The organism is Xanthomonas indica (genome assembly GCF_040529045.1).
Taxonomy (GTDB): Bacteria; Pseudomonadota; Gammaproteobacteria; order Xanthomonadales; family Xanthomonadaceae; genus Xanthomonas_A; species Xanthomonas_A indica.
This window is the reverse complement of sequence record NZ_CP131914.1, coordinates 1567544-2482991: the sequence shown is the minus strand read 5'-3', so window position 1 is coordinate 2482991 and position 915448 is coordinate 1567544. Positions and strand designations below refer to the sequence as shown.

Sequence of the window (915448 nt, the reverse complement as noted above, 5' to 3'; positions counted from 1 at the left end):
CGCGGCGATCAACGCACGCACCGCCGGTTTGGCGGCGGTCTCGCCATAGCAGATCGACTCCACGCCGACGATGGCTTGCGCGCGCAGCGCACGCTGCAGCAGGTAACGCGCGTACTGCGCCTCGCTGACCGGACGCGGCCGCTGCCGCCAGCCGAAATGCCGCGCGGCCAGTTCGTAGGTCTTGAGCATGCCGCTGCGCTGGCTGATCACCAGGTCGCCGCTGAAGAAACCGTATTGCAACGCCGCCCGCGACGGCTTGCGGCTGCCCCAGGGGTGGGTCTTCTCGACCAGCACGTCGTCGTCGATGTCGCGGATCGACAACGGCCCCTCGCTGCGGATACGCCGCAGCAGCCGCGCGTAGTCCTGCGCATCCACCACGCCCCTGGCGTCGGCCTGCGCCCGTCGGCGGGCCATCTGTGCCACGTACATGCGGTAATCGGCGACCGGCACGTAGGCCAAGGCATGGGTCCAGTACTCGAACAGCGACTTGTCCTGCGACTGCGCCTGCTCCAGATCCTGTTCGCGGTACTCGGGAATGCGCGTATAGAGCACGTGGTGATGGCTGCGTGCGATCACGTGGATGGTGTCGATCTGCACATAGCCCAGGTGCGCAGTGGCCTGCCGCACCGCCTCGGCACCATCGCCGAACGGTGCCGGCGTGGTCAGCCGCTGGGCGTGCAGCCACAGTGCGCGCGCCCGGTCGGGCGCGAGTGGGACAGAAGCCACGGGAGTGCGCATCGGAACGACCTTCCTAGTAACGCGGCAGCGCCGGCCAGGATAGCAATCCCGGATGCGCAGCGTGGGTCGCCGAGCACTCGTCGCATTCGGCCGTCGCGGCCCTCGCCGCTCCGATCACCTTAGCCCACGCCGAATCCTGCGTAACATGCCATCGCCACGATTCATGGCGGGCAGGATGTACCCGCGTTGCGGTGATAGCAGGCATTGCCGACCGCAACCCATCCCGATCCAGTCACGCTCAAATCAAGCGCATGCCTCGCCCCGCGGGCCTGCAACCCACGGCGATGCAGGCCAGGCTCAGCCCGCGCACTTCGCGCACAGCCCGTGCACTTCCAGGGTCTGCGCCTGCGGCTGGAAGCCCAGGGCCTTGGCGCGCTGCTCCAGTTGCGCGACCACGTCGCGGTCCTCCAGTTCCACCGCGCTGTGGCAGCGGTCGCAGATCAGGAATGGCACCGAGTGCTGGGCGCTGCTCGGGTGGTGGCAGGCGACGAAGGCGTTGACCGATTCGAGCTTGTGCACGAAGCCGTTGGCCATCAGGAAGTCCAGCGCGCGGTACACGGTGGGCGGGGCGTCGGCGCCCACGCCCTTGCCCTCGCGCACCCATTCCAGCAGGTCGTAGGCCTTGACCGGGCGCCCGGCCTCGGCGATCAGCCGCAGCACGTTGGCGCGGATCGGGGTCAGGCGCAGACCGCGCTCGCGGCTGACCCGCTCCACCACCTTGACGAAGTCGGCAGCGTCGTGGACGTGGTGGTGCGGCTCGGTGCAGGCGGTCTTCTTGCTGGACATGGCGGTCTCCCGGGAATCAGCTTCCCGCTGGGATCTTGATGAGCGCGGCGTCGATGCGTTTCAAGGCCTCCTCGCGACCGGCCAGGTAGACGGTCTGCGAGATGTCCGGGCTGACCTGGGTGCCGGTGATGGCCACACGCAGCGGCTGCGCCACCTTGCCCATGCCGATCTCCAGGGCGGCGGCGGTGTCGTGCAGCGCGGCGGCGACGCCGTCCAGGCTCCACTGCGGCAGCGCGGCCAGCAGTTCCCGGGCCTTGCCCAGCGCCAGTTCGGCACCCGGCTTGAAATGCTTGGCCACCGCCGCGTCGTCGTAACTGGTCAGCGGGCGGTACCAGACCTCGGCCTTCTCGGCCATTTCCTTCAGGGTCTGCACGCGCTCGCGCAGCGCCACCACCACCTCGGCCGCGGCCGGGCCGGCGGCCGGGTCGATGCCGAGCTTGCGCAACTGGAACTCCAGCTGCGGCGCGATCGTCGCCGGGTCGTCGCTCTTGAGGTAGTGCTGGTTGACCCAGCCCAGCTTGGCCATGTCCAGGCGCGCGGCCTTGGAATTGACGTCCTTCACGTCGAACAGGTCGATCAGCTCCTGCCGCCCGAACAGTTCCTGGTCGCCGTGCGACCAGCCCAGCCGCGCCAGGTAGTTGATCAGCGCGTGCGGCAGGTAGCCGGCATCCTTGTACTGCATCACGTCGGCCGCACCGGTGCGCTTGGACAGCTTGGCGCCCTGCTCGTCGAGGATCATCGGCATGTGCGCGAACTTCGGCACCGGCGCGCCCAGCGCCTGGTAGATGTTGATCTGCCGCGGGGTGTTGTTGATGTGGTCGTCGCCGCGGATCACCTCGGTGATGGCCATGTCCCAGTCGTCCACCACCACCGCGAAGTTGTAGGTGGGATAGCCGTCGGGACGGAAGATCACCATGTCGTCCAGTTCGCTGTTGGCGATCTCGATGCGGCCCTTGATCAGGTCGTCGAACGCCACCACGCCCTCGGTCGGGTTCTTGAAGCGGATCACCCGGTTGGGATCGTCGCGATACGGCAGGTTCAGTTCGCGCGCGGCGCCGTTGTAGCGCGGCTTTTCCTGCCGCGCCATCGCCGCTTCGCGCATGGCGTCCAGTTCCTCGCGGGTCTCGTAGGCGTAGTAGGCCTTGCCCTGCGCCAGCAGTTGCTCGGCGACCTCGCGGTAACGGTCCAGGCGCCGGGTCTGGTAGATCGGGCCTTCGTCGTAGTCCAGACCCAGCCACTCCATCGCCTCCAGGATCGCGTCGATCGCCGCCTGGGTGCTGCGCTCGCGGTCGGTGTCCTCGATCCGCAGCACGAATTCGCCGCCGCGGTGGCGCGCCTCCAGCCAGCAGTACAGCGCGGTACGCGCGCCGCCGATGTGCAGGTAACCGGTGGGACTGGGGGCAAAACGGGTGCGGCAGGCCATGGAACGCTCGAAACGACGGGAATCGGGCGATTTTACTCTGCCGTGGCGGCGCCTGCTGGCGCCGCGGGATTCGGGAGTGGGGATTCGGGAGTGGGGCAAGCGGCTTGGTGCCGGGGCGACAGGTCCTCGCGAGCCGGATGCGCAGTCGATTGCAGGGGACTTCCCGCTATGCGAAGGCGCTCAGCTCCGCGCGGAGCACGGCTGGCGCCAGTTGGCCGCGCCAGTCGCGGTCGTTGGCTACCTGCGCGGTGGCGCGGCTGGCCTCGAACGCCGCGAAATCCAGTTCGGCGATCGCCCAGACCTGCTCGCCGCGTGTCTGCGCGACGATGCCGTCGGCGGGGAAGCCGGCGTCCATCGGCGCGTACAGCGTCGCCTCGCCGGTGTTCACGTCCAGCGCCGGGCTCCACTCGGCGACGCCGGCGGTCACCGACTGGGCCACGAAGATGCGGTTCTCCAGCGCCCGCGCCAGGCAGCCCACGCGCACGCGGGTGGCGCCGGCCTCGGTGTCGGTGCAACTGGGCACCACCAGCAGGCGCGCGCCGGCCTCGTACTGGGCGCGGACCGGCAGGGGAAACTCGCTGTCGTAGCAGACCGCCACGCCGGCGCGCACGCCCTCGGCCTCGAACACCTTCAGCGCCTCGCCGCCGTCGATCAGGCCGGTGGCCTTCTCGAACCCGGTCAGCTGCAGCTTGTCCTGCCAGCCGTGGCCCCCGTCGGGGGTGAACCAGTAGGCGCGATTGCGGTAGCGGCCCTGCCCGTGGGCGAGCAGGAAACTGCCGGCGACCACGTGCAGGCGGAGGCGCCGCGCCAGGTCGGCAAACAACCTCATGTACGGCGCATGCAACGCCTGGATCGCGGCCAGCGAGGCCGGCAACCGCGCCGACACCTCGGCGCCGAAGGTCGCGGCCAGTTCCAGCGACAGATACTCGGGCAGCACCGCCAGCCGCGCGCCAGCCTGCGCGGCCTCGCCGAGCAGCGCGGCCTGCTTGTCGGCGAAGGCGGCGAAATCGGCGGGCGCGCCGATCGGATACTTGGCGACGGCGACTTTCATGCGGCAGGCTCCAGCGCGCGGGTCCAGAACCCCAGGGTGTGCGGCGTTTCGCCGCGGTCGACTTCGTTCCACGGCAGGTGCATACGCAGCGCCGGCTGCGGCTGGTAGCCGCGCTTGCGCCAGAACGCGTCGTTGCCGCGATAGTCCGGCGGCCGCCGCGGATCGTCGGCTGACCGCTCCACCGAACAGAATGCGGTCAGGCGGAAGCGACCGAGCGCGCGCGCATGCGCCTCGCGCTCGTCGAAGAAGGCATGGCCGACGCCGCGACCGCGGTACTGCGGCAACAACACCGATTCGCCGAAATAGAACACCTCGGCCGGGTCGATCTCGCTGCCGGCGAAGGCCGCGGCGAAGGCCTCGGCGTCGTCGGCCAGCGGCAGCCCGGTGGAGGCGCCGATCACCTGGTCGCCGTCGCGCGCCAGCACGAACACACTGTCCGGCGACGCCGCATAGGCCGCCAGGTACGCGCGTTCGTAGCCCAGGTCGCCGTCGTAGAGGTAGGGCCAGTCGCGGAACACCGCGATGCGCAGCTGCGCGACCGCGTCCAGGAACGGCACGATCCCGGCGCCGCGCAGGCGCTGAATGGAGAGCGGAGAGTGCATCCGTGCACTCTACCGCAAGCGTTTCCCTGGCGCTGCCTGCCTGGCGATGCCCTTGCACATGCGTCGTTGCTGCGTCCCTGCATGGGCGTCCTGTCCGTCCTACGACGCACGCGCTTCCTTGCCCTGCCTGCCTGCGAAGCCCTGGCGTGTGCGTCCTTGCCGCGTCCGTGCGTGGACCTCCTGCCCGTCCTGAGACGCAAGCGCCTCCTTGCACTACTGCCTGGCGAGCTCCTTGCGCCTGCCTCCTTGCCGCCTCCCTGCGTGCGCATCCTTGCGCGTCCTGTGACGTACGCGTTTCCTTACGCTGCGTGGCCTGCGGCGTCCTTGCGCATGTGCCCTTGTCGCTTCCCTGCTCGGGCGTCCTGCCCGTCCCATACCCGGTGGTGGCGTCCTGCCACCGCCGGCATTCCTGTCGTCCATGGCCGATCGCCATCCGATCCTCCCGCCGTGGCGGCGATCGACGCAGGTGCCCTGCCTCAGCGCCACCATCGGCACAGCAGTGTCGCCTGTGCCGGCAGCACCAGCAGCCGCGCGCGCCCCTGCGTCTCCCAGGTGACGAAGCCGGGCGCGGACGTAACGCCGGCGTTCTCCGCGTCCGCGTCCGCGGCCGGATCGCGGCGCACCGCGCGCCAGGGGCGGTAGCGCCACGGCACGGCGTCGCCGGGCAGGGCCGCACGCGCCTGCAATGCGCCGCCCAGAAACGCCGCCGCGTCGCCGGCCAGGGCCGCGCGGCTGCGTTCGCTCAGGCGCAGCCACAGGGCGCCACCGCGGTCGGCGGCGGTGACCAGCGCGGCCTGCGCACTGCGCGCCAGCGTCGCCGGCAGGTTGCCGTGATGCAGGCCATGGGTTTCGAATGCGGCAGGCAGCAGTGCCTGCAGGCGACGATGCAGATGACGGTGCGCGACCACGTCCGGTGCTCCTCGCGGCGGCTCAGCGCAGCGACGCGCCGAGTGCGTACCAGTCGATCCGGCGGGTGATCCACATGATCGCGCCGAGGATGCCGAACAGTAGCAGCGAGCCCATCAGCAGGGCGTTGTCTTCCGAGGCCAGCAGCCCGTACAGCGCGCCATACAGCACGGTGAGCATGGCGGCGAAGCCGGCCGCGCGCAGGCGGCTGCGCAGCACCCCGGACAGGTAGAAGAACTGCAGGCCGATACAGGCCGCCGCCGAGACCAGATAGGCCTGCCAGAACGGGATGTGCTCGGACAGGCTGAGCAGCAGCAGGAAGAAGATCGCCAGCGCCAGCCCGACCAGCAGGTACTGCAGCGGGTGGATCGGCAGGCGCTTGATCAGTTCGAACAGGCCGAAGGCGACGAAGGTCAGCACCACGAACAGCAGGCCGTACTTGCTGGCGCGCTCGGCCTGGGTGTACACATCCACCGGGTCGACCAGATCCACGCGCAACGCGTCCAGCTCCTGGCCGCCGGATTCCGGAAGCGGCGACGACACGCGGGTGTCCAGCGCGGACTGCACCTGCGCCTGCGCGCCGGTCGCCAGCGACGACAGCGCCCAGTTCGCCTGGAACCCCTGCGCGGTGATGCGGCGCTCGTTGGGCAGGAAGCGGCCGCCGAACAGCGGATGCGGCCATGGCGAACTCAGCGCGATCTGGTTGTCGTCGCCCACCGGCACGATCGACAGCGCCTGGGTGCCGTCGAGCACGAATTCCATCTGCACATCGTGCAGATCGCTCAGCCGGCCCTGCTGCGGGTCGCGCAATGCCGGCAACATGGCGTGCACGCCCCTGGAGAGGCTGGCCAGGCCCTTCGACCCCGGCTGCAACGGCAGCGCACGGCCGTCGGTGCGCAGGTTCGGCGTACCGACCAGGCCACGCACGTCCTGCAGGCCGATCGCCAGGTAGGGCCTGCCGTAGCGGCGGCCGTCGACGGCGGCGTAGTCGAGATCGTCGAAGTCGGCCTTGAGCCGTGCATGCCAGCTGTAGACCTGCACCTTGAACAGGCCGATATGGCGCTGCGACGGCGTCAGCTCGCCCTCCACCTGCAGCCGCCGCGGCGCCTGCAGCACGTAGCCGGTCTCGGTCTCGCGCTTGGTCACGCGCTTGCCGTCGGTGTCGAGGACGGCGACCTCACGGTCCTGGGTCCACGGGATCACCCGCAGCGGCCCGAGCAGGCGTTGTTCGCCCGCCTTGCTCTGCGACACTCGCTCTACCGCCTCGCCGCGGTAGTGCTGGCGGTCTTGCACGGTGCCGCGAATCATCAGCAACGGGATCAGCAACAACAGGATCAATCCGCCGATGGTGGCGAATCGCAGGAGCAGTTTCAGGGATTTCATGGCCGCCTCGCGTCTTGAGAGGGCGCCAGGATGCTGTCGCTGCGTGGGCAGGGTTTGAGGCGAATTTGAAGTGGGTGTGAAGTGGGAGGAGCCGGGATTGGGGATTGGGGAATCGGGATTGGTGGCCGGCATCCCGTCGACGCGGCGCCCCAACTGTGGGAGGGACTTCAGTCCCGACGAGGGAGCCTCGGCACCCCACTTCACGCGCTCTCGCGCGAATCGATCCGGCTCAGGCCAGCGGCAACGCCAGGCAGGCCACCGCGCCGCCGCCGGCGCGATTGCGCAGGCTGGCGTCGCCGCCGTGCAGGCGCGCCACCTCGCGCACGAACGGCAGGCCGAGGCCGGAGCTGCGCTGGCCGGTGGCCGGGCGCGCCAGCGAGTAGAAGCGCTCGAACACCCGCTCCAGCGCGTAGTCGGGCACGCCCGGGCCGGCGTCCTCCACCAACAGCAGCACGCGCGCATCGGCGCCGCGTTCGGCACGCAGCACGATGACCGCGCCCTCCGGCGAGAACGCGATGGCGTTGTCGAGCAGGTTGTGCAGCGCCTGGCGCAGCAGGTAGGGATCGCCCGAGACCACCAGGGTCGGGTCCGGCGCCTGGACCTGTAGCTGCAGTCCGCGCGCCTGCAGTTGCGGCGCCAGCGCTTCGGCCAGGTCGGCGCACAGCGGCGCCAGCGCCACCGGCTCACGCCGCTGCAGCCAGCCATACTGCTCCACCTCGGCCAGCGCCAGCAGCTTGTCGATGGTCTCGGTGAGGCGCTGCTGCTGTTCGGCGATGTTGCGCACGAAGCGCTGCCGCTCCGGCTCCGGCAGCGGCTCCTGCAACAATTCCGCGGCGCCGCGGATCGCCGCCAGCGGGCTCTTCATTTCATGGGTCAGCGACTGCACGTACTGCTCGACGTATTGCTTGCCCTCCAGCTTGCGCCGCATCGTCTCCAGGGCGCGGCCGAGATCGCCGATCTCGTCGCGGCGCGGCGGCGGCGGCGGTACCGGCGCACCGGCGCTGACCGCCTGTGCGTAGCGGTTGAGCCGGCCGATCCCGCGCAGCAGGCCCCAGGTCATCAGGATGCCGATCAGCGCGGAGATGCCGATCAGCCAGGCGCCGCGCAGCAGGATGCTGCGCTGGCTGGCGACGATGAACGGCTCGATGCTGCGGTTGGGCTGGGACAGGCTCAGCACGCCGATCAGCCGCCGCGGGTCGGCCGGATCGTAGATCGGCGCGGCCACGTGCATCACCGTGTGGTTGGGGTCGCCGTCGGCCTCGGGACTGGAGCGGGCGCCGTATTCGCCGCGCAGGGTGCGGTACACGTCGTTCCAGCGCGCGTTGTCGCGGCCGATGTCCTGCCCGCGCGAGTCGAACACCACGATGCCTGCCGCATCGGTGATGGTGACGCGGTAGTCGACGCTGTGCTTGGGGAAGCGCCAGACCATCGCGCGCGGATCGCGCCGTTGCGCGGCGGCCAGGTCGCGGGCGAACCGGCCGCTGGCGATACGCCCGTCCTGCAGATCCTGTGCGGCCATCTGCGCCAGCACGTTGGCCGCGTCCACCAGGGTCGATTCCATCGCCTGACGCACGCCCGGCTTGACCTCGTTGACGAACACCCGCATCACGAAGAACGCGGCCACGCCGACGATCAGGAAGAAGCCGAGGAACAGCTTCAGCCCCAGCCGCACCTCAGGCCTCCAGCGCGTAGCCGAGGCCGCGGTGGGTGCGGATCGGATCGTGGGCGGCGCCGGCCGCGCGCAGCTTGGCGCGCAGGGTCTTGATGTGGGTGTCGACGGTGCGGTCGGCGCTGTCGGCGCTGCTGTCCCAGCCGCGGTCCATCAATTGCGCGCGGCTGAGGATGGCGCCGGGCCGCTGCAGCAGCGCCGCCAGCAGAGCGTACTCATAGCGGGTCAGGTCCAGCACCGCGCCCTGCCAGCGGATGCGACGGCCGTCGCGGTCGATGGCGAAATCGCCGTGCTGCTGCCAGCCGGCGTCGGCATCGCCGACCACCACCGCCGGACGCCGCAGCCGCGCCCGCACCCGCGCGACCAGTTCGCGCGGCGAGAACGGCTTGGCCATGTAGTCGTCGGCGCCCAGTTCCAGGCCGAGCACGCGGTCGATCTCCTCGTTGCGCGCGGTCAGGAACAGCACCGGCACCTGGCTGAAGCCGCGCAGCGTGCGGCACACCTCGAACCCGCTCAGGTCCGGCAGACCCACGTCCAGCACCACCACGTCGATGCCGCCCTCGCGCAACTGCGCCAGGGCCTCGCGCCCGAGCTGGCAGTGGCGCACCTGGTAGCCCTCGCTGCGCAGCGCGTACAGCACGGTGTCGGCAATGGCGGATTCGTCCTCGACCACGAGGACACAGGCGGCGGCAGGCGTGGACATGGCGCGCAGCATAGCCGCCACGAGGGCGCCGCGGCAGTCCGTGCCGCCAGCGCCGGCATTGGCCGTCATCGCCTCAGCTGGCGGCGCGTGCGTTGGCCGCGCCCGGCGGCAACGCCAGTTCCACCCGGTTGCGGCCTCCGTGCTTGGCCCGGTACAGCGCGGCATCGGCGCGCGCCAGCAGCGCCTGGCTGCTCTCTCCGGCACCGGCCTCGGCGACGCCGATGCTCACCGTCAGGCGCAGCCCCGGCACGATCGCATCGAACGCCTGCCGCTCCAGCACCTCGCGCAGTTGCCCCGCCAGTTGGCTTGCCTCGGCGCAGGTCGCCCCGGGCAGCAAGGCCAGGAACTCCTCGCCGCCGGTCCGGCCAAAGCGGTCGTTCCTGCGCAGGCGCTGCCGCAAGGTCGTGGCGACCAGCCGCAGCACCTGGTCGCCCGCCGCATGGCCGTGCTCGTCGTTGATACGCTTGAAGTGGTCCACATCCAGCGCCAGCACCGACAGTGGCATGCGTCCGCCACGCGGCAGCGCCGCCAGCGCGGTGTCCAGTTCGCCCAGGACCTGGCGCCGCGACGCGACGCCGGTGAGGCTGTCGATGCGCACCTCACGGCGCGCGCCGCGCAGGCGACTGAGGGTCAGGAACAGCACGCCGACCAGCACCGCCAGCAACAGCAGCGCCGCTCCCAGCAGCGCGCGCCGCAGGGTCGCCTCGCGCTCCATCGCCTGCAGGCGGTTGCGCTGGGTTTCGGCTTTCTGCGCCAACTGCAGTGCCGCCAGGTCGCGCTCGCGGCTTTCCGATTCGGCGATCAGGAACTGCGATTGCTCGCGCTGCAGGCGCGTATCCAGTTCCTGCTGCACGCGCATCTGCGCCTCGCGCGCATCCAGCGCCTGGCGCCATGCGCCGAGCGCACGCAAGGCCCTGGCCTTGAGGTCCAGCACATCGCTGAGGCTGCGCAGGTCGCCGTTGGCGCGGTAGCCCTGCTCGGCCTGCTCGGCCAGCGCCAGGGCGGCGCGCGGGTCGCCGCTGCGCTCGGCGAGCAGTGCATCCACGTCGTCACGCCGCGCGCGCATCAGCCGCGTGGCGCCCATCGCGACCAGTTGTGCCTCGGCCTGCTGCCGCTGCGTCCGCGCCTGCGGCAGATTGCCCAACAGCGCGTTGACCCGCGCCGCGCGCAGCAGCAACGACGCCTGCGAGCCCTCCAGCGGATGCCGGCCATGCAGCTCGGCCGCACGCAGATAGGCCGCCAGCGCCGCCCGCAGGTCGCCGCGCTGCTCGGCGATGGCGCCTTCGCGCTCCGCTGCCAGCGCCTGCATGTAGCCGCCGTCGACGTGCCTGGCCCGCTGCTGGACCTCGGCGACGACCTGTTGCGACAGGTCCGGCAGGCCCATGTCCAGGTAGGCGTCGGCGATCCCGATCAGGGTCAGCAGCGCCACCCAGCCGCCATCGCGCTGCGCGTCGAGCCGGCGCAGCTCCTGCAGGGTGCGCAGCGACTGCGCGTAGCGGCCGGCGTCGCGCTCGCCGAAGGCACGCATGCGCAGCGCCGCCGCGCGCAAGCGCGGGAACCGCTGCGCGTCGGTCAGTGCCAGGATCGTGGTGGCGGGCCGCAGGTAGGCCGGGCGCTGGCCGTCGTTGTACAGCGCGTAGGTCTCGCACAGCAGGTACTCCAGGCGCACCTGCACATGGGTCCGCGCGATGGCGCCGCGCTCGCCGTGCCGCGCCTGCTCCACCGCTGCGGCCGGCCCCTGCGGGAAGTGCTGGCAATCGAAGGCGTCCAGGCGCGCGCGCCGCACCGGATCGTCGGCGGGCAGCAAGGCCTGCAGGTGCGCATGCGCGACACGGTAGGCCTGCTCGTCGGCGGCCATGTCCTTGCCATGCGCGCCGACGTCCTCGATCAATGCATCGAACGCCGCAGCCTGCCCCGCGCGGGGGGCGGACGCCTGGTCACGGGCGGCGCCGAATGCGGCGAACGGCAACGCCAGCGCCAGCGCCAGGACTCCAAGCAACAGGGAAAAAGGCATCGACATGCAGACCGTGGCACCCGCCGGCCGCCCACGCGGCACCGGCACTGCGCACCCGAACGCTCCGAACGACGCCTGCGCCCGGATGCACAGGCCCATCGTCCACACCTTCCAGCCTCATGCCCGGCAGGCGCCGCGCGACCGCCAGCGGTCGCCCGGCTAGTGTACCGCGGCCGCGGCCGCGGCCGCGGACCGGCCCTGCGCCGGCGCCGCAGCCAAGCGTGGCCGGCTGGCGTGGCGCCCCGTACACTGCGCGGATGAATTACCGCCACGCCTTCCACGCCGGCAACCATGCCGATGTCCTCAAGCACATCGTGCTGCTGGCGCTGCTCGATGCGTTCAAGCGCAAGGACAGCCCGTTCTTCGTGCTCGATACCCACGCCGGGCGCGGCCGCTACCTGTTCGCCGCCAACGAGGCACGCAAGACCGGCGAGGCGGCCGCCGGCGTGCTGCGGTTGATGGGTCAGCCAACCCTGCCCGAGGTGGTGGAGCGCTACCTGCGCGCGGTGCAGGCCGACAATCCGGTGGGGGCGCTGGTCGCCTATCCGGGCTCGCCGCTGCTGGTCGCGCAGGCGCTGCGCGCACAGGACCGGCTGGCCGCCTGCGAGCTGCAGGCCGAGGAAGCCGCCGAACTCAAGGCGCTATTCGCCCACGATCGCCGCGTGCAGGTGCACGCCGGCGACGGCTATGCGGCGATCAAGGCGTTCCTGCCGCCGAAGTCCGGGGCCAACCGGATCGGCCGCGGGCTGGTGCTGATCGACCCGCCCTACGAGGCGCAGGATGCCGAGTACCCGCTGATCGTGGCCGCGCTGCGCGAGACCCTGAGCCGCTGGCCACAGGCGGTGTGCGCGGTGTGGTATCCGATCAAGCAGCGCCGCAGCCTGCAGCCGTTCTTCCGCAAGGCCGCGGCGCTGCCGGTGGCCTCGGCGCTGGTCGCCGAGCTGCAGGTACGCCCGGACGATTCGCCGCTGCGGCTCAACGGCAGCGGCATGCTGCTGCTCAATCCGCCCTGGCAGTTCGAGCAGACGCTGGCGCAGGCGCTGCCGCCGCTGAAGGCGCACTTGGGCGAAGCCGGCGCCAGCACGCGCCTGGAGTGGCTCAAGCGCGAGGCGTGAGCGGACGGAACGCGGCGGACCGCAGCAGCTCGCGCGCAGCGCGCATGCGCACGCTCAGAAGCAATCCCAGTTGTAGGCGACCCGGCTGAAATCGCCGCGCCGCAGGTCGTCCGGATCGATGAAGAAATTGGCGACGCCGCTGTCGCCCCACATCATCTCCTCGTCGCTGTCCAACTGCAGCAGCAGGACCTGCCGGTCCTGCTGCGTCCGCGGGTCTTCCTGGGTGAACTCCGGGTAGCCGCCGAGCTTGTGCCCACCCCGGCTCAGCGCATCGAACAACGCGTCGTCCACCGTATCCTGCGACACCGCGTGGTCACGGGCGGACGCGGCGGCGACCTCCTCCAGCGGCTTCCCCAGCACCTGCTCGAACCGCACGTCGCTGCTGCCGATGGTTTCCTCACCGGCGTCGAACCGCATCGCGCGCGGCTTCGCCGGATCGAACGGCAACGTGTCGGCGGCCGGCAACGGCACCTCGACCTGCCGCGCCGATGCCTTCGGCTGCGGCCAGTACACCACACGGAAATTGCGTTGTTCGCTCAGCGCAGCCAGGTCGATGCGCGCGTCGCCCAGGTTGGCGCCATAGAAGTCGTCGCCGCCGATGAAGAACTGCAGCATGCCCTGGCGCGGATAGCCCGGCAGGGGCGGCATCCGCGCCAGATCGATCTGCGCCAGCAGCGCCAGCGGCTGGCCATCGGCCGCGTGCGGATAGGGCTTGCCCCCGGTCCAATAGGGACGCCCGCCGACCTTGCTGGCCAGGCGATCGTCCTGCGCCATCGGCTGCAACTGCAGCTGCAGCACCGGCCGGCGCGTGGCCTGCAGGCGCGCCCGGTACGGCGCCAGCGCGCGTGTCGCCAGTTGCTCCGCATCGGCGGCAGGGGCGGCAGGGGCGGTCGTCGGCGTGGCACTGTGCTGCGTGCGCAGCAGCCACCGGCCGCCGCCCACCAGCAGCAGCACCAGCAGCGCGGCCAGTCCCAGCCCGATCGCCGCGGACACGGCGACGGCATGCGATGTCTTCATCGTCGTGCATTCCCTTGGACGAAGCGCCACTGTAGCAAGGCCACCGCAGCCGCACACGCGCAGGACGCTGCGTTCACGGACGCAGGTGTCGGCTAATGCGAGAATCCAGGCTTCGTCGAGGATCATACGGCCATGGCTACCCGCAACCGCATGCCTCCGTGGCATGAAACCTTCACCCTGCCCAGTGGACGCGAATTGTTGATCCGGCCGATCCGGCCGGAGGACAGCGCGCCCCTGCAAGGCGCCTTCGGCCTGCTCGGGCCGACCGAGATCCGCGAGCGCTTCCTGCATTCCACGCAGGAACTGACCGAGGACATGGCGCAACGCCTCACCCATCCCAATCCGAAGTCGGAACTGATCCTGGTCGCGGCCGAGCCGCTGCCGCCGGGCGAGGCCGTGGTCGGCGCGGTGGCGCGCGCGGCGATCATCCCGGGCACCCGCGAGGCGCAGTACGCGATCCTGGTCAGCAACTTCGTCTCCGGCCAGGGCCTGGGCCGGCAACTGATGCGCAAGCTGGTCAAGTGGGCGCGTCGCAAGTACCTGGACCGGCTCTACGGCGACGTGCTCGAACGCAACGTGCCGATGCTGCAACTGGCCGAGTCGCTGGGCTTCCAGCGCATGCCGCATCCGGACAATCCGGACCTGGTGCGGGTGGTGCTGGAACTGGGCAACTGAGCCCGACGCGCACCGCCGCCCCTCACTCCATTCCCTCCCGCGCAGCCAGCCGGCGCGCGGCGTTTGCCGGGTCGCGCCGCGCCGGTCGCGGCACCCGGCTTTGCTAAACTCCACGGTCCATGCCGCCCCTTCCCTTCCCCGTTCCGCCGCTGCCCAAGTCCGGCCAGCTCCGCGCGCACTGGCGCGCTCCCGCCTCCTCCACCGCACTGGCCTGGCACATCGCCTGCGCCGCGTCCGCGCACCGCGGGCCGTTGCTGGTGGTGGCCCGCGACAACCAGAGCGCGCATCAGCTCGAAGCCGATCTGCACAGCCTGCTCGGCGACGACGCCAGCCTGCCCGTGGTGCCGTTCCCGGATTGGGAAACCCTGCCCTACGACCAGTTCAGTCCGCACCCGGACATCGTCAGCCAGCGCCTGGCGGCGCTGCACCGGCTGCCGACGCTGACCCAGGGCATCGTGGTGGTGCCGGTGCAGACGCTGATGCAGCGGGTGGCGCCATTGCGCTACATCGTCGGCGGCAGTTTCGACCTGCGCGTGGGCCAGCGCCTGGACCTGGACGCGGAGAAGCGCCGGCTGGAAAGCGCCGGCTACCGCAACGTGCCGCAGGTGATGGACCCCGGCGATTTCGCCGTGCGCGGCGGCCTGCTCGACGTGTACCCGATGGGCACCGATGCGCCGCTGCGGATCGAACTGCTGGACGAGGACATCGATTCGATCCGCGCCTTCGACCCGGAATCGCAGCGCTCGCTGGACCATGTGCAAGCGGTGCGCATGCTGCCCGGGCGCGAGGTGCCGATGGACGATGCCAGCGTGGAGCGGGTGCTCACGGCGCTGCGCGAGCGCTTCGACGTCGATACCCGGCGCAGCGCGCTGTACCAGGACCTGAAGGCCGGGCTGGCGCCGTCGGGCATCGAGTACTACCTGCCGCTGTTCTTCCAGGAGACGCGCAGCAGCGGCGCGCGCGAGGCCACCGCCACCCTGTTCGACTACCTGGGCGAGCACGTGCTGCCGCTGATCGCCCCGGGCGTGGGCGCCGCGGCCGATGCGTTCTGGACGCAGACCCAGGCCCGTTACGAGCAACGCCGACATGACGTGGAGCGTCCGCTGCTGGCACCGGAGGAGCTGTACCAGGCGCCGGACACCTTGCGCGAGCGCCTCAACGGACTGCCGCGCATCGACGTGTGGGCCGCCGACCATCCGCGCATCGACGAGGCGCAGGCGCTGGGCGACCAGCCCCTGCCGCCGCTGCCGGTGGCGGCCAAGGATGCCGCGCCGGCCGCGGCGCTGAAGAGCTTCCTCGACCACTACCCGGGCCGGGTGCTGATCGCCGCCGACTCGCCGGGCCGCCGCGAGGCGCTGCTGGAGGTGTTGGCGGCTGCGGACTTGAAGCCGGAGGTGTTGCCGAACTTCGCCGCGTTTGTTCCTTCTCCCTCCGGGAGAAGGTGGCGCGAAGCGGTGGATGAGGGTGCGGCTTCTGCACCATCTTCATCGAAGAAGACTGCTTCGTCCGCATCTTCTACAGCAGCACAGGCAAAACTCCCTGGCAGTCGTACCCTCACCCCAACCCCTCTCCCGGAGGGAGAGGGGCTTGATGCTGCACGCTTCGCCATTGCGGTGGCGCCGCTGGACGACGGCTTCGCGCTGGAGGCGCCGCGCATCGCGGTGCTGACCGAGCGCCAGCTGTTCCCCGAGCGCGCCAGCCAGCCGCGGCGCAGCCGGCGGGTCGGGCGCGAGCCGGAAGCGATCATCCGCGATCTGGGCGAGCTGTCCGAGGGCGCGCCGATCGTGCACGAGGACCATGGCGTCGGCCGCTACCGCGGGCTGATCGTGCTCGATGCCGGCGGCATGCCCGGCGAGTTCCTGGAAATCGAATACGCCAAGGGCGACCGGCTGTACGTGCCGGTCGCGCAATTGCACCTGATCAGCCGCTACTCCGGCGCCTCGGCCGAGACCGCGCCGCTGCATTCGCTGGGTGGCGAGCAATGGACCAAGGCCAAGCGCAAGGCCGCCGAGAAGGTGCGCGACGTGGCCGCGGAGCTGCTGGAGATCCAGGCGCGCCGCCAGGCCCGTGCCGGGCTGGCGCTGCAGGTGGACCGTGCGATGTACGAGCCGTTCGCCGCCGGTTTCCCGTTCGAGGAGACGCCCGACCAGTTGGCCGCGATCGACGCCACCCTGCGCGACCTGGCCAGCAGCCAGCCGATGGACCGCGTGGTCTGCGGCGACGTCGGCTTCGGCAAGACCGAGGTCGCGGTACGCGCGGCCTTCGCCGCGGCCAGCGCCGGCAAGCAGGTGGCGGTGCTGGTGCCGACCACGCTGCTGGCCGAACAGCACTACCGCAACTTCCGCGACCGCTTCGCCGACTATCCGCTCAAGGTCGAGGTGCTGTCGCGCTTCAAGAGCAGCAAGGAGATCAAGGCCGAACTGGAGAAGGTCGCCGCCGGCAGCATCGACGTGATCGTCGGTACCCATCGCCTGCTGCAGCCCGACGTGAAGTTCAAGGACCTGGGCATGGTCATCGTCGACGAGGAGCAGCGCTTCGGCGTGCGCCAGAAGGAAGCGCTGAAGGCGCTGCGCGCCAACGTGCATCTGCTCACCCTCACCGCCACGCCGATCCCGCGCACCTTGAACATGGCCATGGCCGGCCTGCGCGACCTGTCGATCATCGCCACCCCGCCGCCGAACCGGCTGGCGGTGCAGACCTTCGTTACCCAGTGGGACAACGCGCTGCTGCGCGAAGCCTTCCAGCGCGAACTGGCGCGCGGCGGCCAGCTGTACTTCCTGCACAACGACGTGGAGAGCATCGGCCGCATGCAGCGCGAGCTGAGCGAGCTGGTGCCGGAGGCACGCATCGGCATCGCCCACGGGCAGATGCCCGAGCGCGAACTGGAAAAGGTGATGCTGGATTTCCAGAAGCAGCGCTTCAACGTGCTGCTGTCGACCACCATCATCGAATCGGGCATCGACATCCCCAACGCCAACACCATCGTCATCAACCGCGCCGACCGCTTCGGCCTGGCGCAGTTGCACCAGTTGCGCGGCCGCGTCGGCCGTTCGCACCACCGCGCCTACGCCTATCTGCTGGTACCGGACCGGCGCAGCATCACCCCCGATGCGCAGAAGCGACTGGACGCGATCGCCTCGATGGACGAACTGGGCGCCGGCTTCACTCTCGCCACCCACGACCTGGAAATCCGCGGCGCCGGCGAACTGCTGGGCGAGGACCAGAGCGGGCAGATGGCCGAGGTCGGCTTCAGCCTGTACACCGAGCTGCTGGAACGCGCGGTGCGCAGCATCCGCCAAGGCAAGCTGCCGGATCTGGACGCCGGCGAGGAAGCGCGCGGCGCCGAAGTGGAACTGCACGTGCCGGCACTGATCCCCGACGACTACCTGCCCGACGTGCACACCCGCCTCACCTTGTACAAGCGCATTTCCAGCGCCCGCGACAGCGACGGCCTGCGCGAACTGCAGGTGGAGATGATCGACCGCTTCGGCCTGCTGCCGGATCCGGTGAAGCACCTGTTCGCGATCGCCGAACTGAAGCTGCAGGCCAACGCGCTGGGCATCCGCAAGCTGGAACTCGGCGAGCACGGCGGGCGCCTGGTGTTCGAGGCCAAGCCGAACGTAGATCCGATGACCATCATCCAGATGATCCAGAAGCAGCCCAAGCTGTACGCGATGGACGGCCCGGACAAGCTGAAGCTCAAGCTGCCGCTGCCGGAAGCGGCCGATCGCTTCAATGCCGCACGCGGCCTGCTGACCGCGCTGTCGCCGCGCTGAGCGGCGCGGGCGATCCAGCCCGCGTCTGCGCATACGAGCGGCCGGCGCACACCGGCCGTACGCATCCTGTTCCGACACGCCGCCGCTACATGCGGCGGCGTACGGGTACCAGCAGCTCCCCACGACACCCGAACGCAACGGTCTTCACGTGAAGACCGACGGGTTGCCTTGTGCGGCTTTTTTGACGTCTTCACACGCTGTGGCGATTGGCACGGCACGTGCAGGAGACAGGGGCGACCGATCGCATCCGAGTTCTTATGGGATGTGCATCTTGCGCTGGTCTGAACCACTCAGGTTGGGCGTGCGGCGTGGGAGACAAATGCTTCACGCAAGCCAAATATTTCTAAATATTTCCTGTCTGAGCCGATATCGCTCTTACCGAAGCCTGCACGTGCCCTTCATAGGGCGCCACCGGCTTTCCACTCATCCACTGCCGGAGACCCGCCATGCGCTCGACGCCCCCCGATGAACAGGACCTGCCGCTGCAGCTGAGCGTGGACGGCGACATGACCATCCGCCGTGCAGCCGAATTGAAGCCGCTGCTGCTGCCCGCGCTGGAACATCCCGGCGGCCTGCGCCTGCAGTTGCAGGAGGTGACCGACATCGACGCCACCGGCGTGCAACTGCTGCTGGCCACCCAGGCCGCATTGCGCGCGCTGGGACGGCCGTTGCAGTTGGAGGGCTGCAGCACCGCGGTCGGCGATGCGCTGGACCTGCTCGGCCTGGGCGACGCGTTCGAGCGCGTCGGCGACGACACCCTTCACTAATCGGCAGCACGACATGAATATGGATCAATTGCTGCAGACCTTCATCGCCGAGAGCCGCGACCTGCTCGAGGACATGGAACGCAATCTGCTGGAAGCCGAGCGCGGCGAAGCCGGTCCCGATGCGGTCAACGCGATCTTCCGCGGCGCCCACACCATCAAGGGCTCCGGCGGCCTATTCGACCTGGCGCAGTTGGTCGGCTTCACCCATGTGGTGGAGAGCGTGCTGGACCTGGTGCGCGAGCATGCCGTCACATTGGATTCGGACTTGATCCAACTGATGCTGGCCTGCTGCGACCAGATCCGTGCGCTGGTGGAAGCCGCCGCCGGCGCCGAGGCCGACGAAGCCACGCTGGTCGCCCAAGGCGCACCGCTGCTGGAACGCCTGCAGACCTATTTGCAACCTGCCGCTGCGCCCACCGGCGCGGCGGGCGCAGCGGCGGCGGCAACGCCCGCCACGCCGGCAGCGCCCGCGCACACCGGCTACTGGCGGATTTCGCTGCAACTGTTCGCCGACGCGCTGCGTTTCGGCAATTCGCCGCTGCATCTGATCCGCTGCCTGCGCAGCCTCGGCAGCCTCGAAGCGGTGCGCACCCGCCACGAGCGCGTGCCGGCCCTGCCGGAGCTGGATCCGGAAGCCTGCTACCTGGGCTTCGACATCCTGTTGCGCAGCGACGCGCAACAGGCCGCGATCGAGGACATCTTCGAATTCGTGCGCGACGACTGCGACCTGCAGGTGCTGGCGGTGGAGCCGAACGGCGACGCCGCCAACCTGGACCTGCCATTGCTGGTGGCCGAAGCCGGCAGCCAGGCCAGCGCCGACGATTTCGCCGGGTTCGAAAGCGTTGACGCCCCGGCGGCCGCGGCCGCACCGGTCGTGGCCAGTGCGCCGGCCGCGGCCGCGAATGCCACCGCCAGCGCCGGCACCGCCAAGGCCGCGGGCGCACGTGGCGAAGGTGGCTCGATCCGCGTCGACGCCGACAAGCTCGACCGCATGATCGACCTGGTCGGCGAATTGATCATCGCCGTCGCCAGCACCGGCGCCAATGCGCAACGCACCGGCGATGCGCAGTTGCTGGAATCCACCTCGATCCTCGCCGGCCTGGTCGAGGAAGTGCGCGAAAGCGCGCTGCAGCTGCGCATGGTCAAGATCGGCGCCACCTTCAACCGCTTCCACCGCGTGGTCCATGACGTCGCCCGCGAACTGGGCAAGGACATCGCCCTGGTGGTCAACGGCGAGGACACCGAGCTGGACAAGTCGGTGGTGGAGAAGATCGCCGATCCGCTGACCCACCTGGTGCGCAACGCCATGGACCACGGCATCGAACCGGCCGAGGTGCGCCAGGCGCGCGGCAAGCCGGTGCGCGGTACGGTGCGGCTCAACGCCTTCCACGATTCCGGCAGCGTGGTCATCCAGATCAGCGACGACGGCGGCGGTCTCAACCGCGACCGGATCCTGGCCAAGGCGCTGGAGCGCGGCCTGATCGAACCCGGCCGCCAGCTCTCCGACCGCGAGGTGTTCGCGCTGATCTTCGAGCCGGGCTTCTCCACCGCCGAAAAGGTCACCAACCTGTCCGGCCGCGGGGTCGGCATGGACGTGGTCAAGCGCAACATCACCGCGCTGCGAGGCAGCGTGGACATCAGCAGCCAGCAGGACGTGGGCACCACCATCTCGGTGCGCCTGCCGCTGACGCTGGCGATCATCAACGGCTTCCAGGTCGGGGTCGGCAAGTCGGTGTTCGTGGTGCCGCTGGACGCGGTCGAGGAATGCGTGGAGTTCGCGCCGAACTACCAGAGCGAGTACATCGACCTGCGCGGCAACGTGCTGCCCTATGTGCGCCTGCGCTCGCTGTTCGCCATCGCCGGCGCGCCGCCGGCGCGCGAGAGCATCGTGGTGATCCGCCAGGGCGCGCAGCGTTTCGGCCTGGTGGTCGACACCCTGCTCGGCGAGTGGCAAACGGTGATCAAGCCGCTTTCCAAGGTGTTCGCGCAGGTCAAGGGCATCAGCGGTTCGAGCATCCTCGGCAGCGGCGGGGTCGCGCTGATCCTGGACGTGCCGTCGCTGCTCGGCCAGTTGCAACCCGGCGCCGAATCGCTGGCGGCCTGAGCCGTCGCGCCGCCGGTCATTCCCCCGCCGCACCCTTCATCAGGAATCCTTGTCATGTCCCAGAACCGGACGCTCCCGTTCCCGCTCTCGACGGCCGCCATCGTCGCCGTCGCCCTGCCTGCCGCCGCAGCCATCGCGGCGCTGGCGCTGCCGCTGGCCGGCGGCCTCGCCTGGACGCTGGTCGCCGTGGCCACGCTGGCCGCCGCCGCGGTGCTGGGCCGCAGCGTGCGCGCAGCGCAGCAAGCGGCCGCGGCCGCGCAGCGCGAACTGGAAGTGGCCCGCACCGGCCTGCAGGCGCTGGCGCAGGGCGAACTGGACCGCGTGGACGTGGCGGCGGCCGGCGGCAGCGAGATCGGCCAGGCCCTGCTCGCCGCGCAGCGGCCGCTGCGGCAGCTGCAGGCCGACGTGGCCCACATGACCAGTGCGCACGCCGCCGGCGACTGCGACGTGATGCTGGACGCGGCAAGCGCCAACGGCGCCTACCGCACCGTGGCCGGCGACATCAATCAGCTGGTCGGCGGCCACATCGGCCTGTGCAAGCAGGCGATCGACTGCGTGGGCGAGTTCGGCCGTGGCAACTTCTCCGCTCCGCTGGCCGCGTTCCCGGGCAAGAAGGCCTTCATCAACGACACCATCGAGCAGGTGCGGCGCAACATGCTCGGCCTGATCGCCGAGATGCGGCGCGTCTCCGAGCAGCACGAAGCCGGCGAGATCGACGCCAGCATCGACAGCGCGCACTTCCAGGGCGACTTCCGCAGCGTGGCCGAGGGCATCAACCGCATGGTCGGCAGCCACATCGCGGTCAAGAAGCAGGCGCTGGGCGTGGTCGCTGAGTTCGGCCGCGGCAATTTCGACGCGGGCATGCCGCAGCTGCCCGGCAAGAAGGCCTTCATCAACGAGACCCTTGAGCAGGTGCGCGGCAACTTCAAGCGCCTGATCGGCGAGATCGCGCGCATGTCCGAGGAACACGACAGGGGCGACATCGACGTGCAGATCGACTGCACGCACCTGGACGGGCAGTTCTGCGCCATCGGCAAGGCCATCAACCGCATGGTCGCCGCGCACATCGCCGTCAAGAAGCAGGCGCTGAGCGTGGTCGCCGAGTTCGGCCGCGGCAACTTCGACGCACCGATGCCGCAGCTGCCCGGCAAGAAGGCCTTCATCAACGAGATCATCGAACAGACCCGCGGCAACCTGCGCAGCGTCGGCGACGTGATCAAGGTCATGGGCGCGATGGCCGAGGGCGACCTCAGCCGCCAGGTGCAGGGCCATTACGAAGGCGCCTTCGCCGACATGCAGCGCTACGTCAACGCCACCATCGACAAGCTCACCAGCATCGTCACCGAGGTCAACGGCAACGCCGCCACCCTGGCTAGCGCCGCCGAGGAACTGTCGGCGACCGCGCAGTCGCTGAGCCAGGCGGCCAGCGAGCAGGCCGCGGGCGTGGAGGAGACCAGCGCCTCGCTGGAGCAGATGACCGGCTCGATCGCGCAGAACGCCGAGAACGCCAAGATCACCGACGGCATGGCCGGCAAGGCCTCGCGCGAGGCCGCCGAGAGCGGCGAGGCGGTGCGCGCCACCGTCGCCGCGATGAAGGAGATCGCCCGCAAGATCGGCATCATTGACGATATCGCCTACCAGACCAACCTGCTGGCGCTGAACGCGGCAATCGAAGCCGCACGCGCCGGCGAGCACGGCAAGGGCTTCGCCGTGGTCGCCGCGGAGGTGCGCAAGCTGGCCGAGCGCAGCCAGGTGGCCGCGCACGAGATCGGCGATGTCGCCGGCACCAGCGTGAACCTGGCCGAGACCACCGGGCGCCTGCTCGGCGAGATGGAACCGTCGATCCGCCGCACCTCCGACCTGGTGCAGGAAATCACCGCCGCCTCCGAAGAACAAAGCACGGGCGTCGGCCAGATCAATGCCGCGGTGGTTCAGCTCAGCCAGACAACACAGCAATCCGCTGCCAACGCTGAAGAATTGGCCGCCACGGCCGAAGAAGTAAGCAGCCAGGCAGAACAGTTGCAAACGCTCATGAGCTTCTTCACCACCGGCGCCACCACCTCCCCGGCGCCGGCCCCGCAACCGCGACGCCTACCGATGTCGACGCAGCGCGCACCACGCGCCCGCAGCTTCGGTGGCCCCGCGGCCACCGCCCAGGCCGCGCGCCTGGAAGAAGCGGCATTCGTTTCGTTCTGAACTCTCTCCGTCCCGGCCTGTCAGGCCGGGGACTTTTCACCCGCACAGGTACACCGGCATGTCCAACTCCCTTTCGCTGTCCTCCAAGCTGTGGACCGGTTCGGCCATCGCCGTCGCGCTGCCATTGGCCGCCGCCGCGTGCGGGTTCGCGCTCGGCCTGCCCGCCGGGCAGACCCTGGCGCTGAGCATCGGCGCCACGGTGATCGCCGCCGCGGTGCTGGCCTATACCGTCCACGCCATCACCCGCTCGCTGCGGATCGCCACCACCACCCTGGCACGCTTCGCCACCGGCAATTTCGAGGTGGTGATGCCGACCATACGCAACGATCAGGCCTGCGAAGTACTGCTGGCGCTGCGCCAGGTGCAGACCGGGGTGCGTCAGATCAACGACGAGATCGTGCGCATGTCCGCGCAGCACGACGCCGGCGACATCGACGTGGTGATCGACAGCCAGCGCTTCGACGGCGAGTTCAAGGTCATCGCCGAAGGCATCAACCGCATGGTCGGCGACCACATCGCCACCAAGAAGAAGGCGCTGGCCTGCGTGGCCGAATTCGGCCGCGGCAATTTCGAGGCACCGCTGGAGACGTTCCCGGGCAAGAAGGTCTTCATCAACGAGATCATCGAGCAGGTGCGTCGCAATCTGCTGGGGCTGATCACGCAGATGAAGCACATGTCGGCCCAGCACGATGCTGGCGACATCGACGTGGCGATCGAGAGCCACCGCTTCGAAGGCGACTTCCGCAGCATGGCCGACGGCATCAACCGCATGGTCGGCGACCACATCGCCACCAAGAAGAAGGCGATGGCCTGCATCGCCGAGTTCGGCCGCGGCAACTTCGACGCGCCGCTGGAAGCCTTTCCGGGCAAGAAGGCGTTCATCAACGACACGGTCGAACAGGTGCGCTCCAACCTGCGCGCGCTGATCCGCGACACCAGCCTGCTGGCCGACGCGGCCGCGGCCGGGCGCCTGGACGTGCGTGCCGACGGCAGCCAGCACCATGGCGACTTCCGCCGCATCGTCGATGGCATCAACCTGACCCTGGATACGGTGATCGGGCCGATCAACGATGTCGGCGCCGTGCTCAAGGCGATCGAGGACGGCGACCTGACCCGGATGGCGGACGTGCAGTGCCAGGGCAAGCTGAAGGAACTGTGCGACAGCATCAACGCCACCGTCGCGCGGCTGGCGCAGGTGGTCGGCGAGGTCAACATCAACGCCGAGGCGCTGGCCAGCGCCTCCGAGCAGGTGAGCGCCACCGCGCAGTCCTTGAGCCAGGCGGCCAGCGAGCAGGCCGCCGGCGTGGAGGAGACCAGCGCGTCGCTGGAGCAGATGACCGCGTCCATCGCGCAGAACACCGAGAACGCCAAGGTCACCGACAGCATGGCCGCCAAGGCCGCGCGCGAAGCCAACGAAGGTGGCGATGCGGTGCGCTCGACGGTGGCGGCGATGAAGCAGATCGCGCAGAAGATCGGCATCATCGACGACATCGCCTACCAGACCAACCTGCTGGCGCTGAACGCGGCGATCGAGGCCGCACGCGCCGGCGAGCACGGCAAGGGCTTCGCGGTGGTCGCCGCGGAAGTACGCAAGCTGGCCGAACGCAGCCAGGTGGCCGCGCAGGAGATCGGCCAGGTGGCCGAATCCAGCGTGGAACTGGCCGAGAACGCCGGCAAGCTGCTGGACCAGATGGTGCCGTCGATCCGCCGCACCTCCGACCTGGTGCAGGAGATCACCGCCGCCTCCGAGGAACAGACCTCCGGCGTCGGCCAGATCAACGCCGCGGTCGGCCAGCTCAACCAGACCACCCAGCAGGCCGCGGCCAACTCCGAGGAACTGGCCGCCACCGCCGAGGAAATGAGCGGCCAGGCCGAGCAGTTGCAGCAACTGATGAGTTTCTTCCGTACCAACCAGGTCGTGGCGCCGCGGCGTCCGACCGCCGTCTCCAGCGTCCCGTCCCGCAAGGCGGCGCCTGCGCGCAAACGTGGCTTCGGGGAGGTCGGCCTGGCACTGGTGTCGGCGCCGGACGAAGCCCACTTCGATACGTTCTGACAATCACTTTCACGACATCACATCCAGGGGGATCACGATGTTTCAGCACATGAAAATCGGCACGCGTATCGGCATCGGCTTCGGCCTGGTGTTGCTGCTGTTGCTGGGGACCGGCATTTTCGCCACGATGCAGATGGCCCGCATCAACGGCTCCTCCACCGAGTTGGCCACCAACTGGCTGCCCAGCGTACGCAACGTCGAGGAGATGAGCGCGAATTTCAACAAGCTGCGTCTGCTCGAGCTGCAACGGGTCGTCGCCACCAGTCCGGCCGAGATGCAGGACTACGACACGCGCATGATCAAGACGCTCGAGGCCTTCGAGAACAACAAAAAGGCCTACATCCCGCTGATCTCTTCGCCCGAGGAGCAGGCGCTGTACGCGGATTTCGCCAAAAAATTCGACCGCTACAGCGAACTGCACAGGGAGCTGCTGGCGCTCACCGCGCAGGCAAAGACCCAGGAGGCGACGGCCGTGCTGAACGGTGAGCAGCGGCAGATCTTCCGTAGCACCGCCGAGGCGATCGACAAGCTGGTGGACCTGAACGTCAAGGGCGGCCAGGACGCCAGCGACAGCGGCGACGAACTCTATGCGTCCGCGCGCTCGCTGATCATCGCCACCATCGTGGTGGCCGTGCTGCTGGGCGCGGTCGTGGCGTTCTTCATCGTGCGCATCCTCACCCGCCTGCTGGGCGGCGAGCCGGCCTACGTGGCCGAGATCGCCAACAAGGTGGCGCAGGGCGACCTCAACCTGGAGGTGGCGGTGCGCGCCAACGACACCGGCAGCGCGCTGTATGCGATGCGGACCATGGTCGAGCGGCTGAAGCTGGTGATCGACGGCCAGCGCCGCGTGGTCGCGGCGGCCAACCGCGGCGACTTCTCCGAGCGCATCACGCTGGACGGCCTGGCCGGGTTCCAGCGTGAGATGGGCCAGGGCCTGAACGAGCTGGCGACCACCACCGGCGGCAGCATCCAGGACGTGGTGCGGGTGATGGGCGGCCTGGCCGAGGGCGACCTGACCCAGAGCATCGACAAGCACTACGACGGCGCCTACGCCGAGATGAAGAACTACATCAACGACACCATTGCGCGCCTGTCGCAGGTGGTCAGCGAGGTCAACGGCAATGCCGAATCGCTGGCCAGCGCCTCGGAAGAGGTCAGCGCCACTGCGCAGTCGCTGAGCCAGGCGGCCAGCGAGCAGGCCGCCGGCGTGGAGGAGACCAGCGCTTCGCTGGAGCAGATGACCGCATCGATCTCGCAGAACACCGAGAACGCCAAGATCACCGACGGCATGGCCAGCAAGGCCTCCAGCCAGGCGCTGGACGGCGGCGAATCGGTGCGTGCGACCGTGCAGGCGATGAAGCAGATCGCGCAGAAGATCGGCATCATCGACGACATCGCCTACCAGACCAACCTGCTGGCGCTGAACGCGGCGATCGAGGCCGCGCGTGCCGGCGAGCACGGCAAGGGCTTCGCCGTGGTGGCCGCGGAAGTGCGCAAGCTGGCCGAACGCAGCCAGATCGCGGCGCAGGAAATCGGCGATGTCGCCAGTTCCAGCGTCGAACTGGCCGAGAACGCCGGCAAGCTGCTGGACGAAATGGTGCCGTCGATCAAGCGCACCTCTGACCTGGTGCAGGAGATCACCGCCGCCTCCGAGGAACAGACCTCCGGCGTCGGCCAGATCAATGCCGCGGTCGGCCAGCTCAACCAGACCACCCAGCAGGCCGCGTCCAACTCCGAGGAACTGGCCGCCACGGCCGAGGAGATGAGCGCGCAGGCCGAGCAGCTGCAGCAGCTGATGAGCTTCTTCAAGGTGCAGGGCACCCCGCCGGCCAGGACCGCGGCGCGGCGTCCCGGCACCGTGCGCGGCCGCAGCGGGCACGCCGGGGCCAAGCCGATCGCGCGCGTCGCCAACGGCCAGCTGGTCCTGGCCGACTCGCTCGACGAAGCCCACTTCGAAACCTTCTGAGACATGGCCATGAATGCTCCCGCTTCGCTCTCACCCTCCGACGCCGGCGACCTGGCGACGGACCAGTTCCTGACCTTCCTGCTCGGCAAGGAAATGTTCGGCGTCGGCATCCTCGGCATCAAGGAAATCATCGAGTACCGCACGCCGACCGACGTGCCGATGATGCCGCCCGCCCTGCGCGGGGTGATCAACCTGCGCGGCGCGGTGGTGCCGGTGGTGGATCTGCAGCAGCGCTTCGGCCGTGCGCCCAGCGAGATCAGCAAGCGCACCTGCATCGTCATCATCGAAGTCGCCAGCGGCGAGGAGCGCCAGGTGCTCGGCCTGCTGGTGGACGCGGTCAGCGAGGTGCTGGAGATCGCCACGGCGGACATCGCGCCGCCGCCGGCGTTCGGCACCGGCATTCGCCGCGATTTCATCCACGGCATGGGCAAGGTCGGCGAGCGGTTCGTGATCCTGCTCGCTGCCGACGCGGTGCTGGCGCCTCAGGAGTTCGCCAGCATGGCCGGCCTCGACGCCCACGTGGAAGAAGGCATCGCCGCCTGAGCGGCCTTCGCCGCGCATCGCCCTGCTCTTTCCTCGAAACGGATTTCGCATGCCCACGCCCCCCGACACCGCCGCCCTGCACCACTTCGGCACGGTCCTGGTGGTCGACGACAGCCAGGTCCAGCGCGAACATGCGCTGGCGCTGTGCCTGCGGATGGGGGCGGTGGCGGTGGAAGGCGCGGCCGACGGCCATGCCGCGCTGGCGCGGGTGACCGAGGGTTCGCCGCTGGGGCTGCTGATCGTGGATCTGGAGATGCCCGGCATGGACGGTGTGCAATTGCTTGATGCGCTCGCCCGCTGCGGCGCGCGCGTGCCGATCGTGGTCGCCTCGCAGCGTGGCGCGGCCTTGATCGACTCGGTGCTGCAGGTCGGCCGCAGCAACGGCCTGCAGGTGCTGGCGGGACTGGAAAAGCCGCTGCGCGCCGCCCAGCTCGCCGCCGCGGTGCGCGCCCACGCACCGACCGCACCGGCGCCGCGGAACGACGCCGAGGCGCCGGGCGAGGCGACCATGACCGCGATGCTGCGCGAGGCGCTGCAGCGCGGCGAGATCGAGGTGGCCTACCAGCCCAAGGTGGACATGCGCAGCGGCCGGGTCGGCGGCGTGGAAGCGCTGGCGCGCTGGCGCCATCCCAGCGCCGGACCGATCGCGCCGGACCGCTTCATCGCCGTGGCCGAGCGCGAGGGCCTGATCCACGCACTCACCGCCTGCGTCGCCGACCAGGCGCTGGCGCGGCTGGCGGCGTGGAAGCAGGACGGGTTTCAGCTGACCCTGGCGCTGAACCTGTCGCCGCGGATGCTGCAGGATCCGAACCTGCTCGACGAACTGCTCGGGCTGCTGCGCAAGCATGGCCTGGCGCCATCCGACCTGGTGCTGGAGATCACCGAGAGTTCGCTGGTCTGCGGCAGCGCGCTGGGCATGCTGGCGCGGCTGCGGCTGCAGGGCTTCGGCCTGTCGCTGGACGACTACGGCACCGGCTTCTCCTCGCTGCAGCAACTCACGCGCATTCCCTTCACCGAGTTGAAGATCGACCGCATCTTCGTCCACGACGCGCACCGCAGCCGCAACCTGCGCACGGTTCTGGAATCGGCGCTGGGCATGGCCCAGCGGCTGGGACTGCACACCGTCGCCGAGGGCATCGAAACGGTGGAGGACTGGACCCTGCTGCAGGAGCTGGGCTGCGACTTCGGCCAGGGCTATCTGCTGGCGCGCCCGCTGGGCGGCGGCGCGCTGCACGCCTGGCTGCTGGAGCACCAGCGCCTGCTGCAGGAACACGGCCCCACCGGCGCCGCCAGCGCCCCCACTTCCGCCTCCACTCACTGACCGGCCACGACCATGACCAGCCACGACACCATCACCGAGCAGGAATTCGGCCGGTTTCAGCGTTTCATCTTCGACGCGGCCGGCATCACCATCTCGCCGGCCAAGAAGGCCATGCTGTGCGGACGCCTGGGCAAGCGCCTGAAGGCGCATTCGCTGCAGACCTACACCCAGTACCTCAAGCTGCTGGAAAGTCGCGAGGGCAGCGGCGAGGTGCAGACCGCCATCGACCTGCTGACCACCAACGAAACCTACTTCTTCCGCGAGCCCAAGCACTTCGATCTGCTACGCAGCGTCGCCGCCGCGCATACCGGCAGTGCGCCGTTCCGCTGCTGGAGCGCAGCCAGTTCCAGCGGCGAGGAAGCCTACAGCATGGCCATGGTGCTGGACGACACCCTGCAGGGCCGTCCCTACGAGGTGGTCGGCACCGACATCAGCACCCGCGTGCTGGAAAAGGCGCGGACCGGCCACTACCCGCTGATGCGCATCGAGCACATGCCGCCGGCCATGCTCAAGCGCTACTGCCTCAAGGGCCGTGGCGAGTACGAGGGTAGCCTGCTGATCGACCGCAAGATCCGCGACCACGTGCGCTTCCTGCACGCCAACCTCAACGCGCCGCTGCCCAACCTGGGCCAGTTCGACGTGGTGTTCCTGCGCAACGTGATGATCTACTTCAACGCCCAGACCAAGCGCGAAGTGGTGACGCGGGTGCTCGGCGCGCTCAAGCGCGGCGGCATCTTCTGCATCGGCCACTCCGAGAGTCTCAACGACGTCAACAGCGACGTGGTGCAGATCGCGCCGTCGGTGTACCGCAAACCATGAAGGCCGCCGTGCCAGGAGGGAACCCCGCATGACCACGATCAAGGCCATGGTGATCGACGATTCGGCGGTTGTGCGCCAGGTGCTGGTCGCCGTGCTCAACGACGCGCCCGGCATCGAGGTGATCGCCGCCGCGGCCGATCCGCTGCTGGCGATGGACAAGATGCGCCAGCAATGGCCGGACGTGATCGTGCTGGACGTGGAGATGCCGAAGATGGATGGCATCACCTTCCTGCGCAAGATCATGAGCGAGCGCCCCACCCCGGTGGTGATCTGCTCCACGCTCACCGAGAAGGGCGCGCGGGTGACCATGGATGCGCTGGCCGCCGGCGCGGTGGCAGTGGTGACCAAGCCCAAGCTGGGGCTCAAGCAGTTCCTCACCGACTCGGCCGAGGAAATGATCGCCACGGTGAAGAGCGCCGCACGCGCCAACGTCAAGCGCCTGTCGGCGCGTCCGGCGGTGGCGCCGGCCGAGCCGGAGATCAAGCACACCGCCGACGTGATCCTGCCGGCGCAGGGCAATCGCCCGCTGTCGCAGACCACCGAACGGGTGGTGGCGATCGGCACCTCCACCGGCGGCACCCAGGCGCTGGAGGAAGTGCTGACCGCGCTGCCGCGGGTCAGCCCGGGCATCGTCATCGTCCAGCACATGCCGGAGAAGTTCACCGCCGCCTTCGCCGCGCGCCTGGACACGCTGTGCCAGATCTCGGTGAAGGAAGCGGCCAACAACGACCGCGTGGTGCCGGGACGCGCGCTGATCGCGCCGGGCGGCAAGCACATGCTGCTGCGGCGCAGCGGCGCGCAATACTTCGTCGAGGTGCTGGACGGGCCGCCGGTGAACCGGCACCGGCCGTCGGTGGACGTGCTGTTCCGCTCCGCCGCACGCGCCGCCGGCGGCAACGCGCTGGGCATCATCATGACCGGCATGGGCGACGACGGCGCGGTCGGCCTGCTGGAGATGCGCCAGGCCGGCGCGCGCACGGTGGCCCAGGACGAACAGAGCAGCGTGGTGTTCGGCATGCCCAAGGAAGCGATCAAGCGCGGCGGCGCGGAGAAAATCCTGCCGCTGAACGCGATGGCGCGCGAGATCGGCCAGCAGTTGAGCTAGCAACCAACGCGGCATTGACCGGACCGTAGGAGCGGCCTCAGCCGCGACAGCGCGTTTCCGTAAAAGCGCAGAGCTAGCAACCAAAAGCCGCGTTTGCTGTAGGAGCGGCTTCAGCCGCGACCGAGCTTTCCCATGGAAAGCCCGTCGCGGCTGAAGCCGCTCCTACGACGCAAGCAGGCTACGCACTGCGACCGCAGCAGCCAACCGACACCCGCGCACCCGCAGAGAAGTGCGCGGCTTGCAGCACGCGCACCGCCCCCACAAGCCGCCTCAGCCCGAGTTGATGTGCTCCTTGCAGTACAGGCGCCGGTAGGCGCTGGGGGTCATGCCCAGGCGCTGGCGGAACACGCGCCGGAAATAGCCGCTGTCGCTGAAACCGGCGCGCTGCGCAACGTCGTCCACCGCGCAGGTGTTGACCAGCAGCAGCTTCTCGGCGAAGGCGATGCGCTGGCGGTGGATCGCCTCGGTCAGCGTGGTGCCGAAGCTGCGCCGGTAGATGCGCCCCAGGTAGTCCGGATTGCAGTGCAGCTGCGCGGCCAGCGACGAGGCGGTGAGCGCGGTGTGGAACTGAGTGCCGATCAGTTGCTTGGCGCGGTACGCCAGCGCCACCCCGGCGCGCTCGGACGCGTGTGGATCCGGCCAGGCACCGGCCACGCATTGCAGCATCGACAGCACGATCGGCTCGAGCATCGGCAGCCTGCGCCGTTCCTCCTGCTCGGCCAGGAACCAGCGGAACAGGCCGACGAAGCGGTCCGGGTCGCGGATCGCGGTGCGCTGCGGCATCGACAGCGGCACCGCGTGGTCCGCCCGCGCCACGCCCGGTTCCAGTTCGAAATGCACCCAATAGAACCGCAGGTCGTCCGGGAACTGGCCCAGCCCGGCATGCGCACGGCCGGGCCACAGCAGCAGCGTTTCGCCGGCGCCCACGTGGAAGTCGTTGTCCTGTTCGCGAATCGAGAGGACGCCGCGCTCGACGAAGATCAACTCGTAGGACTGGATGACCCGTGCCGGATGCGCACCCACCCCGCGGGAGATGAAAAGCCCTCCGTTCTGGACCCGGATCGGATAGGCGACGGCGAATTCGAGCATGTCGGAAACGTCTCCCTTTGTCTGCACCGCGCTGCACTGCAGCAATCGAATGCGCGGTGCTGCCCATGGGCAAATCGGCCGGCATGGTCGGAATCGTACCGGTTTTATACCGCACAGACTCTTGTCGCAGTGGCGTCGCCATGCCACTTTGCGCTGGCGCCGGACCGGGCGCGCCAGGAGCCGCCCGTTGAACGCGACCGCCATCGGCCACGCCGCTGCAGACGCCGCACCGGCCGCCGCCACGCCACGCCTGTCGCGCCTGGAGAAGTTCGGCTATGGCCTCGGCGATGCCGGCGGCACGGTGGTCACCTGCCTGATCGCCAACTTCCTCACCTTCTTCTACACCGACGTCTTCGGCCTGACCCCGGCGCTGGTCGGCACCTTGTTCACCGTGCTGCGCGTGGCCGACGCGGTGTCCGATCCGGTGATGGGCCTGATCGCCGACCGCACCCGCAGCCGTTGGGGCCGCTTCCGCGCCTGGCAACTGTGGGTCGCGCTGCCGATCGGCATCGCCTGCGTGCTGACCTTCAGCGCGCCGCAGCTGAGCGCCGGCGCGAAGATCGCCTACGCCTTCGCCAGCTATTTCCTGCTGTCGCTGTGCTACACCGCGATCAACGTGCCCTACTGCGCGCTGATCAACAGCATGACCGGCGACCACCGCGACGTGGTCTCGGCGCAATCCTGGCGCTTCGTGCTGTGCGGCATTGCCGGCTTCCTGGTGTCGGTCGGGCTGCCATGGCTGGTGCGGGAACTGGGCAACGGCGACGCCGCGCGCGGCTACCAACTCGGCGTGGGCGTGCTGGCCACGCTGGCGGTGGCGATGTTCCTGTGCTGCTTCTTCGCCGTGCGCGAGCGCGTGCCGGTCAGCCTGCTCGGCGGCGCCGGCATTGGCGCGCACCTGCGCGGCCTGCTGCGCAACGACCAGTTGCGGCTGGTGCTGCTGATGTCGTTCTTGCTGATCAACGTGTACAACATCCGCGGCGGCGCCTATCTGTACTTCATCACCTACGTGCTCGGCGGCAGCAGCGGCTATGCCTCGCTGTTCTTCGCGATGGTGGCGCTGGCCACGGTGCTCGGCGCGATCGTGGTCAACGCGCTGTGCCGCCGCTTCGACCCGCTGGCGCTGTACCTGCACACCAACCTGGCGCTGGCCGCGTTCGGCGTGGCGCAATGGTGGCTACCGACCGGGCCGGCGCAGCAGACGCTGTGGCTGGGGGTGATCTTCGTGCACTGCCTGGTGCTGGGTTTCGCGCTGCCGCTGCATTTCTCGCTGATGGCCTTCGCCGACGACTACGGCGCCTGGAAGAACCGGGTGCGCTCCTCGGGCATCAACTTCGCCTTCAACCTGTTCTGCATCAAGCTGGCCTGGGCCTCGAGCGCGGTAGTGATCAGCGCGCTGTTCGTGCACGCCGGCTACCGCGCCGGCGCCGCGCAGCAGAGTCCCGCGTCGCTGCAGGCCATCACCCTGCTGGAAACCCTGATCCCCGCCGGCCTGCACCTGCTGCTGGCCGCGGTGATCCTGCGCTGCCGGTTGCGCCGGCCGCTGCTGTCCAGCATCGCCGCCGACCTCGCCGCACGCCCGGTGCACTGACCTTCCCCACCCTCCAGGATCTCCGCTCCATGCCGCATTCGCCCGTGCCGTCCCCGGAACTGCCGCTCGCCCACCTGCGCATCGCCGATCCGTTCTGGCAGCGCTACCAGCGCCTGGTGCAGGAGGTTGTGCTGCCCTACCAGTGGGACGCGCTCAACGACAAGGTCGCCGATGCCGAGCCCAGCCACGCCATCGAGAACTTCCGCATCGCCGCTGGCCGCAGCGACGGCGCGTTCTACGGCATGGTGTTCCAGGACAGCGACGTGGCCAAGTGGCTGGAGGCGGTGGCCTACCTGCTGGCGCAGCATCCGGACCCGGCGCTGGAGCGCGATGCCGATGCCACCATCGAACTGATCGGCGCCGCGCAGCAGGCCGACGGCTACCTCAACACCTACTTCACGGTGAAGGCGCCGCAGGAACGCTGGAGCAACCTGGCCGAATGCCACGAGCTGTATTGCGCCGGGCACATGATCGAGGCCGGCGTGGCCTACTTCCAGGCCACCGGCAAGCGCGCCCTGCTGGACATCGTGTGCCGGCTCGCCGACCACATCGATGCCGTTTTCGGCCCTGGCCCGACGCAGTTGCACGGCTACCCCGGGCATCCGGAGATCGAACTGGCGCTGATGCGCCTGTACGAGGCCACCGGCGAGGCGCGCTACCTGGCACTGGCACGTTATTTCGTCGAACAGCGCGGCACCACGCCACACTACTACGACGAAGAGTACGCCAGGCGCGGCCACAGCTTCTTCTGGGGCGGGCACGGCCCGGCCTGGATGATCCAGGACAAGGCCTACAGCCAGGCACACCTGCCGGTGGCGCTGCAGGACACCGCGGTCGGCCATGCGGTGCGTTTCGTGTACCTGTACGCGGGCGTGGCGCACCTGGCACGGCACAGCGGCGACGCCACCCTGCGCGCGGCCTGCGTGCGGCTGTGGGACAACGCCACGCAGCGACAGATGTACCTGACCGGTGCGATCGGCGCGCAGAGCTACGGCGAAGCCTTCAGCGTCGACTACGACCTGCCCAACGACACCGCCTACAACGAGAGCTGCGCCTCGATCGGGCTGATGATGTTCGCCAACCGCATGCTGCAGCTGGCACCGGACGGCCGCTACGCCGACGTGATGGAGCGGGCGCTGTACAACACCGTGCTGGGCGGCATGGCCCTGGACGGACGCCACTTCTTCTACGTCAATCCGCTGGAAGTGCACCCGCCCACGGTGCACGGCAACCACACCTTCGACCACGTCAAGCCGGTACGCCAGCGCTGGTTCGGCTGCGCCTGCTGCCCGCCCAACATCGCCCGCGTGCTGACCTCGCTCGGCCACTACATCTACACCCGCCGCGACGACGCCCTGTACGTGAATCTCTACGTCGGCAGCGATGCGCGGTTCGAGGTCGGCGCGCAGACCCTGACCCTGCGCCAGCGCGGCGAGTATCCATGGCAGGACACGATCGCCTTCGACGTGGAGTGCAGCGCACCAGTGGACGCGGCAGTGGCACTGCGTTTGCCGGACTGGTGCCAGGCGCCGCAGCTGCGGCTCAACGGCGAGCCGGTAGCGATCGAGGCGCACCACCAGCACGGCTACTGCGTGCTGCGCCGGCGCTGGCAATCCGGCGACACCGTGCAACTGCGCCTGCCGATGCCGCCGATGCGGGTCAGCGGGCATCCGCGCGTGCGTCACCTGGCCGGCAAGGTCGCGGTGCAGCGTGGACCGCTGGTGTACTGCCTGGAGCAGGCCGACAACGGCGCCGACCTGCATCAGTTGCGCCTGCCGGCCAGCGCCACGCTGCAGGCCGTGCCCGGCAGCGGCGCGCTGGACGGCCAGGTGCTGCTGCAGGCCACGGGCGAACGCCTGCACGGCGATGCCGACGCCGCGGCCGCGCCGCTGTATCGCTACGACGCGCCGCCGCCGGCGCGGCAGCCGCAGACCCTGACCTTCGTGCCCTACTTCGCCTGGGCCAACCGCGGCGAGGGCGAGATGCGGGTGTGGGTGGACGCCAGCGACGGCTGAAGGCATCGCTTCGGGACGTAGCGTGTAGGAGCGGCATCAGCCGCACAAGGGGACAAGAGCCGCTCCTGCCGGGCACGCTGCATCCGGGTGAATGGTGGCGGAAGCTGTCGCCGACGCGACGCCTGCGTGCGACGCTCCACCGGCCGCGTCGCATGCCCGCAACGACCGGCACACGCTCTAAGCTAGGGCCATGGATGCCCTGGCCCCCGTCGCAGCGCCGTTCGCCCGCCTCGCCCTCGGCGCGCATGGCATCGCCGTGCCGGACGCCTGGCTGCTGGCGTTCGAGGTCGGGGCCTTCGACAGCGAAGATTTCCAGCGCCACGGCTTGCAGCGGCCGGCGTCGATCGCGCGCAGCGTGCGCAAGCGCCAGGCCGAATATCTGGCCGGTCGGCGCGCGGCGCTCGCCGCGCTGCGGGCCGCAGGCAGCGCGGCAACCGATCTTCCGATCGGTGCCGACCGCGCGCCGGTCTGGCCGGCCGGCTTCCTCGGCAGCCTCTCGCACACCGACGGCCTTGCGGTCGCCATCGCCTTGCCGGCATCCGCCGGGGCACATGGCATCGGCCTGGACGTGGAACGCGTGGTCGCGGCGGACCAGCTCGAGGCGATCCGCAGCGTGGCCCTGGACGCCAGCGATTGCGCCGCACTGGCCGGCCTGGCCCGCGCCCGCGGCTGGCCGTACGCGCTGACCCTGGGCTTCTCGGCAAAAGAGAGTTTCTACAAGGCTGCGGCGGCGACCGTCGGCCACTTCTTCGACTTCGACGCCTTGCGCATCGAAGGCTGCGATCCGGACAGCGGCAGCGTGGACACGCGCATCGCCGCGCCGCTGGCGCCGGCCTTGCCGGTTGGACAAGTGCATCGCCTGCGCTGGGTGGACGTGCAGCCCGGCCTGCTGCTCACCAGTTGCGTCTGGTAGCGCGTACCGGCGCCAACCCCTAGCAACTCATGAAGCATGCGACACGCCGCGCATTGCGAGCACTCGCACTGCGCCGTCTCGCCAGACCACGAAGACGCGCCGCCTGCCGCGGCGCCATGCACTCACACCGCGGCCAGGATCTGCTCGCGCCGGCGCACATACTCCGCGGCGTCGATCAGCCCTTGCGCCTTCAACTGCTCCAGCGCGCGCAGGCGCTGCTCGACCGAGGCGGTGGGCGGCAGTGGCGGCGGCGCGGCCGCCGGCCGACGCCGCTGGGCGCGGATCGCCAGCCACACCACCACAGCGATCAGCAGCGGGAAGGCGAGCACGACCAGGAGGACGAGCCAGTGCCAGATGCTGAATCCACCCATGACGTCCTCCTGACGACCGCGCGCCGGGCCGGGCGCTTACTTCGCCTTGCCCTGATTGGCCACCGCCTCGGCTGCCTTCTTCGCCGCTTCCGGATCGCCCAGGTAGCGGTAGGACTGCACCTGCAGGGTGTCGTCCAGTTCGAACAGCAGCGGGATGCCGGTGGGGATGTTGAGTTCGAGGATCTCCTCGCGCGACACGTCGTTCAAGTACTTGTACAGCGCGCGCAGCGAGTTGCCGTGGGCGGTGACCAGCACGGTCTGCCCGGCCTTGAGCTGCGGCGCGATGGCGTCGTGCCAGTACGGCAGCACGCGCTCGAGCGTGGTCGCCAGCGACTCGGTGGCCGGCAGCGCATTGCGGTCCAGGGTGGCGTAGCGGCGATCGTGCAGCGGATGGCCCGGATCCTCGGCGTCCATCGGCGGCGGCGGAATATCGTAGGAGCGGCGCCAGATCTTGACCTGGTCCTCGCCGTGCTTGGCCGCGGTCTCGGCCTTGTCCAGGCCCTGCAGGCCGCCGTAGTGGCGCTCGTTGAGGCGCCAGCTCTTGTGCACCGGCAACCAGTCCTGGTCCAGTTCCTTCAGCGCGCCCTGCAGGGTGTGGATGGCGCGCTTGAGCACGGAGGTATGGGCGACGTCGAACTGCAGGCCCTCCTCGCGCATCAGCCGGCCGGCGGCCACGGCTTCCTGGCGGCCCTGCTCGGTCAGGTCGACATCGACCCAGCCGGTGAAGCGGTTATCCAGGTTCCACTGGCTCTGGCCATGGCGCAACAGTACGAGTTTGCGGGTCACTGCGACGGTCTCCGTTGGGGGATGCGTGGATGGTGCAGCCCTGGATTGTAGCTGGTGGCGGGGATTCGGGATTCGGGATTCGCAAGGGCCTGGTTCTCCAGCAAGTGAAGCGGCCAAGCGCCACCTGATCGCCAGAGCCGCGCGGGAAGCGCCATCAACGAATCCCCAATCCCGAATCCCCAATCTCGGCCCTCCACACCCCAGCCACGACCGCAGCGCGATCATCAACGCATGGAGACTTCCACGCACCCCGTGTTCGGCGACTGGGACGGCAGCATCGTGCAGGCGCGTGCGCTGCAGGCGACGCTGGCGCACCAGGTCAGCCTGCAGGACGCGGTTCCCGACCCGCCGCGCTGGCTGGCCGGTTTCGACGTCGGCTTCGAGGACGACGGCCAGGTCACCCGCGCCGCCGCGGTGCTGCTCGATGCGCAGACCCTGCAGTTGCACCAGGCCGAGATCGCCCGCGTGCCCACGTCGATGGCCTACGTGCCCGGCCTGCTCAGCTTCCGCGAACTGCCGGCGCTGCTGGCCGCGCTGGGCCTGCTGCGGCAACGCCCGGACCTGGTGTTCGTCGATGGCCAGGGCATCGCGCATCCGCGCCGGCTCGGCATCGCCGCGCACTTCGGCGTGGTCACCGGGCTGCCCAGCATCGGCGTGGCCAAGACCCTGCTGGCTGGCCGCTTCGAGGAACCCGGCGCGCAGGCCGGCGACCACAGCCCCATCGTGCACCGCGGCGAAGTGGTCGGCTGGGCGCTGCGCAGCAAATTGCGCTGCAATCCGCTGATCGTCTCGCCAGGCCACCGCGTGGCGGTGGACAGCGCGCTGCACTGGACCCAGCGCTACCTGCGCGGCTACCGCCTGCCGGAACCGACCCGGCTGGCCGACCGGCTGGCCTCGCGCCGCGGCGAGATGCCGGCGCCGGCCGCGGACACCCGATCGCTGTTCTGAACCGGGCGCTGCGGCCGGCAGCCGCGTCGCTCAGCGGTTGCTGATGTTGATGCCAGTGTCGACGATCTGGATGTACATGCCCGCCGGACGCGGGCGCGCGAGGAACTGGAGATTGACGCCGGCGATGCCGCTGGCGGCGGCGCAATTGGCGGTCGACATGCCGATCGCCGTGTAGCGGACATTGGTGCGCAGCGTCGGGCCGGCGATGCGATGGCCGTTGGCCACCGCATAACAGCCGGCGCCCTGTCCACCGGTGACCAGCAAGGCCTTCGCGTCCCACAGATCGTTGACGATCTCGGTGGGCACGTTCATGTCCGGCACGCCTTGCGCCTGGGCCGCAAGCGCTGCGCCTGCGAGCAGGACCAGGCCAAGGCGCGCCCGGACGGGGCGGCGACAGCGGATGTTCGATGCGACGTTCTTCATGCGTGTGCTCCTTCGGGGGAAGAGGGATCGATGCAGCGCCACGGTCGCGCGCGCGCATGACCGGCCACGACGCGCGCCGATTATTCACAGGCCCTCCGCCGCGTCGCAGACAAGACACGCGCGCACTTCGCACTATGCGATTCCGGGACGCCGGCATAACCGCGCGACATAGCGCGCATGCATCGCGGATCGGCCTGCCGCGCATGAGCGCATGCGGGACAGTGCGTCTTGCCATGGCGCCGCACCGCGGCCGTCGCGCATGCGAAGCTTCGCTTCCGTTTTTGCGACTGCGAGCGCCCGCATGCCCACCCTGATCGCCCCCCGCGTCCACGATATCGGCGGCTTCGAAGTGCGCCGCGCCGTTCCCAGCGTGCAGGCGCGCAGCGTCGGCCCCTTCGTCTTCATCGATCACATGGGACCGGCGGTGTTCGAGCCCGGGCACGGCGTGGACGTGCGCCCGCATCCGCACATCGGCCTGGCCACGGTCACCTTCCTGTGGTCCGGCGAGATCGGCCACCGCGATTCGCTCGGCTCGGACCAGGTGATCCGCGCCGGCGACGTCAACTGGATGACCGCCGGGCGCGGCATCTCCCACTCCGAACGCACGCCGACCGCGCTGCGCGAGCATGCGCACCCGCTGCACGGCATGCAGACCTGGGTGGCGCTGCCGAAATCGGCGGAAGAAACCGCGCCCGCGTTCTACCACCACGCCGCCGCCAGCCTGCCGCAGCAACGTCGCGACGGCGCCTGGTTGCGGGTGATCGCCGGCCGCGCCTACGGCGAGGAATCGCCGGTGAAGGTGTTCGCCGACACCCTCAACGTGGCCCTGGACCTGGACGCGGACGCGGAACTCGACCTGGACGCCGGCCACGCCGAGCGCTCGCTGTACATCCTGGAGGGCGAGGCGCAACTGGACGGCGTGGACATCCCGGCGCGGCACCTGGTCCTGCCCGAGCCGGGCGCGCGCGGTCGGCTGCGCGCCAAGACCCCGCTCAAGGCGATGCTGATGGGCGGCGAACCGCTGGATGGCCCGCGCCACCTGTGGTGGAACTTCGTCTCCAGTTCGGTGGAGCGCATCGAGCAGGCCAAGCAGGACTGGCGCGAGGGCCGCTTCGGGACGATCCCGGGCGACGACCAGGAATTCATCCCGCTGCCCGAACCGGGTCGCTGAGACCCCGAGCGCCACCTCGGCGGGCAGCCAGGCAAGCGGCCCGCGCGGTCGCCATCGCTCCCTCTCCCGTCCCTCGTCCGCCGCGCCGCATGCCCGCGAAGAGCTGCGTGTCGGCGCAGCGAGGCGGGTCCCGCTACGCCATACTGCGCGTGCGGATATTCCGGAATTCGCATCCCAATTGTCAGCGCGGCTGCGCTGGGCTATGGTGCAGACGCGGCCGGGTACGCGTGGCCGCACACGGGACACGCACTGCGTCGGGGGATGCACTGCCGGGATCCCGCACAGGATGGGCGCTCCCGCAGACGACGCCACAGGCGTGCGTATGGATCGAACGCGTCGCATCGCGGCGTATGGGGAACATCGCGAATGAAGACACTCTTGCGCAAGGCGCTGCTCACCGCTGCGGCAGCGTTGCCCGCCGCTGCCGCCACCGCGCAGCAGGCCCAGAACTGCCCACCGCTGCCGCCGCAGAGCACGCTGCAATGGAGCGAGCGCAGCGACAAGGGCTTCATCGTCTGCCGCGCCAGCGATGCCGACGGCCGTCAGGTGCTGGGCATGATGCTCACCGCGCGCGACCCGAACATTCCGCTGCAGCGCGCGCTGCGCGAGGAAAAGGGCGCCATCGCCGGCGAGCAGGTGTACTGGTACCGGCCCGACATCGGCGGCGCGGAGTTGCCGGGCCTGGCCTCGCGCCGGATCGCGGTGGCGGAACTGAAGAAGGGTCAATTCGCGCAGGTGTGGATCGACGCCGCCGACACCCAGGAACTGCAGACCCTGCAGTCGCTGGTGCAGGGCCTGGACATGCGCCAGTCGAGCCTGGCGCTGGAGCGCTAAGGCCACAGGTCCGAGACATGACGTAGGAGCGGCGTCAGCCGCGACAGCGGTTCACGGGAACGCGTGTCGCGGCTGACGCCGCTCCTACGAGCAAGCAAACCCTCGCACCAGCGACGCTGCGAATCACGTCCTCAGAAGCGCCCTTCCTGGAAATCCACGAAGGCCTGCATCAGTTCCTGGCGCGTGTTCATCACGAACGGCCCGTGCCGCGCCACCGGCTCGCGCAACGGCCGACCGGCGACCAGGATCAGCCGCGCGCCCTGCGCGCCGGCCTGCAGTTGCAGCAGGTCGCCACCGCCGAGCACCGCCAGCGTCTGCGCGGGCAACATGCGCGCCGCCTCGCCCTCGCCCAGCGCCGCCTCGCCCTCGAACATGTAGGCGAAGGCGTTGTGTCCGGACGGCAACTCGAATGCCCAGGACGCGCCAGCGTCCAGCGCGATGTCCAGATACAGCGGATCGGTGGCCGGCTGCGTAATCGGGCCGTTCACCTCGCCAACTTGGCCGGCGATCACCTTGACCGTCACGCCCGGCGCCGGCTGCACCACCGGAATGCGCTCGGGGGAGAACTCCTGGTAGCGCGGCGCGGTCATCTTGTCGCGCGCCGGCAGGTTCACCCACAGCTGGAAGCCGCGCATGCGCCCTTGCTCCTGCTCCGGCATCTCCGAATGCACCAGGCCGCGGCCGGCGGTCATCCACTGCACGCTGCCGGGGGTCAGCAGGCCCTCGTTGCCGTGGTTGTCCTTGTGCCGCATGCGCCCGTCGAGCATGTAGGTGACGGTCTCGAAGCCGCGGTGCGGATGGCTGGGGAAACCGCCGATGTAGTCCTCGGCACGATCGGTGCCGAACTCGTCGAGCAGCAGGAACGGATCCAGCTCGGGCAGCGCCCCGCCACCGATGACGCGGGTCAGCTTGACCCCATCGCCGTCGGCGGTGGCGTGGCCGCGGATGGCGCGCAGGATGCGCGCGGGGACCACGGTGGTGGAAGCGGTCATGGGACGATCTCCTGATGAGATCCCCACCATGGGTGCCACCGCCGCCGCGACCAACCGCGCCCGGCGCAACCCATCGTTCCATCGCCCGCGGCGCCCCCCCTTCTCCCCCGGGAGAAGGTGCCCCGCAGGGGCGGATGAGGGTGCGGGCGCAGTCTCGTGCGGCGTCTGGTGGCACAGGCGGGTCTTGCGAGCGCTTCGCTCCGTACCCTCACCCCAACCCCTCTCCCGAGGGGAGAGGGGCTTGAGCATCCTGACGCCTCCTTCCCCTGTTCGAGGCCATGAATCCCCTTCTCCCTCCGGGAGAAGGTGCCCCGCAGGGGCGGATGAGGGTCTGGGCGCAGCCTCGTGTGGCGTCCGGCAGCGCAACCTGGGTTTGCGAGGGGCTTCGCCCCCGTACCCTCACCCCAACCCCTCTCCCGAGGGGAGAGGGGCTTGAGCGCCCTGACGCCTCCTTCTCCTGTTCAAGGCCGTGAATCCCCTTCTCCCCCCGGAGAAGGTGCCCAGAAGGGGCGGATGAGGGTCCGGGCGCAGCCTCGTGCGGCGTCCGGCAGCGCAACCTGGGTTTGCGAGGGGCTTCGCCCCCCGTACCCTCACCCCAACCCCTCTCCCGGCGGGAGAGGGACTCAAGCGCCGCGCCGACCATCCGTGCCGCAAAGGGCATCGCCAGGGCTGTCTACGACCAAAGTACTAGCCCCGTGGCCGTCCCCACCATTGACCCCCCACGCCATCGGGGCGACCCTTGCACGCATCTCGTGGGGGAGCGTTCTGCATGAAAGGGTTTTCCAAGCTGGCCTGGGCCGCACTCGCCATCCTGGCGGCGTTCTGCCTGGGCACCATCGCCCTGCGCCGCGGCGAACACATCAACGCGCTGTGGATCGTGGTGGCCGCGGTGTCGATCTACCTGATCGCCTACCGCTTCTACAGTCTGTTCATCGCCGACAAGGTGATGCAGCTCGATCCCACCCGCGCCACCCCGGCGGTGCTCAACAACGACGGCCTGGACTACGTGCCGACCAACAAGCACGTGCTGTTCGGTCACCACTTCGCCGCCATCGCCGGCGCCGGGCCGCTGGTCGGGCCGGTGCTGGCCGCGCAGATGGGTTACCTGCCCGGCCTGCTGTGGCTGGTGGTCGGCGTGGTGGTCGCCGGGGCGGTGCAGGATTTCATGGTGCTGTTCCTGTCCAGCCGCCGCAACGGCCGCTCGCTGGGCGACCTGGTGCGCGAGGAGATGGGCCAGGTGCCCGGCACCATCGCCCTGTTCGGCGCGTTCCTGATCATGATCATCATCCTGGCGGTACTGGCGATGGTAGTGGTCAAGGCGCTGGCGGAAAGCCCCTGGGGCATGTTCACGGTGATCGCGACCATGCCCATCGCGATCCTGATGGGCGTGTACATGCGCTACATCCGCCCGGGCAAGATCGGCGAGATCTCGGTGGTGGGGCTGATCCTGCTGCTGGCGGCGATCTGGTTCGGCGGCAAGGTCGCCGCCGATCCGACCTGGGGCCCGGCCTTCACCTTCACCGGCACGCAGATCACCTGGATGCTGATCGGCTACGGCTTCGTCGCCTCGGTGCTGCCGGTGTGGCTGCTGCTGGCGCCGCGCGACTACCTGTCGACCTTCCTCAAGATCGGCACGATCATCGCCCTGGCGATCGGCATCCTGGTGGTGATGCCGGAGCTGAAGATGCCGGCGCTCACCCAATTCGCCGCCAGCGGCGACGGCCCGGTGTGGAAGGGCGGCCTGTTCCCGTTCCTGTTCATCACCATCGCCTGCGGCGCGGTGTCCGGCTTCCATGCGCTGATCTCCTCGGGCACCACGCCCAAGCTGCTCGCCAACGAGTCGCACATGCGCTACATCGGCTACGGCGGCATGCTGATGGAATCGTTCGTGGCGGTGATGGCGCTGGTGGCGGCCTCGATCATCGACCCGGGCGTGTACTTCGCGATGAACAGCCCGGCCGCGGTGATCGGCGCCGACGTCGCCTCCGCCGCGCACCACATCAGCACCACCTGGGGCTTCACCATCACCCCGGAACAGCTGACCGCCACTGCCGCGGCGATCGGCGAACCCACCATCCTGCATCGCGCCGGCGGCGCGCCGACGCTGGCGGTGGGCATCGCGCAGATCCTGCACCAGGCCATCCCTAACAGCAGCGACGCGATGATGGCCTTCTGGTACCACTTCGCGATCCTGTTCGAGGCGCTGTTCATCCTCACCGCGGTGGACGCCGGCACCCGCGCCGGCCGCTTCATGCTGCAGGACCTGCTCGGCAACTTCGTGCCGGCGCTGAAGAAGACCGAGTCGTGGACCGCCAACATCATCGGCACCGCCGGTTGTGTGGCGCTGTGGGGCTACCTGCTGTACACCGGCGTGGTCGATCCGTTCGGCGGCATCCAGACGCTGTGGCCGCTGTTCGGCATCTCCAACCAGATGCTGGCCGGCATCGCGCTGATGCTGGGCACGGTGGTGCTGTTCAAGATGAAGCGCGACCGCTACGCCTGGGTGACCGCGGTGCCTGCGGTGTGGCTGCTGATCTGCACCACCTATGCCGGCCTGATCAAGATCTTCGACGCCAACCCGTCGCAGGGTTTCCTGGCGCAGGCGCACAAGTTCCAGGACGCCATCGCCAGCGGCACCGTCACCGCACCGGCCAAGTCGGTGGCGCAGATGCAGCAGATCGTCACCAACGCCTACGTCAACACCGGCCTGACCGTGCTGTTCCTGTGCGTGGTGTTCGCGGTGCTGGTCTACGCGATCAAGACCATCCTCGTCGCCCGCCGCACTCCGCAGCGCAGCGACCGCGAGACCCCGTACGTGGCCTTGCAGCCGCACCAGATGGCGGACCTGTAATGGGCGGCGCACTGGTTCCGATCGGGCAGTACCAGGCGCACCGTCGGCTGTGGCGGCGCCTGGTGCAGACCGCACGCCTGTGCTGCGGCATCCCCGACTACGACAACTACGTGCGGCACATGCTGGAAAAGCATCCGGACCAGCAGCCGATGGACTACAAGACCTTCTTCCGCGAGCGCCAGGAGGCGCGCTACGGCGGCAAGAGCGGGTTTCGCTGTTGTTGAAAGGCCGGGAGTGGGGAGTCGGGATTGGGGATTGGTGGCGGGCGCCTGAAGGCGCCTGACCATTCGACCGGATCACACGGCGGCCAACGTGCTGAAGAACGCGGCGATGCCTGGCGACAGGCATCGCCGTTTCGTTGTTGAGCGCCGGGGTTGGAGCGGGATCAGGATTCGTCGCCCTTTCGGACAATCAGGGTTCTGAGCTGATCACAGACGGCGGCCAACGTTCGGGCAGCAGTGCCAGCGGCGCCGTTGTAGGAGCGGCTTCAGCCGCGACGCATTACCGGTAACGCGTCGCGGCTGAAGCCGCTCCTACGGAGAAGCACGCGGATGCCACGCACTCGCGGGGCTACTCCCATTCCCGAATCCCGATTCCCCAATCCCGGCTCTTCAGGCCGCCGCGGCGCGCACCAACGCCGCATAGGTCTGCGGCAGCTCACACATGTGCTCCATCACCGCGGCCACGCCAAGCTGGCGCAGGGTCGCGGCGTGCCCACTGGGAATGTGCGCGGCACCGGTGAAGCCGATCACCGTCATGCCCGCGGCCAGCGCGGCGCTGGCGCCGGTGGCGCTGTCCTCGATCACCAGGCAGCGTTCCGGCGCCACCTCCAGCGTGCGTGCCGCCAGCAGGTACACGTCCGGCTCGGGCTTGGGCCGCGCCACCATGTCGGCGCTGAAGATGCGCTCGCCGACACGCTCGCGCAGGCCCGCGCGCGCCACCGAGGCGACCACGCTTTCGCGCATGCTGTTGGAGGCGACCGCCAGCGGCAGCGGCAATGCCAGCAAGGCCTCGCGCACGCCGTCGATCGGCTGCACTTCCGCGGCGATCAGCGCTTCGGAGCGCGTGCGGATATCCTGGTACAAGCCAGGCGGCAGGTCCAACGCGTACTGCCGCTGCACGCGCTGCACGATCTCCTGCGCGGTGAGGCCGAAGCTGCCGGCGAGAAACTGTTCCAGTTCGACCCGCGGCACATAGGCGCCCAGTGCGTCGAGCATCACCCGGTCGGCCAGCACTTCGCTGTCGACGAGCACGCCGTCGCAATCGCTGATCAACAGGTCGAAGGGGGTCGCCGTCATCGCGCGCTCCTGTGGGGAAACGCCCATTATGCCGCTGTGCACATGTCCCTCGCCTGTGTGGCGCTTGCAGCCGCAGCAGCGCGACCGATCCCGGGACGTAGCGGGCGCATGCAACGTACATGCATGCAGCACTGCCCCGCGCGCCCTGTGCGTGCCCCCTGCCCGTTCGCCGCCGCCACCCATCGCAGCGGCAGCTGTCCGGCAAACGTTGGTTTCCGGTTAAACCAACGACCACCTGAGACGACGCCGCCCAAGATCCGCAGACCGCGTCACAAAACTGCCGCGAAACCCCGGCGATCGGCTGCTAGCATCGGCAACGGCGCCAGGACACGCGCCGTCATCCAGGACCGCGAACAGGAAAGGAGCCTTGCATGCGTACGCCCGTCCCCGCCCTGATCGCACTCGCGACCTCGCTGTTCTTCTCGGTCAGTTGCGCCGCCCAGTCCGGCGCCAAGGAGCATTCCGCCATGTCAGCCTCGCTGCAGGATCATTCGGTCGCGTTCCGCGACCCCGCACTCGCCGACATCGCCGCCGCCATCGCGCGCGGCGACGTCGCCCGCATCGCCGCCCTGGCGCCCAGCACGGACCTGTCCGCGCACGGCGACCAGCACGTCACCCTGCTCGAATGGGCCATCTGGAACGAACAGCCGCGCGCCCTGGCGGCGCTGCTCGACGCCGGTGCCGACCCGTCGCTGCCGGGCATGGACCAGGAAACCGTGGTGCACATGGCGGCCATGGCCAAGGACCCGCAGTACCTGCAGATCCTGCTGCAGCACGGCGCCCCGGTCGACCCGGTGAGCGCGCGCGCGAACTGGACGCCGCTGTTCCGCGCCGTGCAGAGCAAGCGCGATGCGCAGATCGAGATGCTGCTCAAGGCCGGCGCCGATCCGAAGCGGGTCGACGCCACCGGTAACTCGCTGCTGCACTTGGCCGCGCAGAGCAGCGCCGGCAATCCCTGGGTGCCCAAGCTGCTGCAGGCCGGGGTCGACCCGAGCCTGCGCAACGCCCAGGGCAAGACGTTCCAGGCGTACTTCTTCAATACGCCCGAGCGCCTGCTCAACGCCAGCGCGCAACAGACCCGCAACGCCGTGCGCGACTGGCTGAGCGCTCACGCCATCCCCCTGGAAGCGACCCGCTGATGCGGTCGGTCGCCACACTCGCACGGAGCCGCGCATGAACCAGAGCGATCTTTCCCCGTCCGACCCGTCCACCGCGTTCTCCGAGTCCGTCCGCGGCCAGCAGCCGCAGGCGGTGGACCGGCAACTGCCGCCGCTGCTGCAGGACCTCTACCACACCGCGGCCGAGCGCCGCGCCGGCGGCGCCGAGACCTTCGCCGCGCTGCCCGACGGCTGGTCGCGCATGGACGACGCCGCGCTGCAGCGCGCCGGCATCGATCCGAGCCTGCAGCACGACGCCAAGAGCGGCTTCGATGCCGCGTTCTACCGCAACCCGCAGGGCAACGTGGTGCTGGGGTTCTGCGGCACCGACGAACTGAAGGACTGGAAGCACAACCTCGGCCAGGGCCTGGGCTTTTCCGACGCGCAATACGCCTCGGCGATCCAGCTCGGCAGCCAGGCCAAGCAGGCCTTCGGCGACAATCTGCTGATCTCCGGACACTCGCTGGGCGGCGGCCTGGCCGCGGCCTCGTCGATGGTCAACGACGTGCCCGCGGTGACCTTCAATGCCGCCGGCGTCAACAACAAGACCCTGGAGCGCGAAGGCCTGGACGCCGACGCCGCCAAGGCCTATGCCGCCGACGGGCTGATTCGCGGCTATCACGTCAAGAACGAACTGCTGACCTACCTGCAGGAAGACAACCTGCTCACCCGCGGCCTGATGCCCGACGCCGCCGGCCGCCAGATCCAGCTGCCGGAACCGGACCCGCTCTCGTTCGGCCAGCGCCTGATCCCCGGCATGATGCTCAAGCATCGCCTGGACCTGCACGGCATCGACTCGGTGATGAAGGCCGAGGACCTGGCGCAGCAGCAGGGCCAGGCGCCATCCGGCACGCTGTCCACCGGCAGCCGCCTGTTCAACGACGCGGTGGTCCAGTTGGACGGGCAGCGCGACCGGCTCGGCCTGCACGACGATGCGGCCTTTCTCAACACCGCCGCCAGCGTCGCCGCGCGTGCCGGCCAGGACGGCCTGCAGCGCATCGACCAGGTCCTGCCCAGCCGCGATGGCGATCGCCTGTTCGCGGTCCAGGGGCAGCCGGAAAACCCGGCGCACCTGCGCAGCCAGGTGCAGACCGCCGCCGCAGCCCACGAGCCGTCGCAGGCCAACGTCGGCCAGCTGCAGCAGCAGAACCTGCAGGCGCCGCCGCACCAGCAGGAAGAACGGCAACGCAGCGTGGCGATGCAGTAGCCGCTCGCAGTGCTTACAGTTGAAGAGCGCGTCACGTTGTCCAACCGAGACGTCGGGACGGTTCGAGCGGGCGAACATCAAGCCCGCGTTCTGGGGGCCAAGCCGATGGAAATGGACCCGCGCAGGCTTTGGCAGCGCCAAGCGATCGTTCTGCCGTTTGTATTAGGCGTGATACATGTGAGCACGCTGAGCCGACCAGGAGGCGCTCGTAAAAAGAAGGCCCGGGAATTCCCGGGCCTTCTAGTTCAGGCAATCAGTACGAAGAGTAATCCCACTTCTGGTTTACATCGCCACTGCATTCCCAGATGTAGGTACGCGCACCGTTCGTGGTGCCGCGACCCGGATCCGCCAGACAGCGATTGCTGCCCACGTTGCGGATTTCACCCAGCAGACGCCAGGATTGATGCGCACCACCATTGCAGGTCCATAGGCGGACGGGATTACCGTCCTGAGCGCTGCCATTCGCGGACTCAAGGCACTTGCCACCGTAACGCAAAGTACCGCGCTCTCCCATTTCCCAACGCTGCTGAGGAACCCCGGTGCAATCCCACAACTGCACCACAGTCCCGTCCGCAGTCGAACCGTTCTCGACATCCAGGCATTTACCGCCGATGCCCTGGATCTGACCAGAAATCGGGTCATAGTTCCAAGTCTGACCTGCGTTCGACAGTGACGAATACATCTGCAACCGGGTACCGTTACTGCTGGATTGTCCGACAGCATCTAGAACCTTGCCGCCGATCCCCACGATTGCTGTATTAGTGAAGCGCCACTGCTGGTTTGTACCACCCAGGCCGCCCCACAACTGGAGCTCGCTGCCATTGGACGTGCCGTAATCCCTCACATCCAGGACAAGACCACTCGGCACGCCCTGGATGTAACCGGAACCGGACACCACGCTCCACATTTGCTGCACATTTTCATTGCAATCGTACTGTTGGATCGCAGTACCGTTCGCGGTTCCGCCGCCTTCCGCATCGAGACACTTGTTGCCCATGCCTTTGATCATGCCGAAGACGGGCATGTTTTTGAGGGTGACCTGGGCAGACGCAGAGGATTTCGAGAAGTTCGAATCGCCGGTGAAGTTAGCCGTGATCGTGACGCTGTCGAACTGAGCAGGAAGCGTATAGCTCATCGAAAAACTGGCTTCTCGCGCATAATAAAAATAATAAGTACAGCGAGCCGGATCTTGTGTTGCAAGATAGCAACCATTATCGAGCTCCGTCACCCTCCCCACCACCCCGGTATTGTTACGGCCAACCTTCATTTGGCCGATCGAAACCCCATTCACAAATAGATTGATTCGTCCACCGATATCTTCTCCCGCGATCGGATTGCCGACAAAGACACCCAAGGCCGAGGCTGTCACTTTGCCGGTGATGGTGATCGTCTCACCGCCCGCAGGAGATGACTTCGAAGACGACACAACCGTTGTCGTTTGATAATTCGCAAATCGGGAACCGATCGCCGACGCCTGAAAAGACGCCATCGCAAGCACAGCACAGGCAATACCCACTATCCCTTTCATCACCACTCCAGATTATTTAATTAGCCATCGAATGCCGGCAAGCGCGCGACCAAAAATCGAAACTGACGCGTATCCTCAATAGTTTCAGCCGAGCTTCCGCGCCGGCAACGCAATGATGGCAGTTCTTTACAAAAATGAACAGGACGAATCCACCTGAAGCAACTTAAAATCAGAAAGATGCCAGTAGCAGAAATTTCCCGAAAGGCTGGCAGTGTCAACGCTGTCGCCACACAGCCTCGGCACATGGCGGTCCAGATAGCAAGGTCATCGAGGTAATACGCGCCAAAGCACGAAACCTCACACCGGCCGCAGTTGCCGCCGCAGCAGGCGGCGGCCGACTTTAACGCCGCTGCGACTCAGCCGGCGCCGGCCATTGCGCGCAGCACGATGCCCACCACATAGGCCAGATAGGTGCCGGTGGCGTAGCCCATCGTGCCGAGCAGCACGCCGACCGGTGCCAGCGCCGGATGGAACGCGGCCGCCACCACCGGGGCCGAGGCCGGGCCGCCGACGTTGCTCTGCGAGCCGATCGCGAAGTAGAAGAACGGCACCCGCAGCAGCTTGCCCAGCGCCAACAGCAACAGGATGTGCACGATCAGCCAGATCAGGCCGAGCGCGAAGATCCAGGGCCGGTCGAACAGCGCCAGCAGGTCCATCTGCATGCCGATGCAGGCGATCAGGAAGTACAGCAGCAGCGTGCCGATGCGCGAGGCGCCGGCGCCCTCGAGGGTGCGCGCGCGGGTGAAGCTGAGCAGCAGGCCGAAGGTGGTCGCCAGTACCACCACCCACACGAACGGCGAGCCGAGGCTGAACTGCTTGGCCCAGCTGACGTTGGCGTCGAACCACGCCGCCGCTGGCGTGGCGATCGCATGCGCCAGGCCGACCGCACCGAAGGCGACGCCGACGATCAGCATCAGGTCGGTGAGGCTGGCCACGCGTTCGTGCTGGGCCTGGAACTGGGCGATGCGCTGCTTGAGCTCATCGATGCCGCGGGTATCGGCGCCCGTGCGCGCGTCGATGGCCGGCGCACGCTGCGCCAGGAAGATCAGCAGCGCCATCCACACGTAGCCGACGCCGACGTCGACCACCGCGAATTGGCCGAAGGTGGTGGCATCGACCTGGAACACCTCGCGCATCGCCAGCATATTGGCGCCACCGCCGATCCAGCTGCCGGCCAACGCCGCCATGCCGGCCCAGGTGTCGCCGGCCACGGTGACCGGGTGCAGCCACTTCATGATCTGGAACGCCGCCACCGCGCCCAGCATGATGCTGAAGGACGCGCCCAGGTACATCGCCACCAGCTTGGGCCCCAGCCGCAGGATCCCCTTGAGGTCGACGGTGAGGGTCAGCAGCACCAGTGCCGCCGGCAGCAGCACATCGCGCGCGACCGGGTTGTAGAGCGAATTGTGCTGGCCGTCGATCAGGCCGACGGTGTTGTAGATGCCGGGGATCAGGTAGCACAGCAGCAGCGCCGGCACGATGCCGTAGAAGCGCTTCCAGAATCCCGACGGCCGCGCCGCGCTCCAGAACACCGCACCCAGGGTGGCAGCGATCAGGCCGAAGATGACGATGTCGTTGGTGATCAGGGGCGTCGAGGGCATTAGGCAGTGGGCTGGGATTCGGGATTCGGGATTCGCGGTTGGAGATTGGAAGTTGAGAGTTGGAAGTGAAACAAAGATCGAAACAGCGCAACGGCATGCGGCGACTTCGCAGGACGGACGCGACTGCAAGCACCCTGTTTTTTGTGGGAGGGGCTTCAGCCCCGACGCTTTAGCGATAAGGCGTCGGGGCTGAAGCCCCTCCCACAAGGGCGATCGGGTTACCGGGATCGCGGAAAATCCCGAATCCCCAATCCCCAATCCCGGGACCTGGGCCATGACCGAAAAGGGGCCCGGAAACCCGAGCCCCAGGTCCCCTCACTGCCCGATATGCTGCTTCAGCCAGCCATTGACCGTGTCGTGCCACATGAGGCTGTTCTGCGGCTTCAGCACCCAGTGGTTCTCGTCCGGGAAGTACAGGAACTTGGACTCGATGCCCTTGCGCTGCAACGCGCCGAACGCGGCCAGGCCCTGCTCCATCGGGATGCGGAAATCCTGCTGACCATGGATCACCAGCATCGGCACCTTCCACTTGTCCACGTGCAGGATCGGGTTGAACTTCTCGTAGCCGGCCGGGTTCTGCCACGGCGTGCCGCCGTTCTCCCACTCGCTGAACCACAGTTCCTCGGTGGCGTAGCCCATCATGCGGTTGTCGAACACGCCATCGTGGTCGACCAGGCACTTCCACGGCTGGTTCCAGTTGCCGGCCATCCAGTACACCATGTAGCCGCCGTAGCTGGCGCCCAGCGCGCAGGCCTTGTCGCCGTTGAGGAAGCCGTACTGCTTCTGCGCCGCGGCCCAGCCCTTCTGCAGGTCTTCCAGCGGGCGATCGCCCCAGTGCTGGCTGATCGCATCGGTGAAGGCCTGGCCGTAGCCGGTGGAACCGTGGAAATCGATCATCACCACCGCGTAGCCCTGCCCCGCATAGGTCTGCGGGTTCCAGCGATAGCTCCAGCCATTGCCGAAGCTGCCCTGCGGGCCGCCGTGGATCAGGAACGCCACCGGGTAGGTCTTGCCCTCCTGGTAGTTGTACGGCTTGACCACGTAGCCATGCACGGTGTCGTTGTTCCAGCCCTTGAACGAGAACTGCTCGTAGTCGCCGAATTTCACGTCCGGGAGCATCTCGCCCGCGCTGGGCGTGATGGCGCGCGGCTGCTGGCCGTCGGCGTCGGCGACCATGATCTGGTCGCCGCTCTTGAGGCTGTTGCGGGTGAAGGCCAGGGTGTTGCCGGCCAGCACCGGCGCGCCGACGCTGCCGTCGGCCGCCACCGTGCGGACCTTGCCGCTGGCCACGTCGACCGCGAACAGCGGATGCTGGCCCATGTCGTCGGCGGTGGTATAGACGGTCTTGCCGTCGGCCGAGAGCACGATGTCGCCGGCGGAACGGTCCCACTGCGGGGCGATCTCGCGGCTCTTGCCGCTGGCCACGTCCATCGCCATCAAGCCGAAGCGGTCGGCCTCGAAGCCGGGGCGCTTCATCGCGCGGTAGTACAGGGTCTTGCCGTCGGCGGAGAACACCGGGCCGGCGTCCCAAGCCGGATTGGCCGCGGTCAGGTTGACCGGTGCGGCCTTGCCGGCCGCATCCAGCCGGTACAGGTCGAAGTTGGTGGACCACGGCTCCTCGCGGCCGGCCACGCGCACGCTGGCGACCAGCGACTGCCCGTCCGGCGCCCAGGTGTAGTCCTCGCCGCCGCCGAACGGCTTGGAGGGGATGTCGCCGGCCAGGGTCACGCTGATCGCCGAGGCGCCGGCGACCGGCTTGGCCTTGGCGCCGGTCGGCAGCGGCGCGACGAACAGGCTGTTGCGGCGGCCGTCGTTCCAGGTATCCCAGTGGCGTACGAACAACTGGTCGAACACCACGCCGCTGGTCTTGGACTGCTTCTTGGCGTCCAGGCGCTTCTGCGTGCAGACCAGGTCCGAGCCGCAGTCCTGGAACACACCGGCGCTGAAGGCCACACGGTCGCCCTGCGGGGCGACGTGGTAGCTGTCCACGTCCAGCGCGAAATCGGTGAGCTGGCGCGGCGCGCCGCCGGCCAGCGGCAACGCGTATAGCTGCTGGCGGCCGGACTTGGCGCTGAGGAAGTACACGGTCTTGCCGTCGGCCGACAGTTCCGGCGAGTTGACGTTCCAGCCGTCCGGGGTCAGCCGCTTGGGCGGGGCCGCATCGCGGGTGCGCAGGTCGCGCAGCCACAGGCTGGTGCTGGACTTCTCCAGCGCCTTGTCCATCTGCCGCTTGGCGAAGACGACCGTGCCGCCGTCAGGCGTCAGCAGCGGCGAGGACACCCGATCCAGCGCGACCATGTCGCGGACATCGAAACCGCGGGTGGCGGCCAGCGCGGGCAGCGCGGTCAGCAGGGCCAGGGGCAGCAAGGCGTAGCGCAGGGTCATCGGGTGTCTCCGGAACACGGCAAAACGTCGATGGTAGGGTCCGTGGTGGGCGTGGCGCAAAGGACTGAAGTCATGGAGGAGCCGGGAATGGGGAATCGGGATTGGGGATTGGGAAGAGCGAGGCGCTGGCTCGGCTGGGGCTACGGAGATCCGCGCTGGCCGATGACGGACAGTGGTAGTCCTGCGCGCGGCTGGGATGCGCGTTGGATCGGGAGTGACCGCGCGATGCGCTGGGCCGGCAAGGTACAAAGGCTGGTGCCGGCGGTGAGGCGGCCAGCGGCCAGCGTACGCAGCTGGGCACGATTCGATCTTGGCCCACGCGATGCACGTGCCGCGGGCAGCCGGCGAGCGCTGATGGGATCGGCACGCGCAGCGGCTCTTGGCCGCAAACGCGAAGCCCGGCGCGGGGCCGGGCTTCGGATGTTGCGTTGCGGGAGGCGGTTGCGCCGGTTACGCGCGCGGCGCGGCCGCGGCGTCGCCCTTGCGGCCGGTGCGGTACAGCAGCCAGCCGACGAAGGCCAGCAGCGCCAGGCCGTACCACTGGTTGAGGTGGAACGCCTCCGGCAGCGCCAGCACGTCGGCGCGACCGGAGGCCACGATCGGCACCGCGATGGCGATGCCCATCAGCGCCTCGCCGGTGATCAGGCCCGCGGCGAACAGGGTGCCCGGACGGTGCACGCGGTCGCGGCCCTCTTCGTCGTCGGCGCGGATCTTGTGGAAGCGCTCGACCAGATGGGTCAGCAGGCCGCCGAGGAAGATCGGCACCATCAGCTCCAGCGGCAGGTAGATGCCGATCGCCGCGGCCAGCACCGGCACGCGGAAGCGCTTGCCGGTCTTCTTCAGCCACTCGTCCAGGGCGATGATCGCCGCGCCGACGCCGGCGCCGATGCCGATCATGGTCCACGGCAGTTCGCCGCCGAACAGACCCTTGGCCACCGACGCCATCAGCGTGGCCTGCGGCGCCGCCAGCGCATTGGGATGCTGCGGCGTGGCCGCACCGATGCCGTAGGCCTGGGCGAGCAGGTTCAGCACCGGCGCCATGATCAGCGCACACGAGAACGCACCGATCGCCAGCATCAGCTGCTGCTTCCACGGGGTGGCGCCGACCAGGTAGCCGGCCTTCAGATCCTGCAGGTTGTCGCCGCCGACCGCGGCGGCGCAGCAGACCACCGCACCGATCATGATCGCGGCGACCGCACCGATCGGCGAATCGCGCCCGAGCAGCAGCACCAGCACCGCCGAGGCGAACAGGATGGTGGAGATGGTGATGCCGGAAACCGGATTGTTCGACGAACCGATCAGGCCGGCCAGATAGCCGGACACCGACACGAACAGGAAGCCGGCGACGATCATGATGATGGTCATCGGCACGCTGACGTGCCACTGGCCGACGATGGCCTGGTACAGGCCCAGCAGCGGCAGCGTGCACAGCAGCAGCGCCACCAGCATCCACTTCATCGGCAGGTCGCGGTCGGTCTCGGCCACCGCGGCGCCGCCGGTGCTCTTGCGCGCGGCGGCAAAGCCGCTCTTGACGCCCGACAGCAGCGACTTGCGCAGCGAGAACAGCGTCCACACGCCGCCGATCAGCATCGCGCCCACGCCCAGGTAGCGCACCTTGGCCGCCCAGATCCCGAACGCGGCCTCGGCCGCCGGCGCATTGGCCAGGCTCTGCGCCAGTGCCGGATCGGAGCCCATGAAGAACTGCTGGTACAGCGGGATGGCCAGATGCCAGGACAGGATCGAGCCGGACAGCACCACGATGCCGACGTTGAGCCCGACGATGTAGCCCACGCCCAGCAGCGCCGGCGACAGATTGGTGCCGACATAGCCGACCATCTTGCTGCTGCCGATGTACGCGGCCTGCGCCCAGGTATCCGGGATCACCTTCAGGCCACTGGCCGCGCCGAGCTTGACCAGCCCGCCGATCGCCGCCGACAGGCCGAGGATCTTCAGCCCCGGCCCGGGATTCTCGCCGGCCTTGAGTACTTCCGCGGCGGCCTTGCCCTCCGGGAACGGCAGCGGATCCTCGACGATCATCGAGCGCCGCAGCGGCACCGAGAACAGCACGCCGAGCAGGCCGCCCATGCCGGCGATGCCCAGCACCCACCAGTACTTGAAGTCCGGCCAGTAGCCCATGATCACCAGCGCCGGGATGGTGAAGATCACCCCCGCCGCGATCGAGGACCCGGCCGAGGCGCCGGTCTGCACGATGTTGTTCTCGAGGATGGTGCCGCCGCCGAGCAGGCGCAGCACGCCCATCGACACCACCGCCGCCGGAATCGCGGTGGCGATGGTCAGGCCGGCGAACAGACCGAGGTAGGCATTGGCGGCGGACAGCACCACGGCCAGCACGATCGCCAGCACCACGGCACGGAACGTGAGCTGGCGCGGCGCGGCAGCATTGTTCATGGTTACCCCTGAAACGACAAAAACGCTTTGCACGCTAGCGTCTGGGGCCGGGCAAGTCCAGCCTAATGGCACCCAGCTTGTGGCACATGCCTGGGGGGCGGGGATTGGGGAGTTGGGATTAGGGATTCGCAGAAGTAGCAGCGCTCAGGGGCGGATGGTTGCCCCTCTCCCACCGGGAGAGGGGTTGGGGTGAGGGAGCGGCGGCACGCGGCGCCCCACGCAATTGACTGCCCTGCCAGACCCTCATCCGCCCCTGCGGGGCACCTTCTCCCAATGGGAGAAGGAACAGCAAGAGCCCCTCTCCCACCGGGAGAGGGGTTGGGGTGAGGGTCCGGCGGCACGCGGCGCCCCCGCAATGACTGCTCTGCCCGACCCTCATCCGCCCCTGCGGGGCACCTTCTCCCAATGGGAGAAGGAACAGCAGTTAGCCCCTCTCCCACCGGGAGAGGGGTTGGGGTGAGGGTGCGGCGGCACGCGGCGCCCCACGCAATTGACTGCCCTGCCCGACCCTCATCCGCCCCTGCGGGGCACCTTCTCCCAATGGGAGAAGGAACAGCAGTTAGCCCCTCTCCCACCGGAAGAGGGGTTGGGGTGAGGGTCCGGCGGCACGCCGCGCCCCCGCAATTGACTGCCCTGCCCGACCCTCATCCGCCCCTGCGGGGCACCTTCTCCCGATGGGAGAAGGAACAGCAAGAGCCCCTCTCCCACCGGGAGAGGGGTTGGGGTGAGGGTACGGCCCCAGGCCGAACCCTCCATGCCGCGCACCGCCATTCGAGCGGGCGCCGGCGCCCCTATACTCCGCCGCTGCCTTCCTGCACCGAGAGCCGCCGTGTCCGTGTCCTCCCTGCCGCTGCGCGACGCGCGCGACGATTTCCTCGGCCATCCCAAGGGCGTCTACGTCTGCTTCTTCACCGAGATGTGGGAGCGCTTCTCCTTCTACGGCATGAAGGCCCTGCTGTTGCTGTACCTGACCAAGTACCACCTGTTCGGCGACGACGCCGGGCTGGACCTGCTCGGTGCCTACGGCGGCCTGGTGTACTGCGTGCCCGTGCTCGGCGGACTGCTCGCCGACCGTTGGCTGGGCATGCGCAAGGCGGTGGTGTTCGGCGGCCTGCTGCTGGTGCTCGGCCACATCGGCATGGCCTTCGAGGGTCACGCCGCCACGAGGATCAACGGCGAGGTGGTGCGCGATACCGCATCCCTGGGCGTGACCTACCTGTCGCTGGCGCTGATCATCATGGGCGTGGGCTTCCTCAAGCCCAACATCTCCACCATCGTCGGCAAGCTGTACCCGGCCGACGATCCGCGCCGCGACGCCGGCTTCTCGCTGTTCTACGCCGGCATCAACCTCGGCGCATTGTTTGCCTCGCTGGTGTGCGGCTTTCTCGGCGAAGCCTACGGCTGGCGCTACGGCTTCGGCGCCGCCGGCATCGGCATGCTGCTCGGCCTGGGCATGTTCCTGTGGGGCCAGAAATACCTGCACGGCCACGCCGAACCGGCGCAGCCGGCGCTGCTGCGCGAGCGCGTGCTCGGCGTGCCGCGCGAATGGGCGATCTATCTCTGCGCGGTGCTGGGCGTGTTGCCGGTGGCCGCCTTGATGTGGGCCGCGGCCAACGGCGCCTTCAGCCTGGGTGGGGAAATCTCCCTGGCCCTGCTGCTGATGCTGCTGGTGCTCGGCGCGGTGATGCTGTGGTTCGCCTGGTTCACCGGCACCCAGTGCACCCCGGTGCAGCGCCAGCAGATGATCGCGCTGATGGTGCTGATCGCGATGGCGCTGGTGTACTTCACCCTGTACGAGCAGACCTATGGCTCGTGGGTCACCTTCACCGATCGGTTGATGACCAAGGACATCGTGCCGTCGCTGGTGATCCGCGGCGGCACGCCCCTGCCCTGGTCGATCGCCTCGCTGCTGCTGGCGCCGCTGGGCTTCGTGCTGGCGGCCTCGCTGTCCGACCGGCGCCCCGGCTCGTCGGCGCCGCGGTTGCTGTTCGTCGGGGTCAGCGCCCTGATGCTGCTGTTCCTGATCCGCGACTGCCTGGTGCTGCCGCAGACCGCCGGCTCCCTGACCTACCTGGGCGCCCTGTTTCTGGTGCTGCTGGCACCGCTGTTCGCCGCGCTGTGGGCATGGCTGGCGCGGCGTGGGCGCGAGCCGTCCAAGCCGGCCAAATCGGCGTTAGGGCTTCTGCTGGCCGGCCTGTCCTTCGTGCCGCTGGCGCTGGCCGCGCAACAGGTCGGCGTCACCGGACAGATGGCGAGCGTGTGGTGGCTGGTGCTGGCCTACTTCGTGCTGGAGGCCGGCGAGATGTGCCTGTCGCCGGTCGGCCTGTCGGCGGTGACGCAACTGGCGGTGCCGCGGGTGGTCAGCCTGATGATGGGCACCTGGTTTCTGGCCACAGCATTCTCCGAGGCGCTGGCGGCGCTGTTCGGCAAGCTCGCCGCGATCGAGGTCCCGGACGGCCAGACCCTCAACATCGCCGACGCCGCGGCCAAGTACGCGCACCTGTTCTGGCTACTGCTGTGGATCGGCGTGGGCTGCGGCGTCCTTGCCTTCCTTGCCGCGCCGCTGCTGCGGCGGATGATGCACGGGGTGCGTTGAGCGGCTGCGTCGCCCGAGCCGCGACGCGACCGGTTCACCCATCGGCGCGCGCATCTTGAGTCGTAGTTGACAACGACGGCGATAAGACCTGCTGGTCACGCTGAGCAATCAAACGCACTGGACCCAGTGCAGCCGCCGCGCATCCCGCTGGAGCGCCCCTAGAATTCCATCAGAAAAGTGGAGAGCGCGCGTCGATACTCTTTTCGGAGCACCAATGACCATTCGTTGGCACGTATAACATCCCCGCTGCCATACCGGCCTTGTCCGGCGCCACCTCAAGGCAATCAACAGCGCGTGTAGGCGTCATTCGCACATAAATGTAGAGAAGCATTTGAAACGCCCAGTTTCATATGTTTCACATGAAACCATTGCACCCATAAAAACTTGTCTTGCCATGGGCGCGGTGCTAGCTTCTGCTCGTCGCCACATGACGACATCTAGAAAAAGGAGTTTTGTGATGAAAATTCAAGATGGCAAGCTTGAGAAACAAGATTCTCTTTCCAATCCTTTCGCTATCCAGCTCGACGAGCCCATGCAAAATATTGCGGCGGCTGGCGTCTGCGAGATGAAGCCTTATCTTGGTGAGGATTCTCGCGGGTACTCCACGCAACCTGGCGGCTAAAAACGACGGCGATTGCACCAAGGCATCGCGATAAAGAGCGCCGCCATCAGGCGGCGTTCTTCTGTTCGAAAGCGCGATAACCACCCGACGCCGATCGCAGGCAGCCGAGTCGCCATGATCAAGGCCAACGTCGCTTTTTCCGACCTCGAACATTCCCCGGTGTGGCAGGACAATCTCCTGTGTCTCGGGAACAGCCAGATCGCGCCCTACCGTCACCCTGCGCTGGAAACCGTCGTGGTTCGCACGCAGGGACAGTGGTTCGCGACGGTACGCGAGCGCTGCACGGATATCGCATTTGAAAAAACCGAGGCGGACGCGTTGGTCGACGCCGATCGATTCAACCAACTCTACAAAGAAGCCCTTCTCTGGCCGCTTGATTATCTGATGATCGAAGTGGCCCAGGCCGGATCCCGACTGAAATTGCGCGCGGGCCTTCTCGGATCGGTGCCGGTCTATTGCCGGGTCACCGATGCCACAGTAGAACTCTCCTACGATCTGGCCGACTTTTTTTCCCGGCCCACCACCATCGACCTGGAGATGGCCAGTCGGCGTCTCGCACTCAACGCGGACTACGCCGCCAGGCAGCTGTGTTCGGGCGTCGTGATGCTGACAGAACGCGCCACGCTTTACGCCGAGCCGAGCAAGACGCGTTACGTCTATCCCTTGCCTGCTGAAACCGTACCCCCTTCCGAAGAAGCACTGATCGACTACGGTGTAGCGCGATTCGAGCAGCTGTTGCACCGTGCCACATCGATTCGTCCCGCGTCGAAGCGGGTGGCCACGGAGTTGAGTGGGGGCATGGACTCGGCGACCGTTGCGTGCGCTCTGACGCGATCGCATGACAACATCCTGAGCTTTGGAATCTTGCTCGACGAGGGAGACAGTCAAAACCAGGTCCAACGCCGCCGCATGCTTGTTGAAAAGCTCGGCCTTCGCGACACGAGCGTCTCTATCGTTTCATTTCCGCCAACGCTCGATCTGCAACCGCGTGCGGCTCGACCGGACTATCCCCTTGCCGAGTTCTATCTCGAAGCGTTCGAACATTTGTGGGACTGCGCTCAAGCACAGGGCAGCGAATGGCTTTTCACCGGTATTGGCGGAGACCAGCTGCTGCCGATGTACCGGAACGAGGAACATCCCGCCGCCGGTCCCGGCAGCGGTGTGGCCGCAGAAGCCAAGCGTCGCGCGAACCTGTTGTTGACGCCCCGCGCGCTCACTGCATCGCGCTCGATCAGTGGATTTGATGCTCCCGCCGGCCTGTTGTCCGCATCCGTATTGGCGTCGAACGCGTGCCAGGCTCCCCATCTGCTTCGGCGAGGCCTCTGGCCGGTCAATCCCTTAAGCGATCCACATCTGGTGGCTTTCTGTCGGGGCCTCCCCCTCGAGTGCCGTAAAGATCGAGAAACGATGTGGCGCTATTTACGGGCCAAGGTAGGCGACATATTTCCGCGGAATTATTGCAAGGAAACGTTCGCGCATGTGCTCCCCGCGTTGATCGCACATCACGCCAGGACGATCGCCATGCAGTTGAGCGAATGCGCCCTCGCCGACTTGGGCCTGGTCGACCGAGACGCCGTACTGAAATTGCTGGACGAGTTGGTGGCGACGCGCGCGCGTCCACTGACGGCACCGTTGATCTCGTTCCTTTGGCTGGAGCGCTTCGTTCGGCAGTTTGCCTGACAGTCGCACTCAGCAGGCCTCGAAGCGGCCGTCCCGGCAGGCCCGGACGTGGCGGCACGACGGTGTCGAAGTGGTGGTCGGCACTTGATGCAGCGCCAGTTTTCACCTCGCAAGTAACCCGTGGCACACGCTGAGCAGGGGCAACCGAGAATCGCGACTCGGCCCAGCGCCCTCCATGACGATGGCGGCGACAAGTCCTCCAAGTGCCACTTGCTCACACGGAGCTATGGCATCCACCCAGCATCAGTGCGATCCGGACGCACCGGACCGCACTGAGGCCACACCGCTGTAGCGCATGGGACCTAGGCGCGGCTTGTCAGGCGCCGATCACTTACTGCTTGGTAGGCGCCGGCGCCGCCTGCGCACCGCCCAGCGACTTGCTCAGGAACGCCAGCAGCCGGGTGTAGAACTCGCGTCGATGCGCCTCGGTGTAGAAGCCGTGGCCCTCGGTCGGCACGTACAGTGTCTCCACCGGCACGCCCGCCTTCTTCAGCGCGGCTTCCATCTTCTTGGAGTGCTGGATGGGCGCGCGCTCGTCCTCGCCGCCAGCCGCCAGGAACACCGGCACCTTGATCTTGTCGGCGAGATTCACCGGCGACACCGCGGCCAGCTCGCTGGGAGAGCCCACCCATTCGCTCAGGTAGGTCTTGCCTGAATCGCGCTGCTGAGTATCACCTTTGACGTACAGCATTGGTAGATCGTAAACACCGATATAACCAGCGGCGCAGCGATACAGCGACGGCTCCTTGGCCACACCCATCAACGACGCATAGGCGCCATAGCTGGCACCGTACATGCAAATGCGCTGCGGGTCGGCGATCCCCTGGTCGATCGCCCAGCGCGTGGCGTCGGTGACGTCGTCCTGCATCTTGCCGCCCCACTGACCGGCGCCCGCCTGCTGGAACGCCCGCCCGTAGTTGCCGGAACCCCGATAATTGACCTGCAGCACCGCATAACCGGCGCTGGCCAGGATCTGCGCGTCCTCATCGAACATGCCGTTGTCGAATATCCCGAACGGCCCGCCATGCGGCATCACCACCATCGGCACCTTGCCGGACTTGGCCGCCGCCGGCAGCGTCACGAAGCCGTGCAGCGCCAGACCATCCCGCGCCTGCAGCGTGATCGGCCGCACCTCCGCCAGCTTCGGCGGCTGCAGTGCGGCGCGGCGCGCAAACACGAAATCGGCCTTCTTGGCGACGGTGTCGAACAGGTAGAACTCGCCCGGATTGCGCCCGGACTGCACGTTGACCAGGTTGAGCCGGCCGTCGCGGGTGCTGGAGGTGACGTAGACCGCCTGCCCGGGGAAGGCCGCTTCCAGCGAACGCTGGGTCTTGGCTTCGGGCGAATTCGTATCGAAGAACACGCTGCGTGGCGTGTCGCCCAGTACCTCGATCCCGACGGGGACGCGGGTGCCATGGCGATACATGATTTGGTAGGGATCGGCCAGCACATCGCGCGCCACCACCTTGCGCTCGCCACTGTCTGTATTCCATGACTCGATGACGTCACTGCCCTTCGCCTGCTGTACCTGCAGGTACGCGACATGCCCGTCTTCGGAGAAACCGATCGGCGTTTCCACATGTTGGCTGACATTTTCGTCGTTGATCAGCTTCCAGTCGCTGCCCTGCGCATCGCGATAGAACAGCTTCTTGGCATTGTCGGCATCCGCGCCCAAGGCAAAGCGCACCTTGCCTTGCTCATCGCTGTAGAAATCGGCACCACGCACCTTGGGCGAACCGGTCAGCAACCGCCGGCGGCCGCTATAGACGTCCATGACTTCGGTGCGGCTGTAAGGATCCTGGCTGGTGCTGAACGGCTGCGCCTGGATGATGACGTTGCGGTCGTCGCCGGGCAGCGAACCAACGAAATACGCGGCAACCTTCTCCACCTTCTTGGTCTGAATCAGCGTACCCGGCCCGTTGCCGGTCACGCGCTGGCCCACCAACAACTCCGCCGCCCCGCCGTCGGCGTTGATCGCGAACAGTTCGCCGGTCCCCCACGGCTGATCCCGCTGCCCGATCTTCTGGACCATGTTGAACAGCACGCGCGTGTCGTTGACCCACACGAAATCGGAGACGTGCGTGTTCTTCTCCATCGAGAAGCTGCCGACGATCTTGTTGTCGGCACGGCGCATGATCGCCAGCGCGGTCCGATCCTCCAGCGGCACCGTCGCCGCGTAGTACTCACCGGTGGGCGACAACTTCAGTGTTTCCACCTGCTCCTTGACCAGATACGGCGCCAGATCCACCTGCGCCCACGCATTCCCCGCTCCCAGCAGACACAACAACGCGACTGCGTGCAGTCCCCTCTTCATTCCTTGTTCCCCTGTTCCTGTTGGCGTGACGTACGCGTGAAGTCTAATCCAAGCGCTGCCGCTGGCGCACCGGAACCCCGGGCGCCGACCTCCAGCGACGTCACGAAAGCCAAAAAGGGCGTGCAGCCTGGAGGCCGTACGCCCTTCCTCTGCCACGGAAACGGAAACGGGCACCGATCAAACCGATCGCCCCACATCCCGCAGTCGCCTACCCCCTCGGCGCCGCGGTCGACCCGCGCACCATCAAGCGGAAATCCAGCGTCTGCTGCAGCGACACGTCCCCCCGCTCGATGATGGCGAGCAGCAGGTTGACCGCGCGGACCCCGATGTCGCGCATGGGCTGCCTGATGGTCGTCAGCGGGGGCGTGAGGTAACTGGACGATGCCAGGTCGTCGAAGCCGACGATGGACAGGTCGTCCGGCACGCGGATGCCCAGGTCCCGACAGGCCGCCAGGGCACCCAGTGCCATCTGGTCGCTGAAACAGAAAATCGCGGTCGGTACGGGCGCACGGCCCAGGAGCGCCGCCGCAGCCGCATGGCCGGATTCCACGGAGAAGTCGCCCGGCACGACGGTCAGGCTGCGCAGGCGGCGGTGCGCCTTGGCGCAGGCCCGGACCCCTTCCAGGCGTTGCTGATGCAGGGGATTGTCGGGCGGGCCGCCCACCACGGCGATCCGCTCGTGCCCCAGGCCATACAGGTGGTCCATCACGGCGCGCGCGGCGGCCGCGTTGTCGATGTGGACGCTGGGAATCCCCAGCGCCGGATCGAACTCGCAGCCGTTGACCACCGGCGCAGCCGCGCCCTGCTGCTTGACGATCTCGCGCGCCGTCGGCGGGAGGCGGTGCCCGAGCACGATCAGGCCGTCGGCCTCGTTGCGCCGGAGCATCTGCGCATAGCGCTCCTCGCGGTCGGGCTGGTGCTGGGTATCGCCCAGCAGGACCGCGTAGCCGACCGCCTGCGCGGCGTCTTCCGCGCCCTGCAGGATCTGCGCAAAGAACGGATTGGCGATGTCCGGGACGGTGACCAGGAGCTTGCCGCTGCGCTGGGTCTTGAGCGTCCTGGCCACCGTGTTGGGGACATAGCCCAGCGCGGCGGCGGCCTGCTCGATGCGCGCGCGCGTGGCGGGCAGGACTTTCTCCGGCCGGGAAAGCGCCCGCGACACCGTGCCGGCGGTGACGCCGACGTGCTTTGCGATGTCGTAGATGGTTGTCGCCATGAACTGAGCTCTTCTTCTTTCTGCTGTGCAGTGCACAACGGGTCTTGCGGGAGGCCCATGCTAGGATGATTCAATCGATTGCATGAGGGCGAATCACGTTGAAGACGCTCAAGGGTCCAGCGCTGTTCCTGGCACAGTTCATCGCCGACACACCTCCCTTCAATCGCTTGGACACGCTGGCCGAATGGGCCGCGGGCCTGGGCTATTCTGGCCTACAAGTGCCGACCAGCGCGCCCCACCTGTTCGATCTGGCCCAGGCCGCGCACAGCCAGGCGTACTGCGACGACCTCGCCGGCATGCTGGCCGGGCACGGCCTGCAGATCACCGAGCTGTCCACCCACCTGCAGGGGCAACTGGTCGCGGTCCACCCCGCCTACGACAGCCTGTTCGACGGATTTGCCCCGCCGGACAAGCGCGGCAACCCCGCCGCACGCCAGGCCTGGGCGGTAGAGCAACTTCAGCTGGCCGCCAAGGCCAGCCAGCGCCTGGGGCTGACGGCGCATGCCACGTTTTCCGGCGCGCTGGCCTGGCCTTACTTCTACCCCTGGCCGCAACGCCCGCCCGGCCTGGTGGAAGAAGCCTTCGCCGAACTCGGCCGGCGCTGGCGCCCCCTCCTGGATGCCTTCGACGCCTGCGGCGTGGACCTCTGCTTCGAGATCCACCCGGGCGAGGACCTGCACGACGGCGCGACCTTCGAGCGCTTCCTGGACGTGGTCGACCACCATCCGCGCGCCAAGATCCTGTACGACCCCAGCCACCTGCTGCTGCAGCAGATGGACTACCTGGGCTTCATCGATCGCTACCACGCGCGGATCGGCATCTTCCACGTCAAGGACGCGGAGTACCGGGCCAACGCGCGCAGCGGCGTCTACGGCGGTTACCAGGACTGGATCGATCGTCCGGGGCGGTTCCGGTCGCTCGGGGACGGTCAGATCGATTTCAAGGCGATCTTCTCGAAGTTCGCGCAATACGATTTCCCGGGCTGGGCCGTGCTGGAGTGGGAGTGCTGCCTGAAGCATCCGGAAGATGGGGCACGCGAGGGTGCCGCGTTCATTCGCGACCACATCATCCGCGTGACCGAGCGCGCCTTCGACGACTTCGCCGGCAGCGGCGCCGATCCGGAATCGCTGCGCCGCATGTTGGGGACCTGAGCCATTACCGCCCTGGGAGGGGACGTCATGACGCACACCATGTCGCGCTTGGGCGCGATGATGTTTCTGCAGTTCTTCATCTGGGGGGCCTGGTTCGTGACCCTGGGGACGTACCTGGTGCAAGGTCCCCTGCAGGCCAGCGCGAGCCAGGTGGCGACGGCGTTCCTCAGCCAGTCCATCGGCGCCATCGTCGCGCCGTTCCTGGTCGGCCTGATCGCCGATCGCTACTTCGCGGCGCAGCGCATCCTCGCACTCCTGCACCTGGCTGGGGCGGTGCTGCTATGGCTGGCGTCCACCGCGACCACCTTCGGCGTGTTCTTCGCCTGCGTGATGGGCTACATGCTGCTGTTCATGCCGACGCTGGCACTGGCCAACAGCGTGGCGATGCGACACATGCAATCGCCGGAAAAGCAGTTTCCGCCGGTGCGGGTCGTCGGCAGCGTCGGCTGGATCGTGGCAGGCGTGTTGATCGGCTGGCTGGGCTGGGAACAGGCGCATCGGCTCGAGCTGACGTTCCGGATGGCGGCAGTGGCGTCGCTGGCCCTGGGCCTGTATGCCTTCACCCTGCCGCACACGCCGCCCCTGGCGCGACAGCGCGACGCCGGGCTGGGGCAGATCCTGGGCCTGGACGCGCTGCGGTTGCTCAAGTCGCGCTCCTATCTGGTGTTCTTCCTGGCGTCCATCGCCATCTGCATCCCGCTGGCGTTCTACTACAACTTCACCAATCCGTACCTCAACGATCTGGGCGTGCGCGGCGCAGCCGGCCTGCAATCGCTGGGCCAGGTGTCCGAAGTCCTGCTGATGCTGGCCATGCCGTTCCTGTTCGTGCGGCTGGGGGTCAAGACGATGCTGGCGGTGGGCATGGCGGCGTGGGTGGTGCGCTACGCGATGTTCGCCTTCGGCGATGCCGGCGGCGGCTTTGCCCTGCTGGTGTTCGGCATCGTGCTGCACGGCATCTGCTACGACTTCTTCTTCGTCACCGGCCAGATCTACACCGATGCGCATGCCGGCCCCGCCGCGCGCAGCAGTGCGCAGGGCTTCATCACCCTGGCCACGTACGGCGTGGGCATGCTGATCGGCACGTTCCTGTCCGGCGCGGTGGTGGAGCACTACACCACCGCGACGGGCCCGGACTGGCAGCGGATCTGGCTGTTCCCGGCCGGCGTCGCGCTGGTCGTGCTGGTCGCCTTCCTGCTGCTGTTCCGCGACCGTCCCAGCGTTGCGGCCGCCCCTTCCGCGCCTTGAGGAGCCCACCGATGCCCAAGCTTGGAATCGCCATCGTCGGCACCGGCATGATCGGCGCCGTGCATCGTCGCGCGGCGCTGCTGGCCGGCGCCGCGGTCCGCGGCGTCGCCGCCTCTTCCCCGCAGCGCGCACGCGAGGTCGCCCAGTCGTGGGATGTCCCGCGCGCCTATCGCGATCTCGAGGACGTGGTCGCCGATCCGCAGGTGCAGGTCGTGCACGTCTGCACGCCCAACCATCTGCACCGCGCCATGGCGCAGGCGGCGCTGGACGCCGGCAAGCACGTGATCTGCGAGAAGCCGCTGGCGACGACGCTGGAGGACGCCCGGGCGTTGGCGGCCTTGGCCCGCTCGACCGGATTGGTCGCCACGGTGCCGTTCGTCTACCGCTACCACCCGGTGGTCCGCGAGGCGCGCGCCCGCATCGCCCAGGGCGAACTGGGGCCATTGCGTCTGATCCACGGCAGCTACCTGCAGGACTGGCTGCTGGACCCTGCCAGCAACAACTGGCGCGTGGACCCGGCGCTGGGCGGCGCGTCGCGCGTGTTCGCCGATATCGGCTCGCACTGGTGCGACCTGGTGGAATGGGTGAGCGGCGAGCGTTTCGCCGAGGTCAGCGCGGCGTTCGCGACCGTGATCGCCGAGCGCGGCGCCAACACCGGGCAGAGCTTCACCACGCCAGCGGCGGGAGGCGCGATGCAGGCGGTCGCGAGCGAAGACGTGGCCATGGCGATGCTCAGGACTGGCGCGGGCACGCTGGCCGCGTTGACGGTCAGCCAGGTCTCGGCGGGCCGCCGCAATCGGCTCTGGTTCGAGATCGATGGCGCCAGCGCCAGCGTCGCGTTCGACCAGGAGGACGCAGAGCGTCTTTGGATCGGCCGGCCCGACCAGCGCGAGGAAATCTTCGTGCGCGGGCCGGGTGCCGGCAGCGCCGAACAACGCCGGCTGGCGACGCTGCCGGCCGGGCACGCGCAGGGCTACGGCGATTGCTTCGAGGCGTTCGTCGCCGACACCTACCGCGCCATCGAAGGCGAGCGGCCGGACGGCCTGCCCACCTTCGACGACGGGGCGCGCTCGGCGCTGATCGTCGATCGCGTCATCACATCGGCCAGGACACGCGGCTGGACATCCATCGATTGACTCCCGGGAGGACTTCCTGATGAACACACCGACACGCAGAACCGCAACCCTCGCACTGCTGCTCCTCGCTGCCCTGCCCGCCTTCGCCCACGACATCGCCGGTCCGCAGGCGCCCATCGCGGTGCAGATGTACACGCTGCGCAACGCCGGCTCGCTCGACCAACAGTTGAAGATCGTCCATGACGCAGGCGTCGGCGCAGTGGAAACGGTCGGCACGCAGAACGTCGGCGCGGTCGAACTCAAGCAACTGCTGGACAGGTATTCGATCAAGGCGATCTCGTCCCACGTGCAACTGGCGGATCTGCGCAAGGATCTGGACGGGGTGGTGGCGTTCAACCGGTCGATCGGCAACACGATGCTGGTGGTGCCGTATCTGGACCAGAAGGAGCGGCCCACCGACGCCGCAGGCTGGACCGCGCTGGGCAAGGAACTGGGCCAGCTCGCGACGCGGGTGCGCGCCAAGGGCATGCGCCTGGCCTATCACAACCACGACTTCGAACTGGTCGACTTCGAGGGCAAGACCGGCCTGGAACTGCTGTTCGCCGCGGCCGGCCCCGATCTGCAGACCGAGCTGGACCTGGCCTGGGTCGCGCGTGCGGGCTACGACCCGGCGGCGATGCTGGGCAAGTTCAAGGGCCGGCTGTTCTCGGTCCACGCCAAGGACAATGCACCGAAAGGCCAGGCCACAGACGAAGGGGGCTTCGCCGCCGTCGGCCAGGGCGTGCTGGACTGGAGCGCGATCCTGCCTGCCGCGGCGGCGAGCGGCGTGCAGTGGTACATCATCGAGCACGACCAACCGCGCGATCCGGCCACCGTCGTCAAGACCGGGGCGGCGTACCTGCGCGACCACATGCCCGCCGCCGCGCCGCGTTAGTCCACAAGGAGGCCCGCTTGAAAACGATCCTGACGATGGCCGTGGTGCTGCTGGGGACGACGCTTGCGGCCACGGCGTGGTCCAAGGACGACCCGACGGCCGGCGCGCAGCTCTACGCAACCCACTGCACGGCCTGCCATGGCGCGAATCGCGCGGGCGTCCCGCCCACGTTCCCCGCGCTGACCGACGTGGGCAAGCGCCTGCAGCCCGCGCAGATCAAGGAGAAGATCCGCAACGGCGGTGGGCTGATGCCGCCCTTCTCGCAGCTGTCCCAACAGGACGTGGACAACCTCGCCAGCTTCCTGGCGCAGTAGGGACTGTCGCCAATTCCTGAGCCTGCCGCACTGGGTGTGGCAGGCGCACGGCCGGCGTTGCGTGGCGCAGCGCCTGACCGGCTGTCAGGGCAAGCAGCACTGTATGGGCCGCGCGCCTGCCCGGCCCCAAGCCGAAAGACCGTGGTTGTGTGCGCCCATCGCTACGTCATCGCTTGGGCGTGGACTCACATCCACTGCTTTCGCTTTTCTTGCCACAAGCGCGCGCGATCGCGGCACGTCAGGTTCGGGAATGATCAGACGTCCCAGGCGACCGGCGCCGACTGCGCGCCGGCGCTAAAGCTCGCGCACCCAGATGTTGCGGTAGCTGACCTTCGAATCGTGCTCCTGCAGGAGGATCGGCGCGCAGGCATGCGGCGCATACGACGGCGCGCCGATGTACTCGGTCTTGCCGGACAGCGCGGTGTCGTCCTGCACCAGGACGCCGTTGTGCAGGACGGTGATGCGGGCCGGTGAAGTAAGACCGCCGCCCTGCGAGAAACGGGGCGCCTTCCAGATGATGTCGTACACCTGCCACTGGCCCGGCGCACGCGAGGCATTCACCAGCGGAATGGCCTGCTTGTAGATCGCACCGGCCTGGCCGTTGGCATAGGTCGGGTTGTTGTCGCTGTCGAGCACCTGCAACTCATACCGTTCCTGCAGGAAGATGCCGCTGTTTCCCCGCTGCTGGCCTTCGAATCCGCGGGTCTCGGTGGGCGTGCGCCACTCGACGTGCAACTGGATGTCGCAGAAGCGCTGCCTGGTGCGGATGCCCTTGCTGCCCGGCACCACGGTCAGCGCGCCGTCGGCGACGGTCCAGGGCGCGCGTCCGCCCTGCTCCGACTCCCAGGCCGACAGATCCTTGCCATCGAACAGCACGATCGCATCGGAGGGCGCGCCGCCCGGGGGCGTGGCCACGATCGCAGGCACGGGCTTCCACACTTCGGTCTTGGCCGGGTCGCGTGCGGGATCGCCGTCGGCCTGCGCGAATGCAGGCGCCGCGGCCAGCAGACAGGCGGCCATCAGCAGGGGTCTGGTCATCGTGTTTCCAGGAACGGGAGGAAGGGTAACGCGTGGCGGTCCATCAACTGGTTGCCCAAGCAGGCGTACCGGGAACATAGGTGAGGTCCTCGTAGCGGCCCGGCACGGCGACGTAGCGCAGCACGTCGGTCGCGCCGACCTGGGAGGTGAAGAAGCCGAAGATGGTCAGCTGCTTGAGCATCGTGAAGGGATGCGGCATCGCGTCCGCCGCTTTGGCGGTCCCGGTGTCGGTCACGTCGATGAGCTGTGTCCTGGCTTCCGCATCCAGGGCGCGCAGCAGCTCGGTGCGGGCCTGTGGCGTGAGCGACACGAAACGACCGCCGGCACGTTTGTCGATCTCGGCCAGGCCGGCGCGGAACGCCACCTGCTGCCGGGGGGTGTAGCAGTCGGTGACGAATTTGGCCATGAACGCGCCGGCGCCGGCGTCCTTCGCCCCCGGTGTCTTGGTCCGCGGCAGGATGGTCTCGGCGATCTCGTCCAACGTGGCGACATCGGTGACGGAGAAGAGCGCCTTCGCCCCCGCGACCGGCGCCTGTGCCTGGACCAGCGCGGGCAGGCCCACCATGGCCGCGCCCGTGGCGGCAAAGATCATCTTCAGCAGTTCGCGACGTTCCATCACAGGTTCCCCGCTTTCAGTTCGCGCACGGCATGATCGGCGGCACGTGCGGTCAGCGCCATGTAGGTCAGCGAGGGATTGACGCAGGCGCTGGAGGTCATGCAGGCGCCGTCGGTCACGTAGACGTTCGGCGCATCCCACACCTGGTTGTACTGGTTCAGCACGGAGTTCGTGCGGTCGCGGCCCATGCGCGCGGTACCCATCTCGTGGATGCCCTTGCCCGGCGCATAGTCGGCATCGTGCATCTTCACGTCCTTGACCCCGGCCGCCTCCAGCATCTCGGCGGCATCGGCGGCCATGTCCTTGCGCATGGCCTTTTCGTTCTCGCGCATCGCCACGTCCATCGCCAGCACCGGCAACCCCCATTTGTCCTTGCGCTGCGGGTCCAGGCGAATCGTGTTGCCGTGGTGCGGCAGCATTTCGCCGAACCCGGTCATGCCGATGCGCCAGTCGCCCGGCACGGTCAGCGCTTCCTTCAGGTCGGCGCCGATGTTCAGTTCGGCGATCTCGCGCGACCAGCCGGTGCGGCTCGCGCCGCCCTGATAGCCGAAGCCGCGCAGGTAGCCGCGCTTGTCGCTGGCGACGTTGCGGAACCGCGGCACGTAAAAGCCGCAGGGACGCCGGCCGAAGTAGTACTTGTCGTCGTAGCCCTCGACCCGGCCAGAGGCGCCGGCGCCGAAATGATGGTCCATCACGTTGTGCCCGAGCTCGCCGGACGAGGACCCGAGGCCGCCGTCCCAGACATCGGTGGCCGAGTTCATCAGCAGCCAGGTCGAGTTGAAGGAGGACGCGTTGAGGAAGATGACACTGGCCGTGTACTGGTAGGTCTGCCCGCTCTCGGCGTCGATGATCTCCACGCCGCGCGCACGCTTGCGGTCCTTGTCGTAGAGCACCTCCTTGACGATCGAGAACGGCCGCAAGGTCAGGTTGCCCGTCTTCATGGCCGCCGGCAGCGTGGCCGCCTGGGTCGAGAAGTAAGCGCCGAAAGGACAGCCCAGAATGCACTTGTTGCGATACTGGCAGTTGACGCGGCCCTGCTCGACCTTGGGCTGGGTGATGTTCGCGGTGCGCGAGTGGATCAGGTGCCTGGTGCCGCCAAAGGCCTTCTTGATCCGCGCGGCGACGTCCTTCTCGACGATGTTCAACGGGATCGGCGGCAGGAACTCGCCGTCCGGCAACACGTCCAGTCCTTCGCGCGTGCCGGCGATGCCGGCGAACTTCTCCACGTGGTCGTACCACGGAGCGATGTCGGCGTACCGGATCGGCCAATCGGTGGCGATGCCGTCCTTGAGGTTCGCCTCGAAATCCAGGTCTGACAGGCGATAGCTCTGCCGTCCCCACATCAGCGAGCGGCCACCCACGTGATAGCCGCGGAACCAGTCGAACCGCTTGATCTCGGTGTAGGGCGATTCCTGTTCGTTGGCCCACATTCCCTGCAGGTTCTCGACCAGGCCGTAGTCGCGCATCAGCACCGGATAAGCGGCCTTCATCGCCTGGGTCGGGCGGTTGCGGTGCGGGAAATCCCACGCCTCCTTCATCGCGTTGACGTAGTCCTTGACGTGCTCGATGTTGCGTCCGCGTTCCAGCATCAGGACCTTGAGCCCCTTCTCGGTCAGTTCCTTCGCCGCCCAACCGCCACTGATTCCCGAGCCGACGACGATGGCGTCGTAATGATTGTCTGCCATGGGTTCTACTTCACCTGGGTGGATATCGTTTCAGACGTCGCAGAGGCGGATCGCCTCGCGCAGCGAGCCGACGGGATCCGGTGCCGCAGGAACGAACTCCTGCGCCAGATAGCCGTCGAAACCGGTATCGCGGATCGCGCGACAGATGGCGGGATAGTGGAGCTCCTGAGCGTCCCCGATCTCGTGCCGACCCGGAACGCCGGCGGTGTGGTAATGCTTGAAGAACGCGTGATGCTTGCCGATGGTGGCGATGATGTCGCCCTCCATGATCTGCATGTGGTAGATGTCGTAGAGCAGGCCGAAATGGTCCGAGCCGATCCGCCGGCACAGCTCGACGCCCCAGGCGGAGTGGTCGCACAGGTAGTCGGGATGATCGACCTTGGAGTTCAGCAGCTCCATCACCAGCACGACCCCGCGCTTCTCGGCATGCCGGAGGATGCGCTTGAGCCCGACTTCGGCATTAGCCATGCCGTCCTGGGGATCCATGCCATTCCGATTGCCGGAAAAACAGATGAGGTTGCGATAGCCGGCATCGGCCACCAGGTCGATGTGCCGCGTGTAGCGCTCGACCAGCTCGTCGTGGAACTGGCTGCCGGCAAAGCCCTTGTCCAGGCCGAGTTCCGCGCCGTTGCACATCGCGCAGTACACGCCATTCGCCTTGAGCGTGGGCCAATCCTTCGGGCCAACCAGATCGATGGCGGCGAACCCCATGCCCTTCACCACCTGGCAAAGCTGTGCGGTCGACAGCTGCGGAAACGTCCAGCGGGCCACGGATTGCTTCAGGTTGCCCCTGAGCGGCGTGCCAGCAGCACGCGCCGACAGCATGCCCGCTGCCGCCCCAAGGCCAAGGCTCCCGGCGACCGCCATGCGCAGCGCGTCTCGCCTCGTGAACCCCGAGGCCGGCGCCGGTCCGATCGAATGGATAGACATCCACCTTCCGGCCTCCCAACCGGTCTCAAACGCTGACGAATCGCCGCGATTCAATCGATTGAACCATACGGGAGGGAATGACTTTTTTGCAAGACGCGGTGCACGAAAACCCATGCTGCAGGGCACAACGCCTGTGGCGCTGATCGCTGCGTGACGGTAATGAGTTTGGCCGGCGCACGGAGGTGGCCGAGCAGATATGCAGCGAAGAGCTGGCTGACATGCGTGTGGACATGCCCACGCAGCGAAGCATGGCGACACGCCGGTAAAGCCGTGTTCCCACGGCACTGGACGGCCTGCAAGGTGACTGGGATGATGATTGCGACCGAGAGCTTCAGAGCATCCCCGCCACGCTGCTACGCGCATTCATGGGACACGATCGCGGTGCGGCGAAGAGTGCCGCCGATGTGCTTTTTCGTAGGAGCGGCTTTAGCCGCGACAGGTTTTCCCGGGAACGCCGTCGCGGCTAAAGCCACTCCTACGACGCTTGGTCCGTCCGGCCACGCTCGCCTGCCGTAAGCGACAGCATGAACCCGGCACGAGACGCCGCGCAAAGGCGGCGCGCGAAGCGACGGCGCGCGAAGCCACGTTGGCGATCAACCTGATTCGGCGAAGGCGAGAACAGCGGGGCACTCGCCGCGTGCATGCACGCGTCGGCCCACCCGATGCCCATCGCCCATCGTTTACACCATCTCGGCGCAGAACACAGAGCCCAGGCCGGCAGAAAGGAAAATATCTCGTGCAAAAAGAAAAACCCCGGCAAGCACACTGGCTTACCGGGGTTTGTCTGCATCGCAGAACCACTAAGAATCAGAACGGGATATCGTCGTCCGCAAAGTCGTCCATCGGCGCGGACTGCTGCGGGGCCGGCTGCTGCCGGCGCGGCGCGTAATCCTGCCCGCCACCGCCACCGCCACCACCGCCCATGCCGGAGCGTTCCTGGCGCGGCGGGGCCGAGCGCTGCGGACGGTCGCCACCGCCCATGCCGCCGCCACCGCCCTCGCCGCGGCCGCCGAGCATCTGCATCTCGTCGGCGACGATGTCGGTGGAGTACTTCTCCACGCCGTCCTGGCCGGTGTACTTGTCGTAGCGGATCGAGCCTTCGACGTAGACCGAGCTGCCTTTGCGCAGGTACTCGCCGGCGATCTCGCCAAGCTTTCCGAAGAACACGACGCGGTGCCACTCGGTGCGTTCCTGCTGGTTGCCGTCGCGGTCCTTGCGCACGCTGGTGGTCGCCAGGCTGATCCGGGTGATGGCCATGCCGGCCTGGGTGTACTTGGTGTCGGGATCGTTGCCGAGGTTGCCGACGAGGATGACTTTGTTGATGCCGCGGGCCATGAGCTGCTTCCGTCTGGGGTCTCCGCGGCCGGGGGGGCGCGCAGAGCGGTAAAGAAGATTTCGGGGAGCAATCCTAACATCGCCGGGCTGGAGCGGCCTGCGCCAGGCGCCCGCTGGCACCCCGGAAAACGCCGTATTGGCCTGTCGGAATCCTGCCGGGGCGCGGCCACAGGGCGCGCGGACCCAGGCGTGGCAAGCCCTCCGCCCCCTGCCCCGGCCCACAGCGGGACGGATGTGGCCGCGCAGCCTATACTTTGCGCACGTTTCCAGTCCTGTCCGCATGAGCATCGCCGAATCCCTCAGCCCCGCCCTGGGCCTGCCCCAGATCCAGATGCTCGCCGCGCCGGACATGGCCGCGGTGGACGCCCTGATCCGCCGCCGCCTGGCGTCGGACGTCGTGCTGATCAACCAGATCGCCGACCACATCGTCTCCGCCGGCGGCAAGCGCCTGCGGCCGATGCTGGTGGTGCTGGCCGGCCGCGCCTGCGGCGCCGGCGGGCCGATGCAGCACCAGTTGGCGGCGATCATCGAATTCATCCACACCTCGACCCTGCTGCACGACGACGTGGTGGACGAATCGGACCTGCGCCGTGGCCGCAGCACCGCCAACGCCCTGTGGGGCAACGCGCCCAGCGTCCTGGTCGGCGACTTCCTGTATTCGCGCAGCTTCCAGCTGATGGTGGAGCTGGACAGCATGGCGGTGATGCGCCTGCTGGCCGACACCACCAACCGCATCGCCGAGGGCGAGGTGTTGCAGCTGCTGCACGTGCACAACCCGGACACCGACGAGGCCGCCTACCTGCGCGTGATCGAGCGCAAGACCGCGGTGTTGTTCGCCGCCGGCACCCGCCTCGGCGCGTTGGCCTCCGGCGCCAGCGAGGACGTGCAGGAGCGCCTGTACGACTACGGCATGCAGCTGGGCTATGCATTCCAGATCGCCGACGACGTGCTCGACTACACCGCCGACGCCGCCGACCTGGGCAAGAACCTGGGCGACGACCTGGCCGAGGGCAAGGCCACGCTGCCGCTGATCCACGCCATGGCGCATGCCGACGACGCCACCCGCGCGCGCCTGCGCCAGATCGTCGAACAGGGCGACGCCAGCGCGATGCCGGAGGTGCTGGCGGCGATCGAGGCCAGCGGCGGCATCGACTACAGCCGCCGCCGCGCGGCCGACTACGCCGCCGCCGCCGAGCGCGCCCTGGACGGCCTGCCGGAGAACGAGGCCGTGGCCGCCCTGCGCGGGCTGGCGCGTTACGCGGTCGAACGCAGACATTGATCGCTGCGCGGGCATGATCGCCTTTAACGCCGAGGACCGTGCCGTGCTGCTGGCGGTGAAAGGCGTCGGCCCCACCGTGGTCGCGCGCCTGGAACAATTGGGCGTGCATTCGCTGCAGGCGCTAGCTGCCTGCGATGCACGGCAACTCACTGAACAGGCTGCGGCGCTGCTCGGCTCCACCTGCTGGCGCAACAGCCCGCAAGCGCGCGCGGCCATGGACGGCGCCATCGCCGCGGCGCAGGCGCACTTACTCAAGCGCTCCTCCAAGACATCGTAAGGGCTCATTAGGCCCGTTTGGCCGCCATCGGCGCCCTACCGCGCGCCGGAGGGATTGGGGATTGGTCAAAGCGATTCGTGACACCTGACGTGTTGCGGACTCATCCGCCCGAGTCAGCGGCGCATACGCGTTGCGCCTGGCTACCACAGTGGAATTGGCAAAGCGCGACCCATCGCTTTTGCCAATCCCCAATCCCGCCAAGCGCGCTGCGCGAGGCACCTCCCGAATCCCGGAGGCACCTCCCTACTCCCGCCCGAACCGCTCCTCGAAAAAGTCCTCAAGCATGCGATAGGCACGCTTGGCGGCGCGGGGGTTGTATTGGCAGCCCGGCGGGCTGTTGGCATCGGCTTCGGCGAAGCAGTGCACGGCACCGCTGAAGTTGACGAACTGCCAGTCGGCGCCGGCGCGGTTCATCTCCTGCTCGAAGGCGACGATGTCGTCGCGGCTCACGCTCTTGTCGTCGGCGCCGTTGAGCACCAGCACCGGTGCCTTGGCGCTGCCCGCGGCCGCCGGGGCGGCGGTGGCTAGGCCACCGTGGAGGCTCACCACCCCGGCCAGCGGCGCACCGGCACGGACCAGTTCCAGCACCGTGGTGCCGCCGAAGCAGAAGCCCACCGCGCCGATCCGGGCCGGATCCAGCGGCGCCTTGCCCACCTGCGCCTTCAGCGCCGCCACGGCCGCCAACGCCCGCGCGCGCAGCGTGGCCGGATCCTTCTTCAACGCGCCGGCGAACTGCCCGGCCTCGGTGTCGTTGGCCGGTCGCTTGCCCTTGCCGTAGACGTCGGCCACCAGCACCACGTAGTCGTCGCCGGCCAGGCGCTTGGCCTTCTCCACCGCGGAGTCGTTGACGCCGCGCCAGTTCGGCACCATCACCAGGCCGGGGCGCTTCTCGTGCTCGGCATCGTCGTAGACCAGCACGCCGCTGAAACTGTCCTTGCCGACCTGCCACTCCACCGGCTTGGCCTGCATCGCCGCCAAGGCCGGCAGCGGCAGCGCCAAGGCCAGCCCGAGCAAACCGGTCCACCGCATCATCGAACGTGTGCGCATCGCCCTTCTCACATGGGAACCAGGCGGCAGTCTAGAGCGAGCCATGCACGTCGAGGTGAGGACGACTGCGGCCGGCGATGGCTCTGGGACAAGGCGCACAGCGCCGTCGCGTGGCGGCCCGGCGGCCGCTTCCGGGCAGGTTCTTTCCGCAGCACGCATGCCAGGCCAGGGCCCACGCATCGCAACGCGCAGCACTCGCGGCGGACAGCGCGACACCAGCGCAGCGCGTGCGCCGATGCCGCGCTGCGATTCAGGCGATACCCAACCCCGGAATGGCGCTGATCGCGTCCGGGTCGAAGCCGGCCAGCGCGGCGAAATGGCGGCCGCGCGCCACGTAGTCGCGGTAGGCGCCGAAGCTGGGCGCACCGGGCGACAGCAGCACCACGCCGCCCTGCTCGCCCAGCGCCGTGCGCGCCAGCGCCACCGCTTCCGCCAGGTCGGCCGCGGCATGCAGGCCGAAGCCGGCGTCGGCGTCGGCGGCCAGCGGCGCCAGCAACGCATGGATGCGCGGGCCGTTTGCGCCCAGGGTGACGATCTCCAGCGGTGCACCGCCATCGCGCATGTGCGCGGCGAAATCCTGCCAGTCCAGGCCGCGGTCGTGGCCGCCGACCAGCAGTGCGATGCGCCGCCCGCGGAAGCACTCCAGCGCGGCAAGGCTGGCATGCGGCGTGGTGCTGATCGAATCGTTCACATAGGTCACGCCGTCGCGCGTGCCCAGGGTCTGCAGCCGGTTCGGCAACGGCCGGAAGCGATCGGCCGCCGGCGCCAGCGCCGCCGCGTCCAGGCCCAGCGCCTCGATCGCGGCCAGCACCGCGCACAGGTTGCCGCGGTTGTGCCGGCCCGGCAACGGCGCCTGCGCGCTGTCGTACACCGCCGTATCGCCGCGATAGACCACCTCGCCGCGCATGTGCCAGCCGTCCTCGCGGTTGAACCAGCGCACCTCGCTGTCGGGCAGTTGCAGGCTGGCCAGCTGCGGATCGGCGGCATTGAGCAGGGCGATGCGCGGCCGCGCGTGCGTCACCAGCTCGAGCTTGTCGGCGATATAGCGCGCCTGGCTGCCGTGCCAGTCCAGATGCTCGGGAAACAGGTTCAGCACCAGCGCCAGCTGCGGCCGCGCGCCGCTGCGGGCGACATCGCCGGTCTGGTAGCTGGACAGTTCGATCGCCCAGTACTGCGGCGGCGGCGTAGGCGCCAGCACTTCCAGCAGCGGCACGCCGATGTTGCCGACCAGGCCGGTGCGGTGGCCGCCGGCGCGCAGCAGGTGCGCCAGCAGCGCGGTGGTGGTGCTCTTGCCCTTGGTGCCGGTGACGCAGACGCTGCCGGGCACCACCCCGTCCGCGCCGGCGTGCTCGGCAAACCACAGCGCGGTGCCGCCGATGAAGCGCGTGCCGCGCGCGGCGGCAGCCTGTGCCTCGGGTCGATACGGACTGATCCCGGGCGACTTGATCACGACATCGAACGCGGCCAGGCGCTCGGCGCTGGCCTCGGTGTCCACGTGCAGGTCGGGATCGTGCAAGGCGGCGATCTCCGCCGCCTCGTCAGCCGAACAGAACACCGTCAGCGGCAGCGCGCGTCGCGCTTTCCCGATTCCGTCTCCCGATTCCCAGCCACGCACCGCGGCATACGCCGCACGGCCCTCGCGACCCCAGCCCCACAACGCGACGCGCTGCGCCTCAAGCTGCGAAATTCGCACGCACGCGTTCCCACAGGTCGGCCGGGATGCGGTGCTGCGCGTCCAGTTCCAGCAACGGCTCCACGCGCAGGTCGGCCGGGTCGAGCTGCGGCTGGATCTCGCGGATGAAGCGCGCCACCAGCGCGTCCTCCTTCCATTCCGCACGCGCCGCCAGCGCGGCCATCGCCGCACGCGATTCGCGGCCTTCGCCGACGCACTCGAATGGTTTGTGGTCCTGGAACTCCAGCAGCGCATCGAAGCCACCGGCCTGGCCGGCATCGTCGAGCAGGTTGCGGCCGAAGATGCGCACCAGCCGCGTCTTGGGCATGAACGGCGCCAGCGCCAGAAACACGAAATGGCACTTCGGGCAGACCCCGCACCAGCGGTGCGCCGGACGCTCGCCGAGAATGTGGAAATTGCGGTTGCAGCTGGAGAAATGCGCGTCGTAGTGGTCGGTCTTGGCGAACTGCCGCGCCACCGCCAGTTCCGACAGCGGGCGCAGCAACGAGTAATAGTGCAGGTCCGCGGCCACGTAGCGCTGCACCTGGGCACCGAACGCCTGCTCGAAGGCCCAGCCCTTGGACCACTGGTGGTTGACCTCGCCGGTGCCGGCGATCTGGCTGCCGTAGCTGGCCGAGTGCTCGTTGGAGAACACCACCTGGCCGGCGTCGTGCAGCACCGCGGCGAACACCAGGATCGCCGAGTTCACCGCGGTCACCGGGATATGCCCGTTCCACGCGCCCTGCCGGTTCAGTTCGAACAGTTCCGGCGCCAGCGTGCGACCGATGTTCAAGGTCGGCAGCCCGGTGCGCTCGGCGCAGGCGCGGATCAGCTGCGAGCCGCCGATCCAGGTCACGGTCTGCGCCACGCCGGCCGCGCGCAAGGCCTCGATGCTGACCAGCGAATCCTTGCCGCCGCCGATCGCCACCAGGGCCCGGTCGCGCAGGCCCAGCGCCGCCGCATCGGCCGCGCCGGCCTCGGCGGCCGGGAAGCGGATGCGCCCGCGCAGGTCCAGGCCGTTGCGATAGGCGAACTCGCCCAGGCCATGCAGGTACACGCTGTCCAGCAGCGCGGCGGTCTCGGCATCGATGGCGTACTCGTCGATGACGATGCGCGGTGGCACCGCCGCCTTGTAGTAGCTGACGCCGGCGACCAGGTGCAGCAGGCGCAGGGCGCGCTGTGCCGCCTGCGCGCGCGCCGGGTCGAGCGCGAACGGCGCGCCGGGCACGGTGATGGTCTCCACCAGCTCCGGGCCGTCGTCGAACGCGTAGACCAGGCGCGCCACGCCGCTGTCGGCGTCGAAGCCGCAGCGCACGAAGCGGAAGGTGGCGATCTGCTGTTTGTCGAAAGCGGTCATGGACGTCCTGCAAGCACACGGGTGTGCCGCAGATAGCGGCGGCACAGAAGAAATTCGATCATCGAAAACGGCAAGGCGGCCCACAGCAGCGGCAGGCAGCCGAACACGAAGGCCATCAGCAGCAGTTGCCCATGCTGTCCGGCTGGCACCGACGCGGCAGAGGCCAGGACGGCCACCAGCACATACAACGCCAGCGCCGGCAGGTAGGCCAACGCGGCCAGGAGTGAGGTGCGCAGGGCCAGCGCGCCGGTGCTCGCCGCGGGCCCGCGGCGCTGCCAGCGCACCGCCAGCCCTGCGCCGATGGCAGCGGCGGCCAGCGCCGGCAACGCCCATTTCAGGCTGTCGGTCCACGGCAGCGACGTACCCGACTGATCCACCGCGGTGGCAGCCACCATCGCAAGCGCGCCGGCCGCGGCGCTGCCCGCGACGAACTCAGTCCGTGCGCGCATCGATCGCCTCCTCGCGGGGCAACTCGCGCTGGTTGTAGGTGCTGGCCATGCTGTAGCCATAGGCACCGGCGTCGGCGATCAGCATCACGTCGTCGGGCGCGGTGCCCGCCGGCAGGCGCCGGCGCTTGCCGAACACGTCGCTGGATTCGCAGATCGGCCCGACCACGTCGAACACGGTCTCGGCCGGCTGCTCAAGCCGGCTCAGGTTCGCCACGTCGTGCCAGGCGTCGTACAGCGCCGGGCGGATCAAGGTGTTCATGCCGGCATCCAGGCCGACCCGACGGATGCCGTCCTTCTCGATCACCTGCGTGGCCCGGGCCAGCAGCACGCCGCATTCGGCGACCAGGTAGCGGCCCGGCTCGATCGCCAGGCGGAACGCCGGATGCACCGCCTTGGCCTCGGCCAGGCCCTGCGCGAAGGTGTCCAGGTCGAACGGCTCGTCGTCGGCGCTGTACGGGATCGGCAGGCCGCCGCCGATGTCGATGACCTCGACGCTGCCGATGCGCCGCGCGAAGCCGGCCAGTTCGTCGCACATCCGCCGCCAGTGCTGCGCCGTCTCCACGCCACTGCCCAGGTGCGCGTGCAGGCCGACGATGCGGATATCCAGCGCGCGCGCGGCCTCGACGAACTCGTCGACGCGGGTCGCCGACAGCCCGAACTTGGAGGCCTTGCCGCCGGTGTTGACCTTCTCGTGGTGGCCGTCGCCGTGGCCCAGGTCGATGCGCAGCCACAGGCTGCGGCCGCGGAACAGCTCCGGCCAGCGCTGCAAGGCCTCGACGTTGTCCACGGTCACGGTCACGCCCAGCGCGAACGCGGCTTCGTACTCGGCCCGGGGCGCGAAGCTGGGGGTGAACAGCACGCGCCGCGGCGACAGCTCCGGGACGGTCTCGAACACCCGGCGCAGCTCGCCGTGCGAGACGCATTCCAGGCCGAAGCCCTCCTCGACCAGGGTTTGCAGGATGGCCGGATGCGCATTGGCCTTGATCGCGTAGTAGCGCTGGTCCACCGCCGCGATCGCCTTGAGCGCACGCGCGCGCTCGCGCAGCGTCGGCAGGTGATAGACGTAGCGCGGCGTGCCGGCCTCGGCCAGGCGCAGCAGATGCGCGCGCTCGCCCTTCCACCACGGCACCGGCCGCGGCCGCACGGTGCCGGCGATCTCGCGCCAGCGCGGACCGAACACCTCGGCCTCCTCCACCGGCATCGCGCCGCTGTCGATCAGTTCGGCGTGCAGGATCGGCAGCAGTCCGTCGGCGTCGGTTTCGTCGATGACGAAGGTCAGGTTCAGGTCGTTGGACGACTGCGAGATCATGTGCACGCGCTCCTTGCCGAACGTGGCCCACACGTCCGAAAGCTTGTGCAGCAGCGAGCGCATGCCACGCCCGACCAGGGTGATCGCCGCGCACGGCACGATGATCTTGACCCGGCAGATCTCCGCCAGATCGGCCGACAGCGCGGCCAGCACGTCGGTGTTGACCAGGTTCTCGCTCGGATCCAGCGACACGGTGACGTTGGTCTCGGCCGAGCCGATCAGGTCCACCGACAACCCGTGCTTCTTGAACAGCGCGAACACGTCGGCGAGGAAGCCGACCTGCTGCCACATGCCGATGCCTTCCATCGACACCAGCACGATGCCGTTGCGGCGGCTGATCGCCTTGACCCCGGGCACGGTGCGGGCATTGCCGTCGATGCTGGTGCCGGGCAGTTCCGGGCGCTCGGTGTCCAGGATCGCCATCGGCACGCCGCCGTCGCGGCACGGCTTGATCGAGCGCGGGTGCAGCACCTTGGCGCCGGTGGTGGCGATTTCCTGCGCCTCGTAGTAGTCCAGGCGGGTCAGCAGGCGCGCATCCGGCACTTCGCGCGGATTGGCGCTGAACATGCCCGGCACGTCGGTCCAGATCTCGACCCGGCTGGCGCCGAGCAGCGCGCCGAAATACGCCGCCGAGGTGTCCGAGCCACCGCGGCCGAGGATGGCGGTGCCACCGTCCTCGTGCCGGGCGATGAAGCCCTGGGTGATCAGCATGCGCGTGGGCTGGGCGACGAAGCGCGTGCGCCAGGCCGGATCGGACTGCCACTGGCACGACACCGACAGGCGCCGCGACCAGGCGCTCTGGTTCGGCTGCGGCGGCAGCGCGTCCAGCCACTGCCGCGCATCCATCCAGCCCATGTCCAGGCCATTGGCGCGCAGATAGGCCGCGCCGAGGGTGGAGGACAGCAGTTCGCCCTGCCCCAGCACCTCGGCCTGCCAGTCCAGCGTGCGCTCGGCCGCGCGCGGATCGGCGAGCAGGCCGCGCAGCGCCGCCAGGCGTTCGCCCAGCACCGCCTCGGCATCGAGGTCCAGTTCGGCCAGGAAATCGCGGTGGCGCTGCTCCAGCGCGGCCACGCGCTGCGCGCTGTCGGCGCTGCCGTCGGCGATCGCGGTCAGTTCGTTGGTGACCCCGGACAAGGCCGACACCACCACCAGCACCCGCGCACCGGTCTCGTCCGCGCGTTTTTTCGCCAGCCTTCCAATCGTGTCCCAGCGATGACGACGCGACACCGAGGTGCCGCCGAACTTGAGGACGATCCAACGATCGGCAGGAGAGGAAGCTGACATGGAGTGGGGTGTCTGAAATGTGGGGAAAACGCCCGAATGCTCGAGCGGAACCCCCGATTCTACTGCCAACCGCGCGCCGGTGAGCGAGCGCCGCGGCCAGCGACTGGACGGCGTTTCCGCCGGCCCGGGGTTGGGCAATCCGCTGGGCGTGATGCTCGGCGACATCGACCTGGACGCACGGCGCATGCAGCGCCTGGCGGCTGGCCGAACCTGCCGGAGACGGCCTGGCGCGTTCGCGCGACACGCACGAACACCAGCTGACGGTACGCGCCTTCGTTCCCGGCGTCGCCGAGGTCCCGGTCACCGGCAGTGCCAACGCGCTGACCGCCGCCATGCTGGCCGCGCAGGGGCGACTGCCGGGCCATGGCGGGCGCTACGTCGCCAACAGGGACGCGAACTGGCCCGAGACGGCCGCGTCGCGCGCCTGGTGACGGGAAAGAGGTGTGGATCGCGGCCTGGCGCAAGCGGTGATCGTTGGCAACATCGCTTGGTAAGCTCCGGCCTCCCCCACCGCAGTCCGGAGTTTCCGCCATGGCCGCACGCCGCTTCTTCCAGGTCGATGTCTTCTCCGCCCGCGCCGGCAACGGCAACCCCTTGGCCGTGGTGCTTGATGCCGATGGCCTGGACGCCACCACGATGCAGGCCATCGCGCGCTGGACGCGCCTGCCGGAAACCACCTTCGTGTTCGCACCGACGCGGCCGGACGCCAGCTACGGCCTGCGCATGTTCAGCCCGCAGAAAGAGGTACCGTTCGCCGGCCATCCCAGCGTCGGCACCGCGCACGTCGTGCTGGAAGCGGGCATCGCCACGCCGCGCGACGGCGTACTGGTGCAGGACGGCATCGCCGGCCTGCTGCCGCTCCGGGTCGACGTGGACGCCGGCGTGCGCAGCATCGCCATCCGCACCCCGCGCGCGCAGGTGGCCGAGATCGCCGATGCCGCCGATCCGCGCCTGCAGGCGGCACTGCGCGGCTGGACCCTGGGCGCGCTGCCGCCGGTGCGCATGGACGGCGGCCGCTGCTGGTGGCTGGTCGAAGTGGCCGACGAAGCCGCGCTGCGCGCGCTGGCACCGGACTGGGACGCGATCGCCGCCCTGGCCGAAAGCACCGCCAGCATGGGAGTGTTCGCCTACGCCCGCGCCCGCGCCAGCGGCCAGGCCTATGCGCTGGCGGTGCGCGCTTTCGTCGGCAACGGCCGGCGGTTCGAGGACGCCGCCTCCGGCGCCGCCAATGCGGTGCTGGCGGCATGGCTGGACCACAGCGACGCCCTGCCCGGCCACGGCGGCCGCTATGTCGCCAGCCAGGGTCGCGAGGTCGGCCACGATGCGCTGCTGACGCTGCACGTGGATGCGGCCGGCGAGGTGTGGTCGGGCGGGCAGGTGCAGACGGTGATCGAAGGCCACATCGACTGGCCCTGATCGCCGTCGGCCGCCGCGCCCGTCTGCAGCTGCGGACGGGCGCGAAAAACAAAGGGCGCCTCGCGAGGAGGCGCCCTTTAAGTCAGTCAGGCAATACGTCAGTCGGGCAGGACGTCGACGCGGACGCGGATGCGGTCGCCCGGAGGCGAGGCGGTGCGGGTGTGGTAGTAGCGGCCGCCGTATTCGTAGGTCACGTCGTAGCCGTCGACGCGATCGTAGCGTTCGGTCCGGTAGGACACCGGATCGCATTCGCGGACCACGCCGCCACCGTATCCGCCGCCATAGGCGCGGGTGTTGGTGTCGTAGATCGAGCGGCCGGCCAGACTGCCGAGCATGGTGCCGACCGCGGTACCGACGAAACGGCCATTGCCGCCGCCGACGCGGCTGCCCAGCACGGCACCAGCGATGCCGCCGACCACCGAGGAGGCGGTGCGGCCGCCATCGGTGCCGCGGTAGCCGTAGTCGCTGGCGTAGCTGCCGGAGGCCGGGCGGTCGTAGCAGCGCTCGGTGGTCTCGCGCGGACCGTTGACCTGCACCAGGATCGGATCGGCGCGTACCACGCGCGCGTATTCGTAGGTGCCGGACGCATAGCCGCGGTCGCGGTAGTCGTCGTAGCGGGTGTAACCGTAATCCTGCGCGGCGGCGGAGCCGATGACGCCGACAGCGAGCGCAGCGGTCAACAGACGGGTCGAGAGCTTGTTCATGGCGATGGTTCCAAGCGCGTGGATCGCGCGACTGCATGCTCGATCCGACGCGGTGAAACCAGACTGAATTGGGGCCGCCGCGGCGCGTGCATTTAGCGTTGCGACAGCTACGCACTGCATCGGGTGCTCATGCCCGAGAGAGAAAAAGCGTTGAAGAACCAAGCGCGCCGCGTACCGGACATCGTACCGGGGGCGCTGCAGGCGCGGCGTACGCAATGGCGGCCCGACCTGTCGCCGGGCCGCATCGGGCTCAGCCGAGCTCCGCTTCCAGGCTGATCGGCACTGCGCTGAGCGCCTTGGACACCGGGCAGTTCTGCTTGGCGTCGTCGGCCAGCTCGCGGAAGCGCGCGGCCTCGATGTTCGGCACCACGGCCTTGACCTTCAGGCGGATCTGCGACAGCTGCGGACCGCCTTCCATCGACAGGTCGACGTCGGCGCGCGTGTCCAGCGCGGTCGGCGGGAAGCCGGCTTCCGTCAGCTTGGCCGACAGCGCCATGGTGAAGCAGCCGGCGTGCGCGGCGGCGATCAGTTCCTCGGGATTGGTGCCCTTCTCCTCGCCGAAGCGGCTGTTGAACGCATAGCGGGTGTTCTCCAGCAGGCCGCTCTGCGGCGTGTTCAACCGGCCCTGGCCGGTCTTGAGATCGCCTTCCCAATGCGCGGTGGCGTGACGCGAAATGCCCATGCGAGGCTCCTGTCGGTGAGTGGAAGGCGGACCATAGGCCAGGCGGCGTTACGCATGTGTGCTCCTGCGCAACCATCGCATTGGCCGCGCGCGCCGCGGCCAATGCCCTGCGACATCCCGCGGATTTGCCGGCGCCGGTGCCGGCCGCCGACGAAAAGTCCGCGTTCGCGGCGAATATTCGCGCTTTTTTGCTTCCGGCCTATTGGCGCGGCGTAGCACATGCCCTACATTTCGCCATGCCGACGGGGTCGGCGCGACCCAAAACCACCAAATACGGAATCAGGACATCATGGCAAAGACCGCAAAAAAGGCTGCCCCGAAGAAGGCAGTGAAGAAGGTAGCGACCAAGGCCGCCGCCAAACCGGCCGCTCCCAAGCCGATCAAGGACGTGCTGAGCAAGTCCGCGCTCGTGGCCCACATCGCCGAGACCAGCGGCGTGATCGCCAAGGACGTGCGCGCCGTGATGGCCTCGCTCGAGCACGCCGTGGCCGGCTCGGTCAGCAAGAAGGGCGCCGGCTCGTTCACCCTGCCGGGCCTGCTGAAGATCACCGCCGTCAGCGTGCCGGCCAAGCCGAAGCGCAAGGGCATCAACCCGTTCACCAAGGAAGAGCAGTGGTTCGCCGCCAAGCCGGCCACCACCAAGCTCAAGGTGCGCCCGCTGAAGAAGCTCAAGGACGCCGCGCTCTGAGCAGCGTCGCCTGATCCAGGCAAGCACACCGACGAGACGGCCCCGGCCGTCTCGTTTTTTTTGCGCGGCCTGCGCGCCCGGATTGACGGCCCGCTAAGGCCGCGACGGCTATACCGGTGCTTCCCTTCGACAGGATCACCTGCATGAAACTACAGGGCTTTCTCGACCAACTGCTGCAATCGGCGCAGGGCGCCGCCGGCCAGGCCATGGGCAAGACCGGCACCGCCGCCCCGACCGCACCGGCACAGCAGGCCGCCGGTGGCCTGGGCGGCCTGCTCAACGCCGACTTCGGCAAGGGAGCCCTCAGCGGCGGCGCGCTGGGCCTGCTGCTCGGCAAGCACCGCACCACGCGCAAGCTGGCGACCTACGGCGGCCTGGCCGCACTGGGGCTGATGGCCTATCGCGCCTACGGCGACTACCGCCGCCAGCAACTCGGTGCCGCCGCACCCGAACCGCAGACGCTGGACCGGCTGCCGCCGCTGGAAGTGGAACAGCACAGCCAGGCGGTATTGCGCGCGCTGGTCGGCGCGGCCAAGGCAGACGGCCACCTGGACGAACGCGAACGCAGCCTGATCGAAGGCGAGTTCGCCCGCCTCCACGGCAACGACGCCGACGTGCAGCAGTGGCTGCATGCGGAACTGGAAAAGCCGCTGGATCCGGCCGAGGTGGCGCGCGCGTCGACCACCCCGGAGATGGCCGCGGAAATGTACCTGGCCAGCCTGCTCGCCGCCGACGCGCAGAGCTTCATGGAGCGCAGCTACCTGGACGAACTGGCACGGCAGCTCGGCATCGACGACGCCCTGAAGCAGCGCCTGCAGGAACAGGCCGCGACGCTGCACGCGGACTGAGCGCATGACCGCTGCGCCCGCGCCTTCGCCAGCGCAGCGCCTGCGCCGCGAATTGCTGCGCGCGGCGTTGCTTGCCGCATTGGCGGTGGCTGCCGCCTGGGCCTGGCGGCATCCGTGGGCGCAGCGCCTGCGCGTCGGCTGGGAGCTGGCGCGGGCGCCGGCGCCGACTGCGCTGCACATGCCGGTCGAAGGGGTAGATCCGCGCCGGGTCGCCGCCACCTTCGGCGCGCCGCGCGGACGCGACCGCCAGCACGCCGGCGTGGACATCTTCGCCAAACGCGGCACGCCGGTGGTGGCGGCCACGCGCGGCATCGTCGTCGCCATCGCCGACCGCGGCCTCGGCGGCCGCCAGGTCTGGGTGCTCGGCCCGGCCCGGCAGCGGCACTACTACGCGCACCTGGAGACGTGGGCGCCGGGGCTGCAGGTCGGCGACCTGGTGGAACCCGGCGACCCGCTCGGCGCGGTGGGCGACAGCGGCAACGCACGCGGCACCCCACCGCATCTGCATTACGGCATCTACGCCGAGGGCGGCGCCTACGACCCGCTGCCGCTGCTGCGCGCAGGACGCTGAACGGAAGCACTGGAACAGAGCGTCGCGGGCAGCAGGCTCGTGGTGGCGCCTGGCCGCGCCTATCTTGGAGGCACACACCGCGTGCGCCACTGCCATGACCGCCTCCCAACGCTACCGCGTCACCGTCACCCCGATCCAGGACGACGGCCTGCCCTGCCAGGGCCGCTGCACCATCGAACTGGAGGCACGCTGCCGGCAGGACTGGATGCGCCTGCTGGAGGCGGCGCAGCGCCAGCCGGGATTGCGCGGCGACGAGCGCGCCGCGCTGATCGTCGGCACGCAGTTGCTGCGCAGCCTGGGCGAGCGCAGCGACGGCGAGGCGCGCGCGCTGCTGGCGCCGTTGCAGCCGGCGCTGGATGCCCTGCTCGCGCGGCTGGCGCCTGCGCCTGTCGCGTAAGGCCGCGACGCGGGGAGCGCGGCGATTCCGCTAATCGCGCATTCACCGCCTGCGGTTATGGTGAAACCCACTTCGTTGCCAGGGCCCGCTCGATGACCTTCCGCCAGTTCACCCTGCGCGCCGCGGCGCTGCTGCTGCTCGCCACCGCCGCCCAGGTCCAGGCCGAGCCGTCCATCCAGGGCCGCCAGGTCAGCGTCGGTGCCGCCGACGTGCAGCACTATCTGGACGGCAGCTTCCCGCAGACGCACAAGGCGCTCGGCGGGCTGATCAAGATGACCGTTCGCGACCCGAAGCTGAGCCTGCCGCCGGGCGATCGCCTGAAGATGCAGTTCGACCTGAGCATGGCCACCGGCGGTGGCGCGGCGACGCCGCTGGGGCAGGTGCTGCTGACCAGCGCGCTGCGCTACGACCAGCAGAGCCAGAGCTTCCACCTGCAGTCCCCCACCATCGACGACTTCCGCCCGGCCGCCAACGGCGGCAAGCTCGACGCCAACACGCGCGAACTGCTCAATGCCTGGCTGGAGGACTATGCGCGCAAGGAGCCGATCTACAAGCTGGATCCGCGCCTGACCGCCATGCTCGGCGACGTGCAGATCCAGTCGGCCGGCGTGGAGAACGGCGCGCTGGTAGTGCGTTTCAATCAGGACATCAGCAAGCTGGTGCCCGCAGGCATGCTTCCCGGGCAATAACTTGCGCATGCCGGCGACGGCCGTCCGGCACACCGCGCACGCAAAAAAACGGCGGCCAAGGCCGCCGTTTCTACGTCGATCTCGTGGCGGCGCAGGCGCACCGCCGCTGACTCAGCCCAACGCCTTGGCCACGGCCTGCGCGAATGCCGGGATGTCGTCCGGCTTGCGGCTGGTGATCAGGTTGCCGTCCACCACCACCTCCTGGTCCTGCCAGCGTCCACCGGCGTTGGACAGGTCGGTCTTCAGCGACGGCCACGAGGTCACCTGGCGGTCGCGCACCAGCCCGCTCTCGGCCAGCAGCCACGGACCATGGCAGATCGCCGCCACCGGCTTGCCGGCACTGGCGAAGGACTGGATGAAGGCGATCGCGGTCGGCTCGGTGCGCAGGTTGTCGGGATTGATCACCCCGCCCGGCAGCACCAGCGCGTCGTAGTCGCCGGCCTGAGCCTGCTGCAGGCGCTTGTCCACCGGCACGCTGTCGCCCCAGTCCTTCTTGTTCCAGCCGCGGATGCTGGTGGCCTCGCCCGGCGCGATCACATCGACCTGGGCGCCCCAGGATTCCAGCAAGCGCTTGGGCTCCTGCAGTTCCGATTGCTCGAAACCGTCGGTGGCCAGGACAGCCACCTGCTTGCCGGCAAGGGAAGGCATTGCGCTCATGGGACACTCCTCGAATGGGGGAACATCCACCCTAGGAGCGCCGCAGTGGCAAGGCCGTGAACCACGCGTCGGCGCGGCGTGCACGGCTGGACGTGACGCTAGCGCTTGGGCTGCAGCATGGTGCCGGTGCAGTTCCTGGCGCCGCAGCGGCATTCCCAGATCTTCTTCAGCCGCGGCGTGTGCCGCTCGGCCAGGGTGATGCCGTAGTTGTAGGTGAGCTCCTCGCCGGGCTTGATGTCGCGCAGCGCCTCGATCACCACCTTGTCCTTGCGGCGGTCCTCGCCCTCGGCCTCGACGATCACCGCCTCGCAGTTCGGCGCGCAGCTGTGGTTGATCCAGCGCGCGTCGTTGCCCTCGTAGTTGGCGTCGATCACGTAGTCGTCGCTGAGGGTGAACAGGAAGGTGTGCCCGGTCTCGACGTCGCCGGCCTCGTCGCGGTCGACCTCGGCGTGGGTGCGGCGGCGGCCCTTGTACTCGATGACCCGCTCGCCTTTCTTGAGCGGCAGCACGGCGAACACGCCGTTGCCATGGATACGGGACTTGCGGGCGGCGATCTTGCGGGGCATGCGGCGATCCGGACAGGTAAAGCCTAGATTCTGGCGCACATCGCCCGCGATCCCAAGCCCGCGCGTGCCAGGCCGTCAGACGCCACCCCGTCGAGGCCGAATCGCAACGATCGAAAGAAAAGATGAATGGCCGGGTTGGACCCTGTGGCGCAAAAGAGTACAATTTCGGTCCGCATTGAAATTCGACCGTGTCGCCATGCTCCGCGTCACCAAGCTCACCGATTACGCCACCGTCGTCCTGACCGTGCTCGCCGCGCGTCCGAACGAAGTGTTGAGCGCGACCGAACTGGCCGAGCAGGCCGGGCTGGAGTCGCCCACGGTCAGCAAGCTGCTCAAGCCGTTGGCCCAGGCCGGCCTGGTCGAAGGCCTGCGCGGCGTGCGCGGCGGCTACCGGCTGGCACGCCCGGCCGACGCCATCACCCTGATCCAGATCGTCGAGGCGATGGAAGGCCCATTGGCGATCACCGAATGCAGCCACCACGGCAGCCAGTGCAGCATCGCCCAGACCTGCGGCGTGCGCTCCAACTGGCGGCTGATCAACGACGTGGTCGCCGACGCGCTGCGCGGCGTGACCCTGGCGCAGATGCTCCACCCCCTCCCCCCCTCCGGCGATCCGAAACGGCGACCCATCGCCGTGCGGTTCGCGACCACCTGACCTGTAGGCAGCCCCATGGCCACCGAAAACGCTGAAATCCTGGAACGGCTGGGACGTCGCTACGACGCCGGCTTCATCACCGACATCGAATCCGATTCGTTCCTGCCCGGCCTGAACGAGGACGTCGTGCGCGCCCTGTCCGTGAAGAAGGACGAGCCGGAATGGATGACCGACTGGCGCCTGGCCGCCTACCGGCACTGGCTGAAGATGCCGATGCCGCACTGGGCCAAGCTGGACATCGCGCCGATCGACTTCCAGGCGCTGAGCTACTACTCCGCGCCCAAGGGCCCGAAGTACGCCTCGCTGGACGAGGTGCCGAAGGAACTGCTGGACACCTACGACAAGCTCGGCGTGCCGCTGCACGAGCGCGCCAAGCTCGCCGGCGTGGCAGTGGACGCGGTGTTCGACTCGGTTTCGGTCGGCACCACCTTCCGCAAGGAACTGGCCGAGAAGGGCGTGATCTTCTGCTCGATGTCCGAGGCGATCAAGGAACATCCGGAGCTGGTCAGGCAGTACCTGGGCAGCGTGGTGCCGGTCGGCGACAACTTCTTCGCGGCGCTCAACTCGGCGGTGTTCTCCGACGGCAGCTTCGTGTTCATCCCCAAGGGCGTGCGCTGCCCGATGGAGCTGAGCACCTATTTCCGCATCAACGCCGGCCACACCGGCCAGTTCGAGCGCACCCTGATCGTGTGCGAGGACAAGGCCTACGTGTCCTACCTGGAAGGCTGCACCGCGCCGATGCGCGACGAGAACCAGTTGCATGCGGCGGTGGTCGAGCTGGTGGCGCTGGAAGACGCCGAGATCAAGTACTCCACCGTGCAGAACTGGTATCCGGGCGACGAGGAAGGCCGCGGCGGCATCTACAACTTCGTGACCAAGCGCGGCGAGTGCCGCGGCGCGCGCAGCAAGATCACCTGGACCCAGGTCGAGACCGGCTCGGCGATCACCTGGAAGTATCCCTCGTGCGTGCTGCTGGGCGACGACTCGGTGGGCGAGTTCCACTCGGTGGCGCTGACCCATCATCGCCAGCAGGCCGACACCGGCACCAAGATGATCCACGTCGGCAAGCGCACCAAGAGCAAGATCGTCAGCAAGGGCATCAGCGCCGGCCGCGGGCAGAACACCTACCGCGGCCTGGTCAAGGTGGAGCGCAGCGCCGAGGGCGCGCGCAACTACACCCAGTGCGACTCGCTGCTGATCGGCAAGCAGTGCGGCGCGCATACCTTCCCGTACATCGAGGTGCGCCACCCCACCGCGACCGTCGAGCACGAGGCCACCACCTCCAAGATCAGCGACGACCAACTGTTCTATTGCCGCGCGCGCGGCATCGACCAGGAGAACGCGGTGTCGATGATCGTCGACGGCTTCTGCAAGCAGGTGTTCCGCGAACTACCGATGGAGTTCGCGGTGGAAGCCAAGAAGCTGCTGGAAGTGTCGCTGGAAGGCTCGGTGGGCTGACGCCTGCGAAGCCGGGAATCGGGAATGGAGAATCGGGAATCGGTTCTCTTCCCGCATCTTTCCGCTGCACCTCTACCTGCTCGTCCCTATTCCCCATTCTCGATTCCCGATTACCGATTCCCAATATCATGCTGACCATAGACAACCTCCACGCCTCCGTTGCCGGCAAGGACATCCTCAAGGGCCTGTCGCTGCAGGTGAAGCCCGGCGAAGTGCACGCCATCATGGGCCCCAACGGCGCCGGCAAGTCCACCCTCGGCAACGTGCTGGCCGGCCGTGACGGCTACGCCGTGACCGACGGCAGCGTGCGCTTCGAGGGCGCCGACCTGCTCGAACTGGAACCGGAGGAACGCGCCGCCGCCGGCCTGTTCCTGGCCTTCCAGTACCCGGTGGAAATCCCCGGCGTGAACAACACCTACTTCCTGCGCGCCGCGCTCAACGCGCAGCGCAAGGCGCGCGGCGAGGCCGAGCTGGATTCGATGCAGTTCCTCAAGCTGGTCCGGCAGAAGCTGGCGGTGCTGCACCTGAAGGACGAGCTGCTGCATCGCGGCGTCAACGAGGGCTTCTCCGGCGGCGAGAAGAAGCGCAACGAGATCTTCCAGTTGGCGGTGCTGGAGCCGAAGCTGGCGATCCTCGACGAGACCGACAGCGGCCTGGACATCGATGCGCTCAAGACCGTGGCCGAAGGCGTCAACGCGCTGCGTTCGCCGGAGCGCGCGTTCGTGGTGATCACCCACTACCAGCGCCTGCTCGACTACATCAAGCCCGACGTGGTGCATGTGCTGGCCGATGGTCGCATCGTGCAGACCGGCGGCCCCGAACTGGCGCTGGAACTGGAAGCGCACGGCTATGCCTGGCTGAAGGAGCGCGTGGCGCCCGAGGCGGCGGTGCAATGAGCGCCCTGCTCGACTCGCTGGCCGCCGCGTTCCACGGCGATGGCGCGCGCCGCGCGCCGCTGGAGCAGGCGCTGCGCGACGGCCTGCCCGGCGCGCGCAGCGAAGCCTGGAAGTACACCTCGCTGCGCGCGCTGGAACGGCGCAGCTTCGCGCCCGCACCGCAGACCGCACCGGCAGTGGATGCGGCGCTGCTCGACGGCATCCCGGCACCGCGCCTGGTGTTCGTCAACGGCCGCGCCAGCGATACGCTGTCGGACCTGTCCGGCCTGCCGGCCGGGGTGGAACTGCAGCGCCTGTCGACGATCCTGCAAAGCGGCGACGATGCCATGCGCTTCCTCGGCCGCCGCTTCGAGCGCAGCGACGAGGTCTTCGCCCGGCTCAACGCCGCCCTCGCCGACGAAGGCAGCGTGCTGCGGGTGGATGCCGGCGTGCGCGTGGAGGCGCCGCTGCACCTGGTGTTCGTCTCCACCGCCGCCGAGACCGACCTGGCCTGGCACCATCGCCACCTAATCGAACTGCGCCAGGACGCGGTGCTGGCCCTTGTCGAGCATCACCTGCATGCCGGCGACGCCGCGCACCTGAGCAATAGCCTGGCGCACGTGCACCTGGCCGCCGGGGCGCAGCTGAGCCACGCCCGCGTGCAGGACGAGGCAGCAGGCGTCACCGCGCTGCTGCGTACCGATGCGGTGCTGGCGCGCGATGCGCAGTACCGGCGCGTGGACCTGGAACTGGGCGGCGCGCTGGCCCGGCACGAACTCAACGTGCGCCTGGAGGGCGACAACGCCCGGCTGGTCGCCAACGGCGTGCTGCTCGGCAACGGCCGGCGCCAGCTCGACACCCGCCTGGGCATCGAGCACATCGCCCGCGACACCGCCTGCGAACTGCTGTGGCGCGGCGTCGCCACCGGGCGCAGCCGCGTGGCCTTCCATGGCGGCATCCAGATCCGTCACGGCGCCGACGGCACCGACGCGGCGCTGTCGAACAAGAACCTGCTGCTGTCCGCCGACGCCGAGATCGATACCCAGCCAGTGCTGGTGATCGATGCCGACGAGGTCAAGGCCGCGCACGGCGCCACCGTCGGCCAACTCGACACCAACGCGTTGTTCTACCTGCGCTCGCGCGGCCTGCCGCAGGAGCGCGCGCAGCAACTGCTGACCGCTGCGTTCTGCCGCGAGCCGCTGGGCGCACTGGAGCCGGCACTGGGCGAAGGCTTGCTGGCACGGCTGGAGCGGGCGCTCAGCGCCGCAGGCGTGGCATGAACGGGCCCGCCGCGCACACCGCCACGCCGCAGGCGCCGGACTGGGACGCGGTCCGGCGCGACTTCCCGCTGCTGATGCGGGAAGTGCATGGCAAGCCGCTGGTGTACTTCGACAACGCCAACACCGGGCAGAAGCCGCTGCAGGTGATCGCGGCGACCGACGCCTTCTACCGCCGCCACAACGCCAACGTCAGCCGCGCCGTGCACGCGCTCGGCAGCGAGGCCACCGAGGCCTACGAAGGCGCACGGACCCGGCTGGCGCGATTTCTCAACGTGCGCGCCGACGAACTGGTGCTGTGCAGCGGCGCCACCTTCGCGCTGAACCTGGTGGCGTACTCGTGGGCACTGCCGCGGGTGCGCGCCGGCGACACCATCCTGGTGTCGCGCATGGAGCACCACGCCAACATCGTGCCCTGGCAACTGGTCGCGCAGCGCACCGGCGCCACGATCAAGGTCGCCGAAATCACCGCCGACGGCGCGCTCGACCTGGACGCGCTGCGCGCGGCGATGACCGCCGACGTCAAGCTGCTGGCCCTGGCCCACGTCTCCAACGTGCTGGGCACGGTCAACCCGGTCCGCGAGATCTGCCGCGAGGCGCGCAAGCGCGGCATCGTCAGCGTCATCGACGGCTCGCAGGCGGCGCCGCACCGGCCGCTGGACGTGGCCGCGATCGGCTGCGACTTCTACGCCATCACCGGCCACAAGATGTGCGGCCCGACCGGTACCGGCGCGCTGTGGGCGCGGCGCGAGCACCTGCAGGCGATGCCGCCGTTCCTGGGCGGCGGCGAGATGATCAAGGAAGTCAGCTTCGACGGCACCGTGTTCAACGAGCCGCCGCACAAGTTCGAGGCCGGCACCCCCAACATCGCCGGCTTCGTCGGCCTCGGCGCGGCGGTGGACTATCTGCAGACGATCGGACTGCAGCACGTGGAAACGCGCGAGAGCGAACTGCTCGCGCACCTCACCGAGGAACTGCAGCGGATCGACGGCCTGCGCCTGTTCGGTACCGCACCCGGCAAGGCCGCGGTGGTCTCGTTCCTGATCGAGGGCGCCCACGCCCACGACCTGGCCACCCTGCTCGACCTGGAAGGCGTGGCCGTGCGCTCCGGCCAGCACTGCGCGCATCCGCTGCTGCAGTTCTACGGCGTCGCCGCGACCTGCCGCGCCTCGCTGGCGTTCTACAACACGCACGAGGAGATCGAGCGCTTCGTGGCGGCGCTGCGCAAGGTGCGCACGCTGTTGGCGTGATTGGGGCCGGGAATCGGGATTAGGAAATCGGGAATCGGCAAAGCACTCCACGTGCGGACTTTGCCTGGCAGAAGTGGTGCTAAAGGCGCCCTTCCCACGTTAAGCGCGCGCATCTCGATTCCCGAGTCTCCATTCCCCATTCCCTGCGGCACGCCCTAAAATCGGCCCCATGCACACCCTCACCTTCCGCACCGCCACTGTCGACGATCTCGACGCCATCGCCGCCTTGGTCACCTCGGCCTATCGCGGCGACAGCAGCCGCGTCGGCTGGACCACCGAAGCCGACCTGCTCGACGGCAACCGCATCGACCGCGAGGTGCTGCGTGACGACATCCTGCGCCCGCGCAGCCTGGTGCTGCTGGCCGAGCGCGACGGCGTGCTGGTCGCCTGCGCGCACGTCGCCGACGAGGACGGCGCCGGCTATTTCGGCATGTTCTCGGTGCAGCCGCAGGCGCAAGGCGGCGGCCTGGGCAAGACCGTGCTGGCCGAGGCCGAGCGCATCGCCTGGCAGGAATGGCGCTTGCCGCTGATGCGGATGACGGTGATCGACCTGCGCGACGAACTCATCGCTTTCTACGAGCGCCGCGGCTATCGCCGTACCGGGATCAAGAAGCCGTTTCCGTACGGCGATGCACGCTTCGGCCTGCCCCGCCGCGACGACCTGCGCTTCGAGGTCCTGGAAAAGCCGCTGGGCGGTGCCGCATGAGCGAGACCTGGACCTTCGTCTGTGCGGACGGCGAACTGCTTCCGGGCGAAATGAAGACGGTGTGGGACGAAGTGACCGACACGCCGATCGTGGTGTTCAACTTCGACGGCCAGTTCTATGCGTTGGAAGACCGCTGCAGCCACGAAGACTACGAACTGTCGCCCGGCACCTTCGACGCCGCCGCCGGCAGCATCGAGTGCGTGCTGCACGGCGCCCGCTTCGACGTGCGCGATGGGCGCGCGCTGTGCGCGCCAGCCTACGGGCCGGTACCGAAATTTCCGGTGAAGTCCGAGCATGGCGGGCTGTGGACCCGCGACGACCGCGGCTGAGGCCGCGCACTTTCGTCGCGATCGGCGCTGGGCGTGCTGTCGAGGCGCGCGCTGAACCTCTCGTTTGCTTCACGCCACACCCAACGATCTCCCTCTTCCGACACTCCTAGCAGCGGACGCCAGCGGCCTCGCTGGCGCTGCCGCGTGCGCGCCAAGGACGCGACAACTGTGACGCAGAGGGCAACTCGACCGATTCGATTAAAGAACGCGGGCTCCACGCCGCTAAGGGGAGACGAAGTAGACGGATATGCAATTGCGTCACGATTACGTGAAATATTCGTTGCTTTTCGTATCAATCAAGTGCCGCGACCATCTCTGGTACTCCCATCCCCTCCTGCCAGGACCAGCGCATGACCGCTCTTCTGCATCGCTACAACGTCTCGCGACGCCTCTCCTTCTCCTTCGGCCTGCTCATCCTGCTGTCCTGCGGACTGGTGGTCGGCGGCCTGCTCACCCTCTCGCAGGCGCGCAGCCAGTTGGACACCGTGGCCCGTCGCACGGTCTCCACCATCGTCTATACCAACGAAATGCTCGATGCCAGTTCGGACATCGGCATCCAGTTGCGCAACATCGTGTTGCCGACCACCCAGGAAGAGAACATCGCCTTCGCCAAGATCATGGTGAAGGAATTGCGCCGTTATCGCGCATACAGCGCCAAACTGTTCGCCATCCCGGCGACCGGCCCGCGTGATCGCGCCTTGCGCGAGCAGATGAACCGGACCTACGCGCAGGCGACCGAGCTCAACCAGCAGGTGCTGGAGCTGGGGCTGACCTACAAGTCCGACGATGCGATGAAGGTGCTGCTGTACCAGGCGGCGCCGGCCACCCAGCGCTGGCGCGAGGCGATCGGCGGCTATGCGGTCTGGCAGCGCAACAACGGCGAGCAGGCCTATGCCACCGCCACCGCGGCGATGGAGCGCGGCCGCATCCTGCTGATCTCCGGCGGTCTGGCCGTGGTGCTGGTCAGCAGTCTGCTGGCGTGGATGATCACCCGCAGCCTGACCGTGCCGCTGGCCCGCGCCACCCGCGCGGCCGAAGCCATCGCCGAGGGCCGCCTGGACAACGACGTGGCCACCGATGCGCGCGACGAACCCGGCCGCCTGCTGCAGGCGATGGGGCGCATGCAGACCCAGTTGCAGCGCTTCTCCGGCGAAACCGCGCGGATGATCGAACTGCACGCCGACAAGGACATCAGCCACCGCATGCCGCAGGACTTCCCCGGCGTGTACGGCGAGCTGAGCAAGGGCATCAACACCATGATGTTCGAGCACCTCGATGCCATCGTCGATGCCATCGACGTACTCAACGAATACGCCAACGGCGACCTGCGCCGCGACGCGCGCCGCCTGCCTGGCAGCCGTGCGGTACTGCATGAATCGATGGATGCGGCCAAGGCCAGCCTGCTGGCGATCAACACCGAGATCAAGCGCCTGGCGGCGGCCGCCGCGGCCGGCGACTTCAGCGCCCGTGGCGATGCCGCGCGCTTCCAGCACGACTTCCAGCTGATGGTGCAGGACCTCAACGCGATGATGGAGGTCAGCGACGTCAACCTGGGCAAGCTGTCGGCGTTGCTGCAGGCCATCGCCGCCGGCGACCTCACCGCGCGCATGCACGGCGAGTTCCAGGGCGTGTTCGCGCGGATGCGCAACGACGCCAACGCCACCAGCGATCAGTTGACCGGCATCGTCGCGCGCATCCAGACCGCCGCCAACAGCATCAGCGCCGCTGCCGGGGAGATCGCCACCGGCAACGACGACCTGTCGCGCCGCACCGAGCAGCAGGCCGCGAGCCTGGAGGAAACCGCCGCGTCGATGGAAGAACTGACCTCCACGGTCCGCCAGAACGCCGAACATGCACGCCAGGCCAACCAGTTGGCGGTCGGTGCGGCCTCGGTGGCCTCGCAGGGCGGCGACGTGGTCGGCCAAGTCGTGCAGACCATGAGCGGCATCGAGGCGTCCTCCAAGAAGATCGGCGACATCATCTCGGTGATCGACGGCATCGCCTTCCAGACCAACATCCTGGCGCTCAACGCCGCGGTGGAAGCGGCACGTGCCGGCGAGCAGGGCCGCGGCTTCGCGGTGGTCGCCAGCGAAGTGCGCACGCTGGCGCAACGCTCGGCCAACGCCGCCAAGGAGATCAAGGACCTCATCGACGACTCGGTCAGCCGCGTCGCCGAGGGCTCGGCCCTGGTCGACCAGGCCGGCAAGACCATGCACGAGATCGTGTCGTCGGTGCAGCGCGTCACCGACATCATGGGCGAGATTTCCGCCGCCTCGCAGGAGCAGTCGGCCGGCATCGAGCAGGTCAACCAGACCGTCACCCAGATGGACGAGGCCACCCAGCAGAATGCGGCGCTGGTGGAGGAAGCCACGGCGGCGGCGCGCTCGATGGAAGAGCAGGCCGGCCAGCTGACCCAGGCAGTGGCGCTGTTCAAGATCGACACGCGCCATACCGCGGCCTCCGGCAGCGTGCGCAATGCGGCTGCGCAGCGTGCGCGGGCGCACACCGCCGAGGCACTCGATCCCGCGGCCTGAGCCACTCCGGCATGGCCGGGATGCGTCTTCGCGGCGCATCCCGGGCCATGCGCCGGCGCCGACAGCTGGCGGCGCCGGAGCCGGCTGCGGCACACTGTGCGCCTCCCCCTTGCGAGCGCGCCCATGAAGATCGTCGAAGTCCGCCACCCGCTGGTGCAACACAAGATCGGCCTGTTGCGCGACGCGGCGCTGAGCACCAAGGGCTTCCGCGAACTGGTCACCGAGCTGGGCACCCTGCTCGGCTACGAGGCCACCGCCGACCTGGAGACCGAGACCCACACCATGGACGGCTGGGCCGGCCCGACCCAGGTGCAGCGCATCGCCGGCGCCAAGATCACCCTGGTGCCGATCCTGCGCGCGGGGCTGGGCATGCTGCCCGGCGTGCTGGCGTTGATTCCCGCGGCGCGGGTCAGCGTGGTCGGCCTGCAGCGCGACGAGGAAACGCTGCAACCGGTGCCCTACTTCGAACGCCTGACCGGCCGCCTGGAGGAGCGCGACGCGCTGATCCTGGACCCGATGCTGGCCACCGGCGGCACCCTGATCGCCACGGTGGACATGCTCAAGCGCGCCGGCGCACGGCGGATCAAGGGCATTTTCCTGGTCGCCGCGCCGGAAGGCCTGCAGGCGCTGGAAGCGGCGCATCCGGACGTGGAGGTGTACACCGCCGCCATCGACGACCATCTCAACGACAAGGGCTACATCCTGCCGGGCCTGGGCGATGCCGGCGACCGCATCTTCGGCACCCGCCTGGGCTAGGGCGTGTCATCCATCCCCGAGCATGCCGCGCCGCGGTTGCACGTGCCCGTGGCAAGGAAGAACGAGGACGTGGACGTGCGTCCACGCCCAAGCGATGACGCAACCACGGGCGCGCGGACCCGCGGCCCTTCGGGTTGGGCCTGGCAGACCCAACCCGGCATCCTCGGGAATGGGTGACACGCCCTAAGCGGCGCCACCGCGCCGCGGCCTCGGATCAGCGCTGCAGCACCTGCAGCGCGGCGCTCACGTACACCAGCGGCGCGTTCCAGTTGATCGCCACTTCGTTGGTGGCGTAGCTGCATTCCTTGTCCAGGTACGACAGCGCCGGCAGCGTCGACACGTAGGCGTGCTTGCACGCATCGGCGTCCTGTTGCCCCGGCTGCGGACCGCCGACCAGCCATCCCGGCACCGGCGTGGCCACGCCGTCGGCGATGGAGATGCGATGGTGGATGTGCATCGGCGAGCGCGTGCCGATGCCGGTCACGAAGGACATGCCCAGCGGGTTGCGGCCGAGCACGTAGTCCAGTTGCGACTGCGCGGCCTGCAGGTACTCGGGCTTGTGCTGCAACTGGTAGGCCTGCAGCAACATCATCGCCTGGTTCATCGCGGTGGCGTTGCTGCCCCAATGGAAATCGGCGTCGCGCATCGTCACCCGCCAGGCCGAACCCTGCCACACCTGCACCAGACGATCGGCCAGCCCCTCGATTTCGTCGGCGATGCGCGCCTGGTCGGCGCGCGGGGTCAGCCGTGCGCGGTGCTGCGCCAGCGACATCCACGCCAGCCCGCCGACCTGGCGCCAGTCCGGCACGCTGGCCGGCACCTTGCGCGCCATCGCCGCGTCGTAGAACGCGTCGTCGGCGGTGGCCAGGTACAGCTCGGTGGCAGCCCAGGCGAATTCGTCGTCGAACTGGCTGTCGCCGTAGGCGCCGGTGTGCACGTCGTCCGGCTGCCGGTAGGCCACGTCCGGATGCGCCTGCGCCCACGCCCAGGCGCGCCGCGAGGCCTCTAGCATGCGTTGGGAGATGCCGCCGAACTGGGCGTCGTACGGCGCGTAGATGCGGCTGGCCTGGGCCATCACCGCGGCGAAGTCGAGCGTGGCCGCGGTGCTCTTCTGCACCACGTAACGCGGCGCGCGCGCCTGATCCGGCATCTGCATGCCGGCGAAGTCCAGGTTGGTCAGCTTGTGGTACACGCCACCGTCGTGCGGGTCCTGCATCGCCAGCAGCCACTGCAGGTTCCAGTCGACCTCGCGCAGGATGTCCGGCACGTCGCCGCCGCTGTTGGGAATGCCTTCGGGGTGCGTGGTGAAGTAGGTGGGGAACTGCTCGTAGGCGGCCAGCAGGGTGTAGACGGTGATGCCGGAGTTGACCACGTACTTGTTGTAGTCGCCCGCGTCGTACCACCCCTTGGGCGCGGCGATCACGGTGCCGGCCGGGCGCTCCGGCGAGGCCGCAGAGGCATGCACCAGCACGTGGTCGTCGGGATGGCCGGCGGCACGCGCGTGGCGGCCGGCGTAGGTGCCGTCCAGCGCGGTGCTGGCGCGGTTGTAGTAATAGGCCTTGAGCGCAGCGCGCGACAGGGCGTTGTAGGCGTCTTCGCCGATGGCGAAGCTGTCCGACGGCGGCAGGCCGTCGACCTGCAGGCGATAGCGGCCGGGCGTGCGCAGCGCGGAGAAATCGGCGATGCGCACCGTCTGCTGCGCCGGCGGCCACACCGCGGCGGCGCCGAGGGTACCGCGCAGCACGACCTCGTCGCTGTCGGCGCGCGTGATCGAAAACGCGTCGCCGTGGCCGTCCGGCACCACCGCCAGCTTGCTCGCCGCGGGCAGGAAACCGACCTGGTTCAGGCGAATTGGCGACGGCAAGGCGGTGTCGGCACGGGAGGTGCAACCGCCCAGCAGCAGGCAGGCGAGGAACAGGCAGGACAGGGCATGGGGCAGCTTCATGCGCCGATATTCGCCGGCAAGGATGACGGCTGCAAGCGCGACGGCAGGCGCCGGCACGCCGCACGCAGCTGCGTCACGCGGCGCTCAGGCCGCCAGCGGCCGCGCCTGCAGTGCAGCCACCTCGTGCGCGGTGACGAAGCGGCCCTTGGGGTCGCGCTGCAGCTGCGCCAGCGCGCAGTCAGGATCGTGGGTGAAGAACAGGCGCACGTCGCGCGCCAGCGCGTCCTCCAGGAACGCACGCTTCTCGTCGATCAGCAGCTCCGCATTGCGGTCGTAGCCCATGGTGATCGGCACGTGCACCCACGAACGGCCCGGGATCAGGTCGGCGCAGAACGCCACCCCGCCGTGCGCCTGGCCGTCCTCGCCATGGCCGGGGCCGACGATCTCGGCCAGCATCAGCCCCGGCGTGTGGCCGTCACTGAAACGGAACCGCACCGCCTCGCCGAGCGCGCGCGAGGTTTCGCCGTCGACCAGTTCCAGGCGGCCGCTGGCCTCGAGCAGGCCGGGCAGTTCCGGAATGAAGCTGGCGCGGTCGCGCGGATGCGGCTGCAGCGCGCGCTGCCAGTGCGCCGCGCCGACCAGGAACTGCGCGTTGGGGAACAGCAGTTTCGGCGCAGCGCCCTCCTGGTACGGCGCCAACAGGCCGCCGGCATGATCGAAATGCAGGTGGCTCAGCACCACCACGTCGATGTCGGTGTGGGCGAAGCCGGCGTCCTGCAACGAATCCAGCAGCACGTGCCGCGCCTCCTGCACGCCGTAGCGCTCGCGCAGCGCCGGCGGGAAGAACGCACCGATGCCGGTCTCGAACAGCACCGTCTTGCCGGCCAGCGGACTGGCCAGCAGCGCGCGGCAAGCCAGTGCAATGCGGTTGCCGTCGTCGGGCGTGGCCCAGTGCTGCCACATCGCCTTGGGCGCGTTGCCGAACATCGCGCCGCCGTCGAGTTTCTGCGAGTTGCCTTGGATGGACCAGAGCTTCATGGGCGGGGATTCGGGATTCGGGATTGGGGAGTCGCAAAAGCGGGCGTCAGGGCACCGGCGCGGTCTGCAGCACTTCGGCGCTGCCGACTTCGTTGCGCGGGTCGCTGCCGCCGCTGAGCACGTTGCGGCGCTTGTCCCACTCCACGGTCTGCAGGTTGCCCCAGACGTGGCTGGACCCGTGGCCGTCCTCGGCGGTGTCGCCGGGCAGCTTGAGCGCATGCCCCATCGCCTGCAGGCCCTTGGCCGTGGCCGCATCGAAGGTGCCGGTCTCGGCTTCGATCACGTCCGGCAGCCACTGGTGGTGGTAGCGCGGCAGCGCGGCGACCTGCTGCGCGGTGAGGCCGTCGTCGTAGCCGAGGATGCCGAGCAGCACCATGGTGATGATGCGGCTGCCGCCCGGGGTGCCGAGCACGATGGCCTTGTCCGCGTTCTCCATGAAGGTGGGCGACATCGAGCTGAGCGGGCGCTTGCCCGGCTTGGGCGCGTTGGCCGCGTAGCCCATCACGCCGAAGGCGTTGGGCGTGCCCGGACGCAGCGCGAAATCGTCCATCTCGTTGTTGAGCAGGACGCCGGTGCCCTTGGGGATCAGTCCGGAGCCGTACAGCAGGTTGACCGTCTGGGTCGCGCCGACGCGGTTGCCTTCGCCATCGATGATGGAGAAATGCGTGGTCTCGTCGTCTTCCAGCGGAGTCGGCTTGCCCGACAACAGGTCGCTGGGCGTGGCCTTCTCGGGGTTGATCGTCGAGCGCAGGCCCACCGCGTAATCCTTGCTGAGCAGGATGCGCTGCGGCACGTGGGTGAAGTCCGGATCGCCCAGGAAGAAGGTGCGGTCGCGGTAGGCGCGGCGCATCGCTTCCACGGTCAGGTGCACGCGGTGCACAGGATCCATGGTCTTGAGGTCGTAGCCCTCCAGGATCTGCAGCATGCTGGCCAGGGCGATGCCGCCGGAGGACGGCGGCGGCGCGGTGGTGATGGTCCAGCCCTTGTAGTCGAAGCGGATCGGCGTGCGCTCCTTGACCTTGTAGCCGGCCAGTTCCTCCGCGGTCCAGCGCCCGCCGGCCTGCTTCACGCCGGCCAGCAGCTTCTTGGCGGTGGCGCCGCGGTAGAAACCGTCGAAGCCCTTGTCGGCCAGCAGCTGCAGCGTGTTGGCCAGTTCCGGCTGCTTGAACACGTCGCCCACGGCGATCGGGCGGCCGTTGCGCAGGTAGACCTGGCGGGTACCGGGATAACGCTCCATCACCTTGCGCCGCGACTGGTAGCCCTCGGCCATGCGCGCGTACACCGGGAAGCCTTCGCGGGCGATGCGGATCGCCGGCGCCAGCGACTGCCGCAGCGGCAGCCGGCCGTGCTTGGTCGCCAGTTCCACCAGCGCCGCCGGCAGCCCGGGGATGCCGGCCGACCACGGGCCGTTGATCGAGCGGTCGCGGTCCAGCTCGCCCTTGGCGTCCAGGAACGCGGCCGGCGTCGCCGATTCCGGCGCGGTCTCGCGCGCGTCCAGCATCACGTCCTTGCCGGTCCTGGCGTCGTGCAGCAAGAAGAACCCGCCGCCGCCGAGGCCGGAGCTGATCGGTTCGACCACCGACAGCGTCGAGGACACCGCCACCGCGGCGTCGAAGGCATTGCCGCCTTCGCGCAGGATCTGCAGGCCGGCCTCGGTGGCCAGGCGGTGGCCGCTGGCGATGGCGGCTCCGTGCGGATGCGCGGCCGGGGTGGTGGCAGTCGCCTCGGCGACCGGCGCCTCGGCCCACGCCGACGGCGTCAGGACCAGGGCGAGCAGCAGGACACGGCGGACGAGGCTTCTCATGCGGCAGGGGGCTCCTGTGGGTACAACTCGGGGTGGTCGCGCTGCAGGCGCTGCAGCTTGGCCAACAATTGCGCGTGCGTCTCCGGGATGGCCGGGTCCGGGTCGATGCATTCCACCGGGCACACCACCACGCACTGCGGCTCGTCGAAATGGCCGACACATTCGGTGCAGCGGGCGGGGTCGATCACGTAGATCGTCTCGCCCATGGCGATGGCCTGGTTCGGGCAGGCCGGCTCGCAGACGTCGCAGTTGACGCAGAGCTCGTTGATCTTGAGGGACATGTGGCGCACTTCGGCACTGACCGGGGCAGTTTACCGGATCGGGGCGGGACGGCCCCGCGAAGGCGGCGTCGCGGTGCGGAACGCTGTATCGCCACCGCGCCGGAAGCCGCGCAGCGAACGGCCTGTGGCGATTGACGCCGGTGGCGGCCGCGCCTAGAGTCGCGGCGTCGAAAATGGCTGGCCTGGTCTCGGTAGGCCCAGGCCCTTCTCCGCGCTGGCGGAGAGGCTCTGTTCGCGCCGTGCCGCGCGATTCCCCGACAGTCCCCGTGTCCATCGTCCCGGGGTCTGTCCGTGGGCCGCCTTCGACCGGGCTTGCTGCGGCGGATCCCTCCAGCAGGAGCCAACGCATGTCCCCGATTCCCCTTTCCGGCCCCCTCCTCGTCTATCTGGGCAACGGCGTGCAGGGCGCCGCCGTGGTCCGCGCCGCCCGCCAGCACGGCCTCGCCGTCCGTGCCCTGGTTCGCGAAGGCGCCGCCACCGCGGCGCTGCGCGCGCTGGGCGCGGAGGTGGTCGAAGCCGACCTGGACGATCCTGCCGCCGTGCTCGCGGCCAGCCGCGGCGTCGCCCACGCGGTCCTGCAGTTTCCCGCCGGTCCCGGCACGACGACGCTGGCGCGGGCCAGACATGCGCTGGCCGCCGCGCGCGCGGCGCGGCTGACCTCATTCGTGCTGAAACTGAGCAGCGCGCCGCTGCCGGCGCCGTGTCCCGAACCGAGCCTGCGCACCAACGCCGAACTCGCGGCGCTGGCGCGCGGCGCCGGCCTGCCCTGCGCGATCCTGTGGCCGACGCTGTACCTGGACAACCTGCTGAAGCCCTCGGCACGCACCGAGATCGTGGCCCACGGTGTGTTCGCGCCGCCGATCGCCGCCGCGCAACGCATCGCCTGGACCTCGGCCGATGCCTGCGCCGAGGCTGCACTGGCACTGCTGCGGCATGGCACGGACGGCGGCAGCTACCGGATTGCCGGCACCGAGAGCCTGACCGGCCCGGAACTGGTGCAGCGGCTCACGGCCGGGCTCGGCCGCCCGGTGTGCTATCGCGCGCAGTCACTGGACGCGTTCGAGCGCGAGGTCGATGCGGCGTTGGGTGCCGGCCATGGACGCGTGGTGGCGTCGAAGTTCCGCTTCTTCGCCGCATCCCCACAGCAGGCCGATGCACTGCTGGCCGCGCCACTGCAGGCGCAGCCTGGACTTGGGGATTTCCAACCCGGTTCGATCGATGCCTGGATCGCCGCGCATCGGCAAGCCTTCCTGGCGCCGTCCTCGGCACCGGGCGGCCTGCCCGCCGACTAGCCCAGCGACGGCGGCAATCGCGCGCGGCTGTGGCGGATCAACAGGGTCCTGGCGCGGAACGGCGTCAGTTTGGTCCGCAACAGCGCGCTCCTCGCAGTGGTCGTCGCGGCTCCAGGCAGCCGCGCCAAGCGCGGGCGACAGGCGTAAGCCTCCAGGCCCAGCCACTGCCGGCCCGGCCGCAGCACGATCTGCAGGGTGGTGCGCCAGGACGGCGCATCGATCACCACGATGTGGTCGGCGCGCGCGAGCGCCGCGTCGGCCCATTTGAACTGCGCGCCTTCGACGATCCAGCGTTCGTCGTCGACGATGCGCTGCAACAGCGACAGCGTTTCCTCGAGCGGGCGGCGCATGTCCCCCTCGGCACCGCGGACCCCGTGCAGATCGTCCAACGCGTGGCAGGCAATACGGAGACGGCGGCCGAGCCGGCGCGCCAGGGTGGTCTTGCCGGCGCCGGTGGGGCCCGTGATGCAGATCCGCATCGCCTGTACCCCGCCCGGAACTGCGGAACTGCGCGACGGCTACCAGCACGTCCGCGCGACGCGGCCGCCCGTTGCAGGCGGCGCGCCATGGCGGAGCCGGCGCGCGTCGGCGCGCCGGCCCTGCGGGCTTACTTGGCTTCGACGAAGATGTAGTCGGCGCCGGTCGGCTTGACCACGGCTTCGACGCGGGCGTTGTCGGCCGGAGCGCCGATGTAGACCACGCGCACGCCCTTCATGCTGTTCGGCTCGACCTTGGCGAACGCCGCGGCGATCAGGTCGGCCATCTTGGCCGAGGCCGAGGAGCCGAACGCCAGCATGTTGCCCGGCTGGATGCCGCGGCCGATGGCGGTGGTGGCGCTTTCGACCTGGCGATCGTACTTGGCCTGGAACTCCGGATCCGATTCCGGCGGCAGGTAGTACAGGAACGGGCTGTTGGTGACGGTGCCCATGTTCTGGATCGCCACTTCCTGCAGGTACTTCTTCCAGCCGGCGTCGTCGTCCTTGGCCGGGGCGGTCAGCGCGGGCTGCGCGTCGGCGGCCGGCTTGGCGGCCTCTTCCTTCTTGCAGGCGGTGAAGCCCAGGGCCAGCGAAGCGATCAGCAACGCGCGTGCGGTGGTATTCATGGAACGGCTCCCTCTGTGTCGTCAGTGAATGGTGGACGGCTCAGCGCTGCGCGGCGGCCTGGCGGGCCTGGACCAGCGCCTGCACCACCGACGGCGGCACGAAGCCGGAGACATCCCCGCCCAGGCGCGCGATCTCGCGCACCAACGAGGACGAAATGAAGCTGTGTTGCTCGGCCGGGGTGAGGAACAGCGTCTCCACCTCCGGGATCAGATGCCGGTTCATGCTCGCCATCTGGAACTCGTATTCGAAATCGGAGACCGCGCGCAGGCCGCGCAGCAGCACGCCGCCGCCGACCGACCGCACGAAATGCGCCAGCAGGGTATCGAAGCCCAGCACTTCCACGTTACGGTGCCCGGCCAGCGCCTCGCGGGCCAGCGACACGCGCAGTTCCAGCGGCAGGGTCGGCCCCTTGGACGGGCTCTGCGCCACGCCCACGATCACCTGCTCGAACAGCGGCGCGGCACGGTTGACCAGATCGATATGGCCGTTGGTGATCGGATCGAAGGTGCCGGGATAGACGGCGATGCGGCTATGGGCCACGGTCATGCGTCGGGTACCGCGTGAAGGTCGCCGGGAAGTGTAGCAGCGGTGCGCCGGTACAGGGCAGCGCGCACCTCGCGGCTGCCGCCCTCGCGGTACAGCGCCCAGGGTGCCGGCGGCGCCGGCCCCTGCCCGGCCGGCGACTCCAGGTACAGCCAGGCGTCGGCCGCCAGCCGGTCCGGCAGGCGTTGCAGCACCGCGTCCCACAGCCCGGCGGCGAACGGCGGATCGACGAAGGCGATGTCCGCCAGGGCCTCTGCCGGCGGCTCGGCCAGCCAGCGCAGCGCATCGCCCTGCACCACCTGCACCTGATCCTGCGCCTGTAGCCGCGCGACCGTGGCGCGCAACTGCGCCGCCTGGCCCGGATCGCGTTCGACCAGCACCGCAGCGGCCGCGCCGCGCGACACCGCCTCCAGCCCGAGCGCGCCGCTGCCGGCGAACAGGTCCAGCACGCGCGCCCCGGGCAGGACCGGCTGCAGCCAGTTGAACAGGGTCTCGCGGACCCGGTCGGAGGTCGGGCGCAGCCCGGCCAGGTCCGGCACCGGCAGCCGCGTGTTGCGCCAGCGCCCACCGATGATCCGCACCTGGCCGGTGCCGGGACGGCTCATCGGCGGCCTCGCGGGAGCCGGGACCGGCAGGACGGGGAACGCAGGAACGGCATGGGCAGCGGGCAGTGGGCGGCGCGGAAACGGGGTCCGGATCATAGACCAGCGCGGTGTCGCGCGTATGCGCAGCCCAGCGCTTGAAGCCGGCCGCGGCCGCCACCATGTCGGCCGGCAGAGCCGTGCCCTCCTCCGCGCGGCCGCCCATCCTTCATGGAGCACCTACCGATGAGCGTGGAAACCCAAAAAGAAACCCTGGGCTTTCAGACCGAGGTCAAGCAGCTGCTGCAGCTGATGATCCATTCGCTGTATTCCAACAAGGAGATCTTCCTGCGCGAGCTGATCTCCAATGCCTCCGACGCCGCCGACAAGCTGCGCTTCGAGGCGCTGGTCAAGCCGGAGTTGCTGGACGGCGACGCACAACTGCGCATCCGCATCGGCTTCGACAAGGAGGCCGGCACCGTCACCATCGACGACAACGGCATCGGCATGAGCCGCGAGGAGATCGTCGCGCACCTGGGCACCATCGCCAAGTCCGGCACCTCCGAGTTCCTCAAGCACCTGTCCGGCGACCAGAAGAAGGATTCGCACCTGATCGGCCAGTTCGGCGTGGGTTTCTACAGCGCCTTCATCGTCGCCGACCAAGTCGACGTGTACAGCCGCCGCGCCGGGCTGCCGGCCAGCGAAGGCGTGCACTGGTCCTCGCGCGGCGAGGGCGAGTTCGAAGTCGCCACGGTCGAGAAGGCCGAGCGCGGCACCCGCATCTTGCTGCACCTGAAGGACGACGAGAAGGGCTTTGCCGACGGCTGGAAGCTGCGCGGCATCGTGCGCAAATATTCCGACCACATCGCCCTGCCGATCGAGTTTCACAAGGAACACTACGGCGAGGACAAGGACAAGCCCGAGGCCCCGGAATGGGAAACCGTCAACCGCGCCAGCGCGCTGTGGACGCGCCCGCGCACCGAGATCAAGGATGAGGAATACCAGGAACTGTACAAGCACATCGCCCACGACCACGAGAACCCGGTGGCGTGGAGCCACAACAAGGTCGAGGGCAAGCTCGAGTACACCTCGCTGCTGTACGTGCCCGGCCGCGCGCCGTTCGACCTGTACCAGCGCGACGCCTCGCGCGGGCTCAAGCTGTACGTGCAGCGCGTCTTCATCATGGACCAGGCCGAGCAGTTCCTACCGCTGTACCTGCGCTTCATCAAGGGCATCGTCGATTCCAGCGACCTGCCGCTGAACGTCTCGCGCGAGATCCTGCAGTCCGGCCCGGTGATCGACTCGATGAAGTCGGCGCTGACCAAGCGCGCGCTGGACATGCTGGAGAAGCTGGCCAAGGACGACGCCGAGCGCTACCAGGGCGTGTGGAAGAACTTCGGCCAGGTGCTGAAGGAAGGCCCGGCCGAGGACTTCGGCAACCGCGAGAAGATCGCCGGCCTGCTGCGCTTCGCCTCCACCCACGGCAGCGACGGCGCGCAGACCGTGTCGCTGGCCGACTACGTGGCGCGGATGCAGGACGGCCAGGACAAGCTGTACTACCTGACCGGCGAGAGCTACGCGCAGATCAAGGACAGCCCGCACCTGGAGGTGTTCCGCAAGAAGGGCATCGAAGTGCTGCTGCTCACCGACCGCATCGACGAGTGGCTGATGAGCTACCTCACCGAGTTCGACGGCAAGTCCTTCGTCGACGTGGCGCGCGGCGACCTGGACCTGGGCAAGCTCGACAGCGAGGAAGAGAAGCAGGCCAAGGAAGAAGCGGCCAAGGCCAAGCAGGGCCTCGTCGAGCGCATCCAGAACGTGCTCAAGGACGACGTGGCCGAGGTGCGCGTCTCGCACCGCCTGACCGACTCGCCGGCGATCCTGGCCATCGGCCAGGGCGACCTGGGCCTGCAGATGCGGCAGATCCTCGAAGCCAGCGGCCAGAAGCTGCCCGAGAGCAAGCCGGTGTTCGAGTTCAACCCCGCGCACCCGCTGATTGAGAAGCTGGACGCAGAAGCCGATGGCGAGCGCTTCGGCGACCTGGCCAAGGTGCTGTTCGATCAGGCGGCGCTGGCGGCTGGCGACAGCCTAAAGGATCCGGCGGCGTATGTGCGGCGGCTCAACAAGTTGTTGTTGGAGTTGTCGGTGTAAGGCTTGATTGCGACGTGAGTGTAAGAACGAAGCCGGCGACTCGCCGGCTTCGTTTTTTCTGGATCGCGCCTAAGCGAACGTGAACCGCGAGGCAGATTCGCTGGGAGAAGACCTCGCCGGCGAAAAACTTCCAGCATGGGTTTTCCAGCCAGCGCCCGCATAAACCGGCGGGCAAGCTCCCGCCGACGCAAAGGCTTGCCATACAAGATGATGAGAGGCTCTTGAGAGACGGCCACTTAAGGAGCTACTTCAAGCCTTTCGCACCTGACAGAGATTCAAGTAAATTCTCAAAGTCAGGCTCGAAAACCGCATTGGTCAAATATTTATTACCCTCGAAGTCAACAAGCACCTGCGCCTCCGGGGATCCAACCCGATATACGTCAGACCCAATCTTCTCGAACACACCATCCAGATCGACAACGAGAGGGCACTTTTTTGAATCACCGGTATTGAATTCACTGGCGGACTCCAAGAACACCATATATGTCTGACCCATCTCCAGTTGAACATTAGAGCAGAATTTATCATACCCTACCAAGGAGACCCCAGGCGACTTCAATGTCGACATAGTCTCCCGCCCAAGTGACACCACATATATTGGATTGCAATACCCCGTCTCAGGACACGATCCGCTAATTCCCACGACTTTTCCAGCGATCACGGCTGTCGATTTTCCGAATAGCCGCTCTATTGATCTGCTTGAAGGAGATGATCCATAAGCCCCAAAAGGGAAAAAGATCAATCCAAGGACCAGAATTAGTGCAACCCTCACAATCAGCCCTCCTTTATCATCACCACGATCAGTGCCGAGGCTTTTTTTCACGTGTTTAGTGACATTCGCTTCGCCAGTGGCCGCGGGGATAGCTGGCGGCTCATCCTTAAATTATAGAAGCGACCTATCAGGCCACGAAATATAACTGGACGTCGCCACGCCCACTCCTAATCATTAGGGAGGCCCTGAACAAGCCACCGATCCAAGCGGCCTGATCGGATGCGGCTGATTGACTAGCAAATGGATGCACTTATTTGCCCTAATCCAGACCATTTCAGGCCGCAACCTGCGGAATACCCCGACCTTTCCAGTTGGCGGGCGCACCTTCCCCATCATCGCCAACAACGGCTTGCGCGCCATCCACAGGTTCCACAACGCAAACAGCACGTTCAATTGGGCATCGTTCTTGGCCAGCCCCCGCGGCGATTTCGTAAAGCGCCTCCTCCATCGCGCGGATCGCTCAGCGCATACCGCTGCTTCAGGAAGTGGATGCGCAATATCGTCTCCTGCGCATACGGACGGCGGCCTCGGCCGGCCTTCGGATAGTGCGGCTGGATCTGCGAAAGCAACGCGCTACACGGCACCACCTGGTCCATCTGCGCAAGAAACACATCGCGGCGGGTTCGCTTGCGCTCACCGGCATGCTCGGCGTAGGAGAAGCTCAGTTGCGTCATGTCTCACGCCCTCGATCACATCCGCATAGTGTCGCCGATGTGCGGAGGCTTGTTCAGAGCTTCCCTAATAGAGCGACATCGAAGCCACCATCACTTAGTCATGCCCAGACGACTTTCCAGCATGGAAATGAGCTGATGTAAATCACGCCCCCCCACATCCTCTCCAAAGCTCCGCTGAATGAACTTACTTATAATTTCAGACAACTCCCCCCCATCAAACCCAGAATCAGACTCCACCAACTTGACAGGAGTAACACCACTCAACTTCAGACCATGAAACTCAACAACATCTGGCGTCGCGGAGAAATCCAGCCTTTTCCCCAATGAATCAAAGACAGTGTAACTAGCAACATCGGGAGACTCAACATACCTAACAAGTGAATTTTCAGAACCAAAGAGATTTATATCACCACCATCAATAAGTATAAAAGGAGGCCTCATCAGAATTTGTCCCAAAAAGATTTATCTGTAGATTTTGATTCCCATGGCCGATGCCGTCCTATACCCTGACCCGGAAGCGTCTCACCCTTCACATCTGTCACTCTTCGATGGTAATGCGGCCACCTTCCAATAGGATGGCCCGTTCTATTTCCAAATGGCGCAATACGGAAATTTTTTCCACCGTTTATTTCGTAGCCAAGCCTAATAAACCTGATCGCCGTACCTGCAGCCGACAAGGCAGCAGGGAATCTTACAACAACGTACCCCACCGCTAAGGCCCCCATCCCCACAAGAGCCCCACCACCCTGAGCCTCATAGTGCTCCATTAACTCATCTTTACTTATTTTTCCTTGAGCGTAGAGATTTTGCTGCCTGATGGTCGCGCAGTCAGCTGGAGACTCACAAAACATAGGTATTGAGGTCAAATCAGCCGCTGCGAAGGCGGCACTAGGATCAAAACCAAGTTGAGCCTCTATGTACGCTTGATGCACAACAGATTGCGCGCCTCGCATCGTTGGTCCAGGACCCTGGGTAGTAAAATCCCCCGAACTAACACATGTCCCATCTTTACTCTCTATATGTGAACCAGTACATCTTCCATCTGAATCCGAAAAAGCATAAGGGTTATCATTCCCGTACCAATACCCATTGAAATTCCTGTCTTTATAGCTATCAGTACCTACCGGATCCAAACTCAAAAACCGCCCCAAGTTCGGATCATAGTACCTCTGCTGCATGTAAGTTAGACCAGTCGCCGCATCCTGCACGTGCCCGGTAAACCCAGGCCCATCAGTCACAGGCCGATTGAGCAACTTGCCGTAAGGTTCGTACTCGCTTGTCTCAATGAGGTTGCCGCTGGCGTCGGTCACCGCGATCGGCGTGCCCAGCGCATCGGTGTGGAAGTACTCCACCGTTTCGGCCAGCGCTTGCAGCGGGAGCGCAAGCACCAGCACCCAGAGCAACCCGATCCACGACATGACGCTTCCTGCTTTCTTGTGTCGGATGCTCACTTGCCCTTCCCCCCTTCCGCCGTCGGCGTGAAAGCCGCCGACCACGCCGAACAGCCGTTGTCGTTGCAGGCACGTACCTGCACGGTGTTGACCGAGCCGGTCTTGTTCAATGTCACGTTGGTGTTGGGGCCGGAATAGCTGACAGCACCCGTGATCTCGTAACGCGTTGCGCGCGCGCTGGCGGTCCAGTCGAGTTCGAACCTCACCGGCGACGTATTGAGGTAGCGGTAGCCGCTGTTGAACGATGGCGTCGCCGGCGGGGAGGTATTCACCACCGTGGTCTGGGTGTTGGAGTAGGGTCCGCAGCCGGCCACGTTGCAGGCCTTGGCCCGGTAGGCATAGCTGCCGTTGCCCTTGCCGGAGAAGGCCTGGCTGGTGGCGTTGGCGTTCTGCGTGGCCGTCCAGCCACCGCCATTGGCGCTTTCTTCCAGCGTGTAGCTGCTGGCGGTGGCCACGCCGCTCCAGCTCACTGTGTAGCCGTTGACGCCGGCACTGGCCGGAGCGCTCAGGCTGGGGGCGCCGGAAGGGGCGAAGATGACCTGCGTGGAGGCGTTGCCCGAGTACGGCCCACAGCCGGCCGCGTTGCACGCCTTGATCCGGTAAAGGTAGGTGCCGGCGCCGCGACCGCTGACGCCTGCGCTGGTCCCGCCCACCGAGGCGATCCCGCTCCAGTTGCCGCCGCCGTCGCTGCTCTCTTCCAGGTTGTAGCTGACCGTGGTGGCGACCGTGCTCCAGCTGAGCGTGTAGCTGCCGGTGGTGTTGGTCGCTGGCGCACTCAACGACGGCGCCGAGCCCGGCGCATAGACCGCCTGCACCGTGCCGGTCCCCGAGTACGGGCCGCAGCCGGCGGGATTGCAGCCCCGCACGCGGTAGGCGTAGCTGCCGGCGGCCTTGCCGCTGTAGGCGTTGCTCTGCGCGCTGCCGCTGTAGGACACGCTCCAGTTGCCGCCGTTGGCGCTTTCCTCCAGCGAGTAAGTGGCCGCGCCGGTGACCGTACCCCAACTGATGGTGTAGTTGCCGACCACACCGGTGGCGGGCACGCTGATGCTGGGCGCGTCGCTGGGCGCGAACTGCACCACGGCCGTTGCGGTCGCGCTCCACGCGCCACAGTAGCTGCCCAGGCAGGCGCGCGCGCGATAGGCATAGCTGCCGGCCGACTTACCGGAGATCGCCTGGCTGGTCGCGGTGCCTGAATACAGCGCCGCCCAGTTCCCGCCGCCGGCCTGCTCCTGCAGCTCGTAGCGGTTGGCCGAGGCTACCGTCGTCCACTGCACGGCGTAGCTGCCGGAGCTGCTGTAGCCGGGAACCGTCACGCTGGGCGAGGCCAGCGTCGGCAGGTTGCTGACCTTGGCCAGCAGGCTGCCGCCCAGGTAGACGTACTCGGAAATCTTGCCGACGCGCTCGTCGCGCTGATAGCGCAGCACGCCGTCTTGCCCGTACAGCGAGACGATGTCGCCCAGGCTTGGGCTGCTCGCCAGCACGCGGCGGCCTTGCGCGTCGTAGCGGTAGGTTTCCACGCCGGTGACCTCGCGCAGGCGGTTGCCCTTGTCGAACACGTAGTTGACGCCGTTCTTGTTGGACAGGTTGCCCTGCGCGTCGTAGCTCAGGCCGATCACCGCCGAATTGTCGGAACTGTTGTTCACGCTCAGCAGTTGCCGGTTGGCGTTGTAGAAATAGCTGTAGTCGCGGCTGCCACCCACCTTGACCGCCGTCAGGTCATCGAGCACGTTGTAGCTGTAGCGCGCTAGGTTGTCGCCACCGAACATCGCCGACTGCGTGCTGATCAGACGATCCAGGCCGTCGTAGCCCATGCTTCGCGTCTGCCGCCCACGCGCGTAATCCGTGATGGCGCCGACGTTGCCGTTGGCGTCATAGGTATAGCCCAGGTCGAGCGGATTGCCGCCGCCGCTGTCGCTGCTGCGAGACGGCAACTGGCGTGCGTTCTGCGCCATGGTGTGCACGATGCCGTTGCCGTAGGTGAACTGCTTGATCGCCCCGTTGGGGTAGTAGCTCACGCCCAGCGCATAGCCATTGGCCTGGGTCGCCTGGCCCAGGGCATTGGGCGCATAGTTCAACGCCAGTCCCGATGGATAGGTGACCCCGGCCGGATGGCCATCGGCCGTATAGGCATAAACGAGGCTCAAGCCGCTGGAACCTGGTTGCGTCATGCTCTCGCTCAGCAGCAGGCGGCGCTTGTTGTAGGTATACGTGTTAACCACGGCGTTGCCGCCGTTGCTGTTGTTGGTGGTGACCTGTGCCGGCAGGCCATCGGCGGTGTAGACGAAGGACTGGTTGCCGACACCGTCGGGGAACGCCAGCGTGGCCAGGTGGTTGCGTGCGTCGTAACTTCTGCCGACCTTGGCGCTGGCGGCGACGTCGGTGCGATTGCACGAGGACGTCGAGGTGTAGCTCTGCCCGCCGGCCGACCAGGCCAGGTTGCCGGCGGCATCGTAGTCCATCACCGTCGCGCCGGTCTCCGGTTCGACGGTCTTGCATAGTTGCTGGTAGTCGTCGTAGACGTAGTTTCGGGTCACCGCCAGCGAGCTGTCGCCATTGCGGCGATGGATCGCCAAGGTCTTGCCGAACACATCATGCGGAATCTCGGTAACGGCGCCTTCCGGATGCATGATCCACACCGGCTTGCTGTAGTCCGGTTGGTCGAATACCTGGAAGCCTGTGGTGGTCTGTTGGCCACGAGGATTGGTCACCAGGGTCCGGATACCACTCAAGTATTCGGTCCGTGTCGTCAACAGGCCCAATTCGCTATCCTGCGAGACCGACGTGGTACGGCCAAGAGCGTCGTACTCGGTCCAGGTCCCCGTACTGAGCGTATCGCTGCTGCCGGGATAGGAACTGAAGGTGGTGCGGCCGTCGTAGTCGTAGGCGAACTTCTGGAAACGCTGCGTCGCGGCTTCGTTGCCGGCATCGAACTCACGGGTCAGCACCGGGCGCCATAGCGCATCGAAATAGGTCAGCTTGCGCGCGTTTCCGGTGGCCACGGTCTGCCGCCAATGGCCGGCATCCAGCCCGTACTCGCTGCCGCTGACCTGCTCGAATGCCTGCGTGGTGGCGTTCCAGGAAACGGTGTCGTTGGCCGGATAGGCAATGCTCGACAACCGGCCCATGGTGTCGTAGCCATAGCTGGTGGTGTAGCCGTTCTCGTCCGTGGTCGAGGTGATCCAGCCGCTATCGTTGACCGTGGCCGATTCGGTTGTGCCGTCGGCATAGCGGATCGATTGCGGAACGCCGCGCTTCCAGTTGGACAGCGTGGTGGTGTTGGCGTTGCCATCCTTCGCCGTCGCCAGCGTACCGTCGCTGTTGTAGCTCAGGCTTAGGCGCAACTTGCCGAACGACCAGCGCTGCGCCGGCATCGCATTGCCGTCGAAGCTGGTCTGCGACTCCACCAGTCCCGTATCGCTGTTGGTGCTCTTTGCGCTCTGGCCAAGGATCCACTTTCCCAGGTCGTCGTAGTACTCGGTCGCATCCGTCCGCGAGTGCCACGGGCTTGCACGGGTGACGTTGAGCGTCCGCGCAAAGGCATCGAAACCATTGGCGGTCCAGGTATAGGAGACACCGTCCTGCACGATGGTCCTGATACGCAGCGGCCGCAGCACATTGGTCAGCGGATTGGGAATGCCGAGCAAGGATTGGCCCATCTCGGCCGGAAACGGCTGCGCGGCCACGTCGCCGTCGGCGAAATAGCTATTGCTGGTCTTGGACAGCGTATTGCCGCTGGCATCCAGCGCCGTGGTGCTCAGCAGGCGTCCGTCGTTCAGCCCGTACATGAAGCCGAACTCGTAAGCCGTGGCTGTACCGTCGGGATTGGTGACTTTGACCGTCTTGCTCGGTACACACGTCGGGCAGGGATCGGTGGCTTGACCCGAGGTGTAGAACTTCGTGGCAGGCGTGTCGGCAGCATAGTTCCAGGTCTGCTGTGCCAGGCCCGGCCCCGTCACCGTCTTTGACGTCAGGACGTAGTTGTCGAAATAGCCAGGCACATAAGGAACAGGGGGTTGCTGCCCGGCAGGCACTGCGCACCGGATGATGGGTGTGTGATTGCGGTATTGGCGCTCGTAACCGAAGGCAAAAACGCCGACAGCGCCCGACGGATGCGCGACCTGCAACGACACCGCGCCATTCATCGGGTCTGGCTCGGATGCGCAGTTGCTGGCGCCGCCGCCGGCCGGCGGCTCGCGCGTCGGCAGCATGTTGCCGCTGGCGATGCTGTAGATCCACTGCGACCCATCAGGCTGGGTGACCGTCTTCAGGCGATAGGCGCCCTGCGGCGTCGGATACGCCGTACTGAGTTCGTACCCATAGGTCCAAGTCTGACCGTTGGCCTGGACGCTGCTGATCAGATCGCCGTTGTAGTTCAGCGCGATGGCACGACCGTCGCTGGATTGGATCGAGGACAGCTTGTCGCCGGTGTAGCTGTACGTCACCCAATTGCCGAAGCGATCCTCGACACGGCTGGCCATCAGTGCGATGCGCGCGCGAGGCGCCAAGCTCCCGGTCCCCTGAAACGACATGGCGTAGGGCTTGATTTGCGTCGCAATGGCATAGTCGAAGTAGTACTTGACTCCCGCCGGCGAGATGGCGAGAAATCCTTCGCCTGGGTAGTTGCTGACGCTAGCCAGGCAGCCCAGGCGCCAGCCATCCTTGGTGATCCAGGGACGGCTGACGCCGTCGGTGGGGCGCGGCGTCTTGGTTTGGTTATCGACCAGCATTTCCTGCTCGCCGGCTCCCGGGACATGCAGGTAGTAGCCATGCCAGACATCATCGGCGGTGCCGGGATAGGTGATGCCGTTGACCGTCATCGCCGCATCCGGCCGACTCGGCATGGAGCAACGCGCCGCGGGCGAACTGCTGGTCGTCATCCAACCCTTTTCGGCCAGGAACTCGCCGTAAACACGCGGCGTGTCGATTTCCCAGTCGCCAAACCCTTTCGCGACGTACTCCTGGCGACGGTTCATCACCTTGAACTCGCGTCCGAGCGAGACCGGCAGTGCATTGTTGCCAGGCACGCTCACATCGGTCGCGTGGAAGCTCACGCTACGGTCGTACAGGCTGACGCTTTCGCCGAAGATGTCGCCCTTCAATGGGCCGACCACCTGCGACGCCTTGATTTTCTTTTCGTATTCCTCGTAGGGCGCCACGTCGTCCGCCGCGTAAACGCGCGCGCACAGGCATAGCAATACCATGCCGATCACCAGCCTCGCCTTGAACATCGCTTGCCTCTTCCCTTTCAGCCCGTTACGGGCCGAACTCCCTGAACGATCGCGAGACTCCAGCGAATATCGCGATAACCAAAATCGCAACAACACAAACCCATCGCGCCAAGGCGCGAGGCAAGCGGTCAAACGAAAATCCCCTGCGGGCCAAGCAATGGCCGTGGCCGGATTATCGAGCCGATTCAGGGATAGCTGTCAAGGAAATTCTTCAGTACCCCCGCCGGCGGCGCTGTCTCCCGATTCGAATGGCGAACGTGGCCGCGACCCAACGCGCCTTGCTGCACCGGAGTCGAGCCGCTCGGTTCGTGCTGACACCCTCAGGCTTCTCACCACGTCCAGCGCAGGCGAGAATCCGGCACTCCCCCCTGCTTTTTCTCAATGAACCGCAGCGACACCATCCCCCTGTCCCTGGACCAGGCCACCACCCTGGTCGAACGCATCCTGACCCACAACGGCTTCAGCCCGGCGCACGTGCAGGCGCTCACCCACACCATCGTCGCCGGCGAACGCGACGGCTGCGCCTCGCATGGGCTGTACCGGACCCTGGGTTGCGTGGCGACGCTGCGCAACGGCAAGGTGATGGGCGATGCCGAGCCTGTCGTGCACGACCATGCGCCCGGCATCGTCCGGGTCGATGCGCGCGGCGGGTTTTCGCTGCTGGCGTTCGAGCGCGGGCTGCCGCTGTTGATCGAGAAGACCCGTGCCAATGGCCTGGCAGCACTGGCAATCAACCATTGCGTGCATTTCTCCGCGCTGTGGCCGGAAGTCGAGCGCATCACCGATGCCGGGCTGGTCGCGCTGATCTGCAATCCCAGCCACGCCTGGGTCACGCCGGCCGGCGGGCGTACGCCGCTGCTGGGCACCAACCCGCTGGCGTTCGGCTGGCCGCGCATGGATGCGCCGCCGTTCGTGTTCGACTTCGCCACCAGTGCGGTGGCGCGCGGCGAAATCGAGCTGCGCCGCCGCGCCGGCCAGTCGATTCCCGAGGGCTGGGGCGTGGACGCCGCTGGTGCACCGACCACCGATCCGGCCGCGGTCGCCGACGGTGGCGCGATGCTGACCTTCGGCGGACACAAGGGCTCGGCGCTGTCGGCGATGATCGAGCTGATCGCCGGCCCCTTGATCGGCGACCTCACCAGCGCCGAATCGCTGGCCCACGACGCCGGCGCCGGCGCGGCGCCCTACCACGGCGAATTGATTTTGGCGCTGGATCCGGCGCGCTTTCTTGGGGCCGACCGCGCCGCGCACCTGGCCCGTGCGGAAGCGTTCTTTGCCGCCTACGAGGCCACCGGGGCGCGGCTGCCTTCGCAGCGGCGTTACCAGGCGCGGGCACGCAGTCACAGCGAAGGCGTGCAGATTCCGCAGGCCCTGTATCAGGACCTGCTGGCCTTGCTCGATTGAAGGCACCTCGCGTCATGCGGGTTGCCGCAGTCGCGGGGAACACGTGGTGATGGCGTAGGAGCGGCTTCAGCCGCGACGGCATTACCGCTATCGCGTCGCGGCTGAAGCCGCTCCTAAGGATGGCCTTTCATCTTTACTGGCAGGCGGCACGATCGTGTGATGCGCCGTGCCGGTTCATTACCGCCCACGTGGAACCGGGCCGGCCGTGCGTACCGCGGCGTGCTCCCCACCCGCCCCGGCACCGCCGACCCGATCGCCTGCGCAACCAGGCTCCGCCTCAGAACTTCACCGTCGCCCGCGCCCAGTAGTAGCGACCGAGCAGATCGTAGGTGGCCACGTCGGTATTGGCGTTGGTGACGTTGTTGGCGTAATACAGTGGCGGCTGCCGATCGGCCAGGTTGTCCACGCCGACTTCGAAACGCGTCTTCCACGGCTTGACCTGATAGCCCACCTGCACGCTGTGGTAGACGTAGGCGCCGATGTCGCGGACCACGGCGGGCTGGTCGGCGTCGGCCGACAGGCTCTGGCGGGTATCGGCGCTGCCGATCTCGGTGCGGCCGATGTAGCGCACGCGCCACGACGCGCTCCAGTCGCCCAGGTTCCAGTTCAGCGTGCCCAACGCGCGCCAGCGCGGGAAGTTGCCGTAGGCGTAGGTGTACTTGCCAGCGTTGTGGATGGTGACGGTGCTGGGGTCGGTGGTGTCGGGGTTGATGTCGTAGCGGATCACGTAGGTGCCGTTGAGGCCGGCGCTGAAGCTGCCCCAGGCGGTCTCCGGCAGCCGATAGGTGAGGCTGAAGTCCGTGCCGCTGGCCCACAGCTTGCCCAGGTTCACGGTGGGCTCGGCGATGTAGTTGACGGTGCCGTTGTCGTTGCGATGGATCAGCGCGCAGAACGCGCTGGCGTCGTTGGCGTAGCACTGGTTGAGCACGGTCTGCGCCGACACCTGGGTAATGGTGTCCTTGAGGTTGATCTTCCACAGGTCCGCGCTCATCGACAGGCCCTCGACCCAACCCGGGTCGTAGACCACGCCGAAATCGTAGGACATGCCGGTCTCCGGCTTGAGCTGGTAGCCGGCCACCGCCGCGCCGGAAGCCTTGGCGCCGACCTGGTTGTCGGCCTGCTGGTAGCTGCCGTCGGTGGGCACATTGGCGCAGGCCGCGGCATGACCGCCGGTATAGCCATTGCACGGATCGGTGACCGACGGCGAATCGCCAGCCACGCCGGCATACAGTTCGCTGATGTTGGGCGCGCGGAACACCTGCGAGGCGGTGCCGCGCAGCAGCAGGTTCTCGATCGGGCGGTACTCCAGCGACACCTTGCTGTTGGTCTTGCTGCCGACGGTGTCGTAGTCGGAGAAGCGGCTGCCCACGGTCAGGTTGAGCGAGTGCACGCCGGGCAGCCCGGCCAGCAGCGGGAACAGCGCTTCGGCATAGGCCTCCTTGACGCTGAAGCTACCGCCGAGCACCGAGGCGCAGTACTCAAGCACGCCGCACATGCCATTCTCGTCGCCGGTCCACAGCGGATCGGCGGCAGTGCTGGTGCTTTCCTTGCGATAGGAGACCCCCACGGCCAGGCTCGCGGTGCCGGCCGGCAGCGCGAACAGCTCGCCGTTGGCATTGGCCTCGAACTGCTTGACCGTATAGACGTTGGTGACGATCGGGTTGACCACCAGCGCTTCCAGCGCGGCCTTGTTGCTGGCGGCGTTGAGGTTGAACACGTCGATCGGGGTGCAGCCGGCGATCACCGCGCCGGCGCTGCCGCACTTGACCGTGCCGTCGGCGGCCAGGAACGACGGCCCCACCGCGGCATTGAAGCCGGCGTAGTCGAGGAAGCCCTGGTTGATCGACTTCTGCTTGACCTTGCCGTAGTTGAGGCTGGCATCCCACTGCCAGGAACTGTCGCCAAAGCTGCCGCGCAGGCCCGGATTGATCTGGAAATTGTAGGTGTTGTACTGGTATTGCCGATTGCCGAGCACGGTGGCGCGGGTATTGAAGTTGTTGTACGAGGTGCCGGTGCTACGGTCGGTGCCGAAGTTGACCCCGAACGGGTTGTAGTAGCTCGCGGAGGAGACCAGGAAGTTGTCGCCGTTGGCGAAGATCGGGATCGGCGCGATGATCGAGGACGAGGTGGTCTTGCTGAAATAGGTGTTGACGTAGCCTTCCAGGTGATCGTTGAAGCGGTAGCTGCCGAGCACGAAGGCGTTGGTGCGTTCCTGTGGGGTCTGCAGCAGGTTGTACGGCTGGTAGTTGTAGGAATCGGTCGAGGCGACGTAGCAGTGGTACTGGCTGGCGTTGGTGGGACTGCTGCTGCCGCCGTTGAAGGTGACCCGCGAACAGCCATTGCTGGCCGCCAGCGCCTTGGCCGCGGCCGAGCCGTCGTTGAAGCTGATGCTGCCGGTCGGCGTGGCCGAGGAGCCCTGCTTCACGCCGACGCCATCGATCAGCGACAGCGCGTCCTTGGAATACGCACGCGCGCCGGCCGAGACCGGGTCGATGTCGTGGTAGGACAGGCCGGCGACGATGCTGCCGCGCTCGCCGATCTTGCCGGCGGTGAGCGAGAAGTTGCGGCGGTTGCCGTCGCTGCGCGAACTGGTGCCGAAGTCGGCGCTGGCCTCGATGCCATCGAAGCCCTTGCGCAGGATGAAGTTGACCACGCCGCCGATCGCGTCCGAGCCGTACACCGCCGAGGCGCCGTCGCTGAGCACTTCCACCCGCTCGATCATGGTCGCCGGGATCGCGTTGACATCGTTGCTGGCCAGGCGCGTACCGTTGACCAGCACCAGGGTTCGCTTGTCGCCGAGACCGCGCAGCGAGATCACCGAGGCGCCGGTGCCGCCGCCATTGTTGGTGTTGGGATTGGTGGCGTTGCCGGCGATCGACGGCAGTTCCTGTACCAGGTCGCCCAGCGTGGCCTTGCCGGTGGCTTCGATCTGTGCGCGGCTGATGGTCACCACCGGGTTGGCGGTCTCGGTGTCGACGCGGCGCAGGCGCGAGCCGGTGACCACGATGCTGTCCAGGGTCTGGGTGGCGCTGTCGGCACTGGCCTCCTGCGCCTGCGCCGCGCCGGTGCTGCCCAGCGACAAGGCGGTGGCGACCGCCAGCGCCAGCGGCGTCGCGGCATGGCGGAAACAAGGGCGTGACGGCGAAGACGACATGAGTGAACTCCTGGAGGATGGCGAGACGGGACAGTGGACAAACGCAGGCCGAACGACGCCGTGCCGGCGCCATGCCGACGGGCGGACCTGCTGGACGGTGGCGCCTGCGCGGCGCCTGCGGTGGCGTGCCTGCACCGGACCACGACGGCCTGGCGCACAACGGGGAGGCGATCTCCTGCGCGCACGGCCGGTGCGCGGCTCCCCGTTCCTGCGATGACGTCCGACGACGCTGGCGGCGCTCCGGTGGCGCGCGCCGGCGCCACGGCCGGTGCAACGATGCGATCAGATTTTCATCACACGGTCACAACTGTGCCGTGGATGCGTGGCCGCGTCTTGTCGCGATTCGCGGTTTCGCGTGCGGAATCATGCATGGTCGTGCGCGGCGCCGCGCTGCACGCGGCGAGCGTGCCGCGGCATGGCGCCGTGTCGCATAGCGGCGACCACGACAGGCACGCGCTGCCATCGGCCATGCGGGGCGATGCGGACGGTACCGCCACGCGGCGTCACGCCGGGATCAGCCAGCCGCCGAACAACGGGCCGGCAGTGTCGCCGTGCTGCGGCTCGATGCGCACGGTCAGCGGCTGCGCATCGCGGGTCAGCGCCGGCGGCAACGGGTAGTCGCGGTCGACGAAATCGATCACCTGGCCGCGCTCCACCGCCACCTCCACGGCCAGCTTGCCGTTGACCAGGATGTTGAAGCGGCCCTTGTCGCTGCCCCAGAAGCGCAGGCGCAGCGCCAGGGGTTGCGCACTGCCGCGCATGCGGAACTCGACGAAGCCCTTGCCGCGCACGTCGCGGCACTGCTGGCGACGGTAGGCGCCGCCGAAGGACGTGTCGCTGCGCAACTGGTGCGCCTGCTCGGAGGCCTCGTCGCCGAACTGGATCATGTCCACCGCGATCGCGCGCAGCTTGTCCTGCTCGGCCTGGCGGCGCGCCCGCCGCTGCGCCTCCTGCGCCCACTGCGTGGGGTCCATGCGCTTGAAGTACAGCGCACTGCGGCGCTCGTACTGCGCGTAGAACGGCACGAAGGTCAGGCCCGGCGGCTGCGTGCTGCTGGCCTGGAAATGGCCGGGCTGCGGCAGTTCGGCGAAGCCGCGCAGCGGATCGGCCGCGGCCACCAACGCCGGGTCCGGCGCATCGTAGGGGGTGCTCACCGGCCCCAGGTCGGCCGCCAGCGCCAGCGGCCCGCGCATCACCACCACGGTGTCCGTATCGCCGGCGGCATGTTCCAGCCGCAGCGGCGTAGCCAGGTCCAGGTCGATCACGTCACCGGCGCGCCACTCGCGCTCCAGCGTCAGATAGCCGTCGGCCAGCGCCGCGCGTGCGGGCTTGCCGTTCACGCGCAAGGTGTAGCGGCCCTGGCACCAGGCCGGCACCCGCAACAGCAGGCGCCGCGGTGTGCGTGCACCAGCGCGCAGCACCTGCAGGCGCACCTTGCCGTTGTCGGGCACACCGCTGTCCAGTTCCAGCGCCAGGTCACGCTCGCTCCAGTCCAGCCGCGAGGGGATGTAAAGATTCACGTACAGCGAGGTGGCGTCCTGCCAGTAGATGGCATCGCCGAACTGCGCATGCGCTTCCATGCCGCTGCCGACGCAGCACCAGAACGAGTCGAACCTGTCGGAGAAGCCGCGCTCGCCGCCGCTGATCATCGGCGTCATGTAAGTGAACATGCCGGTGCCCGGATGCTGCGCGGCCATGGTGTGGTTGTGCAGCGTGCGCTCGTAGTAGTCGAAGTAACGCGCCTGCGGCGTCCACTGGTACAGGTGCCGGGTCAGCTTGAGCATGTTGTAGCTGTTGCAATGCTCGCAGGTCTGCTCGGTCAGGAACGCGGCGATGGTGTCGGGCTCCTGGAAGTACTCGCGGTCGGCATTGCCGCCGATCACGTAGCTGTAGTGCGTGGTGACCGTCTCCCAGAAGAAGCGGGCCGCCGCGGCCGCATCGGCGTCGCCAGCGACCTCGAACTGGCGCGCCTCGCCGATGAACTTGGGCACCTGGGTATTGGCATGGATGTGCGGCAGTTCGTCGCGCCCGGCCGCGGCCTGATCGATCACCTTTTCGTGGCGCAGGCGCTTGCCGATGGCGATCCAGCGTGCATCGCCGGTGCGCGCGCCCAGTTCGATGTAGGACTCGTTGAGGCCGCCGAACTCGGTGTCCAGCAAGGTCTGCATCTGCGCATGGTCGAGCGCGTCGAACACGCCTCCCAGATAGCCGGCCAGCGGCAGCAGCACCTGCAGCGCTTGCGCGTTGCCGGCCAGTGCGTGTGCGTCGAGCAAGCCGGCGAACAGTTTGTGCACCGTGTACAGCGGCGACCAACTGCCGTTGAGATTGAACTTGCTGCCCTTGATGATGCCGCGGCGCACTTCCTCGAATACCACCTTGCCGCTGTCGATGGCGCCTTGGTCGTTCTTGCGGGTGAGCCCGCCCACGTAACCGTCCGCGTCCTTGGCCTGTGCGCGCGCCAGTTCGGCGACGATGTAATCGATGCGCTCACGCAGCGCGGGGTCGCGGGTCTGCGCGTGCATCTTGGCCAGTGCGCTGAGGTAGTGGCCCAAGGTATGGCCGGCGATGGTGTCGCCCTCCCAGCCGCCGTACACCGCGCCCTTCGGCGGCAGGCCGGCGTATTGCAGGAAGTTGTGCAGCAGGCGGTCCGGCTCCAGTTCCAGCAGGTAGCGGCGGTTGGTCTGCAGCGACTCCAGGAACAGCGACGGTTTCAGCGTGACCTGCTGCAAGGGCAGCGCCTGCACGCGCCCGGGCGTGGACGCCGCAGCGTCCAGCGGAAAGCGCAGCATCCCGGCTGCCACCGCCAGTGCGCTCCATTGCAGGAAGCGGCGGCGCGAGGGATCCAGCGCGCCGCCGGCCGCATCGGCGGGTGCGTGCACGCAGGCGGCGGCGTGCCGATGCGTCCCCTGCCCGCTCATCGCCGGACTCCCGCGCGCGAGGTGGCATGCGGGAAAGAAACGCATCGAGGCATGGACTGCTCCTGTGTGGGGTGTCGGGGCGCCGACTTCGCGCACAACGACCGGCGGATCCGGTGTCACTGTGTCACCCGGGTGACAGCGCGTCTTGTCCCCACTGATGCCTGCAGATGCGGATTTCTGCCGAATCGCCACGCGGCATGCCACAGGCGACGAACATCGCACGAAGAACGCCACAGACGACCAGGCCATGCGCGCATCGCAGGCGAACGCGGCCGGCATGCCAGGAGCCCTTCACGTCAGGAGCACCCCGCACCACACGTCGCTCATGTCATATCGAGGAAATGCGGCGGCGGCGAACGAATGCCCGGGCATCCGTCGCGACACCGCCGCCATGGTCATCGCCAGTCGATCAGCGCGGTTCTGCCGTCACCTCTGGCACCGCGTTGGTCAGGTCGGCGCCATAGTCGGGATTGGTCACCGTGTCCGCATCCACGTATCCGTAGAACACGCCCTTGCTGGCGGACGCACCCCGCTGCTCGACGTCGCCACGCAACTGCGCGGAACCGGACAGCGTGAACCCGCCGAACGCCCCCGCCGGCTTGAACACTGTATGCACCTGGGCGCGATCCTTCACCGTCACCCCGTCCTGCAGCAGGCTCAATCCGCCGACCACCGCGCTGTCCTGCACCTGCCCGCCCAGGATCGTCGCATGGTCCTCGATCCGCGCATCGCCCAGCACCTTGCCCCCGAGCACCCGCGCATCCGGGCCGACATAGGCGGTCGAGGCGACATACGCGTTCTGCGCGACCCAGCCACCGCCGTTGGGATGGCGGCTGCCGACACGCGTCGGCGTCGGCGCACCGGGCTGGTGACCTGCCGGATAGGCGTTCTCCAGCGTGACGCTCCACGGATAGCGGTAGACCGAGTAGTAGGACTGATCCCACTTGATCTTCTGCATCGTGCTCGGCGTGCCCATGACCACCAGATACAGGTCGCTGTCATCGCTGCGGACCTGGAACGACAGCGCGGCCTCGGCGCCTTGCTGCAAGGCGCTGTAGCGCGGCTTGCCGTTGGCATCGATGGCGACCAGGCCCCAGCGCCAATCCGAGTCGGGTGAGCCGATCGTCTCTGGGTCGTTCGCCAGACCCGGCAAGGTGTCGACCGCCGACCTCTGCTGTACGTTGCCATGGAACTTCACCACCACCGCAGTCGCACTCTCGGCGGGAATCAGCCGGACCAGGTTGTAGCCCCACCGCTGCGGCGCCCAGTCGAACGGCACCCGGTAGACGCCCGCCTGGCCCTGCACCGGATCCAACTGGGTCAGGCGCAGGGCGCGATCCCGATTGGTCTCATCGGACGGGTTTTCCGGATCGAACGCGGTATTGCTGCCGTATTCCCGGCGCATCACGGCGCCATGATCGCGACCGTCCGGGTCGATGTAGTCCCACTGCACGTTGTGCATGGCCCAGTCGCCGAGCACGTCGTTGAGCTGCGACTGGCTCCAGCCCATGTTGTCGCGGATGATCGAGAACGGATCGGCATCGGCCTGGCGGGAATCGCCGGGCTTGGGCGCCTTGGCCCACAGATCGTTGACGATCGCGTAGCCGAAGCGGTCCTTGAGGTACTCCATGAACTGCCAGTTGCAGTAGCGGTCGCGGGTCGAGCCGAGATAGAGATGCGGGTAGTTCACCAACATCTCCGAGCACTGCACATCGTCGTGGAAATACTGATGGGCCATCCAGTTGGCATGCGATTCCCAGATCCAGCCGACGTACGGCGAATCGCGCAAGCCGCCGGTACTGCCCTGCAACCCATGGGTCAGTTCATGCGCCAGGCCCCAGTGATATCCCAACTGGTCCGGATTGATCCACATGCCCATGCCGCCGCTGGCAGAGGTACCGCCGTTCAGGCCGAAGCTGTGGTCCAGGTAGACGCTGACCTTGTACTTCTTCGCCGTGTTGCAGTAAGGCTCGGGAAAACCGACACGTTCCATGTAATCGTCCCAGATCAGTTCCAGTTCCTTGGCTGCCGAGGCGACCTCGTCCTGCGAAACGGCTTGCCCGTCCTGCCAGCGGAACGCGAAGTGTTCGGTTTCGTAGCGAACGGCCGGCATGTCGGTGTCGTCGGGATTGGCGATCCATTGACCGGCGGTGCAGACGGCCGCGGCCGCGGCATGCGCCTGCTGCGCAACCAGGGCCAAAAGGGCCGACAGGCACACTGTGGACACCCTACGCACGAATCGAGAAGCAGCGATTTTCACGGCTCTACCCTCCTCTTGTCCGATGAGATTGGATGGATTGGACGATCGACGCGCTACGCCACACAGCCGGCAGTGCTGGATGAATCCGCCGCCCCCCCGACGGCGTGCCGGTTAAAAAAGGCGGCCGTCGAAACGCCGACAACAGACGGCGCTTCAGCCACTCGCACATCGGCAACCCGTTGCCAGCCTAATGCAGTCAAACGCAACGCACCTTACGGTTCTCCCCAGGGAATCGGGCTAATTCCGCACACATGTCGAAAATCGAACTGGTGTCACGACAGGAACATGATGCGGATGGCAACGGCGGCCGACGTTGGCGGCAGGTCTCGCCACCGGAACGCGCGCGAAGGTCGGCGACATTTGCTGAATCGGCATCCGCACCTGGCCTCAAGGCGTGTCGCAGCGCTGCGCATCCGCGACGGTGGCCTGCGGCAGGCGCTGCGCCTGCGGCGCGAACATCTCCCACTCCTGCACCGCCAACGCAGCGTAACGCTCGCTGCCGCCGGCGGCATCCAGTACCGCGCGCACGCAGCGCGTGGTCACCGGGTCGAAGCGCAGCGCCTGCCAGCGACCGGCAACCGGGGCGTGTGTGCTCTGCGCCAGTGGCCACCAGCGGCCATCGTGGCGGTACTCCAGCCGCCAGCGTGCCGGCGGCGCCACGCCGCTGTCCGCACCCAGCGGATGGTCGGCCCAGAACAGGATGCGGCTGCGCTGCAGCGTCACCGGTTGCGCCCAGCTGTACTGCAGCCACTGCTGCGGCGGGTTGTGCGGTGTCCAGCTGCCCCATAGCTGCGGCGGCAGGGGATTGCGCTTGACCCGCCCGTCGTTGAGCGCGGCGATCCAGTACTGGTGCGGGATGTCCGGGCCGTTGGACGCGCTGGCCTGCGCATAGCGGGCGAGGTTGCGCTGCGGTGGCAACGGCAGCTGCGGTCGGCGCGTGGCCACCACCGGCAGGATCCGCGCCGGCTGCCGGGTGTCGTCCCACTGCAATCGGTCGATCGCCACGCTGCGGCGGAAATGCCCGCCGCCCTTGGCGTCGGCGGTGTGATAGACCAGGTACCACTGGCCATTGAATTCGACGATGCCCGAGTGCGAGGTGGTCGAGGAGACCGGCGGCAGGAGTACCCCGCGGTAGGTCCACGGCCCCAGCGGCGACGGCGCGCTGCCGTAGGCGATGCAGGCGTGGTACAGCGTCGGCGTGCAGTCCGACGCCGGCCCGGCACGGTTGCCGGCATAGGCCAGGTAGTAGGTGCCGTTGCGCTTGAACAGCCACGGCGCCTCGAAGTAGCCGTCCAGCGTGGTCACCGCCACCGGCTGCCCCTTCGGCGTGACCATGTCGCGGTCCAGCTCGATGCCGAACAGCTTGCCGAAGGTACCCCAGTACAGGTACACGCGGCCATCGTCGTCGACCAGCACGGTCGGGTCGATGTTCTGGATGGTGTTGGGCACCGGCCGCGATTGCGACAGGATCGGTCCCTGCGGATGCGCGTCGCGCCACGGCCCCAATGGGCTGTCGGCCACCGCCACCCCGATCGCGAACGGATCGGCATTGCGCGAGTGCGCTTCCTGCACCGGCGCGTACAGGTAGTAGCGCCGGTCCGGGCCCTGCACGATCTGCGCGCCGTAGGCATGACCGGGTGCGGCCCAGGCGAACACCTGGTGCGGTCGCAGCAGTGCCGGATAGTAGGTCCAGCGGCCACTGCCGACGTCGTCGGTAACCAGCAGTTGCCAGCGGTCCATGACGAAGTCGTTGACCTCCGGCGGTGCTTCGTCGCGGCCGGCGATGATGTAGAGCTTGCCATCGGCGACCAGTGGTGCCGGGTCGGCCGCATAGTCGCGGCCGTCGGCCAGGATCGGGTTGCCCGGCGCCTGCACCGGCCGCGACCGCGGCGTTGCCGGCGTGGCGGCCGTGGCAACGCCGATGCAAGCAGCGCAGGTCATCAGCAAGCAGGCGACTGCACTGCGCACAGACCGGCGGCTCACGGCGTCGCCTCCGGCTCGATCACCAGTTCCAGCCGCACCGGCAACTCGCCGCTGCCCTCGCGCCCCTGCGCCTGCCCGACCACGCTCAGGCGCCCTGGCTTCGCATAGGCGGCCGACGCCAGCGGCGACCAACGCACCGGCACGCGCTCGCGCGAACCGTCGTTGTACTGCACGGAGACCAGTTCCGGCAGCGCCGGTACCTGCCCTGCAGGCACGTGCAACGACGGCGGCGCCTGCACGGTGGTGAGCTGGCCCGGTGCGGTCGCGCGGACCCAGACGCTGGCAGTCACCGGCACCCCGCCGTCGGCCAGGCCCTGCACCTGCACGCGGCCCTCGCCGGCCAGCGCCGCCACACCGACTTGCGACCAGCGCACGCCCAGCCAGCCCCAGCTGCCGTCGGCGAAGTAGCCGGCGATGCGTGCCGGCAACGTCGGCGCCTGCCCGGGCGCGATACGCACGTCCACCGCTTCGGTCACCACCGCACGCTCGGCGAATACCTGCCACTCGTCCAGGCCGACCGCGTAGTGGCCTTCGCCCTGCACCGCAGTCTGCAGCACCGCGCGCAAGGCCGTGGTGACCACCGGCGCGAACGTCACCCGGCTCGGCACGCCATTGCCCTGCACCGGATAACCGCCGCGCACGGCGATGTCGCGCCACTGCGTGCCGTCGAGGTATTGCAGCGTCCACGCGCGCGGCAACGCCACCCCGCCCTGCGGCTGGTCGTCCCAGAAGTACAGCGCCGCCGCGCTCAGCCGCTGCGCTTGCGGCCACTGGTACTGCACCCACACCGAGGCGGGCTGCGCGCGCCCCCAGCTGCCCCAGCGGCGGTCGGCGGCGGGCTCCTGGTCCGGCGCCGGCAGCAGGCCATCGTTGAGCGCCTGCAGGCGGTGATGGCCGGCGGTGAACTGCGCGCTCGGCGTGGCCTCGCCCTGCACCTGCAGGGTCTGCCCGGCCGGGGCCGCTGCCGCGATTACCGCCACCTCGGCGTGCCCCTGCAACGCGCCATCGTCGGCCTGCAACTGCAGGGTGTAGGCGCCGGGCGCAGTGAAGCGCACCTCGGTCGTGGCCGCCTGCGGCTGCTCGAACAGCGCGGCGCCACCGGGCGGCGCCTGCAGCGTGCGCCAGTGCAGCGCGAGCGTGCCGTTCGGCAGTGCGTCGTCGCCGACCCGCCCGGCCAGGCGCACCACGCCGCCGGCACTGCTGCCGTCTTCCTGCCAGGCCTCGACCTGCGGCGCCTGGTTGCCCTGCGCCGCCAGCACCGCCGCACCGCTGGCATAGGCCTGGATCTCCTTGATCCCGGTGCGCAGCGCGCCTGCATGGGTCACTTGCACGCGCCAGCGCTGCGCGCGCAGCGGCGGGAAACGGATGCGGTTGCGGTTGCCCTGTGCGATCGGCGCATCGCGCACCTGGCCCGGCACGGTCTTCCACACGCCGGCGTCGAAGTACTGCAGCACGTACAACCACGGCGGCGCGTAGCCGGCGCGCGTGCCCGACGGGAACCCATGCTGTTCGCCCGGAGGCGACGAACTGCGATAGAAGTACACACGCACGTCGTCGAGCGTCTGCGGCCGACCCAGATCCAGCTCCAGCCAGTCGCTAGCGGCGGGCGAACCGGCCGTGCCCCAGAACGGCTCGTTGGCGGTGCTGCCGTCGACCGCGGCCGTGGCCGGGAACCCGTCGGCCGCATAGCTCGCGCTGACCGCCGCGCCCTGCGCCAGGTTGCGCGCGCCGGGCGGCAGCGCGATGTCGAGCCCGGCATCGGCGAGTACCGCACCGATCCGCGCCTGGCCTGGAAAGCGCACCTGCTGCGGCGCCTGCAGCGCCAGCCGATGCGCGGCCAGCACCTGCATCTGCGCGGCACCGGCATTGACCACATCCGGCAAGGCCTGCACGCGACCGCTACCAGGGTCGTACAACAGGTGTGCCAGGCGATCGACGGTGAAGGCCAGTTGCCCGTCCAGGTACAGCGAATAGCCCTTCGGCGCAGCGCCGCCGTAGCGGCGACCGTCGCGGTCCCAGACGATGCTCAGGTCGCGGTCGCGGTAGCGCAGCCGATCGGCGGCGAAATGGTCCCAGCCGATGTCGATCGGATACAGCTCGATCAGGGCATCGCTGCGCGGACGCAGGCCCATCGCATCCTCGATCACGGTGAAGTTGGTGGCGCCGAGCTGGGTGTGGTGGATCCACGAACGGTAGCCGATGCGGCCGCCATCGGCGGCGCTGCCCTGCGCCCAGAACTCGTTCTGGTCCGGGTAGCGGTTGTCGCCGTCGATGTAGTGCGCCCACGCGTTCCAGTACAGCAGCGTGCGGTAGCTGGACGCGTCCAGATACGGGCTGGGGTAATCGCGCAACACGCTGCCGAGCAGGCGGAATGCCACGGTGGAATTGATCACCGAGAAATTGTTGCTGCCCCCCTCGCCGCGCGCCTGCGCATCGGCCTGGTTGGCCGTGTAGAACGGGAACAGCGGGAACTGCCGCGCGTCGGCGAACAGGCGCAGCGCGCGCACGTACTTGGGGTCGTCGTCTGCGTCGCCGTGCTTGGGCATGAGACCGACGCTGAAGGGGTAGTAGTTGTTGGTCTCCTTCCAGTCCACCGGCAGGCGCGGCCCGTCGGCCTGGCGCTGCTTGAGCAGGTCGCCGTGCAGGCCCATGCCGTCGGCCTGTGCACTGTGGTCCTGCCACAGCACGTCGAGCACGGCGCGACGGATCTTCGCCACCAGCGTCTGCATGCGCGTGGCAGTGGCGGCGTCGCCGGCCACCTGCGCGGCCTGCGCGGCGGCCAGCGCATTGGCGTACACGTACGCGCTCTCGCTGCGGTCCATGCGTGGCGCGTCGTGGCGCTTGGCCCAGTCGAAGGAGACCGCATCGGCGTCGTTGCCGGTCATCGCCGCCCAGTCGTACTCGATCAGGCCGTTGCCGTTGCGATCGTAGGCGCGCAGCAGCGCCTCCACGTCTTCGCTGGCGTAGCGCGCCAATTGCCCGGCGATCGCCCGCGGCCCGCCATGCACCTGATAGGCGCGCCAGGCGGCGGCACTGAGATACTGGGCGTAGGAGTTGGACCAGTTCTCCGGCGCGCCGGGATTGTCCACGTACTTGCCGCCGCCGGCGGTCTCGCCGGTACCGAGCCAGGAGCCGTACGCGTAGAGCGGATCGCGCAGGTACTTGAGGTCGTCGATGAACATGCCGGTGGTGAGCACGATGGCGTTGTCGTAGCCGAGCACGCCTTCGATCGCCACCGGGAACTGGTAGTCGTTGCCGGGCACCGCGGCATCGAGGAAATTGAAGCGCAGCAGCCACCAGCGATAGAACAGGGTCTTGTCGAGATTGTCCTCGGGCGTGTCCAGGTACGGCAGGTTGTCGGCCCACCAGCGGTTGTAGGCGACGACGTGCTCGCGATAGGCCTGCTGCGGCGATTGCGCGGCGATGCGCCGGTATTCCTGCAGCGAGGCCGGCAGTTCGCGCGCGACCAGCCCGAGTTGCACCTTCAGCGTTGGCGCGGTCCCGTGCGCCGGCACGACCACCTGCCGCACGATGCTCGCGCATTGCACCGCGAAGCCGTCGCCGGACAGGCGCGGGAACACTGTGGTGATGGCATTGTGGGTGACGAAGGCGCCGGTCAGTTCGGCACCGTCGGGATGGGTGACCATCGGTGAGACCGCGCGCAGGGTCAGCGCATGCGCCTCGCCGTCGGTGCTGGACACGGTGGCCTCGGCCACCGCCACGTTCTGCTCGCTGATGAACTTGACCAGTTGCAGGCGCACGCCGGCACCGGCGTAGACGCTGCTGAAATAGCTCGGCGTCTGCCGCCGCTGCGCACTGTCCTCGACCAGCACGATCGGCACGCCGTCGCGCTCCAGCTGCAGGCGGAACAACGCGTCGTGGCCGGTCTTGTGCACATAGGCCACGTCGCCGACGAAGCCGGGCTCCTCCGGCTTGTGCGTGTACAGGTAGGCGGCGCGGCCACGGGTGAATAGCCAGTTGTTGCTGTCGCCGAAGCCGCCGCCGGTGCCCTGCCGCGCCAGCAGGCGGTCGATCCAGAAATCGCGGCCGGGCGCGCTGCCTGCGCCCGCCGCCAGGTCGGCGGCGAACACCCGCTGCAACTGGCCCTGCCCCCGCCCCGGCGCGAACGCCACGCCGCTGTCCGGCAGCGGATGCGCATCGCCGGTAAAACGCGGCATCCCGATCGCGGCATTGCTGGGCTGCAGGTCTTCGCCATCGCGGTCGAGCACATCGCCGGTGGTGGCCGATGCTGAAATCGCCACCGCGAACAGCAGGCAACCTAGAAGGGCGGCGCCGCGCCGCACGCGCGACGCGACGCCACCGAGTGCAGACAGGCGACTCAAAACTCGGTCCTGATCCGCGCCCAGAAGTAACGCCCAAGCGTGTCGTAGGTGAACGCGTCGGTGTTGGCCGCACTGGCGTAGCCGTAGTAGCGCGGCGGCGTGCGGTTGCCGAGGTTGTTCACGCCCAGCGCCAGGGTGCTGTGCAGGCGCTCGAACTTCCGGCTCACGCTGGCGTCGTGGTAGGTCACCGTGCCAACCGGGAAATACACGCAACTGCCGTCGGCGGCGGTGTTGACGCAGAAGTCCTCGTAGGCGCTGCCGACCGTGGTACGGCCGATCAGGCGGGTGTTCCAACTCGCGTGCCAGGGACCGTTGTCCCAGTCGAGCGTGAAGTTCGCGCGCCAGCGCGGCAGATTGCCGTAGCTGGATTGTTCGCCCACATAGTTGTGCGGATCGCCGCTGAATTTGTAGCTGGACAGGTAGGTGGCATCGACGCCGGCACGGAAGCGACCCCACGCGGTCTCGGGCAAGGCGTACTTGATGCCAACGTCGTCGCCGCGGATGTCGACCTTGCCGCTGTTGATCGCGAACGGCACGGTCACGCTGACCAGTTGCCCGGTGGGGCCGCGCTCGATCAACGGGCAGTAGGCACTCTGGCCATCGTAGCAATACTGCAGCACCTGATTCAGGCCGACGCCGTTGATCATGTCGTCGAGAGTGACGCGCCAGCTATCCAGGTTCAGCGACAGCCCCTCGGCCCAGCCCGGGTCGTACACCGCGCCGATGTTGTAGGAACGGCCCTGCTCGGGCTTGATCGCGAAACCGGCGTTGGCCGAGCCGGTGGTGAGCACAGTGAAGGTGGAGGTGTTGACGAAACGGCCATTGGTCGGCACGTTGGCGCAGGCCGCGGGATTGCCGCCGCCGGTGTAGCCGTTGCACGGATCCGTGTAGTCGGCGACATCGTCGACCACGCCGTTGTACGGCGAGCCGTACAGGTCGCCCAGCGCCGGCGCGCGGAACACCTGCGAGCCGGTGGCGCGGATCAGCAGGTTGTCGATCGGCCGCCATTCCAGCGCGACCTTGCTGTTGGTGGTGCTGCCCCAGTAGTCGTAGCGCGAGTAGCGCGTGCCCAGGTTGAGGTTCAGCGCCTGCGCGCCGGTCACGCCCTTGAGCAGCGGCACCAGCACTTCGGCGTAGGCCTCCTTGATGGTCTCGTCGTGGCCCTGGTTCATGATGCAGCCGTCGTTGTAATCGCAGTTGCCTTCCGCATCGGCGGCCGCCACCGGATTGCTGGTGCCCTGCGAGAAGCCGTTCTTGCGGAACGACAGGCCGAACGCGGCCTGCACCGTGCCGGCCGGCATCGCGAACAGGTCGCCGTTGACGCTGGCCTCGGCGAACTTCATGGTGCTCTCGTCGATCAGGTCGACCGCGCTCTGGGTGGCCTTGATGCCGGCGATGGTGGCCGGATCGTCCGGGTTGAACACGTTGATCGGGGTACAGCCGGCGATGACGTTGCCGGGCGTGCCGCACTTGAGGGTGCCGTCGCTGTCGCGGAACGAGGCGCCCACCGCGTTGTTCAGCGCCGAGGTGATGGAGAAGCCGTTGCGCACCAGGGTGTCCTTGTAGTGCGCGTAGCCGGCCGCCGCGTCCCACTGCCAGCTGCTGTCGCCGAACTTGCCGCGCAGGCCGGCGACGATGTTGGTCTGGTACATCGTCGAGGTGTAGACGCGGGTGTTGGCCGGCACCGAGCGCAGCAGGTAGCGGCTGAGCTGGGCGCCGAAGGGGTTGTAGTAGTTCTGCGCGGCGTTGGGCAGTTCCAGGCCGTAGGCGGTGAGCTGCGAGGTGGTCTCGCTGCGGGTCCAGAACATGTCCAGGTAGCCCTGCACGTTCGGGGTGAAGTCGAAGCTGGCGTGCGCCGAGGCGTTGGTGCGCTGCACCGGGGTGATCAGGTACTGGCCGGTGTACGCGTTGTAGCCTTCGACCGCCTGGCTGTAGGTGTGGAAGTCGCTGGCGTTGACCTGGCCAGGTGCCAGGTTGGCGTTGGGGGTCAGCACGCTGCCATTGCTGAGGAAGGCACGGGTGCCGTTGCCGCGGCGCTCCACCACGTCGCCGTTGAGATAGCTGTGCGCGGTGCGCGCATAGTCGCGGTCGCTGTCGTACAGCGCGTTCATGGAACTGCGGCTCACGCCCAGGATCAGCCCGCCGCGGTCCCAGGTCTTGCCCCACTCCAGGCCGAGCGAGCGGCGGTTGCCGTCGCCGTGGGTGCTCAGGCCGTAGTCGGCGGTGGCGGCGAAACCGTCGTACTTGTCCTTGAGGATGATGTTGACCACGCCGGCGATGGCGTCGGAGCCGTACACCGACGAGGCGCCGTCGGTGAGCACCTCGATGCGCTCGACCATCGCCGCCGGAATCGCGTTGACGTCCACGCCGGGCGCGGCGGCGACGCTGCTGGCCGGCCCGGCCATGCGGTGGCCGTTGACCAGCACCAGGGTGCGCTCGGGGCCGAGATTGCGCAGCGAGACCAGCGCACGACCGTGGCTGAAGCCGGAATTGAGCGCCACGTTGGGCATGTTGCCGGCCATCGCCGGCAGCTGCTGCAGCAACTGGCCGAGCGTGTTCTGGCCGCTGTCCTCGATGCGCTGGCGGTCGATGGTAATGACCGGGCTGGCGGTCTCGGCATCGACCCGGCGCAGATGGCTGCCGGTGACGCTGACCCGCTCCAGCGTGGTCGCCTGAGCGTCCTGCGTCTGCGCATCCTGCGCCTGCACCGCTGGCGCGAGCAGGGCCAGCGCGGTGCAGATGGCCGCAGCCAGTGGACCGGGTTGCGGCGCGGCGCGCCAGGAACACGGGAGCAGCGGCACAACGCGTTCGAGCAAAGACGGCATCGGAAATCTCCTGAGCGGCGGCCTGGCGATCGCTGGAGCGCCGCCCTTCCCCAGGCGGCCGCCCCGACGCCAGCACATGTGGCGGATACGAAAACGGACGTGTCCACGCAGGCGCCGCCGGACGGGACGATCCCGACGCCGCCTGCACGGCGACGCGCACGACCCATGCGCTGCGTCCCCGGTGACGTGCAACGAATCTCCCCCTGGACATTCACTGCACGGTCACAATGTGCGCGTAGGACGCGCGCGGCGTCTTGTCGTATTTATCGGGAAAACGTGCGGAATACCGCATTGCCCCGCGGACCGGCGGGACGTTTCCGACTTTTTCGCCACTCAGCCGTAGACAGCCGAAATCGCCACCGTCGCCGCGCTGCCGGCCGGGACCAGCACACGCTCATTGCGCGGCCCGGACAGCACCGCCAGTTGTCCGTCCAGCCGCACCTCCTGCAGGCGGGTGCCAGCCGGCACGCGCAGGGTCAGCCAAGTCCGCGCCGGGCGCTGCGCCGGCAGCGTCACGCTGCCGTCGACGCGCTTGCGCGCCGGGTCTCCCTGCAGGGTCAGCGACACCCTGCCCCAGCGCGTCGGCGCCGCCTCGATCGCGATCGTCTCGCCGCTGCCCAGCCAGTCGCGCGGCAGCGCCCGCGCCAGGAACAGTTCCTCGCCGGCGCTGTCCTCGAACACCAGCATCCAGCGCAGCAGCAGCGGGATGGTCATCTGCGCGGGAATGCAGAACAGCGGCATGCCGCCGGTGATGCCGCTGACCTCGCCCGCCGTCCAACTGCCGCGGGTATGCACGTGGTAGCGGTGCGCGTACAGGAACAGCAGGTATTCCTCGATCCGGTCCAGGCGCAGCAACTGCTGCGCGTAGCCGTAGGAGATGAAGCCGAGCAGGTCGCGCGCCTCCGGCGTGGGCGCGGTGATGTTGCCGACCACGCCGAGGCTGGTGCCGCCGTGGCCGCGCACGCAGTCGATGACCAGGTGCGCCAGGTCGTCGGGCAGCACATCGGCCTGCAGCAGTTCGGCGTAGGCGCGGTGCGGCCAGCCCTGCTCGCTGGGGTGTTCCTGCTGCAGCGACTGGCGGAAGGTGAGCTTCACCCCGGGCAGCGGACCGAGGTACGGCGGCTGCAAGTCGCGGCGGACGTTGCCGCGCAGCGTGCGCAGCAGTTGTGCGGACAGCTGCTGCGCACGGCGCTGCCACTGCGCTGCGGCGGCCTGCCCACCCGGCCCGGCGATGCCGGCCCACACCGCGGCCAGGTCCTGCCAACCGCGCACCGCCAGCGCGCTGTTGGCGTAGTACGGCTTCCACCACACCTGCGGATCGGGGAACAGACAGGCATCGGATTCGTTCCAACCGTGAATCAGGCCATGCCCCGGTGCCGACGCCGGCAGGCGCAGGCTGGCGTCGTGCAGCTCGACCAGCACCTGCGCAGTGGCGGCGATCTTGTCGCGGTGCTTGCGCAGCAGCGCGGCATCGCCGGTGTAGCGCAGGTAGCGCGCCAGCAGCGACAGGGTCAGCCCGAACTGGCCGGTCTCCGGACCGCGCATGTTGACCATGCCGTCGGCCTGCACGAAATCACTGAAATACCCGTCCAGCACCGCCGCGGCCTGGCTGAAGCGGCCCCACTCCAGGTTGGCGTACAGCGAACTAGTGAAGGTGTCCTGGAAGCCGTCGTACTCGTTGCCGTAGTAGTCGCGGTCCACCGCGCCGTACTTGGGATAGGTGCCGCCGGGGCGCACCACCAGCTCGCGGGCGAAGGCGAAGCGCGCCATGTCGCGCCAACTCGGGTCCGGGGTCTGCGCCTGCACGGTGTCGCCCAGCTGCGCCTGCCAGTAGCCGGCGAAGGCGAGCAGGCCGCGGTAGAACTCCTCGGCACTGCGCGGGCCGCGCCGCGGCGGGTAGTCCGGATAGCTGTAGCCGTACACCACCTTGCTGACCTTGCCATGCTCGACCAGCGCGCTGCGGTGCCAGGTCTGCACCACGAAGCGGTCCTCGGCCAGCACGTCGGCGAACAGCAGGATGTCGTAGTAGCGGCCGTCGCCGGCCGGCACCACCTTGCGCACCGCCGGCATCCAGCCACCGAGCAGGCCTTCGCTGCGACGCCGCACCAGTTCGTCCTTGCCCAGTTCCGGGAACGTCTGGATGGCGCGGTAGCAGCGGGTACGCCCGTCCGGGTACACCGGCATGGTGTCGGCGCATTCGCGGGTGCCGACGAAGGTGGTCCACGGCAGGCGCCCGTTGTAGTCCTTGGGATCCAGTTGCGAGGCCGGCGGCGGCGCCACGTCGCGCACCTCATCGGCGCGCGGGTCGCCATCGCGCAGCAAGCGATCGGCGAGCAGATCGGCATCGGCCATCGCCACTTCGGCCAGGGCCATGCCGAAGTACGGCGCCTGCGCCGCCGGGAACACCGCTTCGGTGCGCTTGCCCAGCACCAGCACCCCGCCCGGCCCGCGCAGGGTCAGATCGCCGTCGGGCTGGCGCAGGTCTTCGTAGACCTCCCAGGTCGCACCGGCCTCGACGAAACGGCATTGCAGCGTATGCCCGGCGAGCGCGTCGGCCGCAAGCGGCCGCAGGTGCGGCGCTGCCGGCGCCCGCGCGGCGCTGGCTGCTGTCGGTGCCGCAGCGGCACGCCCGGCCAGCGCTTCCACGCCGGCAATCGCGCCGACCGCCAAGCCCTGCCGCAGGAAATCTCTCCGATCCATCTACCGTCCCCGATGCAATGCGATCGTCGCATCGTGCGCTGCGCGCGCCGCAGCGTCTTGTGCGCTGTGCCGAGGATGGATGCGGAAAACCGCATAGCCGCGTGGTCGCGGCGGTGCTGTGTTGCGGGAGCGCAGCGCGTCGGTGACGGCTTAGGCGAGCACGTCGAGCAGGCTGCCGATACTGTCGTCGGCCGCACGCAGCACGCGCGCATTGGCCTGGAACGCGGTGCGCTCGGTCAGCGTGCCGACCATGTCGTCGACCAGATCGCTGCCCTGCCCGTCGGCCTGCTGCACCTGCCCGACCACGCCGCCACCGGCGGTGGCCTGATTCACCGGTACCGAACGCTGGAAGCCCTCGGTAGCGAGATTGGCGATGTTGTTGGCGCGCACCTGCAACCCGGACGTCGCGGCGCGCATGCCGGATAGCGCGATCGAAGAACTGGGAGCGATGGCGGTCATGGCGGGTCGGGGCGCAGGGAGACTTGCCGGGTTATCGGCGGAGTTGGCGGGGGCTTGAGGGGTGGGATTGGGGAGTCGGGATTGGGGATTGGCAAGAGCGGGCGCGTCGGCGCGATGATCTGAAGCCCCTCTCCCCTCGGGAGAGGGGTTGGGGTGAGGGTTCGGAGCCCGCGCGATGCCCCAGAACCTGGTGCATCTCCCGGACCCTCATCCGCCCCTGCGGGGCACTTTCTCCCGAGGGGAGAAGGGAAAAACCAAAGCCCCTCTCCCCTCGGGAGAGGGGTTGGGGTGAGGGTTCGGAGCCGCGGGATGCCCCAGAACCTGGTGCATCTCCCGGACCCTCATCCGCCCCTGCGGGGCACCTTCTCGCGAGGGGAAAAGGGAAAAGCCAAAGCCCCTCTCCCCTCGGGAGAGGGGTTGGGGTGAGGGTACGGAGGCCGCGCGATGCCCCAGAACCTGGTGCATCTCCCGGACCCTCATCCGCCCCTGCGGGGCACCTTCTCGCGAGGGGAAAAGGGAAAAGCCAAAGCCCCTCTCCCCTCGGGAGAGGGGTTGGGGTGAGGGGACGGAGGCCGCGCGATGCCCCAGAACCTGGTGCATCCCCCCGCACCCTCATCCGCCCCTGCGGGGCACCTTCTCCCGAGGGGAGAAGGGAAAAGCCGAGTCCCGCGGGAACAGGAACCACCACGCCTTTGCGAATCCCCAATCCCCAATCCCAAATCCCGCCCCCCCCTACAGCCTGTTCCACGCCGGCGTCGGCTCCCCCAACAGATGCCGCACGAAGAAGTCGTACTGGCGACGCTGCACGTAGTCGATGGGACCGGTGGAGCGGCCGACGGTGTGTTCGCCGCCGGGCACGACGAGCAGGTCGAAGTCCTTGCCGGCCTTGATCAGCGCGTCCACCACCTGTGCGGTCGAGGCCGGGTCGACGTTGCTGTCCTGCTCGCCGACGATCAGCAGCAGGTCGCCACGCAGCTTGGCCGCATTGTCCACGCCGGAGGCGCGCGCATAGCTGGCGTCCACCGGCCAGCCCATCCACTGCTCGTTCCAGCTGATCTTGTCCATGCGGTTGTCGTAGCAGCCCGCGTAGGCCACGCCCACCTTGTAGAAATCCGGATGCCGCTCGAGCGCGCCCAGCGTGCTCTGCCCGCCGGCCGACGCGCCGTAGATGCCGACACGGCCGATGTCGTAGGACGGATCCTGCGCAGCCAGTGCCTTGTGCCAGGCGATGCGGTCGGGGAAGCCGGAATCGCCGAGGTTCTTCCAGGCCACATCGTGGAACGCCTTGGAGCGGTTGGCGGTGCCCATGCCGTCGATCATCACCACGATGAAGCCCAGGTCGGCCTGGGCCTGCATGCCGATCTGCTTGTCGCCACCGGAGTGGTAGCCGAATGGCCAGAAGGTCTTGGGCACGAAGGAATCGTGCGGGCCGGCGTAGATGTTCTCGATCACCGGGTACTTCTTGTGCGGGTCGTAGTCGCGCGGCCGCACCACCATGCCCCAGATGTCGGTCTTGCCGTCGCGGCCCTTGGCGACGAAGGTCTGCGGCGCGCGCCAGCCGGCGGCCTGCAGCTTGCGGATGTCGCCGCGCTCCACCACCTGCAGCAGGCGCCCGTCGATGGCATGCAGTTCCATCACCGGCGCCATGTCCGGACGCGAGTACACGTCCACGTAGTGGCGGCCGTCGTCGGCGATGGCCACGTCGTGGTCGGCATCGGCCTGGGTCAGCCGGGTCAGGTGACTGCCGTCGAAATCCACCGCGAACAAGTGTCGGTAATAGGGATCCTTGCCCGCATCCATGCCGCTGGCGGTGAACCAGATGCGCCGCTGCGTGTCGTCCACGCGCAGCACATCGCGCACGATCCACTCGCCCTTGGTGATCTGCGTCTTGATCCGGCCGCTGGCACCGTCGAACAGGTACAGGTGGCGCCAGCCGTCGCGCTCGGAGATCCACAGGATCTCCTGGCCCAGGCCATCGACATCGTGGTGGTAACTGCGGTCGGCATAGACGAAGGTCTTCGCGTCCTCGCCCACCGCCACGTGCGCCTGGCCCGTGGCCGCGTCCACCGCGATCGCGCGCATGCGCTGGAAACCGCGCTGCACGTAATCGAACACGAAGCTGGCGCTGTCGCGGCGCCATTGGATCGGCGAGAGCTGGTACGGATTGGCGAACAAGGCGTCGTCGATGGGCAGGCGCTTGGGCGCGCCGCCGCGCGCCAGCGCGCCGAGGTCGAACAACACCGGCCGCTCGATGTCCACCGCATCACCGGGCTTGGGATACAGCTGGGTGCGCACGATCGGCTGGCCGCCGCCGGGCGGCGCCGCTTCCACCCGGGTGACGCGGCGGGGAAAGCCGGGCTTCACCCGGTACAGCGCCAGCCGCTGCGAATCCGGCGACCAGGCGATGGTTTCCGGATCGTAGAAATCGTCGCTGCGGCCGTCGTCGGCCAGGCGCAGCGTATGCCCGTCGGCCACCGCGCGCAGCAGCACCGCGTTGCCGTCGACATAGGCGTCCCAGCGCCCGTCCGGCGAGCGCCGCGGGGTGGCGTCGGCCGGCACGCTGAGATCGCGGACCACGCCGAAGCCGCGCGGTCGCGGCTGCGGGCCGCTGTCGGCGCGCGCGCAGACGTAGGTGGTGAGGGTGCAGCGCCACGGCAGTTCGTCGAGATCGAAGGCGATCGCCGCCTGTGCCTTGCCGCCCTCGGGGACGTAGGCGAAGCGCACGAACGGCAGGCGCAGCGCCGGGTAGGTGGTGCCGGTCGCCGCGCTCAGCGCCCGCGCCAGCCGCTGCTGGTCGAACGCCGGCTGCTTGCGCTGGCTGGCCACGTCCTCGACCACGAAGGCGAAGCCGCCCGGCACGGTCTTGCGGTAGTAGAACGCGCCGTCGTCGCGCCACTGCGCCGGCCAGGTCACGTTCTCGGTCAGGCCGATCCAGGCCTCGCGCAGGCCCAGCGAGCGCTGGTAGTCGGCGACGCTGGGTGCGGCCTGGGCAGCCCCGGCGCAGCACGCCAGCGCCATGACAATCGATACGACGAACTTGTTCATGCGGTTTCCGATACCTCCGATAGCACGCTTTGTCACAGGAGCGGCTTCAGCCGCGACCGGGCTCTACCAGGAAGGCCCATCGCGGCTGATCCCACCAACGGGGACAAGCGCCGCTCCTACGTCCATCCACATACGCGACGGCTACTCCCCGTCGTCCTCTTCCAGCGCCAGTTCCTCCGGGCGCAGGCCGCTGCGCGCGCCCCAGTGGTAGCAGCCCAGCGCGATCGCCGCCACGCACAGCGTGTCCCAGGGATGCGCGATCCAGCCGCTGCCACCGAAGGTGCCCAGCCGCGACACCACCAGCACCAGCGCGAAGAACACGATCAGCCACAGTACGCCGCGCACCTGACGCCACAGCCGCGCGCGACCGGCGGCGTTGGGCAGGCGATACAGCACGTACAGCGCGAACATCGCGATCTGCAGGCCGAGCAGCCACGACAGCGTGTTCCAGGTCGACCAATACACGATCAGGCCGGCGACGATGAACGACAGCGGGCCGAGCAGCGCCATGCCGCGCAGCCGGAACGGCCGTGGCAAGTCCGGCGCGCTGCGCCGCAAGGCGGCCACGGTCACCGGCGCCACCGCATAGCTCAGCACCAGCGCCGCCGACACCACGTTGATCAGCGCCTCCCACGAGGGAAACGGCAGGGTCCAGAACACCGACAGGCCCAGGCTCAGCCACAACGCCGGGCGCGGGATGCCGGAGGCGGCGTCCACCCTGGTCAGCACCGGCAGGAAGCCGCCGCTGCGCGCCCAGCCGTACACCACCCGCGGCGTGGCGTTCATGTAGATGTTGCCGGTGCCGCTGGGCGAGATCATCGCGTCGCAGATCACCAGCGCGGCCAGCCAGCCCATGCCCAACGCCAGGGCGATGTCGTGGTACGGCAGCGAGAACGCCTTGTCGATGCCGCCCCAGCCGTTGGCCAAATGCTGCGCGGGCACCCCGCCGAGGAAGGCGAGCTGCAGCAACACGTAGATCACCGTCGACAGCGCCACCGACAGGATCAACGCGATCGGGATGTTGCGCTGCGGATCGCGCACTTCGCTGGCCACCGACACGATCGGGGTCAGCCCGAGGTAGGCGAAGATGATGCCGCCGGCGGAAATCGCCGCCTCCACTCCGGCCGCACCGAACGGCGCGAAGCCCTGTACATGCAGGTTGCGCGCATCGAAGTGCGCCATCAGCAGCACGATCACCAGCACCGGCACCAGGAACTTGAACACGCTGACGATGTTGTTGGCGGTGGCGAAGGTCTTGACGCTGTAGTAGTTGAGCAGGAAGAACGCGACCAGCAGCGCCAGCTGCAGCAGCCAGCCGGCGACGCTGGGATGGGTGCTGCCGGCCTGGTTGAGCCACGGGAACCACGCGGCCGCGTATTGCCGCGCCGCCTCCACCTCGATCGCGATCAGGCTGGAGAAGGCGATCAGGGTGATGAAGCCCATCAGCCAGCCGAGCAGCACGCCGTGCGAGTACTCCGGGTAGCGCACCACCCCGCCGGCGCGCGGCAGCGCCGCACCCAGTTCGCAGTACACCAGGCCCAACAGCAGCACCGCCACGCCGCCGGCGATCCACGAGACGATGCCGGCCGGCCCGGCGATCGCCGAGACGTGGCTGGCCGAGAACAACCAACCGGAGCCGAAGATCGAGCCCAACCCGATGAAGGTCAGATCGGTCAGGCTCAAGCGCTTGTGGAACTTGCCTTGTGCGGCCATAGCGTCTCCCGCTGGAAGTGGTGTCACTGGCGATTCAACGATCTGCGGCGCTTCCTACCCTCGCCCCGACCCCTCTCCCGGTGGGAGAGGGGCTCGGCTTTTCCCTTCTCCCACCGGGAGAAGGTGCCCCGCAGGGGCGGATGAGGGTACGGGCGCAGCCTCGTGCAGCTGAACACCGCATGCGCTTCGCGCCCGACCCTCACCCCCCCCCCTCTCCCGGGGGAGAGGGGCTCGGCTTTTCCCTTCTCCCACCGGGAGAAGGTGCCCCGCAGGGGCGGATGAGGGTACGGGCGCAGCCTCGTGCAGCTGAACACCGCATGCGCTTCGCGCCGACCCTCACCCCAACCCCTCTCCCGGGGGAGAGGGGCTCGGCTTTTCCCTTCTCCCACCGGGAGAAGGTGTCCCGAAGGGGCGGATGTGGGTACGGGCGTAGCCTCGTGCAGCTGAAACACCACATGCGCTTCGCGCCGACCCTCACCCCAACCCCTCTCCCGGGGGGAGAGGGGCTCAACTCATCAACTCCTCAATGCTCTACTGCTTCGTCTCCTGCGCCCCACGGCGACTTCCCACCCTCGGCAATGAACCGATCGATACGCTGCTCCAGCACCGGCAGCGGCACCGAGCCGGTCTCCAGCACCGCATCGTGGAAGGCGCGGATGTCGAACTTCTCGCCCAGCGCCTGCTCGGCCTTGCGCCGCAGCTCCAGGATCTTCAGCTCGCCCAGGTAGTACGACAGCGCCTGTCCGGGCCAGGCGATGTAGCGATCGACCTCGGTGGTCACCTCGTGCTCGCTCAGCGCAGTGTTGTCGCGCAGGAACGCCTGCGCCTGCTCGCGCGTCCAGCCGTCGTGGTGGATGCCGGTATCGATCACCAGCCGGCACGCGCGCCACATCTGGTAGGTCAGGTAGCCGAAGCGGTCGTACGGGGTGTCGTACATCCCCATCTCCTGCCCCAGGTATTCCGAGTACACCGCCCAGCCCTCGCCGTACGCGGAAATGAAGGTGTAGCGGCGGAAATCCGGCAGGTTGCCCTGCTCGGCCGCCAACGGCATCTGTAGCGCGTGCCCGGGCGAGGACTCGTGCAGGGTCAGCGCGGTGAGGTTGTACAGCGGCCGCGACGGCAGGTCGTAGGTGTTGACCAGGTAGATGCCGGGGCCGCCGCGGCCGCCGGTGTAGAACGGCGCCAGGTCCGCCGGCACCGGCTCGATCGCGAAGCGCTGCCGCGGCAGCCGGCCGATGTAGTCGCCGATCTTGCCGTCCACGCGCTTGGCGATCCACGCCGCGTCCTTGAGCAGTTCCTCCGGGGTCTTGGCGTAGAACTTCGGATCGGTGCGCAGGTAGTGCAGGAACGCCGGGAACGTCTGCTGCCCGGGCGGGGTCTTGAAGCCGCTGTCGGCGATCGCCTGGTCCATCTCCTTGCGCAGCCGCGCCACTTCCTTGAGCCCCACCGCGTGGATCTGCTGCGGGCTGAGGTCGAGCGTGGTGTATTCGCGGATCTGCGCGCGGTAGTACGCCACGCCGTCGGGCAGCGATTCGGCAGCCAGCGCCGGGCGCGCCTTGGGCAGGTATTCCTCGCGCATGAAACGCAGCAGCTTGGCGTAGGCCGGCACCACCTGCTGGGCAATCGCCGTGCGCGCCTGCGCGCGCAACTGCGCCTGCAGCGGCGCCGGGATCGTCGCCGGCATCTGCTTGAACGGCGTGTAGAACAGATTGGTCTCGCCGGTCGCCTGCGCGACCTCGGCGATCGACTGGTCGCGGCCCTGCAGCGTCACCGCCGGCTGGGCGAAACCGCGCGCCAGGCCGGCACGCATGTTGGCGATCTGCTCGTCGAAGTAGCGCGGGATGTCGGCGAGCTGCCCGAGGTAGCGCTGGTAGTCCTCGCGGCTGCGCAGGGTGGCGCGCGCGGTGAAGCCCAGGTCGCTCCAGAACGCGGTGTCGCTGTTGAACGGCATTTCCCAGGCGCGGAAGCGCTGCTGGTCGAGCAGCACCTGCAGCTGCTGGCGATAGACCTGGTAGTTCACCTGGTCCTGTGCCGACAGTTGCGTCGGGTCGATCGCGTCCAGGTCGTGCAGCACCTGCTGCCAGTACGCGGTGCGCTGCGCCTGGGTGGCCGGATCGACCTTGGGCAGGTGATCGGCGGCCTGGCCCTGCGCGTCTTCGTCGTCGGCGCCGGCGAACTGCTCCTGGCGCCATTTCCATTCGCGCTGGTACAGCGCCTTGAAGCGCGCACTCGCGTCGCCGGCGGGAGCCGCGGCGGCCGGCGTGGAGGTCTTTGCCGGCGCAGCGCTCGCGGCGCCCTGCCAGGCCAGGGTGCAGGCGATGGCCAGGGCCAGCGCGGTGCGCAGTCGGGAACGGGAGGTCATCGTGGAGTCTCCGGAGTGGCGGGGGCGCCGGCCTGGACCTGGGCGATCCAGGCGTCGATGCGCGCGTCCAGCAGGTCCAGCGGCATCGCGCCGCCGCCGAGGACGGCATCGTGGAAGGCGCGGATGTCGAAGCGATCGCCCAGCGCGCGCCTGGCCTTCTCGCGCAGCGCCAGGATGTCCAGTTCGCCGAGCTTGTAGCCCAGCGCCTGGCCCGGCCAGACGATGTAGCGGTCGGTCTCGGACTGGATGCTGGGTTCGTCGTCGGACGGATGCGCGTGGAAGAAGTCGATCATCTGCTGCCGGGTCCAGCGCTTGGCATGCACCCCGGTGTCCAGCACCAGCCGGTTGGCGCGCAGCAGTTCGCCGGCCAGGCGGCCGTAGTCGCTGTAAGGATCGCGGTAGAAGCCGACTTCCTTGCCCAGTCGCTCGGCGTACAGCGCCCAGCCTTCCACGTAGGCGTTGTAGCTGGACTGCTGGCGGAACGGCGGCAACGGCAGGGTCTGCGCAAGCGAGATCTGCAGATGATGGCCGGGCACGCCCTCGTGATACGCGGTGGCCTCGATGTTGACCAGGGTGCGGTGCGCGTAGTCGCTGGTGTTGACCATCACCAACCCGGGCTTGCTGCCCTGCGCATCGCTCTGCCAGTACTCGGCACCGGGCGCGGTGGCGCGGAACGCGGGCATCGCGCGCACCTCCAGCGGCGTCTTCGGCAGCGTGCCGAACAACGTCGGCAGCTTCGGCTGCATCTGCGCGATGGCGTCGCGATAGCGCTGCAGGATCTGCTCGGACGAGGTGGCGAAGAACTTGCGGTCATGGGCCACCGCCTTGCGTAGCGCCGCCAGGTCGGCATAGCCGAGTTGCCTGGCGATGGCGCCCATCTCGCCCTCGATGCGCGCGACCTCGGCCAGGCCGGTCTGGTGGATCTGCTCGGGCGACTGATCGGTGGTGGTCTGGGTGTGGATCGCAAAGCGGTAGCGGCGCTCTCCATCGGGCAGCGACCACAGGCCTTCGTGGGCCCGGCCCTGCGGCGCGTATTCGTTGGCGACGAAATCGGCCAGCTTTCGATAGGCCGGCCGCACCTGCTGGTCGATCGCCGCGATCATCGCTGCGCGCAGGCGCGGCCGCTCGGCCTCCGGCACTGCCGCCGGGAACTGCCGCAGCGGCGCCGCGAACGGGCTGTCGGCGCCGGCCGGCGCGGCGATCTCGCGCACCTGTGCGGGAATGCGCTCGAGCAGGTACTTCGGCTGCACCAGCCCGTCCCTGGCGCCGGCGCGCGACAGCGCCACCACCTGGTCGAGCAGCGCCGGGATCGCCTGCAGGCGCGTGATGTAGTCCTCGTAGTCCTTGACGCTGGCGAACGGAAACGCCTGCGCATAACCCGGCAACGCCACCTGGATGCCGCCGACCGGCTCCAGCGGCATCTCGTCGTTCTTCAGCGCGATCGCCTCCAGCCGGTCGCGCAACTGCCGCTGCATCATCTGCAGGCTCAACCGCTCCTGCGCCGACAGCGCCTTGGCATCGACCGCATCGAAGCGCGCCAGAAACCCGGCGGTGGCCTGGCGCTCGGCCTCCAGCGCGGCCGGCGAATAGTCGGTCCAGCGATCGTTGTAGCGGCTGTCGCCGATGATGCTGGCGAACTCGGGATGGTGGGCGAGCTGGTACTGCCACTGCGCATCGAGCAGCGCGGCGAAGGCCTGCCCTGGCGGTACTGCGGCCTTCGCTGTTGCCGGCGCGGCCGGTGCGGAGGAGGTCGGCGCTGCGGACGGCTGGCAGGCCGCCAGCAGACCCAGGGCCAGTGCGCCGACGGCAGACAACCGCATGCAGTTCATCGCGAGACTCCTTGGGATGCGCCGCAGCCGCTGCACGGCGCGGGTGCGGCCGTGCAGCGTGCCGCGGCGGCCGTCGCCCGCATCAGGCGAACGGCCGGTCGATCGCCGGCGACGGCGGCGTGAACCACTGCGCGCCGTCGTCGGTGACGTAGAAATGATCCTCCAGGCGCACGCCGAATTCGCCCGGCACCACGATCATCGGCTCGTTGCTACAGCACATGCCCGGGGCCAGCGCCAGCGCGTTGCCGCGCACCAGGTACGGCGCCTCGTGGATGCTCATGCCGCAACCGTGGCCGGTGCGGTGCGGCAGCCCCGGCAACTGGTAGTCCGGGCCGAGCCCGGCACGCTGCAGCACCTTGCGTGCGGCCTCGTCCACCACCGCGCAGGCCACGCCCGGCCGCACCGCGGCGAACGCCGCCGCCTGCGCCTCGTGCTCCAGTTGCCAGATGCGCCGCTGTTTCTCGCTGGGCTCGCCGAAGATGTAGGTGCGGGTGATGTCGGAGTGGTAGCCCTGCACCGTGCAGCCGGTATCGATCAGCACCAGTTCGCCCGGCCGCAGCGCCTGCACGCCGGGAATGCCGTGCGGATAGGCAGTGGCGTGGCCGAACTGCACGATGCAGAAGGTCGAGCCGTTGTCGGCGCCGAGCGCACGGTGCGCCTGGTCGATGAAGCGGGTCAGTTCCGCGGTGGTGATGCCGTCGCGCATCAGTCCGGCGGCCAGCCGCTGCACGTGCAGGGTCATGTCGCAGGCCTGCTGCATCAGCGCCAGTTCCGCCGGCGACTTGCGCATGCGGCAGCCGTCGACGATGGCCGCCGCATCGCGGATCGCGATCCGCCCCAGCACCGCGGCCAAGCCGGTGTGCACCGCGAAGGCCACGCCCGGGTCCAGCGCCAGGCTCTGCGCGTCCAGTTCCAGCAAGGCCTCGGCGACCAGCGCGTGCGGATCCTCGTGTTCCTGCCACAGGCGCTTGCGCACCGGCAGGCACAGCACCGCGTCCAGCGAGCCTTCCTCGAACGCCGGGCAGATCAGCAGCGGATCGCCTTCGGCGGTGAGCAGCATCGCCACCAGGCGCTCGCTGGCGCCCCACGGCACGCCGGTGAAGTAGCGCAGCGAAGCGCCGGCGCCGATCAGCAACGCGTCGGCGCCGTGCGCGCGCATCAGCGCGCGCGCGTTGGCCAGGCGTTGCCGGTACTCCTGCTCCTGGATCGCGGGCGCCCGCTGCGGCCATGGCGCCAACTGTGCCTGCGCCTGCTCCAGGGTCAACCCACCGATCTGGGCCTGCTCGCTCATGCGCTGCGCTCCACGTCGGCGGTACTCCAGCAGCCGTCGATCAGCCGCTGCACGCCGCCGGGATTGCGATCGCGCAGCAACGGCGGCAGCAGCGCGTCGGGCACGCCGTCGTAACTGTGCAGCGCGGCGAAGCGGCGGATCGCCGCGGGCATGCCCACGGCAGTGAAGCCCGGATGGCCGGTGCTCGGATACGGGCCGCCATGGTTCATCGCCGGGCTCACCGCCACGCCGGTCGGCATCTTGTTGCAGATCAGGCGGCCGACCCGCGGGCGCAACGCCGCGGCCAGCGCGGCGAAGTCCAGATCGTCGCTGCCGTCGGCAGCGCGATAGAGCGTGCCGGTGAGATTGCCCTCGAAGCTGCGCGCCAGGGCGGTCAACTGGCCCATGCCACCGCCGCGCACGATCAGGCTGACCGGGCCGAACGCTTCGGTCTGCAACGCCTCGGGCTGTCGCAGGAACGCCTCGGCCGACACTTCCAGCAGGGTCGGCGCATGCCGATAGCCGGGGCCGGCGTCGGCCTCGCCGCCGGCCAGCACCGTGGCACCGGCATCGCGCAGCGTGCCCACGCTGCGCTGCAGATGCTCCAGCACGCCGCGCGAGAACAGCAGCGAAGGCGCCGCCGCAGCGAAATGCGCGGTGGCCGCGGCGACGAAGGCATCGCCGGCCTCGCCCTCCGGCACCACCACGATGCCCGGGTTGGTGCAGAACTGGCCGCTGCCCATGGTGCAGGAGGCGAAGAACTCCTGCGCCAGCGCCGCGCCGCGTTCGGCCAGCGCGCCCGGCAGCAGGAACACCGGATTGACGCTGGACAGCTCGACATAGGCCGGCACCCCGGCACGGTCGGCGGCGGCCTTCAGCGCCAGCCCGCCGGCACGGCTGCCGGTGAAGCCGATCGCGCCCAGCCGCGGATCGCCGGCCAGTTCCAGGCCCAGCGTGCTGTCGAAGTGGTACAGCAACTGCACCGTCGCCGCCGGCAGGTCATGGGCCAGCAGCGCCTGATGCGCGAGTTGCGCCAGACGCTGGCTGGTGGCCGGATGCGAGGGATGCGCCTTGGCGATCACCGGATTGCGCGCGACGATGGCCGAGGCGAAATCGCTGCCGGCCACCGCGTTGAACGCAAACGGGAAGTTGTTCGGCCCGAACACCAGCACCGGCTTGTGCAGCGGCCCCAGCTGCGCGCGCAGGCCGGCCGCGGTGTCGATCACCGGCTGCGTCCAGCTGTGGCTGCGTGCCGCCTGCGCGGCCTGGCGCAACTGCCCGCTGGCGCGCGGCAGTTCCACCTTGGCCAGGCGCGGCTCCATCGGCAGGCCGGTCTCGGCATGCGCCAGCGCCACCAGTTGCTCGACGTCGGCATCGATCGCATCCGCGTACGCGTCCAGGAACGCGGCGATGCGTTCCGGCGCGGCCGCGGCCAGCGCATCGGCGCTCAGCGCCGCCGCGCTCAGTGCCGCTTCCAGGTCGGCGGCGCCGCTGACCGGGAACGACGGACCGAACTCGCTCCCGTCGCGCGGGTCCTCGGCGCGGAAGCTGCCGCGCTCCTCCAGCGAGGCCTGCCAGTGGCCGGCCAGCAACAGCGGTTGCATGCTCATCTCAGTGCCCGGGATGGGTGGCGATGGCGTGGTCGATCACCTTCAAGGCGGCTTCGCGCTCGGCGCCTTCCAGCACCAGCCGCGGCGCGCGCACGCGCTCGCTGCCCAGGCCGACCTTCGCCTGCACCAGCTTGATCAACTGCACGAACTTGGGCACGGTGTCCAGGCGCAGCAGCGGCAGGAACCAGTCGTACAGCGCCTTGGCCGCCGGGTAGCCACCGTCGCGGGCCAGCTCGAACAGCTCCACCGACTCCTTCGGGTAGGCGTTGACCAGGCCGGCGATCCAGCCCTTGGCGCCCATGCTCAGGCCTTCGACGATCGCATCGTCCATGCCCACCAGCAGCACCAGGCGGTCGCCGAGCAGTTCGCCCAGCGCGGCGAAGCGGCGCACGTCGCCGGAGGATTCCTTCACCGCCTGCAGGTTCGGGAACTCGGCCGCCAGCTCGGCGATCTGCGCCGCGCTGAAATCGGTCTTGTAGGCGATCGGGTTGTTGTACAGGATCACCGGCAGGTCGGTGGCGGCGATCACCGCGCGCACGTGCGCGCCCATCTCGCGCCAGTCGGTGGAGTACACGTACGGCGGCAGCACCATCGCACCGCCGCAGCCGACCTGCTTGGCCGCCTGCACCAGCCGCACCGCTTCGTCGGTGGACAGCGCGGCGATGCCCGGCACCACCGGGATGCGGCCGTCGACCGCCTGCACCAGGGTCTTCAGGATCGCCAGCTTGTCGTCGAAGCTCAGCGTGGCCGCCTCGCCCAGCGAACCCAGCGGCACGATCGCGGTGCAGCCGGCGTCGACCATGAGCTGCGCATGCTTGGCCAGGAACGCGTGGTCGATGCTGCCGTCGGCGTTGAACGGGGTGGTGATGGCCGGCAGCACGCCGTACCAGAAGGAAGCCTTGCTCATGGAAGTACACCTTGTGGAGAGTTGCGAAGGGATGCCGCGCGCGAAGGCGCGGCGCAAGCGGCGTCCGGACCCGGGTCCGGACAGGGATGGGCCAGCGCGTCCAGACGCGCCGGGAACAGCGGCGGCCGGCGGCCGTCGTCGGAGAAATCGGCGGGACGCGCGGCCAGAACCAGTTCGGTGAGCGCGCTGCCGCAGATGCGGCCCTGGCACGCGCCCATGCCGCAGCGCGAGGCAAGCTTGGCGTCGCGCAGGTCGGCATGGCCTTGCAGCGCCGCCAGCGGTACGTCCTCGCAGCGGCACACCAGCGTGTCCGGCGCGGCCAGCGCATGGATGCGGGGGTCCAGCGCGAACTGCCGCTGCAGCAGCGCGGCGAAAGCGCGCGCGCGCCGCCGCTGCGGCTGCAGCGCCTGCGCATCGGCGTCCTGTCCGGCAGCCAGGTGGCCGGCGATGGCGCCTTCCACCCGCGCGCAATCGCGCCCGCCGATGCCCAGCGCCTCGCCGGCGGCATACACGCCATCGATGCTGGTGCGCAGTTGCGCATCCACCGCCACGCACGGATGCGCGCCGCTGCGGCCCAGGCGGCAGCCCAGCAATTGCGCCAGTTCCACGTTCGGCACCAGGCCGTAGCCCACGGACAATTGATCGCAGGCGAGACGGCGGCGGCCGCGCGGGCCGTCGATCTCCACCTCCTGCACGCGGCCGTCGCCGTACGCGGCCAGCACCACGCTGCCAGCGTGGTAGCCGACCCCGGCCAGTTGCGTGCGCAGCGCCAGCGCCTGCAGCGCCTTGTCCGGCCAGCGCAGCGGCAACTGCACGGCGAACGCGGCCAGCGCGCGCCACGGCGCCTGTTCGACGATGCCCAGCACCTGCGCGCCGTGGCGCTGCAGCGTCGCCGCCGAGGCCAGCAGCAGCGGCCCGCTGCCGGCGACCAGCACACGCCGCCCGGCCAGCGGCCAGCCCTGCTTGGCCAGCGCCTGCGCGCCGCCGGCGCCGGTCACCCCCGGCAGGGTCCAGCCCGGGAACGGCAACAGCAATTCACGCGCGCCGGTGGCCAGCACCAGCGCGTCGTAGCCCAGCCAGCGCGGGCCAGCGGGACCGTCGGTGAGCAGCCGCCGGTCCTGCGCCAGCAACACCTGGGTCTGCGGCAGGAAGGTCACCGCACTGGCCGCCAGTTGCGCCAGCGCGCGCGCGGCCAGGCGCGGCGGCGGCTGCGCCACGTCATGGCGCCAGATCTGGCCGCCGGCACGCGCCTGCAGATCGACCAGGCCGACGCGGCGGCCATACCCGGCCGCCGCCAGCGCCGCCGCCAGCCCGGCCGGGCCGGCGCCGATCACCAGGACCTCGTAATGGGCCGCCGACTCAGCCATCGGTCCACACCTGCATGCCGTCGCGCGCCGGGGTGATGCAGGCGCGCAACTGGCCGACGCGGTCGATGCGCACCCGGCACTCGGCGCACACGCCCATGCCGCACAGCGGCGCGCGCGGCTGGCCGCTGCGCGAGCGGCGGAAATGCGGGGCCACCTGCGCCACCGCTGCGGCCACGCTGCTGCCGTCGAGCACTTCGACGTCGCGGCCGTCGACCTGCAGGCGCAGCATCCGCGCGCTCATGCCAGCGCCCGCGCCGGCGCGTACGGCGCCGGGTCGATGGCCGCCGGCCGCTGCAGCAGTTGGTCCAGCAGCAGGCGCGCACTGCCCAGCGCGGTGGTCACGCCCAGGCCCTCGTGGCCGGCCGCGACCCACACGTCGCGTCGCTCCGGCACCGCGCCCAGATACGGACGCCCGTCCGGCGTGGCCGGACGCAAGCCGGTCCACACCCGGATCGCCTGCAGTTGCCGCAGCCCCGGCAGGAACGCGAAGGCACGCTCCAGCATCCGCTGCAGCATCGGCATCGATACCGTGCGGTCGGTGGCATCGAATTCGCGCGAGGAGCCGATCAGGATCTGCCCGGTCGGCCGCGGCTGCACGTTGAACGCCACGCTGCTGCCGTCGCTGCCGTGGGCGCTGTCGGCATAGCCCAGTTCCAGCAATTGATGGGCGACGAAGCCCGGATAACGGTCGGTGATCACCAACTGGCCCTTGCGTGCGCGCATCGGCAGTTCCGGCAGCAGTTCCGGCAGGGCGCAGCCGGTGGCGACCAGCACCGGGCCATGCAGCGCGCTGCCGTCGTCCAGGCGCACGCCGGCATCGGCCAGCGCGGTGGCGCGGCGGCCGGCGTACAGCTGCGCGCCGGCGGCGCAGGCGCGCTCGACCAGGTAGCGCGCCATCCGCGGCGGGTACACCACCGCCTCGGCAGCCACGCGCATGCCGCCGGCCAGGCCGGGGACCAGCGCGGGTTCCAGTTGATACAGCCGCTGCGCATCGAGCGCTTCGGCGTGCACGCCGGCCGCGGCCAGGCGCTGGATCTTGGCCGGGATCGCCTCCAGTTCGCGTGCCTCGCGCGCCACCCACAGCGTGCCGCAGCGGCTGAACTCGGCCTCCGGCAGCGGCGCGAATTCTTCCCACAGGCGCAGCGAATATGCCGACAGCGCCAGTTCCGCCGAATCGTCGTCCATCGCCACCAGGTGCCCCATCGCCGCGGCAGTGCTGCCGCCGCCGATACTGCCCGACTCGACGATCGCCACGCGCAGGCCGGCGGCCGCCGCCGCATCGGCGCAGGCCGCACCGACGATGCCGGCGCCGACGACGATCAGGTCGAAACCGCTCATGCGGCGCCGATGCCCCAGGCGAACGGATCCTGCGGATCGATCAGCAGATGCGCGCGCGCGGTGATGAAGGCCTGCCCGGTGATGCGCGGCATCACGCCGCGGGTGCCGGCCGCATAGCGGCCTTCGAACATGCTGCCGAGGATGCCCTGCTGGCGCCACACCTGGCCCGGCGCCAGCTTGCCGTCGGCGGCCAGGCACGCCAGCTTGGCGCTGGTGCCGGTGCCGCAGGGCGAACGGTCGTAGGCCAGGCCCGGGCACAGCACGAAGTTGCGCGCATCGGCGCTGGCGTCCGGCGCCGGCCCGTTGATCTCGATGTGGTCGATCTCGCCGCCGTCGGCGCCGCGGATGCCCGCCGCCTCCAGCGCCAGCCGCACCGCCTCGGTGTAGGTAGTCAGCGCGCGCTGGTGGCGCAGCTCCAGCGCGCATGGCGTCTGTTCGGTGATGAAGAACCAGTTGCCGCCCCAGGCCACGTCGCCGCGCACGCGCCCGTACTCGGGCACCTGCACTTCGATGCCGGTGGCATGGCGGTAGCTCTCGACGTTGTCGACCGAGACGCGGCCGTCGGCATGCAGCTCCACGCCGACCGTGCCCACCGGCGTCTCGATGCGGTGCGTGCCCGCGCTCAGCCGGCCCAGTTCGGCCAGCGTGCGCACCAGCCCGATGGTGCCGTGGCCGCACATGCCCAGATGGCCGACGTTGTTGAAGAAGATCACCGCCGCACAGGCATCGGCGGCCACCGGCGGCAGCAGCAGCGCGCCGACCATGGTGTCCGAGCCGCGCGGCTCGCAGGCGATAGCGCTGCGCCAGCGGTCGAAGCGCGTGCGGAACAGTTCGCGGCGCTCGGCCAGGGAACCAGTTCCCAGATCAGGGAAGCCGGAGACGACGACACGGGTCGGTTCGCCGGCGCTGTGCGAGTCGATGACATCGAGTGTATGCATGGCGCCATGCTCACATTCGGCACCGCCGCCGGCTAGCAGCGTTTGCCTGTCGCAAATGCGGAAATTCGCACAACCCGGCGACGCCCGGCGGCGTCGACTTAGGCTAGCATCGGCATTCAGGGGACGCGCGGCGGCGCGCCCGCACCGCCGCCCACTCCCGCAGGTGAACGCCATGGACACTCTCATTTCGGCACTGGAACTGCAGACGCTGTTCGACGCCTTGCCGGACGTGGTGTTCTTCGTGAAGGACCGCGACGGCCGCTACACCCACGTCAACCTGACCCTGGTGCGGCGGTTGGGCAAGAAGTACCGCGCCGACCTGATCGGCAAGTCCGCCGCGGACGTGTTCCCGCTGCCGCTGGGCGGCAGCTACCTGATGCAGGACCGCCGCGTGCTGTGCGGCGAGGTGATCGAGAACCAACTGGAAGTGCACCTGTTCCCGAACCGCACCCCGGGCTGGTGCCTGACCTTCAAGCGCCCGCTGTGCGAGGGCGAGGACGTGATCGGCGTGGTCGGCATCTCCCGCGACCTGGGCCAGCCGGACAGCCGCCACTCCGCCTACGAGCGCATCAGCCGCGCCATGGAGCACATGCAGGCGCACTACGGCGACAATCTGCGCGTGCAGACCCTGGCCGACCTGGCCGAGCTGTCGGTGGCGCAACTGGAGCGGCACTTCCGCCGCGTGTTCCAGCTGACCCCGCAGCAACTGCTGACCAAGATGCGCATCGAAGCGGCGATGCGCCTGCTGCACGGCGACGACAGCATCGCCAGCATCGGCCAACTGTGCGGCTTCGCCGACCAGAGCGCCTTTGCCCGCCAGTTCAAGGCCACCGTGGGCATGACCCCGCGCGACTACCGGTCGATGAAGGGCAAGCTGTGAAAGGCCGGGATTGGGGATTCGGGATTGGGGATTCGGTTTTGCTGAATGCGGGCGTGGAGATCGCGGTGCTACGAATGCAGAGCCCCTCTCCCCCTGGGAGAGGGGTTGGGGTGAGGGTCCGGCGTAGCCATTGCATCGAAATACCATGACACATCCGCGCTTGCCCCTGGGAGCTTGGCTTCACCGGGAATGCCCCAGTCGCGCTTGATCCATCAAAGGCATAAAAACCGCGCCTATACACGCGTTCACGACGCACAAATCCCACCCGCCAACCATCCAAGCCTGCCCTCCTCTGCACCGGCCGCTCAGGTCGCAAGTGGTAGCATTCTTCGTTTCCGGTCCACGCGTCATCCATGGTCAGCCTATTCCGCCGCAACAAGCCCCAGGACAACGCCGGCGAGAGCCGCACGCAGCGTTACAGCATCGAGGAACTGGCCGCCGCCTTCCCCAAGCCGGCAAGCGCCGAACCCGCGGCGCCTGCGCCGTCGGCGCCGCCTGCCGCTGAGGCTGCGCCTGCCGCTCCCGTCCCCGCCGCTGCCCCGGAGCCGACGCCCGCGCCGGTCGCCGAACACCCCGTGCAGGCGCCGGCCCCGGTCGCTGTGCCGCAGCCACAACCGACGCCGCTGCCGCCCGCAGCGCCCACGCCGCCACCGCAGGCCTATGTGCCGACGCCGGCCGCCGCGCCGGCGCCGAGCGTGCCGCAGCCGACACCCGTTCCCGCCCAGCCTTCCGCCGCGGTACCCGCGCCGTCGCCTGTCGCCGCGTCCGTGCCCGCCGCCGACGCCGACCTGGTGCGCAGCGACGCCCTGCCCGCCGCGCCGGCCGGCAAGCCCGGCTGGCGCGAGCGACTGCGCAACAGCAGCTTCGCGCGCAGCGTCGGCAGCCTGTTCTCGCGCAACCCCAAGCTCGACGACGACCTGCTCGACGAGATCGAGACCGCGCTGATCACCGCCGACGTCGGCATTCCCGCCACCACCGCGCTGATCGAGAACCTGCGCAAGCGCATGAAGGCGCGCGAGTTCGTCGACGCCAGGGCGCTGCAGCAGGCGCTGCGCGCCGACCTGCTGGCGATCCTGCGGCCGGTCGCCAGGCCGCTGCAGATCGACCGCAACGCCAAGCCCTTCGTGGTGTTGACCGTCGGCGTCAACGGCGTCGGCAAGACCACCACCATCGGCAAGCTGGCCAAGCGCTTCAAGGACGAGGGCCACAGCCTGATGCTGGCCGCCGGCGACACCTTCCGCGCCGCGGCGGTGGCGCAGTTGCAGGCCTGGGGCGAGCGCAACGGGGTGAGCGTGATCGCGCAGGGCCAGAACGCCGACGCTGCCTCGGTGGCGTTCGATGCGCTGCAGGCCGGCAAGGCGCGCGGCACCGAGGTGTTGATCGCCGACACCGCCGGCCGCCTGCACACCCAGACCGGGCTGATGAACGAACTGGGCAAGATCCGCCGCGTGCTCGGCAAGCTCGACGCCAGCGCCCCGCACGAGGTGCTGATGGTCATCGACGGCACCACCGGCCAGAACGCGCTGTCGCAGTTGCGCCAGTTCCACGCCGCGGTCGGCGTCACCGGCCTGGTGGTGACCAAGCTCGACGGCACTGCCAAGGGCGGCGTGGTGTTCGCCCTGGCCCGCGAGTTCGGCATCCCGATCCGCTTCGCCGGCATCGGCGAGCGCCCCGAGGACCTGCGCGTGTTCGACGCCGAGGCCTTCGTCGACGCGTTGCTGCCGGACGCCCTGGGTGCGTAACGCCTAAGCCCCTCTCCTCCGGGAGAGGGGTTGGGGTGAGGGTGCGGCGGAGCTCGCCAGGCCGGCACTGGCGGTACTCCAACCGCACCAGGCTTCGCCCGCACCCTCATCCGCCCCTGCGGGGCACCTTCTCCCGGCGGGAGAAGGAACAGCAGAGCCGCTCATCCGCTCCCCCTCCCGCTCCTTCTCAGGCGAGAAGGACACTGAAGCCAGCATGCGCCAGCCCTCCGAGACCTTCCCCGCCCGCCTGCTCGCCTGGTTCGACCGCCACGGGCGCCACGACCTGCCCTGGCAGCATCCGCGCAGTCCGTACCGGGTGTGGCTGTCGGAAATCATGCTGCAGCAGACCCAGGTGGCGGTGGTCATCCCCTACTTCCTGCGCTTCCTGCAGCACTTCCCGACCCTGCCCGACCTGGCCGCCGCCGACAACGACGCGGTCATGGCGCAATGGGCCGGGCTGGGCTACTACGCCCGCGCGCGCAACCTGCATGCCGCCGCCAAGCGCTGCGTGGAATTGCACGGCGGCGAGTTGCCACGCGATTTCGATGCCCTGCATGCACTGCCCGGCATCGGCCGCAGCACCGCCGGCGCGATCCTCAGCCAGGCCTGGAACGACCGCTTCCCGATCCTCGACGGCAACGTCAAACGCGTGCTGACCCGCTATCACGGCATCGCCGGCTACCCCGGCCTGCCGGCGGTGGAAAAGCCGCTGTGGGCGCTCGCGCAAGACCATGTGGCCGCGGTGCCCGACGGACGCATGGCCGACTACACCCAGGCGCAGATGGATTTCGGCGCCACCCTGTGCACCCGCGCCAACCCGGCCTGCGTGCTGTGCCCGTTGCAGGACGACTGCGTGGCGCGCCGCGACGGCCTGGTCGAGGCGCTGCCCACGCCCAAGCCGGGCAAGACCTTGCCCGAGCGCGAAGCACTGGCGCTGTTGCTGGAGAACGCCGCCGGCGAGTTGCTGCTGCAGCGGCGTCCGCCGACCGGCATCTGGGCCTCGCTGTGGACCTTGCCGCAGGCCGACACCGACAGCGAACTGCGCGCCTGGTACGCGCGCTGGATGCGCGGGCGCGACTACGAGGATGCCGAGACGCTGCCACCGATCGTGCACACCTTCAGCCATTACCGCCTGCATCTGCAGCCGCTGCGCCTGCGCAAGGTCGCCATGGGCGATGCGCTGGGCGACAATGACGATCTGCGCTGGGTGGCGCGCGCCGACCTGTCGACGCTGGGCCTGCCCGCACCGATCCGCAAACTGCTCGACGGCCTCTAGCGCGCACGCGCGCGGCGTCGCGCGCATCGCCAGGAATTGCCATGTCCCGCACCGTCTTCTGCCAGTACCAGCAACGCGACGCCGAAGGGCTCGATTACGTGCCGTATCCCGGCGAGCTCGGCAAGCGCGTGTTCGCGCACATCGGCAAGGCCGGCTGGCAGGCGTGGCTGGCGCACCAGACCATGCTGATCAACGAGAACCGGTTGTCGCCGCGCGACCCCAAGCACCGCGCGTTCCTGGAAACGGAACTGGAGAAGTTCCTGTTCCAGGGCGGCGCCGACAAGCCCGAAGGCTACGTGGCGCCCGACCAGGCGCCCTGAGCGGCGCCGCGGCGTGGCCTCACGCGCACACACCGTCGCGTGGACACCGCCAATCACGCGCTTCGTCACGCATCACGCCATCGCGTAGGAGCGGCTTCAGCCGCGACGAGGCTTCCCGTGGAAAGCCGTCGCGGCTGAAGCCGCTCCTACGCGTGCGCACTGGGCTATTAGGGCTTGCCGCACGCTGCATTGCAGCGCACCTAACGCAACCGGCTACACGCTGAAACGTCAGGGAGAGGCGGTGCAACATCGCACTCGCCCAGCCGCCGCCTCGCGAATCCCGAATCCCCAATCCCGGTACTGCCTCAGCTCCCAGGCACCTGCTGCGCCCGCTCCTGTACCTTGGCCTCGCGCAGTTCCTTCTCCGAGCTGCGCAGCGCCTTGACGTCGAGCGGGCGGATGCTGTCGATGCGGCACGGCAGGCGAATCGCGCCGGGGCCGCCGCCGAGCACCAGCACGTCGTCGAACTTCGCCGAGACCTGGCTGCCGAAATGGGTGATGGCGATGCTGGGGGCGAAATCCAGGTCCTGGCAGGGGCCGGCGAATTCCAGCAGGTAGGCCTGGTTGGGACGCGTCCACACCGCCAGCGCGCTGTCGCCGAGCGCGGTCCAGCCGCTGAGCTGGTTGAAGTACTGGAAGTCGCGCACCGGCGCGCCGGCGTGGGCGCGGTACAGGGTCAGGCGCTCGTCGTCGCTGAGCCGATTGGTGGCGCAGCCGGCCAGCACCGCGGTGGCGAGGAGAGAGGACAGCAGCAGGCGTTTCATGGCAATGCTCCTGATAGTGTGGAGCGCATCATGCGCCCGCCGCCGTGCACGCGCGCGTGGAGCCGCGCGCGGCGTTCAGCGACAAGGCAGCCACGCGCCGGCAGGCGCGCGCCGTCACTGCGCGGTGCCGCGCGCCGATTCGCAGAAGCGCTGCCGGTACTCCAGCGCCTTGGGCATCAGCGCCTGCAGGTTCTGGATGCGGGTGCCCGGATTGGGATGGGTGGAGGCGAACTCCGGCGGCGCCTGGCCGCCGCTGCTGGCGCTCATCCGCTGCCACAGCGGCACCGCCTCGCGCGGGTCGAAACAGGCCGCGGCGGCCAGCATCAGACCCACCTCGTCGGCCTGGGTCTCGTGGCTGCGCGCATACGGCAGCAGGTAGCCGTAGCCCATCGCCGCCATCGCCATCTGCTGCTGTTGCGGATCCAGGCCGCCGGCCGCGCCGGCCATCTGCCCGATCTGGGTCAGCTTCTGCTGGGCCATGCGCTGCGCGCCATGCCGCAGCAGCGCGTGGGCAATCTCGTGCCCCATCACCACCGCCATCGCGTCGGCATTGCCGGCGACCGGGAACAGGCCGGTGTAGACCGCCATCTTGCCGCCGGGCAGGCAGAACGCGTTGGCCTGCTCGGACGGAATCACGTTGACGTCCCAGTCGAAGCTGCGCGCGTCGTGCCGCGCCTGCATGCCGTGTTCGGCGGCCAGCGCGTCCTCGACCACGTCGACCTTGGCGATCAGCCGCTGCGCGATCGCGCGCACCTGCTGCGCCTGCGGCGCCTGCGGGTCCAGCGGCCGTTCCTGCGCCAGGATCTCGCGGTAGGCCTGCAGGCCCAGCGCCTTTTCGTCCTCCACGTTCAACGAGCGGTCGATCAGCACCTGCTCGCCGGTATAGGGATCCTCGCTGCGGTTGGAGAACCAGTAGTACCCGGCATAGACCGCGAAGCCGAGCAGCACCAGCCAACGCACCCCGCCCAGCGGCCCACGGCGGCCGCCGCCCGGTTCGCCGCCCTGGCGGCCGAAGACCTCGTTCATCCCGCTCCCCTCGCTGATTGGTGACGCAATGTAGAACCGGCGCCGACCAGGCCGCGTCAAATGCCGCGCACCAGGCGGAACCCGATGCGGGCGCTGGTGCTGTCCGAATCCTGCATCAGCCGCCAGGCCGCACGGGTCTGCTCCGGCGCATTGGCCCAGTTGCCGCCGCGCACCACCCGCGAGCGGCAGCCCGGGTTGTACCAGGCCGCGCCATCGGCCGGCGCGCGGCGGTAGCTGGCATGCCAGCAGTCGGCGACCCACTCGCTGAGGTTGCCGGCCATGTCGTGCAGGCCCCAGGCGTTGGCGGAAAAACTGGCGACCGGGGCCGGGCCCCAGAATCCGTCGGTGTAGCCGACGAAGGCGTTGCGCCAGTGCCGACCGCTGGGCGAGACGTCGCCGCCACCGGTGAAGTTGCCGCTGCCGCGCGGCGGCGTGCCGGCGTTGCCCCAGGGGTAGCGGCCGCGGCTGCCGGCGCGCAGGGCGTATTCGAACTCGGCCTCGCTGGGCAACCGGTAGTGCCGCCCGGTCTGCTGCGACAGCCAGGCCGCATAGGCCTCGGCGTCGCGTACGCTGACGTGCATCACCGGGCTGTTCGGCGCCGCGCGCGCGCCCTGGTAATCGGACTGCCAGTCCACGCCGTTGCGGCGCACGAAGTTGCCGCTGCGTTCGTCGTAGACGGTGGAATGGCCACGCCGGGTGGCGCGCGGACGCGCATTGGTGGCCTCCACGAAACGGCGGAACTCGGCCACGGTGACCTCGGTGATCGACATCGCGAAGCCGCGGTCGAAGCGCACGTAGTGCTGCGGCATCTCCGCCGGCGAGGCGCCGGGTTCGCTCTCGGCCGCGCCCATGCGGAAGCCGCCGTGCGGCACCACGATCATCTGCGGGCCGCGCCCGCCGTCGCGCATGCCGTCGGTGAACACCTGGCCGGGGCGGAAACTGCCGTAGTGGGTAGCCAGGTCGATGCGTTCGCGCAGCATCGCCGCCACCGGATCGCCGGGATCGGCGATGCGCAGCACGTCGCCCAGGCGTTCGCGCGCCGACTTCAATCCGGCCGGCGTGGCCAGATCGCGCAGGCCGGCATCGCGCAAGGCGGCGATGCGTGCCACCCGCACCTGCTCCACGCGCACACGCGCGTCGCGCACCGTGGCCGCGTCCTCGCGCACCCGCGCCGCGCGCGCCAGCCAGCTGCCGGCGGCGGCGAAGTCCGAGGCCGCCGCAGCCGCCTCGGCGCGGCGGATCAGCGCGCTCTCCACCGCCGCCACGCCCTGCCGCGCGCGGTCATCGTCGGCATCCAGCAGCAGCGCCTCGCGGAAATTGGCCAGGGCGCCGTTGCCGTCCTCGCCCAGCCGGCCACCGCGCAGGTCGTCCTCGCCGGCGCGGTTGTAGGCCAGCACTCGCGATGCGGTCTCCACCCGCTGCTGCAGGCGCCGCACCGCCGGGTCCTCGGCATCCAGCCACAGCGCCACCATCGCGATGCGTGCGGCCTGCTCGAGGGTGTGCTCGGAAAGATCCGGGTCGCGCAGCGCCTGCGCGCCGAGCTGCAGCAGCCGCCGCCGCGCCTTGCGCAGGCCGTCCTGGGCGATGCGATCGTTGGGTGCCAGGCTGCGGATCGCCAGGTACAGCGGAATCGCCGACTGCGCGTCCTCGAACAGGCGGTCCTCGGCCAGCGCGCGCGCCGCCTCGCGTCGCGCCTGCGGCAGGCCGCTGCGGGCCAAGGTCGGCAACGGCGGCTGCCAGCGTGCCACGGTCTCGGCCGCGTCCTCGCCGCCGATGGTCACGCTGGGCGCCTGCACCGGCCGGGCCGGCGGCGACCGCGCCGGTGCGGTCGCCGCGGCGCGCGCAGGCGCGGGATCGGCGGCCGGCGTCGGCGGCTGCCGCGCACAGCCGACCAGCGCTGCCGCAAGCATGCTCCAGACCATCACAACGCCGCTGCTGCGCACCTTTCCTCCGAACATGGCCCTAGGGCGTGTCACCAATGCGACGCCGCCCCACCCGGCGCGCCGTGCGGCCGGCGGAGCGACGTTAGGCTATTCTCGCCTGCCTGAGCAAACCCTGCAGTCAACGGAAATCACGTGCCTTATTGGATCAAGCAACCCGCCGAGCTGAGCGAACTGCTGGCGCAGCGGCCGGCCCGCATCGGCCTGGATACCGAATTCGTCCGCGAGCGGACCTACTGGCCGCAACTGGCGCTGGTGCAGATGGCGGTAGGCGACGAAATCCTGCTGATCGACCCGCTGATCCCGGGCATGCCGCAGGCGCTGGCGCCGTGGCTGAGCGACCCGGACATCCTCAAGATCATGCACAGCGCCAGCGAAGACCTGGTCGCCTTCAAGTGCGCCTGCGGCACCCTGCCGCGGCCCCTGTTCGACACCCAGATCGCCGCCGGCCTGGCCGGCCTCGGCGCCGGCATGGGCTACCAGAAGCTGGTACTGGAAATCACCGGCGTGCACCTGGCCAAGGGCGAAACCCGCTCGGACTGGCTGCGCCGCCCGCTGTCGCCGGCGCAGTTGGAGTACGCCGCCGACGACGTGCGTCATCTGTTCGCGCTGCACGACGCGCTGCAGGCGCGCTTGCAGACCCTGGAGCGCAGCGACTGGCTGCGCGAGGACGGCGAACGCCTGCTCGGCACCGTCGAGCACGACGACGGCGAGCGCTGGCCGCACCTGGGCATGCGCGCGGCGCAATTCATGGACCGCCCCGCGCAGCTGCGCCTGCTGCGCCTGTTGCGCTGGCGCGACGCGCAGGCCCGGCACAGCGACAAGCCGCGCAGCTGGATCCTGGACAACGAACTGGCCGCCACCCTGGCGCGGTTCCCGCCGCAGGACCCGCCGGCCCTGCTGGCCCTGTTCGACAAGCACCCCAAGGCGCCGCGCAAGCTCAGCGATGCGCTGTGGCAGGCGCTGACCACGCCGCTGGCCGACGAGGCCGACGCGCCGCAGGCGCTGGCCGCCAGCGACGACAACAAGGCGGCGCTGAAGCGGCTGCAGGACGCGGTGGCCGCACGCAGCGCCGAACTCGGCCTGCCCGATGGCCTGCTGGCCTCGCGCAAGCACCTGGAAGCGCTGCTGGAAAGCGCGCAATGGCCACAGCCGCTGGCGGGCTGGCGCCGGCGCGAACTGGAACCGCGGCTGCAGCCGCTGCTGGCCGGCACGCGTTGAGCGGTGCGGCCGAGTCCGGCCGCGATCGCGTCGTCGCGTGCCACCTGCGCCCGGCGCATCGGGCATAAAAAAAGGCCAGGAGATCCTGGCCTTTTTTCGTCCGCTCAGTACTTGAAGAGCGGGAACTTCAGATCCGGATGGCGCGCCTTCCATTCGTTGTAGGCGGCGGTGCCTTCCCAGGCGGCGAACGCCTTCGGCGTGCGGCCGCGACCGGACCAGGTTTCGCCGGTATGCGGCAACTGGTACTTCGGCTTGACCTCGCTACGGCCGCCGGCGACGGACTTGCTGCTGGCCGGCTTGGACGCCGCGCTGGTCACGTAGGCGGCGATCTCGTTGCGCTGCTTGGCGCTGAAGAACTCGGCGAACTGTTCCAGCAGCGACAGCACGTTGGCATGCGCCGCATTGGTTTCGCCCTCGCGCGCCTGTCGCTCCTGCTCTTCCAGCTTGCGCATTTCTTCCTGCAGCTTGGCCTTGGCTTCGGCGATCTGTTGCAAGTTGCGAACTTCCGTCATGTGTAAAAGACCCGTCTTTAGTAAAAGGTGTGAAGCGGACGGCATTATTTCGTCCGGAACGAAATCACCGCGGGAGATTTCGGCCGCCGAGTATATCGATTCCCTGCGCGCGCTGTAGACAGCATGCTGAGCGCGTTCGCGGGTCCCGACCGGCCCCGCCCCGGCGCCGCGGATGTTGCATTGCCCCCTTGGCATGCGGCCCCGTGCCCAGTTACACTACGCGTCTGATGTGGGGCGGTAGCTCAGCTGGGAGAGCGTCGCGTTCGCAATGCGAAGGTCGAGGGTTCGATCCCCTTCCGCTCCACCATCTTTCCGTCTTCGACGGTGCAAGCAAGGTCAGACAGCCACCAGGCTCTCTGGCCTTTTTTGTTGGCCGGTCCTGGTTGTCGTCCGATCCTGGCGCTGACCGCGCCCGATCACGCCGCTCCTGCATGCGCGACCGGCGATGGCGCGCCCCGGGCCCTCGGCCTTCTCACTAAGGCAAAGCGGCGGGACGCCGACGCGCTGCGCGCCCCGCCGCTCGCTCGATCAGCCGTTGTCGTCCTGCGCGGCCTGATCCTGGCCGGAGCGCGGGCCGCGCTCGTGCGCCTCGCGCAGCTTCTGGTCTTCCAGGCCGGGCCGCTGCTTGGCGGTATCGTCCTGGGCACGGTCCTGCTGGCCCTCGTGGATGCCTTGCTGCTTGCCGGACTGAGTGGTCTCGTCTTTTGCCATGGTCTGCACCTCGCTGGGGCGGATGCCCCTCCGCTGCCACCCTAGCGAGGGCGCCGTGATGCACCAATCACGGCGTGCCGGGCGTCACGCCGCCAGCGCCGGCGCGCCGGCCTCGGCGATGTCGTCGCTGCGCAGCAGCCGCGCACGGTCCAGCAGGATCACCAGCCGATCCTCCAGCTTGCCCATGCCTTGCAGCAGGTCGCGGCGGATATCGCTGCCGAAGGCCGGCGGCGCCTCGATCTGCTGCGGCGGCAGTTCCAGCACCTCGTTGACCGCGTCCACCAGCAGGCCGAACGACTGCGTGCCGCCGCCCTCGTCGGTGGCGGCAGTGGCGATGACGATGCAACTGCGCCGGGTGACCTGGCTGGGCGCGCGGCCGAGCCGCGACTGCAGGTCCACCACCGGCACCACCGCGCCGCGCAGGTTGATCACCCCGCGCACGCAGGCCGGCATGGTCGGCACCGGGGTGGGCGTGCGGTACTCGATGATCTCGTGGATGCCGGCGATGTTGAGCCCGAACAGTTCGCGATCCAGCTGGAAGGTCAGGAACTGGCAGCCGCTCTGCGGCGTGTCTCCGGCCGCGGTCTCGTAGCGATCGTTGTGCATGATCTTCCCCTTCAGAAGTTGACGAACTGGCCTTCGTCCGGCGCATCCGCCAGCGCGTAGGCCGGAACCTGGCGTGCCCGCGGGCGCAGGCCCTTGCCGGCGCTGCGCACGGGCCGCGTGGCCGCCGGCCTGGGCGCCACCGGTACGGCACGGCGTGGCGCGCCCAGTTCCTGTTCGCGGTTGAGGCGGAAGAAGCCCATCGCCTGCTGCAACGATTCGGCCTGGGTGCTCATCTGCTCGGCGGTGGCCGCCAGTTGCTCGGAGGCCGCCGCGTTCTGCTGCGTGGCCTGGCTGAGCTGGGCCACCGCCAGGTTGATCTGGGTGACGCCGGAGGACTGCTCCTGCGAGGCCGAGGCGATCTCCTGCACCAGATCCGAGGTCTTCTTGATGCTGGGCACGATGGTGCCGAGCAGGTTGCCGGCGCGATCGGCCAGGCCCACGCTGCTGGCGGCGACCTCGCCGATCTCCTGCGCCGCCACCTGGCTGCGCTCGGCCAGCTTGCGCACTTCCGCCGCCACCACGGCGAAGCCCTTGCCGTGTTCGCCGGCACGCGCGGCCTCGATCGCCGCGTTCAGCGCCAACAGGTTGGTCTGGTAGGCGATGTCGTCGATGATGCCGATCTTCTGCGCGATCTGCTTCATCGCGTGGGTCGAAGCCAGCACCGCTTCGCCGCCCTCCACCGCTTCCTTGGCCGCCTGCGCCGACATGCCTTCGGTGACCTTGGCGTTGTCGGTGTTCTGCGCGATGGACGCGGTCATCTGCTCCAGCGAGGCGCTGGTCTCCTCCACGCCGGAGGCCTGCTCGGTGGCGGCCTGGCTCAGCGACTGCGCGGTAGCGCTGACTTCCTCGGAGGAGCCGGCCAGCGACTGCGCGCTGGCGTTGACCTCGCCCACCACTTCCGCCAGCCGCTCGACCATGGCCTGCAGCGCCACCATCGCGCTGGTGCTGTCGTTGGGACGGGTCGGCACCTGCACGGTGAGATCGCCACGCGCGATCCGCGAAGCGACTTCCATCACCGTGCTCGGCTCGCCGCCGAGTTCACTCATCAGCGAACGCGCGATCAGGAACCCGATCACCGAGGCGCACAGCGCCGCGACCAGGCTGCCGACGATCAGGGTGAGGTTGGTGCGCTGCTGCAGTTGCTCGGCCTCGGCGGCGCGCACCGCCAGCAAGTCGCTCTCGGCGCGGCGCACTTCGGCCATGCGGTCGCGCATCGCATCCATGTAGGCCTTGCCCTTGGAGGCGCGCACCGACGCGGCCAGCGCTTCCATCGTCGCCTGGCCCTCGTTGACGTTCTTGCGCAGCGCGATCTGCGGATGCACCGCCTGGCTGAGCCATTGCGCCTGGGTCTGCTTCAGCGCGTTCAGGCGCTCCTGCTGCTTGGGATTGTCCGCGGTCAGCTCCTGCGCCGTGCGCAGGTGGCTGTCGAAGCTGGCGACGCCGTCGCGGTAGGGCTGCAGGAAGGTGTCCTCGCCGGTCAGCGAGAAGCCGCGGGTACCGGTCTCGATGTTGATCAGGCTGCTGAGCGCGGCATCGACTTCGGCGATCACCTTGTAGGTGTGGGTGTTCCAGTAATTGGCCTGCGACAACGCGGACACGTTGAAGTAGGCCACCCCGGCCAGGGCCAGCAGGATGCACAGGACCACGGCGAAGCCGCCGTAGAGTTTGGTTGCGACTTTGAGATTCTTCAGCACGGCACTCTCCCGACAATGGGGCAGTTGTGACAACGACAGCGACACGGAACTGGCGGCGCCACCGGCGCCGCCAGGGAATGGATCAGGCGTGGCCCAGCAGCGCTTCGCTGCGGTCGCGATTGCCTGCGCCGGGGCGGCGCGCGGCCGCGGATGGCGCACGCGCCGACCAGCGCGCGCCGGCCGCACGCAGCGGCGCCGCCTCGCTTTCATCCAGCACGTGCGTGGCGCGGCGCGTGGCAGCGGACAGCTGGAAGAAGGCCATGCTCTCCTGCAACTGCACGGCCTGCGTGCTCATCGATTCGGCGGTGGCCGCCAGCTCTTCGGAGGCGGTGGCGTTCTGCTGGGTGATCTGGCTCAGCTGCACCACCGCCGCATTGATCTGGTTGACGCCAGAGGACTGCTCCTGCGAGGCGGCGGTGATCTCCTGCACCAGGTCCGAGGTCTTCTTGATGCTGGGCACGATGGTTTCCAGCAGTTGTCCGGCGCGTTCGGCCAGTTCCACGCTGGAACCGGCGACCTCGCCGATCTCCTGCGCGGCCACCTGGCTGCGCTCGGCCAGCTTGCGCACTTCCGCGGCCACCACCGCGAAGCCCTTGCCATGCTCGCCGGCACGCGCGGCCTCGATCGCCGCGTTCAAGGCCAGCAGGTTGGTCTGGTAGGCGATGTCGTCGATGATGCCGATCTTGTGCGCGATCTGCTTCATCGCCGCCACCGTGGCCACCACCGCCTCGCCGCCTTCCAGGGTCTCGCGGGCCGCCTGCGCGGCCATGCCGTCGGTGATCTTGGCGTTGTCGGTGTTCTGCGCGATGGACGCGGTCATCTGCTCCAGCGACGCGCTGGTCTCCTCCACGCCGGCGGCCTGCTCAGTCGAGGCCTGGCTCAACGACTGCGCGGTGGCGCTGACTTCTTCCGAGGCGCCGGCCAGGCTCTGCGCACTGGCGTTGACCTCGCCGACCACCTGCTGCAGCTTCGCGACCATGCGCTGCATCGCCAACAGCAACTGCGCGGTCTCGTCGCGGCCGCGCACGTCGATGGACATGCTCAGGTCGCCCTCGGACAGCGCGTTGGCCACGCTGACCGCCTTGCCGATCGGCCGGGTCACGCTGCGGCTGATGAACACGCCCAGGCCCACGCCGAGCAGCACGCCGCCGATCACGATGGCGAGCATGGTGCGGGTGCTGCTGGCGTAGATCTCGTCGGTGGCGTCGTTGGCCTTGGACGCATTCGCTTCCTTGATCTCGCTCAGCTCGGACATCAGCGCATCCAGTTCGTCGGAGCTGCTGCGTACGCTCTTGGACAGTGCGGCCAGCTGCGGATTGCCTTCCGGCAGCGGCTCGCGCATCACCGAGTCGACGAACTGGCCGCGCCGCTCCAGGTAGGTCTTCCACACCTGGTCGAAGCGGGCCAGCTTGGCCAGCGTGTCCGGGTCGTCGAACGAGGCCCTGGCCTTGTCCATGTGCTCGACCACCTTGGTGGTGTACTTGTCGAGGCTGGCGACGTGCTTGGCACGGTCTTCCGCCGTGCTGGCCAACTGCAGGTTGGCGCGCGAACGGCCGGCGTTGATCAGGTTGATGTTGGCCTCTTTCAGGTGCGACAGGCCGAGCAACTCGCGTTCGTACAGCACCGTGGCGTAGTCGTTGATGCGGCCCGAGTTGCGGATGCCGACCCAGCCGATGCAGGCGCCGATCGCCGCCACGATCAGAAACGCCGCCGTCAGCCTGACCCCGATTTTCATATTGCCCAACATGGTGTGTACCCCGATTTGTGTGTGTCCGCTTGCGCCGGGCGATGCATCCGGCTGCGTTTCGCGGCGCCTCGCGGAGCAGTCCCGCTCGCCAGGTCGCGAGGGGGAACGCTGCGCTACAACGTCATGCGTGAGGGCTATCGGCGCAATTGAGGGCGCCTTTAAATCGCGTGAAAACTGCAGAATCCTGCATATCGCGGCCGCTGCCGCAGCGCTGCATGAATGCGCAACAGGCATTGCGCCGCAGTACTTGGCGGGTGTGAAGAAGCGCTCCGGGCGCCTGCGGCGCGGATGCCGCAGTTGTTCTGCAAGGGCAGATGCCCCCGGTTTTGCGCCGAGGACGAAGTGGGATACCAACCCCTTTAATTTGTAGACAGAATGTGAAAGCAGCGCCGATATACCGCAAACGCACTGAGCGGGCGCGGGCAAGGCGCAGCGCCTTCACACCATCGGCAGTGCCACGACCGTTCGCCGTTCCGCCGCACTGCCACCGCGCAACAGCCGTTGCGCGCGCGCATGCGCTTCGGCATCCATGTCCTGCAGCGCTTCGAAGCGCTCGCCGACCCAGCTCGCCATCGGCACGCCGTCCCGGTACAGCACGCGCGCGCCCGCCACCCGCGGCACGCGCGCGCCGGGCAACACGCTGCCGAGCAGGTTGGCCGGATCGGCGGCGGCCACGCACACCCAGCTGCCGTCGCCGGGCTGGCGGCGCACGTGCCGCAGCAGGCCGATCGCCTCCGGCAGGGCGAACTGTTCGCCGGACAGGCCATCGATGAAGCGCCCACCGCGGATCTCGCCGCGCGCCTCCAGGCGCTGGTAGACCCGCAGCAGCTCGCGCCACGGCGGCAGCCAGACCGCCTCGCGCTCGAGCAGGCGCCAGCAGACCACGCCGTAGCGGCGCAGCAAGGTGCGCGCGACGTGCTCGACCGCCTCGCTGCGCGCGGCCGGGTCGTCGGCCTCGACACCGGTGCGCAGTACCGCCCAGCGCCCGGCATCCTGGATGCCGCCGTACAGCGCCATGCGCGGCCGGCGCCGCGACAGCGCCGAGGGCCGCTTCGATGTCGGCACCAGCAAGGCGCGCAGGCCGGCATAGCTGTCGCAATGGACCCGGCCGGCGGCGACCAGTTCGGCCAGTGCCGCCTCCAACTCGGTGGACAGCAGGCGCGTGGCCTCGGCGATCTCGTCGAAGAACGAGGCGCCGTGCGCCTCGAGATGGTCGGCGACCTTGCGCGCGCGCGACCCCAGCGCGCCGGCCTCCGGCGCTGGCGACAGCCGCGACCACTGTCCGGCGCTGCGCCGCGGCAGCAGCAGGATCGGCGTGCTGCGCAGCGTCGGCGCAGCGCCGCCGGCGCCGGGGCGCAACCGCGTCCACAGCGTACGGCCGGCGCTGCAGGCCTCATCCAGCCATGCCGGGCGGTAGTCGCGCACCCGTGCCGGCAGCAGTTCCGCCTCCCACAGCGGCGCCGCGGCCTCCACGCCCTCCAGTTGCGCCAGCACCGTGGCCAGCGCCTCGGCGCCCTCCACCTGGCCCTGCGCATCCAGGTGCTGCCAGCGGAACAGGAAGCGCGCGTAGTCGCGCGGCGCCACCGGCTCGATCTCGCGACGCAGGCGGCCGAGGGTGTAGCGATGGATGCGCGCCAGCAGGTGCCGCTCGCACCACTCCTCGGCAGCGGCGTCGGCGCTGAAGCGCCCGCCCAGCACATAGCCGTCCTGCTGCAGCGCCAGCAACCCGGCCTGCACCTCGCGCAGCGGCAGGTGCAGCGGCGCCGCCAGCGCCTCGGCGGTGACCGGCCCCAGCCCGGCCAGGCGCCAGCGCAGCAACTCGCGCAATGCGCTGTCGCGCTCCCACTCGGCGACCGCGTAGCCCTCGGGCACGGCGATGACCGGTCGCGCGCCGGCCTGCGGATACAGCGGCGCCACCGCCGCCAGCGCCTCGGCGGCCACCCACAACGCCGCCGCACCGCCATCCACGCCATGCAGGCAGGTGGCACGCGCGTCTTCCGCCAGTTCACCCAACCACTGCTGCCACTGCGGCTGCGCGGCGGCCTCGTCCATGCTCACCACGCCGAGCGTGAGCAGCGCCTCGTGCATCTCGTCGCGGCTGCGCGGCTGCGGCCAGGCCTCCTCGCGCACCGCGGCGATCGCCTGCGGATCCAACTGGCCGAGATCGTCGGCATTGTCCGGGTCCTGGTAGCGGCGACTGTGCACGGCCTGGGTCCGCCGCTCCTCCAGCGGGGCGTCGTCGAGGAAGGCATAGGGCCGCGCATCCAGGGCCTCGGCCGCCAGCGGCGACGGCGCGGTCAGTTCGCGCGCCAGTACGCGCACGTCGCCGGCCTCGAGGCGGTGCAGCAGCTGCAGCCAGCCGGCGCTGTCCATCGCCTCGTCCAGGCAGTCGCGCAGGGTCTGCGCCACCAGCGGATGCTCGGGAATCTCGCGCTCGCCGACCAGGTTCTCCGCGCAGGCCACCTGATCGGGGAAGACCGTGGCCAGCAGATCCTCGGACTTCATCCGCTGCAATTGCGGCGCGACCTTGCGCCCGCCGGTGAAGCGCGGCAGCGCCAGCGCGTTGGTGGCATTCCAGCGCCAGCGTACGCCGAACAGCGGCGCGTCCAGCAGGGCCTGCACCAGCACGTCCAGCGCCGAGGCGGCGCGCAGGTAGCGCGCCACCTCGTCCAGGGCGAAGCTGTGCCGGGTCGACAGCGACAGCACGATCGCATCCTCGGTCGCCGCCGCCTGCAACTCGAAATTGAAGGTGCGGCAGAAGCGCTTGCGCAGGGCCAGGCCCCAGGCACGGTTGATGCGGCTACCGTAGACGCTGTGGATCACCAACTGGGTGCCGCCGGTGGCGTCGAAGAAACGCTCCAGCACGATGCACTGCTGGGTCGGCAAGGCGCCCAGCGCCGCATGCGCGCGGCCGAGGTAGTCGACGATCTGCTGCGCGGCAGCCGCATCCAGCGCCAGCGGGCCGCACAGCCACTGCAGCGCCTGTGCCGCCCCACCCTGCGCCAGCGCCTGCTCGACCTCGGCCCGCAGCCGCGACACGCCCAGCGACAGCGCGTCGCTGCGCCCGGGCGCTTCGCCGATCCAGAACGGGATATTGGGTGGCGCACCGCGCGCATCCTCCACCCGCACCCGCCCGGCTTCCACGCGCAGGATGCGGTAGCTGGCGTTGCCGAGCTGGAACACGTCGCCGCCCAGGCTTTCCACCGCGAAATCCTCGTTGACCGTGCCGATGGTCTGCGCCTGCGGCTCCAGCACCACGCTGTAGTCGCCGGTCTCGGGGATGGTGCCGCCAGAGGTGAGCGCCGCCATCCGCGCGCCGCGGCGCTGGCGTACGCGGCGATGCACCGCATCGCGATGCAGGTAGCCGGCGCGCGGCCCCAGTCGCGTGCTGAAGCCTTCGCTGAGCATGCGCAGCACCGCGTCAAACTGCGCGCGCGGCAACGCCGCATACGGCCAGGCGCCACGCACCAGCGCATACAGCGCGTCTTCCTCCCACTCCTGGCAGGCCACCTCGGCGACGAGCTGCTGGGCGAGCACGTCCAACGGCGCATCGAGCATGCGCAGCGCATCCAGTTCGCCGCGGCGTACGCAATCCAGCAACGCCGCGCACTCGACCAGGTCGTCGCGCGACTGCGGGAACAGCCGCGCCTTCGGCGTGCCGCCCACCGCATGCCCGGAGCGACCGGCGCGCTGCAGGAACGCGGCGATCGACCGCGGCGAGCCGAGCTGGCAGACCAGGTCGACGTCGCCGATGTCCAGGCCCAGTTCCAGCGACGCGGTGGCTACCAGCACCTGCAGTTCGCCGGCCTTGAGCCGGCGCTCGGCGAGCAGCCGGGTCTCGCGCGCCAGACTGCCGTGATGCGCCGCCACCGCCTGCGCGCCGAGCAGTTCGCCCAGGTGGCGGGCGGTGCGTTCGGCCATGCGCCGGGTGTTGACGAACACCAGGGTGGTGCGGTGCGCGCGCACCAGTTCGGCCAGACGCGTGTACGCCTGCTGCCACTGATCGGCGGACATGGTCACGCTGAGCGGTGTCGGCGGCACCTCCAGCGCCAGGTCGCGGGCGCGCGCATAGCCGATGTCGACGATGGCGCAGTCCGCCTGGTCGTCGTGCACCGCCGCGCTGCCGACCAGGAACCGCGCGACCGCATCGATCGGCTTCTGCGTCGCCGACAGGCCGATGCGCAGCGGCGGCACCTCGCACAGATGCTGCAGCCGCTGCAGCGACAGCGCCAGATGGCTGCCGCGCTTGTTCGCCGCCAGCGCATGGATCTCGTCGACGATCACCGTGCGCACATGGCGCAGCGTCTCGCGCCCGGACACCGAGCCGAGCAGCACGTACAGCGACTCCGGCGTGGTCACCAGCACGTGCGGCGGACGCCGCCGCGCCTGCGCGCGCTCGCGCTGTGGGGTGTCGCCGGTGCGCACCGCGGTGCGGATCTGCACATCCGGCAGGCCCAGCGCCGCCAGCTCGGCGCGGATGCCCTGCAGCGGCGCTTCGAGATTGAGCTGGATATCGTTTGAAAGCGCTTTCAGTGGCGACACGTACAGTACCTGGGTGCGGTCCTGCAGGCCGCCGTCGCGCAGGCCTTCACGCACCAGCGCATCCAGCGCGGCGAGGAACGCGGTGAGGGTCTTGCCGGAGCCGGTCGGCGCGGCAACCAAGGTGTGCCGTCCGGCCTGGATCGCCGGCCACGCCGCCGCCTGCGCCGGCGTGGGCGCAGCGAAACGCTGTTCGAACCAGCGTGCAACGGCGGGATGAAAGCGCGTGTGCGCCAACGACATGCGATCTCCTGTACCGCCGAGGTGCGGCGCGCAGCGATGCCACGTTTTGCGCATTGTCCACGCGACTGTCTCGCGTCATCGCCTCGCCAATGAAAATGGTGACGTTATCCAGGCGATCAAGCACATTCACACGGGAGCGCTGTTTTTAGGGAGTTTTCCATTAAGCGTTCATCGAACGACATAATGTCTACCACTCGCTCCGCATCACGCGGTTATGTTGTCGACGACATCACGTATCCCGGCCTAGCGTTTGCGCAAACGCACAAGCTTTATTTCTGGGAACGGAATGCGGCACGGCAACACCAGCGAACACCGGTATCGCCCATCAACCGCGCACGGGACGCTCCACGTCCCACGCGCGATCGCGGCGGCGCGCGTTCGCGTCGCCCCCGCCTCCGTCTCCCTTCGATGTCGAACTGCCGTCGCCTGTTGGCGTGCGGTAGCGATGGCGGCGGCATCCGCCATCGGGTCCTGCATTGCCGGACTGCGCATGCGTTTCACCTCTCCACCGCCATCGCCAAGGAGCATCACCAATGGCACAGAGCAGCCCGTACCTCTCCAACAACGACCTGAGCCAGCGCCGCGCCAGCGACGCGCCACAGTCGCTTGGCGTCGCGCCGAACGTGTTCGAAGGCAACGACCCGACCGCGATCGCGCGCGCACTCAAGCAATCGGCCGACCTGCACGCACGCCGCCGCACCGGTCCGTATCGTTCGGCCATGTCGATGCTGACCTTCTACATCAATCGCGCCGGCGATCAGTTGCCGGCGCAACGCCGACAGATCCTCGAGCAGGCCAAGGACGAGTTGCGCAGCCTGTACGGCAAACCGCGCAAGGGCGACGCCAGCGACAGAGCGTAAGCGGTCGCGCAGCGTGATGGAGCGATCAGTTCCGCACGCTGCCCGGGCCTGGCGCACGCCGCCCGTTGCCGTCCTCCGACTTAGTGCCACATGATGCGGACATGGCCAAGGCATCCGGCATTTCGGACCTCATCCAGCACGCTGCCGCCGCGACGCAAGACGACGCGGCGCTGCTGTCGCGCATCATCCTGGCACAGGGCGAGATCGCCGCGGCCGGCGGCGATCCGCTGCAGGTGGTCGACGTGGTCACCCGCCGCGCGCAGGAGCTGACCCGCTCCAACGGCGCGGTGGTGGAGATGTGCGACGGCAAGGACATGCTGTACTGGTCGGCCAGCGGCGTCGCCGAACGCCACCTCGGCCTGCGCCTGCCCAGCAATGGCAGCCTGTCCGGCCTGTGCATGCGCAGCGGCCAGGTGTTGCGCTGCGACGATTCGGAAATCGACCCACGGGTCGACCGCGAGGCCTGCCGGCGCATCGGCCTGCGCTCGATGCTGGTGGTGCCGCTGCGCTACGGCGACCGCAGCATCGGCGTGCTCAAGGTGCTGGCGCCGCAACCCGATGCCTACAGCGCGCAGGACGTGCGCACGCTGGAACTGCTGGCGACGCTTGTCGGGGCGACGCTGGCGCTGGCGATGGACCGCGCGGCGCTGCAGACCGACATCGCGCGCCGCCAGGACGTGGAGAAACACGCGTTCCGCGAGAAGGCGGCGATCGCCACCCGCATCCGCGAAACCATCGCCGATGGGCGCCTGCAGATCGTGACCCAGCCGGTGCTGGCACTGGCATCGCAGCGCATCGTCGGCGTGGAAGCGCTGTCGCGCTTCCCAGCCAATCCGGCGCTGCCGCCGCTGCGCTGGTTCGACGATGCGAGCCGGGTCGGGCTGGCGCTGGAGCTGGAACTGGCCGCCGCGCGCAAGGCGCTGGACCTGCTGGCGCAGTTGCCGGCACCGGTCTATCTGGCGATCAACGTGTCCGCGCAGACCCTGCTGCATCCGCAACTGCAGGCGCTGCTGCACGGCCACGACCTGTCGCGGATCGTGCTGGAGATCACCGAGCAACTGCAGGCGCCGGACTATCCGCGCCTGTCCGACCACATCGGCCTGCTGCAGCGGCAGGGCCTGCGCATCGCCCTGGACGATGCCGGCACCGGCTTCGCCAGCCTGCGCCACCTGCTGCACCTGGCGCCGGACATCATCAAGCTGGACCTGACCCTGACCCGCGGCATCGACGCTGAACCGCGCCGCCAGCGGCTGGCGATGGCGATCCTGTCCTTCGCCGCGGAAACCAATGCGGACGTGGTGGTCGAAGGCATCGAGACCGAGAGCGAACTGGCGACGCTGCAGGCGCTGGGCGCGCGCTACGGCCAGGGCTACCAGCTCGCCCATCCCGGGCCGCTGTCGGCGCACCTGGCGCGTTATCCGGCGATCGGCGACGGCATCAGCTGAGTCGCGCGCGATCGAGCGTTATGTCCCAGACACGCCCGCCACGAACATCGTGTGTAGGAGCGGCTTCAGCCGCGACCGGGCGCCAACGGTAATGCCCCGTCGCGGCTGATCCCAAAAAGGGAACAAGAGCCGCTCCTGCAGTGCCCCCGCCTCACCCCAGAACCCACACCGGCGTCGACAAGAACGCCACGCGCCAGACGCGGCACCTGCGCAAATGCAAGGCAAGAAAAAAGCGGGCCGAAGCCCGCTTTTTTTGGAACGGCAGTGGACGCCAGCGGCTTATTCGGCCGACACGCCCTCGCCTTCCTCGACGGCCTTCATCGACAGGCGGATACGGCCCTGCTTGTCGACTTCCAGCACCTTGACCTTGACCACGTCGCCTTCCTTCAGCTTGTCGCCGACCTTCTCCACGCGCTCGCTGGAGATCTGCGAGACGTGCACCAGGCCGTCCTTGCCCGGCAGGATGGTCACGAACGCGCCGAAGTCCATGATCTTGGCGACCTTGCCTTCGTAGATGCGGCCCGGCTCGACGTCCGAGGTGATCTGCTCGATGCGCGACTTGGCGGCCTGCGCCGCGATCGCGTTGACCGAGGCGATGACGATGGTGCCGTCGTCCTGGATGTCGATCTGGGTGCCGGTTTCCTTGGTGATCGCCTGGATGGTCGAACCGCCCTTGCCGATCACTTCGCGGATCTTGTCCGGGTGGATCTTGATGGTCAGCAGGCGCGGCGCGTAGTCGCTCAGCTCCGCACGCGGGCTGGTCAGCGCGCTGGCCATCTCGCCGAGGATGTGCAGGCGGCCGGCCTTGGCCTGGGCCAGGGCCTGCTTCATGATTTCCTCGGTGATGCCTTCGATCTTGATGTCCATCTGCAGCGCGGACACGCCCTCGGCGGTACCGGCGACCTTGAAGTCCATGTCGCCCAGGTGATCTTCATCGCCCAGGATGTCCGACAGCACCACGAAGTCATTGCCTTCCTTCACCAGGCCCATGGCGATACCGGCCACCGGCGCCTTCACCGGCACGCCGGCGTCCATCAGCGCCAGCGAGCTGCCGCACACCGAGGCCATCGACGAGGAACCGTTGGATTCGGTGATTTCCGACACCACGCGGATGGTGTACGGGAACTCTTCCATGGTCGGCATCACCGCCAGCACGCCGCGCTTGGCGAGGCGGCCGTGGCCGATCTCGCGACGCTTGGGCGCGCCGAAGCGGCCGCACTCGCCCACCGAGTAGGGGGGGAAGTTGTAGTGGAACAGGAAGTTTTCCTTGTACTCGCCGGAGACCGCGTCGATCACCTGGCCGTCGCGGGCGGTGCCCAGCGTGGTCACCACGATCGCCTGGGTCTCGCCGCGGGTGAACAGCGCCGAGCCGTGGGTGCGCGGCAGCACGCCGGCCTTCACGCTGATCGGGCGCACGGTGTCCAGCGCACGGCCGTCGATGCGCACCTTGGTGCTCAGCACCGAACCGCGCATGGTCTGGTATTCCAGCTCGCCGAACTCCTTGGCCAGGTCGGCAGCGACCCAGTTCTCGGCGGTGGCGCGCGGCGCCAGCTGCGCCAGCACGTCCTTCTTGATCGCGGCGATGGCATCGCGGCGCTGCAGCTTGTCGCGCACCTGGAAGGCGGCGGCCAGCTGATCGCCGACGGCTTCCTTCAGCGCGGCGATCATGGCCTCGTTCTTGGCCGGGGCGACCCACTCGGACGGCTTGGTGCCGGCTTCGACGGTCAGCTCGTTGATCGCGTTGATGACCTTCTGCATCTCGCGGTGGCCGAAGGTGACCGCGCCCAGCATCACTTCTTCGGACAGCAGTGCGGCTTCGGACTCGACCATCAGCACGGCGTTGGCGGTACCGGCGACGACCAGCTCCAGCTGCGATTCCTTCAGGTCCGACACGGTCGGGTTGAGGATGTACTCGCCGTTCTTGTAGCCGACCTTGGCGGCGCCGATCGGGCCCTTGAACGGGGTGCCGGCCAGCGACAGCGCGGCCGAGGCGCCGATCAGCGCGGCGATGTCGCCGTCGATGTCCGGGTTCATCGACATCACCGTGGCGATGATCTGCACTTCGTTCTTGTAATCCTCCGGGAACAGCGGACGGATCGGACGGTCGATCAGACGCGAAATCAGCGTCTCCTTCTCGGTCGCACGGCCCTCGCGCTTGAAGAAGCCACCGGGGATGCGGCCGCCGGCGTAGAACTTCTCCTGATAGTCGACCGTCAGCGGGAAGAAGTCCTGACCTTCGCGCGCGCTCTTGGCGGCGACGGCGGTGACCAGCAGTACGGTGTCGTCCATCTTGACGATGACGGCACCGCCGGCCTGGCGGGCGATCTCGCCGGTTTCGAGGGTGACGGTGTGCTTGCCGTACTGGAAGGTTTTGGTGATTTTTGCCACGGGGTTTCCTTGGATGATGCTGTCTGCAAATGGACCGCTGACGGCCCATGCCGCTGGCGGGTGGCCGGGAGGATCCGGCCGGTGACGCGGAGCGCTCCCCGGGTCACGGTACTACCCAAAACAAAACCGCGGCGCATCGCTGCGCCGCGGTGGGGTTCGTTGCCTCAGCGACGCAGGCCGAGCTTCTCGATCAGCGCCTTGTAGCGCTCGCCATCCTTCTTCTTCAGGTAGTCGAGCAGGCTGCGGCGGCGGTTGACCATCTGCAGCAGGCCGCGGCGGCTGTGGTGGTCCTTCTTGTGGGTCTTGAAGTGGCCGGTCAGCTGCTCGATGCGGGCGGTCAGCAGGGCGACCTGCACTTCCGGCGAACCGGTGTCGGCAGCGCCGCGCTTGTTTTCTTCGATGACTTTCTGGGTGTCGATGGACATGAGGTTTTCTCTGAGATGCGGGGCCGGCAGGAACGTGCGAAGGACGCACCGCCTGGCTCGCCGATTGCGAAGGATTGCGCCGGAGCGCAGCGTGCCGGAAAGGCCGCGAAATTGTACCGGCCCTGGCCCGGAGGAACAAGGCGTTAAGACAGCGTCATGACTGAACGACAGTCAGGTGGCGGCCGATGCGCCTGCCGTTGCGGTCACGGATTGAACATGCGCTGCGGCGCCAGCAGCCCGCTGGCATCGACCTGGCCCAGGCCCAGCGGCACCCCGTCGGCGTCGAACACCGCGGCCAGGCCGGGCGCCCAGGCCGGATCGCGCAGGCGCTGGCCCATGCGGAAACGCTGCGCCGCAGCATGCTCCAGGCGCACCGGCGGGAAATCGGCCAGGCCGGCGGCCAGCGGCAGCACCAACGCCTCCAACGCCGCCGGATCCTGCGCGGCCAGTTGCTGAAGATGCTCCAGAGTCACCATCTGCGGCGTGCGGAACGGCTCCACCCACAGCCGCCGCAGCGCGGCGATGTGCGCGCCGCAGCCCAGCGCCTCGCCCAGGTCGCGGGCCAGGCTGCGGATGTAGGTGCCGGACCCGCAGGCCACATGCAGGCGCAGGCGGTCGCCGGCATGGGCGAGCACGTCGATCGCATGCACCTCGACCTCGCGCTCCGGCGCCTCGATCGCCTCGCCGCGCCGCGCCTTGACGTACAGCGGCTCCCCGCCCTGCTTGAGCGCGGAGTAGATCGGCGCGCGCTGGCGGATGCGTCCGCGCAGCGGCGCCAGCGCCGCCTCCAGCGTCGTCGCGTCCAGCGGCGGCACCGGCCGGGTCCGCAGCACCGCGCCCTCGGCATCGTCGCTGTCGGTGGTGACGCCAAGCACCACCTCCGCCTCATAGGCCTTGGCCGACCCGAGCAACAGCCCGGCCAGCTTGGTCGCCTCGCCGAAGCACAGCGGCAGCAGCCCGGTGGCGAGCGGATCCAGGCTGCCGGTGTGGCCGCCCTTCTCGGCACGGAACAGCCGCCGCGCCGCCTGCAGCGCCGCGTTGGAACTCATGCCGATCGGCTTGTCGAGCAGCACGATGCCGTCGAGGCGACGGAAGACGATACGGGGCAGACGCGGGCCGAAGACGGGCATGGTGGGTCGGGATTGGGGATTGGAGAGTCGGAAATGGCGGATCCGGCCTCGGCATGGCGCAGGCGAACGGCACGGGCGGAAAGCGCAGGCACGCACGGGACAGCGGAAAACCGCACGAATCGAAGAACACCGTGATCGCGACTGCGAAACGGGCGCTCGCGTTCGGCGCCCGCACTCACACAATGCACGCCGACGCCGCGGCGTCGGCAGCGGACTCAGTCCTTGCGCGGCGCCGTTTCGTCGTCGGCGGCGGCATGACCGTCGTCGTCCCGATCCTGCTGCAGTTCCGGCATGTCGCGCAGCAGGTTGTCGATGCGCTCGCCGCGATCGACCGAATCGTCGTAATGGAAATGCAGTTCGGGGACGTGGCGCAGCTTCATCGCCCGCGCCAGTTCGCTGCGCAGCTGCGGCGCCAGTTCCTTCAGGCCCTTGACCGCCTCGGCCGAGCGTTCCTGCATCAGCGCGGTAACGAACACCTTGGCATGCGCCAGATCGCGGGTGACTTCGACGTCGGACACGCTGACCGAGGGCAAGCCGTGATCGCGCACGGCCGCATGCACGATCGTGCCGAGGTCGCGCCGGATCTGCGCGGACACGCGATCGGTACGGTGGAAAGATTTGGTGGGCATGACTGAAGCTCTCTCTTTTGGAAAGACGGGATCGGGAGAGACTCGCAGAAGCGATACGCACGTAGCGCACCGCTTTTACGAATCCCCAATCCCGATTCCCGAATCCCAGCTCTTACAGCGTACGCTGCACTTCGATGCGCTCGAAGCACTCGATCTGGTCGCCGGCCTTGACGTCGTTGTAGGCCTTCACGCCGATACCGCACTCGGTGCCGTTGCGCACTTCGTCGACGTTCTCCTTGAAGCGACGCAGCGATTCCAGCTCGCCCTCGAACACCACGGTGTTGTCGCGCAGCACGCGGATCGGCTTGTTGCGCTTGACCACGCCCTCCACGACCATGCAGCCGGCGACGGCGCCGAACTTGGAGCTGCGGAACACGTCGCGCACCTGGGCGATACCGATGATCTCTTCGCGGATCTCCACGCCCAGCAGGCCGGACGCCACCTGCTTCACCTGGTCGATCACGTCGTAGATGATCGAGAAGTAACGCAGGTCGATGCCGTTGGTCTCGATGATGCGCCGCGCCGAGGCGTCGGCACGCACGTTGAAGCCGATCACCGTGGCCTTGGAGGCCAGCGCCGAATTCGCATCGGATTCGGTGATGCCGCCCACGCCGGAGTGGATGACGTTGATGCGGATCTGCTCGTTGGACAGCGCGGTCAGCGACTGCTTCAGCGCTTCCACCGAACCCTGCACGTCGGCCTTGATCACCAGGTTCAGCGACAGCTGGCCCTCGCCCTTGCCGAGCTGCGACATGATGTCTTCCATGCGGCTGCCCGCGGTGGACACCAGGCGCGACTCACGGCGCTTGGTCTCGCGCTGCTGCGCCACGTCCTTGGCCAGGCGCTCGTCGTCGACGACCACGAAGTCGTCGCCGGCATCCGGCACGCCGGACAGGCCGAGCACCTGCACCGGGATGGACGGACCCGCCGAATCCGGCTGCTTGCCGGTCTCGTCGAACAGCGCACGCACGCGGCCGTACTGGATGCCGCACACCAGGTAGTCGCCCTTCTTCAGCGCGCCCTGCTGCACCAGCACCGTCGCCACCGGGCCGCGGCCCTTGTCCAGCGAGGACTCGATCACCACGCCGCTGGCGCGGCCTTCGGCCACCGCGCGCAGTTCCAGCACTTCGGCCTGCAGCGAGATCGCATCCAGCAGCGTGTCGATGCCCTGGCCGGTCTTGGCCGAGAGCTCGACGAACTGGGTGTCGCCGCCGAACTCTTCGGCGACCACGTCCTGCGCCAGCAGTTCGTTCTTGACCCGCAGCGGATCGGCGCCGGACTTGTCGATCTTGTTGACCGCCACGATCAGCGGCACGCCGGCCGCCTTGGCATGCTTGACCGCCTCGACCGTCTGCGGCATCACGCCGTCGTCGGCCGCGACCACCAGCACCACGATGTCGGTGAGCTTGGCGCCGCGGGCGCGCATCGAGGTGAACGCGGCGTGGCCCGGGGTATCCAGGAAGCTGATGACGCCGCGATCGGTTTCGACGTGGTACGCGCCGATGTGCTGGGTGATGCCACCGGCTTCGCCCGAGGCGACCTTGGTGCGGCGGATGTAGTCCAGCAGCGAGGTCTTGCCGTGGTCGACGTGGCCCATGATGGTGACCACCGGCGGCCGCGGCAGCTTCTCGCCCTGCGCGTCCTCGGTGTGCGCCAGCAGCGCGTCCTCGGCATCGGCACTGCCCGCACGCACCGGCTTGTGGCCGAGCTCTTCGGTGACCAGCGCCGCGGTGTCGTGGTCGATGGTCTGGGTGATGGTGGCCATCACGCCCATCTTGAACAGCGCCTTCACCACGTCGCCGCCCTTCAGCGCGAGCTTCTGCGCCAGGTCGGCCACGGTGATGGTGTCGCCGATCGCCACTTCGCGCACCACCGGCGCGGTGGGGCGCTCGAAGCCGTGCGCGCCGCCGCCGCTGCGCGACGGCTCGGCCTGGCGACGGCCGCCGCTATGGCTGCCGCCGCGCGGCTTGCCGCGCACGTTGGAACGGCGCGCGCGGTCGGCCGCGGACAGGTGCAGCTGGCCGGCGAAGCGGCTGGTGCTGTCGTCGTCCTCGACACCGGCGACCATCACGTGCGAGCCGCGGGTCTTGTGCTTGTTGTTGGCGTTGTTGCGGTCGTCGCTGCGCGGGGCCGCCGGCTTGGCCGGATGCGCCGCACCGGCCGGACGCGGTGCCACCGCCGGACGCGGCGCGCGCGGCGCAGCGGCGGCGTTGCGGTCGGCGGCAGGCGCGGCCGGCGCCGCAGCCGGCGGTGCCGACTCGGCTTCCAGCGCCGCCTGCGCGGCGCGCTGCTCGGCCTCGGCGCGCTCGCGCGCTTCCTGCTCGGCCTTGCGCTTGCGCTCGATTTCCTCGGCGCGCGCACGGTCCTGCTCGGCGAGCTTCTGCTGCTCGGCCAGGTTGCGCTGCTTGGATTCCTCCAGCTTGCGCAGGATCTCGGCGCGCTCATCGTCCACCCGTCCGCCCGCGGACGGCGCCGCACGCTCGGCGGCCAGGTCCTCGGCCGACTTCACGTAGGTGCGCTTCTGCCGGACCTCGACGTTGACCGTGGTCTTGCTGCGCCCGGCGCTGACCGTCACTTCCTGCAGCTTGCGCCGGTTCAGGGTGATCTTCTTCGGCGCCGCCTGGGCCTCTTCCTCGACCGGCTTGTCGGTCTTGCCGTGGGTACGGCGCAGGAAGCCCAGCAGCTTCATCTTTTCGGTGCTGGTGACGACCTGGTCGGGACCGCTGAACTTCATCCCGGCGTCGGCCAGTTGAACCAGCAGTTTCTCGACCGGCGTGTTCACCAGTTCGGCCAGCTTGCGGATGGTGGTTTGCTGCGACATTCGGATCCTATGATCTGGTTGGCGCCCCCTCGCCGCGTGCGAAGGTAGCGCGGATTCTAAGCCCTGATCGGGTCAGGGCGGCATTCATCGCTGACTCATTCGCCGCGCTCCAGGCGGGCGATCTCCTCGGCGCGGGCGGCCAGGATCAGGGCCGCGGCGCGGTCCTTGTCCAGGTCCTCGATGCCGAACTCGAGGATTTCGTCGGCAGCCAGATCCGACAGGTCCTCGCTGGTGCGTACGCCATGGCCGGCCAGCGCGTAGGCGGTGGCTTCGTCCATGCCCGGCAGCGACAGCAGGTCCGCCGCCGGCACGCCGTCGTCGTCGCTCTCCTCGGCGGCCAGCGCCTCGTTGAGCAGCGCGTCGCGGGCACGGGCGCGCAGTTCCTCGACGATGTCCTCGTCGAAGCCTTCCACCGCCAGCAGCTCGCCGACCGGCACGTAGGCGATTTCCTCGACCGAGTTGAAGCCCTCGGCGACCAGGATCGCGGCGATCTCCTCGTCCACTTCCAGCTTGTCCATGAACAGCTGGCGGGCCACGGCCTGCTCGGCCTCGGACTTGGCCGCGACCTGCTCGGCGGTCATCACGTTGAGCTGCCAGCCGGTCAGGCGGCTGGCCAGGCGCACGTTCTGGCCGCCCTTGCCGATCGCCTGGGCCAGGCGGTCTTCCGCCACCGCCAGGTCCATCGAGTGCTTTTCTTCGTCGACGATGATCGACTGCACCTCGGCCGGCGCCATCGCGTTGATGACGAAGTTGGCCGGGTTGTCGTTCCACAGCACGATGTCCACGCGCTCGCCGTTGAGCTCGTTGGACACCGCCTGCACGCGCGAACCGCGCATGCCGATGCAGGCGCCGATCGGATCGGTGCGGGTGTCGTGCGCCAGCACCGCGATCTTGGCGCGGTCGCCCGGATCGCGCGCGCAGGCCTTGATCTCGACCAGGCCCTGGCCCACTTCCGGCACTTCCAGCTTGAACAGCTCGATCATGAATTCCGGCGCGGCGCGGCTGATGAACAGCTGCGGGCCACGCGGCTCCGAACGCACTTCGGCCAGGTAGCCGCGCACGCGGTCGCCGGCGCGCAGCACGTCGCGCGGGATGCCCTTGTCCTTGGGAATGAAGGCCTCGGCGTTGCCGCCCAGGTCCACGTAGATGTTGCCGCGCTCGGCGCGCTTGACCACGCCGGTGACCAGCTCGCCGACGCGATCCTTCCACGCGTCCACCACCTGCTGGCGCTCGGCCTCGCGCACGCGCTGCACGATCACCTGCTTGGCGGCCTGCGCGGCGATGCGGCCGAAGTCCGGATTCTCGATCTGCTCTTCGATGTAGTCGCCGACGTCCACGCCTTCGGCCTCGTCGACCGCGTCCATCAGGCGGATCTGCCGGTCGGGCGATTCCATCACCACGTCGTCGGCCACCACTTCCCAACGCCGGAAGGTCTCGTAGGTGCCGTCCTTGTGGTCGATGGTGACGCGCGTCAGCACGTCCTGGTCGGGGTAGCGCTTCTTCGCCGCCGACGCCAATGCGGCCTCGATCGCGTCGAAGATCACTTCGCGCGGCACGCCCTTTTCGTTGGCCACCGCGTCGACTACCAGCAACAGTTCCTTGCTCATTCTTTCGCTCCGCGCGCAGCCTCGTCGGCCGCCGGTTCGTTGGATGGTTTCTTATTGGATTTTGCGTTCTTGCCGGCCGGCTTCGGCCCCTTGCCCGGCTTGGTCGGGGCCAGGCCCAGCGCCGCCCAGTCGGGCATGATCCGCGCCTTGTCGATGTTGTCGAAGTCCACCGCCAGTTCGGCGCCGTCGACCTCGAAGGTGATCCGGCCGGCATCGGCGTCGGCCTGCACGATGCGCCCCTGCAGGCGCCGCCGGCCCTGCTGCGGCAGCTTCAGCACCACCTTGGCCGATTCGCCCAGGTGGCGGGAAAACTGTTCGGCGCTGAACAGCGGCCGGTCCACGCCCGGCGAGGACACTTCCAGCGTGTAGTTGCCGCTGATCGGGTCTTCCACGTCCAGTTGCGCCGAGACCTCGCGGCTGACCCGCTCGCAATCGTCGATATTGACGATGCGCTCGGGCTGCTCGGCCAGCGGCACGTCGATATAAAGGCGCAGCGTGGCGCCGCCAGGGGCCGGCAGATATTCGGCGCCCAGCAGTTCCAGGCCCAACGCGTCCACGGTCGGGCCCAGCAGAGTCGCGATTTCGTTTGCCTTGTCGCTCACAGCCTGCCTTGCATCTGAAATGGTTGAAGAATCGGTTCGTGCATTTTCCGGACCCCGGAAACGACAAAGGGCCCTCTGGGCCCCTTGTCCGGTAAAACTCCGGTCACGCTGGATTCCGGTTGCGACGACGGGAACATGCGTCATCGCGAAGCCCAGATTTCCCTGCCGCAGACAACCGATGGACTGGTTGCCGCTGCAGACAAATATGGTAGCGGGGGCAGGATTTGAACCTGCGACCTTCGGGTTATGAGCCCGACGAGCTGCCAGACTGCTCCACCCCGCAGCAGAAGCGGAATTATGAAGAATCAGTGCGTCGATTGCAAGCCCTGATTTTCATCTCGACGCGGTAGCGAGGCTGCCGTGCGAAGGATGCCATGATAACCGCACACGATGGAAAACGAAACAGCAATCGCATCGCCGAATGCAAAAACGCCGACGCCGCCTTGCGGCGGCGTCGGCGGAAACAGCGGGAAAACCGCCCTTTCGCGATCAGGCCAGGTGCGCGAAGGCGCGCTGGCACCACGCCATCAGCGGGCTCCAGGCCAGGCCGAAGGCCAGCAGGCCCAGGGCGTTGACGCCCAATGCCACGCCCAGCACGCGATCGTCGTTGGCCGGCAGCGGCGAGCCGACCGGCTCGTCGAAATACATCACCTTGATCACGCGCAGGTAGTAGAAGGCGCCGATCACCGCGCACAGCACCGACAGCACCGCCAGGCCGGTCCACCACAGGTTCTGGTCGGGCACCGCGACCACCGCGCCCAGCACCGCCAGCTTGGCCCAGAAGCCCAGGAACGGCGGCACGCCGGCCAGCGAGGCCATGATGCACAGCACCAGCAGCGCCATCCACGGGTTGCGCGCGTTCAGGCCCTTGAAGTCGTCGATGTTCTCGGCCTCGAAGCCCTTGCGCGACAGCGCGATGATCGCGCCGAACGACGCGGTGGACATCACCGCGTAGCAGATCGCGTAGAACAGCGCCGCCGCATAGCCGCGCTCGCCGCCGCCGGCCACGCCCAGCAGCAGGAAGCCGATGTGCGAGACCGTGGAGTACGCCAGCATGCGCTTGAGGTTGCTCTGCGCCACCGCCATCAGGTTGCCGACCACCAGCGACAGGGCCGCCAGGCCGCCGATCACCCAGTGCCACTGCGCCGCCAGCGGGCCCACGCCCACTTCCAGCAGGCGGTAGGCCATGCCGAACGCGGCCAGCTTGGAGGCCGAGCTGATGAACAGCGCGATCGGCGCCGGGGCGCCCTGGTAGACGTCCGGCAGCCACATGTGGAACGGCGCGGCGCCGAGCTTGAAGGCGACGCCGGCGATCATGAACACGGTGCCGGTGAGCAGCAGCATGTGCTCGCGGCCGTTGCCGATCGCCTCGTGGATGCCGCTCAGGCTCAGCGTGCCGGTGGCGCCGTAGATCAGCGACATGCCGTACAGCAGCAGGCCGGAGGCCAGCGAACCGAGCACGATGTACTTCATCGCCGCTTCGGTGGCCATGCCGTTGTCGCGGTTGGAGGCGACCAGCGCGTAGGAGCACAGCGCCAGCAGTTCCAGGCCCAGGTACACCATCAGCAGGCTGCCGGCCGAGACCAGGATCATCATGCCGACCGTGGCGAACAGCACCAGCACCGGGATCTCGCCCTGGTACAGATTGCGCTCGCGCAGGTAGCTCCAGCCGTAGATCAGGGTCAGCGCGCTGAGGCCGACGATCACCGTCTTCATCACGTCGGCGGCGGCATCGCGCACGAACATGCCCTGGAACACCTCGCCCTGCCCGCCCACGCCGGCCAGCAGCATCGCGAACACTGCGACCAGGATCGCCACCGACACGATGTGGGTCCAGGCCTTGTTGCGCTCGCTGACGAACAGATCGAGCATCAGCAGGAAGAAGGCACCGGCGGTCAGCACCAGCTCGGGCAGCAGGGGCGGCAGGTCGACGGTGGTCAGAGGCAGCAGCGCAGGGGTGGTCATCATCAAATCTCTGGAATCAATACGCTCGACGGCCGCTTACAGCTTGCTGGTGGCGATCTGCGCCGCCAGCTTCGCGATCGAGGGCTCCATCAGGTCGGTCAACGGCTTCGGATACAGGCCCAGGGCCAGCACGCCGAGCGCGAACACGCCCAGCACCAGCGCCTCGCGGCCGTTGATGTCCTTCAGCTCGGCCACGTGCGCATTGGCGACCTCGCCGAAGAACACGCGCTTGTAAAGCCACAGGGTGTAGGCGGCGGTGATCACCAGGGTGGTCGCCGCGCCGAAGGCCAGCAGCGGATGCGCCTGGAAGCTGGCCATGATGACCATGAACTCGCCGACGAAGCCGCTGGTGCCCGGCAGGCCCGCGTTGGCCATGAAGAACAGCATCGCGAAGGTGGCGAACCACGGCATCACGTTGACCACGCCGCCGTAATCGGCGATGCGGCGGGTGTGCATGCGGTCGTACAGCACGCCCACGCAGGAGAACATGGCGCCGGACACGAAGCCGTGCGAGATCATCTGCACCATCGCGCCCTGCAGGCCCAGCCGCGCGGCGTCGACGCTGCCGAAGCCGACCAGGGCGAAGGCGACGAAGGTGCCGAGGGTGACGAAGCCCATGTGCGCGATCGACGAGTACGCGATCAGCTTCTTCATGTCGTCCTGGACCAGGGCGACCAGGCCGACGTAGATCACCGCGATCAGCGACAGCGCGATCACCAGCCACGCCCACTCGTTGCTGGCGTCGGGCAGGATCGGCAGGTTGAAGCGCAGGAAGCCGTAGCCGCCGATCTTCAGCGCGATCGCCGCCAGGATCACCGAACCGGCGGTCGGCGCTTCCACGTGCGCGTCCGGCAGCCAGGTGTGCACCGGGAACATCGGCACCTTGACCGCGAAGGCGATCAGGAAGGCGAAGAACAGCCAGGTCTGCTCCTTGGACGTGAGCGAGAGCTGGTACAGGTCGGCGAGCTGGAAGCTGCCGCCCTTCAGGTACAGGTAGATCAACCCGACCAGCATCAGCACCGAGCCGAGGAAGGTGTACAGGAAGAACTTGACCGCGGCATAGATGCGGCGCGGGCCGCCCCAGATGCCGATGATCAGGAACATCGGGATCAGCATCGCCTCGAAGAACACGTAGAACAGCATCGCGTCGGTGGCGGAGAAGATGCCGACGGTGACGCCTTCCAGGATCAGGAACGCGGCCACGTACTGGTTGACGCGCTTGTCGATCGAGGTCCACGCGCCGATCAGCGCCAGCACCGTGACCAGGGTGGTCAGCACGATCAGCGCGACCGCGATGCCGTCGGCGCCGAGGTTGTAGCCGATGTCGTACGCCGGGATCCAGGCGTGGGTCTCGACGAACTGCAGCGCGTCGCTGGCGTAGTCGAAACCGGTGAGCAGCGGCACGCTGAGCGCGAAGGTCAGCAACGCCACCAGCAGCGACGCCCAGCGTGCCGCACGCGCGTCGCGCACGGCGAGGACCAGGGCGCCGCCGATGATCGGCAGCCAGATCAGGATGGAGAGTAGAGGCCAGTTCGACACGTGTTCTTATTCCGTACAGGTCAACGCCAGAAATGCATCAGCACGCCCAGCAGGGCAATGAGACCGACGATCATCGCGAAGGCGTAGTGATAGAGGAAACCGGATTGCGTGCGACGCAGCAGGTTGGCCGCCAGGTCGATCACGCGTGCGGTGCCGTTGACCATGACGCCGTCCACGACATGCGTATCCACCGCGCGCGACACCTTGCCCAGGCGTACGCCGCCGCCGGCGAAACCGCCGATCCAGAGCTTGTCGAAACCGTACTTGTTCTCGAGGATCCACACCGGCACCGAGAAGGTCTTGCGCGCCTTCGCCGCCAGTTCCGGCTTCCACAGGTACAGGATCCAGGCCAGGGCGAAACCGGCCAGGGTCAGGAAGAACGGCGGCTGGGTCAGGCCGTGCAGGGCGAACGCGACCGGGCCATGGAACTCCTCGGCCAGCGCACCGACGGTGTCGCGCGCCGGGTCGTAGAAGTCGACGATGCCGGTGAAGAAGCTGACTGCCTGGCCCTTGATCGCCGCCGCGGCATGGTGCCCCGCCCAGTCGGTGCCGAACAGCATCGGGCCGATGGTGAAGAAGCCGATCGCGATCGACGGGATCGCCAGCAGGATCAGCGGCACCGTCACCACCCACGGCGACTCGTGCGGTTCGTGCGCGCCATGGTGGCCGTGGTGGTCATCATGCGCATGCGCGTCGTGCGCATGGGACTGCGCCTCGGCGTCGGTGTGGGCGCTGTCGTGATGGGCATGCACGTCGTGCGCGTGCGCATCGCGGAAGCGCTCCTGGCCGTGGAAGGTCAGGAACAGCAGGCGGAAGCTGTAGAAGCTGGTGATCAGCACGCCGCCGAGCACGGCCCAGTAGCCGTAGGTCGCGATCCAGCCATGCGAGGTATGCGCGTGGTGCTGCGCCGCCTCGATGATGGTGTCCTTGGAGTAGAAGCCGGCGAAGAACGGGGTACCGACCAGCGCCAGGGTGCCGATCACGCTGGTCCAGTAGGTGATCGGCATGTACTTGCGCAGGCCGCCCATCTTGCGCATGTCCTGCTCGTGGTGCATGCCGATGATCACCGAGCCCGCCGCCAGGAACAGCAGCGCCTTGAAGAAGGCGTGGGTCATCAGGTGGAACACCGCCGCCGAGTACGCCGACACGCCCAGCGCCACGGTCATGTAGCCCAACTGCGACAGCGTCGAGTAAGCGACCACGCGCTTGATGTCGTTCTGCACGATGCCGATCAGGCCGGTGAAGAACGCGGTGGTGGCGCCGACGACCAGCACGAAGTTCAGCGCGGTCTGCGACAGCTCGAACAGCGGCGACATGCGCGCCACCATGAAGATGCCGGCGGTGACCATGGTCGCGGCGTGGATCAGCGCCGAGATCGGGGTCGGGCCTTCCATCGAGTCCGGCAGCCACACGTGCAGCGGCACCTGCGCCGACTTGCCCATGGCGCCGATGAACAGGCACACGCAGATGATGGTGGACACGTTCCAGGCATGGCCCTGGAACAGCTGCACCTGGGCCAGGCCGCCGGCGGCCTCGTTGCCCAGCACCGCGGTGGCGTTGGCGAACACGCTGGCGTAGTCCAGCGTGCCGAACCACAACAGCACGCCGGCGATGCCAAGGATGAAGCCGAAGTCGCCCACGCGGTTGACCAGGAACGCCTTCATGTTGGCGAACACCGCGGTCGGGCGCTTGAACCAGAAGCCGATCAGCAGATACGACACCAGGCCCACCGCTTCCCAGCCGAAGAACAACTGCAGGAAGTTGTTGCTCATCACCAGGCTCAGCATCGAGAAGGTGAACAGCGAGATGTAGCTGAAGAAGCGCTGGTAGCCCGGGTCATCGGCCATATAGCCGATGGTGTAGATGTGCACCAGCAGCGACACGAAGGTCACCACCACCATCATCATCGCGGTCAGGCGGTCGACCATGAAGCCGACGTGGGCCGAATAGTGGCCGACCTCGAAGAAGGTGTAGAGGTTCTGGTTGAATGGCGAGGCGCCCTGCCCGACCAGCTGGTACAGGGTCCAGCACGACAGCGCGCAGCTGACCGCGACGCCGAGGATGGTGGCGAACTGCGCGCCCTTGCGGCCGACCTGACGGCCGAACAGGCCGGCGATGATGCTGCCGACCAGCGGGGCCAGCACCACCGCGATCAGCAGACTCTTGGAGAGCGTAATTTCCATCTGCAGGTCAGCCCTTCAGCGAATCGACTTCGGCCACGTTGATCGTGTGGCGGGTACGGAACAGCGTCACCAGGATCGCGAGGCCGATGGCGGCTTCGGCCGCGGCCACGGTCAGGATGAAGAACACGAACAACTGGCCGGCGGCGTCGCCAAGCTCGCGCGAGAAGGCGACGAAGTTGATGTTGACCGACAGCAGCATCAGCTCGATCGACATCAGCAGCACGATGACGTTCTTGCGGTTGAGGAAGATGCCGGCCAGGGCGATGCAGAACAGCACCGCGCCGAGCGCCAGCAGATGGCCTAGGGAAATCATGGCTGGCCCTCCTGCGATGCCGGCGGAGTGTGGAGCGTGGGCTTTTCGACGTCCATCTTGACGATGCGCAGACGGTCGCTGGCCTTGACCCGCGACTGGTCGCCCGGGTTCTGGGTCTTGATGCCGGTGCGCTTGCGCAGGGTCAGCATCACCGCGGCGACCACCGCCACGGTCAGGATGATCGCGGCGAACTCGAACGGCAGCAGGAACTGGGTGAACAGGGTCTTGGCCAGCCAGGTGATGTTGGAGGTGTCGGCGGCCTGGGCCGCGGCGTTGTCGGCCGGGAACGGCGCCGCGCTACGCGCCTTGACCCCGATCAGGGTGACCATCTGCACCAGCATCGCCACCGCTACCACCAGGCCGACCGGCAGGTAGCGCACCCAGCCTTCGCGCAGGCGGGCGGTGTCGATGTCCAGCATCATCACCACGAACAGGAACAGCACCATGACCGCGCCGACGTAGACCAGCACCAGGGTCACGCCGAGGAACTCGGCGCCCACCAGCAGCCACACGCAGGCGATGGAGAAGAAGGTCAGGATCAGGCACAGCACCGCGTACACGGGGTTGCGCACGCTGATCACCGCGCCGGCGGCGACCGCGGCGATGGTGGCGAAGATCCAGAAAGCGATATTTACCCAATCCATTTCGGAACCTCAGCGGAAGGGAGCGTCGGCAGCGCGGCGCTCGGCGATCTCGGCCTCGAGCCGGTCTCCGATCGCCAGCAACTGCGGCTTGGTGACGATGTTCTCGCCGCGCTTCTCGAAGTGGTACTCCAGCACCTGGGTCTCCACGATCGAATCCACCGGGCAGCTTTCCTCGCAGAAGCCGCAGTAGATGCACTTGAACAGGTCGATGTCGTAGCGGGTGGTACGACGGGTGCCGTCCTCGCGCTTGGTCGAGTCGATGGTGATCGCCAGCGCCGGGCACACCGCCTCGCACAGCTTGCAGGCGATGCAGCGCTCTTCGCCGTTGGGATACCGGCGCAGCGCGTGCAGGCCGCGGAAACGCGGCGACTGCGGAAACTTCTCCATCGGGTACAGCACGGTGTACTTGGGACGGAACGTGTACTTCAAGGTCAGCCACAGGCCGCCGAGCAGCTCGAGCAGCAGCAGGCTCTTGAAGTAATGGGTGATTTTATTCATCGCTTACACGCCCTTCTGGATCACGCCGTAGAACACCATCAATGCCGTCACCGCGATCCACACGATCGTCAGCGGGATGAACACCTTCCAGCCCAGGCGCATGATCTGGTCGTAGCGGTAGCGCGGGAAGCTGGCGCGGAACCAGATGTACGCGCTGGCGAAGAACAGCACCTTCATCAACAGCCACGGCCAGCCGCCGGTCCAGATCCAGTTGACCCACGGCGAGACGTCGGCGGTGACCCAACCCTGGATCGGGCTCAGCCAGCCGCCCAGGAAGAAGATCGAGACCAGGAAGCTGACCAGGATCATGTTGGCGTATTCGGCCAGGAAGAACAGCGCGAACGCACCGCCCGAGTACTCGACCATGTGGCCGGCGACGATTTCCGACTCGCCCTCGACCACGTCGAACGGCGCGCGGTTGGTCTCGGCCACGCCGGACACCCAGTACACGATGAACAGCGGGAACAGCGGGATCAGGAACCAGTCGAAGAACCCGGAGCTGCCGGCCTGCGCCTGCACGATCGTGCTCAGGTTCAGGCTGCCGGCGGCGATCATCACGCCGACCAGGGCGAAGCCCATCGCGATCTCGTAGCTGACCACCTGCGCCGCCGAACGCATCGCGCCGAGGAACGCGTACTTGGAGTTGGACGCCCAGCCGGCCAGGATGATGCCGTACACGCCCAGCGAGGTCATCGCCAGCAGGTACAGCAGGCCGGCGTTGGCGTTGGACAGCACCAGCTTGGCGTCGAACGGCACCACCGCCCAGGCGGCGAAGGCCGGCGCCAGGGTGATCAGCGGCGCGATCACGAACATCGCCTTGTGCGAGCTGCTCGGCTGGATGATTTCCTTGAACAGCAGCTTGAAGACGTCGGCAAAGGCCTGGAAGATGCCCATGCCCACGTACATCGGCCCGTGGCGCACGTGCATCCAGCCGATCAGCTTGCGCTCCCAGACCACGTAGAACGCCACCGCGATGATCACTGGCATGGCGATCACCAGGATCTTCAGCACGATCCACAGGACCACGCCGAGGGCGCCCAGGCCGAGGAACCACTGGTGCAGCGGGTCGACCACGTTCAACAGCATCTCGTTCATGCAGCCACCACCGTCACCCGACCGGCGCCCAGCGGCGCGGTCGCGCCGTGGCCCGTTTCGATCCAGGCCGCGCCCGGCGCGACCCGCTTGTCCGTCGCCAGCGGCAACGTGGCGCTACCCGCCGCGGTGCCGACCTTGACCATCTGCCCGTCGCGCAGGCCCAGCCGCGCCGCTTCGTCCGGATGCAGCGCCACGCCCGGCGCGCGGTTCAGCGGATGCTGCTGCAGCGCCTGCGCGCGGCGCACCACCGCATCGGTGCGGTAGATCGCCGGGCTGGCGGCCAGTTCCAGGCCCTCGTCCTGGCGTGCCGGCTGCGCCGAGCTCGCCGCGGCGACCTCGCGCGGCTGCAGGCCATCGCGCAGCCCGGCCAGGTCGATGAACTCGAAGCCCTGCAGGCCCAGTTCGCCACCGAGCGCACGCAGCACGCGCCAGCCCTCGCGGGCCTCGCCCGGCAGCTTGCCGCCGGCGCGGGTGCGCTGGTCGCTGCCGTTGAGGTTGGTCAGCGTCGCCTCGATTTCCGGCAGCGCGCCGATGGGCAGGATCACGTCGGCCACGTCGCGGGTGGAGGCGCAGGCGAAGTGGCTGAACGCCACCACCTTGGCACCGGCCAGCGCGCTGCGCGCGGCCGCGGCGTCGGCGAAGTCCAGGCCCGGCTCCAGGCCGTACAGCACGTAGGCGCTGCGCGGCTCGGCCAGCATCGCCGCGGCGTTGCGGCCGCGCGGCAGCACGCCGTAGCGCGACAGGCCCAGCGCGTTGGCGCCCTGCGGGATGCGGCACAGCGCAGCGCCGGTGGCGGCGGCGAAGTCGCGCGCGGCCGCACGCAGCGCCGCGGCCTGCGGATGGTTCTCGACCAGCGCACCGACGATCAGCACCGCACGGCCGGCGCCTTGCACCGCTTCGCGCAGCGCGCCGTCGGCCAGCGCCTCAGCGAACTTCGACGGCGCCACGATCTGGCGGCCAGCCTGGTCGAAGGCCACGTCGAAATCGACCGGGTTGATCGAATACACCTTGGTCTGGCGCTGCATCCGCGCCTTGCGCAGGCGTGCATGCAGCAGCGGCAGTTCGTGGCGCAGGTTGCTGCCCAGGATCACCACCACGTCGGCCTGCTCGATCTCCACCAGCGGCAGCGCGAACGGCTCGGCCAGCGCGGCATCGGAGAAGTCGCGGTTGTACACGCGGTGATCGAGGTTGCCGCTGTCCAGGCCCTCGGCCAGGCGCGCCAGCAGCGCGCCCTCCTCGTTGGAAGTGGACGGATGCGCGAGCACGCCCAGCGCGTCGCCACGGTTGGCCTTGAGGATCTCGCCGGCGGCGGACAGTGCTTCCGCCCACGACACCTCGCGCCACTGCCCGTCGATCTTGCGCATCGGCCGCAGTGCGCGGTCCTCGGCGTACAGGCCCTGGTGCGAATAGCGGTCGCGGTCGGACAGCCAGCACTCGTTGACCGCCTCGTTGTCGCGCGGCACCGTGCGCAGCACTTCGCCGCGACGCACGTGCAGGAACAGGTTGGAGCCCATCGCGTCGTGGTAGCCCAGCGACTCGCGCGCCACCAGTTCCCAGGGGCGCGCGCGGAACTGGAACACCTTGTTGGTCAGCGCACCGACCGGGCACACGTCGACCACGTTGCCGGACAGCTCGGTGGTCAGCGGCTTGCCGTCGTAGGTGCCGATCTGCAGGTTCTCGCCGCGGTACATGCCGCCCAGCTCGTAGGTGCCGGCGATGTCCGCGGTGAAGCGCACGCAGCGGGTGCACTGGATGCAGCGGGTCATCTCGGTGGCGACCAGCGGGCCGATGTCCTCGTCCGGCACCACGCGCTTGCGCTCGTTGAAGCGGCTGACCGAGCGGCCATAGCCCAGCGACACGTCCTGCAGTTCGCACTCGCCGCCCTGATCGCAGATCGGGCAGTCCAGCGGGTGGTTGATCAGCAGGAATTCCATGACGCTGCGCTGGTACTTCAGCGCCTTGTCGCTGCGGGTCTGCACCTTCATGCCGTCCATGACCGGCGTGGCGCAGGCCGGCGACGGCTTGGGCGACTTCTCGACGTCGACCAGACACATGCGGCAGTTGGCCGCGATCGGCAGCTTCTCGTGGTAGCAGAAGCGCGGGATCGGGATGCCGGCCTTGTCGGCGGCCTGGATGATCATCGAGCCCTTCGGCACGACCAGCGACTGACCGTCGATCTCGACGGTCACATGGCCTTCCGGCACGACCGCCGGGGTCGCGCCGGGATTGTTGGGTTGCGCGCTCATGCGGCGGCTGCCTCCAGCTTCTTGCCGTCAACCATCGAATGACCGTTGACGATGTAGTACTCGAATTCGTCCCAGAACTGGCGCAGGAAGCCCTGGATCGGCCAGGCCGCCGCTTCGCCGAAGGCGCAGATGGTGTGGCCTTCGATCTGCCCGGCGACGGTGCGCAACTGGTGCAGGTCTTCCATCGTGGCCTTGCCGGCGACGATGCGCTCCAGCACGCGGTGCATCCAGCCGGTGCCTTCGCGGCACGGGGTGCACTGGCCGCAGGATTCCTTGTGGAAGAACTGCGAGATGCGGCAGGCGAACTTCACGCAGCACACGCTGTCGTCCAGCACCACGATCGCGCCCGAGCCCAGGCCGGTGCCCAGCGCGCGCAGGGTGTCGTAGTCCATCTGCAGGCCCTTGAGCTGCTCGGCCTTCAGCACCGGCATCGACACGCCGCCCGGGATCGCGCCCTTGAGGGTGCGGCCCGGCTTCAGCCCGCCGGCCATCTCCAGCAGTTCGTCGAAGGTGGTGCCCAGCGGCACTTCGAAATTGCCGCCCTTCTGCACGCAGCCGGAGACCGAGAAGATCTTCGGACCGCCGTTCTTGGTCTTGCTCAGCCCAAGGAACCATTCCGGGCCGTTGCGGATGATCGCCGGCACCGAGGCGTAGGTCTCGGTGTTGTTGATCGTCGACGGCTTGCCGTACAGGCCGAAATTGGCCGGGAACGGCGGCTTGTAGCGCGGCTGGCCCTTCTTGCCTTCCAGCGACTCCATCAGCGCGGTCTCTTCGCCGCAGATGTAGGCGCCGGCGCCCAGCGCGCCGTAGATGTCGATGTCGATGCCGCTGCCGAGGATGTCCTTGCCCAGCCAGCCATTGGCGTACGCGTCGGCCAGGGCCTGTTCGAAATGTTCGAACGGCTCGTGGTGGAACTCGCCGCGCAGGTAGTTGTAGCCCACGGTGGAGCCGGTGGCGTAGCAGGCGATGGCCATGCCCTCCACCACCGAGTGCGGGTTGTAGCGCAGGATGTCGCGGTCCTTGCAGGTGCCGGGCTCGGACTCGTCCGAGTTGCACAGGATGTACTTCTGCGGTGCGCCCTTGGGCATGAACGACCACTTCAGGCCGGTCGGGAAGCCGGCGCCGCCACGGCCGCGCAGGTTCGACTGCTTGACCATCTCGATCACCTGCTCCGGCGGGATCTTCTCTTCGAGGATCTTGCGCAGCGCGGCGTAGCCACCGGTCTTCAGGTAGCTCTCGTAGGACCACGGGGTGTCGTAGTGCAGCGTGGTGTACACCACCTGGTGCGGCTGCGGCGCGGGGCCGACCGGACCGGTGGGGGCGTGGGGATGCTGTGCCATTGCCGTTACTCCAACCCGTCCAGCAATTCGTCGACCTTGTCCTTGGTCAGGTGCTCATGGTAGTGGCCGTTGATGACCATCATCGGTGCGCCGGCGCAACCGGCCAGGCACTCTTCCTCGCGCTTGAGGTAGACGCGGCCGTCGGCGGTGGACTGGCCCAGCTTGCAGCCGAGCTTCTTCTCGGCGTGCGCGACCAGGTCTTCGGCGCCGTTGAGCCAGCAGCTGATGTTGGTGCAGAACGCGACGTTGTTGCGGCCGACCTTCTCGGTCTCGAACATCGAGTAGAAGCTGGCGACCTCGTAGGCCCACACCGGCGGCAGTTCCAGGTACTTGGCCACGCCGGCGATCAGTTCGTCGGTCAGCCAGCCCTGGTTCTGCTCCTGCGCCGCGTGCAGGCCCTGCAGCACCGCCGAACGCTTGCGGTCCGGCGGGAACTTGGCCAGCCAGTGATCGATGTGCGCGCGCGTCTTGTCGCTCAGCACCACCATCGGATCGACGTCGCGCGCCGCTTCGAAATTACCTGTCGCCTTCATCGGTCGACCTCACCAAACACCAGATCATAGGTACCAATCATCGCCACCACGTCGGCCAGCATGTGGCCGCGCACGATCGCGTCCATCGACGACAGATGGGCGAAGCCCGGCGCGCGCAGGTGCACGCGGAACGGCTTGTTGGCGCCGTCGGACATCAGGTAGCAGCCGAACTCGCCCTTCGGCGCCTCGACCGCGCAGTAGGTCTCGCCGGCCGGCACGCAGTAGCCTTCGCTGAACAGCTTGAAGTGGTGGATCAGCGCTTCCATGTCGTCCTTCATGTCGGCGCGCTTGGGCGGCGCCACCTTGAAGTTCTCGACCATGACCGGGCCCGGGTTGGCCTTCAGCCACTTCACGCACTGCTTGATGATGCGGTTGGATTCGCGCATCTCGGCCACGCGCACCAGGTAACGGTCGTAGCAATCGCCGTTGGTGCCGAGCGGGATGTCGAAATCGACGCTGTCGTACTTGGCGTAGGGCTGCTTCTTGCGCAGGTCCCAGGCGATGCCCGAGCCGCGCAGCATCGCGCCGGTCATGCCCCAGGCATAGGCCTGCTCCGGGGTGACCACGCCGATGCCGACGGTGCGCTGCTTCCAGATGCGGTTGTCGGTGAGCAGGGTCTCATACTCGTCCACGCGCGCCGGGAAGGTGTCGGTGAACGCCTCCAGGAAGTCCAGCATCGAGCCTTCGCGCGCGGCGTTGAGCCGCTTCAGCGCGTTGCCCTTGTGCCAGCGCGATTCCTGGTACTTGGGCATGCGGTCCGGCAGGTCGCGGTAGACGCCACCCGGGCGATAGTAGGTCGCGTGCATGCGCGCGCCCGACACCGCCTCGTAGACGTCCATCAGCTCTTCGCGCTCGCGGAACGCGTACAGCATCACCGCCATCGCGCCCAGGTCGAGCGCGTTGGAGCCGACCCACATCAGGTGGTTCAGGATGCGGGTGATCTCGTCGAACATGGTGCGGATGTACTGCGCACGCTCCGGCGCCTCGATCCCCATCAGGGTTTCGATCGCGCGCACGTAGGCGTGCTCGTTGCACATCATCGACACGTAGTCCAGGCGATCCATGTAGCCGATCGACTGGTTGAACGGCTTGGACTCGGCCAGCTTCTCGGTGCCACGGTGCAGCAGGCCGATGTGCGGATCGGCGCGGACCACGGTCTCGCCGTCCATCTCCAGGATCAGGCGCAGCACGCCGTGCGCGGCCGGATGCTGCGGGCCGAAGTTCATCGTGTAGTTGCGGATTTCCTGCTTGGCTTCGGCAGGATTGCTGGCGAACCCGTCGTGCGCCTGGTGGTACTCGCTCACTTGGCGGACTCCTTCTGTGCTTCGCCCGCCGCAGTCTGGTAGCGTGCATCGTCGCGGATCACGCGCGGCACGCCCACGCGCGGTTCCACCGAGGTGACCGGCTCGTAGATCACGCGCTGCTTCTCTTCGTCGTAGCGCACTTCGACGTTGCCGATCAGCGGGAAATCCTTGCGGAACGGATGGCCGACGAAGCCGTAGTCGGTGAGGATGCGGCGCAGGTCCGGGTGCCCGGAGAACACCACGCCGAACAGGTCGAACGCCTCGCGCTCGAACCAGTTCGCGCCCGGCCAGATGTCGGTGACCGAGGCCACCACCGGCAGGTCTTCGTTCGGCGCGTAGCAACGCACGCGCAGGCGCTGGTTATGGCGGTAGGAGATCAGCTGCGCCAGCACCGCGTAGCGCTGCTGCGGGACCGGCATCGGCTGCACGCCGGCGGCGGTCTCGGCGCTGGGGAACTCGCCCCAGGCGAAGCGGCCCATGGCCTTGCCTTCGACGCCGCGGCTGAAGCCGTGCGAGGACACGTCCGAGGTGTCCCACTCGTCGCTGCCGTAGCCCAGGTAGTCCACACCGCACAGGTCGGACAGCTGTTCGAAACCGAACTCGTCGCGCAACGCCAGGCAGGTGGCGTGCCAGGCGTCGGCCGGCACTTCCAGGGTGACTTCGCCGCGCGGAAGGGCCACGAAGACCTGGCTGCCGGGGAAACGGGCGCCGAGTCGGTCGCTAAAGGAAGATGCTTGCTCTGCCATGGGGGCTTGGCGTGCTCTCTGAGGAAAGAGGAATCAGCGCGCGATGGTCTGGGTTCGCCAGATCTTCTTCTGCAACTGCAGGATGCCGTAGACCAGGGCCTCGGCGGTCGGCGGGCAGCCGGGGACGTAGACGTCCACCGGCACGATGCGGTCGCAACCGCGCACCACCGAATACGAGTAATGGTAGTAGCCGCCGCCATTGGCGCAGCTGCCCATCGAGATGACCCACTTCGGGTCCGGCATCTGGTCGTAGACCTTGCGCAGCGCCGGAGCCATCTTGTTGACCAGGGTGCCGGCGACGATCATCACGTCGGACTGGCGCGGCGACGGGCGGAACACCACGCCGTAGCGGTCCAGGTCCAGGCGCGCGGCGCCGGCGTGCATCATCTCGACCGCACAGCAGGCCAGGCCGAAGGTCATCGGCCACATCGAGCCGGTGCGCGCCCAGTTCAGCAGCGCATCGACGCTGGTGGTGACGTAGCCCTTCTCCAGCAGCGGGTTCTCGCCTTCGGGACGCAGGATGTCGTCCACCCGCCCTTCCGGGATCGGGTTGGTCATCAGGCGATCCAGGGTCTGAATCACTCCCATTCCAGCGCTCCCTTCTTCCACACGTAGACAAAACCGAGGAACAACATGCCGACGAACAGGCCCATGGTGACCAGGGAGCGAGCGCCCAGGTCCATGAACACCTGCGTCCACGGCACGATGAAGATGATTTCCAGATCGAAGACGATGAACTGGATGGCGATCAGGTAGTAGCGCACGTCGAACTTCATGCGCGCGTCCTCGAAGGCCTCGAAGCCGCACTCGTAAGGCGAGAGCTTCTTCAGGTCAGGACGCCGGGGACCGAGGAACCGCCCCACCAGCATCAGCGCGACGCCGATACCGGTGGCCACGATCAGAAACAGCAGGGTCGGCAAATATTCGGCCAGCACTCGCGATTCTCTCTTGCCTGTGCCCGCGCGCGTGCCGCGCAGGCATGGGATAGACGATTCTCCGGACAAGGGCGTGACGCCCCTGCGCAGAAACCGTAGCCAAACAATGGTGCCCAAGAGGGGACTCGAACCCCTACGACCTAAGTCGCTACCACCTCAAGGTAGTGCGTCTACCAATTCCGCCACCTGGGCTTGCGTAAAACCTGCGCGGCAATCCCGCCGCGCAGCATATTGTAACCGTCTTCAGTCTTTCTGCGACGGGGCAGGCGACTTTTCTTGTGCTTTTTCCGGCGCCTGCTGGGCGGCCGGGGCGGCGGCGGGCGCCTGCTGGGCCGCCGACGGCGCCTGCGGCACCTGCAGCTCGCCGGCCGGCGCGGCCGGCGCCGGGGTGGCGGACTGCGACATCACGCCCAGATTGGCGTCGGCCGGACGCGCGCTGTGGCCGGCGTACCAAGCCATGAACAGGCTGATGGCGAAGAACACCACGGCCAGCCACTTGGTCGACTTGGACAGGAAGTTGGACGCGCCACGCGATCCGAACACGGTGCCGGACGCGCCGGCGCCGAACCCGGAACCCGCCGCCGCACCGGCGCCGCGCTGCATCAGGATCAGCGCGATCATCGCGATCGCCACCAGCACGTAGACCACATTGAGGATGACCATCAGCATTTCGAAATCCGTCCGGACAGTACGATTTGGGGGACCAACGGCCGCCATCGGCGGCCGTTCGCTCAACAGGCGGCCGCCGCTCGCACGATGGCCAGGAATTCCGCGGCGACCAGCGAGGCGCCGCCCACCAGCCCGCCATCGACATCCGGCTGCGCGAACAGCTCGGCGGCGTTGTCGGGCTTGACGCTGCCGCCATACAGGATCGGCAACGAATCCGCGATTCTAGCATCGCGCGCCGCCACTTCGCCACGGATGAACGCATGCACGGCCTGCGCCTGCGCCGGGCTGGCGGTGCGGCCGGTGCCGATCGCCCAGACCGGCTCGTAGGCCACCACCGCCCGGGCGAAGCCCTCGGCGCCGACCAGGTCCAGCACCGGCGCCAACTGCGCGGCGATGACCGCCTCGGTGCGCCCGGCTTCGCGCTGTTCCAGGGTCTCGCCCACGCACAGGATCGGGACCAGCCCGGCATGCATGGCGGCGGCGAACTTGCGCGCGACCAGCTCACTGCTCTCCTGGTGGTACTGGCGGCGCTCCGAATGCCCGACCAGGCCGTAGTCGGCGCCCACGTCGACCAGCATCGCCGCCGACACCTCGCCGGTATAGGCGCCCTTCTCGTTGCTGCTGACGTCCTGCGCGCCGAAGCGCAGCATCCGGTCCTCGAAATTTTCGATCAGGTCGCCCAGGTACGGCAGCGGCGGCAGGATCACCACCTCCACGTCGTGACCGGCCTCGTGCAACCCGGCGACGATCTCCCGCACCAGCTCGGCGGCGAAGTGGCGGGTGCCATGCAATTTCCAGTTTCCGGCTACGATCTTGCGTCGCATCGGCGCATCTCCGGCGAAAAAGTGCCGAGAGGATAGCCGATGCGCCGCCAAGGGCAGGTATCGCCGCGCCCCGCCCGCCGCCCCGCCCTTCCCCGCCGCCCGCTCCACGCGCAGAGACCGCCATGACCCAGCTTCCCGGCTACGCCCTGATCACCGGCGCCTCCAGCGGCATCGGCCGCGAGATCGCCCGCGAATACGCCCGCCGCGGCGTCCCGCTGATCCTGACGGCGCGCCGCGAGGCACAACTGCAGGCGCTGGCCGCCGAGCTGCGGCCGCAGGTGCCAGTGGAGGTGCTGGTCGCCGACCTGGCCGACCCGGCGGCGCCGGCGGCGCTGGTGGCGGAGCTGGAACGGCGCGGGCTGGCGGTGCGGATCCTGGTCAACAACGCCGGCTACGGCGTGCCCGGCCGCTACATCGCCCAGGACTGGGCGGTGCACGCGGCGTTCCTGCAGGTGATGGTCGGCGCGGTGTGCGAACTGACCTGGCGGCTGCTGCCGTCGCTGCGCGCCAGCGGCCACGGCCGCATCCTCAACGTGGCCTCGTTCGCCGCCCTGGTGCCCGGTGCCGACGGCCACACCCTGTACGCGGCGGCGAAGAGCTTCATGCTGCGCTTCAGCGAGTCGCTGGCCCTGGAGAACGCCGACCGCGGGGTCGGCGTGTGCGCGCTGTGCCCCGGCTTCACCTGGTCCGAGTTCCACGACGTCACCGGCACCCGCGACCAGATGAACGCCCTGCCGCGCTGGATCTGGCTGCAGACCGCGGCCGTGGCCCGCGCCGGCATCGACGGCGCCGAACGCGGCAAGGTGCGGGTGGTGCCGGGTGCGGTGTACCGCGCCCTGCTCGGCCTGACCGCGCTGTTGCCCAATGCCCTGCTGCTGCGCCTGATGGGGCGTGGCTCGCATCGGATCAGGTCGGTGGAATAGCCCGCGACCTGCCGGCCCGGCGAGCGCGGTCCGGTATCGCGCCGCGCAACGCCGGCAGCGCGCCCGCCAGACCCGACGCGGCCTACTCGGGAATGGGTGACACGCCCTAGGGCTGGTTGACGATATCGCCGTGCAGCGGCGCCAGCCTGGCCAGCAACCGGTTCTGCACGCGGCGCGGGATGCCGCGCTGGTCCATCGCCCACACCAGGTCCTCGACCAGCGCGTTGAAGTCCGCCTCGTGGATCGGCAGATGCTGGTGCGCCTGCTTCATCGGCTTGGCGGTATCGGCGCACGGCCCGTCGCTGAGGTGGCAGAACTTCTGCACCAGGCGCTGGTCCAGCATCACGATGTTGACCCGGGCGAAGTGCTGGACGATGCGCGGGTCATCGGCGATGCGCGACAGCAGCGTCTCCACCAGCGCCTCGATGCCGGGCTGGCCACCCAGGTCGGCGTACAGCGTGCGCGGCGGCCGCGGGGCGCTGGCGCAGCCGGCCAGCAGCGCGGCCGTCGCCAGCAGGATCAGGATCAGGACGCGCATCGGCCTGGCCATGTCAGAACGCCACCTGCAGGGAGAGATAGGGCCCACGCTGGTCGCGCAGGGTGGCGACGTCCCCGAGGTCGGCCCAGGCGCCGACCACGGACACGCGCTTGTTCGGGAACCATGCCACGAACGCATCCGCCCAGGCATCCTCGCGGGCGAACCCGAGGTTGTCCGGCTTCTGCCGGTATTCCAGGCCCAGCACCCACGACGGGTCGAGTACCACCGCGACGCTGGCCTCGACCACCAGCCGGTAGGCATTGCCGCGATCGCCGCCGAACCCGAGCAGTCCGGCCTGGTTGGCGCGGGTGGCGCGCAGGGTGCCGTTGACCAGCAACTGGTAGCCGCCGGCCGCGTCCAGCCACAGCTTGGCGGCGCTGAGATAGACGTCGGTGCCATGGTCGGCGCGCGCGCCGACCGCCAACGGCAAGCTGCCGTCGCGCAGCCGCTTGTACTGCACCCCCAGCGCCACCTGCGGCGCGGCGCCGTAGACCAGGTCGCCGCCCAGCCGCAGCTTGGCGCCAATCACGTCCTGGCCGAGCGCATGCCACGGCAGCGCCAGGCGCCGCTGCAACGTGCCCAGGTCCAGGCGCTGCCGCGCCAGCGACAGCTCCAGGCGGTTGCCCAGGGTCAGCGCCGCCCCCTGCACGTCCAGCCGGTAATCGCCGCTGTCCACGTGCGTGGCGAACAGCACCGCGCCGTCCTGATCGCGCGTGCCGTAGCCGGACAAGGTCGCCCACGGCACGATGCCGCCACCGCCGCTGCCTTCCACGCTGGAGGCGCCGCCGGTGGCCAGCAGCCGCCCCTGCCCGGCCCACGCCAGCCCCGGCAGCAAGGCCGCGACCGCCAGCAGCGCGCATCGTGGAGATCGGGGTCGGGTCATCGGGACGTCTCCTCGATCGGGGCCGGCGTGGTCGCACCGTCCTCCGCGCGCCGCGCACACCAGGCCAGCAGCGCCGGCGCATCCAGCGGCGGCGCGTACAGATAGCCCTGCGCCATGTCGCAGCCGTAGCTGCGCAGCAAGGCCTCCGCGGCGGCGTGCTCGACGCCCTCGGCCACCACCTGCAAGCCCATGTGGTGGCCCAGGTCGATGGTACTGCGCACGATCACCGCGTCGTCGCTGCCCGCGGCCAATTGCAACACGAAGCTCTTGTCGATCTTCAGTTCGTGCACCGGCATGCGCTTGAGCTGCGCCAGCGACGAATAGCCGGTACCGAAGTCGTCGATGGACAGGCGCACGCCGCAGCGGCGCAGCTGCTGCAGCATGTGCAGGGCGTGCTCGACGTCGCGCATCAGCGCGCTTTCGGTCAGTTCCAGGGTCAGCCGCGGCGCGGCCAGGCCGTGCCGCGCCAGGCAGCCGCTGACGAAGGCCGGCAGGCCAGGATCGTTGAGGTCCAGCGCCGACAGGTTCACCGCCAGGCCCAGATCCAGGCCCTGGCCGCGCCACTGCGCCTGCAGGCGCATCGCCTCGTCGAGCACGAACTGGGTGAGTTGCTGGATCGCGCCGGAGTGCTCGGCCAGCGCAATGAACTCGTCCGGCCCGATCGGGCCGAGCAGCGGATGCTGCCAACGCAGCAACACCTCCACGTGTTCGACCACGCCGCGCGCCAGGCAGATCTTCGGCTGGAAACGCAGCGACATCTCGCCGCGCGCGATCGCCTGGCGCAGGTCGCCGGTCAGGCGCAGGCGGCGCAGGTGCTGCTCGTCCTGGCCGTCGCGGTACACCGATGCGCCGCCGCCGTGTTGTCGCGCCTGCTGGCGAGCGATGTCGGCGCGGCGCAGCAGGGTGTCGGCATCGGCGCCATGCGCGGGAATCAGCGCGATGCCGATGCTGGCGTCGGCCAGGATCCGCGCCTGCGGCAGGCTCAACGGGTGCCGCAATTGCGCCAGCAGTTCGGCGGCATAGGCCTCCACCGCGGCGGCATCGGTGTGCGCCAGCACTACCATGAATTCGTCGCTGCCAAGCCGGCCGACCCGGTCCGGCGCGCGCACCGCCTGTTCCAGCCGACGCCCGGTATGGACCAGCACCTGATCGGCGAAATCGTGGCCGAAGCTGTCGTTGAGTTCCTTGAAGCGCTCCAGGTCCAGCACCAGCACTGCGGCGGTGCTGGCATCGGCCTGGCAGGCCTCGACCACGGCCTGCAGGTGCTGCAGCAGCGCCGTGCGGTTGGGCAGCCCGGTCAGCGCATCGTGCCGCGCCTGGTGCAGGATGTCCTGCTCGCGGCGGGCGATGCGGCGCTGCATGGCGCCGAAGCTGCTGGCCAGTTCGGTCAGTTCGGCGCCGGCGTGCAGCGGCAGCAGCGCCTGATAGTCGCCGTGCTGGATGCGCCGCGTCGCTGCGACCAGTTGCGCGACCGGGCGGCTGACCCCGCGCGCCAGGAAGATCGCCGCCACCAGCGCGGCCAGCGTGGCCACGCCGGCCAGGATCAGGATGCGCAGCTTCAGCAGGCGGTACGGCGCATCGGCGCGGTCCAGCGAGGCCTGCAGCGCGACCATGACCCGGCCGTCGTCGGACGCCGGCCGCACCCGCAACAGGTAGCGTGCCTGCCCCAGCTGCAGCGGCTGCGCGGCCGCCGGCGCCAGCGGCGTGCGCCGCAGTTGCTGCTGGAACTGCGCGGCGCGCAGCGGATCCAGGGTCGAGGCCAGCACCTGCGGCGCGCCCTGGGTGGTGAAGAAGGTCGCGTCCAGCCCGGTGGTCCCGACGAAGTCCTGGCCGAGCTCGTCGCCGGATTCCCCGCCGATCGCGACCCAGCCGACCCGTTGCGGCGCCAGCACCTGCACCAGCGCCAGACGCATGAGGCGCCGGTCCAGCAGCACGATGCCGACCGCGCTGCCGTTGCGCTGCGCCTGCCGCAGCAGCGGCTGCACCGCACGCAGTTGCTGCGCCTGCGGCAGCGCCGACAGCCCGGCCAGGAACTGGCCGTCGGCCGACAGCAGCAGAGCGCTGGGCGCGCGCACCCGCGCGGCGTGGTTGCGCAGCGCCGATTGCATGGTCGGCACGTCGCCGCTGGTCACCGCGGCGCGGAAGCCGAAGTCGTCGGCGAGCACCGAGGCGGCCTGCAGCAACTGCTCGTCGCGGCGCTGGTCGATGCGCTGCCACACGCGCTCGCCCGTGCGCAATTCGTCGTCCAGTTGCGCGGCGACGCTGCGCTGGGTCGCCACGTGCACCGCCAGGAACGTCAGCGCCTGGGCCGCCAGCACCACCAGCACCAGCAGCGCGGCGATGCGGGTGTGCAACCGCCACGGCTTCATCGGGTCGGCGCCGTCTGGCTGCCGCGGAACTTGTCCTGCAGCGCGCGGATGCGCGGATCTTCCGGGACGACCGGCGCCGGTCCGTGCGTGGCCAACTGCACCGCCTGGCGCAGCGGCGCGCGCGCCACCTGCAGGGGCTGCGCGTAGCCGGCGCCGCTCAGGCGCGGATGCCACACCCGCAGTTCGTAGGCGCCGGGCGGCACCTCCAGCCGCACCTGCGCGTCGGCGCCGGTCACCGCGAAGTACGGGGTGTCCAGCACCACCACGTAGCCGACCATCCAGTCGTGGATGTTGCAGCCCACCGTGACCAGGCCCGCCTGCTCGAAGCGCACCGGCTTGGCGGTACTGCCCTGGTACAGCGGCAGTTCGAAGCGCTTGGCCGGCGAGAAGGAATAGACCTGGTGGCGGATCTGGTCGCTGTTGGGAAAGCGCACCCAGCTGCCGGCCTGCACCGCCAGCACCGCAGGCACGAACTGCGAGTTGACCTGGTCCATCGTCGCCGTCGCCGAGGCCGGCGCGGGCGGGCGCGCCGGCGCGGTCGGTTGCAGGCTGACCACGGCATCGGCCAGCGGACCGGCGGCGTCGGCCACCAGCACCGTGACCGGGGTGGCCGCGGCCGGCAACGCCGCCATGCCCAGTACCACTGCAAGCCAGCGGCGGCGGCCCTGCCGCCAGAACGATCCCGTCCGCCTTGTCATCGCACCCTCGCTACGGGCCCGGCTGGCAGCGCCCGGACCTCCCGGACGGCGCGTCGAGGGCGACCTGCAAGCGATATCGGCCGTGAACGGACCCGGCTTGAGGCCGGCCCTGCCGCCGGACGTCCCGGCGGCGGCACGCAGCGTTGCGGGCGCGGCTTACTTCAGCTTGATCTCGCGCAAGCGCTCTTCCAGATAGCCCTGCGCGGTGATCGGCTCGGGATAGCGGCTGGGGTTGTCGGCGCTGACGCAGGACGGCAGCACGTCGATCACGAAATCCGGGTTCGGGTGCAGGAAGAACGGCACCGAGTAGCGCGGCTGGCGCGCCTGCTCGCCCGGCGGGTTGACCACGCGGTGGGTGGTCGAGGGATACACGTGGTTGGTCAGGCGCTGCAGCATGTCGCCGATGTTGACCACGATGGTGTCGGCGTCGGAGGTGAACGGCACCCACTCGCCCTGCTTGGACTTCACTTCCAGGCCGGCGGCGCTGGCGCCGACCAGCAGGGTGATCAGGTTGATGTCCTCGTGGGCGCCGGCGCGCACGTTGGGGATGTCGTCGGCGGTGATCGGCGGGTAGTGGATCGGGCGCAGGATCGAATTGCCCGAATCGGTCTTGTCGACGAAGTAGTGCTCGGGCAGGCCGATGTGCAGGGCCAGCGCCGACAGCACGCGCGCGCCGAGCTGGTCCAGCGCCTGGTACAGGCCGTAGCCATGTGCGCGGAAGCCGGGCACTTCGCTCGGCCACAGGTTCGGCGGCATCACGGCGCGGTACGGGGAGTCGTCGGCGATCTCGCGGCCGATGTGCCAGAACTCCTTCAGGTCGAAGTGCTTGGAGTCCTTGGCGGTCTCCACGCCGAAGGCGGTATAGCCGCGCGCACCGCCGCTGCCCGGCAGGTGGTAGGTGCGCTTGGTCTCCTCGGGCAGGGCGAAGAACGCCTTGAACACGTCGTAGGCGGCGTCGATCTGCGCCTGGGCGATGCCGTGGTTGCGGATGCCGGCGAAGCCCCACTCGCGGTAGGCCGCGCCCAGCTCGGCGACGAACGCCTCGCGGTCGGTGTCGAAACGGGTGATGTCGAGGGTGGGAATGCGCGCAGTCATGGCAGGAACCGTCATCTCGTAAGAGGGAACAAACGCCGCGCTCAGCGCAGCAGGCGGTACAGCAGGTAGAACGTGATCGCCTTGGCGACGATCACGAAGAGGGCAATGGCGATCGACTCACGCCGCGTCACGGACCGCCTCGGCCAGCGCGTCCAGGGTCTGCCGCATCAGCGCGGCATCGTCGGCCTCGACCGTGACCCGCACCACCGGTTCGGTGCCGGAGGCGCGCAGGAAGGCGCGCCCGCGCCCCTGCACCGCCGCCTGCGCCGCGGCCAGCGCGGTCTTCACGGCGTCGGCCTCGAGTGGGCGCACGCCCGGCTGCAGGCGCACGTTGATCGTCTGCTGCGGCACCGTCTGCAGGCCGGCCAGCGCCTGGCGCAGGGTCTGCCGCGAACGCTTGAGCACTTCCAGCACCTGCAGCGCGCTGACGATGGCATCGCCGGTGGTGGCGCGGTCCAGGCACAGCATGTGCCCGGAGGCCTCGCCGCCGAGCACGCCGCCGTGTTCGACCAGCGCCTGGTGCACGTAGCGGTCGCCGACCTTGGCGCGCAGGAACGGCACCTGCAACGCGGCCAGCGCCCGCTCCAGGCCATAGTTGGTCATCAGCGTGCCGACCACCGGCCCATGCAGGCGGCCGCTGGCCTGCCAGCCGCAGGCCAGCACGTACAGCAGGCCGTCGCCGTCGACCGGGTTGCCCTGGTCGTCGGCCATCAGCACGCGGTCGCCGTCGCCGTCGAAGGCGATGCCCAGGTGCGCGCCGTGCTCGCGCACGTTGGCGGCGAGGTTGTCGATGTGCATCGAGCCGACGCCGGCATTGATGTTGAGCCCGTCCGGCGCCGCGCCGATCGCGATCACCTCCGCGCCCAGCTCGCGGAACAGCAGCGGTGCGATGTGGTAGGTCGCGCCGTGCGCGCAGTCCAGCACCAATTTGAGTCCACGCAGGTCGAAGCCGCGCGGCACGCTGGCCTTGCAGAACTCGATGTAGCGGCCGATCGCCTCGCGCGCGCGCATCGCCTTGCCCAGCCGCTCGGATTCGACGGTGGCGAACGGCGCGTCCAGCGCGGCCTCGATCGCCTGCTCGGTGGCGTCGTCGAGCTTCTCGCCGTGGGCGGAAAAGAACTTGATGCCGTTGTCGTAGTGCGGGTTGTGCGAGGCGCTGATGACGATGCCGGCGTCGGCGCCGAGGGTGCGCGTGAGGAACGCCACCGCCGGGGTCGGCATCGGCCCGAGCAACTGCACGTTGGCGCCGGCCGCCACCAGCCCGGCCTCCAGCGCCGACTCGAACATGTAGCCGGAGATGCGCGTGTCCTTGCCGATCACCACGGTGGGCCGCGCGGTGCCGCCGGCGACCAGCACGCGGCCCAGCGCATTGCCCAGGCGCATCACGAAATCGGCGGAAATCGCCCCCTGCCCGACCCGGCCACGGATGCCGTCGGTGCCGAAGTATTTGCGTTGGCTCATGCGCTGGGGAATCGGGACTGGGGAATCGGGAATCGGGAACAGCCGGAGACGTCAAGGAATCGCGACAAACGCGGGCTTGCCGCGCGACGCAACGCACGCGCGACACCACGATTCCCCATTCCCGATTCCCGATTCCCGGCCCTCATGCCGCCTCGCTCTTCGCCGGGGCCGGCTGGCGCATCATCATCGCCAGTAGGTCGGACAGGCGGTCGCGCAGTTCGCGGCGGTCGCAGATCTGGTCGATGGCGCCGTGCTCGAGCAGGAACTCCGAGCGCTGGAAGCCTTCCGGCAAGGTCTCGCGCACGGTCTGCTCGATCACGCGCGGGCCGGCGAAGCCGATCAGCGCGTATGGCTCGGCGATGTTGATGTCGCCGAGCATGGCGAAGCTGGCCGAGACGCCGCCGGTGGTGGGATGGGTCAGCACCGACACGTACGGCAGGCCGGCCTCGCGCAGGCGGCCGAGCGCGGCCGAGGTCTTGGCCATCTGCATCAGCGAGAACAGGCCCTCCTGCATGCGCGCGCCGCCGCTGGCGGAGAAGCACACGAACGGCGCGCCGATCTTCAGCGCGGTCTCGGCGGCCAGGGCGAAACGCTCACCGACCACCGAGCCCATCGAGCCGCCCATGAAGGCGAAATCGAACGAGGCCGCGACCAGCGGCTGGCCCTTGAGCAGGCCGTGCATCGCCACCAGCGCGTCGTATTCGCCGGTGCTCTTCTGCGAGGCCTTGATGCGCTCGCCGTACTTCTTCTGGTCCTTGAACTTCAGCGCGTCGGTCGGGCCCAGGCGCGCACCGATCTCGGTCGGCGCGGTGTCGGCGTCGAACAGCGCGGCCAGGCGCGCGCGCGCGCGGATCGCCATGTGGTGGCCGCACTTCGGGCACACCTCCAGGTTCTCCTCCAGCTCCGGCCGGTACAGCACGGCGCTGCAATTGGGGCACTTCTCCCACAAGCCTTCGGGAACGCTGCGCTTCTTGCTGGGCGTGCTGTCGGTGCGAATGCCCGAAGGCATCAATTTGCTGAGCCAACTCATGCGATGTGACGATCCATTGGGCGGCCGCGAGAGCCGCAGAGGGGCGACAGTCTAACTCGGTCCCCCGCTGGCCTGCAGACGGTGGCGCATGGAGCGGCCAGGCCGGCCGGCACCGGCACGGCTGCTGCCAGGGCACCTGTCGGGGCTCGCCCATTGCCAGACCTGCGGCGCCGCCTCCGCCCTCCCGGGCAGCCAACAACGTTCCATCCCAACGGCCTGCACGCGCCACCGGCCGGCGAGGCGTGGGCCGCACGCACCCGCGCGCCGCGAATGCGGCATCGCCGCAAACGCGAACGCCCGCGCATGGCGGGCGTTCGGTTATGTACCGGGCGTCGCTCAGCCGGCGTCCAGCGCCTGCCGCAGCGGCACCAGGAACGCCAGGGCCGCCTCGCGCGCGGCCTGCGGGCTGGCGGCCTCGGCCAGCGCCGCGACCAGCGCGCTGCCCACCACCACGCCGTCGGCATCGGTGGCCATGGCCTTGGCGCTGGCCGCATCCTTGATGCCGAAGCCGGCCACCACCGGCACCGGGCAGCACGCGCGCAACTGGCGCAGGCGATCGCCAGCGGCGCGGGTATCCAGCCGGTCGGCACCGGTCACGCCGGCGAAGCTGACGTAGTACAGGTAGCCACGCGCCGCATCGCACAACAGGGCGATGCGCGCATCGCTGGTGGTCGGCGAAGCCAGCACGATCAGGTCCAATCCCGCGTCGGCGAAGATCGCCAGGGTCTCGGCCGATTCCTCCGGCGGCAGGTCGACCAGCAGCACGCCATCCACGCCGGCCGCCACCGCTTCTTCGGCAAAGCGCGCCGTGCCGTGGATCTCCACCGGGTTGAGGTAGCCCATCAGCACCACCGGCGTGGTCGCGTCGTCGCGGCGGAACGCACTGACCGTCTCCAGCACGTAGCGCAGGCCGGCGCCGCGCGCCAGCGCGCGCTCGGAACTGCGCTGGATGGTCGGGCCGTCGGCCATCGGGTCGGAGAACGGCACGCCCAGTTCGATCACGTCGGCGCCGGCCTCGACCAGCGCATGCATCGCCGGCACGGTCGCCTCCAGCGACGGATCGCCGGCGGTGAGGAAGGGAATCAGGGCCTTGCGGCGTTGGGAATCGAGTCGGGCAAAGGTATCGGCGAGGCGGTTCATGGGGGACCTATGCACCCCTCTCCCGCCGGGAGAGGGGTGGGGTGAAAGTTAAGAGGCGAAGCGGTGCGGAGTTTGGGGACGGGGCTGCGCCCGCACCCGCATCCGGCGCTCCGCGCCACCTTCTCCCGAAGGAGAAAGGTCAAGCGTTACAGCGTCAGCCCTTCACGCGCGGCGATGGTGTGCACGTCCTTGTCGCCGCGGCCGGACAGGTTGCACAGCACCAGCGCGTCCTTGGGCAGTTCGCGCGCCAGCTTGATCGACTGCGCCACGGCGTGGCTGGACTCCAGCGCGGCGAGGATGCCCTCGGTATGCGCCAGCAGGTGGAACGCGGCCAGCGCCTCGTCGTCGGTGATGCCCTGGTAGACGGCGCGGCCGCTGTCGGCCAGGAACGCGTGCTCCGGCCCCACGCCCGGGTAGTCCAGGCCGGCGGACACCGAATGGGTTTCGATGATCTGCCCGTCGTCGTCGCAGATCACATAGGTGCGGTTGCCGTGCAGCACGCCGGGACGGCCGGCGGCGATCGAGGCGGCGTGGCGGCCGCTGCCGATGCCGTCGCCGGCGGCCTCGGCGCCGTAGATCTTCACCGAGGCGTCGTTGAGGAAGGCATGGAACAGGCCGATGGCGTTGCTGCCGCCGCCGACGCAGGCGCTGATCGCATCCGGCAGGCGGCCGTAGTCGCGCAGCATCTGCTCGCGCGCCTCGCGGCCGACGATGGCGTTGAAGTCGCGCACCATGCGCGGATACGGATCGGGGCCGGCGACGGTGCCGATGATGTAGAAGGTGTCCTGCACGTTGGTCACCCAGTCGCGCATGGCCTCGTTGAGCGCGTCCTTGAGCGTGGCCGAGCCGGAGTGCACCGGCACCACCGTGGCGCCGAGCAGCTTCATCCGGTAGACGTTGATCTTCTGCCGCTCGATGTCGGTGGCGCCCATGTACACCACGCACTCCAGGCCCAGCCGCGCGGCCACGGTGGCGCTGGCCACGCCGTGCTGGCCGGCGCCGGTCTCGGCGATGATGCGGGTCTTGCCCATGCGGCTGGCCAGCAGCGCCTGGCCGATGGTGTTGTTGATCTTGTGCGCGCCAGTGTGGTTCAGGTCCTCGCGCTTGAGCAGGATCTGCGCGCCGCCGACTTCGCGGCTGAGCCGCTCGGCGTGGTAGATCGGGCTGGGCCGGCCGACGTAGTGGGTCAGGTCCTTGTCGTAGGCGGCGATGAAGGCCGGATCCTGGCGCGCGGCGTCGTAGGCGGCGGCCAGTTCCTGCAACGGGCCGATCAGGGTCTCGGCGACGAAGCGGCCGCCGTAGCGGCCGAAATGGCCGGCGGCGTCGGGATAGGCATGGAAGTCGCTGACGGGAACAGAGGACATGGCGCAAACCGGAGGGCAACAGGACAGGCCTGCACTTTAGCGCACACGTCGGCGCACAAAAACCGATAAAGTCTGACGCAAATCGTCAGGAAAACTCACATGACCAGCACACGCCGCCTGCCCTCGCTCAACGCCGTGCGCGCGTTCGAGGCCGCCGCGCGGCTGCGCAGCGTCGGCGCCGCGGCGGCGGAACTGCATGTCACCCATGGCGCGGTCAGCCGCCAGGTGCGGCTGCTGGAACAGGAACTGGGGCTGCCGCTGCTGCAGCGCGACGGCCGCGGCATCCGCCCGACCGCCGCCGGCACGCGCCTGTGCGAGGCCGCCGGCACCGCCTTCGCGCAGTTGCACGAGGCGGTGGCGGAGTTGCGCCGTCCCGCGCGCCCGGCCGCGCTGGTGCTGGGCTGCCCCGGCAGCATCCTCGCCCGCTGGATGATCCCGCGGCTGCAGGCGCTGCAGCGCGACCTGCCGGCGCTGACCCTGCACCTGTCCGCGCACGAAGGCGACTTCGCCGTCGACCTGGACGGCCTGGACGCGGCGCTGCTGCTGGGCCAGGCGCCGTGGCCGGCGGACTGGCAGGTCCGCGTGCTGGCGCCGGAGCGGATCGGCCCGGTGCTCAGCCCCACCCTGCCGCAGGCGCCAGCCCTGGCCACGGCCGCGCCGGCGGCGCTGCAGGACCTGCCGCTGCTGCATACGGTGTCGCGCCCGCAGGCGTGGCCGGCCTGGGCCGAGGCACAGGGACTGGCGCCGGCGCAGTTGCGCTACGGCACCGGTTTCGAACACCTGTACTACCTGCTGGAGGCGGCGCTGGCCGGGATCGGCGTGGCGATCGCGCCACAGCCGCTGGTCGCCGACGACCTGGCCAGTGGCCGCCTGCTGGCGCCGTGGGGCTTCGTCGCCACCGGCGGGCAGTGGGCGCTGTGCACGCGCCGCGAGGTGCAGGACCCGCGGGTCGACGCGCTGGCCCAGTGGCTGACGCAGGAGCTGCAGCGCTGAGGTCAACGGGACGCCGATGACGCCGCGACCGCCTGCCTGCCCTGCTGCCGCGACGTGTGACCGCGCTCAGCAGTTCGTATTCAACTCGTGGCAGTCGGCGCGGCGCACTTCCTCGACGAACTTGCGCATCTTGTGGCCGTCCTTGATGCCGGGCTGGCTCTCGATGCCGCTGGACACGTCCACGCCCCACGGCAGCGTGGCGATGATCGCGTCGAACACGTTGTCGCCATTGATGCCGCCGGCGAGCAGGAACGGCCGGTGCAGGCCGGTGGGCAGCCGCGACCAGTCGAAGGTCTTGCCCGAGCCGCCGCTTTCGCCGGGGGCGTGGCTATCGAACAGGAAGCCGGCGGCGTTGGGGTACTGCAACTGCAGGGTGCGCGCGTTGACCTCGCCGCCGCCCATCGGCACCGCCTTCAGGTACGGCAGGTTGAAGCTGCGGCAAAAGCCGTCGTCCTCGTCGCCGTGGAACTGCAGCAGGGTCGGACGCACGGTGCGCAGCACCTCGCGCACCTCGTCCTTGGGGTTGTCGCGGAACAGCGCCACCACGTCGACCATGGGCGCGGCGGCCTGGCGCATCGCCCGTGCCTCGGCCGGCGCCACCCGCCGCGGGCTGCCATGGGCGAATACGAACCCGATCGAGTCCACGCCCAACTCGCCTGCCAGGCGGATGTCGCCGGCGCGGGTCATGCCGCAGAACTTGATGCGGGTGCGATACAACGTGCGATTCATAGCGTGACCTCGTCCGGAAGCGTCCAGTGGGCGGGATAAAGGGGACCGACGAACACCAGGCCCTGCGGCGGTGCCGTCGGGCCGGCGACGCGGCGGTCGCGTCCCGCGAGCAGTTCGCCAATCCAGGACACCGGCTTTTCGCCCGTTCCCACCATGACAAGGGAACCAACGATATTGCGCACCATGTGATGAAGGAATGCATTGGCCTGGACCTGGATCTCGATCAGGTCGCCGCTGCGGCTCACCGTGATCGACTGCAGCTCGCGGCGCGCGTGCAGCGCCTGGCACTGCACGCTGCGGAAGGCGCTGAAGTCCTGCTCGCCCAGCAACGCCTGCGCTGCAGCGTGCATGGCCGCGGCCTGCAGCGGCCGCCGCTCCCAGCTCAGGGTCTGCCGGTACAGCGCCGGGCGCACCTGGCGGTTGAGCAGGCGGTAGCGGTAGCGGCGCGCGCGGGCCGAGAAGCGCGCATGGAAGTCGTCGGCCACCGGCACGCACCAGCGCACGCACACCGAGGGCGGCAGTCGCGCGGTGGCGCCCAGCATCCAGCCGCGCGCCGGGCGCGGCGCATCGCAATCGAAATGCACCACCTGGCATTCGCCGTGGACGCCGGCATCGGTGCGGCCGGCGCAGATCACGCTCACCGGCGCGTCGGCCACCGACGACAACGCCGCCTGCAGCGTGGCCTGCACGCTGGGACCGCCGCTCTCGCCGAGCTGCTGCCAGCCCTGGAACTCGCTGCCGTCGTACTCCACGCCTAGCGCGTAACGCATGGCGACCTCCGCTGCAGTGCGCCATCGGCGTCGACGCATTGTGCGGTCGCCTCGCGCAAGGACGAGCGCAGGGTACTCGCGACGACGACGCGACGGCAGTCCCCCGGCCACGCCGAGAGCACGCGCACGAGTGCGCTCGTCCGCCGCTGACGGGCGTGTTGCCGCAGGGCCGTCCCGCTCCAGGCCGGACGGCCGCGGCGAGCGCGCCGCGCGCCGCCTGCCACCATCAGTCCAGCCGTCCCAACAATTGCAACGCCTCGGCGCGCGCGGCCGGGTCGCCGCTGGCCGCGACCTCGGTCAGCAAGGTACGTGCGGTCTCGTTGTCGCCCAGGTCCATGTACGCCACCGCCAGTTCCAGCCGCTCGCGGCCCACCGGCGGATACGGCGACGGCGCTTCGGCCGGCGCCGGTGCGGCAGGCTCCAGTGCGGCAGGCTGGTGCCAGGTCGGCTCCTGCCGGCCGGCGCCGGCGTCGCTGTCGACAGGAAGGTCGCTGCTCGGCACCGCGGCCAGCGGCGGCGGTTGCCGCCAGGCCGTCTCGGCCGCGGACTCGACGGCCGGGACGGATTCCGGATGGGCCTCGGCCGGGTCGACGGAATGCAGGTCGTCATTGCCGGCGGACAGCGGCGCATCGGCCGACGCATGGCGCATCGACTGCTGCGCCAGCACGCGTTCGAAGGCGTCGTCGTCGAGCGTGGCGTGGTGGTCGGCGTGATCGTCGGCAACGTGGTCGACGTGGTCGGCGCGCTCCCACGCCTCCAGCGCCTCCTCGTCGCGGGTGGCCGCAGCCTCCTCGGCCAACGGCTCGGGTTCCAGCGGCGGCAGTTCCGGCGCATCGACATCGCGGTGCGCGACCACCGGCACCGCGGCGCTCGCCGCCAGGGCCGCGTCGTCGTCGCGCGGCAACGGCGGCAGCGGCGACGGCTTGCGCCGGCGCGACAGCAACCAGGCACCGAGACCCAGCACCAGCAGGCTCAGCCCGCCCCACAGCCACAGCGGGAATCCCGCATTGGCCGGCGCCGGCGCGGCCGCGGCGGCCGGCGCCGCCTGCCCGGCCTGGGCCAGGCGCTTCTGCGCCGCGGCCAGGTCGCTGTCCTTCAGCGCGATCAGTTGCTGCTGCTGGGCCTTGAGCTTTTCGAGCTGCTCCACCCGCGAGCGCAGTTCCTGGACCTCGGCATCGCGTGCCGCGAGGTCTTCGCGCGCCTGCTGCAATTGTTGGGTCGCCACCATGTCTCCTTCGTCGCCGGCACCGGTGCCGGACTTGGTTCCCGCCTCGCGGCGCGTCGCCGGCACCGCCGGCGCGATTTCCAGGCGCGCGCCGGACGCGGCCGCCGGCGCCGCGGCGGCCGGCTTGGGTGCGGCCTGCGCCGTCGCCGCGTCCTGCTGCGCCTGTGCCGGCTGCGGCACCGGCGCGCGCGCCTGGCGCCATTGCGCGGCCTGCTCGCGCACCACGGCCTCGGCCGCGGCGGCATCCAGGCTGGCCAGGTCCTCCTCGCGCGGCGTGCGCAACACCGCGCCCTGCTTGAGCAGGTTGAGATTGCCGCGGATGAAGGCGTCCGGATTGGCGCGCAGCAGCGCGACCATGGTCTGGTCCAGCGAATGGCCGTTGCCGCGCGCGAGCTGGCCGGCGATCTGCGACAAGGTCTGCCCGGCGCGCACCGGCGCCAGCGCATCGCCGGGCGCTGCCGCCGGGGCCGGCGCCGGACGCGGCGTGGCAGCCGGCCTCGCACTCGGCGTCGCTGGCGTCGTGGCGGCCGCCGGCGCTGGGGCGGCCGTGGATGCCTCACGGGTGATGCGGTCGGACGGCTGCGCCGCGGCCGGTGCATCGATCGCCGGCGCGTCGATCGCCGCAGCGGTGTTGGGTGCGTCGATCAGTGCCGAATACTCGCGGATCAGCCGCCCCTGGCCCCAATCGACCTCGATCAGGAAGCTCAACGACGGCACGTCGACCGGCATGCGGCTGCTGACCTGGATCACCGCGCGGCCCTTGCGGGTCTGGGTGAAGCGGAACTGCAGATCGCTGACCAGGCCCTGCGGGCGCTCCAGCCCGACCCGCGCGAAGGTCGCCGGCGAGGCCAGCGCCACCCGCGCCCGCTCCAGTTCGCCCGGCTCGTTGGAGATCACCGGGATCTCGGCCAGGAACGGCTCGCCCGGCTTGGACAGCACGCGGATATCGCCCAGGCCCAATGCCAGGGCCGCCTGGCTGCAGGCCAGCAACAGCAGCGCCGCGGCCGCGCGACCGACATGGCGCAGCCCGCGCGCGGCAGAGACCGCATCGCCGCTGCAGCGACGGAACAAACGTGGTTGTAGGCGCATCCCGCCCCTGCCCCTTGGAGTCATGTCCATCAATATATATGAAGCGGGGAGTGGGGATTTGGGATTGGGGATTGGTTGCGGGCACTGCAGCGGCGACGGGGGCGAATCGCATGGGTTTGGCGAGCGCCATGCCAACGGAGCGTTGGCATTGTCGTGGGCGCGGTTTGGAAGAGGCTTCAGCCCCGGCACTGGGTCGGTAAGGCCCGTCGGGACTGAAGTCCCTCCCACACGGGCGCTGCCTGGGCCATGCCTGCGTGGTCGCCCCGCCGATGCGCTGGCGGCATGACCCGCCAGATGTGGATCGGCCTGCGCCATCGGCACGACGCGCATGCCCGACACGACAACGGCCAGGGCTTGCGCCACTGGCCGTTGCGTACCTGCCGGGAATTGGGCGCTACGCAGCCCAGGATCAGTCGGCGCTGCGCAGCGCGTTACGAATCCCCAATCCCGACTCCCGAATCACGCCTCCTGAGCGACCAGCTCGGCCAACTGCACCGCGTTGAGCGCGGCGCCCTTGCGGATGTTGTCGGCCACCACCCACAGGTTGAGGCCGCGCGGGTGCGAGAAATCCTCGCGGATGCGGCCGACGAACACCGGGTCCTTGCCGGAGGCATGGGTCACCGGGGTCGGATAGCCGCCGGCCTTGTGCTCGTCGACCACTTCCACGCCGGGCGCCTGACCCAGCAGGGCGCGCGCCTGCTCGACGGTAATCTTGCGCTTGGTCTCGATGTTGACCGCCTCCGAATGGCCGAAGAACACCGGCACGCGCACCGCGGTGGGGTTCACCAGGATGCTGCTGTCCTCGAGGATCTTCTGCGTCTCCCACACCAGCTTCATCTCTTCCTTGGTGTAGCCGTTGGGCTGGAAGTCGTCGATGTGCGGGATCAGGTTGAAGGCGATCTGCGCCTGGAACTTCTGCGGCTCGATGTCCTGGAACGCCAGCAGCTGCGCGGTCTGCTTGCCCAGTTCCTCCATGCCCGAACGGCCGGCGCCAGACACCGACTGGTAGGTGGCCACGTTGATGCGCTCGATGCCGTATTCCTTGTGGATCGGCGCCAGCACCGGCATCAGCTGCATGGTCGAGCAGTTGGGATTGGCGACGATGCCGCGCGGACGGTGCTTCAGCGCGTGCGGATTGACTTCCGACACCACCAGCGGCACGTCGTCGTCGTAGCGGAAGGTCGAGGAGTTGTCGATCACCACCGCGCCGGCCGCGGCGAACTTCGGCGCGTATTCCTTGGAAATGCCGCCGCCGGCGGAGAACAGCGCGATGTCCACGCCGGTCGGGTCGAAGGTGGCCAGGTCGAGCACGGTGACCTTCTGGCCGTTGAACTCGACCTGGCCGCCGGCCGAGCGCTCGGAGGCCAGCGGGTACAGCGTGGCGATGGGGAAACCGCGCTCGGCGAGGATGCTCAGCATGGTTTCGCCGACGGCACCGGTGGCGCCGACGACGGCGACGTTGAAACGACGGGTTGCATTGCTCATGGAAGGATTCGATCCGCAGGAAGAAAAAAGGGGAAAAACAGCCGCACTGCCGCGTGGATTCGGGGAACCTGCCGTGCGCGCCGCGCACAGGGCCGCAGGCTCCCTATCGTTTTTTGTCCGCCATCGCCCGCGCGCCGCCGGCCGCGGCGATCGCGTCCAGGTTCAGCGCGTTGGGCGGGCGCCCGGCGTCGGCGCCGATGCCCAGCGCGGCAAGCAGGTTGTCGACCGCCAGCGCCACCATCGCGCGGCGCGTGGCCACGCTGGCGCTGCCGATGTGCGGGGTCAGCACCACATTGCGCAGCGCCAGCAGTTCCGGACGGATTGCCGGCTCGCCTTCGAACACGTCCAGCCCGGCCGCGGCCAGGCGTCCGTGCGCGAGCGCGTCGGCCAGCGCGATTTCGTCGACCAGCCCGCCACGGGCGATGTTCACCAGCGTCGCGGTCGGCTGCATCTTCGCCAGCGCGGCGGCATCGATGACGTGGTGCGACTGCGCGCTGTACGGCAGCACCAGCAACAAGTGGTCGGCGCGCGCCAGCAGCGCGTCGAAACCGACGTATTCGGCGCGATGCGCACGCTCCACCTCGGCCGGCAGACGGCTGCGGTTGTGGTACAGCACGCGCATCGAGAAGCCGGCGGCGCGGCGCGCGATGGCCTGGCCGATCCGGCCCATACCGAGGATGCCCAGCGTACTGCCGTGGACATCGGCGCCGAGCATGGTCTGGAACGACCACTGCTGCCACTGCCCCGCGCGCAGCCAGCGCTCGGCCTCGCCGACGCGGCGCGCGGCGGCCATCAGCAGGGCGAAGCCGAGATCGGCGGTGGTCTCGGTGAGCACGTCGGGGGTGTTGGTGGCGACGATGCCGGCCGCGCTGAGCGCGTCCAGGTCCAGATTGTTGTAGCCGACGCCGACGTTGGCGATGGCGCGCAGCCGCGGCGCGCCAGCGATCTCGGCGGCGCCGATGCGTTCGTTGAGGGTGACCAGGGCGCCGTCCAGCGGCGCCAGCGCCTGCGCCAGGTCCTGCGGCGAATACTTGGTCACGTCCGCGGTGGTGGTCAGCGCGCAATGCGCCCCCAGCCGTGCGACGACATCGTCGAACAGCGGCTGGCTGACCCACACCCGCGGCCGCGACTCAGCCATCGCCACCGCCGGGGATGCGCGGCGTCACCGTACCGACGTCGCCGCATTGCGCGCGGTGGCGCAGCGCCTGGTCCATCAGCACCAGCGCCATCATCGCCTCGGCGATCGGGGTGGCGCGGATGCCGACGCAGGGGTCGTGGCGGCCGGTGGTGATCACGTCCACTGCCTGCCCGTCCACGTCCACCGTGGCGCCGGGCAGGCGCAGGCTGGAGGTGGGCTTGAACGCCACCGAGACGACGACGGGCTGCCCAGTGGCGATGCCGCCGAGCACGCCGCCGGCGTGGTTGGACTGGAACCCGTCCGGCGCGATCAGGTCGCGATGGTGGGTGCCCTTCTGGGTCACCGCGGCGAAGCCGTCGCCGATCTCCACGCCCTTGACCGCATTGATGCTCATCATCGCCGCGGCCAGCTCGCCGTCGAGCTTGCCGTAGATCGGCTCGCCCCACCCAGCGGGCACGCCGTCGGCGACCACGGTCACGCGCGCACCGATCGAATCGCCGGACTTGCGCAGCGCATCCATGTACGCCTCCAGCTCCGGCACCTGCGGCGCGTGCGGCCAGAAGAACGCGTTGTCTTCCACCGCGTCCCAGGCGAAGCCCTGCGGCAGCAGCGGCCCGAGCTGGGACAGGTAGCCGCGCACGCGCACGCCGTAGCGCTGCGCCAGCCACTTCTTGGCGATCACGCCGGCGGCCACGCGCATGGTGGTCTCGCGCGCGGACGAGCGTCCGCCGCCGCGCGGATCGCGGATGCCGTACTTCTGCCAGTAGCTGTAGTCGGCATGGCCGGGGCGGAACTGCCGGGCGATGTCGGTGTAGTCCTTGCTGCGCTGGTCGGTGTTGCGGATCAGCAGGCCGATCGGGGTGCCGGTGGTGCGGCCTTCGTAGACCCCGGACAGGATCTCGATGGCGTCGGCCTCGCGCCGCGCCGAGGTGTGCCGGCTCTTGCCGGTGGCGCGGCGCTGCAGGTCGTGGGCGAATTCGCTGGCGTCCAGCTCCAGCCCCGGCGGGCAGCCGTCCACCACGCAGCCGATCGCCGGCCCGTGCGATTCGCCGAAGGTGGTGACGGTCAGCAGCGTGCCGAAACTGTTCGCGCTCATGGCCGTCGCATCACCGGTCCGCGGCCAGCGCGGCGATGCGCGCGTGGTGCGTCAGCAGTTCGCTGCGCTCCACCGCGAAGATGCCCATCTGCCCGACCTTGAACTCGACCCAGGCGAAATCCACTTCCGGCAGCAGCTGCGCCAGCGCGCGCTCGGACTCGCCGACCTCGCAGATCAGCAGCCCGTCCTCGCTCAGGTGCGCCGGTGCGTCGCGCAGGATCTTCAGCGCCAGGTCCAGCCCGTCGTCGCCCGCGCGCAGGCCCAGTTCCGGCTCGTGCGCGTATTCCGGCGGCAGCGCATCGGTCTCGGCGTGGGTGACGTAGGGCGGATTGGTCACGATCAGCTCATAGCGGCGCCCGCCCAGCCCGGCGAACAGGTCGGACTTGACCAGTTCGACGTTGTCGGCCAGCAGCCGCTCCTTGTTCTCGGCGGCCAGGCTCAGCGCATCGTCGCTGATGTCGACCGCGTCCACCTGCCAGTTCGGGTTGTAGTGGGCCATGGCGATGGCGATGCAGCCCGAGCCGGTGCACAGGTCCAGCGCGCGCTCGACCGGGCGGCCGGCCAGCCACGGCTCGAAGCCGGCCTCGATCAGTTCGGCGATCGGCGAACGCGGCACCAATGCGCGCGCATCGCTCTTGAAGCTGAGCCCGGCGAACCAGGCCTCGCCGGTGAGGTAGGCGGCGGGGATGCGCTCGGCGATGCGGCGCTCGAACAGCGCCAGCACCTGCGCCTTCTCCGGCGTGGTGACCCGCGCGCTGCCGTAGGCCGGGCCCAGGTCGTGCGGCAGGTGCAGCGCGTGCAGCACCAGTTGCGTGGCCTCGTCCAGGGCGTTGTCGTAGCTGTGGCCGAAGCTCAGCCCGGCGGCGTTGAAACGGCTGGTGCCGTAGCGGATCAGGTCGATGATCGTGTGGAGTTCGGCGGCCGCGTCGGCAGTCATGGCAACAGGCAAGGCAATTCGGCCCCCGATTATAGAGGCCCGGCCGCTATGATGAGCGTTCGTTGCATGGGAAATCAGTATGTTCAACCGCACCTTCGGCATCGTCCTGGTGGTTGCCCTGGCCGCCGGCCTGGGGCTGCTGCTGGCCCAGAAGTACTTCGGCGGCAGCGCCGGCCCGGCCTGGCCGGAGACCCGCACGGTGCGCATGTACCCGCAGCCGCGGCCCCTGCCCGACTTCCACCTGCGCCAGACCGACGGCACGCCGCTGGTGCCGGGCGAGCTCAAGGGCCACTGGACCCTGGTGTTCCTGGGCTTCACCGCCTGCCCGGACGTGTGCCCGACCACCCTGGCCGACCTGGCGCGCGCGCAGAAGCAATGGGAGACGCTGCCGGACACGCTGCGCCCGCGCGTGCTGTTCGTCTCGGTCGACCCGCAGCGCGACACCCTGCCACGGCTGGGCGAGTACGCCCATGCCTTCCACAAGGACACCATCGCCGCCACCGCCGACGTGCCCGAGCTGGAGCGCTTCGCCACCGCGCTGGGCTTCGTGTTCCAGAAGGTGCCGGGCAAGCACTACGCCGAGAACCCGAACGACTACAGCATGGACCACTCCGCCGCGATCGCGGTGCTCGACCCGCAGGGCCGCCAGGCCGGGCTGATCCGCCCGCCGTTCGATGCCGCGGCGATCGCCGCCGACCTGCAGACCCTGACCAAGGCCACCGCCCCATGAGCCTGACCACCCGCCTGACCTACGTGCTGCCGCACCGGCTGCTGTCCTCGCTGGCGCGGCGCCTGGCCTATTCGTCGCGGCCCGGACTGAAGCAGTGGCTGATCGACACGGTGGTGCGCCGCTTCGGCGTGGACCTGAGCGAGGCCGCGCAACCGGATGCGCGCGCCTACCCGACCTTCAATGCCTTCTTCACCCGTGCGCTGAAGCCGGGTGCGCGTGTCGCCGATCCCGATCCGCAGGCGCTGCTGATGCCGGCCGACGGCCGCATCAGCCAGCTCGGCCGGATCGAGGACGGGCGCATCTTCCAGGCCAAGGGGCAGTCGTTCACCGCCGCCGAACTGCTCGGCGACGACGCCGCGGCGGCGCCGTTCGCCAACGGCCTGTATGCCACCGTGTACCTGTCGCCGCGCGACTACCACCGCGTGCACATGCCGTGGACCGGCACCCTGCGCGAAACCATGCACGTGCCGGGGCGGCTGTTCAGCGTCGGCACCGACGCGGTGCGCACCGTGCCGCGCCTGTTCGCGCGCAACGAGCGCCTGGTCTGTCATTTCGACACCGACTTCGGCCCGATGGTCTCGGTGATGGTCGGCGCGCTGCTGGTGTCCGGCGTGGAAACCGTGTGGAGCGGCGTGGAGATCCCGCGCTACGCCGACCGCATCACCCGCAAGGATTGGCGCGGCAAGGGCATCACCCTGCAGCGGTTCGAGGAAATGGCGCGCTTCAACTACGGCTCCACGGTGATCGTGCTGCTGCCGCCGGGCGTGGCCGCGTTCGACCCGGCACTGAAGGCGGAATCGCCGGTGCGGCTGGGGCAGGCACTGGCGCGGTTGGTGCGCTGAGGCGTGAGAGGGCCGCGCTGCGGCCCTTTCGCTTGAGGAGCGCCTTTGTGGGAGGGCCTTCAGTCCCGACGCATGGACGGTGAAAGACCGCCAGCATGTGCTGGATGGTGGTGTCGACGCCTCGCCTGAGACTGCGGCGGCCGTACCCTCATCCGGCGCTACGCGCCACCTTCTCCCGAAGGGAGAAGGGAGTGGATTGCGCTTTTGTCTCGCAACGCGTGTGCAGCGCCCGCCCCTGTGGGAGGGCCTTCAGTCCCGACGCATGGACGGTGGAAGGACCGCATTTCCCTGCAATGGATGACGGCAAGCCACACGCCCGAGACTGCGCATGGCCCGCCCCTCATCCGGCGCTGCGCGCCACCTTCTCCCGGAGGGAGAAGGGATTGGATTGCGCTTTGTCTCGCAACTGGTGTGCAGCGACAGCGCCACTGTGGGAGGGACTTCAGTCCCGACGCCTGGACGGTGGAAGGACCGCCTTTCCCTGCAATGGATGACGGTAAAGCCACACGCCCGAGACTGCGCATGCGCCACCCCTCATCCGGCGCTACGCGCCACCTTCTCCCGGAGGGAGACGGGATCCTTACTTCTCGCAGCCCACCAGCTTCAGCGACTGGCCCGGCTTCAGGGCATAGCCCGGGGCGCGCAGGCCGTTGGCCTTGGCCAGTTCCTTCAGGTCGCAGTCGTGGCGGTCGGAAATCCGCCCCAACGTGTCGCCCTTGGCCACGCGGTAGCTGCGCACCTGCTTCTGCTTGGGCTTGGCCGGCGCGGGTCGGCCGGTGGCCACCGTGGTCGGCACGCCGGCGACCGGGCTGACGTCGCCCACCGCCACGTTGCCGGTCAGGTCGGCGGCCGGCGCCGGGCTGCCGCTGCGCACCGCGGCGGTGACGTCGGCGGTGATCAGTGCGCGCGCCAGGTCGGCGCGCGGGCCACTGACGCAGTAGCGGTTGTACAGGCCGACGATCTTGGTGGTGGCGTTGATGGTCACCCCGGCCGGGATCCAGCCGTCCGGCTCGTAGCGCGGGTTGAGGTTGCGCAGGGCGCGCATGTAGCCGTCGCGGGTGCCGTCGCTGCCCAGGCAGATGGTCAGTTCGTAGATGGTGGTGGACTTGGCCAGGCGCAGCGTGGCCGGCTGCGCATTGATCTTGGGGAAGGCCACGCCGTACTGCTGCGGGTGCAGGAAGATCCACGCCGCGGCGATCACCATCGGCACGTAGTCCTTGGTCTCGGCCGGGAACTGGTTGTACACCGAGGCGTCCCAGAAGCTGCGGCCGGGCATCTGGTTGAACACGCGCGCCGCACGGCCTTCGCCGCCGTTGTAGCCGGCCAGGGCCAGTTCGACGCTGCGGTTGAGCTCGGCCATGCGCTCGTTGATGTAGACCGCGCTGGCCTCGGCGGCGCTGCGCGCGTCGTAGCGGGTATCGAAGCCGGTGCCGTCCGGGCCCAGGCCGAAACGGCGCCCGGTGGCCGGCATGAACTGCATCAGCCCGGCGGCGCCCACCCGCGAATTGGCATGCACGCGGCCGTTGGACTCCTTGGCGATGATGCCGAACAGCAACGCCTCCGGCAGGCCGCGCTTCTCCCACTCCGGCCACATGATCGCGCGCAGGTTCTGGTAGTTCTCGTAGCTGCTCATCAGCGCCGGGCGCATGTCGGTCAGCCAGCGGCGGATGCCGGCCTGCACCGCCGGGTTGTACTCCACCATCGAATCGAAGGCGTGGCGCTTGTCGTTGAGCAGGCGTGCCGCGCGCGCGGCTTCCGGCACGTCGGCGGCCAGCGGGCTGATGTGGTCGGGGTCGGCCTGCAGCGGCGCCGCGTCTTCGTCGTCGGCGGCATCGGTATCGCTGGCCTGGCCCTGCGCGTCGGTCTTGGCCTTGAGCAGGCGCTTGTACGCGCCCAGGTAGGTGCCGACCTCGCAGCCACGCTGCTTGATGCAGGCCTGGATCACGTCCTCGATGTCTTCCAGCGCGGCGTCGCTTTCCTGGGTACCCTTGGGGTCGCTGTTGCCGACCAGCACCATGGCGTCGTTGTAGCGCTTCTCGGCAGCGGCCAGGCGCTGGTCGAGGACGGCGATGGCGGCCTGGTCGCGGGCGGACACGCGGGCATGGGCGGCAGGAGCGGCGCAGGTCAGCGCCACGGCAGCCGCGACGGGCCACGCGTGGGTGAAGCGGAACGGAAGGGGCATGGTGGGACGCGGCGACGGAAAGGCCGCAGGGTAGCCCCCGCCGTCGCATCGCGGCAAGGTCGCCGCGGCCACGGTCCGGCCCGCGGCGGGCCGACGTTCATGGCTGGCGGGCGTCCCGCGCTGCAACACGGACACTGCGCGCACCGCGCCCACGACCCGCGAAGCAGTCGCACTCCCGTGCCGCAGCATCGAACGGCCACACCAGGCAAAGACCCCATTTCGCGGGGTGCGCCGGCATCTGCATGGTGGCGCGAAGCCCCCAACGCACCCGCGCGCGTTCGGCCATCCCGCAGACGCTCTAGAATCCAGGCACCTCATTGCGGACCCCGATATGGACCCGATCCTGCTAGGCAAAGGCGTGACCGACGACATCGCGGTGCTGCTGCAACCGCGCCTGGGCAACCGCCACGGCCTGGTCGCCGGCGCCACCGGCACCGGCAAGACCGTGACCCTGATGACCCTGGCCGAAGGCTTCTCGCGGATCGGCGTGCCGGTGTTCCTGGCCGACGTGAAGGGCGACGTGGCCGGCCTGGCGATGCCCGGCGACGGCAGCGAGAAGGTGCTGCAGCGCGCGGCGCAGATCGGCGTGCGCGACTACGCCCCGGCCGCCAACCCGGTGGTGTTCTGGGATCTGTACGGCAAGCTCGGTCATCCGGTGCGCACCACCGTCAGCGAGATGGGCCCCACCCTGCTGGCACGCGTGCTGGAACTCAACGACACCCAGGCCGGCGTGCTCGACATCGTGTTCAAGCTGGCCGACGACCGCGGCCTGCTGCTGCTCGACCTGGACGACCTGCGCGCGCTGCTGGCGCTGGTGGTGGAAGAGCGCAAGGACATCTCCACCGAATACGGCCTGGTCAGCGCGCAATCGGTGGCGGCGATCCAGCGCGCGCTGCTGCGCCTGGCCCAGGACGGCGGCGAAGGTTTCTTCGGCGAGCCGGCACTGGACCTGGCCGAGCTGATGCGGGTCGACCACGACGGCCGCGGCGTGATCGGCATCCTCGCCGCCGCGCAACTGGTGCTCAAGCCGCGGCTGTACTCGACCTTCCTGCTGTGGCTGCTGTCGGAACTGTTCGAGCAACTGCCGGAAGTGGGGGACCTGGACAAGCCCAAGCTGGTGTTCGTGTTCGACGAGGCGCACCTGCTGTTCGACGACGCGCCACCGGCGCTGGTGCAGCGCATCGAGCAGGTGGTGCGGCTGATCCGCTCCAAGGGCGTGGGCGTGTACTTCTGCTCGCAGTTCCCCGACGACGTGCCCGACAGCATCCTCGGCCAGCTCGGCAACCGCGTGCAGCACGCGCTGCGCGCCTACACGCCGCGCGACCAGAAGGCGGTGCGCACCGCCGCCGAAACCTTCGTCGCCAATCCCAAGCTGGACGTGGCCAAGGCCATCTCCCAGCTCGGCACCGGCGAGGCGCTGGTGTCCACGTTGCAGGACAAGGGCGTGCCATCGCCGGTGCAGCAGACCCTGATCGCGCCGCCGCGCTGCCGCATGGGCGCGATCACCGAGGCCGAGCGCGCGCAGGTGCGCGCCGGCAGCCCGGTCGGCGCGTGCTACGACACGCCTGTCAACCGCGAATCGGCGGCGGAGCTGCTGGCACGCCGCGTCGAGCAGAGCGCCGACCGCAGCGCCGCGCCGCCGGCACGCACCCGCGAACAGGACGAGGCCCAGGACAGCGGCTTCGGCCAGGCGGTCAAGGACGCGGTGTTCGGCACCAAGCGCCGCCAGGGCATGCTGGAGGCGATGGCCAAGCAGACCTCGCGCACCATCGGCAACCGCATCGGCCAGCAGATCGTGCGCGGCATCTTCGGCAGCATCTTCGGTGGCAAGCGCTGAGCGCAGCCGGCGCCAAAGCAAGCTCCAGCATGGACAGGAACGCGATGAGCGCCTTTCAATGATGTCGCGGGCAGGCAAGCCGACAACGCTCCAGGGAAGCTGCCACTGCGGCGGCCTGACCGTCGTGTTCTCGACGGATCAATCGGCAGAGGACATCCGTCCGCGCGCCTGCGACTGCAGCTTCTGCCAGAAGCATGGTGCGGCATACGTTTCCGATCCCGCCGGCACACTGCGACTGACGGCCACGCATGCCGAGGCCGTGCATCGTTATCGCCAAGGCGCAGAAGCCGCCCAGTTCCAGTTGTGCCGCCAGTGCGGGGTGCTGGTCGCGGTCACGTTCGAGCATCAGGGGCGGCTTTACGGTGCCGTCAATGCCGGCTGTCTGGACAAGACGCCGGCGCTCGGGGCCGCAGCGCCGGTTTCTCCGCAATGGCTGGACGCCGAAGCAAAAATGGCCCGATGGCGGCAGGCGTGGGTGCCGGACGTGCAATGGGTCATCGCTGGCACCTGAGCATGCCTGCCGCACACCGTCGCCACCAGCGATCGACAGGCCCAGCGTGCAGAACGCTGGATTCGCGGACACGGGCGGCCTTCGTCCAGGCGCTGCCACGCGCAGGTACAAAAACCGACAAAGCTACGCTAGCAGCCCGTGCAGCTTGGCGTACTGCAGCAGCATGATGGTCTTGGCGTCGGCGATCTCGCCGGTGTCGATCATCGCCAGCGCGGCATCGAGCGCCAGTTCCAGCACCTCGATCTCCTCGCCCTCAGCGGCCACGCCGCCGCCGGCGCCGACCTTGTCGCGGTCCACGTATTCGCCCACGAAGAAATACAGCCGCTCGGTCACCGAGCCCGGGCTCATGAACGCCTCGAACACCTTGCGCACGTTCTCGATCCGGTAGCCGGTCTCCTCCTCGGTTTCCTTGCGGATGCAGGTCTCCGGATCGTGGCGATCGAGCAGCCCGGCACAGGCCTCGATCAGCATGCCGTCGGGATTGCCGTTGAGCAGGGTCGGCAAGCGGAACTGGCGGGTCAGCATCACCGTGCCCTTGGCGCGGCTGTACAGCAGGATGGTCGCGCCATTGCCACGGTCGTAGGCCTCGCGGGTGAGCGCCTGCCAACTGCCGTCGTGACGCTGAAAATCGAAGCTGACCTTGCGCAGCACGTACCAGTTGTCCGACAGCACCTCGATGTTGGTGACGCGCACGCGCGGATTGCCGGAAACGAAGGAAGGGTCCAAGCGAGACTCCTGGGAGGGAACGGCGAAACGGCGGGCTCGACGCGAGACGCACGCATCCGCCGCCGGGCGTGCAGTGTAGCCAGCGCACGCGCAGCCGCTGCGGCACGGGTGGCGCTTAGCGCAGCAGCACACGCCGCCCGTGCCAGCGTCGGCCGTCCGCTGCCGCACGCCCGCCACGGCCAACGCCCGATTGCACCGGCCGCGGCCGACCCGCACAATCGTCTCACTTCGTAGACAGGGGGAGTCATGGAAGATCGTCGTCGCGCGGGCGCAAGCCGCGCCCATCGCAGCACACCCGAACCGTTCTGGGCGCGCACCCGCGCCATCGCGCTGTATCCGCTGCGCGGCGGCGCGCTGTACGCGCTGATCGCGCTGACCCTGTGCAGCCTGCTGGGACTGCTGCCCGGCATCGGCTGGATCCTGGGCATCGTCACCACCCTGGCGATCTACAAATACGCCTTCGAGATCCTGCGCCACACCGCCGACGGCTACCTGGACGCGCCGGAACGCGGCTTCGATGTCGGCGACGGCGTGGTGCTGCGGCTGCTGGCGATGATGATCCTGCTCGGCGTGGCGGTGTTCGCCGCGCTGCTGCTGGCCGGGCCGGTCGGCGGCCTGCTGATGCTGCTGGCGGTGGTGCTGCTGCAGCCGGGCATCCTGATTTCCCTGGCGATGGACGGCAGCCTGCGCCGCGCGCTGAACCCGGCCGTGTCGATCGGCCTGGCGCTGCGCATCGGCTGGCCGTACCTGGCCGCGTTCGGCCTGCTGTTCGTGATCCAGGCCAGCGCGCTGAGCGCCGCCGCCTGGCTGCAGCGCGCCCTGCCGCCGCTGGTCGCCGACCTGGCGGTCACCGTGGTGACGATCTGGGGCCTGTTTGCCGCCTTCCACCTGCTGGGCTATCTGGTCTACCAGTATCACGCCGTGCTGGGCTACGAACCGGCCGCCGAGGCGGCCAACGCCTTCGCCCGCCACGACCCGGACCAGCGCGTGCTCGACGAGGCCGAACAGCTGGTGCGCGACGGCCACACCGACGACGCGCTGCAGGTGCTGCGCAGCGAAGTGCGCACGCGCGCAGTGAGCCTGGGCGTGCACGAGCTGTACCAGCGCCTGCTGCGCAGCAGCGCGCGCCACGACGAACACCGCGACCACACCCGCCAGTACATCCACCGGCTGCTGCAGGAAAAGCAGGAACGGCGCGCGCTGGCCTTGCAGCGCGAGGCGCTGGATGCCGATCCCGACTTCGTGCCGCTGCTGCCGGAGCAGGCCACGCTGCTGGCCGAACGTGCGCAGCTGGCGGGCCAGTTCCGGCTCGCCGCCGATGGCCTGCAGGCCGCTGTGCGCGGCTGGCCGAATGCGCCGGAACGCAGCGCCTGGTCGCTGCAGGCCGCGTTGCTGCTGGCCGAGCGCTTCGGCGAGGACGCGCAGGCGCGCAGCCTGCTGGAGGACGCGCTGAGCCGCTGCGACGATGACGTGCAGCGCGGCAAGCTGCAGGCGGCGTTGCGCGCGGTGACGATCGCGCCGGTCTAGGGCGTGCGCGGAGCGGGACACGCTGACGTGCCCCACTGCCGCGCCGGGCAGCGCCCTCAGGCGTTGGCGAGCAGGAACCGCGCCTTGTCCGCCGGCGGCAAATCCGGGTAGCGCACGATCAGCGCCTCCAGCACGCGCCGCCACTCCGCCGTGGCCTGGCGTTCGCCGTGGCCCAGCGCGAGCCGGAACCAGGCCTGCGCCTGCTGCTCGCGTGGCGAGACCGCATCCTGCGCCAGCAGCGCCTCGGCCTCGGCCAGCAAGCCCAGCGCCATCCAGCGTGCGAACAGGGCCGCGCGCGTCGGCGCATCCAGGTCGCCGGCCGCCTGCAGCACCCCGGCCTGCTGCCGCGCCTCCTGCACGGACGGCGCCACCAGGCGCATCACCTCCATCGCCCTGGCCCGCGCCGACGCGGCCTGGCCGGCATTGGCGGCCAGGCGGTAGCGCGCCAGCGCCACATCGAAGCGCTGCGGCGCTTCCGCGGCCAGCGCATCCAGCAGCACGCCAGCCTGGTGGTGTTCCATTCGCCCCAGGTGCGCCTGCGCACGCGCCCAGCGGTCGTCGAGGGGCGCATCGGCCTCGTCGCGCAGGAACGCCTCGCGGGTCTGTCCGGCCGCCACCAGCACCGCGCCGAGCAGCGCGCCGACCACCAGGCCGCCGGCATGCGCATCGAAGCCGATGCCGGCATCGCCATTGAACAGCAGGTTGTACAGTTCCCAGCCCAGCCACAGCGGCAGCAGCGCGATGGCCGGGGCGCGCACGTAGTCGAACAGCACCGCCGCCCAGTAGAAGAAGCGCACCGGGCGCCGCCCCCACACCACGCAGAACGCGCCCATCAATGCGGCAATGGCCCCGGAGGCGCCGAGCCCCGCCCCGGCTTCGCCCCAACGCCACCACAGGCTCGCCGCGCTGGCACCGAACGCACCGAGCAGGTACACCGCCAGGAACCGCCAGCCGCCGATCGCGCCTTCCAGCAAGGTGCCCAGCGCCAGCAGGAACAACATGTTGCCGACCAGGTGCAGGGCGTCGGCATGCAGGAAGGCCGACGTGAGCATGCGTGCCGGCGCCCATTCGGAGCTGCGCTGCACATGGCGCAGGGTGAACACACGCTGCAGCAGCGTGTCGTAGCGCGCGCGCAGCGGCGCCCAGGCCTGTTGCGCATCGGCGTCCGCGAATGCGCTGCCGTCGCGCATGGCCTGCACGAAGCGCACATCGTGCAGTGTGGTGGCGCCGACGAAGGCCGGCCGCTCCGCCGCCGGCACCTGCTGCAGCCGTGCCAGCGCCTCGCGCTCGCCACTGCGCTCCAGGTAGCGCGCATAGGCCGACGCTTCCAGCGCGCCGAGTCCGGAGTCCAGGTAGACGCGCAGCGCCTGCCGCAGCGGCGCCCCGTCGTGGCGCTGCCAGCCGACGTAGACCGCGACGTTGAGCAGGATCAGCAGCAGCGTGACCAGCGGGAAGTTGTCCCGCGACAGCGGCTTGTGCAGCGGCAGGATCAGCATCGGGCGACGTTCGTGTGCGGGGCGGCGCCAGCTTCGGCCATCGCCTGCGGGTGCGCAAGCCGCAGGCACGCGCTAGCATCGCCACCCCGCTCCACCGCAGTCGCACCGATGAGCCGCTGGCGTCCCCCTGCCGAGAAAAGCACCGCCCTGATCACCCCGGAAGGCCATGCCCGGCTCAAGGCCGAGCTGGAGGAGCTGTGGCGGGTGCGCCGCCCCGAGGTGGTCAAGGCGCTGGCCGCGGCCGCGGCCGAGGGCGACCGCTCGGAGAACGCCGAGTACACCTACCGCAAGAAGCAACTGGGCGAGATCGACCGCCGCGTGCGCTACCTGAGCAAGCGCCTGGAAGCGCTGCGCGTGGTCGCCGAGGCGCCGTCCGACCCGCAGGCGGTGTTCTTCGGCGCGCACATCGAACTGGAGGATGCCGACAGCGGCGAGCTGCGCCGCTACCGCATCGTCGGGCCGGACGAGACCGACGCGGCGCGCGGCTGGATCAGCATCGATTCGCCGCTGGCGCGGGCGCTGCTGAAAAAGCGCATCGACGACGAAGTGGAAGCGCAGTTGCCCGGCGGCCGCCATAGCTTCGTGGTGGTCGCGGTGGACTACGCCACGCCCTGAGCGCGCGGCGCCGTGGCGCCGTGGCGCCCTGCATGCGGCCGCCTGCGACCTCAGAGCACCCGCAGGTCCAGCGGTTTTGCCGGCGACGCTTGCACCGGCAGCGCATCGCCGAACAGGTCGTGCTCGTCGCTGTCGGTGATCTCCACCTGTACCAGGTCGCCCGGCTTCAGCCCCAGCTCGCCGCCGTTCTGGATATGCACCAGGCCATCGATCTCCGGCGCATCGGCCTTGGAGCGCGCCACCGCGATGCCATCCTCCAGCAGGTCGACCAGGCACTCCTGCACGCTGCCGATCTTGGCCTCCAGGCGCGCGGCGGAAATCGCCGCCTGCCGTTCCATGAAGCGCGCCAGCCGCTCCTGCTTGAGTGCTTCCGGCACCGGATCCGGCAGCGCGTTGGCGCTGGCGCCTTCCACCGGCGAATAGGCGAACGCGCCGACGCGGTCCAGCTGCGCGGCGTCCAGGAACTCCAGCAACTGCTCGAACTCGGCGTCGGTCTCGCCGGGGAAGCCGACGATGAAGGTCGAACGCAGGGTGATCTCCGGGCACAGCGCGCGCCAGCGCTGCACGCGCTCCAGGGTGCGCTCCACCGCGCCCGGCCGCTTCATCAGCTTGAGGATGCGCGGGCTGGCATGCTGGAACGGAATGTCCAGGTACGGCAGCAGCTTGCCCTCGGCCATCAGCGGAATCACGTCGTCCACGTGCGGATACGGGTACACGTAGTGCAGGCGCGCCCACGCTCCCACTTCCGACAGGCCCTCGCACAGCGCCTTCATCCGCGTCTGGTAGGCGCGGCCGCGCCACTCGCGCTCGGCGTACTTCAGGTCCACGCCGTAGGCCGAGGTGTCCTGCGACACCACCAGCAACTCGCGCACCCCGCCCTTCACCAACCGCTCGGCCTCGCGCAGCACCTCGTCGACCGGGCGCGACACGAGGTCGCCGCGCATCGACGGAATGATGCAGAAGCTGCAGCGGTGATTGCAGCCCTCGGAAATCTTCAGATAGGCGTAATGCCGCGGCGTCAGCTTGACCCCGATGTCGTCCTCGGCGCCCCGCGCGCGCGGCAGCAGGTCCACGAACGGGTCGTGGCGCGGCGGCAGCGCCGCGTGCACCGCTTCCATCACGCTCTGGTAGTCCTGCGGGCCGGACACCGCCAGCACGTCCGGATAGGCCGCGCGGATCTGCTCCGAACGCTTGCCCAGGCAGCCGGTGACGATGACCTTGCCGTTCTCGGCCATGGCCTCGCCGATCGCCTCCATCGACTCGGCCACCGCCGAATCGATGAAGCCGCAGGTGTTGACCACCACCACGTCGGCCGCGTCGTAGCTGGGCACGACCGCGTAACCCTCCACGCGCAGCTGGGTGAGGATGCGTTCGGAATCGACAAGGGCCTTCGGGCAGCCAAGGCTGACGAAGCCGACTTTGGGGGTCGCGAGAGACATTGGGGCCGGGGTCCGGGGGCCTGGGAGAAAAACAGCGCGCGAAGTATACCGGGCCGCGGCCGGGGCCGCCGGCGCGGCCGCAGCCGCGCGTGAGGCCACTCACCCCGACTTAGCCTGGGCCATGGATAATCCGCCGCTTCCCCCACGCCACAGGAATGCCGTATGGGCCACTGGACCACGCTCGACACCGCTCACGGCCAGGTTTCCGCCTGGCACGCCCTGCCCGAGGGCACGCCGCGCGGCGGCCTGGTGGTCATCCAGGAGATCTTCGGGGTGACCGACTACATCCGCCAGGTCGCCGACCGCTACGCCGCGCACGGCTACGAAGTGCTGGCGCCGGCGCTGTTCGATCCGGTGGAAAAGGACGCGCAGCTGGCCTACGACCAGGAGGGCGTGCGCAAGGGCCTGGAACTGGTCGGCGCGCTCGGCTTCGACCGCGCCCTGGACATCGTGCAGGCGGCCGCGCAGGCGCTGGCGCCGGCCGGCAAGGTCGGCACCCTGGGCTACTGCTGGGGCGGCAGCGTCGCGCTGCTGTCGGCGCTGCGCCTGGGCCTGCCCTCGGTGAGCTACTACGGCGGCCGCAACACCCAGTTCCTGGACGAGACGCCGAAGGCGCCGGTGCTGTTCCACTTCGGCGCGCAGGACGGCAGCATCCCGGCCGACTCGATCCAGCAGCACCGCGAGAAGCTGCCGCAGATGCAGACCTTCGTGTACCCGGCCGGGCATGGCTTCGACCGCCACGTGGATCCGAACCACTACGACGCCGACAGCGCCGAGCTCGCCCGCGAACGCAGCCTGGCGTTCCTCGCCGAGCACCTGGGCTGAGCCGCGGCATGGCCGACTTCGTCCTGGACCCGCGGCTGCAGGCCGACAGCGCGTTCGTCGCCGACGGGCCGCTGTCGCAGGTGCGGCTGATGGACGACGCCCGCTTCCCGTGGCTGCTGCTGGTGCCGCGGGTGGCCGAGGCCAGCGAGTGGATCGACCTGGACGGCGGCCAGCAGCGCCTGCTGCTGGCCGAGATCAACCAGCTCTCGCAGTTGCTGCGGCAGGAGCCGGGCGTGCACAAGCTCAACATCGGCGCACTGGGCAACGTGGTGCGGCAACTGCACGTCCACGTGCTGGGGCGGCATCCGGGCGATGCCGCCTGGCCCGGCCCGGTGTGGGGCAGCGGCGCGGCGCAGCGGCTGCCGGCCGAGGAACTGCAGGCGCGTGTTGCGGCGTGGCGCCAGCGGCTACGATAGGCGCCCTTTTTGCGGAAGCCGCGCCTCCATGAAATCCAATGTGATCGCCGCCATCGTGCTGATCGTGATCGGCCTGGTGTTCCTGGCCAACAACCTGGGCTGGACCAACCTGAGCCTGGGCCGGCTGATCGCCACCTGGTGGCCGGCGATCCTGGTCGCGGTCGGCGTCGGCATGCTGTTCGGCCGCGGCAAGTAGGTGGGGCGAGGATTGAGGATTCGGGAGTGGGGATTCGCGAAAGCGTTTCCCCCACTCTTAGCTGCTGCGTCGCGCTAGCGGCTTTCGGGGCGGCCCCTCCAAACGCAGGGGCGCCGTGTCGCGACCGCGGGCTCAGCGGCGGACGTTGACCACGCGGGTGCCGGCGATCAGGTCGTGCAGGCAGCGCTTGTCCTGGCGGAAGATGAACAGCGCGTCGACCAGGGCGTAGATGCCGCCGACGATCGGCAGCAGCGAGATCGCCTGGGTCGGCAGATAGCGCAACGCGATCAGGCGCCAGAACGGCGGCTGCCCGCCGTCCAGGTCGGCGATGCGGATCCACAGCAGCTTCTTGCCCCAGGTCTGGCCGCTCTTGGCCAGCGGGTAGCCCTGCACCAGCAGGAAGATCACCATGCCCAGCACGCCGTAGCCCAGCGTGGCCAGAAACGACACCTGCACGCCGCTGCGTGCGGCCTCCATGACCTTGCCGAAGTAGCCGGTCAGCGCCGCCACCGGCAGGAACGTCGCCAACGAAATCACGCCGTCGATCAGCGCGGCGCCGAGGCGCTCGCCACGGCCGGCGAGGACCTCGCCGCCGGCGGTGTCCGGCAGCGCGGGCGGCAGCGCCGCGTCGGGGGCCTGGTAGGGATTGGGGTCGTTCATTGCGCGCTCCTTGTGCTGTGGGAAAGACCGGGTGGGCTCAGGTCTTGGGCAGGGTCACGCCGGTCTGGCCCTGGTACTTGCCGCCGCGGTCCTTGTAGCTGGTCTCGCAGACGTCGTCGGCATCGGACTGGAAGAACAGCATCTGCGCCACGCCCTCGTTGGCGTAGATGCGCGCCGGCAGCGGCGTGGTGTTGCTGAATTCCAGGGTCACGTGCCCTTCCCACTCCGGCTCCAGCGGGGTGACGTTGACGATGATGCCGCAGCGCGCATAGGTGCTCTTGCCCAGGCACACCACCAGGGTGTCGCGCGGGATGCGGAAGAACTCCACGGTGCGCGCCAGCGCGAAGCTGTTGGGCGGGATGATGCACTCGTCGGCCTCGATGTCGACGAAACTCTTGGGGTCGAAGTGCTTGGGGTCGACGATGGTCGAGTTGATGTTGGTGAACACCTTGAACTCGCGCGAGCAGCGCACGTCGTAACCGTAGCTGGAGGTGCCGTAGCTGACGATGCGCTGGCCGTCGACCTGCTTGACCTGGCCCGGTTCGTAGGGCGCGATCATGCCGTGCTGTTCGGACATGCGGCGGATCCAGCGGTCGCTCTTGATGCTCATGGGGGTTCCTGATGCGGTGGCGGCGGCCGCAGCCTGCACGCCGGGAACGCGGCCGGCGAAGGGGGCCGGCCGCAATAGCCGGCGATTCTAGCCGGTGCAGGGCATTCGCGGCAGGCGCCGCGTGCCGCTCAGCGCAAGGCCGCGGAGATCGGGATGGCCGCGCGCGGGCGCTTGCGCAACTCTTCGGTCAAGCGCTGCGCGGTGGCCAGGTAGGCCTGCGCCGCGGCCGACGCCGGCGCGGCGGCCACCACCGGGGTGCCGGCGTCGCCCTGCTCGCGGATCGCGATCGCCAGCGGCAGCGACCCCAGCAGCGGCACGCCGTACTGCTGCGCCATGCGCTGGCCGCCGCCCTCGCCGAACAGGTGCTCGACATGGCCGCACTGGCTGCAGGTGTGCACCGCCATGTTCTCGACGATGCCCAGCACCGGCACCTCGACCTTCTCGAACATCTTCAGCGCCTTCTTCGCGTCCAGCGTGGCGATGTCCTGCGGGGTGGTGACGATCACCGCCCCGGCCACCGGGATCTTCTGCGCCAGGGTCAACTGGATGTCGCCGGTGCCCGGCGGCAGGTCGATCAGCAGGTAGTCCAGGTCGTCCCACAAGGTGTCGGCGAACAACTGGGTAAGCGCCGAGGTCGCCATCGGGCCACGCCAGATCATCGGCGTGTCCTGGTCCACCAGCAGCCCGATCGACATCGCTTCGATGCCGAACGCACGCATCGGCTCGATGCTCTTGTCGTCCGGGCTGTCCGGACGCCCGCTCAGGCCGAGCATGGCCGGCACGCTGGGGCCGTAGACATCGGCGTCCAGCACGCCGACACGCGCGCCCTGGCGCTGCAGGGCCAGGGCCAGGTTCACGGCAGTGGTGGACTTGCCCACCCCGCCCTTGCCGGAGCCGACGGCAATGACGTTGCGGATGCGCGGGTGCGGAGCGAGCTTGGGCTGGACGGCGTGGGCGGGGAGACGCGGGCGTTCGGTCATCGGGAACTCAATCAGGAAGCGTCCGGCAGCGCACGCAGCGGTGCACGGGACGAAGAGGACACATGGCCCACGAACGGGCCGCGGGCAGCGGCAGCGTCGCGGGTCGCACAGACACATGACTATACAAGTGTCCCCGTGCAGGGTCCCGCAGCGATGCGACCGCTGGCGAATTTGCGCAAATGGCACCCGGTAGCCGCAGCGGCGCGCCATTCGCCCGGGTCTGCCATCGGGGCGGACATCGACCCGCACAGGAGCCCGATGCAGGGATGCCAGGCGATCGACGGCACGGCCCACGCCGCCACGCCCCACGATGGCAAATCTCACTCACCGAAATGGTGCGCCGACAACCTGACCAAGCCGCAGGCGATGTCGATACCAGCTAATGGGGGCGGGCCCTCCCGGGCGCGTATCGCACCGACGCAACGAAGTTCAGAAACCTGTACCCGCAATGCCCCGCAATGGTGCAAAGCAGCGTGGAATTTGTCTACACATACGCCGAAGCCCGCTGTTTACCGACGTTTCCGGCGTGTTCACGGCACTTTTCGCTTGTAGACGAAAAAAGTGACACCCATGTACAAACGGCGTTAAGTCCGTGTTACGTTTGGGTTGGTCGCAGGATGCGACCCCACTTTCAAGGCACATGTCGCGGCACGAGGCCCCTCGCCTTATCGATTGATTTTCGGGGATAGAGAAAGATGACTGCTCGTCATACTCGTAGTTTCAAGCACAGCCACCTGAGTGCCGCGCTGGCCTCCGCCATGCTTGTCCCGGCCGCGTTCGCCGCCTTCGCGCAGGACGCCACGACCGACGGCAAGACCGACAAGGCGACGGACCTGGAGAAGATCACCGTCACCGGCTCGCTGATTCCGCAGACCGAGATCGAGACCGCCACCCCGGTCACCACGATCAATGCCGAAGAGATCAAGGCGCGCGGCTTCAGCACCGTCGCCGACGTGCTGCAGAAGAGCTCGTTCGCCACCGGCGGCGTGCAGGGCGGGCAGACCTCGGGCACCTTCACCCAGGGCGCGAAGACGGTGAGCCTGTTCGGCCTGCCGCCGGGCTACGTGAAGTACCTGATCGACGGCCGCCCGATGTCGAACTATCCGGCGCTGTACAACGGCAGCGACACCTTCAACAACATCAGCGGCATTCCGATCGACCTGGTCGACCGCATCGAGATCCTGCCGGGCGGCCAGTCGTCGCTGTACGGCTCCGACGCGATCGCCGGCGTCATCAACGTCATCCTCAAGAAGAAGATGGACGGCGCGGTGTTCAGCATCCGCGGCGGCGGCTACTCCGAGGGCGGCGGCAGCAACTTCCGCGCCACCTTCGCCGACGGCTGGACCTCGGCCGACGGCCGCACCAGCGTGCTGGGCGGCCTGCAGTACGAAGAGAAGGATCCGATCTGGGGCTACCAGCGCGACATGACCAAGCAGTTCAACACGCAGGGCTATACCGCCCAGCTGCCGAGCCGCGACTTCCTGGTCTACAGCCCGTTCACCAGCTACAAGTTCCTGGACCCGAACAACTGCAGCAACCTGAGCGGCCTGTTCGGCGGCACCATCGCCAAGCAGCAGCGCCCGGGCTTCGGCGACACCTACTACTGCGGCTCCAAGTACACCCCGGGATACCGCACCCTGGACAGCGGCAACAAGTCGCTGCAGGCCTACGTGCACGCCACCCACGACCTCAACGACAACGTGCAACTGTATGGCGACGTGCTCTACAGCCACGACGAGGTCAAGTACCACTCCGGTTCCAACTACCTGTGGTGGGGCACCAGCGCCGACTTCGGCTACTACTACGATCCGAACGTGGGCGACCTGCTGAACCTGCAGCGCTCGTTCGCGCCGGAAGAAATGGGCATCAACGGCATCAAGGACACGATGAGCCGCGACAAGAGCGACTCGGTGCGTGTGACCTTCGGTGCCCAGGGCCAGCTCGGCCAGTCGAGCTGGGACTACGACGCCGGCGTCACCTATACCCAGTACAAGCTGCAGGAGCGCAGTTTCGTCCGCTACAAGAACGCGGTGGACCAGTTCTTCATCAACAAGGTGCTGGGCCCGCAGCTCGGCCTGGATCCGCTGTACGACACCTATCCGGTGTATGCGCCGAACTACGCGGCGTTCTACTCGCCGATCACCCAGGCGGAGTTCGCCAGCTTCACCGGCCATGCGACCAACAAGAGCAAGACCTCCGACGGCATGATTCGCGTGCAGGCCACCAACGGCAAGCTGTTCAGCCTGCCCGGCGGCGACGCGGGGCTGGCCGTGGTCGGCGAATACGGCAAGCAGAAGTGGGACTACGATCCGGACCCGGCGATCCTCAACGGCGAAGTCTGGGGCCTGACCTCGGTGGCCGGCGGCGGCCAGCGCGACCGCTACGCGCTGACCTCGGAACTGCGCATGCCGGTGTTCGACCCGCTGACCATCACCCTGGCCGGCCGCTACGATGCGTTCAAGGCCAGCGGCCGCACCATCGACAAGCCGACCTACAGCATCTCGCTGGAGTACCGTCCGTTCGAGACCCTGCTGCTGCGCGGCAAGTACGGCACCGCGTTCCGCGCGCCGACCCTGTCCGATCTGTACCAGGGCCAGAGCGGCTACTACAGCAGCGTCATCGACTACTACCAGTGCGCGCGGCGCGGCTATCTGCCGGGCAACACCGACAACTGCCCGGCCGCGTACTCCAACCGCCAGTTCCGTGGCACGCAGTCCGGTAGCCTGGACCTGAAGCCGATCAACGCCGATGTGTGGAGCGCCGGCTTCGTGTGGTCGCCGGTGGACCGCATGGCGCTGACCGTCGACTACCTCAACTGGGACATCAGCGATGAGGTCACCCAGCAGAGCGCCAATGGTCTGAGCCTGCAGGACTACCGCTGCCGCGCCGGCATCGACGATGCCGCCTCGGCGCTGTGCCAGGCCACGTTCTCGCAGGTCACGCGCAACGCGGCCGGCCAGATCACCAACATCTACACGCCGAAGGTCAACGTCTCCAACCAGAAGCTGGAAGCGGTCACCGCCTCGTTCCGCTATGGCTACGACTTCGGCCGCTGGGGTGACCTGAGCACCATCGCCAGCTACAGCGAGAACCTGCGCCACAAGTACGTGCGCTATGCGGGCGACCAGCCGGTGGACCTGCTGAACGATCCGTACTGGAGCACCGATCCGAAGCGCAAGGCCGACGCGTCGCTGACCTGGGACATCGGCAAGTTCTCGACCACCTGGTACGCGAGCTGGTTCGACAAGACCCCGAACTACGCCGCCACGATCAGCGCCGACGGCTACGCCGCTCCGCGCGCCGGCAAGCTGCCGTCGCACATCACCCACAACGCCAGCGTGACCTACAAGGCGTTCGAGGGCATGGAGCTGTCGCTGATGGTGACCAACGTGTTCAACAAGATGCCGCCGTTCGACGCCTCCTACCCGGGCAGCGCGCAGTGGGCGTACAACGAATACAACTTCGATGTGTACGGCCGTGCGTACTACCTGGAAATGCGTTACTCGTTCGGCAAGTAAGAACGCGTGCAGGAAATGAAGAAACCCACCCGCAAGGGTGGGTTTTTTTATGCGCGGCAGATCGTGGAACGGCGGCCCTGCCTCACCCGCTGCAAGCGGCAGGCGGCGCGATCGCCGCGATCACGCCGCGGCATCCGCTTCGGCGCGTCGGCGCCATGTACTGGACGCGGCCTCGCTCTCACCCAAGCGCATGCGCGACGGACCATTTGCGCGCGCCGTGCCGCGCGCCAGCGCCATTGCGCGACAAGGCACGCGCAAGCATCGCGACGCGCGGTGAGCACCGCGGCAAGCAGCCGCAAGCAAGCCAGGCCGCCGAGGCGCTAGGGATAGAACGCCGACAACAGCGCTTTGAGCTCGTCCAGATCCTCGCCGTAGCGCTGCCAGCGGCCCATGTAGGAACGCGTCATCGACGTGCGCACCTGCACCACGCTGGCGGTGGCCACCGGCGCCTGGTTCTGCTCGAAATGCAGGCAAGCCGCGTCCCAGGGCAGGCCGCAGAAGTCCAGCAACCGGCGCGTGGTCGGCTCCTGCGCGGTCACCAGGTCCTCGTAGTCGACCTGCAGGATGCGCTGCGGCAGCACCGCGTTCCAGTGCGCCATCAGCCGGTCGAACATCAGGAAGTAGCGGCCGACATCCATCAGGTCGAAGGAATAGTCGTAGTACGGCGAGGACAGCGCGAACAGCTGGCGGAAGTTGCTCAGGCAGGTGTCCATCGGATCGCGCCGCAGGCACACGATCTTCGCCTTCGGCAAGGCGCGCGCGATGTGGCCGGCGTAAAGGAAATTGTGCGGCAGCTTGTCCACGAAGCGCGGCTTCAGCGCGGTGCCGGGGCGCGTGGATTCGACATAGCCGCGGCCGAGCGCACGCCAGTCCAGTCCCTGCACCTGGCTGAGCGTGGCGACGTCGAGGATCTCCGGCGATGGCGTGCCGGTCAAGCGCTTGAGCACCACCGAGAAGTTCTGCAGCTCCCCCGCCGAGTGCACCTGCGGATGGCTGGACAGGATCCGGTCGACCAGGGTGGTGCCGCTGCGCGGCATGCCGATCACGAAGATCGGCTCCTCGCTGTCGAAGCCCGCCACCGGCGCGTCGTCGGTGCGGAAGCTGCGCTGCAGGGCATCGAACAGGCGCGCATCGCGCTCGGAGGTATAGCTGCGCGCCCGCTTGTGTATCGACTTGCCCTGCACATAGCCGCGGAACGCCGCGCGGTAATCGCCGAGGTCTTCGTGCTCCTTGGCCAGCGCCAGGTTCAGGTACAGCACCGCGTCCGGAGTGTCGCCGGCCGACGCTAGAGCGGCGTCGAGCAAGGCCAGATTGTTTTCTTCCGGCGTCCACTTGCGCAGCTGCGACAGCGACAGATACACCTTCCAGTAGCGCGGCTCCAGCGCCAGGCAGGCGCGGTATTCGGCCTCGGCCTCCTGCAGCCGCCCGGAGAACAGCAGCGAGGTGCCCAAGTTGTAGCGGAAGCTGGCCTGCTGCGGCGCCGCCTGCACCGCCAGCGTGAACGCCCGCAGCGACGCAGCATGTTCGTTGACCTGACTATAGACCACGCCCAGCGTGTCCAGGGTATGCGCATCGGTGGGCTGCAAGGCCATCGCATGATCGGCGAAACGCTGCGCATCCTGCAGGAATCGCCCCATCGCCAGCACCCGCGCCAGTTGCGCCGCGTAGTCGGCGCGCTCGGGGTTCAGGGTCGCCGCCTGATGCAGGTGCATGGCCGCAACCTGCATCTGCTGCAGCTCCAGCGCCGCCACGCCGGCGACGAAATGCACGCCCGGATGCTGCGGCAAGGCCTGCAGCAGATGTTGCGCGATGCGCTGCGCCTGCGGCCAGTCGCTGCGGTTGAGCGCGGCGATGGCCTGGTTGTAGAGCTGAACCTGTTCGCTCATGGATGCGCCCGATCTCCCCTGGAAGGCTGGCCGCGGTGGCATGCAGGCCCGCGACGGTCTCCGATTATGACTGCAGCGCAGCATGCGCGTGCACGCCGAGGGTGTCTGCTGCCCGTGGCTGACGCATGCGCCACGTTGGGCGAACGCGGTGCGAAACACCGCTCGCCTGGATGGAAGCGCCGCCGCGACAAGCAGTTGCGTCAGCCCTGACCCCAGCGCGCAGCCGTCGAGGCGGCCCCTACAGCAGGCCCGCTTCAAAACCATGTCATGTAACGAAAATTTTTCGTTACTTTTCCGATTCGTTCATGCTACGGTCACGAAACGTGAAACGGACCTCACACTCTCTACACGTACCTGTCCAGGAAGGGACCCGGGTACTGCACATGCATCTAGGGGAAATTTGTCAATGTCAGTCAAAGCACCGACTCCCAAGCGGAGTCTTCTGGTCGTTGCTGTGTCCGCCATTCTGGCCCTGCCCGCCGCATCGGCGCTGGCGCAAAGCCAGCCCGCGAACGAGGAATCGGAAACGGAACAACTGACCGAGGCCACCGGCGCCAAGGCGCGCACCCTCGAGAAGGTGACCGTGACCGGATCGCGCATCCAGCGCACCGAAGTCGAGGGCCCCTCGCCCGTCACCATCATCTCCGCCACCCAGATCGAGCGCGAAGGCTTCAACACCGTCTTCGATGCGCTGAGCACGCTCACCCAGGCCTCCGGCTCGACCCAGAACGAGCTGTTCCAGGGCGGCTTCACCCCCAACGCCAGCGTGATCAACCTGCGCGGCCTCGGCCCCGGCCGCACCCTGCTGCTGATCAACGGCCGCCGCGCCGCGGACTACCCGCTGCCCTACAACGGCCAGAGCAACTTCGCCAACTTCGGCAACATCCCGGCCGCGGCGGTCGACCGCATCGAGATCCTCGCCGGCGGCGCCTCGGCCATCTACGGCTCCGACGCGGTCGCCGGCGTGGTCAACGTCATCCTCAAGACCAACTACGAGGGCGACCTGGTCAAGCTGCGCGGCAGCACCCTGACCCGCGGCGGCGGCGACACCGGCGACTTCCAGTGGATCGGCGGCAAGACCGGCGACCGCTGGAGCCTGACCTATGCCTTCGAATACACCGCCGGCGAACCGCTGTACGGCTACCAGCGCGACTTCATGGATTCGTCGCAGGACAATCCCTTCCCGCCGGCCTTCGTCGGCATCCAGCCGACCGGCACCATGCGCGTGCGCCGCCGCACCGGCTCGACCACCAACTCCTACTTCGCACCGCCGGCCGGCGCGTGCGAACAGCTGGGCGACGAGTGGGTGCGCTGGAACTACCGCACTGCCAGCGCCAGCGGTGCCATCACCAACCTCGGCCAGGCCTGCGGCACGTTCAAGGACCCGGCCTACCAGACCATCCGCAACGAGAACAACGACCTGTCCGGCTACGCCTACGGCACCTTCGATTTCGACGGCGGCATGCAGGGCTGGGCCAGCCTGCAGGCGTGGTCCTCCGAGTCCAAGTACACCGCCGGCACCCAGTTCTGGTCCGGCCGCACCAATGGCGCGCTGTGGTTCGACCCCGGCTTCAACGCGCTGGTCGACGCGCAGCGGGTGTTCGCCCCGCAGGAAGCCGGCGGCGTCGAGCACCTGATGGCACGCAACAAGGAGAAGTCCTACGACTTCGCCGCCGGCCTGCGCGGCAAGTGGGGCGACCGCTTCGACTGGGACCTGACCCTGTCGCGCGCCGAGTACAAGGTGAAGGTCGACCGGCCGCGCTTGGTGGCGTCGGCGGTCAACGACTACTTCCTGGGCCAGCAGCTGGGTACCCGCGTGGTCGGCGGCGCCACCTATCCGGTGTACCGCCTGAACCAGCAGCGCTACTACAGCGCGCTGACCCCGGACCAGTTCGCGGCGCTGAGCACCACGGTCAAGACCGACGCCAACTCGCACGTCAACCAGGGCAGCTTCGTCCTCTCCGGCGACCTGTTCGAGTTGCCGGCGGGCGCACTGGGCTTCGCCGGCATCGTCGAAGCCTCGCAGCAGGAGTACAAGCTCAATGCCGACCCGCGCATCCTGCCCGACTACACCGGCGCCGACCGTCCGTACAACCTCACCGGCACCGGCGGCGGCGGCAAGCGCGACCGCTACGCGCTGGGCGTGGAGCTGTCGATCCCGATCCTCAGTTCGCTGAAGGCGCACCTGGCCGGACGCCTGGACAAGTACGACGACGTCACCGCGGTGGACGACGCCAAGACCTGGAACGCCGGCCTGGAATGGCGTCCGCTGGACAGCCTGCTGCTGCGCGGCTCCTACTCCACCAGCTTCCGCGCGCCCGACCTGCACTACGTGTTCGCCGATCGCAGCGGCTCGTTCTCCAGCATCTTTGACACCCGTCGCTGCCTGGAAAGCGGCCGCGCCGCGGCGCAGTGCCCGACCTCGGACACCACGGTGAACTACACCGCGTACGGCGTGCGCCAGGGCACCACCGACCTGTCCGAGGAAACCGGCACGTCGTGGACCGCCGGTTTCGTGTGGGACGTGCTCGAGGGCCTGTCGGTCACCGCCGACTACTACGACATCCGCCTGAAGAACGTGGTGGCCGACATCACCTCCACCTACATCCTCGACGGCGAAGCCGGCTGCGTGACCGGGCTGACCCGCAACCGCAACCCGTTCACCCTGGGTGCGCCGGGTTCGGCGTTCTGCGCCGACATGCTGTCGCGGGTGACCCGCCTCAGCGCGCCGGGGACGCCGAACGACGGCCAGATCACCGAGATCCGTCGCGGCCCGATCAACCGCGCCTTCCTCGGCACCAAGGGCATCGACGCGTCGCTGGACTACCGCCTGGACACCGACCGGCTGGGCGATTTCCGCTTCCAGGTGGGCTACTCGCACACCCTCGAGCAGAAGTCGGCCGAGTTCAAGGGCGACCCGATCCTCGACTACCGCGACGACCTGAGCAACTTCGACTTCCGCAGCCGCATCCGCACCACCGCAACCTGGCAGCGGAACGACTGGCAGGCGGCCGTGTTCATGCTCCGCTACGGCAGCCTGCCGAACTGGCAGGAAACCGGCCGCATCGCGCCGTACTTCATCTGGAACGCCAACGTGGGCAAGAAGCTGACCGACAAGCTGACGGTCAACTTCTACGTCAACAACGTGTTCGACAAGACCCACCCGAAGGACAGCGGCTACAACACGTATCCGTACTTCTGGCGTGCCTACAGCCCGTACGGCCGTGAAGTGGCGGCGGAGTTCCAGTACCGCTTCCGCTGAGCCGCGGCACGCGCACTGGAGGTCAGCGAGAGCCCGGCATCGGGCTCTCGCTGTGTGCAATCACGCAAAAAGGATGCTCGTGAAACGACTCGTTGCTTTCTGCGCGCTGGGGCTGTGCCTGCACGGCAGTGCCGCCGCGGCCGCGCCCCCGCCCATTTCGGATTTCGTCAAGCGCCCCACCTACAGTGCGGTCAAGATCTCGCCGGACGGTGAGTATCTCGCGCTCACCGTGGACCGCGGCGAACAGGACGTGCTGACCGTGCTCGGCACGCGCGACCTCAAACCGATCAAGGTCAATGTACTGCCCGACGGCAAGAGCGTCGGCGCGTTCTACTGGACCGGCCGCAAGCGGCTGCTGTTCACCGCCGTCAAGAAGGTCGGTGCGTTCGAGCGGCCGATGGGCACCGGCGAATGGTTCGCGGTCGACGCCGATGGCAGCCAGCCGCGTACCCTGATCGAATACGGCACGCAAGGCGTCACCCAGCGCGGCAAGAGCGTGGGCCGCGAAGCCTTCTCATTACTCGACACGCTGCGCGACGACGAGCAGAACGTGGTCATGCAGGTGCGCTACCCGCGCTCCTCGGAGGGCGCCGGCACCGAGGTGGTGCTGATCGACACCCTCAGCGGGCGGCGCAAGTCGCTGGGCCGCGCGCCCAAGGCGAACTGCTCCATCGCCCTGGACGCCGCCAAGCAGCCCGCCTTCGCCACCTGCCAGAGCGACAAGGACGACGACACCGGCTACGACAGCCACAGCGAGGTGTACGCGCTGAAGGACGGCAAGTGGGAGCTGATCAACGCCAGCAAGGCCGACGGCGCGCGTCTGGACATCGCCTGGTCCACCGCCGACGGCCGCGTCTACGCCACCCGCGACGACGGCAAGGCGCCCGGTGCGTTCGGCTACCTGGATCCGCAGAGCGGACGTTTCGTTTCGCTGTTCCAGGACGCCACCAGCGAGGTCGCGCGCACCATCACCGCCACCGACGGCTCGGACACCGCACTGGCCGTCGTCACCGAGGCCGGCGCGCCGCAGGTCAAGCTGATCGACGAGGCGCATCCGGACGCGACCCTGTACGCCAGCCTGGCCGCGGCCTTTCCCGGCCAATACGTCGATTTCGCCAGCGCCACCCGCACCGGCGACACCATCGTGGTCAGCGTGCGCAGCGACCAGAACCCGGGCGAGCTGTACCTGTACGAGCGCGCCACCGGCAAGGCGCGTTTCCTGATGAAGAGCCGGCCGTGGATCGATGCGGCGAAGATGGCCACGGTCACGCCGATCCAGTTCACCGCCCGCGACGGCCTGCGCATCCACGGCTACCTCACCGTGCCGGCCGGGGCACAGGCCAAGAATCTGCCGCTGATCGTCAACGTGCACGGCGGGCCGATGGGGCCGCGCGACAGCTGGGGCTTCCATTCCGAGGCGCAACTGTTCGCCAGCCGCGGCTACGCCACGTTGCAACTCAACTACCGCGGCTCCGGCGGCTTCGGCAAGGCGTTCATGGACCGTGCCTACGGGCAGTGGGACGGCGGCATCATGAACGACATCGTCGACGGCACGCAGTACGCGATCCAGCAGGGCCTGGTCGACAAATCGCGCATCTGCATCTACGGCGGCAGCTTCGGCGGCTACGCGGCGATGATGGCGCCGGTGCGCGCGCCGGGCCTGTTCCAGTGCGCGTTCGGCTATGTCGGCATGTACGACGCCAAGCTCCAGCTGCGGCTCAGCGACACCAGCAAGAGCGAGAGCGGCAGGCGCTACCTGCTGCGCGCCTTCGGCAGCAGCAGTGCCGAGCAGGAGCGGATGTCGCCGATCCATCACGTACAGGCGCTGACCCTGCCGATCTACCTCGCCGCCGGTGCCCGCGACGACCGCTGCCCGCCGGAGCACACCGAAGCGCTGGCCAAGGCATTGCAGGACGCCGGGCATCCGCCCGAAGGCGTGATCGTGCAATCCGGCGAAGGCCACGGCTTCTACAAGGAGGAGCACAACCTCAACCTCTACACCAGGATGCTGGCGTTCTTCGACGCGCATCTGGGCGGTCGCGCGCAGGCCGGCACGCCCTGACCCCGCGCGCAGACAACGCCACGGCGCGCCGCCGTGGCCCGCGCGGCGCGCTGCACGCGCCGCGCCTTTCCTCGCCCTGGCCGCCATGCCAGGGTTTTTTTTGCCCTGCCGCGGGACCGCCGCTCAGCCGCGCAGCAGCGCCATCGCCGCGTTGTGGCCGGGCGCGCCGGTCACGCCGCCGCCGGGATGGGTGCCCGAGCCGCACAGGAACAGACCGGAAATCGCACCGCGGTAGGCCGCCTGGCCGAGCATCGGCCGCGCACTGAACAACTGGTTGAGGCTCAGCGCGCCATGGAAGATGTCGCCGCCGATCAGCCCGAAGGTGCGCTCCAGGTCCAGTGGGCTCAGCACCTGCCGGCCCAGCACCGAGGCGGCGAAGCCCGGCGCGTAGCGCTCGACGGTGGCGATCATCAGCTCGGCGACCTCGTCGCGGTGCGCGTCCCAGCTGCGCCCGTCCGGCAACTGCGGCGCCACGTGCTGGCAGAACAGGCTGGCCACGTGCTGGCCCGGTGGCGCCAGGCTGTCGTCCAGGGTGCTGGGAATCAGCAACTCGACGATCGGCTCGCGCGACCAGCCATGCCGGCGCGCGTCGTGATAGGCGCGGTCCATGTAGTCCAGGCTCGGCGCCAGCACGATGCCGGCGGTGAGGTGGTCGCCCGGCCCCGGCAGCGCGCTGAAACTGGGCAGGCGCGACAGCGCCACGTTCATGCGGAAGGTGCCCGACCCGCAGCGCCAGTGCGCCATGCGCGCGCGGGTCGCGGCCGGCACGTGTGCCGGGTCGAGCAGGCGTTCGTACAGCAGCTTGGGATTGACGTTGGCGACCACGCGCCGCGCCCGCAACCGCTCGCCCTGCTCGGTGACCACGCCGACCGCGCGCCCGTCCTCGACCAGGATCTCGCGCACGCCCGCATCGGTGCGGATCTGCGCGCCGGCGGCGGTCGCGGCGCGCGCCATCGCCTGGGTGATCGCGCCCATGCCGCCCAGCGCATGGCCCCAGGCGCCCTTGACCCCATTGCTCTCGCCGAACACGTGGTGCAGCAGCACGTAGGCCGAGCCCGGCGTGTACGGGCTGGCGTAGTTGCCGACGATGCCGTCGAAGCCGAACAGCGCCTGCGCCGCGTCGCTCTCGAACCAGCGCTGCAGATACTCGGCGGCGGAGATGGTGAACAGGTCCAGCAGGTCCTGGCGCAGTTCCGCGTCCAGCGCGTGCAGGCGGCGGCCGAGGCGGCCGGCGCGCAGCAGTTCGGGCAAGGCCTGCAGCCAGCCGCCGTCGGTGACGTTGGGCGGCGGCTGCAGCGCCAACGCGCGCAGCACGTCGGCGATGCCCTCCAGCCGCGCCTCGTAGGCCGGCAGGCGCGCGGCGTCGCGCGCGGAGAACTTGGCCAGTTCGGCCTGGGTGTGGCCGGCGCCGGTCAGCAGGTAGCGACCGTCCGGCAACGGCAGGAAGTTGTTGCGCCGGCGCGGCACGATGCGCAGGCCGTGCCCGGCCAGGTCGAGATCGGCGATCACCTTGGGCTGCAGCAGCGACACCGTGTAGGACGCCACCGAGTTGCGGAACCCGGGGTGGAATTCCTCGGTCACCGCGGCGCCGCCGACCACGCCGCGCCGCTCCAGCACCGTCACCTTCCAGCCGGCCCGCGCCAGGTAGGCGGCGCAGACCAGGCCGTTGTGGCCGGCGCCCACGATCAGGGCATCGCATGGCGATTCACGGGTCATGGCCGCATGGTAAGCCAGCGCCGGCGGGCCTGCCGACCGGCAGGCGACGCGGCCGTCCCAGGGCCCAACGCGCGCGGCCGCCCATGACCTTCGACACCCCTGAAACCTCCCGTGGCGGCGTAGAGTCTCGCCACGGCCCGTGCGGGCCATTCCTTTATCCACGTCGGCCTGGAGCCTGCCTGTGACCCTTCGCAATCCCAAGATGCTGCTGTTGACCCTGGCCGTGAGCGCCGCGCTGACCGGCTGCAACAAGCCCGAGAGCGCCGCGCCCGCCGCCGACGCCGCCAAGCCCGCCCCCGCGGCCGCCCCCGCCGCGGCACCGGCCGAGCTCAAGCTCGACACCAGCAAGCTGCCGGCCTACAACGCGTTCAACGTCGACGACCTGGACGCCAGCAAGAACGCCTGCGACGACTTCAATGGCTACGTCAACGGCAAGTGGCTGGCCGCCAACGAGATTCCGAAGGACCGCAGCAGCTGGGGCGCGTTCTCGATCCTGGACGAGCGCTCGGTGGCCGTGCAGCACCAGCTGGCCGAACAGGCCGCCTCTGCCGCCAACCCGCAGGGCGTGGAAAAGATCGTCGGCGACTTCTGGTCCTCGGGCATGGACGAAGCCAAGATCAACGCCCAGGGCATCGAGCCGCTGAAGGCCGACCTGGCCGCGATCGACGGCCTCAAGGATGGCCCGGCGATCGCCGAGTACCTGCGCCAGAGCGCGGCCAAGGGCGAGAACGGCCTGTTCGGCTTCGGTGCCGAGGCCGACTTCAAGAACTCGACGATGAACATGGCCTACGCCATGCAGGGCGGCCTGGGCCTGCCCGACCGCAGCTACTACGTCGACGCCGACAAGCAGGACAAGCTCAAGGCCTACCAGGCGCACGTGGCCAAGGTGCTGGAACTGGCCGGCGTGCCGGCCGCCGATGCGGCCAAGCAGGCGCAGGACGTGGTGGCGCTGGAAACCCGCCTGGCCAAGGTGTCCAAGTCCAGCGAGCAGCTCTCGCGCGACGCCGAACTGGCCTACAACCCGGTCACCCCGGCCGAGGCCGACAAGCTGACCCCGAACTTCCCCTGGACCAAGTTCTTCGAGTCGCAGGGCGTGGCCGTGCCGGAGAAGTTCTCGCTGGCGATCCCGGCGTTCCATCAGGAAGTGAGCAAGGCGCTGGGCGACACCGACCCGTCGGTGTGGCGTGCCTACCTGCGCTTCCACACCGTGGACAGCGCCTCGCCTTACCTGAGCGATGCCTTCGCGCAGGAGAACTTCGCCTTCTACGGCAAGGAGCTCAACGGCCAGGCCGAGATGAAGCCGCGCTGGAAGCGCGTGCTCGGCAGCATCGAGAACGGCGCCGGCGAGGCGATGGGCCAGATGTACGTCAAGGTCGCCTTCTCGGCCGACGACAAGGCCAAGATGCAGCAGTTGGTGCAGAACCTGAGCCAGGCGCTGAAGGCGCGCCTGGAGAAGCTGACCTGGATGAGCGACGAGACCAAGGCCAAGGCCCTGGAGAAGTGGAAGACCTTCACCCCGAAGATCGGCTACCCGGACAAGTGGCGCGACTACAGCAGCCTGACCACCAAGCGCGACAGCTACCTGGACAACGTGCGCGCCGCCACCGCGTTCAACTACAAGTACAACCTGAGCAAGATCGGCAAGCCGGTGGACAAGACCGAGTGGGGCATGACCCCGCAGACGGTCAACGCCTACTACAACCCGCTGCAGAACGAGATCGTGTTCCCGGCGGCGATCCTGCAGCCGCCGTTCTTCGACCCCAAGGCCGACGACGCGTTCAACTACGGCGGCATCGGCGCGGTGATCGGCCACGAGATGACCCACGGCTACGACGACCAGGGCGCGCGCTTCGGGCCGACCGGCAACTTCGAGAACTGGTGGACCCCGGCCGACGCCAAGAAGTTCTCCGCGCTCACCGGCAAGCTGGTCCAGCAGTTCGACGGCTACGAAGTCGATGGCAAGCACGTCAACGGCAAGCTGACCCTGGGCGAGAACATCGCCGACCTGGGCGGCATCACCACCGCCTACGACGCCATGAAGAAGGCCACCGAGGGCAAGGACGACCCGAAGGTCGGCGGCATGAGCCGCGACCAGAACTTCTTCATCAACTGGGCCACGGTGTGGCGCACCAAGTACACCCCGCAGAACGCGATGGTGCGCCTGACCACCGACCCGCACGCCCCGGCGCAGTTCCGCGCGATCGGCGCGCCGTCGAACCTGGAGGCCTTCGCCACCGCGTTCCAGTGCAAGCCGGGCGCGCCGATGGTGCGCAGCGGCGACAAGCGCGTGGTGATCTGGTAAGCGGCAGCGTCACCGCCGTCTCGCGAAAAGGCCCGGCATGTCCGGGCCTTTTCTTTGCGTGAACACCGATCTGCGGCAGCGGCGGCGATGCCGGCCGCCCTGCGCGGCCACAGGCGTCCGTGGTTGCCCAAGCCGCTCGCTGAATCCGGTTGGGCGATGGACGCGCGTCATCGCCACAGTTGCACACCGCGGCTTGTTAAACTCCGCCGACTTTAATCCTGACCGGATGCGTTCCCGATGCCCAATGCCCGTCCGCTTGCCCTCGCCGTCGCCCTCGGCCTGATCGCCCTCGCCTCGGCCGCCGATGCCGCGCCCAAGAAGAAGCGCGCCGCCGCGCCCAAGGCCCCGCCGATCAGCGCCGCCTGCAGCGACTTCTACGACGATGCCAACGCCGACTGGCTGAAGCAGAATCCGGTGCCGCAGACCGGCGCGGTCACCGCGCTGGGCCAGCTCGCCGAGCGTGCGCAGCAACAGCAGCGCGACCTGCTCGACGCCTCCATGCAGTCGCCGCAGAACGCGGTGCAGAAGGCGCTGGGCGATTTCTGGGCCAGCGGCCTGGACGAGGCCGCGGTGGAGAAGGACGGGTCCAATCCGATCGCGCCGCTGCTCGGCCGCATCGACGCGATCAAGAAGGCCAAGGACGTGCCGGCCTCGATCGCCGCGCTGCACCAGATCGGCATCCCAGTCGCGTTCAACTTCGGTGCCGACGTCGACCTGAAGGCGCTGGACCGCCACATCGGCTACTTCATGCAGGGCGGCATGGGCCTGCCCGACCCGGCCTTCTACACCCGCACCGACGCCGACACCCTGGCGCTGATGGGCCGCTACCGCACCTACATCAAGCAGATCCTGACCCTGACCGGTACCCCAGCCGACCGGCTCGAGGCCGACACCCAGTCGGTGCTGCAGATCGAGACCGCGCTGGCGCGCAGCGCCAAGTCGCTGGCAGGCATCAACAACCCGTTCAACAACTACGCGCCGATCTCGACCAAGGAGTTGAACAAGCAGTACCGCAACCTGCAGCTCGACGCCTTCCTCAAGGCGCAGGGCGTCAACGACGACCTGGTGTCGATGGCCGACCCGGACATGTTCAAGCAGCTCGACGGCATGATCGTCAGCATCAAGCCTGAGCAGTGGAAGGCCTACCTGCGCTGGCGCGTGGGCGATGCGATGGCGCCGTACCTGTCCAAGAGCTTCCGCGACGCCAGCTTCGAGTTCCGCGGCCGCGTGCTGCAGGGCCAGGTCGCGCCGCCGCCGCGCTGGGCGCAGGTGCTGGACGCGATCAACGTCGCCGCCGGCCCCATGCTCGGCCGCGAGTACGTGGCCCGCTACCTGTCGGCCGACACCCGCCGCCAGGCCGAGACCATCGCCGACCAGGTGCGCGACGCGCAGATCGCCGCGGTCAAGCGCAGCACCTGGCTGAGCGAGCCGGCGCGCACCGAGGCGCAGGCCAAGCTGGCCGCGCTGAAGATCGAAGTCGGCGCGCCGCGCCGTGACCTCGACTACACCCTGCAGCCGATGGGCCGCGGCAGCTTCGGCGGCAACATGCTGATCGCCTCCACCTGGCGTCACCGCGAGGAGATGAAGCGCATCGGCAAGGGCAACGCCGACCGCCGCTGGGACGTGCTGCCGCAGCAGCCGGCGCTAACCTACGACATCGCCCAGAACCGCCTGATCGTCACCGCCGCGGTGCTGCAGCCGCCGGTGTACGCGGCCGGCGGCGACGCCGCGGCGCTGTACGGCGCCTACGGCGCGATGGTCGCGCACGAACTGATCGGCGCCATCGACAACAAGGGCAGCCAGGTCGACGCGCAGGGCCAGTTGCGCAACTGGTGGACCCCGGAGGACAAGAGCGCCTGGAACGCGCTGGCCGCCCGCACCGCCGCGCAGTACGGCGCCTACGACTTCCCCGGCGTGAAGGGGGCCAAGGTCAACGGCCCGCTGACCCAGGACGAGGACCTGACCGACATCGGCAGCGTCGAACTGGCCTGGCAGGCCTACGGCGCCGCGCAGCCGAGCGCCAGCGAGGCCGGCAAGCAGGCGTTCTACAAGGCCTGGGCCGGCCTGTGGGCGCAGCAGCTGTCGCCGAACGAAGCCGTGCAGCGGGTCACCGCCGACGTGCACGCGCCTGGCCGCTGGCGCACCAACGGCGCGCTGGCCAACCTGCCCGCCTTCGCCGCGACCTTCACCTGCAAGCCGGGCCAGCCGATGGTCCGCAGCGAGGCCGAGCAGATCCACCTGTGGCCGTGAGCCGCTGCCGGCGCTAGCCGCCGGCCAGGCACGCACAGCAAGACGGCGCGGGCAACCGCGCCGTCTTGCGTTCAGGGATGGGAAAACGTGTCGTCGGCGCCTGCGCTGCGCAGGCGGCTGTCAACGCGAGGGCGCTGCGCGCGCGGCGATGCCTGCGCGCGGAGGCCGGCGTGCGCTCAGCGCACGATGCGCGGACGCGGCGGCTTGCGCTTGCCGAACGGCGGCTGGCCGCGCCAGTAGCGGATCATCAGCCAGCCGAACAGCATGCCGCCCAGATGCGCGAAATGCGCCACGCCCGGCTGCCAGCCGGTGAAGCCCATCAGCAGTTCCAGCGCGCCGAACACGATGACGAAGGTCCGCGCCTTCATCGGGATCGGCGGGAACAGCAGCACCACCCGCTGGTTCGGGAACAGCATGCCGAAGGCCAGCAGCAGGCCGAAGATGCCGCCGGAGGCGCCCAGGGTCGGATACGGCTCGTTGCCGTTGCTGAGCATCCACCAGCCGACCAGCAACTGGCACAGGCCGGCACCGACCACGCACACCAGGTAGTAGGTCAGGAAGCGCTTGTTGCCCCAGGTCTGTTCCAGCGGCCCGCCGAACATGTACAGCGCCAGCATGTTGAACAGCAGATGCGAGAAGCTGCCGTGCAGGAAGCCATAGGTCAGCAACTGCCAGAGCTGGAAATTCTGCCCGGGCGAAAACGCATCGAAGGCGCCGATCGGCCACAGCATGAAGGGCGAGAACGTGTCCGTGCCGAGCAACATCTGCAGCAGGAACACCACGACGTTGCCGATCAGCAGCGCTTGGGTGACGGGCGGAAGTCTGGGGAACATGGTCGGGTCCGTGGCAACTGCCCCCATCATAGCCGCTCGCCGGAGACTGCACTCCAACCGACGCGGCGGCATTCCGGCGCCTCGACCGCGATCGCCCCCGAGGGAACCGCCGCACCCTTCTCGCTGCCTCCTGCAGGAGCGACTTCAGTCGCGACGAACGACACCGGCCAACCCGCAGGCTGCGCAAACAGCGTCGGGACTGAAGTCCCTCCCACAAGGACCAAGCCCTCTCTTCCAAGCACCATCACCAGTGGGTGCGCCGAAGGGCGGATGGTGTTCGGGGCGCAGCCTCGTGCAGTTGAAGCACCGCATGCGCTTCGCGCCCCGACCCTCACCCCAACCCCTCTCCCGGAGGGAGAGGGGCTTGCCCCCCCTTCTCCCTGCGGGAGAAGGTGCCCCGAAGGGGCGGATGAGGGTACGGGCGCAGCCGCGCGCAGTTGAAACACCGCGTGCGCTTCGCGCCCTGCCCTCACCCCAACCCCTCTCCCGGACGGAGAGGGGCCTGCACCCCCTTCTCCCCCCGGGACCATGGCCCCCTTTTTGGGGGAAGGTGCCCCGAAGGGGCGGATGAGGGTACGGGCGCAGCCTCGTGCAGTTGAAACACCGCATGCGCTTCCCGCCCTGCCCTCACCACCCAACCCCCGCTCCGCGCCCCGGCCCGCGCTTGCGGCGCGGGCGCTCCAGGGCACGCGCGCCAGTGGCGCGCACGCCGTGCCCTGTCGCCCCCAAGGGAGAGGGGGTAAGCCAATCACAGCCGGCCTCTTCTGCGCGTTGAGGCACCGGCCGCCGCAGTTCTCGTGGGCCTCGCTACCGCGGCCCCCACACCTCGGCATCGAGATCGCGCGCCGGTGACGCTCGGCGCTTCACGCGTCCACCCTGTACAACCACGCCTTCGGCGCGCAGGCGCTGGCATTGTTCGCGATAACCACGCGAGCCTTCGGGGAACGCGATGCGGCCGTCGCTGCGCAGCACCCGGTGCCAGGGCAGCGCGGCATCGCTGTTGCTGCCGAGCAGGCGTGCCACCAGGCGTGCGCGTCCCGGCAAGCCGGCCAGCATCGCCACCTCGCCATAGCCGCGCACCTGGCCCGGCGGGATCGCCTGGATCGTCGCCAGGATCCGCGCGTGCGCCTCGGCCGTCGTCGTGGCCGACGCCGTTGCCGTCGCTGCGGGCGGCCGTCGTGGACTCATGCCGCCGGCCGCGTCCGCACCGGCCGCGACACCAGCAGCACGCCGCCCAGCACCAGCACGGTGCCGGCGATCTGCCACGGCCCCATCGCCTCGCCCAGCAGCAGCACGCTGAGCACGATAGTGGAGACCGGGCCGAGCATGCCGATCTGCGACGCCAGCGCCGAGCCGATCCGCTGCACCGCCAGCATCGTCGCCAGCACCGGCACCGCGGTGCACAGCGTGCCGTTGAGCAGCGACAGCGCGTACACGGGTGCCGGCAAGGCCAGCGCCTGCAGCGGCCGCAGCAGCAGGAACTGGGCAATGCACAGCGCGCAGGCGACCAGGCTGGCGTAGGCGGTCAGCCGTACCGCGCCGACCCGCGCCACCAGTTGGCCGCTGCCGACCAGATAGGCCGCATAGGCCAGCGCGCTGCCGAACACCAGCAGGCTGCCCCAGGCGGTGCGCGCGCCGCCGATGCGCAGGTCGTGGCCGAACGCCAGCAACACGCCCAGGTAGCTCAACGCCAGCGCCCACAGCTGGCGCCGCTGCGGACGTCGCCGCCACAGCAGCACGCCGATCAGCAGCACCAGGGTCGGGGTGAGATAGAGGATCAGCCGCTCCAGGGTCGCGGTGATGTAGGCCAGGCCGAGGAAATCCAGGAAGCTGGCCAGGTAGTAGCCGAGCACGCCCAGCGCGACGATCCGCCAGCGGTCGCCGGGCTGCAGCGGCGGCGCGCGCCGGGCCGCCCACAGCGCCATCGCCGCGAAGCACGGCAGCGCCACCAGCATGCGCAAGGCCAGCAGGGTCACCGCATCGACACCATAGCGGTAGCCGAGCTTGACGATGATGGCCTTGCCGGAGAACGCGATCGCACCGCCCGCGGCGAGCAGCACACCGCCGAGGCTGGCCTGTGTGGCGGCGGGAGCGACGCTGGCGGAGGTACCGGGCGCGCTCATCGCGCAGCGCCGCGGCAAGGAGGAGAGAACACATGCATGCCGCCATTTTACGGCGCGACGGCCGGCCAGCCGTCGGATCGCCGCTTTCTCTCAGCGCATCAGCACCACTTCCTCGGCCGAGGTCGGATGGATCGCCACGGTGTCCTCCAGTTGCTGCTTGGTCACGCCCAGCTTCAACGCCACCGCGAAGCCCTGCAGGATCTCGTCGGCGCCATCGCCCAGCAGATGGACGCCGACCACGCGCTCGTCGGCACCGACGCACACCAGCTTGAACAGGCTGCGCTGCGGCGAGTCGGCCAGTGCCTGCAGCATCGGCCGGAAGTTGCTGCGGTACACGGTCACCGCGTCGGCGCCATAGCGCTCGCGCGCCTGCTCCTCGCCCAGCCCCACCTGGCCCAGCGGCGGGTGCGAGAACACCACGCTGGGCACGTTCTCGTAGTCCAGCCGCGCCTGCGGCCGGCCGCCGAACACGCGGTCCATCAGCTTGCGCCCGGCGGCGATCGCCACCGGAGTCAGGCCGACCTTGCCGGCCACGTCGCCGATCGCATACAGCCCCGGCACGTCGGTGTTCTGGTAATCGTCCACCACGATCTCGTGCTTGTCGCCCAGGCGCACGCCCAGCGCTTCCAGGCCCAGGTCGCGGGTATTGGGACGGCGCCCGATCGCGAAGAACACCTTGTCGACGCTGTCGCCCGGCCGTCCCTGCGCATCGACCACGCACAGGCCCTCGCCGCTGCGGCGCAGGGCGCTGGCGCGATAGCCGAAATGCAGGCGCACGCCCTGGTGGTGCAGGTTGTCGGCGAGCTGCCGCGCCAGTTCCGCGTCGAACCGCTCCAGCAGGCGCTCGCCCTGCACGTACAGCTCCACCCGGCTGCCCAGCGCCTGCAGCAGCCCGGCCAGTTCCACCGCGATGTAGCCACCGCCGACGATCCCCACCCGCGGCGGCGCCTCGCACAGGTTGAAGAAGTCGTCCGAGACCAGGCCCAGGTCGGCGCCTTCGATCTGCGGCCGCAACGGATGCGCGCCGGTGGCGATCACCACGTGGTTGGCGCTGACCCGCACGCCGTCGTCGCATTCGACGGTGTGCGCATCGACCAGCCGGCCGCGCCGCGGGATCAGCACCACGCCATCGGCATCCAGGCGCCGCCGGTAGCTGGCGTGGATGTTGCCGATGTAGCCCTGGCGATGCGCCACCAGTTCCGCCCACGACAGCGTGGCCTCGGGAATGGCGAAACCGACCGCACGCGCCAGGTCGATGCGCTCGACCAGGTCCGCCGCCAGCCACATCGCTTTCTTCGGCACGCAACCGACATTGACGCAGGTGCCACCGAGCGCGTTCGGCTCCAGGATCGCCACGCGCGCGCCGTGGCTGGCGGCGCGGAACGCAGTGGCCAGGCCACCGGACCCGCCGCCCAGTACCAGCAGGTCGTAATCGCGGATCGGCCCGCTCACGACGCACGCTCGGCGCGCAGGGGGGCGGTATCGCTGGCGGGCGTGTTGCCGCCTCTCACGTCATCCATCGGCTGTCCTGTCGCATGTCTCGGTCGCCGCGGAGCATGCCATGGGCGGCCGCGCGGCAGATGTGAGGACGCCGCGGCAGCGCCTGCGCTCAGGCCGCGCCGCGGCGCATCGGCTGCCAGCGCAGATAGCTGGCCGAGCGCCACAGCCACTCCACCGGGCCGAAGCGGAACCGCTGCAACCACCAGTGCGACACCACCACCTGCAGCGCGAACAGCGCGACCGCGAACGGGATCTGCCAGGCGCGCGGCAAGCGCTCGAAGTAGCCGAAGCCGTAGCCATAGAACAGCGTGGTGCACACCAGCGACTGCAGCAGGTAGTTGCTCAGCGCCATGCGCCCGGCCGGCGCCAGCCACTGCAGCGCGGGCGCGGCGCGCACCAGCCAGGCCGCATAGCCCAGCGCCATCAGACCGCTGGCGATGCTGGCCAGCGCATAGGCACCGGTCAGGCGCAGATCCAGCCGCGCCGGGTCCATCCACGGCTCCAGCCGGAAGCTCAGCAACATCAGCGCCAGGCCCAGCGGCAACACGCCCCAGCGCAGCGCGGCGAGCAGCCGCGGGAAGCGCTGCGGGTGCGCGGCCAGACCGCTGCGTACGCACCAGGCGCCGAGCAGGAACATGCCGAAGATGCTCGGCGCATTGAACAGCAGCCCGCTCAGCGATTCGACCAGGTCGCGCGCGCGTTGCGCGGTGGCCTGGACATAGCTGCCGTGGCCGAATACCTCGCGCTGCTGCGCCAGCGCCGCGGCGCTGTGCTGCGCCTGCTCGGCCATGTCGCGCTGCCACTGCGCCGCAGCGTGCGGATCGGCCTGCGCCGCCGACGCCACCGCGCCGATCAGCAGCCACAGCGCCGGCGCGAACAGATACACCACCAGCGCCATCCCCGGCAGCCAGCGCGTGGGCGCCTCGCGGAACGCCAGCAGCATGAACGCCAGCAGCGCATAACTGACCAGGATGTCGCCGGACCACAGCAGCAGCGCGTGCAGCAGGCCGATCAGCAACAGCCCCGCGCTGCGGCGCAGGAAGAACCCGCCGAACGGCCGCCGCGCGGTCTCGGCGCGCTGCGCCATCACCGCAAAGCCCATGCCGAACAGCAGCGAGAACAAGGTGTAGAACTTGCCCTGCACCAGGATGTAGACCAGGGCGTCGGCGATGCGGTCGGCGCCGCGCAGCGCCGGATCCAGGCCGGTCAGCGCCGCGTCCAGCGGACCGACGAAGCCCTCGATGTTCATCAGCAGGATGCCCAGCAGGGCGAAGCCGCGCAGCACGTCCAGCGTGGCGATGCGCTCGGCGGGCGCGACGGGCTGCAACAGGGGGGCGGAGGAAGCCAAGACGGGCACCGGGCGGAAGGCCGGCGAATGTCCCCTCGCCGCGATCAGGAGGGCCGCCGGCGTCCGCGGCGGCGCGACGGCGCCGCTGCGCGCGGCGCCAGGGCCGGCGGCACCGGCGCGACCGGCACCGCCGCCAACGCAATCAGTGGTGGTGGCCGCCGTCGCCGTGCACGTGGCCGTGCTCGATCTCTTCGGCGCTGGCCTCGCGCACGTCGACGATCTCCACGTCGAAGTGCAGGTCCTTGCCGGCCATCGGGTGGTTGAGGTCGACGTCGACCACGCTCATGCCGACCTTCTGCACGGTCACCGCGCGCGGGCCGAAGTTGGTCTGCAGCACCACCTGGCTGCCCGGCTGCAGCTTGGCCGCGCCGAAATGCTTCTTCGGCACGCGCTGGCTCAGGCCCTCGCGGTATTCGCCGTAGGCGTCCTTGGCGGCCACGTCGACGCCGAAGCTGTCGCCGGCGGCCTTGTCCAGCATCGCGTTCTCCAGGCCCGGGATGATGTTGCCGTGGCCGACCAGGATCACCAGCGGATCGCGGTCCTTGGAGCTTTCGATCGGTTCTTGACCGACTTCCGAAACGGTGTAGTGGAAACGGACGACGCGGTCTTTTTCGATCTTCATGTGCACTCTGCGCTGTGGCTGCCGGGGGCAGACGGGATGGGCGGCTTGTCGGCCGCCGGGAGCGCCGCCATCATGGCGGCCTTCTGAGGTCGCGCATTATCCCGGCTCCATGCACAACACGCCAGTTTCGCCGCGCGGCCGCCGCGCGTTCCCGTGGTGGCTTCCGCTGCTGTGCACCGCCGCGCTGGCGGCCTGCGGACGCCACGAGGTCCGCCACACCCGGCCGGCACCGGTGACGGTGCGCGAGTGGCCGCAGGTGGCGCCTGCCGACCCGGTCGCGGCCAATGCGGTGCTGATGCGCGCGCTGGGCCTGGTCGGCACGCCCTACCGCTACGGCGGCAACACCCCCGAGTCCGGGTTCGACTGCAGCGGCCTGGTCGCCTACGTCTATCGCGACATGCTCGACCTGCGGCTGCCGCGCACCTCGCGCGAGCTGGCCGCGGTGCAGGGGCCGCGGATCGACCCGCAGCGCCTGAGCACCGGCGACCTGGTGTTCTTCGGCAGCGCGGGCAATGTGACGCACGTCGGAATTTACGTCGGCGAAGGCCGTTTCGTGCACGCCCCCAGCACCGGCGGGACGGTGCGCCTGGATTCGTTGGACGGGGCCTACTGGCGGGACCATTACACGGGCGCGAAACGGGTTTTGCGTTGAACTGTGATTTCACCCACATTCATAATTACGAAAATTTAACCTTATTTGAACTTCCTGTTTCTGTCTACAAGGCATGATCCCTCATCGTTTTATTTTGTGATCCAAGCGTGACGACCGAAGCCCAGACCTCTCCAGGCAAGACCGCCGTTCCCCGCCGGACCGCTTTCCGCCTCTTCTGCACCGCCTCGCTCTGTTTCTCGGCCCTCCCGGCCCTGGCCCAGACCGCTCCCGCCGACACCGTCGTCCCGGAAGCGATCGCGACCGTCGCCCCCGCTCCGGCCCAGGTCGGCGCCGCCGCGACCACCGCCCCGGCCGCCGCGCAGACCAGCAACACCATCGCCGCGGCCAAGCCGGCCGCCGCCAGCCAGACGCCCGCCGCGCCGTCGCGCAGCAAGGCCGACGCCGCCGCCACCGCCACCCTGGCCGCCCTGCTGCCGCACCTGGCCGCCAACGACACCATTCCGCTGATGGACCGCTCGGCGATGTTCGCCGGCGACATCAGCCGCCTGCTGGCCAACTACGACGTGTCCCAGCCGGTTCCGCGCGAAGGCGTGGTGCCGGGCGGCGACAAGGTCCAGTCCGTGCTCAAGCGCGCCATGGCGCTGCTGGGCACCCCGTACCGTTGGGGCGGCGAAGACACCGAAGGCTTCGACTGCAGCGGCCTGGTCGGCTACGTATTCCGCACCGCGCTGGGCATCGAGCTGCCGCGCGTGTCGCGCGAGATGGCCCGCGAGGCCAACGCCCAGCTGATCAAGGACCGCGACGCGCTGGCGCCGGGCGACCTGGTGTTCTTCGGCCGCAAGGGCCGCGTCGACCACGTCGGCCTGTACGTCGGCGAGGGCCGCTTCCTGCACGCCCCCAGCCGCGGCAAGGACGTGCGCGTGGACACGCTGACTTCGGGCTACTGGGGCGAGAAGTTCGTGCAGGCGCGCCGCGTGGCGATGTAAGCCGCCCCGTCTGCAGACACCTCAGGAAAGGCCGCTGGCGACAGCGGCCTTTTTCGTTGCGGCGGTTTGCTGCCACCTGGCTGGCCGCCGCACCACTGGCGCACGGCGACGCCGCTCGCAGGAGACAGCGACGAGCGGGCTAGCGTCGCAGCAGCCAGCGACACCTGCCCGCGCAACCACGGAGACCCGCCGGCGCGGCCGCACCTGGCATGCCGCGACCTGCGCTGCGCCGGCGGGACTCGCCGCATTGCCCGCTGCAGTTGCGCTGCCGTCCATGTTGCCCATCGGCACGCTACGCTGGCCCGCCTGATCGCGTCACCGGCACTTCGATGACACTCCTTCCCTCGCCCGCCCTGCAGGTTCGCCATGCGGCCTTGTCCTGGCCGCGCCAGCGGGCGCTGCGCTGATGCCGGCCGCCCCCACCCTGCCCACGCCCGCACGGGCACTGGCGCTCGCGCAATCGCTGTTGTCCACCCGTTACGCCGATGCGGCCTTCGGCTTCGCCGCCGGCTCGATCCTGCGCGGCGAAGGCACGCACCTGTCCGATCTCGACCTGGTCGTGGTCTATGCGCATCTGCCGGCCGCACGCCGCGAATCGTTCCTGGTCGACGGCGTGCCGGTCGAGGCCTTCGTGCACGATCCAGGCACGCTCGCCTGGTTCCTCGATGAGGACGCAGCGCGCGGCCGTCCCAGCCTGCTGCACATGATCGCCGAGGGCCACATCGTCGGCACCACGACGGACGCGGCCCACACCCTGCAAGCCCAGGTCGCCGCGCGGCTGCAGGCCGGCCCAGCGCCGCTGACGCAGGCGCAACGGGACGCGCTGCGCTACGAGATCACCGACCTGATCGACGACCTGTGCGGCGAGCACAGCACCGCCGAGATCGTCGCGATCGGCGCGCTGCTGCATCCGCGCCTGGCGGAACTGGCACTGCGCGGACGCGGCCATTGGTACGGCAGCGGCAAGTGGGTGCCGCGCCTGCTGGCACGGATGGACCCGGCCTTTGGCCACCGCTTCGACCAGGCCTTCGCCGCACTGTTCGCCAAGGCCGACTGTGCGCCGGTGCTGGCCCTGGCGCAGCAGGAACTGGCCGCGCACGGCGGCCGCCTGTTCGATGGCGACTGCCGCACCGCGCCGGCGGACTGGCGCGCGTAGGCCGCGCGCTCAGCCGTGGTAGTGGGCGATGGTGTCCTCGATGCCCTTGCTCAGCTCCATCACCTTCTGCGCGTACTCGGCCAGGCGATGGTCTTCCGGGGTATCCGGATGCCAGGCCGGGACCGCGGTCGGCCGGCCTTCGACGCCGTCCAGGGCCACGAACACGATGATGCAATGCGTGCACAGGCGCGGCTCGCCGCCCATCGGATCGCGGGCGCGCACCTCGATGGCGAAATGCATGCTGCTGGTGCCGGTGTGGACCAGCTTGGCGCTGACCGTGACCATGTCGCTGATGCGGATCGGCGACACGAAGCGGATGCCGCCCACCGCCACGGTCACGCTGTAGTGGCCGCTCCAGCCCACCGCGGCGGCGTAGCCGACCTGGTCGATCCACTTCATCACCACGCCGCCGTGGACCTTGCCGCCGTAGTTGACGTCGATCGGCTCGGCCAGGAAGCGGAAGGTCAGTTCGCGTTGGGTGCCGCTCATCGGGAGTCCATGCAGGGGAAGAAGGCGGCAGTCTGCCATGCGCCGACGCCGCCAATCGCAATGGCGCCGCAATGGCCTGCGGCCACGGCCGCGCTGGCGGCCGATGGGGTCGGCTACGCCGCGGCCAGCGCCAGGTTGTCGCGCTTGCGGATGCACAGCCACGGGAAATGCGGCTGGCGCCAGCGCAGCGCGCGCAGGCAGCGCGCGGACCAGCGGCGCGGGTCGAACAGCCGGCGCAACACGATGCCGTCCAGCGCTGCGTCGGTGTGCTGGTGGTACTGCTGCGCCAGTTCCGCGCAGCCCAGGTCGCTGAAGTAGTGCAGGCTGCGCGCGGCGCTGGCGCGGGCCTGCTCGGCGTCGGCATAGAACGGGCTATCGAGGATGTGCAGTTCGCCGTCGTGCTGCAGCAGCTGCAGCAGGCGCACGATCAGCACACGCGGGTCGGCGAAGTAAGGGAGGCAGGCCGGCACCACCACCACATCGAACCGCTGCGTCGGCAGCGGCAGGCGCAGGATGTCGCCGGCGACGAAGCTCAGCCGCGGCGCGGCGGCGAACACCCGCGCCGCCTGCGCCAGTTCGGTGCGATTGACATCGACGCCGCAGACCTCGCGCTGCAGGCTGCTGGCCAGGCGATGGGACAGCCAGCCGTTGCCGCAGCCCAGTTCCAGCAGCGGCCCGTCGCCGCCGCGCGCACGCAGATGGCGCAGCAGGCGCCGGCACGATTCGGCACGCACCCGCCATTCGTAACTTGCGCCGAGCGCGCCGGACGGCTGCGGCAGCGTGCGCACCTGCGCGTCGCTGTAGAGCCGGCCTTCGCGGCGGCGCACCTCAAGATACCGCTGCTCGAACGGGTCGTCCGGCAACGCGTCGTGCACCAGCACGCCCTCGCGCAGCGTCAGCCCCGGCAACTGCCGCAACTGCGCGCGCAGGCGCTCGACAGGCGCGCTCACGGCAGCATCAACGCACCTGGCCGGAACTGTCGACCGGCGGATCTTCCAGGCCGACATTGCTCGGCGCCGCCTCGTAGATGGTGCGGTCGAGCAGGCCGGTTTCCTTGGCCACCAGCACCGGCACCAGCATCTGCCCGGTCACGTTGGTCATGGTGCGCATCATGTCCAGCACGCGGTCGATGGCGTACAGGTAGCCGATCACCTCCAGCGGCAGGTTGGCCGCACTCAGCACCACCGTGGCCATCACCACCGCGGTGCCAGGCACGCCGGCGGTGCCGAAACTGCCCAGCACCGAGGCGATCAGCACCACGAAGTACTGGTTGGCGGTCAGCGGCACGCCGGTGTACTGGGCAATGAACACCGCGCACAACGCCGGGAAGATCGCGCCGCAGCCGTCCATCTTGATGCTCGCGCCCAGCGGCACCGCGAACGCCGCGTAGTCCTTGTTGACGCCCAGATTGTGGGTGATCGAGCGCAGCGCCACCGGCATCGCGGCGAAGCTGGAGGAACTGACGAAGGCCACCTGCATGCCCGGCGCGGCGCCGCGGAAGAACTTCCACGGGTTCAAGCCATGCACCAGCAGCAGGCCGCTGTACACCACCACGATGTGGATCGCGCAGGCCAGGTACAGCGCCAGCACGAAGTTGCCGAACGGCAGCAGCTTGCCGAAGCCGTAGCCGCCGACCAGCGCGGCGATCAGGCCGAAGGTGCCGAGCGGGGTCATCTCCAGCACGAAGCGGGTGACCTGGATCATGATCTCGCTCATCTGTTTGGTGAGCTTGCGCGCCTCGGCCACGCGCTCGCCGAGCTTGACCATGGCAAAGCCGAGCAGCGCGGCGAAGAAGATCACCGGCAGGATCGAGCCGCGTCCGGCCGCCAGCACGGTCTCGCCGGCGGCATTGGTCTTGGTGCCGATGCCGGTGAGCGCGTAGAACGGATTGGACGGCACCACGTCCAGCAGCACCTGCACCGGGCTGGGCACGTCGCGCGGGGTCCAGGCGCTGTCCACGCGCAGGCCCAGGTGGCCGGCGCCCGGCTGCAGCACAGTGCCCACGGCCAGGCCGACGCCGACCGCCAGCGCCGCGGTGACCACGAACCACAGGAAGGTGCGCCCGCCCAGCTTGGCCACCGACTGCTGCCCGTGCAGCGCCGAGATCGCATTGATGACGGCGAAGAACACCAGCGGCACCGCGATCATCTTGATCAGGGTGACGTACAGATCGCCCAGCGGCTTGAACCAGGTTTCCGCGGTCGGCCCCAGTGCCCAGCCGGCCAGGGCGCCCAGCACGAAGCCGGCGACCACGCGCTGCCAGAACGGAATGCGTAACCAGGCCGTCACCAGTTTCATCGACGCTGTCCAGAAATCTCGGGGGTTCCGCACGATAGCGCACCCCGGCGGCAACGACGACGCCATGGCTGGAAAGGCGCGATGTCATCGGCGTGCCTTGTCGCAACCGGCATAATGCGGGGGACTTCGTCGTTCAGGACCCGTTCCGCGCATGCGCCTTCCCGTTTCCGCTCTCGCCGCCGCCTCCACCCTGCTGCTGGGTGCCTGCGCCAGCGCGCCGCACGCGCCGGCCGCCAGCGCCAACGTCGCGCCAATCGTCGTCCCCGCCGTCGCCCATCCGGCCGGCGAGACCGCGGCGTGGTGGTACCGCAGCGGCGCGGCCAAGGCCGCCAACAACGGCGCCATGCGCGGCAAGGCCAAGAACGTGATCCTGTTCCTGGGCGACGGCATGAGCCTGACCACGGTCGCCGCCGCGCGCATCCTCGACGGCCAGCGCAAGGGCGCCTCCGGCGAGGAGAACCAGCTGTCGTGGGAGGCGTTCCCCGCCACCGCGCTGAGCAAGACCTACAACACCGATTCGCAGACGCCGGATTCGGCCGGCACCATGACCTCGATCACCACCGGGGTGAAGACCCACATGGGCGCGATCGGCGTGGCCGCCGGCAAGCGCGACGCCTGCGCCGACAGCCTCGGCAAGCAGTTGCTGAGCTGGCTGGAACTGGCCGACAGCGCCGGCATGGGCACCGGCATCGTCACCACCACCCGCCTCACCCACGCCACCCCGGCCGCGACCTATGCGCACGTACCCGAGCGCAACTGGGAAAGCGATGCCGACCTGCCGGAGAAGGCGGTCGCCGAGGGCTGCCGCGACATCGCCCAGCAGATGGTCGGCGCGCGCTTCGGCCGCGGCCCGCAGGTGATGCTGGCCGGCGGCCGCGGGCAGTTCACCACCGTCGAACAGCGCGACCCGGAGTACGACGACAAGGTCGGCCTGCGCCTGGATGGCCGCGACCTGGTCGGCGAATGGCGCCAGCGCCATCCGCAGGGCGCCTATGTGTGGACCCGCGGGCAACTGGAGGCGGCGCAGAACGCGCCGGCGCTGCTGGGCCTGTTCGAGCCGGACCACATGCAGTTCGACCACGACCGCGACCGCAGCGCCAACGGCGACCCGAGCCTGGCCGAGATGACCCGCGCCGCGATCCGCACCCTGTCGCAGGACAAGAACGGCTACGTGCTGATGGTCGAAGGCGGACGCATCGACCACGCGCACCACGCCGGCAACGCCTACCGTGCGCTGGACGAGACCATCGCGCTGTCGCAGGCGGTGCAGGCCGCGGCGGACGCGACCTCGGCCGAGGACACGCTGATCATCGTCACCGCCGACCACTCGCATACGCTGAACTTCGTCGGCTATCCGCAGCGCGGCAACCCGATCCTGGGCAAGGTGCGCGGCACCAGCGGCGAGGACGCCAACACCGGCGACCTGGCGCTGGACGGCAACGGCCAGCCCTACGCCACGCTCAGCTACGCCAACGGCCCCGGCTACACCGGCGCCAGCAACCAGCAGCCGGCCGGGGTCAAGACCTTCCCGCATGCGCCGAGCAGCTTCGAGCCGGCCAACGGCCGTCCCGACCTGACCCATGTCGACACCGAAAGCCCGGACTTCATGCAGGAAGCGCTGGTGCCGACCAAGGCCGAGACCCATGGCGGCGACGACGTCGGCATCTGGGCGCGCGGCCCCGGCAGCAATGCGTTCCGCGGCAGCCTGGAGGAGAACGTGATCTACCACGTGATCGTGCAGGCCACGCCGACCCTGCGCGCGCGGCTGTGCCAGGCCGGCACCTGCAACGGCGACGGCGTACCGGTGGAGCTGCCCAAGCCGGCGGCCTTCATGACCAGCGCCGCGACTGCGCAATGAGCCGGTATCGGTCGCACGGCGGTCGCCTGCGTGCGGCCGTTGCCGTGTGCGCAGTGTTCGCTGCGTTTGCCGCGCTCGGCGCCGTACCGGCGGCCACGGCGCAACCGGCCGCCGAGGCCTGCCGACTGGGCGACCCGAATAGCGACCGGCCGGTGGTGCCGGGCTGCCGGCTCGGCGCCGACGGACGCCTGGTACTGACGCCGCAGGCGTTGCGACACCTGCATTTCGATCGCGACGGCCTGGCGCTGCTGAGCGTCGGCGCACGCTTCTACTATGTGCGCGCCGATGGCCACAGCCTGCCGGTGATCACCTGGGACAACGGCCCGGACGGCTTCACCGAAGGTCTCACCCGCGGCATCGTCGACGGCCGCATCGGCTTCTACGACCGGCAATTGCGCGAGGTGATCGCGCCGGTGCACGACTTCGCCTGGCCGTTCGCGCACGGCGTCGCCGAGGTCTGCGATGGCTGCCGCGCCGGCACACCCGACGCCGACGGTCATACGCCGATGCAGGGTGGCCGCTGGTACTCCATCGACCGCCACAACCGCGAAGTGCCGGCGCCAAAGCGCTGAGCCGATCACCGTGCGCGGCATGGCCGCGCTGTCGCGGGCAACGTCGCCAAGGCTGGTCCTCTGCAACGCATCTCTTGCTGCAGCTCCACGATGTCGGCGGAAGCGCATCGTCCGCGAGGTGAGAAACTCCCGCGTCGGGACTGAAGTCCCTCCCACAGGGGGCTCACTCACCTTTGCGCTGCTTCGGACACCGTGGCGCGCTGGCCACAGGCCGGGCTTGGCGTGCTGGCGGTCGACACCGAGCAGGCGCCCTGCCGAGCAGGCGATCGGGTTAGTGCCGGCTGCCGAGAGCTGCGCTTGTGGGAGGGACGTCAGTCCCGACGCGCTGAGCCGAAAGGCGTCGGGACTGAAGCCCCTCCCACAGGGGATACTGCAGCTCTGGAGGTCATCTGGAGCCAGACGATCGTCTTCTGCTACCTCTCGCTGCATCGCTGCGATGTAAGGGAAACGCGGAATCTGCGAGATGCGGGTTCCTCGCGTCGGGACTGAAGTCCCTCCCACAGGGAGCTCCCTCACCTTTGCGCTGCTTCGGACGCCGTGGCGCGCTGGCCACAGGCCGGGCTTCGCGTGCTGGCGGTCGACACCGAGCAGGCGCCTTGTTGAGCATTCGACCGGGATAGTGCCGAGTGCCGGGAACTGCGCTTGTGGGAGGGACTTCAGTCCCGACGCCTCGAGCTGAAAGGCATCGGGACTGAAGTCTCTCCCTCAGCGCTGGCCAGCCTCAAAGACCTCGCCCTGGTCGCGCGTCGCGCTGGCAAGCGCTTGCGTCTACAGTGACGCGATGGCTCCGCGCGTCTCCACGTCCCCCTTGTCCGCCCTCGCCGCCGCACTGCCCGATCCGGCACCGGCGCCGCTGCTGCTCGGCTTCAGCGGCGGACTGGATTCGACCGTGCTGCTGCACCTGCTCGCGCAACACCCCTCCTATCGCGCCGCAGGCCTGCGCGCGCTGCACGTGCACCATGGCCTGCATGCCGAGGCCGACGCCTGGGCCGCGCAGTGCGCGCAGCTGTGCGCCGCGCTGGCGGTGCCGCTGCAGGTGGTGCGGGTGCAGGTGCCGCGCGACAGCGGCGATGGTCTGGAAGCGGCGGCGCGGCAGGTGCGGCGCCACGCCTTCGCGCAGGCGCTGCAGCCCGGCGAATGGCTGGCGCTGGCCCAGCACCGCGACGACCAGGCCGAGACCTTCCTGCTGCGTGCGCTGCGCGCGTCCGGCCCGGATGGCCTGGCAGCGATGCAGGCGCTGTCCGACTTTGCCGGCAGTCGCCTGTGGCGGCCGCTGCTGGCGCAGCCGCGCAGCGCGTTGCACGCCTATGCACGGCAACACGGCCTGCGGTGGATCGACGACCCCAGCAATGCCGATCCCGGCTTCGATCGCAATTTCCTGCGGTTGCAGGTGCTGCCATTGCTGCGCCAGCGCTGGCCGCATGCCGACGCCGCCCTCGCTCGCAGCGCGGAGCTGTGCGCCGACGCCGGCGCGTTGCTGGACGCGGACGACCGCGCGGTACTCGAGACCCTGCAGGATGCCCCCGGCGCCCCACTGTCGCTCGTCGCGCTACGTGCCCTGCCCGCGGCACGGCGCGCGCGCGTGCTGCGGCGCTGGGTCGCGCAGGCCGGGCTGCCACCATTGCCGGCAGCCGGCCTGGCCGCGATCGAACGCGACCTGCTGCAGCCGCGCGCCGACGCCGCGGCGCAGTTCGCCTGGCATGGCGCCAGCGTGCGCAGTTGGCGCGACACGCTGTACGCCGAACGTGACCCCGCCCCCTGGCCTGCCGACTGGCAGGCGCGGTGGGATGGTCGCGCGCCGCTGCCGTTGCCCGACGGCCGCCGCCTGCACCTGCTCGCCGACACCACGCTGACCTTCGACACGCCGTTGCTGGTGCGCGCACGCCGCGGCGGCGAACGCCTGCGCCTGCCCGGGCGTGCACAGTCGCAGTCGCTCAAGCAGCTGCTGCAGACCCAGGCGCTACCGCCGTGGGAGCGCCAACGGCTGCCGCTGCTGTTCGACGCCACGCAGCTGCTGGCCGCCGGCCCGGACCTGCTGGCCGCGCCGCTGCACGCCTGGCTGCAGGCGCACGCCGCACGCCTGGCGCTGGATCCGCTGCCGGTGCCGGCGCCCGCGTCGCATTGACCCTGCTGCCGCCGCCGCGCACACTTTCGCCATGCCCAAGAAGCCTCAAGACGATGCCTCCCCGGTCGCCCGCTTCGAGCAGTCGCTCGAAGAACTGGAAGTGCTGGTGGAGAAGATGGAAGCCGGCGACCTGAGCCTGGAACAGTCGCTCAGCGCCTACGAGCGCGGTGTGGGCCTGTACCGGCAATGCCAGCAGGCGCTGGAGCAGGCCGAGTTGCGCGTGCGCCTGCTCAGCGATCCCGAGCAGCCCGACAGCGCCGAACCCTTCGAGCCCGTGCCGCCCCATGGCGGCTGACGCGGCGTTCGCGCACTGGCGCGAGCGGGTCGAAGCCGGCCTGCAGGCGCAGTTGCCGGCGGCGACGCTGGCACCGCAACGTCTGCACGCGGCGATGCGCCACGCCACCCTCGGCGGCGGCAAGCGCATGCGTCCGCTGCTGGTGTACGCCAGCGGCGCGCTGTTCGGCGCCGACGCTGCGCGCCTGGACGCGCCGGCGCTGGCGGTGGAACTGATCCACGCCTATTCGCTGGTCCACGACGACCTGCCGGCGATGGACGACGACGCCCTGCGCCGCGGCCAGCCCACCGTGCACATCGCTTTCGACGAAGCCACCGCGATCCTCGCCGGCGATGCGCTGCAGAGCCTGGCGTTCGCGCTGCTGGCCAACGCCGAGGACGCTGCGCCGACGCTGCGCGTGCAGTGGCTGCAGACCCTGGCCGAGGCCGCCGGTGCGGCCGGCATGTGCGGCGGCCAGGCGCTGGACATCGACGCCACCGGCCGCGTGCAGGCACTGCCCGAGCTGCAACGGATGCATGCGCTGAAGACCGGCGCGCTGATCCGCGCCAGCGTGCGCCTGGGCGCGCTCGGCGGCGGCGCCGACGCCGCGGCGCTCGCGCAGCTGGACAGCTTCGCCAGCGCGCTGGGCCTGGCCTTCCAGGTGCGCGACGACATCCTCGACGTGGAAGCCAGCTCCGAACAGCTCGGCAAGACCGCCGGCAAGGACGCAGCGCAGGCCAAATCCACCTACCCCGCCCTGCTGGGCATGGACGGCGCCAAGGCCAAGCTGGCCGAACTGGCGCAGGCGATGCAGGACAGCCTGCACGGCTATGGCGGCTCCGCCGATGCGCTGGCGGCGCTGGCGCGGCTGGCGGTCGACCGCGCGCACTGAGCGTGGCGCTCGACGCGTGCGATTGCCGCGGCTCGCCGCACGCGTCGTTGCCACAGGAAATGCGCCGTCTCCGCGAAAGCAAGGAATGATGCTGGCGCTGGTCGCACGCAGCCCTTGATGGCCAAAGGTGCTGTTGCAGGAGCGGCTTCAGCCGCGACACACGTCATCGGTAACGCCTGTCGCGGCTGAAGCCGCTCCTACAGGGACTCGAGGCGAGGTGTCTGGGGGCAAGGTGGGAGGGACTTCAGTCCCGACTGCTTTCACCGTCCGATCGTCCGCTACTCCGGATCGTCGCGGCGGAAGCCGATCCCCCAGTAACGCGCGACGAGGTGCCGGAGGGCAATGTGGGAGGGACTTCAGTCCCGACTGCTTTCGCGGTCCGATCGTCCGCTACTCCGTCGTCTCGGATGCCTGACAGTTGACTCCCACACCAGGCAACCCGGCGCATCCCGCACAACCGCAACCCCGCGTTGTCGCAAACGGCCCGACGCCGCTTGCACCGCTGCAGATCGCGCTGACGCCAACGGTAGCGAAGGAGATCTCTGCATTGCTAATCGCCTTCGGCAAAGGTGCCGCCAGCGCGGGCTTCACGCACTGCACGTGCATCGCACAGCGCGAGCGCCGCTTGGCCGATCGCAACGCTGCCCTCGATCCAGCGCATGCGACGGCGTCGATGCCGCTGCAGCGCGCCAGTCACGCGCTGCGATGTACGAACGCAGTGCCCATACTGAGACCTGGCGCGCGCTTCGCTGGACGAAATCGAAGACAAACGCGCCTGCGACGCGCACGCGCGCGGCACCGGGCTAGTTTGCTTCGGCCCCTGTGTTGGGGCGCCCACTTTCGACGGAGAGAGACTGCATGAAACACGCATCCCGGATCTCGGCAGCAATCGGCTTCAGCCTGGTCGGCATCATCTCGGCGGCTACCGCGCAATCGCAACTCACGCGCACGCCGGCGCCGCTGCAGGTCGAACTGACGCCGGTCGCCGACGCCGACGGCCAGCAGCGCGGCCAACTCGCGGTGACCGTCCGCAACACCGGCGATCAGGTCGCGCGCGTGCCCAAGTGGGAACTGCCGCTGGGCGATCTCGACAACGCGCTGTTCCAGGTCCAGCGCGACGGCAAGCCGGTCGATTACGTGGGCCGCCTGGTCAAGCGCGCCGCGCCGCGCGCCGACGACATGGTGGTGCTGCAGCCGGGCGAAGCGCGGCAGGCACGGATCGATCTCGGCCAGGCCTATGACCTGAGCCGCAGCGGCACCTACAGCATCCGCCTCGACGCGCCGCTGCAGGGCGCCGCGTTCGCCGATGGCGCGCGCATGCTGCGCGCCGATGGCGAACCGCAGACGCTGGCCAGCGCGCCGCTGACGGTGTGGCTGGACGGCGGCCGCGGCCGCGCGGTGCGCAACGACCTGATGGTCGGCCCGCAGGCGGTGGTCAACGGCGTCAACTACGCCTCGTGCAGCACCAGCCAGATCAGCACCATCGGCAGCGCGGTGAGTGCCGCGCGCAACTACTCGCAGAACGCCAAGACCTATCTCAACGGCGGCAGCACCGGCGCGCGCTACACCACCTGGTTCGGCGCCTACAACGCCAGCCGCTACAGCACCGCCACCTCCAACTTCGTCAACATCGATTCGGCGATCGACCAGAACAACGGGCAGATCACCATCAACTGCGGCTGCAGCGACAGCTCCTACGCCTACGTCTATCCGAACCAGCCGTACCAGATCTACGTCTGCAACGCGTTCTGGAGCGCGCCGCTGACCGGCACCGACTCCAAGGCCGGTACCCTGATCCACGAAATGAGCCACTTCAGCGTGGTCGCCGGCACGCAGGACACCGCGTACGGGCAGAGCGCGGCCAAGAGCCTGGCCAAGAGCGATCCGGCCCGCGCGGTGAAGAACGCCGACAGCCACGAGTACTTCGCCGAGAACAATCCGTCGCAGAACTGAGTGCGGTAGGCCGGTGATCGCCCGGGCGCCGACCTGCCGTCGGCGCCCGGTTCGCGTGCGGCCCGTGCCGTACGCCTTGGTGGCTGGGTTCCCAGGCCACCCATCCTTCCAACCTGGGCAATCCCGCAGGAACAGGCTGCGCAGGTCGCTGGTGGCACGCAGATCGCGGACCTCATTCAGGGCCCACGGCGACAGATGGCGGCGTTCGCTCTGGTAGTCGACCTCGCTGCGCAATGGCGAGCGCCTTGCAAACGCGCCGGTGGAGCCGCGGTGGACGGCCTGCGCTCCACTCTGCCGGCAGGCCTCCCAGACACAAAAAAAGCCCGGCGCAGCGGCCGGGCCTTTGGAGACGCGTTGCAGCGGCGCTTACTTGATCAAGCGCAGCGCGAACGGGTAGCGGTAGGCGACGCCTTCGTTGGCCTTGATGCCGGCCAGGATGCAGAACACCAGGTTCACCACCCACACCACCGGCATCAGCAGGCCGCCGATGACGATCACGCTGAGCACCACGCAGATCACGTACGCGATGGCGACGGTGATCTGGAAATTCAGCGCTTCCTTGGCCTGATCGTTGAGGAAGGACTTGGCCGGGTTGTCCTTGTTGATCAGCCAGATGATCAGCGGCACGATGAAACCGGCGATGATCCCGGACAGGTGGGTGATCAGCGCGACCGTGCGGTCTTCCTGCGGCCCTGCCGAGGCCGGCGGCGGCGGCGGGGCGGTGACGTTGTCGAATTCGCTCATCGGTATTCCGTTCCTTTGGTGGTGAGGGGACAAGACGTTGGCGCGTCACTCTCGGCGGCCGGCGTAGCGCTGTCAAGCGATCCAGGCGCACCGCGCCGGACTTCGCGAAGGGCCGAATGCCCTCGCCGCGCCGGGCGCCACGCTAACGAACGCTTCCATACGGCAGCGGATAGCGGTAGCGCCGACCGCGCATGGCCCTGGCCGCGGCGCACAGGCTGAGGCACAGCGCCGCCAGCAGCATGAGGATCAGCAGCGGCCCGAACACAAGCGCGGCACCGAAGATCAGCAGGGCCGGCGCCAGCAAAACCGCACTCAGCAGCGACAGGCCGAGGCCCAGCCGCATGGCCTGGCGCGCGTGTTCGGCGGCGAACGGCTGTGTGCGCCGCAGCACCCACCATTGCACGCCCGGCAACAGCCACAGCAACAGCAGCCACCACAGCGCGTCGCCCAGGTGCACATTGCACGCGGCGAACAAGCCGATCCACATCGACAGGTGCGCAAACGCCGCCAGCACGCGCTCCCACGCGGAGGCGGGGCCGCCGGTGATCGCGTTCTCGGTGTCGGTTGCCTGCATGCCTAAGCATCCTTGCGCGCTGCCTGCATCGGAGCGCTCAGTCGTTGCCGGCCACCGTCATCCTGCCGACCAGCACCGCGCCGATGTGCACGTGCGAGCGCACGTCGATGTCGGCGCCGACCGCCTCGATGTCCTGGAACATCTGCCGCAGGTTGCCGGCGATGGTGATCTCGTCCACCGGATAGGCGATTTCGCCGTTCTCGATCCAGAACCCGCCGGCGCCGCGCGAGTAGTCGCCGGTCACCGGATTGACGCCGTTGCCCATCAGGTCGGTGACCAGCAGGCCGCGCGGCAGGCCCTTGACGATGGCCTGCAGGTCCGCCGCGTTGGCCGCCACCTGCAGGTTGTGCACGCCGCCGGCATTGGCGGTGGTCTGCAGGCCGAGCTTGCGCGCCGAGTAGCTGCCCAGCACGTAGCGCTGCAACACGCCGTCGCGCACCAGCGGCGCCTCACGGGTGGCCACGCCCTCGCCGTCGAAGGCGGCCGAGCGCAGGCCGCGGCGCAGGTGCGGCCGCTCGTCGATCGCGAACCACTCCGGGAACAGGCGGGTGCCAGCGCTGTCGAGCAGGAAGCTGGCGCGGCGATACAGCGCACCACCGGACACCGCGCCGAGCAGATGCCCGATCAAGGAGCGTGCCGTCTCCGGCGCGAACAGCACCGGCACCTCGCCGGTCGGCAGCGAGCGCGGCTGCAGCCGCGCCACCGTGCGCTCGGCGGCGCGGCGCCCGATCGCCGACGCGCGCTCCAGGTCTTCGCGCGCCAGCGCGCTGCTGTACCAGCCGTCGCGCTGCATGCCGTCGCCCTGCCCGGCGATCAGCGTGCAGGCGAGCGAATGGTGGGTACTGCGCTCGCAGCCGATGAAACCGTGCGAATTGGCGTAGACCGACAGGCTCTCGCTGGTACCGGCCGAGGCGCCGTCGGAATTGCTGATCCGCGCATCGGCGTCGCGGCCCGCGGCCTCGCAAGCCAGCGCCAGGTCGATCGCCTCCTCGGCCTGCAGCGGCCATGGATGCCAGCGGTCGTAATCCGGCTGCTCGCGGGCCATCAGCGCCGCGTCGGCCAGCCCGGCGGCCACGTCGTCCTCGGTGTAGCGGGCGATCGCACAGGCCTGGGCCACGGTGGCCTCCAGGCTGGATTCGTGCAGGTCGGCGGTGCTGGCGCTGCCCTTGCACTGGCCGAAATAGACGGTGACGCCGATGCCGCGGTCGCGGGTGGATTCCACGGTCTCCACCGCGCCCAGGCGCACGTTGACGTCCAGCCCGCGGTCTTCGCTGCAGCTGACCTCGGCCTGGCTGGCGCCGAGCGCGCGGGCGCGCGCCAGCAGCCGCTCGGCGATGTCGGACAGGCGCTCCAGGCGCTGCTGGCTGTCGTCGCGGTGCAAATCGGGGGTGATCGCGTTCAATGCTTTATCCTTGTTGTGCGAATCCCTTCGCCCCTGTCCGGCCGTCCTGGCCGGATGTGTTGATTTGATTTCCAGCCCGATCGAGTAGTACGAGCATGCGCGGACGCGACGAAGACACCGGTGAATTCCGCGGCGAAAGCCGCAGCCAGCAACGCCGCGAGGCGCTGGAAGTGCTGAGCCTGGGCGAGAAGCTGGTGGCGCTGACCCCGGCGCAGCTGGCCAAGCTGCCGGTGCCCGAGTCGCTGCTGCCGCACATCGCCGAGACCAAGCGCATCACCTCGCACATCGCGCACAAGCGGCAGTTGGCGTTCCTGGCCAAGCAGATGCGGCGCGAGGACGAGGCGGTGCTGGAGGCGATCCGCGAGGCCATGGACGTCAACAGTGACGCCGCGCGCCGTGAAGTGGCGGCCATGCACCGGGTCGAGGACTGGCGCGAGCGGCTGCTCGCCGAAGGCGACACCGCGCTGGCCGAACTGCTGGCCGAGCATCCCGATGCCGACCGCCAGCGGCTGCGCCAGCTGGTCCGCAACGCCAAGGACGAACGGCTGAAGAACAAGCCGCCGCACGCCTACCGCGAGTTGTTCCGGGAACTGCGCGAGCTGATCCTGGGTGGCGCGTCGGGAATGGGGAATGGCGAATCGGGAATCGAACCCCCCGACGCCGACACCGACGAGGCATTCGACGACACGCGCGACTGAGCTGCGGCGACGTCGGCTGTCGCATACCGCGGCCGCCGCACGCCCAGCCCAGCGAGCGCGGCGCGCGATGAACCTCCCCGCCAGGCCGGCACTGCCGCAGCACACCGCGGCGCCCGCTCTGCCGATTCCCGTTTCCCGATTCCCCACTCCCGGCTCCTAGGCCGTCCCGCCCACGGTCAGCCCGTCGATCAGCAGCGACGGCTGGCCCACGCCCACCGGCACGCTCTGCCCGTCCTTGCCGCAGACGCCGACGCCTTCGTCCAGCGCCAGGTCGTGGCCGATCATGCGCACCTTCTGCATGGTCTCCGGGCCGTTGCCGATCAGCGTGGCGCCCTTCACCGGCGCGGTGACCTTGCCGTCCTCGATCAGGTAGGCCTCGGTGGCCGAGAACACGTACTTGCCGCTGGTGATGTCGACCTGGCCGCCGCCGAAATTGACCGCGTACAGGCCCTTCTTCACCGAGCGGATCATCTCCTGCGGGTCGTGCTGGCCGGCGCGCATGTAGGTGTTGGTCATGCGCGGCATCGGCAGGTGCGCGAACGATTCGCGGCGGCCGTTGCCGGTCGGCGCCACGCCCATCAATCGCGCGTTGAGCGTGTCCTGCATGTAGCCGACCAGCACGCCGTCCTCGATCAGGGTGGTGCAGTTGGTCGCGGTGCCCTCGTCGTCGACGTTGAGCGAACCGCGGCGGCCGTCCAGGGTGCCGTCGTCGACGATGGTGACGCCGGGCGAGGCCACGCGCTGGCCGATGCGACCGGCGTAGACACTGGTGCCCTTGCGGTTGAAATCGCCCTCCAGGCCATGGCCGACCGCCTCGTGCAGCAGCACGCCGGGCCAGCCCGGCCCCAGCACCACCTGCATCACCCCGGCCGGCGCCGGCACCGCCTCCAGGTTCACCAGCGCCTGGCGCAAGGCCTCGCGGGCGAAGGCTTCCGGGCGGCCGTCGGCGAACAGCGTGGTGTAGTCGTAACGGCCGCCACCGCCGGCATAGCCGGACTCGCGGCGGCCCTGCTGTTCCACGATCACCTGCACGTTGAGCCGCACCAGCGGGCGCACGTCGGCGGCGAGCACGCCGTCGCTGCGCGCCACCAGCACCGTGTCCACGCCGCCGGACAGGCTCACCATCACCTGCTGCACGCGCGGATCGGCGGCGCGCAGGTACTGGTCCAGCCGCCGCAGCAGCTCCACCTTGTGCGCGTTGTCCATCGCGTCCACCGGGTCCAGTGCCGGATACAGCGCGCGGCCGCCGCCGCGCTGCAGCGCGTGCGCCGGCTGCGCGCCGCCGTCGCGGGAGATGGCCCGCGCCGACTGCGCGGCGGCCAGCAGGGCGTCGCGGTGGATGTCGTCGGAATAGGCGAAGCCGGTCTTCTCGCCGGAGATCGCACGCACCCCCACGCCCTGCTCGATGGAGTGGGCGCCGTCCTTGACGATGCCGTCCTCCACGCTCCAGCTCTCGCGCCGCGAATGCTGGAAATACAGGTCGCCGAAATCGATGCCGGGGCCGAGCAGCGTGCCGAAGGCGCGCTCCAGGCTGGCGGCATCCAGGCCGGCGGGAAGCAACAGGCGGGTTTCGGCGAGGCTCAGGGCGTGATCGTTCATGGGCTCAACATGGGGGAGGAAGGCGCGCAGCGCAAGCGGCGCGCGGCAGCGAACGCGAATGACCAGTGCGCCGCGGGTCTCTGTGCCGTCACCCCTATCGCCTCGCAGGAGCGGCTTCAGCCGCGACGGGCCTTACCGGTAACGCCCCATCGCGGCTGAAGCCGCTGCTACGGACGGCGCGCGATCTAGGGCGTACCCGATGGCGCCGGCGGCCGCGCCGATTCGCGCTCGATCACGTCCACCTTGGGATCCTTCCACGGCCCGGTGACCCGGTAGGTGCGTGCGCCGATGTTGCCCAACGGCTTGCCCAGCACCGCGTTGGCGGCGGCGCCGACCGCCGCGCCGACCGGCCCGCCGGCGACCGCACCGACCACAGTCAGCAGGTTGCCGGACTTGGGATTGACGTCGATGGTCTGGTCGAACTGCTGCGCGCGCAGATCCGCCTCGCCGCGCACCTTGATCTCGGCGGCCGGGCCATCGATGACCAGGTTGTCGCTGCGCGCCATCCCGTCGCCGAAGCGGATCTGGCCGTCGATGCGGTTGAAGGCGAACCCCTTGGAGAAGAAGTCGCGGAAATCGAACATCAACCGCCGCGGCAGCTGCGCCACGCTGAGCAGGCCGAGCACGCGCCCGGCGCCCGGGTTCAGCTCCAGCAACTGGCCGTTGCGCGCGGCCACGTCGAGCTGGCCCTGCACCGTCGCCAGTTGGAGGCCGGCCGGCGTACCCGGCCAGGCCGCGCTGAGCTTCAACTGGCCTTCGCCGCCGCGCACCTGGCCGCCGAAGTCCAGGTTCTGCATCAGTTCGCCCAGGTCGCGGCTGTCGACGTTGGCGTCGAGCTGGGTATGGGCGGTGGCGCCCTTGCCGCGCCAGTCGCCGCTGATGTCGATCTTCTGCTTGTCCGAGCGCAGGTGCAGTTGATCCACCTGCATGCCGTCGGCGAGCTTGCGCGTGCGCAGCGAGGCCGCGCCGAGGGTGATCGCGCCGAAGCGCAGGTCGTCCACGTCCAGCGCCAGCGCCGGGATCGTGGCCGGATCCAGGCTGTCGGCGAACGGGCCGGCCGGGACCGGGCCGGCGCTGCCGGCGACGCCATTGTCGGCGGGCGTGGCGACCACCGCGGTCGGCGCGCCGTTCGCCGCCGGCAGCGTGGCCGTGGCCGAGCGCCAATGCACCCGCGCCAGGCGTCCGCCAAGCACGCCGCCGTCCTTGGTCGGCACGCTGAGGTCGCCGGCCAGGGCCGGGCCGTCCAGGTGCACGTCGATGCTGTCGGTCTGCGGCAGCAGGCGCAGGCGCGTGTTGTCGAACACCCCGCCCAGCAACAGCAGGTGGTCGGCGAGGATCTCGATACGGCGCAGCGGCATCGGGTCTTCGCCGCCGTTGGCCGCGGCGGCGTTCGGATCGGGGCGGCTGACCACGCTGATCCAGTCGATGGCGTTCAGCGCCGCGGTGCGCCCGGTCACGACCAGGCCGCTGGCGGGCGGTTCGTCGGCGACATGGTCGCTGCCCATCACCACGCGCACGCCGGTCTTGCCGCCCTGGCTGCGCGCCGCCAGCGCCATCAACTTGCCGAAGACCACCTCGATGCGGCCGCTGCCGACCGGCAGCGGCACGTTGACCGAGGTCGCCAGCGGCGTCGCCGGCGCCTTGTCCATCGGCGCCGGCATCAACAGCTCGGTGCCGACCAGGTCCGAGCGCAGCTGCAGCCGGGTCGGCGGCTGCGCGCCGCCGTCGGGCGTCTTGGGCAGGCCGACGCCGATGTTCCAGCGCGAGCGGCCCTGCACGTAGGGTTTGAGCCAGGCCATTTCCGGGACCCGGTCGAGCAGTTCGTTGGCGTCCAGCGACGCGCTCAGCGCGGCCTCGAAGGCCTGCTGCGGATCCTGCACGCCATCGCCGGCCCGCAGCGCCAGTTCGCCCTGGTGGCCCTGGTAGGACACGCTCAGCTTCTGCGCGGCGAACCCGGTATCGCTGTAGTTGGCGCTGCCGCGCATGTCGTCGAAGGCCAGGTCCCAGCGCTTGTCGGCGATATGCGCGCCGAGCAGGTCGACCGTGCCGCGCAGGTGGTGAGTGCCGACGTCGGCCCGCAGCGGCTGCAGCAGATCGAAGGTGACGTCGGCCGGCCCCGAGGCGCTGAGCGCATCCAGGGTGTCGCCGTAACGGGTGCGCAGCGGGCTCTGCCGCAGCATCGCCAGCAGCTTGCCGGTCTCGGCGCGGGTGCTGGCCAGCACGCTGAGCTGGCCCTCCTTGTAGTCGGGCAGCGCCGCGGACAGCTGCTCCACCGGCACCCCGCCCATGCTGCCGCGGCCGTGCACCTCGAAACCGTTGCCGATGAAGGCGACGCTGGCGTCCACGTTCTCCACCGCCGGCCAGTCGTGCTGGAAGCGCACCTTGGCGTCCTCCAGCCGTGCGGTCGCCTCGAAGCGGCCGTTGTGGTCGGCGAACGGCCAGTCGTCCAGGTCGCCGGAGACCAGCGCGTGGCCGTCGCGCAAGCGCCCGCCCTGCAGCGCGGCGTCGAGCCAGTCGGTGGCGGCCTTGCTCATCTTGGAGTGCACCCAGAACTTCTTGGCCGCCACCACCGGCGCGTCCTGCAGGTCGGCGGCCAGGTCGATCCACGGCCGCGAGCCATCGCCCTGGAAGCGCAGCCCGCCGCGCACGTCGGCGCCGTAGTCGCTGCCCTGCACGCGCAGCCCGGGGGTCGCCACGCGCAGGCCGTCGCCGTCGCGGAAGGCGACGATGCGCCCGGCCAGTTGAACCTGGTGGACCACGCCGAAGCCGCTGGGCCAGTCGACCCGGACCGGGCTGCCGGCCTCCAGCGCCAGTTCGCCGGCCTGCGCATCGCCGTCGAAGCGGCCGCGCAGCCCGTTCACCCCGGGCGCCCCCCCGGCCGGCGCGAACGCCAGCTCGGCCAGGCGGCCCTGGCCGTACAACGGGCCGCCGGGCACCCCGCTCACCGCCACCTGGGTCAGTTGCAGGCGCGGCTTCGCCACCGACAGCCAACTGCGCAGGCCGGGCGAGAGGCGGTCACTGAGTCCGGCCACGGCGATCAGCGGCGCCACGTCGAGATGGTCGCCGAACAGGGCGTAACGGCGCCCGCCGGCGACGGTCAGCCCGTCCAGGCGTTGCAGCGGCTGCCCGGCCTGGCCGAACTGCAGCTGCGGCGCATCCAGCCGCCAGCCGCCGTCGATCTGGCGCCAGCGTGCCTTCGCACGGAAGGTGGTGAAGGCCAGTTGCGGCCGGGTGCGGCCGTCGGCCAGCGGCGCGCCGCGCAGGCGCAGTTCGCGCAGCGTGGCGTCGACGGTCACCCCGGCGACCCGGCGCTGCTGCAGGTCCAGCCAGGCCTGGACTTCGCCGACGCCGCCCTGCAGTTCGATGCCCGCCGCATGCAGCAGGCCGGCCCAGCCCGCCAGCTCCGCCGGCCGCACCGCCAGATAGGCCTGGCCGTCGCCGCGGCGGCGGTCCAGGTCCAGCACCGCGGTCAGCGGCGCCTGTTGCAGATCGCTCCAGCCCTGCACGCCCACCTGCAGGCGCTCGCCGTTCACGCGCATCCGCAGGTCGATCTTCGGCACCTGCGCTTCCAGCCCCAGCGACGGGGCGTGCACGCGCAGGCGGCCATCGATGACCTGCAGTTCGCCCAGCCCTTCCAGCGCATCCAGCGGATCGCCGCCCTGCCCCGAGGTCGGCAGGCCCTGCACGCTCCAGTTGCCGTCGTCGCCGCGCAGCAGGGTCAGCGCCAGGCCGCGCAGGCGCAGTTCGGTGAACGAACGCCCGGGCAGCAGTCCGGCGTACATCGACACCAGCACCTCGGCCTGGCCGATGCGCACGCCGTCGCCGGCGCCGATGCGCAGCCCGTCCAGGCGCAGCAGCGGGCCGCGCCGGGTCCAGGCCGTCTCCAGCCGATCGAACCGGATCGGCCGCCCGGCGCGCTCGCTCAGCCACGCCGCCACCTGCTGCGGATGCCGCTCCACGAACGGCAGCGCCTGGCTCAGCGCCCCCACCGCCAACGCCACGCACACCAGCGCGATCGCCACCGCGTAGAACGCGAAACGGCGAGCCAGGCGCAGGCGGCGGCGCAGGGGGGTGTGCATCAGGGGCGGGGAGTGGGGAATCGGGAATGGGGAATCGCAAAAGCAGCACGCGAACCGCTCATTGCCACGTGAAATTCGGCAAAGGAATCCGGGAATGCATCAGCGCCGATAACGCGCTCTTCCCCCATTCCCCATTGCCGATTCCCCACTCCCGGCCTCACAACAACACCACGTCGAACTGCTCCTGCAGGTATTGTTCGTCGGCCTGGAAGCGGATGGTCTTGCCGAGGAATTCCTCCAGCTCCGCCACCGCCGCCGATTCCTCGTCGGTGATGCGCGCCACCACCTTGGTCGAGGCGATCACCAGCAGCCGCGCCGCGTCGAACTGGCGCACCGCGCGGGTGATCTCGCGGAAGATCTCGTAGGTCACCGTCTCGGCAGTCTTGATCGACCCGCGCCCGCTGCACTCCGGGCACGGTTCGGACAACTGCCGCTCCAGGCTCTCCACGGTGCGCTTGCGGGTCATCTCCACCAGGCCCAGCGGCGAGAACTCGTACACCGTGGTCTTGGCGTGGTCGCGCGAGAGCGCCTTCTCCAGCGTGCGCAGCACTTGGCGGCGGTGCTCGGCGTCGTCCATGTCGATGAAGTCGATGATGATGATGCCGCCGAGGTTGCGCAGCCGCAGTTGCCGCGCCACCGCCTGCGCCGCCTCCAGGTTGGTGCGGAACACCGTCTCCTCAAGGTTGCGCTGGCCCAGGAACGAGCCGGTGTTGACGTCGATGGTGGTCATCGCCTCGGTCTGGTCGATGACCAGATAGCCGCCGGACTTCAGCGGCACCTGCTTGTCCAGCGCGCGGGCGATCTCGTCCTCGACCCCGTACAGGTCGAAGATCGGGCGGTCGCCGGTGTACAGCTCCAGGCGCTCGGCCAGCACCGGCATGTACTTGGCGACGAAGGCCTGCAGCCGCTCGAAGGTCTCGTGCGAATCGACCTTGACCTTCTCCACGTCCTTGCGGATCAGGTCGCGCACCGCGCGCAGCGGCAGGCTCAGGTCCTCGTAGATGATGCTGGCCGGGGCGCCGTCGCGGCCGCGCCGCTCGACCACGTTCCAGACCCGCGACAGGTAGGCGATGTCCTCGGCCAGCGCCTCGGCCGGCTGGCCCTCGGCATTGGTGCGGATGATGTAGCCGAAGCCGCCGTGGCTGGCGGCCAGGTCGGCGACCAGGGTCTTCAGGCGCTGCCGCTCGGCCTCGTCCTCGATCCGCGCCGACACCCCGATCACCCGCGACTGCGGCAGCAGCACCAGGTAGCGCGAGGGAATGCTGATCTGCGTAGTCAGCCGCGCGCCCTTGCTGCCGATCGGGTCCTTGACCACCTGCACCACGATGTCCTGGCCGTCGCGCAGCAGTTCCACGATCGGCACCGCCGCCGACACCGGCAGCGGCGTCGCTTCCTCGGTGTCGCCGTTGCCGACCGGCGCCGGCCGCACCACGTCGTTGGCGTGCAGGAACGCGGCGCGCTCCAGCCCGACCTCGACGAAGGCCGCCTGCATGCCCGGCATCACCCGTTGCACCCGGCCCTTGTAGATGTTGCCGACCACGCCACGGCGCCAGCCGCGCTCGATGTGCAGCTCCTGCAGCATGCCGTTCTCGATGACCGCCACCCGGGTCTCGCGTGGTGTGACGTTGACCAGGATCTCTTGCGACATCACAGCACTCCGAAGGTGCGCAGCAGGTGGTGGGTCTGGTGCAGGGGCAGGCCCATCACCCCGGAATAACTGCCGTCGAGACGGCTGACGAAACGCTCGGCGCCGCCCTGGATCGCATACGCGCCGGCCCGCCCCATCGGCTCGCCGCTGGCCACGTAGTCGGCGATGTCGCGCGCCGACAGCGTGGCGAAGGTCACCGCCGTGGGCACCAGCACCACCTCCTCGCGGTCGGCGGCGACCAGCGCCACCGCGGTCATCGCCTGGTGGGTGCGTCCGGACAGGGCCGCCAGCATCGCCGCGGCGTCCTCGGCGTCGGCCGGCTTGCCGAAGACGCGGTCGTCCAGCACCACTTCGGTGTCGGCGCCGAGCACGACCGCGTCGGCGCTGTCGGCCAGCTGCGCCAGCCCGGCGCGGGCCTTGTCCAGCGCCACGCGGCGCACGTAGGCCTGCGCCGACTCGTCGGCCGCGCGCACTTCCGGCACCTCGAGATCGAGGATCCGGAACGGCACGCCGAGGCGGGTCAGCAGTTCGTTTCTGCGAGGGGAACGGGACGCGAGATACAGCATGGCCGAAGGATAACCCGAGCGGACTGGCTGAACGAACGCCGATGGCGCGACGATCGCTTCAACCCCGGCGAAGATCACGACGCGTTCATCGTCGCGGCAACACCCTCGCCCCATTCTTCAAGGAGAACATCGATGCGCGCATTGTCCGTCCGCCCACTGCTGCTGGCCCTGTCCCTCGCCCTAGGAGGCACGATGACCGCCCACGCCCAATCCGCCGCGCCCGGCTACGCCGTGCCCGCCGACGGCACCTTGCTCAACATCGCCGCGCAGGCCGAGGCCAAGCGCACGCCCGACGTGGCCGCGATCTCGGCCGGCGTGGTCACCCAGGCCACCGACAGCGCCGCGGCGATGCGCCAGAACGCCGAGCAGATGACCAAGGTGCTGGCCGCGATCCGCACCGCCGGCATCGCCGACAAGGATGTGCAGACCAGCGGCGTCAGCCTCAACCCGCAGTACAAGTACGCCGAGAACCAGGCCCCGCAGATCATCGGCTACCAGGCCAGCAACTCGGTCAACCTCAAGGTGCGCGACATCGCCAAGCTCGGCAAGGTGCTCGACGCGCTGGCCGCGCAGGGCGCCAACCAGATCAACGGCCCCACCTTCGAGATCGACGACCCGGAACCGCTGTACGACCAGGCCCGGGTCGATGCGCTGAAGAAGGCGCAGGCGCGCGCGCAGAGCTACGCCAAGGCGCTGGGCCTGCGCGTGCGGCGCTTCGTCAGTATTTCCGAGGGCAGCGGTGGCGGCGTGCGTCCGCCGATGCCGATGATGCGCGCGATGGCGATGAAGGCCGAAGCCGACACCCCGGTGGCCGCGGGCGAAAGCAGCGTCTCGGTCAACCTGGACGTGGTGTTCGAACTGGGCAAGTAAGCCGGCTGCCCGGCCACACCTCGCGACGGCGCCTGCGGGCGCCGTCGTCGTGTCTGGATCCGGCAGCACCGCCCTTCGCCACTGTGGCACCCGGCGCCGATCTCCGCCAGCGCTTGCCAAAGCGACCGCGACCGGCGCACTGTCGAAGCGCGGACGGGCGCCACGACCCCATCCGCCGCCCCCGTGCGTTTCCCCGTACCGCAGTCCACGACACTCCTATCGCAGAGGTGGATCCATGGTTCGCACGCAACTCCCCGCCCCGTCCTTCCGCATCGACCTGTCCCGGGTCCTGGCCTACAGCACCGCGATCGCCCTGCACGTGCTGGCCGCCCTGTTGCTGCTGCTTCCGCTCTCGCACGTGACCGCGCCACCGGAACCGGCGCAGGTGCAGCCGCCCTGGCAGCAACCGGTGGTGGTCAAGGTCACGCCGCCGCCGCCGACCATTCCCACTGTCGAGAAACAGGTACCGACGCAGCCGCGCACGCCCACTGCGGTGCCGGTGCCGACCTCGACGCCGGAGCCAGCGGTCGACAGCAGCCCGGTGGCGCTGGACAGCGCGCCCAGCGTCGACCCCACGCCCAGCATCGCCGCGCCCAGCCTGCCGCCGGCGAGCGTGAGCGCGCCGGTGGACGGCATGCAGTTGCAGTACCTGCGCGCGCCGGCGCCGCCGTATCCGCGCGACGCGCTGCGCGAGCATCTGCAGGGCAGCGTACTGCTGCGGGTACTGGTCGGCACCGACGGACAGCCGCTACAGGTCACCGTCGAGAAGAGCAGCGGCCACCGGGCGCTGGACCAGGCCGCCCGCGACCAGGTGCTCAAGCGCTGGGCGTTCCAGCCGGCGTTGCAGAACGGCACGCCGGTGCAGGCGTACGGGCTGGTGCCGATCGATTTTTCGCTGGATCGCTGAGGGTTGCGACGCGCGCGGCCGGGTCCGCCCGGCCGCGCACATTCCGCAAAAATTCACTATTTGTTCACGATAGATACACCTAGATGGGAACCAGCCGACCGTCAAAAGGTCGGCACTTTCGTCAGAAAGACACAACCTGCGTTTCCAGTTAGGAGAGAAACTGTGAACATCCCGACCCAACGGCGTGCAACCCGCCGGTCCCTGCTGTGCGCCTCCGTGACCGGCGTGCTCGCCGCCTTCGCAGGCACTGCCGCCTTCGCCCAGGAAGCGGCCACCAATCTCGACCGTATCACCGTCACCGGCTCCAACATCCCGCGCACCGACACCGAGACCCCGTCGCCGGTGCAGGTGGTGACCCGCCAGGAAATCGACCGCACTGGCAAGACCTCGCTGGCCGAATACCTGCAGACCCTGACCGCAGACGGCGCCGGCTCGATCCCCAAGAGCTTCGGCAACGGCTTCGCCGGCGGCGGCGCCGGCATCTCGCTGCGCGGCCTGGGCGCCGGTTCCACCCTGGTGCTGTTGAACGGCCGGCGCATGGCGACCTATGGGCTGGCCGACGACGGCCAGAAGGTCTTCACCGACCTGAGCACCATCCCGCTGGACGCGGTCGAGCGGGTCGAAGTGCTGAAGGACGGCGCCTCGGCGATCTACGGCTCCGACGCCATCGCCGGCGTGGTCAACATCATCCTGCGCAGCGACTTCCAGGGCGCGATCCTGCGCGGCTCCTACGGCATCTCCGGCGACGGCGATGGCGATGCGCGCAAGGCCACCCTGACCGCCGGCACCGGCGACCTCTCCAGCGACGGCTGGAACGCGTTCTTCAGCCTGGACGTGGGCAAGACCGACGCGATCAAGATCAGCGACCGCAAGGACCGCAAGTGGATCGGCACCGGCGACATCCGGCGCTGGGGCTACGCGGCGCAGGACGCGCAATTCCTCGGCGGCGCCTACCTCAGCGGCGGCACCGCCGGCGGCACCGGCCCCAACGGCTCGGTGTTCAACACCGCCGGACAACTGGTGGCGCTCCCCGGCTGCGCCGGCCTGACCACCATCCCCGGCCAGAGCGACGCCACCGCGCAGGCGCAGGGCTGTCTGTGGGATCCGGCCCAGCAGTTCCGCGACCTGGCGCCGGAAGAGAAGTACGTCAACGTGTTCGGGCGCGCCAGCTTCGCCTTCGGCGAGGGCGGCGAGATCTACACCGAGATCGGCTACTCGAAGAAGAACACCGTGTTCTCCAACACCCCGTCGGCCGTGTCCGGCGGCTGGGGCTACCCGGGCGGTCCGGTCAACGCCAACAGTGGCGCGGGCGCCACCGTGCTCTACGCCGGCCATCCCGACAATCCGCTGCCCTACGCTGCGCGCCTGCGCTACAGCGCCTGGGACGTGGGCCCGCGGGTGACCGACAACACCAACGAGTTCAACCGCTTCCTGGTCGGCGTGAAGGGCAACTGGGGCGACTGGAGCTACGACACCGGCTACCTGCACTCGGGCACCAACCTGGTCAACAAGCGCACCGGCTTCCTGCGCTACAGCGCAGTGCGCTGCGTGCTCGGCAACCCGGCCTGCCCCGCCGGCACCTGGCGCATCGGCGACAATGCCAATCTGAACTCGCAGGCGCTGTACGACTACATCTCGCCGACCATCAGCGCCCGCGCCAAGTCCGAACTGGACATGTTCGACTTCAACGTCTCGCGCAGCCTGGCCGATCTCAAGGGCGGCCCGCTGGGCCTGGCGTTCGGCGCCGAATGGCGCAAGACCAGCAATAGCCTGACCCCGCAGACCTACACCGACGTCGGCGACATCATCGGCCTCGGCTACTCGGCCTACGACGGCACCCAGAACGTCTACGCCGCCCACGTCGAGCTGTCGGCGCCAGTGCTGGAGCAACTGGAACTGTCCGCGGCGCTGCGCTACGACAAGTACGACGGCGGCGACGGCAAGGCCACGCCGAAGTTCGGCGTGAAGTGGACGCCGGCCGACTGGATCGCGCTGCGCGCCAGCTACGCCGAGGGCTTCCGCGCACCGAACCCGGCCGAGAACGGCGACGGCGGCCTGGCCGCGTTCTCCAACGCCCGCGATCCGGTGCGCTGCGCGATCGATCCGGCCAACGAGTGCACCGCGCGCTCGGTGGCGATCATCACCCGCCCGAACCCAGCGCTGAAGCCCGAGGAATCCAAGAGCTACTCGGTGGGCTTCGTGCTGCAGCCGACCTCGACCACCTCGCTGACCGTGGACGGCTGGGAGATCAAGCGCACCAACGAGATCGCCCAGGGCAGCACCGCCGACGCGATCGCCGCCGGCAACGTCCTGCGCGACAGCAACAACATCGGCGGCGTGCCGAACAGCGGCACCATCCTGGCGGTCAACACCGGCTACGTGAACGCGAACTCCTCGCGCGTGCGCGGCATCGATACCGACATCCGCCAAACCTTCGCGATCGGCCCCGGCCAGCTGGAGCTGGACGCGCAGTGGAGCCACCTGCTCAAGTTCGAGCGCACCGAAGGCGACACCACCGTCGACTACGTGGGCACGCACGGCAACTGCGACGTGACCAACTGCATCGGCACCCCGCAGGACCGCATCAACTTCGGCACCACCTGGAAGCAGGGCACCTGGAGCGTGAGCGGAGTGGTCAACTACATCGACAGCATCGAGAACAAGGATCGCCGCGGCGGCGACTACCAGGCGTTCTACGCCGACGGTACGCCGGTCAAGAAGATCGCCTCGTTCACCACCTTCGATCTGTCGGGCCGCTGGAACATCACCGAGGCCTTCGAACTGAACGCCTCGGTGCAGAACGTGTTCGACCGGATCGCCCCGCTGGATCCGACCACCTACGGTGCGGTCAACTACAACCCGCTGCACTACAGCGGCGCAATCGGCCGCTACTTCACGGTGGGTGCGAAGTACACGTTCAACTGATCGCGAACGTCGCACTGCAGTAACGAAAGCCCGGGCGAGAGCCCGGGCTTTTTGTTTTGCTGCCGGACCGGCGCGCATGGGATTGGCGAGCACGCAGGCATGCCACCGCGCGCGATGAGCAATCAGGCGCGATGATAGGGATGATTGGCCAGCATCGCCGCGGCGCGATAGAGCTGTTCGGCCACCACCAGCCGCACCAGCATGTGCGGCAGGGTCAGCGGCCCCAGCGACCAGGATTCACTGGCCACCGCCAGCACCTCCGGCGAGTGGCCCTCGGGACCGCCGATCAGGAACGCCAAATCGCGCCCCTGCCCGCGCCAGTGCTCCATGCGCTGCGCCAGTTGCTCGGAGCTGTGCTGCTTGCCGGGCACGTCCAGCGCCACCACCAGCGCGTTCTTCGGCAGCGCCGCCAGGACGCGGCGGCCTTCGTCCTCGATCGCGCGCTGCGCATCGCGGCCCTTGCCGCGCAGGCCGGGCTCGATCTCGACCAGCTCCAGCGGCAGCCAGTGCGAGAGCCGCTTGCGGTACTCGGCGAACCCCTGCGCCACCCAGGCCGGGGCGCGCTCGCCGGTGGCGATGAGGCGCGCCTTCATGGCGTCGACCGCCGCGCGCGCATCATCCGCGCTCCGCCACGCCAGCAGCCGCGGCGGCGTCCTGCGCCTCGCGCGCCGCACGCTGCTCGCGCAGCCACTGCTTGAGCGTGGACGGCTGCTGCAGCGCGCGCCGGTCCTCCTCGCAATACGCGATCTCGTCCTGCAACTGGCGCTTGATCTGCGCCATCAGCGCATCCAGGCGCCGCGGCTGCGGGCGGCGCTCCAGGGCCAGCCCGTAGTCGGCCACGAACGCATCGACCACCTGCGCCAGCTCCCGCTCGACCTGCTGCAGTTGCGTGGCGAACATCGCGGCGTAGTCGCCGATCCGCTCCTCGGCCATGGACGCGATCCCGGCGTGGTCCAACTGGCCGATCTCCAGTTGCAGTTCCAGCAGGCCCAGCAGATCGTCCTGACGGTAGACGCGGTTGAGTTCCTGCATCAGCGCGGTCTTGCGTTCGCGTTGCCGCGCATCGGGTTCGCGGTCCGGGTGCAGCGCCGCGACCAGGCTGCGGTACAGCGCGCGCCGCGCCTGCTGCGGATCGAACTCGCTCGCGGCCGCCGGGCCCGCGCCGGCGCGGCGGCGCTTGGCATGCCGCTGCGCGCGCCCATCCGCATGCGCCTGTTGCTGGTGCTGGCGCTGCTGCAGTTGCGCGTAAATCGCTTCCGGCGACGGCAGGTGCTGCAGTTCTTCGATGGTCAGGCCGAACTCGGCGGCGAGCGCCGCTTGCATCGCGGCGTCTTGCAGGATGTCGCCGCCCTCGCCTTGCGCGCCGCGGTGGCGTGCATGGATCGACTTCAGCGCGTCGAATCCGGGTTGCTCCAGCAGCGGCGCGGCCAGCGCGCAGAGCGTCTCGGACAAGTCCGCACGCTCGCGCTTGCCCAGCTTGTGCATGGCATGCGCGGCGTCCAGGTCATGCACCAGCTGCGCCTGCGCCGCATCGCGCGCCTGCAGCAGCGGCTCGACCTGCGCATGGAACCGCTGTTCCCAGCGCGGCAACGCCTCGCGCCAGTCGCGCAGTTCCTCGCGGGTCCGCTCCAGGCGTTCGATCAGCGCATCGAAGCGTTTGCGCGCCGGTGTGGCCAGCAGCTGCGCAGCGGTGTCGGTACCAGCGCGGATTCGGACGGACGGCGCGATATCGGACCCGCCAGCCGGCAGGCCGGCCTGCCGCTTAGGCATCGCGTGCCGTGTCGTCGCCGTCGTCGTCGCCCGGCGGCTGGTCGCCGACCGTCCACAGCCGCTCCAGCGCATAGAACTCGCGCACCCGCGGCAGCATCACGTGCACCACCACGTCGCCGAGATCGACCAGCACCCACTCGGCCTCGCGCTCGCCTTCCACGCCCAGCGGCATCACGTCCAGGCGCTTGGCGTACTTGATCACTTCGTCGGCGATCGACTTGACGTGGCGGGTAGAGGTGCCGGAGACGATGACCAGGTAGTCGGTGACGCTGGACTTGCCGCGCACGTCGATTTCCGCCACGTCCTTGGCCTTGAGTTCCTCGACTGCCTCGCGGACGTGGGCGAGCAGGACCGGCAGCGGCGGCGGCGGATTGGGGACTTGGGTCTTGATGACGTGGGCTTGACTGGACAAAGCGGCGAACTCGATGGAATGGGGCGAATTATAGGCGACCCCGGCACGACGCGTATTCAGCCAGCGGCGGCGGCACCGGACGCATACAGACCGTGGTCGCGGATGTAGGCGGCTACGGCCGGCGGCAGCAGGGCCGCCCAGTCCTCGCCGGCGGCGATGCGCGCCCGCACCAGGCTGGCCGATTCGCTGCGCAGCGGTTGCCGCAGGCACCACAGCCGGCCGCCCGGCGCGGCGGTCAGCGCCTGCGGCGTGTCGGCCCAGCGTCCGGCCACCGCCTGCGCCAGTTCCGCCGGCACCGCCCGCTCCCAGCCGCTGCCGGCGCGGTCGGCGACGACCAGGTGCGCGGCCTCGAGCAGCGCCCGCCACTCGCGCCAGCCGTTGAAGCCCACGAAGCTGTCGCTGCCGATCAGCAGCGCCAGCGGCGCCTCGGCACCGAGTTCGCCACGCAGCTCGCGCACCGTGTCGATGCTGTAGGACGCCACGCCCGGCCGGGCCTGCGCGCGGCGCAGTTCGTGCAGGTCCAGCACCAGCCCCGGCGTGCCGGCGATCGCCAGCGCCAGCATCGCGCAGCGCTGCGGCGCATCGGCCCCAGGCGCCGGGCGATGCGGCGGATCGGCCGCCGGCATCAGCCGCACCGGCACCCCGAACGCATCCCGCGCCGCCCGCGCGATCGCCAGGTGGCCGTTGTGGATGGGATCGAAGGTGCCGCCGTAGATGAGGTGCAGTGGTGGGGAATCGGGAATGGGGAATGGGGAAGACGCAACAGCCGCGGGCTGCGGGGTCTCTGGCGGGACCGCAGCGCCGCTGTTCCCATTCCCGATTCCCGATTCCCGACTCCCGACGTTCATACCACCAACAACCGCACCGCCCGCGCCTCGGCGATCGCCAGCAGCAGGCGCTCCAGCGCGATCCAGGCGTCGCCATCGGCGCGGCCCTTGGCGATGCGGTCGATGCGGCCGGCCTCGGCGGCGAAACGCTCCCAGCGGCGCGGTTCGGCATGCCGCTGCAGGGCGCGCTTGAACGGCGCCTGCCGCGACTCCCAGATGCCCTGCCCCTTCATCTCTGCGGCCAGGTTGCCGCCGGCCGCCTGCACCTTGGCCAGCGCCGCGGTGCGCAGCAGTTCCTTGATCAGGATCGGCAGCAAGGCGGCCACCGCCTCGCCCTCGGCGCGCAGGCCGGCGAGCATGCGCCGCACCGCCGGCGCCTGTCCGCCGAGCGTGGCCTCGGCCAGGCGGAACACGTCGTAGCGCGCGGCATCGGCGACCAGCGACTCCATCGCCGCCACGTCCAGCCCCTGGCCATCGGCCAGCAGGGCGAGCTTGTCGATCTCCTGCGCCGCCGCCAGCAGGTTGCCTTCCACCCGTTCGGCCAGGCGCTGCACCGCGCCGGCGTCGGCGCGCAGGCCCTTGCTGCGCAGGCGTCGCTCGATCCAGTCGCCCAGTTCGTGCGGCTTGATCGCCCAGGCCACGGCGATGGTGCCGATGCGGCCGACCGCGTCTGCCCATTTGCCCTGGTGCGCCTTGCTCCACTCGTTGCAGGTGATCAGCAGCACCACGTCCGGCGGCGGGTCGGCGCAGAACGCGCTGATGACCTCACCGCCCTCCTTGCCGGGCTTGCCGCTGGGCAGGCGCAGCTCGATCAGCCGTTGCGCGCTGAACAGGCTGGGCGCGTTGAAGCTGGAATACAGCTGACCCCAGTCGAAGTCGCGGCCGTCGGCGTCGAACACCTCGCGCTCGCTGATGCCGGCGGCGCGCGCGCGGGCGCGCACCGCGTCGGCGGCCTCGAGCACGCGCAGGGTTTCCGGGCCGGCGATCAGGTAGACCGGCTGCAGCGACTGCGAGGCCGGCTGGGTGGTGAGTTGTTCGGGGCGCAGTTCCATGGCGACAGCCTACGCCGCTGCAGGCGAATGCGGCGAACGCCGCGCGCCTGCGGCGAACCGCGTGGCCGCCGCGCGCGGCGGCGAAGGCAGCAGGGCGAGGCTCAAGGCTGCGGCGTGGTCGCCGGCTTGCCGTCGGCCGGCGTGGCGTCGGCCGGCTTGCCCTGCACCGGCGTGCCGTCGGTCGACGGCGGCGCGGCGTTGACGTCCTTGCCGTCGCGCACCTGGGCGCGCACCACGCTATCGATCCGGCGCAGCATCGAGGCCGACATCTCCCGGCGCAGTTCGTCGGCCAGGATCTCGCGCTCGGTGGAGGTGCCGGTGGCGTCGGTCGGCGGCGACACGTAGTCGCGCGACAGCTCGATCACCTGCTGCGGCACCAGCACGCTGCCGTCGGCGCGGCGGAACACGAAGATCGCCGCGTAGCGCAGGCTGTATTCCTGGGCGCGGCCCTCGGCGTCGAGCGCGATCGGCAGGTCGCCCCAGCGCTCGGACAGCACTTCCAGGCGGGCCACGCCGGTGTTGACGTCCTTGGGCGCGATCTGCGCGCCGGCGGCGCGCAGGCCGCGCTCGAGCAGCTTGGCCAGCTCGCTGTACGGCGCCGAGGACACCACCTTCACCGACGGCGTGTCGGCCGGCAGGGTCAGTTTGTTGCGCAGGTGGAAACCGCAGGCGGTCAGGGACGCCGCGAAGACGAGAGCGAGCAGGAGTCGGGTCATGGACACAGTCTGGAGGAGCCGGCTGGGTGCGGCAACAGGCGGCTAGCCTGCCGTACGCCGCGTGAACGCGGGTTGAGACCTGCCGCGCCGCGCGGCCGCGGCGCGGCCGATGCGGCGCGCCGGCTCACGCCGCCACCAGGTTCACGATCTTGCCCGGCACGATGATGATCTTGCGGATGCTCAGGCCTTCCAGGAACTTGGCCGCATTCGGCTCGGCCTGGGCCAGCGCCTCGATCTGCTCGCGCGGGGTGTCGGCACCGACCTCGATGGTGCCGCGCAGCTTGCCGTTGACCTGCACCGCCAGGGTCACCGCGTCGCGCACCAGCGCGGCCGGGTCCGGCTGCGGGAACGGCACGTCTTCCAGCAGCGTCGGCGCGTGGCCCAGCGCCTGCCACAGCGCGTGGCTGGCATGCGGGGTGATCGGGTTGAGCAGCAGGACCGCCGCTTCCAGCGCTTCCTGGCGCACCGCGCGGCCCTGCGCGCTGGCGTCGTCGAACTTGGCCAGCGCGTTGGTCAGCTCCATCACCGCGGCGATGGCGGTGTTGAAGCTGTGGCGGCGGCCGTAGTCGTCGGCGACCTTGCCGATGGTCTCGTGGGTCTTGCGCCGCAGCGCCTTGTGCTCGGCGTCCAGCGCGGCCGGGTCCAACGCCGGGGCGGCGCCGTCGGCGGCGTGCCTGTGCACCTGCGCCCACAGCCGGCGCAGGAACCGCGCCATGCCGTCCACGCCGGCCTCGTTCCACTCCAGCGACTGCTCCGGCGGCGCGGCGAACATCGAGAACAGGCGCACCGTGTCGGCGCCGTACTTGCCGACCATGGCCTGCGGATCGACGCCGTTGTTCTTGGACTTGGACATCTTCTCGGTGCCACCGATCAGCACCGGCTGGCCGTCGCCCTTGTGCACCGCGCCGATCACCCGCGCCTTGTCGTCGCGCTGCACGTCCACGTCGGCCGGATTGATCCAGTCCTTGGAGCCGTCCGGGTTCTGCCGGTAGAAGGTCTCGGCGATCACCATGCCCTGGGTCAGCAGGTTGGTCGCCGGCTCGTCGCTGTCCACCAGGCGCGCGTCGCGCAGCAATTTGTGGAAGAAGCGGAAGTACATCAGGTGCAGGATCGCGTGTTCGATGCCGCCGATGTACTGGTCCACCGGCAGCCAGTAGTTGCCGCGCTTGTCGACCATGTCCTTGGCGCCGGGCGAGGTGTAGCGCGCGTAGTACCAGCTCGACTCCATGAAGGTGTCGAAGGTGTCGGTCTCGCGCTCGGCCGCCGCGCCGCACTGCGGGCAGGTGGTCTTGCGCCATTCCGGATCGGTCTTCAGCGGCGAGCCGGTGCCGCTCAGCGCCACGTTCTCCGGCAGCAGCACCGGCAGTTGGTCTTCCGGCACCGGCACCGCGCCACAGCTCTGGCAATAGATCACCGGGATCGGGCAGCCCCAGTAGCGCTGGCGGCTGACGCCCCAGTCGCGCAGGCGGTAGTTGACCCGGCGCTGGCCCTGGCCCTTGCGCTCGAAGCGCTCGGCCAGCGCCTCGAACGCGCCCTGGAAGTCCAGCCCGTCGAACTCGGCGGAATTGACCAGTTCCAGCTCGCGGGTCTTGTCGCCGTACCAGTCCTGCCAGCGGCTCGGATCGTAGTGGCGCTCGTCGTCGTTCTTCGGCGCCTTCAGCGCGATCACCTGGCGGATCGGCAGGGCGTACTTGCTGGCGAATTCGAAATCGCGCTGGTCGTGGCCGGGCACCGCCATCACCGCGCCGGTGCCGTAGCCCATCAGCACGAAGTTGGCGACCCACACCGGCACCTGCTCGCCGCTGATCGGATGCACCGCGGTCAGGCCGGTGTCCATGCCGCGCTTTTCCTGGGTCTCCAGTTCCGCCTCGGAGACGCCGCCCTGCTTCAGCTCGGCCAGCAACGCGGCCAGCGGCGGATTGGACTTGGCCGCATGCAGCGCCAGCGGATGCTCGCTGGCGATGGACACGAAGGTCACGCCCATCAGCGTGTCCGGGCGCGTGGTGAACACGCGCAACGGGTCCAGCGCGCTGCCGTCGGCGTCGCGCACGTCGAACTGGATCTCCAGGCCCTCGGAACGGCCGATCCAGTTGCGCTGCATGGTCTTGACCGATTCCGGCCAGCCCGGCAGCTGGTCCAGGCCGTCCAGCAATTCCTGCGCGTAATCGGTGATGCGCAGGAACCACTGCGGGATCTCGCGCTTTTCCACCAGCGCGCCGGAGCGCCAGCCGCGGCCGTCGATGACCTGCTCGTTGGCCAGCACGGTCTGGTCGATCGGGTCCCAGTTCACCACCGCGTTGCGGCGGTAGGCCAGGCCCTTGCGCATCAGCCGGGTGAACATGCGCTGCTCGTGCACGTAGTACTCGGGCCGGCAGGTGGCGAACTCGCGCGACCAGTCGATGGCGTAGCCCAGCGACTTGAGCTGGCTGCGCATGTGGTCGATGTTGGCGTAGGTCCACTTCGCCGGCGCGGTCTTGTTCTTGATCGCGGCGTTCTCGGCCGGCAGGCCGAACGCGTCCCAGCCCATCGGCTGCAGCACGTTCTTGCCGATCATGCGCTGGTAGCGGCTGATCACGTCGCCGATGGTGTAGTTGCGCACGTGGCCCATGTGCAGCGCCCCGGACGGGTACGGCAGCATCGACAGGCAGTAGAACTTGGGCTTGTCGGAGGTCTCGTCGACCTCGAAGGCGCGGGTGGCGTCCCAGAACTGCTGGGCGGACGATTCGACCTGCTGCGGGTCGTAGGCGGTGGGCTCGACGGCGGACATGGAAACGGGCAAGGGCCAGGCGGCAACAAAGCGGCCAAGGGTACCGTAGCGCGGCAAGCCGCTCCAATCCCGGCGACGGACGGCAACGGCGCGCACCGCCCCGCGCGCGCCCGGCAGGCGCCGGAACCGCGGCTGCAGTGGCTTCGGCGCCGTGGGCGAGCACGGCGGGCCTCGGCCATGGCACGGCACGCCGCGCCGCCCAGTGCGCAAGGCCCGCGGGGTCAGCCGCGGTGCGCGACCGCCTGCGGACCCGGCCAGCAGGCCAGCAGCGCCAGCCAGCCCCACCACAGCAGGAACACCAGCCGCTGCGCCAGCGCCGGCGACAGCAGCCGGTCCAGCGCGAACGCCCCCAGCGCCACCAGCAGCGCCATCCCCAATGCCAGCGCGGCCCAGCCGCGCGCGGCGGGATCCCGGCGCGCGCCCAGCCCCAGCAGGGCCGCGGCCGCCACCAGCGCCACCACCCACAGCAGCCAGGCGCTGGCATGCAGTTGGGTCGCGCGCGCCTCCAGGTCGGTCGGGTCCAGCGGCAGCAGGCCCATGCTGGCGAAGGCCAGGCCGGCCAACAGCAGCAGTTGCCCGCCGACCCGCAGCGACCAGGGCGCGTGGCGGCCGGCGCGGCGCAGCAGCCGCAGCGCCAGTGCCAGCGCCAGGCATCCGGGCAGCACGAACGCCAGCAGATTGAACGCCCAGGCATGCGGGATGCCGCGCGCTCCAAGCAAGGCCAGCGGATGCGACCACGGCAGATACCCGGGCAGCACCGCGCCGAAGCCCAGCATCGCCGCCACCGCGGCCACCGTCAGCAGCGGCCCGACCCAGCGCATCACCCGTTCGCTCACCTCGCCCATCCGCCACCGTCCTTTCGCGCCGCCATGGCGCCTGCAGCCGCACATTGTCGCCGCTGCGGCCGCGACCGGCACCCATGGCACGGCGACGCCACCCTTGCATCGGCGCCGCCGCGCCTCCATACAGAGCGTCCTCTCGCCTGCGATGACACTGCCCATGTCCGACACGCCCCACGTTTTCGACGCCAAGACCGAGACCTTCGAAGCCGACGTGCTGCAGCGCTCGCTGCAGACGCCGGTGCTGGTGGACTTCTGGGCGCCCTGGTGCGGCCCGTGCAAGACCCTGAGCCCGATCCTGGAAAAGCTGGCCGCCGAGTACAACGGCGGTTTCGTGCTGGCCAAGGTCGACGTGGACCAGGAGCAGCAGATTGCCGCGGCGTTCCAGATCCGCTCGGTGCCGACGGTGTTCCTGGTCAAGGGCGGGCAACTGGTCGACGGCTTCCCCGGCGCGCTGCCCGAGGGCCAGTTGCGAGAGTTCCTGACCCAGCACGGGATCGCGCCACTGGCCGCACAGGAACCGGCCGAGGCCGTGCCGGCCGCGCCGCTGGATCCGCACGCCGAGGTGCAGCGCCTGCGCGAGGCGGTGGCGGCCGAGCCGGACAAGGACGAACTGAAGCTGGACCTGGCCCTGGCCCTGGTCAAGGTCGGCGCCGCCGCCGAGGCCGAGGCGCTGATCGACGCGCTGCCGGCCAACCTGGCCACCGACGAGCGCGCGGTGCGGGCGCGGGCGCGGCTGGGCTTCGTCGGCGCGCTGCAGGCGGCGCCGCCGCTGGAGACGCTGCAGGCCACGCTGGCGCAGGATCCGGGCGATCTCAAGGCGCGCTACCTGCTGGGCGTGCGCCACCTGGTCGGCGGCGACGACGCAGCCGCGCTGGAGCAATTCCTGGAGATGCTGCGCCAGGACCGCACGTTCGAGGATGGCCTGCCCAAGAAGGCGCTGATCGATGCGTTCCGGGTGATCGAGGACGAGGACCTGGTGGGGCAGTACCGCCGCAAGATGTCCGCCCTGTTGTTCTGAGACTACAATCGCATTTCCGGCGGCTGGCAACGGCGTCTCCAGCCGCCGCGACAGTCGGACACGCCCCGGCCTGCCTCATGGATGCCGTGATCAGGGACGAATGGTGCCTGGCGCCCCGCCGGCAGCAGCGCCCCGGTCTTTTGCCGGACAGATGATGTGACTCAGCAGTACGACCGCCGCATGCCTCTGCCCACCCTTCGCTCCCGGGCAAGCATGCGCCGGCTTGTCGGCCTGCTGTGCTGGATCGGCCTGCTGCTCGCTCCTGCCGCGATGGCGCAGGACTGGCACTACCGGGTGCGCCCCGGCGACACGCTGTGGGACCTGGGCCGGCGCTATCTGCGCCCGGACGTGGACTGGATGCTGCTAGGCCAGCACAACCAGGTGGCCGATCCGTACCGGTTGGCGCCGGGGGCGCGGCTGCGCTTCCCGATCGCCTGGCTGCGGGTGCAGCCGGCGCCGGCGCGGTTGGTCGCGCTGCGTGGCCAGATCAGCGTGCAGACCGCCGACCGCGCGACGCTGTCGGCGCAGGAAGGCATGCCGCTGCCGATCGGCAGCGCGCTGCAGACCGGCGCCGACGCCAGTGCCACCGTGCAGTTCGCCGACGGCTCGCGCATGCAGGTGCGCGAGAACAGCCTGATCCGCTTCGACCAATTGATCCGCTACGGTGCCACCGGCATGGTCGACACGCGGGTACGGCTGGAGAAAGGCCGCACCAGCAACGATGTCATCCCCGCCAACGGCCCCGCCTCGCGCTACATCATCCAGACCCCGAGCAGCACCAGCAGCGTGCGCGGCACCCGCTTCCGCGTCGGCGCCGGCGACGGCCACCAGCTCGCCGCCACCGAGGTGCTGCAGGGCGCGGTGCGGGTGGCCGGCGGCGGCGGCCAGCGCCTGCTGCAGCCGGGCGAGGCGGCGCGGGTCGGCGCGGGGGCGGCGCCGCTGCCGGAACCGCTGCTGCCGGCACCGGTCCTGGACCTGGCGCGCAGCCGCCTGCAACACCCGCCCTACCTGCTGGCGTGGACGCCGCTGGCCGGCGCCAGCCGCTACCGTCTCGAGGCACTGGATGCGCAGCAGCGCGAAATCCTGCGCTACGCCCGCGAGACCGAGGCCAGCGAGCTGGTGCTGGACGACTTGCCCCCCGGGGATCTGCGGCTGTTGCTGCGCGGCGTCACCGCCACCGGCGTGGAAGGCCGGGACGCCGAGCAGCCGCTGCTGGTCTCGGCCACGCCGCTGCCGCCGCTGACCGTGCAACCGCTGCAGCAGCAGCGACTGCGCATCGCGCGGCCGCGTTTCGCCTGGACCCGCAACCCGGAGGCGACCAGCAGCGTGCTGCAGCTGGCGCGCGATGCGCAGTTCCACGACCTGCTGCTGGAGCAGGAGACCGACGCGACCCATCTGCGCGCGCCGCAGCCCCTGCCGCCCGGCACCTACTTCTGGCGCCTGGCCTCGCGCGATGCGCAAGGCCGGCAAGGTCCGTTCGGGCAGGCGCTGACGCTGCATCTCAGCGATACGCCGGTCGATCCCGGCCTGGCGCCGGCGCAGGCCGAGCGCGGCACGCTGACCCTGCGCTGGCAGCCCGACCCGGACGCGCGCCATTACCGGGTCCAGTTGGCGCGCGATCCCGGGTTCCGCCGCGGCCTGCTCGAACGCACCGTGACGCAGCCGCAGGTCGCGCTGCCGCGGCCGCGGCGCGGCACCTGGTACGTCCGCATCCAGACCCTGGACGCGGAGGGCGAGGCCGCGCCGTTCTCGACGCCGCAGACGCTGGACCTGCCCTGCCGCTACTGCAAGCTCGGCACGGCCGGCGGCGCGCTGCTGCTATGGCTGGCGTTGTGAGCGCCGCGCTGCTGCGGCGCGTGCTGGCGGCGCTCGCCGCAGCCGCACTGGCCGCGGCCCTGAGCCTGGGCGATGTCACCGGGCGGCTGGACAACGCGCTGTACGACGCGGCGATCGCGCAGGCGCCGCGCCCGGCCGATCCGCGCCTGCTGCTGATCGCCATCGACGACCGCAGCCTGCAGGCACTGGGCCAGTGGCCATGGCGACGCGACCTGCACGCGCGCCTGCTCGACCGGCTCACCGCAGCGGGCACCGAGCGGGTGGCGCTGGACCTGCTGTTCAGCGAACCCGACCAGCAACACCCGGACGACGACGCACGCCTGGCTGCGGCGCTGCGGCGCAATGGCCGCACCGTGCTGCCGGTGATCGGCAGCGTCAGCGATGCCGACATGCCGCAGGAACTGCTGCCGATCCCAGCCATCGCCAGCGCCGCGGCGGCGCTGGCGCACACCGATCTCGCCGTCGATGCCGACGGCATCGCGCGCGGCGTCTACCTGCGCGCCGGGCTCGGCAGCGCGCACTGGCCGGCGCTGGCCGCGGCCCTCACCGGCCGCGCGCTGCCGCCGGCGCCGGCCACCCCCAACGCCCCCTATGCCTGGCATCGCGCCGACTACGTCGGCCTGCATTTCGCCGCGCCGTCGGCACCGTTCGCGCAGGTGTCCTACGTCGACGTCGCGCAGGGCCGGATCCCGCCGCAGTCCCTGCGCGCACGCCTGGCGATCGTCGGCGTCACCGCCACCGGCCTGGGGCAGCGGGTGATGACGCCGATGTCCGATGCGCGCTGGATGAGCGCGCCCGAGTACCAGGCCAACATCGCGGCGATGCTGTTGCGCGGCGACCCGATCCTGCCGTCGTCGCGCACGGCCCAGGTGGCCGGGTCCGCGCTGCTGGTGCTGCTGGCCTGCCTGGGAACGCACTGCGCCGGCTGGCGGAGACGGCGCTGGCTGGCACCGCTGGCGAGCATGGCGGTGATCGCCGGCGGCAGCCTGCTGTGGCTGCTGGTCAGCCACCGCTGGTTCGCGCCGGGGGCGGCCCTGCTCGCCCTGGCCGTCGTCGCCGCCGGCCAGTTGTGCCTGCACGCGGCACGCTGGCGCCGCCAGGCGCGTCGCGACGCCCTGACCGGGCTGGTCAACCGTCACGGCTTCGAACAGGCCTTCGCCCAGGCCCTGGACGAGGCGCGGCGCAGTGGCCGGCCGCTGACGCTGATCATCGTCGATGTGGATCATTTCAAGCGCTACAACGACACCCTGGGCCATCGCACCGGCGACCGCGCACTGAAGCTGGTGGCCGCCGCGGTGGCACGGCATGCGCGACATCCGCGCGAGGTCGCCGCGCGCTTCGGCGGCGACGAGTTCGCCATGATCCTGCCCGCCACCGACGCCACCGATGCCGGCCGCATCGCCGCGGCGCTGGTCGAGGAGATCCGCGGGCTGTCGCTGCGCGCGCCGAACGGCAGCGTCGCCATCACCGCCAGCCTGGGCGTGCACAGCGCCACGGCGACAGCGCTCACGTCCGAGCGCGCCTTTTTCGAATCTGCCGACGCCGCGCTGTACCGGGTCAAGCGCGGCGGACGCGACGGCTACGCGCTCAGCGACGCGCCGCCAGAGCACCATACGCATGCGTCTGGTACCCTGCCGCGCTCCGATCCACCCACTGCCGCGCCATGAAGCCATCGCTGTTCCGCCTGGGCCTGAACCTGTGGCCGCCGTTCCTGTTCGCCGGCATCCATGTGACCGCGCTGAGCGCCGACTACCGCCATGCGCGGGTCGAACTACGCATGCGCCCCTGGAACCGCAACTACGTCGGGACGCATTTCGGCGGCAGCCTGTTCGCCATGACCGACCCGTTCTGGATGCTGCTGACCATGCAGAACCTGGGACGCGACTACTACGTCTGGGACAAGGCCGGCAGCATCGAGTTCGTGCGCCCGGGCCGCGGCACGGTCAGCGCGCAATTCGACCTGGACCAGGCCCTGTTGGACGAGCTGCGCGCGGCCACCGCCAGCGGCGACAAGCACCTGCGCTGGTTCGAGACCGACGTCGTCGACGCGCAGGGCGAGGTGGTGGCGCGGGTGCGCAAGCAGGTGTACGTCAAGCGCAAGCCGCCGCGCTAGCGCGCCGCGGCCCGGGGGTTCGCCAAGGCCGACGCTGCAGCTGCGCAGGCGGACACACCCCGCATGCGAACGCGATCGCGCCGTCGGCGTGCGCGGCGTTGCGACGCGGGCCGCCTGTGCACGCCCCAGCCCAATCGCAGCTGCACACCGTGCCGCGAGACCATGCGGCGCCGCACCAACGGCCATCACGCGCCGCTACACTACGCGGATGTCGCCCGATCTCGCCGCCCCCGCTCCGCGCCCGTCCCTGCAACGGCTGTTCTTCACCGGCCTGCTGACCCTGTTGCCGATCTGGCTGACCTGGGTCGTGGTCAAGTTCGTGTTCGTGCTGCTCTCGGGGATCAGCAGCCCCTGGGTGGTGCCGCTGTCGGTGCGCATCGCCGCCTCGTTCCCGCGCGAGCTGGGCTGGGCCACCGCGCAATGGGTGCAGAACACCATCGCCCTGATCGCCACCCTGGCGGTGATCCTGCTGGTCGGCATCCTCAGCAGGCGCATGATCGGCCAGCGCCTGCTGCGCTGGTTCGAGGCGGTGATGCGCCGCATCCCGCTGGCCAGCGTGGTCTACGACAGCGTGCGCAAGCTGGTGGACATCCTGCAGACCCAGCCCGGCAGCACCCAGCGCGTGGTGCTGATCGACTTCCCGCACCGGGACATGAAGTCGGTGGGTCTGGTGACGCGGGTGATCAAGGAACACGGCACCGGCCGCGAACTGGCCGCGGTGTACGTGCCGACCACGCCCAACCCGACCTCCGGCTACCTGGAGATCGTGCCGGTGGAGCTGCTCACGCCCACCGACTGGAGCGTGGACCAGGCGATGAGCTTCATCATCTCCGGCGGCGCGGTGGCGCCGGAGAGCGTGCCGTTCACCCGGACCGTGGACCGCTGACGCCGATGCGCCGCGGCACGCTCGACGATCGCGCGGTCCGTCTGTTCATCGCCCTGGCGGCGTTCTTCTGCGTCAATGCCGCGCTGGCCGAGTTCATCGGGGTCAAGATCTTCGCCCTGGAAGACACCCTGGGCATCGCCCCGCTGAACTGGAACCTGTTCGGGCAGACCGGCTCGATGAACTTCACCGCCGGCACCCTGCTGTGGCCGCTGGTGTTCATCCTCACCGACACCATCAACGAATTCTTCGGCCGCCGCGGCGTGCGCTTCATCTCCTGGCTGGCGGTGGCGCTGATCGGCTATGGCTTCCTGTTCGCCTTCGCCGCGATCGCGCTGGCCCCGGCCGGGTTCTGGGTCACCGCGGCGCAGAGCCAGGGCGTGCCCGACTACCAGGCCGCGTTTGCCGCGGTGTTCGGCCAGGGCATGTGGACCATCGCCGGCTCGCTGGTCGCGTTCATGGCCGGCCAGTTGATCGACGTGGCGGTGTTCCACCGCATCCGCAGCGTGACCGGCGAGAAGCACGTGTGGCTGCGCGCCACCGGCTCCACCGCGGTCTCGCAGCTGATCGACAGCTTCGTGGTGATCTACATCGCCTTCGTGCTCGGCCCGCAGCACTGGTCGATGCAGCTGTTCCTGGCAGTGAGCACGCTGAACTACATCTGCAAGATGCTGCTGGCGGTGCTGCTGATCCCGTTGCTGTACCTGATGCGGCGGCTGATCACCGACTACCTGACCCCCGAGCGCGCCGAACAGCTGCGCGAGGAAGCGGCTGCCGACTGAACGCCGGCACACGCGCGAGCGCCCCGCACGCCCTCGCGCGCGGCCATCGTGCAGCGCCGCAGACGTCGGCCCCGCCTGGCCCGCCACGGCGAGGCGCGGACCGAATGCAGGGTCAGCAGGCGCCCGCGGGCAGCGGCCACGGGTGGCCTCCGCGGTGCGGATCGGGCAAGCTCCCCGCTCGCTTGTCGTTGGAGCCCGCAATGCCGCCCCGCTTTCCCCGCCTGCTGTCCCTTGCCATCGCCACCGCCCTGAGTCTGTCGCTGGCGGCCCCGGCGGACGCGGCCAAGAAGAAGACCACCAAGCAGACCACCGCGCAGACCCGCGCCAAGGCCAGCAAGGCGCGCAAGGCGCGGCCGGCACCGGCCCCGGTGGTGCTGACCAAGGCGCAGCAACTGAACAAGTTGTACGACGATTACTGGGAGGCCTCGCTCAAGCTCAACCCGCTGCAGGCCACCTTCCAGGGCGACAGCCGCTACAACGACCAGCTGCCGAACTTCCTCTCGGCCGCGTTCCGCCAGCAGTCGCACGACTTCACCGTGGAGTGGCTGGGCAAGGCCGAGGCGATCGGCAAGGACGGGCTGACCGGGCAGGACCTGCTCAGCTACGAGATCTTCGTCGGCGACGCGCGCAACGCGCTGGAGGCGGAGAAGTACCCGAGCTGGATGCAGCCGGTGAACCAGTTCTACAACGTCGGCAGCATCATGGTGATGCTCGGCTCCGGCACCGGCGCGCAGCCGTTCCGCACGGTCAAGGACTACGACAACTGGTCGCGGCGCGCGCTCGGCATCCCGGCGCTGTTCGACCAGGCCATCGCCAACATGCGCGAAGGCATGAAGGCCGGCGTGGTGCAGCCGCGCGCGCTGATGGAGAAGGTGCTGCCGCAGCTGGATGCGATCATCAAGCCCACCGCCGAGGAGAGCCTGTTCTGGGGGCCGGTGCGCAACCTGCCGGCGGACATCCCCGAGGCCGAGAAGCAGCGCATCACCGCCGAGTACAAGCGCATGATCGAGTACCGCATCATGCCCGCCTACCGCTCGCTGCGCGGCTTCATCGCCACCGAGTACCTGCCGGCCACGCGTACCACCGCCGGCGTCGGCGCCCTGCCCGGCGGCGACGCCTGGTACGCCTGGAACGTGCGCCAGAGCACCACCACCGACCTGACCCCGGCCCAGATCCACCAGATCGGCCTGGACGAGGTGGCGCGCATCCAGGGCCAGATCCAGGCGGTGATGAAGCAGGTGCGCTTCCGCGGCTCGATGCAGAAGTTCTTCAAGTTCATGCAGACCGACAAGCGCTTCACCTTCAAGAGCGAGGACGAGCTGCTGACCTACTACCGCGGCCTGGAAGGCCGGGTCGACGCGGCGGTGCCGCGCATGTTCTCGCTCAAGCCCAAGGCCGCGTTCGAGATCCGCCCGGTGGAACCGTACCGCGCGCAGTCGGCCGCCAGCGGCTCGTACATGCGCCCCAGCGAGGACGGCCGCCCCGGCATCTTCTACGTCAACACCTACGACCTGCCCAGCCGCAAGACCTGGGATGCGGAAGACCTGTACCTGCACGAGGCCATTCCCGGCCACCACTTCCAGCTCGGCCTGCAGCAGGAGCTGACCAACCTGCCGAAGTTCCGCCGCTTCGGCGGCGAGACCGCCTTCATCGAAGGCTGGGGCCTGTACGCCGAATCGCTGGGCAAGGACCTGGGCCTGTACCAAGACCCGTACAATTACTTCGGCTACCTGCAGAACGAGCTGTGGCGCGCGATCCGCCTGGTGGTGGACACCGGCCTGCACAGCAAGGGCTGGACCCGCGAGCAGGTGATCGACTACATGCTGCAGAACTCGGCCACCAGCCGCACCGATGCCGAGGCCGAAGCCGAGCGCTACATGGCCATCCCCGGCCAGGCGCTGTCCTACAAGATCGGCGAGATGAAGATCATGCAGCTGCGCGACTACGCCCGCGCGCAACTGGGCGACAAGTTCGACATCCGCGAATTCCATGCCGAAGTGCTGAAGGACGGCTCGGTGCCGCTGAACGTGCTGCAGGAAAAGATCGAGCGCTGGGTGGCGAGCAAGAAGGGATGAGTGGGCGAGGCCGCACGCGCGGAGCATGCGGCCCGATGTCGCAAGATCCCGAATGTCGCAAAATCTCTCGTAGGAGCGGCTTCAGCCGCGACCGGACATGCCTGGTAAAGCCCGGTCGCGGCTGAAGCCGCTCCCACAAAGGCCGCATCGGCGGCAGCACCATCGCCCTGCCTTTGTGCTCATCGCACTCGGTGCGGATAGCAGGCCAGTCCATCAGGGCATTGGCTGCGCACGCCCCCCTTGTGGGAGGGACTTCAGTCCCGACGCCGTTCACTGCAACGCGTCGGGACTGAAGTCCCTCCCACAGTGCAATTCCCGGCATGCCGAGCTACTGCAATCGCGCCGCGACAGCGATGGGAACTGCAACGACGTTCCCTTGGTGCCATCGCCCTCCCGTTGCGCCCATCCCACTCGGTGCGGATAGCAGGCCAGTTCCATCAGGGTATTCGGCGCGCATGCCCCCCTTGTGGGAGGGACTTCAGTCCCGACGCCTTTCACTGCAACGCGTCGGGACTGAAGTCCCTCCCACAGTGCAATCCCCGGCATGCCGAGCTACTGCAATCGCACCGCGACGGCAGCAGGAGCTGCAACGACGTTCGTTTGGTGTCATCGCCCTCCCGTTGCCCCCATTCCACTCGGTGCGGATAGCACGCCAGTTCCATCAGGGCATGGGGCGAGCATGAACCCCTTGTGGGAGGGACTTCAGTCCCGACGCCGTTCACTTCAACGCGTCGGGACTGAAGTCCCTCCCACACAGCCCAAGACGGCTGGTCGGCCCCGGCATCCGCTGGACCATCGCCGGCGAAGACGTCGTGCTGCAGAGTGCAAGCGACCCGCCTCCTTTCTACGCCGCTGCCAGCCGCCGCGCCAGCTGCGCGATGTCCTGCGGTGTGGTGCGGCAGCAACCGCCGATCAGGCGGGCACCGGCCGCACGCCAGGCATCGAGGTGATCGGCCAGGGTGCCGGCATCGGCACCGTCGGCCTGCCAGCATTTGCGGTCGGCGTCGTAGCGCTCGCCCGCGTTCGGATACACCACCAAAGGCAACCGGGTCAGTGTCGCCAGATGGCGCAACGCCGCGGTGGACAGCGACGGGGCGACGCAGTTGACGCCCAGCGCGACCACCTGCGGATGGCCGTCGAGCAAGGCCACCACGTCGCGCCACGGCGTGCCGTCGCTGAGGTGCATCGCATCGCGCAGCGTGCAGGCGAACCAGGCGACGGTCTGCGGGAACGCCTCTATCACTTCCAGCAACGCCGCCATTTCCGCCAGCGACGGCTGCGTTTCGCAGGCCAGCAGGTCCACGCCCGCCTCCACCAACGCGGCGATGCGCGGATGGTGGAACGCGCGCATCCGTGCCGGTGCCAGCACGTAGTCGCCGCGATACTCCGCGCCATTGGCCAGGAAGGCGCCATACGGACCGACCGAGCCGGCCACCAGCAAGGTCCCCGCCTGCGGATGCAGCCCGAGATGGACCTCCCGCGCCTGCTGCGCCAGTTCGACGCTGCGCGCGATCAAGCGCTGCGCTTGCGCCAGGTCGATGCCACGCGCGGCAAAGCCCTGCGGCGTGGCCTGGTAGCTGGCGGTGATCGCGCACTGCGCACCGGCGGCGAAATAGTCCTGGTGCACCTGGCGGATCAGCTGCGGCTGCTCCAGCAGGATCTTCGCCGACCACAGCGGATCGGCGAGATCGCAGCCGCGCCGTTCCAGTTCGGTGGCCAGCGCGCCGTCGAGCACCAGGCAGCGGTCCTCGGCCAGCAGCGCGGCGAGCGGGTTGTGCGGCATGGCGCGGCCTCGCAGCGACGGAATGCGCAGTGTCGCAGACGGCGGCGGTGTGGTCGCGACGCTGCGCTATGCTGCCTCCATGCTATTCGCTCGATTACTGACGACGCGCGACCGCACTGTCGCCACCGCCGCGCCGCAGGCGCGCACTGCCGCCCTCGCCCACGCCCAATGCCCGAGCGCGCCGCGATGACGTCACCGCTGACCCTCGACGGCCTGCACCACGTGGCGATCATCGCCTCCGACTACGCGCGCTCCAAGGACTTCTATTGCCGCATCCTCGGCCTGCCGGTGATCGCCGAGGTCTACCGCGACGCGCGCGACTCCTGGAAGCTGGATCTGGCCCTGCCCGACGGCAGCCAACTCGAACTGTTCTCGTTCCCCGCACCGCCGCCGCGGCCGAGCCGCCCGGAAGCCTGCGGGCTGCGCCACCTGGCGCTGCGCGTGCGCGACCTCGATGCGGCGGTCGCACACCTGCAGACGCACGGCGTGACGGTCGAACCGATCCGCGTGGACGAGTACACCGGCCACCGCTTCACCTTCTTCGCCGACCCCGACGACCTGCCGCTGGAACTGTACGAGAGCGGCTGAACGCATGCCGGCGGTCACGCTGAACCGCATGCCGCAGTGCGGATTCCCAGCACCATACGCTTGGGTATACAGTCGGATCAGGCCGGCATCGCGCCGGCCGCACCGGACATCCCTCGGGAGGGGAACATGCGCACGAGCTTCAAGACCCTGATGCTGGCCCTGCCGCTGAGCGCGGCGGCATTCATGGCGCACGCCGCCGACACCACGCCGGTCGGCCGCTGGCAGACCATCGACGACGAAACCGGCAAGCCCAAGTCGATCGTGCAGATCGAACAGGCTGCCAACGGCACGCTGAGCGGCAAGGTGGTGGAGATCCTGCAGTCCAACCACGGCCCCAACCCGATGTGCGACAAGTGCGACGGCGAGCGCAAGGGCAAGCCGATCAAGGGCATGACCATCCTGTGGGGCCTCAAGCCCGACGGCACGGCGGTGTGGGACGGCGGCTCGGTGCTGGACCCGGCCAAGGGCAAGACCTACAAGGCCAAGGTCACCCTGACCGACGGCGGCAAGAAGCTGCAGATGCGCGGCTACATCGGCATCGAGGCCCTGGGCCGGACGCAGACCTGGATCAGGGAGTAGAAGCCGGGAATCGGGAGTGGAGAATCGGGAATCGTAAAAGCGGCATCTGTCGGCCTGAGACCACCCAACTCCGACAAGGCGCCTGCAAAGGCGCCTTTTTCGTGGGCCATCGGGTCGCCTTTTTCGTGGCCCATCAGATCGCAGGCCACCGCTCCTGCGATTCCCCATTCCCAATTCCCCAATCCCGGCTCCATGCAATAATCCCCGGCCCCCAGAAACGCCGGCCGCCATGACCACCGCCCTCGTCACCACCGCCCTGCCCTATGCCAACGGACCGCTGCACCTGGGGCATCTGGTCGGCTACATCCAGGCCGACATCTGGGTGCGCGCGCGGCGGCTGCGCGGCGACCGCACCTGGTTCGTGTGCGCCGACGACACCCACGGCACGCCGATCATGCTGGCCGCGGAGAAGGCCGGGGTCACCCCGGAAGACTTCATCGCCGCCATCCAGGCCAGCCACGAGCGCGATTTCGCCGCGTTCGGCGTGGCCTTCGACCATTACGACTCCACCAACTCGGACGCCAACCGTGCCCTGACCGAGGCGTTCTACGCCAAGCTCGATGCCGGCGGCCACATCGCGCGGCGCTCGGTGGCGCAGTTCTACGATCCGGCCAAGGGCATGTTCCTGCCCGACCGCTACATCAAGGGCATCTGCCCGAACTGCGGCAGCGCCGACCAGTACGGCGACAACTGCGAGGTCTGCGGCGCCACCTATTCCCCGACCGAACTGAAGGAGCCCAAGTCGGTGATCTCCGGCGCCACGCCGGAGCTGCGCGATTCGGAGCACTTCTTCTTCGAGGTCGGCCGCTTCGACGGCTTCCTGCGGCAGTGGCTGGCCGGCGACGTGGCCCTGCCCGGGGTCAAGGCCAAGCTGATGGAATGGCTGGACAGCGAAGGCGGCCTGCGCGCCTGGGACATCTCCCGCGACGCGCCCTACTTCGGCTTCCAGATCCCCGGCCAGCCGGGCAAGTATTTCTACGTGTGGCTGGATGCGCCGATCGGCTACCTGAGCAGCTTCCAGACCCTGTGCGCAAGCCTGGGCGAAGCGTTCGCGCCGCACCTGGCCGCCGGCACCGCCACCGAGCTGCACCACTTCATCGGCAAGGACATCGTCAACTTCCACGGCCTGTTCTGGCCGGCGGTGCTGCACGGCACCGGCCACCGCGCGCCGACCCGGCTGCACGTCAACGGCTACCTGACGGTGGACGGCGCCAAGATGTCCAAGTCGCGCGGCACCTTCGTCATGGCTCGCACCTACCTGGACGTGGGCCTGGAGCCGGAAGCGCTGCGCTACTACTTCGCGGCCAAGTCCTCCGGTGGCGTCGACGATCTGGACCTGAACCTGGGCGACTTCGTGGCGCGGGTCAATGCGGACCTGGTCGGCAAGTTCGTCAACCTGGCCAGCCGCTGCGCCGGCTTCATCGACAAGCGCTTCGGCGGCACGCTCGCCGACGCGCTGCCGGACCCGGCGCAGTACGCGCGCTTCGTCGCCGCCCTGGCGCCGATCCGCGAGGCCTACGAGCGCAACGACCCGGCCAGCGCGATCCGCCAGACCATGGCCCTGGCCGACGAGGCCAACAAGTACATCGACGAACACAAGCCCTGGGTGCTGGCCAAGCAGGACGGCGCCGAGGCGCAACTGCAGGCCGTGTGCACGCATGGCCTGAACCTGTTCCGCGTGCTGGCCGCCGCGCTCAAGCCGGTGCTGCCGCGCACCTGCGCCGAGGCCGAGGCGTTCCTGTCGGCGCCGCTCGGCGCCTGGGACGACCTGCAGGCGCCGCTGCTGGCGCACGTGATCCAGCCCTACGCCCCCCTGTTCACCCGTATCGACCCAAAGCTGCTCGACGCCATGACCGACGCCTCCAAGGACACCCTCGCCCCCGCTCCCGCCGCCGCGGCCCCCGCCGCCAAGCAGGAGGCGAAGGCAGTGACGAACCCGCAATCCCCCCTCCCCACTCCCGGCGTCATCGGCATCGACGACTTCGCCAAGCTCGACCTGCGCATCGGCAAGGTGCTGGCCTGCGAGTTCGTCGAAGGATCGGACAAGCTGCTGCGCTTCGAACTGGACGCCGGCGAGCTGGGCAAGCGGCAGATCTTCTCTGGCATCCGCGGCAGCTACGGCGAACCGGAGAAGCTGGTCGGCCGCAACGTGGTGTTCATCGCCAACCTGGCCCCGCGCAAGATGCGCTTCGGCCTCAGCGAAGGCATGATCCTGTCGGCCGGCTTCGACGGCGGCGCCCTGGCCCTGCTCGACGCCGACAGCGGCGCGCAGCCGGGCATGCCGGTGCGGTAAGGCCGGGATTGGGGAGTCGGGATTGGGATTGGTTGAGCCACTCTCGGCGCCGATGGGTCCATGACGCGGTGACGAATCCCCAATGCCGAATCCCCAATCCCTCGCGCTTTTCGACTTCGACCACACGGTCACCACCACCGATACCTATTCGGGGTTCCTGCGCCGTGTGGCGACGCCGGCGCAACAGGCGACTGCGCGCTGGACGGTCGGACCCTGGCTGGCCGGCTACCGGCTGGGCCTGGTGTCGGCGGCGGCGTTGCGCACGCGGGTCACCCGGCTGGTGTTCGCCGGACGCGATGCAGAGGACATCGCCCGCCAGGCCGAACACTATGCGCAGGAGGCGCTGCCATTGGTGCTGCGACCGGACATGCTGCAGCGGATCGCCTGGCATCAGGCCCAAGGGCACGCCGTGGCGGTGGTGTCCGGCTCGCTGGACCTGTATCTGCGGCCCTGGTGCACGCAACATGGGCTGCACGTGATCTGCAACCGCCTGGATGTGCAGGACGGACGCCTGACCGGACGCTATCGCCACGGCGATTGCGGGCCGCGCAAGGCGGCGCTGATCCGCATGCACTACGACCTCGGCGCCTATCAGCGCATCTATGCCTACGGCGACAGCCGCGAGGACCGGCCGATGCTGGCGCTGGCGCACGAGCGCTGGTACCGCGGGCGCCGGATCGCCTGAGCCGATGACGCGGCACGAGACCCCGCCGTGCACGCCCTCCGTGGCGCGGCGCGTGGCCGCAGCGGCGGCACGAAGCGGCGCCTAGACGCCACCGCGCGATCGCAGCGCGTGCAGGGCCAGCGGGAGCCAGGCACTGCGATCCAGATCGCGATCGATACCCACGGCGCCCCCCAGGGCGGGCCGCAACGGACGCCGCGCTACACTGTGCCGGCCGCCCACGCCGGCGTTCCCGTTTCTTCGCTCCTGCTCCACGCCGTGCGCTGCCGCGCGCCGCCCCCACCATGACGCCCGCCCACGACGCCCTGCTCGAACGCCTCGATCGCCTGCTACCGCAGACCCAATGCGGCCAGTGCGGGTTCGACGGCTGTCGCCCCTATGCCGAGGCGATGGCCGCCGGCACGGCGCAGGTGGACCGCTGCCCGCCCGGCGGCGATGCAGGCGCGCGCGCCCTGGCGCGGGTACTCGGGGTGCCTGCCCTGCCCTACGACCGCAGCCGCGGCACGCATGCGCCGCCGCAGGTGGCGTGGGTAGTCGAGGCCGACTGCATCGGCTGCACCAAGTGCATCCAGGCCTGCCCGGTGGACGCCATCGTCGGCGGCGCCAAGCACATGCACACGGTGCTGGCCCCCTTGTGCACCGGCTGCGCGCTGTGCCTGCCGGCCTGCCCGGTGGATTGCATCGTCCTGCGCTGAGACGGCCACCGCAACGCGGCCGCCACGGCGGGCGCATCCGGATCGGCGCCGGCCGCGTATGTCCTGGTGTCATCCCACCGGAGCGCCGTGCATGCCGACGTCGACCGCTGCCTTCCCACTCTCCCGACCGCACCTGCCGCTGGCCCTGGCCCTCGGCATCGCCGCCCTGATCGCTGCGGCGCCGGCCAGGGCCATGCTGCACTACGAGGGCGTCGCCTATGCCGCCGACGGCAAGCAGGTGCTGTATCGCGAAAGCCACTGGGTGCGCGAGGATGGTGCGCGCCTGGTGCTGTACCAGTGCGCCGATGGCGCCGCATTCGCGCGCAAGCGCGTGGACGACGGCAGCGCCGCGCCGGACTTCGAGCTGGTCGATGCGCGCAGCGGCTACCGCGAGGGCGTGCGCCGCAGCGGCGGCGGGCGCGAGATGTTCAGCCAGGCCAAAGGCCAGGCCGAGCGCCGCGCACCGTTGCCGAAGAGCGACCAGGCGCAGGTGATCGACGCCGGCTTCGACGCCTACCTGCGCCAGCGCTGGGACAGCCTGGGCAGCGGCGCGCCGCAGCGTATCGCCTTCGTGCTGCCCAGCGAACTGCGCACGCTCGACTTCCGCATCACGCCCGGCCCGGCCGATGCCGAGGTGCAGCGCTACACCCTGAGCCTGGCCGCCTGGTACGGCACGCTGCTGCCCGACCTCAGCGTCGCCTACGCGCGCCAGGACCGGCGTCTGCTCGAGTTCCGCGGCGTCGGCAACATCCGCGACGCGCGCGGCCGCTACCCGACCGTGCGCATCGAATTCCCCGAACGCCTGCGCGGCCAGGCCGATGCCGGCGCCTGGGAGCAGGCGCTGCAGCAACCGTTGGTCGCGCAATGCAGCGCGCGCTGAGCCGCGCCGCCAGCGCGTTCACGCCGGCCCGCGCCGCACCCGCTACAACCATGCCTGCGCATCGCCCGCGCATCGACGAGGACACCCCATGGCCAAGGCCTATCTGTGGTTCAACGCCGCGCTGTACGCGCTGCTCGCCGTCTGGTGCACGCTGCTGCCGGCGCAGACCGCCGCGGCGGTGGGCTATGTCGGCCTGGACCGGTCCGGCCAGTCCGAATACCTGGTCATCTACGGCGGCCTGCAGTTGGGCATGGCCTTCCTGTTCGGCTACTTCGCCCGCACCGGGCAGCTGCGCACCGGCCTGCTCCTGGCGCTGGCGTTCTACGTGCCCATCGTGCTCTACCGCAGCGCCAGCCTGCTGCGGTTGTGGCCGGTGGGCCCGACCACGACCGGCCTGGCCGTGTTCGAGATCGTCCTGCTGCTCGCCGCACTCGTGCTGTGGCGGCGCCAGCGCGCCTGAGCGACGGACGCGGCGAAAGCCTGTAGCATCGCGCCGACCTTCGCCACCGTATCCCGGCATGACCGAGACGCCCGATCACGACGAAGCAGGACAATTGCTGGTCGCCACCGCCAACGGCGACAGCGCCGCCTTCGAGCGCCTGTACCGCAGCACCTCGTCGCGCCTGTTCGGCGTGTGCCTGCGCATCGTGCCGCAGCGCGGCGAGGCCGAGGACGTGCTGCAGGAAGTGTTCTCCTCGGTCTGGCGCAAGGCCGCGCAATTCGACCCGCAGCGCGCGCGCGGCCTGACCTGGCTGACCATGATCGCGCGCAACAAGGCCATCGACCATCTGCGCGCACGTGCGCCGGCGCGGCAATCGGTGGCGCTGGACGACGCCGGCGAGCTGCAGGACGAAGGCCGCGATCCGCTCGCCGACACCGAGTGGCGGGTGGCCGGCCGGCGCCTGGACGTGTGCATGGGCGAACTGGAGCCGCCGCGCGGCGAGCTGATCCGTACCGCGTTCTTCGAAGGCATCACCTATGAAGAACTGGCCCATCGCAGCGGCACGCCGCTGGGCACGGTCAAGAGCTGGATCCGCCGCGGCCTGGCCAAACTGAAAGCGTGCCTGGAACGATGAACGCCTCCGTGCCCGATCCGCAGGAAACCCCGCCGCCGCGCGACGTGCTGGCCGGCGAATACGTGCTCGGCGTGCTCGACGCGCAGGAGCGGCGTGCTGCCGAGGCGCGCATCGACAGCGACCATGCATTCGCCGCGGCGGTGCTGCAGTGGCAACAGCACCTGATGCCGCTGGCCGACGAGATCGCGCCGGTGGCGGTGCCCGAACGCGTGTGGGTGCGCATCCGCGCCTCGCTGGGCCTGGATGCGCCGGCGCCACGCGCGCGTCCGGCCGCGCCCGGGTTCTGGGACAGCGTGCGGACCTGGCGCTGGCTCAGCGCCGGCGGCTTCGCCACCGCCACCGCCTGCCTGCTGGCGCTGCTGCTGGCGCGCGCGCCGGTGCCACCGCCGGCCGCGCAGCCGCCGCCGGTCGCCACCACCACGCCCAAGCCCAGCGGCATCGCGATGACCTCCACGCTGATGCAGGACGACGGCAAGCCCGGCTACGTGGCGCTGATGGACGCCGACAAGCGCAGCATCACCCTCACCCCGCTCGGCGGCACCCGCGACAGCGCCCGCGTGCCCGAACTGTGGCTGATCCCGGCCGACGGCAAGGCGCGCTCGATGGGCGTGTTCGACGAAGCCAAGGCGCGCGTGGCGCGCATCCCCGATGCGCTGATGCCCTTGCTCAGCGACGGCGCGGTGCTGGCGGTGACCATGGAACCGCCCGGCGGCGCGCCCGGCGGCGTGGCCACCGGCCCGGTCGTGGCCAAGGGCGGCATCAGTACGTTGCAGCTGGCGCCGTAGACAAATTGCGGCGGCCCTGCGCCGCCGCATCGCCCGCGCGCGGCCTCTTGGCGCGCGTCGCGGTGGTCGCCGACCGCCGCCGCCACGGCGTCGGCGGCGCGTATTCACTTAACCGCTACCGCAGCCTGGGCAGGATACGCGCGCTGTCATGCATGCGCGGTTCCGTCCTGTGTCGCGACACGATCGTCCCCCTCGGCGCTGCGATGCGCAGGCGGGGAACACGTGCGCCACGCGCGAGGGGCATGCACCACGCGCAGGGGACGGCGCGCGACGCGGGTGCATCCGTCTTCCGGTTTCGCCCGTATCGCTCCCCAAGTCCCCCAATGAGACGCGCTTGTGCCGAGTCCCGTTCCGGAACGCCCGCATTCGACAACGCCGCCTGCGCCGCGTGGCCGCATCCTGCGCACCTTGCGCCGCTGGTTCGACACCAGCGCCGAGATCGAACTGGACCCGGCGCGTGCCGACCGCATCGACTGGCTGCGCGCCGCGCCCTACATCGGCCTGCACCTGGCCTGCCTGGGCGTGTTCTGGGTCGGCGTGTCGTGGTTCGCCGTGGGCATGGCGGTGGCGATGTACGCGGTGCGCATGTTCGCGCTCACCGGCTTCTACCACCGCTATTTCGCCCACCGCGCGTTCAAGACCTCGCGCCCGGTGCAGTTCCTGTTCGCCGCGATCGGCGCCACCTGCGTGCAGCGCGGGCCGCTGTGGTGGGCCGCGCACCACCGCAACCACCATCGCCACACCGACACCCCGGCCGATCCGCATTCGCCACGCCAGCACGGCTTCTGGTGGAGCCATAGCGGCTGGTTCCTGACCCCGCGCGGCTTCCGCACCGATTGGGACGCGATCCCGGACCTGCGTCGCTTCCCCGAACTGCGCTTCCTCGATCGCTTCGACCTGCTGCTGCCGGTGCTGCTGGCGCTGGCACTGTTCCTGCTCGGCGAGTGGCTGCAGCAGCACGTGCCGCAGCTCGGCACCGATGGCCCGCAGTTGCTGGTCTGGGGCTTCTTCGTCTCCACCGTGGCGCTGTTCCATGCCACCTTCACCATCAACTCGCTGGCGCACCGCTTCGGCAGCCGTCGCTTCGACACCCGCGACGACAGCCGCAACAACCTGTGGCTGGCGCTGCTGACCTTCGGCGAAGGCTGGCACAACAACCACCATTTCTTCCCCGGCGCCGCGCGCCAGGGATTCCGCTGGTGGGAGCTGGACCTGACCTGGTACGGACTGAAGGCGCTGTCGTGGACCCGCGTGATCCGCGAGCTCAAACCGGTGCCGGCCGGACTGCTGCGCGCACAGGCGCGTGCCCGATGAGCCGGATCGCGGTGGTGGGCTCGGGGATCGCCGGCCTCGGCGCGGCATGGTTGCTGTCGCAGCGCCACGAGGTGACGCTGTACGAGGCGGCCGATTATCTCGGCGGCCACACCCACACCCATGCGATCGAACTGGACGGCGTGGAGTACGCGGTGGACAGCGGCTTCATCGTGTTCAATCCGCAGCACTACCCGCTGCTGAGCGCGCTGTTCGCGCGGCTCGGGGTGGAGTCGCAGCCGACCACGATGAGTTTCTCGGTGCACGAGCAGCGCACCGGGCTGGAATACAACGCCGGCACCCTCGGCGGCCTGTTCTGCCAGCGCCGCAATCTGCTGTCGCCGCGCTTCTGGCGGATGCTGCGCGACCTGCAGCGGTTCTACCGCGAGGCGCCGCAGGTGCTGCACGACGCCACCCTGGCGCAGCTGACGCTGGGCGAATTCCTGCAGCGCCACGGCTACTCCGAGGTGTTCCGCGACGCGCACCTGGTGCCGATGGCCTCGGCGCTGTGGTCCTCGCCCTCGCGGCAGATCCTCGACTTCCCGATGCGCCAGTTGATCGGCTTCATGGCCAACCACCACATGCTGCAGGTCAGCGGCCGCCCGCAGTGGCGGGTAGTGCGCGGCGGCTCCAACAGCTACGTGCGCGCGTTGCGCAGCCGCTGGCGCGTGCGCGAGCGGCTGGGCACGCCGGTGCGCGCGATCCAGCGGACCGCGCACGGCAGCGTCGCCATCGCCTGCGACGCCGACACCCAGCAATACGACCACGCGGTACTGGCCTGCCACGCCGACGATGCGCTGCGCCTGCTCACCGATCCCAGCGAAGCCGAAACCGCGATCCTCGGCGCGATCGGCTACCAGGACAACGAGACCGTGCTGCACACCGATGCGCGCGTGCTGCCGCGCGACCGCCGCGCCTGGGCCGCCTGGAATGCGCACGTGCCGGCCGATCCGGACGCGCCGTGCACGGTGAGCTACTGGATGAACGCGCTGCAGTCGCTGCAGGCGCCGCAGCCGTTCATCGTCAGCCTCAACCGCACAGATGCGATCGATCCGGCCAAGGTGCTGCGACGCATGCGCTACCGGCATCCGCTGCAGACCCAGGCATCGGTGGCGGCGCAGGCGCGCAAGGGCGAGATCCAGGGCCAGCGCAACACCTGGTTCGCCGGCGCCGGCTGGGGCTTCGGCTTCCACGAGGACGGCCTGCGCAGCGCGGTCGACGTGGCCGCCGCGCTGGGGGTACCCTGGTCATGACCCTGATGCGCCGTGCTGCCGTGTCCGCCCCGCCGGCTGGCGCCGTCTCGACAACGTCGGCGGCGGCGGGCACGACCTTGCACGGCCTGCACAGCGCGGTGTACACCGGCTGGGTGCGGCATCGCCGCTATGCGCCGAAAGCGCTGGCGTTCCGCTATCCGCTGTTCCTGCTGTACCTGGACCTGGACGAACTGGAGCAGGTGTTCGCGCGGCGCTGGCTGTGGTCGGTGAACCGGCGCAACCTGGCCGAGTTCCGCCGCAGCGATTACCTCGGCGACCCTGCACAGCCACTGGACGAAGCGGTACGCGACCGCGTGCAGCAGCACACCGGCGAGCGCCCGCTGGGGCCAGTGCGCATGCTCACCCACCTGCGCTACTTCGGCCACTGCTTCAATCCGGTCACGTTCTACTACTGCCACGATGCGCAGCAACGCCTGCACAGCATCGTCGCCGAGATCACCAACACGCCATGGCGGCAGCGCCACGCCTACGTGCTGCCGATGGCCGAGGCGCGCAGTCATGGCGCCACGCATGCCTGGCGCTTCGCCAAGCGCTTCCATGTCTCGCCGTTCATGGCCATGGCGCACACCTACGCTTGGCGCTTCAGCGAACCCGGCGCGCAACTGCGCGTGCACATGGACGTGCTCGATCCCGCGCCGGCGACGACGCGGCGGCGCTTCGACGCCACCTTGGTGCTGCAGCGCCGCGCCCTCGGCGGCGCCAGCCTGGCGCAGGCGCTGCTGCGCTATCCGGCGATGACCCTGCAGGTCATGGCCAAGATCCACTGGCAGGCGCTGCGGCTGTGGCTGCGCGGCAACCCGGTGCACGACCACCCCGACCATTCCCTTCCGCGAGAACGCCGATGAACGCTCCGCACGCGCCCTCTTCCGACGCCGCGCTGACCCCGGCCGCACCGCCGGTGCGCGGTCTCGATCGCCTGCTGCGGCAGCGCCTGCTCGCCACGCTCGATGGCCTGCACGATGGTCAGCTGCGGATCGAGGAGGCCGGCACGCTGACCACGCTGGGCGATGCCAGCGCCGGCGCCGACGCGTTGCAGGCGCACCTGCGCATCCACGACCCGCGTTTCTACCGGCAGGCCGCGCTCAACGGCAGCGTCGGCGTCGGCGAGGCGTACATGGACGGGCTGTGGGACTGCGACGACCTGGTCGCGCTGGTGCGCCTGCTGGTGCGCAACCGCGACCGCCTGGACGCGATGGAGACCGGCCTGGCCCGGCTCGGCGGCCTGGCGATGCGCGGCCTGCACGCGTTCGCCCGCAACACCCGCGCCGGCAGCCGCCGCAACATCGCCGCGCACTACGACCTGGGCAACCAACTGTTCGAGCTGTTCCTGGACCGCAACCTGATGTACTCCTCGGCGATCTTCCGCGATGCCGACGCCGCCTTGGGCGAGGCGGCGCTGGAGCGCGCGGCCGAGCGCAAGCTGCAGCGCATCTGCGCCAAGCTCGATCTGCAGCCGCAGCACCATCTGGTCGAGATCGGCACCGGCTGGGGCGGTTTCGCGCTGCATGCGGCCAAGCACCACGGCTGCCGCGTCACCACCACCACCATCTCGCGCGAGCAGTACGAACTGGCGCGGCAGCGCATCGCCGCCGCGGGGCTGTCGGACCGGGTCGAAGTGCTGCTGCGCGATTACCGCGATCTCGATGGTCGCTACGATCGCCTGGTCTCGATCGAGATGATCGAGGCGATCGGCCATCAGTACCTGGACACCTACTTCGGCAAGGTCGGCAGCCTGCTCAAGGACGACGGCCAGGCGCTGATCCAGGCCATCACCATCGAGGATCACCGCTACGCGCAGGCGCTCAAGTCGGTGGACTTCATCAAGCGCCACATCTTCCCGGGCAGCTTCATTCCCTCGGTAGCGGCGATGACCGGCGCGATCGGCCGCGCCAGCGACCTGCGCCTGTTCAACCTGGAAGACATCGGCCCCAGCTACGCGCTGACCCTGCGCGCCTGGCGCGAGCGCTTCATGGCCAAACTGCCGCAGGTGCGCGCGCTCGGCTACGACGAACGCTTCATCCGCATGTGGGAGTTCTATCTGGCCTACTGCGAGGGCGGCTTCCTGGAGCGCTCGATCGGCGACGTGCACCTGTGGCTGAGCAAGCCGCGCGCGCGGCCGGCGCAGTTCGCTCCCGCGCTGGCGGGCGACGCATGAGCAACCTGATCAACTACCTGGCCCTGCAGGGGCTGTGGCTGGCCGCGGTCGTCGGCGCCGCGCACGGGCTGGCCTGGGCCGGCCCGGCGGCGCTGGCGCTGTTCGCGCTGTACCAGTTGCAGCCGCGCCGTCGCGCCCGCGGCGACGCCACGCTGATCGCCCTGGCGTTGCCCCTGGGCGCCGGTGTGGATGCCGCCATGCGCGCCGGCGACTGGGTGCGCTACGCCGCCGCGCCGCCGGCGCCGTGGCCGCCGCTGTGGATCCTGGCGCTGTGGGCCGGCTTCGCGCTGACCTTCCAGCATTCGCTGGCGTGGGTGATGCGCCATCCCTGGCGCGCGGCGCTGTTCGGCGCCACCGCCGGTCCGCTGGGCTATGTGCTGGCCGCGCGCGGCTGGCAGGCGGTGACGCTGACCGAGCCATTGCCGCAGGCGCTGCTGGCGCTGGCGCTGGGCTGGGCCGCGGCACTGACCCCGCTGAGCCTGGCGATGCGCCGCCTGATGTCCCCAACGCCAGCGATGCCGGCAACCGGAGCGATGCGATGAACACCTGGCCGCTGCTGCATGTCGGCGTATTCACCGTGCTGGTCATGCTCGCCGGCTGGGCCTGGCAGCGACACACCCGCAACGCCGGCGTGGTCGACGTGTTGTGGTCGGCGTGCATGGCGCTGACCGCGGTGTACTGCGCCTGGCGCGCCGACGGCGCGTTGCTGCCGCGCGTGCTGACCGCCGTGCTGGGCGGGCTGTGGGGCGCACGCCTGGCCTGGCACCTGGGCGTGCGCGTGTTCGGCGATGCGCACGAGGACGGCCGCTATCGCGCCCTGCGCGAGCACTGGCACGGCGACCAGCGCAAGTTCCTGGCGTTCTTCCTCGGCCAGGCGCTGGTGGTGCTGGCGTTCGCGGTGCCGCTGTCGGTGGCCGCGCACAATCCGCAGCCGCAATGGAGCGTGTGGACCACGCTGGCGGTGGCGACCTGGCTGATCGCGGTCGGCGGGGAAAGCCTGGCCGACCGGCAACTGGCCGCGTTCCGCGCCGACCCGGCGAACAAGGGCACCACCTGCCGCCGCGGCCTGTGGCGCTATTCGCGGCACCCGAACTACTTCTTCGAATTCGTGCACTGGTTCGCCTACGTGTTCCTGGCGGCGGGCAGCGGCGCGCTGTGGGTCGGCGTGGCCGCGCTGGGACCGCTGCTGATGTTCGCCTTCCTGTACCGCGTCACCGGCATTCCCTACACCGAACAGCAGGCCCTGCGCTCGCGTGGCCGCGACTACGCCGACTACCAGCGCAGCACCAGCGCCTTCTTCCCCATGCCGCCGCGGCACTGAGCCGCGCCAGGAGATCCGCCGATGTCCAGCACCTTCGCCACCTCTTCCCCGCCCGCCGCGCCGGCCGAGCCTCTGGCCACGCGCCTGGCCGAGTCCGGCCTGCTGCCCGACGCCATGCTGCGCGCGGCGATGCGCCGGTTGTGCGCGCAGCGCCTGCGCGACGAGCGCGCCGGCGGCGCCGACGCGGCCTGGGAACGCCAGCGCCTGCTGATCGAATCGCTGCGCGAGAGCGCCATCGCCATCGAGACCGACGCGGCCAATCGCCAGCACTACGAAGTGCCGCCGCGGTTCTTCGAGCTGTGCCTGGGCAAGCGCCTGAAGTACAGCAGCTGCTACTGGGACGCGAGCACGCCCGACCTGAACGCGGCCGAAGAACGCATGCTGCAGCTGTACGGCGAACGCGCGCAGTTGCGCGATGGCCAGCGCATCCTCGAGCTGGGCTGCGGCTGGGGTTCGCTGACCTTGTGGATGGCCGAGCAGTTCCCCGGCGCGCGCATCACCGCGGTGTCCAACTCGCGGCCGCAGCGCGAGCACATCGAAGCGCAGTGCCGCGCGCGCGGGCTCAGCAACGTCAAGGTGATCACTCACGACGCCAACACCCTGACCCTGCCGACCGAGAGCTACGACCGCGTGGTCTCGATCGAGATGTTCGAGCACATGCGCAACTACCGCGAACTGCTCAAGCGGGTCAGCCATTGGCTGGTGCCGGGTGGGCGGCTGTTCGTGCACATCTTCTGCCATCGCGACCTGGCCTACCCGTTCGAGGTGCAGGGCGAGGACAACTGGATGGGCCGGCACTTCTTCACCGGCGGCCTGATGCCGGCGGCCGACACCCTGCTGCAGTTCCAGGACGACCTGGCGATCGAACGCCGCTGGCTGCTGTCCGGCCAGCACTACGAGAAGACCGCCAATGCCTGGCTGCACAACCAGGACCGCCACCGCGATGCGCTGATGCCGGTGCTGCAGGCCACCTACGGCGCCGACGCCAAGATCTGGTGGCAACGCTGGCGCATGTTCTGGATGGCCTGCGCGGAACTGTTCGGCTACGAACAGGGCCAGCAGTGGGGCGTGGCGCATTACCGGTTCGTGCGGCGCTGAGGCGCTGGGGCGCCGGGAATCGAGAATGGGGAAACGGGAATGGGCGCCCGGCGAGTGCCGGCGTTAGCTGCGCATCCAAGGAACTTGCGATCAGTCGCGGCGGGCTCTACCGGAGAAGCCCGTCGCGGCTAAAGCCACGGCTTGACGCGGTCGCCCAGGCGACAGCACTGCCGCCTTTCCCATTCCCCATTCCCGACTCCCCATTCCCGGCTTTTACGCTGCCGCGGTAATGACGATCTCGATCTTCCAGGCCGGATCGGCCAGCTTGGCCTGCACGGTGGCGCGGGCCGGGGTGTTGCCCGGGCTGACCCACTCTTCCCAGACCTGGTTCATCTCGGCGAACTCGGCCAGGTCGGTCATGAAGATCTCCGCGCGCAGGATCCGGCTCTTGTCGGTGGCGGCCAGCGCCAGCAGCCGGTCGATCGCCGCCAGCACCTGGCGGGTCTGGCCGGCAATGTCTTCGCTGGTGTCGTCGGCGATCTGCCCGGCCAGATAGGCCACGCCGTTGTACACGGTCATCTCCGACATCCGCGGGCCGGTATCGAAACGCTGGATCATGATGCGCTGTCCTGTAGTGGGAAGACCGCGCCATTGTCGCGCGATTGCGCCGCGCGTGCAGGCGCCGGCCGCCACAGCCGATACGCCACCGGCAACAGCCAGGCCAGGATCAGCGCGATCGCCAGCTTCTGGGTCAGTCCGCGCGGCGGCGCGCGCCACAGGACATGCGCCCATAGCGCCACGAAGGCCAGCAGCGCCAGCATCAGCAGCGTCCCGGCACGATGCCGCCATGCCGGCTGCCGGCGCAGCCAGGCGCTCTGCAGCAGCATCGCCGTGGTCGCGCACAGGAACGCGGTCTGCGCGGACATCCCGTGCACCAGCGGCGCCAGCAGCGGTGCGCGCTGCGGCAGGTAGCTGTCGCCGATCGCCACCCCGCACAAGCCCAGCGCCGCGCCGCCGAACAGCAACACCGGCGCGCCGCTGCGCGCGGGTGGCGCCGCTTGCGCATACAGCCCGGCCGCCAGCGCGGCCACGCCGGCGGCCAGCAGGACGTAGACCGTGCGCAGCACCAAGCCGCCGGGACCGTGCAGATACTGGCTCAGCGTGGCCTGCTGCCACTGCAGATCGGTGCGCAGGACCTGCAACACCAACGCCACGCCGAGGAACAGCAACGCCAGCAGCAGCGCGGCGGCACCGGCCAGGCGCGTCCAGCGCGGCGGCGCGGGAAAGGGAGATGCGGACAGCGGCATCGACAGGCTCCGGAACCAACACAGACCATGGCCGCAACCGCCGGCCGCGGCCCCTGCCGCAGTCCCGACGCCGTGGCGACGTACGATTCCACTATCATGCGCGTCGCCGGCGCGGCCGGTATAGCCTAGAACGCGTGATGCACGGTGAGAGGAGCGGCATGGTGAGAGAAGGATCGGTATGCGCTGCGACGCGCGACCTGGGATGGCATCAGGCCAACCCGCGCCGGGTCGGCTTCGCGCCGCTGATCGCTTCGCTGTCGGGACGTGGCACGTTGCGTGCACCGCGGGGTTGCGCGACAGGCCGGGGCAACCCGCCTTGTTTCGGCGCCTCACCCACCGCGTCGTAGCCACCCGTCCATAGCCTTCTCCATGTTCCTCACACGCTCTCATCCAACCGGTATCGCGATGGCCTCTCTTCGATCCGCCTGCAGTTCCGCTCCGGCCTCGTCGCGCATCGCGTGCCGCGGGTCGTGGCACCTTGCCGCCCGCCCGCAATGACCGACGCCGCGCCCTCCACTCCCGCGCCCACTCCCGGCTGGCGCCGTGCGCTGCCGGTACTGGCCAGCCTGGCGATCCTGGCCCTGGCGCTGCATGCGCTGGCCACGGAGTTCAGTACCCACGGCTACAGTGCGATCCGTCACGCCTTCAACCAGCTGAGCCTCAGCCAGATCGTGCTGACCCTGCTGCTGGGCTTGAGCAGCTACGCCTGCCTGATCGGCTTCGACGCCGTCGGCCTGCGCCGCAGCGGGCGCAAGCTGCATCCGATGCGGATCAGCATCACCGCGTTCCTGGCGCATGCGGTCGGGCAGACCCTGGGCTTCGCCGCGCTGACCGGCGGCGCGGTGCGCCTGCGCGGCTACGGCCGGGTCGGGCTGAGCCTGGCCGAGATCGGCCAGGTGGTGCTGATGAGCACGCTCGGCTTCGTGTTCGGCGCCTGGCTGCTGCTGGCGCTGGCCCTGACCCTGGAACCGGCCGCGGCCGCGCTGGCGCTGCCGGTCGGCGCGACCGCGGTGCGCGCCATCGGCATCGCGTTGCTGGTGGGCTTCGCCACGATGCTGTTGCTGGCCGGCCGCGACGGCCGCACCCTGCGCTGGCGCAGCCACGAACTGTGGCTGCCGGACCGGCGCACCACCCTGGGCGTGACCGCGCTGAGCGTGGTCGAGCTGGGCCTGGCCAGCGCCGCGTTCTACGTGCTGCTGCCCAACGAATCGGGCATCGAATACATCGGCTTCGTCGGCCTGTACCTGGTCGCGGTGGTGGCCGGCCTGGTGTCGACCGTGCCGGCCGGCCTGGGCGTGTTCGAATGGAGCCTGCTCAAGCTGCTGCCCGGCGTGGCCCCGGCGGCGGTGCTGGCGGCGGCGCTGATCTACCGCATCACCTACTACGTGGTGCCGCTGCTGCTGTCGGTGCTGATGGCGTCGCTGTCCGGCCTGCGCCGGCCGCTGGCCGCCAGTGCCGGCGGGGTGCGCGTGGCCTGGCGCACGCTGCGCCCGTGGCTGCCGCAGATCATCGCCCTGGCGGTGTTCGCGGTCGGCGCGGCGCTGGTCATCGACGGCACCCTGCCCACGCCCAAGCGCCGCCAGGACATGGCGCCGCTGTCGATCATGGAGACCTCGCACCTGCTGGCCAGCCTCGGCGGCGTGGTGCTGCTGCTGATCGGCCAGGGCCTGCAGCGGCGCAGCCATGCGGCCTGGGTGCTGGCGATCGGCATCTGCGTGCTGCTGCCGCTGCCGGCCTGGCTGCGCGGCGGCCACGTCTCGGTGGCGCTGTCCTCGCTGGTGGTGGCGGTGGGCCTGTGGGGCGCGCGCCGCGAGTTCTACCGCGAAGGCGCGCTGCTCGACGAGGCCTGGTCGTGGCCGTGGCTGCGCAACCTCGGCCTGGTGCTGATCGCCACGATCTGGCTGCTGTTCTTCGTCTACAGCCACGTCGAATACCAGAACGAGCTGTGGTGGGAGTTCGCCACCTCGGCCAACGCACCGCGCGCGCTGCGCGCGGTGCTGCTGGTCAGCGTGGCAGTGGTGGTGTTCGGGATGGCGCGGCTGCTGCACAGCACCCGCTCGCCGTTGCCGCCGGCCGATGGCGCGCAGCTGGACGCGCTGGCGCCGGTGCTGGCCCAGGCCACCGATACCCAGGCCTGCCTGGTGCTGACCGGCGACAAGGCCCTGCTGCAGGCCGAGGAGGGCCCCGGCTTCGTGATGATGCAGCGCTACGGCGGCTCGCTGGTGGCGATGGGCGACCCGGTCGGTGCGCCGGACGTGGCGCGGGCGCTGATCTGGCGCTTCCGCGAGGAAGCCGACCGCATGGGCCTGCGCCCGGTGTTCTACCAGGTCGGCGAGCAGCACTGGCAGACCTACCTGGACCTGGGCCTGACCCTGGTCAAGCTCGGCGAGGAGGCGATGGTGTCGCTGGAGGGCTTCCACCTGGAAGGCCGCGACCGCGCCGACCTGCGCCAGGCCTGGAACCGCGGCAAGCGCAGCGGGCTGAGCTTCCGCATCGTCGAAGCCGACGCGGTGGACGCGCTGATGCCGGTGCTGGCCGAGGTCTCGCAACAATGGCTGGAAGACAAGGCCGGCGCCGAAAAGGGATTCTCGCTGGGCAGCTTCGACCCGGCCTACCTGCGCCGCTTCCCGATCGCGCTGGTGGAGTTCGAAGGCAAGGTCGTGGCCTTCGCCAACCTGTGGCAGGCCCCGGCCGGACACGAGCTGTCGGTGGACCTGATGCGGCACATCGCCGATGCGCCGAAGGGCACCATGGATTTCCTGTTCATCGAGCTGTTCCTGTGGGGCCGCGACCAGGGCTACAAGCGCTTCTCGCTGGGCATGGCGCCGCTGTCGGGCCTGGCCCAGCACCGCCTGGCCGGCCGCTGGAACCGCTTCGGCAACCTGATCGTGCGCCACGGCGAACGCTTCTACGGCTTCACCGGCCTGCGCCGCTTCAAGTCCAAGTTCGCCCCCACCTGGCGTACCCGCTACCTCGCCGCCCCGGGCGGCATGCACCTGCCCGCCGCCCTGCTGGACGTGACCCGGCTGATCTCGCTGGATCCGCGCAAGCCTGAGTAGCCGGGATTGGGGAGTTGGGATTGGGGATTGGCCTGGTCGCCGCATTGCTGGGGCATTGCGAGGCTGCGCCGCACCCTCATCCGCCCCTTCGGGGCACCTTCTCCCGGTGGGAGAAGGGAACGCGCTAGCCCCTCTCCCACCGGGAGAGGGGTTGGGGCGAGGGTACGGCCGCCCATGGAGTGCCCGGCGGCGGCCAACCTCGCTCGCCGCCTTGCAGGACCGATGTTTCAGTGGCCCGCGTCGCGGCTGAAGCCGTTCCTACGGCGGCGCGAGCGGACAAGCCCGCACGCGCGACCAGCCCACCAATCCCCAATCCCGACTCCCCAATCCCCGCTCTACTGAATCCGCTGCAGGATCTGCTTGGCCAAGGTCGCGTAATCGCCCTGGAAGTGATGGTCGCCGGGCAGCTTGACCAGTTGCGCCCCGCCCTTGGGCAGGTCCGGGCACAGCGCGTCGTCGTCGTCCTCGCCGTAGATGCACAGGGTCTGCGCCGGCGGCATCTTCGCCACTTCCGGGGCGATCGGCAGGCCATCGTCGCCGGAGCTGATCCAGTTGGACACGTGGAACTCGTAGTCCGCGGTCTTGCCTACCGACAGCAGGGCGGTCATCTGCACCTGGTCGCGCATCGCCTCCGGCAACTGGTTGTAGGCCGCCGGCAACACGTCGGCGCCCTGCGAGAAGCCGATCAGCACCACGCGCCCGCGCTGCCACAGGTGGCTGTAGTGGCGGTAGATGCGGTCCAGGTCGGTAGCGAAGCCCTGCGGCGTGCGCTCGCTCCAGAAGTAGCGCAGCGAATCCACGCCCACCACCGGGATGCCGGCCTTGGCCAGGGCGCCGGCAACCTGCTGGTCCAGCCCGGCCCAGCCGCCGTCGCCGGAGACGAAGATCGCGAACACGTTGCCGTTGTCGGCATCGCCCGCACCCGCGGCGGCCGGCACGTCGACCACCGGCAGGCCGGCCAGGTCCGCCGGGGTCGGCGGCAGGCTGACCCCGGGACGGTCGCCCAGCGAACGCACCGCCGCGCGCAGGCCCGGCAGCGCATCGCCGCTGGCGCTGCGGCGGAACTGCCGCGCCTGCGCCACCTTCTGCACGAACGCATCGCTCTGCTGGGTGCAGCGGTCGCGTCGGCTCTTGGCGTCGAGCGCCGCCAGCCACGGCACCGGCAGTGCCGTCGGCTGCAGCGCGCGCGCCGGCGCGGTGATGCCGGCGCCGCAGATCTGGTCGTCGAGCACCTGCACCGGGCAGAAATCCTCGGTCAGCAGGCCCGCCAGCAGATGCTTGGGCGCCTGCGCGGCGACCGCATAGGCCAGGGCGGCGCCGTCGCCGTCGCCGACCAGCAACGGCAGGTGGTAGGTCGGCACGTGGAAATAGGCCTGCACGTAACGCGAGAAGTTCTCCACGTCGCCGGCCGAGAAGCCGCAAGTGCCGTCGATCTTGGCCAGCACCGCCTGCAGATGCGCGCTGTCGATCACCGCGACCATCGCGCCGTCGTCGCGCAGCGCCTCGATCTGGCGCATGCGCGCGGCGTCGGCGTGCTTGCCGCCGGCGAACCACAGCACCACGCGCTGCGCGTTGCCCTTGGGCAACAGCACCGGCACCTGCTCGAAGCGGCCGTGGCTGAGCTTTTCCGGCGTCGCTGCCGGCGCAGCGGCACTCGGTGCGGCAGCGGCCGCAGCGCCCGGCGCCGCACCGGCGATGCCGGCCACCAGCAGTCCACCCAGTGCACATCCCCACACCCAACCGCCACGCTTCTGCATCATCCAGCCATCCTGAAAAGGCGCGCTAAAGATAATCCCGAACGGCGGCGGCGCGAAGCGCGGCGCGCGCGGCGGTTCATGCCGGGTACGCCGAGGCAGGCCATCGCCAGCGCGGGCGGGGCGTCAGCCGTCCGCGTCGGCGCCGGGATGGCGCAGCCGCCATGCCGCCAGCGCCTGCCGGTAGCGCTCCAGTTCCTCGTGGTAGAGGTCGTAGACGCACAGCGGGCAACCGCTGTCGCAGCAGTCGCTGGGGGCCGGCGGCTGCGGCGCCTGCGGGCGGGGATCGGCGTGGGCGGCAGGGTCGGACATGGGGCTCCGTGGTGGCGGCCGGAACAGACCGGCGCGGCAGTGTAGAAGAAGGCGGCGCCGGGCCGCGGTCGCCGCCCTGTCAGCCGATCGCCTGGCGCAGGTTGGCGCGGGCGGCCGCGTCGTAGCGCGCATGGAAGCGCTCGCTGAGGAAGATGCGCGGCTGCGCCAGCACGGTGCGCAGGAAGGCGCGGCGCTTGCGCCGGTACAGCCAGCCCGGCACCACCCCGCGGTACTCCTCGGCGATGGCACGGTCGTAGGCGGCGAACACCTGCGGCGCGGCGCCGAGGATCGCCATGTCGCAATCCAGGAACAATGCCGCATCCGCATCCACCGCGTCGACGCTCAGTTGTCCGTGGCGCGCGGTGAGCGCGATCAGCACGGCCACCCGCGCCGCCTCCACGCCGGCGTCCGGCAGCCACTGCGCGATCGCCGCCTCGGCCAGGCGCGCCGACTGCGCCTCGTTGTCGCTGCGGCCGGCGCGGTAGACCGCATCGTGGTAGAGCACCGCCAGATACACCTCGCGCGGCTGCCGCCAGCCGGTGTCGGCGGCGACCTCGGCATAGTGCGCCAGTACCGCCTCGACGTGGCCGAAATGGTGATAGGCGCGCGGCGGCTCGGCATAGGCCGCGCGCAGCTGCGCCCACTGCGCTTCGGGCAGGGTCAGCGGCGCCGCGGTCATGCGCCGCTCCGCGCCGGGTCGGCGCACAACGGCCAGCTGGCTTCGTGCAGGTAGCGCCCCTGCCCCTGCACGCTGCGGATCAGGCTCAGCGAGGCCGCCTGCCAGGGCAGCGCCGGTACGCGCTGCGGCGCCAGTGGCTGCTCGACATAGGCCAGGGTCATGTGCGGCAGAGAGTGGCCGTCGGCACGTGCGGCCACACCGTGCCGCGCCAATTGCTGCTGTAGCGCCTGACGCAGCGCCAACAAAGGCGAGGGTTCGGCATCGCCGCGCAGGACCAGCGGGCGACTGCGCGCGCGGCTGTCGAAGGTCACCGCTTGATCGAATGCCAGCGCGAACGGCGCAGCGGCAAGCGCCTGCCCTGCAGCGCACGCCTGTTGCAGCAGGCGCGGCGGGATCCCGGCGTACTCGCCGAGATACTGCACGGTCACATGCAGCCGCTCCGGCGGCAGCGCGCGTCCGTGCAATCCGTGGTCACGACACATCTGCTGACCGAGGCGATGGACCGCCTGCGCAGTTTGCGGGTCGGGCAAGAGGGCGAAGAACAGGCTTTCGCGCGCGGCGGGCGCGTCGAAGCCGAGGGAGAACTGGGCGCCGGCAGGCGCGGCATCGGGGCACATGGGCAACAGCGGCAAACGCCGCAATCAAGTCGGGCAGCGGTCAAGGCCGCATGGTAGCAAGCGCGCCCTGCCACTGCCGACTCCGGGTCGCCGACCCGGCCAGCACCGCGATGGCGGCGCGCCGGGTCGGCGACGAACGGCTTACGCCGCGTTCTTCATCGCGTGCTTGCGGGTACGCATCACGTCGTGACAGGCGCGCACTTCCGGCAGCAGCCGGGTGGCGGCATCGCGCGCGGCGACCGGGGTGTCGGCGTCGGCGATGGTCTCGTTGAAGGCCTTCAGCAGGCGGTCCTCGGACTCTTCCAACTCGGCGACGTAGCCGTACTTGGTGTCGCCCAGCGCGGCACGGACCTTGCCGTACATCTGCTGCATGCTGCCGACCATGGTGCCGTGCTCTTCCGGCTTGCCGCCGACCGACTGCACCACCGCGCTCAGGCTACTGACGATGTCCGACTTGACGCCGGCGATGCGCAGGAACAGCGCCGACAGTTCGGCGTCGCCCACCTTCTTGGCGGCTTCTTCGTAGAAGTCCTTGCCGTCGCGGGAAATGGCGATGAGGTCGTTGAGGCTGTGGGTGGTCTTGCTCTGGATGCTCATGGAAAACTCCTGTGGCAAAGCCGGCGATATCGCGCAACGGGCACGCGGGGTGGACCTGGATATCGCACGGCGCGGTCGAAAGAATTGCCGCGTTGCGTGGTGGTGGCGATGCTGGGCAGAGCGGCATAAAGCGCACGTGAGCCGTTGGCGATTGTTCGTCACGCCGCATTGCCGGCGGTGAACATGGGTTCATTGGAAGCTGCACGCAGTCAGGCATGTGGCGAAGTTTTCACCATCCTGTCTGCGCGCGTTGCGGCGCTTGGGTGGCAGCGACTTATCCACACCGTTGCCCCACGGTCGTCCACAGTGGCTGTGGATGACGCCCACCGTCGATCGCCTCAGCGCTGGACCGTCTGTCGGCGCCGCCGCCGCGGCCTCCCGGCATCGCCGGCAGGCGCCTATAGTGCAGGCGAGCCCTGGCCCTGCCAGGGCACCGCGAGGTGCGTGATGTTCGCCTGGACCGCGTTCGCCCTGCTCGCCGCTGCCACGGCCGCTCCGCCGTCGCCCATGCCGCCGTCACACCCGGCGGAACTGGTGCAGGCGACATCGCCAGCTCCTGCGACGACCACCACGCCGACTCCGGAGCAGATCATGCAGCTGCCGCCGGCGCTGCACGCGCTGCTGCAGCAGCGCATCGACCGCAGCGCCGACGCCGAGCACCGCCTGCAGCAACTGGTGGCGCTGGCCTTCGATGCCAACGGCCTGAACCTGCAGTACGACGCCAAGGCCACGCACAGCGTTGCCGAGAGCTACGCCACGCGCCAGGTCAACTGCCTGTCCTTCACCCTGCTGTTCGTGGCGATGGCGCGCGATGTCGGGCTGCAGGCGCAGGTCCAGGAAGTGCGCCGGGTGCTGAGCTGGTACGAGGACGGCAACGCGCTGTACAACGTCGGCCACGTCAACGCCGGTGTGCGCGTGGACAGCGGCCGCGGCAGCATCGACCTGGACCGCAGCGTGCTGATGGACCGGCGTGGGCCGCAGCCCATTTCCGACCGCCGCGCCCTCGCCCACTATTACAACAACCGCGGCGCCGAACTGATGGTCGACGGCGACCTGGACGGCGCCCGCGCGCATCTGGCGATGGCCTTGCAGATGGATCCGCGCTTCGCCGGCGCATGGAACAACCAGGGCGTGCTGGCGATGCGCGATGGCGACGGCGCCGCCGCGGCACGCGACTACGCCAAGGCGTTGGAGATCGACCCGGAGCACCTGCCGGCGCTGTCCAATGCCATCGGCCTGGCCCGGCGCCTGGGCGACGGCGCGCGCGAGGCCGCCCTGCAGCGGCAGATGGAACACGTGCGCCAGCGCGATCCGTTCCAGCAATACCTGCTCGGCACGGAGGCCGAGCAGCGCCAGGACTACGCCACAGCCATCGCCTACTACCGACGCGCGCTGCACCTGTACGACGGCGCCCATCTGCTGTACTTCGCCCTGGCCCGCGCCTACCTGCACAGCGGCGACACCCGCCGCGCATCCGTGGCGCTACGCGAGGCCATGGCACATGCAGATCCGGCCACCCAACCCCGCTACCAGGGCAAGCTGGAGGCGTTGCGGCGGCTGTCCTCGACCGCGCGGCCGCCGCGCTAGGGCCGCCCAGGGCGTGTCCTAGCCGGCCGCGTGCGCGCAGGCGCCACGACGTGCCGCCTGGCGCGCCCACAGGTAGATCAGCAGGCCGCCCACGGCCATCGCCGCGCCCACATAGCCGGTGGAGGTCCAGCCCAGGCCGGCGCCGATCGCGATGCCGCCCAGCCACGGTCCCAGCGCGTTGGCCAGGTTGAACGCGGCATGGTTGGAGGCCGCCGCCAGCGTCTGCGCGTCGCTGGCCACGTCCATCAGGCGGGTCTGCAGCACCGGCGCCAGCGCGCCCATGCTGCCGACCGCCACCACCGCCGGCAGCACCGCCCACGGCGAGGTCGCCGCCAGCGGGAACGCCAGCAACACCACCAGCGACCACAGCAGCACCAGCGGCACCGCGCGGAACTGCATGCGGTCGAACAGCCAGCCGCCGGCCAGATTGCCGAGCAATCCGCCCAGCCCGAACGCGCCCATCGCCACCGGGATCCAGTGTTCGGACACGCCGGTGACCTCCATCAGGGTCGGCGCCAGATAGCTGAAGACGCAGAACATGCCGGCGAAGCCGATCGAGCCGATGCCCAGCGCCAGCCACACCTGCGTCCGGTTGAAGGCGCGCAATTCGCGCAACGGCGAGGGCCGCGCCTCCTGCGGATCGGCCGGCAGCAGACGCCACACCAGCACCACCGTCAGCACCGCGATCACCGCCACCAGGGCGTAGGCATAGCGCCATTGCGCCACCTGGCCGAGCCAGGTCGCCAGCGGGTTGCCGACCAGCACCGCCAGGTTCAGGCCCAGCAGCACCCGGCTGACCGCCGCGCCACGCTGGTCGGACGGACCGATCGAGGCGGCCACCAGCGTCGCCACGCCGAAGTAGGCACCATGCGGCAGGCCGGCGACGAACCGCGCCAGCAGCATGCTGTGATAGTCCGGCGCCAGCGCGCTGGCGAGATTGCCGAACGCATAGAAGCCCATCAGCGCCAGCAGCAGATGCCGGCGCGGCCAGCGCGCGCCGAGGATCGCCAGCAGCGGCGCACCGACCACCACGCCCAGCGCGTAGGCACTGATCAGATGCCCGACCTGCGGCGCATCGATGTGCAGGCCATGGCCGATGTACGGCATCAGGCCCATGGTGGAGAACTCGCTGGTGCCGATCGCGAAACCGCCCATCGCCAGCGCGAACAGGATCAGCACGTAGCCGCGCCGCGACAGCGGCGCCGTGGCGGATGAGGTCATGCGCACGTCCAGAAAGGAGGGCTGCCCATTATTGTGCATCGCAGCAAGCCTTGCAGCCCCAGGGCTGCAACGCCGCGTTGCGGCGTGCCGCTGGCGACACCTCACGCGGCGATGTCGTCGCGAAGATGCCGCGGCAGCAACGCACTGTCCCATCGCGCCGCGGCGAAACCCTCGTCATCTGTCCCCATGTCCTGCACGCACGCCGCCTTGCAGCACTCCGCCGTAAGGTCGCCCGTCCCACCCCCACCACCGAGAGACGCACCGATGACCGATACCGCTTCCCCGCTGTTCACGCCGCTGCGCCTGGGCGCGATCGCACTGGCCAACCGCATCGTGATGGCGCCGCTGACCCGCAATCGCGCCGAAGGCGAAGGCCGCATTCCCTCGCCGCTGGCCGCCGAGTATTACGGCCAGCGTGCCAGCGCCGGCCTGATCGTTGCCGAGGCGACCCAGATCAGCCCGATGGGCCAGGGCTACAAGGACACCCCGGGGATCTACAGCGACGCCCAGGTCGCAGCCTGGAAGACGGTCACCGATGAGGTACATCGCCGCGGCGGCAAGATCGTGCTGCAGCTGTGGCACGTCGGCCGCATCTCCCACGTCAGCCTGCTGCCGGACGGCGCCGCACCGGTGGCGCCCAGCGCGCTGCGCGCCAACGCCAAGACCTTCACCGCCGAGGGCTTCACCGATGTCTCCGCACCGCGTGCGCTGCGCCTGGACGAAATCCCCGGGCTGATCGAGGACTTCCGCCGCGCCGCCCGTAACGCCATCGCCGCCGGCTTCGACGGCGTGGAAGTGCATGCCGCCAATGGCTATTTGATCGACCAGTTCCTGCGCGACGGCAGCAACCACCGCGACGACGCCTACGGCGGCAGCATCGAGAACCGCACCCGCCTGCTGTTCGAAGTGGTGCAGGCGGTGGCGCAGGAGATCGGCGCCGACCGCACCGGCGTGCGCCTGTCGCCGGTGACCCCGGCCAACGACGCGCACGACAGCGACCCGCAGCCGCTGTTCGAGCGCGCGGTGGAACGCCTGGATCCGCTGGGCCTGGCCTTCGTGCACGTGATCGAAGGCGCCACCGGCGGCCCGCGCGACAACATCGCCTTCGACTATGCCGCGCTGCGCGCCAAGTTCCATGGCCCGTGGCTGGTCAACAACGGCTACGACAAGGCGCTGGCCGAAGCGACCGTGGCCTCCGGCCGCGCCGATGCGGTAGCGTTCGGCCGCCCGTTCATCGCCAACCCGGACCTGGTGGAACGGCTGCGCCGCGATGCGCCCTTGAACCAGGTGGACGCCGACACGCTGTACGGCGGCGGCGCCAAGGGCTACACCGACTATCCGACGCTGGATTGAACCCCGCTGCGTAGCGGCGGCACGCACGTGCCGCCGCCACGCATCAGCGGAGGCGATGACCCGATCAGCGTGCAGCATTGGCCACGCCGCTGCACGAGGCCCTTGTTCGGGTCCAGCGCGCCTAGAACACCAACCGCTCGCCGAGGAAATCGACGAACACGCGCAGCTTGGGCAGCATGTGCCGGCGCGACGGCCACAACAGATGGAAGGTGCCGGTGGAATCGACATAGTCGTCGAGCAGCGTGCGCAGCGTGCCGGCCGCCAGTTCGGCGCGCACCGAGTGCTCCGGCAGGAAGGCGATCCCGCAGCCGCGCAAGGCCAAGCTCAGCCGCGTCTCGATGTTGTTGCAGACCATCGACACCGGCAACGCCAGGCCAGCCGCCGCCGCACCCAGCGGCCAGGCTTCCAGGCGCCCGCTGCTGCGGAAGCGGTAGTGCAGGCATTGATGCGTCAGCAGGTCGGCCGGCCGCAACGGCGTGCCGCAGCGCTGCAGGTAATCCGGCGCGGCCACCAGGCAGCGGCGGAAACTGCCCAGGCGGCGCGAGGCCAGCCGCGAATCGTCCGGCTCGGCCACGCGCAACACCGCATCGAACCCCTCTTCTATCACGTCCACCAGGCGGTCGTCGAAATCCAGGTCCAGTTGCACCTGTGGATAGGCGCGCATGAAGTCGCCCAGCACCGGCAGCAGCACGTTGTTGTTCATCGGCAGACTGATCCGCAGCCGCCCCTTCGGCGTCGCCGCCAGGCTGCCCAACTCGCCGCGCGCGGCTTCGACCTCGGCCAGGATGCGCCGGCAGCGCGGCAGGAACAGTTGGCCTTCTGCGGTCAGGGTCAGGCTGCGGGTGCTGCGATGGAACAGGCGCACCCCCAGCGACTGCTCCAGCCGCGCCACGCTCTTGGCCATCGCCGAGGCGGACAGGCCCAGCACCCGCCCGGCCTCGGCGAAGCCGCCGTTCTCCACCACCTGCACGAAGCCACGCAGGCTTCCCAGACTGTCCATCGCAGCACCCATTGCGGACATTCATGTCCTTGTAGCCAGGAACTCTACCCGTCTTTTTCGGCAATCGGCTGGCAGCCACGCTGTCACTTCCTCCGCCAAGCGCCGCCGCCATGCCTGCGTCCTCTGCCACCGCCTCCGCGTTTCCGCCCCCGGCGCTGCCGCCCCTGTCGCCACAGCAGGCCGCGCCGTTGGATGCCGCGATCGACGCCGCCCTGCAGCAGCAGCGGCTGGTCGGCGCGGTGGTGCTGGTCGCCCATCGCGGCGCCTGCATCTACCGCCGCGCCGCCGGCTGGGCCGACCGCGAGGCGAAGCGACCGATGCAGGAGGAGACCCGCTTCCGCCTGGCTTCGGTCAGCAAACTGATCGTCGCCACCGCGGCGTTGGCGCTGGTGGCGCAGGGCCGGCTGAGCCTGGATGCGCCGATCGCACGCTGGCTGCCGTGGTTCCGTCCCGCCCTCGCCGACGGCCGGGTGCCGGACATCAGCCTGCGCCAACTGCTCAGCCACAGCGCCGGATTGGGCTACCGCTTCCTCGAACCCGACGGCGGCCCGCTTGCGCGCGCTGGCGTCTCCGATGGCATGGACGCCAGCGGCCTGAGCCTGGAGGAAAACCTGCGCCGCCTCGCCCAGGTACCGCTGCAGTACGCGCCGGGCAGCGGCTGGGGCTATTCGCTGTCGATCGACGTCGCCGGTGCGGTGCTGCAGGCGGCTAGCGGCCAGCCGCTGGCGCAGTTGGTGCATGATCTGGTCACCGCCCCGCTGGGGATGCAGGCCACGGCCTTCCATGCCGAGGACGCCTCCAGCCTGGCGGTGCCTTACGTCAACGGCCAGCCTGCACCGCACCGTCTGGGCGAAGGCGACGTGGTCGCGCCGCTGCCCGACGTCGCCGGCATCGTCTTCCATCCCTCGCGCGCGCTGGACCGCACCGCGTTCGCGTCCGCCGGCGCCGGCATGGTCGGCACTGCCGGCGACGTGCTGCGGCTGCTGGAGACCCTGCGGGGCGGTGGCGCGCCGCTGCTGCCGGCTGCGCTGGTCGCGGAGATGGGCCGCGCCCAGGCCGGCGAACGCGGTCCGCCGGACGCACCGGGCTGGGGCTACGGCCTGGGCGTTGCGGTCCTGCGCGACCCGGCGCCGACCGCGACCCCGGAAACGCCCGGCACCTGGCGCTGGGGCGGCGCCTATGGCCACAGCTGGTTCCTCGATCCGGCGCGGCAGCTGAGCGTGGTCGCGCTGACCAACACGCTCTACGAGGGCATGTCAGGCGTGTTCGTCACCGAGCTGCGCGATGCGGTGTATGCCGCGGTACGCACCGAGTCCGCATGAGCGATGCGCTACGGCGCCGCGCGTCGCGCATCGGCACTGCGGCGACACCGTGCAGGCGCCGCCGCGTGCTCAGGGTGCGCTGGCGGCTGCCGCTTGCACCGGCGCGGCCGCCGGCGCGGACAGAGACGTCTGCAGGAAGCCCGCCACGCCGCTCCACAACGCGACGCGATGCTCGACGTCGGCGAAACCGTGGCCCTCGCCTTCGAAGCTCAATCCCACCGGCGGATTGCCGGCCATGTCCAGCATGCGCAACATGCGCCGGGTGTGCTCGTAGTCCACCCGGCGGTCCTCCAGGCCGTGCGCCAGCATCACCGGCACCTTGATCGCGTCGTAGTGGTACAGCGGCGAGGTGTCGATCATCTGCGCCAACTCCGCCTTGGGGTCGCCCAGGTACTTTTCCAGGTTCGCGCGTCCCTCGGCGCTGCGCGCGCTGTCGCTGGCCGTGTAGAACAGGATGCGATCGGCCACGCCGGCGATGGAAACGGCGCAGCGGAAGCGTTGCGGCCAGCGGATCGTCATCACCAGTGCCGAATAGCCGCCATAGCTGGCGCCGAGCACGCACATGCGCTGCGGATCCAGCGGATAGCGCGCCTGCGCCTGCACGATCGCCGCATCGATATCGTCCTCGATCAAGGTACCGAAGCTGCCGCGCCCGGCCTCGCGAAACGCGCGGCCGTAGCCGTCCGAGCCACGGAAGTTGACGCGCAGCACCGCATAACCCATCGAGGCGAGGAACTGCGTCTCCGCATCGAAGCCCAGCGCATCGGCGACGCCGATCGGTCCGCCGTGCGGAAACACCACCAGCGGCTTGGGTCCGGCGCCAGGAGGCAGGGTCACGAAGGCTTCCAGCGGCAGCCCGTCGCGGCTCTTGAATCGGAACACCTCGCTGGGCGCGAAGGCCATGCCATGCAGCCACGGCATGGCCTCGCCGATCGTGCGCGCCACGCGCTTGTTCAGGTCGAGATGGTAGAGCTGCGGCGGCTGGTCGGCGGCGTCGGCCCAGAGCACCATCTGTTTGCCGTCCGCATTGCGCGCCGCGATCTGTACGTTGCGCCCCGGCAAGGCCGCGCTGAGCGCGCGGCCCAGGCGCTCGTCGGCATTCTCAAAGTAGTGGCTGACCAGGCGGCCACTCTCGTAGTACGTGACGCCGATCGGGGTGCGCTGCGGGCCCTGGATCATGTCGACCACGTCGATCCCGCTGCGGCTGAACAGCGTTCGCACGATCTTGCGCGTGGCCACGTCGTAGGCGACCAGCTCCCGCTGCGCGCGTCCGTCGTCGGTCACCGCATAGATCTGGTCCGCCGCAAAGGACAGGCCCACCGGCTGGAAATCGCGCAGGTGGTCGAGCGTCATCACGTCGCGATAGGTGGTTCCTTCGCCGTCGCGGTAGCGCAGCACGTAGCCATCGTCGCGGCGCACGATGGCCAGGCGCAGCCGCCCTTCCCCATCGGTCAGCCAGCCGACGTCGCGCTCCAGGCCGACGTTCACCCGGTCGCGCAGGCGCGGCCGCCAGCGGTCGATCGCCGCCTGGCTGGACACGTCCAGGACCTGCACGGCGTTGTCGCCGTTGCTCAAGGTGGTGGCGTACAGCACCTGGTTGGGGCGTTGCGGCAGGGCATCGACCAGGAACCCGCCGTCGGGCAAGGTCAGCGGACTCCATTTGCGCTTGCCGTCGGCCGCCACATCGGCGCGGATGCCACGGACCACGTCGCGCCCGTTCTTCACCGGCACGGTGAACAGCAACGCGTCATTGCCGGCCCACAGCATCTGCTTGATCGGATCGACGCTGGTGGCGAGCAGGCGCTGCTGATCGCTGGACAGGTCCAGCAGTTCGATGCGCCATTCGTCCTTGCGCTCGTGCACCTGCAACGCCAGCAGATCGCCGCGCGGATTCAGGCTGAGGTCGGCGATGCGGTTGCCGCGGAACAGCGTGGCCGGCGCGATCGGCAGCGCGGCGCGCGGCGCAGGCGGCGTGCGCAGTGCGACCTGCGCCGCGGGGCGTGCGTCGGGGTGCTGCGCGAGCGCCTTGCGATAGAACTCCGGGAACGGATCCGGGTAGTGTCCGGCGTAACGCAGGGCGTAGCGTGCCCACAGCGCCGGATGGGTCTGTTGCAGCCAGTCCATCGCCGCCAATGCGCGATTGACCATGCCCATGTCGCCACTGAAGAACGAGGCCGGCCGGAACAGCAGATCGCCCGGGTAGGTGATCTGCCCCGGCTCGAGCCGGAAGCGGAACTCGTCGCTGTCGCGCAGGCTGTAGCCGAACTGCGGGGTCAACAGCACCCTGCGCCAGGCGTAGTCGCCGGCCGGCGCGATGTAGAGCCGGTAGCTGATGCCCGGCTTGAGCCCGGACATGGTGCCGCCACCGAAGACCTTGCCGTCCTTGTTCAACTCCACGCCGCTCAATGCGACGTCGGTGTCCACCGCCACCACCACCAGGCCTTCGCCCGACGCCAGTTCCGGCGTCTGCCCCGGCTTGACCTCCTGCATGCGCGCCCAGGCCGGCAGCGCCAGCAGGCACAACCCCCATGCCAGGACCAGCGTGCGCGCCAGACGGCCGGCAGCCGTCGCCCCTGTGTACGTTCGCATGTGCATCCCCTGTTCCGTGTCTGCGCCGGCCTGGCCGGCGGCGCCCCCCGGCGCCGTTGCGCATGATAGCCGGCGCACCGTGCGGGCTGGGCGCCGGCGCGCAACACGCGAGGACGGTCACGCCGCGCGGGGTCGCCTCTCCCTTCCCGGGCAGGAGGCACGCGGTGCGCGGCTGGCGCGCCCGGACGGGCGGCCTTCATCGGCTGACGGACGCAGCGCGCGGGAGCGGCTTAAGCCACCGCGACGGGCGGTCGCGATGAAGCCTGTCGCGGCTGAAGCCGCTCCTACGGGCAATCTGCGTCCGCGCAGCTGCCGCGAACCTCGCCCAGCGCGCGGCCGCACAGTGCCGCGCAGCGCCCGGCCCGGCGCGCCGGGCTCAGGCCTTGCGCAGGAAGCAGGTCTTCAGCACCAGGCCCTTGATCTTGTCCGAGTTGCCTTCGATGTGTTCGGCATCGTCCTCGACCAAGCGGATGCCGCGGATCACCGTGCCCTGCTTGAGCGGGATCGACGATCCCTTGACCTTCAGGTCCTTGATCACCACCACCGTGTCGCCGGCCTGCAGCACGTTGCCGTTGCTGTCGCGCACCACCGTCGCCGCGTCATTGGCGGCCTCGGCCGCGACCGGCCACTCGTGGCCGCAGTCCGCGCACACCCAGTTGGCGCCGTCGACGTAGGTGTTTTCCAGGGTGCATTGCGGGCAGGCGGGTGCGGCGGGCATGGGAGTCCTTGATACGGCGACGACGGCGAGCCGCCTATTGTAGCTGCCCGCCCCGTGCCGCCGCGCGGCCGCCCCAGCCGCAGGAATGTCATGTCCGCTTCGTCCGGGTCCCGTCTCGCGATCTACGCCGCGCTCGCCGGCAATCTGGCCATCGCCATCGCCAAGTTCGTCGCCGCGGCGATCTCCGGCAGTTCGGCGATGCTCAGCGAAGGCGTGCATTCGCTGGTGGACACGGTCAACGAGCTGTTGCTGCTGTACGGCCTGCGCCGCGCCGCGCGCCCGGCCGACGCCACCCATCCGTTCGGCCATGGGCGCGAGCTGTACTTCTGGAGCTTCATCGTCGCCCTGCTGGTGTTCGCGCTCGGCGCCGGGGTGTCGCTGTACGAGGGCATCGCCCACATCCGCCATCCGCAGCCGGCCAGCGACCACACCCTCAACTACATCGTGCTGGGGCTGTCGCTGCTGTTCGAGGGCGGCTCGTGGTGGATCTCGCTGCGCGAGTTCCGCGCGCGCAAGGGCCGCCTGAGCTACGTGCAGGCGTTCCGCGAGAGCAAGGATCCGAGCCTGTTCACCGTGCTGGTGGAGGACAGCGCAGCGCTGATCGGCCTGCTGATCGCGCTGGCCGGGCTGCTCGCCGCGCAGTGGCTGGACATGCCGGAGCTGGACGGCGTCGCGTCCGTCGGCATCGCCGCGGTGCTGGCCTGCTCGGCGTTCGTGCTGGCGCGCGAGACCAAGGGCCTGCTGATCGGCGAGCCGGCGGCGCGCCCGCTCGGCGACGCACTGCGGCGCATCGCCGCCGCCGATCCGGACGTGCGCGCGGTCAACGGCGTGCTCAGCGTGCAGATGGGACCGGACCAGGTGGTGGCCGCGCTCAGCGCCGAGTTCGAGGACCAGCGCAGCACCGCGCAGATCGAAGCCTGCATCGAGCGCATCGAGGCGGCCGCGCGCGCCGAGCACCCGGAACTGCAGGCGCTGTTCGTCAAGCCGCAGACCCCGGAGACCTGGCTGGCCCGGCGCACCGCGCTGCGCCGCCCGCCGCCGGCCTGAATGCGCAGCGCGCGCCGCGGCGACTTGCGGCGATGCGCGGCTTTTCGTTAGGGTAGCCGGGTAGCACCCCTCTCATCGCGCTGTGACTGTGCCGGCGTATCCCCCTTACTCACTGAACGAGGTTTCCCATGGAGATCGCCAACGGGCTTGTCGCCACCATCCACTACACCCTCACCGACGATGCCGGTGAAGTGATCGACCAGTCCTCGCCGGACAATCCGCTGAGCTACCTGCACGGCGCCGGCAACATCGTGCCGGGCCTGGAAAAGGCACTGACCGGCAAGCGCACCGGCGAATCGGTCAAGGCCGACGTGATCCCGGCCGAAGGCTACGGCCCGCGCCACGAGCAACTGGTGCAGCAGGTGCCGCGCCGTTCGTTCCCGGACGCCGAATCGCTGGCGCCGGGCATGCAGTTCCAGGCGCAGACCGACCAGGGCCCGCTGCTGGTCACGGTCACCGAGGTCGGCGAGGAGCTGGTGACCATCGACGGCAACCACCCGCTGGCCGGGCAGGTGCTGCATTTCGCGGTGGAAGTGGCCGGTGTGCGCGAGGCCACCGAGCAGGAAAAGAACCAGGGCCACGCCGGCGCCGCGCTGTAAGCGACCCGGTTTCCGGTTTTCAACGAGGCCCGCCGATGCGGGCCTCGTGCGTTCCGGGCCGCGCTTGCGTCGCGCCGCGGCTTGCCCCACAGTGCGCTGCCCTCCCGCCCCCGGCACCGTCATGCGCCTCGGTATCGACTTCGGCACCAGCAATTCCGCCGCCGCCGCGGCGATCGACGGCCGCGTGGTGCCGATCGATTTCGGCACGCAGCAGCAGTTCCGCACCACGGTGTATTTCCCCGAGGTGATGCGCGACCCGGCCGAGTTCGACCTGACCCCGGCACTGGAACGGCAGGTGGACGAGCTGATCGAGTCCGGTCGCCGCGATGCGCTCGCTGCCGGACGCGACCGCAGCCCCGAGGCGCTGCGCCGCGATGCGATCCGGGTGGTCCGCCGGCAGTGGATGGAAACGCAGATGCGCGAGCCGCGCAGTTCCGCGGCGCTGCTGCAGAACGCGGTGTACGGCGACGACGCGCTGGACGCGTATTTCGTCGAAGGCGAAGGCAGCCTAGTGCAGAGTCCCAAGTCGATGCTGGGCTACAACCTGCATCCGCGCGCACGCCAGACCATCACCGGCATCGCCGCGCACATCCTCGAACACATCCGCCTGACCGCCTCGCGGCAACTGGGCGTGCAGGTGCGCCGCGCCCTGCTCGGCCGCCCGGTGCAGTTCCGCAGTTCGATCGGCGAGGCCGGCAACGCGCAGGCGCTGGAGATCCTGCACAGCGCGGCGATCACCGCCGGCTTCGACGACGTCGCCTTCCTGGAGGAACCGGCCGCTGCGGCGATGCACTACCACGCGGTCAGCCGCGAGCGCCACGCCGCGGTGGTGGTGGACATCGGCGGCGGCACCACCGACATCGCCTACGCCAGCGTCGGCGGCGACGCCGCGCCGCAGGTGCACCGCGCCTGGGGCATCCCGCGCGGCGGCACCGACATCGACCTGGCGCTGAGCCTGGCCGGGTTCATGCCGCAGTTCGGTCGCGGCCTCACCCGCGTGCCCTCGCACCACTACGTGGAAGCGGCGATGGTGCAGGACACCACCCGCCAGCGCGATTTCCGCCAGCACCGCTACGATGCCGTACCGGCACCCTACGACACGCGCCTGCAGGCCTTGCAGGAACCCGGCAACACTGCGCGCCTGTACCGCGCGGTGGAGCGCAGCAAGATCCGCCTCAGCGACGCCGAGCGGCACGAGGAAACCCTGGACTACATCGAAGCCGGGCTGCAGGTGCAGGTGCAGGCCGAGGAACTGGTGCAGGCCGCGCGCAGCTACCTGGAGGCGCTGCAGGAACTGCTGGCACAGGTGCGCCAGGACATCGGCGGCGATCCGGCCGCGGTGTTCCTGACCGGCGGCATGTCGCGCGCCGGCTACCTGCAGCGCCTGGTCGCCGCGGCCTTCCCGCAGGCGCGCCTGGTCCACGGCGATCCCTCGTTCGGCGTGGTGCAGGGCCTGGCGCTGGCGGCCGCGCAGGACTAACGCCGCGCGGGCGAGCCGTCCGCGCGGCGTCCGATCTCACTCGCGTCCTCCGCATCCCCGCGGCCCACACCGTTCACACTGCACCGCAACAACTGGCGTAGCATGGCGGCACGCTCAAGTCTCACGTCGCTACGCGCGTCTCGTCCGGCCGTTCCTGTCGCCCGACTCGCCCCTTCTCGCGCCAATCTCCGTCCCGCTGTGGGCCGGACTCATCGGAAGCGCCATGTCCCCCGCCCTTGCCACGCGCCAGACCGAGCGCCTGGCCTCGCCGCTCCAGCCTCCGTGCCGACCGACAGGTCCGGCGCACGGCGGCCACGCATGAGCGAAACCGCGCTGGACGCGACCGACGCCGACATCGCCTGCGACCGCTGCGACGCGATCTGCTGCCGCCTGACCGTGCTGGTGATGCCGGACGACCAGGTCCCCGAGCATCTCACCGAGTACACCCGCGAGGGCCTGCACGTGATGGCGCGCGACGAGGACGGCTGGTGCGTGGCGGTGGACGGCGCGCGCATGTGCTGCTCGATCTATGCGCAGCGCCCGGCGATCTGCCGGAAGTTCGCGATGGCCGGCCCGTACTGCCGCGAGATCCGCCGCACCCACCACGAGCAACTGACCCGTGGCATTCCCCTGACGATGTACTGACTGCAGGAGTTCCAGCATGGCACGACCCACCGGCAACACCGCTTCGCCCAGCGCCAGGAACGCACGTGGCGCCAGCGCCGGCGACAAGGCGCAAAAGGGCCTCAGCCGCGAGCGCATCGAGGCCGACCTGGCCGCCTTCCATCAGGCCGGTGGCCGCGTCGAGGTGCTCGGCACCACTCGCGTGCTGAAGAAGGTCGACGTCGCCGACGCCGGCTAGGGCGTGTCGCCCATCCCCGAGCATGCCGCGCCGCGATTGCGTTTGCCTGCGGCAGCACACCGCGAGGACGTGGCCGGTCCACGCTGAGCGACGACGCGGCGCCAGGCACGTCACCACGGCGCCTCGGATCGGGGCGACGTCCGTACCGACAGGGCGCCCGACGCGGCCCCCTCGGGAAACCCGCCCCGGCCCGGAGGCACGGCGCCGTCTTCACGCCGGAAGCGCATACTGCGGTCTCGTCCAAGGTCTCGCTTCGGCATGCTCCTGCGCTCTCTGTCCGCCGAACTCGGCCAGCCCGCCTGCGGCAACTGTCGCGATGGCGAGCCGCTGGATTTCGCCGTGCGCATGGCATTCCAGCCGATCGTCGATGCCGCCAGCCGCTCGATCTACGCCTACGAGGCACTGGTGCGCGGCGAGGACGGCAGCGGTGCGGCGGCGGTCTTGGCGCGGGTGCGCCCCGAGCAGATGTACCGCTTCGACCAGACCTGCCGGGTGCAGGCCATCGCCACCGCCGCGCAGCTGGGTTTGCGCACGCGCCTGTCGATCAACTTCATCCCCAATGCAGTGTACGAGCCGGCGACCTGCATCCGCCTGACCCTGAAGGCGGCCGAGCATTTCGGCGTGCCCACCGGCGACCTGATCTTCGAAATGAGCGAATCCGAACGCGTCGCCGACCTGCCCAAGGTCGTGCGCATCCTGCGCGACTATGCGCAGCGCGGCTTCCTCACCGCGATCGACGACTTCGGCGCCGGCCACTCCGGCCTGAACCTGCTCGCCGATTTCCAGCCGCACCTGATCAAGCTGGACATGGCGCTGATCCGTGGCATCGACGGCAGCGCCGCGCGCCGCCACATCGTCGGCGGCATCGTCGCGATGGCCGCGCCGCTGGGCTGCCGCATCCTCGCCGAGGGCGTGGAAACGCCCGCCGAGTACCGCGCACTGCGTGCGCTGGGCATCGACCTCTACCAGGGCTATCTGTTCGCCAGGCCGGCGCTGGAGGCGCTGCCCGAGATCACCGAGGCGCAGTGGGACGCGCTGGAGCGCGCCGACTAAACGGGCCGCCGCAAGCACACGCAGCACGACTTGCCCGCAACGGCCTCGCTTGCGACCATCGCAGTCCCCTGCGTTGTCCGATGTGCGATGCCTCCGCTCCATACCTTGTTGCCGCCATGGACGCACCGCTGGCTCGATGTGATCGTGCCCGGCGCGCAGATCGTGCTGATCGTGCTTGCGGCGTGGTTGCTGCGCACCCTGCTGCGGCGGCTGATCCGGCGCCTGGGCGAGCATCACGCGCTGCCGCCGGAACTGGTGCTGATGGCGCGCCGCGGCAGCGGCTTCGTGATCTACGCCGCGGCGCTATTGCTGATCCTGGACCGCTTCGGCGTCTCCGGCACCGTGCTGTGGACTGCCTTCACCGGATTCGCCGCGGTCGCGGCGGTGGCGTTCTTCGCCGCCTGGAGCGTGCTGTCCAACATCTTCTGCACGCTGCTGATCTTCACCACGCGCCCGTTCCGCCTGCACGACCACATCGAGCTGCTGGAGAACGGCGAGAAGCCAGGCCTGAAGGGCCAAGTGATCGACATCAACCTGATCTACACCACGCTGCGCGAGGAACGCGACGGCGACGGCGAGAGCGTGCTGCAGATCCCCAACAGCCTGTTCTTCCAGCGCAGCACGCGCCGCTGGCGCGGCCATACGGTGCCGCCCGGACTCGGCTGAAAACGCCGCGACACCAGCGATGCTGACGCCATCCACATGGCGCAGCCGGTATGGTCGCTGCCAGCCGCCTTGCGCGGCGATCTCCCCTTCCCGACCAGGTACAGCATGGAACCCGTCATTCCCCCGTTCGCCGACCTTTTCGCCCAACTTGGCCTGCCCAACAGCGAAGGCGAGATTCGCCAGTTCATCGCCCAGCACGCGCCGCTGCCCGATGACATGCGCCTGGAAGAAGCACCGTTCTGGACGCCGGCGCAGGCGCAGCTGTTGCGCGAGGAACGCCTGGAAGACGCCGACTGGGCGATCGTGGTCGATCAGCTCAACATCGCCCTGCACGCACGGCCCTCGACGCCAGGCGCCGACCACGCCGGCTGAGCGTCAACGCAACTGGCTGTCCTTGCTGCCGCGGCGGTTGTAGCCGCTGTGCTCGTGCTGCGCGCGGTCCTGCGCGTCCTGGCAAGCCACGCACAGGCGCACGCCCGGCACCGCCTTGCGCCGCGCCTCGGGAATCGGCGCATCGCAGTCCTCGCAGTGGCTCAGTCCCGGGCCCTGCGGCAGTTGGCTGCGCGCCCGCTTGATCGCATCCTCGACGGTCGCATCGATCTGGTCCTGCACCGCGCCGTCGCCTGCCCACCCAGTGGCCATGGTCGTCTCTGCACTGTTGCCCTGTCTGGATGATGCGGCCGCCCCCGGCGAATGCAATGCACGTCGGCTTCACTTTTCCGGGACATTCATGCGGCGCCGATGGACGGGGGGCGTCACCAGATCAGATCGTCCGGCACCTGGAACTGGCTGTAGTAGGGATCGTCCTCGCCGCTGGCCGGCGTTGCCGCCAGCGCATCGAACACGATGGTCGCCGGATCGCGGGCGACGATCCTGTCCACCACCGCACGCGGGATCGGCACGTAGCCGGCCTCCAGCCGCGCGATCACCACGCTGCCGGCGATCAGCTGCGTGCGCAGCGCCGCATCCACGCGCAGCCGCTGGATCTTGCCGGCATCGGTGAAGTGGTAGTCGATCTCGCCGTCGGCCTTGAGCTTGTGGCTTTCGACCAGTTGCCGCGCCTGCGCACGCTGCTCCTGCGCACGCGCCTGCGCGTTGCGTTCGGCGGACAGCGCGCGGTCGCGCTCCACCCGCTCCTGCCGCAACCGCTCGCTCTCGCGCTGCTCGGCGCTGGGCGGCGGCGGGGTCTTGCCCTGGCGCGCCTTGGCCTGCTCGCGCGCGACCTGCGCCACCTGGCTCTTCTTCACCAGGCCGGCCTTGAGCAGTTGCTCCTGCAGGGGATTGCGCATCGGAAGCGTCCACGGACTCGGATTCGGGAGCCGCATGATACCCGCAGCGCCGGCGGCCGCCCGCGAAGGCCCAGGCATGCGACGGGTGCGCGTGCAGCGCACGGCACGCTAAGGTGGCGGCATGGACACCCTGCGCTATCTCGTCGGCTACCCGCCCCAGGTCCTGGACCAGGTGCGCGAGCTGATCGCGCGCCAGCGCCTGGGCGACTGGCTGCGCAGCCGCTACCCCGAGGCCAATGCGGTGCGCACCGATCGCCAGTTGTACGACTACACCCAGGCACTGAAGGACCGCTGCATGCGCAGCGCCGAGCCGCTGCACAAGGTGATCTACGACAACCGCCTGCAGGCGGTGAAGCACGCGTTGGGCACCCACACCACGGTGTCGCGGGTGCAGGGCGGCAAGCTCAAGGCCAGCCGCGAGATCCGCATCGCCGGCGTGTTCCGCGATGCCCCGGCGGCGTTCCTGCCGATGATCGTCGCCCACGAACTGGCGCACCTGAAGGAGAGCGCGCACAACAAGGCCTTCTACCAGCTGTGCGCGCACATGGTGCCGGACTACCACCGGCTGGAGTTCGACCTGCGCCTGTACCTGACCCAGCTGGAACTGGCCGAGCGCTGACACCGCTGCGTGGCAGCGCCCCCGCGACGCCCGTACACTGCGCCCCCGACCGATCGCCGCACCGCCGATGTCCAGCCCCGTCCGTCTCGACAAGCATCTCGCCGCCCTGCTGCCGTGTTCGCGCGGCGAGGCACAGCAGTACATCGAAGGCGGCTGGGTCAGCGTGGACGGCGTGGTGGTCGAGGAACCGCAGACGCCGATCACCACCCAGCAGGTGACGCTGGCGCCTGACGCGCAACTCGGCCCGGCACAGGCGGTGACCCTGCTGCTGCACAAGCCGGCCGGCATGCGCGCCGAAGAGGCGCTCGCGCTGGCGACGCCCGCCCACCGCAGCGCGCTGGATACCAGCGACGTGCGTGTGCTCAAGCGCCATTTCCTGCGCCTGAGCATGCCGCTGCCACTGGAAACCGAAGCCAGCGGACTGCTGGTGCTGAGCCAGGACCGCCGCGTGCTGCGGCGGCTGAGCGAGGACGCGGCCACGCTGGAGCAGGAGTTCGTGGTGGAGGTCAGCGGCACGTTGCAGCCCTATGGCCTGCACCGGCTCGCGCATGGCCTGCGCCATGGACAGCGCACGCTGCCGCCGTGCAAGGTCAGCTGGCAGAGCGAACAGCGCCTGCGCTTTGCGATCAAGCACGTGCACCCGGGCCAGTTGCGCGACATGTGCGCGCAGGTCGGGCTGGAGGTGAGCGGGCTGCGCCGCCTGCGCATCGGCCGCATCCCACTGGGCAAGCTGGCGCCGGGCGAATGGCGTTATCTGCCGAGCGGCGAGCGTTTCTGAGCGGTTGCGCCGCTCGTCGACCATCTTTACCGGCGCCCGTACCCTCACCCCAACCCCTCTCCCGGGGGGAGAGGGGCTAGAGCGCGCGCGGTGGATCAGGGCTGCGCAAGCGCGCGCTGGATGGCCTGCTCGGCCAGCGGCGCCATCACCGCATAGCCGGCGTTGTTGGGGTGCACGCCATCGATGGCCACGGTCTTGTCCATGCCGCCGTCGCGGTTGCTCAGCTTGCTGTAGTAATCCAGATACACCGCGCCCTGCTGCTGCGCGTACTGCTGCATCCAGGCATTGAGCGCACGCACCTTCGGCGCCGGCTGCAGGCCCGGCCGCCACGGATAGTCGGTGACCGGCAGCACCGAGGCCAGCACCACCTTGATGTGGTGGGCCTGGGCCAGTTCGGTCATCGAGCGCAGGTTGTCCTCGATCATCTCCAGCGTGGACAGCCCGGTGTTGCCGGCCAGATCGTTGGTGCCGGCCAGGATCACCACCACCGCCGGCTTCAGGTCGATCACGTCCTGGCGGAAGCGCACCAGCATCTGCGCGGTGGTCTGTCCGGAAATGCCGCGGTTGACGTAGGCGGACTTGCCGGGGAAGAACGTGGTGCCTTCGCGGCGGCCCCACGCGTCGGTGATGGAATCGCCATAGAAGACCACGCGCGGTGCGTCCGCTGCCGGCGCCGGCAGCGCGGCATTGTCGGCGCGATAGCGCTGCAATTGCGCCCAGTCCAGCAGGCGCTGCTGCATCGCCTTCACTTCGTCGGGCTTGAGCGTGTCCGGAGCACGCGTGTACAGCGCATCGACCTTGCCCTCCAGCGCGGCGGTGGACGCCGGCGTTGCCGCCTGCACGGCACCGGCGGCCGTGGCGCACAGCGCGATGGCGAGGGACAACAGCGAGGGGCATTTCATCGAGGCATTCCTTGTGCGGACAACGTGATCGCACAGTGTAACCAGGCGCGCGCATCGGCCATACGGCATCGCCGCAGCGGCAGCGCCAGGACCCTCGCGCTGCACCGCGATTCAGTCCGCGCTCACGCGTCGAATCCTGCGCTCAGAATCGACAGCACATATCGCCACGCGCTACGTCAGCACGTCGCGCTGCGCCCTGGCGATGCAGTGCAACGCACGGCCTCGACCGCCATCGCATCATGGCCCGACCTGCGTCACGTGGATGCCGACACGATGACCGGGCGATGCCGTCGCCATTGTTTTTCGCTATCGCCGCAACCTTTTGCGAGCGCCCTAACTTTTTCGTAAGTACATGACACGCAAGGATTTCCACTTCTAGGATGGCCGCGGACGTGACGGGGGGATCCTCACTCCCAAGCCCGAAGGACATCCATGAAAACGCGTGATGCACACCAGAACCACTCCCGCCTGCGGCTGGCGTTGATTCCCGGCTTGATGTTCAGCGCAATGGCGATGGCGCAGTCCGCAGGCACCGCAGCGGCGACGACCGACACCACCGCCGCCAGCGCACAATGGCGCAGCACCTTCTCCGGCGGCACGCCGTTCGCCACGCACAGCCTCTGGGACAGCGCCGGCGGCGGCTTCCTCAACACCCGCTTCGCGCCCGGCGAATGGCAGATCACCCCGTTCAACGCGGCGCGCCTGAAGACCGCGTGGACCTTCACCACCCAAGGCGACGTGTCGGCCACGCCGACCGTGCAGGGCACGGCGCTGTACGTGCCCGACTGGGGCGGCCAGCTGTATCGCATCGACACCGACCTGGGCAAGGCGGTGTGGCAGGTGAAGCTGTCCGACTACACCGGCATCGCCGGTTCGTTGTCGCGCAACAGCCCGGCGATCGCGCGCGACAGCGTCCTGGTCGGCGACCAGGCCAGCGGCACCGTGCTGGCGATCGACAAGACCACCGGCAAGCTGCTGTGGAAGACCCTGGTCGAATCCAACCCGCAGGCGCGCATCACCGCCTCGCCGGTGATCTACGGCGACCGCGTGTACGTCGGCGTCTCCTCGGGCGACTGGGGCGGGCTGAGCGCCGGCTACAAGTACACCTTCCGCGGCAGCGTCGCCGCACTGGACCTGAAGACCGGCAAGCTGCTGTGGAGCTTCCGCACCGCGCCGGAGGGCTACACCGGTGCGTCGGTGTGGGGCACGCTGGCGATCGATCCGCTGCGCCAGCGCGTCTACGCCACCACCGGCAACAACTACTCGGTGCCGACCGACGTGGCCAGTTGCGTCAAGAACGCCAACGGCGACAAGACCGCGCAACTGGCGTGCATGGCGCCGGACAACTACGTCGACTCGGTGCTGGCGCTGGACATGCGCAGCGGCAAGCCGGTGTGGACGCGCCGCCTGCAGGGTGCCGACGCCTGGTCGCTGTCGTGCCTGGTGGCGCCGACCAACGGCCTGTGCCAGGACCCGCAGGGACCGGACTACGACTTCAGCGGCGGCGGCGCCAACCTGTTCACGGTGATCCGCAACGGCAAGCCGCAGGCGCTGGTCGGAGCCGGCCAGAAGAGCGGCGTCTACTGGGCGTTCGACGCCGACAGCGGGCAGACCGTGTGGTCGACCCAGGTGGGCCCGGGCGGCACCGCCGGCGGCATCGAATGGGGCTCGTCGGTGGATCCGTTCGCCGCGCGCGTGTACGTGGCCATCAACAACAACGAGCACACGCCCTACACCCTGGCGCCGGGCAACACCGAGACCTGGAACGCCGGCTCCTGGGCCGCGCTGGATGCGGCCAGCGGCAAGATCCTCTGGCAGGTCAAGGTGCCGGGCACCGACCCGGTGCAGACCACGTTCGGCGCCGGCGGCCGCGGCCCGCTGGCGGCGTCGCCAGGCCTGGTCTATGCCGGTTCGATGTCCGGCGCGATGACCGTGCTCGACGCCAAGACCGGCGCCACCCTGTGGAGCTTCGATGCCGGCGGTTCGGTGTCCAGCGCGCCGGCGATCGTCGATGGCGCGGTGTACTGGGGCGCCGGCTACAGCCGCTTCAACTTCGGCACCGGCGTCAACAAGCTATACAAGTTCGTGCCGTCGAACCGGCGCCGCTGAGCGCCCACGGCGTCGCATCACGTGGATCGCATCGCCTCTCCTGCGCAAGCAGGGGAGGCTTTTTTATGCGTCGCGCATAACCCGCCATCACACGCAATGTGAGCAGCTGTCTACGAAACCGGCCTCCCGAGCGTGACGCCTGGCACGCAATCATCGTGGCGTCGTCCGTAGCCTCGGCAGGCACCCTGAACTCGGGTGCAACGGCATCCGGTCCCCTGCCGGATGGTCTCGTCCCTCTTCGCAGAAGGAAGATCGATGAATCGCAAGCATGCGTTGTATCTGGCATTGCTGGCCGGCATTGCCGGCATGTCCCCCGTCGCCATGGCTGCCACTCCCCCAGCAGCCGAGATGGACTCCGCCCCGGTCGAAGCGCGCCCGGATGCCGCCGCACTCGGTGGCGCGGAACTGCGCAGCCTCACCCCGGGCAGCGCGCACGCGCCGCGCCTGATCGAACTGGCCGCACCCGACAGCAGCAAGGCCGCGGCGATGAAGCAGGCGCGCGGGCAACAGGTCAAGAACGGCCAGCCGCTGCAGATCGGCTTTTCCCGCGACGTCGCCAAGCCCGAGATCAACCTGCGCCGCCTGCGTTGGCAGACCCTGCCCAATGGCGCCCAGGTCACCAGTTTCGAAATCGTCTCGACCAACGCGCAGGCGCTGCGCGCGGCGCTGCAGCTCAGCGGCAGCGGCGCCCAGCCCGGCGATCCGGGCAAGGCGACGCTGCGCTTCGCCGGCGAGGATGGCCGTGTGTTCCAGCAGAGCGGCGCCGATTTCGCCGGCAGCCAGCCCGGCTGGTCGGCGGTGATCGCCGGCGCGCGCATGGTGGTGGAGATCGAACTGCCGGCGGGCCAGTATCCGCAGGGCTTCGCACTGAAGATCCCGCAGCTGTCGCACCTGGACATCAGCCCGGTCGCCAGCGACACGATGATGCGGCCGATGATCGGCGAGAGCGATTCGTGCGAGCGCGACATCGTCTGCCGCGCCAGTCCGACCTCCGGCTTCACCTCGGCGGCCAAGTCGGTGGCGCGCATGACCTTCACCAGCGGCGGCAGCACCTACCTGTGCACCGGCACCCTGCTCAACAACAGCAACTCGCCGAAGAAGCCGCTGTTCTGGACGGCGGCGCACTGCATCAGCACCCAGACCGTGGCCAACACGCTGCAGACCTACTGGTTCTACGACGCCACCACCTGCGGCGGCTCCACGGTCAATTCCAACTACACCACGCTCGGTGGCGGCGCCTACCTGCGCCATGCCAACACCACCCGCGATACCTCGCTGCTGGAGCTGAAGAGCACTCCGCCCAGCGGCGCGTTCTATGCGGGCTGGAGCAGCTCGGCGATCGGCTCGACCGGCACCGCGATCGAAGGCATCCACCACCCCGCCGGCGACGTCAAGAAGTACTCGCTGGGCAAGGTCACCGCGCTGTCCAGCTCCATCGACGGCAAGTCGCCGCTGTACCGCGTGCAGTGGAGCACCGGCGTCACCGAAGGCGGCTCGTCCGGCTCCGGCCTGTTCACCGTCAACAGCAGCGGCGCCTACCAGTTGCGCGGCGGCCTGTATGGCGGCACCTCGTACTGCAGCGCACCGAGCGATCCCGACTACTACTCGCGCTTTGCCGACGTGTATTCGTCGATCCAGCAGTATCTGAGCCCGTAAGCCAAGGTCCGGGAGGGCCGTACTCCCGCACCTGCGCCTAGGACAGGCCGTCTCACACGGGCGGCCTGTCCGTTTCGCACGCCGATGGCGCACACCAGCTACACTCGGCGCACTCCCCTCACCGGCAGATGCGCATTGGCCAAGCCCAACTACTCCTTCGAGAAACGTCAGCGCGAGCTGGCCAAGAAGAAACAGCAGGAAGAAAAAGAAGCGCGCAAGCGCGAAGCGCGCGCCGCAGCGGCCAAACCGGCATCCGACGATGCCGCCGCGCAGAACGACACCGATACCGCCAGCGACGCCTAGGGCGATGGCGGCACAGCAGGTGGCTGCCGGCCACCGTGGCGCCTGCGTCTATCCGCCTGCAGGCCGCGTCTGCTCAACGCGACCTGCCCGGTCTTGGGCTCAACTGACCTTCTTGGCCAGCATCGTGCCCAGCACGAACAGCACCAGGGCGATGGCGATGCCGGCCCAGAACAGGAACTTGGCGACGCCCATCGCTGCGCCCGCCACGCCGCTGAAGCCGAGCGCGCCGGCGATGAGTCCGATGATGGCGATGATGATGGCCCACTTGATCATGATGCGGTCTTCCCGAAACGAGGACAGGCGTACGCCGTAGCGGCGTGCGGTGGCATCGGCAATGGCCGACGCTTGCCCGGGAGACTAGCCAGCGCGACATGCGCAAGCGGTGAAACGCAGATGCACGCACCGTACACGTGTGGCGCGGCGCGCGACCGCTCAGGCGGTCCCGGCCTGCGCGGTCTGCGGCGGTGACGACGCATCCGCCGGCAGGCTCGGCGCAAACCATTCCGCGCGGCGCAGCCAACCGGCCAGGAACTCGGCGTCGGCCGGACGCTCCGCCACCAGGCGCTGGTAGTAGGCGATCCGCTGCTGCCGGTACTGCGCATACACCTGCGCCGCGTCGGCCGTGGCGAGGGCGGCCAATGTGGTCGGTCCCATCTCTCCATCGATCACCAGTTGCGTCGCGCCCAGTTGCTGCAGGATGCGCTGCAACAGCTCGATCGCCACGTTGCCGGCGTTGACGTAGAAATCGAACACGAGTTCGGCCAGCGTCTGCGAGGCGATGCGGTCGGCGCCGATCCGGTCCCAGTACGCCTGCTTGTAGATGGCCGCGGCCTGCTGCACAGTCAGCGCGCGCAAGGCCTGCAGGGTCGGCGCCTCGCCCAGCAGCGCCTGCGCATCACGCTGGAAGGTGGCCAGGCTGATGCCGTAGTTGGTGGCGCCGCCCGGATCGTTGGGATCGTCGACGAAGCCGCCTTCGAAGCGCAGCAACTGCGGGAGATACAGGTCGAACGAGGCCATGGCGAACTCCTTGCGGACGCGATGCAGGTTGCCAACAGCGTGGCGCCCCCAGCGGCGCCACTCGGTTCCCGGGCACTCCGGCATTCCGCCAGGCGCCCCCTAACTCACGTCGTGGCCATTGGCGGCGCTGGTGGCACTGGCGCAGTTTCCGGAAAACCCAGCGCCTGCTCGGCCGCACGCGCGGTCAGCGCCATGTCCGCCCAGGGCGGATGCGCCGTCGTAGGCGGCAGTTGGCTGCACATCAACCGCTGCGGATCGGTCTGGTCGGCGAAGGTGCCGCTCCAGGCCTGCGGCGTCTGCCACAGCGCATGCTGCAGCACGACCTGCATGTTGGCGATGGAGTGCCGTGGCAGCAGGTGCGGGAACCAGGCGCCGTTGACCTCGTAGGCGGTGCGGAACGCCTGCCCCACCGGCGCATAGCCGAACGTGGACGGCGGCAGCGATGGCACATAGTCCCAGTAGTTGTAGCAGCGCGTGCTGTCGGCCGCGGCGATATGCGCGGCATAGACCTGCTCCCAGCTCGCGTCGCCGACCATCGGGCTGCAGAAGTTGATGTTGCGACTGGGCAGCGCCGGCCGGCTCAGCGCCAGGTCCAGCGAGAACAGCTGGCTCAGTGCGCCACCCAGGCTGTGTCCGGTGACGTAGACCTGGGTCGGCGCGAAGTGCTCCAGCAGCGCGAACAACTGCGCGCGCATCGAGGCGCGCATGGCGCCGCCCCTGGCGTCGTAGATGCCGTAGAACCCGGCCGACACCTGCGGCACCGGCGTGGCGGTGCCGGCGGTGGGCACGAAGGCAGTGGTGGAGAAGTCCAGGTCCTCGTAGATGTCCAGATCCGAGTCGGTGCCGCGGAACGCGAACAGATAGGTCCCGGCGGCGACCGTGGAGCGGAACAGCAGGCCGAACAGTTCCTCGCTGCCACCCAGCGGATCGCCGTCCCAGCCGGACCAGCGGGCGACCAGGCGGTAGTCGGACGGCGCCACAACCGGCTTGCCTTCGTAGGCGGCGTACGCGGCGATGCTGGCGGCTGCCATCGCCAGGGTCAGTTGCGGAGGCAACAGCGGTTGCGTCGCGGGAATCGCACTCATCGGCGAACGTCCTGTCGGAAAGCGCGGCGTGGGCCGCGGGAACCGGCACACCTTCCCTGCGGAACCGTGGTCCGTCCGCCACGCTGCGGCCGCCATCGGGGAGATGGCCAAGTACAGCGGGGCGTGGTCGCTTAGTAGCACTGCCGATCCAGGCGATGCTTCGATACGCATCGCATCGCCCTTCGCAACGCAGCACTTGTCTACGACACCCGCGCGCACTGCCTCTCCACATCGCCTGCACCCTCCCGTCACGGACCGCGCGCGCCGCGCCCGGCACAGTGCAGGCGGGCACTGTCGCCCGCTCGGAGATCCGCATGGCCAGCCCGCAGGAACTGGAAGAGAAATTCTGGAAGGCATTGAAGTCCGACCGCACCGTGATGCTGGGTCTGGACGGCGTCGAGGACGGCCACGCCCGCCCGATGACCGCACAGTTCGAGGGCGATCACGGCGGCCCGATCTGGTTCTTCACCTCCAAGGACAACGCGCTGGTGCAGAAGCTGACGCAGAGCCAGCGGGTGATCGCGGCGTTCAGCGCCAAGAACCACGACCTGTTCGCCAGCATCAGCGGCACGCTCAGCGTGGACAACGACCAGGCGGTGATCGAGCGCCTGTGGAACGGCTTCATCGACGCCTGGTACGAACAGGGCAAGGACGATCCGAAGCTGGCGCTGCTGCGCCTGGATCCGGACCACGCGCAGATCTGGCTGAATGGTTCCAGCCTGATGGCCGGCATCAAGGTGCTGTTCGGGATCGATCCCAAGCGCGACTATCAGGACAAGGTCGCCGACGTGCCGCTGCGCTGAGGTCGACGCGCTCGCCACGCCGCCGTCGCGCCGGCTGCATGCGTGCAGCCGGGGCCTCCCGCTAGGCAGGCCGTCTCCTGCCCGCCGGGCGCATCGCGCCTGCATGACGTCGAGAAAACGCGCCGCGCGTCATGCAAGCGGCGCATGGCGTCGACCGTGCCGAAGCAACGGATCATTCGGCCTTTAGCAGTCCACGGATCGCATCGCGCAGCACCGCTTCGTTGGCCCGCAGGGCACGATCGACTTGGTCTTCGGCCGCCGCCTCCGCAAGACGCAACCAGGCCTGCGCCGCCGCCGCGTCGCCGTGCCGCACGGCCATCAATGCCCGGCAGCGCGGGCGCAACGCAGGAGCGATCCAGTCCGCCTCCGCCGTCAGTCCCGCCTCCAGCATCTCCATCTCGGCGCTTCCCGCCATCGCACGCGAAAATGCGAATTCGCACCGCAGCAGCATGACCAGCGTCGCCCAGTGCGCGGCAGCGGGCCCCACTTCCGCAAGGCGCTGTTCCATCTGCGGTTGCAGTTCCGCCGCTTGCCGCCACTGACCACGCTGTTGCGCCGCCTTCAACGCAAACCAGCTGTGGCACAAGGCCAGGTCGCTGCGTGCCAGCACGTCCAGGCGGGACGGCGGCAGCCTGTCCGCGGTGACGCCCTTGCACGTCCACCCATTGAGTTCGGCAAGCACGTACGCCGGGGCATCCGCTTCGTGCCACCGCGCCACATTCACCCATTGCAAGCCATCGGTTGCGCCCGACCGGCCCTGCACCGGCAACAGATTGATCAGCGCGACCGCGAAGTTGAGGACGCCGATGCCAACGCAGAATGCGCCCAGGCTGCTGTCCAGGCCGGCGCCTCGCGCGGCAAGCCATGCGATCGACGCCACCAGCAGATTGGCCGCCGGCCCGCCGACGATCGTCAATCGATACTGCCGGCACAGCGACAGGGAGGGATCCGGCACGGGCAGCACGAAGCCGATCGGATGGCCGGGGCGCACGCGCCGCCAACGCATCTTCCAGCCACGGCGGCGCGCATGCAGTTGCAGCGGGCCGATATGGATCAGGTAGACGGTCATGCCCGCGGCACGCGCCGCCAGCACGTGGCCGCACTCGTGCAGCGCCACCGTCGCCATGCCCGCCAGCGGAAGACTGAGCAGGATCACCGGCAACTCGACCATGCCCGGTGCCCAGACGCCCTGGACCAGGGCGATAGCGCCGACCGCCATCGCCGAGACGCCGATCAGCAACAGCACGCCCTGCACGCCTGTCAGGAGCCGATTGAGCCAAGGCGATGGCATCCACACGCCGCGTGTTGTCCCGGCCGAACTCATGGTCGGCTCCGCGCGGCACCGAGCGGCCGCCTGCCACGCCGGAACCGCGCGGCGCACGCATGCGCATGCGCCGCCAGCAGGGCGCCACCTTCATGGACGGCGATCGTCGCCAGCGGCGCCAGCAAGCAGATCAGCCTCGGCGCCAGCGCGGACACGACAGCGATCCGCGCCTGCGTCGGCGCATGCTGTCTCGCGCTGCCGGCTGCGCCGACATCCCGTCGCATCGCCCGGTGGCCAAGCATCGCTGCGGCACCCGGCCGCTCTGCCGCACGTGTCGACCAATCACTGGCTGGACCACGCAACGGCGCCACCTAACGGCGATAGCGCACCGCCAACTGTGCGGCCGCGGCGGCGCGATGCCGGCGCAGGGCCAGGCCGAGCGCACTCATGGTCGCCACATCGGCGTCGCTGGCCTGCTCCTCCAGCGCGCGCTGCACGCGCGGCGACAGCCCCCAGTCCGCGGAGATGGCCTTGGCGCAGTGCGCCGACCAGGCCTCCAGCATCTCGGTCATCGCCGCCGGCGTGGGAGCCGCCTCGGCATGGCGTGCGTGGACATCGCGCAGCACCTGCACCACCGCGACCGCGCCCAGCCCGCACAGCAGCGCCAGCAATTGCGCGGCGTTCGCATCCTCGCGGTCCGGCACCTGCGCGGCGGCGTGCGCCGACAGCAGGGTGTGTTCCCACAGCACCGCCGCACAGCGGCCGAAGACACTGCCGTCGTCGACGATCACCGGCTGCAGCAACGCCGCCAGCACGATCTGGCGCAGGCCCTCGGTGCCGAGCAGGGCCACCGCCCGCTCCAGGTTCTCGATCGGCTCGGGATGGCGGCGGTAGACGACGCTGTTGGCGATGCGCAGCAGGTTGCCGGCCAGCGCCGGGTCCTGGCCCAGGATCGTGGCGATGGCGTGGGCGCCGGCGGCCGGATCGTTGATCGCACGGGTCAGCTGCGGCAACAGGTGCGGGCGCCGCGGCGTGTAGCGCGGATGCGCGTCGATGCGCGCCAGCACCGCGGCGGCATCGGCCATGACCGCCGGCGTGGCCGCGGCCGACGCGTTCACCGGCCGGCCGGCGAACGCCAGCTCGCACAGGCGCGCCAGGATCGCCGCATCCGGCACCGGATCCAGATCGATCAGCGCCGGATCGGCGAATGGGTCGATGCCCGGGTCCGCTGCGGCCACAGGCGCAGCCGATGCCGCGCGTGCAGGCGCTGCCGGCGCATCGAGTTGGCCCGCGCCCTCGAACGCCGTGCGCGCCTGCGGCGCTTCGGCCGCATCGCCATGGCCACGGCGCAGCCACCACCACAGTCCGGCCCCCAGCACCAGCACACCCGCACTGATGGCAATCCACATGATCGGCACGATCGTCGTCATCCGCAAAACATCGCCAGGTCCCCGCGCCCGGCCACCGGTGCGCGCCCACGCGGCGCGCCATGTCATTCAAGCACGCCGCGCGGGTTTCTGCGCAACGCCGACGTGATGCGGCGGCCGACCTCCGTCAGGCGGTCGGAGACACGCGCGATCGCGCTCCCCAGTCGCAAGCAAGCGGCGTGCCGGCGTTGCCCGTCACCACCCCGCCGGCACGTGCGTCGACACCCAGCATCCCCTGCGTGCGGCAGGTGGCTGATCCGGCCCAGGCATGGGCTTGACCGCCTGCTTTCCGGCGGCGACCGCCACGCGCACGTTCAGTGCGGCGCCGGCTCGGGGGCCGCGCGGTGGCCATAGCTGAGCACGCGCGTGAGCTTCCACCCGTCCGGGTCCTGGCGCCACACCATCACGAACTTGGCGATGCCCTCGCAACGGCCACTGGCCAGGTCGCAGAAGCGGTGCTCCCCCTCCTCGATCGCCCCGAAGTCCTTGACCGGGTAGACCCGCAGCGTGCCGGGCACCAACGCACGACGGACCTTGCCGCAGATCCATTTGCGCGTGCTGTCGACGACGCTCGCGCGATCCCAGGTGACGCCGCCGGTGTCGTGGTAGAACTCCACGTCCGGCACGAACAGCGACTCGAACGCCGCCAGGTCGCAGCGGTTGTAGGCGTCGAACAGGCGCTGGTCCAGCGCCGCGACGGTTTCGAACAGCGGTCCTGCAGCGCCGTCCCCGGCCGGTTCCGGGGCCCGGCTCGCTGCCGCGCACGCCATCAACACCCCCGCTGCCCAGGCTTTCATCGGTCACCCCTACGCTCGTCGATGGGAAGAACATGCGCTTCCCTGGGCAGTGGCCGCAAGCTTGCGACGCACGCAGGGGCCTTGCCGCGACACCCGCGCAGGCACACTCGCCGCCGCGGCGTCGATGGCGTCAGCGCCGACGCCCGACCGCGCCTACATGTTGCGCCGATACTCGCCACCCACCTCGTACAGCGCGTGGCTGATCTGGCCCAGGCTATGGGTCTTGACCGCTTCCATCAGTGCCGCGAACACGTTGCGGCGCTCGCGTGCGGTGCGCTGCAGCGCACCAAGGCCGGCGCCGTCGGCGGCCAGCGCCAGCGCATTGCGGCGCCGCTGCCAGTCCCGCACGTTGCCGATCTGCTGGTCCTTCTCCTGCTCGGTGGAGCGGATCAGCTCGATCTCGGTCGCGGTCTCGCCTGCGTGCTCCTTGGGCAGGAAGGTGTTGACCCCGACCAGCGGCAGGCTGCCGTCGTGCTTCTTGTGTTCGTAGTACAGGCTCTCTTCCTGGATCTTGCCGCGCTGGTACATGGTGTCCATCGCGCCGAGCACGCCGCCGCGCTCGCTGATCGCCTCGAACTCCTTGTACACCGCCTCCTCGACCAGGTCGGTGAGCTGCTCGACGATGAAGCTGCCCTGCCAGGGGTTCTCGCAGAAGTTCAGCCCCAGCTCCTTGTTGATGATCATCTGGATCGCCACCGCGCGGCGCACGCTCTCCTCGGTCGGCGTGGTGATCGCCTCGTCGTAGGCGTTGGTGTGCAGGCTGTTGCAGTTGTCGAACAACGCGTACAGCGCCTGCAGCGTGGTGCGGATGTCGTTGAACTGAATCTCCTGCGCGTGCAGCGAACGACCCGAGGTCTGGATGTGGTACTTCATCATCTGGCTGCGTTCGTTGCCGCCGTAGCGCTCGCGCATCGCCCGCGCCCAGATCCGCCGCGCCACCCGGCCGATCACCGTGTACTCCGGGTCCATGCCGTTGCTGAAGAAGAAGCTCAGGTTCGGCGCGAAATCGTCGATGTGCATGCCGCGCGCCAGGTAGTACTCGACGATGGTGAAGCCGTTGCTGAGGGTGAAGGCGAGCTGGCTGATCGGGTTCGCCCCGGCCTCGGCGATGTGGTAGCCGGAGATCGACACCGAGTAGAAATTGCGCACCTTCTGCTCGACGAAATACTGCTGGATGTCGCCCATCATGCGCAGCGCGAACTCGGTGCTGAAGATGCAGGTGTTCTGCGCCTGGTCCTCCTTGAGGATGTCGGCCTGCACCGTGCCGCGCACGCTGGACAGGGTCTGCGCCTTGATCTGCGCGTAGGTCGCCGCGTCCACCAACTGGTCGCCGCTGACCCCGAGCAGAGCCAGGCCGAGGCCGTCGTTGCCCGGCGGCAACTCGCCGTGATAGCGCGGGCGTTCGCGGCCGTCGAACAGCCGCGCCAGGGTCTGCTCGGCCTGCGCCCAGCGCTGCGCGTCGGCCTTCAGGTACTTCTCCACCTGCTGGTCGATGGCGGTGTTCATGAACATCGCCAGGATCATCGGCGCCGGGCCGTTGATGGTCATCGACACGCTGGTGGTCGGCGCGCACAGGTCGAAACCGGAATACAGCTTCTTCATGTCGTCCAGGGTCGGGATGTTGACACCGGAGTTGCCGATCTTGCCGTAGATGTCCGGACGCGGCGCCGGGTCCTCGCCGTACAGGGTGACGCTGTCGAAGGCAGTGGACAGGCGCGCGGCCGGCTGGCCGACGCTCAGGTAGTGGAAGCGCCGGTTGGTGCGCTCGGGCGTGCCCTCGCCGGCGAACATGCGGATCGGGTCCTCGCCGGTGCGCCGGTACGGATACACGCCGCCGGTGTACGGATAGCTGCCGGGCAGGTTCTCCTTGCCCAGGAAAGTCAGCAGTTCGCCCCAGCTCTTGTAGCGCGGCGCGGCGATCTTCGGAATGGACTGGTGGCTCAGCGACTGCCGGTAGTTCTCCACCCGGATCGGCTTGCCACGCACCGCGTATTCGGTGACCGGGTCGGTGATCGACTTCAGCCGTTGCGGCCACTCGCGCAGCAGCTTCAGCGATTCGCTGGACAACGACTGCAAGGCATCGTTGTAGCGCTGGCGCAGCAACAGCAGGCTGGCGTCCACGGCGGCATCGGACACCTCGGCGGACGTGCGCGGCGCCGGCAGCAGGTCGTGCGCCGCATACAGTTCCAGTTGCGCCGGCAGCTGCGGATCCTGCAGCGCGTGCAGCGCCTGCCAGAACGCCTGCGCACGGTCGGCCGCTTCGGCCTGGCGCAGCACGCCGGCATTGAGCGCCCGCCCCTGCTCGGCGATCTCGGCCAGGTAGCGCACGCGCGCTCCGGGAATCAGCACGGTGGCGCGCGGCTCCTTCAGCGTGGTGTCGAGCTGCGGATGGAAGTCGCAGTGCATCGGCATGCCCGGCGCGCCTGCCGCGGCCTCCACCTGCGTCGCCAGCTTCTCGCGCAGCAGGCGGCACAGATTGACGAACATCCAGCTCACGCCCGGATCGTTGAACTGGCTGGCGATGGTCGGATACACCGGCACCGCCTCGTCCTCCAGCTGGAACGCCGCGCGGTTGCGCCGCCACTGCTTGCGCACGTCGCGCAGCGCGTCCTCGGCGCCGCGCCGGTCGTACTTGTTCAGCACCACCAGCTCGGCGAAGTCGAGCATGTCGATCTTCTCCAGCTGGCTCGGCGCACCGTAGTCGCTGGTCATCACGTACACCGGGAAATCGACCAGATCGACGATCTCCGAATCGCTCTGGCCGATGCCGGCGGTCTCCACGATCACCAGGTCGTAGCCGATGCCCTTCAACAGCGCGATGCAGTCCTTCAGCACGCGGTTGGTGGCGGCGTGCTGGCGCCGCGTGGCCATCGAGCGCATGTACACGCGCGGGCTGCGCAGCGCGTTCATGCGGATGCGGTCGCCGAGCAGCGCACCGCCGGTGCGGCGCCGGCTGGGGTCCACCGACACCACCGCGATACGCATCTGCGGGAAGCTGGCCAGGAACCGATTGAGCAGTTCGTCGGTGACCGAGGACTTGCCGGCGCCACCGGTGCCGGTGAGGCCCAGCACCGGCGCGGTGCGTCGGCTGCGCGGCTCGGCCGCGGTCGCCGCGCCGGACTGCCACTGCTTGCGCAGCAACGCCAGCTCGGCCTCCGAGAATGTCCCATCCTCGATCGCCGACAGCGTCCGACCGATCCCGATCTCGTCGTCGATGTCCGGCAGCGGGGAGCCGGCCGCGCTCGCGCCGCGCGCATCCGCCGCGGCCGCGCGCCCTTGCCCGGCCCGCGCCACCACGTCCTCGATCATCTCCACCAGGCCCATCTTCATGCCATCGTTGGGGTGGTAGATGCGCTCCACACCGTAGGCCTGCAGCTCGGCGATCTCCTCGGGGGTGATGGTGCCGCCACCGCCGCCGAACACCCGCACATGGCCGGCGCCACGTTCGCGCAGCATGTCCACCATGTACTTGAAATACTCCACGTGCCCGCCCTGGTAGGACGACAGCGCGATCGCGTCGGCGTCCTCCTGCAGCGCCGCGCACACCACGTCCTCGACGCTGCGGTTGTGGCCGAGATGGATCACCTCGGCGCCCTGCGCCTGGATCAGGCGGCGCATGATGTTGATCGCCGCATCGTGGCCGTCGAACAGGCTGGCGGCGGTGACGAAACGCAGGGGACTGGCGTCCGTCTGCGGCAACGGAACGCGGGACGCGGGAAGGCTCATCGTGCGGACATCGAAAAGAGAATGCCGCGATTCTAGGCGCGCAACGCGACACGGGCAGGTTGCGCTGCAGCATGCACGCTTGGGCGGCGCCCCGCATGCGCGCCGGCGCGCCTGGCTATCCGCTGCATGAATACGCCCCCGGCAGCGCGTCAACATCCGCGCCGGTCGCCGCGTTTCCTCCCGCGTCGGCACCCCGCCGATGCCTTCGGAGACCTCGCATGTTCGCTCGTCCCTTGTTGCTGGCCACCCTGCTCGGCGGCGCGCTCGCCGGCGGCATCGCCGCCGCGCCCGCGCAGGCGCGCGACGTGGTGGAACTGTCGGTCCGCACCGCGCCGCCGCCGCCACGCGTGGAACGGGTGGTGGTGCGACCCGGCTACGTGTGGATGCCCGGCTACTGGCAGTGGAACGGCTACCACTACGTCTGGGTCGCCGGCCGCTACGTGGTGGAACGGCCGGGCTACGTCTACGTCGGCCCACGGTGGGAGCACCACGGCCCTGCCTATCGCTTCCGCGCCGGCTATTGGGTCCGCCGCTAGTCCATCCGCCCCACAGAAGACGCGCGATCGCCGTGCCGGCGGCGATCGTGGACCGCGCCGCCGCGGTATGCAGGGCCGCGGCCATGCGTCGACCAGCGCTGCCGCCCACGGCGCCAGCGCTCGCCCGCGCGTCACCGCACCCCGCGCGGTCACCACTACCGCAGGGCCGCCCCGGACGCCCACGCGCCGCCCCCCTGTGCCAGGCGCCATTCCCGCCCCAGTCCGCCCCGCTCAAAGCCTACGCAAGCGACCCGGCGAACGGCCGCTCTTGCCCCTGGCGTCGCACGCAGTGGCGAGATGCCCATGCCGCGGGCCGCGGCGCCAGCGCGCGGGCGGCAGGCAATTGCTTTAAAATGCCGCCATCGCGACGCTCAGGGCCTGTTCCGGAACCGTCGCGTTTTTGTTTTGCGCCACCCACCAGGCATGTTCCTGGACCATGGTGTCCGACACCTGCAACGCCAGCGGAGCCCCCATGCTTTTCGAAACGCTAGCCAACACCGGCCACGAACAGGTCGTCTTCTGCCACAACCGCGACGTGGGACTGCAGGCGATCATCGCCATCCACAACACGGTGCTCGGCCCTGCGCTGGGCGGCGTGCGCATGCGCCCCTACGCCAACACCGAGTCCGCCCTGCAGGACGCGCTGCGGCTCAGCCGCACCATGACCTACAAGAACGCGCTGGCCGGGCTCAACATCGGCGGCGGCAAGGCGGTGATCATCGGCGACCCGAAGAGCGACAAGTCCGAAGCGCTGTTCCGCGCCTTCGGCCGCTATGTCGATTCGCTGGGCGGCCGCTACATCACCGCCGAGGACGTCGGCACCGACGTCAACGACATGGAGCAGATCTACCTGGAGACCGAGTACGTCACCGGCGTGCACCAGGTGCATGGCGGCTCCGGCGACCCGGCCCCGTTCACCGCCTACGGCGCGCTGCAGGCGCTGATGGCCTCGCTGCAACGCAAGTTCGGCCACGAGGAGATCGGCAAGACCAGCATCGCCGTGCAGGGCCTGGGCCACATCGGCATGGAACTGGTGAAGCTGCTCAAGGAGCGCGGCGCCAAGCTGTACGTGACCGATCTGGACCCGGCGCTGGTCGCGCGCGCGGTGGCCGAGTACGGCGCCGAGGCGGTGGACCCGGACGACATCTACGACGTCGCCGCCGACGTGCTGGCGCCGTGCGCCCTGGAAAGCGCGCTCGACGAGGCCAAGCTGCCGCGGCTCAAGGTCAAGATCGTCTGCGGCACCGCCAACAACCAGCTGGCCAATCCGGCGGTCGGCGAGGAACTGCACCGCCGCGGCATCCTCTACGCGCCGGACTACGCGGTCAACGCCGGCGGCGTGATGAACGTATCGCTGGAAATCGACGGCTACAACCGCGAACGCGCGATGCGGCTGATCCGCAGCATGTACCACAACCTCGGCAAGATCTTCGACCTGTCCGAGCGCGAGAACATTCCGCCGCAACAGGCCGCCGACCGCATCGCCGAGGCGCGCATGCAGGCGATCGGCAAGCTCAAGCTGCCGCTGGGCCGCACCGCGCCGCGCTCGATGGGCCATCTGCGCGGAGAGTGACGCAACACCGCCTGCGCCGCAGGCGGAGAGGTCGCAGCGCGCAGGGCCGAACAGCCTGGCCCTGCCTGAGCGAGCCTGGTCCGGCGCAACACGCGCCGGACCGGTGACCGCAACTCAGAAGCCCAGGCGATAGCGCAGCGACACCGCACGGTCGTCGCCGCGCGGACCGAACCGCTGGTCGTAGCCCAACCCCAGCAACGCCCCATTCCAGCGGGTTTGCAGACTGGCGCCGAACAGGCCGCCCGAACGCGCCGGCTGCAAATCCACCAGCGGCGCCCAGGCGTTCACGCCGACGAAGCTGGCCTGCCGGTCCAGCCCCTGTGCGGCCAGCGTCTGCTGCCACTCGGCATAGCCCTGCAGCGACCAGCCGCGCCCGCCGAATCCGCCACGCAGGCCGGCCAGCGCCTGGCTGCGCGAGGAACTGGCGGCACCGGCCATCAGCCCGAAGCCATCGCCGCCCTGTTCGCGGAAGCCATCGCTGTCGATGCGGCTGTAGTCCGCGCCCGCATACGGGGTCAGCCACGCCGGGCCGCGCCCGAACCGGTAGCCGACCTCGACGCTGGAGGACAGGAAGCGACCGGCGTAGCGGCTGGAGGCGTCGGCGACGGTGTCGCCGAGCAGCAGGCTGCGGTCGAGCTGGCGCTGGTACTGGCCGCTGCCCAGTTGCGCCAGCGCGTAGGCGTTGCCGGCCACCGCACCGAGATAGGCCTGGCCCTGCACCTGGCGATTGCGGCTGCGGTCCAGGCTGCCGGCGTCGCTGGCGCGACTCTCGCCGAAGGCAAAGCCGGCCACGGCGTGATCGCCCAGGCGCAGGTCCTGGCCCATCAGCCAGCCATCGAGCTGGAACTGGCTGCCGGCGAAGCTGCCCTGCCCGGTCTCGCCCAGGCGCTGGCTCCAGGCGCCGACCGCGCGCGGCTGGTCGACCAGCGTGTCGAAGCGGCTGGACAGCGCGCGCCGCTGCAGGTCCATGGTGTCGAAGGTCATCGCGGTGGCCGAGGCATGCGCCTCGCCGGACAGGCTGCGCAGCGTCGCCGACGCCGCCGCCACGCTCGGCGACTGCTGCACCGCGCCGGCCGCCTTGAGCAGGGTGCCGTCGACCGTGGCAGGGGCCTGGCTCAGCTGCGTGTTGAGCTGCGCGAACGCCGCGTCCACGCGCGTCGCCGACGCCAGGGTGGCCGCGGTGATGTTGCCGAAGCTGGCCGCGGCGGCGGTGACGCTCAGCGACTGCACGGTGATCGAGGCGCTGGTGGCGTCGTAGGACAGCGACGAGGTCAGGAACACGTTCGACGGCGTGGTCACCGAAGCGAACGTGCCGGTGAGCCCGCCATTGGCCTCCAGCACCTTGTACGCGGTGTTGTTGACCACGTAGTCGCGCTTGCCCAGCACATACAGCGAACCGCCCTGCAGGACGGCGCTGCCGCCGACCGAGAGCTTGTCGCCGACCAGCAGGGCCAGGCGGCCATTGCTGCTCTGCACGTAGTTGCCGCTCAGGCTCAGGGTGGCCGCGCCGACCTGGAAGGTGCCGGCATTGGCGACGCTGCCGCCGAGCGCGCCGGTACCGACGAAGGTGGCGCCATTGCTGATCGCCACGTTGGAACTGCCGAGGCTGGCCGCACTGAGCGTGCCGCCCTGCACCTGGGTGTCGCCGCTGTAGCTGTTCTGGGTGCCGCTCAGGGTCAGCGTGCCGCTGCCCTGCTTGATCAGCCCGCCGCTGCCGGCGATGTCGTTGGCCCAGGTCGAGCTGCCGGTGAACGCCACCGTGACATCGCCCCAGTCGAAGCGCCCCGGCCCCTGCACCGCCTTGCCGACGTTGAGCAGGCCGTAGCCGAACGTCGCGTCCACGCCCGGCGTGCCCAGGTCGGTGGCGGTGCCGAGCAGGGTCTGCCGGACCAGGTCGTTGTTGAAATACGGGAAGGCCTGCCAGACCAGCGCCGCCGCACCGGACACCAGCGGCGCCGCGTACGAGGTACCGCTGCCGTAGTAGTAGTCCGGGTTGCTGGTGGAGGTGGTCGCCTTGGGATCGACGAACACCTCGGTGCCGGGCGCGACCAGGCAGTAGCGCATCGCCGCGCCGCAGGCGTTGGAATACGACGCCAGTTGCGTGCCGGTGCTCGAATCCGTCGCCGCCACCACCAGCCAGCCGCGCTCCAGGTCCGCCGCCGGCAGCGTGCCGTTGGGGCCGGCCTTGCTGGGCAGCGAGGCGATGTCCGAGGGCGTGGACTTGGATTCGTTGCCGGCCGCGAACACCACCAGGCCGCCGTAGCCGAGCACGAACGGGCGGTACTCGTCGGCGATGGCGTTGGTCGAGTTCAGGTCGGTCCAGTAGATGCCGCCCCAGGAGTTGTTCATCACCTTGACCCCGGCATTGATCAGGTCCTGGTGCACCTGGGTGAGGCCCAGACCGCCGCTGACCTGGTTGCCGCTGCCGCTGCCGTCGTCCTTGGGCGGGGTATCGGAAATGATGCGCGCGGACACGATCTGCGCGCCCGGCGCGATGCCGCCCGGCCACTGCCCGACCGACTTGCCGGCCGCCAGCTGCGCCACGGTGGTGCCATGGCCGTCGACGTCGTCGACCTTGGTGTTGTTCTGGCTCGGGTCGACGTAGATCAGGTTCGACACCACCCGCCCGGCCAACGCCGGATGATTGCGGTTGACGCCGGTGTCGACCACGCCGATGCGGAAACCGCTGCCGTCGTAGCCGGCGTTGTGCGCGGCCAGCGTATTGGTCAGGGTCAGGTGCGCGTCGAACGCCGGCTGCGGAGGCGGCGGCGACGTTGGGGGCGGCGAGGTCGGCGGCGGCGGAGGCGGCGGCGGGGGTGGAGGCGGAGGCGGCGAGGTCGGCGGCGGACTGCCATGGACCAGATTGCCGCCACCGCCACCGCCGCCACCGCACGAGGTCAGCGCAACCGCCACCGCGGCCGCCAGCAGCGACCGTGCCATCAATGCCCGCATGTGCTTCCCCTCTACCTTGATCTGCCGCACCGTCCGGTGCCGTTCCCATTCATCGGCCGTCGGCGACGGCGATAAAACCCACGCCAATCTACACCGAAACCTCGTATGCGGGGCGGCCGCTCACGCGACCTGCGATTGGCAGAATCCGCGCCGCGGCCGATAATCGGCGCACCTCTTTCGTAAGGGTTTGCCATGACCGAGATCGTCATCGCCGCGGCCAAGCGCACCGCCATCGGCGCGTTCCTGGGCCAGTTCAACGGCGTGCCCACGCCGACGCTGGGCGCCGCGGCCATCCGCGCCGCGCTGGAGCAGTCCGGCATCCCCGCCGCCGACGTCTCAGAGGTCATCATGGGCTGCGTGCTGCCGGCCAATCTCGGCCAGGCTCCCGCACGCCAGGCCGCGCGCGCGGCGGGCGTGCCCGACGCCACCGGCGCCACCACCATCAACAAGGTCTGCGGCTCGGGCATGAAGGCGGTGATGCTGGGCCACGACCTGATCAAGGCCGGCTCGGCCAGCATCGTCGTCGCCGGCGGCATGGAGTCGATGAGCAACGCGCCGCACATGCTGCCGAACTCGCGCACCGGCAACCGCTACGGCAACTTCCAGGCGGTCGACCACATGGCCTGGGACGGCCTGACCAATCCCGACGACGGCCAGGCGATGGGCGTGTTCGGCGAGGCCACCGCGGAGAAGTTCGGCTTCAGCCGCCAGGACCAGGACGCGTTCGCGATCGAATCAGTGAACCGTGCGCAGGCGGCGCAGCGCGATGGCGCCTTCGCGGCGGAAATCGTCCCGGTCGCCGTCGCCACCCGCAAGGGCGAGGTGCAGGTCGACAGCGACGAGCAGCCGGGCAAGTCCGACGTGACCAAGATCCCGGCGCTGAAGCCGGCGTTCAAGAAGGACGGTACGGTCACCGCGGCCAGCTCCTCGAGCATTTCCGACGGCGCCGCCGCGCTGGTGCTGCTGGGCGCCGACGAGGCCGCACGTCGCGGGCTCGCGCCGCTGGCGCGGATCGTCGGCCACACCACCTTCTCGCAGGCGCCGGAGTGGTTCACCACCGCACCGGTGGGCGCGATCCGCAAGCTGCTGGACCAGACCGGCTGGAGCCTGGACCAAGTGGATCTGTTCGAGATCAACGAAGCCTTCGCCGTGGTGGCGATGGTGCCGATCAAGGAACTGGGCCTGGACCACGCCAAGGTCAACGTCCATGGCGGTGCCTGCGCGCTCGGCCATCCGATCGGCGCCTCCGGTGCGCGCCTGCTGGTGACATTGCTAAATGCGTTGCGCAGCCGTGGCGGCCGCCGCGGAATCGCGACCCTGTGCATCGGTGGCGGCGAAGCGACAGCGGTCGCCATCGAATTGATTTGATTGAAATTAACCCCTGAAACACAAAAATGAATGCGCGTGCGCTTGACAGCCGACTTTGGCTTGTCATCATGTTGAGGGCGCGCATTCGCGCGTTGCCTAACTAAACGACGAGGATAGACACAATGAGCATCAACAAGCTGCTGATCGCAATGGCCCTGGGCCTGGCCCTGGCCGCGTGCTCGAAGCAGGAGCAGGCCCAGGACGCCGCCGCTTCGGCTAACGAAGCCGCCACCGACGCGCAGGCTGCTGCCGACCAGTCGGCTGCCGCCGGCGCCCCGACCGCCGACGCCGCTCAGGCCGCTGCCGACACCGCCGCGACCGCCGCCAACACCGCTGCCGACGCTTCGGCCGCTGCCGCCGCTGCCCCGACCGATGCCGCTGCCGACAAGGCTGCCGACACCGCCAAGGCTGCGGAAGACACCGCCGACAAGGCGAAGGACGCTGCTCAGGAAGCCAAGAAGTAATCACTTCTTGCTTTTTGCAGTCCTGAAGGAGCCGCTGGTCCGCCAGCGGCTTTTTCTTTGCCTGGCGTTTGCCGAACAGCGCCGCGACGGTCGCCGCCATCGTGCCGTCGCATCGTCCTTGCGATGGGCGGCGCAGGCAGCGCGATGCATGCCTCCCACGGCGACACGGCAATCGCCCGTCGCCACGTCATGTCGCGAGCGCGCCACCCGCAGGATGCCCCGCCATCGCTGCGCACCGCGCTCGCCGCATGCAGTCCTTCGCGCATCGCCGGGACGACGCCGCAGGGACAACCCGTGCGACCTGCGCGGCCCAGACGCGTGCAAGGCGCCCGGATGTGCATCGCCCCCATGCGCCACGCACAGGCGAACGCACCGAGCGCGACGATCCGATCCCACGGATGACGGACGCCCGCTCGCGCACCTGCGCGCTGCAGTCCCAGGCTTTCGCCACCGGCACTCCCTCCCCTCCAGGGCGTTGGCCTTCCTGAACACTGCCCCATTCCACGGCCCCGCCTTGACGCAGGCTGCATGCGCGCCCGCCTAGGCTGCGCCGCGTCACCCACCCGTGGACGGAGAAGCCGCATGAACAAGACCCCGATCGTGGCCCTGCTGGGCGCCCTCGCACTGGCCGGCTGCCAGGGTCCGGAATCGCAGCAGGCGCAGCGCGACGCCAAGGTCGCCGCTGAGCAGACCGGCGAGGCCGCCAAGGAAGCCGCGGGCCAGGTCGCCCAGACCGGTCGCGAGGTGGCCGCCGATGCTCGCGACGCCGCGCACCGTGCCGCCAACTCCGAGGCCGTGCAGGACGCCTCGGCCGCGGCCAAGGAAATGGCGGCCGACGCCAGCGAGGCCACCGCGAATGCCGCGCAGAAGGTCGCCGACAAGGCCCGCGAGAACGCCAACGAAGACCCGCACAACGGCGATCGCGAGCGCCATTGAGTCACTGCCGCTCCCGCCCTGTGCGGGAGCGGCCCTGCGGCGCGGCATGCCGCGCGACGCAGCGGTTCGGCAGGTCTTTTTTTTGTGACGCCGGTCCAAGGCATTTGCGCCGTCACAGTAGACTTTTGCGATGCCGATCCTTCTTCGTGTGCGGGCCAGGACCCGCCTAGCCCTCCTGTTCTCCGCCGCGGTCTTCGTGCTGATCGGCTTCGGTGTCTTCACCGGCGCGCAGCGCGCCATCTCCGACGCCGAGCGCGTCGCCCACACCCACGAAGTCCTGCGCAATATCGACGAGGTGCAAGCCACCTTGCTGATGACCGAGTCTTCGTTGCGCGGCTACGAGCTGACCAACAACCAGGCCTACCTGACGCTCTATTACGACAGTGCCGAGCGCGTGCCGCGGCAACTGGCGCAACTGCGCAAGCTGGTCTCCGACAATCCGGTGCAGGTCGCCAACGTGCGGACGCTGGAGCAACTGGTGAACACGCGCCTGGCGCAGATGCGACAGATGCTCGCGGTGTACCAGCGTGACGGACTGGAAGCGTTGCAGCGGGCGATGGCGCCGAACGTGTACCAGAGTTCCAGCGCAATCCGCGACCAGGTGCAACAGATGATCGACATGGAGCAGCAATTGCTGCAGCGTCGCGACCTGTCCAACCAGCGCAGCGCGGATATGCTGCTGGCGCTGGCCCTGGCCGGCATCCCGTTCGGCCTGGGCAGCGTCGGCGTGGTCTACGCGCTGCTGTTCCGCGAACTGCGCAACCGCAGCAACGCCGAGCAGGCCGCCTCGGTGGCCAACGAGAAGATGGAGGCGAGCATCCGCGAGCTGGAGCGCACCAGTGCGGATCTGAACGCGCTCAGCCGCTACACCGGCCTGCTGCAGAGTTGCGTGGAGCCGGCCGAGGCGCTGACGGTGACCGCACGCCTGCTCGCCGCGCTGATGCCCGACACCGGCGGCAGCGTCTACCTGCTGCGCGCCTCGCGCGACCGCGCCGAGGAGATCGTCAGTTGGGGCGAGCCGCCGGTCGGCAGCGAGCCGGCCGTGGCGCCGCAGGACTGCTGGGCCTTGCGCCGCGACAAGAGCCACTTCGTGCACGCGCAGGGCCACGACTCGGCCTGCGCGCACCTGCGCGAGGATCCGTCCGCCGTCGGCGCCAGCACCGCCTGCATTCCGCTGTCGGCGCAGGGCACGCAACTGGGGTTCGTGTACCTGGCCGGGCGCAGCGCGGGGCCATTGCCGCGCATCGCCATCGCCGAGGCGGCCGCCGAGCAGCTGTCGCTGGCGTTGAGCAACCTGCGCCTGCGCGAGTCGCTGCGCCTGCAGTCGATCCGCGACCCGCTCACCGGCCTGTTCAACCGCCGCTACCTGGAAGAATCGCTCAACCACGAACTTGCCCGCTGCGGGCGCCGGCAGATGCCGCTGTCGCTGCTGATGCTGGACGTGGACCACTTCAAGCAGTTCAACGACCTGCATGGCCACGGTGGCGGCGACAGCCTGCTCGCCGCGGTCGGGCAGATGCTGTCGACACGGTTGCGCGGCGAGGACATCGCCTGCCGCTATGGCGGCGAGGAGTTCACGGTGATTCTGCCGGAGACCGGCCCGGAACAGGCGCAGGCGATCGCCGAACAGATCCGCAGCGCGGCTCAGCAACTGAGCGCCAGCGTGGACGGCAAGGCGCTGCCGGCGGTGACCATGTCGATCGGCGTGGCCAGCTACCCGCGCGATGGCGTGGTCGCCACGACCCTGCTGCGCAAGGCCGACGCGGCGCTGTACCGGGCCAAGCGCTGCGGCCGCAACCAGGTGCAAGCCTACGATTCCACGCTGGACGGCATGGGCTGAACCGCCGGCGGCCACGGCCGGCCCGTCGTTCTGAAGAAAGCGTCACAAAATCGACGCGGTAGAGCGGCGATAGTCGCGCTTCCCCCGACTGGAGACGACAGCCCATGTCCATCTGGAAAGACCAGGGTCCCGCGCGCAAGGATGGCCTGCCGCCCGTTCCCGGCAACGGCGCAGCGCCGCCGGAGCCGCGTCCGCCGGGCGATGCCGCCCCAGGCGAACCGCTCGCCGCGGTCGCGGCCGCCGCACCCGCCGTCCGCGCCCCCGCGCCGGCCCCGGCCGCGAAGGAATCGCTGATCGCCGCCGACATCAGCATCGAAGGCAAGATCGAGGGCACCGGCCATATCCGCATCGCCGGCAAGTTCAAGGGCGACGTCAACGTGCAGGGCGATCTCACCATCGAGACCGGCGCCAAGCTCAGCGGCGGCGTGCGTGCCGACAAGGTCGTCATCGCGGGCGAGCTGGAGGGCAACATCGAATCGGCGTCGCGGGTGGAACTGCTTGCCTCCGGCGCGCTGATCGGCGACGTCAAGGCCGGCTCGCTGACCGTGGCCGCCGGCTCGCGCATGCGCGGCCAGGCCGACTTCGGCTGGGACGACGACAAGCACGCCCGCAAGGGCGGCAAGCCCGCGGAGTCCGACGCCGGCGCATGAGCAGCCCGCGTCCCGGCAGTCCGGGGGCGACCCGGACCTGCCCGCATTGCAAGGCCACCATCCTCGAAAGCGCCAGCGTCTGCCCGGCGTGCAAGCATCATCTGCGCTTCGATTCGGCGGTGCTGCAGCAATCGGCGCCGTCGGCGCTGGTACCGCTGCGGGTGGAGGGCAGCATCCGCCACCCGGCCGACGGCAGCGCCTGGGAATACACCGTGCTGGTCAGCATCCGCAACGGCCGCGGCGAGGAGATCAAGCGCCAACTGGTCGGCGTCGGCGCCATGCTCGACGGCGAGGAGCGCAGCTTCACGCTGTCGGTCGAGGCGACGCCAGTGCGTGGGGGCAAGCGCGGGAGGCACTAGCGCCTGTGGCGTGGGATTGGGGATTCGGGATTCGGGATTCGGGATTCGGGATTCGGGATTCGCAAGAGCCTAGCCCCTCTCCCATCGGGAGAGGGGTTGGGGTGAGGGTACGGCCGCGCGCCGCCGGTGAGGTTGCACTTGCTGCCTGGCTACGCTGGCTGTCGCACCTTCATCCGCCCCTTCGGGGCACCTTCTCCCGGAGGGAGAAGGAAATGCTTTCCGCTTGGCGAGGGCCCGATGGGCCACCACGCCGTACGCCTACGGCAAGGCGCGCGCCAGCAGTTCTTCCACCGGCGCACCCGGCTGCAGCGTGCCGAACGCCAATCCATGCGCACCGGCCAGACGGCTGTGCACGAATGCAGTGGCGGCAGGACTGGCGCTGCGCAGCAGGAGCGCGGCCTGCACGACCAGCGCAAGGCGTTCGGCCAGGTGCCGTGCGCTGAACGCGTCCACCTCGGTGTTGCCGGCCAACGGCGCGCGCAGTGCGTCCAGCGCTGCGTCGTAGACCGGGTCGATGCCGGCCGCCGTCTGCAGTTCCGCCAGCACCGCGGCACCGGTGGCCGGTTCGCGCGCCAGCGCGCGCAGCACGTCCAGGCACTGGATGTTGCCGCTGCCCTCCCAGATCGAATTCAGCGGCGCCTGTCGGTACAGCCGCGGCAGGATCGATTCCTCGACGTAGCCGGCGCCGCCCAGGCATTCCTGCGCCTCGTTGACGAAGGCCGGCGCACGCTTGCACAGCCAGTACTTGCCCAGCGCGGTGGCGATGCGTGCGAATGCAGCCTCGGCGGCATCGGTATCGGCCGCGTCCACCGCGCGCGCCACCCGCAGCGCGAACGCGGTGGCGGCTTCCGATTCCAGGGCCAGATCGGCCAGCACGTTGCGCATCAGCGGTTGCTCGACCAGACGCTTGCCGAAGGCAATGCGATGCCGCGCGTGGTGCAGCGCCTGCGCTAATGCCATGCGCATCTGCGCGGCGGCGGCAAGCATGCAGTCGAGCCGGGTCAGCATCACCATGCCGATGATCCGCGCCACCCCACGCCCTTCCTCGCCGACGCGCTGCGCCCAGGCACCGGCGAACTCCACTTCGCTGGACGCGTTGGACCAGTCGCCCAGCTTGTCCTTCAGCCGCATCAGCCGCAGCGCGTTGAGCCGGCCATCGGGCAGGCGCCGCGGCAGCAGGAAGCAGGTCAGGCCGCCCGGCGCCTGCGCCAGCACCAGGAAGCCGTCGGACATCGGTGCGGAAAAGAACCACTTGTGCCCGACTAGGGTGTACGCGCCGGCGCCGTCCAGCGGCGTGGCGACGGTGGCGTTGCTGCGCACGTCCGAGCCGCCCTGCTTCTCGGTCATGCCCATGCCCAGGGTGATGCCGGCCTTGTCGGCGATCGGCACGTCGCGCGGGTCGTAGTGCGGCGCGGCGGCCTTGTCGGCCCACTCGCGCAAGGCCGGGTCCTGGCGCAATACCGCCACTGCGGCGTGGGTCATGGTCAGCGGGCAACTGGTGCCGGCCTCAGCCTGGTGGTGCAGGTAGCTCAGCGCGGCGCGCGCCACATGCGCGCCCGGCTGCGGGGCGTGCCAGGACAGTCCGGCCACGCCATGGCGCTTGGCCGCGTCCAGCAACTGGTGATAGGCCGGATGGAACTCGACCGTGTCGATGCGGTGGCCGTAGCGATCGTGCGTGCGCAACCGCGGGCGGTCGCGGTTGGCGTCGAAACCGAGCCGATACAGCGTCTCGCCGGCGAGCGCACCGTAGTGCGCCAGCGCCGCGGCGAAGCCGTCGGCCCCCTCGCGTGCGATGGCCTCGCGCAGCACCGCGTCGTCGGTCCACAGATCGCGCGGTTCGAACGGCGGCGGCTGGTTGTCGACCGTATGCGTGGCGTAGGCCGGCAGGTCCGTGTGCATGCATCTCCCTCCCAGAAGCGCTGCACGCATTGTGGCCGATCCGTCGCGCGGCCGCGAACCCGCGTGGCGGATTCTCATCTCCTGCACACCGGCTTGGACACAGTGGCGCCCATGCCGAATGCCGCTTCCCAGGACCTGGTGGTGCTGCGCCCGGAAGGGCTGTACTGCCCCGCTGGCGACTTCCATATCGATCCCTGGCGGCCGGTGCCGCGCGCGGTCATCACCCACGGCCACGGCGACCACGCGCGCTCGGGCATGGGCGAATACCACTGCGCCGCCGCAGGCCTGCCGATCCTGCGCTGGCGGCTGGGCGAGCAGGCCTATCGCGCCTACGACTACGGCACCCGCTTCACGCTCGGCCGCGCGCAAGTGTCGCTGCATCCGGCCGGGCATGTGCTCGGCTCGGCGCAGGTACGCATCGAAGTGGATGGCGAGGTCTGGGTCGCCTCGGGCGACTACAAGCGCCAGCCCGATCCGACCTGCGCGCCGTTCGAGGTGGTGCGCTGCGACACCTTCATCACCGAGGCCACCTTCGCCCTGCCGGTGTACCGGTGGCCGGACACCAGCGCGGTGGCGCGCGAGATCGTCGCCTGGCGGCGCGAGTGCGGTGCGCGCGGCGAGGCCGCGGTGCTGTTCTGCTACGCCCTGGGCAAGGCGCAGCGCGTGCTCGCCGAACTGCAGCCGTGGGACGACCAGCCGGCATTGCTGCACGGTGCGGTGGCGGCCGGCGTGGCGGTGTATCGCGAGGCCGGCGTGGCGATGCTGGAGACGCTGACGGTGTCCGAACTGGACAAGCGCGCCGACTACGCCGGGCAGTTGGTGCTGGCGCCGCCGTCGGCCGCCGGCAGCCCGTGGCTGCGTCGCTTCCGCCACGCGCAGCTCGGCTTCGCCTCGGGCTGGATGCGGTTGCGCGGCAACCGCCGCCGGCGCAACTACGACCGCGGTTTCGTGGTCTCCGACCATGCCGACTGGCCCGACCTGCTGCGCACCATCGACGAGACCGGCGCGCGTCGCGTGATTGCGACGCACGGCAACACCGACGCGATCATCCGCGCGCTCAACGAACGCGGCATCGCCGCCGAAGCGTTCCGCACCGATTACGGTGGCGAGGAATGAAGCGCTTCGCCGCCCTGTACCGGCAACTGGACCAGAGCACCGCGACGCTGGACAAGCGCGCCGCGCTGGTGGCGTATTTCGAGCAGGCGCCGCCCGCCGACGCGGCCTGGGCAATCTGGCTGCTCAGCGGCGGCAAACTGCGGCGTATCGCCAACACCCGCGAATTGCGCGAGTGGATCGCGCAGGAAAGCGGCCTGCCCGGCTGGCTGGTGGACGACAGCTACGACCACGTCGGCGATCTGGCCGAGACCCTGACCCTGCTGCTCGACGATCCGGCGGAAACCCCGGACCCGGCGCCGCTGCGCGACTGGATCGAGGAGCGCCTGCTGCCGGTGGCCGCACAGGACGATGCCGCACGCCGCGCCGCGGTGGTGGCCGGCTGGCGCAGCCTGGCCTTCGACGAGCGCCTGCTGTTCAACAAGTTGCTCACCGGCGCGCTGCGCGTGGGCGTATCGCAGCGGCTGGTGCAGCAGGCGCTGGCGGCGATGTCCGGGATCGACATCGCCCGCATCGCCCAGCGCATGCTCGGCGCCTGGTCGCCGACGCCGCAGGCACTGGAGCAGTTGCTGTCCGAAGAGGTGCTGGCCAGCGACCGCCAGCAGCCCTACCCGTTCTTCCTCGCTTCGCCGCTGGAAGCCGAGGCCGACACGCTTGGCGCCATCGACGACTGGCTGCTGGAATGGAAGTGGGACGGCATCCGCCTGCAACTGATCCGCCGCGACGGCGAGGTGGCGCTGTGGTCGCGCGGCGAGGAACGCCTGGACGGGCGCTTCCCGGAAATCGAAGCCGCCGCGGCGACGCTGCCACGCGATGCGGTGATCGACGGCGAACTGCTGGCGTGGCGCGCGGGCGAGGACGCGCCGCTACCGTTCACCGCCCTGCAGACCCGCATCCAGCGCCGCAAGCCCGGCGCCAAGACCCTGGCCGACACGCCGGCGCGCGTGCTCGCCTACGACCTGCTCGAACTGGACGGCCACGACCTGCGCGAGCAGCCGCTGCAGCAACGGCGCGCGCAACTGCAGGCCTTGCTGGAAGCGCACGCCGACCCGCGGCTGACGCTGTCGCCGCAGGTGCACGCCGCAACGTGGGAGCAGGCGGCGACGCTGCGCGAGGCATCGCGCACGCGCGGCGTGGAAGGCTTGATGCTCAAGCGTGCGACGTCGCCCTACCAGTCCGGCCGCCGCCGTGGCGACTGGTGGAAATGGAAGGTGGCGCCGCTGACCATCGATGCGGTGCTGCTGTACGCGCAGGCCGGCCATGGCCGGCGCAGCACGCTGTACACCGACTACACCTTCGGCCTGTGGGATGGCGAGCAACTGGTGCCGGTGGCCAAAGCGTACTCCGGCCTGGACGACAGCGAGATCCTGGCGCTGGACCGCTGGATCCGTGCGCATACCACCGAGCGTTTCGGACCGGTGCGCGCGGTGACGCCGTATCACGTGTTCGAGCTCGGTTTCGAGGCGGTGAATCGCAGCAGCCGGCACAAGTCCGGGATCGCCGTGCGCTTCCCGCGCATCCTGCGCTGGCGCCACGACAAGCCGTTCGCCGAGGCCGACCGCTTGACCACCCTGCAGGCGCTGGCGCGATGAGCGCAGCGGCGGCGCGCCGGCGCCCGGCCGATGCGCCGCTGTACGCCTGGTTCGCGCAGCAGGGCTGGCAACCGCTGCCGTTCCAGCGCGCGGTGTGGGGACATTACCTGGACGGCGGCTCGGGGCTGCTGCACACGCCCACCGGCAGCGGCAAGACCTTGGCCGCATTCGGCGGCCCGTTGCTGGAGGGCTTGCGTGCGCAGGCCGCGGCGCAGGCGGCCGCCGCCAAAAAGAAGCCCGCCCGTGGCAATGGCGCCAGCGCGACTGCCAAGACCGCCTCGCCGCCGCGCACGCGCCGGCAGGCGCAGCGCGACCTCAAGGTGCTGTGGATCACCCCGTTGCGCGCGCTCGCCGCCGACACCGTGCGCGCGTTGCGCGACCCGGCGCAGGCGCTGGGGCTGGACTGGCAGATCGGCCTGCGCACCGGCGATGCCAGCGCGCGCGACAAGCGCCTGGCACGCAGCGGCAAGCTCGACGTGCTGGTGACCACCCCCGAATCGCTGGCGCTGCTGCTGTCCTATCCGGATACCGCGCCGCAACTGGCGACGCTGCGCTGCGTGATCGTCGACGAGTGGCACGAACTGCTCGGCAACAAGCGCGGCGTGTTGCTGCAGCTGTGCCTGGCGCGGCTGCGCGGCTGGGCGCCGGCGCTGCGCACCTGGGGCCTGTCGGCCACGCTCGGCAACCTGGACGAAGCGCGCGACGTGCTGCTGCCGCACCTGCCGCAGGCGCCGATCGTGGCCGGGGTCAAGCCGCGCACGCTGACCCTGGAGACGCTGGCGCCGGCGGTCGGCGAGCGCTTCCCCTGGGCCGGGCACCTGGGCCTGGCGCAGTTGCCGCGGGTGCTCGAAAAACTCTTCGCGGTGCGCACCAGCCTGCTGTTCACCAACACCCGCGCGCAGGCCGAGCTGTGGCACCAGGCGCTGACCTCGGTATGGCCGGAGGAGGCGCACACGCTGGCGCTGCACCACGGCTCGCTGGATCCCGCACTGCGCAGTGCCGCCGAGCAAGGCCTGCGCGACGGCAGCCTGCGCTGCGTGGTGGCGACCTCGAGCCTGGACCTGGGCGTGGACTTCCCCGCCGTCGACCAGGTGCTGCAGGTCGGCAGCCCCAAGGGCGTGGCGCGACTGCTGCAGCGCGCCGGCCGCGCCAAGCATCGCCCCGGCGAGGCCGGCCACGTGCTGTGCGTGCCCTCGCACGCGCTGGAACTGGTCGAGTACGCCGCGGCGCGCCGCGCCATCGCCCATGGCCGCATCGAATCGCGGCCCTCGCCACGGCTGTCGCTGGACGTGCTGGCCCAGCACTGCATCACCTGCGCGCTGGGCGGCGGCTTCGCGGCCGAGGCGCTGTACGCCGAAGTGCGGAGCACCGCCGCCTTCGCCACGCTGGATGCGCCGACCTGGCAGGCCGTGCTGGAGTTCGTGGTGCAGGGCGGACGCGCGCTGGCGCAGTACCCCGACTACCGCAAGGTGGTGCGGGACGAAGACGGCCTGTACCGCGTGCACGACCGCCGCATCGCCCTGCGCCATCGCCTGTCGATCGGCACCATCACCAGCGACGGCAGCGTCGCGGTGCGCTTCCTGCGCGGCGGCCGGCTCGGCGCGGTAGAGGAGCAGTTCGTCGGCCGCCTGCGCCGCGGCGACCGCTTCCAGTTCGCCGGGCGCCTGCTGGAACTGGTGCGGCTGGAGGACATGACCGCCTACGTGCGCCTGGCCAAGGGCGGCGACGGCAGCGTGCCGAAGTGGATGGGCGGGCGCATGCCGCTGTCCTCGGAACTGGGCCGCGAGGTGGAGGCGGTGTTCGCCGATCCACGTGGCGAGGCCGAACTGCGCGCGCTGGCGCCGCTACTCGGCTTGCAGCGCGCGCTGTCGGCTCTGCCGGCGCCGCAGCGGCTGCTGGCCGAGCGCGTACGCGCCCGCGACGGCCAGCACCTGTTCGTGTATCCGTTCGCCGGTCGCCAGGTGCATGAAGGCCTGGCCGCGCTGCTGGCGCTGCGCTGGGGCCGACGGCAGCGCAATACCTTCAGCTTTGCCGCCAACGACTACGGCTTCGTGCTGTCGCCGGCGGAAGATGCGCCGATCGACGCGGCGCTGCTGCGCGAGCTGTTGAGTCCGGCGCAGTTGTTCGAGGATCTGCGCGAGAGCCTCAACCTGGGCGAACTGGCGCGGCGCCAGTTCCGCGAGATCGCCCGCGTCGCCGGCCTGCTGCCGCCCAGCCTGCCCGGCCGCCTGCCGCGCAGCCTGCGCCAGTTGCAGGCCTCCAGCGGCCTGCTGTACGACGTGCTGAGCCGCTTCGATCCCGAACACCTGCTCCTGGCGCAGGCCGAGCGCGAGGTGCTGCAGGGTCAGATGGAACTGACCCGGCTCGCCGCCACCCTGGACGATTGCGCCGCGCGCGAGCTGGCCCTGCACAACCCGCGCAGCCTCACGCCACTGGCGTTCCCGCTCTGGGCCGAAAGCATCCGCGGCCAGCTCAGCACCGAGGACTGGAAGGCGCGGGTGATGCGCGCGGCGGCGCAACTGGAGCAACGCCATGCGCGCTGAACTGGACTGGCTGCTGGCCGGTGAGCCGATGCGCCTGCTCGGCGACCGCGCGCTGTACTGGCCGGCGCGGCGGCGGCTGTTGATCGCCGACCTGCACCTTGGCAAGGCCGATATCTTTCGCCGCGCCGGCATCGGCCTGCCGCGCGGCGGCACCGCGCTCGACCTGGCGCGGCTGTCGGCCTTGCTGCAGGCGCAGGACGCGGTGGAACTGTGGATCCTCGGCGACGTGCTGCACGGCGCCGCAGCCGATGCCGACTGGCAACGGCAGTGGCATGCGTGGCGCGCGCAGCATCCGCAACTGCGGGTAGCGGCGATCGCCGGCAACCACGACCGCGCCCTGGCCGGCGCCGGGCTGGACATCGCCCTGCTCGGCGCTCAGGTGGAGGACGGCCCGTTCGTGCTGCGCCACGATCCGGTCACGGACGCGCAGCGCCACGTGCTGTGCGGGCACCTGCACCCGCTGGCCAAGCTGCCCGGCATGCGCCCGCGCTGGCCGGCATTCTGGCTGCGCGACGGCATGACCGTGCTGCCGGCGTTCTCGCACTTCACTGCCGGTGTCGCCCCGGTGCTGGCGCCGGGCGAGCGCCTGGTGGCCTGCGTGGAGGGCGCGGCCTTCGCCCTGCCGGTGGCGGCGGCATAGGTCGGGCGCGGTTGCGTCTGGTCGATCGTTGGCAGACACCACAAGGGACACATCAGCTTGTGGGAGGGACGTCAGTCCCGACGCGTCCACCAACAAGGCGTCGGGGCTGAAGCCCCTCCCACAGTGCAATCGCACTGCGCTGCGCGAGTGTGTGGCAACGCTTGCCGCAAGACCCTTCGGTATCGCACCAGGTGGCCCATGACCGCGACCGAAGCAACAGTGCCCTGCCCTGTTGTGGGAGGGACTTCAGTCCCGACGCGACCAACTGATGGACATCGGGGCTGAAGCCCCTCCTACACAGGATTGGCGAGTCGCGGCACGACAGTGTTGCAAGTGCAAACACAGAACAACCGCGGAACCACGGATGCCCTGCCACCTGTCGTAGGAGCGGCTTCAGCCGCGACCGGGCTTGATCAGGAAAGTCCGGTCGCGGCTGAAGCCGCTCCTACGACACCACGGCACCATCGCCGTCGGACCGCGCTCGCTGCGTTGCGCTCTGCACGCGCCGCCGCGACGAAGCACCGAAGCTCGCGTCCCACCGCGCCCGCGATGTCGCCGCCTACGGCAGCGACGCACGACGCGCCATCGCCTCCTGCAATGCCGCGACAAACTCCGGCGCCAGCGGCAGCTTGCCGAACCAGCCGTGCTGGGTGCCGCTGAGCACGCGCAGCATGTGCCCGCGGCCGCCGGGCATGCGCCCGGCCGGACGCATGCCCACGTCACGCAGCCGCGCCGCCAGGTCGCGCTCGGACTGGAACAGCGGGGTCAGCCAGCGGCTCCAGAACTGGTACACGGCCACGTGCGCCTGGCGCTGCGCCTGGTAACGCGCCAGCGCCGCGTCGATGTCCGCGGCGGTGCGCAGGCTCTCGCTCAGCGCCCAGGCATCCATCAGCGCCATGTTGACGCCCTGCCCCAACTGCGGACTCATCGCGTGCGCGGCATCGCCGGCCAGGACCAGGCGGCCGCGGTACCAATGCCGCTGCACCGCGTCGCGGTAGCTGGCCCGCGCCAGTTGCGCCGGCGCATCGATCTGCGCCAGGCGTTCGCGCGCCTGCGGCCACAGCTGCGCGATCTCCTCCAGCCACGGCTGCATGCCGCGCGCCTGCCAACCATCGAAGTCGGCGGTCGGCAGGCTCCAGAAGAAACTCACCCGCGGCTCGGGATCGCCCGGGCGCGTGCCCACCGGCAGCAGGCCGATCATCTTGCGCGCGGCCACGTAGCGCTGGCGCAGCTCGTCGGCGAAGGCCCAGTCGCCGCGCGGCAGCAGGCACCACAACGCGCCCCAGGGATACACCCGATCCAGCCGGGTCGCCTGCACCTGCGCGCGCAACGCCGAGGCCGAGCCGTCGCAGGCGATCACCAGGTCGAACGGCCCATGCCAGCGGCCATGCTGGTCCTGCACCCGGCGCAGCGTGTCATCGATGGCGACGATGTGCGTATCGCGCTGCAAGGTGGCGTAGCCGTCCCAGGCCTGCGCCAGCAGCGCGAACAAGGCGCCGCGCTGCAGGCCCAACCCGAACAGGCGCGCGTCCAGGTCGCGATAGCGCATGTCCATCACCGCGCGCCCGCACGGGGTCTCGCCGTACAGGCGGTGCACCGGCGCACCATAGGCCAAGGCCTGCTCGAGCAGGCCGATCCGCCACAGCACCTGCAGGCCGGTCGGCTGCAGCAGGAAACCGGCACCCACCGGCCCGGGCTGCGCCGCGCGCTCGAACACCTGCACGTGGTGCCCGTCGCGCGCCAGCAGCAGCGCCAGCGTCTGGCCCGCCGTGCCGTAGCCGACGATGCCGATGTGCCGTCCTTGCTTCATTGCGTCCACTGCGTCCGGACGCCGCCACGGCGGCGGCGTCTCCCACAAAAAACCCCGCCGAAGCGGGGTTCAAGGCACAACCGAGTCAACGCGCGCGCTTACTCGACCGGCGTGATATTCGAAGCCTGCGCGCCCTTCGGACCCTGGGTCACGTCGTAGCTGACGCGCTGTCCTTCCTGCAGGCTGCGGAAGCCCTTGGAGTTGATCGCGGAGAAGTGCGCGAACACATCGGCGCTACCGTCTTCCGGAGAAATAAAACCAAATCCCTTGGCGTCGTTGAACCACTTGACGGTACCGTTCGGCATGGTGATGCGAGACCTTTTGCAGTGAATGGGTGGTGGTTGTGCGGCAGCCGCACCGGCGGAGTATGCAAAGCTTGCGCAACGAAGACAATCACCCGCGCGCCAGTTCCCCCACCAGCTCCGGCAGGCCGACCGAGGCCGCCTCCACGTTGGCCAGCACCTCGGCCAGGGTGATCTCCTCGGCGTCGCCGCAGCCGGCCGCCCAGTTCGCCACGATCGCCAGGCAGGCGTAGTCCAGGCCCAGCTCGCGCGCCAGCCCGGCCTCGGGCATGCCGGTCATGCCGACCAGGTCGCAGCCGTCGCGGCGCAGCCGGGCGATCTCGGCGATCGTCTCCAGGCGCGGCCCCTGGGTGGCGGCATAGCAGCCGCCGTCGACCAGGGCGGTGCCGGTGACGCGCGCGGCGGCCAGGATCTTGCTGCGCAGCAGCGGCGAGTACGGATGGCCGAAATCCACGTGCAGCACCTCGCTGCCCGGCTCCTCGCACAGGGTGGAGATGCGCCCCCAGGTGTAGTCGATCAACTGGTCCGGGCAGGCCAGCACGCGCGGGCCGAAGCGTTCGGTGATGCCGCCGACGGTATTGAGCGCCAGCACCCGGGTGGCGCCGATCTGCTGCAGCGCAGCAAGGTTGGCGCGGTAGTTGATCTTGTGCGGCGGCAGCGAATGGCCTTCGCCATGGCGGGCCAGGAAGGCCACGCGGTGGCCGAGCAGCGTGCCGACCCGCACCGGGCCGGAGGGCGCGCCGTAGCGCGTCTGCACCTCGTGGGTCTGCACGTCGTCGAGCTGCGCGAGCTTGTAGACGCCGGTGCCGCCGATGACGGCCAGTGCGATGTTGTCCATGCGGATCCTCGAACAGAAGGGAATGCCTGCGCCGGCGACACGCACCGGCAGCGGGAAATGGCAGCGGAGCGGCGAGGCTGGCTCGCCTGCCACTTACTCCTTCATCGCATAGATCGCCGGCAGGTTGCGCAGGGCTTCGTTGACGTCCATGCCGAAGCCGAACACGTAGCGGTCGGGCACCTCGACACCGATGTAGTCTGCGGTCACCCCGGGCACGCAGCGGTCGTGGCGCTTGACCGTCAGCGCGGCGATGCGCACGTCGGTGGCCCCCTGCTCCAGGCACCACTCGCGCACCGCCTTCAGGGTCAGGCCTTCGTCGAGGATGTCGTCGAGCAGCAGCACGCGGCGGCCGTACAGCGCGGTGGCCGGGCGGTGCTTCCACACCAGTTCGCCGCCGACGGTCTCGCCGCGGTAGCGGGTGGCGTGCAGATAATCCAGTTGCAGGTCCTGGCCGCGGCTGCCCAGTTCCAGCGCCAGCTGGCCGGCGAACGGCAGCGCGCCATGCATGATGGTCAGATAGACCGGGTTTTCGCCGCGATAATCGGCAGCGATGGCGTCGGCCATGTGGGCAATGGCCTGGTCGATGCGCGTGCGATCGACCAGCAGGTCGGCCTGGGCCAGGGCCTGGGCGATGGTGAGAGTGGACATCAGGCGGTTTTTCCGAAGGTGGAGAGCAGATGGGATTGGGTGTGGCCGTAGCGGGCGTCGGCCAGCAGGCCGTCCCAGCCGAGGCCGCCGCGGCCGATCAGGCCGAGCAGCGCGGCAGTGTTGAGCGGGCGGTCGCGCACCGCCTGCAAGGAATCTTCGACCAGTTCCGGGTGGCAGACCAGGACCACGTCGCAGCCGGCGTCCAGGTGCGCGGTGACCCGCGCAGCGACACCGCCGGCGGCGAACGAGGCGGCCATGCCGATGTCGTCGGAGAACACCACGCCGCGGAAGCCCAGGTCCTGGCGCAGGATCTGCTGGATCCAGCGCGGCGAGTAGCCGGCCGGCTCCGGCGCCACCTGCGGATAGACCACGTGCGCCATCATCACCGCATCGGCGCCGGCGGCGATGCCGGCGGCGAACGGCACCAGGTCTTCCTGGCGCAGGGTCTCCAGCGGACGTGGGTCTTCGGCGTTGTCGACGTGGGTGTCCTCCAGCACGGTGCCGTGGCCAGGGAAGTGCTTGAGGGTGGCGCCCATGCCGACGCTGTGCATGCCGCGCACATAGGCTTCGGCGAAGGCGGCGACCACCTGCGGGTCGTCGCTGAAGGCTCGGTCGCCGATGGCGCGGTTGCCGCGGGCCAGGTCCAGCACCGGGGCGAAGCTCAGGTCGACGCCGCTGGCGCGGATCTCGCTGGCCATCAGCCAGGCGTGCTGCTCGGCCATCTGCAGCGCCGCGGCCGTATCGCGCGCATACAGCGCGCCGAAGCCGTGCAGCGGCGGCAGCGCGCTGTAGCCCTCGCGGAAGCGCTGCACGCGGCCGCCCTCCTGGTCCACGCAGATCAGCAGCGGCCGCGGCGCGGCGGCGCGGATCGCCGCGCTCAGCTCGGTCACCTGCGCGCGCGAGGCGAAATTGCGTTTGAACAGGACCACGCCGGCCACCGCATCGTGCTGCAGCCAGTCGCGCTCCTGCGCGGTGAGTTCGGTACCGGCAACGCCGATCGCGAGCATGCGGGGGATTCTCCTGCCGGCGCGGTTCAGGCGCCTGTGGGCCGGCATTGTCGCAGATGCCGGCGTCGGCGGCAGGTTGCGCCGCGCAAGCTGACATGCGGCGGTAACGAACTGCGTGCGCAGCGGTGGCGTGCGCAGCGAGGCGCCGGGCAATCCGGGCCGGGCCGCATGGCCGGTACCACCGCAGGGGATCCTCCTGCCAGCAGTCATGGGCCGGTGCAGTGGTGCGGGATGCGGGAGACGCGCAGGCCACCTGACGTCAGGACCGGCAGGCCCCCCTGCGCACCACCGCGGCCCGCCGTCTTTCGCCGCATATGGCTGCCCAGCACGCGCCCCATGGCGCGGAACTCGATGCGCCGCGCGCGCCTTTCTAGACCTCGCAGCCGTCCGGACCGCACTCGCGGCCCGCCTGGGCGTCGGCCAGCAGGCCGCGCACCGTGGCGGCGAACACCTCCGGCGGCTGCGCGCCCTGCAGCGCCTGGCGGCCATCGATGACGTAGGTGGGCACCGCGCGGATCCCCATCGCCTGCGCCTGCTGCAGTTCCGCCTGCACCTCGTCCAGGCCCTCGTCGCCTTCCAGCAGCGCCTGCACCCGCGCCGCCGACAGCCCGCCCGCGGCGCCGGCCTCGCACAGCGTCTGCACATCGGCCAGGTTGCGGCCCTCGGCGAAGTGCGCGTGGAACAACGCCTCGGCGACCGCATCGACGTCGCCCTCGCGCGCGGCCAGCCACAGCAGCCGGTGCGCCGGCAGCGTGGTCACCCGCACCTGGCCGCGGCCGAAGTCGAACGGCAGGCCTTCGGCGCGTGCGGTGGCCTGGGTCTGCGCCAGGATCTGCTCGGTACGCGCCGCACCGCCGAACTTGGCCGCATAGGCCTCGCGCAGCGGCACCGGCTCGGTGCCGGCGTCCGGATCCAGCAAATACGGATGCCAGTGGATCTCCAGCGCCGGCGCGTCCGCGCCGAGCGACGCGAGACCGTGCTGCAACCGGCGCTTGCCGATCCAGCACCAGGGGCAGACCACGTCGGACCAGATGTCGATGCGCATGAGCGGGGATTCGGGATTGGAGATTCGGGATTGGCGAAAGCATAAGCCCGATTGCCGCGAGAAGCGGGGATTCGGGATTGGGGATTCGCAAAAGCGGGCCGCGTGCGGCGTTTGGCTTTACGCTTTTACCAATCCCGAATCCCCACTCCCCAATCCCTGCCACTCGCAGAATGGGCGGCTTGCCAGCGCCACGTTGTAGTACCGCGGGTCGTCGGTGACTTCGGCGCCGAGCCAGTCCGGCCTGGCGAACGTCTCGTCGGCGCTGTCCAGCTCGATCTCGGCGACCACCAGCCCGGCGTTGTCGCCGAGGAACTCGTCCACTTCCCAGAGGTGGCCCTGGTGCTGCACGAGATGCCGGCGCTTGTCGATCAGCCCGCCCACGCACAGCGCCAGCAGCGCGCGCGCATCGTCCGGCGGAATCGGATACTCGAACTCCTGGCGGGTATGCCCGAGCTCGCGCGACTTCAGGTTGAGAAACGCCTCCTCGCCCTGCACCCGCACCCGCACCGACGCCTTCTGCGCCCCGCTGGCCAGCGCCGCCTGGTCGTTGAGATAGCCCTGCGCCATCGGCATCACCGCATGCGCCGCCGCGCGCCAACCGTCGCCGGTCACCAGGAATTTGCGTTCGATTTCGATGGCCATGGGAATAGGGAATAGGGAAAGGAGAATGGAAAAAGCTTAAACCGCGCGCGCAGCCGCCGTGACGAATCCCTACTCCCGATTCCCCATTCCCGGCTTCTCAAACACCGCAATGCTCTCCACATGCGCGGTATGCGGGAACATGTCCATCGCGCCGGCGGCCTTGAGCACGAAACCCTGGTCGTTGACCAGGTAGCCGGCGTCGCGCGCCAGCGAGCCGGGATGGCAGCTGACGTAGACGATGCGCTGGAACTGCTTCAGCGGCAGTTGCTGCAGCACTTCCAGCGCGCCGGAGCGCGGCGGGTCCAGCAGCAGCTTGTCGAAGCCCTGGCGCATCCACGGCGCCTGGCGCTGGTCCTGGGTCAGGTCGGCGGCGAAGAACTGGGCGTTGTCCAGGCCGTTGCGCTGCGCGTTTTCCCGCGCGCGTGCCACCAGCCCGGCGTCGCCTTCCACGCCGACCACCTCGCGCACGGTGCGCGCCAGCGGCAGGGTGAAGTTGCCCAGGCCGCAGAACAGGTCCAGCACCCGGTCGCCAGGCTGCGCGTCGAGCAGCGCCAGCGCGTGCGCGATCATCTTCTCGTTGAGCGCGGCATTGACCTGGATGAAGTCCAGCGGCCGGAACGCCAGTTCCACGTCCCACTGCGGCAGCCGGAACGACAGCGGCACCTCCTGCGGATACAGCGGGTGCACGCTGTCCACGCCACCGGGCTGCAGGAAGATGGCGAAATCGTGTTCCTGGGCGAAGGCGATCAGCGCGTCCTGGTCGCGCGCGCTCAGCGGCTGCATGTGCCGGAAGGTCAGCGCCACCGCGGCGTCGCCGGCGATGAACTCGATCTGCGGGATGTCGCGCTTGCCGTCCAGGCTTTCGACCAGCTCCGCCAGCGCGCTCACCTTGAAGCCGATCTGCGGGATCACCGTATGGCAGACCGACAGGTCGGCGACGAAGCGCGGGTCCTGCTCGCGGAAGCCGACCAGGGTCTTGTCCTTCTTCTCCACCCGCCGCACCGAGAAACGGCCCTTGCGCCGGTAGCCCCAGGGCGCGCCGGTCAGCGCCGGCAGCACCGCCTGCGGGGTCACGTGGCCGATGCGCTCCAGGTTCTCGGTCAGCACCCGCTGCTTGGCGACGATCTGCTGGTCCTCGGCCAGGTGTTGCAGGACGCAGCCGGCGCAGACCCCGAAATGCGGGCAGCGCGGCGTCACCCGCTGCGGCGAGGCCTGCAGCACCTGCACGGTGCGCGCCTCGTCGAAGTGGCGGTTGCGCGCGGTGGGTTCGGCCAGGACGGTCTCGCCGGGCAGCGCGCCGGCGACGAAGGCGACCTTGTCGCCCTCGCGGCGGGCCACGCCGCGGCCATCGTGGCTGAGGTCGGCGATGTCGGTCTGGAAGGGCGTGCGGTCGAGACGGTTTCTGGATCGGGCCACGTGGCAACAGGCTGCGGGCGGAAAAGGGCGGCCATTGTCGCAGATGGACCGGGCCGGGACCGGCTTGCGATTGCCGCGCCGGCGAGGCAAAGTGGCGCGACGCACGCGCGCCGCCGCGCGGGATGCGACCACGCCGCATGGAGGCTCAGCATGGCATCGACCCAGGACCCGGTAACGCGACTGCTGCTCGTCGAAGACGACCCGATCAGCCGCGCCTTCTTCGACGCGACCCTGCAGGCGTTGCCGGCACACGTGGACCTGGCCGACTCCGTCGCCAGCGCCCTCGCCCGCGCGCAGACGCAGGCGCACGACCTGTGGCTGATCGACGCCAACCTGCCCGACGGCAGCGGCAGCGAGTTGCTGCACGAGTTGCAGCGGCAGCGCCCCGGCACCCTGGGGCTGGCCCATACCGCCGACGCCAGCGCCACGCTTCGCGCCCAGCTGCTCGACGCCGGGTTCGCCGACGTCCTGCTCAAGCCGCTCAGCACCGAGCGACTGCTGCAGTCGGTACGCCGGCTACTGGCGCGCGGCCGCCTCGGCGGTGCACCCGGTACCGCCGAGCCGACCCTGGACTGGGACGAGACCACCGCGCTGGCTGCGCTCAATGGCGAGCGCGCGCACCTGATCGCCCTGCGCGAATTGTTCCTGGCCGAACTGCCCGGCACCCGCGACGCGGTCGCCTCGGCCCTGCAGCTCAGCGACGACCAGGCCGTACGCAGCCACCTGCACCGGCTGCAGGCCAGCTGCGGCTTCGTCGGCGCCGCCCGCCTGGCGCGCGCCGTGCGCCAGTTGCACGGCGACCCGACCTCCTCGCAGGCCCGCCACCAGTTCAGCGAGGCGGTGGCGGCGTTGTTGCACTGAGAGCCGGGATTGGGGATTGGGGATGGCGTTCGATCTTCTGCGCGAGGCGGCGTCGGCCGCGACCGGCGCGTCGGACGCTGCCTTGCGATCCTGGCCTGGGCCACTCTCGTCCCCCACCTCCCGTCACGGATCCCGTACTGCACTGGTGCTCGTGACGGCCAAGTTGCAAATGAGATTCTTTATCAACTAAATTAACGCCCCGACGACATCTTCGGACCAGCCATCGCCCCGTCCGGTCATTACGGCAACAGGGGCATCGCATGTTTCAGACTTCACTCCACCGGCAAGCGCCGGCGATGGGCCTGCTCGCCCGCGCCTTGCTGGTCGCCCTCGTGGCCGCCGCGTCCACCTCGGCCAACGCCCAGGACGCCGCCACCGACGACGACACCCGCGATGCCCAGCCACCGGCCGATGCCACGCAACTGGACACGGTCATGGTCAAGGGCCAGCGGCTCAGCCTGGACCTGCAGCAGGACGCGGCGGTCGGCGCGCTGGGCACGTCCCGCCTGCTGGACACGCCGTTCTCGGTGGCGCTGGTCGAAGAACCCGAGATCGCGCGGCGCCAGGCCACCACGCTGGGGCAGATCTTCATCAACGATCCGTCGGTGTTCGCCGCCGAGCCGCCGGCCAGCACCAACTGGTGGGGTACGCAGATCCGCGGCATCGAGGTGCGCAATTTCTACGTAGACGGCGTGCCGATGCTGATGGAATGGGGCGGCGAGTTCCCGCTGGAAGCGGTGCAATCGGTGCAGGCGCTGAAGGGCCTGGGCGGCTTCATGTACGGCTTCGGCACGCCCGGCGGCATCGTCAGCTACCAGACCAAGCGCCCCACCGACACCGCGCTGCTGGCCACCACCTTCGGCTATCGCAACGACAGCGCATTCTCGGCCCAGCTCGACGCCGGCGGGCGCGCCAACGGGCCGGACTCCTTCGGGTACCGTCTCAACGGCGGCATCGAACGCGGCGATGCCTACAACGGCGCCGGCATCGACCGGAAGACGCTGGCGCTGGCGGTCGAGCAACCGATCGCCGAGAACCTGACCTGGCATGCGGAAGTGGTGCACGAGCGCAACACGCTCGAGCACGAACCGCTGTACTTCTACTGGGACAGCTACGACGGCGCGCACCTGCCGCGACCGACCAACGACTACGCCAAGATCCGCGTCGACGGCGCCTATTACAGGACCGCCCTGCTGCACGCGACCACCGGCCTGACCTGGCGCATCGACGAACGCTGGAGCGCGGCGCTGAGCCTGGGCGGCAGCCGCCGCCGGCACGAATCGCACAAGACGTTCGGCAACCTGCTCAATGAAGCCGGCGACTACGATGGCGTGGTCTACGACTTCGCCGGAGTGCTGCGCAACAGCGCAGCGCAACTGCTGGTCACCGGCCACGCAGACACCGGCCCGATCGCGCACACGCTGGTGTTCGGCGCCTCGGTGCAGCGCCAATGGGATCAATGGAGCAAGGCGTTCTCCTGGAGCCAGGAGTTCACCGGCAACCTCTACCGCCAGCAGACCTACCGCCCGACCCGCCGCCCGGACTACAGCCTGGCGCCGGTCAGCGCCGACCTGCGCCAGAAGGCGGTGTTCGTCAGCGACACCATGCAGTTCGGCGAGCACTGGCGGGCCATCCTCGGCGCGCGCCACGTGGACTATCAGCAGCGCGATCTGGATGGCGACGCGGCCGTGGACAGCGGTTACCGCACCTCGGTGACGACCCCGACCGTCGCGCTGATCTACAAACCCATCGACGACATCTCGCTCTACGCCAGCTACGTGGAAGCACTGGAACCGGGCAGCCGCGTGGGGAGCGATGCGGTGCTCGCCTACGCCAATGCCGGCAGCGTGCTGCAACCGACGGTGAGCAAGCAGTACGAGTTGGGCGCCAAGTTGCAGAGCGGGCGCTTCGCCCTGACCACCGCCGCGTTCCGCATCGAACGCGGCGCCCAGATCGACGCCTACCGCGACGGCCAGCGCTACCTGACCCAGGACGGCCTGACCCTGTATCGCGGACTGGAAGTGATCGGCAGCGTCGGCGTGACCGACGATCTGGAACTGGGCGGCGGCGGGCTGTGGATGGACCCGCGTCTGGAGGATCTGTCGCCGGACAACGCGGCCCTGCGCGGCAACCGCCCGGCCGGCGCCGCACGCCGGCAACTGCTGGCCAATGCCACCTGGCGCGTACCGGGCGTGCGTGGCCTGAGCCTGCACGGCAACGTGCGCTACTCCGGCGACGCGTATTACGAGGATCAGAACCGCGTGCTCATCCCCGGGCACACCGTCGCCGCGGTGGGCTTCCAGTACGCCACCACGCTGGGCGGCTACGACGCGCTGTTGACCGGCAACCTCAACAATCTGTTCGATCGCAGCTACTGGAACCAGCACACGCTGGGCGAGGCGCGCAATGCCGCGCTGAGCCTGCGGATCGATTGGCGCTGAGCGGCTGCCTGCCGCGGCTGTCGCTGCGCGCGGCCGCAACAGCAGCGCGGCACTCACGCGTGGACGCCGCCGATCACGATGAAGCGGCGTTACGGAAACGGCTCTTCTTCCCTTCTGCGAGATTGGCTGCGCCGGGCATTGCCAGGAACGCCCGGCGCGGCTGATCCCGCAAAAGGGGACAAGAGCCGCTCCTACGAACTACCCGCCTCCGGTTGAGGTGCGGCCGACGCAGGCGCACGCTGGCACCGTCGTGCCGACTGCCCGGCGCTGCCGATCCGACGCCATCACGATGCCGCGGACGGCGGCGACCGAAGCGGCGCCTCCGGCGTGGACGCCAACGTCGAATCGGCCTGCGCATCCAGCTCCGCGTCCGCCTCCGGCGTCGCCACGGTCACTGCCGACTCCGCCGCGGTGGCGGCGGCGCTGCGCTGCCGCGCCAGGTCCTCGACCATTTCCCAGGACTTCAGGCCGCGCCCGCCGAGGTGGTGCAGCAGCACCACGCGCATGCCGCGGCGCAGGCCGGGCAGATCCTCGGCGACCGGTTCGGCGTCGTCGGCCAGGGCCAGCAGGGCGCGCCCGGTCGCCATCCCGCTGCGCTGGTCGTGGCCGCGGTCGCTCAACAACCGGCGCGGTCCGTGCTCGGCGTCGAGCACATAGCGCGCGGCCGGGTCGATCGGCTCGCCGTCGCCGTCGTGGCGCAGGTCGAAGCCCACGCCCAGCGCCTCCAGCAGGTCGCGCTCGAAGCAGCGCAGCGACCAGGCCAGCGGCGCCTCGGCCGCCAGCCGCGCCCGCACCCGCGCATAGGCCAGGTACAGGTCCGGCGCCGGGTCGTCGCGCGGCGCCAGGCGCAGGGTCAGTTCGTTGATGTAGAAGCCGGCCAGCATCGCCTCGCCGCTGAGCCGCGGCGCCGTGTCCACGGCCTCGGCCGCGCGCAGTTGCGCCAGTTCGCCGCGGCGCTGCGCGCTGAAGCGGATCGACTGCAGCGGCTGCAGCGCCGCGCGCAAGGCCTGCTTTTTCGGCCCCTGCACGCCGCGCGCCAGCACGCCGAGCCGGCCGTGGTGCACGCTCAGCACCTCCACCAGCAGGCTGGTCTCGCGCCAGGGCCGCGCATGCAGGACGAAACCGGGTTCGTGCTCGATCAAGGCGGTGGGAGCTGGGAATGGGGAGTAGGGAATGGGGAATCGGAAGGCAGGCCCGAATCATTGCCGAGCGATCCGATGAAAAGGCGGCTTTTCCGGCAGGAGCAGCTTCAGCGGCGATGGAGGTTACCGGGAAAACCGGTCGCGGCTGAAGCCGCTCCTACACATACCACGATTGCCTGGGACACGCGGAAATCCGATTCCCGATTCACTATTCCCGGCGTTATTCCCCGTACCCGAACGCCTTCAGCGCCGCCTCGTCGTCGGACCAGCCCTCGCGCACGCGCACCCAGGTCTCCAGGAACACCTTGGCGCCGAACAGGCGCTCCATCTGCTGGCGGGCCTTGGCGCCGATGTCCTTCAGGCGGGTGCCGCCCTTGCCGATCACGATGGCTTTCTGGCCTTCGCGCTCGACCCAGATCACCGCGCCGATGCGCAGCAGCGCGCCGTCCTCGGCGAAGCGTTCGATCTCCACGGTGGTCGCGTACGGCAGTTCCTCGCCGAGCTGGCGCATCAACTGCTCGCGCACCAGTTCGCCGGCCAGGAAGCGCTGGCTGCGGTCGGTGATCTCGTCCTCGCCGAACATCGGCGGCGCTTCCGGCACCAAGGCCAGCAGGTCGCGCACCAGCGCCTCCAGGCCCTTGCGCTTGAGCGCGGAGATCGGGTGCACCGCGGCGAAGCTGCGGCCCTCGCTGACCTGCTGCAGGAACGGCAGCAGCGCGGTCTTGTCCTTGAGCCGGTCGACCTTGTTGACCACCAGCACCACCGGAATGCCGGCGTCGCTGAGCACGTTGAACGCCAGCGTGTCCTCCTCGTCCCAACGCCCGGCTTCGATCACCAGCAGGCCGGCGTCCACGCCTTCCAGCGAGCCGCGCGCGGCGCGGTTCATCACCCGGTTCATGGCGCGCTTCTGCTCGCGGTGCAGGCCCGGGGTATCGACCAGCAGCAACTGGCCGGCCGGGAAGCTGGCGATGCCCAGCAGCCGGTGCCGGGTGGTCTGCGGCCGGTTGGAGACGATGCTGACCTTGGCGCCCACCAGGGCGTTGGTCAGGGTGGACTTGCCCACGTTGGGGCGGCCGATCACGGCCACGCTGCCGCTGCGGTAAGGGGGGGTGGCTTGCTCGTTCACTTGCTCGAATCCAGTTGCTCGATGGCGGCGGCGGCGGCCTGCTGCTCGGCCAGGCGCCGCGAGGTGCCCTCGCCCTCGGTCACCAGGGCGGGCTCGGCGAGTACGCAGCGTACCCGGAATAGTTTGGCGTGGTCGTCGCCGGTCTCGCTGATCAGTTCGTAGGCCGGCAGGCTCCGCTGCCGGGCCTGCAGCCATTCCTGCAGGCGGGTCTTGGCGTCCTTCTCCACCTTGCCGACCGGCAGCGCCGCCAGCGCCGCCTCGAACCAGGGCAGGATCGTGGCGCGGCAGGTCTCGAAGCCGGCATCCAGGTAGATCGCCGCGACCACGGCCTCCACCGCATCGGCCAGGATCGAGTCGCGGCGATGGCCGCCGGACTTCATCTCGCCCGGCCCCAGGGTCAGGCGTTCGCCCAGCTCCAGCTGCCGGCCGATCGCGGCCAGCGAGGCCTCGCGCACCAGCTCGGCGCGGGCGCGGGTCAGCGCGCCTTCGTCGGCCTTGGGCCAGCGCTGGTACAGCGCCTCGGCGATCAGCAGGTTGACGATGCCGTCGCCGAGGAACTCCAGGCGTTCGTTGTGCGGCGCACCGGCGCTGCGATGGGTCAGCGCCTGCGCCAGCAACTGCGGCTCGGCGAAGCGGTGACCGATGCGGTCACCGCGCAGGATGGTCTTACTGGCCACCACGCGTCGTCAGGTCCTGGGTGGCGTCGAACTTGCCGACCACGTCCAGATTGGCGATCAACGGGCGGCGCACTTCGTAGGCCACGTGCATCTTCACCCCGGTATCGGTGCGCTCGAAGGTGACGTCGCTCGGCTTCACGTTGTCCGAGTTGTTGATGTCCAGGCGCCGGAACAGCGAGGCCTTGGCCTGCGACGGGTCCATCTCGGCGCTGCCGGCTTCCGTCGCCAGGCCCTTCATCGCCGAGCGCACGGCATAGAACTCCATGTACATCGGGAACAGCTTCATGCCGATGTAGACGAAGAATCCGACCACCGCCAGCACGATCACGAACGAGGTCAAGGTCATGCCACTTTGCTTGTGCTTCATCGCGCTTCCCCTCACGCAAGTCACTGAATGGTCGTTCCGATCCGCGACGGATCGAAACTGCCGCTGCAGAACCACCCTTCGCAATTGAGCCAGATCAGGAACGCCTTGCCGCGCAGGTTCTCCTCGGGCAGGAAATGGGTCTGGGTCCAGAACCGGCTGTCCTCGCTGTTGTCGCGATTATCGCCCATCACGAAGTACTTGCCCGGCGGCACCACCCAGTCGCCCTGGCCGGCCGGATTGTTGCGGTCGATCCATTCCAGTTCGGTGTGGGGACGGCCCGGCAGGTATTCGGTGAGCAGCGTGGCGCCGGTCATTTCCGCGCCCTTGCCCTTGCCGACGTACTCGCCCATCACCTTGTACTTCATCGGCGTGCCGTTGATGTACAGGGTGTCGCCGTGGAAGCCGATGCGGTCGCCCGGCAGGCCGATCACGCGCTTGATCCAGTTCTCGTCCGGCTTGTGCGGCGGCTTGAACACCACCACGTCGCCGCGCTTGGGCTCGCCGACCGGAATGATCTTCTGGTTGGTGATCGGCAGGCGGAAGCCGTAGGAGAACTTGTTGACCAGGATGAAATCGCCGACCAGCAGGTTCGGCATCATCGAGCTGGACGGGATCTTGTACGGCTCGGCGATGAAGCTGCGCAGGATCAGCACCACCGCCAGCACCGGGAAGAACGCCCGCGAGTAGTCCACCAGCACCGGCTCGGCGTCCAGCAACCCGGCCCGCGCGGCACGGCGCTTGGCGAAGAACAGCTTGTCCAGCAGGGTGATGATGCCGGTGGCGAAGGTCAGGACCACCAGCGCGATTTCAAACCATTTCATTCGTATTCCTTTGGAATGGGAATCGGGAATGGAGAATGGGAAATCGGGAAGGCAAGAGCATGCGCTCCTTCCATTCCCCATTCCCTATTCACGATTCCCAGCTACTTGTCCATCTGCAGCACAGCCAGGAAGGCTTCCTGCGGGATTTCCACGCGGCCGACCTGCTTCATGCGCTTCTTGCCTTCTTTCTGCTTTTCCAACAGCTTCTTCTTGCGCGAGACGTCGCCACCATAGCACTTGGCCAGCACGTTCTTGCGCATCGCCTTGACCGTGGTGCGGGCGATGATCTGCGAGCCGATCGCGGCCTGGATCGCCACGTCGAACATCTGCCGCGGGATCAGGTCCTTCATCTTCTCGCACAGCTCGCGGCCGCGGCGATCGGCGTGGCTGCGGTGCGCGATCAGCGACAGCGCATCGACCTTGTCACCGTTGATCAGCACGTCCACGCGCACGAACGGGCCGGTGTCGAAGCGCACGAAGTGGTAGTCCAGCGAGGCGTAGCCGCGGCTGACCGACTTGAGCTTGTCGAAGAAGTCCAGCACCACCTCGGCCATCGGCAGTTCGTAGCTGATCTGCACCTGGCTACCCAGGTAGTTGATGCCGATCTGGCTGCCGCGCTTTTCCTCACACAGCTTGATGATGTTGCCGATGTATTCCTCGGGGGTGAGGATGTTGGCGCGGATGATCGGCTCGCGGATCTCCTCGACCATGTTCACCGGCGGCAGCTTGGCCGGGTTGTCCATGCTGATGATGCTGCCGTCGGTCTTCAGCACCTCGTAGACCACCGTCGGCGCGGTGCTGATCAGGTCCAGGTTGTACTCGCGCTCCAGGCGCTCCTGCACGATCTCCATGTGCAGCATGCCGAGGAAGCCGCAGCGGAAGCCGAAACCCATCGCCTCGGAGCTTTCCGGCTCGAAGCGCAGCGCCGCGTCGTTCAGGCGCAGCTTGTCCAGCGCCTCGCGCAGGTTGGTGTAGTCCTCGGCATCGACCGGGAACAGGCCGGCGAACACGCGCGGCTGCATTTCCTGGAAGCCGGGCAGCGGCTTGCTGGCCGGGTCGCCGGCCAGGGTCAGGGTGTCGCCGACCGGCGCGCCGTGCACGTCCTTGATGCTGGCGGTGACCCAGCCCACCTCGCCCGCGCGCAGCGCCGGCAGCACCTTGCGCTTGGGCGTGAACACGCCGACGTTGTCGACCTGGTGGGTGCGGCCGGTGGACATCACCAGCAGCTTGTCGCCGGCCTTGATCTCGCCCTGCATCACCCGCACCAGCGAGACCACGCCCAGGTAGTTGTCGAACCAGGAGTCGATGATCAGCGCCTGCAGCTTGTCGGTGTCGCGCGGCACCGGCGGCGGGATGCGCTGCACGATCGCCTCCAGCACGTCGCGCACGTTCAGCCCGGTCTTGGCGCTGACCGCGACCGCGTCGGTGGCGTCGATGCCGATCACCGCCTCGATCTCGGCCTTGGCGCGGTCGATGTCGGCGGTGGGCAGGTCGATCTTGTTCAGCACCGGCACCACTTCCAGGCCCTGCTCCACCGCGGTGTAGCAGTTGGCCACCGACTGCGCTTCCACGCCCTGCGCCGCGTCCACCACCAGCAGCGCGCCCTCGCAGGCGGCCAGCGAGCGGCTGACCTCGTAGGAGAAGTCGACGTGGCCGGGGGTGTCGATGAAGTTCAGGTGGTAGACCTGCCCGTCCTGCGCGGTGTACGGCAGCGACACGGACTGGGCCTTGATGGTGATGCCGCGTTCGCGCTCGATCGGGTTGGAGTCGAGCACCTGCGCTTCCATCTCGCGCGCCTGCAGGCCGCCGCAGAGTTGGATGATGCGATCGGCCAGGGTCGATTTGCCGTGGTCGACGTGGGCGATGATGGAGAAGTTGCGGATGTTCCGCATCGAATCAGAGGACATGAGGTGGGCGGCGGCCAGGACCGTCGTCAGGATAACGGGCCATTATCGCATGGCCGGCGGCCGCTGGTGACGACCGCCGGATTCGCCCCCCGGCCCCGGGCGCCGACCCGGCTGGATCGGCGCCGGGGATGGCGCCCGGCCACGGCCGGGCGCGCGGGATCAGCCGCCGGCGCGTACCGCGACGAAGCTGGTGGTGTCGCGGACGCGGATCAGCAGCATCACCACGTCGCCCTTCTTGTAGGCGCTCAGCTGCTGGTTCAGGGCCGCCACGCTGCCGATCGGCGTGCGCCCGACCTGCAGGATCACCATGCCCGGCACCAGCTGCGCGTCGCGCGCGGCGCGGCCGGTCACCGCGGTGATGCGCACGCCCTTGCCCGGCTCCACGCCCAGTTGCTGGCGGGTGGCGGCGTCCAGATCCGCCACGTCGATGCCGAGCAGCGCGTTGGCCCCGGTGGCCGGGGCGGCGTTGTCGCCCACCACCGGGCCGGCGTTGGGCTGGGCGTCGTCGGCCAGCGCGGTCAACTGCACGGTCAGCTCGCGCGGCTTGCCGTCGCGCAGGATGCCCAGGCGCACCTTGGCGCCCGGCTGCATCGCGCCGATCATCGGCGGCAGGTCGCTGGAGGCGCCGATCTCGGTGCCGTTGACCGTGCGGATCACATCGCCCACTTCCAGCCCGGCCTTGGCCGCCGGGCTGCCCTGGACCAATTGGTTGACCAGCGCGCCGCGCGTATCCGGCAGGCCCAGGCCCTGCGCCTTCAGCGAATCGATGGCGCCGACCATCACCCCAAGCTGGGCGCGGGTGACCTTGCCGGTCTTCTTGATCTGCTCGACCGCGCTCATCGCCAGGTCGATCGGGATCGCGAAGCTGATGCCCATGTAGCCGCCGGAGGCGGAGAAGATCTGCGAGTTGATGCCGACCACTTCGCCGCGGGTGTTGAGCAGCGGGCCGCCGGAATTGCCCTGGTTGATCGCCACGTCGGTCTGGATGAACGGCACGTAGCGCTGGTCGGCATAAGGGTTGCTGCGACCGGTGGCGCTGACGATGCCGGCGGTGACCGAGTGGTCCAGGCCGAACGGCGAGCCGATCGCCACCACCCACTGGCCGGGCTTGAGCAGGTTGGAGTCGCCGATGCGCACCGTCGGCAGGTTCTTGCCGTCGATCTTCAGCAGCGCCACGTCGTACTGCTGGTCGCTGCCGACCACCTTGGCGGTGAACTCGCGGCGGTCGGTGAGCTTGACCTTGACCTCGCTGGCGCCGTCGACCACGTGGTGGTTGGTCAGCACGTAGCCATCGGGCGAGATGATGAAGCCCGAGCCCATCGAGCGGCCCGCGGGACCATCGTCGTCCGGCGCGCCGCCGCGCGGCTGCCCGGGCATGCCCGGCATGCCCTCCGGACCAAAGAAGCGGCGGAAGAACTCGGGGATCTGGTCGTCGTCGGGCATGCCGCCGCCGGAGCGCGCGGCCGCGGCGCGGCGGCTGATGGTGGTCTCGACATTGACCACGCCCGGCCCGACCTGCTCGACCAGCCGGGTGAAATCGGGAAGGTTGCCGACCAGTTGCGGTGCCGGCGCGGACTGCGCGGCCGGCGGCGTGGCGCTGGCGGCGCTGGGGCTGGGCTGCTGCGCGCAGGCGGCCAGCGGCACGGTCAGCGCCAGCAGGCCCAACAGATGGTGGCGGATACGGTGAGTCATCGGACGCGAGCCTCCGGTTCGGGAAGGGGAAGAACGAGGGGACGAAGCAACGGGGACCACGCGCCGGGTCGAAGCAGGACGCCTGCCGGCGCGCGGGGTCAGGGCTGCTGCTGCGGCGGCGGGTTGGCCACGGCGTCGGCAGGCAATCGGGGTTCGAACGGATAGAACGCCGCCGGGTCCGCGCCGCTGCGCGGGAAGCTGGCAGTGAAGGCGCTGCCGGCATCGGCGGCCGGCAGCGTCGAGCGCGGCCACGGCCGGGCCTGCAGCGGCGCGGCCGGATGCCCGAACGGATCGCTGGCGCGTTGCGCGACCATCGTCGGAGGCACGACCGGCGCCACGAACGGCGTCTGCGCGGGCGTCTTGGCTTGCGGCCTGGTGGGCGCCGCCGCGGCATAGGCGCGCTCGGCCGGGGCGCTGCGGGGCCGCGCGGCCTGCTCGCTGCGCGCGGCCTCGCGTCGCGCCGCCGCTTCCTGGCGGCGGTTGGCCGCGATCGCCATCGCCGGCGCCGCCGCGACGGCCGCGGCGAGGTCGCCCTGCGGATCGGCCGGCGCCGGCGCCGGTGCGGGCGTCGGGACCTGCGGCGTGGTGGCGACAGGCGCCGGCGTCGGCGCGGTGGCATCGGCCACCTGCGCCGGCGTCAGCGCCTCGGGGGTCTGCGGCAGGCGCTGGGTCACGAACAGGGCCAGCAGGGCGACCGAGGCGGCCAGGGCCGCACTGCCGCCCCAGCGCCAGGTGCGACGCTTGCCGGCCGCGCTGGCCACTTGGGCGCGCGCGGCCTGCTGCGCTTCGGCGGCCACCGCCTGGCGCACGCGGGCGCTGAAATCGCTGGGCGCCGGCACGCTGACGCGCCCGCGCAGGATGTCGCCGCACAGCTGCCAGCGCTCGTGGCAGCCGGACAGCTCCTCGTCGTGCTGCAGCCGGCGCAGCACGAAGCGCGCTTCGTCGGCCGGCAGTTCGCCGTCGATCAGGGCGGACAATTGCTGCCGGTAGTGCAGCTCGAACTTATCCGGCGCTGCGCTGTCGGGCGCCGGCACTGGCTTGGGAAAGGGCGTGCTATCGGTCATACGCGGTGTCGCTCACGGGTGGCGCTGTCGGTATCCAGCAGGGGACGGAGTTCGGCGTCGATGGCCTCGCGGGCGCGGAAGATCCGCGAACGCACGGTGCCGATCGGGCAGCCCATCTTCTGCGCGATGTCCTCGTAGCTCATGCCCTCCACCTCGCGCAGGGTGATGGCGGTGCGCAATTCTTCCGGCAAGGCGTCGACCGCCTTCATTACCGTGCGTTCCAGCTCCTGGCGCATCAGTTCGCGCTCGGGCGTGTCGGTGTCGCGCAGCCGGGTGCCGCTGTCGAACTGCTCGGCATCGAGCACGTCGACATCGTCGGTGGGCGGCCTGCGGTTGTGCGCGACCAGGTAGTTCTTGGCGGTGTTCACGGCGATCCGGTGCAACCATGTAGAGAACTGGGCGTCGCCGCGGAAGCTCCCCATCGCGCGGTAGGCGCGGATGAAGGTGTCCTGGGCCACGTCCTGACATTCGCTCCAGTCGGCGATGTAGCGCCCGATCAGGCCGACGATCCGATGCTGGTACTTGCGCACCAGCACATCGAACGCCGCGCTCTCGCCGCGCTGCACACGCCGGACCAGTTCCAGGTCCAGCTCCTGAGGTGTTTCGACATCGGCCATAGCGGGCCGCACTCCTGTCAGCCCAACCTACGTCGGACCCTCTGACCGCCAATTCGGAAAAAAGTTCAGCGCCCCTCAGCGGATCGCCGCCCCACGACGTTAACCGGCGTTCCGTTAGGCTGGCGCAAGGCCAGCGGTCGCGGGACCCGCGTCAATCCCCTTGCATTGGGATTTGACGCGACGGAAACAACCTCTGGATGATAACGATCTTCTCCATACACAAGCGGATGGTCCTCCCCATGCTTTCAGGCTTCGACGGGCTCCGATTCAGTCACTGGCAAGCGGACATCCGCGGCGACGGCGTCGTCGTGCTCAGCCTCGACCGCCAGGACGCGCCCGTCAACGCGCTGTCGCAGGACGTGCTGCTGGAGCTGGGCGACCTGCTCGAGCGCATCGCCATCGATCCGCCCAAGGGCGTGGTGATCCGCTCGGCCAAGGACAACGGCTTCATCGCCGGCGCCGACCTCAAGGAGTTCCAGGAATTCGACCGCCGCGGCACCGTCAACGACGCCATCCGCCGCGGCCAGGCCACCTTCCAGAAACTGGCGGAACTGCCCTGCCCCACGGTGGCGGCGATCCACGGCTTCTGCATGGGTGGCGGCACAGAGATCGCCCTGGCCTGCCGGTACCGCGTGGCCTCCAGCGATGCGGCCACCCGCGTCGGCCTGCCCGAGACCAAGCTCGGCATCTTCCCCGGCTGGGGCGGCAGCGCGCGCCTGCCGCGGCTGATCGGCGCGCCGGCGGCGATGGACCTGATGCTCACCGGGCGCACCGTGTCGGCCTCGGCGGCACGTGCGATGGGCCTGGTCGACAAGGTCGCCGCGCCGGCCGTGCTGACCGATACCGCGGTGGCGCTGGCGCTGTCCGGCACCGCCCGTCCCTTCAAGCAGCGCGCCACCGCCTGGGCCACCAACACCTGGCCGGCACGCAAGCTGTTGGCGCCGCAGATGCGCAAGCAGGTGGCGCGCAAGGCGCGCAAGGAGCACTACCCGGCGCCGTACGCGCTGATCGGCGTGTGGGAACGCAGCGGTGGCAGCGGCATCCAGGCGCGCCTGGATGCCGAACGCAAGGCCGTGGTCAAGCTGGCCAGCACCCCCACCGCGCGCAACCTGATCCGCATCTTCTTCCTCACCGAACGGCTCAAGGCGCTGGGCGGCAAGGCGCACGGCATCCGCCACGTGCATGTGGTCGGCGCCGGTGTGATGGGCGGCGACATCGCCGCCTGGTCGGCCTACAAGGGCTTCGAGGTGACCCTGCAGGACCGTGAGCAGCGCTTCATCGACGGTGCGCTAAGCCGCGCTGGCGAACTGTTCGCCAAGCGGGTCAAGGACGACAGCAAGCGTCCGGCGGTGGCGGCGCGGCTGAAGGGCGACCTGGCCGGCGACGGCGTGCCGACGGCCGACTTGGTGATCGAGGCGATCATTGAGAATCCGCAGGCCAAGCGCGAGTTGTACCAGGCGCTGGAACCGCGCATGCAGCCGAATGCGCTGCTCAGCACCAACACCTCCTCGATCCCGCTGACCGAGCTGCGCGAGCACATCCAGCGCCCGGCGCAGTTCGGCGGCCTGCACTACTTCAACCCGGTGGCGCAGATGCCGCTGGTGGAGATCGTCTGCCACGACGGCCTGGCGCCGGAGAACCAGAAGCGGCTGGCCGCGTTCTGCAAGGCGATCGACAAGCTGCCGGTGCCGGTCGCCGGCACCCCCGGCTTCCTGGTCAACCGCGTGCTGTTCCCGTACATGCTGGAAGCGGCCACCGCCTATGCCGAAGGCATTCCCGGCCCGGCGATCGACAAGGCCGCGGTCAAGTTCGGCATGCCGATGGGTCCGATCGAACTGATCGACACCGTGGGCCTGGACGTGGCCGCCGGCGTCGGCGCCGAGCTGGCGCCGTTCCTGGGCCTGCCGATCCCGGCGGCGCTGCAGACCGTGGAGCCGGGCAAGCGCGGCAAGAAGGATGGCCAGGGCCTGTACACCTGGGAGAACGGCCGCGCCAAGAAGCCGGAGCTGGCCAAGGACTACCGCGCACCGGACGACCTGGAAGACCGCCTGATCCTGCCGCTGCTCAACGAGGCGGTGGCCTGCCTGCACGAAGGCGTGGTCGCCGACGCCGACCTGCTCGATGCCGGCGTGATCTTCGGCACCGGCTTCGCCCCGTTTCGGGGCGGCCCGATCCAGCACATCCGCGCCGCCGGCGCCGACGTGTTGCTGGCACGCCTGCGCGCCCTGCAGGCGCGTTATGGCGAGCGCTTCGCGCCGCGCCCGGGCTGGGAGTCGCCGGCGCTGCGCGAACCGGTGGTCTGAGGCGCGCACAGATTCCGCGCAGGAGCGGCTTCAACCACGACGGGCATGATCGAGAACGTCCATCGCGGCTGAAGCCGCTCCGACAAAAGACGGCGTTGCGGCGACGGGCCGCGCGCATGCGCATGATCCGGACATCGCGGCGACCGTCGGCGCCAAGGCGCTCGCAGGAGCGGCTTCAGCCGCGACCGGCATTCCCGGTCCTCGACGGCTGCCACTCCGGAACGGCAAACGACCGCGGCGCCGGCAGGCGTGCCATCCAGCAACCGCGCCGTTTACGGGTGCGAATGCCCATGCGCATGGCCATGCCCGTGCGCGCGATGGCCATGGGCATGATCGTGCGCGTCGTGACCATGCCCATGATGATCGTGACCACCGCCCTCGCCCGCCGCGGCCGGCGCGCCACACGGCGTGGCGCCGCAATGGCCGGCTTCCATCTGCAGGGTGATGTGATCGATGTCGAAACGCGCATGCAGGCCATCGCAGAGCGCGGCACGCAATGCGTCGGCGTCGGCACCCTCGGCCACCACCACGTGCGCGGTCAGCGCCGGCGTGCTGGAGGCCAGCGCCCACACGTGCAGGTCGTGCACGCTGGCCACGCCGGGCGCCGCCTGCAGGTAGCCGCGCACCGCATCCAGGTCCACGCCCTTGGGCACGCCTTCCAGCAGCACGTTGATCGCCTCGCGCAGCAATACCCAGGTCCGCGGCAGCACCCACAGGCCGATCAGCACCGCCAGGATCGGATCGATCAGCTTCCAGCCGGTGACACGGATCGCCAGCGCGCCGACGATCACCGCGACCGAGCCGAGCATGTCGCTCCACACTTCCAGGTAGGCGCCCTTCATGTTGAGGCTCTCGCCACTGCCGGCCTTGAGCAGGCGCATCGAGATCAGGTTGATCAGCAGGCCGAACGCGGCGATGCCGAGCATGCCGACGGTGGCGATCTCCTGCGGCTGGCGGAAGCGCTGCACCGCCTCCCACAGGATGTAACCGGCCACCACGAACAGCAGCGCGCCGTTGACCAACGCACCCAGCGCCTCCAGCCGCGCGTAGCCGTAGCTGCGTTTGGCATCGGGGGGGCGCCGGCTCAGCCGCACCGCGATCAAGGCGATCATCAGCGCCAGCGTGTCGGTGGCCATGTGCGCAGCATCGGACAACAGCGCCAGGCTGTTGGTGACGAAGGCGCCGGCCACTTCCACCACGAGGAACAGCGCGGTGAGGCCGAGCGCCCACCACAGGGGCTGCTCGTGACGGATCTCGGTGGGGGCGTGACTGTGATCGTGTCCCATGGGGCGACCGGGCGGCGATGCGGAGAAAGATGGCCGCTACCTTAGGTCGCCGCCTGCGCGGAGACTATTACACCGCCGCGGCGGCCGCCTGCCCCGGCACGAACACCGCACGGACGCAGCCGTCGTGCTTGTGCTTGAACAGGTCGTAGCCGCGCGCCGCCTCCTCCAGCGGCATCCGGTGCGTGGCCAGGAAGCGCGTCTTGAACGCGCCGCTGCGCGCCAGTTCCAGCAGGCGCGGCACGTAGTGCTGGCCGTGCTGCTGGGCGGTGCGTACGGTCAGCCCCTTGTTCATCACCGCACCGAGCGGGAACTTGTCCATCAGCCCGTACACGCCCAGGATCGACAGCGTGCCGCCCTTGCGGCAGGCCAGGATCGCCTCGCGCAACGCCTGGCCGCGGTCGGTATGTAGGTGCAGCGCCTGCTTGACCCGGTCGTAGGCGTAGCCGAGGCCGGTGCCATGCGCCTCCATGCCGACTGCGTCGATGCAGGCATCGGGTCCGCGCCCGCCGGTCATTTCGCGCAGCATCTCGACCACGCTGTCGACCGCGCTGTAATCGATCACCTCGTTGCCGAGCACGTCGCGCGCCAGCGCCAGCCGCTCGGGCAGGCGATCGATGGCGATGACCCGCTCGGCACCCAGCAGCCGCGCGCTCTGCTGCGCCATCAGCCCGACTCCGCCGCACCCCCACACCGCCACGGTCGCGCCGGGCTGGATGCTGCAGAAATCGGCGCCCATGAACCCGGTGGGGCCGGCGTCGGACAGGAACAGCGCGTCCTCGTCGTCCACCTCCTCCGGGATGGCGAAGCAGCCGACGTCGGCATGCGGCACGCGGATGAAGTCCGCATGCGAGCCGGCGTAGCCGCCGAAGGCGTGGGTGTAGCCGTAGATGCCGGCGGTCGGATAGCCAAGCAGCGGCTCCTGCATCTCCCAGTTGGGGTTGGTGTTGTCGCACAGCGAGAATTCCTGGCGCCCGCAGTGCCAGCATTCGCCGCAAGAAATGAACGAGGGCACCACCACGCGCTGGCCGACGCGCAGGTTGCGCACCTGCGGTCCGACCTCGACCACTTCGCCCATGAATTCGTGGCCGATGATGTCGCCTTCGCGCATCGTCGGCAGGTAGCCGTCGATGAAATGCAGGTCCGAGCCGCAGGTGGTGCTGAGGCCGACCTTCAGGATGACATCGCGTGGGTTGACGATGCGTGGGTCGGGAACCGTTTCCACCCGCAGATCGTTGACGCCGTTCCAGCACAGTGCGCGCATGGCGGACTCCTAGTGTTCGTGGTGGTCGCGGCCGCGCGCGGACGGGTTGTCGCGCAACGTCGGCACTTCGCCGCACTCGATCCAGGCCTTGAACCGATGCAACACCTTGCCGACCAGCGCATCCGGGGCGGCGCCGACCAACTTGGCCACGGCCTGGGCGACGATGCCGCCCTCGACGCGGTACTCCACCGCCAGGGTGGTTTCGCAGCCGAAGCCGTCCGGCGCGGCACGCACGCTCAGCGTGGTCTGCAGATGCAGACCGTGCTCGCCGCTGCCCACATAGCTGACCGACTCGCCAAGACAGGCCTCGCCGCGCCGGTACTCCAGTTCGAGGTGGCGCTCCAACGGCAGGCGCAAGCGCCATTGCGAGGCGTAACCGTCGCCGGACTGCAGTTCGGCCAGGCCCGACAGCACCTGTTGCTGCACGCCGACGTCGCACCAGGCATCGAGGATCTGATGCGGTTCGCCCAGAATGCTGAGGGTACGGACCAGGCGCGTGCCGTCCAGGGTGGCGGCCGCGTCGTTGACCGGGGATTCGCGCATGGGAAGGCTCCTGGCAGGACCGGAACGATCGCGATGCGGGTCACGGCACGTCCGCCGCGACCCGCAGCGCAGCTCAGCGGGTGGACGCGGCCGGCGGCGTGCCGCCACTCTGCAACTGCTGCGCCTTGGCCAGGTGCTCGGCCACGTGCGTGCGCGTGGTGCGCAGGTGCGCGGCGACCTCCGGGGTCTTGGCGGCGGGGATCAGGGTGCTGTCGAGCATCTGCAGCGCCGCCTGGTGGTCCTTGACCATCGCCATCACGTAGGCCTGCGCGAAGCGATCGCCATCCAGTGCCTGCAGCTTGCCGGCCTCGGCCTTGGCCTTCTGCATCTGCTGCTGCGCCGGTGCGGCCTTGGCATCGGGTCCCCACGGTGCGATCTTGGCGTTGTTGTCGGAGTGCTCCTTGACCATCTGCATGGCGTAGTCGCGCACCGGGCCCTTGACCTGTTTCTGCAAGGCCAGGTTGCCGGCGTTGATCTCGCTGGTATTGATCGCCGACAGCACGCCGAGCGCCTGCTTCTCGTTGAGCGCAGACGCGCGCGCGGCTTGCGCGCCCTGCATGCCGGACGACGTCTGCGCCGCGGACGTCGACGGCGTTTGCTGTTGCATCGCGCCGGGATCGTGACCGCCGGCCTGGCCGGAGGGATCGGTCTGCGCATGAGCAAGGCCGACGCCGAGAACCGACATCAGCGCCAGGGAAAGACCGGAACGGTAGCTACGCATGACAGTGTCCTTTGCATGAGAGGTGGTGCGCATGCTCCGCGGCGCGTCGTGAGCGCATGGTTGAACGCGGGTGCAGGCGATGCGAAATGCTGCAAACGCAAAGAAATCGAGGCTGGGCGATGCGGCGCATCGGCGCCCGTGAGGCTGCAGCGATTGACGCCACGGCGATGCGCGCATCACGCGGCCCGACGCGCCGTGATCCACGCTGGAGCGAACCCGTTTGCGGAGCGCAGCACATGGCACAACGACATCTCCCGCTGGCACAACAGGTGATCGTGATCACCGGCGCCTCCAGCGGCATCGGCCTGTGTACCGCGCTGCTGGCCGCCGAGCGCGGGGCCCGCGTGGTGCTGGTGGCGCGCAGCCAGGGTGTCCTTGACGCGACCGTGCAGGCGATCCGCGACGCCGGCGGCGAGGCGATCACGGTGGTCGCCGACGTGGCCGAGCGCGCGCAACTGGACGAGACCGCGACGGTGGCGATCCGGCACTTCGGTCGCATCGACACCTGGGTGAACAATGCCGGCGTGGCGATCTACGGCAAGCTCGCCGACGTGGACGAGCACGACAGCAGGCGCCTGTTCGACGTGAACTTCTGGGGCGTGGTGCATGGATCGATGGCGGCGCTGCCGCATCTGCTGGCCTCGCGCGGCAGCCTGGTCAACCTGGGCAGCGAGGCCTCCGAGGCGGTGATCCCGCTGCAAGGCATGTATGCGGCCTCCAAGCATGCGGTCAAAGGCTTCACCGACACCTTGCGGATCGAGCTGGAGCACCTGGACGATGCGCCGGTGTCGGTGGTGCTGATTCAGCCGACCGCGGTGAACACGCCGTATCCGCAGCATGCGCGCAACTACCTGCGCGAGGAACCGTCGCTGCCCAAGCCGAGGATCGCGCCGCTGCGGGTGGCCGAGGCGATCCAGCACGCGGCCGAACACGGCGGCCGCGACGTGAAGGTGGGCCTGCTGGCCAGCGCCAACGTGGCGATGACCCATCTGCTGCCGCGCCTGGCCGACCGGCTCTCGGCCCTGCGCAGCGAACAGCAGCGGCAGGCGCAACCGGCGCGCGATCCGCAGGGCACGCTGTACCGCGCCGGCGAGAGCGGCCGCATCCACGGCGACTGACCGCGGCGCATCGCGCCGGCGCTACGGCAACCAACGCAGCAGCAGCACGCTGAGGCTGGCCAGCGCCAGCAGCGACAGCGTCCCGGCCGCCAGTACGCGGCCACCGGACGCGAGCACCGTGCGCAAGTTCACCGACAGGCCCAGCGCGGCCATCGCCACCAGGGTGAACAGCAACGACAGCGCTTGCGCCGCCTCGATCGCCGGCGCCGGCAACACGCCCAGCGCGCGCAAGCCCATCATGCCGACGAAGCCGAACACGAACCACGGCACCAGCGCGTGCGCCGGGCGCCGCTGCGCCGGCGCTCCGCCGCGGATCAGCCCCAGCAACAGCATCACCGGTCCCAGCATCAGCACCCGCATCAGCTTGACCAGCGCACCCACCTGCGCGCTCAGCGCGCCCACCGGCACGGTCGCCGCCAGCACCTGCGGCACCGCGTACACGGTCAGGCCGGCGAGGATGCCGTAGTGGCGCTGGTCTAAACCCAGCAACGGCACCGCCAGCGGCAGCAGCAGCACCACCAGCACGCCAAGCGCAGCGGTGAAGGCGATCGCCGCGGCCACGTCGTCGGAGTCGGCGTCGATCACCGGCGCGGCGGCGACGATCGCCGAATTGCCGCAGATCGCGTTGCCGCAGGCGACCAGGGTGGCCAGCCGCGACGGCAGCCCCAGCGCGCGGCCGATGCCGTAGCCGAGCGCGATCGCCAGCAGCACCACCCCGGCGATGGCGCCCAGCAACAGGCCGCCGGCCGCGCCGATGGCGCCGATGCCGACCGACGCCCCGAGCAGCACGATCGCCAGTTCCAGCGGCAGCTTGGCGGCGAAGGCGATGCCGGCGTGGCTGGACGGCGGCAGCCGCCAGACCGTGCGCAGCAGCGTGCCCAGCACGATCGCGAACACCAGCGCGTCGATCCAGCGTCGGCCCAGCCACTGCAGTTGCGCGCGCTCGGCCAGCCACGCCAGCGCCGCCACGGCGATGGCCAGGGCCAGCCCGGGCAGCAAGGTCGAACGTCTGTGCAGTTGCGTACGCATGGGAACGAACCGGATCGAAGTGGCGGCAGCGTGCGCCTGCAAACCGTTTGGTTCCATCGCATAATGGTGCACGTTTCGTTCGATCAGCCCGAACGGTGGCCGCATGACCCTGGAACAACTCGCGCTGTTCGTGGCGGTGGCCGAACGCCAGCACCTGACCCTGGGCGCACACGCCGCGCATCGCACGCCATCGGCGGCCAGCGCTGCGATCAAGGCACTCGAGCATCAGTACGGGGTCGCGCTGTTCGACCGGGTTGGCCGCGGCCTGGTGCTGACCGCGGCTGGCGCCGCGTTCTGCGAGGACGCCAAGGCGATCCTGGCGCGCAGCCGCGCCGCCGAACTGGCCCTGAGCGAATGGCGCGGCGTGCTGCGCGGCACGCTCGACCTGCACGCCAGCCAGACCGTGGCCAGCTATTGGCTGCCGACCCGGCTGATGGCGTTCCATGCGCGCTATCCGCAGATCGAGATCCGCCTGAGCGTGGGCAACACCGACAGCGTGGCGCGCGCGGTGCGCGAGGGGCGCGCCGACCTGGGCTTCGTCGAGGGCGGCGTGCAGGCCCCCGAGTTGCTGAGTTCGCCGCTGGACCACGACCGGCTGCGCGTGGTCGCCGCGCCGGACCATCCGTTGGCGGGGCGTCGCCGCCCCGGGCTGGCACGGCTGGTCGCCGACAGCACCTGGATCATGCGCGAACCCGGCTCGGGCACCCGCTCGGCGTTCGAGGCGGCACTGCGCGCCGCCGGCATCGCCCCGGAGCGCCTGCGCGTGGCCCTGTCCCTGCCCTCCAACGAAGCGGTGCTGTCGGCGGTGCAGGCCGGGCACAGCCTGGCGGCGATCTCGCAACTGGCCGCGGCCCCATGGCTGGAGAGCGGCCGCCTGCAGCCCCTCGCCGTGGCGCTGGGCGAACGCAGCTTCCATGCGCTGCGCCACCGCGAACGCAGCCTGGGGGCGGCGGCCGCGGCCCTGCTGGGCTTGCAGGCCGCGTCCGCCGCGGCCTGAGGGTCGCGCGGACCGGCAGCGGGACCCGGCGCGCGACATCCATTCCAAAACGAGATAGCCCTCGGCAAATGCTTCATTGGAATGGAATGCCTGGCGCTTCTATCCTCGCTCCCGGTCTCTCGCGCGCCAAGGCAGCGAATCGGGGATGTCCGTGCAGTCATCGCCGGACATGCCACGCCCGCCCCGCCACGCCGGCAGACACGTCATCGAGGACAACGATCGGGACAGCCTGCCGTCATGCAGGGCCGCCCTGCCGATGCCCCCAGGACCGGATTTTTCCGGCCCATGCCAACTTGATCGGTCACTTTTTGTCCTGGGAGGGAACAAAAATGCCTTTGGAACAGCTCCGTCGCCCGGCCGGCCGGCGCGCGCACCGCCCTGCCGCCCGCAATCTGCTGGGCGCGGCCATCGTCCTGGCCCTGTCCGGCAACTTCGCCGCGCACGCGCAGAGCGTCCCCGCCGATCCGGCGGCCGCGGCCACGCCGCCCGCCACGACCGACGCCAAGAACGGCCAGCAGCCGGTCACCCTGGACAACGTGATGGTGGTCGGTCAGCGCGCCAGCCTGGAACAGGCGGTGCAGGCCAAGCAGCTCGACGACCACGTGGTCGAGGTCATCTCCGCCGACAACATGGGGCAGATGCCCAACGTCACCGTGGCCGAGGCGCTGGTGCGCCTGCCCGGCGTCAACGGCACCCGCGACCGCGGCAACGAAAGCCTGGCCACGGTGCGCGGCCTCGGCCCGCGCATGACCATGGGCACGGTCAACGGCCGCGAGATCGCCTCCTCCGAACCCAACCGCGCGGTGCGCTGGGAAGTGTTCCCCACCGAGATCGTCTCCACCGTCAAGGTCTACAAGACCCCGTCGGCGGACCTGATCGCCGGCGGCATCGCCGCCACCGTGGACATCTCCACCATCAATCCGCTCGACCACACCGGCCCGACCTTCGTCGCCACCGCCGGCCCGGTGTACTACGACGAGGCCAAGGACGCACGCGACTATTCGCCGTGGGGCCAGCGCCTGGGCGCGAGCTGGATCCACCGCATCAACGACAACCTCGCGGTCGCGCTCGGCACCACCTACCAGAAGCAGAAGAACGCCGGCGTCTCGATCGGCACCTGGGGCTACACCGACGCCAGCAACGCGCGCGACGTCGATGGCGACGGCAAGGTCGACTACACCCCGTGGGGCGCGGCCGACCAGCTCAAGCTGACCGAGCAGACCCGCACCGGCGCCATGGGCACCGTGCAATGGCGCTCGGGCAACCTGGAACTCAAGCTCGACGGCCTGTACTCGCGCATCCGCATCGACGAGGACCAGCGCCAGAACTGGTTCAACAACCTCGGCTACAGCATCTACTCGGCCAGCAATCCGTACACCACGCCCGGCTCGTCCTACACCATCGTCGATGGCGACGTGGTCGCCGGCACCCTGGCCAATTCCAATCTGCAGGTGGACCACGTCATCGCCAACTACGACGAGGTCAAGACACTGGCGGCCGGCGGCCTCAACGCCAAGTGGCGCGGCGACGTGTGGACGCTGGGCAGCGACCTGTCGTTCTCGCAGGCCAAGCGCGACAACGACTGGCGCGCGGTGCGCTTCGGCAGCAATCCGGACACGGTGTCGTTCGACTTCCGCCACGGCGTCACCCCCACCATCAGCACCAGTTCCGATGCGCCGGAATGGGGCATCAGCGGCCAGACCGAACCGCAGGCGCTGCGCGACCGCATCGCCGCGCTGGCGCTGAGCGCCAGCCGTGCGATCGCCGATTCGCCGATCACCGCACTGGAGTTCGGCGCACGCGCCGCGCGCCGCGAGAAGCAGAACCGCCACTTCACCAGCTTCCAGTCCGGCTATAGCCAGCCGATCTCGGCCTACCAGGACCTGATCTACCCGGAGACGATGCCGGACCTGAACGTGCCGACCCTGACCGGCGGCGACCTGGACGCGATCGCCAGGCTCGGCTTCGGCGGCTTCGATCCCAGCCTGGCCGTCGAACAGCGCCTGGACCACTGGAACGTCGAGGAAAACGTGCGCGAGGCCTTCGCCAAGGCGGTGTTCAGTTCGCAGTGGTTCGGCGTAGACGTCACCGGCAACGCCGGCGTGCGCGTGGTCCACACCGATACCGACAGCCACGGCTACGACACCGTCGGCGGCGTGGTACAGCCGAGCAGCGCCGGCAAGACCTACACCGACGTGCTGCCCAGCGCCACGGTCAACTTCCTGATCGATCCCGAGCGCATCCTGCGCGTCTCGGTCGCCAAGGTGATGGCGCGGCCGCCGCTGGACGAACTGCGCACCGGGCGCGCGCTCGACGACCCCAACACCACCGTCGGCCAGCTCACCGGCAGCGGCGGCAACCCGCAGCTCAATCCGTTCCGCGCCACCCAGCTCGACCTGTCCTACGAGTGGTACTTCCACAAGGAAGCACTGGCCGCGCTGGCGCTGTACCGCAAGTGGGTGGATTCGAGCATCGGCTACAAGACCCAGCACGAGACCATCGACGGCCGCGACTACCTGATTAGCGGTCCGTTCAACGGCGGCGGCGGCTACATCAACGGTGCCGAGCTGACCTTCCAGACCCCGTTCTTCTTCATCCCGCACATGGAGAACTTCGGCATCTACTCGAACTATTCGTATGTGGAATCCAACCTGCACGAGTTCTCGCCGGCGGACAATCCGCTGCCGCTCAGCGGCCTGGCGCGCAACACCGGCACGCTGGACCTCTGGTACAACAACAGCAAGTTCGAAGCGCGGATCGGCTACAAGTACCACAGCCCCTACACCGTGGTGTACGGCTGGAACGCGGCGCGGCTGGCGCGACTGGAAAGCGAAGGCACGGTGGACCTGAGCCTGGCCTGGCGCTACAGCGAGCACCTGGGCTTCAAGTTCCAGGTCGGCAACCTGACCAACGAACCGTTGCGCGCGTACAGCGACAACAAGCGCAACCGGCTCGCCAACCAGGACGATGGCGGCTACCAACTGTTCGGCCGCCGCTTCGCCCTGGAAGCGACCTACACGTTCTGAGCCGCCGGAGACCCGCATGCGATCCCAACGCACCTGGCTGCCGGCGCTCGCGCTGGCCCTCGCCGCCGCCCTCGCCGCGCCCGTGGCCGGTGCCGGCACGCTGTACCTCGGCGCCGACCTGTCCTACGTCAACGAGATGGAGGATTGCGGCGTGCAGTACCGCGACCACGGCGCGGTGCGCGACCCGTTCGAGCTGTTCCACGCGCACGGCGCCAACCTGGTGCGCGTGCGCCTGTGGAACGATGCGCGCTGGACCCGCTACAGCGACCTGAGCGACGTCAAGAAGACCATCCGCCGGGCGCGCGCGCAGGGCATGCAGGTGCTGCTGGACTTCCACTACTCCGACGACTGGGCCGACGGCGAGAAGCAACTGATCCCCAAGGCCTGGGCCAACATCACCGACCAGGACGAACTGGCGCGCACGCTGTATGGCTTCACCTACGACACGCTCAGCGCGCTGGACCGCGCCGGGCTGATGCCGGAACTGGTGCAGGTCGGCAATGAGAGCAATTCCGACCTGATGGACAGCCAGCCCTGGGACAAGCGCCGGCCGATCGACTGGACCCGCAACGCCAAGCTGTTCAACGCCGGCATTCAGGCGGTGCGCGACGCCGGCGCGCGCTCGACGATCAAGCCCAAGGTGATGCTGCACATCGCCCAGCCGGAGAACGTGGAGCCGTGGTTCGCCGCCGCGGCCAAGGCCGGCGTGCGCGACTTCGACTTCATCGGCATCAGCTACTACCGCAAGTGGTCGCGCGAGACCATGGACCAGCTCGGCGCCACCATCATGCGCCTGCGCCAGCGCTATCCGGCCGAAGTGATGGTGGTGGAGACCGCCTATCCGTGGACGCTGGAAAGCGGCGACCCCTCGCCCAACCTGCTCGGCGCCGACTCGCTGATTAAGGGCTACCCGGCCACCCCGCAGGGCCAGTTGAACTACCTGGTCGACCTCACCCAACTGGTGGTCGACAACGGCGGCAGCGGCGTCGTGTACTGGGAACCGGCCTGGACCAGCAACACCTGCAAGACCCGCTGGGGCGTCGGCTCCTCGTGGGAGAACGCCAGCTTCTTCGATTTCCGCCACGGCAACGAACTGCTGCCCGGCATCGGTTTCATGCAGCACGCCTACCGCCCGGCGCCGGCCATGCCGACCGGCAAGGGTGCAGCGCCGGCGCAGGACGCGCAGCCATGATCGAACTGAGCCGCCGCGACCTGCTGCGCTCGCTGGTCGCCGGCGGCGTGCAGGTGGCGGTGCCCGGTGCCGCCGCGGCGCTGGCGCCGGCCGCGCTGGCCGCCACGCCCACCGGCAGCGATGCCATTGCGCCGCTCTCGCTGGATCTGGACGACGATGCTCCGCGCCAGCGCCTGCTGTGCGACGGCGGCTGGCGCTTCCATCTCGGCCACGCCGACGATCCGGCACGCGACTTCCATTTCGGCACCTTCCAGCGCACCTACGCCAAGGCCGGCAAGGACACCGCCGACGCCGCCCTGCTCGCCTTCGACGACAGCGACTGGGAGCGCATCGACCTGCCGCACGACTGGGCGGTGGCGCTGCCGCCGCGCCAGGACCCGAGCTCCACCCTGGTCAACGGCGAAGACCCGGCCGCCGCGCATGGCTACACGCCGCTGGGCCGCACCGATCCGCAGACCAGCATCGGCTGGTACCGCCGCGTGCTGGAGATTCCAGCCGAGGACCTGGGCAAGCGCATCAGCCTGGAATTCGACGGCGTGTTCCGCGATTGCATCGTGTTCTGCAACGGCCACATCGTCGGCCGCAACGGCAGCGGCTACTGCGGCTTCGAGGTCGACCTCAGCGACGTGCTCGACTACGGCGCCCGGAACATCATCGCCGTGCGCGTGGACGCCACCCTCGGCGAAGGCTGGTTCTACGAGGGCGCCGGCATCTACCGCCACGTCTGGCTGCGCACCACCGATGCTCTGCACGTGCCGGTGGACGGCGTGTACGTGCGCAGCGCCTGGGATGGCGGCGACGCGCAGGCCCTGGTGGAAACCGAACTGGGCAACAACGGCGCCACGCCACGCCAGTGCAGCGTGGTGTCGGTGATCCGCGCGCCCGACGGGCGCATCGTCGCCCAGGCCAGCTCGGCGCCGGTCACGGTCGAACCGGGCGTGGTGCAGCGCGTGCAGCAGACCCTGGAGCTGGGCACGCCCGCACCGTGGTCGCCGGAAAACCCACAGCGCTACACGCTGTCCACGCGCCTGCTCGGCGACGGTCGCACCTGCGATGCGACCACCACGCACTTCGGCGTGCGCCGCCTGCAATTCGATCCTCAGCGCGGCCTGCTGCTCAATGGCGCGGCCTACAAGCTGCACGGCACCAACAACCACCAGGACCATGCCGGCGTCGGCACCGCCATTCCCGACCGCCTGCACGAATGGCGCCTGCGCCAGCTCAAGTCGATGGGCTGCAACGCCTACCGCAGCGCGCACAACCCGGCCTCGCCCGCCGTGCTGGAGCTGTGCGACCGGCTGGGCCTGCTGCTGATCGACGAGACCCGGCGCATGTCCTCCGACGACGAGGCCATGGCCGAACTGACGTCGATGGTGCGGCGCGGCCGCAACCATCCCTGCGTGATGCTGTGGTCGCTGGGCAACGAAGAGCCGCAGATGGTCACCGCGCGCGGCGCGCGCATCGTCGCGCGCATGCAGCGCCTGGTGCGGCGGCTGGACCCGACCCGACCCACCACCTTCGCCATGGACAAGGGCTTCGACGACGGCGTCGGCCAGGTCGTGGACGTGGTCGGCTTCAACTACCGCACCACGCAGATGGACGCTTTCCATGCGCGCCATCCGCAGATCCCGGTCTACGGTAGCGAAACCGGCAGCACCGTCGGCGTGCGCGGCAACTACCGCACCGACGACGTGCGCGGCTACGCCCGCGCCTACGACCTCGACTATCCCTGGTGGGCGAGCAGCGCCGAAGCCTGGTGGAGCTATGTCGCGCAGCGCCCTTACATCGCCGGCGGCTTCGTCTGGACCGGCTTCGATTACCGCGGCGAGCCGACCCCGTATAACCGCTGGCCGAACGTGGCCTCGCAGTTCGGCATCCTCGACAGTTGCGGCTTCCCCAAGGACAACTACTGGTACTACCGCGCGCAATGGACCGCCGAACCGGTGCTGCACCTGTTCCCGCACTGGAACTGGGACGGCCTGCTGGACGAGCGCGACAACGGCATGGTCGACGTCTGGTGCCACAGCAACCTGGACGCGGTGGAACTGCTGGTCAACGGCGTCAGCCAGGGCCTGCAGCAGGTGCCGGCCTACGGCCACGTCGAGTGGCGCGTGCGCTACGCGCCCGGCCGCATCGAAGCGCGCGGCTACCGTGACGGCAAGCAGGTGCTGACGCAACGCCGCGAAACCGTCGGCGCGCCGGCCGCGGTCCGCCTGCGCTGCGATCGGCCGAATCTGCTGGCCGACGCCGAGGATGTGGCGGTGGTCGCGGTGGAGATCGTCGACGCGCAGGGCCGCATCGTGCCCACCGCCGGCGACACCGTGCACTTCGCCGTCCGCGGCCCCGGCCGCCTGATCGGCGTGGGCAACGGCGACCCGTCCAGCCACGAACGCGACAAGGCCGACCAGCGCCGCGCCTTCAACGGCCTGTGCATGGCCTTGCTGCAGACCACGCGCACGGTCGGCACGCTGACGTTGGAGGCCACGGCGCCCGGGTTGGCCTCGGCGCGGCTGGCGCTGCCGGTGGAACGCGCGCGGTCGCGGCCGTTCGTGGCCTGAGCGATGCCACGGCCATGCCCAGCATGGCCGCGCTCCACTACTGCTTGATCGGCAACCGGCGCTCACTTTCCGGGCGGCAACTGCGCGCCCGATCGCGCGCCGCGCTCCATCCAGCGTGGGCGGCGGCAACGCGGATAGGTCGCCCGCAACCCCAATCCACTAAACTTGCCTCCCCCGCGGGCGGCCTGCCGCCCCATGCCCCTGTCGCAGCGGCGGCGCATCCCATGCGCTGCCGCCCCGCACGTCCGCACGAAGGCGCCATGACCTCCGAGAAAGTCCCCGAACACACCCCGCTGATGAAGCAGTTCTTCGCCGCCAAGTCCGAGTACCCGGACCTGCTGCTGTTCTTCCGCATGGGCGATTTCTACGAACTGTTCTACGACGACGCGCGCAAGGCCGCGCGGCTGCTGGACATCACCCTGACCCAGCGCGGCAGTTCCGGCGGTGCGCCGATTCCGATGGCCGGGGTGCCGGTGCATGCCTACGAGGGCTATCTGGCGCGGCTGGTGGCGCTGGGCGAGTCGGTGGCGATCTGCGAGCAGATCGGCGATCCGGCCCTGGCCAAGGGCCTGGTCGAGCGCAAGGTGGTGCGCATCGTCACCCCCGGCACGGTGACCGACGAGGCCTTGCTGGACGAGCGCCGCGACACCCTGCTGATGGCCATCGCGCGCACCAAGCAGGGCTACGGCCTGGCCTGGGCCGACCTGGCCGGCGGCCGTTTCCTGGTCAACGAGGTGGACAGCGAGGACGCGCTGGAAGCGGAACTGGCGCGGCTGGAGCCGGCCGAGCTGCTGGTGCCCGACGAGGACCAGTGGCCGGAATTCCTGCGCGAGCGCCGCGGCGTGCGCCGCCGGCCACCGTGGCTGTTCGACGCCGACAGCGGCCGTCGCCAGTTGCTGGCGTTCTTCCAGTTGCACGATCTGAGCGGCTTCGGCATCGACGACAAGCCGCGCGCCACCGCCGCCGCCGGCGCCTTGCTCGGCTACGTGGAGGAAACCCAGAAGCAGCGCCTGCCGCACCTGACCGCGATCGCGATGGAGACCGCCGGCGAGGCGATCGCGATGAACGCGGCCACCCGCCGCCACCTGGAACTGGACACGCGCGTCGACGGCGACACCCGCAATACCCTGCTTGGCGTGCTCGACAGCACGGTGACGCCGATGGGCGGGCGCCTGCTGCGGCGCTGGCTGCACCGTCCGTTGCGCCTGCGCGAGGTGCTGGTGCAGCGTCACCACGCGGTCGGCACGTTGATCGATCGTGGTGCCGATGCCGACCTGCGCGAGGCGTTCCGCGCGCTCGGCGACGTCGAACGCATCCTCACCCGCGTCGCCCTGCGCTCGGCGCGCCCGCGCGACTTCTCCACACTGCGCGATGGCCTGGGCCTGTTGCCAAAGGTGCGCGCAATCCTGGCGCCGCTGGATTCGCCGCGGCTGGCGGCACTGGCGGCGGAGCTGGGCCAGCACGACGAGATCGCGCACCTGCTGGCCTCGGCGATCGCCGAGCAGCCGCCGCTCAAGCTCAGCGACGGCGGCGTCATCGCCGCCGACTACGACGCAGAGCTGGACGAGCTGCGCCGGCTCAGCACCAACGCCGACCAGTTCCTGATCGACCTGGAAGCGCGCGAACGCGCCAGCAGCGGCATCGCCACGCTGAAGGTCGGCTATAACCGCGTGCACGGTTACTACATCGAGATCAGCAAGGGCCAGGCCGACAAGGCGCCGGTGCACTACAGCCGGCGCCAGACCCTGACCAACGCCGAGCGCTACATCACCGAAGAACTGAAGAACTTCGAGGACAAGGTACTGTCGGCACGCGAGCGCGCGCTGTCGCGCGAGAAGCTGCTCTACGAAGGCCTGCTGGACACGCTGGGCGAGCGCCTGGAGCCGCTCAAGCGCGCCGCCGCCGCGCTCAGCGAGCTGGACGTGCTGGCCAGCTTCGCCGAACGCGCACAGGCACTGGACTGGACCCAGCCGGAGCTGGACAGCGGCGCCTGCCTGCGTATCGAACGCGGCCGCCACCCGGTGGTGGAAGCGGTGCGCGAGCAGCCGTTCGAACCCAACGACCTGGACCTGCACCCCGACCGGCGCATGCTGGTGATCACCGGCCCGAACATGGGCGGTAAGTCGACCTACATGCGCCAGAACGCGCTGATCGTGCTGCTCGCGCACATCGGCAGCTACGTGCCGGCACGGCGCGCGGTGATCGGCCCGATCGACCGCATCCTCACCCGCATCGGCGCCGGCGACGACCTGGCCCGCGGCCAGTCCACCTTCATGGTCGAGATGGCCGAGACCAGCTACATCCTGCACCACGCCACCGCGCAGTCGCTGGTGCTGATGGACGAGATCGGCCGCGGCACCTCCACCTACGACGGCCTGGCCCTGGCCGATGCGGTGGCGCGCCACCTCGCCCACCACAACCGCTGCTACACGCTGTTCGCCACGCACTATTTCGAGCTGACCGCGCTGGCCGACGAATCGGTCGAAGGCGGCCCCAGCGGCATCGCCAACGTGCACCTGGACGCAGTCGAGCACGGCGACCGCCTGGTGTTCATGCACGCGGTCAAGGACGGCCCGGCCAACCGCAGCTTCGGCCTGCAGGTGGCGGCGCTGGCCGGCCTGCCCAAGGCCACCGTGGCGCAGGCGCGGCGGCGCCTGGCGGAACTGGAGCAGCGCGGCGGCGAGAGCCATGCCTCGCAGATGGCACCGCAGGCGCTGGACGCGCCGCAACAGTTCGGCCTGTTCGCGGCCACGCCGTCCGCCGCGCAGGAAGCGCTGGCCGCGCTGGATCCGGACGAACTCACGCCCAAGCAGGCGCTGGAAGCGCTGTACCGGCTCAAGTCGCTGCTGTAGGCGGCGTGCGCCGTAGCCCCTCTCCCACCGGGAGAGGGATTGGGGTGAGGGTCCGACGCGAAGCGTCTTGTGGCGTCAGGACGCACGAGGCTGCGCCCGTACCCTCATCCGCCCCTTCGGGGCACCTTCTCCCGAGGGGAGAAGGAAAGGCTGCAAGCCCCTCTCCCCCCGGGAGAGGGGTTGGGGTGAGGGTGCGGCGCGAAGCGTCTCGCAGCGTTAGGACCCATGACGCTGCGCCCGTACCCTCATCCGCCCCTGCGGGGCACCTTCCCCCAAAAAGGGGGCCATGGTCCCAGCGGGAGAAGGGAAGCGCTAGAGCCCCTCTCCCTCCGGGAGGGGGTTGGGGTGAGGGTCCGGCCATACGGCATGACCCAACCGCCAGCCCTCGACATTCCGCTAGACGCTCGCCCGCACCGCGCTCGGGCGCGGCATGAACGGGTTCGGATGCGCAGCCACCAACGCATCGTCGATGGCCGCGGCACGCTGCGCCGCCGGCCGCGCCAGGTGCCGCTGCACGAACGCGACGAACGCCGGCCGCGCCTGCAGCACGCCAATGCGTGTGTAGAAGCCGAGGAACGCGGCGGCATACAGGTCGGCCGCGCTGAAGCGGTCGCCGGCCAGGTGCTCGCGACCGGCGACGCCCTGCTCCAGCATGTCCAGCAAGTCCTCGCCATGGCCGTAGCCCGCGCTGTGCGCCGGTGCCAGCGTGCCCTGCTGCTTGGCGGTCAGGAACGCCTCGGCCGGCCCGGCCAGCAGGAACAGCCAGCGGTAATAATCGCCCCGCGCCGGCGATCCCGGCGGCGGCGCCAGTTGTCGCTCCGGCACCAGGTCGGCCAGGTAGGCGCAGATCGCCGCGTTCTCGGTGACGGTCGTTGTGCCGTGGACCAGCGCCGGCACCTTGCCCATCGGATTGATCGCCAGATAGTCCGGCGCCTTCATGCCGGTGCCGTAGTCGAGGATCTGCGCGCGGTACGCCAGGCCGGTTTCTTCGAGCATCCAGCGCGCGATGCGGCCGCGCGACATGGGGTGGGTGTAGAGCACAAGATCGTGGGACATGGTCGGACTCCGTGGTGGACGCCGCGCAGTCTGCGCCGCCCCTGCTGACAGCCGCTGTCAGGAGCCGACACGGTGTCCGGTGGCGGCACGCCAGCGCCGGATCAGCAGATGCCTGCGGTCCGGATAGCGCGCGCCGTCGTCGCGCAGCGCCAGCACCCGGTCGGCACGGAAATGGCGGAAATCGCCGCGCAGTTCGCACCACGCCGCGATCATGCCGTAGCCGCCCAGGAAGGCCATCGCGAACGGCCAGATGCGCCGCTGCGAGGCGACGCCGCCGGCATCGGCGTAGTCCATGTGCAGCACATGTTCCAGACGGATGCCGCGGCGCAGGACCGGCAGCCACGGCGCCGCCGGCTGCGCGGGTGGGGCCGCGGGCACCAGCAACCCGCTGGTCTCCAGCGCCAACCGCAACGGCGCCGGCAGCGTCGCCCCGATCCGGGTGATGGCGCGCTGCGCCGCCTGTGCCAGTTCCGGATCGGCCTGGCTCGCCACCCAACGCGCGCCCAGGGTCAGCGCCTCCAGTTCGTCTTCGCTGAAGTTCAACTCCGGCAGCAGGAAACCCGGACGCAGCACATACCCCACGCCGGGATCGCCGAGGATGTCGGCGCCCTGCCCGCGCAGGCTGGCGATATCGCGGTACAGCGTGCGCAAGCTCACGCCCAGGTCGGCGGCGAGCTGCGCCCCGGCCACGGGGCGGCGGCGCCCGCGCAGGGCGTCGAGCAGGCGCAGCAGACGGGTGGCGCGTTGGGTCATCACGACAGGATAGTGCCGCACGCACACGCTCGCAGCAGTGCGTCCACGGTGCGCAACCAGCACGAGCCGTCGTGCGCGGACCGTATACTCGACCGCTGCCAGGCGGGAGCGCGGCAGCGGCCGGGCCATCGCGCGTGGACGCGCCCACACAAGGAGAGACCACCGCATGTCGACACGCCGGCCAAGCACCCCGCCCGCGGCCTGCCGCGCCCACGCCGACAGGTCCTGAGGAGCGCCGCATGGAGATCTTGGTGTTCGTCATCGGCGCCGTGGTGGGCGCGGTGCTGTCGCGCGTGCTCGGGCATGCGCGTTCGGCGCGGACTTCGGCCGCCCCGCCCGATCCCGCCCCGGCCGGCAGCGTCCCATCCGATGCGCAGGACGCCGACCTCGCCGACGCGCCCGAACAGCAGGTGCAGCGCCTGCGCCAGCAGGTGGAAGCGCTGGACGACCAGATCCACAGTCCCGCCGACCTGGCGCGGGTCGCGCAGTTCGAGCAAGGGGCCGCGCTGCTGGCCGGTCCGGCGTTCTCCGACCAGGCCGTGATCGAGGCGCTCGGCAGCCCCGGCTGGGCATTGCCGTCGATGGCGGCCGTGGCGCTGCAGCACCGCCGCAACAGCGATCTCGACCCGGTGCTGGAACTGCTGCCGCACCTGGGCTCGTATCCCCTCAACTTCGTGCTCGACTACCTGCAGGCGCAGCCGGATGCCGACCACCTGCACGTGCTGCTGCGGCAGGCGCGCGACTGGTGGTGGGACGTCGTCCCGTTCCGGCAGCGTTTGCGCGCTTACCTGCACTGGGCCGCGAGCAAGGCGCCGGCGGACCGGGCGGTGGATGTCGACGGCCTGGACGATGCCGCAGTGGCCAAGCTGGGCGAGATCCTCGGCCGGTTCAAGGAGCCGGTGCTGGATCCCTTCCTGCAGCGCCTGCAGGAGGCGCGCGCGCAGCGCCGCGAGCAACGCGTGCTGGGCGGTTTCGGCCGCGTCGTGGCCGCGGTACCGCCGCGCCTGCGCCTGCCGCACCCGACGCTGGACGCAGCGCTGCAGCGCGCCTACGACCTGGTGACGGCCGTCCCGCCGCAACCGGTGCTGCTGGTCGGCGAACACGGTGTGGGCAAGAGCGTGCTGATCGACCTGCTGAGCGAACGCCTGCTGGCGGAAGGCTGGCGGGTGTTCGAGGCGACCGCGGCAGAGATCCTCGCCGGGCAGAGCTACATCGGCGAGCTGGAGGGCCGCATCCGCGAAATGCTCGCGGTCCTGCATCGCGAGCGCGCGCTGTGGCGCGCGCCGGACTTCTACGACCTGCTGCACAAGGGCGCGCATGCACGCGACCCGAGGGGCATCCTCGACCTGGTGATGCCGGCGCTGGAGCGCGGCGAATTGCGCCTGATCGGCGAGATCACGCCACAACAGCTGGCACAGCTGCAGGTGGCACGGCCGACGACGCGGTCGCGCTTCGAGGTGGTGACGCTGGCGCCGGCGGCACCCGCCGCACTGGCCCAGATCGGTGCGCAGTGGGCGCAGGCGCAGCAGCAGACGCTGCAGGCGGAAGTGATCGACGCGCACACCCTCGCCGAGGCCGAGCGCATGGCCGCGCAGTATTTCCCCGAGCAGCACGAGCCGGGGCGGCTGCTGCGGTTGTTGGAGGAAACCCTGCAGGCGGCCACCAGCGCCGAGGTGCCGCGCCTGCCGCTGGACGACGAAGCCCTGCTGCAGGCCGTGTCGCGGCGCAGCGGCCTGCCGCTGGACGTGATCGACGATCGCCAGCGGCTGGATCTGGACGCGCTGCGCCACTTCTTCCGCCAGCGCGTGCTCGGCCAGGACGAGGCGGTGGAGACCCTGCTCGACCGCATCGCCATGCTCAAGGCCGGCCTGATCGACAGCCGTCGTCCGATCGGCGTGTTCCTGTTCGCCGGCCCGACCGGCACCGGCAAGACCGAGCTGGCCAAGGCGCTGGGCGAACTCCTGTTCGGCACCCCCGAGCGCCTGCTGCGCCTGGACATGAGCGAGTTCCAGGGCGAGGACGCGCTGTACCGGCTCACCGGCGACGACAGCGCCGGGCAACGCACACTGATCGCGCGCATCCGCGAACAACCGTTCTCGGTGGTGTTGCTGGACGAGTTCGAGAAGGCCCACCCCAAGGTCTGGGACCTGTTCCTGCAGGTCTTTGACGACGCCCGCCTGAGCGACCGCAACGGCAATACCGCGGACTTCCGCCACAGCATCATCATCCTCACCAGCAACGTCGGCGCCACGCTCGCCCGCGCCGCCGGCCCCGGCTTCGCCACGGTGGCCGGCGGCTACTCGCGCAGCGCGGTGGAAAAGGCGGTGTACGAGACGTTCCGCCGCGAGTTCGTGAACCGGCTCGATCGTCTGGTGCTGTTCAACCCGCTGGACCGCGCGCTGATGCGCGAGATCCTGCACAAGGAACTGGATCGCACGCTGACCCGGCGCGGCCTGCGCAATCGCGCCTGGGCGGTTGAATGGGAACCGTCGGCGATCGAGTTCCTGCTCGACCGCGGCTTCACCCCGGACCTGGGCGCGCGGCCGCTGCGGCGTGCGATCGAGCAGCATCTGCTCGCCCCCCTGGCGCGCAGCATCGTCGAGCAGACCGCGCCGGAGGGGGACCAGTTCCTGTTCGTGCGCGGCGCCGGCGATCGCCTGGACGTCCGTTTCATCGCCCCGGACGCGCCCGCCGCGGCGCCGGCGCCATCGGCGGCGGGACGCGCGGACGCGCCGCTGGACCTGCGCGACATCGTGTATGCGCCCGTGGCCGACGAGGCAGCGCTGGCGCGGATGGATGCCGCGCTGAGCGCACTGCAGGCACTGCAGGCCAGCGACGCCTGGCAGCAGGCGCGCGATGCCGATTTTGCCAGCATGGGCGAACGCGATTTCTGGTCGCAGCCGGGGCGTTTCCAGGTGCTGGACCGCATCGAACGCCGCGACCGCATCGACAGCGCCCTGAACAGCGCGGTACGCATGCGCGCGCGGCTGCAGGCGGCACAGTCCGATGGCGGGTTCGTCGGACGCCTGGCGCAATTGCTGTGGCTGCTGCGGCTGGCCTGCGATGCGCTGCAGGACCAGCGCGCGCAGGATGCGCTGCTGGACCTGCGCATCGGCGCCAGCGAACTGCACCGCCACGGCGCCGATGCGCGCCAGTGGTGGCAACGCGTGCTGCAGATGTATCTGGCCTGGGCCGAACAGCGCAACATGCGCGTGGACGTGCTGCGGCAGGATCCCGAGCAGGGCCACGCGTGGCTGGCCATCGGCGGCTTCGGCGCGCTGGACCTGCTGGAAATGGAGAGCGGCCTGCACGTGCAGGAACAGGACGCCGACGAACCGGCCTTGCGCCGCCTCGCCGTCCAGGTCCGGGTCGCTGCCGACGTGGCCGGACAGCCACGGCGCCCCGCACAGGCCGAGGACGAGTTGCGCGTGTGTCGGCGCTACCGGATCGCGCCCTCGCCGCTGGTGCGCGACAGCGTGCGCGGCTGGCGCAGCGGACGGCTGGAACGGGTCCTGGGCGGCGATTTCGACGTGATGCCGATCGCCTGAGCGCTGCAGGCAGCGCGCTGCGCCCGGTGCGAGACGGCAGGCCGTGGCGCATGGCGTCGTCCGTGCCACAAAGGCCCCCCCACGCAACCGGAACGCGGCCCGTCGCTCGGCGGCCGTCGACGACCACGCGCGCGTTACCGCATTGCCATCGAAGCAATAGCCAGCAACTATCGATTGATTAGAAGAATTCGAATTCTATAGATCGCCGCTTCCGCCTATCGTGTCTCCAGTTTCACCGTACCGCCGCCGTATGATCGCGGCGTCGCGCCACCCCATATCGTTCCTCCAGATCAAGGCAGCCTCCCATGACCAGCGAATCGAAATGCCCGTTCCACCAGGCTGCCAGCGGCAGCGGCACCAGCAATCGCGACTGGTGGCCCAAGCAGTTGCGCGTGGACCTGCTCAACCAGCATTCGGCCCGCTCCAATCCGCTGGATCCGCAGTTCGATTACGCCAAGGCGTTCAAGCAACTCGATCTCGACGCGCTCAAGCGCGACCTGCACGCACTGATGACCGACTCGCAGGACTGGTGGCCGGCCGACTTCGGCCACTACGGCCCGCTGTTCGTGCGCATGGCCTGGCACAGCGCCGGCACCTACCGCACCGGCGACGGCCGTGGCGGCGGCGGCCGTGGCCAGCAGCGCTTCGCTCCGCTCAACAGCTGGCCGGACAACGTCAGCCTGGACAAGGCCCGGCGCCTGCTGTGGCCGATCAAGCAGAAGTATGGCCAGGCCATTTCCTGGGCCGACCTGCTGATCCTCACCGGCAACGTCGCGCTGGAATCGATGGGCTTCAAGACCTTCGGCTTCGCCGGCGGCCGCGCCGACACCTGGGAGCCCGACCAGGACGTGTACTGGGGCCGCGAGACCAAGTGGCTTGGCGGCGACGAACGCTATTCGCGCGGCTCGCCGGGCGTGGACGAGGCGCACGGCGTGCTGGTGAAGGACGACGACAGCGAAGTGCAGCACAGCCGCGACCTGGAGAACCCGCTGGCCGCGGTGCAGATGGGCCTGATCTACGTCAATCCGGAAGGCCCGGACGGCAATCCCGATCCGCTGCTGGCGGCCAAGGACATCCGCGACACCTTCGGCCGCATGGCCATGAACGACGAGGAGACCGTGGCGCTGATCGCCGGCGGCCACACCTTCGGCAAGACCCATGGCGCCGGCCCGGCCGACCACGTCGGCGCCGAGCCGGAAGCGTCCGACCTGGAGAGCCAGGGCCTGGGCTGGTCCAACAGCTTCGGCAGCGGCAAGGGCGGCGACACCATCACCAGCGGCCTGGAAGTCACCTGGACCACCAAGCCGGCGCAGTGGACCAACGAGTTCTTCGAACACCTGTTCAAGTTCGACTGGGAACTGAGCAAGAGCCCGGCCGGCGCGCACCAGTGGGTGGCGAAGAACGCCGAGGCGGTGATTCCGGACGCGCACGATTCGTCGAAGAAGCACCTGCCGACCATGCTCACCACCGACTTGGCGCTGCGCTTCGACCCGGCTTACGAGAAGATCTCGCGCCGCTTCCTGGAGAACCCGCAGCAGTTCGCCGATGCCTTCGCCCGCGCCTGGTTCAAGCTGACCCACCGCGACATGGGCCCGCGCGCGCGCTACCTCGGCCCGGACGTGCCGGCCGAAGAACTGCTGTGGCAGGACCCGATCCCGGCCGTGGACCACCCGCTGGTCGACGCGCAGGACATCGCCGCGCTCAAGCAGACCCTGCTCGACTCCGGGCTGAGCGTGGCGCAACTGGTGTCCACCGCCTGGGCGTCGGCGTCCACCTTCCGCGGTTCGGACATGCGCGGCGGCGCCAATGGCGCGCGCATCCGCCTGGCCCCGCAGAAGGACTGGGAGGTCAACCAGCCGGCGCAGTTGGCGCAGGTGCTGGCCACGCTGGAGCGCGTCCAGGCGCAGTTCAACGGTGCGCAGCGCGACGGCAAGAAGATCTCGCTGGCCGACCTGATCGTGCTCGGCGGCGCCGCCGCGGTGGAACAGGCGGCCAAACTGGCCGGGCAGACCGTCGACGTGCCGTTCGTGCCGGGCCGCATGGACGCCGCGCAGGAACAGACCGACGTGGAGTCGTTCGCGGTGCTGGAACCGATCGCCGACGGCTTCCGCAACTACGCCAGGCGCCGTTACGCGCTGTCGGCCGAAGCGCTGCTGATCGACAAGGCGCAGTTGCTGACCCTGACCGCGCCGGAGATGACCGTGCTGGTCGGTGGCCTGCGCGTGCTCGGCGCCAACAGCGGCCAGTCCGCGCACGGCGTGTTCACCGATCGCCCGGGCGTGCTCAGCAACGACTTCTTCGCCAACCTGCTGGACATGGGCACCGAGTGGAAGGCGACCTCGGAGATGAAGGACGTCTACGAAGGCCGCGACCGCCACAGCGGCGCGGTGAAGTGGACCGGCACCCGTGCCGACCTGGTGTTCGGCTCCAACTCGGTGCTGCGCGCCGTGGCCGAGGTCTACGCCAGCGCCGACGCGCAGGAGAAGTTCGTGCGTGACTTCGTCGCCGCCTGGACCAAGGTGATGCAGCTGGATCGCTTCGACCTGACCGCCTGACGCCACACCGTTCGCTCCACGACAACGCCCCGCTCGCCGGGGCGTTGTCGTTTCCGTCGATGTCGCCAGTGTCGGTGGCGGCCGCGGTGCATCGACGTGAGCCAGAGATGGCAGCGGATCGTTCCGCGGCTGACGGCGTCGCCGATTACGGCAGAATCGCACGTGTGGGAGGGACTTCAGTCCCGACTGCTGGCCACCCCGGGCAGACCTCGATCGTCGCGACTGACGTCGCTCCCCCAGGGATAAACTGCGTGCCGTCAGCGTGCCGTAGGATCGGCTTCAGCCGCGACCGCAGCACTACGAAAGCGTCGCCGCACCAACAGCCCAGGCGGCGTGCACGCACCCAGCCGACCCCGTCACCCATGCGCGCCGGCCAGCCCCACGGCAAGGCACCAGCTCGGCTACAACGCGTCCAGGTCGCCGAGCGCGCGGATCAGGCGGCGGGCGCGCTTGTCGGGTTTGCCGTCCGGGGCCTGGTAGCCGTTGCGCTCGGCGCTGCGCTGCGCGCGCAGTTGCGCGCGGCGTTCGCGCGAGGCCTCGCTCTCCTGGTACAGCGCCTGCGCCACGCTGGCCGGGCCGCGGGTGTCGCTCAAGCCCAGCACCTGGATCTCGAACACCTCGTCGCCGCGCTGCACGCGCAACTGTTCGCCCACGCGCACCGCGCGCGAGGACTTGGGCCGCTGCCCGGCCACGTCCACCTTGCCGGTTTCCACCGCCTGCTTAGACAGGCTGCGGGTCTTGAAGAAGCGCGCGGCCCACAGCCAGACATCCAGGCGCACCGCGGCAGCTTGCACGACAGATTCGTTCATTGCGTTGCTCGACATCCACTTGCGTTGGGGTTGCAGGCAGCCAGAGGGGGATGCGGATCGGACGCCATGGCGCCGACTGATCTCTTCGCACAGATGGCGATGCCGTCGCGTCAATACAAGCACGGCGCCCGCCATGACCTGTCCCTGCAGGATGAATGGGTTGGCGGGGAAGAATGGGAGAGCAGGCGCGCCCGGGCGCGGCTTGCCCAGGTCGATCGTCACACGCCGGTCCGCGCGTCGATCCACGCCCGCCCAAGGAGCGCATGACGCGATCTGTGGCGAGCGCGCTCCCACCCTCGGCGCAAGCGCGTGACCACGCACGGCTCGAGCAGGGCCTGCCGCCGCGCATGGCGCCCAGGCGTCATGAGGCGGCCAGGGCCCGGCCCATGCACGCCTGCTGCACGAACGCTGCAGGCCGCGGTTCGCCCATCGCCCCACTGCCATCGGTCGGTGCTAGTGTGGCCGGCTCACGCTCGATCCCGACCCGCGATGCAAAAGCCCGCCACGCTGACCGAAGGCCCGATCGGCCGCCAGTTGTTGCTGTTCTCGCTGCCGATCCTGGCCGGCAACATCGCGCAGTCGCTCAACGGCTCGGTCAATGCCGTCTGGATCGGCCGCTACCTGGGCGAAGCGGCGCTCACCGCGGCGGCCAACGCCAACAGCATCATGTTCTTCCTGATCGGTTCGGTGTTCGGCATCGGCATGGCCGCCACCATCCTGATCGGCCAAGCGATGGGCCGCGGCGACGTGGCCCAGGCGCGACGGGTGATGGGCACCAGCGCCACCTTCTTCATCGGCATCTCGGTGCTGATCGCCGCCGGCGGCTGGTGGCTGGCGCGGCACCTGCTGGCGGCGATGGGCACGCCGGCGGCGTCGCTGCCGCTGGCCGAGGCCTACCTGCGGGTGATCTTCCTGGCGATGCCGCTGCTGTACACCTTCGCGTTCCTGTCGGCGGCGCTGCGCGGCACCGGCGATTCGCGCACGCCGTTCCGCTTCCTGCTGCTGTCGGTGGTGCTGGACATCGGCTTCAACCCGCTGCTGCTGTTCGGGCTGGGCCCGTTCCCCAAGCTGGGCATCGCCGGGGCGGCCTGGGCCACCTTGATCGCGCAGGCGGTGTCGCTGACCGGGTTGCTGCTGTACCTGCGCCACAAGCGCCACGTCCTGTGGCTGGGCCGCCGCGACGCGCGGCTGTTCCGGCTCGACCTGCCGATCCTGCGCGCGCTGATCGTCAAGGGCGTACCGATGGGGCTGCAGATGGTGCTGATCTCGCTGGCGATGATCGTGATGATCTCGCTGGTCAACGGCTACGGCACCGACACCTCCGCCGCCTACGGCGCGGCGCTGCAGCTGTGGGCCTACCTGCAGATGCCGGCGATGGCGATCGGCGCGGCCTGCTCGTCGATGGCCGCGCAGAACGTCGGCGCGCAGCGCTGGGACCGGGTCGCGGCCACCGCGCGCAAGGGCGTGCTGTTCAACTTCCTGCTGACCGGCGCGCTGATCGCGCCGCTGATCCTGTTCGACCGCTGGACCCTGGCGCTGTTCCTGCCGCCGCACAGCGCAGCACTGGAGATCGCGCGCCATCTCAACCACATCGCGGTGTGGTCGTTCCTGTTCTTCGGCGTCACCTTCGTGATCTCCGGCGTGGTCCGCGCCACCGGCGCGGTGATCCCGCCGCTGCTGATCCTGGCGCTGTCGCTGTGGGGCATCCGCGTGCCGTTCGCCCAGTTGCTGCAGCCGCAGTTGGGCGTGGACGCGGTGTGGTGGAGTTTCCCGACCAGCGCCACCTGCGCGATGCTGCTGTCGCTGGCGTATTACCGCTGGGGCAACTGGCGCAAGGCACGGATGCTGGCGCCCTCGCGGCCGGAAACCGTGGCGCATCCGGCGGAAGTGCCGGCGCAACCGCCGGCACCGGTCGCCGACGTGGCGGTGGCGCAGGATCCGGCGCGCTGAGCGCCTGGGCGGCGGCAATGACTTGCCGTCGGATCCCCCCATTTGTAGGAGCGGCTTCAGCCGCGACCAGGCCGCCGACCATCGTCAAGAAGGACGCAGGCGCTCGACGGCGAGCGGCTCTGGAAATACCTGGTCGCGGCTGAAGCCGCTCCTACGAAGGCATCGCGCGCGGCGTCGGTTGAAAACAGCGCTGGGACTGAATGCAGCACGGGCCACGGCGCACATGCTGCCATCCCCCAAACGCAAACGGCCGCCCGAAGGCGGCCGTTGCGGCAGCGACCCGAGGGTCGCCGGGATTACTCGGCCTTGGCGGCGGCCGCAGCGGCCTGGCGCGCGACCTTGGCCTGCGCAGCGGCGGCCAGATCTTCCTTGATGCGGGCGGCCTTGCCTTCCAGGCCGCGCAGGTAGTACAGCTTGCCGGCGCGGACCTTGCCGCGGCGCTTCACTTCGACCGAGTCGATGGTGGCGCTGTGGGTCTGGAACACGCGCTCGACGCCGTAGCCGTGCGAGATCTTGCGCACGGTGAACGAGGAGTTCAGGCCGGCGTTCTTGGTGCCGATCACCACGCCTTCGTAGGCCTGCACGCGCTCGCGGTTGCCTTCCTTCACCTTGACGTTGACGACGACGGTGTCGCCCTGGTTGAACTCCGGCAGCTTGCGCTGGATCTGGGCGGCTTCGAAGTCGGCCAGGATGGTCTTGTTGAGCTTGCTCATGGTGGGCACCGCTTGTGTCTGGTGAGGTGGTCCGGCAGTCGCCGCACGGCGATTGCGCGATATCGGATGGGCCAAGCACGGAACGCACTGGCCGGAAAGCCGGGCATTTTAACCCAGCCCGGCGGCCATGGCTAGGGCCTGGGTGGATTTTCCTGTTCGGCGGCCAGGGCCGCCTCCCGCTCCTGGCGGAATTCCTGCAGCAGACGGCGGTCGGCCGCACTCAGCGCCGCCTCGTCCAGCAGTTCCGGGCGCCGCAGCCAGGTCCGCCCCAGCGCCTGCATGCGCCGCCAGCGCGCGATCGCGGCATGATTGCCGGAACGCAGCACCGCCGGCACCTCGCCCAGCGCGTGTTCGCGCGGATGGGTGTAGTGCGGGCAGTCGAGCAGGCCGTCCGGCCCCTCGAAACTGTCCTGAGCGGCGGATTCGGCGTCGTTCAGCGCCCCCTCCTGCAGCCGGGTCACCGCATCCACCAGCACCGCCGCGGCCAGTTCGCCGCCGGACAGCACGTAGTCGCCGATCGAGATCTCCTCGTCCACCGCAGCGGCGACGAAGCGCTCGTCCACGCCTTCGTAGCGCCCGCACAGCAGCAGCAGCCGCGGCAATGCAGCCAGTTCGCGGGCCTTGGCCTGGGTCAGCGGCTGCCCCTGCGGGCTCAGGTAGATCAGCGGCGCCGGCTGCGGATCGGCCGCGCGCACCGCCTCAAGGCAGGCCTGCAGCGGCTCGATCATCATCACCATGCCGGGGCCGCCGCCGAACGGGCGGTCGTCGACCTTGCGGTAGCCGCCGCTGGCATAGTCGCGCGGGTTCCAGCCGTGCAGCTCCAGCAACGCCCGCTCCTGCGCACGCCCGACCACGCCGAACCCGGCGCACTGGGCGACGAACTCGGGGAACAGGCTGATGACGTCGATGCGCATGAGGCTGGGAATGGGAGTCGGGAATGAGGAATGGGAAAAGCAAAAGCCAAAGCGGCCGCATGGCCGCATCGCTCAGAACTCGGGGTCCCAGTCGACCACGACCAGGTTGGCCTCGAAATCCACCGACTTGATGTAGTCCGGCTGCACGAACGGCACCAGCCGCTCGCGGTCGCCGCGCACCACCAGCACGTCGTTGGCGCCGGTGGAGAACAGGTGCGACACCTGCCCCAGCGCCACGCCGTCGACGGTGCGCACGTCCAGGCCTTCCAGGTCCACCCAGTAGTACTCGTCCGGGCGCGGCGGCGGCAGGCTGCTGCGCGCCACGTAGATCTCGGTGCCGCGCAGGGCTTCCACCGCGTCGCGGTCGGTGACCTCGGGCAGCGTGGCGATCAGGTACTTGCCGGATTCGCGGCCGCGCACGCCGGTGAGGCTGCTCTCGCTGCCGTCGGGCTTGCGCACGATCCAGGGCTGATAACGGAAAATGGCGAGGCGCGGCTCGGTCCAGGACTCGAGCTTGGCCTCGCCACGGATGCCGAACGCGCCGAGGACCCGACCGAGCAGGATGCGGCGCTGGCTGTCTTTCATCGGGGCAAACGCAAGGGCCGCGCACTCGGCGCGGCCCGCGGAATCAGGCCGCGGCGGCCTGGTTCTTGGTGGCTTCCTTGTACAGGTTGCGCACCTTGTCGGTCAGCTGCGCGCCATTGGACACCCAATGATCGACGCGGGCCAGGTCCAGCACCACGCGCGGCTCGGCGCCCTGGGCGACCGGGTTGTAGTAACCGACGCGTTCGATGTTGCGGCCGTCGCGCGCGCTGCGCACGTCGGTGACGATGATGTGGTAGAAGGGGCGCTTCTTGGCGCCGCCACGGGTAAGGCGAATCTTGACCATGGTGAGTTTCCGGTGTTGCCCAGTCGCCAGGATGGCGCGGTGAACCGACGAGTATAGCGACCGTCCCCGACGCTGCCAAGTCATTGCCGCTGACGCGGCAAGGGATTGGGGATCCGGGATTGGGGATCGCCAGAAGCGGTGCCGATGGCCGCGAGATGCCTCTTGAGCCGCCTAGATCGCCTGCCAGGGCTGGGTGCGCAGTGCCTGCTCCAGCAGGGCCAGCAACTCCTCGGCCGGGCGCAGCGCGCGCCCGTCCACCGCTGCCACCGCCTGCTGCCCGCGGGCATTGCAGGTGAAGGCGGCCACGTCCGCCCCGAGTTCCTGCAGCAACAGCGGCCGCTCGCGCTGCGCCACGCCGAGTTGGGCCAGGCCCGCCTGCAGCAACCGCTGCTGGGTGCCGCGCAGCGCCGGCGCCTGCGGCCAGTGCAGGCAGGCCCCGTCCCACAGCCCCAGGTTCCAGGTCGGCCCCTCGGCCACCTGCCCCTGTGCGTCCACGAACAACGCATCGTCGGCGCCGGCCTGCAGTGCCAGGCGGCGCTGCTGGAATGCGCCGAACGTGCCGACGTGCTTGAACTGCGGCGCCTCGCGCGCGAACACGCTGCTGCGCAGGCGCAGCGGTGCCGCCTCGGCCTGCGCCGGTTCCGCCAGCGATACCAGCAGTTCCACCGCGCAGTCGTCGGCGGCCCGACGCAACGAGAAGGCCGGCGCGACCACCGTGATGCGCAGCGACGCATCGCCGCTGCCGAACGCGGCCAGCGCCGCCCGCAGTGCGTCGCGCACGCGATCGGCGGGCAACGTGCTGCCGAACAGCGCGGCGTTGGCCTGCTGCAGCCGCTGCAGATGCAGCTCGAGCCCGCGTACGCCGCCGCCGCGGACCTGCATGGTGCTGAAATGCCCATAGTTCACCAGGGCGGCCGCGGCCAGCAGCTCGGCCGGCGCAGGCTGCCCGTGGTGAAAAACCTGTGCGCTCACGACAAGGCCTGCGCCTGTGCCCACCAGCGCGTCAGCAGCGCCGCCACCGGCTCGGCCGGCGCCATCCATGCCGACTGCCCCGCCCAGGCCTGCATCGCCGCGAGGCGGTCGGCACGCTGCGCGGCCTGGCGCATCGGCGCGGTCAGCGCACGCTGTACCGGGTACGGCCGCGGCGGCGGTGCGTCCGGCGCGGCGGCGGCGCGCACGTAGTCGGTGACCAGCGCCCGGCCCAGGCGACCGGAGAAGGCGCGGGTCAGCGTGGTCTGCTCGGGTTCGGCCTGGGCCAACGCGGCCGCCCAGGCCGGCGCCAGCGCCGCCTCGGGGGTACGCAGGAAGGCGGTGCCGATCTGCACCGCGCTCGCGCCCAGGGTCAGCGCGGCGGCGATGCCGCGGCCGTCGCCGATGCCGCCGGCGGCGATCACCGGGATCTGCAGACGATCGGCCAGCCGTGGCAGCAGCGCAAACAGCCCGGTCAGCTGCCGCTCGGCACGGTCCGCGGCGAAGGCGCCACGGTGGCCGCCGGCCTCGGCGCCCTGCGCGACCACCGCATCGGCGCCGGCGGCCTGCGCGGCCAGCGCCTCGTCCAGGGTGGTGGCGCAGGCGAACCAGGCGATCCCGGCCTGCTGCAGGCGCTGCACCTGGTCCGGCCGGAACAGGCCCATGATCGAGGAGGCCACCGCCGGGCGCGCCGCGAGCAGGGCCTCGAACTGGGCATCGAAATCGGCCGGCGCCGCATCGCCGGCGGCCGCCGCGACCGGCGGGCCCCAGGCAGCGAGAAAGGCGCGCACGTCGGCCTCGGCGGCGGCATCGCGCGCGGGCGGCGGATCCGGCACCCACAGGTTGACCTGCGCCGGCCCGCCACCGGCGGCGCGGAACGCATCCATCCACGCCTCGATGTCCTGCGGCGCGGACAGCACCGCGCCCATCGCACCCATACCGCCGGCCGCGGCGACCGCGGCCGACAGCGGCACCGGGCAAGCGCCGGCCATGGGGCTGAGCAGGATCGGCAGGCGCAGGCCGAAGCGCTCGCAGAACTGCAGCGCCCTCGCCTGCGCCGCGGAGTCCGGGCGTGGCGACGGCACCATCTCAGCCGGCCTGCTGCAACAACTGCACGATGCGCGGCCAGCCCATGTGCTGCGCCAACTCCAGCGCCGTCCGTCCCTGCGGCGTGCGCAGCGACGGGTCGGCGCCATGCTGCAGCAGCAACGCCACCGGCTGGTAGTTGCCGGCCAGCGCGTCGCGCTGCAACAGCGTCCAGCCCTGCCCGTCACGCGCATGCACCGCCTCGGGGTGGCTGCGCAGATTCTCGTCGATGCGCGGCGCAATGTTCTCGCTCATCGGGTGCTCGCGCAGCGACAGTTCGGCAGCCGCGTCGGCGGCGGCGCCGTCGTCCGGCGCCTGCGTCGGCGACGGCACCAGCTGCACCTGCCCGGGCGGACCGAATTCCAGTCCCCAGGCCGCATCGTGTTCTGCGCGCTCGTCGGCCGCCATCTCGCGCCGCTGCGCGTCGATGGTGTAGCCGCCATAGACCTTGCCGCCGATGACGTACATCCAGTCCTCCAGTTCGGCGAACGGCAAGGCCACCTCGGCGCCGGCCTGCAGCGACGCGATGTCGTGCGGATCGTTGAGCAGCGTGCCGGAGACGGTCTCGCCATCGAACTGCACGTCGCCGACCCACATGTGTTCGAACGGCGGCGCCTCGGGATCGCCGGCATCGGTCGCGAATGCGAACTTGACCGCCGCCATTTCCAGCCCCGGCACGATGCGCCGGTACTCCCAGGACAGTTCGCGCCAGAAGAACTTGAACGTCCCGCGGGCGGCGATGTAGGCCGCCTGCATCGCGGCGTCCTCGTCGCCGGTGAAATACATCGCATGCTCGCTCATCAGCGTGATGTCCCTTTCAAAAAAAATCCACGGTCCGACGGCAACGCCGCCGTCCAGGCAATGCCTCGCGCGGCTCGCCCGACGGACGCGCTCAGCGGAACGGCAGGCCGCCGCGGCCGCCCATGCCGCCGAGCATGCCCTTCATGCCGCGCATCAGGCCCTTCATGCCGCCGCCGGCCATCTTGCTCATCATCTTTTCCATCTGCTGATACTGCTTCATCAGCTTGTTGACGTCGGCCGGCTGGGTGCCGGAGCCGCGGGCGATGCGCGCGCGGCGCGAGCCGTTGAGCAAGCCCGGGTTGCGCCGCTCCTTCTTGGTCATCGAACCGATGATGGCGATCATCCGCGGCACGTCCTTGTTGCCGGCGACCTGCTGCTTGAGATGGTCGGGGATCTGGCCCATGCCCGGCAGCTTGTCCATCAGCCCGGACAGGCCGCCCATGTTCTGCATCTGCTCGAGCTGGTCGCGCATGTCGTTGAGGTCGAACTTCTTGCCCTTGGCGACCTTCTCGGCCAGCTTCTGCGCCTTGTCCTTGTCGACCTGGTGCTCGACCTGCTCGACCAGCGACAGCACGTCGCCCATGTCGAGGATGCGGCTGGCCAGGCGATCGGGGTGGAACACGTCCAGGCCGTCGGGCTTCTCGCCGACGCCGATGAACTTGATCGGCTTGCCGGTGATGTAGCGCACGCTCAGCGCGGCGCCGCCACGGGCGTCGCCGTCGGTCTTGGTCAGCACCACGCCGGTCAACGGCAGCGCCTCGCTGAACGCCTTGGCGGTGTTGGCCGCGTCCTGGCCGGTCATCGCGTCGACCACGAACAGGGTCTCGGCCGGGGTGATCGCCGCATGCAGCGCCTTGATCTCCTCCATCATCGCCGCGTCGATGGCCAGGCGGCCGGCGGTATCCACCAGCAGCACGTCGACGAAGGACTTGCGCGCGTCGGCGATGGCGGCGCGAACGATGTCCACCGGCTTCTGCGAGGCCTCGGACGGGAAGAACAGCACCCCGACCTGCTCGGCCAGGGTCTTGAGCTGCTCGATCGCGGCCGGGCGGTACACGTCGGCCGACACCACCATCACCTTCTTCTTGCGCTTTTCCTTCAGGTGCTTGGCCAGCTTGCCGACCGTGGTGGTCTTGCCCGCGCCCTGCAGGCCCGCCATCAGCACGATCGCCGGCGCCGGCACGTTGAGGTTGAGGTCGCTGGCGGCCGAGCCCATCACCGCGGTCAGCTCGTCGCGCACGACCTTGATCAACGCCTGGCCCGGGGTCAGGCTCTTGAGCACTTCCTGGCCGACCGCGCGCACCTTGATGCGCTCGATCAGCGCCTGCACCACCGGCAGGGCGACGTCGGCCTCGAGCAGCGCGATGCGCACTTCGCGGGTGGCTTCGCGGATGTTCTCCTCGGTCAGGCGACCGCGGCCGCGCAGGCGCTGCATGGTGCCGGAGAGGCGTTGGGTGAGGGATTCGAACATGCGGGCGGGTCGCGAGCGGGAAACGGCCGTCGATTATAGCCGGGCGCGCCACCGATCCCTGCCGCCGCCGTCACGGCGGCCTGTCCGATATGCGAAACTGCCGCGATGCTCATCACCGTCCTCGCCACCCTGCTGTACCTGGCCGCCACCGGCCTGCTGATCGCCGCGGTGGTGCGCGACCGGGTGGACCGCAGCCGCGCCTGGCTGTGGCCGGCGCTGCCGGCAGTGGCGCTGCACGCCGGCTATCACGTGCAGGTCGCCCTGCACACCGCTGGCGGACCGGACATGCATTTCTTCGCCGCGCTGTCGCTGGTCAGCCTGGGCATGGCGCTGATGACCACGCTGGTCGGCGCCAGCGGGCGCATGGCCGCACTGGGCGTGGTGGTGTTCCCGCTGTCGGCGGCGCTGCTGCTGGCCTACCACGGCTATGGCCACGAGCCGGCGCCGGTGCTGGACTGGCGACTGCAGCTGCATGCCTGGCTGGCGCTGCTGGCCTACGCCACGCTGGGCATCGCCGCCCTGCTGGCAGTGATGCTGTGGCTGCAGGAACGCGCGCTGCGGCGCCGCGACTTCCATCCCTGGCTGCGCGCGCTGCCGCCGCTGACCGCGCTGGAGACGCTGCTGTTCCGCACCATCGTGGTCGGCTTCATCCTGCTGACCCTGACCCTGCTGACCGGGGTGCTGTTCGTGCAGGATTTCCTGGCGCAGCGGCTGGTGCACAAGACCGTGCTCAGCGTGCTGTCGTGGATCGTGTTCGGCGCGCTGCTGTTCGGCCGCTGGCGCTACGGCTGGCGCGGGGTCAAGGCGGTGCACTGGACCCTGGCGGCAATGGTGCTCCTGCTGCTGTCGTTCTTCGGCAGCAAGTTCGTGATCGAACTGGTGCTGGGGCACGCGCAGTAGCCTGGCGAGGCTAGCGCGGCGTGTGTTTTTGTAGGAGCGGCTTCAGCCGCGACCGGGCATTCCTGGGAGTGCCCGGTCGCGGCTGAAGCCGCTCCTACAAGGCTCCAGCATCAACCGCCGCCCTGCTCCGCCAGCGCTGCCTCCACCGCCGCCCACGCCGCGTCGCGGCCAACGTCGGCGAACCGGTACACGATGCGATGGCGGTAGACCTCCCCGGGACGCAGGATGCAATCGGGAAAGCCCGGCTGGTTCGGCGCGTCCGGATAGCCCTGTGGCTCCAGGCAGATGCCGCGGCCCAGCGCCGGATGCTGCCGGTCCAGGCCCTGGCCCTCGTACAGCTGCACGGCCGGCATCGGGCTGGCGATGCGCACGGCCACGCCGCTGTGCGGCGAATACAGCAGCGCGGTGCAGTCGTGGCCGTCGGCCAGCACCAGGCAATGGTCGTAGCCGGCACTGAGCGTCAGTTGCGGATCGGCGGCGATGTCCTTGTCGGCGATGGCGCGCGCCTGGCGGAAATCGAACGGCGTGCCGGCCACCGCGGCGACCTCGCCACGCGGCAACAGCGCGGCATCGCGCACCGGCAGGTAGCGGTCGGCCGGCACCCGCAACCACTGCGCCGCGGCGGGCACCGCGGCGTCGCCGGCCAGGTTGAAATAGGGGTGATGGGTGAGATTGAGTGGGGTCGGCGCATCGGTCTGCGCGACGAATTCGACGCTCAGGCAGCGGCCGTCGACGCGGTAGGTCGCCTCCACCGCGACGTTGCCCGGGTAGCCCTCCTCGCCCGCCGGCGAGTCGTAGCGCAACTGCAGCGTGCGCTCGGTCTGCGCCAGCACCGTCCACACCCGGCGGCCGAAGCCCAGCGCGCCGCCATGCAGGTGATTGGCGCCCTCGTTGGCGGTGACCGCGTAGTGCCGGCCATCGACGGTGAAGGCCGAGCCGGCGATGCGGTTGCCGAAGCGCCCGACCAGCACGCCCAGGTAGGCCGGATCCTGCAGGTAGTCCTGCAGCGTCGGCAGGCCTAGCACCAGCTCGGTCTCGCCATGCGCGCCGCGCAGGCGCAGGCTGCGCAACAGGCCACCGTAGGTCAGCAGTTCGGCACGCAGGCCGTCGCCGCTGTCCAGGACCACGCGCTGGATGGCAGTACCGTCGGGAAGATGACCGAAGAGCGAGGACATGCAGGAGCCTGTTCGGTGATGCGCATGCGCGGGGCCCGCAGCATAACCAGCGATGGCGCGGCGCGGCCATCGCTGCGCGAGCAGCGGCCGTGCGCTGTGCGATAGCGCGCACACTCGCGGACCGGGCTGCGCGCGGGGCGGTGCCGCGTATTGCAATTCGGATATGGCGGCAGCGCATTCGGACATTGGTCCGCTCTGCGCGTCTCTTTTATGCTCGGGACAGGGGCAACCGGGGACAGGCGCGGAGCGACGCGTGCCGGGGGTTGCGCCACCCGAATGCGGCATCGGTTTGGCGCCACGTCGTGGCCGCCTGCCGGCCGTCACTCCCATGCAGCGCTGGCGACGGCGCGCCTACCCGACAAGGAGTTCCCGATGCGTTCGCCCCGTTTCCTGAAGCAACGTGCGGCGCGGTGGCGGCGGCTGCCGCTGATCGCCGCGACGTTCGGCCTGGCACTGGCCGCCACGCTGGCGCGGGCCGCCGACGTCGAGGTGCGCGGCACCTTGCGTGCCGACCGCCCTGGCCCCGCGGTGTCGCGCCACCTGTTCGGGCAGTTCGCCGAGCACCTGGGCACCGGCATCTACGGCGGCGTCTGGGTCGGCCCGGACTCGACGATTCCCAACACCCGCGGCTACCGCAACGACGTGGTCGCCGCGCTGAAGGCACTGAACGTGCCGGACATTCGCTGGCCCGGCGGCTGCTTCGCCGACGAGTACCACTGGCGCGACGGCATCGGCCCGCGCAGCCAGCGCCCGACCAGCGTCAACACCCACTGGGGCGGCGTGGAGGAACCCAACAGCTTCGGCACCCACGAGTTCATGGACTTCACCGAACTACTCGGCACGCAGGCCTACGTGGCCGGCAACGTCGGCGACGCGGCGCCGGACGAGATGGCGCAGTGGGTGGAATACATGACCGCGCCCACCCGCTCGACCCTGGCCGAACAGCGCCGCCGCAACGACCGCCAGGCGCCGTGGAAGGTGCCGTTCTTCGGCGTCGGCAACGAGCTATGGGGCTGCGGCGGCAACATGCGCGCCGAGTACGCCGCCGACGTGTTCCGCCGCTACCAGACCTTCGTCAAGGCGCCGGCCGACCAGAAGATCATGAAGATCGCACCCGGCCCCAGCGATGCCGACTATCACTGGACCGAGGTGATGATGCGCGAGGCCACCAAGTTCATGGATGGCCTCAGCCTGCACTACTACACCATCCCCGGCGGCTGGCCGCCGCGCGCCTCCTCCACCAGCTTCGACGAGGCGGCCTGGATCGAGACGCTGTCGCGCACCCTCCTGATGGACGAGCTGATCACCAAGCACAGCGCGATCATGGACAAGTACGACCCGGACAAGAAGGTCGCGCTGGTGGTCGACGAATGGGGCACCTGGTACAAGGGCCTTCCGGACGTGAACCCGGGTTTCCTGCGCCAGCAGAACACCTTGCGCGACGCGCTGGTGGCCTCGCTCAACCTGGACATCTTCGTCCAGCATGCCGATCGCGTGCGCATGGCCAACATCGCGCAGATGGTCAACGTGCTGCAGGCGATGATCCTCACCGACGGCGACAAGATGCTGCTCACGCCGACCTATCACGTCTTCATGCTGTACAAGCCGTACCAGGACGCGACCGCGCTGCCGCTGCAGATCACGACGCCGGACTACCGGCATGCCGGCTACACGGTACCGGCGGTGCACGGCTCGGCGGTGCGGGCCAAGGACGGGCACGTGTACGTGGCGCTGACCAATCTGGACCCCAACCGCAGCGCCAACGTCGCAGTCCAGGTCGATGGCGTGCAGGCGCGCGGCGTCGCTGGGCAGATCCTGACCGCCCCGACCATCGACGCGCTCAACACCTTCGCCCAGCCGCAGGCGGTGCGCCCGGCCGCGTTCGACGGCGCCCACGTGCGCGGCGATACGTTGCAGGTGGCGCTGCCGGCCAAGGCGATCGTGATGCTGAAGCTGCAGTAGCCCCCAACCACTGCCACTCTCCTAGCCCCTCTCCCCCGGGAGAGGGGTTGGGGTGAGGGTCGGTCGCGCCGCACATCCATCCCAGTCCCACGCCACCGCTCGAAAGCGCGCGCGAGGGAGAGCTACCTGCCACCGCATCCCCCACCTCCCCGCCAGTGAGGGCGAACTAGAACGATTCGTGCGGCGCACTCGCCCCGCTCCCACCCGAGGGCTGGAGTCCTGGGCGGCGCGACCTTCTGCGCGCTAGTCCTCCGGATCGGTCAGCAGCGCGAACAGCGACTGCCCGTCCGGTGCGACCAGGTCGCTGACCGCCCAGCAACCGTTGCCGCGGCGCTGCAACTCGATCTTGACCGAGCGCGCCCGCGCGGCGCGGCCGCCGAGTGCGAGCCGGTAGTCCATGCGCACTTCCACCACGGTGGCCTGCGAACCGCCCGAGACCAGGGTGAAGGTCGGCGCGCCCTGGATCTCGCCGTCCTGCGCGCTGGTCCACGGATCGAAGTCCAGCCGGCACACGCCCTCGCGTGCGGCGCAGCGCTGGTCGGCCTGCAACGCGTGCGCGAAGGCCGGCGTCAGCAAGCCGTCCAGGTTCTGCGGTTGCCAGTAGAAATCGCGCGCCTTGTACAGGCGCTCGGCCATCTGCAACGGCGTCGCGCATGCCGGCGGCTGCGCCGCGGCGAGCGCCGGCGACAGGGCAAGCAGGGTCAGGAGGGCGAGACGGCGATGCATGGGCGGCTCCGGCGATCGGGGCCGGCTATGAAGCCCGGTTCGCGGCGCCGACGCAAGCGCCAGGCCTCGGCGTGGCGAACGGAACGTTGCACACCATCGTCAGGTGGGCGCGGGCGGCGCACAGGAGCTACCGTTGACGCCTGCCCGATGAGGATGCCGAGCGCCGTCCGCCTCCATCTGGCGGCTGCGCGGCCGTAGTGCACTTAAAAAAAGAGGAGCCGGCGAACCGGCTCCTCGTCCTCCTACCGCATTGCCGGATGGCAATCCGGCTCACGCGGCCTTGACCGGCGCATAGCCGTCGAAGGTCATGCTCGCCGATGCCCGTCCCTGGGTCAGCGAGCGCAACGCAGTGGCATAGGCCTGCAGTTGCGCCAGCGGCGCCTGCGCCACGACCTCGGCGCGGGCGCCACGCTCTTCGATCGCCACGACGCGTCCCTCGCGCCGCTGCAGATCGCCGAGCACGTCGCCGACGCTGTGCGCGGGCGTGTCGATCGCCACCGCCATCACCGGCTCCAGCAACTGCGTGCCGACCTGCGCCAGCGCCGCCTTCACCGCGTCCGACGCCGCGCGCTGGAACGCCAGGTCCGACGAATCCACCGCATGCGCCTGGCCATCGACCAGCACCACCTCCACACCGACCACCGGATGGCCGAGCGGGCCTTGCGCCAGCGCCGCACGCGCGCCTTTCTCGGTGGCGGCGACGAAGGTCTTCGGCACGACGCCGCCGCGGCTGCGGTCGACGAAGGTCACCGCGCCGTCCGCGCGCGGCAGCACGTCCAGCACCACCTGCGCGAACTGGCCCTGGCCGCCGTTCTGCTTGGACAGCCGTGCGGCCACGCCCAGCGCGGCCGCACGCGGCGTTTCCTGGTAGGCCACGCGCGGCGCACCGGTGCGCACGTCCACGTGCCACTCGCTGCGCAAGCGCTCCACCATCACCTCCAGGTGCAACTCGCCCATGCCCCAGATCACCGCCTCGCCGGTCTCCGGATCGCTGTCGACGCGGAAGGACGGATCCTCCTGCGCCAGCCGCGCCAGGCCCTGACCCAGCCGCACCAGCTCGGCCGCATTGGCCGCGCCGAGCCGCCACGCCAGCACCGGCGGCTGCGTGCGGATGCGTTCCAGCACCCACCGCGCCTGCACGCCGCTGAGCGTCTCGCCGCTGACCGCGTCCTTCCAGCCGAGCACGGCGACGATCTCGCCGGCCTCGGCCTGCGCCACGTCGTGGGTGCGCTGCGCCTGCACCACCGCCAGCCGCCCGACCCGGCGCGGACGCCGCGCATGCGACGTCCACACCGTGTCGCCGACGCGCAAGGTGCCCGAGTACACACGCACGAACGCCAGCGGGCCCTGCGCGGTATGCGCGAACTTGAACACCAGCGCCGCCAGCGGGCCGGACGGATCCGGCGCGAGCAACGTCTCGTGTCCGCCTTCGCCACCGGCATCGCCGTCGGCGTCGGCCCGTGCAGCCACCGGCGGGCGGTCCAGCGGCGACGGCAACCAGTCGACGATCGCGTCCAGCAACGGCTCGATGCCCTTGCGCTTGAACGCCGACCCGGCCAGCACCGGCACGCCGGCGCCGGCCAGGGTGGCCCGGCGCAAGGCGCCGCGCAGCAGCTCGGCGTCGATCGCGCGCTCCTCGAGATAGGCCTGCGCCAGCGCCTCGTCGTGTTCGGCCACCGCGGCGATCAACTGCTCGCGCGCCTCCGCGAACGCGGCCGCCTCCTCGGCATGCCAGGCGCGCGTGTGCAGTTGCCCCGCGTCGTCCCAGGTCAGCAGGCGGCCGCCGACCAGGTCGCTCCAGCCGTCGAAGCCGGAGTCGCCCGGCAACGGCACGCCGACCGCCCAGACCGTCGCGTCGAGCTTGCTGCGCAACTGCGCCAGCACACCGTCGAACGACGCGCCGGCACGGTCCATCTTGTTGACGAACGCGAGCATCGGCACGCCGTGGCGGCGTGCCTGCCGCCACACGGTCTCGGATTGCGGCTGCACGCCGTCGACCGCGGAGAACACCGCGACCGCGCCGTCGAGCACGCGCAGCGAGCGTTCCACCTCGATCGCAAAATCGATGTGTCCGGGGGTGTCGATCAGGGTCAGGCGATGCGTCGGCTGCCCGGCCGGCGCCCACTGCACCTGCACCGCGGCCGCGCCGATGCTGATGCCGCGCGCGCGTTCGATGTCCGAGAAGTCGGTGGTGGCGGCGCCATCGTGGACTTCGCCGAGACGATGGATCGCACCGGCGGCCCACAACAGGCGTTCGGTGAGGGTGGTCTTGCCGGCGTCGATGTGGGCGATGATGCCGAGGTTGCGCCAGCGGGAAAGGGTGTTCGTGTTCATGAGAAAGGTTCCGCATTGCCAACACTGGGGAAGCCGCATGCCCCGGTTGGCGAGGCTGGCATGCGGCTAGGGTTCGGGTTCGGCGGCGTAGTGCATGGCACGTTCTCCTTGGCGTGTCGGAACGGTGGAACAGCGAAAAAACAGGCATAAAAAAAGCACCCATCGGGTGCTTGTCTGCGGCGGATCGGCGATGGCCGGCGTTAGCGCACGGCGTCGTCCATTCCTTCAGGCAGGCGCACCCGGCCTGCGCTGACGCGCAGGGCGTTGGGCAATATCAGCAGCGGTGCGTACGGCATGGCGGCGTGACGATGGGTGCGAATGAGGGCGACAAGTCTGGACCTGCGCGAGGGCCCGGTCAATGCGGGCGGCGCGGCGCCGCTGGAACGCTCGGAGGCGGTGCGTGCAACGCTGGCGCGCATGCACTCAATGCCGACTCCGCACGGGCGCACGGGCGCACTGCCGTATGCCCCTGCGGCGCCATGGGGCGGAACATTCCGCTCGCGCCGCCCCCGAATTGTCGCGCCGGTGCGGCAGAAAGCCTGCCGGCACCGGCGCGATGCGCGCATCACCACCCGATGTTGGTGTTCTGTACCAAGCCGGCAGCGGCGTTCGGGCCCTTCCAGAGCACGTTGCCCATCGCCACGCCGTACTGGCCGCCACCCCAGAACAGCGATTCCTTGCCGCTTGAGCGGCAATGGTTGCCGATGATACTGACTCTGGAGATGTTGTTGAAGAACATCGCGGTGTCGCGCGTGTTGTTGAAGATGTTGTTGTGGACGGTGATGTCGTGGATGCGGCCGACGGTGTCGGAAACCACCGACAACTGGAAGTCGCCGCCTTCGAAGGTGTTGTCGGCGAAGGTGATCGAGTTGGCGTCCTGGCTCAACGAGCACACCACCGTGCCGGGTTGCCCCGACAGCCAGTTGCCGATGCATTTGACGTAGGAGCTGTTGTTGGTGACCTGCACCGAGGCCACCTTGACCTGGTCGATCACGTTGTGCGAGATGTTGATCTCCATGCCGCGGTCGACGTAGACGCCGATGCCCGAACCGGCGGAGGCGAGAATGGTGTTGTTGACGATCCTGACCCCTTCCGGCTGCGCCGACGTCGACCCCAGATAGACGCCCCCGCAGCCGAGCATGTAGTTGCCCTCGACGAACGAATTGATGCCGCCGTCGCGGTTGTAGACCGCGTAGTCGCCGATGGAATTGAAGAAACACTCGCGGATCTGGTAGCCCTCGCCGCCGACGCAGTGGAAGCCGTTGGACAGGAACCGCGAGAACGCCACGCCGCGGATCAGGATGGTGCGGTCGTCCGGACGATCCGGTGCGGAGTACGCGTACTCCACGCCGTTCTGCGCGCGGTTCATGCCATCCAGCCCCAGGTCGAACAGTGCGGCATTGCCGCCGAGCACGTAGACCAGGGCCACGTTGGCCGGGAAGTTGTCGCCGGCGCGAATGGCGCAGTTCTGCCCCGCGCCGGCCACCACGAAACCGGCCGCGCTGTTGACCTTGCTCTTCACGAACAGCGGCGCGTCGACCCGATAGGAGCCCTTGGGAAAGAACACGTAGCCGCCATCGGTGCCCACGCTGTCCAGGGCCGCCTGGATCGCCGGCTGGTCGTTGCTGGCACCATCGCCGACCGCGCCGAAATCCTTGACGTTGACGATGGGGGACGATGGTGCCGCTGCCTGCGTGGTGTTGGGATTGGCGTTGGCGCCGGCGACGTCCACGCCGGCGAGCGCGGCCACTCCTGCCATGCCGCCAAGGCCCACGAAACGGGAAAAGTCACGGCGCGACATTCCCGCCGCAGGACGTTGTCCATTCGAATGCTGTTGCATGTGCATCTCTCGTCTTGGTGAAAAGGGTGTTGGTGAAGAAGCCGCGTCGGCGGCAGCGCATGTGATCCGAAAAAATTTTCAGCCTGCACCTGCCAGCGACGGCGATCGCGCCGGAGGCAGCGATGCGCCGTCCGCGGTCGGTCGGGGTCAAACGGTCCAGATCTCGCCGAAGACCCGTTCGAAGTTCAGGCCCAGCACCTTGTCGGCGACGCGGGCGCTGTAGCCCTGGCGCAGCAGTGCGTCGGCGACGCGTTCGAGCTTGCGCGGGGTGTTGGCGTCGGGCAGATAGGGCAGCCGGTTCTCGCCCGGGGCGCCGATGCCGTCGCGGCGGCGCTGCACCAGGTCCGCCTCGAACGCGCGCCGGTCCTGCTCGGTGATCGGGAAGAACAGCGAATCGGTGCCGATGCCGACATGGTCCTCGCCGCACACGTCCAGCGCGTGCTGCAGGTGGCGCATGTAGTCGGCCAGGTGCGGTTGGCGGCTGTCCTCGGTCAGGAACGGCAGCATGTAGACGCCCATGACCCCACCCTTGCCGGCCAGGGCGCGCAGCTCGGCGTCCTGCTTGTTGCGCGGATGCGCAAACACCGCGGCACAGCCGGCGTGGGTGATGACCGGCGGGCGCTGCGACAGGGCGATGCCGTCGCGGGTGGTCTGCAGGTTGGAATGGCTCAGATCCAGCGCCACCCCAAGCCGGTTCATGCGCGCGATGGCGTCGCGGCCGAGCGCGGTGACGCCGCCGCTCTCGCCGTCCAGGCAGCCCACGCCGAACGGCGTGGTGCGGTTGTAGGTGAGTTGCATGACCCGCACACCGAGCTGGCGGAACAGATCGATGCGCGCGGGCTTGTCCTCCAGCATCGCCGCCGACTCGAAGGAAAAAATCAGCGCGACGCGCCCCTCGCGCTTGGCGCGGCGCAGGTCGGCCGGTTGCAGCACCTTGAGGAAGTGCTGCGGATAACGCTCGACCAGCGCCTGCGCGGCGGCAATGTCCTGCACGGCGGTCTCGAAGTCGCCGGCCGCACCGCCCAGCGTGGTCTTCAGCGCCGACACGCCGGAGTCGCGCAATTGCTGCAGCAGCTGCGGCGTATCCGGGCCGCCGAACACCTGCCCGATCGAGGCCAGCGCATTGGCGTCGAGCACCAGCGCGCGCCGGTACAGCGCATCGGCATCGCCCGCATCGGCAGCGGCGGCGCTGGCGATGGCGGCCCCTGGCAGCAAACCGGCCACTGCGCCCGCGGCACCGGCGCCCAGGCATTGCCGCCGCGTCCATCCCTTGCTCATCGCTTCGCTCCCCGGTGCGTCCTGCGGTGTCGGCCCGCATGGGTGACGGGCATGCGCGATGCGCGCGCGAGGCACCATACCGCAAACGCGCCCCGCCCCACCACGTGACGCGGCGCGCGCATGGATTTCGCGGCCCCGGCCTCCTATCATCCGCCGACACTTCCAGGACGGCCGCCCATGACCACCCCGCAGATGTCGGTGTACTTCTTCCTGCAGGCGGCGGTGATCCTGCTGGTGTGCCGCCTGGTCGGCCTGCTGGCCAGGCGCCTGGGCCAGCCGCAGGTGGTCGGCGAGATGATCGCCGGCGTCGCGTTGGGGCCGTCGCTGTTCGGCGCGCTGCTGCCGGACGTGCAGCAGGCACTGTTTCCCAAGCCGACCCTGGACATGCTGTACGTGGCCGCGCAGTTCGGCGTGGGCCTGTACATGTTTCTGGTCGGCACCGATTTCCGCGGCGACCACTTCCGTACGCGCTACCGCAGCGCGATGGGCGTGTCGCTGGCCGGCATCGCCGTGCCGTTCGTGCTGGCGTTCGTGCTGGCGCCGTGGCTGCTGCACGTGCCGGGGCTGTTCTCGGCCAAGACCAAGCTGCTGGAGGCGTCGCTGTTCCTGGGGGCGGCCATCGCCATCACCGCGTTCCCGATGCTGGCGCGGATCATCCACGAGCGCGGTCTCACCGGCAGCCCGCTGGGCACCCTGGCGCTGACCGCCGGCGCGGTCGACGACGCCGCGGCCTGGTGCATCCTGGCGGTGGTACTGGCCAGCTTCGGCGGCAGCTGGGGCAGCGCCTATCTGGCAATCGGCGGCGGCGTGGGCTATGCGCTGTTCATGCTGCTGGTCGGCCGCCACTGGCTACGCCGCCTGGCCGACCACGTGCGCGCCGACCAGCCGCTGAGCGCCGGCGTGCTGGCGGTGGTGCTGATGCTGTTCTGCACCAGCGCCTGGGCGATGGATGCGATCGGCATCCACGCGGTGTTCGGCGGCTTCCTGCTCGGCGCCTGCCTGCCCAAGGGCGCGCTGACCGAGAAGCTGCGCGAGCAGTTGCAGCCGTTCGTGGTGGTGTTCCTGCTGCCGATGTTCTTCACCTTCTCCGGCCTCAAGACCGAACTGAGCGTGCTGCTGGATCCGCAGATCCTGCTGGCCGCCGGCGTGGTGCTGCTGGCCTCGTTCCTGGGCAAGGGCATCGCCTGCTGGGGCGCGGCACGGCTGAGCGGCGAGAACAACCGCAATTCAATGGCGATCGGCGCGTTGATGAACGCGCGCGGCCTGATGGAACTGATCATCATCAACATCGGCCTGCAGGCCGGGGTGATCGAACAGGGTCTGTTCTCGATCCTGGTGCTGATGGCCATCACCTCCACGCTGATGGCCACGCCGCTGTTCAACTGGGTGATGCGCCGGGCAGGCGGCGACGCGCTGCCGGCGGTGGCGGGCGGGAGGCCCTGAGGCACGCAGGCGCTCGACGGCGGCCCGCACCGCAACCACGATTCGCGGCGAGCAACTCGTCGGCCCTGCCCGCCCTACCCGGATCCCGGACGAAACGCGCCGTCAGAGCGGCGTCAGCCGCCACAGTCCATAGGGATTGGCGAACAGATCGCCGGGTTGGAACTGGCTGCTGGCCTCGGCCTGGAGCCGATAGCGCGGCGCGCCGTGCGCGACGGAAAAGGTGTGGCCCTCGCGCACGTCGGGCGCTTCGTTGAACAGGTAGCAGGTGAAGGTGTGCAGCAGGCCGACCGGATCGGGCGCGGCCTGCGCCGCGACGATCGCGTCCTTCATGCCGAACTGGTGCATGCCGCAGGAATGCACCTGCTCGCCAGTGATGTTGAGCACATAGGCGCGATGGGCACTGCCCAGCGGCAGGTCCGCGCACAACTGGCGCCAGTCGGCCGGGCTGTGGGCAACGCCGCTGCTTTCCACCTTGACCCCCAGGCCGCCGGCATCCAGCAACGCCGCGGCCGCGCGCATCATCGTCTCGGCACGCACCCGCGAACCGCCGGCGCCGATGAGGTAGACGACGGACGCATGCGTGCCGATGCGCGCCATGTCCGCGGAACCGCGCCAGTGCGGTCCGGCGGCGGCGAACGCGTCGGCCATGCGTGCATCGTGTGGCTCGTGCTGCAGTTCGCAGGCCTGGCCGCTGTCCATGTGCATCAGCACCTGCCCGGCGAACAGGTAGCCGCCGCTGTCCTGGACGATGCGCGCCAGCAGGTCGGACCGATCCGGCCATGGGCCGGGAATGCAGAGCACGATCTTGGGGGGCTCGATCAAGGGAGGCGGCTCCTTGCCGTCAGAGGGAATCACATGCGCGAGCAGTTCACCGGCATGGCCGCCGCCGCGACGACGCGCCGGCCATGACCGCCGCGATTCAGGTCAGTGCCGTCATCACGCCCTTGCGGTAGGCCGGGCGCTGCTGCAGGCGCTGGTACCAGGCATGAAGATGCGGCAGCGTCGGGCGCTCGATCGACATCTCGAACCAGGCATAGGCGAAACTGCCCAGCGGGATGTCGCCCATCGCGAAGTGCTCGCCCGACAGCCACGGCTGCTGTGCCAGCGCGGCGTCGGCGGTGCGCAACAACTCGGCCGAGTGTTCCAGCGCGGCGGCGATCCTGGCGGCGTCGCGCTGCTCGGGCGCGGTGCGCAGCACGCCCCAGAACAGATCACGGAAAGCGCCGGCGAAGCGCGAGGTGGTCCAGTCCATCCACTTGTCGCCCTGCGCGCGCAGCACCGGATCCTGCGGATACAGCGTGTCCGGCGCGTAGCGCGCGGCCAGGTAACGCACGATGGCGTTGGATTCCCACAACGCCAGGCCATCGTCCTCGATGGCCGGCACCAGGCCGTTGGGATTGAGTGCGCGATAGGCTGGTGCGTCGTTGCCGCCGAACGCGCCGCCGACCTCGATGGAGGTGTAGGCCAGGCCGATCTCCTCGGCGCACCACAGCACCTTGCGCACGTTGCTCGAATTGTGGCGGCCCCAGATCTTCAGCATGTCGGCGCTCCCGTTGCGTCCGGGAATTCTACGCCGCCGCGCCGCTCAATCGCCCATCGCGGCGTCCGGCAGGCGCCGGGTCAGCAGCCGCTGCAGCAGGCAGAACAGCAGCAGCAGGCCGCCGATCACGATGCGCGTCCACCACGAGCTGAGCGTGCCGTCGAACACGATCAGGGTCTGGATCGCGCCCAGGATCAGCACGCCGAACAAGGTGCCGATCACATAGCCGCTGCCGCCGGCCAGCAGGGTGCCGCCGATCACCACCGCGGCGATGGCGTCCAGCTCCAGGCCCTGCGCGTGCAGGCTGTAGCCGGACAGCATGTAGAACGTGCACACCACCCCGGCCAGCGCCGAGCAGAAGCCGCTGAAGGCGTAGACGCGCACCCGGGTCGCCTCCACCGGCAGGCCCATCAGCCGCGCCGAGGCCTCGCTGCCGCCGAGTGCGTACACGCAGCGGCCGAAGCGGGTGTACTGGGTCAGCCACATGCCCAGCGCCACCATGGCCAGCGCGATCAGCGCACCGACCGACAGCGATGCGCCACCGCCCAGCGGCAGCCGCGCCTGCGCGATCGCGGTGTACAGCGGGTCGGTGATGGGGATCGAATCGACGCTGATCAGCGTGCTGGCGCCGCGCGCCAGGAACATGCCGGCCAGGGTGACCACGAAGGGCTGCAGACGGTAGCGCTGGATCAGCAGGCCCATGCCGGCGCCGAACGCGCTGCCGAGCAGCAGCACCAGCGGGATCGCCGCCAGCGGCGACCAGCCATGGCGCTCGACCAGCGACGCCGACAGCACCGTGGCGAAGGCCAGCACCGCGCCCACCGACAAATCGATGCCGCCGCTGAGGATCACCAGGCTCATGCCCACCGCGGCGATGCACAGGAAGGCGTTGTCGATCAGCAGATTGGCGAGCACCTGCGGCGCCAGGAAGCCGTCGTAGAGCACGCCGCCGGTCGCGAGCATGGCCACGAACAGCGCCACGGTGATCGCCAGCGGCAGGCGTGCGCCCTGCAGCATCCCCGTCGCCTTGCGCCGGCCGGGCACCGCCAAGCGCGGAGCCGCCGCGCTCATGGCCGCACCTGCGGCTGGGGCCGCTTGATCCAGCCGCGCAGGGTGGCGCGGAAGGCCGGCGACTGCAGCAGCATCACCGCGAACACCAGCAGCGCCTTGATCAGCATGGTGACCTGCGCCGGCACGCCGAACGCGTAGATGGTCGCGGTCAGGGTCTGGATGATCAGCGCGCCGATCACGCTGCCGGCCAGGCTGAAGCGGCCGCCATCGAGCAGCGTGCCGCCGAGGGTGACCGCGAGGATCGCGTCCAGTTCCATCAGCTGCCCGGCGTTGTTGGCGTCGGCGCTCTTGACGTTGGAACTGATCAGCAACCCGGCCAAGCCGGCGCTGAACGCGCAGAACACGTACAACAGCACGGCGATCAGCCGCGCCCGCACGCCCGCCACCCGCGCCGCACGCGGGTTGTGGCCGATCGCGCGTACGAACAGCCCCAGCGCGGTGCGCCCCAGCAGCAGCTGCAGCGCCAGGAATACCGCCGCGACCACGAACAAGGCGAATGGCAAGCCGAGCAGGAAGCCGTTGCCGAGGTAGAAGTACGGCGGGTAGTAGATGGTCAGGATCTGCCCGTCGCCGATGAGCTGCGCGATGCCGCGCCCGGCCACCATCAGGATCAGCGTGGCGATGATCGGCTGCATGCCGACCTTGACCACCAGCAGCCCGTTCCACAGCCCGCATAGCGTCGCCACCAACAACGGCGCCAGCAGCACCGCCCACAGCGGGAAACGGCTGTGCTCGCCGCCGCCGATCATCCAGGCCGCCACCGTCGCGGCGATCGCCACCACCGCGCCGACCGAGATGTCCAGGCCGCGCACCGCGATCACCAGGGTCATGCCCATCGCCACCAGCGCCAGCGGCGCGGCGCGGTTGCCGATGTCGATCAGGTTGCCGTACAGGTGGCCGTCGCGCCATTGCAGGCTCAGGAAGCCGGGGTCGAACAGGCCGTTGCCGAGCAGCAGCACGGCCAGCGTCGCCAGCGGCCAGAACAACGGGTGCGCGCGCAGCCGTGCCGGCCAGCGCGGTACGGTGGTGTCGGGCGTGGCGGCGGCGCTCACGCCGCACTCCCGGCGATCAGGTCGAAGATCGCCCGCTCGCCGCAGCCACCGGGCAGTTCGCCGACCAGGCGGCGTTCGCGCAGCACCGCGATGCGGTGGGCGATGCGCGCGATCTCGGCGACCTCGGCGGAGATGAACAGCACCGCCATGCCCTCGCGGGCCAAGGCCAGGATCCGGGTCATGATGTCTTGCTTGGCGGCGATGTCGATGCCGCGGGTGGGTTCGTCGAGGATCAGCAGCCGCGGCCGCGTCGCCAGCCAGCGCGCCAGCACCACCTTCTGCTGGTTGCCGCCGGACAGCAGCCCCACTGGCGTCTCCAGGCTGGCGGTCTTGATGCCGAGCACATCCACGTAGCCCTGCGCGATGCGCACCTGCTCGGCCGGCGCCAGGAACCGGCGCAGGCCCAGGCGCGCCTGCAGCGCCAGCACGATGTTCTCGCGCACCGACAGCTCGGCGACGATGCCCTCGGTCTTGCGCTCTTCCGGGCACAGCGCCAGGCCATGGGCGATCGCGTCGGGCGGGCCGCGCAGCGCCACGGCGCGGCCGTCGATCGCCACGCGACCGCGATCGGCACGGTCCAGCCCGAACAGCAGCCGCGCCAGTTCGGTGCGGCCGGCGCCGAGCAGGCCGGCCAGGCCCAGCACCTGGCCGCGGCACACGTGCAGATCGACCGGCTGCAGCTGGCCGCGCCGTCCCAGGCCCTGCGCCTGCAGCAGCGGCACCGCGTCCTCGGGTGCGGCCGCGCGCACCGTGGCGGCCGCGGCGCTGGCCGGATCGAGCGCGCGCCCGACCATCGCCGCGACCAGTTGCGGCGCGGGCAGCGCATCGGGCGTGTATTCGCCGACCAGGCGCCCGTTGCGCAGCACGCTGATGCGGTCGGCCACCGCGTACACCTGGTCCAGGAAGTGGGTGACGAACAGGATCGCCATGCCGGCCTCGCGCAGCGCACGCATCACCCGGAACAACTCGGCCACCTCGCCTTCGTCGAGGCTGGAGGTGGGTTCGTCGAGGATCAGCACCCGCGCCGACACGCCGACCGCGCGCGCGATCGCCACCATCTGCTGCACCGCCACCGGATAGCTGCCCAGCGCGCGGCGCACGTCGACGACGATGCCCAGGCGCTGCAGGCTGGCCTCGGCTTCGCGTTCGACCCGGCGCCAGTCGATGCGCCGCGGCCAACCGCGCAGCGGATAGCGGCCGGCGAACAGGTTCTCGGCCACCGACAGGTTCGGGCACAGGTTCACTTCCTGGTACACGGTGCTGATGCCGAGGCGTTGCGCCTGCTGCGGCGAGGCCGGCGCGACGACCGCGCCGTCCAGCGCGATGCGCCCGGCATCGGCCGCCGTCACCCCGGTGAGCAGCTTGATCAGCGTCGACTTGCCGGCGCCGTTCTGGCCCATCAGCGCGTGGATCTCGCCGCCGCGCAGGCGCAGCGCCACGTCCTCCAGCGCGGCCACGCCAGCGTAGGCCTTGCTCAGTCCCTGCGCCTCCAGCAGCAGCGGATGCATGCGCGCGCCCTCAGTACTTGCGCTTGGGCAGTTCGGCCGCGGCCTGGTCCTGGGTGTACACCGACTCCTCGACCACGATGCGCTTGGGCAGCGGCTTGCCGGCCTTGAGGTCGCGGATGGCCTGCACCAGTTGCGGGCCGAGCAGCGGATTGCATTCGACGGTCACGTTGAGCTTGCCCGCCTGCATCGCCTCGAACGCGCCCTTCACTCCATCCACCGAGATCACCAGGATGTCCTTGCCGGGCTTCAGCCCGGCTTCCTCGATCGCCTGGATCGCGCCGATGGCCATGTCGTCGTTGTGCGCATAGAGCACATCGATGTTGCGCCCCTCCGCCTTCAGGAACGCCTCCATCACTTCCTTGCCCTTGGCGCGGGTGAAGTCGCCGCTCTGCGAACGCACGATCTGGAAGCGCGGATGCGCCGCCAAGATTTCCTTGAAGCCCTTCATGCGATCGATCGCCGGCGCCGAGCCGACAGTGCCCTGCAGTTCGACGATGCGCACCGGTTTGTCGCCGTCCTTCAGTGGCGAGCGCTCGACCAGCCAGCGCGCCGCCTTGCGCCCTTCCTCGACGAAATCCGAGCCGATCAGGGTGACGTAGAGGCTATCGTCGGACACCTTCACCGCGCGGTCGGTGAGCACCACCGGGATATTGGCGGCCTTGGCCTCGCGCAGCACTGTCTCCCAGCCCGACTCCACCACCGGCGAAAACGCGATCACGTCCACGCGCTGGGCGATGAACGAGCGCAGTGCCTTGATCTGGTTCTCCTGCTTCTGCTGCGCATCGGAGAACTTCAACTTCATGCCGGCATCGGCCACGGCCTGCTTGATCGAGGCGGTGTTGGCGGTGCGCCATTCGCTCTCCGCGCCGACCTGACTGAAACCGACGGTCAGTTGCCCGGGCGCCTTGCCGGCCTCCTTGCCGCCGCCGGAACAGGCGGCCAGCGCCATGCCCAGCAGTGCCGCGATTCCCAGCGCCCGCATTCCCGACGTGTGCTTCTGCATAGCCCCTCCTCGTTGATGGCACGCTGGCGGCGGACGGGCCCGGAGGCCGCGACGCGCCGCCCGCCCTCCCAGGCCGGCGTGCGCTGGTTCGATCAGTTCATGGTGCGGACGTATAGGCGGTCTTGACCGTGGTGTAGAACTCCACCGCATAGCGGCCCTGCTCGCGCGGGCCGTAGCTGGACGCCTTGCGTCCGCCGAACGGCACGTGCGGGTCGACGCCGGCGGTGGGCAGATTGACCATCACCATGCCCGCCTGCGCATGCCGCTTGAAATGCGTGGCGTGCTTCAGCGAGCGCGTGGCGATGCCGGCGCACAGGCCGAACTCGGTGTCGTTGGCCAGGGCCAGCGCGTGTTCGTAGTCGTCGGCCACCAGCATCGCGGCGACCGGGCCGAACACTTCCTCGCGGGCGATGCGGTGCTGCGGCTGCGCGGCGACCAGCGCCGGGCGCAGGTAGTAGCCGCGGTGCGCGCACTCCAGCGCCTCGCCGCCGTAGAGCAGTTCGGCGCCTTCCTCGCGGGCGATGCGCAGGTAGTCGCGGTCCTGTTCGAACTGGCTGGCGCTGGCGACCGGGCCGATGTCCACGCCCGCCTCCAGCGCATGGCCGATCTTCAGCGCGGCCAGGCGCGTGCGCAGGCGCGCGACGAACGCATCGTGCACCGCGCGTTCGACGATCAGCCGGCTCGACGCAGTACAGCGCTGACCGGTGGAGAAATAGGAACCGTTGACCGCGATCTCCGCCGCCAGGTCCAGGTCGGCATCGGCCAGCACCACCAGCGGATTCTTGCCGCCCATCTCCAACTGGATCTTCAGCCCGCGCTCGGCGGCCTGCTTGAGCAGCCGGTTGCCGGTCGGCACCGAGCCGGTGAAGCTCAGCGCATCGATGCCGCGCTCGCCGACCAGCGCCTGGCCGACCGTGCTGCCGCTGCCGAGCACCAGGTTGAACGCGCCATTGGGCAGGCCGGCGCGGCTGAGGATCTCGGCCAGCGCCCAGGCGCAGCCGGGCACGATCTCCGCGGGCTTGAACACCACCGTGTTGCCGTAGGCTAGCGCCGGCGCGATCTTCCACGCCGGGATCGCCAGCGGGAAATTCCACGGCGCGATGATGCCGACCGTGCCGACCGGCTCGCGGGTGATCTCGACATTGACCCCGGGCCGGGTGGAGGCCAGCGTCTCGCCGGGAATGCGCAGGGCCTCGCCGGCAAAGAACTTGAAGATCTGCCCGGCACGCGCCGCCTCGGCGATGCTCTCCGGCAAGGTCTTGCCCTCTTCCGAGGCCAGCAGCGCGCCCAGCTCCTGCTTGCGCGCCAGGATCTCGCTGCCGACCGCGTCCAGCGCATCGGCGCGCTGTTGCGGGGTGCTCGCGGCCCACGCCGACTGCGCCGCGTTGGCCGCGGCGATCGCCTCGCGCACCGTGGCCGCGTCGACGCTGCCGGCCTCGCCGATCGGGGCCGAGAGGTCGGAGGGATTCTCGTCGGGAGCGAGGTCGTCGCCGGCCACCCATCGGCCGTCGATGTAGCTCTGGAACTGTCGGGTCATGCCTACCTCCGTGCGGTTCTACAGCGCGCGCACGCCGCCCAGGGCGAATCCGCTGTCGACGCGCTGCAAGGGATTGACCAGCGCCGCGCCGAACTCGGGCAGTTCGATCTCGAAGCGGTCGCCGGGCTGCGCCTGCACGCCGTCGGCGAAGCTCAGCGTGGCGGTGCCGAAGAAATGCAGATGCACGTCGCCAGGCACGCGGTGCGCGGCGTACTTGAAATGGTGGTACTCGAGATTGGCCAGCGAATGGCACATGTTGGCCTCGCCGGTGACGAAAGGCTTCTCCCAGATCACCGCGTCGCCGCGGCGAATGCGGCTGTGGCCGCGCAGGTCGCGCGGCAGTGCGCCGCAGCGCAGCTCCGGGCCGACCGCGCAGGCGCGCAGCTTGGAGTGGGCCAGGTACAGATAGTTCTGGCGCTCGGTGACGTGGTCGGAGAACTCGTTGCCCAGCGCGAAGCCGAGCCGGTACGGCACGCCGTCGGCGCCGATCACGTACAGCCCGACCAGTTCCGGCTCCTCGCCGCCGTCCAGGGCGAAGTCCGGCGACGGCAGCGGCGCGCCCGGCGCGACCAGGCTGCTGCCGTCGCCCTTGTAGAACCATTCCGGCTGCGCGCCGGGCTGGCCGTCGCGCGGGATGCCGCCGTCCACGCCGAGTTGGAAGATCTTCATCGAATCGGTGAGCGTGCCCTGCGCCGCCTGTTGCTGCAGGTTCTGGTGCATGGCGTCGCGCGTGGCGGCGCTGCCCAGGTGGGTCAGGCCGGTGCCGGTGACCCGGCAATGCGCCGGGTCCGGATGGGTCAGCGGCGGCAGCACCCGGCCGGCGGCCAGCAGTGCGGCGTAGTCGAGCACACGCTCGCCGCGCAGCTGCTGCGCCTGCGCCTCCAGGCTGTTGCCGGCGGCCAGCGCCGCGTTGGCCAGCGCGTAGGTGGAGTCCACCTCGCGCAACAGCCGCACCTGGCGGCCGTCGTCTTCCACCACGCCGACGCCGGGCGTGCCGGCGTCATCGAGCAACTGGATCAATCGCATGCATCGGTCGCCTGTCGGAATGCGGACGCGCAGCGCGCGACGCGGAACCCGCGCGACGCGATGCGCCGGTCCTATTCTGGCCGGACGACCTATATGCAACAAATATCGGTTTTGGCTTAAGGTATACGAACATTCGTATCTTTCTGAGCGCCATGCCCGCTTCCCCGCCCTGGTTCGTCCGCGCCCGCCTGAAGACCCGGCAATTGATGCTGCTGCTGGCGATCGAGGAGGAAGGCAACATCCACCGCGCCGCCGAGACCTTGAACATGTCGCAGCCGGCCGCGTCCAAGCTGCTCAAGGACCTGGAGGACATGTTGGCGGTGCCGCTGTTCGAGCGCCTGCCGCGCGGCATGCGCGCGACCTGGTACGGCGAGGCGATGATCCGCCACGCGCGCATCGCCCTGGCCAGTCTCGGCGAGGCCGGTGCCGAGATCGAGGCGCTGAAGGCCGGCTATGCCGGCAGCGTCGCCGTCGGCGCGATCGCCGGCCCGGCGATGAGCCTGCTGCCGTCGGCCCTGGCCCAGGTCGGCGCGCAGCATCCGCTGCTGCGGGTGAGCCTGCGCGTGGACGGCAGCGACGTACTGCTGGAGCACCTGGCGCAGAACAAGCTCGACATCGTGGTGGCGCGGCTGTTCGCGCGGCACGACAAGCGCCATCTGCACTACCAGGCGCTGGCCGAGGAAAAGGTCTGCGCCATCGCCCGCCCCGGCCATCCGCTGCTGACGGCGCCGGCGCCGACGCTGACCGTGCTGGCCGAGGCACCGTGGATCGTGCCGCCGGACGGCAGCGTGCTGCGCCATCGCTTCGAACTGATGTTCCAGAACGCCGGGCTGGAGGCGCCCAAGCGGGTGATCGAGACCTCGGCGCTGGTGGTCCTGCCGCAACTGCTGCGCCACGGCGACGCGCTGGCGGTGGTCCCGGAGGACGTGGCCCGGCATTTCGCCGACCACGGCAGCGTGGCGATCGTGCCGGTGGCGCTGTCCTGCCGCATGGACGCCTTCGGCCTGATCACCCGCCGCGACTGGCTGCTGTCGCCGGGCGCGCGGATCGTGCTGCGGGCGCTGCAGGAGGCGGCCGCGGCGGTCTACGGCGTCGCCGCGGCAGTGGACGCGCAGTCGCTACCGACGGACAGTGAATCGCGTCGGGACTGAAGTCCCTCCCACAAATCTCCTGCGCGTACCGGCGCGCGGCTTTTTGTAGGAGCGGCTTCAGCCGCGACGCGCAGCAGTGCGGGGCTCACCTGCGACCGTCCAAAGACGGCCGATCGCGTCGGAACCGAAGTCCCTCCCACAATGCTCCAGCGCGCACCGGCGCATGGCTCTTGTAGGAGCGCCTTCAGCCGCGACGCGCGCGAACCGGGAATTCTGCGCCGCTCAGGTCCAGCCGCCGTCCACCACGAACTCCTGCGCGGTGATCGCGCGCGCCTCGTCCGAGGCCAGGAACAGCGCCATGCGCGCGATGTCCTCCGGCATCACCTTGTCCGGCAGGCACTGGTTGCGCGCCAGTTCGCGCTCGCCGGCCTCGTCCAGCCACAGGGTGACCTGGCGCTCGGTCATCACCCAGCCCGGGGTCAGCACGTTGATGCGGATCCGCGCCGCGCCCAGGTCGCGGGCCAGGCCGCGGGTCAGGCCGTTCACCGAGGACTTGGCGGTGGCGTACACCGGGTAGCCGCCAGTCTTGCTCTGCCAGCCGGTGGAGCCGAGGTTGACGATGGAACCGCCGCCCAGCCGCTGCATGCCCGGCACCACCGCCTGGATGGCGAAGAACGCCGCACGCTGGTTGATCGACACGCAGCGCTCCCAGTAGTCCGGGGTCACCGCCTCCAGCGCGTGGCGGTCGTCGCTGCCGACGTTGTTGAGCAGTACGTGGAAATCGCCCAGCGCGGCCGCCGCGTCGCCGATCGCCGCCTGCAGCGCGGCCACGTCGGTGACGTCGCAGTGGCGCCACCACGGCGCGGTCAGGCCGGCCGCGGCCAGGCGCTCGGCCAGCGCGGCGCTGGCCTCGGCCGCGACATCGACGAAGGCCACCTGCGCGCCCTGCGCGGCGAAGGCCTCGACCAGCGCGGCGCCGATGCCGGAACCGCCGCCGGTGATGAAGACGCGGCGCCCGTGCAGGCTGCCGTAGGTTGCGTTGCCGAGGGAGGAAGGCGCCGCGCTTGCCGAGTTGTCCATGCCGTTTCGCTCTAGGTGGATAGGATTTCGATATATGAAAACAAATATCCATTCGAAGATATTTGCTATTTTTCACGTATCAATATGCCCGCTAGCATCCCCCGCGTAAAGCATCCGGGGGCGGCTTGCGCACAAGGCGGATCCCGGCGTCCTGGACTCGAGGAATCCGCCGACATGGGCTCACCCAGCAAACCGCCGCGCCGCAGCCAGGCGTGGTTCGGGCGCGAAGGCAAGCAGGGCTTCTACTACCGCAGCTGGCTCAAGAGCGCCGGCCATCCGCACGACATGTTCGACGGCCGCCCGGTGATCGGCATCTGCAACACCTGGTCCGAACTGACCCCGTGCAACGGCCACCTGCGCGAACTGGCCGAACACGTCAAACGCGGCGTGTACGAGGCCGGCGGGTTCCCGCTGGAGTTCCCGGTGATGTCGCTGGGCGAGACGCAGATGCGCCCCACCGCGATGCTGTTCCGCAACCTCGCCAGCATGGACGTGGAGGAATCGATCCGCGCCAATCCGCTGGACGGGGTGGTGCTGCTGATGGGCTGCGACAAGACCACCCCGGCGCTGCTGATGGGCGCGGCCAGCGTGGACCTGCCGACCATCGGCGTGTCCGGCGGGCCGTCGCTGTCGGGCAACTGGCGCGGGCAGCCGCTGGGCTCGGGCACCGGCGTGATCGAGATGTCGGAGATGGTCCGCGCCGGCACCCTGAGCCAGGACGATTTCGTCGAGGCCGAAGCCTGCATGCAACGCTCCAAGGGCAGCTGCATGACCATGGGCACCGCCTCGACCATGGCCAGCATGGTCGAAGCACTGGGCATGTCGCTGCCGGAGAACGCGGCGATCCCGGCGGTGGACGCGCGCCGCGCGCGGCTGGCGCGGCTCAGCGGGCGGCGCATCGTGCAGATGGTGGAAGAGGACCTGCGCATGTCGCAGGTGCTGACCGCCGATGCCTTCGCCAACGCGATCAAGGTCAACGCGGCGATCGGCGGCTCCACCAACGCGGTGCTGCACCTGCTCGCCCTGGCCGGCCGGGTGGGCGTGCCGCTGCAACTGGACGACTGGGACCGGCTCGGCTCGCACCTGCCGTGCCTGGTGAACCTCAAGCCGTCCGGCCAGTACCTGATGGAAGACTTCTACTACGCCGGCGGGCTGCCGGCGGTGATGCGCGAACTCGGCGCCGAACTGGCGCTGGACGCGCGCACCGTCAATGGTCAAACCCTGGGCGAGAACGTGGCACAGGCGCCGTGCTGGAACCGCGAGGTGATCCACCCGCTGGAGGCGCCGGTGCGCGCGGAGGCCGGCATCGCCGTGCTGCGCGGCAATCTGGCGCCGGACGGCGCGGTGATCAAGCCCTCGGCCGCCTCGCCGCACCTGTTGCGGCACCGCGGGCGTGCGGTGGTGTTCGAGAGCATCGAGGACTTCAAGGCGCGCATCGACGACGAGGCGCTGGACATCGACGCCGACTGCATCATGGTGCTCAAGCACTGCGGCCCGCGCGGCTACCCAGGCATGGCCGAGGTCGGCAACATGCCGCTGCCGCCGAAGCTGCTGCGCGCTGGCGTCACCGACATGGTGCGCATCTCCGACGCGCGCATGAGCGGCACCGCCTACGGCACCGTGGTGCTGCACGCCTCGCCCGAGGCCGCCGCCGGCGGCACCCTGGCCCTGGTGCGCGACGGCGACATCATCGAACTCGACGTCCCCGGCCGCGCACTGCACCTGGAAGTCAGCGACGAGGAACTGTTGCGCCGACGCAGCGAATGGACGCCGCCACCGGCGCCGACGCGCGGCTGGAGCAAGCTCTACGTGGAGCACGTGCAGCAGGCGCACCTGGGCGCGGACCTGGACTTCCTAGTCGGCGGCAGCGGCGACGCGGTGGCGCGCGATTCGCATTAGCGGCCGCGGCCAGATGCATCCACCCTGCTTTCCTAGGAGCGGCTTCAGCCGCGACAGGCGTTACAGATAGCGCCCATCGCGGCTGAAGCCGCCCCCACAGGAGCTCGCGGCGAGCCCGCCGTGTGCACTGTGGGAGGGACTTCAGTCCCGACGCATTGCGCCATCGGAAAGCACACCATTCCGTGCATCTCGGCTGCATGACAGTCGACTCCCACAGGAAGTGGCGAACACCGACTTCTTCCCCACGCATCGCAGCCCACGTCACCGAACCGTCATCTGCAGCTTCTAGCCTGCCCCGCACCCCAGGGACAAGGCAGGCTCGGTGGCGGCTCCCCCCAAACGCGCATGGGCGCGCATGTTCGCCGAACACGGCCCGGTGCTGCGCGGCTTCTTCGTGCGCCGCGGCGCACGCGAAGACGCCGAGGACATGGTGCAGGAGACCTATCTGCGGCTGTTGCGCGCGCATCGGCAGCAGGGCGAGGCCATCGCCAATCCCGAAGCCTATCTGTACACCGTCGCGCAGAACCTGGCGCGCGAACAGGCCGCGCGTCGCCGCCAGGCGCCGCTGCGCATCGACGAGATGGAGCAGTTCTCGCAATTGCTGGCGGCGGGAGACGACGTGGAAGACAGCGCACACCGGCGGCAGCGCCAGCAGCACCTGCAGGCCCTGCTCGCCGACCTGCCCGCGCGCACCCGCGCCGTGCTGGTAATGCAGTACCGCGACGGACTGAGCTACAAGCAGATCGCCGAACGCATGGGCGTGTCGCCGCACATGGTCAAGAAACACGTGGTGCGCGGCCTGTCGGCCTGCCGACGCGCGTTGGCCGACAGCGGAGACCGCTGGTGAACGACAGCGCCTTCTCGTCGCGCAGCGCCATCGCCGAGGCCGCGCACTGGCATGCATTGCAGCGCATGCAGCCGCTGGATGCGAAACAGGAACAGCAGTTGCTGGACTGGCTGACCGCCTCGCCGCAGCACCTGCGCGAGTATCTGGCGATGCAGCGCGTGGCCGGCGACCTTGGCGAGGCGCTGCGCGGCATGGACCTGGACGTGGATGCCTTGCTGGCCAGCGACGCCGCCGCCGATGGTGCCGCAGCCAACAACGTGATCGCCCTGCCCTTGCCGCGGCGTGCGACCGCGACAGCACCAGCGCGCGCGGCGCGATTCCATGCCGCGCCACGCTGGCGCCTGGCCGCGGCCGCCGCGGTCTGCGCGGTCGCGGTGCTGCTCGGCTGGGCCTGGCCGCGCCCCCAGACCTACCGCACCGCGCTCGGCGAACAACGCCGCGTGCAACTGGCCGACGGCAGCGTGGTGCGGCTCAATGCGCAGACCCAGGTGCGCGCCACGCTGACGCCGTGGAGCCGGAGGCTGCAGTTGCTGCAGGGCCAGGCCAGTTTCGTGGTCGCCGCCGACCGCCGCCCACTGCAGGTGCAGGCCGGCGGCCTGCGCGTGGAAGATATCGGCACCACCTTCGACATCGCCCTGCACCGGGATCAGGCCCGCATCGAGGTGTCGGCCGGTCGCGTGCACGTATGGCGCCAGGACCAACCGCAGCAGCCGATGCTGGCCGATCTCGGCGCCGGCCAGGGCGCGCGCATCGATACCGCCGATGGGCGGGTCGAAATCGGCAACGAGGACGTCGCGGCCATGCATGCCTGGTGGCAGCACCGCATCGTGTTCCGCGACGAACCGCTGGCCAATGTCGCCGAAGACTTCAACCGGCTCAACCGCACCCGCCTGCTGATCGACGACGCCGACGCGGGTGCGATGCGGCTGACCGGCAACCTGCGCGGCGACGATCTCGCCGCGTTGCGCGCCTTCCTGGATGCGCAGCCGACATTGCAGGTACACGCAAGCGCCGACGGCATCCACGTGCGCAGCCGCGCGCCGACGCCAGTACGCCCGCAGTAGCGGGCAGGGACGTCGCGCGCTGCGCGACGCACGCATCGTCCAGACCGAATGATCGGCGCGCCGTCGCGTGCCATCAGCGCGTCACACGCGTCGTGCACGCGCGTCTTCGTGCGCGCGCGACGCCAGCCCCCGCCGCACGTGTCACAGAAAATTCATCGAAAAACGGTGCCCGATCGTCGCGGTCGCGCCTCGTAGTCCGGGGACAACGCAGGCAAACGCCCGATGGCGATGCCACGCGCACCACCACCCCGCTCTCACAGGACCCGACGATGCGCCGCACCCTGTTCCTTTCCATCGCCCTCGCCCTGCATGCCGGCGCCGCCGGCGCGCAGACCGCGCCCGTCGCGGTCGATGCGATTCCCGCGCAGCCGCTGGCGCGCGCGCTCAACGCGCTGTCGCGGCAAACCGGCCTGCAGTTCGTCTATGCCGCCGGCAACACCGGCAATCCGCAGACCCATGGCAGCCGCGCCGGCGCGGCGCCGGAACAGGCCCTGCAGCAACTGCTCGACGGTACCGGCCTGCGCTACCGCTTCCTGACCCCGACCACGGTGACGATCGAGGCGGCGAACGCGCCGGCCGAGGCTGCCGCCACCGTGCCGGCGACCATGACCGCCGCACCGACACCGACAACGCCGGCGGACGCGCCGGTCAAGCAACTGGACGGCATCCAGGTGCTCGGCAGCTACGCCGGCAGCCTCAGCGCCGCGCTGCGCGAGAAGCGCTACGCCGACAGCGTGGTCGACGTGATCGCCGCCGAGGACATCGGCAAGCTGCCGGCGCAGAACGTGGCCGAAGCGCTGCAGCGCGTGCCCGGCGTGTCGATCGTGCGCGACCGCGGCGAAGGCGTGTACGTGCGCGTGCGCGGCCTCGGGCCCAACTTCCAGGTGACCACGCTCAACGGCCAGACCATGGCGGTCAACGAGAACGTGCGCACCTCCGGCCAGACCGGCCGCCAGTTCCGCTACGACACGCTGCCGGCGGAACTGGTCGCCGGCCTGGACGTGATCAAGAGTCCCACCGCCGACCTGGACGAGGGCGCGATCGGCGGCATCGTCAACGTACGCACGTTTCGCCCGCTGGAACTGGGCAAACCCCTGACCAACGTGTCGCTGGAGTCGAGCCAGGCGCAGCGCACCCACGCCAACGATCCGCGCGTGTCCGGCCTGTTCAACTGGGTCAACGCCGACGGCACCTTCGGCCTGCTGCTCTCCGGCGCCTATGCGCAGCGCAGCCTGCGCCAGGACCGGGTCAACGAGGTGAGCTGGGACTACTACCGCGACGGCGTGCCGGGCGTGCCCGGCGCCCACTACGTGCCCACCGGCCTGCGCCCGACGCTGGAACTGGAGCAGCGCGAACGCACCGGCATCGCCGCTTCGCTGCAATGGAAGCCGAGCGCAGCCTGGGAAACCAACCTGGACCTGCTGTACGCCAAGCAGACCGTGCACTACGACGAATACAGCCTGGGCGTGGGCTTCGACAGCCTGGCCAAGCTCAGCAACCTGCGCGTGGCGCACGGCGGCATCGCCGGCTTCGACTACCGCAACGGCCAGGTGCAGATCTCGCGCGAGACCTCCGGCATCACCGACGACAACCGCAGCGCGCGCCTGTCCAGCACCTGGAGCGGCGATGCGTGGACGCTGGGCGCGGTGGCGTTCCACTCGCAGGCGCACAGCTACGACTCCGATCCGATCCGGCGTACGCGCCTGCGCAGCGGCACCACCCTGTCGATGCGCGTGGACATGCCACAGGCCGATGGCGACGACGTGCCCGACTGGCGCTTCACCAACGGCTTCGACCCGACCAACCCGGCCAGCGTGGCCGGGCGCCGCCTGGAATGGCGCGAGATCGATGCGCGCGACAAGGAGGACGCGCTGCAGCTCGACGCCAAGCGCGCGCTCGGCGACGGTTTCTTCCGCGACCTCAAGTTCGGCGCCAAGTACCGGCAGCGATCGCGCACCTACGATCGCGCCGACCTGCTGCTGACCAGCATCGCCGGCGTGCGCTTCCCGGCCGGCAACTTCACCGCGCTGCCGGTGGACGACATGCTCGCCGACGCCAACGGCAGCCTGCCGCGGCAGTGGCTGGCGCCGATCGAATCGACCTTCTTCGGCACCTGGCCGACCGCGGCCGACCTGGTCAACACGCCCAACAGCGCCGACCTGCAGAACTCCTACGAGGTGAAGGAGAAGATCGGCTCGGCCTACGCGATGGCCGACTTCGGCAGCGAACTGGCCGGCCGCGAACTGCGCGGCAACCTCGGCGTGCGCCTGGTGCGCACCGAGCAGACCACCGACGGCCACGCCGATGTCAACGGCAGCGCGCAACCGGTGCACTTCGCGCGCAGCTACAGCAACGCGCTGCCCTCGTTCAACGCCGCCTGGGACGTGCGCGAGGACATGGTGCTGCGCAGCTCCGCGGCCAAGGTCATCACCCGCCCCGACCTCACCGACCTGTCGTCCAAGCTCACCTTCAATTCCAGCGGCGAAATCCTCACTGCCAGCGGCGGCAATCCGTCGCTGCGTCCGTTCGAGGCCTGGCAGTACGACCTGACCTTCGAGTGGTACATCGACGGCACCTCGGCGCTGACCGGCGGCGTGTTCTACAAGGACATCTCGCGCTTCATCCAGACCCAGTTGTCGAACCTGCAGTACCAGGGCCAGACCTACCTGCTCTCGTCCAAGACCAACGGCAGCCAGGCCAGCGTCAAGGGCGTGGAAGTGGCCTACCAGCAGGTCTTCGCCGGCCTGCCGGCGCCGCTGGACGGGCTGGGCATGCAGCTCAACTACACCTGGACCGACAGCGAGGCCACCTACCGCGACGGCAACCGCACCTTCACCGACAGCCTCGAAGGCGTGGCCAAGAACACCTACAACGCGGTGCTGTTCTACGAGAAGGGGCCGCTGATGGCGCGGGTGAGCTACAGCTGGAGCGACGACATCGTCAACGCGGTCGGCACCGCCAACGTCGCCACGCTCAACAGCGACCAGTTCGGCAGCCTCGACGCCAACGTGGCCTGGAAGGTCAACGACACCCTGTCGGTGTTCGTCAACGCGATCAATCTCACCGGTGCCGTGCAGCGCCAGTACGTCGGCGACCGCCTGTTCGGCGGCTACACCGACTACGGCCGCACCTGGTCGGTGGGCGTGCGCGCGCGCTTCTGATCCGCCGCGCTGCCGCCATGCGCGGCAGCCGCCCGGCGCCCGTTGCCTGCGCGGCCGCGGGCGCCCGCCATCGCACCGACTCTGCCTGGAGCTTGCCGATGCCACCGCTGTCGCGCCTCGCCACCCTCGCCCTGTTCGCCCTCGCGCCGCTGGCCTGCGCCGCGGCACGCGCGCAACCGGCCACGACAGAAACGCTGGAAAAAGTCGTCATCCTCAAGCGCCACGGCGTGCGCGCGGCGATGTCCAGCACCGAGCAACTGGAGCGCTACTCGGCGCGCCCCTGGCCGCGCTTCGCGGTGCCAGCCGGGCATCTCACCGCGAACGGCGCGGCGCTGGAACGGCTGTTCGGTGCTTATTACCGCGCCCGCTACGCGCCGCTGGGGCTGTTCGCCGGCGACGGCTGCGCGGCCGCGTACTACTGGGCCAACCGCACCCAGCGCACCGTGGCCTCTGCGCAGGCGCTGGCCAGCACGCTGACCCCAGGCTGCGCCAACCCGGTACACAGCGTCGCCGACGGCACCTCCGATCCGCTGTTCGACGGCGCGCCCGCCCTGCGCACTCCCGCCGCGGTGGCGCAGATGCGCGCGGCCATCGCCGGCCGCATCGGCGGCGATGCGCAGGCCTGGAATGCGGCCCAGGCCGATGCCATCGACAGCCTGCAGCAACTGCTGCTGCAGTGCGCGCAACGGCCCTGCCCGGCCGACGCCGGCAGCGGCAAGCTGCGCCTGGATGCGGTGCCGGCACGACTGGGCGACGCCGAGGATGCGATCCCCGGCATCGAGGGCCCGGCCGCGGCCGCTTCCGGCCTCAGCGAAAGCCTGCTGATGGGCTGGGCCGACGGCCAGGACTTCGCCGCGCTCGGCTGGCGCGGCGTGGACGAAGCCAGCCTGTTGCGCGCCTTCGCCCCGCACCAGGCGGAGTTCGCGCTGCGCCTGCGCGCGCCGGCGGTGGCACGCATGGCCGCCTCGCCGCTGGCGGCGCGACTGCTGGCGACGCTGCTGGAAGGCAGCGGCCAGGCCACGCGTGCCGCGCCGATCGGCGGCGCGGCGCGGCTGGTGGTGCTGTCCGGCCACGACGGCACCCTGACCCTGCTGGCCGGCATGCTCGACCTGCACTGGCAACTGCCCGGCTACCAACCGGACCAGACCGTGCCCGGCGGCGCACTGGTATTCGAGCGCTGGCGCCGCGCCGACGGCGAGCGGGTGATCCGCCTGCGCTACATCGCGCAGAGCCTGGCGCAGCTGCGCGAACGCCGCGCGTTGACGCTGCAGGCGCCGCCGCTGAGCTCGCCCGTATTCATCCCGCAGTGCAGCCGCGCCGACGCCGCCTACGACTGCCCGCTGCCGGCCTTCGCCGCCGCGGTCGAGGCCGCGCTCGATCCGCGGTTCCTGACCCCATGACGCCACGTGCGCCGGCCCCGGCCGGTCGCGCGGCGGCATCGGTGCCTTCCAGCACCGCCCCTGGCGCTCGCGCCATCCGCTGTTCCTCCCAACCCGCAAGAGGCGATTCATGATCCAGCATCTACGCACCCTCGTGAGCTACGGTATCGGATTGAGCCTGGCCTGCGCCGGCGTGGTCCACGCGCAATCGGACGTCGGCGTCCTCGACGTGCTCACCTACAACGTCGCCGGCCTGCCGCAGGGCATTTCCAGCAGCAACCCGGCCGCCAACACGGCGCAGATCGCACCGAAGCTGGCGCCCTACGGCCTGATCAACGTGCAGGAAGATTTCAACTACCACGCCACGTTGTACGCAGGCGACAAGCACCCCTACCGCACGCCCACCAGCGGCGGCGCGGCGATCGGCGACGGCCTCAACACGCTGAGCAACTACCGCTTCGACGACTTCACCCGGGTCAAGTGGGACAAGTGCAACGGCACCGACTGCCTCACCCCCAAGGGCTTCAGCTACATGCGCGTGCGCCTGGACGACGGCGTGCTGCTGGACGTGTACAACGCGCATCCCAACGCCGGCACCGAGAGCGGCGACCTGGCCGCACGCCGCGCCAACATCAGCCAGCTCTCGCAGTTCATCCAGACCTGGTCGGCCGGCAACGCGGTGCTGGTGATGATGGATTCCAACACCCGCTACACCCGTGCCGACGACAACATCCGCACGCTGATCGCCGCCAACGGCCTGACCGATACCTGGGTGGAACTGGTCAAGGGCAGCGCCCCCGCCGCCGGTGCCCCACCGCTGCTGTGCGGCACCCCGCCGACCAACGACTGCGAGGTGGTGGACAAGATCCTGTACCGCGACGCGCCGCAGCTGACCCTGGTCGCCAACCGCTACAAGCTCGACGACGGCAACTTCTACGACAGCGACGGCAAGCCGCTGTCCGACCACTACCCGCTGGCCGCGCAGTTCGGCTGGGCAGTCGGCACCACCGTGCGCACCAGCGACCAGTTCGGCGGCCCGCATGGCACCCCGTTCAACGACATCGCCAAGGGCGCCGAGCAGCGCACCATCGCCAGCGTGACCCTGCGTGGTGCCGAGCGCCTGGACGGCATCGCGCTGGGCCTGGACAACGGCAGCACCCTGGCCCACGGCGGCAGCGGCGGCGATCCGGTCACGCTGCGTCTGGCTGCCAACGAGCGGCTGACCTCGGCCACGCTGAGCGTGGGCCAGTACAACGGCCACACCCGGCTGTTCTCGCTGAGCCTGCGCACCAACCAGGGCCGCAGCCTCAGCGCCGGCACGCCGACCACCGAGACCTACACGCTCACCGCGCCCAGCGGCTGGCACATCGCCGGCTTCACCGGCCGCGACGGCGACGAGATCGACAAGCTCGGCGTGGTGTACCGCAAGGATTGACGGACCCGCAGGCGCCATCGCGCCTGCGGCGCCGTGACGGCAACGGCGCGCGTGGCGACGCGCGCCGTTCGCTGTGCGCAAGCATCATGGCCTGACTGCGATCCATGGCCAATCGCACGCATCGATGTGCAGCGAATGGATGCATCGCATGCTGCCGCGGCGAGCGGAGCGCTCCACGCCAGCCGCGCGATGCGACGGCGGCGCGACCTGAGCCGCGCCATCGCACGTACCACCGCATCGCGCTTCGCAGCGACGCAGCCCGCAGGAACGGCGAAGACGCGACCGCCGAGGCGCGGCTTATTCGCTCGCCGCTTCCAACGCCTGCGCCAGGCGTTCCACCGCGATCACTTCCATGCCCTTGACCGTGCCGGTCTTGGGCGCATTGGCTTTGGGCACGATGGCGCGCTTGAAGCCGTGCGTGGCGGCCTCGCGCAGCCGGTCCTCGCCGTTGGGCACGGGACGGATCTCGCCCGACAGGCCGACCTCGCCGAAGGCGATGGTCTTCTCCGCCAGTGGCCGGTCGCGCAGCGACGACAGCACCGCCAGCAGCACCGGCAGATCGGCCGCGGTCTCCTGCACACGGATGCCGCCGACCACGTTGACGAACACGTCCTGGTCGCCGACCACGATGCCGCCATGGCGGTGCAGCACCGCCAGCAGCATCGCCAGCCGGTTCTGCTCCAGACCCACCGCCACGCGCCGCGGATTGGACAGCGGCGAGGCATCCACGAGCGCCTGCACTTCCACCATCAGCGGCCGCGTCCCCTCGCGGGTGACCATCACGCAACTGCCGGGCTGGTGCGCGCTACCGCCGGAGAGGAAGATCGCCGACGGATTGGAGACTTCCTTCAGCCCCTTCTCGCCCATCGCGAACACGCCCAGTTCGTTGACCGCGCCGAAGCGGTTCTTGAACGCGCGCAGCAGGCGGAAGCGGCTGCCGCTCTCGCCCTCGAAGTACAGCACCGCATCGACCATGTGCTCGAGCACGCGCGGGCCGGCGATGCCGCCTTCCTTGGTGACGTGGCCGACCAGGAACACCGCGGTGCCGGTCTCCTTGGCATAGCGCACCAGCCGCGCCGCGCTCTCGCGCACCTGGCTGACCGAACCGGGCGCGGCGGTCAGCGCCTCGGTCCACAGGGTCTGCACCGAGTCGGCGACGATCAGCTTGGGCCGCGCCGCGCTGGCGTGCTGCAGGATGTGCTCGATGCCGGTCTCGGCCAGCGCATTGAGCCCGTCCAGCGGCAGGTCCAGGCGCACCGCGCGCCCGGCGACCTGGCCCAGCGATTCCTCGCCGGTCACGTACAGCACCGGCAGGGTGCCGGCCATCTTCGCCAGCGCCTGCAGCAACAGCGTGGACTTGCCGATGCCGGGATCGCCGCCGATCAGCACCACCGCGCCTTCCACCAGGCCGCCACCGAGCACCCGGTCGAACTCGCCGATGCCGGTGGACACGCGCGCCTGGTCGCGATGCTCCACGTCCTTGAGCGCGGTGATCTTCGGCGTCTCGGCCTTGCCGGCCCAGCCGCTGCGGCGCGCCGCGGCCGGCGCCTTGGCCGTGGCCGCGCTCTCCAGCACGATCTCGCTCAGCGTGTTCCAGGCGCCGCATTCGGTGCACTGGCCCTGCCATTTGGTGTATTCGGCGCCGCACTCGCCGCAGACATAGGCCGTTTTCGCTTTCGCCATCTGCTTCTGGTCCGCTCAGACAATGCATCAGCATAGTGGCTGGCGGTCTCAGCGTCCGCGACGGAGGTGCGCCACGCTCGTCCAACGGCGTCGGCGAACCGAAAAACCACGCATTTTTGTAGGAGCGGCTTCAGCCGCGAACGGGCGTTACCGGTAATGCCCCGTCGCGGCTGAAGCCGCTCCTACGACAGACGCACCGTACGCCTCCTCAACGCAGCGGCGGCGATCGATCACTTGCCGCACAGCGCGACGCGGACGTAGCTCCCCGCCGCCCGGCATGACGACGCCGGGCGGGGGGACTTCGCCGCCTCAACGCGCCTTGTACAACTCGCTCAGGCGATCCGGGGTGCCGGCGATGCGCTCCAGGTGCGGATATTGCAGGCCGCCGTGGTAGGCGATGCGCAAGGTGTCGTAGCGGTCGCCGCGCTTGACCAGCAGTTCGATCGGGGCGCTGCCGCCCTTGGCCGCGGTGATCGCGTCCTTGAGCGCCTCGGCGCTGTACTCCTGACCACCGACCGCCACGACGCGGTTGCCGGCGATGAGGCCGGCGTTGAACGCCGGGCTGTCCCACAGCACGGACTGCACCTGGCCCTGCTGGTCCAGGCTCAGGCCCAGCGAATAGCTCAGGTCCAGGCTCTTGTTGCGCGCCTCGCTGGTCTTGTTGGCCGCGTTCGGCTGATCGGTATAGACCAGCTTCCAGCCGCTGGCCTCGATGCCGCCGACCAGCGAACCGTGCTCATCGAGACGGCTGCGCAGCAGGGTCGCCCAGTCGTACTTGGCGATGCCGTCGAGCGTGGCGACGATGTCGTCGAAGGTGTAGGGGTTCACGTCCCAGGCGCCGTCGTGCATGCCGAAGAACGCCTTGGCGAAATCGTCCAGCGAGCGCTTGCCGCCGCTGAGCTCGCGCAGCTTGGCGTTGACCTCCAGCCAGACCATCTGCCCGCCGGAATAGTAGTCCTCGCTCAGCTGGTAGCTGCGGTAGGCGCGCGGCCGGCGCATCGACATGGTCGGGTCGTTGGTGGTGTCCTGCAGCGCGCGCCAGGCCAGGCCGGGCCGGCCGCGCTGGTAGGTGGCGGCGACGTTGGCCAGCATGTCGCGGGCCTGGTCCTGGGTCCACAGCCCCGCGCGCGCGGCGATCACCTCGCCCCAGAACTGGGTCTGGCCCTCGTACAGCCACAGCAGGCTGTCGCCCATCGGCACGTTGAAGTTGGGCGTGGCCAGGTCGGCGCCGCGGCGGTACTTGCCGTTCCAGGAGTGGTTGAACTCGTGCGCGAGCAGGTCGCGCATCTCCCAGCTCTTGTCCCACTCGGTGAAATAGTCCAGCGGGCCGCTGTTCTCGCTGGAGCGGTGGTGCTCCAGGCCGATGCCGCCGAGCTTGTCGGTCAGCGCCAGCAGGAACTCGTAGTGGTCGAAGTGGCGCGCGCCGTACAGCTTGTCCATCTGCTGCACCAGGGCCACGTGCGCCTTGACCTGCTCGGGCTTGGCCTCCAGCGACTTGGGCTTGTCGGCGAACACGTTCAGCGCCACCGGCGCATTGCCCTTGTCATCCAGCACGATGCGCTTGTAGTACTTGCCGGCGAACATCGGCGAGTCGACCAGGTCGTCGAAATCGATCGGCTTGAAGGTCACCGTGTCGCCGGTCCGCGACGCGGTCTCCAGCGCCGTGGCGTAGTCCCAGCCGGCCGGCAGGGTCACACTGGCCTGCGCCTTGATGTTGCGCGCGTACACCCCGGCCGGATACAGCGCGGTGGTGTTCCACTGCAGGTTGAGCATCTCCGGGGTCATCATCACCCGGCCCTGGCCGTCGCCCTGCGAGGACAGGAACTGGTACTCGGCGACGATCTCGCTGACGCCGGCGGGCACGTCGATCTTGAACGCATAGACGTCGTACTGGTCCCGCGTCCACGGCAGCACCTTGCCGTTGGCCTTGATCACCAGCCCGGCCAGCTTGTCGATCGGGCCGGTCGGCGAATGGTTGCCGGGGATCCACTGCGGGTACAGCAGGGTCATCGGTCCCGGCGCGGCCGGGATGGTGGTGCGCACACGGAAGATGCGGTGCGCCAGATCGGTGGCGTCGACATCGATCTTCAGCGTGCCGGCGAACGGCACGTCGCGCGGCGGGGCGGTCTGCGCCGAGGCCTGGAACGCGACAGTGGCGGCCAGCAGCAACGGCGCCATCCAGGCGGTGGACTTTCTCATGGGGTCTCCAGGGGGGCGAACGACAGCGGACAGGCAAACCCCCATGCTATGCCCGCGCCGCCGCCACGTGCCATGCCATAGGTCATGCCCGCGGCGATCGCCGCGCCTGGCACCGCGCTCCACGAGACGCGAGCCCCGCACACGCAGCGGATCGCGCTTCAGTACCTGCGCACGGGAAAGCGCCCGGAGAACCCATCGAACACGGCACGCTCCACGTCGAGACGATGCCGAAACTCCGCCGAATCGGTCATTCCGAAGCCGAGCTCATCGGCCTGCCCCGCCGCGAGGCCGGCGAAGATGGCGTCGCAGAAGTCGTCCAGGTCCGCGCCATGGGCCATGCCAGGGCCTGCCAGGCCGGTGCGGACGGCGGGTGGGATGATTTCCACGACCCTGACCGGCGTCGCGGAGAGCGCGAAGCGGAGGTTGACCGTATAGCTGTGGAGCGCGGCCTTGCAGGCGCTGTAGACCGGGGCGAACGGCTGCGGAACGAAGGCACCGCCAGAGGAGACATTGGCGATGAGCGCAGGCTCGCCATGCTGCCGCAACAGCGGGACCAGCAGATGGTTCAGATGCACGACGGCAGCGAACAGGATGTCGATCTCGCGCTGGCATTCGGCCCAGGGCGCCTGGTCGTCGGCAAGCGCGACGCGTCGCTGGATGCCGGCGTTGTTGACGACCACGCGCAGCCCGGGATGCCGCACGTGCAGGTACTGCGCCAGCCGCTCGCGCTCTTCGGCCACCCCGATGTCGTTGACCAGGGTCTGCAGGCCGGGCGCGGCCTTGGCCGCACGGTCGAGCTTGTCGGCATGCCGGCCGGTGATCAGCACGTTTGCGCCTGCGGCCAGGAAGCGCCGCGCGAGGCCGAACCCGATGCCGTCGCTGCCGCCGGTCAGCAATACATCCACACCTGCAAACGTCGTTGCGGACATCGTCCTCGCCTCCATCGAATACGGGCCGCTCGGCAGGCATCGCCTGCCGGCCCATGGCCGCGCTCAAGTTGTCATGTCAACCCAGGAATACGCCCATCGGGTTGTCATGTCAACCAGCGGGGTCTATGGTGACGGCATGAAACACGCGCGACTTTCCACACGCGAGCTGGCGATCTGGCACGCCTTCAAGCAGATGGGCCAGACGGTGATGGCGGCCGTCGAAAAGGACCTGGCCGCCGGGGCCGGCCTGACCGGCAGCGACTTCGGCGTGCTGTCGCGGCTCGTGGATCTGGGCAAGGGCGAACTGCGCCAACAGGCGCTCGCCGATTCCATGGGATGGCACAAGAGTCGGCTGTCGCATCAGCTCACGCGCATGCAGGCGCGCGGCCTGGTCCGCCGCAACGGCAGCGAGCCGCGCGTGGTGACGGTCGCCATCACCGCCCTGGGCGAGGACAAGATCGCGGCGGCACGCTCGGTCCACGCCACCTCGGTCAGAACGAGACTGCTCGATCGCCTCAGCACGGAAGACGCGCAGACACTGCTGAAACTCGCCGCGACGCTCGGCGCAGACCAGCACTGACCTCGGCGCGCCGCGCCTCGTTTCCGCAGGGCGCACGGCGTCGATGCAGCCTCGCGTCGCCTTGGTATGCCGATCGCGGCTCCCGCAGGTGCCGGCCCGCCACGCCGATATCGGAGCGCTTGGGCTGCCCTTGCAGCGCTGCCGGGCTGCAGCCCGTAGAACGCAAAAGGCCGCCCGGAGGCGGCCTTCGCGACCCTGCGGCGGTGCCGCCCTCAATGCATCATGTTGACGTTGAGGTTGTGCATCACCCACAGCGAGCCGACCACCACGATGCCGATGATCAGCAGCGAGAACAGGCCCACGTGCACGTTGGAGCGCTGTTCGGCCGAACGGTCCATGTGCAGGAAGTAGATCAGGTGCACCAGCATCTGCACCGCGGCCAGCACCGCGATGACGATGACGGTGACGCCGCGCGGGAAGGCCCCGCTCATCACCATGCCGAACGGGATCACGGTCAGGATCACCGCCAGCACGAAGCCGACCAGGTAGGACTTCAGGCCGCCGCTATGGCCGTGCTCGGCGTGCGCGTCGGAGGACGAATGATGGTTGGCCATTACAGCGCTCCCAGCAGGTAGACGATGGTGAACACGCCGATCCAGATCACGTCCAGGAAGTGCCAGAACAGGCTCAGGCACGCCAGGCGGGTCATGTTGCGCGGGGTCAGGCCGTTCCTGGCGATCTGGATCACCAGCACCGTCATCCACAGCAGGCCCGAGGCCACGTGCAGACCGTGGGTGCCGACCAGGGTGAAGAAGGCCGACAGGAACGCGCTGCGGCCGGGGCCGGCGCCCTCTTCGATCAGGTGGTGGAACTCGTAGAGTTCCATGCCCAGGAAGCCCAGGCCCAGCGCCGCGGTGACCGCCAGCCAGCCGTACAGGCCGCCCATGCTGCGCTTGTTCGCCGAGATCATCGCCAGGCCGAAGCCCAGGCTGCTGAACAGCAGCAGGAAGGTTTCCACCAGCACGAACTTCAGATCGAACAGTTCCTTGGCGGTCGGGCCGTCCACCGTCGCACCGGCCAGCACCGCATAGGTGGCGAACAGGCCGGCGAAGATGAGGCAGTCGCTCATCAGGTAGACCCAGAACCCGAAGACGGTGTTGCCGCCCGCGTCGTGATGTTCGTGGTCGTGGTCGTGGCCGCCCGCGTGGGCGGCGTGGGGATCGAGCGTCGTGGAAGCCATGGTTCAGACCGCCTTTGCGGCGTTGGCCGCGTGTTGCTGTTCCAGCAGGGCGAAGCGCGCGTTCTCGATGCGCTCCACTTCCTCCGCCGGGACCCAGTAATCGATGTCGTCATCGAAGGTGCGCGCGATGAAGCTGCCGATCATGCCGACCAGGCCGATCACCGCCATCCACCAGATGTGCCAGGTCAGCGCAAAGCCCATGACGATGCTGAACGCGCCGATCCAGAAGCCCGCCGCCGTGTTGCGCGGCATGTGGATCGGTTCGTACTTGGCCGGGCGCGTCCAGCCCTTGCCCTTGAGCTTGTCTTCCCAGAACTGGTCGCGGTCGTCGATGTGCGGCAGCACCGCGAAGTTGTAGAACGGCGGCGGCGAGGAGGTCGCCCACTCCAGGGTCCGGCCGTCCCACGGGTCGCCGGTCAGGTCCAGGTTGTCCTTGCGCTTCCAGATGCTGTAGCCGATCTGCACCAGGTTCAGGAAGATGCCGGTGCCGATGATCGCCGCACCCGCCGCGGCCACCATCAGCCACGGCGCCCACTCCGGATGGTTGTAGCTGTTCATGCGCCGGGTCATGCCCATGAAGCCGAGCACGTACAGCGGCATGAAGGCGATGAAGAAGCCGATGATCCAGCACCAGAACGAGGCCTTGCCCAGCTTCTCGTTGAGCTTGAAGCCGAACGCCTTCGGGAACCAGTAGGTCAGGCCCGCCAGGTAGCCGAACACCACGCCGCCGATGATCACGTTATGGAAGTGCGCGATCAGGAACAGGCTGTTGTGCAGCACGAAGTCCACCGCCGGGATCGCCAGCATCACGCCGGTCATGCCGCCGATGACGAAGGTGATGATGAAGCCGATGGTCCACAGCACCGGTGCGGTCATGTGCACGCGGCCGCGGAACATGGTGAACAGCCAGTTGAAGATCTTCACGCCGGTGGGGATCGAGATGATCATCGTCGTGATGCCGAAGAAGGCATTGACGTTGGCGCCCGAGCCCATGGTGAAGAAGTGGTGCAGCCACACGATGAACGACAGCACGCCGATGCACGAGGTCGCGTACACCATCGAGGTGTAGCCGAACAGGCGCTTGCGGCTGAAGGTGGCGATCAGCTCGGAGAAGATGCCGAACGCCGGCAGGATCAGGATGTAGACCTCCGGGTGGCCCCAGATCCAGATCAGGTTGACGTACATCATGGCGTTGCCGCCACCGTCATTAGTGAAGAAGTGCGTGCCCAGGTAGCGGTCCGCACCCAGCAGCGCCAGCGCCACGGTCAGGATCGGGAACGCGGCGATGATCAGGATGTTGGTGATCAGCGCGGTCCAGGTGAAGATCGGCATGCGCATCAGGGTCATGCCCGGCGCGCGCATGCGCATGATCGTCACGAAGAAGTTGATGCCTGTGAGCAATGTGCCCAGGCCCGAGATCTGCAACGCCCAGATGTAGTAGTCGACACCGACGCCTGGACTGTATTCCAGCCCGGACAGCGGCGGGTACGCCAGCCAGCCGGTCTGCGCGAACTCGCCCACGCCCAGGGAGATGTTGACCAGCGCCGCGCCGGCCACGAACAGCCAGAAGCTCAGCGAGTTCAGGAACGGGAACGCCACGTCGCGCGCGCCGATCTGCAGCGGCACGATCAGGTTCAGCAGGCCGGTCATGAACGGCATGGCCATGAAGAAGATCATGATCACGCCGTGCGCGGTGAAGATCTGATCGTAGTGGTGCGGCGGGAAGATGCCTTCGTTGCCGCCGTGCGCGATCGCCTGCTGGGTGCGCATCATCGCCGCGTCGGCGAAGCCGCGCAGCAGCATGACCAGCGCCACCACGATGTACATGACACCGATGCGCTTATGGTCGACCGAGGTGAACCACTCCTTCCAGAGATAGCCCCACAGCTTGTACTTGGTGACCGCGGCCACCACCAGCAGGCCGAGCAGGCCGGCGCCGCCGAGGGCCGCCATGATGATCGGCTCGTGGTAAGGAACCGCCTCGAGCGTGAGTTTGCCTAGCATCACTTGTCTCCAGAAGTGCACATGGCGACCGGCTCAGCAGCCGATGCCGGATGAGCGTCGTGGCCTTCCATCTTGTGGCCCTTGCCCATCATGTATTTGTCGATCAACGACTTGAACAGGCCGTCCTGCACCGAGGCGTAGTACGTCACCGGGTAGGCGGCCTTGTCGTTGCGGTTGGCCGCCAGCACCTGGAACTCGGCCTGGTTCAGCGTCTTCTGCGACGCCTTGACCTTGGCCACCCACGCGTCGAAGCCGGCGCGGTCGGTGGCGTGCGCGGCGAAGCCCATCTTCGAGAAGCCGTGGCCGCTGTAGTTCGCCGACAGGCCGAACATCTCGCCCGGCTCGTTGGCGATCAGGTGCAGCTTGGTCTCCATGCCGGCCATCGCGTAGATCTGCGTGCCCAGGTGCGGGATGAAGAACGAGTTCATCACCGTGTCGGAGGTGATCTTGAAGTTCAGCGGCGTGTCGACCGGGAACGCGATCTCGTTGACCGTGGCGATGCCCTGCTCCGGATAGATGAACATCCACTTCCAGTCCAGCGCCACCGCCTCGATGGTGATCGGCTTGACGTCCGACTCCAGCGGCTTGTATGGATCCAGCGCATGCGAGGAGCGCCAGGTCAGCACCGCCAGGACCAGGATGATCATGCACGGGATCGACCACACCACCACCTCGATCGCGGTGGAGTGCGACCAGTTCGGCTCGTAGCGCGCCTTGGTGTTGGATGCGCGGTAGCGCCAGGCGAAGGCCAGGGTCATGACGATGACCGGGATCACCACCAGCAGCATCAGCACCACCGAGGTGATCAGCAGCGTCTTCTCGTCGTGGCCGATCTGACCCTTGGGGTTGAGGATGGCCGAGTTGCAGCCAGCCAGCAGCAGCGCGGCCAGCAGCAACAGACCGGAGCGCAGCGAGCGCCGGAGTTGTTTCAACGGAATCATCGAACGATCCAATTGCGTAGGGGATGCGAACCGCGCGGGAGCGGGAGGCGGGGCGCCGCACAAGGGCTGTCCCGCATCCGCCGCGGCATCCGGGCCGGCATGCGCGATCAACGACGCATTTTATGCTGCCGTGCGGCAACTCCGGAAGTCATTGACAAGCCCAGGCGGGCGCCAGGCCGCGTTTTTATGTGCGACACATTGCCGCACCCGGCTGCGACACGGCGTCGCAGGTTGCCGTGCGCACGGACCTGCGTCGCAGAAAGCGGCCTCGCAGAAACCAGGAAGGCAGCCTTGCGGCTGCCTTCTGGGTGCAACTGGTGCCGGAAACAGGAGTCGAACCTGCGACCTACGCATTACGAATGCGCCGCTCTACCGACTGAGCTATTCCGGCGGAACTGGCAATTCTAGGCGTCGGCCCAGGCCGGGGTCAATCGCTGCCCGGGCCTTCGCGCGCGCGCCGCAATCGATGGGTTACCCTCCCGCCCCGTCGTCCGCATCCCCCGCACATCGTGAAGTTGTTCGCCTGGTTCTGGCTCGCGTTCCTGCTGTTCTTCGCCCTGCCCTTCCCCTGCATCCTCTACTTCGGCAGCGACTGGCCACGCGTGCTGGCCCAGCCCAGTTCGCCCGCATGGGCGCTGACCCTGCTGGCGCTGTCGCTGGGCCTGTGGCTGCACCTGCTCTACGCCTACCTGGACACGCTGCTGCTGATGCCGGGACGCGCCCTGCAACGCGTGCGCCACCTCCTCGCCCACGGCGTGCGCCGCGAGGCGTTGATCGAACGCGCCGCACCGACCGGCGTCGAGGTCAAGGGCTGGCCGCAGCTGTCCCTGACCCTGGCCTTCGATAACCTGTCCGGCACCCCCATCCGCGACACCCTTGTGATCGTGGACCGCAAGCCGGCGCAACGCCGCTTCGAGAGCGGCCGGACCGTGCCGCTGCGGCTGAGCACCACGCCGGGATCCACCCCGAACCTGGTGCTGGAAGACGCCGAGCCGGCCCTGGACCGCACGAGCCTGTGGCGCCGCGCGGCCGGCGCCGTGCTGCTGGTGGTCCTGGTCGGTGCGGCCTACGTCGTGGCCTGGCGCTTGCAGAACCGCGGGCTGGGCTGGACCTTCCTGACCTTCAACCACCCGCTGCTGATGTGCGCGCTGGTGCTCAACGGCTACCTGCTGGCGCTGCGCGTGATCCTGCGCGTGATCCGCAACAACGCCACCGACGAGACCCTGACATACCGCGGCCTGCGCGCCCGTGCACGGGTGCTGGACGTGCGCCAGACCGGCACCACCCTCAACGAGCAGCCGCAGGTGGAGTTCCGCGTGGCGTTCGAGGACGCGTCGGGCACTCCACACGAAGCGACGATGCGACGGTTCGTGTCGCTGCTCGATGTCGGGCGGCTTCCGCGCGAGACGGTGTCGGTGCTGTACGACCCGCAGCACCCCGCCCGCGCCGACCTGGAGCTGCCATGAAGACGCCGTCCACCCCACTGGTCTTCGCCTGCGTGGTCCTGCTGCTCGGCGGCCTGGCCTTCGCCGGCGGCGCCTGGGACACCATCCGCGTCACCCTGCAGGCAGCGCCCCCGCAGGCGACGGACCCGGCGGCCGCCCTGCAGGCCACCTCCACGCCACAGTCGCTGGCGGTGACCCCGTCCGCCCCGCCTGCTGCCGAACCGGCGCCGCCGGCATCGCGCGGCAACCTGCTGTTCGACCCGGAGCGGCTGCGCGCGGCGCGGCAGGCGCTGGCGGACCTGCCCGACCTGCAGGGCCACGACCTTCGCGTGTTCCATGCCGTGCATTTCTACGACGGTCGGATCGGACTCCAGTTGCTGGACCCCGCACGGCCGGGCCACGTGGACGACTACAGCTTCCACGACGAGGCCTGGCACAAGGGCGCGCCGGTGGATCCACGCATGTTCGGCCCGTTCCTCAAGCCGGCCACCGACACCGCCGCCTTGCAGGACATCGATTTCGAAGGTGCCTATCGGGTGGCCACGGCCCTGAAGGAACAGGGCGAGGCGCTGCAGGCCGAGCCGGAGAAGGTGGATCACGTGTACGTACTGATCGGCCGGCGCGGCCGCTTGCGCTGGATGCCCGATGGCGTGGAAGGCGATCGCGTCACCATGGGCATCCTGTTCGATGCGCAGGGGCGGCCGCGGGGCATGCAGCGCCAGTGAGCGTTGGTGGCCGCGGCGCGGCCAGGCGCCGGAGGCCCAGACGTGCGATGCCGGCACCGCTGCCAGGACGCCTCACGCTCATGTGAGGCGCTTCGGGGCGCCGCCAACCCCCTGTTGGCGCGCGCATCGCGCCCGTCCCGGCTATCTCGTAGGAGCGGCTCTTGTCCCCTTTTCGGGATCAGCCGCGACGGGCGTTCCCGATAAGGCCCGTCGCGGCTGAAGCCGCTCCTACGAGAAAACCTGCATCCGGCTCGATTGCGGTGAAAGCGGGTTGGTCTCAGTGCCCATCAGCAGCGCCGGGCGCGACGCAATGGCAGTCGCGGCTGAAGCCGCTCCTACGCTCGCCACGACGGGCGCCTCTCCAGTGCAGAAACGCGTGACCGGACGCGTCCGTCAGTCGACCAGGCGCAGCCGCAGTTCCTTGGGCAGGGCGAACACCATCGATTCCGGTTCGCCCGCCAGTTCGGACACGCCGTCGGCGCCGAGTTCGCGCAGCCGCGCGATCACCCCGTCCACCAGCACCTGCGGCGCCGAGGCACCGGCGGTCAGGCCGACCCGGCGCTTGCCGGCGATCCAGGCCGGGTCGATCTCGTCGGCGCCGTCGATCAGGTAGGACTCCACCCCGTCGCGCCGGGCCAGCTCGCTCAGCCGGTTGGAATTGGAGCTGTTCGGCGAGCCGACCACCAGCACCAGGTCGCACTCCCTGGCCAGGTCGCGCACCGCGTCCTGGCGGTTCTGGGTGGCGTAGCAGATGTCGTCGTTCTTCGGGCCCTGCATCGCCGGGTAGCGCGCGCGCAGCGCCTCGATGATGCCGCGGGTATCGTCCACCGACAGCGTGGTCTGGGTGGTGTAGGCCAGGTTCTCCGGCTGCTTCACGTCCAGCGTGGCGACCTGCTCGATGTCCTCGACCAGGTAGATGCGGCCGGTGCCGCATTCGCGGTCCCACTGCCCCATCGTGCCTTCCACCTCCGGGTGGCCGGCGTGGCCGATCAGCACCACGTCGCGGCCGGCGCGGCAATGCCGGGCCACCTCGAAATGCACCTTGGTGACCAGCGGGCAGGTCGCGTCGAACACCTTCAACCCGCGCCGCTCGGCTTCCTGGCGCACGGCCTGGGCCACGCCGTGGGCGCTGAAGATCACCGTACTGCCGTCGGGCACTTCGTCCAGTTCCTCGACGAAGATCGCGCCGCGCTGCTTGAGGTCGTCGACCACGAAGCGGTTGTGCACCACCTCGTGGCGCACGTAGATCGGCGCACCCAGGGTTTCGATGGCGCGCTTGACGATCTCGATCGCGCGATCGACGCCGGCGCAGAAGCCGCGGGGGTTGGCGAGCAGGACATCCATTAGCTAGATCCGCCGGCCGCAGGGGACCAGGCGCTTCGACAGGGAGAGTGGCACCGATTATCCCGCTTTTCGCTTCGCCTTGCCGTCGAACACGCCGAACAGGGCGATGCCGATGGCGCCGGCGACGATCGCCGAGTCGGCGATGTTGAACGAGGGCCAGTAGTGCTCGCCAACGTACCACTGGATGAAATCGACCACGTGGCCGTGCATCAGCCGGTCGATCACGTTGCCGATCGCCCCGCCGATCACCAGCGCGTACGGCAGCGCGCTGCGCCACTCGCCGCGCGGGGTGCGCGCCAGCCACCAGGCCAGCAGGGCGCTGATGCCCACCGCCAGCGCGGTGAAGAACCAGAGCTGCCAGCCGCCGGCCTGGCTCAGGAAACTGAACGCGGCGCCGGTGTTGTAGGTCCGGTACCAGTTCCAGAAGCCGGGAATCACCGGCACCGCGGTGAACTCGGGCAGGCTGGACAGCACCCAGGCCTTGCTCCACTGGTCCAGGCCGATCACCACGGCCGACAGCAGCAGCCAGATCAGGGCGGAGGGGTTGGGTCGTGCGGTCATGCGGGAAGTCCGCCTTGGGCGAATGAGGAAAAAAAGGACGGTCGGCGCCGCGGCGACGGCGCCGCCGAGTGCCCCGGCGACGCGCACACCGCATGGCCGGGGAGGGAACTCAGAACCAGCGGCGCTCCTCGCCCGGTCCTTCGATGTTGCTGACGCAACGGCCGCACAGTTCCGGGTGCGCCGGGTCGGCGCCGACGTCGGCGCGGTAGTGCCAGCAACGCACGCACTTGGGCTTCTCGGTGGCCTGGGCGCTGACGAAGATCTCGTCGGTCGTGGCCTCGCGCACCACCACGTCGCCGCTGATGAACAGGAAGCGCAGTTCTTCCTGCAGCGGCTGCAGCTTCGCCGCGGTGGCGGCGTCGGCGGCGACGGTGATCTCCGCCTCCAACGCCGCGCCGATCACGCCATTGCCACGCATCGGCTCCAGCACCTTGGCCACCTGCTCGCGCAGCGCCAGCAACTGCTCGAAGTCGGCCGCGCTCAGCGGCGCGTCTTCCGGCAACGGCGCCAGGCCCTCGTACCAGGTCGCGAACAACACATTGCCCAGGTGCGCGCCCGGCAGGTAGCCCCACAGCTCGTCGGCGGTGAAGCTCAGGATCGGCGCGATCCAGCGCACGAAGGCCTCGGCCACATGGAACATCGCGGTCTGCGCCGAGCGCCGGCCGTGCGAGTCCTCGGCCATCGTGTACAGCCGGTCCTTGGTCACGTCCAGGTACAGCGAGCCCAGGTCCACGCTGCAGAAGTTGAGCAGCGCCTGCACGATCGCGGCGAAGTCGTAGCGCGCATAGGCGGCCTTGATCTGCTCCTGCACCTCGTAGGCGCGGTGCACGATCCAGCGGTCCAGCGCCACCAGCTCCGGCAGCGGCCGCAGGTGCATGGCCGGGTTGAAGCCGTGCAGGTTGCCGAGCAGGAAGCGCGCGGTGTTGCGCAGGCGCCGGTAGGCGTCGGCGTTGCGCTTGAGGATCTCCTGCGACAGCGACATCTCGTTGCTGTAGTCGGCCGAGGCGATCCACAGGCGCAGGATGTCCGCGCCCAGCGTCTTCATGATGTCCTGCGGCTCGATGCCGTTGCCCAGCGACTTGGACATCTTGCGGCCGTGCTCGTCCACGGTGAAACCGTGGGTCAGGCACTGCCGGTACGGCGCGGCGCGGTCCAGCGCCACGCCGGTCAGCAGCGAGGACTGGAACCAGCCGCGGTGCTGGTCGGAGCCTTCCAGGTACAGGTCGGCCGGCTTGGGCAGGCCGCGTTCGGTCAGCACCGCCTCGTGGGTGACGCCGGAATCGAACCAGACGTCGAGGATGTCGGTGATCTTCTCGTAGTCGGCCGCCTCGTCGCCGAGCAGCTCGGCAGCGTCGAGCGCGTACCACACGTCCACCCCGCCCTCCTCGACCCGGTCGGCGACCTGGCGCATCAGCTCGGTGCTGCGCGGATGCGGCTCGCCGGTCTCGCGGTGCACGAACAGCGCGATCGGCACGCCCCAGGTGCGCTGGCGCGAGATCGTCCAGTCCGGGCGCCCGGCGACCATGCCGGCGATGCGCGCCTGGCCCCAGGACGGGTACCAGTGCACGCCCTCGATGGCCTGCAGCGCCTCGGCACGCAGGTTGGCCTGCTCCATCGAGATGAACCACTGCGGGGTGGCGCGGAACGCGATCGGGGTCTTGTGCCGCCAGCAGTGCGGGTAGCTGTGGACCATGCTGGCGCGCGCCAGCAGCAGCCCGCGTGCGGCCAGCAGGTCGGCGATGACGTCGTTGGCCTTCCAGATGTGCAGCCCGGCCAGCTCCGTGCCATCGACCGCGGGGGTCGAGGGCAGGTACACGCCGCGCGCATCCACCGGGTTGATCTGCGCGGCGCCGTAGCGCTCCAGCAGCCCGTACGGCTTGACCGCCACGTAGTCCTCCTGGCCGTGGCCGGGCGCGGTGTGCACTGCGCCGGTGCCGTCGGTGTCGGACACGTGGGTGCCGAGGATCACCGGCACGTCGCGCTCGCCGTAGAAGGGATGCGCCAGCACCTGGTGTTCCAGCGCCGCGCCGGCGACGCGGCCGTGCACCACCACCTCATCGACGCCGTAGCGCTGCAGCGCGCGCTCGGCCAGCGCATCGGCCAGCACCAGCCAGCGGCGGCGGCCGTCGCGGGCCGGGCCTTCGACCAGCGCATAGACCAGCTCCGGCCCCAGCGACACCGCCAGCGAGGCCGGCAGCGTCCACGGCGTGGTGGTCCAGATCGGCACGGCCACTTCGGCACCGTCCGGCAGGGTCGCGCCGAACGCGGCGGCCAGCGCCGCGCCGTCGCGGGCCGTGTAGGCCACGTCCACCGTCGGCGACTGCTTGTCGGCGTACTCGATCTCGGCCTCGGCCAGTGCCGACCCGCAGTCGAAGCACCAGTGCACCGGCTTCACGCCGCGGGTCAGGTGACCGTTGTCGACGATCCTGGCCAGCGCGCGGATCTCGTTGGCCTCGAAATGGAAGTCCAGCGTGCGGTAGGGGTTGTCCCAGTCGCCGATCACGCCCAGGCGCTTGAAGTCGCGGCGCTGGATGTCGATCTGCTCGTTGGCGTATTCGCGGCACTTCTGCCGGAACTGCTCCGCATCCAGCTTGACCCCGACCTTGCCGAACTTCTTCTCGATCGCGATCTCGATCGGCAGGCCATGGCAGTCCCAGCCCGGGATGTACGGCGCATCGAAGCCGGACAGGTACTTGGACTTGACGATGATGTCCTTGAGGATCTTGTTGACCGCATGCCCGAGGTGGATCGCGCCGTTGGCGTAGGGCGGGCCGTCGTGCAGCACGAACAGCGGCCGGCCCTGGGCGTTGTCGCGCAGCCGCGTGTACAGACCCTCGTTCTCCCAGCGCGCCAGGATGTCCGGCTCGCGCTTGGGCAGGTCGCCGCGCATCGGGAACTCGGTCGCCGGCAGGTGGAGGGTGGCTTTGTAGTCCTGGGTCACGGGCAGTTACCGGTCGGTGGTCTTCAGGGGGAGGTCCGCGCGCGGGGCGGTGGACACGGGCGGCAGGCCCGTGGCGGCCGGCGCGGCGAGCAGTTGCCGCGCCAGCGCGGCGTCGCGGTGCATCTGCGCGGTCAGCGCCGGCAGATCGGCGAAGGTTTCCTCGTCGCGCAGCTTGGCGACGAACTCCACCTCGATGTGGCGACCGTACAGGTCGCCCTGGAAATCGAACAGGTGCGCTTCCAGCAGCGGCTCCACGCCCTGCACGGTCGGGCGGGTGCCGAAACTGGACACCGACGGCCATGGCTGCGCCGCCACCCCGTGCACCCAGGTGGCGTAGATGCCGGACAGCGCCGGAGTCCGCGCGAAGCGCAGGTTGGCGGTGGGATAGCCGAGCGTGCGCCCGAGTTGCTTGCCGCGCACCACGCGGCCGCCGATCGCGTACGGGCGGCCGAGCAGCTCGGCGGCATGGACGAACTCCCCCGCCACCAGCAACTCGCGGATGCGGGTGCTGGAGATGCGCTCCTCGCGCAGGTGCACCGGCGCGATCTCGTCGGCGGCGAAGCCGTGCTGGGCGCCCAGCGCGCGCAGCAGCGCGATGTCGCCGCCGCGCTTGTGGCCGAAGCGGAACGCCGGGCCGATCCAGACCTCGCGCGCACGCAGGCGCTCGACCAGCACGCGCTGCACGAAGTCCTCGGCGCTCATCGACGCCATGCGTCGGTCGAAGCGCAGCAGGCCGACGCTGTCGATGCCGAGCCGGTGCAGGCCCTGCACCTTGGCCCGGGCCAGGGTCAGCCGCGGCGGCGGCGCGGCCGGGGCGAAGAACTCGCGCGGCAGCGGCTCGAAGCTCAGCGCCACCGCCGGCACGCCCGCCCCGCGCGCGCGCGCGATCGCCTGCCGCACCAGCGCGCGGTGGCCCAGGTGCAGGCCATCGAAGGCGCCGATGCAGACCACGCTTCCCTGCGGGAACAGCGTCCCGCCCTCGACGTCTCTAAACAGCCTGCTCATTCCTCGGTCCGAAGCGCCGGCGCAGGAGGCGCCGGTCGATGATGCGTAACCGTCGAGTATAGCGGCTGGGGCAAGGCCCCGGGCGCAGCGCCCCGCCACAGGAGCGGCTTCAGCCGCGACCGGGGATTTCACCGGCACCCCCAGGTCGCGGCTGAAGCCGCTCCTACGACTCCCGAATCCCCACTCCCAGCCCTTCTCAGCTCTCGCGCAGATCCCGCGGCCGGAAGCCCAGCGCCAGCAACGCCAGCAGGTAGACCGCGCCGCCGCCGCCCACCAGCAGCAGCAGGCTGCCGATGCGGTGCCACTTGTCCATGGTGGTGAACGCCGGCAGCCAGTGCAGGCCCAGCGCCAGCACCGCGGCCATCGCCGCGCAGGCCACGCCCAGGCGCAGCAGGTAACCGCCCCAGCCCGGCTTGGGCTGGTAGACCTGGTCGCGGCGCAGCCAGCGCCACAGCAGCGACAGGTTGAGGTAGCTGGCCACCGCGCTGGCCAGGCCCAGGGCCAGGTGCAGGCCCGGCACCGCCTCCAGCGCCGCGCGCACGCCCTGCGCGCGCAGTTCCGCCGGCACCCACACCTGGTACAGGATCGCCAGGAACAGCAGGTTCAGCGCCATGTTGGCGACCAGCGCGGCGACGCCGGCGCGCACCGGCGTGCGCGTGTCCTGGCGCGAATAGAACGCCGGCAGCAACACCTTGAGCAGGGCGAACGCCGGCAGGCCGAAGCTCAGCCCGAACACCGACATCGCCGCCATGCGCGTGTCGAAGGCGGTGAACTTGCCGTACTGGAACAGGGTCGCCACCAGCGGCTGGCTCAGCAGCATCAGCCCCAGCATCGCCGGCACCGCGATCAGCAAGGTGGTCCGCAGCCCCCAGTCCAGCGCGCTGGAAAAGCCCGCGCGGTCGGTCTTGACGTGGTGCCGCGACAGCGCCGGCAGGATCACCGTGCCCAGGGCCACGCCAAACACGCCCAGCGGCAGCTCCAGGAAGCGGTCGGCCTGCGACAGCCAGCTCTGCGAGCCGGCGTACAGGAACGAGGCGATCACCGTGTCCAGCAGCAGGTTGATCTGCGCGATCGAGGAGCCGAACAGGGTCGGCACCATCAGGGTCAGCACCCGGCGCACGTCCGGGTGCTGCCAGCCCCAGCGCGGCAGGGTCAGCAGGTCGATGCCGCGCAGGGCCGGCAACTGGAACAGCAACTGCAGCACGCCGGCCACCAGCACCGCCCAGCCCATCGCCAGGATCGGCACCTGCAGCCGCGGCGCCAGCCACAGCGCGCCGGCGATCATGCACAGGTTGAGGATCACCGGGGTCAGCGCCGGCAGGCCGAAGCGGTGGAAGCTGTTGAGCGCGCCGCCGGCCAGCGCGGTCAACGACACGAACAGCAGGAACGGAAAGGTCAGCCGCAGCAGGTCGACGATCAGCCCGAACTTGGCCGGATCGTCCGTGGCGCCCGGGTTGAACAGCATCGCCACCTGCGGGGTGAAGATCAGCCCCAGCGCGGTGACCAGCAGCAACACCCCGCCCAGGGTGCCGGACACGCGCGACATCAGCGCGCGCAGGTCGGCGTGCGGGCGGGTCTCCTTCACTTCGGTGAACACGGGCACGAAGGCGGTGGCGAACGAGCCCTCGGCGAACAGCCGGCGCAGGAAGTTGGGAATGCGGAACGCCACCCAGAACGCGTCGGTGGTCGCGTTGGCGCCGAAGGAAATGGTGATGGCCTGGTCGCGCACCAGCCCCAGCACGCGCGAGACCATGGTCATGCTGCTGAAGGAGAGCAGCCCGCGGAGCATGCGCGGCGTGCTCATGCGGCAACCCTCTTGACAATTGGCTTGACGCGAATGTTTGGACGCTTCATACTCTCCCGCTTGTTTTTATCCACCACACAGCTTTCCAGGAAACCACCACCGTGGCCAATATCAAGTCCGCCAAGAAGCGCGCCAAGCAGACCGTCGTGCGCAACGCGCGCAACACGGCTCAGCGTTCGATGCTGCGCACCGCCGTCAAGAAGGTCATCAAGGCCCTGGACGCCAACGACGCAGCCGGCGCCGAAGCCGCTTTCGCCATCGCCCAGCCGATCCTCGACCGTTTCAGCTCGCGCGGCCTGATCCACAAGAACAAGGCTGCCCGTCACAAGAGCCGCCTGAGCGCCCGCATCAAGGCGATCAAGACCGCCGCCTGATCGGCTGCCGTCGACGCCGGGAGCGCCTGCGCTTCCGGCTGCACTACGAAAAAGCCCGGCCTCGGCCGGGTTTTTCGTGTGCGCATCACCCCGCCCTGCGCGCCGCGGTGCGGCGCAGCGCTCAGGCGCCATTGGCGGCTGCCTCCAGCGCCTCCTCGCGCTGGCGGTCGAAGAACGCCATCACGTCCTTCATGATCGGCCAGGTGCCTTCGCGACCCAGCGCCGACACCAGGTACCAGGGCTGGGTCCAGCCCAGCTCGGCGACGACCTGCTCGGCCAGCGCGCGCGCCTCGTCCTCGAACATCAGGTCGGCCTTGTTCAGCACCAGCCAGCGCGGCTTGGCCAGCAGCTCCGGATCGTGCTTCTGCAGCTCGCGCTCGATCGCCCGCACCTGCTCGGTCGGCGAGACACCGTCCACGCCACCCTCCATCGGCGCCAGATCCACCAGGTGCAGCAGCAGGCGGGTGCGCTGCAGGTGGCGCAGGAACTGCGCACCGAGGCCGGCACCGTCAGCGGCGCCCTCGATCAGCCCGGGAATGTCGGCGATCACGAAGCTGCGGTAGGCCTCGACGCTGACCACGCCCAGGTTCGGGTACAGCGTGGTGAACGGATAGTCGGCGACCTTCGGCGTGGCGGCGGACACCGCCCGGATGAAGGTGCTCTTGCCGGCATTGGGGAAGCCGAGCAGGCCGACGTCGGCCAGCAGCTTCAGCTCCAGCTTGAGCGTGCGCTGCTCGCCCTCTTCGCCCGGCGTGGCCTTGCGCGGCGCACGCGTCACCGAGCTCTTGAAATGCATGTTGCCCAGGCCGCCCTTGCCGCCCTGCGCGACCAGCAGGCGGTCGCCGTGCGCGACCAGATCGCCGATGACCTCGTCGGTCTCGACGTTGATCACCACGGTGCCGACCGGCACGGTGATGGTCAGGTCCTCCCCGGCCTTGCCGTACATCTGCCGGCCCATGCCGTTCTCGCCGCGCTGCGCGCGGAACGCGCGCTGGTGGCGGAAGTCGACCAGGGTGTTGAGATTCTCGTCGGCGACCAGCCACACGCTGCCGCCGTTGCCGCCATCGCCACCATCGGGCCCACCCAGCGGGATGAACTTCTCGCGGCGAAAGCCGATGCAGCCATTGCCGCCATTGCCGGCCGTGACCTGGATTTCCGCTTCGTCTACGAGTTTCATGGATAACAACCGGGAATGGGGAATGGTGAATCGGGAATGGAAAAGCGAGCCGCCGCCACGGCGACGATTCTATGTCGCAGCCACAGATCGGCAAAATCCATCACTGCATTGCCTGGCGCAGCCAGGACAGGGCGAGTTCACAGGAGGCGCATTTGCCATTCCCGATTCCCCACTCCCCATTCCCAGCCACAAAACAAAAACCCCGCCGAAGCGGGGCTTTCGTCAGCAAGCCTGCGCCATGGCGCAGGCCCTGGACACCGGCACTTACGCCTCGGTGACCACGCTCACGGTGCGGCGCTTCTTGGCGCCCTTCACCGAGAACTCGACCTTGCCGTCGACCAGCGCGAACAGGGTGTGGTCGCGGCCCAGGCCGACGCCGGCGCCCGGATGGAACTGGGTGCCGCGCTGACGCACGATGATGTTGCCGGCTTCGATGGCCTGGCCGCCGAACATCTTCACGCCCAGGTACTTCGGGTTGGAGTCGCGGCCGTTGCGCGAGGAACCTACGCCTTTTTTGTGTGCCATGACTGCTGCTCCTTACTTCTTGTCGCCACCGGCGATGCCGGTGATCTCGATTTCGGTGTAGTGCTGCCGATGACCCTGACGCTTCATGTGGTGCTTGCGGCGGCGGAACTTGATGATGCGCACCTTGTCGGCGCGGCCGTGGGCCACGACCTTGGCGGTGACGGCGGCGCCCTTCAGCGCGTCGCCGATCTTGATGCCGTCGCTGTCGCCCAGCATCAGGATGTTGTCGAACGTGATCTCGTTGCCGGCTTCGACTTCGAGCTTTTCCACGCGGAGCGTTTCGCCCTGCGCGACGCGGTATTGCTTACCGCCGGTGACCAGTACTGCGTACATGACCAGACTTCCTCTGTAGTTATTGTGGTCGTTCCCGTCGTGCCGTTTCGGGCAGACAGGAGCGGGATTGTAAGCCGCCGCACGCGACAGCGTCAAGCCCACCCAGACCCGGACTGTCAAGCCCCGCGGGCCGGCACGGCTGCCTGAACCAGCCAGCCGCCGGCGCCCGGCGGCGCTGGGATCTGCGGCAATTGCCCCCACCTGACAAGCTGGGTACGCTGATCGATTGCCGTCCCCTTTCCGCCCCCACACTGGCCAGCGGCACCGCCACGGCCGGCACATTCCGGAATCTCTTCATGGCGATGGATTACATCCGCATCCGCGGCGCGCGGACGCACAACCTCAAGAACCTCGACCTCGACCTGCCGCGCGACAAGCTGATCGTGATCACCGGCCTGTCCGGGTCCGGCAAGTCCTCGTTGGCGTTCGACACCATCTATGCCGAAGGCCAGCGCCGCTACGTGGAGTCGCTGTCGGCGTACGCGCGGCAGTTCCTCAGCGTGATGGAGAAGCCCGACATCGATCACATCGAGGGCCTGTCGCCGGCGATCGCGATCGAGCAGAAGTCGACCTCGCACAACCCGCGCTCCACCGTCGGCACCATCACCGAGATCTACGACTACCTGCGCCTGCTGTACGCACGCGTCGGCCAGCCGCGCTGCCCCGACCACGGCTATCCGCTGGAAGCGCAGACGGTCAGCCAGATGGTCGACCACGTGCTGACCCTGGACCCGGAGCAGCGCTACATGCTGCTGGCGCCGGTGATCCGCGAGCGCAAGGGCGAGCATGCGCAGGTGTTCGAGCAACTGCGCGCGCAGGGCTTCGTGCGCGTGCGCGTGGACGGCGAGTTGTACGAGATCGACGCGGTGCCGGCGCTGGCGCTGCGCCAGAAGCACACCATCGAGGCGGTGATCGACCGCTTCCGCCCGCGCGAGGACATCAAGCAGCGCCTGGCCGAGAGTTTCGAGACCGCGCTGAAGCTGGCCGACGGCATGGTGTCGGTGCAGTCGCTGGACGACACCGCGGCCGCGCCGCACCTGTTCTCCTCCAAGTACAGCTGCCCGGTCTGCGACTACTCGCTGCCGGAACTGGAACCGCGCCTGTTCTCGTTCAACGCACCGATGGGCGCCTGTCCGAGCTGCGACGGCCTGGGCGTGGCCGAATTCTTCGATCCCGAGCGGGTGGTGGTGCATCCGGAGCTGTCGCTGTCGGCCGGCGCGGTGCGCGGCTGGGACCGGCGCAACGCGTATTACTTCCAACTGATCGCCTCGCTGGCCAAGCACTACAAGTTCGATGTCGACGCGCCCTGGCAGTCGCTGCCGGCGAGCGTGCGCCAGGCCGTGCTGTACGGCAGCGGCGACGAGACCATCACCTTCACCTACTTCACCGACGCCGGCGGCCGCACCCAGCGCAAGCATCGCTTCGAAGGCATCATCCCCAACCTGGAGCGCCGCTACCGCGAGACCGAATCGCCGGCGGTGCGCGAGGAACTGGCCAAGTACATCAGCGAACGGCCGTGCCCGGACTGCAAGGGCGCGCGCCTGAACAAGGCCGCGCGCAACGTGTTCGTCGCCGACCGCCCGCTGCCGGACCTGGTGGTGCTACCGATCGACGACGCGCTGAGCTTCTTCCGCCAGCTCGACCTGCCCGGCTGGCGCGGCGAGATCGCCAGCAAGATCGTCAAGGAGATCGCCGAGCGGCTGGGCTTCCTGGTCGACGTCGGCCTGGATTACCTGACCCTCGAACGCAAGGCCGACACCCTGTCCGGCGGCGAGGCGCAGCGCATCCGCCTGGCCAGCCAGATCGGCGCCGGCTTGGTCGGCGTGATGTACGTGCTCGACGAACCCTCGATCGGCCTGCACCAGCGCGACAACGAACGCCTGCTCGGCACCCTCACCCGCCTGCGCGACCTCGGCAACACGGTGATCGTGGTCGAGCACGACGAGGATGCGATCCGCCTGGCCGACTACGTGCTGGACATCGGCCCCGGCGCCGGCGTGCACGGCGGCGAGGTGGTCGGCCACGGCAGCGTGCAGGACCTGCTGAAGGCGCCGCGCTCGCTGACCGGGCAATACCTGTCGGGCAAGCGCCGCATCGAGATCCCGGCCAAGCGCCACAAGGCCAATCCGAAGATGACCCTGCACCTGCGCGGGGCCACCGGCAACAACCTCAAGAACGTCGACCTGGACATCCCGGCCGGCCTGCTGACCTGCATCACCGGCGTGTCCGGCTCGGGCAAGTCGACCCTGATCAACGACACCTTGTTCACCCTGGCGGCGAACGAGATCAACGGCGCCTCGCACAGCGTGGCGCCGTACCGCGAGATCGAGCACCTGGACCTGTTCGACAAGGTGGTGGACATCGACCAGTCACCGATCGGGCGCACCCCGCGCTCCAACCCGGCCACCTACACCGGCCTGTTCACGCCGCTGCGCGAGCTGTTCGCGCAGGTGCCGGAAGCGCGCTCGCGCGGCTACTCGCCGGGCCGCTTCAGCTTCAACGTGCGCGGCGGCCGCTGCGAGGCCTGCCAGGGCGATGGCCTGATCAAGGTGGAGATGCACTTCCTGCCGGACGTGTACGTGCCCTGCGACGTCTGCCACGGCAAACGCTACAACCGCGAGACGCTGGAGATCCTGTACAAGGGCTTCAACATCAACGACGTGCTGGAAATGACCGTCGAGGATGCGCTGAAGCTGTTCGAGCCGGTGCCGTCGATCGCGCGCAAGCTGGAAACCCTGGTCGACGTGGGCCTGAGCTACATCAAGCTCGGCCAGAGCGCGACCACCCTGTCCGGCGGCGAGGCGCAGCGCGTGAAGCTGTCCAAGGAACTGTCGCGGCGCGATACCGGCCGCACCCTGTACATCCTCGACGAGCCGACCACCGGCCTGCACTTTCACGACATCGAGGCGCTGCTGGGCGTGCTGCACAAGCTGCGCGACGAAGGCAACACCGTGGTGGTGATCGAACACAACCTGGACGTGATCAAGACCGCGGACTGGATCGTCGACCTGGGACCGGAAGGCGGCCACCGCGGCGGCACCATCCTGGTCACCGGCACGCCGGAAGACGTGGCGGCCTGCCCGCAGTCGTACACCGGCCAGTTCCTGGCGCGGATGCTGCCCTCCACCAGCGCGCGCCCGGAGCAGCCGGCGGCGATGGCCAACAAGCCCGATGCGCGCCCGCCGCGCAAGGTCAAGCCGGAAAAGCCGGCGAAGAAGCAGGCGGTGGCGGCAAAGAGCGACAAGGCCAGCAAGAGCACCACCAGTACCGGCACCAAGAAGAAGAAGGACGTTTGATGAGCAGCGAACACAAGATCCTGGCGCGCATCCCGATCAGCGTGCGCTGGCGCGACATGGACAGCATGGGCCACGTCAACAACGCCAAGTACATCTCCTACCTGGAAGAAGCGCGCGTGCGCTGGATGCTGGGCGTGGAAGGCGTCTCGATGCGCGACCGCATCGCCCCGGTGGTGGCGGCGACCAACGTCAACTACCGCGTGCCGATCGTGTGGCCCAACGACATCCTGGTGGAGTTGTTCGTCGAGCGCCTGGGCACCAGCAGCGTGACCATTGGCCACCGCATCGTCGACCAGCAGGACGAGAGCCGGCTCTATTCCGACGGCAACGTGGTGGTGGTGTGGATGGACACCCAGACCGGCAAGAGCGCGCCGCTGCCGGACGCGGTGCGCAAGGCGACGAGCTGAGGCCTGTGCCGGCGCCGGGACCGACCCGGCGCAAGGCAACCCATCGCAGTACCGGCGACATTCGCGTTTGAATTCGCCGGCGCAGCGCGCGACCGCCCCGCGGCGCGTACTCAGTCAAGCACCTGCAGGCACCTCTGATAGCCCGCTTTTTGCAGCGCCGCAGCCCTTGTAGGCGCGGCTTCAGCCGCGACGCGCGTTGCAGTGAATGCCTGTCGCGGCTGAAGCCGCTCCTACAAGGCACGAAGGACTCCCCCTTACATCGCCTGCTTGCGCACGGTCAGCGTCGCATCGACCTTGCCGCCATCGTCCAGTTGCAACTGCAGCGGCACGGCCTGGCCTTCGGTCAGCGCACCCGTGCCCTGCATCAGCATCAGGTGCATGCCGCCGGGCTTGAGTTCGACGCGGGCGCCGGGGGCCAGCGGCACACGCTCGACCGCGCGCATCCGGCTGACGCCGGCGACGAGCGTGGTCTCGTGCAGCGACACATCGCCGAAGCGGGGGCTGCTGGCGCCGGTGACCGTGACCGGCTTGCCGCAGCCGTTGTGGAGCACGCCGTAGCCGGCGGTCATCGGCATGGCCGGATTCGGCGGCAACCGCACCCAGCCCTGCTCCAGGGTGACGCAGGCCGGTTCCGCGGCCGACGCCGCGGTGGCGACCGCGCATAGCACCATCAATACGCCAGCGAATGGTTTGGTTATCATCGCCGCGGTTCCTTCTTCGAAAGCAGACCGCAGCATGACGACGCTCATCGACGTGATCAACCACGGCCCCATCCGCGAGCTGCGCCTGGCGCGGCCGCCGGTCAACGCGCTGGACACCGAGCTGTGCCAGCAACTGATCCAGGCGATCGAGCAGGCCGGCGCCGACGGCGCGCACGGCCTGGTGCTGTCCGGCAACGAACGGCTGTTTTCGGCCGGCATGGACGTGCCGCACCTGCTGAGTCACGGCGACGACCGCGCCAAGCTGCTCGCCAGCTGGCAGCAGTTCTTCGGCGCGGCGCGCACGCTGGCCGCCAGCCCGATGCCGGTGGTGGCGGCGCTGACCGGCCACGCCCCGGCCGGCGGCTGCGTGCTGGCGCTGTGCTGCGACTACCGGGTGATGGCGCGCAGCCCCGAGCCGGCGCGCCCGGTCACCATCGGTCTCAACGAGACCCAGGTCGGCTTGGTCGCCCCGGAGGGCATCCAGCGCCTGCTGCGGCGGGTGGTGGGCGCGCACCGCGCCGAACGCCTGCTGGTCGGCGGCGACCTGGTCAGCGCCGAGCGCGCGCTGGAGATCGACCTGGTCGACGAACTGGTCGACGCCGACCTGGTGGTGGCGCGCGCGCTGGCCTGGCTACTGGAACTGCTGAAGCGGCCGCGGCAGCCGATGCTGCAGACCCGCGCCATCGCCCGCGCCGACCTACGCGCCGCGCTGGCCGACGAGCACATCGGCCTGGAGCGGCTGATCGACGACTGGCAGGCACCGGACACCCAGGCCGCACTGCGCGCGCTGGCGGCGCGGCTGGGCAAGGGCTAGGGCTAGGGCGTGCCATCGATCCCCGGGCATGCCGCGCCACGGTTGCGCGCGTCCGGGTGAGCGGGACAGAAAGACGTGCGCCCAGGCCCGAGCGATCGCGCGGCCGCAGGCGCGCGCGGACGGCCCGGTATAATCGGCGCACGTCCGTCGCCAGGCCCCGCCTCTTGTCCGCCAAGCCCGCCCCCGTCGTGTCCGAACTGATCGAGCTGCTGTCGCTGGAGCGGCTGGAGGACAACCTGTTCCGCGGCCAGAGCCGCGACATCGGCACCAAGTACGTGTTCGGCGGCCAGGTGCTGGGCCAGGCGCTGTCGGCGGCGCAGGCCACGGTCGAGAACGCCCGCCGCGTGCATTCGCTGCACGCCTACTTCCTGCGCGCCGGCGACATCGAGCATCCCATCGTCTACGACGTGGACCGCACCCGCGACGGCGGCAGCTTCTCGGTGCGCCGGGTCACCGCGATCCAGCACGGCAAGGTGATCTTCTTCTGCGCGGCCTCGTTCCAGGAGCAGGAAGACGGCGCCACCCACCAGCTGAAGATGCCGGAAGTGCCGCAGCCGGAAGACATCGAACCGACCCCGGCGGCCCGCCCGGAAGTGCTGGCGACGCTGCCGACCAAGGTGCAGCGCTGGCTCTCGCGCGGCGGCCCGTTCGAGTTCCGCCACGTGTATCCGCGCGACGAACTGAATCCGCCCAAGCGCCCGCCGTTCCAGCAGATGTGGCTGCGCCTGAGCGAGCCGGTCGGCGATGCGCCGGAACTGCACCAGGCGCTGCTCGCCTATGCCTCGGACTTCCACCTGCTCGGCACCGCCACCTTCCCGCACGGCATCAGCTACTACACGCCGAACGTGCAGATGGCCTCGCTCGATCACGCGCTGTGGTTCCATCGCCCGTTCCGCGCCGACGACTGGCTGCTGTACTCGCTGGACAGCCCCAGCGCGCAGGGTGCGCGCGGCCTGGCGCGCGGGCAGTTCTTTACCCGCGACGGCACCCTGGTGGCCAGCACCGCGCAGGAAGGTCTGATCCGCGTGGTGCCCGACGCCGGCGCCGCGGCGCAGGTTCCGGCGAAGCGCTGAGGACACCGACATGCGTCAGATCTTCAGCAGCCAGCGCGTGGAAACCGCCGAAGGCGTGGCCGCGCTGCTGCGCGATGCCGGTATCGAGGTGCGGCTGAGCAACGGCCGCTCCTACCGCAGCCGCCGCAGCGGCCAGTTCAGCTATCTCGACCCGGTGGCGGCACAGGCCCAGCCCACGGTGTGGGTGGTGCATGCCAACGACCAGCCGCGTGCGCGCGAACTGCTGCGCGACGCCGGCCTGCTCGACAGCACCCGCCGCGACCCCGAACAGGGCCGTGCGCCGTACTTGAACGAGTTCCGCTCGCAGGTGGAAGTGGACGCCGGCAAGCGCTGGGCCTGGCGCATCCGCATCGCCCTGCTGCTGGCGATCGGCGCGGCGGCGCTGGTGACGGTGCTGCGCCACCGCGACAACCGCGCGCCTACCGCCGTACCGGCCCAGCCCGCCGCGACCCAGCAGGCCACGCCACCGGCGCAGGACACCGGCAGCGACGAAGTGCGCGTGCGCGTGCAGCCGGCGCCGCGCGGCAACTGAGGCAGCGCGCGCGGCGCCGTACCGCGCGCATCGGCTGCGGCGGTGCCCTTACTGCTGCAGCATCCTGCCTGTCTGCGCCGCACTGCGCACGCCACCCACGCTTGCATGCCGCGGCGCTGCGTCGCGACAGCGCGCGAATGCCCGCCTCCCCACAGCAAAACGCCCCTGCACCTTGCGGTACAGGGGCGCGGTCGATCGGCGCCTTGATGCAGTGAAGCCGTGTTGCGGCGAATGACTCAGTTGTTGTCCGGCGCCGGCATCGGCGGCGGCGGCGTGTCGCCACCGCGCGGTCCGCCCGGGCGATGCGCCCAGCGCTTGGCCTGTGCCGCATCGAACTCGGCGCGGCTGAGCATGCCGTCCTTGTTGGTATCGGCCGCGGTGAACCAGGCATCGCGATGCTGCTTGGCGCGCAGCTCGAAGTCGGCACGGTCGATGTAGCCGTCCTTGTTCACGTCCATCTTGTCGAAGCGCGCGGCGAGCTTGGGATCGGCCTGCGCTTCGGCGCGGCTGATGCGGCCGTCCTTGTTGGTGTCCAGCTTGGCCATCATCGCGCCGGGCACGCCGTGTCCACCGGGGCCACCCGGACCGCCGTGGCGGCCGTGCCGCGGCCACTCGTCGCGGCTGAGCTTGCCGTCGTGGTTCTTGTCCAGCGCGTCGAAATGTTCGGCCAGGCGCGGATCGGCGGCGGCTTCGCTGCGGTCGATGACGCCATCGCCGTTCTTGTCGAGCGCGGCGATGCCGCCGGCAGCGGCGGGCGCGGCGGGATCGGCCGGCGGCGGCGGAACGGCGTAGGCGGCACCGGACAGGACGGCCAGCACGGCCAGGGCGAGCAGCGGGTTGCGAGACTTCATGGGTCACTCCCTGAGGATGATGAGGAACCTGCCAGGACGGCAGGCGTCCGGCGCCGCGGGCGGCCCGCGCAACGGGCCGGCGCCGTGGCGCCTTCCCTGCAGACAACGCCCCGCCGTCGCCGTGGTTGACCCAACCGCCGGGCGTATTCATGGACGGGACAGTCGCGGCCCCTGCGATGGCGAAGCGCTATGCTCGGCGCATGGCCATCCATTCCGACGCCAGCGACGACCTGCGGCTGTTCCAGACCGGCCAGCACGCGTGCGGCTACTGGCCCGAGCGGCAAGCCCGCGACCTGGTGCTGGACCCGCACGACCCGCGCCTGGGCGCGCTGTATCCGCTGGCGTTGAGCTGGGGCTTCCGCCGCTCCGGCGACCTGGTCTATCGCCCGCACTGCGATCACTGCCGTGCCTGCGTGGCGGTGCGCATCCCGGTCGAGGACTTCGTACCCGATCGCAGCCAGCGCCGCTGCCTGGCGCGCAATGCCGATGTCGAGGTGCGCATCGTCGCCGCCGAACGCAGCGAGGAACAGCTGGCGCTGTACCAGCGCTACCTGCAGCATCGCCATCCCGGCGGCGGCATGGACGATCACGGCGCGCACGAGTTCGATCAGTTCCTGATCGGCCGCTGGTCGCACGGCCGCTTTCTGGAACTGCGGCAACGCATGCCGGATGGAAGGCGTGGGCCGCTGCTGGCGGTGGCCGTCACCGACATCACCGCGCAGGCATTGTCGGCGGTCTACACCTTCTACGACCCGGACGCCGCCGCGCGCGGCCTGGGCACGCTGGCGATCCTGCAGCAGATCGCCTGGGCGCGACGCGACGGCCTGCGCCATCTGTACCTGGGCTACTGGATCCGCGGCCACCAGAAGATGGACTACAAGCGCCGCTTCCGGCCGCTGCAGGCCTACGACGGCCGCCACTGGCGCGACTTCGACGACTACCTGCGCCAGCTCGGCGGCTAGCCGCCGGCAACCGATACCGCGCTGCCCAGCCGCTGCCGCCGCACGTCGCCGCGCCATCGTGCGGACATGCAGCGCGTGCGAAACTTGGCGCATGACATCACGCCTCCTCCTGCTTGCCCTGACCCTGCTGTGCGGCGCCTGCGCGCACACCGCTCCCAGCTCCCCTGCGATGACCGACGCCCCCGCGCCAGCCGCCACGACGCTGCGCTTGGCCACCTACAACACCTCGCTCAATGCCGACGCACCCGGCGGCCTGATCGCCGCGCTGCAGGGCGACAGCGCGCAGGCGCGCAAGATCGCCGCGGTGCTGCAGCAGGTGCGACCTGACATCGTGCTGCTCAACGAATTCGACTACGACGACGCGCACCGCGCCGCCGACCTGTTCGAACAGCGCTACCTGGCGGTGCCGCAGCCGCATGGCGGTGCGGCACTGCGCTATCCCTACCGCTACCTGGCGCCGGTCAATACCGGCGTGCCCAGCGGCCTGGACCTGGACAACGACGGCCACGTCGGCGGCGAAGGCCGTGCGCGCGGCAACGACGCCTGGGGTTTCGGCCTGCATGCCGGCCAGTACGGCATGCTGCTGCTGTCCAGGTACCCGATCGACGCCGCGGCGGTGCGCAGCTTCCGCCTGCTGAAGTGGAGCGCGATGCCCGACGCGCTGCGCCCGGTCGATCCGGCCACCGGCCGCTTCTTCCACAGCGACGCAGTGTGGGCGCAACTGCGGCTGTCGTCGAAATCGCATTGGGACGTCCCCGTGCGTACCCCACTGGGCGTGCTGCATGCGCTGGTGTCGCATCCGACCCCGCCAGTGTTCGACGGCGCGGAAAAACGCAACGCCGCACGCAACCACGACGAACTGCGGCTGTGGCGCGATTACCTGGACGATGCCGGCAGCGGCAAGGCGCGCTGGCTGTGCGACGACGCCGGCCGCTGCGGCGGACTGGCCGCCGATGCGCAGTTCGTGATGCTCGGCGACCTCAACAACGACGTGATCGACGGCGACGGCCGCCACGACGCGATCCGCGCCCTGGTGACGCATCCGCGCGTGCTGCAATACCCCACCCCGCACAGCGCCGGCGGCGAGGAAACCACCCGCGCCTACGCGGCCACCGGCATCGGCCATCGCGGCCCGCCGCAGCAGGTCACCGGCGATTTCGGCCCCAAGGCCGGCACCATGCGCCTGGATTACGTGTTGCCGTCGCGCAACTTCCGCTACCTGGGCAGCGGCGTGTTCTGGCCGGCGTCCAGCGATCCCGCCGCCGCCATCGCCGACGGCAGCGACCACCATCTGGTCTGGGTCGACGTCGCCGCGGGGCCGTAGCGCGGCGCACCCCGCGCGGCCCTTGCAGCACCCCACAGGCGGCCGATCGGCCGCCTGTTCTTTTTGCCACACCGGCCGCCATGTCCCCGGGGACTGGCTTGCCGCCAGTGCAACTGCATCGATCGCCTGGCCGAAGGCGCCACGGGCATGGGAACTACCCGCCTTTTGGCAAACACCGGCGAATCGAGGCCGCGCCTCAGACCTTCCGCGCCGCGCGCCGGCATCGGCCTTGATCCAGATCAAGGGCAAGCCCGCGCCGACGCGGTCCAATGCCCTCCGCACCCGGTCGGGATGCGCAAGCGGAAGGCGAGCATGCGAACGCAACAGTTGCAACAGGCGCTGGAAGGCCTCAACGGCGCCACCGCCGACATCGAGGCCTCGGCGCTGATCTCCCTGGACGGGCTGATGATCGCCTCGGCGATGCCGCAGGGCATGGACGAGGACCGCGTCGGCGCGATGTCCGCGGCGCTGCTCGCGCTGGGCGAGCGCAGCGCGCGCGAACTGGCGCGCGGCGCGCTGGAGCGGGTACTGATCCAGGGCGAGTCGGGCTACGTGATCATGAGTGCGGCCGGCCGCGAGGCGGTGCTCACCGTGCTGGCCAAGCCCAGCGCCAGGCTGGGCCTGGTGTTCCTGGACATCAAGCGCGCCGCGCAGGCGCTGCAGCAGATCCTGTAGGGGGCCGCCATGCCGCTGCCGCCGATGGATCCGCCGCACGAGCCGCACCGCAGCACCGAACTGCGCTACCACGACGGCAGCCGCCGCACGGTGTACTGGAGCGAACGGGAGGTGGCCTACCCGGACGGGCGCCTGATCGTTTCGCGCACCGACCTGGACGGCGTCATCACCCACGCCAACGACGCCTTCGTCGAACTCAGCGGCTGGCCGCGCGAACTGCTGATCGGTGCGCCGCACTGCATCCTGCGCCACCCGGAGATGCCGCGGCGCGCGTTCCGCGCGCTGTGGGAGACCGTGCTGGCCGGCGACAAGTGGCACGGCTACGTCAAGAACCTGCGCCGCGACGGCGCCTGCTACTGGGTCTACGCCACCGCGCTGCCGAACGTGCGCGACGGCCGCGTGGTCGGCTTCACCTCGGTGCGACGCAAGCCTTCGCGGCGACGCATCGATGCGCTGCAGCCGCTGTACGCGCAATGGCTGCAGGACGAGCACGCGGAGACGCCGGCATGAGCCATACCTTCCTGGTCGCGCCGGACTTCGCGCCCGAATACTTCGGCGGCTGGTACCTGCTCAGCACGGTGTTGCAACGCCGTGCCGGCATCGGCCTGCGCCTGCTGATGCCGGCCGACACCACCGAACAGCGGCAACTGCTGGACGGCGGCGGCGTCGACCTGGTGTACGCCAGCCCCTTCGACGCCAGCGCGCTGATCCGCGACCGCGGCTATCTGCCGCTGGTGCGGCCGCGCGGGCACGCCGACGAGGTGGTGATCGCCACCGCGGCCGAGGCGCCGGCGCGTTGCGTGGAAGACCTGCCCTACGGGTGCCGCATCGCCCTGACCGCCAACCACGACGTACGCCTGATCGGCCTGCGCCTGCTGGAGCCGGCCGACCTGGAGCCGGAACGCATCGCCTGGCGCCCGGCCGGCAGCTATGCCGCAGTGGCACGGCTGCTGCTCGAAGGCGAAGCCGACGCCGGCCTGTTCCTGGCCAGCGCCTACCACGGCCTGTCGCGGCTGACCCGCGCGCGGCTGCGTCCGCTTGTGGAAAGCGCGCTGTGCGACATCGGCCATGTGCTGCTGGCGCATCCACGCCTGGGGCCACAACTGCCGGTGCTGCGCGAGGCCCTGCTCACGCTCGGCGATGCCGCGCACCGCGACGACCAGGCGGTACTGGACGCGCTGGGCCTGGAGCGCGGTTTCGAGGCGATGGCCATGGAGGACGCGGAATTCATGATCGACCTGATCGACACCTTGCTGGACTGAGGCGCCCATGGCCACTCCTGCCGCCCGCGATCCCGCACGCCTGGTGATGCGCACCCATGCCCGCGCCCTGCTGCGCGACCCGCGCGACGCCGCCGCGCACCTGGCGCGGCTGCACGCCGCGCTGCAGCTGCACGACAACGAACCGACCCAGGGCGTGCTCGCCGACCTGTTCGTGGCCTTGCCGCGACACGACATCGCCCTGCGCCAGCTGGCGCTGCAGATGGCGGCAGCGCATCTGCCGCCACACGTGGCCGAGGCGTTCCAGCGCCACAGCCAGGGGCATGCGCTGCTGCCGATCAACGCCCTGGCCACGCGCTGGAGCGTGCTGGCGCGGCCGTCGGCCGACGTGCCGGCGCGGGTGCGCCGGGCCAGCCCGGACCATTCGCGGCGGATGGTGCGCGAGGTGGTGGACGCACTGTGCGACGGTGCGCCGATCGCCGCGGCGCGTTGCGAGCGCGAGTTCCTGGACTACTGCATCAGTTGCCAGGACAAGCTCGCCTTCATGCTCGCCACCCGCGAACTGCGCCGCCACGCACTGGCCCTGGGCGACCGCTGGGACCGCACCGCACGCTGGCTGCAGCAACGCGAGCCGCTGGGCGGCCGCAGCGTCGACGCCCTCTCCTTTTCCAGCGCGAGTGCGCCGCGATGACTGCCCCCGAACCGACCAGCTCCGAATCGACCTGGCTGATGCCGACCCCGCACGGCGTGTTGCACGGCTTCGCCAGCGCCACGCCCGACCGCATGCAGCGCGCGTTGCAACTGCTGCTCGGTGCGCACGGTGCGTTGTCGCTGCAGGAATGGCGCCAGCGCGTGGGCGGCGACGCGCAGCGCCTGCTGCAGGACGCCCGCGACCAGCAATGGGTGCAGTTGCTGCGGCGCGCCGTGCCGGGCCCGGAAATCCGCCTGGACGATTTCGCCCAGCACGTGATCGCGCCGCTGTCGGCCGAACGCCGCGCGGTGCTGGCCTCCGACAGCGGCTTCTGCCTGGGCCATGCCGGCCTGGACCAGGAGCAGGCCGAGACGCTGAGCGTGGCCGCGGCCGACTTCGCCGGCTTCGCCCAGCGCCAGAGCGCACGCGGCTGGCACGGCGCGCACCGCTACGTGGCGTTCTACAGCGAGCCGCAACTGCTGCTGCCGGACTGGTCGTTCGTGCCGTTCTGGGTCGACGGCGCCGGCTACTGGCTGGTGTTGGGCGGCGAGGCGCTGCTCAACAACCTGGCGATGGTGGAACTGGTGTGGAGCATCCGCCTGGCGGCGGCACGGTTTGCGCCGCCGGCTTGAGGGGCCGGGAATGGGGAATCGGGAGTGGGGAATGGGAAAGCGGGTCCCCTTTGGCACCGCTTCCCAAGCGCTCGCAGTTTTATGCGTCTAGATCGATGGTGAGGGCCGCGGCGGCGTCGCGGGCGGTCTGGCGCGCCTGTTCGATATCGGCGCCGCGGGCCAGGGTGACGCCGACGCGGCGGTGGCCATGCACGCTGGGCTTGCCGAACAGGCGCAGGGCGGTGTCCGGGGCCTGCAGCGCGGCGCCGACATTGCCGAAGCGCGGCACGCCCTCGCCGTGCGCCAGCAGCGCGCACGAGGCCGATGGGCCGCTCTGGCGGATCACCGGGATCGGCAGGCCGAGGATCGCGCGCGCATGCAGGGCGAACTCGCTCAGTTCCTGCGACACCAGGGTGACCAGGCCGGTGTCGTGCGGCCGCGGCGACACTTCGCTGAACCAGACCTCGTCACCCTTGACGAACAGCTCCACGCCGAACAGGCCCCAGCCGCCGAGATCGTCGGTGACCGCGCGGGCGATGTCCTGCGCCCGCTGCAGGGCCAGCGCCGACATCGGCTGCGGCTGCCAGCTCTCGCGGTAGTCGCCGTCCTTCTGCCAGTGCCCGATCGGATCGCAGAACGCGGTGCCGCCGGCGTGGCGCACGGTCAGCAGGGTGATCTCGTAGTCGAAATCGATGAAGCCCTCGACGATGCAGCGGCCGGCGCCGGCGCGGCCGCCGGTCTGCGCGTACTCCCAGGCCGCATCGATGTCGGCGGCGCTGCGCAGGGTGCTCTGGCCCTTGCCGGAGGACGACATCACCGGCTTGACCACGCACGGCAGGCCCACCGCGGCGATCGCGTCGCGGTACTCCTCTGGCGTGTCGACGAAGCGATACGGCGACGTCGGCAGGCCCAGGGTCTCGGCGGCCAGGCGGCGGATGCCTTCGCGGTCCATGGTCAGCCGCGCCGCGCGCGCGGTCGGAATCACCCGCTGGCCGAGGTCGCGCTCCAGCGCCACCAGGGTCTCGGTATGGATCGCCTCGATCTCCGGCACGATCAGGTGCGGCTGCTCGCGCGCGATCAGCTCGCGCAGCGCCATCGCATCGAGCATGTCGACCACGTGGCTGCGGTGCGCGACCTGCATCGCCGGCGCATCGGCGTAACGGTCGACCGCGATCACTTCCACGCCGAAGCGCTGCAGTTCGATCGCCACTTCCTTGCCCAGTTCGCCGGAGCCGAGCAGCAGCACGCGGGTGGCGGAAGCGGACAACGGGGTTCCCAGAGTGACCATGGCGGCGGCGCCTGCGCGAAGAGGGGGCACCATTCTAACGGCCCGGCGCCCCGCGCCGGCAGCGGCGCGGCCGCGCCATCGCCGGCACGCAGCGAAGTGCTATCTTCTGCAGCGTCACTGGGGATGTCGCCATGCACGCACGCAGCGCCGAAAACCGCCACGGCACGCCCTGCCGCACCGCCGGGGAGCGTCCATGCAGTCGCTGATGCCGGCCGAGGCGTACATCGACGAGGCCTGGTTCGCCCGCGAGCGCACCCAACTGATGATGCCGCTGTGGCAGTTCGTGGCGCCGCGCATGCTGCTGGACAAGCCCAACGCCTTCGTGCGCCGCTCGGTGTGCGGGGTGGACGTGGTGGTGCAGAACATCGACGGCGAACTGCGCGCCTTCGACAACCTGTGCCTGCACCGGCAGAACCCGCTGCAGCAACAACCGCAGGGCGTGCGCCCGCTGGTCTGCAGCTACCACGGCTGGCGCTACGGCGCCGATGGCGGCGTGGACAACATTCCCTTCCAGGACGATGCCTACCGCCTGGCCCCGGAAGCGCGTGCTTGCCTGCGGCTGCGCCGCTTCGCGGTGGCCTGCATCGGCAAGCTGGTGTTCGTGAACCTGTCGGCCACGCCGATGCCGCTGGAGGCGCAGTTCTCGCTGGAGGCGCTGGAAATGCTGCGCGCCGCCTCCGAGCAGTTCGACGACGAAGTGCTGGTGGCGACCTTCGAGGCCAACTTCAACTGGAAGCTGGCCTACGAGAACCTGCGCGACGCGCTGCATCCGCGCTTCGTGCATGCACGCACGCTGGCGCAGCAGGTCAAGTTCCAGGTGCAGATGGACGATGCCGGCATCGCCGAGGCGCGCCGCTACCACGCCGAGGGCAGCGCCTCGCGCGAGGCGCACCTGGCGCGCCTGCGTGAGTTCAGCAGCGGCGGCCTCAACGAACCGCTGCTGGCGATGGCGCACTACCCCTGGCACGCGCACGTCGAACGCTTCGGCACCGACGACTGGTATCTGAACTGGCTGCTGTACCCGAACCTGCACATCGCCTCGGGCTCGGGTGGCTATTCCTTCATCATCGAGCACCACCAGCCGGTGTCGGCGCAGCGCACCGACCTGCTGGTCTACTACGTCACCGCGCGCAAGAAGCATCGCTATCCGGGTTCCGACGCGGTGCTGCTGGGACATCTGCACGGCGCCGAGAAGGTGCTGCGCGAGGACATCGACATCATGGAACAGGTGCAGTCGGGACTGCGCGCCGGCGCCCCGCGCGCCGTGCTCGGCGACTACGAGCACGCCAACATGCAGATCGAACGCTGGTACATGGACGTCATGGAGGGCCGCCATGTCCTCTGAAAAATACGTGGTGGGCAGCGGTGCGCTGCTGCGCTGGGCACTCGCGGCCTGGGCGGAGGCGGCGCCGGACTGCGTGCTGCACCCGCTGGACGTGGCACAGGGCAAGGACTACCGCTTCGACCTGGATGCCCTGCATGCGCTGGCCGACACCGGCGCCACCGCCTTCGTCGCCTGGGGCGCGCAGTTCCTCAACTTCCGCCGCCAGGAGCTGATGGGCGAACTCAAGGCGCGCGGCTTCAAGATGCCGCCGCTGATCTGCCGCGGCGCGCAGGTGGCGGCCAGCGCGCGCGTCGGCGAGAACTGCGCGATCGGCGCCGGCGCCCTCGTCGATGCGCACTGCGACATCGGCTTCAATGCCTGGATCGGCGCAGCGGCGGTGCTGGAATCGGCGGTCAAGGTCGGCGCCTCGGCGTGGATCGAAGCCGGCGTGACGCTTGGTGCCGACGCGCAGATCGGCGCCCAGGCCACCCTCGGCCGGCAGGTGGACATCGGCCCCGGCGTGCGCATCGGCAAACGCTGCCAGATCGAGATCCCCGGCCTCTACCGCAACGACATCGCCACCGGCACCCACCATCTCGACGGTTTCCGCACGCCGGTACTGATCCTCGGCGGGTGAGTGGCCGCCTGCGGCGGCCGGGAATCGGGAATCGGGATTCGGGATTCGTAAAAGCGCTGGGTCTGCTGCCCCTGGCGTGACAGCACGCGGCCGATAGATGCACACCGCCGACGCCCGCCAAGTCGACACCCGGGCTGCCACCGCAGCACCTCCTTCCTCATACCTCGCGACTTCAGCGCCCTACCGATCCTCAAAAAGCGGATATCGCGCGCGGGCGGGAAGCGGAGATCCATAAGGCTCCCCTGGACCCGCCCGTCCCCATGAACCCGCTTCCACGATTCCCCATTCCCGATTCCCCCATCCCGACCCCTTGCAACCTGATATCAATTTGATATCTTTTCGTCCAACCACCCAAGGACGTCCACCATGAAAGAGCAGCCCCGTTCCTCCCTGCCCGGCATTCCGATGATCGTGGGTCTGGTCCTGGTGTTCGTGGCCGGCGCCGGCGCGATCATCGCCACCGGCGTGCTGCAGCCATCGGCGATGCCGTGGACCCTGCTGGTCGCGATCCCGGTGCTGACCGTCGCGCTGTTCCTGGTGGTCGGCCTGTACGCGCTGGAACCGAACCAGGCCGCGGTGCTGAGCCTGTTCGGCCGCTACGTGGGCACGGTCAAGGATCCTGGCCTGCGCTGGAACAACCCCTTCTTCAGCAAGCGCAAGGTCAGCCAGCGCGTGCGCAACTTCGAGAGCGGCCGGCTCAAGGTCAACGAACTGGACGGCAGTCCGATCGAGATCGCCGCGGTGATCGTGTGGCAAGTGATGGACGCGTCCGAGGCGGTCTACAACGTCGACGACTACGAGAGCTTCGTGCACATCCAGTCCGAGGCGGCGCTGCGCGCGATGGCCACCAGCTATCCCTACGACCAGCACGAGGACGGGCAGATCTCGCTGCGCAGCCACCCCAACGAGATCAGCGAACAGCTCAAGCGCCACCTCGACGAACGCCTGACCCAGGCCGGGGTGGACGTCATCGAGGCGCGCATCAGCCACCTCGCCTACGCCCCGGAAATCGCCCAGGCGATGCTGCAGCGGCAGCAGGCCAACGCGGTGATCGCCGCGCGCACGCGCATCGTCGCCGGTGCGGTGGGCATGGTCGAGATGGCCCTGGCCGAACTGCAGAAGAACGGCGTGGTCGAGCTGGACGAGGAGCGCAAGGCGCACATGGTCAGCAACCTGCTGACCGTGCTGTGCTCGGACCGCGGCACCCAGCCGATCGTCAACGCCGGCTCGCTGTACTGACGTGTCCATGAGCATGCACGCCATCGCGCCGCTGGCGCTCGCCCTCTCCGGCCTGCCGGCCCTGGTCATCGCTGCCTGGGTCGGCGGCAAGGGCGACGACCGCGCGCGCGGGCTGGGCCTGCGCTGGGCGCTGATCGGCCTGGCGATCCTGATCGGCGCGGCGGCGCTGTACTGGACCGGCGGCCAGCGCGCCGGCGTCTATGCGGTGGCGATCGCGCTGCTGCTGACGGTGAACGCGCTGATCGTGTCGATGCTGCTGCACCTGCGGCGCAGCGACGCCGCGCGGCAGGAGCGGTCATGAGCGAGAAGAAGGCCTACCCGCTGCGCATCAACGCCGACGTGCTGGCGGCGGCGCAGCGCTGGGCCGACGACGAACTGCGCAGCCTCAACGCGCAGATCGAATACGTGTTGCGCGACGCGCTGCGCAAGGCGGGCCGGCTGCCCAAGCCCGGCGACGACAAGGAACGCACATCATGAGCAAGCACTGGGAATATCTCACCGTCGAGGCCAAGACCACGCTGATGCTGGGCCTGAAACTGGACGAACTCCAGGCCGACCTGAACAAGCACGGCAAGCTCGGCTGGGAACTGGTCAACGTCCTCGCGCTGCCGGGCACCAAGCCGCTGATGATGTTCAAGCGGGAGCTCTGACATGCATCCGCATCGGGTTCTCGCGCCTGCACGGGTGGCGCTGCTGCGCCCGCGCTCGGCGCTGGCAGCAGCCGCCGGCGCGTTGCTGGATCGCCTGCAGGCCGGCGGCCTCGCCGCGGTCGAAGCCGACCAGCACCGCGATCCCGCCGTGAACCACCTGCGTATCGCTCGTCGCGATGCACCCGGACCGGCCGCGTACGCGATGCCCGGCCACGTCGACCCGGCCTTGATCGGCGATGTCACCGCCTGGGTGCGCGCCCTGCCCGCCAGCCACGGAGCCATCCCATGAGCCGGCCGCGATCCACGTCGCCCTCGCCGGCACGGCAGTATCCGGTGGCGCCGGCGCGTCGGCTGGGCCTGGCCGTGTGGCTGTGGCTGCCGCTGCTGCTCGTGGCCGCGGTGATCGGCACCTTTGCGCTGCACGCCGCACGGCCCGGTGCGCTCTGGTGGCATTTCGGGTTATTAGCTCTGATCGGTGTGGCCGGCACCGCCACCTTCGCGCGGCAGCGCGTGCTGTTGCACGACGGCCTGGTGGAAATACGGGCGACCTTCCTGACCAAGCGCGTGCCGCTGCCCGCGCTGCGCCTGGAGGACGCGCGCGTGGTCGCGCTGTCCGAGCACACCGGCTTCAAGCCGGCACTGAAGCTGTTCGGTTTCGGCTACCCCGGTTTCCACGCGGGCCACTTCCGGACCCGCGACGGGCACAAGGCGTTCTGCCTGATCACCGGCGATCGCGTGCTGGCCGTACCGCTGCACGATGGCGGCTGGCTGCTGCTCAGCGTCGAACAGCCCAGGCAGGTGCTGCAGGAATGGCAGACGCTCTCGGCGCAGGTGCCCGGCAGCGAAGGGACACCCCGCGCAGCCCGCCGCCTGGCCTGAGTCCGACACGCGTCGCCGCATCGTCGCTGTTGCGACCGGCCACACAGGGCACGACACGCTGCGCGCGGTGCGGCAAGCTCTCGCGGTTCGCACGCGTCCAGTACGTCGAGGACGCCAAGTCGGGCGTTCTGGCGTATGCGAGACGATATGCTGGAACACCAGCCACGCTCGTCCTCGTCGCCAGCCGCGTGCGTCGCGACGACGGCGACGGCTTCGCCCTCCATATGACGCCTCGAGGATCGCCCCGATGGACGACACCCCGCCCCGCGAGATTCCCGCCACCGCTCCGGCGCTGCCGCCGACGCTGTCGGCGCGGCTGCACGGACTGCACTGGCATCGCAACCTGGTCGGCGAAGCCGGCGCCCAGGTCTACCGGCTCGGCGGTGCCGGCACGCCGGATCTGTACCTCAAGCGCGGCAGCGGCGCCTCGCACGACGACGTGGTGGACGAGTTCGCGCGGCTGCACTGGCTGCGCGGAACCGGCTGCGTGCCGCGCGCACTGCATTTCGAGGCCGACGCCGCCGGCGCCTGGCTGCTGAGCGAAGCGCTGCCGGGCAAGACCGCCTACCAGTGGTTGCAGGAAGCACCCGCGCAGGCCGATCGCATCGTGCAGGCGCTGGGCCAGTTCCTGCGTCGCTTCCATGCCATGCCGATCGACACCTGTCCGTTCGATGCCAGCCACCCGCTGCGCTTGGCCGCGGCGCAGCACCGGCTGCAGGCGGGCCTGGTCGACACCGAGGACTTCGACGCGGCGCGTACCGGCTGGTCGGCGGACGCAGTGTGGCAGGCGATGACCGCGCTGCTGCCGCTGGCCAGCGAACGCGTGCTGTGCCACGGCGACTATTCGCTGGACAACATCCTGCTCGACGCGCCGGACCGCGTCGTCGGCGTGATCGATCTCGGCCGCGCCGGCATCGCCGATCCGTACCAGGACCTGGCGATCCTGGCCAATTGCCTGGACGAGTTCGGCCCGGCGCTGGCCGACCGCTTCTTCGCCGCGTACGGCATCGCCACGCCGGACCGCAAGCGACTGCAGTTCCACCAACTGCTCGACGAGTTCTTCTGAGCCGCGCCTGCCGCATCGCGCGCGGTGCAGCAGGAGCACCCCGGCGACTGGCCGCCCGCGGTGCTTGGCTCTACCCTGTGCCGATGCGCACCATTCCCCACCTGCTGCTCAACACCGAGACCATCGAACTGCTGCCGGCCGCGCGGCTGCGCGCCCGCAGCAATGCCGACACGCGCCAGCTCGCGCAGGCGACCTGGCTGCTGCGGCGCAAGCACGACGGGCGCTACCTGGCGACCGCGAACGCACACGGGTTGCACGCGCTGGTGCCGCGGCTGATGCACGAACCCGGCATCGAAGCGGCACTGGATCGGCTCGACGCGCTGCCCGCACGCGGCGCACTGCGCGATGACGACGCCTGGTTGCCGCTGCACGCACTGCAGGCGCAACTGGACCAGTTGGGCCTGGCCGCCGACGCCTACGCACGGCGCAGCGGCCTGCCGCTGCAGCCGGAACCGGCCACCCTGCACGCGGCCGGCGCCGACCGCTACCGGCGCCCGCTGTGGCTGAGCGCGAGTGCGGCACGCGCCTGGCACGCGCTGCGCCGTGCCGCCGCGCGCGATGGCGTGGTGCTGGAGGCGATCTCCGGCTATCGCAGTCACGCGTATCAAGTGGGCATCTTCGCGCGCAAATTCGCCCGCGGGCAGACCCTGGAGCAGATCCTCGCGGTCAATGCCGCACCGGGCTTCAGCGAGCACCACAGCGGGCACGCCCTGGATATCGGCACGCCCGGCGAGCCGCCAGCGGAAGAAAGCTTCGAACGCACGCCCGCGTTCGCCTGGCTGCGCGCGCACGCCGGCGCCTTCGGCTACCGGATGAGCTATCCGCGCGACAACCCGCATGGCATCGTCTACGAACCCTGGCACTGGTGCTGGCAGGAGGCCGCTTGCGCATGATCCGTTCCCACACACGCCGGCCGCGCGCCGGCACCGCCGCCTGGCGGGCATTGACGCTTCTGGCCCTGGCGCTGCCCACCTGCGCCGCCGCGCAATGGCACGACCGGCAGGGCCAGCCCCTGCCCGACAACGCCGAGCGCGGGCACGACAAGGCCTTCGCCGCCGCGCTGCAGATCGCCGACGACGCCGACTTCGCCGCGTTCGCGCAGGAGTGGGGGCAGACCGAGGCCGCGCATGCGCCGCAGCTGCGCACGATCGCGCGCGTGCATCGCGGCCAGTTGCTGCGTGTGGCGCTGCTGTACTCCGGCTGCGCGCCCAGCCCCAACAACGGCGGCGCCTGCGATGCGCAGATGAGCCTGCGCGTGCTCGGCCCCGACGGCAGCACCACCCTGCAGGATCCGATGCGGCCACTGGGCATGGGCGGCCCGCCGGCCGCCGCCGGCCTGCTGGAACTGGCACCGCTGTCGGTGCAACTGCGTTTCGAGGACAGCGACCCCCTCGGCACCTACACCGTGCAGGTCACGGTCAACGATCCCAGCCAGGACGCGTGGGTGCGGTTGAAGGCGCAGGTGGAACTGGTCGGCAGCGACTGAGCCGCGTGCGGATGTCCAGGTGGTCGTGGGGACGCGCCCCCCGTTGCCCTCGCTGTGCGCCACGACGTTTCGGCCTCGCACGCCGTCAGGAATCTTTCATCGACACAAGGAGGTCGCAATGTCCGAAAACCCCTATGCCACGCCGCAGGCGCAGAGCCCACAAACCGCACTGCATCCCGCGAAGGCGCCCTCTCCCATCCTGCGCAAGATCGCCGCCGGCTGGATCGTCGGCGGCCTGATGACCACGCTCAACCTCCTGCTGAGCATCCGCGCCATCGCTGCCGGCGATTCCGCCAAAGCGCTGATCCACTGCACCAGCATGCTGCTGGTAGCGGCGCTTGCGTACGGCACCTACCGCAAGAGCCGCATTGCCGCATGCCTGCTGCTCGCCTCCTACGTTCTCGCACGCATCAGCCATCTCGTCGCTGGCAACGCCGATGGCCTGGGCATCGCCGTGCTGGTCACGTTGGCCTATCTGAGCGCAGCGCGGGGCACCTTCCAGTACCACCGCTGGCTGCGGCAGGAGCAGCGCGTTCCGGCGGAGCACCGCCAGGACTGAGCCGACGGCACGCTGTTCCGCGTACCCTCAGCAACGTGCGCGCGCCCCGACCACCACCACGGGCACGACCGCGCCTGCCCGCCCAGGCGACGCGCCAGGGCACGTGCGCATTGCAGCGCATGACGACACCTTTACCTGGTGCGCTCGCGGCTACGCTTCACCCACTTTTTGTACTGCGCTACGCGACGACACTCAGCGCCGCAGCGCATCCACCGCCCACAGCAGCCAGCCCAGCATCAGCGTGGTGCCGCCGATCGGCGCCAGCCGGGTCGGCCACTGCGCCAGCGCGTTGCCGGCCAGGCTGCCGGAAAACAGCACGGTGCCGAGCAGCAACAGACACAACGCGCTGCGGCTGAGCAGGCGCTCGCTGCGGCGGCCCAGCGCCGCCAGCGCCACGCCGTGGCCGAAGGCGTACAGCGCCGCGGTCTGCAGGTGCGATTGCGCCACGGGCTCGGCCACGCCGTGCGAGGCATAGGCGGACAGGCCGATGGCCACGGCCGCGAGCAGCGCGCCGGCGCTGCACAGCCAGAACGGCCCGCGCGTACGGCGATCGAACGTCAGCATGTGCGTTCCCTCCGGGAGCGCGGCAGCGTTTGCCGTCCCCCATAAACAGAACGCGCCGCAAGATGCGGCGCGTTCCGGTTCACTCGACCACCAGGGCAGGACTTACTTGATCGCCCAGTAGATGTCGTAGGTGCCTTCCGGCGTGAACGCCTTGTCCACGCCGCCCTTCCAGGCTTCGTACGGACGGTCGGTCACGTCGTAGCCGCTGGTCGCGGCCCAGGCACGCAGCGCATTGCGCGCCGCATCCAGACCCGCCATGTGGCCGGTGTAGCTGGCGAAGGCGGAGCGGTGCGCTTCGGTCCGCAGGTAGGTCACCGGGGCACCCTGCGGGATGGTCACCTTCAGCGGCTCGCCGGAAGCGGCAACCGGGGTGGCATCGACCGGCGCGGCAGCCGCGTCGTCCTTCTTGGCGTCCGTCTTCTCATCCTTCTTGGCGTCGTCCTTCGGCGCGCCACCGGCACGCTTGCGCACCGGCTGGGCGACGTCGAAGGCGTACTTGTCGGCGCCGAAGTCGGTCGTGACAATGCGCACCGGACCGGCCGCTTCCAGGCCGTTGGCGTCCATCACCCGCTTGATCCACTCCTGGTTGTCCTTGATGGACTTCTTGATGGAGTCGTTGTCGCGGTCGATGTTGCCGGCGTTGACCACCAGCAGGTCCTCGGCCGGGACGTCGACGACCTTCAGGTCCTTCAGCGGGGTGTCGTCGGAGCGGTAGTCCACGTTCGGCACGGTGGCCAGCACGTTGCTCAGGCGCGACAGGCCCAGCTTGATGTCGTCGCCGACATGGCGGCTGACGTACAGGCCGGCGTAACGACCCAGCAGGTCCCACCCGTACTTGACGGAGTAGTCCTGGGTGATCTTCACGTTGCGGCCGTTCTTGCCGGTCGGCTCGAGCTTGAAGGTCGTGGTCTTGTCCTTGCCCTTGGTCTCGTCCTCGATGGCGATGACCACGTCCTTGTTCTTCTCGGTCGAGGTGATGGTCCAGCTACCCTTGCCGATGTAGCCCTCCTTGGAGCTGTAGTCCAGACGCGCGCCGACGCCGGATTCCGGGCCGGAGAGCTTCAGCTCGATGCGCGGGTCGCGCAGCACCAGGGGGTTCCAGTCCTTGAACCGACGCAGGCTGTTGACCGTGTCATAGACGATGGTCATGCGCCGATTGGTCTCGACGCTTTCGGACATGTGACGCTCCGAGGGCAGCACCACGCCGACAATGACGAACAGGCCAGCCACGATCCCCAGGGCGATCAGGAACTCGATAATACGGGTCATTCAGGAGGTCTCCGGGGCCGATCCCACGGCCGGGTTGATGAAGCGAAGCGCCCATCCTAGCAGGCTTCGCTGTCCGTGGTCAGCACATCACGGAATGCCGCTTCGCCCCGTGCCGCAACGGGCTTGCGCGGTGCCGGCGACGGCCGCCGGAACGGCACCGCAGGCGACCAGACCATTGTCCCGGCAGCGGCACCGGACAGACCTGCGCGCCCGGTCTCCGGCCGCATCGAAGCGAGCAACGGCGGCGCCGTCGGCCCGGTGGACGCGCCGGAAGCGTGCGTGACCCAGGCCAGACCACTTGCCTGCGCGGGACAAGCTCGCTCTGCTTATGGCGGCATCTAGTGCATGGCACCCGGCGGCACCGGACCGGCCCGACGTGCGCGTTCCCGGCCTGCGCGGGCCGTCATCCTGTCTCGTTCAGACCACCTGCAGCGCCGGGCCGGGCCTCCGGTCCGTCAGACCAGCTGCAGCTCGAACGCCTTCAGCACCGCCCGCGTGCGGTCGCGCACGCCGAGCTTGGAGAGAATGTTGGAGACATGGTTCTTGATCGTGCCCTCGGCCACGCCCAGCGAATTGGCGATCTCCTTGTTGGAGAAGCCGCTGGCCATCAGCCGCAGGATCTCGGTCTCGCGGTCGGTCAGCGGGTCGGGCCGGTCCAGGCTGACGAAATCGTTGCGCATGTGCTCCAGGCCCGAGAGCAGGCGCTGGGTCACCGCCGGCTGCACCAGCGAGCCGCCGGCGGCCACGGTACGGATCGCGCCGACCAGTTGTTCCAGCGACACGTCCTTGAGCAGATAGCCCTTGGCCCCGGCCTTGAGCCCGGCCAGCACCAGTTGGTCGTCGTCGAAGGTGGTCAGGATGATGGTCGGCGGCAACGCCGCGGCCCGCGACAGCACCTGCAGCGCCTCCAGCCCGGACATCGAGGGCATGCGCATGTCCATCAGCACCACGTCGGGCAGCACCTGCGGGATCAGCTCCACCGCCTGGCGGCCGTCGCTGGCCTCGGCCACCACCTCGATGCCGCCGTCCAGCGCCAGCAGCGAGCGGATGCCCTGCCGCACCAGGGTTTGATCGTCGACCAGGCAAACACGGATCATCACAACACTCCTTGGGGAACGGCGGGCGGCAGCAGGGTGGCGGCGCCGGGGACCGCGGCGCGCAGGCGGAAGCCCGCGCCGGGCGCGGCGGTCACGTCCAGGCTGCCGCCGTACTGGCTCAGGCGCTCGCGCATGCCGCGCAGGCCGTTGCCGGGGGCCAGGGTCTCGCAACCGCGGCCATCGTCGCGCGCCTGGATCACCACCTGCGGGCCGTCGCGGCGCACTTCGATCCACAGATTGTCGGCCTGGGCGTGGCGCACCGCGTTGGTGATGATCTCCTGGGTGCAGCGCAGCAACACATGCGCGCGCTCGGGATCCTCCACGGTCAGCGGCTCCTCCACCTGCAGATGGATCTGCAGCGACGGCACCCGCTCTGCCAGCGGCCGCAACGCCGCCGCCAGGTCGATCGCGCCGCTGTCGCGCAGCTGGCTGACCGCCTCGCGCACGTCGGTCAGCAGCAGCTTGGCCAGGGTATGCGCCTGCTGCACGTGCTCCTGGGCGCGGCCCTCGGTGATGTGGCCGGCCACTTCCAGGTTCAGGCTCAGCGCGGTCAAGTGGTGGCCGAGCAGGTCGTGCAGTTCGCGCGAGATGCGCGTGCGCTCGTTGACCCGGGCGCTCTCGGCCAGCAGCGCGCGGGTGGCGCGCAGCTCGGCGTTGAGCTGGCGCTGCTCCTCCCGCGCCTGGGTCTGCTGCCGCGCGACCAGGCTGGTGACGAAGATGAACATGGAAAAGCCGCCGTACAGCAGCGACTGCATCAGCGCCTCGAACGGCGGGAAGCCGATGGTCAGGTACACCGGCAGCACCGCCAGCTGGCTCAGCAGCAGCCAGGCCACGCCGGCACGCACCGGTAGCAGCCAGGGGATCACCCCCGCCGCCACCATCATCAGGATGCTGCCCAGCCCCGACCGGTGCAGATAGCCGACCGCCAGCGCGCAGATGGTCAGCAGCACCAGCATGCCGCGGTCGTACCAGCGCACGCCGTCGCCGCTGTGCAGGCGCCGGGTCAGCAGGAAATAGACCACGCCGAAGCCCAGGTAGCTGGTCAGCAGCAGCCACACCTCGCCGCTGGGCATCCGTCCCGATTCCTCGACCGGCTCCCAGTACAGGTACAGCAACGGCATGCAGATGACGGCCCAGGTGAACAGGCCGGCATAGCGCAGAACGCGGGTATGGCTGAGATATCCCAACATGCAGCCATCTTAGGATGAACGGCGCGCATTGCACCCCCACGGAAGTCATGCCGGCGCGGCTCGCCGCCCCGGGTCGCGCGTGCGATAATCCGGCCCGGCGGCCCGCACGGGGCCGCGCGCGCATCAGCAATGGAGTCTCAATGTCGATCGTCATCCGCGACGTGCGCGAGCACGAGCTCGATTCGGTCCTGGCCCTGAACAACAACGCCGGACTGGCGATCCTGCCGCTGGATTCGGCCAAGCTGCACCGCTTCTACGAAACCGCAGAGTACTTCCGCGTCGCCGAGCGCGACGGCAACCTGGCCGGCTTCCTGGTCGGCTTCGGCAGCGACAGCGACCACGACAGCAGCAATTTCGCCTGGTTCCGCGAGCGCTATCCGCAGTTTTTCTATATCGACCGCATCGTGGTGGCCAGCCGCCGCCGCGGCGGTGGCGTCGGCCGGGCGTTCTACGCCGACGTGCAGAGCTATGCCGAGTTGCGCTACCCGCAACTGGCGTGCGAGGTTTTTCTGGATCACGGCGCCGATGCGGCGCTGCTGTTCCATGGCAGCTTCGGCTTCCGCGAAGTGGGCCAGAACACGATGAACGAAGTGGAGGTGCGTGCGAGCATGCTGTTGAAGGATCTGTGCAGTTACGCCTGGGTGCGCGAAACCTACGGCGACACCCTGCCCGAGCTGCCTTGGGCCGGCCATGCCCATCGTCTGCAGCGGGCGCAGCGCCCGACCGGGACCTGAGCGTGTCGTCGGTGAATCTGGATTTCGAGCAGGCCGGCGAACTGAAGATCGGCCAGGTCGGCATCGCCAACCTGCGCGTGCGCACGCTGGACGTGGCGCGGCTGAGCCAGGAGATGCGCGAGCGCGTGCAGCGCGCGCCCAAGCTGTTCGGCCGTGCGGCGGTGATCATCGATTTCGGCGGCCTGGCGCAGACCCCGGACACGGCCACCGCGCAGGCGCTGCTGGACGGCCTGCGCGACGCCGGCGTGCTGCCGGTGGCGCTGGCCTACGGCACCCGCGAGATCGAGGAACTGTCGGTGACGCTGGGCCTGCCGCTGCTGGCCAAGTTCCGTGCGCAGTACGAGCGTTTCGATGGTGGCGCCCCCGCCGCCGCGCCGGCGCCGGTCTCGCCGCCGCCGCCGCCTCCGCCGCCGCCCGCTCCGGCGGCGCGGCCGCAACCCGGGCGCATGCAGAAGAACGCGGTGCGCTCCGGGCAGCAGCTGTATGCGGAGAATTGCGACCTGACCGTGATGGCCACCGTCGGCGCCGGCGCCGAGGTGATCTCCGACGGCAGCATCCACATCTACGGCACCTTGCGCGGTCGCGCGCTGGCCGGTGCCCAGGGCAACACCGAGGCGCGGATCTTCTGCCGCGACTTCCACGCCGAACTGGTCGCCATTGCCGGCCACTACAAGGTGCTGGACGATATTCCCAAGGAACTGCGTGGCAAGGCCGTCCAGGTCTGGCTGGAGCAGGACCAGATCAAGATCGCCGCGCAAGACTGACGCGGCCCCAACACGAACGTATCAGGAGATAGTCCTTTGGCTGAAATTATCGTTGTCACCTCCGGCAAGGGCGGCGTCGGCAAGACCACCACCAGCGCGAGCCTGGCCTGCGGGCTGGCGCGACGCGGCAAGAAGGTCGCCGTGATCGACTTCGACGTGGGCCTGCGCAACCTCGACCTGATCATGGGCTGCGAGCGCCGCGTGGTGTACGACTTCGTCAACGTGGTGCACAACGAAGCCACGCTGAAGCAGGCGCTGATCAAGGACAAGCGCTTCGACAACCTGTTCGTGCTGGCCGCCTCGCAGACCCGCGACAAGGACGCGCTGACCCAGGAAGGCGTGGAGAAGGTACTCAAGGACCTGGCCGCCGACGGCTTCGACTACATCGTCTGCGACTCGCCGGCCGGCATCGAGAAGGGCGCGTTCCTGGCGATGTACTTCGCCGACCGCGCGGTGGTGGTGGTCAATCCGGAAGTGTCCTCGGTGCGCGACTCCGACCGCATCCTCGGCCTGCTCGACTCCAAGACCCACAAGGCCGAGAGCGGCAAGAGCCTGCCCGCGTTCCTGCTGTTGACCCGCTACAGCCCGGCGCGCGTGGAAACCGGCGAGATGCTGAGCATCACCGACGTGGAGGAAGTGCTCGGCCTGAAGGCGATCGGCGTGATCCCCGAGTCCGGCGACGTGCTCAACGCCTCCAACAAGGGCGAGCCGGTGATCCTGGACGGCGAATCCCCGGCCGGCCAGGCCTACGAGGACGCCGTGGCGCGCATCCTCGGCGAGGAACGTCCGATGCGTTTCATCTCCGTGGAGAAGAAGGGCTTCTTCACCAAGTTGTTCGGAGGGTGAGCATGGGACTATTCGATTTCCTCAAGACCAAGAAGAACACCGCCGAGACCGCGAAGAACCGCCTGCAGATCATCATCGCGCAGGAACGCAGCCAGCGCGGCGGCCCGGACTACCTGCCGCTGCTGCAGCGCGAGCTGCTGGAAGTGATCAAGAAGTACGTCAACATCGACGCCGACGCGGTCAAGGTGGACCTGGTCAAGGACGGCGAGCACGACGTGCTCGACATCTCCGTCGCCCTGCCGGAAGGGCCCACGCCCTGAGGCCGCGCGTCGGCCGTGGCCCGTGCCGCGGCTGACGTGCCGGTCCAGGCCGGCGCCGCGACGGGCCGTGCCTGCCGCGATCGGGCGCGCCGCCGCGCCCTTCCCTCCCAACGACGTTCAGACGATGCAGACCCACGCCGCCCTTCCCGCTGCCGCCGCCCAGGTCCTGACCGTGGGCGCCATCGGTCTGGACGCGCCGCGCGCGCTGCTGGCCGGCTACGGGCTGGCCCTGCACCGCGTGGCCGACGGTGCCGCCATTCCCGGCAGCTACTGGGGCGAACCGGAGGCCGGGGTGATCGCCAGCGACGTCTACGTGCGCGACGACACGCCGGTGCATTCGCTGCTGCACGAAGCCTGTCACCTGATCGTGCTGCCGCCGCAGCGGCGCGCGCAGGTGCATACCGATGCCACCGACTCGGTGGAAGAGGAAGACGCCACCTGCTACCTGCAGATCGTGCTGGCCGATGCGCTGCCCGGCGTCGGCCGCGCACGGCTGATGGCGGACATGGACGCCTGGGGCTACACCTACCGGCTGGGCTCCACCCGCGCCTGGTTCGAACAGGACGCCGACGACGCGCGTGCCTGGCTGGCGCAACGCGGGCTATTGCCGGCGCAGGCCTAGCGTTCTTTCCTAGGGCGCGGGCGACGGCGACGCCGCGCCCTGGTGCTTCAAGGCGCTGCTCAGGTCCAAGGTCGCGCGGGTGCCGCTGCCGGCCAGCGAATCCAGGTGCAACGCCCAGCCCAGGTGCTCGCACAACCGCGCGATCAGGTCCAGGCCGATGCCGCTGCCCTCGCGGCTGCCGCCGCCGCGCGCCATGCGCATGTAGATCGCGCTGATCTCTTCCGGGCTCATGCCGTGGCCGGGATCGTCGATGCAGACCACGCCCGGCGCCGGCATGGTGATCTCGATCCGGCCCTTGTCGCTGTTCTCGATGGCGTTGCGCAGCAGGTTGCCGATGGCCACCTGCACGATCGCCAGCGGGGTCAGCACCTCGCACGGCGGCAGCGGCGCCAGCACCAGTTCCAGGCGCTTGTCCGCGCACAGGTGGCGGTGATCCTCGACGATCTCCGGCAGCAACTGGTCCAGCCGCACCAGGTCGTTGCCGCGCGCCAGCCGCGCCGGATCCTTGGCCAGCACCAGCAGCAGCGAGATCAACTGGCCCACGCCGCTGGCGGTGCGGCGGATGCGCAGCAACTGGTTGCGTACGCTGGGCGGCACGTCGTGCTGCTCCAGCGCCAGTTCGGCGGCGCCGCCGATCACCGCCACCGGGGTGCGCAGTTCGTGGCTGGTGCTGTCGATGAAGGCGCGCTCGCGCTCCACGAACAGGTCGTTGCGCGCCAGGTAGTCGTTCAGCGCCTCGGCGATCACCACCTGCTCGGCGCTGGCGCGCGGATGCACCTCGATGCGCTGCCCGGGCCGGTCCGGCCGCAGGCTGCCGATGCGCTGGGCCATGTCGATCAACGGCTGCACCACCCGGCCCATGCCCCAGGCCACCAGGGCGCCGAGCAGCAGCACCGCCACCGCGTTGGACACCAGCATCCACAGCGCCAGATTGTCCTCGTGGTCGTGCAGTTCGGTGATGTCCAGCGCCAGCGCCAGGCGGCGCCCGCGCACGTCCTGCACCAGCACCACCTTCTCGCTGCCTTCCAGCTGCACTTCGTCGTGCAGGCCGGGACCCAGTGCCGCCACCGCCGGCGGCAGCGGCGCGCCGCCCTCGTCGCCGTACAGGCTCACCGTGCGGGTGTCGATCCAGCGGTACTCCGGGTCGGCCGCGCTGCGCGCCAGGAAGTGGTCCAGCTCGGAGGTCAGCAGCGAGCGCCAGGTGAGCTGCTCGGCCTGGTCGTTGACGATGTAGCCATGCACGAACACCGCCAGCGACAGCAGCGCCGCGTAGCCTACCAGCCACAGGGTCAGCCGCTGCCGCAGCCCGGCCCTAGTCGGCATGCTCGCCCTCGTGGGGGCCGACCACCGCCAGGCGGTAGCCGATGCGCGGCAGGGTGTGGATCAGCTTGGCCGCGAACGGGCCGTCGACGCTGCGGCGCAGGTCGTAAATGTGCGAGCGCAACATGTCGCCGTCAGGCGGCTCGTCGCCCCACAGCGCCTGCTCCAGGCGGTCGCGGGTGACCGCGGCCGGGCTGGCCTGCATCAGCACCTCCAGCAGCTTGCGGCAGGCCGGGTACAGGTGCAGGGTGCGCCCGCCGCGGGTCACCTCCAGCGTGGACAGGTCCAGTTGCAGGTCGCCCACCCGCAGCAGCTTGCTGCGGCCGCGGCCGCTGGCGCGCACCAGCAGCGCCTCCAGCCGCACTTCCAGCTCCGGCAGCGCGAACGGCTTGGTCAGGTAGTCGTCGGCGCCGGCGCGGAAGCCGGCGATCTTGTCCGGCAACTCGTCGCGCGCGGTCAGCATGATTACCGGCACGTCGGCGTGGTGTTCCTCGCGCAACGCGCGCAGCACCTGCTGCCCGTCCAGCCGCGGCAGCATCCAGTCCAGGATCAGCGCGTCGTAGCGCTGGGTGGTGGCCAGGTGCAGCCCGGTGACGCCATCCGGTGCCGCATCCAGGGTGTGGCCGCGCACCTCGAAGTAGTCGAACAGGTTGGCGACCAGGTTCCGGTTGTCTTCTATGACCAGCAGCCGCATGGGGGCGCTCGAATTCGGGGGACGGACCCGCCCATGCTAGCGGAAGCGTGTCGGAACGCCGTCAGAACGGCGGCGCGTCTTGATCGAATCTCGACAAAACCTGGAAAGGATCCCAACACGACGGTCTCAGGCTGCCCTCCCCGCACGCCACCGCCGAGGCCCGACCGCCCCGCTCCCGAACCCCTTCCCACCTCCAGACGCCGGTGGCCCGGCGCTTGCATGACCGCGGCCGTGCGCAACCTTTGCTGAAGCCTCGGCCCTCCCATCCCGCAGTTCCGACAGCTATCCGACACCTGCAACCCGACCATGCCCCCACTTTCCCGCCGCCCCTGGCCGCCTTCGTCGACCATGCTCAGTACGCCCCTGCGATTGTCCGCTGCGGCGGCGCCCTCCCTCGGCGCACGCCGGTACTTCTATCTCTCCCACCTGTGGGTGCCGCTGACGCTGGTGCTGCTGGCCAGCACGGTGCTGATGGGCCTGGGTGGCGATTTCTGGATCGCCGACCTGCTGTATCGCTGGGAAGGCGGGCAATGGGCGCTGAAGGATGCGGCGCTGACCCGTAGCCTGATCCACCACGACGGCAAGATGCTCAGCGCCGCGGCGTGGGCGGTGACCGCCGCGCTGGCGGTGTGGGCGTGGCGCCGTCCCGATGGCCGCCGCTACCGTCTGCCGTTGCTGTACCTGTTGCTGGCGGTGGGGCTGAGCACCGGGGTGGTGTCGCTGCTGAAGTCGGTGACCCACATGGACTGCCCCTGGGACCTGACCCGCTACGGCGGCGAGCGGATCTTCGTGGGCCTGTTCGAGACCCGCCCGGCGGGCATGCCGCGCGGGGTATGCTTCCCCGCCGGTCATTCCAGTGCCGGCTATGCCTGGGTGGGGCTGTACTTCGTCGCGCTGGCGCTCAAGCCGGCCTGGCGCTGGCCAGCACTGGCGATCGGCCTCGGGGGAGGCTTGCTGTTCGGTCTCGGCCAACAGCTGCGCGGCGCGCATTTCATGTCGCACGACCTGTGGACGCTGGCCCTGTGCTGGGGCGTGGCACTGGGCCTGTACCGGGCGATGCTGTGGCCGGACGCGATGGCGTCGCAGGCCGACCGGCGCCTCTCCATCACCAACGATTCCGCCGCATGAGCCATCCCGTCGCCCCGCCCTCGCCGTCCACCGCCTCCCGCGCCCGCTGGTGGGCCTGGCGCCCGCAGTTGAGCAACGAGATGCTGGCGCTGGCCGCCAGCGCGTTCTTCGCGCTGGCCTGCAACGGCATGTTCTGGCGCAGCGCGATGAGCGGCCACGCCGGCGACGTGAAGCTGGCGCTGTCGCTGTTCCTGCTGCTGCTGGCGGTGCACGGCCTGCTGCTCGGCCTGCTGCTGTGGCGCGGCATCGCCAAGCCGGTGCTGACGGTGCTGCTGATCACCACCGCGTTCGCCGCGCACTACATGAACAGCTACAGCGTCTACCTGGACGCGGACATGCTGCGCAACGTGCTGGCCACCGACCACAAGGAATCGCGGGAGCTGATGACCCCGGCGCTGATCGCGCCGCTGCTGTTCTACGCGGTGCTGCCGATCCTGGTGCTGTGGCGGGTACGGCTGATCCGGCGTTCGCCGCTGAAGGCGCTGGCGATCCGCGCCGGTTTCCTGGTCGGCATGCTGGCGCTGGGCGGCATCGCCGCGATGCTCTCGTTCCAGGACCTGTCGGCGATGATGCGCAACCATCGCGAGATCCGCTACCTGGCCACGCCGATCAACTACCTGGTCGCGCTGCGGCAGAACTTCAAGTCCGACAGCCCCACGCGCAAGGCGCCGAAACTGCCGCTGGAACACGACGCCAAGGCCACCGCGCGCGCGCCGGGCAGCAAGCCGCGGCTGCTGGTGGTGGTGCTGGGCGAGACCGCCCGCGCGCAGAACTGGGGCCTCAACGGCTATGCGCGGCAGACCACGCCGGAGCTGGCCAAGCGCGACGTGATCAATTTCCCCGACATGCACTCCTGCGGCACCAGCACCGAGGTCTCGGTGCCGTGCATGTTCTCGCCGTTCGGCCGCCACGACTACAACGAGAGCAACATCCGCAAGCACCAGTCGCTGCTGCACGTGCTCGAGCACGCCGGCATCGCCACGCTGTGGCGCGACAACCAGTCCGGCTGCAAGGGCGTGTGCGATGGCCTGCAGATCCAGCACCTGGACGATGCCAAGGATCCGCAGCTGTGCAGGGACGGCCGCTGCATGGACGAGATCCTGCTGCAGGACCTGGCCGCGCAGGTGCGCGCCAAGCCCGGCGACCGCGTGGTGGTGCTGCATCAGCTCGGCAGCCACGGCCCCAGCTACTTCGAGCGCTACCCGGCCGCGTTCCGCCGCTTCACCCCGACCTGCGACACCGCCGACCTGGGCAACTGCAGCCGCGAACTGATCACCAACGCCTACGACAACACCCTGCTGTACACCGATCACCTGCTGGCGCGCACCATCGACACGCTGCAGGCGATGCCCGACTACGACACGGCGATGATCTACCTCTCCGACCACGGCGAGTCGCTGGGCGAGAAGGGCCTGTACCTGCACGGCGTGCCCTACGCGATCGCGCCGCAGGAGCAGACCCACGTGCCGATGGTGATGTGGTTCTCGCCGGGCTTCGCCAGCGCGCGCGGCCTGGACCTGACCTGCCTGCAGGCGCGGTCGCGCAAGTACGCCGACCAGGACAACCTGTTCCCGTCGGTGCTGGGCTTGATGCAGGTCAGGACCGGCGTCTACGACCGATCGCGCGACCTGTTCGCGCAGTGCGCCAAGCCGCAATGACCGAGCGTCCACGCGCCGCCCTGGCGTGATCGGACATGGCGGCGCGGCCAAGGGCGCGCCGCTCGAACTTGCGGCGGTGCGGGCGGGCCACTAGCCTTCCGGGCAATCGCCCTGCAAGGATTCGCCGTGAACCACCACTCTCCGCTGCTCGCGCTGTGCCTCGGCGCGAGCCTGCTGACGCTGTCCGCCTGCCGCAAGGAACCCGCGGCCGAGACCGCCGCCCCGGCCGCAGCGCAGCCCGAGGGCGAAAGCGCCGACCAGTTCGTCGCCCGCATCAACGAGGAGTACCGCGCGCTGCTGCCGGAACTGACCGCGGCGCAGTGGCTGTCGGCCACCTACATCAACGGCGACAGCGAGCGGCTGGCGGCCAAGGCCAATGCGCGCTGGCTGACCACGCTCAACGGCTGGATCGCGCAGGCGCGGCGCTACGATGGCAAGCCGATGTCGGCCGACAGCGCCCGCGCGCTGCGCCTGCTGCAACAGATGACCGCGATGCCGGCGCCGCGCGATCCGGCGCGGCTGGCCGAACTGGCCGCGCTGGCGACGAAGATGGAGGGCGCCTACGGCGCCGCGTCCTACTGCACCGGCGAGGGCGATGCGCGGCGCTGCCGGCAGTTGGGCGAACTGGAGGACGTGCTGCGCCGCAGCCGCGACTACGACCAGCAACTGGATGCCTGGCAGGGCTGGCACGCCGCCGTGCAACCGATGCGCAAGGACTACCAGCGCTTCGTCGAACTGGTCAACGAGGGCGCGCGCGACATGGGCTATGCCGACACCGGCGCGCTGTGGCGCAGCGGCTACGACATGCCGCCCGCGCAGCTCGCCGCCGAGACCGACCGGCTGTGGACCCAGGTCAAGCCGCTGTACGAACAGCTGCATTGCTACGCGCGCGGCAAGCTCGACGCCGAATACGGCAAGGACAAGGGCGAGGTGGCCGGCGGCCTGCTGCCGGCGCATCTGCTCGGCAACATGTGGCAGCAGGACTGGAGCAACCTGTGGGACCTGCTGCAGCCCTATCCCGGCGCCGGCAGTCTGGACATCACCGACGCGCTGGAACGGCAGTACCAGGGCGACCTCAGTGCGGCGCTGGCGCGGCGCAACGGCGATACCTCGGCGGAGGCGCGGTTCATGGCGCAGCGCGAGGCGCAGTTGCTCAGCGCGCGACAGATGACCGAGCGCGCGCAGGACTTCTACACCTCGCTGGCGATGCCCAAGCTGCCGGACAGCTACTGGACGCGCAGCCAGTTCATCAAGCCACTGGACCGCGACGTGGTCTGCCACGCCAGCGCCTGGGACATGGACATGGCCGGCGACGTGCGCACCAAGATGTGCGTCAAGCCGAACGAAGAGGACTTCACCACCATCTACCACGAGCTCGGCCACCTCTATTACGACCTGGCCTACAACCCGCTGCCGCCCCTGTTCCAGGGCGGCGCCAACGACGGTTTCCACGAAGCCATCGGCGACACCGTGGTGCTGGCGATGACCCCGCAGTACCTGCATTCGATCGGCCTGGTCGACGCGCCGCAGGTCGGCCGCGAGGCACTGATCAACGCACAGATGCGCATGGCCCTGAGCAAGGTGGCGTTCCTGCCGTTCGGGCTGATGATCGACCGCTGGCGCTGGGGCGTGTTCGACGGCTCGATCGCCCCGGACCGCTACAACCAGGCCTGGTGGGAGCTGAAGGCCAAGTACCAGGGCGTGGCGCCGGCCACACCGCGCGGCGAGGACTTCTTCGACCCCGGCGCCAAGTACCACGTGCCGGCCAATACGCCGTATACCCGCTACTTCCTCTCGCACATCCTGCAGTTCCAGTTCTACAAGAGCCTGTGCGATGCGGCCGGCTACAAGGGCCCGCTGTACGAGTGCACCTTCTACGGCAACAAGGAAGCCGGGCAGAAGTTCTGGTCGATGCTGCAGCGCGGCGCCAGCCAGCCGTGGCAGGCCACGCTCAAGGAACTGACCGGCAGCGAGCGCATCGACGCCGGCCCGCTGCTGGAATACTTCGCGCCGATGCAGGAATGGCTCAAGCAGCAGAACCAGGGGCGGATGTGCGGATGGGATCCCGCGGCGCAGGCGTCGGCACAGGCCAGTCCGGCCACCCCCGCTGCATCCGCGCCCATGCCGGCGCCCAAGACGCCACCGCGCCAGCGCTGAGCAGCCACGCGTCCCGCTAGCGGATCAGTCGTCGGCCAGCCGCGCCCAGCGCTCGTGGTCGCGCCAGATCCCGCCGATGCGCAGGTAGCGCGGCGAATAGCCTTCGCGGCGGAAGCCGGCGCGCTGCGCCAGGGCCAGCGAGCGGGTATTGTCCGGCTGGATGTTGGCTTCCACCCGGTGCAGGCCCAGTTCGGCGAAGGCGTAGGCCACGCACAGGCGCAGCGCATGCGTCATCAGCCCACGGCCCTCGCAGCCGGCCATGGCGTGGTAGCCCAGGTAGGCGCTCTGGAAACAGCCGCCGACCACCTGGCTGAAGGTGAACAGGCCAGCGAGCGCGCCCGTGCTGCGTTCGCGCGCCAGCAAGGCGATGTTGCTGCCGTCCAGGGTCTGCGCGTACCAGGCCTCGAACCCAGGCACGTCGGTGAACGGATAGGTCCACGGGTGATGCAGGGCGACGCTGGCGCGGTGCGCCTGGACCAGCGCGATGCCGTCGCGGCGCCGCACCCGCGCCAGCGACACGGCCTCCTGCGCAGCCTGGGCGGCGCTCTGGCCCATGGCCTCAGGCCGGCGCCGCCGCGCCGCCGTCGTCGCGGCGCATGACCTGGGCGTGGCGCGTCTTGAACTCTTCGAAGCTCAGGCCCTGCGCCTGCGCATCGGCATGCGCGGCGTCCTTCAGCGCGTCCGAGTACATCAGCCGCACCGGCGTGCCGGCGCGCTCGTGCAGCTCCGCCGCCTGCATGATCAGCGACAGCACCTGCGCGGCGCTCTCGCTCTGCCCGGCGATGCGCCCGTCCATGCCCAGTACCCACTCGCCGTCACGGCGCACGATGCCGGCAAGCAGGGTGCGCTGCTGGTCGCGCAGCTCCGCGTGCGGTTCGATGGGCGCGGCCGGCGCGGCGCCCTCGGCGCGGTGGCGCAGGCGCTCGGCCAGCTTCTTGCGCAGATCGCGGCGCTGCTTGGACTGGATGGACATGCGGTTTCCTCAACGATGACCCGACGACGATAGCCCAACCGCGGCCATGCTCACAGCGGATCGGCCGGCTCCAGCCGCGGCACCTGCGCGTCCGGCCGCGGCAGGCGCTTGCCGCTGCGCCGCTCCCAGCGCCAGAAGCCCCAGCCCAGCAGGAAGAACGCGCCCGAGCCCAGCGCCAGGTGCAGCGCATGGCCGCTGAGCAGCGGCGACAGCACCCCGGCCACCAGCACGGTGACCATCAACTGGGTGAAGGCCTGCAGCGACGAGGCCAGCCCACGCTGGCGCGGATACATGTCCAGCACCGCCAGCGCCAGGATCGGGAAGATCAGCGCGGTGCCCAGGCCGGCGAAGAAGATCGGCAGCACCGCCCACGGCAGCGCGATGGCCGGCGCCAGCGCGGTGTAGGCGATGTTGCCGGCCATCGACAGGCCGCAGCAGACGAAGCCGAAGCGCACCTGGCGCATCGGCCCCAGCCGCCCGGCCATGCGCCCGGACAGGAACGCGCCCAGGGTCATGCCGCCGATGGTGGGCAGGAACAGCCAGGCGAAGTCGCGCTCGGTCTTGCCCAGCAGATCGATCATGAACACCGGCGCCGAGGCGATGTACAGGAACACCCCGCCGAAATTGAACGCGCCGGCCGCGGCCAGGCGCTGGAAGCGCGGATTGAGCGCGATGCCGATGTAGTCGCGCAGCAGCGTGCGCGGTGCCAGCGGCGTGCGCGCCTGCGGCGGATGCGTCTCCGGCATCCAGCGCAGGGTCGCCACCAGCAGCAGCGAGGAGAAGCCGACCAGGAACCAGAAGATCATCGGCCAGCCGCGGCCGCTGCCCAGGATCCAGCCGCCGATGATCGGCGCGATCGCCGGGGCGATGCCGAACAGCATCGACACCTGGCTCATCAGCCGCTGCGCATCGTCGCCGTGGAACAGGTCGCGGATCACCGCGCGGCCGACGATCATGCCGACCCCGGCCGAGATGCCCTGCAGCGCGCGGAAGGTCAGCAGCGTCGGCAGGTCGCGCGAAAGCGCGCAGCCGGCCGAGGCCAGGATGAACACGATCAGGCCGGCGACGATCACCCGCCGCCGCCCCAGCGCGTCGGACAGCGGCCCGTGCGCCAGGCCCATCACCGCGTAGGCCAGCAGGTACACGCTCACCGTCTGCTGGATCGCCACCGGATCGGCGTGCAGGCGCTGCGCCAACTGCGGGAACGCCGGGAAGATGGTATCGATGGAGAACGGGCCGAACATCGCCAGCCCGGCCAGCAACAGGGCCATGCGGCGTGTGGACACGGACGGGAGCGTCATGGGGACATCATCCTGAAAGCCGGCCGCGGCGGCCACAGGACGGGCGCACACGCGACGACGCCGTCCGGCATGGACGGGCGTGAGAGAAAGGGGTGCGGCCATGATACGCGCGACGGCCGCCTGCGCGCATCCACCATGGCTTGCCCATTCAGCCTGGCGTGGGGACGAACGGCCCGCCGTGGGCGCCGCCGGCCACGCTATAATCGCGGTGCAGCAAGGTGGGAGAAGCGGGGCGACCCGCTGCCGAAGGCGCAAACGCCCGTAATCGCTCAGGCCCGATACCACCCGCACCAAGACTCTGGAGAGACCGGTCAAACCCGGCGCCGAAGGGGCACGAAGCGCAGCGCCAGCCGCCGCTTCCAAACTCTCAGGCAAAAGGACAGAGGGGCATTGGGAAGACGCGTGCTTCCCGTCGATCGTGCCCGCCGCTGCGGCCCGACGATGGCCTTGCGCGCGTCCCCGCCTCCTCGTGCCTTCCTCAGCCGGACGACTGCCATGTCTCACACCTCTTCGCTGCGCGACCTCGAACACCATTCGGCCTTCATCGAGCGCCACATCGGCCCGAACGACGCCGAGATCGCGCACATGCTGCGCACCGTCGGCCACGACTCGCTGGAGGCGATGACCGACGCGATCGTGCCCGGCAACATCAAGTCGCCGGCCGCGCTGGCGCTGCCCGACGCCATCACCGAGGAAGAGGCGCTGGCCAAGATCCGCGCCATCGCCGACAAGAACACCGTGTTCCGCAGCTTCATCGGCCAGGGCTACTACGGCACCCACACGCCGAAGGTGATCCTGCGCAACATCCTCGAGAACCCGGCCTGGTACACCGCCTACACCCCGTATCAGGCGGAAATCTCGCAGGGCCGCATGGAAGCGCTGATCAACTTCCAGACCATGTGCGCCGACCTCACCGGCATGGAGATCGCCAACGCCTCGCTGCTGGACGAAGCCACTGCCGCGGCCGAGGCCATGACCCTGGCCAAGCGCTCGGCCAAGTCCAAGTCCGACACCTTCTTCGTGCACGACGCGGTGCACCCGCAGACCCTGGAACTGCTGCGCACCCGCGCCGAGCCGCTGGGCATCGTGCTGCGCGTGGGCACGCCGGAGGAAGCGCTGCAGGCCGAGTGCTTCGGCGTGCTGCTGCAGTATCCCGATAGTTTCGGTCACATCGGGGACCACAAGGCGCTGGCCGACGCGGTGCACGCGCAAGGCGGCCTGGTCGCCGTCGCCACCGACCTGCTCGCGCTGACGCTGATCGCCGCGCCCGGCGAATGGGGCGCGGACATCGTGGTCGGCAACTCGCAGCGTTTCGGCGTGCCGTTCGGCTTCGGCGGCCCGCACGCCGCGTTCATGGCCTGCCGCGACGCCTACAAGCGCTCGATGCCGGGCCGCCTGATCGGCGTGTCGATCGACGCCGCCGGCAACCCCGCCTACCGCCTCACCCTGCAGACCCGCGAGCAGCACATCCGCCGCGAGAAGGCCACCTCCAACATCTGCACCGCGCAGGTGCTGCTGGCGGTGATGGCCTCGATGTACGCGGTCTACCACGGCCCCGAGGGCCTGGTGCGCATCGCCCGCCGCACCCACCGCCTGGCCGCGATCCTGGCCGCGGCGCTGCGCGGCGCCGGCGTCGCCGTCGGCGAGCGCTTCTTCGACACCCTGCACGTCACCGGCGTCGACGCCGAGGCCATCCATGCCAAGGCGCGTGCGGCCGGCATCAACCTGCGCGCGATCGACAGCACCGCGCTGGGTATCAGCCTGGACGAGACCGCCACCCGCGCCGACGTGATGGCGCTGGCGCAGCTGTTCGGCGCGCAGGCCGACGTGGACGCGCTCGATGCCGCCACCCCCGACGCGCTGCCGCCGCAGCTGCTGCGCCACAGCGCGTTCCTGCAGCATCCGGTGTTCAACACCCACCACAGCGAGCACGAACTGCTGCGCTACATGCGCGCGCTGGCCGACAAGGACCTGGCGATGGATCGCACCATGATCCCGCTCGGCAGCTGCACCATGAAGCTCAACGCCACCGCCGAGATGATCCCGGTGACCTGGCCGCAGTTCGGCGCGATCCATCCGCTGGCCCCGGCCGAGCAGAGCGTGGGCTACAAGCAACTGATCGACGAACTGGAAGCGATGCTGGTCGAGTGCACCGGCTACGACGCGGTCAGCCTGCAGCCCAACTCCGGCGCGCAGGGCGAGTACGCCGGCCTGCTGGCGATCCGCGCCTACCACCGCGCCCGCGGCGAAGGCCATCGCGACATCTGCCTGATCCCCGAATCGGCGCACGGCACCAACCCGGCCTCGGCGCAGATGTGCGGCATGACCGTGGTGGTGACCAAGTGCGACGGCAACGGCAACGTCGACGTCGCCGACATCCGCGCCAAGGCCGAGAAGTATTCCGACCGCCTGGCCGCGCTGATGATCACCTACCCGTCCACCCACGGCGTGTTCGAGGAAGACGTGGTGGCGATCTGCGAGGCGGTGCACGCGCACGGCGGCCAGGTCTACACCGACGGCGCCAACATGAACGCGCTGGTCGGCCTGGCCAAGCCCGGCAAGTGGGGTTCGGACGTGTCGCACCTGAACCTGCACAAGACCTTCTGCATCCCGCACGGCGGCGGCGGCCCCGGCGTCGGCCCGTGCGCGGTGAAGGCGCACCTGGCGCCGTACCTGCCGCGCACCCTCGGCGGCGACGGCGACGTCGGCATGGTCTCGGCGGCCAGCTTCGGCTCGGCCTCGATCCTGCCGATCAGCTGGATGTACATCACCATGATGGGCAACAGCGGGCTGCGCAAGGCCACCCAGGTCGCGCTGCTCAACGCCAACTACATCGCCAAGCGCCTGGCGCCGTACTACAAGACGCTGTACACCGGCCGCAACGGCCTGGTCGCGCACGAATGCATCCTCGACGTGCGTCCGCTGGAGAAGACCAGCGGCATCGGTGCCGAGGACATCGCCAAGCGCCTGATCGACTTCGGCTTCCACGCGCCGACGCTGAGCTTCCCGGTCGCCGGCACGCTGATGGTGGAGCCGACCGAGAGCGAATCGCAGCACGAGCTGGACCGCTTCATCGACGCGATGATCCAGATCCGCGAGGAGATCGCCGCGATCGAGGACGGCCGCCTGGACCGCGAGGACAACCCGCTCAAGCACGCCCCGCACACCGCCGCGCAGGTCACCGCCAGCGAGTGGACCCACGCCTACCCGCGAGAGCTGGCCGCGTTCCCGCTGCCGACGCTGAAGCAGCAGAAGTACTGGCCGCCGGTGGCGCGCGTGGACAACGTGTACGGCGACAAGAACGTGATGTGCGCGTGCATCCCGGTGGAGGCGTACAAGGAAGACGCGGTGGTCTGACCGCAACGTCGTTCGACGATGCATCCGAGACCCAGCCTCGCGCGCGAGGCTGGGTTTTTTTATGCGTGCGCATCGCGCACCGCGGTAGACAAGTGCGCCGTCACACGGCGCGTTGTACGGCCCGTTCACGCCGTGCCGCCCAGGATCGGGACTTCCGCCACGCCCGCGCCTTCACGTATCGGGCACACCACCGCGACGCCCTCTTCCGCCACGCACCGGAGCGACCTTCCATGGCCAGCCGCAAGCGCACGCCCAGCGATTCCACATCATCCACCGCCCTCGTTTCCACCGCTGCGCCTGCCGATCAGCGCGGCCATGGCGATGAGTTGCATCAGCAAGCCGGCGGCACGCATCCGCCGCTGACCACCAACCAGGGCATTCCGGTCGCCGACAACCAGAATTCGCTGCGCGCCACCCCGCGCGGGCCGACCCTGCTGGAAGATTTCATCCTGCGCGAAAAGATCACCCACTTCGACCACGAGCGCATTCCCGAGCGCATCGTGCACGCGCGCGGCAGCGCCGCGCACGGCTACTTCGAGCTGACCGCCTCGCTGGCCAAGTACACCACCGCCTCGCTACTGACCGAGGTCGGGGTGAAGACGCCGGTGTTCACCCGCTTCTCCACCGTGGCCGGCGGCGCCGGCTCGGTGGACACCCCGCGCGACGTGCGCGGCTTCGCGGTCAAGTTCTATACCAAGGAAGGCAACTGGGACCTGGTGGGCAACAACATCCCGGTGTTCTTCATCCAGGACGCGCTGAAGTTCCCGGACCTGATCCACGCGGTGAAGATGGAGCCGGACCGCGGCTTCCCGCAGGCGGCCAGCGCGCACGACACGTTCTGGGACTTCGTCTCGCTGATGCCCGAGTCACTGCACATGATCATGTGGGCGATGAGCGACCGCACCATCCCGCGCTCGCTGCGCATGATGGAAGGCTTCGGCATCCACAGCTTCCGCCTGCTCGACGCCGAAGGCCGCAGCACCTTCGTCAAGTTCCACTGGCGCCCGAAGCTCGGCCTGCAATCCACGATCTGGGACGAGGCGGTGAAGCTGGCCGGCGCCGATCCGGACTTCCACCGCCGCGACCTGTTCGAGGCGATTCAGCGCGGCGACTTCCCGGAATGGGAACTGGGCGTGCAACTGTTCACCCAGGAACAGGCCGACAGCTTCCCGTTCGACCACCTGGACGCCACCAAGCTGATCCCGGAGGAACTGGTGCCGCTGCAGATCGTCGGGCGCATGGTGCTGGACCGCTGGCCGGACAACTTCTTCGCCGAGACCGAGCAGGTGGCGTACTGCCCGGCCAACATCGTGCCCGGCATCGACTTCTCCAACGATCCGCTGCTGCAGGGCCGCCTGTTCTCCTACCTGGACACCCAGCTCAGCCGCCTGGGCGGGCCCAACTTCCACCAGTTGCCGATCAACGCGCCGAAGTGCCCGTTCGCGAACATGCAGCGCGATGGGCACATGCAGATGGGCGTGCCCAAGGGCCGCGTCGCCTACGAACCCAGCTCACTGCAGGCCGACAGCCCGCGCGAGACCGCGCGCGGCTTCGTCAGCCATCGCACCCAGCCCGACGACGGCGCCAAGGGCCGCGTGCGTGCCGAGAGCTTCGCCGACCACTACAGCCAGGCGCGGCTGTTCTACCGCAGCCAGACCCCGCCGGAACAGGCGCACGTGGCCTCGGCGCTGGTGTTCGAACTGTCCAAGGTCGACACCGCGCACGTGCGCGAGGCCGTGGTCGGGCACCTGCGCCACATCGATCCCAAGCTGGCGCAGCGCGTCGCCGACGGCCTGGGCATGGACGGATTGCCACCGGCACCGCCGGCCGCGGTCGCCCCGCAGGATCTGCCGCTGTCGCCGGCGCTGCAATTGATCGGGCGGATGAAACCCACCCTGCAGGGCCGCGCGATCGGCATCCTGATCGACGAGGGCTCGGACGCCAAGACCGTGCGCGAGCTGCGCAAGGCCGCCAGCGACGCCGGTGCCGCGGTCAAGATCGTGGCACCCAAACTCGGCGGTGCCGTGCTCAGCGACGGCAAGCGCCTGATCGCCGACGGCCAGTTGGCCGGCACGCCCTCGTTCGTGTTCGACGCGGTGGCAGTGGTGCTGTCGGCCGAAGCCGGCAAGCGGCTGAGCAAGGAATCGGCAGCCATCGACTTCGTCAGCAACGCCTTCGCCCACCTCAAGGCCATCGCCGCCGACGCCGGCGCGCAGCCGCTGCTGAAGGCCGGCAACGTGCAGAAGGATGCCGGCGTGATCGAGGCCAGCGACAGCAAGGGCTTCGTCGCCGCCGCAAAGACCCGGCAGTGGAGCCGCGAGCCGAAGCTGCGCCTGTTGGCCTGAGCAATGCGGTGGTTCCCGCTGTGGCGCCGCACGGTGGCGCCGTGGCGAGACCCGCATTTCCGCCACCGTCCGCCGCCCTGAAGAGGCGTATGAGACAGGCTCCGGGACCTAGGTGACAGCCGCCCGAAAATCGCCTGGTCAATTTTTCGCCACCCCTCTTGACACTGTTGTGTCACGGGCCGGCGTCGGCCTTATCCACAACCTTATGCAGAAGTCATCCACACCCCCTGTGGACAACGGGGCGGATGCGCCTTCACCTCTACCAAACCACCAAGTAATTGATTCAGAACAAAAAGCAATGTCACGGACTTGACAAGATTGGGCCAAGCAGCTCCTGGGCGGCCAGCCGCCAGGCGCGACGGCAAAAACTTATCCCGAACCCCGGCGGGGCGTGTCTACCGCCACCCCAGGTGAAGGGGGCGTGAAAATTTCACATGTCGACGACGGACGGTGAGCCGACCTCCCAAAGGCCCTGTCGTACCGGCCGTCGGCCGTGGCCTGGGGCACACGACCGCGGCGTCGATGCCGCACTGCGGCACTCCTGCAAGACGTCTCGGCCTCCGGCGCCGGATCGCCGCGAAGGCAGGCCCGTCGCGGGACCGCGCCCATCGCTGCGTCGTCGCCTGGATGGACCGCCGCGCCGGCGCTCAGGCCATGACGTCGCCGTCGGCCGCTGGCAGCAGCGCATTGGCCAGGCGGCGCTCCATCTGCTTGAGATAGTCGCTGAAGCCGCCCCGGGCACGCGCCACGCGCCGCGCGCTGGTGGTCACCGTCGGCTGCGCGCGCCGCGCGATCCGCGCCTGCGCGCGCACTAGCGCCTCCACCAGCGCCACGTCCTCGTGCGCGGCCAGCGGCAGGAAGCCACCGCAGCGCCGGTACACCTCGGCGCTGAGGCCGAGGTTGGCACCATGCACGTGCGGGTGGTCGTCCTCACGGCACTCGCCGGCCAAATAGGCATCGCGCAACCTGGTGTCGTACTCGGCCCAGTCGTCCACCGTGACGATGCCGCAGAACGCGTCGCTGGCGCAATCCAGCTGGGCCGACAGCCAGTTCGCCGGCACCACCGAGTCCGCATCGGTACAGGCCAGCCAGCGTGCGCCGGCGGCCAGCGCCGCCTGCGCCGCCGCCGCGCGGGCGCTGCCGACGTTCCCGGTCTGCAGCGCAACGGCGTGCGCACCATGCGCGGCGACGATATCGGCGGTGCCGTCGCTGCACCGGTCCAGGGCGACGAACACCTGCACGTCCTCGCCGCGCAGGCCCGTGCATCGCGCCGCGCGCGCCACCGAGCGCAGGCAGGCGCCGATCAACGCCTCCTCGTCGTGCGCCGGGATCAGCACCGCGATCACCGCAGCCGCTCCGCCGCGGCCACCGAGTACGGGGTCGCGCTCCAGGCTTCGAGCAACACGTCGTCGTCCTCATAGCGCAACAGCCGCGGCAGCTCCAGGCGCTGCGCCAGGCGGGCGTGCACCGCACGCCCGTCCATGCAGGCCTGCGCGAACGGATGCAGCCAGTGGCAGGCGACCAACACGCCCTGCTCGCTCAGCGAAGCGCGCAAGCGCTGCGCGCATTCCTGCAGTTGCGGCAGCGGCAGGTAGTAGCCGACCTCGCTGAACACGATCAGGTCGAAACGGCCCGTCGGCCAGGTGCGCGGATGCTCGGCCTGTTGCACCTGCACGTGCGCCGTGGCGGCATTGCGCTGGGCGGCCAAGGCCACCGCGCGCTCGGAGAGGTCGGTGGCCAGCAGCGCATCGCAGCGCGGCGCCAGGGCGGCGGTCAGTTCGCCGTTGGAGCAGCCGAACTCCCAGGCACGCGCGAAGCGCGCGCGCGGCAGGCTGGCCAGCAGCAGCGCGCGTTTGCGCGCCTCGTACCAGCGCTCGCGATAACCGAACGGATCGTCGTCGCGGTAGAGGGCGCCGAAATAGGCCTGGACCGAACTCATGCGACAAAGACCTCGAAGCGGCGGGCGAACCGTTGCAGGACCTGCGGCGGCAGGATCGGCGATGACACCGTCGGCTGCGCGGTGCCCAATTGCGAGGCGAAGCACTGCAGCGCGTCTTGCTTGGCCTGCCAGTCGGCATCGTTCAAGGCATAGCGGACGGCGCCGTGCAGGGCCGGCGGCGCGGTGCCGGCCTGCAGCCAGTGCCAGGCCCAGACCGGGAATTCGAGCAGACGTGCATCGACGGCGACGACGGCCTGCCGCACCGCGCGCGCGCTGGCCTCGTGGTCGGGATGGCCATCGCGGTGCCAGGTGGTCAGCACCAGGTCGCCGGCGTGCAGCTGCGCATGCAGGCGTTCGGCCAGCACCGTCTCCTGCGCGCCGACCTGGCCGTCGCCCAGACCCAGGTGACAGATCGCGGCGGGGTCGGCGCCCAGGCGGCCCACGGCGGCGGCAAGCTCGGCGCGACGCACCGTGCGCAGGCGCTGCGGCGTCCAGTACGGATCGTGCGGATAGCAGGCCTCGCCGTCGGTCACCGCAATCAGCTGGACGGGGACGCCCAGCCGGCGCGCGCACGCGATCGCGCCGCCACAGCCCAGCGCTTCGTCGTCCGGATGCGGCGACACCACCAGCAATCGCGCGGCGCCCGCGATCAGGTCTTCGATCGGACGCTGCGGCAACGCGGCCAGCCAGGGCGAACGCTGCCATGCCGACTCCGGCGTGCCGTCGCCATGGATCTGCGGCTTCGGCGCACTCACAGCCGCCATGGCCGCGCCTGCTCGCCCAGCGCCTGGCCGAGCGCGGCCCAGTCATGCTCGGCATGGCTCTGCCGCACGAACACCGCGAGGTCGGCGCAACGCAGCGCATGTTCGCGGTCGCTGCACAGCGGCGCTGGGCCGAGTGCCCGGCCGACGCGATCGAGCACATCGGTGGCCGCGCGTTCCACGAACGAACGCAACCGGATCACCGCATGCCGATGGGCCTGCCCGGGCGCGGCATCGATGGCGGCGGCCAGGTCGCGCAGCAACGCGCGGGCCGCGCCGAGCTGCTGGTCGATCACGCCCAGGTGCATCGCCGCATGCGGGTCGCGCGGCAGCTTGGGATGCGCGCGCAGGCGCTCGGCCACCGCGCACGCGGCACCGTACCAGCACGCCGCGATGCCGGCGCCGCCGTGCCAGAACCCGGGGCGATGCAGATACTGGCCCGGCGCGCCGACCGCCAGCGCCGGGACCGCATCGAAGGTCACCGGCCCGCTGACCACGCGGGCCATGCCGACCGCGGCCCAGGCCTGTGCGTCGATGGCGATGCCGGGCTGGCGCAGTTGCACCTGCACCAACTGCTGCCGCTCCACATCGTGCGCGGTGATGAGCGCCTGGTCGACGATGCCGGCGCCGGAGCACCAGGCCTTGCGGCCGTGCACCTCGCCGCGTGGCGCATTGCCGCGATAGGCCAGGCGCGCGTCCGGCGCTTCCGCAGCCCACACCGCGAACAGCTGCCCGGGCGGCGGCGCCGGCGCACCAAGTTCGGCGAGGATCGCCTGTGCGTCGTAATGCGCTTCCAGTACCTTGGCCAGGCACACGTCGACCGCAGCGATCTCGGCGAGGATCCGCCAGCGGTCCAGGGTGTCGCCGCCGCCAGGCAGCGGCAAGTATGGATAGCGTGCCAGCGCGTGCAGCGCAGCGGTGCGCAAGGCATCGGCATCGCCGAGGGCGGTGGGACAGCGCAGTTCGGTCAAGCGAGTCCTCTATGCGAAGGCAGCAGGCAAAGTCGGCGGCGCCGCCATGTGATCACAGCAGGCTGCGTGCGCATAGCGCGTGTGCGCGCGGCACGGCAACGTCCACACGCATGAAGCATTCATCCCCGGCGCGTGGCCATCGCCATACCGATGCCGCGGTGGCGATGGTGTTGCGCGGGCTTACGGGGTCAGGATCACCTTGCGGCAGTCCTGCTCCTTCTTGTCGAAGATCGAGTAGCCCTGCGCCGCTTCGGCCAGGCTCAGGCGGTGGGTGATGATCTCGTTCGGGCGCAACCGGCCCTCGCCGATGTGCTCCAGCAGTTCCGGCATGAAGCGCTGCACGTGGGTCTGGCCCATCTTGAAGCTCAGCCCCTTGTCGAAGGCATCGCCGAACAGGAAGCCGTGGATGAAACCGGCATACACGCCGGGCACGCTGACGGTGCCGCCACGGCGCGTCGCAGCGATGCACTGGCGCAGCGCAGTGCCGCTGCTGCCTTCCAGCTTCAGCGTGGCCATCACCGTCTCCACGGTGCTGCCCTTGGCCTCGAAGCCCACCGCGTCGATGCTGGCATCCACGCCGCGGCCGTCGGTCTGGCCGACGATGATGTCGGCCGGATCGTCCACTTCTTCGAAGTTCAGCGGGATCACCCCGTAGGTGCGCTGGGCGAAGTCCAGCCGATACGGATAGCGGTCGACCATGAAGATGCGCTCGGCGCCGAGCATGCGGCAGCAGGCCGCAGTCATCAGGCCGACCGGGCCGGCGCCGAAGATCGCCACGGTGCTGCCCTGGCGCACACTGGCATTGAGCGCGGCCTGATAGCCGGTGGGCAGGATGTCGGACAGGAACAGCACCTGCTCGTCGTGCAGCACGTCCGGCACCACCAGCGGGCCGACGTTGGCCTTGGGCACGCGCACGTACTCGGCCTGGCCGCCGGCCACGCCGCCATACAGATGGCTGTAGCCGAACAGCGCCGCCGGCGGGCGGATGCCCTTCTGGTTCAGCGCCGCACCCTTGCCGGTGTTGGTGGTCTCGCAGGCAGCGTATTCGGTCAGGCGACAATGGAAGCACTCGCCGCAGGCGATCACGAACGGGATCACCACGCGGTCGCCCTTCTTCACCCGCTGCACGTCCGGGCCGACCTCCTCCACCACGCCCATGAACTCGTGTCCGAGCACGTCGCCGGTGTGCAGGTCGGGGATCTTGCCGCGGTACAGGTGCAGGTCCGAGCCGCAGATCGCGGTGGCGGTGACGCGCAGGATGATGTCGTCGGTCTCCACCAGCACGGGGTCGGGAACGGTTTCCACGCGCACATCCCGGGTGCCGTGATAGGTCAGAGCTTGCATGGGTAGTTCCTTTCGTCTGCGAACACGTGCATGCAGTGTCGCTGCCGATGCCGTGCATCGTCGGTGACCATGCCGTGAGTCCGATGTCGCGACCGAGGTGCATGCCTTGCAGGCCGTGCCCTGCGTGCACGCGCCGCCGCTGCATTACCATGCGCCGTCCCCACTGCGAGCCGATGCCATGCCCGACAGCCTCCACGACCTGCAGACCGCCCAACGCGCCTTCGCCGACGCCCGCGACTGGGGCCAGTTCCACAGTCCGCGCAATCTCGCCGCGGCGCTCTCGGTGGAAGCGGCGGAACTGCTGGAACATTTCCAATGGCTGGACGACGCGCAGAGCCGGCAGCTGTCTGCAGAAAAAAAGCAGCAGGTCGGCAGCGAAATCGCCGACGTGCTGCTGTACCTGGTGCAGCTGTGCGACAAGCTGGGCATCGACCCGATCGACGCCGCACAGCGCAAGATGCTGGCCAACGCCGCCAAGTATCCGGTGGAGCTGGCCAAGGGCCGCATCACCAAGTACACCGAACTGTAAGCACACCAGGCGGCGTACAGGGCGGAAGTGCAATGCACGGCGGCGGCGTGCGCCGCCACGCATCATCGGCGGCTAGGCGCTCGCCCTCGAACTGCGCTTGCGCGCGGACGAGGTCTTGCTGGCGCGCTTGCTGGTCGTGCGCTTGCTGGCAGCGCTCTTCTTCGCCGGCGTCTTCCTGGCGGTCGACTTTTTCGAGGCGGTCTTCTTCGATGCGGTCTTCTTCGAGGCCGTCTTTTTCGTCGCCGTCTTCTTTGCCGAAGACGCCTTGCTCGCGGCCTTCTTGGCCGTCGCCTTCCTCGCCGACGTGGACGTCGCCGTGCTCTTCTTTGCGACGGACGCGCGCGTACCGGACTTTTTGGCCCGGGTCTGCGCCGCCTTCTTGGCCGCGGCCTTGCGCACCGTCGCCCCCTTGGTCTGCGCGGCCTTCTTCGCCGCCGCCGAGCGGCTGCTGGCGCTGCGCTTCTTCGCCGCGCGCTTGGTCTGCGTCGACAGCGCCTCGCTGCCCACGGCCTTGCGCGCGGTCGTGCCCTTGTTGGCGGTCTTGAGCGCCTTCTTGGCGCCGCGCGAGCGCGTCGGCGACGGCTTGCCCTGCTTGCCGCCCTTGGCCTCTTCCTGCGCGATCTTCTTCTTGGTGGACTTCGACGCGGTCTTCGACGCACCGGTCTTGACCCCGGCACGGCGTGCCTTGGACAGACCGATGGCGATCGCCTGCTTGGTCGACTTCACCTGCGTCTTGCCCTCGCGCACGCGGTCGATCTCCTCACGCACGAATTCGCCGGCCTGGGTCGTGCCAGCCTTGCCTTCGTGCTTGGCGCGGCGCGCACGGGTGGTGGTGGATTGCTCCGGCATCGATACGTCTCCTGATAGCGGCCACGACGGCCATCCGTTTCGGGTGTAGCAACGCCCAGGTCAAGAGCAGGCATACGACAGGCGAAGCGCGCGTGCATGCGCCCGCAGGCGGACGATGGCGCGATCAGCCGTCGCGGCCGCACAGCGCCGGCGAATAGGTCTGGATGGCGTGCTGGATCGGCGCATGGCGCCCGTACATCAGCACAGCGACCAGGGCCACCGACAAGATGGCGTACACCCGCAGGCGAGCAGGCAGCTGCGGCGCACCGCGCCACTGCAGGTAACAGGCGGTCGTCACAGCCCCGACGACCACGCCGACCGCGACCTCGGACAGGCTGTGCGCACGCGCATAGATGCGGGCGATGGCGATCACGCTGGCGATGGCGAACCCGCAGGCCACCGCCAGCCGCGGCCGCGGGCGGGCGCGCAGGCACAGCATGCAGGCCATCGGCCACACGCACGCGGCGAGCATGGTGTGTCCGCTGATCACCCGGAACTGCAACGCACGCAACTCCACGCCGCAGCCGGCGTAGAGAATCTTGGTGGCACCGACCAGGACCGCAGCGGTGGCCACCAGACCCAGCCAGGTGCCGGCGGCGCGCCACCCGCCAGTGCCCAGCGCCAGCCAAACGGCGCAGACGAGCGCCAGCGGCAAGGTCATCGCCGCGTCGCCGAAGTTGCTGATGGCAGACCACATGCTGGAAAAACGTCCTTCGTACGCGTCGCTTGGGGGCACCGCCGCGGTGCGCCGTGGCCGCCATGATACGGGCGATCGCTCGAACGGGAGGATCGTGGTGCGCAGCGCGCGACAAAGGCGCGAGCGCGGCCACGACAAGCCCGGCCCCTGCTCCATCCGTCGCATCGCCCTGCGCGTACCGGGGCTTCCCGAACCACCGCCAGCCCCTCGCAGGAGCGGCGTCAGCCGCGACCGGCTTTACCGGGAATGCACCTCGCAGTTGAAGCCGCTCCTACGGCACGGGCCCCGAAGCCATCAAAGGCGCCCTGACGCCGCTTCTGCACGACACCCTGCATCTGTTCACGTGCGGCGCAAGCACTGCGCCGCATCCGCTCCTCAGCGCGCGCGTGCGGCACGCCGCGCTGCGGCAGCCTGCGGCGCCGGCTCCCAGCCGAACACGCTGCGCCCGCCATAGGCGTGCGATTGCGCGCGCTCTTCGGCGATGTAGTCCTCCACCGACGGACCGCGCGCGGTCGGCTCGAGCAGGCGTGCCTGCGCGTCCAGGCGGCGGATCGCCTCCAGCTTCTCCTCGCGGCCCAGCTTGGCCTGCGCGACCGCGGTCTTGAGCACGCCGATGGTGTGGTCGTAGACCCGCGTCGGCACCGGGAACGGATGCCGGTCCTTGCCGCCGTGGGCCAGCGAGAAGCGCGCCGGGTCGCTGAAGCGGCATGGCGTGCCATGCAGCACCTCGGCCACCAGCGCCAGCGCGCGTACGGTGCGCGCGCCGACGCCCGGCACCTGCAGCAGATCCTGGAAATCGCGCGGGCCGCAGTCGGCGGCGGCGGCCAGCGCGCCGTGCAAGCGCCGCACCACGACGTCGCTGCCGCGCACGTCGTGGTGGTCGGGCAGCGACAGATGCGGCAGGTCGGCCGGCCGGCGCTCGGGCACTGCGGCCGCCGCCGGCGCGAACAGGTCGCCGGTGGCGGCGAACAGCGCATCGCCGGCCGGCACGGTATCGCACCGCCGCAACACGGTGCGGGGCGGCGCTGCGGCTGCGGTGTCCGGCGCCTGCGCGGCCTCCAGCGCCGCGTATTCGCGGGCGATGCGCTCCGGCGCCAGCGTCTGCAGCAGGTCCACCTGCGCCGCGCGCGCGGCGGCGGCACGGTGATCGGCGAGGTTGACGATGCGCCCCTGGCGCGGACCGTCGATGGCCGCATGCGGCGCGTCGACGAAGCTGCTCAGCCCCTCCGACAGCCAGTGGTAGCGGCGCGCCTGCTTGCGCGCGCCGTGCATGCCTTGCTGCACCACCACCCAGCGCCCGTCGTCGCTGACGATGAAGCCGTGCAGGTACAGGTCGAAGCCGTCCTGCACCGCGGCGCTGTCGACCTTGGCCACCAGGCGGCTGACCCGCGCCAGGTCCGCGCCGTCCAGGCCGGTGCGCTCGCCCACCGCCTGCAGTTCGTCCGGCGTGGCCCGCGAATGCCGCCCGCGGCCGCCGCACACGTGGATGCCCAGTTCGCCGGACAGCGGCGCCAGGCCGCGCTTGAGCGCGCCCAGCACGCTGGTGGTGATGCCGGAGGAATGCCAGTCCATGCCCATCACCGCGCCCAGCGACTGGAACCAGAACGGATGTGCCAGCCGCCGCAGCAGTTCGTCGCGGCCGTAGCTGTGCACGATGGCCTGGCACATCACCGCGCCGAGCCGGGTCATGCGCGCGCCCAGCCAGTGCGGCACGCGGCCACCGTGCAGGGGCAGATCGGCGCTGCCGGAACGTCGGCTCATGGGGGCTCCGGGAAAGTGGTGCACCAGGGTAGCCAGTGCCGGTCTCACCGGGCGAGCCGGCAGGCGCGCGCGGGCTGAGCGGTTCAGTACAGGCGGCGGGCAACGCGCGCGACGCGGGGTCGCGTCCGATGGGAGCCCCTCTGTTCGACATCGGCGACGACACGCCTGGCTGAGCACGCGCATCGCGGCTCAAGCCGCTCCTTCGCAGCAAACCGGCAGGACGCAGGGAGTGCTTCGAACTGATGCGGGAAGGGCGTCAGCCGCGAGTGCAGGATGCGGCGGCAGGCCCACGATCGTGCACTGCATCACAGCTTTCCTTCCCCGATGGGGTAGCGTGGCCGTCGGGGTCCACACGGGGGGGTTGCCGATGGCGTTTCGTAGCACGCGGCGCGGGCTGTTGCTCGGCGCCGGTTCGTTCGCGTTGTTGTCGCACGTGCCGATGGGCCTGGCCCTGCCGCGCGCGCCGGCGAAGACACCGGCCTTCATCGACGCGCTGATCGCACGGATGACGCCGGAAGAAAAGGCCGGGCAGCTGACCCTGTTCGGCTCGGCGCAGCAGACCGACGCGGCCGCGGCCGCCAACCCGGTCAACGTGCGCCCCACCGCCGAGGGCCAGTTGGCCGCCGCGCGCGCCGGGCGCCTGACCGGCATCTTCAACGGCTCCAACGTGCGCTGGCACCAGCAGTTGCAGCAGGCCGCGCTGGAGAGCCGGCTGAAGATCCCGATGCTGTTCGCCGCCGACGTGATCCACGGCTTCACCACCGTCTTCCCGGTGCCGCTGGGCGAAGCCGCCAGCTTCGAGCCGGAGCTGGCGCAGCGCACCGCGCGCGCCGCCGCGCTGGAAGCCAGCGCGGTCGGCATCGACTGGACCTTCGCGCCGATGGTCGACATCGCCCGCGATGCGCGCTGGGGCCGCGGCGTGGAAGGCAGCGGCGAGGACGTGCTGCTGGGCCGGCGTTTCGCCGAGGCACGCGTGCGCGGCTTCCAGGGCGAAGGCATCGACCATGCCGACGCGCTGGCCGCCTGCGCCAAGCACTTCGCCGCCTACGGCGCCGCCGAGGCGGGCCTGGACTACAACACCGTCGACATCTCCGAGCGCACCTTGCGCGAAGTGTATTTCCCGCCGTTCCAGGCCGCCTTCGGCGCCGGCGCGGTGACCACCATGGCCTCCTTCAACGAGCTGTCCGGCGTCCCTGCCACCGCCAACACCTGGCTGCTGAGCCAGGTGCTGCGCGGCGAATGGAACTACAGCGGGCTGGTGGTCTCCGACTACACCGGCGACCTCGAGCTGGTCGCGCACGGCTACGCCCGCGATGCGCGCGACGCGGCGCGGCTGGCGTTCCTGGCCGGGGTGGACATCAGCATGCAGAGCGGGCTGTACCTGCAGCACCTGCCCGGCCTGGTCGCCGCCGGCGCGGTGCCGATGGCGCGGCTGGACGACGCGGTGCGCCGCGTGCTGCGCTTCAAGGCCGCATTGGGCCTGTTCGACGACCCGTTCCTGCGCATCGTGCCCGAGCGCGCGCAGGCGCGGCAGCGGCGTCCGGAGACGCTGGCGCTGGCGCACGAAGCCGCGCGCAAATCGGTGGTGCTGCTGAAGAACGAGGGCGAGCTGCTGCCGCTCAAGCGCCAGGGCCAGCGCATCGCGCTGATCGGGCCGATGGCCAGCAACTGGGTGGACAGCGCAGGCCCGTGGACGCTGTTCGGCGGCGACGACAGCGGCAACGACCTGGCCACCGCGCTGCGCGCGCAGCTGGCCGAGCCGGCGGCATTGCAGGTGGTGGAAGGCTGCGCCTTCGAGCACGCACTGCCGGGCGGCGTGCAGGCGGCCGTCGCGGCGGCGACCGCCGCCGACGTGGCGATCCTGGCGATCGGCGAACCGCTGCGCTACTCCGGCGAAGCGCAGTCGCGCACCGAGATCGTCATCCCCGGTGTGCAGCAATCGCTGCTGGCGGCGGTGGCCGCCACCGGCACGCCGGTGGTGGTGGTGCTCAGCAACGGCCGTGCGCTGGTGCTCGATGGCGCGGTGCTGGAAGCGCCGGCGATCCTGGTCAGCTGGTTCCTCGGCTCGGCCTCCGGCCCGGCCCTGGCCGACATCCTGTTCGGCGTGCATGGCCCCTCCGGGCGCCTGCCGGTGAGCTTCCCGCACGAATCGGGGCAGTCGCCGTACTACTACGCGCACAAGCCCACCGGTCGCCCCGATCCGCGCCCGAACGCGCTGACGCCGTTCACCACCCACTACCGCACGATCTCCAACACCGCGCTGTTCCCGTTCGGCCACGGTCTCACCTACGGCCGCATCGAGTACGGCGAACTGAGCTTGAGCGCATCGCGGCTGACAGCCGGCGGCACGCTGAAGATCGCCGCGCGCATCCACAACCGCGGCCATCACGACGCCGAGGAAGTGGTGCAACTGTACGTGCGCGATCGCAGCGCCAGCATCACCCGCCCGGTGCGCGAGCTGAAGGATTTTCGCAAGGTCGCGGTGCCGGCCGGCGGCAGCGCGGGTGTCGAATTCGTGCTGCGTCGCGAGGATCTGCTGTTCGTCGGCCAGGCACTCACGCCGACGGTGGAACCGGGCCAGTTCGACCTGTGGGTGGCGCCCTCGGCGCAAGCGCCGGGGTTGTCGGCCAGCTTCGAACTGCTGGGCTGATCGCAGCGCGCCTTCGCTGAGCGAGGCGGAAACGCTGCTGGCGCTTCACGTCGGCGGCACTGTGCGCTCACGCGGTGCTGCCATGCACACCGCTCAGATGGGGGCATCGCCTGCCGCACTGCCGCGCACCGGGTGCAGGATCCCGTGCATCGCACGCGCAGACGATGCCACTCCGGCGGCGTCTGCGATGCGCGCCGCCGCGTCTTCCCCCACGCCAGGAGCCGCGCCATGCACGACCACGATCCCGACCACTCCGCCGGCCGCCGTCGCGCGCTCGGCGCCCTCGGCAGCGGCCTGGCCGCGGGCGGCGCACTGGCGATGTCCGCCGGTGCCAGCGCGCAACCTGCGGCTGCCGCTGCCGGCGGCGCCGCCCGACCACCGATGCAGAACCCGCGCACGCAATACCCACGGCCGCCGTTCGACACGCCGAAGCAGGAATGGCCGGGGCTGGCCTCGAAGATGGTGCCGGTGCCCGATCACGGCGAGCGCAGCTACGTCGGCTCCGGCCGGCTGAGCGGGCGCAAGGCGCTGATCACCGGCGGCGATTCGGGCATCGGCCGCGCCGCGGCCATCGCCTTTGCCCGCGAAGGCGCGGACGTGGCGATCAACTACCTGCCACAGGAAGAATCGGATGCGCGCGAGGTGGTCGCGCTGATCCGCGCGGCCGGGCGCAAGGCCGTGGCCATTCCCGGCGACCTGCGCGATGCCGCGTTCTGCAAGCAACTGGTCGCACAGGCGGTGCAGCAGCTCGGCGGCCTGGACATCCTGGTCAACAATGCCGCGCGCCAGACCGCGCAAAAATCCCTGCTGGACATCGACGACCAGCAACTGGACGACACGCTCAAGACCAACCTCTACGCGCTGTTCTGGATCACCCGCGCGGCGCTGCCGCATCTGCCGTCGGGCGCGGCGATCATCAACACCACCTCGATCGTCGCCGACGACCCGCCGGAATCGCTACTCGACTACGCCACCACCAAGGGCGGCATCGTCAGCTTCACCAAGAGCCTGGCCAAGCAACTCGCGCCCAAGGGCATCCGCGTCAACGCGGTGGCGCCGGGGCCGTACTGGACGCCGCTGCAGCCCAGCGGCGGGCAATTCATGGACAAGCTCAAGACCTTCGGCGCCGACGGTCCCACCGGCCGCCCCGGCCAGCCGGCGGAGATCGCGCCGATCTACGTGCTGCTCGCCTCGCAGGAATCCAGCTTCACCACCGGCAGCGTGTTCAGCAGCGTGGGCGGGCGCGGCAACGTGGGCTGAGGCCTCGTGCCGTTGTCGACGACGTAGGAGCGGCTTCAGCCGCGACAGGCAGTCCCGGTAACGCCTGTCGTGGCTGAAGCCGCTTCTACATGGGATTTACATCAGGCGACCGGCCCTCACTGTCGCAGCCCGATCACCCCGCCAACTCCGCTGCCAGGAACGGCGCGGTTCGACTGTCGGCCTGTCGCGCCACCACAGCTGGCACACCGGCCGCCACCACCTTGCCACCCGCGCCGCCCGCGCCCGGCCCCATGTCGATGATCCAGTCGCTGGCCGCGGCCACGCGCATGTCGTGCTCCACCGCCACCACGGTGTTGCCTGCCTCCACCAGTCCGTGCAATTGCCGCAGCAGCGTGTCCACGTCGGCCGGGTGCAGGCCGGTGGTGGGTTCGTCCAGCACGTACACGGTGCCGCGGCGCTGCGCACGCTGCAGTTCGGTGGCCAGCTTGATGCGCTGCGCCTCGCCACCGGACAGTTCGGTGGCCGGCTGGCCCAGCCGCAGATAGCCCAGACCCACCTCCACCAATACCTGCAGCGGACGCGCGATCGGCACATCGTCGGCGAAGAAATCCAAGGCCTCCGCTACAGTCATCCGCAGCACCTGCGCGATGTTGCGGCCGTGCAGTTCGATCTCCAGCGTCTTGGCGTTGTAGCGCGCGCCCTGGCAGGTGGGGCACGGCGCATACACGCTGGGCATGAACAGCAATTCCACGCTCACCGCGCCCTCGCCTTCGCACGTTTCGCAACGGCCCTTGGCCACGTTGAAGGAAAAGCGCCCGGCATCGTATTTGCGCTTGCGCGCCGCCGGCGTGGCCGCGAAGCGCTTGCGCACGTGGTCGAACAGGCCGGTGTAGGTCGCCAGGTTGGAGCGCGGGGTGCGGCCGATCGGCGCCTGGTCCACCTGCACCAATCGCCGCACGTGCTGCAGGCCGTCGGCGATGTAGCCATCGGTGGCGACGCGCGGGCCGCGCTCCAGCGGATCCAGTTCCTCCTCCGCCTCGGCCGGCGCCTGCCCCAGTTGCGTACCCAGCAACTCCACCAGTGCCTGGCTGACCAGCGAGGACTTGCCGGAGCCGGACACGCCGGTGACGGTGGTGAACACGCCCAGCGGAATGTCCACGTCCAGCGCGACCACATTGTTGCGGCTGACCTCGCGCAACTGCAGCCAGGCCTCCGGCGTGCGCGGCGCATGGGCGGCGGCCTGCGGTTCGGCGAACAGGTAACGCCGCGTGGAAGAGGCCTGCACCTGCGCCAGTCCCGCTGGCGGACCGCTGTACAGCACCTGCCCGCCGTGCTCGCCGGCACCGGGGCCGACATCGACGATCCAGTCGGCATGGCGGATCACGTCGATCTCGTGCTCGACCACGAACAGCGAATTGCCCGCGCCCTTGAGCTGGTCCAGCGCGCCCAGCAGCGCCTGCGTGTCGGCCGGATGCAGGCCCGCCGACGGCTCGTCCATCACGTAGACCACGCCGAACAGCTGCGAGCGGATCTGCGTGGCCAGGCGCAGCCGCTGCAGTTCGCCGGGCGACAGCGTCGGCGTGCTGCGCTCCAGGGTCAGATAGCCCAGGCCCAGCGCCTCCACTACCTGGATCCGCGCCAGCAGGTCCTGGGCGATGCGCTGCGCGGCCAGCGCCTGCTCCGGATGGCGCGCACGTCCCTGCAGGCGGCCCTCGGCCGCGGGCCGCAACACGGCGGCCACCTCGCCGAGCGGGCGCTGCGACAGCTCGCCGATGTCCAGCCCGGCGAAGGTCACCGACAGCGCCTCGCGGCGCAGGCGCTTGCCATCGCAGCTAGGGCACGCGGTGCTGATGAGGTACTGCGCCACGCGCTTCTTGATCAGCGCGCTCTGCGTGGTGGCGAAGGTGTGCAACACATAGCGGCGCGCGCTGCTGAAGGTGCCCATGTACGCCGGTTCCTGCTTGCGCTTGAGCGCGCGCTGGGTCTCGGCCAGGCTGAAGCCGGGATACACCGGCACGGTCGGTTGCTCGTCGGTGTACAGGATCCAGTCGCGGGTCTTCTTCGGCAGCTTCGCCCACGGCACATCGACGTCGTGGCCGAGCGTGGTGAGGATGTCGCGCAGGTTCTGCCCGTGCCAGGCCGGCGGCCACGCCGCGACCGCACGCTCGCGGATGCTCAGCGAACGGTCCGGCACCATCGACGCCTCGGTGGCGTCGTAGATGCGCCCCAGCCCGTGGCAGGTGGGGCAGGCCCCGGCCGGCGTGTTCGGCGAGAAACCGTCGGCATGGATGATGCCCTGCCCCGGCGGATACGTGCCGGCACGCGAATACAGCATGCGCAGCGAGTTGGAGATGGTGGTGACGCTGCCCACCGACGAGCGCGTGCTGGGCGCGCCGCGATGCTGCTGCAGTGCCACCGCCGGCGGCAGGCCATCGATGGCGTCGAAGTCAGCCACGCCGGCCTGGTCGATCAGCCGCCGCGCGTAGGGCGAGATCGAATCCAGATAACGTCGCTGCGCCTCGGCGAACAGCGTGCCGAACGCCAGCGACGACTTGCCGGAGCCGGACACCCCCGTGAACACCACCAGCGCATCGCGCGGCAGTTCCACGTCCACGTCCTTGAGGTTGTGCTCGCGCGCACCGCGGACGCGCACGAAGCCGGAAGCGGCGAAAACGGGAGGCGTGGACATGGGCTGGACCGGCAACGCGAAGGAGCGCGCAAGCTTAGCCGGTCGGCTGCCATGGGCGTGTCGCGGTGGCTATGCGGCAGCGTGTTCGGTCCGTCATCGGCACGGAACGGCGCGCAGTCGCCGGCGACACAAGTCTCAGCTCAACGCAGGCGCCGCCAGCGTGTCGGTATCCTCGTCGCGCGCGGCCAGCGCCTGCATCCGCGCCACCGCGCTGGAGAAAGCGCGCAGCACCGCCACTCCGCGTTCGACATAGATGGCATGCAGCGCCTGGTAGTACCACAGCGTGCCGTCGCGGCCGGCGGTGAAGCGCTCGAACACCGCCGTGCCGACGTCGGGGTCTTCCAGGTCGGCGACGATGCTGCGCGCGTTGTAGAGCTTGTCGCAGGCCGACACCAGCAGCACCGCGTCCGGCGCCTCGGCCAGATGCGCCAGATAGGCCTGCTTGCGGATGCGCCAGTCGCGGCGCTTGGCCGGCACGTCGGTCTGCGCGGCCTTGCGTTCGGCCGTGGCGTCGGTACAGGCCATCACCATGTCCGCCACCGCCTCGCCGAACTGCGCCCGGATCACCGCCTCGTGCCCGGCGCCGCAATCCTCCACCACGTCGTGCAGCAGCGCCGCGATCGCCTGCTCCTCGTCGCCGCCGGCCTCCAGCACCAGCGTCGACACGCCCAGCACGTGGCTCAGGTACGGCACCTTGCCGCCATTGCGGAACTGGCCGGCGTGGGCGATGCGCGCATAGTCCACGGCACGCGCGTAACGTTCGGTGAGAGCGGTCATGCGGCGATCCTGACGGAACAGGCCGGCATTATCGCCAAACTGGCCGCCGTGAGCGCGTGGAGACGCGCGTGGACATGGCCGCCGTTCGAGCCGCGCGTGGCGGGTATCGCGTCCGTGATCGGCCGTCAGTGCTTACATGGATACGGACTGCCGCGCGGCCCTGGTCTGATCGAAGCTCCCTCCCCGCTTACACTTCTCTGCTCCGTCGCAACGCACCGCCGCGCACATGGACGTCCGTCATCTCGACCAGCACGCACCGGAACTGCCGCAGATCGCCGCCTGGTACCACGCGGCCTGGGGCCAGGAGGCAGGCTTCTCGCTGGACGACGAACTGCGCCAACTGCAACGCGCGCCGGATGCGCACGGCCTGCCACGGCGGCTGGTGGCCTTCGACGGCGCCCGCGCGATCGCCGTGGCGCAGCTGAAATACCGGGAGATGGACGCCTTCCCCCAGTACCCGTACTGGCTGGGCGGCGTGTACGTGGACGCGGCCTATCGCGGACGTGGCATTGCCGGCCGCCTGCTTGCCCAGGCCCTGGCCGACGCCGCGACCCTGGGCCTGGGCGCGTTGTATCTGCAGACCGAGCACCTGGACGGCGGCCTGTATGCCCGCCACGGCTGGCAGCCCGTGCAGGAAGCCGATTCCTACGGCAGCCACGTGCTGCTGATGGTGCGCCCGGTCGGCTGAGCGGGTGCCCGCGTCGCCGCGCCTGCACATTACTTTTCCCCCGCGCCGCGTTAACGTGGCGCTTGGAAAGATGGAGCGGCCTTCCCTAACCTACCGCTCGATCCACACACGCATGAATGCAGCGCCGAGGATGCAACCCACCATGATCACCGACACCGCCCACGCCGTGGACGATACCGCCACCGACAGCGCCCCGACCCCGCCCGCGCGCCGTGCCGCCATCTCCGGCCGCGCCGCCGCGCACAGCGTGTACCGCTCGCCGCTGTCCGCCGACGACGCAGGCGACGCCGCGCTGCGCCTGCGCGAACAACGCGCCAAGCGCGCGGCGCAGGTGGCCGCGGTCGGCACCGTCGCCGCCCTGGCCGCCGTGGCCCTGATTGCCTGGCGGCGCGCGCGGCGCTGACCAGCACCTGGCGCATCCGGCATGATGCGCCGAGCAGGAAGCTCGCCACCGCCCACGCAAGGAACGTCCTCATGACGCCGTGGCGCCGCATTGCCCGACTCGCCGGCCTGGCGCTGGTCGCCAGCGCGTGCAGCATGTCCGCCGCCGCCCGCAAGACGCCCATGGCCTCGGCGGCACTGCGCGTTCCGGCCGACCTGCCCAACCAGCGCCTGTTCGACTGCGCCGAATCCAGCATCGCCACCCTGTCCGAGACCAGCAGCTCCTGGCCCAAGGTCACCCGCGAAGATGCGGCGCGAGGCATCCTGGAATCGGGCGACTTCCCCGAAGCGAACCGCAGCGGCTTTCGCCTGCGCCTGGAGCGTCTACCGGGCGCCAGCCAGGCCAATCTCGCGCTCAAGGGCGCTGGCGCCTATTTCGTCGACCTGGGCGTCGACCAGGCGATGCAGGATCTCAAGACCGCACTGGATCGCTGCGTCGCCACGCAACCACAGTGAGTCCGAATAGGACACGGCAGTTCTGACCCCCACGCCATCACAGCGACCAAGGAAGGACACGACCATGCCCAATTACGCCATCGAAGCCCGCTCGCTCGGCGTCATCGGCATCGCCGGCCACGCCTTCTGGGTGCTGCGCGACGAACATGGCAAGGCCGTGGCGGAACTGCATGGCCTGGCCACCGATCGCCAGACCGGCCAGGCCATCCCCATCGGCACCGACGCCACCCGGCACGCGCTGCGCGCCTGGCATTACCCGCACGATCCTGCCTACGCCCACTCCATCGGCGAGAAGGTCGACAGCACCACCTACATCCGCGACGACCAACCGGCGCGCACGGTCGCCACCGGCGACAAGCGCGAGATCCTGGAGCGCTGGAATACCGCGGTGCGCGCCGTGCCGGAACTCAACGCACAGGACCGCGACTATCCAAACTACGGCTTCAAGGTCTTCGGCGAGACCGTCAACAGCAACTCCGCCTACCGCACCTTCGGCGAACTGATGGACGTACCCGTGCAGCGCTTCTCCCGACGCCTCGAACCGGGCGTCGGCAACCGCATGCTGTCGCCGGAACGCACCGAGGAGCTGCGGTATCACGCACCGGACGAACGGGAACAACAACGCGCGCCAGCCCCCGCGGCCGACCCCACACGCGCCGACCACCCCGATCACACGATGCTGCAGCAGATCCGCGACAAGGTCTAAGGGCTCAATGGCCCCGGCAAATTGAACCCGGCCGACACCGACCGCGTCAGCGCGAGCCTGTACGTCCTGGCCAAGCAACACCACTTCAGCAGCGTCGACCAGGTCGCGCTCAGCCAGCAGACCGCAACCGCTGCCGCGGGCGAAACCATCTTCATCGTGCAGGGCGCCGCCAACGATCCGGCCAAGCAGCGCGCACATATGTCCAGGGCGGAAGCGGCGCAGACGCCGGTGCAGCAGTCCTATGCGATTGCGCAGGCGCAGCAGCCGGAGCCGCAAGCCCAGACGCAACAGGTGGAGTCACCGGCGCAGACGCAAGACGCGCAGCCGCGGCCGCTAGTGCACGCGCTCTAGCTTTACGAACGTGCAAGCGGCCGCCAGCAACATGCATGGCGGTCGCCGACCGCATCGGGCGACGCGAGGAGCGTTTCCGTACAAGGCAGTGCCTTCGCTGCACTCGACGCTGGCGTCGCAGAGCACTACGTTGGCGCTGGTTTCACTCAGCCGCCAGCCAACCCGCCACCGGCGCGTCCAGGCAGAGCGCCGTCCTCGTCCACCGCCTCCGCGTCTTCAAGATCGCCCACTTCGCGTGCAATCCCGGCCTGCGGATCGGGCTGTGGCGCTTCGCGGTCCAAGTCTCCGTTCTTCGGCGTGGGCACCTTGGCCGTATCGTCGACGCTCTTGCCGTTCGTAGCGTCATGCGTGTTCATCTAGCATCTCCTCGTGTGTCGTTCGAGGCTATGGCGCGGGCCGTGAATACCGCTGCTGGATGGTGTCAGGATGATGCAGTGATCATGTGCCGCGACAGAGCACTACTGCGATCACTGCGCTCGCGCCCCGCCGCCTCTGGCCAAAACGCGCACAGCCAATGGAGCGAGTGCCTGCCATTGCACTCGCGTGAATCGCGCTGTCACACCACCCCCTGCCCCACCACAAACACCACCCCATCGCCCCCACCCCCACTCTGCCGCAGCCGCCCCTCTGCCTCCAGCGCCTCCAGCGACACATCGGCACCTAGGTCAGTCGCCACACCTTCCAACGTCAACCCAACCCACCGATCGCGGCCGGCATGCTTGGCGCGGTACAGCGCGGCGTCGGCGATGCGCAGGCTCAGCGGCCAGTCGCCGCCGGGGTGGGCGGGAAACAGGCTCACGCCCATCGACACGGTGAGGGCGATGCGGCCGGTCGGGCGTACCAGCGGTTCGGCCTGCAGGCGTTCGCGCAGGCGACGGAACAGGCGTGGGGCGTCGGCCAGGGTGCCGCCGGGGCAGATCCACAGGAATTCTTCGCCGCCCCAGCGGGCGATGATGTCGGTGCTGCGCGCGCACTCGCGCAGCAAATCGCCCAGGTGCATCAGGGCGTGGTCGCCGCCTTCGTGGCCGTGCAGGTCGTTGACACGCTTGAAATGGTCGACATCCAGCAGCGCGATTAGCAGCGGTTCCTGGGTGCGCTCGGGCGTCGCTTCCGCCTCGCGCGCCTGCAGCCAGGCGGTGACGTAGCGGCGGTTGCGCAGGCCGGTGAGGGCGTCCTCTTCGCTCTGGCGGCGGATGGTGGCGGTGAGCTGTTCCAGTTCGCGGTGCTGGGTCTGGATCTCGTCGTTCTTGCGCGCCAGTTCGGCGTTGATGCGCCGGCGCACGCGGCCTTCGCGCACCTTGAGCAGGAAGAAGCCGGCCAGCGCCAGCAGCGCGGCCAACAGGCCGTAGAGCACGCTGCGCTGGCGCTGTTCGCGCGCCTGCAGTTGCGCGTAGGCGGCCTGTTCGGCGGCGCGGGTGCGGCCAAGCGCGGCCAATTCGCTCTTCTTGCGCGCCAGGTCAACCGCCGATTCAAGCTCGGCGATGCGGGTCTTGGATTCGACATTCACCGCGTCGTCGTTGACCGCCTTGTATTCGCGCATCAGCGCCAGCGCCTCGTGGTCGCGGCCGAGCGCGTCGAGGTTGTCGATCATGCGCGGGTACAGTTCCAGCCGCCGCGGCACGTTGTCCGAGTGCGCGAACAACTGCCGCGAGCGCTCGAACGCGGTGGCCGCGGCCTCGCGCTGGCCGAGGTCCGCCAGGGTGACGCCAAGATTGGAATAGACGATGGCGGCTTCGCCGTTGTCGCCATGATCGCCGCCATGCGCAACGTTCTCCAGCGCCGCGGCGGCTTCGCGCAACAGCGGCAAAGCCTCCTGCGGGCGATGCTGGCGACGCAGCACGTTGGCGAGGTTGTTCAGCGGCCCGACCACCGACGCCTTGTCGTCGGCGCGCGCCGACGCCAGCGCCTGCCGGTAGATGGCCTCGGCACGCGGCAGCTCGTTGGCGCCTTCGTAGGCCGAGCCGAGGTTGTTGAGCACATCGGCGCGCGCCAGTCCCTTGCGCGGCTTGGCATCGTAGGCGGCCAGCGCACGTTGTCCGTACTCGATCGCCTTTTTCCACTCGTGGGCATAGACGAACACGCCGGTGGCGTTGTGCAGCATGGCGGCGTCGTCCGGTTTGCCCAGCGCCTTGCCCACGCGCTCCACTTCGAGCACGGCGGCGATGGCATCGGGCATGCGGCCCTGCTGCGAGGACACGATGAAGATGATCTGATTGGCGTTGTACTCCACCAGGTCGGGATGGGTGCGCACCTTCGACAAGGCGATGCGGGCGACGCGCAGGGCGTCGTCCTGCGCGCCCATCAGGTAGTAGGAAGCAGCGAGCATTCGCCACAGTTCAGCGATCTTTGGTTCGTCCGGCAGTTCTTTTTCCAGGCGCCGCATCTCGCCCTCAAGCTGGGCGATGCGAGCAGCATCGCGGGGCCGCCAGATGTCGCCATTGAGCTTTTTGAGCAAACGCAGCCGCTGCTGCGGCGACAACGGCTGGGCGAGCAACGCCGAGCCGATGGACACCACGGTGTCCGGCTGACCCGCCGCGGACGCCGCGTCCACCAGTTCCAGGCCAAGGGGAACCAAGCCCTGCTTGTCGGCCGCGGCCTCCCACGCCGGCAAGCCCATGCGCAGCGCGGCCGTCGGATCGTCGGCACGCACGGCCGCCACGCAGGCTGGCAACGCCTGCGTCGGCGCGCACGCGGGCGCTGACGCTGTCTGTGCCACCACGCACGGCGCGAGCGCACCGCACCACAGCAGCGCCCCGAGCGACTGCCAAACCAAGCGACTGCGCACTGCCTTCTCCCCCAAGATGCCGCGGCGCACGCCGGAGCCCTGGGCACGGCAACCGCCGGCGCAATCTGGTTCCCCGCGTGTCGCTGCCGATGTGCAGCGACGCCGACCCGTGCGCTGCTATCGGCCGCGCAGGCGATTTCTTGAGTCTTATCCCGCGCTGTAACCGACCTAGTGCACGCTATGCCAGCACGGGCGCGCACCAGTTAGGACCGCAGCTAGCCCCTCTCCCACCGGGAGAGAGGCTGGGGTAAGGGTCGGGAACACGCCGCGCACCACACATCCCGGATCCCGACGCCCCCATCACAGCGGCGTCAGCTGCCGGAGCTGCGCGTCATCGGGAAACGCCCGCACGCGGTAGCGCGGCGGATACAGCGGCGGCTGCGGCTGCATCAGGTCGCCGAACGCAGTAATCGCCTCGTCCCAGGCCACCACGGCGACCTCGTCCCCCTCGGCGTCGTCGCGCGGGACGATCAAGGCGATCCGGTCGGCCCTGGGAAGTAACGTCTCGACGCCCTTGGTCCAGGTACAGAGCGAAAACTGCCGCGCACCGTCATCGCGCTCCTGGTAGACGCTGAACGATGCGACGAAGATGTCCTGGTCGGTGGCGTCGTGGAGCTTGTCCAGCGCCGCCTTCTGGTCGGCATAGGCAGGCGCGTCCAGCAGCCGGCGCAGGTCCGCCTGGCGCTGGCGCTGCTCGGGCAACGCCAGCGCGAACGGCACGATGCGGCGCGCTTCGTCGTAGGTGAACACCAGCGCGGACACGCTGCGCCCTTGCGCGGCCGCTTCCAGGCTCAGTTCCAGCATCGCGCCGATGGCGGCCGCATCGCGATCGCCCACCACCAGCAGGCAGTCGCGCGCCGGCAGCATGAACAGCGGATTGCCCGCCACCGGAACGCGGTACAGCACATCGGGGAGCAAGGCACGACTGGTGTCGTAGGCGTCCTGCCATGCGCCGCGGAACACGCCGGGTGCGACTTCGACGAATTGGTCGGCGGTTGCCTCGCGCAGATTGTCACGGGCGATGGTCAGGCCTTCGTCCAGGGTGATCCCCCATGCCGCACGCGGCCCCTGGAACAGCGTGGAAATCGTGTCCGGCAGATCCAGCGCCAGCAACTCGACGCAATCCTCGGCAATGTCGCGCCACGCATACGGGAATGGCGCATCGAGACCCTTCTCGAGCACGTGCTCCAGCCGCAGCTCCTCGAACATGCCGCGATTGCGGATCACCGGCATCAGCGTCGCGCGCACCTCTTCGAATGTCTTTTCCCGTCCACTCTCTTCCTGTGCGTTGAGCGATGACGTCACGTAGGCGCGCAATGCCTCGGCGCGGCCCTTGCGTGGCGCGGTCTTGTAGGCCTGATAGGCGTTGTGCAGATAGATGGTGTAGCCGTTGCCGCCGACCAGCCGGAACGCGTCGGGCTGATAGACCAACTCCTCGCGATAGCCGCGCGCGCGCAGGGCGTCGGTGTACATCCTGGCGAAGGCATCGGGACTGGGCGTGCGGTTGAACAGCGTATCGAACAGTGCAGCGAACATCGGCGGTCGTCCTTGTCGAGTGGCGGCATGCGGGTGCCGCGGCATGCTAGCGCAACTGTGCTGTCGCGCAGATGGACATGGGCTGCTGCTTGCGCGAAGGCAACCGGCAACTCCGATTGCGCGGAGCCGCAGCAAGCACGCGCGCGCTGTTCGATCAGCCGCCCACACGCCCGCACACATTCCCGGCGCGATGCCTCATGCAGCTCGGTGCGTGCAAATAAAAAGCCCCGCTGTCGCGGGGCTCTTTGGAGACTCGGCGCCTCCTTCTCCCGCGTACGGGAGAAGGATCCGCGTGCCACCTGCGTCAGGCAAACGGATCCTGCAGCACCATGGTGTGCTCGCGGTCCGGGCCGGTGGAGACGATCGAGATCGGGCAGCCGGCCAGTTCCTCCAGCGCGCGCAGGTAGGCGCGGGCGGCGGGCGGCAGTTCGTCCCACACGGTGATGCCGTGGGTGTTCTCGCTCCAGCCCGGGAATTCCAGGTACACGGGGGTGCACTCTTCCCAGCCCTGCGCGTCCAGCGGCGCGTATTCGGTGCGCTTGCCGCGGTATTCGTAGGCGATGCACACCTTCAGCTTCTCCATGCCGTCGAGCACGTCGAGCTTGGTGATGCACAGGCCGGAGATACCGTTGATGGCCACCGCGCGCTTGAGCGCGACGATGTCCATCCAGCCGCAGCGGCGCGGGCGGCCGGTGGAGGCACCATACTCGGCGCCACGGTCGCGGATGCCCTGGCCGATCTCGTCGTCCAGCTCGGTCGGGAACGGGCCGCCGCCGACGCGGGTGGCGTAGGCCTTGGCGATGCCCAGCACGTAGTCGATGTCCTGGGCGCCCACGCCGGTGCCGGCCAGTGCGCCGCCGACGGTGGTGTTGGAGCTGGTGACGTAGGGATAGGTGCCGTGGTCGATGTCCAGCAGCGCGCCCTGCGCGCCTTCGAACAGCACGCGCTTGCCCTGCTTGCGCAGGTCGTGAAGGATGCCGGCGACGTCGGACTTCATCGGCTGGACGTACTCGCCGAAGGCCAGCGCTTCGTCGAAGGTCTTCTGGAAGTCGACCGCTTCCACGCCCAGGTACTTGGTGAGCACGAAGTTGTGGTAGTCCAGCGCGGTGCGCAGCAGCTCTTCCAGCTGCGGCGGGTAATGCAGGTCGGCGACGCGGATGCCGCGGCGCGCCACCTTGTCTTCGTAGGCCGGACCGATGCCGCGGCCGGTGGTGCCGATGGCCTTGCCGCCGGCGGCCTTCTCGCGGGCCTGATCCAGGGCGATGTGGTACGGCATGATCAGCGGCGCGGCCGGCGAGATCTTCAGGCGCGAACGTACTTCCACGCCGGAGGTCTCCAGCTCCTCGATCTCCTTGCGCAGCGCGGCCGGGGAGATCACCACGCCGTTGCCGATCAGGCACAGCGCGTCGGCGCGCAGGATGCCGGACGGGATCAGGTGCAGGACGGTCTTCTTGCCGTTGATGACGAGGGTGTGGCCGGCATTGTGGCCGCCCTGGAAGCGGACGACGGCGCCGATTTCCTCGGTGAGCAGATCGACGATCTTGCCTTTGCCTTCATCGCCCCACTGGGCGCCGAGCACGACAACTGACTGACCCATGGCTGGGTAACTCCTGGTTTGCTGCGCGACCGTCGGGGCCACGCGGATGTGGTGGCCGTGCGGGGACGACCGGCACCGGTGCGGCCGCTCCATCGGGGAGCGTCCAGGCGGCGGCGGACCCATACACGGAAAAAGCCGGTCGAGACGCTCGCGTGGAGCGGGCCCGGCCGGCTTTTGTGCATTATCCGGGTTTTGGGTGGCAGTCACCACCCCCTGACCGGCCGCGTTCAGGCCCGGCGGCCGCCACCCGCCTGGCTCAGCCGCGCACCCACCACAGCGCCAGCAGGCCCACGCCGACGGCAATGGCGCCGGCCCCACGCAACTGCCGCGGCGGCATGCTCAACATCTGCTGGACCATCCGCCGCCATGCCTCCGGCGCGGCGAACAGCAGCAGGCCTTCGAGGATCACCATCAGGCAAACCGCGGCGATGAGATCGTGCATGGCGGTCGCCAGAGATGAGTGGCCGTCAAGACGGATGCAGGAGTATCAGAGCAAGAGCAACAGCTTCCGCTGAAGCGGGTCACTTTTCTTTGCTTGTGCAAAGAAAAGTAACCAAAAGAAAGCACACCCCGACTCCGCGCCCTTCGCGCTGCGCGCTACGGGTCCGCGAACAGGACGGGATTCGCGGAAGGGGCATCCTGCCCCTGCCGCGAACGGCGCACATCCATGTGCGCCGCCCTTCGGGTTTTTCCCGCCCTGTTCGCCGCTACGTAGGGGGCCCGGCACATCAAAAGCGAAGCAAAAGCAACAATCGCAAGAGCAAAGAAGAGGCTGAGCAGGGAACCCGCCCTTACGAATCCCCAATCCCCACTCCCCAATCCCACCCCTCAGCGATCGCTCTTGAGGTACTGCAGGAAGGGATCGTTCTTGTCGAGCACGATCACGCCGTTGCCGTCGGCCATGGCGCCGCGGTAGGCCTCCAGGCTGCGGTAGAAGGCGTAGAACGACGGGTCGGCGGAGCCGGCCTTGCCGTAGACGCTGGCGGCCTCGGCATCGCCTTCGCCGCGCAGCTTCTGCGCGTCGCGCTCGGCCTCGGCGACCAGCACCGTGCTCTCGCGGTCGGCCTGGGCACGGATGGTCAGCGCCTGCTCCTCGCCCTCGGCGCGCAGCTTGGCCGCTTCCTGCTTGCGCTGCGCGCGCATGCGCTCGTACACGTCGGTGATCACCTGGCTGTCGGTCGGCAGGTCGATCTGCTTGATGCGCAGGTCGACGATCTGCATGCCCAGGGTCTTGCTGGCCGCGTTGATCGCCACCAGCTGCTTGGCGATCAGTTCGCTGCGGTCGCCGGACACCAGCTGCTGCAGGGTGCGCGAGTTGATCTGGTTGCGCAGCGAGTCGGTGATGATCGGCGCCAGCAGGCTGTTGGCCACCTTCTCGTCGCCGCCCTGGGTGGCGCGGTAGAAGGCGCGCACGTCGGAGATGTAGCCGATGGCGAAGAAGCTGACGCTGACGTCCTTCTGCTCGGCGGTGAAGTAGCGCGCGGGGGTGGTGTCGATCACCTGGAAGCGGCGGTCGAACATGCGCACCGACTCGACCAGCGGCACCTTGAAGTGCAGGCCCGGCTTGAGGTCGGCACGCACCACGCGGCCCAGGTTCAGCACCATCGCCGCCTTGTCCTCGGGCACCACGAACACCGAGCTGAGCAGCGCGAACAGCGCGACGACGGCAATGCCGGCCCACAATGACAGTTTCATCGCTGGATCTCCTCACGGCCGGTCGGGCGCGGCGTGCGCTCCGGGTTGCGGACACTTTCGGCCGAACTGCTGTTCAAGGACGGCATCAGCACCTCCTGCGGCACCGTCGGCAGCGATCCGCCGGTGGTCGGCGAGGTCGGCGGGGTGGACGTGGCGGGCGCCTTGCCCTCGGCCGGCATCGGCACGTAGATCAGCTGGCGGCCGTCGCCGCCGATGACCTTGCGGTTCTCCGCCAGCACCTGCTGGATTGTCTCCAGCCACAGCCGCTTGCGGGTGACCTCCGGCGCGTTCTGGTACTGCTGCTGCAGCAGGGTGAAGCGCTCGGCATCGCCCTGTGCGCGGGCGATCGCCGCTTCCTTGTAGCCTTCGGCGACGGTACGGGTGCGTGCCGCCTGGCCGCGCGCCTCCGGCACCACCTTGGCGGCGTAGGCCTGGGCCTCGTTGATCAGCCGCTCCTTGACCTGCTGGGCGCCGTTGACCTCGTCGAAGGCCGACTTCACTTCCTCCGGCGGACGCGCGTCGGGCAGGGTCAGGCCGGTCACGATCAGGCCGGTGTGATAGGCCTTCAGCGCGGCCTGCAGGCGCTCGCGCGCGGCCACCGCCATCGGGCCGCGGTTGTTGAGCACCGTGTTGAGATCGGAACGGCCGATCTGTTCGCGCACCGCGCTCTGCGCGGCCTGCTCCAGCACCAGGTCGGCATTGCGCGCACCGAACACGTAGGTGCGCGGGTCCTCGACCCGGTACTGCACGTTGAGCGAGACGTTGACGATGTTCTCGTCGCCGGTCAGCACCGGCAGTTGGCTGTCGAAGGTCTTGATGCGGGTGGCATCGACCTTGCGCACGGTCTCGATCGGCCACGGCAGCTTGAAGTTCGGGCCGGGTTGCAGGATCCGCGAGAACTGGCCGAAGCGCAGGACCACGCCGCGCTGCTGCTCGCCGATCAGCTGGAAGCTGCTGAACAGCAGCAGCAGCACCACCGCGCCCAGGATCCAGCGGCCGATGCCGCCGCCATCGCCGAACAGGTCCTTCAACGGACCGGGCAAGCCGCCCCACTTTCCTCCCCCACTGCCGCCACGCGGCGGCCAGGGACCGCGCCCGTGATTGTCCGGGCCGTCTCCGCCCTTGCCGCCAGGTGTGTTCCAGGCCATGCATGCTCCAAGAAGGAAGGTGGCGACGCGTCGGTCACGCGCCGGTCACCGGATAATGAGTCGCCGATTCTACAAGATGGGGCAGGCCCGCCGTTTCGAAAGGGTATCTTGGTGCATTCCTGCGTGCCGACCAAGGTGTTCCATGTCCGTTCCCGCCCAGTTCTCCGCCTTCCGCATCCACCAGGACGCCGCCGGCTACCACGCCGGCATCGCCCCGCTGTCGCTGGACCAGCTCAACGACGGCGAGGTGGTGATCCGCGCGGCCTGGTCCTCGGTGAACTTCAAGGACGCGCTGGCCGGCACCGGCCAGGGCAAGATCCTGCGCCGCTTCCCGCTGGTCGGCGGCATCGACGTGGCCGGGCACGTGGTCGCCTCCAGCGATCCGGCGTTCAAGGAAGGCGATGCGGTGCTGGTCACCGGCTGCGGCCTCAGCGAGACCCGCGACGGCGGCTACAGCGAGTACGTGCGCCTGGAGTCGAAGTGGGTGGTGCCGCTGCCGGCCGGGCTGAGCCTGCGCGAGAGCATGGTGCTGGGCACCGCCGGCTTCACCGCGGCGCTGGCGCTGCTGCGCCTGCTCGACAACCGCCAGACGCCGGCGCATGGCCCGCTGTGCGTGACCGGCGCCACCGGCGGGGTCGGCTCGCTGGCGATCGACATCTTCAGCCGCGCCGGCTTCGAGGTGCATGCGGTCAGCGGCAAGGCCGACCGCGCCGCGCAGCTCAAGGCCTGGGGCGCCACCCAGGTGCTGGGCCGCGAGGCCCTGCAGACCACGCGGCCGCTGGACTCGGTGCGCTTCGGCGGCGGCCTGGACAACGTGGGCGGGGCGATGCTGACCAGCCTGCTGGCGCAGACGGCGCCGTACGGCAACGTCGCCAGCGCCGGCCTGGCCGCGACCGCGGAGCTGGACATGACGGTGATGCCCTTCATCCTGCGCGGGGTATCGCTGCTGGGCATCGGCTCGGCCGGCACCGCCCGCGACCTGCGCGACCGCATCTGGCAGCACCTGGGCAGCGACTGGAAGCCGCGTCATCTGGACACGATCTGCACCCGCGAAGTGGAGCTGGCCGGGCTGCCGGAGGTCTTCGCCACGATGCTGGCCGGGCAATCGTTCGGGCGCACCGTGGTGCGGCTGGATCCGAGCGCGTAGCCACGCCGACGCTTTGTGACACGCAACGCTTTCCGCCCTCGCGTTGCTGCCACTACACTCGGAGCCTCCTAGGGGGAACCACATGGCACGCATTCTGATCGTCGACGATTCGCCGTCGCAGTTGCTGGGCATCCAGCGCATCGTGGAAAAACTGGGGCACGAAACGATCACCGCCACCGACGGCGCCGCCGGCGTGGAAGCGGCCAAGGCAGCCTTGCCGGACCTGGTGCTGATGGACGTGGTGATGCCCAACCTCAACGGCTTCCAGGCCACCCGGACCCTGCGCCGCGAACCGACCACGCAGAACATCCCGGTGATCCTGGTCACCACCAAGGACCAGGACACCGACCGCATGTGGGGCATGCGCCAAGGCGCCCGCGCCTACATCACCAAGCCGTTCTCCGAGGACGAGCTGTACGAGGTGATCGAGCGGGTGTTCAGCGGTGAGGATGTGCCGTAGAAGCCGGGATTGGGGATTGGGGATTCGTAAGGGCGGGTTTACGGGCGGCGTTTGAGCGCGCGGCGTAAGGCCGCATTGCAATCGGTGCCCCTTGTAGGAGCGGCTTCAGCCGCGACAGGGGTTACCGGTAACGCCCGTCGCGGCTGAAGCCGCTCCTACGACAAGCCGGGCAATGGATGGAACCAAAAGAAGAGCAGGTGGCGTCTCTTGTGGGAGGGGCTTCAGCCCCGACGCTTCAAAGGTCGAGGCGTCGGGGCTGAAGCCCCTCCCACAGAAAAGCAGCACAGTTGCAGACTTGCGAAGCGCGTGCGCGCCGCAGCGGCTCTAGCGCCGTCACGCTTGCAGGCGCATGACGAGCCGGGCCGCGCAAGCGGGTACCGCCGCTTTATCGGGCCGGCATGGCGGCTGAAGCCGCCCCTACAACGCCACAGTGCGAAGGGACGCCGCTCTTGCGAATCCCCAATCCCGACTCCCCAATCCCCGCAATCAAACGGCTTCGCCAAAGGCCTTGGCCAACCCGCGATACGCCTTGCGCTGCGCCTCGGTTTCCGGCGCCGGCGCCAGCACTTCCAGTTCGACGATCTGGTCGCCCGGCGGGGTACCCGGCAGGCCGCGGCCGCGCAGGCGCAGCTTGCGTCCTGCGTCCGATTCCGGGGGGATCTTCAGTTCCACTGCCCCGCCCAGGGTCGGCACGCTGATGGTGGTGCCCAGCGCCGCCTGCCAGGGCGTCACCTGCAGGGTGTAGAGGATGTTGCGGCCGTCCACCTCGAACTGCGGGTGCGCGGCGTACTCGATCTCCAGCAGCAGGTTGCTGCCGCCGTTGCCCTGCCCGCTCAGCCGGATCACCTGGCCGGGGCGCACGCCCTTGGGCACGCGCACGTCCAGTTGCTTGCCGTTGATGGTGATGCGCACGCTGTCGCCGGCATACACCGCTTCCAGCGGCACCGCCAGCTTGGCGCGGGTATCGCCGCGCGGCGCGCCCGGGGCCGGACCCGGGCCGGCGCCGCCCTGGCGGGCGCGCTGCTGGCGGGCGAACAGGCTCTCGAAGAAATCGCTGAAGCCGCCGCCGGCGCCGCCGTTGCCGAACACTTCCTCGAAGTCGAAGCCCTGCGCGCCGCCGTAGTTGGGCGGCGCGTGGAACTCCTCGCCCGGGCGGTAGCCCTGCGCGCGCAACTGGTCGTAGGCGGCGCGCTTGGGCGGGTCGCGCAAGGCCTCGTAGGCCTCGTTGACGGCCTTGAACTTTTCCTCGGCCCCAGGCTCCTTGCTGACGTCGGGATGGTACTTGCGCGCCAGCCGCCGGTACGCGGTCTTGATCTCGGCATCGCCGGCGCTGGGTTCCACGCCCAGGGTCGCGTAGTAATCCTTGAATTCCATCCATCACCTCAAAAAAGAGTCGGCCCGCCGCCTTGCGGCAACGGGCCGGTTGCATGCACTGCGCCATCGCCCGGCCATTCTACGGCCGGCGGCGAGGGCGCGGCGTCGCGAGGGCGACGCCGCTGCGGGCGGGCGCTTACTGGACGATCGTGGCCCCGGTATCGACCTGGATGCGACGCGGCGTGCTCGCCGGACGCTTGGGGATGCGCACTTCCAGCACGCCATGGTAGCCGGTGGCGGAAATGCCGTCCGGATCGGCGCTGTCGGGCAGCGCGAAGCGACGGTGGAAGCTGCCGTAACGGCGTTCGATGCGCGAGAAGCGCTCGCTGTCGGCGGCCGACTCGCTCTTGCGCTCGCCCTTGATCGACAGGATGCCCTTGTCCATCGACACCTCGATCTCCGACGGGTCGATGCCCGGCAGGTCGGCGTACAGCACGAAGCGCTCCGGCTCTTCCTTGATGTCCACGCGCGGTACCCACTGCGCGGTGACGACGGCCGATTCGTCGGTGCCGCCATTGGGGTCGAAGAAGCGGTCGAACACCTGCTTGATCTCGTTCTGGAATGCGGCCTGGGCCGGCCACTGGCGATAACGGACGATGCTCATCGTGGTCTCCTGAAACGTCAATGAGGTACACCCTCGGAGGGGCAGTTCGCGGCGGCGGGACCGGCCCGCCGTCCATGCCCGTCAGATAGGCGTGCCGCGGCGCTTTTCAAGGCGTTGACGCCACCTTCCCATTTCCGTTTCTAGACTCGGTTCATCCAAGGAGCCCGACATGCCCATCCAGACCGGCGAACGCATTCCCGAAGTGGTGCTGCAGCGCATCCGCGACGGCGTGGAAGCGGTGGATACGCGCACCCTGTTCGACGACCGCCGCGTCCTGCTGTTCGCGGTGCCCGGCGCCTTCACCCCGACCTGTTCGGAGAAGCACCTGCCCGGCTATGTGGAGCACTTCGAGGAGTTCCGCAAGCGCGGCATCGAGGTGTACTGCATGGCGGTCAACGACCCGTTCGTGATGCAGGCCTGGGGCAAGAGCCAGTTGGTGCCGGACGGCCTGCAGATGCTGTCCGACGGCAACGGCGACTTTGCCAAGGCGCTGGGCCTGGAACTGGACGCCAGCAGCTACGGCATGGGCGTGCGGGCGCGGCGCTTCGCGCTGTACGCCGACGACGGCGTGGTGCGTGCGTTGTTCGTCGAAGCACCGGGCGAGTTCAAGGTCTCCGCCGCCGACTATGTACTGCAACACCTTCCCGACTGAATCCCCTTACCCACCACAGGAGACGGCCAGCCATGTCCAACAAGCCAGCCACCCCGAACACCGACGCCAAGCCGCTGCAGCACACCGCCGGCCTCACCGACACCGCCACGCTGCGCGCCAATGCCCGCCAGAGCATCGAGGACGGCGCGATCACCAAGAGCTACAGCGCCGACCGCGAGGCGGTGATCAAGATGCTCAACGACGCGCTCGCCACCGAATACGTGTGCGTGCTGCGCTACTACCGCCACTACTTCATGGCCGCCGGCATGCTTGCGGACGCGGTCAAGGCCGAGTTCCTGGAGCACGCGCAGCAGGAGCAGGCGCACGCGCACAAGCTGGCCGAGCGCATCGTGCAGCTGGGCGGCGAGCCGGACCTCAATCCGGATACCCTGACGGCGCGTTCGCATGCCGAGTACAAGGAAGGCGAGGATCTGCGCGACATGGTCAAGGAAAACCTGATCGCCGAGCGCATCGCCATCGACAGCTATCGCGAGATGATCAACTTCGTCGGCGACAAGGACACCACCACCAAGCGCATCCTGGAAGACATCCTGGCCCAGGAAGAAGAGCACGCCGACGAGTTCTCGGACATGCTGGAAGGCTGGATCGGCAAGTAAGCCGGTTCAGCGTTACGCCCTCTCGTAGGAGCGGCTTCAGCCGCGACAGGCCGTCTCGATGGCGCCTGTCGCGGCTGAAGCCGCTCCTACTGTTCTTCTGGTCTGACACACATGGTTGAAGCAACTGCAAAGGCTTTCGCCCTGACGGGCGAGTTACTTTTCTTTGCTCGCGCAAAGAAAAGGTAACCAAAAGAAAGCGCGCCCTGCCTTCGCGCCCTCCGCGCTGCGCGCTCCGGGTCCGCGAACCAGACGGGATCCGCGGAAGGGGCATCCTGCCCCTGCCGCGGACGGCGCACATCCATGTGCGCCGCCCTTCGGGTTTTTCCCGCCTGGTTCGCCGCTTCGGAAGGGAACCCGGGAAGTCAAAAGCAACAGCAACAGCAACAGCAACCAGCCAAAGCCAAGCGACCGCGCCTCTCGCACGGACTCACGCTTGTTCGTGTCCCGGAGCAATCTGGGAGGGACTTCAGTCCCGACTGCTTCCGAGGTCGGATCGCCCGCCTACTCTGATCGTCGTCGTTGCGTGATAGTTGGCTTCTACGAGCGCGCGCCACCGCTGCTCAACGCAGCACCCGGAAACGCACCTGGGTCCAGGCGCCGTTGCTGGCCAGGGCAGTCAGGGTGTGGTCGCCGGCGTCGGCGAAGTCGCGCTGGAAGGTGCGTGCGCCCTCGGTGCGGGCGATCCAGCGGCCGTCCAGCAGCCAGTCCACCGGGGTGCTCGTGCCCAGCGCGCGCACCTGCAGACGCACCGTGGTGCTGCCCGGCGCGCGTGCCAGGGTGGCGCGGTCGTTGAGGCCTTCGATGCGCAGCACGTCGCTGCGGCCGCGACCGTCGTCGCGACAGTCCGGCGCCAATGCCGGCAGTTGCCCGGCCTGGCGCTCGCTGGCGTGCAGCCACGGCGTCAACAGCGCCGGCCAACGCGCCAGTTCGCGCGTCACCGCCACATGCGCTTGCGCGCAGTCCGGCGACAGCCGCAAGCCGCTGTGCGCATCCACCTGCACGGTCTCGCGGCCGGCGCTCCACAGCCGCGCGTCGCGCTCGGCGAAGGTCGGCGGCACCGCGCCGTCGAGCGCGTACGCGGAGAAGCGGCGCTGGCACAACGACGGCGGGGTCTGCTCGGCGGCGATGCCCAGCGGCCAGCACACATCCACCTGCTGCACCGTCGGCGGCATCGGCCGCGGTGCGTTGTCCCCGCGCAGGCGCGGCAGACTGTCGATGGTCTCGAACATCAGCGGCAAGGCGGTCACCGCGCCGTACTGGCCGGGCAGTGGCGTGCCGTCGGGGCGACCCACCCACACGCCGACGGTGTAGCGGCGGGTGCTGCCGATCGCCCAGGCATCGCGGTAGCCGTAGCTGGTGCCGGTCTTCCAGGCCACGCGCGGGCGCGTGCCGACGTCGAAGGTGCCGATGCCGTAGCCCGGACGTGGATTGGCCTCAAGCATTTCGCGCACGATCCAGGCCGCGCCGGGCGACATCAGCCGCCGCTCGATGCGCTGGTCGGCGGCGCTGTAGCGCACGTGGCCGGCGATGCCGTCGCGGTTGAGCGCGGCGAAGGCGCCGACCAGTTCCTCGAGTTTGGCGCCGGTGCCGCCGAGGATCAGCGCCAGGTTGGGGGTGCTGCCGCGCGGGAACCGCAGGCCGATGCCGGCGTTGCTCAGGCGCGCGGCGAAGCGCGCCGGCCCCACCCGGTCGAGCAGGTCCACTGCCGGTACGTTGAGCGACAGGCGCAGGGCGCTGGCGGCACCGATCGGGCCGTTGAAGGCTTCGTCGAAATTACCCGGGCGGTAGTCGCCGAAACTCTGCGGCGCGTCGACCAGCAAGCTTTCGGAGTGGATCAGGCCATCGTCCAGGGCCATGCCGTACAGGAACGGCTTGAGCGTGGAGCCGGGCGAGCGCCAGGCCTGCACCATGTCCACGTCGCCGAGCCGGCGGCGGTCGCCGAACTGCACCGAGCCGATGTAGGCGCGCGCCTGCAGGTCGCGATTGTCCACCACCAGCAAGGCCGCGGAGGTGCGCTCGGGCAGTTGCGAGAAGTAGGCGCTGACCCGGTCCTCCAGGGTGCGCTGCAGGTCGGCATCGAGGGTGGAGACGATGTGCGCGGCGTGCGGGTGTTGCTGGCGCAGGCGCTCGGCCAGCAGCGCGGCGTGCAGCGGCGTCTGCAGCGAGCGCGCCACCACCGGTTCGATGCGCGCGTCGTCGACCTGCGCGCGCGGCCACACGCGCAGCGCGACCATGCGTTCGAGCACCTTGTCGCGCGCCACGCGCGCGGCTTCCGGATGCCGGTCCGGGCGCAGCCGGCTCGGCGCCTGCGGCAGCACCGCCAGCAGCGCCGCCTCGGCCTGCGAGAGGCGCGCAGCCGGCTTGCCCAGGTAGGCCCAGCTCGCCGCTTCCACGCCTTCGATGGTGCCCCCGTAGGGCGCGCGCTCCAGGTACAGCTGCAGGATCTGCCGCTTGCTCAGGTGTGCTTCCAGCTGCAGCGCGCGCAGGGCCTGCTGCGCTTTGCCCCACGGCGTGCGCGTGCTGACCTCCGGCGGCATCAGGATGCGCGCCACCTGCATGGTCAGGGTGGAGCCGCCGGAGACGATGTGGCGCGAGAACAGCCACTGCTTGGCCGCGCGCAGCAATGCCCAGGGATTGATCCCGGGGTGCTGCCGGAACCAGCGGTCCTCGTAGTTCAGCAGCGCCTGCAGGTACAGCGGCGAGACGCTGTCCGGCGTGGCCGGATAGCGCCAGACGCCGTTGCCGTCGGCGAAGGCGCGCAGCGGGCTGCCGTCGGCGGCCACCACCAGGGTCGAGGTGTCGCGCGACTTCGGCAGCGGCAGCGGGAACGCCAGGTCCAGCAGCAGCAAGGTCGACAGCAGCGCCACCGCGCCCCACCGCAGCCACGGCAGCAGGCGCGTCCAGCGCCGGGGGTGCCGCGCGACGTGCGGGGCGGCGGTGTCGTCCGTTGGCATGCGGGCTCCCGATGGAAGCGGCCATTTTGCCTGTTGTACTGGCGGCGCGGCGAGCGGGGTCAAGCCGGTGCATAGGGCGTCACCGGCGATACGCGGGATTGGCGACGGAACATCGCCAACAGTGCGCGGTTGTCGCGACACGATTGGACGCGCTGGTGTGTTGTAGGAGTCAACTGTCATGCAGCCGCGATGGCAGGAGGGGCATACGCTGCCTGATCACGCGCAATCGCGTTGAGCCAGCGCAGGAACTTGTGCATGCAGGCGACGATGGCGACCTTGGCTGGTTTGCCGGCCGCACGCAGGCGGGCATAGGTCTTGGCCAAGGGGGATTTGGCGCGGATGCTGGCCCAGGTGGCCATGTACAGCACGCGTCGGATCTCGGCCTGTCCGCCTTTGATGCGACGCTGGCCCTGCCAGCGGCCGCTGTCGCGATTGAACGGGGCTAGCCCGACCAGAGCAGCGAGCTTGCGCGGCGGTAACGTGCCCAGTTCCGGCAGCCGTGCGGCCAGGACCGCGCGCAGGATCGCGCCAAGTCCGGGCACCTTCGGCAGGGTGGAGCAGGTCGTAGCCTGCTGCTCGATCTGCCGCGTCAACGCCTGGATCTTCTGGTTCAGTAGGGCGATCACCTCTTGGCAGTGGCCTTGCACCTCGGGGCTGGTGATGTGCTCCAGCCGCCGCCGATGGGCATCACGCTGGCCGACCAGAGTGTCGCGTAGGTCCAGCAATTCGCGCAGGGACTGAAGATGCTCGGGTAGTACGGCTGTGGGTGTGGCCGGGATGTGCTGGGCGGCGATGGCCAACAGGCGCGCGTCCAGGGCGTCGGTCTTGGCGTGCAGGCCAAGGGCCTTGGCCAGGTTCCGCGGACGATCGGCGGCCACCCTTGCCGCGGGCAGGTCCGCCTCCCGAAGGACTCGCAGCAGGGCATGTTCATAGCCACCACTGGCTTCCAGCACGATCCGCTCGCAGTCCAGCCCCGTCAGGCGCTGGGCCAGCGCACGCCGCTCCTGTGCGGTATTCGGCTGGGTCCAGGTGTGGCCCTCCGGCAGGACATGAATGACCAGTTCGGCCTTGGCAACATCGATCCCGACAAAGCGTCGCATAGACGTTCTCCGCAGTAGACTCAGGGGTGAGAGCACTCCTGCCGATGCCCATGCTTGTGGAGTTCGAGTTCGCGACTCGGGCAACTGTTCGGGCTTGTGAGGCAGGAGTACGGAGTGCGGCGGCGCTGACTCCTACTCGTGCTTGCTTGGCACTGCGGCTAAACGGCCTGCCGCACTCCGCTCTCACCTATAACGATAGACCCTCATAAGACACAAGCGGCTTCAGCCGCGATGGGCTTTCTGGGAGAGCCTGTCGCGGCTGAAGCCGCTCCTACAACGGCATGGAGCCTCCCGGAGACGCGCAATGCCAGCACGTGGAGCAAGGGCAAGATCCCGCCTAACATCCCTACTCCACCCTACGCCAGCGGCAGGCGCAACGTCGCTACGCTGCCGGGCGCATCGGTGCGGGCCTCCAGGTGCAGGCTGCCGCCCTGCGCCTCCAGGATCTGCCGCGACAGCACCAGGCCGATGCCCGAACCGCCGGGCTTGGTGGTGAAGAACGGCACGAACAGGTTGTCGCTGGGCGGCAGGCCCGCGCCGCCGTCGCGCACTTCGATCCGCACATTGGCGCCGTCGCCGCACGCATGCAGCGTCACCGGCGCGCTGCCGCCGGCTTCCAGCGCATTGCGCAGCAGGTTGATCAGCACCTGCTCGAGCTGGTCGGCGTCGGCGCGTGCGTGCAGTGTCGGGTCGATCTCCAACTGCACCCTGGCATCGTCCAGCAGCCGCTGCACGCGCGCGCACAGCGGCGCCAGCGCCACTGGCGCCGGGACCGGCGCGGGCAGCCTGGCCAAGCGCGCGTAGCCGCCCAGGAAGCGCTGCAGCGCCGCGCTGCGCTGTTCGATCACGCCCAGTCCGTTGTGCAGATCGGCCTGCAGTTCGGCGTCGAGCGCCTGCGGCGCGGCTGCCAGCAGCCGCGCGAGCGTGTCGGCGATCGAGGCGATCGGCGTCAGCGAGTTGTTGATCTCGTGGCTGAGCACCCGCAACAGGCGGCGGAAGGCCTGCGCCTCCTCCTCGCGCAGCGCGCGCTCCATCGGCTGCACCAGCAGCAGGCGCCCGGCCTGGCTGCGGCTGCGCAAGGCGGCGTGGCCGATCTGCCAGCGCCCCTGCTGCCCGGCGAACGCATGCGCCTGGATGCTGCCCGACGGCACGTCGAACAGGCCGGCAAGTCCCAACGCTTGCGCGGATTGCCCGATCGCCTGCTGGGCGGCGACCCCGAGCAGGCGCTCGCCGGCCGGGTTGAGCAGGCGCAGACGCTGGTCCTGTTCGAACGCGAACACCGCCCCGTCCAGTGCCGCCAGGGTCTTGCTCAGCAGGTGCAGGCTTTCGTGCGATTCGCGCTGTTCGTCCTGCAGGCGTTGCGCCAGGGCGTTGAACCGCGCCAGGAGGCCGTCGGCATCGCGCGCGTCCTGCGCCGCACGCACGCTGTAATCGCCTTCGCGCAGTGCGTCCAGCAGGCCGCCGAGGGTACGCAGGCGCTGCCCGGCGTCGCGTTGCTGCCAGCGCCACAGCACTGCGGTCAGCAGCAGCACGCACAGCAGCAACAGCACCGCCTCGAGCAGCCGTGGCGCGCCGGCGGCGAGCACCAGCACCAAGGCCAGCAAGGCCGGCGTCACCAGCCACAGCGGCCGGAAGCGCTGTCGCTCAGCCGGCGTCATCGCTGCGCAGCCCGTGCTTGCCCAGGCGCCGGTACAGGCTCTGCCGGGTGATACCGAGCTGGTCGGCGGTGCGCTGCAGATTGCCCTGCTGCTGCGCCAGCGCCTGCTTCAGCAGCAACGCCTCGGCTTCGTCCAGGGTCAGCTGCGTCGACAGCGCTGGCGCGGCGCTGGTCGCTGGCTGCAGGCGCATGTCGTCGCTGCCCAGGATGCTGCCGTCGGCGAGCAGTGCCGCGCGCTCCATGGCGTGCGCCAGCTCGCGCACGTTGCCGGGCCAGGCATAGCCCAGCAGGGCGCGCTCGGCGTCGCGCGCCAGCGTCGGCAGCGGCCGCCGGTAGCGGGTGCAGGCGGCGGCGAGGTAATGCCGCGCCAGCGGCAGGATGTCGGCGCCGCGCTCGCGTAGCGGCGGCACGCGCACCTGGAAGGTATTGAGCCGGTACAGCAGATCCTGGCGGAAGCGACCGGCCGCCACCTCCGCCTCCAGGTCGGCGTTGGTCGCGGCGACGATGCGCACGTCCACCCGCTGCGTGCGCGAGGAGCCGAGCCGCTCAAACTCGCCGTCCTCGATCGCGCGCAGCAGCTTGGGTTGCTGCTGCAACGGCAGGTTGCCGATCTCGTCCAGGAACAGGGTGCCGCCGTCGGCCAGTTCGAACCGGCCGGCACGATCCTGGCGCGCGTCGGTGTAGGCGCCGCGCACGTGGCCGAACAGTTCGGCCTCGAACAGGGTCGGCGCCAGTCCGCCGATGTTGACCTTGACGAAGGCCTGCGCGCGGCGCGGCGACCACTGGTGCAGCAGTTGCGCCAGCAGGCTCTTCCCGGTGCCGTTCTCGCCCAGCAGCAGCACGTTGGCGCCGCTGCCGGCGATGCGCAGCAGGTCCTCGACCAGGCGCTGCATCGGTGCCGATTCGGCGACGAAGCCGGCGGCGGCGTCCTGCAGCAACAGCGCCTGCGCCTCGCCGAGCCGTTGCGCGGCGCGACGACTGCGGTCCAACGCGATACGGCTCTCCAGCACGGCCAGGACCCGCGCGTTCTGCCAGGGCTTCTCGATGAAATCCACCGCGCCCTCGCGCATCGCCGCCACCGCCAGCTCGATGCTGGCCCACGCGGTCATCGCGATCACCGGCAGCCCCGGCCATTGCGCGGCGATCTGCGTAATCAGCGCCAGGCCCTCGGCGCCGGAGGTGGTGTCGCGGGCGTAGTTCATGTCCACCAGTACCGCGGCGAACGCGTCGCCGCGCAGGCAGGCCAGCGCCAGTTCCGGCGACTCGGCGCCGACCATGCCGTAGCCGGCGCTCTTGAGCAGCATGCGCAGGGCCTCGCGTACGTCGGCCTGGTCGTCGACGACGAGAATGCGCGGCAAGGGCGGTGTGCGGGTGTCGGTCATGGCGCAGAGTCTAGCGGCCGGGCGCGCGGGACAGGCGCCACGACCACCGTCGTGGCGCAGCGGCATCGAGAGGCGACGCGGATCATTCGGCGCGCAAGGCCTGCATCGGCGGCACCCGCGCCGCGCGCCGTGCCGGCGCCAGCGCGGCGAGCAGGCCGGCCGCGGCCAGCACCAGCAGCACCGCGCCGATCGCCAGCGGGTCGGCCACGCGCACCTCGAACAAGTAGCGCTGCAGCAGCCGCGACACCGCCATCGCCACGCCCAGGCCCAGCAGCAGGCCCACCCCGATCTGCACGCCGGCCTCGCCCAATACCTGCCGCCGCAGCCGCGCCGGGGGTGCGCCAAGCGCGGCGCGCACGCCGAACTCGTGCTGGCGCGCGGCCACCGCCACCGCCATCACCGCGTACAGGCCAACCGCCGCCAGCAACAAGGCCAGTCCCGCGAACAGCCCCACCAGCAGCAGGTTGAGCTTCTGTTCGCCGGTGGTGCTGGCGACCAACGCCTGCATCGGTTGCAGATCGGCAATCGGCTGCTGTGGCGCCACTTCGTCGATGGCGGCACGCAGCGCACGCTCGTCGGCACCCAGCGCGCCGGCACGCAGATGCACGGCGTAGGTCAATGCACCGAAGCTGCGGATGATCTGCCACATCGGCTCGCCCATCTGCGCCAGCGGCTGGTAGACGGTCGGCTCCGGCGGCTCGGCCGGGCTGGTATGGCGCACGTCGCCGACCACGCCAACCACCCGCATCGACAAGCGCTGGTCGCCGCCATCGTCGGGCAAGGTGACGATCTTGCCCAGCGCCTGCCCGTGCAGATAGCGCGCGGCGAAGCTGGCGCTGACCACGCAGACCCGCTCGGCGCCGGCCACATCGCTGTCGGCGATCCCGCGCCCGGCCAGCAAGGGGATGCGGAAGACCTCCAGGAACTGTGGCGTGGCCAGCCGGTATTGCGCGTCGACGGAGGGCGCGCCGTCGACCTCCACGCTCCAGCTCAGTTGCGTGGCCGTCGGCGGATTGGTCGACACCCCCACGCGTTCGATACCGGGTACCTGCTGCAGCCGCGCGACGATGCGCCGGGTCTGCTCCACCGCAGCGGCCGCCGTGACGTAGCGCTCCTTCACCGGCGCCAGGGTGAACACCACCGCCGAGCGGCTGTCGAAGCCCATCGGCACCTCCGCCAGCTTCTGCAAGGTGCGGGTGAACAGCGCCGCGCCGATCAGCAGCACCACGGCGATGGCCACCTGCGCAATCACCAGGCTGCGACCGAGGCGACCGGCCTGCAGGCTCCAGCCGCCGCGACCGCCGCCGGCCAGCTCCACCACCAGGTTGCGGCGACGACCGCGGACGATGCCCAGCGCTGCGGCCAACAGCGCTGTCGCGCCACCGGCGAGCAGCGCGAACAGCACGCTGGCGCCGCTCAGGTGTGGCGCCTCGCCGCGCATCCACATCAGCGGCACCCAGCCACCGAGCAGGCGCAGTCCCAGCCAGGCCAGCGCCAGGCCGGCCAGGCTGCCGAGGGCGCCGATCAGCACGCCTTCGGCCAGCGCCGGCAGGCTCAACCGCAGCCACGAGGCGCCCAGTGCGGCGCGCACCGCGCTGTCGTGGCTGCGCCCGAGCGCGCGCAACAACATCAGGCTGGTGAGGTTGATCGCGGCGATCAGCAGCACACAGGTGGCCGCGGCGAAGAACAGCCACAGCGTGTTGCCGCTGTTGGCGTCGTACAGGCTGTCCTGCAGCGGCAGCGCGTTGGGCGGCCGTCGCTGCAGCGACGCCCACCACGACGCGTCCATGTGCGGGCTGTTGCGCAAAAGCGCCTGGAGCGTCGTCGCGGTCTGCGCGGACGCGGCGGCCACGCTGACGCCGGGCCGCAACCGCGCCACCACGATCTCGTTGGTGGACAGGTTGGTCGCGGCCAGGTCCGGCTGCATGTTGCGGATCAGGTCGAACGGTTCGGCCCAGGGGAAGTCCGCCGGCAACACGCCGACGATCTGCACCGGCTTGCCTTCCACCTGCAGGGTACGCCCCACCGCCGTCGGGTCGCCGCTGAAATAGCGCTGCCAGAAGCGGTGGCTGAGGATCACCGCCTGCGGCCCGCCAGGCCGGCTTTCCTCGTCGCTGAAGTTGCGCCCCGCCGCCATCGGCAAGCCAAGCGTGCGCAGGACGCCGGCATCGGCACTGATCGATGCGACCACCTCGCTGGCATCGCCGCGGGCGATGTTGGCCGGCACCGGGAACGCGCGCAGGATGCCGATCGACTGCAGGCTCGACATGCGCCGCAACACCGGGTAGTAGCCGGGTGCAGCGACATTGCGGCCAGAGTCGCTGGATACGCCGAGGGTGACCAGCCGCTCCGGCTGCGGGAACGGCAGCGGTTTCAGCAAGGCCTGGTCGAGCAGCGCGAACACCGCGGTGGTGGTGGCCACGCCCAGCGCCAGGGTCAGCACCGCCAGCAGCAGATAGCCGGGCCTGCGCGCGAGCGTGCGCCAGGATTGGCGCATCTCGGCCCAATGCAGGGCGGCGCTCATCGCGCCTGCTCCGCATGACGCGCCGGCAACGCCACGTCCTGCTCGTGGCGCAGCCGCTCGAAGGTGTCCTCGTCGACGATGCGGCCGTCGAGCATGTGCACGATGCGCTGGGCGCGCCGCGCGAACGCCGGGTCGTGGGTGACCATGCACAAGGTGGTGCCGTGGTCGTGCAGCTGTTCCAGCAACTGCATCACCGCCTCGCCGTTGCGGCTGTCCAGGTTGCCGGTGGGCTCGTCGGCGAGCAGGATCGCCGGGTTGCCGGCCAGTGCGCGCGCCACCGCCACGCGCTGCTGCTGGCCGCCGGACAACTGCCCCGGATAGTGCTTGTGGCGATGCTGCATGCCGACCAGCTCCAGCACCTCGCGCACGCGCTGGCGGATCTGACTGCGCTGGGCGCCCTCGCGGTAGGTCAGCGGCAGCGCCACGTTCTCTTCCACGGTAAGGTCGGCGATCAGGTTGAAGGCCTGGAAGATGAAGCCGATCTCGGCGTTGCGGATGCGCGCGCGGCCGATGGTGTCCAGTTCGGCGACGCTGCGGCCGTTGAGCCGGTAGGTGCCGCCGCTGGGCGCATCGAGCAGGCCCAGGATCGACAGCAGGGTCGACTTGCCGCAGCCGGACGGGCCGGTGATGGCGACGAAATCCCCAGGCGCCACGTCCAGTGCGATCTCGGCCAGGGCGTGGGTCTCCACTTCCTCGGTGTGGAAGACCTTGCTGAGCCCGTGCAGGTGGATCAGCGGCGCGGCGGAAGGTGCGGGAACTGCGGTCATGCGGGATCTCTCCTGGTGAGGCTAGCGTAAGCGCAAGGTGGCGTCGGCATTCCACTGGCTGGTGTCGGACAGCACGACGCGGTCGCCGGCGCGCAGGCCGGCGCGGACTTCGATGCGGTCGCTGGAGGCGGCGCCGAAGCGCACGCGGATGCGCTGCGCGGTGTCGCCACCGTCGCGCAGCACGAACAGGCTGCCGACGGCGTTGGGCACGGCCAGCGCCGGGCGCGGGATGCTGACCACGTCGCGCAGCGTGCCGAGCACGATGCGGCCGTCCACCGACAGGTCCGGGCGCACGCCGGGCGGCAGCGGCGGCGTCAGCCGCACGTCGACCGCCACGCTGCCGCTGCGCACCGCCGGATCGATCCGCGCCACCTGCCCGCGGACCACGCCGTTGTGCGTGTCCACCGTTACCGGCAGGCCTTCGATCACGTCCTTGGCCAGGACTTCGGGCACCTGCAGGCGTGCCAGCAGGTCGTCCGGGCGCGCCACCCGCGCCAGCTTGGCGCCGGCCTCGACGCGCTGGCCCGGCTCCACGTCCACCTGCTGCAGGATGCCGTCGCTGCCGGCACGCACCTGCAGCGAGTCGGCCTGTTGCGTGGCGATGGCCAGCGCACTGGCGGCCTGTTCACGCCGTGCCTGTGCCGCGCGCAGTTGCGCGGCCATGTTCTGCCGGAACGCGGCCACGCGCTTGCGCTCGATGTCGGCGTGGCCGCGCTGTTGCGCCTCGACGATCTGGCTCTGCGTCAAATCGATCGCCGAGATCGCGCCGCCGTCGTGGCCGCGTTGGTAGGCCTTGGCCTTGATCTGCGCGATCTGCAGCTCGGACTCGGCCTGCGCCTGCAGCGCCTGCTGGTCCAGCAGTTGCGAGGCCAGCGCGGCGTGCAGTGCGGCCAGGTCGGCATCGGCGGCGGCCAGCGCGGCACGGGCGCGGTCCAGGCCGGCCCCCAGTTCGGGATTGGCCAGTTGCAGCAGCGGCGTCTCGGCCTGCACGCGCGCGCCGGCCTCGACCAGTTGCTGTTGCACGGTGGCCGGGGCCCCGGCGGTGATCCAGCGGATCTGCCGCGGCACCAGCACGCCGTTGGCGCGGACCTCGCGGCGCATTTCGCCGCGCGTGGCAGCATCGATCCACAATTCGCTGCGCGCCACGCGCGGCGCCGCGCGACCACTGCCGAGCAGAACCACGCCTAGCAGTACCGCAGCGACAGCGGCCGCCACCAGCCAGCGACGGCGCTGGCGCCAGAACGAACGGTTCGGTGATTTCGCGATATCCATGCCTGCTGTACAGCAGGCTGCATGCCAATCGTCGAACCACGCTAACGTATTGAATTACTTATGCCGCGATCGCGACGCCTGCAATCGCCGCGTCCGCAAACGGTCGCGCACCGACCGATTCCGGACAGTGGCGCGGTCAGGCGCGGCTCACGGTTTTTCCAGCGACGCGCGATAGCGCAGCAGCGCTTCCGGTTCGTCGGTCTGGAAGGCGCCGATGCCGGCGCGGTACAGCCGCCCCCACACCGCGTCCGGATCGCGCACCGCATCGGCATCGCCGCCGACGTCGGCGACGAAGCCCTCCCACAGGGTATTGACCAGCAGCCGCACCTGCCGCTGCCTGGCCAGCGCCGCCACCGCCGGCAACTGGGCCAGGCGCATCCGCGGCAGTTCGATCGCCACCGGCCGCACCTTGCCGCCGGTCTGGGTGCGCACGGTCTGCACCAGGTCGTCGGTGCCCGGCGGGTTGAGCAGCACCGGGGTGAAGTTGATCCGGTCGAACGGCGGCATCGACGCCAGGTCCTGGCTGGCGACGCCGACTTCGGTCTTGACCACCACCTGGCGCTCCATGCCGGCGCGGCGCACCGCGTCGACCACCTCGGCGTAGATCGGCGCCTTGACGTCGAGGTTGAGCATGATCCGGCCCTTGGCCGCGGCCAGCATCTGCTGCAGGGTCACTGGATGCTGGTCGGTGAGCGGCGCATCGGCGCCGCCCTCGTCGTCGCGCAGGCGCAGCCGCGCCAGTTGCGGCCAGGTCAGTTCGGCGACCTTGCCGGTGCCGTCGGTGGTGCGGTCGACGGTGGCGTCATGGAACATCACCAGGGTGCCGTCGCCGGCGCGGCGGATGTCGGTTTCCAGCATGTCCACGCCCAGCGCCACGCAGCGCTCCAGGCCCAGCAGCGAGTTCTCCGGCGCGTGCCCGGCGAAGCCGTGCGCGGGCGCGGGATTGTGGCAACCGCGGTGGGCGACGACGAAGATGCCGCCGTCGGGATTGGCCAGGCGCGCCTGGATCGGGGCGATGGCGGCGACGGCCGGGGCGGTCGCGGTCAGCAGCGCGGCAAGCAGGGCGCCGCGCGAGAAAAGCAGGTTCATGGAAGGTCTCCGGCAACGGTCACAGCGACGGGGTGAAGCGCAGGCCGAGCCAGTAGGTGGTCGGCATCGAATAACTGTCCTTCAGCAGGTTCTCGCCGGGGCCGGTGAAGCTGGTGAGGCGGCTGTGGGTGACATTGCTGATCTGGCCGACCACGCTGAGCTGCTTGCTCACCGCCCAGGTCGCCGACAGGTCCAGCTGCGAGCGCGGCGCCCAGTACAGGTCCTGCCAGGCGATGTTGCTGACGATGGCGCGCAGCGCCTTGCCCTGGCGGTTGTAGGCCGCACGCAGTTCGACGCCGCCGACGGTATAGAACAGCGAGGCGTTGGCGGTGTAGTCCGGCTGCCCGACCAGGCGATCGACGGTGCGCTGGCGCTGCACCACGTTCGGCGCGCTGCCGCTGGTGAACGGCACGTCCATGCCGCCGTCGAGCAGGGCCAGGTTGGCGCTGGCGCCCAGGCCGGACAACGCCGGCACGCCCGGGAACAAGGTGTTGAGCACCGCGCTCAGCTCCAGGCCGCGCACATGCGCCTTGGCGGCATTGGCCGGGGTGCTGATCAGCACGTTGGAGTACGTGGTGCCGTTGAAGCTGAACTGGTCGGTGCGCGAGAGGGTGAAGATCTCGTCCTGGATGCGCTTGTCGAACAGCGCCGCGGCCAACATGCCGTCGACGTCGTCGGGCAGGCACCATTCCAGCGACAGGTCCAGGTTGGTGGACACGCGCGGCTTGATGTCGGGATTGCCGATGGTGACGGTCACGCCCTGCGCATTGGGATTGCCCATGTCGCTGCTGTTGACGAAGCCGATCGAGGTGCGCGCGGCGTAGGCGTCGTAGGGCGGACGGCCGAGCGTGCGGCTGGCGCCGGCGCGCAGGTCGAGGCGGTCGTTGACGTGGTAGGTCATCACCGCCGAGGGCAGCACCTTGGCATAACGCGACTCGGTGGGCGCATCGACGTAGACGTAGTTGCCGCTGGCCGCATCCAGTTGCCGCTGGCGGCCGACCGTGGACTGGTCGGTGTGGTCGTAGTGCAGGCCGGCCTCCACATCGAACGCGTCGGCGCGATAGCCGACCAGGCCGTAGGCGCCGAAGATTTCTTCGCGATGGCTGAAGTTGTCCTGGTTGCTGAAGGCGCTCTGGTCGGTGCGGTTGAACGCGCTCAGCGGCGTCGCCTCCAGCACCTGATTGGCCTTGTTCGGATCGATCGCGATCAGGTTCAGGCCGAGGTAGCGCATCGGCGCATTGGACGGCGCCAGCACGTCGGCGATCTTCAGCGGCGGCGCGCTGCGGTTGGGCTGGTATTCCACGCGATAGATGTCGAAGCCGGGTTCGTCGCGGGTGTAGCTCAGGCCGCTGCCGAAACCGAAGCCGCGGTCCATCTCGCCACGGTTGAAGGCGTAGTCCAGGCGCCCGGTCAACACCTTGTCGCGCGCGTTGCGCTGGTAGTCCGGGCGCCAGTACAGCAGGCTGTAGTTGTCGTAGTCGTAGTACGCCTGCGCCGACATCGGGAAGCGCTGGTTGAGCGCGGAGGTGTCGTAGTTGAAGCCATAGGCCGCCGTCGGCACCACGGTGACGCCGGCGCCGGTCTGTCCTGTCGGCACCGCGGCCGGGCGCTGCGCACCGGTGACGTACTTGATCATCTTGATCGGCTCGGCATAGGTGGCATCGGACCAGGACGCGCGCGCCGACAGCAGCTGCCGGTCGTCCGGTCGCCACTCGAAGCCGGTCTGGCCAAGCTTGGTGCGGGTGGTGGTGATCTGGTTGGAGTAGCCCACTTCCACGTCGCCGACCGGGTACGTGCCGCTGGTGGCGGTCTGGTTGTAGACGCGATTGCGGTTGCGCGGATCGAGGATGATCTCGTTGCGCTCCATGTTGTCGCGGAAGTAGTAGTAGCCGGCCATGGCGTAGGCCTGGAGGGATGCGCTCAGCCGCGCCTCGAACTTGCCGGTGAGGCCGTAGCGGTCGCGCTTGTCCATCACGTACCAGTACTTGTCCTGCTGCGGCACGGCCCAGCCGTTGCCCAGGTTGGTGCCGCTCTGCAGCGCGCCGGTGCTGTCGTAGAACCCGTAGTGCACCGTGTCGGTGGTCATGTGGGTTTCGGTGTAGCTGCTCAGCGTCTGGTAGTTGCCGGACAGGGTCAGGCCGTACTGGCCGTCGCTGCCGAAGGTGCGGCTGCCGGTGGCGAGCAGGCGGTAGCCCGGGTCGTCCTGGTCGCGCGGCTTGCCGACGTCGTTGGCGTGGCCCAGCGAGGCCTCGGCGGTGAAGAACGGCTTGCCGCCGTTCTCGAACGCGCTGCGGGTCTTGAGGTTGATCGCGCCGCCGGTGGCGTTCGGGTCCAGGTCCGGGGTGAAGGTCTTGATGACCTGCAGTTCGCTGACCATCGAGGCCGGCAGGATGTCCAGGCGCACGCCGCGGGTGATCGAACCGAGCGTGCCGTTGGGCGTGCCCGGCGAGGCCACGGTCAGGCCGTCGATGGTGACGTTGTTGTAGGACGGGCCGAGGCCGCGCAGCACCGGGGTGGCGGCTTCGTCGCGCGGATGTTCGTTGTCGGTGGCCGGCAGCACCGACAGGCCCGGGATGCGGCGCAGCGCCTCGACGATGGTGGTGTCCGGCAGCGCGCGCACGTCGGTGGAGCTGACCACGTCGGTGATGTTGGTGGCCGCGCGCTTGCTTTCGATCGCGGCGGCATTGGCCTTGCGCACGCCGGTGACCCGCACGCTGGACAGCGTGGTGGTGCCGTCGTCGCTGGCGGCAGCGTGGGGCGTGGTGGTGGGCTTGGTCGTGGGCGTGGTGTCGCCGACGGCCGGCGCGCTGGTCGCCGCGACGGCGCTGGCGTCGGCAGCGACCGTCGCCGTGGTGGATGCGGCGTCTTGCGCCAGCGCGGCCTGGCAGCTGGCGGCAAGCGCGCAGACGATCAGCGCGCGGCGCCGATGGGTGAGTGGTTGCATGGCGATGTCCCCTGGTTGACCGAATTAAGTAACTTAAAGTTCGTTATTTAATCCCAGGGATATGACGACCCGATGGCGGCGCGCGGAAAGCGCGAAGACACCGCGGCCTCATGCGGCGCGAATCGGCCGCCCGTGCCGCGAGGGGCGTTGCGCTCCGATGCTGCAGCCACGTGCGCCGTGGCGGACGCGCCTGAATCAGAAGCGGTCTGGCGGGCGCCTCAGTCCGCCGCCGGGGGCGCAGCGCGGTGCACCTGCACCGCTTGCGCGACGAACGCGGCGAGCACGCCGGCCGGGGCGTCGTGCTCGACCACCAGCCGGTCGATCGCCTCCACGCCGACCACGCGGTGCGCGGCCAGGGTGCCGAGCTTGTCGCTGGTCACCACCGCCACGGTCTCGGCGCTGGCCTCGACCATCGCCCGCTTGAACAGGCTTTCCTCGTCGTCCACGCCCCACAGGCCACGTTCGGGGTCGATCGCGCAGGCGCCGGGGAAGCACAGGTCGGCACGCAACTGCCGCAGTTGCTGCAGCGCCTGGGCACCGACCGCCGCGCCGCTGCGCGGATCCACGCGCCCGCCGATCAGCAGGATCTCGATGCCTTCGCGGCGCAGCAGGCGTTGCGCGATGTCCGGCGCATTGGTGACCACGCTCAGCCCCTGCCCTGCCGGCAGCGCCGCGGCGATGGCGCCGTTGGTGGAGCCGGCGTCGATCAGCAGCCGCTGCCCGGGCTTGACCAGCGCGACCGCGGCCAGCGCCAGCGCGCGCTTGCGCTCGGCGTGCTCGGCCTGGCGCTGCGGCAACGGCGCGAAGCTCGGGGTGGGCAGCAGCGCGCCGCCGTAGACGCGCCGGCACAGCCCCTGCGCCGCGAGTTCGCGCAGGTCGCGACGGATCGAGTCCTCGGACACGGCGAAGCGCTCGGCCAGTTCCGCCGCCACCACCCGGCCGTGCGCGCGCAGGCGCTGCAGGATCGCCTGTTGCCGCTCCTGCGGCAGCGCATCGCGCTCGCCGCTCATGGCGGCGCGGCGTCGGCGCGCGGCGGCAGCAGGCCCAGCGCGACCAGGTCCTCGCGCAGCGTGGCGGCGTCGCGGAACTGCAGCGCGTGCATGCCGGTGGCCGCGGCGGCGTGCACGTTGCGCGGCGCATCGTCGATGAACACCGCCCGCGCCGGCGCGATCGCGTAGCGTTCGCACAGCAGCGCGAAGATCGCCGGATCCGGCTTGACCAGGCGTTCCTCGCCGGACACCAGTACGCCCTCGAACCACTGCAGGAACGGGTAGCGTTCGCGCGCGATCGGGAAGGTCTCGTGCGACCAGTTGGTCAACGCGTACAGCCGCACGCCCTGCCCGCGCAGTTCCTCCAGCACCGCCACCGTGGCGTCCATTGCGCCGCCCAGCATCTCCGGCCAGCGCGCGTGGTAGGCGGCGATCATCGGCGCATGCGCCGGATGCAGCGCGCTCAGTTCGGCCACCGCCTCGTGCCACGGTCGTCCGGCGTCCTGGCGCTCGTTCCACTGCGGGCTGCACACCTCGCGCAGGAAGGTCTCCATCGCTGCTTCGTCGTCGAACAGGCGGCGATACAGATGGCGCGGGTTCCAGTCGATCAACACGCCGCCGAGATCGAACACCACGGTGTCCAGGGAAGGAGCGGCAGAGAGAGGGGACGACGGCATGACAGGCTCCAGCAGACTAAGTGGGGATCAACGACGCACCAGGCGCGCGCCGGCGGCGACCAGCAGCAACAGCGCCGCCACCGCGGCCAGCGCCAGCGGCAGGCCGATGGCGTGGGCCAGGAATCCGATCAGCGCCGGTCCGGCGAGCAGGCCGGTATACCCGAGCGTGGTCAAGGTCGCCAGCGCCAACGCCGGCGAGGTGCCGGGCATGCGCCCGGCGGCACCGAACATCACCGGCACCAGGTTGGAGGCGCCCAGGCCGACCAGCACGCAGCCGAGCAGGCCGCTGCCCGGCCACGTGCCGAGGCTGGCCAGCGCCAGCCCGGCCGCCGCCAGCAGCGCGCCGAGGGCGACGATGCGCACCGGCCCCAGCCAGGCCACCAGGCGATCGCCACCGAGCCGGCCCAGCGCCATCGCCACCGAGAACGCGGCATAGCCCATCCCGGCCGCGCTGGGCGCCAGGCCGTGATGCTCGCGCAGCAGCACCGCGCTCCAGTCGAGCATGGCGCCCTCGGCCAGCAGGCAGACGAAACACAGCGCGCCAAGCAGCAGCACCGGCCCCTGCGGCAGCCGCAGCGGCACCGCCTCGGTGGCCGACCCAGCGTGCCGCAGCAAGCCGCTGCGCTGCCACAGCAGCACGCCCAGCAGCAGCGTGGCGACCAGCATGGTGCCGGCCAGCAGCGGCAGGCCGGCACCGAGCAAGGCGCTCATGCCGGCTGCGCCGATCAGCCCGCCGACGCTGAACAATCCATGAAAGCCGGACATCGCCGCCTGCTGCAGGCGCCGCTCCACCTCCACCGCATGCGCGTTCATCGACACGTCGAGCGCGCCCAGCGCCGCGCTGAAGTACAGCAGCGCGGCCACCAGCAGCGGCACGCTGGGCGCCAGCGCCAGTGCTGGCAACGCCAGGCACAGCGCCAACGCGCTGGCGACGATGACCGTGCGGGCACCCAGGCGGTGACTGAGCAGGCCGCCCAGCGGCATCGCCAGCACCGAGCCGGCGCCGAAGGCCAGCAGCACCATGCCCAACCGCGCATCGTCCAGCCCGAAACGCGCCTTGACGTAGGGAACCATCGGCGCCCAGGCGGCCATGGCCATGCCCGACAGCAGGAACATGCCGCGGGTGGCGGCGACGGCGCGGGAGACGGTGGGCGCTGGGGCGGGAGCGGGCGGCGAAGCAGACGGCATGCGGAAACCCTGGCGAACGGTGCCGGGCCAGCTTAGACGAACGTGCGTAATCGTGTAAAAACGTGCATTAATCGACATCAGAGACAGCGATGGCGGCTGCCACTGCATTGGCTTGGCGGGATCCACGCATGCGGTGGCACCGAAACGACGACAGGACCCTGTTGGGTCCTGTCTGGGTGCTGCGAACGCGGGAATGTAGCTGCGGTGCGGCAGGCGCGGCGGTCTCCGCCGGACCCTCACCCCCGACCCCTCTCCCGGGGGGAGAGGGGAGTTGGGCGGCTTCCCTGGCGGCCTGACCCTCACCCCCGCCCCCTCTCCCGGGGAGAGGGGAGTTGGGCGGCTTCCCTGGCGGCCTGACCCTCACCCCCGGCCCCTCTCCCGGAGGGAGAGAGGAGTCAGGTGGCTTCCCTGGCGGCCGGACCCTCAGACCCGGCCCCTCCCGGGGGAGAGGGGAGTCAGGCGGCTCCGCTGGCGGTCATCCCCTCACCCCTCCGCCTTCTCGCGGAGGGAGAGAGGAGTCAGGGCTGCACGACGTTGATCGTGCCGGGGTTGCTGCGCCCCACGCCGCGCAGGTCGGGACGGTACATGTCCTCGACCAGCGAGGGCGGCACCGTGTAGGTGCCCGGGGTCACCGCGCGCACCAGGTAGAACACCTGCGCCTTGCTGCCCGCCGACAGGCTCAGCGCGGCCACGTAGCGGTCGTCGCGGAACTCCTCGTGCTTGACGTCGGCGGCGTTGGAGCGGTCGCTGATCTCGATGCCGTCCACCAGCACGTCGGCCCACTGCTTGGCGTCGCCCAGGTTGAAGTTCTCGATCTCCAGGCCGGCCGGCAGCAGGTCGGTCAGCAGCGCGTCGGGCATGCTGGTGTCGGAGGTGATGGTGACGCGCACGATCAGCGCCTCGCCCTCCTTCAGCGGCTGCGGCGTCCACGGCTTGCCGTCGGTGCCGTAGAAGCTGCGCTCCACCTTCAGCGTGCTGTCGTCGGCCGCCGGCGGCGTGCGCGGCACGCCGGCGATTTCCAGGCTGGCGTACAGCGGCGGCTGGCCCTGCGGCACGAAATGCACGCCGCGCGCCAGCTCGGCCTCGTCGAACTGGCGGCCGAAGGCCTTGGCCGGGGCGATCGCCTCGCTGCTGTCGCCCACGTTCAACTGCCCGGACACCTGCGCGGTCTGGCTGTTGAGCAAGGCCTTGCCCATGCGCGCCAGCGCCACCTGCTCCTGCGTGCTCAGCCACAGCCAGCCGCCGCGGCGGCGCGCGTCGAGCTCACGGCCCAGCGCCACCACCCGCGCGTCGTACTCGGGCCTGGCCAGGCCGCGCTCGTGCAGCAGCGCGACCATCAGCGCATCGTCGCGGACCACGCTGCCGTAGTCGCCGAAGTAGCGCGGCCGGTCGGCGCTGTCCTTGGCGAAACCGGCGGCGATCGCCGCCTCGCCGCGCTTTTTGTCGCCCTGCAGCGACAGCGCCACGCCCAGGTGCACCAGCGACAGGCCGGTCAGCGCCTTGCCGCGGTCGTTGTCGTACAGCGCGCGCAGCGTCCCCAGCGGCGCGCGGTTGACCCGCGCCAGCACGTAGCCGGACCAGGCCTGGTTGGCGAACTTCAGGTTCTCGCGGCGGTCCTGGCCGTAGAAGTTGTTGCCGCCGGACAGCAGGTCCTCGCTGAGCCGGTTCAATGCCTTCTGCAGTACATTGTCGGGCACCGCGAAGCCGGCGTCCTTGGCGTCGAGCAGGAACTCGGCGATGTACGGGGTCAACCCCGAATTGACGTAGCCGTCGTCGCCCCACATCGAGAAGTGGCCGCTGGAGACCTGCATCGAGGCCAGCCGCCCGAACGCGCCTTCCATGCGCGCGCGGCGCGTGGCCGCATCCAGGCCCTTGACCCCGAGCAGGCGTGCGGTGGCGTCGTCGAGCAGCAGCGCGGCGTAGCCCTTGCTGGTGGTCTGCTCGGCGCAGCCGTAGGGGTACTGCAGCGCGCCCTGCAGGGCGCTGGCGAACGGGATCGGCGGCAAGGCGCTGACCAGCATGCGCGCGCTGACCGAACCGGCCATCAGGCCCTCGGCATCGCTGGCGCCCAGGGTCACCGGCGCCAGTTGGTCGAGCACGCGGGTCTGCGTGCGCAGCACCGACGGCCACGCCGCGCGCACCGGCAGGTCGTAGCGGCGGTCGGCGGCATAGCCATTGCCCTCCACCCGCACCTGCACCTTGGCCACCGTATAGCCTTCCTGCGCCACTAGCGGGAAGCTCAGGGTGGCCTTGCCGTCCTTGCCCAGCTTGGCACTGCGCGCGTTGTCGGCGATCGCCAGCGGGCCCTCGCCGTCGACCCGCACCTTGAACTCGCCCGGCTGGCCGGTGAAGTTCTGCACGTCCAGGGTCACCGTGCTGCGGTCGCCCGGCGCCATCACCCGCGGCATGCTGGCCTCGGCCACGATCGGCGCGCGCACCAGGGTCTCCACGTCGCGGTTGCCGTAGCGTTCGTCCGAGTAGACCAGCGCCGACACGCGCAGGGTGCCGTTGAAGTCCGGCACCGGCAACTGCACGCGGGCGTTGCCCTTGGCGTCGAGCTGCACCGGGCCGGAGAACAGGTCCACGGTCTGCACCCGCGCGGTGGGGCGCTTGGCCTGCGGCAACGCCGCCAGCGCCATGTCGCCGCCGAAGCGCAGCTTGCCGGTGCCGCCCTCGAAGCTCTCGATGACCCGGCCGTAGATGTCGTAGGCGTCCACGCCCAGGCGCCGCTGCGCGAAGAACTGCGCGTTGGCATCGGGCACCGGGAAGCGGGTGATGTTGAGGATGCCCACGTCCACCGCGGAGATGGTCACGTGCGCCTGCTTGCCGGCCAGCTCCGGCACGCTCACCGTCACCGGCAGCGGCTGCTCCGGACGCATCTGCTTGGGCGCGACCAGGCCCACCGCCACGCGCCGGGCCTTGCGGTCCATCGGCACGTGGGCCACGCCGACCGCGCGCGCCGGGGTGATCTTGCTCGGCGCCGAGCCGCCGCGGAACACCAGCGCGGTGACGTAGACGTCGTGGCGCTCCCAGTCCTTGGTCACCGGGATCTCGAAGCGGCTGCCCGGCTTCACGTCGATGTCCTGCACGTACAGCATGCGGTCGCTCTCGACCATCAGCAGGCCGGGGCCGGCGTGCGGCGGGGTCAGGGTGACCTTGAGCATGTCGCCGGCCTTGTAGCCGGTCTTGTCCAGCGCCAGCTTGACCTTGTCCGGGCGCGCGTCGAGGCCGCGGTTGTCGTCGTTCCAGCTCCAGCCGGCATGGAACGGATAGCGCGTGGTCAGGCCGGTGGACGGGTCGAACACGTCCACCCGGTACTCGCCCCACTCCACCGGGAAATCGACCTTGGCCGCGCTGCTGCCGGCATCGACGGTGAGGGTCTGCTTGTTCTCGAAGCGGCGGGTGAAGTCGTAGTCCCAGCGGTTGTCGGTGAACGCCCAGTGGTAGTCGCGCAGCTCGCGCACCAGGGTCACCTTCAGGCCCTTGGCCGGCTGCGGCCTGCCCTGCGCGTCCACCCGCATCAGTTCGAAGCGCGCGTTGGCGTTGGCGTCGGCGCCGTCCTTGTCGTCGAACAGCGGGCGCACGCCGACCAGCGCCGGTGCCGGCCACAGCACGCGCTTGAGCGTGCGGGTGACGGTGCGGCCGCCGGTCTCGTACACGCTGGCCGAGACCAGCGCGGCGATGGTGCTGGTCGGCTTGGCCTCGTCGGGCAGCGCCAGATCCTCGCTGAGCTTGCCGTCGGCACCGAACTCGGTGTCGACCACGTCCTTGGCCTCGCGCGGCAACTGCAGCGTCGGGTCGCCGAAGAAGTAGCCCGGCAGCGCCTCCACCGGATGCTGCTCCACCGCCACCGCCAGCTTGGCGGTGAAGCGGTTGCCCGCCGCCGGCGCGCCGTACAGGTAGGCGGCAGTGGCCTGCAGCTTGAACGGCTCGCCCGGCTTGAGCGTCTTCTGCGCGCTGTCCAGGTCCAGCTTCATGCGCTCGGGCAGGAACTCCTCGATGCGCAGGGTCATGCCCTGCACCGCTTCCTTGCTGGTCGGGTCGGTGCGGAACTCCACCTGCCAGCGCCCGGTCGGCGCATCGGCGGGGATCAGTTGCTCGAAGCTGAAATAGCCCTGCTCGCCCGGCTGCAGCCGGGTCTCGCGGAAGATCTTGCCGTCGGGCTGCTTCAGCCGCAGGAACACCGGTTGCGCGCCCTTGCCGGTGGTCGGCACCGGCTTGCCGTCGTTGTCGCGCAGCAGCGCCGATACGCGCACGGTCTCGCCGGGGCGGTACAGGTCGCGGCCGGACCAGGCGAACACGTCGAACCAGGCGTTCTCGCGCCCGGCCACCGCAAACTCACTCAAGTCCAGCGCCGGCTGGTTGAACGGCAGCATCGACAGGTCAGTGCCGCTGCGCGCCACCAGCACCTGGCCGGCGTCGAGCGTGTAGTTCAGCAGCGCGTTGCCGTTGTCGTCGGTCTGGCCCTTGAGGAACAGCTCGCCGTCGGCGTTGAGCACGCGCAGCTCCACCTTCTTCAGCGGCTCGCCGCTCTGCAGCGAGGCGGTGTGCACGAACAGCTTGTCCTTGTAGGCGCGCGCGTGCAGGCCGATGTCGCTGACGGTGAAGAAGGCGGTGTCGTACTCGTTGTCGAACTTGCCGGGGCGGCGCAGCACCGCGAAGTACAGGCCCGGCGCCTGCAGTTCCTTGATCTCCTGGATCGGCAGGTAGGTCAGCGCGCGCTCGTTCTTGTCGCCGCCGAGCACGAAGCGGTTGGTATAGACGGAGTCGGCCAGTTGCGAGATCGGGGTGTGGTCGCCGTAGTCGCTGTCCAGCTCCCACGTGCCGCGGCGGCCGCCGCGCTGGTACTGGGCGAAGAACGCCGGCAGCGCGCTGTCCTTGACCCGCATGAACTCCACGTCCACTTCCGGCACGTTGAGCGAGACCACCGGCAGGCCGCGGCTCTCGCGCGCCGGCAGCACGCTGCCCTGCGAGGCAAAGCCGACCGCCGGCGTCAACTCGCCGGTGTAGACCTTCTGCTTGAGCGGCTTGCCCAGGCGGCTGCCGTCGGCGGCCAGCAGGTCGGCCGAGATCACCACGGTGTAGTCCTTGGCCGCCTCCACGTAGGGATAGCGCAGGGTCTTGCCGTCGTCGGACAGCGACCAGGCGCTCTCGTCGGTGCCGACCTTCTCCTCGAAGCGCAGCAGCTTGTCGAAATCCTGGGTGCCGACCAGCGGCCGCGAGAACTCCAGCGCCAGCGACAGCCCGTCGCCCTTCTGGTCGGGATAGGCGCGAACCAGGCCGAAGCCCTTCATCGCTTCCTTCTGCCCCTTCACCGGCTCGCCGCTGGCCTCGGGCAACTGCCCGGATTCGTTGCGCTTGCAGCCGCCCAGCGCCAGCGCCAGGCCCAGCAACAGGAACGTCCCCATCAATCCCGCGCGCAGGCCCGCCCAGCGCCGCTTCGAATCCGTGTGCATGCGTTCGCTCCTTGAATGTGGCGCGAGTATAAAGCGCCGGCGCGACGGCTGGAGGGGCGAACGGGCGCCATCCATCGGCATGTGCGCGGCAGGCCGCCGTCGGCGCGGATGTCCCTCCCGCCACGGCACCACCGATCGCCGAGGAGCCTCCGTAGGAGCGGCTTCAGCCGCGACAGGCATTCCCGGGAAAGCCGGTCGCGGCTGAAGCCGCTCCTACCCCCTAAGCGAGTACCCGCGCCCTCGCCTCGAGGTCATGTGGGCGGATGTCGGTCCCGACGCGCCGGCACTGGGTGCGCCGATGGCTCCACGCGTCGGGACTGAAGTCCCTCCCACATGAGGCTTGCGCCATGAGTGTTGTCGGCAGCGCCATCGGATCGGCTCCCCTGTGGGAGGGACTTCAGTCCCGACTGCAGAGCAACGGACCGGCCAATGGTCCCGCTCGCCGCAACGAAACGTCGCGCCCACAGAGGCGATGCGAAGCCGCCCCCTACATCCCCGGATGCCGACGCACTGCCCTCAGCGCAGCAACCGCTGCATGTACAACGCGATCAGCCGCGGCCGATCCAGCGCCAGACACACCTGCGCGTTGGCCGCAGCGCCCGGCGCCTCCGCCACCGGTGCCTCGCGGGTGTAGCCCTTGGCGTCGACCACGATGCGCAGCGGCACGGTGGGGCACAGGCCCGGGTCGAGCAACTGCGCCACCGGCACCACGTCGAACAGGGTCGGGGTGGCACTGGCCCAGGGCTGGTCGGTGTCGCGCCACTGGTAGTAGAGCTGCGCCAGCGCATCGGTCAGCGGCTCGCCATGGGCGAACAGCGCCACCCGCTCCGGCTCCTCCAGGGTCACCTGGGTGGCGTCCAGCGGCAGCATCACGATCGGCGTGCCGGCGCCGAACACGCGCTGCGCGGCGGGAATATCCGCGGCAATGTTGTACTCGGCCGCCGGCGGATTCGGCGGACGGTAGCGCGACTTGCCGTAGCCCGCGCGCACCGAGCCGCCCATCAGCACCACCTGCTTGAGCTGGGCGAAGCCGGCCGGGTCGCGCTGCTGCGCGCGCGCCGCGTCGGTCAGCGGGCCGAGCACCAGCAGGGTGACCTGGCCGGAATGGCGCCGCGCCTGCGCCAGGATGAAAGCGGCCGCATCCGGCGCCGCCGCGGGCAGACGACCTTTCGCCGCCCAGCGCGCCTGGCTGAAGGGGATGGTGCTGTCGGTGCGCTGCCCGATCGCCAGCGGAATCTCGCTGCGGCCGGCCTGCTGCAGCAGCCGCTGCAGCAGTTGCGCGCGCAGGCCGGTGTCGCCCCAGGCCGAGGCGATGCCCAGCACCTGCAGCTCGGGGCTGCGCAACAGCAGCGCCAGCGCGAACGCATCGTCGATGTCGTCGCCGACGTCGGTGGACACCACCACCTTCTGTACCGGTGCGGTCACTGGCGACGATGCCGGGGCCGCCACCACATCGGTCGCCCAGGCCGCCACGATCAACAGCGCCGACGCCGCCCATTGCTTCAGCACGCGCATGCGCGTCTCCCAAAAAAGAACCGCCGGCATGATAGCCGGCGGTCGGTCTTGCAAACGTCGGGACCGCGGATCAGAAGTTGGCGCGGAACTGCGCGCCGACGATGCGCGGGTCGTTGATGAAGCCGGTGAGGTTGTTGAAGTCGATCGCACCGGTGGCGCGGATCTGGTTGGTGCAGTTGCGGCAGAACACCGAGACCTCGTACGCGCCGGCGCCCCAGTTGTAGCCGATCTTGGCACCGCCCTCGAGCAGCGGCTGGCCGACGAACTCGCGCGAGTCGTACAGGAAGAAGTTGATCTCGCTGCGGTAGGACCAGTCGGTGAAGAAGAAGAACTCGGCGTCGTCGCCGACCGGGATGCCGTAGCGCAGGGTCGCGTTGCCCATCCACTTGGCCGCCTGCGGCAGCACGTTGCCGTCGATCAGCGCGCGGCCGGAGGCGTTGATCGGATCGGTCACGGTGCAGGTACGGCACACGCCCACCGACAGGGTCGGGTCTTCGATGCGGGTCCAGTTGTAGGCGCCGCCCAGGGTCATGCGCAGGTTCTGGGTCAGCAGCGCTTCGAAGTCGAACTCGGCGCCGCGCGCCTTGGAGGCCTTGGCGTTGAGCAGGCGCACGTCGTTGGAGGCGCCGCCGACCGCGGTCAGCTGCTGGTTCTTCACCTTGAAGTCGTAGACGTCGAAGCTCAGGCGCGCGCGCTTGTCGAAGAGGTCGGACTTGATGCCGATCTCGTAGGAGTCCACGGTCTCCGGCGCGGCCACGGTCAGCGGCGCGGTCGCCGACGGCACGCCGAAGCTGGCGCCGCGGAAACCGCGGGCGGCGCGCGCATAGACGTTGACGTCGTCGTTGATCGTGTAGGTGGCGCTGAGGTCGCCGGTGACCTTGGAGTTGTCGGTGCTGCCGCTGGAGGGCTGCTGCAGGGTCACGCGGTCCAGGGCGAGGACGTCGAAGGTCTTCTTGTCGTAGGTGTAGCGGATGCCGGCGCGCAGGTTCAGGCGCTCGGTGGCCGCGTAGTTCAGCGAGCCGAACGCCGCCCACGAGGTGTTGCGCTGGCGGGTCAGCTGGTAGCTGGACAGGGTGCCGCCGGCCAGGGTGTTGTAGGTGTAGTTCTCGCCTTCCACCGAATCGTGGAAGTAGTACAGGCCGGCCTGCCAGTTCAGCGGACCGGCGTACTGCGACTCGGCGCGCAGCTCCTGCGAGTACTGGTCCAGGTTCTTGATGCCGCCGGCGGTCTCCACCGGGAACGGGATCACCCCGGGGCCGGACGGCGGCGCGAACACCGCGCCGTAACCGCCATCGATGTCGCCGCGGCTGTAGTACTTGCCGATGCCCTCGTAGCCGGTGATCGAGTGCAGCACGATGTCGCCCAGGTCCCAGGTCAGGTTGGCGCTGCCGCCGTAGGTCTGCAGTTCCTGGGTGTTCTTGCCGTCGATGGACACCTTGTCCGGGTCGAAGCCGGCGACCAGCTGGTTGGTGCCCGGCTGGAAGATGTTGGCGCGGAACAGGCGCGCGGTGCCGTCGAGGTGGCGCGCGTGCGCGTTGAACAGCGCGCTGAAGTCCTCGCCCGGCTGGAACAGCAGCTGCAGGCGCACCGCCGAGTCCATGTAGCCTTCGAAGGAGCGGTTGTCGATGGTGTTGTCGACCCAGTCGCCGCGGCGCTGGCCCAGCGCCGACAGGCGCGCGGCCCACTTGTCGCCCATCGCCACGCTCAGGCCGGTTTCCATGGTCATGGTGCCGTAGGTGCCGTAGGACAGGCTGGCGTAGCCGTCGTTGGCGCCGATGGTCGGCTTGACCGAGTTGAACTTGACCACGCCGGCGGGGGTGTTGCGGCCGAACAGCGTGCCCTGCGGACCGCGCAGCACTTCCAGGCTCTGCAGGTCGAAGATCGGGAAGCCCTTCAGGAACGCGTTCTCGGCGACCACGTCGTCATAGATCAGCGACACCGGCTGGGAGGCGTAGGTGTTGAAGTCGGTGTTGCCGTAGCCGCGGATGTAGAAGCGCGGGAACACGCGGCCGTTGGACGACTCGACGTTGAGGCTGGGCGCCTTGCCGGCCAGCACGCGCACGTCCGAGCCGCTGGTGGCGATGGCGTCCAAATATTCCGGGCGCAGCACGCTGGCCGACACCGGCACGTCCTTGGAGTCCTCGGCGCGGCGCTCGGCGGTGACCTTGATCGTGTCCAGACGGGCGACCCCGTCGGTGCTCTCCGCCTGCTGGGCGGCGGCGGGGAAGGAAAGCGCGGAAACGACGGCAACGGCAAGCGCACTGGCGCGCAGCGACCAACTGGCAGACATGGGAACTCCGGGATGGGTGGGCGTAATCGGGAGCGCGCCGAGTCCTTGCCGCGCCGCAGCATAATTAACACAAAATATACAAGCTGTGGCGGCTGGCGTCACCTGGGGAGGCGGGGATTTGGGATTGGGAAGTCGGGATTGGCGACAGCGGGGCTGGCGGCGACGCGCGCCTAGGACCGAGACGGGCTTCCCTCTTCCTTGTTGCGGCAGCCACCGGTCATCGCGTCGGGACTGAAGTCCCTCCCACAGGGCTTGGCTGCGCATGACGCGTCCGCTGGCGCGATCCTCCCTGTAGGAGCGGCTTCAGCCGCGACGCGCGATGCAATGAGCTCGCGGCCTCCTGCGGCGATCGCCCCGCATTGCGGCAGTCACAGGTCATCGCGTCGGGACTGAAATCCCTCCCACAGGGCTTGCCTGCACATGACGCGTCCGCTGGCGCGATGCCACTGTGGGAGCGGCTTCAGCCGCGACGCGCGATGCAGTGAGCTCGCGGCCTCCTGCGGCGATCGCCCCGCATTGCGGCAGTCACCGGTCATCGGGTCGGGACTGAAGTCCCTCCCACATGGGGCTTGTCTGCACGTGACGCGTCCACCGCGCGATGCCACTGTGGGAGCGGCTTCAGCCGCGACGCGCGATGCAGTGAACTCGCGGCCTCCTGCGGCGATCGCCCCGCATTGCGGCAGTCACCGGTCATCGGGTCGGGACTGAAGTCCCTCCCACAAGGCTTGCCGCGCATGACGCATCCGCTGGCGCGATGCCTACTTGTGGGAGCGGCTTCAGCCGCGACGCGCGCAATGCGACAGGCCACTACGGCCCTTAAAACGCTCGCGGCCGGAGCACCGGCCTCAACCAGCCGGCGTCTCCGGCACCCGCACCCAGCCTTCCATCAGCACGCGCGCGCTGCGGCTCATCAAGGCCTTGGTGACGCTCCACTGGCCGTCCACCTGGCGCGCCTCGGCGCCTACCCGCAAGGTGCCCGAGGGGTGGCCGAAGCGCACCGCGGTGCGCTTGCCACCACCGGCGGCGCGGTTGACCAGGGTGCCGGGAATGGCCGCGGCGGTGCCGATCGCCACCGCCGCGGTGCCCATCATCGCGTGGTGCAGCTTGCCCATCGACATCGCCCGCACCAGCAGGTCGATGTCGGCGGCCGCCACCGGCTTGCCGCTGGAGGCGACGTAGTCGGCCGGCGGCGCGACGAAGGCGACCTTGGGCGTGTGCTGGCGCGTCGCTGCCTCGTCCAGGGTGGCGATCAGGCCCATGCGCAGCGCGCCATAGGCGCGGATCGTCTCGAAGCGCTGCAGCGCCTGCGCATCGCCGTTGATCGCGTCCTGCAGCTCGGTGCCGCGATACCCCAGCGCCTGCGCCTCGAGGAAGATGGTGGGAATGCCGGCGTTGATCAGGGTCGCCTGGAAGCTGCCGACGCCGGGCACCTCCAGCGTGTCGACCAAGTGGCCGGTGGGGAACATGGCGCCGCCGGCGCCGTCCTCGTCGGCGGCCGGGTCGAGGAATTCCAGCGCGATCTCCGCCGCCGGGAAGGTCACCCCGTCCAGTTCGAAATCGCCGGTCTCCTGCACCGCGCCGTCGCTCATCGGCACCTGCGCGACGATGGTCTTGCCGATGTTGGCCTGCCAGATCCGCACCGTGGCGACGCCGTCGCGCGGAATCCGCGCCGGATCCACCAGCCCCGCAGCGATCGCGAACGGCCCCACCGCCGCCGACAGATTGCCGCAGTTGCCGCTCCAGTCCACGAATGCGCGCTCGATCGCGACCTGGCCGAACAAATAGTCCACGTCGTGGTCCGGGCGCGTGCTCGGCGCCACGATCACGGTCTTGCTGGTGCTGGAGGTGGCCCCGCCCATGCCGTCGATCTGCTTGGCGTAGGGATCGGGGCTGCCGATCACCCGCTGCAGCAGCGCGTCGCGCGCCGGGCCCGGCGTCTGCGCCGCCGCGGGCAGATCCTGCAGGCGGAAGAACACGCCCTTGGAGGTGCCGCCGCGCATGTAGGTGGCGGGGATGCGGAGTTGCGGAGCGTGGGCCATGGCGGTTCCGGGTACGTACGAAAATGAAGAGACGGCGGATCAGGGCGAATCGGGAATCTCGGGCTCGACCAGTTGCGTCAGCAGGGCCAGCGACTCCTGCCAGCCGAGATGGCAGAACTCCACCGGGATCTGCGGCGGGATGCCCTCCTGCACGATTTCCAGCGCGGTGCCGCAGGCCACCGGCCGCAGCCGCACGGTCACGATCATCTCGCCGGGCAGGTCCGGATTGTCGAAGCGGTCGGTGTGGCGGATCAACTGCCCGGGCACCAGTTCCAGATAGGTGCCGCCGAAGGCACTGCTGGTGCCGGTGCCGAGGTTGGTGAAGCTCATCCGGTAGCTGCCGCCCACGCGCGCGTCCAGCGCGTGCACGGTGGCGACGAAGCCATGCGGCGGCAGCCATTTGACCAGTGCCGCCGGTTCCAGGAAGGCGCGGTAGACGCGTTCGGCCGGCGCGCGCAGCACCCGATGCAACTGGACGGTCCCGGTGGGGGTGGCGGACGTGGGCATGACGGTCTCCTCGGCGGTGGCGGGCGCGGCCAGCATGGCACGCGCCCGATGACAGCGGCAGCCGGCTCAGGCGCTGCGGGCATCCTCGAGGAAGTCCTGGGCGAAGCGCTGCAACACGCCGCCGGCCTCGTAGATGGACACTTCCTCGTTGCTGTCCAGGCGGCACAGCACCGGCACGTCCACCGCAGCGCCGTCCTTGCGGACGATGCGCAGGGTCAGCGTGGCGCCCGGCGTGCGCGCGCCGACCACGTCGAAGGTCTCGCTGCCGTCGATGCCCAGGGTCGTGCGCGTGGTGCCGGGCAAGAACTGCAGCGGCAGCACGCCCATGCCGATCAGGTTGGTGCGATGGATGCGCTCGAAGCCTTCGGCGACGATCGCTTCGACCCCGGCCAGGCGCACGCCCTTGGCCGCCCAGTCGCGCGAGGAGCCCTGGCCATAGTCGGCGCCGGCGATCACGATCAGCGGCTGCTTGCGCGCCATGTAGGTCTCGATCGCTTCCCACATGCGCAGCACCTGCCCGTCCGGCTCCAGCCGGGTCAGCGAGCCCTGCTTGACCTTGCCGTCGACCACCGCCATTTCGTTGATCAGCTTGGGGTTGGCGAAGGTGGCGCGCTGCGCGGTGAGGTGGTCGCCGCGATGGGTGGCGTAGGAATTGAAGTCTTCCTCCGGCACACCCATGTGCGCCAGGTATTCGCCGGCGGCGCTGTCGGCCAGGATCGCGTTGGACGGCGACAGGTGGTCGGTGGTGATGTTGTCGCCGAGCACCGCCAGCGCGCGCATGCCACGCAGCGTGCGCTCGCCGGCCAGCGCGCCTTCCCAGTACGGCGGGCGGCGGATGTAGGTGCTGCGCGGGCGCCAGTCGTACAGCGGCGCCACCGGCGCGCCCTGCTCCACGCGCACGTTGAACATCGGCGCATAGACGCGGCGGAACTGCTCCGGCTTCACCGCGGCACGCACCGCCGCATCGATCTCGGCGTCACTGGGCCAGATGTCCTTCAGCCGCACCTCGCGGCCGTCGGCGTCGGTGCCCAGCACGTCCTTCTCGATGTCGAAGCGCACCGTGCCGGCGATGGCGTAGGCGATCACCAGCGGCGGCGAGGCCAGGAACGCCTGCTTGGCGTAGGGATGGATGCGCCCGTCGAAGTTGCGGTTGCCCGACAGCACCGCGGTGGCGTACAGGTCGCGCTCCACGATCTCCTGCTGGATGCGCGGATCCAGCGCGCCGCTCATGCCGTTGCAGGTGGTGCAGGCGAAGGCGACGATGCCGAAGCCCAGCGCCTCCAGGTCCGGCAGCAGGCCGGCCTCTTCCAGGTACAGCTGCACCGCCTTGGATCCCGGCGCCAGCGAGGTCTTCACCCACGGTTTGCGGGCCAGGCCGCGTGCGCGCGCATTGCGCGCCAGCAGGCCGGCGGCGATGACGTTGCGCGGGTTGGAGGTGTTCGTGCAGCTGGTGATGGCGGCGATGATCACCGCGCCGTCGGGCATGCGCCCCTGCGCCTGCTCGGCTTGGCCGGCAGCCAGCTTGCTGGCGTCGGCGATGCCGCGCGCGGCCAGTTCGGTGGTCGCCACGCGCTTGTGCGGATTGCTCGGGCCGGCCATGTTGCGCACCACCTGCGACAGGTCGAAGCGCAGCACGCGCTCGTACTGCGCGGTGGCCAGCGCATCGGCCCACAGCCCGGTGGTGCGCGCGTACTGCTCCACCAAGGCCACCTGCGCTTCCTCGCGCCCGGTCAGGCGCAGATAGTCCAGGGTCTGCTGGTCGATGTAGAACATCGCCGCGGTGGCGCCGTATTCCGGGCACATGTTGGAGATGGTGGCGCGGTCGCCGATGGTCAGCGCGGCGGCGCCTTCGCCGAAGAATTCCAGGTACGCGCCGACCACGCGCTCCTGGCGCAGGAACTCGGTCAGCGCCAGCACCACGTCGGTGGCGGTGATGCCGGGCTGCGGCCGGCCGCTCAGTTCCACGCCGACGATGTCCGGCAGACGCATCCACGAGGCGCGGCCGAGCATCACGCTCTCCGCTTCCAGCCCGCCGACACCGATCGCGATCACGCCCAGCGCGTCCACGTGCGGCGTGTGGCTGTCGGTGCCCACGCAGGTATCGGGGAAGGCGACGCCGTCGTGCACGTAGATCACCGGCGACATCTTCTCCAGATTGATCTGGTGCATGATGCCGTTGCCCGGCGGGATCACGTCCACGTTGCGGAACGCGCGCTTGCTCCAGTCGATGAAGTGGAAGCGGTCCTCGTTGCGACGATCCTCGATCGCGCGGTTCTTGGCGAAGGCCTGCGGATCGTCGCCGCCGCACTCCACCGCCAGCGAGTGATCGACGATCAACTGCACCGGCACCACCGGGTTGACCTTGGCCGGGTCGCCGCCCTGCTCGGCGATGGCATCGCGCAGCCCGGCCAGATCCACCAGCGCGGTCTGGCCGAGGATGTCGTGGCACACCACGCGCGCCGGAAACCACGGGAAATCCAGGTCGCGGCGGCGCTCGATCAACTGCAGCAAGGCGTCGTGCAGCAGATCCGGATCGCAGCGGCGCACCAGGTTCTCGGCGAACACCCGCGACACGTAAGGCAGGCCGGCATAGGCGCCCGGGCTGATCGCATCGACCGCGGCGCGCGCATCGACGTAGTCCAGCGAGGTACCCGGAAGGGATTTACGGTAGTGGCTGTTCATGGCTGGCTACAGTAGAAAAAAGCGAAGACAGGACCCTTCTCCCACCGGGAGAAGGTGCCCCGAAGGGGCGGATGAGGGTACGGGCGAAGCCTAGTGCCGTCGGATCCTTCATGAGGGCGGATGAGGGTACGGGCGAAGCTCTTGCGACCGAACACCACGAGGCTGCGCCCGCACCCTCACCCCCGGCCCCTCTCCCGACGGGAGAGGGGAGTGTCACTCGGAGTCGAGCGCGTGTCGGCGGATCACTTGCGCTGATCGATCGGCACGAACGTCTGATCCTCCGGCCCCACGTAGTTCGCGCTGGGGCGGATGATCTTGCCGTCGATGCGCTGCTCGATGATGTGCGCGCTCCAGCCGGCGGTGCGGGCGATCACGAACAGCGGGGTGAACATCGCCGTCGGCACGCCCATCATGTGGTAGCTGACCGCACTGAACCAGTCCAGGTTGGGGAACATCTTCTTGATGTCCCACATCACCGTCTCCAGGCGCTCGGCGATGTCGTACATCTTGCGGCTGCCCTGCGCCTCGGACAGTTCGCGCGCCACGTCCTTGATGACCTGGTTGCGCGGGTCCGACACCGTGTACACCGGGTGGCCGAAACCGATGATCACTTCCTTGCGCTCGACCCGCGCGCGGATGTCGGCCTCGGCCTCGTCCGGGGTGTCGTAGCGCTTCTGCACCTCGAAGGCGACCTCGTTGGCGCCACCGTGCTTGGGTCCGCGCAGCGCGCCGATGCCGCCGGCGATGGCGCTGTACATGTCGCTGCCGGTGCCGGCGATGACCCGGCAGGCGAAGGTGGAGGCGTTGAATTCGTGCTCGGCATACAGGATCAGGCTGGTGTGCATCGCCTGCACCCATTCCTCGTGCGGCTTGAAGCCGTGCAGCAGGCGCAGGAAATGCCCGCCGATCGAATCGTCGTCGGTCTCCACCTCGATGCGCCGGCCGTTGTGGCTGTAGTGGTACCAGTACAGCAGCATCGAACCGAGGCTGGCCATCAGCTTGTCGGCGATGTCGCGCGCGCCGGGATGGTTGTGGTCGTCCTTCTCCGGCTGCACGCAGCCCAGCACCGACACGCCGGTGCGCATCACGTCCATCGGATGCGCCGACGGCGGCAACTGCTCCAGCGCGGCCTTGACCGCGGCCGGGATGCCGCGCAGCGAGCGCAGCTTGGCCTTGTAGCCGCGCAGCTCGCTGTTGCTGGGCAGCTTGCCGTGCACCAGCAGGTAGGCGATCTCCTCGAACTGGCTGCTGCGCGCCAGGTCCAGGATGTCGTAGCCGCGGTAGTGCAGGTCGTTGCCGCTGCGGCCCACCGTGCACAGCGCGGTGTTGCCGGCGGCGGTGCCGGACAGGGCCACCGATTTCTTCGGCTTGAAGGCAGGGGCGGTCTGCGGAGCGGTGTCGTTCATGGCGAATCTCCCGGTGTTGCGGTCGGATAAGTGCAGTGGATCAGGTGGCCTGCGGTTGCGGCGGCGGCGAGACGCCGGCACGCTCGAGCAGTTGCTGCAGCATGAGGATCTGGCGGTTCTGCAGTTCCACCAGCGTCGCCCAGTCCTGCTCGCGCAGCTGGTTGAGCTTCTCGTGCACCTGCAGGATCTCCAGTTCGGCCTTGATGTTCACTTCGTAATCGTTCTGCGCATGCAGGCGGTCCACCGCCGCCTGGCGGTTCTGGCTCATCATGATCACCGGCGCCTGGATCGCCGCCAGGCACGATAGGCACAGGTTGAGCAGGATGTAGGGATACGGATCGAAGGCGTGCGCCAGTACCAGGCTGTTGAGCACGATCCAGCCCAGCAGCACCACGCAGAAGCCGATGATGAAGCTCCAGCTGCCGCCGATCGCGGCGACGCGGTCGGCCACGCGCTCGCCCAGCGAGCGGTCGCGGTCGGCCTGCTTGACGATGTCGCGGGCCACGTGGCGCTTGGCGATGAAGCGCTCCACCACCTCGCGCTCGGCCTCGGACAGTTTGTCCAGTTCGGTCTGCAGCAGGTGCCGCGCGGTCTGGCGGCGATCGATGCGGCTGCGCAGGAACGAGGCCGCGCTGGCTTGGGTATTCATGGGCAGGCTCGGGCAGGAAAATCGCCGCCGATCATGCGCCCTTGCCGGCGAACAGCGCATCCAGGCGCTGCTCGAAGGCGTGGTAGCCGATGCGCTCGTACAGTTCCTCGCGGGTCTGCATGCGCTCCAGCACTCCCTGCTGGTGGCCATCGCGACGGATCGCGGTGTACACGTCCTCGGCGGCCTTGTTGGCGGCGCGGAACGCCGACAGCGGGAACAACTGGATCGCCACGCCGGCCGCGGCCAGTTCGTCGCGGGTGAACAGCGGGGTCTTGCCGAACTCGGTGATGTTGGCCAGCACCGGCACCTTCACCGCATCGACGAAACGGCGGTAGGTGTCCAGGTCGTACGCGGCCTCGGCGAAGATGCCGTCGGCGCCGGCCTCCACGCAGGCGATGGCGCGTTCGATCGCCGCGTCCACGCCCTCGGTCTGGATCGCGTCGGTGCGCGCGATCAGGAAGAAATCCGGATCGGTCTTGGCATCGGCCGCAGCCTTGACCCGGTCCACCATCTCGCCCTGGCTGACGATCTCCTTGCCCGGGCGGTGGCCGCAGCGCTTGGCGCCGACCTGGTCCTCGATGTGGCAGGCGGCCGCGCCGGCCTTGATCAGCGACTTGATGGTGCGCTCGATGTTGAACGCACTCGGTCCGAAGCCGGTGTCGATGTCCACCAGCAGCGGCAGCGGGCACACGTCGGTGATGCGGCGCACATCGATCAGCACGTCCTCCAGGGTGTTGATGCCCAGGTCCGGCAGGCCCAGCGAGCCGGCGGCGACGCCGCCGCCGGACAGGTAGATCGCCTTGTAGCCGGCGCGCTGCGCCAGCAGCGCATGGTTGGCGTTGATCGCACCGATCACCTGCAACGGCGCTTCGGCGGCCAGGGCGGCGCGGAAACCGGCGCCGGGGGAAACGAGGGACATGGCAGCTCCTAACGAAGAGGCGGCGGCGCCCCGCCGGGCGTTCCGCGATGGGCGCCAATCTGGCACTCTCGCCGGCACGGATCAATCTTGATTCAATGAATCAACCTATCGTCCCTTCATGTCCGACAGCCCCGACCGCAACCTGATCTCCGCCGCACAGGCCTGCGCCCTGCTCGGCATCAGCAGCGCCACCCTGTACGCCTACGTCAGCCGCGGCCTGCTCAGTTCGCGCGCCGGTCCCGACCACCGCAGCCGCGCCTACCTGCGCGCCGAAGTGGAGCGGCTGGCGCAGCGCAAGCGCGCCGGCCGCGGCGCCGCGCGCGGTGCCGCACAGAGCCTGGACCGCGGCCTGCCGGTGCTGGAGACGCGGATCTCGCTGATCCGCCCCGACGGCCCCTACTACCGCGGACGCTCGGCGGTGGCCATGGTGCGTGCCGGCGCCAGCCTGGAGGACGTCGCGCGGCTGCTGTGGGACTGCCCGGAGGGCGAAGACCCGTTCGCCAGCGCGCCGGTCGCGCCGTGGCCGGCGGTGGTGGCGCCGCTGGCCGGGCATGCCGCGCTGCCGCCGCTGGAACGCGCCATGGCCTGCATCCCGCTGCTGGCCCTGGACCTGCGCCAGTCGCTCAACGCCGCCCCCGGCGTGCGCCGCGAGAGCGCCGCCACCCTGCTGCGGCAGAACGCCGCGCTGCTGGTCGGCACCACGCCGGACGCGCGCCAGGTGCATCGCCTGATCGCCGACCACTGGCGTCCCGGCGACGCCGGCTTCGCCGAGCTGGTGCGCGCCGCCCTGCTGCTGTGCGCCGACCACGAACTCAACGTCTCCGCCTTCGCCGCCCGCGTGGTCGCCTCCACCGGCGCGCCGCTGCACGCCACCGTCAGCGCGGGCCTGGCCGCGCTGTCCGGCCCGCGCCACGGCGGCGCCACCGCGCGCGCCCACGCCCTGCTGCGCGACGCCCAGGACGCGCCCAGCGCCGCCGCCCTGATCGCCGAGCGCTGGCAGCGCGGCGACGACCTGCCCGGCTTCCACCACGCCCTGTACCCCGACGGCGACCCGCGCGCGGCCGAAGTGCTGCGCCTGCTGCGCGAACGCAGCGGCGGCAGCACGCGCATGCAGCACGTGGAAGCGGTGATTGCCGCCGCCCAGGACTGCAGCGGCCAGCGCCCGAACATCGACTGCCTGCTCGCCGCACTCTGCTTCGTCCACGACCTGCCCGCCGCACACGCGCTGGTGCTGTTCGCCGCCGCCCGCCAGGCCGGCTGGCTGGCCCACGCCCTGGAGCAGCAGGCCCTGGGCAAGCTGATTCGCCCCCGCGCCCGCTACGCCGGGGCGATGCCGGAGGATGGCGCCGGGCGCGGCTGACACGTCGGGAGACGCCAAACCCGTTCAGCGCCCCATCTCGCCAAGGTCGCGTCAGCGGTGTACAAATGTACACCATGACCACCCTGTCCCCGCAGCGCGCCGCCATCCTCGCCTACGTCCATGCCTGCGCCGAGCAGGACGGGCGGCCGCCGAGCCTGGCCGAGATCGCCGAACGCTTCGGCTTCGCCTCGCGCAATGCCGCGCGCAAGCACGTGCAGGCGCTGGTCGAGGCTGGACTGCTGGCGCAGGTGCCGCAGCAGGCGCGCAGCCTGCGCCCGGCGCAGGCCGGCACGCGCAGCGAACTGCTGCAGTTGCCGGTGCTGGGCCGGGTCGCCGCCGGTGCGCCGATCGGCGCCGACATCGGCCTGGACCAGCAGCTGCGCCTGGACCGCGCGGTGTTCGCGCTGCGCCCGGACTACCTGCTGCGGGTGCAGGGCGACTCGATGATCGATGACGGCATCCTCGACGGCGACCTGGTCGGGGTGCGCCGCGCCGCCGATGCGCGCAACGGGCAGATCGTGGTGGCGCGGCTGGACGGCGAACTCACCATCAAGCGCTACCGCGCCGATGGCGACGGCATCGCGCTGCTGCCGCGCAATCCCGCCTATGCGCCGATCGTGGTCGGTCCCGGGCAGGACTTCGCCATCGAAGGGCATTACTGCGGCCTGATCCGGCCGGGCTGATGGCCGCCGTCGTCGCCCTCGACCGCCTGCTGGCCGAGCGCCGGGTCTGGCGCGGCCAGCCGACGGCGCTGCCGCCCAGCGCGCAGCCCACCGGGCACGCCGCGCTGGACGCGGTGCTGCCCGCGCGCGGCTGGCCGGAGATGGCGCTGACCGAACTGCTGCACGCCGCCGACGGCATCGGCGAGCTGCAGCTGCTGTGGCCGACGCTGGCGCGGCTGTCGCAGGGCGGCGGCCGCATCGTGCTGGTCGATCCGCCCTACCTGCCCTACCCCGCCGCCTGGGCCCAGGCCGGGGTAGCGCTGGCGCAGGTGCAGATCGTCCGCGCCGGTGCGGATGCGGCCTGGGCCGCCGAGCAATGCCTGCGCGCCGGCAGTTGCGCGGCGGTGCTGTGCTGGCCGGGGCTGGCCGCCGACAAGACCCTGCGCCGGCTGCAGGTGGCCGCCGAAACCGGGCGCACCCTGGGCTTCGCCTACCGCCCGCTGAAGGCCGCCGCCAATCCGTCGCCGGCCGCGCTGCGCATCGCCATCGACGCCGCGCCGGCGCAACTGCGCGTGCTCAAGTGCCGCGGCGGGCTGCCGCCGGCGCAGCCGATCGCCCTGTCCACCCTGGCGACCGGGTGAGGCCGCCACCATGCGCTGGGCCTGCATCCTGTTGCCGCAACTGGCGCTGGACACCGTCCTGCGTCGCTGGCCGTCGCCGGACGAACCGCTGGCGCTGCTCGACGGCCCACCGCAGCGGCGCACGCTGAAGGCGGTCAACGCCGCCGCGCGCGCCCGTGGCCTGCGTCCCGGGCAATCGCTGGTCACCGCGCAGGCGCTATGCGACCGCTTCGCCACCGCCCTGCACGATGCCGAAGAAAGCCGCCGCAGCCAGCAGTTCCTCGCGGCGTGGGCGTACCGCTTCAGTTCGCTGGTCAGCACCGACTACCCCGGCGCGCTGCTGCTGGAGATCGAGGCCAGCCTCGGCCTGTTCGGGCCATGGCCGCGCTTCGAGGCGCGGCTGCGCGAGGAGCTGACCGCGCTGGGCTTCCGCCACCGCATCGTGGTCGCGCCGCACCCGCTGGCCGCGCGTGCGCTGGTCAATGCGCACGACGGCATCGCCCTGCTCGACAACGCCGCGCTGCAGCGCGCGCTGGGGCAGTTGCCGATCGCCCGCGCCGGGCTGTCGCCGGCCCTGGCCGACGGCTTCGCGCGGATGGGCCTGCGCCGCCTGCAGCAGCTGTTCGCGCTGCCGCGCACCGGGCTGGCGCGGCGCTATCCGCCGGCCCTGTTGCAGCACCTGGATGCGTTGCGCGGGCAGGCGCCGCTGCCACTGCAGTACTACCTGCCGCCTGACCGCTTCGATGCGCGCGTGGAACTGGGCTATGCCACCGAATCCAGCCAGGCGCTGCTGTTCCCGCTGCGCCGGCTGACCCAGGACCTGGCCGCCTTCCTGGCCGGGCGCGATGGCGGCGTGCAGCGCTTCCGCCTGCTGCTCGAACACGAGGACCTGGAGCCCAGCGTGGTGCCAGTGGGATTGCTCGCCGCCGAGCGCGATGCGGCGATGCTGTTCGAACTGGCGCGCGGACGCCTGCAGCAGGCCAGCGTGCCGGCGCCGGTGCAAGCCCTGCGCCTGTGCGCCGACGAACTGCCGCCGTTCGTGCCGGCCGCGCGCGAACTGTTCGACGAACGCGCGCAGCAGGCGCTGCCGTGGGAACAACTGCGCGAACGCCTGCGCGCACGCCTGGGCGACGACGCCGTGCACGGCCTGCGCGCACACGCCGACCATCGCCCGGAACTGGCCTGGCGCGCCGAGTCCACGCCGGCGCGCAGCACGGCCACGCCCGCCGCCAACGCGCCGCCACGGCCCGGCTGGCTGCTGTCGCGACCGATCCCACTGCGCGAACGCGCGCCCGAGCGCCTGGCCGGGCCGGAACGCATCGAGAGCGGCTGGTGGGACGACGGCGACGTGCGTCGCGACTACTACGTCGTGCGCACCCGCCAGGGCCAGCGCGCCTGGGCGTTCGCCCCGGCCGACGCGCCGGACGCACTGATGCTGCACGGTTGGTTCGCATGAGCCACACGCCGCCGCATCCGCGCATGCCGCCGCGCCTGCGGCTGCTGCCGACGCCTGCTCCGTCCAACGCACCCGCCGCCAACGTGCCGTGCGCGCCAACAGACCCCACGCTGCCCGACTATGCCGAACTGCATTGCCTGTCCAACTTCAGCTTCCAGCGCGGCGCCTCGCACCCGTGGGAACTGTGCGAACGCGCGCTGCGCCACGGCTACCGTGCGCTGGCGATCACCGACGAATGCAGCCTGGCCGGCATCGTGCGTGCGTGGCAGGCGGCCCGGGACATGGGCCTGCACCTCATCGTCGGCAGCGAGATCCAGTTCGAACACGGCCCCAAGCTGGTGCTGCTGGCCGAGACCCTGCACGGCTACCAGCGGCTGTGCCGGCTGATCACCCTGGCCCGGCGCCGCGCCGACAAGGGCCGCTACCGTGCGCTGCGCGAGGATCTGGCAAGCGCGGACGACGGCTCGGGCCTGCTGTGCCTGTGGCTGCCGCGCGGCGACGCCGACGACGCCGCGGACGGCGCCTGGCTGCAGGCACGTTTCCCGCAGCGGCTCTGGCTGGCGGTGGAACTGCTGCGCGGCCCCGACGATGCCGCGCTGCTGCAGGCGCGCCTGCAGTTGGCGCATGCGTTGCAGCTACCGGCCGTGGCCAGCGGCGACGTGCACATGCACGCACGCGGCCGCCGCGCCCTGCAGGACACCCTGACCGCGATCCGCCATCGCCTGCCGCTGCACGAAGCCGGCGCCCACCTGTATCCCAACGGCGAACGCCATCTGCGCCCGCGCGCCACGCTGGCGACGCTGTATCCGCCGGAACTGCTGGCCGAGACCGTGCGCATCGCCCAGCGCTGCGACTTCGACCTCGGGCAACTGCAGTACGAATACCCGCACGAACTGGTGCCGCCCGGGCACACGCCCACGCAATGGCTGCGCATCCTCACCGAACGCGGCGCGGCCGAGCGCTGGCCGCACGGCGTGCCGGACAAGGCGCGGCGCCTGATCGAACACGAACTCGGCGTGATCGAGCGGCTGAAGTACGAGTCCTACTTCCTCACCGTCTACGACCTGGTGCGCTTCGCACGCTCCAAGGACATCCTGTGCCAGGGCCGCGGCTCGGCGGCGAACTCGGCGGTGTGCTACGCACTGGGCATCACCGCGATCGATCCGGACCGCATCGGCATGCTGTTCGAGCGCTTCATCTCCGAGAAGCGCAAGGAGCGGCCGGACATCGACATCGATTTCGAGCACGACCGCCGCGAGGAAGTGATCCAGTACATCTTCCGCCACTATGGCCGCGAGCGCGCCGCACTGGCCGCGGTGGCGATCAGCTACCACACGCGCAGCGCGGTGCGCGACGTGGCGCGCGCACTGGGCCTGCCCAGCGATACCGTCGATGCGTTGTCCTCCGCGCTGGGCCAGCGCGATCCGGTGGAGTCGGCGCAGGAGCTGCTGCGCGAACGCGGCTTCGACCCGGACACGCCGGTGATGCGCCGGCTGCTGGTGCTCACCAGCCAACTGATCGGCTTCCCGCGGCACCTGTCGCAGCATCCCGGCGGCTTCGTCATCTCCGAGCATGCGCTGCACACCCTGGTGCCGGTGGAGAACGCGACCATGGCCGAGCGCACGGTGATCCAGTGGGACAAGGACGACCTGGAACTGGTCGGGCTGATGAAGGTCGACGTGCTCGCGCTGGGCATGCTCAGCGCGCTGCGGCGCACCCTGGACCTGCTGCGCGCGCACCGCGGCCGCGACTACACGCTCGCCACCATTCCCGCCGAAGACCCGCAGACCTACGCGATGATCCGGCGTGCCGACACCATCGGCGTGTTCCAGATCGAATCGCGCGCCCAGATGGCGATGCTGCCGCGACTGCAGCCGCGCGAGTTCTATGACCTGGTCATCCAGGTGGCGATCGTGCGCCCCGGCCCGATCCAGGGCGGCATGGTGCATCCGTATCTGCGCCGCCGTAACCAAGAAGAGGACATTGACGATCTGCCTCCGGAACTGTTCAAGGTCTTCGAACGAACGCTCGGCGTGCCCTTGTTTCAGGAACAGGTGATGCAACTGGCGGTAGTTGCCGCCGGCTATACCCCCGACGAGGCCGACCAGTTGCGCCGTTCGATGGCGGCCTGGAAACGCCACGGCGGGCTGGAACCGCATCGCGACAAGTTGCTGCAGGGCATGCTGGAGCGCGGCTACAGCGCCGAATTCGCCGCACGCATCTTCGAACAGATCAAGGGCTTCGGCAGCTACGGGTTCCCCGAAAGCCATGCCGCCAGTTTCGCCCTGCTCACCTACGCCAGTTGCTGGCTCAAGTGCCACGAACCGGCGGCGTTCACCTGCGCGCTGATCAACAGTTGGCCAATGGGCTTCTACAGCCCCGACCAGTTGCTGCAGGACGCGCGCCGCCACGGCCTGCAGGTGCGGCCGGTGGACGTGCGCTACAGCGACTGGGACTGCAGCCTGGAAGCGCACAGCCCCGATCCGCAGGTGCAGCCGGCGATCCGCCTGGGCCTGCGCCTGGTCCGCGGCCTGGCCGAGGACGCCGGGCTGCGCCTGCAGCAGGCGCGCGCGCAGGCCCCGTTCCACGACCTCGCCGACCTGTGCCACCGCGCCGCGCTCGACGACAAGGCCCGCGCCGCGCTCGCCGACGCCGGCGCATTGAAAGCGCTGGCCGGCCATCGCCACCGCGCACGCTGGGCCGTGGCCGGCGTCGAGGCGCAGCGCCCGCTCTTCGAAGCGCTCGCGGCCACGCCCGAGCAGCAGGTCGCGCTGCCGTTGCCCAGCCAGGGCGACGACATCCGTGCCGACTACGCGACGCTCGGCACCACCCTTGGCAAGCACCCGTTGACCCTGCTGCGCGCGCAGTTGCAGGCGCGCCGCTACCGCCATTCCGGCGAACTGCGCGCGTTGCCGCATGCCAGCGCCGTCGCCATCGCCGGCCTGGTGACCATGCGCCAGCGCCCGCAAACCGCCAGCGGCGTCACCTTCGTCACCCTCGAAGACGAGCACGGCCTGGTCAACGTCGTGGTGTGGCGACGCCTGGCCGAGCGCCAGCGCCAGGCCCTGCTCGAATCGCGGCTGCTGCTGGTGCGCGGCCGCCTGGAAACCGCCGATGGCGTGCGCCACCTGATCGCCGGCCACCTCGAGGACCTGACGCCCATGCTGCTCGGCCTGGACATCCGCAGCCGGGATTTTCATTGAGGTGGCGCCACGCGGCGCGCCAGATCGAGGCGACGCCTGTGCACGCGCAGCCACGCGCTGCCGCGCGATCGGACCACCTGCAAGCTCAGGACGACTTACCCAGCGCCGCCAGCAGCGTCTGCACGCCTTTCCAGCCCCAGTACACACGGTGGCAGGCGATCAACCCAGCGGCGTCCAGGTCCATCACTTCCACCAGATCGACCTGATCGCCCTGCGGGGTTTCGCGCGGATACTCCCAGACCAATTGCCGCCCCGCGACATGACAGCGGCCGCTGCGATACCAGCGCCCCAGGCCGTTCTCCGGCTGGGCGAAGGACGCGGCGAAGAACGCCGCGATGGCCTCACGGCCCTGCAGCCGCCCGTCCTGGCGCGGCGCCGACGCCACATAGGCCAATGGCGATTCCAACTGCGCGTCCGGCGCATACAACGCCATCAACGCCGACAGATCGCGTGCGACCACATGCCGATGCCAGCGTTCGAATATCACGTGCGCATCGCGCTCGGCGGGGTTCGGCGGCGTTTCGTTCGTCTGCATCGACAGGCTCCGGTGGGAATCCGCGCAGTCTAGGAATCCGCCAGGGACATCGTTTCGATACGCAGCGAAACGTCGCGGCAGGGGCGGTCCTATGATGGCCACGTCCATCGGGAGTGCAGCAATGCATCTGGAACACCCCAAGCTGGCGGCGACCGCCTTCCTGATCGCCGACCCGGCCCGCGCCGCCATGCTGATGGCGCTGGTCGATGGACGCGCACTTCCGGCCGGCGAACTGGCCTTCGCCGGCGGCGTCACCCCGCAGACCGCGAGCGCGCACCTGGCAAAGCTGCTGGACGGCGGCCTGCTCGCGGTCGAGGTCCAGGGCCGCCATCGCTACTACCGCCTGGCCAACGCGCACGTCGCCACCGTGCTCGAGACCCTGGCCACCCTCGCGCCACCACAGACATCACGCCGCCGCGCCCCGCATCGCGACGCCCAGACGCTGCGCCTGGCACGCTGCTGCTACGACCACCTCGCCGGGCGTCTCGGCGTGGCGATCACCGAAGCACTGGAACAGCGCGCCTGGCTGATCGCCCGCGACGACACCATCCGCTACGCCGTCTCCCCCGAAGGCGCCGCGTGGTTCGCGCGCATGGGCGTGGATCTGCCGCAGCTTGCCAAAGGCCGCCGCGCTCTGGCCCGGCGCTGCCTGGACTGGACCGAACGCCGCCACCACCTCGCCGGCGCCCTGGGCGCCGCCCTACTCGATCAGCTCTCCGCCCGACACTGGCTGCGCCGCGTCGACGGCTCGCGCGCATTCGTCGTGACCGATCTCGGCTGGGCCGGCCTGTTCGCCGAACTGGGCATTCGGCGGTGCGAAGACGAGGCCGTGGCGCTGCGCTCCTGACGAAGAACGAGTAGAGCGCGTAGCGGACGGCGACGCCCCATTGCCCTGCCTGACGCATGCGCGCCGGCCACCGGCACCGACGACGCGGTCTCGGCCACCTCATCCAACGCGGACACTGCAGCCAAGGTACATGCCTCTTTAGCTGCCAACACGATCAGCACGTCGCTGACGGGAGCAGGATTACTTGAACATGTCGGTCTGGGACCCATCATCCAGCACATACCGCCGCTGACAATGCTCGCAGAAGAACGCGCGGCGCTGCGCTTTGCCGAGTTGCTTGCGATAGGTGAGCAGATGGCCGTCGCGCGGACACACCGTCTTGGTGTGCACCTGATAGTGCTTCTTCAGCTCGTAGGCTTTCTTCCAGCGGTAGAAATCGAAGCTGTACTCGCGCGCCTGCGTCACCAGTTCGCCCAGCTTGCGTGGCGGCAACGCACCGATCTCGCTCTCGGGATGCACACGGATGCGGTGAAGCACCTCGTTCTTGATGATGTTGCCGACCCCGGCGAACACGTCCTGATCCAGCAAGGCATCGGCGGCGAGCGCATGCGGCCGCAGCCGCAACTTCCGCCGCGCCTGCGCCGCATCCCAATCGGGATTCATCACGTCCGCGGTCCAGTCGTAGGCCGCATCCAGCGGACCATCGATGAACTTGATCGAACACGCGTAGAAGTTCAGCTCCTCGCCCTTGGCGAAGCCCAGACTCAAGCGCGCCGACGCGTCCTTGCGCGCATTGATCCGATAGCTACCGAACAACAGAAAGTGGATGCGCACACTGAACGCATCGAACTCGATCAGGAAATGTTTGCCCCAACTGCGCAGCGACAGGATCTTGCGATTGCGCATCCGCTCCAGGTCCAGCTTGCTGTTGCCGGAGACCCGCAACACCTTGCGACCGGCAAACGCGGCGGCTTCTTCCTTGAGGATGACGATCGAAGGACCTTCGGGCATGGACCCAGTATCGAGCGATGCCGTGAGCGGATCGTGAGCCGATCGCATCCTGGTGCGTCATCGCTCGCTGACTCGACCCAGAATCCAGGCCTCCGGCCAGGGCCCGTTGACAGGGAAACGAGCAAGCGTACAATTTATTGTACAACTCGGAGCCATTATGGACACCATCACCTACAGCGCCGCACGTGCCGCTCTTGCGGACACCATGGACCGCGTGGTCAACAACCACGAGCCGGTGATCATCACGCGCAGCCGCGAGCAAGCCGTGGTCATGCTGTCGCTGGAGGACTACAAGGCGATGGAGGAAACCGCCTATCTGCTGCGCAGTCCGAAGAACGCGCAGCGCCTGCTGGAATCCATCGCCCAACTCGAATCCGGTCGCGGCAAGGCACGGGAACTGAGCGAGTGACGCTGCAGTTCTCGGACAACGCCTGGGAGGATTATCTCTACTGGCAACAGGCCGACAAAAAGATGCTCAAGCGCATCAACGACCTGATCAAGGCCATTCAACGCGATCCCTTCCAGGGCATCGGCAAACCCGAACCGCTACGCCATGCACTTGCAGGCTACTGGTCGCGACGCATCAACGACGAACACCGGATCGTCTACAAGGTCGAGCATGGCGTCCTGCTGATTGCACAGGTCCGATATCACTACGTGTAACTTCAATGCCTGTGTGAGGCACGCAATTCCTGATAGAACTCCATCTCGCAACTACGAAAAAGCCGGCACTAGGCCGGCTTTTTCGTTGACGCTCAAATTCGTGGTGGGCGGTGCAGGGTTCGAACCTGCGACCCTTGCCGTGTGAAGGCAATGCTCTACCGCTGAGCTAACCGCCCGTGTCGCGAGCCGCACATTATAGGGCTGTGGCGCGCGGCGTCAATGGGTCCTGTCGAGGACCGTGGCGCGACGTCGCCGCGCGGCCGCTACATGGTCTGGGTGGGCTTGTCGGCGTTGAGGATGCCGGCCAGTTGGGTCTCGATCTTGGTGCGGATGGTCTCGCCTTCACTGTTGTCCGGCAGCTGCACGCCGATGCCGGCGGCGCGGTTGCCCTGGGCGCCGACCGGGGTCACCCAGATCACCTTGCCGGCCACCGGCAGGCGCTCGCTGGAATCGGGCAGGGTCAGCAGCAGGAACACCTCGTCGCCGAGGAAATAACGCTTGGGGGTGGGCACGAAGATGCCGCCGTTCTTCACGAACGGCATGTAGGCGTTGTACAGCGCCGCCTTGTCCTTCACCGCCAGCGACAGGATGCCCTGGCGTCCGCTCATCGCGCTCATCGTTGTGCCCCTCTCCGGGCCGGGCGATCGCCATCGCGCCAGGCCAGCAACAGTTCCGCGATCGCCAGGTCGGCGCGCACGGTGGTGCGCAGCAGATCGCGGGTGCGATTGGCGGCGTCGAACCACGCGGCCAGCTTGTGCAATCGCGCCGGGTCGGTCAAGCCGGCCTGCGAGGCCTGCGCCAGCACCAAGTCGGCGGCATGGCCCAGGCGCTGCTCGGCCAGCGCGTCGCTGCTCCAGCGTTGCGCGGCGTCCAGCGTGCCGAGTTTGCCGGCGGCGACCTGCTCCAGGTCGGCGGCCACCTGTCGGCGCAGCTTCAATCCGTCCTCGCGCAGCCACTGCGCGGCCAGGCCGGGATGGCCGCGCGCGGCGTCCAGCGCTTCGCGCGCGGTCTTCTCCGGGAAGTCCTGGGCCAGCAGCCAGGCGAGCGCTTCCTCGGCCGGCGGCAGCTTGAACTCCAGGCGCTGGCAGCGGCTGCGGATGGTCGCCGGCAGGCGCGCGGGCTGCGCGCTGATCAGCCACAGGTAGCGGCCGGGCTGCGGCTCTTCCAGGGTCTTCAGCAGCGCGTTGCAGGCGGCGCGGTTGATCGCGTCGGCCGGGTCCACCACCACCACCTGGGCCACGCCGTACTGCGGGGTCAGCGCCAGCTTCTGCGAGATCTCGCGCACCTGCTCGATGACGATCTCGGTGCGCAGCTTGTCGCCGGTGCGGTTGGGGATGAACGAGATCAGCTGCAGGTCCGGATGGGTACCGGCGGCGATCAGCTGCGCGCTGCGCAGGGCCGCGGCCGGTTCGCCCTGGCCCAGCACGTGGGCGGCCAGCTTCAGCGCCACCGCGCGCTTGCCCAGGCCTTCCGGCCCGCAGATCAGCAGGCCGTGGCCGAGGCGGCCAGCGTCGAGCGCGGCCACGGTCTGGTCGTAGGCGCGCTGCTGCCACGGCGCGAACGGCACGTCGCTCATGGCGTCGGCTCCTGTTGCTGCTGCACCCACGCCGCCAGCGCGGCGGCCACCGCCTGCGCCACCGCCTGCGGCGGCTGGCTGGCGTCGACGACGCGGAAACGTTGCGGGTCCTGCGCGGCGCGCTGGCGGAAGCCGGCACGCACGCGCTGGAAGAAATCGTCCTGCTCGCTCTCGATCCGGTCCGGCCACAGGTCGCGGCCGCTGGTGCGGGCGCGGCCGATCTGCACGTCCAGGTCCAGCAGCAGGGTCAGGCCGGGCTGCAGGCCGACCGCGCGGCGCTCCAGGTCGGCGATCCAAGCGCGGTCCAGGCCGCGGCCTTCGCCCTGGTAGGCGTAGCTGGAATCGGTGAAGCGGTCGCTGACCACGTAGGCGCCGCGCTGCAGCGCCGGGCGGATCACCTCGCGCACGTGCTGCGCGCGCGCAGCGAACACCAGCAGCAGTTCGGTCTCGGCGGCCAGCGGCTCGACGACCTCGCCCGGCGTCTTGTCCAGCAGCAGCCCGCGGATGCGTTCGGCCAGCGGCGTGCCGCCCGGTTCGCGGGTCAGCACCACCTCGTGGCCCTGCGCCTGCAGCCAGTCGCGGATCGCGTTGATCGCGGTGGTCTTGCCGGCGCCCTCGCCGCCTTCCAGGCTGACGAAGCGATGGTGGCGCAGCACGGCCTCGCTCATGGCGACACCGCTGCGTCGTTGCGCGCCTGGCGCAGGCGCTGCAGGTAGCGCGCCACCGCCGCGTTGTGCTCGGCGTAGCTGGAGGAGAAGGCATGCGCCCCGCTGCCGTCGCCGATGGCCACGAAGTACAGGCTGTCGCCGGGCGCCGGGTTGGTGGCGGCACGCAGCGCCTCGCGCCCGGGCATGGCGATCGGGGTCGGGGTCAGGCCGGTGCGGGTGTAGGTGTTGTACGGCGTATCGGTCTCCAGGTCGCGCTTGCGGATGTTGCCGTCGTAGGCGCTGCCGATGCCGTAGATCACGGTCGGGTCAGTCTGCAGTTTCATGCCCAGTTGCAGGCGGCGCACGAACACGCCGGCGATCTGCGGGCGCTCGGCGGCCAGGCCGGTTTCCTTCTCGACGATCGAGGCCAGGATCAGCGCCTGCTCGGGCGACTGCAGCGGCAGGTCCTTGGCGCGCGCGTCCCAGGCGTCGGCCAGCGCCTTGTCCATCGCCGCATGCGCGCGGCGCAGCAGCTGCAGGTCGGTGTCGCCGCGCTGGTAGAGATAGGTCTCGGGCAGGAAGCGGCCTTCCGGGTGCTGGCCGGGCTGGCCGAGCTTGGCCATCAGTTCGCTGTCGCTGAGGTCGGCGGTGGTGTGCACCAGCGGCGTGGCCGCGTTCAAGGCGCTGCGCAACTGGCGCACGTTCCAGCCGTCGACGATGGTGAAGCGGTACTGGATCACCTGGCCCTTGCGCATGCGCAGCAGCAGCTCGCGCGGGCTCAGCGCCGGCTGCAGCGCGTACTCGCCGAACTTGAGCTTGCCGGCCACGCCCAGTTCGCGCGCCAGCACCTGCCATTGCAGGTCGCTGCCCTGGGTCACGCCCGCGGCACGCAGCTTGCGCAGCACGCCGTTGAGCGAGGCGCCGCGCGCCACTTCCACGCTGGGCTGGGTCGCCTGCAGCGGCTGCTCGGCGAAGGCGCGATAACTGTGCCACCACCAGGCGCCGGCCGCGGCCACCAGCAGTGCCAGCACCAGCAATGTTCCCAGCAGGGTCAGACACCCGCGTTTAGCCCAAGCCACGGCCACCTCGAAACGACGTCAATGGCGTGCAGGATACCGCGCGGCCGGCGCCGCCCGGTATCGCGTCGCCCCGCTCACGGCTCCAGCGCGCGCAGCAGGCCGCGCGCCTTGGCCCGGGTCTCGTCGAGTTCGCGCGCCGGGTCCGAATCGAACACGATGCCGGCGCCGGTACGGAACTGCACCTGCGCGCCGTCCACCTCGGCGGTGCGGATCAGGATGTTCAGGTCCATGTCGCCGTCGCGGTTGAGCCAGCCGAACGCGCCGGTGTAGGCGCCGCGCGGGGTCTGCTCCAGCTCGGCGATGATCTGCATGCAGCGCACCTTGGGGCAGCCGGTGATGGTGCCGCCGGGGAAGGTGGCGCGAATCGTCTCGCCAGGCGTGGTGCCCGCGCGCAGCCGGCCGCGCACGTTGCTGACGATGTGGTGCACGTGGGCATAGCTTTCCACGGTCATCAGTTCGTCGACCTCGACGCTGCCCGGCACGCAGATCCGCCCCAGGTCGTTGCGCTCCAGGTCGATCAGCATCACGTGCTCGGCGCGCTCCTTGGGATGCCCGACCAGTTCGCGGATGCGCGCGGCCTCGTCGTCGCCCGGCGCACGTGCGCGGGTGCCGGCGATCGGACGGGTCTCGACCACGTCGCCGCGTACCGACACCAGCCGTTCCGGCGAGGAACTGACCACGGCGCGGCCGTGGCCGACGAACAGGCCGGCGAACGGCGCCGGGTTGGCGCGGCGCAGTTGCGCGTACAGCGCGGCCGGCGCCAGCGGCGCGGCGAAGCGCGCCGACCAGCGCCGCGACAGGTTGACCTGGAACACGTCGCCGGCGCGCAGGTAGTCGAGGATGCGGCGCACGCCGTCGACGAAGCGCTGCGGCGGGTCTTCCTCGATCGCCGTCGGCGCCTGCCAAGCGGGCGCCGGGGCGGCTGCGGGCAGCGCCTGCAGATCGGCGAGCACGGCCTCCAGCAGCGCCACATGCGCGGGCTCGGCCAGCACCACGCAGTCGCCGCTCACATGGTCGCGCAGCAGTGCGGCAGGACAGCGCAAGGCCAGCGCCGCAGGCGTGGTCGCAGCGGAGGCCGGCAGTTGCAATACCGGCTCCACCTGCGCGGCCAGTTCGTAATCCAGCAGCAGCGCCCAGCCGCCGCGGAACGGCCAGCGCGGTTCGTCGCGTTCGCAGCGTTCGGCCTGCCAGCGCGCGTCCAGCGCATCGAGGAAATCGCCGGCGACCACCGCGCCATCCAACGCGCGGGTGACCCCATCGCGATCCAGCCGCAGGCCCTGCCCGTCGGCGACCAGCAGCAGATCCCAGCGCCCCTGCGCCGTCCCCGACGCCGCCGATTCCAGCAGCACCGGATACCGCTGCGGCGCCAGGCGATGCAGCGCCAGCAGATCGACCTCGGCCGGCAAGGGAACGGTACGCAGCATCGAAGCTCCGCTGGAAGAATGAAAACGTGAGGCGGCGAAGGCGCCGCCGGGCGATGCGGCGCCGGGGATGGCAGCGCGGACATGCCGCGCACCCGTGTCAGGGAGAAAAAGCGCGGCATCAATCAGGCGCCGGCTTTACCCAATCCCGAATCCCCACTCCCGAATCCCGAGGGGGCTACGCCCCCTCAGACCCGCTTGAACACCAACGTCCCGTTGGTCCCGCCGAAGCCGAACCCATTGGACATCGCCACGTCGATCTGCTTCTCGCGCGCCACGTTCGGCACGTAGTCCAGGTCGCAGCCTTCGCCCGGCTCGTGCAGGTTGATGGTCGGCGGAATGATGCCGGCATGGATCGCCATCACCGAGAAGATCGCTTCGGCACCGCCGGCGGCGCCGAGCAGGTGGCCGGTCATCGACTTGGTCGAGCTGACCATGGTCTTGTAGGCGTGATCGCCGAGCGCGCGCTTCATCGCCAGGGTCTCGGCCAGGTCGCCCAGCGGCGTGGAGGTGCCGTGCGCGTTGAGGTAGTCGACCTGGTCCGGGTTGAGCTTGGCGTCCTTCATCGCCGCCACCATGCTGCGCGCGGCGCCTTCGCCGTCCTCGCTCGGGGCGGTCATGTGGAAGGCGTCGGAGCTGGCGCCGAAACCGACCAGCTCGGCGTAGATGCGCGCACCGCGCGCCTTGGCGTGTTCGTACTCTTCCAGCACCAGCACGCCGGCGCCGTCGCCGAGCACGAAGCCGTCGCGCTCCTTGTCCCACGGCCGCGAGGCCGCGGCGGGATCGTCGTTGCGGGTGGACATCGCCTTCATCGAGCAGAAGCCGCCCACCGAGGTCGGCGAGGAGCCGCGCTCGGCGCCGCCGGCCAGCATCACGTCGGCGTCGCCGTGCTGGATCATGCGCATCGCGGTGCCGATGGAATGGTTGGAGGTGGCGCAGGCCGAGACCGCGGAGAAGGTCGGCCCCTTCAGCCCTTTGATCAGGCTCACCTGGCCCGGCAGCATGTTGATGATGGTGCTGGGCACGTAGAACGGCGAGATCTTGCGCGCGCCGCCCTCGTGGAATTTGACGGTCTGCTCCTCGATGCCGAGCAGCCCACCGATGCCGGAGCCGAGGATCGCGCCGATGCGTTCGGCATTGGCCTCGGTGATCTCCAGACCGGAATCGTCCAGTGCCATGAACGAGGCACCGACGCCGTAATGGATGAACGAATCCATCTTGCGCGCGTCCTTGGACGAGATGAATTTGGTCGGATCGAAATCCTTGATCTCGCCGGCGATCTTGGTGGTGAACTGAGACGCATCGATCTGGGTGATCGGGCCGATGCCGGAGCGTCCGTTGACGATCCCTTCCCAACTGCTGGCCAGGTCATTGCCCAACGGCGACACCAGGCCCATGCCGGTTACGACGACACGACGGCTCATTGCGAAATCTCCTCACCGCGATACGCGCGGCCTTGACGCTGTAAAAACACAGGGCCGCATGCGCGGCCCCATGGGATTGTCACGCGCATCGGGCCCACGCAGGCGCCGATGGCGATCGAGGACGCAGCATCAGCTCTTGACGTGCGCCTTGACGTAGTCGATGGCCTGCTGCACCGAGGTGATCTTCTCGGCTTCTTCGTCCGGAATTTCGCACTCGAACTCTTCTTCCAGGGCCATCACCAGCTCGACGGTGTCCAGCGAGTCGGCACCCAGGTCATCGACGAACGATGCGTTGTTGGTGACTTCTTCTTCCTTGACGCCGAGCTGTTCGACGACGATTTTCTTGACGCGTTCTTCGATGGTGCTCATTGGGATATCGCTCCAGATGGAGTAGTGGTGGTTCGAGTTGAGGATCCCGCACATGGATGTGCGGTACTCCTGAGGGACTCACAAAACGCCATCGGGCTGCGATGGCCGCGTTGGATAGTGTAGTGGAAACCGACTGGCCCTTGCATCGCTGCACAAATGCCGGCCGATCAGCCACTTAGGCGCGTCCACTGCGCCACAGGCTCACGGCATGTACATCCCGCCGTTCACGTGCAGGGTTTCGCCGGTGATGTAGCCGGCACCGGGGCCGGCCAGGAACGCCACGGCATGGGCGATGTCGGACGGCTGGCCGAACTGTCCGAGTGCGATCTGCTGCATCAGCGCCGCGCGCTGTGCCTCCGGCAAGGCCTTGGTCATGTCGGTATCGATGAAGCCCGGCGCCACCACGTTGACGGTGATGCCGCGCGAACCGATCTCCTTGGCCATCGACTTGGAGAAGGCGATGATGCCGGCCTTGGCCGCGGCGTAGTTGGTCTGGCCCGGGTTGCCGGTCACGCCGACCACCGAGGCGATGTTGACGATGCGGCCCTTGCGCGCCTTCATCATGCCGCGCAGCACCGCCTTGGAGGTGCGGAACACGCTGGTCAGGTTGGTGTCGATGATCGCCTGCCAGTCGTCGTCCTTCATCCGCATCAGCAGGTTGTCGCGGGTGATGCCGGCGTTGTTGACCAGGATCGAGACCGGGCCGAATTCCTTGGCGATCGCCTCGATCAGCGCCTCGACCGCGGCACCGTCGGTGACGTCCAGCGCGCGGCCCTGGCCGCCGTGGGCGGCCAGGCGTGCGCCGATCGCCTGCGCGCCGGCGTCGGAGGTGGCGGTGCCGATGACGGTGGCGCCCTGCGCGGCCAGTTCGTCGGCGATGGCGGCGCCGATCCCGCGGCTGGCGCCGGTGACCAGCGCGATCTCGCCCTGCAATGGCTTGCTCATCTGCGTTTCCTTGGAGACGGACGGCGCATGCGCGCCGAGGGAAGGAAGGAGGCCGGCGCGGGCGAAACACGCACCGCTCGGCGACCGGCGATCAGGAGGCCCAGGCCTCGCGCGCGCCGGCGAACTCGGCGGGCGTGCCCAGGGCGCGGCCGTCGAGCGACTTGTCGATGCGCTTGACCAGCCCGGTCAGCACCTTGCCCGGGCCGCACTCGGCCAGGCGGGTGGCGCCGCCCGCGGCCAGCGCCTGCACGCAACCGGTCCAGCGCACCGGCAGGTACAACTGCTCGACCAGCGCCTGGCGGATCGCCTCGACGCCCTCGTGCACCTGCACATCGGCGTTCTGCACCACCGGCAGCTGCGGCGCCTGCCATGCCAGTCCGCGCATCGCCTCGGCCAGACGGTTGGCCGCCTCGCGCATCAGCGGGGTGTGCGAGGGCACGCTGACCGCCAGCTTCACCGCCTTGCGCACGCCGCGCTCGGCCAGCAGCGCCAGCGCACGGTCGACCGCCGCGGCATCGCCGCCGATCACCACCTGCCCCGGCGAGTTGTAGTTGGCCGGCACCACCACCTGGCTACCCGCGGCCTGCGCGCAGACCTCTTCGACCAGCGCGTCCTCGGCGCCGAGCACGGCGGCCATGGCGCCCACGCCGGCCGGCGCGGCGTCCTGCATCAGTTGCCCGCGCAGCCGCACCAGGTGCGCGCCGTCGTGCAGCGACAAGGCACCGGCGGCGACCAGGGCGCTGTACTCGCCCAGGCTGTGCCCGGCCAGCTGCGCCGGACGCGCCCCGCCCTCGGCCAGCCACAGCCGCCACAGCGCCACGCTCGCGGCCAGCAGCGCCGGCTGGGTGTACTCGGTGCGGTTGAGCATCTCTTCCGGGCCGCCCTGGCTCAGCGCCCACAGGTCCACGCCGGCGCCCTCGGAGGCTTCGGCGAAGCTGTCGCGCAGCTGCGGATGCAATTCGGCCAGTTCGGCCAGCATGCCCAGCGATTGCGAACCCTGGCCGGGGAAGACGAAGGCGAGTGTGGAATCGGTCACGCGGTTGGCCCTGCGAAAATCGAGCGGGGATGATACGGGCGAAACCGGCCGGGCGTCTGTACCCGGGCGTATGTGACACGACGGTTGCCCCCATCGCGCGCCGCCGGCAGCGCCTCGCTCGGCGGCGCTCGGTGTCAGGCCGACAGCCCGGGTGGCGCGCGGGACGCACGCGAGCGCAGGGCAGTGCGAAGGCGCGTGCGGGGCACCGCGGTGGCAGCGGATGGCGACGACGAGGCGGCGTGTGTAGGCGCAGCTCGACGCCCAGCCGGCATCGCAAAACGCACACACGCGTGCGGCCTGCCATGTCGGGCGCATCGCGCATGTCGCGCGCGAGCGTGCCGGTCGCGGAAGGACGGCACCCACGGGCGCAGCGCGAGACACAGCCGCGCGCGACTGCGCGCCGTGGTGCACGCGCCAGACGCGCTGGCGTCATGAAAATGCGGTGTGGGCGGCGCGGTGCCGCGCGTCGTGGAGACGGCGCACCGCATCGGCATCGCGCGCCGCGATGCCGCCAACGGCGCCGAGCGCGGAGACAGGCTCAGTAGCGCAGCAGCGCCGAGCCCCAGGTGAAGCCGCCGCCGAAGGCTTCCAGCAGCAGCAGTTGACCGCGCTGCACGCGGCCCGAGCGCACCGCCACGTCCAGCGCCATCGGCACCGAGGCGGAGGAGGTGTTGCCGTGGATGTCCACCGTCACCACCACCTGCTCCATCGGCAGGTCCAGGCGCTTGGCGGTGGCTTCGATGATGCGCAGGTTGGCCTGGTGCGGGATCAGCCAGTCCAGGTCGTGCTTGTCCAGCCCGTTGGCCTCGAGGGTCTCGTCGACCACCGCGTCCAGCGCCTTGACCGCGTACTTGAACACCTCGCTGCCCTTCATCTGGATGCCGCCGGCGGCCGGGTCGCCGGTGCCGTCGCCCAGTCCGGTGGCGATGCCGACCGGATTCCACAGCAACTCCTTCTTGCTGCCGTCGGCATGCAGATGGGTGCTGAGGATGCCGGTGTCGTCGTCGGCGCGCAGGACCACCGCGCCAGCGCCGTCGCCGAACAGCACGCAGGTGGTGCGCTCGGTCCAGTCGACGATGCGACTGAGGGTTTCGGTGCCGATCACCAGCACGGTCTTGGCGTCGCCGCTGCGGATGAACTTGTCGGCCACGCTGAGCGCGTAGACGAAGCCGGAGCAGGCCGCGTTGACGTCCAGCGCCGGGCAGCCGACCGCCCCCAGCCGCGCCTGGATCAGGCAGGCGGTGGACGGGAAGATCAGGTCCGGCGTGGTGGTGCCGACCACGATCATGTCGAGTTCGGAGGCATCGATGCCGGCGGCTTCGATCGCCTTCAGCGCGGCCTCGTAGCCCAGATCGCCGGCGGTCTGGCCAGGGGCGGCGATGTGCCGCTCGCGGATGCCGGTACGGCTGCGGATCCATTCGTCGCTGGTGTCGACCATCTGCGACAGATCGTCGTTGGTCAACACTTTTTCAGGCAAATAGCTGCCGGTGCCCGCGATCCTGGAATAGATCCGCTTGCTCATGCTGGTTCCTGTTGCCTGTTACGCAGGCCGCCCCGGTGCGGCGCGGCCTGTGAAGATGGGTGACTCCGTCCGCCGCAGCGCGGTGGACGGGCACGGATCAATCTTCTTCGACCTGCGCGGTCTTGGTGGCGATCACCTTCTTGCCACGGTAGTAACCGTCGGCGGTGACGTGGTGGCGCAGGTGGATCTCGCCGCTGGTCGGATCGGTCGACAGCTGCTTGGCGCTGAGGGCGTCATGCGAACGGCGCTGGCCGCGGCGGGACGGGGTGACACGGGATTTCTGCACAGCCATGGGATTGCTCCAAACTCGGTTCGTTTACATCTGTCGTCATTACGTCGCGCAGGACGCGCGCGTCCGGCAACAACCTCAGGCAGCGGCAGGCGGACCGACCGCTACTGTTTCTTCAGCGCCGCCAACGCCGCGAACGGGTTGACCTTGCTCGTTTCTTCCTCGGTCGCCGGCCAGTCGCGATCGACCGCCTCGCTTCCGGGCGCCACCGGCACCAGCGGCACCACCAGCACCAGCTCGTCCTCGACCAGATCGGCCGGCCGCAGCATGCCGTCTTCCGGCACCAGCAAGGCCTCGTGATCCGGCGGCAGCGCGGCTTCTTCTTCCTCGCTGCGGATCAGCCCCAGCCGCTGTACGCTCGACACCGGCAGCAGGAAGCGCTGCAGGCTGCGCTGGCAGATCAGCGGCAGCTCGGTTTCGATCTTCAGTTCGACATAGGACACTTGCAGTACAGCGTCGCGGCCGAATTCCAGCGTGTAGCGGCATTCGCCTTCGGTGTCGGCCAGGCTGCCTTGCAGACGGGTCATCGCCGAGAGCGGCAGGCGGTCTTCGAAGACCCTGCGCGCTGCGACCATCCGCCAGGCATCCAACAGTTCGGGCACGTTCGCGGACATAAGCCGCAGAATGTTAAGGACTACAGGCGCCCCTGTCAAACCGCCCCAACCCGGTCCCGGGTTGGCTTGCCGGTCCGCGCCGGCCGCCGCAGACTGCCGGCCCCGGCCCGCCGCCGCCCTGCCCCACCGCCGATGCCGCTACTGATCCTGGCTTCCACCTCCGCCTACCGCCGCGAACTGCTGCAGCGGCTGCGCCTGCCCTTCGAGTGCGTGCGCCCCCAGGTCGACGAGACCCCGTTGCCCGGCGAAGCGCCGCTGGCGCTGGCGCAGCGGCTGGCGGCAGCCAAGGCCGCGGCGGTCGCGGCCAGCATGCCGGAGGCCTGGGTGATCGGCTCGGACCAGGTCGCCGAACTGGATGGCCGACCGCTGGGCAAGCCCGGCGAGGTGGCCGCGGCGCACGCGCAGCTGGCGGCCATGTCCGGGCGCAGCGTGCGTTTCCATACCGCCGTATGCCTGCAACGCGGCACGCGCACGCTGCAGGCCTGCGACCTCACCGAGGTCCAGTTCCGCGACCTGCAGCCCGACGCCATCGCCCGCTACGTCGCCGCCGAACAGCCGCTGGATTGCGCCGGCAGCTTCAAGTGCGAAGGCCTGGGCATCAGCCTGTTCCGCGCGATCCGCAACCAGGACCCGACCGCGCTGATCGGCCTGCCGCTGATCGCACTGTCCGAGCTGCTGCGCGAGGCCGGCTACCTCCTCCCCTAGCTCACTGCAGCCGGCACCACTGGTACGGGAAGCGCGCCTGCCCGACCCAGGATTGGTGGAGCTGACAGGACCCTGGCTGCAGCGCCAGGCCGTAGCGCGCCAGTTGCTGCGCGGCCAGCGCCTGGGTCTGGCGGTCCGCAGCGGCCACATCCACGGCACGCTCCGGCAGCAGCACCCAGCGGCAGCGGCCGGCATCGACGTCCACGCCCGCGCGCACCGGGCGATGCGCCAGCCGCCGCATCAGCGCGCAGTCGGGGCCGCGATCCAGGCCCAGGCGCGCGGCCACCGCATTGAGCCGCTGCAGACGCTCGACATTGCGATCCACTTCCGCCGGCAGCATCGCGTAGCCCTGCCCGCGCGCCGCCAGCATCTCGCGTACCCGCGCGGCGTAGGCCGGGGTTTCCGGGAAATTGGAGGCGACCGACGCGTAGGCCGCCTGTTCGGGCAGGAACGGGATGCGCCAGGACTCCGGTGCATCGCCGACCAGCAGCACCAGGCTGCGTTCGGGCTGCGGCATCGGCGGCGCCTGCACCCGGAACGCCTCGCGCGCCCAGCGCTCGTGCCCCCACTCGCCCCAGCCGTACAGCGCAAAGGCCGCACAGGCGATCAGGGTCCAGCGCGCCGCCGGTGCGGCGATGCGCGCCGGCAACAGCCGCCGCAGCCCCACCCACAGCAGCAGCGGCGCCAGCAGTTCCGGCACCACCAGATAGCGCTGGATGCTGAAGACCGCCTGCCAGGCGAGGAACGCGACCAGCACGAACACCAGCACCGCGCGCCAGGCCGGCGCGACCACCTCGACGGACGCCGAGGTGCGCGGGCGCCGCAGCACCCAGCGCAGCAGCGCGACCAGGCCCAGCAGATACAGCAGCGGCCACACCAGTTGCCGCAGGCGCACCTCGCTGACCCGGTTCGGCGCCAGCGAGAACTGCAGCGGCCAGGTCAGCCATTCCCACAGCGTCTTCGGCAGCCAGCGCGTGTCGCTGACCGCCACCGGTTGCGCCAGCGGCGCCAGGAAATGGCTGTTGAACTGCGGGAACAGGGGGTTGCCGAAGGTCTGCCACACCCGCAGCAGCCACGGCCCGGCCAGCAGCGCGAAGCTGAGCAGGGTCACCGCGGTCAGCACCGCCGCGCCGCCGATCCGCTGCCGCGGGCGACCGCCGGCGACCAGCGCGGCCACGCCCAGCGCCAGCGCGAACAGGGCATTGGTCAACTTGCAGGCCATCGCCAACCCGAGCAGCGCACCGGCCAGCGTCCACCAGCCCAGCGCCACGCCCTGCCCCATGGCCTGCTGTCGGCGTTGCGCATGCAATGCGGCGAGCAACGCACCCAGCACCGGCAGCGCACTGGTGTTGTCGGCCATGGTGCCGGCGAATTCGGACAGGAACGCGGCGCTGCACAGGCCGGCCAGCGCCAGCCACGGCACCAGCCGCGCGCGATCCAGCCGCGGGTCCAGCACCTGCCAGACGATGCCGGCCAGCAGCAGGAAGGCCAGCGCGTGCAGCACGCCCATCGCGAACCCGGCCAGCGGCGCCGGCAGGCCGGTGAACAGCGCGTAATGCAGCACGTCCAGCAGCGGATTGAAGTAGCTCTGCATCTGCGCCGGCGCCAGGTCGATGCCGAGGCGGCCGTGCAGTGCGGCGTAGCCGTTGTACAGGTGGTAGTTGCGCAGGTCCCAGTTGGCGTCCTGGCCCAGCCACAGCGACAGCAGTCCGCCCAGCAGCGCGACCGCCACGCCGGCGGCGATCACGTTGCCGCGGCTGTGGAAGGCGAAGCGGCGATCCAGCGCGGCCAGCAGGCGCTGGCGGCGCGTGGCGCGCGGCGTCGCCGCATTAGCAATGGTGGCACTCATGCGGCGTCGCTCCGCTGCGCACCCTGCGCATCCACCGGCCAGGCCGGGATCGCCAGGTAGGCAAGGCGCTTGGCCTCGATGCGACCGCGCGTGACCGTGTCCAGGATCAGCCCGCAGGCCAGCAGCAGCACGCCGAGCAGGACCAGCGCCGAGCACAGGATCGCGGTGGGGAAACGCGGCACCAGGCCGGTCTGCAGGTAAGTCTGCAACAACGGCACCGCCAGCCCCAGTGCCAGCAGCACGCAGGCGCCGAAACCCAGCGAGAAGAACAGCAAGGGCCGCTCGGTCTTGAACAGGCGCAGGATGGTCAACAGGATGCGGGTGCCGTCGTGCCAGGTGCGCAGCTTGCTCTGCGACCCTTCCGGACGCGCCCCGTAGGCGGTGTCCACCTCGGCCACCGGCATGCGCAGTTGCAGCGCGTGCACCGCCAGTTCGGTCTCGGTCTCGAAGCCGGCGGCATGCGCGGGAAACGACTTCACGTAGCGCCGCGAGAACACCCGGTAGCCGGACAGCATGTCGTCGAAGCTGCGCCCGAACAGGAAACCCACGCAGCGGGTCAGCAGCACGTTGCCGGTGCGATGGCCGGCGCGGTAGGCGGCCGCCGCGTCGCTGCGGCGCGCCCCGACCACCATGTCCAGGCCGTCATGCAGCAGGCGCTCGACCAGCGCCGGCGCCATCGCCGCATCGTAGGTCGCATCGCCGTCGACCAGCACGTAGACGTCGGCCTCGATGTCGGCGAACAGGCGCCGCACCACGTTGCCCTTGCCCTGCAGCGCGACCTCGCGCACCACCGCGCCCGCCGCACGCGCCCGGGCGATGGTGGCGTCGCTGGAGTTGTTGTCGAACACGTGGATGCGCGCTCCGGGCAGATGCGCGGCGAAATCGGCCACGACCTGGCCGATGGTGGCCGCTTCGTTGTGGCACGGCACCAGCACCGCGATCCGCGGCGCGGCCGCGGGGCGTTCGGAAGGGGAACTGGACATGGGCGGCGTGCGGTCCTGCGCGACGGCGTGGAAAGGCGCGCCATTCTAGGGCGGATCATCGCTCCCCGAGCACGTTGCGCGCGCCTGCAGCGACAAGCATGAGGAAGTGGACGTCGCGATGGCACGGCCACGCGCGCGTAACTCCGGCCCCTCGGGTTTGGCCTGGCAGCCGCTCCAGACCAAACGCCGCATTCTCGGGAAGCGACGAGACGCCCCGGCTCAGTGCGGGCGCAGCACGATCGGTTGTTCCCACCAATCCTCGACGCTGCCGTCGCGGCCGTGCAGGCGCAGGCCCAGCCAGTGCGTGCCCGGCGCCAGGCCGCCGGCATCGACGGTGGCACGGAAGCCGATGTTCGGATGGCCCGGATCGGTGGAGATCTTCCAGAACTTGGTGACGTCGTAGAAGTCGCCGTAATGCGCCTGCGCCGCGACCTTGCCGTCGAGCAGCACCTCGACGCGGTCGATCCCGACCCCGTCCTTGAACGCCCAGCCGGAGACGTCGAAGCGGCGACCGACGCTGGCGTCCATGTCCGGGGTGTTGAACCAGGCCATCGCCGGCGTGGTGCACGGGCCGGTCGTGCGCTGCGCCGGTAGCGCGAACAGCAGGAAGCGCTGGCTGCCGTGGTCGCTGGACACCACCCGCGGCGGCGGCAGCGGGCCGACCAGGTCGCAGACCGCGTGGTAGCGCTGCAGCAGCAGCCGGTACTTCATGTCGCTGGGCGAGAGCACCAGCAGCCGCGGACCGTCGCGGCGTCCGTCGCTGAGCAGACCCCACTGCTGCAGCTGCGCGCTACGCCCGTGCTTGTCGTTCAACGGATGCGGCAGCACCTGGATGTTCGGGTCGCGCAGTTCGAAGCCGAGTTCGGCGCCGACCTTGAAGTTGTCCGCCAGCACCTGGGTACCGCGTGGCATGGTCGCCAGTTCGCGACGCACCGCGGTGGCCAACGGCCGCCAGCCGGCGAAGTTGCGCGGGTAGTACTTGTCGCCGGCGGTGTGCTCGCGCACCGCCGGCACCGACACCGCCAGGTAGTAGCCGAACGCGCCGACCAGGCCGAGCCCGGCCAGCAGCCAGGTGGCGCGGCGCAGCGGCTTGCTCCAGCCGTTGAGGATCACCGGCGTGGCGATCAGCAGCGCCAGATAGCCCGGCAGCGGCCAGTGGAAACTGACCCGCTCGGCGTCGGTGAAGAACCCGAGCAGGAAGATGCCCAGCGTGGACACGCCGCCGAGCAGGCCGAAGTAACGCCACTGCACGCGCGTGCCGCTGCTGCCGCCGCGCGTGGCCATCAGCGCCACCTTGGTCATCGCCACCGCCAGCAGCGGCGTGACCAGCAGCAACTGGATCAGCAGGAAGGCGATGCCGGCGGGCTGGAAGCTCCAGGGATGGCGGTCGACCAACTGGAACTTGAGACCGGCCTCGCCGTTGTCCGCGTTCCAGGCCAGCAGCGGCAACCAGGCCACCATGCCAAGCGCCAGCGCCACCCACACCTGCGGATCGCGCAGCATGCGCCGGCCCTGCGGGATCAGCAGCAGGGCGATCGCGCCGACGCCGATCACGCCGACGAAGCGGTAATGGCTCAGTGCGCCGATGACCAGGCCCAGCGCCAGCTCCACCGCGCTCAGCGCCTCGGTCTGGCGCAGCAGCCGCGCCGTGGCGTCGATGCACAGGATCGTCGCCAGCGCCATCGGCACGTCCGGCAGCGCCAGGATGCCCAGGGTGCCGGACAGCGGCATCAGCAACACCAGGCTGCCGGCGCGCCAGCCCGCCACCGCGCCGAACCAGCGCGTGGCGATGCGTGCGATCAGCCAGGGCAGGGCCGCGCCCAGCAGCAGGAACGGCGCGCGAAGCGCCAGCAGATGGTCGCCGCCGAGCGCCACGCCCAGCCGCGCCAGCCATGCGGTCAGCCCGGGCAGATCCGAGTAGGCCAGCGCCAGGTGCTGGCCTTCCTGCCAATAGAATGCCTCGTCGACGAACAACGGCAGGCGCGCGGCGACCAGCAGTTTGGCGGCGGTGACGAGCGTCCACAGCACGATGAAGACACTGCGTGCACGTTGTTCCCCTTGCATTGCCCGTACACTCCCTGAAACCGTTGCGAGACTGCGATGCCTACTCCGCTCCGCTTGCCGGAAATGCTAACCGATACGTTGCGCGAGGCGCTCACGCGCGCCCAGCAGCAGGTCAACGCGCTGGTCCTGGGCAAGCCGCAACAGGTGCGCATGGCCTTTGTCGCCCTGCTGTCCGGCGGACATCTGCTGATCGAGGACCTGCCCGGCCTGGGCAAGACCACGCTGGCGCATGCGCTGGCGGCGAGCCTGGGGCTGGGGTTCCAACGCGTGCAGTTCACCTCCGACCTGCTGCCGGCCGACGTGCTCGGCGTGTCGGTGTACGACGCGCAGTCGCGCCAGTTCCAGTTCCATCCGGGCCCGGTGTTCACCCACGTGCTGCTCGCCGACGAGATCAATCGCGCGCCGCCGCGCACGCAGAGCGCGCTGCTGGAAGCGATGGCCGAGCAGCAGGTCACCCTCGACGGCACCACCCATCCGCTGCCGTCGCCGTTCTTCGTCATCGCCACGCAGAACCCGGTGGACCTGTCGGGCACCTTCCCCCTGCCCGACTCGCAACTGGACCGCTTCCTGCTCCGCCTGGCGCTGGGCTATCCCAACGCCGAGGCCGAACGCGCGCTGCTCAGCGGCAGCGACCGCCGCGACCTGATCGCGCAGGCGCAGCCGCTGCTCGGCGAGGCCGACATGGCCACCCTGCGGCAGAGCGTGGAACAGATCCACGCCAGCGAGGCGCTGGTCGGTTACGTGCAGGCGCTGCTGGCGCGCAGCCGGCAGCATCCCGGCGTGCGCGTGGGGCTGTCGCCGCGTGCCGGCATCGCCCTGCTACGCGCGGCCAAGGCGCATGCGCTGCTGCTCGGGCGCGGGCACGTGCTGCCCGACGACGTGCAGGCGCTGTTCGTGGCCGTCGCCGAACACCGCCTGGTGGCCGAGCAGGAATCGGCCTCCGGCCAGGCACTGGCCAAGGCGATCCTGCACAGCGTCGCGGTGGACTGACGCCGATGCCGGGCGGGCGGCGCGACTGGCGGCAGCGACTGGCGCAGTTGGCCGCGCCGCGCGCGCCGGAAGCCCTGCCGGTGCATCTGGACCGGCGCCGCATCTACATCCTGCCGACGCCCTTCGGCGGCTTCCTGGCACTGCTGCTGGCGGCGATGCTGCTCGGCGCGCTGAACTACAACAACAACCCGGCGCTGCTGCTGGCGATGCTGCTCGGCGCGGCCGCGATGGCCAGCGCCATCGTCGCCCACCTGCAGTTGTCCGGACTGCGGCTGGAGGCGCTGTCGGCCGAACCGGTCGCCGCCGGGCAACCGCTGCGCCTGCGGCTGGCGCTGGCCACCGCCGACGGCCGCCGCCGACGCGGCCTGCGCGTGCGCCACGGGGATGCGCACACCTACCTGGACCTACACCGCGACGACCGCAACGAAGCCGACCTGGAAGTGCCTACCGAGCGCCGCGGCTGGCTCGACCTGCAGCGCGTGCAGGTCTCCACCACCCAGCCGCTGGGCCTGCTGCGCGCCTGGGCCTGGTTCTGGCCGGACACTGCGCTGCTGGTCTATCCGCAACCGGAAGCCGATGGCCCGCCGCTGCCGGCCGGCGCCGGCACGCCGACCCAGACCCGCCTGCACGCGCTCGGCGAGGAACTGCACCAGTTGCGTCCCTACCGCGCCGGCGATGCGCCACGGGCGATCGCCTGGAAGCACTCGGCACGCCGCGACACCCTGCTGGTGCGCGAGTACGAACGCCCGATCGGCGTGGACGTGGTGCTGGACTGGCGCACGCTGCCGGCCTTGCCGCACGAACGCCGCATCGCACGACTGGCGCGCTGGGTCGAGGAAGCCGAACGCGACGGCCGTCGCTACCGTTTGCTGCTGCCCGGCCAGCCGGCGCTGGGCCCGGGGCGCGGCCCGCAGCACCGGCACCTGTGCCTGCGCGCGCTGGCGCTGCTGCCGCATGGCTGAGCCGCGCTCGCCCGCGCTGCATGCCGCCAGCCGCGCCTGGGCGCTGGGCGCGGCGCTGCTGGCCTTGCTGCCGCTGCTGCTGCAGTTGCCCGCGACGCTGGCCTGGCTGATCGCGTTGTCGGCGCTGCTGATCGGCGCCAGTTCGGCGTGGCGGCCGATGCCGGCGCTGCTACGCCTGGCCCTGGTCGCGCTGATGCTCGCGGCGCTGTACTGGCAGGTCGGCCTGCGCTTCGGCCGCGACACCGGCTGCGCGCTGCTGGCGGCGATGCTGGCGATCAAACCCTCGGAACTGAAGAGCCTGCGCGATGCGCGCAGCCTGCTCGGCTTCGCCCTGTTCGCGCCGTTCGCCGCCTTCCTGCTCGACCAGGGGCCGGTGACGATGGCGCTGGGGCTGGCGGCGGTGATCGCGGCGCTGCTGAGCATGCAGCGCCTGGCCGACCAGGAAGGTCACAGCACACGCCGGCCGCTGCGCGGGCAACTGCGCGGCGTCGGCCGCCTGCTGGCGCTGGGCCTGCCGCTGGCGCTGGCCGCGTTCTGGCTGTTCCCGCGGCTGGGCTCGCCGCTGTGGGGCGTGCCGGAACGCGCCATGGGCCGCCCCGGCCTGTCCGACACGATGAGTCCGGGGCAATGGCTGGACCTGATGGCCGACGACACCCCGGCGCTGCGCGTGCAGTTCTTCGGCCCGGTGCCGGCCCCGGCGCAGCGCTACTGGCGGGGCCCGGTGCTGTGGGATTTCGACGGCCGCACCTGGCGTGCGCGCCGCGATAACGTCTTCGCGCCGGCACCCCCGATCCAACTCGCGCCAGGCGGCTGGGACTACCAGCTCGAAGTGGAACCGACCGACCGCCGGCAACTGGTCGCGCTGGACCTGCCGCTACAGGCGCCGGCCGGCACCCGGCTCAGCGCCGACGCGGTGCTGCAGACCGAGCGCCCGCTCAGCGCACTGACCCGCTGGCGGCTGCGCTCGGCGCCGCCGCAGCGGGTCGAGGCCGATCTGGACGCAGCGCAGCGCCAGCGCGCGCTGGCGCTGCCGCCCGGCTACAACCCGCGCACCCTGGCGCTGGCCCGGCAATGGCGGCAGCAGGCCGGCGCCGACGACGCGGCGATCGTCGCCCGCGCCCTGCAATGGATCCGCCGCGACTTCGCCTACACCCTGCAGACGCCGCTGCCCGGCCGCAACGGCGTGGACGAGTTCCTGTTCCAGCAGAAGGCCGGGTTCTGCGAACACTTCAGTTCGGCGTTCGTGGTGCTGATGCGTGGCGCCGGCATTCCCGCGCGGGTGGTCACCGGCTATGCCGGCGGCACCCGCAACCCGTTCGGCGGCTACTGGGTGGTGCGGCGCATGGACGCGCACGCCTGGGCCGAGGTGTGGCTGCCGCAACGCGGCTGGGTGCGGGTGGATCCGACCGCGGCGGTGGCGCCGGAACGCATCTACGACACCCTCGAGGACCGCCTCGGCAACGGCGCCGGCGCGCAGGGCGGCGACGCCGACTGGCGCTGGCGCGACCTCGCCGACTGGGCGCGGCGCGGCTGGAACGACCTGGTGCTGTCCTTCGACGCCAACCGCCAGCAGCGCCTGCTCAGCCAGTTCGGCATCGCCCGGCTGGATCCCGGCCAATTGGTGGCGCTGTTCGCCGGGTTCGCCGCGCTGCTGCTCGGCGCGATGGCGTGGTGGCTGGCGCGTGGCGAGCGCGAGCGCGATCCCTTGCTGCGTGCCTGGCGCGGCCTGGGCCGGCGCTACGCCAAGCGCGGCCAGGGCCGCGAACCGCACGAACCGGCGCTGGCATGGGCGGCGCGCGTGCAGCGGGAAACCGGCGATGCGAGCCTGATTCCGCTCAGCCGGCGTTTCGCCGATGCGCGCTACGATGGCGCTGATTCGGACAGCGCTTCATTGTTGCGCGACCTGCGCAGGCACCGTCCGCCCACTGGAGCATCCCGATGAAGATTCGCCTGCTGTTCCCCGTGATCGCTGCGTTGGCGCTCGGCGCCTGCGCCACCGCCCCCAAGCCGCTGCAGGGCCAGTTCGCGCCCGTCAGCCCGCGCGACTCGGTCGCCGGCCAGCAGGCCGGCGCGCCGGTGCGCTGGGGCGGCAAGATCATCAAGACCACCCCCGGCCAGGGCCAGACCTGCTTCCAGATGCTGTCGCGTCCGCTCAATGCCAGCGGCCGCCCGGACAGCGATGCGGCCGACGCCAGCGATGGCCGCTTCATCGCCTGCCGCGCCGGCTTTTACGACCCTGCGGTGTTCGAACCCGGCCGCGAGGTGACCTTCATCGGCCACGTGTCCGGCTACGACAACACCCGCATCGGCGAGTACGACTACCGCCTGCCGAAGATGGATGCGGACGTGGTCTACCTGTGGCCGGTGGTGCGCCAGGTCGAAGTGGTGCCCGCCTACCCGTACGGCCCCTGGGGCGGCCCGTGGGGTCCGTGGGGTCCGCGCTGGGGCTGGTGGTAAGCCCACCGCGTTCGCCGCAACGAAAAACGCCGCTGATCCAGCGGCGTTTTTTTATGCGTGCCGCTTGGCGCCGGCCGCGCGACTCAGGGCGTGCCGAAGCGTCCCAGCGGCGCGCCGGCGAGCAGATGCAGGTGCAGATGGAACACCGTCTGCCCGGCGTGCTCGCGGCAGTTGATCACCACCCGGTAGCCGTCCTGGGCCAGGCCCTGCTCGCGCGCATAGCTGGCCGCGGCCAGCACCAGCCGGCCGACCAGGGTCGCCTGCTCCGGCGCCAGATCGTCCAGGGTCGGAATCTCCACCTGCTTGGGAATGAAGAGCACATGCACCGGCGCCTGCGGCGCGATGTCCTTGAAGCCGAGCACGGCGTCGTCCTCGTAGACGATGCTGGCCGGAATTTCGCGACGGATGATCTTGCCGAAGATGGTGTCCATGGAGCGCGCCCGGAACGAAAGAAGGGGCCGCCGTTATAGCCCAATTCGGCCTCGCGCCGCAGCCGCGAGCGGCGTCACTCGCCGGCGCCGGCGCGCGGCACTTCGCTGCGGCTGCCGAAGGCATGCGAGAGCGTGCCGCGATCCACGTACTCCAGTTCACCGCCCAGCGGCAGGCCCTGCGCCAGCCGGCTCGGCCGCACGCCGTGCTGGCGCGCCAGTTGCGCCAGGTAATGCGCGGTGGCCTCGCCTTCGACCGTGGAATTGGTGGCGATGATCAGCTCCGCCACCTCGCCCTGCGCCAGCCGCGCGCCGAGCCGGTCCAGGCCCAGTTCGCGCGGGCCGATGCCGTCCAGCGGCGACAGCCGGCCCTGCAGGATGAAATACAGGCCGCGGTAGCCGGTGGCGTGCTCGATCGCCAGCCGGTCGGCCGGCGATTCCACCGCGCACAGCTGCTGGCGGTCGCGCGCGGGACTGGCGCAGATCGCGCAGATGTCGGTCTCGCTGAAATCGCGGCACTGCGCGCAATGGCCGATGCGCTCGATCGCCTCGTGCAACCGCTCGGCCAGCCGCTGCCCACCCTCGCGCTCGCGCTCGAGCACGTGGTAGGCCATGCGCTGCGCGGTCTTCTGGCCGACGCCAGGCAACACGCGGAACGCATCGATCAGTTGTTCGAGCAGCGGCGAGCTCATTGTGGTTGGGGATTCGGGACTCGGGAGTGGGGATTTGTAGGGGGAACATCGCTGTCACGCGATGTTCTTGTAGGAGCGGCTTCAGCCGCGACGGGCGTTACCGGTAATGCCCGTCGCGGCTGAAGCCGCTCCTACGCAGGGAATTCACCGAGGCAGGAGAGGCAGCGCACTGGCGAAAACCGCGAATCCCCACTCCCGAATCCCGAATCCCGGCCCTTCAGAACGGCAGCTTCATGCCCGGCGGGATCGGCATGCCGGCGGTGGCCGCGCCCATGCGCGCCTTGGATTCGGCGTCGATCTTGTTGGAGGCGTCGTTGAAGGCAGCGGCGATCAGGTCCTCGGCCATTTCCTGGTCGGCCAGGATGCTCGGATCGATCCGCACCTTGCGGCACTCCTTGGCGCCGGTCAGGGTCACGTTGACCATGCCGCCGCCGGCGCTGCCGGTGACTTCCAGCTTGGCCAGTTCTTCCTGGGCGCGCTGCAGGTTTTCCTGCATCTTCTGCGCCTGTTGCATCAGTTGGGCGATATTGCCGCGCATCGTGGTTCACTCATCGTAGGGACGGATGGAATCGGGAACGACCCGCGCGCCTTGCTGCTGGATCAGCGCCTGCACCGCCGGGTCGTTCATGAACGCGGTCTCGGCCGCGTTCTGGCGCTCACCGCGTTGCCGGTGCGAGCGCTCATGAAGGGTTTCGGCATCGACCGCGATGCCGCTTTCGATGACGATCTTCGGGCGCTGGCCCAGCGCATCGGCCAGGGCCGCGGCCAGTTCGCCGAGCGAGCGCTCGGACTGCAGGTATTCGAAGCCCGGCGACAGCGACAGCCGCAGCACGCCTTCGGCATGGCTGACGAAGGCGGCATTGGCGGCGAGCTGCCGCGACGGGCCGCTCAGCCCGCAATCGGCGACCAGTTCGAGCCAGTCCTCGGCGCTGTGCAGCGCGCGCGGCGTGTCGGACACGGCGGCATGGGTGCGCGGCGGCGGTGCCAGAGGCGGCACCATCGCCATCTCCGGTTCGGCGGCGGCGGCCGGGACCACCGCTGGCGCCGGCGTCGCGACGGGCGCGGACGGCGCCGGGCGTGCTGCCGGCGGATCCCAGGGCGGATCCAGCGGGGCCGCTGCGACGGTGGGCGCAGCCGTCACAGGCGCAGCGGGAACCGGCGCCGGCGCGGCAACGGCAGGCGCCGCCGGGGCAGCGGCAGCCACCGCCGCCGGTGCCGCAGCAGGCGCACTGGCCGCAGCGGCCGGCGCAGTGCCGTGTCCTTGCGCAGCCGCGCCGGTCGTGGTGCCGGCCGGCAGCGCCGCGGCGCCCATCGGACGGAACGCCAGCATGCGCAGCAGCGCCATCTCGAAGCCGGCGCGCGGACTCGGCGCCAGGTACAGGTCGCGGCGCCCGTTCAGCGCCATCTGGTACCACAGCTGCACGATCTCCGGACGCAGGCGCTCGGCCAGCGGTGCCGGGTCCAGGCCGTCCAGCGCTGGCGTGGCCGCGCCCGGCACCAGTTGCCGCACCTGGATGCGGTGCAGGGCCTCGGCCAGCGCCTCCAGCACCCCGCCCCAATCGGGCGAGAACTCGGCCAGGCCGGCGACCACCTGCAGCAGCCGCTGTCCGTCGGCATCGGCCAGCGCATCGAGCATTGCCCCGACCTGGGTGCGGTCGACCGTGCCCAGCATAGTCCGCACCACGTCGTCGCGCAGCGCGCCGCCGGCGTAGGCGATGGCCTGGTCGAGCAGCGACAGGCCGTCGCGCAGGCTGCCGTCGGCGGCCTTGGCCAACTGCACGATCGCCGAGGCATCCACCTCGATCTGCTCGGCGGCCAGGATCTTGGTCATCTGCCCCTGGATCTGCTCCTCGTCCAGACGCTTGAGGTTGAACTGCAGGCAGCGCGACAGCACCGTCACCGGCAACTTCTGCGGGTCGGTGGTGGCGAGCAGGAACTTCACGTGCTCCGGCGGCTCTTCCAGCGTCTTCAGCAGCGCGTTGAACGCCGCCTTGGAGAGCATGTGCACTTCGTCGATCAGGTAGACCTTGAACTTGCCGCGCGAGGGCATGTACTGCGCGTTCTCGATCACCTCGCGCACATCGTCCACGCCGGTGTTGGACGCGGCGTCGATCTCCAGCAGGTCGATGTAGCGGCCGGCATCGATGTCCAGGCAGGCCGCGCACTGGCCGCACGGATCGGCGCTGGTGCCCTGCTCGCAGTTCAGCGACTTGGCGAAGATGCGCGCGATGGTGGTCTTGCCGACGCCGCGGGTACCGGTGAACAGGAACGCGTGGTGCACCCGGCCGCTATCCAGCGCGTTGGTGAGCGCGCGGACCACATGCTCCTGCCCCACCAACTCGGCGAAACGCTTGGGGCGCCACTTGCGGGCGAGAACGAGATAGGACATCAGGCGACCGTCTTCATCTGAACCGCCATTGTGCCACGCCGGGCCACCGCGATCGTTCAGCCGCCCGGTCAGCCGCCGTCACGCCTGCGCCGCCTTCGGCGCAGGGCTGCCTGCGACGATGAACAGGGCGAAGATGAGCGCAGTTCACGACACGGCTTGGGTTCGCCTTGTGAATGGCGGCCATGACGGCTAGAATTCCCGCCCTTGCCCGGACCGCATGGCCCGCGCAAGACCCGGAGAGGTGTCCGAGTGGTTGAAGGAGCACGCCTGGAAAGTGTGTAAGCGTCTAAACCGCGCTTCGGGGGTTCGAATCCCCCTCTCTCCGCCAGATTGAAAGTGTTGAGATGGCCCAGTCGCGTGAGTTTCGCCGGCGCCTGGGAGGGGGTGAGAACCCCCGGGTTCGACAGGTGGCGTAGCCACCTGCACGGCGAAGCCGCCCGAAGGGCGAGGCATCGAAGATGCCGAGTGAATCCCCCTCTCTCCGCCAGATTCGAATTGCGCTTCCCTCGCAGAGTCGCTTCGCCGCTGGCGCAAGAACTCAAAGGGAAAGACCGCGCCACTGGCGCGGTTTCGTCTCTATGGTGGCCCCGTCGGCCCCTCGCGACGCTAGGTCGAAAACCCCGCCAGGGCCGGAAGGCAGCAACGGTATCGATCGACGCGGGCGCCGAGGTCAGCCGGCGGGGTTACCACCCTCTACGACGACGAACGATCAGCCTAGATCGCGGGCAACGGCTGCGCCTGCAGAAAGCAACAGCCATTCCGGCCTGTCATTCGTTCCGGTCGTGGCGACGGCACAGAGAGCCTTACGGCGGCGGAATATGCCTGGCGCGGTCAGCCGGCGGGGTTACCACCCTCCTCCACGAAGACACGATCAACACCTGATCGCGCGCGCCGCTAATCCGGTTGCGCCGCCTGCGTCTCCGGATGCAGCCATCCCGCATCGCCATCGCGATAGCGTTCGCGCTTCCAGATCGGCACGCGCGCCTTGACCTCGTCGATGACGTACCGGCAGGCATCGAACGCGGCGCCACGGTGCGCAGCGACCACGCCGACCCATACCGCCAGGTCGCCGATCGCCAGTTCGCCGATGCGGTGCACGCAGCGCAGGTCGAGGATGGCGAAGCCGGCCAGCGCCTCGTCGACGATGCGTTGGCCTTCGGCCTCGGCCAGCGCGGCGTAGGCCTCGTAGTGCAGGCCATCCACCGCGCGGCCGTCGTTGTGGTCGCGCACCCAGCCTTCGAAGCTGGCATAGGCACCGGCCTGGGCGTGTGCCAGCGGCGCGCGCAGCGTGGCGATGTCGAGCGGGTGGTCGTCCAGCCGGAAACGCGGTTCGGTGGACATGGCTCAGCCTCCCGAGACCGGCGGGATGAACACCACTTCGCTGCCGTCGCGCACCGCCTCGTCCCAGCCGGTGAAGGCGCCGTCGACCGCCACCCGCAACCGCTCCGCCGGCCAGCGCAGGCCATGGCGGGCATCGAGTTCGGCATACAGCGCGCGCAGGTCGGGCGCATCGGTGCGCACCTGCTCGCGCTCCAGGCCTGCAGCCTCGCGCAGGCTGGCGAAGTACAGCACGGTCACCGAGGCGCTCATGCCACGCTCCCGACATCGCGCTTGCCGCCGCGCTTGCCGACCAGCCGCACCGGGCCGATGGTCATCGCGTGGGTCAAGGCCTTGCACATGTCGTAGACGGTCAGCGCGGCGACGCTGGCGCCGGTCAGCGCCTCCATCTCCACGCCGGTGCGGTGCACGGTGCGCACCGTGCATTCAATGCCCAGCACCTGCGGCGAGCGCCAGTCGATGGCGAAGCGGCAGCCGTCGATCGGCAGCGGATGGCAGAACGGAATCAGTTCGTGGGTGCGCTTGACCGCCATGGTGCCGGCGATCACCGCGGTGTCGACGATGCCGCCCTTGGCGCTGCGCAGCGCGTCGGCGCGCAACTGCGCGGCCACGGCCGCGGGAAAGCGCACCTGCGCCTGCGCCACCGCCACGCGCGCGGTGGCGGTCTTGGCAGAGACGTCGACCATGGTCGGCAGCCCCTGCGGGTCCAGGTGGGTCAGCGCCGGCGCGGCGGCGCGCGCGGACGTGGCGGAGGTTTTCTTGGTCATGGACTGCGCTGCCGCTCCCACGGCGCGATCTTCAGGCACTGCCGGGAATCGGCGTGCCCTGGTGGAACAGCATGCGCCATCGGTCGTCACGGCGCTGCCACAGCGAACTGCGCAGCGCCTGCCGCGGCGGCTCGCCGCCGCCGCTGCGCTCGCTGCGATAGCGCACTTGCGCAAGATCCGGCGCCAGCGACTGCACCTGGATGTCGAAGGCGCGGTAGCGGAAGTCGCCCGACTCCACCGCCAACGCCTGCAGCACCGCCGACCTGTCGAAGCAGCGCCCGGAGGCGCCGAACTCGACGAAGGCGTCGTCGAGCAGTTCGGCCACGCGCGTCGCCGAGGCACGCACCGCCGGCTCCAGCAAGTCCAGCTCCAGCGCGACCAGCGCGTCTTGCACGGCGGCGTCCATCGCTCAACCGCCGATCAGGAACATTTCGACGTGCTTGCCGCGCGTGGCCGACGCCGCGCCCCGCAGTTCGCTGTAGCGATCGTCGCGACGCTCCCACAGCGCACGCACGCGCTCGGCCAGCATCTCTTCGCCGCCGGCCAGCGCCGGCCGCAGGTCGGTGCCCTCGCCCGCGAACAGGCAGGTGTACAGATGGCCATCGGCCGAGACGCGGGCGCGGTGGCAATCGCCGCAGAACGGCGTGCTGACCGAGGTCACGAAGCCGATCTCGCCGCCGCCGTCGGCAAACGCGTAGCGCGCGGCGACCTCGCCGGGGTAATGCGGCGCCAGCGCCTGCAGCGGCCAGCGCGCGGCGATGCGATCGCGCAGTTCGGCGGCCGGCACCACCCGCTCGCGGCGCCAGGCATTGCAGGTGCCCACGTCCATGTATTCGATGAAGCGCAGCACATGGCCGCTGCCGCGGAAATGCGCCAGCAACGGCAGCACTTGGTCGTCGTTGATGCCGCGCTGGACCACGCAGTTGAGCTTGACCGGCCCCAGCCCGGCCGCCACCGCCGCGTCGATGCCCTCCAGCACCTGCGCGATCTCGCCACGGCCGCCGGACAGCTGCCGGAACACCGCCGGCTCGATCGCATCCAGGCTGACCGTGACCCGGCGCAGGCCGGCCTCGCGCAAGGCCTGCGCGTGCCGCGCCAGCAGCGCGCCGTTGGTGGTCATGGCCAGATCGTCCACGCCGGGAATGCACGCCAGCCGCCGCACCAGCTCGGGCAGATCGCGGCGCAGCAGCGGCTCGCCGCCGGTCAGGCGCAGCTTGTTGACGCCGTTGCGCACGAAGGCACGGGCCAGGGTCTCCAGTTGCGCGAACGACAGCCGCGATGCCGCGTCGAAGCCGTAGTCGTCCGGCACCTTGTCGGCCGGCATGCAGTAGCCGCAGCGGAAGTTGCAGGCCTCGATCACCGACAGGCGCAGGTCGCGCAACGGCCGCCCGCGCCGGTCCGCCGGCGTCGCCGACGCGAGCGGCAGGCGCGGCAGCGCGTTCATCCCGCCGGCACCTGCGGCGCGCGCGGCGCAGCCAGCGTCACGCACTGGCCCGGGCGCGCCACGCGGTGGCCGCGCGCGCGCAGGGCCTCGGCATCTTCGTCGCTGGCGTAGTGGTAGAGCATGGTCCGTTGCAGCAGCTCGGCGGGGTATTCCCGCTCCAGGTCGTCGACCCCAGTATGCGACGGGTTGCCGTGAAGACCGCAGTCGTGCGCCACCAGTTCGCCGTCGTCGGCATACCGGTTCAGCATTTCCGGGATCGGCCGGGTATCCCCGCTCCACACCAGCGCGCCCTGCAGGCGCAGGCCGTAGGCGGTCTCCGGCCAGTGGTGGCGCACCGGGAACACCTCCAGGCGCACGCCCTCGTGCCAGAACGCATCGCCCACCGCGATCAGTTGGAACGCGTCCCAGAAGTTGGCGCCACCCTCGGCCAGCACGTTCGGATAGTCGGCCACCCGCCGGTGCAGCAGCGGCACCACCGTGGCCGGCACGTACAGCCGCACCTTGCCGCGACGCGCAGAGAAATAGCTGTCCACGAACAGCCGTTCGAAGCCGGCGACGTGATCCAGATGCACGTGAGTGACGAACAGTGACTGCGGCATCGCCCCGTAGTGCGCCTGGTAGGCGGTCAGTCCCTCGCCGCCGCAGTCGATGGTCAGCCACGGCCGGCCATCGCACTCGATGGTGGCCATCGGCGAACCCAACGTCACCGCCGAGGCATTGCCCACGCCCTGGAAGCGCAGCGCCCAGTCCGTCATCAGCAGCCGCGCTCCCAGGCCAGGTCGTAGGCGCGTCGCAGGCGCGCGTAATCCTTCTCCACCGCATCGACGCTGCGCTCGCCGCGCAGCTTCAGCAGCGAACGACGCAGCCGCTTGAGGTTGCGCTCGCGCCAGCGGGTGGCGGGAATGCGCAGCACGCCGCGATCGAAATCGATCAGCCAGCCACGGCCGTTGCCGTCGAACAGGATGTTCTGCGCATTGAGGTCGGCATGGTCGAGACCGGCGCGATGGAAGCGCGCGATCAGCCGTCCCGCCTCCTCCCACGGCGCGCCGCGGCCGGCCAGATGCGCGCGCTCGGCCAGCGAGCGCACGCCTTCCAGCCGCTCCATCAGGATCGCTGCGCGATAGCGCAATCCCTGGCGCAGGTAGCAGGCCGCCAGCGGGCGCGGCACCGGCAGCTTGCGCGCGATCAACGCACGCATCAGCCGGAACTCGGCGAAGCTGCGGGTGCGGTCGGCGCCGGTCCACAGGTAGCGATCGCGGACCAGCTTGGCGACCAGCCCGCCGCGGCGGTACTGGCGCAGCACGCAACTGCCGAACGGGGCATCGACGAACCAGGCGCCGCCGCGGCCACCGGCATCCACCGGGCGGCAGCGTTCGCCCCAGGCGACGGCAGAGAACAGCGACGGCTCGGCTTGCCGCAGTCGTTCGCGGTCGAACAGAATGGCCCCGTAACCGCGGCCCTCGCGGTACGGCGTCAGCGCTTCGGTGGCGTCGAATGCAACCATCCAGCGAGTCTAACAACACCATGCCGGCAACGCTCCCTTCGTTGTGCCTGTTGCGCCTGTCGGCGCTGGGGGACGTGACCCACGTGGTGCCGCTGGTGCGGACCCTGCAGCGCGCCTGGCCGCAGGCGCCGGCACTGCACTGGATCATCGACAAGGCCGGGCACAAGCTGCTGGACGGCCTGCCGGGCGTCGCGTTCCACACCTACGACAAGCGCAGCGGCCTGGCCGGCATGCGCGCCTTGCGCCGTGCGCTGCCGGCACAAGGCTTCGACGCGCTGCTGCAGATGCAGGTGGCGCTGCGCGCCAACGTGCTGTCGGCGTTCGTGCCGGCGCGCCGCCGCATCGGCTACGACCGCAGCCGCTCCAAGGACCTGCACGGCCTGTTCGTCAACGAGCGCATCCCCGACCGCCCCGGCATCCACGTGCTGGATGCGATCGGCAGCTTCTGCGAGCCGCTGGGCCTGCGCCAGACCGAGGTGCGCTGGGACCTGCCGGTGCCCGACGACGCCCATGCCTGGGCGCGCGCGCAATGGCCCGACGATGGCCGGCCGGCGCTGCTGATCTCGCCCTGCTCCAGCCACCAGCGCCGCAACTGGTATGCCGAGCGCTACGCCGCGGTGGCCGACCATGCCGCCGCGCAGGGCTGGCGGGTGGTGCTGTGCGGCGGCCGCAGCGATCTGGAGCGCAGTACCGCCGATGCCATCGTCACCGCGGCGCACACGCCGGTGCTCGACCTGGTCGGCCGCGACACGCTCAAGCAACTGCCGGCGCTGCTGCAGCGCGCGGCGTTGGTCATGACACCCGACTCCGGCCCCATGCACATCGCCAACGCGATGGGCACCAAGGTGCTGGGCCTGCACGCGGCCAGCAACCCGCGCCGCAGCGGCCCGTATTCCGATATCCGCTACTGCGTGGACAAGTACGACGCGGCCGCGCGCAAATACCTGGGCAAGCCGGCCGCGCAGCTGAAGTGGGGCAGCAAGATCGAATTCGACGGGGTGATGGACCTCATCGCGGTGGACGATGCGATCGCCGCGTTCGAGCGCTACCGCGCCGACCACGGCCATTGAAGCCATTGCGGCGGCGCCGGCGTCGCTCTACCATCCGCCGCGCGTCCTGCCGCCGACCTGGCCCGCAGGAGCCGCCGTAAGCGTTTACGTCAATCAACGCGCCAACTGCGCCGGATCCGTCCGGGGCTGTTTCCCGTCCAGGCCTGGCAGGCCGATGGCGGGTGGCGCCTTCGATCGACCGGCTTACGGAGAGTCCGCAATGTCACGTTCCCCGCTGTTTTCCCGCAAGCTGCCCCCGCACCATGCCGCCTGGGTGACTCCGCTGCTGTTGTCGGTGCTGATGACCTGCATCGTCTCGATGATCAGCACCCTGCGCAGCGTCGGCTTGGCGCCCGGCGTCGGCACGCTCTGGCTCGGCGCCTGGGCGCTGTCCTGGCTGGTCGCCTTCCCTACCCTGCTGCTGGTCCTGCCGCTGGTGCGGCGCCTGACCGGCCTGCTGGTCGCGCGCGACTGAAGGCAGCCCGGATGCCCGGGAGACGGCAACGCCTCCCGGGCACCACTCTCAGGCCGAGGCGTTGCGGTAATCCTGGTAGGACTTCTCTTCCACGTAGCTGGAGCCCAGGGCCAGGTTAATGTCCTTCTTGAGCCGCGCGCGCTCGTCGTTTTCGTAGTACACGCTGCGCGCCAGCTTGATGAACTCCTCGTCGAAGGCCTGCGCCTTCTCCTTGATCCGGATCTCGTCCTCGATCACCCACAGGCGCTCGTTGACCGCCTTCAGCTCCGCGCGCAGGCGCGCCACGTCGCCGCCGGCCGCCGGATGCGCCATCCAGGTCTTTTCCAGCGCCGACAGTTCGGCGTGCACATTGGCCAGCTTGGCCGGATCCTCGATGCGCTCGGACTTGATTTGCAGGATGGCGATCTTGTCGAGCAGTTCGCCGAAGGACACGGGCACCAGGATTTCGGACATGGCAGACACCACAAACAGGAGAAGGGAGAGTGTAACGGCCGCGTCTTAAAGCGGCGTCGGCACGCGGTCGCGCGCATCAAAAAAGCAAAAGGCCCCTGACGGGGCCTCATGCAAAACTGGCGGGAAGGGGGATGCACACGGTGCATGCTGCACCTCGCCCTGCGGGCGGCTGCGCCGTGCGCATCGGCTGTCGCCGATGGGTCGAACCCGCGTGGCTTCTCACCGCCCACTCCTGCGCTGATCACGCTCTGCGACCGCTGAAGGGCCTGTGCGCGATAGAACTGGCGGGAAGGGGGGGATTCGAACCCCCGAGGCGCTATAAACGCCTGCCTGATTTCGAGTCAGGTACATTCAACCACTCTGCCACCTTCCCGGGTGGTCCCCGGCGGACCGGGGGCGTGCATCATACGGTTCCCGCCGCGCGCGGACAAGCGGCCCGGCACCGGCGCCTCCACAGCCGCCTGGCGGCGCGGGGCGATGAACCCCGCCTGCTTGGCGCTGCGCGCGGCGATTGCCTGATCCGCGCGCGACCGCGATGATGCCCCTCGACCCCAGAAAACACCGGCCGGCCGCAGGCGCGCAATGATCGAATTCGGACACCTCACCCACGTCGGCCTGCGCCGCGACCTCAACGAGGACACCTACTACGGCGACCACGAACTGGGGCTGTGGCTGGTAGCCGACGGCATGGGCGGCCACGCCTGCGGCGAGGTCGCCAGCGCCCTGGCGCGCGAGGCCATCGTGCGCGAGGTCCGCGGCGGCACCGCGCTGGCGCAGGCCATCCGCATCGCCGACGAGGAAATCATCCGCGCCTCGCAGCGCCGCAACGACACCCTGCCGATGGGTACCACGGTGGTGGCCGCGCGGGTGCAGGGCAACCGCTTCGAAGTGGCCTGGGTCGGCGACAGCCGCGCCTATCTGTGGCGCGACGGCAAGCTGGCCCAGCTCAGCCAGGACCACAGCTACGTGCAGGAACTGATCGCGCAGGGAGCCCTCACCGCCGAGCAGGCCCGCGCGCATCCGCACCGCAACGTGGTCACCCAGGCGTTGGGCGTCACCGACCCGCAGCACCTGAACGTGGCCACGATGACCGGCGAACTGCGCCCGGGCATGCGCCTGCTGCTGTGCAGCGACGGGCTGACCGAGGAAGTGGACGATGCCGGCCTGGCCAGCGCGTTGGGCCACGACGACTGCAGCGCGCAGGAATGCGTGGACATGCTGGTCGCCGCCGCGCTCGACGAAGGCGGCTCGGACAACATCACCGCGATCCTGGTGCGCTGCCACTGAATCCGGTGTGGCGCGGCCGCCGCGCAACCTACGTCAGGGCACCGCTGGCTACTGCCTTCTTAACGCTCAAGCCGGCCAGGCTGCCCTGCAGGAGCGGCGTCGGCCGCAACAGGGCTTTACCGGGAGCGCCCCGTCGCGGTTGACGCCGCTCCTACAACATCCGTCCCGTCGTCATTCGAGGAGCCCTTCAGCCGGCCACCGCTTCCGCCACGACCGGTTCGGCGTCGTCCCACAGCGCGCGGCCGGCCTTCTTGCGCAGCTTCTCCAGCCGCGCCTGGTGCGCCTCCAGCTCCGAGGCCGTCGGCAACACCCGCGGCCGCGGCAGCAGCATCGTCATGTCGAACGCCGGCCCCTGCGCGGCCGCATGCGCGGCGCCGTCCTCGGCCAGGGCGAAACCGATCTCCTCCTGGCCGGAGGTCAGCGCGATGTACACGTCGCTGAGGATCTGCGCATCGAGCAGCGCGCCGTGCAGCTGCCGGTGCGAGTTGTCCACGCCCAGCCGCTTGCACAGCGCGTCCAGCGAATTGCGCTGGCCGGGGAAGCGCTCGCGCGCCAGCAGCAGGGTGTCGATCACCGTGGCACGGTCGAGGATGCGGCCGTAGGACTCGCCCAGCCGCGACAGCTCGTAGTCCAGGAACCCCAGGTCGAACGACGCGTTGTGGATGATCAGCTCGGCGCCGTCGATGAACTCCAGGAATTCATCGACCACCTCGTGGAACTCCGGCTTGTCGGCGAGGAAGTCCAGGGTCAGGCCGGTGACTTCCTGCGCGCCGGGTTCGAAATCGCAGTCCGGGCGCAGGTAGCGGTGGAAGTTGCGCCCGCTGGGGCGGCGTTCCAGCAGTTCCACCGCGCCGATTTCGACGACGCGGTTGCCCTTCTTCCATTCCAGGCCGGTGGTTTCGGTATCGAGGATGATCTGGCGCATGGGACTCGCAGCGGAAAAGGAAGACAAGATCAGGTCGCGACCGCGGCGCCGCCGGCGCGCACGTGCAGAGCCTGGTTGCGCGCCAGTTGGTCGACCCGCTCGTTGTCCGGATCGCCGTTGTGGCCCTTGACCCAGCGCCAGTCGATCGTATGCCGCTGCGCCGCGGCGTGCAGCCGTTCCCACAGGTCGCGGTTCTTGACCGGATCGCCGCCGGCGGTCTTCCACTGGCGACGCACCCAGCCCGGCATCCATTCGGTGATGCCCTGGCGCACGTACTGCGAGTCGGTGTGCAGCACGATCTGGCACGGCTCGTTGAGCGTCTCCAGCGCCATGATCGCGGCCATCAGCTCCATGCGGTTGTTGGTGGTGTGCGCCTCGGCGCCGGCCACCTCGCGCTCCAGTCCCTTGTAGCGCAGCAGCGCGGCCCAGCCACCGGGGCCGGGATTGCCGAGGCAGGCGCCATCGGTATGGATGTCGACAGTCTTCATGAAACTCCGTGTTCAGATGGAAGCGACCGAGCCGCGCCAGCGGACCGGCGCGCGCAACGGGATGGGGCCGATGCCGGCGGCGGTGCGTTTTTCCGCCTGCAGCAGGCAGACCGCGCGCAGCGGCGCGGCGGAGGTGGCCGGGCCGACGCCGCCGCGGGTCGGCCATACCGGCCCGAGATAGCGCAGTTGCTCCACGCACGGCAGGCCGGTCTGCTCGAGCAGGCCGCGCCAGCTGCCCGGCGGGCGCGCCACCAGGCCCTGCCGCCGCCAGCGTAGCCGGTACGGGCTCATGGCGTTGAGCGCGAACAGCCACAGGCGGCCGCCCGGCATGAGGATGCGCTCGCATTCCTCCAGCAGCGCCGCCGCGTCGGCGGCGAGCACGTGCTGCAGGACGATCGCGTTGACGCTCTCCGACGGCAGCGGCAGCGGCAAGGTGCATACCAGGTCGCCGGCATAGCCGCGGGGGCTGCGGTGCAGCCGCACGCCCCGCCCCGGCAGCTCGCGCCCAGGGGGCGGCAGCGGCACCGGCGCCAGCCACAGCCAGGGCTGCGCGGGGCGCTTGAGCAGGGCGTCGAGGATCAGCGGCTGCTCGGCCTGGAGCAGCGCCTGCGCCCCGGCCGTATCAAACCAGGATGAGACGTTGGCTTGACGAGGGAGCGACACGGCAGGCATGGTGCCAATTCTATGCGACTGATCGCCCTGCCCGCATTCCAGGATAACTACATCTGGGCGATCGCCACGGACGACGGGCGTGCGCTGCTGGTCGACCCCGGCCAGGCCGAACCGGTGCTGGAGGCCGCAGCGCAAGGGCTGCAGCCCGCCGCCATCCTGCTCACCCATCACCATGACGACCATATCGGCGGCGTCCCCGCGCTGCGCGAGCGCTGGCCGGACATCCCGGCGTACGCGCCGGACGACCCACGGATCACTGGTTTCGCCTGCCAGCGGGTCGGCGACGGCGATGTCGTGAAGGTCCTGGACTGGCAGTTCGATACCCTGGCTGTCCCGGGCCATACCCGCTCGCACCTGGCCTACGTCGGCTACGGCCACCTGTTCAGCGGCGATACGCTGTTCAGCCTGGGCTGTGGGCGCATGTTCGAAGGTACGCCCTCCCAGATGTTGGGTTCGCTGCAGCGCCTGTCTGCCCTCCCGGGGCAGACGCTGGTCTGCTGCGGACACGAATACACCTTGGCCAATGCGGCGTTTGCCGTCACGGTCGATCCCACCAACGCTGCCCTGCGGCAGCGCCATCAGGAAGCCCAGGCCATGCGTCACGCTGCCCGCCCCACCGTTCCCGTCCCCCTTGCCAGCGAACTGGCGACCAATCCGTTCCTGCGCACCGCCTCGGCGGCGATCCAGCAGGCGATCGGCGCCCGGCTCGGGCGGGGGGTGTCCGACGAGGTGGAAGTGTTCGCCGAATTGAGGCGCTGGAAAGACGATTTCCGCGCATGAGGGCGCTGGCGTTGACAGCGGCGCTGACGCTGGCGATGGCGTCGGCGGCGCCCCCCGCGGCGGCCGCGACCCCGCTCGCGGCGGCCCTCGAACAGACCGTGGCCGGGTTGAACGGCGTGCCGACGGACCCGGCGGCCCTGCCGCCGCCCACTACCCGTAACGGGCACGACATCCTCGCTCGCTTCCGCGACGGCCTGGCCGACGCGCGCTGCGACGCCGGCGCCACCGACGCACGCTGGCAGCAGCAGTTCTCGCGTGCGCCGTCGCGCCTGGCCGACGAGGACGAGGACGTGCTGCCGTTGTTCGGCTACGTGGTCGACGAACTGCGCGCGGCCAACCTGCCCACCGAGTTCGCGCTGATCCCGTTCGTGGAGAGTGGCTACCGCCCGGGCGCACGCAACAGCGGCGGCCCCGCCGGCCTGTGGCAGTTCATCCCGGGCACCGCACGTAACCACGATGTCCCGCTGGAGAACGGCTACGACGGCCGCCTGTCCGCGGTGGACTCCACCCGCGCCGCGGTGCGCTACCTGAAGACCCTGCACGGCATGTTCGGCGGCGACTGGCGCCTGGCGATCATGGCCTACAACGCCGGCGAGTACCGCGTGCTGCAGTCGATGCGCCGCGCCGGCATGAATGCGCAGAACGCCCAGCCGGACAAGCTGCCCGGGCTGTCCTCGGTCACCTATGCCTACGTCGAGAAGCTGCACGCGCTGGCCTGCGTGCTGGAACAGGCGCAGACCCGCGACGAATGGATGGCGTCCCTGGATCGCGACGTGCCGATCCTGCAGGCGCAGACCCTGCCCGCCGGGATGGCGCTGGACGACTGGGCACGGCGCCAGGCGTTGCAGGGCAACCAGCTCGCGCGGCTGAATCCGGCCCTGGGCAACGGCCGCAGCGCCAAGCGCGCGCTGCCGGTGCTGGCGCCTCGCAGCCTGGGCGGCCCCGTGCTGGCCCAGGACACCGCGCCGCCGGCGCAGGACGACGCCCCGATCGTCGCCACCGTGGCCAGCACCGACGACAGCCCCGCACCGCGCCGGGGCGCACGCGCTGGTGCGCGCTCCCGCCACACCCACACCGTGCGCGACGGCGACACCGCCTGGAACATCGCCAAGCGCTACGGCATCACCGTACAGGCGCTGTTGATGAAGAACGGCCTGTCCGCGCGCAGCGTGCTGCGTCCCGGCATGGTGCTGAGCTACGAGGACTGAGGCGCTCCCGCCTCGGCGGGACGACGTCCAAGACACGCTGCAACGCCCGCGGACGTGCACCACGCCGCGAGGATGACCAACCGTTTCCCAGACCGGAACGGCGCCGACCGGCACCAGCACCGGAAAGGCGGGCGTATCGCCACGTCCAGCCCCGACGGCAACCGCGCGCACTGCCCCGGCGGCAAGGGCAAGTTCGGCCGCGATCGCCGCCAGCGCGCGCAGCGCCTTGCGCAAGGCGAAGGCGGCGGTGTTCCGCGTGCAACTCACACGCGCCGCAGCCAGGCCAGCCAGCCAGCCATGGTCAGGCGCACGCGATGCACTTGCGCGCCCACGTTGCATACCTCTCCCGCGGCGAATCGCACACGCTGATGCACCCTGAAACGCAACAGGCCCGGCGATGCCGGGCCTGTTGCGTGACACGTTGGGCTGTCGAAGCAGCTGTTACAGCTGCGACTCCTGCACGCTGATCTTGAAGTGCTTGCGCATCGCATCGACGTAGGCCTTGGCATCGGCCGCGCCGTCGATCTGCGCCAACTGCTGCTGGAACATGGTCTGCTGCTCGGCCGGCACCTTGCTCAGGTCGCCCGGCGTCACCTTGGTGACCGCGAACAGCGCATAGCGCTTGCCCACGGTACCCGGCGCTGCAGGCAGTTCCACCTTGCCCACCGACGGCTTGCCGTCGACCGGCTGCGGTGCGCTGAAGATCACCTGGCTGGCCTGGGCGCTCGGCATCGGCACGTTGCGCGGCAAGCCCGGCATCGGGTTGATCTGCAGCTTCTCCGCGCCGGCCAGGGCCTGCAGGGTCTCGCCCTTGCGCAGGCGCGCCAGCAGCGCGTCGGCCTTGGCGGCGGCGGCCTTGGCGGTGCGGTCGGCATGCACCGCGGCCACCACCTGCTCGTGCACCTTGGCCAGCGGCTGGATCTGCTCCGGCTGGTGCTGGGTCACGCGGATCAGCACGCTGTGGTTCGGCCCGAGGTTGATCGGATCGCTGACCGTGCCGTCCTGCACCAGCGTGTCGGAGAACGCGGCGCGCAGCACCGCCGGCTGTGCGGCGATGCCGCTGGCGTTGGCGCGCGAGAACGGCCCCAGCGTCTGCACCGGCAGGCCCACTTCCTTCGCCGCCGAGGCCAGCGCGGTCGGGTTCTTGTAGACCAGGTCCACCAGCTTGCCGCTCAACTCGCTGAAGGCCTTCTCGCTGTCGGCCTTCAACTGCTCGCTGGCGAGCTGGTCGCGCACCTGCTCGAACGACTTGCCTTCGCCGCCCTTGACCTGGCGCAGTTGGATGATGTGATAGCCGAATTCGCTCTTCACCGGGCCGACGATCTCGCCGGGCTTCATCGCGAACAGCGCATCCTCGAACGGCTTCACCATCACGCCCTTTTCCACCCAGCCCAGATCGCCGCCGGCGTTCTTGGAGCCGGGGTCGTCGGAGTTGGCGCGGGCCAGCGCGGCGAAATCGGCGCCGGGCTGCTTGGCTTCGGCCGCCAGCTTGGCCGCCTTGGCCTCGGCCGCCTTCTGCGAGGCCGCATCCTTGCCGGCGCTGATCAGGATGTGCGAGGCCAGTCGCTGGTCGGGCTCGACGAAGCGCGCCTTCTCGTCGTCGTAGCGCTTGCGCAGCGTCGCCTCGTCGGCCGGCTTGACCGGCGGCAGGTTGGCCGCATTGAGGTCGACGTACTCGATCGTCACGGTTTCCGGCTGCTTGAAGTCGGACTTGTGCGAGTCGTACCACTGCTGCACCTGCGCGTCGCTGACCGGCGCGGTGTCGGCCGGCACTTCCGGCAGCAACGCCATTTCCACGTCGCGGGTCTCGCCCAGCATCTTCAGCAGGCGATCGGTCTCCTGCTTGGTGGCGAACGCCGATTCTGCGAGGCCGGACGGAATCACCGACTGCTGCAGCGCATCGCGCACCAATTGCTGGAACATGGTCGGCGTGCGCGGCGGCGTGCCCGAGGCCAGGGCCAGGCGGTAGCGCTCCGGATCGAACTTGCCGTCGTTCTGGAACGCAGGCATGGCGCTGATGTAATCGCGCACCGCGGCATCGCCGATGACCACGCCGGCGCGTTCGGCCGACAGCTTGGCCACCTGCTCGTCGATCAATTGATCGAGCAGCTTGCGCTTGTTGTCGATGCTTTCGAACGCACGCGGATCGAAATCCTCGCCCTGTTGCTCGCGCGCCTGGATGCGCGCCTGCTCGAAGCGGGTACGGAACTGTTCCGTGCTCACTTCGTGGTGCTGCCACAGCAGCGACACCGGCCACCACGACGGCGCCGACGACCACCACGACGGCGGCGCCTGTACCTTGGCGACATTGTTGGCACCGACGCCACCGAGGTAGCTGTTGTCGATGACGAACAGGAACGGAATCATCAACAGACCGATGATCGCGGTGGCGATCCAGCCCGAGGTCTTTTCGCGAAGTTTCTGCAGCATTGGGAACCGACGGCCTATTGGCGAGCCGCGCAGTTTAACCCGCTTCACGCCCTGCGGCAGAACCGCCGGCCCGGCCGGCCGCGCCGGTCATGCGCCGCGGCGGCGGATCGGGAGCGGGCACGGGAGGGAAACAGGCGTGATGCGGAAAAAAGAAACCCCCGATCGCTCGGGGGTTTCGCGTACAAATGGCGGAGTGGACGGGACTCGAACCCGCGACCTCCGGCGTGACAGGCCAGCATTCTAACCGACTGAACTACCACTCCGCGTTTGAACGGAGGCGGGCGCGAGGCCCGCTTTCCCGCAGCGGCCGGGCCAACGCTGGTGCGTGGCGGCGACTGCGAGAAACGAAACCCCCGATCGCTCGGGGGCTTCGGTACAACTGGCGGAGTGGACGGGACTCGAACCCGCGACCTCCGGCGTGACAGGCCAGCATTCTAACCGACTGAACTACCACTCCGCTTTTGAAACTTGTCGCTTGGTGCTCTGGTGGGTGCTGAGGGTTTCGAACCCCCGACCCTCTCCGTGTAAAGGAGACGCTCTACCGCTGAGCTAAGCACCCTAGCGAGTCGATTAGTTTACGGCATCCTTCAGCGCTTTACCAGCCTTGAACGTCGGATTCTTCGACGCGGCGATCTTGATGGAGTCGCCGGTCTTCGGGTTGCGGCCGGTGCGCTCGGCACGGTCGCGCACCTGGAAGGTGCCGAAGCCCACGAGCGTGACGCTGTCGCCCTTCTTCAGGGCCTTGGTCACTTCCGACACGAAGGCGTCGATGGCACGACCGGCTTCGGCCTTGGAAATATCGGCGGCAGCGGCGATCGCGTCGTTCAGTTCGGCTTTATTCATTTCTTGATGACTCCATGTGCGGCAGAAGACCGCGGATTGAGGATCGGGTGTCGGCGTGGCCTGCCTCGCCTGAGCGAGACCCCGATGGATATGTTTTGCACTACCAAGCACGCCCATTCGCGGTGCTCGCAAGCGCTGCATTTATACCAGCGGGCCCATACCCGCGCAAGCCGAAAAGCCAACAACGGCGCGGGTTTGAGCCGTTTGCGCGGGTGCGGTTCAGCGCGCGTCAGTGCTTGACGCGCGGGTTCGAGGATGCTTTCTGCTTGCGCCGCGACGGTGCCTGTTCGGCATCGGCGGCAGGCTTCGGCGCAAGCGGACGCTCCAGCGCCAGATCCAGCACTTCGTCGATCCACTTCACCGGCACGATCTTCAGGTCGCGGGTGACGTTCTCCGGGATGTCGGCCAGATCCTTGCGGTTCTCCTCCGGGATCAGCACGGTGCGGATGCCGCCGCGCAGCGCGGCCAGCAGCTTCTCCTTGAGGCCACCGATCGCCGAGACGCGGCCACGCAGGGTGATCTCGCCGGTCATCGCCACGTCCGCCTTCACCGGCACCTTGGTCAGCATCGACACCAGCGAGGTCACCATCGCGATGCCGGCGCTGGGGCCGTCCTTCGGCGTGGCGCCATCGGGCACGTGCAGATGCACGTCGTGCTTCTGCAGGAAGTCCGCCTCGATGCCGAGCCGCTCGGCGCGCGAACGCACCACCGACAACGCCGCCGACGCCGATTCCTTCATCACATCGCCGAGCTGGCCGGTCAGGATCACCGCGCCCTTGCCCGGGACCAGGGTCGATTCGATCTGCAGCAGGTCGCCGCCGACCTCGGTCCAGGCCAGGCCGGTCACCAGGCCGATCTCGTTCTGCTCCTCGGCACGGCCGAAGTCGTAGCGACGCACGCCCAGGTACTTGTCCAGGTTCTTCGAGCCGACGACGACCCGCGCCTTGTCCTTGCGCACAGCGCCCTTCTTCGCCACGGCCTTCTTCGCCGGGGCTGCCGGCTGCGGACCGGCCAGCGCGATTTCCTTGACAACCTTGCGGCAGATCTTGGCGACTTCGCGCTCGAGGTTGCGCACGCCGGATTCGCGCGTGTAGTAGCGCACGACGTCGCGGATCGCGTCGGCACCGATCTCCAGCTCATCCTGCTTCAGGCCGTTGGCCTTGAGCTGCTTGGGCACCAGATAGCGCGCGGCGATGTTGAGTTTCTCGTCCTCGGTGTAGCCGGGAATACGGATCACTTCCATGCGGTCCAACAGCGGACCGGGGATGTTCAGCGAATTGGAAGTCGCCACGAACATCACTTCGGACAGGTCCAGGTCCACTTCCAGGTAGTGGTCGTTGAACGCGTTGTTCTGCTCGGGATCGAGCACTTCCAGCAGCGCCGAGGACGGATCGCCGCGGAAGTCCATGGACATCTTGTCGATCTCGTCGAGCACGAACAGCGGATTCTTGCTGCCGACCTTGTTGAGGTTCTGCACGATGCGGCCCGGCATCGAGCCGACATAGGTACGGCGGTGACCGCGGATCTCCGCCTCGTCGCGCACGCCGCCCAGCGACATGCGCACGAACTTGCGATTGGTCGCCTTGGCGATGGACTGGCCCAGCGAGGTCTTGCCCACGCCCGGCGGTCCGACCAGGCACAGGATCGGCCCCTTCATCTGCTTCACCCGCGACTGCACCGCGAGGTACTCGAGGATGCGGTCCTTGACCTTCTCCAGGCCGTAGTGATCGGCGTCGAGCGTTTCCTGCGCGACCTTCAGATCCTTGCGCACCTTGCTGCGCTTCTTCCACGGCACGCCCAGCAGCCAGTCGAGGTAATTGCGCACCACCGCGGCTTCGGCCGACATCGGCGACATCTGCTTGAGCTTGTTGAGTTCGGCCTTGGCCTTGGTCTCCACCGGCTTGGGCATGCCGGCCTCGGCGATCTTGCGCGCCAGCTCCTCCAGCTCGCCCGGCGCGTCGTCGAGGTCGCCCAGTTCCTTCTGGATCGCCTTCATCTGCTCGTTGAGGTAGTACTCGCGCTGGCTCTTCTCCATCTGCGACTTGACCCGGCCGCGGATGCGCTTCTCCAGCTGCTGCACGTCGATCTCGCCGTCGACCAGGCCGACCAGCATCTCCAGCCGCTCGCCCACTTCCAGCGTTTCCAGCAGGCGCTGCTTGTCGGCCAGGCGCACGCCGATGTGCGCGGCGATGGTGTCGGCCAGGCGGCCGGGCTCGTCGATGCCGGACAGGGTCTGCAGCAGTTCCGGCGGCAGCTTGCGGTTGGTCTTGACGTACTGCTCGAACAGCGACATCAGCGAGCGCGCGATCGCCTCGACCTCGCGCTCCTCGCGCGATTCGGCGGCATCGATCTCGCGGCCTTCGCCCTGCAGTGCGCCGTCGCGCTCGGCGACCTTGTCGACGCTGACCCGCGACAGGCCTTCGACCAGCACCTTGATGGTGCCGTCGGGCAGCTTCAGCAATTGCAGCACCTGCGCCAGCGTGCCGACGTTGTACAGGTCAGCCGCCGCCGGATCATCGGTCTCGGCGGATTTCTGCGCGACCAGCAGGATGCGCTTGTCGGCCTCCATCGCGTGCTCGAGCGCGCGCATGGATTTGTCGCGACCGACGAACAGCGGGATGACCATGTGCGGGAAGACCACGACGTCGCGCAACGGCAGGACCGGCAGGTCGAGGACTTCGGATTGGGACTGGGCCATGAGGATTCCGATTTGGGAGGCGGGAACGCGATGCGGGCGGCCATAAAAACGCCGATGGCCCCGTTATGGGGCCATCGGCTGGACGATGCAAGGGGAGCGCAGAACCCCTTTATGTTTCAGCGACTTACCGGCAGGCCTGGGGCACGCGACGGGGTCGCCGCGCACCACCGGCCCGGGGTCACTCCGCGGAGGCGACCTTGGGCGGCGCCGGCGGGGTCTGGTAGATCAGGTACGGCTCGGACTTGTGCTCGATCACCGACTCGTCCACCACCACCTTGCTGACGTTTTCCTGCGACGGCAGCTCGTACATCGTGTCCAGCAGCACCGACTCGACGATGGTGCGCAGGCCGCGCGCGCCGGTCTTGCGCTTGAGCGCCTTCTTGGCGATGGCCAGCAGCGCGTCCTGGCGGAACTCCAGCTCCACGCCTTCCATCTCGAACAGCTTCTTGAACTGCTTGGTGATGGCGTTCTTGGGCTCGGTCAGGATCTTGATCAGTGCCGGCTCGTCCAGTTCCTCGAGCGTGGCGACCACCGGCAGGCGGCCGACGAACTCGGGGATCAGGCCGAACTTGATCAGGTCTTCCGGCTCGACGTCGGCCAGGATCTTGCCGACCTCGCGCTTGCGCTCGGCGCTCTTGACCTTGGCGCCGAAGCCGATGCCGCCAGCGTCGTTGGAGCGCTGCTGGATCACCTTGTCCAGGCCGGCAAACGCGCCGCCGCAGATGAACAGGATGTTCTTGGTGTCCACCTGCAGGAATTCCTGCTGCGGATGCTTGCGCCCGCCCTGCGGCGGCACCGAGGCGACCGTGCCTTCGATCAGCTTCAGCAGCGCCTGCTGCACGCCTTCGCCGGACACGTCGCGGGTGATCGACGGGTTCTCGCTCTTGCGCGAGATCTTGTCGATCTCGTCGATGTAGACGATGCCCTGCTGCGCCTTGTCGACGTCGTAGTCGCACTTCTGCAGCAGCTTCTGGATGATGTTCTCCACGTCCTCGCCGACGTAGCCGGCTTCGGTCAGCGTGGTCGCATCGGCGATGGTGAACGGCACGTTGAGCAGGCGCGCCAGCGTCTCGGCCAGCAGCGTCTTGCCCGAACCGGTCGGACCGACCAGCAGGATGTTGGACTTGGCCAGTTCGACCTCGTCGTTCTTCTGTCGGCTCTCGATGCGCTTGTAGTGGTTGTACACGGCCACGGCGAGCGTGCGCTTGGCGCGCTGCTGGCCGATCACGTACTGATCGAGCACCTCGAGGATCTCGCGCGGCTTGGGCAGGCTGCTGCGTGCCGACTGCGCCTTCTCCTCAAGCTCCTCGCGGATGATGTCGTTGCACAACTCGACGCATTCGTCGCAGATGAACACGCTGGGCCCGGCGATCAGCTTACGGACCTCGTGTTGACTCTTGCCGCAGAACGAGCAGTACAGGATCTTGTTGCTGTCGCCGGAACGGCCTTGCCGGTCTTCGCTCATTGCTTCGCTTACCCAGTTACCCCACCCGATGAACGGGGGTTCGATTTCGAGAATAGCACAGGGCCGGGAGGACGCTAGCCCGACCCCGGCCCTGCGGAATACGCTGCGTTTTGCAGTACATGCAAGCCTTATGCCGGCTGGATGGACTCGTCCGGGCGACGCTCCAGCACCTGGTCGACGAGGCCGTAGGCCTGCGCGTCGACGGCGCTCTTGAAGTTGTCGCGCTCGGTGTCGCGGGCGATGGTTTCCAGCGACTGGCCGGTGTGCTTGGCCAGGATTTCGTTCAGCCGCGCGCGCAGGGTCAGGATCTCGCGGGCGTGGATGTCGATGTCGGTGGCCTGGCCCTGGAAGCCGCCCAGCGGCTGGTGGATCATCACCCGCGAGTTCGGCAGCGCATAACGCTTGCCGGCCGCGCCCGACGCCAGCAGCAGCGCGCCCATCGAGGCGGCCTGGCCGACGCAGATGGTGCTCACGTCCGGCTTGATGTACTGCATGGTGTCGTAGATCGCCATGCCGGCAGTGACCACGCCGCCCGGCGAATTGATGTAGATGCTGATGTCCTTTTCCGGATTGTCCGCTTCCAGGAACAGCAGCTGGGCCACGATCACGTTGGCCATGTGGTCGTCGATCGGGCCGACCAGGAAGATCAGGCGCTCCTTCAACAGACGCGAATAGATGTCGTAGGCGCGCTCGCCGCGGCTGGTCTGCTCGACCACCATCGGAACCAGATTCAAGGCCTTGGTCACATTGTCCACGCGGTGATCTCCTGCTGCTCGGGGTCCGACCCTGTACGGGGGTGTACAGGGCTTCGCATCGTGTTGCACCCCGCCGCCGCGGGGAGGTGAAACGGGATCCGCGTCGCGCAGGCTGGCTGCGCAACGCGGTGGCGCGTCGTCTTATTGACGGATCGCGTCCTGGAACGACATCGCCTGCTCGGTGTGCTGGGCGCGCTCGGCGATCCAGTCGATCACCTGCTCTTCCATCACACGGCTCTGCAGTCCTCCCATCAATTGGGGATCGTTGCGGTACATCTCAATGACCTGCTCCGGCTCTTCGTAGGTCGAGGCGATCAGGCGCAGCGTCTCCGAGACCCGCTTCGGGTCCAGGCGCAGTTCGTTGCGGCGGGCGACCTCGCCGACCAGCAGGCCGACCAGCACGCGCTTGCGCGCCGCGTCCATGAAGCCCTGGTGGGCGTCCTCCGGCACCTGGCCCGGGTCACGGCCGGAACGGCGCAGTTGCTCGACCTGCTGCGCCAGCATGGCGCGCGCCTCGTTCTCGACCAGGCGCGGCGGCATTTCCACCGAGGCATAGGCGGCGATCAGTTGCTCGCCGACTTCGCGACGCAGGCGGTTCATCAGCGCGCCCTTGAGCTCGCGCTCCAGGTTGATGCGGATGTCCTTGCGGAACTGCTCGGCATCGCCGCTCTTCACGCCGAAGCTCTTGATGAACTCCTTGTCCACTTCCGGCAGCACCGGCGCGGCCACGTCGACCGCCTTCACGTGCACCTGGACCTGCTTGCCGGCGAACTGCGGCACGCGCCAGTCGGCCGGGAAGTCGACCGTCAGCGTCTTCTCTTCGTCCTTGGACAGGCCGATCAGGCCCTGCTCGATCGCCGGGAACATGACGCCCGAGCCGATCACGCTGCTGCCCTTCTCCACGCCTTCGGCCGGCAGGCGCTCTTCGCCGACCTGCGACCAGGTCTCCAGGGTCACCAGGTCGCCGTCCTGCGCCGGACGCGCGGCCGGCTGCCAGGTGCGGCGCTGCAGGCGCAGGTTCTCGATCATCTGCTCGATGTCGGCGTCGGTGACCTCGGCGGTGTGGCGGATCACCTGCAGCGTCGAGACGTCGATGTCGCCGAAGTCCGGCACCACTTCGAAGGTGGCCACGAACTGCAGTTCGTTGTCGCCGGCGCGGTCGATGCGCGGATTGCCGGCCAGGCGCAGCTCGTGCTCGCGCACGGCCGAGTCGAAGGTCTCGCGCAGCAGGCCGTCCAGCGCCTCGGCGCGGATCTGCGGCCCGAAGCGCTGCTCGATCACCTTGGCCGGAATCTTGCCCGGACGGAAGCCCTTGATCCGCGCGGTGCGCGCGACTTCGCGCAGGCGGCCGCCGACATGGGTTTCCAGGCGATCCTCCGGCAGGGTGAAGGTCAGACGCCGTTCCAGGGTACCGGTGGTTTCGATCGAAGCTTGCATGTGGACTCCTGCCACCGGGAGCCCACGGCTCTCGGCACGATGTAGAAAAGTACGGGTTGGCGCGGGCACGGGACAGCCGCCGCAGCCGGATAGTTTCGCCTATTCCCGCGGCGCCTGCCAGCGCAGGGCCGGGCGGCCACCGTGGCGACGCCGAACCCACCATCGCCGCGAGGGGCCGCAGGGGGTTGGATGGTGCGAAAGAGGGGACTCGAACCCCTACGCCTTGCGGCACTGGTACCTAAAACCAGGGCGTCTACCAATTCCGCCACTTTCGCGCTGTGGCGCCGGATGGCGCCCGCCGGCACATTGTTGCAGGCCGGCCGGCAAAGAAAAAGGCACCTGCCGGAGCAGGTGCCTTTCGTTTTGGTGGGCCGTCAAGGATTCGAACCTTGGACCTATTGATTAAGAGTCAACTGCTCTACCAACTGAGCTAACGGCCCTGAAACTGAGTCGCACATTCTATGTGCTTTTTTGCTTCGTTGCAACACCCCGCGAAGCATCGGGTCACGCGATCAATGGGGTGGCTGAGGGGACTCGAACCCCCGACATCTGGAATCACAATCCAGTACTCTAACCAACTGAGCTACAGCCACCATTGAAACCTTGCATCTCCCGCCCGGCGCCGGTGTTGGCGCGCCCGACAGGAATCGAACCTGTAACCGCCGGCTTAGAAGGCCGGTGCTCTATCCAGTTGAGCTACGGGCGCCCTGGCTGGATTGTCGCATTCCTTTCCGCCGTTGGACATCGGATTGGTCGGGGTAGAGGGATTCGAACCCCCGACATCCTGCTCCCAAAGCAGGCGCGCTACCAGACTGCGCTATACCCCGGCGGAACATCCCTCGCGGCCGAGGCCGGAAAGGTCGGCTATTGTGGGAAGCTTGCGGCCCGCTGTCAACGTCGCATGCACGCAACATCGCCTGCGCTATGCTCAAGCCTTGCCATCGGCATCGGCCGAACGCCTTTTTTGAAGGAGAAAACAGCATGCTTCGCAGCGGCAATCCCGCCCTGAAGGAATCCACCTTCCTCGATCTGCGCAGCGGCACCGTGGTCTCGCCCGGGAGCAGCACGGTCGCCGCACGCGACAGCGGCGCGATGACACTGAACGGTACCGCCAACAAGACCGGCATCCTGCTGATGCTGACGGCGCTCACCGCCGCGTTCGCCTGGAGCCAGTCGGTCTCGATCGATGCCGCGGGCAACGCGATGATCGCCCCGGGCGTGGTCGGCTACGCGGCGGGCGGCCTGATCGGCGGCCTCATCCTGGCCCTGATCACGATCTTCAAGAAGGAATGGTCGCCGATCACCGCCCCGCTGTACGCGCTGGTGGAAGGCTTTTTCCTGGGCTCGCTCTCGGCGATGTACGAAGTGCGCTTCAACGGCATCGTGCTGCAGGCGGTGATGCTGACCTTCGGCACCCTGTTCGCGATGCTGTTCGCCTACCGCAGCGGTCTGATCAAGGCCACCGAGAACTTCAAGCTGGGCGTGTTCGCGGCCACCGGCGGCATCGCCCTGGTGTACCTGGCGACCATGGTGCTGGGCCTGTTCAACATCCAAATTCCCTACATCCACGGCTCCGGCCCTATCGGCATCCTGTTCAGCCTCTTCGTGGTGGTGGTCGCGGCACTGAATCTGGTGACAGATTTCGACTTCATCGAGAGCGGCGTCGAACAGGGTGCGCCCAAGTACATGGAGTGGTACGGCGCGTTCGGCCTGATGGTTACGCTGGTATGGCTGTACGTGGAGTTCCTGCGCTTGCTGTCGAAGCTGCAGTCGCGGAATTGACGCCCGGAGTCGGGAATCGGGATTGGGGAATCGTAAGAGCGACTCCCCTTGCTCGATGAGCGGACGTGGCTTCAGACAACTTGCAAGCAAAAGAAAAGGGCGCCCTTGGGCGCCCTTTCTTCTAGTGCGATCTTGCGGCGGGCTCAGAGGCGGCCGGCGATGGCCTTGGCGAAGCCCATGGTGTTGCCGCTGCCGCCCAGGTCCGGGGTCAGCCCGTCCTTGGCTTCCAGGGTGGCGACGATGGCGTTGCGCAGGCGCTCGGCGTTCTGCGGCTGGCCGATATGGTCCAGCAGCTGCGCCGCGCCCAGCAGCAGCGCGCACGGGTTGGCCTTGCCCTGCCCGGCGATATCCGGGGCCGAGCCGTGCACGGCTTCGAAGATCGCCGCGTCCACACCGATGTTGGCACCCGGGGCCAAGCCCAGGCCGCCGACCAGGCCGGCGCACAGGTCCGACAGGATGTCGCCGAACAGGTTGGTGGTGACGATGACGTCGAACTGCTCCGGACGCATCACCAGCTGCATGCAGGCGTTGTCGACGATCATTTCCTGGAATTCGATCTCCGGGTAGTTCGCCGCCACTTCGCGCGCCACCTTCAGGAACAGGCCCGAGGTGGACTTGATGATGTTGGCCTTGTGCACCGCGGTGACCTTCTTGCGGCCGGTCGCGCGGGCCAGGTCGAAGGCGTAGCGGACGATGCGCTCGGAGCCCTTGCGGGTCACCTTGGCCATCGACAGCGCGGTCTCGCCGTCGGCGGACACTTCCTGGCCTTCGCTCAGGTAGGCGCCTTCGGTGTTCTCGCGCACGGTGATCAGGTCCACGCCGGCGCCGAAGCGCGACTTGGTGTTCGGGAACGACTTGGCCGGACGCACGTTGGCGTACAGGTCGAACTGGCGGCGCATGGCCACGTTGATCGAGCTGAAGCCCTCGCCCACCGGCGTGGTCAGCGGGCTCTTCAGCGCCACCTTGTTCTTGCGGATCGACTCCAGCGTGGCGGCCGGCAGCAGGTCGCCGTGCTTCTCCAGCGCCACCAGGCCCGCGTCGGCGTATTCGTAGGTGAGGCCGGCGTTCAGCGCGTCGAGCACGAACAGCGTGGCGTCCATGATCTCCGGGCCGATGCCATCGCCACGGATGACCGTGATTGTCTGCGTCATAGGGTTGCGGTTTCCGTACAAGAGGGGGGAGCGCCGCCCGGGAACCGGGGCTGCAGGCGCAAGGAGGTTTCAGCGGTAATTATGCCCGAAGCCGGTGAAGGCGCCCAAAACCGGGCAGCCTTCGGCAACCGGCGCCGGCGGCCGCCGGCCGACCGGGGCGGGCTCAGTCGTGCGCGTGCTGCGCCGGGGCGGCGGCCTCGCCGGCCTCCAGCGTGTCGAGGAAGTCCACGGCGCGGCGCAGGTGCGGGATCACGATCGAACCGCCGACCACCAGGCCCACCGAGAAGGTCTCGAAGAACTCCTCGCGGCTGACCCCGGCCTCCTTGCACTGGGCCACGTGGTAGCTGATGCAGTCGTCGCAGCGCAGCACCAGCGAGGCGACCAGGCCGAGCAGCTCCTTGGTCTTCACGTCCAGCGCGCCGGCCTGGTAGGTCTGGGTATCCAGCGCGAAGAAGCGCCGCACCACCTGGTTCGGCTCGGCCAGGATGCGCTGGTTCATGCGCTGGCGGAACTCGGTGAACGCGCGGACCCGGTCCTGCCCGGCCGCACCGCCCTCGCCCGTCTCGGCGCCGCTCATGCCTGCGCCTCCGGGGCGTGGCCGTCGAGCAGCGGCTCCAGCTTGCCGGCGCGGTGCAGCGCCATCATGTCGTCGTAGCCGCCGACATGGACGTCGCCGACGAAGATCTGCGGCACGCTGGTGCGCCGCGCCAGGGCGACCATCTTCTCGCGCTCGGCCGGATCCAGGTCGATCCGCACCTCGTTCCAGGTCCGGCCCTTGCTCTTGAGGAAGTTCTTGGCCGCCACGCAGTACGGGCAGATCGCGGTGGAATAGAGGGTGATCGGCGCGCCGCCGGCGTGGCCGGTGTCGGCAGTTGGGTTGTCCACGGGAAACTCCGGGCGGTGTAGAAGGTCCAAGCCACTATGGTAGCGGCCGGGTGGATTTTCGAGGCCGCTGCCGCAACACTGCGAATCATCCCGGATTCACCGTCGTCCCGGACGCTCCCGGCGTCCGCCAGCCCTCTTGGAGCCCGTCTTGCGCCTGCTGCCGCTCGCCTTCGCGATCACCCTGGCCACCGCCTGCGCCGTGGCGCCGGCCCAGGAGAACAAGCTGCCGGACATCGGCTCCTCGGCCGGCGAGCTGCTGACCCCGGCGCGCCAGGCCGAGTACGGCAAGATGATGCTGGCCGAACTGCGCAGCTACGGCTACGTGCTCGAGGACCCGCTGATCGACGACTGGCTGCAGACCATGGGCACCCGGCTCGGCGCCAACAGCGACCAGCCGCAGCAGAAATTCACCTTCTTCATGCTGCGCGACCGCCAGATCAACGCCTTCGCCACCCTCGGCGGCTACGTCGCGGTCAACGCCGGCCTGGTACTGACCGCCGAGCGCGAGGACGAGGTGGCCGCGGTGCTGTCGCACGAAATCGCCCACGTCACCCAGCAGCACGTGCTGCGCGGGGTGGAGCGGGCGCAGCGCGACCAGATCCCGATCCTGCTCGGCATGCTCGCCGCGGTGGTCGCGGCGCAGCAGGCCGGCGGGCGCTCCAGCGGCGACGCCACCCAGGCAGCGATCGCCAGCGGCCTGGGGCTGATGCAGCAGCGGCAGATCGACTACACCCGCTCCAACGAATCGGAGGCCGACCGCCTGGGCATCCGCACCCTGGCGCGCAGCGGCTACGACGTCGATGCAATGGCGGGCTTCTTCGAGCGCATGTCGCTGGCGATGCGCGGCAACCAGGGCGGCTACAGCACCCCGGACTTCCTGATGACCCACCCGGTCACCACCACCCGCATCAGCGAGGCGCGCGAGCGCGCCGAGCAGATGAAGAAGAACACCCTGACCGTGACCACCAGCGTGCCCGGCGGCACCCTGCAGGAGCGGGTCGATCCGAACGACGTGTCGCTGAGCCAGCCGCTGGGCGCGCCCAGCAACCCGCTGCTGCCGGGTGGCCTGCAGTTGCCGTTCGCCAACTACGCGCGCGGCCCCAGCGGCCAGTTCGAGTGGGCCCGCGAGCGGTTGCGGGTGTTCAGCGCCAACACCCCGGCCGATGCGATCCGCGAGTACGAGGGCCTGCGCCAGGGCAGCAAGCAGGGCCTGAGCGATGCCCAGCGCTACGGCCTGGCGCTGGCGCGGCTGCGTGCCGGTGGCGCCGCGCAGGACGTCGCGCAGACGCTGGAGGGCCTGCTGCAGGCGCACCCGGACAACTGGTGGCTGACCGTGGCGGTCGCCGAGGCCGAGGCCAAGGCCGGCCGCAGCCAGGCCGCCGACCAGCGCTTCGAGGCGCTGGTCAAGCGCATGCCCAGCAACCGGGCGGTGGCGCTGAGCTATGCGAGCGCCCTCAACGAGCAGGGCGGCCGCCAGGCCGGACAGCGCGCCCAGGCGGTGCTGCGGCCGCTGCTCGGCGCGGCCGCGGAGGACCCGGTGTTCCAGCGCACCTTCGCCCGCGCCTGCGAACTGGCCGGCGACGACACCCGCGCCGGCGAGGCCTATGCCGAGGCGGCCTATCTGAACGGGCATCCGGAGCAGGCCCTGATCCAGCTCAACAACCTCAAGAAGCGCAGCGACCTGGACTACGTGGCGCGCGCGCGCATCGACGCGCGCATCGCCGCGATCACCCCGACGGTGCTGGAACTGCGCCGCCAGGGCGTGCAGGACCCGGACATGCAACGGCGCTGAAACGCACCCATGGCAGGCGTCACTTAAACGTAATAAAACCGTAGTCTACTGGCGACCTTCCTCCCCAGTTCCACGGTGCCGTTGTGCAGAAACGCATCCTGATCGTCGACGACGAACCGGCCATCCGCGACATGGTCGCGTTCGCCCTGCGCAAGGGCGACTTCGAGCCGGTGCACGCCGGCGATGCCCGCGAGGCGCAGACCTCGATCGCCGACCGGGTCCCGGACCTGATCCTGCTGGACTGGATGCTGCCCGGCACCAGCGGCCTGGAGCTGGCCCGGCGCTGGCGCAAGGATGCGATGACCCGCGAAGTGCCGATCATCATGCTCACCGCCCGCGGCGAGGAGAACGATCGCGTCGGCGGTCTGGAAGCCGGCGTCGACGACTACGTGGTCAAGCCGTTCTCCGCGCGCGAGCTGCTGGCGCGGATCCGCGCGGTGATGCGCCGCACCCGCGAGGACGACGAGGACGGCAGCGTCTCGGTCGGCAGCCTGCGCATCGACGGCGCCGCGCACCGGGTGTTCGCCGGCGAGGCACCGGTGCCGATCGGCCCGACCGAGTACCGCCTGCTGCACTTCTTCATGACCCATCCCGAGCGCGTGTACAGCCGCGCGCAGCTGCTCGACCACGTCTGGGGCGGCAGCGTGTACGTGGAAGAGCGCACCATCGACGTGCACATCCGTCGCCTGCGCAAGACGCTGGAGCCGTTCGCGGTGGAAAACATGGTGCAGACCGTCCGCGGGTCCGGCTATCGCTTCTCTGCGTCCATCTGACCGCCGGCCGCGCCTGCTATAACGGCGGACGGATCACGATCCTTTGCGACAGAGTGCGTTCCCGATGCCCCGCCACATCCGCTCCGCCTGGTTGAAGACCCTCGGCACGCTCGCCGGCCTGCTGTTGCTGGCGTTGCTGGTCGGCTGGATCGGCGGCCACGTGTGGATGGCGCTGACCCTGATGTCGCTGGGGGTGATGGGCTGGCACTACTGGCGGCTGCGGCGCGTGCTGCGACGGCTGACCGCGCGCCAGCGCTGGGAGCCGCCGGCCGGCACCGGGGTGTGGAACGAGCTGGACCGGCTGCTGTACCGCAGCCAGGCGGAAATGCGCGTGCGCAAGCGGCGCCTGCTGGACATGCTGCGCGCCTATCGCGCCGCCGCCGCGGCGCTGCCCGACGCGGTGGTGGTAGTGGACCGCAACAGCCAGCGCATCCAGTGGTTCAACGAGGCGGCCGGCACCCTGCTCGGCCTGCGCCATCCCGGCGACCTCGGCGCACCGGTGGTGGAGCGCCTGCAGCCGATGCCGCTGGCGCACTGGCTCAGCGCCGGCCGCAACGCCGAGCCGATGCTGGACATGCCCTCGCCGGTCGACGAGCGCCTGCGCCTGAACCTGCGCCTGATCCCCTATTCCGAGGACCACTGGCTGCTGGTCGCGCGCGACGTCAGCAAGCTGCTGCAACTGGAGCAGGTGCGCCGCGATTTCGTCGCCAACGTCTCGCACGAGCTGCGCACGCCGCTGACCGTGGTGCATGGCTACCTGGACATGCTGGACCCGGAGGACTTTCCGGATTCGGGGCCGATGATCGCCGAGATGCGCAAGCAGTCGCAGCGCATGACCCAACTGGTCGAGGACCTGCTGACCCTGTCGCGGCTGGAATCGCAGGAGCACGCCAACGAGGAGTCGATCGCGATGGCGCCGATGCTGGCCACGCTGCGCCGCGAGGCCGAGGCGCACAGCCAGGGCCGGCACCGCATCGAGGTCCACGACGAGGCCGATTGCGACCTGGTCGGTTCCAACAAGGAACTGCACAGCGCCTTCTCCAACCTGGTCACCAATGCGGTGCGCTACACCGCGGCCGGCGGCACCATCCGCATCCGCTTCGCCCGCGAAGGCGACGGTGCGGTGCTGTCGGTGCGCGACAGCGGCTACGGCATTCCCGCGCATCACCTGCCGCGGATCACCGAACGCTTCTACCGCGTCTCCAGCAGCCGCTCGCGCGAGAGCGGCGGCACCGGCCTGGGCCTGTCGATCGTCAAGCACGTGCTCGGCCTGCACCAGGCGCGGCTGGAGATCGAGAGCGAAGTCGGCAAGGGCAGCACCTTCTCCTGCCACTTCGGTGCCGGGCGCGTGCATCCGCGGCACGACCATGCCACCCTGACCTCCGTCTAACGAGTACCGCCATGCCCCGCGCCGCCGCCCTGCCGCCCACGCCGCCACCGGACGTTCCCAGCGACCCGCTGCGCGACCCTGCGCTGTACCTCAACCGCGAACTGTCGCAACTGGACTTCAATTTCCGGGTGCTGGCGCAGGCGCAGGATCCGCAGGTGCCGTTGCTGGAGCGGCTGCGCTTCCTGTGCATCTCCTGCACCAACCTCGACGAGTTCTTCGAGATCCGCGCCGCCACCGTGCGCCATGCCCAGGAATTCGGGCTGCCGCCGGCGCCGGACGGCATGAGCCCCAACGCCATCCTCAACGCGATCCACGACCGCGCCGCGCAACTGGTCGACCAGCAGTACCGCTGCTGGAACGAGGTGCTGCGCCCGGCGCTGAAGGACGCCGGCATCGGCGTGCTCGGTCGCCACTCCTGGAACGCGCGGCAGAAGCGCTGGCTGCGCGCCTACTTCCGTAACGAGATCATGCCGGTGCTGTCGCCGCTGGGCCTGGATCCGGCGCATCCGTTCCCGAAGATCCTCAACAAGTCGCTGAACATCGTGGTGGTGCTCAAGGGCACCGACGCGTTCGGCCGCGTCGGCCACCTGGCGATCGTGCGCGCGCCGCGCTCGTTGCCGCGCATCATCCAGTTGCCGGAAAGCCTGTCCGAGGGCGGCCAGAGCTTCGTGTTCCTGTCCTCGGTGCTGTCCACCTTCGTCGACGAGCTGTTCCCGGGCATGGAGGTGATGGGCTCCTACCAGTTCCGCGTCACCCGCAACTCGGAACTGGTGGTGGACGAGGAGGAAGTGGAGAACCTGGCGCTGGCGCTGCGCGACGAACTGGTCAACCGCGGCTATCGGCCGGCGGTGCGGCTGGAGATCGCCGAGGATTGCCCGAAGTCGATCGTGCGCACCCTGCTGCAGAACTTCGAACTGCCGGAGAATGCGGTCTACCGGATCAACGGCCCGGTCAACCTGAGCCGGGTCAACCAGGTCTACGACCTGGTGCAGCGCCCGGACCTGAAGTATCCGCCGATGAACCCGCGCACCCTGCGCGACAGCGAAGGCATCTTCGAGATCGCCGCCGCCGGCGACGTGCTGCTGCACCATCCGTTCGACGCCTTCACCGCGGTGCTGGACCTGATCAAGCAGGCCGCGATCGACCCCAACGTACTGGCGATCAAGCAGACCCTGTACCGCACCGGCAAGGATTCGGCGATCGTCGATGCGCTGGTGCTGGCCGCGCGCAACGGCAAGGACGTCACCGTGGTGGTGGAGCTGCGCGCGCGCTTCGACGAAGAGGCCAACCTGGGCCTGGCCGATCGCCTGCAGGAAGCCGGCGTGCAGGTGGTGTACGGCGTGGTCGGCTACAAGACCCACGCCAAGATGCTGCTGATCGTGCGCCGCGAGGGCCGCAAGCTGCGCCGCTACGTGCACCTGGGCACCGGCAACTACCACAGCGGGACCGCGCGCGCCTACACCGACCTGAGCCTGATCACCGCCGACGTGGACATCGGCAACGACGTGCACCTGCTGTTCCAGCAGTTGTCCGGCCTGGCGCCGAAGATCCGCCTCAAGCGCCTGCTGCAATCGCCCTTCACCCTGCACCCGGGTGTGCTGCACCGGATCGAACGCGAGACCAAGCTGGCGCATGCCGGCCGCCCGGGCCGCATCATCGCCAAGATGAACGCGCTCAACGAGCCGCAGGTGATCCGTGCGCTGTACGCGGCCTCGCAGGCCGGCGTGAAGATCGACCTGATCGTGCGCGGCGCCTGCACCCTGCGCCCCGGCGTGCCGGGCGTGTCCGACAACATCCGGGTGCGCTCGATCGTGGGCCGTTTCCTCGAGCACAGCCGGGTCTACTGGTTCGGCAACGACGGTGCGCCGGAACTGTTCTGCGCCAGCGCCGACTGGCTGGAGCGCAACCTGCTGCGGCGCGTGGAGACCGGCTTCCCGATCCTCGATCCGGACCTGGTCAAGCGCATCCACCGCGAGGTGCTGCAGAACTACCTGGCGGACAATCTCAACGCCTGGGAACTGAACGCCGACGGCAATTACCGCAAGCTGGCGCCGGGCCAGGACCAACCGCCGCATTCGGCGCAGTTGGCCCTGCTCGACGGGCTCTGAGCGCAGCGCGGCGCCGTCTCCACGGCGTGCGCCGCGCATCGGCTACCATTCCGCCATGCCTGCCACCTCCCCCACTCATCCGCCGCTGCGCGACGGCGACCTGCTGGCCGCCATCGACCTGGGTTCCAACAGTTTCCACATGGTCATCGCCCGCTATCAGCTCGGGCAGTTGCGGGTGGTGGACCGCCTGCGCGAGACCGTGCGCATGGCCGACGGCCTGGACAACAAGGGCGGGCTGTCCGCCGAGGCGCGGCAGCGCGCGCTGGAATGCCTGGCGCGCTTCGGCCAGCGCATCCGCGACCTGCCCTCGCTGCGCGTGCGCGCGCTGGCCACCAACACCGTGCGCCAGCTGCGCTCGCCGCAGACCTTCCTGATTCCCGGCGAAACCGCGCTGGGCCATCCGATCGAAGTGGTCAGCGGCCGCGAGGAAGCGCGCCTGATCTACCTGGGCGTGGCCCACGCGCAACCGCCCAAGCCGGACCAGCGGCGCCTGGTGATCGACATCGGCGGCGGCTCCACCGAGTTCATCATCGGCAGCGGCTTCCAGACCCTGGAACGCGAGAGCCTGCAGGCCGGCTGCATCGCCAGCACGCGGCGCTTCTTCCCCGGCGGCAAGCTGTCCAAGAAGAAGTGGAAGGACGCGCTGACCGAGATCGGCGCCGAGTTCCAGCAGTTCGCCGGACAGTACCGGGCGCTGGGCTGGCACGAGGCGCTGGGTTCGTCCGGCACGCACAAGGCGATCGGCGAGATCTGCGCGGCGATGAAGCTGACCAAGGGCGCGATCACCGCCGAGGCGCTGCCGCAACTGCGCGAGCGCCTGCTGCTGGCCAAGCGCATCGAGGACATCGACCTGCCGGGCCTGTCCGCCGACCGCCGGCCGATCATCGCCGGTGGCGTGCTGGTGCTGGAGGCGGCATTCCAGGCGCTGGGCCTGCAACGGCTGATGGTGAGCAAGGCGGCCATGCGCGAAGGCATCCTCTACGACATGCTCGGCCGCGCCGGCCAGAACGATCCGCGCGAGAGCGCGATCGCCGCGCTGACCCGGCGCTACGGCATCGACGAGGCGCAGGCCGCGCGCGTGGAGCACACCGCTATGGCGCTGTTCGAGCAGGTCGCCGGCGACTGGGCGCTGGATGCCGACGACGGCCGCATGCTCAGCTGGGCCGCGCGCCTGCACGAACTCGGCCAGGCCATCGCGCACAGCCAGTACCACGTGCATGGCGCCTACGTGCTGGAGCATTCGGACATCGCCGGCTTCTCGCGGCAGGAGCAGCAGGTGCTAGCCACGCTGGTACGCACGCACCGTCGCAACGTGGCCAAGACTGCCTTCGACGCGCTGCCCGACCGCCTGCTGCTCAGCGCCAAGCGCAAGGCCGCGCTGCTGCGCCTGGCGGTGCTGCTGCACCGCGCGCACGAGGCCGACCCGATCCCGGCGCTGGAACTGAAGGCCGATGGCGCCAACCTGCACCTGATCCTGTCGCAGCCGTGGATCGAATCGCGGCCGTTGCAGCGCGCCGACCTGATCGGCGAGGTCGAGGGCATGGCGGGGCTGGGGATCAATTTCCGGCCGTTTGTGGCTTGAGGGCTGGGATTCGGGATTCGGGATTCGGGATTCGGGATTCGGGATTCGGGATTCGGGATTCGGGATTCGGGATTCGGGATGGCAGCATGCTGTCCGCGGTCAAATCGCGGTCAAGCGATTTCATGGAAAAAGTGTCGGTTTTTGAAAGAAAAGCCGCCCTCCCCGAAACCGCGACACCGCGGCTTTTTTGTGGGAGGGGCTTCAGCCCCGACGCCTTACCGATACCGCGTCGGGGCTGAAGCCCCTCCCACAGAAAAGCGGCACGACGACGAACTTGCGAAATTCCGAATCCCGAATCCCGAATCCCGGCTTTTGGCGTCATCGTTCCTACATGCGCTGGACATGTTCGCTTCACTGCGGTGCGCGAGGCTTTGTCAAACCGGAGCCCCCGCATGCGCTACGCGATCGTCACCGAGACGTATCCCCCTGAGGTCAACGGCGTCGCGCTGACCGTGCAGGGGCTGGAACTGGGGCTGCGCGCACGCGGCCATACCGTCGACGTGGTGCGCCCGCGCCAGGCCGGCGACGCCGACCCGGCGGACCTGCGGCTGGTGCGCGGCGCGGCGCTGCCGCGCTACCCCGGACTGAAGTTCGGCCTGCCGGCACCACGCCGCCTGACCCGGCTGTGGCAGGCGGCGCCGCCGGATGCGGTGTACATCGCCACCGAGGGCCCGCTGGGTTGGTCCGCGCTGCGCAGCGCGCGGCGCCTGGGCATTCCGATCGCCACCGGCTTCCACACCCGCTTCGACGAATACCTGCCGCAGTACGGCGCCGCCTGGCTGCAGTCGACCGCGCTGCGCTGGATGCGGCGCTTCCACAACCAGGCCCAGGCGACCCTGGTGCCGACCCGCGAGTTGCGCGACTTCCTCGCCACCCAGGGCTTCGAGCGGGTACGCCTGCTGGCGCGGGCGGTGGACAGCAAGCAGTTCGAGCCGCAGCGACGCGATGCGCAGTTGCGCGCGCAGTGGGGCCTGCACGACGACGATTGCGCGGTGCTGTACGTGGGCCGCATCGCCTCGGAGAAGAACCTGCCGCTGGCGGTGCGTGCGTTCCGCCAGTTGCAGCAGCTGCGCCCGCGCGCGCGCTTCGTCTGGGTCGGCGACGGCCCGCTGCGCGAGCGCCTGGCGCAGGAGAACCCGGACTTCATTTTCTGCGGCATCCAGCGCGGCGACGCGCTGGCGCGGCATTTCGCCAGCGGCGACCTGTTCCTGTTCCCCAGCCGCAGCGAGACCTTCGGCAACGTGACCCTGGAGGCGATGGCCAGCGGCGTGGCCACGGTCGCCTTCGACTACGGTGCGGCACGCGAATACCTGCGCGACGGCCTCAACGGTGCGGCGGTGGCCGACGACGACGCCTTCATCGCCGCCGCCCTGCGCCTGGGCAGCGACGACGCGCTGCGCCGGCGCCTGGGCGAGGCCGCCTGCGCGTCGATGCAGCAACTGCGCCCGGAGCGGGTGGTGGCCGATTTCGATGCGCTGCTCAACCAACTGGCACAGACCCGGAGGACGCATGTCGACGCGGCTTGAGATCCTGCGCGGGCACGAGACCCGCTGGTGCCGGCGCGCCAATCATTGGTGCCGGCGACGCTCGGTGCGGCGCTTCTTCTCGGCGATCAGCCGGCTCGGCGACGGCGTGTTCTGGTATGCGCTGATGACCCTGCTGGTGCTGTGCGACGGCATGGACGGCGTGTTCGCCTCCGCGCACATGGCCGCCACCGGCGTGGTCGCGCTGAGCCTGTACAAGGGCCTGAAGCGCTGGACCCGCCGCCCGCGCCCGTACGCCGCCGACCTGCGCATCCGCGCCTGGGTGGCGCCGCTGGACGAGTTCAGCTTCCCCTCCGGCCACACCCTGCACGCGGTGTCCTTCGGCATCGTCGCCCTCGCCTACTACCCGTGGCTGGCACCGCTGCTGGTGCCCTTCATCGCCTGCGTGGCGCTGTCGCGGGTGGTGCTGGGCCTGCACTACCCCAGCGACGTGCTCGCCGCCACCGGCATCGGCGCGCTGCTGGCGGGCGTGTCGTTGTGGCTGGTTGGGTGAGGAGCCGGGATTCGGGATTGGAGATTCGGGATGGCGTCAGGCCCTCTCCGCGATCCGTGTAGGAGCGGTTTCAGCCGCGACGCATGGAAGGCCAAAGGTCGCCGCTGAAGCCGCGCTCCTACGTAAAGCCTAGCAACGCCTGCGCTCGCGGCTGCCATCCAATCCCAAATCCCGAATCCCCAATCCCGGCCGTACTACAATGGCCAAATGACCACGCTGTTCATCTCCGACCTGCATCTGGACCCGGCACGGCCGGCGATCACCGCGCTGTTTCTGGATTTCCTGCGCGGGGAGACGCGCCAGGCCGAGGCGCTGTACATCCTCGGCGACCTGTTCGAGGCCTGGATCGGCGACGACACGCCGTCCGAGGCCGCCGATGCGGTGGCACTGGAGTTGCACGCGCTGCACGCGGCCGGGGTGCCGGTGTTCTTCATGCACGGCAACCGCGACTTCCTGCTCGGCGCCGACTATGCGCAACGCGCCGGCCTGCGCCTGCTGCCCGATCCCTGCGTGATCGATCTGTACGGCGAGCCGACCCTGCTGCTGCACGGCGACCTGCTGTGCACCGACGACACCGCCTACCAGGCGTTCCGCGCGCAGACCCGCGACCCGGCCTTCCAACAGCAGTTCCTGGCGCAGCCGCTGGCCGCGCGCATCGCCTACGCGCAACAGGCGCGCGCCGCCAGCCAGGCGCGCCAGGCCGACCTGAAACAGGGCGATCGTGCGCAGTTCGAGACCGTCACCGACGTGGCGCCGGCCGAAGTCGCCGCCACCTTCGCCCGCTACGGCGTGGCGCGGATGATCCATGGCCACACCCATCGGCCGGCGGTGCATGCGTTGGACGTGGACGGCCGCGCCTGCACCCGCATCGTGCTCGGCGACTGGTACGAACAGGGCTCGGTGCTGCGCGTGGACGCGCAGGGCTGCCAGTTGCAACAGCTCTAGCGCACGCTTCCGGCGCCGTCGCGCGCAACGCGGCGACGCGCACGCAGCGCCGGCGCAGCACTCTCCTGCGGCGAACGCGCGACCGTAGGATAAGACCGAACTACGCTCCGACCCGGAATTCCGCGGGACCGCCGAGTCCGGCACTTGGACGCATCGGCTGGCCACTGCCTGCCTCATGGAACGTCGCAACCGGCGTGGCAGTGACGCGCGACGTCGCCCTCGTCCGCGTGCGCGTCGCCTCCATCCATCCGCATTTCCTTGCCGCGTCCCGCGGCAACCACGCGTCGGCCAGGGCGCGAAGCCACGTCGCTCAGGGCTAGCCGCCGCTGGCTTGCTGCTGCCGCCATTGCGCGTAATCGACGAAGTCGCCGTCCACTACGTCGTACCAGCGAATCGCGCCGGAGCGCTCGACGCGGAAGCGGTCGCGAACCGGTTCGGTCTGCGGGTCGCCGGGGCAGCCGTCGCCGTGTTTCTCGCGCACCGCGATCTCGATCGCCGCCGGCGCGACGGGCTTGGAGGCGGCCGCTGCAGACGCGGTCGCGGAGGCGGCATCGTCCCCGTCGTTCTCGATGGCGTAGCCCAGGCACGGCAGGTCGGGATAGGCGCGATCGGCGGTCAGGCGCGCCTGCAGCAGGTCCATCGCACGGTTTTCGTCGAAGGTGTCGGCCGGCGGGGTCGCCCGCGGCGCGTCGGTCTTGGCGGTCGGCGACGGAGTCTCGGTCTGCCGATCCGGGGCGGGGCCGCAGCCCGCGCTGAGCATCGCCAGCAGCAGCGCGGCCGGCAGTCGCATGCGCTTGAACATCGTCGCTCCCAGGAAGTCGGTCGGCACCGGCCGCGCCGGCGCCGCTTCCCAGCATAGCCGAAGCGGACGCCGCCGCGCCCGCTCCGGCCGTCTTCGCCGCGCGTGGCGCAGGCATGCAGCCTGCACCACGTGCGCGCCGGCTCAACGGAACCCGGCCACCGTCGCCTTGGTGTTGACCAGCACGCGCTGGTTGTCGGCGCTGCTGGCATTGCCCATCGGCACCCCGTTGTAGGACACGTTCGGGTTGGACCAGTAGTTCAGTCGCGGGCAACTGCTGCTGCAGTTGTAGGCCATGATCGTGCGCCAGCTGTTGCCATAGCGATAGCCGTGGCCGTAGGCGTACGGCGAGGTGCTGGAGTCGGTGGCCACGTCGTGGCGCGCGCTCTGCAGGTGCCCGATCTCGTGGGCGAAGCTGTAGTAGCCGGTGGCGCAATCCCAGTACACCGCCGCGAACGCGGTGGCAGCGGTGGAGCCGATGCCCGAGGCCAGGCCGCAGTAGCTGGAATTGTCGATGATCAGCACGCCGACGTCGGCCGCGGTGCTGTTGCGCGAGGTATGGATGCTGTCCATGTAGCCGTCGCTGGTGCCGCGGAAGCGGGTCAGGTCGGTGTTGAAGTCGCCGGACTCGGTGTAGTTGGTGGTCTCGTAGCCGGCCAGCTGCATGGTGATGCCGACGTTGCTGTTGCTGTAGCCCTGGTTGGACTCGGCCACCGCCAACTGCACCAGCGACTGCATGTTGCCGCCGTAGCTGGTCACCGCCTTGTTGGTCGCCACCACCAGCACGCGGATGGTCGCGGGCGAACCGGAGGAGGCGCCGGCGGCGGTCATCCGCTCGTCGATCACCGACTGCGGCATCTGCACCGTCGGCAGCAGGGCGTAGTCGGCCGGATGCTCGGCCGGCATGCGCCGTTCGTCGACCTCCACCAGCACATGGCCGCCGCCGGTGATCGGCCGCAGGTGGAACAGCGTGCCATTGCTGCGGATGCTGCCGGTGATGGTGTCGCCGCTGCGCACCAGGATCGCCGAGTTCAGCGGGTCCAGGCCGGAGGGCGCACGGGTCCGCGCCACCGCGGCATTGCCGAGGTTGCCGTACCAGATGCTGTTGCCGCCTTCCAACTGCTCGGTCTTCAGCTGCGTGGCGGTGACGCGCTTGCCCAGCAGGTCCAGTTCCAGCTGGGCCTGCCCGGCGGTGACGGCGGCGGCGTCCACGCCGACCCGCTGCACCGCGCCGGTGGAGGGATTGGCCAGCAGGCGGCTCAGCGCGGGCTCGCCGGCGATGGACTTGGAGACGTACTGGCTGCTCTGGAACAGGGGCTTTCCCGCCGCAGAGGCGGAACCGGCGACACACAGGGCAAGCATCGCGGTCAGGCTGCACATCGACTTCATGTCGGACTCCTGGGGTGGTGAGTAGGGACGAACGTCGCCCCGCGCGCGGCCAGATCGGGGGAGGCCGCGTGGGGGAGTTCGATTAGCCGCTCAGCCACCGTTCAGCGCAAGCACCAAATGCAGCGGGGTCGCAGCTCGGAGATAGGCGTCACAGAAAGCACGCATCCCGACGGTCATGCCGCCCACACCAGCGCGTTGCCGCAACGCGTGCACCGCCCCGCAGGGCGATACCGCCTCAGCCGGCCTGCTGCTGCAGGGCCAGCAATTCGTCCTCGTCGAACCCGGCCAGCAGGCGCGCCTGCAGGTTGAACGGGCCGTGCAGATAGCCGCCGGCGTACTCGCGCAGCAGGGCGGCGAAGCGGGCGCGCGGCTCGATCCCGGCCTGCGCGCAGTACCAGCGGTACCAACGCGAGCCGGCGGCCACGTGCGCCACTTCCTCGCGCAGGATGATCTCCAGGATGTCGGCGGTGGCGTCGTCGCCGAGCGCGCGCAGCTTGGCGATCATGCCCGGGGTCACGTCCAGGCCGCGCGCCTCCAGCACCCGCGGCACCAGCGCCATCCGCGCCAGGCCGTCGTGGGCGGTCTTCTCGCACATCTCCCACAGGCCGTTGTGCGCGGCGAAATCGCCATAGGCGTGGCCCAGCGCGCGCAGGCGGTCGCGCAGCAGCACGAAATGGCGCGATTCGTCGTCCGCCACCGCCACCCAATCGGCATAGAACGCCGGCGGCAGGCCGCGGAAGCGGTAGACCGCGTCCCAGGCCAGGTCGATGGCGTTGAGTTCGATGTGGGCAATGGCGTGGATGAAGGCGGCGCGGCCCTCGGCGCTGCCGAGGCCGCGCCGCGGCAGTTCGCGCGGGTGCACCAGCAGCGGCCGTGGCGGCCGTCCCGGCATGCGGATCGGCTCAGGTGCCGGCGCGGCGGCCTGCACCGCCAGCGCGCCATCGCGCCAAGCCGCGGCATGGCGCTGAGTCAGCGCGACTTTCTCGTCGGGGTCGGCCGCGTCCAGGCAGGCACGCGCGGCCTGGTACAGGTCGCCGTTCACGGCGCCACCAGCGGCGGCCGGCCCGCCCATGCAGGCATGCGCTGCGCCAGGGCACTGGCGCCGCGGGGCTCAGGCACGGCGCTTGCGCTTGGCCTCGTCCGAGCGCAACTGCATGATCCGCTCGAAATAGCCGGGCTCGATGCCGGTGGTGTACTGGCCGTTGAAGCACGAGGAGTCGAACGCCTTCAGTTCCGGGTTGCCTTCGCGCACCGCGGTCTCCAGGTCTTCCAGATCCTGGTAGATCAGCCAGTCGCAGCCGAGGAATTCCTGGATCTCCTGCTCGCTGCGGCCGTGCGCGACCAGTTCGTCGGCGGCCGGCATGTCGATGCCGTAGATGTTGGGATAGCGCACCGGCGGTGCGGCGCTGGCCAGGTACACCTTACGCGCGCCGGCGTCGCGCGCCATCTGCACGATCTGCCGGCTGGTGGTGCCGCGCACGATCGAATCGTCGACCAGCAGCACCACGCGGTTGCGGAATTCCAGGTGGATCGGGTTGAGCTTGCGGCGCACCGACTTCACCCGCTCCCCCTGCCCCGGCATGATGAAGGTGCGGCCGATGTAGCGGTTCTTGACGAAGCCCTCGCGGTACTTCACCCCGAGCACGTTGGAGATCTCCAGCGCGGCGTCGCGCGAGGTGTCCGGGATCGGGATGATGGTGTCGATGTCGTGGTCCGGGCGCAGGCGCAGGATCTTCTCGCCCAGCTTCATGCCCATGCGCATGCGCGCCTTGTGCACCGAGACGTTGTCGATCATCGAGTCCGGGCGCGCGAAGTACACGTACTCGAAGATGCACGGGGTGTGGTCGGTGGGCGAGGCGCAGACCTCGGAGAACAGCTCGCCGCGGCCGGTGATGACCAGCGCTTCGCCCGGACGCACGTCGCGCACGCGGGTGAAGCCGAGGATGTCCAGCGCCGAGGATTCGGAGGCGACGATGTACTCGTCGCCCTCCGCGCCCTCGCGCTTGCCCAGCACCAGCGGGCGGATGCCGTGCGGATCGCGGAACGCGACCAGGCCCAGCCCCAGCACCACGCTGACCACGGCGTAGCCGCCCTTGCAGCGGCGGTGCACGCCGGCCACCGCACGGATCGCCGCTTCCGGGGTCAGCATGCGCTGCGCGTCCAGCTCGTAGGCGAACACGTTCAGCAGCACTTCGCTGTCCGAATCGGTGTTGATGTTGCGGCGATCGGCCTCGAACACCTGCTGGCGCAAGGCCTCGGTGTTGACCAGGTTGCCGTTGTGGGCCAGCGCGATGCCGTACGGCGAATTCACGTAGAACGGCTGCGCCTCGTCCATGCCCTCGGATCCGGCGGTCGGATAGCGGCAGTGGGCGATGCCGACGCGCCCTTCCAGCACCGCCATGCGCTTCTCGTCGAAGACGTCGCGGACCAGGCCGTTGGCCTTCTGCACGCGCAGGCGGGTGCCATCGGCGGTGGCGATGCCCGCCGCGTCCTGGCCGCGGTGCTGCAGCACGGCCAGGCCGTCATAGAGTTGCCCGGCCACGTTCTGGTTGCCGACGATTCCGACGATGCCACACATGTCAACGCTCTCCGCGGCGGGAACGCCGCTATTGGGAAGGTGGCCGTGCCTGGCCGTTGGGTTCGACCCGTGCCGGGTCGAATTGCGCCGGACGCGCCTGCGCCGGATCGATGTTCGCGGGCATCAGTTGCGACGGATCGCTCCCGGGCTGCGCGGACCGTACCCCGGGACGTCCCAGGGCCTTGGACATCATCTCCTGCAGCCCGCTGGCCTGCAGGGCGTTGCCCAGCGCGGCATTATCGCCTGCCGCGGGCAAGTTGCCCAAATCCATCTGCGACACGTTCAGTTGCGGCATCTGCGACAGGTTCAACTGCGGCATCTGCGGCATGCGCCAGTCCGGCATCTGCGCGCGCATCCAGCCCACCCCCGGGCTGAGCACCGGCAGCACCATCGAATGCTGCCAGTCCGGCTCGCGGGTCAGCGGCGTGAAGCTCATCAGGAAGGCCAGCACCGCGGCGAAGAAACCGCCGCGCACCGTGCCCAGGCCGAAGCCGAGCGCGCGGTCGGTGCCCGACAGCGCGGTCGAGCGCACCGCGGTGCGGATCACCATGCCGACGATGGCCACCACCGCCATCACCGTCACGAAGGTCAGCGCGTAGCCGCCCAGGTAGTAGCTCATGCTCGGCCGCGCCCCATCGGCGAGCCAGCGCCCGGTATTGCCGCCGAACTGGAACGTGGCCCAACCGGCCAGGAACCAGGACAGCGTGCCGACCACGATGCCGACGAACCCACGCAGGGCCCCGAGCAGGGCCGAGACCAGGATCACCGTCAACAGCACCATGTCGATCATGCGCGCCTCCCGCGGCCGAGCCGCTGCATCGCGCCGATCGCGCGTCGCGCCTGCCTTCCCTGGACCATCGTGCTACTCCATGGGCCGCGGCCCGATCAAGGATGTGGACGTACCATACCGCTGATGCCGACCTTGGCCGCCACCTGGGCGCGCAACTGCTCGGCGTCGGCACGGTTGGCGACCGGCCCCACCCGTACACGGTTCAGCGCGCCCTTGTCGGTGCGCACCTGTTCGACGAAGGCGCTGAAGCCGGCGGCGCGCACCTTGTCGCGCAGGGCATTGGCGTCCTCGGCCTTGCCGAAGGCGCCCAGCTGCACGGCGAAGCCGGTGCCGGACGCCGCAGGCGCAGCCGGCACGCTCGGCGCCGGCTTGGCCGCTGCCGTGGTGGCCGCAGGGGCCGCCGGCTTGGTGGGTTCGGGCTTGGTGGGTTCGGGCTTGGCCGGTTCCGGCTTGGGCGCCGGCGGTGTCGCCGGCTTGGTGGTGGCGACCGGCTTGGCCGGCTCCGGCGGCAGCGCCTCGGTCTTGGCCGGGGCAGCGGGCGCGGCGGCGGCGACATGGCTGGCGGCAGCCGGCGCGGCGCCGGTCGGGGTCGCGTTGCTCGGCGCCGCATCCAGGGTCACCACCTGGGCATTGACGTCGTTGCGGACCTTGACCGCCTGCAGGCGCACCGATTCGGCCTGGGCGCGATCGGCATACGGCCCGATCCGCACCCGCCAGGCCTGGCGCCCGCCGATCGTGGCCTGCTCGCGGAAGCCCGGCAGTTGCGCCTGCTTGAGCCGCGCGATCACCGCATCGGCATCGGCGGCGGTGGCATACGCACCGAAGTTCACCGCGTAGTTGCCGGCGGCCACGCTCGGCGGCAGCGGCTGCGCGGCGCTGCCGGCGGCCGGATCGGCCAGGTCGGCGGCATCGGGATTGTTCTGGACCGGCGCCGGCGCGGGCGTGGCGCCCGGCGTCTTGGTCATGCCCACTGCCCCGCCGCTGGGCGCATCGCCCGGGGTCACCAGCGGCAGTTCGCGGGTCTCGAACTGGCCGTCGGCCGGCGCCTCGGGCGCCTTCAGCGGCACATTGGCCACGCCGCTGTCGGGCGCAGGCCCCTTCACCAGCATCGGCAGGAAGATCACGGCGAGCGCTACCAGGACGAGGGCGCCAATCAATCGCTGTTTCAGGACGGTATCCACGGAAAGGGTGAGGGGCGGCGTGGCGGAGTGCCGTCGCGATTATAAGGTCGGCCCGCCCGGGGGCGGGATCAGCCGGCTGAATGCAGCCAGTGCAAGGCCTCGGCGGCGGTATGGAACGAACCGAACACCAGCACCCGGTCGCCCGGTCGTGCCTGCGCCAGCGCCGCCTGCAGAGCCTGCGCCACCCTCTCGGCGACGCCCGCCTCGGCGGCGGCCGTGCCCGCCAGCCGCGCGCGCAACTGCGCAGCGCTCTGGCCGCGGTTGCCGCCCAACCCCGCCAGGTGCCAGGCATCGACCTGCGCGGCCAGTGCCTCCACCACGCCGGCGGCGTCCTTGTCGGCCAGCGCCGCGAACACCGCGCAGGTGCGGCCGGCGACCGGCTGCGCCTGCAGCGCGGCGGCCAGCTCGCGCGCCGCCTGCGGGTTGTGGCCGACGTCGACCAGCACCTCCACGCCGTCGCGCACGCACGGCTGCAGGCGCCCGCGCAGGCGTGCGGCGGCGATGCCCTCGGCGTAGGCGCTGCGCGGCAGCGACCGGCGCAGCGCGCGCAGGGCGGCGATGGCGGTGGCGGCGTTGGCGCGCTGCACCGGCGCACGCAGTTGCGGCAGCGGCAACTGCAGTTCGGTGCCGACGTCGCGCCAGCGCCAGCGCTCGGCGTCGATCGGCTCGTGGAAGAAGTCGCTGCCGGCGCGCAACGCATTGGCACCGATCGCGTAGGCGCGGCGCAGCACGCTGGAGGGCGGATCGATCTCGCCCAGCACCAGCGGCTTCCACGGCCGCGCGATGCCGGCCTTCTCCGCACCGATCGCCTCGCGGTCGTTGCCGAGCCAATCGGTGTGGTCGATGTCCACGGTGGTGATCACCGCCACGTCGGCATCGACCAGGTTCACCGCATCGAGGCGGCCGCCGAGCCCGACTTCCAGCACGGCCAGATCCAACGTGGCCTGCTGGAACAGCCACAGCGCCGCCAGCGTGCCGTATTCGAAATAGGTCAGCGCGGTATCGGCGCGCGCGGCCTCCACTGCCGCAAAGGCGGTGACCAGGTCGGCATCGCTGGCCTCTTCGCCGTCGAGGCGCACGCGCTCGTTGTAGCGCAGCAGGTGCGGCGAGGTGTAGCTGCCCACGCGCCAGCCGGCGGCGCGTGCGATCGCCTCGATGAAGGCGACGGTCGAGCCTTTGCCGTTGGTACCGCCGACGGTGATGACATGCTTGGCCGGCTTGGTCAGGCGCATGCGCGCGGCAACCGTGCGCACCCGCTCCAGGCCCATGGCGATGTCCTGGGGATGTTGGCGCTCGATGTAGGCGAGCCATTCGGGGAGGGTGTTCATTTGTGTATTTCTAGCCTTTCAGGCAAGCGCGCTCGCTCGCCTTTGTCAGAAGCAACAGCTTTGGAAGCGACAGCTTTCGCGCTGACGCGCGAGTCACTTTGATCAGCCTCCGGCTGCTGAGAAGCACTTCTTTGCTTGTGCAAAGAAAAGTAACCAAAAGACGCGCTTTATCAGCCGAATGGCTGGTCAAGCACACCCGGGCGCCGCGCCCTCCGCGCTGCGCGCTCCGGGTTCGCACTTGGCCTGGGCATTTTTCGACGGCACATCCATGTGCCGGCGAAAAACGGCGCGCTTCCTGCGCGCCGCCCCTTCGGGGTTTTCGCCCAGGCCAAGTGCCGCGGCTCACGGGATCCCGAAAAGCAAAGCAACGGCAACGGCAACGGCAACGGCCCAGAGGCTCGCATCGGAAGTGAAACAAATCAGCCCAAAGATGGGACGGCGCACGCTATCCGCGCATCATGTCCGTCCTACAGCGCCCGATGCTTCGCCTCACCGAAGAATGGCGTGTGATGCGCGCAATCGTTCAGCCGCACCACCTCCAGATGCTCCACGTCCGGCCCTTCCAGCAGGTTCAGCGTGGTCGGCGCCTGGCGGAAACTCCACAGCCGCGCGATCGGCAGGCCCAGCACCCGGCACAGAATTACGCGGTTGACCGCATCGTGCGCCACCACCAGCAGCGTGTCGTGTTCGCCCAGGCCCTCGGCGGCGCGGGCCAAGCCGCGCCAGGAGCGCTCCAGCACCTGCCGCAGCGACTCGCCGCCCGGCATCAGCACCGTGTCCGGCTCCTCGCGCCAGGCGCGCAGACGCGCCGGATCCTTCTCGTGGATCTCGCTGGCCAGCAGGCCTTCCCACTCGCCATGGGCGATTTCCTGCAGGTCCGGATCGGTCTGCAGCAGCGCCTCGCGCTCGGGCCCCAGCGCGAAGCGCGCGGTGCGTTGCGCGCGGGCCAGCGGCGAGGCCACGGCGCGGGTCAGCGGGACCTCGCGCAGGCGTGCGCCCAGCGCCTGCGCCTGGGCGTCGCCGACCGGCGACAGCGGGATGTCGATCTGGCCCTGGTAACGGCCTTCGGCGTTCCACGGGGTTTCGCCATGGCGGGCGAGCAGAATGCGCATGCGCTGGATTCCTTGGGGGGAAGGGCCCGTCTCGCAAACGAAAACGGAGCGGCATGATACCCGCTCCGTCGCCGGAAACCCTGCGCCGCATCCCCGTGCCCCGCCGCGGCGTTGACCGCGGCGGACAGGCGGACGGCGGCCGTGGCCGCCGCCCGTCGGGCCTGGCTCACTTGGCCAGGTTCAACTCCTTCAGCAGCCGCGGCGCCGGCGCCACTTCCTGCATGATCCAGTGCAGGTAGCGCGCGTCGACGGCGATCATGCGGGTCATCGCCGGGTCGAACACCCAGTTCGAACTCACCGACTCCCAGTTGCCGTCGAAGGCCAGGCCGACCAGCTTGCCGTGCGCGTCCATCACCGGCGAGCCGGAGTTGCCGCCGGTGATGTCCAGGTCGGACAGGAAGTTGACCGGCACCGTACCCAGCCGCTTGTCCTCCAGCCCGCCGTAGCGCTTGGCCTTGGCCGCCTCCAGCAGCGCCTTGGGCGAATCGAACGGCTCCACGCCGGTGTCCTTGGCGACCACGCCTTCCAGCGTGGTGAACGGGGTGTATTCCACGCCGTCCTTGGGCGAATAGCCCTTGACGTTGCCGAAGGTGATGCGCAGCGAGGAGTTGGCGTCGGGATACACGAACTCGCCCTGGCTCTTCTTGTAGTCGGCCACGGCCTGCAGGTAGCGCGGCCGCGCCAGCAGTTCCTCGCCCTCGCGGCGCTTCTGGTCCTGCTCGATCTGCAGCAGGGTCGGCATCAGCGCCACCGCATAGCGCAGCGCCGGGTCGTCGCTGGCTTCGAACGCGGCGCGATCGGCGTGCAGCCACTTCAGGCGCGCGTCGGTGTTGCCCAGTTGCGTGCCGGCCAGGCGCGTGGCGGCGGCCTGCGCGTCGGCACCGGCCAGCCACTGGTCCAGCGCCGGCAGGCGCTGCGCCTTCGGCAGCTTCAGATACTGGTCGAACCAGTAGCGCTGCAACTGGCTGTCCATGGAGGCGACGTAGCGGCGCTCCATCTGCTTCATCGCGCCCTCGATCTCGGGAAGGTCGCGCTCCTGGTAGCCGGGCTCGCGCGCGGCATCCGGCTTGGCGCGTTCGATCGACAGGCGGTACAGCATGACCGCGCTGCCGAGCGCCCCGGTCCGCTGCATCTGCCGCAGCACCAGGTCGCGGTCGCGGGTGGCCTTGGCCTGCTCGCCCAGCGCCAGCAGTTGCGCGTGCGCCTGCAGCGCGGCCTTGCCCTCGCCGCCCTGGCGCTTGAGCCAGGCCAGCACCGCATCTTCCTCGGCGTGCTTCTTGGCCGCCGCGTCGATGCGCTTGAAGCCTTCCAACTGACCTTCGTAGTTCTTGGCCACGTTGTTCCAGCTGGCCATGGTCGCGGCGTACTTCACCTGGATGTCCGGGTTCTGCTTGCCGGCCTGCTCGACCAGGGCGATCAGGTCGCGGTACTGGCGCGCGGCGGTGGGATACCCCCAGTTGGCGGTGGCGTCGAACTCGGACGCCAGCGCATAGCGGTTGGTGCGGCCCGGATAGCCGGCCACCATGACGAAATCGCCGGCGCCGAGCGGCTGGTCGGCGAACTTCAGGAAGTGCTTGGGCTGGTACGGCACGTTGTCCTTGGCGTAGGCGGCCGGCTTGCCGTCCTTGCCGACGTAGGCACGGTAGAACGAGAAGTCGCCGGTGTGGCGCGGCCACATCCAGTTGTCGACGTCGCCGCCGAACTTGCCGATGCCCGACGGCGGCGCGTAGGCCAGGCGCACGTCGCGGATTTCCAGGGTGCGGAACAGGCGATAGGTGTTGCCGCCGGAGAAGCTGTACAGCTCGCAGCGGTAGCCGGCGTCGGCTTCGCAGGCGGCGACCTGCGCCTTGTCGAAATCCTCCAGCGCCTGCGTGCGCTTGAGCGCGTCGTTGCCGGCGGCGGCCATCGCCGCCTTGGCCTGCGCGGTGACGTCGGTGATGCGGTCGAGCACATAGATGCGCGCGTTCGGACCGGCACTGAGTTCCGCACCCTGGCTGGCGGCGCTGAAGCCGTCGCGGATCAGGTTCTTCTGCGCGGTCGAGTTGAGCTGGATCGCGCCATAGGCGCAGTGGTGGTTGGTCACCACCAGGCCCTGCGGCGAGACGAAGCTGGCGGTGCAGCCGCCCAGCGAGACCACCGCGCCCATCGGGTCGCCGGTGAGATCGGACAGTTGCTGCGGCGACAGCTTCAGGCCGGCCTGCTGCAGTGGTCCGGCGATGTCCGGCAATTGCTGCGGGACCCACATGCCCTCGCCGGCATGGGCGACGGAGGCGCCGGACAGGGCGGCGACGGCGGCGATGGCGACAGCCAACGAATTCGAACGCATCGAGCGGTTTCCTTGATGACAGACGTTAGAGTGTAACGGCTGTCACCAAGCGCCCGGACCGTGACCAATGGCACCCTGGGACATGTCATGTCCTGACCGCGCCGCAACATGGGCACGCCGGCCGGGCGCTTATACTGCGCGCCCTCTTCCCATCGAATCTGCACCGACATGGCGCAAACAATGAAGGCGCTGGTCAAGCGCGACGCCGCCAAAGGCATCTGGCTGGAACAGGTGCCGGTGCCGGTCCCCGGCCCCAACGACGTGCTGATCAAGCTGGAAAAGACCGCGATCTGCGGCACCGACCTGCACATCTACCTGTGGGACGAGTGGAGCCAGCGCACCATCAAGCCCGGCCTGACCATCGGCCACGAATTCGTCGGCCGCATCGCCCAGCTCGGCTCGGCGGTCACCGGCTACGAGGTCGGCCAGCGCGTGTCGGCCGAAGGCCACATCGTCTGCGGCCACTGCCGCAACTGCCGCGGCGGGCGCCCGCACCTGTGCCCGAACACGGTGGGCATCGGCGTCAACATCAACGGCGCCTTCGCCGAGTACATGGTGATGCCGGCCTCGAACCTGTGGCCGATCCCCGACCAGATCCCCTCCGAGCTGGCCGCGTTCTTCGACCCCTACGGCAACGCCGCGCACTGCGCGCTGGAGTTCGACGTGATCGGCGAGGACGTGCTGATCACCGGCGCCGGCCCGATCGGCATCATCGCCGCGGGCATCTGCAAGCACATCGGCGCGCGCAACGTGGTGGTCACCGACGTCAACGATTTCCGCCTGAAGCTGGCCGCGGACATGGGCGCCACGCGGGTGGTCAACGTCGCCAACACCTCGCTCAAGGACGTCATGGCCGACCTGCACATGGAAGGCTTCGACGTGGGCCTGGAGATGAGCGGCAACCCGCGCGCCTTCAACGACATGCTCGACTGCATGTACCACGGCGGCAAGATCGCCATGCTCGGCATCATGCCGCGCGGCGCCGGCGCGGACTGGGACAAGATCATCTTCAAGGGCCTGACCGTGCAGGGCATCTACGGCCGCAAGATGTACGAGACCTGGTACAAGATGACCCAGCTGGTGCTGTCCGGCTTCCCGCTGGGCAAGGTGCTGACCCATCAGTTGACCATCGACGAATTCCAGAAGGGCTTCGACCTGATGGAAGAAGGCAAGGCCGGCAAGGTCGTGCTGAGCTGGTGAGGCGTCCGCCGCGCAGCGCGGCGTTGCCGGAAAACACGAAGGGCGCCTTGCGGCGCCCTTCGTCGTTTCACGGCGGCGATGCGATCAGAACGCGATCGTGCCCGAGACCACGACGCGGTGACCGGCCAGGCGCTCGGTGAAGTTCTCCGGACCCTTGTTGTCGGTGTCGTAGTAACCCACGCTCAGCGCCAGCGGGCCGACCATCTTGCCCACGCTGACGTTGTAGTCGGTGTAGTCCTGGTACGCGGTCAGCGCGCTTTCGTAGGTGGTGCGGCCGACGTGCGCGCCGACGCTGAAGCCCTGCGGCAGCGACCAGTTCCCGTCCAGCGCGTAGTAGAAGCTGTCCTTGTCCAGGTTGTACACGTTGTCGGTGTAGGCCACGGTCAGGGTGTAGGTCTTGAGGAACTTGGTCTTGGTGATCAGCTCGTTGTAGTTCAACCGGCCGGCGCCCGGGTAGCCGTAGCGGTTGACCATCACGTCGAAGTTCCAGTCCGGGGAGAAATCGACGTTGTAGCCGACGAAGCCATCGGTTTCCCAATCCGGATCGCCAGCGCCGAAGTCGACGTTGGAGCCCCAGGCGCCCACGTACAGGCCGAACGGCGAGGTGTAGGTGAGGCCGGCCTGGAACGCCGGGCCCTTGTCGGTCTGGGAGACGCCACGGAACACGTAGTCGCTGACCACGCCGTAGGAGCCGGTGATCGGCGAGGTGGGCTCGTCCTGGGCCAGGACGGTGAGCGGCGAAGCGGCCAGTGCGAGGGCCAGGGCGAGAGTGGTCTTGTTCACCGGTCATTCTCCTGCGGTTGACGAGGGTGGTTGCAACGTGGGGCGCGGCGCGCCTTCACGATTTTTTAACTGCTTTTACCTTGCAGCGCAACAACTTTCGTTCCGACCGAGGTCCCGGCGTGTCCGGCATCCAGGGATGCGCGCCAAGCGCGGACATCGCCAACGTGTCCTGATTGCCCGGTACTGACCAGCCCCGGTACTGACCAGCCCCGGTCCCGACCCGCACCGCGCCGCCACGCGGCAGCGACCGCCACCGTCATGCGCGGCAAATAGGACATGGCCTGCCCCGATCACGCCTCAGGCAGGGGCGGCGAACACCCCGAACCGGCGCGCGCGCAGATGCAGTGGCTGGCCCGGCGCGTAGTCGTGCGCCCCCTCGCCCGCCGGCAGTTCCACCTCCACCTCCACCTCGTCGCGGCCGTGCGCCAGCTGCGCGCGCAGGCGCAGGCGCGGGCCGCTGCGCTGGATCGACAGCACCGTCGCCGCCCAGCCTTCGCTGCCCGGTGCCAGATCTTCCGGCCGCACATACAGCTCGACCGGGCCGCTGGCCAGCGACGTCGGCGGTGCCGGCAAGGCCAGCCCGGCGACCTGCACGGCACCATCGTGCAGGCGTGCCGGCAAGCGGTTCACCGCGCCGACGAAGGCGTACACGAAGGGCGAGGCCGGCTGCTCGTAGACCTGCGCGGGGCTGCCGACCTGCGCGATCCGGCCGCGGTTGAGGATCGCCACGCGGTCGGCCAGCTCCAGCGCCTCTTCCTGGTCGTGGGTGACGAACACCGTGGTCAGGCCGGTGCGTTCGTGCAGCTCGCGCAACCAGCGCCGCAGGTCGCGGCGGACCTGCGCGTCGAGCGCGCCGAACGGTTCGTCGAGCAGCAGCACGCGCGGCTCGATCGCCAGCGCGCGCGCCAGCGCCACGCGCTGGCGCTGGCCGCCGGACAGCTGCGCCGGGTAGCGCCGCTCCAGGTCGTGCAACTGCACCAGCGCCAGCAGCTCCTGCACCCGCGCGCGGATGCGCGCCTCGGTCCAGCGCGCCTCGCGGCGCACGCGCAGGCCGAAGGCGATGTTTTCGTACACGCTCATGTGCTTGAACAAGGCGTAGTGCTGGAACACGAAGCCGACCCGGCGCGCCTGCACCGACAGTGCGGTGGCGTCCTCGTCGTGGATCAGCACGCGCCCGCGATCGGCATGTTCCAGCCCGGCGATCACCCGCAGCAGCGTGGTCTTGCCGGAGCCGGACGGCCCCAGCAGCGCCAGCAGTTCGCCCTGGCCGATGTCCAGGCCGACGTCGTCGAGCGCGGCGAAATCGCCGAAGTGCTTGCCCAGGTGTTGTACGCGGATGCTCATGGCAACCTCAGTGTCGGTGAGTGGCGGCCAGCGCCGCGCCGTGGCGCCAGTGCAGCCAGGACTTCACGGCGAGCGTCAGCAGCGCGGTCAGCGCCAGCAGGCTGGCGCAGGCGAAGGCGGCGCTGTAGGCGTATTCGTTGTAGAGGATCTCCACATGCAGCGGCAGCGTGTTGGTGCGCCCGCGGATGTGCCCGGACACCACCGACACCGCACCGAACTCGCCCATCGCCCGCGCACTGCACAGCAGCACGCCGTACAGCAGGCCCCAGCGGATGTTCGGCAAGGTCACCCGCAGGAAGGTCTGCCAGCCGCTGGCGCCCAGGCTCAGCGCCGCCAGTTCCTCGTCGTTGCCCTGCTGCTCCATCAGCGGCATCAGCTCGCGGGCGATGAAGGGAAAGGTGACGAAGGTGGTGGCCAGCACGATGCCCGGCAGCGCGAACACGATGCGCGGCAGGCGCAGCACCACCTCGCCCAGCAGCGGCAGGGACAGCCGCACGCCCTCGTCGATCAACGGCCAGGCCCAACCGTTGCGGCCGAAGATCAGGATGAACAGCAGCCCGGCGACGACCGGCGACACCGAGAACGGCAGATCGATCAGGCTCACCAGCAGGCGCTTGCCGGGGAAGCGATGCTTGCTGACCGCCCAGGCCGCGGCCACGCCGAACGCCAGGTTCAACGGCACCACGATCGCCGCGACCAGCAGGGTCAGGCGAATCGCCGCCAGCGCGTCCGGATCGGAGATCGCGCGCCAGAACACGTCGGCGCCGCTGCGCAAGGCCTCGACGAACACCAGCAACAAGGGCAGCAGCAGGAACGCCAGCAGGAACAGCAGCGCACCGCCGATCAGCAGCCGCTGCACCCAGCGCGGCTCGTCGACCACCGAGGCCGGCAGCTGCACCGGAACGGTGGCGGCGGCCCGCCCCGGGACGCGCGCGGCCAGCGCGGACACCACGGACGCCATCACGTCACCGCCCTGCCACGCCGCGCGAACCAGGCCTGTGCCGCGTTGACCAGCAGCAACGACAGCAGCGACAACAGCAGCATCGCCGCGGCGATCGCACTGGCGCCGCCGTAATCGAATTCCTCCAGGCGGATGGTGATCAGCAACGGCGCGATCTCGGTGGCATTGGGCAGGTTGCCGGCGATGAAGATCACCGAGCCGTACTCGCCGACCCCGCGCGCGAAGGCCAGCGTGAATCCGGTCAGCACCGCCGGCCACAGGGTCGGCAGCAGCACCCGGCGCACCGTCTGCCAGCGTCCGGCACCGAGCGTGGCCGCGGCCTCTTCCAGTTCGCGCTCGGCCTCGGCCAGCACCGGCTGCACGATCCGCACCACGAACGGCAGCCCGACGAACACCAGCGCCACGACGATGCCCAGCGGCGTGTAGGCGACCTTGATCCCGCCCGCGCCGCTGCCCTGCATCAGTGCGGCGTAGCCGAACAGCAGGCCACCGACGCCCAGCGCGACCAGGCTGAGCACGGCGAGCGTGCCGAGCAGGCGCTGCAGCGCGCGCAGCGGCGCCGGCAGCAGCATGTGGCTGCGTCGCAACAGCGCATGGCCGATGGCAGCCAGCGCCAGCAGCAGCGCCAGCCGCGGCCACCACCAGGCCAGCGCCGGCAGGCTGGCCGCCAACGCCTGCGCCGGCTGCTCCAGCCAGCGCCCGATCCAGCCGTTGCTGCCGTACAGCGCAGTCAGGGCGATGCCGGCCACCGCGGTAGGCAGGGCAAACGGCAGGTCGATCATCGCGTCGAACAGGCGCTTGCCGGGAAAGCGATAGCGCACGAACACCCAGGCCACCCAGGTGCCCATCACCGCATTGAACGCGGCCGCGGCCAGCGCGGTGCCGAAGCTCAAGCGCAACGCCGCCAGCACCCGCGGCTCGCTCCACACCCGCCACACGCCCTCCCAGCCCAGCCCGCTGGTCTTGAGCAGCACCGCAAGCAAGGGGATCAGCACCACCAGCCCCAGCCAGGTCAGGGTGATGCCCAGGCTCAACCCCAGGCCCGGCATCACCCGGCGCTGGCGCGGTGCGCGGGGAACGGCGGCGGCGGTCACGGCCATCGCGTCACTTGCTCGCCTGGATCTGGTCGAACAGGCCACCGTCGTCGAAGTGGGTGGCCTGCGCCTTGGCCCAGGACCCGAACGCCTGCTCGATGGTGACCAGGCGCACCTTCGGCAGCCGCGCCAGGTCGGCGCGGTCGGCGTACTCGGGGTGGCGCGGCCGGTAGTAGTGCCTGGCCGCGATCTTCTGCCCTTCCGGCGAGTACAGGTATTTCAGGTATTCCTCGGCCACCGCGCGGGTGCCGTGCTTGTCCACGTTCTTGTCGACCAGCGCCACCGACGGCTCGGCCAGGATCGACAGCTTCGGCACCACGATCTCGAACTTGTCCTGGCCCAGTTCCTGCTGCGCCAGGAACGCCTCGTTCTCCCAGGCCAGCAGCACGTCGCCGATGCCGCGCTGGACGAAGGTGGTGGTGGCGCCGCGCGCCCCGGTGTCCAGCACCGGCACGTTGCGGAACAGCGCGCGCATGTAGTTGAGGATGCGTTCGCGATCGCCCTTGAAGATGTGGTCGGCGTAGGCCCAGGCGGCCAGGTAGTTCCAGCGCGCGCCGCCGGAGGTCTTGGGATTGGGCGTGATCACCGACACGCCGCTGCGCAGCAGGTCGGGCCAGTCCTTGATGCCTTTCGGATTGCCCTTGCGCACCAGGAACACGATGGTCGAGGTGTACGGCGCGCTGTTGTCGGGCAGGCGCGTGGCCCAGTTCGCATCGATCAGCTTGCTCTTGGCGGCGATCGCATCGACGTCGTAGGCCAGCGCCAGTGTCACCACGTCGGCCTCGACCCCGTCGATCACCGCGCGCGCCTGCTTGCCGGAACCGCCGTGCGAGGTCTCCACCGCCACCTGCTCGCCGGGATGCAGTTGCGCCCAGTGCTTGGCGAAGGCGGCGTTGTAGTCCCGGTACAGCTCACGGGTGGGATCGTAGGAGACGTTGAGCAGTTGCGTCTCGGCGGCGGCCGCGGCCCCGGCGAACACGCACAAGGCGAGCGCGAGCAGCGGGCGCCAGCGGCGCGGCGGAAGGCTGGACATGGGCGGTTCTCCGAAAAGCACACAGACCGACGCCGCGGCCGATGCCCGCCGCGGACCATGACGCATGCTGCGCAGCGGCAGGCGGCGGGTGAAATGACTTCCGGGCAGCGGCTCATGCCATTTGTGCATGACGGCCGCGGCCGGCGCAGGCGCCGCGGTAAAATCGCCGCTTCTTTCCGCCGCGCGTGCCCGTCATGACCGACTCCCGCCTCACCCAGCACTACGCCGAGGAACTGGACGCGATCCGCGCCCAGGGCCTGTTCAAGTCCGAGCGCATCATCGTCGGCCCGCAGGCGGCGGAAATCGTCCTCGCCGACGGCCGCCGCGTGCTCAACTTCTGCGCCAACAACTACCTGGGCCTGGCCGATCATCCGGACCTGATCCAGGTCGCCAAGGACGCGCTGGACACGCACGGCTTCGGCATGGCCTCGGTGCGCTTCATCTGCGGCACCCAGGACCTGCACAAGCAGCTGGAAGCGCAGATCGCCGCGTTCTTCGGCACCGAGGACACCATCCTCTACGCCGCCTGCTTCGACGCCAACGGCGGCCTGTTCGAACCGCTGCTAGGCGAGCACGACGCGATCATCTCCGACGCGCTCAACCACGCCTCGATCATCGACGGCGTGCGCCTGTGCAAGGCCAAGCGCTTCCGCTACGCCAACTGCGACATGGCCGACCTGGAAGCGCAGCTGCAGGCGGCCGACGCCGCCGGCTGCAAGACCAAGCTGATCACCAGCGACGGCGTGTTCTCCATGGATGGTTTCATCGCTCCGCTGGACGAGATCACCGCGCTGGCGAAGCAGTACAACGCGCTGGTGCACATCGACGAATGCCATGCCACCGGCTTCCTCGGCGCCAGCGGCCGCGGCTCGGCCGAGGTCAAGGGCGTGCTGGACAAGATCGACATCTTCACCGGCACCCTGGGCAAGGCCATGGGCGGGGCGCTGGGCGGCTTCACCACCGGCCGCCGCGAAGTGATCGAACTGCTGCGGCAGCGCTCGCGGCCCTACCTGTTCTCCAACTCGCTGCCGCCGCACGTGGTCGCCGCCGGGAGCAAGGCGTTCGCGATGCTCGACGCCGCCGACGCGCTGCGCGTGCGCCTGGTCGAGAACACCGCCTACTTCCGCGAGCGCATGGCCGCCGCCGGTTTCGACATCAAGCCCGGCACCCACCCGATCTGCCCGGTGATGCTGTACGACGCGCCGCTGGCGCAGCGCTTCGCCGAGCGGCTACTGGAGGAAGGCATCTACGCCATCGGCTTCTTCTTCCCGGTGGTGCCCAAGGGCCAGGCGCGGATCCGCACCCAGATCAGCGCCGCGCACACCCGCGAGCACCTGGACCGGGCGATCGACGCGTTCACCCGCATCGGCCGCGAACTGGGCGTGCTCGCCGCCTGAGATGCGCGCCGCGCTGCGCCAACGGCTGTTGCTGGCGGCGCAGACCGACGCCCAGGCGGAGTCCGTAGCAGGCGGTTGGCGCAGCCGCTGCCTGCACTGCCGGCGGCGCCTGGATCTACGCGGCGACGGCGAACCGCTGGGCCACTGCTCGCTCGAACACGTGGTCCCGCAGGCCTGGTTCGGCCGCCGCGCCGCAGCGGCGCTCTGCGGCATGGTCGGCGACGATCCGAACGACGCGCGCAATCTCGCGCTGGCCTGTGCCGGCTGCAATCACGCCAAGGGCCGCCACCACGATGCGCGCGGGCCGCAGGACGCGCGCGCCCGCGAGGTGGTTGCCGCGTTGCTCAGCGCACGGCTGGCGCGCTGGCGTCCGCCGCCGGCGCCAACGCCGTGACTTCGGCGGCGCTGAGTGCGCGCCAGGCGCCCTTGCCCAGGTCGCCCAGCACCAGCTCGCCGATCGCCACCCGCACCAGCCGCAGCACGTCCAGGCCGAGCGCGGCGAGCAGCCGCCGGATCTGCCGGTTGCGGCCCTCGTCCAGTACCACCTCCAGCCAGGCATGGCGCTCGCCCTGGCGCAGCAGGCGCACCTGCTTGGCCCGCAGCGCTTCGCCCTCGGCGACCACGCCGTCGCACATCCGCGCCAGCAGCGCCGCGTCGGGCACCGCGTCCACCTGCACGTGGTAGGTCTTGTCCGGGCCGCTGCCCGGATCGGTCACCCGCGCCGCCCACTGCGGGTCGTTGCTGAACAGCAGCAAGCCTTCGCTGGCCTTGTCCAGGCGCCCGACCGGTGCCAGCCACGGCAGGCCGGCGCCATCGAAACAGCGGTACACGGTGTCGCGGCCGCGTTCGTCCTGCGCACTGGTGACCAGCCCGCGCGGTTTGTTGAGCATCAGGTACAGGCGTGCGGTGTCGGCCAGCGGCGCACCGTCCACGGCCAACCGGTGGCGGCCCTGCACGATCGGGAACTCGGGATCGGTGACGATGCGCCCGTCGACCGCGACACGGCCGGCGGCGATCCAGCGCGCGGCCTCGGTGCGCGAGCACAGGCCCAGCTTGGACAGGGTGCGGGCCAGGCCGTGACGCGGCGTGGCCGGTGCGGCGTCGCGCGCGGGCAGGCGCGGGCGCACGGTCGCCGTCGGGGACGACGCCGGACGGCGGGAACGCGGCGGCTTGGCCCCTCGCACTGCGCGAACGGGCGCGGCCGCGGGCGGCCGCGCGTCGAGCTCTTACTGCTTGTTGCCGTCGGCCGGCGCCGGCGCCTCGGCGGCGGCCGCCGGGGCCGGGGCCGGACGGGCCTTGACCACGCGGACGCCGCGCGCCTTCATCCAGGCGTCGAACTCCTCGGCGGTCATGCGCTTGCCGTTCTGGCTCATGTCGAACCGCCAGGGCGTGTTGTCGAAGGCGGTGGCCGGCTTGTAGGCGGCCGGATCGTTGGGCTTCACGGCGCCCGGGGTGGCGTTGGCCAGGCTCTGGCAGCCTTCGGCGCGCAGCCGCAGCAACACGCGGTCCAGCGACTGGTCGCTGCTGTAGGACTGGGTCAGCACGCCGCTGGGCATGCCCAGCTGCACGTTGCGGCTGAACAGTTCGGAAGCGACCGGTGCGGCGACCGTGGCCGGCAGCGCCAGCGGCTTGGGCAGCAGATCGCCGGAGCAATCCGGTGCGGCGTGGGCCGCAGGAATCAGGGCAAGCGCGAGCAGGCTGGCCGTCACGATACGCAGCATCGGTTTTTTTCCATTCAGGCGAGTCGACGAGCGAGTGTAGGCAGGCCCCGGCACGCTTTCAACTGTTACCGGCACTACATGCGCTAAATAATTGGGATTGCTGAAAAAGTTCAGCTTGGGACTGACATGGGCAGCGGTCAGCGACTGTGTCCTGCCGTAGGAGCGGCTTCAGCCGCGACAGGCTCTCCCAGAAAGCCCATCGCGGCTGAAGCCGCTCCTACGAAAAGCTGCGCGGACCAGGACGCTGCATTACCCCACCCCACAAAAACAAAGCCCGGCACGAGGCCGGGCTTTGCTTGAGACTGGAAGCGTCCGATTAGTTCTGGACGTTCAGCTCGGTACGACGGTTCTTGGCGCGGCCTTCCGGGTTGTCCGAACCATCCGGGTTGGTGTTCGGAGCAATCGGACGGCTCTCGCCGTAGCCGATCGGGCCAACCAGACGCGACGCGTCGACGCCGTTCTTCACCAGGTAGTCGTACACGACGCGGGCGCGGCGCTCGGACAGCTTCTGGTTGTAGGCTTCGGTACCCTTCGAGTCGGTGTGACCGGCAACCTCGACGCGCAGGTCGGGGTAGCGCTTCAGGATCTCGGTGGCCTCGCCCAGGATCGCCACGGCGTCCGGACGCAGGTTCGCCTTGTTGAAGTCGAAGTTGACGCCCTTCAGGTCGATCGACACCGGCACCGGGCAGCCGTCCGGACCGATGGTCTGGCCAGGCTGGGAGTTCGGGCACTTGTCGTCGCAGTTGTTGACGCCGTCACCATCGTCGTCCAGATCGGCGCAGCTCGGCGCAGCGGCCGGCGGCGGCGGCGGGGCGACCGGGGCAGCCGGCGGCGGGCCCAGCGGGATCACGACGCCGACCGAAGCCAGCACGTCGCCGAACCAGTTCTGCGACGGAGCGGCAACGCTCTGGTCGTCGAAGTCAGCGCGGTAGGCCACTTCGGCACGCACGGCAACGCGCTTGTCGAAGGTGGTCTGCAGACCGACGCCGGCCTTGGCGGCAAAGTTGCCGTCCTTGCGCTGGCCCGGGGAAACCGGACCGCCGGTGTCGAACTCTTCTTCCGAGCGCTGGTAGCCCAGGCCGAACAGCAGGTACGGGTTCCAGCCGCGGCCTTCCTGGATGAAGTGGCGACGCAGGTCGAACGAGATGCCGTACTGGCTCCAGTTCAGGTCCTGGTTGTTGTCGAAGTTCGGGTTCTGATAGTTCAGTTCACCGTCCAGCGACCAGTTCGGGTTGATGAACTTGCCCAGGCCCAGGGTGACGAAGGGCGCATCGTTGGTGGTGCGGTCCTTGTCCTGGAAGTTGAAACCAGCCGAACCGGTCAGGTACCAGCGGTCGTCGAATTCCTGCGCGGACGCTGCCTGGGCGACGGCCAGACCGCCCAGCAACGCGGCGGTGAGAATTTTCTTGTTCATTAATACAACTCCTTGTTTCGGGGAGATAGAAACCGGTAGAGGCATGGTTCAGTACAGATGTCTCGTCACATCCAGACGGCCGTTTCCGCACGCCATCGCCGCGCACATTATGCGCGGCATAGTGAAGATGGCGTTAACGAGCACGTAACATGTGAAAGTCAACGCCAGCCGCTGCCAGGCCGTGGATACACCGTATACAGGTTAATGAAATCGCGCAATGCGGCAGGCCCGTGACCGTTTGCGGTCGTAGACAAGGACCCACAGGGCGACCCAGGTCTCACCGCGGTCGCGCCCACGGCGGCGGATCGGCCAGCTCGGCCTGCATGAAGTCGACGAAGGCCCGCACCCGCGGCGGCACCAGCCGGCGCTGCGGCATCACCGCGTAGATGCCGGTCTCGGTCAGCGGGTAGTCGGCCAGCACCTGGCACAGCCGCCCCTGCCGCAGATCCTCGGCCACGTGCCATTCCGAATGCAGGGCGATGCCCTGGCCGTTGACGGCGGCATCGCGCAGCACCTCGCCGAAGTTGGTCTCCAGCGGCCCGGCCACGCGGACGGCGATTTCGCCGTCGCGCCCCTGCAGCCGCCAGGTGTCCTGCCGGCCGTCGCTGCCGGTCAACAGCAGGCAGGCGTGCGCGGCCAGGTCGGCCGGCGTGGCCGGGGTGCCGTGGCGGCGCAGGTAGTCGGGCGAGGCGCAGAGCATGCGCCGGTTGCCGGCCAGGCGCCGCGCGACCAGGCTGGAATCGCGCAGCGTGCCGATCCGGATCGCCAGGTCGAAGCCTTCGCTGACCAGGTCCACGACGTTGTCGCTCAGGTGCACGCTCAGCCGCACCTGCGGGTGCAGCGCCATGAACCGCGGCAGCAGCGGCGACACGTACAGGCGCCCGAACGCCGCCGACATCGTCACCCGCAGGGTGCCGGCGGCGGCGACACCGGCCTGGCGCAGGCCGCCGGCCAGCGATTCCAGGTCCTCGACCAGCGGCCGCCCCTGCTCGGCCAGTTGCAGGCCTTCCGGGGTCGGGTGCAGGCGCCGCGTGGTCCGGTGCAGCAGGCGCACGCCGAGCGCGCGTTCCAGCCGCTGCAGCCGCTGGCTGGCCACCGCCACCGACAGGTCCAGGCTGCGCGCGGCGGCGCTGATCGAACCGAGGTCGAGCACGCGCAGGAACAGGGCGATGTCGCCGATCCGGTCCATTGTGTGGATTCCATTGAAAGTCGTTCAATATTTTTACTGTTTTTACTGAGAACCTGCAGGCCTAGGCTGCCCGTCCTCCCGCCACTCCGGAGCCGCCGCATGGCCGCCTCGCTCGCCTCACCTCCGCATCCGCCCGCTGCCGGGCGCACTCCGCTCGCGCTGTACGCGCTGACCGCCGGCGCCTTCGGCATCGGCACCACCGAATTCGTGATCATGGGCCTGCTGCAGGTCGCTGCCGACCTGCAGGTCAGCGTCCCCGCTGCGGGACTGCTGATCTCCGGCTATGCGCTGGGCGTGTTCCTCGGCGCACCGCTGCTGACCGTGGCCAGCCGGCGCTGGCCGCGCAAGCGCGTGCTGCTGGCACTGATGCTGGTGTTCACTGTCGGCAACCTGGCCTGCGCCCTGGCGCCGAGCTATGCGGCGCTGATGGCGGCGCGGGTGGTGACCTCGCTGGCGCACGGCACCTTCTTCGGCGTCGGCGCGGTGGTCGCGACCACGCTGGTGCCGCCGCAGCGCAAGGCCTCGGCGATCTCGACCATGTTCACCGGCCTCACCGTCGCGACCCTGCTCGGGGTGCCGGCCGGCGCCTGGCTGGGCCTGCAGTACGGCTGGCGCGCCACGTTCTGGGCGGTGGCGGCGATCGGCGCGCTGGCCACCGTGGTGATCGCGGCGCTGGTGCCGGCCGACCGCGATGCCACGCCGGCGCCGCCGCTGCGCGAGGAACTGCGCGCGGTGGGCCGCGCGCCGGTGCTGCTGGGCCTGGCGACGACGGTGCTGGGCTATGCCGGCGTGTTCGCCGTGTACACCTACGTGCAGCCGCTGCTGACCCAGGTCACCGGGGTTTCCGATAGCGCGGTGTCGCCGCTGCTGCTGGTGTTCGGCGTGGGCATGATCGTCGGCAACGTGCTCGGCGGGCGGCTGGCCGACCGCCGCCCGCGGCAGGCGCTGCCGCTGAGCCTGGGCGTGCTGGCCGTGGTGCTGGCGGCGCTGACCCTCGCCCTGCCCTCGGCGCCGGCGATGGCGCTGGGCATCGGCCTGCTGGGCGTGGCCGCGTTCGCCACGGTGGCGCCGCTGCAGGTGTGGGTGCTGGGCAAGGCCGGCGAGGCCGGCCGGCATCTGGCCTCCAGCCTGAACATCGGTGCGTTCAACCTGGGCAATGCGCTGGGTGCCTGGCTCGGCGGCCTGGTGCTCGGCCATGGCGGCAGCCTGTCGCAACTGCCGTGGGTGGCGGCGCTGCTGACCCTGGCCGGACTGGCGGTGGCGCTGGGCGCGCTGCGGTTGTCGCCGGCCACCGCCTCGCGCGCGGCCAGCACCGGTGCGGACTGCACCGCGGGCGGTGCGGCATGAGCCGGACGCTGGCGAAGGCCGCGCTGACGACAGCGCTGCTGGGCACGCTTGCGCTGCCGGCCGGCGCCGCGCCGCGCGACTGGATCGCGACCTGGCAAGCCAGCCCGCAGCCGCTGTGGGGCGCGGACTTCCCGTTCCCGACGCAGACGCCGTTCCACCTGTGGCGGCAGACCGTGCGCCAGGTGGCGCGGGTCAGCCTGGGCGGCAACGAGGTGCGGGTGGAACTGAGCAACGCCTATGGCGATGCGCCGCTGCACATCGGCGCCGCGTCGCTGGCGCTGGCCGGCGATGGCGCTGCGACCCTGCCCGGCTCGCAGCGGCCACTGCGCTTCGGCGGCAAGACCGAGGTGACTGTGCCGCCAGGCGCGCCGGTGCTCAGCGACCCGGTGACGCTGCGCGTGCCGGACCTGGCCCGGCTCAGCGTCAGCCTGTACCTGCCGCAGCCCACCGCGCCGTCCACCTTCCACTGGGAAGGCCTGCAGAGCGCGTGGCTGGCCGACGGCGAGCACACCGCCGACACCACGTTGGCCGGCGTCAGCGCGCTGCCGGTGCGGCTGTTCGTCAGCGGCATCCAGGTGCGTCGCGCCGACGCCGTCGGCGCAGTGGTGGCGCTGGGTGACTCGATCACCGACGGCGCCGCCTCGACGCCGGGACAGGACCGGCGCTGGCCGGACCAGTTGGCCACGCGGCTGGCGGCGCAACGGGTGGCGGTCCTCAACGCCGGCATCTCCGGCGGCCGCGTGCTGCGCGACCGCATGGGCCGCAACGCGCTGGCGCGGCTGGACCGCGACGTGCTGGCGCAGCCCGGCGTGGAGACCCTGATCCTGTTGATGGGCATCAACGACATCAGCTGGTATGCCACGCCGTTCGCGCCGGACGACGTCCCCGTGTCGGCCGAGGAACTGATCGCCGGCTACCAACAACTGCTGCAGCGCGCGCAGGCGCGCGGCCTGCGGGTGATCGGCGCCACCCTCACGCCGTTCGAGGGCGCGCTGCCCGACTCGCCGATCCCCGGCTACTACAGCCCGCAGAAGGACGCCGTGCGCCAGCAGGTCAACGCCTGGCTACGCGCCGATAACGGCTTCGACGCGATCCTGGATCTCGATGCGCTGCTGCGCGACCCCGCACATCCCACGCGGCTGCGCGCGGACTTCGACTCGGGCGATCACCTGCATCCCGGCGACGCCGGCTATGCGGCCATCGCCGAGGCCGCCGCGCAACTGCTCGGCGCCGACGCGCCCGCTGCACCGGCCACGTCCGCGGCCGTCACCTCCGCCAGCGCCGCCGCGCACTGACCTGCCTCCCCTTCCCACCATCAGGAGTTCACCATGGAATACCGTCATCTCGGCGCCTCCGGCTTCAAGGTCCCCGTGCTCAGCTTCGGCACCGGCACCTTCGCCGGCACCAACCCCTTCTTCGCCGCCTGGGGCAATTCGGATGTGGATCAGGCGCGGCGCCTGATCGACATTTGCCTGGAGGCAGGCGTCACCCTGTTCGACAGCGCCGACGTCTACTCCAGCGGCGCCGCCGAATCGGTGCTGGGCGCGGCGATCAAGGGCCGCCGCGACCAGGTGCTGCTCTCGACCAAGGCCGGCTTCCGCTTCGACCGCGAGGCGCCCAACAGCGTCGGCTCCTCGCGCTTCCATTTGATTCGCGCAGTGGAGACGGCGCTGACCCGCCTGGGCACCGACTACCTCGACCTGTTCCAGTTGCACGGCTTCGACGCGCACACGCCGGTGGAGGAAACCCTGTCCACGCTCGACGACCTGGTGCGTGCCGGCAAGATCCGCTACCTGGGCGTGTCCAACTTCTCCGGCTGGCAGCTGATGAAATCGCTGGCGGTGGCCGACCGCCACGGCTGGTCGCGCTATGTCGCGCACCAGGCCTATTACTCGCTGATCGGCCGCGACTACGAAGAGGAACTGATGCCGCTGGGCCTGGACCAGGGCGTGGGCGCGCTGGTGTGGAGCCCGCTGGGCTGGGGCCGGCTGACCGGCAAGCTGCGCCGCGGCCAGCCGCTGCCGGACAGCAGCCGTCTGCACGACAAGGCGGTCACCGAGGCCGGCCCGCCGGTGCAGGAAGAGCACCTGTACCGCGTGATCGACGCGCTCGAGGCGATCGCCGCCGAGACCGGCAAGAGCGTGCCGCAGATCGCGCTGAACTGGCTGCTGCAGCGGCCGACGGTCAGCAGCGTGATCATCGGCGCACGGACCGAGGAGCAGTTGCGGCAGAATCTGGGAGCGGTCGGCTGGACGCTCGATGCCGCCCACGTGCAACAGCTGGATGCGGCCAGCGCAGCGGTACCGGCGTATCCGTACTGGCACCAGCGCGGCTTCGCCGAGCGCAATCCGCGGCCGGTCTGAGCCGCGGCCGTGCCCTCCTTTCCCTCACGTCCAGGAGCCTCCATGAAAGCGGTCGCCACCCTCCACCCCCTGCCGATCGACGATCCCCAGTCACTGCACGACCTCGACCTGCCGACGCCGCCCGCGCCGGGCGGCCACGACCTGCTGGTGCGGGTGGAGGCGGTCTCGGTCAACCCGGTGGACACCAAGGTCCGCGCCAAGGGCACGCCCGACGGCCAGCCCAAGGTGCTGGGCTATGACGCCGCCGGCGTGGTCGAGGCGGTCGGCGCCGACGTCGACGGCTTCGAACCGGGCGACGAGGTCTACTACGCCGGCGACATCACCCGCGCCGGCAGCAACGCGCAGTACCAACTGGTGGATGCGCGCATCGTCGCGCGCAAGCCCTCCACGCTGGACTTCGCCCAGGCCGCGGCGCTGCCGCTGACCACCCTGACCGCCTGGGAACTGCTGTTCCAGCGCATGCCGTTCGACTTCGACGACGAACACAACCGCGGCCGCCGCCTGCTGGTGATCGGCGGTGCCGGCGGGGTCGGCTCGATCGCGATCCAGCTGGCGCGGCATGCCGGCTTCGAGGTGATCGCCACCGCCTCGCGCCCGCAGACCCGCGACTGGTGCCTGCAACTCGGCGCGCACCACGTGATCGACCATCGCCAGGCGCTGGCGCCGCAGCTGCAGGCGCTGGGCATCGACCAGGTGGACGCGGCGCTGAACCTGGCCGACACCGACCGCTACTGGCAGGCGCTGGGCGAACTGCTGGCGCCGCAGGGCCACGTCGGCCTGATCGTCGAACCGAGCGGCCCGCTGCACATCGGCGACCCGTACAAGGCCAAGTGCATCGGCATCCACTGGGAAATGATGTTCGCGCGCGCCCGTTTCCGCACCGGGGACATGATCGAACAGCACCGCATCCTGGCGCGCACCGCCAGCCTGGTGGACGCAGGCGAACTGCGCACCACCCTGACCGAGACACTGAGCCCGATCAACGCCACCACCCTGCGCGAGGCGCACCGCCGCCTGGAGTCGGGCAGCACCATCGGCAAACTGGCGCTGGTCGGCTGGGGCGACTGAACGGCGGCGCGGTGACCAAGCATTAGCGTGGCCGCCCCGCCGGCCGTAGTCGCTCCCGATTTGCTGTTGCTCTTGCTCTTGCTGTGCTTCTGCCTTTGTTGTGCTCTTGATCTACCGGGTCCCCTCAGCGCGGCAGACACGGCGGGCGAATACCCGAAGGGCGACGCGCAGGATGCGCGTCGTTTTCCGCCGGCACATGGATGTGCCGTCGGAAAATGCCCGACGTGGCTGCGGACCCGGAGCGCGAAGCGCGGAGGGCGCGCTGCGGGGTGTGCTTGACCAGCCTTCGGCTGTGGTGAAGCGCTTCTTTTGGTTACTTTTCTTTGCACAAGCAAAGAAAAGTGACCCGCGTCAGCGGAAGCCTTTGCCCTTGCTTCAAAAGCTGAAAGCTTCAAATCCCAGCGTCCGAACCGAGACATCCATGTCCACGTGAAGCAACACCCCTCTTGCCGCCAGCCGGGTTTCACGGCACCCTGCGCCCTTCCGTACGCCTGCGTATCCACGCCATGTCGCCCGCCTCCGGCCAGCCCGAACCCGCCCCCGCCGCCTACCCGCACCTGTTCGCCCCACTGGACCTGGGCTTCACCCAGCTGCGAAACCGCATCCTGATGGGCTCCATGCACACCGGCCTGGAAGACCGCGCCCGCGACTTCCCCAAGCTGGCCGCGTACTTCGCCGAGCGCGCCGCCGGCGGCGTGGGGTTGATCGTCACCGGCGGCTTCGCCCCGAACGTGGTCGGCTGGCTGAAGCCGTTCGGCGGCAAGCTGTCCTGGCCATGGGAGGTGCGCCCGCACCGGCAGGTCACCGCCGCGGTGCACGCGCATGGCGCCAAGATCTGCCTGCAATTGCTGCACGCCGGCCGCTACGCCTATCACCCCTTGTCGGTGGCACCGTCGAAGCTGAAGGCACCGATCAATCCGTTCACCCCGCGCGCGCTGTCGGCCCGCGGCGTCGAACGCCAGATCGATGCCTACGCGCATGCCGCCAGGCTCGCCCGCGAGGCCGGCTACGACGGCGTCGAGGTGATGGGCTCGGAAGGCTATCTGATCAACGAGTTCATCGCCCCGCGCAGCAATCGCCGCAGCGACGCCTGGGGCGGTGACGCCGCCAAGCGCATGCGCTTCGCGGTGGAGATCGTGCGCCGCATCCGCGCCGCCTGCGGGCCGGACTTCATCATCGTCTACCGCCTGTCGCTGGTGGACCTGGTCGAGGACGGCAGCGACTGGCAGGAGATCGTGCTGCAGGCGCAGGCGATCGAGGCTGCCGGCGCGACCCTCATCAACTCCGGCATCGGCTGGCACGAAGCGCGGGTGCCGACCATCGCCACCTCGGTGCCGCGCGCCGCCTTCGCCGCGGTCACCGCCAAGCTCAAGCCGCACGTGCGGCTGCCGCTGATCGCCACCAACCGCATCAACATGCCCGACGTGGCCGAGCGCATCCTCGCCGGCGGCGGCGCCGACATGGTGTCGCTGGCGCGGCCGCTGCTGGCCGACCCGGAATGGGCGAACAAGGCCCAGCGCGGCCAGGCGCAGGCGATCAACACCTGCATCGCCTGCAACCAGGCCTGCCTGGACCACGTGTTCGAGAACAAGACCGCCAGTTGCCTGGTCAACCCGCGCGCGGCCGCCGAGACCGAACTGAACTACCTGCCGACCCGCGCACCCAAGCGCATCGCCGTGGTCGGCGCAGGCCCGGCCGGCCTGGCCTGCGCCACCGTCGCGGCGCAACGCGGCCACCGCGTCACCCTGTTCGACAGCGCCGGCGAGATCGGCGGCCAGTTCAACGTGGCCAAGCGGATTCCCGGCAAGGAGGAATTCCACGAGACGTTGCGCTACTTCCGCCACCAGATCGACGCCACCGGCGTGGAGCTGCGCCTGCAGACCACCGCCGATGCGGCGTTGCTGGCCGACTTCGACGAGGTGGTGCTGGCCACCGGCATCGTGCCGCGCGCGGTGGACTTCCCCGGCGCCGACCATCCCAGCGTGGTCAGCTACCTGGACGTGCTGCAGGGACGGGTGCAGGCGGCGGACAAGGTGGCGATCATCGGCGCTGGCGGCATCGGCTTCGATGTCGGCGAGTTCCTGGTGCACGCCGGTGCGTCGACCGCACTGGACCCGGCACGGTGGATGGCCGAGTGGGGCGTGGACCCGCAGTTCGAGGGCCGCGGCGCGCTGTGCAAGCCGCGCCCGGAGCCGCCGGCGCGCGGCGTGTGGCTGCTGCAGCGCAGCCCGGGCCGGCCCGGCGCACGGCTGGGCAAGACCACCGGCTGGATCCATCGCGCCACGCTCAAGGCCAAGGGCGTGACCATGCTCGGCGGCGTCGAATACCTCGGCGTGGACGACAGCGGGCTGCGCATCCGCGTGGACGGTACCGAGCAACTGTTGCCCGTCGGCACGGTGGTGATCTGCGCCGGCCAGGAACCCCGCCGCGACCTGCAGGCGGCGCTGCTGGCCGCCGGCCGCAGCCCGCACCTGATCGGCGGCGCCGACGTCGCCGCCGAACTGGACGCCAAGCGCGCCATCGCCCAGGGCAGCCGGCTGGCCGCGCAGCTGTAGGGCGCGCCTCGCGCCGGCCGTCGGGAGGCCGCCGGCCAGGGCAGCGGACTTGGTGCTGTCGCATCGTGCGGCTATAAGCCTGGGCATGCCGCGCCCCTCGCCACTGCCCGCTCTGCCCCGCTTGCCGCACGCGGCCCTAGCGGCGTATGCCGGCGCGCATTTCGGCAAGAGCCTGCTGTGGTACGCCGGCGAACTGCTGCTGATCTATTCGCTGACCGAACACGCCGGCCTGCGCGCGATCGCGGCCGGCGTGGTGCTGGCGCTGGGCCTGCTGCTCAGCGCCGCGATCGGCCTCGGCGCCGGCTGGGGCCTGCGCCGGCGCCTGCGCGACGTGCGCAGCGCCGGACGCCTGCAATGGCACGGCCTGGCCGCCGCGGCGCTGGCGCTGCTGCTGGTGTTCGCCACGCCGCTGCTGCCACCGCCGTTGCGGCTGGGCTACGTGCTGGCGGTGAGCCTGTTGTTCCGGCTCGCCTACGCCGCCTGCGACGTGGCCCAGAACACCTTGCTGAGCCTGGCGCAGTGGCCGTGGCGCGGCCACGACGGCGCCAGTGCGTTGCGCCTGGCCGGCAGCGGCGCCGCGGCGCTGCTGATCAGCAGCGTGGTCGGCGCGGTGCTGGCGCGCGGCGCCGATGGCGGCAGCCTGGCGCTGCAGGCCAGCGCGGTGCTGGCGGCCGTGGCGATGCTGTGCGCCTGGCAGTTGCAGCGGGTGCTGTGTCGTGCCACGACCGCCCACCCGGCACCGGCCGGCGCGACGGCCGTGGCTGTACCCGACCCAGCACCCTCCTGGCGCGCGATTCCCTGGCAGCCGCTGGCGCTGATCGCGGCGGTGTCGCTGACCCTGCCTGCGTTCACCAAGCTCGCCCCGTACGTGGCCGCGTACGGCCTGCTCTCGCCCGGCTGGGGCAGTGCGGTGCTGATCGCCTATGCACTCGGCACGGTGCTGGTGCAGCCGCTGGCCGCGCGTTGGGGCCGGCAGCGCACGCCGGCGCAACGGCTGGCCTGGCTCGGTGGTGCCCTGCTGCTGTGCGCGCCGCTGTTCGCGCTGGCGTTGCCGGCGCAGCCGCTGCTGAGCCTGGCGGCGGCAGCCTGCATCGGCGCCATCGGCGGCAGCGGCGGACAACTGGTGTGGGCCTGGCATGCGCAGTGCACCGCGACGCGCGCGGTCGCCGAGCACGCGCTGTGCTTCGCCGCACTGACCGCCGCCGCGCAGGTCGCGCTGGCCGCGGGCGTGGTGCTGATCGGCCTGCTGCTGGATGCGCTGGCCTACCGCGACGGGCACTGCACCCTGCTGTGCTGGGCCATGGCGGCGGGCCCGCTGCTGTGCGGGGCGTTGTGCCTGCTGCTGGCGCTGCTCACCGGGCGCCGCCGGTCGCTCCCGCTCGGCGTCGGCGTGGCGACGAGCGCCCACAGCGCTTGAGGCGCCGTGGCACGGCCGGCGCGCTCGCCGGGGGACGTTGCCGCGCTGCAAGCCGCTCCGTGCGCTGACTTGAACGCAGCGACGTACCGCGCCCGACCGTGCTCATCTCAGGCGAAGAACGCCTGCTGCAGCGGCATCAGCGCCGCGCCCAGGGTTACCGCATCGCCGACGGTGCGGGCGGTGCACAACTGCGGCAGCGGCGGCGCCAGGCCGTGCCGGTTGGGTGCGCGCGGGATGCGGATGCGCTCGACCAGGCGCGCGCCGATCGCGGCGGGCAGGCGGCCGCCGATCACGATCGCCTGCGGATCCAGCGCATAGGCCAGGTAGGCGCACAGCTGCGAGAACGGCGCTTCGGCCATGTCCAGCCAGGCGTCCACGCCCGGGGTGTGCGCGTCGATCGCGCCGAGCATCTGCTCCACCCCGGCATAGTCCTGGCCGGCGGCGCGCACCAGCGACAGCAGCGCGTCCAGATTCGGATAGGCCATGCCGCCGACGGTCCAGATGCCGCCGAACTCGCCGGCATTGCCGCGGTAGCCGCGGAACAGCCGGCCATCGGCGATGATGCCGCCGCCAAAGCCATTGGTCAGATGCAGATAGACGAAGTCGCGGCAGTCGCGGCCGACCCCGTACAGACTCTCGGCCACCGCCGCCGCCGCGCCATCGTTCTCCACCGTGACCGCGCAGCCCAGCGCCTCTTCCAGGATCGGCACCAGGTCCACCTGGGTCCAGTCCTCCAGCGCCGGCGGCCCGGCCATCTGCCGGCCCTGGCCGGTGAAGAACGCCGAGATCGCCGCGCCCACGCCGACCACCCGCGCCGGGTCCACCCCGGTCTCGGCCAGTAGCTCGGCACGAAACCGCTGCAACTGCGCCAGCACCGGCGCGCGGCGCATGTCGGCCAGGCCGATGCGGCGCTGGCCACGCACGTTGCCGGCGAAATCCACCAGCGCCAGCGCCACCACGTCGCCCATCAGGCCGATGCCGAAGGCATAGGCGTAGTCCGGCGCCAAGCGCACGTCGACGCTGGGATTGCCGCGGCCTTCGGCGGCGCGGGCGCTGAGCTGGACCATGCGGTCCTGCACGAAGCCCTGCAGCAGGCGCGCCACGGTGGGCTGCGACAGAGCCAGGTCGCGGCTCAGCGCGGCCTGGGTCTGCACCCCGGTCTTGAACACACGGTCGAGCAACTGGCGGCCGCCGGCGCTGACGCGTGGCGGGAAATCGGGATGGGGCATAGGCGGACAAAGCGTGATGGATGCACGAACGCTACAACCTAACATGTGGACATAGAAGTTTCATACATGACAAATAGTATTACCCCCACATTCTTTTATGGGGGGTCTTCATGCGCACCGTTCACCCGCACCCGAGCCTGCTGGCGCTGGCGCTCGCGTCCATCCTCGGCAGCGCCGCCGCCGTCCATGCCGAGGACGCGCCGGCGCCGCCGGCCGACGCCACCACCACACTGGACCAGATCGTGGTCACCGGCACCCCGCAGGGCCAGTCGCAGAAGGACGCACCGTTCGCGATCAGCGTGGTGTCCAGGGAACGCCTGGAACGCAGCACCCCGACCAGCAGCGTGGACATGCTGCGGGCGGTTCCGGGCTTCTCCGCCGAACCCTCCGGCGGCCAGGGCGGCGGCCAGAACCTCTACGTGCGCGGCCTGCCCGCGGGCGGCTGGTACTACGTGCAGTACCAGGAAGACGGCCTGACCCTGTTCGACGAACCGCAGGAAAGCTTCTTCAACGTCGACACCCTGTTCGCGCTGGACATGATGACCGAGCGCCTGGAAGTGGTGCGCGGCGGCACCTCGCCGCTGTTCGCGACCAACGCGCCGGGCGGCACGGTCAACGCCATCACCCGCCACGGCACCGCCACCCCGGAAGGCGCGGTGCGCATGACCGTCGGCAGCGACGGCCTGCGCCGCGAGGACGCCTACAGCGCCGGCCCGCTCAGCGAGAACGTGCTGTACAGCATCGGCGGCTACCACCGCAGCGACGACGGCCTGCGCCGCACCGGCTACACCGCCGACCAGGGCGGCCAGGTGCGCGGCAACCTGACCTTCCTGATGGGCGATGCGGTGCTCGACGTCGACGCCAAGTACCTCGACGACCGCACCGCCTTCTACAACCCGATCCCGCTCGCCGACCCGCGCAACCCATCGCAGTCGCTGTCGGCGCTGCTCGATCCGCTGGACGGCACGCTGCTGTCCAACGACCTGCGCCACACCACCGCGCTGAGCTTCGACGGCAACGGTCCGCTGGCGCGCAACCTGGACCTGGCCGACGGCATCCACAGCAAGGTCAAGCAACTCGGCACGCACCTGGAATGGGACCTCGGCGACGGCCTGACCCTCAACAACCGCATGCGCTTCGTCGATGCGGACGTGGACTACACCGCGCTGTTCTCCGGCGCTGCGCCCTACGACGCCGGCGCCTACCTCACCACCCAGCTCGGCCGCGCGCGCAGCGGCTTCGGCGCGCGGGTGGCGCGGGTCGGCTACGTCACCACCCGCACTGGCGCCGCCTACGATCCGGCCGCGGCCGACGGCCTGGTGCTGGAGAGCGGCCTGTGGAACGCGCGCACCCATCTGCGCACGCTGTCCGACGACCTGCGCCTGAGCAAGGCGTTCGACGACACGGCGCTGGGCCGGCACACGCTCACCGCCGGCCTCGACGTGCAGCACTTCGAATACACCCAGGACCGGCTGCAGAACACCGTGCTGACCACGTTGCAGAACCACGCGCAGCGCCTGGACGTGCTGGCCTACGACAGCGCCGGCACCGTGGTCGGGTCGGTGACGCAGAACGGCTTCGTGCGCTACGGCAACGGCGTCACCAGCGGCGTCGCCCACGGCACCTACCTGTCGCCGTACCTGTGGGATTCGGTGCGTTTTGGCCGCCTCGGCCTGGACGCCGGCGTGCGCTATACCCGCTACAACGCCAACGGCGGCGTGTACGCCACCACCACGCGCAATCTCGGCGATCCGACCACGCTGGCCGACGACAACGTCGGCGGTCTCAGCGGGGCGTTCAGCCCACGCACCGATCACCGCCATGCCAAGCAGTGGACGCTCGGCGCCGAGTTCGCGCTGACCCCGCAGCTGCAGACCTTCGCCCGCTACACGCAATCGCAGCGCCTGCCGCGGCTGCAGAACGTCTACCAGACCCAGAACGCGGACGTCACCGACATCGACCAGGCCGAGGCCGGCCTGCGCGGCAGCTTCGGCGACACCTTCTCGTTCTCCACGGTCGGCTTCTGGAGCCGCTTCAACGACCTGTCGATCAGCGCCATCGTGCTCGACGGCAGCGGGGCGGTGCAGAGCCTGGCGCTGGTCGGCAAGACCCGCACCCTGGGCCTGGAGTCGGAGTTCACCTGGCGTCCGTCGGCGCTGTTCGGCATCACCGGCTCGGCCACGCTGCAGGATCCGCAGACGCGCGGCCTGAGCAACGCGACCACCGGCCTCAGCTACGGCGACCTGGACGGCAAGCAGATCTCGCGCATCCCGAAGTTCATGGCCTCGATCAGCCCGACCCTGTACTTCGACATCGACGGCCGACCGCTGGAACTGTCTGCCACCGCCTATCGCATGGGCCAGCGCTACGTCGACTACACCAACGCCACCGCCCTGCCCGCCTACACCACCTACGACCTGGGCCTGTTCGCGCGGTTGAGCGAGCACCTGGAACTGCAGCTGCACGCGGCCAACGTCGGCAACACGCTGGGCCTGACCGAAGGCAATGCGCGCGTGGACACGCTGTCCGGCCAGGGCACTGCCGACGCGATCTACGCGCGGCCGATCTTCGGCCGCAACTACAACGCGTCGCTGACCTGGAGGTGGTGAGCATGTGCTGCCGGAGACTGCTGATGAGCGCAGCGCTGTCGCTGCCGATGCTGGCCATGGCCGCGACGCCGAGCCTGCCCGACCGCCTGCGCGATCCGCACGGGCCGGCGCTGGTGGTGTCGCACCGGGCCTGCTGGACGTTCGCGTCCGAGAATACGCTGGACGGCATTGCCGCCTGCATCGCGCGCGGCGTGGACATGGTCGAGATCGACGTGCGCACCACCCGCGACGGCGCGCTGGTGCTGATGCACGACGCCACCGTGGACCGCACCACCGACGGGCACGGCGCGGTGGCCGATCTGGATGCGGCGCAGATCACCGCCTTGCGTGTGCGCAGCCAGGGCGGCGGGCGCGACAGCACGCTCACCGCGCGGCGTCCGCCGACACTGGCGCAGGCGCTGGCCCTGGCGCGCGGCAAGGTGCTGGTGAACCTGGACATCAAGGCCGCACCGCTGGACCGGGTGATCGATGCGGTGGAGGCCGCCGGCGCGCAACGCGACGTCCTGCTCAACGTGCCGCTGGATGTGCCCGCGGCGATCCTGCAGCGCGCGCGCAAGGCCGACATCGCGGTGCAGGCGCTGTACCTGCAGCGCGAATCGGCGCTGCCGCCCGAGCAGGCCTTGCGCCGCGCCGCATCCTTGCGGCCGGCGGTGGTGCAACTGATGTTCGACGACCCGGAGGTGCTGGACGTCGCGCAACGCGAACTGGCGCCGCACGCGCGGCTGTTCGTCAACACCATGACCAACGATATCGCCAGCGGCAGGCCGATGCGGCTGTCGGCGAGCTACACCGACCAGCGTGCGCTGCGCGATCCGGCGGCCGTGTGGGGTGGGCTGCGCCAGCACGGCGTGAGCATGATCCAAACCGACGAACCGTTGGCATTGCAACGCTACCTGCACGGCACGGACACGCCACGGTAGCCGGTCTCGGTCCAAATCCCGGCGACGCGGTGCGATGGCCATGCACGGCGTCGCCAGGAGTCCAGTTTCAGACGGGCGGCATGCAAAGCCAGGACGATGCCCGTCGCTTCGAGCACTGCACTGCAGACGACAACGCACCTGCGTCCGTCGGCTGCAGCGCGCTGCGCCTGCTTCACTTCATTCCATCAACCCCGAACGGAAGAGAGCACATGAAACTGCCCAAGAAACCCGCCAAGGTTCTCGCCCTGGCGCTGGCCTGCGCGTCGCTGACCGCACTGTCCGGCATGGCGTCGGCCGCCAGCAACTGGAACCCGGCGCATATCCTCAACGTGATGAAGAATCCCTACCAGGGCAATCACGCCGATGTCGTGGTGATCTCGCATCGCGGGCTGGTCGGCAACGGCTGCGCCGAGAACTCCACCTGCTCGATCCTCGATACCTACAACGAGAACATCGAAGCGATCGAACTGGACGTCAAGCAGGCGTCCGATGGCGTGCTGTGGCTGTTCCACGACCAGAACGCCGGCCGCGTCATCGACCACAACCCCGGCTTCAACATCTTCCAGCCGGCAACCAATCCGTCGGGCTGGAATCCGGACATCAGCACCCTGAGCAGCCATGACCTGATCAACATGTACCTGCGCGACAAGAACTTCGCCAAGACCAACGACCATCCGGCCTCGCTGGGTGTCGCACTGGACGCGGTGAGCCACTACGCCAACCACATGGTGGTGGTGCTGGACCTGAAGTCGCTGGACGCGGTGTCGCGCGCGGCAGACCAGGTCAATGCGTTCAAGATGCAGAACCAGGTGGTGCTGAAGTTCAGCGCCTCGCTGCTGCCGAGGACGCCCAGCGACATCACCCGCTTCACCAAGGGCGTGCCGTTCGCACCGACCGTCTATGCGGGCGACATGGACCGGATCGCCGACAACTACGTCGGCCTGTGCGGCTTCACCGCGCCCAACACACCGCAGTGCCGGGTCAGTGCCTGGATCACCGAAGTGCGCAAGCAGAGCGGGTTCGCCTGGCTGGAAATCGGCAACAAGCAGCCCCGCCGCGGCGACCCGACCGCCGAGCTGCTGGCCGAGAACCAGGCGCAGAAGCAGGCGATCGGTGCGTTCTCGCCGGTGCCCGAATACCGCCTCAGCAGCCATGACGGCCAGCACTACGTGCGCAGCAACGGCACCTGCTGCGCGTCGCTGGACGACTACCTGACGCGGACCAAGTACTTCGGCAACGAAACCGCCGACGACCGTCCGAACTTCCGCGCGCAGGTCACCGCCGGCTTCACCAGCATCATCACCGACGATCCGCTGGGCGTGATCCGCGCCAACGTGCCGCGCAACACCGCGCGTTACAACTGACCACTGGATGGTTGCGCCGGGGAGTGCGCTCCCCGGCCCTGCACGGCGCCACTGCGCCGTGCAGCCCGTCGCCCGCCTTCAGGAGCTCCCATGCGTTCCGCCCCACGTCCCCGCCATCTGCTTCTCGCCCTGCTGGTCGCCGGCGCGTGCGTGCCGCTGCTGCAACGCGCGGCCACCGCGCACGGCGCGCAAAGCGCAGCGCCCGCCTCCCTCGCAACGCACCCGCACGTCGGCCCGGCAAACGCGCAGACCCCGCTACCCACGGGCATCGTTTCGGCGACCGGCAGCGCCATGCCCGGACCGCCTGCCAGCGCGGTGCTGGCCGCGGCGCAGGCGCTGCCGGCCGACTTCCAGGCGGATGTGCTGCTGCGCCTCGCCCCCTCCGCCGATCTGCCAGCCGACGGCGATCGCGCCGCTGCCGCACAACGATTGACGCAACAGGCCGTGGCATTGGCCGAGCGCGCGCAACGGCGCATGCCTGGCCTGGCCCGCGTCGGCAGCATCGACGAAGAGCGCGACAACGAATTGCGCGCGCCGCGCACCGCCGGCCTGGATCAACTGACGCTGCAGACGCGCGCCGCCCAGCACGCCACGCCGGCGCAGGCGCAAACGCTGTTCGCCGCGCTGCCGACGCCGCGCGCCGGCAGTTGCGATGCGGACGATCTCGACGATCCGAGCCCGAGCTATGCGTTGGCCAGCGCACTGCAGCCGGCACAACCGGCGGCGCGCTCCCGCGCACTCGCCGCACGCGTGGACGCGGCGCAACACGAAACCGACACTGCCCCGGCGCTGAAGATGGCGCTCGCCGCTGCGCCGCTGGACAGCGCCGGGCAGGCCCAGCTCGCCGACAGCCTGGTGCGCATGTTCGAGCGCATCCGCGGCGACGATGCCGGCTTCACCGCCACCGAACTGAGCGTGGCCGGCGACATGCCGCTGCTGCTGCAGCAGTTGGCCGACCCCGCGCCGCGCGAGCGCCTGCATGGCGCCTACCGTGGCTATGTCGCCGCGCATCTGGCGCAGACCCGCTGTGCGTCCAGCGTGCTCGGCGAGCATTGGCTGCTTGAGCAGCGCTTCGTCGCCGACGTGCCGGCCGACCGCATCATGCCGGCGCCGCCGGTGCCCGCGCTGACGGTCGATGCGGATGCGATCTCGCTGATCCGCCAGGCCGGTTACAACATCCGTGCGCAATTGCTGGACCCCACCGCCAGTGCCGGCGATCCCGCCACGGAAAAAGCGTCGATGGAGTTCCTCGACCAGCTCGACCACGGCGTGCTGCAGCAGACCGCGGCCGGCGACGACAGCGGCCGCGTGCAGCGCGCGCGCCTGCGCGAACTGCTGCGCTATCTGGAGTACGCGCCGGCTGGCGCCGCGCGCGATCGCGGCATGGCCCTGCTCGCCACGCTGCTGAGCGGACCGTACTATGCGAAAGACCACGACACCTGGTTCGGCGACCTGCGCGTGCTCGCGGATCAGGCGCAACGCTGGCCTGATCGCGCACAACGCCTCGCGCAACTGAGCGAGCACGCCGATCCGGTGGTCAAGGTGTACGCAATGCTGATGCAACGCCAGCAGTTCCCCTGAGCGTGATGCACCGCAGCACGGCACTGCCCATGCCGTCGTGCGGCCAGGCACGACGGCATTGCCACCGCGCGAGATGTGAACCCTGTCAAGGCCCGGGGTTCAGTTGCGATTCGGGAAGCGGCGCCTATTGTGCGCCCCTCTTCCGATCCGCCCATCTTGGCGGGTCCCGCCGGACTTCAGATTGCCGGCACCCGGGCGGCCCGTGACAGGCCGCCTCCCCATGACGCCAAGCCGCATCGCTTGCCGCGCCATTCCGGCGCAGCGCCACGACGGCCCATACGGAGCAAGGAGTACGATGAAACTGGCCTGGATTCTCTGGCTGTCGCAGTTGTTGCCGCAACCCGCTGCCGATTCGCTGTGCCTCAGCACCACCGTGTACCTGGAAGCGCGCGACCAGACGCTGCGCGGACAGCAAGCCGTCGCCGAGGTCGCGCTGCGTCGCCTGGACAGCGGCCTGTGGGGCGACTCGATGTGCCAGGTCGTCACCGCGCGCAAACAGTTCGCACCGGGCCTGGTGAAGCCGGGCACCGAACTGAAGAACGACGACGCCTGGGCCGATGCGGTCAAGGTCGCCTTCGCCGCCGAGCGCAACTGGGCGCTGCCGCAGGGCCAGCGCAAGGAGATCGTGCCCGGCGCCAGCCACTTCGCCGCGCATGCCATCGCCAGCCCGAGCTGGCGCAACGCGTATCAGGTCGCGACCATCGGCGACCACACGTTCTATCGCGTGCAGAAGCTGCGTCCGCGCAACGCGTCGTAATCGCTCGCCGCCCAGGCATGGCCTGACGCAGGCTCCCGCGCGCCGCACACGGCGCGTCTGATCGCCAAGCGCCCCGCGCAACAGGTACGCTCTGCCGTCCTGACTTCGATGCGGAGCCGCCTGCCATGAAACTCTATTCCAAGCCCGGCGCCTGTTCGCTGGCCGATCACATCGCGCTGCGCTGGGCGGGATTGCCGTTCGAACTGAAGCTGCTCGATGCCGCCGCGATGAAGGCGCCTGCGTATCTGGCGATCAATCCGGCCGGCGCAGTGCCCGCGCTGCAGATGGACGACTGGGTGCTCACCCAGAACTCGGCGATCCTCAACTACATCGCCGACCTCGCGCCCGACGCGCAACTGGCCGGCGACGGCAGCCCGCGCAGCCGCGCCGAGGTGCAGCGTTGGCTGGCCTTCCTCAACGCCGATCTGCATCCGGCGTTTCATCCGCTGTTCGGCAGCACCCGCTATCTGGACGATGCCGCGGTGATCGCGCGCACCCAGGAGCACGCACGCGAGCGCGTGCGCACGCTGTACATGCGTGTGGAGTCGGCGCTGGAACAACAGACTTGGCTCGGTGGCGCGCGCCGTTCCATCGCCGACGCCTATCTGTTCGTCACCCTGCGCTGGGCGCGCGCGCAGCAGATCGCGCTTGGTGCCAATCTGCAATTGCACTTCGAACGCATGTCCGCCGATCCGCAGGTGCAGGCGGCGCTGCAGGCCGAAGGCCTCGGTTGAGCAACGCTGCGAACGCCGGCGCGGGCGCGCCGGCGTCGTCCTTGTGGCGTCAACCGCGCAAGGCGCGGCGGATTTCCTCCAGCGCGCCAGGGTCGTCCAGCGTCGACAGATCGCCCGGATCGCGCTGCTCGGCCAGCGCCTGCAGCGAACGCCGCAACAGCTTCCCCGAACGCGTCTTCGGCAAGGCCTGCACCAGATACACCTGCGCCGGCCGCGCCACCGCGCCTAGCCGCTGCACCACGCACTGGCGCAACTCCTCGACCACCGCCGCGGCATCGGGCGCGGCCTGTTTCAGCGTCGCGAACACCACCGGCACCTGCCCCTTCAATTCATCGTGCATGCCGATCACCGCGACTTCGGCCACGTCGGCGTGGCCGGCGATGGCTTCCTCGATCTCGCGCGTGCCCAGGCGATGTCCGGCCACGTTGATCACGTCGTCGGTGCGGCCGAGGATGAAGGTGTAGCCGTCCTCGTCGCGGATCGCCCAGTCCAGCGAGCTGTACAGCAACGTGTCGAAGTGGCTGAAGTAACTGCGCAGGAAGCGCGCATCGTCGTTCCACACCGTGGTCATGCAGCCCGGCGGCAACGGCGGCTCGATCACCAGCACGCCCTTGCGTCCCGCCGGTACCTCGACACCGTGCTCGTCGACGATGCGCGTGCGATAGCCGAGGTTGGGAAAGCCCGGCGACCCCGGCTTGACCGGCCGCAGCTCGACGCCCGGCAACAACGCCAGCACCGGCCAGCCGGTTTCGGTCTGCCAGTAGTTGTCGATCACCGGCTTGCCCAGCGCTTCGCCGATCCACAGTGCGGTCGGCTCGTCCAGGGGCTCGCCGGCCAGGAACAGATAGCGCAGCGCGCTCAGGTCGCGCTCGCGCAGGTAGCGCGCCGGATGCTTCTTCAGCACGCGGATCGCGGTCGGCGAGGAGAACATGGTGCGTACCCGGTACTTCTCGCACAGCGCCCACCACACGCCCGGATCCGGTTGCACCGGCAGGCCTTCGTACAACAGCGAGGTCGCGCCGACGATCAGCGGGCCGTACACGTTGTACGAATGCCCCACCGCCCAGCCCACGTCGGAGGTGGAGAACATGGCCTGCCCGGGGCCACAGTCGAACACCGTGCGCATCGACAGCGCCAGCGCCACCGCATGCCCGCCGACATCGCGCTGCACGCCCTTGGGCTTGCCGGTGGTGCCGGAGGTGTACAACAGGTAGCTGGGTTCGTTGGATTCCAGCCACACCACCGGCACCTGCGCATCGCCGACTTCGGCACGCAACTCGGCATAGTCGACGTCGCGCCCGGGCACGCGCGGCAGCGCCGGATCCAGCCCGCGCGAGACGATCAGCACCGTCGGCGGCGCCGCGCTGGCCTCGGCGCAGGCGGCGTCGACCAGCGGCTTGTAGGGGATGCGCTTGCCACCGCGGCTGCCGGCGTCAGCGGCGATCAGCAGCTTGGGCCGCGCATCGTCGATGCGCAGCGCCAGGTTGTGCGCGGCGAAGCCGCCGAACACCACCGAGTGCACCGCGCCGATGCGCGCGCAGGCCAGCATCGCGAACACCGCCTCGGCCATGTTCGGCATGTAGATGACCACGCGGTCGCCGCGCTGCACGTCCAGCCGCTGCAGCACCGCGGCGAAGGCGTTGACCTCGCGGTGCAGCTGCGCATAGGTGATCTCCTGGGTCTGCCCGGTTTCGCTGGACACCGCGACCAGCGCCAGCTGCGCGGCGCGCTCGGGCAGATGCCGGTCCACCGCGTTGTGGCACAGGTTGGTCAGGCCGCCGACGAACCAGCGCCGGAACGGCGGCGTGTCGTACTCCAGGATCGCCTGCGGCGGGCGCTCCCAATGGATTGCCTGGGCCTGCTCGGCCCAGAATTCCTCGGGCCGCTCGATCGAACGTCGGTACAGCGTCGCGTAGTCCATGCCGCCCCTCCCAAGGCCGGTGCACCGGCTCCGAGCATAGTCCTTTGGCGGGGAGGACGTCGTTCCGACCTTGGTCGAAGGGGTTAGGCGGCTACCGCCTGAGTTGCGCCATGCAGCGAAGGAGCCGCTTTGAAAGCAACAAGGGGCTAATGGAAGGTTTCAGCCTTGAGCTTTTGCGACACCGGCTCCGCTCTCCGCCGAGCCAGCTCTTGCTGAAGAGGAACCAAAACATCTTCCGGAAATACAGCTCCTGGCATATTGGCTCCATCTAGCCAAGCGTTGGCAAATGCTTCCTTGTCCTCCGCAAAGTAAGGCGCAAAAGCCCCGACCTTTCTGTTTGCAATTTCGGCCGAAAGCACGGCAATTGCCGCATTGCGCTGAAGCGCATGCACCTCTGACTCTAGAAGAAGGACACGATAGCCAAGAAAGGCACTGACAAGAGCCAGGAGAACAAGCAAGGCTTTGGATAGCATGAAATTGCTCGACACTATCTAACCGGGTTAGTTAAGCCACCTGCGAAGCAGTTCCACTCGGATGAACTGTCAGCTTGCAAGGCGCCATTCGCCACGTTTTGAAACTTCAGCCGATTGAACGATCTTGCGCTCACGCAAGCGTGTGCATGCCCACCGCATGTCGTACTGCCAAGTAAAGAATAGCTCTCCAGATGCATGGAGCTCTTTCTCATGATGCGTCCAAATGTGCTGCGCCACTTGAACGATGCTGGCTGAGCCTGCATGCGCCTTCAGTGCTGCAACAACCCAATCTTGAAGATCTTCGCGCTTCGCCATCAGCTCTCTCCTTAGCTTGATCTGACCTGATTACCGCTCGCTTTTGCCGCTTCCTCCAATGGAGGCGGTTGCCTCACGTCCTACTTCCCCGGCACCGTAAATGTCACCACCACATTCCCCGGCGCCTGCTCGAAGCGCGTGGCCACCGAATCCTTGCTGAGTTGCACGATCTGCGCCAGCGGCTTGTGCGGCACGCCCTGGAAATTGACCGTGACCTGGACCAGCGCACCATTGGCCCAGTTGAAGCCGACCATCGGCTTGCTGCCGACCGATTTCTCCAGGTCAGCCGCCACTTCCTGCGAATGCGCGTACGCATTCTTCACCGTGTCGACGGCACCGCATGCGGTGAGCGCCAGCAGCACTGGCGCGCAAAGAAAACGCAGTTTCATCGTGCGCTCCAGGTCGTCGCGCTACTGCTTCTGCGCCGCCGCGGTCGCCGCCGCCGCACGCGGCGGCGCCTGCTTCACGTAGCGGTCGAACCACTCCAGCATCTCCGCCACCACGTCCTCGTTGGACTCGCGCGCGGTGTACCAGTGCGGTTCGAACGGCAGCAGCACCAGCCGCGCGGTGCCGCCGAGGCCGCGGATGGCCTGGAACATGCGCGGGGCCTGGGTGGTCTCGGTGCCGGGGTTGGCGTCGTCCATGCCGTGCACCAGCAGCAGCGGCTCATTGATCTTATCGGCATGGAAGAACGCCGAGGCCTGCGCGTACACCTCCGGCGCCGCCCAGAACGAGCGCCGCTCGTTCTGGAAACCGAACGGGGTCAGGGTCTTGTTGTAGCTGCCGCTGGTGGCCACGCCGGCGCGGAACAGGTCGGTGTGCGCCAGCAGGTTGGCCGCCATCAGCGCGCCGTGGCTGTGGCCGGTGACGCCGATGCGGTCGCGGTCGACCACACCCAACTCCACCGCCTTGTCCACCGCCGCCTGGGCGTTCTCCACCAGCTGCTGCAGGTAGGTGTCGTAGGCGGTCTTGGGGTCGCCGACGATCGGGAACGCGGCATCGTCGATGATCGCGTAGCCGGCCAGCAGCAACAGCTGGTAGGAATGCAGGCGGGTGAAGTCGCGGTCGTTGGCGCCGCTGACCTGGCCGGCCTTGGACGCATCGGCATAGTCCAGCGGATAGGCGTAGAGGATCGCCGGCACCCGCGTGCCTTCCTTGTAGCCGGGTGGCGTGTACAGGGTGAAGGACAGTTCGACCCCATCCTTGCGCTTGTAGGTCACCAGGCGCTTCTTGATCTGCCGCACCACCGGGGTCGGGTCGGGGAAGCGGGTCACCGGCGCCAGGGTGGAGGCGACCACGGCCTCGCCCGCGACGGCAGCCGGCTGCGCCTGGCCCAGCGTGCGCAGGTAGACGTTGGGCGGATCGCTCGGCGACTGCCGCCAGGTCAGCAGACGGGTGGTGTCGTCGCCGGCGAACCCGGCAAAGGCCTCGTCGACGTCGGCGCCGCTGCGGAACAGGCGCTGGGTCTTGCCGCTCGCCAGGTCGTAGCGGTCCAGGAATGGCCGGTCGCCGGCCGGCGTGGCGCCCTGCCCGCTCAGGAACAACGCACCGTTGTCCTCGCGCAGCACGTACTCGCCGTTGGCCAGGCGACGCAGCTCGGGGGTGCCGGGATCGGCATAGAGGTCGTCGGTGGACAGGTCGAACAGCACCCGCCCGGCGCTGCCGGGACGGTCCGCGTCCAGCAGCGTAGTGCGGCGCCAATGGCGGTTCTCGTCGTACTCGTCCAGCAGCGCTTGCCCACCCTGCGCGAACCAACTCAGGCCGGCGTAACGCTGGGCCACCTTGGCCAGTTCGCGCGGCTTGCCGGCGAACGGCGCCGACAGGGTCAACAGCTTGTCGCGGGCAGGAACGTTCGTCTTCCAGTCGCCACCGTCCAGGGCCTCGGCCCAGACCAGGGTGGCCGGCTGGTTGGCACGCCAGCCATAGGCGCGCGGCCCGGTCGGCACGCCATGCACCGGCACGCGGTCGGCCACCGGCAGGTTCGCCAGCACCCGCTCGCTGCCGTCGGCCAGGTCCAGCACCGCCACGTCGTGGGCGAAGCGGCCATAGGTGGTGACATAGGAGTACGGGCGCTGCAGGCGCTCCACGCGCACGTGGCGGCCGTCCGGCGCGCCGTCGACCACCGAGTACACCGCCGGCTTGCCGACCGTGCGCAGCTTGCCGCTGGCAGCATCCACGGTGACCAGTTGCGCCGTGGCGTAGTAGGTGAACTGCGCCTCGTCCTCGGGGCTCGACAGGGTGTCGCGCGCCTCGTAGGTGCTGCTCTCGCCCTTGCCGCGGATCGCTTCCTTGACCTCCGGCCCCGGCGGCACCGCCGCCTTCACCGGTGCCGGACCCAGGTCCTGCGGCACCGCGCGCACCAGCAGCGTGTCGCTGCCGCCCAGCCACTGGATCTCGCCGCCCAGCACCGGGTTGAGCTGCACGCCGTCAATGCGGCGCACCGTACCGGTGGCGACGTCGCCCAGCCACAGTTCGACGCGGTCGGCGGCGGTGTTGTTGAAGGCGAAGCGGCGCCCGTCCGGCGACCACACCGGCTGCGCCGGGCAGGCGCCGGCCAGCAGGGTCACCGCGGTCTGCTTGCCGCTGGCCACGTCGACCAGGCTGAAGCCGTCCAGGCAGGCGCGGATGCCGTAGCCGTTGGACATGTCGTGGCGGGCGTGGGTGCGCGGCTCCACGCGCACCCCGGCCAGTTTCAGGTACGGCTCGGCGACGCGCGCGATCGGCGGGTAGGCCTGGCGCTCGACCAGCAGCAGGGTGCGCCCGGTCGGGTCCAGCCGCGGCGACGGATTGAGCGGCGCGCGCATCACGCCGAGCAGCGGCTCGGGCGGTTGCCGATAACCACTGTCGGCGGTGGCGGCGTGGGCGGCAACAGGCAACGCACTGGCAAGCGCCAGCGCGCCGATCCAGCGGAACGGCATGAGCATGATCGAAATCCCCTTTCGAATGGCCCCGGCAACGTAGCACGGTCGCCGCGCGGTGGCCGAGCGCCGAAGGTCATGCCTGGCACTGCCCGCGTGCCGCGCTCAGGCCGGTTGCAACGCCTGCTCGGCGGCCAGCGCCGCCACCACGCTGGGACGCTGGGCGATGCGCGTGGCGTAGGTGGCCAACGCCGGATGCGCGGCCAGCGACAGGCCGAACCGCGGCAGCCAGCCGAGCACGGTGAACAGGTAGGCATCGGCCACGCTGAAGCGGTCGCCGAGCAGGTATGGCCGCGCATGCAGCGCGCTCTCGGCATGGCCATAGCGCTGCAGCAGCCGCGCGGCCACCGCAGCGCGCCGCTCCGGCGCCAGCCCCGCATCGAACAGCGGCACGCTGCCGGCATGCAGTTCGCTGTTGATGAAGGCCAGCCACTCGTACAGGCGATAGCGCGGCAAGGCGCCTGCGTCCGCGGGCGGCGCCAGCGCCGCCTGCGGACAGCGGTCGGCCAGGTACAGCAGGATCGCCGGCCCTTCGGTCAGCACCTGGCCATCGTCCAGTTGCAGCGCGGCCACATAGCCCTTGGGATTGATCGCGCGGAAGTCCTCGCCCTCGGCGGTGCGCTTGCTGCGGTTGTCCACGTGCACCAGCCGGAACGGCAACTGCAGTTCGCGCAGCACGATGTGCGGCGCCAGGAAACAGGCGCCAGGAGCGGCATAGAGATGCATCGAAACGGTCTCGCAGGAACGCCGGACAGTCGGCGCGCGCAGTGTGCGCGGCATGGCCGCCTGCGGAGAAACAAGAATGTCAGGGCGGGTCAGTAGCGCTGCTAATGGCTTGCTCCAGGAACGCGCGCAACTGCAGTGCGGCAGACGCCGGGTGCGCCGCGGCGACCAGCGCGAAGCGACGCTGCAGCCGCGGCTGCAACGACAGCACCTGCACGCCGTCGCGCTCGGCCGGCAGCACCGACGCCGGCAGCAGGCTGGCGCCTGCGCCGTCGCGCACCAGGGTCCAGGCGCTGGACCAGTCGCGCACCTGCAGGCGCAGGTCGGCGATCGCCAGCCCGGCGCGTTCGGCCAGGCGCTGCGCATGCAGCCAGCAGCCGCCGGTGGCCAGCACGAACGGCAGCGCCAGCAGCTCCGCCAGGGCGATGTCGCGCGCCTGCGGGCGCACCAGCGCCGGCGGCAGCACTGCCAACCACTCGTCCGTGCCGAACACGATGGCAGCGCGCTCCGGCGCCGGGTCCAGCACCACGCCCAGGTCGACCGTCCCGGCCGCCAGCCAGGCCTCGACTTCCTCGTCGCTGCCTTCCAGCCAGACCACGCCCGTGTCCGGATGCGCCCGCTCGAACGCGCGCAGGCGCGGCGCCAGCCACGGCCGCGACGAGGCGAATCCGGCCACCCGCAGCGACGGCGCGGCGGGCGCACGCTGCGCCCTGGCCAGCGCCTGCAGTTGCCCCAGTTCGGCCAGCATCGCCCGCGCATGTCCCAGCGCACGCGCGCCGAACGGGGTCGGCCGAATCCGTCCACGCTCGCGCAGCAGCAGCGCGGCGCCCAGCACGTGCTCCATCTGCGCGATGGCCTGGCTGGCGCCGGATTGGGTGATGCCGCAGCGCGCGGCACCGGCGCTGATGCTGCCGCACTCGACGACGGCGACGTACAGCCGCCAGTGGATCAGATTCATCATGCTGTCGGGCTTCCCACAACGCGAAACGCCGGGCGGGGCCCGGCGTTCCGTGACGACGCGATCGCGTTGGCGATCAGCCCAGCAGGTGGGCCACGCCGCTGCGCTCTTCTTCCAGCTCGGCCAGGGTCTTGTCGACGTACTTCTGGCTGAAGTCGTCGATCGGCAGATCCTTGACGATGGTGTACTTGCCGTTCTCGGTGGTGACCGGGAAACCGAAGATCACGCCTTCCGGGATGCCGTAGGAGCCGTCGGACGGCACGCCCATCGTCACCCACTTGCCGTTGCTGCCCAGCACCCAGTCGCGCACGTGGTCGATGGCGGCGTTGGCGGCCGAGGCGGCCGAGGACAGGCCGCGCGCTTCGATGATCGCCGCGCCGCGCTTGCCCACGGTCGGGATGAAGGTACCGGCATTCCATTCCTGGTCGTTGATCGCCTCGGCGATGGAAGCGCCATCGGCGGTGGCGAAGCGGTAGTCCGGGTACATGGTCGGGCTGTGGTTGCCCCACACCACCAGCTTCTCGATGCCGCCGACCGGCTTGCCGAGCTTGAGCGAGAGCTGGCTCAGCGCGCGGTTGTGGTCCAGGCGCAGCATGGCGGTGAAGTTCTTCGGGTTCAGGTCCGGCGCCGACTTCATGGCGATGTAGGCGTTGGTGTTGGCCGGGTTGCCGACCACCAGCACCTTGACGTCGCGCTTGGCCACCTTGTTCAGCGCCGCGCCCTGCGCGGTGAAGATCTTGGCGTTCTCCAGCAGCAGGTCCTTGCGCTCCATGCCCGGGCCGCGCGGACGCGCGCCGACCAGCAGGGCGATGTCGGCGTCCTTGAACGCCACTTCGGCGTCGTCGGTGCCGACCATGCCGGCCAGCAGCGGGAACGCGCAGTCTTCCAGCTCCATCATCACGCCCTTCAGCGCGGCCTGGGCCTTCTCCATCGGCAGTTCCAGCAACTGCAGGATCACCGGCTGGTCCTTGCCCAGCATTTCGCCCGAGGCGATGCGGAACAGCAGGGCATAACCGATCTGGCCGGCGGCGCCGGTCACGGCAACACGAACGGGTGCTTTCATGGGGGATTCCTCTGCTAAGAAAGTGGGTGGGGTGGATCAGTAGACGCGATAGCCCAGCGGCTGCAGGTGCAGGTCCAGGGCGGCGGTGTCGTAGCCTTCGACCACGTGCTGGCCGATGACGGTGATCGGCACGCCTTCCAGGCCCAGCGCGGCGGCGGCCTGGCGGCCGGCCTCCTGCTCCACGTCCAGGACCGTGTAGCGGACCTGGGCGCGGGCGAAATCGGCCTGTTGCCGGCGGCAGTAGCCGCACCAGTCGGCGGCGAGCATGACGATGCCGTCATCGCCGGTCAGCCGCCGCGGGTCGCCGGCGGCCAGTGCGGCCGACGGCGCCGAAGTCGTACTGCGCCACCACGCGTGCACGCCACCGCCGATGGCGAGCAGCAGCAGGCACAACACAAGGGGGCGCATCGTCATCGGCAGTCGGGTGCGGCAATCAACCGGGAAATGGTAGCACGCAGGGTCCGTGCGCCCGGCCGCAGGACCGGACGCGCGGACAGTGCCGGATCAGGCGTCGAGCGTGCGGTTCCACTCGGCGACGCGGTCGGCCTTGGCCGCCAGCACCGCGTCGGCGTCGCCTTCGATGGTGATCTTGTTGATCACGTCGCCCTGGGCGACGCTGTCGACCACGTCCAGGCCCTCGAGCACCTTGCCGAACACGGTGTGCTTGCCGTCCAGCCACGGGGTGGCGACGTGGGTGATGAAGAACTGGCTGCCGTTGGTGCTGGGGCCGGCATTGGCCATGGACAGCACGCCGCGGTCGTGGCGCACGCCGTTGTTGGTCTCGTCCTCGAAGCGGTAGCCCGGGCCGCCGCGGCCGGAGCCTTCCGGGCAGCCGCCCTGGATCATGAAGTCGGCGATCACGCGGTGGAAGTTCAGCCCGTCGTAGAAGCCGCGCTTGGCCAGGTTCACGAAGTTGGCCACGGTCAGCGGGGCCTTGTCGGGATACAGCTCGATCTTGATCGGGCCGCGGACGGTGTCGAAATGGGCGATCAGGGACATGGGATTCCTTGGAAACGGGGGCGTCATGAGGGGCGCATAGGATACACGGCGCCTTGTTCAGGCTTCGCCCGTGCCCGCCGCCGGCGCCTGAACGGGCCCGCCCGGCCCACCGCCGCCGGGCGCCGGCAGGCGCCACGGGATCCGGGTATACTAGGTGGCTTCCTTTCCTTCCTTCTGGCGCCGGCTGGCCCCCTTTCGCATGTCCATCGAAAATCTTCGCAATATCGCCATCGTCGCCCACGTCGACCACGGCAAGACCACCCTCGTCGACTGCCTGCTGAAGCAGTCCGGCACCCTGTCCGAGCGCACGGTGCTGGCCGAGCGCGTGATGGACAGCAACGACCAGGAAAAGGAACGCGGCATCACCATCCTGGCCAAGAACACCGCCATCACCTGGCAGGGCAACCGCATCAACATCGTCGACACCCCCGGACACGCCGACTTCGGCGGCGAGGTGGAGCGCGTGCTGTCGATGGTGGACACCGTGCTGATCCTGGTCGACGCGATGGACGGCCCGATGCCGCAGACCCGCTTCGTGACCCAGAAGGCCTTCGCGATGGGCTTCAAGCCGATCGTGGTGGTCAACAAGATCGACCGCCCCGGCGCGCGTCCGGACTGGGTGATCGACCAGGTATTCGACCTGTTCGACAAGCTCGGCGCCACCAACGAGCAGCTCGACTTCCCGATCGTCTACACCTCGGCGCTGAACGGCTACGCCTCGCTGGACGACAGCGTGCGCGACGGCGACATGACCCCGCTGTACGAAGCGATCATGCAGCACGCGCCGAAGCCGGACGTGGATCCGGACGGCCCGTTCCAGATGCGCATCAGCCAGCTGGACTACAACAACTTCGTCGGCGTGATCGGCATCGGCCGCATTCAGCGCGGCGTGCTGAAGAAGAACATGCCGGTGGCGGTGATCGACCGCGAAGGCAAGAAGCGCCAGGGCAAGGTGCTGCAGGTGCTGGGCTTCCTGGGCCTGGAGCGCATCGAGCAGGACAGCGCGCAGGCCGGCGACATCGTCGCCATCTCCGGCATCCAGGAACTGACCATTTCCGACACCGTGTGCGCGCTGGAAGCCCCCGAGGCGCTGCCGCCGCTGACCGTGGACGAGCCGACCATCTCGATGACCTTCCAGGTCAACAACTCGCCGTTCGCCGGCAACAAGGACCTGTCCGGCGGCAAGTTCCTGACCAGCCGCCAGCTCAAGGACCGGCTGGAGCGCGAGACCGTGCACAACGTGGCGCTGAAGGTGCAGCAGCTGGAAGACGCCGACAAGTTCCTGGTGTCCGGCCGTGGCGAACTGCACCTGTCGGTGCTGATCGAGAACATGCGCCGCGAAGGCTTCGAACTGGCCGTGTCGCGCCCGGAAGTGATCATCAAGGAGATCGACGGGCAGCTGATGGAGCCGGTCGAGCAGCTGGTGGTGGACATCGAAGAGCAGCACCAGGGCGGCGTCATGGAGAAGCTGGGCATCCGCAAGGGCCAGCTCAAGAACATGGAGCCGGACGGCAAGGGCCGCGTGCGCCTGGACTACATGATCCCGGCGCGTGGCCTGATCGGCTTCCAGAACGAGTTCCGCACCCTGACCCAGGGCTCGGGCCTGCTGTTCCACGTGTTCGACCACTACGGCCCGAAGGAACAGGGCGCCATCGCCAAGCGCCAGAACGGCGTGATGATCGCCAACGCGCCGGGCGCCACCCCCGCCTACGCGCTGGGCCCGCTGGAAGAGCGCGGCCGTCTGTTTGCCGCCGAAGGCGACAACGTGTATGAAGGGCAGCTGGTCGGCATCCACTCCAAGGACAACGACCTGACCGTCAACGCGATCAAGACCAAGCCGCTGACCAACATGCGCGCCTCGGGCAAGGACGATGCGATCAAGCTGACCCCGGCGATCAAGTACACGCTGGAGCAGGCGCTGGACTTCATCGAGGACGACGAACTGGTCGAAGTCACCCCGAAGGAGATCCGCTTGCGCAAGAAGCACCTGACCGAAAACGAGCGCAAGCGCGCCGGTCGCGCGGGCTGAGCGGCAGCGCACGCCCATGGCCGCCGACAAGGCGTACAACCCGGATCCGCACGCGCATCCGGGCCTGCACCTGATCGCACTGCTGGAGGCCGGCAAGGGCCTGCTCGCGGTGCTGGCGGCCACGGGGCTGGAACTGATGGGTCCGGCCCCGCTGCGCGCGGGGGTGGACAAGCTGATCGTGCGCTTCAGCCTGGATCCGGACCACGGTGCCCTGCCCTCGCTGCTGACCATGATCAGCCCCGGCGCGGTGCACCTGGCCGCCGCCGGCATGCTCGCCTACGGCGTGCTGCACCTCATCGAGGCCTGGGGCCTGTGGCGCGCCAAGGCCTGGGCCTCGCTGCTGGGCTGCGTCTCCGCGGCCATCTACCTGCCATTCGACGTGTACGCGATCGTGCGCCACCCCGGCTGGGCGTCGTGGGCGGTGCTGGCGATTAACCTCGCCGTGGTCGGCATCCTGGCCCGCGATCTGGTGCGGCGCCGGCGGCATCCGCCGGCGGCCTGAACCTCACCCGGCGCCGCAACGGCGCCTCTCGCTCAAGCGACATGCGCCTATGCACCAGCATGGGCGCGTTCGTGTGCCCAGCACTTGGCCGGCATCGTTGACCGTGATGCAGAGCGCTCTATCCATCCAACGCGGCATGACCACGTCACAGCATCGCGCAACGATCAGCGCGCCGCGCGTTCCCCGTCCGTAGTCGCATTCACTGCCGGCGCTCCATCCTCGGCGCCAGGCGAACGCATCGCCTCCGAGTCGCTGGCGCGTACCGGCGGATGCGACAGCCGTACCGGCTCCGGCGCCACTTCCGCGCGCAGCAGCGGCAGCGCATAAGGATGCGCGCGCACCAGGAAATCCAGCATGCGTTCGCGCACGATGCAGCGCAGGTCGAAGGCATCGCCGGAGTTGCGCGCACTGACCAGCAGGCGCACCTGGATCGTGCGCTCGCTGGTGTCGGTCACCTGGGTCACGCAGACCCGGCCATCCCACAGCGGCTCGCTCTTGCAAATGCGCTCCAGTTCGGCGCGCACCTGCGCGATCGGCGTGCGGTAGTCCAGCCACAGGAACGCGGTGCCGAGCAGGTCGGCGCTGCTGCGCGTCCAGTTCTGGAACGGGTTCTCGATGAACCAGGTCAGCGGCACCACCATGCGCCGCTCGTCCCAGATCCGCACCACCACGTAGGAGCTGCCGATCTCCTCAATGCGGCCCCACTCGCCTTCGACGATGACCACGTCGTCGAGCCGGATCGGCTGGGTCAGCGCGATCTGCAGGCCGGCGATCAGGTTGCCGAACACCGGCTTGGCGGCGATACCGGCGACCAGGCCGATGATGCCGGCCGAGGCCAGCAAGGTGGTGCCGATCTGCCGCACCGCCGGAAAGGTCAGCAGCACGATCGAAGTACCGAACAGGATGATCGTACCCATCGCCACCCGCGCCAGTACCCGGGTCTGGGTCTGCACGCGACGTGCGGTCAGGTTATCCGCCACCTCGATCGGATGGCTGCGCAGGATCGCCGTCTCCAGCGCCGCCACGCCACGCACCAGCAGCCAGGTCACGCAGCCGATCATGCCGATGTGCAGCAGGTGCTGCAGGTCGGTCAGCGCCGCCTCGTCCAACGGCGTGGACTCGAGCGCGAAGCTGAGCATCAGCATCGGCAGCAGGAAGGCGACCGGCACGCTGACCACGCGCACGATGCGCGCGCGCCGGTAATCGCGGCCGCGCATGCGCTGGGCGATGCGCAGCAGCAGCCACCAGGCCAGGAAACCGAGAATCAGCGCGGCGCCGATCGGCACCGTATAGGCGCGCCAGGGCACCCAGTGAAGATCGAGGGTCAAGATGCGCTCCTGTGTCGGGGGGAGGAGTCGCGACAGTCTGGCAGCGCGGAGATTAGCGCGATGTCGAGCGCGCGCGCTGCGGCGCCAGGCGACGACCACAGCCGGCGTCGTCGCGCATGCGCGGACTTCTGCGAAATGGGTTGCCAACGGCAGCGAGACGCCGCCACGCGCCGGGCGTGCGGACGTAAGGGCTCGGCGCAGGCCTGCGCTCAGCACTAGCGCCGACGCGCACGCTGCGCGCCGACGCATGACGCCAACCGACTACGCCAGCGGCGTGGCGACGGTGCGCCCGTTCTGCTTGCGCACGATCGCCATCGCGATCTCCAGCGACTGCTCGTAGTTCAGCCGCGGATCCACGCTGGAGCGGTAGGCGCGCTCTAGGTCGCGCTCGGTCAGTTCGCGCGCGCCGCCGGTGCACTCGGTGACGTCCTCGCCGGTCAGCTCCAGATGCACGCCGCCCAGGCGGGTACCGGCCGCGGCGTGGATGTCGAACGACTGCTCCACCTCGCCCAGGACGTTCTGGTAGCGCCGGGTCTTGTAGCCGTTGCTGGTGCTCTCGGTGTTGCCGTGCATCGCATCGCACACCCACAGCACGCGGCGGCCGTCGCGCTTCACCGCCTCCAGCAGCGGCGGCAGCTTCTCGGCGATCTGCGCAGCACCCATGCGGTGGATGAAGGTCAGCCGGCCCGGCTCGTCTTCCGGATTGAGCACGTCGATCAGGCGCAGCAACTGGTCCGGCTGCGCCGACGGGCCGACCTTGATCGCGATCGGATTGCGGATGCCGCGGAAATACTCCACGTGCGCGCCGTCCAGCGCCGCGGTGCGCATGCCGATCCACGGATAGTGCGTGCTGAGGTTGAACCAGCCCCACTGCCGCGGCACCTCGCGGGTCAGTGCTTCCTCGTAGGGCAGCAGCAAGGCCTCGTGCGAGGTGTAGAAATCGACCCGGTTGAGGTTGTACAGCTGCGCGCCGGACAGGGTCTCCATGAAGCGCACCGCATCGCCGATCGAGGCCACCATCTTCTGGTAGTCCTCGGCCAGCGGCGAATAGCCGACCCAGCTCAGGTTCCAGTACTCGGGATGGTGCAGGTCGGCGAAGCCGCCGTCGATCAGCGCACGCACGAAGTTCATGGTCATCGCCGAACGCGAGTGCGCGGTGATCATGCGCCGCGGATCCGGCACCCGCGCCTGCGCGGTGAATTCCGGGCCGTTGACCACGTCGCCGCGGTAGCTGGGCAGGGTCACGCCGTCGCGGGTCTCGGTGTCGGCCGAGCGCGGCTTGGCGTATTGCCCGGCATAGCGACCGACCCGCACCACCGGCAGGCGCAGGCCGTGCACCAGCACCAGGCTCATCTGCAGCAGCACCTTGAGCCGGTTGGAAATGGTGCCGGATTCGCAATCGCTGAAGTTCTCCGCGCAATCGCCGCCTTGCAGCAGGAAGCGCTTGCCTTCCTGCGCCTCGGCCAGTTGCTTCTTCAGCGCGAAGATTTCCCAGGAGGTGACCAGCGGCGGCAGGTGCCGCAGTTCCGCCAGCGTGGCCTCCAGCGCCTGCGGATCCGGATACACCGGCATCTGCAGCGCCGGCCGCTCGCGCCAACTGGCGGGCGACCAGGACGACGAGGCGGATTCGGACACGGCGGCGGCAGACAGATTCATGAAAGGACTCCTTGGCAGTGTGTGATGTTCGCAGAGCCGGAGCGCGCCGCATAGCGTCGCACGCCGGTCACGCTGGCAGCGCCGCGACATGAATGGCAAGCAACCCCGCGATGCCACCATGACTTCCGGCCTACGCCGGCGTTTTTGCGAAAGCACACTGTTATTAAGTAACAATTCCTCTCCCTTCGGTCCGCCTCGCCATGACACGTCGCCCACTCTCCTCCGCCATCGCCCTGGTCCTGCTGGTCGCCCCGGGTCTCGCCCTCGCCGCAGACGCCGCCACCGACAGCACCGCTGCCACCGAACCGACCGTCGATCTCGATCCGGTCACCGTCACCGCCAAGCTGGAAGCCGCGCGCAACGCGCTGTCGCCTGACATCGGCAGCAGCCAGTACGCGATCAGCGCCGAGGACATCGCCCGCCTGCCGCTGGGCGCCTCCACCCCGCTCAACCAGGTGCTGCTGCAGGCGCCGGGCGTGGTCCAGGATTCCTACGGCGGCATCCACGTGCGCGGCGACCACGCCAACCTGCAGTACCGCATCAACGGCGTGATGATTCCCGAGTCCATTTCCGGCTTCGGTCAGACCCTGGACCCGCGCACGATCAAGAACATCCGCCTGCTCGACGGCGCGCTGCCGGCGCAGTTCGGCGACCGCACCGCGGCGGTGGTCGACATCACCACCAAGAACGGCGTGGAACTGGGCGACGGCGGCAGCGTCGGCATCACCGGCGGCTCCTACGGCACGCTCAACCCCAACGCCTCGTGGTGGGGCAGCGACGGCCGCTTCAGCTGGTTCGCCAGCGGCAACTACCTGCAGAACCGCATCGGCATGGAGAACCCGACCGACAGCGACAACCCGATCCACGACAAGACCCACCAGGGCAAGGGCTTCGCCGACCTCAGCTACCTGCTGAACGAAAATACCCGGCTCAGCCTGCTGGTCGGCTACGCCAACAACCGCTTCCAGATCCCCAACAACCCGGGGCAGACCCCGGCATTCACCTACCAGGGCATCAGCACCTTCGATTCCTCCCAGCTCGACGAGAACCAGCGCGAGAACACCCGCTTCGGCACCCTGGTGCTGCAGGGCGCACTCGGCGACACCAGCTACCAGCTGTCGGCCGGCCAGCGTTACAGCAGCGTCGCGTTCTCCCCGGACATCGCCGGCGACCTGATCTTCAACGGCATCGCCTCGCAGGTGCAGCGCGCCAACCGCGCCAGCACCCTGCAGGCCGACTTCTCCACGCCGTGGGGCGGCACGCATACCTTGCGCTACGGTGTGTACGGCAACTTCGAACACGCCAACGCCAGCAACAACGCCTACGTGTTCCCGGCCAACGACGACGGCAGCCAGAGCAGCGACGTGCCGCTGTTCATCCCCGACGCCAGCCGCTTCCACGCCAGCACCTACGCGGTGTACCTGCAGGACGAATGGCAGCCGAGCGACGCCTGGACCATCAACTACGGCGTGCGCGGCGACCGCTACAAGGCCTTCGGCACCACCGAGGGCCAGCTCAGCCCGCGCCTGGGCGTGGTCTGGCATGCCAGCGACAGCACCACCCTGCACGCCGGCTACGCCCGCTACTTCACCCCGCCGGCCACCGAACTGATCTCCACCAGCGACATCGCCCTGTACGACGGCACCACCAACCAGCAGTCGGCAGCAGGCGGCCCGACCAAGCCGCTGAGCGAGCGCAGCGACTACTACGACCTGGGCATCTCGCAGATGGTCGGCGACCACCTGACCCTGGGCCTGGACACGTACTACCGCAAGGCCGACCGCCTGCAGGACGAAGGCCAGTTCGGCGCCGCCTACGTCTATTCCACCTTCAACTACCGCTACGGCCGCATCCGCGGCGCCGAGTTCAGCGCCGACTACAGCAACGGCCCGATCAACGCCTACTTCAACGCGGCGTACAGCAAGGCCATGGGCAAGCGGGTGATGACCAGCCTGTACAACTTCGACCCGGATGCGCTGGCCTACGCCTACGACCACTGGATCCACCTGGACCACGACCAGAAGCTGACCTCCTCCGGCGGCATCAACTACGCCCTGGCCGACGACAGCCGCATCGGCGCCGACTACCTGTTCGGCAGCGGCCTGCGCACCGATGCCGACGGCGTGCCCAACGGCGGCGAGCTGCCGGCGTACTTCCAGCTCAACCTCAGCGCCGGTCACGACTTCGCCCTGGCTAGCAGCCACCCGCTGCACGCGCAGCTGGCGGTGCTCAACGTGCTCGACCGCCACTACCAGTTGCGCGACGGCGGCGGCATCGGCGTGTTCGCGCCGCAGTGGGCGCCGCGTCGTGGCGTCTACCTGAGCCTGCAGCAGGACTTCTGAGCAAAGCCGCGGCGATGGCCTGCGGCGCACGGTCGTGCGCTGCAGGCGTGGTGGCAGAGCAGCGGCAACACGCCGCCCGGCCCGCCACGGCAGTACGCCGCGATCGCAGGACGCGACGGGTCCGGCGCTTGCCGCGACCCGTCCGGTATTGCAGCGAAGCCGTGTGCCGCGTCGTGGCCGTGGCCTCGCCCAGCGAAGGCAGGCCCGCGACGGCCTGCCGATCGCAACGGACCGCCACGACGCCTTGCCGCGCATCCGTCCAGGCCCGGTCCCGCCCATGCTGAAACACCTGTTCGCCGCCGCCTTCGCGGTCGCCGTCCTCACCCTCGCCGCACCGCCGCCGGCGCACGCCGCACGCGTCACGGACTTCCGCATGCCGGTGGTCGTGCAAGGCGTCGACTACGACCTGGCCGCACGCGTGTATCGCCCCGCCGGCCCCGGTCCATTCCCGCTGATCGTCATCCACCACGGTACGCCTGCAGACAAGCGCAAGCTCGCCGACACCCGCCTCGGCTTCGCCCGCGCCGCACGCTGGTTCGCCGCCCACGGCGACATGGTGGTGGTGGCGCTGCGGCCCGGCTACGGCGCCTCCAGCGGCCGCTATCTGGAAGGCGCCGGCAACTGCCACGACGTCGATTTCGTCGTCGCCGGGCGCAAGATCGCCGCGGCGGAGGCGGCGATCGTCAAGGCTGCCGCCCGCCTTCCCGGCGTGGATCCGCAGCGCATCGTCGTGGTCGGCCAATCCGCCGGCGGGCTCGGCGCGTTGGCGCTGGCCGATGCGCCGCCACCCGGTGTGCGCGGCGTCATCAGCTTCGCCGGCGGGCGCGGCAGCAACGGCAAGGAGGTCATCTGCGCCGGCGAGGATCGCCTGATCGAGGCGGAGAAGACCCTGGGCGCGGCCAACACGCTGCCGCAGCTATGGCTGTACGCCGAGAACGATCACTTCTTCCGGCACGAACTGGCGCACCGCATGTATACGGCCTACCGCGCCGGCTCGACGCCGCCGGTCGCCTTCGTCGAGCTGCCGCCGTTCGGCGACGATGGCCACAAAACCTTCGCCCAGGCCGATCCCTCGGTATGGGCCAGGCCGGTGGCGGCGTTCCTCGCCCAGGCCCTGTCGCCGGCCGCAGGCACGCCAGCGCCGGCCAGCGCGTCGCGCTGACGCAGGCCCGCATCGCGCGATCAGCGGTGGAGCCGGCGCCCGGACCGGATGAAGACCGTGGGTGCGCGGTGGTGGGCGCGAGCTGCGCCGGCGCTGCCGCAGCCGCAGCCGCAGCCGCGGCCCAGCGGCGCCGCCAGGCGCGGTCAGGCCGAGCGATCCGCGCGCAACAGGGGCACGCTCAGATCAGCGTGCGCCGACGGCTCTTGAACCCGGCATAGAGCGCGAACACGGCCAGCAGCACGAAGCAGATCAGGCACCACATCGGCATCGACAGGCCGAGGAAGCGCCAGTCGATGTTGCCGCAATCGCCGGTGCCGGTCAGCACCCGGCGCAGCACCTCGAACGGCCCCATGGTCTCGCGCAGGAAGCTGAGCGGCGGGCCGCAGGAGGCCATCGGGTCCGGGAACAACTGCACCGACACGTGCTTGGTGGAGATGCCGGCGCCCACGAGCGCGGCCAGGAACGCCAGCACGCCGTAGAGCTTGCGCCCGCCGGCGCTGCGCGGCCCGTGCAGGGCGCCGAGCAGGAACAGCACACCCAGCGCGGCGAACGCGATGCGCTGGAAGATGCACAACGGGCATGGCTCGATGCCCAACTGCAGCTGCACGAAGATCGCATAGCCCAGCAAGCCGGCGCAGATCAGAAAGCCGAGCAGGAACTGCGCGCGGAAACCCCAGCGTAACGGATTCATCGGACTCGGACTCGCAGCGACGATCCGCGCATTATCCGCGATCGTGCGCTCCATCACCATGCGTCACAGCGCTGTTGGACGCCCTCGCCCAAACGGCGACCACGCTCCACCAATCCCCAATCCCCAATCCCCGACTCCCCACTCCCCACCCCAAAAACAAAAAAGCCCGGACATGCCGGGCTTCTTGCTGCTGCGGATGCGGACGATTACTCGGCCACTTCCTCGGCCACGGCCGGGCGGTCGACCAGCTCGACGTACGCCATCGGCGCGTTGTCGCCGGCGCGGAAGCCGCACTTGAGAATGCGCAGGTAGCCACCCGGGCGCGCCTGGTAGCGCGGGCCCAGCGTGGTGAACAGGGTGCCCACAGCTTCCTTGTCGCGCAGGCGCGCAAAGGCCAGGCGGCGGTTGGCGACGTTGTCAACCTTGGCCAGGGTGATCAGCGGCTCGGCGACGCGGCGCAGTTCCTTGGCCTTCGGCAGGGTGGTCTTGATCAGCTCGTGCTTGATCAGCGACGCCGCCATGTTCTTGAACATCGCCTCGCGGTGGGCGCTGGTGCGGCTGAACTTGCGGCCGGATTTCTGGTGACGCATGGGTTGGGATTCCTATGGAAGAGTGAAACTGCTGGGGATCGCTGTCGCCGTCCTGGCGTTGAATGTGGACTGCGGATGGTCCGTGCCGGCCGTCCTTGACCGGGCGACGCCGCGGGCTTGGCGACCCGTCGACGTGGTGGTGCGGATGAAGCGGACAACGCGCGGCCGGTGCCTTGCGGCACCGGCCGGAGATGCAAGACTCAGCCGAGCATGCCGTGCTGGGCGACGCCGGCCGGCGGCCAGTTCTCCAGCTTCATGCCGAGCGACAGGCCGCGCTGGGCCAGCACTTCCTTGATCTCGGTGAGCGACTTCTTGCCCAGGTTCGGGGTCTTGAGCAGCTCCACTTCGGTCTTCTGGATCAGATCGCCGATGTAGTAGATGCTCTCGGCCTTCAGGCAGTTGGCCGAACGCACGGTCAGTTCCAGATCGTCGATCGGACGCAGCAGCACCGGATCCACGCCGTTGCTGGCCGGCTTGGCCGCGCCGCGGTCGCGATGGGTGAAGTCGCCGAACACCGACAGCTGGTCGCTGAGGATGTCGGCGGCGGTGCGCACGGCTTCCTCGGCGTCGATCGTGCCGTTGGTTTCGATGTCCAGGACCAGCTTGTCCAGGTCGGTGCGCTGTTCGACGCGGGCCGACTCGACCGCGTAGGCGACGCGGCGCACCGGCGAGAACGAGGCATCCAGGACCAGGCGGCCGATGGTACGGGTCTCTTCGTCCGGACGGCGACGCGCGGCGGCCGGCTGGTAGCCGAAGCCACGTTCGATCTTCAGACGCATGTTGATCGCCGTGTCCTTGGTCAGGTGGCAGATCACGTGGTCGTTGTTGAGGATCTCGACGTTGTGGTCGGTCTTGATGTCGGCGGCAGTGACCGTGCCCGGGCCCTGCTTGGACAGCGACAGCGTGGCGCTGTCACCGGTATGCATGCGGATGGCCACGTCCTTGAGGTTGAGCAGGACTTCCAGCACATCCTCCTGCAGCCCTTCGACCGTGGTGTACTCGTGCAGCACGCCGTCGATCTCGACTTCGGTGATCGCGAAGCCGGGAATCGAGGACAGCAGCACGCGACGCAGGGCGTTGCCCAGCGTATGCCCATACCCGCGCTCCAAGGGCTCGATCACGACCTTGGCGCGGTTGTCGGTAAGGCGTTCGATCTGCGGCCCACGGGGGCGCAGAACCTGGTTGGCGGTAACCGTCATGTTGCGGGTTCTCCTGACGAGCCTCCGTGACCGGAGGCTCTCCGATGTGATTACTTCGAATACAACTCGACGATCAGCGCTTCGTTGATGTCGGCAGGCAGGTCCGCACGGTCCGGCACGGCCTTGAAGATGCCGCTGAACTTCTTCGAATCGACCTCGACCCACGACGGGTTCAGGTCGTGCGTTTCGGCAACGGTCAGCGCTTCCTGCACGCGAAGCTGCTTCTGCGCCTTTTCCGACAGGGCGATCGCGTCGCCGGCCTTGACCTGGTACGAGGCCAGGTTCACCGACTTGCCGTTGACCAGCACGCCACGGTGCGACACCAGCTGGCGCGCGGCCGGACGGGTGACGGCGAAGCCCATGCGGTAGACGACGTTGTCCAGGCGGGTTTCCAGCAGCTGCAGCAGGTTCTCGCCGGTGTTGCCCTTCTTGGTCGAGGCCTTCTTGTAGTAGTTGCGGAACTGACGCTCCAGCAGGCCGTAGATACGCTTGACCTTCTGCTTTTCGCGCAGCTGGGTGGCGTAGTCGGACAGCTTGCCCTTGCGGGCGGTCGCGCCGTGCTGGCCGGGCTTCTGCTCCAGCTTGCACTTGGAGTCCAGCGCACGCGCCGGGCTCTTGAGGGAAAGATCGGCGCCTTCGCGGCGCGCGAGCTTACAGGTAGGACCGATATAACGAGCCATTTCTTATCGCTCCCTTAGACGCGACGCTTCTTCGGCGGACGGCACCCGTTGTGCGGGATCGGCGTCACGTCGATGATGTTGGTGATCTTGTATCCGACGTTGTTCAACGAACGGACGGCGGACTCGCGACCCGGACCCGGGCCCTTGATGCGCACTTCCAGCGACTTCACGCCGTAGTCGAGCGCAGCGCGCCCGGCCTTCTCGGCGGCCACCTGCGCCGCGAACGGCGTGGACTTGCGCGAACCGCGGAAACCGGCGCCACCGGAGGTCGCCCAGGACAACGCATTGCCCTGACGGTCGGTGATGGTCACGATGGTGTTGTTGAACGAAGCGTGGACGTGGGCGACACCGTCGGTGACGACGCGCTTGATCTTCTTCTTGGTCTTTGCTGCTGCGGGCTTAGCCATGTCGGTCCCTTACTTCTTGATCGCCTTGCGCGGACCCTTGCGGGTGCGGGCGTTGGTACGGGTGCGCTGACCGCGCAGGGGCAGGCCACGACGATGACGCAGGCCGCGGTAGCAGCCCAGGTCCATCAGTCGCTTGATGGCGATGCCGATTTCGCGACGCAGGTCGCCTTCGACGATGTACTTGCCGACTTCGAGACGCAGGCGCTCGATTTCCGGCTCGGACAGGTCGCGGATCTTGGTGGTCGAGGTCACGCCTGCGGCTTCGCAGACCTTCTTCGAACGGGTACGGCCGATGCCGTAGATGCTTTGCAACCCGACCCAGACGTGCTTCTGGGCTGGCAGGTTGACGCCTGCAATACGCGCCATGACGCGGTTCTCCAACTGAGTGATGGCCCGACGGCGCACCACGGCGCCATCCGGCAGGATGGATCAAAAAGTGAACTTGTAAGTCTAGCAAGGTCTCGGGTTACATGGAAGCCCGCGGAACCTGAGGTTCCGCAAGCCCGGCATGGGGAGTGTGCCCATGCTCCGGCGCCGGACGTCGTTGGCGAGGCGATGGTTCCGCCTTGCCGCCCGCGCTACTCCAGCGCAGGACCACCACGTCTCACCCGCGCACGAGACCGCTGCACGGGCCGCCCTTCAAGTCGGAAGACTGCGCCCGGGAACCGGGGCGTCTTCGCGGAAGGATTCAAACAGTATAGCAATCAACCGCGGGCAAAACCGCCGCCACGCGAGCCACCCTTGAGGTTGGCCTTCTTCAACAGGCTTTCGTACTGGTGCGACATCAGGTGCGCCTGGATCTGCGCGATGAAGTCCATCACCACCACGACCGCGATCAGCAGCGAGGTGCCGCCGAAGTGGAACGAGGTGCCGAGCTGGGCGCGCATCACTTCCGGCAGCAGGCACACGATCACCAGGTACACCGAGCCGGCCGCGGTCAGGCGGGTCAGCACGCCGTCGACATAGTCGGCGGTGGCCTTGCCCGGACGGATACCCGGAATCAGCGCGCCGGACTTCTTGAGGTTGTCCGCGGTTTCCTGCGAGTTGAACACCAGCGCCGTGTAGAAGAACGCGAAGCCGATGATCAGCGCGGCGAACACGATCATGTGCACCGGCTCGCCGGGGCCGAGCGCATTGGCGATACGCTGCAGCACGCTGCCGAAGGTGCTGTTGGAGGCAGCCTGGCCGGACCACATCGACAGCGTCGCCGGGAAGGCGAGGATGCTCGAGGCGAAGATCGGCGGGATCACGCCGGCCATGTTGAGCTTCAGCGGCAGGAACGAGGTCTGGTTCATGTACGCATTGCGACCGCCCTGGCGGCGTGCGTAGTTCACCGTGATCCGCCGCTGCCCGCGCTCGACGAACACCACGAACAGGGTGAAGGCGAGGATCGTCAACACGATCAGCAGCAGCGAGATGAAGCTCATGTTGCCGTCGCGGTAGGACTCCACGGTCTGGATCGCCGCCGCCGGCAGGCCGGCGACGATGCCGGCGAAGATGATCAGCGAGACGCCGTTGCCGATGCCGCGCTCGGTCACCTGCTCGCCGACCCACATCAGGAAGATGGTGCCGGCGGTCAACGCGATCACCGCGGTGAGCACGAAGCCCATGCCGGGAGCGTAGACGACCGGCGCGCCGCCCGGTGCAGTCTGGTTCTGCAGCGCCAGGGCGATGCTGCCGCCCTGCACTACCGCCAGCAGCACCGCGCCGATGCGCGAATACTGGGTGATCTTGCGCCGACCCGACTCGCCTTCCTTCTGCATCGCCTTCAGCGACGGGAAGATGTGCGTGGCCAGCTGGATCACGATCGATGCCGAGATGTACGGCATCACGTTCAGCGCGAAGATGCTGAAACGGTGCAGGGCGCCGCCCGAGAACATGTTGAACATGTCCACGATGCCGCCGCCCTGCGCCTGCATCAGCGCAAGCATGGCTTCGGGATTGACGCCCGGCACCGGCACATAGCAGCCGATGCGGTAGACGATCAATGCGCCGAGAACGAACAACAGGCGCTGGCGAAGTTCCGTGAACTTGCCGAGCCCGCCGCCGAGGTTACCCATGCCAGCCTGCGCCATCTGCGTGTTACTCCTGCACGCTGCCGCCGGCAGCTTCGATTGCCGCCTTGGCACCGGCGGTCGCGGCGACGCCCTTCAGCACGAACGCCTTGGTCAGTTCGCCCTTCAGGACCACCTTGGCCTTCTTCGCGGTGCTCGGGACCAGCTTCGCGGCGCGCAGCGCAGCGAAATCGATCTCGCCCGCCGGCAGGTTGTCGAGCTGGTAGGACAGCACTTCGGCAGTGTCCTTGGCCATCTTCGAGCGGAAGCCGATCTTCGGCAGACGACGCTGCATGGGGGTCTGGCCGCCTTCGAAGCCGGCCTTGATCTTGCCGCCGCCCTTGCGCGCGAACGAACCCTTGTGGCCGCGGCCGGCGGTCTTGCCCAGGCCGGAACCGATGCCGCGACCGACGCGGGTGCGCTCGGTACGCGCGCCCGGCGCGGGCTTCAGATCATTCAGATGCAAAGTCATGGTCGATTACTCCTCAACCTGGACGAGGTACTGAACCTTGTTGATCAGGCCGCGCACTTGCGGGCTGTCCTTCAGTTCGCGCACATCGTTGAGCTTGTTCAGGCCCAGGGCACGCACCGACAGGCGGTGACGCGACTGGGTACCACGCAGGCCGCGCACCAGGCGCACCTTGACGGTCTTGGCGGATTCATTAGCCATGGGTCAGATCCTCCACCTTCTTGCCGCGCTTGGCCGCGATGCGGGCCGGCGACTGCATGTCTTCCAGGCCGCGCAGGGTGGCGCGCACCAGGTTGATCGGGTTGCGCGAACCGACGGCCTTGGCCAGCACGTTCTTCACGCCCACCGCTTCCAGCACGGCGCGCATCGCGCCGCCGGCGATCACGCCGGTACCTTCCGACGCCGGCATCATGAACACGCGCGCCGCGCCATGGCCGGACTTCACCGGGTGCCACAGGGTGCCGTTGTTCAGATCGATGTTGAGCATGCCCTTGCGCGCATACTCCATCGACTTCTGGATCGCGACCGGCACTTCGCGCGCCTTGCCGTAACCGAAGCCGATCTTGCCGTTGCCGTCGCCGACCACGGTCAGCGCGGTGAAGGTGAACTGGCGACCGCCCTTGACCGTCTTGCTGACGCGGTTGACCGCGACCAGCTTCTCGATCATGCCGTCGTCGACTTTCTCTTCGCGGTTGCGGTCGCGATCACGACCCCGCGGTGCACGCTGTTCTTCAGCCATTGTGATGCCCTTGATAGAGGAAAAGATTTACGGCTTCGTTGCCGCTTGTGGTTGTGGTCTGGCGCCGTGTTCCCCGGACGCGCGCAAAAGGCGCGCCAAGGTCCGATGCAGCCCGCATCGGCAGGACGGGCGCGGCATTGCCGCGCCCGCAAGGATCAGAACTGCAGGCCGCCTTCGCGCGCGGCGTCGGCCAGCGCCTTGATGCGGCCGTGGTAGCGGTAGCCCGAGCGGTCGAACGCGACCTTCTCGACGCCCGCGGCCTTGGCACGCTCGGCGATCAGCTTGCCGACCTTGGCGGCGGCGTCGCTGTTCTTGCCGTTCTTCAGGCCGTCCTTGACGTCGGCCTGCAGGGTGTTCGCCGCGGCGAGCACCTTGGAGCCGTCGGCGGTGAAGACCTGCGCGTACAGGTGCTGACCGGTGCGCAGCACCGACAGGCGGGCGACGCCGAGCTCGCGGATGTGGGCGCGGGTCGACTTGGCGCGACGCAGGCGGGCGATGTTCTTGTTGATGCTCATGGTATGTGTCCTAGGGAAGCTGAAGGAGAACAGGCTTTTGCAGCGAGGAGTCCGGCCATGGGGGGCCGGGCTCCTCGCAGAAGGACCTGCATTACGCCTTCTTGGCTTCCTTGCGAATGATGGCTTCACCGGCGTACTTCACACCCTTGCCCTTGTAGGGCTCCGGCGGACGGAAACCGCGGATCTTGGCGGCGACTTCGCCGACGCGCTGCTTGTCGGCGCCCTGCACCAGGATTTCGGTCTGGGTCGGAGCGGCCAGGGTGATGCCTTCCGGCGCGCTGAACACGATCGGGTGCGAGAAACCGAGCGCCAGGCTCAGGTCCTTGCCCTGCATCGTGGCACGGTAGCCGACGCCCACCAGCTCGAGCTTGCGCTCGAAGCCCGCGGACACGCCCTGCACCATGTTCGCCAGGATGGCGCGGACGGTGCCGGTGATGGCGATGTGCGACGGATCGTTCGCCGACAGCGTGGCGACACCGTTTTCCTGCTTGATTTCGACGCCGGCCGGCTTCGGCAGCGACAGGGTGCCCTTCGGGCCCTTGACGCTGACCTGATCGGCCTGGACGGTGAGTTCGACGCCCTTCGGGAGGGAGATCGGCTTCTTGGCTACGCGGGACATGTGAGTGCTCCTTCCCTTAGGCCACGAAGCACAGGACTTCGCCACCGACGCCGGCCTGACGGGCCTGCGCATCGGTCATGATGCCCTTGGACGTGGAAATGATGGCAACGCCCAGACCGCCGAGAACCTTCGGCAGCTCGGTCTTGCCGCGATACTGGCGCAGACCCGAACGCGACACGCGCTTGAGCGTATCGATGACCGGGCGGCCCTCGAAATACTTCAGCACGATTTCCAGTTCGGACTTGTTGTTTTCGATCGCGTTGACGCGCAGATCGCTGATGTAGCCTTCGGCCTTCAGCACTTCCGCGATCGCAACCTTGATCTTGGAGGACGGCATCTTCACCGTCGGCTTGCCAACCGCGGCCGCATTCTTGATGCGGACCAGCAGGTCGGCGATGGGATCAGTCATGCTCATGGTGTCTACCTTTGAGTGCACCGATATCCGCTTTCGCGAAAATCTTGTGTGGTGGAGCGGTGGAATGACGCAGGGGGTAAAGCGCGCAACCGCCGGAGGAACCCGCGGCGGCTGCCATACCCGTCCCTGCCGCGAGGCAAGGAACGGGAGTATACGACAAAAAGTCCGACTTGCGTCGGACTCGTTGTCTGAACGACACGCGGGCGGCTAGACCGCCCTGCCCGGCCCCGCGGACGGGACCGGCGCCGCTGGAATTACCAGCTGGCCTTGCGCAGGCCCGGAACGTCGCCGTTCATGGTCGCCTTGCGCAGCATGTTGCGGCCCAGGCCGAACTTGCCGTACACGCCACGCGGGCGGCCGGACAGTTCGCAACGGGTACGCTGGCGGCTCGGCGACGAATCGCGCGGCAGCTTCTGCAGCTTGGTCACGGCCTCGGCCTTCTCGTCGTACGAGGCGGTGCCGGAGGCGATGATCTTCTTCAGCGCATCACGCTTGTCGGCGAACTTCTTCGCCAGCTTCTTGCGCTTGATGTCGCGGTTGACCATGGAGGTCTTTGCCATCTGTAAATCCTCGGGATTCGAGAGTGGGGATTGGAGATTTCCAGAATCCGGGATGTGACGGGCGCAGCGCCCTTCCATCCCGAATCCCGAATCCCGAATCCCGGCGTCAATCAGTTACGGAACGGGAACTTGAACGCTTCGAGCAGCGCCTTGGCTTCGGCGTCGGTCTTGGCGGTGGTGGTGATGGCGATATCCATACCGCGGATCGCGTCGACGGCGTCGAAGTCGATTTCCGGGAAGATGATCTGCTCCTTCACGCCCATGTTGAAGTTGCCGCGGCCGTCGAACGAACGCCCGGAGACACCACGGAAGTCGCGCACGCGCGGCAGCGAGATGTTGATCAGGCGGTCCAGGAACTCGTACATCTTGGCGCGACGCAGCGTGGTCTTGCAGCCGATCGGCCAGCCATCGCGGATCTTGAACGAGGCCACCGAGATGCGCGACTTGGTCACCACCGGCTTCTGGCCGGAGACCTTGGCCATGTCGGCGACGGCGTTTTCCAGGATCTTCTTGTTCGTCGCGGCCTCGCCCACGCCCATGTTCAGCGTGACCTTGACCAGCTTCGGCACTTCCATCGGATTGGTGTAACCGAACTTCTTCATCAGAGCCGGTACCACTTCTTCCTTGTAGATCTTTTCGAGACGGGAAGTCATTGTGTCATTCCTCAGGCGTCGAGCGCCTCACCGCTGGAGCGGAACACACGCAGTTTGCGTCCATCCTCCAGCACCTTGAAGCCAACGCGGTCGCCCTTGCCCGTCGCCGGGTTGAGGATCGCAACGTTGGAAATATGGATCGACGCTTCGCGCTCGACCACGCCGCCGGCGACGCCCGCCTGCGGGTTCGGCTTGGTGTGGCGCTTGACGATGTTCGCGTTGGAGACGACCACGCGGTCGCCGTCGACGCGGACGACTTCGCCCTGCTTGCCCTTGTCCTTGCCGGTGGTGACGACGACCTGGTCGCCCTTCTTGATACGGTTAGCCATGTGTATGTCCTCCGCTCACAGCACTTCGGGAGCGAGCGAGACGATCTTCATGAACTTCTCAGAACGCAGCTCGCGGGTCACAGGCCCGAAGATGCGCGTACCGATCGGCTCCTGCTTGTTGTTGAGCAACACCGCGGCGTTGCCATCGAAGCGGATCAACGAACCGTCCGGACGACGCACGCCCTTGCGGGTACGCACGACGACGGCGTCGTAGACTTCGCCCTTCTTGACCTTGCCGCGCGGGATCGCGTCCTTGACGGTGACCTTGATGATGTCGCCAATGTGCGCGTAGCGGCGCTTGGAGCCGCCGAGCACCTTGATGCACATCACTTCCTTGGCACCGGAATTGTCGGCGACGTCGAGGTAGCTCTGCATCTGGATCATGATTCAGATCTCCCTTATTCGGCCGCGCGGGTGACGATTTCCACCACCCGCCAGTTCTTGGTCTTGGACATCGGCGCAATCTCGGTCACGCGCACGACATCGCCTTCGTTGCAGGCGTTGTCGGCGTCGTGGGCGTGGAGCTTGGTCGAGCGCTTGATGTACTTGCCGTACAGCGCATGCTTGACCTGACGCTCCACCAGCACGGTGACGGTCTTGTCCATCTTGTTGCTGACCACACGGCCTTCGACCGTGCGCAGCGTCTTGCTTTCGTTATTGTCGCTCATCGCGGCCATCCTTACTTCGTGCTGCCGAGCAGGTGCTTGACGCGAGCGATCTCGCGGCGCACCCGGCGGGTTTCGTGAGTCTTCGGCAGCTGCCCGGTGACCTGCTGCATGCGCAGGGCGAACTGCTCCTTGCGCAGATCGGTCAGGTGGGCCTTCAGATCGTCGGCCGACTTCTCGCGGAGTTGTTTGATGTCCATCAGCGTACCGTCCGGGTCACGAAGGTGGTGGTCACCGAAAGCTTGGCAGCGGCCAGGCGGAACGCCTCGCGCGCGACATCTTCGCCGACGCCTTCGATTTCATAGATCATGCGACCGGGCTGGATCTGGGCGACCCAGTACTCGACGTTACCCTTACCGGAGCCCATTCGCACTTCGATGGGCTTCTTGGTGATCGGCTTGTCCGGGAACACGCGGATCCACATCTTGCCGCCGCGCTTGACGTAGCGGCTGATCGAGCGGCGCGCCGCTTCGATCTGGCGCGCGGTCAGCTGACCGTGCGCCGTGGCCTTCAGCCCGTACTCGCCGAAGCTGACGGCGTTTCCGCTCCACGCCAGGCCGTCGTTACGACCCTTGTGCATCTTGCGGTATTTGGTTCGCTTGGGTTGCAACATTGCCGTTACCTCGCTTCACGGGCCGGACGCGACGGACGGTCGCCACGGTCGCCGCGATCGTTACGATCGTTGCGCGGGGAATCGTCCTGCTTTTCCTGGCCAACCTGGGAGAAATCGAAGATCTCGCCCTTGTAGATCCAGACCTTGATGCCGATGATGCCGTAGGTCGTCTTGGCTTCGGCGAAGCCGTAGTCGATGTCGGCACGCAGCGTGTGCAGCGGCACGCGGCCCTCGCGGTACCACTCGGAACGGGCGATTTCCGCACCGTTCAGACGGCCGGCGACGTTGACCTTGATGCCCAGGGCACCCAGGCGCATCGCGTTGCCGACCGAGCGCTTCATCGCGCGGCGGAACATGATGCGACGCTCCAGCTGCTGCGCGATCGACTCGGCGACCAGCTGCGCGTCCAGCTCCGGCTTGCGCACTTCGGTGACGTTGATGTGGGCGGGGACGCCCATCATCTCGCTCACTTCCTTGCGCAGCTTCTCGATGTCCTCACCGCGCTTGCCGATCACCACGCCCGGGCGGGCGGTGTGGATCGTCACGCGCGCGGTCTTGGCCGGACGCTCGATCAGGATCTTGCTGATGCCCGCCTGCGCCAGCTTCTTGCGCAGCATTTCGCGGACCTTGAGGTCGGCTGCCAGGTAACCGGCGAACTCGGCCTTGTTGGCGTACCACTTGGAATTCCAGTCCTTGGCGATACCCAGGCGGATTCCGATCGGATGAACTTTATGACCCATCGTCTTTTCCTTTCCGCTTACTTGGCGGCGCCCACAACCACAGTGATGTGGCTGGTGCGCTTGAGGATGCGGGTACCGCGGCCTTTCGCCCGCGCCATGAAACGCTTCAGGGTCGGACCTTCATCAACCATGATGGTCTTGACCTTCAGCTCGTCGACATCCGCGCCTTGATTGTTCTCGGCATTGGCGATCGCCGACTCCACCACCTTCTTGATCAGGTGGGCAGCCTTCTTGTCCGAGAACTTCAGCAGGTTGACCGCCCGCTCGGCGGAAAGACCACGGACCTGGTCGGCGACCAGGCGGGCCTTCTGCGGGGAGATGCGCGCGGTGCGCAGGATTGCTTTCGCTTCCATCGTCATCTCTCCTTACCGGCCCGACTTCTTGTCGCCACCGTGACCCTTGAAGGTCCGGGTGACGGCAAATTCGCCGAGCTTGTGGCCGACCATGTTCTCGTTGACCAGCACCGGAACGTGGTTCTTGCCGTTATGCACGGCGATGGTGAAACCCACCATCTCCGGCAGGATCATCGAACGACGCGACCAGGTCTTGATCGGACGCTTGCTACCGGCCGCGGCCTCCACCTTCTTGACGAGGTGGTGATCGACGAACGGGCCCTTCTTGAGTGAACGTGCCATGGTCGATTAGCCCCTACGATCGCGGACGATGAATTGTTCGGTGCGCTTGTTATGGCGCGTCTTGTAACCCTTGGTCGGGACACCCCACGGGGTGACCGGATGCGGATTACCCTGACCGGCCTTTGCCTCACCACCACCGTGCGGGTGGTCGACCGGGTTCATGGCCGCACCGCGAACGGTCGGACGCACGCCGCGCCAGCGCTTGGCGCCCGCCTTGCCCAGCTTCTCGAGGTTGTGCTCGTCGTTGCCGACTTCGCCGATGGTGGCGCGGCACTCGGACGGCACCTTGCGCATTTCGCCGGAGCGCAGACGCAGGGTGGCGTAGATGCCTTCACGCGCGACCAGCTGCACCGCGGCGCCGGCGGCACGCGCAATCTGCGCGCCCTTGCCCGGCTTCAGCTCGATCCCGTGGACGGTGGTGCCGACCGGGATGTTGCGCAGCGGCAGGGTGTTGCCGGTCTTGATCGGCGCATCCGAACCCGCGATCACTTGGTCGCCGGCCTTCAGGCCCTTCGGCGCGATGATGTAGCGGCGCTCGCCGTCGGCGTAGCACAGCAGGGCGATATGGGCGGTGCGGTTGGGATCGTATTCGATCCGCTCCACGCGCGCCGGGATACCTTCCTTGTTGCGCTTGAAGTCGATGACGCGGTAGTGCTGCTTGTGGCCACCGCCGACGTGGCGGGTGGTGATGCGGCCGTGGTGGTTACGACCACCGGACTTGCTCTGCTTTTCCACCAGTGCAGCGTGCGGGGCGCCCTTGTGCAGATCGGGCGTGACCACGCGCACGGCCGAACGACGGCCTGCGGAGGTGGGCTTGAATTTCATCAATGGCATGGGATGTACCTCAGGCCTTGGCCGTTACGTCGATGGACTGGCCTTCGGCCAGACGCACGTACGCCTTGCGCCAATCGCCGCGACGACCGCTGCGCGAACGGAAGGACTTGTTCTTGCCCTTGACGTTCAACACGTTGACCGACTCGACCTTGACGTCGAACAGCTGCTCGACCGCGGCCTTGACATCGGCCTTGGTGGCTTCGTTCGAAATCTCGAAGACGTACTGATTGGTGAGTTCCTGCAGGCGCGCGGTCTTTTCCGAGACACGCGGAGCGCGCAGCACGCTGAAGATTTTTTCGTTGCTGCTCATGCCAGCCACTCCTCGACCTTCTTGACCGCATCGGCGGTGATCACGACCGTGTCGGCCCCGACCAGCGACACCGGATCCAGGCCCTGCACGTCACGCACTTCCACGTAGGGAAGGTTGCGGGCCGACAGGTACAGATGCTCGGAGGCTTCTTCGGTCACGATCAGAGGGCGCTTGCCCACTTCCAGACCCTTCAGCTTCTCGACCAGGCCCTTGGTCTTGCTGGCCTCGACGTCGAACGCGTCGACGACCATCAGGCGGCCCTGGCGGTTCAGTTCCGAGAGGATCGCGCAGATGGCCGCGCGGTACATCTTGCGGTTGACCTTCTGCTCGAAGCTGCGCGGCTTGGCCGCGAAGGTCACGCCACCGCCGACGAAGATCGGAGCGGTCAGCGCGCCGTGGCGAGCGCCACCGCCCTTCTGCTTCTTCGACTTCTTGGTGGTGCCGTTGACTTCCGAACGCGTCTTCTGCGCCTTGGTGCCGGCGCGGCCGGCGTTGCGATAGGCGACGACGACCTGGTGAACCAGATCCTCGCTGAAATCGCGGCCGAACACGGCGTCGGAGACCGAGACCTTGTTGTTGCTACCCGTGATAACGAGTTCCATCGTCATCTCTCCTTATGCCTTGCTAGCCGGACGCACGATCACGTCGCCACCGGCAGCGCCAGGCACAGCGCCGCGGATGGCGATCAGGCCACGCTCGACGTCGACCTTGACCACTTCCAGATTCTGCGTGCTCTGCTGCACCGCGCCCATGTGGCCGGACATCTTCTTGCCCGGGAAAACGCGACCCGGGGTCTGGCGCTGACCCAGCGAACCCGGCGCGCGATGCGACAGCGAGTTACCGTGGGTGGCATCGCCCATGCGGAAGTTGTGCCGCTTGATGGTGCCCTGGAAGCCCTTACCCTTGGTGACGCCCTGGACGTCGACCTTCTGGCCGACGGCGAAGATGTCCGCCTTGATTTCGCCGCCGACGGCGAACTCGCCCAGCTGCGCGTCCTCGACGCGGAACTCCCACAGGCCGCGACCCGCTTCGACCTTCGCCTTGGCGAAATGGCCGGCAGCCGGCTTGTTGACCAGCGCGGCGCGACGGGCGCCCACGGTGATCTGCACGGCGCTGTAGCCGTCGGCTTCGACGGTCTTGAGCTGGGTGATGCGGTTCGGGGTCGCTTCGATCAGGGTGACCGGGATGGAGCGGCCGTCTTCGGTGAAGACGCGGCTCATGCCGGCCTTGCGGCCCACGAAGCCCAACGAATACTTCTTCGTCATGGTCGTAGTCCTCAGGTCAACTTGATCTGGACATCGACGCCAGCCGCGAGTTCGAGCTTCATCAGCGCGTCCACGGTCTTGTCGTTGGGGTCGACGATGTCGAGCACGCGCTTGTGCGTGCGGGTCTCGTACTGGTCGCGCGCGTCCTTGTCGACGTGCGGGGAAACGAGGATGGTGTAGCGTTCGATCTTGGTCGGCAGCGGGATCGGGCCACGCACTTGCGCGCCGGTCCGCTTGGCCGTCTCGACGATCTCGCTGGCCGAACGGTCGATCAAACGATGATCGAACGCCTTCAGCCGAATCCGGATCTTTTGGTCCGCCATGACGGTGGGTTCCTTCGTTAAAAGAGCGACGGGCAAGGCCTCTGGGATACCTGCCCCGGTTGTTTCCTGATGTCGTATACCGCAGAGCATCCCGCTCGGCGGGGGCATTCCTCCGCCCCAAAAACTGGGGCAGACCAGTCGACCCGGCCTGCCCAGACGGAAAAGTATAATGCGCAGCTAGAGCAGCGTCAACAACCCAGGGTTGTTGAGTGCTCCATGCGACGCGACCTTCCCGGTCCTGCGAACACGAGCGGCGTCCTGCCTCTCTTTTCGCTGTCTTGCCGGCGCCCTACCCAGGAACGCCGAGCCGCGCATTATAGCGACCACCCTGCCCGGCCGCAACACCCTCGACGAGAAAAGCGCGTGAAGCGTGGCAGCGCCTGCGCCGATGCCGGAAACGACGAAGGGCCGGCTTGCGCCGACCCTTCGCCATGCCGGCGACCGCAGTCGCTGGCGATTCAACCGGCGGCTATGCCGCCGGAGGGCATTACTTGATGATCTTGGCCACCACGCCGGCGCCGACGGTACGGCCGCCTTCGCGGATCGCGAAGCGCAGGCCTTCGTCCATCGCCACCGGGTTGATCAGCGTCACCACCATCTTGACGTTGTCGCCCGGCATCACCATTTCCACGCCTTCCGGCAGCTGCACCGCACCGGTGATGTCGGTGGTGCGGAAGTAGAACTGCGGACGGTAGCCCTTGAAGAACGGGGTGTGACGGCCGCCCTCGTCCTTCGACAGCACGTACACTTCGGCTTCGAAGTCGGTGTGCGGCTTGATCGAACCCGGCTTGCACAGCACCTGGCCGCGCTCCACGTCGTCACGCTTGGTGCCGCGCAGCAGCAGGCCCGCGTTGTCGCCCGCCTGACCCTGGTCCAGCAGCTTGCGGAACATTTCCACGCCGGTCACGGTGGTCTTCTGCGTGGCACGGATGCCGACGATTTCGATTTCGTCGCCCACCTTGATCACGCCGCGCTCGATACGGCCGGTCACCACGGTGCCGCGGCCCGAAATCGAGAACACGTCTTCCACCGGCATCAGGAACGGCTTGTCCACGTCGCGCTGCGGCTCCGGGATGAACGAGTCCAGCGCGTCCACCAGCTTCAGGATCGCCGGCACGCCGATCTCGCTCTGGTCGCCTTCCAGCGCCAGACGGGCCGAACCGTGGATGATCGGGGTGTCGTCGCCCGGGAAGTCGTACTTGCTCAGCAGCTCGCGCACTTCCATCTCGACCAGCTCGAGCAGCTCGGCGTCGTCGACCATGTCGGCCTTGTTCAGGAACACCACGATGTGCGGCACGCCGACCTGACGCGACAGCAGGATGTGCTCGCGGGTCTGCGGCATCGGGCCGTCAGCGGCCGAGCACACCAGGATCGCGCCGTCCATCTGCGCCGCACCGGTGATCATGTTCTTGACGTAGTCCGCGTGACCCGGGCAATCCACGTGCGCGTAGTGGCGCGTCGGGGATTCGTATTCCACGTGGGCGGTCGAGATCGTGATGCCGCGCGCCTTCTCTTCCGGCGCCGCGTCGATCGCGTCGTACGCCTTGAACTCGCCGCCGAAGCGCTCTGCGCCGATCTTGGTCAGCGCCGCGGTCAGCGTGGTCTTGCCGTGGTCGACGTGACCGATGGTGCCGACGTTGACGTGCGGCTTGGTGCGCTCGAACTTACCCTTTGCCATGTCTTCTCTACCTCGTGATTCGTATTGGGGGACGAGAGAGCGGGATGCGGCGCGGACCTGGTCCGCGGCACGCATCCCGTCGCTCTAATCTCAGTTCTTCTTGATGACCGAGTCGGCGATGTTGGCCGGCGCCTCGGCGTAGTGGTCGAACTCCATCGAGAACGTGGCGCGACCCTGCGACATCGAGCGCAGCGTGGTGGCGTAGCCGAACATTTCGCCCAGCGGCACCATCGCGTTGATCACCTTGCCCGACGGGCTGTCGTCCTGGCCCTGCAGGATGCCGCGACGACGGCTCACGTCGCCCATCACGTCGCCCAGGTAATCCTCCGGGGTGACGATCTCGACCTTCATGATCGGCTCCAGCAGCACCGGGTTGGCCTTGTTGAAGCCTTCCTTGAAGCCCATCGAGCCGGCGATCTTGAACGCCATTTCCGACGAGTCGACGTCGTGGTACGAACCGTCGATCAGGCGCACCTTGACGTCCACGATCGGGTAGCCGGCCATCACGCCGTTGGCCACCGCTTCCTGGATGCCCTTGTCCACCGCCGGGATGTATTCCTTCGGCACCACGCCGCCGACGATCGCGTTCTCGAAGGTGTAGCCCTGGCCACGCTCCTGCGGCTCGATCTCGAGCACGACGTGACCGTACTGGCCCTTACCGCCGGACTGACGCACGAACTTGCCTTCCTGCTTGACCGCCTTGCGGATGGTCTCGCGGTAGGCCACCTGCGGCTTGCCGACGTTGGCTTCGACGTTGAACTCGCGCTTCATGCGGTCGACGATGATTTCCAGGTGCAGCTCGCCCATGCCGCGGATGATGGTCTGGCCGGACTCTTCGTCGGTGTTGACGCGGAACGAGGGATCTTCCTGCGCCAGACGGCTCAGCGCGATGCCCATCTTTTCCTGGTCCGACTTGGTCTTCGGCTCGACCGCCATCGAGATCACCGGCTCCGGGAACACCATGCGCTCCAGGGTGATGATGTGGTCCTGCGCGCACAGCGTGTCGCCGGTGGTGACGTCCTTCAGGCCCACCGCCGCGGCGATGTCGCCCGCGCGCACTTCCTTGATCTCTTCGCGGTTGTTGGAGTGCATCTGCAGGATGCGGCCCACGCGCTCCTTCTTCGACTTGACCGGGTTGTACACCTGGTCGCCGGAGTTCAGCGTGCCGGAGTAGACGCGGAAGAAGGTCAGCGAACCGACGAACGGGTCGGTCATGATCTTGAACGCAAGCGCCGAGAACGGGGCGTTGTCGGTGGCCGGACGGCTGTCTTCCTTCTCGTCTTCGTCGATGCCCTTGACCGGCGGACGGTCGCTGGGCGACGGCAGCAGCTGGATCACGCCGTCGAGCATGGCCTGCACGCCCTTGTTCTTGAACGCGGTACCGCAGTACACCGGCACCACTTCCACCTTCAGGGTGCGCTCGCGCAGACCGCCCAGGATCTCGGCCTCGGACAGGTCGCCCTCGTTGAGGTACTTGTCCATCAGGTCTTCGTTGGCTTCGGCCGCGGCCTCGACCATGAACGCGCGCGCGTCGGTGGCCTTGTCGACCAGGTGCGCGGGGATGTCGCGGTATTCGAACACGGTGCCCTGCGAGGCGGTATCCCAGTGGATCGCCTTCATCTTGACCAGGTCGACCACGCCCTCGAAGCCGTCTTCGGCGCCGATCGGCACCTGCATCGGCACCGGGTAGGCGCCCAGGCGGGCCTTCAGCTGCTCGACGACCTTGTCGAAGTTGGCGCCGGTGCGGTCCATCTTGTTGACGAACGCCAGACGCGGCACCGCGTACTTGTTGGCCTGACGCCACACGGTCTCGGACTGCGGCTGCACGCCGCCGACCGCGCACAGCACGAACACCGCGCCGTCGAGCACGCGCAGCGAGCGCTCCACCTCGATGGTGAAGTCCACGTGCCCCGGGGTGTCGATGATGTTGAAGCGGTGCTGCGGCATGGACTTGTCCATGCCGGTCCAGAACGCGGTGGTGGCCGCGGAGGTGATCGTGATGCCACGCTCCTGCTCCTGCTCCATCCAGTCCATCGTCGCGGCACCGTCATGCACCTCGCCGATCTTGTGGCTGACGCCGGTGTAGAACAGGATGCGTTCGGAGGTGGTGGTCTTGCCGGCATCGATGTGGGCCATGATGCCGAAGTTGCGGTAACGCTCGATGGGAGTGGTACGGGCCACAGGGAGCCTCTCAAATTTCTTGGATTTCGGATGGCCGAACGCCGCCTTGCGGCGGCCTTCGGATTTGTGCCGCGCGCAACGGCGCGGCTAGCGGCACTCAGATGGTGCCAGCGGGCCCCGTTTCCAAGGCCCGGAAGGTCACCAGCGGTAGTGCGCGAACGCCTTGTTCGCTTCCGCCATGCGGTGAGTTTCTTCGCGCTTCTTGATGGCGCCGCCACGGTTTTCCGAGGCATCGACCAGCTCGGCCGCGAGCTTGCGCGGCATCGAGTTCTCGCCGCGCTTGCGCGCCGAGTCGATCAGCCAGCGCATGGCCAGCGCCATGCGACGGGAGGAACGCACCTCAACCGGCACCTGGTAGGTGGCACCGCCGACGCGGCGCGACTTGACCTCGACCGCCGGAGCGACGTTGTCCAGCGCCTTCTGCACCAGCTCGATGGCGTTGGGGTTCTTCTCGCCGATCACGTCCATCGCGCCGTACACGATCTTTTCGGCGACCGACTTCTTGCCGCTCAGCATCACCATGTTGATGAAGCGGGCGATGGTTTCGCTCCCGTGCTTGGGATCCGGGAGAACGGCGCGCTGCGGCGTATTACCTTTACGAGACATGTGTACTTTCCCTTAGCTCTTCGGGCGCTTGGCGCCGTACTTGGAACGACCCTGGCGACGCTTGGCGACGCCGGCGGCGTCGAGCGAACCGCGCACGGTGTGGTAGCGCACGCCCGGCAGATCCTTGACGCGGCCGCCGCGGATCAGGACCACGGAGTGCTCCTGCAGGTTGTGGCCTTCGCCGCCGATGTAGCTGATGACCTCTTCCTGGTTGGTCAGGCGCACCTTGGCGACCTTGCGCAGGGCCGAGTTCGGCTTCTTCGGGGTGGTGGTGTACACGCGCGTGCAGACGCCACGGCGCTGCGGGCACTTGTCCAGCGCCGGAGAGGCGCTCTTGTAGGTGGTCGCCTGCCGCGGCTTGCGGACCAGCTGGTTGATCGTCGCCATCAGTGGATTCTTCTGATTGAGGCCGTCGGGCCTGGATGCGTGAAAACGAAGGCAGGCCGAAGGACGGCCTGCCGAGACAGGAAAGTATAGCGGGCAAGTCAAAGCGCCGTCAACTCAACGGAATTTTTACTTGCTGGCCCATCCGGGGCCGGAATACGGGGCGCTTCCGCTGCGCCCCCTTTCGCTTGGTAGACCGGCCCCGCGGGCGGGGCCGGTCCGCTTACTGCTTACTCTTCGCTGCCGGCAGCCGCCGGTGCGGAGGTCTCGACCGCCGGCTCGGCGCTGCCGCCGGACAGGGTCTGCATCTCCGACTCGGTCAGGCCGCTGGCATTGCGGCGGCGCGTGTTGTGGTACGCCAGGCCGGTACCGGCCGGGATCAGGCGACCCACGATCACGTTTTCCTTCAGGCCGCGCAGCGTGTCGCTGGTGCCGCGGACCGCCGCCTCGGTGAGGACGCGGGTGGTCTCCTGGAACGACGCGGCCGAAATGAACGACTCGGTCGCCAGCGAGGCCTTGGTGATGCCCAGCAGCACCGGCTCGTACTTGGCCGGCAGCTCGTTGCGCGTGACCAGACGGGCGTTCTCCTCGATGACGCGCTGGCGCTCGGCCTGCTCGCCGTTGAGGAACTTGCTGTTGCCCTGGTCGGTGATCTCGACCTTCCGCAGCATCTGCCGGGTGATGACCTCGATGTGCTTGTCGTTGATCTTCACGCCCTGCAGGCGGTACACGTCCTGGATTTCCTTGACCAGGTACGCGGCCAGCGGCTCGACGCCCAGCAGACGCAGGATGTCCTGCGGACTCGGCTCGCCGTCCACCACGGTTTCGCCCTTGGCCACGTGCTCGCCTTCGAACACGATGATCTGGCGGTACTTCGGGATCAGCTCTTCGTGCTCCGACCCATCGGTGTCCTTGATGATCAGGCGCTGCTTGCCCTTGGTGTCCTTGCCGAAGCTGATGATGCCCGAGCGCTCGGCCAGGATCGCCGGATCCTTCGGCTTGCGCGCTTCGAACAGGTCGGCCACGCGCGGCAGACCACCGGTGATGTCGCGGGTCTTCGACGCTTCCTGCGGGATCTTGGCGACCACGTCGCCCACGCCGACCGGCGCGCCGTCCTGCAGGTTGACGATCGAGCGCGGCGGCAGCAGGTACTGCGCCGGCAGATCGGTCCCCGGGATGGTCAGGTCGTTGCCCTTGGCGTCGACGATGCGCACGATCGGGCGCAGGTCCTTGGCCTGGGTGCCGCGACGCTTCGGATCGGTGATCTCGCGCGAGGCCAGGCCGGTCAGTTCGTCGGTCTTCTCGATGACGGTGACGCCGTCGATGAAGTCGATGAAGCGGATGAAACCGGCCACTTCCGACACGATCGGGTGGTTGTGCGGATCCCAGTTCGCCACCGACTGGCCGGCCTTGACCGCATCACCGTCCTTGGCGGTGATGGTGGCGCCGTACGGCAGCTTGTAGCGCTCGCGCTCGCGGCCGTGGCCGTCGAGCACCGACAGTTCGCCCGAACGCGACACCGCCACCAGCGAGCCGTTGGCGTGCTCGACCGACTTGAGGTTGTTGAACTTGATCGAACCGGTGGTCTTGACCGTGATGTTGTCCACCGCCGCCGCACGCGAGGCCGCGCCGCCGATGTGGAAGGTACGCATGGTCAGCTGAGTACCCGGCTCGCCGATCGACTGCGCGGCGATGACGCCGACCGCTTCGCCGATGTTGACCAGGTGGCCACGGGCCAGGTCGCGGCCGTAGCAGCGCGCGCACACGCCGAACGCCGATTCGCAGGTGATGGTCGAGCGGACCTTGACCGACTGCACGCCGGCCTCTTCCAGCTTGGCCACCCACTGCTCGTCGAGCAGGGTGTTGCGGGTGACGATCGGATCCTCGTCGTTGCCCGGCAGGAACACGTCCTCGGCCACCACGCGGCCGAGCACGCGGTCGCGCAACGGCTCGACCACGTCGCCGCCTTCCACGATCGGGGTCATGGTCAGGCCGTCGGTGGTGCCGCAATCCGGCTCGGTGATCACCACGTCCTGCGCCACGTCGACCAGGCGACGGGTCAGGTAACCGGAGTTGGCGGTCTTCAGCGCGGTATCGGCCAGACCCTTACGGGCACCGTGGGTGGAGTTGAAGTACTCCTGCACGTTCAGGCCTTCGCGGAAGTTCGCCTTGATCGGCGTTTCGATGATCGAGCCGTCCGGGCGGGCCATCAGGCCGCGCATGCCGGCCAGCTGACGGATCTGCGCCTGCGAACCACGCGCACCGGAGTCGGCCATGATGTACAGCGAGTTCATCGACTTCTGGTCGATGGTCTCGCCCTTGGCGTTGACCACCTTCTCGGTGCCGATGGTGTCCATCATCGCCTTGGCGATGCGCTCGTTGGTGCGCGACCAGATGTCCACGACCTTGTTGTAGCGCTCGCCGGCAGTGACCAGACCGGACTGGTACTGCTCCTGGATTTCCAGCACTTCCTGCTCGGCTTCGCCGAGGATGCCCTTCTTCTCCGACGGGATCAGCATGTCGTCGATGCCGATCGACACGCCGGCGCGGGTGGCGTAGGCGAAGCCGGTGTACATCAGCTTGTCGGCGAACACCACGCTGTCCTTCAGACCCAGCTGACGGTAGCTGGAGTTGATCAGGCGGCTGATGTTCTTCTTGGTCAGCTCGGTGTTGGCCAGCGCGAACGGCAGGCCTTCCGGCAGGATTTCGGCCAGCAGCGCGCGCCCGATCGTGGTGTCCACGATCGAGGCCTTCTTGGTGCGGTTGCCATCCTCGTCGATCACCGTCTCGGTGATGCGGACCTTGACCTTGGCGTGCAGTTCGACCGCACGGTTGTCGTAGGCGCGCTTCACTTCGGCGATGTTGGCGAAGACCATGCCCTCGCCCTTCTTGTTCTCCAGCGCGCGGGTCATGTAGTACAGACCCAGCACCACGTCCTGCGACGGCACGATGATCGGCTCGCCGTTGGCCGGCGACAGGATGTTGTTGGTGGACATCATCAGCGCGCGCGCTTCCAGCTGCGCTTCCAGCGACAGCGGCACGTGCACGGCCATCTGGTCACCGTCGAAGTCGGCGTTGAACGCGGTGCAGACCAGCGGGTGCAGCTGGATCGCCTTGCCTTCGATCAGCACCGGCTCGAACGCCTGGATGCCCAGACGGTGCAGGGTCGGCGCACGGTTCAGCAGCACCGGGTGCTCGCGGATCACCTCTTCCAGGATGTCCCAGACCTCGGCTTCTTCGCGCTCGACCAGCTTCTTGGCGGCCTTGATGGTGGTGGCCAGGCCGCGACGCTGCAGCTTGGCGAACACGAACGGCTTGAACAGCTCCAGCGCCATCTTCTTCGGCAGGCCGCACTCGTGCAGGCGCAGGGTCGGGCCGACCACGATCACCGAACGGCCGGAGTAGTCCACGCGCTTGCCGAGCAGGTTCTGGCGGAACCGGCCCTGCTTGCCCTTGATCATGTCGGCCAGCGACTTCAGCGGGCGCTTGTTGGTGCCGGTGATGGCGCGGCCGCGACGGCCGTTGTCCAGCAGCGCATCGACCGATTCCTGCAGCATGCGCTTTTCATTGCGCACGATGATGTCCGGCGCGTTCAGCTCGAGCAGGCGGCGCAGGCGGTTGTTGCGGTTGATGACGCGGCGGTACAGGTCGTTCAGATCGGAGGTCGCGAAGCGGCCGCCGTCCAGCGGCACCAGCGGGCGCAGATCCGGCGGCAGCACCGGCAGCACGGTCATCACCATCCACTCCGGACGGTTGCCGGACTCGATGAAGGCTTCGATCAGCTTGATGCGCTTGGTCAGGCGCTTGAGCTTGGTCTCCGACCCGGTGCCGGCGATCTCTTCGCGCAGGCGGGTCATTTCCGACTGCAGGTCGATGGTGCGCAGCAGCTCGTACACCGCCTCGGCGCCCATGGCGGCGTCGAAGTCGTCGCCGTGCTCCTGGCGCGCGGTCAGGTACTGCTCTTCGGTCAGCAGCTGGCGGCGCTCGAGCGCGGTCAGGCCCGGCTCGGTCACCACGTAGGCTTCGAAGTACAGCACGCGCTCGATGTCGCGCAGGGTCATGTCCAGCATCAGGCCGATGCGCGACGGCAGCGACTTCAGGAACCAGATGTGCGCGACCGGCGAGGCCAGGTCGATGTGGCCCATGCGCTCGCGACGCACCTTGGCCAGGGTCACTTCGGTGCCGCACTTCTCGCAGACCACGCCGCGGTGCTTCATGCGCTTGTACTTGCCGCACAGGCACTCGTAGTCCTTGATCGGGCCAAAGATGGCGGCGCAGAACAGGCCGTCACGCTCCGGCTTGAAGGTACGGTAGTTGATGGTTTCCGGCTTCTTCACTTCGCCGAAGGACCACGAACGGATCAGGTCCGGCGAGGCCAGCGCGATCTTGATCGCGTCGAAGTCCAGCGTCTGGCGCTGCTGGTTGAAGAGGTTGAGCAGGTCTTTCATTTGATTTCTCCGGGAATCGGGAATAGCGAATAGGGAATCGTTGGAAGCGGGGAGTCGGGTCAGGAAACGCCGGCGGCCTGTCGGCACGCGCCCGGGCGGTTTCCTAGTCCCGACTCCTCATTCCCTGCCCTCAGTCTTCCAGTTCCATGTTGATCGCCAGCGAGCGGATTTCCTTCACCAGCACGTTGAAGGACTCCGGCATGCCGGCGACCATCTCGTGCTCGCCGTCGACGATGTTCTTGTACATCTGGTTGCGGCCCTGCACGTCGTCGGACTTCACCGTCAGCATTTCCTGCAGGGTGTAGGCCGCGCCGTAGGCTTCCAGCGCCCAGACTTCCATTTCGCCGAAGCGCTGGCCGCCGAACTGCGCCTTGCCGCCCAGCGGCTGCTGGGTGACCAGCGAGTACGGGCCGGTGGAGCGCGCGTGCATCTTGTCGTCGACCAGGTGGTTCAGCTTCAGCATGTGCATGTAGCCGACCGTGGTGTGGCGATCGAACGCCTCGCCGGTGCGGCCGTCGTACAGCTGGGTCTGGCCGCTGATCGGCAGGTCGGCGAGTTCGAGCATGTGCTTGATCTCGGCCTCAGTGGCACCGTCGAACACCGGGGTGGCCATCGGCACGCCGTCGGTCAGGTTCTTCGACAGCGCCAGCAGCTCCGCGTCGCTGAACTGGTCCAGATCCACGCGGTCCTCGCCCAGCTTCTGGTCGTGGTTGTAGATCTGCGCCAGGAACTTGCGCAGGTCGGCGACCTTGGCCTGGGCCTCGAGCATGTTCTGGATCTTGCGACCCAGGCCCTTGGCGGCCCAGCCCAGGTGCACTTCCAGCACCTGGCCGATGTTCATACGCGACGGCACGCCCAGCGGGTTCAGCACGATGTCCACGGTCTCGCCGTTGGCCATGTACGGCATGTCCTCGATCGGCTGGATCATCGACACGACACCCTTGTTGCCGTGGCGACCGGCCATCTTGTCGCCGGGCTGGATGCGGCGCTTCACCGCCAGGAACACCTTGACCATCTTCAGCACGCCCGGGGCGAGGTCGTCGCCGGCGGTGATCTTGCCGCGCTTGTCGGCGAAGCGACGCTCGAACTCCTTCTCGTGCGCCTGGATCTGCTTCTGCGCGCGTTCGATCGCCTCGGAGGCGTCCTCGTCCTTCATGCGCAGCGCGAACCAGTCGGACTTCTTCAGGCCGTCCAGGTAGGCGTCGCTGATGGTGTCGCCCTTCTTCAGGTTCGGACCGCCGTTGGCGACCTTGCCGATCAGCTGGCCACGCAGACGCGCATAGATCGCGCTTTCCAGGATGCGGAACTGGTCGTCGAAGTCCTTCTTGACCCGCTTGATCTCGTTTTCCTCGATCTGGCGGGCGCGCTTGTCCTTCTCGATGCCGTCGCGGGTGAACACCTGCACGTCGATGACGGTGCCGTCCATGCCCGGCGGCACGCGCAGCGAGCTGTCCTTCACGTCGGAGGCCTTCTCGCCGAAGATCGCGCGCAGCAGCTTCTCTTCCGGGGTCAGCTGGCTCTCGCCCTTCGGCGTGACCTTGCCGACCATGATGTCGCCGGCGCGCACTTCCGCACCGATGTACACCACGCCGCTCTCGTCCAGACGGTTCAGCGCCTGCTCGGACACGTTGGGGATGTCGGCGGAGATTTCCTCCGGCCCCAGCTTGGTGTCGCGCGCCACGCAGGTCAGCTCTTCGATGTGGATCGTGGTGTAGCGATCCTCTTCCACCACGCGCTCGGAGAGCAGGATGGAGTCTTCGAAGTTGTAGCCGTTCCACGGCATGAACGCGATCAGCATGTTCTGGCCCAGGGCCAGCTCGCCGATGTCGGTCGAGGGACCGTCGGCCAGCACGTCGCCGCGCGCGATCACGTCGCCCACGTTCACCAGCGGACGCTGGTTGATGCAGGTGTTCTGGTTGGAGCGGGTGTACTTGATCAGGTTGTAGATGTCGACGCCGGCGTCGGTGCCGCCGCCGATCTCGGCCTCGTTGACCTTGACCACGATGCGGCCGGCGTCGATCTGCTCGATCACGCCGCCACGGCGGGCGTTCACGGTCACGCCCGAGTCGCGCGCCACGGCGCGCTCGATGCCGGTACCGACCAGCGGCTTCTGCGCACGCAGCGTCGGCACGGCCTGGCGCTGCATGTTCGCGCCCATCAGCGCGCGGTTGGCGTCGTCGTGCTCCAGGAACGGCACCAGTGCGGCCGCGATCGACACGGTCTGCATCGGCGACACGTCCATGAAGTGCACTTCCGCCGGCGGCTTCAGCAGCGACTCGCCCTGGTAGCGGCACGGCACGAACTGCTCGGTCAGGCGGCTCTTGGCATCGTGCAGCGCGTTGGCCTGGGCGATGACGTACTCGTTCTCTTCGATCGCCGACAGGTACTCGACCTCGTCGGTGATCTGGCCGTCCACGACCTTACGGTACGGCGTCTCCAGGAAGCCGTACTGGTTGGTGCGGGCATACACCGCCAGCGAGTTGATCAGGCCGATGTTCGGGCCTTCCGGGGTTTCGATGGTGCAGACGCGGCCGTAGTGGGTCGGATGCACGTCGCGCACTTCGAAGCCGGCGCGCTCGCGGGTCAGGCCGCCCGGGCCCAGCGCGGAGACGCGACGCTTGTGCGTCACTTCCGACAGCGGGTTGTTCTGGTCCATGAACTGCGACAGCTGCGAGGAGCCGAAGAACTCCTTGATCGCGGCGGCCACCGGCTTGGCGTTGATCAGTTCCTGCGGGGTCAGGCCTTCGGACTCGGCCATCGACAGGCGCTCCTTGACCGCGCGCTCGACGCGGACCAGGCCCACGCGGAACACGTTCTCGGCCATTTCGCCGACCGAGCGCACGCGACGGTTACCCAGGTGGTCGATGTCGTCGACCACGCCGCGGCCGTTGCGGATCTCGGTCAGGACCTTGATCACGTCCAGGATGTCGGAGCTGTCGCCGTGCTCGGCGACCAGGCGCTTGGACTCCTCGTCGTTGCGCTCGCCGAAGTACTTCTTGTCGTACAGCACCGACTCGCCGGTGACTTCCTTGCGGCCGACACGACGGTTGAACTTCATGCGGCCGACCGTGGACAGGTCGTAGCGCTCGAAGGTGAAGAACAGGTTGTGGAACAGGTTCTGCGCGGCGTCCTTGGTCGGCGGCTCGCCCGGACGCATCATGCGGTAGATCTCGACCAGCGCCTCGAGCTGGGTCTTGGTCGGATCGATGCGCAGGGTGTTGGACAGGTACGGACCGCGATCCAGGTCGTTGACCCACAGCGTGCCCACGGCGTCGACGCCGGCCTTGCGGAACGCGGTCAGCTGATCTTCGCTGATCTCGTCGTTGGCGCTGGCCAGCAGTTCGCCGGTCGAGGCATCGACCACGTCGTGCGACAGGATGCGGCCGACCAGGTACTCGTCGGGCACGGCCAGCGCGGCGATGCCGGAGGCCTCGAGCTGCTTGACGTGGCGCGCGGTGATGCGCTTGCCGGCTTCGACGATGACCTTGTCGCCGTCGGCCAGGTCGAAGTTCAGGGTTTCGCCGCGCAGGCGCTCGGGCACCAGCTCCAGCTGCACGCCTTCCTTCGGGTCGATGTGGAAGGTGTTGATCTCGAAGAACTCTGAGAGCATCTCCTCGTTCGAGTAGCCGAGCGCGCGCAGCAGGATCGACACCGGCAGCTTGCGGCGGCGGTCGATACGGGTGAACAGCGCGTCCTTCGGGTCGAACTCGAAGTCCAGCCAGGAGCCGCGGTACGGAATGATGCGGGCGCTGTACAGCAGCTTGCCCGAGCTGTGGGTCTTGCCGCGGTCGTGGTCGAAGAACACGCCCGGCGAGCGGTGCAGCTGCGAGACGATGACGCGTTCGGTGCCGTTGACGATGAAGGTGCCGTTGTCGGTCATCAGCGGGATTTCGCCGAGGTAGACCTCCTGCTCCTTGACGTACTTGATCGCCTTGGTCGAGGACTCGCGGTCGTAGATCACCAGGCGCACGGTCACGCGCAGCGGCGCGCCGTAGCTCATGCCGCGCTGGCGGCATTCACGCTCGTCGAACACCGGTTCGCCGAGCTTGTAGCCGACGTACTCCAGCGCCGCGTTGCCGCTGTAGCTGGAGATCGGGAACACCGATTTCAGGGCCGCGTGCAGGCCGTGGTCCGAACGCTTGTTCGGGTCGGTGTTCTCCTGCAGGAACTCGCGGTAGGAATCCACCTGGATGGCAAGCAGGAACGGCACTTCGAGGATCGAGCGCTGCTTGCCGAAGTCCTTGCGGATACGCTTCTTTTCGGTGAACGAATAAGACGTCATGAGGTATCACCTTGGCTGATGCGGGCCGCGCGTCCGCGGCCCTGAGTGAACATAAATTGTCAGTTGGAAGTCGCTGGTATTGCCGGCACCAGCACGCCTTCTCCCGCTACTTCCAACTACCAACTCGGTGGTGAAGCAGGGAATGGGGAATGGAGAAAGGGGAATCGTGGAGCGCACGTAGCGTGGCTGTTCCGATTCTCCACTCCCGATTCCCGGTTCCCGCCTGAAACGGCCAAAGGCCGGGGGCTTTCGCCCCCAGCCTTCAGTGCATCGCCTTGAACGGCTGGCGATGCAAGGGACTGCTTACTTGACTTCGACCTTCGCGCCAGCGGCTTCCAGGTCCTTCTTGAACTTGTCGGCGTCTTCCTTCGACACGGCTTCCTTCAGCACGCCGCCGGCCTCGGTGAGGTCCTTGGCTTCCTTCAGGCCCAGGCCGGTGATGGCGCGGACAGCCTTGATGACGTCGACCTTCTTGGCGCCGGCGTCGACCAGGATGACGTTGAACTCGGTCTGCTCTTCGACCGGGGCGGCGGCCACGGCCGGACCGGCAGCGGCGACCGGGGCGGCGGCGGAAACGCCGAACTTGTCTTCGATGGCCTTGACCAGCTCCATCACTTCCATGAGGGTCTTTTCGGCGATTGCGTCGACGATCTGCTCGTTAGACAGGGACATTGTGATTACCTTTGGAATTTTTTCTGGATGAGGTTCTAGTGAACCGTTTCAGGTGTCGCGAACTTAAGCCGTTTCGGCCGGGGCTTCCGCTTCGGCGTCGGCGGGAGCGGCGTCGCCGCCACCCTGCTTGTCGCCCACGGCCTTGACCGCACGGGCGAACATGCTCGCCGGCTCGGCCAGCACGCGGGCCAGCATGGCCAGCGCCTGCTCGCGGGTCGGCAGCGACGCCAACACCTCGAGATGAGCGGCCGGATACAGCTGACCACCCAGCGACACGACCTTGGCCTGCAGCTTGTCGTTACCCTTGGCGAATTCCTTGATCAGACGACCGGCAGCGCCGGGTTCTTCCGTCGAGAACGCATACAGCAGCGGACCGACCAGCGCGTCCTGGACGCACTCGTATTCGGTACCGGCAACGGCACGCGCGGCCAGGGTGTTCTTGACAACACGCAAGTACACACCGGTTTCGCGCGCCTTCTTGCGCATCGCGGTCATTTGCGAGACCGTGATGCCGGCGTACTCGGCAGCAACCAAGGAGTGGGCCTTCGCGGCGACGTCGGCCAGTTCGGCGACGACTTCTTGCTTCTGGGACAGATTGAGAGCCATTGCACTCCTCCGTTAAAGCCGGGAGTTGGGATTGGTGATTCGGGATTCGTCAGGAGCCGCAACGCCGCTCTTGCCAATCCCCAATCTCGAATCTCGAATCCCTGCTTCAAACTTACTCCGCTCGCGGCTCCTGCCGCTTGCGGTCCTGGGCGGCCTCCTTCCTGGATGCCGGGGATGCCGCATGGCATCCCAGTTGGTGGCCGTTCCAGACCTGGAGTGAGCGCGCCCGGAACACCGGGCTGGCCTGCACCAGAAAAACTCCAGAAAGGCGGCACCATCTACGCCGGCTGGCCCCGAGGGGCTGATTAAGCGATCCCGCTGTACCGACGGCGACTCCTTGCCATTTCGAGCTTCCGTGCCCGTCGTCGGTATGCGCAGACCGCGCCTGCGGTCTTTGACGGCTTCGCGTCGGGTTGCCCCGGGCGACGCCTTCAAAAGGGTGAAACCGGCGCCGCACCTCGCGGGCGGCGCCGTGTTGCGATTACTTCAGGGACAGCGACGCCTGATCGATGGTGACGCCCGGACCCATGGTCGAGCTCACCGAGATCTTCTGCAGGTAGGTGCCCTTCGAGGTCGCCGGCTTGGCCTTGACCAGGTCCAGCAGCAGCGCCTGCAGGTTGCTCTTCAGCGCATCGTCTTCGAAGCTGGCCTTGCCGATGGTGCAGTGGATGATGCCGGCCTTGTCGGTGCGGTAGCGCACCTGACCCGACTTGGCGTTCTTGACCGCTTCGGCCGGGTTGGCGGACACGGTGCCGACCTTGGGGTTCGGCATCAGGCCGCGCGGGCCCAGCAGGGTGCCCAGCTTACCGACGACGCGCATCGCGTCCGGGGTGGCGATGACCACGTCGTAGTTCAGGTCGCCGCCCTGCATCTTCTCGGCCAGGTCGTCCATGCCGACGGCGTCGGCACCGGCGGCCAGCGCTTCGTCAGCCTTGGCGCCGGCGGGGGCGAACACCGCCACGCGCACGCTCTTGCCGGTACCGGCCGGCAGCACGGTGGAACCGCGCACCTGCTGGTCGGACTTCTTGGCGTCCACGCCCAGGCGCACGGCCACGTCGACGGCTTCGACGAACTTGGCCTTGCTGGTGGTCTTGACGATCTTCAGCGCTTCGTCGATCGAATACGCCTTGCCCGGCTGCACGGCAGCACGGATCGCTTTCTGTCGCTTGGTCTGTGCCATTGCTTAACCCTCCACCGTCAGGCCCATGCTGCGGGCGGAACCCGCAATCGTGCGTACCGCCGCTTCCAGCTCCGCCGCCGTCAGGTCGGCTTCCTTCGCCTTGGCGATCTCTTCGAGCTGCTTGCGGGTCACCTTGCCCACCTTCTCGGTGTTCGGGCGCTTGGAGCCGGAGCTCACGCCCGCGGCCTTCTTCAGCAGCACGCTGGCCGGGGTGCTCTTGGTGACGAAGGTGAAGGTACGGTCCGAGTAGGCCGTGATGATGACCGGAGTCGGCAGACCCGGCTCCAGCTTCTGCGTGGCGGCATTGAACGCCTTGCAGAATTCCATGATGTTCAGACCGCGCTGACCCAGCGCAGGACCGACCGGCGGCGAGGGGTTGGCCTGACCGGCCTTCACCTGCAGCTTGATGTAACCGACGACTTTCTTTGCCATTTTAGTGTCTCCGGGTGCTAGCGCCTGAACCGCAGGCTCCCCATCGCGACGGGAAAATCACGTGTCCCGCCATCACGTTTTTGAAGTGCGCAGAAAGCCGCCTCGCGGCGGCTTCCGTTCTGCCCGGCGGCTTGCCTGGACAGGGAGCCGCGCAGTATAGCAGAGATTTTGGCGCCCGGCGCAGCCGCGCCGGGGCGGGCTCAGGCCTTCTCGACCTGGCCGAATTCCAGTTCCACCGGGGTGGAGCGGCCGAAGATCAGCACCGCCACGCGCAGGCGGCTCTTCTCGTAGTTGACTTCCTCGACCACGCCGTTGAAGTCGTTGAACGGGCCGTCGGTGACGCGGACCATCTGGCCCGGCTCGAACAGCACCTTGGGACGCGGCTTCTCCACGCCATCCTGAACGCGCTGCAGGATCGCATCGGCCTCTTCGTCGCGGATCGGCAGCGGACGATCGGCGGTGCCGCCGATGAAGCCCATCACCTTCGGTGTTTCCTTGACCAAGTGCCAGCTTTCGTTGTCGATGCGCGGAATGCCGCCTTCATCGTGGGTTTCGATCTGCACCAGCACGTAGCCCGGGAAGAACTTGCGCTCGGAACGGCGCTTCTGGCCGGAGCGCATCTCGATCACTTCCTCGGTGGGCACCAGCACGTCGCCGAAGCGCTCCTGCATCTCGTCACGCGCAATACGGTCGCGCAGCGCTTGCGCCACGGACTTCTCGAAGCCTGAATAGGCGTGAACGACATACCAACGCTTCACTGCTGCACTCTCCTCAACGGCTCACGAACCACTGCATCAGCTTCTGGATCAGGAAATCGAACCCGCCCAGCAACAGACTCAGAATGATCACCACCACGATCACCACCCAGGTGGTGCGGATGGCTTCCTGACGGGTCGGCCACACCACCTTGCGCAGTTCGAAACGGGACTCGGACAGGAACTCGCGGCCTTCGCGGCCCTTGGCGGTCAGCAGGAACACCGCGGCACCGGCAACCAGACCCGCGATCACCGCCAGTGCGCGCAGCGGACCGGACCAGCTCCCCAGCTGTGCAGCACGGCTCGACTCGCCGAACCAGAACCAGACAAACAGGCCGGCGACCACCAGCAGCGCAGCGATGACGTACTTGACGATATCGCCGCCGGAGGATGCGGCGGGGCCTTTGGAATGCTCGATCTTGCTATTCATCCGACTCTTGCTGCTATGCGACCGAGGTCACTGGATAGGGAGCGGCAGATTGGCACGCCAGGAGGGACTCGAACCCCCAACCTGCGGTTTTGGAGACCGCTGCTCTGCCAATTGAGCTACTGGCGTGTAGTAAGAACGACTGCACTTCCCTGAGACGGCGAAGGCGGACCGAAGGTTCCGGCCCGCCCTTCGCTGAACCCGGCGACCGAAGCCGCCTGCACCTCGTCGGATTCCGGCGACCGAAGCCGCCGTCCTGCCGTCGAGCCCGGCGGCCTGCGCCGCCGGAGGGCATTACTTGATGATCTTGGCCACCACGCCGGCGCCGACGGTACGGCCGCCTTCGCGGATCGCGAAGCGCAGGCCTTCGTCCATCGCCACCGGGTTGATCAGCGTCACCACCATCTTGACGTTGTCGCCCGGCATCACCATTTCCACGCCTTCCGGCAGCTGCACCGCACCGGTGATGTCGGTGGTGCGGAAGTAGAACTGCGGACGGTAGCCCTTGAAGAACGGGGTGTGACGGCCGCCCTCGTCCTTCGACAGCACGTACACTTCGGCTTCGAAGTCGGTGTGCGGCTTGATCGAACCCGGCTTGCACAGCACCTGGCCGCGCTCCACGTCGTCACGCTTGGTGCCGCGCAGCAGCAGGCCCGCGTTGTCGCCCGCCTGACCCTGGTCCAGCAGCTTGCGGAACATTTCCACGCCGGTCACGGTGGTCTTCTGCGTGGCACGGATGCCGACGATTTCGATTTCGTCGCCCACCTTGATCACGCCGCGCTCGATACGGCCGGTCACCACGGTGCCGCGGCCCGAAATCGAGAACACGTCTTCCACCGGCATCAGGAACGGCTTGTCCACGTCGCGCTGCGGCTCCGGGATGAACGAGTCCAGCGCGTCCACCAGCTTCAGGATCGCCGGCACGCCGATCTCGCTCTGGTCGCCTTCCAGCGCCAGACGGGCCGAACCGTGGATGATCGGGGTGTCGTCGCCCGGGAAGTCGTACTTGCTCAGCAGCTCGCGCACTTCCATCTCGACCAGCTCGAGCAGCTCGGCGTCGTCGACCATGTCGGCCTTGTTCAGGAACACCACGATGTGCGGCACGCCGACCTGACGCGACAGCAGGATGTGCTCGCGGGTCTGCGGCATCGGGCCGTCAGCGGCCGAGCACACCAGGATCGCGCCGTCCATCTGCGCCGCACCGGTGATCATGTTCTTGACGTAGTCCGCGTGACCCGGGCAATCCACGTGCGCGTAGTGGCGCGTCGGGGATTCGTATTCCACGTGGGCGGTCGAGATCGTGATGCCGCGCGCCTTCTCTTCCGGCGCCGCGTCGATCGCGTCGTACGCCTTGAACTCGCCGCCGAAGCGCTCTGCGCCGATCTTGGTCAGCGCCGCGGTCAGCGTGGTCTTGCCGTGGTCGACGTGACCGATGGTGCCGACGTTGACGTGCGGCTTGGTGCGCTCGAACTTACCCTTGGCCATGGCTGCTTCTTCTCGATGATCGTAGAAAGATTTGACGACTGAATATGGTGCTCACGAAAGGAATCGAACCTTCGACCTCCTCCTTACCAAGGAGGTGCTCTACCGACTGAGCTACGTGAGCGTTGTTCTATTGTGACACAAGCGCGTTCAATGGAGCGGGAGACGGGAATCGAACCCGCACCATCAGCTTGGAAGGCTGAGGTTCTACCGTTGAACTACTCCCGCTACGGGATGCCGCACTGCCACAACAAAATAACTGGTGGAGGGAGGTGGATTCGAACCACCGAAGGCGTAAGCCAGCAGATTTACAGTCTGCCCCCGTTGGCCGCTTGGGTATCCCTCCAACTTACCCACTCGAACCCGGCTGCGAAGCCGAAATCAGAGAGGGGTGAAACAGCCCGCTATTCTTCCCTGACATCCTCGCCTTGTCAACAGTATTTTGACGCGATGTCGCAGGAAATCGTCGTTGCCCGCGCGCGCCCGGCCAGGACACGCGCACGCATCAGACGTTGAAGCGGAAATGCAGGATATCGCCTTCCTGCACGCGGTACTCCTTGCCCTCCAGGCGCAGGCGCCCGGCTTCCTTGGCGCCGGCCTCGCCCTTGTACTTGATGAAGTCGTCGTAGGCGATGGTTTCGGCGCGGATGAAGCCCTTTTCGAAGTCGGTGTGGATCACCGCCGCGGCCTGCGGCGCGGTCGACCCGGCCTTGACCGTCCAGGCACGCACTTCCTTCACCCCGGCGGTGAAATAGGTCTGCAGCCCCAGCAGCGTGTAGCCGGCGCGGATCACCCGGTTCAGACCCGGCTCGCTCAGGCCCAGGTCGGCCAGGAACGCGTCGCGATCGGCGTCGTCCAGCTGCGACAGTTCTTCCTCGATCGCTGCCGACACCGGCACCACCTCGGCGCCCTCGGCCGCGGCATGCGCGCGCACCGCGTCCAGGTGCGGATTGTTCTCGAAGCCGTCTTCCAGCACGTTGGCGATGTACATCACCGGCTTGAGGGTGAGCAGGAACAGATCGCGCACCAGCGCCTTCTCCTCCTCGTCCAGGCCAGCGTTGCGCCCAGCCTTGCCCTCGGCCAGCGCGGCCTGCAGCTTGGCCAGCACCGGCTTGCGCGCCGCCGCATCCTTGTCGCCGCCCTTGGCCGAACGCTCGGCGCGATTGAGCGCCTTCTCGACGCTGTCCAGGTCAGCCAGAGCCAGTTCGGTGTCGATGGTCTCGATGTCGGAGACCGGGTCGACCTTGTTGTTCACGTGGATGATGTCGCCATGCTCGAAGCAGCGCACCACGTGGGTGATCGCATCGACCTCGCGAATGTGCGCCAGGAACTTGTTGCCCAGGCCCTCACCGCTGGCCGCACCGGCGACCAGGCCGGCGATGTCGACGAACTCGACCGCGGTCGGCACGACCTTCTGCGGATTGATGATCGCCGCCAGCGCGTTCAGGCGCGGATCCGGCACCGGCACCACGCCCACGTTCGGCTCGATGGTGCAGAACGGAAAATTGGCCGCGGCGATGCCCGCCTTGGTCAGCGCATTGAACAGGGTCGACTTGCCGACGTTGGGCAGGCCGACGATGCCGCATTTGATGCCCATGTGTGTAATCCGGGAATGGAGAATCGGGAATAGGGAATCGGAAAGCATAGCCGCCTTTCCATTCCCCATTCCCCATTCCCTATTTCCCCTGCGTATGCAACCGCTTCATCGCCTCGTTGAAGTCGCCCTGCACGGCCAGCGGCAGCACCGCGATGGCGTCGTCGATGGCGCGATCGATGAGGACCTGGTCGTCCTTGCCGGCACGTCCCAGCACCCATGGCACCACCTTGTCCTTGTGGCCGGGATGGCCGATGCCGATGCGCAGGCGGTGGAAGCCGGCATGCCCGAGCAGGCGGATGGTATCGCGCAGTCCGTTCTGGCCGCCGTGGCCGCCGTCGAACTTGAGCCGCGCCGTGCCCGGCGCCAGGTCCAGTTCGTCGTGCGCCAGCAGCGCCTGCGCCGGTTCGATCTTCCAGAAGCGCAAGGCAGCCGTCACCGACTTGCCGCTGAGGTTCATGAAGGTGGCCGGCTTCAGCAGCCACACCGCCTGCCCCGCGACCTCGACCTTGGCGGTCTCGCCGAACAGCTTGGCGTCCACGCTCCAGCGCGCGCCGGCCCGTTCGGCCAACGCGTCGACAAAACGAAACCCGGCGTTGTGCCGGGTATTCGCGTGTTCGGCGCCGGGATTGCCCAGGCCGACGATCAGACGCAGACCAGTCATGCGCAATGCATCGCCGCAGCGCCCGGACCGAAGGCCCGGGCGCCGCGCAGGCGATTACTTGCCGTCCTTCTTGGCCGGCTCGGCGGCAGCCGCCGCATCGGTGGCTTCCGGCTCTTCCTCGACACGGCCGTGCTTGGCGATGACCACCGCCACGTCGTGCTCCTTGCCCAGCTTCAGTTCCGGCAGCTCGACGCCGGCCGGCAGCTTCAGGTCGGACAGGTGGATCACGTCGCCGACCGACAGCGCGGCCAGGTCGACTTCGACGAACTCCGGCAGGTCCTTCGGCAGGCACACCACCTGGATTTCGTTCAGCTCGTGGGTGACGACCACTTCGGCCGACTTGCCGGCCGGGGACACGTCCTCGTTGATGAAGTGCAGCGGCACCGAAGCGTGCAGCGCCTCGTTGTCGTTCACGCGCTGGAAGTCGATGTGCATGATCAGCTGCTTGAACGGGTGACGCTGCATATCGCGCAGCAGCACCTTCTGCACGTCGCCGTTCAGGCTCAGGCTGAGGATGGACGAATAGAACCAGTCGTTCTGGCTAGCCAGCCAGACTTCGTTGTGGTCGAGCTGGATGTTGACCGGCTTCAGATCGCCACCGTAGACGATCGCCGGGATCAGGCCGTCGCGACGGAGGCGGCGGCTCGCACCCTTGCCCTCGACTTCGCGGCGCTGCACCTTGATTTCATGCGTGGTTGCCATTTGCGTTTACTACCTTGGTTGAATGAACCGCCTCGCGGCGGTTTGAAGGACTCTTCCGCGACCAGAAGAGTCTGTGAAGCCGGGAGTGGGGAACCGGGAATGGGGAATCGCAACAGCGCGATGTCGCGCTCCACCCATTCCCTATTCCCGATCCCCCATTCCCAGCCTTTAATCGACGTACAACGAGCTCACCGACTCGCCGAAGGCGATGCGGCGGATGGTTTCGGCCAGCAGCTCGGCGACGCTGAGCTGGCGGATCTTGCCGCAGGCGCGGGCGGCCTCCGACAGCGGAATCGTGTCGGTGACCACCAGTTCGTCCAGCTGCGAATTGCTGATGTTGCTCACCGCCGGGCCGGACAGCACCGCGTGCGTGCAGTACGCCGCGACCTTCAGGGCGCCGCGCTCCTTCAGCGCGGCCGCGGCCGCGCAGAGGGTGCCGGCGGTGTCGACGATGTCGTCGACCAGCACGCAGGTCTTGCCCTCGACGTCGCCGATGATGTTCATCACCGTGGACACGTTGGCGCGCGGGCGGCGCTTGTCGATGATCGCCAGGTCCGCGTCGTCCAGGCGCTTGGCCACGGCACGGGCGCGCACCACGCCGCCCACGTCCGGCGAGACCACGATCAGGTTGTCGGTGCCGTAGGCGCGCCAGATGTCGGCCAGCAGCAGCGGCGAGGCGTAGACGTTGTCGACCGGGATGTCGAAGAAGCCCTGGATCTGGTCGGCGTGCAGGTCGACGGTCAGCACCCGGTCGGTGTTGACCGCGCTGAACATCTTGGCCGCGACCTTGGCGGTGATCGGCACGCGCGAGGAACGCATGCGCCGGTCCTGCCGCGAATAGCCGAAATACGGCACCACCGCGGTGACGCTGGCGGCGCTGGCGCGCTTGAGCGCGTCGATGATCACCAGCAGTTCCATCAGGTTCTCTGCGCTGGGCGCGCAGGTCGGCTGGATCACGAACACTTCCTGCCGGCGCACGTTCTCCTCGATCTCCACCTGCACTTCGCCGTCTGAGAAGCTGGAGACCATCGCCTTGCCTGGGCGTACGCCCAGCTCGCGGCAGATGCTTTTGGCCAGGGGCTTGTTGGCGTTGCCGGAGAACACCAGCAGGTTGCGTTGGTCTTGCATGAGGGGTCTCTCGGGTGGCTGCGAAGAGCGTGTGGCGACGAAAAGAGGGTGAATCGGAAAGGGAGGAGAAGCGATGCTTTTCCCGTTGAATCCCCGCACATGGAAGTGCGGGCTTTTGCAGAGGGATCTGCATACCTAAATGGCAGGGGCGGTAGGATTCGAACCTACGAATGCCAGGATCAAAACCTGGTGCCTTGGGCCTCTTGGCGACGCCCCTGCGTAAACCTGTTCAAGCCTCCAGCGCGTCGAGCAGCGGCGAACGCGGGACGCCGCCTGCCACCCAGGCACGCATCCCATCCGGCAAGTGCGCCAGCGCGCGCACGGCGGCAGCGCGATCGGCGAACTCGACGAAACACCCGCTCCCCGACCCGGTCAGGCGTGGCGTGCCGATCCGCGCAAGCGCCTGGAACGTGGCCTGGACGGCCGGTTCGTGGCGAAGCAGGACCGGCTCGAACGCATTGCCGAGCAGGAAACCTGAAACGAAGTCCGCTATTTTCGCGGGCGCAGCATCCCGCGTCAAATCCGGGGACTGGAACAGCGCCGCGGTGGGCACGTGCACGCCCGGATCGGCCAGCACATACCAGGCCGGCGGCAGCGCGAGCGGGGTCAATTGCTCGCCCACGCCTTCGGCCCAGGCGTCGCGCCCGCGCACGAACACCGGCACGTCCGCGCCCAGCGACAGGCCGAGGCCAGCCAGGGCTTCCTCGTCCAGTCCGGCGCCCCACAACGCATTCAGCGCCACCAGCGCGGTCGCCGCATCGGACGAGCCACCCCCGAAGCCACCGCCTGCCGGAATGCGCTTTTCGACGCGGATATCGACACCCTGCACGACGTTCGCCGTTTTTTGCAACAGCCGCGCGGCACGCACCAGCAGGTCGTCGGCCTCGGCGACGCCGGCCACGGAGGGCCCGATCCGGGCCACCACGCCGTCCGCGCGCGGCCGCAGATGCACCGTATCGCCCCAGTCCAGCAGACGGAACACGGTCTGCAACTGGTGGTAGCCGTCCGGCCGGCGGCCGGTGATCTGCAGGAACAGGTTCAGCTTCGCCGGGGCCGGCCAGGACGACCAGCCCCCGCCATCGACGGCTCCGCTCATGGCGCAGGCACGCTCCAGGCGTCCACCAGCAGGCGCACCTTGGCGTCGCCGTTGCGCGCCTCGATGCGCCGCGGCAAGGCCGGACGGCCGTCGCTGGGCGCGTACCAGTCCTGGAATTCGATCTCCCAGCCCATCTGCCGCAGCGTGTGCGGCCGCCCCTGCGCGTCGTAGTCGACCCGCTCCGGCTCCTGCGCGTCGGTCGCCACCAGCCCGCGCACCCAGTCCGGCAACAGGTTGACCGGGATCTCCCAGCCGGTCGCCTCCAACAGCAGCTGTTCGGCGTTCTCACCGTCGCGCGGTCCGCCCTCCAGCCCCTCCAGGCGCCCGGCCTCGGAGTGGCTGTCGCCGATCAGGCGCCAGCTCTGCCGGGTCACCGGCGCGCTGAGCTGCACTTCGTACTGCCGTTGCCGCTGCGTCCAGTCGATGCGGCCGCTGCCGCCGTTGCGCCCCTTGGTGATCGCCACCCGACCCTGGAATGCCCAGTCCGGGTGCGCGTGCAGCCACTGCGCGCGCGCCGCTTCGGCCTGCTGCGCGGCGGCATCGGGCGTGGCGACGGCGACCGGCGCCGGAATGCGGGTCGGCAGCGCGCTGCAGCCGGCCAGCAGCAGCCCGGCGGCCAGCGCCCAGGCGGTGCGCAGACCAGCCCTCACGGTGCCACCTGTTCCAGGGCCCGGCGCAGCGCGCGGTTGTCCGGATCGAGCTTGCGCGCCTCGTCGAAGTACTTGTTGGCCTCCTCGCGCTTGCCCTGCTCCCACAGCACCTGGCCGATGTGCGCGGCGATCTCCGGATCCTTCACCAGGCTCCAGGCACGGCGCAGCTGCACCAGCGCTTCCTGGGTCTTGCCCAGGCGATACAGCACCCAGCCGTAGCTGTCGATGATCGCGGCATTGTCGGGATCGGCGGTGCGTGCGCGGTCGATCAGCTGCAGCGCCTCGCGATAGCGCTTGGTGCGATCGGCCAGGGTGTAGCCGAGCGCGTTCAGCGCCGCCACGTTCTCCGGCTCGGTGACCAGGATCTTGCGCAGATCGGCCTCGGCGCGGTCGATGCGATCGCGGCGCTCCCACGACAGCCCGCGCGCGTACAGCAGCGCGTTGTCGTCCGGATAGGCGGCCAGGCCGCGCTCGAACACCTGCAGTTCGCCGGCGTCGTCGCCGCTGCGCTGGCGCAGTTCCGCCTCCAGCACATACGCGTCACGGCGCGCGGCATCGTCGGCCTCGGCATCGTCCTGCAGCGCGCGCGCCTCGGCGAAGGCCGCGTCCTTCTGGCCGAGCGCGTACAGCGCACCGGCGGCGCGCAGCCGCGCCTCGCTGCGCAGCGGACCGCCCGGCACGCCGCGGTACCAGTCCACCGCCTCCTGGTTGCGCTTGAGGAACTCGGCGATCTTGCCGAGCAGCAGGCGCCGCTCCGGATCGGGCCGGTCGGCACCCTTGCGCAGCTCGTCGTACAGCGCAGTCAGGGCGGCGTTGTCCTGCAGCTTGGCCAGCATCGAAGCGCGCAGGCCGTAGTTCTGGGTGGTCTGCGGCCCCAGCGCCAGCACCCGCGCCGCGGCGGCGGTGTCGCCGATCGCGTCGTAGGCATACGCCAGCGCCGTGCGCAGCTCCGGATCGCCCGACACCTTGGGTTCCACCCCCTGCAGCAGCGCGCGCGCCTGCTCGGTCTTGCCTGCCTGCTGCAGCTGCGTGGCATGCAGCAGCGCCACGCGCGGCTCCTGCGGGAAGCGCTTGACCAGTTGATCGACGATGCGCTCGGCCAGCTTGGGCTGGTCCAGGCGCAGCGCCAGGCGTCCGAACTCCTGCCAGGCTTCGAGCTGGTCGGGGATGGCATTGGCGTCGAGCAACTGGTCCAGGGCCTTGGCCGCCACCTCCGGATCGCGGTTGCCGCTGACCAGGGCGATCAGGGCAAAACGCCAGCCGCGCGGATCCTTGTCGCGCAGCAAGGCCACCAGCAGGCTGCGCGCCTGGCGCAGGTTGCCGCTGCGCAGGGCCAGCGAAGCCTCGGCGCTGCGCATGGCCAGCGACTCGGGGGCGCGCTGGCGCCACAGCGCCAGGGCCTGGGTGGCAGCGGCACTGTCATTGGCCAGCATTGCGATGCGGGTGGCGCGCTCGGCCAGGCCGGCGTCGCCGGGGCTGTCGTTGGCGGCCTGCAGGTACCAGCGCGAGGCATCGGCCAGTTGCCCGGCCTGCAGGGCGAACTCGCCGGCCAGCACCGGCGTCATCACGTCCTGGGCGGGGCTCGGCGCCTTGGCCGCGGCCGGTGCGGCCACGGCGGCGATTGCGGACAGCAGCAGAAAGGTACGGATGCGAATCAGTGCGGGCATCGGAAGCGGCCGGGCCGTAAAATGGGGCCCTGAATGGCCAGCAGCTTATCGCAAGCAACTGAACAGATGACGTTGTGGGTGCTCGGATTGAACCACCAGACCGCGCCGGTCGACCTGCGCGAACGGGTGGCATTCGCCGGCGACGCCTTGCCGCGCGCGCTGCAATCGCTACGCGCGCTGCCCAACGTCGCCGAAGCGGCGCTGCTGTCCACCTGCAACCGCACCGAGCTGTACGCGATCGCCGGCGATGCGCAACACCTGGCCGATTGGCTGGATTCGCACGCTGCCGGCCTGCACGGCTACCTGTACCAGCACCAGGACGCGGACGCCGTGCGGCACCTGTTCCGCGTCGCCACCGGGCTGGACTCGATGGTGCTGGGCGAACCGCAGATCCTCGGCCAGGTGAAGGACGCCTGGTCGCTGGCGCGCGAGCACGGGGCGATGGGCAGCCGCCTGGACCGGCTGTTCCAGCAGACATTCTCGGTGGCCAAGCGCGCGCGCACCGACACGCGGGTCGGCGCCAATCCGGTCTCGGTCGCCTCCACCGCGGTGCGCCTGGCGCAGAGTTCCTTTGCCCGGCTCAGCGAATCCACCGTACTGCTGGTCGGCGCCGGCGAGACCATCGAGCTGGCCGCCAAGCATCTCAGCGAGGGCCGCGTGCGGCGCCTGCTGATCGCCAACCGCACCCTCGCCCACGCGCAGGAGCTGGCCAGCCGCCACGGCGGCGTGGCGCTGCCGCTGAGCGAGCTGGAGCGTCACCTGCACGAGGCCGACGTGGTGTTCTCGGCCACCGCCGCGCGCGAGCCGGTGGTGACGCGGGCGCAGGTCGAACAGGCGCTGCGCGCGCGCAAGCACAAGCCGATGCTGCTGTTCGACCTGGCGGTGCCGCGCGACATCGAGGCCGGCGTGGCCGACCTGGCCGACGCCTACCTGTACACCGTCGACGACCTGGAGCGCGCGGTCGAGGACAACCGCCGCGGCCGCCGCGAGGCCGCCGAAGCGGCCGAGGCGATCATCGACCTGCAGGTCGTGCGCTACATGGAAGCGCTGCAGGCCAGCACCCGCCAGGCCCCGCTCAAACGCCTGCGCGCGCATGGCGACAGCACCCGCGACGACGTGCTGGCCAAGGCGCGGCAACAACTGGCGCACGGCAAGCCGGCCGACGAGGTGCTGGAGTTCCTCGCCAACACCCTGACCAACCGCCTGCTGCATCCGCCCACCGCGGCGCTGCGCGAGGCGGCGCTGCGCGGCGACGCCGACCTGGCGCGCGCCGCCGAGCGCCTGTTCCCGGAGAAGCCGGGCTATTTCCATCCGATCCTGAAGACCGATGACACCGACCCTGCGCCGTAAGCTGGAGGCGCTGGCCGAGCGTCGCGAAGAACTCGAACGCCTGCTGTCCGACCCCGAGGTGGTGAGCGACAACACGCGCTTCCGCGATTACTCGCGCGAGTTCGCGCAACTGGAGCCGGTCGCCGCCGCGCTGGCCGCCGAGGCGGCGGCCAAGGCCGACCTGGCCTCGGCCGAGGCGATGCGCGCCGATCCGGAACTGCGCGAGCTGGCCGAGGAGGAAATCGCCGCCGCGCAGGCGCGCCTGGGCGAACTGGACGCGGAACTGGCGCTGCTGCTGGTGCCGCGCGATCCGCGCGACGACGGCAACCTGTTCCTGGAAGTGCGTGCCGGCACCGGCGGCGACGAGGCGGCGATCTTCGCCGGCGACCTGTTCCGCATGTACGCGCGCTATGCCGAACGCCAGGGTTGGAAGGTGGAAGTGGAATCGGACAGCCCCGGCGAGCACGGCGGCTACAAGGAGGTCGTGGCGCGCATCGTCGGCCGCGGCGCCTATTCCAAGCTGAAATTCGAATCCGGCACGCACCGCGTGCAGCGCGTGCCGGCGACCGAATCGCAGGGCCGCATCCACACCTCCGCGGCGACGGTGGCGATCATTCCCGAGGCCGACGACGTGGAGGAGATCGCGATCAACCCGGCCGACCTGAAGATCGACACCTTCCGCTCCTCCGGCGCCGGCGGCCAGCACGTCAACAAGACCGAGTCAGCGATCCGCATCACCCACGTGCCCAGCGGCGTGGTGGTGGAGTGCCAGACCGAGCGCAGCCAGCACGCCAACCGCGACAAGGCGCTGAAGCGGCTGAAGGCGCAGTTGCTGGAGGCCGAGCGCAGCAAGCAGGCCGCGGCCGAGGCGCAGGACCGCAAGCTGCAGGTCGGCAGCGGCGACCGCAGCCAGCGCATCCGCACCTACAACTTTCCGCAGGGCCGCATCACCGACCACCGCGTCGAGGGCCTGACCCTGTACGACCTGCCGAACGTGATCGAGGGCGACCTGGATGCGCTGATCGGGCGCCTGAGCCACGAGCACCAGGTCGACGAGCTCGCGCGCCTGAGCGACAGCCCATGAGCGTGCGCGTGCGCCAGGCCGCTGCGCACGACCTGCCGGCGCTGGCAACGCTGTTCGATGCCTACCGGCAGTTCTATGGGCAGGCGCCGGATGCGGCGACCGCGCACGCCTTCCTCGCCGCGCGCCTGGGCAACGCCGAGTCGGTCGTGCTGCTGGCCGAGCGCGACGCGCAGGCCGCCGGCTTCGTGCAGTTGTACCCGTCCTTCTCCTCGGTGCGGGCGGCGCGGGTGTGGATCCTCAACGATCTGTACGTGGCGCCGGCGCACCGCCGCCACGGCGTGGCGCAGGCGCTGCTGCATGCCGCCGAGCGCCACGCCGCAAACGACGGCGCGGTGCGCATCGTGCTGGAGACGGCGCAGGACAATCTGTCCGCGCAGGCGCTGTACCGCGCCTGCGGCTGGCAGCAAGACCTGAGCGCGCAGCACTACGTCAAGGCGCTGGCGCCGTGAATGCGCGCCGCCCGCAATCGGCCGCGACCGCGACGGCCGCATGAACGGCGGCAGCGACGAACGCCTGCAACTGCAGGCCGCGGTGCGGCGCGATCCGCAGGATTTCCTGGCCTGGGTGATGCTCGCCGACGCCGAACTCGGCGCCGGCGTGGTGGCGGCCGGCGAACAGGCCGCCGCGCGCGCATTGCAGTTGCGCCCCGGGCATCCGGAGGCGCTGGCGCGGCTGGGGCGGGTGCGCTGGACCCAGGGTCGCCATGCCGAGGCGACGCAGGCCCTGCGCCAGGCGCTGCAGCAGGCGCCGCAGCACCCGGGCATCGCGGTGTGGCTGGGCCACGCACTGGAAGACAGCGGCGAGGCCGAGGCCGCGGCGCAGGCCTACGCGCATGCCCATGCCCTGCTGCCGCAGGAACCGTCGATCGCCGCCTACCTGTTGAACTGGCGGCGCAAGCTGTGCGACTGGCGCGAACTGGACGCGCTGTCGCAGCAGGTGCGCAGCGCGGTGCGGCAAGGGCAGCCGACGATCGAACCGTTCGCCTTCCTCAACGAGGACGCGGGCGCGGACGAGCAACTGCGCTGCGCGCGCAACCGCGCCCAGGCGCTGGCGCGCACCCTCGCACCGCTGCCCGCCACGCAGGTGCGCCGCGATGGCGCGTTGCGCATCGGCTTCCTGTCCAACGGCTTCGGCGCGCATCCCACCGGCCTGCTGACCGTTGCCCTGTTCGAGCGCCTGCGCGCGCACGCCGACCTGCAGGTGCACCTGTTCGCGCTCAACGGCGACGACCGCAGCGCGCTCCGCGCGCGCCTGCAGGCGGCCGCACACGCGTGGCACGAGGTCGCCGGGCAGCCGCACCGGCAGATCGCCCAGCGCATCCGCGACGCCGGCATCGACCTGCTGTTCGATCTGCGCGGCTGGGGTGGCGGCGGCACGCCGGAGGTGCTGGCGCTGCGCCCGGCACCGGTGCAGCTGAACTGGCTGGCCTACCCCGGCACCTCCGGCGCGCCATGGATCGACTACGTGGTCGGCGATGCCTACGCGTTGCCGCCCGCACTGGCCGCGCACTACAGCGAGCGGGTGCTGCGGCTGCCGCGCGCCTTCCAGCCGTCCGACGACACCCGCCCCATCGGCATTCCGCCCGCGCGCCGCGATTGCGGGCTGCCCGAACACGGCACCGTGTTCTGCTGCTTCAACAACAGCTACAAACTCGGCCCACGCAGCATGGCGCGGATGCTGGAGGTGCTGCGCCAGGTACCGGACAGCGTGCTGTGGCTGCTGTCCGGCCCGGGCCAGGCCGATGACCGGCTGCGCGCGGTCGCCGCAGCGGCGGGCGTGGAACCGACGCGCCTGCGCTTCATGCCCAAGCTGGCGCATCCGGACTATCTGGCGCGCTACCGGCACGCCGACCTGTTCCTGGACACGCATCCGTACAACGCGCACACCACCGCGTCCGATGCCTTGTGGGCCGGCTGCCCGGTGTTGACCTGCCCCGGCAGCACCTTCGCCGCCCGCGTGGCCGGCAGCCTCAACCATCATCTGGGCCTGGACGAGATGAATGCCGCCGACGACGCGGCGTTCGTCGCCACCGCGGTGCGCCTGGGGCGCGATCCCACGGCGCTGCACGCGTTGCGCGAAAAGCTGCAAGCGCGGCGCGCGGACAGCGGCCTATTCGACATGCAAGGCTTCGCCGACGACTTCGCCGCGCTGCTGCGCGACACCGCGGCCCGCCACAGCTGGCAAGGCGCAGCCTCGGCCTGATCGCTTGCGCCTGCGCTGCGCACCGCAGTATGCATCGAGCAGCGCAAGGTACTGGAACGCGCTCCTGTTGCCATCGGGGTGTCGATGCCTCCCCCTGGCATCGCATCCTTCGACCGCGCACACGACACACCCGGCGAGGAGGACGCGCCATCGCTGCAGTTCCCACCGGTGCGTCACCGGCAGCGGGTGCGAGGCGCTGCGCGTGCATCCCCTTACCTGCGTCTCGCGGATCGCCCCCCGATGCTTGACCTCAAGCGAACTTGAGGTCCGATACTCCGCGCACGCTCCCTGTGCAGATCCCGCGATGTCGCCATCGTTCCCTCACCCGCTGCCCCTTCATCCCACGCTAGCGCGCAGCATGCTGCTCGCCGAGGCGCCCATTCCCGACCGCACCGCGCTGCTCGACTGCGTGCGCGGCCTGTGCGACCACCGACTGCAGGCCCTGACCTGGATGGAATCCCTGGGCGACACCCCCGACCTGCTGTACGCACGCTGCTGCTGCGACGCCGCGCCGGAACTGCATGGGCTGCTGCGCGCGCGCCTGCCGGCGCTAAGGCGGACGCTGCGCCGCTACCGGCGCATCCGCAGCGGCGTGTCCGATCCGCACCGGGAAGCGTCCTGCGTGGTGGTCACGCGCGTCCCGACGCGCGATGCGGCATCGGCGCAGCGCCGTGCCGATGCCGCCTTCGCCGCCCTGCAGAACGGCGCGCATGCGCTGCGGGGCCTGATCGCCTCGCACCTCTACCTGTCCGACGATGGCCGCACCCTGCTCGAACGCACCGAGTGGCACAGCGCCGACGCGCAGCGACGCGCACTGCAGCGCGAGCCCGAGCGCCTGCCGCTGGCTGCCGATCGTGCCGCCAACGTATGTCGCTTCCGGCCACGCATGTTGGCGCTGCCATGTGAAGAAAGGACCACCGCCCATGCCCACGCCTGAATCGACAGAGCGCCGTGCCTGCAGGCGTCCCGCCGCAGCCTGCAGGCACGCCGCTTGCGGCCGCTGATCACACTTCCGGCCTTGGCGCCCCGCTCAGGCATTTCCGCTCGGCAGCCAGCATTGCGCGACGTGCCGGCTCGGTCCGCGACGGCCTCCCTTGCCCAACGCAGCCGCGGCTGAAGCAGTGGCGCCGGCAGGCTATACGCCGGACGGGCGAGCGGCTAGGCTGCCGGCATGAGCGCCAACGCCGACTTCATCGCCTTGAACCTGTGCGTGCTGACCGTCTCGGACACACGCACCCTCGAGCAGGACAGCTCCGGCGACTACCTGGTCGCCGCGCTTGGCGGCGCCGGCCACCGTCTGCATGCGCGGGCGCTGCTGCCGGACGACCGCTACCGGATGCGCGCCACGGTCTCGGCCTGGATCGCCGATCCCGCCGTGGACGGCATCCTGGTCACGGGCGGCACCGGCTTCACCGGCCGCGACTCCACGCCCGAGGCGCTGCTGCCGCTGCTGGACAAGGAGATGCCCGGGTTCGGCGAACTGTTCCGTGCGATCAGCGTCGAGGAGATCGGCACCTCCTCGCTGCAGTCGCGCGCCTTCGCCGGCCTGGCCAACGCCACCTTCCTGTTCTGCCTGCCCGGCTCCACCTCGGCCTGCCGCACCGCCTGGGAGCGGATCATCGCCGCGCAACTGGATGCCCGCACCCGCCCCTGCAATCTGGCGACGCTGCGCCCGCGACTGAAGGAATGACCTGGACTCGCGCATGCCCCTGGATACCACGTTGCGTCTGCTGGCCAAGGCCAGCGGCATGAGCGCCGCGGACATCGCCGCGGCCATTCCGCGCGCCGGCGCGGCCACGGTCAAAGCCTGGATGGCCGGCGAGAAACTGCCCGGACGCGCCCAGCTCACTGCGTTGGCGCGCACCTTCGGCGTCCCCGCTGGCGCGCTGCTCGGCGAACTGGCCAGCCAACTGGACCCGGCGCGCACCCGCGGCGAACACGACCTGCTGCAGGCCTACCGCGCCCTCGACGCCCGCCAGCAGGGCGCACTGCTGGAAGTGGCGCGCAGCATGGCCGGCACCGGCACCCGCAAGCGGAGCAGCAAATGAGTCACCTCAAGCGCAAGCAGTACAAGGCCCTGATGCAACCGCTGCAGCTGGAGCTGATGGCGATGGCGCAGGCGGTGCAGCACAGCGGCGAGCGCGTGCTGGTGCTGTTCGAAGGCCGCGACACCGCAGGCAAGGGCGGCGCGATCCAGGCCATCGCCGAACACCTCAACCCGCGCCAATGCCGCGTGGTGGCCCTGCCCAAGCCGACCGACCGCGAAGCCACGCAGTGGTATTTCCAGCGCCACATCGCGCACCTGCCGGCCGCCGGCGAAATCGTGCTGATGGACCGCAGCTGGTACAACCGCGCCGGCGTGGAGCGGGTCATGGGCTACTGCAGCGATGCCGAGTACCACGCCTTCCTGCGCCAGACCCCGTTGTTCGAGCGGCTGCTGGTGGACGACGGCATCCGCCTGTTCAAGTACTGGCTGTGCGTGGACCAGGCGCAGCAGGAAAAGCGCTTCGCCGAGCGCCTGCACGACCCGTTGAAGGGCTGGAAACTGTCGCCGGTGGACCTGAAGTCGCGCAGCCAGTACGCCGACTACACCCGCGCCCGCGAAGCGATGCTGGAAGCCACCCACCGCGACTACGCGCCGTGGACCCTGGTCGATTTCAACGACCAGAAGCGCGGCCGCCTGACCCTGATCCGGCACCTGCTCGACCAGTTGCCGGAAACCCGCCTGCACGAACCGGACCTGGACCTGCCGCCGCTGAAGCACAAGCTGCACAAGGAAAAGTTCGGGCTGCTGCAGCCGATTCCCTCGTATGGGGTCGGGAGTGGGGATTAGGGAGCGGGGATTGGGTGAGCGTGCGGCGTGCAGTCGTCGTCCGAATGCACGTTGCTGGGCCGCGCGATTAACCGCTTCGGTGGGAACAGGTCGCGGCTGAAGCCGCTCCTACGCTGGTTCCCGGCCGGGGAGTGCAAAGCAGACGCCTGCTGCCTCCTGTAGCAGCGGCTTCAGCCGCGACGGGCGAAACCATCCAAGCCTCTCGTCGCCCAAGGCGTCGGGACTGAAGTCCCTCCCACAAGGAAAGCACTGGGCTTCCGACGTATCGGTTTGAGGTGCGGGCTCCCCCACGGCGCCACCATCGGCCAGTTTTCCGGGTCGCGGCTGAAGCCGCTCCTACAGCGACTCGGCGGCGATCGGACGGCCACACCATGCGCACGCACGGAAGCGCGCATCCCCAATCCCGAATCCCCAATCCCGGGCGGCGGCCGCGCCACCCAGGCCATCGATAGCCTCAGCCCGCCGCCTTCGCCTTGCCCTGCCCCGGCGCCGGACCGCCGGCGGCGGCGATCGCGGTTTCGATGTCGTGGGCGGTGACCGGCCCCAGGAACTGCTTGGCAACCTTACCGTCGGGCGCGATCAGGTAAGTCATCGGCAGACCGCGCGGAGTGGCGAAATCGGCCGGCGGCGCGTAGGTGTCGACGATGACGATCGGGTAGGCCACCGGATGCTGCTTCAGGAACGCCTGCATCTCCGCTGGCTCGATGTCCTCGTAGGCCAGGCCCACCACCTCGATGTTGTCGCGCATCACGTGCAGGGCCGACAGCTCCGGCATCTCCTTCAGGCACGGCGCGCACCAGGTGGCCCAGAAATTCACCACCACCCACTGCCCGCGATGGGCGGCCAGGTCGTACTCGCGTCCGTCCACCGCCTTCATCTTCAGGGTCGGCTCGGGACGGGTCTCCTGCACCACGGACGGTCCGGCGGCCGGCGCGGCGGGCGCTTCCGGCGCTGCCGGCGCCTTGGGCGCGGCGGACGGCGCGGTGGTCGCGGCGCCGTCGGCCGGCTTGGGCGTGGGCTGGCGGTCGCAGCCGGCCAGCAACGCGGCGGCGGCGAACAGCGGGAACAGCAGGCGCATGGCGGTCATGCAAGGTCTCCGATCTCGGTGTAGAGGTCGCCGACACGACGCTTGAGCACGTCGCGCAGCGGCAGGCGCAGTTCGTCCAGCGCGCGGCACGCCGCCTGTCCCAGGGCGTCGTCGCGGCATGGCAGATAGCTTTCGACGACGGGGATGCGCAACTGGCAATTTTCGTACAACTCGGCCACCGGCACATCGCCGAGGTCGCGGGCCAGCATCCAGTCGCCCTGCTCGGTGCGGCTGAGCAGGCGGCTGCGTTCCAGCTCGCACAGCAGTTCCTGCACCAGCGAGTCGGTCAGCATCGGCTCCAGTTCCAGGATCCGATCCTCCTGCAGCCCCTTGCCCTGCCGGCGCGCCTGCGCGAAGCGGCCGAGCAGGCGCAACAGGCCGTAGATCTCGTAGCCGGCCGGCAGGCGCATCGAGGCCGGCTGGTAGCGGAAGGCGGCGATCGAGGACGACACCGAGGCGCCGAGCAGGATCGCGATCCAGCTCAGGTAGATCCACAGCAGGAAGATCGGCACGAACGCGACCGTGCCGTAGATGCGCTGATAGGACTGGAAGCTGCCCAGGTAAAGGCTCAACCCCCACTTCACCAGTTCCAGCAGCAGCACCGCCAGCAGCGCGCCCGGCACCGCGTGGCGCAGCTTGACCGTGTGGTGCGGCACCACCCGGTACACCAGGGTGATGCACACGAACTCGATCAGCACCGGCGCCACGCTCAGCACCACCTGCGCCAGCAGCCGGCCCTCGCTGGTCTTGAACAGCGGCAGCGCGAAGAACCGCGCCGACACCGCCAGCGACGCCGCGGCCAGCAGCGCACCGAGGGTCAGCACCGTCCAGTACACCAGGAAGCGGGTCAGCTGCGGCCGCGCCGAGACCACCCGCCAGATCTGGTTGAAGGTCTGCTCGACGCTGTTGAGGGTGATCAGCAGCGACACCACCAGCGCGATCACGCCGGCGGTGGTCAGTTGCCCGGCACTGGCCGAGAACTGCCGCAGGTAGGACTCCACCGAACGCGCCGCGGCCGGCACGAAGTTGGAGAAGATGTAGTCGCTGAGCTGGTCGCTCCACTTGTCGAACACCGGGAACGCCGACAGCACCCCGAACACCACCACCGCCAACGGCACCAGCGCGAAGATGGTGGTGTAGGCCAGCGAGGCCGCGGCCTGGAACAGGCGGTCGTCGATGAAGCGCCGCCACAGGAAGCCGGCGAAGCTGCGCATGCGCGCGCGGTCGCGCAGGCGGTCGGCCCAGAGGTTGACGGTGTCCAGCGGCTGCATCGGGCAAGGGTACCCGATGCGCATGGACGCCGGCATCGTCGATACTGGCGGCCGTTCCAATCCACGAGAGGGCCGCATGGCCGAGATTCTGGTCCTGTACTACAGCCGCGGCGGCTCGGTGGCGCGCCTGGCACGGCAGATCGCGCGCGGCGTCGGCGAAGTGCCGGGCATGACCGCGCGCCTGCGCACCGTGCCACCGGTGGCGGCAGTCACCCAGACCAGCGCACCGCCGGTGCCCGACAGCGGCGCGCCGTACGTGGATGCCAGCGACCTGCGCGAATGCGTGGGCCTGGCACTGGGCAGCCCGACCCGTTTCGGCAACATGGCCGCGCCGGTCAAGCACTTCATCGACGGCCTCGGCGCCGACTGGGCCAGCGGCACCCTCGCCGGCAAGCCGGCGGCGGTGTTCACCTCGACCGCCTCCCTGCACGGCGGCCAGGAAGCCACCCTGCTGTCGATGCATCTGCCGCTGCTGCACCACGGTTGCCTGATCGTCGGCATCCCCTACACCGAACCGCTGCTCAGCAGCACCCGCAGCGGCGGCACGCCCTATGGCGCCAGCCACGTCGCCGGCGCCGACGACGATCCGCAACCCAGCGAGGAAGAAGCGCAGCTGGCGCGCGCGCTCGGCCGGCGCCTGGCCGACATCGCACAACGACTGGCGGCGCCATGAGTGGTGGGCGCCTGCGGGTGGCGCTGGGGGTGGCGCTGCTGGCGCTGGCGGCGCTGTTCGCGGCCTGGTTCCACGACGATCGCCACCGTCTGGCCGCCCTGCTGGTGTTCGCGCTGCCGCCGCTGCTGCTGGCCGTGGGCGTGCTGCGCGGCTCGGCGCTGGCGCGATTCTGGAGCGGCGTCGGCGCGCTGCTGTGGTTCAGCCACGGGGTGATGACCGCCTGGAGCCACCCGCCGCAGCGCGGCTATGGCTGGGCCGAACTGCTGCTGGCGCTGCTGGTGGTGGGCCTGTCCAGCGCGCCAGGCATCCGCGCGCGCTTCGCCCGCCGCCGCGGCCCGGCCGGGCGCGACTGAGCGGCCGCCCCGCCGCGCCCGGTATCATGGACGGCCTGCGCGGCCACGGCCGCGTCCCGACATGCTTCTAGGAACGGCAATGGAAGAACTCCTGATCGTCACCACCGGCGGCACGATCGACAAGATCTACTTCGACGACAAGTCCGACTATCAGATCGGCGACCCGCAGATCGGCCAGATCCTCAAGGAACTGGGCGTGACCTTCCGCTTCACCGTGATCCCGATCATCCGCAAGGATTCGCTGCACATCACCGACGAAGACCGCGAACTGATCCGCGCCACCATCGCCGCGCAGTCCGCGCGCCATGTGCTGATCACCCACGGCACCGACTCGATGGTGCAGACCGGCAAGGTGCTGCAGGCGATCGAAGGCAAGACCATCGTGATGACCGGTGCGCTGAACCCGGCCCGCTTCCGCGGCTCCGACGCCGAGTTCAACATCGGCTGCGCGGTCGGCGCGGTGCAGTCGCTGCCGGCTGGCGTCTACATCGCCATGAACGGGCGCATCTGGGACCCGCAGAAGGTGCGCAAGAACGTGGCGGCCAACCGCTTCGAAGCCGCCTGAGCGAGCGCGATGTCCAAGGCCACGCGCGCAACCACGGCGTTGGACGCGGCCGGCATCGCGTATCGGCTGCATCCCTACGACTACGCCGCCGAGGCTGGCGCCAAGGGCCTGCAGGCCGCGCAGGCGCTGGGCCTGCCGCCGGAGCGGGTGCTGAAGAGCCTGATGGCCTGGGTCGACACGCGCGCGGTCTGCGTCGTGGTGCCATCCGACCGCCGCGTGCAGTTGAAGAAACTGGCCGCTGCCGCGGGCGGCAAGGCGGCGCGGATGATGGAGGCCACCGAGGCCGAGCGCCGCACCGGCTACAAGGTCGGCGGCATCAGTCCGCTGGGCCAGCAGCGGCCGGCGCCGGTGCTGATCGAGCAATCGGCGCTGGGCGCGGGCAGCGTATGGTTCAACGCCGGGCAACGCGGCCTGCTGCTGGAGATGGAAGCCGCGCAGGTGCTCGACGCGCTGCAGGCGCGCGCTTGCGATCTGTGCGAGTAATGACGACATCGGAGCGGGTGGCGTAGATCGCGATCCTGCCGATCGCCGCGCCGGACAGCACCTGCGCCGCGGTAGTGGCGGACACCGGGATCCACGCGGCAGTGCCAGCGAGCGGATCCACACGACCACCGCAGCGATGGCGCGCAAGACGTAGCGCCATGGCGCGCCACGCGGCAGCGCGCGCCCTGCACCCATAAAAAAGCCCCGCGCCGAAGCGCGGGGCGACCGAGAGTGGCAGCGGCGGCGTCCTGGCCGGCCACTGCGATCCGGCACCGGGAGGTGCGCGGCGGCCATGGCGCAGCCGCCGCGACGGAGTACCTCAGTAGTCGGCCTTCAGGCTGACGCCGGAGAACGTGCTGTACGCCTTCACCCGCACGTAGTAGGTGCCGGCCTGCGGCGAGTTGAAGGTGCAGGACTCGGTGTTGCCGTTGCGGTACGGACGGCAGTCGTAGGCCGAATCGGTCGGCGCGCTGCCGAAGCGAACGTACAGGTCGGCATCGCCGCTGCCGCCGGAGATGTTGACCACCAGGCTGCTGGCACCGGACGGCACCTTCACCGTGTAGTTCAGCGAGGAACCGGTGTTGGCGCTGAGGTTGGTGACCGCCACGCCGTCCTGCAGCTCGTTGCTGCTGCCGCCGCCACCACCGCCACCGCCGCCGCTGCTGCCGTTCTGCGCCGCGGTGACCGCTGCGTTGGCGTCGAGCAGGCCGGCGCCGCAGCCCTGCGAGCAGGAGAAGCTGGCCGCGGTGTTCTTGATGGTGCTTTCCACCTGCGCCGGGGTCAGCGCGGTCGGCGCCACCGACTGCATCAGCGCGACCACGCCGGCCACGTGCGGCGTCGCCATCGAGGTGCCGCTGTAGGAGGCGTAGCTGGCGTTGCCCGGGGTGGTGGTGCCGTCGTTGAGGGTCGACAGGATGCTCGAGCCCGGCGCGGAGATGTCGATGCCCGAGCCGTAGTTCGAGTAGCTGGCCTTGGCCCGCGACGAGGTGGTGGCCGCCACTGCGATCACGTTGTTGCAGTTGGCCGGCACCGAGCTGGACACGTTGGTCGAGCTGTTGCCCGCCGCCACCACCACCGTGGTGCCGCGGCCGACCGCGCCGTTGATGGCGTTCTGGTAGGTGCTCGAGCAGGTGCCGCTGCCGCCCAGCGACATGTTGATCACTTCGGCCGGGTTCTGGTTGGCCGGCACGCCGCTGACGGTGCCGCCGGAGGCCCAAGTGATGGCATCGGCGATGTCGGAGGTGTAGCCGCCGCACTTGCCGAGCACGCGCACCGGCACGATCTTGGCGTTGAACGCGGTGCCGGCCACGCCGGTGCCGTTGTTGGTGACCGCGGCGATGGTGCCGGCCACGTGGGTGCCGTGCCAGCTGGAGTCGGAGGCGGGCGAGCCGGAGTAGCACTCGCCGGCGGCGGCCCAGTCGCCTTCGTCAGCCGGGTTGCTGTCGCGGCCGTTGCCGTCGCGCGCGGCATCGGCGTCGCTGATGAAATCGTAGCCGGGCAGGATGTTGGCGTTGAGATCCGGATGGCTGGTGATGCCGGTGTCGATCACCGCCACGACCACGCCGTTGCCGGTGGCCTTGTCCCAGGCCGAGCGCACGTTGATGCCGGCGTTGCTGGTGCCGAAGGCCCACTGGTCGCCCAGGCGCGGATCGTTCGGGGTCAGTGCGATGGTCATGCGCTGGTCGACCTCGACGTACTCGACGTTCGGGTCGGCGGCGATCTGCCTCATCAGCGTCTCGGCCTCGGCGCGGTCCAGCGGACGGCTGGCCTTGACCACTTCCGGCCCCAGCGCCAGGCGGCGCAGGGGGGTCAGGCCGAGCGCACGGCCGTTCTTGGCCGGCAGCGCGGCGGCGGCCGACTGCAGCGTCGCGCGCAGCGCCGCCGAGGGCGCGGCAGCGGCCGCGGAGGCGCTGGAGATGCTGATCGGCGCGGCGTCGCGGGTCTTGACGATGAAGCGCTGCACGGTCGGTTCGGAAGACAGGCCGGAGAGGTTCACGTCACCGGCGAAGGCTGGGGTGGCCAGCAGCAGCGAGGTGAGAGCGGAGGCGCCCAGCACGACCAGCCACGGACGCTGGCGCGAACCACGATGCGACATTTCGAACATTCGGACTTCCTTTCGGTTGAGTAGCCGCCTGTTGGCGGTGTTCCGCGCCGCACCGGTCCGGACCTAACCTGAACCTGGCGTGCATTGCGAGCCCGGTCGACCCACGTGTTGCCGACCATTCATCGAACCTAGCTCAGTACAAGCGCGTATGGAGCAGGGTGTGACGGAAATCCGTTGTACAAAACAGAGAAGTGCTACGGGATTCGATGTAATAAAGAGATACACACCTCGTTTTTGCTGCGGTGCAGCATGTCAAGACGCCAAACTTGGCAAATCCGGAGCATATTTTTGGCTCCCGCGCGACACAGCGGCAAGAACACGGGACAGCGGAGACGGACAGATGGAATGGTCCGCAGGACACCGCTGCGCGTCCGGATGGACACGCCATGTCAAGGGCGGACTCTTATGAGAGGTCGAGAAGCGTCGGCGCGGCGACGAGCCGCCGAGGCTTCAGGGGCGACAGCGCACCGCGGCGGAGATCGCCCGCGATGGCCGACGACATCGTCGTCGGGCCATGCGCCCTGGCGCGGGGGGCCGTCCGCCAGGGCCGCCAACGGCCACCCTGGCGCCGGACAGGCCAGGCTCAGCCCAGCCGCACCAGCCAGCCGTGGCGATCGGCGACGCGACCGTACTGGATGTCGGTCAGTTCCTGGCGCAGCGACAGGGTCACCGGGCCGGCCGGCGCGGTCAGGTCGCCCACCGCGAAATCCTTGCCCTTCAGCTGCCCGATCGGGGTCACCACCGCAGCGGTGCCGCAGGCGAACACCTCGGCGATCTCGCCCGAGGCCACGCCGTCGCGCCATTCGTCGATGCTCACCTGCCGCTCCACCACCTGCATGCCGCGGTCGCGGGCCAGTTGCAGGATGCTGTCGCGGGTGATGCCTTCCAGGATGCTGCCCGACAGCGCCGGGGTGACCAGGCTGCCGTCGCGCATCACCAGGAACACGTTCATGCCGCCCAGTTCCTCGATGTACTTGCCCTCGACCGGGTCGAGGAACAGCACCTGCGAGCAGCCCTGCGCCTGCGCCTGCTGCTGCGGCAGCAGCGAGGCGGCATAGTTGCCGCCGCACTTGGCCGCGCCGGTGCCGCCCTTGGCGGCGCGCGCGTAGTCGGTGGACAGCCAGATCGCCACCGGCGCCACGCCCTTGGCGAAATAGGCGCCGGCCGGGCTGGCGATGACGTAGTAGCCGGCCTTCTGCGCGGCGCGCACGCCCAGGAAGGCCTCGTTGGCGATCATGAACGGACGGAAGTACAGGCTGGTCTCCGGTGCCGACGGCACCCACGCCGCGTCGACCGCGATCAGCTGCCGCAGCGACTCCACGAACAGCGCCACCGGCAGTTCCGGCAGCGCCAGGCGCTGCGCCGAGCGCTGCAGGCGCTTGCCGTTGGCCTCCGGGCGGAAGGTCCAGATCGAGCCGTCGGCATGGCGGTAGGCCTTGATGCCTTCGAAGATCTCCTGGCCGTAGTGCAGCACCGAGGCGGCCGGGTCCAGCGCCAGCGGGCCGTAGGCACGCACTTCGGCGTCGTGCCAGCCCTGCTCGCGGCTCCATTCGATGGCGACCATGTGGTCGGTGAAATAGTTGCCGAAGCCCGGTGCGGCGAGGATCTGCGCGCGCGCCTCGGCGCTGCGCGCGGCGGTGGACGGGATCAGGCGGAACTGCGTGGACGGCTCGGTAGCGGACACCGGGGATTCCTGTGGTAGTCGAGGGATGGCCAGGGCCGCTGCGTCGTGGCGACGGCAGCGGCGGCGCCCGATCGGGCTCCGCACGACGCGCGAGGCGTCGCGCGCGGGTCAGAGCATGCCGGTTTCCAGGCGCGCGGCCTCGGACATCATATGCCGGCCCCATGGCGGATCGAACACCAGCTCGACGTCGGCCTCGACCACCGTCGGGATCATCTCCAGCTTGCTGCGCACGTCGTCGACCAGGATCTCGCCCATGCCGCAGCCGGGCGCGGTCAGGGTCATCTTGACCTCGACGGTGCGCTGGCCATCGTCGCGCGCGTGCATGGCCACGTCGTAGATCAGCCCCAGATCGACGATGTTGAACGGGATCTCGGGGTCGAAGCAGGTGCGCAGCTGTTGCCAGATCAGGGCCTCGACCTGCTCGTCGCCGGCGTCCTCGGGCAGTTCCAGCCCCGGCGGCGACTCCTTGCCGATGGCGTCGCCGTCCTTGCCGGCGATGCGGAACAGGTTGCCCTCCACGAACACCGTGTAGCTGCCGCCCAGGGCCTGGGTGATGTAGCCGTAGCTGCCGGCCGGCAGGGTCACCGCGTCGCCCTGCGGCACCATCACCGCCGCGCAATCGCGTTCGAATTGGACAGGTTCGCTGCTGCGTGAGTACATGAGGGCGATATGGGGCCAGGCCCCGCCGGTGCAAGTCGTGCAGTTTATCCGAGTGCGCGGGGCGCGCGCCGGAAGTATCCTGTACGTCTTCTCCGGGAACATCGAATGCCGCCTTCCTCCCCGCCGGCCAGGCCTTCGCACTGGCTATGGCCCCTGCTGCTCGCCATGGGCTGTTTCACCGCGCTGATCGCCTGGTTGCTGGTGGCGCTGTCGCTGGGTCGCCAGGCCGGCTGGATGGCCGTGGTGGTGGCGCTGGAGATCGCCTGGATGCTGCGCCTGGGCAACCTGCCGCGCGGCCCGCTGCGCATCGCCGTGGCGATGCTGGCCACGGTGCTGGTGATCGTGGCCGCCAACTGGGGCATCGCCGCCGCGCAGATGGGCGCGGGCCTGGGCCTGAACGTGTGGGACTCGTCGCTGAAGATGGGCGCCCACTACGCCTGGACCCTGACCCGGCTGGCCAACAGCCCCGGCGATCTGCTGTGGCTGGGCATCGGCGTGGCCACGGCGTATTTCAGCGCGCGCTGAGCCGAGGCCCGGGTCGCGGCGGATGCCGTTGGTGCGGCGATGACGGTCTCGCCGGGAACGCCCTATCCGATGCGCCGCGAAGCGCGGCGTTTGTAGGCGTGGCGCCTGTCCCCTTTTTTTGGGATCAGCTACGACAGGCCTTACCGGTGATGCCTGTCGCGGCTGAAGCCGCTCCTACGGTTCCTGCAGCCGCCCCTGCACCGGCTCAATGCCCGCCGCCGTCCAGCGCCTTCAGCTCGCTGACCAGGGCGCCGGCGGCCTCGGCGCCGTCGCCATAGAGCATGCGGGTGTTGTCGGCATAGAACAGCGCGTTCTCGATGCCGGCGAAACCGGTGCCCTTGCCGCGCTTGATCACGATGACGTTCCTGGAATTGACCACGTCCAGGATCGGCATGCCGTAGATCGGGCTGGCCGGATCGGTCTTGGCGACCGGGTTGACCACGTCGTTGGCGCCGATCACCAGCGACACGTCGGTGCTGGCGAACTCGGGGTTGATGTCGTCCATGTCGGCGATCAGATCGTAGGGCACGCCGGCCTCGGCCAGCAGCACGTTCATGTGCCCGGGCATGCGCCCGGCCACCGGGTGGATCGCGAACTTGACCTTGACCCCGCGTTCGATCAGCCGCTGCGCCAGCTCCCAGATCTTGTGCTGGGCCTGCGCCACCGCCATGCCGTAGCCGGGCACGATCACCACGCGCTCGGCATAGGCCATCATCGCCGCCACATCGCCGGCCTCGATCGGCTTCTGGCTGCCGGCGATCGCCTGCGCCTGGCCGCCGCCACCGAAGTTGGAGAACAGCACGCCACGGATCGGCCGGTTCATCGCCTTGGCCATCAGCCGGGTCAGCAGGATGCCCGCCGCGCCGACCATCATGCCGGCGATGATCAGCGCCTCGTTGCCGAGCACGTAACCTTCGAACGCCACCGCCAGGCCGGTGAAGGCGTTGTACAGCGAGATCACCACCGGCATGTCGGCGCCGCCGATCGGCAGCGTCATCAGCACGCCCAGCGCCAGCGCCAGCACGAAGAACAGCACGATCGCCAGCGGACTCAGGCTGATCGCGGCCCAGGCGCCCACGCCCAGCATCGCCACGCACACCAGCAGGTTGAACGCCTGCTGCGCGGGGAAGGTGACGCGCTTGTCCAGGCGCCCGTCGAGCTTGGCCCAGGCGATGATCGAGCCGGATAGCGACACCGCGCCGATCGCCGAGCCGATCACCGCCAACGCGAGTGTCGTCGCATCGGGCTGGCGCGCGGCCAGCGCGGCGATCGCGGCCTCGCTCCAGTGCGTGGTATCGCGGCGCATCAGGAACGAGAAGCGCAGCAGTTCCACCGCGCCGATCGCCGCCGCCGAGCCGCCGCCCATGCCGTTGTACAGCGCGACCATCTGCGGCATGTCGGTGATCGCCACCTTCTTGGCCGAGATCCACGCCGCGGCGGTGCCGAGCACGATCGCCAGCACGATCAGCGGCAGGTTGTGCAGCCCCGGCAGCAGGAAGGTGGCGGCGGTCGCCAGCAGCATGCCGAAGCCGGCCCAGCGGATGCCGCTGCGCGCGGTCCTGGGCGAGGCCATGCGCTGCAGGCCGAGCAGGAACAGCGTGGCGGCGACCAGGTAGCTGCTCTTGATCAGGATCGGCAACAGTTCCATCAGCAGGCGTGCTCCGAAAAAGGACATCTGCCCGAGCGGCAGCAAGTGGGACAGAAAGACCAGCGCGATGCCGAGCAACGCGAGCAAGGCGACCACGGCCAGCGCCGCGGCGATGCGCCGCTGCCGCGCATTCAATCCTTGGCCTTGGTCTTGGCGGCGTCCGGCTTGCTGGACTTGAACATGTCCAGCATGCGCTCGGTCACCACGTAGCCGCCGGCGGCGTTGCCGGCGCCGAGCAGCACCGCGACGAAGCCGATGGCCTTTTCCAGCGTCGTGTCGGCATGGCCCAGCACCACCATCGCGCCGATCAGCACGATGCCGTGGATGAAGTTGGAACCGGACATCAGCGGGGTATGCAGGATCACCGGCACCCGCGAGATGATCACGTGCCCGGCGATGGCCGCCAGCATGAAGATGTACAAGGCCACGAACCCGTCGCTCATCGCACTGCTCTCCCGGGCGCCGCGCCCGTCCGCCGCATCATAACCGCGTGCTGAACCGCTGTGCGATGCCGCCCTGCCGTTGCGTGGAGCCGCCGGGCGACGGCCGGTCAACCGCGACCGCCGCGGCGCGTTTACCACGGCATCCCCCTGCCAGGAAGCTAAGCTGTGCTGGTGAGCACGCCTGCCCTCGCCCCGCCGTCGACCGATGCCGATCCCGAACAGCGCCCGCTGCCGGCGTCGCTGGACGCGTTCCTGGCCGAGATCGGACCGCGCGCGTTCCGCTTCGCCGAAGCCGGCCTGCGCCAGCGCGAGGACGCACTGGATGCGGTGCAGGACGCGATGATCAAGCTGCTGGCCTACCGCGAGCGCCCGGCGCAGGAGTGGACGCCGCTGTTCTGGAGCATCCTGCGCCGGCGCATCATCGACCTGCAGCGTCGCCGCCATTTCCGCCTGCGCTTTTGGGCGCCGAACAGCGAGCGCGACGCGGACAGCCCGCCGGACTGGGCCGACGACGGCCCCAATCCGTCCGAGCAGCACGAGCGCCGCCAGACCCATGCGCGGCTGGTGACGGCACTGCGTGCACTGCCGGCCCGGCAGCGCGAGGCCTTCACCCTGCGCGTGCTGGAAGAGCTGGACGTGGCCACCACCGCACGCGCGATGGGCTGCTCGGAAGGCTCGGTAAAAACCCATCTGTCGCGCGCCCGCGAGGCGCTGCAGAAACATCTGGAGGACGTCCGATGACATCCGATCCCACCCGCTCCGCGGATTTCGACGCGCGCCTGCGCGCCGTCCATCAGGCCGGCCTGCAGGCCCTGCCCGCGCCGACCCTGGCGCGGCTGCGTGCGGCGCGCCGGCAGGCCAGCCAGACGCACACGGCACCGGGCCGTCGCTGGGGCTGGCTGCTGGCAGCGGTGCCGGCGCTGCTCGGTGCGGCACTGGGCGTGCACCTGTTGCTGCGCCCTGCCCCGTCGGTGCCGACCACCACCGCCAGCGTCGCTGCCGGCACGCCCGTGGTCGCGAGCACGCCGGCAGGCGCGGGCGCCGATACCGACCAGGCCGCGACCGCGATGCTGGACGAAAATCCCGACCTGTACCTGTGGCTGGGCTCCGATACCTCGCTGGCAATGGAATGAACCCGATGACTCGCCTGATCCGTCTCTCCCTGGCGCTGGCGCTGCTGGCCGGCAGCGTCGTCCCGGCCGCTTTTGCCGCCCCGCCCCCGCCGGGACCGCCGCCACCGCCCCCCGCCGCCGACCGCGACGACGACGCCGGCCCACCGCTGCCCGACTGGGAACACCTGAGCCCGCAGCAGCGCGAGTTGCTGATCGCGCCGCTGCGCCAGCGCTGGAACGACACTCCGCAGCAACGCCGGCGCATGTTCGAACACGCGCAACGCTGGCAGTCGATGACCCCGGAGCAACGCGACCAAGCGCGCAAGGGTGCGCGTCGCTACGAGGACATGAGCCCGCAACAGCGCGAGGAAGCGCGGGTGCTGTTCGACCGCATGCGGGCGCTGCCGCCGGAGCAGCGCAAGGCATTGCGCGACCGCTGGGAAGCGATGACGCCGGCGCAACGCGCCGCCTGGATCCGCGCCAATGCCGGCCCGGACGACCGGCCGCCGCCCGATGCGTCCCGGTAAGCGACCCGCGGCGCCGGCCCAAGCCTGATGCGCATGGCGCTCGCGTCCTCGCATCGCCGGGTGCTGCGCATGGAATGGACTCCAGCGCCGCAGACATCACCTCGTAGGAGCGGCTTCAGCTGCGAGGCGTTGCCGGTAACCCCGGTCGCGGCTGGAAGCCCTCCTACGGAACGCTTCCCGGAGTCGCCCTCCAGGCGCGACGCGGCGTTTTCGGTAGTGCCCGTCGCGGCTGAAGCCGCTCCTACACGGGCTACCGTGCCGGCAGATCAGCGCCGACCGAGCCGGCGCCCAACCGTCGCGGCCGCGCTCACGCCGTCCAGCGCGTCTTCGCCAGCAGTTCGTCGTTCCAGTCGTAGGCGATCGCGCCGTCCTTCAGGAACAGGGCGACGAAGTTGTAGACGTTGCGCGCGTACATTTCGCTGGCATGCACCGCGCCCATGCTGGCCAGGTCCAGCGGACCGGCGATGGTCACGCCGGCGTGTTCGAGGGTCTCGCCAGGCCGGGTCAGTTCGCAGTTGCCGCCGGTCTCGGCGGCCAGGTCCACCACCACGCTGCCGGGCTTCATCCCGGCGACCATCGCCGCGCTGAGGATCTTCGGCGCCGGCCGCCCCGGCACCGCGGCGGTGCACACCACCACGTCGATGCCCTTCAGGTGCTCGGCTAGGCGGCGCTGCTGCTCCGCGCGTTCGTCGTCGGTGAGTTGCCGCGCGTAGCCGCCCTCGCCGGCGGCGCTGACCCCGAGGTCGAGGAACTTGCCGCCCAGCGATTCGATCTGCTCGCGGGTTTCCGGGCGCACGTCGAAGCCCTCCACCTGCGCGCCCAGACGCTTGGCGGTGGCGATGGCCTGCAGGCCGGCCACGCCGGCACCGACGATCAGCACCTTGGACGGGCGGATGGTGCCGGCCGCGGTGGTCAGCATCGGGAAGAAGCGCGGCGCCAACTGCGCGGCGATCAGAGTCGCCTTGTAACCGGCCATGCCGGCCTGCGAGCTGAGTACGTCCATCGCCTGCGCGCGGGTGGTGCGCGGCAGCCGTTCCAACGGGAAGGCAACCAGTTGCCGGGCCTGCAATGCCGCCGCACGCGCCGGATCGGCCTGCGGCTGCAGGATGCCGACCACGCAGGCGCCTTCCTTGAGCTGCTCCAGCGCCAGCGCCGGCAGCGGCTGCACGCACAGCACCAGATCCGCCTGCGCCGGGCTGTCGGCATCGGCCAGGCTGGCGCCAGCGGCCAGATACGCGTCATCGACGAACCCGGCCGACACCCCCGCTTGCGGCTCGACCCGCGCCTGCGCGCCCAGCGCGACCAATTTCTTGACCGTCTCCGGCGTGGCCGCCACGCGGCGTTCGCCCTGCGCCGACTCCTTCACCACCAGCACCTGCACTGCCATGCGATTCCCCGTGCCTTGCCCGTCGTCCGCGCCGATCCTACAGGGTCCTAACGCCAGGTGGAGGCACGCCGCCCGCCAGGCGGGCGTCGGTGGACAGGCGCGCTGGCGATACGGACGCGATGGCACCCCTGCGGGTCGCGTCGGTGCAGGCGCACGCTCTGACGATGGCGGCCGGGCGCCTCGCCGAGTCGGATGTGACGCGGCTTGCCAGCAAACGCGCATCGCCGAATGCGATGACCAACGTGGATCGATGGTGCGCAGGCGCGGCGTCAGCCGCGACCGGCAGAGCGAGGAAACCCGTTCGCGACGGAGGCAACCTCCTGGAGCTAGGTAATGCCCACGGATAGGAACGGCTTGAGTTGCGACGGGCATTCCCGGGAATGCCCGTCGCGGTGGAAGCCGTTCCTACGATCGCGATGGCCTGCCGGCTAACAGCCGACAGAAGCGCAGGGTTCGTGATGCGCTGACGCCGCCAATACGGGCAGCCGAGCTGCATGTGACACGCGCGAGGCCACGGCCGCAATCGCCCGCGCCGCCACGGTGCCCTCAGTGCAAGGTCGCGCTATGCGGATCCAGGCGGTCGATCACGCCCTGCATGGCGCTGTCGAAGGCGCCGTCGTCGACGTGGGCGCGCAGCCGGCCCAGCCGCACCATCACCGCCAGCTCTTCCGGCGAGGCCACGCAGAAGCGCACGCCGCGCCGGTTGACGAACAGCAGCCGCGACGAGATCGGGCTCACCCACGACAGCTTGCCGGCCTGCATCTTGCCGTCGCGGTCGACGAAATCCAGCCAGGTGCCGATCGGCATCGCGCGGAAGCGGTCGGCATCGGCGTTGTCGAAATCGTCCATGGTCTGCGGCGGCGCCACCTCCACCGGCTGCGCCTCCTGCACCGGCGGCTGCGGCAGCGCCACCTGCGGCAGTTCCGGCAGCGGCCGCTCCAGTTCCGGGCGCAGTTCGGCCACCGCCTGCAGCGTGTCGTGCAGCGCATCGATCGCCGCCGCGGCCGCCTCGGCATGCAGGCCGACGCTGGCGAAGACGCGCTGCAACGCGCCCTGCCAGGCCTGCAACCAGGGCTTGCCGACGATGTGCCGCTGCGCCTCGGCGGCTTCCTCGAGCAGGCCGTCGGCCAGCGCCAGCGCATCGCGCACGCCGGGACCGCCCTCGCCTTCGCGCAGCATCGCCATGGTCAGGTGGTGCTGCCACGGCTGGCGCAGGAAATCCTGCAGCGCCTGCGGCAACTGCCGGCCCTGCAGGCGCACCTGCAATTCTGCGTCGGCGCGCTGCCGCGCCAGTTCCAGCTTCTCCTGGCCGCGCTGGGTCTCGGCGGCGCGGCGCTCGGCGATCTCGATGCGGCGGCGATGCTGCATCAGGAAATCGCGGAATTCCTCTTCCAGGGTCAGGAAGATCGCCAGGTTCTCGTTGAACTCGGCCACCAGCCGGTCGATGATCTCCTCGACCTTGCCCATCAGCACGCGCTCGGCCTGGCTCTCGCCGGTGTTGCCCTCGCAGGCCTCGGCCAGCGAGTTGAGCAGGCGCCGCGCCGGGTGGGTCTTCTGCACGAACATGCGCCGGTCCAGCAGCGCGACCTTGACGAACGGCACCACCAGCCGGCCGATCAGTTCGCGCGAGCGGCCTTCCAGGTCGCGCTCGTCGAGCATCACGTCGAACAGCATGCCGACCAGGTCGATCGCGTCCTCGTCGACCGGATCCAGCCGTGCATGCGCCGGGTCCACGCCGAACTGGGTGGCGTTGGACAGCACCTCGCTCTTGAGCCGCTGCGCCAGCGACTCGCTGTCGTCGCCGATCGCCGCGCGCAGCGTGGCGCTGGGCGTGGCCTGCAGCAGCGAGAGCACCGACATCATCTCGCGCTGGCTCAGCGGCCGCTGCTGGCCGACCGCGGCGGTCGCCGCGGACGTGGCGCTCTCGCGCGCGTTGCGGGTCTGCTGCAGCAGCTCGTGCAGCGCCTCCAGCAACACGCCCTGGCTGCCGCCGGGCAGGCGCGCCTCGGCGCCCTCGTAGCGCTCGCCGGCCTGCAGGCTGCCGCGGCGCTCGGCCCACCGGTTGACGAAGCGGTTGGCCCAGGCCGGCGCGTAGTGTTCTTCCTCCTCGCCCAGCTCGGCACCGACGCCGGCATCGGCCGGCGCGCCGGGCTCGCGCGGCGGGCGTTGCTCCGGTGGCGGCGTGCGCCGCGGCGGCGGCGTCCGTGGCCGCGAGATCTCCGGCATCACCCCGGCCTGGGCCAGGCTGTCGTCCAGGTCCTGGTAGAGCTTGCCGACCCCGGCGGTGAAGTCGCGCTCGCACAGCTTGATCAGCACCAGCCGCACTTCCGGGGCCAGGTCGCTGGTGGAGAACGCGGCATGCACGGCCACGCCGATGTGTTCGGGGCCGATCGGATTGGTGTCCGCATCCAGTTCCAGGCCGCCGGCGATCCAGCCCAGGCGCCGGTCGATGCGGGTCAGCACCGGCTTCCACTCGCGCAGCAGCACGCTGGCCAGGTTGCGCACCGCCAGCCGCGATTCCAGTTCGTGTTCGGAGATCAGGCTCAGGCCCTGCCCGTAGCCGGCCAGGGCGACCTCGGCCGACAGCGGCGCGCCGGCCTCCAGCGCCTCCCAGGCGGTGTGCAGTTGCGCGCGGAAGCGCGCGGCGATCTCGTCGCGGCGGCGCCGCAGTTCGCGCATGCCGTCCAGAAATAGCAGCTGCGACGCGCCGGCGCTCTCGGCGCGGTCGAACAGCACATCGTCGAAATGCGCCAGCGCCGCGGCGAAGGCCTGGCCCAGCACCGGCAGCATGCCCTCGCGCGCCTGCGTCAACAGGCGCGGATCACGCGCCGGGTGTGCGTGCGGGCTGGGGCTGAAACTCATGCGCGACGGCTCCGCGCCATGGACGGCGCCAGATAGAAGAATGGTGGAGGACGAACAGACGCGGCCCCTGTTTCCGCTCCTGCATGGTAGGCAAGGTAGCTGAATGTCGACCGTGATGGGCTACGCATTTCTCGCTCCAGAACGTGACACCGCGCAGGATCGTAGGGCGTGGCAGCGTAACCGCGCGTGCAGCGCGGCCTGAATACGCCCCACTCAGGCCGCGACCGCCACCCGTTCCAGACGGTCGACCGCGCCCTGCATGGCGCTGTAGAAGGCGTCGTCGTCGCGATGCAGGCGCAGCCGGTCCAGCCGCGCCATCACCGCCAGCGCCTCGGCCGAGGCGACGCACAGGCGCCCGCCGCGACGGTTGACGAACAGCAGGCGCGCCGAGATCGGACTCACCCAGGTCAGCTTGCCGGGCTGCACCCGGCCTTCGCGATCGACGAAATCCAGCCAGGTGCCCAGCGGCAGGGTGCGGAAGTAATCGGCGGTGATGTGGTCGAAATCGGTGGGCTGGGCCGGCTCCGGCAGCGCCGGCACGGTCTCGGCGGCAGGCGGCTCGGGCGCCTCCACGCTGGCCACGGGCAGCGCGGCCTGCAACGGCCGCGCGTGCGCCAGGTCGTCCAACGCGGTGTGCAGGGACTGCCAGGCGGCCTCGGCGGCCGCCGCGTCCAGGCCGATGCTGGTCCACAGCCGGGTCAGCTCGGCGCGCTGCGGCTGCAGCCAGCCCTCCAGCGGCGCCGCACCGGCCTGGGCCTGGCGGCACTGCGCCAGCACCGCATCGCCCAGCGCCAGCGCCGCGGCGAGCGCGCTGCCCTGGCCGTCGTCGCGCAGGGCCGACTGCTGCACGTACTGGCACCAGGACTGGCGCAGGAAGGCATCGATCGGCGGCGGCAGGATCAGGTCGTCGCTGGCCTGCTGCAGCAGTTCGTGCACGGCCTGCGCGGCGCGCTGGCGGGCGACCTCGCGGCGCTCCTCCGCCCGCTGCAGTTCGGACGCGCGGCGCTCGGCGATCTCCACCCGGCGCCGGTACTGCTCGTAAGCGCTGCCGAACTCGGCCTCCAGCGCCAGGAACACCGCCAGGTGCTCGTCGAAATCGCGCACCACCCGCTCCACCGCCGCCTGCGCCTGCGCCAGCAGCGCCTGCTCCGGGCCGGTGCTGCCGGCATTGCCGTCGCAGGCGTCGGCCAGCAGGTTGAGCAGACGCCGCGCAGGATGCCCGTCGCGCACGAACAGGCGGCCGTCGATCAGCGCAACCTTGGCCATCGGCACCAGCATCTGGCCCAGCAGTTCGCGCTGCGCCGGCTGCAGCACGCATTCCTCGAGCATCACGTCGAACAGCAGGCCGACCAGATCCAGCGTGTCGGCGTCGGCCGGGTCCAGGCAGGTGCTCGCCGGATCCAGACCGAGCGAGGCGCCGACACCGGCGATCTGGCGGCGCAGGCCCTGGGCCAGCGGCCCGCCGTGCTCGCAGACGGCGGCGAACCCGGCCAGGGGCATGGTCTGCAGCAGCGACAGCACCGACAGCACCTCGCGCGGCGACAGGCAGCGCCGCCCATCGCCCGCGTCCGCGTCCGGCTGCGCCTCGTGCAGCAGCGCGCGCAGCGCCGGCGGCAGGACGTCCTGCTCGTTGCGCGCATGCGCATCTAGCGCGCGCGCGGCACGGCGCTGCGCCGCCGACAGCGGCGCGGCGGTTTCCCAGTTCTCGAAGAAGCGGCTGATCCAGTCCGGCGCCGCCTCGTCCTCGCTCGCGCCCAGGCGCGGGATGGCGCGGCGGCGCGGGCGTCCGCTGGGCAGGGCGCGGGCGCGCGCAACCTGGTTCAGGCGCTGCTCCAGTTGCGCATACAGCTCGCCGACGCGTTCCTGCAGTTCCTGCTCGCAGATCTTGACGATCGCCAGTTGCACCTGCGGTGCCAGCACCAGCCCGTGCAGCGCCGCGTACACCGCCGCGCCCACGTGCTCGGGGCCGAACGGGTTGTTGTCGGCATCGATGCGCTGGCCGCCGGCGATGAAGCCGAGGAACCGGTTCAGCCGCATCAGTTCCGGCCGCCAGCGGTGCTGGATCGCGCCGGCCAGGTTGCGCACCGCCAGGCGCACGTCCAGTTCCTGCTCCGAGACCAGGCTCAGATCGCCGCGTTCGCGCGCCAGGCTGCGCTCCACCGACAGCGGGCGACCGGCCTCCAGTGCCTGCCAGGCCTGGGCCAGGTGCGCACGGAAACGCGCGGCGATCGGCTCGCGCTGCTGGCGCAGCAGCTGGATCGCCTCGAAATAGTCGTTCTGGGTCGGCCCGGCGCGCTCGGCCATGCGGAACAGCGCCTCGGCCAGCACATCCAGCACCTCGCCGAAGGCACCGGCGAGCGGGACCGACACCACATCCCGGACCTGCTCGAGCAGATCCGCGTTGCGGCTGGGCGACAACTCTTCAGCGTATTCAGCAAGGGTCATGGCAGTGTGATACGCAGGCAGCAGTGAGACCGACGTCAATTCGGAAGCTAGCGGCAGATCAGCAACGCAACGTGATTGTCCGTGTAACTGCGGCATCCGCTGCCGCCTGCGAGCGCGCGACTATAATTTCGCGCCCGCCCCACGGAATCGAGACTATGCGCACAATTCATTCGCTGCAAGCGCTGGATGCGCGCCGTTCGGTGCCATCCAAGCAACTCGGCGAGCCGGGACCGGACGCGGACACGCTGCTGGCCATGCTGCAGTCGGCGGTTCGTGTCCCCGATCACGGAAAGCTGGTGCCGTTCCGCTTCCTGCGCATCGCCGGCCCGGCGCGCCAGGCATTGGGCGACATCCTCGCCGAGCGCACCGTGCAGCGCGATCCGGGCGCCTCGCCGGCGGCAGTGGAAAAGGACCGCGAACGCTTCGCGCATGCGCCGGTCGTGATCGCGGTGATCACCTGCCTGCAGCGCGGGCACAAGGTGCCGGAAATCGAACAGTGGCTGACCGCCGGGTCGGTGTGCTTCGCGCTGCTGCAGGCGGCGCAGGCCTATGGCTTCGGCGCGCAATGGCTGACCGGCTGGATGGCCTATGACGAAATAGTGACCGCGCGGCTGGGCTTGGCCGAGCACGAGCACGTCGCCGGCTTCATTCACATCGGCACCGCCGGCATCGACGCCCCGGAGCGCGAGCGGCCGGATCCGCGCGCGCTGCTCAGCGACTGGACGCCGTGAACGCAGGCCTGCCCCTGTCGCGGCCGCTGTACCTGGTCGACGCCAGCCTGTACGTGTTCCGCGCCTGGCACTCGATTCCCGACGAGTTCCAGGACGCGCAGGGCTGGCCGACCAACGCAGTGCACGGCTTCGCCCGCTTCCTGCTCGACCTGCTCGAGCGCGAACGCCCGCAGCACATCGTGATCGCCTTCGACGAAGCGCTGGACAGTTGCTTCCGGCACCGCCTGTACACCGCCTACAAGGCCAACCGCGCGCCGGCGCCGGATGCGCTGCGCCGCCAGTTCGCGCACTGCAAGGCGCTGTGCGCAGCCTTGGGCCTGGGCGTGCTGGCGCACCACGACTACGAGGCCGACGACCTGATCGGCAGCGCCCTGCATCGCGCGCGCGGCGACGGCTTCCACGGCGTGATCGTCTCCGCCGACAAGGACCTGTCGCAGTTGCTGCTGGAATTCGACGAGCAATGGGACTACGGCCGCGGCCAGCGCTGGGGCGCGGCCGGGGTCAAGGCACGCCACGGCGTGCATGCGCACCAGATCGCCGACTATCTGGCGTTGACCGGCGATGCGATCGACAACATTCCCGGAGTCACCGGCATCGGCGCCAAGTCGGCGGCGATCCTGCTGGCGCATTTCGGCGACCTGGACACGCTGCTGGCGCGGGTCGACGAAGTGGCGTTCCTGCGCCTGCGCGGTGCCGCGCAGATGGCCGTGCGCCTGCGCGAGCAGCGCGAACACGCGCTGCTGTGGCGGCAGTTGACCACCATCGCCCTGGACGCGCCGCTGCACACCGCCGCGGCGGATTTCGCCCGCGGCGCGGCCGACGCCGCCATGCTGCAGGGCCTGTGCGAGGCGCTGCGTTTCGGGCCGCTGACCCGGCGCCGGCTGCTGCAGGCCGCCGGCCTGGAGCTTGCGGCCGGCTGAGCGCCGCGCTCGCCGCCACGCGCGACGGCGCCGCTGGCCCGGCGCGGGGATGCCCTTCGAGGCGAGAGGCAGCCGCAGTGCTCGGCGCGCCGAGGCCGTGGCGCTCAGGGACACCGTGGCTCCGGTTCCGCGTCGCGCCCGCCGCACCGCAGGCCGCGCATCAAAAACACATCGCACGCTCTACACTGCACCGCATCGCCGGACCGCGCCGTGCGCGACCGCGCCTTCTTCCTCCGCTACCTGCGAGCTGCCCATGCCCCGCCATGATTCCCCGCCCCGCGTCGTCTACGAAGGCAAGTACCAGCGCATGGTCGTGCGCGGCACCTGGGAGTATTCCGAACGCGTGCATGCCGGCGGCCTGGCCGCGATCATCGTGGCGGTCACGCCGGACGACGAGGTGCTGTTCGTCGAACAGTTCCGCGTGCCGCTGCAGGCGCGCACCATCGAGATGCCGGCCGGCCTGGTCGGCGACATCGATGCCGGCGAATCGATCGAAGTGTCGGCAGTGCGCGAACTGGAGGAGGAGACCGGCTGGACCGCCGACCACGCCGAGGTGCTGCTGATCGGCCCGACCTCGGCCGGCGCCAGCAACGAGAAGATCGCGTTCGTGCGCGCCAGCGGCCTGCGCAAGGTCGGCAATGGCGGCGGCGACGCCAGCGAGGACATCACCGTGCATTCGGTGCCGCGCACGCGCGCTGCCGCGTGGCTGGTGCAGAAGATGGGCGAAGGCTACGCGCTGGACGCGAAGCTGTGGGCCGGCCTATGGATGATCGAACACGAGCTCGACGGTACGCCGCGTGGCTGAGGCATCCGTTTCCGACCTGCCGCCGCTGCTGGGTGCCGACGACCCGGCGGTGTTCCGCATCCACCGCCCGCACGGCAGCTCGCCGTTCGTGCTGCTGGCCGACCACGCCGGGCAGGCGGTGCCGTGCGCGCTGCACGGCCTCGGCCTGGCGCAGGCGGAACTGGACCGGCACATCGGCTGGGACATCGGCATCGCCGGCACCACCCGTGCGCTGTCGGCGCTGCTCGACGCCTGGGCGATCGAGCAGACCTACTCGCGGCTGCTGATCGACTGCAACCGCCCGCTGACCTCGCCGACGCTGATCCCGCCTGTCAGCGACCGCACCGTGGTGCCGGGCAACGCCGGGCTCACGGCGACGCAGCGGCAGCAGCGCATCGATGCCGTGCACGCGCCCTACCACGCGCGCATCGCCGCCGAACTGGACGCGCGCCGCGCCGCCGCGCGGCCCACCCTGCTGGTGATGATGCACAGCTTCACCCCGGCGCTGGACGGCGTGCCGCGGCCCTGGCATGCCGGCGTGCTGTATCACCGCGACACCCGCTTCGCCCACGCGCTACTGCAGGCGCTGCGCGAGGAAGACGACCTGCTGGTCGGCGACAACGCACCGTACACGGTCAGCGACAGCAGCGACTACGCGGTGCCCGTGCACGGCGAAGGCCGCGGCCTGCCGCACGTGGAACTGGAGATCCGCCAGGACCTGATCGCCGACGCTGCCGGCCAGCAGGCCTGGGCGCAACGGCTGGCGCGGATCTTCACCACGCTGCAGCCGCAGTTGCTGGCGCTGGGCTAGGGCGGAACGCCGGCTCGAACCAGCGTCAGCGTCCACGAAAACAGCTTCTCTCAGCACAGCGACAGCGGTGCCAAGACCACCCTCATCGCCGCCCCGGCAGCTGCGTAGACCTGCTTGCAGTCCGACGCAGCATGCTGAAGCGGCGGCGAGGCATCTTCACACCAAGCTGAGCGCTGCCTGCGCACGCTCAGGCTGGACCGGTCCGCGCCGGCGCCCCGCCCCACACCGGACATCCCATGCTCATCCGCCTCGGCTACGAGATTCGCTACCGTTTTGCGCAAGCGACGCCGATGCTGGCGATGCTGGACCTCCACGACAGCCGCCGCGACGACATCGTCGCCGCCACCGCATTGCACAGCGTGCCGGCGGTGCCGCTGCACAGCTATCGCGACGGCTTCGGCAACCGCTGCACGCGCCTGCAGGCGCCCGCCGGCACGCTGACCCTGCGTGCCGATGCGGTGGTGCGCGACAGCGGACTGCCGGACCAGTACCGCTACGATGCGGCGCAAACGCCGGTGGAGCAGTTGCCCGACGACACCCTGGTGTATCTGCTCGGCAGCCGCTACTGCGAAACCGACCTGCTCAGCGGCATGGCCTGGGAGCTGTTCGGCGGCACGCCGACCGGCTGGGCGCGGGTGCAGGCGATCTGCGACTACGTGCACGCGCACATCGCCTTCGGCTACGCCCACGCCTGCGCGACCAAAAGCGCCGCGCAGGCGCTGCAGGAAGGGCGCGGCGTGTGCCGCGACTTCGCGCATGCGGCCATCGCGCTGTGCCGCTGCATGAACATCCCGGCGCGCTACTGCACCGGTTATCTGGGCGACATCGGCGTCCCCGCCTCGGACGCACCGATGGACTTTTCCGGCTGGTTCGAGGCCTTCCTCGACGGGCACTGGTACACCTTCGACGCGCGCCATAACCTGCCGCGCATCGGCCGGGTGCTGATCGCGCGCGGCCGCGACGCCGCCGACGTGGCCATCAGCACCACCTTCGGCGACAACGTGCTCGAATCGTTCGTGGTGTGGACCGAGGAGACCACGCAGGCGCAGCTGGACGCGCGGCCCGTACCGCCAGGTGCGGGCGAGGCTGCCGGATACGCGCCTGGCAACGTGCTGACCTGCTGAGCCAGCGATGGGGGCGCCGCACGGCACCCCCCGCGTGAGCGCGCCGCGCAGGCGCGCGCGGACTCAGGCGAAACCGTCGGTGGCGCGCACCAGCGCGTCGACGTTCTCTGCCTCGAACGCCGAATGGCCGGCCGCCGGCGTGATCTGCAGCGTCGCCTTCGGCCAGGCCTTGGCCAGGTCCCAGGCGTTGGCCAGCGGGCAGACCACGTCGTAGCGGCCGTGCACGATCACCCCGGGAATGTCGGCGATGCGGTGCGCGTCGCGCAGCAACTGGTCCTCGACCTCGAAGAAGCCACCGTTGACGAAGTAATGGTTCTCGATGCGAGCGAACGCCAGCGCGAAGTGCGGGTCTTCGTGGCTGTCGACGAAATCGGCATCCACGTGCAGGAAGCTGGTCGCGCCTTCCCACACGCTCCAGGCCTTGGCCGCGGCCAGGCGGGTGGCCTCGTCGTCGCTGGTCAGGCGCCGGTGGAAGGCCGAGATCAGGTCGGCGCGCTCCACCAGCGGGATCGCCGCGATGTAATGCTCCCAGGCATCGGGGAACAGGCGGCTGGCGCCTTCCTGGTAGAACCATTCCAGCTCCCAGCGGCGCAGCATGAAGATGCCGCGCAGCACCAGTTCGGTGACGCGCTGCGGATGCGTCTGTGCGTAGGCCAGCGCCAGGGTCGAGCCCCAGCTGCCGCCGAACACCTGCCAGCGGTCGATGCCCAGGTGCGTGCGCAGCCGCTCGATGTCGGCGACCAGGTCCCAGGTGGTGTTGTCGACCAGGTCGGCATGCGGCGTGGAGCGGCCGGAACCGCGCTGGTCGAACAGCACGATGCGGTACTTGGCCGGGTCGTGGAAGCGGCGCATCTTGGCGTTGCAACCGCCGCCGGGACCGCCGTGCAGCAGCACCACCGGCTTGCCGTGCGGGTTGCCGCACTGTTCGTAGGACAGGGTATGCCGTGCGTCCACCGGCAACATGCCGCTGTCGAACGGCTCGATCTCGGGATACAGCGTGCGCATGGCGCCTCCTGCGGGAAAACCGCGATTCTACCCATGCACGCCACGATCAGCGGGGCTGATCAGCAAACGGCCGGCCGCGAAGGGGCCCGGCACAGCGCCGATCGCCACGCGGGATCGGGACTAACCGAGAACCGACGCGCTTCTGCCGTGCGCGTCCTGCTGCCGCTGCTGCGCTTCCATGGCCACGTGCTGCTCACGCTGCTGATTGAACGCCTGCGCCCGCTGCACCGTCTCGTGCATCGGTGCAGCCGCCTGCGCCACGTCCGTGGCGGCGCGAAAGCCAGGCGTGGTACCGGACACCCACAGCGTGGCGCCGGCCATCTGCACCCGGTCGATCTTGTCCGCGCCCACGATGCCGGCTTGCTTGGCGCCGAGCATCGCCTGCGCGACGTGCGCATCGTCGATATGCGCCGGCACGTCCTTGCGGATACGCGCGAACATGGCCTGATCGGACGCAGACAGCGCGCCGAGGTTCTGCGCACGATCGGTTGCGTGTGCGGCCGACGGTGCCGCCTGGACGCTGGAAGCCGGCGGCGTCGACGCGGCATGCGGATGCGGCGCGGCAGGCGTCTGCGGATGCGGCTGCGCGGACGCAGGGGCCGGCGTGCCGCGCTGGAACCATTGCCCAGGATGGGTCAGCGTGTCGTAGGCCTGGCCCGCCGCATGCTTGGCCGCGTCGATGCCCTGCGTGGCGGTCTGTCTTGCGGTTTCGTATGCCTGCGTGCCGACCCGTGCGGCGCTGTCGGCCGCTTGCGAGATCGCGTGCCTGGACGCGTCGTAGGCCTGTGTGGCGGCATGTCCGGCCCGCCCCACGCCATCGGCGACCGCGTGCTTCGCCGCGTCGTAGGTCTGGGTAGCGGCGCGTCCAGCCTGCTCCAGGCCTTCGGTCACCGCGTGCCTGGTCGCGGCGTAGGTGTGCGTCACCGCGCGTTCGGCCCGGTCAACCCCATCGGAAACCGCCTGCTTGCCGAGCTGATACGTTTGTGTGGCGGTTTGCGCCGCAACCCGCGCGCCATCGTAGGCATTGACGATGTGATTGGCGACGTTGGCCACGCCCGCCTGGAAGCGAGGATCATGGATGCGTTCCACCACGGCGTCGGCAGCCGCATGCGCGCCCCGCTCCACGGCGCTTTTTGCCGAGTCCAGTCCACCGCCTACCCAACGTGCCGCCGCATCTGCGCCCTGGCCGTGCAGGCGGGCGGCTTCGCCCACCACATGCCCAGCCAGCGGCGCAACCGGGATGAACGGTGCGGTAAAGCGCCCCCCCTCACGCGCGACCGCGGCTATGCGCTCGTCCAATGCCTGCACGTAGCGGCCGCTGGAACGCACCGCATCGGCACTGGATTGCAAGCCGTGCTGCACGCCCTGCACGACACCGTTGCCTTCGATCCGGTCACGGATAGGCTGATCGGCATGCAAGGTCAGGTATTCGTTCACTTGCCGCTGGATTCCGGGGGGCAGCAGGCGCTGGCCATCGCCTGCTTGCATCTGCCGCAGCGCCAGCGACAGTTCCCCCCGGTGTTGCGATACGTCGCTGCGGAAACGTGCAATGGCCGCTTCATGCTCCTCAGAGCGCTGCACCGCCTCCGCGAAGCGAGCGGGTTGCAGCATATTCTCCGGACTCTGGCTGCCAAAGTGCTGTTGGCCGCCATGATCACCCAGGCGCATCGCGATCAGCACGTTGGGCGGCGGCGCGCCGGCCGGCGCATCCAGATAGCGGCCCGCGCGAAGACTCTCGATGTCATCCTGGCTGGCCAGCGACACTACCTCGCCGATATGCGGGCTGGCTGCGCTCACCACATCGCCGGCCATGCGGTAATTGGTGAGTTGGCAGCCCGGTTGCGCCGGACTATCGGTCAGCTGCGCCGCGCCATAGCCGTTGAAGGTGGCGCCGCGCAGGCCGTACTTGGCCGCCTCGAGTTCCGCCAGCGCCCCGCCGAGGGAATGGCCGGCGACCGAGATCTGGTCACTGGGGATGCCGCGACTGGCTGCCTTGGCGAGCATGTCCGCGGTGAACGCATCGGCGGCGGCTTTTTGCGGATTGACGCTGTCTCGCACCATCTTGGCGTCGACAGCAATGTCCTGCAGCGTGGTCAGCGCATGGTCCCGCCTCTCCGCGCTGGTCGCCCCCGAAAACAGCGCTGGATCAGTACCGCGATAGGCGATGATGACGTCATGCGGCGCCGCCACGTTTTGATAGGCGGTCGCGTGAAAGCCGGTCGTCGGGTCGTTCGCATAACCGAAGACGGTGTAGTCCTTGCCGTCCAGGGAAACGGCCTTCGACGTTTCGACATCGCGCTGCGAGCGGTTGACATAGGCGTCGTTGGCCGCGTCGGCGCGCACCTGATCCATGTGGCTCATGGGATGACATCCTTGACGACGACAGTGACCGGAAAGTACGCCTCTGGATGTTGCGAGACTTCAGGGTCTTCAGCGGTCAGGGGCTGCGCACCATAGCGCGCGGCGGCGCGGTCGCCGTACAAGCTCTTCTTGAAATAACTCGTCTGCAGGCCGTCGCGCAGGAGGGTATTCAACGTGTGGCTCCAGTTGAACCTGACTCCCGTGGCGACTGCCGTGATGCCCACACTGGTCACGTCCCAGTGGCATACGCCAAGCTTGTAGTAATCCTCGTCCTGCAAGGCGTCGCGGTAGAAATACCCTTTCCACGTGTGTTCGTCCACGCGAGCCATTTCAATGTCGATGCCAATGTTGGGGACATCCTGCTGGCCGAGGAATGAGTCCATCGGCAAGCATTTCTTGTTGACCACGTCATATCCGATGTAACCCGCGATCGAATCCCACGGTCCGGGAGCCTGCGACGTAGCGATGACTTCGTAGCGCTTGACCGGGTGTGGATTCTTCGCGGGGTCTTTCGGGCTGCCGTGTGTCATGGAACATCCTGCCGTCAGGGTTATGGAGAGGGTGAATGCAGCCAGGGCAATTCGGGTTTTCATGCGGGCACTCTACGCCGCAGCCGTCAGGGGCGGCAACGCGTTGGCGGCGCGCCGCTGGCGCCTGACCGCCCCTTGCAGCGCCCACGGAAGACGGCCGCGCCACCGCACCTCATTGCAAACCATATTCAATACCAGGCGGGGAGCGCGGCGCTCCAACGATGCGCGACTGACCGCTCCACATTGACCCGCCGCGAATGCGGCACGGTGTTGCCGAACCGGCGGATGACGGCGTTGTCTACGCATAGCGCCACGCTGACACCCGAGCTAGCGGGTGCAGCGCAGTACGGAATTCCCATGGGATGGCTGCGGGCTTACGCCGCCAGCCACTGCCCAAGCGTGACCCGATCGCGCGCTTCCAGGTCCTGATGGGTCGCCACCTCTGCGAAGCCGGCTGCTTCCAGCAGCGCGCGCACCGCCGCGCCCTGGTCCCAGCCGTGTTCCAGCAGCAGCCAGCCGCCGGGCAGCAGATGCGCTGGCGCAGTGGCGACGATCCGGCGCAGATCGTCCAGGCCATCGGGACCGGACGCCAGCGCGCTGGCCGGTTCGTAGCGCAGGTCGCCTTGCTGCAGGTGCGGGTCGTTCTCGGCGATGTACGGCGGGTTGCTGGCGATCAGGTCGAAGCGCTGCCCGGCCAGCGGCGCCAGCCAGGCACCGTGGACGAAGGCGACGTTATCCAGGCCGTGCGCATGCGCATTGGCCTGCGCCACCGCCAGGGCGGCTGCACTGAGGTCGGTGGCCGTCACCTGCGCCTGCGGGCGTTCGCTGGCCAGGGCCAGGGCGATGGCGCCGCTGCCGGTGCCGAGGTCGGCGACACGCCGGCCCGGCGTCCCATCCAGCCGCTCCAGCGCCAGTTCCACCAGCCGCTCGGTGTCCGTGCGCGGGATCAGCGTGGCCGGCCCGACCGCCAGGTCCAGCGTCCAGAAGCCGCGCCGGCCGGTCAGGTAGGCCACTGGCTCGCCCTGCGCACGCCGCGCCAGCAGCGCCTGGAACCCGGCGACCACGCCCTCGGCCAGCGGCTCGCGGGCGTGCGCGAACAGCCACGCGCGGTCGCGTTGCAGGGCGTGCAGCAGCAGGGCTTCGGCGTCGCCGCGCTCGACCTGGGTGCAGGCCGCGCGCAGCAGGGACTCGGGGGTGGGCGCATTCATCGCTGTCACGATGACGCAGCGGGCGCGGAAAAGCCAACGTGGTAGAAGAGAGCAACGCCTATGCGCCATGGGCGGCTGGCGCCATCGCGCGGCAGTGCAGCAAAGAGCCAGGCTTGGGAATCGATAGATGAAACCTATCTATTTAATTCCATCAATCGATTTGAGGGATCTATCGGCGCCCCCTATCATGAGCCTCGTTCCATCCCCCGACCCTATTGCAACCACGAGGAAACTCCATGTCGTCTTTGATCAACACCCAGGTCCAGCCGTTCAAGGCCAACGCCTACCGCAACGGCGAATTCATCGAAGTCACCGACGCGGACCTGAAGGGCAAGTGGTCGGTGCTGATCTTCATGCCCGCCGCCTTCACCTTCAACTGCCCCACCGAAGTGGAAGACGCCGCCGAGCATTACGCCGAGTTCCAGAAGATCGGCGCCGAGGTCTACATCGTCACCACCGACACCCATTTCTCGCACAAGGTGTGGCACGAGACCTCGCCGGCGGTGGGCAAGGCCCAGTTCCCGCTGGTCGGCGACCCGACCCACCAGCTCACCCGCGCCTTCGGCGTGCACATCGAGGAAGAAGGCCTGGCCCTGCGCGGCACCTTCGTGATCAACCCGGAAGGCGTGATCAAGACCCTCGAGATCCACGACAACGCGATCGCCCGCGACGTCACCGAGACCCTGCGCAAGCTCAAGGCCGCGCAGTTCGTCGCCGCGCACCCGGGCGAGGTGTGCCCGGCCAAGTGGAAGGAAGGCGAGAAGACCCTGAAGCCGTCGCTGGACCTGGTCGGCAAGATCTAAGCCGCCCCTCGCTCCCATCTCCGCCTGGTGGCGGGGGTGGGGGTGAACCGCAGCCGGCATCGCGCGCCGGCGCCGGCTGCGGTTCATCCCTCCTCCCTTGTTCGCGGCGCACTGCCCTGGCAGTTCGCTTCCCCCTCGCTTTGCCCAACGTCAGGAGTCCGCCATGTTGGATGCCGATCTGAAAACCCAGTTGAAGGCCTACCTGGAGCGGGTCGTCCGGCCCATCCACATCACCGCGTCGGTGGACGATGGCGCCAAGTCGCGCGAGATGCTCGACCTGCTCGAGGACCTGGTGCTGCTGTCGGACAAGATCACCCTGGACGTGCACCGCGACAGCGGCGAGCGCGCCCCGTCGTTCGCGCTGAACAGCCCAGGCCACGACATCCACCTGCGCTTCGCCGGCCTGCCGATGGGCCACGAGTTCACCTCGCTGGTGCTGGCGCTGCTGCAGGTCGGCGGCCACCCGTCCAAGGCCACCGCCGAGCTGATCGAGCAGGTACGCAACCTGCCCGGCGAATACCGCTTCGAAACCTATTTCTCGCTGTCCTGCCAGAACTGCCCGGACGTGGTGCAGGCGCTGAACCTGGCCGCGGTGCTGAACCCGAACATCCAGCACGTGGCGATCGACGGCGCACTGTTCCAGGACGAGGTCGAGGCGCGGCAGATCATGTCGGTGCCCACCGTCTACCTCAACGGCGAAGTCTTCGACCAAGGCCGCATGACCCTGGAGCAGATCGTGGCCCGGCTCGACACCGGCGCGGCCAAGCGCGATGCGGCGGCGATCGCGGCCAAGGCCCCGTTCGACGTGCTGGTGGTCGGCGGCGGCCCGGCCGGCGCGGCCGCGGCGATCTACGCCGCGCGCAAGGGTATCCGCACCGGCGTGGCGGCCGAGCGGTTCGGCGGCCAGGTGCTGGACACCATGGCGATCGAGAACTTCATCTCCGTGCAGGAGACCGAAGGCCCGAAGATGGCCGCGGCGCTGGAACAGCACGTGCGCCAGTACGACGTGGACATCATGAACCTGCAGCGCGCCGAACAGCTGGTGCCGGCCGGTGCCGACGGCCTGGTCGAGGTCAAGCTGGCCAACGGCGCGTCGCTGAAGAGCCGCACGGTGATCCTGTCCACCGGCGCACGCTGGCGGCAGATGAACGTGCCCGGCGAAGACCAGTACCGCAACAAGGGCGTGGCCTACTGCCCGCACTGCGACGGCCCGCTGTTCAAGGGCAAGCGCGTGGCGGTGATCGGCGGCGGCAACTCCGGCGTGGAAGCGGCGATCGACCTGGCCGGCATCGTCAGCCACGTGACCCTGGTCGAGTTCGACAGCAAGCTGCGCGCCGACGACGTCCTGCAGCGCAAGCTGCGCAGCCTGGGCAACGTCGACATCCTGGTCAACGCGCAGAGCACCGAGGTGCTGGGCGATGGCCAGAAGGTCACCGGCCTGGTGTACAAGGACCGCGTCGGCGGCGATGTGCATCGCCTGGCGCTGGAAGGCATCTTCGTGCAGATCGGGCTGTTGCCGAACACCGAGTGGCTGCAGGGCACGGTGGCGCTGTCGTCGCGCGGCGAGATCGTGGTCGACGACCGCGGTCAGACCTCGCTGCCGGGCGTGTTCGCCGCCGGCGACGCGACCACGGTGCCGTACAAGCAGATCATCATCGCCATGGGCGAAGGTTCCAAGGCGGCGCTGAGCGCCTTCGACCACCTGATCCGCCACAGCGCACCGGTCGCCAGCGGCAGCGTCGCCGAAGCGGCCTGATCCGCCCCGTCCCGCGCCGCACTGCCGGCGCGGGACCCGGGCGTGCGGCCTGCGACGCGCGCACCCATCTGTCTCGCCGTCAGCTGCGCCAGACGCTCTATGCTGTGACCCTGCGACACCTCCCGCCGCTGCGTCCCGAGGAACCCGTCGATGAACCTGCGTGATCTGAAATACCTGGTGGCGCTGGCCGATCACAAGCATTTCGGGCGCGCCGCCGCGGCCTGCTTCGTCAGCCAGCCGACGCTGTCCACGCAGATCAAGAAACTCGAGGACGAACTGGGCGTGCCGCTGGTCGAACGCGCCCCGCGCAAGGTCATGCTGACCCCGGCCGGGCGCGAGGCGGCGAGCCGCGCGCGCGGCATCGTCGCCGAGATCGAGCAGATGAAGGAGGCGGCGCGGCGCAGCCAGGATCCGGAAGCCGGCACCGTGCGCCTGGGCATCTTCCCCACGCTCGGCCCGTACCTGCTGCCGCACGTGATCCCGCGCGTGCGCGAGCGCTTCCCGCAACTGGAACTGCTGCTGATCGAAGAGAAGAGCGACGTGCTGCTGACCCGCCTGCGCGAGGGCCGGCTGGACGCGGCGCTGCTGGCGCTGCCGCTGCACGACGAGCAGTTGCACGCCGAATTCCTGTTCGAGGAACCGTTCGTGCTGGCGGTGCCCGAACAGCATCCACTGGCGCGGCGGGCGACCCCGCTGACCCTGGAAGAACTGCACGCGCAACGCCTGCTGCTGCTCGAGGACGGGCACTGCCTGCGCGACCAGGCGCTGGACGTGTGCCATCTGTCCGGCGCGCTGGAGAAGGCCGAGTTCCAGGCCACCAGCCTGGAGACGCTGCGGCAGATGGTCGCCGCCAACGTCGGCGTGACCCTGTTGCCGCTGCTGGCGGTGCAGCCGCCGGTGGCCAATCCGCCGAACCTGCGCCTGCTGTCGTTCGCGCCCGACGGCGGGCCGAGCCGGCGCATCGCCATGCTGTGGCGGCGCAGTTCGGCGATGGGCGCGTTCCTGCAGCAACTGGCGCACCTGTTCGGCGCGCTGCCCGAACAGCTGTTCACGCTGCCGGCGCAGGCGCCGCTGCCGAGCCAGGCGCCGCGCCAGGTGGCCTGAGCGGGGCCGGACCGGGCCGCGGCGTCGCATCGGCGCCGGCTTGCTTGCACAATGGCGACAGGGGGCGGCACGGTGCCGCCCCCGTTCGTTGTGCCATCCAACCGGAGCCTGTCCATGACTTCGCAACACCGCAGCGGCCTGCCGCCCTCGTTGATCGTCTCCAGCCGCGACCTCGCGCGCCTGGAAGCCCTGCTCGACTCCCCCGCCTTGCACCAGCACCCGGCCGCGCTCGCGCTGGGCGCAGAACTCGACCGCGCCACCGTCGTGGCGCCGGACCAACTTCCTCCCGGCATCGTCGCCATGCATTCGCGCGTGGAATGCGAAGACGAACTGCACGGCGAGCGCCACCACCTGACCCTGGTCTATCCGCACGAAGCCGATGCCGCGCATGCGCGCATCTCGGTGCTGGCCCCGGTCGGCAGCGCCCTGCTCGGCCTGGGCGTGGGCCAGTCCATCGACTGGCAGGCGCCCGGCGGACGCCCGCTGCGCCTGCGCGTGACCGCGGTGCAGCGCGCCGACGACGACAACGCGCGCGCAGCGCGTTAACGTGCGCGGCCCTATCCTTGTTCCCACTCGTTCCCGAGAGATACCGATGACCTCTTCCGCCCCCTCCAAGCTCGCCCAGTTGCGCGAGTTGTCCGTGGTCGTGGCCGATACCGGCGACTACGACGCGATCAAGCGGCTCAAGCCGGTGGACTGCACCACCAACCCAACCCTGGTGAAGAAGGCGCTGGACCTGCCGGTCTATGCCGACCTGATCGACGAGGCGCTGGCCTGGGCGCGCGGCCAGGACGGCGACCACGCCGCCCTGGTCGACGAGATCGCCGACCGCCTGACCATCGGCGTTGGCGCCAAGCTCAGCGCGCTGGTGCCCGGCCGCGTGTCCACCGAAGTGGACGCCGACCTGGCCCACGACACCGCCGCCACCATCGCCAAGGCGCACAAGTTCATCGCCATGTACGCCGAGCGCGGCATCCCCAAGGACCGCATCCTGATCAAGGTCGCCGCGACCTGGGAAGGCATCGAGGCGGCGCGGCAGCTGCAGAAGGATGGCATCGACTGCAACCTGACCCTGATCTTCAACCGCACCCAGGCCCTGGCCTGCGCCGAAGCCGGGGTGTTCCTGATCTCGCCGTTCGTCGGCCGCATCCTCGACTGGTACGTGGCCAAGGGCCAGACCCCGGCGACCATCGACGAAGACCCGGGCGTGCAGTTCGTGCGCGGCGTCTACGACGAGTTCAAGCGCCGCGGTTCGGCCACCGTGGTGATGGGCGCCTCGTTCCGCTCCACCGCGCAGATCGAGGCGCTGGCCGGCTGCGACCGCCTGACCATCTCGCCGGACCTGCTGGAGAAGCTCGACGCCGACCACGGCCCGCTGCCGCGCAAGCTCTCGCCCGGTCAGGCCGACGGCGCCAAGATCGAGCCGATCGACGCCAAGCGCTTCGCCGCCGACCTGGCGGCCGATCCGATGGCCACCGAGAAGCTGGCTGGCGGCATCGACACCTTCGCCAAGGACCTGCAGACCCTGCGCGACACGATCCGGCACAAGCTGATCGGCTGAGTGGTGCAGCCCCAAGCGCGGCGATGCCGCGCTTGGGGTGCGGGAATGGGGAAACGCGAATGGGGAATCGGCGAAGCGGGTGCGCGTCTCGCCACCGTTTTCGCGCCCGATTGGACGCCGTCGGTGCAGGCGATTGCGCTGCGCGACGCGCACCACCCATGAGCGCCCAAACAAACGCAACCACAACGCACATCACCCACGGCACTTTCGACACCGCGTTGGCGCGGCCGCAACTTTTCCCGGGCTATGCTGCGCGCCCGAGTGCAGAGGCAAGGCAATGGCAACGATCGCAGTGGTGATGGTGGACGGCGTGGCGGACTGGGAGATCGGCACCATCCTGCCGGCGGCGCGGGCCTGGTTCGGCGACACGCTGCAGATCGCCAGCATCGACGGCAAGCCCATCACCTCGATCGGCGGACTGGACCTGCACCCCACCTATGCGCTGTCGGATCTGGCGCCGTTGGACGCGGACCTGTGGCTGCTGCCCGGCAGCGACCGCTGGCAGGCCGGCGAGATTCCGGGCCTGAGCGCGTTGCTGCAGCAGCGCCTGGAGGCCGGCCGTGGCGTGGCGGCGATCTGCGGCGCGACCCTGGCGCTGGCCTACGCCGGCCTGCTCGATACCCGTCCGCACACCAGCAACTCCGAAGCCTTCCTGCGCGAGCACGCCACTGTCTATGCCGGCAGCGCGCACTACCAGGAACGCCGCGTGGTCAGCGCCGACGGCCTGATCACCGCCCCCGGCACCAGCCCGGTCAGCTTCGCCGAGGCATGCCTGCGCCTGCTGCACCCCGAACGCGAAGAGCAGATCGCGCAGATGCGGCAGATGTTCGCGGCCGAGTTCGTCTAGCGCGACCAGTGCCACCTGTCATGCAGACGGCGGTGGCGCAGCATGACTACACTTGTCGCCACACCCTGCAGTCCGCCATCGGCGGCTGAGCGCGGCGCCGCGGTCGATCCGTGGCGGGCGTGACGTAACGGCGGTCGCGCACACCCGCGCGCCGGCAGGGTGCTTCCACGGCTTCGACAGGAGAGAGTGCATGCGCGGATGGATGGCGCGTTGTTTGTTTTTGCTGGCGCTGGCCGCCGCCAGTGCCACCGGCATGGCCGCCACGCCGGCACCGACCCGGGTCGCGATCCTGGGCGTGGAGCACGCCGCGCAACTGGTCTCCGAGCGCGACCAGCCGGGCGTGCTCGCCGCGTTCCTGGAGCACCTCGCGCCGGACGCGATCTGCCTGGAGCGTCCGCCGGAGCAGGCGGCGCGCGGCGACTATTACGAGTACACCTACGAGGTCCAGGGAGTGATCCTGCCGTACGCCGCCGCGCATCCCGTTGCCCTCTGTCCGATCGACTGGATGCCGCCGGTGGAGGACGCCAAGCTCGGCTTCGGCGTGGACCTGGACACCCCGCTGGAACTGCGCCGCGAACAGGGTTTCCAGGGCTTCCTGTCGTTCCCCGACAAGGCCGCCCTGCAGCGCGACGTCTTTGCCGCGGATGCGGCCGAGAACGTCGCCGCGGTGCAGAAGTGGGCGCAGACGCCGGCGCCCCGTGCCGACCAGGACCTGCCGCGGCGGCTGTACCTGTACCGCACCTTCCTGCAGGCCCAACGCATCCGCGCCGCGGCGCTGGCGCACCCGGGCAAGACCGTGCTGGTCGTAGTCGGCTATTTCCACAAGCCGGACCTGGAAGCGATCCTCGCGCACGATCCGGCGATCGCGCTGGTCAAGCCGTCGACGCTGGGGCGCCCGACGGCGGACGCGGTCGAGCGCGCCACCACCGCGACGCAGCGCGCGGCGATCCTCGCCTTCAACCTGCTCGGCACCCAGGCCGACACCGGCAACGTCGACTGGGCGTGGATGCGCCGCGTCCTGGATGCCTACGCCGTCGACGCACCAACCGCCGAAACGGCGCTGTTGCGGACCCGCCTGGCGCTGCTGAGCGGCCAGCTCGCACCGGCCGAGGCGCGGCGGCGCTACGCACGACTCGCCGAAGAGACGCCGGCCGAGCTGGAGTTCCGCTGGACCGGGGTGCAGGACCGCACGCGCGTGGACTCCTTCTTCGACCCGTTCGGCAACCTGACAGTGCGCCAGCGCGCCACGTTGGAACTGGCACGGGCCGACTATGCGCTTGGCCGCAGCCGCGACGGCGATGCGGCGATCGCACGGCTCACGGCCGACCTGCCGCCGCGCAAGGCGCTGCAGCTTTCCGGTTACGCGGCACGGCTGCGGCCCGCCGCCGGCAAGGGCAGCGCGGGTAGCGCCAAGTAAGCGGATGGCGTCGGCAAGACGCACGCTGTCGCCGCGCCCATCGAGGTGCAGTCTCGCTCCTTGAGAGGCTGCTTTGGCTTGATGCGTCCGAGTCCAGTCCGGAGCCGCAGCATGTCACTCGCCGAGTTCGCAGGTCGCTACAGCCATATCGCCGGCGTCATCGCCGCCGCCGGCGCGCTTCCCATGTTCTTCCTCAAGTGGAGGACCGGCTTTCTCGGGCTCTCGGTGAAACGTACGCAACGCCTGTACGCACTGTCCGTTGACGGCGCCTGGCGACATGCGGATGCGGCCGCCTTGCAGATCGCGGTCGGCAACGCGATCGGGGGCAACCTCGACGCCGACGAGATCAGAGTCGCATTGGAACGCAGCAATGCAGCGCGGGTCCTGGCGTACTGCAAGATGGCCAAAGGCATGATTGGCCTGTCGGACGACAAGGCGCGCTTCGTGCCCAAAGGGATCTGGAGATCGGCCAGGTGCTATCGAAAAGGGGCCATTGCGCTGTACGTGGCCGCATTCGTGCCTTGGCTGCTTGCGCCGGCCGCCTTCCATCTCTTTGCGCCATCCAAACAAAGTGCCGGTGGGATTGCGCTGGCGATGGTGCTATCGACCCCCATCCTGGCCTGGCTCTCTGCGTGTGCGGAGGCCGCTTACCGGCTCACCAGCGACTTCGATCGCAGATACCCCAGGCTTCAGCCGCTCCCGGCCACCAAAGGGCGGACGGGAGCGCGCAGGAAGCGTGCAGGCGCGCCGCAGCCAAGCGCGTGTGGGCCGCGGCGCAACCTGCGCGTCGAGGCTCAGGCCTCCAGCCCGATCGGGCAACTCACCCCGGTCCCGCCCAGACCGCAGTAGCCGCCCGGGTTCTTGGCCAGATACTGCTGGTGCTCGTCCTCGGCATAGTAGAACGGCGGCGCCGGGAAGCGGATCTCGGTGGTGATGGGGCCATAGCCGGCCGCGGTCAGGCGCTGCTGGTAGGCATCGCGGCTGGCCAGCGCGGCGTCGTACTGCGCCTGGGTGGTGCAGTAGATCGCCGAGCGGTACTGGGTGCCGGTGTCGTTGCCCTGGCGCATGCCCTGGGTCGGATCGTGGCTTTCCCAGAAGGTCTGCAGCAACTGCTCGAAGCGCACGGCCTGCGGGTCGAACGCCACCAGCACCGCTTCGGTGTGGCCGGTCTGGCCGGAGCAGACCTCGCGATAGGTGGCATTGGGCGTCTCGCCGCCGGCGTAGCCGACCGCGGTGCTGAACACGCCCGGCAGCGACCAGAACTTGCGTTCGGCGCCCCAGAAGCAGCCCAGGCCGAATTGCACCTGCTCCAGGCCGGCGAAGGCGTCGCGCAACGGATTGCCGTTGACGAAGTGACGGTTGTGCAGCGGCAGCGGCTGCGCGCGTCCCGGCAGGCTCTCGCCCGGACGCGGCAGGCGCTGCTTGAAGGCACCGATTCCCAACATGGCACGGACTCCTGGCAGCGACGGCGATGTCTTCGTGGATGGCGCTGCCGGCGTCCGCTTTCAAGTGCGCCCGGCCGCCGCGGCGGCGGCGCGGGGCGCGGCGTTCACTTCGTCGTGGTGCTGGCCGTGGCGGCGGCGACCGGCTCCGGCATCGCCGAGCTGTGGTGGTTGATGATCAGCCAGCGCCCGTCGCGCTTTTCGTAGACGAAGGTGTAGCGCGCCTGCACCTGGCGGGTGCTGCCATCGGGATTGTTCAGGGTGAAGGTGTAGACGCCAGCGTCGACCGCGCTGTCGTCGTCGAGCAGGCGCACCTGGCGGTAGTTGATGGCACCGCGCGGCTTGGCGGCCAGGAAGTGGCTGAAGTAGTCCTCGATCTCGGCGCGGCTGGCGCGGACCTGGTTGGACACCGTGGGCAGCAGCACGCCGTCGCGGGCGTACAGGTCGGCCACGCGCTGCGGATTGCCGGTGGCCAGCGCCGCGTTCCAGCGATCGAACAGGCCGGCGATCTCGCGTTCGGCGCTGCTGGCCGGCGCCGCCGGCTGGCCGTCGTAGTGCATCGCCGGCGCGGCCAGCGCGGTGGAGGTGGTGGTCAGGCCCAGTGCCAGGGCGAACAGGATGCGACGCATGGGAAGTCTCCGTGTGCTGAGGGGATGCCGTCTCGGGGCGAAGCGAGTATTGGCAGCCGCGGCTTGCGGAACATCCGCCGGGCGGCATATCCTCGAATATGCCGTTCGGCATACCGGAGACGCGCTCGTGCACCCTCCCTCCAATGCAGGCCAGTGGCGTGAAGCGCTGCGCCGCGACGCCGCCGACGCCGCGCGCTGGCAGGCCGTGGCCGCCGCCGCGGCGGCACTGCGCGAGGCCGGCGACGCCGCGCAGGCCGCCGCGCACGCACTCGTGCCGGCTAGTGTCCTGGTGGCGGCACCGCACGCCGCGGTGCTGGCCCTGCGCGGCGCGCGCTGCCTGGTGCTGGCCAGCCAGGGCGATGCGCTGCCACCCGGCGCCAGCGTCGCCGTCGAGGCGCCGGCCCACGCCTGGCGCCTGCGCGGCAAGGCCGCCGCCGAGGCCGGCGAACTGTGCCTGCCGATCGCCGCGTTGGGCGTGCCGCTGGGCACGCTGTGCCTGGGCTGGGACACGCGCACCGTGCCGGCGCCGGAAGACGTGCAGGCCCTGTCCGCGATCGCCGCGCTGCTGGCGCCGCTGGCGGCCGAACCACCGCGTGCGCCGCGGCGGCGCAAGCCGGCGCAGGCCGACCGCCTGGCCGCGCTCAGCGCGCGCGAGCGGCAGGTGCTGGCGCTGCTGTCGCGCGGCCTCACCAATGCCGCGCTCGGCGCCGAACTGGGCATCAGCGCCGGCACCGCCAAGGTCCACGTCGAGCGCATCCTGCACAAGCTGCAGGTGGCCGACCGCACCCAGGCCGCAGTGGTCGCGGTGCAGGCGGGGGTGGCGCTGTGAGGGCGCTGGCGCGGCGCTGGAACGACTGGCCGCTGACCCGCAAGAGCCTGGCGCTGGTGGCGTTGCCGCTGTTGCTGCTGGTGGCGGCGCTGGTGGCGATCTACAGCGTGGAGCGGCAGAACATCGCCGCCGAGAACGACGTGCGCCGCACCCTGCAGCTGCTCAGCGACCTGCATGAAGCGCATGCGCTGCTGGCCGAGACCGCCGCCGGCGTGCGCGGCTACCGGCTGGTGCGTCAGGACGCGTTCCTGACCCCGTACCGTGACGCCGAGCCGCGGCTCAAGACCGTGGTGCAGCGCCTGTCGCAACGCATCACCGACCCGCGCCAGGCACAGCGCTTCGCCCGCATCCAGCCGCTGTTCGAGGAGAAGATGCAGGGCTGGCGACGGCTGCTGGCGCCGGACCTGAGCCGCGAGGAAGAAATCCGCCAGTTGCGCGAGGGCAAGGTCACCCTCGACATCCTGCGCGCGGAACTGCGCGAACTGCGCAACTACGAGACCGCGCAGTTGCAGGTGCGCACCGCCAAGGCGCAGGCGCTGCGCCAGCGCAACCTGCTGATCACCCTGTGCGCGGCGATGCTGGGCGGACTCGGCGCCGTGCTCGCGGTGGCCTGGTTCGCCTCGTCGCTGTCGCGGCGCCTGCGCCAGCTCTCGGCCAACGCCGATCGCCTCGGCGACGGCCGGCCGCTGGCGCCGCAGCCGCCGGCCGGCGACGAACTGGGCCAGGTCGCGCAACGCCTGCAGCAGGCCAGCACCCTGCTTGCCGCGCGCGCCGAGGAAGCGCAGTCGGCGCGCCGCGAGGCCGAGAGCGCCAACCGCGCCAAGACCGAATTCCTCTCGCGCAGCAGCCACGAACTGCGCACCCCGCTCAACGCCATCCTCGGCTATGCGCAGGTGCTGGAGATGGACCTGCCGGGCGCGGCGCAGCGCGATCACCTGCAGCACATCCTCGGCGCCGGCCGGCACCTGCTGGGGCTGATCACCGAACTGCTCGACATTGCCCGCATCGAGGCCGATCAGCTCGACCTGAGTCCACGTCCGGTGCCGGTGCGCACCGCGCTGGAGGAGGCGCTGGGCCTGGTCGCGCCGGAAGCGCAGGCGCGCGGCATCGTGCTGCGGCCGCCGCAGCTGCCGCCGGAATGGACCGTGCGCGCCGATCCGCAGCGGTTGCGCCAGGTGCTGATCAACCTGCTGTCCAACGCGATCAAGTTCAACCGCCCCGGTGGCGCGGTGTGGGTGAGCGCCGTGCCCGAAGGCCAGTCCCTGGCCCTGGCCGTGCACGACCAGGGCCATGGCCTGACGCCGGCGCAGGTGCAGCGGCTGTTCACGCCGTTCGAGCGGCTCGGCGCCGAGCGCTCGGCGATCGAGGGCACCGGCCTGGGCCTGGCGCTGAGCAAGCGCCTGACCGAGGCGATGGGCGGACGCATCGCCGTGGACAGCGGCCCGGACGGATCGCGGTTCACCATCGCGCTGCCGCTGGACCGCCCACAGGCAGCGGCACTGCCGGACACGGCCGTGGCGACGACAACGGCGGGCGGGGGACATCGCCAGTTGCTGAGCGTGGAGGACAACCCGTCCAACCAGGCGCTGATCCGCACCCTGGTCGAACGCCGCCCGCACTGGCGCCTGCACGAGGCCGCCAGCCTGGCGCAGGCGCACGCGCATCTGCAGCACGCCACGCCCGACCTGATCCTGCTCGACCTGCACCTGAGCGACGGCAACGGCGAGGACCTGCTGCAGGCGCTGCGCGCGCAACCGCACACCGCCGCCATCCCGGTGGTGGTGATCAGCGCCGATGCCACCGCGACCACGCTGGCACGCGTGCAGGGAGACCCCGTGCGTGCCTATCTGACCAAGCCGCTGGACGTGGCCGACTTCTTTTCCATTCTGGACCGGCACCTTGCATGACCCGCAACGATGTCCTCGCCGCGCGCATCCTGATCGTCGACGACGAACCGGCCAACGTCCGCCTGCTGGAGGAACTGCTGCAACGCGAGGGCTTCCGCCAGGTGGTGGCGACCACCGACCCGCAGCGGGTGTTGGGCCTGGTCGCCGCATTCGCGCCGGACCTGATCCTGCTCGACCTGATGATGCCGGAGCTGGACGGCTACGCGATCCTGGAGCAACTGGCGCGGCTGGCCGGCCCGTCCAGCTTCCTGCCGGTGATCGTGCTCACCGCCGACCCCAGCCGCAGCGCCCGCCACCGCGCCCTCGGCCTGGGCGCCAAGGACTTCCTGACCAAGCCGCTGGACACCTTCGAGGTGGCCCTGCGGGTCTGGAACGTGGCCGAGACCGTGGTGCTGTTCAAGCGCCTGCGCGCCCTGGCCGTGGCGGATGCCGTGCCGCCTGGGTGGTTGACGGCAGGGATTGGCGATTAGGGATTGGGGATTGGCAAAAGCGGCGCGCTGCCGTTGCGAATCCCCAATCCCGACGCCCCAATCCCCACCCCAAACCTACATCGCCCGCGTCACCTGCCCGCCCAGGCCCAATGCCATCAGCACTTCCTGGGCCTTTTCCAGCAGTTCGTCGGCCACACAGACCTGGACCACGCCGAACGGCAGTTCGCCGGCGCCGCCGAGCAGGGCCTCGCCGAACACGAAGGCGGTGATGCCGGCGTCCTCCAGCGCGTGCTTGGCCAGGTGCGCATCGATCAGGTGCTGGGCGCGGTAGGCGATCTGCATGGTCGCGCCTCAGCCGGGTACGCCGACGGCGGCGGCGTGGGCGCGCCAGGCGCGCTGCGGCCGGGTGGGCCGGAGCCGATTGCCGACGACGAAGCAGGACAAGAACATGGCGGGATCTCGCAGCTGAGCCAAGCCGCAGCCTACGCGCCGGGGCGGCCGCCGGCCAGCTCGGCTAAACTTGCGCTTTACTTATTCTCCGACGCGCGCATGTCCGACACCCCCGCCACCGACGCCTCCGCCCCGGCCGAGAAGAAAGACTTCATCCGCCAGATCGTCCGCGAGGACCTGGCCAGCGGCAAGCACACGGCCATCCGCACCCGCTTCCCGCCCGAGCCCAACGGCTATCTGCACATCGGCCACGCCAAGGCGATCTGCCTGGACTTCGGCATCGCCGCCGAGTTCGCCGGGCGCTGCAACCTGCGCTTCGACGACACCAATCCGGCCAAGGAAGACCCCGAATTCGTCGCCGCGATCCAGGACGACGTGCGCTGGCTGGGCTTCGACTGGGCCGAACTGCGCCACGCCTCGGACTATTTCGAGGTGTACTACCTGGCCGCCGAGAAGCTGATCCGCGACGGCCACGCCTTCGTCTGCGACCTCTCCGCCGAGCAGGTGCGCGAGTACCGCGGCACCCTCACCGAGCCGGGCCGCGACTCGCCGTACCGCACCCGCAGCGTCGAGGAGAACCTGGACCTGTTCCGGCGCATGCGCGCCGGCGAGTTCCCGGACGGCGCGCGTACCCTGCGCGCCAAGATCGACATGAGCAGCGGCAACATCAACCTGCGCGATCCGGCGCTGTACCGGATCAAGCACGTCGAGCACCAGAACACCGGCAACGCCTGGCCGATCTACCCGATGTACGACTTCGCGCATTCGCTGGGCGATGCCGTGGAAGGCATCACCCACTCGCTGTGCACGCTGGAGTTCGAGGACCACCGCCCGCTGTACGACTGGTGCGTGGACAAGGTCGACCTGGCCGGCCATCCGGAATTGCTGCAGCCGCTGCTGGACAAGGGCCTGCCGCGCGAAGCGGCCAAGCCGCGGCAGATCGAGTTCTCGCGGCTCAACATCAACTACACGGTGATGAGCAAGCGCAAGCTGACCCAGCTCGTCGCCGAAGGCCTGGTCGACGGCTGGGACGACCCGCGCATGTACACCCTGCAGGGCCTGCGCCGCCGCGGCTACACGCCGGCCGCGCTGCGCCTGCTGGTCGACCGCGTCGGCATCAGCAAGCAGAACTCGGTGATCGACTTCTCGGTGCTGGAAGGCTGCCTGCGCGAAGACCTGGACGCGCATGCCGCGCGGCGCATGGCGGTGATCGAGCCGCTGAAGCTGGTGCTGAGCAACCTGCCGGACGGCCACAGCGAGACGTTGACCTTCTCCAACCATCCCAAGGACGACAGCTTCGGCACGCGCGAAGTGCCGTTCTCGCGCGAGCTGTGGATCGAGCGCGAGGATTTCGCCGAAGTCCCGCCCAAGGGCTGGAAGCGCCTGGTGCCGGGCGGCGAAGTGCGCCTGCGCGGCGCCGGCATCGCCCGCGTCGACGAGGTGATCAAGAACGACGCCGGCGAGATCGTGGAACTGCGCGGCTGGCTCGACCCGGAATCGCGCCCGGGCATGGAAGGCGCCAACCGCAAGGTCAAGGGCACCATCCACTGGGTCAGCGCCGCGCACGCGGTGGAGGCGGAGATCCGCCTGTACGACCGCCTGTTCTCGGTGGAGAAGCCCGACGACGAGTCCGACGGCAAGACCTACCGCGATTACCTGAACCCCGCCTCCAAGCGCAGCGTGCGCGGCTACGTCGAACCCGCCGCCGCGCAGGCCGCGCCGGAGCAGGCGTTCCAGTTCGAGCGCACCGGCTATTTCGTCGCCGACCGCTACGACCACCGCGCCGACGCGCCGGTGTTCAACCGCAGCGTGACCCTGCGCGATACCTGGAGCGGCGGCCAGGGCGGCGCCTGACGCAGTGCGCGTGCGGTCCTTGCGGCCGCATGCGCCAGCGCCCCGCGGGCCAGCGCCGGTCGATATCGGCGCCTGGTCTCCGCACCGCATCGCTGGTACACCGCGATGAAACGCTCGAAGCGTCCGCAGGAGCGGCTTCAGCCGCGACGGGCCTTACCGGGAACCCAGGGTCGCGGCTGAAGCCGCTCCTACGACGACAGCGCACCATCGGGCTGTCGCGAAATCCCCAATCCCAGCCCTTCCCCCGCCACCATCCGCGCGCTAGCGTAACGGGCATGTCCCCCGCCCCGTCCTTCAGCCTGCGCAGCTACGGCCGCGACGGCGCTGCCCATCAGCACGGCCATGTGCAACTGGTGCTGCCGCTGCACGGCACGCTGGAACTGGACGTGGACGGTCGCGGCGGCTATCTGGACCGTTTCCGCGCGGCCGTGGTCGCACCGCAGACCCGGCATGCGCAGTCCGCGCTGGACCCCAACCGCTTCCTGATCGTCGATTGCGCCGCCGATGCCTTCGGCGACGACGCGCTGCAGCGCTTGCAACGGCAGCCCTTCCTCGACCTGCCCCCGCCCTTGCAGGATCTGCTCGCCGCGCAGGCGCCGCATCCCGACCTTCACCTTGCCCATGCCCGGGCCGGCGCCGCCGTGCTGGCCTGGCTGCAGGCGGACACCGCACCGCGTGACTGGCAGCGGCTGCAGGCGCTGTGCCGGCGCATCGAGGCCGCGCCCGGCCAGGACTGGCCGGTGCGGCGCATGGCGCAGTTGGCGCACCTGAGCCCGAGCCGCCTGCACGCGCTGTTCCGCGCCGCGCTGGGGCGCACGCCGCAGGACTGGGTGGCGGCACGGCGGCTGGACTGGGTGCGTCGGCAGCTGGCGCATGGCGACCGACCGATCGCATCGCTGGCCCAGGACAGCGGCTATGCCGACCAGAGCGCGCTGACCCGCGCGCTCAAGCGCAGCACCGGGCAAACCCCGGCCGCCTACCGCCGACGCCATCGCCCCACGGCAGGACAGGAGTCTGGGACAAGCCGGCGCCCGCCGCCGGCGGCATGCTGAGCCGACACGGCAGCAACGGAACCGACACGCATGCGCGAACGTCTATGGGCAGGGGTCGGCAGCGGCATGACCGCGGGCGCGCTGTGGGGCCTGGTGTTCCTGGCGCCACAACTGCTGAGCGCATTTTCGCCGCTGCAGCTGGCGGTCTCGCGCTACCTGGCCTACGGCGCCATCGCCGCCGTGGTGCTGCTGCCGCGCTGGCGCGCCGCCACCGCGCCGCTGGGCGCCGCCGAATGGTGGGCGCTGCTGCGCCTGAGCCTGCTCGGCAACATCGTCTACTACGTGCTGCTGGGCAGCGCGGTGCAGTGGGCCGGCGGCGCCGCCACCGCGCTGATCATCGGCCTGTTGCCGGCGGCGGTCACCGTGATCGGCTCGCGCGCGGCCGGCGCGGTCCGCTTGCGCCGGCTCGCTGCGCCCTGCGCGCTGTGCGTGCTCGGCGTGGCACTGGTGGCGGTGCAGACCCTGGCCGTCGCGCGCCCGCACATTCCGACCAGCCTCGGCCTGCGTGCGGCGGGACTGGCCTGCGCGGTCGGCGCGCTGGCGTGCTGGACCGCCTACTCGATCAAGAACGCACGCTGGCTGCGGCGGCGCGCGGACCTGTCCGGCCGCGACTGGTCGCTGCTCACCGGCGTGGTCACCGGCGCGCTGGCCCTGGTGTTGGCGCTGCCGGCCTTCGCCCTGCCCGGCGCGGCGCATGCCGGCGATGCGTGGGCGCGCTTCTGGGGCATGGCGCTGCTGCTGGCGCTATTCGCCTCGGTGATCGGCAATGCCTGCTGGAACCATGCCAGCCGGCTGCTGCCGCTGACCCTGGTCGGGCAGATGATCGTGTTCGAAACCGTCTTCGCGCTGCTGTACGGCTTCCTGTGGGAACAGCGCTGGCCGAACGCGCTGGAACTGCTGGCGATCGCCTGCCTGCTCGGTGGCGTGCTGTGGTGCACCCTGGTGCACACGCGGCCGCACCCTGCAGCGCACGAAGCCAAGCCCGGTTAAGCCGCGCTGCCTAGACTGGCGCAGAGCCTCCCCGAGGGAATCGCACCATGCACATCCTTCTGCGCCGTTGCTGCACCGCCTTCGCCCTGGCCACCGCACTCGCCGGCTGCGCCGCCTCCACGCCCCCAGCCGGCGCTGCGCCGAATGCAGTCGCCAATGCCAACGCCAGCGCAGCGGCGGCGACCGGCAAGTGCGACGCCGTCCCCGACCACGCTTACGCCCTGCCGGCCGGTCGCTTCGATGAGGTCGCGCAGCAACTGGCCCACGCCACCGGCTGCATGGTCGTGTATCGCGATCCCGGCCTCGCGTCGCTGCCGGTCAACGCGGTGCAGGGGCAGGTCAGCATCCGCCAGGCGCTGCACCAGGCGCTGGACGGCACGGCGCTGCGGATCGCCCAGGAGCGCGCGGACACGCTGACGGTCGTGCGCCGCTGAGCCGGCGGCGGCGCGGCGGATTGCTACCATGGCCGCACTCCACCGCACGGAAGGTCGCCATGCCCCGCCATTTCGCGTCGTTGCTGTGTTCCCTGTGCCTGCTCGCCGGCATGCTGCTGTCCAGCGCCTGCGCACGCAGCGAAACCGCCAAGCCTGCGGTGCCGGCCCCCGCGCCGGCGCCGACGGCGTCCGCACCGGGCCTGCCGATCAAGGTCGACACCAGTTGCCGCACCGATGCCGACTGCACGGTCAAGAACGTCGGCAACTGCTGCGGCGCGATGCCGGCCTGCGTCAACCGCGACAGCCCCACCGATCCGCAGGGGGTGATGGCGCAGTGCCAGGCGAGCGGGCGCATGAGCGTATGCGGCTCGCGCGCGATCGCCGGCTGCGCGTGCGTGTCCGGGCAATGCAGCGCGCGCCCCGCCCAAGCCGATACACTGCGCGCCCCCCAGCCTGCCGAACCCATCCGCTGATGCTCTACGCGCAAGTCCACCTCACCCTGCCCGCCTGGATCCACGAGGCGGTCGATCCGCAGGCCGTCTACGCCAGCGACGCCGACAAGGTCGCACTGGCGGTGGAACTGTCGCGGCTGAACGTGGACGCCGGCAGCGGCGGTCCGTTCGGTGCGGCGGTGTTCGGCCCGGACCACCGCATCATCGCCGTCGGCGTGAACCGCGTGGTGCCGCAGACCACCTCGCTGGCGCATGCCGAGAACATGGCCTACATGCTGGCCCAGCAGCGCCTGCAGACCCCGCGGCTGAACGCGGTGCTGTCGCCGGTGACCCTGGCCACCTCCTCGCAGCCGTGCTGCCAGTGCTACGGCGCCACGATCTGGGCCGGCATCGACCGCCTGCTGATCGGCGCCAGCGCCGAGGACGTGATGGCGCTGACCCCGTTCGACGAAGGTCCGCTGCCGGCGGACTGGGTGGGCGAACTGCAGCGCCGCGGCATCGAGGTGGTACGCGGCCTGCACCGCGATGCCGCCTGTGCGGTGCTGCGCCGCTACGGCGAACTCGACAGCCCCCGCTACTGACGCCGCCGGCGAAGGCTTGCCCATGTCCTCCGAGAACGGCGCGCTGGTCCATGGCCTGCTGTGCTACTGCCGGCCCGGCTTCGAACCGGAACTGGCGGCCGAACTCAACGCCCGCGCCGGCGAGGCCGGGCTGGCCGCCTACGCCCGCACGGAGCGCAACAGCGGCTATGCATTGCTGCTGAGCGACACCGCGGTGCCGGCGCAGACGCTGCCCTGGCGCGGGTTGATCTTCGCCCGGCAAAAGCTGCACCTGCTGGCCGAACTGCGCGAACTGCCGGCCAGCGACCGCATCGCGCCGATCCTGCAGGCGCTGGCCGGCCAGCCGCGCTTCGGCGACCTGTGGGTCGAACATCCGGACTCGGACGCCGGCAAGCCGCTGTCGGGCCTGGCACGCAGCTTCGGCAACGCGCTGCGCCCGGCGTTGCGCAAGGCCGGCCTGCTCAGCGACAAGCCGCAGGCGCGGCTGCCGCGCCTGCACGTGTGCTTCCTGACCGGCACCCATGCCTTGCTGGCAGTGGCCGACAGCGACGACAGCGCGCCGTGGCCGCTGGGCATCCCGCGCCTGAAGCTGCTGCCGGAAGCGCCCTCGCGTTCGGCACTGAAGCTGGAGGAAGCGCTGCTGGCGTTGCTGACCCCGCACGAGCGCGAGACGCTGCTGCGCCCGGGCATGCGCGCCGCCGACCTCGGCGCCGCTCCCGGCGGCTGGACCTGGGTGCTGACCCGCCAGCACCTGCACGTGACCAGCGTGGACAACGGCCCGCTACGCCAGCACGTGCTCGACAGCGGCCTGGTCGACCACCTGCGCGCCGACGGCTTCCACTGGAAACCGCCGCAGCCGCTGGACTGGATGGTCTGCGACATGGTCGAGCAACCGCGCCGCGTCGCCGAGCGCATGGCCACCTGGTTCCGCGAGGGCTGGTGCCGGCACGCGATCTTCAACCTGAAGCTGCCGATGAAGAAGCGCTGGGACGAGACCCGGCTATGCCTGGAGCTGTTCGCCGAGCGCGCCGAACGCCCGCTGCAGCTGCGCGCCAAGCAGCTCTACCACGACCGCGAAGAGATCACGGTGCTGGCGATGCCGCGCTGAGCGGCCGCGAGCCTCCATCCCGTTTTTCGTAGGAGCGGCTTCAGCCGCGACAGGCTGTCCCGGGAACGCCTGTCGCGGCTGCAGCCGCTCCTACGGAGAGCACATTGCCGCCATCCACCGCTACAGCACGATCCGCGCCCCGTCCGCGCGCGCCGAGCGCTGGATCGCCTCGACGATACGGATGTCGCGCAGGCCTTCCTCGCCGGGCACCCGCAGCGGCGTACCCTGCAGGATCGCCAGCGCGTCCTCGTCCATCTGCAGCGCCTGCTGGTGCCGCACCCGCGCGTCGAACAGGCGGCCATCGCTGGCCCGGCCGCGCACGCCGTCGTAGGCCTGGAACGGCGCCAGTTCGTACCAGCCGTTCGCGCACTCGGCACGCAGCAGGTTCATGGTGCGGCCGAAGCTGGCCGCGCAGGTGGCGGTCACCTCGTGCGGGAACTCCAGGGTGAAGTGCGTGTGCTCGTCGACTTCGTCGAACAGCGCCGGCCGCTCCGTGGAACGCCGTGCGCTGACCGCCAGCGGCTCGGCGCCGATCGTGTAGCGCGCCGCGTTGAGCGGATACACGCCCATGTCGTACATCGCGCCGCCGCCGTACTGCGCGCGCAGCCGCCATGGCCGCTGCGCGGGGTCGGTGTCGCCATAGCCGGCATAGCCCGCCTCCGCGCGCACGCTGCGCATCGCCCCGAACGGACGCTCGCCGGCCAGGGCGATGATGCGCCGGGTGTTGGGCTCGTGCTGCATGCGGTAGCCGATGCTCAACCGCACCTTGTTGCGCGCGCAAGCCTCGATCATCGCCTGCGCCTGTTCGGCGTGCAGCGCCATCGGCTTCTCGCACCACACGTGCTTGCCGGCGGCCGCGGCGCGGATGCTCAGCGGTGCGTGCAGGTGCGGCGGCGTGACCACGTAGACCACGTCGATGTCCGGATTGTCGGCCATGCGCTCCAGGTCGTCGTAGCTGTAGACGTTGCGATCCGGGATGCGGTAGCGCGCCTGCCATTGCGGGATCTTCTGCGGCGAGCCGGTGACGATGCCGGCCAGGCGACAGTGCCTGGTCAGGGCGAGACCCGGGGCCAGGCGGTTGCTGGCGTAATCGCCCAGCCCGACCAGGGCAACGCCCAACGGCTTGCGGCGACGTGCCGGCGCGGCGGCCCAGGCGGGCGATCCCAACAGGCCGGCGGCACCGGCGGACAGGCCGGCCAGCAGCAGGCGGCGGCGATTCGGCGAGAACGGCAGCATGCGCAACTCCGACCGGAAAGATCCCTCACCCTAACCGCTCGTGCGGCATCGGCACTGTGAGCGCCATCGCGCGATGCGCCGGGGCCTCTGGCACACTGCCGCCTCCCCCGCCGTCCGGATATCCGATGCGCTGCCGCCCCTTGCTCGCCGCCCTCGCCCTGCTGCTGGCTGCCTCCGCCAGCGCGCAGGAGCCTCTGTTCCATGCCCGCGACCTGGTCGGCGATGGCATCTTCACCGACAAGATCGAAGGCCCTGCGACGGGTCCCGATGGTGCGCTGTACGTGGTCAACTTCGCCCACGACGGCAGCATCGGCCGGGTCCAGCGCGATGCCGACGGCCGCGGGCAGGCCACTCTGTTCGTCGATCTTCCTGAGGGCAGCATCGGCAACGGCATCCGCTTCGACCGCCGCGGGCGCATGTACGTGGCCGACTACGGCCAGCACCGCATACTGCGCATCGCCCTGCGCAGCAAGCGCATCGAGGTCTACGCCACACTGCCGGGCGCCTTCCAGCCCAACGACATCGCGATGGCGCCGGACGGCACCCTGTATGCCAGCGACCCGGACTGGAAGCACGACGGCGGCCAGCTGTGGCGCATCGACCGCGACCGCAGCGCGCACCTGATCGAGACCGGCATGGGCACCACCAACGGCATCGAGGTCAGCCCCGACGGCAAGCGCCTGTACGTCAACGAGAGCGTGCAGCGGCGGATCTGGGTCTACGACCGCGCCGCCGACGGCAGCGTGTCGAACAAGCAGCTGTTCGCCAGCTTCGCCGATGCCGGCCTGGACGGCATGCGCTGCGACGTCGACGGCAACCTGTACGTGGCCCGCTACGACGCCGGCAAGGTGATCGTGCTGGCCCCCGACGGCACGCTGCTGCACGAGGTCGCGACCAAGGGCCGCAAGCCGACCAACCTGGCCTTCGGCGGCGCCGACGGACGCGATATCGACGTGACCCTGCAGGACCGCGGCGCGATCGAAACCTTCCGCAGCGACCGCCCCGGACGCGAGTACGGACGCGAGCACGGACGCTGATGGGATGCGTATCGCAGCGGCGTCTCAGCCCGCGCAATGGCCGCCTGGCATGCTGGCTGCACTGACTGGAGGGCCGCGCACATGCAGCCGATCGAACTGAACAACCCGGCCGGCTTTGCCGACGAATTCCTGCGCCTGACCCTGTTGCAGGGCTTCCAGTCGCTGACCAAGCGCGACCTGGAGCTGCTGATCTTCGTGTTGCTGGAACGCGACGGCGCGATCTCGCGCAGCGATTCCAACAACGCGGTGGCGATGCGCCTGCGGGTAACCCCGGCCAAGGTCAAGGGCCTGCGCCGCGACGGCTATGCGCGCTGGCGTGCGCTGGTGCCGGAGGACAACGAGGCGGCGCTGCAGCGCATCGTCGCCAGCGTGCTCACCGAGGACAACCTGCGCGCCGGGGCCAAGCACGTCAGCGAGCGCAGCAAGAAGGACGGCTTTCTGGCGATCCGCATCGAGCACCCCGACGACCAGCAGCGCTTCGAACAGGCCATCGTCGATGTCGGCGCCATGCCCGTGTACGAGCGCAATCGCGACGTGATGGCGGTGCGCTTCGACACGCTGCTGAAGATCGCCGAGCGCTGGGGCTACCTACAGCCGGAGCCGGAGAAGGTGACGCAGGAACTGCAGAAGCTGGCGCCCACCGCCGAAGAGGTGGCCGACCTGTTGAAGAAGGACGTGAGCAAGCTACGCTGGGAGGACGTGCGCCGCGCCCTCAACAGCCTCGGCGCCAAGGCCGTCGCCAGCACCGCCGAGGGCGGGCTGAAGGGCCTGTTGAAGCTCGCGTTTCCGTTCATCCCCGGCTGAGCCGGGGCCGCCATCCATCGCCGTACCGGAGTTGCGTCGTGTCCATGCCCTGCCGTTCCCTCGTCCTGCTCTGCTGCCTGTGCGCCTGCGCCGCACCGGTCGCGGCGCAGAACCTCACCGCCACCTCCAGCGCCACCACCGAGCCGCTGCGCGATGCGCCGGTCAACGTGCGCGCGCAGCCGCTCAGCAACGGCGTGGTCACCCACCAGGTGCAGCTGCCGGCGACGCCCGGCGAAGCCCAGGTGACTGTGCGCAGCATCCAGCCGGACCGCGTCGCCGGCAGCTACCGCATCGACTTCGAGGCGCTGGACACCGACCACGACGGCTACATCAGCCGCAGCGAAGCGCAGGCCAACCCGTCGCTGGCCGACGAGTTCGATGCCTTGGACACCGCCCACAGCGGCCGCCTCAGCCGCGCGCAACTGGCTGGCTGGCTGTCACCGTAACGACACGTGTCCGACATCACCGTAACGGGCGCCGGGACGCGATCGGCCGCGTCCCGGAGCGCATTGGAAACGCTTGCTAAACAGCGCCGGCGCGCAGATGCGAACGCCCGCATTTTTTAGCATCGATTAATTCGGCCAGGCCTATGTTCTTGACTCCTTCCCAGCAACAGGAGTCGTGCCATGAACCGCATCGTTCCTCGTCTCGTCCCGTTCGCGTTCGCGCTGCTTGCCGCGCCGGCGCTGGCCATGGCGCAGTCGGCGCCGGACGAAGTGACCCTGCACCAGAACGGCCAGATCATCAATGTCACCTCGGTCGAACCGAACTCGATCGTTGGCGACTACCACATCAATTTCGCCAAGCTCGACCGCAACCATGACGGCTACATCAGCCGCCCCGAGGCCAAGGCCGATCCCACGCTGTATGCCGAGTTCGATGCCGTCGACGTGCATCACCACGGCCGCCTGAGCAAGGCCGACCTGGAAGGCTGGATGTCGACGTGACGCGACCCACGCGTCGACCGATCCGCGTCCTTCCCACCACACGCGCCGCCTGCGGCCTTCCTGCCGCCTGCGGCGCGATTGTTTTCTGAAGCGGCCAACGCCGCAGACACCATCAGCACGACTGCCGACTGCTTCAGCGCTATCGCCGCTACACCGATCACCGCGCCGCACCCGCGAAACGCTCCCTGCCGCCCTGCCTCGCCTTCCGCACTGACGCGTGCTAAAGCGTCCCGTCCTGCAGCGGCGCATCCTGCGTTCCGCCCCAGGGATCGTCCAGCAGATAGCGCGCCGCCACCGGCTGCCCCGCCGGTACCAGGGTGAGCCGGTAATACACCTCGTCGCCTTCGCAGACCTCGTAATACAGCGCGTAGTCGCCGGGCTGCAGCGGCAAGGTCACATCGAAGACCTCGGCGGCAGACGCCACCTGCACCCGCGCGTTTGGATTCACCCGGAATGGCACCTGCATGCGTCGCTGCGCGCGCGGGTCGGGCGCGAACGTCGTGGCCAGCACCACGTGCACCTGCGCGCCGAACGCGTCCTCGGGCAGCGGATCGAACACCACGTAATCGCGGTGCAGGATTGCCCCCTGCTCCAGGTTGCGCGGCCCCCAGCGGCAGGCCGCCTCGTCGAAGGCGCGGGCGCGCAGTTGCAGCTGGCTGTGGGAAATCAACAGATCCACGGTCTGTGTCGCGTCTTGCATCGTCATCCTCCATGGCAGGGACGCGGCCTGCGTGCTGCGCTTCGCGCCCTCCCCTCACCCCACCCCTTCTCCCGAGGGGAGAGGGGCTCAAGCAAACCAGCCGAAGCTGGCGCTTCCTTCGCCCTCCGGGAGAAGGTGCCCCGAAGGGGCGGATGAGGGGACGGGCGCCGCTCGGCGCGTGGTCGAATCCTGCGGCCGCCGCGTCCGGCCGAAGCGTGCGCTCACACGCCGGAAGCGCGCTTCCAGAAACCGTGCATCAACAGCGGCAGCTTGCCGGCCAGGCCCAGCAGCGGGCCGCGCAGCAGGGTCAGGTGCAGCTCGTCGTTGGAGAACAGGCGGTTGATCGCGTCGAAGCCGTAGGCGGCGACGGTGTTGTCGCTGCGACGGCCGCGCGCCCAGCGCGCCAGCCGCTGCGGCGCCGCCCAGTCCACGCGCTGCGCCTGCGCCTGCCGCACCAGCGCCGCCAGCGCGGCGACGTCGCGCAGGCCGAGGTTGACGCCCTGCCCGGCCAGCGGATGCACTACGTGCGCGGCATCGCCCAGCACCAGCAGGCGGCCGCGCTGGTAGGCCTCCACCAGTTGCCGGCGCAGCGGGAAGCCCAGCCGCGGCGACAGCGCGCGCACCGCCCCCAGCCGGGCGCCGAAGGCCTGGGTCAGTTCGACGCCGAACGCCGCGTCGTCCAGCGCCAGCACCCGCGCCGCCTCGGCCTCGGGCAGGGTCCACACGATCGAGCTGCGGCCATCGGCGAACGGCAGGAACGCCAGCGGCCCGCCTGGCAGGAAGCGCTGCCAGGCGGTGTCCTGGTGCGGGTGTTCGGTCTGCACGAAGGCGACCACGCCGCGCTGGCCGTAGTCGTGCGCCGGCGCGTCCAGTCCGGCCAGCCCGCGCAACGTGGAATCGGCGCCGTCGGCGGCGATCGCCAGGCGCGCGTCCAGGCGACTGCCGTCGTCCAGGCGCAGGCGCGCGCGCTCGGCCGAAGGCTCCAGCGCGTCCACCCGCGCCGGGCAATGCACCTGCACGCCGGCAGCCGGCAGCGCCGCCCACAGCTGTTCGACCAATAGATTGTGCTCGACGATCCAGCCGAGCTGGTCGCGGCCCAGGGCGTCGGCGTCGAACGCCAGTTCGCCACCGCCACCGGCATCCCACACGCGCATGCGCCGGTAGGCGCTGGCGCGCTGCGCCAGCACCTGCGGCCAGACGCCGAGGCCCTGCAGCAGGGCCGCGTTGTCCGGGGCGAAGGCGTACACGCGAAGGTCCGGCGTGTCGGCCGACCAGCGCGGCGGCTCGCGGCCCTCGACCAGCGCCACGGCCAGGCCTTCGCCGGCCAGGGCCAACGCACAGGCCGCGCCGACCACGCCGCCGCCGACCACCACCACGTCCAGCACACCGCGCCGGCTCATGCGAGCGCCTCCCGGCACAGCTGCGGCACGTCGCCGCGGAACCCCATCGCGCCGCCGACCAGGAACGACTGCAGCGGCGCGGCCTGCGCCGCCACCAGCAGGCCCAGGCTGCGCAGCGGGCGCAGCAGCGGGGTCGGATTGGCGGTCAGCCGCGCCAGTCCGCCGGAGAACGCCACCGTGCGCTGGCGATCCTGCTCGCGGCGCTGCGCGTACTGCTGCAGCAGCGCCGGCGCGCCCGGGTCGGTGCCGTCGCGTTCGATCAGTTCGGCCAGCGTCAGCGCATCGCGCAGGCCCAGGTTGAAGCCCTGCGCGCCCAGCGGGTGCAAGGTCTGCGCGGCATTGCCCAGCAGCACCGCGCGCGCGTCGGTCAGCCGCTCGGCCAGCACCTGCACGATCGGGTAGGCGCTGCGCTCGCCGCTGCCGAGCAGGCGGCCGACGCGCCAGCCCAGCGCGTCCTGCAGCCGCTGCAGCCAGGCGCCTTCGTCCAGCGCGGCCACCGCGTCCGCGTCCTCGGCGGCGACGGCGTGGATCGCGCCGTAATGGCGGTCGCCACGCGGCAGCAGTGCGGTCGGGCCGTCGTCGCGGAAGCGCTCGTAGGCGGTGCCGTCGGGCTGGCGGCTGCCGCGCACCCGCGCTACGAACAGGGTCTGCTGGAAATCGTGGCGCGTTGCGGCGACGCCCAAGGCCTCGCGCACCGCGCTGGCACTGCCGTCGGCACCGACCAGCAGGCGCGCGTGCAGGACCTGCTCGCTGCCGTCGTGCACGATGCGCAGGCGGCGTACGCCCTCCTCGGTGTCGGCCTCCAGCGCCACGAACTGCGCCGGGCGATAGCGGGTGAGCCGCGTGGTCGCGGCCAGACTGGCCTCCAGCGCCTCGCCGAAGTCGCGCGCGACCACCACCTGGCCGAAGGCCTCGCGCCCGTAGTCGGCGGCCTCCAGCCGGACCCGACCGAAATCCCCCGCGCGGCTGACATGAATACGGCGAATCGGCCCGGTCGGCGCGCGCAGCCGCTGCATCACCCCGAGCGCGCCCAGCGCGTTGACCGTGGCGGCGGCGAAGCTGAGGTTGCGCTGGTCGAACACCGGCGGCAACGCGCCCGGCGGCGCGGCCTCGACCAGGCCCACGTCGATCCCCAGCCGGTCCAGGGCGATGGCCAGGCTGGCGCCGACCAGGCCGCCGCCGACGATCACTACGTCATGTCGTTTGCTCATCCGGCCATGATACGACCCGCACCCGTCTGCCCGGTGAGCGCGCCGCCCAGCGTGCGCCCCCGCCCGGGCCCGGCGCACGGCACTCGCGCGCGCCGCGCTTCCAGTAGAATCCTGGGTCTTACGTGCACCGGTGCCCGCCGCCATGACGCCTTCCGCCCACCGTCTCCCCGCCCTGCTGCTGTTGGCCGCGCTGCTGGCCGCGACCCGCATCAACCACTTCGGGGCGATCCCGGACGCGTCGTGGGCGGTGTTCTTCGTCGGCGGCTTCTACCTACGCAGTTGGACCCGCTGGGCATTCCCGCTGCTGATGGCGCTGGCGGTGCTGGTCGACTACCTGGTCATCCGCGGCCAGGGCCTGGATTTCTGGCAGCACTACTGCGTGTCGCCGGCCTACTGGTGCCTGATCCCGGCCTACTTCGTGCTGTGGGCCGGCGGCGCCTGGCTGGCGCGGCGCTACCGCGGCGCCGACTGGCGCGCCCTGGGCCTGGCCGCCGCCAGCCTGCTGGTGTCGGTGGCGCTGTGCCACCTGCTGGCGCAGGGCAGCTTCTACTGGGTCAGCCGCAGCGTGCCGAACCCGACCCTGGCCGGCTGGTGGCAGAACTACAGCGACTGGCTGTTGCCGTACCTGGGCAGCGCCAGCCTGTACGTGGCGCTGGCCGCGGCGATCCAGGTCGGCGTCGAGCAACTGGCGCGACTGGGCCAGCGCGGCCAGCCGGTCGGTCACTGACCGGGATGGGCAACCGCCTCTCCAAGATCTACACCCGCACCGGCGACGACGGCAGCACCGGCCTGGGCGACGGCAACCGGGTCGGCAAGGACTCGGCGCGGGTCGCCGCCTACGGCACCGTGGACGAAGCCAACTCGGCGATCGGCGTGGTCCTGGCCTGTCCGCTGGCCGAGGACGTGCGGCAGCTGCTGACCGCGATCCAGCACCAGTTGTTCGATCTTGGCGGCGAGCTGTGCATCCCCGGCCACGCCGCGATCCAGGCCGCCGACATCGACGCGCTGGAACGGCACCTGGACCGCTACAACGACACCCTGCCGGCGCTGCAGGACTTCATCCTGCCCGCCGGCGGCGAGGCCGCGGCGCGCTGCCACCTGGCCCGCACCATCGTGCGCCGCGCCGAGCGCGAGACGGTGGCGTTGTCGCGCCAGGACGCCGTGCGCCCGGAAGCGGTGCGCTACCTCAACCGGCTCTCCGACCTGCTGTTCGTGCTGGCGCGGGTGCTGGCACGGGCCGACGGCCACGGCGAAGTGCTGTGGCGCCACGACCGGCGCCAGGCCTGAGCGACGCCCGGGCCGCGGCGCGCATGCTGATCTACACCCACCCTGCCTGCCTGGGGCACGCGCCCGGGCCGGAACACCCGGAACGGCCGGAGCGCCTGGACGCGGTGACCAGCGCGCTGCGCGACGCCTTTCCGGCGCTGGAATGGCGCGAGGCACCGCTGGCCAAGCTCGGCGACCTGGCCCGGGTGCATGAGCGCGACCTGATCGACCGCGTCCTGGCCGACCTCGACGGCCCGCAGATGCTCGACGTGGACACGGTTCTCTCGCCCGGCTCGCGCGCCGCCGCGCTGCGCGCCGCCGGCGCCGGCGTCGCCGCAGTGGACGCGGTGATGCACGGCGCCAGCGACACCGCGTTCTGTGCGGTGCGCCCGCCCGGCCATCACGCCACAGCCGACACCGCGATGGGCTTCTGCCTGTTCAACAACGTCGCGGTCGCCGCCGCCCACGCCCGCGATGCGCATGGCCTGGAGCGGATCGCCATCGTCGATTTCGACGTGCATCACGGCAACGGCACGCAGGCGATCTTCGAGCGCGAGCCGAAGGTGCAGTACCTCAGCACCCACCAGTCCGGGCTGTTCCCGCACACCGGCGGGGTCCACGACCGCGGCGTCGGCAACCTGCACAACGCGCTGCTGCCGCCGGGCAGCGGCGGCTTCCGCTTCCGCAACACCTGGGCCGACCAGATGCTGCCGCTGCTGGACGCCTTCAAGCCGCAGTTGCTGCTGATTTCGGCCGGCTTCGACGCTCACATGCGCGACCCGCTGGCCGACCTGATGCTGGAGACCGAGGACTTCGGCTGGATCACCGCCGAACTGCGCGCGGTGGCGCAGCGGCACGCGCGCGGCCGGGTGGTGTCCCTGCTGGAAGGCGGCTACGACCTGCAGGCGCTGCGCGAGGGCAGCGTCGCCCACGTCGACGCGCTGCGCTGAGCGCAGGTCATCCAGGCAAAGGAGTGCCACACGGTGAGTGCGCGGCGCCGGCCAGGCCCGACGGACGTGCCCGGAACTGGACGGCGCCACCCTGGGCACCGATGAACCCCGCCCCCCGGCGCCGGGACGCCTTCATTGCCCCTATGCACGGGATGGGGCAAGCTAGCGACCGTTTTAGCCCGATACCTGACGCGCGTGCGCCGAACCCTTCGCCTGCTCCCTCTTCCGTTCAGTATCGCCCTCTGCCTGCCGGCCGTGGCGGCTGAAAAGCCGCCGAACTGGGGCCTGTGCCCGACCCCGGACGTGCTGCCCAAGTTCGACGACGCGCAGCAGCCGGACCCCAAGCTCGCGCAGAACCGCGACCAGCAGCCGACCAATATCGAAGGCGACCAGCTGTCGGGCACCACCACCATCCCGAACTACACCGGCAACGTCGCGCTCAAGCGCGGCGACCAGTTCATGGGCACCGACAGCCTGCGGGTGGACACCGAGACCGGCAACTACATCGCCGAAGGGCATGTGCGCTACCAGGATTCGTCGATCCGCATGATCGCCGACCGCGCCGAAGGCAATCAGGACACCGACACCCACAAGATCACCAACATCCGCTACCAGCTGCTGGCCCGCCGCGGCAACGGCAAGGCGGATTCGGTCGACCTGCAGGGCGCGCTGGGGCAGATGCACCGCTCCACCTACACCACCTGCGACCCCTCGCAGCGGGTGTGGGAACTGCACGCGCCGGAAATCGACGTCGACAACGACGAGGGCTTCGGCACCGCGCGCAACGCGATCCTGAAGGTTTACAACTTTCCGGTGCTGTATGCGCCCTGGTTCAAGTTCCCGATCGACGATCGTCGTACCAGCGGCTTCCTGTTCCCGGCGCTCGGCATGTCCAGCCGCAACGGCTTCGACTACACCCAGCCGTACTACTTCAATCTGGCGCCCAACTACGATGCCACCCTGTATCCGCGCTTCATGGCCCGCCGCGGCCTGATGCTGGGCAGCGAATTCCGCTATCTCTACGAGGGCGGCAAGGGCGAGCTGCAGGCCGCCTACCTGCCCGACGACAAGCTGCGCGACAAGGATCGCGGCCGCTTCAGCTACCAGGGCTACCACAACATCAATTCGCAGTGGCAGGCACGCGCCTCGCTGGCCTGGGTCAGCGACGAGCGCTACACCGAGGATTTCTCCAACCGCCTGCTCGGCAATGCGGTGTCCAACATCCAGAGCACGATCGGCGTCTATGGCACCGGCGAGACCTGGACCGCAGGCCTGATGGCCGACCGCTGGCAACTGACCGACTACACCCTGACCGAGGACGCGCTGCCGTACAACCGCCAGCCGCGCGCCTTCTTCAACTGGGACCAGTCGTTCGGCAACTACTTCGAAGCCGGCCTGTACAGCGAAGCCGTGCGCTTCGTGCACGACGACATTCACCAGAAAACCACCGACGGCACCTACGAGCGCACCGGCGTGGTCACCCCGCGCCCCGGCGGCAGCCGCCTGGACCTCAAGCCCTACATCTCGATGCCGCTGGCCGGCGCCGCCTGGTTCCTCAAGCCGACCCTGGCCTGGCGCTACACCGCGTATCAGCTGGACAAGGACCTGGCGGCCACGCTCGGCGGCGACACCACGCCCTCGCGCAGCCTGCCGATCGCCACGGTCGATGCGGGCCTGTACTTCGACCGCGATACCAAATGGGGTAACACCAACTATCTGCAGACCCTGGAACCGCGGCTGTTCTACCTGTACACGCCGTACCGCGACCAGAACGACCTGCCGATCTTCGATACGCGCGAGTTCACCTTCAGCTGGGGCCAGTTGTTCCGCGATTCGCGCTACACCGGCGCCGATCGCCAGAACGACGCCAACCAGCTGACCATGGCGCTGAGTTCGCGCCTGCTGCGCCAGGACGACGGCAAGGAGAAGCTCTCCGTCAGCCTCGGCCAGATCCTGTATTTCAGCGATTCGCGGGTCAGCCTGCCGGACAGCGACACCACCATCGAGCAGGGCAAGTCGGCCTGGGTGGCCGATGCCAACTATATGGTCAACGACCGCTGGACCCTGGGCGCCACCTATCAGTGGGATCCCAAGTACCACCGCAAGGACCTGGCCAGCTTCCGCGCGCGCTATCTGATGCCCGGCGACGGCATCGTCAACATCGGCTACCGCTATCGCCGCGATCTGCTGGAACAGGCCGACGTCTCGTTCCTGTACCCGATCAACCCGACCTGGAGCGTGGTCGGCCGGCACTATTACTCGCTGATGGACAAGAAGCCGCTGGAGAGCATCCTCGGCGTGCAGTGGGACAGCTGCTGCCTGGCGGTACGGGCGCTGGCGCGGCGCTACGTGCGCAACCGCACCGGCGCACTGGATACCGCGTTCCAGATCGAGTTCGTGCTCAAGGGCCTGTCCTCCCTGGGCCAGGACACGGACCGCGTTCTGCGCCGTGCTATTCTCGGCTACAACCGCGACGACCTGTACTTGGTCCCGCCCAGCAACACCACGACCGATCCGGACGCTTACGATCCGAACCAGATTCCATGACCAAGACCCTTTCTGTTTTTCTCGCCGCCCTGATGGCGGTCGCCGGCGTGTCCGCTCCGGCCGCCGCGCAACAAACCCAACCGCTGGACCGCATCGCCGCGGTGGTCGACGAGGATGTCGTGCTGCAGAGCGAGCTGGATCGTGCCGTGCGCAACGTGAAGGCACAGTATGCCGGCCGCGAGGCGCAGCTGCCGCCGGATAACGTGCTGCAGCGGCAGGTGCTCGAGCGCCTGATCCTGGTCAAGCTGCAGGTCGCGCGCGCCAACAGCACCGGCATCCGCGTCGGCGACGACGAGCTGAACCGCGCCATCGCCAGCATCGCCCAGCAGAACGGCACCGATGTGGACGGCCTGCGCAAGAAGCTGGCCGCCGACGGCATGTCCTACACCGACTTCCGCAACTCGGTGCGCGACGAAATCACCGTGCAGCGCCTGCGCCAGAGTTTCGCGCAGAGCCGCATCAACGTCAGCGAGGCCGAAGTGGACGCGGCGCTGGCGCAGCAGGCCACCACCGGCGCCCAGTACCACCTGGCGCACATCCTGGTCGGCCTGCCGGAAGGTGCGACCGCCGAGCAGATCAAGACCGCCCAGGGCAAGATCGACGGGGTCAAGAACCTGATCGACAAGGGCGAGATCGACTTCAACGCCGCCGCGGTGCGCTACTCCGACAGCCCCAACGCGCTGGAAGGCGGCGACCTGGGCTGGCGCAGCCTCGACGAAATCCCCAATGCGTTCGCGCAGCTGATCCGCGACATGAAGCCAGGCCAGGTGGTCGGCCCGCTGCGCGGCCCCAGCGGCTTCCAGTTGCTGAAGCTGGTCGAGGTGCGCGATGCCTCGGCCAATCCGGAAAAGAAGACGGTCACCGAGTACCACGCCCGGCACATCCTGATCCGGGTCAACGACGCGCAGCCCGATGCGGCCGCCAAGGCCAAGATCGAGACCCTGCGTGCGCGCATCGCCGGCGGCGCCGACTTCCAGGCCGTGGCCAAGGAAGCCTCCGAAGACACCAACAGCCGCAGCCAGGGTGGCGACCTGGGCTGGTTCCCGGCCGACGCGTTCGGCCCGGACTTCGGCCAGCACGTGGCGAGCCTGCAGGACGGCCAGATCTCGCAGCCGTTCCGTACCGAGGCCGGCTGGCACATCGTGCAGCGCGTCGGCGAGCGCCAGACCGACGTGACCAGCGACACCCAGCGCGCCCAGGTCCGCGAAACCATCGGCCGCCGCAAGCTGGAAGAGGAATACAACCGCTTCCTGCAGGAAATGCGCGGCGAAGCCTACGTCGACATGCGCGTGGGCAACACCGACGCCGCGACTGCGCCGGCCGCCACGCCGGCGCCGGCGCCCGCCGCCAAGCCCTGATCCATGCGTCCCTCGCTCGCGCTGGTGCCGGGCGAGCCGGGCGGGATCGGCCCGGAACTGTGCGTGCGGCTGGCGCAACAGCCGCGTCACGATTGCCAGCTCCTGGCCTTCGGCGATCCCGACACCTTGCGCGCCGCCGCCGCGGCGCTGGCGCTGCCGCTGCAGTTGCTGCCCGAATCCAGCCCCGCCCTCGCCCCTGGCGACCTGCGCCTGCGCACGGTCGCCAATGCCGTGCCCAGCCGCTTCGGCGCGACCGAGCCGGCCAATGCCGCGGCAGTGATCGCTGCGCTGACCCAGGCCGCCGATGCCTGCCTGAGCGGCGAACTGGCCGGCATGGTCACCGGCCCGGTGCACAAGGCCGCGATCAACGCCGGCGGCATCGCCTACACCGGCACCACCGAGTTGCTGGCCCAGCACGCCGGCCGCGAAGTGGTGATGATGCTGGCCAACGCCATCGTGCGCGTGGCCCTGGTCACGACCCATCTGCCGCTGCGCGCGGTCGCCGATGCGCTCACGTCGGCCGTGCTGGAACGCAGCCTGCGCATCACCGAGGCCGCCTTGCGCCGTGAGTTCGGCATCGCCACCCCGACCATCGCGGTGCTGGGGCTGAATCCGCATGCCGGCGAGGATGGGCACCTGGGCCTCGAGGAGATCCAGGTGATGCAACCGGTGCTGGACGCCTTGCGCGCGGAGGGCATGCGCCTGCTCGGCCCGCTGCCGGCCGATACCGCGTTCCTGCCGCAGAAGCTGGCGACCGTGGACGCGGTGCTGGCGATGTACCACGACCAGGGCCTGCCGGTGCTCAAGTACAGCGGATTCGAGCAGGCGGTGAACCTGACCCTGGGCCTGCCCTACCCGCGCATCGCGGTCGACCACGGCACCGCGCTGGAGCTGGCCGGCCGCGGCGTGGCCGACCCGTCCAGCCTGTTTGCCGCCACCGCGCTGTGTGCGCAACTGGCCGCACGCCGCGCGCAGTCCTAGGGCCCGAACGGCGTTCGCCGATCTGCCGCACCCCGACGTTCCCGATGATGCCGGTCGCGGCCAACGCCGCTGCTACGTCGCCGCATGCGCGCGCCACCCCGTGCATGCCGATAAAATGCCCCGCATGACTTCCTCTCCCGGCTTCGGCGCCCCGGCCAAGAAATCCCTTGGCCAGCACTTCCTCAGCGACCGCCACTACATCGACAGCATCGTGCGCGCAGTCGACCCCAAGCCGGGCGACCGGCTGGTCGAGATCGGCCCCGGCCAGGGCGCGATCACCTTCCCGCTGCTGCGCCGGCACGGCCAGCTGACCGTGATCGAATTCGACCGCGACCTGATCGCGCCGCTGACCGCGGCGGCCGCCGGCGTCGGCGAACTGACCATCCTCAACCGCGACGTGCTGTCGGTGGATTTCGCCGCCCTGGCCGAGGGCGCGCCCATCCGCCTGGTCGGCAACCTGCCCTACAACATTTCCTCGCCGATCCTGTTCCATGCGCTGGACCACGCCGCGGCGATCGCCGACATGCACTTCATGCTGCAGAAGGAAGTGGTCGACCGCATGGCCGCCGACCCTGGCAGCAAGGTCTACGGCCGGCTCAGCGTGATGCTGCAGGCCTACTGCGAGGTGACCTCGCTGTTCGTGGTGCCGCCGGGCGCGTTCCGGCCGCCGCCGAAGGTGGATTCGGCCGTGGTGCGGCTGGTGCCGCGGCCGCCGCAGACGGTGGGCATCGCCGATCCCAAGCGCTTCGCCGATGTGGTCCGCGCCGCATTCGGGCAGCGCCGCAAGACCCTGCGCAACGCCTTGAACGGGGTCTGCGATGCCGCGCAGTTCGAGGCCGCGGGCGTGCGCCCGGACGCGCGCGCCGAGCAACTCGAGGTCGCCGACTTCGTCCGCCTGGCAAATAGCGCGCAAGCCTGAGCGGACGTCCCGCGCGGCGCGCGCATGCATGCGTGGTGCGAACCTCTGCGCGCGCGTTACTGGGCTCCTTGCAGGCTGGCGCAGGCGTCGCCGACCCGCGCCGTAGACATGGCGAGGACGGCACCGCCTCGCCGCCCCAGCATGGCAAGCCGCACAACACGCACCGTCACTCCAACGGCCCTTCTGCACACTGCCCACGGCAACAACAGGCCCGCACGGCGGCTCGCGCAGGCGGCAGCCAGGACCGCTGCCGCGCGCCAGCCGCCTGGCAGTGACAACCGTTGACGCATCTCGCCTCAAACGGCAAAACACGCTCTAAACTGTGGGGATGAACGATGACGCCCCCTATCGGATCGAGGTCGAAGTGTCGCCCCGATTCCTCGACGACCAATCGGCGCCGGAGGACGGACGCTACACGTTCGCCTACACGATCCGCATCCACAACCGCGGCCGCGTCGCCGCGCGCCTGATCGCCCGGCATTGGGAGATCACCGACGGCAACGGCCGCATTGAGCGCGTGGACGGCGACGGCGTGGTCGGCGAACAGCCGCGGCTGCGCCCGGGCGAGGATTTCCGCTACACCTCCGGGCTGGTGCTCGAGACCGAGCACGGCACGATGCGCGGCCACTACGACATGGAGGCCGACGACGGCACCCACTTCATCGCCGCGATCGCGCCGTTCGTGCTGTCCGTGCCGCGGACCCTGCACTGATGGCGGTCTGGGCGATCGGCGACCTGCAGGGTTGCTACGACATCACCCAGCAGTTGCTGGAGAAGATCCGCTTCGATCCGGCAGTGGACCGGCTGTGGTTCTGCGGCGACCTGGTCAACCGCGGCGGGCAGTCGCTGGAAACCCTGCGCCTGGTGCACTCGCTGCGCGAACACAGCGTGGTGGTGCTGGGCAACCACGACCTGTCGCTGCTGGCGATCGGCGAGCGCAGCCCGGACGAACAGCGCAAGGTCAATCCGGACCTGCAGCGCATCGTGCTGGCCGAGGACCGCGACGAACTGCTGACCTGGTTGCGCATGCAGAAGCTGCTGCACGCCGACCGCGAGCTCGGCTGGATGATGATCCACGCCGGCCTGGCGCCGAAGTGGACCACCGCGCTGGCCGAGAAGCATGCGCGCGAGGTCGAGCAGCAGTTGCACGGCAATGGCTACCGCAAGCTGTTCCGCAACATGTACGGCGACCGCCCGGCATGGTCGCCGGGCCTCACCGGCTACGACCGCTCGCGCGCGATCATCAACCTGTTCACCCGCGCCCGCTACTGCACCCCGCGCGGGCGCATCGCGATCGAGGAAAAGGGCACACCCGGCACTCAGGCGCAGGGCCTGTACCCCTGGTTCGAGGTGCCGGGACGGGTCGAGCGCGACCTGAAGATCGTCTGCGGGCACTGGTCGACGCTGGGCCTGACCATCACCCAGGGCGTGCACGCGATCGACACCGGCGCGGTCTGGGGCGGCAAGCTCACCGCGCTGCGCCTGGACAGCGAGGACCTGCAGGTCGTGCAGGTCCCCGGCCGCCCGGTGCAGGGACCGCCGCCAGCGGCGCGCAGCGGCACGCCGCGGCGGCGCGGCGCATCAAACCGTGGCCAGGCGCCGGCCGCATCTGCGCCCGAGCAGGAGTGAGACCCGCGCGCCACGTCGCGATGTCGTAGGAGCGGCTTCAGCCGCGACAGGCGTTCCCGGGAATGCCCGTCGCGGCTGAAGCCGCTCCTACGAACGTCTGGCGGCGCCTACACCGCGCCAGACCGGCGCCGGTAGTCCACGAATTCGAAGGCCAGTGCATGCCGCGCATCGGCCGGATGCGCTTGCCGCGCCACCACCGCCCAGTGCGCCGGATTGAACGCGGGGAAATGCGCATCGGCGCCGTCGACCACGGTGTCGACATGGGTCAGGTACAGCACCTCGGCCAACGGCAGGGCCAGGGCGAAGATGTCGCCGCCGCCGATCACCGCCAGTTCCGTGGCGCCGGCCTCGCGCGCGGCGTCGATCGCCGCCTGCAGCGACGCCACCGCCTGCATGTCCGCGAACGGCACCTGCCCGGAACGGGTCATCACCAGGTTCAAGCGCCCGGGCAACGCGCGCCCCAGCGACTGCGCGGTCTTGCGCCCCATCAGCACCGGCTTGCCCAGGGTCAGCGCCTTGAACCGCTTGAGATCGTCCGGCAGGCGCCACGGCAGATCGTTGTCGCGGCCGATCGCATTGGCCCGGTCCAGCGCCGCAATCAGGCTCAACTGCAGCGAGGGGCGCGTAGACGGCGCCGCATCCGTCCCTGTCACGACGGCGGCGCTCGCCGATTCCCGATTCCCCACTCCCGATTCCCGGCTGCCGTTCACACCGCCACCGGCGCCTTGATCGCCGGATGCGGGTCGTAGCCCTCGATGGCGATGTCGTCGTAGGTGAAAGCGAACAGATCGGTGACCTCAGGATTCAGCCGCAACCGCGGCAACGGCCGCGGCGTGCGCGCCAGTTGTTCGCGCGCCTGTTCGAAATGGTTGGAGTACAGGTGCGCATCGCCCAGCGTGTGCACGAAATCGCCCACGCCCAGGCCGGTGGCCTGCGCCACCATGTGGGTCAGCAGCGCGTAGCTGGCGATGTTGAACGGCACGCCGAGGAAGATGTCGCCGCTGCGCTGGTACAGCTGGCAACTGAGCTTGCCGTCGACCACATAGAACTGGAACAGGCTGTGGCACGGCATCAGCGCCATCTGCGGCAATTCGGCCACGTTCCAGGCGCTGACCACCAGCCGCCGCGAATCCGGATTGCGCTTGATCTCGTCCACCAGCCACTGCATCTGGTCGATCTCGCGGCCGTCGGCACCGGTCCAGCGCCGCCACTGCTTGCCGTACACTGGACCGAGTTCGCCCTGCGCATCGGCCCACTCGTCCCAGATGCTGACCTTGTTGTCCTTGAGATAGGCGATGTTGGTCTCGCCCTTCAGGAACCACAGCAGCTCGTGCACGATCGAGCGCAGGTGCAGCTTCTTGGTGGTGACCAGGGGGAAGCCGTCGTTGAGGTCGAAACGCATCTGCCAGCCGAACACGCTGCGCGTGCCGGTGCCGGTGCGATCGGATTTCTCCGCGCCATGCTCCAGCACGTGCTGCAGCAGGTCCAGGTATTGCTTCACTTGGTCACCTCCGGCGGCGGCACCGGCTGCAGCACCGGCGCGCTGCGCGAGCGCCACAACAGGAACACGCCCAACAGGATCAGCGGAATGCTCAGCTGCTGCCCGCGGGTCAGCCAATGGAACGCCAGGTAGCCGAGCTGCGCATCCGGCACGCGCACGAATTCCACGGCGAAGCGGAACACGCCGTACAGCAGCGCGAACAGGCCGGACACCGCATAGCGCGCGCGCGGCTTCATCGAGAACGTCCACAGCACCACGAACATCACCAGGCCTTCCAGCGCCGCTTCGTACAGCTGCGACGGATGGCGGGCGTAACGGTCCAGCAGGCCCGCGGCGTATTGCTGCTGCAGTTGCGCGGCGCTCATCAGGCTCTCCAGCGCCGGTGCGTTGGCCACCCCATCCGTCGCTGGCGCGTGCGGGAAGATCACGCCCCAGCCGGCGTGGGTCAACTTGCCCCACAACTCGCCGCCGACGAAATTGCCGATGCGGCCGAAGCCCAGGCCCAGCGGCACCAGCGGCGCGATGAAATCCACGGTGTCGAAGAAATGCAGGCGCGCCTTGCGCGTCCACCACAGGCAGGCCGCCAGCACGCCCAGCAGCCCGCCGTGGAAGCTCATGCCGCCGTCCCACACCTTGAAGATCAGCAGCGGATTGGCCAGGAAATCGGACAGCGCGTAGAAGAGCATGTAGCCGATGCGCCCGCCCAGCACCACGCCGAGCATCGCGTAGAACAGCAGATCGGAAAAGCCCTCCTCGTTCACCCCGGGCAGGCGACCGGCGCGGATGCGGCGGCGGCCCAGCCACCAGGCCGAGAGGAAGCCGGCCAGATACATCAGCCCGTACCAATGCACCTTCACCGGACCGAACGAGAAGGCGATGGGATCGATCTGGTGGAGATAGGTCATGCGCAGGCGTCGGCCGGGGGGCAAAGAGCGCCTATTCTGCCACCGACTCCGCTACTTGCCGCGATTTGCGGACAGTACAGCGGGGTAGCGCTTCATCTGCCGGCAGGCGCACGCGTCTGCCACCGACTCCGCTACTTGCCGCGATTGCGGACGGCACAGCGGGGTGGCGCCTCATCTGCCGGCAGGCGCATACCTCCACCGCCGACTGCGCGTGTCACCGCTGCACACTCAGACACGTTGCGCCCTCCCGTAGGAGCGGCTTCAGCCGCGACGGGCTTTACCGGGAAGGCCCGTCGCGGCTGAAGCCGCTCCTACGGGAGGGATGCATCGGCCGCGAGTCCGGTGCGGAAACCCCGACCAAGCAAATGGCTTGGATCGACAACATGAGGGCAGCATCCGCACTCGCCGCATACCTACGGAAGCCAGGCCTCCTTGTCCGCCACATCGACGCCAAAACGCCGCGTGTCATCTAGCGGCAGAACACACCCAGACTCCAGGCGCTCAATCCAGCACCCGCGGCAGATTCGGCAATTCGTTCTCGCCTTGCTGGCCCGGCTGCGCCGGGAAGTGCGCGGCCAGCAGCGCCGAGACTGCGCCGACGCCAGCGATCACCGCCTGCTCCGGCTGCCCGGCGCGCATGTCGCGCTCGATCAGCGCGCAGACCTGGCGCCACTGCGCCGCGTCCACCCGCCCACGCAGGCCGCGGTCGGCGACGATCTCGATGTGGTGGTCGGCCAGCAGCAGGTAGATCAGCACGCCGTTGTTGGCCTCGGTATCCCAGGTGCGCAACTGCGCGAAGGCCTGCTCGGCGCGCAGCCGCGGCACCATGCCGCGCAGCACCTGCGCCGGCGCCAGGCCCGACTCCACCGCGAACATCACCTGCCCGCTGTGCAGCCGCTCGCCGTCTGCGATCGCCGCGCCGATGCGCTCCAGGCTGGCCCCAGGGAACAGGCGCTGCGCGGATGGCGCGAACAGGTGCCGGAGCAGGCGCATCACCAACTCCCCGAGGCGCCACCGCCTCCGGAACTGCCCCCGCCGCCGCCCCAGCCGCCTCCACCGCCGCCCCAACTTCCTCCGCCACCGCCGCCCCAGCCACCGCCGAAGCCGCCGCCTCCCCAACCGCCGCCGCCCCAGCCGCCCCAACCGCCACCGCCAGCCGAGCGGCCCGGCGCGATCCCGACGAACAGGCCCAGCAACAGGCCGATCGCCCCGGTCAGCGCACCGACGAACAGCGACAGGCTCAGCACCAGGCCGACGCCACCGCCGACCACGCCGCTCAGCACACCGCGCACAGGCCGCGACAGCCGCGCGAACAGCACCTGCGCGACCAGCGCCGCGAACAGGCCGGCGAAGAACCCGAATCCCAGGCCGCCGCCGCGCGAGGCCGAGGCATGCGCACTCACCGGCGCCGGCAACGCCTCGCCGTCGATCAGCTTGACCAGCATCGCGGTCGCTTCGGCAATCCCGCCGCTGTAGTCGCCGGCGCGGAAGCGCGGCACCAGGTACTCCTGGATGATGCGGTTGGCGGTGGCGTCGGGAATCGCGCCCTCCAGGCCGTAGCCGGGCTGGATGCGCACGCGCCGGTCGTCCTTGGCCACCACCAGCAGTACACCGTCGTCCACGCCCTTGCGGCCGAGCTTCCACTGGTCGAACACGCGCTGGGTGTACTGCTCGATGCTCTCCGGCGCGGTGCTCGGCACCACCAGCACCTGCAACTGGCTGCCCTTGCGCTGCTGCAGTTGCACGGCCTGCCGGTCCAGCTCCAGGCGCTGGTTCGGCGTCAGCGTGCCGGTGGTGTCCACCACCGGCGCATCCAGCGGCGGGATCGGCGCCTCGGTCTGCGCCCAGGCCAGCCACGGCAACAGCGCCAGCAGCAGCACCAGCCAGACGCAGACGTGCCGACGGCCGGCCGCAGCGCGGGTGCCACCACACGACGCCGTCGGTGCGCCGGCGCGCTCAGCCTCGGAGGTGAAACGCACGGTCGGGCCGGCCTGCAGCGACGCTTACTGCGCCGGTGCCGGCTGCTGCGGCTGCTGCGGCGCGGACGCCGGCTGGCCGCCGAAGTTCACCGCCGGCGCCTCGGAGATCTGCGCCTCGTTCTCCACCGAAAAGTTGGGCTTCTCCTTGTAGCCGAACAGCTTGGCGGTGAGCACCTGCGGGAACGACAGGATGTAGGTGTTGTAGTCCTGCACCGCCTGGATGTAGCGGCCACGCGCCACGGTGATGCGATTCTCGGTGCCTTCCAGTTGCGCCTGCAGGTCGCGGAAGGCCTGGTCAGATTTCAGGTTCGGGTAGTTCTCGCTGACCACCAGCAGCCGCGACAGCGCGCTGGACAACTGGCCCTGCGCCTGCTGGAACTGCTGCAGCGAGGCGGCATCGTCGGCGTTGACCTGCACCTGGCCGACGCGGGCGCGGGCGTTGGTCACGTCGGTCAGCACCTGCCGCTCCTGGTCGGCATAGCCCTTGACCGTGTTGACCAGGTTCGGCACCAGGTCGGCGCGGCGCTTGTACTGGTTCAGCACTTCCGACCAGCCGGCCTTGACCGCCTGGTCCTTCTGCTGGATCGCGTTGTAGCCGCAGCCGGACAGCAACACCGCCAGCGCGGCCAGGAACAGGGAGCGGGACAACAGGCGCATGCGAGGACTCCGGCAGATGACTGCGCGCAGCTTGCCACGCCGCCGGTGAAAACGCAGCCGACCTCAGCCGTGGCTCACCACTTGCCGGCGCCGGGCACCTGGTGCGCCGCGGCGCGCCGGCGCATCAGCAGGTTCAGCCACTCCACCAGCACCGAGAAGCCCATCGCCGCGTAGATGTAGGGCTTGGGCACGTGCACGTCCAGGCCATCCAGGATCAGCACCACGCCGATCATCAGGATGAAGGCCAGCGCCAGCATCTTCACCGTCGGGTTGGCGTCGATGAAGCGGCCCAGCGGGTTGGCCGCCAGCAGCATCACCGCCACCGCCAGCAGCACCGCGGCGATCATCACCGGGATGTGCTGGGCCATGCCCACCGCGGTGATCACCGAATCCAGCGAGAACACGATGTCGATCACCGCGATCTGCGCGATCACCATCCAGAACACGCCCGAGGCCTTGCTGGTGGTGGGGTCTTCGTCCTCGCCGCCGGTGATCAGTTCGCGGATCTCCATGGTGCCCTTCACCAGCAGGAACAGGCCGCCGATGATCAGCACCAGGTCACGGATCGAGATCCCCATGCCGGCGACGCTGAACAGCTCGCCCTGCATGCGCGCCAGGAACGCCAGCGATACCAGCAGCGCGATGCGGGTCAGGCAGGCCACGGCGATGCCGAACTTGCGCGCGGCCGGTCGTTGCGCTTCCGGCAGCTTGCCCACCGCGATGGAGATGAACACCAGGTTGTCGATGCCCAGCACGATCTCCAACGCACTCAGCGTCAACAGCGTCAGCCAGGTGTTGGGGTCGGCGAGAAACTCGAGGGCCATGGTGTCGGGTCCTTTAACAGAAGAAGAAACGGGCGGCGATCACAGCAGGCGCGGCAGCAGGATCAAGCCCCAGCACAGCACCACGTTGGCCAGCATCACGAAGACCGCGGCCGAGCCCATGTCCTTGGCGCGGCCGGCCAGCTCGTGATGCTCGGGACCGTAGCGCTCGATCACCGCCTCGATCGCCGAATTGAGCAGTTCCACCGCCAGCACCAGCAGCAGCGAGCCGATCATCAGCACCTGCTGCACCGGCCCCTGCCCCAGCCACAGCGCCAACGGCGCCAGGATCAGGCACAGGCACACCTCCAGGCGGAACGAGGACTCGTGCAGCCAGGCCGCGCGCAGCCCCTGCCACGACCAGCGTGCCGCCATCAGCATGCGGCGCGGCCCGCGCGGCAGATGCCCGAACTGGTCGGCCACGGCTCAGCCCCGTCCCAGGCAACGGGGACGCGACGACGGCCGGAAGGAATCGGTCATGGGCAAGGGCGCAGCGGGGTAGGCCGCGATTTTGCCACAAGCCCCGCGGCGGCGCCCGGCATCGCCGTGGATTTGCCTGCATGCGGCGCCTGCGGCACCATCGCCGATCCCCTAGCTTCGAGGAGGCGTCATGCCCCGTTCGCCGCTGCGCGCACCGCTGCTCGCCCTGAGTCTGTTCAGCCTGTCCTTGCTGGGCCTGTCGCCGGCACGGGCGCTCACCCCGCCTGCGCCGCCCAGCGTGCCCGACCAGGTCTCCAATGCGGCCTGGGAAGAAGACATGGCGCGGTTCGCCAAGGACGATGCCGCGCATCCGGTCAAACCCGGCGGCGTGCTGTTCGTCGGCAGCTCCTCGATCCGCTTCTGGACCTCGCTGGCCACGGACTTCCCCGGCGTGCAGACGCTCAACCGCGGCTTCGGCGGTTCGGAGATCCGCGACAGCACCTGGTATGCCGACCGCATCGTGGTGCCGTACAAGCCGCGTCTGATCGTGTTCTACGCCGGCGACAACGACCTCAACAGCGGCCGCAGCCCGCAGCAGGTGCGCGACGATTTCGTGGCCTTCGTGACCCGCGTGCACCGCGACCTGCCCAAGACCCGCATCGTCTACCTGTCGATCAAGCCCAGCCCCTCGCGCGCGGCACTGATGCCGAAGATGGCCGAGGCCAACGCGCTGATCCGCAAGGCCGCGGCCGGCCTGAAGCAGGTCCAGTTCGTCGACGTCTACACGCCGATGCTGGGCGCCGACGGGCAGCCCCGCGCCGAACTGTTCGGACCGGACAAGCTGCACATGAACGCGGCCGGCTACGCGCTGTGGCGCGACACGCTGCGGCCGTACCTGGCTCCCTGACAGGCGGTGAACGGCCTCGCGCAGACGGCGCACTGGCGGCTGCCGGCCGGCACGGTCGGCGGTGTCCGCCAGGGGATTTCCGTTGGCCACGGCACGGAGTAAGCCAGGATGCCCAGAGCCCTGGTCATCGAAGACGACGAAGTGACCGCGCGCGACATCGTCGCCGAACTCGGCGCGCATGGCTTCAGCGCCGACTGGATCGCCGACGGGCGCGACGGCCTGCAGCGCGCGCTGGCCGATGGCTACGACATCATCACCCTCGACCGCCTGCTGCCCGGCATGGACGGCATCGACGTGGTCTCCGAACTGCGCAAGCGCGCGGTGCAGACGCCGGTGCTGATGATCAGCGCACTCTCGGAGGTGGACGAGCGCGTGCGCGGCCTGCGCGCGGGCGGCGACGACTACCTGACCAAGCCGTTCTCGCCCGACGAACTGGTCGCACGCGCCGAAGTGCTGGTGCGCCGCCATCGCAACGCGGCGGCCACGCCCGAAACCCGCCTGCGCGTGGCCGACCTCGAACTCGACCTGGTCCGCCACAACGCACTGCGCGCCGGCCAGCCGCTCACCCTGCTGCCCACCGAGTTCCGCCTGCTCGAGTTCCTGATGCGCAACGCCGGCCAGGTGGTGACACGGCAGATGATCTTCGAACACGTCTGGGGCTTCCATTTCGACCCGGGCACCAACGTGATCGACGTGCATATCGGCCGCCTCCGCCGCAAGATCGACGGCAATGGCCAGCCGCCGCTCATCCGCACGATGCGCGGCTCGGGGTATGTCCTTGCCCCCGCTGAGTGACGCCTGGCGCTCGGCCACGACGCGGCTGATCCTGATCTACGGGGCGCTGTTCGCGATCTGGTGCATCGTGCTGCTGGGCATCGTGCAATGGGAGTCCACGCGCTACCTGGCGCACGTGATCGACCAGATGCTGGTCGCGCGCATCCATTACCTGGAGAACACCGACCCCAGGCGCCTGGCCGACACGGTGGGCGAAGCCAACGCCATCGACATCCAGGGCTTCATGTGGGTCGGCCTGTTCGACCCGCAGGGACGCCGCATCGCCGGCAATATCGCCGCGATCCCCAAGGACATGGCCACCGACGGCAGCGTCGGCCTGGTCAGCGCCCGGCTGATCGGTGCCGGCAACGGCCGCCTGACCCAGGCCCGTGGCATCGCCAGGGAACTGCCGGACGGGCGGCGCCTGGTCGTGGCCAAGGCGAGCACCGTGATCGACGGGCTGACCACCATCATCTACCGGGGGCTGTTGTGGGGACTGTCCCTGACCCTGCTGCCGGGGCTGCTCGGCGGCATCCTCCTCGCGCGCGGCCCGGCGCGGCGCATCCGCGCCATCCAGCAGGCCATGCAGCCCATCCACCGCGGTGACCTCAGCGTGCGCCTGCCGGTGTCGCGGCGCGGCGACGAGGTGGACCTGCTGGCGGCCACGGTGAACCGGACGCTGGACGAAGTCGAACGCCTGCTCGGCGAGGTGAAGGGCGTCACAGACAACATCGCCCACGACCTGCGCACTCCGCTGACGCGCATGCGCACGCGCCTGCACCGGCTGCAGCAGCAGTTCGAGGAGCGTCCGGAAGGTGCGCAACTGGACGCCTGCGTGAGCGAGATCGACACCGTGCTGACCCGATTCCGCGCGCTGCTGCGCGTGTCGGAACTGGAAGATCGCCAGCGCAGCGCCTGCTTCTCGACGATCGACCTGGACGCGCTGCTGCACGACGTCCATGCGTTTTACGCGCCCTTGGCCGAGGACCGCGGGCAGGTCTTCGACCTCGCGCTGCAGCCGCTGCCCGCCGTGCACGGCGATCCGCACCTGCTGTTCGAGGCACTGGCCAACCTGGTCGGCAATGCGATCAAGTTCACCCCCGATGGCGGGACGATCCGCCTGCTGGCAGGGACCGACCAGCACGGCAACGCCCGCATCGATGTCGCCGATACCGGGCCCGGCATCGCCCCCGACGAACGCAAGACGATCTTCCGCCGCTTCTATCGCGCCGACCAGACCCGCTCCCAGCCCGGCTGCGGGCTGGGGCTGGCGATCGTCAGCGCCATCGTCCGCCTGCATGGCTACGAACTGCAGGTGGGCGGCGACGCGGGCGGCGCGGTGTTCTCGATGCTCTGCCCACCCGCCACGGCGGCGCAGCACGCACGCGGCGCGCCCGGCCCGGCCTGACACGGGCCGCCCATGCCGGCAGGGCACCGATCCGCCCGGCGCGTCCGCCACTGTCGCCCAAGCCGTTGAACCAGCGCGCGTTTGCGGCCGGGGCCGGGCTATCTAAATAAATCTTCATGACGCCGAGGAAAGCTCCGCAGGCAAAATCCGCCGCGACGCAACATTCGCGCAGGGAAACCGCTCCTCCATGATTGGCCTCGTCCGGATCGCACTGACGCGTCCGTATACCTTCGTCGTCCTGGCCCTGCTGATCCTGATCGTGGGCCCGCTCGCCGCATTGCGCACGCCCACCGACATCTTTCCGGACATCAAGATCCCGGTGATCGCCGTGGTGTGGCAGTACAACGGCCTGCCGCCCGAGCAGATGGCCGGCCGCGTCACCTCGCCGTTCGAACGCGTGCTCACCACCACCGTGAACGACGTCGAGCACATCGAAGCCACGTCGATCCAGGGCTTCGGCATCGTCAAGATCTTCTTCCAGCCCAGCGTCGACATCCGCACCGCCAACGCGCAGGTCACCGCCGTCGCGCAAACCATGCTGCGGCAACTGCCGCAAGGCACCACGCCGCCGCTGATCCTCAACTACAACGCCTCCACGGTGCCGATCATCCAGTTGGCGCTGTCCGGCAAAGGACTCACCGAACAGAACCTCGCCGACCTCGGCCTCAACATCATCCGCCCGCAGTTGACCTCGGTGGCCGGTGCGGCGATCCCGTACCCGTTCGGCGGCAAGACCCGCCAGGTCCAGATCGACATCGATCCGCCGGCGCTGCAGGCGCGCGGCCTGTCGGCGCAGGACGTGGCCAACGCGCTGGCGGCGCAGAACCTCATCACCCCGGTGGGCACGCAGAAGATCGGCAAGTACGAATACACGCTGCAGCTCAACAACGCGCCGTCGGACATCGCCGAACTGGGCAACCTGCCGGTGAAGACGGTCGACGGCGCCACGGTGTTCATCCGCGACGTGGCGCATGTCCGCGACGGCGCGCCGCCGCAGACCAACATCGTGCACGTCAACGGCAATCGCTCGGTGCTGATGACGGTGATGAAGAACGGCTCGGCCTCGACGCTGGCGATCATCGCCGGCATCAAGGACCGGGTGGCGGCGATGAAGGACGCCCTGCCGCCGGACCTGCGGATCGTGCCCATCGGCGATCAGTCGCTGTTCGTCAGCGGCGCCATCGAGGGCGTGGCGCGCGAAGGCGTGATCGCCGCGGCGCTCACCAGCCTGATGATCCTGCTGTTCCTCGGCAGCTGGCGCTCGACGCTGATCATCGCCATCTCGATCCCGCTGGCGATCCTCGGCTCGATCGCCGCGCTGTCGGCGATCGGCGAGACGCTGAACATCATGACCCTGGGCGGTCTGGCGCTCGCCGTGGGCATCCTGGTGGACGATGCCACGGTGACCATCGAGAACATCAACTGGCACCTGGAGCAGGGCAAGTCGGTGGAGACGGCGATCATGGACGGCGCCTCGCAGATCGTGACGCCGGCCTTCGTCTCGCTGCTGTGCATCTGCATCGTGTTCGTGCCGATGTTCTTCCTGGAAGGCGTGGCGCGCTTCCTGTTCGTGCCGATGGCCGAAGCGGTGATGTTCGCGATGATCGCGTCCTTCCTCCTGTCGCGCACGCTGGTGCCGACCATGGCCAAGTACCTGCTGCGTCCGCATGCGCCGCATACCGACATGCACGGCGACGGCCATGGTCAGCCGCCGTCGCGCAATCCGCTGGTGCGCTTCCAGCGCGGTTTCGAAAAGCGCTTCGAGCGGCTGCGCGCCGGCTACTACGCCCTGCTCGAGACCGCGCTGCTGCGCCGCAGGGCGTTCGTGCCCGGCTTCCTGCTGTGCGTGGCGCTGTCGTTCCTGCTGCTGCCGATGCTCGGTCGCAACTTCTTCCCGTCGGTGGACTCGGGCCAGATCCTGATGCACGTGCGCGCCCCGGTCGGCACCCGCGTGGAGGAGACCGCGCACCTGTTCGCCGACGTGACCGGCGCCGTGCGCAGGCGCATTCCGCCGCGCGATCTGGCCAGCGTGGTCGACAACATCGGGCTGTCGTCCTCGGGCATCAACAACACCTACAACAACACCGGCACCATCGGCTCGCAGGACGGCGACATCCAGATCGCGCTGAGCGAAGGCCACGCGCCCACCGCCGACTACGTGCGGATGCTGCGCCAGACCTTGCCGCAGCAGTTCCCGTCGGTGGTGTTCTCGTTCCCGCCGGCCGACATCATCAGCCAGATCCTGAACTTCGGTGCGCCGGCGCCGGTGGACCTGCAGATCCGCGGCCCCAACCTCGCCGCCAACTTCGCCTACGCCAATCGCCTGCTGCGCGAGATCCGCCGCGTCCCCGGCGTGGCCGACGCGCGCATCCAGCAGTCGCAGGCCAGCCCCGGCTTCGCGGTGAATGTGGACCGCAGCCTTGCGCAACAGGTCGGCATCACCGAGCGCGACGTCAGCAGCAGCCTGGGCGTGAACCTCGCCGGCTCCAGCCAGATCGCCCCGACGTTCTGGCTGAACCCGCAGAACGGCGTGTCCTATCCGATCGTGATGCAGACGCCGCAGTACAGCCTCGACAGCCTGCCCGACCTGCAGAACGTGCCGATCAGCCCGAGTGCCGGCCAGGGCGGCGCGCAGCGCCTGGGCGGGCTGGCGACGCTGTCGCGGACCGCGACCAATGCGGTGGTCAGCCAGTACAACATCAATGCGACCGTGGACATCTTCGCCTCCCCGCAGGACCGCGACCTGGGCGCGGTCGCGGCCGACATCCAGAAGATCCTCGACGCCGACCAGAAGTTCCTGCCAAAGGGCTCCAGCACGGTCCTGCTCGGCCAGGTGCAGACGATGAACAAGGCATTCTCCGGCCTGATCTTCGGCCTGCTTGGCGCGATCGTGCTGATCTACCTGTTGATCGTGGTCAACTTCCAGTCGTGGAGCGATCCATTCGTGATCGTGAGCGCCTTGCCCGCGGCGATCGCCGGCATCGTCTGGATGCTGTTCGCCACGCACACCACCCTGTCGGTCCCTGCCCTCACTGGCGCCATCATGTGCATGGGCGTGGCCACCGCCAACTCGATCCTGGTCGTGAGCTTCTGCCGCGAGCGCCTCGCCGCGCACGGCGACGCGGCGAAGGCGGCGCTGGAAGGCGGCTTCGTGCGCTTCCGCCCGGTGCTGATGACCGCGCTGGCGATGATCATCGGCATGGCGCCGATGGCCCTGGGCATGGGCGAAGGCGGCGAACAGAACGCACCGTTGGGCCGCGCCGTCATCGGCGGCCTGATCTTCGCCACCGTCAGCACGCTGTTCTTCGTGCCGATCGTGTTCAGCCTCATCCACCGCCGTGCCTCCCAGCCGTCCTCGCCCACGGCGCACGCCCCCGGAGCGTCCCCGCATGTCGCCTGATCAGTCCTCCCCCGTCCCGCCGCGCCGGCTGCGCCTGGCCGCGCTCATCGCCGCGATCGTGGTCCTGGCCATCGTCGTCGCCGGGGTCGCCACGCGCGCCGGCGACGCGCGCCGGCTGCGCACCTGGACCGCGGACCAGGCGGTGCCGACGGTGGCCGTGGTGGCCCCGCAGACCGCCGAGGGCGATGGTGTCCTCAATCTCCCCGGCCGCCTGGAGGCGTATGCGCGCGCGCCGATCTTCGCCCGTGCCAGCGGCTACCTGAAATGGTGGAAGACCGACATCGGCGCCAAGGTAAAGGCCGGCGATGTGCTCGCCGAGATCGAGACGCCCGACCTGGACCAGCAGTTGCTCCAGGCCAAGGCCGACCTCGCCAACGCGCGCGTCAACGCCGCGCTGGCGCAGACCACCGCCAAACGCTGGCAAACCATGGGCCAGACCGAGGTGGTGTCCAAGCAGGCCGTGGACGAGAAGACCGGCGACTACGACGCCAAGCGCGCCCTCGCCCAGTCCGCACAGGCCAATCTCGACCACCTCCAAGCGCTGAAGCGCTTCGCCACCCTGGTGGCGCCGTTCGACGGCACCGTGACCGCCCGCAACACCGATGTGGGCGCACTGATCAACGCCGGCGGCGGCCAGGAACTGTTCGTGGTGTCGGACACCCGCAAGCTGCGCATGTACGTGAACGTGCCGCAGAGCGATGCGCCATCGGTGCGCACGGGCAGCCGGGTGACGCTGACGGTGCCCGAATACCCGGGGCAGACCTTCAACGGCGTCGTCGACAGCGCATCGGGGGCCGTCAATGCCGCCTCCGGCACCACGCTGGTCCAGGTCGCCGTGGACAACCAGGACGGCAAGCTGCTGCCGGGCGGCTATGCCAGCGTCCGTCTGGATCTCCCGGCCGACGCCGCGCGGCTGCGGGTGCCGGCCAGCGCGCTGGTGTTCGACGACAAGGGCCTGCGCGTGGCGGTGGTCGACGCGCACGACACGGTCGCCTTCAAGCCGGTGACGATCGCGCGCGACTTCGGCAAGACCGTGGAACTGGGGTCCGGCGTGGCCGCCGGCGACCGCCTGATCGAAAGCCCGCCGGACGGCCTGGCCGACGGCGACAAGGTGCGCATCAGCGCGTCGAAGGCGCAAGGCGCACACGCCAAGGCCTGACCCTAACGAAACCCCGCCGAGGCACGGCGGGAAGCATCCGGCGCGGCGCGGACGCTCGGCCGGCAACGGCGATCGCACCGCCGCCCGCCACCAGGACGCAGCGCCCGCCCGGCGCCGGCGCTCAGGTTGCCGGAGCGAACCGTACCGTGGCGAGGATGCCGCCGCCTTCGGCGCTTTCCAGCGCGACCTGCCAGCCGAAGCGCTCGCACAACCGGCGCACGATCGACAGGCCCAGCCCCGCGCCCTGCGGGCGCTCCGGCTCGGCGCGGAAGAACGGCTCGAAGGCGTGCCGCAAGGCGTCCTCGGACATGCCGATGCCGGTATCGCGGATGCGGATGCGATCGGCCTCGACCTCGACTTCGACGCGCCCGGTATCGGTGTAGCTGCACGCATTGCGCAGCAGGTTGCTGACCACCACGTGCAGCACCCGCGGCGGCGCGTGCAGCGTCGCCGAGCCCAGCACGCGTACGCTCAGGGTCACCGGCTTGTCCGCCAGCAGCTCGCGCGCGTTCTCGGCCTCGTACTCGACCACGTCGGCCACGTCGAAGGTCTCGCTCTGCGGCACCACGTCCGCTTCGCGCGCCAGGATCAGGAAGGCATCGATCACCGCCTCCATGTCGCGGCCGGCACGCTGGATCCGCTGCAGGCTGCGGTGCAGGCGCGGCTGCAGTTCCTGCTCGGTCATCGCGATGTCGGTGGCGACCCGGATCACCGTCAGCGGCGTGCGCAGTTCGTGGCTGGCGTCGCGGGTGAAGTTGCGTTCGCGGGCGACGTGGTCGGTGACGCGCTGGGCCAGCGCATGCAGGGCCGCGGCCAGCTGCCGCGCCTCGCCCTGCACGTCGGCCGGCAGGTTTTCCGGGGCCAGTTCGGCAGCGACCGGATGCCGCGGATCCCAACGCGAGACGCGCCGCGCCAGCCAGTTCATCGGCGACAGCAAGCGCCGCGACACTCGCCAGGTCAGCCAGGCCACCACCAGCACCGCGATCAGGGTCAACAACGTGGGCACCACGCCGAACCAGAACGCCAGGCGCTGCGCGGGCGCGCGCAGGAACACCAGGTACAGGCGACCGGCCGGGTTCTGGTCGACCAGCACGATCTCGCCACCGGGGCGGTCCTCGTGCAGGCCGGGCGTCAGCCCGCGCAGGTCGACGGGCACCGCGGCGTCGGATTGGCCGGGCGCCACCAGGTAGCCGCGCAGGCTGTGGGTGTTGGGCGGCGGCTGCTGCGGCTGTTGCGCATGCAGGCGCCAGTAGTAGCGCGCCTCCTGCTTCAGGATCGATCCCACCAGCGAGTGCTGCACGATCGCCACCACCAGATAACTGGCAAGCGTGACCACGCAGCCCGCAAACACGATGCGGGCAATCAGGGCGAGGCGAAGTTTGCGCGGCAACCCGTGCGGCATACGGCATCCGTGATCGTTGCCGCGATTATAGGAAGGGCGATCGTGAGTCTTTCGTGCAAGCGGCCCCGTTCACCGGGGCCGCTGCGGATTCCACGATTGGGCGCCGCCTCAGCTCATCGGCTGGGCGATGTCGGCGATGCGGTAACCGGCGCTCTGCACGGTGTGCAGCAGCGGGCGGTCGAACGGCTTGTCGATGATCTTGCGCAGGTTGTACAGATGGCTGCGCAGGGTGTCCGAGTCCGGCAGGCCGTTGCCCCAGATCTCGCGCTCGATTTCCTGGCGGGTGACCACGCGCGGCGATTCGCGCATCAGGATGGTCAGCAGGCGCAGGCCGATCGGCGACAGTTGCAGCTCGGTGCCGGCGCGGGTGGCACGCATGCTCACCGGGTCCAGCACCAGGTCGGCCACCTTCAGCACTTCCGAGCCGACTTGGCGGCGCTCGCGGCGGATCAGCGCGCGCAGGCGCGCTTCCAGTTCCTGGATCGCGAACGGCTTGGTCAGGTAGTCGTCGGCGCCGAAGCCCAGGCCGGTGAGCTTGTCGTCGAGCGTGTCGCGCGCGGTCAGCATCAGCACCGGGGTCGACTTGCGCGCGTCGTTGCGCAGGCGGCGGCACACTTCGATGCCGTCCAGGCGCGGCAGCATCAGGTCCAGCACCACCACGTCGTAGCTGTTCTCCGCCGCCAGGCGGTAGCCGTCCAGGCCGTCGCAGGCGTAATCCACTTCGAACCCGCGGCCTTCCAGATACTCGCCGATCATCTCGGAAATATTGCGGTTGTCTTCCACGACCAGCACGAGCCCGGATGTTTCCTTGGTCTGACGCATAACGCTTCCTCAGTCTTCAGCTTTGTGAAACATGCCGGATGGGCGGTGGTGGCGGCGTGAAGACCGCTTCATCTGCCTGAGCAGAGAAAAAACTACTGCACGATCAATGGTTTGAGTTGCGGCCACACGTTGTCCAGCACCTTGGGCTGGGCCGCGGCGGTGGGATGCAGGCCATCGCCCTGCATCAGCGCCGGGTTTAGCGCCACGCCTTCCAGCAGGAACGGCAGCAGGCCGGTCCGGTACTGCTTCGCCAGGTCGGCGTAGACCGCGCGCAGGCGCTGCCGGTAACCCGGGCCGTAGTTCGGCGGCACGTCGATGCCCAGCAACAGCACCTTCGCACCCGCGTCACGGCTGAGCACGATCATCTTCTCCAGGTTGCCACGCAGTTCGGCCGGGCTCAGCCCGCGCAACGCGTCGTTGCCGCCCAGTTCGATCACCACCACCGACGGCCGGTGCTTCTGCAGCAGCGCCGGCAGGCGGGTCAGCGCGCCGGAGGAGGTCTCGCCGCTGATGCTGGCATTGACCACGGCCGGCGGCGTCCGCATCTGTTGCTGCAGGCGCTTGTCCAGCAAGGCCACCCAACCGGACTGCAGCGGGATGTTGTGCGCTGCGCTGAGGCTGTCGCCGAGCACCAGCACCGGGCCCGTCGCACCTTTGGCACAGGCGATGACGGGCAGCAGCACCCACCATGCCAGCAGCAGCCAGGCGCGGCGCGCCCAGGCCCGCTTGCTTCTCGTCTCATCACCACGCATCGGAGATTCCCTCATCGACAGTCAGGCCCCCACGCTTCGCGCCGGCATCGCCATCGACGTGCGCGATGTCGGCAAATCCGTCAGCGGACCGGAGGGTACGGTCCACATTCTCGACAAGGTCGGATTGACCATCGGTGAAGGCGACAGCGTCGCCATCGTCGGCGCCTCCGGCTCCGGCAAGACCACCCTGCTCGGCTTGCTGGCCGGCCTCGACCTGCCCACGCGCGGCGAGATCGTGCTGGCCGGGCAGTCGCTCAATGCGCTGGACGAGGAAGCCCGCGCCGCGTTGCGCGCACGCGAAGTCGGCTTCGTGTTCCAGAGTTTCCACCTGCTGCCGTCGCTGACCGCGGCCGAGAACATCGCCCTGCCGCTGGAACTGGCCGGACGCGAGGATCCGGCGCGGGTACGCGAAGTGCTGGAGGCGGTCGGACTGAGCGCGCGGGCGCGGCACTACCCGCGGCAACTGTCCGGCGGCGAGCAGCAGCGCGTGGCGCTGGCACGCGCGTTCGTGGCGCGGCCGCGCATCCTGTTCGCCGACGAGCCCACCGGCAGCCTCGACCAGGCTACCGGACAACAGATCAGCGACCTGCTGTTCGCGCTCAACGCCGGCAGCGACACCACCCTGGTGCTGGTCACCCACGACATGCGCCTGGCGCAGCGCTGCGAGCACCGCTACCGCCTCGACGGCGGCCGCCTGCGCGCCGCCGACGCGGCGGATGCCGCATGAACGTGCTGCGCCACGCCGCGCGCGCGCTGCGCCGCGAGCTGTTCGCCGGTGACCTGCTGACCGTGTTCGCCGCGCTGGTGCTGGGCGTGGCGGTGATGACCGCGGTCGGCACCCTGGTCGACCGGGTGACCCTGGCACTGACCGGCAGCGCCGCCGAGGTGATCGGCGGCGATCTCGGCGTCAGCGGACGCCAGGACATTCCGGCCGCCTTCGCCGAGGAGGCGCAGCGGCGCGGGCTGCGCAGCACGCGCCTGGTCAGTTTCCCCAGCGTGCTGTTCCACGACGACGCCAGCCAGATGGCCAACATCAAGGCGGTGGGCGGCGGTTATCCGCTGCGCGGCGAGCTGCTGGTGGCGCGCGATACCGTCGGCGCCGGCAGCGAACGCGCCGGGCCGCCGCCACGCGGCGAGGCCTATGCCGATCCGCGCCTGCTCGAGGCCTTGGGCCTGAAGCTCGGCGACGCGCTGGAGTTCGGCGCCGGCACGCTGCGCGTGACCCGGGTGCTGCGCGCCGAGCCGGATGCCTCCGGCGAACTGATGCAGTTGTCGCCGCCGCTGCTGGTCAACCGCGCCGACGTCGATGCCGCCGGCCTGCTCGGCCCCGGCAGCCGAGCCTCCTACCGGCTGATGTTCGCAGGCCCGCCCGGCGAGATCGCCGCCCTGCGCGCATGGCTGGCGCCGCGCGCCAAGGCGTTCCGCCTGGTCGGCATCGAGGACACCCAGCGCGGCGTGCGCGGCGCGTTCGACCGCGCCGGGCGTTTCCTGGCGCTGGCCGCGTTGCTGGCGGTGCTGCTGGCCGGCGTCGCCACCGCGCTGGCCGCCAACCGCTTCGCCCTGCGCCGCATCGACCAGGTCGCCGTACTGCGCTGCCTGGGTGCGCGCCAGCGCGACATCCTCGGCGCGCTGGCGCTGCAGTTGCTGCTGCTGGCGATCCCCGCCTGCGCGCTCGGCGTGGGCCTGGGCATGCTGGCCCAGATCGGCCTGGTCGAAGCGCTGGGCAGTCTGATCCCGAACCGTCTGCCGTTGCCGCAGGCCACACCGGCGCTGGCAGGCGCCGGCATCGGCCTGTTGCTGTTGCTCGGCTTCGGCCTGCCACCACTGCTGCGCCTGCGCGACGTGCCGCCGATGCGCGTGCTCAACCGCAGTTTCGCCGCGCTGCCGCCGACCTCGCTGCTGGTCTACGCCGCGGCGCTGGTCGCCACCGTGGTGCTGGCGGTCTACGCCACCGGCGACGGCGTGCTCGCGGCCTGGGTGCTGGGTGGCCTGACCCTGTTGGCGGCGCTGGCCGCGGCGGTGGGCGCGGTGCTGCTGGCGGTGTTGCGGCGGCTGCAGGGACGTCTGCGCGGGCCATGGAAGCTGGGCCTGGCGGCGCTGACCCGGCGCCGCGCATTGAGCGTGGTGCAACTGGTGGGCCTGTCGCTGTCCTTGTGCGCCCTGCTGTTGCTGGCGGTGATCGGCCCCGGCCTGCTCGGGCAATGGCGCGACCGGCTGCCGGCGGACACGCCGAACTACTTCCTGATGAACATCCAGCCCGACCAGGCCGAGCAGGTGCTGAGCACCCTGCGCACGCTGGGCGTGGCCGACGCAGCGGTGGAACCGTTCAGCACCGGCAAGCTGGTGGCAATCAACGGCAAGCCGCCGCAGCGCCGCGAACAGGGTCCGGACGACGACGGCGACGGCAGCGACCGGCCGATCAACTTCTCCTGGCGGCACGCGTTCCCCGCCGCCAACCGGCTGCTGTCCGGACGCTTCTGGGCCGTCGACAGCACCGCCGCCGAGGCCTCGGTGGAGGAAGGCTGGGCGCAGCGCTACGGGCTCAAGCTCGGCGACCGCATCACCCTGCTGCTCGGCGACCAGCAGCGCAGCTTCACCGTCACCAGCCTGCGCAAGGCCGACTGGGATTCGTTCCGCGTCAACTTCTTCCTGCTGCTCAACGCCGGCGCGGTGCAGGATGCGCCGTACAACCTGATCTCCGCCTTCCATCTGCCGCGCGCCTCGGCCGCGCAACTGAGCGGGCTCAGCCGCGCCTATCCGAACGTGTCGCTGCTGGACATCGACGCGATCCTGCAGCGCGTGCGCGAGGTCATCGACCGCGTCGCCCAGGCAGTGCAACTGGTGATGGGCTTCAGCCTGCTGGCCGGCGCATTGGTGTTGCTCGCTGCCTTGCAGGCCACCGCCGGCGAGCGTCGCTACGACAGCGCGGTGCTGCGCACCCTGGGCGCACGCCGTGGGCAGTTGCGCGGTGCGGTGCTGGTGGAGTTCGGCGCGCTCGGCCTGCTCGCGGCGATCCTCGCGGTCGGGGCAGCGGCGATCATCGGCGTGGTGGTGGCCAGGCAGGCCTTCGACCTCGCGCTGTCGCCACCGTGGCCGGCGCTGCTGCTCGGCGGCCTGGGCGGCGTGGCGCTGAGCCTGCTCGCCGGCTGGTCCGGCACCCGCCGCATCCTGCGTACGCCACCGGCGCTGGCCTTGCGCGAGAACTGAGGGCAGCCGGGATTGGGGAATGGAGATTGGGGATTTGGAAAAGCGCTGCACGTTGCGCGGACGTGATACGGTCGCATCGGGCGCTCGGCGGCGGTCTGTGGCGACAGCAGGCGCAATGCGTTCAGCACCACGAGTAGGATCGCGGTGCATCGAAAGGAGAAACGCATGAAATGGATTGTCGCCTGTTGCCTGCTTGCCATCGCCACCAAGGCCGGCGCCGTGGTGGTCAGGGCGGACGTGGAGGAAGCGCGCTATCGGATCCCGGCGGCGGCATTCCCGGCACTGGCCGACCTGCCCGGCGAGGGGCACGGTGTGCTGATAGCCCCGCGATGGGTGGTCACCGCCGCGCACGCAGCGCCGATGCAGATGCCGGGCATGGACCAGGACGTGTCCATCGGCGGCGTGGCGCACAGGATCAAGCGGGTCGTCGTCCATTCCGGCTATCGCAAGCTGCCCGACGCGCTGGTGCAGGAGGCGCTGGCCTCGCGCGACTTCGCCAAGTTCTACGCGTTTCTGGCCGCCTCCGACGATATCGCGCTGATCGAGCTGGCCACGCCGGTAACGGACGTGGCGCCGGCCGCGCTGTACCTCGGCGACGACGAGGTGGGGATGACCGCCGAACTGATCGGCAAGGGCGCCACCGGCAACGGCAGCGTCGGCCAGGATCCCCACGGTGCCCATCGCGGCGTGCTGCGCCACGCGTTCAACACGATCGTCGGCGCTGATCCGCGCTACCTCTGGTATCGCTTCGATCCGCCGCCGTCTGCCCTGCCGCTGGAAGGCATCGCCGGCAGCGGCGACAGCGGCGGCCCATTGTTGATCGGCGCAGGCGATGCGCGCCAGCTCGTCGGCCTGACCTCCTGGGGTCAATATCCGCCGGCCCATCCGTTCTGGAGCACCTGGACAGCACAGCGCCCGTTCGTGCAAGGCCTGTATGGCCAGCTCACGCATGCGGTCCGCGTGTCCCACTATTTGCCGTGGATCCAACAGGTGATGTCCACTGCCACGGACGACGCGTCGCCGACCGCGACGCCACAAGCGCCGGTGGCGTCCGGGCAAATGCAGGTTCCAGCTCCCTGATCTTCGGGAGGCCGACTGGGATCTTCACCGAGTCGGCACCCGCCGCATCCTGCGCAAGCCGCCAGCGCTGGGCTTGCGCGAGACCAAGCGCCTTGCGGCCCGGCACACCGGGCCGCTGCAAGACGCGGACGTCGCCCCCGCGGGCTTGCCACCATCGGCGGCACGCACCACCAACGGCGATCGGCGCACCACGACGCATCCCCAATCCCGAATCCCGAATCCCGAATCCCGGCACCACGCATATGCCGGTTGCGTATAAGCACCATCCGAATCGTTGCTTCGGCGCGCGCCGGGCGCGGCCTACAGTGGGCATGGACGCCGCATGCCGGAGCCGTGGCGTCGCATCCTTTGCAGACGAGGCCGCCGCATGGCACGCGCATCCATCGCAACACGGCCGGCCGCCGCCGCGCCGACGGTCCGCATCGAACCGTTCGCCGCGCCGCTGGGCGCGCAGGTGCTGGGGCTGGACCTGACCCAGCCGCTGGACGCCACCACGTTCGCGCTGTTGCATCGCGCGCACCTGCACTACCACGTGCTGGTGTTCCGCGACCAGCGCATCACCCCGGCGCAACAGGTCGCCTTCAGTCGCCGCTTCGGCCCGCTGCAGATCCATGTGCTGCGCCAGTTCCAGCTGCGCGATCATCCGGAAGTGCTGGTGGTGTCGAACATCAAGGAGCATGGCCAGCCGATCGGGCTGGGCGATGCCGGCCACTACTGGCATTCGGACCTGTCGTACAAGCCGACCCCGAGCCTGGGATCGATGCTGCTGGCGCAGGAGTTGCCGGCCGAAGGCGGCGATACCTTGTTCGCCAACCAGCACCTGGCCTGGGATACGCTGCCGCTTGAGTTGCAGCGCGCGGTCGACGGACGCCTGGCCGAGCACAGCTACCTGGCCAAGTACGAGGACCTGCGCAAGCGCAATCCGTGGCGCCCGCCGCTGACCCAGGCGCAGATCGACGAGGTGCCACCGGTGCGCCATCCGATCGTGCGCACCCATCCGGAGACCGGGCGCCGCGCGCTGTTTGTCAGCGAGCACTTCACCACCCGCATCGTCGGCCTGCCGCAGGACGAAAGCGATGCGCTGCTGCAGGCGCTGTTCGCGCACAGCAGCGACGATGCGCTGGTCTATCGGCACCGATGGCAGCCGCACGACATGGTGTTCTGGGACAACCGCTCGGTCACCCACTTGGCCGGCGGCACGCCGGACCACCTGCGCCGGCGCCTGCACCGCACCACCATCGAGGGCGACGTGCCGTTCTGAGCCACGCCCCTCCACGCGGCGGACACGCCGCTGTCCGACCGCGTAGTCCCCTCCCCACTGGAACGACGCATGACCGCTTTCGATTCGCCCGCATTCCCGGCCACCGCGTCGCCCGCTGCCGCAGCACGGCGGCTACGCTGGTTCGCCACCGTGCTGCTCGCCGTCGCGCTGCTGCACGTCCAGCCCGCGCACGCCGAAGGCCGGCTGCGTATCGCCAAGCAGTACGGCATCGTCTACCTGCTGCTGGACGTGGCGCAGGAGCAGAAGCTGATCGAGAAGCACGGCAAGGCCGCCGGCATCGACATCGCGGTGGAGACCGTGCAGCTGTCCGGCGGCGCGGCCGCCAACGATGCGCTGCTGTCCGGGTCGATCGACGTGGCCGGCGCCGGCGTGGGCCCGCTGTTCACCCTGTGGGATCGCACGCGCGGCCGCCAGAACGTGCGTGGCGTGGCCTCGCTGGGCAACTTCCCGTACTACCTGATCAGCAACGATCCGCGGATCAAGACCCTGGACGATTTCGGCCCGCGCGATCGGATCGCGGTGCCGGCGGTCGGCGTGTCGGTGCAGTCGCGCTTGCTGCAGCATGCCTCGGCGCAACGCTGGGGCGAGCGCGCCTACAACCGGCTGGACGCGCAGCAGGTGGCCTTGCCGCATCCCGACGCGGCCGCGGCGATCATCCGTGGCGGCACCGAGATCACCGCGCACTTCGCCAGCCCGCCGTTCCAGGAACAGGAACTGGCGCGCAATCCGAAGGCGCACATCGTGCTCGACTCGTACGCGATCGAAGGCGGCCCGACCTCGGCCACGGTGCTGTACGCCACCGAGAAGTTCCGCCGCGACAATCCCAAGACCTACCAGGCCTTCGTCGCGGCGCTGGCCGAGGCGGCGGTCTTCGTGCAACGCCAGCCGGAACAGGCGGCGGACCTATTCGTGCGCCGCAATGGCGGCAAGATCGATCGCGCGCTGGTGCTGCGCATCCTCAAGGACCCCAAGGTGCAGTTCAAGACTGCGCCACAGAACACGCTCAAGCTTGGCCAGTTCCTGTCCCGGATCGGCGCGATCAAGCAGGCGCCGACCTCGGTCAAGGACTATTTCTTCGACAGCGCGCAAGTCGCCGGAGGCAGCTGAGATGAACCCTTTCGCCTTGACGCCGGCGCCGTTGCTGCAGCTCGAGCGGGTCAGCCTGGACTACGCCAGCGGGTCGCGCGTGGTCCGCGCCACGCACCAGGTCAGCTTCGACGTGTATGCCGCCGATCGCATGGTGCTGCTTGGCCCGTCGGGCTGCGGCAAGTCGACCCTGCTCAAGGCCATCGCCGGCTTCGTCGCGCCCAGCGAGGGCCAGATCCGCCTGGATGGGCAGGTGCTGCGCACACCGGGGCCGGACCGGGTGGTGGTGTTCCAGGAATTCGACCAGCTCGCGCCGTGGAAGACGGTACGCCAGAACGTCGCCTTCGGCCTGCGTGCGGCGCGCAAGCTGGGGCAGCGCGAAGCGGCCGAGCGCGCCGATCATTTCCTGCACAAGGTCGGGCTGTCGGCGTTCGCCGACGCCTATCCGCACACCTTGTCCGGCGGCATGAAGCAGCGCGTGGCGATCGCGCGGGCGCTGGCGATGCAGCCGCGCGTGCTGCTGATGGACGAGCCGTTCGCCGCGCTCGACGCACTGACCCGCCAGCGCATGCAGGAGGAGGTGCTGGAACTGTGGGACGAGGCGCGCTTCACCCTGTTGTTCGTGACCCACTCGATCGAGGAGGCTTTGCTGGTCGGTAGCCGCATCGTGCTGTTGTCGGCGCACCCGGGCCAGGTGCGCGCCGAACTCAACAGCCACGGCTTCGGGCCCGGCAGCGTCGGCAGCGCGGCGTTCCAGCACGCCGCACAGCGCATCCATCGGCTGCTGTTCGATCCGCCGGGCGCCGCCGACGTCGGCGACGACACCGAGGGGACGGCGACGGCCGCCAGCAACGTCGCACCGTTGCGCCGCCGCGCCGGTGTGCGCGAGGCCACGCCATGAGCGCCGCCGCGCCGCTGCGGCCGCCGATCCGCGCCGAGTACGAAAACCCGGTCGTGCCCTACACCGCCACCGTGCCGACGGCCGTGACCCGACGGCGGCAGGTCCCGGACTGGCTGCGCCAGGCGCTGGTGTTGGTCGTGCTCGCGGCACTGTGGGAAGCGGCGGCGCGCTGGCTCGGCGACGACCTGCTGCTGCCGAGCTTCCTGCAGACCGCGCGTGCCTTCGCCGACGGGATATGGACGGGCGAACTGCTGGGGCGGGTCGGCGCGTCGCTGCGCATGCTCGCGCAAGGCTATGCGCTCGGCGTGGCCTTGGCCTTCGGCCTGACCGCGCTGGCGGTCTCGACCCGGATCGGCCGCGACCTGCTGGGCACGCTGACGGCGATGTTCAATCCGTTGCCGGCGATCGCCCTGCTGCCGCTGGCCCTGCTGTGGTTCGGCCTGGGCAACGGCAGCCTGGTGTTCGTGCTGGTGCACGCGGTGCTGTGGCCGCTGGCGCTGAACACCTACGCCGGTTTCCAGGGCGTGCCGGAGACGCTGCGCATGGCCGCGCGCAACTACGGCCTGCACGGCCTGCGCTACGTGGTCGCGATCCTGGTGCCGGCCGCGCTGCCGGCGATCCTGTCGGGCCTGAAGATCGCCTGGGCCTTCGCCTGGCGCACGCTGATCGCCGCCGAACTGGTGTTCGGTGCCACCTCCGGCCAGGGTGGCCTAGGTTGGTACATCTTCCAGAATCGCAACGAGCTCTACACGGACCGTGTCTTCGCCGGACTGGCGATGGTGATCCTGCTCGGCCTGCTGGTGGAAGGCGCCGGCTTCCGCGTGCTGGAACGGCTCACCGTGCGCCGCTGGGGCATGCAGCGCTGAGCAATTCGGGCGTCATCTCCACGGCCGGTCGCCGCCGGCACGAGCGCCCGCGCATCGATGAAACGCAAAAAAGGGGAAGGCGCCATCCCGGCCGCCTTCCCCACCCTGGCTGATTGCCGGCGCTGTCCTCAGCGCGCGGCTGGCGCCGGCGCCGTCCATTGCGCGAACACCGCATCGAGCTGCGCATCGCTGACCGGCTTGCCCTGTTGCACCGCCTCGGCCTGGCCGAACAGTGGCACGATGATCGCCATGCCATCGACCTTGGTCTTCAGGTGCACGCCCGGCGGCTTGCCGAGCAGGCCGTCCCAGCGCGCACGCACCCTGGCCCAGTAGCCCTGGGTCGCGTTCCAGTAGGTGCGCGCCGGAGTGAAGTCGACGGTCGTGGTCTTGACGTAGTCGTTGAAGCCGAACTCGCGCGCGATGGCCTGCTGGCTGCCATCGGGCTTGCGCAGCACCTTGGTGTTGAACTGCTCGTGGGTCCAGCCGGCCGGGGTCAGCGTGTGCCGGTTGATCACTGCCAGCGCGTTGTAGTCGCTGCGCTTGGTGTACTCGCGACGCGGCAGCGGGCGCCAGCTCAGGTCGCTGGTCCAGGTCGGATGGCCATCGGCGTAGTCCCAGCGGCCGGTGCCGCAGTAGCGCGGCGCATCGCTGACTTCGTACACGCACTGGGTCCAGGCACCGCGGGTGGCGGCGGCATCGAGCGGGCGCACCTGCCAGGTCTGGTCGGCGCTGAACTCGAAGCGCTGCGGCGCCTCGTAGACCCAGTCCTGGCGCCAGTGCTTGGTCACGTGGCCACTCTTGGGCTCTACCAGCAGATGCTGCAGCACCACCTTGCGCGGGCTGTCCTCGACCACGATCACCACTTCGTCGCCGCCGCTGCGCAACGGTGCGGCGCGCGTGTAGCCGGGTTGCAGCAGCACCGTCTCGTCGAAGGCGAACGCCACCGTGTACTCGCCCTGCATCGCCAGGATGCTGGCACGGTCGCGCGCCGGGTCGGCGTTCTCGGCATGGACGGGAAGGCTGCCGGCAAGCAGCAGGGCGCAGAACAGAGGCGGAGCTTTCATCATCGAGAGAGGTGTCTTGGGTGATGGGAACGAGGAAACCGATCGGCCGCTCACAACCGCAGCAGCGGCCATGGCCGCTCGGGATCGGGGCGCGGCGCAGGGCGTCCGGCACGGGCGCAACAGCAGTCGTCGACCAGCACATCGCCCTCGGCCGCTTCCAGGCGCGCGATGCGGCGGGCGATGCTGGCGCCGAGCGGCGACACGCCGGCGACGCTGGCCGCCAGCACGCCATCGGCCGCGTGCAGGCGCAGCGCTCGCGCGTGCCAGCCATCGCCGCGCAGGCGGCCGGCGACGCGCCGCCACAGGCGCTCGGCGACGCTGCCGTCGGCGGCATCCTGCGCCGCGGGCAACGCCGACAGCAGCATGTCCCAGGCGACGAAATCGCTGTCGGGCAGCAGGTACAGGCGCCAGCAGCACTGTTGCTGGCAATCGTAGAAGCGCAGGCTCTCCAGCACGCCGTCGCTGTCCACGTCCAGGTGCGCGGCCACGCCGCGGGCGTGGCGCCAGCCGATCAGTTCGGCGCCGGTGCGGGCGCGGTACAGGCACAGCACGGTGCCCAGCGCGGCCAGTTGCGCCGGGCGCGGCAGCGGCGCAAACGCGGCCATCCGCTCCTGCTCCGTCCGCGCTGGCGACGCCGTGCGCATGCGCGGCTACCAATCCAGCGCCAGGCTGACCGAGACGTTGCGCCCGGCGCCGGTATAGCGGTCGAGCACGGCGCTGCTGGCCAGGGTCGCGCCGGGCAGCATGTTCCAGTCGATGTAGCGGCGGTCGGCCAGGTTGAACACGCCCACGTCGAGCCGCGCGCCTTCGGTGAAGTGCCAGTGCGCGAGCAGGTCCAGCGTCGCGTAGCCGGCCGGCGTGTAGTAGGTGGGCAGTTCCGGCCGGCGCTTCTTCGCCACCGCGGTGGCGACCAGTTGCGTGCCCCAGGTGCCGCGGTCGTAGCCCAGCCCGAGCACGCCGCGCAGCGGATCCACCGAATTGAGCGGCGTGCCGTCGGTGCGGTTGTCGCCGCGCGCATAGGCGGCGCTGGCCTGCAGCGACCAGCCGGCCCAGCGCGCATCGAGTGCGCCGAAGTCGATGCCGGCCTTGGCCTCGACGCCACGGATGGTCACCCGGTCGACGTTGCGCGACTGATACAGCATCAGGCCGTCGGCGTTGAAGCCGACGAAGCGATAGGACTCGATGAAGTCGCGGTAGGCGTTGCGGTAGGCGCTCAGGCCGGCGTAGATGGCCGAACCGGCGTAGCGCACGCCCAGTTCGGCGCCGCGGCTGGTCTCCGGCTTCAGGTCGGGATTGGCGATCGCGGTGTAGCCGATCAGCAGATTGGTGAAGCCGATATTGACGTCGTTGTACGGTGGCGCGCGGAAGCCATGCGCGTAGTTGGCGTACAGCGACCAGGCGTCGTCCAGGCGCCAGATCGCGCCGAGCTTGGGCGAGACGTTGCGGTCGCTGATCTTCTTCGCCGCCACGCCGGGATTGTCGGTGGCGAAGATCGCATCGACCTGCGGCGACAGCCGGTAGTAGTCGGCACGTAGCGCCGGCGTCAGGCTGAAGCGGCCGTCGGCCAGGGCGATCTCGTCCTGCAGGTAGGCACCGGCCTTGAGCGTCTCGGTGATCGGGAAATCCCGGACCGGAAAGGTCTCCATGCCCACGGTCTTGCTGATCGCCCCGGTGCGCAGGTTCAGCGTGTGGCCGTCGCGCTTCTCGTGGGTATCGGTGTGCGACAGGTCGATGCCGTAGCTGATGTCGTGCACGACGCGGCCCTGGTCCACCCGCTTGTGCAGGTTGGCCTGCAGCCCGTACAGGCGCTGGTCGAAGTCGTGCTGCATGTGCCGCAGCGTCGCGTTGCTGCGGCGCTCGTCGGTGCGCTGCAGGCTCTGGCTGTCCTGGCGGTACAGCTGCCACTGCAGGTCGTCGGCAAGCAGCGTGTCGAGCTGGTCCACCTCGTGCCCCAGCGACACGCGGGCGCGGGTCTGATGGTCGCGGCCACGCTGCGACAGGATGCTGGCGGTGACGTTGCTCAGCGCATCGATGCGGGAATAGTCCTCGTTGCCTTCGACGGTCAGCTTGAAGCGCTGGTTGGCGCTGGGCGTGTAGACCAGCTTGCTGAGCAGGCTGCGGCCGTCGCTGCTGAGCGGATTGGGCGCGGTGCGGGCGGCGCCGATGCTGCGGTTGTCGCCCTGGGTCTCGCTCTCCTGGCCCTGGCGATGGCTGAGCGCGGCCATGCCGCTCCAGCGGTCCCCGCCGAAGGCGACCAGCGCGCCGGCGAACAGGCCCTTCCACTCGCTCTCGTAGCCGAACTTCAGGCCGACGTAACTGTCCTTGCCCGGCGCCAGGTAGTCGGCCGGATCCTTGGTGACGTAGGCCACCACGCCACCGAGCGCATCGGAGCCATACAGCGCGCTGGCCGGGCCGCGCACGATCTCCACGCGTTTGAGCGTGTCCATGTCGACGAAGTTGCGGTTGGCGTTGAGGTAGCTGCCGAAGCTGAAGCTGTCCGAGACCGGGATGCCATCGGTCTGGATCAGCACGCGGTTGCCGTCCAGGCCACGGATGCGGATGCCGGAGATGCCGCTGAAGCGGCCGCTGTTGCCGGTGGCGGACACGCCCGGCGTGTAGCGCAGCAGGTCCTTCAGGTCGTGGACCAGGGTGCGATCCATCTGTTCGCGGTCGATCACATCGACGCTGCCCGGCACATCCACGATGGCGCGCTGGGTGCGGGTGGCGGTGACCTGCAGGCGATCGAAATCGCGGACGGCGGCCGCCGCACTGGCGTCGGCGTCAGCGTTGGAAGAAGAGACAGAGGCGGATGCCGGAGCGGCATGCGCGCAGGAGGCCAGGGCCAGCCACAGCGCGCCGGTCAGCGGAGCGGTACGGAACATGGAGAGCATCGGTGGTCGCGGAAGACCCTCGACCGGCACGGCGCGGGGTCCGCGCCTGGCCGAGGGGAGAGAGAAGGATCGCGACTGCGAGGCGGCCGCGGCCGACGCGCAGGGGCGTCGGCCAGGTGGCGGCAGATCGAGCGGGGAGGCCGGCCGCGCGCGGCGGCCGGACGGCGTTACTTGGTCAGGATCAGCTTGTCGTTGCTGGTGTGGCGCAGGCGATAGACACGGTCGCCGTGCTGGATCAGCACTTCGCGGCGACCCTTGAGCAGCGCCTGGCTGCTGATGGTTTCTTCGGCCGGCACAGCGCGCGGCACGGTGCGCTCGCGCAGGCTCAGGGTTTCGGGGTGACGCAACAGCACGGGTTGAGCGGTCATGGTCGGACTCCATCCACGGGGTGCATCGAGATGATAATGATTCTCAATAATTAATCAAGACCCATTCTCGACCATTTCGATTCGTACTCGCGATCGAAACCGCAACAACCAAAGACGCGGAAAATCGAACGGCACGCGAGCGACGGCCGGCGCGGCGGCGCCGGCCCGAGTGCTTACGCCAACGCGGACTCGACCCTGCCCCACCACGCCGGGTCGTCGCGCTCGGCCAGTTCCAGTGCGACCAGGTTCTCCAGCAACTGCGCGACCCGGCTGGCGCCCAGGATCACCGTGGACACATGCGGGTTGCGCAGGCACCAGGCGATCGCCAGCGCCGCCGGCGCCACGCCCTCGGCCGCGGCCAGCGCGGTGAAGGCGCGCGCACGCTCGACCCGGCGCTGCGCCGGCGGCCCGATCACCTCCTGCTGCAGCCAGGCGTTGCGCTCCTGGCCCAGCCGCGAGGCCGGATCGATGCCGTCGTTGTACTTGCCGGTGAGCAGGCCCGAGGCCAGCGGCGACCAGATGGTGGTGCCCAGGCCGAGTTCGGCGTACAGCGGCGCGTACTCCTGCTCCACGCGCTGGCGATGCAGCAGGTTGTACTGCGGCTGTTCCATCGACGGCCCGTGCAGGCCCAGCGCACGCGCCACCTGCGCTGCCTCGCGGATGCGCTCGGCCGGCCACTCGGAGGTGCCCCAGTACAGCACCTTGCCCTGGCGGATAAGCGCATCCATCGCGCGTACGGTTTCCTCCACCGGCGTGTCCGGGTCGGGGCGGTGGCAGTAGTACAGATCCAGGTAGTCCACCCGCAAGCGCTTGAGTGCGGCATGGCAGGCGTCGGTGACGTGCTTGCGCGAGAGCCCGCGCTGGGTCGGGCGCGGCGACTCGACGGCGCCGAAGTAGACCTTGCTGGACACGCAGAAGCCGTCGCGCGGCAGCCGCAGGTCGGCGATCACGTCGCCCATCACCTGCTCGGCGCGGCCGTGCGCATAGACCTCGGCGTTGTCGAAGAAATTGATGCCGTGGTCCCAGGCGGCGGCGATCAGGTTGCGCGCTTCGTCGCGGCCGGTTTGCCCGCCGAAGTTGATCCAGGCGCCGAACGACAGCGCCGACAGCTGCAGCCCGGTGGTCCCGAGGCGACGGTAATGCATGGCAACTCCTCCTGCTGAGCGAACCCGCGGCATGGCCGGGGACGGCCGCACAGTGTAGCGACGCCGCCCGGCATCGCCCCGCCAGCGGCAGGGGCCCCGCTCTTGCGAATCCCGAATCCCGAATCCCCAATCCCCCGACTGAACACGCCTCGCCTTGCCGGCCGTCACCCCCTGCACTAGGCTTCCCGTCTTTGGTCGGGGACCCGGGGACGCAGATGGTCGAGGGATTGGGAAGGATCGGCTTCGGCCTGTTCGGTTTGGCGGTGTTGATCGGGATCACCTGGCTGTTCTCCAACAACCGCCGGGCGGTGGACTGGAAGCTGGTCGCGACCGGCCTGGTCCTGCAGATCGGTTTCGCCTCGCTGGTGCTGCTGGTCCCGGGCGGGCGCGAGGTGTTCGACTGGCTCGGCCAGGTGTTCGTGAAGGTGCTGAGCTTCGTCAACGAAGGCTCCAGCTTCATCTTCGGCAGCCTGCTCGACACCAAGACCTACGGCTTCATCTTCGCCTTCCAGGTGCTGCCGACCATCATCTTCTTCTCCGCGCTGATGGGCGTGCTGTACCACCTGGGGGTGATGCAGGCGGTGGTGCGGGTGATGGCCTGGGCCATCACCAAGGTGATGCGCGTGTCCGGCGCCGAGACCACCAGCGTCTGCGCCAGCGTGTTCATCGGCCAGACCGAGGCGCCGCTGACGGTGCGCCCCTACATCCCGCGCATGACCGAATCCGAACTGCTGACGATGATGATCGGCGGCATGGCGCACATCGCCGGCGGCGTGCTGGCGGCCTACGTGGGCATGCTCGGCGGCGGCGATCCGGCGCAGCAGGCGTTCTACGCCAAGCATCTGCTGGCGGCCAGCATCATGGCCGCGCCGGCCACGCTGGTGGTGGCCAAGCTGCTGGTGCCGGAGACCGGTACGCCGCTGACCCGCGGCACGGTCAAGATGGAAGTGGAGAAGACCACCAGCAACGTGATCGATGCCGCCGCCGCCGGCGCCGGCGACGGCCTGCGCCTGGCGCTGAACATCGGCGCGATGCTGCTGGCCTTCATCGCCCTGATCGCGCTGGTCAACGCGCCGCTGACCTGGCTCGGCGACGTCACCGGCCTGGCCAGCGCGCTCGGCCGCCCGACCAACCTGTCCACCATCTTCGGCTACGTGCTGGCGCCGGTGGCCTGGGTGATCGGCACGCCGTGGCCGGATGCGACCACGGTCGGTTCGCTGATCGGCCAGAAGGTGGTCATCAACGAGTTCGTCGCGTATACCGAGCTGTCGCGCATCGTGCAGGGCCAGGTGCCGGGCGTGAGCCTCAGCGCGGAAGGCCGGCTGGTCGCCACCTACGCGCTGTGCGGCTTCGCCAACTTCAGTTCGATCGCGATCCAGATCGGCGGCATCGGCGGCCTGGCCCCGGAGCGCCGCCACGACCTGGCGCGCTTCGGCCTGCGTGCCGTGCTGGGCGGCTCGATCGCCACCTTCATGACCGCGACCATCGCCGGGGTGCTGTCGCACTTCGCCTGATCCGGCCGCAACATCCGCTCCACCGTTTTTCCTTTTTTCAGTTCCAGTCGAGACGCAGTACATGCCTATGAGTTCGGTCATCGTCGTCGGTTCGTTCAATGTCGACCATGTGTGGCGGTGCGAGAATCTGCCCGCACCGGGGGCGACCATCGCCGGCCGCTACAGCACCGGCCCCGGCGGCAAGGGCTTCAACCAGGCGGTGGCGGCAGCACGCGCCGGCGCGCGCACCAGTTTCGTCTGCGCGCTCGGCGACGATGCCGGCGGCACGATGGCACGCGGCCTGGCCGCGCAGGATGGCATCGCCCTGGTCGCCGAGGCCAGCACCGAGCCCACCGGCACCGGCGGCATCTATGTCGATGGCCACGGCCGCAACACCATCGTCATCGGCGCCGGCGCCAACGCGGCGCTGAGCCTGGACTTCGTGCAGGCACAGCGCCCGCTGCTGGGTTCGGCGCGGGTGCTGCTCGCGCAGCTGGAATCGCCGATCGAGACCATCGAGGGCACCCTGGCGCTGGCCCGCGAGGCCGGCCTGACCACCGTGCTCAACGCCGCCCCGGCCAATGCGCAGACCAGCATCGGCCTGCTCAAGCTGGCCGACGTGCTGACCCCCAACGAGACCGAGTTCGCCGCCCTGCTCGCGCGCCATGTCGGCGTGCGCGTGGACGCCGACGACGTCGCCGCCACCGATGGCGGCAGCCTGCACGCGCTGTGCCGCAAGCTGCTGCCCGGCGGCACCGTGGTGGTGACGCTGGGCGCGGTCGGCGCCTTCATCTCGCACCCCGACGAGCGCCTGCTCGGCGACACCCAGCCCTACTACCGGATCGGCGCCGAGACCGCGCACACCGTGGACACCACCGGCGCCGGCGATGCCTTCAACGGCGCCCTGGTGGCGTCGATGGCGCAGTCGCCGAACGCCGTGTTCGCCACCCACGTGCGCTTCGCCAACCACTATGCGGCGCGCTCCACCGAGGCCGAAGGCGCGGCGGCGTCGATGCCGCGGCTGACCCCGGACGCCGCCTGAGTCCGGGCGGGGCGGCCTGCGCCGCCGCCCTGGCGGTGTTTCCCTGACCGCACACCGCCGGCCGCCGCGCCGGCCGCATCCCGACAAGGAGTTCCCGATGCCCCGCTCCCTGCTGCCGTTCGGTGTGCTGTGCGCACTGCTGCTCCCGCTGTCCGCCGCCGCGGCACCGCGCTGCGACTGGAACAGCCTGGCCGCCGATGCCGACCGCGCCGCGGTAACCGTGTCCGCCGAACGCCTGCAGCAGGTGATCGCCGCGCAGTACGACGATGCCGATCAGGACAAGGGCGCGGCGCTGGCGCGCACCCTGCTGCAACGCGCGCGGACGCCGCAGCAGCCCGGCACCCTGGAAGGCCGCTGGAAGGTGCGCTCGATCCAGGTCGACCCGCACTTCGCCTACGCCTATCCCTACTTCAAGGCCGAGATCCGCCGCGATCCCTGCGGCTATCACCTGAGCAAGACCAGCGGCTCGCAGCGCCGCAGCGGCACGCTGTACCCGCTGGCCGCCGGCAGCCACGAACTGGCCTTCCTCGGCGCCAGCACGGTGAACGACGAGCCGGAAGCGGCCTACGCGCCTGGTCATGTCTCCGACGGCACGCATGGCAACAGCGTCGGCCGCCTGGTCGCGCTGGGACCGAACGAATTGCTGCTGATCCTGGACGGCAAGGACAACGGCTTCGAGCTGTACCAGCTGATTCGCTGACGCGCGCGGCGTCCGGAGTCGCGGAGGGCGGCGCGACTGCAGGGCGCGCTGACGCACGCCCCGCTACACTAGCGGCATGCGCATCGGCCCCTACACGATCGAACCGAAGGTGATCCTGGCACCGATGGCCGGGGTCACCGACAAGCCGTTCCGGCTGCTGTGCAAGCGCTTGGGCGCCGGCCTGGCGGTGTCGGAGATGACCATCTCCGATCCGCGCTTCTGGCAGACCCGCAAGTCGCTGCAGCGCATGGACCACGCCGGCGAGCCGGACCCGGTCAGCGTGCAGATCGCCGGCACCGAACCGCAGCAACTGGCCGAGGCCGCGCGCTACAACGCCGACCACGGCGCGCAACTGATCGACATCAACATGGGCTGCCCGGCGAAGAAGGTGTGCAACGCCTGGGCCGGTTCGGCGCTGATGCGCGACGAGGCGCTGGTGGCGCGCATCCTCAGCGCGGTGGTGAAGGCCTCGCCGGTGCCGGTGACGCTGAAGATCCGTACCGGCTGGGACTGCGACCATCGCAACGGCCCGGTCATCGCGCGCATCGCCGAGGACTGCGGCATCGCCGCGCTGGCGGTGCACGGGCGCACCCGCGACCAGCATTACAGCGGCCAGGCCGAGTACGCCACCATCGCCCAGATCAAGGCGATGCTGCGCATTCCGGTGATCGCCAACGGCGATATCGATTCGCCGCAGAAGGCGGCACAGGTGCTGGCCGCAACCGGCGCCGATGCGGTGATGGTCGGGCGCGCGGCGCAGGGCCGGCCGTGGATCTTCGGCGAAATCGCCCACTACCTGGCCACCGGCAAACTGCAGCCGGCGCCGTCGCTGGCGTTCGTGCGCGACACCCTGCTCGGCCACCTGCAGGCCCTGCACGATTTCTACGGCGAGGCGCAGGGCGTGCGCATCGCGCGCAAGCATCTGGGCTGGTACGCCAAGGACCGGCCGGAAAACGCCGCGTTCCGTGCCGTGGTCAACCGCGCCGAGAGCGCGCAGGCGCAACTGGCGCTGACCGCCGAGTACTTCGATGCGCTGATCGCCGGGGTGCCGCCGGCCTTGTCCGCCGCCGCCTGACGTTTTCTTCTCCCTGGAGCACCGCCATGGGCACGTCTCCCAACTCCCCGACCTATCTTCACGGCTATTCCGACACCGAACAGGCACGCCTGCTGAAGCAGGCGCGCTTGCTGGAAGCCACCCTGTTCAACCAGATCGACTACACCGGCGCGCGGCGCCTGCTGGAAGTGGGCAGCGGCGTCGGCGCGCAGACCGAGGTGCTGCTGCGGCGCTTTCCCGACCTGCACGTCACCGGCGTCGACCTGAGCGAGGCGCAGCTGCAGGCCGCGCGCGACAACCTGCAGCGCATGCCCTGGTGCCAGGATCGCTACACCCTGCAGCAGGCCGACGCCGGCGACCTGCCGTTCCAGCCACGTAGCTTCGATGCGGCATTCCTGTGCTGGGTGCTGGAGCACGTACCGTCGCCGGCGCGGGTGCTCAGCGAAGTGCGGCGGGTGCTGGCGCCGGGCTCGCCGGTCTACGTGACCGAGGTGATGAACGCCTCGTTCCTGCTGCACCCGTACTCGCCGAACGTGTGGCGCTACTGGATGGCGTTCAACGACTTCCAGTACGACCACGGCGGCGACCCGTTCGTCGGCGCCAAGCTCGGCAACCTGCTGCTCGCCGGCGGCTATCGTGACGTCAGCACCGAGATCAAGACCCTGCACCTGGACAACCGCGAGCCGGCGCGGCGCAAGACCATGATCGGGTTCTGGGAGGAACTGCTGCTGTCGGCGGCCGAACGGCTGTTGCAGGCCGGCGCGGTGGATGCGGAGACCGTGGCCGGCATGCGCCGGGAAATGGCGCAGGTGCAGAGCGACCCGGACGCGGTGTTCTTCTATTCGTTCGTGCAGGCGCACGCGACGGTGTATTGAGCGGCGCTCACGGCGCGGTGTTGATGCCTGCGCATCGACTGGCACCCGATATGCTGCCTCCAGGTGCCGCGGATGGATCGCCTGCCAGCTCCTGCCCTACACCACGCCATCGCGAAGTGACGTTGTCGCGCGAAGCTACTTCGCTGGCGATGCAAGGAACGCTCGGCTCAGCCGCATTCACAAGCCAGAATCAACGCTGCACCGGCACACCAGAACAGCGGCGACATGTTCGCATTCTCGGTGTGTCTGATGAAGAAAGACGCCCCATTAGGGAACGCCTTTCTTTATTTCATCTGCAATGCCTAAAGCAAGATCATGAAGAAGATTTCAGTTTGCGTAGAGTGGGAAATATCCCTGCGAAGCGAGTTCTTGATAGGCCGAATACGAGGCGGAAGCCGCCATCTCGCTGCTGCCAAAGAAGAGCGCGCCCATTGCATCGCACACTGAGACAATCGCCCAGCCCTTTTTCGGGTCCGGTTTCGACGTGGTGCCGGCCGAAAATTTAGACCAATAGCGCGCGGAATGTCTGACCACGCTCAGCGCGCTCAGCACCAGCGCGCCATTTTTCGACTTGGGATCGAGCCGCGCGATGCCTTCCCGTTCCAATTCCTCGAATTGCACCGCCGCCGCGTCCAGGCTCTCGGTGTTCTGCACGATCTGGTCCATTCGCACGATGAACGAGAACTCGTAGTCACTGAGTTGTTGGCGCAGCTCGACCAGGTTTTCGGTCATCGGCCGGAGCGGATCGATTGCATCGATCATGGGCTGGTGCGTGGCGATGAAGCGCTCCAGCGGCATGCCGGGATTGTAGCCGCACTTCTCGACCAGGACGGCCAGGGCCTCGTCGCGCGAGGCTTTCGCGTCCATCAGGCAGCCCAGGTACATGTTGTGCTGAATGCCTACCTGATCGAGCGGATTCTCGGCCGCCTGCACGGGGGTGGTGCCGAAGGCACTGTTGATCAAGAGGGTGGCGGTCGCGACAAAGAGCTTCGTATTCATCAACGTTCTCATGCAATGGATGGAGGGTGAGCCAGATCTCCGACGTTCCTGCGACGGACCCAGGCGAGGCGACGACACCGCATCGGCACACGACGCGATGCGACGGTTTCAGGCTAGGCGGGTCTGCGGCGACGCACGAGGGCAAAATCGGGTCGCGACGGGAACGAACCGGGTCGAATTGGCGAGGCGATGGCACCGCCGCCGCATCGCGCAAACCTTGTCCTGCCGCGCGGTGGGCACCCATGATCAAGGAATCAATGCCTTATGCCGATTCGTTCCCAATCCATACCCGCAGATGCGCTGGAATCCGTGGCACCGCCGCTTAGGCTGCCGATCCCCTCTCTTGCGTCGGGAGAACTCCGATGCCTGCCGCCCCGCCATCCATGCGCTTCATCGCGCCTCTCTGACCCCGCCCGCGACCGCTACGCCCTCGGCACCCTGCCGCCACCGGACGGGTGACTGGAGCAGGACCGGGAGCCGAACAGGGGAAGAAGGTCGATCTCGACAGGGAACAGCTCCGGCAACTGATGGACACATGCGGGGCGGCCGACCACCGAGAGCCGTCCTCAAGCGCCCTGGCGATGACCGCCGCCTCGCGACTCCGCGTCGGCGATGAAGGCGCATCACGCTACGGCTTATCGCGCCGTGCTCAACGCGCTGCTGCCGGCCCCCGCGCGTCGACCGGCGCGGGCAACGCCGGCTCTACTCAGATCCGTTGCCACATCCGCGCCAGCACTGCGCGGATCTGCCCACGTGCCACCGGCGTCCGGTACGCGGCCGGCAGCTGCGGCGAAGTTGAAGTTGTAGTCCGGCTCCAGGCCCATGTGTAGGCCTCTGAGCACCAACTCTGCTAGCGATGCAGAGAAGGCCTAGCTCAGCCACCTTCAGAAACGTGGATCAGTGCCGCCTGCACGTCAGAACAGTGGCGACATGGCGCCTTTTCTATCTGATAAAAAAGGCGTCCCGACGGGAACGCCTTCCTTTATCTGTACCACCAGAGGCAGGCTCAGAGGGAGAGCTCTTGGTCTGCGTAGAGCGGGAAATATCCTTGTGAGACGAGTATATAAAAGCCTATATAGGAGGTTAAAGACGCCAATTCGGCGTTATTAAAGACGAGACAACCCATTACGTCGTACGCTACGACCATCATCCATGCATTGTATGGATCCGGAGACCCAGCGTATTTCGACGTGGTATCCGCCGCAAATTTCGACCAGTAGCGCGCGGAGTGTCTGAGCACGCTCAGCCCGCCGAGAACCAGCGCGCCATTCTTCGACTTGGGGTCGAGTCGCGCGATGCCTTCCCGTTCCAATTCCTCGAATTGCACCGCCGCCGCGTCCAGGCTCCCGGCGTTCTGCACGATCTGGTCCATCCGCGCGATGAACGAGAACTCGTAGGCACTGAGTTCTTGGCGTAGCCCGGCCAAGTTCTCGGTCATCGGCCGTGTCGGATCGATTGCATCGATCATGGGCTTGCGCGTGGCGATGAAGCGCTCCAGCGGCATGCCGGGGTCGTAACCGCACTTCTCGACCAGGACGACCAGCGCATCGTCGGGCGAGGCCTTGGTGTCCATCAAGCAGCCGAGGTACATGTTGTGCTGGATGCCCGCCTGGTCCATCGGGTTCTCGGCTGCCAGCGCGGGGGCGGCGCCAAAGGCGCTACAGATCAGGAGGGCGGCGGTCGCGCCAAAAAGCGTTTTGTTCATGAATATTCTCATGCAATGGATGGAAAGAGGATGGCCCAGGTCTCCCGACGTTCCTGAGGGGATCCCATGCGAGGCGACCACCGCCGCATCGGCACACGGCGCGATGCGACGGTTTCAAGTTAGGCCGGTCTGCGGCGACACACGAGGGCGGAACCGGGTCGCGACGGGAACGAACCGGGTCGAATTGGCGAACTGGACATCACCGCTGCAGTGCGGAGACACGGCCCTGGCTTGCAGCGGGCGCTCCATGATCGAAGAATTAATGCTTGCGCCGATTCGTTCCCCAATGAGGGCGCGCCATGCCTCGGTCGATTGTGTGCCGCGCTCAACGCGCCGCTGTCGGCGCCTGCGCGCTGACCGGCGCGGATGACGCCGGTTCGACCCAGATCCGTTGCCACATCCGCACCAGCGCTGCCCGAATCTGCCCACGTGCTTCCGGCGCCCGGTAGGTGGCCTGCAACTGCCGCGGCGGCATCGCCTCCCAGCTGTCGCCCTGCTGCCGCGCCACCGCGAAATTGAAGTTGTAGTCCGGCTCCAGGCCCATGCGCAGGTCGCTGAGCACCAGCTCGCCGTCCCTGACCTGCGCGCGCATGAAACCGCGATTGAACCAGCTCAGCCGCTGCACCGCCGGCAGGTCGCGCACTTGCGCCAGCGCCTGGGTGTTGGAGGGATAGCCCTGGAAGCGCATCGGCCCGTGATCGGCGACCAGCGAACGCTCGCCAATCACGTAGCCACTCGGCGTCATCGCCACCACCCGCCACAACAGCGTGTTGAACGGCATCGGCACTGAAAAGCGCGGCGCCTGCGCCAGGCCCATCGCCGCCAGCGCGCGGTCGGCCTCGCGATCGACCAGTTGCTTGGCCAGCAGCGACCAGCCCAGGTAAGCGCTGCTCAACAGCAGTCCGGCAAGCAACGCCTGCTGCGCCACGCGCCGCGCGCGGGCAAACCAGGCGATGGCGCAAGCCAGCAGCAACCACAGCGTATAGGCCGGATCGATAATGAACACGCTCGACCACATCGTCGGCGGCGGCCGCAGCGGCCACCACAGCTGTGTGCCGTAGACAGTGAACGCATCCAGCAAGGGATGGGTGATCAGCGCCAGTTGGATCGCCCAGAACCAGCGGCGCGGCGCTTCGGCGACCCGCCCGTGGCCGAAGCGGCGGAACAGCCACCAGATCAGCCAGCCGAGCAGCGGCAGCACGAGCAGCGAATGACTGAAGCTGCGATGCACCGTCATCAACGTGACCGGGTCGCGGGTCAGCGGCAGCAGGATCAGCGAGTCGAGATCGGGCAAGGTGCCGAGTACGGCACCGGCGAGCAGTGCCGCACGCCGATGTGCAGCCGGCGCGATGGCGGCGGCAATGGCACCGCCGAGGACGATCTGAGTAAGGGAATCCATCGGCCGATGCTAGCAGCGATGCGGCGATGGGTGCGCGGCGGTGGCGGCGGTGTTGATGCATTGCAAGCGGCAGAGGTGACCCAGCCTTTGGGGCGGACGCCGCTCCCACAGTGGCCTGGTTTGAGCAACTGTAAATGTGCGGCATGCAGGCGTGTGAGGGGCTTCAGTCCTGACGCTGTTCGGCTGCGTTGCACGAAGGTGCCTGTCACGACGGCGACCGAGTAGGCGTTGCGCACAGCGCATGCACCGGAACATGAAGCACCCATCGGCTTGGCTGGCCGACTGACTCAAAAAGGAAAGGCACCTCACCAGGGCGCCCTTCCCCTACCCAGGCAGCACCCGGATCAGACTCCGAAGTCTTCGAAGAACAGTGAGTACGCATCGTCGGAGGACGTAGCCGCCGTACCGGGATTTTCCGATTCGAAATAGCTCATTACGTCGACTGCGATGACGCCCAGCCACTTCCAGAATCGTCCCTTCTTCTTCGAGGTCGCGCCCTCTGCCGCAACCTCACCGCTTTCGGCCGCCTGCCTGGACCAGTAACGCGTGGAGTGCCTGGCCACGCTCAACCCTCCCAGGATCAGCGCGCCGTTCTTGGAGGTGGGATCGAGCTTTGCCATGGCGTCGCGCTCCAGTTCCTCGAACTGTACTGCCGCAGCCTCCAGGTCCTCGGCATTCTCGACGATCTGGTCGATCCGCACCACGAACGCGAATTCATCGGCACTGAACCGCTGGCGCAGTCCCGTCAGGTTTTCGGTCACCGACCGGGTCGGGTCGATCCCATCGATGATCGGCTGCTGCGTGGAGATGAACCGCTCCAGCGACATGCCGGGGTCGTAGCCGCACTTCTTGATCAGCACGGTCAACGCCTCGTCGTGCGACGGGTTCAGGTCCATCAGGCAGCCGAGGTACATGTTGTGCTGGACGCCGGCGTGGTCCATGGGGTTCTCTGCGGCCTGCACGGGGACGCCGACGGCACCACCGGCCAAGAGCACAAGGCTTGCGGCAAGGGACTTTTTGTTCATGTATAGGTTCTCTCAAGGGAAGGCTGTGGCGATGTGGTCTTGCTCAGACTCCGCGACGTAACGCCACGACGACGGTGCGCAGTGGGAGGCCGTTCTTCTCTGGGCGTTGGGAAAATCGCACCGGCAGAACGCCGCCCGGCGCCAGGACACTGTCCGGATCGGAACTGGACAGTCATCGGAATGGGATTAATCTCCCGGGGTGGGCGTTGTGGTCTCGCCAAGGACGATGTCGTAGACCGTGTTGGAGGTGGCGGCCGCGACGACGGGATTTTCGGTGAGTAGGAAGCCGGCCGCGTCCGATCCGATGACCGCCAGCCACCGCCAGAACCGTCCCTTTTTCTTCGCTGCGGTGCCACCCGCCGCGGCCTCGCCACGCTCGGCCAAGACATTGGCCCAGTAGCGGTTGGAGTGCTTGGCCACGCTCAGTCCGCCCAGGATCAGCGCGCCGTTCTTCGACCTGGGATCGAGCCGCGCGATGGCCTCCCGCTCCAGTTCCTCGAACTGCACCGCAGCGGCGTCCAGATCCTCGGCGTTCTCGACGATCTGGTCCATGCGCACGATGAACGAGAATTCATAGGCACTGAGCTGCTGGCGCAGCCCGGCCAGGTTCTCGGTCATCGGCCGGGTCGGATCGACGCCATCGACGATGGGCTGCTGCGTGGCAACGAACCGCTCGATCGGCACACCTGGAGCATAGCCACATTTCTTGACCAGCACCGCCAGGGCATCTTCAGCCGAGACATTGAGTTCCATCAGGCAGCCCAGGTACATGTTGTGCTGGATGCCGGCCTGGTCCATCGGGTTTTCGACCGCCAGCGCAGGGGCGCCGACGACACTGCCCGCCAGCAGGGCGGTTGCGACAAGGAACTTCTTCTTCATGAGGGTTCTCTCGCTCTATGGAAGGGATTGGAGATGGCTGGGGTACGTGGATCGCCCCCGGGGGATGGCCACCGCCGCATCGGCAGACGCTGCGATCCGGCGATTTCAGGCTAGGCAGCGCGTCGGCGCAGCACGAGGGCGAAGCCGGGCCGCCCGCGGAACGAACCGGGCGGGATTGGCGAGGCCGAGTGCGGCGGCGGGCCTGCACCGGGCGCGCGCTGCACCTGTGGCGCGAATGCCACCATCCTGGAAATCAATGCGTTAGGCGGATTTATTCCCGGTCTATACCCGTGGATGCGCTGGCATCCGCCGCGGCGCCGCTCGTAGGCTGCTGGTCCCTTCTCTGCGCATTGCGAGATTCCGATGCCTGCCTACCGCTCCATCTTCTACACCGCCCTCGTCGCGGTGCTGCTGACCCTTCCCCTGATCGCCCACGGCCACGACACCCTGCCACCGGACTGGTGCCTGGAGCAGGACCAGGAACCGGAGGTGGTGGTGAAGTTCGATTTCGATGGCGAGCAGTTGCGGCAGACCATGGACAAGTGCGGGGTGGTCGATAGCCACGAGCCCTACACCAATACGCTCAACACCATCGCCGCCTATTGCGAGGTGGTGGCGCCCTCGCGATCGGCCAAGCCCATCGTGCTCGGCCCGACGACCTTCCTGGCCCGCGACCACCACAGCACCTATCGCATGGAACAAGGCTTGAAGGGCGCGTGCGTGGTCTGCCCGGCCAAGCGCGGGCGCTGACACACCGTGCAGCCGCGCGCGCTCCTCAATGCAGCCAACGATCGCCAGCAGGAATGCCGGGCACGCTCAGCCGAGCGCATCCCGGCGGGTGTAGGCCAGCACCGTGTCGATCCTGGACTGCAAGGCGGCGCGCGCCTCTGCCGACAGCCCGTCGCAGTGTGCGAGCACGAAATAGGCCGAGCGCAGCACATCCCGCCAGCGCGGGTTGCTGGGCAATTTGGAGACCGCCAGGTAGCGCTCCATCGCTCGCGCGCGCAGGCGGCCGTCGTCGATGTTCACGCGCCAGATCCGGCTGCGCTCGGCCAGCTCCAGCCGGCCCGTTGCCGTGGCGCGCTCCCAAGTATCGATGACCGCCAGCATCAAGTCGACCAGCGCGCGCCGGAACGCGTCGCGCAACGCAGGCGCAGCGGCCTCCTCGTGCACGTCCTCGGCCTGCGCGGTGTCCGACCCCGCATCACTGTCGCGTTCCTGCAGGGCGAGCACGACCAGGCCATCGCCGCCCTGCCAGGGCGCGAGGGTGGCGGCGAGCGGCGTGCCGTGCCGCGCCACGACCTCCAGTCGCTGCGCGGCGCTGTCCTCCATCCGCTCCAGCGCCGCCTGCAAGGCCGGGCGGTCGCTCTCGGCAACGCAGGCGAACACCGCCTGCCCGACCGGTTCGGCGGCGTCCGCGCCGCCAAGCAGCAGGCGGCCGGCACGATTGGTGGCCAGCACCTGGCCTTCGGCATCGAGCAGGCACAGCGCATCCTCGCGGCTGTCGAGCAGGGTCTGCAGCAGGCTGCGATCCTCGGCCAGCGCATCGGCCTCTCGGCGATAGCGCGCGAGTTGCTCCTCATGGCGGACCTGCTGCGCGGCCTGCAGCACGCGCTCGCGCTGCCGGCGACGCTGCAGCCACAGCCAGACGCCGAGCACCGCGGCGACGCCCGACACCAGCGCCAGCCACAGCAGCAAGGTGCGCTGGCGCAGCTGGACCTGGCGCAGGCGGTTTTCGCTCTGCAGGGCGTCGATGGTGCGCTGCTTTTCGGCGGTGTCGAAGCGGACCCGCAGCCAGTCCAACTGGCGATCGTGCTGCGCGCGCACCAGTGCGGCGGCTTCCGTGTTCGCACGCCGCAGCGTGGCGATGGCCGCGCCCGTGTCGCCACTGCTTTCCTGCAGCCGTGCCAGTTCTTCCAGCAATGGCACCCGCACCGGATCGCCGCCAGCGGCCGCCGCCAGCGCCGCGCGCAAGCGTGCCGCGGCGGCGGCGGCATTGCCTTCGAGCCGGGCGGTCCGCGCCAGTTGCAGCTGCAACGCCGACGGCAACGGCAGCGCCCATGCCTCGGCCAGCGCCAGCGCACTGGAGCTCCAGCGCTGCGCCTGCGCCACGTCGCCAAGCGCCAGTGCCGCGCGGATCAGGCCATCGTGCACACGCAGTTCGTACACCCGGCGGCCCTGCGCGCCGTACACGGCCAGCGCTTCCTGCAACCAGGCCAGCGCCTGCGCCGTGTCGCCACTGTCGAGCGCCAGCTCGGCCATGGTTTCCTGCACATGCGCGGCCTCGATGGCGTCGCCCTGCGCGCGGTTGGCGGCCAGCGCTTCGCGGTAGTAGCGCATCGCGGTGTCGGGCTCGCGCAGTTCGCGGTACACGTCGGCGATATTGGTGAGCACGGACGCCGACGCCGCGCCGCGCGCGCGCTGCAGGTCCAGGCTCAGCGTCAGGTGGCGCAGGGCGCCGCGGAAATCGCCGAGCCGGCGCAGCGCCGCCCCCACATTGTTCAGATCGCGTGCCTCGCCGGCGCGGTCGTGCAACGACCGGGACAGCGTGGCCGCACATTCGAAGCGCGCCAGCGCCTGCGGCAGGCGTTCGCGGCGGAAATCGAGAATGCCGCGGCGGCGGGTGAGTTCGTAGCGCAGGCGGGTATCGCCGGCATCGCCGATGTTGGCCGCGGCGCAGTCGAGCGTCTGTTCGGCAGCGTCGAGGCGGCCGCCGTCGAGCTGCTCCTTGGCACGCGCAAACAATGCCGCGACCCGCGCTTCGCCCGCCGTGTGCGGCGTCGACACGCCCGCCTGCTGCGCGCACAGCAACGGATCGGGAAGCGGACGCGGCGCCGCGGGCTCCGCGCAGCCATACACCGTGTTCTGCGCGATCGAGGCCGCACTCGCCGCAAGCAGCACGCCCAGGCACGCCAAGCGCAGGCATGTCCGCGGCCGCGCGCCAGGCGCGGCGACGTGCGCCTGGACGAGATCGCCGGAAACGGCGGACCAGGCCAAACCGTGCCACGTCTCCATGGATCGGCGCGACCGGCCGCACAACGCCTTCCCTGGTTTCACGGTCTCCACAACTCCAGAACTGATCGGGATGCGGCCCATGCGCGCCACAGCGGCATGGATCAGCGCGAGGCCCGGGCGCGAAGTGGGTTCCTGCCCGGGCATGCCGCACCGATGCATCGCAGTAGACCCGATGCAAAGGCGGTGATGCACACCACACACCATCATCGTGGAATGGCGGTCACGCCAGGTTCTACGCTTCCGTCCAGTGCAGGGGCAGCCGCGCCTCGACCGGAACGATCGCGACCGGGGCAATGGCACGGCGCGCAGGCGCGGCAGCGGTCGAACGCACGAATCTTTCAGTCAGGTGCCAGGCGGTGCAGCGCTGTCTGGCCCGATCGCCTGCTTCAGGCCGCGCGCGGCCAGGCGTTCTCCTGCACCAGCCGCAGGCGTGGCGGCAGTTCGCGCAGCACGTCGCCGCGGTGCGAGAGCAGGCGCAGCGTGCCGTCGGCGTCCTCGGCGAGCGCGGTGAGGCTCTCCACCCAGTCGCCGTCGTTGGCGTAGACCAGGCCGTCGCGCTCGAACAGCCCGGCGCGGTGCACATGGCCGCAGATCACCCCGTCCAGGCCGCGGCGGCGCGCGTCGTCCAGGCCGGCGGCGACGAAGCGCTCGATGTAGCGCTCGGCCGCGCTGCTCTGCCGCTTCAGATAGTCGGCCAGCGACCAGTAGCGCATGCCCAGGCGGCGGCGCACGCGGTTGGTCAGCTGGTTGCCGGTGAGGATGCGGTAGTACAGCCAGTCGCCGAACTTCTCCTGCAGGCCGCCGAACTGGGTCACGCTGTCGTAGTCGTCGCCGTGCACCACCAGCAGGCGGCGTCCATCGGCGGTCGTGTGCACCGCGCGCCGGCGCACCTGCATCGCCGGCAGCGCCAGCCCGCAGAAGCGGCGGATCGGCCGGTCGTGGTTGCCGGGCACGTAGATCAGTTCGGTGCCGCCGCGGGCCAGCGCGTGCAGCGCATCGATCACGCGCTGGTGCGCCGCACTCCAGACCGCGCGGCGCTGCGCCATCCACCAGAAGTCGACGATGTCGCCGACCAGGTACAGCTGTTCGCAGCGCAAGCCGCCGAGGAAGTCGGCCAGTTCACGCGCATGGCAATGCGGCGCCCCCAGGTGCACGTCGGAAACGAACACCGCGCGGCGCGGCGCCAGGCTGTTGAGCGGACTCATGCCACCACCTCTGCTTCGTTGCGGGGTCGTTCGAGGTAGCGCGCGCGCTTCTTGCTGCGGATGCGCTGCAGGTCCAGTTCGATCAGGCCGTCGACGGCATCGTTGAACGCGGGATCCACGCCGAAGGCGAGGAAGCGCGCACCGCCGGGCTCGCACAGATCGGTGTACTGCTTGTAGAGCATCGGCACCGCCGCGCCCAGCGCGTCGAGATTGCCCTTGAGTACCTTGAAGGCGGTGTCGGCATCCAGTTCGTCGAACGCCGGCGGCGCTTCCGGATACGGGAACGGCCGCGCCGAGGCGGCTTCACCGCTGGCGTCGCCGTAGTAGCGCGCGTAGTAGGCCACGATCTGCTCGCGCGCTTCGTACGGCAGCGCGGCGCTGATCGACACCGCGCCGAACAGGTAGCGCACCTGCGGATGGTCTTGTAGATAGGCGCCGATGCCCTGCCACAGGTAGTCGATGCTGCGGCTGCCCCAGTAGTCCGGCACCACAAAGCTGCGGCCCAGTTCCATGCCCGCGGCGATGCGCGGCAGCATGCCCTCGCCGTAGCGGAACAGTTCGGCGGTGTAGAAACCGGCCAGACCGCGCTCGGCCAGCACCGGTGCGCCGCGGGCGACCCGGTAGGCGCCGACCACGCGCGTGGCGGCGCCTTCCCACAGCACGATGTGCTCGTACCAAGTGTCGTAGTCGTCCAGGTCCAGGCGCCGGCCGGTGCCCTCGCCGACCGCGCGGAAGGTCAGTTCGCGCAGGCGGCCGATCTCGCGCAGCAGCGCCGAACCGGCACGCAGCCGGCCGACACGGATCTGCTTGCCATCCAGGGTGTGGCCAAGGCTGCGCAGGCCGGCCACTTCCACCGCCAGCTGCGCCGGGTCCTCGGCGGCGACCAGCGCTTCCTCGTTCGGCGCGGCCTGCCCACCGCTGCGGCCCAGCGCATACAGCTCGCTGCGCAGGCGCCGCATCAGCTCGGCTTCGGGCAGGTCCTGCGGCAGCGCGCGGGCTCGGCCCAGGCTGAGCGCGATGCGGCGCTCGCGGCGGGCGAACATCTCGCGCGCCAGCAGCGCGGTCCCGGCCGGCTTGAACAGCGCCGAGGCGCCATAGAACAGCGCCGAGTTGCGCGCATGGATACGCACCGGCAGCACCGGCGCGGCGGTACGCAGGGCAAAGCGCAGGAAGCCGCGGCGCCAGCGCCCGTCGGCGACGCCGCCCCAACCCAGCCGCGAGACCTCGCCGGCCGGGAATACGATCACACATTGCTCCTGCGCCAGCGCCTGTTCGATCGCCCGCACACTGGCCGGCGACGGCGCGCCGCCGAGGATGCGCACCGGCAGCAGCAGATCGCGCAGCCCCTCCAGCGCCCACAGGAAATCGTTGGCGACGATCTTCACGTCGCGCCGCACCTGGCCCACGCAGTCCAGCAGCGCCAGCGCATCCAGCGCACCGGAGGGGTGGTTGGCGACGATCAGCAGGCGGCCACGCGCCGGGATGCAGTCGGCCGCGGTCGGTGCGACCACGTAGCGGGCCTGCAGGAAATCCAGTCCGGCCTGGACCAGGGCGAACCCGCGCAGGTCGCGGTTGGCCTCCAGGAACGCGTCCAGCGCGTCCAGTCCGGACCATTTCTGCAGACCGCGCAGCAATGGCCGGACCAGCCGCGAGCGGCGTCCGGCAAACCAGTGCGGGTAGCGGTCCTGAAGACGGCGTTCGAGTGCGAGCACGGCAAGCCCCCTTGCTGACTGCGCACAGCTTCGGCCGCGGCGGCGACACCGATCTTGCAATCTGGCTACGGCAAGGTGACGGCCGCACCGTGGCGCGCCAACCGGTTAACCTTGGGCAACGTCGACCCCGGGCATCATGCACGCCGCCCGGCGCCCGTGTATCATTCGCCTCCATCTTTTCATCCGAATACAAGGATATAGCCGCGATGTCCAGCTATCTCTTCACCTCCGAGTCGGTCTCCGAAGGCCACCCGGACAAGATCGCCGATCAGATCTCCGATGCGGTGCTCGACGCGATCCTGACCCAGGACAAGCGCGCGCGCGTGGCCTGCGAAACGCTGGTGAAGACCGGCGTGGCGATCGTCGCCGGCGAGATCACCACCAGCGCCTGGATCGATCTGGAAGCGCTGACCCGCAAGGTGATCCTGGACATCGGCTACAACAGCTCCGACGTCGGCTTCGACGGCGAGACCTGCGGCGTGCTCAACCTGATCGGCAAGCAGTCGCCGGACATCAACCAGGGCGTGGACCGCAAGAAGCCGGAAGAACAGGGCGCTGGCGACCAGGGCCTGATGTTCGGCTACGCCACCCGCGAGACCGACAGCTTCATGCCGGCCGCCATCCACCTGTCGCACCGCCTGGTCGAACAGCAGGCCAAGGTGCGCAAGAAGAAGAACTCGCCGCTGGCGTGGCTGCGCCCGGACGCCAAGAGCCAGGTCACCCTGCGCTACGAAGACGGCGTGGCGACCGCCATCGACGCGGTGGTGCTGTCCACCCAGCACGATCCGGACATCAAGCAGAAGCACCTGGTCGAAGCCGTGCGCGAGGAGATCCTCAAGCCGGTGCTGCCGGCCAAGTGGCTGCACAAGGGCACCAAGTTCCACATCAACCCGACCGGCAAGTTCGTGATCGGCGGGCCGGTGGGCGACTGCGGCCTGACCGGGCGCAAGATCATCGTCGACACCTACGGCGGCTGGGCGCGCCACGGCGGCGGCGCGTTCTCCGGCAAGGATCCGTCCAAGGTCGACCGCTCGGCCGCCTACGCCGCGCGCTACGTCGCCAAGAACGTGGTCGCCGCGGGCCTGGCCGACCGTTGCGAAGTGCAGGTCTCCTACGCCATCGGCGTGGCCGAGCCGACCTCGATCTCGGTCACCACCTTCGGCACCGGCAAGATCGCCGACGAGCAGATCGAGAAGCTGATCCGCAAGCATTTCGACCTGCGTCCGTTCGGCATCATCCAGATGCTCGACCTGATCCACCCGATGTACCAGCAGACCGCCTCGTACGGCCACTTCGGCCGCACCCCGAAGGCCTTCACCTACACCGACGGCACCGGCGCCCAGCACCAGGCCACCGCGTTCTCGTGGGAGAAGACCGACCGCGCCGAGGCGCTGCGCGCGGACGCCAAGCTGAAGTAAGCCGGCCTGCCGCGCTTGCGACGCAGAACGGGCCGCACTGCGGCCCGTTCTGCGTTTGGGGGATGGGATTTGGCTCTTGCTTGGGCTGATGGAGGCCGCGTCGATCGCATACCTGTCGCGGCAGTAGCTCGTCGTAGGAGCGGCTTCAGCCGCGACGGGCATTCCCGGGAAGCCTGTCGCGGCTGAAGCCGCTCCTACGACAAGCAAAGAGCGGCAGAGCAGAAGAGCGTCGAGCCGGCTCAGCCGCGCCGCTGCATCGCCCCCTGCAGCAACGACTGGAACTGCGGCAGCGGGCACAACCCGGTCGCGGCGTCGCGACACCCCGGAATCTGCAGCGTCTGCAGCAGCGGCGGATGGCGCAGGCTCAGCGGGGTCAGCGCGCGCAACTGGTCCAGCGACTGCGCCTGGTAGCGCACGCGCACATAGCGCTGACCATCGCGCGGATCGCGCACCTGCTCCACCACCAGTGCGCCGCCCGGGGGCGCGTCGTCGCGGCCGAAGCCGGGCAACTGGAAGTGCAGGTCGAGCAGGCCGCTGAGTGCGGCGATGTGGGTGTCGCTGGCGACCAACACGCTCAGCCGCGGCGCGTCGGCCGCGCCCAGGGTGTCCAGCAGGCGGTGCGCCAGTGGCGCGCCCGCACGCGCGGCCATGTACTGCGGACGCGCGTAGATCTCGAACAGCAAGGCATGCAGGCGCGACACCGCGGCGATCCGCGCCGGGGTCGCGCGGCCCCAGCCGACCTGGTCCAGCGGCATGCCCTCGGCGTATTGCAGGATGAACACCTCGGCCGTGCCCGAGGTCAGGTCCAGCGGCCCATGCAGGGCCAGGCTGCGCCCGTTCGTGCCAGGGGTCAGCGACGAGGGCATGTGCACGAAATCGCAGCGCTGCGCGCAGCCGAGGATCTGCTGCATGGTGCGCAATTCGCGCGCATACGGCGCCAGCACCGCGCCCGGGCCGCCGGTCTGGCGCTGGATCGAGGCCACCGCCGCGGCGGCATCGAAGTCCACCGCGCCGGCTTCCACCGGGCGGAACAGCGGATCGTCGCTGCCCTCGGCCTGGTGGCCGGCCTGCAGATGGCAGCCCGGCGCCAGCGTGTCGGCGAGCACCTGCGCGCTGACGATGGTGCGCTGGTCGGTGTTGGCATAAATGCTGACCGCGCCGTCGGCCGGGCAGCCCTGCGCCGGCAGCACGCCATCGCGCAGCAGCCATTGCCGGGTGTAGTCGCCGCTGCGTTCCACCGCAGTGCGGCCGTGTGCGGTGAGCAGGCTCGGCGGCGTGTCCCACACCGGCCAGGGTTGCGGCGCCAGCGCGGCGGCCGCGGCCTCGCCCGGCAGCGGCGCGCGCACGCCGTGACGGAACAGCATCCACACCTTTTCCACCTGCAGCGCGGGCGCGGCCTTGGGCGCCGGCCGCGCCTGCGCCCCCAGCGTCGCCACCACCAGCACGACCCACACCATCCAACGCAAGCTTGTCTTCATCGTCATCCCCAAAATGGAAGGTCTCACGGCGCCGTCGCGCCGCACGCGGCGGTGACGCGGTCGCAGCGCAGGCCCGTGCTGATGCCGAGCCAGTAGCCCAGCCGCTGCGGATCCGGCGCGCCGGCGTAGTAATCGGTGCTGATCCATTGCGCGCCAGCGTCCAACGCCGCCTGCGCGCGGCGGCGGTCGTGCGCGCGCGCCTCGCGGCCGTCGGCATCGGCGCGGGTGCGCACCACGAACCCCTGCGCGATCAGCGCGCGGATCCGCGGCGCCTCGGCCAGCGGATCCTCGATCGACAGCACCGCCGCCTCCGGTTGGTCCGACGCGTACCAGCCGAACATCATGCGACCGCGCAGCGATGGATGCGCCTGTCGATACAGCGCTTCGTGCCGCGGATTGCCGTCGAGCACGAACAGCAGGCGGCCGCGCGCCTGCGCCACGCGCGGCCAGGCATGCGCCAGCACCGCGTCGCGCAGGCTCGGCGCATCGCCGCGCACATCGTCGGGCACGATCAGGTGCGCGCGCCCGATCACCTCGGCGATGTCGCGGTCCAGCGCGTCCAGGGCGTTGGCGTCGAAAGCGGAACGGTGCGGCCACAGGCCCGGCACCGGATCGAAATCCACCGCATTGACCAGCACCACCAGCGGCGTGTGCCGCGGGTGCGCGCGCGACCAGGCGGCGAGGATCGCCAGGCAATCGCGGAAGCGCAGGCAGTGGCTGGCGTAGTCCAGGCCCGGCTGGTGCAGGACCTTGGCGCCCGGTGCGCGCATGCTCGCGCGGGTCGCCGCATCCGCGCGTGCATATGGCGCGGCATACAGGCCGCCGCGCGGATCGGCGGCCACGTCGAGTTCGAGTTGCCGCAGCCCCAGCGCGAGCTGGGCCTGCAGCGAAGGATGGCCATAGGCCAGTGCCGGCCATTCGGCCGCGTCGTGCGCCTGCAGGCGCCGCCGCACCTGTGCGGTCGGCACCGGTCGATAGCTGTTGTGCGAGCCGAGCAGTTGCACCTGGTCCAGGCGCAAGCCGTCGACCGGCCGCATGGTCGGCGCGTCCGCCGCACGGGCGGACGCCGGCAGGCCCGCCAGTATCAGGCAGGCGAGCAGGACCGCGAGGCAAACAACGCCCCACCCGCCGCGCGGCACAAGGCCGTGCGGCGGGTGACGACGTCCAGCGTGCGCAAGCGCCCGGTTCAGAACGTGTACTTCACGTTCAGCAGCGCGGTGCGGCCGGCATCGACGATGTCGGAGATCGCGGTGCTGTTGCGGCCCACGTGCGCCCAGTAGCTCAGGCGGTTGGTGAGGTTGGCCACCGACAGGTCGGCGCGCAGGTGCTCGTTGAAGGTGTAGCCGACGTGCAGGTCCACGCGGGTGATCGGCTTGACCCACAGGTCGTCCCAGGTCGCGCCGCGGTTGTAGTAGTCGTACACCGAGACGTATTCGCCGGAGTAGTGGTAGGCCAGGTTCACCGACAGCGGGCCCTTCTCGTAGAACACCTCGGCGTTGGCCATCAGGTCCGGGGCGTTCTGGATGCGCTCGTCGTGGAAGCCGTCCATGCCCAGGTCGACACGGGTGGTCTGGCGGGTGAGGTTGGCGCCGATGCCGAAGCCGTCCAGCGGCGCCGGCATGCCCTGCAGGGTCTGCCGCACCGCGGCCTCGACGCCGAGCACCTTGCCGTCGCCGCCGTTCTGCGGACGCACGTAGCGCACGTTGCCGGCGCCGGCGCTGCTGCCGGCGTTGGCCGGATCAGAGCCGCTCTCGTAGATGTAGTCGGTCAGGCGCTTGTAGTAGCCGGCCAGCATCGCGTGGCCGCCATGGCCGTTGTCCCACTCGCCGGACAGGTCCACGTTGAGCGACTTGATCGGCTTCAGGTCCGGGTTGCCCTCGGTGATGACCGTGGTGCCGTCGCTGGAGACGTCGTAGTTGGCGCCGCCGCCGAGCTGCACCAGCGCCGGCCGGGTGTAGCTGGTCCACACCGAGGCGCGGTACACCGCGTTGCCGTCGCCCGGGCGGTAGTTCAGGAACACGCTCGGCAGCGGCACGTCGTAGCTGGTGCGGTTGCTGCTGAAGAAGCCGGGCAGCTCGTTGCCGTTGGCGTCTTCGGGCATGGTCCAGAAGGTGTTGCGGATGCGCGTGTGCTCGAAGCGCACGCCCGGGATCACTTCCAGGTCGCCGGTGCGGAAGGTGGCCATCGCATACGCCGAGGTCACCGCCTCGTCGCCGCGCATGGTCGCGCAGTTCTGGTTGTTGATCGCCAGGCTGCCGCAGGTGTCGAAGCTGGCCGCGGTCAGGTGCTGGGCGATCATCGCCTTCAGCCCGCCGTTGCTGAGCTTGACCGTCGGCCATGCGTACTTGCCCGGGTACACCGCATCGTACTGCCCGACCACCAGGCCGGTATCGCGCAGCAGGGTGCCGTCGGTGAACTTGCTGTTGGTCCAGTCGCGCGAGGTGAAGTCGCGGGAACTGTCGACGTACTTCACGCCGAACTGGACGTTGCTCAGCGCGCCCTGGTCGAAGTCGTATCGCACGTCGAACTTGGCGCCGCCCTTGGTCTGGCCGCTGTAGGACTTGGTCAACTGGCCGTAGCGGCGCGCATACAGGCTGCCGATGTCGCTGGCCTGGGCCTGGATCGCCGGGGTCAGCAGCGGCTTGGGGAAGCCGTCGCTGTCGTAGCCGGAGAAGGTGCTGGCGCCGCCGTACGGAAACTGGGTGGACGCGTACTGATCTACCCGCGCGGAGATTTCCACGTGGTCCGGGCGATCGTTGTCGCCGTAGCTGTAGAACAGGTTCGGCGACAGCGTCCAGTTGCCCAGCTGCTTGTCGGCGCCGAACTGGAAGGTGGCCAGGTCCGCCACTTCCGGGTTGGTCTCGTACCAGTAGCGCACCGCCACGCGGTTGATCTGCGGCTGGTACACGCCGGTGGTGCCGATCTGCGCCAGGCTGACGTTGGCCGGCACCAGCTGGGTGTAGCCGGTGTTCTGCTCGGTCTTGGCGTAGGCATAGGTGGCGCGCGCGTACAGCTGCAGGCTCGGGTCGACGTGCCAGTCGAAGGACACGTTGCCGCCGTAGCGCTTGGTATCGCCCGCGGAGTAGCCGATGTTGGCGCCGGTGGCCATCAGCAGGTCCTGCGGATCGTAGCCGGGCGCCGGCTGGCCGCTGGCGGTGGTGCGCGAGAAGTACTTCTTGCCCCAGTCGCCGCGCGAGGCCGCGGCATTGGCCACTTCGCTGTTCACGTAGTGGCGCTCGTCGTAGTACGCGCTGGTGTACACGCCGAACTGGTTGTCGGCGCCGAACTTGGCGTGGAACTCGCCGGCCGCGCCCTTGCCCAGGCCGTCGTCGCCGTAATCGCGCGCACGGCTTTCCATGCGCCCGCTGGCGGTGACGCTGCCGCCCATCGCTTCGCTGTAGTCGAAGCCGCTGGGGGTGCGGTAGTCGATGGTGCCGCCGATCGCGTCGCCGTCCATCGACGCGGTGGAGGTCTTGTTCAACACGATGGTCTGCAGGCCCGACGGCGGCAGCAGGCTCAGCTGCACGCTGCGGCTGTAGGGCAGGCCCTGGGCGACGTTGACGCCGTTGATCAGGTTGACGTTGTACTCGGCGTTGAGGCCGCGCACCGAGGCGAACATGCCCTCGCCGCGCGCGGCGCCGTCGACGCCGCCGAAGTACGACTGCCCGGTGTTGACCACGTTGACGCCCGGCAGCAGGCCCAGCGCCTCGGCGATGTTGTGCACGGCGGTGTACTTCAGGTCCTCGGCCGACAGCACGTTGGCCGTGTTGGTCGCCGCCATCTGCATGTCCGCGGCGTTGTAGCGGGTGACGGCGACGGTGATCTTGTCCAGGGTCTTGGCGCTGGCGTCGGACGCGGTGTTCTGCGTCTCCTGCGCATCCTGCGCCTGGGCCAAGGCCATCGGCGCGACACCAAGCAACGCTGCGGCGATCGCCCGTGACAGGCGTTTGGGAAGATGGATCGAGTGCGACATGAAAAATCCGAACGTAGGCGCGGCCAACGGAAACGTGCCGCAGGCCGGACATGGAGGAGGGAGAGAGGCCGTGATCGTGATCACGGCGGCGCGCATTGTTCGGGTTGGCGGCTGCAATTTCGTGACAACGATGTCATCCGAAACCATCGACCGAGGATTCGACACGTTTGCTGCGTAATTCGGCACAACCACAGCGACGCACGCACGCGGCGATGCGCGCCTGGCGCGGCGGAAGACGATGCGTTGGGTGCGTCGACGCGATGCGCAGCGAGGCGATCGCCCGCGCTGCGTGCCGGATCCTCCCGCTAGGCACGGCGCGTCACGGCTCAGGCGCGCAGCCGCCCGTCGCGGGCGGGTCAGTGCGAGGGCGCGGCGGCGTCGACCTGCAACTGCGCGTGCAGGATGCGGCGGATCTCCAGGATCGCCTGCGGCGTCTCCTGCACGCTGTGGCCTGAGGTGACCACCAACTCGGAGGCCGCGCCGGGCAGATGCGCGCTGCGGTACGGCACCAGTCCGTCGTCGGAGTCGGCCAGCGGCACCGCCGGATCGCGGCGGGCGATGATGGTGTGGTAGCGCACGCCCGTCGAGATCGGCAGATCCGCCACCGCGCGCACGAACGGATCGGTGTCGCGCAGGTTGTCGATGCTGTTGGGCACGCGGATCGGCATGCCATCGGGGCCGTCGATGCCCTGCAGCACGGTATTGAGGCGGTCGAGCAGCGCCACCGGCAGGCGCACCAGGCGCGCGGCCAGGCGCCCGAGGCGGCCTTCGGCGAAGGACGTACCGCGCTGCGGCGCGGCGATGAAGATCGCCCGGTCCACGTGCGGCAGCGGCACGAAGCGCAGCAGCGGCTGCAACTGCGCCAGCGCCTGCGGATCCAGCGGGCGCCGGTCGGCGCGCGTGCCGATCAGGTCGTTCCACAGCGTGTCGCCGGAGTCGCTGACCAGCAATCGCCCGATCACCCCGCCCATGCTGTGGCCGATCAGCACCATGTGCTGCGAGGCCGGCGCCTGCCCCTGTGGATCGAAATGGTGCAGGGTCTGCCGCAACAGCGCATCGATCTGCGCGCGGTTCCAGGCGATCGGCATGTTGGTCGGGTAGTAGACCTGCCAGATCTGGTAGTGACGGCGCAGTTGCTCGTCGCCCATCAGTTCGTTGGCGACGTTGACCCAGGCCTCGGGACTGCTGGCCAGCCCGTGGAGCATCAGGATGATGCGCCGGTCCGGATCGTAAGGCTGCATCAGGTACAGGTGCGGCTGGTCCAGCCCGTGCTGGCGCCCGAGCATCGAACGCAGGGATTGCCGAGCGAACCCGGCACGGGCCAGCCACAGGCCGTAGGCCGCGGTGAAGTTGGCCGCCAACGGCAGGCGCTGGCCATGCACCTCGACCTCGCCGTCGCGGTACGGGTCGTAGGGCGCCACCACCACGCTGCGGGTGTCCAGCACCTGCGCCAGGCTGTCGCCGTCGAAGC

The 915448-nt window shown here is 69.5% G+C and carries 782 protein-coding genes, 20 tRNA genes, 1 other RNA gene, 8 pseudogenes and 1 riboswitch (2 of these 812 cut by a window edge); of the genes and pseudogenes, 334 read left to right on the top strand and 477 right to left on the bottom strand.

Annotated features, from left to right (window positions below):
- The 10 genes from Q7W82_RS10725 to Q7W82_RS10680 all read right to left on the bottom strand — a co-directional run.
- A protein-coding gene (locus Q7W82_RS10725; protein WP_242156941.1) for a crosslink repair DNA glycosylase YcaQ family protein crosses the window boundary here: on the bottom strand, window positions 1-726 show its 5' portion. The gene continues 411 nt to the left of window position 1, outside the view; 726 of the gene's 1137 nt are visible here — the first part of the coding sequence; its start codon is at window positions 724-726; its stop codon lies beyond the left edge, outside the window.
- A gap of 309 nt (window positions 727-1035) precedes the next feature.
- A complete protein-coding gene (locus tag Q7W82_RS10720; RefSeq protein ID WP_010343476.1) occupies window positions 1036-1524 on the bottom strand; it encodes a transcriptional repressor in 489 nt (162 codons plus the stop codon).
- Between the two features lie 16 nt (window positions 1525-1540).
- Window positions 1541-2947, bottom strand: a complete 1407-nt coding sequence (gltX, locus tag Q7W82_RS10715) for a glutamate--tRNA ligase (protein WP_242156938.1) — start codon at window positions 2945-2947, stop codon at window positions 1541-1543.
- A 166-nt stretch (window positions 2948-3113) separates the two neighbouring features.
- A complete protein-coding gene (locus Q7W82_RS10710; protein WP_242156936.1) occupies window positions 3114-3998 on the bottom strand; it encodes a carbon-nitrogen hydrolase family protein in 885 nt (294 codons plus the stop codon).
- Entirely contained in the window at window positions 3995-4600 is a 606-nt protein-coding gene (locus tag Q7W82_RS10705; RefSeq protein ID WP_242156934.1) for a GNAT family N-acetyltransferase, read from the bottom strand. Before Q7W82_RS10705 ends, Q7W82_RS10710 begins: the two co-directional genes overlap by 4 nt.
- A gap of 476 nt (window positions 4601-5076) precedes the next feature.
- Complete coding sequence (locus Q7W82_RS10700) at window positions 5077-5508, bottom strand: hypothetical protein (protein WP_242156932.1); 432 nt, start codon at window positions 5506-5508, stop codon at window positions 5077-5079.
- Between the two features lie 22 nt (window positions 5509-5530).
- Window positions 5531-6889, bottom strand: a complete 1359-nt coding sequence (gene creD / locus Q7W82_RS10695; RefSeq protein WP_242156922.1) for a cell envelope integrity protein CreD — start codon at window positions 6887-6889, stop codon at window positions 5531-5533.
- 229 nt (window positions 6890-7118) lie between these two features.
- On the bottom strand, window positions 7119-8561 hold the full coding sequence (creC, locus tag Q7W82_RS10690) for a two-component system sensor histidine kinase CreC (RefSeq protein WP_242156920.1): 1443 nt from the start codon (window positions 8559-8561) through the stop codon (window positions 7119-7121).
- Window position 8562: 1 nt separating this feature from the next.
- On the bottom strand, window positions 8563-9273 hold the full coding sequence (gene creB / locus Q7W82_RS10685; protein ID WP_242156917.1) for a two-component system response regulator CreB: 711 nt from the start codon (window positions 9271-9273) through the stop codon (window positions 8563-8565).
- A 61-nt stretch (window positions 9274-9334) separates the two neighbouring features.
- Window positions 9335-11275, bottom strand: a complete 1941-nt coding sequence (locus Q7W82_RS10680) for a GGDEF domain-containing protein (RefSeq protein ID WP_242156916.1) — start codon at window positions 11273-11275, stop codon at window positions 9335-9337.
- Window positions 11276-11532: 257 nt separating this feature from the next.
- On the opposite strand from Q7W82_RS10680, the gene rlmJ reads away from it, so the two are divergent.
- Window positions 11533-12390: a 23S rRNA (adenine(2030)-N(6))-methyltransferase RlmJ gene (gene rlmJ / locus Q7W82_RS10675; protein WP_160948201.1), complete on the top strand. Its 858-nt coding sequence runs from the start codon at window positions 11533-11535 to the stop codon at window positions 12388-12390.
- 54 nt (window positions 12391-12444) lie between these two features.
- Here the strand turns inward: rlmJ and Q7W82_RS10670 are convergent, their stop codons facing one another.
- Window positions 12445-13407: a YwqG family protein gene (locus Q7W82_RS10670; protein ID WP_242156914.1), complete on the bottom strand. Its 963-nt coding sequence runs from the start codon at window positions 13405-13407 to the stop codon at window positions 12445-12447.
- 132 nt (window positions 13408-13539) lie between these two features.
- Here Q7W82_RS10670 and Q7W82_RS10665 point away from each other — a divergent pair, with 132 nt between their 5' ends.
- The 11 genes from Q7W82_RS10665 to Q7W82_RS10615 all read left to right on the top strand — a co-directional run bounded on the left by Q7W82_RS10665 (window position 13540) and on the right by Q7W82_RS10615 (window position 30732).
- A complete protein-coding gene (locus Q7W82_RS10665; protein WP_242156912.1) occupies window positions 13540-14082 on the top strand; it encodes a GNAT family N-acetyltransferase in 543 nt (180 codons plus the stop codon).
- A 119-nt stretch (window positions 14083-14201) separates the two neighbouring features.
- Window positions 14202-17858 (top strand): transcription-repair coupling factor, encoded by a 3657-nt coding sequence (mfd, locus tag Q7W82_RS10660; protein WP_242156910.1) that lies wholly within the window; start codon window positions 14202-14204, stop codon window positions 17856-17858.
- A gap of 446 nt (window positions 17859-18304) precedes the next feature.
- Window positions 18305-18625 (top strand): STAS domain-containing protein, encoded by a 321-nt coding sequence (locus tag Q7W82_RS10655; protein WP_242081203.1) that lies wholly within the window; start codon window positions 18305-18307, stop codon window positions 18623-18625.
- Window positions 18626-18638: 13 nt separating this feature from the next.
- A complete protein-coding gene (locus Q7W82_RS10650; protein WP_242156908.1) occupies window positions 18639-20729 on the top strand; it encodes a chemotaxis protein CheA in 2091 nt (696 codons plus the stop codon).
- Window positions 20730-20783: 54 nt separating this feature from the next.
- Window positions 20784-22925, top strand: coding sequence for a methyl-accepting chemotaxis protein (locus Q7W82_RS10645; protein ID WP_242156906.1), 2142 nt, complete (start codon window positions 20784-20786; stop codon window positions 22923-22925).
- A 58-nt stretch (window positions 22926-22983) separates the two neighbouring features.
- Complete coding sequence (locus tag Q7W82_RS10640; protein ID WP_242156904.1) at window positions 22984-24978, top strand: methyl-accepting chemotaxis protein; 1995 nt, start codon at window positions 22984-22986, stop codon at window positions 24976-24978.
- Window positions 24979-25027: 49 nt separating this feature from the next.
- Window positions 25028-26944 carry a methyl-accepting chemotaxis protein gene (locus tag Q7W82_RS10635; RefSeq protein ID WP_242156896.1) on the top strand — a complete coding sequence of 639 codons (1917 nt, stop codon included), beginning with the start codon at window positions 25028-25030 and terminating at the stop codon, window positions 26942-26944.
- A 9-nt stretch (window positions 26945-26953) separates the two neighbouring features.
- Window positions 26954-27487, top strand: a complete 534-nt coding sequence (locus tag Q7W82_RS10630; protein ID WP_184502463.1) for a chemotaxis protein CheW — start codon at window positions 26954-26956, stop codon at window positions 27485-27487.
- Between the two features lie 49 nt (window positions 27488-27536).
- Window positions 27537-28808: an EAL domain-containing response regulator gene (locus Q7W82_RS10625; RefSeq protein ID WP_242156885.1), complete on the top strand. Its 1272-nt coding sequence runs from the start codon at window positions 27537-27539 to the stop codon at window positions 28806-28808.
- 12 nt (window positions 28809-28820) lie between these two features.
- A complete protein-coding gene (locus Q7W82_RS10620; RefSeq protein ID WP_242156883.1) occupies window positions 28821-29627 on the top strand; it encodes a protein-glutamate O-methyltransferase CheR in 807 nt (268 codons plus the stop codon).
- Between the two features lie 28 nt (window positions 29628-29655).
- Window positions 29656-30732, top strand: coding sequence for a chemotaxis response regulator protein-glutamate methylesterase (locus Q7W82_RS10615; RefSeq protein WP_242156881.1), 1077 nt, complete (start codon window positions 29656-29658; stop codon window positions 30730-30732).
- Window positions 30733-31002: 270 nt separating this feature from the next.
- On the opposite strand, the gene Q7W82_RS10610 is transcribed toward Q7W82_RS10615, so the two are convergent.
- Window positions 31003-31821, bottom strand: coding sequence for an AraC family transcriptional regulator (locus Q7W82_RS10610; protein ID WP_242156879.1), 819 nt, complete (start codon window positions 31819-31821; stop codon window positions 31003-31005).
- A 187-nt stretch (window positions 31822-32008) separates the two neighbouring features.
- Here Q7W82_RS10610 and Q7W82_RS10605 point away from each other — a divergent pair, with 187 nt between their 5' ends.
- The 3 genes from Q7W82_RS10605 to Q7W82_RS10595 all read left to right on the top strand — a co-directional run bounded on the left by Q7W82_RS10605 (window position 32009) and on the right by Q7W82_RS10595 (window position 36340).
- Entirely contained in the window at window positions 32009-33412 is a 1404-nt protein-coding gene (locus tag Q7W82_RS10605) for an MFS transporter (protein WP_343242787.1), read from the top strand.
- 29 nt (window positions 33413-33441) lie between these two features.
- Complete coding sequence (locus tag Q7W82_RS10600) at window positions 33442-35427, top strand: beta-L-arabinofuranosidase domain-containing protein (protein ID WP_242156877.1); 1986 nt, start codon at window positions 33442-33444, stop codon at window positions 35425-35427.
- 190 nt (window positions 35428-35617) lie between these two features.
- Window positions 35618-36340 (top strand): 4'-phosphopantetheinyl transferase superfamily protein, encoded by a 723-nt coding sequence (locus tag Q7W82_RS10595; protein WP_242156875.1) that lies wholly within the window; start codon window positions 35618-35620, stop codon window positions 36338-36340.
- Window positions 36341-36462: 122 nt separating this feature from the next.
- Here Q7W82_RS10595 and Q7W82_RS10590 read toward each other — a convergent pair whose 3' ends face one another.
- Together Q7W82_RS10590 and gpmA are read right to left on the bottom strand one after the other, a co-directional pair.
- Window positions 36463-36711 (bottom strand): SHOCT domain-containing protein, encoded by a 249-nt coding sequence (locus tag Q7W82_RS10590; RefSeq protein ID WP_242156873.1) that lies wholly within the window; start codon window positions 36709-36711, stop codon window positions 36463-36465.
- A 36-nt stretch (window positions 36712-36747) separates the two neighbouring features.
- Window positions 36748-37497: a 2,3-diphosphoglycerate-dependent phosphoglycerate mutase gene (gene gpmA, locus Q7W82_RS10585; protein WP_019798779.1), complete on the bottom strand. Its 750-nt coding sequence runs from the start codon at window positions 37495-37497 to the stop codon at window positions 36748-36750.
- A gap of 231 nt (window positions 37498-37728) precedes the next feature.
- Between gpmA and nfi the strand changes: the two genes are divergently transcribed.
- Window positions 37729-38445: a deoxyribonuclease V gene (gene nfi, locus Q7W82_RS10580; RefSeq protein ID WP_242156871.1), complete on the top strand. Its 717-nt coding sequence runs from the start codon at window positions 37729-37731 to the stop codon at window positions 38443-38445.
- A 30-nt stretch (window positions 38446-38475) separates the two neighbouring features.
- On the opposite strand, the gene Q7W82_RS10575 is transcribed toward nfi, so the two are convergent.
- Entirely contained in the window at window positions 38476-38868 is a 393-nt protein-coding gene (locus tag Q7W82_RS10575; protein WP_242156869.1) for a hypothetical protein, read from the bottom strand.
- 301 nt (window positions 38869-39169) lie between these two features.
- Here Q7W82_RS10575 and Q7W82_RS10570 point away from each other — a divergent pair, with 301 nt between their 5' ends.
- Both Q7W82_RS10570 and Q7W82_RS10565 read left to right on the top strand, forming a co-directional pair.
- Window positions 39170-40039: a pirin family protein gene (locus Q7W82_RS10570; RefSeq protein WP_242156867.1), complete on the top strand. Its 870-nt coding sequence runs from the start codon at window positions 39170-39172 to the stop codon at window positions 40037-40039.
- A gap of 366 nt (window positions 40040-40405) precedes the next feature.
- The gene (locus tag Q7W82_RS10565) at window positions 40406-40873 is read left to right on the top strand and encodes a hypothetical protein (RefSeq protein WP_242156865.1); all 468 of its coding nucleotides are present in this window, start codon (window positions 40406-40408) and stop codon (window positions 40871-40873) included.
- A 131-nt stretch (window positions 40874-41004) separates the two neighbouring features.
- Here the strand turns inward: Q7W82_RS10565 and Q7W82_RS10560 are convergent, their stop codons facing one another.
- Window positions 41005-41865 (bottom strand): pirin family protein, encoded by an 861-nt coding sequence (locus tag Q7W82_RS10560; protein ID WP_242156863.1) that lies wholly within the window; start codon window positions 41863-41865, stop codon window positions 41005-41007.
- 769 nt (window positions 41866-42634) lie between these two features.
- Between Q7W82_RS10560 and Q7W82_RS10555 the strand changes: the two genes are divergently transcribed.
- Complete coding sequence (locus tag Q7W82_RS10555) at window positions 42635-44716, top strand: carbon starvation CstA family protein (protein WP_184502464.1); 2082 nt, start codon at window positions 42635-42637, stop codon at window positions 44714-44716.
- Entirely contained in the window at window positions 44716-44940 is a 225-nt protein-coding gene (locus Q7W82_RS10550) for a CstA-like transporter-associated (seleno)protein (protein WP_242156861.1), read from the top strand. The genes Q7W82_RS10555 and Q7W82_RS10550 overlap by 1 nt, the downstream gene beginning before the upstream one ends.
- A gap of 387 nt (window positions 44941-45327) precedes the next feature.
- Here the strand turns inward: Q7W82_RS10550 and Q7W82_RS10545 are convergent, their stop codons facing one another.
- Entirely contained in the window at window positions 45328-46014 is a 687-nt protein-coding gene (locus Q7W82_RS10545; RefSeq protein WP_242156859.1) for an HAD-IA family hydrolase, read from the bottom strand.
- A 371-nt stretch (window positions 46015-46385) separates the two neighbouring features.
- Here Q7W82_RS10545 and Q7W82_RS10540 point away from each other — a divergent pair, with 371 nt between their 5' ends.
- Together Q7W82_RS10540 and Q7W82_RS10535 are read left to right on the top strand one after the other, a co-directional pair.
- Window positions 46386-47153: an ankyrin repeat domain-containing protein gene (locus Q7W82_RS10540; protein WP_242081216.1), complete on the top strand. Its 768-nt coding sequence runs from the start codon at window positions 46386-46388 to the stop codon at window positions 47151-47153.
- 34 nt (window positions 47154-47187) lie between these two features.
- Complete coding sequence (locus Q7W82_RS10535) at window positions 47188-48378, top strand: XVIPCD domain-containing protein (protein ID WP_242156857.1); 1191 nt, start codon at window positions 47188-47190, stop codon at window positions 48376-48378.
- A 253-nt stretch (window positions 48379-48631) separates the two neighbouring features.
- Here the strand turns inward: Q7W82_RS10535 and Q7W82_RS10530 are convergent, their stop codons facing one another.
- The 4 genes from Q7W82_RS10530 to Q7W82_RS10515 form a co-directional block, all read right to left on the bottom strand.
- Window positions 48632-49906 carry an RICIN domain-containing protein gene (locus Q7W82_RS10530; RefSeq protein ID WP_242156855.1) on the bottom strand — a complete coding sequence of 425 codons (1275 nt, stop codon included), beginning with the start codon at window positions 49904-49906 and terminating at the stop codon, window positions 48632-48634.
- A 356-nt stretch (window positions 49907-50262) separates the two neighbouring features.
- Window positions 50263-51507 (bottom strand): DUF819 family protein, encoded by a 1245-nt coding sequence (locus tag Q7W82_RS10525; protein WP_242156853.1) that lies wholly within the window; start codon window positions 51505-51507, stop codon window positions 50263-50265.
- A 315-nt stretch (window positions 51508-51822) separates the two neighbouring features.
- Window positions 51823-53892 carry a S9 family peptidase gene (locus Q7W82_RS10520; RefSeq protein WP_242156852.1) on the bottom strand — a complete coding sequence of 690 codons (2070 nt, stop codon included), beginning with the start codon at window positions 53890-53892 and terminating at the stop codon, window positions 51823-51825.
- A 450-nt stretch (window positions 53893-54342) separates the two neighbouring features.
- Window positions 54343-56301, bottom strand: a complete 1959-nt coding sequence (locus Q7W82_RS10515) for an oligopeptide transporter, OPT family (RefSeq protein WP_242156850.1) — start codon at window positions 56299-56301, stop codon at window positions 54343-54345.
- Between the two features lie 835 nt (window positions 56302-57136).
- On the opposite strand from Q7W82_RS10515, the gene Q7W82_RS10510 reads away from it, so the two are divergent.
- The 3 genes from Q7W82_RS10510 (at window position 57137) to Q7W82_RS10500 (ending at window position 61199) form a co-directional block, all read left to right on the top strand.
- Window positions 57137-58897 carry an oligopeptide:H+ symporter gene (locus Q7W82_RS10510; RefSeq protein WP_242157006.1) on the top strand — a complete coding sequence of 587 codons (1761 nt, stop codon included), beginning with the start codon at window positions 57137-57139 and terminating at the stop codon, window positions 58895-58897.
- Between the two features lie 457 nt (window positions 58898-59354).
- Window positions 59355-59519: a hypothetical protein gene (locus Q7W82_RS10505; protein ID WP_242156848.1), complete on the top strand. Its 165-nt coding sequence runs from the start codon at window positions 59355-59357 to the stop codon at window positions 59517-59519.
- A gap of 114 nt (window positions 59520-59633) precedes the next feature.
- Window positions 59634-61199: an asparagine synthase-related protein gene (locus Q7W82_RS10500; RefSeq protein WP_242156846.1), complete on the top strand. Its 1566-nt coding sequence runs from the start codon at window positions 59634-59636 to the stop codon at window positions 61197-61199.
- 331 nt (window positions 61200-61530) lie between these two features.
- Here Q7W82_RS10500 and Q7W82_RS10495 read toward each other — a convergent pair whose 3' ends face one another.
- Both Q7W82_RS10495 and Q7W82_RS10490 read right to left on the bottom strand, forming a co-directional pair.
- The gene (locus Q7W82_RS10495; RefSeq protein WP_242156998.1) at window positions 61531-63513 is read right to left on the bottom strand and encodes a S9 family peptidase; all 1983 of its coding nucleotides are present in this window, start codon (window positions 63511-63513) and stop codon (window positions 61531-61533) included.
- Window positions 63514-63721: 208 nt separating this feature from the next.
- Entirely contained in the window at window positions 63722-64729 is a 1008-nt protein-coding gene (locus Q7W82_RS10490) for a LacI family DNA-binding transcriptional regulator (RefSeq protein ID WP_242156844.1), read from the bottom strand.
- Window positions 64730-64827: 98 nt separating this feature from the next.
- Here Q7W82_RS10490 and Q7W82_RS10485 point away from each other — a divergent pair, with 98 nt between their 5' ends.
- From Q7W82_RS10485 to Q7W82_RS10465, 5 genes are read left to right on the top strand one after another with little or no spacing between them, the layout of a single operon-like run.
- Window positions 64828-65880 carry a sugar phosphate isomerase/epimerase family protein gene (locus Q7W82_RS10485; protein WP_242156842.1) on the top strand — a complete coding sequence of 351 codons (1053 nt, stop codon included), beginning with the start codon at window positions 64828-64830 and terminating at the stop codon, window positions 65878-65880.
- Between the two features lie 27 nt (window positions 65881-65907).
- Window positions 65908-67125 (top strand): nucleoside permease, encoded by a 1218-nt coding sequence (locus Q7W82_RS10480; RefSeq protein ID WP_242156840.1) that lies wholly within the window; start codon window positions 65908-65910, stop codon window positions 67123-67125.
- An 11-nt stretch (window positions 67126-67136) separates the two neighbouring features.
- Window positions 67137-68261, top strand: a complete 1125-nt coding sequence (locus Q7W82_RS10475; protein WP_242156838.1) for a Gfo/Idh/MocA family oxidoreductase — start codon at window positions 67137-67139, stop codon at window positions 68259-68261.
- A 19-nt stretch (window positions 68262-68280) separates the two neighbouring features.
- Window positions 68281-69135 (top strand): sugar phosphate isomerase/epimerase, encoded by an 855-nt coding sequence (locus tag Q7W82_RS10470; protein WP_242156836.1) that lies wholly within the window; start codon window positions 68281-68283, stop codon window positions 69133-69135.
- A 17-nt stretch (window positions 69136-69152) separates the two neighbouring features.
- The gene (locus Q7W82_RS10465) at window positions 69153-69449 is read left to right on the top strand and encodes a cytochrome c (protein WP_242156834.1); all 297 of its coding nucleotides are present in this window, start codon (window positions 69153-69155) and stop codon (window positions 69447-69449) included.
- Window positions 69450-69743: 294 nt separating this feature from the next.
- Here the strand turns inward: Q7W82_RS10465 and Q7W82_RS10460 are convergent, their stop codons facing one another.
- The 5 genes from Q7W82_RS10460 to Q7W82_RS10440 all read right to left on the bottom strand — a co-directional run bounded on the left by Q7W82_RS10460 (window position 69744) and on the right by Q7W82_RS10440 (window position 75053).
- Complete coding sequence (locus Q7W82_RS10460; RefSeq protein WP_242156832.1) at window positions 69744-70487, bottom strand: DUF1080 domain-containing protein; 744 nt, start codon at window positions 70485-70487, stop codon at window positions 69744-69746.
- Window positions 70488-70530: 43 nt separating this feature from the next.
- Window positions 70531-71103 (bottom strand): gluconate 2-dehydrogenase subunit 3 family protein, encoded by a 573-nt coding sequence (locus tag Q7W82_RS10455; protein WP_242156830.1) that lies wholly within the window; start codon window positions 71101-71103, stop codon window positions 70531-70533.
- Complete coding sequence (locus tag Q7W82_RS10450) at window positions 71103-72788, bottom strand: GMC family oxidoreductase (protein ID WP_242156828.1); 1686 nt, start codon at window positions 72786-72788, stop codon at window positions 71103-71105. Before Q7W82_RS10450 ends, Q7W82_RS10455 begins: the two co-directional genes overlap by 1 nt.
- A gap of 30 nt (window positions 72789-72818) precedes the next feature.
- Window positions 72819-73718: a TIM barrel protein gene (locus Q7W82_RS10445; RefSeq protein ID WP_242156826.1), complete on the bottom strand. Its 900-nt coding sequence runs from the start codon at window positions 73716-73718 to the stop codon at window positions 72819-72821.
- 807 nt (window positions 73719-74525) lie between these two features.
- Window positions 74526-75053, bottom strand: a complete 528-nt coding sequence (locus tag Q7W82_RS10440; RefSeq protein WP_048489408.1) for a single-stranded DNA-binding protein — start codon at window positions 75051-75053, stop codon at window positions 74526-74528.
- A 280-nt stretch (window positions 75054-75333) separates the two neighbouring features.
- Between Q7W82_RS10440 and Q7W82_RS10435 the strand changes: the two genes are divergently transcribed.
- Together Q7W82_RS10435 and Q7W82_RS10430 are read left to right on the top strand one after the other, a co-directional pair.
- On the top strand, window positions 75334-76332 hold the full coding sequence (locus Q7W82_RS10435; RefSeq protein ID WP_242156824.1) for a polyprenyl synthetase family protein: 999 nt from the start codon (window positions 75334-75336) through the stop codon (window positions 76330-76332).
- A 13-nt stretch (window positions 76333-76345) separates the two neighbouring features.
- Window positions 76346-76609, top strand: a complete 264-nt coding sequence (locus Q7W82_RS10430) for a helix-hairpin-helix domain-containing protein (RefSeq protein WP_242156822.1) — start codon at window positions 76346-76348, stop codon at window positions 76607-76609.
- A gap of 243 nt (window positions 76610-76852) precedes the next feature.
- On the opposite strand, the gene Q7W82_RS10425 is transcribed toward Q7W82_RS10430, so the two are convergent.
- The 5 genes from Q7W82_RS10425 to Q7W82_RS10405 form a co-directional block, all read right to left on the bottom strand.
- Window positions 76853-77656 carry a dienelactone hydrolase family protein gene (locus Q7W82_RS10425; protein ID WP_242156820.1) on the bottom strand — a complete coding sequence of 268 codons (804 nt, stop codon included), beginning with the start codon at window positions 77654-77656 and terminating at the stop codon, window positions 76853-76855.
- Between the two features lie 250 nt (window positions 77657-77906).
- Window positions 77907-79349 carry a UDP-N-acetylmuramoyl-L-alanine--D-glutamate ligase gene (gene murD / locus Q7W82_RS10420; RefSeq protein WP_242156818.1) on the bottom strand — a complete coding sequence of 481 codons (1443 nt, stop codon included), beginning with the start codon at window positions 79347-79349 and terminating at the stop codon, window positions 77907-77909.
- Window positions 79330-80685: a UDP-N-acetyl-alpha-D-muramoyl-L-alanyl-L-glutamate epimerase gene (gene murL / locus Q7W82_RS10415; RefSeq protein WP_242156816.1), complete on the bottom strand. Its 1356-nt coding sequence runs from the start codon at window positions 80683-80685 to the stop codon at window positions 79330-79332. The genes murD and murL overlap by 20 nt, the downstream gene beginning before the upstream one ends.
- Window positions 80682-81134 (bottom strand): hypothetical protein, encoded by a 453-nt coding sequence (locus tag Q7W82_RS10410; RefSeq protein ID WP_242156814.1) that lies wholly within the window; start codon window positions 81132-81134, stop codon window positions 80682-80684. The genes murL and Q7W82_RS10410 overlap by 4 nt, the downstream gene beginning before the upstream one ends.
- Window positions 81118-83727 carry a bifunctional aspartate kinase/diaminopimelate decarboxylase gene (locus Q7W82_RS10405; RefSeq protein WP_242156812.1) on the bottom strand — a complete coding sequence of 870 codons (2610 nt, stop codon included), beginning with the start codon at window positions 83725-83727 and terminating at the stop codon, window positions 81118-81120. The genes Q7W82_RS10410 and Q7W82_RS10405 overlap by 17 nt, the downstream gene beginning before the upstream one ends.
- A gap of 257 nt (window positions 83728-83984) precedes the next feature.
- Here Q7W82_RS10405 and Q7W82_RS10400 point away from each other — a divergent pair.
- Together Q7W82_RS10400 and Q7W82_RS10395 are read left to right on the top strand one after the other, a co-directional pair.
- Window positions 83985-84145, top strand: a pseudogene (locus tag Q7W82_RS10400) (phenazine biosynthesis protein); the annotation flags it as partial.
- Window positions 84146-84258: 113 nt separating this feature from the next.
- Window positions 84259-85143: a PhzF family phenazine biosynthesis protein gene (locus Q7W82_RS10395; RefSeq protein ID WP_242156810.1), complete on the top strand. Its 885-nt coding sequence runs from the start codon at window positions 84259-84261 to the stop codon at window positions 85141-85143.
- A gap of 98 nt (window positions 85144-85241) precedes the next feature.
- Here the strand turns inward: Q7W82_RS10395 and Q7W82_RS10390 are convergent, their stop codons facing one another.
- Entirely contained in the window at window positions 85242-85847 is a 606-nt protein-coding gene (locus Q7W82_RS10390) for a glycine zipper 2TM domain-containing protein (RefSeq protein WP_160947040.1), read from the bottom strand.
- 250 nt (window positions 85848-86097) lie between these two features.
- Window positions 86098-86529, bottom strand: a complete 432-nt coding sequence (locus Q7W82_RS10385; protein ID WP_010342002.1) for an OsmC family protein — start codon at window positions 86527-86529, stop codon at window positions 86098-86100.
- 289 nt (window positions 86530-86818) lie between these two features.
- Between Q7W82_RS10385 and Q7W82_RS10380 the strand changes: the two genes are divergently transcribed.
- The 5 genes from Q7W82_RS10380 (at window position 86819) to Q7W82_RS10360 (ending at window position 89722) form a co-directional block, all read left to right on the top strand.
- The gene (locus tag Q7W82_RS10380; RefSeq protein WP_026143706.1) at window positions 86819-87217 is read left to right on the top strand and encodes an HU family DNA-binding protein; all 399 of its coding nucleotides are present in this window, start codon (window positions 86819-86821) and stop codon (window positions 87215-87217) included.
- A 143-nt stretch (window positions 87218-87360) separates the two neighbouring features.
- Entirely contained in the window at window positions 87361-88065 is a 705-nt protein-coding gene (locus Q7W82_RS10375) for a tellurite resistance TerB family protein (RefSeq protein ID WP_242156809.1), read from the top strand.
- Window positions 88066-88069: 4 nt separating this feature from the next.
- Window positions 88070-88636 carry a M23 family metallopeptidase gene (locus Q7W82_RS10370; RefSeq protein WP_242156806.1) on the top strand — a complete coding sequence of 189 codons (567 nt, stop codon included), beginning with the start codon at window positions 88070-88072 and terminating at the stop codon, window positions 88634-88636.
- Window positions 88637-88730: 94 nt separating this feature from the next.
- Window positions 88731-89033 (top strand): DUF3861 family protein, encoded by a 303-nt coding sequence (locus tag Q7W82_RS10365; RefSeq protein WP_160947043.1) that lies wholly within the window; start codon window positions 88731-88733, stop codon window positions 89031-89033.
- A 92-nt stretch (window positions 89034-89125) separates the two neighbouring features.
- A complete protein-coding gene (locus Q7W82_RS10360) occupies window positions 89126-89722 on the top strand; it encodes a DUF1439 domain-containing protein (protein ID WP_242156805.1) in 597 nt (198 codons plus the stop codon).
- A 111-nt stretch (window positions 89723-89833) separates the two neighbouring features.
- Here Q7W82_RS10360 and Q7W82_RS10355 read toward each other — a convergent pair whose 3' ends face one another.
- A complete protein-coding gene (locus Q7W82_RS10355) occupies window positions 89834-90379 on the bottom strand; it encodes a type 1 glutamine amidotransferase domain-containing protein (protein WP_242156803.1) in 546 nt (181 codons plus the stop codon).
- Window positions 90380-90477: 98 nt separating this feature from the next.
- Entirely contained in the window at window positions 90478-90945 is a 468-nt protein-coding gene (locus tag Q7W82_RS10350) for an SET domain-containing protein-lysine N-methyltransferase (RefSeq protein WP_160947046.1), read from the bottom strand.
- A gap of 196 nt (window positions 90946-91141) precedes the next feature.
- Here Q7W82_RS10350 and Q7W82_RS10345 point away from each other — a divergent pair, with 196 nt between their 5' ends.
- From Q7W82_RS10345 to upp, 9 genes are all read left to right on the top strand, one after another.
- Window positions 91142-91600 (top strand): SUF system Fe-S cluster assembly regulator, encoded by a 459-nt coding sequence (locus Q7W82_RS10345; protein WP_242156801.1) that lies wholly within the window; start codon window positions 91142-91144, stop codon window positions 91598-91600.
- Between the two features lie 15 nt (window positions 91601-91615).
- Window positions 91616-93058 (top strand): Fe-S cluster assembly protein SufB, encoded by a 1443-nt coding sequence (sufB, locus tag Q7W82_RS10340; protein WP_242156799.1) that lies wholly within the window; start codon window positions 91616-91618, stop codon window positions 93056-93058.
- 128 nt (window positions 93059-93186) lie between these two features.
- Window positions 93187-93954 carry a Fe-S cluster assembly ATPase SufC gene (gene sufC, locus Q7W82_RS10335; RefSeq protein WP_242156797.1) on the top strand — a complete coding sequence of 256 codons (768 nt, stop codon included), beginning with the start codon at window positions 93187-93189 and terminating at the stop codon, window positions 93952-93954.
- Window positions 93951-95213 carry a Fe-S cluster assembly protein SufD gene (gene sufD / locus Q7W82_RS10330; RefSeq protein WP_242156795.1) on the top strand — a complete coding sequence of 421 codons (1263 nt, stop codon included), beginning with the start codon at window positions 93951-93953 and terminating at the stop codon, window positions 95211-95213. Before sufC ends, sufD begins: the two co-directional genes overlap by 4 nt.
- On the top strand, window positions 95210-96460 hold the full coding sequence (locus tag Q7W82_RS10325) for a cysteine desulfurase (RefSeq protein ID WP_242156793.1): 1251 nt from the start codon (window positions 95210-95212) through the stop codon (window positions 96458-96460). Before sufD ends, Q7W82_RS10325 begins: the two co-directional genes overlap by 4 nt.
- 169 nt (window positions 96461-96629) lie before the next feature.
- Window positions 96630-97166: a GNAT family N-acetyltransferase gene (locus tag Q7W82_RS10320; RefSeq protein ID WP_242156791.1), complete on the top strand. Its 537-nt coding sequence runs from the start codon at window positions 96630-96632 to the stop codon at window positions 97164-97166.
- On the top strand, window positions 97163-97495 hold the full coding sequence (locus Q7W82_RS10315; protein WP_242156789.1) for a non-heme iron oxygenase ferredoxin subunit: 333 nt from the start codon (window positions 97163-97165) through the stop codon (window positions 97493-97495). Before Q7W82_RS10320 ends, Q7W82_RS10315 begins: the two co-directional genes overlap by 4 nt.
- A gap of 350 nt (window positions 97496-97845) precedes the next feature.
- Window positions 97846-100029 carry a methyl-accepting chemotaxis protein gene (locus tag Q7W82_RS10310; RefSeq protein ID WP_242156787.1) on the top strand — a complete coding sequence of 728 codons (2184 nt, stop codon included), beginning with the start codon at window positions 97846-97848 and terminating at the stop codon, window positions 100027-100029.
- A gap of 123 nt (window positions 100030-100152) precedes the next feature.
- The gene (upp, locus tag Q7W82_RS10305) at window positions 100153-100785 is read left to right on the top strand and encodes a uracil phosphoribosyltransferase (protein ID WP_242156785.1); all 633 of its coding nucleotides are present in this window, start codon (window positions 100153-100155) and stop codon (window positions 100783-100785) included.
- 214 nt (window positions 100786-100999) lie between these two features.
- Here the strand turns inward: upp and Q7W82_RS10300 are convergent, their stop codons facing one another.
- From Q7W82_RS10300 to Q7W82_RS10285, 4 genes are all read right to left on the bottom strand, one after another.
- Window positions 101000-102730: a glycoside hydrolase family 9 protein gene (locus Q7W82_RS10300; RefSeq protein WP_242156783.1), complete on the bottom strand. Its 1731-nt coding sequence runs from the start codon at window positions 102728-102730 to the stop codon at window positions 101000-101002.
- Window positions 102731-102814: 84 nt separating this feature from the next.
- Window positions 102815-103708, bottom strand: coding sequence for an MBL fold metallo-hydrolase (locus Q7W82_RS10295; RefSeq protein WP_242156781.1), 894 nt, complete (start codon window positions 103706-103708; stop codon window positions 102815-102817).
- A 46-nt stretch (window positions 103709-103754) separates the two neighbouring features.
- Complete coding sequence (ggt, locus tag Q7W82_RS10290) at window positions 103755-105512, bottom strand: gamma-glutamyltransferase (protein WP_242156779.1); 1758 nt, start codon at window positions 105510-105512, stop codon at window positions 103755-103757.
- Window positions 105509-105793: a YfhL family 4Fe-4S dicluster ferredoxin gene (locus Q7W82_RS10285; RefSeq protein WP_017908325.1), complete on the bottom strand. Its 285-nt coding sequence runs from the start codon at window positions 105791-105793 to the stop codon at window positions 105509-105511. Before Q7W82_RS10285 ends, ggt begins: the two co-directional genes overlap by 4 nt.
- A 347-nt stretch (window positions 105794-106140) precedes the next feature.
- Here Q7W82_RS10285 and Q7W82_RS10280 point away from each other — a divergent pair, with 347 nt between their 5' ends.
- Window positions 106141-107085 carry an NmrA family NAD(P)-binding protein gene (locus tag Q7W82_RS10280; protein ID WP_242156777.1) on the top strand — a complete coding sequence of 315 codons (945 nt, stop codon included), beginning with the start codon at window positions 106141-106143 and terminating at the stop codon, window positions 107083-107085.
- Here the strand turns inward: Q7W82_RS10280 and Q7W82_RS10275 are convergent.
- The 4 genes from Q7W82_RS10275 to rsmD form a co-directional block, all read right to left on the bottom strand.
- A complete protein-coding gene (locus tag Q7W82_RS10275) occupies window positions 107082-107564 on the bottom strand; it encodes an AAA family ATPase (RefSeq protein ID WP_242156775.1) in 483 nt (160 codons plus the stop codon). The two genes, Q7W82_RS10280 and Q7W82_RS10275, sit on opposite strands and share 4 nt — an antisense overlap.
- A gap of 128 nt (window positions 107565-107692) precedes the next feature.
- Window positions 107693-108187, bottom strand: coding sequence for a hypothetical protein (locus Q7W82_RS10270; RefSeq protein ID WP_160947056.1), 495 nt, complete (start codon window positions 108185-108187; stop codon window positions 107693-107695).
- 40 nt (window positions 108188-108227) lie between these two features.
- A complete protein-coding gene (gene coaD, locus Q7W82_RS10265) occupies window positions 108228-108734 on the bottom strand; it encodes a pantetheine-phosphate adenylyltransferase (protein WP_019801822.1) in 507 nt (168 codons plus the stop codon).
- Window positions 108731-109336: a 16S rRNA (guanine(966)-N(2))-methyltransferase RsmD gene (gene rsmD, locus Q7W82_RS10260; protein WP_242156773.1), complete on the bottom strand. Its 606-nt coding sequence runs from the start codon at window positions 109334-109336 to the stop codon at window positions 108731-108733. Before rsmD ends, coaD begins: the two co-directional genes overlap by 4 nt.
- Before the next feature lie 222 nt (window positions 109337-109558).
- Between rsmD and htpG the strand changes: the two genes are divergently transcribed.
- Window positions 109559-111463, top strand: coding sequence for a molecular chaperone HtpG (htpG, locus tag Q7W82_RS10255; protein ID WP_242156771.1), 1905 nt, complete (start codon window positions 109559-109561; stop codon window positions 111461-111463).
- A 244-nt stretch (window positions 111464-111707) separates the two neighbouring features.
- On the opposite strand, the gene Q7W82_RS10250 is transcribed toward htpG, so the two are convergent.
- The 5 genes and pseudogenes from Q7W82_RS10250 to Q7W82_RS10230 form a co-directional block, all read right to left on the bottom strand.
- Window positions 111708-112286, bottom strand: coding sequence for a hypothetical protein (locus Q7W82_RS10250; RefSeq protein ID WP_242156769.1), 579 nt, complete (start codon window positions 112284-112286; stop codon window positions 111708-111710).
- 373 nt (window positions 112287-112659) lie between these two features.
- Window positions 112660-112909: pseudogene (locus Q7W82_RS10245) on the bottom strand (transposase); the annotation flags it as partial.
- A gap of 90 nt (window positions 112910-112999) precedes the next feature.
- Window positions 113000-113350 (bottom strand): hypothetical protein, encoded by a 351-nt coding sequence (locus Q7W82_RS10240; RefSeq protein WP_242156767.1) that lies wholly within the window; start codon window positions 113348-113350, stop codon window positions 113000-113002.
- On the bottom strand, window positions 113350-114327 hold the full coding sequence (locus tag Q7W82_RS10235) for an RHS repeat-associated core domain-containing protein (RefSeq protein WP_242156765.1): 978 nt from the start codon (window positions 114325-114327) through the stop codon (window positions 113350-113352). Before Q7W82_RS10235 ends, Q7W82_RS10240 begins: the two co-directional genes overlap by 1 nt.
- A 29-nt stretch (window positions 114328-114356) precedes the next feature.
- Entirely contained in the window at window positions 114357-119588 is a 5232-nt protein-coding gene (locus tag Q7W82_RS10230; protein ID WP_353949517.1) for an RHS repeat protein, read from the bottom strand.
- Window positions 119589-119969: 381 nt separating this feature from the next.
- Here Q7W82_RS10230 and Q7W82_RS10225 point away from each other — a divergent pair, with 381 nt between their 5' ends.
- A complete protein-coding gene (locus Q7W82_RS10225) occupies window positions 119970-120992 on the top strand; it encodes an Ldh family oxidoreductase (RefSeq protein WP_242156761.1) in 1023 nt (340 codons plus the stop codon).
- Between the two features lie 277 nt (window positions 120993-121269).
- Here Q7W82_RS10225 and Q7W82_RS10220 read toward each other — a convergent pair whose 3' ends face one another.
- From Q7W82_RS10220 to Q7W82_RS10130, 19 genes are all read right to left on the bottom strand, one after another.
- Window positions 121270-124146 carry a TonB-dependent receptor gene (locus tag Q7W82_RS10220; protein WP_242156759.1) on the bottom strand — a complete coding sequence of 959 codons (2877 nt, stop codon included), beginning with the start codon at window positions 124144-124146 and terminating at the stop codon, window positions 121270-121272.
- Window positions 124147-124649: 503 nt separating this feature from the next.
- Window positions 124650-127064, bottom strand: coding sequence for a glycoside hydrolase family 127 protein (locus tag Q7W82_RS10215; RefSeq protein ID WP_242156757.1), 2415 nt, complete (start codon window positions 127062-127064; stop codon window positions 124650-124652).
- 409 nt (window positions 127065-127473) lie between these two features.
- A complete protein-coding gene (locus Q7W82_RS10210) occupies window positions 127474-129282 on the bottom strand; it encodes an Svx/AvrXca family virulence/avirulence protein (protein ID WP_242156989.1) in 1809 nt (602 codons plus the stop codon).
- Between the two features lie 429 nt (window positions 129283-129711).
- The gene (locus tag Q7W82_RS10205) at window positions 129712-131265 is read right to left on the bottom strand and encodes a family 43 glycosylhydrolase (RefSeq protein ID WP_242156755.1); all 1554 of its coding nucleotides are present in this window, start codon (window positions 131263-131265) and stop codon (window positions 129712-129714) included.
- A gap of 38 nt (window positions 131266-131303) precedes the next feature.
- Entirely contained in the window at window positions 131304-135485 is a 4182-nt protein-coding gene (locus tag Q7W82_RS10200; protein ID WP_242156980.1) for an Ig-like domain-containing protein, read from the bottom strand.
- Window positions 135486-135646: 161 nt separating this feature from the next.
- Window positions 135647-138475 (bottom strand): TonB-dependent receptor, encoded by a 2829-nt coding sequence (locus tag Q7W82_RS10195; protein ID WP_242156753.1) that lies wholly within the window; start codon window positions 138473-138475, stop codon window positions 135647-135649.
- 333 nt (window positions 138476-138808) lie between these two features.
- Window positions 138809-141175 (bottom strand): Tat pathway signal protein, encoded by a 2367-nt coding sequence (locus Q7W82_RS10190; RefSeq protein ID WP_242156751.1) that lies wholly within the window; start codon window positions 141173-141175, stop codon window positions 138809-138811.
- Between the two features lie 150 nt (window positions 141176-141325).
- Window positions 141326-141634, bottom strand: a complete 309-nt coding sequence (locus tag Q7W82_RS10185; protein ID WP_160947066.1) for a flagellar basal body protein — start codon at window positions 141632-141634, stop codon at window positions 141326-141328.
- A gap of 732 nt (window positions 141635-142366) precedes the next feature.
- Complete coding sequence (locus Q7W82_RS10180) at window positions 142367-144679, bottom strand: S9 family peptidase (protein WP_242156748.1); 2313 nt, start codon at window positions 144677-144679, stop codon at window positions 142367-142369.
- A 141-nt stretch (window positions 144680-144820) separates the two neighbouring features.
- Window positions 144821-146392, bottom strand: a complete 1572-nt coding sequence (locus Q7W82_RS10175) for an APC family permease (RefSeq protein ID WP_242156747.1) — start codon at window positions 146390-146392, stop codon at window positions 144821-144823.
- A 523-nt stretch (window positions 146393-146915) separates the two neighbouring features.
- A complete protein-coding gene (locus Q7W82_RS10170) occupies window positions 146916-148754 on the bottom strand; it encodes a DUF885 family protein (protein WP_242156746.1) in 1839 nt (612 codons plus the stop codon).
- Entirely contained in the window at window positions 148751-150583 is a 1833-nt protein-coding gene (locus tag Q7W82_RS10165) for a DUF885 family protein (RefSeq protein WP_242156745.1), read from the bottom strand. Before Q7W82_RS10165 ends, Q7W82_RS10170 begins: the two co-directional genes overlap by 4 nt.
- Window positions 150584-150665: 82 nt before the next feature.
- Complete coding sequence (locus Q7W82_RS10160) at window positions 150666-151874, bottom strand: Xaa-Pro peptidase family protein (RefSeq protein WP_242156744.1); 1209 nt, start codon at window positions 151872-151874, stop codon at window positions 150666-150668.
- Window positions 151871-153463: an aldehyde dehydrogenase family protein gene (locus tag Q7W82_RS10155; protein WP_242156743.1), complete on the bottom strand. Its 1593-nt coding sequence runs from the start codon at window positions 153461-153463 to the stop codon at window positions 151871-151873. The genes Q7W82_RS10160 and Q7W82_RS10155 overlap by 4 nt, the downstream gene beginning before the upstream one ends.
- A 1-nt stretch (window position 153464) precedes the next feature.
- Window positions 153465-154370: a dihydrodipicolinate synthase family protein gene (locus Q7W82_RS10150; RefSeq protein ID WP_242156742.1), complete on the bottom strand. Its 906-nt coding sequence runs from the start codon at window positions 154368-154370 to the stop codon at window positions 153465-153467.
- Complete coding sequence (locus tag Q7W82_RS10145) at window positions 154367-155737, bottom strand: FAD/NAD(P)-binding oxidoreductase (RefSeq protein WP_242156741.1); 1371 nt, start codon at window positions 155735-155737, stop codon at window positions 154367-154369. Before Q7W82_RS10145 ends, Q7W82_RS10150 begins: the two co-directional genes overlap by 4 nt.
- Window positions 155730-155978 (bottom strand): (2Fe-2S)-binding protein, encoded by a 249-nt coding sequence (locus tag Q7W82_RS10140; protein WP_184502469.1) that lies wholly within the window; start codon window positions 155976-155978, stop codon window positions 155730-155732. The genes Q7W82_RS10145 and Q7W82_RS10140 overlap by 8 nt, the downstream gene beginning before the upstream one ends.
- Window positions 155975-157075 (bottom strand): FAD-dependent oxidoreductase, encoded by a 1101-nt coding sequence (locus tag Q7W82_RS10135; protein ID WP_242156740.1) that lies wholly within the window; start codon window positions 157073-157075, stop codon window positions 155975-155977. The genes Q7W82_RS10140 and Q7W82_RS10135 overlap by 4 nt, the downstream gene beginning before the upstream one ends.
- Entirely contained in the window at window positions 157072-158013 is a 942-nt protein-coding gene (locus tag Q7W82_RS10130) for a proline racemase family protein (protein WP_242156739.1), read from the bottom strand. Before Q7W82_RS10130 ends, Q7W82_RS10135 begins: the two co-directional genes overlap by 4 nt.
- Before the next feature lie 172 nt (window positions 158014-158185).
- On the opposite strand from Q7W82_RS10130, the gene Q7W82_RS10125 reads away from it, so the two are divergent.
- The 4 genes from Q7W82_RS10125 to Q7W82_RS10110 all read left to right on the top strand — a co-directional run bounded on the left by Q7W82_RS10125 (window position 158186) and on the right by Q7W82_RS10110 (window position 162231).
- Entirely contained in the window at window positions 158186-158893 is a 708-nt protein-coding gene (locus Q7W82_RS10125; RefSeq protein WP_029562152.1) for an AraC family transcriptional regulator, read from the top strand.
- A 353-nt stretch (window positions 158894-159246) separates the two neighbouring features.
- On the top strand, window positions 159247-160635 hold the full coding sequence (ftsY, locus tag Q7W82_RS10120; RefSeq protein WP_242156738.1) for a signal recognition particle-docking protein FtsY: 1389 nt from the start codon (window positions 159247-159249) through the stop codon (window positions 160633-160635).
- A gap of 214 nt (window positions 160636-160849) precedes the next feature.
- The gene (mutY, locus tag Q7W82_RS10115) at window positions 160850-161911 is read left to right on the top strand and encodes an A/G-specific adenine glycosylase (protein WP_242156737.1); all 1062 of its coding nucleotides are present in this window, start codon (window positions 160850-160852) and stop codon (window positions 161909-161911) included.
- Window positions 161912-161952: 41 nt separating this feature from the next.
- Window positions 161953-162231, top strand: coding sequence for an oxidative damage protection protein (locus Q7W82_RS10110; RefSeq protein WP_160947078.1), 279 nt, complete (start codon window positions 161953-161955; stop codon window positions 162229-162231).
- Window positions 162232-162536: 305 nt separating this feature from the next.
- On the opposite strand, the gene Q7W82_RS10105 is transcribed toward Q7W82_RS10110, so the two are convergent.
- From Q7W82_RS10105 to Q7W82_RS10095, 3 genes are all read right to left on the bottom strand, one after another.
- On the bottom strand, window positions 162537-162995 hold the full coding sequence (locus tag Q7W82_RS10105) for a DUF6491 family protein (protein ID WP_242156736.1): 459 nt from the start codon (window positions 162993-162995) through the stop codon (window positions 162537-162539).
- 114 nt (window positions 162996-163109) lie between these two features.
- Window positions 163110-164021, bottom strand: a complete 912-nt coding sequence (locus Q7W82_RS10100; protein ID WP_242156735.1) for a M48 family metallopeptidase — start codon at window positions 164019-164021, stop codon at window positions 163110-163112.
- Window positions 164022-164077: 56 nt separating this feature from the next.
- A complete protein-coding gene (locus Q7W82_RS10095) occupies window positions 164078-165979 on the bottom strand; it encodes a formylglycine-generating enzyme family protein (RefSeq protein ID WP_242156733.1) in 1902 nt (633 codons plus the stop codon).
- Window positions 165980-166096: 117 nt separating this feature from the next.
- On the opposite strand from Q7W82_RS10095, the gene rnd reads away from it, so the two are divergent.
- The gene (rnd, locus tag Q7W82_RS10090) at window positions 166097-167182 is read left to right on the top strand and encodes a ribonuclease D (RefSeq protein WP_242156731.1); all 1086 of its coding nucleotides are present in this window, start codon (window positions 166097-166099) and stop codon (window positions 167180-167182) included.
- Between the two features lie 104 nt (window positions 167183-167286).
- Here rnd and Q7W82_RS10085 read toward each other — a convergent pair whose 3' ends face one another.
- The gene (locus Q7W82_RS10085; protein ID WP_242156729.1) at window positions 167287-167694 is read right to left on the bottom strand and encodes an H-NS family nucleoid-associated regulatory protein; all 408 of its coding nucleotides are present in this window, start codon (window positions 167692-167694) and stop codon (window positions 167287-167289) included.
- Window positions 167695-167925: 231 nt separating this feature from the next.
- Here Q7W82_RS10085 and Q7W82_RS10080 point away from each other — a divergent pair.
- Window positions 167926-168001 (top strand) — tRNA-Ala (locus tag Q7W82_RS10080).
- A 221-nt stretch (window positions 168002-168222) separates the two neighbouring features.
- Here Q7W82_RS10080 and Q7W82_RS10075 read toward each other — a convergent pair.
- From Q7W82_RS10075 to Q7W82_RS10055, 5 genes are all read right to left on the bottom strand, one after another.
- Window positions 168223-168405 (bottom strand): hypothetical protein, encoded by a 183-nt coding sequence (locus Q7W82_RS10075; protein ID WP_160947082.1) that lies wholly within the window; start codon window positions 168403-168405, stop codon window positions 168223-168225.
- 84 nt (window positions 168406-168489) lie between these two features.
- A complete protein-coding gene (locus tag Q7W82_RS10070) occupies window positions 168490-169011 on the bottom strand; it encodes a chemotaxis protein CheW (RefSeq protein WP_242156727.1) in 522 nt (173 codons plus the stop codon).
- A gap of 11 nt (window positions 169012-169022) precedes the next feature.
- Window positions 169023-170705, bottom strand: coding sequence for a methyl-accepting chemotaxis protein (locus Q7W82_RS10065; protein WP_242156726.1), 1683 nt, complete (start codon window positions 170703-170705; stop codon window positions 169023-169025).
- Between the two features lie 82 nt (window positions 170706-170787).
- A complete protein-coding gene (locus tag Q7W82_RS10060; RefSeq protein ID WP_242156725.1) occupies window positions 170788-172452 on the bottom strand; it encodes a methyl-accepting chemotaxis protein in 1665 nt (554 codons plus the stop codon).
- A 438-nt stretch (window positions 172453-172890) separates the two neighbouring features.
- The gene (locus Q7W82_RS10055) at window positions 172891-177234 is read right to left on the bottom strand and encodes a DEAD/DEAH box helicase (protein WP_242156724.1); all 4344 of its coding nucleotides are present in this window, start codon (window positions 177232-177234) and stop codon (window positions 172891-172893) included.
- A 533-nt stretch (window positions 177235-177767) separates the two neighbouring features.
- On the opposite strand from Q7W82_RS10055, the gene Q7W82_RS10050 reads away from it, so the two are divergent.
- On the top strand, window positions 177768-178094 hold the full coding sequence (locus Q7W82_RS10050) for a DUF3175 domain-containing protein (RefSeq protein ID WP_242156723.1): 327 nt from the start codon (window positions 177768-177770) through the stop codon (window positions 178092-178094).
- Between the two features lie 101 nt (window positions 178095-178195).
- Window positions 178196-179539: an EAL domain-containing protein gene (locus tag Q7W82_RS10045; RefSeq protein WP_242156722.1), complete on the top strand. Its 1344-nt coding sequence runs from the start codon at window positions 178196-178198 to the stop codon at window positions 179537-179539.
- Between the two features lie 279 nt (window positions 179540-179818).
- Here Q7W82_RS10045 and pnp read toward each other — a convergent pair whose 3' ends face one another.
- The 25 genes from pnp to tpiA form a co-directional block, all read right to left on the bottom strand.
- Window positions 179819-181927, bottom strand: a complete 2109-nt coding sequence (gene pnp, locus Q7W82_RS10040; RefSeq protein WP_242081273.1) for a polyribonucleotide nucleotidyltransferase — start codon at window positions 181925-181927, stop codon at window positions 179819-179821.
- Window positions 181928-182091: 164 nt separating this feature from the next.
- Window positions 182092-182352 (bottom strand): 30S ribosomal protein S15, encoded by a 261-nt coding sequence (gene rpsO, locus Q7W82_RS10035; RefSeq protein WP_019797620.1) that lies wholly within the window; start codon window positions 182350-182352, stop codon window positions 182092-182094.
- A gap of 203 nt (window positions 182353-182555) precedes the next feature.
- Window positions 182556-183482 carry a tRNA pseudouridine(55) synthase TruB gene (gene truB / locus Q7W82_RS10030; RefSeq protein WP_242156721.1) on the bottom strand — a complete coding sequence of 309 codons (927 nt, stop codon included), beginning with the start codon at window positions 183480-183482 and terminating at the stop codon, window positions 182556-182558.
- Between the two features lie 215 nt (window positions 183483-183697).
- Entirely contained in the window at window positions 183698-184111 is a 414-nt protein-coding gene (rbfA, locus tag Q7W82_RS10025) for a 30S ribosome-binding factor RbfA (protein WP_242156719.1), read from the bottom strand.
- Between the two features lie 112 nt (window positions 184112-184223).
- Window positions 184224-186932, bottom strand: coding sequence for a translation initiation factor IF-2 (infB, locus tag Q7W82_RS10020; RefSeq protein ID WP_160947090.1), 2709 nt, complete (start codon window positions 186930-186932; stop codon window positions 184224-184226).
- A gap of 95 nt (window positions 186933-187027) precedes the next feature.
- Window positions 187028-188539 carry a transcription termination factor NusA gene (gene nusA, locus Q7W82_RS10015; RefSeq protein WP_017908136.1) on the bottom strand — a complete coding sequence of 504 codons (1512 nt, stop codon included), beginning with the start codon at window positions 188537-188539 and terminating at the stop codon, window positions 187028-187030.
- Window positions 188536-189141 (bottom strand): ribosome maturation factor RimP, encoded by a 606-nt coding sequence (gene rimP, locus Q7W82_RS10010; RefSeq protein ID WP_184643678.1) that lies wholly within the window; start codon window positions 189139-189141, stop codon window positions 188536-188538. The genes nusA and rimP overlap by 4 nt, the downstream gene beginning before the upstream one ends.
- A 206-nt stretch (window positions 189142-189347) precedes the next feature.
- Window positions 189348-189424 (bottom strand) — tRNA-Met (locus Q7W82_RS10005).
- Between the two features lie 206 nt (window positions 189425-189630).
- On the bottom strand, window positions 189631-191106 hold the full coding sequence (gene nuoN, locus Q7W82_RS10000) for an NADH-quinone oxidoreductase subunit NuoN (protein WP_184502609.1): 1476 nt from the start codon (window positions 191104-191106) through the stop codon (window positions 189631-189633).
- A gap of 36 nt (window positions 191107-191142) precedes the next feature.
- Window positions 191143-192645 carry an NADH-quinone oxidoreductase subunit M gene (locus Q7W82_RS09995; protein WP_242156718.1) on the bottom strand — a complete coding sequence of 501 codons (1503 nt, stop codon included), beginning with the start codon at window positions 192643-192645 and terminating at the stop codon, window positions 191143-191145.
- Between the two features lie 20 nt (window positions 192646-192665).
- Window positions 192666-194828 carry an NADH-quinone oxidoreductase subunit L gene (gene nuoL / locus Q7W82_RS09990; RefSeq protein ID WP_242156717.1) on the bottom strand — a complete coding sequence of 721 codons (2163 nt, stop codon included), beginning with the start codon at window positions 194826-194828 and terminating at the stop codon, window positions 192666-192668.
- Between the two features lie 7 nt (window positions 194829-194835).
- Window positions 194836-195141: an NADH-quinone oxidoreductase subunit NuoK gene (nuoK, locus tag Q7W82_RS09985; RefSeq protein ID WP_017908131.1), complete on the bottom strand. Its 306-nt coding sequence runs from the start codon at window positions 195139-195141 to the stop codon at window positions 194836-194838.
- Window positions 195138-195785, bottom strand: coding sequence for an NADH-quinone oxidoreductase subunit J (locus Q7W82_RS09980; protein WP_242156716.1), 648 nt, complete (start codon window positions 195783-195785; stop codon window positions 195138-195140). Before Q7W82_RS09980 ends, nuoK begins: the two co-directional genes overlap by 4 nt.
- 9 nt (window positions 195786-195794) lie before the next feature.
- The gene (nuoI, locus tag Q7W82_RS09975; RefSeq protein ID WP_012915532.1) at window positions 195795-196283 is read right to left on the bottom strand and encodes an NADH-quinone oxidoreductase subunit NuoI; all 489 of its coding nucleotides are present in this window, start codon (window positions 196281-196283) and stop codon (window positions 195795-195797) included.
- Window positions 196284-196286: 3 nt separating this feature from the next.
- Complete coding sequence (nuoH, locus tag Q7W82_RS09970) at window positions 196287-197378, bottom strand: NADH-quinone oxidoreductase subunit NuoH (RefSeq protein ID WP_160947095.1); 1092 nt, start codon at window positions 197376-197378, stop codon at window positions 196287-196289.
- Window positions 197375-199624, bottom strand: a complete 2250-nt coding sequence (gene nuoG, locus Q7W82_RS09965; protein WP_242156715.1) for an NADH-quinone oxidoreductase subunit NuoG — start codon at window positions 199622-199624, stop codon at window positions 197375-197377. Before nuoG ends, nuoH begins: the two co-directional genes overlap by 4 nt.
- On the bottom strand, window positions 199621-200964 hold the full coding sequence (gene nuoF, locus Q7W82_RS09960) for an NADH-quinone oxidoreductase subunit NuoF (protein ID WP_209031858.1): 1344 nt from the start codon (window positions 200962-200964) through the stop codon (window positions 199621-199623). The genes nuoG and nuoF overlap by 4 nt, the downstream gene beginning before the upstream one ends.
- Before the next feature lie 5 nt (window positions 200965-200969).
- Window positions 200970-201497 carry an NADH-quinone oxidoreductase subunit NuoE gene (nuoE, locus tag Q7W82_RS09955; protein ID WP_048489486.1) on the bottom strand — a complete coding sequence of 176 codons (528 nt, stop codon included), beginning with the start codon at window positions 201495-201497 and terminating at the stop codon, window positions 200970-200972.
- The gene (locus Q7W82_RS09950; protein WP_242156714.1) at window positions 201494-202801 is read right to left on the bottom strand and encodes an NADH-quinone oxidoreductase subunit D; all 1308 of its coding nucleotides are present in this window, start codon (window positions 202799-202801) and stop codon (window positions 201494-201496) included. The genes nuoE and Q7W82_RS09950 overlap by 4 nt, the downstream gene beginning before the upstream one ends.
- Complete coding sequence (locus Q7W82_RS09945; protein WP_242156713.1) at window positions 202798-203547, bottom strand: NADH-quinone oxidoreductase subunit C; 750 nt, start codon at window positions 203545-203547, stop codon at window positions 202798-202800. Before Q7W82_RS09945 ends, Q7W82_RS09950 begins: the two co-directional genes overlap by 4 nt.
- 33 nt (window positions 203548-203580) lie before the next feature.
- On the bottom strand, window positions 203581-204135 hold the full coding sequence (locus Q7W82_RS09940; protein ID WP_010343006.1) for an NADH-quinone oxidoreductase subunit B: 555 nt from the start codon (window positions 204133-204135) through the stop codon (window positions 203581-203583).
- Window positions 204126-204482, bottom strand: coding sequence for an NADH-quinone oxidoreductase subunit A (locus tag Q7W82_RS09935; RefSeq protein WP_010343005.1), 357 nt, complete (start codon window positions 204480-204482; stop codon window positions 204126-204128). The genes Q7W82_RS09940 and Q7W82_RS09935 overlap by 10 nt, the downstream gene beginning before the upstream one ends.
- 107 nt (window positions 204483-204589) lie before the next feature.
- A tRNA-Leu gene (locus Q7W82_RS09930) sits at window positions 204590-204674 on the bottom strand.
- A 51-nt stretch (window positions 204675-204725) separates the two neighbouring features.
- Entirely contained in the window at window positions 204726-205151 is a 426-nt protein-coding gene (secG, locus tag Q7W82_RS09925; RefSeq protein ID WP_242156712.1) for a preprotein translocase subunit SecG, read from the bottom strand.
- Between the two features lie 62 nt (window positions 205152-205213).
- Window positions 205214-205975, bottom strand: coding sequence for a triose-phosphate isomerase (gene tpiA / locus Q7W82_RS09920; RefSeq protein ID WP_160947101.1), 762 nt, complete (start codon window positions 205973-205975; stop codon window positions 205214-205216).
- A gap of 122 nt (window positions 205976-206097) precedes the next feature.
- Here tpiA and Q7W82_RS09915 point away from each other — a divergent pair, with 122 nt between their 5' ends.
- A complete protein-coding gene (locus Q7W82_RS09915; protein ID WP_242156711.1) occupies window positions 206098-206898 on the top strand; it encodes an SDR family NAD(P)-dependent oxidoreductase in 801 nt (266 codons plus the stop codon).
- Window positions 206899-207004: 106 nt separating this feature from the next.
- On the opposite strand, the gene Q7W82_RS09910 is transcribed toward Q7W82_RS09915, so the two are convergent.
- The 9 genes from Q7W82_RS09910 to trpB all read right to left on the bottom strand — a co-directional run bounded on the left by Q7W82_RS09910 (window position 207005) and on the right by trpB (window position 217476).
- Window positions 207005-207448, bottom strand: a complete 444-nt coding sequence (locus Q7W82_RS09910) for a group 1 truncated hemoglobin (protein ID WP_242156710.1) — start codon at window positions 207446-207448, stop codon at window positions 207005-207007.
- Between the two features lies 1 nt (window position 207449).
- Window positions 207450-208319 (bottom strand): DUF3034 family protein, encoded by an 870-nt coding sequence (locus Q7W82_RS09905; RefSeq protein ID WP_242156709.1) that lies wholly within the window; start codon window positions 208317-208319, stop codon window positions 207450-207452.
- Window positions 208316-210688 (bottom strand): EAL domain-containing protein, encoded by a 2373-nt coding sequence (locus tag Q7W82_RS09900; RefSeq protein WP_242156707.1) that lies wholly within the window; start codon window positions 210686-210688, stop codon window positions 208316-208318. Before Q7W82_RS09900 ends, Q7W82_RS09905 begins: the two co-directional genes overlap by 4 nt.
- Window positions 210685-211320, bottom strand: a complete 636-nt coding sequence (locus Q7W82_RS09895; protein WP_242156704.1) for a methylamine utilization protein — start codon at window positions 211318-211320, stop codon at window positions 210685-210687. The genes Q7W82_RS09900 and Q7W82_RS09895 overlap by 4 nt, the downstream gene beginning before the upstream one ends.
- Window positions 211321-211542: 222 nt before the next feature.
- Window positions 211543-212481 carry a 2-oxoglutarate and iron-dependent oxygenase domain-containing protein gene (locus Q7W82_RS09890; protein WP_242156702.1) on the bottom strand — a complete coding sequence of 313 codons (939 nt, stop codon included), beginning with the start codon at window positions 212479-212481 and terminating at the stop codon, window positions 211543-211545.
- A 117-nt stretch (window positions 212482-212598) separates the two neighbouring features.
- Entirely contained in the window at window positions 212599-213942 is a 1344-nt protein-coding gene (gene glmM / locus Q7W82_RS09885) for a phosphoglucosamine mutase (protein ID WP_242156700.1), read from the bottom strand.
- A gap of 142 nt (window positions 213943-214084) precedes the next feature.
- Complete coding sequence (gene accD, locus Q7W82_RS09880; RefSeq protein WP_242156699.1) at window positions 214085-214972, bottom strand: acetyl-CoA carboxylase, carboxyltransferase subunit beta; 888 nt, start codon at window positions 214970-214972, stop codon at window positions 214085-214087.
- 336 nt (window positions 214973-215308) lie between these two features.
- The gene (gene trpA, locus Q7W82_RS09875; RefSeq protein ID WP_242156698.1) at window positions 215309-216112 is read right to left on the bottom strand and encodes a tryptophan synthase subunit alpha; all 804 of its coding nucleotides are present in this window, start codon (window positions 216110-216112) and stop codon (window positions 215309-215311) included.
- Window positions 216113-216258: 146 nt separating this feature from the next.
- Complete coding sequence (gene trpB / locus Q7W82_RS09870) at window positions 216259-217476, bottom strand: tryptophan synthase subunit beta (protein ID WP_242156697.1); 1218 nt, start codon at window positions 217474-217476, stop codon at window positions 216259-216261.
- 99 nt (window positions 217477-217575) lie between these two features.
- On the opposite strand from trpB, the gene Q7W82_RS09865 reads away from it, so the two are divergent.
- A complete protein-coding gene (locus Q7W82_RS09865; protein WP_242156696.1) occupies window positions 217576-218469 on the top strand; it encodes a LysR family transcriptional regulator in 894 nt (297 codons plus the stop codon).
- Between the two features lie 66 nt (window positions 218470-218535).
- Here the strand turns inward: Q7W82_RS09865 and Q7W82_RS09860 are convergent, their stop codons facing one another.
- The 7 genes from Q7W82_RS09860 to prmB all read right to left on the bottom strand — a co-directional run bounded on the left by Q7W82_RS09860 (window position 218536) and on the right by prmB (window position 226938).
- Window positions 218536-219198 (bottom strand): phosphoribosylanthranilate isomerase, encoded by a 663-nt coding sequence (locus tag Q7W82_RS09860; RefSeq protein ID WP_242156695.1) that lies wholly within the window; start codon window positions 219196-219198, stop codon window positions 218536-218538.
- A complete protein-coding gene (gene truA / locus Q7W82_RS09855; RefSeq protein WP_242156694.1) occupies window positions 219195-219968 on the bottom strand; it encodes a tRNA pseudouridine(38-40) synthase TruA in 774 nt (257 codons plus the stop codon). Before truA ends, Q7W82_RS09860 begins: the two co-directional genes overlap by 4 nt.
- 226 nt (window positions 219969-220194) lie before the next feature.
- Window positions 220195-222264 (bottom strand): FimV/HubP family polar landmark protein, encoded by a 2070-nt coding sequence (locus tag Q7W82_RS09850; RefSeq protein ID WP_311195485.1) that lies wholly within the window; start codon window positions 222262-222264, stop codon window positions 220195-220197.
- A 477-nt stretch (window positions 222265-222741) separates the two neighbouring features.
- Window positions 222742-223767 carry an aspartate-semialdehyde dehydrogenase gene (locus Q7W82_RS09845; protein WP_242156692.1) on the bottom strand — a complete coding sequence of 342 codons (1026 nt, stop codon included), beginning with the start codon at window positions 223765-223767 and terminating at the stop codon, window positions 222742-222744.
- Between the two features lie 103 nt (window positions 223768-223870).
- Window positions 223871-224905: a D-glycerate dehydrogenase gene (locus Q7W82_RS09840; RefSeq protein WP_242156691.1), complete on the bottom strand. Its 1035-nt coding sequence runs from the start codon at window positions 224903-224905 to the stop codon at window positions 223871-223873.
- Window positions 224898-226001: a chorismate synthase gene (aroC, locus tag Q7W82_RS09835; RefSeq protein ID WP_242156690.1), complete on the bottom strand. Its 1104-nt coding sequence runs from the start codon at window positions 225999-226001 to the stop codon at window positions 224898-224900. The genes Q7W82_RS09840 and aroC overlap by 8 nt, the downstream gene beginning before the upstream one ends.
- A gap of 10 nt (window positions 226002-226011) precedes the next feature.
- Window positions 226012-226938, bottom strand: a complete 927-nt coding sequence (prmB, locus tag Q7W82_RS09830; RefSeq protein ID WP_160960969.1) for a 50S ribosomal protein L3 N(5)-glutamine methyltransferase — start codon at window positions 226936-226938, stop codon at window positions 226012-226014.
- 79 nt (window positions 226939-227017) lie between these two features.
- Here prmB and Q7W82_RS09825 point away from each other — a divergent pair, with 79 nt between their 5' ends.
- Together Q7W82_RS09825 and asd are read left to right on the top strand one after the other, a co-directional pair.
- Window positions 227018-227668 (top strand): SCO family protein, encoded by a 651-nt coding sequence (locus Q7W82_RS09825; RefSeq protein ID WP_242156689.1) that lies wholly within the window; start codon window positions 227018-227020, stop codon window positions 227666-227668.
- Window positions 227665-228510: an archaetidylserine decarboxylase gene (gene asd, locus Q7W82_RS09820; RefSeq protein WP_242156688.1), complete on the top strand. Its 846-nt coding sequence runs from the start codon at window positions 227665-227667 to the stop codon at window positions 228508-228510. The genes Q7W82_RS09825 and asd overlap by 4 nt, the downstream gene beginning before the upstream one ends.
- Before the next feature lie 580 nt (window positions 228511-229090).
- Here asd and Q7W82_RS09815 read toward each other — a convergent pair.
- Window positions 229091-230692 carry a transglycosylase SLT domain-containing protein gene (locus Q7W82_RS09815; RefSeq protein WP_242156687.1) on the bottom strand — a complete coding sequence of 534 codons (1602 nt, stop codon included), beginning with the start codon at window positions 230690-230692 and terminating at the stop codon, window positions 229091-229093.
- Window positions 230693-231023: 331 nt separating this feature from the next.
- On the opposite strand from Q7W82_RS09815, the gene Q7W82_RS09810 reads away from it, so the two are divergent.
- Together Q7W82_RS09810 and Q7W82_RS09805 are read left to right on the top strand one after the other, a co-directional pair.
- Window positions 231024-232529: a helicase HerA-like domain-containing protein gene (locus Q7W82_RS09810; RefSeq protein WP_242156686.1), complete on the top strand. Its 1506-nt coding sequence runs from the start codon at window positions 231024-231026 to the stop codon at window positions 232527-232529.
- Window positions 232516-233040 (top strand): GFA family protein, encoded by a 525-nt coding sequence (locus Q7W82_RS09805; protein ID WP_242156684.1) that lies wholly within the window; start codon window positions 232516-232518, stop codon window positions 233038-233040. The genes Q7W82_RS09810 and Q7W82_RS09805 overlap by 14 nt, the downstream gene beginning before the upstream one ends.
- 123 nt (window positions 233041-233163) lie before the next feature.
- On the opposite strand, the gene nudK is transcribed toward Q7W82_RS09805, so the two are convergent.
- Entirely contained in the window at window positions 233164-233766 is a 603-nt protein-coding gene (gene nudK, locus Q7W82_RS09800; protein WP_242156683.1) for a GDP-mannose pyrophosphatase NudK, read from the bottom strand.
- A gap of 246 nt (window positions 233767-234012) precedes the next feature.
- Here nudK and Q7W82_RS09795 point away from each other — a divergent pair, with 246 nt between their 5' ends.
- Window positions 234013-235293 (top strand): hypothetical protein, encoded by a 1281-nt coding sequence (locus Q7W82_RS09795; RefSeq protein ID WP_242156682.1) that lies wholly within the window; start codon window positions 234013-234015, stop codon window positions 235291-235293.
- A gap of 56 nt (window positions 235294-235349) precedes the next feature.
- Here Q7W82_RS09795 and Q7W82_RS09790 read toward each other — a convergent pair whose 3' ends face one another.
- Window positions 235350-236789 (bottom strand): rhomboid family intramembrane serine protease, encoded by a 1440-nt coding sequence (locus Q7W82_RS09790; RefSeq protein WP_242156681.1) that lies wholly within the window; start codon window positions 236787-236789, stop codon window positions 235350-235352.
- Window positions 236790-236897: 108 nt separating this feature from the next.
- Between Q7W82_RS09790 and greB the strand changes: the two genes are divergently transcribed.
- Window positions 236898-237404: a transcription elongation factor GreB gene (gene greB / locus Q7W82_RS09785; RefSeq protein WP_017909114.1), complete on the top strand. Its 507-nt coding sequence runs from the start codon at window positions 236898-236900 to the stop codon at window positions 237402-237404.
- A gap of 50 nt (window positions 237405-237454) precedes the next feature.
- On the opposite strand, the gene rimO is transcribed toward greB, so the two are convergent.
- Window positions 237455-238843, bottom strand: coding sequence for a 30S ribosomal protein S12 methylthiotransferase RimO (gene rimO / locus Q7W82_RS09780; RefSeq protein ID WP_242156680.1), 1389 nt, complete (start codon window positions 238841-238843; stop codon window positions 237455-237457).
- Window positions 238844-239005: 162 nt separating this feature from the next.
- On the opposite strand from rimO, the gene Q7W82_RS09775 reads away from it, so the two are divergent.
- Genes Q7W82_RS09775 through Q7W82_RS09765 form a run of 3 tightly spaced genes read left to right on the top strand, consistent with a single transcriptional unit; the run spans window position 239006 to window position 240280 of the window.
- Window positions 239006-239668, top strand: coding sequence for a dienelactone hydrolase family protein (locus tag Q7W82_RS09775; protein ID WP_242156679.1), 663 nt, complete (start codon window positions 239006-239008; stop codon window positions 239666-239668).
- Between the two features lie 8 nt (window positions 239669-239676).
- The gene (locus Q7W82_RS09770) at window positions 239677-240084 is read left to right on the top strand and encodes an HIT family protein (protein ID WP_150409877.1); all 408 of its coding nucleotides are present in this window, start codon (window positions 239677-239679) and stop codon (window positions 240082-240084) included.
- 28 nt (window positions 240085-240112) lie between these two features.
- A complete protein-coding gene (locus tag Q7W82_RS09765) occupies window positions 240113-240280 on the top strand; it encodes a DUF5668 domain-containing protein (RefSeq protein WP_003467495.1) in 168 nt (55 codons plus the stop codon).
- Window positions 240281-240412: 132 nt separating this feature from the next.
- Here Q7W82_RS09765 and Q7W82_RS09760 read toward each other — a convergent pair whose 3' ends face one another.
- The 3 genes from Q7W82_RS09760 to apbC all read right to left on the bottom strand — a co-directional run bounded on the left by Q7W82_RS09760 (window position 240413) and on the right by apbC (window position 242530).
- A complete protein-coding gene (locus Q7W82_RS09760) occupies window positions 240413-240940 on the bottom strand; it encodes an RDD family protein (protein ID WP_242156678.1) in 528 nt (175 codons plus the stop codon).
- A 37-nt stretch (window positions 240941-240977) separates the two neighbouring features.
- Entirely contained in the window at window positions 240978-241550 is a 573-nt protein-coding gene (gene dcd, locus Q7W82_RS09755; RefSeq protein ID WP_010340509.1) for a dCTP deaminase, read from the bottom strand.
- Window positions 241551-241678: 128 nt separating this feature from the next.
- Complete coding sequence (gene apbC, locus Q7W82_RS09750; RefSeq protein ID WP_160947778.1) at window positions 241679-242530, bottom strand: iron-sulfur cluster carrier protein ApbC; 852 nt, start codon at window positions 242528-242530, stop codon at window positions 241679-241681.
- Between the two features lie 758 nt (window positions 242531-243288).
- On the opposite strand from apbC, the gene Q7W82_RS09745 reads away from it, so the two are divergent.
- Window positions 243289-246048 (top strand): TonB-dependent receptor, encoded by a 2760-nt coding sequence (locus Q7W82_RS09745; protein ID WP_242156978.1) that lies wholly within the window; start codon window positions 243289-243291, stop codon window positions 246046-246048.
- Between the two features lie 320 nt (window positions 246049-246368).
- Here Q7W82_RS09745 and Q7W82_RS09740 read toward each other — a convergent pair whose 3' ends face one another.
- Complete coding sequence (locus tag Q7W82_RS09740) at window positions 246369-247934, bottom strand: sulfotransferase (RefSeq protein ID WP_242156677.1); 1566 nt, start codon at window positions 247932-247934, stop codon at window positions 246369-246371.
- A gap of 454 nt (window positions 247935-248388) precedes the next feature.
- On the opposite strand from Q7W82_RS09740, the gene Q7W82_RS09735 reads away from it, so the two are divergent.
- Both Q7W82_RS09735 and Q7W82_RS09730 read left to right on the top strand, forming a co-directional pair.
- Entirely contained in the window at window positions 248389-251196 is a 2808-nt protein-coding gene (locus Q7W82_RS09735) for a TonB-dependent receptor (protein ID WP_242156676.1), read from the top strand.
- A gap of 73 nt (window positions 251197-251269) precedes the next feature.
- Window positions 251270-253258, top strand: coding sequence for a S9 family peptidase (locus Q7W82_RS09730; protein WP_242156674.1), 1989 nt, complete (start codon window positions 251270-251272; stop codon window positions 253256-253258).
- 123 nt (window positions 253259-253381) lie between these two features.
- Here the strand turns inward: Q7W82_RS09730 and Q7W82_RS09725 are convergent, their stop codons facing one another.
- On the bottom strand, window positions 253382-254974 hold the full coding sequence (locus Q7W82_RS09725) for an NAD(P)/FAD-dependent oxidoreductase (protein ID WP_242156673.1): 1593 nt from the start codon (window positions 254972-254974) through the stop codon (window positions 253382-253384).
- Between the two features lie 202 nt (window positions 254975-255176).
- On the opposite strand from Q7W82_RS09725, the gene Q7W82_RS09720 reads away from it, so the two are divergent.
- On the top strand, window positions 255177-257276 hold the full coding sequence (locus tag Q7W82_RS09720; RefSeq protein WP_242156976.1) for a M13-type metalloendopeptidase: 2100 nt from the start codon (window positions 255177-255179) through the stop codon (window positions 257274-257276).
- A gap of 237 nt (window positions 257277-257513) precedes the next feature.
- Window positions 257514-259526, top strand: a complete 2013-nt coding sequence (locus Q7W82_RS09715) for a M13 family metallopeptidase (protein ID WP_242156672.1) — start codon at window positions 257514-257516, stop codon at window positions 259524-259526.
- Window positions 259527-259702: 176 nt separating this feature from the next.
- On the opposite strand, the gene Q7W82_RS09710 is transcribed toward Q7W82_RS09715, so the two are convergent.
- From Q7W82_RS09710 to Q7W82_RS09685, 6 genes are all read right to left on the bottom strand, one after another.
- On the bottom strand, window positions 259703-260359 hold the full coding sequence (locus tag Q7W82_RS09710) for a rhomboid family intramembrane serine protease (protein ID WP_242156671.1): 657 nt from the start codon (window positions 260357-260359) through the stop codon (window positions 259703-259705).
- A gap of 807 nt (window positions 260360-261166) precedes the next feature.
- Window positions 261167-261547 (bottom strand): MGMT family protein, encoded by a 381-nt coding sequence (locus Q7W82_RS09705; protein WP_242156670.1) that lies wholly within the window; start codon window positions 261545-261547, stop codon window positions 261167-261169.
- On the bottom strand, window positions 261544-262482 hold the full coding sequence (locus tag Q7W82_RS09700; RefSeq protein ID WP_242156669.1) for a DMT family transporter: 939 nt from the start codon (window positions 262480-262482) through the stop codon (window positions 261544-261546). Before Q7W82_RS09700 ends, Q7W82_RS09705 begins: the two co-directional genes overlap by 4 nt.
- Window positions 262483-262572: 90 nt before the next feature.
- A complete protein-coding gene (gene gorA / locus Q7W82_RS09695) occupies window positions 262573-263934 on the bottom strand; it encodes a glutathione-disulfide reductase (RefSeq protein WP_242156668.1) in 1362 nt (453 codons plus the stop codon).
- 157 nt (window positions 263935-264091) lie between these two features.
- A complete protein-coding gene (locus Q7W82_RS09690; RefSeq protein ID WP_242156667.1) occupies window positions 264092-265330 on the bottom strand; it encodes a DUF418 domain-containing protein in 1239 nt (412 codons plus the stop codon).
- Window positions 265331-265472: 142 nt separating this feature from the next.
- Complete coding sequence (locus Q7W82_RS09685) at window positions 265473-265952, bottom strand: peptidylprolyl isomerase (protein ID WP_160947964.1); 480 nt, start codon at window positions 265950-265952, stop codon at window positions 265473-265475.
- A 109-nt stretch (window positions 265953-266061) separates the two neighbouring features.
- On the opposite strand from Q7W82_RS09685, the gene Q7W82_RS09680 reads away from it, so the two are divergent.
- The 3 genes from Q7W82_RS09680 to Q7W82_RS09670 all read left to right on the top strand — a co-directional run bounded on the left by Q7W82_RS09680 (window position 266062) and on the right by Q7W82_RS09670 (window position 268707).
- Entirely contained in the window at window positions 266062-266604 is a 543-nt protein-coding gene (locus tag Q7W82_RS09680; protein WP_242156666.1) for a C40 family peptidase, read from the top strand.
- A 107-nt stretch (window positions 266605-266711) separates the two neighbouring features.
- Complete coding sequence (locus tag Q7W82_RS09675) at window positions 266712-267551, top strand: C40 family peptidase (protein ID WP_242156664.1); 840 nt, start codon at window positions 266712-266714, stop codon at window positions 267549-267551.
- Between the two features lie 406 nt (window positions 267552-267957).
- Window positions 267958-268707: a nucleotidyltransferase domain-containing protein gene (locus Q7W82_RS09670; RefSeq protein WP_242156663.1), complete on the top strand. Its 750-nt coding sequence runs from the start codon at window positions 267958-267960 to the stop codon at window positions 268705-268707.
- Window positions 268708-268716: 9 nt separating this feature from the next.
- Here the strand turns inward: Q7W82_RS09670 and Q7W82_RS09665 are convergent, their stop codons facing one another.
- From Q7W82_RS09665 to Q7W82_RS09655, 3 genes are all read right to left on the bottom strand, one after another.
- Complete coding sequence (locus Q7W82_RS09665; RefSeq protein WP_010341292.1) at window positions 268717-269196, bottom strand: acyl-CoA thioesterase; 480 nt, start codon at window positions 269194-269196, stop codon at window positions 268717-268719.
- A gap of 113 nt (window positions 269197-269309) precedes the next feature.
- Window positions 269310-270077, bottom strand: a complete 768-nt coding sequence (locus tag Q7W82_RS09660; protein WP_242156974.1) for a class I SAM-dependent methyltransferase — start codon at window positions 270075-270077, stop codon at window positions 269310-269312.
- Between the two features lie 76 nt (window positions 270078-270153).
- Window positions 270154-271494 carry a dicarboxylate/amino acid:cation symporter gene (locus Q7W82_RS09655; RefSeq protein WP_242156662.1) on the bottom strand — a complete coding sequence of 447 codons (1341 nt, stop codon included), beginning with the start codon at window positions 271492-271494 and terminating at the stop codon, window positions 270154-270156.
- Window positions 271495-271645: 151 nt separating this feature from the next.
- Between Q7W82_RS09655 and Q7W82_RS09650 the strand changes: the two genes are divergently transcribed.
- The 6 genes from Q7W82_RS09650 (at window position 271646) to Q7W82_RS09625 (ending at window position 279168) form a co-directional block, all read left to right on the top strand.
- Window positions 271646-273352: an alkaline phosphatase gene (locus Q7W82_RS09650; RefSeq protein ID WP_242156661.1), complete on the top strand. Its 1707-nt coding sequence runs from the start codon at window positions 271646-271648 to the stop codon at window positions 273350-273352.
- A gap of 53 nt (window positions 273353-273405) precedes the next feature.
- Window positions 273406-273924 (top strand): WG repeat-containing protein, encoded by a 519-nt coding sequence (locus Q7W82_RS09645; protein WP_242156660.1) that lies wholly within the window; start codon window positions 273406-273408, stop codon window positions 273922-273924.
- 808 nt (window positions 273925-274732) lie between these two features.
- Window positions 274733-276049: a tRNA lysidine(34) synthetase TilS gene (tilS, locus tag Q7W82_RS09640; protein WP_242156659.1), complete on the top strand. Its 1317-nt coding sequence runs from the start codon at window positions 274733-274735 to the stop codon at window positions 276047-276049.
- Window positions 276050-276080: 31 nt separating this feature from the next.
- A complete protein-coding gene (locus Q7W82_RS09635; protein ID WP_242156658.1) occupies window positions 276081-276344 on the top strand; it encodes an exodeoxyribonuclease VII small subunit in 264 nt (87 codons plus the stop codon).
- Window positions 276334-277215, top strand: a complete 882-nt coding sequence (locus tag Q7W82_RS09630; RefSeq protein ID WP_242156656.1) for a polyprenyl synthetase family protein — start codon at window positions 276334-276336, stop codon at window positions 277213-277215. Before Q7W82_RS09635 ends, Q7W82_RS09630 begins: the two co-directional genes overlap by 11 nt.
- 858 nt (window positions 277216-278073) lie before the next feature.
- Window positions 278074-279168, top strand: a complete 1095-nt coding sequence (locus Q7W82_RS09625; protein WP_242156655.1) for a M35 family metallo-endopeptidase — start codon at window positions 278074-278076, stop codon at window positions 279166-279168.
- 366 nt (window positions 279169-279534) lie between these two features.
- Here Q7W82_RS09625 and Q7W82_RS09620 read toward each other — a convergent pair whose 3' ends face one another.
- From Q7W82_RS09620 to pmbA, 3 genes are all read right to left on the bottom strand, one after another.
- Window positions 279535-279912 carry a DUF4870 domain-containing protein gene (locus Q7W82_RS09620; protein WP_019797965.1) on the bottom strand — a complete coding sequence of 126 codons (378 nt, stop codon included), beginning with the start codon at window positions 279910-279912 and terminating at the stop codon, window positions 279535-279537.
- Window positions 279913-280054: 142 nt separating this feature from the next.
- Window positions 280055-280486, bottom strand: a complete 432-nt coding sequence (locus Q7W82_RS09615) for a DUF4870 domain-containing protein (protein WP_242156654.1) — start codon at window positions 280484-280486, stop codon at window positions 280055-280057.
- Window positions 280487-280523: 37 nt separating this feature from the next.
- On the bottom strand, window positions 280524-281888 hold the full coding sequence (gene pmbA, locus Q7W82_RS09610; RefSeq protein ID WP_242156653.1) for a metalloprotease PmbA: 1365 nt from the start codon (window positions 281886-281888) through the stop codon (window positions 280524-280526).
- Window positions 281889-281983: 95 nt separating this feature from the next.
- Between pmbA and yjgA the strand changes: the two genes are divergently transcribed.
- Window positions 281984-282586 (top strand): ribosome biogenesis factor YjgA, encoded by a 603-nt coding sequence (yjgA, locus tag Q7W82_RS09605; protein ID WP_242156652.1) that lies wholly within the window; start codon window positions 281984-281986, stop codon window positions 282584-282586.
- 156 nt (window positions 282587-282742) lie between these two features.
- Here the strand turns inward: yjgA and tldD are convergent, their stop codons facing one another.
- The 4 genes from tldD to Q7W82_RS09585 all read right to left on the bottom strand — a co-directional run bounded on the left by tldD (window position 282743) and on the right by Q7W82_RS09585 (window position 290478).
- Complete coding sequence (tldD, locus tag Q7W82_RS09600) at window positions 282743-284185, bottom strand: metalloprotease TldD (RefSeq protein WP_160947978.1); 1443 nt, start codon at window positions 284183-284185, stop codon at window positions 282743-282745.
- Between the two features lie 185 nt (window positions 284186-284370).
- Window positions 284371-288264: a YhdP family protein gene (locus Q7W82_RS09595; RefSeq protein WP_242156651.1), complete on the bottom strand. Its 3894-nt coding sequence runs from the start codon at window positions 288262-288264 to the stop codon at window positions 284371-284373.
- 157 nt (window positions 288265-288421) lie between these two features.
- Window positions 288422-289912 (bottom strand): ribonuclease G, encoded by a 1491-nt coding sequence (gene rng, locus Q7W82_RS09590; RefSeq protein ID WP_010340444.1) that lies wholly within the window; start codon window positions 289910-289912, stop codon window positions 288422-288424.
- Window positions 289912-290478, bottom strand: a complete 567-nt coding sequence (locus tag Q7W82_RS09585; protein WP_242156650.1) for a Maf family nucleotide pyrophosphatase — start codon at window positions 290476-290478, stop codon at window positions 289912-289914. Before Q7W82_RS09585 ends, rng begins: the two co-directional genes overlap by 1 nt.
- Before the next feature lie 132 nt (window positions 290479-290610).
- On the opposite strand from Q7W82_RS09585, the gene Q7W82_RS09580 reads away from it, so the two are divergent.
- The 3 genes from Q7W82_RS09580 to Q7W82_RS09570 all read left to right on the top strand — a co-directional run bounded on the left by Q7W82_RS09580 (window position 290611) and on the right by Q7W82_RS09570 (window position 295180).
- A complete protein-coding gene (locus Q7W82_RS09580; protein WP_242156649.1) occupies window positions 290611-291348 on the top strand; it encodes an SIMPL domain-containing protein in 738 nt (245 codons plus the stop codon).
- 235 nt (window positions 291349-291583) lie between these two features.
- A complete protein-coding gene (locus Q7W82_RS09575) occupies window positions 291584-292255 on the top strand; it encodes an energy transducer TonB (RefSeq protein ID WP_242156648.1) in 672 nt (223 codons plus the stop codon).
- A gap of 162 nt (window positions 292256-292417) precedes the next feature.
- On the top strand, window positions 292418-295180 hold the full coding sequence (locus Q7W82_RS09570; protein ID WP_242156646.1) for a TonB-dependent receptor: 2763 nt from the start codon (window positions 292418-292420) through the stop codon (window positions 295178-295180).
- Window positions 295181-295302: 122 nt separating this feature from the next.
- Here Q7W82_RS09570 and rlmH read toward each other — a convergent pair whose 3' ends face one another.
- The 8 genes from rlmH to Q7W82_RS09530 form a co-directional block, all read right to left on the bottom strand.
- Window positions 295303-295773 carry a 23S rRNA (pseudouridine(1915)-N(3))-methyltransferase RlmH gene (gene rlmH, locus Q7W82_RS09565; protein WP_242082102.1) on the bottom strand — a complete coding sequence of 157 codons (471 nt, stop codon included), beginning with the start codon at window positions 295771-295773 and terminating at the stop codon, window positions 295303-295305.
- A gap of 22 nt (window positions 295774-295795) precedes the next feature.
- The gene (locus Q7W82_RS09560) at window positions 295796-296950 is read right to left on the bottom strand and encodes a J domain-containing protein (RefSeq protein WP_242156645.1); all 1155 of its coding nucleotides are present in this window, start codon (window positions 296948-296950) and stop codon (window positions 295796-295798) included.
- A complete protein-coding gene (gene rsfS / locus Q7W82_RS09555) occupies window positions 296943-297362 on the bottom strand; it encodes a ribosome silencing factor (RefSeq protein WP_160961088.1) in 420 nt (139 codons plus the stop codon). Before rsfS ends, Q7W82_RS09560 begins: the two co-directional genes overlap by 8 nt.
- A gap of 56 nt (window positions 297363-297418) precedes the next feature.
- Complete coding sequence (nadD, locus tag Q7W82_RS09550; RefSeq protein WP_242156972.1) at window positions 297419-298183, bottom strand: nicotinate-nucleotide adenylyltransferase; 765 nt, start codon at window positions 298181-298183, stop codon at window positions 297419-297421.
- Window positions 298184-298206: 23 nt separating this feature from the next.
- Entirely contained in the window at window positions 298207-299241 is a 1035-nt protein-coding gene (gene holA, locus Q7W82_RS09545; RefSeq protein WP_242156644.1) for a DNA polymerase III subunit delta, read from the bottom strand.
- A gap of 101 nt (window positions 299242-299342) precedes the next feature.
- Window positions 299343-299957, bottom strand: a complete 615-nt coding sequence (gene lptE, locus Q7W82_RS09540; RefSeq protein ID WP_160947989.1) for an LPS assembly lipoprotein LptE — start codon at window positions 299955-299957, stop codon at window positions 299343-299345.
- A 124-nt stretch (window positions 299958-300081) separates the two neighbouring features.
- On the bottom strand, window positions 300082-302724 hold the full coding sequence (gene leuS, locus Q7W82_RS09535) for a leucine--tRNA ligase (protein WP_242156643.1): 2643 nt from the start codon (window positions 302722-302724) through the stop codon (window positions 300082-300084).
- A 221-nt stretch (window positions 302725-302945) separates the two neighbouring features.
- Window positions 302946-303569, bottom strand: a complete 624-nt coding sequence (locus Q7W82_RS09530) for a DUF998 domain-containing protein (protein WP_242156642.1) — start codon at window positions 303567-303569, stop codon at window positions 302946-302948.
- 154 nt (window positions 303570-303723) lie between these two features.
- On the opposite strand from Q7W82_RS09530, the gene trxA reads away from it, so the two are divergent.
- The 7 genes from trxA (at window position 303724) to Q7W82_RS09495 (ending at window position 312273) form a co-directional block, all read left to right on the top strand.
- Complete coding sequence (gene trxA, locus Q7W82_RS09525) at window positions 303724-304584, top strand: thioredoxin (RefSeq protein WP_242156641.1); 861 nt, start codon at window positions 303724-303726, stop codon at window positions 304582-304584.
- Window positions 304585-304797: 213 nt separating this feature from the next.
- The gene (locus Q7W82_RS09520; RefSeq protein WP_242156640.1) at window positions 304798-306420 is read left to right on the top strand and encodes a FecR domain-containing protein; all 1623 of its coding nucleotides are present in this window, start codon (window positions 304798-304800) and stop codon (window positions 306418-306420) included.
- Window positions 306417-308087, top strand: coding sequence for a CHASE2 domain-containing protein (locus Q7W82_RS09515; protein ID WP_242156639.1), 1671 nt, complete (start codon window positions 306417-306419; stop codon window positions 308085-308087). Before Q7W82_RS09520 ends, Q7W82_RS09515 begins: the two co-directional genes overlap by 4 nt.
- On the top strand, window positions 308084-308533 hold the full coding sequence (locus Q7W82_RS09510; RefSeq protein WP_242156638.1) for a DUF4442 domain-containing protein: 450 nt from the start codon (window positions 308084-308086) through the stop codon (window positions 308531-308533). Before Q7W82_RS09515 ends, Q7W82_RS09510 begins: the two co-directional genes overlap by 4 nt.
- Window positions 308534-308741: 208 nt before the next feature.
- The gene (locus Q7W82_RS09505; RefSeq protein WP_242156637.1) at window positions 308742-309419 is read left to right on the top strand and encodes a DUF502 domain-containing protein; all 678 of its coding nucleotides are present in this window, start codon (window positions 308742-308744) and stop codon (window positions 309417-309419) included.
- Between the two features lie 5 nt (window positions 309420-309424).
- The gene (locus Q7W82_RS09500; protein ID WP_160947997.1) at window positions 309425-310198 is read left to right on the top strand and encodes a queuosine precursor transporter; all 774 of its coding nucleotides are present in this window, start codon (window positions 309425-309427) and stop codon (window positions 310196-310198) included.
- A gap of 200 nt (window positions 310199-310398) precedes the next feature.
- Window positions 310399-312273: a DUF885 family protein gene (locus tag Q7W82_RS09495; RefSeq protein ID WP_242156636.1), complete on the top strand. Its 1875-nt coding sequence runs from the start codon at window positions 310399-310401 to the stop codon at window positions 312271-312273.
- Window positions 312274-313117: 844 nt separating this feature from the next.
- Here the strand turns inward: Q7W82_RS09495 and mmuM are convergent.
- Window positions 313118-314056 carry a homocysteine S-methyltransferase gene (mmuM, locus tag Q7W82_RS09490; RefSeq protein ID WP_242156635.1) on the bottom strand — a complete coding sequence of 313 codons (939 nt, stop codon included), beginning with the start codon at window positions 314054-314056 and terminating at the stop codon, window positions 313118-313120.
- 198 nt (window positions 314057-314254) lie between these two features.
- Between mmuM and Q7W82_RS09485 the strand changes: the two genes are divergently transcribed.
- The 16 genes and pseudogenes from Q7W82_RS09485 (at window position 314255) to Q7W82_RS09410 (ending at window position 328793) form a co-directional block, all read left to right on the top strand.
- Window positions 314255-314644 carry a VOC family protein gene (locus Q7W82_RS09485; protein ID WP_242156970.1) on the top strand — a complete coding sequence of 130 codons (390 nt, stop codon included), beginning with the start codon at window positions 314255-314257 and terminating at the stop codon, window positions 314642-314644.
- 126 nt (window positions 314645-314770) lie between these two features.
- The gene (locus tag Q7W82_RS09480; protein ID WP_242156634.1) at window positions 314771-315223 is read left to right on the top strand and encodes a DUF2147 domain-containing protein; all 453 of its coding nucleotides are present in this window, start codon (window positions 314771-314773) and stop codon (window positions 315221-315223) included.
- A 229-nt stretch (window positions 315224-315452) separates the two neighbouring features.
- Window positions 315453-317516 (top strand): methionine--tRNA ligase, encoded by a 2064-nt coding sequence (gene metG / locus Q7W82_RS09475; RefSeq protein ID WP_242156633.1) that lies wholly within the window; start codon window positions 315453-315455, stop codon window positions 317514-317516.
- Between the two features lie 82 nt (window positions 317517-317598).
- The gene (locus Q7W82_RS09470; protein ID WP_242156632.1) at window positions 317599-318201 is read left to right on the top strand and encodes an HAD family hydrolase; all 603 of its coding nucleotides are present in this window, start codon (window positions 317599-317601) and stop codon (window positions 318199-318201) included.
- 281 nt (window positions 318202-318482) lie between these two features.
- The gene (gene rnfB / locus Q7W82_RS09465; protein ID WP_242156630.1) at window positions 318483-318893 is read left to right on the top strand and encodes an Rnf electron transport complex subunit RnfB; all 411 of its coding nucleotides are present in this window, start codon (window positions 318483-318485) and stop codon (window positions 318891-318893) included.
- A gap of 91 nt (window positions 318894-318984) precedes the next feature.
- Window positions 318985-319773 (top strand): hypothetical protein, encoded by a 789-nt coding sequence (locus tag Q7W82_RS09460; RefSeq protein ID WP_242156628.1) that lies wholly within the window; start codon window positions 318985-318987, stop codon window positions 319771-319773.
- Between the two features lie 88 nt (window positions 319774-319861).
- Window positions 319862-320233 (top strand): DUF4345 domain-containing protein, encoded by a 372-nt coding sequence (locus Q7W82_RS09455; RefSeq protein WP_242156626.1) that lies wholly within the window; start codon window positions 319862-319864, stop codon window positions 320231-320233.
- A 58-nt stretch (window positions 320234-320291) separates the two neighbouring features.
- Complete coding sequence (locus tag Q7W82_RS09450; RefSeq protein ID WP_242156624.1) at window positions 320292-320849, top strand: sigma-70 family RNA polymerase sigma factor; 558 nt, start codon at window positions 320292-320294, stop codon at window positions 320847-320849.
- Window positions 320846-321634, top strand: a complete 789-nt coding sequence (locus tag Q7W82_RS09445) for an anti-sigma factor (RefSeq protein WP_242156622.1) — start codon at window positions 320846-320848, stop codon at window positions 321632-321634. The genes Q7W82_RS09450 and Q7W82_RS09445 overlap by 4 nt, the downstream gene beginning before the upstream one ends.
- Window positions 321635-321970: 336 nt before the next feature.
- Window positions 321971-322948, top strand: coding sequence for an acyl-CoA desaturase (locus Q7W82_RS09440; protein ID WP_242156620.1), 978 nt, complete (start codon window positions 321971-321973; stop codon window positions 322946-322948).
- Window positions 322945-324198: an FAD-dependent oxidoreductase gene (locus tag Q7W82_RS09435; RefSeq protein ID WP_242156619.1), complete on the top strand. Its 1254-nt coding sequence runs from the start codon at window positions 322945-322947 to the stop codon at window positions 324196-324198. The genes Q7W82_RS09440 and Q7W82_RS09435 overlap by 4 nt, the downstream gene beginning before the upstream one ends.
- An 86-nt stretch (window positions 324199-324284) precedes the next feature.
- Window positions 324285-325064: pseudogene (locus Q7W82_RS09430) on the top strand (DUF1365 domain-containing protein); the annotation flags it as partial.
- The gene (locus tag Q7W82_RS09425; protein WP_242156617.1) at window positions 325061-326374 is read left to right on the top strand and encodes a cyclopropane-fatty-acyl-phospholipid synthase family protein; all 1314 of its coding nucleotides are present in this window, start codon (window positions 325061-325063) and stop codon (window positions 326372-326374) included. The pseudogene Q7W82_RS09430 and the gene Q7W82_RS09425, both read left to right, overlap by 4 nt.
- On the top strand, window positions 326371-326916 hold the full coding sequence (locus tag Q7W82_RS09420) for a DUF2878 domain-containing protein (RefSeq protein WP_242156616.1): 546 nt from the start codon (window positions 326371-326373) through the stop codon (window positions 326914-326916). Before Q7W82_RS09425 ends, Q7W82_RS09420 begins: the two co-directional genes overlap by 4 nt.
- Window positions 326913-327695 carry a DUF1295 domain-containing protein gene (locus Q7W82_RS09415; RefSeq protein ID WP_242156615.1) on the top strand — a complete coding sequence of 261 codons (783 nt, stop codon included), beginning with the start codon at window positions 326913-326915 and terminating at the stop codon, window positions 327693-327695. Before Q7W82_RS09420 ends, Q7W82_RS09415 begins: the two co-directional genes overlap by 4 nt.
- A 21-nt stretch (window positions 327696-327716) precedes the next feature.
- Window positions 327717-328793 carry a cyclopropane-fatty-acyl-phospholipid synthase family protein gene (locus tag Q7W82_RS09410; protein WP_242156614.1) on the top strand — a complete coding sequence of 359 codons (1077 nt, stop codon included), beginning with the start codon at window positions 327717-327719 and terminating at the stop codon, window positions 328791-328793.
- Between the two features lie 213 nt (window positions 328794-329006).
- Here the strand turns inward: Q7W82_RS09410 and Q7W82_RS09405 are convergent, their stop codons facing one another.
- Both Q7W82_RS09405 and Q7W82_RS09400 read right to left on the bottom strand, forming a co-directional pair.
- The gene (locus Q7W82_RS09405) at window positions 329007-329351 is read right to left on the bottom strand and encodes a RidA family protein (protein ID WP_242156613.1); all 345 of its coding nucleotides are present in this window, start codon (window positions 329349-329351) and stop codon (window positions 329007-329009) included.
- Window positions 329348-330040: a DUF998 domain-containing protein gene (locus Q7W82_RS09400; RefSeq protein ID WP_242156612.1), complete on the bottom strand. Its 693-nt coding sequence runs from the start codon at window positions 330038-330040 to the stop codon at window positions 329348-329350. Before Q7W82_RS09400 ends, Q7W82_RS09405 begins: the two co-directional genes overlap by 4 nt.
- Before the next feature lie 494 nt (window positions 330041-330534).
- Here Q7W82_RS09400 and mprF point away from each other — a divergent pair, with 494 nt between their 5' ends.
- Window positions 330535-333099, top strand: coding sequence for a bifunctional lysylphosphatidylglycerol flippase/synthetase MprF (mprF, locus tag Q7W82_RS09395; protein ID WP_242156611.1), 2565 nt, complete (start codon window positions 330535-330537; stop codon window positions 333097-333099).
- Between the two features lie 335 nt (window positions 333100-333434).
- On the opposite strand, the gene Q7W82_RS09390 is transcribed toward mprF, so the two are convergent.
- From Q7W82_RS09390 to Q7W82_RS09370, 5 genes are all read right to left on the bottom strand, one after another.
- Entirely contained in the window at window positions 333435-334859 is a 1425-nt protein-coding gene (locus tag Q7W82_RS09390; protein WP_242156610.1) for an AcvB/VirJ family lysyl-phosphatidylglycerol hydrolase, read from the bottom strand.
- A 120-nt stretch (window positions 334860-334979) separates the two neighbouring features.
- On the bottom strand, window positions 334980-335165 hold the full coding sequence (locus Q7W82_RS09385; RefSeq protein WP_242156609.1) for an oxidoreductase-like domain-containing protein: 186 nt from the start codon (window positions 335163-335165) through the stop codon (window positions 334980-334982).
- A 79-nt stretch (window positions 335166-335244) separates the two neighbouring features.
- Entirely contained in the window at window positions 335245-335844 is a 600-nt protein-coding gene (locus Q7W82_RS09380; RefSeq protein WP_242156607.1) for a hypothetical protein, read from the bottom strand.
- On the bottom strand, window positions 335841-336476 hold the full coding sequence (locus Q7W82_RS09375; protein ID WP_242156606.1) for a 2'-5' RNA ligase family protein: 636 nt from the start codon (window positions 336474-336476) through the stop codon (window positions 335841-335843). Before Q7W82_RS09375 ends, Q7W82_RS09380 begins: the two co-directional genes overlap by 4 nt.
- 126 nt (window positions 336477-336602) lie before the next feature.
- Window positions 336603-337058 (bottom strand): PA2169 family four-helix-bundle protein, encoded by a 456-nt coding sequence (locus tag Q7W82_RS09370; protein WP_041500455.1) that lies wholly within the window; start codon window positions 337056-337058, stop codon window positions 336603-336605.
- A gap of 591 nt (window positions 337059-337649) precedes the next feature.
- Between Q7W82_RS09370 and Q7W82_RS09365 the strand changes: the two genes are divergently transcribed.
- Window positions 337650-338645: a tetratricopeptide repeat protein gene (locus Q7W82_RS09365; RefSeq protein ID WP_353949516.1), complete on the top strand. Its 996-nt coding sequence runs from the start codon at window positions 337650-337652 to the stop codon at window positions 338643-338645.
- Between the two features lie 18 nt (window positions 338646-338663).
- Here the strand turns inward: Q7W82_RS09365 and Q7W82_RS09360 are convergent, their stop codons facing one another.
- A complete protein-coding gene (locus tag Q7W82_RS09360; protein ID WP_242156604.1) occupies window positions 338664-339866 on the bottom strand; it encodes an MFS transporter in 1203 nt (400 codons plus the stop codon).
- Window positions 339867-340130: 264 nt separating this feature from the next.
- On the opposite strand from Q7W82_RS09360, the gene Q7W82_RS09355 reads away from it, so the two are divergent.
- Window positions 340131-341219: an alkene reductase gene (locus Q7W82_RS09355; RefSeq protein ID WP_242082129.1), complete on the top strand. Its 1089-nt coding sequence runs from the start codon at window positions 340131-340133 to the stop codon at window positions 341217-341219.
- A gap of 121 nt (window positions 341220-341340) precedes the next feature.
- Here Q7W82_RS09355 and Q7W82_RS09350 read toward each other — a convergent pair whose 3' ends face one another.
- Complete coding sequence (locus Q7W82_RS09350) at window positions 341341-342219, bottom strand: LysR family transcriptional regulator (protein ID WP_242156603.1); 879 nt, start codon at window positions 342217-342219, stop codon at window positions 341341-341343.
- Window positions 342220-342329: 110 nt separating this feature from the next.
- On the opposite strand from Q7W82_RS09350, the gene Q7W82_RS09345 reads away from it, so the two are divergent.
- Entirely contained in the window at window positions 342330-343541 is a 1212-nt protein-coding gene (locus tag Q7W82_RS09345; RefSeq protein WP_242156602.1) for a serine hydrolase domain-containing protein, read from the top strand.
- 69 nt (window positions 343542-343610) lie between these two features.
- Here the strand turns inward: Q7W82_RS09345 and Q7W82_RS09340 are convergent, their stop codons facing one another.
- Both Q7W82_RS09340 and Q7W82_RS09335 read right to left on the bottom strand, forming a co-directional pair.
- Entirely contained in the window at window positions 343611-346130 is a 2520-nt protein-coding gene (locus tag Q7W82_RS09340) for a prolyl oligopeptidase family serine peptidase (RefSeq protein ID WP_242156601.1), read from the bottom strand.
- A 376-nt stretch (window positions 346131-346506) separates the two neighbouring features.
- Window positions 346507-346848: a zinc ribbon domain-containing protein YjdM gene (locus Q7W82_RS09335; RefSeq protein ID WP_160948022.1), complete on the bottom strand. Its 342-nt coding sequence runs from the start codon at window positions 346846-346848 to the stop codon at window positions 346507-346509.
- Between the two features lie 90 nt (window positions 346849-346938).
- On the opposite strand from Q7W82_RS09335, the gene Q7W82_RS09330 reads away from it, so the two are divergent.
- The 8 genes from Q7W82_RS09330 to Q7W82_RS09295 all read left to right on the top strand — a co-directional run bounded on the left by Q7W82_RS09330 (window position 346939) and on the right by Q7W82_RS09295 (window position 352927).
- The gene (locus tag Q7W82_RS09330) at window positions 346939-347895 is read left to right on the top strand and encodes a cation diffusion facilitator family transporter (RefSeq protein ID WP_242156599.1); all 957 of its coding nucleotides are present in this window, start codon (window positions 346939-346941) and stop codon (window positions 347893-347895) included.
- 128 nt (window positions 347896-348023) lie between these two features.
- Window positions 348024-348494 carry a peptidylprolyl isomerase gene (locus tag Q7W82_RS09325; RefSeq protein ID WP_242156598.1) on the top strand — a complete coding sequence of 157 codons (471 nt, stop codon included), beginning with the start codon at window positions 348024-348026 and terminating at the stop codon, window positions 348492-348494.
- A 121-nt stretch (window positions 348495-348615) separates the two neighbouring features.
- Window positions 348616-349974 carry an Hsp70 family protein gene (locus Q7W82_RS09320; protein ID WP_242156597.1) on the top strand — a complete coding sequence of 453 codons (1359 nt, stop codon included), beginning with the start codon at window positions 348616-348618 and terminating at the stop codon, window positions 349972-349974.
- Window positions 349975-350292: 318 nt separating this feature from the next.
- Entirely contained in the window at window positions 350293-350619 is a 327-nt protein-coding gene (locus Q7W82_RS09315) for a YkgJ family cysteine cluster protein (RefSeq protein ID WP_242156596.1), read from the top strand.
- Window positions 350620-350635: 16 nt separating this feature from the next.
- Window positions 350636-350836: a hypothetical protein gene (locus Q7W82_RS09310; protein ID WP_019797700.1), complete on the top strand. Its 201-nt coding sequence runs from the start codon at window positions 350636-350638 to the stop codon at window positions 350834-350836.
- Between the two features lie 258 nt (window positions 350837-351094).
- Window positions 351095-351889 (top strand): EAL domain-containing protein, encoded by a 795-nt coding sequence (locus Q7W82_RS09305; protein WP_160948027.1) that lies wholly within the window; start codon window positions 351095-351097, stop codon window positions 351887-351889.
- 87 nt (window positions 351890-351976) lie between these two features.
- Window positions 351977-352555, top strand: coding sequence for a mechanosensitive ion channel domain-containing protein (locus Q7W82_RS09300; protein ID WP_242156595.1), 579 nt, complete (start codon window positions 351977-351979; stop codon window positions 352553-352555).
- Window positions 352556-352660: 105 nt separating this feature from the next.
- A complete protein-coding gene (locus Q7W82_RS09295) occupies window positions 352661-352927 on the top strand; it encodes a DUF2789 domain-containing protein (protein WP_242156594.1) in 267 nt (88 codons plus the stop codon).
- A gap of 3 nt (window positions 352928-352930) precedes the next feature.
- On the opposite strand, the gene Q7W82_RS09290 is transcribed toward Q7W82_RS09295, so the two are convergent.
- Complete coding sequence (locus Q7W82_RS09290) at window positions 352931-353197, bottom strand: DksA/TraR family C4-type zinc finger protein (RefSeq protein ID WP_010342319.1); 267 nt, start codon at window positions 353195-353197, stop codon at window positions 352931-352933.
- A gap of 113 nt (window positions 353198-353310) precedes the next feature.
- On the bottom strand, window positions 353311-353844 hold the full coding sequence (locus Q7W82_RS09285; RefSeq protein WP_242156593.1) for a DUF2058 domain-containing protein: 534 nt from the start codon (window positions 353842-353844) through the stop codon (window positions 353311-353313).
- A 121-nt stretch (window positions 353845-353965) separates the two neighbouring features.
- On the opposite strand from Q7W82_RS09285, the gene Q7W82_RS09280 reads away from it, so the two are divergent.
- Window positions 353966-354463, top strand: coding sequence for a YgjP-like metallopeptidase domain-containing protein (locus Q7W82_RS09280; RefSeq protein ID WP_242156592.1), 498 nt, complete (start codon window positions 353966-353968; stop codon window positions 354461-354463).
- A 67-nt stretch (window positions 354464-354530) separates the two neighbouring features.
- Window positions 354531-355241: an rRNA pseudouridine synthase gene (locus Q7W82_RS09275; protein ID WP_242156591.1), complete on the top strand. Its 711-nt coding sequence runs from the start codon at window positions 354531-354533 to the stop codon at window positions 355239-355241.
- A 95-nt stretch (window positions 355242-355336) separates the two neighbouring features.
- Here the strand turns inward: Q7W82_RS09275 and Q7W82_RS09270 are convergent, their stop codons facing one another.
- Window positions 355337-356143, bottom strand: coding sequence for an SGNH/GDSL hydrolase family protein (locus Q7W82_RS09270; RefSeq protein WP_242156589.1), 807 nt, complete (start codon window positions 356141-356143; stop codon window positions 355337-355339).
- A 507-nt stretch (window positions 356144-356650) separates the two neighbouring features.
- Between Q7W82_RS09270 and Q7W82_RS09265 the strand changes: the two genes are divergently transcribed.
- The 3 genes from Q7W82_RS09265 (at window position 356651) to Q7W82_RS09255 (ending at window position 360211) form a co-directional block, all read left to right on the top strand.
- Entirely contained in the window at window positions 356651-358252 is a 1602-nt protein-coding gene (locus Q7W82_RS09265) for a PQQ-binding-like beta-propeller repeat protein (RefSeq protein ID WP_242156968.1), read from the top strand.
- A 255-nt stretch (window positions 358253-358507) separates the two neighbouring features.
- The gene (locus tag Q7W82_RS09260; protein WP_242156587.1) at window positions 358508-359908 is read left to right on the top strand and encodes a serine protease; all 1401 of its coding nucleotides are present in this window, start codon (window positions 358508-358510) and stop codon (window positions 359906-359908) included.
- Window positions 359909-360043: 135 nt separating this feature from the next.
- A complete protein-coding gene (locus Q7W82_RS09255; RefSeq protein ID WP_242156586.1) occupies window positions 360044-360211 on the top strand; it encodes a hypothetical protein in 168 nt (55 codons plus the stop codon).
- Window positions 360212-360310: 99 nt separating this feature from the next.
- On the opposite strand, the gene Q7W82_RS09250 is transcribed toward Q7W82_RS09255, so the two are convergent.
- The 3 genes from Q7W82_RS09250 to Q7W82_RS09240 form a co-directional block, all read right to left on the bottom strand.
- Window positions 360311-360484 carry a DUF1328 family protein gene (locus tag Q7W82_RS09250; protein ID WP_160948036.1) on the bottom strand — a complete coding sequence of 58 codons (174 nt, stop codon included), beginning with the start codon at window positions 360482-360484 and terminating at the stop codon, window positions 360311-360313.
- Window positions 360485-360643: 159 nt separating this feature from the next.
- Window positions 360644-361228 carry an N-acetylmuramidase gene (locus Q7W82_RS09245; RefSeq protein ID WP_242156584.1) on the bottom strand — a complete coding sequence of 195 codons (585 nt, stop codon included), beginning with the start codon at window positions 361226-361228 and terminating at the stop codon, window positions 360644-360646.
- 104 nt (window positions 361229-361332) lie between these two features.
- On the bottom strand, window positions 361333-362313 hold the full coding sequence (locus Q7W82_RS09240; RefSeq protein WP_242156582.1) for a lipase family protein: 981 nt from the start codon (window positions 362311-362313) through the stop codon (window positions 361333-361335).
- 314 nt (window positions 362314-362627) lie between these two features.
- Between Q7W82_RS09240 and Q7W82_RS09235 the strand changes: the two genes are divergently transcribed.
- The gene (locus Q7W82_RS09235; RefSeq protein WP_152237959.1) at window positions 362628-363116 is read left to right on the top strand and encodes a pyridoxamine 5'-phosphate oxidase family protein; all 489 of its coding nucleotides are present in this window, start codon (window positions 362628-362630) and stop codon (window positions 363114-363116) included.
- Window positions 363117-363288: 172 nt separating this feature from the next.
- Here the strand turns inward: Q7W82_RS09235 and Q7W82_RS09230 are convergent, their stop codons facing one another.
- The 4 genes from Q7W82_RS09230 to Q7W82_RS09215 form a co-directional block, all read right to left on the bottom strand.
- Window positions 363289-364440, bottom strand: a complete 1152-nt coding sequence (locus tag Q7W82_RS09230) for a M50 family metallopeptidase (RefSeq protein WP_242156580.1) — start codon at window positions 364438-364440, stop codon at window positions 363289-363291.
- A gap of 311 nt (window positions 364441-364751) precedes the next feature.
- A complete protein-coding gene (locus Q7W82_RS09225) occupies window positions 364752-365810 on the bottom strand; it encodes an HDOD domain-containing protein (protein ID WP_242156578.1) in 1059 nt (352 codons plus the stop codon).
- A gap of 311 nt (window positions 365811-366121) precedes the next feature.
- The gene (locus Q7W82_RS09220) at window positions 366122-366604 is read right to left on the bottom strand and encodes a nuclear transport factor 2 family protein (RefSeq protein ID WP_242156577.1); all 483 of its coding nucleotides are present in this window, start codon (window positions 366602-366604) and stop codon (window positions 366122-366124) included.
- A gap of 153 nt (window positions 366605-366757) precedes the next feature.
- The gene (locus Q7W82_RS09215; RefSeq protein WP_242156576.1) at window positions 366758-370330 is read right to left on the bottom strand and encodes a methylmalonyl-CoA mutase family protein; all 3573 of its coding nucleotides are present in this window, start codon (window positions 370328-370330) and stop codon (window positions 366758-366760) included.
- 218 nt (window positions 370331-370548) lie between these two features.
- On the opposite strand from Q7W82_RS09215, the gene Q7W82_RS09210 reads away from it, so the two are divergent.
- Both Q7W82_RS09210 and Q7W82_RS09205 read left to right on the top strand, forming a co-directional pair.
- Window positions 370549-370866 (top strand): hypothetical protein, encoded by a 318-nt coding sequence (locus tag Q7W82_RS09210; RefSeq protein ID WP_242156575.1) that lies wholly within the window; start codon window positions 370549-370551, stop codon window positions 370864-370866.
- A gap of 472 nt (window positions 370867-371338) precedes the next feature.
- Complete coding sequence (locus tag Q7W82_RS09205) at window positions 371339-372439, top strand: Glu/Leu/Phe/Val dehydrogenase dimerization domain-containing protein (RefSeq protein WP_010342303.1); 1101 nt, start codon at window positions 371339-371341, stop codon at window positions 372437-372439.
- A gap of 114 nt (window positions 372440-372553) precedes the next feature.
- On the opposite strand, the gene Q7W82_RS09200 is transcribed toward Q7W82_RS09205, so the two are convergent.
- Window positions 372554-375379: an autotransporter serine protease gene (locus Q7W82_RS09200; RefSeq protein WP_242156574.1), complete on the bottom strand. Its 2826-nt coding sequence runs from the start codon at window positions 375377-375379 to the stop codon at window positions 372554-372556.
- Window positions 375380-375583: 204 nt separating this feature from the next.
- On the opposite strand from Q7W82_RS09200, the gene Q7W82_RS09195 reads away from it, so the two are divergent.
- The 6 genes from Q7W82_RS09195 (at window position 375584) to Q7W82_RS09170 (ending at window position 381008) form a co-directional block, all read left to right on the top strand.
- Window positions 375584-376759 carry a thiolase family protein gene (locus Q7W82_RS09195; RefSeq protein WP_242156573.1) on the top strand — a complete coding sequence of 392 codons (1176 nt, stop codon included), beginning with the start codon at window positions 375584-375586 and terminating at the stop codon, window positions 376757-376759.
- A 122-nt stretch (window positions 376760-376881) separates the two neighbouring features.
- Complete coding sequence (locus tag Q7W82_RS09190) at window positions 376882-377223, top strand: hypothetical protein (RefSeq protein ID WP_048490955.1); 342 nt, start codon at window positions 376882-376884, stop codon at window positions 377221-377223.
- Between the two features lie 582 nt (window positions 377224-377805).
- Window positions 377806-378159, top strand: a complete 354-nt coding sequence (locus Q7W82_RS09185) for a hypothetical protein (protein WP_160948353.1) — start codon at window positions 377806-377808, stop codon at window positions 378157-378159.
- A gap of 130 nt (window positions 378160-378289) precedes the next feature.
- On the top strand, window positions 378290-379999 hold the full coding sequence (locus tag Q7W82_RS09180) for a diguanylate cyclase (RefSeq protein ID WP_242156572.1): 1710 nt from the start codon (window positions 378290-378292) through the stop codon (window positions 379997-379999).
- A gap of 104 nt (window positions 380000-380103) precedes the next feature.
- On the top strand, window positions 380104-380649 hold the full coding sequence (locus Q7W82_RS09175; RefSeq protein WP_242156571.1) for a polymer-forming cytoskeletal protein: 546 nt from the start codon (window positions 380104-380106) through the stop codon (window positions 380647-380649).
- Window positions 380646-381008 carry a hypothetical protein gene (locus tag Q7W82_RS09170; RefSeq protein WP_152181262.1) on the top strand — a complete coding sequence of 121 codons (363 nt, stop codon included), beginning with the start codon at window positions 380646-380648 and terminating at the stop codon, window positions 381006-381008. Before Q7W82_RS09175 ends, Q7W82_RS09170 begins: the two co-directional genes overlap by 4 nt.
- A gap of 258 nt (window positions 381009-381266) precedes the next feature.
- Here the strand turns inward: Q7W82_RS09170 and Q7W82_RS09165 are convergent, their stop codons facing one another.
- A complete protein-coding gene (locus Q7W82_RS09165) occupies window positions 381267-382907 on the bottom strand; it encodes an acyl-CoA dehydrogenase family protein (RefSeq protein ID WP_242156570.1) in 1641 nt (546 codons plus the stop codon).
- 111 nt (window positions 382908-383018) lie between these two features.
- Here Q7W82_RS09165 and Q7W82_RS09160 point away from each other — a divergent pair, with 111 nt between their 5' ends.
- Genes Q7W82_RS09160 through pdeM form a run of 4 tightly spaced genes read left to right on the top strand, consistent with a single transcriptional unit; the run spans window position 383019 to window position 388795 of the window.
- Complete coding sequence (locus Q7W82_RS09160) at window positions 383019-384023, top strand: ligase-associated DNA damage response exonuclease (protein ID WP_242156568.1); 1005 nt, start codon at window positions 383019-383021, stop codon at window positions 384021-384023.
- Complete coding sequence (locus Q7W82_RS09155) at window positions 384020-385612, top strand: ATP-dependent DNA ligase (protein WP_242156566.1); 1593 nt, start codon at window positions 384020-384022, stop codon at window positions 385610-385612. Before Q7W82_RS09160 ends, Q7W82_RS09155 begins: the two co-directional genes overlap by 4 nt.
- Window positions 385609-388155, top strand: a complete 2547-nt coding sequence (locus Q7W82_RS09150; protein WP_242156564.1) for a ligase-associated DNA damage response DEXH box helicase — start codon at window positions 385609-385611, stop codon at window positions 388153-388155. The genes Q7W82_RS09155 and Q7W82_RS09150 overlap by 4 nt, the downstream gene beginning before the upstream one ends.
- On the top strand, window positions 388145-388795 hold the full coding sequence (pdeM, locus tag Q7W82_RS09145; RefSeq protein WP_242156562.1) for a ligase-associated DNA damage response endonuclease PdeM: 651 nt from the start codon (window positions 388145-388147) through the stop codon (window positions 388793-388795). The genes Q7W82_RS09150 and pdeM overlap by 11 nt, the downstream gene beginning before the upstream one ends.
- 559 nt (window positions 388796-389354) lie before the next feature.
- On the opposite strand, the gene Q7W82_RS09140 is transcribed toward pdeM, so the two are convergent.
- The 8 genes from Q7W82_RS09140 to rlmD form a co-directional block, all read right to left on the bottom strand.
- Complete coding sequence (locus tag Q7W82_RS09140; RefSeq protein WP_242156560.1) at window positions 389355-390605, bottom strand: NAD(P)/FAD-dependent oxidoreductase; 1251 nt, start codon at window positions 390603-390605, stop codon at window positions 389355-389357.
- 98 nt (window positions 390606-390703) lie between these two features.
- Window positions 390704-390910 carry a cold-shock protein gene (locus Q7W82_RS09135; RefSeq protein WP_003488188.1) on the bottom strand — a complete coding sequence of 69 codons (207 nt, stop codon included), beginning with the start codon at window positions 390908-390910 and terminating at the stop codon, window positions 390704-390706.
- A gap of 88 nt (window positions 390911-390998) precedes the next feature.
- Window positions 390999-391751, bottom strand: coding sequence for an S-methyl-5'-thioinosine phosphorylase (locus tag Q7W82_RS09130; protein ID WP_184502614.1), 753 nt, complete (start codon window positions 391749-391751; stop codon window positions 390999-391001).
- 87 nt (window positions 391752-391838) lie between these two features.
- The gene (locus tag Q7W82_RS09125; protein ID WP_242156558.1) at window positions 391839-392393 is read right to left on the bottom strand and encodes a hypoxanthine-guanine phosphoribosyltransferase; all 555 of its coding nucleotides are present in this window, start codon (window positions 392391-392393) and stop codon (window positions 391839-391841) included.
- On the bottom strand, window positions 392393-393400 hold the full coding sequence (gene nagZ / locus Q7W82_RS09120; RefSeq protein WP_242156556.1) for a beta-N-acetylhexosaminidase: 1008 nt from the start codon (window positions 393398-393400) through the stop codon (window positions 392393-392395). The genes Q7W82_RS09125 and nagZ overlap by 1 nt, the downstream gene beginning before the upstream one ends.
- Before the next feature lie 370 nt (window positions 393401-393770).
- A complete protein-coding gene (locus Q7W82_RS09115) occupies window positions 393771-394445 on the bottom strand; it encodes a DsbA family oxidoreductase (protein ID WP_242156554.1) in 675 nt (224 codons plus the stop codon).
- Between the two features lie 117 nt (window positions 394446-394562).
- Window positions 394563-395087: a CYTH domain-containing protein gene (locus Q7W82_RS09110; RefSeq protein ID WP_242156552.1), complete on the bottom strand. Its 525-nt coding sequence runs from the start codon at window positions 395085-395087 to the stop codon at window positions 394563-394565.
- 69 nt (window positions 395088-395156) lie between these two features.
- Entirely contained in the window at window positions 395157-396503 is a 1347-nt protein-coding gene (gene rlmD / locus Q7W82_RS09105) for a 23S rRNA (uracil(1939)-C(5))-methyltransferase RlmD (protein WP_242156550.1), read from the bottom strand.
- Between the two features lie 150 nt (window positions 396504-396653).
- On the opposite strand from rlmD, the gene Q7W82_RS09100 reads away from it, so the two are divergent.
- On the top strand, window positions 396654-397364 hold the full coding sequence (locus Q7W82_RS09100) for a response regulator (protein ID WP_242156549.1): 711 nt from the start codon (window positions 396654-396656) through the stop codon (window positions 397362-397364).
- 260 nt (window positions 397365-397624) lie between these two features.
- Window positions 397625-399805: a TonB-dependent siderophore receptor gene (locus tag Q7W82_RS09095; protein ID WP_242156548.1), complete on the top strand. Its 2181-nt coding sequence runs from the start codon at window positions 397625-397627 to the stop codon at window positions 399803-399805.
- A 284-nt stretch (window positions 399806-400089) separates the two neighbouring features.
- On the opposite strand, the gene recO is transcribed toward Q7W82_RS09095, so the two are convergent.
- The 9 genes from recO to rpoE all read right to left on the bottom strand — a co-directional run bounded on the left by recO (window position 400090) and on the right by rpoE (window position 409218).
- Window positions 400090-400947, bottom strand: coding sequence for a DNA repair protein RecO (recO, locus tag Q7W82_RS09090; protein ID WP_242156547.1), 858 nt, complete (start codon window positions 400945-400947; stop codon window positions 400090-400092).
- A 220-nt stretch (window positions 400948-401167) separates the two neighbouring features.
- Window positions 401168-402073, bottom strand: coding sequence for a GTPase Era (gene era, locus Q7W82_RS09085; RefSeq protein ID WP_010340598.1), 906 nt, complete (start codon window positions 402071-402073; stop codon window positions 401168-401170).
- On the bottom strand, window positions 402070-402750 hold the full coding sequence (gene rnc, locus Q7W82_RS09080) for a ribonuclease III (protein WP_160948337.1): 681 nt from the start codon (window positions 402748-402750) through the stop codon (window positions 402070-402072). Before rnc ends, era begins: the two co-directional genes overlap by 4 nt.
- The gene (locus tag Q7W82_RS09075; protein ID WP_160948336.1) at window positions 402740-403117 is read right to left on the bottom strand and encodes a DUF4845 domain-containing protein; all 378 of its coding nucleotides are present in this window, start codon (window positions 403115-403117) and stop codon (window positions 402740-402742) included. Before Q7W82_RS09075 ends, rnc begins: the two co-directional genes overlap by 11 nt.
- A gap of 20 nt (window positions 403118-403137) precedes the next feature.
- Window positions 403138-403938 carry a signal peptidase I gene (gene lepB / locus Q7W82_RS09070; RefSeq protein ID WP_242156546.1) on the bottom strand — a complete coding sequence of 267 codons (801 nt, stop codon included), beginning with the start codon at window positions 403936-403938 and terminating at the stop codon, window positions 403138-403140.
- A 101-nt stretch (window positions 403939-404039) separates the two neighbouring features.
- Complete coding sequence (gene lepA, locus Q7W82_RS09065) at window positions 404040-405830, bottom strand: translation elongation factor 4 (protein ID WP_019796414.1); 1791 nt, start codon at window positions 405828-405830, stop codon at window positions 404040-404042.
- Between the two features lie 174 nt (window positions 405831-406004).
- Window positions 406005-407537, bottom strand: coding sequence for a DegQ family serine endoprotease (locus tag Q7W82_RS09060; protein WP_242156545.1), 1533 nt, complete (start codon window positions 407535-407537; stop codon window positions 406005-406007).
- Window positions 407538-407635: 98 nt separating this feature from the next.
- A complete protein-coding gene (locus Q7W82_RS09055; protein WP_242156544.1) occupies window positions 407636-408601 on the bottom strand; it encodes a sigma-E factor negative regulatory protein in 966 nt (321 codons plus the stop codon).
- Window positions 408598-409218 carry an RNA polymerase sigma factor RpoE gene (rpoE, locus tag Q7W82_RS09050; RefSeq protein WP_160948332.1) on the bottom strand — a complete coding sequence of 207 codons (621 nt, stop codon included), beginning with the start codon at window positions 409216-409218 and terminating at the stop codon, window positions 408598-408600. The genes Q7W82_RS09055 and rpoE overlap by 4 nt, the downstream gene beginning before the upstream one ends.
- A 239-nt stretch (window positions 409219-409457) precedes the next feature.
- Here rpoE and Q7W82_RS09045 point away from each other — a divergent pair, with 239 nt between their 5' ends.
- Window positions 409458-411521, top strand: coding sequence for a 3-hydroxyacyl-CoA dehydrogenase NAD-binding domain-containing protein (locus tag Q7W82_RS09045; protein ID WP_242156543.1), 2064 nt, complete (start codon window positions 409458-409460; stop codon window positions 411519-411521).
- Window positions 411522-411793: 272 nt separating this feature from the next.
- Here Q7W82_RS09045 and Q7W82_RS09040 read toward each other — a convergent pair whose 3' ends face one another.
- From Q7W82_RS09040 to Q7W82_RS09025, 4 genes are all read right to left on the bottom strand, one after another.
- Entirely contained in the window at window positions 411794-412807 is a 1014-nt protein-coding gene (locus tag Q7W82_RS09040; RefSeq protein ID WP_242156541.1) for a cation diffusion facilitator family transporter, read from the bottom strand.
- Window positions 412808-412874: 67 nt separating this feature from the next.
- Window positions 412875-414068 (bottom strand): zinc-dependent alcohol dehydrogenase, encoded by a 1194-nt coding sequence (locus Q7W82_RS09035; RefSeq protein WP_242156540.1) that lies wholly within the window; start codon window positions 414066-414068, stop codon window positions 412875-412877.
- 9 nt (window positions 414069-414077) lie between these two features.
- Complete coding sequence (locus tag Q7W82_RS09030) at window positions 414078-414611, bottom strand: hypothetical protein (protein ID WP_242156539.1); 534 nt, start codon at window positions 414609-414611, stop codon at window positions 414078-414080.
- A 73-nt stretch (window positions 414612-414684) separates the two neighbouring features.
- Window positions 414685-415296: a DUF4142 domain-containing protein gene (locus Q7W82_RS09025; protein ID WP_242156966.1), complete on the bottom strand. Its 612-nt coding sequence runs from the start codon at window positions 415294-415296 to the stop codon at window positions 414685-414687.
- A gap of 272 nt (window positions 415297-415568) precedes the next feature.
- Here Q7W82_RS09025 and Q7W82_RS09020 point away from each other — a divergent pair, with 272 nt between their 5' ends.
- Window positions 415569-416450: an SDR family oxidoreductase gene (locus tag Q7W82_RS09020; protein WP_242156538.1), complete on the top strand. Its 882-nt coding sequence runs from the start codon at window positions 415569-415571 to the stop codon at window positions 416448-416450.
- A 21-nt stretch (window positions 416451-416471) separates the two neighbouring features.
- Here the strand turns inward: Q7W82_RS09020 and Q7W82_RS09015 are convergent, their stop codons facing one another.
- Window positions 416472-417479 (bottom strand): putative sulfate exporter family transporter, encoded by a 1008-nt coding sequence (locus Q7W82_RS09015; RefSeq protein WP_242156537.1) that lies wholly within the window; start codon window positions 417477-417479, stop codon window positions 416472-416474.
- Between the two features lie 103 nt (window positions 417480-417582).
- Here Q7W82_RS09015 and Q7W82_RS09010 point away from each other — a divergent pair, with 103 nt between their 5' ends.
- The 5 genes from Q7W82_RS09010 to mutS all read left to right on the top strand — a co-directional run bounded on the left by Q7W82_RS09010 (window position 417583) and on the right by mutS (window position 428104).
- Window positions 417583-418476 (top strand): LysR substrate-binding domain-containing protein, encoded by an 894-nt coding sequence (locus Q7W82_RS09010; protein ID WP_242156536.1) that lies wholly within the window; start codon window positions 417583-417585, stop codon window positions 418474-418476.
- Window positions 418477-418805: 329 nt separating this feature from the next.
- Window positions 418806-421502 (top strand): TonB-dependent receptor, encoded by a 2697-nt coding sequence (locus Q7W82_RS09005; protein WP_242156535.1) that lies wholly within the window; start codon window positions 418806-418808, stop codon window positions 421500-421502.
- 16 nt (window positions 421503-421518) lie between these two features.
- Entirely contained in the window at window positions 421519-422694 is a 1176-nt protein-coding gene (locus Q7W82_RS09000) for an arabinogalactan endo-1,4-beta-galactosidase (protein WP_242156533.1), read from the top strand.
- Window positions 422691-425252 (top strand): beta-galactosidase GalA, encoded by a 2562-nt coding sequence (gene galA, locus Q7W82_RS08995; protein WP_242156532.1) that lies wholly within the window; start codon window positions 422691-422693, stop codon window positions 425250-425252. Before Q7W82_RS09000 ends, galA begins: the two co-directional genes overlap by 4 nt.
- 260 nt (window positions 425253-425512) lie before the next feature.
- Entirely contained in the window at window positions 425513-428104 is a 2592-nt protein-coding gene (gene mutS, locus Q7W82_RS08990; protein WP_242156531.1) for a DNA mismatch repair protein MutS, read from the top strand.
- A gap of 396 nt (window positions 428105-428500) precedes the next feature.
- On the opposite strand, the gene Q7W82_RS08985 is transcribed toward mutS, so the two are convergent.
- Window positions 428501-429160: a glutathione S-transferase family protein gene (locus Q7W82_RS08985; protein ID WP_242156530.1), complete on the bottom strand. Its 660-nt coding sequence runs from the start codon at window positions 429158-429160 to the stop codon at window positions 428501-428503.
- Window positions 429161-429217: 57 nt separating this feature from the next.
- Complete coding sequence (locus tag Q7W82_RS08980; protein WP_242156529.1) at window positions 429218-429913, bottom strand: YafY family protein; 696 nt, start codon at window positions 429911-429913, stop codon at window positions 429218-429220.
- Between the two features lie 239 nt (window positions 429914-430152).
- On the opposite strand from Q7W82_RS08980, the gene Q7W82_RS08975 reads away from it, so the two are divergent.
- Window positions 430153-433461, top strand: a complete 3309-nt coding sequence (locus tag Q7W82_RS08975; RefSeq protein ID WP_242156528.1) for an AAA family ATPase — start codon at window positions 430153-430155, stop codon at window positions 433459-433461.
- A 305-nt stretch (window positions 433462-433766) separates the two neighbouring features.
- Window positions 433767-436016 (top strand): catalase/peroxidase HPI, encoded by a 2250-nt coding sequence (katG, locus tag Q7W82_RS08970; RefSeq protein WP_242156527.1) that lies wholly within the window; start codon window positions 433767-433769, stop codon window positions 436014-436016.
- Window positions 436017-436417: 401 nt separating this feature from the next.
- Here katG and Q7W82_RS08965 read toward each other — a convergent pair whose 3' ends face one another.
- The gene (locus Q7W82_RS08965; RefSeq protein ID WP_160947682.1) at window positions 436418-436825 is read right to left on the bottom strand and encodes a S4 domain-containing protein; all 408 of its coding nucleotides are present in this window, start codon (window positions 436823-436825) and stop codon (window positions 436418-436420) included.
- 66 nt (window positions 436826-436891) lie between these two features.
- On the opposite strand from Q7W82_RS08965, the gene Q7W82_RS08960 reads away from it, so the two are divergent.
- Together Q7W82_RS08960 and Q7W82_RS08955 are read left to right on the top strand one after the other, a co-directional pair.
- A complete protein-coding gene (locus Q7W82_RS08960; RefSeq protein ID WP_242156526.1) occupies window positions 436892-437092 on the top strand; it encodes a hypothetical protein in 201 nt (66 codons plus the stop codon).
- 222 nt (window positions 437093-437314) lie between these two features.
- Window positions 437315-438775 carry an MATE family efflux transporter gene (locus tag Q7W82_RS08955; RefSeq protein ID WP_242156524.1) on the top strand — a complete coding sequence of 487 codons (1461 nt, stop codon included), beginning with the start codon at window positions 437315-437317 and terminating at the stop codon, window positions 438773-438775.
- 296 nt (window positions 438776-439071) lie between these two features.
- Here Q7W82_RS08955 and rplS read toward each other — a convergent pair whose 3' ends face one another.
- The 8 genes from rplS to ffh form a co-directional block, all read right to left on the bottom strand.
- Window positions 439072-439488: a 50S ribosomal protein L19 gene (rplS, locus tag Q7W82_RS08950; protein WP_010342237.1), complete on the bottom strand. Its 417-nt coding sequence runs from the start codon at window positions 439486-439488 to the stop codon at window positions 439072-439074.
- Between the two features lie 131 nt (window positions 439489-439619).
- Window positions 439620-440402, bottom strand: a complete 783-nt coding sequence (gene trmD / locus Q7W82_RS08945) for a tRNA (guanosine(37)-N1)-methyltransferase TrmD (RefSeq protein ID WP_242156522.1) — start codon at window positions 440400-440402, stop codon at window positions 439620-439622.
- Between the two features lie 72 nt (window positions 440403-440474).
- Window positions 440475-440987 carry a ribosome maturation factor RimM gene (rimM, locus tag Q7W82_RS08940; RefSeq protein WP_160947679.1) on the bottom strand — a complete coding sequence of 171 codons (513 nt, stop codon included), beginning with the start codon at window positions 440985-440987 and terminating at the stop codon, window positions 440475-440477.
- 43 nt (window positions 440988-441030) lie between these two features.
- A complete protein-coding gene (gene rpsP, locus Q7W82_RS08935; protein WP_010342240.1) occupies window positions 441031-441291 on the bottom strand; it encodes a 30S ribosomal protein S16 in 261 nt (86 codons plus the stop codon).
- Between the two features lie 171 nt (window positions 441292-441462).
- A complete protein-coding gene (locus tag Q7W82_RS08930; protein ID WP_242156520.1) occupies window positions 441463-442263 on the bottom strand; it encodes an aminotransferase class IV in 801 nt (266 codons plus the stop codon).
- Window positions 442260-443348: a nitronate monooxygenase gene (locus Q7W82_RS08925; RefSeq protein ID WP_242156519.1), complete on the bottom strand. Its 1089-nt coding sequence runs from the start codon at window positions 443346-443348 to the stop codon at window positions 442260-442262. Before Q7W82_RS08925 ends, Q7W82_RS08930 begins: the two co-directional genes overlap by 4 nt.
- Window position 443349: 1 nt before the next feature.
- On the bottom strand, window positions 443350-444147 hold the full coding sequence (locus tag Q7W82_RS08920) for a DUF2314 domain-containing protein (RefSeq protein ID WP_242156518.1): 798 nt from the start codon (window positions 444145-444147) through the stop codon (window positions 443350-443352).
- 91 nt (window positions 444148-444238) lie between these two features.
- Window positions 444239-445618 (bottom strand): signal recognition particle protein, encoded by a 1380-nt coding sequence (ffh, locus tag Q7W82_RS08915; protein WP_160947675.1) that lies wholly within the window; start codon window positions 445616-445618, stop codon window positions 444239-444241.
- 105 nt (window positions 445619-445723) lie between these two features.
- Here ffh and ccsA point away from each other — a divergent pair, with 105 nt between their 5' ends.
- Complete coding sequence (ccsA, locus tag Q7W82_RS08910) at window positions 445724-446518, top strand: cytochrome c biogenesis protein CcsA (protein ID WP_160947674.1); 795 nt, start codon at window positions 445724-445726, stop codon at window positions 446516-446518.
- Between the two features lie 110 nt (window positions 446519-446628).
- On the opposite strand, the gene Q7W82_RS08905 is transcribed toward ccsA, so the two are convergent.
- Window positions 446629-447693 carry an aldose epimerase family protein gene (locus Q7W82_RS08905; protein WP_242156517.1) on the bottom strand — a complete coding sequence of 355 codons (1065 nt, stop codon included), beginning with the start codon at window positions 447691-447693 and terminating at the stop codon, window positions 446629-446631.
- Between the two features lie 372 nt (window positions 447694-448065).
- Here Q7W82_RS08905 and Q7W82_RS08900 point away from each other — a divergent pair, with 372 nt between their 5' ends.
- A complete protein-coding gene (locus Q7W82_RS08900; protein WP_242156516.1) occupies window positions 448066-449655 on the top strand; it encodes an alpha-L-arabinofuranosidase C-terminal domain-containing protein in 1590 nt (529 codons plus the stop codon).
- Between the two features lie 243 nt (window positions 449656-449898).
- Here the strand turns inward: Q7W82_RS08900 and Q7W82_RS08895 are convergent, their stop codons facing one another.
- The 4 genes from Q7W82_RS08895 to Q7W82_RS08880 form a co-directional block, all read right to left on the bottom strand.
- Complete coding sequence (locus Q7W82_RS08895; protein WP_160947672.1) at window positions 449899-450381, bottom strand: hypothetical protein; 483 nt, start codon at window positions 450379-450381, stop codon at window positions 449899-449901.
- Between the two features lie 270 nt (window positions 450382-450651).
- The gene (gene fusA / locus Q7W82_RS08890) at window positions 450652-452715 is read right to left on the bottom strand and encodes an elongation factor G (RefSeq protein ID WP_242156515.1); all 2064 of its coding nucleotides are present in this window, start codon (window positions 452713-452715) and stop codon (window positions 450652-450654) included.
- A 565-nt stretch (window positions 452716-453280) separates the two neighbouring features.
- Window positions 453281-454465 carry a glycosyl hydrolase family 28-related protein gene (locus Q7W82_RS08885; RefSeq protein ID WP_242156514.1) on the bottom strand — a complete coding sequence of 395 codons (1185 nt, stop codon included), beginning with the start codon at window positions 454463-454465 and terminating at the stop codon, window positions 453281-453283.
- A 237-nt stretch (window positions 454466-454702) separates the two neighbouring features.
- A complete protein-coding gene (locus Q7W82_RS08880) occupies window positions 454703-455833 on the bottom strand; it encodes a membrane dipeptidase (protein ID WP_242156513.1) in 1131 nt (376 codons plus the stop codon).
- A gap of 177 nt (window positions 455834-456010) precedes the next feature.
- On the opposite strand from Q7W82_RS08880, the gene Q7W82_RS08875 reads away from it, so the two are divergent.
- Window positions 456011-457276 carry a cation:proton antiporter gene (locus tag Q7W82_RS08875; RefSeq protein WP_242156512.1) on the top strand — a complete coding sequence of 422 codons (1266 nt, stop codon included), beginning with the start codon at window positions 456011-456013 and terminating at the stop codon, window positions 457274-457276.
- 102 nt (window positions 457277-457378) lie between these two features.
- On the opposite strand, the gene Q7W82_RS08870 is transcribed toward Q7W82_RS08875, so the two are convergent.
- The 8 genes from Q7W82_RS08870 to araD1 form a co-directional block, all read right to left on the bottom strand.
- A complete protein-coding gene (locus tag Q7W82_RS08870) occupies window positions 457379-458098 on the bottom strand; it encodes a DUF4261 domain-containing protein (RefSeq protein WP_242156511.1) in 720 nt (239 codons plus the stop codon).
- Between the two features lie 97 nt (window positions 458099-458195).
- Entirely contained in the window at window positions 458196-458816 is a 621-nt protein-coding gene (locus Q7W82_RS08865; RefSeq protein WP_242156510.1) for a glutathione S-transferase, read from the bottom strand.
- Window positions 458817-458861: 45 nt separating this feature from the next.
- On the bottom strand, window positions 458862-459887 hold the full coding sequence (yjfF, locus tag Q7W82_RS08860) for a galactofuranose ABC transporter, permease protein YjfF (RefSeq protein ID WP_242156509.1): 1026 nt from the start codon (window positions 459885-459887) through the stop codon (window positions 458862-458864).
- Window positions 459884-460939, bottom strand: a complete 1056-nt coding sequence (locus Q7W82_RS08855) for an ABC transporter permease (RefSeq protein WP_242156508.1) — start codon at window positions 460937-460939, stop codon at window positions 459884-459886. The genes yjfF and Q7W82_RS08855 overlap by 4 nt, the downstream gene beginning before the upstream one ends.
- Entirely contained in the window at window positions 460936-462447 is a 1512-nt protein-coding gene (locus Q7W82_RS08850) for a sugar ABC transporter ATP-binding protein (RefSeq protein ID WP_242156507.1), read from the bottom strand. The genes Q7W82_RS08855 and Q7W82_RS08850 overlap by 4 nt, the downstream gene beginning before the upstream one ends.
- 10 nt (window positions 462448-462457) lie before the next feature.
- Window positions 462458-463450, bottom strand: a complete 993-nt coding sequence (locus Q7W82_RS08845; RefSeq protein WP_242156505.1) for an ABC transporter substrate-binding protein — start codon at window positions 463448-463450, stop codon at window positions 462458-462460.
- Between the two features lie 97 nt (window positions 463451-463547).
- On the bottom strand, window positions 463548-464987 hold the full coding sequence (locus Q7W82_RS08840; protein ID WP_242156503.1) for an aldehyde dehydrogenase family protein: 1440 nt from the start codon (window positions 464985-464987) through the stop codon (window positions 463548-463550).
- 18 nt (window positions 464988-465005) lie between these two features.
- Window positions 465006-466013, bottom strand: coding sequence for an AraD1 family protein (gene araD1, locus Q7W82_RS08835; protein WP_242156502.1), 1008 nt, complete (start codon window positions 466011-466013; stop codon window positions 465006-465008).
- 152 nt (window positions 466014-466165) lie between these two features.
- Here araD1 and Q7W82_RS08830 point away from each other — a divergent pair, with 152 nt between their 5' ends.
- Complete coding sequence (locus Q7W82_RS08830) at window positions 466166-467164, top strand: LysR substrate-binding domain-containing protein (RefSeq protein WP_242156501.1); 999 nt, start codon at window positions 466166-466168, stop codon at window positions 467162-467164.
- Between the two features lie 222 nt (window positions 467165-467386).
- Here Q7W82_RS08830 and Q7W82_RS08825 read toward each other — a convergent pair whose 3' ends face one another.
- The gene (locus Q7W82_RS08825) at window positions 467387-468184 is read right to left on the bottom strand and encodes an SDR family oxidoreductase (RefSeq protein ID WP_242156500.1); all 798 of its coding nucleotides are present in this window, start codon (window positions 468182-468184) and stop codon (window positions 467387-467389) included.
- A gap of 174 nt (window positions 468185-468358) precedes the next feature.
- Between Q7W82_RS08825 and Q7W82_RS08820 the strand changes: the two genes are divergently transcribed.
- The 6 genes from Q7W82_RS08820 (at window position 468359) to Q7W82_RS08795 (ending at window position 477969) form a co-directional block, all read left to right on the top strand.
- The gene (locus Q7W82_RS08820) at window positions 468359-470083 is read left to right on the top strand and encodes an IlvD/Edd family dehydratase (protein ID WP_242156499.1); all 1725 of its coding nucleotides are present in this window, start codon (window positions 468359-468361) and stop codon (window positions 470081-470083) included.
- 322 nt (window positions 470084-470405) lie between these two features.
- Entirely contained in the window at window positions 470406-470930 is a 525-nt protein-coding gene (locus tag Q7W82_RS08815; RefSeq protein WP_242156498.1) for an RNA polymerase sigma factor, read from the top strand.
- 65 nt (window positions 470931-470995) lie between these two features.
- A complete protein-coding gene (locus Q7W82_RS08810; RefSeq protein WP_242156957.1) occupies window positions 470996-471994 on the top strand; it encodes a FecR domain-containing protein in 999 nt (332 codons plus the stop codon).
- A gap of 269 nt (window positions 471995-472263) precedes the next feature.
- On the top strand, window positions 472264-475155 hold the full coding sequence (locus Q7W82_RS08805) for a TonB-dependent receptor (RefSeq protein ID WP_242156497.1): 2892 nt from the start codon (window positions 472264-472266) through the stop codon (window positions 475153-475155).
- A 98-nt stretch (window positions 475156-475253) separates the two neighbouring features.
- Window positions 475254-476555 (top strand): histidine-type phosphatase, encoded by a 1302-nt coding sequence (locus Q7W82_RS08800; RefSeq protein ID WP_242156495.1) that lies wholly within the window; start codon window positions 475254-475256, stop codon window positions 476553-476555.
- A 109-nt stretch (window positions 476556-476664) separates the two neighbouring features.
- Complete coding sequence (locus Q7W82_RS08795) at window positions 476665-477969, top strand: jacalin-like lectin (RefSeq protein ID WP_242156494.1); 1305 nt, start codon at window positions 476665-476667, stop codon at window positions 477967-477969.
- 297 nt (window positions 477970-478266) lie between these two features.
- On the opposite strand, the gene radA is transcribed toward Q7W82_RS08795, so the two are convergent.
- From radA to Q7W82_RS08780, 3 genes are all read right to left on the bottom strand, one after another.
- A complete protein-coding gene (gene radA / locus Q7W82_RS08790) occupies window positions 478267-479652 on the bottom strand; it encodes a DNA repair protein RadA (RefSeq protein ID WP_242082206.1) in 1386 nt (461 codons plus the stop codon).
- A gap of 309 nt (window positions 479653-479961) precedes the next feature.
- The gene (locus Q7W82_RS08785; protein ID WP_242156493.1) at window positions 479962-481851 is read right to left on the bottom strand and encodes a tetratricopeptide repeat protein; all 1890 of its coding nucleotides are present in this window, start codon (window positions 481849-481851) and stop codon (window positions 479962-479964) included.
- Between the two features lie 158 nt (window positions 481852-482009).
- Window positions 482010-482756: an SDR family NAD(P)-dependent oxidoreductase gene (locus Q7W82_RS08780; protein ID WP_242156492.1), complete on the bottom strand. Its 747-nt coding sequence runs from the start codon at window positions 482754-482756 to the stop codon at window positions 482010-482012.
- Between Q7W82_RS08780 and Q7W82_RS08775 the strand changes: the two genes are divergently transcribed.
- A complete protein-coding gene (locus Q7W82_RS08775) occupies window positions 482722-483360 on the top strand; it encodes a MarR family winged helix-turn-helix transcriptional regulator (protein WP_242156491.1) in 639 nt (212 codons plus the stop codon). The genes Q7W82_RS08780 and Q7W82_RS08775 overlap by 35 nt on opposite strands.
- Window positions 483361-483572: 212 nt before the next feature.
- Here Q7W82_RS08775 and cyoD read toward each other — a convergent pair whose 3' ends face one another.
- The 5 genes from cyoD to Q7W82_RS08750 form a co-directional block, all read right to left on the bottom strand.
- Complete coding sequence (cyoD, locus tag Q7W82_RS08770) at window positions 483573-483914, bottom strand: cytochrome o ubiquinol oxidase subunit IV (RefSeq protein ID WP_242156490.1); 342 nt, start codon at window positions 483912-483914, stop codon at window positions 483573-483575.
- Entirely contained in the window at window positions 483914-484540 is a 627-nt protein-coding gene (gene cyoC, locus Q7W82_RS08765) for a cytochrome o ubiquinol oxidase subunit III (RefSeq protein WP_242156489.1), read from the bottom strand. The genes cyoD and cyoC overlap by 1 nt, the downstream gene beginning before the upstream one ends.
- Window positions 484541-484543: 3 nt before the next feature.
- On the bottom strand, window positions 484544-486544 hold the full coding sequence (cyoB, locus tag Q7W82_RS08760; RefSeq protein WP_160947650.1) for a cytochrome o ubiquinol oxidase subunit I: 2001 nt from the start codon (window positions 486542-486544) through the stop codon (window positions 484544-484546).
- Window positions 486544-487485 (bottom strand): ubiquinol oxidase subunit II, encoded by a 942-nt coding sequence (gene cyoA, locus Q7W82_RS08755; RefSeq protein WP_242082211.1) that lies wholly within the window; start codon window positions 487483-487485, stop codon window positions 486544-486546. Before cyoA ends, cyoB begins: the two co-directional genes overlap by 1 nt.
- Window positions 487486-487800: 315 nt before the next feature.
- Window positions 487801-487876 (bottom strand) — tRNA-Thr (locus tag Q7W82_RS08750).
- 118 nt (window positions 487877-487994) lie between these two features.
- Between Q7W82_RS08750 and Q7W82_RS08745 the strand changes: the two genes are divergently transcribed.
- Both Q7W82_RS08745 and Q7W82_RS08740 read left to right on the top strand, forming a co-directional pair.
- Window positions 487995-488951 carry a hypothetical protein gene (locus Q7W82_RS08745; RefSeq protein WP_242156487.1) on the top strand — a complete coding sequence of 319 codons (957 nt, stop codon included), beginning with the start codon at window positions 487995-487997 and terminating at the stop codon, window positions 488949-488951.
- On the top strand, window positions 488948-489655 hold the full coding sequence (locus Q7W82_RS08740) for a hypothetical protein (protein WP_160947647.1): 708 nt from the start codon (window positions 488948-488950) through the stop codon (window positions 489653-489655). Before Q7W82_RS08745 ends, Q7W82_RS08740 begins: the two co-directional genes overlap by 4 nt.
- A gap of 393 nt (window positions 489656-490048) precedes the next feature.
- On the opposite strand, the gene ispH is transcribed toward Q7W82_RS08740, so the two are convergent.
- The 5 genes from ispH to murJ all read right to left on the bottom strand — a co-directional run bounded on the left by ispH (window position 490049) and on the right by murJ (window position 497295).
- Window positions 490049-490999: a 4-hydroxy-3-methylbut-2-enyl diphosphate reductase gene (ispH, locus tag Q7W82_RS08735; protein WP_242156486.1), complete on the bottom strand. Its 951-nt coding sequence runs from the start codon at window positions 490997-490999 to the stop codon at window positions 490049-490051.
- Between the two features lie 57 nt (window positions 491000-491056).
- Window positions 491057-491560: a signal peptidase II gene (gene lspA, locus Q7W82_RS08730; RefSeq protein WP_160964381.1), complete on the bottom strand. Its 504-nt coding sequence runs from the start codon at window positions 491558-491560 to the stop codon at window positions 491057-491059.
- Window positions 491561-491669: 109 nt separating this feature from the next.
- Window positions 491670-494501, bottom strand: a complete 2832-nt coding sequence (gene ileS / locus Q7W82_RS08725; protein WP_242156485.1) for an isoleucine--tRNA ligase — start codon at window positions 494499-494501, stop codon at window positions 491670-491672.
- A gap of 6 nt (window positions 494502-494507) precedes the next feature.
- Entirely contained in the window at window positions 494508-495506 is a 999-nt protein-coding gene (locus Q7W82_RS08720; protein ID WP_242156484.1) for a bifunctional riboflavin kinase/FAD synthetase, read from the bottom strand.
- Between the two features lie 196 nt (window positions 495507-495702).
- Entirely contained in the window at window positions 495703-497295 is a 1593-nt protein-coding gene (murJ, locus tag Q7W82_RS08715) for a murein biosynthesis integral membrane protein MurJ (protein WP_242156955.1), read from the bottom strand.
- A 116-nt stretch (window positions 497296-497411) separates the two neighbouring features.
- Between murJ and rpsT the strand changes: the two genes are divergently transcribed.
- A complete protein-coding gene (gene rpsT / locus Q7W82_RS08710) occupies window positions 497412-497684 on the top strand; it encodes a 30S ribosomal protein S20 (RefSeq protein WP_010341167.1) in 273 nt (90 codons plus the stop codon).
- A gap of 121 nt (window positions 497685-497805) precedes the next feature.
- Here rpsT and cgtA read toward each other — a convergent pair whose 3' ends face one another.
- The 3 genes from cgtA to rplU form a co-directional block, all read right to left on the bottom strand.
- Window positions 497806-498861, bottom strand: a complete 1056-nt coding sequence (cgtA, locus tag Q7W82_RS08705) for an Obg family GTPase CgtA (protein WP_242156483.1) — start codon at window positions 498859-498861, stop codon at window positions 497806-497808.
- 264 nt (window positions 498862-499125) lie between these two features.
- The gene (gene rpmA, locus Q7W82_RS08700) at window positions 499126-499386 is read right to left on the bottom strand and encodes a 50S ribosomal protein L27 (protein WP_010341169.1); all 261 of its coding nucleotides are present in this window, start codon (window positions 499384-499386) and stop codon (window positions 499126-499128) included.
- A gap of 12 nt (window positions 499387-499398) precedes the next feature.
- Entirely contained in the window at window positions 499399-499719 is a 321-nt protein-coding gene (gene rplU / locus Q7W82_RS08695) for a 50S ribosomal protein L21 (RefSeq protein WP_010341170.1), read from the bottom strand.
- A gap of 296 nt (window positions 499720-500015) precedes the next feature.
- Between rplU and uvrA the strand changes: the two genes are divergently transcribed.
- Both uvrA and Q7W82_RS08685 read left to right on the top strand, forming a co-directional pair.
- Window positions 500016-503015 carry an excinuclease ABC subunit UvrA gene (gene uvrA / locus Q7W82_RS08690; protein WP_242156482.1) on the top strand — a complete coding sequence of 1000 codons (3000 nt, stop codon included), beginning with the start codon at window positions 500016-500018 and terminating at the stop codon, window positions 503013-503015.
- Window positions 503015-503422, top strand: a complete 408-nt coding sequence (locus tag Q7W82_RS08685) for a thioesterase family protein (protein ID WP_242156481.1) — start codon at window positions 503015-503017, stop codon at window positions 503420-503422. Before uvrA ends, Q7W82_RS08685 begins: the two co-directional genes overlap by 1 nt.
- 254 nt (window positions 503423-503676) lie before the next feature.
- Here Q7W82_RS08685 and Q7W82_RS08680 read toward each other — a convergent pair whose 3' ends face one another.
- On the bottom strand, window positions 503677-504123 hold the full coding sequence (locus Q7W82_RS08680; protein ID WP_242156480.1) for a copper chaperone PCu(A)C: 447 nt from the start codon (window positions 504121-504123) through the stop codon (window positions 503677-503679).
- 34 nt (window positions 504124-504157) lie between these two features.
- Between Q7W82_RS08680 and Q7W82_RS08675 the strand changes: the two genes are divergently transcribed.
- The 3 genes from Q7W82_RS08675 to Q7W82_RS08665 all read left to right on the top strand — a co-directional run bounded on the left by Q7W82_RS08675 (window position 504158) and on the right by Q7W82_RS08665 (window position 506542).
- Window positions 504158-504937, top strand: coding sequence for an enoyl-CoA hydratase/isomerase family protein (locus Q7W82_RS08675; RefSeq protein ID WP_242156479.1), 780 nt, complete (start codon window positions 504158-504160; stop codon window positions 504935-504937).
- Between the two features lie 164 nt (window positions 504938-505101).
- The gene (gene tesB / locus Q7W82_RS08670) at window positions 505102-506010 is read left to right on the top strand and encodes an acyl-CoA thioesterase II (protein ID WP_242156478.1); all 909 of its coding nucleotides are present in this window, start codon (window positions 505102-505104) and stop codon (window positions 506008-506010) included.
- A 10-nt stretch (window positions 506011-506020) separates the two neighbouring features.
- Window positions 506021-506542 (top strand): DUF2007 domain-containing protein, encoded by a 522-nt coding sequence (locus Q7W82_RS08665; protein ID WP_184502488.1) that lies wholly within the window; start codon window positions 506021-506023, stop codon window positions 506540-506542.
- 236 nt (window positions 506543-506778) lie between these two features.
- Here the strand turns inward: Q7W82_RS08665 and Q7W82_RS08660 are convergent, their stop codons facing one another.
- Entirely contained in the window at window positions 506779-507393 is a 615-nt protein-coding gene (locus Q7W82_RS08660) for an EF-hand domain-containing protein (protein ID WP_242156477.1), read from the bottom strand.
- Between the two features lie 149 nt (window positions 507394-507542).
- Here Q7W82_RS08660 and Q7W82_RS08655 point away from each other — a divergent pair, with 149 nt between their 5' ends.
- The 7 genes from Q7W82_RS08655 to Q7W82_RS08625 all read left to right on the top strand — a co-directional run bounded on the left by Q7W82_RS08655 (window position 507543) and on the right by Q7W82_RS08625 (window position 512897).
- Window positions 507543-508355 (top strand): arginyltransferase, encoded by an 813-nt coding sequence (locus Q7W82_RS08655; protein ID WP_311195484.1) that lies wholly within the window; start codon window positions 507543-507545, stop codon window positions 508353-508355.
- Window positions 508356-508446: 91 nt separating this feature from the next.
- Window positions 508447-509679, top strand: a complete 1233-nt coding sequence (locus Q7W82_RS08650; RefSeq protein WP_242156475.1) for an endonuclease/exonuclease/phosphatase family protein — start codon at window positions 508447-508449, stop codon at window positions 509677-509679.
- A gap of 291 nt (window positions 509680-509970) precedes the next feature.
- A complete protein-coding gene (locus Q7W82_RS08645) occupies window positions 509971-510354 on the top strand; it encodes a roadblock/LC7 domain-containing protein (protein WP_202405153.1) in 384 nt (127 codons plus the stop codon).
- A gap of 9 nt (window positions 510355-510363) precedes the next feature.
- Complete coding sequence (locus tag Q7W82_RS08640; protein ID WP_242156474.1) at window positions 510364-510864, top strand: PAS domain-containing protein; 501 nt, start codon at window positions 510364-510366, stop codon at window positions 510862-510864.
- Window positions 510861-511616: a PhnD/SsuA/transferrin family substrate-binding protein gene (locus Q7W82_RS08635; RefSeq protein WP_242156473.1), complete on the top strand. Its 756-nt coding sequence runs from the start codon at window positions 510861-510863 to the stop codon at window positions 511614-511616. Before Q7W82_RS08640 ends, Q7W82_RS08635 begins: the two co-directional genes overlap by 4 nt.
- A 7-nt stretch (window positions 511617-511623) precedes the next feature.
- On the top strand, window positions 511624-512265 hold the full coding sequence (locus Q7W82_RS08630) for a hypothetical protein (protein WP_242156472.1): 642 nt from the start codon (window positions 511624-511626) through the stop codon (window positions 512263-512265).
- Window positions 512262-512897, top strand: coding sequence for a hypothetical protein (locus tag Q7W82_RS08625; RefSeq protein ID WP_242156471.1), 636 nt, complete (start codon window positions 512262-512264; stop codon window positions 512895-512897). The genes Q7W82_RS08630 and Q7W82_RS08625 overlap by 4 nt, the downstream gene beginning before the upstream one ends.
- Window positions 512898-512976: 79 nt before the next feature.
- Here Q7W82_RS08625 and purT read toward each other — a convergent pair whose 3' ends face one another.
- Window positions 512977-514164: a formate-dependent phosphoribosylglycinamide formyltransferase gene (gene purT / locus Q7W82_RS08620; protein ID WP_242156470.1), complete on the bottom strand. Its 1188-nt coding sequence runs from the start codon at window positions 514162-514164 to the stop codon at window positions 512977-512979.
- A gap of 193 nt (window positions 514165-514357) precedes the next feature.
- Between purT and Q7W82_RS08615 the strand changes: the two genes are divergently transcribed.
- The 12 genes from Q7W82_RS08615 (at window position 514358) to Q7W82_RS08560 (ending at window position 522004) form a co-directional block, all read left to right on the top strand.
- On the top strand, window positions 514358-515509 hold the full coding sequence (locus Q7W82_RS08615; RefSeq protein ID WP_242156469.1) for a Rieske 2Fe-2S domain-containing protein: 1152 nt from the start codon (window positions 514358-514360) through the stop codon (window positions 515507-515509).
- Window positions 515499-516125, top strand: a complete 627-nt coding sequence (locus Q7W82_RS08610) for a DapH/DapD/GlmU-related protein (protein ID WP_242156468.1) — start codon at window positions 515499-515501, stop codon at window positions 516123-516125. The genes Q7W82_RS08615 and Q7W82_RS08610 overlap by 11 nt, the downstream gene beginning before the upstream one ends.
- Before the next feature lie 366 nt (window positions 516126-516491).
- The gene (locus Q7W82_RS08605) at window positions 516492-517364 is read left to right on the top strand and encodes an SPFH domain-containing protein (protein ID WP_026143690.1); all 873 of its coding nucleotides are present in this window, start codon (window positions 516492-516494) and stop codon (window positions 517362-517364) included.
- Window positions 517365-517377: 13 nt separating this feature from the next.
- Window positions 517378-517665, top strand: a complete 288-nt coding sequence (locus tag Q7W82_RS08600; protein WP_160947689.1) for a hypothetical protein — start codon at window positions 517378-517380, stop codon at window positions 517663-517665.
- Window positions 517662-517841, top strand: coding sequence for an Arc family DNA binding domain-containing protein (locus Q7W82_RS08595; RefSeq protein ID WP_148828821.1), 180 nt, complete (start codon window positions 517662-517664; stop codon window positions 517839-517841). Before Q7W82_RS08600 ends, Q7W82_RS08595 begins: the two co-directional genes overlap by 4 nt.
- Window positions 517838-518014, top strand: coding sequence for a DUF4177 domain-containing protein (locus Q7W82_RS08590; protein WP_242156467.1), 177 nt, complete (start codon window positions 517838-517840; stop codon window positions 518012-518014). The genes Q7W82_RS08595 and Q7W82_RS08590 overlap by 4 nt, the downstream gene beginning before the upstream one ends.
- Window position 518015: 1 nt before the next feature.
- Window positions 518016-518303 (top strand): hypothetical protein, encoded by a 288-nt coding sequence (locus Q7W82_RS08585; protein WP_242156466.1) that lies wholly within the window; start codon window positions 518016-518018, stop codon window positions 518301-518303.
- Window positions 518300-518893, top strand: a complete 594-nt coding sequence (locus Q7W82_RS08580) for a PH domain-containing protein (protein ID WP_242156465.1) — start codon at window positions 518300-518302, stop codon at window positions 518891-518893. The genes Q7W82_RS08585 and Q7W82_RS08580 overlap by 4 nt, the downstream gene beginning before the upstream one ends.
- A 247-nt stretch (window positions 518894-519140) precedes the next feature.
- Complete coding sequence (locus tag Q7W82_RS08575; RefSeq protein WP_242156464.1) at window positions 519141-519959, top strand: APH(3') family aminoglycoside O-phosphotransferase; 819 nt, start codon at window positions 519141-519143, stop codon at window positions 519957-519959.
- Between the two features lie 83 nt (window positions 519960-520042).
- Window positions 520043-520852 carry a M15 family metallopeptidase gene (locus Q7W82_RS08570; RefSeq protein ID WP_242156463.1) on the top strand — a complete coding sequence of 270 codons (810 nt, stop codon included), beginning with the start codon at window positions 520043-520045 and terminating at the stop codon, window positions 520850-520852.
- A complete protein-coding gene (locus Q7W82_RS08565; protein ID WP_242156462.1) occupies window positions 520849-521445 on the top strand; it encodes a hypothetical protein in 597 nt (198 codons plus the stop codon). The genes Q7W82_RS08570 and Q7W82_RS08565 overlap by 4 nt, the downstream gene beginning before the upstream one ends.
- A 118-nt stretch (window positions 521446-521563) precedes the next feature.
- The gene (locus Q7W82_RS08560) at window positions 521564-522004 is read left to right on the top strand and encodes a hypothetical protein (RefSeq protein ID WP_242156461.1); all 441 of its coding nucleotides are present in this window, start codon (window positions 521564-521566) and stop codon (window positions 522002-522004) included.
- A gap of 192 nt (window positions 522005-522196) precedes the next feature.
- Here Q7W82_RS08560 and Q7W82_RS08555 read toward each other — a convergent pair whose 3' ends face one another.
- The 4 genes from Q7W82_RS08555 to Q7W82_RS08540 form a co-directional block, all read right to left on the bottom strand.
- Window positions 522197-522568, bottom strand: coding sequence for a DUF423 domain-containing protein (locus Q7W82_RS08555; protein WP_242156460.1), 372 nt, complete (start codon window positions 522566-522568; stop codon window positions 522197-522199).
- Between the two features lie 102 nt (window positions 522569-522670).
- Window positions 522671-523837, bottom strand: a complete 1167-nt coding sequence (locus tag Q7W82_RS08550; RefSeq protein ID WP_242156459.1) for a polyketide cyclase — start codon at window positions 523835-523837, stop codon at window positions 522671-522673.
- Between the two features lie 455 nt (window positions 523838-524292).
- Window positions 524293-524934: a response regulator transcription factor gene (locus tag Q7W82_RS08545; RefSeq protein ID WP_010341202.1), complete on the bottom strand. Its 642-nt coding sequence runs from the start codon at window positions 524932-524934 to the stop codon at window positions 524293-524295.
- Window positions 524934-526124: a sensor histidine kinase gene (locus tag Q7W82_RS08540; RefSeq protein WP_242156458.1), complete on the bottom strand. Its 1191-nt coding sequence runs from the start codon at window positions 526122-526124 to the stop codon at window positions 524934-524936. Before Q7W82_RS08540 ends, Q7W82_RS08545 begins: the two co-directional genes overlap by 1 nt.
- Window positions 526125-526264: 140 nt before the next feature.
- Here Q7W82_RS08540 and Q7W82_RS08535 point away from each other — a divergent pair, with 140 nt between their 5' ends.
- The 5 genes from Q7W82_RS08535 to Q7W82_RS08515 all read left to right on the top strand — a co-directional run bounded on the left by Q7W82_RS08535 (window position 526265) and on the right by Q7W82_RS08515 (window position 529350).
- Window positions 526265-526858 carry a GNAT family N-acetyltransferase gene (locus Q7W82_RS08535; RefSeq protein WP_019801958.1) on the top strand — a complete coding sequence of 198 codons (594 nt, stop codon included), beginning with the start codon at window positions 526265-526267 and terminating at the stop codon, window positions 526856-526858.
- A gap of 2 nt (window positions 526859-526860) precedes the next feature.
- Complete coding sequence (minC, locus tag Q7W82_RS08530; protein WP_242156457.1) at window positions 526861-527622, top strand: septum site-determining protein MinC; 762 nt, start codon at window positions 526861-526863, stop codon at window positions 527620-527622.
- A gap of 36 nt (window positions 527623-527658) precedes the next feature.
- Complete coding sequence (gene minD / locus Q7W82_RS08525; RefSeq protein WP_048491491.1) at window positions 527659-528468, top strand: septum site-determining protein MinD; 810 nt, start codon at window positions 527659-527661, stop codon at window positions 528466-528468.
- A gap of 2 nt (window positions 528469-528470) precedes the next feature.
- Window positions 528471-528728 (top strand): cell division topological specificity factor MinE, encoded by a 258-nt coding sequence (gene minE, locus Q7W82_RS08520; RefSeq protein ID WP_017910131.1) that lies wholly within the window; start codon window positions 528471-528473, stop codon window positions 528726-528728.
- A gap of 124 nt (window positions 528729-528852) precedes the next feature.
- Window positions 528853-529350 (top strand): hypothetical protein, encoded by a 498-nt coding sequence (locus Q7W82_RS08515; RefSeq protein ID WP_242156456.1) that lies wholly within the window; start codon window positions 528853-528855, stop codon window positions 529348-529350.
- Between the two features lie 9 nt (window positions 529351-529359).
- Here Q7W82_RS08515 and Q7W82_RS08510 read toward each other — a convergent pair whose 3' ends face one another.
- Window positions 529360-530673 carry a HAMP domain-containing sensor histidine kinase gene (locus Q7W82_RS08510; RefSeq protein ID WP_242156455.1) on the bottom strand — a complete coding sequence of 438 codons (1314 nt, stop codon included), beginning with the start codon at window positions 530671-530673 and terminating at the stop codon, window positions 529360-529362.
- Window positions 530663-531364: a response regulator transcription factor gene (locus Q7W82_RS08505; protein WP_010340248.1), complete on the bottom strand. Its 702-nt coding sequence runs from the start codon at window positions 531362-531364 to the stop codon at window positions 530663-530665. The genes Q7W82_RS08510 and Q7W82_RS08505 overlap by 11 nt, the downstream gene beginning before the upstream one ends.
- Before the next feature lie 348 nt (window positions 531365-531712).
- On the opposite strand from Q7W82_RS08505, the gene Q7W82_RS08500 reads away from it, so the two are divergent.
- The 3 genes from Q7W82_RS08500 to Q7W82_RS08490 all read left to right on the top strand — a co-directional run bounded on the left by Q7W82_RS08500 (window position 531713) and on the right by Q7W82_RS08490 (window position 536307).
- Window positions 531713-532492: a phosphatase PAP2 family protein gene (locus tag Q7W82_RS08500; protein WP_242156453.1), complete on the top strand. Its 780-nt coding sequence runs from the start codon at window positions 531713-531715 to the stop codon at window positions 532490-532492.
- Window positions 532489-534150 carry a phosphoethanolamine--lipid A transferase gene (locus Q7W82_RS08495; RefSeq protein WP_242156451.1) on the top strand — a complete coding sequence of 554 codons (1662 nt, stop codon included), beginning with the start codon at window positions 532489-532491 and terminating at the stop codon, window positions 534148-534150. Before Q7W82_RS08500 ends, Q7W82_RS08495 begins: the two co-directional genes overlap by 4 nt.
- Before the next feature lie 126 nt (window positions 534151-534276).
- On the top strand, window positions 534277-536307 hold the full coding sequence (locus tag Q7W82_RS08490; RefSeq protein WP_242156449.1) for a M2 family metallopeptidase: 2031 nt from the start codon (window positions 534277-534279) through the stop codon (window positions 536305-536307).
- Window positions 536308-536331: 24 nt separating this feature from the next.
- Here Q7W82_RS08490 and Q7W82_RS08485 read toward each other — a convergent pair whose 3' ends face one another.
- The 3 genes from Q7W82_RS08485 to Q7W82_RS08475 are packed head-to-tail and all read right to left on the bottom strand — an operon-like array spanning window position 536332 to window position 538581.
- Window positions 536332-536862 carry a GNAT family N-acetyltransferase gene (locus tag Q7W82_RS08485; protein ID WP_242156448.1) on the bottom strand — a complete coding sequence of 177 codons (531 nt, stop codon included), beginning with the start codon at window positions 536860-536862 and terminating at the stop codon, window positions 536332-536334.
- 4 nt (window positions 536863-536866) lie between these two features.
- Window positions 536867-537280, bottom strand: a complete 414-nt coding sequence (locus Q7W82_RS08480) for a hypothetical protein (RefSeq protein ID WP_242156447.1) — start codon at window positions 537278-537280, stop codon at window positions 536867-536869.
- Between the two features lie 50 nt (window positions 537281-537330).
- Window positions 537331-538581, bottom strand: a complete 1251-nt coding sequence (locus Q7W82_RS08475; protein WP_242156446.1) for a multidrug effflux MFS transporter — start codon at window positions 538579-538581, stop codon at window positions 537331-537333.
- 288 nt (window positions 538582-538869) lie between these two features.
- Window positions 538870-538974, top strand: a riboswitch (glycine riboswitch).
- A 102-nt stretch (window positions 538975-539076) separates the two neighbouring features.
- Between Q7W82_RS08475 and gcvP the strand changes: the two genes are divergently transcribed.
- Entirely contained in the window at window positions 539077-541938 is a 2862-nt protein-coding gene (gcvP, locus tag Q7W82_RS08470; protein ID WP_242156445.1) for an aminomethyl-transferring glycine dehydrogenase, read from the top strand.
- Window positions 541939-542168: 230 nt separating this feature from the next.
- Entirely contained in the window at window positions 542169-544283 is a 2115-nt protein-coding gene (locus tag Q7W82_RS08465; protein ID WP_242156444.1) for a catalase, read from the top strand.
- A 647-nt stretch (window positions 544284-544930) separates the two neighbouring features.
- Here Q7W82_RS08465 and Q7W82_RS08460 read toward each other — a convergent pair.
- The 5 genes from Q7W82_RS08460 to Q7W82_RS08440 form a co-directional block, all read right to left on the bottom strand.
- Window positions 544931-545629, bottom strand: coding sequence for a glycosyltransferase (locus Q7W82_RS08460; protein WP_242156443.1), 699 nt, complete (start codon window positions 545627-545629; stop codon window positions 544931-544933).
- Window positions 545626-546222 carry a class I SAM-dependent methyltransferase gene (locus Q7W82_RS08455; RefSeq protein ID WP_242156442.1) on the bottom strand — a complete coding sequence of 199 codons (597 nt, stop codon included), beginning with the start codon at window positions 546220-546222 and terminating at the stop codon, window positions 545626-545628. Before Q7W82_RS08455 ends, Q7W82_RS08460 begins: the two co-directional genes overlap by 4 nt.
- Complete coding sequence (locus Q7W82_RS08450; protein WP_242156440.1) at window positions 546219-546986, bottom strand: PIG-L family deacetylase; 768 nt, start codon at window positions 546984-546986, stop codon at window positions 546219-546221. The genes Q7W82_RS08455 and Q7W82_RS08450 overlap by 4 nt, the downstream gene beginning before the upstream one ends.
- Window positions 546974-547954 (bottom strand): acyl-CoA dehydrogenase, encoded by a 981-nt coding sequence (locus tag Q7W82_RS08445; RefSeq protein WP_242156438.1) that lies wholly within the window; start codon window positions 547952-547954, stop codon window positions 546974-546976. Before Q7W82_RS08445 ends, Q7W82_RS08450 begins: the two co-directional genes overlap by 13 nt.
- A gap of 180 nt (window positions 547955-548134) precedes the next feature.
- A complete protein-coding gene (locus tag Q7W82_RS08440; RefSeq protein WP_242156436.1) occupies window positions 548135-549298 on the bottom strand; it encodes a zinc-dependent alcohol dehydrogenase in 1164 nt (387 codons plus the stop codon).
- A gap of 178 nt (window positions 549299-549476) precedes the next feature.
- On the opposite strand from Q7W82_RS08440, the gene Q7W82_RS08435 reads away from it, so the two are divergent.
- Complete coding sequence (locus Q7W82_RS08435; protein WP_242156435.1) at window positions 549477-549827, top strand: nucleotide pyrophosphohydrolase; 351 nt, start codon at window positions 549477-549479, stop codon at window positions 549825-549827.
- Between the two features lie 354 nt (window positions 549828-550181).
- On the opposite strand, the pseudogene Q7W82_RS08430 reads toward Q7W82_RS08435, so the two are convergent.
- From Q7W82_RS08430 to Q7W82_RS08420, 3 genes and pseudogenes are all read right to left on the bottom strand, one after another.
- Window positions 550182-550676: pseudogene (locus Q7W82_RS08430) on the bottom strand (DUF6496 domain-containing protein); the annotation flags it as partial.
- A 124-nt stretch (window positions 550677-550800) separates the two neighbouring features.
- Window positions 550801-551373: a phosphatase PAP2 family protein gene (locus Q7W82_RS08425; RefSeq protein ID WP_242156433.1), complete on the bottom strand. Its 573-nt coding sequence runs from the start codon at window positions 551371-551373 to the stop codon at window positions 550801-550803.
- A 375-nt stretch (window positions 551374-551748) separates the two neighbouring features.
- Complete coding sequence (locus tag Q7W82_RS08420; protein ID WP_242156431.1) at window positions 551749-553134, bottom strand: DUF763 domain-containing protein; 1386 nt, start codon at window positions 553132-553134, stop codon at window positions 551749-551751.
- A gap of 367 nt (window positions 553135-553501) precedes the next feature.
- On the opposite strand from Q7W82_RS08420, the gene Q7W82_RS08415 reads away from it, so the two are divergent.
- Both Q7W82_RS08415 and Q7W82_RS08410 read left to right on the top strand, forming a co-directional pair.
- Window positions 553502-555784 carry a glycoside hydrolase family 3 N-terminal domain-containing protein gene (locus Q7W82_RS08415; protein WP_242156429.1) on the top strand — a complete coding sequence of 761 codons (2283 nt, stop codon included), beginning with the start codon at window positions 553502-553504 and terminating at the stop codon, window positions 555782-555784.
- A 381-nt stretch (window positions 555785-556165) separates the two neighbouring features.
- Window positions 556166-557044, top strand: a complete 879-nt coding sequence (locus Q7W82_RS08410; protein WP_242082458.1) for an SDR family oxidoreductase — start codon at window positions 556166-556168, stop codon at window positions 557042-557044.
- A gap of 133 nt (window positions 557045-557177) precedes the next feature.
- On the opposite strand, the gene Q7W82_RS08405 is transcribed toward Q7W82_RS08410, so the two are convergent.
- Both Q7W82_RS08405 and Q7W82_RS08400 read right to left on the bottom strand, forming a co-directional pair.
- The gene (locus tag Q7W82_RS08405) at window positions 557178-559694 is read right to left on the bottom strand and encodes an excinuclease ABC subunit UvrA (protein WP_242156427.1); all 2517 of its coding nucleotides are present in this window, start codon (window positions 559692-559694) and stop codon (window positions 557178-557180) included.
- Between the two features lie 135 nt (window positions 559695-559829).
- On the bottom strand, window positions 559830-560471 hold the full coding sequence (locus Q7W82_RS08400) for an HD domain-containing protein (RefSeq protein ID WP_242156425.1): 642 nt from the start codon (window positions 560469-560471) through the stop codon (window positions 559830-559832).
- A gap of 226 nt (window positions 560472-560697) precedes the next feature.
- Here Q7W82_RS08400 and Q7W82_RS08395 point away from each other — a divergent pair, with 226 nt between their 5' ends.
- The 5 genes from Q7W82_RS08395 to Q7W82_RS08375 all read left to right on the top strand — a co-directional run bounded on the left by Q7W82_RS08395 (window position 560698) and on the right by Q7W82_RS08375 (window position 563113).
- Entirely contained in the window at window positions 560698-561159 is a 462-nt protein-coding gene (locus Q7W82_RS08395) for a GNAT family N-acetyltransferase (protein WP_242156423.1), read from the top strand.
- A gap of 142 nt (window positions 561160-561301) precedes the next feature.
- Window positions 561302-561562: a hypothetical protein gene (locus Q7W82_RS08390; RefSeq protein WP_242156421.1), complete on the top strand. Its 261-nt coding sequence runs from the start codon at window positions 561302-561304 to the stop codon at window positions 561560-561562.
- A 71-nt stretch (window positions 561563-561633) separates the two neighbouring features.
- On the top strand, window positions 561634-562056 hold the full coding sequence (locus Q7W82_RS08385; RefSeq protein ID WP_242156419.1) for a hypothetical protein: 423 nt from the start codon (window positions 561634-561636) through the stop codon (window positions 562054-562056).
- A gap of 64 nt (window positions 562057-562120) precedes the next feature.
- Window positions 562121-562762 (top strand): hypothetical protein, encoded by a 642-nt coding sequence (locus Q7W82_RS08380; protein WP_242156417.1) that lies wholly within the window; start codon window positions 562121-562123, stop codon window positions 562760-562762.
- 21 nt (window positions 562763-562783) lie between these two features.
- Window positions 562784-563113: an XVIPCD domain-containing protein gene (locus Q7W82_RS08375; protein WP_242156415.1), complete on the top strand. Its 330-nt coding sequence runs from the start codon at window positions 562784-562786 to the stop codon at window positions 563111-563113.
- Between the two features lie 146 nt (window positions 563114-563259).
- Here the strand turns inward: Q7W82_RS08375 and Q7W82_RS08370 are convergent, their stop codons facing one another.
- The 7 genes from Q7W82_RS08370 to hflK form a co-directional block, all read right to left on the bottom strand.
- The gene (locus Q7W82_RS08370; RefSeq protein WP_242156413.1) at window positions 563260-563469 is read right to left on the bottom strand and encodes a hypothetical protein; all 210 of its coding nucleotides are present in this window, start codon (window positions 563467-563469) and stop codon (window positions 563260-563262) included.
- A gap of 200 nt (window positions 563470-563669) precedes the next feature.
- A complete protein-coding gene (locus Q7W82_RS08365; protein WP_353949515.1) occupies window positions 563670-565763 on the bottom strand; it encodes a GGDEF domain-containing protein in 2094 nt (697 codons plus the stop codon).
- A 435-nt stretch (window positions 565764-566198) separates the two neighbouring features.
- The gene (locus tag Q7W82_RS08360; protein WP_260114854.1) at window positions 566199-567434 is read right to left on the bottom strand and encodes a hypothetical protein; all 1236 of its coding nucleotides are present in this window, start codon (window positions 567432-567434) and stop codon (window positions 566199-566201) included.
- Window positions 567435-567738: 304 nt separating this feature from the next.
- Window positions 567739-569031, bottom strand: a complete 1293-nt coding sequence (locus Q7W82_RS08355) for an adenylosuccinate synthase (protein ID WP_010340110.1) — start codon at window positions 569029-569031, stop codon at window positions 567739-567741.
- Between the two features lie 256 nt (window positions 569032-569287).
- Window positions 569288-569473, bottom strand: coding sequence for a DUF2065 domain-containing protein (locus Q7W82_RS08350; RefSeq protein WP_242156410.1), 186 nt, complete (start codon window positions 569471-569473; stop codon window positions 569288-569290).
- Window positions 569474-569859: 386 nt separating this feature from the next.
- Window positions 569860-570726, bottom strand: a complete 867-nt coding sequence (locus Q7W82_RS08345; protein ID WP_160966319.1) for a protease modulator HflC — start codon at window positions 570724-570726, stop codon at window positions 569860-569862.
- Window positions 570723-571874, bottom strand: coding sequence for an FtsH protease activity modulator HflK (gene hflK / locus Q7W82_RS08340; protein ID WP_242156409.1), 1152 nt, complete (start codon window positions 571872-571874; stop codon window positions 570723-570725). Before hflK ends, Q7W82_RS08345 begins: the two co-directional genes overlap by 4 nt.
- Before the next feature lie 142 nt (window positions 571875-572016).
- Here hflK and Q7W82_RS08335 point away from each other — a divergent pair, with 142 nt between their 5' ends.
- Window positions 572017-573021, top strand: a complete 1005-nt coding sequence (locus Q7W82_RS08335; protein ID WP_242156408.1) for an acryloyl-CoA reductase — start codon at window positions 572017-572019, stop codon at window positions 573019-573021.
- Window positions 573022-573103: 82 nt separating this feature from the next.
- Window positions 573104-573481 (top strand): twitching motility response regulator PilH, encoded by a 378-nt coding sequence (gene pilH / locus Q7W82_RS08330; protein ID WP_242156407.1) that lies wholly within the window; start codon window positions 573104-573106, stop codon window positions 573479-573481.
- 486 nt (window positions 573482-573967) lie between these two features.
- Here the strand turns inward: pilH and Q7W82_RS08325 are convergent, their stop codons facing one another.
- Window positions 573968-574855, bottom strand: coding sequence for a DnaJ C-terminal domain-containing protein (locus tag Q7W82_RS08325; protein ID WP_242156405.1), 888 nt, complete (start codon window positions 574853-574855; stop codon window positions 573968-573970).
- A 136-nt stretch (window positions 574856-574991) separates the two neighbouring features.
- Window positions 574992-575459, bottom strand: a complete 468-nt coding sequence (locus Q7W82_RS08320) for an Hsp20/alpha crystallin family protein (protein ID WP_160946351.1) — start codon at window positions 575457-575459, stop codon at window positions 574992-574994.
- A 169-nt stretch (window positions 575460-575628) separates the two neighbouring features.
- Here Q7W82_RS08320 and Q7W82_RS08315 point away from each other — a divergent pair, with 169 nt between their 5' ends.
- Both Q7W82_RS08315 and Q7W82_RS08310 read left to right on the top strand, forming a co-directional pair.
- The gene (locus Q7W82_RS08315) at window positions 575629-576111 is read left to right on the top strand and encodes a peroxiredoxin (protein WP_160946352.1); all 483 of its coding nucleotides are present in this window, start codon (window positions 575629-575631) and stop codon (window positions 576109-576111) included.
- Between the two features lie 32 nt (window positions 576112-576143).
- Window positions 576144-576728 (top strand): ferritin-like domain-containing protein, encoded by a 585-nt coding sequence (locus Q7W82_RS08310; RefSeq protein ID WP_242156404.1) that lies wholly within the window; start codon window positions 576144-576146, stop codon window positions 576726-576728.
- Between the two features lie 560 nt (window positions 576729-577288).
- Here the strand turns inward: Q7W82_RS08310 and pbpC are convergent.
- From pbpC to prpB, 21 genes are all read right to left on the bottom strand, one after another.
- Window positions 577289-579682 carry a penicillin-binding protein 1C gene (gene pbpC, locus Q7W82_RS08305; RefSeq protein WP_242156402.1) on the bottom strand — a complete coding sequence of 798 codons (2394 nt, stop codon included), beginning with the start codon at window positions 579680-579682 and terminating at the stop codon, window positions 577289-577291.
- Window positions 579683-579858: 176 nt separating this feature from the next.
- Window positions 579859-580782 carry an IS110 family transposase gene (locus tag Q7W82_RS08300; protein ID WP_353949514.1) on the bottom strand — a complete coding sequence of 308 codons (924 nt, stop codon included), beginning with the start codon at window positions 580780-580782 and terminating at the stop codon, window positions 579859-579861.
- Between the two features lie 356 nt (window positions 580783-581138).
- Window positions 581139-581627 (bottom strand): ATP-binding protein, encoded by a 489-nt coding sequence (locus tag Q7W82_RS08295; RefSeq protein WP_242161450.1) that lies wholly within the window; start codon window positions 581625-581627, stop codon window positions 581139-581141.
- Between the two features lie 799 nt (window positions 581628-582426).
- Window positions 582427-583821: a sigma-54 dependent transcriptional regulator gene (locus Q7W82_RS08290; RefSeq protein WP_242161446.1), complete on the bottom strand. Its 1395-nt coding sequence runs from the start codon at window positions 583819-583821 to the stop codon at window positions 582427-582429.
- An 82-nt stretch (window positions 583822-583903) separates the two neighbouring features.
- Window positions 583904-586345, bottom strand: a complete 2442-nt coding sequence (locus Q7W82_RS08285) for an ADOP family duplicated permease (protein WP_242161445.1) — start codon at window positions 586343-586345, stop codon at window positions 583904-583906.
- Window positions 586342-587112 carry an ABC transporter ATP-binding protein gene (locus Q7W82_RS08280; protein WP_242161443.1) on the bottom strand — a complete coding sequence of 257 codons (771 nt, stop codon included), beginning with the start codon at window positions 587110-587112 and terminating at the stop codon, window positions 586342-586344. The genes Q7W82_RS08285 and Q7W82_RS08280 overlap by 4 nt, the downstream gene beginning before the upstream one ends.
- Before the next feature lie 21 nt (window positions 587113-587133).
- Complete coding sequence (locus tag Q7W82_RS08275) at window positions 587134-588384, bottom strand: efflux RND transporter periplasmic adaptor subunit (RefSeq protein WP_242161441.1); 1251 nt, start codon at window positions 588382-588384, stop codon at window positions 587134-587136.
- A 147-nt stretch (window positions 588385-588531) separates the two neighbouring features.
- Complete coding sequence (locus Q7W82_RS08270) at window positions 588532-589473, bottom strand: glycerophosphodiester phosphodiesterase family protein (protein WP_242161439.1); 942 nt, start codon at window positions 589471-589473, stop codon at window positions 588532-588534.
- A 19-nt stretch (window positions 589474-589492) separates the two neighbouring features.
- Window positions 589493-592417 carry a TonB-dependent receptor gene (locus Q7W82_RS08265; protein WP_242161437.1) on the bottom strand — a complete coding sequence of 975 codons (2925 nt, stop codon included), beginning with the start codon at window positions 592415-592417 and terminating at the stop codon, window positions 589493-589495.
- A 218-nt stretch (window positions 592418-592635) separates the two neighbouring features.
- Window positions 592636-593427: a DeoR/GlpR family DNA-binding transcription regulator gene (locus Q7W82_RS08260; protein WP_242161435.1), complete on the bottom strand. Its 792-nt coding sequence runs from the start codon at window positions 593425-593427 to the stop codon at window positions 592636-592638.
- Complete coding sequence (locus tag Q7W82_RS08255) at window positions 593424-594083, bottom strand: HAD family phosphatase (RefSeq protein WP_242161432.1); 660 nt, start codon at window positions 594081-594083, stop codon at window positions 593424-593426. Before Q7W82_RS08255 ends, Q7W82_RS08260 begins: the two co-directional genes overlap by 4 nt.
- A gap of 27 nt (window positions 594084-594110) precedes the next feature.
- Entirely contained in the window at window positions 594111-595271 is a 1161-nt protein-coding gene (locus Q7W82_RS08250) for an MFS transporter (RefSeq protein WP_242161430.1), read from the bottom strand.
- Between the two features lie 518 nt (window positions 595272-595789).
- Window positions 595790-600679, bottom strand: coding sequence for an alpha-2-macroglobulin (locus Q7W82_RS08245; RefSeq protein WP_242161448.1), 4890 nt, complete (start codon window positions 600677-600679; stop codon window positions 595790-595792).
- 564 nt (window positions 600680-601243) lie between these two features.
- A complete protein-coding gene (locus Q7W82_RS08240) occupies window positions 601244-602242 on the bottom strand; it encodes a nucleoside hydrolase (RefSeq protein ID WP_242161428.1) in 999 nt (332 codons plus the stop codon).
- A gap of 70 nt (window positions 602243-602312) precedes the next feature.
- Window positions 602313-604532, bottom strand: a complete 2220-nt coding sequence (locus Q7W82_RS08235) for a TonB-dependent receptor (protein WP_242161426.1) — start codon at window positions 604530-604532, stop codon at window positions 602313-602315.
- 845 nt (window positions 604533-605377) lie between these two features.
- Window positions 605378-606571: a 2-methylaconitate cis-trans isomerase PrpF gene (gene prpF, locus Q7W82_RS08230; RefSeq protein WP_242161424.1), complete on the bottom strand. Its 1194-nt coding sequence runs from the start codon at window positions 606569-606571 to the stop codon at window positions 605378-605380.
- Window positions 606572-606610: 39 nt separating this feature from the next.
- Window positions 606611-607078, bottom strand: coding sequence for an SRPBCC family protein (locus Q7W82_RS08225; RefSeq protein ID WP_242161422.1), 468 nt, complete (start codon window positions 607076-607078; stop codon window positions 606611-606613).
- Between the two features lie 66 nt (window positions 607079-607144).
- A complete protein-coding gene (gene acnD, locus Q7W82_RS08220) occupies window positions 607145-609760 on the bottom strand; it encodes a Fe/S-dependent 2-methylisocitrate dehydratase AcnD (RefSeq protein WP_242161420.1) in 2616 nt (871 codons plus the stop codon).
- Between the two features lie 242 nt (window positions 609761-610002).
- A complete protein-coding gene (gene prpC, locus Q7W82_RS08215; protein ID WP_242161418.1) occupies window positions 610003-611166 on the bottom strand; it encodes a 2-methylcitrate synthase in 1164 nt (387 codons plus the stop codon).
- 40 nt (window positions 611167-611206) lie between these two features.
- Entirely contained in the window at window positions 611207-611815 is a 609-nt protein-coding gene (locus tag Q7W82_RS08210; RefSeq protein ID WP_242161416.1) for a DUF1003 domain-containing protein, read from the bottom strand.
- Window positions 611816-611846: 31 nt separating this feature from the next.
- Window positions 611847-612734, bottom strand: coding sequence for a methylisocitrate lyase (prpB, locus tag Q7W82_RS08205; protein WP_242161414.1), 888 nt, complete (start codon window positions 612732-612734; stop codon window positions 611847-611849).
- 118 nt (window positions 612735-612852) lie between these two features.
- Here prpB and Q7W82_RS08200 point away from each other — a divergent pair, with 118 nt between their 5' ends.
- From Q7W82_RS08200 to Q7W82_RS08180, 5 genes are all read left to right on the top strand, one after another.
- On the top strand, window positions 612853-614094 hold the full coding sequence (locus tag Q7W82_RS08200) for a citrate synthase family protein (RefSeq protein WP_242161412.1): 1242 nt from the start codon (window positions 612853-612855) through the stop codon (window positions 614092-614094).
- A 74-nt stretch (window positions 614095-614168) separates the two neighbouring features.
- The gene (gene lexA / locus Q7W82_RS08195; protein WP_160946367.1) at window positions 614169-614777 is read left to right on the top strand and encodes a transcriptional repressor LexA; all 609 of its coding nucleotides are present in this window, start codon (window positions 614169-614171) and stop codon (window positions 614775-614777) included.
- Window positions 614777-615397 carry a translesion DNA synthesis-associated protein ImuA gene (gene imuA, locus Q7W82_RS08190; RefSeq protein WP_242161410.1) on the top strand — a complete coding sequence of 207 codons (621 nt, stop codon included), beginning with the start codon at window positions 614777-614779 and terminating at the stop codon, window positions 615395-615397. Before lexA ends, imuA begins: the two co-directional genes overlap by 1 nt.
- 10 nt (window positions 615398-615407) lie before the next feature.
- The gene (locus Q7W82_RS08185) at window positions 615408-616832 is read left to right on the top strand and encodes a DNA polymerase Y family protein (RefSeq protein ID WP_242161408.1); all 1425 of its coding nucleotides are present in this window, start codon (window positions 615408-615410) and stop codon (window positions 616830-616832) included.
- Window positions 616829-620035, top strand: coding sequence for an error-prone DNA polymerase (locus tag Q7W82_RS08180; protein WP_242161406.1), 3207 nt, complete (start codon window positions 616829-616831; stop codon window positions 620033-620035). Before Q7W82_RS08185 ends, Q7W82_RS08180 begins: the two co-directional genes overlap by 4 nt.
- Before the next feature lie 85 nt (window positions 620036-620120).
- Here Q7W82_RS08180 and Q7W82_RS08175 read toward each other — a convergent pair whose 3' ends face one another.
- Window positions 620121-620570 carry a nuclear transport factor 2 family protein gene (locus tag Q7W82_RS08175; RefSeq protein ID WP_242161404.1) on the bottom strand — a complete coding sequence of 150 codons (450 nt, stop codon included), beginning with the start codon at window positions 620568-620570 and terminating at the stop codon, window positions 620121-620123.
- Between the two features lie 121 nt (window positions 620571-620691).
- Here Q7W82_RS08175 and Q7W82_RS08170 point away from each other — a divergent pair, with 121 nt between their 5' ends.
- Complete coding sequence (locus tag Q7W82_RS08170; protein ID WP_242161402.1) at window positions 620692-621417, top strand: helix-turn-helix transcriptional regulator; 726 nt, start codon at window positions 620692-620694, stop codon at window positions 621415-621417.
- Between the two features lie 180 nt (window positions 621418-621597).
- On the opposite strand, the gene Q7W82_RS08165 is transcribed toward Q7W82_RS08170, so the two are convergent.
- Window positions 621598-622368 (bottom strand): DNA-formamidopyrimidine glycosylase family protein, encoded by a 771-nt coding sequence (locus Q7W82_RS08165; protein ID WP_242161400.1) that lies wholly within the window; start codon window positions 622366-622368, stop codon window positions 621598-621600.
- Between the two features lie 157 nt (window positions 622369-622525).
- On the opposite strand from Q7W82_RS08165, the gene Q7W82_RS08160 reads away from it, so the two are divergent.
- Both Q7W82_RS08160 and Q7W82_RS08155 read left to right on the top strand, forming a co-directional pair.
- Complete coding sequence (locus tag Q7W82_RS08160) at window positions 622526-622777, top strand: type II toxin-antitoxin system prevent-host-death family antitoxin (protein ID WP_017907919.1); 252 nt, start codon at window positions 622526-622528, stop codon at window positions 622775-622777.
- Window positions 622774-623031: a Txe/YoeB family addiction module toxin gene (locus tag Q7W82_RS08155; protein ID WP_017907918.1), complete on the top strand. Its 258-nt coding sequence runs from the start codon at window positions 622774-622776 to the stop codon at window positions 623029-623031. The genes Q7W82_RS08160 and Q7W82_RS08155 overlap by 4 nt, the downstream gene beginning before the upstream one ends.
- Before the next feature lie 101 nt (window positions 623032-623132).
- On the opposite strand, the gene Q7W82_RS08150 is transcribed toward Q7W82_RS08155, so the two are convergent.
- The 13 genes from Q7W82_RS08150 to Q7W82_RS08090 all read right to left on the bottom strand — a co-directional run bounded on the left by Q7W82_RS08150 (window position 623133) and on the right by Q7W82_RS08090 (window position 633953).
- Window positions 623133-623207: transfer RNA gene (locus Q7W82_RS08150), tRNA-Val, on the bottom strand.
- Between the two features lie 87 nt (window positions 623208-623294).
- Window positions 623295-623648, bottom strand: a complete 354-nt coding sequence (locus Q7W82_RS08145) for a PilZ domain-containing protein (RefSeq protein ID WP_010342469.1) — start codon at window positions 623646-623648, stop codon at window positions 623295-623297.
- Window positions 623645-624607 carry a DNA polymerase III subunit delta' gene (locus Q7W82_RS08140; RefSeq protein ID WP_242161398.1) on the bottom strand — a complete coding sequence of 321 codons (963 nt, stop codon included), beginning with the start codon at window positions 624605-624607 and terminating at the stop codon, window positions 623645-623647. The genes Q7W82_RS08145 and Q7W82_RS08140 overlap by 4 nt, the downstream gene beginning before the upstream one ends.
- Complete coding sequence (gene tmk, locus Q7W82_RS08135) at window positions 624604-625275, bottom strand: dTMP kinase (RefSeq protein WP_242161396.1); 672 nt, start codon at window positions 625273-625275, stop codon at window positions 624604-624606. The genes Q7W82_RS08140 and tmk overlap by 4 nt, the downstream gene beginning before the upstream one ends.
- Window positions 625272-626339, bottom strand: a complete 1068-nt coding sequence (mltG, locus tag Q7W82_RS08130) for an endolytic transglycosylase MltG (protein WP_242161394.1) — start codon at window positions 626337-626339, stop codon at window positions 625272-625274. The genes tmk and mltG overlap by 4 nt, the downstream gene beginning before the upstream one ends.
- 68 nt (window positions 626340-626407) lie before the next feature.
- The gene (locus Q7W82_RS08125; protein WP_242161392.1) at window positions 626408-627757 is read right to left on the bottom strand and encodes an aminodeoxychorismate synthase component I; all 1350 of its coding nucleotides are present in this window, start codon (window positions 627755-627757) and stop codon (window positions 626408-626410) included.
- Between the two features lie 185 nt (window positions 627758-627942).
- Window positions 627943-629178, bottom strand: coding sequence for a beta-ketoacyl-ACP synthase II (gene fabF / locus Q7W82_RS08120; protein ID WP_242161390.1), 1236 nt, complete (start codon window positions 629176-629178; stop codon window positions 627943-627945).
- A gap of 129 nt (window positions 629179-629307) precedes the next feature.
- The gene (acpP, locus tag Q7W82_RS08115; protein ID WP_010342475.1) at window positions 629308-629547 is read right to left on the bottom strand and encodes an acyl carrier protein; all 240 of its coding nucleotides are present in this window, start codon (window positions 629545-629547) and stop codon (window positions 629308-629310) included.
- A gap of 201 nt (window positions 629548-629748) precedes the next feature.
- Entirely contained in the window at window positions 629749-630492 is a 744-nt protein-coding gene (gene fabG, locus Q7W82_RS08110; protein ID WP_242082327.1) for a 3-oxoacyl-ACP reductase FabG, read from the bottom strand.
- A 91-nt stretch (window positions 630493-630583) separates the two neighbouring features.
- A complete protein-coding gene (gene fabD / locus Q7W82_RS08105; protein WP_242161388.1) occupies window positions 630584-631528 on the bottom strand; it encodes an ACP S-malonyltransferase in 945 nt (314 codons plus the stop codon).
- 538 nt (window positions 631529-632066) lie between these two features.
- Window positions 632067-633050 carry a beta-ketoacyl-ACP synthase III gene (locus tag Q7W82_RS08100; RefSeq protein WP_242161386.1) on the bottom strand — a complete coding sequence of 328 codons (984 nt, stop codon included), beginning with the start codon at window positions 633048-633050 and terminating at the stop codon, window positions 632067-632069.
- Between the two features lie 97 nt (window positions 633051-633147).
- Window positions 633148-633342, bottom strand: coding sequence for a 50S ribosomal protein L32 (gene rpmF / locus Q7W82_RS08095; protein WP_010342479.1), 195 nt, complete (start codon window positions 633340-633342; stop codon window positions 633148-633150).
- A gap of 101 nt (window positions 633343-633443) precedes the next feature.
- A complete protein-coding gene (locus Q7W82_RS08090) occupies window positions 633444-633953 on the bottom strand; it encodes a YceD family protein (RefSeq protein ID WP_242161384.1) in 510 nt (169 codons plus the stop codon).
- A 132-nt stretch (window positions 633954-634085) separates the two neighbouring features.
- Here Q7W82_RS08090 and Q7W82_RS08085 point away from each other — a divergent pair, with 132 nt between their 5' ends.
- On the top strand, window positions 634086-634658 hold the full coding sequence (locus Q7W82_RS08085; RefSeq protein ID WP_242161382.1) for a Maf family nucleotide pyrophosphatase: 573 nt from the start codon (window positions 634086-634088) through the stop codon (window positions 634656-634658).
- Window position 634659: 1 nt separating this feature from the next.
- On the opposite strand, the gene Q7W82_RS08080 is transcribed toward Q7W82_RS08085, so the two are convergent.
- The 3 genes from Q7W82_RS08080 to Q7W82_RS08070 all read right to left on the bottom strand — a co-directional run bounded on the left by Q7W82_RS08080 (window position 634660) and on the right by Q7W82_RS08070 (window position 639554).
- Window positions 634660-636507, bottom strand: a complete 1848-nt coding sequence (locus Q7W82_RS08080) for a glycosyltransferase 87 family protein (RefSeq protein ID WP_242161381.1) — start codon at window positions 636505-636507, stop codon at window positions 634660-634662.
- Window positions 636504-637490: a glycosyltransferase family 2 protein gene (locus Q7W82_RS08075; protein WP_242161379.1), complete on the bottom strand. Its 987-nt coding sequence runs from the start codon at window positions 637488-637490 to the stop codon at window positions 636504-636506. Before Q7W82_RS08075 ends, Q7W82_RS08080 begins: the two co-directional genes overlap by 4 nt.
- Window positions 637491-637709: 219 nt before the next feature.
- On the bottom strand, window positions 637710-639554 hold the full coding sequence (locus tag Q7W82_RS08070; RefSeq protein WP_242161378.1) for a glycosyltransferase family 39 protein: 1845 nt from the start codon (window positions 639552-639554) through the stop codon (window positions 637710-637712).
- A gap of 36 nt (window positions 639555-639590) precedes the next feature.
- On the opposite strand from Q7W82_RS08070, the gene Q7W82_RS08065 reads away from it, so the two are divergent.
- From Q7W82_RS08065 to Q7W82_RS08050, 4 genes are read left to right on the top strand one after another with little or no spacing between them, the layout of a single operon-like run.
- Window positions 639591-640544, top strand: a complete 954-nt coding sequence (locus tag Q7W82_RS08065; protein WP_160946385.1) for a MoxR family ATPase — start codon at window positions 639591-639593, stop codon at window positions 640542-640544.
- Between the two features lie 5 nt (window positions 640545-640549).
- Entirely contained in the window at window positions 640550-641506 is a 957-nt protein-coding gene (locus Q7W82_RS08060; protein ID WP_242161376.1) for a DUF58 domain-containing protein, read from the top strand.
- Complete coding sequence (locus Q7W82_RS08055; protein ID WP_242161374.1) at window positions 641499-643448, top strand: DUF3488 and transglutaminase-like domain-containing protein; 1950 nt, start codon at window positions 641499-641501, stop codon at window positions 643446-643448. Before Q7W82_RS08060 ends, Q7W82_RS08055 begins: the two co-directional genes overlap by 8 nt.
- Window positions 643445-643963 carry a Slp family lipoprotein gene (locus tag Q7W82_RS08050; RefSeq protein ID WP_017914772.1) on the top strand — a complete coding sequence of 173 codons (519 nt, stop codon included), beginning with the start codon at window positions 643445-643447 and terminating at the stop codon, window positions 643961-643963. Before Q7W82_RS08055 ends, Q7W82_RS08050 begins: the two co-directional genes overlap by 4 nt.
- A gap of 83 nt (window positions 643964-644046) precedes the next feature.
- Here Q7W82_RS08050 and Q7W82_RS08045 read toward each other — a convergent pair whose 3' ends face one another.
- The 4 genes from Q7W82_RS08045 to dnaX form a co-directional block, all read right to left on the bottom strand.
- Window positions 644047-644394 (bottom strand): histidine triad nucleotide-binding protein, encoded by a 348-nt coding sequence (locus Q7W82_RS08045; protein ID WP_010342491.1) that lies wholly within the window; start codon window positions 644392-644394, stop codon window positions 644047-644049.
- Window positions 644395-644468: 74 nt separating this feature from the next.
- Window positions 644469-645083, bottom strand: a complete 615-nt coding sequence (recR, locus tag Q7W82_RS08040; protein WP_242161372.1) for a recombination mediator RecR — start codon at window positions 645081-645083, stop codon at window positions 644469-644471.
- A 217-nt stretch (window positions 645084-645300) separates the two neighbouring features.
- Entirely contained in the window at window positions 645301-645621 is a 321-nt protein-coding gene (locus Q7W82_RS08035; RefSeq protein WP_017909282.1) for a YbaB/EbfC family nucleoid-associated protein, read from the bottom strand.
- A gap of 6 nt (window positions 645622-645627) precedes the next feature.
- Window positions 645628-647472, bottom strand: a complete 1845-nt coding sequence (dnaX, locus tag Q7W82_RS08030; protein WP_242161579.1) for a DNA polymerase III subunit gamma/tau — start codon at window positions 647470-647472, stop codon at window positions 645628-645630.
- A 235-nt stretch (window positions 647473-647707) separates the two neighbouring features.
- Between dnaX and Q7W82_RS08025 the strand changes: the two genes are divergently transcribed.
- Together Q7W82_RS08025 and ffs are read left to right on the top strand one after the other, a co-directional pair.
- Window positions 647708-647800 (top strand) — tRNA-Ser (locus Q7W82_RS08025).
- 259 nt (window positions 647801-648059) lie between these two features.
- Window positions 648060-648156: signal recognition particle sRNA small type (gene ffs / locus Q7W82_RS08020), an RNA gene on the top strand.
- A 210-nt stretch (window positions 648157-648366) separates the two neighbouring features.
- Here the strand turns inward: ffs and Q7W82_RS08015 are convergent.
- The 7 genes from Q7W82_RS08015 to Q7W82_RS07985 are packed head-to-tail and all read right to left on the bottom strand — an operon-like array spanning window position 648367 to window position 652525.
- Window positions 648367-648813, bottom strand: coding sequence for a molybdenum cofactor biosynthesis protein MoaE (locus Q7W82_RS08015; RefSeq protein ID WP_242161578.1), 447 nt, complete (start codon window positions 648811-648813; stop codon window positions 648367-648369).
- Between the two features lie 3 nt (window positions 648814-648816).
- Window positions 648817-649062, bottom strand: a complete 246-nt coding sequence (locus Q7W82_RS08010) for a MoaD/ThiS family protein (RefSeq protein ID WP_242161576.1) — start codon at window positions 649060-649062, stop codon at window positions 648817-648819.
- Window positions 649059-649577, bottom strand: a complete 519-nt coding sequence (gene moaC / locus Q7W82_RS08005) for a cyclic pyranopterin monophosphate synthase MoaC (RefSeq protein ID WP_242082382.1) — start codon at window positions 649575-649577, stop codon at window positions 649059-649061. The genes Q7W82_RS08010 and moaC overlap by 4 nt, the downstream gene beginning before the upstream one ends.
- A gap of 31 nt (window positions 649578-649608) precedes the next feature.
- Window positions 649609-649983 carry a nuclear transport factor 2 family protein gene (locus tag Q7W82_RS08000; RefSeq protein WP_260115105.1) on the bottom strand — a complete coding sequence of 125 codons (375 nt, stop codon included), beginning with the start codon at window positions 649981-649983 and terminating at the stop codon, window positions 649609-649611.
- Between the two features lie 3 nt (window positions 649984-649986).
- A complete protein-coding gene (moaA, locus tag Q7W82_RS07995; protein ID WP_242161572.1) occupies window positions 649987-651021 on the bottom strand; it encodes a GTP 3',8-cyclase MoaA in 1035 nt (344 codons plus the stop codon).
- Entirely contained in the window at window positions 651018-651776 is a 759-nt protein-coding gene (locus tag Q7W82_RS07990; protein ID WP_242161570.1) for an MBL fold metallo-hydrolase, read from the bottom strand. The genes moaA and Q7W82_RS07990 overlap by 4 nt, the downstream gene beginning before the upstream one ends.
- Window positions 651776-652525 (bottom strand): 3-deoxy-D-manno-octulosonic acid kinase, encoded by a 750-nt coding sequence (locus Q7W82_RS07985; protein WP_242161568.1) that lies wholly within the window; start codon window positions 652523-652525, stop codon window positions 651776-651778. The genes Q7W82_RS07990 and Q7W82_RS07985 overlap by 1 nt, the downstream gene beginning before the upstream one ends.
- Before the next feature lie 20 nt (window positions 652526-652545).
- Here Q7W82_RS07985 and Q7W82_RS07980 point away from each other — a divergent pair, with 20 nt between their 5' ends.
- Both Q7W82_RS07980 and Q7W82_RS07975 read left to right on the top strand, forming a co-directional pair.
- Complete coding sequence (locus tag Q7W82_RS07980; RefSeq protein WP_242161566.1) at window positions 652546-653595, top strand: glycosyltransferase family 9 protein; 1050 nt, start codon at window positions 652546-652548, stop codon at window positions 653593-653595.
- A gap of 199 nt (window positions 653596-653794) precedes the next feature.
- Complete coding sequence (locus tag Q7W82_RS07975) at window positions 653795-654049, top strand: DUF2798 domain-containing protein (protein ID WP_242161564.1); 255 nt, start codon at window positions 653795-653797, stop codon at window positions 654047-654049.
- A 48-nt stretch (window positions 654050-654097) separates the two neighbouring features.
- Here Q7W82_RS07975 and Q7W82_RS07970 read toward each other — a convergent pair whose 3' ends face one another.
- Together Q7W82_RS07970 and Q7W82_RS07965 are read right to left on the bottom strand one after the other, a co-directional pair.
- Entirely contained in the window at window positions 654098-654502 is a 405-nt protein-coding gene (locus Q7W82_RS07970) for a DUF6165 family protein (RefSeq protein WP_019798098.1), read from the bottom strand.
- Between the two features lie 282 nt (window positions 654503-654784).
- A tRNA-Ser gene (locus Q7W82_RS07965) sits at window positions 654785-654875 on the bottom strand.
- 209 nt (window positions 654876-655084) lie between these two features.
- Between Q7W82_RS07965 and Q7W82_RS07960 the strand changes: the two genes are divergently transcribed.
- Window positions 655085-655789, top strand: coding sequence for a protein phosphatase 2C domain-containing protein (locus Q7W82_RS07960; RefSeq protein ID WP_048490132.1), 705 nt, complete (start codon window positions 655085-655087; stop codon window positions 655787-655789).
- A 187-nt stretch (window positions 655790-655976) separates the two neighbouring features.
- Here the strand turns inward: Q7W82_RS07960 and dnaQ are convergent, their stop codons facing one another.
- From dnaQ to Q7W82_RS07945, 3 genes are read right to left on the bottom strand one after another with little or no spacing between them, the layout of a single operon-like run.
- Window positions 655977-656714: a DNA polymerase III subunit epsilon gene (gene dnaQ, locus Q7W82_RS07955; protein WP_184502504.1), complete on the bottom strand. Its 738-nt coding sequence runs from the start codon at window positions 656712-656714 to the stop codon at window positions 655977-655979.
- 29 nt (window positions 656715-656743) lie between these two features.
- On the bottom strand, window positions 656744-657202 hold the full coding sequence (rnhA, locus tag Q7W82_RS07950) for a ribonuclease HI (RefSeq protein ID WP_017907823.1): 459 nt from the start codon (window positions 657200-657202) through the stop codon (window positions 656744-656746).
- 12 nt (window positions 657203-657214) lie between these two features.
- Window positions 657215-657874 (bottom strand): hypothetical protein, encoded by a 660-nt coding sequence (locus Q7W82_RS07945; RefSeq protein WP_242161562.1) that lies wholly within the window; start codon window positions 657872-657874, stop codon window positions 657215-657217.
- Between the two features lie 12 nt (window positions 657875-657886).
- On the opposite strand from Q7W82_RS07945, the gene gloB reads away from it, so the two are divergent.
- Complete coding sequence (gene gloB, locus Q7W82_RS07940) at window positions 657887-658654, top strand: hydroxyacylglutathione hydrolase (protein ID WP_242161560.1); 768 nt, start codon at window positions 657887-657889, stop codon at window positions 658652-658654.
- Window positions 658651-659862, top strand: a complete 1212-nt coding sequence (locus Q7W82_RS07935) for a lytic transglycosylase domain-containing protein (RefSeq protein WP_242161558.1) — start codon at window positions 658651-658653, stop codon at window positions 659860-659862. Before gloB ends, Q7W82_RS07935 begins: the two co-directional genes overlap by 4 nt.
- 441 nt (window positions 659863-660303) lie before the next feature.
- Here Q7W82_RS07935 and Q7W82_RS07930 read toward each other — a convergent pair whose 3' ends face one another.
- The 14 genes from Q7W82_RS07930 to Q7W82_RS07865 form a co-directional block, all read right to left on the bottom strand.
- Window positions 660304-662292, bottom strand: coding sequence for a peptidylprolyl isomerase (locus tag Q7W82_RS07930; RefSeq protein ID WP_242161556.1), 1989 nt, complete (start codon window positions 662290-662292; stop codon window positions 660304-660306).
- Between the two features lie 186 nt (window positions 662293-662478).
- A tRNA-Asp gene (locus tag Q7W82_RS07925) sits at window positions 662479-662555 on the bottom strand.
- Between the two features lie 117 nt (window positions 662556-662672).
- Window positions 662673-662749, bottom strand: a tRNA-Asp gene (locus tag Q7W82_RS07920).
- A 27-nt stretch (window positions 662750-662776) separates the two neighbouring features.
- A tRNA-Val gene (locus Q7W82_RS07915) sits at window positions 662777-662851 on the bottom strand.
- An 11-nt stretch (window positions 662852-662862) separates the two neighbouring features.
- Entirely contained in the window at window positions 662863-663135 is a 273-nt protein-coding gene (locus Q7W82_RS07910; protein ID WP_010341124.1) for an HU family DNA-binding protein, read from the bottom strand.
- 229 nt (window positions 663136-663364) lie between these two features.
- Window positions 663365-665833 (bottom strand): endopeptidase La, encoded by a 2469-nt coding sequence (gene lon / locus Q7W82_RS07905; protein WP_242160369.1) that lies wholly within the window; start codon window positions 665831-665833, stop codon window positions 663365-663367.
- A gap of 178 nt (window positions 665834-666011) precedes the next feature.
- On the bottom strand, window positions 666012-667298 hold the full coding sequence (gene clpX / locus Q7W82_RS07900) for an ATP-dependent Clp protease ATP-binding subunit ClpX (protein ID WP_184502510.1): 1287 nt from the start codon (window positions 667296-667298) through the stop codon (window positions 666012-666014).
- Window positions 667299-667426: 128 nt separating this feature from the next.
- The gene (clpP, locus tag Q7W82_RS07895) at window positions 667427-668053 is read right to left on the bottom strand and encodes an ATP-dependent Clp endopeptidase proteolytic subunit ClpP (RefSeq protein WP_017907831.1); all 627 of its coding nucleotides are present in this window, start codon (window positions 668051-668053) and stop codon (window positions 667427-667429) included.
- Window positions 668054-668194: 141 nt separating this feature from the next.
- Window positions 668195-669490 (bottom strand): trigger factor, encoded by a 1296-nt coding sequence (gene tig / locus Q7W82_RS07890; protein ID WP_242160368.1) that lies wholly within the window; start codon window positions 669488-669490, stop codon window positions 668195-668197.
- Window positions 669491-669680: 190 nt separating this feature from the next.
- A tRNA-Leu gene (locus Q7W82_RS07885) sits at window positions 669681-669765 on the bottom strand.
- An 89-nt stretch (window positions 669766-669854) separates the two neighbouring features.
- Window positions 669855-669930, bottom strand: a tRNA-Lys gene (locus tag Q7W82_RS07880).
- A 76-nt stretch (window positions 669931-670006) separates the two neighbouring features.
- A tRNA-His gene (locus Q7W82_RS07875) sits at window positions 670007-670083 on the bottom strand.
- Window positions 670084-670119: 36 nt separating this feature from the next.
- A tRNA-Arg gene (locus Q7W82_RS07870) sits at window positions 670120-670196 on the bottom strand.
- 44 nt (window positions 670197-670240) lie between these two features.
- Window positions 670241-670317: transfer RNA gene (locus tag Q7W82_RS07865), tRNA-Pro, on the bottom strand.
- A gap of 154 nt (window positions 670318-670471) precedes the next feature.
- Between Q7W82_RS07865 and Q7W82_RS07860 the strand changes: the two genes are divergently transcribed.
- Window positions 670472-671272: a Bax inhibitor-1/YccA family protein gene (locus Q7W82_RS07860; protein ID WP_242160367.1), complete on the top strand. Its 801-nt coding sequence runs from the start codon at window positions 670472-670474 to the stop codon at window positions 671270-671272.
- A 143-nt stretch (window positions 671273-671415) separates the two neighbouring features.
- Here the strand turns inward: Q7W82_RS07860 and Q7W82_RS07855 are convergent, their stop codons facing one another.
- From Q7W82_RS07855 to grxC, 3 genes are all read right to left on the bottom strand, one after another.
- A complete protein-coding gene (locus tag Q7W82_RS07855; protein WP_019797148.1) occupies window positions 671416-672423 on the bottom strand; it encodes an isocitrate dehydrogenase in 1008 nt (335 codons plus the stop codon).
- A 163-nt stretch (window positions 672424-672586) separates the two neighbouring features.
- Complete coding sequence (locus Q7W82_RS07850; RefSeq protein ID WP_242160366.1) at window positions 672587-673000, bottom strand: carboxymuconolactone decarboxylase family protein; 414 nt, start codon at window positions 672998-673000, stop codon at window positions 672587-672589.
- Window positions 672997-673308 (bottom strand): glutaredoxin 3, encoded by a 312-nt coding sequence (gene grxC, locus Q7W82_RS07845; protein ID WP_242160365.1) that lies wholly within the window; start codon window positions 673306-673308, stop codon window positions 672997-672999. Before grxC ends, Q7W82_RS07850 begins: the two co-directional genes overlap by 4 nt.
- 148 nt (window positions 673309-673456) lie before the next feature.
- On the opposite strand from grxC, the gene Q7W82_RS07840 reads away from it, so the two are divergent.
- The 8 genes from Q7W82_RS07840 (at window position 673457) to lpxH (ending at window position 683935) form a co-directional block, all read left to right on the top strand.
- A complete protein-coding gene (locus Q7W82_RS07840; protein WP_242160364.1) occupies window positions 673457-675100 on the top strand; it encodes a M48 family metalloprotease in 1644 nt (547 codons plus the stop codon).
- An 83-nt stretch (window positions 675101-675183) separates the two neighbouring features.
- On the top strand, window positions 675184-675873 hold the full coding sequence (gene phoB / locus Q7W82_RS07835; RefSeq protein WP_160959358.1) for a phosphate regulon transcriptional regulator PhoB: 690 nt from the start codon (window positions 675184-675186) through the stop codon (window positions 675871-675873).
- A gap of 64 nt (window positions 675874-675937) precedes the next feature.
- Window positions 675938-677263 carry a phosphate regulon sensor histidine kinase PhoR gene (phoR, locus tag Q7W82_RS07830; RefSeq protein WP_242081641.1) on the top strand — a complete coding sequence of 442 codons (1326 nt, stop codon included), beginning with the start codon at window positions 675938-675940 and terminating at the stop codon, window positions 677261-677263.
- 11 nt (window positions 677264-677274) lie between these two features.
- Window positions 677275-679371: a polyphosphate kinase 1 gene (ppk1, locus tag Q7W82_RS07825; RefSeq protein ID WP_242160363.1), complete on the top strand. Its 2097-nt coding sequence runs from the start codon at window positions 677275-677277 to the stop codon at window positions 679369-679371.
- Window positions 679372-679426: 55 nt separating this feature from the next.
- Entirely contained in the window at window positions 679427-680953 is a 1527-nt protein-coding gene (gene ppx / locus Q7W82_RS07820) for an exopolyphosphatase (protein ID WP_184502517.1), read from the top strand.
- A 392-nt stretch (window positions 680954-681345) separates the two neighbouring features.
- Window positions 681346-682479 (top strand): glycosyltransferase family 1 protein, encoded by a 1134-nt coding sequence (locus Q7W82_RS07815; protein ID WP_242160362.1) that lies wholly within the window; start codon window positions 681346-681348, stop codon window positions 682477-682479.
- The gene (locus Q7W82_RS07810) at window positions 682463-682990 is read left to right on the top strand and encodes a phosphatase PAP2 family protein (RefSeq protein ID WP_242160361.1); all 528 of its coding nucleotides are present in this window, start codon (window positions 682463-682465) and stop codon (window positions 682988-682990) included. The genes Q7W82_RS07815 and Q7W82_RS07810 overlap by 17 nt, the downstream gene beginning before the upstream one ends.
- A gap of 207 nt (window positions 682991-683197) precedes the next feature.
- Window positions 683198-683935 (top strand): UDP-2,3-diacylglucosamine diphosphatase, encoded by a 738-nt coding sequence (lpxH, locus tag Q7W82_RS07805; protein ID WP_242160360.1) that lies wholly within the window; start codon window positions 683198-683200, stop codon window positions 683933-683935.
- Window positions 683936-684251: 316 nt separating this feature from the next.
- Here lpxH and Q7W82_RS07800 read toward each other — a convergent pair whose 3' ends face one another.
- The 9 genes from Q7W82_RS07800 to Q7W82_RS07760 form a co-directional block, all read right to left on the bottom strand.
- Window positions 684252-684737 (bottom strand): hypothetical protein, encoded by a 486-nt coding sequence (locus Q7W82_RS07800; RefSeq protein ID WP_353949513.1) that lies wholly within the window; start codon window positions 684735-684737, stop codon window positions 684252-684254.
- Between the two features lie 141 nt (window positions 684738-684878).
- On the bottom strand, window positions 684879-686123 hold the full coding sequence (locus Q7W82_RS07795) for a zinc-dependent metalloprotease (protein WP_242160358.1): 1245 nt from the start codon (window positions 686121-686123) through the stop codon (window positions 684879-684881).
- A gap of 235 nt (window positions 686124-686358) precedes the next feature.
- On the bottom strand, window positions 686359-687195 hold the full coding sequence (locus Q7W82_RS07790) for a ferritin-like domain-containing protein (protein WP_242160357.1): 837 nt from the start codon (window positions 687193-687195) through the stop codon (window positions 686359-686361).
- 39 nt (window positions 687196-687234) lie between these two features.
- A complete protein-coding gene (gene purF, locus Q7W82_RS07785; protein WP_242160356.1) occupies window positions 687235-688701 on the bottom strand; it encodes an amidophosphoribosyltransferase in 1467 nt (488 codons plus the stop codon).
- Window positions 688702-688729: 28 nt separating this feature from the next.
- A complete protein-coding gene (locus tag Q7W82_RS07780) occupies window positions 688730-689491 on the bottom strand; it encodes a CvpA family protein (protein ID WP_242160355.1) in 762 nt (253 codons plus the stop codon).
- A 95-nt stretch (window positions 689492-689586) separates the two neighbouring features.
- Window positions 689587-690672: an SPOR domain-containing protein gene (locus Q7W82_RS07775; RefSeq protein WP_242160354.1), complete on the bottom strand. Its 1086-nt coding sequence runs from the start codon at window positions 690670-690672 to the stop codon at window positions 689587-689589.
- 68 nt (window positions 690673-690740) lie between these two features.
- Window positions 690741-692000 carry a bifunctional tetrahydrofolate synthase/dihydrofolate synthase gene (gene folC, locus Q7W82_RS07770; RefSeq protein ID WP_242160353.1) on the bottom strand — a complete coding sequence of 420 codons (1260 nt, stop codon included), beginning with the start codon at window positions 691998-692000 and terminating at the stop codon, window positions 690741-690743.
- Between the two features lie 467 nt (window positions 692001-692467).
- A complete protein-coding gene (locus tag Q7W82_RS07765) occupies window positions 692468-693112 on the bottom strand; it encodes a histidine phosphatase family protein (RefSeq protein ID WP_010341361.1) in 645 nt (214 codons plus the stop codon).
- Between the two features lie 166 nt (window positions 693113-693278).
- On the bottom strand, window positions 693279-695438 hold the full coding sequence (locus Q7W82_RS07760) for a S46 family peptidase (RefSeq protein WP_242160352.1): 2160 nt from the start codon (window positions 695436-695438) through the stop codon (window positions 693279-693281).
- A 168-nt stretch (window positions 695439-695606) separates the two neighbouring features.
- Between Q7W82_RS07760 and tdh the strand changes: the two genes are divergently transcribed.
- Window positions 695607-696638 carry an L-threonine 3-dehydrogenase gene (gene tdh, locus Q7W82_RS07755; protein WP_184502529.1) on the top strand — a complete coding sequence of 344 codons (1032 nt, stop codon included), beginning with the start codon at window positions 695607-695609 and terminating at the stop codon, window positions 696636-696638.
- An 84-nt stretch (window positions 696639-696722) separates the two neighbouring features.
- Here the strand turns inward: tdh and Q7W82_RS07750 are convergent, their stop codons facing one another.
- From Q7W82_RS07750 to Q7W82_RS07725, 6 genes and pseudogenes are all read right to left on the bottom strand, one after another.
- Window positions 696723-697421, bottom strand: a complete 699-nt coding sequence (locus Q7W82_RS07750; protein WP_019796739.1) for a TorF family putative porin — start codon at window positions 697419-697421, stop codon at window positions 696723-696725.
- 297 nt (window positions 697422-697718) lie between these two features.
- Entirely contained in the window at window positions 697719-698765 is a 1047-nt protein-coding gene (locus Q7W82_RS07745; protein ID WP_242160351.1) for a sulfate/molybdate ABC transporter ATP-binding protein, read from the bottom strand.
- A gap of 7 nt (window positions 698766-698772) precedes the next feature.
- A complete protein-coding gene (gene cysW / locus Q7W82_RS07740) occupies window positions 698773-699726 on the bottom strand; it encodes a sulfate ABC transporter permease subunit CysW (protein WP_242160350.1) in 954 nt (317 codons plus the stop codon).
- Window positions 699726-700166, bottom strand: a pseudogene (locus Q7W82_RS07735) (ABC transporter permease subunit); the annotation flags it as partial. The pseudogene Q7W82_RS07735 and the gene cysW, both read right to left, overlap by 1 nt.
- A gap of 156 nt (window positions 700167-700322) precedes the next feature.
- A pseudogene (locus Q7W82_RS07730) lies at window positions 700323-700826 on the bottom strand (molybdate ABC transporter permease subunit); the annotation flags it as partial.
- A gap of 4 nt (window positions 700827-700830) precedes the next feature.
- Window positions 700831-701853 (bottom strand): sulfate ABC transporter substrate-binding protein, encoded by a 1023-nt coding sequence (locus tag Q7W82_RS07725; protein ID WP_242081654.1) that lies wholly within the window; start codon window positions 701851-701853, stop codon window positions 700831-700833.
- A 194-nt stretch (window positions 701854-702047) separates the two neighbouring features.
- Here Q7W82_RS07725 and kbl point away from each other — a divergent pair, with 194 nt between their 5' ends.
- The gene (gene kbl / locus Q7W82_RS07720) at window positions 702048-703250 is read left to right on the top strand and encodes a glycine C-acetyltransferase (protein ID WP_242160349.1); all 1203 of its coding nucleotides are present in this window, start codon (window positions 702048-702050) and stop codon (window positions 703248-703250) included.
- 1 nt (window position 703251) lies between these two features.
- Complete coding sequence (locus Q7W82_RS07715) at window positions 703252-703644, top strand: HNH endonuclease (RefSeq protein WP_184502534.1); 393 nt, start codon at window positions 703252-703254, stop codon at window positions 703642-703644.
- Here Q7W82_RS07715 and Q7W82_RS07710 read toward each other — a convergent pair.
- The 4 genes from Q7W82_RS07710 to Q7W82_RS07695 all read right to left on the bottom strand — a co-directional run bounded on the left by Q7W82_RS07710 (window position 703595) and on the right by Q7W82_RS07695 (window position 707574).
- Window positions 703595-704377, bottom strand: a complete 783-nt coding sequence (locus Q7W82_RS07710; RefSeq protein WP_242160348.1) for a pseudouridine synthase — start codon at window positions 704375-704377, stop codon at window positions 703595-703597. The two genes, Q7W82_RS07715 and Q7W82_RS07710, sit on opposite strands and share 50 nt — an antisense overlap.
- Window positions 704378-704476: 99 nt before the next feature.
- Window positions 704477-704971 (bottom strand): hypothetical protein, encoded by a 495-nt coding sequence (locus Q7W82_RS07705; protein ID WP_242160347.1) that lies wholly within the window; start codon window positions 704969-704971, stop codon window positions 704477-704479.
- A 316-nt stretch (window positions 704972-705287) separates the two neighbouring features.
- On the bottom strand, window positions 705288-706385 hold the full coding sequence (locus Q7W82_RS07700) for an OmpA family protein (RefSeq protein WP_242160346.1): 1098 nt from the start codon (window positions 706383-706385) through the stop codon (window positions 705288-705290).
- Between the two features lie 277 nt (window positions 706386-706662).
- Window positions 706663-707574, bottom strand: a complete 912-nt coding sequence (locus tag Q7W82_RS07695; protein ID WP_242160345.1) for a LysR family transcriptional regulator — start codon at window positions 707572-707574, stop codon at window positions 706663-706665.
- 99 nt (window positions 707575-707673) lie between these two features.
- Here Q7W82_RS07695 and Q7W82_RS07690 point away from each other — a divergent pair, with 99 nt between their 5' ends.
- The 6 genes from Q7W82_RS07690 (at window position 707674) to Q7W82_RS07665 (ending at window position 716324) form a co-directional block, all read left to right on the top strand.
- Window positions 707674-708921, top strand: a complete 1248-nt coding sequence (locus Q7W82_RS07690) for an MFS transporter (protein ID WP_242160344.1) — start codon at window positions 707674-707676, stop codon at window positions 708919-708921.
- A complete protein-coding gene (locus Q7W82_RS07685; RefSeq protein WP_242160343.1) occupies window positions 708918-710216 on the top strand; it encodes an SGNH/GDSL hydrolase family protein in 1299 nt (432 codons plus the stop codon). The genes Q7W82_RS07690 and Q7W82_RS07685 overlap by 4 nt, the downstream gene beginning before the upstream one ends.
- A gap of 33 nt (window positions 710217-710249) precedes the next feature.
- Window positions 710250-711284: an aldo/keto reductase gene (locus Q7W82_RS07680; protein ID WP_242160342.1), complete on the top strand. Its 1035-nt coding sequence runs from the start codon at window positions 710250-710252 to the stop codon at window positions 711282-711284.
- A gap of 42 nt (window positions 711285-711326) precedes the next feature.
- Window positions 711327-712352 (top strand): zinc-binding alcohol dehydrogenase family protein, encoded by a 1026-nt coding sequence (locus Q7W82_RS07675; protein ID WP_242160341.1) that lies wholly within the window; start codon window positions 711327-711329, stop codon window positions 712350-712352.
- A gap of 506 nt (window positions 712353-712858) precedes the next feature.
- Entirely contained in the window at window positions 712859-714907 is a 2049-nt protein-coding gene (locus Q7W82_RS07670; RefSeq protein WP_242160340.1) for an NADPH-dependent 2,4-dienoyl-CoA reductase, read from the top strand.
- Window positions 714908-715028: 121 nt separating this feature from the next.
- Complete coding sequence (locus tag Q7W82_RS07665; protein ID WP_242160339.1) at window positions 715029-716324, top strand: MFS transporter; 1296 nt, start codon at window positions 715029-715031, stop codon at window positions 716322-716324.
- A gap of 107 nt (window positions 716325-716431) precedes the next feature.
- Here the strand turns inward: Q7W82_RS07665 and Q7W82_RS07660 are convergent, their stop codons facing one another.
- Window positions 716432-717553, bottom strand: a complete 1122-nt coding sequence (locus Q7W82_RS07660) for an ROK family protein (protein WP_242160338.1) — start codon at window positions 717551-717553, stop codon at window positions 716432-716434.
- Window positions 717554-717663: 110 nt separating this feature from the next.
- Here Q7W82_RS07660 and Q7W82_RS07655 point away from each other — a divergent pair, with 110 nt between their 5' ends.
- From Q7W82_RS07655 to Q7W82_RS07630, 6 genes are all read left to right on the top strand, one after another.
- Window positions 717664-720162 carry a TonB-dependent receptor gene (locus Q7W82_RS07655; protein WP_242160337.1) on the top strand — a complete coding sequence of 833 codons (2499 nt, stop codon included), beginning with the start codon at window positions 717664-717666 and terminating at the stop codon, window positions 720160-720162.
- 23 nt (window positions 720163-720185) lie between these two features.
- Complete coding sequence (locus Q7W82_RS07650; RefSeq protein WP_242160336.1) at window positions 720186-721082, top strand: glycerophosphodiester phosphodiesterase family protein; 897 nt, start codon at window positions 720186-720188, stop codon at window positions 721080-721082.
- 209 nt (window positions 721083-721291) lie between these two features.
- A complete protein-coding gene (locus Q7W82_RS07645) occupies window positions 721292-722446 on the top strand; it encodes a glycerophosphodiester phosphodiesterase family protein (RefSeq protein WP_242160335.1) in 1155 nt (384 codons plus the stop codon).
- Window positions 722447-722737: 291 nt separating this feature from the next.
- Window positions 722738-724027, top strand: a complete 1290-nt coding sequence (locus tag Q7W82_RS07640; RefSeq protein WP_242160334.1) for a hypothetical protein — start codon at window positions 722738-722740, stop codon at window positions 724025-724027.
- A gap of 295 nt (window positions 724028-724322) precedes the next feature.
- A complete protein-coding gene (locus tag Q7W82_RS07635; RefSeq protein WP_019797714.1) occupies window positions 724323-724784 on the top strand; it encodes a cell wall hydrolase in 462 nt (153 codons plus the stop codon).
- A gap of 125 nt (window positions 724785-724909) precedes the next feature.
- A complete protein-coding gene (locus Q7W82_RS07630; protein WP_242160333.1) occupies window positions 724910-725518 on the top strand; it encodes a glutathione S-transferase N-terminal domain-containing protein in 609 nt (202 codons plus the stop codon).
- 49 nt (window positions 725519-725567) lie between these two features.
- Here Q7W82_RS07630 and prpE read toward each other — a convergent pair whose 3' ends face one another.
- The 10 genes from prpE to Q7W82_RS07580 form a co-directional block, all read right to left on the bottom strand.
- Window positions 725568-727439, bottom strand: a complete 1872-nt coding sequence (gene prpE / locus Q7W82_RS07625) for a propionate--CoA ligase (protein ID WP_242160332.1) — start codon at window positions 727437-727439, stop codon at window positions 725568-725570.
- A gap of 146 nt (window positions 727440-727585) precedes the next feature.
- Window positions 727586-727927, bottom strand: coding sequence for a hypothetical protein (locus Q7W82_RS07620; protein WP_242160331.1), 342 nt, complete (start codon window positions 727925-727927; stop codon window positions 727586-727588).
- A 54-nt stretch (window positions 727928-727981) separates the two neighbouring features.
- Window positions 727982-728227, bottom strand: coding sequence for a hypothetical protein (locus Q7W82_RS07615; RefSeq protein WP_242160330.1), 246 nt, complete (start codon window positions 728225-728227; stop codon window positions 727982-727984).
- A gap of 80 nt (window positions 728228-728307) precedes the next feature.
- On the bottom strand, window positions 728308-728616 hold the full coding sequence (locus tag Q7W82_RS07610) for a hypothetical protein (RefSeq protein WP_242160329.1): 309 nt from the start codon (window positions 728614-728616) through the stop codon (window positions 728308-728310).
- A gap of 21 nt (window positions 728617-728637) precedes the next feature.
- Entirely contained in the window at window positions 728638-731151 is a 2514-nt protein-coding gene (locus Q7W82_RS07605) for a prolyl oligopeptidase family serine peptidase (RefSeq protein ID WP_242160328.1), read from the bottom strand.
- 99 nt (window positions 731152-731250) lie between these two features.
- Complete coding sequence (gstA, locus tag Q7W82_RS07600) at window positions 731251-731871, bottom strand: glutathione transferase GstA (RefSeq protein WP_242160327.1); 621 nt, start codon at window positions 731869-731871, stop codon at window positions 731251-731253.
- A gap of 79 nt (window positions 731872-731950) precedes the next feature.
- A complete protein-coding gene (locus tag Q7W82_RS07595; RefSeq protein ID WP_353949512.1) occupies window positions 731951-732826 on the bottom strand; it encodes a LysR family transcriptional regulator in 876 nt (291 codons plus the stop codon).
- 76 nt (window positions 732827-732902) lie between these two features.
- Window positions 732903-733889, bottom strand: a complete 987-nt coding sequence (locus tag Q7W82_RS07590; RefSeq protein ID WP_209248487.1) for a malate dehydrogenase — start codon at window positions 733887-733889, stop codon at window positions 732903-732905.
- Window positions 733890-733925: 36 nt separating this feature from the next.
- Window positions 733926-734303, bottom strand: a complete 378-nt coding sequence (locus tag Q7W82_RS07585) for a glutaredoxin family protein (protein WP_242160325.1) — start codon at window positions 734301-734303, stop codon at window positions 733926-733928.
- A 90-nt stretch (window positions 734304-734393) separates the two neighbouring features.
- Window positions 734394-734888: a peptidylprolyl isomerase gene (locus Q7W82_RS07580; RefSeq protein WP_242160324.1), complete on the bottom strand. Its 495-nt coding sequence runs from the start codon at window positions 734886-734888 to the stop codon at window positions 734394-734396.
- 199 nt (window positions 734889-735087) lie between these two features.
- Between Q7W82_RS07580 and typA the strand changes: the two genes are divergently transcribed.
- Both typA and Q7W82_RS07570 read left to right on the top strand, forming a co-directional pair.
- Complete coding sequence (gene typA, locus Q7W82_RS07575) at window positions 735088-736917, top strand: translational GTPase TypA (RefSeq protein WP_010340464.1); 1830 nt, start codon at window positions 735088-735090, stop codon at window positions 736915-736917.
- A 16-nt stretch (window positions 736918-736933) separates the two neighbouring features.
- The gene (locus tag Q7W82_RS07570; protein ID WP_184502557.1) at window positions 736934-737419 is read left to right on the top strand and encodes a DUF2127 domain-containing protein; all 486 of its coding nucleotides are present in this window, start codon (window positions 736934-736936) and stop codon (window positions 737417-737419) included.
- Window positions 737420-737583: 164 nt separating this feature from the next.
- Here the strand turns inward: Q7W82_RS07570 and Q7W82_RS07565 are convergent, their stop codons facing one another.
- Both Q7W82_RS07565 and Q7W82_RS07560 read right to left on the bottom strand, forming a co-directional pair.
- Window positions 737584-738747: a mechanosensitive ion channel domain-containing protein gene (locus tag Q7W82_RS07565; RefSeq protein WP_242160323.1), complete on the bottom strand. Its 1164-nt coding sequence runs from the start codon at window positions 738745-738747 to the stop codon at window positions 737584-737586.
- Window positions 738748-739008: 261 nt separating this feature from the next.
- The gene (locus tag Q7W82_RS07560) at window positions 739009-740403 is read right to left on the bottom strand and encodes a class II 3-deoxy-7-phosphoheptulonate synthase (RefSeq protein ID WP_242160322.1); all 1395 of its coding nucleotides are present in this window, start codon (window positions 740401-740403) and stop codon (window positions 739009-739011) included.
- A 200-nt stretch (window positions 740404-740603) separates the two neighbouring features.
- On the opposite strand from Q7W82_RS07560, the gene Q7W82_RS07555 reads away from it, so the two are divergent.
- Together Q7W82_RS07555 and Q7W82_RS07550 are read left to right on the top strand one after the other, a co-directional pair.
- Window positions 740604-742745 carry a TonB-dependent receptor gene (locus Q7W82_RS07555; protein ID WP_242160321.1) on the top strand — a complete coding sequence of 714 codons (2142 nt, stop codon included), beginning with the start codon at window positions 740604-740606 and terminating at the stop codon, window positions 742743-742745.
- A gap of 277 nt (window positions 742746-743022) precedes the next feature.
- A complete protein-coding gene (locus Q7W82_RS07550) occupies window positions 743023-743907 on the top strand; it encodes a dienelactone hydrolase family protein (protein WP_242160320.1) in 885 nt (294 codons plus the stop codon).
- A gap of 178 nt (window positions 743908-744085) precedes the next feature.
- Here Q7W82_RS07550 and Q7W82_RS07545 read toward each other — a convergent pair whose 3' ends face one another.
- The 53 genes from Q7W82_RS07545 to Q7W82_RS07285 all read right to left on the bottom strand — a co-directional run bounded on the left by Q7W82_RS07545 (window position 744086) and on the right by Q7W82_RS07285 (window position 785846).
- Window positions 744086-744598, bottom strand: a complete 513-nt coding sequence (locus tag Q7W82_RS07545) for a disulfide bond formation protein B (protein WP_242160319.1) — start codon at window positions 744596-744598, stop codon at window positions 744086-744088.
- A gap of 206 nt (window positions 744599-744804) precedes the next feature.
- A complete protein-coding gene (gene rplQ, locus Q7W82_RS07540) occupies window positions 744805-745188 on the bottom strand; it encodes a 50S ribosomal protein L17 (protein ID WP_010340456.1) in 384 nt (127 codons plus the stop codon).
- A 200-nt stretch (window positions 745189-745388) separates the two neighbouring features.
- Window positions 745389-746387 carry a DNA-directed RNA polymerase subunit alpha gene (gene rpoA / locus Q7W82_RS07535; protein ID WP_010340455.1) on the bottom strand — a complete coding sequence of 333 codons (999 nt, stop codon included), beginning with the start codon at window positions 746385-746387 and terminating at the stop codon, window positions 745389-745391.
- A 50-nt stretch (window positions 746388-746437) separates the two neighbouring features.
- Window positions 746438-747067 (bottom strand): 30S ribosomal protein S4, encoded by a 630-nt coding sequence (gene rpsD / locus Q7W82_RS07530; protein ID WP_010340454.1) that lies wholly within the window; start codon window positions 747065-747067, stop codon window positions 746438-746440.
- A gap of 14 nt (window positions 747068-747081) precedes the next feature.
- A complete protein-coding gene (gene rpsK, locus Q7W82_RS07525) occupies window positions 747082-747474 on the bottom strand; it encodes a 30S ribosomal protein S11 (protein ID WP_003470632.1) in 393 nt (130 codons plus the stop codon).
- A gap of 9 nt (window positions 747475-747483) precedes the next feature.
- Entirely contained in the window at window positions 747484-747840 is a 357-nt protein-coding gene (gene rpsM, locus Q7W82_RS07520; RefSeq protein ID WP_010340453.1) for a 30S ribosomal protein S13, read from the bottom strand.
- Between the two features lie 338 nt (window positions 747841-748178).
- Entirely contained in the window at window positions 748179-749549 is a 1371-nt protein-coding gene (secY, locus tag Q7W82_RS07515) for a preprotein translocase subunit SecY (protein ID WP_184502564.1), read from the bottom strand.
- A gap of 7 nt (window positions 749550-749556) precedes the next feature.
- Window positions 749557-750000, bottom strand: a complete 444-nt coding sequence (gene rplO, locus Q7W82_RS07510) for a 50S ribosomal protein L15 (protein WP_019796105.1) — start codon at window positions 749998-750000, stop codon at window positions 749557-749559.
- 6 nt (window positions 750001-750006) lie between these two features.
- A complete protein-coding gene (rpmD, locus tag Q7W82_RS07505) occupies window positions 750007-750198 on the bottom strand; it encodes a 50S ribosomal protein L30 (protein ID WP_019796104.1) in 192 nt (63 codons plus the stop codon).
- A complete protein-coding gene (rpsE, locus tag Q7W82_RS07500) occupies window positions 750191-750736 on the bottom strand; it encodes a 30S ribosomal protein S5 (protein WP_010340449.1) in 546 nt (181 codons plus the stop codon). Before rpsE ends, rpmD begins: the two co-directional genes overlap by 8 nt.
- A 155-nt stretch (window positions 750737-750891) precedes the next feature.
- Window positions 750892-751251, bottom strand: coding sequence for a 50S ribosomal protein L18 (rplR, locus tag Q7W82_RS07495; RefSeq protein WP_010340448.1), 360 nt, complete (start codon window positions 751249-751251; stop codon window positions 750892-750894).
- A 91-nt stretch (window positions 751252-751342) separates the two neighbouring features.
- Window positions 751343-751870 carry a 50S ribosomal protein L6 gene (rplF, locus tag Q7W82_RS07490; RefSeq protein WP_017908703.1) on the bottom strand — a complete coding sequence of 176 codons (528 nt, stop codon included), beginning with the start codon at window positions 751868-751870 and terminating at the stop codon, window positions 751343-751345.
- Between the two features lie 16 nt (window positions 751871-751886).
- Entirely contained in the window at window positions 751887-752285 is a 399-nt protein-coding gene (gene rpsH / locus Q7W82_RS07485) for a 30S ribosomal protein S8 (protein ID WP_010340446.1), read from the bottom strand.
- 254 nt (window positions 752286-752539) lie between these two features.
- Entirely contained in the window at window positions 752540-752845 is a 306-nt protein-coding gene (rpsN, locus tag Q7W82_RS07480; RefSeq protein WP_010341607.1) for a 30S ribosomal protein S14, read from the bottom strand.
- A gap of 110 nt (window positions 752846-752955) precedes the next feature.
- Window positions 752956-753498, bottom strand: coding sequence for a 50S ribosomal protein L5 (rplE, locus tag Q7W82_RS07475; RefSeq protein ID WP_010341606.1), 543 nt, complete (start codon window positions 753496-753498; stop codon window positions 752956-752958).
- Between the two features lie 11 nt (window positions 753499-753509).
- The gene (rplX, locus tag Q7W82_RS07470; RefSeq protein WP_010341604.1) at window positions 753510-753827 is read right to left on the bottom strand and encodes a 50S ribosomal protein L24; all 318 of its coding nucleotides are present in this window, start codon (window positions 753825-753827) and stop codon (window positions 753510-753512) included.
- A gap of 15 nt (window positions 753828-753842) precedes the next feature.
- Window positions 753843-754211 carry a 50S ribosomal protein L14 gene (gene rplN / locus Q7W82_RS07465; RefSeq protein ID WP_003486699.1) on the bottom strand — a complete coding sequence of 123 codons (369 nt, stop codon included), beginning with the start codon at window positions 754209-754211 and terminating at the stop codon, window positions 753843-753845.
- Window positions 754212-754225: 14 nt separating this feature from the next.
- Window positions 754226-754495, bottom strand: a complete 270-nt coding sequence (rpsQ, locus tag Q7W82_RS07460) for a 30S ribosomal protein S17 (protein ID WP_010341599.1) — start codon at window positions 754493-754495, stop codon at window positions 754226-754228.
- Window positions 754496-754506: 11 nt separating this feature from the next.
- Complete coding sequence (gene rpmC / locus Q7W82_RS07455; RefSeq protein WP_010341597.1) at window positions 754507-754692, bottom strand: 50S ribosomal protein L29; 186 nt, start codon at window positions 754690-754692, stop codon at window positions 754507-754509.
- A complete protein-coding gene (gene rplP, locus Q7W82_RS07450) occupies window positions 754692-755105 on the bottom strand; it encodes a 50S ribosomal protein L16 (protein ID WP_003470657.1) in 414 nt (137 codons plus the stop codon). The genes rpmC and rplP overlap by 1 nt, the downstream gene beginning before the upstream one ends.
- Before the next feature lie 5 nt (window positions 755106-755110).
- A complete protein-coding gene (gene rpsC / locus Q7W82_RS07445; protein ID WP_010341595.1) occupies window positions 755111-755845 on the bottom strand; it encodes a 30S ribosomal protein S3 in 735 nt (244 codons plus the stop codon).
- 17 nt (window positions 755846-755862) lie between these two features.
- A complete protein-coding gene (gene rplV, locus Q7W82_RS07440) occupies window positions 755863-756198 on the bottom strand; it encodes a 50S ribosomal protein L22 (RefSeq protein ID WP_003470663.1) in 336 nt (111 codons plus the stop codon).
- Window positions 756199-756210: 12 nt separating this feature from the next.
- The gene (rpsS, locus tag Q7W82_RS07435) at window positions 756211-756480 is read right to left on the bottom strand and encodes a 30S ribosomal protein S19 (protein ID WP_010341594.1); all 270 of its coding nucleotides are present in this window, start codon (window positions 756478-756480) and stop codon (window positions 756211-756213) included.
- Window positions 756481-756486: 6 nt separating this feature from the next.
- Entirely contained in the window at window positions 756487-757314 is an 828-nt protein-coding gene (gene rplB, locus Q7W82_RS07430) for a 50S ribosomal protein L2 (RefSeq protein WP_010341593.1), read from the bottom strand.
- Window positions 757315-757324: 10 nt separating this feature from the next.
- Window positions 757325-757624: a 50S ribosomal protein L23 gene (gene rplW / locus Q7W82_RS07425; RefSeq protein WP_019796624.1), complete on the bottom strand. Its 300-nt coding sequence runs from the start codon at window positions 757622-757624 to the stop codon at window positions 757325-757327.
- Window positions 757621-758226 carry a 50S ribosomal protein L4 gene (gene rplD / locus Q7W82_RS07420; RefSeq protein WP_010341591.1) on the bottom strand — a complete coding sequence of 202 codons (606 nt, stop codon included), beginning with the start codon at window positions 758224-758226 and terminating at the stop codon, window positions 757621-757623. Before rplD ends, rplW begins: the two co-directional genes overlap by 4 nt.
- Before the next feature lie 12 nt (window positions 758227-758238).
- A complete protein-coding gene (gene rplC / locus Q7W82_RS07415) occupies window positions 758239-758889 on the bottom strand; it encodes a 50S ribosomal protein L3 (protein ID WP_019796625.1) in 651 nt (216 codons plus the stop codon).
- A gap of 11 nt (window positions 758890-758900) precedes the next feature.
- Window positions 758901-759212, bottom strand: a complete 312-nt coding sequence (gene rpsJ, locus Q7W82_RS07410; RefSeq protein WP_010341589.1) for a 30S ribosomal protein S10 — start codon at window positions 759210-759212, stop codon at window positions 758901-758903.
- 487 nt (window positions 759213-759699) lie between these two features.
- Window positions 759700-760890, bottom strand: a complete 1191-nt coding sequence (gene tuf, locus Q7W82_RS07405) for an elongation factor Tu (protein WP_242081676.1) — start codon at window positions 760888-760890, stop codon at window positions 759700-759702.
- Between the two features lie 90 nt (window positions 760891-760980).
- The gene (gene fusA, locus Q7W82_RS07400; RefSeq protein ID WP_184502856.1) at window positions 760981-763071 is read right to left on the bottom strand and encodes an elongation factor G; all 2091 of its coding nucleotides are present in this window, start codon (window positions 763069-763071) and stop codon (window positions 760981-760983) included.
- Between the two features lie 138 nt (window positions 763072-763209).
- On the bottom strand, window positions 763210-763677 hold the full coding sequence (rpsG, locus tag Q7W82_RS07395; protein ID WP_010341334.1) for a 30S ribosomal protein S7: 468 nt from the start codon (window positions 763675-763677) through the stop codon (window positions 763210-763212).
- Window positions 763678-763689: 12 nt separating this feature from the next.
- Entirely contained in the window at window positions 763690-764064 is a 375-nt protein-coding gene (gene rpsL / locus Q7W82_RS07390; protein ID WP_003469157.1) for a 30S ribosomal protein S12, read from the bottom strand.
- A 227-nt stretch (window positions 764065-764291) separates the two neighbouring features.
- Window positions 764292-768509 carry a DNA-directed RNA polymerase subunit beta' gene (gene rpoC, locus Q7W82_RS07385; RefSeq protein WP_184502855.1) on the bottom strand — a complete coding sequence of 1406 codons (4218 nt, stop codon included), beginning with the start codon at window positions 768507-768509 and terminating at the stop codon, window positions 764292-764294.
- Between the two features lie 130 nt (window positions 768510-768639).
- Window positions 768640-772791, bottom strand: coding sequence for a DNA-directed RNA polymerase subunit beta (gene rpoB, locus Q7W82_RS07380; protein ID WP_010341337.1), 4152 nt, complete (start codon window positions 772789-772791; stop codon window positions 768640-768642).
- A 303-nt stretch (window positions 772792-773094) separates the two neighbouring features.
- Window positions 773095-773463: a 50S ribosomal protein L7/L12 gene (rplL, locus tag Q7W82_RS07375; RefSeq protein ID WP_019797548.1), complete on the bottom strand. Its 369-nt coding sequence runs from the start codon at window positions 773461-773463 to the stop codon at window positions 773095-773097.
- A 63-nt stretch (window positions 773464-773526) separates the two neighbouring features.
- Window positions 773527-774069, bottom strand: coding sequence for a 50S ribosomal protein L10 (gene rplJ / locus Q7W82_RS07370; RefSeq protein WP_010341340.1), 543 nt, complete (start codon window positions 774067-774069; stop codon window positions 773527-773529).
- 481 nt (window positions 774070-774550) lie between these two features.
- On the bottom strand, window positions 774551-775249 hold the full coding sequence (gene rplA, locus Q7W82_RS07365) for a 50S ribosomal protein L1 (RefSeq protein ID WP_017908392.1): 699 nt from the start codon (window positions 775247-775249) through the stop codon (window positions 774551-774553).
- A 3-nt stretch (window positions 775250-775252) separates the two neighbouring features.
- Window positions 775253-775681, bottom strand: coding sequence for a 50S ribosomal protein L11 (gene rplK / locus Q7W82_RS07360; protein WP_010341342.1), 429 nt, complete (start codon window positions 775679-775681; stop codon window positions 775253-775255).
- A gap of 200 nt (window positions 775682-775881) precedes the next feature.
- Window positions 775882-776439: a transcription termination/antitermination protein NusG gene (gene nusG / locus Q7W82_RS07355; protein WP_010341344.1), complete on the bottom strand. Its 558-nt coding sequence runs from the start codon at window positions 776437-776439 to the stop codon at window positions 775882-775884.
- Window positions 776440-776452: 13 nt separating this feature from the next.
- Complete coding sequence (secE, locus tag Q7W82_RS07350) at window positions 776453-776866, bottom strand: preprotein translocase subunit SecE (RefSeq protein WP_019796555.1); 414 nt, start codon at window positions 776864-776866, stop codon at window positions 776453-776455.
- A gap of 50 nt (window positions 776867-776916) precedes the next feature.
- Window positions 776917-776992, bottom strand: a tRNA-Trp gene (locus Q7W82_RS07345).
- Window positions 776993-777157: 165 nt separating this feature from the next.
- A complete protein-coding gene (tuf, locus tag Q7W82_RS07340; protein WP_242081676.1) occupies window positions 777158-778348 on the bottom strand; it encodes an elongation factor Tu in 1191 nt (396 codons plus the stop codon).
- Window positions 778349-778393: 45 nt separating this feature from the next.
- A tRNA-Thr gene (locus Q7W82_RS07335) sits at window positions 778394-778469 on the bottom strand.
- Window positions 778470-778499: 30 nt separating this feature from the next.
- Window positions 778500-778573, bottom strand: a tRNA-Gly gene (locus Q7W82_RS07330).
- Between the two features lie 32 nt (window positions 778574-778605).
- A tRNA-Tyr gene (locus tag Q7W82_RS07325) sits at window positions 778606-778691 on the bottom strand.
- Window positions 778692-778850: 159 nt separating this feature from the next.
- A complete protein-coding gene (gene ychF / locus Q7W82_RS07320) occupies window positions 778851-779942 on the bottom strand; it encodes a redox-regulated ATPase YchF (protein ID WP_010341267.1) in 1092 nt (363 codons plus the stop codon).
- 79 nt (window positions 779943-780021) lie between these two features.
- On the bottom strand, window positions 780022-780603 hold the full coding sequence (gene pth / locus Q7W82_RS07315) for an aminoacyl-tRNA hydrolase (RefSeq protein WP_242160318.1): 582 nt from the start codon (window positions 780601-780603) through the stop codon (window positions 780022-780024).
- Window positions 780604-780657: 54 nt separating this feature from the next.
- Window positions 780658-781305: a 50S ribosomal protein L25/general stress protein Ctc gene (locus Q7W82_RS07310; protein WP_017907366.1), complete on the bottom strand. Its 648-nt coding sequence runs from the start codon at window positions 781303-781305 to the stop codon at window positions 780658-780660.
- Between the two features lie 168 nt (window positions 781306-781473).
- The gene (locus Q7W82_RS07305; protein ID WP_184502335.1) at window positions 781474-782433 is read right to left on the bottom strand and encodes a ribose-phosphate diphosphokinase; all 960 of its coding nucleotides are present in this window, start codon (window positions 782431-782433) and stop codon (window positions 781474-781476) included.
- A gap of 140 nt (window positions 782434-782573) precedes the next feature.
- A tRNA-Gln gene (locus Q7W82_RS07300) sits at window positions 782574-782650 on the bottom strand.
- 12 nt (window positions 782651-782662) lie between these two features.
- Window positions 782663-783529 (bottom strand): 4-(cytidine 5'-diphospho)-2-C-methyl-D-erythritol kinase, encoded by an 867-nt coding sequence (gene ispE / locus Q7W82_RS07295; RefSeq protein ID WP_242160317.1) that lies wholly within the window; start codon window positions 783527-783529, stop codon window positions 782663-782665.
- Window positions 783526-784113, bottom strand: a complete 588-nt coding sequence (gene lolB, locus Q7W82_RS07290) for a lipoprotein insertase outer membrane protein LolB (RefSeq protein ID WP_242160373.1) — start codon at window positions 784111-784113, stop codon at window positions 783526-783528. Before lolB ends, ispE begins: the two co-directional genes overlap by 4 nt.
- A 62-nt stretch (window positions 784114-784175) precedes the next feature.
- Window positions 784176-785846, bottom strand: coding sequence for a tetratricopeptide repeat protein (locus Q7W82_RS07285; RefSeq protein WP_184502338.1), 1671 nt, complete (start codon window positions 785844-785846; stop codon window positions 784176-784178).
- A gap of 66 nt (window positions 785847-785912) precedes the next feature.
- Between Q7W82_RS07285 and hemA the strand changes: the two genes are divergently transcribed.
- The 8 genes from hemA to ppk2 all read left to right on the top strand — a co-directional run bounded on the left by hemA (window position 785913) and on the right by ppk2 (window position 793294).
- Window positions 785913-787196 carry a glutamyl-tRNA reductase gene (gene hemA, locus Q7W82_RS07280; RefSeq protein ID WP_242160316.1) on the top strand — a complete coding sequence of 428 codons (1284 nt, stop codon included), beginning with the start codon at window positions 785913-785915 and terminating at the stop codon, window positions 787194-787196.
- Window positions 787174-788259, top strand: a complete 1086-nt coding sequence (gene prfA, locus Q7W82_RS07275) for a peptide chain release factor 1 (RefSeq protein WP_184502340.1) — start codon at window positions 787174-787176, stop codon at window positions 788257-788259. Before hemA ends, prfA begins: the two co-directional genes overlap by 23 nt.
- A complete protein-coding gene (locus Q7W82_RS07270) occupies window positions 788256-788708 on the top strand; it encodes a GNAT family N-acetyltransferase (RefSeq protein ID WP_184502341.1) in 453 nt (150 codons plus the stop codon). Before prfA ends, Q7W82_RS07270 begins: the two co-directional genes overlap by 4 nt.
- A gap of 40 nt (window positions 788709-788748) precedes the next feature.
- Complete coding sequence (locus tag Q7W82_RS07265) at window positions 788749-790461, top strand: tetratricopeptide repeat protein (protein ID WP_242160315.1); 1713 nt, start codon at window positions 788749-788751, stop codon at window positions 790459-790461.
- A 358-nt stretch (window positions 790462-790819) separates the two neighbouring features.
- Entirely contained in the window at window positions 790820-791398 is a 579-nt protein-coding gene (locus Q7W82_RS07260) for a hypothetical protein (protein ID WP_242160314.1), read from the top strand.
- A 234-nt stretch (window positions 791399-791632) separates the two neighbouring features.
- Window positions 791633-792151 carry a molybdenum cofactor biosynthesis protein B gene (moaB, locus tag Q7W82_RS07255; RefSeq protein ID WP_242160313.1) on the top strand — a complete coding sequence of 173 codons (519 nt, stop codon included), beginning with the start codon at window positions 791633-791635 and terminating at the stop codon, window positions 792149-792151.
- Between the two features lie 13 nt (window positions 792152-792164).
- Window positions 792165-792509: a helix-turn-helix domain-containing protein gene (locus Q7W82_RS07250; RefSeq protein WP_010341252.1), complete on the top strand. Its 345-nt coding sequence runs from the start codon at window positions 792165-792167 to the stop codon at window positions 792507-792509.
- The gene (gene ppk2 / locus Q7W82_RS07245; protein WP_242081685.1) at window positions 792506-793294 is read left to right on the top strand and encodes a polyphosphate kinase 2; all 789 of its coding nucleotides are present in this window, start codon (window positions 792506-792508) and stop codon (window positions 793292-793294) included. The genes Q7W82_RS07250 and ppk2 overlap by 4 nt, the downstream gene beginning before the upstream one ends.
- 454 nt (window positions 793295-793748) lie before the next feature.
- Here ppk2 and Q7W82_RS07240 read toward each other — a convergent pair whose 3' ends face one another.
- Window positions 793749-794372, bottom strand: coding sequence for a TlpA disulfide reductase family protein (locus Q7W82_RS07240; RefSeq protein WP_242160372.1), 624 nt, complete (start codon window positions 794370-794372; stop codon window positions 793749-793751).
- A 5-nt stretch (window positions 794373-794377) separates the two neighbouring features.
- On the bottom strand, window positions 794378-795652 hold the full coding sequence (locus Q7W82_RS07235) for a YihY family inner membrane protein (RefSeq protein WP_242160371.1): 1275 nt from the start codon (window positions 795650-795652) through the stop codon (window positions 794378-794380).
- 76 nt (window positions 795653-795728) lie between these two features.
- Between Q7W82_RS07235 and wrbA the strand changes: the two genes are divergently transcribed.
- The 4 genes from wrbA to ybaK all read left to right on the top strand — a co-directional run bounded on the left by wrbA (window position 795729) and on the right by ybaK (window position 797726).
- Window positions 795729-796325: an NAD(P)H:quinone oxidoreductase gene (gene wrbA, locus Q7W82_RS07230; RefSeq protein WP_152246294.1), complete on the top strand. Its 597-nt coding sequence runs from the start codon at window positions 795729-795731 to the stop codon at window positions 796323-796325.
- Complete coding sequence (locus tag Q7W82_RS07225; protein WP_242160312.1) at window positions 796322-796678, top strand: DUF2069 domain-containing protein; 357 nt, start codon at window positions 796322-796324, stop codon at window positions 796676-796678. The genes wrbA and Q7W82_RS07225 overlap by 4 nt, the downstream gene beginning before the upstream one ends.
- Window positions 796679-796757: 79 nt before the next feature.
- Window positions 796758-797243: an asparaginase domain-containing protein gene (locus tag Q7W82_RS07220; protein ID WP_017909075.1), complete on the top strand. Its 486-nt coding sequence runs from the start codon at window positions 796758-796760 to the stop codon at window positions 797241-797243.
- A 9-nt stretch (window positions 797244-797252) separates the two neighbouring features.
- Entirely contained in the window at window positions 797253-797726 is a 474-nt protein-coding gene (gene ybaK, locus Q7W82_RS07215; protein ID WP_242160311.1) for a Cys-tRNA(Pro) deacylase, read from the top strand.
- 319 nt (window positions 797727-798045) lie between these two features.
- Here the strand turns inward: ybaK and Q7W82_RS07210 are convergent, their stop codons facing one another.
- The 3 genes from Q7W82_RS07210 to sufT form a co-directional block, all read right to left on the bottom strand.
- Window positions 798046-799830 (bottom strand): S8 family peptidase, encoded by a 1785-nt coding sequence (locus Q7W82_RS07210; RefSeq protein WP_242160310.1) that lies wholly within the window; start codon window positions 799828-799830, stop codon window positions 798046-798048.
- 583 nt (window positions 799831-800413) lie between these two features.
- Window positions 800414-801514 carry a branched-chain amino acid aminotransferase gene (locus Q7W82_RS07205; RefSeq protein ID WP_242160309.1) on the bottom strand — a complete coding sequence of 367 codons (1101 nt, stop codon included), beginning with the start codon at window positions 801512-801514 and terminating at the stop codon, window positions 800414-800416.
- Window positions 801515-801622: 108 nt separating this feature from the next.
- Window positions 801623-802174 (bottom strand): putative Fe-S cluster assembly protein SufT, encoded by a 552-nt coding sequence (gene sufT, locus Q7W82_RS07200; protein ID WP_242160308.1) that lies wholly within the window; start codon window positions 802172-802174, stop codon window positions 801623-801625.
- Between the two features lie 105 nt (window positions 802175-802279).
- Between sufT and Q7W82_RS07195 the strand changes: the two genes are divergently transcribed.
- Window positions 802280-802699 carry a hypothetical protein gene (locus tag Q7W82_RS07195; protein WP_242160307.1) on the top strand — a complete coding sequence of 140 codons (420 nt, stop codon included), beginning with the start codon at window positions 802280-802282 and terminating at the stop codon, window positions 802697-802699.
- A gap of 205 nt (window positions 802700-802904) precedes the next feature.
- Here Q7W82_RS07195 and Q7W82_RS07190 read toward each other — a convergent pair whose 3' ends face one another.
- Complete coding sequence (locus tag Q7W82_RS07190) at window positions 802905-804374, bottom strand: NAD(P)(+) transhydrogenase (Re/Si-specific) subunit beta (RefSeq protein WP_242160370.1); 1470 nt, start codon at window positions 804372-804374, stop codon at window positions 802905-802907.
- Between the two features lie 104 nt (window positions 804375-804478).
- The gene (locus tag Q7W82_RS07185; RefSeq protein ID WP_010341238.1) at window positions 804479-804790 is read right to left on the bottom strand and encodes an NAD(P) transhydrogenase subunit alpha; all 312 of its coding nucleotides are present in this window, start codon (window positions 804788-804790) and stop codon (window positions 804479-804481) included.
- Window positions 804791-804955: 165 nt separating this feature from the next.
- Here Q7W82_RS07185 and Q7W82_RS07180 point away from each other — a divergent pair, with 165 nt between their 5' ends.
- The 3 genes from Q7W82_RS07180 to Q7W82_RS07170 are packed head-to-tail and all read left to right on the top strand — an operon-like array spanning window position 804956 to window position 806429.
- Entirely contained in the window at window positions 804956-805531 is a 576-nt protein-coding gene (locus Q7W82_RS07180) for an RNA polymerase sigma factor (protein WP_242160306.1), read from the top strand.
- Complete coding sequence (locus Q7W82_RS07175) at window positions 805528-805923, top strand: hypothetical protein (protein ID WP_242160305.1); 396 nt, start codon at window positions 805528-805530, stop codon at window positions 805921-805923. The genes Q7W82_RS07180 and Q7W82_RS07175 overlap by 4 nt, the downstream gene beginning before the upstream one ends.
- Window positions 805924-805928: 5 nt before the next feature.
- On the top strand, window positions 805929-806429 hold the full coding sequence (locus Q7W82_RS07170) for a DUF3106 domain-containing protein (protein ID WP_242160304.1): 501 nt from the start codon (window positions 805929-805931) through the stop codon (window positions 806427-806429).
- Between the two features lie 307 nt (window positions 806430-806736).
- Here Q7W82_RS07170 and Q7W82_RS07165 read toward each other — a convergent pair whose 3' ends face one another.
- From Q7W82_RS07165 to Q7W82_RS07155, 3 genes are all read right to left on the bottom strand, one after another.
- Window positions 806737-807816: an NAD(P) transhydrogenase subunit alpha gene (locus Q7W82_RS07165; protein ID WP_242160303.1), complete on the bottom strand. Its 1080-nt coding sequence runs from the start codon at window positions 807814-807816 to the stop codon at window positions 806737-806739.
- 546 nt (window positions 807817-808362) lie between these two features.
- Window positions 808363-810678, bottom strand: coding sequence for a DUF1631 domain-containing protein (locus Q7W82_RS07160; RefSeq protein ID WP_242160302.1), 2316 nt, complete (start codon window positions 810676-810678; stop codon window positions 808363-808365).
- A gap of 213 nt (window positions 810679-810891) precedes the next feature.
- The gene (locus Q7W82_RS07155) at window positions 810892-813123 is read right to left on the bottom strand and encodes a DUF1631 family protein (RefSeq protein ID WP_242160301.1); all 2232 of its coding nucleotides are present in this window, start codon (window positions 813121-813123) and stop codon (window positions 810892-810894) included.
- A 155-nt stretch (window positions 813124-813278) separates the two neighbouring features.
- On the opposite strand from Q7W82_RS07155, the gene Q7W82_RS07150 reads away from it, so the two are divergent.
- The 5 genes from Q7W82_RS07150 (at window position 813279) to Q7W82_RS07130 (ending at window position 817493) form a co-directional block, all read left to right on the top strand.
- Window positions 813279-813854 (top strand): nitroreductase, encoded by a 576-nt coding sequence (locus Q7W82_RS07150; RefSeq protein WP_242160300.1) that lies wholly within the window; start codon window positions 813279-813281, stop codon window positions 813852-813854.
- Window positions 813851-814774: a 5'-3' exonuclease H3TH domain-containing protein gene (locus Q7W82_RS07145; RefSeq protein ID WP_242160299.1), complete on the top strand. Its 924-nt coding sequence runs from the start codon at window positions 813851-813853 to the stop codon at window positions 814772-814774. The genes Q7W82_RS07150 and Q7W82_RS07145 overlap by 4 nt, the downstream gene beginning before the upstream one ends.
- 253 nt (window positions 814775-815027) lie before the next feature.
- On the top strand, window positions 815028-815579 hold the full coding sequence (locus Q7W82_RS07140) for an NUDIX hydrolase (RefSeq protein ID WP_242160298.1): 552 nt from the start codon (window positions 815028-815030) through the stop codon (window positions 815577-815579).
- Entirely contained in the window at window positions 815572-816369 is a 798-nt protein-coding gene (locus Q7W82_RS07135) for an N-formylglutamate amidohydrolase (protein WP_242160297.1), read from the top strand. Before Q7W82_RS07140 ends, Q7W82_RS07135 begins: the two co-directional genes overlap by 8 nt.
- A 236-nt stretch (window positions 816370-816605) precedes the next feature.
- Window positions 816606-817493 (top strand): transglutaminase family protein, encoded by an 888-nt coding sequence (locus tag Q7W82_RS07130; protein WP_242160296.1) that lies wholly within the window; start codon window positions 816606-816608, stop codon window positions 817491-817493.
- 63 nt (window positions 817494-817556) lie between these two features.
- Here Q7W82_RS07130 and pip read toward each other — a convergent pair whose 3' ends face one another.
- The 4 genes from pip to prmC form a co-directional block, all read right to left on the bottom strand.
- Window positions 817557-818498 carry a prolyl aminopeptidase gene (pip, locus tag Q7W82_RS07125; RefSeq protein WP_242160295.1) on the bottom strand — a complete coding sequence of 314 codons (942 nt, stop codon included), beginning with the start codon at window positions 818496-818498 and terminating at the stop codon, window positions 817557-817559.
- Window positions 818499-818618: 120 nt separating this feature from the next.
- Window positions 818619-820859, bottom strand: a complete 2241-nt coding sequence (locus Q7W82_RS07120) for a hypothetical protein (RefSeq protein WP_242160294.1) — start codon at window positions 820857-820859, stop codon at window positions 818619-818621.
- On the bottom strand, window positions 820856-821452 hold the full coding sequence (locus tag Q7W82_RS07115; protein WP_242160293.1) for a hypothetical protein: 597 nt from the start codon (window positions 821450-821452) through the stop codon (window positions 820856-820858). The genes Q7W82_RS07120 and Q7W82_RS07115 overlap by 4 nt, the downstream gene beginning before the upstream one ends.
- A gap of 311 nt (window positions 821453-821763) precedes the next feature.
- On the bottom strand, window positions 821764-822597 hold the full coding sequence (gene prmC, locus Q7W82_RS07110) for a peptide chain release factor N(5)-glutamine methyltransferase (RefSeq protein WP_242160292.1): 834 nt from the start codon (window positions 822595-822597) through the stop codon (window positions 821764-821766).
- Window positions 822598-822833: 236 nt separating this feature from the next.
- Here prmC and ahpC point away from each other — a divergent pair, with 236 nt between their 5' ends.
- From ahpC to Q7W82_RS07070, 8 genes are all read left to right on the top strand, one after another.
- The gene (gene ahpC, locus Q7W82_RS07105; protein ID WP_043093067.1) at window positions 822834-823400 is read left to right on the top strand and encodes an alkyl hydroperoxide reductase subunit C; all 567 of its coding nucleotides are present in this window, start codon (window positions 822834-822836) and stop codon (window positions 823398-823400) included.
- A gap of 163 nt (window positions 823401-823563) precedes the next feature.
- Complete coding sequence (gene ahpF / locus Q7W82_RS07100; protein ID WP_242160291.1) at window positions 823564-825156, top strand: alkyl hydroperoxide reductase subunit F; 1593 nt, start codon at window positions 823564-823566, stop codon at window positions 825154-825156.
- Window positions 825157-825306: 150 nt separating this feature from the next.
- Complete coding sequence (locus tag Q7W82_RS07095; protein ID WP_242081704.1) at window positions 825307-826260, top strand: LysR substrate-binding domain-containing protein; 954 nt, start codon at window positions 825307-825309, stop codon at window positions 826258-826260.
- Window positions 826261-826374: 114 nt separating this feature from the next.
- Window positions 826375-826806: a nucleoside diphosphate kinase regulator gene (gene rnk / locus Q7W82_RS07090; RefSeq protein ID WP_242081705.1), complete on the top strand. Its 432-nt coding sequence runs from the start codon at window positions 826375-826377 to the stop codon at window positions 826804-826806.
- A gap of 46 nt (window positions 826807-826852) precedes the next feature.
- Window positions 826853-827821: a transaldolase gene (gene tal / locus Q7W82_RS07085; protein WP_242160290.1), complete on the top strand. Its 969-nt coding sequence runs from the start codon at window positions 826853-826855 to the stop codon at window positions 827819-827821.
- A 277-nt stretch (window positions 827822-828098) separates the two neighbouring features.
- The gene (locus Q7W82_RS07080; RefSeq protein ID WP_184502372.1) at window positions 828099-828668 is read left to right on the top strand and encodes a type 1 glutamine amidotransferase family protein; all 570 of its coding nucleotides are present in this window, start codon (window positions 828099-828101) and stop codon (window positions 828666-828668) included.
- Window positions 828669-828870: 202 nt separating this feature from the next.
- Complete coding sequence (locus Q7W82_RS07075) at window positions 828871-830085, top strand: hypothetical protein (RefSeq protein WP_242160289.1); 1215 nt, start codon at window positions 828871-828873, stop codon at window positions 830083-830085.
- Window positions 830086-830196: 111 nt separating this feature from the next.
- On the top strand, window positions 830197-830934 hold the full coding sequence (locus tag Q7W82_RS07070; protein WP_242160288.1) for a hypothetical protein: 738 nt from the start codon (window positions 830197-830199) through the stop codon (window positions 830932-830934).
- On the opposite strand, the gene msrA is transcribed toward Q7W82_RS07070, so the two are convergent.
- Both msrA and Q7W82_RS07060 read right to left on the bottom strand, forming a co-directional pair.
- Window positions 830880-831530, bottom strand: coding sequence for a peptide-methionine (S)-S-oxide reductase MsrA (gene msrA / locus Q7W82_RS07065; RefSeq protein ID WP_242160287.1), 651 nt, complete (start codon window positions 831528-831530; stop codon window positions 830880-830882). The two genes, Q7W82_RS07070 and msrA, sit on opposite strands and share 55 nt — an antisense overlap.
- Window positions 831531-831634: 104 nt before the next feature.
- Window positions 831635-832156 (bottom strand): SgcJ/EcaC family oxidoreductase, encoded by a 522-nt coding sequence (locus Q7W82_RS07060; protein WP_242160286.1) that lies wholly within the window; start codon window positions 832154-832156, stop codon window positions 831635-831637.
- 127 nt (window positions 832157-832283) lie between these two features.
- Between Q7W82_RS07060 and Q7W82_RS07055 the strand changes: the two genes are divergently transcribed.
- The 3 genes from Q7W82_RS07055 to Q7W82_RS07045 are packed head-to-tail and all read left to right on the top strand — an operon-like array spanning window position 832284 to window position 835362.
- Complete coding sequence (locus Q7W82_RS07055; protein ID WP_242160285.1) at window positions 832284-832985, top strand: helix-turn-helix transcriptional regulator; 702 nt, start codon at window positions 832284-832286, stop codon at window positions 832983-832985.
- Window positions 832982-834892, top strand: coding sequence for an ATP-binding protein (locus tag Q7W82_RS07050; RefSeq protein ID WP_242160284.1), 1911 nt, complete (start codon window positions 832982-832984; stop codon window positions 834890-834892). Before Q7W82_RS07055 ends, Q7W82_RS07050 begins: the two co-directional genes overlap by 4 nt.
- A complete protein-coding gene (locus Q7W82_RS07045; RefSeq protein ID WP_242160283.1) occupies window positions 834889-835362 on the top strand; it encodes a response regulator in 474 nt (157 codons plus the stop codon). The genes Q7W82_RS07050 and Q7W82_RS07045 overlap by 4 nt, the downstream gene beginning before the upstream one ends.
- Before the next feature lie 75 nt (window positions 835363-835437).
- Here Q7W82_RS07045 and Q7W82_RS07040 read toward each other — a convergent pair whose 3' ends face one another.
- Window positions 835438-835665 carry a DUF2007 domain-containing protein gene (locus tag Q7W82_RS07040; protein ID WP_017915895.1) on the bottom strand — a complete coding sequence of 76 codons (228 nt, stop codon included), beginning with the start codon at window positions 835663-835665 and terminating at the stop codon, window positions 835438-835440.
- Between the two features lie 207 nt (window positions 835666-835872).
- On the opposite strand from Q7W82_RS07040, the gene Q7W82_RS07035 reads away from it, so the two are divergent.
- The 7 genes from Q7W82_RS07035 (at window position 835873) to rlmM (ending at window position 842223) form a co-directional block, all read left to right on the top strand.
- Entirely contained in the window at window positions 835873-837627 is a 1755-nt protein-coding gene (locus Q7W82_RS07035; protein WP_184502379.1) for a glutamine--tRNA ligase/YqeY domain fusion protein, read from the top strand.
- A 275-nt stretch (window positions 837628-837902) separates the two neighbouring features.
- Window positions 837903-838679, top strand: a complete 777-nt coding sequence (locus Q7W82_RS07030; RefSeq protein ID WP_242160282.1) for an AraC family transcriptional regulator — start codon at window positions 837903-837905, stop codon at window positions 838677-838679.
- Between the two features lie 30 nt (window positions 838680-838709).
- Window positions 838710-839669: a DMT family transporter gene (locus Q7W82_RS07025; RefSeq protein WP_242160281.1), complete on the top strand. Its 960-nt coding sequence runs from the start codon at window positions 838710-838712 to the stop codon at window positions 839667-839669.
- Between the two features lie 47 nt (window positions 839670-839716).
- On the top strand, window positions 839717-840103 hold the full coding sequence (locus tag Q7W82_RS07020) for an STN domain-containing protein (protein ID WP_242160280.1): 387 nt from the start codon (window positions 839717-839719) through the stop codon (window positions 840101-840103).
- 59 nt (window positions 840104-840162) lie between these two features.
- The gene (locus tag Q7W82_RS07015; RefSeq protein WP_242160279.1) at window positions 840163-840576 is read left to right on the top strand and encodes a hypothetical protein; all 414 of its coding nucleotides are present in this window, start codon (window positions 840163-840165) and stop codon (window positions 840574-840576) included.
- A complete protein-coding gene (locus Q7W82_RS07010) occupies window positions 840576-841136 on the top strand; it encodes a nucleoside deaminase (protein ID WP_017914178.1) in 561 nt (186 codons plus the stop codon). The genes Q7W82_RS07015 and Q7W82_RS07010 overlap by 1 nt, the downstream gene beginning before the upstream one ends.
- A gap of 22 nt (window positions 841137-841158) precedes the next feature.
- Window positions 841159-842223: a 23S rRNA (cytidine(2498)-2'-O)-methyltransferase RlmM gene (gene rlmM / locus Q7W82_RS07005; RefSeq protein WP_242160278.1), complete on the top strand. Its 1065-nt coding sequence runs from the start codon at window positions 841159-841161 to the stop codon at window positions 842221-842223.
- Between the two features lie 120 nt (window positions 842224-842343).
- Here rlmM and Q7W82_RS07000 read toward each other — a convergent pair whose 3' ends face one another.
- On the bottom strand, window positions 842344-843459 hold the full coding sequence (locus Q7W82_RS07000; RefSeq protein ID WP_242160277.1) for a Gfo/Idh/MocA family oxidoreductase: 1116 nt from the start codon (window positions 843457-843459) through the stop codon (window positions 842344-842346).
- A 125-nt stretch (window positions 843460-843584) separates the two neighbouring features.
- Here Q7W82_RS07000 and Q7W82_RS06995 point away from each other — a divergent pair, with 125 nt between their 5' ends.
- The 4 genes from Q7W82_RS06995 (at window position 843585) to Q7W82_RS06980 (ending at window position 846247) form a co-directional block, all read left to right on the top strand.
- Window positions 843585-844496, top strand: coding sequence for an SMP-30/gluconolactonase/LRE family protein (locus Q7W82_RS06995; protein ID WP_242160276.1), 912 nt, complete (start codon window positions 843585-843587; stop codon window positions 844494-844496).
- A gap of 81 nt (window positions 844497-844577) precedes the next feature.
- Window positions 844578-845300, top strand: coding sequence for a hypothetical protein (locus tag Q7W82_RS06990; protein ID WP_242160275.1), 723 nt, complete (start codon window positions 844578-844580; stop codon window positions 845298-845300).
- Between the two features lie 44 nt (window positions 845301-845344).
- Window positions 845345-845746 (top strand): EF-hand domain-containing protein, encoded by a 402-nt coding sequence (locus Q7W82_RS06985; protein ID WP_242160274.1) that lies wholly within the window; start codon window positions 845345-845347, stop codon window positions 845744-845746.
- Between the two features lie 180 nt (window positions 845747-845926).
- Window positions 845927-846247, top strand: coding sequence for a hypothetical protein (locus Q7W82_RS06980; protein WP_242160273.1), 321 nt, complete (start codon window positions 845927-845929; stop codon window positions 846245-846247).
- Window positions 846248-846467: 220 nt separating this feature from the next.
- Here Q7W82_RS06980 and comJ read toward each other — a convergent pair whose 3' ends face one another.
- From comJ to ubiH, 3 genes are all read right to left on the bottom strand, one after another.
- Window positions 846468-846947: a competence protein ComJ gene (comJ, locus tag Q7W82_RS06975; RefSeq protein WP_242160272.1), complete on the bottom strand. Its 480-nt coding sequence runs from the start codon at window positions 846945-846947 to the stop codon at window positions 846468-846470.
- Between the two features lie 221 nt (window positions 846948-847168).
- Window positions 847169-848347, bottom strand: coding sequence for a UbiH/UbiF family hydroxylase (locus Q7W82_RS06970; RefSeq protein WP_242160271.1), 1179 nt, complete (start codon window positions 848345-848347; stop codon window positions 847169-847171).
- Complete coding sequence (ubiH, locus tag Q7W82_RS06965) at window positions 848344-849558, bottom strand: 2-octaprenyl-6-methoxyphenyl hydroxylase (RefSeq protein ID WP_242160270.1); 1215 nt, start codon at window positions 849556-849558, stop codon at window positions 848344-848346. Before ubiH ends, Q7W82_RS06970 begins: the two co-directional genes overlap by 4 nt.
- A gap of 142 nt (window positions 849559-849700) precedes the next feature.
- Between ubiH and Q7W82_RS06960 the strand changes: the two genes are divergently transcribed.
- The 9 genes and pseudogenes from Q7W82_RS06960 to Q7W82_RS06920 form a co-directional block, all read left to right on the top strand.
- Window positions 849701-850285 carry a hypothetical protein gene (locus tag Q7W82_RS06960; RefSeq protein ID WP_242160269.1) on the top strand — a complete coding sequence of 195 codons (585 nt, stop codon included), beginning with the start codon at window positions 849701-849703 and terminating at the stop codon, window positions 850283-850285.
- 5 nt (window positions 850286-850290) lie between these two features.
- A complete protein-coding gene (locus tag Q7W82_RS06955) occupies window positions 850291-850845 on the top strand; it encodes a cob(I)yrinic acid a,c-diamide adenosyltransferase (RefSeq protein WP_242160268.1) in 555 nt (184 codons plus the stop codon).
- Window positions 850846-850868: 23 nt separating this feature from the next.
- Window positions 850869-851774, top strand: coding sequence for a histone deacetylase family protein (locus tag Q7W82_RS06950; protein ID WP_242160267.1), 906 nt, complete (start codon window positions 850869-850871; stop codon window positions 851772-851774).
- Between the two features lie 195 nt (window positions 851775-851969).
- Window positions 851970-854321, top strand: coding sequence for an LPS-assembly protein LptD (lptD, locus tag Q7W82_RS06945; RefSeq protein ID WP_242160266.1), 2352 nt, complete (start codon window positions 851970-851972; stop codon window positions 854319-854321).
- Window positions 854318-855679, top strand: coding sequence for a peptidylprolyl isomerase (locus Q7W82_RS06940; protein WP_242081725.1), 1362 nt, complete (start codon window positions 854318-854320; stop codon window positions 855677-855679). The genes lptD and Q7W82_RS06940 overlap by 4 nt, the downstream gene beginning before the upstream one ends.
- Window positions 855680-855682: 3 nt before the next feature.
- The gene (gene pdxA, locus Q7W82_RS06935; RefSeq protein WP_242160265.1) at window positions 855683-856660 is read left to right on the top strand and encodes a 4-hydroxythreonine-4-phosphate dehydrogenase PdxA; all 978 of its coding nucleotides are present in this window, start codon (window positions 855683-855685) and stop codon (window positions 856658-856660) included.
- A gap of 124 nt (window positions 856661-856784) precedes the next feature.
- On the top strand, window positions 856785-857579 hold the full coding sequence (gene rsmA, locus Q7W82_RS06930) for a 16S rRNA (adenine(1518)-N(6)/adenine(1519)-N(6))-dimethyltransferase RsmA (protein WP_242081726.1): 795 nt from the start codon (window positions 856785-856787) through the stop codon (window positions 857577-857579).
- A 328-nt stretch (window positions 857580-857907) separates the two neighbouring features.
- Window positions 857908-858291 (top strand): Co2+/Mg2+ efflux protein ApaG, encoded by a 384-nt coding sequence (gene apaG, locus Q7W82_RS06925; protein WP_010340000.1) that lies wholly within the window; start codon window positions 857908-857910, stop codon window positions 858289-858291.
- A pseudogene (locus tag Q7W82_RS06920) lies at window positions 858291-859151 on the top strand (symmetrical bis(5'-nucleosyl)-tetraphosphatase); the annotation flags it as partial. The gene apaG and the pseudogene Q7W82_RS06920, both read left to right, overlap by 1 nt.
- A 164-nt stretch (window positions 859152-859315) precedes the next feature.
- Here the strand turns inward: Q7W82_RS06920 and Q7W82_RS06915 are convergent.
- From Q7W82_RS06915 to Q7W82_RS06880, 8 genes are all read right to left on the bottom strand, one after another.
- Window positions 859316-859822: a dihydrofolate reductase gene (locus tag Q7W82_RS06915; RefSeq protein WP_242160742.1), complete on the bottom strand. Its 507-nt coding sequence runs from the start codon at window positions 859820-859822 to the stop codon at window positions 859316-859318.
- Window positions 859823-859914: 92 nt separating this feature from the next.
- Window positions 859915-860709, bottom strand: a complete 795-nt coding sequence (locus Q7W82_RS06910) for a thymidylate synthase (RefSeq protein ID WP_242160728.1) — start codon at window positions 860707-860709, stop codon at window positions 859915-859917.
- A complete protein-coding gene (lgt, locus tag Q7W82_RS06905) occupies window positions 860706-861614 on the bottom strand; it encodes a prolipoprotein diacylglyceryl transferase (RefSeq protein ID WP_242160727.1) in 909 nt (302 codons plus the stop codon). Before lgt ends, Q7W82_RS06910 begins: the two co-directional genes overlap by 4 nt.
- Before the next feature lie 501 nt (window positions 861615-862115).
- On the bottom strand, window positions 862116-862607 hold the full coding sequence (locus Q7W82_RS06900; RefSeq protein ID WP_242160726.1) for a TPM domain-containing protein: 492 nt from the start codon (window positions 862605-862607) through the stop codon (window positions 862116-862118).
- Entirely contained in the window at window positions 862607-863494 is an 888-nt protein-coding gene (locus tag Q7W82_RS06895; RefSeq protein ID WP_242160741.1) for a TPM domain-containing protein, read from the bottom strand. Before Q7W82_RS06895 ends, Q7W82_RS06900 begins: the two co-directional genes overlap by 1 nt.
- A 123-nt stretch (window positions 863495-863617) precedes the next feature.
- Window positions 863618-864250 carry a LemA family protein gene (locus tag Q7W82_RS06890; protein WP_242160725.1) on the bottom strand — a complete coding sequence of 211 codons (633 nt, stop codon included), beginning with the start codon at window positions 864248-864250 and terminating at the stop codon, window positions 863618-863620.
- A gap of 74 nt (window positions 864251-864324) precedes the next feature.
- The gene (locus Q7W82_RS06885; protein WP_019796876.1) at window positions 864325-865074 is read right to left on the bottom strand and encodes a TerC family protein; all 750 of its coding nucleotides are present in this window, start codon (window positions 865072-865074) and stop codon (window positions 864325-864327) included.
- A 39-nt stretch (window positions 865075-865113) separates the two neighbouring features.
- Window positions 865114-865494 (bottom strand): diacylglycerol kinase, encoded by a 381-nt coding sequence (locus Q7W82_RS06880; RefSeq protein ID WP_019796877.1) that lies wholly within the window; start codon window positions 865492-865494, stop codon window positions 865114-865116.
- A 187-nt stretch (window positions 865495-865681) separates the two neighbouring features.
- Here Q7W82_RS06880 and Q7W82_RS06875 point away from each other — a divergent pair, with 187 nt between their 5' ends.
- From Q7W82_RS06875 to Q7W82_RS06855, 5 genes are all read left to right on the top strand, one after another.
- Window positions 865682-866398 carry an SGNH/GDSL hydrolase family protein gene (locus Q7W82_RS06875; RefSeq protein WP_242160724.1) on the top strand — a complete coding sequence of 239 codons (717 nt, stop codon included), beginning with the start codon at window positions 865682-865684 and terminating at the stop codon, window positions 866396-866398.
- Window positions 866399-866506: 108 nt separating this feature from the next.
- Window positions 866507-867193: a response regulator transcription factor gene (locus Q7W82_RS06870; protein ID WP_242160723.1), complete on the top strand. Its 687-nt coding sequence runs from the start codon at window positions 866507-866509 to the stop codon at window positions 867191-867193.
- Window positions 867171-868580: a HAMP domain-containing sensor histidine kinase gene (locus tag Q7W82_RS06865; RefSeq protein WP_242160722.1), complete on the top strand. Its 1410-nt coding sequence runs from the start codon at window positions 867171-867173 to the stop codon at window positions 868578-868580. The genes Q7W82_RS06870 and Q7W82_RS06865 overlap by 23 nt, the downstream gene beginning before the upstream one ends.
- Window positions 868581-868767: 187 nt before the next feature.
- A complete protein-coding gene (locus tag Q7W82_RS06860) occupies window positions 868768-871980 on the top strand; it encodes an efflux RND transporter permease subunit (RefSeq protein WP_242160721.1) in 3213 nt (1070 codons plus the stop codon).
- Window positions 871970-873139: an efflux RND transporter periplasmic adaptor subunit gene (locus Q7W82_RS06855; RefSeq protein ID WP_242160720.1), complete on the top strand. Its 1170-nt coding sequence runs from the start codon at window positions 871970-871972 to the stop codon at window positions 873137-873139. The genes Q7W82_RS06860 and Q7W82_RS06855 overlap by 11 nt, the downstream gene beginning before the upstream one ends.
- Window positions 873140-873260: 121 nt before the next feature.
- Here the strand turns inward: Q7W82_RS06855 and Q7W82_RS06850 are convergent, their stop codons facing one another.
- From Q7W82_RS06850 to Q7W82_RS06840, 3 genes are all read right to left on the bottom strand, one after another.
- Entirely contained in the window at window positions 873261-874541 is a 1281-nt protein-coding gene (locus Q7W82_RS06850; RefSeq protein ID WP_242160719.1) for a HAMP domain-containing sensor histidine kinase, read from the bottom strand.
- A 108-nt stretch (window positions 874542-874649) separates the two neighbouring features.
- Entirely contained in the window at window positions 874650-875363 is a 714-nt protein-coding gene (locus Q7W82_RS06845; RefSeq protein WP_003481607.1) for a response regulator transcription factor, read from the bottom strand.
- Between the two features lie 92 nt (window positions 875364-875455).
- Window positions 875456-876115, bottom strand: coding sequence for an arylesterase (locus tag Q7W82_RS06840; protein WP_242160718.1), 660 nt, complete (start codon window positions 876113-876115; stop codon window positions 875456-875458).
- 124 nt (window positions 876116-876239) lie between these two features.
- Here Q7W82_RS06840 and Q7W82_RS06835 point away from each other — a divergent pair, with 124 nt between their 5' ends.
- The 7 genes from Q7W82_RS06835 (at window position 876240) to Q7W82_RS06805 (ending at window position 884537) form a co-directional block, all read left to right on the top strand.
- The gene (locus tag Q7W82_RS06835; protein ID WP_010342203.1) at window positions 876240-876842 is read left to right on the top strand and encodes an ATP-binding cassette domain-containing protein; all 603 of its coding nucleotides are present in this window, start codon (window positions 876240-876242) and stop codon (window positions 876840-876842) included.
- Window positions 876839-879322, top strand: a complete 2484-nt coding sequence (locus Q7W82_RS06830; RefSeq protein ID WP_242160717.1) for an FtsX-like permease family protein — start codon at window positions 876839-876841, stop codon at window positions 879320-879322. Before Q7W82_RS06835 ends, Q7W82_RS06830 begins: the two co-directional genes overlap by 4 nt.
- Window positions 879323-879487: 165 nt before the next feature.
- Window positions 879488-880402: a trypsin-like serine protease gene (locus Q7W82_RS06825; RefSeq protein WP_242160716.1), complete on the top strand. Its 915-nt coding sequence runs from the start codon at window positions 879488-879490 to the stop codon at window positions 880400-880402.
- Window positions 880403-880769: 367 nt separating this feature from the next.
- Window positions 880770-881663, top strand: a complete 894-nt coding sequence (locus Q7W82_RS06820) for a TauD/TfdA family dioxygenase (RefSeq protein WP_242160715.1) — start codon at window positions 880770-880772, stop codon at window positions 881661-881663.
- Between the two features lie 69 nt (window positions 881664-881732).
- Window positions 881733-882791 (top strand): ABC transporter substrate-binding protein, encoded by a 1059-nt coding sequence (locus tag Q7W82_RS06815; RefSeq protein WP_242160714.1) that lies wholly within the window; start codon window positions 881733-881735, stop codon window positions 882789-882791.
- Window position 882792: 1 nt separating this feature from the next.
- The gene (locus Q7W82_RS06810) at window positions 882793-883671 is read left to right on the top strand and encodes an ABC transporter ATP-binding protein (protein WP_242160713.1); all 879 of its coding nucleotides are present in this window, start codon (window positions 882793-882795) and stop codon (window positions 883669-883671) included.
- On the top strand, window positions 883668-884537 hold the full coding sequence (locus tag Q7W82_RS06805) for an ABC transporter permease (protein ID WP_242160712.1): 870 nt from the start codon (window positions 883668-883670) through the stop codon (window positions 884535-884537). Before Q7W82_RS06810 ends, Q7W82_RS06805 begins: the two co-directional genes overlap by 4 nt.
- A 128-nt stretch (window positions 884538-884665) precedes the next feature.
- Here Q7W82_RS06805 and Q7W82_RS06800 read toward each other — a convergent pair whose 3' ends face one another.
- The 5 genes from Q7W82_RS06800 to Q7W82_RS06780 form a co-directional block, all read right to left on the bottom strand.
- Window positions 884666-885604 (bottom strand): DUF6607 family protein, encoded by a 939-nt coding sequence (locus tag Q7W82_RS06800; RefSeq protein ID WP_242160711.1) that lies wholly within the window; start codon window positions 885602-885604, stop codon window positions 884666-884668.
- A 47-nt stretch (window positions 885605-885651) separates the two neighbouring features.
- Window positions 885652-886245, bottom strand: a complete 594-nt coding sequence (locus tag Q7W82_RS06795; protein ID WP_242160710.1) for a Hemin transport protein — start codon at window positions 886243-886245, stop codon at window positions 885652-885654.
- Between the two features lie 6 nt (window positions 886246-886251).
- Entirely contained in the window at window positions 886252-888483 is a 2232-nt protein-coding gene (locus tag Q7W82_RS06790) for a TonB-dependent hemoglobin/transferrin/lactoferrin family receptor (protein ID WP_242160709.1), read from the bottom strand.
- A 176-nt stretch (window positions 888484-888659) separates the two neighbouring features.
- Window positions 888660-888860 (bottom strand): hemin uptake protein HemP, encoded by a 201-nt coding sequence (locus Q7W82_RS06785; RefSeq protein WP_017907561.1) that lies wholly within the window; start codon window positions 888858-888860, stop codon window positions 888660-888662.
- 173 nt (window positions 888861-889033) lie between these two features.
- Window positions 889034-890005 carry an aldo/keto reductase gene (locus tag Q7W82_RS06780; RefSeq protein ID WP_242160708.1) on the bottom strand — a complete coding sequence of 324 codons (972 nt, stop codon included), beginning with the start codon at window positions 890003-890005 and terminating at the stop codon, window positions 889034-889036.
- 215 nt (window positions 890006-890220) lie between these two features.
- On the opposite strand from Q7W82_RS06780, the gene Q7W82_RS06775 reads away from it, so the two are divergent.
- The 5 genes from Q7W82_RS06775 (at window position 890221) to Q7W82_RS06755 (ending at window position 895169) form a co-directional block, all read left to right on the top strand.
- Window positions 890221-891519, top strand: coding sequence for a nucleoside transporter C-terminal domain-containing protein (locus Q7W82_RS06775; RefSeq protein ID WP_048490482.1), 1299 nt, complete (start codon window positions 890221-890223; stop codon window positions 891517-891519).
- 67 nt (window positions 891520-891586) lie between these two features.
- Window positions 891587-892540: a ribokinase gene (locus Q7W82_RS06770; protein WP_242160707.1), complete on the top strand. Its 954-nt coding sequence runs from the start codon at window positions 891587-891589 to the stop codon at window positions 892538-892540.
- Window positions 892541-892637: 97 nt separating this feature from the next.
- A complete protein-coding gene (locus tag Q7W82_RS06765; protein WP_242160706.1) occupies window positions 892638-893240 on the top strand; it encodes a DUF4893 domain-containing protein in 603 nt (200 codons plus the stop codon).
- A 76-nt stretch (window positions 893241-893316) separates the two neighbouring features.
- A complete protein-coding gene (gene dusB / locus Q7W82_RS06760) occupies window positions 893317-894315 on the top strand; it encodes a tRNA dihydrouridine synthase DusB (RefSeq protein ID WP_242160705.1) in 999 nt (332 codons plus the stop codon).
- 26 nt (window positions 894316-894341) lie between these two features.
- A complete protein-coding gene (locus Q7W82_RS06755; protein WP_242160704.1) occupies window positions 894342-895169 on the top strand; it encodes a class I SAM-dependent methyltransferase in 828 nt (275 codons plus the stop codon).
- 327 nt (window positions 895170-895496) lie between these two features.
- On the opposite strand, the gene Q7W82_RS06750 is transcribed toward Q7W82_RS06755, so the two are convergent.
- From Q7W82_RS06750 to Q7W82_RS06725, 6 genes and pseudogenes are all read right to left on the bottom strand, one after another.
- The gene (locus tag Q7W82_RS06750; RefSeq protein WP_242160703.1) at window positions 895497-896168 is read right to left on the bottom strand and encodes a hypothetical protein; all 672 of its coding nucleotides are present in this window, start codon (window positions 896166-896168) and stop codon (window positions 895497-895499) included.
- Window positions 896169-896874: 706 nt separating this feature from the next.
- Window positions 896875-897016, bottom strand: a pseudogene (locus tag Q7W82_RS06745) (metal-dependent hydrolase); the annotation flags it as partial.
- A gap of 158 nt (window positions 897017-897174) precedes the next feature.
- A complete protein-coding gene (locus tag Q7W82_RS06740) occupies window positions 897175-897873 on the bottom strand; it encodes a hypothetical protein (protein WP_242160702.1) in 699 nt (232 codons plus the stop codon).
- 325 nt (window positions 897874-898198) lie between these two features.
- Complete coding sequence (locus Q7W82_RS06735) at window positions 898199-899272, bottom strand: metal-dependent hydrolase (RefSeq protein ID WP_242160701.1); 1074 nt, start codon at window positions 899270-899272, stop codon at window positions 898199-898201.
- Between the two features lie 344 nt (window positions 899273-899616).
- The gene (locus tag Q7W82_RS06730; RefSeq protein ID WP_242160700.1) at window positions 899617-900297 is read right to left on the bottom strand and encodes a hypothetical protein; all 681 of its coding nucleotides are present in this window, start codon (window positions 900295-900297) and stop codon (window positions 899617-899619) included.
- Window positions 900298-900483: 186 nt separating this feature from the next.
- Entirely contained in the window at window positions 900484-901176 is a 693-nt protein-coding gene (locus Q7W82_RS06725; protein WP_242160699.1) for a hypothetical protein, read from the bottom strand.
- Window positions 901177-901539: 363 nt separating this feature from the next.
- Between Q7W82_RS06725 and Q7W82_RS06720 the strand changes: the two genes are divergently transcribed.
- Window positions 901540-901926: a hypothetical protein gene (locus Q7W82_RS06720; RefSeq protein ID WP_242160698.1), complete on the top strand. Its 387-nt coding sequence runs from the start codon at window positions 901540-901542 to the stop codon at window positions 901924-901926.
- A gap of 66 nt (window positions 901927-901992) precedes the next feature.
- On the opposite strand, the gene Q7W82_RS06715 is transcribed toward Q7W82_RS06720, so the two are convergent.
- From Q7W82_RS06715 to Q7W82_RS06705, 3 genes are all read right to left on the bottom strand, one after another.
- Window positions 901993-904191, bottom strand: a complete 2199-nt coding sequence (locus Q7W82_RS06715; protein WP_260115037.1) for a tetratricopeptide repeat protein — start codon at window positions 904189-904191, stop codon at window positions 901993-901995.
- A gap of 386 nt (window positions 904192-904577) precedes the next feature.
- Entirely contained in the window at window positions 904578-905396 is an 819-nt protein-coding gene (locus tag Q7W82_RS06710) for a UDP-2,3-diacylglucosamine diphosphatase (RefSeq protein ID WP_242160696.1), read from the bottom strand.
- Window positions 905393-907108, bottom strand: a complete 1716-nt coding sequence (locus tag Q7W82_RS06705; protein WP_242160695.1) for a GNAT family N-acyltransferase — start codon at window positions 907106-907108, stop codon at window positions 905393-905395. Before Q7W82_RS06705 ends, Q7W82_RS06710 begins: the two co-directional genes overlap by 4 nt.
- Window positions 907109-907314: 206 nt before the next feature.
- Between Q7W82_RS06705 and metK the strand changes: the two genes are divergently transcribed.
- Entirely contained in the window at window positions 907315-908526 is a 1212-nt protein-coding gene (metK, locus tag Q7W82_RS06700; protein WP_242160694.1) for a methionine adenosyltransferase, read from the top strand.
- A gap of 239 nt (window positions 908527-908765) precedes the next feature.
- On the opposite strand, the gene Q7W82_RS06695 is transcribed toward metK, so the two are convergent.
- From Q7W82_RS06695 to Q7W82_RS06685, 3 genes are all read right to left on the bottom strand, one after another.
- A complete protein-coding gene (locus tag Q7W82_RS06695; protein WP_242160740.1) occupies window positions 908766-909983 on the bottom strand; it encodes a histidine-type phosphatase in 1218 nt (405 codons plus the stop codon).
- Window positions 909984-910027: 44 nt separating this feature from the next.
- Window positions 910028-911041 carry a Ca2+-dependent phosphoinositide-specific phospholipase C gene (locus Q7W82_RS06690; protein WP_242160693.1) on the bottom strand — a complete coding sequence of 338 codons (1014 nt, stop codon included), beginning with the start codon at window positions 911039-911041 and terminating at the stop codon, window positions 910028-910030.
- Between the two features lie 149 nt (window positions 911042-911190).
- On the bottom strand, window positions 911191-913977 hold the full coding sequence (locus Q7W82_RS06685) for a TonB-dependent receptor (protein WP_242160692.1): 2787 nt from the start codon (window positions 913975-913977) through the stop codon (window positions 911191-911193).
- On the opposite strand from Q7W82_RS06685, the gene Q7W82_RS06680 reads away from it, so the two are divergent.
- Complete coding sequence (locus Q7W82_RS06680) at window positions 913976-914155, top strand: hypothetical protein (protein WP_242160691.1); 180 nt, start codon at window positions 913976-913978, stop codon at window positions 914153-914155. The genes Q7W82_RS06685 and Q7W82_RS06680 overlap by 2 nt on opposite strands.
- 178 nt (window positions 914156-914333) lie before the next feature.
- On the opposite strand, the gene Q7W82_RS06675 is transcribed toward Q7W82_RS06680, so the two are convergent.
- Window positions 914334-915448, bottom strand: the 3' portion of a protein-coding gene (locus Q7W82_RS06675; protein WP_242160739.1) for an alpha/beta fold hydrolase. The gene runs 820 nt beyond the window's last position; the window shows 1115 of its 1935 coding nt (coding positions 821-1935); the start codon falls outside the window, past its right edge; its stop codon occupies window positions 914334-914336.

Excerpts from the sequence above, each read along its gene's own strand:
- Q7W82_RS10720 (WP_010343476.1), bottom strand. The coding sequence starts at position 1,524 with ATGTCCAGCAAGAAGACCGCCTGCACCGAGCCGCACCACCACGTCCAC.
- gltX (WP_242156938.1), bottom strand. The coding sequence starts at position 2,947 with ATGGCCTGCCGCACCCGTTTTGCCCCCAGTCCCACCGGTTACCTGCAC.
- Q7W82_RS10710 (WP_242156936.1), bottom strand. The coding sequence starts at position 3,998 with ATGAAAGTCGCCGTCGCCAAGTATCCGATCGGCGCGCCCGCCGATTTC.
- Q7W82_RS10705 (WP_242156934.1), bottom strand. The coding sequence starts at position 4,600 with ATGCACTCTCCGCTCTCCATTCAGCGCCTGCGCGGCGCCGGGATCGTG.
- creD (WP_242156922.1), bottom strand. The coding sequence starts at position 6,889 with ATGAAATCCCTGAAACTGCTCCTGCGATTCGCCACCATCGGCGGATTG.
- creB (WP_242156917.1), bottom strand. The coding sequence starts at position 9,273 with ATGCTGCGCGCCATGTCCACGCCTGCCGCCGCCTGTGTCCTCGTGGTC.
- Q7W82_RS10680 (WP_242156916.1), bottom strand. The coding sequence starts at position 11,275 with ATGCCTTTTTCCCTGTTGCTTGGAGTCCTGGCGCTGGCGCTGGCGTTG.
- rlmJ (WP_160948201.1), top strand. The coding sequence starts at position 11,533 with ATGAATTACCGCCACGCCTTCCACGCCGGCAACCATGCCGATGTCCTC.
- Q7W82_RS10670 (WP_242156914.1), bottom strand. The coding sequence starts at position 13,407 with ATGAAGACATCGCATGCCGTCGCCGTGTCCGCGGCGATCGGGCTGGGA.
- Q7W82_RS10665 (WP_242156912.1), top strand. The coding sequence starts at position 13,540 with ATGGCTACCCGCAACCGCATGCCTCCGTGGCATGAAACCTTCACCCTG.
- mfd (WP_242156910.1), top strand. The coding sequence starts at position 14,202 with ATGCCGCCCCTTCCCTTCCCCGTTCCGCCGCTGCCCAAGTCCGGCCAG.
- Q7W82_RS10655 (WP_242081203.1), top strand. The coding sequence starts at position 18,305 with ATGCGCTCGACGCCCCCCGATGAACAGGACCTGCCGCTGCAGCTGAGC.
- Q7W82_RS10650 (WP_242156908.1), top strand. The coding sequence starts at position 18,639 with ATGAATATGGATCAATTGCTGCAGACCTTCATCGCCGAGAGCCGCGAC.
- Q7W82_RS10645 (WP_242156906.1), top strand. The coding sequence starts at position 20,784 with ATGTCCCAGAACCGGACGCTCCCGTTCCCGCTCTCGACGGCCGCCATC.
- Q7W82_RS10640 (WP_242156904.1), top strand. The coding sequence starts at position 22,984 with ATGTCCAACTCCCTTTCGCTGTCCTCCAAGCTGTGGACCGGTTCGGCC.
- Q7W82_RS10635 (WP_242156896.1), top strand. The coding sequence starts at position 25,028 with ATGAAAATCGGCACGCGTATCGGCATCGGCTTCGGCCTGGTGTTGCTG.
- Q7W82_RS10630 (WP_184502463.1), top strand. The coding sequence starts at position 26,954 with ATGAATGCTCCCGCTTCGCTCTCACCCTCCGACGCCGGCGACCTGGCG.
- Q7W82_RS10625 (WP_242156885.1), top strand. The coding sequence starts at position 27,537 with ATGCCCACGCCCCCCGACACCGCCGCCCTGCACCACTTCGGCACGGTC.
- Q7W82_RS10620 (WP_242156883.1), top strand. The coding sequence starts at position 28,821 with ATGACCAGCCACGACACCATCACCGAGCAGGAATTCGGCCGGTTTCAG.
- Q7W82_RS10615 (WP_242156881.1), top strand. The coding sequence starts at position 29,656 with ATGACCACGATCAAGGCCATGGTGATCGACGATTCGGCGGTTGTGCGC.
- Q7W82_RS10610 (WP_242156879.1), bottom strand. The coding sequence starts at position 31,821 with ATGCTCGAATTCGCCGTCGCCTATCCGATCCGGGTCCAGAACGGAGGG.
- Q7W82_RS10600 (WP_242156877.1), top strand. The coding sequence starts at position 33,442 with ATGCCGCATTCGCCCGTGCCGTCCCCGGAACTGCCGCTCGCCCACCTG.
- Q7W82_RS10595 (WP_242156875.1), top strand. The coding sequence starts at position 35,618 with ATGGATGCCCTGGCCCCCGTCGCAGCGCCGTTCGCCCGCCTCGCCCTC.
- Q7W82_RS10590 (WP_242156873.1), bottom strand. The coding sequence starts at position 36,711 with ATGGGTGGATTCAGCATCTGGCACTGGCTCGTCCTCCTGGTCGTGCTC.
- nfi (WP_242156871.1), top strand. The coding sequence starts at position 37,729 with ATGGAGACTTCCACGCACCCCGTGTTCGGCGACTGGGACGGCAGCATC.
- Q7W82_RS10575 (WP_242156869.1), bottom strand. The coding sequence starts at position 38,868 with ATGAAGAACGTCGCATCGAACATCCGCTGTCGCCGCCCCGTCCGGGCG.
- Q7W82_RS10570 (WP_242156867.1), top strand. The coding sequence starts at position 39,170 with ATGCCCACCCTGATCGCCCCCCGCGTCCACGATATCGGCGGCTTCGAA.
- Q7W82_RS10565 (WP_242156865.1), top strand. The coding sequence starts at position 40,406 with ATGAAGACACTCTTGCGCAAGGCGCTGCTCACCGCTGCGGCAGCGTTG.
- Q7W82_RS10560 (WP_242156863.1), bottom strand. The coding sequence starts at position 41,865 with ATGACCGCTTCCACCACCGTGGTCCCCGCGCGCATCCTGCGCGCCATC.
- Q7W82_RS10555 (WP_184502464.1), top strand. The coding sequence starts at position 42,635 with ATGAAAGGGTTTTCCAAGCTGGCCTGGGCCGCACTCGCCATCCTGGCG.
- Q7W82_RS10550 (WP_242156861.1), top strand. The coding sequence starts at position 44,716 with ATGGGCGGCGCACTGGTTCCGATCGGGCAGTACCAGGCGCACCGTCGG.
- Q7W82_RS10545 (WP_242156859.1), bottom strand. The coding sequence starts at position 46,014 with ATGACGGCGACCCCCTTCGACCTGTTGATCAGCGATTGCGACGGCGTG.
- Q7W82_RS10540 (WP_242081216.1), top strand. The coding sequence starts at position 46,386 with ATGCGTACGCCCGTCCCCGCCCTGATCGCACTCGCGACCTCGCTGTTC.
- Q7W82_RS10535 (WP_242156857.1), top strand. The coding sequence starts at position 47,188 with ATGAACCAGAGCGATCTTTCCCCGTCCGACCCGTCCACCGCGTTCTCC.
- Q7W82_RS10530 (WP_242156855.1), bottom strand. The coding sequence starts at position 49,906 with ATGAAAGGGATAGTGGGTATTGCCTGTGCTGTGCTTGCGATGGCGTCT.
- Q7W82_RS10525 (WP_242156853.1), bottom strand. The coding sequence starts at position 51,507 with ATGCCCTCGACGCCCCTGATCACCAACGACATCGTCATCTTCGGCCTG.
- Q7W82_RS10520 (WP_242156852.1), bottom strand. The coding sequence starts at position 53,892 with ATGACCCTGCGCTACGCCTTGCTGCCCCTGGCCCTGCTGACCGCGCTG.
- Q7W82_RS10515 (WP_242156850.1), bottom strand. The coding sequence starts at position 56,301 with ATGAACAATGCTGCCGCGCCGCGCCAGCTCACGTTCCGTGCCGTGGTG.
- Q7W82_RS10505 (WP_242156848.1), top strand. The coding sequence starts at position 59,355 with ATGAAAATTCAAGATGGCAAGCTTGAGAAACAAGATTCTCTTTCCAAT.
- Q7W82_RS10500 (WP_242156846.1), top strand. The coding sequence starts at position 59,634 with ATGATCAAGGCCAACGTCGCTTTTTCCGACCTCGAACATTCCCCGGTG.
- Q7W82_RS10495 (WP_242156998.1), bottom strand. The coding sequence starts at position 63,513 with ATGAAGAGGGGACTGCACGCAGTCGCGTTGTTGTGTCTGCTGGGAGCG.
- Q7W82_RS10490 (WP_242156844.1), bottom strand. The coding sequence starts at position 64,729 with ATGGCGACAACCATCTACGACATCGCAAAGCACGTCGGCGTCACCGCC.
- Q7W82_RS10480 (WP_242156840.1), top strand. The coding sequence starts at position 65,908 with ATGACGCACACCATGTCGCGCTTGGGCGCGATGATGTTTCTGCAGTTC.
- Q7W82_RS10475 (WP_242156838.1), top strand. The coding sequence starts at position 67,137 with ATGCCCAAGCTTGGAATCGCCATCGTCGGCACCGGCATGATCGGCGCC.
- Q7W82_RS10470 (WP_242156836.1), top strand. The coding sequence starts at position 68,281 with ATGAACACACCGACACGCAGAACCGCAACCCTCGCACTGCTGCTCCTC.
- Q7W82_RS10460 (WP_242156832.1), bottom strand. The coding sequence starts at position 70,487 with ATGACCAGACCCCTGCTGATGGCCGCCTGTCTGCTGGCCGCGGCGCCT.
- Q7W82_RS10455 (WP_242156830.1), bottom strand. The coding sequence starts at position 71,103 with ATGGAACGTCGCGAACTGCTGAAGATGATCTTTGCCGCCACGGGCGCG.
- Q7W82_RS10450 (WP_242156828.1), bottom strand. The coding sequence starts at position 72,788 with ATGGCAGACAATCATTACGACGCCATCGTCGTCGGCTCGGGAATCAGT.
- Q7W82_RS10445 (WP_242156826.1), bottom strand. The coding sequence starts at position 73,718 with ATGTCTATCCATTCGATCGGACCGGCGCCGGCCTCGGGGTTCACGAGG.
- Q7W82_RS10440 (WP_048489408.1), bottom strand. The coding sequence starts at position 75,053 with ATGGCCCGCGGCATCAACAAAGTCATCCTCGTCGGCAACCTCGGCAAC.
- Q7W82_RS10435 (WP_242156824.1), top strand. The coding sequence starts at position 75,334 with ATGAGCATCGCCGAATCCCTCAGCCCCGCCCTGGGCCTGCCCCAGATC.
- Q7W82_RS10430 (WP_242156822.1), top strand. The coding sequence starts at position 76,346 with ATGATCGCCTTTAACGCCGAGGACCGTGCCGTGCTGCTGGCGGTGAAA.
- Q7W82_RS10425 (WP_242156820.1), bottom strand. The coding sequence starts at position 77,656 with ATGCGCACACGTTCGATGATGCGGTGGACCGGTTTGCTCGGGCTGGCC.
- murL (WP_242156816.1), bottom strand. The coding sequence starts at position 80,685 with ATGACCGCTTTCGACAAACAGCAGATCGCCACCTTCCGCTTCGTGCGC.
- Q7W82_RS10410 (WP_242156814.1), bottom strand. The coding sequence starts at position 81,134 with ATGCGCGCACGGACTGAGTTCGTCGCGGGCAGCGCCGCGGCCGGCGCG.
- Q7W82_RS10405 (WP_242156812.1), bottom strand. The coding sequence starts at position 83,727 with ATGTCAGCTTCCTCTCCTGCCGATCGTTGGATCGTCCTCAAGTTCGGC.
- Q7W82_RS10395 (WP_242156810.1), top strand. The coding sequence starts at position 84,259 with ATGGCCGCACGCCGCTTCTTCCAGGTCGATGTCTTCTCCGCCCGCGCC.
- Q7W82_RS10390 (WP_160947040.1), bottom strand. The coding sequence starts at position 85,847 with ATGAACAAGCTCTCGACCCGTCTGTTGACCGCTGCGCTCGCTGTCGGC.
- Q7W82_RS10385 (WP_010342002.1), bottom strand. The coding sequence starts at position 86,529 with ATGGGCATTTCGCGTCACGCCACCGCGCATTGGGAAGGCGATCTCAAG.
- Q7W82_RS10380 (WP_026143706.1), top strand. The coding sequence starts at position 86,819 with ATGGCAAAGACCGCAAAAAAGGCTGCCCCGAAGAAGGCAGTGAAGAAG.
- Q7W82_RS10375 (WP_242156809.1), top strand. The coding sequence starts at position 87,361 with ATGAAACTACAGGGCTTTCTCGACCAACTGCTGCAATCGGCGCAGGGC.
- Q7W82_RS10370 (WP_242156806.1), top strand. The coding sequence starts at position 88,070 with ATGACCGCTGCGCCCGCGCCTTCGCCAGCGCAGCGCCTGCGCCGCGAA.
- Q7W82_RS10365 (WP_160947043.1), top strand. The coding sequence starts at position 88,731 with ATGACCGCCTCCCAACGCTACCGCGTCACCGTCACCCCGATCCAGGAC.
- Q7W82_RS10360 (WP_242156805.1), top strand. The coding sequence starts at position 89,126 with ATGACCTTCCGCCAGTTCACCCTGCGCGCCGCGGCGCTGCTGCTGCTC.
- Q7W82_RS10355 (WP_242156803.1), bottom strand. The coding sequence starts at position 90,379 with ATGAGCGCAATGCCTTCCCTTGCCGGCAAGCAGGTGGCTGTCCTGGCC.
- Q7W82_RS10350 (WP_160947046.1), bottom strand. The coding sequence starts at position 90,945 with ATGCCCCGCAAGATCGCCGCCCGCAAGTCCCGTATCCATGGCAACGGC.
- Q7W82_RS10345 (WP_242156801.1), top strand. The coding sequence starts at position 91,142 with ATGCTCCGCGTCACCAAGCTCACCGATTACGCCACCGTCGTCCTGACC.
- sufB (WP_242156799.1), top strand. The coding sequence starts at position 91,616 with ATGGCCACCGAAAACGCTGAAATCCTGGAACGGCTGGGACGTCGCTAC.
- sufC (WP_242156797.1), top strand. The coding sequence starts at position 93,187 with ATGCTGACCATAGACAACCTCCACGCCTCCGTTGCCGGCAAGGACATC.
- sufD (WP_242156795.1), top strand. The coding sequence starts at position 93,951 with ATGAGCGCCCTGCTCGACTCGCTGGCCGCCGCGTTCCACGGCGATGGC.
- Q7W82_RS10325 (WP_242156793.1), top strand. The coding sequence starts at position 95,210 with ATGAACGGGCCCGCCGCGCACACCGCCACGCCGCAGGCGCCGGACTGG.
- Q7W82_RS10320 (WP_242156791.1), top strand. The coding sequence starts at position 96,630 with ATGCACACCCTCACCTTCCGCACCGCCACTGTCGACGATCTCGACGCC.
- Q7W82_RS10315 (WP_242156789.1), top strand. The coding sequence starts at position 97,163 with ATGAGCGAGACCTGGACCTTCGTCTGTGCGGACGGCGAACTGCTTCCG.
- Q7W82_RS10310 (WP_242156787.1), top strand. The coding sequence starts at position 97,846 with ATGACCGCTCTTCTGCATCGCTACAACGTCTCGCGACGCCTCTCCTTC.
- upp (WP_242156785.1), top strand. The coding sequence starts at position 100,153 with ATGAAGATCGTCGAAGTCCGCCACCCGCTGGTGCAACACAAGATCGGC.
- Q7W82_RS10300 (WP_242156783.1), bottom strand. The coding sequence starts at position 102,730 with ATGAAGCTGCCCCATGCCCTGTCCTGCCTGTTCCTCGCCTGCCTGCTG.
- Q7W82_RS10295 (WP_242156781.1), bottom strand. The coding sequence starts at position 103,708 with ATGAAGCTCTGGTCCATCCAAGGCAACTCGCAGAAACTCGACGGCGGC.
- ggt (WP_242156779.1), bottom strand. The coding sequence starts at position 105,512 with ATGAGAAGCCTCGTCCGCCGTGTCCTGCTGCTCGCCCTGGTCCTGACG.
- Q7W82_RS10285 (WP_017908325.1), bottom strand. The coding sequence starts at position 105,793 with ATGTCCCTCAAGATCAACGAGCTCTGCGTCAACTGCGACGTCTGCGAG.
- Q7W82_RS10280 (WP_242156777.1), top strand. The coding sequence starts at position 106,141 with ATGTCCCCGATTCCCCTTTCCGGCCCCCTCCTCGTCTATCTGGGCAAC.
- Q7W82_RS10275 (WP_242156775.1), bottom strand. The coding sequence starts at position 107,564 with ATGCGGATCTGCATCACGGGCCCCACCGGCGCCGGCAAGACCACCCTG.
- Q7W82_RS10270 (WP_160947056.1), bottom strand. The coding sequence starts at position 108,187 with ATGAATACCACCGCACGCGCGTTGCTGATCGCTTCGCTGGCCCTGGGC.
- coaD (WP_019801822.1), bottom strand. The coding sequence starts at position 108,734 with ATGACCGTGGCCCATAGCCGCATCGCCGTCTATCCCGGCACCTTCGAT.
- rsmD (WP_242156773.1), bottom strand. The coding sequence starts at position 109,336 with ATGAGCCGTCCCGGCACCGGCCAGGTGCGGATCATCGGTGGGCGCTGG.
- htpG (WP_242156771.1), top strand. The coding sequence starts at position 109,559 with ATGAGCGTGGAAACCCAAAAAGAAACCCTGGGCTTTCAGACCGAGGTC.
- Q7W82_RS10240 (WP_242156767.1), bottom strand. The coding sequence starts at position 113,350 with ATGAGGCCTCCTTTTATACTTATTGATGGTGGTGATATAAATCTCTTT.
- Q7W82_RS10235 (WP_242156765.1), bottom strand. The coding sequence starts at position 114,327 with ATGTCGTGGATCGGGTTGCTCTGGGTGCTGGTGCTTGCGCTCCCGCTG.
- Q7W82_RS10230 (WP_353949517.1), bottom strand. The coding sequence starts at position 119,588 with ATGTTCAAGGCGAGGCTGGTGATCGGCATGGTATTGCTATGCCTGTGC.
- Q7W82_RS10225 (WP_242156761.1), top strand. The coding sequence starts at position 119,970 with ATGAACCGCAGCGACACCATCCCCCTGTCCCTGGACCAGGCCACCACC.
- Q7W82_RS10220 (WP_242156759.1), bottom strand. The coding sequence starts at position 124,146 with ATGTCGTCTTCGCCGTCACGCCCTTGTTTCCGCCATGCCGCGACGCCG.
- Q7W82_RS10215 (WP_242156757.1), bottom strand. The coding sequence starts at position 127,064 with ATGAGCGGGCAGGGGACGCATCGGCACGCCGCCGCCTGCGTGCACGCA.
- Q7W82_RS10205 (WP_242156755.1), bottom strand. The coding sequence starts at position 131,265 with ATGACCTGCGCTGCTTGCATCGGCGTTGCCACGGCCGCCACGCCGGCA.
- Q7W82_RS10200 (WP_242156980.1), bottom strand. The coding sequence starts at position 135,485 with ATGCCGCGTTTTACCGGCGATGCGCATCCGCTGCCGGACAGCGGCGTG.
- Q7W82_RS10195 (WP_242156753.1), bottom strand. The coding sequence starts at position 138,475 with ATGCCGTCTTTGCTCGAACGCGTTGTGCCGCTGCTCCCGTGTTCCTGG.
- Q7W82_RS10190 (WP_242156751.1), bottom strand. The coding sequence starts at position 141,175 with ATGGATCGGAGAGATTTCCTGCGGCAGGGCTTGGCGGTCGGCGCGATT.
- Q7W82_RS10185 (WP_160947066.1), bottom strand. The coding sequence starts at position 141,634 with ATGACCGCCATCGCTCCCAGTTCTTCGATCGCGCTATCCGGCATGCGC.
- Q7W82_RS10180 (WP_242156748.1), bottom strand. The coding sequence starts at position 144,679 with ATGAACAAGTTCGTCGTATCGATTGTCATGGCGCTGGCGTGCTGCGCC.
- Q7W82_RS10175 (WP_242156747.1), bottom strand. The coding sequence starts at position 146,392 with ATGGCCGCACAAGGCAAGTTCCACAAGCGCTTGAGCCTGACCGATCTG.
- Q7W82_RS10170 (WP_242156746.1), bottom strand. The coding sequence starts at position 148,754 with ATGACCTCCCGTTCCCGACTGCGCACCGCGCTGGCCCTGGCCATCGCC.
- Q7W82_RS10165 (WP_242156745.1), bottom strand. The coding sequence starts at position 150,583 with ATGAACTGCATGCGGTTGTCTGCCGTCGGCGCACTGGCCCTGGGTCTG.
- Q7W82_RS10160 (WP_242156744.1), bottom strand. The coding sequence starts at position 151,874 with ATGAGCGAGCAGGCCCAGATCGGTGGGTTGACCCTGGAGCAGGCGCAG.
- Q7W82_RS10155 (WP_242156743.1), bottom strand. The coding sequence starts at position 153,463 with ATGAGCATGCAACCGCTGTTGCTGGCCGGCCACTGGCAGGCCTCGCTG.
- Q7W82_RS10150 (WP_242156742.1), bottom strand. The coding sequence starts at position 154,370 with ATGAGCAAGGCTTCCTTCTGGTACGGCGTGCTGCCGGCCATCACCACC.
- Q7W82_RS10145 (WP_242156741.1), bottom strand. The coding sequence starts at position 155,737 with ATGGCTGAGTCGGCGGCCCATTACGAGGTCCTGGTGATCGGCGCCGGC.
- Q7W82_RS10140 (WP_184502469.1), bottom strand. The coding sequence starts at position 155,978 with ATGAGCGCGCGGATGCTGCGCCTGCAGGTCGACGGCCGCGACGTCGAA.
- Q7W82_RS10135 (WP_242156740.1), bottom strand. The coding sequence starts at position 157,075 with ATGAGCGGTTTCGACCTGATCGTCGTCGGCGCCGGCATCGTCGGTGCG.
- Q7W82_RS10130 (WP_242156739.1), bottom strand. The coding sequence starts at position 158,013 with ATGCATACACTCGATGTCATCGACTCGCACAGCGCCGGCGAACCGACC.
- Q7W82_RS10125 (WP_029562152.1), top strand. The coding sequence starts at position 158,186 with ATGGACACTCTCATTTCGGCACTGGAACTGCAGACGCTGTTCGACGCC.
- ftsY (WP_242156738.1), top strand. The coding sequence starts at position 159,247 with ATGGTCAGCCTATTCCGCCGCAACAAGCCCCAGGACAACGCCGGCGAG.
- mutY (WP_242156737.1), top strand. The coding sequence starts at position 160,850 with ATGCGCCAGCCCTCCGAGACCTTCCCCGCCCGCCTGCTCGCCTGGTTC.
- Q7W82_RS10110 (WP_160947078.1), top strand. The coding sequence starts at position 161,953 with ATGTCCCGCACCGTCTTCTGCCAGTACCAGCAACGCGACGCCGAAGGG.
- Q7W82_RS10105 (WP_242156736.1), bottom strand. The coding sequence starts at position 162,995 with ATGAAACGCCTGCTGCTGTCCTCTCTCCTCGCCACCGCGGTGCTGGCC.
- Q7W82_RS10100 (WP_242156735.1), bottom strand. The coding sequence starts at position 164,021 with ATGAACGAGGTCTTCGGCCGCCAGGGCGGCGAACCGGGCGGCGGCCGC.
- Q7W82_RS10095 (WP_242156733.1), bottom strand. The coding sequence starts at position 165,979 with ATGTTCGGAGGAAAGGTGCGCAGCAGCGGCGTTGTGATGGTCTGGAGC.
- Q7W82_RS10085 (WP_242156729.1), bottom strand. The coding sequence starts at position 167,694 with ATGACGGAAGTTCGCAACTTGCAACAGATCGCCGAAGCCAAGGCCAAG.
- Q7W82_RS10075 (WP_160947082.1), bottom strand. The coding sequence starts at position 168,405 with ATGGCAAAAGACGAGACCACTCAGTCCGGCAAGCAGCAAGGCATCCAC.
- Q7W82_RS10070 (WP_242156727.1), bottom strand. The coding sequence starts at position 169,011 with ATGCACAACGATCGCTACGAGACCGCGGCCGGAGACACGCCGCAGAGC.
- Q7W82_RS10060 (WP_242156725.1), bottom strand. The coding sequence starts at position 172,452 with ATGTTGGGCAATATGAAAATCGGGGTCAGGCTGACGGCGGCGTTTCTG.
- Q7W82_RS10055 (WP_242156724.1), bottom strand. The coding sequence starts at position 177,234 with ATGTCGTTGGCGCACACGCGCTTTCATCCCGCCGTTGCACGCTGGTTC.
- Q7W82_RS10050 (WP_242156723.1), top strand. The coding sequence starts at position 177,768 with ATGGCACAGAGCAGCCCGTACCTCTCCAACAACGACCTGAGCCAGCGC.
- Q7W82_RS10045 (WP_242156722.1), top strand. The coding sequence starts at position 178,196 with ATGGCCAAGGCATCCGGCATTTCGGACCTCATCCAGCACGCTGCCGCC.
- rpsO (WP_019797620.1), bottom strand. The coding sequence starts at position 182,352 with ATGTCCATCGACACCCAGAAAGTCATCGAAGAAAACAAGCGCGGCGCT.
- truB (WP_242156721.1), bottom strand. The coding sequence starts at position 183,482 with ATGCCCGTCTTCGGCCCGCGTCTGCCCCGTATCGTCTTCCGTCGCCTC.
- rbfA (WP_242156719.1), bottom strand. The coding sequence starts at position 184,111 with ATGCCCACCAAATCTTTCCACCGTACCGATCGCGTGTCCGCGCAGATC.
- infB (WP_160947090.1), bottom strand. The coding sequence starts at position 186,932 with ATGTCGCAGCAAACCACCATCCGCAAGCTGGCCGAACTGGTGAACACG.
- nusA (WP_017908136.1), bottom strand. The coding sequence starts at position 188,539 with ATGAGCAAGGAACTGTTGCTGGTAGTCGACGCGGTGGCCAACGAAAAG.
- nuoN (WP_184502609.1), bottom strand. The coding sequence starts at position 191,106 with ATGACCACCCCTGCGCTGCTGCCTCTGACCACCGTCGACCTGCCGCCC.
- nuoL (WP_242156717.1), bottom strand. The coding sequence starts at position 194,828 with ATGGAAATTACGCTCTCCAAGAGTCTGCTGATCGCGGTGGTGCTGGCC.
- nuoK (WP_017908131.1), bottom strand. The coding sequence starts at position 195,141 with ATGATTTCCCTAGGCCATCTGCTGGCGCTCGGCGCGGTGCTGTTCTGC.
- Q7W82_RS09980 (WP_242156716.1), bottom strand. The coding sequence starts at position 195,785 with ATGGATTGGGTAAATATCGCTTTCTGGATCTTCGCCACCATCGCCGCG.
- nuoI (WP_012915532.1), bottom strand. The coding sequence starts at position 196,283 with ATGAATAAAATCACCCATTACTTCAAGAGCCTGCTGCTGCTCGAGCTG.
- nuoH (WP_160947095.1), bottom strand. The coding sequence starts at position 197,378 with ATGAACGAGATGCTGTTGAACGTGGTCGACCCGCTGCACCAGTGGTTC.
- nuoG (WP_242156715.1), bottom strand. The coding sequence starts at position 199,624 with ATGAGCGCGCAACCCAACAATCCCGGCGCGACCCCGGCGGTCGTGCCG.
- nuoF (WP_209031858.1), bottom strand. The coding sequence starts at position 200,964 with ATGGCACAGCATCCCCACGCCCCCACCGGTCCGGTCGGCCCCGCGCCG.
- nuoE (WP_048489486.1), bottom strand. The coding sequence starts at position 201,497 with ATGAAGGCGACAGGTAATTTCGAAGCGGCGCGCGACGTCGATCCGATG.
- Q7W82_RS09945 (WP_242156713.1), bottom strand. The coding sequence starts at position 203,547 with ATGGCAGAGCAAGCATCTTCCTTTAGCGACCGACTCGGCGCCCGTTTC.
- Q7W82_RS09940 (WP_010343006.1), bottom strand. The coding sequence starts at position 204,135 with ATGGGAGTGATTCAGACCCTGGATCGCCTGATGACCAACCCGATCCCG.
- secG (WP_242156712.1), bottom strand. The coding sequence starts at position 205,151 with ATGCTGATGGTCATCCTCAATGTGGTCTACGTGCTGGTGGCGATCGCG.
- tpiA (WP_160947101.1), bottom strand. The coding sequence starts at position 205,975 with ATGCGACGCAAGATCGTAGCCGGAAACTGGAAATTGCATGGCACCCGC.
- Q7W82_RS09915 (WP_242156711.1), top strand. The coding sequence starts at position 206,098 with ATGACCCAGCTTCCCGGCTACGCCCTGATCACCGGCGCCTCCAGCGGC.
- Q7W82_RS09910 (WP_242156710.1), bottom strand. The coding sequence starts at position 207,448 with ATGGCCAGGCCGATGCGCGTCCTGATCCTGATCCTGCTGGCGACGGCC.
- Q7W82_RS09905 (WP_242156709.1), bottom strand. The coding sequence starts at position 208,319 with ATGACCCGACCCCGATCTCCACGATGCGCGCTGCTGGCGGTCGCGGCC.
- Q7W82_RS09900 (WP_242156707.1), bottom strand. The coding sequence starts at position 210,688 with ATGAAGCCGTGGCGGTTGCACACCCGCATCGCCGCGCTGCTGGTGCTG.
- Q7W82_RS09895 (WP_242156704.1), bottom strand. The coding sequence starts at position 211,320 with ATGGCGGCGTTGCCGGCCGCGGCCACCCCGGTCACGGTGCTGGTGGCC.
- Q7W82_RS09890 (WP_242156702.1), bottom strand. The coding sequence starts at position 212,481 with ATGACTGCGCGCATTCCCACCCTCGACATCACCCGTTTCGACACCGAC.
- glmM (WP_242156700.1), bottom strand. The coding sequence starts at position 213,942 with ATGAGCCAACGCAAATACTTCGGCACCGACGGCATCCGTGGCCGGGTC.
- accD (WP_242156699.1), bottom strand. The coding sequence starts at position 214,972 with ATGAGTTGGCTCAGCAAATTGATGCCTTCGGGCATTCGCACCGACAGC.
- trpA (WP_242156698.1), bottom strand. The coding sequence starts at position 216,112 with ATGAACCGCCTCGCCGATACCTTTGCCCGACTCGATTCCCAACGCCGC.
- trpB (WP_242156697.1), bottom strand. The coding sequence starts at position 217,476 with ATGTCCTCTGTTCCCGTCAGCGACTTCCATGCCTATCCCGACGCCGCC.
- Q7W82_RS09865 (WP_242156696.1), top strand. The coding sequence starts at position 217,576 with ATGACCAGCACACGCCGCCTGCCCTCGCTCAACGCCGTGCGCGCGTTC.
- Q7W82_RS09860 (WP_242156695.1), bottom strand. The coding sequence starts at position 219,198 with ATGAATCGCACGTTGTATCGCACCCGCATCAAGTTCTGCGGCATGACC.
- truA (WP_242156694.1), bottom strand. The coding sequence starts at position 219,968 with ATGCGTTACGCGCTAGGCGTGGAGTACGACGGCAGCGAGTTCCAGGGC.
- Q7W82_RS09845 (WP_242156692.1), bottom strand. The coding sequence starts at position 223,767 with ATGAGCAATGCAACCCGTCGTTTCAACGTCGCCGTCGTCGGCGCCACC.
- Q7W82_RS09840 (WP_242156691.1), bottom strand. The coding sequence starts at position 224,905 with ATGGCTGAGTCGCGGCCGCGGGTGTGGGTCAGCCAGCCGCTGTTCGAC.
- aroC (WP_242156690.1), bottom strand. The coding sequence starts at position 226,001 with ATGAGCGCGAACAGTTTCGGCACGCTGCTGACCGTCACCACCTTCGGC.
- prmB (WP_160960969.1), bottom strand. The coding sequence starts at position 226,938 with ATGACTGCCGACGCGGCCGCCGAACTCCACACGATCATCGACCTGATC.
- Q7W82_RS09825 (WP_242156689.1), top strand. The coding sequence starts at position 227,018 with ATGTTCAACCGCACCTTCGGCATCGTCCTGGTGGTTGCCCTGGCCGCC.
- asd (WP_242156688.1), top strand. The coding sequence starts at position 227,665 with ATGAGCCTGACCACCCGCCTGACCTACGTGCTGCCGCACCGGCTGCTG.
- Q7W82_RS09815 (WP_242156687.1), bottom strand. The coding sequence starts at position 230,692 with ATGCCCCTTCCGTTCCGCTTCACCCACGCGTGGCCCGTCGCGGCTGCC.
- Q7W82_RS09810 (WP_242156686.1), top strand. The coding sequence starts at position 231,024 with ATGGACCCGATCCTGCTAGGCAAAGGCGTGACCGACGACATCGCGGTG.
- Q7W82_RS09795 (WP_242156682.1), top strand. The coding sequence starts at position 234,013 with ATGGAAGATCGTCGTCGCGCGGGCGCAAGCCGCGCCCATCGCAGCACA.
- Q7W82_RS09790 (WP_242156681.1), bottom strand. The coding sequence starts at position 236,789 with ATGCTGATCCTGCCGCTGCACAAGCCGCTGTCGCGGGACAACTTCCCG.
- greB (WP_017909114.1), top strand. The coding sequence starts at position 236,898 with ATGAGCCGCTGGCGTCCCCCTGCCGAGAAAAGCACCGCCCTGATCACC.
- rimO (WP_242156680.1), bottom strand. The coding sequence starts at position 238,843 with ATGTCTCTCGCGACCCCCAAAGTCGGCTTCGTCAGCCTTGGCTGCCCG.
- Q7W82_RS09775 (WP_242156679.1), top strand. The coding sequence starts at position 239,006 with ATGGGCCACTGGACCACGCTCGACACCGCTCACGGCCAGGTTTCCGCC.
- Q7W82_RS09770 (WP_150409877.1), top strand. The coding sequence starts at position 239,677 with ATGGCCGACTTCGTCCTGGACCCGCGGCTGCAGGCCGACAGCGCGTTC.
- Q7W82_RS09765 (WP_003467495.1), top strand. The coding sequence starts at position 240,113 with ATGAAATCCAATGTGATCGCCGCCATCGTGCTGATCGTGATCGGCCTG.
- Q7W82_RS09760 (WP_242156678.1), bottom strand. The coding sequence starts at position 240,940 with ATGAACGACCCCAATCCCTACCAGGCCCCCGACGCGGCGCTGCCGCCC.
- dcd (WP_010340509.1), bottom strand. The coding sequence starts at position 241,550 with ATGAGCATCAAGAGCGACCGCTGGATCCGCCGCATGTCCGAACAGCAC.
- apbC (WP_160947778.1), bottom strand. The coding sequence starts at position 242,530 with ATGACCGAACGCCCGCGTCTCCCCGCCCACGCCGTCCAGCCCAAGCTC.
- Q7W82_RS09745 (WP_242156978.1), top strand. The coding sequence starts at position 243,289 with ATGCTTGTCCCGGCCGCGTTCGCCGCCTTCGCGCAGGACGCCACGACC.
- Q7W82_RS09740 (WP_242156677.1), bottom strand. The coding sequence starts at position 247,934 with ATGAGCGAACAGGTTCAGCTCTACAACCAGGCCATCGCCGCGCTCAAC.
- Q7W82_RS09730 (WP_242156674.1), top strand. The coding sequence starts at position 251,270 with ATGCTCGTGAAACGACTCGTTGCTTTCTGCGCGCTGGGGCTGTGCCTG.
- Q7W82_RS09725 (WP_242156673.1), bottom strand. The coding sequence starts at position 254,974 with ATGACCCGTGAATCGCCATGCGATGCCCTGATCGTGGGCGCCGGCCAC.
- Q7W82_RS09720 (WP_242156976.1), top strand. The coding sequence starts at position 255,177 with ATGCTGCTGTTGACCCTGGCCGTGAGCGCCGCGCTGACCGGCTGCAAC.
- Q7W82_RS09715 (WP_242156672.1), top strand. The coding sequence starts at position 257,514 with ATGCCCAATGCCCGTCCGCTTGCCCTCGCCGTCGCCCTCGGCCTGATC.
- Q7W82_RS09710 (WP_242156671.1), bottom strand. The coding sequence starts at position 260,359 with ATGTTCCCCAGACTTCCGCCCGTCACCCAAGCGCTGCTGATCGGCAAC.
- Q7W82_RS09705 (WP_242156670.1), bottom strand. The coding sequence starts at position 261,547 with ATGAGTCCACGACGGCCGCCCGCAGCGACGGCAACGGCGTCGGCCACG.
- Q7W82_RS09700 (WP_242156669.1), bottom strand. The coding sequence starts at position 262,482 with ATGAGCGCGCCCGGTACCTCCGCCAGCGTCGCTCCCGCCGCCACACAG.
- Q7W82_RS09685 (WP_160947964.1), bottom strand. The coding sequence starts at position 265,952 with ATGAAGATCGAAAAAGACCGCGTCGTCCGTTTCCACTACACCGTTTCG.
- Q7W82_RS09680 (WP_242156666.1), top strand. The coding sequence starts at position 266,062 with ATGCACAACACGCCAGTTTCGCCGCGCGGCCGCCGCGCGTTCCCGTGG.
- Q7W82_RS09670 (WP_242156663.1), top strand. The coding sequence starts at position 267,958 with ATGCCGGCCGCCCCCACCCTGCCCACGCCCGCACGGGCACTGGCGCTC.
- Q7W82_RS09665 (WP_010341292.1), bottom strand. The coding sequence starts at position 269,196 with ATGAGCGGCACCCAACGCGAACTGACCTTCCGCTTCCTGGCCGAGCCG.
- Q7W82_RS09655 (WP_242156662.1), bottom strand. The coding sequence starts at position 271,494 with ATGAAACTGGTGACGGCCTGGTTACGCATTCCGTTCTGGCAGCGCGTG.
- Q7W82_RS09650 (WP_242156661.1), top strand. The coding sequence starts at position 271,646 with ATGCGCCTTCCCGTTTCCGCTCTCGCCGCCGCCTCCACCCTGCTGCTG.
- Q7W82_RS09635 (WP_242156658.1), top strand. The coding sequence starts at position 276,081 with ATGCCCAAGAAGCCTCAAGACGATGCCTCCCCGGTCGCCCGCTTCGAG.
- Q7W82_RS09630 (WP_242156656.1), top strand. The coding sequence starts at position 276,334 with ATGGCGGCTGACGCGGCGTTCGCGCACTGGCGCGAGCGGGTCGAAGCC.
- Q7W82_RS09625 (WP_242156655.1), top strand. The coding sequence starts at position 278,074 with ATGAAACACGCATCCCGGATCTCGGCAGCAATCGGCTTCAGCCTGGTC.
- Q7W82_RS09620 (WP_019797965.1), bottom strand. The coding sequence starts at position 279,912 with ATGAGCGAATTCGACAACGTCACCGCCCCGCCGCCGCCGCCGGCCTCG.
- Q7W82_RS09615 (WP_242156654.1), bottom strand. The coding sequence starts at position 280,486 with ATGCAGGCAACCGACACCGAGAACGCGATCACCGGCGGCCCCGCCTCC.
- yjgA (WP_242156652.1), top strand. The coding sequence starts at position 281,984 with ATGCGCGGACGCGACGAAGACACCGGTGAATTCCGCGGCGAAAGCCGC.
- tldD (WP_160947978.1), bottom strand. The coding sequence starts at position 284,185 with ATGAACGATCACGCCCTGAGCCTCGCCGAAACCCGCCTGTTGCTTCCC.
- Q7W82_RS09595 (WP_242156651.1), bottom strand. The coding sequence starts at position 288,264 with ATGCACACCCCCCTGCGCCGCCGCCTGCGCCTGGCTCGCCGTTTCGCG.
- rng (WP_010340444.1), bottom strand. The coding sequence starts at position 289,912 with ATGTCGCAAGAGATCCTGGTCAACGTCACACCACGCGAGACCCGGGTG.
- Q7W82_RS09585 (WP_242156650.1), bottom strand. The coding sequence starts at position 290,478 with ATGCTGTATCTCGCGTCCCGTTCCCCTCGCAGAAACGAACTGCTGACC.
- Q7W82_RS09580 (WP_242156649.1), top strand. The coding sequence starts at position 290,611 with ATGCGCGCATTGTCCGTCCGCCCACTGCTGCTGGCCCTGTCCCTCGCC.
- Q7W82_RS09575 (WP_242156648.1), top strand. The coding sequence starts at position 291,584 with ATGGTTCGCACGCAACTCCCCGCCCCGTCCTTCCGCATCGACCTGTCC.
- rlmH (WP_242082102.1), bottom strand. The coding sequence starts at position 295,773 with ATGAAGGCGCGCCTCATCGCCACCGGCGAGCGCGCCCCGGCCTGGGTG.
- Q7W82_RS09560 (WP_242156645.1), bottom strand. The coding sequence starts at position 296,950 with ATGCCTAAGCGGCAGGCCGGCCTGCCGGCTGGCGGGTCCGATATCGCG.
- holA (WP_242156644.1), bottom strand. The coding sequence starts at position 299,241 with ATGGAACTGCGCCCCGAACAACTCACCACCCAGCCGGCCTCGCAGTCG.
- lptE (WP_160947989.1), bottom strand. The coding sequence starts at position 299,957 with ATGACCCGACTCCTGCTCGCTCTCGTCTTCGCGGCGTCCCTGACCGCC.
- leuS (WP_242156643.1), bottom strand. The coding sequence starts at position 302,724 with ATGTCCGCCGTCGAGCCCACCGCCTACGACCCGCAGCAGGTCGAATCG.
- Q7W82_RS09530 (WP_242156642.1), bottom strand. The coding sequence starts at position 303,569 with ATGGGCGAGGTGAGCGAACGGGTGATGCGCTGGGTCGGGCCGCTGCTG.
- trxA (WP_242156641.1), top strand. The coding sequence starts at position 303,724 with ATGTCCGACACGCCCCACGTTTTCGACGCCAAGACCGAGACCTTCGAA.
- Q7W82_RS09520 (WP_242156640.1), top strand. The coding sequence starts at position 304,798 with ATGCGCCGGCTTGTCGGCCTGCTGTGCTGGATCGGCCTGCTGCTCGCT.
- Q7W82_RS09510 (WP_242156638.1), top strand. The coding sequence starts at position 308,084 with ATGAAGCCATCGCTGTTCCGCCTGGGCCTGAACCTGTGGCCGCCGTTC.
- Q7W82_RS09505 (WP_242156637.1), top strand. The coding sequence starts at position 308,742 with ATGTCGCCCGATCTCGCCGCCCCCGCTCCGCGCCCGTCCCTGCAACGG.
- Q7W82_RS09500 (WP_160947997.1), top strand. The coding sequence starts at position 309,425 with ATGCGCCGCGGCACGCTCGACGATCGCGCGGTCCGTCTGTTCATCGCC.
- Q7W82_RS09495 (WP_242156636.1), top strand. The coding sequence starts at position 310,399 with ATGCCGCCCCGCTTTCCCCGCCTGCTGTCCCTTGCCATCGCCACCGCC.
- mmuM (WP_242156635.1), bottom strand. The coding sequence starts at position 314,056 with ATGCCGCACAACCCGCTCGCCGCGCTGCTGGCCGAGGACCGCTGCCTG.
- Q7W82_RS09480 (WP_242156634.1), top strand. The coding sequence starts at position 314,771 with ATGCGCACGAGCTTCAAGACCCTGATGCTGGCCCTGCCGCTGAGCGCG.
- metG (WP_242156633.1), top strand. The coding sequence starts at position 315,453 with ATGACCACCGCCCTCGTCACCACCGCCCTGCCCTATGCCAACGGACCG.
- Q7W82_RS09470 (WP_242156632.1), top strand. The coding sequence starts at position 317,599 with ATGCCGAATCCCCAATCCCTCGCGCTTTTCGACTTCGACCACACGGTC.
- rnfB (WP_242156630.1), top strand. The coding sequence starts at position 318,483 with ATGACGCCCGCCCACGACGCCCTGCTCGAACGCCTCGATCGCCTGCTA.
- Q7W82_RS09460 (WP_242156628.1), top strand. The coding sequence starts at position 318,985 with ATGCCGACGTCGACCGCTGCCTTCCCACTCTCCCGACCGCACCTGCCG.
- Q7W82_RS09455 (WP_242156626.1), top strand. The coding sequence starts at position 319,862 with ATGGCCAAGGCCTATCTGTGGTTCAACGCCGCGCTGTACGCGCTGCTC.
- Q7W82_RS09450 (WP_242156624.1), top strand. The coding sequence starts at position 320,292 with ATGACCGAGACGCCCGATCACGACGAAGCAGGACAATTGCTGGTCGCC.
- Q7W82_RS09445 (WP_242156622.1), top strand. The coding sequence starts at position 320,846 with ATGAACGCCTCCGTGCCCGATCCGCAGGAAACCCCGCCGCCGCGCGAC.
- Q7W82_RS09435 (WP_242156619.1), top strand. The coding sequence starts at position 322,945 with ATGAGCCGGATCGCGGTGGTGGGCTCGGGGATCGCCGGCCTCGGCGCG.
- Q7W82_RS09425 (WP_242156617.1), top strand. The coding sequence starts at position 325,061 with ATGAACGCTCCGCACGCGCCCTCTTCCGACGCCGCGCTGACCCCGGCC.
- Q7W82_RS09420 (WP_242156616.1), top strand. The coding sequence starts at position 326,371 with ATGAGCAACCTGATCAACTACCTGGCCCTGCAGGGGCTGTGGCTGGCC.
- Q7W82_RS09415 (WP_242156615.1), top strand. The coding sequence starts at position 326,913 with ATGAACACCTGGCCGCTGCTGCATGTCGGCGTATTCACCGTGCTGGTC.
- Q7W82_RS09410 (WP_242156614.1), top strand. The coding sequence starts at position 327,717 with ATGTCCAGCACCTTCGCCACCTCTTCCCCGCCCGCCGCGCCGGCCGAG.
- Q7W82_RS09405 (WP_242156613.1), bottom strand. The coding sequence starts at position 329,351 with ATGATCCAGCGTTTCGATACCGGCCCGCGGATGTCGGAGATGACCGTG.
- Q7W82_RS09400 (WP_242156612.1), bottom strand. The coding sequence starts at position 330,040 with ATGCCGCTGTCCGCATCTCCCTTTCCCGCGCCGCCGCGCTGGACGCGC.
- mprF (WP_242156611.1), top strand. The coding sequence starts at position 330,535 with ATGACCGACGCCGCGCCCTCCACTCCCGCGCCCACTCCCGGCTGGCGC.
- Q7W82_RS09390 (WP_242156610.1), bottom strand. The coding sequence starts at position 334,859 with ATGATGCAGAAGCGTGGCGGTTGGGTGTGGGGATGTGCACTGGGTGGA.
- Q7W82_RS09385 (WP_242156609.1), bottom strand. The coding sequence starts at position 335,165 with ATGTCCGACCCTGCCGCCCACGCCGATCCCCGCCCGCAGGCGCCGCAG.
- Q7W82_RS09380 (WP_242156607.1), bottom strand. The coding sequence starts at position 335,844 with ATGACCGCGGCGCCGCTGACCCTGCCCGAAGCGCAGTGGGCGCAGCTG.
- Q7W82_RS09370 (WP_041500455.1), bottom strand. The coding sequence starts at position 337,058 with ATGAGCATCCAGAGCAAGACCACCCACAGCCTCAACGACCTCATCGCC.
- Q7W82_RS09365 (WP_353949516.1), top strand. The coding sequence starts at position 337,650 with ATGCAGCTGCCGCCGGCGCTGCACGCGCTGCTGCAGCAGCGCATCGAC.
- Q7W82_RS09360 (WP_242156604.1), bottom strand. The coding sequence starts at position 339,866 with ATGACCTCATCCGCCACGGCGCCGCTGTCGCGGCGCGGCTACGTGCTG.
- Q7W82_RS09355 (WP_242082129.1), top strand. The coding sequence starts at position 340,131 with ATGACCGATACCGCTTCCCCGCTGTTCACGCCGCTGCGCCTGGGCGCG.
- Q7W82_RS09350 (WP_242156603.1), bottom strand. The coding sequence starts at position 342,219 with ATGGACAGTCTGGGAAGCCTGCGTGGCTTCGTGCAGGTGGTGGAGAAC.
- Q7W82_RS09345 (WP_242156602.1), top strand. The coding sequence starts at position 342,330 with ATGCCTGCGTCCTCTGCCACCGCCTCCGCGTTTCCGCCCCCGGCGCTG.
- Q7W82_RS09340 (WP_242156601.1), bottom strand. The coding sequence starts at position 346,130 with ATGCGAACGTACACAGGGGCGACGGCTGCCGGCCGTCTGGCGCGCACG.
- Q7W82_RS09335 (WP_160948022.1), bottom strand. The coding sequence starts at position 346,848 with ATGCCCGCCGCACCCGCCTGCCCGCAATGCACCCTGGAAAACACCTAC.
- Q7W82_RS09330 (WP_242156599.1), top strand. The coding sequence starts at position 346,939 with ATGTCCGCTTCGTCCGGGTCCCGTCTCGCGATCTACGCCGCGCTCGCC.
- Q7W82_RS09325 (WP_242156598.1), top strand. The coding sequence starts at position 348,024 with ATGGAGATCGCCAACGGGCTTGTCGCCACCATCCACTACACCCTCACC.
- Q7W82_RS09320 (WP_242156597.1), top strand. The coding sequence starts at position 348,616 with ATGCGCCTCGGTATCGACTTCGGCACCAGCAATTCCGCCGCCGCCGCG.
- Q7W82_RS09315 (WP_242156596.1), top strand. The coding sequence starts at position 350,293 with ATGAGCGAAACCGCGCTGGACGCGACCGACGCCGACATCGCCTGCGAC.
- Q7W82_RS09310 (WP_019797700.1), top strand. The coding sequence starts at position 350,636 with ATGGCACGACCCACCGGCAACACCGCTTCGCCCAGCGCCAGGAACGCA.
- Q7W82_RS09305 (WP_160948027.1), top strand. The coding sequence starts at position 351,095 with ATGCTCCTGCGCTCTCTGTCCGCCGAACTCGGCCAGCCCGCCTGCGGC.
- Q7W82_RS09300 (WP_242156595.1), top strand. The coding sequence starts at position 351,977 with ATGCCTCCGCTCCATACCTTGTTGCCGCCATGGACGCACCGCTGGCTC.
- Q7W82_RS09295 (WP_242156594.1), top strand. The coding sequence starts at position 352,661 with ATGGAACCCGTCATTCCCCCGTTCGCCGACCTTTTCGCCCAACTTGGC.
- Q7W82_RS09290 (WP_010342319.1), bottom strand. The coding sequence starts at position 353,197 with ATGGCCACTGGGTGGGCAGGCGACGGCGCGGTGCAGGACCAGATCGAT.
- Q7W82_RS09285 (WP_242156593.1), bottom strand. The coding sequence starts at position 353,844 with ATGCGCAATCCCCTGCAGGAGCAACTGCTCAAGGCCGGCCTGGTGAAG.
- Q7W82_RS09280 (WP_242156592.1), top strand. The coding sequence starts at position 353,966 with ATGGACACCCTGCGCTATCTCGTCGGCTACCCGCCCCAGGTCCTGGAC.
- Q7W82_RS09275 (WP_242156591.1), top strand. The coding sequence starts at position 354,531 with ATGTCCAGCCCCGTCCGTCTCGACAAGCATCTCGCCGCCCTGCTGCCG.
- Q7W82_RS09270 (WP_242156589.1), bottom strand. The coding sequence starts at position 356,143 with ATGAAATGCCCCTCGCTGTTGTCCCTCGCCATCGCGCTGTGCGCCACG.
- Q7W82_RS09265 (WP_242156968.1), top strand. The coding sequence starts at position 356,651 with ATGGCGATGGCGCAGTCCGCAGGCACCGCAGCGGCGACGACCGACACC.
- Q7W82_RS09260 (WP_242156587.1), top strand. The coding sequence starts at position 358,508 with ATGAATCGCAAGCATGCGTTGTATCTGGCATTGCTGGCCGGCATTGCC.
- Q7W82_RS09250 (WP_160948036.1), bottom strand. The coding sequence starts at position 360,484 with ATGATCAAGTGGGCCATCATCATCGCCATCATCGGACTCATCGCCGGC.
- Q7W82_RS09245 (WP_242156584.1), bottom strand. The coding sequence starts at position 361,228 with ATGGCCTCGTTCGACCTGTATCTCCCGCAGTTGCTGCGCTTCGAAGGC.
- Q7W82_RS09240 (WP_242156582.1), bottom strand. The coding sequence starts at position 362,313 with ATGAGTGCGATTCCCGCGACGCAACCGCTGTTGCCTCCGCAACTGACC.
- Q7W82_RS09235 (WP_152237959.1), top strand. The coding sequence starts at position 362,628 with ATGGCCAGCCCGCAGGAACTGGAAGAGAAATTCTGGAAGGCATTGAAG.
- Q7W82_RS09230 (WP_242156580.1), bottom strand. The coding sequence starts at position 364,440 with ATGAGTTCGGCCGGGACAACACGCGGCGTGTGGATGCCATCGCCTTGG.
- Q7W82_RS09225 (WP_242156578.1), bottom strand. The coding sequence starts at position 365,810 with ATGACGACGATCGTGCCGATCATGTGGATTGCCATCAGTGCGGGTGTG.
- Q7W82_RS09220 (WP_242156577.1), bottom strand. The coding sequence starts at position 366,604 with ATGAAAGCCTGGGCAGCGGGGGTGTTGATGGCGTGCGCGGCAGCGAGC.
- Q7W82_RS09215 (WP_242156576.1), bottom strand. The coding sequence starts at position 370,330 with ATGAGCCTTCCCGCGTCCCGCGTTCCGTTGCCGCAGACGGACGCCAGT.
- Q7W82_RS09210 (WP_242156575.1), top strand. The coding sequence starts at position 370,549 with ATGTTCGCTCGTCCCTTGTTGCTGGCCACCCTGCTCGGCGGCGCGCTC.
- Q7W82_RS09205 (WP_010342303.1), top strand. The coding sequence starts at position 371,339 with ATGCTTTTCGAAACGCTAGCCAACACCGGCCACGAACAGGTCGTCTTC.
- Q7W82_RS09200 (WP_242156574.1), bottom strand. The coding sequence starts at position 375,379 with ATGGCACGGTCGCTGCTGGCGGCCGCGGTGGCGGTTGCGCTGACCTCG.
- Q7W82_RS09195 (WP_242156573.1), top strand. The coding sequence starts at position 375,584 with ATGACCGAGATCGTCATCGCCGCGGCCAAGCGCACCGCCATCGGCGCG.
- Q7W82_RS09190 (WP_048490955.1), top strand. The coding sequence starts at position 376,882 with ATGAGCATCAACAAGCTGCTGATCGCAATGGCCCTGGGCCTGGCCCTG.
- Q7W82_RS09185 (WP_160948353.1), top strand. The coding sequence starts at position 377,806 with ATGAACAAGACCCCGATCGTGGCCCTGCTGGGCGCCCTCGCACTGGCC.
- Q7W82_RS09180 (WP_242156572.1), top strand. The coding sequence starts at position 378,290 with ATGCCGATCCTTCTTCGTGTGCGGGCCAGGACCCGCCTAGCCCTCCTG.
- Q7W82_RS09175 (WP_242156571.1), top strand. The coding sequence starts at position 380,104 with ATGTCCATCTGGAAAGACCAGGGTCCCGCGCGCAAGGATGGCCTGCCG.
- Q7W82_RS09170 (WP_152181262.1), top strand. The coding sequence starts at position 380,646 with ATGAGCAGCCCGCGTCCCGGCAGTCCGGGGGCGACCCGGACCTGCCCG.
- Q7W82_RS09165 (WP_242156570.1), bottom strand. The coding sequence starts at position 382,907 with ATGCACACGGACCTGCCGGCCTACGCCACGCATACGGTCGACAACCAG.
- Q7W82_RS09160 (WP_242156568.1), top strand. The coding sequence starts at position 383,019 with ATGCCGAATGCCGCTTCCCAGGACCTGGTGGTGCTGCGCCCGGAAGGG.
- Q7W82_RS09155 (WP_242156566.1), top strand. The coding sequence starts at position 384,020 with ATGAAGCGCTTCGCCGCCCTGTACCGGCAACTGGACCAGAGCACCGCG.
- Q7W82_RS09150 (WP_242156564.1), top strand. The coding sequence starts at position 385,609 with ATGAGCGCAGCGGCGGCGCGCCGGCGCCCGGCCGATGCGCCGCTGTAC.
- pdeM (WP_242156562.1), top strand. The coding sequence starts at position 388,145 with ATGCGCGCTGAACTGGACTGGCTGCTGGCCGGTGAGCCGATGCGCCTG.
- Q7W82_RS09140 (WP_242156560.1), bottom strand. The coding sequence starts at position 390,605 with ATGAAGCAAGGACGGCACATCGGCATCGTCGGCTACGGCACGGCGGGC.
- Q7W82_RS09135 (WP_003488188.1), bottom strand. The coding sequence starts at position 390,910 with ATGCCGAACGGTACCGTCAAGTGGTTCAACGACGCCAAGGGATTTGGT.
- Q7W82_RS09125 (WP_242156558.1), bottom strand. The coding sequence starts at position 392,393 with ATGTCCACTCTCACCATCGCCCAGGCCCTGGCCCAGGCCGACCTGCTG.
- nagZ (WP_242156556.1), bottom strand. The coding sequence starts at position 393,400 with ATGCTCGCGATCGGCGTTGCCGGTACCGAACTCACCGCGCAGGAGCGC.
- Q7W82_RS09115 (WP_242156554.1), bottom strand. The coding sequence starts at position 394,445 with ATGCGCATCGACATCTGGTCCGACGTGGTCTGCCCCTGGTGCTGGATC.
- Q7W82_RS09110 (WP_242156552.1), bottom strand. The coding sequence starts at position 395,087 with ATGGCCATCGAAATCGAACGCAAATTCCTGGTGACCGGCGACGGTTGG.
- Q7W82_RS09100 (WP_242156549.1), top strand. The coding sequence starts at position 396,654 with ATGGCATCGACCCAGGACCCGGTAACGCGACTGCTGCTCGTCGAAGAC.
- Q7W82_RS09095 (WP_242156548.1), top strand. The coding sequence starts at position 397,625 with ATGTTTCAGACTTCACTCCACCGGCAAGCGCCGGCGATGGGCCTGCTC.
- Q7W82_RS09075 (WP_160948336.1), bottom strand. The coding sequence starts at position 403,117 with ATGAAGCACAAGCAAAGTGGCATGACCTTGACCTCGTTCGTGATCGTG.
- lepB (WP_242156546.1), bottom strand. The coding sequence starts at position 403,938 with ATGAAATGGTTTGAAATCGCGCTGGTGGTCCTGACCTTCGCCACCGGC.
- lepA (WP_019796414.1), bottom strand. The coding sequence starts at position 405,830 with ATGCGGAACATCCGCAACTTCTCCATCATCGCCCACGTCGACCACGGC.
- Q7W82_RS09060 (WP_242156545.1), bottom strand. The coding sequence starts at position 407,537 with ATGACTCACCGTATCCGCCACCATCTGTTGGGCCTGCTGGCGCTGACC.
- Q7W82_RS09055 (WP_242156544.1), bottom strand. The coding sequence starts at position 408,601 with ATGACCGATAGCACGCCCTTTCCCAAGCCAGTGCCGGCGCCCGACAGC.
- rpoE (WP_160948332.1), bottom strand. The coding sequence starts at position 409,218 with ATGGCCGATGTCGAAACACCTCAGGAGCTGGACCTGGAACTGGTCCGG.
- Q7W82_RS09045 (WP_242156543.1), top strand. The coding sequence starts at position 409,458 with ATGCTTTCAGGCTTCGACGGGCTCCGATTCAGTCACTGGCAAGCGGAC.
- Q7W82_RS09040 (WP_242156541.1), bottom strand. The coding sequence starts at position 412,807 with ATGGGACACGATCACAGTCACGCCCCCACCGAGATCCGTCACGAGCAG.
- Q7W82_RS09035 (WP_242156540.1), bottom strand. The coding sequence starts at position 414,068 with ATGCGCGCACTGTGCTGGAACGGCGTCAACGATCTGCGGGTGGAAACG.
- Q7W82_RS09030 (WP_242156539.1), bottom strand. The coding sequence starts at position 414,611 with ATGCGCGAATCCCCGGTCAACGACGCGGCCGCCACCCTGGACGGCACG.
- Q7W82_RS09025 (WP_242156966.1), bottom strand. The coding sequence starts at position 415,296 with ATGTCGGTTCTCGGCGTCGGCCTTGCTCATGCGCAGACCGATCCCTCC.
- Q7W82_RS09020 (WP_242156538.1), top strand. The coding sequence starts at position 415,569 with ATGGCACAACGACATCTCCCGCTGGCACAACAGGTGATCGTGATCACC.
- Q7W82_RS09015 (WP_242156537.1), bottom strand. The coding sequence starts at position 417,479 with ATGCGTACGCAACTGCACAGACGTTCGACCTTGCTGCCCGGGCTGGCC.
- Q7W82_RS09010 (WP_242156536.1), top strand. The coding sequence starts at position 417,583 with ATGACCCTGGAACAACTCGCGCTGTTCGTGGCGGTGGCCGAACGCCAG.
- Q7W82_RS09005 (WP_242156535.1), top strand. The coding sequence starts at position 418,806 with ATGCCTTTGGAACAGCTCCGTCGCCCGGCCGGCCGGCGCGCGCACCGC.
- Q7W82_RS09000 (WP_242156533.1), top strand. The coding sequence starts at position 421,519 with ATGCGATCCCAACGCACCTGGCTGCCGGCGCTCGCGCTGGCCCTCGCC.
- galA (WP_242156532.1), top strand. The coding sequence starts at position 422,691 with ATGATCGAACTGAGCCGCCGCGACCTGCTGCGCTCGCTGGTCGCCGGC.
- mutS (WP_242156531.1), top strand. The coding sequence starts at position 425,513 with ATGACCTCCGAGAAAGTCCCCGAACACACCCCGCTGATGAAGCAGTTC.
- Q7W82_RS08985 (WP_242156530.1), bottom strand. The coding sequence starts at position 429,160 with ATGTCCCACGATCTTGTGCTCTACACCCACCCCATGTCGCGCGGCCGC.
- Q7W82_RS08980 (WP_242156529.1), bottom strand. The coding sequence starts at position 429,913 with ATGACCCAACGCGCCACCCGTCTGCTGCGCCTGCTCGACGCCCTGCGC.
- Q7W82_RS08975 (WP_242156528.1), top strand. The coding sequence starts at position 430,153 with ATGGAGATCTTGGTGTTCGTCATCGGCGCCGTGGTGGGCGCGGTGCTG.
- katG (WP_242156527.1), top strand. The coding sequence starts at position 433,767 with ATGACCAGCGAATCGAAATGCCCGTTCCACCAGGCTGCCAGCGGCAGC.
- Q7W82_RS08965 (WP_160947682.1), bottom strand. The coding sequence starts at position 436,825 with ATGAACGAATCTGTCGTGCAAGCTGCCGCGGTGCGCCTGGATGTCTGG.
- Q7W82_RS08960 (WP_242156526.1), top strand. The coding sequence starts at position 436,892 with ATGGCGCCGACTGATCTCTTCGCACAGATGGCGATGCCGTCGCGTCAA.
- Q7W82_RS08955 (WP_242156524.1), top strand. The coding sequence starts at position 437,315 with ATGCAAAAGCCCGCCACGCTGACCGAAGGCCCGATCGGCCGCCAGTTG.
- rplS (WP_010342237.1), bottom strand. The coding sequence starts at position 439,488 with ATGAGCAAGCTCAACAAGACCATCCTGGCCGACTTCGAAGCCGCCCAG.
- trmD (WP_242156522.1), bottom strand. The coding sequence starts at position 440,402 with ATGCGCATCGACGTCATCAGCCTGTTCCCCGAGTTCGTCGCCCAGTGC.
- rimM (WP_160947679.1), bottom strand. The coding sequence starts at position 440,987 with ATGAAAGACAGCCAGCGCCGCATCCTGCTCGGTCGGGTCCTCGGCGCG.
- rpsP (WP_010342240.1), bottom strand. The coding sequence starts at position 441,291 with ATGGTCAAGATTCGCCTTACCCGTGGCGGCGCCAAGAAGCGCCCCTTC.
- Q7W82_RS08925 (WP_242156519.1), bottom strand. The coding sequence starts at position 443,348 with ATGGTGCCGTCGCCACGCCCGGACTCCGCGGCGCAGGCGAGGGCGCTG.
- Q7W82_RS08920 (WP_242156518.1), bottom strand. The coding sequence starts at position 444,147 with ATGAGCGAGCATGCGATGTATTTCACCGGCGACGAGGACGCCGCGATG.
- ffh (WP_160947675.1), bottom strand. The coding sequence starts at position 445,618 with ATGTTCGAATCCCTCACCCAACGCCTCTCCGGCACCATGCAGCGCCTG.
- ccsA (WP_160947674.1), top strand. The coding sequence starts at position 445,724 with ATGCTCATCACCGTCCTCGCCACCCTGCTGTACCTGGCCGCCACCGGC.
- Q7W82_RS08905 (WP_242156517.1), bottom strand. The coding sequence starts at position 447,693 with ATGTCCTCGCTCTTCGGTCATCTTCCCGACGGTACTGCCATCCAGCGC.
- Q7W82_RS08900 (WP_242156516.1), top strand. The coding sequence starts at position 448,066 with ATGCGTTCGCCCCGTTTCCTGAAGCAACGTGCGGCGCGGTGGCGGCGG.
- Q7W82_RS08895 (WP_160947672.1), bottom strand. The coding sequence starts at position 450,381 with ATGCATCGCCGTCTCGCCCTCCTGACCCTGCTTGCCCTGTCGCCGGCG.
- fusA (WP_242156515.1), bottom strand. The coding sequence starts at position 452,715 with ATGAACACGAACACCCTTTCCCGCTGGCGCAACCTCGGCATCATCGCC.
- Q7W82_RS08880 (WP_242156513.1), bottom strand. The coding sequence starts at position 455,833 with ATGAGCAAGGGATGGACGCGGCGGCAATGCCTGGGCGCCGGTGCCGCG.
- Q7W82_RS08875 (WP_242156512.1), top strand. The coding sequence starts at position 456,011 with ATGACCACCCCGCAGATGTCGGTGTACTTCTTCCTGCAGGCGGCGGTG.
- Q7W82_RS08865 (WP_242156510.1), bottom strand. The coding sequence starts at position 458,816 with ATGCTGAAGATCTGGGGCCGCCACAATTCGAGCAACGTGCGCAAGGTG.
- yjfF (WP_242156509.1), bottom strand. The coding sequence starts at position 459,887 with ATGAGCGCGGCGGCTCCGCGCTTGGCGGTGCCCGGCCGGCGCAAGGCG.
- Q7W82_RS08850 (WP_242156507.1), bottom strand. The coding sequence starts at position 462,447 with ATGCATCCGCTGCTGCTGGAGGCGCAGGGACTGAGCAAGGCCTACGCT.
- Q7W82_RS08845 (WP_242156505.1), bottom strand. The coding sequence starts at position 463,450 with ATGCAGAAGCACACGTCGGGAATGCGGGCGCTGGGAATCGCGGCACTG.
- Q7W82_RS08840 (WP_242156503.1), bottom strand. The coding sequence starts at position 464,987 with ATGACCCGACAGTTCCAGAGCTACATCGACGGCCGATGGGTGGCCGGC.
- araD1 (WP_242156502.1), bottom strand. The coding sequence starts at position 466,013 with ATGCGATTGATCCAGTTGCTCGATGACGCCGGCACGCCCGGCGTCGGC.
- Q7W82_RS08830 (WP_242156501.1), top strand. The coding sequence starts at position 466,166 with ATGCCCGCTTCCCCGCCCTGGTTCGTCCGCGCCCGCCTGAAGACCCGG.
- Q7W82_RS08825 (WP_242156500.1), bottom strand. The coding sequence starts at position 468,184 with ATGGACAACTCGGCAAGCGCGGCGCCTTCCTCCCTCGGCAACGCAACC.
- Q7W82_RS08820 (WP_242156499.1), top strand. The coding sequence starts at position 468,359 with ATGGGCTCACCCAGCAAACCGCCGCGCCGCAGCCAGGCGTGGTTCGGG.
- Q7W82_RS08810 (WP_242156957.1), top strand. The coding sequence starts at position 470,996 with ATGCAGCCGCTGGATGCGAAACAGGAACAGCAGTTGCTGGACTGGCTG.
- Q7W82_RS08805 (WP_242156497.1), top strand. The coding sequence starts at position 472,264 with ATGCGCCGCACCCTGTTCCTTTCCATCGCCCTCGCCCTGCATGCCGGC.
- Q7W82_RS08800 (WP_242156495.1), top strand. The coding sequence starts at position 475,254 with ATGCCACCGCTGTCGCGCCTCGCCACCCTCGCCCTGTTCGCCCTCGCG.
- Q7W82_RS08795 (WP_242156494.1), top strand. The coding sequence starts at position 476,665 with ATGATCCAGCATCTACGCACCCTCGTGAGCTACGGTATCGGATTGAGC.
- radA (WP_242082206.1), bottom strand. The coding sequence starts at position 479,652 with ATGGCGAAAGCGAAAACGGCCTATGTCTGCGGCGAGTGCGGCGCCGAA.
- Q7W82_RS08785 (WP_242156493.1), bottom strand. The coding sequence starts at position 481,851 with ATGAGAAAGTCCACCGCCTGGATGGCGCCGTTGCTGCTGGCCGCCACT.
- Q7W82_RS08775 (WP_242156491.1), top strand. The coding sequence starts at position 482,722 with ATGCCGTCGCTGCCGCCGGTCAGCAATACATCCACACCTGCAAACGTC.
- cyoD (WP_242156490.1), bottom strand. The coding sequence starts at position 483,914 with ATGGCCAACCATCATTCGTCCTCCGACGCGCACGCCGAGCACGGCCAT.
- cyoC (WP_242156489.1), bottom strand. The coding sequence starts at position 484,540 with ATGGCTTCCACGACGCTCGATCCCCACGCCGCCCACGCGGGCGGCCAC.
- cyoB (WP_160947650.1), bottom strand. The coding sequence starts at position 486,544 with ATGCTAGGCAAACTCACGCTCGAGGCGGTTCCTTACCACGAGCCGATC.
- cyoA (WP_242082211.1), bottom strand. The coding sequence starts at position 487,485 with ATGATTCCGTTGAAACAACTCCGGCGCTCGCTGCGCTCCGGTCTGTTG.
- Q7W82_RS08740 (WP_160947647.1), top strand. The coding sequence starts at position 488,948 with ATGAAGACGCCGTCCACCCCACTGGTCTTCGCCTGCGTGGTCCTGCTG.
- ispH (WP_242156486.1), bottom strand. The coding sequence starts at position 490,999 with ATGGATGTCCTGCTCGCCAACCCCCGCGGCTTCTGCGCCGGCGTCGAT.
- lspA (WP_160964381.1), bottom strand. The coding sequence starts at position 491,560 with ATGACCGCACGACCCAACCCCTCCGCCCTGATCTGGCTGCTGCTGTCG.
- Q7W82_RS08720 (WP_242156484.1), bottom strand. The coding sequence starts at position 495,506 with ATGAGCAGGCTGTTTAGAGACGTCGAGGGCGGGACGCTGTTCCCGCAG.
- murJ (WP_242156955.1), bottom strand. The coding sequence starts at position 497,295 with ATGCTCCGCGGGCTGCTCTCCTTCAGCAGCATGACCATGGTCTCGCGC.
- cgtA (WP_242156483.1), bottom strand. The coding sequence starts at position 498,861 with ATGAAACTCGTAGACGAAGCGGAAATCCAGGTCACGGCCGGCAATGGC.
- rpmA (WP_010341169.1), bottom strand. The coding sequence starts at position 499,386 with ATGGCACACAAAAAAGGCGTAGGTTCCTCGCGCAACGGCCGCGACTCC.
- rplU (WP_010341170.1), bottom strand. The coding sequence starts at position 499,719 with ATGTACGCAGTACTGGTCACCGGCGGTAAGCAATACCGCGTCGCGCAG.
- uvrA (WP_242156482.1), top strand. The coding sequence starts at position 500,016 with ATGGCGATGGATTACATCCGCATCCGCGGCGCGCGGACGCACAACCTC.
- Q7W82_RS08685 (WP_242156481.1), top strand. The coding sequence starts at position 503,015 with ATGAGCAGCGAACACAAGATCCTGGCGCGCATCCCGATCAGCGTGCGC.
- Q7W82_RS08680 (WP_242156480.1), bottom strand. The coding sequence starts at position 504,123 with ATGATAACCAAACCATTCGCTGGCGTATTGATGGTGCTATGCGCGGTC.
- Q7W82_RS08675 (WP_242156479.1), top strand. The coding sequence starts at position 504,158 with ATGACGACGCTCATCGACGTGATCAACCACGGCCCCATCCGCGAGCTG.
- Q7W82_RS08665 (WP_184502488.1), top strand. The coding sequence starts at position 506,021 with ATGCGTCAGATCTTCAGCAGCCAGCGCGTGGAAACCGCCGAAGGCGTG.
- Q7W82_RS08660 (WP_242156477.1), bottom strand. The coding sequence starts at position 507,393 with ATGAAGTCTCGCAACCCGCTGCTCGCCCTGGCCGTGCTGGCCGTCCTG.
- Q7W82_RS08655 (WP_311195484.1), top strand. The coding sequence starts at position 507,543 with ATGGACGGGACAGTCGCGGCCCCTGCGATGGCGAAGCGCTATGCTCGG.
- Q7W82_RS08650 (WP_242156475.1), top strand. The coding sequence starts at position 508,447 with ATGACATCACGCCTCCTCCTGCTTGCCCTGACCCTGCTGTGCGGCGCC.
- Q7W82_RS08645 (WP_202405153.1), top strand. The coding sequence starts at position 509,971 with ATGCGCAAGCGGAAGGCGAGCATGCGAACGCAACAGTTGCAACAGGCG.
- Q7W82_RS08640 (WP_242156474.1), top strand. The coding sequence starts at position 510,364 with ATGCCGCTGCCGCCGATGGATCCGCCGCACGAGCCGCACCGCAGCACC.
- Q7W82_RS08635 (WP_242156473.1), top strand. The coding sequence starts at position 510,861 with ATGAGCCATACCTTCCTGGTCGCGCCGGACTTCGCGCCCGAATACTTC.
- Q7W82_RS08630 (WP_242156472.1), top strand. The coding sequence starts at position 511,624 with ATGGCCACTCCTGCCGCCCGCGATCCCGCACGCCTGGTGATGCGCACC.
- Q7W82_RS08625 (WP_242156471.1), top strand. The coding sequence starts at position 512,262 with ATGACTGCCCCCGAACCGACCAGCTCCGAATCGACCTGGCTGATGCCG.
- purT (WP_242156470.1), bottom strand. The coding sequence starts at position 514,164 with ATGGTCACTCTGGGAACCCCGTTGTCCGCTTCCGCCACCCGCGTGCTG.
- Q7W82_RS08615 (WP_242156469.1), top strand. The coding sequence starts at position 514,358 with ATGCAGTCGCTGATGCCGGCCGAGGCGTACATCGACGAGGCCTGGTTC.
- Q7W82_RS08610 (WP_242156468.1), top strand. The coding sequence starts at position 515,499 with ATGTCCTCTGAAAAATACGTGGTGGGCAGCGGTGCGCTGCTGCGCTGG.
- Q7W82_RS08605 (WP_026143690.1), top strand. The coding sequence starts at position 516,492 with ATGAAAGAGCAGCCCCGTTCCTCCCTGCCCGGCATTCCGATGATCGTG.
- Q7W82_RS08600 (WP_160947689.1), top strand. The coding sequence starts at position 517,378 with ATGCACGCCATCGCGCCGCTGGCGCTCGCCCTCTCCGGCCTGCCGGCC.
- Q7W82_RS08595 (WP_148828821.1), top strand. The coding sequence starts at position 517,662 with ATGAGCGAGAAGAAGGCCTACCCGCTGCGCATCAACGCCGACGTGCTG.
- Q7W82_RS08590 (WP_242156467.1), top strand. The coding sequence starts at position 517,838 with ATGAGCAAGCACTGGGAATATCTCACCGTCGAGGCCAAGACCACGCTG.
- Q7W82_RS08585 (WP_242156466.1), top strand. The coding sequence starts at position 518,016 with ATGCATCCGCATCGGGTTCTCGCGCCTGCACGGGTGGCGCTGCTGCGC.
- Q7W82_RS08580 (WP_242156465.1), top strand. The coding sequence starts at position 518,300 with ATGAGCCGGCCGCGATCCACGTCGCCCTCGCCGGCACGGCAGTATCCG.
- Q7W82_RS08575 (WP_242156464.1), top strand. The coding sequence starts at position 519,141 with ATGGACGACACCCCGCCCCGCGAGATTCCCGCCACCGCTCCGGCGCTG.
- Q7W82_RS08570 (WP_242156463.1), top strand. The coding sequence starts at position 520,043 with ATGCGCACCATTCCCCACCTGCTGCTCAACACCGAGACCATCGAACTG.
- Q7W82_RS08565 (WP_242156462.1), top strand. The coding sequence starts at position 520,849 with ATGATCCGTTCCCACACACGCCGGCCGCGCGCCGGCACCGCCGCCTGG.
- Q7W82_RS08560 (WP_242156461.1), top strand. The coding sequence starts at position 521,564 with ATGTCCGAAAACCCCTATGCCACGCCGCAGGCGCAGAGCCCACAAACC.
- Q7W82_RS08555 (WP_242156460.1), bottom strand. The coding sequence starts at position 522,568 with ATGCTGACGTTCGATCGCCGTACGCGCGGGCCGTTCTGGCTGTGCAGC.
- Q7W82_RS08550 (WP_242156459.1), bottom strand. The coding sequence starts at position 523,837 with ATGACCCGTATTATCGAGTTCCTGATCGCCCTGGGGATCGTGGCTGGC.
- Q7W82_RS08545 (WP_010341202.1), bottom strand. The coding sequence starts at position 524,934 with ATGATCCGTGTTTGCCTGGTCGACGATCAAACCCTGGTGCGGCAGGGC.
- Q7W82_RS08540 (WP_242156458.1), bottom strand. The coding sequence starts at position 526,124 with ATGTTGGGATATCTCAGCCATACCCGCGTTCTGCGCTATGCCGGCCTG.
- Q7W82_RS08535 (WP_019801958.1), top strand. The coding sequence starts at position 526,265 with ATGTCGATCGTCATCCGCGACGTGCGCGAGCACGAGCTCGATTCGGTC.
- minE (WP_017910131.1), top strand. The coding sequence starts at position 528,471 with ATGGGACTATTCGATTTCCTCAAGACCAAGAAGAACACCGCCGAGACC.
- Q7W82_RS08515 (WP_242156456.1), top strand. The coding sequence starts at position 528,853 with ATGCAGACCCACGCCGCCCTTCCCGCTGCCGCCGCCCAGGTCCTGACC.
- Q7W82_RS08510 (WP_242156455.1), bottom strand. The coding sequence starts at position 530,673 with ATGCCGACTAGGGCCGGGCTGCGGCAGCGGCTGACCCTGTGGCTGGTA.
- Q7W82_RS08505 (WP_010340248.1), bottom strand. The coding sequence starts at position 531,364 with ATGCGGCTGCTGGTCATAGAAGACAACCGGAACCTGGTCGCCAACCTG.
- Q7W82_RS08500 (WP_242156453.1), top strand. The coding sequence starts at position 531,713 with ATGCTCAGTACGCCCCTGCGATTGTCCGCTGCGGCGGCGCCCTCCCTC.
- Q7W82_RS08495 (WP_242156451.1), top strand. The coding sequence starts at position 532,489 with ATGAGCCATCCCGTCGCCCCGCCCTCGCCGTCCACCGCCTCCCGCGCC.
- Q7W82_RS08485 (WP_242156448.1), bottom strand. The coding sequence starts at position 536,862 with ATGGGCCAGAGCGCCGCCCAGGCTGCGCAGGAGGCCGTGTCGCTGGCG.
- Q7W82_RS08480 (WP_242156447.1), bottom strand. The coding sequence starts at position 537,280 with ATGTCCATCCAGTCCAAGCAGCGCCGCGATCTGCGCAAGAAGCTGGCC.
- Q7W82_RS08475 (WP_242156446.1), bottom strand. The coding sequence starts at position 538,581 with ATGACGCTCCCGTCCGTGTCCACACGCCGCATGGCCCTGTTGCTGGCC.
- gcvP (WP_242156445.1), top strand. The coding sequence starts at position 539,077 with ATGTCTCACACCTCTTCGCTGCGCGACCTCGAACACCATTCGGCCTTC.
- Q7W82_RS08465 (WP_242156444.1), top strand. The coding sequence starts at position 542,169 with ATGGCCAGCCGCAAGCGCACGCCCAGCGATTCCACATCATCCACCGCC.
- Q7W82_RS08455 (WP_242156442.1), bottom strand. The coding sequence starts at position 546,222 with ATGAGTTCGGTCCAGGCCTATTTCGGCGCCCTCTACCGCGACGACGAT.
- Q7W82_RS08450 (WP_242156440.1), bottom strand. The coding sequence starts at position 546,986 with ATGGCGGCTGTGAGTGCGCCGAAGCCGCAGATCCATGGCGACGGCACG.
- Q7W82_RS08440 (WP_242156436.1), bottom strand. The coding sequence starts at position 549,298 with ATGCAAGCTCTGACCTATCACGGCACCCGGGATGTGCGCGTGGAAACC.
- Q7W82_RS08435 (WP_242156435.1), top strand. The coding sequence starts at position 549,477 with ATGCCCGACAGCCTCCACGACCTGCAGACCGCCCAACGCGCCTTCGCC.
- Q7W82_RS08425 (WP_242156433.1), bottom strand. The coding sequence starts at position 551,373 with ATGTGGTCTGCCATCAGCAACTTCGGCGACGCGGCGATGACCTTGCCG.
- Q7W82_RS08420 (WP_242156431.1), bottom strand. The coding sequence starts at position 553,134 with ATGAGCCGACGTTCCGGCAGCGCCGATCTGCCCCTGCACGGTGGCCGC.
- Q7W82_RS08415 (WP_242156429.1), top strand. The coding sequence starts at position 553,502 with ATGGCGTTTCGTAGCACGCGGCGCGGGCTGTTGCTCGGCGCCGGTTCG.
- Q7W82_RS08410 (WP_242082458.1), top strand. The coding sequence starts at position 556,166 with ATGCAGAACCCGCGCACGCAATACCCACGGCCGCCGTTCGACACGCCG.
- Q7W82_RS08405 (WP_242156427.1), bottom strand. The coding sequence starts at position 559,694 with ATGTCCACGCCTCCCGTTTTCGCCGCTTCCGGCTTCGTGCGCGTCCGC.
- Q7W82_RS08400 (WP_242156425.1), bottom strand. The coding sequence starts at position 560,471 with ATGACCGCTCTCACCGAACGTTACGCGCGTGCCGTGGACTATGCGCGC.
- Q7W82_RS08395 (WP_242156423.1), top strand. The coding sequence starts at position 560,698 with ATGGACGTCCGTCATCTCGACCAGCACGCACCGGAACTGCCGCAGATC.
- Q7W82_RS08390 (WP_242156421.1), top strand. The coding sequence starts at position 561,302 with ATGATCACCGACACCGCCCACGCCGTGGACGATACCGCCACCGACAGC.
- Q7W82_RS08385 (WP_242156419.1), top strand. The coding sequence starts at position 561,634 with ATGACGCCGTGGCGCCGCATTGCCCGACTCGCCGGCCTGGCGCTGGTC.
- Q7W82_RS08380 (WP_242156417.1), top strand. The coding sequence starts at position 562,121 with ATGCCCAATTACGCCATCGAAGCCCGCTCGCTCGGCGTCATCGGCATC.
- Q7W82_RS08370 (WP_242156413.1), bottom strand. The coding sequence starts at position 563,469 with ATGAACACGCATGACGCTACGAACGGCAAGAGCGTCGACGATACGGCC.
- Q7W82_RS08360 (WP_260114854.1), bottom strand. The coding sequence starts at position 567,434 with ATGTTCGCTGCACTGTTCGATACGCTGTTCAACCGCACGCCCAGTCCC.
- Q7W82_RS08355 (WP_010340110.1), bottom strand. The coding sequence starts at position 569,031 with ATGGGTCAGTCAGTTGTCGTGCTCGGCGCCCAGTGGGGCGATGAAGGC.
- Q7W82_RS08350 (WP_242156410.1), bottom strand. The coding sequence starts at position 569,473 with ATGCACGATCTCATCGCCGCGGTTTGCCTGATGGTGATCCTCGAAGGC.
- Q7W82_RS08345 (WP_160966319.1), bottom strand. The coding sequence starts at position 570,726 with ATGAAACTGTCATTGTGGGCCGGCATTGCCGTCGTCGCGCTGTTCGCG.
- hflK (WP_242156409.1), bottom strand. The coding sequence starts at position 571,874 with ATGGCCTGGAACACACCTGGCGGCAAGGGCGGAGACGGCCCGGACAAT.
- Q7W82_RS08335 (WP_242156408.1), top strand. The coding sequence starts at position 572,017 with ATGTCCGTTCCCGCCCAGTTCTCCGCCTTCCGCATCCACCAGGACGCC.
- pilH (WP_242156407.1), top strand. The coding sequence starts at position 573,104 with ATGGCACGCATTCTGATCGTCGACGATTCGCCGTCGCAGTTGCTGGGC.
- Q7W82_RS08325 (WP_242156405.1), bottom strand. The coding sequence starts at position 574,855 with ATGGAATTCAAGGATTACTACGCGACCCTGGGCGTGGAACCCAGCGCC.
- Q7W82_RS08320 (WP_160946351.1), bottom strand. The coding sequence starts at position 575,459 with ATGAGCATCGTCCGTTATCGCCAGTGGCCGGCCCAGGCCGCATTCCAG.
- Q7W82_RS08315 (WP_160946352.1), top strand. The coding sequence starts at position 575,629 with ATGCCCATCCAGACCGGCGAACGCATTCCCGAAGTGGTGCTGCAGCGC.
- Q7W82_RS08310 (WP_242156404.1), top strand. The coding sequence starts at position 576,144 with ATGTCCAACAAGCCAGCCACCCCGAACACCGACGCCAAGCCGCTGCAG.
- pbpC (WP_242156402.1), bottom strand. The coding sequence starts at position 579,682 with ATGCCAACGGACGACACCGCCGCCCCGCACGTCGCGCGGCACCCCCGG.
- Q7W82_RS08300 (WP_353949514.1), bottom strand. The coding sequence starts at position 580,782 with ATGCGACGCTTTGTCGGGATCGATGTTGCCAAGGCCGAACTGGTCATT.
- Q7W82_RS08290 (WP_242161446.1), bottom strand. The coding sequence starts at position 583,821 with ATGACCGACACCCGCACACCGCCCTTGCCGCGCATTCTCGTCGTCGAC.
- Q7W82_RS08285 (WP_242161445.1), bottom strand. The coding sequence starts at position 586,345 with ATGAGCGCCGCCCTGCATTGGGCCGAGATGCGCCAATCCTGGCGCACG.
- Q7W82_RS08280 (WP_242161443.1), bottom strand. The coding sequence starts at position 587,112 with ATGACCGCAGTTCCCGCACCTTCCGCCGCGCCGCTGATCCACCTGCAC.
- Q7W82_RS08275 (WP_242161441.1), bottom strand. The coding sequence starts at position 588,384 with ATGGATATCGCGAAATCACCGAACCGTTCGTTCTGGCGCCAGCGCCGT.
- Q7W82_RS08270 (WP_242161439.1), bottom strand. The coding sequence starts at position 589,473 with ATGAACCTGCTTTTCTCGCGCGGCGCCCTGCTTGCCGCGCTGCTGACC.
- Q7W82_RS08265 (WP_242161437.1), bottom strand. The coding sequence starts at position 592,417 with ATGCAACCACTCACCCATCGGCGCCGCGCGCTGATCGTCTGCGCGCTT.
- Q7W82_RS08260 (WP_242161435.1), bottom strand. The coding sequence starts at position 593,427 with ATGAGCGGCGAGCGCGATGCGCTGCCGCAGGAGCGGCAACAGGCGATC.
- Q7W82_RS08255 (WP_242161432.1), bottom strand. The coding sequence starts at position 594,083 with ATGCCGTCGTCCCCTCTCTCTGCCGCTCCTTCCCTGGACACCGTGGTG.
- Q7W82_RS08250 (WP_242161430.1), bottom strand. The coding sequence starts at position 595,271 with ATGCCGTCTGCTTCGCCGCCCGCTCCCGCCCCAGCGCCCACCGTCTCC.
- Q7W82_RS08245 (WP_242161448.1), bottom strand. The coding sequence starts at position 600,679 with ATGGGGACGTTCCTGTTGCTGGGCCTGGCGCTGGCGCTGGGCGGCTGC.
- Q7W82_RS08240 (WP_242161428.1), bottom strand. The coding sequence starts at position 602,242 with ATGCGCGTGCTGAAGCAATGGGCGGCGTCGGCGCTGTTGATCGTGGCG.
- Q7W82_RS08235 (WP_242161426.1), bottom strand. The coding sequence starts at position 604,532 with ATGTCTGCCAGTTGGTCGCTGCGCGCCAGTGCGCTTGCCGTTGCCGTC.
- prpF (WP_242161424.1), bottom strand. The coding sequence starts at position 606,571 with ATGGCCCACGCTCCGCAACTCCGCATCCCCGCCACCTACATGCGCGGC.
- Q7W82_RS08225 (WP_242161422.1), bottom strand. The coding sequence starts at position 607,078 with ATGCCCACGTCCGCCACCCCCACCGGGACCGTCCAGTTGCATCGGGTG.
- acnD (WP_242161420.1), bottom strand. The coding sequence starts at position 609,760 with ATGAACAGCCACTACCGTAAATCCCTTCCGGGTACCTCGCTGGACTAC.
- prpC (WP_242161418.1), bottom strand. The coding sequence starts at position 611,166 with ATGAACGACACCGCTCCGCAGACCGCCCCTGCCTTCAAGCCGAAGAAA.
- Q7W82_RS08210 (WP_242161416.1), bottom strand. The coding sequence starts at position 611,815 with ATGAATACCCAAGCCAGCGCGGCCTCGTTCCTGCGCAGCCGCATCGAT.
- prpB (WP_242161414.1), bottom strand. The coding sequence starts at position 612,734 with ATGTCCCTCGTTTCCCCCGGCGCCGGTTTCCGCGCCGCCCTGGCCGCC.
- Q7W82_RS08200 (WP_242161412.1), top strand. The coding sequence starts at position 612,853 with ATGTCCGACAGCCCCGACCGCAACCTGATCTCCGCCGCACAGGCCTGC.
- lexA (WP_160946367.1), top strand. The coding sequence starts at position 614,169 with ATGACCACCCTGTCCCCGCAGCGCGCCGCCATCCTCGCCTACGTCCAT.
- imuA (WP_242161410.1), top strand. The coding sequence starts at position 614,777 with ATGGCCGCCGTCGTCGCCCTCGACCGCCTGCTGGCCGAGCGCCGGGTC.
- Q7W82_RS08185 (WP_242161408.1), top strand. The coding sequence starts at position 615,408 with ATGCGCTGGGCCTGCATCCTGTTGCCGCAACTGGCGCTGGACACCGTC.
- Q7W82_RS08180 (WP_242161406.1), top strand. The coding sequence starts at position 616,829 with ATGAGCCACACGCCGCCGCATCCGCGCATGCCGCCGCGCCTGCGGCTG.
- Q7W82_RS08175 (WP_242161404.1), bottom strand. The coding sequence starts at position 620,570 with ATGCAGACGAACGAAACGCCGCCGAACCCCGCCGAGCGCGATGCGCAC.
- Q7W82_RS08170 (WP_242161402.1), top strand. The coding sequence starts at position 620,692 with ATGCATCTGGAACACCCCAAGCTGGCGGCGACCGCCTTCCTGATCGCC.
- Q7W82_RS08165 (WP_242161400.1), bottom strand. The coding sequence starts at position 622,368 with ATGCCCGAAGGTCCTTCGATCGTCATCCTCAAGGAAGAAGCCGCCGCG.
- Q7W82_RS08160 (WP_017907919.1), top strand. The coding sequence starts at position 622,526 with ATGGACACCATCACCTACAGCGCCGCACGTGCCGCTCTTGCGGACACC.
- Q7W82_RS08145 (WP_010342469.1), bottom strand. The coding sequence starts at position 623,648 with ATGAGCGCGATGAGCGGACGCCAGGGCATCCTGTCGCTGGCGGTGAAG.
- Q7W82_RS08140 (WP_242161398.1), bottom strand. The coding sequence starts at position 624,607 with ATGAGCGACGTGCCGTTCGCGCCGTGGCAGCAGCGCGCCTACGACCAG.
- tmk (WP_242161396.1), bottom strand. The coding sequence starts at position 625,275 with ATGAGCGAGGCCGTGCTGCGCCACCATCGCTTCGTCAGCCTGGAAGGC.
- Q7W82_RS08125 (WP_242161392.1), bottom strand. The coding sequence starts at position 627,757 with ATGCTGCGTACCGTTCCCTTGCCGGCCGAGGTCGATCTGCTGGCGCTG.
- fabF (WP_242161390.1), bottom strand. The coding sequence starts at position 629,178 with ATGAGCCGTCGTGTCGTCGTAACCGGCATGGGCCTGGTGTCGCCGTTG.
- acpP (WP_010342475.1), bottom strand. The coding sequence starts at position 629,547 with ATGAGCACCATCGAAGAACGCGTCAAGAAAATCGTCGTCGAACAGCTC.
- fabG (WP_242082327.1), bottom strand. The coding sequence starts at position 630,492 with ATGAGCAAGCCATTGCAGGGCGAGATCGCGCTGGTCACCGGCGCCAGC.
- Q7W82_RS08100 (WP_242161386.1), bottom strand. The coding sequence starts at position 633,050 with ATGAGCAAGCGGATCTATTCCAGGATCGCGGGCACCGGCAGCTATTTG.
- rpmF (WP_010342479.1), bottom strand. The coding sequence starts at position 633,342 with ATGGCTGTGCAGAAATCCCGTGTCACCCCGTCCCGCCGCGGCCAGCGC.
- Q7W82_RS08090 (WP_242161384.1), bottom strand. The coding sequence starts at position 633,953 with ATGTCCGCGAACGTGCCCGAACTGTTGGATGCCTGGCGGATGGTCGCA.
- Q7W82_RS08085 (WP_242161382.1), top strand. The coding sequence starts at position 634,086 with ATGCCGCTACTGATCCTGGCTTCCACCTCCGCCTACCGCCGCGAACTG.
- Q7W82_RS08080 (WP_242161381.1), bottom strand. The coding sequence starts at position 636,507 with ATGAGTGCCACCATTGCTAATGCGGCGACGCCGCGCGCCACGCGCCGC.
- Q7W82_RS08075 (WP_242161379.1), bottom strand. The coding sequence starts at position 637,490 with ATGTCCAGTTCCCCTTCCGAACGCCCCGCGGCCGCGCCGCGGATCGCG.
- Q7W82_RS08070 (WP_242161378.1), bottom strand. The coding sequence starts at position 639,554 with ATGCAAGGGGAACAACGTGCACGCAGTGTCTTCATCGTGCTGTGGACG.
- Q7W82_RS08065 (WP_160946385.1), top strand. The coding sequence starts at position 639,591 with ATGCCTACTCCGCTCCGCTTGCCGGAAATGCTAACCGATACGTTGCGC.
- Q7W82_RS08060 (WP_242161376.1), top strand. The coding sequence starts at position 640,550 with ATGCCGGGCGGGCGGCGCGACTGGCGGCAGCGACTGGCGCAGTTGGCC.
- Q7W82_RS08055 (WP_242161374.1), top strand. The coding sequence starts at position 641,499 with ATGGCTGAGCCGCGCTCGCCCGCGCTGCATGCCGCCAGCCGCGCCTGG.
- Q7W82_RS08050 (WP_017914772.1), top strand. The coding sequence starts at position 643,445 with ATGAAGATTCGCCTGCTGTTCCCCGTGATCGCTGCGTTGGCGCTCGGC.
- Q7W82_RS08045 (WP_010342491.1), bottom strand. The coding sequence starts at position 644,394 with ATGGACACCATCTTCGGCAAGATCATCCGTCGCGAAATTCCGGCCAGC.
- recR (WP_242161372.1), bottom strand. The coding sequence starts at position 645,083 with ATGAGCTCGCCGCTGCTCGAACAACTGATCGATGCGTTCCGCGTGTTG.
- Q7W82_RS08035 (WP_017909282.1), bottom strand. The coding sequence starts at position 645,621 with ATGCGCGGCAATATCGCCCAACTGATGCAACAGGCGCAGAAGATGCAG.
- dnaX (WP_242161579.1), bottom strand. The coding sequence starts at position 647,472 with ATGTCCTATCTCGTTCTCGCCCGCAAGTGGCGCCCCAAGCGTTTCGCC.
- Q7W82_RS08015 (WP_242161578.1), bottom strand. The coding sequence starts at position 648,813 with ATGTCCACCGAACCGCGTTTCCGGCTGGACGACCACCCGCTCGACATC.
- Q7W82_RS08010 (WP_242161576.1), bottom strand. The coding sequence starts at position 649,062 with ATGAGCGCCTCGGTGACCGTGCTGTACTTCGCCAGCCTGCGCGAGGCT.
- moaC (WP_242082382.1), bottom strand. The coding sequence starts at position 649,577 with ATGACCAAGAAAACCTCCGCCACGTCCGCGCGCGCCGCCGCGCCGGCG.
- Q7W82_RS08000 (WP_260115105.1), bottom strand. The coding sequence starts at position 649,983 with ATGGACGCCGCCGTGCAAGACGCGCTGGTCGCGCTGGAGCTGGACTTG.
- moaA (WP_242161572.1), bottom strand. The coding sequence starts at position 651,021 with ATGAACGCGCTGCCGCGCCTGCCGCTCGCGTCGGCGACGCCGGCGGAC.
- Q7W82_RS07990 (WP_242161570.1), bottom strand. The coding sequence starts at position 651,776 with ATGACGGACTGGGCGCTGCGCTTCCAGGGCGTGGGCAATGCCTCGGCG.
- Q7W82_RS07985 (WP_242161568.1), bottom strand. The coding sequence starts at position 652,525 with ATGGTTGCATTCGACGCCACCGAAGCGCTGACGCCGTACCGCGAGGGC.
- Q7W82_RS07980 (WP_242161566.1), top strand. The coding sequence starts at position 652,546 with ATGCCGGCAACGCTCCCTTCGTTGTGCCTGTTGCGCCTGTCGGCGCTG.
- Q7W82_RS07975 (WP_242161564.1), top strand. The coding sequence starts at position 653,795 with ATGTCACGTTCCCCGCTGTTTTCCCGCAAGCTGCCCCCGCACCATGCC.
- Q7W82_RS07970 (WP_019798098.1), bottom strand. The coding sequence starts at position 654,502 with ATGTCCGAAATCCTGGTGCCCGTGTCCTTCGGCGAACTGCTCGACAAG.
- Q7W82_RS07960 (WP_048490132.1), top strand. The coding sequence starts at position 655,085 with ATGATCGAATTCGGACACCTCACCCACGTCGGCCTGCGCCGCGACCTC.
- dnaQ (WP_184502504.1), bottom strand. The coding sequence starts at position 656,714 with ATGCGCCAGATCATCCTCGATACCGAAACCACCGGCCTGGAATGGAAG.
- rnhA (WP_017907823.1), bottom strand. The coding sequence starts at position 657,202 with ATGAAGACTGTCGACATCCATACCGATGGCGCCTGCCTCGGCAATCCC.
- Q7W82_RS07945 (WP_242161562.1), bottom strand. The coding sequence starts at position 657,874 with ATGCCTGCCGTGTCGCTCCCTCGTCAAGCCAACGTCTCATCCTGGTTT.
- gloB (WP_242161560.1), top strand. The coding sequence starts at position 657,887 with ATGCGACTGATCGCCCTGCCCGCATTCCAGGATAACTACATCTGGGCG.
- Q7W82_RS07935 (WP_242161558.1), top strand. The coding sequence starts at position 658,651 with ATGAGGGCGCTGGCGTTGACAGCGGCGCTGACGCTGGCGATGGCGTCG.
- Q7W82_RS07930 (WP_242161556.1), bottom strand. The coding sequence starts at position 662,292 with ATGCTGCAGAAACTTCGCGAAAAGACCTCGGGCTGGATCGCCACCGCG.
- Q7W82_RS07910 (WP_010341124.1), bottom strand. The coding sequence starts at position 663,135 with ATGAATAAAGCCGAACTGAACGACGCGATCGCCGCTGCCGCCGATATT.
- lon (WP_242160369.1), bottom strand. The coding sequence starts at position 665,833 with ATGGCCCAGTCCCAATCCGAAGTCCTCGACCTGCCGGTCCTGCCGTTG.
- clpX (WP_184502510.1), bottom strand. The coding sequence starts at position 667,298 with ATGAGCGAAGACCGGCAAGGCCGTTCCGGCGACAGCAACAAGATCCTG.
- tig (WP_242160368.1), bottom strand. The coding sequence starts at position 669,490 with ATGCAAGCTTCGATCGAAACCACCGGTACCCTGGAACGGCGTCTGACC.
- Q7W82_RS07860 (WP_242160367.1), top strand. The coding sequence starts at position 670,472 with ATGCTTCGCAGCGGCAATCCCGCCCTGAAGGAATCCACCTTCCTCGAT.
- Q7W82_RS07855 (WP_019797148.1), bottom strand. The coding sequence starts at position 672,423 with ATGACGCAGACAATCACGGTCATCCGTGGCGATGGCATCGGCCCGGAG.
- Q7W82_RS07850 (WP_242160366.1), bottom strand. The coding sequence starts at position 673,000 with ATGAGCGGCGCCGAGACGGGCGAGGGCGGTGCGGCCGGGCAGGACCGG.
- phoR (WP_242081641.1), top strand. The coding sequence starts at position 675,938 with ATGCCCCGCCACATCCGCTCCGCCTGGTTGAAGACCCTCGGCACGCTC.
- ppk1 (WP_242160363.1), top strand. The coding sequence starts at position 677,275 with ATGCCCCGCGCCGCCGCCCTGCCGCCCACGCCGCCACCGGACGTTCCC.
- ppx (WP_184502517.1), top strand. The coding sequence starts at position 679,427 with ATGCCTGCCACCTCCCCCACTCATCCGCCGCTGCGCGACGGCGACCTG.
- Q7W82_RS07815 (WP_242160362.1), top strand. The coding sequence starts at position 681,346 with ATGCGCTACGCGATCGTCACCGAGACGTATCCCCCTGAGGTCAACGGC.
- Q7W82_RS07810 (WP_242160361.1), top strand. The coding sequence starts at position 682,463 with ATGTCGACGCGGCTTGAGATCCTGCGCGGGCACGAGACCCGCTGGTGC.
- lpxH (WP_242160360.1), top strand. The coding sequence starts at position 683,198 with ATGACCACGCTGTTCATCTCCGACCTGCATCTGGACCCGGCACGGCCG.
- Q7W82_RS07800 (WP_353949513.1), bottom strand. The coding sequence starts at position 684,737 with ATGTTCAAGCGCATGCGACTGCCGGCCGCGCTGCTGCTGGCGATGCTC.
- Q7W82_RS07795 (WP_242160358.1), bottom strand. The coding sequence starts at position 686,123 with ATGAAGTCGATGTGCAGCCTGACCGCGATGCTTGCCCTGTGTGTCGCC.
- Q7W82_RS07790 (WP_242160357.1), bottom strand. The coding sequence starts at position 687,195 with ATGGGCGGGCCGGCCGCCGCTGGTGGCGCCGTGAACGGCGACCTGTAC.
- purF (WP_242160356.1), bottom strand. The coding sequence starts at position 688,701 with ATGTGTGGCATCGTCGGAATCGTCGGCAACCAGAACGTGGCCGGGCAA.
- Q7W82_RS07780 (WP_242160355.1), bottom strand. The coding sequence starts at position 689,491 with ATGATCGACATGGTGCTGTTGACGGTGATCCTGGTCTCGGCCCTGCTC.
- folC (WP_242160353.1), bottom strand. The coding sequence starts at position 692,000 with ATGAACACCCTCCCCGAATGGCTCGCCTACATCGAGCGCCAACATCCC.
- Q7W82_RS07765 (WP_010341361.1), bottom strand. The coding sequence starts at position 693,112 with ATGCGCATTCTGCTCGCCCGCCATGGCGAAACCCCGTGGAACGCCGAA.
- Q7W82_RS07760 (WP_242160352.1), bottom strand. The coding sequence starts at position 695,438 with ATGCGTTCGAATTCGTTGGCTGTCGCCATCGCCGCCGTCGCCGCCCTG.
- tdh (WP_184502529.1), top strand. The coding sequence starts at position 695,607 with ATGGCGCAAACAATGAAGGCGCTGGTCAAGCGCGACGCCGCCAAAGGC.
- Q7W82_RS07745 (WP_242160351.1), bottom strand. The coding sequence starts at position 698,765 with ATGAGCATCCGCGTACAACACCTGGGCAAGCACTTCGGCGATTTCGCC.
- cysW (WP_242160350.1), bottom strand. The coding sequence starts at position 699,726 with ATGGCGTCCGTGGTGTCCGCGCTGGCCGCGCGCGTCCCGGGGCGGGCC.
- Q7W82_RS07725 (WP_242081654.1), bottom strand. The coding sequence starts at position 701,853 with ATGTCCAGCCTTCCGCCGCGCCGCTGGCGCCCGCTGCTCGCGCTCGCC.
- kbl (WP_242160349.1), top strand. The coding sequence starts at position 702,048 with ATGACCGACTCCCGCCTCACCCAGCACTACGCCGAGGAACTGGACGCG.
- Q7W82_RS07715 (WP_184502534.1), top strand. The coding sequence starts at position 703,252 with ATGCGCGCCGCGCTGCGCCAACGGCTGTTGCTGGCGGCGCAGACCGAC.
- Q7W82_RS07705 (WP_242160347.1), bottom strand. The coding sequence starts at position 704,971 with ATGCTGCGTATCGTGACGGCCAGCCTGCTCGCGCTTGCCCTGATTCCT.
- Q7W82_RS07700 (WP_242160346.1), bottom strand. The coding sequence starts at position 706,385 with ATGAACAAGAAAATTCTCACCGCCGCGTTGCTGGGCGGTCTGGCCGTC.
- Q7W82_RS07695 (WP_242160345.1), bottom strand. The coding sequence starts at position 707,574 with ATGGACCGGATCGGCGACATCGCCCTGTTCCTGCGCGTGCTCGACCTC.
- Q7W82_RS07690 (WP_242160344.1), top strand. The coding sequence starts at position 707,674 with ATGGCCGCCTCGCTCGCCTCACCTCCGCATCCGCCCGCTGCCGGGCGC.
- Q7W82_RS07685 (WP_242160343.1), top strand. The coding sequence starts at position 708,918 with ATGAGCCGGACGCTGGCGAAGGCCGCGCTGACGACAGCGCTGCTGGGC.
- Q7W82_RS07680 (WP_242160342.1), top strand. The coding sequence starts at position 710,250 with ATGGAATACCGTCATCTCGGCGCCTCCGGCTTCAAGGTCCCCGTGCTC.
- Q7W82_RS07675 (WP_242160341.1), top strand. The coding sequence starts at position 711,327 with ATGAAAGCGGTCGCCACCCTCCACCCCCTGCCGATCGACGATCCCCAG.
- Q7W82_RS07670 (WP_242160340.1), top strand. The coding sequence starts at position 712,859 with ATGTCGCCCGCCTCCGGCCAGCCCGAACCCGCCCCCGCCGCCTACCCG.
- Q7W82_RS07660 (WP_242160338.1), bottom strand. The coding sequence starts at position 717,553 with ATGCCCCATCCCGATTTCCCGCCACGCGTCAGCGCCGGCGGCCGCCAG.
- Q7W82_RS07655 (WP_242160337.1), top strand. The coding sequence starts at position 717,664 with ATGCGCACCGTTCACCCGCACCCGAGCCTGCTGGCGCTGGCGCTCGCG.
- Q7W82_RS07650 (WP_242160336.1), top strand. The coding sequence starts at position 720,186 with ATGAGCGCAGCGCTGTCGCTGCCGATGCTGGCCATGGCCGCGACGCCG.
- Q7W82_RS07645 (WP_242160335.1), top strand. The coding sequence starts at position 721,292 with ATGAAACTGCCCAAGAAACCCGCCAAGGTTCTCGCCCTGGCGCTGGCC.
- Q7W82_RS07640 (WP_242160334.1), top strand. The coding sequence starts at position 722,738 with ATGCCCGGACCGCCTGCCAGCGCGGTGCTGGCCGCGGCGCAGGCGCTG.
- Q7W82_RS07635 (WP_019797714.1), top strand. The coding sequence starts at position 724,323 with ATGAAACTGGCCTGGATTCTCTGGCTGTCGCAGTTGTTGCCGCAACCC.
- Q7W82_RS07630 (WP_242160333.1), top strand. The coding sequence starts at position 724,910 with ATGAAACTCTATTCCAAGCCCGGCGCCTGTTCGCTGGCCGATCACATC.
- prpE (WP_242160332.1), bottom strand. The coding sequence starts at position 727,439 with ATGGACTACGCGACGCTGTACCGACGTTCGATCGAGCGGCCCGAGGAA.
- Q7W82_RS07615 (WP_242160330.1), bottom strand. The coding sequence starts at position 728,227 with ATGGCGAAGCGCGAAGATCTTCAAGATTGGGTTGTTGCAGCACTGAAG.
- Q7W82_RS07610 (WP_242160329.1), bottom strand. The coding sequence starts at position 728,616 with ATGAAACTGCGTTTTCTTTGCGCGCCAGTGCTGCTGGCGCTCACCGCA.
- Q7W82_RS07605 (WP_242160328.1), bottom strand. The coding sequence starts at position 731,151 with ATGCTCATGCCGTTCCGCTGGATCGGCGCGCTGGCGCTTGCCAGTGCG.
- gstA (WP_242160327.1), bottom strand. The coding sequence starts at position 731,871 with ATGCATCTCTATGCCGCTCCTGGCGCCTGTTTCCTGGCGCCGCACATC.
- Q7W82_RS07595 (WP_353949512.1), bottom strand. The coding sequence starts at position 732,826 with ATGAATCTGATCCACTGGCGGCTGTACGTCGCCGTCGTCGAGTGCGGC.
- Q7W82_RS07590 (WP_209248487.1), bottom strand. The coding sequence starts at position 733,889 with ATGAAAGCACCCGTTCGTGTTGCCGTGACCGGCGCCGCCGGCCAGATC.
- Q7W82_RS07585 (WP_242160325.1), bottom strand. The coding sequence starts at position 734,303 with ATGACGATGCGCCCCCTTGTGTTGTGCCTGCTGCTGCTCGCCATCGGC.
- Q7W82_RS07580 (WP_242160324.1), bottom strand. The coding sequence starts at position 734,888 with ATGTCCCTGATCGCCCATTTCGACACCGTCCGCGGCCCGATCAAGATC.
- typA (WP_010340464.1), top strand. The coding sequence starts at position 735,088 with ATGTCCATCGAAAATCTTCGCAATATCGCCATCGTCGCCCACGTCGAC.
- Q7W82_RS07570 (WP_184502557.1), top strand. The coding sequence starts at position 736,934 with ATGGCCGCCGACAAGGCGTACAACCCGGATCCGCACGCGCATCCGGGC.
- Q7W82_RS07560 (WP_242160322.1), bottom strand. The coding sequence starts at position 740,403 with ATGAATCTGTCTGCCGCCGCCGTGTCCGAATCCGCCTCGTCGTCCTGG.
- Q7W82_RS07555 (WP_242160321.1), top strand. The coding sequence starts at position 740,604 with ATGACACGTCGCCCACTCTCCTCCGCCATCGCCCTGGTCCTGCTGGTC.
- Q7W82_RS07550 (WP_242160320.1), top strand. The coding sequence starts at position 743,023 with ATGCTGAAACACCTGTTCGCCGCCGCCTTCGCGGTCGCCGTCCTCACC.
- Q7W82_RS07545 (WP_242160319.1), bottom strand. The coding sequence starts at position 744,598 with ATGAATCCGTTACGCTGGGGTTTCCGCGCGCAGTTCCTGCTCGGCTTT.
- rplQ (WP_010340456.1), bottom strand. The coding sequence starts at position 745,188 with ATGCGTCACCAGAAATCCGGCCGCAAGTTCAGCCGCACCAGCGCCCAC.
- rpoA (WP_010340455.1), bottom strand. The coding sequence starts at position 746,387 with ATGACGGTTACCGCCAACCAGGTTCTGCGCCCCCGTGGGCCGCAGATC.
- rpsD (WP_010340454.1), bottom strand. The coding sequence starts at position 747,067 with ATGGCTCGTTATATCGGTCCTACCTGTAAGCTCGCGCGCCGCGAAGGC.
- rpsK (WP_003470632.1), bottom strand. The coding sequence starts at position 747,474 with ATGGCTAAGCCCGCAGCAGCAAAGACCAAGAAGAAGATCAAGCGCGTC.
- rpsM (WP_010340453.1), bottom strand. The coding sequence starts at position 747,840 with ATGGCGCGTATTGCAGGCGTCAACCTGCCAGCCCAGAAGCACGTCTGG.
- secY (WP_184502564.1), bottom strand. The coding sequence starts at position 749,549 with ATGGCGCAGGCTGGCATGGGTAACCTCGGCGGCGGGCTCGGCAAGTTC.
- rplO (WP_019796105.1), bottom strand. The coding sequence starts at position 750,000 with ATGACTTTGCATCTGAATGATCTGAAGCCCGCGCCGGGCGCGCGTACC.
- rpmD (WP_019796104.1), bottom strand. The coding sequence starts at position 750,198 with ATGGCTAATGAATCCGCCAAGACCGTCAAGGTGCGCCTGGTGCGCGGC.
- rpsE (WP_010340449.1), bottom strand. The coding sequence starts at position 750,736 with ATGGCTGAAGAACAGCGTGCACCGCGGGGTCGTGATCGCGACCGCAAC.
- rplR (WP_010340448.1), bottom strand. The coding sequence starts at position 751,251 with ATGAGCATCAACAAGAACATCGCCCGCCTGCGTCGCGCCAAGTCGACC.
- rplF (WP_017908703.1), bottom strand. The coding sequence starts at position 751,870 with ATGTCCCGCGTAGCCAAGAAGCCGATCTCCCTCCCGAAGGGCGTCGAA.
- rpsH (WP_010340446.1), bottom strand. The coding sequence starts at position 752,285 with ATGAGCATGACTGATCCCATCGCCGACCTGCTGGTCCGCATCAAGAAT.
- rpsN (WP_010341607.1), bottom strand. The coding sequence starts at position 752,845 with ATGGCAAAGACCTCCATGGTCAACCGCGACATCAAGCGCAAGAAGCTG.
- rplE (WP_010341606.1), bottom strand. The coding sequence starts at position 753,498 with ATGACTTCCCGTCTCGAAAAGATCTACAAGGAAGAAGTGGTACCGGCT.
- rplX (WP_010341604.1), bottom strand. The coding sequence starts at position 753,827 with ATGGCTAACCGTATCAAGAAGGGCGACCAGGTCGTCGTCACCACCGGC.
- rplN (WP_003486699.1), bottom strand. The coding sequence starts at position 754,211 with ATGATCCAGATGCAGAGCTACCTCGACGTCGCCGACAATTCCGGTGCC.
- rpsQ (WP_010341599.1), bottom strand. The coding sequence starts at position 754,495 with ATGAGCGACAATAACGAAAGCAAGACGCTGCGCACGGTCGAAGGCCGT.
- rpmC (WP_010341597.1), bottom strand. The coding sequence starts at position 754,692 with ATGGACATCAAACAACTCCGCGAGAAGTCGGCCGACGATCTGAAGGCC.
- rplP (WP_003470657.1), bottom strand. The coding sequence starts at position 755,105 with ATGTTGCAACCCAAGCGAACCAAATACCGCAAGATGCACAAGGGTCGT.
- rpsC (WP_010341595.1), bottom strand. The coding sequence starts at position 755,845 with ATGGGTCATAAAGTTCATCCGATCGGAATCCGCCTGGGTATCGCCAAG.
- rplV (WP_003470663.1), bottom strand. The coding sequence starts at position 756,198 with ATGGAAGCGAAAGCAATCCTGCGCACCGCGCGCATCTCCCCGCAGAAG.
- rpsS (WP_010341594.1), bottom strand. The coding sequence starts at position 756,480 with ATGGCACGTTCACTCAAGAAGGGCCCGTTCGTCGATCACCACCTCGTC.
- rplB (WP_010341593.1), bottom strand. The coding sequence starts at position 757,314 with ATGCCATTGATGAAATTCAAGCCCACCTCCGCAGGCCGTCGTTCGGCC.
- rplW (WP_019796624.1), bottom strand. The coding sequence starts at position 757,624 with ATGAGCAGCAACGAAAAAATCTTCAGCGTGCTGCGCGCTCCGCGTGTC.
- rplD (WP_010341591.1), bottom strand. The coding sequence starts at position 758,226 with ATGGAACTCGTTATCACGGGTAGCAACAACAAGGTCTCGGTCTCCGAC.
- rplC (WP_019796625.1), bottom strand. The coding sequence starts at position 758,889 with ATGACGAAGAAGTATTCGTTGGGCTTCGTGGGCCGCAAGGCCGGCATG.
- rpsJ (WP_010341589.1), bottom strand. The coding sequence starts at position 759,212 with ATGGCGGACCAAAAGATCCGGATTCGGCTGAAGGCGTTCGATCATCGT.
- tuf (WP_242081676.1), bottom strand. The coding sequence starts at position 760,890 with ATGGCAAAGGGTAAGTTCGAGCGCACCAAGCCGCACGTCAACGTCGGC.
- rpsG (WP_010341334.1), bottom strand. The coding sequence starts at position 763,677 with ATGTCTCGTAAAGGTAATACGCCGCAGCGCGCCGTTCTCCCGGATCCC.
- rpsL (WP_003469157.1), bottom strand. The coding sequence starts at position 764,064 with ATGGCGACGATCAACCAGCTGGTCCGCAAGCCGCGGCAGGCGACCACC.
- rpoC (WP_184502855.1), bottom strand. The coding sequence starts at position 768,509 with ATGAAAGACCTGCTCAACCTCTTCAACCAGCAGCGCCAGACGCTGGAC.
- rpoB (WP_010341337.1), bottom strand. The coding sequence starts at position 772,791 with ATGACGTCTTATTCGTTCACCGAAAAGAAGCGTATCCGCAAGGACTTC.
- rplL (WP_019797548.1), bottom strand. The coding sequence starts at position 773,463 with ATGTCCCTGTCTAACGAGCAGATCGTCGACGCAATCGCCGAAAAGACC.
- rplJ (WP_010341340.1), bottom strand. The coding sequence starts at position 774,069 with ATGGCTCTCAATCTGTCCCAGAAGCAAGAAGTCGTCGCCGAACTGGCC.
- rplA (WP_017908392.1), bottom strand. The coding sequence starts at position 775,249 with ATGGCACAGACCAAGCGACAGAAAGCGATCCGTGCTGCCGTGCAGCCG.
- rplK (WP_010341342.1), bottom strand. The coding sequence starts at position 775,681 with ATGGCAAAGAAAGTCGTCGGTTACATCAAGCTGCAGGTGAAGGCCGGT.
- secE (WP_019796555.1), bottom strand. The coding sequence starts at position 776,866 with ATGAATAGCAAGATCGAGCATTCCAAAGGCCCCGCCGCATCCTCCGGC.
- tuf (WP_242081676.1), bottom strand. The coding sequence starts at position 778,348 with ATGGCCAAGGGTAAGTTCGAGCGCACCAAGCCGCACGTCAACGTCGGC.
- ychF (WP_010341267.1), bottom strand. The coding sequence starts at position 779,942 with ATGGGCATCAAATGCGGCATCGTCGGCCTGCCCAACGTCGGCAAGTCG.
- pth (WP_242160318.1), bottom strand. The coding sequence starts at position 780,603 with ATGACTGGTCTGCGTCTGATCGTCGGCCTGGGCAATCCCGGCGCCGAA.
- Q7W82_RS07310 (WP_017907366.1), bottom strand. The coding sequence starts at position 781,305 with ATGGCAACCACGCATGAAATCAAGGTGCAGCGCCGCGAAGTCGAGGGC.
- Q7W82_RS07305 (WP_184502335.1), bottom strand. The coding sequence starts at position 782,433 with ATGCAAGACCAACGCAACCTGCTGGTGTTCTCCGGCAACGCCAACAAG.
- ispE (WP_242160317.1), bottom strand. The coding sequence starts at position 783,529 with ATGAGCGGAGCCGTCGATGGCGGGGGCTGGTCGTCCTGGCCGGCCCCG.
- Q7W82_RS07285 (WP_184502338.1), bottom strand. The coding sequence starts at position 785,846 with ATGCCCGCACTGATTCGCATCCGTACCTTTCTGCTGCTGTCCGCAATC.
- hemA (WP_242160316.1), top strand. The coding sequence starts at position 785,913 with ATGACGTTGTGGGTGCTCGGATTGAACCACCAGACCGCGCCGGTCGAC.
- prfA (WP_184502340.1), top strand. The coding sequence starts at position 787,174 with ATGACACCGACCCTGCGCCGTAAGCTGGAGGCGCTGGCCGAGCGTCGC.
- Q7W82_RS07270 (WP_184502341.1), top strand. The coding sequence starts at position 788,256 with ATGAGCGTGCGCGTGCGCCAGGCCGCTGCGCACGACCTGCCGGCGCTG.
- Q7W82_RS07265 (WP_242160315.1), top strand. The coding sequence starts at position 788,749 with ATGAACGGCGGCAGCGACGAACGCCTGCAACTGCAGGCCGCGGTGCGG.
- Q7W82_RS07260 (WP_242160314.1), top strand. The coding sequence starts at position 790,820 with ATGCTGCTCGCCGAGGCGCCCATTCCCGACCGCACCGCGCTGCTCGAC.
- moaB (WP_242160313.1), top strand. The coding sequence starts at position 791,633 with ATGAGCGCCAACGCCGACTTCATCGCCTTGAACCTGTGCGTGCTGACC.
- Q7W82_RS07250 (WP_010341252.1), top strand. The coding sequence starts at position 792,165 with ATGCCCCTGGATACCACGTTGCGTCTGCTGGCCAAGGCCAGCGGCATG.
- ppk2 (WP_242081685.1), top strand. The coding sequence starts at position 792,506 with ATGAGTCACCTCAAGCGCAAGCAGTACAAGGCCCTGATGCAACCGCTG.
- Q7W82_RS07240 (WP_242160372.1), bottom strand. The coding sequence starts at position 794,372 with ATGCGCCTGCTGTTCCCGCTGTTCGCCGCCGCCGCGTTGCTGGCCGGC.
- Q7W82_RS07235 (WP_242160371.1), bottom strand. The coding sequence starts at position 795,652 with ATGCAGCCGCTGGACACCGTCAACCTCTGGGCCGACCGCCTGCGCGAC.
- wrbA (WP_152246294.1), top strand. The coding sequence starts at position 795,729 with ATGGCCGAGATTCTGGTCCTGTACTACAGCCGCGGCGGCTCGGTGGCG.
- Q7W82_RS07225 (WP_242160312.1), top strand. The coding sequence starts at position 796,322 with ATGAGTGGTGGGCGCCTGCGGGTGGCGCTGGGGGTGGCGCTGCTGGCG.
- Q7W82_RS07220 (WP_017909075.1), top strand. The coding sequence starts at position 796,758 with ATGGAAGAACTCCTGATCGTCACCACCGGCGGCACGATCGACAAGATC.
- ybaK (WP_242160311.1), top strand. The coding sequence starts at position 797,253 with ATGTCCAAGGCCACGCGCGCAACCACGGCGTTGGACGCGGCCGGCATC.
- Q7W82_RS07210 (WP_242160310.1), bottom strand. The coding sequence starts at position 799,830 with ATGTTCGAAATGTCGCATCGTGGTTCGCGCCAGCGTCCGTGGCTGGTC.
- sufT (WP_242160308.1), bottom strand. The coding sequence starts at position 802,174 with ATGTACTCACGCAGCAGCGAACCTGTCCAATTCGAACGCGATTGCGCG.
- Q7W82_RS07195 (WP_242160307.1), top strand. The coding sequence starts at position 802,280 with ATGCCGCCTTCCTCCCCGCCGGCCAGGCCTTCGCACTGGCTATGGCCC.
- Q7W82_RS07190 (WP_242160370.1), bottom strand. The coding sequence starts at position 804,374 with ATGTCCTTTTTCGGAGCACGCCTGCTGATGGAACTGTTGCCGATCCTG.
- Q7W82_RS07185 (WP_010341238.1), bottom strand. The coding sequence starts at position 804,790 with ATGAGCGACGGGTTCGTGGCCTTGTACATCTTCATGCTGGCGGCCATC.
- Q7W82_RS07175 (WP_242160305.1), top strand. The coding sequence starts at position 805,528 with ATGACATCCGATCCCACCCGCTCCGCGGATTTCGACGCGCGCCTGCGC.
- Q7W82_RS07170 (WP_242160304.1), top strand. The coding sequence starts at position 805,929 with ATGACTCGCCTGATCCGTCTCTCCCTGGCGCTGGCGCTGCTGGCCGGC.
- Q7W82_RS07165 (WP_242160303.1), bottom strand. The coding sequence starts at position 807,816 with ATGGCAGTGCAGGTGCTGGTGGTGAAGGAGTCGGCGCAGGGCGAACGC.
- Q7W82_RS07160 (WP_242160302.1), bottom strand. The coding sequence starts at position 810,678 with ATGAGTTTCAGCCCCAGCCCGCACGCACACCCGGCGCGTGATCCGCGC.
- Q7W82_RS07155 (WP_242160301.1), bottom strand. The coding sequence starts at position 813,123 with ATGACCCTTGCTGAATACGCTGAAGAGTTGTCGCCCAGCCGCAACGCG.
- Q7W82_RS07150 (WP_242160300.1), top strand. The coding sequence starts at position 813,279 with ATGCGCACAATTCATTCGCTGCAAGCGCTGGATGCGCGCCGTTCGGTG.
- Q7W82_RS07140 (WP_242160298.1), top strand. The coding sequence starts at position 815,028 with ATGCCCCGCCATGATTCCCCGCCCCGCGTCGTCTACGAAGGCAAGTAC.
- Q7W82_RS07130 (WP_242160296.1), top strand. The coding sequence starts at position 816,606 with ATGCTCATCCGCCTCGGCTACGAGATTCGCTACCGTTTTGCGCAAGCG.
- pip (WP_242160295.1), bottom strand. The coding sequence starts at position 818,498 with ATGCGCACGCTGTATCCCGAGATCGAGCCGTTCGACAGCGGCATGTTG.
- Q7W82_RS07120 (WP_242160294.1), bottom strand. The coding sequence starts at position 820,859 with ATGAGCCACATGGATCAGGTGCGCGCCGACGCGGCCAACGACGCCTAT.
- Q7W82_RS07115 (WP_242160293.1), bottom strand. The coding sequence starts at position 821,452 with ATGAAAACCCGAATTGCCCTGGCTGCATTCACCCTCTCCATAACCCTG.
- prmC (WP_242160292.1), bottom strand. The coding sequence starts at position 822,597 with ATGAATGCGCCCACCCCCGAGTCCCTGCTGCGCGCGGCCTGCACCCAG.
- ahpC (WP_043093067.1), top strand. The coding sequence starts at position 822,834 with ATGTCGTCTTTGATCAACACCCAGGTCCAGCCGTTCAAGGCCAACGCC.
- ahpF (WP_242160291.1), top strand. The coding sequence starts at position 823,564 with ATGTTGGATGCCGATCTGAAAACCCAGTTGAAGGCCTACCTGGAGCGG.
- Q7W82_RS07095 (WP_242081704.1), top strand. The coding sequence starts at position 825,307 with ATGAACCTGCGTGATCTGAAATACCTGGTGGCGCTGGCCGATCACAAG.
- rnk (WP_242081705.1), top strand. The coding sequence starts at position 826,375 with ATGACTTCGCAACACCGCAGCGGCCTGCCGCCCTCGTTGATCGTCTCC.
- tal (WP_242160290.1), top strand. The coding sequence starts at position 826,853 with ATGACCTCTTCCGCCCCCTCCAAGCTCGCCCAGTTGCGCGAGTTGTCC.
- Q7W82_RS07080 (WP_184502372.1), top strand. The coding sequence starts at position 828,099 with ATGGCAACGATCGCAGTGGTGATGGTGGACGGCGTGGCGGACTGGGAG.
- Q7W82_RS07075 (WP_242160289.1), top strand. The coding sequence starts at position 828,871 with ATGGCGCGTTGTTTGTTTTTGCTGGCGCTGGCCGCCGCCAGTGCCACC.
- Q7W82_RS07070 (WP_242160288.1), top strand. The coding sequence starts at position 830,197 with ATGTCACTCGCCGAGTTCGCAGGTCGCTACAGCCATATCGCCGGCGTC.
- msrA (WP_242160287.1), bottom strand. The coding sequence starts at position 831,530 with ATGTTGGGAATCGGTGCCTTCAAGCAGCGCCTGCCGCGTCCGGGCGAG.
- Q7W82_RS07060 (WP_242160286.1), bottom strand. The coding sequence starts at position 832,156 with ATGCGTCGCATCCTGTTCGCCCTGGCACTGGGCCTGACCACCACCTCC.
- Q7W82_RS07045 (WP_242160283.1), top strand. The coding sequence starts at position 834,889 with ATGACCCGCAACGATGTCCTCGCCGCGCGCATCCTGATCGTCGACGAC.
- Q7W82_RS07040 (WP_017915895.1), bottom strand. The coding sequence starts at position 835,665 with ATGCAGATCGCCTACCGCGCCCAGCACCTGATCGATGCGCACCTGGCC.
- Q7W82_RS07035 (WP_184502379.1), top strand. The coding sequence starts at position 835,873 with ATGTCCGACACCCCCGCCACCGACGCCTCCGCCCCGGCCGAGAAGAAA.
- Q7W82_RS07030 (WP_242160282.1), top strand. The coding sequence starts at position 837,903 with ATGTCCCCCGCCCCGTCCTTCAGCCTGCGCAGCTACGGCCGCGACGGC.
- Q7W82_RS07025 (WP_242160281.1), top strand. The coding sequence starts at position 838,710 with ATGCGCGAACGTCTATGGGCAGGGGTCGGCAGCGGCATGACCGCGGGC.
- Q7W82_RS07020 (WP_242160280.1), top strand. The coding sequence starts at position 839,717 with ATGCACATCCTTCTGCGCCGTTGCTGCACCGCCTTCGCCCTGGCCACC.
- Q7W82_RS07015 (WP_242160279.1), top strand. The coding sequence starts at position 840,163 with ATGCCCCGCCATTTCGCGTCGTTGCTGTGTTCCCTGTGCCTGCTCGCC.
- Q7W82_RS07010 (WP_017914178.1), top strand. The coding sequence starts at position 840,576 with ATGCTCTACGCGCAAGTCCACCTCACCCTGCCCGCCTGGATCCACGAG.
- rlmM (WP_242160278.1), top strand. The coding sequence starts at position 841,159 with ATGTCCTCCGAGAACGGCGCGCTGGTCCATGGCCTGCTGTGCTACTGC.
- Q7W82_RS07000 (WP_242160277.1), bottom strand. The coding sequence starts at position 843,459 with ATGCTGCCGTTCTCGCCGAATCGCCGCCGCCTGCTGCTGGCCGGCCTG.
- Q7W82_RS06995 (WP_242160276.1), top strand. The coding sequence starts at position 843,585 with ATGCGCTGCCGCCCCTTGCTCGCCGCCCTCGCCCTGCTGCTGGCTGCC.
- Q7W82_RS06990 (WP_242160275.1), top strand. The coding sequence starts at position 844,578 with ATGCAGCCGATCGAACTGAACAACCCGGCCGGCTTTGCCGACGAATTC.
- Q7W82_RS06985 (WP_242160274.1), top strand. The coding sequence starts at position 845,345 with ATGCCCTGCCGTTCCCTCGTCCTGCTCTGCTGCCTGTGCGCCTGCGCC.
- Q7W82_RS06980 (WP_242160273.1), top strand. The coding sequence starts at position 845,927 with ATGAACCGCATCGTTCCTCGTCTCGTCCCGTTCGCGTTCGCGCTGCTT.
- comJ (WP_242160272.1), bottom strand. The coding sequence starts at position 846,947 with ATGCAAGACGCGACACAGACCGTGGATCTGTTGATTTCCCACAGCCAG.
- Q7W82_RS06970 (WP_242160271.1), bottom strand. The coding sequence starts at position 848,347 with ATGAGCCGGCGCGGTGTGCTGGACGTGGTGGTGGTCGGCGGCGGCGTG.
- ubiH (WP_242160270.1), bottom strand. The coding sequence starts at position 849,558 with ATGAGCAAACGACATGACGTAGTGATCGTCGGCGGCGGCCTGGTCGGC.
- Q7W82_RS06960 (WP_242160269.1), top strand. The coding sequence starts at position 849,701 with ATGACGCCTTCCGCCCACCGTCTCCCCGCCCTGCTGCTGTTGGCCGCG.
- Q7W82_RS06955 (WP_242160268.1), top strand. The coding sequence starts at position 850,291 with ATGGGCAACCGCCTCTCCAAGATCTACACCCGCACCGGCGACGACGGC.
- Q7W82_RS06950 (WP_242160267.1), top strand. The coding sequence starts at position 850,869 with ATGCTGATCTACACCCACCCTGCCTGCCTGGGGCACGCGCCCGGGCCG.
- Q7W82_RS06940 (WP_242081725.1), top strand. The coding sequence starts at position 854,318 with ATGACCAAGACCCTTTCTGTTTTTCTCGCCGCCCTGATGGCGGTCGCC.
- pdxA (WP_242160265.1), top strand. The coding sequence starts at position 855,683 with ATGCGTCCCTCGCTCGCGCTGGTGCCGGGCGAGCCGGGCGGGATCGGC.
- rsmA (WP_242081726.1), top strand. The coding sequence starts at position 856,785 with ATGACTTCCTCTCCCGGCTTCGGCGCCCCGGCCAAGAAATCCCTTGGC.
- apaG (WP_010340000.1), top strand. The coding sequence starts at position 857,908 with ATGAACGATGACGCCCCCTATCGGATCGAGGTCGAAGTGTCGCCCCGA.
- lgt (WP_242160727.1), bottom strand. The coding sequence starts at position 861,614 with ATGACCTATCTCCACCAGATCGATCCCATCGCCTTCTCGTTCGGTCCG.
- Q7W82_RS06900 (WP_242160726.1), bottom strand. The coding sequence starts at position 862,607 with ATGCGCCTGCTCCGGCACCTGTTCGCGCCATCCGCGCAGCGCCTGTTC.
- Q7W82_RS06890 (WP_242160725.1), bottom strand. The coding sequence starts at position 864,250 with ATGCGCCTGTTGTCCCGCTCCCTGTTCCTGGCCGCGCTGGCGGTGTTG.
- Q7W82_RS06885 (WP_019796876.1), bottom strand. The coding sequence starts at position 865,074 with ATGGCCCTCGAGTTTCTCGCCGACCCCAACACCTGGCTGACGCTGTTG.
- Q7W82_RS06875 (WP_242160724.1), top strand. The coding sequence starts at position 865,682 with ATGCCCCGTTCGCCGCTGCGCGCACCGCTGCTCGCCCTGAGTCTGTTC.
- Q7W82_RS06870 (WP_242160723.1), top strand. The coding sequence starts at position 866,507 with ATGCCCAGAGCCCTGGTCATCGAAGACGACGAAGTGACCGCGCGCGAC.
- Q7W82_RS06865 (WP_242160722.1), top strand. The coding sequence starts at position 867,171 with ATGTCCTTGCCCCCGCTGAGTGACGCCTGGCGCTCGGCCACGACGCGG.
- Q7W82_RS06860 (WP_242160721.1), top strand. The coding sequence starts at position 868,768 with ATGATTGGCCTCGTCCGGATCGCACTGACGCGTCCGTATACCTTCGTC.
- Q7W82_RS06855 (WP_242160720.1), top strand. The coding sequence starts at position 871,970 with ATGTCGCCTGATCAGTCCTCCCCCGTCCCGCCGCGCCGGCTGCGCCTG.
- Q7W82_RS06850 (WP_242160719.1), bottom strand. The coding sequence starts at position 874,541 with ATGCCGCACGGGTTGCCGCGCAAACTTCGCCTCGCCCTGATTGCCCGC.
- Q7W82_RS06845 (WP_003481607.1), bottom strand. The coding sequence starts at position 875,363 with ATGCGTCAGACCAAGGAAACATCCGGGCTCGTGCTGGTCGTGGAAGAC.
- Q7W82_RS06840 (WP_242160718.1), bottom strand. The coding sequence starts at position 876,115 with ATGCGTGGTGATGAGACGAGAAGCAAGCGGGCCTGGGCGCGCCGCGCC.
- Q7W82_RS06830 (WP_242160717.1), top strand. The coding sequence starts at position 876,839 with ATGAACGTGCTGCGCCACGCCGCGCGCGCGCTGCGCCGCGAGCTGTTC.
- Q7W82_RS06825 (WP_242160716.1), top strand. The coding sequence starts at position 879,488 with ATGAAATGGATTGTCGCCTGTTGCCTGCTTGCCATCGCCACCAAGGCC.
- Q7W82_RS06820 (WP_242160715.1), top strand. The coding sequence starts at position 880,770 with ATGGCACGCGCATCCATCGCAACACGGCCGGCCGCCGCCGCGCCGACG.
- Q7W82_RS06815 (WP_242160714.1), top strand. The coding sequence starts at position 881,733 with ATGACCGCTTTCGATTCGCCCGCATTCCCGGCCACCGCGTCGCCCGCT.
- Q7W82_RS06810 (WP_242160713.1), top strand. The coding sequence starts at position 882,793 with ATGAACCCTTTCGCCTTGACGCCGGCGCCGTTGCTGCAGCTCGAGCGG.
- Q7W82_RS06805 (WP_242160712.1), top strand. The coding sequence starts at position 883,668 with ATGAGCGCCGCCGCGCCGCTGCGGCCGCCGATCCGCGCCGAGTACGAA.
- Q7W82_RS06800 (WP_242160711.1), bottom strand. The coding sequence starts at position 885,604 with ATGATGAAAGCTCCGCCTCTGTTCTGCGCCCTGCTGCTTGCCGGCAGC.
- Q7W82_RS06795 (WP_242160710.1), bottom strand. The coding sequence starts at position 886,245 with ATGCGCACGGCGTCGCCAGCGCGGACGGAGCAGGAGCGGATGGCCGCG.
- Q7W82_RS06790 (WP_242160709.1), bottom strand. The coding sequence starts at position 888,483 with ATGTTCCGTACCGCTCCGCTGACCGGCGCGCTGTGGCTGGCCCTGGCC.
- Q7W82_RS06785 (WP_017907561.1), bottom strand. The coding sequence starts at position 888,860 with ATGACCGCTCAACCCGTGCTGTTGCGTCACCCCGAAACCCTGAGCCTG.
- Q7W82_RS06780 (WP_242160708.1), bottom strand. The coding sequence starts at position 890,005 with ATGCATTACCGTCGCCTCGGGACCACCGGGCTGCAGCTGTCGGCGCTG.
- Q7W82_RS06775 (WP_048490482.1), top strand. The coding sequence starts at position 890,221 with ATGGTCGAGGGATTGGGAAGGATCGGCTTCGGCCTGTTCGGTTTGGCG.
- Q7W82_RS06770 (WP_242160707.1), top strand. The coding sequence starts at position 891,587 with ATGAGTTCGGTCATCGTCGTCGGTTCGTTCAATGTCGACCATGTGTGG.
- Q7W82_RS06765 (WP_242160706.1), top strand. The coding sequence starts at position 892,638 with ATGCCCCGCTCCCTGCTGCCGTTCGGTGTGCTGTGCGCACTGCTGCTC.
- dusB (WP_242160705.1), top strand. The coding sequence starts at position 893,317 with ATGCGCATCGGCCCCTACACGATCGAACCGAAGGTGATCCTGGCACCG.
- Q7W82_RS06755 (WP_242160704.1), top strand. The coding sequence starts at position 894,342 with ATGGGCACGTCTCCCAACTCCCCGACCTATCTTCACGGCTATTCCGAC.
- Q7W82_RS06750 (WP_242160703.1), bottom strand. The coding sequence starts at position 896,168 with ATGAATACGAAGCTCTTTGTCGCGACCGCCACCCTCTTGATCAACAGT.
- Q7W82_RS06740 (WP_242160702.1), bottom strand. The coding sequence starts at position 897,873 with ATGAACAAAACGCTTTTTGGCGCGACCGCCGCCCTCCTGATCTGTAGC.
- Q7W82_RS06735 (WP_242160701.1), bottom strand. The coding sequence starts at position 899,272 with ATGGATTCCCTTACTCAGATCGTCCTCGGCGGTGCCATTGCCGCCGCC.
- Q7W82_RS06730 (WP_242160700.1), bottom strand. The coding sequence starts at position 900,297 with ATGAACAAAAAGTCCCTTGCCGCAAGCCTTGTGCTCTTGGCCGGTGGT.
- Q7W82_RS06725 (WP_242160699.1), bottom strand. The coding sequence starts at position 901,176 with ATGAAGAAGAAGTTCCTTGTCGCAACCGCCCTGCTGGCGGGCAGTGTC.
- Q7W82_RS06720 (WP_242160698.1), top strand. The coding sequence starts at position 901,540 with ATGCCTGCCTACCGCTCCATCTTCTACACCGCCCTCGTCGCGGTGCTG.
- Q7W82_RS06715 (WP_260115037.1), bottom strand. The coding sequence starts at position 904,191 with ATGGAGACGTGGCACGGTTTGGCCTGGTCCGCCGTTTCCGGCGATCTC.
- Q7W82_RS06710 (WP_242160696.1), bottom strand. The coding sequence starts at position 905,396 with ATGAGTCCGCTCAACAGCCTGGCGCCGCGCCGCGCGGTGTTCGTTTCC.
- metK (WP_242160694.1), top strand. The coding sequence starts at position 907,315 with ATGTCCAGCTATCTCTTCACCTCCGAGTCGGTCTCCGAAGGCCACCCG.
- Q7W82_RS06695 (WP_242160740.1), bottom strand. The coding sequence starts at position 909,983 with ATGGTGTGGGTCGTGCTGGTGGTGGCGACGCTGGGGGCGCAGGCGCGG.
- Q7W82_RS06690 (WP_242160693.1), bottom strand. The coding sequence starts at position 911,041 with ATGCGGCCGGTCGACGGCTTGCGCCTGGACCAGGTGCAACTGCTCGGC.
- Q7W82_RS06680 (WP_242160691.1), top strand. The coding sequence starts at position 913,976 with ATGAAAAATCCGAACGTAGGCGCGGCCAACGGAAACGTGCCGCAGGCC.
- Q7W82_RS06685 (WP_242160692.1), bottom strand. The coding sequence starts at position 913,977 with ATGTCGCACTCGATCCATCTTCCCAAACGCCTGTCACGGGCGATCGCC.